Origin of the sequence: Mycobacterium sp. NBC_00419, from assembly GCF_036023875.1 — a bacterium.
In the GTDB taxonomy this organism is placed as follows: Bacteria; Actinomycetota; Actinomycetes; order Mycobacteriales; family Mycobacteriaceae; genus Mycobacterium.
In genome coordinates this window covers 1,030,956-1,953,701 of the sequence record NZ_CP107931.1, presented here as the reverse complement: position 1 = coordinate 1,953,701, position 922,746 = coordinate 1,030,956, and the positions used below count along the sequence as shown (strand labels likewise).

The window sequence follows — 922,746 nt, the reverse complement described above, 5'->3', positions numbered from 1 at the left end:
CCTGCACCCGCGGGACGCTTCATGTTGTCACGGACCCGTTAGACAGAGCAGGTGAGACCAGTGCCGACCGGCAAGGTGAAGTGGTACGACGCCGAGAAGGGTTTCGGTTTCCTCTCCCAGGAGGAGGGCGAAGACGTCTACGTGCGTGCCTCGGCGCTCCCAGAAGGCGTCGAAGGTCTCAAGCCCGGCCAGAAGGTGGAGTTCGGGGTGGCCTCCGGTCGTCGCGGTCCGCAGGCGTTGAGCGTCAAGCTGATTGACCCGCCGCCGAGCATCACCCGCACCCGTCGCGAGGCCGCTGTCGTCGAGCGCAAGCACTCGCCGGACGAACTGCACGGCATGGTCGAGGACATGATCACGCTGCTGGAAGGCGTCGTACAGCCTGAGCTGCGCAAGGGGCGATACCCCGACCGCAAGGTGGCCCGCCGGGTCTCCGAGGTGGTCAAGGCGGTCGCGAGCGAGCTCGACGCGTAGCGGGTCTGTTCGTTCGCCGATTTTGGGGAACACTGGTCGTGTGGGTGCCTACGTAGCCGGCGGCGGCGAATTCAAGCGCGATACCAACTACATCACCACGCGGATCACCGCGGACGGGGCCGACGGCTATCCCGTTGAGGCGGGCCGGTACCGGCTGATCGTCGCCCGCGCGTGCCCGTGGGCCAATCGGACGATCATCGTGCGCCGCCTGTTGGGCCTCGAGGATGCGCTGTCGATCGGCTTCTGCGGGCCCACGCACGACGAGCGCAGCTGGACGTTCGACCTCGATCCCGGCGGGGTGGATCCGGTGCTGAAGATTCCGCGGCTGCAGGATGCGTACTTCGCCCGCGACCCTCAGTATCCGAAGGGCATCACGGTGCCGGCGATCGTCGAAATCGCGACCGGCAAGGTGGTCACGAACGACTTTGCGCAGATGACGCTCGACTTCGCAGGCGAGTGGACCGCCCACCACCGCGACGGTGCCCCGCAGCTGTACCCCGAACCGCTGCGCGCCGAGATCGACGAGGTGGCCCAGCGCATCTACACCGAGGTCAACAACGGCGTCTACCGCTGTGGTTTCGCCGGCTCACAAGGCGCCTACGACAAGGCCTATGACCGGTTGTTCACCACATTGGACTGGCTCTCCGAGCGGCTGGCCGACCGGCGATACCTGGTGGGCGACACCATCACCGAGGCCGACGTGCGGTTGTTCACCACGTTGGCCCGCTTCGACCCGGTCTATCACGGCCACTTCAAATGCAACCGCGCCAAGCTCGCCGAGATGCCGGTGCTCTGGGCTTATGCCCGCGACCTGTTCCAGACGCCCGGCTTCGGCGACACCACCGACTTCGCCCAGATCAAGCAGCACTACTACATCGTGCACGCCGACATCAATCCCACCCGGATTGTCCCGAAGGGGCCTGAGCTGTCGAACTGGCTCACATCACACGGGCGAGAGGCCCTGGGCGGCAGGCCTTTCGGCGACGGCACACCGCCGGGGCCGACCCGCGAGGGTGAACGGGTACCCGACCAGTTCGCGGGCTAGCGCCACGCCAGGCGCACGGACCATTCCGCGTGCGGGACATCGCGTAGTTGACCTTGCGGGTCCGTCACCAGCGTGAGCAGCTGTACCACGATTCCGGTCAGTTTGCCGCGTTGCGGATCCACCGTCGGAATGGTCACGGCCAGAGTGGAATTGGGCCGAAAGACGGTTGTGGTCGAGTTGTCCTCGTCTTCGTAGACCTTCAGCAGCCGCCACGGTGCCCGGCCGATCGTGGTGGGCACCGACAGCTGAACGGGATAGCGCTCGTCAACGGCCAGGTCCCCCTGGGTCTTCGGGTTCTGGCACTCGTTGAGGTTCGTCACATTGCAGTAAACGTAGGGCCCGACGCGTATCGAGTTCCCGTGCGAGTAGGCACTGACCTCAGGCAGTGCCTCGTGGGTGCCGCGGGTCAGCAGCCACGCGCCGATACCCGCACCGGCCGACACCAGGACCACCGCGACGACGAGAACCCAACGAAGCCAACGTCTCACCGGTTGGTCACCGCCGACTTACCTTCCTGTTCGGCCAAGACCGGGCGGTTACCACCGAAGCCCGGTATCAGCGAGGCACCGCGATTGCTGACCACGGTCTGGGCCAGTCCGAGGATCAACAGCGCACTGATCGCGGTGAACCCGACCCACAGTTCGGTATACACCAGCACCCCGAGCGCCCCACCCATCACCCACGCAAGCTGCAGCACCGACTCGGACCTGCCGAACGCCGAGGCGCGGGACTCCTCGGGCAGGTCGTCCTGCAACGAGGCATCCAGTGAAGCCTTGGCGATCGCGCTGGAACCCGAGGTGACCAGTGTGGCGAACGCCGCGACGATCAGGCTGCCGGTCACCGCCGCGGCCAGCGCCACCACCGTGACCGCGATCGCGGCGCGTACCACCAGAAGCGCGGGCCGCCCCAGCCGCAGGCGGGCCGCAGCGAAATTACCCGCGAAGTTACCGATGCCGGCCGCTGCCCCGATGGTGCCCAGGATGCCCAGCTGCACCCAACCGCTGGCCTGGTGCGCCTTGGCCACGAACGCGGGATACAGAAACAGGAACCCGACCATCGCCTTGATCGTGCAGTTGCCCCACAGCGAGGTGATGATGTTGCGGCCCAACGGCTGTCGCGGCGAGCTGATGGGCTCGGTCACGGCCTCGCCGGGCCATCCGCCCAGTGGGCCGCTGCGGCCGTGATAGGTCAGTGTGGTGGGCACCTCGCCCTCGGTCACCTCGACCCAGCGCGGAATCCGCATCGACAACGACGCTCCGGCAAGGGTGACGAACACGACCACGAACAACGCACCCGGCAGCCCGAACAGCGTGGTGAAGGTGTACTCGACGCCGGCGGCGATGCCGCCGCCCACGATGGTGCCGCCGATCAAGCCGAACACGGTCAACCGCGAATTGACCCGAACCAGGTCGATGGTCGGTGGCATTACCCGCGGCGTCACGGCACTGCGCAGCACGCTGAATGACTTGGACAGCACCATCATTCCCAGCGCGCAGGGATAGAGGACCCAGGACGGGTAGCTGCCCGCCGCGCCGTCGTAGTTCATGATCAACACGATCGCCAGCACCGTGCGCAGCATGAACGACATCGCCAGCGCGGCGCGGCGTCCGTGCTGCACCCGGTCGAGCGCCGGGCCGATCAGCGGCGCGATCACCGCGAACGGCGCGATCGTGATGAGCAGGTACAGGGCCACCTTGCCCTTGCTCTCACCCGAGGCGGCCGCGAAGAACAACGTATTGGCCAACGCCACGGCCATCGCCGAGTCGACCGCGAAGTTCGCCATCACCGGCCACGTCAGTGCGGTCAGGCCGGACTTGTCCGCACCGTCGGCGGTGGCCGCGCGGTGGACCATCGAGTACATCCGCTCGCCCATTTCGCGGCTGCGCATGGCCGCCGCCCGGGTGACCGTGATGCGCTCGCCGGCGCCGTCACCGACGCCCCTGGAGCGCGGCGGCATCTCGGACCCGGCGTCGTGGACCCGTTCGGAGTCCAGCGGCGGCAGGTACCGGTTGGCGCTCGGCGTCGGATCCGGGCGGCGTCTGGAGGCGCTGGCGTAGCCGGCACCCTCGTCGCTGGGGTAGTTGGCCATGCCCGGATGCTCGCCGGTTCCGGCGGCCGGATAGCGGCGCACGGGACCGGTCACCGGTTCCGCGCTCGGGTGGTCGCGCCGCCTTCCAGACACGTCACGATTCTCCCCCATCCCGCCGTGGTCGGACGCAGACGCGACCGGTGTGGCTGTACCAAGCGGTCGTGAGGCAAGATTGGTGTCGATGGACAGCCAGATCGACTCCGCAGAATCCGCGGCTCCGCTCCACCGGGGCGAGCCGTCCGAAGCGGTCGCCGCCGTATTGGACGGCGCCATGGACCTGGCTCGTCAGGCGATTATCGAATTCAGTGGCGAAACGGTCGGGGAGTACCTGGGCGTCGCCCACGAGGACGAGACCGCCGCCACACACCGATTCTTGGCGAACATGCCGGGCTATCAGGGCTGGCAGTGGGCGGTGGTGGTGGCTGCCTATCCGGGCGCCGATCACGCCACGGTCAGTGAAGTCGTGCTGGTCCCCGGACCGACCGCGCTACTCGCGCCGGCCTGGGTGCCCTGGGAGGACCGGGTCAGGCCGGGCGACCTGAGCCCCGGTGATCTGCTTGCTCCGCCGGTCAACGACCTGAGGCTGGCGCCCGGCTACACCGCGACCGGTGACCCCCTCATCGACGACACCGCTGTCGAGATCGGCTTCGGCCGCCGGCAGGTACTCAGTGCCTTCGGCAGGGACCTGGCCGCCCAGCGCTGGCACGACGGCGATCATGGGCCCGACGCGCCGATGGCGCGGTCGACCAAGCGCGCCTGCCGGGACTGCGGTTTCATGATTCGGCTCGACGGTGCGCTCGGCGTGATGTTCGGGGTGTGCTGCAACGAGCTGGCCGCCGATGGCCACGTGGTCGACTTCGAGTACGGCTGCGGCGCGCATTCCGATACTCCGCCGGCGCCCGGCACTGGTTCACCGATGTTCGACCCGTTCGACGACGGGGTGCTCGATGTGGTTGAGCGGCCCGCCGAGGAGACGCCAGAGACGCCGCCTGTCGACGAAACGCCTGTCGACGAAACGCCGATCGACGAAGCGCCGGTCGACGAAGTGCCTGTCGACGAAGCGCAGGTCGAGACCGCCGAGGCGATCGACGAGCCGGAGCAGGCCGACCAGGCGGTCCTCGCCGACTAACCTTCGGCGGCCGCCTTGATGCGGGCCAGCGAGGTGTTCATCCCGGCCACGAGTTCCTTCTCGAAGCCCGGCACGCCCCCCAGCACGGCATTGACGGTCATCGTCGAGATCGCCTTGACGCCGTTCTCGGCGTGCCGGGTCTCCACCACCCGAGTGCCCGTCGCGGTGGGCTCGAGCTCATAGCTCCACACGGTGTTGTTGGCGTTGACCCGGAAGGCGAGCTTGCGTTCCGGGATCACCTCGGTGATGGTCGACGTCGTCGGCCAGAACAGGTTGTTGCGCCGGTTCAGGTTCAGTGTGCGTGTGCCGGGCCGTAGCGGACCGAGCGACCTCATCACCCGGCACTGCGGGCTCCACTTGGGCATGTTGCCCAAGTCGGAGATCAGGTTCCACACCGTGTTCACCGGCGCGTTGATCTCGATCTCTGCTTGCAACAGTGGCGCTGCCATGATGATGTCTCCTTGCTGTCACGCGATGGTGGTCGGTCTACGGTCGGCGCGGTTCGATACCCGTCTGTGCCCCCCTGGCGCCGCGCCGGGCGGCCGCGCGCTGCCAGAGGAAGATCGAGGTGCCGATGACGGCGACGCCGAGACCGGCCACGGTAATCGGTCGCCACGTCTGCAGGGCGGGAACCGCGAACGCGGCGATCGTCGCCAGCGCCCACAGGATCGCCCCGGTGACGATGACGGGCCAGGGGTCGAGCAGACCCGGCGGTAGTGCCGGCGGCTCGGGGTCGGCCACCGGCGCCGGGTTGGGCTCGCGCGGATCGGAAGGCATTGCGGTCCAAACTAACCGATCGGGTGGCCGGTAAGGTGCCCAGATCGATTACGCGCAGGTTGAGAGGTTTCGGGGCTGTTGTGTCGTATGTTTGCGATGTGAAGGATGGGGATGTGCGGCTGGCCGGTGATCTGTCCCTGGCTGTCGTCCGTCTGGCCCGGCAACTCCGCTTCCGGCGGGTCGAGTCGACGGTCACGCTGTCCCAACTGTCCGCGCTGACCACCCTGGCGAAGCAGGGTGCGATGACACCCGGTGCGCTCGCCGCGCGCGAGCGGGTCCGGCCTCCATCGATGACCCGCATCGTCGGAACGCTGACCGAGCTGGGCCTGGTCGAGCGCACCGCGCATCCGGCCGACGGCCGCCAGGTCCTTGTCGCCGTCTCGCCGATCGGAGCGGAGCTGGTCGACAGCGAACGCCGGGCCAGTCAGGAGTGGCTGGGCAAGCGGCTGGCCACCCTGGCCGCCGACGACCGCGACACTCTGCTGCGCGCGGCGGATCTGATGACCACGCTCGTCGACGAAGACGCGTGAGCGACAAGGGTTTCGGCGCGTTCGACGTCATCGACATCACAGATCCCGCCGACCCGAGGGTCGACGATTTCCGTGACCTCAACAGCATCGACCGCAGACCCGACCTGCCAACCGGTAAGGGCCTGGTGATCGCCGAGGGTGTTCTGGTCGCCCAGCGCATGCTGGCGTCGCGCTTTTGCCCGCACGCGTTCCTGGGCACCGAGCGCCGCCTCGCCGAGCTGGCCGGCGATCTGGCCGGTGTGGGTGTCCCGTACTACCGGGCCAGTGCCGAGGTGATGGCCGAGGTGGTGGGTTTTCACCTCAACCGCGGTGTCCTGGGAGCCGCCCGCCGAGCACCCGAGCTGACGGTCGGCGACGTCGTCGAGGGGGCTCGCACGGTGGCCGTCCTGGAGGGCGTCAACGACCACGAGAACCTCGGCTCGATCTTTCGCAATGCGGCCGGGCTTGGTGTCGACGCGGTCCTCTTCGGAACGGGCTGTGCCGACCCGCTCTACCGACGCGCCGTGCGGGTGTCGATGGGCCATGCGCTGCTGGTGCCCTTCGCCAAGGCCCAGCACTGGCCCGCCGACCTCAATGACCTACGGCAGCAAGGGTTTCGGCTGCTGGCCATGACCCCCAACCCGCAGGCGCAGACGTTGGGCACTGCGATGGACGAGCTGGTGGGGCAGAAGGTCGCGGTGCTCGTCGGCGCCGAAGGGCCGGGGCTGACCGAAACAGCGATGCGGGCCAGTGATGTGCGGGTGCGCATCCCGATGTCGAGGGGCACCGATTCGCTCAATGTGGCCACGGCCGCCGCGTTGGCGTTCTACGAGCGGGTCAGGTCGGCCGGATAAGCTTCTGCCGACTCGGCGAAGGAGGCCAGCCATGACCGAAGAGTCGACCCCGTGGGGCACCGGGCTGACCGTCGCCGCGTTCGTCGCAGCGATCGTGGGCGCGGCGATCGTCGTCCTGAGCCTTGGGATGGTCCGCGTGCACCCGGCCGTGGCGGTCACGCTGAACCTGATCGCGGTCGGCGGGCTGGCGCCCACGCTGTGGGGCTGGCGTCAGATGCCGGTGCGACGGTGGTTCGTGCTGGGGGCCGCTGTGGGCGTGGCAGGCGGGTGGATCATCCTGCTTGCGCTCGCCGCGAGGTAGCGGTCAGCGCTGGCCGCTGGAGCGAACCCCGAGCAGAACGTCTTCCCAGGCCGGCACGGTGGGCTTGGCCTTCGTGCGCTTCGCGCGCACGGGCGGGACCGGCGGTGCGGGCTCGGTCTCGACAGGGGCCTGCTCCGGTTCCGGCTCATCGTCGAATTCCACCAGCGCGACCGGGGCGACTGGCCGCAACGTGCGCTCGAAGCTCGGGTCGATCAGTTCGCTGGCCGCGTCGTCGACCGCCGTCACGGTGCCGCCGTGCGCGCCGGGGGAGAAGCGGAAGTGGGCCACATTGTCGGAAAGGCCGGCCTGCCACTCCATCTGTACGGTCCAGCGGCCGTCGTCGTTGCGCCAGGCATCCCACGTGGTGGCTTCTGAGCTGAGGCCGCGGCCGGCCAGGGAAGCACTGATGGCTTCCAGCAGCGTCACGACCGCCGGACCGTCGGCCAGCACCGGATGGGCGGCGGTGGCCAGCTCGGCGGCGCGCTGGCGCTCCAGCAGAACGGGATGTGCAAAGCGCTCGATCTTGCTGACATCCATGCCCGATGCTTCGGCCAGCTGCTCGACGGAGGCACCCGCTCGAATGCGGGACTGAATATCTCTGGGACGCAACACGCCTTTGACCTCGATGTCCCTCAGGGTCTGACCCAACGACCGGTCGCCGCGCACGGCGGCACGCAGCCTGTCGTCAACTGGCAAGAGGAACTTGTCGGACGGGTCGCGACCTTCACAGATGATGGCTTTGCCGTCGACATCGAGTCCGATCACCTTGAGCTCACGCATGCCGACCTCCTTTGTCCGGACTCTAACGCGGCGTGCCGAAAATAACGGTTAGGACACGCTGGAGTTACGGCCCCGGGTCAGAGCCGCTCGACCACCCAGTCGACACACTGGGTCAGCGCACTGACGTCATCGGGTTCGACCGCGGGGAACATCGCGACCCGCAGCTGGTTGCGGCCCAGCTTGCGGTACGGCTCGGTGTCGACGATCCCGTTGGCCCGCAGGATCTTGGCGACGGCCGCGGCGTCGACGTCATCGGAGAAGTCGATGGTGCCCACCACCTGGCTCCGCAGCGCGGGATCCGCGACGAACGGGGTGGCGTACGACGACGCCTCGGCCCACGAATAGAGCCGCTGCGAGGAGTCGGCGGTGCGCTTGACCGCCCAGTCCAGGCCACCGTTGCCGTTCATCCAGTCGACCTGCTCGGCCATCAACACCAGCGTGCCGATCGCCGGGGTGTTGTAGGTCTGGTTCTTCAGGCTGTTGTCGACCGCGATCGGCAGCGACAGGAACTCCGGTACCCAGCGCCCCGAGGCGCCGATGGACTCGACGCGGGCCAGCGCGGCCGGTGACAGCAGTGCCAGCCACAGCCCACCGTCGCTGGCGAAGTTCTTCTGCGGCGCGAAGTAGTAGGCGTCGACGTCGTTGATGTCGACGGGCAGGCCGCCGGCTCCGGAGGTGGCATCGATGAGAACCAGGGCGTCGCCCGAACCGGCGGGGCGGGTGACGGGCAGGGCGACCCCGGTCGAGGTTTCGTTGTGCGCCCAGGCGATCGCGTCGACCGACGGATCGGAGGTCGGCTCGGGCGCGCTGCCAGCGTCGGCCTTGATCACGATCGGATCCCCGACGAACGGGTTGGCGGCCACCGCCGAGGCGAACTTGGCGGAGAACTCACCGTAGGTCAGGTGCAGCGACTTCTTGTTGATGAGGCCGAATGCGGCGGCATCCCAGAACGCGGTGGCCCCACCGTTGCCCAGGATCACCTCGTAGCCGTCGGGCAGGGAGAACAGCTCGCGCAGGCCGTCGCGAACCCGGCCGACCAGGTTCTTCACCGGCGCCTGCCGGTGCGAGGTTCCGAACAGGCCTGCCGCCGTGGTGGTCAGCGCCTGCAGTTGTTCGGGACGCACCTTGGACGGACCGCACCCGAAGCGGCCGTCGGCGGGCTTGAGGTTTTCCGGGATCGTGAGGTGGTCAGCCATGCCTCAAGCCTAGGAGTCGCCGGTGGGCCTGCGAAATCCAGGCGTTCAGCAAACCCTGGAACGGGTATAGACAGTTAGGCGGTACCTGCGGTACCGTCTGGACAACAAGCGGCCCTATGTAAACCTCTCGGGAGGACGTCATGGCTAGGACCAAGATCGTCAGGCGCTGGCGCAAGAACATGGATGTCGGCGACGACGCCGAGTATGTGGAGACGTTGGCCACCCTCTCCGAGGGGTCGGTCCGGCGTAACTTCAATCCGTACACCGACATTCACTGGGATTCACCGGAGTTCGCTGTCATCGACAACGACGAGCGCTGGATCCTGCCCGACTCCGACCCGCTGGGCCACCATCGGTGGTACCGCGCGCAGCCGGTCGCCAAGCAGATCGAGATCGGTAAGTGGCGCCAGGCCAACGTCGCCAAAGTGGGCCTGCACTTCGAGTCGATGCTGGTCCGCGGACTGATGAACTATGCGTTCTGGGTGCCCAACGGCTCCCCGGAGTACCGGTACTGCCTGCACGAATCGGTCGAAGAGTGCAACCACACCCTGATGTTCCAGGAGATGGTGAACCGCATCGGCGCCGACGTGCCCGGCATGCCGCGGCTGCTGCGCTGGCTGTCGCCGCTGGTGCCGCTGATCGCCGGTCCGTTGCCGATCCCGTTCTTCTTCGGGGTGCTCGCCGGCGAGGAACCGATCGACCACACCCAGAAGAACGTGTTGCGTGAAGGGAAGGCCCTGCATCCGATCATGGAGCGGGTCATGGCCATTCACGTCGCCGAGGAGGCGCGGCACATCTCGTTTGCTCACGAGTACCTGCGCAAGCGTCTGCCACATCTGCGGCGAACCCAGCGGTTCTGGCTGTCACTGAACGTGCCGATCATCATGCGGGTGCTGTGCCAGGCGATTCTCGTCCCGCCACGCAGTTTCTTCCGCGAGTTCGGCATTCCCCGCGAGGTGCGCAAGGAAGTGTTCTTCAAGTCTCCCGAGTCGCGACAGATGCTGCGGGACATGTTCGCCGACGTGCGGATGCTGTGCCACGACACCGGTTTGATGAATCCGCCAGCAAAGCTGATGTGGCGCATCTGCAAGATCGACGGTCCGCCGAGCAGGTTCCGCAGCGAGCCGCAGCGCGGGCACGTGGTCTCCGCCGCCTGAGGCGGCGCGGAACGCTCATGCCCCACGTCATCACCCAGTCGTGTTGCAGCGACGGGTCCTGTGTCTATGCCTGCCCGGTGAACTGCATCCATCCGAGTCCGGATGAGCCGGGTTTCGCCACCGCCGAGATGCTCTACATCGATCCGGTGGCCTGCGTCGACTGCGGCGCCTGCGTCAGCGCGTGTCCGGTCGGCGCCATCGCCGCCGACACCCGGCTGTCCGAACGTCAGCTGCCCTTCGTCGAACTCAACGCCGCGTTCTACCCGCCGCGGCCCGGCGATGAGAAGCTGCCGCCGACGTCCAAGCTGGCCCCGGTGCTGCCTGCCCCGGTGGTCCGGCGGGGCGCCGCGCCGCTGACCGTGGCGATCGTCGGGTCAGGACCGGCTGCGATGTACGCCGCCGACGAACTGCTCACCCAGCACGGGGTCGCGGTCAACGTCTTCGAGAAGCTGCCCACGCCCTACGGACTGGTGCGCGCCGGTGTAGCGCCGGACCACCAGAGCACCAAGGGTGTCACCGCGCTCTTCGACCGGATCAGCCGTCGGCGTGGGTTCACCTTCTTCCTCAATGTCGAAGTGGGAAAGCATCTTTCGCATGTCGAGCTGCTCGAGCACCACCATGCGGTGCTGTACGCGGTCGGTGCGCCTGACGACCGCAGGCTCGACATCCCGGGGATGGACCTGGCTGGTACCGGCACCGCGACCGAGACGGTGGCGTGGGTCAACGGCCATCCCGACTTCGCCGGGCGCGCCGTCGAGCTGAGCCACGAGCAGGCGGTGATCGTCGGCAACGGCAACGTCGCCCTGGACGTAGCCCGGATTCTGACCGCCGACCCGGATGCCTTGGCGCGCACCGACATCTCGGGTGCGGCACTGCAGGCGTTACGGGGCTCGGGGGTGCGTGAGGTCGTCATCGCCGCCCGGCGAGATCCCGCCGACTCCGCCTTCACCCTGCCGGAGCTGATCGGGCTGACGTCGGCCGCCGACGTGGTGCTCGGCGCCGAGGACCACGACCTCGTGCGGCGCGACCTCGCTACCGTCGACGACGCACTCACCGCGGCGAAACTGGAGATTCTGGCCAAGCTGCCGGTGGCCTCGGCCCCGGCCTCGCGGCCGCGAATCCGGTTGGCCTACCGGCTGACTCCGCACCGCGTCGTGGGTACCGATCGGGTGACGGGTATCGAGTTCCGCCGCACCGGAACCGAGGACACCGTCCATCTCGACGCGGGTCTGGTGCTCACGTCGATCGGCTATCGCGGCAAGCCTGTGCCGGGACTTCCGTTCGACAGCGCGGCGGGTGTGGTGCCCAATGACGGCGGCCGCGTTGTCGACCCGGACTCCGGCCGGCCGGTGCCCGGGTCGTATGTGGCCGGCTGGATCAAGCGCGGGCCCACCGGCTTCATCGGGACCAACAAGTCGTGCGCCATGCAGACCGTGTCGCGACTTGTCGAGGACTTCAACTCCGGGGTGCTCACCGATCCGGCCGGGCGGAGCAACACTGTGGCGCGGTTGGTCCGAACCCGGCGCCCCGAGGTCATCGACGCGGCCGGGTGGCAGGCGATCGACGACGCCGAGATCCGCCGCGGTCAGGCCGAGGGACGGCCACGCGCCAAGTTCACCGCGGTGGCCGACATGGTCGCGGTGGCGGCTGCGGCCCCGGCACCGTCGGTGGCCGCGCGGCTACTCGCCGGCCTGCGGCGCTGAGACGGGCGGCCCCTGTCTGCGGGTTGAACATCGATCGGCATGGGGATTCTCCTGTCGGTGAGAAGCTCACGCGCGATCCACAGCCCGCATTGAAGTACCGTTCGGGGCTTGATACAGGGAGGCCGACGATGACCACCACGACAATGTCGCGGTCGAGCGCCGCCGAGACCCGGCGGGCGATCTGGAACACGATCCGGGGGTCGTCGGGCAACCTGGTCGAGTGGTACGACGTCTACGTCTACACGGTCTTCGCAACGTATTTCGAGGGCCAGTTCTTCGACGAGTCCGAGAAGAACTCGACGGTTTACGTGTACGCGATATTCGCGATCACCTTCGTGATGCGGCCCGTCGGGGCGTGGTTCTTCGGCCGGTTCGCCGACCGGCGGGGCCGGCGGGCGGCGCTGACGGTGAGCGTGTCGCTGATGGCGCTGTGCTCGCTGGTGATTGCGCTGGTGCCGTCGCAGACGCTGATCGGAATGGCGGCGCCGATCATCCTGATCGTGACCCGGCTGGTTCAGGGTTTCGCGACCGGCGGTGAATACGGCACATCGGCGACCTACATGTCGGAAGCGGCGACCCGGGAGCGGCGCGGGTTCTTCTCGTCGTTCCAGTACGTGACGCTGGTCGGTGGGCACGTGCTGGCGCAGTTCACGCTGCTGATCCTGCAGTCGGTCCTCACCGATGAGCAGTTGCGTGAATTCGGTTGGCGCATCGCGTTTGCCGTGGGCGGCGTGGCGGCGGTGGTGGTGTTCTGGCTACGCCGCACGATGGACGAGTCACTGTCCCCGGAGGTCATCGAGGCCACCAAGGAGGGAAAGGACCGTGCGGCGGGATCGATGCGAGCGCTGTTCACCCACTACTGGCGGCCACTGCTGCTGTGTTTCCTGATCACGCTGGGTGGGACCGTGGCTTTCTACACCTACAGCGTCAACGCGCCGGCGATCGTCAAAACCGCCTACAAGGGCGAGGGCATGACGGCGACATGGATCAACCTGAGCGGGCTGATCTTGTTGATGTTGCTGCAGCCGGTGGGCGGGCTCATCAGCGACCGGATCGGGCGTAAGCCGATGCTCGTGTTCTTCGGTATCGGCGGCGTGGTGTGGACCTATGTGCTCATCACTTTTCTGCCTGAGACACGCTCGCCACTGGCATCTTTCGCGCTAGTTGCGGTGAGCTATGTGATCCTGACGGGATACACGTCGATCAACGCGCTGGTGAAGTCGGAGCTGTTTCCGGCGCAGCTACGCGCACTCGGGGTGGGGGTCGGCTATGCGCTGGCGAACTCGATCTTCGGTGGGACGGCGCCGCTGATCTACCAGGCGGCCAAGGCGCAGGGCCAGGTGCCGCTGTTCATCGGATATGTGACGGTCTGCATCGCTGTGTCGCTGGTGATCTACGTCTTCTGCCTGCGCAACAAGGCTGATACGTATCTGGATCGAGAGCGGGGCTCGGCATTCGGGTCGTGAGCGGCTGCGCCGGCTAGCTGGGCAGGTGTGAAATCTGGTCCCAGCCTTCGACCGATTCCGCCGAACGGGGCGCCGGGCCGATGTAGATCGCCGACGGGCGCACCAACTTGCCCAGCGTCTTCTGCTCGAGAATGTGGGCGCACCAGCCGGCGGTGCGGCCGCAGGTGAACATCGCAGGCATCATCTTGGCGGGCACCTTGGCGAAGTCGAGGATCACCGCCGCCCAGAACTCGACGTTGGTCTCGATCGCCCGGTCCGGGCGGCGCTCCCGCAGCTCGGCCAGTGCGGCCTGCTCCAGGGCCGCGGCCACCTCGTAGCGGGGCGCCGCCAACCGCTTGGCCGTCGCCCGCAGCACCCGCGCCCGCGGATCCTCGGCCCGGTACACCCGGTGACCGAAGCCCATCAGCTTCTCTTTGCTGTCGAGGATGTTCCTGACCACGGCCCGGGCGTCGCCGGTGCGCTCGACGTCCTCGATCATGGGGATCACCCGGGCGGGTGCGCCGCCGTGCAGCGGTCCACTCATCGCACCGATCGCACCCGAGAGCGCGGCGGCGACGTCGGCTCCGGTGGAGGCGATCACCCGCGCGGTGAAAGTGGAGGCGTTCATCCCGTGCTCGGCCGCCGACACCCAGTAGGCGTCGATCGCCGCGATATGCCGCGGGTCCGGCTCGCCTTGCCAGCGGGTCATGAATCGTTCTGTGACGGTGGAGCATTCGTCGATGACACGTTGCGGCACGGCTGGCTGGTAGATGCCGCGCGCCGACTGGGCGACGTAGGACAGGGCCATCACGGAGGCGCGCGCGAGATGCTCGCGGGCCGTCTCGCCGTCGATGTCAAGCAGTGGCCGGTAGCCCCAGATCGGCGCCAGCATGGCCAGACCCGCCTGCACGTCGACGCGGACGTCGCCGGTGTGAATGGGCAGCGGGAAGGGTTCGGCAGGCGGCAGTCCGTCGCCGAATCGGCCGTCGACGAGCAGCCCCCAGACGTCGCCGAAGGTGACGTGGTTGTTCACCAGATCGTCGATGTCGACGCCGCGGTACCGCAGCGCACCGCCATCCTTGTCGGGTTCGGCGATCTCGGTGGTGAACGCCACCACGCCTTCCAGGCCGGGTGCGAAGCCTTCCGGTACCAGGGTCATAGGGGGATTGTTCCACTCGCCCACGGCCCTGTCGCTACCGGCCGGTAACAATCGTCCCGCCGCCGGCGGCGTACCGTATGACCGTGGAATTTCCAGCGGGTGATCGCCTGGCGGCGATGCGGGTGGAGTACGGCTCGGTCGAGAAGGACGGCAGCACCGACCTCGACGTGGACTGGCTGGCCGACGGCTGGCTTGCGTTGTTGCACAGGTGGATTGCCGACGCCGAAGCGGCCGGGGTCGCCGAACCCAACGCGATGGTGCTGGCCACGGTCTCCGACGGCAGGCCGGTCAGCCGAAGCGTGCTGTGCAAGAGCGTGGACGAGGCCGGCATCACCTTCTACACCAACTACGACTCCGCCAAGGGTGACGACCTGGCCGCCACCCCGTATGCGTCGGTGACGTTCCCCTGGTACGCGCTGGGTCGTCAGGTTCACCTCCGCGGCTCGGTCACCAAGGTCAGTAGCCAGGAGACCGCCGAGTACTGGTCCAAACGCCCTAGTGGCTCGCAGCTCGGCGCGTGGGCGTCGGCGCAGTCCCGGCCGATCGGGTCGCGCTCGGATCTGCTCGGCCAGCTGGCCGAGGTGACCGCGCGCTTCGCCGGTGACGAGCAGGTGCCGGTGCCCCCGCACTGGGGCGGTTACCGCATCGCGCCGGAGGTCGTCGAGTTCTGGCAAGGCCGGGAGAACAGGATTCACAACCGAATTCGGGTGACGGGAGCCGCTGGGCCGGCGACATCAGGCCCGGACGACGTCATCGAGCGGCTTCAGCCCTAGTCGTGCGAAGGCTTTTCGCCGACACCACACCGCTGCGAACGCCGGATTTCCGGCGGCTGTGGCTGGCCGGCATCGTCACGGTGATCGGGGGCAACCTCACGATCTTCGCGGTGCCCGTGCAGCTCTACGTCCTGACCCAGAACTCCGCTTACGTGGGCCTCGCAGGTCTGTTCGCGCTCGTGCCGTTGATCGTGTTCGGTCTGCTCGGCGGGGCCTGGGCCGACGCGATGGACCGGCGCCTGCTGCTGATCATCGCCTCCTGCGGCCTGGCGGTAGCCTCCGTCCTGCTGTGGGTGCAGGCCGCTCTGCAGTGCAACAACGTCTGGCTGGTGCTCGTGCTGCTGTCGGTGCAGCAGGCGTTCTTCGCCATCAACTCACCGACCCGGGGTGCCGCGATTCCCCGCATGCTCCCGATCGACCAGCTGCCGGCGGCGAATTCGCTGAACATGACGGTGCAGCAGTTCGGGGCGATCGTCGGTCCGCTGCTCGCCGGTCTGCTGCTGCGCTGGATCGATCTGTCGACGTTGTATCTGATCGACGCCATCACCTGTTTGCTGCCCATCTGGGCGACGTTCCGGCTCGCCCCCATGCCCGCCACCGAGGCGGCCGGTCCCGACGGGTCCTCCCGCTGGGGCATCGGTGCGGTGCTCGAGGGATTCCGCTATCTGGCCGGAAACCGGGTGGTGCTGATGTCGTTCGTCGTCGACCTGATCGCGATGATCTTCGGGATGCCGCGGGCGCTGTTCCCGCAGATGGCGCACGAGAGCTTCGGTGGGCCGGTCGCGGGCGGTACGACCATGGCCCTGCTGGCTGCCGCGATGTCGTTCGGCGCCGTCGCCGGTGGGGTGTTCTCCGGCTGGTTCCCGCGGGTTCGCCGCCAGGGGCTGGCGGTCATCGTCGCCATCGTGGTGTGGGGTGTCGCGATGGCCGGGTTCGGGGTGGCGGGTGGCCTGGCTGGTGGTCGCGCCGGTCATGTGCTGTGGATTGCGTTGGCGTTCTTGGCAATTGGCGGGGCAGCCGACATGGTGTCAGCGGCGTTCCGGTCGACGATTCTGCAGGAGGTGGCATCCGACGACCTGCGGGGCCGGCTGCAGGGGGTGTTCCTGGTCGTGGTCGCGGGTGGTCCCCGGCTGGCTGACGCGGTGCACGGTGCCGCAGCCGCAGCCGTGGGCACCACGATCGCCGCGGCCGGCGGGGGAGGGCTCGTCGTGGTCGGCGTGCTGCTGGCCTCGGCGGCGGTTCCGGCCTTCGTGCGCTATCGCGTTGAACCGCCGATATCCCGGTAGTCCGGCGGATTCGCCGGCGTCGATCAATACGGTGATATTGCTTCCATCTGCACGAACTGCGGAATACCCTCGACCAGCGGACTTAAAGGACGCTGTGAGGCGAGGGGCTGGTCTGGCGTGGCCGGGGACATCAACAACGGCGCTTCCGGACTCCGGGAACGTAAGAAACAACGCACGCGCGCCACGTTGATCGACGTGGCGGCGAAGTTGTGCGTCGAGCAGGGCTACGACAACACCACCGTCGACCAGATCGCCGCCGCCGCCGACGTCTCGGCCCGGACCTTCAGCCGCTACTTCCCGAGCAAGGAGGCGGTCGTCGTTGCGGTCGTCGCCGACGTCGCCGACGGGGTGGCCGCCGCGATCGCCCGCCAACCGCTGGACATCACCGAACACGAGGCCCTCATGCGGGCCAGCGTCGAGACGTTCCGCGGTCGCCCGGGCGGCGAGCACGATCCCGTCTTCTTCGACCGGATGACGCTGTTGCTCAGGATCCTCGGCAGCGCGCCGGCGATCGGCCTGTCGGCCTTCTCCTACCGGCCGGACGGACCCCAGCATCCGGTCTTCGCCGCCGCCGCGTGTCGGATGCGGGTGGAGGTCACCGATCCGGCGTTGCGGATCGTCTTCGACACCTGGGCGGTGCTCATGGGTGTCGCCTGCGCGGGCCTGGGCGCACCCGGCGCACCACCGATCCAACCGGACGTTCTGTGCGAGCGCATCGAGTCGACTTACGCTCTGTTCGCCCGGTTGTGGACCCCATGGCATACCCCGGGCCAGCCCCCCGCGGGCGAGTCGGCACAATAGCGACTACCTTCACCTAAGTACGGACAGCCTTAGCAGGCGTCGAAAAGCGCAGAAGGGGTTCTTGTGGCCGCAACCGACGACACCGCCACCCTGAAGTACCCGGGGGGCGAGCTCGACCTGGACATCGTCCACGCGACGGAGGGGTCCGACGGAATCGCACTGGGGTCGCTGCTGTCCAAGACCGGGTACACGACCTTCGACTCGGGCTTCGTGAACACCGCGTCAACCAAGAGCGCCATCACCTACATCGACGGTGACGCAGGGATTCTGCGCTACCGCGGCTACCCGATCGAGCAGCTCGCCGAGAAGTCGACCTTCATCGAGGTGAGCTACCTGCTCATCTACGGTGAGCTCCCCAGCACTGAACAGCTGGAGGCGTTCACCACCCAGATTCAGCGCCATACGCTGCTGCACGAAGACCTCAAGCGGTTCTTCGACGGCTTCCCGCGCAACGCCCACCCGATGCCGGTGCTCTCCAGCGCCGTCAACGCGCTGAGCGCCTACTACCAGGACTCGCTGGACCCGCTGGACAACAAGCAGGTCGAGTTGTCGACCATCCGGCTGCTGGCCAAGCTGCCCACCATCGCCGCCTACGCCTACAAGAAGTCCGTCGGCCAGCCGTTCCTGTACCCGGACAACACCCTGACCCTCGTCGAGAACTTCCTGCGCATGACGTTCGGCCTGCCTGCCGAGCCCTACGAGGTGGATCCCGAGATCGTCCGGGCGCTGGACATGCTGCTGATCCTGCACGCCGACCATGAGCAGAACTGCTCGACGTCGACGGTGCGGCTGGTCGGCTCGTCGCAGGCCAACCTGTTCACCTCGATCTCCGGCGGAATCAACGCGCTGTGGGGCCCGCTGCACGGCGGCGCCAACCAGGCCGTGCTGGAGATGCTCGAGAAGATCCGCCTCGGCGAAGACGACGTCAAGACGTTCGTCAAGAAGGTCAAGAACAAGGAAGACGGCGTGAAGCTGATGGGCTTCGGGCACCGGGTCTACAAGAACTACGACCCGCGCGCTCGGATCGTCAAGGAGCAGGCCGACAAGATCCTGGGCAAGCTCGGCGGCGACGACGAGCTGCTCGACATCGCCAAGCAGCTCGAAGAGATCGCGCTCACCGACGACTTCTTCATCGAGCGCAAGCTCTATCCGAACGTCGACTACTACACCGGCGTGATCTACCGCGCGATGGGCTTCCCGACCCGGATGTTCACCGTGCTGTTCGCACTCGGCCGGCTGCCCGGCTGGATCGCGCACTGGCGTGAGATGCACGACGAGGGCAGCAGCAAGATCGGCCGTCCGCGCCAGATCTACACCGGCTACACCGAACGCGACTACATCACCATCGCCGGGCGCTAGCTTTTCCTGCACCGCCCAACCCGACATTCGGGCGGACAAGTTCGAGTGCTCTTCGCCATTTCGTCGATCTCGGCGTCGCATCGGCACTTGACCGCAAGACAGTTGTAGTTTAACAATAGTTGTGTGAATACAACTGTCAGCGATCTCAGCGCGCGTCGCAAGACCATCGTTCTGGCGTCCTGCTGTCTGAGTCTGCTGATCGTGTCGATGGACGCCACCATCGTCAATGTCGCGATCCCGTCGATCCGCGCCGATCTGCACGCCTCACCCGCCCAGATGCAGTGGGTAGTCGACATCTACACCCTGGTGCTGGCCTCGCTGCTCATGCTCGCCGGTGCAACGGGCGACCGCTTCGGCCGGCGCCGCGTCTTCCAGATCGGCCTGGTCACCTTCGCCGTCGGCTCGCTGTTGTGCAGCGTCGCCCCCACCATCACCATGCTCATCGGCGCGCGGCTGATTCAGGCTGTCGGCGGCTCGATGCTCAACCCTGTTGCGCTGTCCATCATTTCGCAGATCTTCGTCGGACGGGTCGAGCGTGCGCGGGCAGTGGGCTTCTGGGGGGCGGTGGTCGGCATCTCGATGGCGCTCGGCCCGATCGTCGGCGGCCTGCTCATCGAGGTGGTCGGGTGGCGCGCCGTGTTCTGGATCAACCTGCCGATCTGTGCGGCCGCAATCGTGCTGACGGCGATCTTCGTGCCGGAGACCAAGTCGGCGACCATGCGCGGTATCGATCCGATCGGCCAGCTGCTGGCCGTGCTCACCCTGTTCGGATTGGTGTTCGTCCTGATCGAAGGACCCGGCCTGGGCTGGACCAATCCCGCCATCATCGCGATCGTCGTGGTCGCGGCCGTCGCCTTCGTGGGATTCCTGCGGTACGAGTCGCGCCGTCACGACCCCTTCATCGATCTGCGGTTCTTCCGCAGTATCCCGTTCTCGTCGGCTACGGTGACCGCCGTGTGTGCCTTTGCCGGCTGGGGAGCGTTCCTGTTCATGATGTCGCTGTATCTGCAAGGGGAGCGCGGCTATTCGGCGGCGCACACCGGTCTGATCTACCTGCCGATCGCCGTCGGCGCGCTGTTCTTCTCGCCGTTGTCCGGTCGGCTGGTCGGCCGCTACGGCGCCCGCCCCTCACTGCTGATCTCGGGCGTTCTGATGGTGATCGCCTCGGTGATGCTGACGTTCCTGACGCCGACGACGCCGGTGTGGGCGCTGCTGGTGATCTTCGCGGTGTACGGCATCGGATTCGGCATGGTCAACGCACCGATCACCAATGCAGCGGTCAGCGGCATGCCCAAGGACCGCGCGGGCGCTGCGTCCGCGGTGACATCGACCTCACGTCAGGTCGGTGTGAGTATCGGTGTGGCGCTGTGTGGTTCGGTCGCGGGTCCGGCACTGGCCGGCATGGGCGCTGACTTCACCTCGGCGGCACAGCCGCTGTGGTTCATCAACATCGCGCTGGGCCTCATCATCGCCGTACTGGCCATCACGTCGACGTCCACCCGGGCCAACCTGTCCGCCGAGCGGCTGGCACCGCTCATCGAGCAGCAGCGAGTGGGGGCCGCCCATGTCTAACCCCCTGGCTGACGAGGTGTGGCGCACACTGTCGGCGTTGGTTCTTGACAACAAAGACGGCTGGCGGCGCGCCGTTGTCGAGCGAACGGGGCTGCCGTTCAGCCGGATTCGCATCCTCAAGCGGCTTGCCAAGCGGCCGATGACGGTGAAGCAGGTTGCCGAGATGGCGACCATCGACGCCCCGGCGGCGACGGTAGCGGTCAACGACTTGGAAGCCCGCGGCCTGGTGACCCGGGAGATCGACCCGCACAACCGCCGCTGCAAGCTGGTCTCGCTGACCGAGGCCGGGCATCAGATGGTCGCCGTCCTGGACGCCACCGAGGATCCGGCACCCGATCGCCTTGCCGCGCTCGGCGACGAGGACCTCCGCACCCTGCAGGCGGTTCTGGCCCGGATGCTCAGCTGAGATAGCCCTCGACTTCGTCGGGCGGGCGAACCGCGGCCTGACCCGGATCGCCGCCGGTCTCGCGCAGGGCCCGGCGCTGCCGCAGCAGATCCCAGCACTGGTCGAGTTCGGTTTCGATCGCGCGCAGCCGCTGGTGCTCTTCGGACGGGTCGATCTCCTGATGGATGAGCTGCTCGCGCAGTTCCCGCTCCTGGGCGACCAGGTCGTGAATTCGTGCGAGGGTGTCCCGGTCGCCCGGTTTGGATTCGTGTGCCACGGCTCCAGTGTGCCCGTAGGCAGCGGGTCAAAACGAGGAATGTAGAACGTCGGCGAATGCGGTGCAGAACCAGTCGACGTCGGATTCGGAGAACACCAGCGGCGGGCGGACCTTCAGCACGTTGCCGCCGTGCCCGCATACCGAGATCAGCACCCGGTGCTCACGCATCGCGTTGACGATCTTCTTGGCACCGGCACGATCGGGTTCGCCTGTCTCAGTGACGATTTCGACACCGATGTAGAGTCCGGCGCCCCGTACTTCACCGATGCACGGATGGTCGCGGCCCAATGCCGTCAGCTCGGTACGCAACGCGGTCCCGACGTCCGCCGCGTTGGCCATCAGCTTCTCGTCCTCGATGACGTCGAGCACGGCCGTGGCCGCCGCCATGGTGACCGGGTTGCCACCGAAGGTGTTGAAGTAGGGCACCCCGCGGGCGAATGACTCCAGCACGCCGGCGCGCGCGGCCATGGCCGCGATCGGCAGGCCGTTGCCCATGGGCTTGCCCGTCGTCACCAGATCGGGCACCACGCCGTGGCGCTGGAAGCCCCACATGGCCTCACCGGTGCGGGCGAACCCGGGTTGCACCTCGTCGGCGATGAACACCCCGCCCGCGGCGCGCACCGCCGCCACCGCAGGCGCGAGCACCGACGGGTCGGGATAGATGCCGTCGGAGGAGAAGATGGTGTCGACGATCAGACAACTCACTCCAGTACCGGCGGCCTGGAGGTCGTCGATCGCCGCGCTGACGTCGGCAGCGAACCGGCCCGCCAGTTCGTCTGCCGGGATCCGGTAACTGTCCGGCGGTGCGATGGCACGCACGTGCTCTCCGAGCGCGGTCGATCCGCCGATCGACGGCGAGATCGCGGTCACGGCCGCGGTGTTGCCGTGGTAAGCGTCGGTTGTGATGATGACACCTTTTGCGCCGGTGTACATTTCGGCCACCCGCAGGGCGAGGTCGTTGACCTCCGAACCGGTGCAGGCGTACATCACCTGGTCGACCTCGTCGGGCATGGTCGCCAGCAGACGCTCGCTGTAGTCGACGATCGTGCCGTGCAGATAGCGGGTGTGGGTGTTCAGGGTGGCCAACTGGCGGCTGACGGCCTCGACGACGTGCGGGTGGCAGTGCCCGACGCTGGCGACGTTGTTGTACGCGTCGAGATAACACGCGCCGTCCGCGTCATACAGGCGGGTGCCCTCGCCGCGGACCAGGTGCACGGGCCGCTCGTAGAACAGCCGGTAGGCCGGGCCGAGCATGCGGTCGCGGGCCGCGACCAACGATTCGGTAGCCGGATCGAGTGGTTGATCCGGGGAGTAGCTGTTGGAATCCATGATGTTCGAGAAACCCATGTCGCTACTCCTTGTCGTCTTTCGTTGGTCGCGGCCCGTGCGCTCAGCGTTCGTGCGCCTCCTCGAGGACGATCCGGCCCAGGTCCGAATACCGCTGCGGGGCCTTGGCCTTCAGGTACACCGCCAGCAGCACGCCGCTGAGCCCGACCACGCCGACGACGTAGGGGATGATGGTGAATACCCAGTCCGTAGACGCCGTCCCGGCCGCGAACGATGCGTTCTTACCGAGTAGGTAGATGACGTAGAGCATGCCGAGCCCGCCCAGCAGCGGTGCCAGGAATGTCCGGAACCAGTTGGCGGTCTCGGGGTGGTTCTTGCCGACGTGGAAGTAGGCGATCACCGCGAACGCTGCCAGTGCCTGCACGATCAGGATCGCGGTGGTGCCCAGCAGTGCCATCAGCCCGTACAGGCCGGTGTAGGGGTCGCGACCGGTGATGGCGAAGAACAGCACGACGACGGTGGCGAAGATGGTCTGAACCAGGCCGGCGATGTGCGGCGAGCCGTGCACCGCGTGGGTGGCGCCCAGGGTCTTGCGCATCCCGGGGATGACGTTGTCCCGGCCGAGGGCGTAGATGTAGCGCGCCGCGCAGTTGTGGAACGCCATACCGCAGGCGAACGATCCGGTCATCAACAGGATCTTGAACATGTCGACTGCCCAGGTGCCCAGGTTCTTGTCGACCGGGCCGAAGAAGATGTCACCGGCGGTCTTCGAATCCTGCGCCAGCGCAATGGCATTCTGCGGTCCGGTACCGACGATGGCCAGCCACGAGATCAGGACGTAGAACACACCGATGCCGATGACGGAGCCGATCACTGCGATCGGGATGATCTTCTTCGGGTTCTTGGACTCCTCGCCGTACATCGCGCTGGACTCGAATCCGACCCATGACCAGAAGGCGAAGAACAGCCCGATACCTGCCGAGCCGGCCACTGCCAGCGCGCCGCCGTCGGGGCCCGCGACCGTGCCTGACAGGCTCTTGAAGCCGTTGAGCGGGTTCAGCGATCCCCAGGACCAGCCCTGCGGGCCGCCGCCGGTGAACAGCACCGAGGCCCCCATCAGTGACAGCATCAGGATCTCGGTGATGAGGAACACGCCCAGCACCTTGGCGGCCAGGTTGATGTCGAAGTAGGTCAGCACCAGGTTCACCACCAGCATGGCAAGGGCGAACACGACCCACGAGATGTTGACGTGGAAGAGGCTGTTGAAGGTGTCGTTGGCGAAGAACGCGAAGATCCCGATCAGCGATGCCTCGAAGACCATGTAGGCCATCGTCGTCAGGAACCCTGCGCCCAGTCCCACGATGCGGCCGAGGCCGTGGGAGATGTAACCGTAGAAGGCCCCGGTCGCGGTGATGTGCTTGCTCATCGCGGCGTACCCGATGGCGAACAGGGTGAGCACGATCGTGGCGACGAAGTAGCCGGCCGGGGCGTAGGCGCCGTTACCGAACCCGACCGCGATCGGCACGTTGCCCACCATGGCGGTGATCGGCGCCGCGGTCGCGACCGCCATGAACAGGACGCCCATCAGGCCGACGGCGTTGGGCTTGAGCCGCTGGACGGCGTCGCCCGTGGCTGCCTCCGGGGCAGGCGGGTCGATGATGTCGCTCATTGTGTTGATTCCCGTCTCGAACACGACCGGCGGTCGCGCAGGATATTTGGTCTGGTTTGGCCCGAGATGCGGTTGCGTCTGGGGAGCGAGGGTGATGTCGAAGACGACGTTGTGGTACGACGCGGACATTGTTACCCCTCCCAGATCGCCTGGTCAACAGGAAGAGTCGGGAGATGCGCCGAAGTGTTTCGGTGATGTTTCCGAATGCCCCAGCTGCGAAACGCTGACGTTAAATGTGCCGATTTGGTCTGCTTTGCGAGGGTTAATGGTCCACACTGGTCGACATGCCGGGACTGCCGCCGACCCATGAGTTGTTCGCGCGCGCAGCACTTCCGGCATACGGGCGCGCCGCCGACGCGGAATTGCGGCTACTGAGCCTGTCGGAAAACGCCACCTACCTGGTCGAGGACGACCAGCCGATCGTGCTGCGCGTGCACCGGCCCGGCTATCACTCACTTGCCGCGATCCAGTCCGAACTGGCGTGGATGAAGGCGCTGCGCACCGAGACCGCGGTCACCGCGCCTGAGTTGGTCCCCGCCCGCGACGGTTCCGATGTGGTGCTCGCCGAGGCGGACGGGACTGCGCTGCATGTCGACGCCGTCACCTTCGTGGCAGGTTGCACTGCCGAAGAGGATCCCGAGGCAGTGGGATTCGACGAACTCGGTCGGATCACGGCGGTCATGCACGACCATGCCCGCCGGTGGACGCCGCCCAGTGGCTTCACCCGGTTCCGCTGGGACCTGGAGACCACCCTGGGCCCGGACGCCCGCTGGGGTAACTGGCGGCTGGCCCCGGGCCTGACCGGGGCCGACACAGAGTGGATTCAGCGCGCCTCCGACGACATCACCGCCAAGCTCACCGAGTTCGGCTGCGCACCAGACCGTTTCGGCCTGGTCCATGCCGACCTGCGACTGGCCAACCTGATGGTCGATCCCGCTGTCGCCGGGACGGGCATCACCGTGATCGACTTCGACGACTGCGGATGGTCCTGGTATCTGGCTGATCTGGGTGCGGCGGTGTCGTTCATCGAGGACACCCCGGCCAGCGAGCGCATCATCGCCGACTGGCTCACCGGCTACTTCCAGGTCGGGTCCATCCCCGCAGCCCACCTCGAGTTGATCCCTTCATTCGTGATGATGCGGCGGATCAACCTCACCGCGTGGATCGCCTCGCATTACGACGCCGACGCCGCGATCGGCCTCGGTGAGCAGTTCGCCCCGGACACCGCCCGGCTGGCGCAGCGTTACCTGGAGGACCGCACCTGGCTACAGGACGCGATCTTCGGATCCAGGGTCTGACGACCCTGCGGCAGAAAGGAATGTCATGTTCGACCTTCAGTCGACGTCGGTTCTGGTGACGGGTGGGAGCAAGGGGATCGGCCGCGGAATCGCGTCGGTGTTCGCCTCGGCGGGTGCCAACGTGGCCATCGCCGCCCGCTCGTCGACCGGCATCGACGCCGTCGTGGCCGAATTGGACGACCTCGGGTCGGGCAAGGTGCTCGGTGTTCAAGCCGACGTCGCCGACCCGATGTCGTGCGCCAACCTCGCCGAGACGGTGCGTGAGACGTTCGGCGGCATCGACGTGGTGTGCGCGAATGCCGGCATCTTCCCCGAAGCGCCACTGGCCTCGATGACACCCGCCCAACTGGGCGAGGTGCTCGACATCAACGTCAAGGGCACCATCTACACGGTGCAGTCCTGTCTGGATGCGCTCATCGCCTCCGGTCGCGGACGGGTGATCCTGACCTCGTCGATCACCGGGCCGATCACCGGCTTCCCGGGCTGGTCACACTACGGTGCCTCCAAGGCTGCGCAGTTGGGCTTCATGCGAACTGCGGCAATCGAATTGGCGCCGCACCGCATCACCGTCAACGCGGTCCTGCCGGGCAACATCCTCACCGAAGGCCTCGCTGACATGGGGGAGGAGTACATCGCGGGAATGACCAGGGCGATCCCGGCCGGCGCGTTGGGTACCCCGGAGGACATCGGTCATCTCGCCGCCTTCCTGGCCACCAAGGAGGCCGGGTACATCACCGGTCAGGCCATCGCCGTCGATGGTGGTCAGGTGCTTCCCGAGTCCCCGGACGCCGTGAGCCGGTAGCGATGGAGGAGTCCGAGGGCGGGCCGATCGCCGAGGACGTACGCCGCCGCATCCTGTCGATGTTGGCGCAAGGTGCGTTGCGGCCCGGATCTCGGTTGGGTACCGAACGTGAGATGGCCGAACAGTTCGCGGTGTCGCGATCGACGCTGCGCAGTGCCCTGCTGCCGTTGAGCCGGGCAGGTGTGCTCGAGCGGCGCACCGGCCGCAACGGCGGAACCTTCGTGCGCGCCGACGTCGTCGAGCGCAACGCCGCCGAACTGGCCGGGCTGCCTGCCCGACTGCGCAGCGGTGGGCATACCAGTGCCACCCGCGTGCTGGCCACCGACCGCAGACCCGCCACCCCGACCGAAGCCGCGGCACTCGAGATCTCCACGCGCGACGAGGTTTTCGCTATCCGGCGGTTGCGGTTCGCCGATGGTGTGCCGTTGTCGGTCGACTTCTCCTGCTTCATCGCGGGACAGGTCGTCGACCTTCTCGAGCAACCTCTCGGCGGTTCCATCTACGAGTTGCTCGCCGTCCGCTACGGGCTGTCCCCGGCGACGTCGTCGGAGATGATCGAGGTGGTTAGCGCCTCCCCGCGGGAGGCCGAGTGGCTGGCGATCCCCAGCAGGCGGCCACTGGTGGCGATCACGCGCGTCACCCACGACGCATCCGACCGGCCGTTCGAGTACGCCTACGACCTCTTCCGCGCCGACCGCGTGCGGCTCACGGCGACCACCTCCACGGTGACCTCCCGGGAACGGCGCGGCACCGACGGCAGAGTCGAGCGTTCCGTCAGCAGCGCCTGAACCGCCGATCCCCGCTCACCGAGCAAGGTCGGCCGCCGGCGTGTGTAATTCGTTGGTGGGAAACCCAACACGCACTGCGATCGTCACAGGAGCATCCGGCGGAATCGGGTCGGCCATCGCCGCGATGCTGCACGAGGAGGGATTCGCCCTCACTCTGGTCGGTCGCGACCCGGGCAAGCTGGAGGCGGTGGCAGCCGGGCTGGCGCGAGTGCCCGGCCCGCCAGTCGAGGTCCTGGCCGGATCGCTGGCCGCCGAGACGTTCCTGGACACCATCGTCGCCGAGCACGATCGGCGCCACGGATCGCTGGATCTTCTGGTCAACAATGCCGGGGTGGCCGGCGACCGGCCGGTCGGCGATGTCACCGCCGACTTCCTTGACGAGCAACTCGCGGTCAACGTCCGCGCGGTGATTCTGCTGACTGGCAAATGCCTTCCGCTGCTCAAAGAGTCGGTACAGCAACGGAAATCGGCACAGGTGGTCAACATCGCCTCCAACGCCGGAAAGCGCGGCGAGGCCGGTCTGTCGGCGTACTCGGCCACCAAGTTCGCGGTCGTCGGGTTCACCGAGTCGCTGCACGACGAACTGTCCACCTCCGGCATCAAGGCCACCGCGATATGTCCGGGCTTGGTGGATACCCCGATGGCCGACAGCTACCGCGACACCGTGAGCCCGGCGGAGATGATCGCTCCGGGTGACATCGCCGAAGCCATCAGGATGACCATCCGGGTGTCGAGAAGCTGTATCGTGCCCGAGATCGTCCTGCTGCGCCCGATCGAGTGGCTCCAGCCCCCGGGTGCCTGACCGAAAGACGCCAAAACGTCCGACCCGGGCCTATTAAGGTAGGGGGGTGACGAAACCCGTAATCGAATTCCCCGACGGCCCGGCACCCACGGACCTGGTCATCAAAGACCTCGTGGTGGGCGATGGCGACGAAGCCACCCCCGGCGCGGTGGTCGATGTGCACTACCTAGGTGTCGAGTACGACACCGGTGAAGAGTTCGACAGCTCGTGGAATCGGGGCGAGTCCATCTCCTTCCCCCTGCGCGGCCTGATCCAGGGCTGGCAGGACGGTATCCCCGGTATGCGGGTCGGTGGGCGCCGCCAGCTGACCATTCCCCCGGAGCAGGCCTACGGACCGGCGGGATCGGGACACCAGTTGTCGGGCAAGACGCTCATCTTCGTGATCGACCTGCTCGCCACTCGCTGAGTCCTTACTTCACTCGGTCCGGCGAAGAGTTGAATCTTTGCCGTGGCGTCCTCTGACGATTCAGTTAATATTCGTCCGTTCGCTTCCAAACCGGCACTCGGTCGTCGTACCGTGCAGCGGTTCGGATAATTGACGCGCCAGTAATGGCGGAGGAGCCAACCGATGACGGGTCCCGATGATGCGCGGGTCAGCGCAACGGCAACTGAGTGGCGGCGCGAATCGCGGTTCTACCGCCGTTCGCCCGGCCTGGGCTGGCTGCTGGGTCTACTGCTGATCCCGTTGCTGCTCGGCCTGATCGGCTGGGGAACGCTCGGCAAGCCCAAGGTCAGCGTCAGCACCCCCAGCGTCAGCATCACCGCACCCAGTCTGTCGGTGCCGTCGCTGAACTTCGCGCCGCTGTCGATCATCCGCAACGGAAACGACTTCACCCTCTCCGGAGACCTTCCGGACCTGTCCGTCAAGACGTCGCTGTTCGACAGCCTCAAAGCGGCGCTGGGTTCCGGGGTGAACCTGATCGACAAGCTCAACATCAAGGCCGGGGTCAGCGCGCCGGACTTCTCGGGCCTGGGTGGGCTCTTCAAGGCCGCACTGGACATCCCGGACTTCAACTTCGATCTGTCCGGTGACACCGTGACGCTCACCGGCACGGCGCCGTCAGACGAGGTAAAGGCCGCTGTCGAGGCCGCCGCCACGGCGGCGTGGCCGAACGTGACGATCGTCAACAACATCACTGTGAAGGGCCCGGCGCCCACCACCACCGCGGCGATGCCCAGTGCGCCGGCCGGCGGTGCGGGGTGTGGTTCGCTGCAGTCCGATGTCACGGCTGCTCTCAACGCCCCGATCAACTTCGAGACCGACGGCTTCACGCTGACGCCGGCGACCCAGCAGATGCTTACCGCGGTGGCCGCCAAGATCAAGGCGTGCCCGGCGGCCAAGATCGCGGTGACCGGCTACACCGACAACACCGGCAACGACTCGATCAACATCCCGCTGAGCGGGAATCGGGCCAAGTCGGTCGGTGATTACCTTGTTTCGCAAGGAGTTTCGGCCGGTGAGGTCACTACCAGTGGCCTGGGTGCGGCGAACCCGATCGCCGGTAACGACACCGCGGCGGGTCGTGCGCAGAACCGTCGCGTCGAGATCACGGTCAGCTAGGAGAACCGACATGGGATTCGTCATTCAATGGCTGTGGTATCTGCTGGCGTTCGTCGCCGGTTCGGTGGTCGCATGGCTGATCGCCATCGCGACGGTCAAACGGACGAGCGAAGAAGAAGCCATCGCCGACCTGCCCGGCTCACGTGAGATTGGAGCCCGCTGATGCATGACGTCAACTGGTGGCTGATGGCCCTGGCCTTCGCGCTGGGCTTGGTCCTGACCCTGGTGCTGGTGATCGGCCGGGTCACTCGTGAGGTGCCGGTCAAGCATTCGGTGTCCGCCGGGGTCGGGGCCAGTGGCCTCAAGGGTCCCGACGTGGATCTTCCCCATGTGGATCTGCCCGATGTCGACGTGCACGCCCCGGACGTCAAGCTGTCCGCGGCGGGTGCGGGGGCAGTGGCAGCCGGTGCGGCCGCTGCGAAGTTCGCCTCGGGTGACGTCGAGGAGCCCTACGGCAAGGGGTCGATCCGGCTTGCCGCGGGCGCCGCCGCGCCGTCCGGTTTCGACATCAAGGGCAACGAAGATTCGATGCTCTACCACACGGTCGAAAGCCCTTGGTACACACAGACGATCGCCGAGTTGTGGTTCGTCGACGAGCCCACCGCGCAGGCCGCCGGGTTCACCCGCTGGGACCACAACGACGAGGGCGTCAAGATTGCTTCGCTCGCCGACGTGCCCGCCGGCCCGTACGGCAAGGGTTCGGCCAAGGCCGGTGACGGTGGCAGCGGACCAGTCGGTTGGCTGATCAAGGGCAACGAGGATTCGATGCTGTACCACACGGTGGACAGCCCCTCCTACGAGCAGACGATCGCCGAGTTGTGGTTCTTCGACGAGGAGACCGCCAAGGCCGCCGGATTTGACCGGTGGGACAAGAACTCTCACTGATCGCCGACAGTAACGCCACGGTGGTGAATGTGCTCTGAAACCGCCGTGGCGTTACTGTCGCTGCGGGCAGGCAAGCCCTAGCGGGGTGGTGGCAGCCGCAGGATCAGCCGCGCCCCACCCAGCGGGCTGGTCTCCAGCGACGCTGTGCCACCGTGGATCTCGGCCTGCTGCGCCACCAGCGCCAGGCCCAGCCCGGAGCCGGACACCGATGCCGTCGAGCCGCGGATGAACCGCTCGAACACAGCGCGGCGTTCTGCCTCGGGTACCCCGCTGCCGTCGTCGTCCACGGCGATCTCCACGCCGTCGCGCGAGCTGACCGCCGACAGCTGAACCCGAGTGGCGCCACCGTGTTTGACCGCATTGGCGATGGCGTTGTCCACCGCCAGCCGCAAGCCCGCAGGCAGCCCGATGATGATGCACGTCGGCGACGGCACCAGCGACACCGACAGATCGGGATAAACCCGCATCGCATCGTGCGCGGCGCGGTCGAGCAATTCGGTGATGTCGACGGGCACCTGGTCGGCCGCGGTGGACAACTCGCCCTGGGCCAGCCGCTCCAGCGCGCCCAGCGTCGCCTCCACCCGGGCTTCGGTGCGCACCACGTCCCCGAGCACCTCTTTGCGCTGCTCCTCGGGCATGTCCAGGGTGGCGAGCACCTCGAGGTTGGTGCGCATCGCGGTCAGCGGGGTGCGCAACTCGTGGGCGGACACCGCGGCGAAGTCGCGTGCCGACGCTAGCGCGGCCCTGGTGCGGTCCTGCTCGGCCCGGACCCGCCCGAGCAGCCCGGTGAGCGCCTCGCCGATCTCGATCGCCTCGCTGGCGCCGCTGACGTCGATGTCGGGGGCGACGTCGCCGGCGTCGATCTGGCGGGTCTGCTGGGCCAGCCGCCGGAACGGGCGCACCGCGAAGGTGGCCAGCAACCAGCCGAGCAGTCCCGCCGCGCCGATGGCGAACGCACAGATGATCAGCACCCGCCGGTGCAGGTTGTTGGTGTCGGCGATGGTGTCGTCATAGGTGGCGCCGACGGCCAGGGTGGTGGCAACCGGATACGGCAGTTCCACGGTGCGCACCCGGTATTTGATGCCGTCGATGTAGGTGGTGGCGTAGTCGCCGGTGAGCTTGGGCAGCACGACTGGGGAGTTCGACTTCACCTGGTCGCCGCGGCGGACGGTGATCACGACGTCCTGGTCGTTGGGTGACGGCGGAATCTGTTCCAGGCCGCGCGGCACGAACGGGACCGCGAATCCGGCGGCTTCGTCCAACCGTCGGTCGAGGCGCTCGAGCCGGTCGTTGGTGATGCCGATCCACACGATGGTGCCGACGATGGTCACCACGATCGCCGCGCCGATCGCCGTCGCGAACGCCACCCTGGTGCGCAGGGACGGGGTGCGACGGAAGATGCGCGCGAGCGTCACGTCGGTTTCAGGTCACTGGGTTCGCAGAACGAAGCCCACCCCGCGCACGGTGTGCAGCAGTCGGGGCGCGCCGCCGGCCTCGAGTTTGCGGCGCAGGTAGCCGATGAACACGTCGACGACGTTGGTATCGGCGGCGAAGTCGTATCCCCAGACCAGCTCGAGCAGCTGGGCCCGGCTCAGCACGGCGGTCTTGTGCTCGGCGAGCACGGCCAGAAGGTCGAACTCCCGCTTCGTCAGGTCGACGTCCACGCCGTTGACCCGAGCGCGCCGGCCCGGGATGTCGACCTCGAGCGGCCCGACCTGGATGGTCTCCGACGAGAACGTGGCGGTGGCCCCGCGCCTGCGCAGCAGGGCCTTCACCCGGGCCACCAACTCGGCCAACTGGAAGGGCTTGACCAGGTAGTCGTCGGCCCCGGCCTCCAGGCCGGCCACCCGGTCGTCGACCGAACTGCGGGCCGAGAGCACACAGACTGGCACGTCGTTGTCCATGGCGCGCAGCGCCGTCACGACGCTCACCCCGTCGAGCACGGGCATGTTGATGTCGAGCACGATCGCATCGGGCCGCGTCTCGGTCGCCGACCGCAACGCCTCGGCGCCGTCGACGGCGGTGGACACCTCGAATCCCGAGAGTCGCAGCCCGCGCTCCAGGGATGCGAGCACGTCGGGGTCGTCGTCGACGACGAGTACCCGCGGTGAGGCCGAACTACTGTCCATGAACCCATCTTGCCTGATGGCCGCCCGTCGGCGTGGGAGGCCGGACACTGACACGGTGCGAGTCCAGGACCGCGGTTGACCTCAACGGTGGTTGAGGTTCTAGCGTGGCCCATGTGGCAGCCGATATCGGATTGCACGCCGTGGGATCATCGGAATGAGGGGGTCGACCGCGGCGTTGTTGCCAGACGCGCCGGGTTCAGCGGCGGTCGATGACGAGGGAGACGGACTGTTGGGCGATCTGACCCAGGAACCGGGTGCTGCGCGTCCGGTCCCGGCGATCGCCGCTGCCCGTCCGCATCCGCGCGCAGTCTCCGATCTGTTGCGGCTGATGCCGTATCTGATGCCCTACCGCACCCGCTGGATCGCGATGATCGTCGTCGCGATCACCAGCCTGGGGGCCACCGTGGCGATCCCGCTGATGACCAAGGCGGTGATCGACGGTCCGGTGCGGCACCAGGATCGGCACGGCCTGTGGGTGCTGGGGGCGGCGGCGATGGCCGTCGGGATCTCCGAGGCGGTGCTGTGGTTCGTCCGCCGCTGGCTGGTCGGCCGGGCCACGATGGGCGTGGAAGCCGATATCCGCAAGGACCTCTACGCACGTCTGCAGGTCCTGCCGATGTCGTTCCACGGGCGCTGGCAGTCGGGTCAGCTGTTGTCGCGAATGATGAACGACCTGAGCACGATTCGGCGGCTGCTGTCATTCGGCCTGGTGTTCCTGATGCTCAACATCATGCAGATCACCGTCGTCACCGGCATTCTGCTGGCGATGTACTGGCCGCTGGGTGTGGTCGTGCTGGTCTCGATCGTGCCCATCACCCTGATCGTTCTGCACTTCGAGCGCTCCTTCACCCGGCTGTCCCGGCTGGCCCAGGACCAGGCCGGCCACGTCGCCACCCACGTCGAGGAGTCGGCCCTGGGTCTGCGTGCGGTGAAATCGTTCGGCCGTGAGGACTACGTCTTCGACCGCTTCGACGAGCAAGCCGGCATGCTCTATGACACCCAGGTCCGCAAGGTCGCCGTCTCGGCGAAGTTCTGGACCATGCTCGAGGTCATCCCCAACCTCACGCTGATCGTCGTGCTGGGATTCGGCGCCTATGCCGCCGGCCACGGACTGGTCACCCTCGGCACGTTGGTCGCGTTCATCACGATGATGCTGTCGCTGGTGTGGCCGATCGCCTCGCTGGGATTCCTGCTGTCGATGACGCAGGAGTCGATGACGGCGGCCAACCGGATCGCCGAGATCTTCGACGCCCCACGCGAGATCACCGACGGCGCCCGCTCCGACGTACCGCAGGGAGGCCGGCTGGAACTCGTCGACGTCGGCTTCCGCTTCCCCGAGTCTGGGTCCGACTCCGAGACCTGGGCGCTGCGGCACGTCAGTGTGACGGTCGAACCCGGTGAGACGCTGGCGCTGGTGGGCGCCACCGGTTCGGGCAAGTCGGTGCTGGCGGCGCTGCTGCCCCGGCTCTACGACGTCACCGAGGGCTCGATCCGCATCGACGGCATCGACGTGCGGGAGCTGCCCCTGCCGGTGTTGCGGGCGGTGGTCGCCACCGCCTTCGAGGACCCGACGCTGTTCTCGATGTCGGTGGCCGAGAACCTGCGGCTGGGCAGGCCCGAGGCGACCGACGACCAGCTGGCCCGGGCCATCGACATCGCGGCGGCCGGCTTCGTCTACGACCTGCCGTTCGGCCTGCAGACCCGGATCGGCGAGCAGGGGATGAGCCTGTCGGGCGGTCAGCGGCAACGACTTTCGCTGGCACGGGCGATCCTGGCCGCACCGCGCATCCTGGTACTCGACGACACCCTGTCCGCGCTCGACGTGCACACCGAGGCCGCGGTCACCGAGGCTCTGCAGCGGGTGCTGGGTGGGGTGACCGCAGTGGTGGTGGCCCACCGCGCGTCGACTGTGCTGCTGGCCGACAAGGTGGCCCTGCTGGATCGGGGAACCATCACCCATGTCGGCACCCACGCCGAACTGCTGGCGAGCGTGCCCCGTTACCGCTACCTGCTGGCCGCCGACGACGAACTCGACGACGGCTGCGAACCGCAACCCGACTGGGAGGGCGACGACGACCGCCAGCGGTTGGGCCACGCTTACGACGAGTCGCGCGGTGAACGTGAATCATCGCGCTTTCCAGTCGATTACGTCGCCTCCGAAGGCGGCAAGCGATGACGGCCACCGAGTGGCGGGGAAAGCTCGACGAAGAGCCCGACGACCTGCCGATCGACGAGGCGGTGCCGCGCCGGCGCGAGGCCCGCGCGCTACTCGGCTCCCTGCTGCGGCCCTACCGTGCCACGGTCGGATTGCTCGCCCTGGTGGTCATCGTGGAAAACGCTGCCCGGCTGTCGGTCCCGCTGCTCGTTCAGCGCGGCATCGACCACGCGATCCCGCCGCTACTGGCCGGCGGCTCGTCGCGTGAACTGGTCATCGTCGTCGCTACGCTCTGCGGTGTGGTGGTGCTGCAGGCGGTCAGCCGGCTGATCTTCCTGAGCCGGTCGGGGCGCATCGGCCAGCGGGTGCTGCTCGAGATGCGCCGCCGGGTGTTCCGCCACTTTCAGCGCCTCGACGTGGCCTTCCACGACCGCTATACCTCGGGGCGGGTGGTCGCCAGGCTGACCAACGACGTCGAGGCCATCCAGGACATGTTGGAGACCGGGTTCGACAGCCTGATCACCGCTGTGCTGACGTTGTTCGGCACCGCGATACTGCTTGTGGCCCTTGATGTCCGGCTCGGCCTGATGTGCCTGGCTGCCTTCCCGATTCTGGTCGGCCTGGTGTGGTGGTTCTCGGCTGAGTCGGCGAAGACCTACCGCAAGGTGCGCGAGAGCGCGGCATTGGTGATCGTGCAGTTCGTCGAGACGATGACCGGTATCAAGGCTGTGCAGGCCTACCGCCGGGAGCCGCGCAACCAGGAGATCTTCGACGACGTCGCCGATCAGTACCGGGAGGTCAACGAACGGACCTTCCAGCTGCTGGCGGTGTTCATGCCCGGGGTCAAGCTGGTCGGCAACCTCACCACCGGCGTGGTGCTGCTCTACGGCGGCTACCGGGCGCTGAACGGGGAGATGACGATCGGGACGCTCGCCGCGTTCCTGCTGTACCTGCGGATGTTCTTCGAACCGATGCAGGAGATCTCCCAGTTCTTCAACACGTTCCAGTCGGCCACCTCGGCCCTGGAGAAGCTCGCCGGGGTGCTGGCCGAGAAGCCCGGGATCGCCGACCCCGCCGATCCGGTGACGCTGGACCGCGTCCGTGGCGGCGTCGAGTTGCGTGATGTGCAGTTCAGCTACGTCGCGGACCGCCCGGTATTGCCGGGGCTCAACCTCACCATCCCGCCGGGGCAGACCGTCGCTCTCGTGGGCACCACCGGCGCGGGCAAGACCACCATTGCCAAGCTCATCGCGCGGTTCTACGACCCCACCGCGGGTGCGGTCACCCTGGATGGCGTCGACCTGCGCGACGTCTCCCAGAGCGACCTGCGCCGCCACGTGGTGATGGTCACCCAGGAGAACTTCCTGTTCTCGGGAACCGTCGCCGACAACATCCGGTTCGGCCGGCCGTCGGCCACCGATGAGGAGGTACGTGCTGCCGCGGCGGCGGTCGGAGCCGACACCTTCGTCGACGCGCTGCCCGACGGCTACGACACCGATGTGGCCAAGCGCGGGGGACGGCTCTCGGCCGGACAGCGGCAGTTGATTGCATTCGCCCGCGCGTTCCTGGCGGACCCGGCGGTGCTGATCCTCGACGAAGCGACGTCGTCGCTCGACATTCCCAGCGAGCGGCTGGTGCAGCGCGCGCTGCGCACGGTGCTGGCCGACCGGACGGCGCTGATCATCGCCCACCGGCTGTCGACCGTGGAGGTCGCCGACCGGGTGCTCGTCCTCGAGCACGGCCGCATCCTCGAGGACGGCACGCCTGCCGAGCTCATCGGGGATGGCGAGGGCCGCTACGCCGCCCTGCACCGGGCCTGGATCGAGTCGCTGGCGTAAGTCGCCTGGGCATTCGGGGTGTTGTGGAACTGCTCACACGCTGGCGAGCGCTTTGCGGAACAGGACCATATCGTCGCCCTCGGCGTAGTAGTCGCGCACCCGAGCCTCCTCTGCGTAGCCGAGTCTGCGGTAGAAAGCCCGCGTTCCGTCAAAGGTTGCCGTGGCTGAGGTCTCCACTAGGAGCAGCCGTTCTCCGCCGCGGCGCAGCACGCCTTCCACATGCTGCATGAGAGCCGCTCCAAGTCCCGTTCGTTGCCTGCCCCGCCGCACCGCGATCATTGTCAAATACCACGTCCGGTCGGTTTCCTCCGCCGGCCGGAAGTAGACGACCGCGTGTGGTCCGTCGCCGGTGTCTGCCACAACGCAGCCGTGGGATTGCGCCATGTTCCCCCCGAAATACTCTGTCATCATCGCGGACACGATTCCCACGTCGCCGGCGGCGAAAAGAGTTGATTCAACTGCGATCTCGGCGATCGCTGAGACATCGTGGGCGGTGGCGGGTCGGATCATCGGGTCTTTCCGGCGCGTTCGTTCATCTGTGCTCCTCTTGGCGCGTACGTCGGTGGTGCAGGTCTGGCGTGAAAGCGTTACACCGCGGTTGGATACTCGGCGGGTGCAACGATTCGCCAGCCCGACTCACCGCTCGGCGCCGAGCAGAGTCCTCGCTCTGAGGTGGCGCTAACTCGGCAGGCCGATTCGGCGATACCGGGCCAGCCGCTCGGCATACCGGTCGCCGGCAGGTCGCGCCCGCAGCATGTGCAGTTCGCGGGCGATGGCCGCAGCCATCCTGCGGGCGAACTCCGCGGGTTCGTCGGCGGCGTCGGGATATTCCGGCACGATTTCGTCCACGATCCCGTTGCGAAGCAGATCGGCCGACCGAATACCTTGCGCCGCAGCCAGTTCCGGTGCATGTTCGGTGTCGCGGAAGACGATCGCGCTGGCGCCCTCGGGTGGCAGCGGCGCCAGCCAGCCGTGCTGGGCGGCCAGCACCCGGTCCGCGGGAACCATCGCCAGCGCGGGTCCGCCGCTGCCCTGACCGAGCAGCACCGAGACCGTCGGGGTGTCCAGCGTTACGAGATCGGACAGGCAGCGGGCGATCTCCCCGGCCAGGCCGTTCTGTTCGGCGTCGGCGGACAGCGCCGGGCCCGCGGTGTCGATCACCAGCACCAGCGGCAGTTGCAGGCTCGCGGCCAGCGCCATGCCGCGGCGGGCCTCGGCCAGGGCGGCGGGGCCGACGACACCGCCGACTATCCGACGCTGGCCGACGACGACGGCGGGCTGGCCACCGAAGCGGGCCAGCGCCAGCACCGTGGTGGCCGCCTCGCCGTGCGTGCCCGACAGCAGCACCCGGTCGGTGGCGCCCTGACGTAGCAGCCAGGTCACGCCGGGCCGGTCCGGGCGGCGCGAGGCCACGACCGAATCCCACGCGGGGACGTCCGCAACAGGCGGCGTCGCCACGGCATCGGGCGGCTGGCCCGGGGTGTCGGTGATGACGCTCAACGCACGATCAAGGGTGGGCCGCAGCGCCTCGATGCCCACAACACCGTCGATGACGCCATGGCGCAGCAGGTTCTCGGCGGTCTGCACACCGGACGGGAACGGCTCGCCGTACAGGTGCTCGTACACCCTGGGTCCCAGGAAGCCGATCAGCGCCCCGGGTTCGGCGACCGTGATGTGGCCCAGCGACCCCCACGAGGCGAACACTCCGCCGGTGGTGGGATGGCGTAGATACACCAGGTACGGCAGATGGGCCTGCTTGTGCCGGGTGACGGCGGCGGCGATCTTGACCATCTGCAGAAAGGCGACCGTCCCCTCCTGCATCCGTGTGCCGCCGGAACTCGGCGATGCCAGCAGCGGCAATCCTTCGGCGGTCGCCCGTTCGACCGCGGCGGTGATCCGCTCGGCCGCTGCCACCCCGATCGAGCCGGCCAGGAAGTCGAACTCGCAGGCCACGACCGCAACCCGGCGCCCGAACACGGTGCCCTCACCGGTCAGCACCGACTCGTCGAGCCCGGTGGCCGCGCGCGCCTGGGCGAGCTCGGCGGCGTATTCGTCGTCGGTGGGCACCGCCAGCGGCGCGTGGTCCCAGCTCTGGAACGACCCGCCGTCCAGCACGGCGTCACGCAGTTCCGTAGCCCCAATCCGGCTCACAAGGGCAGGTTAACGGGCCAGTAGTCTGGGATCCATGATCGGTGTCAACCGCGTGGGTGATGTAACGACCATCGAGTTGCAGCGCCCCGAGCGCCGCAATGCGCTCAACTCCGAGCTCGGCGACGCACTGCGCGAGGCGGTGGAGAAGGCGGCGGCCGACGACGTGCGGGCCATCGTGCTGACCGGGCAGGGCACGGTGTTCTGTGCGGGTGCTGATCTCTCGGGCGACGTTTTCGCCGCTGACTTCCCGGACAAGGCGATCGCCCTGAACAAGGCCATCGACGCGGTACCGGTCCCGGTGATCGCCGCGATCAACGGCCCCGCCATCGGCGCCGGTGTGCAGCTGGCGATGATCTGCGACCTGCGGGTGGTGGCGCCGGATGCCTACTTCCACTTTCCGATCGCCAAATACGGTCTGGCCCTGGATAACTGGAGCGTGCGCCGGCTGAGCTCGCTGGTCGGGCACGGGCGCGCCCGCGGCATGCTGCTGGCCGCCGAGAAACTCGACGCGCCGACCGCGCTGATGACCGGTATGGCCAACCGGATCGGCGACCTCGCCGACGCCCAGGCTTGGGCCGCCGAGATCGCCGGGCTGGCCCCGTTGTCGGTGCAGTGGTCCAAGCGGGTGCTCAACGACGACGGCGCCTACGAAGAGCAGGGTCCGGTCCACAAGGAGCTGTTCGACAAGGCGTGGGGGAGTCAGGATGTGATCGAGGCCCAGGTGGCACGCATCGAGAAGCGTGCCCCCAAGTTCCAGGGGGCCTAGCTGTGCCCGGCCTGCCCCGGGTCGCGTCGCTCCTGCCCTCCGGAAAGGCGGCGCTGAAGCTGGCCGCCGGTACCGCGTCGCTGGCCACCGGCGGATTCGTCCTGCGCGCGCTGAACGACGCCCCCGCCTCGCTGGGTGCCGGTCCCGGCGCCATCCGGGCGGTCGGCGACCGCTCGCCGCACTACCGCGACGGGGTGTTCCACAACATCGACCCCGCCTCGCCGATGCGCCTGGACGCCGAAGAGAACCGCCTGGTCCTGTTCGACATGCTCTCCAGCCGCGCGGCCAGCCGCCCGCAGACCACGATCCCGCTCGATGACCCGCCTGCTCCGCTACCCGCCGAGGAGCTGGCAGTCAGCTGGCTGGGCCACTCCACCGCCCTGGTCGAGATCGACGGGTACCGGGTGCTCACCGACCCGATCTGGAGTGACCGGTGCTCGCCGTCGCGCAGCGTCGGCCCGCAGCGGCTGCACCCGGTACCTGCGCCCCTGGAAGCGCTGCCCGCCCTCGACGCGGTGGTGGTCAGCCACGACCACTATGACCACCTCGACATGGACACCTGCCTGGCGCTGGCCCGCACCCAGCGGGCACCGTTCGTGGTGCCGCTCGGCGTCGGCGCCCACCTCCGGCAGTGGGGCATCCCCGCTGACCGGGTCATCGAATTGGACTGGAACGAGGACACCCGAATTGGTGAGCTCACCCTGGTCTGCACCCCGGCACGGCACTTCTCCGGCCGGTTCCTGACCCGTAACACCACGCTCTGGTCGTCGTGGGCGATCATCGGGCCGCGCCACCGCGCCTACTTCGGCGGCGACACCGGCTACACCCGCAGCTTCGCCGACATCGGGGCCGCCCACGGACCGTTCGACCTGACGCTGATGCCGATCGGCGCCTACAACAAGTCCTGGCCCGACATCCACATGAACCCCGAAGAGGCCGTGCAGGCCCACCGCGACGTCACCGACGCCGGCCTGCTCGTCCCCATCCACTGGTGCACGTTCCGGCTCGCACCACACCCCTGGGCCGAGCCGGTCGAACGGCTGTTGGCGGCCGCCGACGGCGCCGGGGTCGAGGTGGCGGTTCCCAAGCCGGGCGGACGAGTGCTCCCGGCGACGTCACCGGCGATAGAACAGTGGTGGCGGCCTTAACGCACTACGGTGCAAGCCATGACCGCACTGGCAAGGCGTGCCGCGCTCGTCGTCTTACTGGTCGCGCTGACCGCGTGTAGCAGCAACCCCACCAAGCCGGAGGCAAGCAAGGTTCCGTCGGACGTGCCGCCGCCGCTGGTGCCGGCAATGGCGCTGCCGGACAACGCCGTCGACAACGCCGTCGCCAAGCTCGACGGCATCGCCGCCGACCTCCTGAAGTCGTCGGGAATCCCGGGACTGGCCGTCGCCGTCGTGCACGGCGGAAAGACGATCTACGCCAAGGGTTTCGGCGTCAAGGACGCCACCAGGCCCGCCGACGACCCGGCGAACAAGGTGGACCCGGACACCGTGTTCCAGCTGGCGTCGGTGTCCAAGTCGATCGGTTCCACCGTGGTGGCTCACCAGGTCGGCAAAAAGGTGATCACGTGGGACACCCCGGTGGTCGACAAGCTGCCCTGGTTTGCGCTCTCGGACCCCGCGGTCACCAAGATGGTGGCCGTCAGCGACCTGTACTCGCATCGGTCCGGCCTGCCCGACCATGCCGGTGACAAACTCGAGGACCTCGGCTACGACCGCCGCTACGTCCTCGAGCGGCTGCGCGACTACCCGCTGGATCCGTTCCGAATTTCCTACGCCTACACCAACTTCGGGCTCACGGCCGCGGCCGAGGCCGTCGCCGTCGCGTCGGGCAAGTCCTGGGAGGATCTCAGCGACGAGGTGCTCTACCGCCCGCTGGGCATGGCCTCGACCAGCTCGCGCTTCGCCGACTTCGAAGCCCGCGGCGACAAGGCGCTGGGCCACATCCGCATCGACGGCAGCTACGCGCCGCGCTACAAGCGCGACGCCGATCCCGAGGCACCTGCCGGAGGCGTCAGCTCCTCGGTCAACGATCTGACGCACTGGCTGGCCATGATGCTGGGCAACGGCACCTACAACGGTCAGCAGATCGTCGCCCCCGAGGCCCTTCTGCCCGCGGTCACCCCGCAGATCGTCTCCAGTCCGCCCAGCGAGCCCGCCATGCGCTCGGGGTTCTACGGCTACGGGTTCAATGTGGGCACGACGTCGGCGGCGCGGACCCAGATCAGCCACTCGGGGGCCTTCGAACTCGGGACGGGAACCAACTTCGTCATCATCCCTTCGGCTGACGTCGCGATCGTGGCACTGACCAATGCCACCCCGACCGGTGTCGCCGAGACGCTGACGGCCGAGTTCGCCGACCTCGTCCAGTTCGGCGAGGTGCGCGAAGACTGGCGCAAGCTCTACGGCGACGCCTTCGCCGAGATGGACAAACCGGTGGGCTCGCTGTCGGGTAAGCAACCCCCGGCCAATCCGGCACCGGCCAAACCCCTGGCCGGCTACGCGGGCAGCTACGCCAACAGTTTCTGGGGCCCGGCCGTCGTCGCCGAGAAGGACGGCAAGCTCACCATCTCACTGGGCCCGAAACCGCAGACCTACGAGCTCAAGCACTGGGACGGTGACGTGTTCGCCCTGAGCTTCGTCGACGAAAACTCCCCGCCGGGAAGCGTTTCCGCGGCACGGTTCGACGGCGACAAGCTCACGTTGGAGTACTACGACGACGAGAAGATGGGGACGTGGGTCCGATGAGCCGCTTGCGCGAAGAGAATGGGCAGCGATGAGCCGCTTGCGCGAAGAGAGTGGGCAGCGATGAGTGTCAGCATCACCGCCGGGCTGAGCGACGCCGAGGTCGCCGCCCGGGTCGCCGAAGGCAAGACCAACGACGTACCCGGCCGCGCGTCGCGCAGCGTCAGCGAGATCGTCCGGGCCAACGTCTTCACCCGCATCAACGCCATTCTCGGCGTGCTGCTGCTCATCGTGCTGGCCACCGGCTCCCTGATCAACGGGTTGTTCGGGCTGCTCATCATCGCCAACAGCGGCATCGGCATCATCCAGGAATTGCGGGCCAAGCAGACACTGGACAGCCTGGCCATCGTCGGGCAGGCCAAACCCACCGTTCGCCGCCAGTCGGGCACCGCCGCGTTGGCGCCCAACGAGGTGGTCCTCGACGACGTCATCGAACTCGGGCCAGGCGACCAGATCGTGGTAGACGGTGAGCTTCTCGAGGCCTCGACACTGGAGATCGACGAGTCACTGCTGACCGGCGAGGCCGATCCGATCGCCAAAGACGTCGGGGCGGCGGTGATGTCGGGCAGCTTCGTCGTTGCCGGCACCGGCGCATACCGTGCCACCAAGGTCGGCCGCGAGGCCTACGCCGCCCGCCTGGCCGAGGAGGCCAGCAAGTTCACCCTGGTGAAGTCCGAACTGCGCTCCGGTATCAACAAGATCCTGCAGTTCATCACCTATCTGCTGTGGCCGGCCGGCCTGCTGACCATCTACACCCAGCTGTTCACCACAGGAGTCGGCTGGCGGGAGTCGGTGCTGCGCATGGTGGGCGCGCTGGTGCCGATGGTGCCCGAAGGTCTGGTGCTGATGACGTCGATCGCGTTCGCCGTCGGGGTGGTCCGGCTCGGGCGACGCCAGTGCCTGGTGCAGGAACTGCCCGCCATCGAGGGGCTGGCCCGCGTTGACGTCGTCTGTGCGGACAAGACGGGCACGCTCACCGAGAACGGGATGCGGCTGTCCGACGTGACATCGGTGACCGACGACGTGAAGCCCGAAATCGTCGCGAAAGTGCTTGGCGCCCTTGTTGCCGACGACCCGAAGCCGAATGCCAGCATGCTGGCCATCGGCGAGGCGTATCCCGATCCGCCGGGCTGGACCGCCACCGCCACGGCGCCGTTCAAGTCCGCGACGAAGTGGAGCGGAGCCTCCTACGGCGAGCACGGCAACTGGCTGATCGGTGCGCCCGACGTGCTGCTCGACCCGCACTCGCCCGCCGCCGCGCAAGCCGAGGAGATCGGTTCGCGCGGACTTCGCGTGCTGCTGCTCGGCTCCAGCGATCTGCGCGTCGACAGCCCCGAAGCGCCCGGGCGTGTCACTCCCGTCGCGCTGGTGGTCCTGGAGCAGCGGGTCCGGCCCGATGCCCGCGAGACCTTGGATTACTTCGCCTCCCAGCAGGTTTCGGTGAAGGTGATCTCCGGAGACAACGCGGTCTCGGTCGGGGCGGTGGCCGGTTCGCTCGGCCTGCAGGGCGAGACGATGGACGCCCGGCACCTGCCATCGGAGCCGGACGAACTGGCCGACACCATGGCCGAGTACACCACCTTCGGGCGGGTGCGCCCCGACCAGAAGCGGGCCATGGTGCATGCACTGCAGTCCCGCGATCACACCGTGGCGATGACCGGCGACGGTGTCAACGACGTCCTCGCGCTCAAGGACGCCGACATCGGCGTGGCCATGGGTTCCGGCAGCCCGGCCTCGCGTGCCGTCGCCCAGATCGTGTTGCTGGACAACAAGTTCGCCACCCTGCCCTATGTCGTGGGGGAGGGCAGGCGGGTGATCGGCAACATCGAGCGGGTCTCCAACCTGTTCCTCACCAAGACGGTCTACTCGGTGCTGCTGGCGCTTCTCGTCGGGCTGGCAGGCTTGTCGTCCAAGCTGTTCGGCACCGACCCGCTGCTGTACCCGTTCCAGCCCATCCATGTGACCATCGCGGCCTGGTTCACCATCGGGATCCCGGCCTTCATCCTGTCGCTGGCACCCAACAACGAACGCGCGCACACCGGGTTCGTCAAGCGGGTGATGGCCTCGGCCCTGCCGTCCGGGGTGGTGATCGGGCTCGCCACCTTCGTGTCCTACGTGATCGCCTACCGCGACAGCGCCACCACCGTCGAGCAGACCCAGGCCTCCACCGCCGCACTGATCACCCTGCTGATCGGGGCGGTGTGGGTGCTCGCCGTTGTCGCCCGTCCGTACTCGTGGTGGCGGGTCGCCCTGGTCGTGCTCTCGGGCCTGTCCTACGTGGTGATCTTCGCCATACCGCTGGCCCGGGAGAAGTTCATGCTGGACCCGTCGAATGTGGCTGTCACCTCGACTGCGGTGGGGATCGGCCTGCTCGCGGCGGGAATCATCGAGGCGCTGTGGTGGATTCAGGGCCGCGTGCTGGCCGAACCGCGGATTTTGTGGCGATCCGGGCCTACCGTGCAAGATTGACCAGGGGTGCACCCTGGTGATGGATGAAAGGCTGACCAATGGGATTCCTCGACAAAGCCAAGGAAGTCTTGAGCGAGAACGCCGACAAGGTTGAAGCGGCGATCGACAAGGCCGGCGACCTCATCGACGAGAAGACGCAAGGCAAGTTCAAAGAGGCCGTCGACAAGGTTCAGGAAACCGCGAAGAACGTCGTCGACAAGACCTCGGAGGCTGCCAAGAATGTGACCGACAAAGGCGACCAGCAGACCTGATATATGGCGAAACTCTCTGTATCCGTAGACGTTCCGTTACCGCCCGAGCAGGCCTGGGAGCATGCCTCGGACCTGAGCCGGTACAAAGAATGGCTGACCATTCACCGGGTGTGGCGCTCCAAGCTGCCTGAAACTCTCGACAAGGGCACCGAGGTGGAGTCCATTGTCGAGGTCAAGGGCATGCCCAACCGGGTCAAGTGGACCATCGTCCACTTCAAGCCGCCGGAGGCGATGACGCTCAACGGGACCGGTGTCGGCGGCGTGAAGGTCAAACTGATGGGCAAGGTGCGGCCGCACGACAAGGACGCCGACTCCTCGGTGGTGACGATGGATGTCCACCTGGGCGGTGCGGCTCTGTTCGGGCCGATCGGCATGCTGGTGGCCGGCGCGCTGCGCAGCGACATCAAGGAGTCGCTGGACAGGTTCGTGGCGGTGTTCTCCCCGGCCTAGCGGGCGGCCCGGATCACCCGGTGCGGACTCGGATAGGGATGCACCCGGTTGACCGGGTGTCGCACCGGGCCTGCCGCCGGTTGCGGCCGCACGGCTGCGCTGTCGAGAAACCGTTTCTCCAGTCCGGCGATGAGATCCTGGACGGCGCTGCGCTCACGTTCGGCGGTCCGGATCATGCCCCGGATCCGGCGGGCCTGGGTCTGTTCGCCGCGGCGCTGGTAGCGCTCCAGCGCCGCGCCGTAGGTGAGGAGGTCGGCGTTGAGCTCCTGACACTGTGCCAGCAGCATCTCTCGCAAATGTTCGGCCTGTTGCCGATTCGCCGATTCAGAAAGCGGTTCGACGCTGGCGTCGCGGCTCCTCAGTGGGGTCACGGGCGAACTGTAACCGACCCTGCTGACGGCTGCGCACCGGACGGGACCGGTTGAGCCACCGGCACCTTCCGTTAACGGACCTGTCACCTTTTTGTCGCCGAGATCACCTTTCGACGGTTGCGCAATCGGTATATTCCGATCGATGATGTCCGGTGTGGACGGTGGCGAAGAGCAACGCCAGATGGCACAGGTGGTCGTGCGTCTGGCCGAGGAGTTTCCCTACACCCCCGACCACGTCATCACCGAGACCGTCGAGGCCGCTCACCGCCGTTTCGAGGGGGCACGCATCCGCGAGTTCGTCCCGCTGTTCGTCGAGCGGTACTGCCGCGCGCAGTTCGCGCAGCAACCCGTCGTTGAGATCTCGGCCTGAACCGGTCAGGGAAGTGGGGCTGACCACACCAGGCGGGTCCCACCGCCCGGCTGGTCGGTGATGCGGAACTGCCCGCCGCAGTCGTGAGCGCGGGCGGCCAGGTTGGCCAGGCCGCTGCGGGTGATGTCCGCGCCGATGCCGACACCATCGTCGGTCACGCTGATGGTCAGGTCGTCGTCGACGGTCACCGACACCGTCGCCGACCGGGCGCCGGCGTGACGCACGACGTTGGAGATGGCCTCATGCACCACCGCCTCGGCATGGTCGGCGAGCGACCCGTCGACCACCGACAGTGGCCCGCTGATGTGCACCGCCGGGCGCACGGGTGAGTCCGCGGTCATCCGGGTGACCGCCTGCTCGATGCGCTGGCGCAACCGGGTCACCGAGCCACCGTGCAGGTCGAAGATCGCGGTCCTGATCTCCTGGACCACCTCTTGGAGGTCGTCCAGGGCACCGGTGACCCGACGGGTTCCGTCGGCCGCGTCGGCGCCCAGCGCACCCTGCAGGGACAGTCCCACGGCGAACAGCCGCTGGATGACGTGGTCGTGCAGATCCCTGGCGATGCGGTCCCGGTCGGTGAGCACGTCGAGTTCGCGCATCCGCCGCTGGGCGTTGGCCAGGTGCAGTGCCAGGCCCGCCTGCGACGCGTAGGCCCCCGCCATGTCCAGCTCGCTCTCGGTGAAGTTCCTGCCCGGCGGCGCGACGCACACCAGCACGCTGGTCGCGGTGCTCGGCTCGCACATCGGAAGGACCAGGGCTGAACCGCTAGGCTCGCCGATGTCACGAAAGTCGTTGACCCGCATGGCGATACAGTCGGAGAACGCCAGCCCGACCGTCGTCCCTGACTTGGCGACCCGGCGGCCCAGCAGGTCTTGTCTGGTCGAGTCGATGATCACCAGGTCGCCGGACTCGTCGGGTGTCACGCGGAAGCTGAACTCGCTGCCCGTCAAAGCCACCGCCTTCACGGTGATCTCGCGGTGCACCTCGTCGGGATCGTGGCCGGCCAGCAGTTGGGTGCTGATGTCGCGGGTGGCCTCGATCCACAGCTGCTGGGTGTTGGCGGCCTGATAGAGGCGGGCGTTGTCGATGGCGATGCCTGCCGCCCCGGCCAGCGCCAGCACCAGGAGCTCGTCGGCTTCGGTGAAGGTGGCGCCGTCGGCCTTCTCGGTCAGATACAGGTTGCCGAACACCTGCTCGCGGATCCGGATCGGAACGCCGAGGAAGCTACGCATCGGCGGGTGGTTGGCGGGAAAGCCGATCGACGACGGGTGCATCGAAAGATCATCGACCCGAATAACTTTCGGGCTATTGAAGAGAACCCCCAGCATGCCGTGGCCGGTGGGCAGCGGTCCGATCCGCTCGGCGCTGGCCTGGTCGATTCCCTCGAAGACGAACCGTTCCAGCACCGGCTGGGGGTCGGTGCCGATCACGCCGAGTGCGCCGTAGCGGGCATTCACCAATCCCATGGCCGTGTGGACGATGGTGTGCAGCTTGCGCTCGAGTTCCAGCCCGGAGGCCACCGCGAGCATCGCGTCGATGAGTCCGTCGCGGACGTCGGTCTCAAACATCGCTGCGGCGCAATGTCTCTGCGGCGAACAACGCAGCCTGGGTTCGTCCGCTCATGCCCAGCTTGGTCAGTAGGCGCGATACGTAGTTCTTGACCGTCTTCTCCGCCAGGAACATCCGCTGGCCGATCTCCCGGTTGGTCAGGCCTTCGCCGAGCAACTGCAACAGGGTGCGTTCGGTGGCCGACAGGTCGCGCAGCCTTTCGTCCTTCTCGGTGTCACGGCGCAGCCGCGACATCAGCACGGCCGCAGCGCGGTTGTCCAGCAACGACTTTCCTGAGCCCACCGCCTTGATGGCCTGGGCCAGTTCCATCCCGCGGATGTCTTTGACGACGTAGCCGCTGGCGCCGGCCAGGATCGCGTCCAGCATCGTCTGCTCGTCGGTGAACGAGGTCAGGATCAGGCAGCGCAACTCGTCGTTGGTGGCCAGCAGTTCCCGGCACAGATCGATCCCGCTGCCGTCGGGCAACCGGATATCGAGCACCGCGACGTCGGGACGTGCGGCGGGAATGCGGGCCAGTGTCTCGGTCACCGTGCCTGCCTCACCCACGACGCTGATGTCGGGATCGCTGCCGAGGAGTTCGGCCAAGCCGCGACGCACCACTTCGTGGTCGTCGACCAGGAACACCTTGATCACACCGCAGTAGAGCCTGGAAGCGTCCCCGGCTGGTAGGGACTTTGGTCCCAAAAACACCTGACCAACGCCTTGTCAGGAGGGGTCTAACTTGACTGGCGGCCGGCACCGGTGAGCAGGGATTGTCGTTATCGACATGGTCGGCTAGGGCCACGGCGAGCGGGGAGGACACAGATGGTGCACAACCCGTCGGCTCCCGGTGAGATCGTCGTCGGAGTGGACGGTTCGGCATCATCGAATGCCGCGGTCCGGTGGGCCACCGCGCAGGCCGGCCGACGTAACGCGCCGCTTCGGCTGGTGCACGTGGCCGCGGCGCCGTCCATCACCAACGTGATGCCTGCGGTGCCGACCGAGTTCGAAGCGTGGCAGGACACCCAGGCCCGCGAGGTCCTGCGCGAGGCAACCGAGTTGGTGGCGCAGATCAGCGCCGAAACCGGGGTGTCGGCACGCATCGCCGATACCGACATCTACCACGCCGCACCGGTTCCCACCCTGATCGATCTGTCCAAGGGCGCCGAGATGATCGTCGTCGGCAGTCGAGGAATGGGTGCGTTCCGTCGCACGCTGCTCGGCTCGGCAAGCACCGGACTGATCCATCACGCACACTGCCCGGTGGCCGTGATCCACGACGGCCCCACGCCGTCAGCGGACCTGCCTGTCGTGGTCGGTGTCGACGGCTCACCGGCATCGGTCGAGGCCACCGCACTCGCCTTCGCCGAGGCGTCGCGGTTGGGCGTCGACCTCGTCGCCGTACACGCCTGGAGCGACGACAGCCTGTTCGCTGTGCCCGGCGTGGACTGGGCTGCGGTCGTGGTGGGCGAAGAGGAGATCTTGTCCCAGCGGTTGGCCGGAATGTCCGAGGACTATCCGGACGTGACCGTTCATCGCGTGGTGGTGCGCGACCAGCCGGCGCGCTATCTGGCCGAGCAGGCCCAGAGTGCGCAGCTTCTGGTGGTGGGCAGTCACGGCCGGGGCGGGTTCGCCGGCATGCTGCTCGGCTCCGTCAGCACCGCGCTGGCCCACACCGTCACCACCCCCCTGATTGTCGCGCGTCGTTACTAGCACCCCACGGCGCGCGCCTTGAGCCGGCGGACGGAGTTCTCCCCCGTCCGCCGGCTCGCTCTTTCTAGACTGCGTCGGTGAGCGCCACCTACGAGTACGGCATCGACATCGCGGCCGTCGACGCCATCGACTTCCACACCCACGTCGAGATCGACGCCGCCGGCCACTGCGCCTATGACGCGGAACTGGCCAGGGCCACCGGACGCTATTTCAAGCTCGGCGACGACTATTTCTCCCGGGTCGACGACCTCGCCGAGCAGTACCGCGAGAACAACACGGCGGCAGTGGTGTTCACCGTCGACGCCCACACGGTGTCGGGGCATCGACCCAACTCGGTCGAGGATCTCATCGAGGGTGCCGCCCGCAACAACGATGTGCTGATCCCGTTCGGCACCGTCGACCCGTGGGACGACGCGGCGGTGTCGCGCGTGCATCAGCTGATCGACCTGGGCGCCAAGGGATTCAAGTTCCATCCCAGCCTGCAGGCCTTCGAACCCAACGACCGCCGGCTCTACCCGATCTATGAGGCGATCACCGCCGCGGGGGTGCCCGCCCTGTTCCACACCGGCCAGACCGGGCTCGGTTCGGCGCTGCCCGGCGGGCACGGGATCAAGTTGCGTTACTCCGATCCGATGCTGCTCGACGACGTCGCCGCCGACTTCCCCGAGCTGACCGTGGTGATGGCCCACCCCGCGGTGCCGTGGGTCGATGCGCAGATCGCCATCGCCTCGCACAAGGCCAACGTCTATATCGATCTTTCCGGGTGGTCACCGAAGTACTTCCCGCCTCAACTGGTCGCCGCGATCGGGCGCCAACTGCGCACCAAGGCCCTGTTCGGCACCGACCATCCCTACATCTCGCTGCAGCGCTGGCGGCGCGACTTCGATGCGCTCGGTGTCGATGCCGAGGTCCTGGCGCTGATCCTCAAGGACAACGCGGTGCGGGTGCTGGGGTTGTCGCGATGAGGTCCGGCCGCGCTATCAGCCGGTCCAGTTCACCGGTGTGACCTTGCCGGGCTGCGACGCCCGCTGGCCCTTGCGCATCGTGTCGATCAGTTCGCGGTAGGGCCCGACGAGGTAGGCGGTGTCCCCGGCGACAAGTTGGGTGTCGCGGCGCGGATGAAGTCGCAGGGGTACGCCGTCGCGTTCGATGGCGATCACCCGGGTCTGGGTGGACAACTCGAACATCCGGATCCCGTCGAGTTCGCTGCCGGGAAGCACCCGCACCCCGCCGACCATGAACGAACTCTGTCCCACCGAGAAGGTGCCGAGCACGTCGAGGCCCATCGCGGCGCCGATGAACCACGGGGTGGCCAGGTCCACGGTGGAGCGGACGTAGGCGAAGCCGAACCGGTGACCCACCGCCGAGCCCAGCGCGCGGTCGTAGATGCGCAACACGATCGGGACGTCGGGGCGATGCAGATCCGGGGCGGTGCGCGGGCCGAGCATCTCGCGCAGCACGATGCCGGTCTCGATGTTGACCATGTCGTCCTGGGTGAGCACCGCGATGGCGCGGGCGTCGTCGAGGCGCGCGGCATCGAGAGTCTGGCGCAGCGTGGCGTCGCCGAAGATCACCGGAAGTTCCAGTTCGGCGGCCGCCGCGAGATAGCGGTTGTCCTCGTTGCGCTCGATCACCGCGACGTCGTGCCCGGCCGCCTTGAGAACGCCGGCCACCCGGATGCCGAACGAGCCGAGGCCGACGATCACGACGTGGCGGTGCAGGTGCCGGATCTTCTGCCGGCTGGCCGCCTGCGACAACCGCCGGGACAGCAGCACGTCGGCGACGAAGGCCACCACGATGGCGGTGGTGGCCACCCCGGCGAACATCATCCCCACGCCCCACAACCGAAGCCAGGTGGGCTGCTGGAGGAAGTTGAAGTCGCCGTAGCCCACCGTCGCGATGGTCTCTGCCGAGAAGTACAGCGCGTCCACCCACCCCATGCCGGGTTGGTTGTAGGCGAAGCGCAGCATGACCGTCGAGCCCACCAGCAATGCGCCCGCCACCGCCAGCGCTTTGTAGAACATCGGGTTGAGGTCGTCGCGGAAGGCCCGGACCGCATCGGCGACGCGAACCACCAGCGGCCGTTCCCGCGGCGCCGACGGAATGGGCTTGGCGATCTTGATGCCCCGCTCGGTCAGCTCGTCGGCGGTGCCGATCATGGCGGTCCAGTCGCCGGGATGCACGTGTTGGTCGCGGCCGGGGCAGGCGATCACGGCGCCGGGGTGCTCGGAGCTCTCGCCGCGGATGATGGCCACCGGTGCCAGGTCCCCGTACATCTCGCGCAGGGTGCCCTCATGCTTGGCCGTTGCGCCGGACACCACGAAGTCGACGCCGGCGGCCGTGATCGTGTGGGTGGTGCGCTCCAGCAGGGCCTCGACCACCGACGGGGCGGCCAGGTCGGCGATGTCGAGGACGGCACCGGGGCCGCCGTCGTCGGCCATGGCCTTGCGCAGCACGGTGTTGGCCAGCCGGGTCACCACCCGCACCCGCGGGTTGGCCTGCCGCGCCAGCAGCGCGATCTCCAGGTTCAACGCATCGTCGTCGGCGGCGCAGATGATCGCATCGGCGGTGCCGATCCCGGCCGCCTCCAGACCGTCGGGGGACTGCAGGGTGACCACGCTGAGCTCGGCATTGTTCAGCTCGTCGATGATCCGCATCGCGAGCGCATCATCTCCGCAGACGATGGTGTGGCCGTGCATGGGGAAACGCTACTTCGGAAACCTTCGCCATGACGGGTCAAGATGAGGGATGCCCAATTCCTCGCGTCCCTACGTCAAGGCGTGTATCAACGGCGCCCGCACCCCCGAGCAGCATTCCGGCCTTCCGGTGAGCCCGCAGCAGCTCGCCGATGCCGCAGTCGCCGCACACCGCTGCGGAGCGCAGGCGGTGCACCTGCACCCCAAGACCGCCGACGGGGTGGACTCCCTGCTGGCCGACACCGTCGGCGCGGCGGTCAGTGCGGTGCGGCACGCGGTGCCGGGGCTGCCGCTTGGGGTGACGACGGGTTTCTGGGCCCTGCCCGACGCCGAGCAGCGGCTGCGCGCGGTCCAGTCCTGGGACGTGCTGCCCGACTTCGCGTCGGTGAACTGGCACGAGCCGGGTTCTGAAGAGCTTGCCGAACTGCTGCTGAGCCGGGGGCTCGGCGTCGAGGTCGGCATCTTTCACGCCGAGGCCGCCGAGTCGTGGGCACGTTCCGCCGTCGCGCCGCACTGCCTGCGGGTGATGATCGAACTGGGGGCCGACGGCGACACCGAGACCGCCGACGACCTGCTGGCCCGGATCCACCAGGCCGAGTCTCCGGCGCCGGTGCTGCTGCACGGGCTCGACGACAGCTGCTGGCCGCTGCTGCGGCACGCCGGTGTGCGCGGACTGCAGACCCGCATCGGCCTTGAGGACACCGTGCTGCTGCCCGACGGGTCGCCGGCGCCGGGTAATGCCGAGCTCGTCGAAGCCGCGGTGCAGATCCTCGGCGCGCTCAGGAACTGAGCGCGAAGTCGGCGAAGTCGAAGCCGGGCACCACTACACAACTCACCAGGGTCGCCTCCCCGTCCCGGGGTTCGGCTCGCTGCCAGTAACCGGGCGGCACCAGCAGCTGCGGATGCTGCCCGGCGGCGATGTCGGGCCCCAGCACATGCGTTGTGGCGCTACCTTTTTCGGGGCCAAACTCCAGCAGCAGCGGGCTGCCGCGGTGGTGGAACCACAATTCGGCGCTGCGCACCGTGTGCCAGGCCGACTCCTGCCCGGATAGCAGGACGAACAGGATCGCGGTGCCGGCATTGCGCGGGCCGGTGTAGTCCGCGGGCAGCACCGACTCGGCCAGCACCAGATCGCTGCGCCAGGTCTCCTTGAAGAAGCCGCCCTCCGGATGGGGAGTCATGTCCAGTTGCTTCACCCAGTCGGGGAGTTCCGTCATATGCCGTCCTCGGTCGATGTTCGCACCAGCGTAGAGATAAATCGGTTGCCCGCGAAGATCTTCGCTCGCTAGCGTGGCCGGAGTCGGCAACCACTCATCGAGTAGAACGGACGGTCTTCGTCGTGGATCTGCGCATCGGCCCCACGCCCGCTGCCCACCACGACGGAGACCCATGCCTACTGAATCTGCCATCACACTGATCGACCTCGGTTTCGTCTGGCCGGACGGAACCGTCGCACTTGAACACCTCGACGCCGTGTTCACCACCGGCAGTACCGGTCTGGTGGGCGACAACGGCAGCGGCAAGTCGACGTTGCTGCGGCTGATCGCCGGTGAACTCGTCGCTTCGACCGGCCGCGTCCTCACCGCAGGTGACGTCAGCTACCTGCCGCAAACCCTGACCCTGGATGTGCACACCTCGATCGCCGAGATACTCGGTGTCGCCGACACACTCTCGGCGCTGCGCGCCATCGAATCGGGCAGCACCAACGAGCACCATTTCGCCGTGCTCGGTGAGGATTGGGACGTCGAGCAACGGGCCTCTGAAGCGCTGTCCCACATCGGCTTCGGTGTCGAGGCCCTGGACCGTACGGTCGGGCAGGTGTCCGGAGGGGAGGCCATGCTGGTCGCCGTGACTGCGCTGCGGATGCGCCGCGCGCCGATCACCCTGCTCGACGAGCCCACTAACAACCTCGACCGTGACGCCCGCGAGCGACTGTCGGCTCTGCTCGCCCAGTGGCCGGGAACGCTGCTGGTGGTCAGCCACGACGTCGCCCTGCTGGACCGGATGGACAACACCGCGGAACTGTATGGCCATCGGCTCACCACCTACGGCGGCCCGTACCGGCAGTGGCGCAGTCATCTCGAGCGGGAGCAGGACGCCGCCGCCCAAGCGGTGTCGGCGGCCGATCACACCGTGCGGGTGGAGGAGCGCCAGCGTGTCGAGGCCGAGACCAAGCTGGCCCACCGAAACCGTAAGGCGCAGAAGGACTACACCAACAAGCGGGCCCCCAAGATCGTGATGAACACCTGGGCGATGTCCGCGCAGGTTGCGGCGGGCAAGCTGCGAACTGGACTGGACGCCAAGGTGACCGCGGCCCGGGACACGCTGCAGGCAGCACAGGCCAGGGTGCGGGACGATGACCACATTCGCATCGACCTGCCCGATCCGGATGTGTCCGACAAGCGTCGAATCGCCGAATTGCCGGGAGCGCAAGGTTCTTTCGTCATCCAGGGTCCGGAGCGCCTCGCGATCGTCGGCCCCAACGGCATCGGTAAGACGGCCTTGCTGGAAGACCTGCTTGCCGGGCGTGCGGGCCGGTTGCTGACCGACCGGGTGGGCTACCTGCGTCAGCGTCTCGACGGCCTCGACGAGCGTCTCAGCGTGCTCGAGATCGTCAGCGCCGTCGCGCCGGGCACCGATCCGGCGCTGGTGCGCACCCGGCTGGCCCGCTTCCTACTGCGCGGCGACGCGGTGCACCGCCCGGTGGCCACCCTGTCCGGCGGCGAGCGGTTCCGGGTGACGCTGGCCCGCCTCCTGCTCGCCGAGCCTCCGCCGCAACTGCTGATCCTCGACGAGCCGACGAACAACCTCGACATCAGCAGCGTCGATCAGCTCGTCGACGCGGTGCGCTCCTACCGGGGCGCGGTACTCGTGGTCAGCCACGACGACGACTTCCTGGGCCGGCTCGATCTCACCGGGACGCTGTCGATGCGGATGCCCGGCGTACTGACCGATGCGGGTTAGGGTCTGACCATGGCATCCCTACGCACCGGATGGTTTGTGGTGTTGTGTGCGGCGGTGCTCGCGGTGAGCGCGTGGCTGCCCTGGCTCACGACGTCGGCGGCCGGCGGGGGACGGGCCAGCGCGATCGGGGGCACCGTGGGCAGCATCGCGTTGCCGCCGCGGTTCGGTGCCGGTCAGCTCATCGTCCTGTTGTCCTCGATGCTGATCGTGGCGGGTGCGATGGTCGCCCGGGACCTCTCGCCGCGGCTGGCTGCGAGCGCGGCGGTGGTGATCGCTGCCCTGATCGGCGCGCTGACGTGGTGGTACTACCACCTCAATGTCAGCTCGCCGGTCGCCGCCGGGTACGGCTTCTACATCGGCGCCGCGAGCGCCGCCGGGGCGCTGGTCTGTTCGGTGTGGGCATTGATTGCGGCGCTGCTGCGTGGAGGTTCGCGACGTTGAGCCGTTTCGTGGAACCGGTCATCCTGACCGGGCCGTCGTGGGTGACGCTGGAGCCCCTGGGGGACAACCACATTGACGAGATCGCGGCTGCTGCCGCCGACGGGGATGTCGGCGCGCTGTGGTTCACCGCCGCGCCCTCGCCGGACACCGCCGCCGCCTGGGCGGCCAAGATGCATGACCTGCAGGAAGCCGACGAGGGCGTCACCTACGTGGTGCGTCGGCGCACTGACGGCGTGGTCGTCGGCTCCACCAGCCTGTTCCACGTCGACGCCGCGAACCGCCGGCTGGAGATCGGCTATACCTGGTACTCCGCGTCAGCGCGGCGCAGCGGGGTGAACACCGAGACCAAGCTCGTCCTGCTCACCCACGCGTTCGAACAACTGGGCTGCGTGGCCGTCGAGTTCCGCACCCACTTCTTCAACCAGGACAGCCGCGCTGCCATCGAACGTCTCGGTGCGAAGCTCGACGGCATTCTGCGCAGCCATCAACTGCTGCCTGACGGGTCGCGGCGCGACACCGTCGTCTACTCGATCCTCGACATCGAGTGGCCCGCGGTGCGGAACAATCTGACGTTCCGGCTCAGCCGCCACGAATGACGGCCGAGCCGGAACCTGCTGTCATTTAGGATGATTCGACGGTGGTGGGCTCGATCGGCCTGCTGCCGGCGGCATGGGAGACCTCGATGCGGCGCGGCTTGGCCCGTTCGGCCAGGGGGATCGTGACGGTCAGGACACCGTTTTCGTAGGTGGCGCTGATTCTCGTCGTGTCGATACCGTCGCCGAGTGAGAGCTGGCGGCGGTAGGTGCCGAAGAATCTCTCGCTGGCCAGCCACTGCACCGCGTCCTCGGAACGGGACGAGCGATGGGCCGTCAGGGTCAGGGTGCCGTGGTCGACGCTGACGTCGACCGATCCGGGATCGACCCCGGGCAGGTCGGCGGTCAAGACGTAGTGGTCGTCGACCTTGTAGAGATCCATGGGCATGAATCGGGGACTGCGGTCGCTTCCGGTTTGGCTGCTCAGCAAGCCCCGGGTCACGGAGTCAAGGTCACTGAACGGATCGAAGCGCAGCACAGCACATCACCTCCTGTATGTCTTCACGGAAGCCCGCCACCCTGGCGGGCAGCCATCACTGTGCATCCCCGAGATTAGCACTCGGCATCGGCGAGTGCTAACACAAATTCGTCGTTTGGCGTGGTGCCACGGGTAGGCTGTGGCGGGTTTCGAAGGGGATCAGATTGCGCAAAGTAGTAGGACCTGTGGCGGCCGTTCTGGCGACCGCACTGGCGTTGGCGGTCGCGGGCTGCTCGGAGGACGAGAAGCCGACGGCGGCCAAGTGCGACTCGGTGTCGCTGCCGATGACCGACGTCCCGACGAGGACCGACCAGGAGCCCCGGCTACGCATCCCGCAACCGCAGGGATGGGAGCGGACCGACAAGCTCGATTCCGAGACCATCCGATACGCACTGCGTAACCCGGCGCTGACGGCCGACGGCTTCACCCCGAACGCTGTCGTCACGCTGCAGAAGGTCGGCTCCGATATCGGCAAGCCGCAGCAGATTCTCGATGCCCAGAACCAGCAGCTGAAGGTGAAGCTGAAGGTCAAAGACATGACGTCCACGCCGGGTCAGGTCTGCGGCTCACCGGCGCAGGCCACCACCTACACCGCGCCGGCGATGGGCAAGATCCCCGCCCGCAAGGCCACCTCGCTGGCGGCGGTGTACCAGTCCGGTGACGTCAACTACATCGCCACCGTCACCGTGCAGAGCATCAAGGCGGACAACCCGACCTATGCCGCCGATTCGGCCGCGATCATCAAGGGCTTCCAGATCCTTCCGCCTAAGTGACGGCGATGCGGACCTGCGCGCCGGTCAGGCGGTCGGCGCACTGGTCGCAGGCCAGTTCGCCGGTGAACGGCGACCCGCAGTCGCGGTGATGCATCACCAGCGCCGGACCCTCGGGGGCCTGGAACCACCACTGCGCCCACTGCACGGCCGCCACCAGGACCGGAAAGAATGCGCGGCCCTTCTCGGTGAGAAGGTAGGCGGCGCGCTCGGCACCGCTGCGCTCAGCGGGGGAGCTGGTGAACACGCCGATACCGCAGAAAGTCTGCAACCGCTCGGCCAGTAGGCTCGGCGGTGCTCCGAGCTGGGCCTGGAAGTCGGTAAAGCGGGTAGTGCCCAGAAAAGCTGCCAGTAACAGCGCTGCGGCCCAACGGTTTCCGAGCACGCTCATGGTCTCGGGAAACATGCCGGCTTGCCGACCGGTGGAGTCGGATTCCGATCGCCTGCGGGTTGCCGCGGCGGGTGCCGACCGTTCCCAGTTTCCGCTGGGCCCCAGCGAGAGCGTGACATCGCTGGTGCCTGCCGCCGAATGACAGGAGTCGCAGCGCAGCACGGGCGTGAACGGCTGGCCGCAGATCTGGTGATGCATGGCCGGCAGGGTTTCGCGGTGCTCGGCCACCCAGTTGCGCTCCCACTCCCAGATCGACAGCAGGGCAGGCCATAACGAGCGGCTTCGCGCCGTGACGAGGTACTCGGTGCGGGCCCGGGTGGAGGCGTGTTCGTGGCGCGCCAGCAGGCCATCCTGGACGAGCGTCCGAAGACGGCTGGTCAGAACGGAATTCGAGATCGGCAGCCGCGCCATGAAGTGGCTGTAACGGGTGGCGCCCATCAGCGCCTGCTGGATGATCAGCAGGTTCCATTCGTCGCCCAGCAGTCCGAGCATCCGCCCGATGGCGTTGGTGCCCTCGGAGGTCAGGACTACCGGGGCATCGGCGTCGATGAGATCGGACACTTACAGACCGACCGCTTCAGCGGCGGACTCGGCGGAATGCCAGCGTTGCACCGAGTGTCCCGGCACCCATGTCGAATGCGTTCCGCTGGAAATCCGTTCGGGCAGCTGAAGTTTGCAGACCGGTCCGTCTTCGATGCGGGCCGCGTCGAACACCAGGCAGTAGGAGGCGTCGGCGTTCATATCGGTGGTCAGGGTGACCAGGTAGCCGTCGTCCTCGGAGTTACTGCCGACCCGCGGAGCCATCGCCGTCTCGCTGCCGTAGACACCGTCGCCGAAGCTGATCCGCTGCTCGGTGCCGGTCATCACGTCGTGGCGGATCAGCCCGTCGAACAGGAACCAGCCCGGCTTCCCAGTAGCCGCGTACGTGTAACGGTACGGTTCGCCGCCGTATCCCGCGTTGATCATGCCGAACTCGGAGATGTTCTCCGACAACGGTTCTTCGGTGAGGCCGCCCGTGACGAGATTGAGCCGCCAGCGGTGCAGCCGGGCCTGCATGCGGTCCAGCGCCAGGAACCGGAACGCCCGCTGCCACTTGGTGCCGGTGCCGTTGTCGGCGGGTTCGGGATCGCCCTGGAAGAATCCGTCCAGCACGATCTCGTCGCCGTCTTCGTAGGCGTTGACGAAGTGCAGGACGAAGGTCGGCTCGGCCTCGAACCACTGGATTTCGCTCCGGAGGGCAGGAGCGGAGCGACCCGGGAGAGAGGTGGAGCCGCCGTGGCGCGGCACGACGGCGAACCGCGACGGCATGTCGCGGTGGAAGCGCGCCATGTGCACGTTGCGTTCGAGCATCTCAGGATCCCAGAACAGCGGAAAGTCGTTGAGAATGACGTAGTTCCGGGTGAACGCCATATCGTGCGGAAGTCGCGGACCCGGCAGCGGAACGTCGGTGTAGTGCACCAGTTCGTTGTTGCGGTCGACCACTCCGTAGTGCATGAAGGGCGCGCTCTTCGAGTAGTTGAAGAACATCATCTCGTCGGTGCGCTCGTCGACCTTGGGATGCGCCGAGACCCCCTCGGCGGGGAAGGCGCCGCCCCAGGTCTCCTTGCCGAGGGTGTCGCCACTGCGCGGATCGACGCGGTAGAGGTCACCGCACTGGTAGAAGCTGGTCAAGGCGGTGCCGCGGTGCACCACCACATCGGTGCTCGAGGCGTCCTTGAGCAGGGTGCGCGCACCCCACCCGTAATCGACCTTGGCCAACGACAGCGGCTCGGCCAGTCCAGGCCACAGCGGGCCGCCCGCGGCGTTCTCGGCCTCGAAGCCGTCGGTGCGGACAAAGCGGTTGCGGTAGAACGCTTTTCCATCCCGAAAGCCGACGATGTGCAGCATGCCGTCGCCGTCGAACGGGTGATAGGACTTGAGCGCCGGATGCAACGGGTTCTCGGTGTTGCGCAGGTAGATGCCGTCGAGGTCGGTGGGGATCTCGCCGTCGACGACGGTCGGACCGTCGGAACGCCACTCGGTGTTCTGCGGCCGCCACGGGCCGGTTCGGTACGGGTGGTCGTCGTCTTCGGGAAGCGTGGACAGGAACTTGCCGACGACGGAGACGTCCATCAGGCGGCCTCTCCCGAACCGATCACGAAGCTGACTGTGGTGGCGGTGCTGCCACCGAGGTTCAGCGTGGCGAATCGGCGTGCGCCCTCGACCTGATAGTCACCGGCGAGTCCGCTGACCTGTTTGGCGGCGTCGAGCACCATCCGGATGCCGGTGGCGCCCACGGGGTGGCCGCCTCCGATCAGCCCGCCGCTGGGGTTGATCGGCAGCCGTCCACCGATCTCGATGTCGCCGTTCTCGATGGCTTTCCAGGACTCCCCGGGCCCGGTCAGGCCGATGTGGTCGATGGCGAGGTACTCGCTGGGGGTGAAGCAGTCGTGCACTTCGAAGCCGTCGAGACCGTCGAGGTCGGTCTGGGCCCGGGACAGCGCATCCTGCACGGTGGCGCGCAGGTGGGGCATGACGTAGGGGTTGCCGGCGTCGCGGTCGAACTTCTGCTGCAGGCCCAGCCCGACGGTGTGATGGCCCCAGCCCTCGATGCGGCCGATCGGCCGCACTCCCGGATGCTCGCGCAGGAAGTCGTCGCTGACCAGGACGACACCGGAGCCGCCGTCGGTCATCTGGCTGCAGTCGTAGCGGCGGATGCGGCCTTCGACAGGCGGGTTGACGGCGTCCTCGCCGCCCCGGCCGATCAGATCCGGCACCTCCCAGTCCCGGGTCTGGGCGTTGGGATTGCGCTTGGCATTGCCGAGGTTCACCGTGGCGATGGCATGCAGGTGGGCTTCGTCGATACCGAATCGGCGGTCGTACTCGTCGGCGACGTCGGAGAACATAGACGGCCACATGAATTTCGCGTCCTGGCCCTCGTGGCCGATCCATGCCGCCGCGCCCAGATGCTGGGCGCCGGTGTCGCCGGGCACCGTCTTCTCCAGTTCCACGCCGACCACCAGTGCGGTGCGATAGTTGCCGGCGCGCAGGTCGGCCATCGCCGACAGGATGGCGATACTGCCCGAGGCGCAGGCTGCTTCGTGGCGGCTTGCCGGAATGTTCCACAGTCCTGGGTGAACCGTGGCGGGCATTGCGCCGAGGTGGCCCTGCCCGGCGAACAACTCGCCGAAGGCGTTGGCGACGTGCACCACCTCGATATCGGCGGCGTCGATCATCGACTCGGCCAAGGTGAGGTCGACGACTTCGGTGGTCAATGCCGCGAAATCCCGGCCCTCACGGCTGAGGTTTCGCGCGAAGTCGCTCTGGTAGCCGCCGAGGATCCACACATCGCCTGTCACAGCGCCGAAGCTACTACAGCTAAGAGAGTAGCGGGCCGGAATGGCCAGTCAGGGCAACCCAACCGAGGCGGCCCTGCCGGCTCGTGGTCTGAACCGACAGGACCTCGCGGTCGTAGTTGTCGACGACTACGTCCGCTTCCAGCCTGCATTGCCCTGCCAGGTAATTAACAAACGTAACCAGATCGCCTGGACGGACGTAAATTCCGGGCGGAATGGGAACTCTGCTCCCATGAATTCGCCAAACCACGACCTTGCCCTGCGGATGGCGGAGTTGGCGCGCGCCACGGCGCCGCCCAGCACTGTCGACCAGGTGCTGGCGAGTATGACCAAGGCCGCCGTCGAGATGATTCCCGGCACCGACACCTGTGGGGTGTTGTTGATCGGCAAGGGCGGCAAGTACGAGTCGCTGTTCGGAACCTCGGATCTGATCTACGAACTCGACGCGCTGCAGGAGCTGTACGGGGAGGGCCCGTGCATCAGTGCCGCGGTCGATGAACTGATCGTGCGGACCGACGACTTCTCCCACGAGCAACGCTGGCCGACCTACAGCCGGGCCGTCACCGAACTCGGGGTGCGCAGCGGGCTGTCGTTCAAGCTGTACACCGGCTCCAGCACGGCTGGCGCACTGAACCTGTTCGGCCTCAAGGAGCATGCCTTCAACGGCGAGTCCGAGGCGATCGGCGCGGTGCTCGCCGCGCACGCGGCCGCGGCGATTCTGGCCAGCAGGCACGGCGAGCAGCTGGAGGCGGCGTTGAACACCCGGGACACGATCGGGCAGGCCAAGGGCGTCATCATGGAACGGTTCAACGTCGACGCGATCCGCGCCTTCGAGATGCTGCGCGAGCTGTCGCAGACCAGCAACACCAGGCTCATCGACATCGCGACCCGGGTCATCGACACCCGCGACGCCTAGTCGAATCGGATCGCAGCCAATCCCCGTACCGACGTGCCACCGCGTCGATACGATCACTCGACCGTGGCCACGGTCACAGGGTTGTCCCCGGGAAAGGTTCGGGTCTGATGTCGTCGAACACCGCTGCCGAGATCGTCAGAAGCGTTGGGGGCGCCGCGAACATCGCGGGCCTGTCGCATTGCGCCACCCGACTGCGATTCCAGTTGCGTGACGCCTCGGGCGTCACCCAGTCCGGCATCGAGGCGGTGCCCGGAGTTCTCGGGGCCGTCCCGCAGGCCGGCGATCGCTACCAGGTCGTCATCGGCGGCGCCGTCCAGAGCGTCTACAACGACATCATGGCGCTGCCCGGCATGAGCGGCGCCGCCGCTCCGGACGCCGATGCGATCAAGGCCGCCGCCCGCGCCCAGGGCCCGCGGGGCAGGTTCACCTGGCTCGACTCGTTCTTCGAATTCCTGTCCGACTCGTTCCGCCCGATCCTGGGCGCACTGCTGGGTGCCTCGCTGTTCATCACGTTCATGGCGTTGATGAGCACGCTGCACGTCATCCCCAACTGGGCCGACCCGCGCACCGAGCTGTCGCCGTCGTGGCAGTTCATCAACCTGTGCTGGCAGAGCGTGTTCGTCTTTCTGCCGCTGATGATCGCCTACAACGCCTCGAAGAAACTCGACGCCGACCCGTGGGTCGGGTTCGCGATCATGGCCGTGGTCATGCTGCCCGGGTTCACCGCGCTCAAGGAGTCCAGCCAGTCGGTAGCGGTGTTCGGCTCGCAGGTCGACATCGTGCACATCTTCGGGGTGCCGCTGACGATCTTCAACTACAGCTCGCAGGTGTTCCCGCCGCTGCTGATGGCCGCCGTGCTGGGCCCGCTGTACAAGTTCCTCAAGCGGATCATCCCGGACAACGTCCAGCTGATCTTCGTGCCGTTCCTGTCGATGCTGATCATGATTCCGTTGACGGCGTTCCTGATCGGGCCGATCGGTGTCTACACCGGTGCCGGGCTGGGCAGTTTCCTGAAGTCGGTCAACGACTTCTCGCCGCTGATTTTCGCCATCCTCATCCCACTGGCGTACCCGTTCATGGTGCCGCTGGGTCTGCACTGGCCGATCAACGCGATCATGCTCATCAACATTCAGACCCTGGGCTACGACTTCATCCAGGGCCCGATGGGTGCCTGGAACTTCGCCTGCTTCGGTGCGACGGCCGGGGTGCTGTTCCTGGCCTGGCGGGAGCGCGACGCCCAGATGCGCCAGACCGCGATCGGCGCGCTGGCCGCGGGCCTGCTCGGCGGTATCTCCGAGCCGTCGCTGTATGGCATCCATCTGCGGTTCAAACGGATCTATCCGCGCATGCTCGTCGGCTGTCTGGTCGGCGGCGTGATCATCGGCATCGGTGGCGGCGTGACCACCAAGGCCTTCGTGTTCACCTCGCTGCTGACCATCCCGGCGTTCAGCAATATGGCGCTGTACGCCCTGGCCGTCAGCGCGGCCTTCCTCACCGCGATGATCCTGGTGATCCTGTCCGGATACCGCTCGCCGGAAGAGGCCGCCGCGGCGGTGGCCGCCGGTGTGTCGGTCGCCGACCTGGAGAGCCCGCGGGCGGCGGCCAGTGCCGACACCTTGGTGGCGGCTGCCGAGACCAAGGCCGCCGACCAGGCCGGTGTGGGCATCGAGATGCTCTCCCCGCTGGCCGGCACGGTCGTCCCGCTGGCCGACGTGCCCGATCCGGTGTTCAGCAAGGGCACCATGGGTCCGGGTGTGGCAGTGCTGCCCTCAGGTGACACGGCCTATGCGCCGGGATCCGGTGTCGTGGTGGCTGTCCCGGCGTCGGGGCATGCCTTCGGTCTGGTGCTCGACGGTGGCGTCGAGGTCCTCATCCACATCGGCATCGACACCGTGGCGCTCAAGGGCGAAGGCTTCGACGTCAAGGTCACCAAGGGCCAGAAGGTCACTGCCGGAACGCCTCTGGTGACCTTCGACCGCAAGGTCATCGAGGCCGCCGGCTATCCCCTGATCACGCCGATCGTGGTGCTCAACGGCAAGAAGTTCGGTTCGGTCGAGCCGGCCGCAGCCGGGGACATCGCCGTGGGTGCACCGCTGCTGACGGTGACGCCGGCGGCGGCGCCTGCCGAAGCGGCGCTCTAGCCAGCGGAATCGATGCCCAAGGAGAATCCGATGACTCGAGGCCGTCTGCGCATATTCGTGAGTGTGTGTGCTGGGCCGCTGGCAATAGTCGTGCCGATGATCCCCAGTGCCGCCGCCGATTCTCCGACCTGGAACGGCCAGTATGAGATCACGTTCATCGTCGGTCCCAAGGCCGGGACGAGTATGGCGGCCGGTCAACCCGAGTCGCAGTACTCCGACATCTATACATTCCAGTCGAGCTGCGCCGGCGCACCGTGCACCGCCACGATCATCGGCGGCCCTGCGCCGAGAAACCCCACGGTGCCGCAACCCGTTCAATTCACCTGGGACGGATCGTCCTGGACGCAGGTGAACAGCTTTCAGTGGGAATGCAGGATGGACGACGGCACGACTCAATGGAATCCGGCCCGCGCCGAGGTGCGCTACACACCCCAGCCCGACGGGACACTGTCCGGCACCATGCGCACCGACATCACCGGCGGAGCCTGTCAGGGAACACTCGAGATGAACATGACAGCCACGCGCGTTTGACTCATGCCAACATGCACCAGGGGCTTCATCACGGATGCAAGCATGGAACCACCGATCTTGCGCGCATCATGGGTGACGTGTGTCCGTCTTCTGATCGCTGCGATGACCGATGTAGGCCGGGCACCCTCATGGCCGGTAGCATCGAATTCGCTGTTCGAGTCGTCAAGGGGGTGTCCCGTGGAACGTAAAACACCAAAGAAGGTGGTGGTGTCGAAGGCTGCGGTGAAACGCTCTTCGGCGCGCGCTGTGAAGGCGTCGGCCAAGTTGGAGGGTCGGGTTGTTCCGTCAGGCCACCAGCGATCGGCCGCAGTGAAGGCATACCTCGCAAAGCAGCAGCCGCCGCAGCGCTGATGCCGCTCTCCCCTGGTTACGGCGAGACTCCTCTTCCGCACGACGAACTGAGTGCATTACTACCCGCGGTCGTCGAAGTCCTCGGCGAGCCGGTGACGCGCGCGGATGTCTATGACCTGGAGCAGGCCTTGCAGGGTCAACTCGAAGAGGAGTTCTTGGTGGCGGCGATCAACGGATCGTTGCCACTTGACGAGCTGTTGACCGACTACTTCCTCCGAGACCTGCATGCCCGCATGTACGGCCCGATCTGGGAGTGGGCGGGGAACTGGCGCAGGTTGGAGCTCAACATCGGGGTCGCGCCGGAGATGATCGCGGTCGAGTTGCGGGAGGCGCTGGGCACCATCGCCTACCGGTGGGAACACGCCGACGACTGGTCGGCTCATGATCTGGGTATTGCGGTGCACGCCGAGACTGTGCGGATCCACCCGTTCGTCGATGGAAACGGTCGCACGACACGGTTTCTTGCCGATCTGGTGTTTGCCGCGGCGCAGGATCCTGCCGAGTTGAGGTACGACTGGGATCTCGACAAGCACGCGTACGTTGAGTTGCTTCGCGCGTACGACGGGCACCGCGACGTATCCGCGTTGGCAGTATTCGTCGAGAGCATGCCGATCGACGGCGACGACTGATCCGGGGCCGCAGGGATGGGAGCCACGATGAGGCGTGCCGCGTCCCAGTGTTTCCCCTTGTCCGAGCGTTTGTCGAGCTTCGAACACCAACCGGCGCGGTGTGGTTACCCAAGGCTCAACTCCCTCATCTAGGGAGTGTCAAGGATCAACCGAAGCACGTGTAAAGCACCAGCCGAAACACTGTCGCCCATCACCCGACACCGAAACGTCAACCATCAGGCGAGGTCATACACGCAAAAAGTGCCCCCGGCAGGATTCGAACCTGCGACACCGGCTTTAGGAGAGCCGTGCTCTATCCCCTGAGCTACGGGGGCGGACCCGGCTGGCAGCTTACCGTGCCGGGGTTTCAACTCCGCACAGAGCGATCAGGGCGCAGTGTCCGCGCTGAGGTGCGGCTTTGGGGTAGTCCCTGCGAATCCAGCCGGCCAGGCGACGGGGTGTCGACGCCACCGCGCCGAGACTATTGCGGACCATGGTCACCTCCGGTGCGGCATTAGCGCGCCCCACTCGAAGCGCGCGACGGCCGTCGCGTTGCTGTCGGCCTCCGGTTCGATGTTCTGGGCCAGCCGGACCAGGGCCCGGGCGACCCGGTTGCTGTCGAGATGGTGCCGGTGTGACGCCCTGGTGATCTCGCCGGCTGCCACATCCAGAGTGCACCTTTTGAGCGCGACGAGCACCCCTTCGGCCCGCTGCCGTGTTTCCTCGGGGTCCCCGTTGAGCTGCCGCATACGAAAGTCGTGTAGCACTGTCATGTCCTGCCTCCCCGCAGCAGCCATTCCCCGCGATCAGGGGTGACAAACCACGGTGGCTCAGCGCAGTTCGGCGATGACCTTGGCGAAGTACTCGGCGTGGTAGTCCTGCACGGTGAAGTACGTGATCCCGTAGCGGTCGCGGCGCTCGCGCAATGTGTCGGCGATGTCGCGCGTCGTCCCGCTCAGCACGGTCGGCAGGGCCAGGAGTTGTTCGTCGGTGGCCTCGGGCTCGTAGCCACGAGTCAGCCGCAGATCGGGCACCCCGGAGGCATCCGTCGGGACCCCGGTGATCGCGATGTTCAGTTCCAGGCTGTCGAATCGGTCGCCGGCCGCGGCGCGGACGAACTCGATCCGCTCGGCCAGCGGGTCGTGGTCGGGGGAGCGGGGGATACCGCCACCGGTCAGTCCGATGATGTCTGCGTGCTGCGCGGCGATCCGCAACACCCGGTCGCCGTTGCCGGCGATCAGGATCGGGATCGTCGGCGCGACCTCCTTGAGGTGCTTGGTGGTGTGCCGGAGATGGTCGACGCGTTCACCGGCGGTCGGATAGGGCATCTCGGCGGCCTCGAACTCCTCGCGCACGTACCCGGTGCCCAGGCCGAGGTCGAGGCGGCCTTCGCTGAGCACGTCGACGGCGATCGCGTCGCGCGCCAGCAGCGCAGGCTTATAGAAGGCGGTATTGAGGACGAAGGTGCCCACCCGCATCGTCGGTGCGGCCTGCGCGGCGGCGATCATGGTGGGGAACGGTGCTGGAACGCCGAACCGGCCGAGATGGTCCGGCACGTGCAGGACGTCGAAGCCCAAGTCGGCAAAGCGTTTCACGGTGTCGAGGAGCTTCGCTGCTGACTTGACCGACCGCACACCGATACCGAAACGAAAATCCCTGGGCACCCGGTCATGCTACGTCGCACCTGCGTTTGGCCGATGTGCATTTCGGGCACACACCACCCATCATGAGCGCCCCGAGCGTCGGTGTGGAGGAGGAGTTCCTACTCGTCGACCCACACACCGGCGAACCGGTGGCACGCAACTCCGCCGTCGCGAGCAACGCCGCGCGCCGCGGTGTCGACCTGCAGCTCGAACTCACCACCTGTCAGGTGGAGACCGCCACCGAGGTGGCCCAGACGAGTGCCGAACTGCGCCAACAACTTACGAATCAGCGCCTGGCCGCCGCAGCGGCCGCGCAGGAAGCCGGAGCCACGCTGCTCGCGGTGGGGTTGCCGCCGACGGTGCCGCACGCGTTCCCGATCACCGACACCCCGCGCTACCGGCAGATCGCCGAACGCTTCGGCATGATCGCCACCGAGCAGGGCATCTGCGGCTGCCACGTCCATGTCGAGGTGCCCGACCGGGAGGCCGCGGTCGACGTCGGCAACCGGCTGCGGCCGTGGCTGCCACTGTTGTTGGCGCTCACCGCCAACTCGGCCATCTATCGCAGCTCCGACAGCGGCCATGCCAGCTGGCGCAGCGTGCTGTGGGGCCGCTGGCCCAGTTCCGGGCCGCCGCCGTTCTTCGAATCCGCCGAGCACTTCGACGCGGTGGTGGCGATGATGATCGACTCTGGCGCGATGCTCGACGACGGCATGGTCTATTGGGATGTGCGGCCGTCGACGAAGTTCCCGACGGTGGAGGTGCGGGTGGCCGACGTGCCGGCCACGGTGGCCGAAACCGTTCTGCTGGCCACCCTGATCCGTGCGGCGGTGATGACGGCGCTCGACGAGCGGGACCGCGGGGTGCCGGCACCTCGGGTCAGCGACCACACCCTGCGGGCCGCCTACTGGAAGTCGGCGCACGACGGCCTCGACGGTCAGGCCATCGATGTGCTCGACGGCTGGGCGACAGCCCCGACCGCGCGCGTACTCGGCCAGTGGCTGACCATGCTGGCGCCGGCGCTGCAGGAAATCGGTGACGAGGAGTGGGTGCGCGCCGACGTCGCCCGGCTGCTGCAGGACGGCAATGGTGCCATGCGGCAGCGTCACGCCTGGCGGTGCCGCGGTGAGATTGCCGACGTCATCGCCGAAGCCGCCGCCGCAACGGTCAGGGGACTCGATGTCTGAGTCAGACCAGCGGAAGTTCAGCGACCACCTGGCCGGTCGGCTGGGTGGAACCGGTGCCCGGCTCGACGGTGAACTTCAGCGCCTTGGAGTTGCCGAGGTCGGGCAGCACCGCTGTGGTCGACGGGGACACCGCCTTGTCGTCCATGGTTCCCGCCGAGGTGGCACCGCTGTCGCTGACCAACCACATCTGATACACGGTGCCCGGCTTGGGTTTCGGAACGTCGTTCATCACCAGGACGCCGGCGTTCTTGTCGCGGGAGAAGACGACCGTCGCGGTCCCGCCGCCGGGAATGTCACCGGAGATGGTGTGCACGTCGGGCGCGGCGAACACCTGCTGCGCGGTCGACGGCTGGGCGGGCCCTGGCCGCATCGACTGCACGACGGCGACGGCCCCCAGGCCGACGACCACCGCTGCTGCGGCGGTCAGTACTGTTGCGCGCCAGCGCTTTCCGGACTCCTTGGGCGCGGACGGCAGAATGCGCACATTGTCGTCGGCCACCGTGGCCAGCAGCCGGTCACGCAGCGCGGCCGGTGGCTCCTCGGCGCTGACCGCCGACACCACGGCCATGGTCTCGCGGACCGCGCGCACCTCGTCGTAGAAGGCGTCGGCCACCTGCAGACCGGCGCGAGCCAGCCTGCTCTCGATATCGTCACGCTCGTCGTCAGGCAGCGCATGCAGTGCATACGGGACGGCGAGGTCCAACAGGTCGCCGTCCGCGAACCCATCGTGAGGTTGAGTCATCGCAGCACCCTCATCGCACACCCAAACAATTACGCAAGCCCCGCAGCGCGTCGCGCATACGCGATTTGATCGTCGCCAAATTCGCCGACAGCCGCTCGGAAACCTGCACGTACGTCATTCCCTGGTAATAGGCCATCTCGATGCACTCGCGCTGGACCTCGGTCAGCCCGTCTAGACAGGCAACGACCTGACGTCGCTCATCGCTGGCCACCACGGCGTCACTGACGTGGTCGCCCGGTGTCTCCACCGTCGCAGAACCGTAGCGCGACTCGCGGACCGAGGCAGCCTGCTCGGATCGCACCCGGTCCACCGCGCGGCGGTGCGCCAGGGTGAGCAGCCACGCCAGCGCAGTGCCCGAGGCGGGGTCGTAGCTTTCCGCGGTACGCCACACCTGCAGGTAGACGTCCTGGGTGGTCTCTTCGCTGTAGCCACGGTCGCGCAACACGCGTGTCACCAGACCGTAGACCCGTGCACGGGTGGCGTCGTAGAACGCGGCGAATGCATCGGCGTCACGCTGTGCGACCCGGCGCAGCAGTCCGTCGAGGTCAGTCGTCGCGGTCACGATCGCCGTCCGCTTTTTGTCGCTGGCATTGAGCCGTAGCCTAACGGGCGGGTCAAGCAGGCTCGTCACGACGGCATCCAGGAACGATTCGTTGCCGTCCAGCCAGCCGTCGCCGATTGCATGCTCACCGCCTGCGGCAGGCGCTCGTGGGTCTCCGGGCGCGGGATCACCGGCACGCCGCGCAGCCGCAGCATCAGGTTCTGCACCCTGATGTTGAGGGCGGCCATCTGCGGGGCCAGCGGCGCACTGAACTGCAGCCGCAGCACCTGCCCGGTGCTGGCCCGCCGCCGGTCGCCGCGAACGGTCGCCACCAGGGCGGGCTCGTTCTCGCGGTGCAGCGACAGCGTCAGGTCCAGCTTCTCTTCCGGCCGGGGCGCCCGCATCAGGTAGTAGCCGTCGACACCGTTGAACGGCGAGGTATAGAAGGTCTTGGTCACCATCGCCGGGGTTTCCTGGTCGGGCGGCAGCAGGTAGGCGTGCCGTTCCCCGTGGGCGTTGTGCATCTCGGCGATGACGCAGCGCAGCACGCCGTCGGCGTCGTGGCACCAGAACAGGCTCAACGGGTTGAAGGCACGCCCGAGGACCCGCGGCATCAGCAGCGCCGTGGTCCGCCCGCCGGGCAGATAGATGCCGTGCTCGGCGAGGAATCCGTCGACCCGCTGGCGCAACGTGTCGTTGTCGGTGCCGGTGAAGTGGTCGACGGCCTCGAACCGGGCGAACGGCCGCAGCCACAACGGCAGCTTGGGCAGGTTGTCCACATCGACGTACCAGCTGTAGCTGCGGTGCTCGCCGTAGTGGTGTACCGGTGATCGGCGCAGGTGAGTGATCCGAGTGCGGTACAGCGCGGGAGTCAGCGTCTGATGGTCTACCTGGGTGCTCATCGGTTTCACACCCACTATTCGGAGCACCGCATGGCGCGGATGGGTCCGATTGCTAACCAAATTTTCAGGCGGGCCAGGAATGCGCGGCGGCCACCAGTCCCTGCACCAACGCCGAGGTCGCGGGGGTCAGACCGTCTGAGTCCGGCGGCTGGCTGCGCGGGCTGACCCCGCGCACCCTCGTCGAGAGCTCCAGTTGGGCGCCCCCGCCGCGGACCCGGTTCACCGGGTTGTCGCGGTGCAGGCCGCGTAGTTCGGCGGGGATCGCGTCGAGGTCGGTGATCACCTGATAGCCCGGGACCGCGATGTGGCCGGCCAGATGCTCGGCCAGCGCACGGTTGCGCCCGCCGGCCAGCAACTGGGTGCTGCGCCCGATGCGCCCGTAGCCGTGCAGTGACACCGCCACCTCGGCGTGGTCGAGGAATGCGGCGAGGCGCTCCGACTCCGAGGCGAGGTAGCGCGCCGACGGCAGGTGGTGCGGGTAGCCCTCGGGGTGCCGCAGCAGGTACACCGACGCCCCGGCCGCGTCGGCGGCCCGCTCGGCGATGACGTCGGTCATCTGCTCGAGCCCGCCGCCGTGAATGGCCAGGAAGCCGAACCGTGAGCGCAGCCGGCACACCTCGATGACGGCCGGATCGGTGAGGAGCTCCGAAAGCGATTGCGGACCATCGCTTTTCGACGACAAGGATTTGGGCCAGTGCGCCGGGTCCCACCGGTGCAGGAAGTCGATCCAGCGTTGCGGCAGGCCGTGGTGGCGGGCGCCGTCGATGACGCGTTCCAGGTATCCGGGGCGGGGCGGCCCGGGCTCGGTGCGGTGATCGATGTAGACCCACGCCGGCGCCGGGCCGTCGGCGGTCTGCACGGTGAGCCGGTCGCGGCGGTATCGCGACGGGACGCCCTCGGCGCTGTCGAGGGTGGCCAGATCCCGGTCGGACACCCACCACAGCACCCCGTGCACCACAGAGCCGATGAACGGTTCGACGGTGGCCACGCCGCGTTCGTTGATCAGCCAGTCGTGGTCGGCCAACGTCGCCGGGCGCGGATCGGTGGCCTCCGGGCAGCGCAGCGCCATCTGCTGGATGCACAGGTTCGACCCGTAGGCGAAGTAAGCGTGCCCAACCATTACCGGCATTACCGGGTGAGCGTCAGGTAGATCAGAACCACGTTGAGCAGCGTAATCACTGCAGCGACTGTCCACCCGAGCATCGAAACCAGTCGGTGGTTGGTGTCGTCGCCCATCAGATTCGGGTGGCTCGTCAGCCGCACCAAAGGGATGAGCGCGAACGGGATCCCGAACGACAACACCACCTGGGAGATGACCAGGACGCGGCTGGGATCCACGCCGATGGCCAGCACCACCAGGGCGGGGATGAGCGTGACGAGGCGTCTGAGCAACAGCGGGAAGGACTTTCGCAACAAGCCCTGCATGATCATGGCGCCGGCGTAGGCCCCGACCGAGGCCGAGGCCAGACCGGAGGCGAGCAGGCCGATGGCGAAGAACAGCGCGACAGTCGGGCCGAGGGTGTCGCCGACGGCGGCATGCGCGCCCTCGATGGAATCGGTGTCGGCGCGGCCCTGCAGGTTGGTCGCCGCGACCAGCAACATGGCCATGTTGACCGCGCCGGCCACCAGCATGGCGATGCCGACATCCCAGCGGGTGGCCCGCAACAGCAGTTTGCGCGCTGGGCCGGCCGGTGGGTGGCCGTGGCGATCACGGGCCAGGCCGGAATGCAGATAGACAGCGTGCGGCATGACGGTAGCGCCGAGCATCGCGGTGGCGAGCAGAACGGATTCGGTGCCCTCGAACCTGGGCACCAGCCCGGCCGCGACCTCCCCTGCGGGCGGGGCGTTCACGAACAGGCTCGACAGGAACCCGATCGCGATCACCATCAGCAGCCCGGTGATGACCCGCTCGAAGACCCGTTGGCCGCGACGGTCCTGGATCACCAGCAGAAGAAGCGACACGAAGCCGGTGATCACGCCGCCGAGCAGCAGCGGCAGATCGAACAGCAGCTGCAGCGCGATCGCGCCGCCCACGACCTCGGCCAGGTCGGTCGCGACAGCCACCAGCTCGGCCTGAACCCAATAGCCGATGCGGGTCGAGGTGCGGGTGTGGTCACGTACGGCCTCGGGCAGGGTGCGGCCGGTGACCAGGCCGAGCTTGGCCGACAGGTACTGCACCAGCCCGGCCATCGCATTGGCCAGAACGATCACCCAGACCAGCAGGAAACCGAACTGTGCACCGGCGCTGATGTTGGCCGCGACGTTGCCCGGGTCGACGTAGGCGATGGCGGCGACGAAGGCGGGCCCGAGCAGATACCAACCGGCTTTGGCGACCCGGGCTTGTTCTGCCAACCGTCGAGCTCTCTATGCGGCGTCTGGAGGGGGCCCGGGACTACTCAACCGGCCACCGGCGGCGATGTTAGACGCCTGCTAGCTCACAGACCAATCCAGAGTCCGCCGAGGCCGATGCCGATTCCACCGAAGCCCCAACCCGGATAGGGGTTGGTCAACGCCGGATTGGGGGAGGTGGTGATCTGCGCATGACCGGGGGTCTGGCAGATGGTGGTGTTCGGACCGGTGTCGGTGCACTGCGGTGCGGCAGCGGCGGGAATCGCGAGCAACAGGCTCGCGAGCATTGCGACTCCGGCGGCGGCGACACGAGTGGTGATCCGCATGATGGGCCTCCTTACAGGTTGGCCTATCCAGCAGCGTACAACCCTTTTCCAGTCACCAGGGGCAGGTCCAGTGTGGTGCAGATGCCTGGGGGTGCGGCGATGACGGCGGGTATCGCGTTGACGATGCGCATCGCGGTGGCCAGCACCCCGGCGTGGTTGTGGTCGCCGTTGGGGCTCGACAGGCAGACGTCCACGGCGTAGCAGGGTTCGCCGGTGATCTCGATGCGGTAGTTGCCGCCCTCCTGGGCGGGTTGCGGCCACTCCGGGCACAGGTCGTCGCGCAGCCGGGTCACGTGCTCGAGGACCACCGCCGGTGCCCCGTCGACCAAGCCGATCACTTCGAATCGGAGAGCGGCGGCGGTGCCCTTGGCGATATGTCCGCTGGCGATCTCGAAGTCCTCGGGTGCGGGCTCGCGGACGTAGATCTCCTCGAGTCCGTCGAGTTCCAGGCCCAGGCCGGCGGCGAGTTGCCGCACCACCGAACCCCACCCGATGCTCAGCACCCCGGGCTGCAACAACATCGGGATCTCGTCCATCGGCTTACCGAAGCCCATCACGTCGAACATCACCGTCGCGCTGTCGTAGGTCGCGTAGTTCACGATCTCCATACAGCGCAGTTGCTCGATGCTCTGACAGGTCCCGGCCAGCGCCAGGGGAAGCAGGTCGTTGGCGAACCCGGGGTCGATGCCGTTGACGAACAGGCTCGAATTACCTTCGCGTGCAGCATCTTCGAGCGGATTGATCATCTCGTCAGGGATCACCTGCCACGGCCACTGCAGGAACACCGGCCCGCTGCCGACGACGTTGACCCCGGCGGCCAGGATGCGGCGGTAGTCCTCGAGTGCCTCGACGAGCCGGTTGTCGGCCATCGCGTTGTAGACCACGCACTGCGGCTTGGTGGCCAGCACCGCGTCGAGGTCGGTAGTGGCCGTCACCCCCGTCGTCCCGTCGAGCCCGGCGAGTTCGGCGGCGTCCTTGCCGGCCTTGGACTCCGAGGACACCCAGACGCCGGTGAGCTCGAATTCGGGGTTGTTGATCAGCGCGGTGAGCGAATGGACGCCGACGTTGCCGGTGCCGATCTGTGCGACGCGGATGGCCATGGGAATCCTTACAGGTCAGGGATCGGGAGATCCAGGTTCGGCATGTTGAGCCCGCCGTCGACCTCCAGCGTCTTGCCGGTGAGGTAGCTGGCTGCGGGCGAGGCGAGGTAGACCGCCGCGGCGGCGATGTCGGCGGGGTCGCCGAGGCGACGCATCGGGGTGGCCTTTTCCATCGGGTCGCGCAGTTCGTCGCTGGAGGCCACGATCTCCAACGCGGAGGTCAGGATGGAACCCGGCGCGATGGCGTTGACCCGGATCTTGGGGCACAGGTCCAGGGCGGTCAGCCGGGTGTACTGGGCCAGCGCGGCCTTGGCGGTGCTGTAAGCGGCGAACCCGCGGCCGGCGGTCCGGCCCATCGTCGAGGTGATGTTGATGATGTTGCCGCCGCCGGAGTGCTCCAGCATCAGCGGCACCGCGGCCACGGTCAGCGCGTGCGCGGTCAGAACGTTGAAGGTGAAGGCATCCTTCATCGCCTTGACGCTGGTGGCCATAAGCGCGTTCGGCATGGTGCCGCCGACATTGTTGACGACGATGTCCAGCTTGCCGAACGCCTCGACGGCCTTGCCGGCCAGCTCGGCCGTCGTCTCGGGGTGGGAGAGATCGCCGACGACGATGTGCGCGCGGCGTCCGAGGGCCTCGATCTGCGCGGCGACGGACTCGAGTTCCGACTCGGTGCGCGAACCGATGACGACATCTGCGCCGACTTCGGCGAAGGCGACCGCGATGGCGGCGCCCAGCCCGCGGCCGGCGCCGGTGACTACTGCAACTTGACCATCAAGGCGAAAACTATCGAGGATCACGTGTCTCTCTTCCCTTGTCCGCGAACACCGTAACAAGATCGCGGCGTCGGCTGGCCGCGAATTCCGAACGCAATTGAAACACGTTCTAGTTTCGTAATCAGCCGTATCGAAGACGAGGTTGTGGCGCTACTTCTTGGCGGGAGCTTTCTTGGCGGCGGCTTTCTTGGCCGGAGCTTTCTTGGCGGGGGCCTTCTCGGCTGCGCCGGAATCACCGGACTGCTCGCGGCGGCGTTTGACACTGGCCTCGAGCTTGGCGAGCAGATCCGAGACGTCCTCGGCCTCGTCGAGCTGGGCGGGTTGCTCTTCGGTGGAGAACGCCTCGCCGCCGTCCAACTTGGCCTCGACGAGTTCGCGCAGCTGCTCCTGGTAGGTGTCCTGGAAGTTCTCGGGATGGAAGTCGTCGGTCATCGACTCCACGACCTGACCCGCCATCTTCAGCTCGGCCGGTTTGATCTCGACCTTCTGGTCGAGCACCGGGAAGTCGGGGTCGCGGATCTCGTCGGGCCACAACAAGGTGTGCACCACCATGACGTCGCGTTTGGAGAAGTCCTTCACCCGCAGCGCCGCTAGCCGGGTCTTGTTGCGCAGCGCGAAGTGCACGATGGCCACCCGGTCGGTGTCGGCGAGCGTTTTGGCCAACAGCACATAGGACTTCGGCGATTTCCCGTCGGGCTCGAGGAAATAACTGCGGTCGTACATCAGTGGGTCAATCTCGCTGGCCGGCACGAACTCGACCACTTCGATCTCGTGGCTGCGTTCCTCGGGCAGGGTGGCGATGTCGTCGTCGGTGATGATCACTGTCTGGCCGTTGTCGGACTCGAAGGCCTTGGCGATGTCGCGGTACTCGACCACCTCACCGCACACCTCGCAGACCCGCTTGTAGCGGATGCGCCCGTTGTCCTTGGCGTGCACCTGGTGGAACTTCAGATCGTGGTCTTCGGTGGCGCTGTACACCTTGACGGGGACGTTCACCAGACCGAAGGCGATCGAGCCTTTCCAGATGGAACGCATACATCCAGTATGCAGCCCTAAGGGTGGCCTGAGGGGTCAGACCGCGGGCTCTGTGCCCGGTGTCAGTCCGAGCGGTACGTCGGGGTTCGCACCGGGAGCGCTGTCCATGTAGCCCTGGCCGCCGGGCGCGTACTGGCAGTTGCTGTTCGTCGGCGTCTGATCGCCGGAGCACGCGGGCACCAGAATCTCCGGGTCGGCGCTCGCCGGGGCTGCGCCGAACAGCGCCGCTGCCACCAGCAACGCGCCGATGCCCCACCTGGTCATTGGTCCACGGTAGCAGCGGGTAATACGTTGAGGTGGTGAATCAGGTGTGGCCGCCGGACGCGACGGAAGGTCCGCGCGTCGCGCTGAGCAACGCCGACAAGGTGCTCTACCCGACCACCGGCACCACCAAGGCCGATATCTTCGGCTACTACACCGCCATCGCCGAGGTGATGTTGCCGCACATTGCCGGCCGGCCGGTGACCCGCAAGAGATGGCCCAACGGCGTCGACGAGCCGTCGTTCTTCGAAAAGCAGCTCGCCAGTTCGGCACCGGACTGGCTGGACCGCGGGACCGTGGTGCACCGCTCCGGTGCCACCACCTACCCGATCATCGACACATCGACGGGTCTGGCCTGGATCGCCCAGCAGGCTGCCCTCGAAGTCCATGTGCCGCAGTGGCGATTTACCTCGGCCGGAAAGCCAGGCCCGGCAACGCGTTTGGTCTTCGACCTCGACCCCGGCGAGGGTGTCACCATGCCGCAGCTGTGCGAGGTGGCCAACGCCGTGCGCGATCTGATGGACGACATCGGGCTGACGGTCTACCCGCTCACCAGCGGCAGCAAGGGTCTGCACCTGTATGCGCCGCTGGCCGAACCGGTGAGCAGCAGTGGCGCGGCGGTGCTCGCCCGCCGGGTGGCCCAACAGCTGGAGCAGAGCATGCCCGCGCTGGTCACCGCCACCATGACCAAGAGCCTGCGGGCCGGCAAGGTGTTTCTGGACTGGAGCCAGAACAACGCCGCCAAGACGACCATCGCGCCGTATTCGCTGCGTGGCCGCGGGCACCCCACCGTGGCGGCGCCGCGCACCTGGGACGAGATCGGTGATCCCGCGTTGCGCCACCTGGACTACACCGAGGTGCTCGCCAGGGTGGCCGAGCACGGCGACCTGCTGGCCGGCCTCGACGGCGATGTGCCGCGGGAGGACCGGCTGACGACCTATCGCAGCATGCGCGATTCGGCCAAGACGCCGGAGCCGGTGCCCAAGGCGGAACCAGCCGTGCCCAATGTCGCCGGCCCGGCGGCTCCGGCGGGCGAGAACAACAGGTTCGTCATCCAGGAGCACCACGCCCGGCGGCTGCACTACGACTTCCGATTGGAACGCGACGGCGTGCTGGTGTCGTGGGCGATTCCCAAGAACCTGCCCGACACCCCGGCGGTCAACCATCTGGCCGTGCACACCGAGGATCACCCGCTGGAGTACGCCACGTTCTCCGGTGACATTCCGAAGGGGGAGTACGGCGGCGGCAAGGTCATCATCTGGGACTCCGGCACCTATGCGGCGGAGAAGTTCCGGGACGGCGTCGACAAGGGTGGGGAGGTGATCGTCGACCTCTACGGGCAGCGGATCTCGGGACGCTATGCCCTGATTCAGACCAAGGGTGACCAGTGGCTGGCGCACCGGATGAAGGAGCAACCCGACCCGCGCCTACAGGACTACGAGCCGATGCTGGCCACCCTCGGCTCGGTCGACAAGCTGACCGAAGCCCAGTACGCGTTCGAGGGCAAGTTCGACGGCTACCGGCTGCTGGTGGAAGTCGACCACGGCCGGTTGCGGCTGCAATCGCGCAGCGGGCGCGACGTCACCGGCGAGTATCCCCAATTAGCCTCACTGGCAGCCGATCTCGCCGAGCATGACGTGATCCTCGACGGTGAAGTGGTGGCCCTGGATGCCGATGGTGTGCCGAACTTCGGCGAGATGCAGAACCGGGTGCGGGCTACCCGCATCGAGTTCTGGGCGTTTGACATCCTGCGTCTCGACGGGCGCTCGCTGCTGCGCGCCACCTACCGCGACCGCCGTAAGATCCTCGAAACCTTCGCCCAGGGAACCGATCTCATCGTCCCACCGCTGCTGCACGGTGACGGTCCGGCGGCGCTGGAGTACTCCCGAAGCAAGAAATGGGAAGGTGTCGTCGCCAAGAAATGGGACGCCACCTACCAACCCGGACGACGGTCCGCGGCATGGATCAAGGACAAGAACTGGAACACCCAGGAGATCGTGATCGGCGGCTGGCGCGAAGGCAACGGCGGGCGCTCCAGCGGAATTGGCGCGCTGTTGATGGGCATACCGGAAGACGGCGGCCTGCGGTTCGTGGGTCGGGTCGGCACCGGCTTCTCCGACAAGGAACTGGCCCGCCTCAAGGACATTCTGGCGCCGCTGCACACCGACGAGTCACCGTTCGACCCGCCGCTGCCACGGCTGGAAACCAAGGGCGTCACCTACGTGCGTCCCGAGTTGGTCGGGGAAGTGCGCTACGGCGAGTGGACCTCCGACGGGCGGCTGCGGCACCCGAGCTGGCGGGGTCTGCGCTCGGACAAGGAGCCGGCCGAGGTGGTAGTCGAAAAGTAGCGTCAGAAGCCTTGGATGCCAGTGGAACTCAATGCCACGGCTTCCTGCAGACCGCGGGTCGCCAGTGAGTCGGCCAACTCGTTGTCGCCGACACCGGAGTGCCCCTTGACCCAGAACCACTCGACCTGGTGGCGCGCGCAGGCGAGCTGCAGCCGCTGCCACAGGTCGACGTTCTTCACCGGCTCCTTGGCGGAGGTCAGCCAGCCGTTGCGCTCCCAGCCATGCACCCACTTGGTGATGCCGTTGCGGACGTAGGTGCTGTCGGTATAGAGGTGCACGCTCACGGTGCGGGTGAGCGCTTCGAGGGCCATGATCGGCGCCGTCAGCTCCATGCGGTTGTTGCTGGTCTGGCTGGGTTCGCCGCCGCACATCTCCCGGACGTGCTCACGCATGCGCAGCACCGCGCCCCAGCCTCCCGGGCCCGGGTTGGGGCGGCATCCACCGTCGGTGTGGATGACGACGATGTCGTCTTGCATGCCCGCGAGAATAGGCACCAACTGCGGTGCGTCGCTCACCGGCGCGCCGAGATCATCGCCGAGCGCACCGAGATCCCGAGGTCAGCGTGGCGCAGGGTGGTGATCCGGCGCCCGGGCTGCACGGCATCCTTCACCGGCAGGGTCTTGTCCCCGAAGAACTCGGCCGTCGCGTCGATGTCGTCGACGACGTAGGTGATGCCCCACAGGCTGGACGGGCCTTCACCCGCCGTGTCCGGCGAGCCGACGACCTCGACGATCACCTCACCGAGCCGGAAGAAGATCTGCCGCATCGGCCGCCCGCCCATCTCCGCGTCGCGTTCCCGCCGGGGCAGCACCCCGATCGTGGCCAGCGACTCGACCGTGCGGGCCAGATTGGGGGAGAGCAGCACGACGTGGTCGATCCCGGTGACGCCGTTGGGGTGCGTGCCCGCGACGGCGGGTGCTGTGTCGGAGGCCGTGGTCGGGATGCCGTCGAGGTCGCCGGTCCGATCGACGCCACGCAACGACCACCCGACGATGCCGGCGCCGCGGTCGCGCCCGACCAAGCGGATGCGAACCCCGCCGACCCGGCACACGCCATCAGCGTCGACCTCGAATCCCGCGGCTCGCCACGCGTCCGCCGGGTCGGCGACCAAGAGCTCATCGACGCTGACTGCCATGCCGACCATCATCACACTGGGAAAGGCTCAGGGCCCTTCGCGGTCGTCGAGCAGTCGTTCGGGGTGGTGGTAGGTGTTGATGCCGGCGCCGGGGAAGGGCAGTTGTGGTGGTGGGATCCATTCGGTGGTGCCGTCGGCGCGTTTTCGTACGCTCCAGCCTTCGTCGAGCAGTTTGTGGTCGGGTGGGCAGGCTTGGGTGAGTTTGTCGATGTTGGTCAGACCACCTTTGGCCCATTCGTCGATGTGGTGGACTTCTGTGCGGTAGCCGGGGGCGTCGCAGCCGGGCCGGGTACAGCCACGGTCCTTGTTGTGCAACATGATTCGTTGGTCACCGGTGGCCAGACGCTTGGTGCGGCCCAACCAGAGGGCTTGGCCGGTGACCCCGTCGAACAGGGCGAGGTAGTGGTAGGCGTGGGTGGCCATGCGGATCACGTCGGACATTGGGATGAGGGTGCCGCCGGCGGTGACGGCTTGTCCGGTCTTGGCCTGAATGTCCTGCAGTGTGGTGGAGACGATGACGGTCACCGGTAGTCCGTTGTGTTGGCCGAGTTTCGGATCGCCGAGTTGTCCGCGCACCAGCGCGGTTAACGCGTCGTGCCGGCGTTGGGGCACGCTGCGGGCATCCCGTTCGGCGACCTCGGCGCTGGGTTCGGTGGTGACGGTGGGGGTTTGGTCGGCGGGGTTGCACATGCCGGGGCCGGCGAACTTGGCGAACCAGGCGTCGAGCATGGCGCGGAGTTCGGGGTTGGCGATGAGTTTGCCGACGCTCATGCCGTCGGGGCGTTGTCCGCCGCACCAGCTGAATCCGCGTTTGCGGGCGCGGTCGTCGTCGGAGAAGGTGCCGTCGGGGTTGAGGGTCATCGCCAGGCGGGCTGCGACTTTCTCGAGCTGGTCGGGGCGCAGGCTCGTGGCGTGTTCAGCCAACGAGGCTTCGGCTTTCTCGATCTGGGTGGGCCCGACGTGGTCTGGTAGGTCGCGGAAGAACTTCTGGATGACGCGGAGGTGTTCGGCGTCGAGTAGGCCGTCGTGCCAGGCCGTCGCGGTGGCGGGCAGCAGTGGCGGTAGTGGCTGGCCGGTCAGGGTGGTGCGCGCCTCGAGCTGCTCGGCGTCGCGTAGGCGGCGGCGGGCTTCGGTGCGGCTGATGCGCAGCATGTCGGCCAGGCTGATCGGTGGTGGTGGGCAACCGGGGATGTGTTCGAGCCGGGCAACATGATCGTGGGTGATCGCGATCTGGCGGCGTCGGGCGGTTTCGAGGCGGTCCAGGACGTGGTAGCGCTGAACCGCCTCCACTGCGTCGAGGTCGGCGGCGGCGAGTTCGGCGACCAGGGTGTCGAGGTCGTCGAGAACCGCCATGATCGAACGCATGTTCGAAAGACTACCTCCGGCCACCGACAAGAATCGGCGCCCTGTGGATCAATGAGGATCTGTGGAAAGTTCTCGCACAGAGCAGCTTTGACAGCTATGCCCGCACGCGACCGGGCTTCGGTGGGCCCAGAGCGGACGCGCCCGCGGCAACGATGGCCGCGGCAAGAACCATGCCGCCCAGGACGTCGGTGAAGATGTGGGCGCGGCTGTGCAATGCCAGGACGGCGACGAACAAGACTCCGGTCACAGCAGGAACTGCCAGCGCTGCTTGCGCGACTCGACTACGTCCGATGCCGAGGCATACCGCGATCATCCCGAGCAGCGTCCCGCACGCGGTGACGTGGCCGGACGGGAACGAATGCGTGTACTCCAGTAGCGACCCGTCGTGCAACGTCGCGAGGGTTGAGGGCGTCCGGCTCACCACAGCCTTGAGCGTCTCCTCGGCGGCCACACCAACCCCGACCCCGCCGATCACAACGACAGCCCGCATCGCCGATCGAGCCTGTAGGGCAAGCAATGTGCCGCTGAGCACGCCGGCGGTGGTGAAGGGGACCGGCTGACCGATATAGCTGAAAAGGCCCTGCGAATCGACTCGCAACCTGTGGAATCGATGCCGGTAGAACCAGTTCCAGGCGGAGTCGTCGAGCGATGTCATCCACCCGGAATTGATCTCCACCGCCAGAAATGCCAGGACGGTGAACAATGCGGCAGCCAGCATGGCCAACGCCAGGCGGCCACGACCGATCGCTGCGCCGCTGCCGAGGATCACGGCCCCAGCAGCCAGCACAGCCCTCGTGGTGTCGATGTCGGTCACTGCGGATCAGGGTATGACGGAATCCGTCTGTGCCCTGCTCGATCCGCCTCAGTGTCGAGCGGTGATGCGGTCCGCGAGATTCAGCTCGAAGTCGGGTGCACCTGCCTGACGCCGAACGTCATGCCCTCGAACGGCCGACGCTCGAACTGCTCCGCGCGCTGTTCACCACGACTGCGGGAGACGAGGACCTCGCCCGCGACTCACTGCACAATTCGTTGGATGTCAGGCTGGTTCAGTACCTCAGGGCACACCTGCGCGACCCGGACCTCACCATCGGCCGGCTCGCGCGTGAGCATGGAATCTCGGAGCGCTACACCTATCTGATCCTGTCGCGCCAAGGCATCAGCCCGGCGGACTGGATCCGTTCGCAGCGGCTCAGCGGGGCCGCTGACGACTTGGTGCGGCCACTGGCGAAGCCGCCGAGTATCGCCGAAATTGCCTCCACTTGGGGCTTTCCCGACCAAGCCAACTTCACCCGCGCCTTCCGCCGGACCTACGGCGTGAGTCCACGCGAGTACCGACGCAACCACCGTCCGGTCGCCGACTAGCCCTGCAGGATCGGCCGCAAGGTCTCCAGCACCGCCGGGTCCTCGATGGTCGAGGGCATCGGCTCGTCCTTACCGTGGGCGATACCGCGCATCGTCTTGCGCAGGATCTTGCCCGAGCGGGTCTTCGGCAGCGCCGGCACCACGTCGACCAATCGGAAACACGCCACCGCGCCGATCTCGTCGCGCACCGACGCCACCAATTCCTTGGCAAGGCCCTCGGCCGTCGCGCCGGACTTGAGGACGACGAACCCGCGCGGCACCTGGCCCTTGATCTCGTCGGCCACCCCGATCACCGCACACTCGGCGACCGCCGGGTGTGCGGCCAGCACCGCTTCGATCGAGCCCGTCGACAACCGGTGTCCCGCAACGTTGATCACGTCGTCGATGCGTCCCATCACGAACAGGTAGCCGTCGTCGTCGATGTACCCGCCGTCACCGGTCAGGTAGAAGCCGGGATGCTCGCACAGATACGACGCCTCGTAGCGGGCGTCGTCGCCCCACAGCGTGGGCAGCGTGCCGGGCGGCAAGGGCAGGCTGATGCAGATCGCACCCTCTTCGCCCGGTGCGCACGGCGATCCGTCGACCTGCAGAATCTGCACGTCGTACCCGGGCATCGGCACCGTCGGCGAGCCTGGCTTGAGCGCAAGTTGCTCGATACCAACAGGATTGGCCGCGATTGCCCAGCCGGTCTCGGTCTGCCACCAGTGATCGACCACCGGCACACCCAGCTTCGCCGTCGCCCACGCATAGGTGTCGGGGTCCAGCCGCTCACCGGCCTGGAACAGGTACTTCAGCGACGACAGATCGTAGCTGTCGATGTGCGAACCCTCAGGGTCCTCCTTGCGGATCGCCCGGATCGCGGTCGGCGCGGTGAACAACGCTTTGACCCCGTACTCGGCGGCCACCCGCCAGAACGCGCCGGGATCCGGTGTGCCGATGGGCTTTCCCTCGTAGAGCACCGTCGTCGCGCCGGCCAGCAGCGGGCCGTAGACGATGTAGGAGTGGCCGACCACCCAGCCGACGTCGGAGGCCGCCCAGAACACGTCACCCGGGTCGATGTCGTAAATGTGGCGCATGCTCCACAACAGGGCGACGGCGTGGCCGCCGTTGTCGCGCACGATGCCTTTCGGCTTGCCGGTGGTTCCCGAGGTGTACAGCACGTAGAGCGGATCGGTGGCCGCTACCGGCACGGGATCCACCGGGGACGCCGAAGCCGTCACCTCGGCCCAGTCCAGATCCCGGCCGTCGACCAGGTCGCAGCGCAGCCTGTCGCGCTGCACGATCACACACGCACCCGGCTTGTGCGACGCCAACTCGAGGGCGTGGTCGAGCATCGGCTTGTATTCGACGACGCGGGTCGGCTCGATCCCGCACGACGCCGACACGATCACCACGGGCTGCGCGTCATCGATGCGGGTGGCCAGTTCGTGTGCGGCGAATCCGCCGAACACCACCGAATGCACCGCGCCGAGCCGCGCGCACGCCAGCATCGCGATCACAGCCTCGGGGATCATCGGCATGTAGAGCACCACGCGGTCACCCTTGCCGACGCCGAGTGAACGTAGGGCGCCAGCGAAACGTGCTGTCTCATCGAGCAATTCGCGGTAGGTGAAGACCCGCTTGGTGCCGGTGACAGGGGAGTCGTAGATCAGTGCCGGCTGCTCGGCGCGACCACCGGCGACGTGCCGGTCCAGCGCGTTGGCGCACGTGTTGAGCTCCGCGTCGGGGAACCACCGGTAGAACGGCGGATTGGTGTCGTCGAGGATCCGCTGCGGCTCACGCGTCCACGTCACCGCGCGGGCGGCCTGCGCCCAGAACGTCGCCGGGTCGGCGACACTGGCGTCGAACAACTCGCGATATGCGCCCATACCGGCTCCTCCCGTCGTTGGGTGCATGCACCGTAGCGCGGTGTGGTGTCGCAGGTCTCATCGGCGGCCGATTTGTCGCCGAACGCATCGAGTTCTGCGCCGAGCGGCGGGTCAGGCCAGCGCGGCGAGGTTGGTCACCGACCGGCGGACATCGGATTCCAGTACCCGGGCGACCAGCCGGCCGACCGGCCCGCTGAGCAAGCCGCCGGACAGGTCGGCGATCAGATGAAACCAGGTGCGCTGTGAGTCGTCGACGACCTTCATGGTGATGCCGATCGTGATGCCGGGCTTGCCGGTGCCGACCAACTCGATCGAGTGCGGTTCGTCGTATCCGGTCACGCACCACCGGATGGTGTTGCGGAATCCCTTCAGCTTGATCAGCGACGACACGCAGGTGCCCTCGCTGATCTGATCCGGCACCGGGCTACGCCAGCCGGCGAAGATGGTCATCCACTCGTCGAACCGCTGCAGGTCCGACGCCAGCGCCCACGCCCGCTGCGGGTTCACGTCGGAGGGCACCGACACGTCGACAGTTGCCATGGCCCGCCTATACCCGATGCCACCCCGGCGCTAACGTGCACGCATGTCCGCTGTGGAATTCACCGAACTCGAAGACGGCATCGCCGGTGTCACGCTGAACCGGCCCGACCTGCTCAACGCGATCGACGGCGCGTTGCTCGACGGCATCGACGACGCCCTGGGCAAGCTCAGTTCGTGGAATTACCGGGTGGCCGTGCTCACCGGAGCGGGTCGCGGGTTCTGCGCGGGGGCCGACCTCAGCGGAACCGGGCGGCCGTGGACGCCGCCGGCCGGCGCCCCGTTCAAGACCACCTATGACTCGCAGGTGCGCTTGGCCGATCAGATGACCCGCCTCTACGAGCTGCCCATCCCGGTGGTCGCCGCCGTCAACGGGGTCGCCGTCGGCGGCGGGCTGGCCTACGCGCTGCACTGCGACGTCCGGATCGCCTCGGAGACGGCCCGATTCGGGTCGGTGTTCATCAAGGCCGGCTTCTCCTCGATGGACATGGGCACCAGTTACCTGCTGCCCAAGATCGTCGGGGCGGGAGCGGCCCGCGAACTGATGCTCACCGGCCGGATCATCGACGCGCCCGAGGCGTACCGGATCGGGCTGGTGCACGAGGTCGTGCCCCAGGACAAGCTCGCCGACGCCGCGCTCGAGATGGCCCGAACCATCGCCGCCAACAACGCTTTTGGCGTGTGGCAGACCAAGACCGGGCTCAACGCGGCGCTGGATGCCCCAAGCCTTCGGCATGCCAAGGAGATCGAGAACCGCACGCAGGTGCTGACAGGCTTCACCAACAACCCGATGGAGGCCGCGATGGCGCACCGGGAGAAGCGGGCCCCGCAGTGGGATCCGCTGTAAGGGTTAGACCTTGGCGATGACGTTCTCGGCGAACCACTCCAGGTTGCGCAGCTTGGCATCCAGCGGCTCGGTGTCGGGCCCCTTGATGTAGGGGATGCGGAAGCCGACGATGACGTCGGTGACGCCCTTGTCCTCGAGCCGCTTCACGCCGTCGACGGTGAACCCGTCGATCGAGATGACATGGACCTGGAAGTCCTTGTCGGCCGTGCCCTCTTCCTCGCGGTAGCGGTTCAGCTTGGCCAGCAGTTCGTCGAGATCTTCCTCGCCACCTCCGTGCATCCAGCCGTCGTTGCGGGCCGCGCGGCGCAGCGCCGCATCGGCGTGGCCGCCGATGAGGATCGGGATGGGCTCGGTCGGCGCCGGGGTCATCTTCGTCTTCGGGATGTCGTAGAACTCGCCGTGGTATTCGAAGTAGTCCCCACTGGTGAGGCCGCGGATGATGTCGATGCACTCGTCCATCCGCTTGCCGCGCCTGGCGAACGGCACACCCATGAGTTCGTAGTCTTCCGGCCAGGGGCTGGTGCCGACGCCGAGCCCGACGCGGTTGCCGATGAGCGCCGTCAGCGAGCCGGCCTGCTTGGCCACCAGGGCGGGCGGGCGGATCGGGAGCTTGAGTACAAAGAAGTTGAACTTCAGTGTCGTGGTGACCGCGCCGAGGGCTGCGGTGATGACAAAGGTCTCGATGAACGACTTGCCGTCGAGAAACTCGCGATTGCCGTCGGGGGTGTACGGATACTTCGAGTCGGACTCGAAGGGGTAGGCGACGCTGTCGGGGATCGTCATCGCGTCGTAGCCCGCGGCCTCGGCGGCCTTGGCCAACGGAATATAGAACGACGGGTCGGTCATCGCCTCGGCGTATGTGAATCGCATAACCCGATAGTAGAACGTGTTCTAATTCTCGTTCGGAGATGCTGTCAGATCGGCCGATACCGAGGTATTGTCTGCCCAGAGTTGAGAACAATGCTCGAGACGCCTCCTCAGTTGGGGGGCGTGTGCACCGCAACCCTGCCACTGGCGGTTCGGTCGCCGAGGTTCTCATGCGACGACACATCCGACAGCTCTGCCGTGGCGGTGGTTGATGACCCCGGCATGAGTCAGGAGCCCACGGATGACCGCAGTCCTCGAGTCACCTCCTCCGCAGAAGACCACGTGCACGACCGCCGACCCCGGCGCCGTCGCGGACTTCATCGCCAGCGCGCACGGGATATGTGGCCGCGTCGAGGGTCTTCGCAGCGATCGTCCGATCACGTTGTCGCATGTGGTGATGGGCCCGATCAGCCTGTGCACGGTGCGCATCCCCGGCGAATTGTCGTTCGAAGCCGCGCCGGGGCCGTGCTTCGTCGTCGCCCACGTCGTGGCCGGCAGCATGCATCTGGGTGCGGACACACACACCGAGGTCTGCCGGGCCGGTGACACGGTGCTGGCTATCCGCCCCGGCCGGACCTGCCAGGCCCGACTCGTCGACGCCGAGGTGTCGCTGACCGCGCTGACCCCGGACGTGCTGGCCGAGATCACCGGTGATCTGGACCGGGGTCCGGTGCGATTCACCTCCGGGCGACCCCGCTCGGCACCCGCGGCCGCGCAGTGGCAGACCGCGGTCGACTACGTCGCGACAACCCTGGCCGACCGGGTCGGGGCTGGCGGCTACGAACAGGTCGCCGCGGGGGCGGTTCGGCTGCTGGCCGCCACGATGCTGCAGGTCTTCCCCAATACCTTCGCCGACGCCGGCGACGTTTCCGTCGACACGATGGATACCTGGCCGCCGATGCTGCGCCGGTCCGTCGAATTCATGCATGCCAACTGTGCCCGCGATATCGGCATGACCGACGTGGCGCGAGCGCTCAACGTCACCCCGCGGGCAGTGCAGTATCTGTTCCGGCGGCACCTCGACGTCAGCCCGATGACCTATCTACGCCGAATCCGGCTGCGCCGCGCCCACCGCGACCTGATGGCGGCCGACCCGGCCAAGGACACCGTCGCCGCCATCGCCGTCCGCTGGGGCTTCGCGCACACCGGCCGGTTCAGCCAGGCCTACCGCGCCGAATTCGGCCAGGCACCCAGCGTGACGCTGCGCGGCTGAGGCTATTCGCCGCCCTCACCGGCGGACGGCGTCAACGGGATTTCACTCCACGTCGCCTTCGCGCCGGAGTCCCCGATCCGGTACACCTGCACGACCGTGCCCACGCCGACGAGCAGCACGACGACGGCCACCACCGCGCTGAGCACCGTCGAGACCGACTTGCCCCGGCCGGCGCGTAGATGCAGAACGGCGAGCAGCACCGCCGCGACGAGCAGCCCGCCCGCGAAGAAGATCATGGTGTCGCCCAGTTCGGCGTGGGTGTGCAGCAACGGCGTGCGCTCGACGCGGTGCTCCAGGTACTCGCCGGCCTCCGTGGTCAGCGGCGTGAGCACAGCGACGACACCGGCCAGGATCAACACCAGCCACACCAGCCGCTGACGAGCAGCAGGCCACAGCGCGCACACGATCGCCAGGATGGCGGTCAGCGGCGCGAGCACCACGATGAAGTGCACGAACAGCACGTGCGCGGGAAGTCCGTTAAACGTCGACACGCGGCGGATACTACGCCCGGTAGGGGGATCATGAGTTCTGTGAACGACGCGACTCGCTGGGCGCTGCCCGCAGAAGCGCGCAGCACCCCGTGACACAACAGAGTTGGCTGACCCGCAATGTGCGGGTGCTCTCGGCGGTGTCCTTCCTGCAGGACGCCGCCAGCGAGTTGCTCTATCCACTACTGCCCATCTACCTCACCGCCGTGCTGGGCGCGCCGCCATCGGTGGTGGGGGCCATCGAGGGTGCCGCCGAGGGGGCGGCGTCGCTGACCAAACTGGCTGTGGGCCCACTCGGCGACCGGTTCGCCAAACGCCCGCTGATCGCAACCGGTTACGGCATGGCGGCATTGGGCAAGGTGATCATTGCCATCGCGGCGGCCTGGCCCGGAGTGCTGGCCGGGCGGGTCGTCGACCGGCTGGGCAAAGGCGTCCGCGGCGCGCCCCGCGACGCATTGCTGGTCGAGGGCATCGAAAAATCATCCCGCGGAAGGGTTTTCGGCTTTCACCGCGCGATGGACACCCTCGGCGCAGTGGTCGGCCCGCTGATCGGGCTGGCAGGTTATGAACTGCTGGACCATCAGATTGCGCCGCTGCTCTATATCGCGATCGTGCCCGCCGTGCTGTCGGTTCTGCTGATCGTCTTCGTGCGTGAGCAGCGCCGCGACGGCCCGCGGCCGCCACGGCAACCGATCTTCCGCGGGCTGCGGGACCTACCTAGCGGCTTCTGGCGGGTGACCGCTGTGGTGGTTGGCTTCGGCATCGTCAACTTCCCCGACGCGCTCTTGCTGTTGCGGCTCAACGAGATCGGCTTCGGGGTCGTCGGGGTGATCCTGGCCTATGTCGGCTACAACCTGGTCTATGCGCTGGCCAGCTTCCCCGCCGGGGCGCTCGCCGACCGGCTGCCCCGCTCCGCGGTGTTCGGTGTCGGGCTGGTGTTCTTCGCCATCGGCTACATCGGTCTGGGGATGACGACCGACCTGCTCACCGCGTCACTGCTCCTGGGTGCCTACGGGTTGTTCACCGCTTGCACCGACGGGGTGGGCAAGGCCTGGATCTCCTCGCTGGTGCCCGATGACCGGCAGGCCAGCGCCCAAGGGGTGTTCCAGGGGGCCAGTGGTCTGGCCATCCTGGTGGCCGGGGTGTGGGCCGGCCTGCTGTGGGGCGCCGACGGGCGGCTGCCGCTGCTGGTGTCCGGCGTGGCCGGGGCGTGCTTCGCGGCAGTGCTCCTGGTGCCGTGGCTGGTGCGCCGCACTCGTTAGGCTCGCCGGTATGCGTCGCATCCACGTCATCGGCATCGGCGCCGGCGATCCCGACTACGTGACGGCGCAGGCGGTTCGCGCGCTCAACGACACCGAGGTGTTCTTCGCGATGGACAAGGGCGAGGCCAAGAGCGACCTCGTGGAGTTGCGGCGCGAGATCTGCCGGCGCTTCATCACCCGGCCGGACTACCGGTTCGTCGAACTGCCCGATCCCAAGCGTGCCGCCGATGCGGAGTACACCCGGGCCGTCGCCGAGTGGCACACCGCCCGGGCCCGGATGTGGGCGCAGGCCATCGAGACCGAGCTCGGGCCCGACGGTGTCGGTGCCTTTCTGGCCTGGGGTGACCCGTCGCTGTACGACTCCACGCTGCGCATCCTCGACCAGGTCGCCGAGCATGTGGAGTTCGACTACGACGTGATCCCCGGCATCACCGCGGTGCAGGCACTGACCGCCCGGCACCGCATCCCGCTCAACGACGTCGGCGAGCCCGTGCTCATCACCACCGGACGGCAGTTGCGGGGCAGTGGGCTGGCCGGTTCGGCAGTGGTGATGCTCGACGGCGAATGCTCGTTTCTGGGCTGTCCGCCGCAGACGCGGATCTGGTGGGGCGCCTACCTCGGCACACCGGACGAGATCCTGGTGGCCGGCACGGTCGGCGAGGTCGGCAACCAGATCGCCTCCGTGCGAGCCGACGCCCGTGCCCGGCACGGCTGGATCATGGACATCTACCTTCTTCGCAGCTAGCTCGGCACCGCCGTGGGAGGATTCCACGCATGGGGTCATTTCTCCTGCGCGCCGCGGTCACCGGACTGGCGTTGTGGGTCGTCACACTCGTCGTGCCGGGCATCAGCTTCGTCGGCGGCGACACCACCCTGCAACGGGTCGGCATCGTCCTGGTCGTCGCGGTGATCTTCGGCGTCGTCAACGCGATCATCAAGCCGATCGTGCAGATCGTCTCGATCCCGCTGTACATCCTGACGCTGGGGTTGATCCACGTCGTCATCAACGCCCTGATGTTGTGGATCACCGCCTGGATCACCGAGAACACCACCCACTGGGGACTGCAGATCAACCAGTTCTGGTGGACCGCCATCTGGGCGGCGATCGTGCTCTCCTTCGTCGGCTGGCTGTTCTCGCTGCCGCTGCGCAGCGCCGAACGGATCTAGCCGCGAGTCGCTAGCCTGGAGCTATGCCCGAACTGCCGGAAGTCGAGGCGCTTGCCGACCACCTGCGCCGGCATGCCATCGGCACCACGGTCGGGCGCATCGACGTCGGCGCGCTGTCGGTGCTCAAGACCTTCGACCCGCCGCCCACCGCCCTGCACGGCCAGACCGTCACCGGTGCGCATCGATGGGGCAAGTACCTGGGCCTGCAGGCCGGCGACATCTACCTGATCACCCACCTGTCGCGGGCCGGCTGGCTGCGCTGGTCGGACAAGCTGGCCGCAGTGCCGCTGAAACCGGGCAAGAGCCCGATCGCGCTGCGGGTACACCTCGGAACGCCCGGTGAAGCACCAGGTTTCGACCTGACCGAGGCCGGTACCCAGAAGCGCCTGGCGGTATGGATCGTGCGCGACCCGGCGGAGGTGCCCGGCATCGCGACGCTCGGACCGGACGCCCTGGACCTCACGGCCGAACACCTCGCCCAGATCCTTGCCGGACAGTCCGGGCGGATCAAGACCGTCATCACCGATCAGAAGGTCATCGCCGGGATCGGCAACGCCTACAGCGACGAGATCCTGCACGTCGCCAAGCTCTCGCCCTTTGCGACCGCCGCCAAACTCACCGAGGCCCAGCGCGGCGCGCTGTACGACGCCATGACGTCGGTGCTGACCGACGCGGTACAACGATCCGTGGGACAGCAGGCCGCGACGCTCAAGGGGGAGAAGCGATCCGGCCTGCGGGTGCACGCCCGCACCGGTCTGCCGTGCCCGGTCTGTGGGGACACGGTGCGGGAAGTATCGTTCGCCGACAAGTCTTTTCAGTACTGCGCGACATGCCAGACCGGGGGCAAGGTGCTGGCCGACCGCCGGATGTCGCGGCTGCTGAAGTGATCGTTAGGCTGGCGCGATGACCAGGCAGAAGATCCTCATCACCGGCGCGAGTTCCGGTCTCGGCGCGGGTATGGCCCGCGAGTTCGCCGCCAAAGGACGCGATCTGGCGTTGTGCGCGCGTCGCGTCGACAGGCTCGACGAACTCAAGGCCGAGCTGACCGCCCGCCACCCCGGCATCACCGTCGCCGTAGCCGCCCTCGACGTCAACGACCACGAGCAGGTGCCCGTGGTATTCGCCCAGCTCGCCGACGAACTCGGCGGACTCGACCGCGTCATCGTCAACGCCGGCATCGGCAAGGGTGCCCCGCTGGGCACCGGCAAGGTGTGGGCCAACAAGGCCACCATCGAAACTAACCTCGTCTCCGCGCTGGTGCAGGTCGAGACGGCCCTGGAGATCTTCAAGAAGGCCGGCTCCGGGCACCTGGTGCTGATCTCCAGCGTGCTGGGCAACAAGGGCGTACCCGGCGTGAAGGCGGCCTACTGCGCCAGCAAGGCCGGGGTGTCCTCCCTCGGAGAGTCGCTGCGCGGCGAATATGCTTCCGGCCCAATCACAGTCACCGTCATCGAGCCGGGGTACATCGAGTCGGAGATGACGGCCAAGTCGAACTCCACCATGCTGATGGTCGACAACGAGACCGGTGTGCGGCAGATCGTGAAGGCCGTCGAACGCGAGACCGGACGGGCGATCGTGCCCGCCTGGCCGTGGGTGCCGCTGGTCACGCTGCTGCGGTTGTTGCCGCCGCGGTTCACCAAGGCGTTCGGCTGATGTCGGTTCGCCGATCTGAATTGCCAAATCGCCGTGCAGCCGCGTGCAGCGGTCTTAGTATCCGCAGATGAAGGTAAATATCGCACGAGTGGCGGCGGCCGCGGCGATGTTCGCTGGGTTCAGCGTGGCCGCCGTCGCCATCGGATCCGGACCGGCGCAGGCCTACACCTATGGGCCGTTCCAATGGTGTCCCGGCGACGCCCTACCCAACGATCCACCCCGGCCGGACGGCCAGCTGAACTGGGACATGAGCGTCTGCCACACGTACTACTACGACTGGGACGTGTTCACCCACTCGGCCGCCAACTACTGGGAGGGGCCCAACCAGTTCCCGACCCCGATACCGCCGCCGCCGGGACCGCCCCCGGGCACGCCGTTCTGCAGCCCGCGAGGGTCGCTGATCATCATCCCGCCGATCTGCGATGAGATCGGCGTCGGCTGACGACCTGCTAGCTCAGCGAACCCGGCCCCTCTCCTCGCGGTAGCGGCGCACCAGCTCATCGGTCGAGCTGTCGGTCTGCTTCGCCGGGGACCCGTCGCTGGTGATCACCCCGAGCAGGGCCTTGGCCTGGGTCTTGCCCAGTTCGACACCCCACTGGTCGAACGAGTCGATGCCCCAGATCACGCCTTCGGTGAACACCTGGTGCTCGTAGAGTGCGATCAACTGGCCGACCACCGACGGTGTCAACCGCTGCGCCAGGATCGACGTCGTCGGCCGGTTGCCCGGCATCACCTTGTGCGGCACCACATTCGGCGGGGTTCCCTCGGCGGCGATCTCCTCGGCGGTCTTGCCGAACGCCAGCACCTGGGTCTGGGCGAAGAAGTTGCTCATCAGCAGGTCGTGCATGCTGCCGCCGCCGTCGGCTGTCGGCAGGTCGTCAGTGGGCTCGCTGAACCCGATGAAGTCGGCGGGCACCAGCCGGGTGCCCTGGTGCAGCAGCTGATAGAACGCGTGCTGACCGTTGGTGCCCGGTTCGCCCCAGAAGATCTCACCCGTCGACGTCGTCACCGGGGTGCCGTCGGCCTGGACCGACTTGCCGTTGGACTCCATCGTCAGCTGCTGCAGATAGGCCGCGAAGCGCGACAGGTCATTGGAGTACGGCAGCACCGCACGGGTTTCGGCGCCGAAGAAATCCGAGTACCACAAGCCGATCAGGCCCAGCAGCGCCGGCGCATTCTGCTCCAGCGGCGCGGTGGCGAAATGCCGGTCCACGACGTGGAATCCGGAGAGGAAGTCGGCGAACGCCTCCTTGCCGATCACCGCCATCACCGACAGGCCGATCGCGGAGTCCACCGAATAACGGCCGCCCACCCAGTCCCAGAAACCGAACATGTTGGCGGTGTCGATCCCGAACCCGTCGACCAGCTTGGCGTTCGTCGACACCGCCACGAAGTGCTTGGACACCGCCGCATCACCGAGCGCATCGGTCAGCCAGCGGCGCGCTGCGGTGGCGTTCGTCAGCGTCTCCAGCGTCGAGAACGTCTTGGAGGCGACGATGAAAAGCGTTGTGGCAGGGTCAAGCCCGTCGAGTTTGGCCACCAGATCAGCCGGGTCGACGTTGGAAACGAACCGTGCAGAGATGCCGGCGTCGGCGTAGTGCCGCAACGCCTGATAGACCATCACCGGGCCCAGATCCGAGCCGCCGATGCCGATGTTGACCACCGTCTTGATGCGCTCGCCGGTGGCGCCGGTCCAGTCGCCGTTGCGCAGCCGGTCGGTGAACGCGCCCATCGCGTCGAGCACCTCGTGCACGTCGGCGACCACGTCCTGCCCGTCGACGGTCAAGGCGGCATCGCGCGGCAACCGCAGCGCGGTGTGCAACACCGCGCGGTCCTCCGAGGTGTTGATGTGCACCCCGGACAGCATCGCGTCGCGCCGTCCCTCGAGGTCGGCAGCCCGGGCCAGGTCGACGAGCAGCGACAGCGTCTCCCGCGTCACGCGGTGTTTGCTGTAGTCGATGTACAGGTCCCCGACGGTCATGGTCAGCTCACGGCCGCGGTCGGGGTCCTCGGCGAAGAGCTCACGAAGGTGTTTGCCGGCGATCTCGTCGTAGTTGCGGCGCAGTGCGTTCCATTGCGGGGTGGCGGAAATGTCGGCGGTCATTCCACGAACCCTAGTGCGGAGAAGTGTCCGAGGGAGTAGATGATGGAGGGTATGAGCACTCCAGACATTGAACGACTGTTGACGTCGGTTCCGACCGGATTGTGGATCGGCGGCGAGGAGCGAAAGGCCTCGTCGACTTACGACGTGCTCGACCCGTCCAACGACGAGGTCTTGACCACGGTGGGCAACGCGACGGCCGACGACGCGCTCGCCGCACTCGACGCGGCCTGCGCGGTGCAGGCGCAGTGGGCCGCCACCCCGCCGCGCGAGCGCGGCGAGATCCTGCGCACGGTGTTCGAGACGATCATCGAGCGCACCGACGAGATCGCCACCCTGATGACCCTGGAAATGGGCAAGGTGTTCGCCGAGAGTCAGGGCGAGGTGCGCTACGGAGCGGAGTTCTTCCGCTGGTTCGCCGAGGAGGCGGTCCGCATCGGCGGCCGCTACACCCAGGCGCCGGCCGGCACCGGGCGCATCATCGTCACCAAGGCGCCCGTCGGGCCGTGCTACGCCATCACGCCGTGGAACTTCCCGCTGGCCATGGGAACCCGCAAGATCGGTCCGGCGCTGGCCGCCGGCTGCACGATGATCGTCAAGCCCGCCCAGGAGACGCCGCTGAGCATGCTGCTGCTGGCCAAGCTCATCGGCGAGGCCGGCCTACCCAAGGGTGTGCTCTCGGTGCTGCCGACCAACCAGCCGCGGGAGGTCACCACCGCGCTGATCGACGACGGCCGGCTGCGCAAGCTGACCTTCACCGGCTCGACCGGGGTGGGCAAGGCGCTGGTGAAGCAATCCGCCGACGCGCTGCTGCGCACCTCGATGGAACTTGGCGGCAACGCCCCGTTCGTGGTGTTCGACGACGCCGACGTCGACGCGGCCGTCGAGGGCGCCATGCTCGCCAAGATGCGCAACGGCGGTGAGGCCTGCACGGCGGCCAACCGCCTGCACGTCTCCAACGCGGTCATCGACGAGTTCACCGACAAGTTCGTCAAGCGGATGGCCGAGGTCAACCTCGGTAACGGCCTGGACCCGAGCGCCAAGCTCGGCCCGCTGGTCAACGCCAAGCAGGTGTCCACGGTCCAGGACCTGGTCGACGACGCCGTGGAGAAGGGTGCCACCGTGGCCCTGGGCGGCCAGGCCCCCGGCGGCCCGGGCTGCTTCTACCCGGCGACCGTGCTGACCGACGTCCCGGCGAACGCCCGCATCCTCAAGGAAGAGGTCTTCGGGCCCGTCGCCCCGATCATTGGCTTCGACACCGAAGAAGAAGGCATCGCCGCCGCGAACGACACCGAGTACGGGCTGGCGTCCTACATCTACACCGAGTCGCTGGACCGGGCGCTTCGGGTGGCCGAGGCCCTCGAATCCGGCATGGTCGGCGTGAACCGCGGTGTGATCTCCGATCCGGCCGCGCCGTTTGGCGGGGTCAAGGAGTCCGGGTTCGGCCGCGAAGGCGGCTACGAGGGCATCGAGGAATACCTCGACACCAAATACATCGCGCTGACCAAGTAGTGGCGGCTGGGCGCCGCCTCGGGCTCAGTGCCCGAGTCGGCCCCTGCCCATACGCAGCAGCAGCATCGCCATGTCCTTGCCGTCGGGACCGAGCTCGCTGTAGCGCTCGATCACCTTCATCTCGCGGCTGTGCACCAGCCGGGTTCCGCCGGAGGCCATCCGGGCGCGGCCGATCTCCTGGGAGACCTCGGTGCGGCGCTTGACGGCGGCCAGGATCTCGGCGTCCAGCCGGTCGATCTCGATCCGCAATGCGTCGATGTCAGGCATCTGTTCTGCTTCTACAGTCATCGCTTCGTTTCTCCTCGTGTGAAGCTGCTGGTCTCATCGCGGTCCGGACCTCACACAAGAGACGAGCCCCGGATCCGGATGCGGACCGCGGGGCTCTCGGGTTTCGAACAGCTAAGCCTCCACGGGTACCGCGCTCCGGTACCCGTAGAAAAATCGCCGCCGTGCAGTGAGCACTCAAGAAGTGTGCCACCACGCGCCGGTCCTGTGCAAAAAACTGTCGCCTAACAGCGGTAAGTTGGGTCAGACATGAGCGTGCACGTGACCCAGTTCAAACCCCCTGCCGACGCAGCCGAGCTTCTCGACGGCCTCAACCCGCAGCAGCGTCAGGCGGTGCTGCACGAGGGTGCCCCGTTGCTCATCGTCGCCGGCGCGGGATCGGGCAAGACGGCTGTGCTCACCCGGCGGATCGCCTACCTGCTGGCTGCCCGCGACGTCGGCCCGGGCCAGATCCTGGCGATCACGTTCACCAACAAGGCCGCCGCCGAGATGCGGGAACGGGTGGTCGCCCTGGTCGGCCCGCGGGCCCGCAACATGTGGGTGTCGACGTTCCACTCGACCTGTGTGCGAATCCTGCGCAACCAGGCCTCGCTGCTGCCGGGCCTGAACTCCAACTTCTCGATCTACGACGCCGACGACTCGCGCCGGCTGCTGCTGATGATCGGCAAGGACATGGGCCTGGACGTCAAGCGGTACTCACCGCGGCTGCTGTCCAACGGAATCTCCAACCTCAAGAACGAACTCATCAGCCCCGAGGACGCGGTGGCCGCCCTGGAGCCGGGCGCCGACGACCTGGCCCGCACCGTCGCCAGCGTCTACGGCGAATACCAGCGGCGGCTGCGGTCAGCCAATGCGCTCGACTTCGACGACCTGATCGGCGAGACGGTCGCTGTGCTGCAGGCGTTCCCGCAGATCGCCCAGTACTACCGCAGGCGGTTCCGCCATGTCCTGGTCGACGAGTATCAGGACACCAACCACGCGCAGTACGTTCTGGTCCGCGAGCTCGCCGGTCATGGTGCCGTCGGCGCCGACGAGGTGCCGCCCAGTGAGCTGTGCGTGGTCGGTGACGCCGACCAGTCGATCTATGCCTTCCGCGGCGCCACGATCCGCAACATCGAAGACTTCGAGCGCGACTTCCCGGACGCCACCACGATCCTGCTCGAACAGAACTACCGCTCCACCCAGAACATCCTGACGGCGGCCAACTCGGTGATCTCCCGCAACGCGGGCCGCCGCGAGAAGCGGCTGTGGACCGACGCCGGTGACGGCGAGATGATCGTCGGCTACGTCGCCGACAACGAACACGACGAGGCCAGGTTCGTCGCGGGGGAGATCGACGCGCTGGCCGACCGCGGCGATATCACGTACAACGACGTCGCGGTGTTCTACCGGACCAACAACTCCTCGCGCGCCCTCGAAGAGGTGTTCATCCGCGCCGGCATTCCCTACAAGGTGGTCGGTGGCGTTCGGTTCTACGAGCGCAAGGAGATTCGCGACATCGTCGCCTACCTGCGCGTGCTCGACAACCCCGGTGACGCCGTCAGCCTGCGGCGCATCCTCAACACCCCGCGCCGCGGCATCGGCGACCGGGCCGAGGCCTGCGTCGCGGTCTACGCCGAGAACACCGGTTCGACGTTCGCCGATGCGCTGGCCGCCGCCGCGCAGGGCAAGGTGCCGATGCTGAACACCCGTTCGGAGAAGGCGATCGCCAGTTTCGTCAACCTGCTCGACGACCTGCGCGGCCGCCTCGACGACGAACTCGGCGATCTGGTGGAGGCCGTCCTCGACCGCACCGGCTACCGCAACGATCTCGAGTCCTCCAGTGATCCGCAGGACCTGGCCCGCCTGGACAACCTCAACGAATTGGTCAGCGTCGCACACGAATTCAGCACCGACCGGGCCAACGCAGCCGCGCTGGCCGACGAGGCTGACAATGCTGACGGGGCCGATGAGGCCGACGAGGATGTTCCCCAGACCGGCATACTCGCTGAGTTCTTGGAGCGGGTATCGCTGGTCGCCGACTCCGACGAGCTGCCGGAGCACGACTCCGGCGTGGTCACCATGATGACCCTGCACACCGCCAAGGGACTGGAGTTCCCCATGGTGTTCGTGACCGGCTGGGAGGACGGCATGTTCCCGCACATGCGGGCGCTGGGCGATCCGACCGAGCTGTCCGAGGAACGCCGGTTGGCCTACGTCGGGATCACCCGGGCGCGTCAGCGGCTCTACCTCACCCGCGCCAAGGTGCGCTCGTCGTGGGGGCAGCCGATGCTCAACCCCGAATCCCGTTTTCTGCGTGAGATTCCCGAGCATCTGCTGGATTGGCGGCGCACCGATCCCGCGCCGTCCTACAGCGCGCCGATCAGCGGCGCCGGCCGATTCGGCACCCCGCGCCCGTCACCGATGCGGCCGTCCGGTGGCAGCAAGCGCCCGCTGCTGGTGCTCGAACCCGGCGACCGGGTCACTCACGACAAGTACGGTCTCGGCCGCGTCGAAGAGGTCTCCGGAATGGGGGAGTCGGCGATGTCGCTGATCGACTTCGGCAGCGCAGGCCGCGTGAAGCTGATGCACAACCACGCCCCGGTCAGCAAGCTCTAGCGGTGCAGGCGTACGGATCCGGAGCCGCCGGCTTCGGGTGGGTTGGAGCGCTGGCCGTGGGGCTGCTGACAGCCTTCGTCGTCGCGGTGTTCTGGCTTGCCCGCCATTCACAGCTGGTGCCCCGGCTGCTGGCCCGCGTCCGCGGCTCGGCGGTGGTGGCCTGGGCGGACCGGCACTTCGGCGAGGCGGCGGCTGCGCTCGCGAAGAAATCGTCACTCACCGTGGCCGCCGGCCTGGCGCTGGTCGCCGGATTCGTCGTCGTCGCGGGATTCGCGGCGGCTTTCACCGAGATCCTCGAGGACGTCCTCGTCGGCGACGGGGTCAACGGCGTCGACGGGCCGGCCGCCGAATGGCTGGCCGGTCACCGTGAGCAGTGGCTGACCGCAGCCCTGAAAGTCGTGACGATCATTGGTGATTCGCCGACCATCGCCGCGATTGCGGTGCTGGTGACCGCCGTCGCGGTGTGGCGCTCCGGTACGTGGTTTCCGGCCGTTGTCGGGCTGGTCGGCGTCGCCGGGATCGGATTGGTCATCGTCACCGCCAAATGGGTCGTCGGCCGAAGCCGGCCCGCTCCGCGGTTCGCGCTGCTGCCGGAGGACGGCTACTCCTTCCCGTCCGGTCACGCGACGGGCACCGCCGCGGTGGCCCTGCTGTGCGCGTGGATGGTGAGCCGGTGGGTGATCACGTCGTGGGCGGGGCGAGTCGTGGTGTGGGCTATCGCCGTCGGGGTCACCGGAGCGGTCGGCTTCTCCAGGGTCTACCTGGGCGTGCACTTCGTCAGCGACGTGCTGGCGGGATGGCTGCTGGGTGCGGCCTGGGCCGGTGCGGTGATCGCGGTCGCGTCATGGTGGGAAAGCACCCGCTCCCGCGTACCCGGCTAGCGGACGCGGCACCAGCGCTTGGTCGAAGAGTGCAGTGCCAGAACAATACTGGCCACTGGCAGCACCGGGATCAGGTACACCGGCCAGGGGATGTGGGCGCCGGCGAGGAACACACTGCCGAACGTCAGCAGGGCCACCACGGCGCCGAAGGTAATCAGATAGCAGCCCACCACCCGTCGCAGCAGAACCAGGATCACACCCGAGGTCGTGGTCGCCGCGAACAGCAGCGTGAGGAAACCGACTGCGACACAGAATAATCGGTCGGTGTGCCACCACCCGGTTATCAGATCAGTGGCCACCACTGACGTCGCCCAGCCGCTGACGATGCTCACCGCGCTGGCGGCGATCGCGGTCCGGCCGGTCGAGATGTCGATGACCGCCGCGGCGCGCGGCGCAACCGTCACCGGCTCCGCGCGGCGGATCAGGCCGGTGGGGGCATCCTCGCCGGCCGGCCGGGGAATGTGCGTCGTGCGCCCTTCGGCGATCGGCGGGATCGGACCCGTCGGCGCGCGGCGGATGATGCCGGTGCGGGTGTCGTCGGGCGGGGGAATGGGCCCGGAGGGCTGGCGCCGGATGATCGGCGAGGTGGAACGTGGGTCGTTCGGGTGAGCCACGCTCAGCCGACGTAGGGCCCGAGCGATATGCCCCGGGCGGCGAGCCACGGCACCGGGTCGATGAAGTTCGTGCCGTTCTGCAGAACCGAGAAGTGCAAGTGCGGCCCGGTGGAGTTGCCGCGGTTGCCGATGGTGGCGATCTGATCGCCCGCGAACACCCGCTGACCGATCTGCACGTTCCAGGTGTTGACGTGGCCGTAGAGCGTCACTGAGCCGTCCGAGTGGCGGATCTTGACCCACGCGCCGTATCCGGCGGTCGGTCCCGCGTCGACGACGACGCCGTCGCCCGCGGCGTAGATCGGGGTGCCGATCGGGCCCGCGAGGTCGATACCGGCGTGCAGTGCACCCCAGCGGTAGCCGAAGCCCGAGGTGAACACGCCCTTGGTCGGCATCACGAACAGCGGCCGCTGAAGCCGGGCCTCGCGCTCTGCGCGTTCCTGGGCGAACGCCGCGCCCTTGGACAGTTCCTCGCTGTGCACGGATGCGTCAGCGACCGGCGCCACGGCGATGAGCTGCATCCCGCGCGGTGTGGTGACGCCGCCCTCGATCGGGGTCTTGTCGGCGGCCAGCACGGTCTGAGTGGTCGTCTCCGTCGCCGGCTGCACCGCGGTGTAGGCGGCGGCAGCGGCGGCGCCGGCAGCCATCGCAGCGATCATCACGCGGCCCTTGGCGGCGCTGGTCGGCTGGCGGCGGTGCTGCGGCGTGCGCGGCAGGATGTCGGTGATCTCGGTGTTGGTGAACATCGGCTGCTCGGCGCGGTCGCGGTCCCGTGTGGTGGCGAAATCGGTGGGAACCACGAGTCGCAGCGGGGTCAGGTCGTCAGCGTCATGCATGTCATCAAGTTCCGGGGAGTGCACCACTTGCGACTCGGTGTCGAAGGCGGAGTGCTCGCGGAAGTCTACGTCGCAGAGGTCACCGAACTCGTTAAAGGGGATTATGTCGGTGACGTCGACCCGTTCGGGATCAAAAGCCCTGGTCGCGGCGTCTGCGGCCCGATCATCCCCGGGGAGACCTGGATCCGTCCGATGCTGCCGCAAAACTGAATACCCCTCGTACCGTAACCAAAGCGTTATCTAGACCCCAGAGACGTTAACCAATCTCCAATGCGGGTGGCAACCGATGCGGCTATTCCTCAGGAGATTGTGAGTTGAATCACTTGGGCTCGTCGGTGAGATGTGCCACATGAGTGGTAGGCGGGGCTAGCGCCTTTCGCGCGTGTCGATACAGTTCCCCCGGAGCGACTTCCCCCACGCAACATCACCAAATTGTCAGCGCCGACCAGACAGTGAGCACATGGATCTCTTCGAATATCAGGCGAAGGAATTGTTCGCCAAGCACAACGTTCCCACCACCCCGGGCCGGGTCACCGACTCCCCGGCGGACGCCAAGGCCATCGCCGAGGAAATCGGTAAGCCCGTGATGGTCAAGGCCCAGGTCAAGGTGGGTGGCCGTGGTAAGGCCGGTGGCGTCAAGTACGCCGCCACCCCCGAGGACGCCTTCACCCACGCACAGAACATTCTCGGCCTGGACATCAAGGGCCACGTGGTGAAGAAGTTGCTGGTCGCCGAGGCCAGCGACATCGCCGAGGAGTACTACATCTCCTTCCTGCTCGACCGCTCCAACCGGACCTACCTGGCGATGTGCTCGGTCGAGGGCGGCATGGAGATCGAAGAGGTCGCCGCCACCAAGCCCGAGCGCCTCGCCAAGGTGCCCGTCGACGCCGTCAAGGGTGTCGACCTGGCGTTCGCCCGTTCGATCGCCGAGCAGGGCCATCTGCCCGCTGAGGTGCTCGACGCCGCGGCAGTGACCATCCAGAAGTTGTGGGAGGTCTTCGTCGGCGAGGACGCCACCCTGGTCGAGGTCAATCCGCTGGTGCGCACGCCCGACGATCAGATCCTGGCGCTGGACGGCAAGGTCACTCTCGACGCCAACGCCGACTTCCGCCAGCCCGGCCACGCCGAGTTCGAGGACCGCGACGCCACCGACCCGCTGGAGCTCAAGGCCAAGGAGAACGACCTCAACTACGTCAAGCTCGACGGCGCGGTCGGCATCATCGGTAACGGCGCCGGCCTGGTCATGTCCACCCTGGACGTGGTGGCCTACGCCGGTGAGAAGCACGGCGGCGTCAAGCCCGCCAACTTCCTCGACATCGGCGGCGGCGCGTCGGCCGAGGTGATGGCCAACGGCCTCGACGTCATCCTCGGCGACAGCCAGGTCAAGAGCGTGTTCGTCAACGTGTTCGGTGGCATCACCGCTTGCGACGCGGTGGCGAACGGCATCGTCGGTGCGCTCAAGAAGCTCGGCGACAGTGCCAACAAGCCGCTCGTCGTACGCCTCGACGGCAACAATGTCGAAGAGGGTCGCCGCATCCTCAATGAGGCCAACCATCCCCTGGTGATCCAGGCCGAGACCATGGACGCTGGCGCCGACAAGGCCGCCGAGCTGGCCAACAAGTAAGGGAGCCAACCACAATGTCTATCTTCCTGAACAAAGACAGCAAGGTCATCGTCCAGGGCATCACCGGCGGTGAGGGCACCAAGCACACCAAGCTGATGCTCAAGGCCGGTACCCAGGTCGTCGGTGGCGTCAACGCGCGCAAGGCCGGCACCACCGTGTCGCATGTCGACAAGGACGGCAACGACATCGAACTGCCGGTGTTCGGCAGCGTCGCCGAGGCCATCAAGGAGACCGGCGCCGACGTGTCGATCGCCTTCGTGCCGCCGGCGTTCTCCAAGGACGCCATCATCGAGGCCATCGACGCCGAGATCCCGCTGCTGGTGGTCATCACCGAGGGAATTCCGGTGCAGGACAGCGCCTATGCGTGGGCCTACAACGTCGACAAGGGCGAGAAGACCCGGATCATCGGCCCGAACTGTCCCGGCATCATCACCCCCGGTGAGTCGCTGGTCGGCATCACGCCGAACAACATCACCGGCAAGGGCCCGATCGGTCTGGTGTCGAAGTCCGGCACGCTGACCTACCAGATGATGTACGAGCTGCGCGACCTCGGTTTCTCCACCGCGATCGGCATCGGCGGCGACCCGGTCATCGGCACCACCCACATCGACGCGATCAAGGCCTTCGAGGAAGATCCGGAGACCAAGATCATCGTGATGATCGGCGAGATCGGCGGCGACGCCGAAGAGAAGGCGGGCGCCTACATCAAGGCCAACGTCTCCAAGCCGGTCGTCGGCTACGTCGCGGGCTTCACCGCTCCGGAGGGCAAGACGATGGGCCACGCCGGTGCCATCGTGTCCGACGGTGCCGGCACCGCCCAGGGCAAGAAGGAAGCCCTCGAGGCGGCCGGGGTCAAGGTCGGCAAGACGCCGTCGGAGACTGCCACTCTGGCCCGGGAAATCCTCAACAGCCTGTAATCGGCGGGGATCCTCCACCGCGAGTTCCACATCAGGGCTGTGATCCTCATCGGATCACAGCCCTGATGTCGATTTCGGCGCCAGCCGCGACTCAGACGCGACCGCCCAGGTGCTGGGCCAGGAAGCGTTCGACGGCGTGGTACATGTCGATTTGGTTGTCCGGGTTGACGAATCCGTGTCCCTCGTCGTCCTTGACCAGGTACTCCACCTCGACCCCGCGCTCGCGCAGCGCGTCGACCATGTTGTCGGATTCGGCCTTCACCACCCGAGAGTCGTTGGCGCCCTGGATAACCAGCAGCGGGGTTCGGATCTGGTCGACCCGGGTGATCGGCGAACGGGCGAGCATGTCGGCCTCTTGCGCCGGGTCGGACGGATCGCCGACGTAGCGATGCCAGTTGTTGGCCAGGAACGGCCGGGCGACCGTGGGTAGTGTCCGCATGAAGTTCGCCAGACTCGAGATGCCGACGTAGTCGATGGCCGCGGCGAAGACGTCCGGGGTGAAGGTCACACCGACCAGCGCCGCGTAGCCGCCGTAGGAGCCGCCGAAGATCGCCACCCGGTCCCGGTCTGCGACGCCCTGGCTCACCGCCCAGTCGACGGCGTCGATCAGATCGTCATGCATCGTGCCGGCGAACTCACCGATCGCCGCCGTGGTGAACGACTTGCCGTACCCGGTGGATCCGCGAAAGTTGACCTGCAGCACGGCATATCCGCGGTTGGCCAGGAACTGGACATCGGGTTGGAAACCCCAGCAGTCGCGTGCCCACGGGCCGCCGTGCACCAGCAGGACCATCGGCAGTCCGACCGGATCGACACCCACCGGCAGGGTCAGATACGAGTGCAGGTCCAGCCCGTCGCGTGAGGTGATGGTGACCGGTTGCATGGGCGCCAGTGCCTCGGGATCCAGGCGCGGATAGGGCCGGAACAGCAGCCGGCTCGCACCGGTGGAGTGATCGTAGAAGTAGGTGGCCCACGGGTCTCGGTCGTGGGTGAAGCTCACCACCCACCGTTGCCCGGTGGCGTCGGTGGACAACCCGGCGAGATCACCATCCGAGAGCGCGGCCAGATTGCCCAGCACGGCGGCGAATTCCGGATCCAGCGGGTGGATCACCTGACGCTCGCCGTAGTAGCGGGCACCGATCAGGTCACCGGTGGATCCACTGACGATCAGCGGGGAGGGCAGCACCGCCTGCGCGGCCAGATCGAAACTCGGGTGCTGATCAACCTCAGTCTCCTGGCCCGTCGCCACATCGACGCGCACCAGTCGTGTTCGATCACTGCCCTGACTGGATCCCAGCCACATCCCGGTACCGTCCGGGGTGACGACGACGGGGTACATGCCGACGGGGTAGTCGGCGCCGTCGTAAACCCTGATGGTGCGCAACGACTTCGTGTCGTGCTGCCACTGCGACAGCTCGACATCGCCCTCGGCGTTCAGCACCGAGGTGAACAACTCACCGTTCTGGCTGCAGAGCCACTGCACGACGGTGCCCGGATTCTGTGCCAGCAGAGTCAGTTCGCCCGAGGCGATGTCGAGTTCGTAGGCGTCGAAGAGTTCGGGGTTGCGGTTGTTGAGCTGGACGACGGCCTTGCCCGGACGTCCTTTGAGGAGCGTGAAATCGGCTCTGGCGCCGGGGAACGGGGTGAGGTCAACGGCCGGCGCGGCCGGGTCGGCGAGGTCGACGCGGAACACGTGCCAGTTCTCATCACCGCCGCCGTCCTGCATGTAGAGCAGCCAGCGCGAGTCGTGGGTCCAGCGGTAGATGTACACGCTGCGGGTGTCGTCGGCGGTGACACATCGCGCCGGTTCGGTGGCCTCGATGTCTTGTACCCACACGTTGAGCCGGTTGCGCCAGGGCGCCAGGTAGGCGATCCGGGTCCCGTCCGGCGAGATGGTCGCGCCGGCGCGTTCGGGTGGGCTGAAGAAGTCTTCGACGGTGATGAATTCGGGTAGCACTGGAATCCCTTCCCCATGATTACGACGTGCGTGGTCGACGGGCCTGCGCTGCTGAGGCTCGCGATCTGTATTGGGTTGGGGGAGTGGCGATATGGGGTCAGCGGGTCACCGGGCCGCCGAGGCGGCCGTTGGTCGCCTCGGTGATGGCCCGATCGATCAGCCCCAGCGCTTCGGCTTGGGTGACCGGTTTGCCCTCGACGATGACGGTTCTGCCGACGTCCTCGTCGATGACGCGGAACGCCCCGGTGACGGTGGCCGCACAGAGTCGTACGGTCAGATCGTCAGCGGGCAGGCCCAGGCGATCGGCGATCACCGGTAGGAGCCCGCGTTCCATCTCGTCGTGCACCATCAGATAGGCCGTGCGCAGTGCCGGTTCGGTCGCCGAGAGCGTGCCGATCCGCAACGCGGCGATCTCGTCCTCGATGTCCTGTGCCGACAGCGGGTATGTGACCGCGTCCGCGACGAGGTGCTCGATCAGGGACAGCTCGTGCGGCCAGCGTCGCGCCGAGGCCAGAAATCGTTCGGCCGTCTTGGCGAGCAATGGCTCGACGCAGCTCTCCTTCGTCCGGAAGTAGCGCCAGATCGTCCTCGTGGACAACCCCGCCGCGGCGGCGATGTCGTCGCCGCTCGTCGCGGAGACGCCACGATCCCAGAACAACGCTGCCGCCTTGCGCGACACGTCCAGTCGCGCCTGCGAAGGCTTGCCGCCGATGGCTTCGCCCCTTCTCCCCGTCCCTGTCACTTAGTGACACCACCACACTGTCACTAAGTGACAAGGCGGTCAAGGAAGTCGCGGGTTGGCGCAACAGGAACGTGTTCTATTAGCCTGTCGAACTATGGTCGATCCGCGCACACCCGTCATCGTCGGCGTCGGTCAGTTCACCGAGCGAGTCGACGACCCCGCCTACCGCGGCATGTCGTCGGTGGAACTGGCCACCGAGGCGGTTCGCGCCGCGCTCGCTGACACCGGCGCAGACGTCGCCGCAGTGGCCAAGGCGATCGAGGTGTTTGCCGGGCTGCGGCAGTTCGAGATCTGCTCGCCCTTCACCAAACCCGCCTTCGGATGCTCGGACAACTACGTGCGCTCGGTGGCTCGTCGCGTCGGCGCGGATCCCGCCCGTGCGGTGCTGGAGTCGATCGGCGGCAACAGCCCCCAGAAGCTGATGACAGAGTTCGCCGGCTTGATCGCCGCCGGTGACATCGAAGTGGCGTTGCTCCTCGGTTCCGAGCCGGGTTCCACCGAGAAGTACTACGCGAACCGCGACGACAAGCCGGACTTCACCGAGACGGTCGGCGGCCAACTCGAGGATCGCGGGTACGGCTACGAGCAGTACATGAGCGAATACACCGCCAACCACGGGTTGACCGGCGCGCCCGTCCAGTACGGATTGCTCGACAACGCCAGGCGGGCCCGTCTCGGACGCGGTGTCGCCGACTACCGCCTCGACATGGCCGAGCTGTTCGCGCCGTTCTCGAAAGTCGCTGCCAAGAACCCGTTTTCGTTCTCACCGGTGGAGCGCTCGGTCACCGAGCTGATCACTGTCACCGAACAGAACCGAATGATCTGCGACCCCTACCCCCGGTTGATGGTGGCTCGTGACCAGGTGAACCAGGGCGCCGCCGCGCTGATCATGTCGGTGGATGCGGCCCGCCGTCTCGGGGTGCCCGAGGAGAAGTGGGTCTATCTGCACGGGCACGCAGACCAGACCGAGCAGGATCTGCTGGACCGCGTCGACGTCAGCATCAGTAACGCGGCGAAACAGTCGGTGGCAGAAGCACTTCGGGTCGCCGGAATCGGTATCGACGAGGTCAGCACCTTCGACCTCTACAGCTGCTTCCCCTTCCCGGTCTTCGCGGTGTGTGATGCGTTCGGATTGGCAACCGACGACCCGCGTGGGTTCACCCTCACTGGCGGTCTGCCGTTCTTCGGCGGTCCCGGCAACAGCTACTCGTTGCATGCAATCGCCGAGACGGTCGCCGAAATGCGGGACAAGCCAGGCGCGTTCGGCTTGGTGGGTGCCAATGGCGGCGTGATGAGCAAGTACTCCACCGGTGTGTACTCGACCTCGCCCGTCGACTGGACGCCCGATCGCAGCAAGGCGTTGCAGGCAGACATCGCCGCGCTGCCGACGGTGGCCGTCACCCGCAACGCCGACGGTCCCGGCGTCATCGAGACATACTCGGTGCGGTACGACTGGCCCGAACGCACCGGCGTCATCATCGGCCGGCTTGGAGCCGACGACAGCCGGTTCATGGCCCTGACCACCGACGCGGACCTGGTGGCACTGATGTCAGACGGTGACCCGCTGGGTGCGGCCATCACCGTCACGTCCGGTGCGGACGGGGTGAACCGGGCCGTGCTGGGTTAGGCGAGCGCGCTGAGCTTGCCCGCCAGCCGCTCGACGTACGCACTCACCTCGTCGGCGGATTTGTCCGGCAGTCCGAACAGCACCTCGGTCACGCCGATCTCGCGCCAGTGCTCGAGCTTCTCGGGAACCGGCTTGTAGTCCAGCGCCACGATCTGCGGGGCACCATCGCGCCCGGCGGCGGCCCAGGTGTCATGCAGCAGCTGCACCGGGGCGTCGATGTCGAAGTCGCGCGGGGTGGTGATCCAGCCGTCAGCGTGGCGGGAGATCCACTTGAAGGTGTTCTCGGTGCCGCCGGCGCCCACCAGAACCGGGATGTGCGACTGCACCGGCTTGGGCCACGCCCAGCTCGGTCCGAAGTTCACGAACTCGCCCTCGTAGGACGCCTCTTCCTGGGTCCACAGCGCGCGCATGGCCTCGATGTACTCGCGCAGCACCGTGCGCCTGCGGTTGGGCGGCACGTGGTGATCGAGCAACTCGTCGGTGTTCCAGCCGAAGCCGACACCGAGGCTCACCCGTCCGCCCGACAGATGATCAAGTGTGGCAATCGATTTCGCCAGTGTGATCGGGTCGTGCTCGACGGGCAGTGCGACGGCGGTGGACAGCCGGACCCTGGAGGTCACCGCGGCCGCGGTGCCCAGGCTCACCCACGGATCCAGCGTGCGCATGTAGCGGTCGTCGGGCAGCGTCTCGTCACCGGTGCTCGGGTGCGCGGCCTCCCGTTTGACCGGGATGTGGGTGTGCTCCGGTACGTAGAACGTCTGGAAGCCGTGGTCATCGGCGAGTTTGGCGGCCGCGGCCGGGGTGATGCCGCGGTCGCTGGTGAACAGCACAAGCCCGTAATCCATGCCGAGAATTAGAACGAGTTCCAATCGTCGGGGCAAGGCCGGGTCCCGATCGCGACACTGAACTCTGGGAGAGTTAAACCGGTGACGGGTTCGGGCAGCGTGGCGAACATGGCACACCGTGACGACCGAACGTATTGCAGACCAAGTGAAATTCGCCTACTGGGTGCCCAACGTCAGTGGTGGGCTGGTGACCAGTGATATCGAGCAGCGCACCGACTGGAACTACGAGTACAACGCGAAGCTGGCGCAGACCGCGGAGAACAACGGCTTCGAGTACGCGTTGAGCCAGGTGCGCTACGAGGCGAGTTACGGCGCGGAGTTCCAGCACGAGTCGACCAGCTTCAGCCTGGCGCTGCTGTTGGCGACCCAGCGGCTCAAGGTCATCGCCGCAGTGCACCCGGGATTGTGGCATCCAGCCGTGCTGGCCAAGCTCGGTGCGACCGCCGATCACCTCTCCGGTGGACGCTTCGCCATCAACGTGGTCTCGGGCTGGTTCAAAGACGAGTTCACCCACTTGGGTGAGCCGTGGCTCGAGCATGACGAGCGCTACCGGCGCAGCGCGGAATTCCTGCAGGTGATCCGCAAGATCTGGACCGAGGACAACGTCGACTTCCGCGGCGACTTCTACCGCATCCACGACTTCACCCTCAAGCCCAAGCCGCTCAACACCGAGGCGCGTCCCAATCCTGAACTGTTCCAAGGCGGCAACTCCACCGCGGCGCGACGCAACGGCGGCTACTACTCCGACTGGTACTTCTCCAACGGCAAGGACTTCGACGGCGTCACCGAGCAGGTCGTCGAGGTCCGTGACCACGCCCGCGACGCCGGCCGGGAGGTCCGCTTCGGTCTCAACGGCTTCATCATCGCCCGCGACACCGAGAAAGAAGCCAAGGAGACGCTGCGCGAGATCATTGCCAAGGCCAACAAACCCGCCGTCGAAGGCTTCAAGTCGGCTGTTCAGCAAGCCGGCAGCTCCACCGGTGACAAGCGTGGGATGTGGGCCGACTCCAGCTTCGAAGACCTCGTGCAGTACAACGACGGCTTCCGCACCCAGCTGATCGGTACCCCCGAACAGATCGCCGAACGCATCGCCGCCTACCGCAAACGCGGTGTCGACCTCATCCTCGGCGGCTTCCTGCACTTCCAGGAAGAGATCGAGTACTTCGGCGCCAAGGTGCTGCCCCTGGTCCGCGAAATCGAAGCAGCCGAGAGCGATTCGGTGGGGGCCCCGTTGCTGGCCTCCGCCTGAGTCCTGCGGGCAGTTTGCCAACTGCCTGTGTGACACGCCGATGGTCGCCGCCCCCGCGGCGCTGTGCGCTAGCGTTGATGATCGGACTGGCCCCCGGGCCGGTTCGAGTGCCACAACCGACGCAGCGCCGCAGGGGAGCGCGGCGTGACAAGGCTGGAGGAGAGGCCATGACTTACCCGCCCAACAACCCGGGCTACCCGCCCACGCAGCCGCAAGGCGCGTACGGGGTGACCGGGCCGTCGTTCGCGCAGGGCGAGCCCGGACCCAGCAAGCTGCCGTTCTATCTGACGATCGCCGTAGTTGTCGCCGGGCTGGCCGCCTACTTGGCCAGCTTCGGCCCGGTGTTCACCGTCACCGCCGAACTCGGCCCGTTCGGCGGAGCCGAACTCACCGGAAGCGGCGGTGGCTATCCGGTCATCGCGGCGGTCCTGGCCGCCTTGCTGGCTGCGGTCAGCCTGGTGCCCAAGGCCAAGCCCTACACCGCGGTCGTCGCGGCGGTATCGGTTCTCGCCGTGCTGCTGGTGATCGCCCAGGTGGTCAGCAAGCCGAGCGGTTTCTCGATCGGCTGGGCACTGTGGCTGGTGCTCGCCTTCACCATTCTCGAGGCCATTGCCGCAGTAGCCGCGCTCCTGCTCGAGGCCGGGGTCATCACCGCGCCGGCGCCGCGGCCCCGCTACGAGCAGTACGGCCAGTACGGTCCGCCCCCCGGTGGCTACTACGGCCAGCCCGGCCCGCAGGGACCCGCGCAGCGTCCCTACCCGCCGCAGTACGGCAGCGGATACCCGTCGGGACCGCCGACCGGCGGTTTCTCCGGGCCCGGACCGCAGAATGGTCCGCCCACCCCGCCCACCGGATTCCCCAGTTTCAGCCCGCCGCCGTCGGTCGGGTCAGGTCAGCAGCAGCCGGCGCCCGGGCAGCCCGGTCAGCAGTCACAGGCGCCGTCATCGTCGCCGTCATCGGGCCCGACACCGTCCTAACCGGGTGCGCCTCGCGCGCTCCGGATAACCAGCGCGACCAGTGACGCGAATGGAAGACCAGCGGCCCGTCGGCGCGCGCCAGGCGCGTGACCTGGTTCGGGTCGCATTCGGGCCGTCGGTGGTCGCCCTGGTGGTCATCACCGCGGTGACCTTGATGCAACTCGTCATCGCCAACAGCGATATGACCGGCACGCTGGGTGCGGTGGCCAGTATGTGGCTGGCCGTGCACCAGGTGCCGATCTCGATCGCCGGTCATCAGATCGGGATGCTCCCGCTGCTGCCGGTGCTGCTGATGGTGTGGGGTACCGCGCGCACGACTGCCCAGGCGACCTCGCCGCGGGCGTCATGGTTCGTGATCCGCTGGATCGCCGCCTCCGCGCTCGGCGGGCCCCTGCTGATCGCTGCGATCGCCCTGGCAGTCATCCACGACGCCTCCTCGGTGATCACCGACCTGCAGACGCCGAGCGCGTTGCGGGCGTTCTCCGGGGTACTGGCGGTGCACGCTGTCGGCGCGCTGATCGGGGTGGGCTCGCAGGTGGGCTGGCGGGCGCTGCGATCGGCCGGGCTGCCGATGTGGCTGGGCGACACCGTCCGTGCCGCGCTTGCCGGGATCCTCGCGCTGTTCGGCCTATCGGCGGCGGTGACGGCCGCATCACTGGTGGTGCATTGGGGCACCATGCACGAACTGTTCGCGATCACCGATTCGGTGTTCGGCCAGCTGAGTCTGACGGTGCTGTCCGTGCTGTACGCGCCCAATGTGATCGTCGGGACCTCGGCGGTGGCCGTCGGCTCCAGCGCACACATCGGCTTCGCGACGTTCAGTTCCTTCACGGTGTTCGGCGGTGACATTCCGGCGGTGCCGATCCTGGCCGCGGTACCCACCCCGCCGCTGGGACCGGTGTGGGTGGCGTTGCTGATCGTCGGTGCCGCTGCCGGTGTCGCGGTGGGACAGCAGTGTGCCCGCCGGCCGTTGCCGCTGCCTGCGGCGCTGGGCAAGCTGGCGGTGGCCGCGGTGCTGTCGGCGGTGACGATGGCGCTGCTCGGCTACGCCGGCGGCGGCAAGCTGGGCAACTTCGGCGATGTCGGTGTCGACCAGTCGACGTTCGGCCCCGGAGTGTTCTTCTGGTTCTTCCTCGTCGGTGGCCTGACCGTCGTGATGTCCGGCGGTGTGATCCGGCGGCCCAGGCGCGTCGCGCCGCCGGTGCCGATTGCCGTGCCGGAAGGTGAGCTGGCGGGTGATCCGGCCAGTGAGCCGATGACGGAGCCGATCGTGTTCGGCGAGCCCGCCGACGTCGAGGACCTGGCGCTGCTCCCTGACGACGTGGACGGAGGGTTCGAACCGGAACCCGAGGTCGAGGCCGCGCCCGAACCCGAACCCGAGCCCGAGCGGGAGCCGGCTGTGCCGGCGCGGCCGGTGCGCCCCGCCCCCGACCTGGAAGACGTCGAGGACCTGATGGTCGTCGACGACGATCTCGAGGCCGACGAGCCCCGGCCCCCGCGAGACTGAGCTCACGCCGACAACGTGCGAGTAGCGGCCTGCGTGACGTCAATCTCGCGGTGATCAGCCGGGTGCCCGGTCTCGTCGGTGGCCCATCACCGTTAGGCTCATCGCCGTGCAGCATCCCCTTCGCATCCCGGCCAGCGCGCCGGCTCGCGTCGTTGTCCTGGCCTCCGGGACCGGGACGCTGCTGCAGTCCCTGCTGGACTCCGCGGTCGGGGACTACCCGGCCCGCATCGTGGCGGTCGGCGTCGACCGCGACTGCCGTGCCGTGCAGATCGCGCAGGCCGCCGGGATCCCCGCCTACTGCGAACGCCTCGGCGACCACCCGGACCGCTCTAGCTGGGACGCCGCGATCGCCGATGCCACCGCCGCCCACCAGCCCGACCTCATCGTGTCGGCGGGATTCATGAAAATCCTTGGCCCCGAATTTCTTTCGCGATTCATCGGCCGGGTGGTCAATACCCACCCCGCGTTGCTGCCCGCTTTCCCCGGTGCGCACGCCGTGCCGGATGCGCTGAACTACGGGGTCAGGGTCACCGGGTGCACCGTGCATCTGGTGGACGCCGGCATGGACACTGGGCCGATCCTGGCTCAGGAGGCGGTCGAGGTTCTCGACAGCGACGATGAAGACACGTTGCACGAACGCATCAAGATCGTCGAACGACGATTGCTGGTGGACGTGCTGGCCGCGGTGGCAACCCGCGGTGTGACCTGGATTGGCAGAAAGGCGACCATAGGATGACGTCGGGGACATTGATCGGCAAGAGACCGATCCGGCGCGCGCTGATCAGCGTGTACGACAAGAGCGGGCTGATCCCGCTGGCGCAGGGTCTGCACGAGGCAGGCGTGGACATCGTTTCCACCGGTTCGACAGCGAAAACTATTGCCAGCAAGGGCATTCCGGTCACCCCGGTCGAGACGGTCACCGGTTTCCCCGAGGTGCTCGACGGCCGGGTCAAGACCCTGCACCCGCATATCCACGCCGGCCTGCTCGCCGACACCCGCAACGCCGAGCACGTGCAGGCGCTGGAGAAGCTCAACATCGAGCCGTTCGACCTCGTCGTGGTCAACCTCTACCCGTTCAGCGAGACGGTCGACTCCGGGGCCGAGATCGACGAATGCGTCGAGCAGATCGACATCGGCGGGCCGTCGATGGTCCGCGCGGCCGCCAAGAACCACGCCAGTGTTGCCGTCGTGGTCGACCCCCTCGGCTACGACGGGGTGCTGGCGGCAGTGCGCGCCGGTGGCTTCACCCTGACCGAGCGCAAGAAGCTGGCGTCACTGGCCTTCCGGCACACCGCCGAGTACGACGTCGCGGTCGCCAGCTGGATGGGGTTCACCCTGGCCCCCGAGGAGGGCGACGCACCGCCGTTCCTGCCGCCGTGGTTCGGCCGCACCTGGCGCCGCACCTCGCTGCTGCGCTACGGCGAGAACCCGCATCAGCAGGCCGCGCTCTACAGCGACGACGTCGGCTGGCCCGGCCTGGCCCAGGCCGAGCAGTTGCACGGAAAAGAGATGTCCTACAACAACTTCACCGACGCCGACGCCGCGTGGCGAGCCGCCTTCGACCACGAGCAGATCTGCGTGGCGATCATCAAGCACGCCAACCCGTGCGGTATCGCGATCTCGCACACGTCGGTGGCCGACGCCCACCGCAAGGCCCACGAGTGTGATCCACTGTCCGCGTTCGGCGGGGTGATCGCGGCCAACACCGAAGTGACGGTGGAGATGGCCGAGTTCGTCTCGGAGATCTTCACCGAGGTCATCATCGCGCCGGCCTACGAGCCCGGTGCGGTGGAGGTGCTGGCGCGCAAGAAGAACATTCGCGTCCTGGTCGCCGCCGAGCCGCCCGTCGACGGGGTGGAGATCCGCCAGATCAGCGGCGGGCTGCTGATGCAGGAGCGCGACAGCATCAACGCCCCGGGTGACGACCCGGCCAACTGGACGCTGGCCACCGGCACCGTGGCGGATGCGCCGACTCTCTCCGATCTGGCATTCGCCTGGCGTACCTGCCGCGCGGTCAAGTCCAACGCGATCGTCATCGCCGCCGACGGCGCCACGGTCGGCGTGGGCATGGGCCAGGTCAACCGGGTCGATGCGGCCCGGTTGGCCGTCGAGCGCGGCGGGGACCGGGTACGCGGCGCTGTCGCGGCCAGCGACGCCTTCTTCCCGTTCCCCGACGGACTGGAGACGCTGACCGCAGCCGGGGTCAAGGCGATCGTCCATCCCGGCGGCTCGATGCGCGACGAACTGGTCACCGAGGCCGCCGCCAAGGCGGGAATCACGTTGTATCTCACCGGCGCCCGGCATTTCGCGCACTGAGATCCGGCTGATGACCCCGCGGGTGGTGCTGGTCGCGGCGACGGCCCTGGTGCTGCTCACCTCGTGCACCCGGGTGGTCGACGACGCCCGCGGGTTCGCTGCGCCGAACATGGGCAGCGCTGGTGCCACGGCCGCCGACTGCACCTCGGTCGACGTCCCGCTGACCACGATTCCCAGCCAGGATCGGGACGAGCCGGTGCTCAAGGTCCCGCAGCCGGCCGGCTGGGAGCGCGTGCGGATGATGGACTCCGAGCTGATCCGCTACACCATGCGCAACACCGATCTGGTCAGTGCCGGCTTCGCGCCGACGGCGGTGGTCACCTTGGAGAGCAGACCCGGTTTGATCGAGCCCAACGACGTGTTCGACGCGCAGCGCAAGGGTCTGCGCTCCGGTATCGGCGCCCGGGACATGCAGTCGGCCAAGACCACGCTGTGCGGTCTGCCCGCCGAGATGGTCGACTACGAGATGCCCTCGGTGGGCGGCCTGCCACCCCACCCGGCGCGGGTGCTGTGTGCGGTGCTGCAGACCGACGGCCGGACCTTTGCCATGACACTGACCGTGCAGAGCGCAGACCCCGGCAACCCCACATATCAGCGTGATGCCGAGACGATCCTGACCGGATTCCAGATGCTCTCGCCCGCTTAGCAGGCCAACCGTCACGCACGGGTAAGGAGGTAGCAGGTGCCTGCGGGCGACGGCAGTCGTAGCGTGGAGGCGTGACGTCACCTGACAACCTGCCCCGCACCCTTGGTGAACTGCGTGCCTCCGGCCATCGTGAGCGCAGCGTCAAGGAGGAACTCCGGGAGAACCTGCTTGCTGCGCTGGCCGAAGGCCACGACATCTGGCCAGGCATTTTCGGCTTCGAGGACACCGTCATCCCGCAGCTCGAGCGGGCGCTGATCGCCGGGCACGACTTCGTGATGCTCGGCGAGCGGGGTCAGGGCAAGACGCGCATCCTGCGCTCGCTGGTCAACCTGCTCGACGAGTGGACGCCGGTGATCGCCGGCGCCGAGCTCGGCGAGCACCCCTATTCGCCGATCACCCCGGAATCGATCCGCCGTGCCGCGGACTCCGGCGACGACCTGCCGGTGACCTGGCGTCATCGCAGCGAGCGCTACACCGAGAAGCTGGCCACCCCGGACACCAGCGTGGCCGACCTGGTCGGCGACATCGACCCGATCAAGGTTGCCGAAGGCCGCACGCTGGGCGACCCGGAGACCATCGCGTTCGGCCTGATCCCGCGGTCACACCGCGGCATCGTCGCCGTCAACGAGCTGCCCGACCTCGCCGAGCGCATCCAGGTCTCGATGCTCAACGTGATGGAGGAGCGCGACATCCAGGTCCGCGGCTACACCCTGCGGCTGCCGCTGGACGTGCTCGTCGTCGCCAGCGCCAACCCGGAGGACTACACCAACCGCGGGCGCATCATCACTCCGCTCAAGGACCGGTTCGGTGCCGAGATCCGTACCCACTATCCGCGTGAGCTGGACGCCGAAGTCGGCGTCATCACCCAGGAAGCGCACCTCTCGGCGCAGGTTCCGGCCTACCTGATGCAAATCGTTGCGCGCTTCGCCCGGTACCTTCGCGAGTCCAACTCCGTCGACCAGCGCTCCGGGGTCTCGGCGCGCTTTGCCATCGCGGCCGCCGAGACGGTCGCCGCCTCGGCACGGCACCGCGGCGCGGTGCTCGGCGAGGACGACCCGGTGGCCCGGGTGGTCGATCTGGGCACGATCATCGACGTGCTGCGCGGCAAGCTCGAATTCGAGTCCGGCGAGGAGGGCCGCGAACAGGCGGTTCTCGAGCACCTGCTGCGCCGCGCGACCGCCGACACCGCCCAGCGGGCGCTCGGCGGCATCGACGTCGGCCCGCTGGTGTCGGCGGTCGAGGGCGGTTCAGCGGTGACCACCGGTGAGCTGGTGTCGGCCAAGGACGTGCTGGCCGCGCTTCCCGATCTGCCGGTCATCGAAGCGATCGCCGAGCGGCTCGGTGCCGAATCCGACGGTCAGCGCGCCGCCGCCCTCGAATTGGCGCTCGAGGCGCTGTATCTGGCCAAGCGCATCGACAAGGTGACCGGCGAGGGTGAAACCGTCTATGGCTAAACCCCGGCACGGGCACGACTCCCGGTACTCGCCGTACACCGGGGGCCCCGATCCGCTGGCCCCGCCGGTGGACCTGCGTGAGGCGCTCGAACAGATCGGCCAGGACGTCATGGAGGGCACCTCGCCGCGCCGTGCGCTGTCCGAGCTGCTGCGTCGCGGGACCCCGAACATGCGCGGCGCCGACCGGCTGGCCGCCGAGGCCAACCGTCGGCGGCGAGAGTTGTTGAACCGCAACAACCTTGACGGGACGTTGCAGGAGATCAAGAAACTGCTCGACGAGGCCGTGCTAGCCGAGCGCAAAGAACTCGCGCGGGCACTCGACGACGACGCCAGGTTCTCCGAGCTGCAGATCGAATCGCTGTCCCCGTCGCCGGCCAAGGCGGTACAGGAGCTGTCCGACTACGACTGGCGCAGCCCCGAGGCCCGCCAGAAGTACGAGCAGATCAAGGATCTGCTCGGCCGCGAGATGCTCGACCAGCGGTTCGCCGGCATGAAGGAGGCGCTGGAGAACGCCACCGACGAGGACCGCCAAGCCGTCAACGAGATGCTCGACGACCTGAATGACTTGCTGGACAAGCACTCTCGCGGGGAAGACGGCCCCGAAGATTTTCAGAACTTCATGAGCAAGCATGGCCAGTACTTCCCGGAGAATCCGAAGAATGTCGAGGAGCTGCTGGACTCACTGGCCAAGCGCGCCGCGGCGGCTCAGCGGTTCCGCAACAGCCTGACCCCTGATCAGCGCGCCGAACTGGATGCCCTGGCCCAGCAGGCATTCGGCTCACCGCAGCTGATGAACGCGCTCAACCGGCTCGACGGCCATCTGCAGGCCGCTCGGCCGGGCGAGGACTGGAACGGCTCCTCGGAGTTCTCCGGCGAGAACCCGCTGGGCATGGGGGAGGGTGCGCAGGCGCTCTCCGATATCGCCGAACTCGAGCAGCTCGCCGAGCAGCTGTCGCAGAGCTACGCCGGGGCAACCATGGACGACGTCGACCTCGACGCGCTGGCCCGCCAGCTCGGCGACCAGGCCGCCATCGACGCCCGCACGCTGGCCGACCTCGAACGCGCACTGATGAACCAGGGCTTCCTGGACCGCGGCTCGGACGGGCAGTGGCGGCTGTCGCCGAAGGCGATGCGTCAGCTGGGCCAGGCCGCGCTTCGGGATGTGGCACAGCAGCTTTCCGGGCGCCATGGCGATCGGGCCACCCGCCGGGCCGGTGCGGCCGGTGAGCTCACCGGTGCCACCCGGCCGTGGGCGTTCGGTGACACCGAGCCGTGGAACGTGACACGGACGCTGACCAACGCGGTGCTGCGCCGGGCCGGCACCGGAGGGCAGGAGCGAAGCGACCGGGGAATTAGCGCCGGCGTCGTCGGCGGGCCGCTGCGCATCGCCGTCGACGACGTCGAGGTGTCGGAGACCGAAACCCGCACCCAGGCCGCGGTCGCACTGCTGGTCGACACCTCGTTCTCGATGGTGATGGAGAACCGGTGGCTGCCGATGAAGCAGACTGCGCTGGCCCTCAACCATCTCGTCAGCACCCGGTTCCGGTCCGACGCGCTGCAGATCATCGCCTTCGGCCGCCACGCCAGAACCGTCACCGCTGCCGAGCTGACCGGACTGGAAGGCGTCTACGAGCAGGGCACCAACCTGCACCATGCGCTGGCGCTGGCGGTCCGACATCTGCGCAGGCACCCGAACGCTCAGCCGGTAGTGCTCGTGGTCACCGACGGTGAGCCGACCGCGCACCTCGAAGACTTCGACGGCCGCGGGTCGTCGGTGTTCTTTGACTACCCGCCGCACCCGCGGACCATCGCCCACACTGTGCGCGGGTTCGACGAGGTCGCCCGGCTCGGCGCGCAGGTGACAATTTTCAGGTTGGGGAACGATCCCGGGCTGGCCCGTTTCATCGATCAGGTTGCTCGCCGAGTCGAGGGCAGGGTGGTCGAACCCGATCTTGATGGGCTCGGTGCTGCGGTTGTCGGCGACTATCTACGGTCGCGTAGACGGCGCCGCTGAGCTGGCTCGAACAGTCGCTCAGCAAACAACGTGATTGTTTCGCCGTGTTTCCACCCGTCACAGCGGGTCGCGGAGAGCGTGGCAAACATCGAGGTTATTAACGCCACTGTTCGATGGCATGCAATTCTAGCGAACACGTGGGACGTGCTGGTTGGGGCACGGTACCAAGGAAGTCGTTCGGCAACGCGCGGGGTGTCGAACCTATGTAATTGCTGTGACGGGTGAGAAACTTGCCTGCTACCCATTTCCCTGGTTCCGCTTGCTAGACGGCAAACAGCCCCTTAGTATTCATCAGGATCTTCTAAGTTTCGTATCAGCAAAGCATCGAGTTCGTCACGACCTTGGCGAACCCGCACAGCAAGGGGAATCAGCAATGGCGTCACGAACTCGGCCAATCGTCATGACGGGAGTCGCGCTCGCCAGCGCCGCGGCCGTCGTCGCCGCAGTGCCGGCGATCGTTCCTTCTCACGATGTCGCGGTGGCATCATCGTCACCCGCACCGCTCGCGCTTTCGACAGCGAAATACGAGCTGACCTCGATCAGCGAGATCACGCTGCAGGGCATCAACGATGCCTACTGGTTCGGCTGGGGCGGCTTCCTTCCCGCGACCGGTGATCCCTACGGTTACGACACCAGCAGCCCCATCTACGTCAGCGGCCTGTCGGGTGTCCTCTACTACGCCATCGACTGCGCGACCTCGAATACCTGCACGAGCAACGAGGGCAGCAGCGGCCTGACCCTGGACAACTACTTCTTCGAGGCCGGCGGCCTGCCCGCAGTTCTCGACGTGGCGGTCAACAAGGTCTTCGGCGTGGGCTCCGTCCCCGGCCTGCTCGCCGACTCGATCTTCAAGTACGGCGTGACCAACGTCGTCAACTCGCTGCTCTACTCGGCTGCCCAGGCGTTGCCGAAGATCACGCTGGGACCGATCACCGTCGGCGCCGGCATCCTGGCGGGTCTGTTCCTCTACGGTGCCACCCCGGATGGCAGCTTCGACTACGGGACTCCGGGCCTGTCGGCGGTGCTGAGCTACATCGTCACCTCGATCAGCGACGCTCTGCCGTCAGCGGCTGCCACGACTGCGGCGGCCACCAAGACCGCCACCGCGCTGTCGGCAACGGCCACCACGGAGACCGCGACCACCGGTGACACCAAGTCGGCGGAGACGACCACCGAGGCCGAGACCGCCACCGAGGCGGCCCCGAAGGCCACCGGCGGCTTCAAGAAGGAGACCGAGGCGGCGACCACCGACTCGGTCGCTACCGCGGCCGCCACCACCGAGGCCACTACCGAGGCAGCACCGTCGACCGACACCACCACGTCGACCGACACCACCACCACCACGACCGACACCACGGACGCCAGCACCGGCACACTGCCGAAGGCGACCCCGACGGTCAAGGCCCCGAAGACGGCCAAGTCGGAGAACCCGCTGGCCAAGATCGGCCAGAAGATCTCCGATGCGATCTCGGGCAAGAAGGAATCGAAGTCGGATTCCAGCTCCTCGAGCGATTCGGGCAGCGGCGGCTCCGGCTCGGCCGGCGGCAGCGCCAAGGGCTGACAACCAGCACAACAACGACGGCCCCTTCCGGTTGGAAGGGGCCGTCGTTGTGTGTGGCTAGCTGTGTGTGTGGCTAGGTGGCCGTCGGGTCGGATGTTCCGGTCTTGCGGTTCTTGCGCTTGACGCCGACCCCGCCCCACAGTGAGAAGCCGCGGATGGTGACCTTCGGTGCCCCGGGTGTGCCGTGCTCCTCGACGTTGTGGTCGAAGCCGCCCATCACCCCGACGCCACGAACTTCGACGTTGACCTCCGGCGGCAGCAGGATCGTCTGTCCGCCCATGATCGAGTAGGCGTGGATCTCAACATCGGTCGAGGTGAAGTCGGCATACCGCAGATCGACCACACCGCCGCCGAACAGCGTGAAGGTCGTCATCCGGCCGGGCACGTTCCACCGGCCGCGCCGTTCGAACCCGCTGAGGATCGCCAGCAGCAGAGTCGAGGGGGCCGGCCGGCCCGAACCGGGCCGTCGTGAGGATTCGGGCGCGCCGGGCAGGTCGTCGGTGAGCCGTTCGAGGTCTTCGTACGTCGTCGCGGCGTAGGCCTGGGCCAGCCTGCGCTCGTATTCGGTGATATCGAGACGGCCCTGGGCTGCGGCGTCGCCGAGCAACTGCGCGACCTGGATGCGGTCAGCGTCGGCGGCACGCGTCGATGCGTCCCGCGGTGTCGAGTTGCTCATCGCATACGAGGGTACGACTCTGCTTCACAACCGCAAGAGTGTTCGCCCAACTGTCATAGGAGCGTTCTATTGCAGCCAGCGCGGCGGGCGCTTCTGCAGGAACGCCAGCATCCCCTCGCGAGCTTCGTCGGAGACGAACAGCCGCGCTGATTCCGTTGCCAGCCGCTGTGCGTCGCGGTCGAAACCGGCCAGGACTTCGGCCGTGATCAACGCCTTCGACGCGGCCAGACCCTGTGGCGAGCCCTTGGCCAGATCCGCAACCAGTCCGGCGACGGCCGCCTCGACGTCGTCCGCCGCGACGGTGACGAGCCCGATCTCGGCGGCCTGCGCGGCGGTGAACGTCTCACCCGTCAGGTAGTACCGGGCGGCCGCCCGCGCCGACAGTTTCGGCAGCAGGGTCAGCGAGATGATCGCCGGTGCCACGCCGATGCGCGCCTCGGTCAGGGCGAACGTGGCCCGTGGGCCTGCGACGGCGATATCGCACGCCCCGACCAGCCCCATACCGCCGGCCCGGACGTGACCGTCGACGGCAGCCACCACCGGCCGCGGCGACTCGACGATCGCGCGCAGCACCGCGGCCAGCTCGTGGGCCCGTGCGGCGGTGGTCTCGAACGGATCGCCGCCAGAAGCCTCGCTCAGGTCCGCGCCGGCGCAGAACGTGCCACCGGTGTGGCCGAGCACCACCACGCGCACCGCCGGGTCGTCAGCGGCATTGCGTAACCCGTCGTGCAGCTGCTCGACCAGTCGCGCCGACAACGCATTGCGGTTGTGCGGCGAGTCCAACGTCAGCCGGGCGACGTGCCCGCCTGTCTCATCGGGTCCCGCGTAGGCAACGAGGGTGTCCACGGGCGGATCAGTACGACCGCGGCAGGCCCAGCGAGGTCTGCGCCACGAAGTTGAGGATCATCTCCCGGCTGACCGGCGCGATGCGCGACAGCCTTGAGGCGGTGAGCATCGCCGCGATGCCGTACTCCTGGCTCAGCCCGTTGCCGCCGTGGGACTGCACAGCCTGGTCGACAGCGCGGGTGGAGGATTCACCCGCGGCGTACTTCGCCATGTTCGCCGCCTCGGCCGCCCCGGCGTCGTCGCCGGCGTCGTAGAGGGCGGCCGCCTTCTGCATCATCAGCTTGGCCAGCTCGAGTTCGATGTGGGCCGCCGCCAACGGGTGCGCGATACCTTGGTGCGCGCCGATCGGGGTCTTCCACACCTGGCGGGTCTTGACGTATTCGGCGGCCTTGGTCAGCGCGAGCCGGCCCATGCCGACCGCGCTGGCCGCACCCATGATCCGTTCCGGGTTCAGGCCCGCGAACAACTGCGCGATCGCGGCGTCCTCGGCGCCGACCAGAGCGTCGGCGGGAAGCCGCACCTCGTCGAGGAACACCTGGAACTGGCTCTCCGGCATGACGAGTTCCATCGGGATCTTGGTGTAGCTGAGCCCGGGGGTGTCGATGGGCACGACGAACAGTGCCGGGCGCAGGTTGCCGGTTTTCGCTTCCTCGGTGCGGCCGACGACCAGCAGCGCCTGGGCCTGATCCACCCCGGAGATCCACACCTTCTGTCCGGACAGGATCCAGTCGCTGCCGTCGCGGCGCGCGGTGGTGGTGATGCGGTGCGAGTTCGATCCGGCATCGGGCTCGGTGATGGCGAACGCCATGGTGATCGAGCCGTCGGCGATCCCGGGCACCCAGCGCTTCTTCTGCTCGTCGGTGCCGAACTTGGCGATGATGGTGCCGTTGATCGCCGGGGAGACCACCATCATCAGCAGCGGGCAGCCCGCCGCGGACAGTTCCTCCATCACCAGCGACAGCTCGTACATGCCGGCGCCGCCGCCACCATACTCTTCGGGCAGGTTCACCCCGATGAAGCCGAGTTCGCCTGCCTCCCGCCACAATTCGGTGGTGTGCCCACCGGAGCGGGCCTTCTCCAGGTAGTACTCCGGGCCGTAGTTCGCACCGAGGGCTGTGACGGCTTTGCGTAATGCCAGCCGCTCCTCGCTTTCGATGAAGCTGGTGTCGGTCATGCTTCTCCTTCTTCGGATGCGGGGCTTTCCACCCGGGCCAGAACAGTTCCCACGTCGACCTGCTGACCGACGCTGACATCGAGTTGGGTGAGCACACCGTCGGACGGCGCGGTGATGGTGTGCTCCATCTTCATCGCCTCCAGCCACACCAGTGGCTGGCCGAGCGTCACGGTGTCGCCGAGACTCGCGCCGAGCCGGATCACCGAGCCGGGCATGGGTGCCAGCAGCGAACCCTGCTCCACGACCGAACCGGGCTCCGGGAACCGGGGGACCACCGTGAAAGCGACTGCGCCCATGGGGGAGTCGACGAAGACCTCGGTACCGTAGCGTTGCACCGCGAACGGGGTCGCGACACCGTTCGCGTCGGCCAGCACGACCTCCTCGGATGCCGACGACACCACTCGTACCTCGTGGTCGTCGGGCAGCAGCACACCGCTACGGGTGAACCGGTAGGCCACCTCGTGTTCGTCGCCGCCAGCATCCCGATAGCTCTTGTGCTGGTTGCTCGATACCAGATTGCGCCAGCCGCTGGGAATCTCGGCCAGCACCGTCGCACCGGCGCGGTTGTGGGCGGCCTCGGCCAGTGCGGCAGCCACCGCGGACAGCCGAACCGTGGGGGAGCCGGCCAGTGGGCTGGCCAGTTCGGCGAGTCCGTGGGTATCGAAGAACGCCGTGTCGGTGGCGCCGTCGAGGAACCCGTTGTGTCGCAGCACATTGACCAGCAGGTCGCGGTTGGTCCGGACACCGTGCACCCGGGTGCGGGCCAGCGCGTCGGCGAGTACCTGCGCGGCGCGTCGGCGGGTCGGGGCGTAGGAGATGACCTTGGCCAGCATCGGGTCGTAGTGGATCGACACGGTGGTGCCGTCGGTGACACCGGAGTCCAGCCGGATTCCGGTGCCATGGATGCGGCCGAATTGTGTTGCCACACCTGGTACGTCGAAGCGATGAATGCGACCTGCCTGCGGCTGCCAGTTGCGGGCCGGGTCCTCGGCGTAGATCCGTGCCTCGATAGAGTGTCCGCGGGCCCTCGGTGGATCGGCGGGCAGTGCCTCACCATCGGCGGCCAGCAGCTGCAGCTCCACCAGATCCAGGCCGGTGGTGAGTTCGGTGACCGGGTGCTCCACTTGCAGGCGGGTGTTCATCTCCAGGAAGTAGAACTCGCCGTCATCGTCGGCCAGGAACTCGACGGTGCCCGCCCCGGTGTATCCGATGGCATCGGCGGCCAGCCGGGCGGCTTCGAAGAGCCGTTCCCGCATCCCGGGGATCCGTTCCACCAGGGGAGAGGGGGCCTCTTCGATGATCTTCTGGTGGCGGCGCTGAATCGAGCACTCCCGCTCGCCGACCGCCCACACGGTGCCGTGCTGGTCGGCGAGCACCTGCACCTCGACGTGGTGGCCTCCTGCCAGGTAGCGCTCGCAGAACACCGTCGGATCGCCGAAGGCGGACTGGGCCTCACGTTGTGCGGCCGCGACCTGGCCGGTCAGCTCGGCCAGGTCGGTCACCACCCGCATGCCGCGGCCGCCGCCCCCGGCGGATGCCTTCACCAGAACCGGCAGCTGGGCGTCGGTGACGGTGGCCGGGTCCAGTTCGGCCAGCACCGGCACACCGGCGCTCGCCATCATCTTCTTGGCCTCGATCTTGGAGCCCATCGCCCGCACCGCCGCAACGGGCGGCCCAATCCAGGTGAGCCCGGCGTCGAGGACGGCGGCCGCGAATTCGGCGTTCTCCGAGAGGAATCCGTAGCCGGGGTGGATGGCGTCGGCACCGGATGCGATGGCGGCGGCGATCAACTGGGCGGCGTCGAGATAGCCGGTCGGAGCCGCTCGGCCGGCGACATCGGATCGAGTATCGTCCAGTCGCACCCGGACGTCGGCCTCGGCCACATGGGGTGACCCGACGTCGGGGTCGGTGTAGACCGCGACGGTGCTGATGCCGAGCCGGCGGCAGGTGGCGAACACGCGGCGGGCGATCTCACCGCGGTTGGCGACCAGAACTCGAGTGATCATGCGGCTCACATCCGGAAGACGCCGAAGTTCGACGTCCCCTCGATCGGTCCGTTGGCGATGGCGGACAGGCAGATTCCCAGCACCGTGCGGGTGTCGCGCGGATCGATCACCCCGTCGTCGTAGAGCCGGCCGGACAGGAACATCGGTAGCGACTCCGCTTCGATCTGGGCTTCGACGGCTGCCCGCAGGGCGGCGTCGGCCTCCTCATCGACGGTGCCGCCGCGGGCCTCGGTGGCCGCGCGGTTCACGATCGAGAGCACACCGGCCAGTTGCGCGCCGCCCATCACCGCGGATTTGGCGCTGGGCCAGGCGAACAGGAAGCGTGGGTCATAGGCCCGGCCGCACATGCCGTAGTGGCCCGCCCCGTAGGAGGCGCCGATCAGCAGCGAGATGTGCGGGACTCCTGAGTTGGATACGGCGTTGATCATCATCGAGCCGTGCTTGACCATCCCGCCTTCCTCGTAGGCCTTGCCGACCATGTATCCGGTTGTGTTGTGCAGGAACAGCAATGGCGTATTGGAGCGGTTGGCCAGCTGGATGAACTGCGTGGCTTTCTGCGACTCCTCGCTGAACAGCACTCCGCGGGCGTTGGCCAGGATGCCCAGCGGGTAGCCATGCAGGGTGGCCCATCCCGTGACCAGTGACGACCCGTACATCGGCTTGAACTCGTCGAAATCGGACCCGTCGACGATGCGGGCGATGATCTCGCGGGGGTCGAACGGGATACGCAGGTCGGCCGACACGATGCCCAGCAGTTCCTCGGGGTCGGCCAGTGGCGCCACGACGGGTTTGGCCGCCGGGCCGCGCTTGACCCAGTTGAGCCGGGCCACGACGCGCCGACCGATGCGGATCGCGTCGAGCTCGTCGATGGCGAAGTAGTCGGCCAAACCCGATACCCGAGCATGCATTTCGGCCCCGCCCAGGGATTCGTCGTCGGACTCCTCACCGGTGGCCATTTTGACCAGGGGCGGCCCGGCGAGGAACACCTTCGAGCGTTCCTTGATCATCACCACATGGTCGGACATCCCGGGGATATAGGCACCGCCGGCCGTGGAGTTGCCGAACACCAGGGCGACGGTCGGGATCCCCGCCGCCGACAGCCGGGTCAGGTCCCGGAACATCCGGCCACCGGGGATGAAGATGTCCTTCTGCGTCGGCAGGTCCGCGCCGCCGGACTCCACCAGGGAGATCATCGGCAGGCGGTTCTCCAGGGCAATCTGGTTGGCGCGCAGAATCTTCTTCAGTGTCCACGGATTGCTGGTGCCGCCCTTGACCGTCGGGTCATTGGCGACCAGCATGCATTCGACACCCTCGACCACGCCGATGCCGGTGACCACGCTGGCCCCGACCGCGAAGTCGGTGCCGTAGCCGGCCAGTGGGCACAGTTCGAGGAAGGCCGCGTCGGGGTCCACCAGCAACTCGATGCGTTCACGGGCGGTGAGCTTGCCGCGGGCGTGGTGGCGCTCGATGTACTTCGGGCCGCCCCCGCCGAGCGCCTTGGCCAGCTCGCCGTCGATCTCGGCGAGCTTGGCTGCCATCACCTCGGCGGCCTCGGTGTAGGTGGGCGCGGTCGGGTCGACGATGCTGTGCAGAGCGGTCATGGCTGATATCCCAACGCTTTTGCGGCCAAACCGGTGAGGATCTCGGTGGTGCCGCCGCCGATGCCGATGATGCGCATATCGCGGTATTGGCGTTCGACTTCGGATTCGGTCATGTAACCCATCCCGCCGAAGAGTTGGACGGCCTGATGTGCCACCCATTCACCGGCTTCGACCGCGGTGTTCTTGGCGAAGCACACCTCGGCGATCAGATTGGTGCTCGAGTCTGATGTCGCCGACCCAGCGGCTCCGCCCGACAGTTGCCGCTCGACGACATTGCGCGAGTACACCCGCGCCACGTCGATGCGACGGGCCATCTCGGCCAGGGTGTTCTGCACCGCCTGCCGCGAGATCAGCGGACGGCCGAACGTCTCGCGATCCCGGCACCACTGCACAGTGAGGTCCAGACACCGCTGAGCAGACGAATATGCCTGCGCGGCAAGCCCGATCCGCTCCGAGACGAAGGCCCCGGCGATCTGGGCGAAACCGCTGTTCTCGGCGCCCACCAGGTTGGCGACCGGCACGCGGGCATCGGTGTAGGACAACTCTGCGGTGTCCGAGGATCGCCAGCCCATCTTGTCCAGCTTGCGGCTCACCTCGAATCCCGGTGTGCCCTTCTCGACGACGAGAAGCGACACCCCGGCTGCGCCGGGACCGCCGGTGCGCACGGCGGTGACGACGTAGTCGGCCCGCACCCCGGAGGTGATGAAGGTCTTGGCGCCGTTGACCACGTAGTGGTCGCCGTCGCGCACCGCGGTGGTCCGCAGATGCCCGACATCCGAACCGCCGCCGGGTTCGGTGATGGCCAGCGATCCGATCAGCTCACCGCCCAAGGTGGGGCGCACGAACTTCTCGATGAGGTACTCGTCGCCGGAGGCGACCATATGCGGCACGGCGATCCCGCAGGTGAACAGCGAGGCGAAAACGCCACCGGGCGTGCCGGCTTCGTGCAGCCCCTCGCAGATGAGCACCGAATCGACGGCGTCGCCACCGCCGCCGCCGACCGACTCCGGAAACTCGGTGCCCAGCAGTCCGGCTGCGGCGGCCCGGCGATGCAGATCGCGGGGGAGCTCACCGGCGCGCTCCCAGTCGTCGGCGTACGGCAGGATCTCGCGCTCGGCGAAGCTGTGCACGGTCTGGCGCAGCTGCCGGCGCTCGGGGGTGGTCCAGATACTCACGAAAGGATCGCCTCCGGGATGTCGATGTGGCGGCTGCGCAGCCATTCACCAAGGCCCTTGGCCTGGGGGTCGAACCGGGCGTTGTAGGCGACGCCCTCGCCGAGGATTCCGTCGATGACGAAGTTCACCGCACGCAGTGCGGGGAAAAGATGGCGCGTGATCGGCAGATCCTTTGTCTCGGGCAGCAGTTCGCGCAGCGCGTCGGCGGTCAGCTGGTGGGCCAGCCAGCGCCACTGCTCGTCGGTGCGCACCCAGACGCCGATGTTGGCCGCGCCGCCCTTGTCACCGCTGCGGGCGCCGGCGATCGTGCCCAGCGGCAGACGCCGGGTGGGCCCCGCTGCCAACGGTTCGGGCAGGTGCGGTGATTCGGTCTCGGCGAGTTCGACGGTCTCGGTGGCCGAAGCGATGACGACGCGGTGGCCGTCGGGGTGCACGGCGACATGCTTGACCTCGTCGGCGAGCACATAGCCGGGGGTGAACACCCCGTACACCTGCCCGTCACCCGGTGGGGCGGTGGTGTGGAAGCCGGGATAGCTACCGAGAGCGAGTTCGACTGCGGCCGAGGTGAATTGGCGGCCGACCTTCTTGGCGTCCGGATCGCGCACCACGCACGTCAACAGCGCGCTGGCCGCCTGCTCGGTGTCGGCATCGGCGTGGTCGGTTCGGCTCAGCGTCCACTCCAGTTCGGCGGGCGTGTCGGTGAGTGCGGCATCGAGTTGCCCGCGCACCAGCGCGGCTTTGGCGTCGATGTCCAGGCCGGTCAGCACGAAGCTCGCCGCGTTGCGGAAACCGCCGATGCTGTTGAGCGAGACCTTCAGCGTCGGTGGTGGCGCCTCGCCCCGTATCCCGCTGATGCGCACCCGGTCGGGACCGTCGTCGCGCAGCGTGATGGTGTCGAACCGGGCCGTGGCATCCGGATTGGCGTAGCGGGCCCCGCCGATCTCGTAGAGCAGCTGCGCGGTGACCGTGCCGATGCTGACCTGTCCACCGGTCCCCGGATGTTTGGTGATCACCGACGAGCCGTCGTCGTAGACCTCGGCCAGGGGGAACCCGGGGTGCGCCAGGTCGTCGATCTCGGTGAAGAACGAATAGTTTCCGCCGGTGGCCTGGGTGCCGCATTCGATGACGTGGCCTGCCACCACCGCACCGGCCAGCCGGTCGTAGTCATGGCGGGACCATCCAAAATGCGCCGCGGCGGGACCGACCACCACCGACGCGTCGGTCACCCGTCCGGTGATGACGATGTCGGCCCCGGCGTGCACGCAATCCGCGATACCCCACGCGCCCAGGTAGGCGTTGGCTGTCAGCGGCGAACCCAACTGCAGTTCGGCCGCGCGGGGCAGCAGGTCGTCGCCCTCCACGTGGGCCACCGTCGCCGGGACGCCGAGGCGCTCGGCCAGGCCGCGCACCGCGTCGGCCAAGCCTGCCGGATTGAGGCCACCGGCATTGGCGACGATGCGCACCCCGCGGTCATGTGCGAGGCCCAGACACTGTTCGAGTTGGGTCAGGAACGTCTTGGCGTAGCCACGCTCCGGGCTTTTCATCTTGTCGCGGCCGAGGATGAGCATGGTGAGCTCGGCGAGGTAGTCGCCGGTGAGGTAATCCAGCTCGCCGCCGGTGAGCATTTCGTGCATGGCCGCGATGCGATCGCCGTAGAAGCCGGAGCAGTTGCCGATGCGCACCGCATTCGTCACGCGCTATATCCCCTTCGATACCCAACCAACCGGTAGGTTACTGGTCGGTATCGGCGCCCCGTCAAGGGGTGTCCCGCATCACAGGCGAATCGCCCGGGATGCTGCCGTGGCCGGTTGCCGGGAGACGTTTTGGACCCCGCAGAGGTGAGCGGCTATCCTGAAGCGCAACTGTTGGCCGCCGGCATTCATGTCTCTGCGCGGCGACACCCCTGATCAAGGAGATGTACGTCATGGCTGTGCCCAAGCGCAGAATGTCGCGCTCGAACACCCGCAGTCGGCGTTCGCAGTGGAAGACCGAAGCCACCGGCTTGGTCAACGTGTCCGTCGCCGGTCGCGCGCACAAGGTTCCGCGTCGGCTGCTGAAGGCTGCCCGCCTCGGTCTGATCGACCTCGACAAGCGCTGACACCGTTCGCCGGCAGCGAATTGCCTGCTAGCACGGCGTGCCTCTCAGCCCAATCTCAGGCGTTGGGTTAACACTTGTGGCCGTGCGAATCCTTGTGGTGGACGATGATCGCGCTGTGCGCGAATCGTTGCGCCGGTCCCTGTCGTTCAATGGCTACTCCGTCGATCTGGCCCAGGACGGGGTGGAAGCGCTCGACGCGATCGCCAACGAACGCCCTGATGCGGTCGTTCTCGACGTGATGATGCCGCGGCTGGACGGGCTCGAGGTCTGCCGTCAGCTCCGCAGCACCGGCGACGATCTGCCGATCCTGGTGCTAACCGCCCGTGACTCGGTGTCCGAGCGGGTGGCCGGCCTGGATGCCGGCGCCGACGACTATCTGCCCAAGCCGTTCGCCCTCGAGGAACTGCTGGCCCGCATGAGGGCACTGCTGCGTCGCACCACCCCCGACGACCAGTCCGATTCGGCGATCATGGCGTTCTCCGATCTGACGCTGGACCCGGTGACCCGCGAGGTCCATCGCGGCAAACGCGCGATCAGCCTCACCCGCACCGAGTTCGCGCTGCTGGAGATGCTCATCGCGAACCCCCGCCGAGTGCTCACCCGCAGCCGCATCCTGGAGGAGGTGTGGGGTTTCGACTTCCCCACCTCAGGCAATGCGCTGGAGGTATACGTCGGCTATCTGCGCCGGAAGACCGAAGCGGAAGGAGAACCGCGGCTGATTCACACCGTTCGAGGTGTGGGTTACGTGCTGCGTGAGACACCGCCCTGATGTCGCCGATGTGGCGGCGTTCGCGGGAACCGCGGGCGCCAGAAGAACCGTCAACTTCGCTGTCCTTGCGATGGCGCGTGATGTTGCTGGCCATGTCGATGGTGGCGATGGTCGTGGTTTTGATGGCGCTCGCCGTCTACGCGGTGGTCTCGGCTGCTCTCTACACCGATATCGACAACCAGCTGCAGAGCCGGGCGCAGCTGCTGATCGCCAGCGGCTCGCTGGCCGCCGACCCGGGCAAGGCCATCGAGGGCACGGCCTACTCCGACGTCAACGCGATGCTGGTCAACCCGGGCCGCTCGATTTACACCGCCAACCAGCAGGGCCAGACGCTTCCCGTCGGGCAGCCGGAAAAAGCAGTGATCCGCGGTGAGCTGTTCATGTCCCGGCGCACGGTGTCCAACCAGCGGGTACTGGCGGTGCACCTGCCTAACGGCAGCTCACTGCTGATCTCCAAGAGCCTGGCGCCTACCAACGCGGTGATGACGAAGCTGAAGTGGGTGCTGCTCGCGGTCGGCGGGATCGGTGTGGTGGTGGCTGCAATCGCCGGTGGCACGGTGGCCCGCACGGGGCTGAGACCGGTCGGGCGGCTCACCGAGGCCGCCGAACGGGTGGCCCGCACCGACGACCTGCGCCCCATCCCGGTGTTCGGCAGCGACGAGCTGGCCCGGCTCACCGAAACGTTCAACACGATGCTGCGTGCGCTGGCGGAGTCCCGGGAGCGTCAGGCCCGCCTGGTCGCCGACGCCGGGCACGAGTTGCGCACGCCGTTGACCTCGATGCGCACCAACGTCGAGCTTCTGATCGCGTCCTCGACACCGGGCGCCCCGCAGCTGCCGGACAGTGAGATGGCCGAACTGCGCACCGACGTCGTCGCCCAGATCGAGGAATTGTCAACGCTGGTGGGCGATCTCGTCGATCTCACCCGTGACGATGCCGGTGGCGTCGTCCACGAGGCCATCGACGTGAGCGAGGTCGTCGACCGCAGCCTCGAGCGCGCCCGCAGGCGCCGCAACGACGTTCAGTTCGACGTCGACGTGATCGGCTGGGAAGTGTTCGGCGATGTCGCGGGCCTGTCGCGGGCAGTGCTCAACCTGCTCGACAACGCGGCCAAGTGGAGCCCGTCCGGCGGGCATGTCGGGGTGCGGCTGCGCCAGGTCGACGCCGCGCACGCCGAACTCGTCGTATCCGACCAGGGGCCCGGAATTCCGCCTCAGGAAAGGGGTCTGGTGTTCGAGCGGTTCTACCGGTCGGCATCGGCCCGCGCGATGCCCGGCTCGGGTCTGGGGTTGGCAATCGTCAAGCAGGTCGTGGTCAAGCACGGCGGCATGATCCGCATCGGCGATACGATCCCCGGCGGCCAGCCGCCCGGCACCTCGTTCTTCGTCCTGTTGCCCGGCCAGCCGATCGCGCCGTCGGCGTACTCGTATTCGGATTCGGCTGAGAGCGAAATAACTACCCGAATGCCGAAGAGACACGGGGACATCGGCTCATCAGGCGTGAACCCACCAGACGCGCCGGGTGATATCTCAGACGATTCTCAGAAGCCCAAGGCAAGCTAGAACCAACGTTTCACGCATCTCGTCCAGGGAAAGAGCGACCTGACACCATGACCGACCACTCGAGGTACACGCCGCCGCAGCAGCCCGGCCACACGACGCCGAATCCGCATGCGGCGCCGGGGTATTCCCAGCACCCTCAGGCCGGTTATCAGCAGCAGTACGACTGGCGCTACGCCACTCAGCAGCAGCAGCCGCAGTATCGGCAGCCCTACGACCCGTATGCCGCTCTCCGCCAAGGTAATCCGGCTACCGGGCCGGTGCTGCAGCCCGCCCGGCAGCGCTCGCGTGCGGGCGCCCTGACCGCGGGTGCGCTCGCGATCGCCGTGGTGTCGGCGGGTATCGGCGGCACCGTGGTGCTGCTGGCCCACCCGGACCACCAGCCGGTCACCAGCGTCACCGGCGCGGCGCCCAACGGCCCGGCCAACGTGCCGGCCGCCAACCTTCCGGTCGGCTCGGTGGAGCAGGTCGCCGCCAAGGTGGTGCCCAGTGTGGTCAAGCTCGAGACCGAGTTCGGCCGCCAGTCCGAGGAGGGCTCGGGCATCATCCTGTCCTCCGACGGGCTGATCCTGACCAATAACCACGTCGTTGCCGCGGCGATGGACAAAGGCCCGGGCGGCGCGCCTGCCGCACCGCCGATCATCCCGGGTCTGCCCGGAGCCCCCGGAGCCCCCGGTGCCCCTGGCGGGCCCGGCGGACCCGGTGGACCCGGTGGCGCGGCCCCAGGTGGCGCCCCGACCACGACGGTCACCTTCGCCGACGGCCGCACCGCGCCGTTCACCGTGGTGGGCACCGATCCCGCCAGCGATATCGCCGTCGTGCGCGTTCAGGGCATCTCCGGGCTGACCCCCATCACCCTGGGTTCGTCGGCCAACCTGCGGGTCGGCCAGGACGTGGTGGCGATCGGCTCGCCGCTGGGCCTGGAAGGCACCGTCACCACCGGCATCGTGAGCGCGCTGAACCGCCCGGTGGCCACCGGCGGTGACGTCAAGAACCAGAACACCGTGCTCGACGCCATCCAGACGGATGCGGCGATCAACCCCGGTAACTCCGGCGGAGCGCTGGTGAACATGGCCGGTGAGCTCGTCGGCGTGAACTCGGCGATCGCCACCATCGGCGGCGACTCGCCGGACGCCCAGAGTGGTTCGATCGGTCTGGGCTTCGCCATCCCGGTGGACCAGGCCAAGCGCATCGCCGACGAGCTGATCAGTACCGGCACCGCCTCGCACGCGTCCCTGGGCGTGCAGGTCAGCAACGACACCACCACCCACGGCGCCAAGATCGTCGACGTCACCAAGGGGGGTGCAGCCGATACCGCCGGCCTGCCCAGCGGGGTGGTCGTCACCAAGGTCGACGACCGGGTCATCGGCAGTGCCGATGCGCTGGTCGCCGCCGTCCGGTCGCGGGCTCCCGGTGACAAGGTCACGCTGACCTACATCGCGCCCGCCGGCGGGGACAAGACGGTGCAGGTCACGCTCGGCAAGGCCGCCCAGTGATCCGCGTCGTGGGTGAACTTCCCGTGACACGGGCCGATGCGACTGCCGCGATGTCGGTCGCCGGATATACGGTGAGATCCATGGAACAGCCAGGGGAGCTGGTGGGCCGTGCCCTCGTCGTCGTTGTCGACGACCGCACAGCGCACGGCGACGAGCAGGACCACAGTGGGCCGTTGGTCACCGAACTGCTCGCTGAGGCGGGCTTTGTGGTCGACGGAGTCGTCGTGGTCTCGGCCGACGAGATCGAGATCCGCAATGCGCTCAACACCGCCGTCATCGGGGGCGTTGACCTGGTGGTTTCGGTCGGTGGCACCGGGGTGACACCGCGCGACGTGACCCCGGAGGCCACCCGCACGATCCTCGACCGCGAACTGCTCGGCATCGCCGAGGCGCTGCGGGCCTCGGGCCTGTCGGCCGGCATCACCGACGCCGGGCTGTCCCGCGGGCTGGTGGGGATCTCGGGCAGCACGCTCGTGGTGAACATCGCCGGGTCGCGCTACGCCGTTCGCGACGGCATGGCGACGTTGAATCCGCTGGCCGCCCATGTCATCGGTCAGTTATCGAGTCTGGAGATCTGACCGGCCTTCTCTGGTCATTCCGCGGTCGCCGTTCGTTCGGCGTACCGTTTCTTAAGGTTGTTGTAATACGGCTGGGAGCCCTTGTGTTACAAGTCTGTGAACTGGGCAAATGCAGCAAATGTGATCTTAGTCACAATTTGGACGGGGTGTGATGGACGCCAAGCGCCACGACCGCAACACAGTTAACAAGATCTTCGGTACCGAACTCCCGCAGGCGTCCTCCGATGAACGGGATCCGAACGGCGGGGGCGAAGACTCGGACCGTGACGACTGGCTGCGGGATAACGTTCCGCCACACCACCATTAATGCCTTGCAGGTGGTGGCAGGTGACCCGGCCGCCCCATTTTGAGTCGCGGGCCGCGCGTGAAGGTCATCCGAGCACATTGCCGGCGACTGCCGCTGGCCTTCGGGCCTGCGGATTCCTGTGAGACGTGGACCGCCCGCCAGCAAACTTTGCCTTGCAAGCATCGATCCGGCGCACCTCATCTCTATGCGTTGCCGCCTCGATGCGGTGCCGTTATGTTCCTCGTGTCAACGATGAGCAAAGCGTAAGAGCAGAGTGTGAGGACTCTCATTTGATCTGCACTACGCAGTGTGCGGTGTCAGCATGTTGGGACCCGAGCACGGACCAAATTCGGTGATCCTCCTCCGGGATCACCGACGACATAGCTAGGGAGAACATGAAGGTAATCGGTCGGGTACTGGTGGCCCTCGTCGCCGCCGTCGCGGCGATGTTCGTCGGGACAGGTACCTCTCACGCAGGTTTGGACAATCAGTTGAGTCTGGTCGACGGCGGTGGCCGTACGTTGACGATTCAGCAGTGGGACACCTTCCTCGATGGCGTGTTCCCCCTGGACCGCAACCGGCTGACCCGTGAGTGGTTCCACTCCGGCAAGGCGGTCTACAGCGTCGTGGGCTCCGGTGCCGACGACTTCGCGGGCACCTTGGAGCTGGGCTACCAGGTTGGCTTCCCGTGGTCGCTGGGTGTGGGTATCAACTTCAGCTACACCACCCCCAACATCCTGCTGGATGACGCGAACATCTCCCCGACGGGTTTCAACCCGCTGGGCTCGGTCATCACCCCGAACCTGTTCCCGGGTGTGTCGATCAGCGCTGACCTGGGCAACGGCCCCGGTATCCAGGAAGTCGCCACCTTCTCGGTGGACGTCGAGGGCCCTAACGGCTCGGTGGCCGTGGCGAATGCCCACGGCACCGTCACCGGTGCGGCCGGCGGCGTGCTGCTGCGCCCCTTCGCTCGCCTGATCTCCAAGGCCGGTGACAGCGTCACCACCTACGGCGAACCCTGGAACATGAACTAACTCCCTGCACGTCAGACAAAACGGCCCCCGGCTCACGCCGGGGGCCGTTTTGTGTGTGTGGGATCAGTCCCGATCGCCGCTGGTGTGCTTGGCGGTGTCAGGACTCGGGCCGGTGCCGGGGCCGGTCACCTGCTTGGCCGTGCCGCTGGCGTCGGCGAGCAGGTCACGGATCTCGGTCAGGATCGCCAGTTCGGTGTCGTCGGCCTGCTCGACCTCGCCCTTCTTGCGCAGCCGGTTGTAGGGCATGACGACCAGGAAGTAGACCACCGCGGCGACCAGGATGAAGTTGATGAACGCCGACAGCACGACGTTGAGGTCGATGGTCTGGCCGCCGCCGATGTCGATCTGCAGGATGCCGTACTCGGTGTTTTTGTCGGCCCCGATGCGGTTGATCAGCGGCTGGAGAATGCTGTCAGTGAACTTGGTGACGAGCGCGGTGAACGCGGTGCCGATGACCACCGCGACCGACAGGTCCACGATGTTGCCGCGGGAGAGGAACTCCTTGAAGCCTTTTAACACGAGCTTTGCCCTTTCTGGTGGCGAGATTGATTCGCAGAGACCTCGAAGGGTAATACCTGTCAGCTCCCGCCAAAGCAGACCAAAGGTCCAGTTCGGGCGGCTAGTGGATCGTCAGCGTGACGGTCTGCACCAGGGTCGCGCCGGCTAGCGAGTTGGCCGCCGAGGCGGGCAGGGCCACCAGGACCACCCGGTCGTCGCCGGATCCCACTGCCTTCGGTTTGGCCGACACCAGCACCACGATGGCATTGGCGGCGACCACGCGCGGTTGGGCGTCCGGTTCGGCCGAGACTGCGCCGAGCACGTCCACGACGTCGCCGGGGCGGATCAGGTCCAACAGGGCGGCATCGGCCAGATGTAGCGGCACCACCCGTGCGTCCGGTCCTGCCGCCAGCCCGGCCAGCCGCGAGCCCAGCACGCGGACATCGGTCAGGATCTCCCCGCGGCGAGCCGGCCCGGCCAGGGTCGCGCCGACGATCTGCGCGGTGGCATGTTGGTAGCCGTCGGGAAGTGTTGCCGCAGAACGATGTTCCACCCGGATGTCGTCAGCCGTCAGCGTGACACCGGGGCTGAGGTCGCGGGTGGCGACCACGACGTCGTTACGGGCATCGCCGGGATCCGGACGCAGCGCTGCGACCCCGGCGAGAATGACCAGACCGGCGGCGGCGACGCGTCGCGCCAGTATGGTGCGGGCGAAGTCCGGTCGCAGGGCACGCGAAAGACGGTTCAGCAGAGTCGGATTGAGCGATTCGCCCATGCCGCCACGCTAGGTGACCGATGGAGTCCGAGCCGTCGGGCGGGCGGCGGGCCTGTGGATAACTAGCTGGAGGCTGCTGCAGCAGGAGTAGACGAACTCGAACCCGTGCTCGACGAGGACGACGACGAGTCGCTGGTGCTCGACGACTTCTCCGAACTCGACTTCTCCGAACTCGAGGACGTCGACGACTCCGCCTTGGCGGTGCTCTTCGAGGCGTCCCGGCTGTCGGTGCGGTAGAAGCCGCTGCCCTTGAAGACCACGCCCACCGAGTTGAACAGCTTGCGCAGCCGACCAGAGCACTGGGGGCAGGTGGTCAGTGCATCCTCCGTGAAGGCCTGCACAGCATCGAAGCGGTTGTCGCACTCGGTGCACGCATAGCTGTAGGTCGGCACATGAACCTCCGGAAGGGAACAAAACTTGTTAGCACTCTACCGTGCCAAGTGCTAGAACCGCCATCTGGTGGGTATCATTCCCCTCACGCCGCACACGGGGAGCGGTGGGCCGAAAATGCCACGAAAGCGGTTTCAAGGGGAGTCCGGCGGTGCAAGGTGTTTCCGTGGCGTCAATAGCCGTCGCCGAGAGCGACCAGACCCCGATGCGGGGTCAGCGCATGCGTCATCCGGATGTCGTGCGCCTCGCTGGGCAATTCCGCGAGGACTTCCTCGTCGCGGACCACCGCCACCAGCCGCGCGCCCGGTGCGCACAGCCCCAGCGAGCGGTCGTAATACCCGCCGCCGCGGCCCAGCCGCACGCCACGGCGGTCCACCGCCAACGCCGGCACCAGCACGACGCAAGCCTGGGCCACCGCCGTCTCATCCAGCCGCGGCCCGGCCGGTTCGAGCAGGCCGAACCTGCCGGCCGCCAACTTCCCGGGCTCGTACTCGCCCCACAGCAACGCCTCCGGGTCGCCGGGGCGGGTCACCGGCAGCAGCACCCGGGCACCCAGCTCGCGCAGTCGGTCCAACAGCTCCGGCGAGCCCGGTTCGGCGCCGGCCGGCACGTAGGCGCAGACCGTGTCGCCGGGCCGGGCGACAGCCGCCAGGTGGCTGCTCAGTGCTTGCGCCTCGGTCTCACGGACCTGGTCGGGAACGGCGCGGCGCGCGGCCAGCAGGGCGGCCCTGTGTTGAGCTTTCGATCCGGCAAGCACGACGTCCACCATGTCAGCGAGCGCATCAATTGCGCCATAGGGAAGGCCAGGGGATGCGGATAGGGTGTGAACGATGACGCCGCCAGAGGTTCCGATTCCGCGCACGGCGATTGTGCCTGCGGCGGGCCTGGGTACGCGGTTTTTGCCGGCGACCAAGACGGTCCCCAAGGAGCTGCTGCCGGTCGTCGACACTCCGGGTATCGAGTTGGTCGCCGCGGAGGCCGCCGAGGCCGGTGCCGAACGGCTGGTGATCGTCACCTCCGAGGGTAAGGACGGGGTGGTCGCCCACTTCGTCGAGGACCTGGTGCTCGAGGGCACGCTCGAGGCCCGCGGCAAGAAGGCGATGCTGGCCAAGGTGCGCCGGGCCCCGGCGCTGATCAAGGTCGAATCGGTGATCCAGCACGAGCCGCTGGGTCTGGGCCATGCGGTCAGCTGCGTGGAGCCGGTGCTCTCCGACGACGAGGATGCGGTGTCGGTGCTCCTGCCCGATGACCTCGTGCTGCCCACGGGTGTGCTCGAGACGATGGCCAAGGTGCGCGCCAAACGGGGCGGCACGGTGTTGTGCGCCATCGAGGTCTCGCCGGCCGAGGTCAGCTCCTACGGCGTCTTCGACGTCGAGACGGTGCCCGATGCAACCAACCCGAACGTGTTGCGGGTCAAGGGCATGGTGGAAAAGCCCAAACCCGAGGATGCGCCGTCGCAGTTCGCCGCGGCCGGGCGCTACCTGCTGGACCGGGCGATCTTCGACGCTCTGCGCCGGGTGGAGCGTGGGGTGGGCGGCGAGATTCAGCTCACCGATGCCATCGAGTTGTTGATCAAAGAGGGCCATCCGGTGCACGTGGTGGTCCATCGCGGGTCTCGACACGACTTGGGAAATCCCGGCGGCTACCTCAAGGCTGCGGTTGACTTTGCCTTGGATCGTGACGACTATGGCCCGGACTTGCGGCAATGGTTGGTCGCGCGACTGGGCCTGGCCGAAAAGACCGAACAGTAGGGGCTGCGGCGGGCCCGCGCGATCGGGGCTCGAGGCAGAAAGGCGCACTGTGCGCTCGGTAGAAGAACAGCAGGCCAGGGTGGCGGCTGCCGCTGTGGCGCCCCGCCCGGTTCGGGTTGCGATCGCCGAGGCGCAGGGACTGATGTGCGCCGAGGAAGTCATCACCGAACATCCGCTGCCCGGATTCGACCAGGCCGCCATCGACGGCTACGCGGTGCGCAGCGTCGACGTGCTGGCCGTCGGTGATGATGACGAGCAGGGCGGTGAGATCAGCCTTCCCGTCATGGGCGTCATCGAGGCAGGTACCCGTACGCCGAGCCGGCTGCAACCCAAGCAGGCCGCTCGGGTCCAGACCGGCGCCCCGATGCCGACACTGGCCGACGCGGTGCTGCCGCTGCGCTGGACCGACGGCGGTCAGACCCGGGTGCGGGTGCTGCGTGGGGTCCGGTCGGGTGCCTACGTCCGGCACACCGGTGACGACGTACAGCCCGGTGACGTCGCGGTGCGCGCCGGCGCGATCATCGGCGCCGCACAGGTCGGCCTGCTGGCCGCGGTGGGACGCGAACGGGTGCTGGTGCATCCCCGGCCGCGGGTGACGGTGATGAGCGTGGGCGGCGAGCTCGTCGACATCAGCCGCACTCCCGGCAATGGCCAGGTCTACGACGTCAACTCCTACGCGTTGGCCGCGGCCGCCCGCGATGCCGGTGCCGAGGTGAACCGGATCGGGATCGTCACCACCGAACCCAAGGAACTGCGTGAGGTGGTCGAGGGCCAGCTCAGTCGCGCCGAGGTCGTCATCATCGCCGGCGCGGTCGGCGGCGCAGCGGCCGAAGGCGTACGCACCGTGCTGTCCCAGCTGGGCGAGATGGAGGTCAGCCGGATCGCGATGCATCCCGGTTCGGTGCAGGGCTTCGGTCAGCTCGGCCGCGACGCGGTGCCGACGTTCCTGCTGCCGGCCAATCCGGTGAGCGCCCTGGTGGTCTTCGAGGTGATGGTGCGCCCGCTGATCCGGCTGTCGTTGGGCAAGCGATCGCCCATGCGGCGTGTCGTGCAGGCCCGCGCGCTGTCCCCGATCACGTCGGTCGCGGGACGCAAAGGCTTCCTGCGCGGGCAGCTGATGCGCGACCAGGACACCGGCGATTACCTGGTGCAGGCGCTCGGCGGTGCACCCGGTGCCTCATCGCATCTGCTGGCCACGCTGGCCGAGGCCAACTGCCTGGTTGTGGTGCCCACCGAGACCGAGCAGGTGCGCACCGGCGAGGTCGTCGACGTGGCCTTCCTGGCTCAGCGCGGCTGAGCCCGGTGAACCTCTGGCGTAGTAGCTCGCTGCATCCTGGCTGGCCGATGACCGTCGGTCCGCTGCGGGTGCCTGCCGGGCTGATCCGGCTGCGCCCGGTGCGGATGCGTGATGCCGCGCAATGGAGCCGGATCCGGATGGCCGACCAGTCGAGGCTGGAGCCCTGGGAGCCGACGGCTGAGGTGGATTGGGCTGTGCGCCATGCTGTTTCGTCATGGCCGCCGATATGTTCGGGTCTTCGGGGCGAGGCACGCAAGGGCAGGATGCTGCCGTATGTGATCGAGCTCGACGGGCACCTCTGTGGTCAGCTGACGATCGGGAATGTGACGCACGGGGCGTTGCGGTCGGCCTGGATCGGCTATTGGGTGTCCAGTGCGGTGACCGGGCGGGGGATAGCTACCGGCGCGCTCGCGCTGGGACTGGACCACTGCTTCGGGCCGGTGACTCTGCACCGGGTGGAGGCCACGGTACGGCCGGAGAACGCGGCGAGCCGGGCGGTGCTGGCCAAGGCTGGGTTCCGCGAGGAGGGCCTTCTGAGGCGCTATCTCGACGTCGACGGGGCGTGGCGTGACCACCTTCTGGTGGCCATGACGGTCGAGGAGGTGGACGGCTCGGTGGCGGCCCGTCTGGTCGACCGAGGACTCGCCCGCTGGAGCTGACGCCCACGTCACCTGTTACTAATGTGACATTTGTGGCTGTTGGTGCTTGTCATGGCCTAATTACACGTGTGTAATTGTCTGCGGCGCGCCGTCTCGGGTTGCGTAGGTCACGGACCTAGCCTGAACGGGAAAGGAGCAGGCCACCATGCCAAGCATCCCCCAGTCATTGCTCTGGATCTCACTTGTGGTGCTCTGGTTGTTCGTGTTGGTGCCGATGCTCATCAGTAAGCGCGACACTGTTCGTCGCACGAGCGACGTCGCGCTGGCCACCAGAGTCCTCAACGGCGACGACAAGTCCCGACTGTTACGGCGCAAGGGCCGACCGGCCGCCGGTCACCACCACGATCCCGATTGGCAGCGCGACGAAGACGAGTTCGACGACTACGACGAGTCCGAGTCGGACGAGTCCGCCCAAGACCTAGCCGAACCGGTGCGCACCCGCGCCGTGGTCGTTGTCGCCGCGGTCGCCGAAGAGGTGCGGCTCGACCAGGACTATCTCGACGTCGACGTGGTCGACGAGGATTCCGGCGCACTGCCGGTCGGCGGCGGCGCTGTGCGCGCCCAGACCGCACAACCGACGCTGTTCGACGAGGCGGCAGAGCCAGTCGCCAAGCCCCAGCCCGAACCCGCTCCCGAGCCCGTCGCCGAGCTGGACGCCACCCAGGAGTTCGACGCCGTCACCGACGACGACCCGCAGGACGGCACCGCCGACGACTACGAATATGTCGACGACACCTCGGGTTTGGAAACCGAGGACGAGCCGGCGACCGCGGCCACGCCCAGGGTGGGACGCTCGCGGCGGCTGGAGTCCAGCACCGCTGCGGCGGTAACTGCACGAAAGTACCGGTTCCGCAGGCGGGTGTTGACGGCCATGTCGGCCACCATGATCCTCACCGCCGTGCTGGCGTTCACCGTCAGCCGCGACCTGTGGTGGGCATGTGCCAGCACTGCCGTGGTCACGATCCTGTACCTGGGTTACCTGCGCCGCCAGACCCGTATCGAGGAGCAGGTGCGCCGCCGTCGTCAACAGCGGATGGCGCGCTCGCGGCTCGGGGTGGAGAACACCGAGGATCGCGACTACGACGTGGTGCCCTCACGGCTGCGCCGACCGGGTGCCGCCGTGCTCGACATCGACGACGAGGACCCGATCTTCGAGCACCTCGACGAGGTGCCGTTCGCGCGGCATTACGACCTGCCGCGTGCGGCCGGCCAGTAGCCCGCCGGTTTCGGCCGGTGTGCCTTGGACTGGTAACCTGCTACCGACCAAGGGGCTATAGCGCAGTTGGTAGCGCGTCTCGTTCGCATCGAGAAGGTCAGGGGTTCGATTCCCCTTAGCTCCACTCTGTTTGTGCCGGCAGGCCCGCCCCCGACAGGAATGTCGGCAAGGGGCTGAATCGCTCTTACTGCGTGCCGGTGGCTTCTGGCTGGCACCAGTGCGATGTGCGCCGAGCTGTTATGCGCTCGGAGTTTGTCTTTCGTGCTTACGAAGCGCATGTTTCGCAGTTCTGAATTGATGGGTTGTTGGCGCGTTGTTACCCTTTGCTGGAATTCATGGACCAGCAGGTCTTATGGGGGACTGGATGTCGCTTCGGGTCAATGTCGAGGATCTGGCCGCGTCGCATTCGGCGGCCGCTGGTCATGGTGAGGACTTGGCGACGACGCATGCTGCGGACGATGGCGGCATGGCAGCTGCGCAGGTCGGCTGGCAGGGGGTGTCCGCTCTGGCATTGGCTGGCCTGTCCGAGCAGTGGTTGGTCACGACTGCCGCGCCGCTGTTCCGCTTGAACGACCGCGCCTTGGGGCTTCAAGGCCCGTGCTTCAGGGGTTCGCCGAGATGGAGTAGCGAAACAACCAAGCCTTGCAGGAGTCGGCGCAGGCCGCCAACACGATTGCTGGCCCGACCGATCTCTGAGCCGCGATGACCCTGACCGTTCTGGATATCGAGCGCTGGAATGCCGGTGATGTGCGTGAGGTGTTCCATGCGGCCACCAGCCGCGCCCAGGCGGCCATGGAAGCTGCCGACGGGTTGGCGACGCTTCCGGCGTTCGAGACGTGGGGCGGCCAGGCCGCCGAGGCTGCCAAGGAGGCAATCGGCCAGACGCGAAGAGATCTGGACGCCGCTGGCAATGAAGCGCTGGCGGTCGCGAATGCGGCCGGTAGTGCAGCGGACGAAATCGAGCGGATCAAGTTGGAGCTGGCGAGTCTGAGAGCCGACGCCGAATCGCTGGGTATGGAGATCGATCCTGTTGCGGGCACTGTGCTGCCCGGTCCCAAGGTGCGCAACCCGATGGAGGCCGAACTCAAACAGGCGCAACTGCAGCCGCGGTTGGACAAGATCGTCGCCGAAGCCAACTTGATCGATATGGCCCTGGCCAACGCCATCAACATGGCCGGCGGCAAGGTGCCGATTCCGCCATTAACGCGCATCGACGGCCCCGGTGTGCCGTCGACGCATCGTCCGTCGTGGCCTGAGAATCACGATCAGTTGAACGGGGGGCGTGCGGCGGATCCCACGCCAAGCGTGCAGGACTTGCTTACCGGGGCGGGCCGTCCTGATGCAGGTGGTCAGCCCGCCGATGTGAACCAGACGCTGGATCGGATAGCGGGTGTTCCGGCGCCTGTCAGGGTGGCGAAGCCAGTGGTGTTCTCTGCCAAGGAGATCGAGGGTTTCAAGGCTACCGCGCGCAGGGCTTTGGCAAGTGAGGGCATGTCAGCGGAGCAGATCGAGTCGGCATTGGACGGCATGGTGGCGCGCGCACAGGCGATGGGGTGGGATTTTCCGGATTACCACCCGCCGGAGCCGGTTCGTATGCCTGCGCCGGGGTTCGGTGAGGGTTTTGGCGATGCGTGGCGTAATACCGAGCAGGGCATCAAGAATCTCTTGGGGCAAGGTGGCCCGGGGGCCCCGGGTGTGCTGGAGTCTTGGAAAGACATCGCCACGGGGATTTCCGACACCGTGACCAATCCGGTGGGCGCGGTCGTCGGAGAGATCCAACACGCCGCGGATTCACCCAGCGCGGCTTACTACGCGGGGGAGAAGACCTTCGATTTCGCCTCCGTCGCGGCGACTGCCCCGTTCGGGTTGGAGGGCGCTGCGGTGCGTGCTGGCCTGCCGGCCGAGCTGGTTACCGAAGGTGGCATCCCATTGTCGGCCATGCGTGGGTGGGATCCGTTGGGAGGCATGCACCCAACAGAGTTTGACAATCAGTTCGGCGGGGCGGGGGCTCGGGTTTTCCCCGACAACAACGGATTTCCGCCAGGCTATGTCCCGCAACCCGCCCATCTACCGGCGGGGACGATCATCGACAGAATCGGATCCATGGATGGGCGCTATTTCGCTCCGGACGGCACTCCTTTTGGCGGCCGGGCGATAATGCCGGAAAGTGCTGGCGGGGAGTACAACCGTTACATGCTCACCGGTAAGCCGCTTCCTGAAGGGTGGCAGATTGTCGAGGGGCCGATACAACCGTGGTTCGGGCAAACGCCGAACCCTGGGGTCCCCCAATATATGCTCGTCGGTCCCCCCGGGGTTAAGGTCAGCGCATATGAATTGTGGCGTAGGGGTATCTTTGACGACTGTGGGCCGCCCCTTGGACGCTAGGTCGAGTGAGCTGCAAACCGAGATGGGTCGGCTTGCAGTGCAATTGGGGGTCAGCCCCCCGCCCGTTGGATTGTTGACCAATGATGGGTTGAACATCTTCGTCGCCGATGATGGTTTGTATCATTACACTTTCTATGAGCGCGGGCAGCTCGGATTCGATCGTGCAGGCGGCTTCGACGATGTTCTGTACTGGTACTGCCAGGGCGTGGTCACCCACACATTGGCCCGCCCTATAGGAGACCGTGCACAGCGGTTCCATTTCGAGTACGAGGTTCTCAGTCGCCTCAACCCCGAATGGGCCAAGCGCAATGTACGCGAAACGGCCGCGATGTTCCGCAACGGTCAGCCCGAAGACATTGCGCTGCTTCCCGACATCGGCGAACAGCTCTGATGCGCAGTCGCGTAACCGCCACGTGGTCGCATACGGTTGACTGACCCGATCCAACGTCCTGCTCTGGCCAGATGGACTGTCCAGTCAACGGTGCCGAGTTCGAGAGTTGTCCTGCTAATTCCACTCAGTTTGTACCGGCAGGCCCGCTATCGCGGCAGTCTCGCCACCACCACCCGCTCGGGCGTGAAGCTCACGCCGCGGCCGGTGTGCACGCCGTCGGCAGGGGCGCTGTCATCCCACGTCAGTGCGGCCCGCCCGGAGAGCTGAAGCGTTGTCCCCGTGTCGAAGTCGATGAACAGCAGGGCTGCGCTCGGATCGATGGCGATGTTGCCCAGGCTGTTGAACAGGTTGTTGCCGGGATAGTCGGGGAACCACAGCCGGTCATGGGCGGCGATCACGAAACCGGCTGGGCCACCACGGTGTGACGCGTCGGCTCCCGACACCGGATGCGTCGTACCCAAGAAGAACGTGTCGGCGCGCTGGATCAGCCGGCGGTCCTCTTCGCGCAGGGCCTCCCCGGTGAACACCGGCTCGCGATCTGCACCGGCCGCACCATCGGGAGTATTCGAGGTGTGGATGTACTTCGGGCAATTGCCGTAGGACTGGTCGACCTCGATCGTGAGCCCCGACGGACTCGGGCTCACCACCCCGTTGATGCGCCAGCGACGCCGGGTGGCGAAGTCGATGACGATCGCGCCGGCGGGCTGCCCCGCCGGCATGTCGTGCAGCGGGTCGGCGTCGGGAATGCGGGCATCGACATGCAGGGTCGTCGGGTTGACGGCCGCGAGGAAGCCCGGATCACCGAACACCGGCGACGTCCACAGTCGGCCTTCCGCGTCGCGGGCGGTCAGGACGGCCAGCCGGGCACTGGCCAGCAGGGCGGTGCTGCTGCCGCGGAGATGACCGCGGGCGAGCATGGGGGCCAGCCGCTCGGCTTGCGCACTAACTCCCGCCTGGGTCTGTACGGCGAGTTCGCCGCTGTGGAATCCCACAGCGGCGTCCCCGTTTCCGTTGCTCGTCACAGCGGGTGCCTGCCGGCGAACGCGATGACGCGCTGTGTTGGCGTGGCTGCAGTCTCCGTCGCAATCGCCGGACCGAAGAGGTTCTGCGGCCGCAGGGCCGGGACGAGTTGAGCGCCGACGGCTTCGGCCAACTCGGCCTCGGCGGCGTCGAACTCCACGGTCTGGTCGAGGGCGACAGCGAGATCCCAACTGTGGATCAGCGTGGAGTAGGTGATGATGCCGACGGCCTGCTCGGCGGCCATCACACCGAGGACCGTCGAGATCGGGGACTGCCAGTCGGTCACAGTCGCCCACGCATGGTGTGAACGCTGCACCGAATGCTCGGCCACCGCAAGCGGTGCGGCACCGAGAATGTCCGCGCCGCTGAAGAGCTCTTCCTCGGTCGGCCCGCCCTGTCCGTCGATGCCGTGGGCGAAGGCGTCGATCGAGGCGACGGTGTGGCTCAGCAGCGAGCGCACGTTCCAGCCCGTGCAGGGGCTGGGCAGGTCGAGATCCGGCGCAGCGAGCGCGGCGGTCAGGGCCAGGAGTCGCCGGTCGGCGCTGTGCAGGAGGTCGAGCGAGTTCATCGGGGATCCTTTTCTGACGTACTAACGGTAGTTGATCGATCTTGCCGTTAGTAAGCATGCGCAGAACCTTCTAACGTTGTCAAGTCACTGCTATCGTTAGTCTGATGGATACCGAGTCACGGCTCGCCGACGCCCAGGCGGCTGGCTTCTTCGTCGCCGGGGAGCCGCTGGCCGTGGATCTCGCGGACACACTCATCACCGTGCAAGACCCGCCGGTCGACCTTCTGCCTGATGAAACCGCATGCCGGCGGTGGTGGGACCTGCAGGCCGACCGCCTGCCGGAGGGGGCCACGGCACCGCCACGTGGGCCCACCGTCGAGTTGCGCCACGCCGTCCGGAACATCCTCGACGCCCAGCTGACCGGCGCAACCCCGGACCTGGCCGCCGTCGCGGTGGTCAACAACACCAGGGCCCAGGCGACCGCGGTCCGGCGTCTCGAGCACTCCGCTGCGGGGTGGACCGCCGCCACGACGTGGCGGTCTCCCGCCGACGGGCCCTATGACATCGCACTGGCGGTGGTCGCCGACAGCCTCATCGACCTGCTGACCGGGCCCGGCCTCGGGCGCCTGCGCAGGTGCCAGAATCCCGCCTGCAGCATGCTGTTCGTCGCCTCCGACGCGCGCCGGAAGTTCTGCACCCAGAACATCTGCGCCAACCGCACGCGGGTGGCCCGTCATTACCGCCGTCACCGCGACAGCTGACCCCCGGCGCCCGGACCTGTGTTGTCGATCTGGCACCCGAACGTTATGAGTTCCTGCTCGTCGTGACCACCCGGGCCGTGTCACTGTCGATCCCGTGGCATTCATGGATCCGATGAGGATCGACAACAGGCTGTCCGCGCGCTGTGCGGCGGTCGCGTCGATCGGCGCAGCCGTCATCCATCTCGGCGTCGCGCCTGCGCACTGGCAGGACTGGGCGGTCTCCGGGGTGTTCTTCGCCGCCATCGCGGTGTTCCAACTGATCTGGGGATTCGTGGCCTGGTCGCGGCCGACGGCGCTGGCGCTCGGGGCAGGGGTCGCGGTCAACGCGGGTTGCGTGGGCCTGTGGGTCATGTCCCGGACCGCAGGCGCACCCTTCGGTCCGCACGCCGGTCAGCCCGAAGCGGTGGAAGCGGCCGGCATCTGCGTGCTTCTGCTGCAGTGCTACGTGATCATGGGCGCATTGTGGACCTGGCTGAGAAGCTCTCGGGCACAACAGGTTTCCGGTAAGGGACGAGTGCTCGTCCTCGTCGGCGCCAATTCGGTGATGGCGCTCGCCGTCACGGTCGGCCTGGCGTCCGGATTGCAGGGCCACCGCCACGACCTACCGCCGCTGGCCACACCGGCGGCACCGGCCGCGCCCGCCGAACCGGCGCATACCCCGCACGCGGAACCGGTCACGAACATGGGGCTGCATACCGGCGGCGACCACCACGACCACCCCTGACCGCGGGCGGCCTCAGCTGGCGGGGGGCTTGCCCCGGCTGGCGATCACGGCCTTGGCGACATCGGTCAGCTTGATGTTGAAGTCCTGCGAACTGCGGCGCAGTACCTCGAATGCCCGCGGTTCGTCGATGTCGTTGAGCACCATGAGCATGCCGACGGCCTTGCCGATCTCCCGGTTGCTCAACAGCGCGGACCGCAGACCGTCGGCGTCTTCCCCGCGGGCCGCCGCGGCGGCCGCGACGCTGGCGAATGACGCCATGACGATCGCCCGGCCGGCCGCATAGGAGTCGAATGCGCCCGGGGTGTCGGAGAACAGGTTGAGCGCGCCCACCTTGTGCTCGTCGACCATCAAACGAAACGCCATCATCGAGCGCACCGGCGTCTCCGCCAGCACTCGCTGCGCCAGCGTCGGCCACTGACTGGAGACGTGCAGATCCGGCTCCACCTGCGCCGACTCATCCTCGATGGCATCCACGCATGGGCCTTCGCCGATCTCGCGCTCTAGGTCGTCCACCCGCCGCGCGACCTCATCGGTGGCAGCCACGGTCACGTAGTCGCCCTTGCGTTTGAGCAGGATGCTGGCGTGGTCGCAGCCGGGGACGATCATGGTCGCGGCAACGCAGATGGCCGGATGAACGTCGTCCAAGCCCGACCCCTGGTAGACGATGTCGGCCAGGTTCGCGAAGACCGCCTGAGGCTCGACGGTGCCGTCGGGCGTCGACACCTCATCGGATTCTCTGGTCGTCATGTCGTCAAGCATGTCCGACAGAAGAGGCGCTGGCCAGAGGCGGGGTGGCTACTGGCCGGCATCATCGACCGGCAACGCGGATCCGGCGGCGCCCAGGAGTGCTGCGCCGGCACCGAGTACGACCGCATCCGGCGCAAAGCATCCGCTGAGTGTTCAGTCGCGCGGGAGCTCACCGCACACGGTCACGGCCGGAAAGTGCTCGACGTAGCTCTGCTCATCCAGGCCGGTGTAGGTACAGGTGCGCTCGTCGAGGTCGACGACGAAGTGCACGACGCCGGCGCGCCACGCCGCCTCGGCGAACTCCGGGAAATCGGTCTTGCCCGCCTGGTCGGCGCGTAGCGCACCGACGAGCGCAGCCTCGTCGAACTCCGGCACATCGTGCATGCCCTGGCGCAGGGGTGCGTCCTGGGTGAGCACGGCGCCCAGGTCGGTCCGGTAGAGGCACTGCATCGCGGGCAGCCAGTAGGTGAACTGGTGAACGCCGTTGCGGTGCAGGGCCTCTGCGAAATGTGGGAAGCCTGCGACAGCCGGACGGCGGGCCGCACCCTCGCGCAGTGCAGCATCGAGTACGACGACGGCATCGGAAGTCATGACAACATGCAACCAATATGACAATATATTGTCAAATAGGAAGGTGTGCGGATGCCTGATGAGGTGGCTCTATTGGTGGCCGACGTGTTCGAACTCGCCGGCCTGCTGCGGCGCAGCGGTGATGCGGTGGCTGCCCGCGAAGGGCAGACCCAGGCGCGCTGGCAATTGCTCAGCGTGATCGGCGACGAGGCGCTCACCGTGCCGCAGGCGGCCCGCCGACTGGGGATCACCCGTCAGGGCATTCAGCGGGTGGCCAACGATCTGGCAACCGAACGGCTGATCGAGTTTCGGGACAACCCCGACCACCAGACGTCGGCGCTGTTGGTGCTGACCCGTTCCGGCCGGCACACCCTGGCCGCGATCACCGAGCAGGCGGCGCACGACAACCAGCGACTGGCCGAGGCGCTGGGCGCGAGGCGACTGCGGGCCACCCGAGACGGGGTGCGGCAGATGATCGACGCGCTCAGATCCTGACTGGCCTAGCGGCTGCCGCCCACCTCGGCGGGCAACGGCGGCGGCAACGGCGTGGTCGAGGTGGGTGTGGTGGGGCTGGGCTTGGCCGACGTCGTGGGCGTGGCCGTCCCGGACGTGCTCGGGGCGGAGCTGTCCGTCGTCGACTTCGGAGCCTGGGGCCCGTGGAAGTCCACCCATGACTCACTGCGGATGGTCTTGCCGCCGGAGTTCACCGTCAGCGACTTCGAGTCGACCAGATAGGTGATGCCGTCGTTCTCGGCGTCGTAGGCGCCGCTGCCATAGGCCGAGGCCGACAGGATCAGCTTGGCGCCGTCGCGCACTCGCACGCCGCGGTACTCGTACTGTCCGCCCGAGTCCTTGCAGATCGCCACGCGGGAGGTCTCGGTGCTGCCGAACAGCACGGCGGTCTCCGAAGCGGAGCAGCGAGCCGTGGAATCGATGTAGCCCAGGGAGTCGTAGGAGGGCGCAGCGGCCGCCGACGGCAGGCCGATGACGAACATGGACGACACGGCCGCGACCGCCGCGACTCGGGCGGTACGGACCCACACAGATGACATCACTCCATCCACGACACCATGGGTGAGCTCCGGTTACGAGGGTCGATGCCGAGAAAGTACGAGATCGTTAGTGTCCCGATACCCGGCGCGGTGCCGAACGCGACCGACGCGTCGTTCGATAATCATCGGTAGACAGTTTTCCGTTCTTGTACAGTGTCGGAGCGCACATTCAGAGATGGGTGTGAGCAACCACACAGCGGGGGGTCACAGATGGAGTTTGGATGCGAGATCAGACAGGCGGCGCGCTGATGCCGCGCCGAGCCTTCAACGCGGTCATGACGGTCCTGGCGGCCGTCGCCCTCTTCGTCACGTCGGCGTTGCCGGCGTGGGCGGCCGACTCGGTCACCGTGACTTTCGTCCGCCATGCGCAGTCCGAAGGCAACGTGCCCGGCGCCGGCATCGACACGCAGGTACCCGGCCCGAACCTCACCACGCTGGGCGTGCAGCAGGCTCAAGGCATCGCCCAGAGCCTGGCCAACGCCGGCTACTCCAGCGTCTACACCTCCACCATGGTCCGCACCGCGCAGACAGCGGCGCCGATGCTGGGCATCACCCATCAGACGGCGACCGCAAATGCGGGCTTCAACGAGATCAGCGCCGGCATCTTCGAGGGCGCTCCCATCGACAGCGGCCTCGGGCGCATCTTCTACTTCCTGATCCCGCTGACCTGGACCCTGGGCCTGCGTTCGGTGCCCATCCCGCTCGGTGAGGGCGGAAACGAGTTCGAGGCGCGCGTCAATGGCGCGCTGGCCTCCGTCATCGCCAACGGCGGCACCGATCCGGTGATCTTCTCGCACGGCGCGACCATCATGATCTGGACGATGATGAACGTCGACAACCCGGATATTCCGCTGCTGCTGAGCCATCCGCTGGGCAACGCGGAGCAGGTCGTCATCACCGGCAATCCGGAGGACGGCTGGACGCTGGTCAGCTACGCCGGCATCCCGGTCAGCCAGACTCCGGGCCTGGGCACCCAGCTCTTCGTGAACACCCGCAATCTGATCGTCGCTCCGCAGACCGCCATCTACAACGTCGTCCAGGCGGTCAAGACCCTGGACCTGCCGACGATCATCAACGCGATCGCCGGCGGCGTGGCGCTGGTCGCCAAGGCCGGCGTCGACTTCGTCAAGGACTCGGTGACCGACATCGTCAACGCGATCGTCGGCGCGCTGCCGGGTGGGGCGCAGGCCACCGCCGCGGCGACCAAGGCCGCGGCCGTCAAGTCCGCGTCGCCGGCGACCACGTCGCTGGTTTCGGGAACCGAGCCGGCAACCGAGCCGGTCAAGGACTCCTCGGATACCGCCCCGGCGGCCTCCGAAAGCGGCAACGGCGCAACCGATCTCAGCGACGGCAACAAGGTCGAGCCGGGCAAGTCCGGCTCGGCCCGGCATGCGGGTTCGCTGCAGTCGGTGTCGGACAAGGCTGACGACAGCTCGTCGGCCGGCACCTCCGGCGGCTCGGCCAAGAAGTCCACGGGCGGCAGCAAGCGCGCCAGCGAGAAGGACGCTGCCTGACTCTCCCCGCTCGCGACATCGGCCCCCTCCACACCGGAGGGGGCCGATTCGCGTTCAGCCGAGGTACACCGACTCCAGCACCAGATCCGGCACCAGTTTCTGGTACTCCATGTGGGTGCGGTGTTCGACGGTCTTCCAGCCGCGGCCCTGTTGCTCGCGCATGTAGGCCCGGTACTTCGGCGAGCCCGGGAAGCCGACATTGTCGGCGACCGCGACAGTGCCGGGATGCAACCAGCCGCGCGCGGCGATGCTGAGCAGGTCGGCCAGGTAGGCGTTCTTGTCGTGGTCGATGAACAGAAAGTCGACAGAGCCGGGCATCACACCGTGTTCGTCGCGCAGCCTGTCGAGGGTGCGGCCGTTGTCACCGATCGTCCCGACCACGCAGGTGATCCGGTCCGCCGCCCCGGCGTGAGTCCAAATGCGTTTGGCTACTTCAGCATTGGCCTCGGAGAGTTCCACCGACAACACCCGTGCCTGCGGCGCGCACCGGGCGATCCGCAGCGCGCTGTACCCGCAGTAGGTGCCCAGTTCCACCGCGACCCGCGGATCTGCGGCCCGGACCGCGGCGTCGAGCAATTCGCCCTTCTCGTCGCCGATGTTGACCAGGAACGATTTGGCGTAGGCGTACTCGTCGAGTTTGGCCAGCACATCGTCGATGTCACCCTGGCGGGCATTGGCTTCGACGTAGTCCGCAGCGGCGGCTTCCCGGCCGTCGCCGATCTGCCCGGTCTTGTTGAAGTTACGGATGCCGATCCCGGTCCGCAGAACCGACCATCGCAACAGGGGCAGACGCTGGCGAAGCTTCATGACCTCACGCTACGTTGTGCCCGGGGGTGCCACCCGGAGGTTTTGTGCAGTCAAGCGGGGACCGGACAGCTGTGGCGCTGTGTTACGGCGTGATCTGTCATGTCGTCTTCGTCCTCGGTGTGGGCGCCATGATGGTGGCGATGTTCTTCGGCATGAGCCGCTCCCTGGGCACGTTGAGCGCGCCGTGGAGTTGGGTCGCCAACGCCGCACTGCTGGTGCAGTTTCCCGTGGCCCACTCCCTGTTGCTCACCGGCTCCGGCAGGGCCGTGCTGGTACGGCTGGCCCCCCGGGGCACCGGCGGCACGCTCGTGACGACGACGTACGCCACTATTGCCGCGCTGCAGGTGTTGGCCTTGTTCGCCCTGTGGTCGCCCACCGGCATCATCTGGTGGCAGGCCGGCGGCGCCGCCCTGTGGGTCCTCATTGCGCTCTACGCCGCATCCTGGTTGCTGCTGGGCAAGGCGATGGCCGACGCGGGCCTGTCGGTGCAGACCGGCAGTCTGGGGTGGACGGCGCTGCTGCGCGGACGAAAGCCGGTCTACCCGCCGATGCCCACCACGGGCCTGTTCCGGCTCACCCGCCAGCCGATCTACGTGGCGTTCGCCCTGACGCTGTGGACGGTGCCGACGTGGACGCCCGACCAGCTGGTCGTCGCCCTGACATTGACCGGGTATTGCCTGGTGGCTCCGCTGTTCAAGGAGGCGCGGTTCCGGCGGATACACGGTGCGGCATTCGACGAGTACGCCAGCGCCGTGCCCTACTGGCTGCCATTGCCGCGAAAGCGGCGCTGAACCCCCCGTAGCTTTGATGAACCGGAGCGCCATGATGTACGTGTCAGCTTCAAGACGTCACCGATAACCGAAGGACGAAACATTGCTGCAAGCGATCGCCCGGCTGGCCATCGCGGCCCCGCGGCGAGTGATCGTTGTCGCGGTGCTCGTCATGGTCGCCGTCGGAATCTTCGGGGTCCCGGTGGCCACGCACCTGTCCCCGGGCGGCTTCCAGGACCCGACCTCGGAGTCGGCACGGGCGGCCCAGCTGCTGACCGAGAAGTTCGATCAGGGTGACGTCCAGCTCCTCGTCGTGATCACCGCGCCGGACCGCTTCGACAGCCCGCAGGCCCGTACGGCCGCCACCGACGTCATCGACCGCCTGCAGCGCTCCGGGCACGTCGCCGCCATCACCTCGCCGTGGACCTCGCCGCCGCAGGCCGCCGCCGCCCTGGTCAGCGCCGACAAGAAGTCCGGGCTCATCGTCACCGGCGTCGTCGGCGACGAAGACAAGCTGCAGGGCTACACCAAGACGCTCTCCGAGGACATCGCCCGCGACTCCGACGGCATGGTGGTCCGCTCCGGGGGGACCGCGATGGTCAACCTCCAGGTCACCGAGCAGTCGCAGCACGACCTGTTGTTGATGGAATCGATCGTGGTACCGCTGAGCTTCCTGGTGCTGGTGTGGGTGTTCGGCGGGATGTTCGCCGCCGCGCTGCCCGTCGCCGTCGGACTGATGGCGATCCTGGGATCGCTGGCCGTGCTCCGTGTCACCACGTTCTTCACCGACGTCTCGATCTTCGCGCTCAACCTGACCACCGCGATGGGCCTCGCGCTGGCCATCGACTACACCCTGCTGATGATCAGCCGCTACCGCGACGAGCTGGCCGAAGGGTCGCCCCGCGAACTGGCGCTGACCAGGACGATGATGTCGGCGGGGCGCACGGTGCTGTTCTCGGCGACGACGGTGGCGCTGTCCATGGCGGTCATGGTCGTGTTCCCGATGAACTTCCTGCGCTCGTTCGCCTACGCCGGTGTCGCCACCGTCGCGTTCGCCGTGCTGGCCGCCATCGTCATCACTCCTGCGGCGATCATGCTGCTCGGTGACCGGCTCGACTCGCTGGACGTCCGGCGGCTGTTCCGCCGCATCTTCAAGCGCGCCGAACCTGCGGTAAAGCCTGTGCAGGAGCAATTCTGGTATCGCTCAACCACATTCGTGATGAAGCGGGCCATCCCGATCGGGTTGGCGGGCGTGGCGCTGTTGCTGATTCTCGGCACGCCGTTCCTGGGGGTGCGTCCCGGCTTCCCCGATGACCGGGTGTTGCCGCAATCGGCGTCCGCGCACCAGGTGGGCGATCAGCTGCGCCGCGACTTCACCAACAACTTCGAGACGGCGGTGCCGGTCGTCATCGTGGATTCCGACGGACTGTCCGCCGGGGAGGTATCCCGCTACGCGGCCGACCTGTCCAGGGTGCCCGATGTGGTGTCGGTGTCCTCGCCGACGGGGGCGTTCGTCGACGGGCAACTGGCGGGACCGCCGACGGCGGCGACCGGACAGGCGTCGGGCAGCACGCTGCTGACCGTGGACAGCAAGGCCCCGCTGTTCTCCGAGGCCTCCGAGCACCAGCTCGACATGTTGCACGCCGTGGCCGCCCCCGGCGGACGAGGCGTCGAGTTCACCGGCATCGCCCAGACCAACCGCGACAGCGTGCAGGCGATCGCCTCGCGGCTGCCGCTGGTACTCGGCCTCATCGGCGCGATCATGCTGGTGCTGCTGTTCCTGCTGACCGGCAGCGTGGTGCTGCCGATCAAGGCGCTGTTGCTCAACATCCTGTCGCTGTCGGCCGCCTTCGGCGCGATGGTGTGGATCTTCCAGGACGGCAATCTCGGGGCGCTCGGGACCACCTCCACCGGCACCCTGGTGGCGAATATGCCGGTGCTGCTGTTCTGCATCGCCTTCGGGCTGTCGATGGACTACGAGGTGTTCCTGGTCTCCCGCATCCGGGAGTTCTGGCTGGCATCCCCGCAGACCAGCGCGGACAACGACGAAAGCGTGGCCCTCGGGGTGGCCCACACCGGCCGGGTGATCACCGCAGCGGCTCTGATCATGGCGATCTCGTTCGCCGCGCTGATCGCCGCGCACGTGTCATTTATGCGGATGTTCGGGCTGGGGTTGACCCTGGCGGTGCTCGCCGACGCGACTCTGGTGCGCCTGATCCTGGTGCCGGCGTTCATGCATGTGATGGGCAGATGGAACTGGTGGGCGCCAAAACCGCTGGTCAAGGTCCATCAGCGCTTACAGATACATGACGGAGCCGTCCTGCCCGCAGCAAAGGGCGGTGCGGCTGACAATACTGTTGAGGGTGTCCAACAATCGGTCCCTTCGCCAGACAGCTGAACCACTCCGCTCCCAGGATCGTGGTTAAGACATGGCCCCCAAGTCTGTTATCGCCGGAGTCCGCGGCGAACTCCCTCCCCTTCGTTACAGCCAGGCAGAGATCACCGAAGCGTTCCTGGAACTCCCTGGGTACAGCGAGTTCGACGAGATCGTTCGCAGCCTGCACCGCAGTGCCAAGGTCAACAACCGGCATTTCGTGCTGCCGCTGGAGCGCTATTCCTCGCTGACCGATTTCGGTGAGGCGAACACGCTGTTCATCGAGCACGCGGTGGAGCTCGGCGCCGCGGCCGTCTCCGGTGCGCTCGAGGAAGCCGGCCTGCGTCCCGAGGACGTCGACCTGATCATCTCGACCACGGTGACCGGCGTTGTGGTGCCGTCGCTGGATGCCAGGATCGCCGGCCGGCTGGGGATGCGGCCCGATGTGAAGCGGGTGCCGCTCTTCGGCCTGGGCTGCGTGGCCGGCGCGGCCGGTGTGGCGCGCATGCACGACTATCTGCGTGGCACCCCGGACGGGGTGGCGGTGCTGGTGTCGGTGGAACTGTGCTCGTTGACGTTCCCGGGCGCCAAGCCCGCGATGGCGAGCCTGGTCGGCAGCGCCCTGTTCGCCGACGGCGCGGCGGCGGTCGTCGCGGTCGGTGAGCGCAAAGCAGACGAGATCGGGGCATCGGGTCCCGACGTGCTGGACTCCCGCAGCCATCTGTATCCGGATTCCTTGCGCACCATGGGATGGGACGTCGGCGCATCCGGTCTGGAGCTTGTGCTGTCGGCGGATCTTCCCGAGACCATCGAGCGCTACCTGCCCGCCGATGTCACCGATTTCCTTGGTGCTCATGGCCATACGATGGACGACATCGGTGCGTGGGTGAGCCATCCCGGCGGCCCGAAGATCATCGAGGCGATCGTGTCCAGTCTCGACCTGCCCGAGGATGCACTGGAGCTGACCTGGCGCTCGCTGGCCGAGATCGGCAACGTGTCCTCGTCGTCGGTGCTGCATGTCCTGCGCGACACCATCGCCAAGAGGCCGCCGAGTGGCAGCCCGGGCGTCATGATGGCCATGGGCCCGGGGTTCTGCTCCGAACTGTTGCTGCTGCGCTGGCATTGATGACCTGGTACGTACTGCTGCTGGCCGCCGTCGCACTCGAGCGGGTCGCCGAGCTGGTGGTCTCCCGGCGCAACCTGGCGTGGAGCCGCGAGCGCGGCGGAGTCGAGTTCGGTGCGAGCCACTACCCGGTGATGGTGGTGTTGCACACCGGGCTGCTACTCGGCTGCCTCGTGGAGGTTCTCGTCGCCCACCGGCCGTTCCTGCCCGCACTCGGCTGGCCGATGCTGGCGATAGTGATTGCCGCCCAGGGGCTTCGGTGGTGGTGCATCACCACACTGGGACCGCAGTGGAACACCAGGGTCGTGGTGGTGCCCGGTGCGCCGCGCGTCACCGGCGGCCCGTACCGGTACTTCTCGCACCCCAACTACGTGGCCGTCGTCGCCGAAGGTGTCGCCCTGCCGTTGGTGCACAGCGCCTGGGTCACCGCGCTGGTGTTCACCGTTCTCAACGCCGCGCTGCTGCGCACCCGCATCCACACCGAGAACACCGCACTGGCGAGCCTGACGTGATCGACCTCGTGGTGGCCGGCGGCGGTCCGGCCGGACTGGCCACCGCCCTGTATGCCGCTCAGGCCGGTCTGGCTGTCACCGTCGTCGAACGCCGTCCCGGCGTCATCGACAAAGCCTGCGGCGAGGGTCTGATGCCCCACACCGTCGGACAACTGGCGAAGTTGGGTGTTGCGGTGCACGGCAAGCCCTTTCGGGGTATCGCCTACCTCGACACACGCCGGCGTATCGAGGCACCGTTCAAGTCCGGTTCCGGTCTGGGTGTGCGGCGCACCGCGCTGCACAGCGCGCTGCGTGACGCCGTGTCGGCCGCTGGTGTGCGGGTGGTCACCGGCGACATCGGTGCGGTGCGCCAGGACGCCGACGCTGTGTACTGCGGTGAGTTCCGCGCCCGCTACCTGGCCGCTGCCGACGGGCTGCACTCACCGATCCGCCGGGCCCTGGGCCTGTCCCGGCCCAGCCGTGGCCCGCGGCGGTGGGGTGTGCGGCGACATGTCCACACCGCGCCGTGGAGCGACACCGTCGAGGTCTACTGGGGTGAGGGTGCCGAAGCGTATGTCACTCCGGTCGCCGACGACTGCGTCGGCATCGCGATCCTGACCTCACGGCAGGGTTCGTTCGAGGACCACCTGGCCGAGTTCCCCAGCCTGCGGGACCGGGTGGGCAGCCTGGCGCACGGCCGAGACCGCGCCGCGGGCCCTCTGCAGCAACGGGTTTCAGCCAGGCGATCCGGCCGGGTCATGCTGGTCGGTGACGCGGCCGGCTACGTCGACGCGCTGACCGGTGAAGGTCTGGGGATCGCCTTCGGCGGGGCCGAGCTGCTGGCCAACTGTGTGGTGGCCGACCGGCCGCAGGACTACGACCGCCAGTGGCGGCACATGTCGCGGCGCTACCGCGTGTTGACGGCCGGTCTGCTGCATGCCAGTGAGTTCAAGCCGGTGCGATCGCGCATCGTGCCCGCGGCCGTTGCACTGCCGTCGGTGTTCGCCGGGATTGTCAACCAGCTGGCGTACTGACCGGCGTAGGCTGCGCCGCTATGAGCGAGATGCCCGGCGTACCGCCCATCGCGGACTGGAATCGCCTGCTGGACGGCCGGGTTGCGGTGGTCACCGGTGGCGGGGCGGGTATCGGCGCGGCGGTCGCGACGCTGTTCGCAGAGCACGGCGCGACGGTGGAGGTCGCCGAGATCGACCGGGATCGCGCCGCGCAGATCGCGGCTGACGGCGCGATCCGCAGCCATGTCGTCGACGTCACCGACGACGACGCCGTCACCGGCCTGGCCGACGCGGTACTCGCCGCGCACGGGCGTGTCGACGTGCTGGTCAACAATGTCGGGGACTACCGCCCGCTGGTGGCGTTCGAGGAGTCCACGCCGGACACCTGGCAGCAGATGTACGACATCAACCTTCGTCACGTCTTCGCGGTGACCCGGGCTTTCCTGCCGGCGATGATCGCGGCGCACGCGGGCAGCATCGTCAACATCCACTCCGTCGAAGGTATGCGCGGATTCCCCCGCGATCCGGTGTACGGAGCGATGAAAGCTGCTGTTGCACACTTCACTACGTGCCTTGCGGTCGACGTCGGGCGCTATGGTGTGCGGGTCAACGGCATCGGTACCGATCTCACCCAGACACCGCAGGTGGATTATCTGACCGGGTACTCCGACGCCGAGCATCTCTGGCAGTCGTGGGCGCCGGTGGGGCGGGTGGGTCGGCCGGCCGATCAGGCCCGGGTCGCGCTGTTCCTGGCATCCGAGCAGTCGGCGTTCGTCACCGGGCACAATATCCCGGTCGACGGCGGAACCAAAGCCGGTGGCGGATGGATGTTTTCACCCCGAGCCGGACGGTTCGTCAACCGATCCAAGCACCTCTAGCCTCAGCGCCCGGAGCGGCCGGTTGCTCCCTGACCGCTGCGCTTGGTCGTACGGGGACTGTCGGTGCTCTTGGCGGCCGTCGCGTGCTTTCGCGCCGAGGCAGCCGGCGTGGGGGTCGCGACATCCGACCGGAGTGCTTGTGCCGCAGCGGGTCTGGCGACTTTACGGGCCGAGCGTCCCGTCGATTCCGTGGGGGTCGGCTCGGCGGCGCTACTGACGGTCGTCGAGCGGACCGTCGCCGCGGCTGCCGCGGAATTCTGCCCGGTGAGCACCTTGATCACCGACTTGACCAGGTCGGTGACGATCTGGACGACGAGTTTGGGGACGACCAGCAACTGCTCGATGAGCTGACCGGCGAAGATACCGAGGGCTTGCAGGAAGGCGTTCTGCGGCAGGTACGGCGTGACGTCGAACGGGCTGACCGTGCCGTCGGCCAGGTCGGCGATCAGTGCCGCGATGGTGTCGACGGCGGGCTTCTCGGTCCAGTTTGTCGTGAAGATGCCGAAGTTGTCCTCCGCGCCGAACGCTCCGGTGGCGGTGTCTCGGGTGGTGTGGATGAACATCGGGCCCGCGCCCTCGACCTGCTGCCAGGCCACCACGAAATCGTGGATGAAGGCCGCCTGCTGGGTCTGCGATATACCCCAGGTGGTGGGTAGGCCGTACTCGGTAGCCCACAGTTTCAGCGTTCCGTCTCCGGCGGCGGCCATCAATGCCCGGATGGCCTCGGTCTGCAGCAGCGGCGAGTCGGTGACCGTGCCCAGGGAGAACGGCGTCGTGTACTGGTAGGGGTGGTAGGACAGCGCGTCGAAGTACCCGTGCGCGCCGTCGGCGTACATCTGCGCGACGAAGGTGACCGGGCTGAGCGTGACGCCCGGCAGGGTACCCACCGCGCCGAGGACGCCGGCGATCACCTGGGCGTCCGGGTCGGCGGCCTTGATCGCGGGATAGGCGGCTTTGAGGAGCTCGGTGTAGGACTGCGGGTCCGGGGGAGACCAGAAGGTGACGCCGTTGGGTTCGTTCCAGACCTCGTAGGCAGAGATCTTGCCCTGGTAGCGGGATGCGACGGCCGCGGCGAAGTCGGCGTAGACGGCGGGATCGGGGTGGCCGACGAGCAGGGAGCCGGCCCACGCCGGGGTGCCGTTGATCACGCCGAGGATGCCCATATCGCGGGCGGTGGCCGCCTCCACCACCGCGTCGACCCTCGACCAGTCGTAGTCGGTGGCGTTGTAGGGCTGCACACCGGCCCAGGGCACGGCGATCCGGATGTCGGTGACGCCCAGCGCTTTCAGCTCATCCAGGGTCTTGGCGATATCCGCCGCCGACAGGTTGAACAGGTTCGGGTCGGAGATGCCCAGTGTCGTCGACGAGTCGGCGATCGCGGCGGTGAGCACGACCGGGACCTGAACCGGGCCGTGGGGCAGCGGTCCGGCACTCGGGGCGAGCGCGCAGGGTATGAGAGCCGCGGCGCTCACCACGATCGCTGTGCCGGTGCTCACGGCTCGCGTGAAGCGAACGGACATCGCAACTCCCCCCTGCCATTGCTTTTCGTCGATCTGACAGTAATGCCGGCCGGTGGGCTGTGCGGTGAAACACCCCCTGGTGTTTCGTGGCCCTGGGTACCCTCGGTGGCAATGACTATGGAGGTCGCATGACGGCGGAGGGCGGCGATCGCGGCCTGGCGTCGGCGTTGGGCGCCACAGCCGAGGTGATCGCACTGCGCGCTGAGGCGCTGGCCGAGATGGACGTGTTCGACGGCTGCCCGGCGTCGGACTTGCAGGTGCTGGCCGCTCTTCTGCGTCCCTTGCAGGCACCGGCCGACCGGGTGCTGATGCGCCAGGGCGAGCAGGCGGTGTCGTTCCTGTTAATCCAGTCCGGCAAGGCGGAGGTGCGCCACGTCGGCGAGGACGGGGTGGTGATCCTCGGCGAGGTGTCGGCAGGGGCCATCGTCGGCGAAATCGCGCTGCTGCGCGACAAACCACGCACGGCGACGGTCGTCACCACCGAACCACTGGTCGGTTATATCGGTGACGACGTGGCCTTCGCGGTCATGGCCGAGTTGCCGGGGATCACCGAACGGATGGTGCGCACCGCGCGGCAGCGGTTGGCGGCGTTCGTCTCGCCGGTCCCGGTGGTCCTCAAGGACGGCACCGAATTGGTCCTGCGTCCCGTCCTGCCCGGGGACAGCGTGCGCACCTCGCACGGGCCGGTCGAGTTCTCGTCGGAGACGCTCTACCGCCGGTTCATGTCCATGCGCGCGCCGAGTGTGGCGCTGATGAACTATCTGTTCCAGGTGGACTATGTGGACCACTTCGTGTGGGTTCTGGTCGACGGGGTGGACGGTCCGGTGGTCGCCGACGTGCGATTCGTCCGCGACGAGGGCGACATGTCGAGCGCCGAGATCGCGTTCATCGTCGGTGATGCCTACCAGGGCAGGGGTATCGGCAATTTCCTGATGGATGCGCTGACCATCGCCGCACACGTCGGGGGAGTCAAGCGGTTCTCGGCGCGGGTGCTGTCCGACAACCTGCCGATGCGCACGATCCTGGATCGCTTCGGCGCGCACTGGGAGCGCGACGAGCCGGGCGTGGTGACCACCGTGTTCGATGTGCCGAAACTCGATGCGCTGCAGATCGATCCGGCGCTGGCGCTCGAGATTCGCGATGTTGCCCGCCAGGTGATCCAGGCGGTGAGCTGAGGTGGACAGGCCAGCGCTGAACAAGGACACCCGGATGTGCATTTCGCTGGCTGCCCGCCCGAGCAATATCGGCACCCGGTTCCACAACTACCTCTACGACCAACTGGGCCTGGACTTCCTCTACAAGGCTTGCACCACAACCGATATCGCGGCCGCGGTCGGGGGTGTGCGTGCTCTGGGCATCCGGGGGTGCTCGGTGTCGATGCCCTTCAAGCAGGACGTGCTGGCACTGGTCGACCACGTCGAAGAGTCGGCGCGCGCCATCACCGCGGTCAATACGATCGTCAACGACGACGGCGTGCTCACCGCGAGCAACACCGACTACATCGCGGTGCAGCGGCTGATCGACTCCTACGGTCTGGACCCAGGGCAGCGGGTGCTGATCCGCGGCAGTGGTGGGATGGCCAGCGCGGTGGCAACGGCGTTCCGGGACGGCGGTTTCGGCGCAGGTACGATCGTGGCCCGCAACGATCAGACAGGGCCCGAACTTGCCGAGCGACTGGGCTACGACTGGCGCCCCGAGGTCGGGGACCTGCGGGCGGCGGTGATTGTGAACGTCACACCGATCGGCATGTCCGGCGGCCCGGAGGCCCGTGAGCCTGCTTTCGACGACGACGTGATCGATTCGGCGCACACAGTTTTCGATGTCGTGGCGTTGCCGTCGGAGACGCCGCTGATCGTGGCCGCGCGGGCGGCGGGCAAGCAGGTGATCACCGGCGCGGAGGTGATCGCGCTGCAGGCCGCCGAACAGTTCGAGCGCTACACCGGTATTCGTCCGTCCGCTGAGCAGGTGGCGGCCGCCTCGGAGTTCAGCAGGGCTTAGGGCGGTTGGGCTTCGTCTTCGTCGTCGCGGGGTAGTAGCCGTTCGGGGTGGTGGTAGGTGTTGGTGCCGCCGATGAGTGGAACGTTGGGTGGCGGGATCCATTCGGTTTGCCCGTTGGGGAGTTTTCGGGTGTCCCAGCCGTCGTTTTCGGCGTGCAGGTTGTCGCGTTTGCAGGCCAGGGTGAGGTCGTCGATGTCGGTGGTGCCGCCGTCTTTCCAGTCGCGCACCGCGTGGTGGACTTGGCAGTCGTAGCCGCGCACGGTGCATCCGGGTGCGGTGCAGCCACGCTCCTTGGACAACAGCATGATTCGCTGCTCTGCTGAGGCGAGGCGTTTGGTGCGGCCCAGCCACAGTGACGTGCCGGTGACACCGTCGAAGACGGCCAGGTAGTTGTAGGCATGGGATGCCAGCCGGATGACATCGGTCATGGGGAGCAGGGTGCCGCCGGCGGTGACTCCGTGTCCGGATGCGGCCTGCAGGTCCTGCAGGGTGGTGGTGACGATGACGGTGACGGGAAGCCCGTTGTGCTGGCCGAGCTTCGGATCGCCGAGGTGGCGTCGGGTCAGGTCGACGAGGGCGTCGTGCTGGCGTTGGCCGTGCCCGCGTGCGTCGCGCTCGGCGTCGGTGCTGTCGGGGGTGCACATGCCGGGGGCGGCGAGTTTGGCGAACAGGGCATCGAGCATGGCGCGCAGTTCCGGGGTGGCGGTGAGCTTGCCGATGCTCATCCCGTCGGGGCGTTGTCCGCCGCACCATACGAAGCGGCGTTTGCGGGCCCGGTCGACATCGGAGAAGGTGCCGTCGGGGTTGAGGTGGGTGGCCAGCCGGGCGGCGATCTTCTCCAGCTGGTCGGGTCGCAGATGTTGGGCGTGCTCGGCCAAGGAGCGCTCGGCTCTGATGATCTCGGCCGGTGCGACGTGGTCGGGTAGTTCGCGGAAGAACTTCTGGATGACCCGGACATGCTCGCCGTCGAGCAGCCCGGCATCCCAGGCCTTGGCGGTGGCCGGCAACAGCGGGGCCAGCGGTTGGCCGGTCAGCGCCAACCGTGGGGCCAGGTGCTCGGCGTCACGGATGCGGCGTTTGGCCTCGCGACGGCTGATCCGCAGCACATCGGCCAACACAATGTGCACCGGCGGGCAGCCCTCGTACTGCTCCAGATGAGTGATCTGCTCATGGGAGATCGCCACCTGGCGGCGCAGCGAGGTTTCCAGCCGTTCGAGGACCGCGAAGCGTTGATGGGCGGGCCGTTCCTCGATATCGGTCGCGCCCAGCAGTTCGACCGCTGCATCGAGTGCGTCCAGCGCCTCAACGATCGAACTCATGTTCGAAACGCTACCCCGACCCACCGACAAGAACCGGCCCCCGAACCCACCCTGGGGACGAACCCGGGACTGTGGATTACAGCGGCGCGTTCACCACGACGATCGTCTTGCGCACCCGCTCGGCCAGGTGGCCGGTGAACCCGGCGTAGAACAACTCCGCGGCGATCGCCCACGACATCGACGAGTGCACCGCGGCGGCCGTCGGTGCCGCATCGGCAGGCAGCGGAAACTCGAACGGTACGGTCAGCGGACTTCCTGCACGCAGCGGAATGCCCTTGCCCAACTTGACTGCCGGCCCGTCGACAGGGCCTGTCGCACAAGGGTTTCGAGTCAACGGATGCGACTCGCGGTGACGCTGCCAGCGCACCCTGAGATCGCCGTCGGGCAGGTCGATCGTCGGCGTCAACGTGAGCTGCCCCCGCACCATCTCGCCGGCGGCATAGATCGCAGACGACAACGCGATGTCGATCACCGTCTCGGCCGCTCCGGAGTAGCGCTCGGTGGGCTCGTCCCCGGCGTAGGCGTCCTCCGGGCGAACGACGACGGTGAAATCACCACGCGTCGCAACGTCGCGGCCCTCGCGGTCGACGCTCAACCGGCACGACCAGCGGGCGATCTCCTCAGACGAGGGCGGCGCCCACGATGGAATCCTGAAATCGTAAGAACCACCGGTGAATTCGCCCGCCGCGATGGGGACGTCGACCACTACGACGCTCACCCACTCGTCGGTGTCACGATCGCCGCCGTAGTTGGTACCCACCTGGCCGGCGAGCCACAGGTCGTCGTTCACCTGGGCCGCCGCCGAATCGGCATGGCCCGCCCAGTGATACCGGAAGAAGTTCGTGTAACCCCAGTCGACCTTGGCCGAGCGGACTTTGTCGGCCGAACCCGTGATCGCCGCCGTCACGGTCTGGCGCGGGACAACGACTGCGGGGGTGACGCTGATCTCGAGTGCCTTATCGCGGCTGAACAGACCCACTACTTCCTCTGGCTCGCGGCGTACTCCTCCGGCCGATTCTTCTTCATCCACAACCGAATCGGAGAGAAGACAACCCACAGTACCCCGTACACCGGGTAGTAGATGGCCGCCCCGGCCAGGACGGCGAAGACCCACGCCGGATAGATCAGGATCAGACAGAACTGAATGAACTGCTTGAGGACCACCGGATAGCCGTCGGCCATGGACCAGACGAGGCGGGGGCTCATCGACTTCAGTAGACGCTTGCCCGCTGAGGTCTCGGCTTCGGCCTCCGCCTGAGCCTGACTCACGTCGGGTCCCCGCTCTTCGCGGGTCAGTCCGCGGGCCGGGGCTGCCGGCTCGTCGGGATACGGCGGTTGTGCAGAACTCATCTCAAGCCTCCCGGAACCCGGAGACCGGGACCGCGGCGGCCGGCGCTCTTGTGCCGGCCGCCGCGAACTCCGATCAGGGAGTGATCGTCGTCTTCTCGTCGATCACGCTGGTGGCGTCCATCAGGACACCCTCTTGCCCGTCGAGGGCATCGGCATTCAACTGCAGAACGAAGAGGCCGTCGGCGGTCGGAATCACGACGGTCTTCTGCGCGATGATGCGCTTCTTGCCGTCCTTGACGTAGTTGCCGCCGAGCTGCACCGCGTCGAACCCGCTCAGCGTGCTCTTGTTGTCGTCACCGAGGGGCTCGTAGTCGGGGAGGTTCTTCAGCTCGCCCGGCGCGAGTTCAAGGATCTTCGCGGGGTCGACGTTGCCGGTCAGCTTGGACACGATCGCGATGATGCTCGGCGGATCGTCCGGCGTTTCCGGCTTGTCGTAGACGATGGCGCCGTAGGCCCACTCCGGGGTCTGGGGGCCGGCATCCGACCAGTCGGTCGGGAACGGCAAGTCGATGGTCGGGGAACCCGGATCGCCGCGGTGAACCGCCGTCTCCTGAATCTGGTTCTCCTTCAGGTAATCCTGGATGGTCTGGTTCTTGCCGGTCGACTCGGCCGGGCTCGGTGATGCCTTGGTGCTGGTGGACGTCGCCGTCGAGGTGGACGTCGACGTCGACGTGGACGTCGCCGGCTTGGTCTCGGTCTTCGAGCCGCAGCCAACGAGCGCGACACTCAATGAAATGGCGGCCAGCCCGGCTGTCGCAACCGCCGTGATTTTCTGCATCGGACGAACGTCTCCTTATTTCCTGGGCCGACCGCTGGCAGCGACCGAATTCGATAGGGAGCTTAGTGCTCAGGAAACGTTTTGCCACTCGAATCCCGCGGAATTGATACGCAGGAGAAGTCGGCAGAATCTGACGTTCGCGACACGCGGCTGGTTAATAGGGCCGATTTTGCCCGGCCCGACCGCGGTTGGAGCACGATGCAGATGGGCTGCGAAGATGCAGACGTAACGCGGGTCGCGGCGGTGGGTCAGGCGAAGCCACCAGCAGGTGTTACGCATAGGGCAAAGGAGCGCTGTGCGTTTCGGTCTTCCCCGACTCTCGACGGCTGCAGTAGCAACGATCGCGTTAGCCGGTTACTTTCTGTTGTCGCCGTTCGCAATAGGCGTTCATTTGACGGCCACTACCGCGCTGATAATGGGCGGGACGATGCATCCTTTGGTCAGTTCCACGCTCGGCGGCTCGTCGCAGAATCCGCTCGGCCAGTTGGTGTCCTATCCACTCGCCGAACCCGCCCCCGTGGTCGCCGGCATCATCAACCAAGCCATGGACTTGTTCGTCGCTCCGACCGGCGGCACCAGGGGAGGCGCCACCGACCCAGGTGGGTACAACGTGGTCGCGCTTGCGACGCCGGAGGAGTTCTGGCCCCTCTACGGCACGCTGGGTTTCGACGCCTCGGTGGCCGCGGGGGTGGCCAACCTGTCGAACTGCCTGCAGGGACGGTTGTCGTGCAAGGGCCATTACTTCGACAATGCCCCAGAACTGACGTCGGACTATGTGGCGTTCGGATACTCCCAGAGCGCCCGGATCGCCAGCATCGCCAAGCGCGACCTCATCGACACCTACCGCAATGCCGACGGCAGCTGGCTTCCCCTCGTCGACTCCAACGGCGCCCCGTTGCACGTGTCGTTCGTGGTGATCGGCAATCCGAACCGCCCCAATGGCGGTTTCCTGCAACGCTTCAACGGCTCGTACATCTCGCAACTGGGCATCACCTTCGACGGCGCGTCCCCGACCGACTCCTGCGATTCCGACGGCACGAACTGCCGTTTCCCGACTGCCGATATCGCGCGCCAGTACGACGGATGGGCCGACGCTCCGGTGCGCCAGCTCAACCTCGTGGCCGACCTCAACGCGCTTCTCGGCATCGCCTATCTGCATCTCTTCTACGACGCGCCTGTCACCGATTCGATGTATCAGGGCACTACCGGCGACACGAGCTACTACATGGCCCCGACGCACCTGCTGCCGCTGCTCATGCCGCTGCAGCAGCTCGGTGTACCCGCACCGATCCTGGCTGTGCTCGACGCCCCGCTGCGGGTCATCGTCGAATGGGCCTACGACCGGGCCACCAATCCCGGTGTGCCCACCCCCATGCAACCGAGCGTCTTGGCGGATCCGGTCACCGGCTTTCGCAACCTTCTCGCCGCCATCCCGACGGGTCTGGACGACGGGCTGCAGGAAGCCGGCTTCGGCCGCCCCTTCGGCACCGCCCATCCGGGCATGTTCGGTGTCGGGGGACCGACGGCCCCGTCGACCGCACCGGCCGGCGCCGTCCCGCCGTCGTCGAACCCGCGGCCGCCATCGGTGCGACCGAAGGCCACCGCCCGGACCAAACCGCGTCCTTCGGCGAGCCGCGCCACTTCGCGACCGGAGTCCTCGGCGACGACGAACGCACCGCGGCGCACCGTCGGCGGGCACCGGGGGCGTGCCTGAGGACGGATTAAGCCACCGCGGCCTCGGGTACGTTGGCGGAATGCGTAAGACGATCGTGGGAACAGCCCTTGCCACCGCCGCGGCAGCAGTCGTGGGCAGCATCTCCAGCCGTAAAGGCGTGGAGACCTGGTACCCGACCCTGCGTAAGCCACCCTTCAACCCGCCCAACGTGGCGTTCCCGATCGCGTGGACGACGTTGTATGCCGATATCGCCGTGACCTCCGCCGCGACCATCGACCGGTTGCGTGCCGACAGCCAGGATTCGAAAGCCAATGCGTACATCGGCGCGTTGGGGGCGAACCTGGTCCTCAATGCCGGCTGGAGCTGGGTGTTCTTCGGCAAGCGCAAGCTCGGGCCTGCGGTGCTCGGCGCGGGCGCGCTGGCGATCAGCAGCGCCGACCTGGCGCGGCGGGCCGGCGCTGCCGATCCCAAGCTGGGGGCCGCGCTGGCGCCCTACCCGCTGTGGTGCTCGTTCGCGACACTGCTGTCCTTCGAGATCTGGCGGCGTAACCGCTAGAACGGCAACTCGACCGGGCGGAAGTGGTCGGTGACATCACCGACGAGCGAGTCGTCGTACGGGTCGACGGCCACCGAACCGGTTGCCTCGTCGAGCTTGAGCCGGCCGAAGTCGGTCCAGATGATGCTCGGGCTGGTGGTCAGTTCGAAGAAGTACATCCGGTTGGTCAGATCGGTGACCGTGCGGTACTCGGTGTTGTAGACGCCGAATTCGGCGTACGGGGCACCGAACGGAACGGAGACGTTGCGCATGATCGCCATGACGCCCGCGATCGCCTCGCGCTCCGAGTTCGGCTTGGGCAGCAGCGCCGAGTAGTAGGCGGCGCGCTGGAACCGGTCGACGGCGTTGACGTTTCCGGGCAGCGGCATCTCCCGGCTCGGATGCGAAAAATCCTGGGCACCAAGAAGTTTCAATTGCTCGTCATAGGTAGGGTCGTTCGTCATCAAGGTGAACTGCCTGCCGTGGTGGATCACCGGGCGGCCCTGCGCGAACTCGATGATCGCCGAATCGCCGCCGGTGTCCTCCAGTGCGACATGAAGGTTCGCCTGGTGGCCGCGGACCTCGACCTGGACCAGTTGGAAGTCCTCCATCAACACCAGCGCCTCGGCCACGGTGGCGGCCTGATCCAGCAGGTACTGCAACCACAGTCCGGCCTGCAGCGCGGGTTTCTGCGGGTCCCGCACACCGAAGTCGGTGGCCTCCAGGTACAGGCCGTGACCGGCCAGGCCCGCCTCGTTGACGCCGTCCACGGTGCCCATGCCGTAGATCGTCGTCACCAGACTCGAGTAGCGGCTGGTCCAGCGCAGCGGGTTCGGGTCGTCGATCAGGCCGGCGGGTGCGATCCCGCTGCGTTCCCGGCCGCGGGGAAAGCCGACGAGCAACGGCTGCGTCGACTCCGGCCAGTCCATGGTCCGGCCGGTCAGGACGGCGAGATCGTTGGTGTTCCACAAGACGCGAGTGCACATGCCGACAGGGTATGCCCGCGAGGCGCGCCCACCGGCGAAACGAACAGTGGTATCAAGACGGCGTGAGGCGGCTGACCCTCGGCGTAGGCCTGGTGCTCGGGCTGACCTCGTGCGCGAGCCACCCGTCGACCACGCCGTCGACCACGCCGAGTCCGTCGGTGTCGCGGGCCGTCGATCCCGCCAACATCAAACGGGTCCGCCCGCTGTTGCCCCCCGACTACGAGATCGCCGACGTCGTCGCGCCGGTCAGCATCGCCGGGCAGTGGGGTTTCGGACCGGGCTTCACCGCCGACCCGGCGCCGTGCGCGACGCTGGCCGACCCGGCCGCGGCCGATGCCGGCGCACGCGGGTACTCGGCGTCCGGGCGCGGCGGGACGGTCTACGTCGTCGTCGCCGCGGCCGGCGCACCTGCCGGCGGGCTGCTCGACGACTGCGGCCAGTGGACCATGACCTTCGCCCACACCAGCGGGACGGTGACGCTGGCCGAACCGCCGCGCGTCGACGGCGCCGACACGGTGGCGATGACGACCGCCACCCGCACCGTCGTCGAGTCCGGCTCCGAAACCAACGGGCAGGCGTCGACCGCGCAGGCCTACCTCGACGGCTACGTCGTCATCGTCACGCTCGTCACCGATCCGGGGTCGTCGCACCCGCCGCTGGACACCCGGTTCGTCGACGACCTGCTGGCCCAAACCGTGACCGCCTTGCGCGGCTGAGCACCGCCCCGTTGGGTACATTGGCGGCGATGTCGAACCCGAGAGCCGTGGTCGCCGTGGTGTGCGCCGCACTGTTGACCGCATGTGGATCCGGTGGCGGCCCGCAGGGCGCCGACATCGCCAAGGTGTCGAACCTGAAGTCCGGCTTCGGCCCCGAGTTCAAAGTCACCGATGTACCCAAGACGGGTATCGACCCCAAACTGCTCGCCGGCCAGAAACTGCCCGACGGTCTGAAGTTCGATCCGCCCGGGTGCGCGACGTTTGCCACCGGGCAACTGGTGCCGCCGGGCACCAAGGGCAATATGGCGGCGGTGTCGGCCGAAGGCCAGGGCAACCGCTTCATCATTATCGCCGTCGAGACCAACGAGCCGGTGCCGGTGACCGAACCGGGGGCCGACTGCAAGAAGGTGTCGTTCAGCGGGGGTGCACTGCGCGGGACCGTCGAGGCCGTCGACGCTCCCGCGATCAACGGCGTACAGACCCTCGGTGTGCACCGGGTGCTGCAGACCGTCATCAACAACCAGCCCCGCACCGGCGAGGTGTACAACTACTCCGCCCACTTCGGCGACTACCAGGTGATCGTCACCGCCAACCCGCTGGTGCTGCCGGACAAGCCGGTCGCGCCGGTGGACACCAAGCGCGCGGGCGATCTGCTGGTCGCCGGCGTCAACGCCATTCGTGGCTGAGGGTCAGCGCACGTCGCGCGGCCGGAACTGGATGCTGATCCGGGGACCCTTCGGCAGTGCGGTCTTGGGCACGGCGTGCTCCCAGGTGCGCTGACACGAACCACCCATCACCAGCAGGTCGCCATGATGCTGCGGCAGCCGCAGGGAGGGGCCCCCGCCGCGTGGGCGCAGGGCGAACACCCGGGTTGCGCCGAGGCTGACGATCGCGACCATGGTGTCCTCGGAGCTACTGCGGCCCACGGTGTCCCCGTGCCAGGCGACGCTGTCCGAACCGTCGCGATACAGGCACAACCCCGCGGTGGTGAACGGTTCGCCGAGTTCGCGGGCGTAGATGTCGTTGAGCCGGCGACGCAGGCGGGTGATCGCCGGATGCGGTGGGGGTGCGGCGGTGAGGTCGTGGAAGCTGACCAGCCGCGGCACGTCGAGCACGCGGTCGTACATCTGCCTGCGTTCGGCCCGCCACGGCACCGACGTCAGCAGATGCTCGAACAGGGTGTCGTCGTCCACCCACGACGAGCGGGCGTCAAGCCACGCGCCGGCGCCGAGGTCGCGGCGCTGGCTGTGCTCGAACAAGGCGCCCTGAACAGACACAGACACGCCCCCAAGGCTATCGCACGTCTGTTCGAAAACGCTAGAGCTTGGCCGCCCCCGGACCGTCGGCGGCCAACACGTCCTCCGGGTTGGACAGCGCACAGCTGCGCAGGCTCAGGCAGCCACATCCGATGCAGTCGGCCAGGTTGTCGCGCAGACGTTGTAGGTGCCCGATCCGCTCGTCGAGGTCGGCCCGCCAGCCCGCCGACAGGCGGGCCCAGTCCCGGCTGGTCGGTACCCGGTCGGTCGGCAGTGTCGCCAGTGCCTCGCGCACCCGGGCCAGCGGAATGCCCAGCCGCTGAGACATTCTGATGAAGGCCACCCGGCGCAGGGTCTCGCGGGTATAGCGGCGTTGATTGCCCGAGGTTCGACGGCTGCGGATCAGCCCTTCGCGCTCGTAGAAGTGCAGTGCCGAGATCGCCACGCCGGCCCGGCCGGCCAGCTCGCCGGGCGTCAGCTCCTGCTCGGTCACAGCTCAACGATAGTTGAGGTGATCGCCGGGCTTGTTACGGTGCTAGCTGTGACTTCCACCGCGCTGGGCTCCAACTCCGAGGTCGGGACGCTGCGGGTCGTCATCCTGCACCGCCCCGGCGCCGAGCTACAACGGCTGACACCGCGCAACAACGACAAGCTGTTGTTCGACGGTCTGCCGTGGGTGTCGCGCGCCCAGGAGGAGCACGACGCGTTCGCCGAACTGCTGCGCTCCCGTGGGGTGGAAGTGCTGCTGATGTCGGACCTGCTGACCGAGGCGCTGGCCAGTGGCGCCGCCCGGATGCAGGGCATCGCCGCCGCCGTCGACTCGCGGCGACTGGGCCACCCTCTGGCGCAAGAGCTTTCGGCCTACCTGCGCGGCCTAGAACCCGCCGACCTGGCCCACGTCCTGACTGCGGGCATGACGTTCACCGAACTGCCGGGCAGTGCGAGCGCGGACACCTCGCTGGTGCGGCGCATGCATCACGGCGGTGATTTCGTCATCGAACCGCTGCCCAACCTGCTGTTCACCCGGGACTCGTCGTTCTGGATCGGCCCCCGGGTGGCGATCACGTCGCTGGCGCTGCCGGCCCGGGCACGGGAAACCTCGCTCACCGACATGATCTACGCCCATCACCCGCGGTTCCTCGGGGTGCGCCGGGCCTACGAATCCCACACCGCCCCGGTCGAAGGCGGCGACGTGCTGCTGCTGGCACCCGGCGTGGTCGCCGTCGGGGTGGGTGAACGGACCACCCCTGCAGGTGCGGAGGCGTTGGCGCGCAGCCTGTTCGACGACGACCTCGCCCACACCGTGCTGGCGGTCCCGATCGCCCAGGAACGCGCCCAGATGCACCTCGACACCGTGTGCACCATGGTCGACGTCGACGCCGTGGTGATGTACCCGGCGATCCAGGATTCGTTGTCGGCGTTCACGATCACCCGCACCCCGACCGGCGTGCGGATCCACGACGAGGCGCCGTTCGTGAAGGCGGCCGCCGACGCGATGGGCATCGAGCGGCTCCGGGTGATCGACACCGGGCTGGACCCGGTCACCGCCGAGCGCGAACAGTGGGACGACGGGAACAACACGCTGGCCTTGGCGCCCGGTGTCGTGGTCGCATACGAGCGCAACGCCGAAACCAATGCGCGCCTGGCTGATTCAGGCATCGAGGTGCTGCCCATCGCAGCCGCCGAACTCGGCACCGGGCGGGGTGGGCCGCGCTGCATGTCCTGCCCGGTCGCCCGCGATCCGCTGTGACCGAACTGCTCATCGGCGGGACGCTGCGCGGCGGCGGCTCGGGAACCTTCGCGACGGTCAACCCGGCGACCGAGGAGATCCTCGGTAACGCCGCGGACGCCGACGCCGCCGACATGGACCGGGCGATCGTGGCGGCCCGCACCGCGTTCGACCGCACCGACTGGTCGCGTGACGTCGCGCTGCGGGTGCACTGCCTGCGCCAGTTGCGCGAGGCGCTGAACGCCGAGATCGAGGACCTGCGTGCCGTCACCGTCGCCGAGGTCGGCGCACCGGTCGCCTTCACCCATGGCCCGCACCTGCAGGGCCCCGTCGATGACCTGGACTTCCCGGCCCGCACCGCCGAGAACTATTCGTGGACAACCGCTCTCGGGGTGGCCAGCCCGATGGGCATTCCGTCGCACCGGCGCCTGTTCCGCGAGCCCTACGGGGTCGTCGGGGCCATCACACCGTTCAACTTCCCGCATCAGCTCAACCTCGCCAAGCTCGGCTCGGCGCTGGCCGCGGGCAACACCGTCGTCCTCAAGCCGGCACCGGAGACACCCTGGTGCGCCGCGCACGTCGGCCGAATTATCGCCGAGCACACAGACTTTCCACCCGGCGTCGTCAACGTCGTCACCTCCAGCGACCGGCACCTCGGCGCCCTTCTCGGCGAGGACGCCAGGGTCGACATGGTGTCGTTCACCGGGTCCACCGCCACCGGCGCCGCCGTCATGACATCCGCCGCGCACACCATCAAGAAGGTGTTCCTCGAACTCGGCGGCAAGTCGGCGTTCCTGGTTCTCGATGACGCCGACCTGTCCCGGGCCTGCGCCGCGGCGGCCACAGCGGTGTCCCGGCACGCCGGGCAGGGGTGTGCGTTCACCACCCGCCTGGTGGTGCCGCTGGCCCGTTACGACGAGGCCGTGGCTGCGGCGGCCGAGGCGATGGCCGCCGTCCCGGTGGGCGACCCCACCGACCCGGCCACCGTGTGCGGACCGCTGATCTCGGCGCGCCAACGTGACCGGGTGTGCAGTTACCTGGATCTGGCACTGGCCGAGGGGGGTTCGTTCGCTTGCGGGGGTGCCCGCCTCGAGAGCCCGGGATACTTCGTCGAGCCGACGGTGATCAGCGGATTGACCAACGACGCCCGGGTGGCCCGCGAGGAAATCTTCGGACCGGTCCTGGTGGTGCTGGCCCACGACGGCGACGACGACGCGGTCCGCATCGCCAACGACTCCCCGTACGGGCTGTCGGCCACGGTGTGGGGAGCACCCGAGCGTGCCGCCCGCGTCGCCGCGCGCCTGCGGACCGGAACGGTCAACGTCAACGGCGGTGTCTGGTACAGCGCCGACACACCCTTCGGTGGCTATAAGCAATCCGGTGTCGGCCGCGAGATGGGGCTCGCCGGTTTCGAGGAATACCTGGAGACCAAGCTGATCGCGACCGCTGTGCATTTATAGTGCGGTCACCGTGACGTCTCTGCCCTTCGACCCCGATGCCCTGCGCGCCCGCTACGCGCAGGAGCGCGACCGGCGGCTGCGGCCCGACGGCATCGGCCAGTACGTCGAGGTGGCAGGGGAGTTCGCCGGGTTCGCCGAGGACCCGTGGGCCGGTCCGCCGCCGGACCGGGCGCCGCTGACCGACGAGGTCGATGTGGCCGTCATCGGCGCCGGCTTCGGCGGGCTGCTGACCGGGGCGCGGCTGCGCGAGCTCGGCGTCGCCAGCATCCGGCTGATCGACAAGGCCGCCGACGTCGGCGGCACCTGGTACTGGAACCGGTATCCGGGCATCGCCTGCGATGTCGAGTCCTACGTCTACATGCCGCTTCTCGAGGAGGTCGGCTACCTGCCGACCGAGAAGTACGCCAAGGGCCCCGAGATCTTCGAGCACTGCCGGCGCATCGCGCACCACTACGACCTGTACCGAGACGCCTGCCTGCGCACCGAGGTCCGCGAGATCTGTTGGGACGCGCAATCTTCGCGCTGGATCGTGCACACCGATCGCGGCGATGCCATCCGGGCGCGGTTCGTGTCGATGGCCAACGGCTACCTGCAGAAGCCCAAGCTGCCCGGCATTGCCGGGATCTCCTCGTTTCGCGGCCACACCTTCCACACCAGCCGCTGGGATTACGACTACACCGGGGCCGGCCTGGAGCGACTGGCGGACAAGCGAATCGGCATCATCGGCACCGGGGCGACGGCAGTGCAATGTGTGCCGCACCTGGGCCGTGCCGCCCAGCAGCTGTTGGTCTTCCAGCGCACCCCGTCATCGGTCGACGTCCGCGACAACAGGCCCACCGATCAGGACTGGGCGGCCTCGCTGAGCCCCGGCTGGCAGCGCAGGCGCATCGAGAACTTCCAGCACCTCACCGCGGGCGGGGACGCCGAGGAGGATCTGGTCGCCGACGCGTGGACATCCATCGTCAAGACCCTGCTGGTGATGCAGGACGGCGAGCTGGCCGACTTCGCCAAGATGGAGGAGGTCCGCGCCCGGGTCGACGCTGTCGTGGCCGACCCCGCCACCGCCGAGGCGCTCAAACCCTGGTACGGCTACTTCTGCAAGCGGCCATGCTTCCACGACGACTACCTGGCGACGTTCAACCGCGCAGGCGTGACTCTCGTCGACACCCACGGCCGCGGCGTGCAGGCCATCACCGAACGCGGTGTGGTGGTCGACGGGGTCGAGTACGAACTCGACTGCCTGATCTTCGCCACCGGTTTCGAGGTGGGCACCGAATACGCCAGGCGCACAGGCTTCGAAGTGGTGGGCCGCGATGGTGTGACGCTCACCGGTACGTGGGCCGACGGGGTCCGCACCCTGCACGGGCTGGCGGTGTCGGGCTTCCCGAACCTGTTCGTGGAGAGCATCGCCCAGTCCGGTTTCACGGTGAACTTCCCCTACCTGCTCGACGTCCAGGCCTCCCACGTCGCGTGGATCATCGCCTGGGCGCTGGGCCATGACGTCACCGAACTGGAGGCGACGGCTGCTGCCGAGGACGACTGGATATCGACCGTTGTCGAGCGTGCGGCCGGGACCGCCGACCGGGCCCGGGCCTGCACACCGGGGTACTACAACCGGGAGGGGCAGGCCAACGCGAAGACCCGGCAGGGCAGCTTCTTCTACGGCGGCCCAACCGAATACGCCGACATCCTGGCGCGCTGGCGCGACCGGGGCGACCTGGACGGCTTCGACACCAGCCGGGGTGGTCGCCGGTGACATACCGGATCGGCCGTATCCGGGCAGCGCTGCGCCGGGGCCGCCAGCCCCGCGTCGCGATCATCGGTGCCGGCTTCGGCGGATTGGCCGCCGCCGTCGCCTTGCGCAAGATCGGCGTCGGGGACATCTTCATCATCGAACGCAGTGACGGTGTCGGCGGAACCTGGCGGGTGAACACCTATCCCGGGGCGGCCTGCGATATCCAGAGCCATCTGTACTCGTTCTCCTTCGCGCCCAACCGCAACTGGACCCGCACCTACGCCCACCAGCCGGAGATCCTGGCGTACCTGGAGTCGGTGGCTGACGAGTTCGATCTCCGGCGCCACCTGCTGACCGGCACCCGGGTGACCGGCATCCGCTGGAACGACAAGGTCCAGCAGTGGGATCTCGACCTCGAATCAGTCTCCACCGGTTCAGGTTTCGGCCTCCCCGTCGACGTGGTGGTCAGCGCAGTGGGCTTGTTCGGCGAGCCCAAAGCCCCCGATATCGAGGGCTTGGGGGAGTTCGGCGGCCGGTTGCTACACACCTCGCGCTGGGATTCCCGCGTGGAGTTCGACGGCCAGCGGGTGGCGGTGATCGGCACCGGAGCCAGTGCGGTGCAACTGGTTCCCGAACTGGCGCCCACGGCCGCCCACGTGACCGTCTTCCAGCGCACGCCGCCCTGGATGGTGCCCAAGGACGACCGCCTGTTCACCGCCACCGAGATCACCCGGTTCCGGCGCAGCCCCTGGGCAGCCCGGCGGGAGCGGTACCGGCTGTGGAAAGAGCAGCACGACAACACCGCAACCCGCGCCGACGATCCGCTGGTGGTCGGACGGCAGGGCATCGCCGAGAACTTCCTGCGCCGCACCGTGCAGGACGAGGAACTGCGCACCGCCCTCACCCCGGACTATCCGTTCCGGTGCAAGCGCGTACTGCTCGGCGCCGACTACTACGCTGCGCTGCAGCGCGACAACGTCACCCTGGTCACCGACCCGATCCGGGCGATCACCGAGACGGCGGTGCGCACTGACGCCGGCTCGGTCGACGCCGACGTAATCGTGTTGGCCACCGGCTTCCAGACCAACCACTACCTGTCCGGCATCGAGGTGATCGGGCCGGGTGGGTGCTCGCTGCACGAGCGGTGGGGTGAAGACCCGAGCGCCTACCTCGGCGTCGCCGTCAGCGGGTTCCCCAACTTCTTCATGCTGTACGGGCCCAACACCAATCAGGCAGGCAACTCCATCGTCTACGTGCTGGAGGCCGGTGCCCGGCTGGTCGCCGACGCGGTGGCCCGGCTCGCGCGGCGCGGCGGTGTTCTGCAGGTGCGCCCGCAGGCCGAGAAGGAGTTCAACGACGAGATCGGCGCGGAGCTGGAACGCACGGTCTGGACCCAGTGCGGCAGCTACTTTCGCTCACCGAGCGGCCGGATCGTCACCCAGTGGCCCTACAAGGAACTCGACTATGCCCGCCGTACCCGGCGGCTGCGCTCGCGCGACTGGATCCACTACAAGCCCGACGGCCAGAAGCCGATGACGCGCTCGGCTTCCAGCTCGGCGAGCTCCTGATTCGTCAATCCCAGCTCGCCGCCGAGTATCTCGGCGTTGTGCTGACCGAGTAGTGGCGCGGCGGTGGTGACGAACTGACCGGTCACCGGTGGCCGCGGGTAGGGCAGCGTCCCGCACAGCGGATGGTCCTGCGGCTGGAAGAAGCCGCGGGCACCCAGGGCGGGGTTGTCGATGACCTCGGGTGGCTGCACCACCGGGGCGGCGGGCACACCGGCAGCCAGCAGTGCATCGACTGCCTGCTGCAGTGGCTGCCCGGCCAGCCAGTCGGCCAGCCGGGCGTCGATCAGTACCGCGTTGTTCTCGGTGTAATCGACGACACGGCTCCACTGTGGCTGTCCCAGAACGTCTTTAACGCCCGTCCAGTCGGCCTCGTCGCGGATGCTGACCGCAATCCACTGGTCGTCCCCGGCGCACCGGTAGACGTTCTGGACGGCGAACTCGTGGCCCCGGTTGCCGCGGCGGTTGAGCACCACACCGGTGCAGTCGCACTCGATGACCTGCAGAGCGCTGGCGTTGAGCACCACGTCGATCATCGGTAGCTCGACGAGTTGGCCGTGGCCGGTGCGCCTGCGGTGCTCGAGGGCCGCGACGGTCAGGAAGGCCGCGTGCACACCGGCCAGCGGATCGCACGCCCCGCGCGGGGCGGTCGGCAGCCCATCGGGATATCCGGTGAGCCAGGCCAACCCCGCAAGCTGCTCCATGGTCATGGCGAAGCCGACACGGTCGCGCCAGGGCCCGTCGAGTCCGAACCCGGGCATGCGGACTTCGATGATCGCCTCGTTGAAACCCTTGAGCACGTCGTAGCCGAGCCCGAAGTTCTCCATGACCCGCGGGGTGAAGTTCTCGATCACCACGTCGGCGCCGGCAACGAGACGGCCCAGAAGCGCTTTGCCGGAATCTGATTCGAGGTCGAGGGTGATCGACCGCTTGCCGGAGTTGACGCCCTGGAACACCCAGCTGTACTCCCACCAGCGTTCGACGTCGGCGCGGAACCCGCCCGCGAAGCGCATCCCGTCCGGGCGTTGCACCGACTCGATCTTGATCACGTCCGCACCGAGCATCGCCAGCAGATGAGTGGCCGACGGGCCGGCCCAGAACGCCGTGAGGTCGATAATCCTGACGCCCTGCAGGGGCAAGCCGGGTGTGGTCGGGTTTGGCCGGCGACGGGGCTGCGGGCTAGGGCCGGTGTCGCCGATCCGTGGCGGCAGCGCCGCGGGCAGCGGGGCGCATTCGCTCATCCGCCATGGCGGGCGCGGCGCGCGAAATCCCGCGGGGTGGTTGTCGAAGGAGCCGCGCTGCACGAAATGGTCCATGCCGGGCAGCGTTTCGCCGTTGCCGATCGCGGCCATCGGAATGCGGAACAGCGCGGCCAGTTCCACGATCTCCTCGACGGTGCGTGAGGCGAACCACTCACCGGTGCGGGCTCGGACCAGATCCCTTTGCTCCCAACGGCCCACCTGGAACCGCAACTCCGGAACGTCGGCGAGGTCGGGGCATTCGACCATCGCGCAGAAGTCCTGCCACTGCTGGCCGGTGGCCATCGAGATGCCGACGTAGCCGTCCTTGGCTCGTTCCACCGATGGCACCTCGGTGGACCGCCCGACCACCTCGAGCAGCATCAGTTCCTTGCGCAGCCAGGAGAACACCTGCATCGAGGTGGCCATGGCCTCCAACACCGAGACGTCGTAGCGGCCGCCGCCGCCGAGGTGGGCGGTCACCCCGAAGAACGCGGCGTAGCTGCCCGCGACGAACTCGCCGAGATCACCCGCCACGGCGACGGGTGGGCGTTCCGGTTCGCCGCGCGACCCCGTCGACCCGCACCACGCCTGCAGGGTGAACTCGGTGGCCGGCCGGTTGGTCCACGGTCCGGTCCAGCCGAAGTCCGACACGGTGACGACCGCGCAATGTTCTGCAAGGGAACTGATTTCGTCCTCGCCAAGGCCGAGTGCCTCGGCCTGATCTGGCGTTGCACCCAGGATCACGATGTCCGCCCCGGCGAGCAACTCGGCCGGGACCGACTGCGCGCTGACGCTGTGCTTGCCGCCGGCGAGGAAGGCGAAGAACGGGCTTTCGCGCTCCTGCGGGGGCACTCCGGCGGGCCGGTAGCGCCGCAGGCGGTGGCCCGCCGGTGGTTCCACCATCACCACGTCGGCGCCCGCGTCGCGCAGCAGCTTGCCGCTGTAGGCGGTGGCCAGCCGGTCGCCGATCTCGACCACGCGCAGACCTGACAGGGGAGAAGTCATGCGGCTCAGGCGATCCCGAAGTCGATGACGCCGCGGACGAGCTCGCCACGCAGGAGGTCCTCGAAGGCCTCGTTGATGTCGTCGAGCCGGTAGGTGCGGGTGATCATCTCGTCGAGCAGCAGTTGGCCGGCGGTGTACATGGCCGCCAGGTGCGGAATCTCCGATCGCGGATTGCACGACCCGAACACCGTGCCGCAGAGGTTCTTGTTCATCAGCACGAGATCTTGCACGTCGAGCCGGAGCGGCTGGGGGCCGGCCGGCGCCATACCGGTCAGCACGCACGTCCCACCCTTGCGGGTCAGTGCCAGCGCGGTGCGGACGTCCTCGCCGGTGATGTCCGAGGGCGCGACGATGACGGCGTCGGCCATCACGCCGCGGGTCAGCTCACGGACCAAATCGGTGGCGTCGTCGGCCGACGTCGCGGTGTGGGTGGCACCGAAGCCGAGGGCCGATTTCAGCCGCGCCTCCCGGGGATCGACGGCGACGATCGTGGTGGCGCCGTTGATCCGCGCGCCCTGCACCGCGGCGGTGCCGATACCGCCCACGCCGATGACTACACAGGTGTCACCGCCGCGGATATTGGCCCGGTGGGCGGCCGACCCGTAACCGGTGGGCACCGCACACGACAGCAGCGCCGCGGACAGCAGCGGGACGGCCGCGTCGATCCTCACCAGCGAATCGGCCGCTACCACAGTGTGTTCGGCGAAGGCGCCAATCTTGGACGTGTGGCCCAGGTCGTGCCCGTCGAGGGTGTGATGGCGGAAGGTGCCGTCGGTCGGCATGCCGGGTGTGAGCACCCCGGCCCCCTTGTCGCACAGGTACTGCATGCCCGAGGAGCACCAGCGGCAGTGGCCGCACACCGCGACGAAGGAGGTCACCACGTGGTCGCCGGGTGCCAGGCCCGTCACGCCGTCGCCGACCTCGACGACCACGCCGGAGCCCTCGTGGCCGCCGATCGTCGCTGGCCGGGTCGTGGGTACACCCGGCGGGGACATGAAGCCGTTGCGGATGTGATCGTCGGAATGGCACAGCCCGGCCGCGGCCATCCGGATCAATACTTCACCGGCTCGCGGTGGATCGAGTTCGAAGTCCTCCACCGACCAGGCGCCGCCGATGTCCCGGACGACGGCGGCGCGGCTCCTCATGCCCCACGACACTACGGGTGCGGCACCGTCGACTGTGGGCGCTGTGTACAGAATTCGCCGGATTTGTGTGCATAGGGCCCACACTGGCGGGCGTCACCGAAGCTAGCGCCAGCTGGGCAGCCAGATCTCCATGTTCCACGTCGACTGCGAGATCGGGATCCCGGTCAGGATCGGGTAAAGCCACGCGAAATTCGTGATCACCAACGCGAGGTAGCCGCTGACCACGATCAGCCCGAGCGTTCGGCGTTCGGCGTTCTGGTTCGGGGCGTGCAGGATGTCGCCGAGTATCAGCGCGATGGCCATCGCCAGGAACGGGGCCATCGGCACCGCATAGAAGAAGTACATCTGCCGGTCGATGTCGGCGAACCACGGCAGGAAGCCGGCGCAGTAGCCGGTGAGTACCACGCCATAGCGCCAGTCGCGGCGGACGAAGGCCCGCCAGGCCGCGTAGAACAGCACCGGCACCGCCAGCCACCACATCGCCGGCGTGCCGACCAGCATGACGGCCTTGACGCACGACGTGGCACCGCAGCCCGGCACGTTCTGGTTGTCGATCGCATACAGCACCGGCCGCAGCGACATCGGCCACGTCCACGGCTTGGACTCCCACGGGTGATGGTTGCCGTTGGCGTTGGTCAGCGTCGAATGGAAGTGATACGCCTTGTAGGTGTAGTGCCACAGCGAGCGGATCGCGTCCGGCGGCTGGAACCACTGCCGTTCACCGATCGACTCGCCGACCTCGTAGCGGTTGACCGCGGTCTCCGAGGAGAACCACGGCCCGTACGACGCCAGGTACACCGCGAACGGGATCAGCAGGAAGACGTATGCCGTCGGGCCCAGGTCGCGCCGGATCACCCCGAACCACGGCCGCGGCACCCGGTAGGCCCGCCGCGCCGCGACGTCGAACGCCAGCGACATCGCGCCGAAGAACACGATGAAATACAGACCGGACCACTTGGTCGCGAACGCCAGGCCCAGCAGGACGCCCGCACCGAATCGCCACCACCGCACACCGAGCCGCGGACCCCACGGCGTCTCCGCGATGCGACCCTCCAGCAGCGCGTTGTGCATCCGCTCGCGCATCTGGTCGCGGTCGACGATCAGCGCGCCGAACGCCGCGACCACGAAGAACGTCAGGAACCCGTCGAGCAGCGAGGAGCGGGCCGCCACGAAGCTGACGCCGTCGGCGACCACCAGCAGCCCGGCCATCGCGCCGATCATGGTGGAGCGGCTGATCCGCCGCACGATCCGCACGACCAGCGCCACCAGGATCACGCCGAGCACCGCGCTGGTGAACCGCCAGCCCACGCCGTTGTAACCGAACAGCGCCTCGCCGATCGCGATGAGCTGCTTGCCGACCGGCGGGTGCACCACCAGGCCGAAGCCGGGGTTGTCCTCGACGCCGTAGTTGTGCAGCATCTGCCAGGCCTGCGGCGCGTAATGCTTCTCGTCGAAGATCGGGGTGCCGGCATCGGTGGGGGAGCCGAGGTTGGTGAACCGGGTCAGCGCGGCCAGTGCGGTGACGACGGCGGTGGCCGCCCAGCCCTCGATCCGGTCGAGCGGACCGAAGTCGGCGATGGGCACCAGCGGCCCCGGGCTGATGACGGGGACGGCGCGCTGGTGCGCGGCCAGGTCATCGGCGGTGGTGGTCATCGGTGTCGATCGTAAGCTCTCCCCGTGAGATCCCCGAGTCGCTACGCTCCTGCCCGCCGTTCATGACAACCGGCCGACTGATCCTGGGGGCCACACCGCTGGGACAGCCCGCCGACGCATCGAAGCGGCTGGTCGACGCGCTGGCCAGCGCCGATATCGTGGCCGCCGAGGACACCCGGCGGGTACGCACGCTGGCTCAGTCGCTGGGGGTGACGATCGGCGGCCGGGTGGTCAGCCTGTTCGACCAGAACGAGGCGGCCCGGGTGCCCGGGCTGATCGACGACATCAAGGCCGGCGCCACCGTGCTGGTGGTCAGCGACGCCGGCATGCCGCTGATCAACGACCCCGGCTACCGGATGGTGACCGCCGCTGTCGAGGCTGGCCTGCCGGTGACCTGCCTGCCCGGGCCGTCCGCGGTGACCACCGCGCTGGCCGTCTCCGGCCTGCCGTCGGACCGGTTCTGTTTCGAGGGCTTCGCCCCGCGCAAGCAATCCGCGCGCCGCGCCTGGCTGGCCGGCCTGACCGCCGAGCCGCGAACCGTGGTGTTCTTCGAGTCGCCGCGGCGGCTGGCCGACACGTTGCGCGACGCGGTCGCTGAGCTCGGCGGGCAGCGCCGCGCGGTGGTGTGCCGGGAGCTGACGAAGATTCACGAAGAAGTGCTGCGCGGGTCGCTGGCCGAACTGGCCGACTGGGCTGACGACAAGGTGCTCGGCGAGATCACCGTGGTGCTGGACGGCGCCCGGCCGGTGGCCGACGTGGCGACCTTGGTCGCCGAGGTCACCGCCCTGGTCGACGAGGGCATGCGGGTCAAGGACGCCTGCGCGCAGGTGATCGACGCGCACCCCGGCGCACCGTCGCGCCGCGATCTCTACGACGCGGTGCTGCGGTCTCGCAACTAGACGACGACGGGCGTCAGGATCGGAGCCGCCTTGTGCAGGCACTCCTGCCACTCCGCGACCGGATCGGAGTCGGCGGTGATGCCGCCGCCGACGCCCAGCACCGCGCAGCCGTGCGCGTCGAACTCCACCGTGCGGATCGCGACGTTGAGCTCGCAGCCCGCAATCGGTGACGCGAATCCGATGGTGCCGCAGTAGACGCCCCGCCGCCGCGGCTCCCAGATCGAAAGAAGTTGACGCGCGCGGGTTTTCGGTGTCCCTGTGACAGACGCGGGCGGGAACGCCGCGGCCAGCACCGCCGATGTCGGCACCGCGGCAGGCACCCGCGCGGCCACCGTCGAGACCAGATGCCACACCCCTGGCGCACGGTGCACGGCGAGCAGTTCGGGCACGGTGACGGTGCCGACGTCGGCCACCCGGCCGAGGTCGTTGCGCACCAGGTCGACGATCATGATGTTCTCGGCGACGTCCTTGACCGAGGCCCGCAGCAGCGCCGGGTCGGCGTGCAACGGCAACGTCCCCTTGATCGGACTGGACGTGACGTCGTCACCGGAGCGGCGTAGGAACAGTTCCGGTGACAGTGACGCCACCGCACCCCAGTCGCCGGCCAGATACGCCGCGCGCGCGGGGGTGGTTCGGGTGACCGCTTCGGCGAAGAAGTCCAGCGGCGAGCCGCTCACCGTGCCGGTGAACTGGGTGCAGACGCACGCCTGGTAGACCTCGCCCGCGGCGATCGCCGACAGGCACTCCTGGACACCGGCTTGATGGGCATCGAAATCGGCTGCCCCCCAGAGTATTTCGCAGTCTTCCGATGGCTTCGGGGACGTGATGGCCGCGCTGACCCAGGGTTGTACCGTTGCGCCGGTGAGGCTTTCGTGCCACCAGCAGCCATCGTGGTCCAGCCGCAGCACGCAGTCGGTCCAGCCGCCGGCCGCCTCGGGAACCCTCGGTCCGCGCCCGTCGGCCGCGTCGTCGGGATAGGACAGATATCCGATCCACCCGCCGCCGATCGCGTCGGTGCGCTCGCCGGGCGTGACAGCGAAGACGTCGGCCGGATCGACCGGCAGTATCGCCACGCTCGGCGCGATCACCGCCGCGGCGCCGAACCAGTCACCGGTGAACGCCGCGGGCGGTGGCAGTCCGCGGCGGGCGGCGGCGGTGGCCAGTGCGCGCAGCACGTCGGCGGCGGTGCCGATGTCGCCGAGCCGCTCGATGCGCATCGCCTAAGACTGACGGCTCCGCCGATCAGACGCAAAGTCGCGCGGCTACCGGCTGATCTCGCGGGGGACGGTCACTGATGCCAACTTCTCCGGGTTGCGCATCGCGTAGAAGTTGGTGATCTTGCCGTCGATCACCTCGATCATGAACACACTGTCCGGGCGGTCGTTGTAGTAGACGATCGCCGCCGGCGCGCTGTTGTACGACGCGATCTGCACCCGGTACTCCGACCCGGCTCGGCTCATCAGGCCGATCAGCAGCCTGGCGACCTTCTCGGCGCCCAGCACCGGCCGCCGTGCCGCACTGACCTTGCCGTCGCTGTCGGAGGTGAACACCACATCCGGGGCCAGCATCGCGATGAGTCCGTCGAGATCGCCGGTGGCAGCCGCGACCAGGAACGCGGTGGTGATCTGCTCGGACTTTCCGGAGTCGACGGGCTCGAAGCGCTTGCGCCGGGAGTGCACGTGCTCGCGGGCGCGGTGCGCCATCTGGCGTACTGCAGCCGTGGATTTGCCTACCGCAGAAGCGATGTCGTCGTGGCTGAAGCCGAACACCTCGCGCAGCACGAACACCGCGCGCTCGTCGGGGCTCAGTGTCTCGAGCACCACCAGCATCGCCATCGACACCGACTCGGCGAGCACCACGTCCGAGGACGCATCGGTGTCGTCGAGCAGCAGCGGCTCGGGCAGCCACGGCCCCACATAGTCCTCACGCCTGCGGGCCTGGCTGCGCAGCGTGTTCAGGGCCTGCCGGGTGACCAGCTGGGCCAGATAGGCCTTGGTGTCGCGCACCTCGGCCAGATCCACGCCGGCCCAGCGCAGGTAGCCGTCCTGCAGCACGTCGTCGGCCTCGGTCGCCGAACCCAGGATCTCGTAGGCGATGGTGAACAGCAGCGGCCGCAGTACCGTGAACCGCTCGGCGTGCTCGTCGGCGGTGCTCATCGAACCGGCGCGGCTTCGGCGGCCGTCCGCCCGCCACCCTTGATCCAGACGTAGGACCCGGGCTTGCGGGCCTCCCGGCGCAGCCCACTGACGGTGGCGTTGCAGATCGCTTCCTTGATCTTCGCAGCGGTCCAGCCACCGATGTACAGCGGCAGTGCGGTGTCGTCGGGGCGGGCGATCTGGATGGTGCCCGCGCCGCGTCCCAGGCTGATGCACTGCCCGGTGAACGCCTGCCGGATCGCTGCCGGCGGCTCCCCGGCGATGCGGGCCAGCACGGTGTTGGCGGCCTGGGCGCCCAGCGGCAGCGCGGCCTGGCAGCTCATCCGCAGCGGCTCACCGCTGGGCGCGGCGCAGTCGCCGGCGGCCACGATCCGCGCGTCGTCGATGCTCGTCAGCGTCTCGTCGGAGAGCAGTCGGCCGATCGCGTCGGTGCGCAGACCCGACCGCGTGGCCAGATCCGGGACGCCGAAGCCAGCCGTCCAGATCGTCACCGCACTGGGCAGGCGCCTGCCGCCGTCGAGCACCACCGCGTCGGACTCGACGGCCCCGACCGTGGCGCCGGGCCCGTCGACGATCTCGACGCCGAGCTTGCGCAGCCGCTTGGTCACCGACCGGCGCCCGGGCGTGCTCAGGTAGGGGCCGAGCACCGGCCCGCATACCAGCGCGACAGTGCGGCCCTGCTCGGCGAGTTCGGCGGCGGTCTCGATACCGGTGGGCCCGGCCCCGACCACGCAGACCGGGGCGCCGTAGTGCACCTCGTCCAGAGCGGCGGCCAGCCGCTTGGCCTCCTCGAGATCGCTGATGGGATAAGCGAATTCGTCGGCTCCGGGCACTTTCGGGCCGCCCGATCCGCTGCCGACCGCGTAGATCAGGTAGTCGTAGGGCAGCGGTGCGCCGCTGAACAGTTCAACCTGGCGGGCGGCGGTGTCGATGCGGGTGGCGGCGTCGACGACCAGTTCGATGCCGGGGCCCAGGATGTCGGCGTAATCGACGACGGCGTCGTCGGATCCGGCGACCAACTGGTGCAGCCGAATTCGTTCGACGAACTCCGGGCGGGGATTGACCAAGGCGATGTCGATGCCGGGTCGCTGCCGCAGCCGGTTGGCCGCGATGACGCCGGCGTATCCGCCGCCGATGACGACGACGCGGGTGTTCTGGTGTGCATCCGGTTGTGCGTTGTTTTCAGTCATGACCTCAAGACACCCCTGCTGTCCTGACTGTGACTCTACGTGACCCAGATCACTCAGATTGGTAGCGCGGGAACACCCCGCTCGGGGCGGGCAGCGCGGTCTCGGGGACGATCCGCACCCTCACAGCGGTGAAGTCCCGCTGCGACTCCGGCTGGCCCAGCAGGTCGAGCAGGGTGGCCGCCGACGACGGCATCACCGGCTGGACGAGCAGCGCGGCGATCCGCACCACCTCCAGCGTCACGTACAGCACGGTGCGGAACCGGCCCTGGTCGGCGGCAGTCTCCGACTTGCGCAACACCCAGGGCTCCTGCGCGGAGAAGTACCGGTTGGCCGCGCCCAGCATCAGCCAGATGGCCTCCAGCGCGAGGTGCATCTGCTGCTCGTCGAACGCCGCCCGCACCCGGTCCAGCAGCCCGTCGGCCAGCGCCAGCAGCTCGGTGTCCTCGGCGGTGAACTCACCCGGTGTGGGCACCGCCGCGCCGAGGTTCTTGTTGACCATCGACAGCGAGCGCTGCGCCAGGTTGCCGAACTCGTTGGCCAGGTCGGCGTTGATTCTGCCGATGATGGCGTCCTCGCTGTAGCTGCCGTCCTGTCCGAACGGCACCTCACGCAGGAAGAAGTAGCGCACCTGGTCGACGCCGAACTCGTCGACCAGCGCGATCGGGTCGATCACGTTGCCCACCGACTTGCTCATCTTCTCGCCCTTGACGTTGATGAACCCGTGGGCGAACACCCGCTTGGGCAGCTCGATACCCGCCGACATCAGGAACGCCGGCCAGTACACCGTGTGGAACCGGACGATGTCCTTGCCGATCACGTGTAGATCGGCCGGCCAGTAGCGCTGGAACGCCGCGGAGTCGGTGTCGGGGAAACCGACCCCGGTCAGGTAGTTGGTCAACGCGTCCACCCAGACGTACATCACGTGCTCGGGATGGTCGGGGACCGGAACCCCCCAGTCGAAGGTGGTCCGGGAGATGGACAGGTCGCGCAGGCCGCCGGAGACGAAGCTGACGACCTCGTTGCGCCGGACGTCGGGCCCGATGAAGTCGGGGTTGGCCTTATAGAGGTCCAGCAGCCGATCGGTGTAGGCCGAGAGCCGGAAGAAGTACGTCTGCTCCTCGGTCCAGGTGACCGGGGTGCCGGTTTCGACCGCGTAGCGCGCGCCGTCGTCGCGGACCTCGGTCTCGTCCTCGGTGAAGAAGCGTTCGTCGCGCACCGAATACCAGCCCTGGTAGCTGCCCAGGTAGATGTCGCCGGACTCGTTCATCCGCTGCCAGATGGCCTTGGACGCCTCGTAGTGATCGGCGTCGCTGGTCCGGATGAACCGGTCGAAGGAGATGTTCAGCCGCTGCTGCATCTCCTGGAAGACGTCGGAGTTGCGCCGCGCCAGCTCCGCGGTGGGGATGCCCTGGGCCGCCGCGGTCTCCGCCATCTTCAGGCCGTGCACGTCGGTGCCGGTGAGGAAGCGGACGTCGAAGCCGTCGAGTCGCTTGAAGCGTGCGATCGCGTCGGTCGCGATCTTCTCGTAGGCGTGCCCGATGTGGGGCGCACCGTTGGGATAGTCGATCGCCGTGGTGATGTAGAAGGGCTCGCTCATTTGAGGTTCACCCTAAGGTGTTGGCGGTGAGTTCCCAGAGAAGGAGTGCTGAGCCGCCGCCGATGCCGGCACCGCTGAACCCGCTCATTGATGCCCACACCCACCTGGACGCGTGCGGCGCCCGCGACGCCGACGACGTGCGCGCGGTGCTCGACCGTGCCGAATCGGTCGGAGTGCTCGCGGCGGTGACCATCGCCGACGACCTGGACGCCGCCCGCTGGGCGGCGCAGGCCGCCACCTGGGACCCCAGGGTCTACGCCGCGGTGGCGTTGCACCCGACCCGGGCCGCAGCGCTGACCGAGGCCGCCCGCGCCGAACTGGAGCAGCTGGCCGCCCACCAGCGGGTGGTCGCGATCGGCGAGACCGGAATGGACCTGTACTGGCCCGGCAAGCTGGACGGCTGCGCTGACCCCGCGGTGCAGCGGGAGTCGTTCGCCTGGCACATCGACCTGGCCAAGCGCACCGGCAAGCCGCTGATGATCCACAACCGCGACGCCGATGCCGAGGTGCTCGACGTACTGGCGGCCGAGGGGGCACCGGAGACTGTCATCTTCCATTGCTTCTCGTCCGGGCCGCAGATGGCGCGAACCTGCGTCGACGCCGGCTGGGTGCTGAGCCTGTCGGGAACCGTGAGCTTCAAGAACGCGCGCGAGCTGCGGGAGGCCGCGACGCTTATCCCGCCCGGGCAGCTGCTGGTCGAAACCGATGCGCCGTTCCTGACCCCGCACCCCTACCGTGGTGCGCCCAACGAGCCGTATTGCCTGCCCTACACCGTGCGGGCGCTGGCCGAGGTCGTCGACCGGCCTGCTGAGCTGCTCGCCGAGCAGACCACGGCCACCGCGCGGCGGGTCTACGGTCTCTAAGGGCTTGTTGAGACCCCGGCAGCCAAGTTGCCTGTTCGTCGCCGCGTTCGTTACCGTCTTGTGATCGAAGGGGCTGCTCGTCTGGGCCCCTGTTCGTTTGTTGTCGAGGCGGGATCAGAAACTCTTGAATGCGTTGACCAAGCTCCACCAGTCGCCGTCACCCGCCCTACGCCTGGTCGTCGCCGCCCTGCTGCTGACGCTGGCCGGCGCCGGAGTCTTCGCGGTGACCGCCCACAAGACCGTGACCCTCGAGGTCGACGGCACCCAGACCAAAGTCACCACCATGAAGTCGCGGGTGATCGACATCGTCGAGGAGAGCGGCTACTCCGTCGCCGACCGTGACGACCTGTTCCCGGCGGCCGGCCAGGCCGTCCACGACGCCGAGACCATCGTGCTGCGTCGCAGCCGCCCGCTGCAGATCTCGCTGGACGGCCAGGACACCAAGCAGGTGTGGACCACGGCGTCGACGGTCGACGAGGCGCTCGACCAGCTGCGGATGACCGACACCGCCCCGGCCGCCGCCTCGCGCGGCAGCCGCCTGCCGCTCGAAGGCATGGCCCTGCCGGTGGTCAGCGCAAAAACGGTGCAGATCAACGACGGTGGGCAGATCAGCACGGTCCACCTGGCCGCCCCGAATGTCGGCGCACTGCTGGCCGCGGCCGGCGTTCCGCTGGAACAGGCCGACACCGTCGTGCCCACCGCGTCCTCCCCGGTGATCGCCGGAATGCAGATCCAGGTCACCCGGACCCGCATCGAGAAGGTGACCCAGCAGGTGCCGCTGCTGCCGCCGGCCAAGCGCATCGAAGACCCGACGCTGAATATGAGCCGTCAGGTTGTCGACGACCCGGGAACACCCGGGTTGCAAGACGTAACTTTTGCTGTCGCGAAGGTCAACGGTGTGGAAACCGGACGGCTGCCCGTTGCCAACACCGTTATCGTGGCGGCGCGTGAATCGGTTGTCCGTATCGGAGCAAAACCGGGAACAGAAGTTCCCCCGGTAAGTAATGGCGCTATTTGGGATGCGATTTCTCGGTGCGAAGCCGGCGGCAACTGGGCGATCAACACAGGCAACGGGTACTACGGCGGTGTGCAGTTTGATCAAAACACCTGGGAAAGAAACGGTGGTCTGAGGTATGCTGGCCGAGCTGATCTGGCTACCAGAGAAGAACAAATAGCAATTGCTGAAGTTACTCGGGCACGACAAGGATGGGGAGCGTGGCCGGTGTGCGGTAGGGGAGCATCATGACAATTCGTCTTCTCGGACGTACCGAGATCCGGAACTTGGCCAAAGAACTCGACTTTCGGCCGCGTAAATCGCTTGGTCAGAATTTCGTTCACGACGCCAACACCGTGCGCCGCATCGTGTCCGCCTCGGGTATCAACAAGCACGATCATGTGCTCGAGGTCGGCCCCGGTCTGGGATCGCTGACTCTGGCCCTGCTCGATCGCGGTGCGACGGTCAGTGCCATCGAGATCGATCCGGTGCTCGCGCAGCGGCTGCCCAAGACCGTCGCCGAGCACTCGCACAGCGAGATTCACCGGCTGACCGTCCTTAACCAGGACATTCTCGCCCTCCGGCGCGCTGACCTGGACGAACTGCCCACCGCGGTGGTGGCCAACCTGCCGTACAACATCGCCGTGCCGGCGCTGCTGCACCTGCTGTCGGAGTTCCCGTCGATCCGCACCGTGATGGTGATGGTCCAGGCCGAGGTCGCCGAGCGTCTCGCCGCCGAGCCCGGTGGCAAGGACTACGGGGTGCCCAGCGTCAAGGTCCGGTTCTTCGGCAAGGTGCGCCGCTACGGCATGGTCTCGCCGACGGTGTTCTGGCCGATCCCGCGGGTGTACTCGGGTCTGGTCCGCATCGACCGGCACGAGACGTCGCCGTGGCCGACCGACGACGGCTTCCGGTCGCGGGTCTTCGAGCTGATCGACATCGCGTTCGCCCAGCGGCGCAAGACCGTCCGCAACGCCTTCCTGGAGTGGGCGGGCACCGGCAACGAGTCCGCCGAACGGCTGCTGGCCGCCAGCATCGACCCCGCCCGCCGGGGCGAGACGCTGGGCATCGCCGACTTCGTCCGGCTCTATCAGCGCTCCGGGGATTTCGCGCCGGCCGCCGACACCGCCGACGAGAGCACCTCACGGCCCATCCGGGTCTACTGAGCCCTTCGGGACACCGCGTCACTGATGTGACGCATCATCTCCGCGCACGACTCGTAGCGCCGGTCTGGATCCTTGGCGATCGCGCGCGCCAGCACGCGGTCGAATGACCGTGACAGCCACGGGACGCGACGGGACATCTCCGGTGGCGCCACGTGCAGGTGTGCGTCCATCAGTGCCATCGCATTGTCACCGGTGAACGGGGTGTGACCGGTCAGCATCTCCACCGCCGTGCAGGCCAGGGCGTATTCGTCGGTGGCGGCTTGCGGCAACCTGCCCTGCAACAGCTCCGGTGCCGCATACGGCAGCGAGGCGAGCACCTGAGTTGCCCGGTGCCAGACGTCCTCGGCGAGGACATGCGCCACGCCGAAATCTATGAGCATCGCGCCGAACTGTGAAAAGTCCTGGTGCACAAGGATATTGGCGGGCTTGACGTCGGTGTGCACGATGCCGTGATGGTGGGCGTGATCGAGTGCCGAGGCAATCTGGTCGAGGGCCTCGAGCCTGGTCTGCACCGTCGGCAGAGCGGCCGCGCTGCCGCCGTCGAGGTAGTGCATCGTCATCCAGAACGCACCGTGGGTGAATACCGGCACGATGTGCCGATGGTGCAGGCTGGCCGCGATACGGAACTCGCGGGCCAGTCGGGCAGTGCTGGCGGGATCGCGGTGCTGGTCGTCGAGAACCTTCAGTGCGACGACCCGATGGGCCGCTTCGGAACCCTGGGCCCGGTACACGGCCGCCTGCCCGCCGCGGCCGAGCAGTTCCCCGACGAGGTAGCCCTCGAACAGCTGCCCGGGTTGCGCCACCCTTCGACCCTAGATTCGCCTTCGCACGACGTCGGGCGAATGGCCCGCGGCGCGATAGTCTCGTGCGGTGTCTCGGTCCAACGGCTCGATCGCTCCGGAATGGGTGCCGACCGGCTCGGTGACCGTGCGGGTGCCCGGCAAGGTGAACCTGTTTCTCGGCGTCGGTGACCGCCGCGACGACGGCTATCACGAGCTGACCACCGTCTTCCATGCCGTGTCCCTGGTCGACGAGGTGACGGTCCGCAATGCCGACGTGCTCTCCTTGCAGACGGTTGGCGAGGGCGCCGAGGTGGTGCCCGCCGATGACCGCAACCTGGCCTGGCAGGCCGCCGAACTCATGGCCGAGCACGTCGGGCGCGCCCCGGATGTCGAGATCGTGATCGACAAGTCGATCCCCGTGGCCGGCGGAATGGCGGGCGGCAGCGCCGACGCCGCCGCTGTGCTGGTGGCCATCAACACGCTGTGGGAGCTCGGGGTGCCGCGGCGCGACCTGCACGCGCTGGCGGCCGAACTGGGCAGCGACGTCCCGTTCGCCCTGCACGGCGGCACCGCCCTGGGGACCGGGCGCGGCGAGGAACTGGCCACGGTGCTGGCCCGCAGCACGTTTCACTGGGTGCTGGCGTTCGGCGCAGGCGGCCTGTCGACGGCCGCGGTCTACAACGAGATCGACCGGTTGCGCGAGGGCGGCGAGCCGCCCCGCCTCGATGACCCCGAACCGCTGCTCGGGGCGCTGGCCGGGGGAGACCCCCGGGAACTGGCGCCACTGCTGGGCAACGACCTGCAGCCGGCGGCGCTGAGCCTGCACCCGGACCTGCGCCGGACGTTGCGTGCTGGCACCGAAGCCGGGGCGCTGGCGGGCATCGTGTCCGGATCGGGCCCCACGTGCGCGTTCCTGTGTGAGTCGGCCGCGGCCGCCCTCGACGTGGGCACGGAACTGGCCGGGGCCGGGGTGTGCCGGACGGTCAGGGTGGCCAGCGGCCCGGTTCACGGGGCGCGCGTCGTCCCGGGCCTGTCGCCATAGTCGCCTTCTGTTGTGTGACGCGTCCCTCAATTGCAACTAAAACTTGGCGGTAACTTAAGGGAAGTTTAAGATGATCGACGGTGATGACTAGCGGCCCGGCACTGCATATGTGCGGATCGCCCACCCCGATCAGGGGCGGGCGATGGCCGGGCGACGCCGACTCATCACCGTTTCGAGACCGAAAAGCTCCCGACTCGTATTGGCGTGCCTCCTTTGCGGCACGTTCTACCAGGTGGAGCATGAAAATCCGGGCTTTTACGGCGTGCATAGCGACGTATGACAGCCAGCTCCGGGTGCCGAGGAGGTCATCGTGAGCCGTTTTACCGACAAGATGTTCCACAACGCCATGACCAGCTCCAAAGGGATGGTCACCGGCGAGCCCGTCGAACCGGTTCGGCACACCTGGCGGGAGGTGCACGAGCGAGCCCGCCGCATCGCCGGTGGCCTGGCCGCCGCCGACATCGGCCTCGGGGACGCCATCGGTGTGCTCGCCGGCGCGCCTGTCGAGATCGCTCCGACGGCCCAGGGCCTGTGGATGCGTGGCGCCAGCCTGACCATGCTGCACCAGCCCACCCCGCGCACCGACCTGGAGCAGTGGGCCAAGGACACCGCCAACGTCATCGCCATGATCGAGGCCAAAGCGGTCATCGTGTCCGACCCGTTCCTGATCGCCATCCCGGTCCTCGAAGAGGCCGGTGTCAAGGTGCTCACCGTCGAGGATCTGCTGAAAGCCGAGCCGATCGACCCGGTCGAGACCTCCGAGGACGATGTCGCGCTGATGCAGCTGACGTCGGGATCCACGGGTTCGCCCAAGGCCGTCATCATCACCCACCGCAACATCCACTCCAACGCCGAGGCGATGTTCATCGGCGCCAAGTACGACATCGACACCGACGTCATGGTCAGCTGGCTGCCGTGCTTCCACGACATGGGCATGGTCGGCTTCCTGACCATCCCGATGTACTTCGGGGCCGAGCTGGTCAAGGTCACCCCGATGGACTTCCTGCGGGACACCCTGCTGTGGGCCAAGCTCATCGACAAGTACAAGGGCACCATGACCGCGGCGCCGAACTTTGCGTACGCGCTGTTCGCCAAGCGGTTGCGCCGGCAGGCCAAGCCTGGCGAGTACGACCTGTCCAGCCTGCGGTTCGCGCTGTCCGGCGCCGAGCCGGTGGAGCCCGCCGACGTCGAGGACCTGCTCGACGCGGGCCGGCCGTTCGGGCTGCAGCCCGAGGCGATCCTGCCCGCGTACGGCATGGCCGAGACCACCCTGGCGGTGTCGTTCTCGGAGTGCGGCGCCGGTCTGGTGGTCGATGAGGTCGACGCCGACCTGCTGGCCGCACTGCGCCGCGCCGTGCCCGCCACCAAGGGCAACACCCGCCGGCTGGCCACCCTCGGTCCGCTGCTGACCGGCATCGAGGCCCGCATCGTCGACGAGGACGGCAATGTGCTGCCGGCCCGCGGTGTCGGCATCATCGAACTGCGCGGCGAGTCGCTGACCCCGGGCTACATCACGATGGGCGGCTTCGTGCCCGCGCAGGACGAGCACGGCTGGCTCGACGCCGGTGACCTCGGCTACCTGACCGACAACGGCCACGTCGTCGTGTGCGGTCGCGTCAAGGACGTCATCATCATGGCCGGGCGCAACATCTACCCGACCGACATCGAGCGAGCCGCGGGCCGCGTCGAGGGTGTGCGGCCCGGCTGCGCCGTCGCTGTCCGCCTGGATGCCGGGCATTCGCGGGAGTCCTTCGCGGTCGCCGTGGAATCCAACGCCTGGCAGGATCCGGTCGAGGTGCGCCGCATCGAGCATCAGGTGGCCCACGAGGTGGTCGCCGAGGTCGACGTCCGGCCGCGCAACGTCGTGGTCCTGGGTCCGGGCACCATCCCGAAGACCCCGTCGGGCAAGCTGCGTCGCGCCAACTCGGTCGCGCTGGTCACCTAGGCGCGGCAGCTGATCTCCATCGCGTCGCTGCCGTCGCGTACCGGGAACGCCACGCTGACGAAGCCGTTGGCGGGGTCGCGCACGTAGTCCAGGTAGGGCTGCGTATCGGACATCCCGGTGTTGTCGGCGACGACGAGTGCCCCGCTGCTCAGCGTCGGCTCGAGGAGCTGCAGCACCGGCAGGTAGAGCTCTTTCCAGCCGTCGAGCAATACGAAGTTCACCGGGCCGTCGAGTGCGCCCAGCGTCCGCAGGGCGTCGCCCTCCTCGACGGTGATCACGTCACTCAGGCCCACCTCGGCGAACGTTGCCGTGGCCGCGGTGACCTTGGCAGCGCTGAGCTCCGAGGTGATCACGCGCCCCGCGCCGTTGCCGCGCACGGCTGCGGCGAGGTGAATAGTGGACAGCCCCAACGACATTCCGAACTCGACGACGGTCTGTGGCCGCGATGCGCGCACCAGGGTGTAGAGCAGCTGGCCGGATTCGGGTGTCACCGGAAGGTAGTAGTCGCCCAGCGCGTCGGCGCGTTCCTGGGCGGTCGCCGAACTCAGCCGGTGCCAGTCGAGGGTGTGCAGCTGCGCCAGCTGCTGAGCGGACTCGGCGTACATGCGCTCGAGGGTCGAGGCCACCTTCGGATCGCGCAGCGTGTTCATGGCTCCGACCGTACCGCCACATCGCTAAGTATTGTGTACTATACCCAGCATGGCTACCCCGCGACGTCTGGACGAGCACCCCACGGTGAAAGCGGTCCGGGCCCGGCAGCGCAGCGAACCGGCCCACGTCATCGACGCGCAGTGGCTGCGCGCGCTGTGCCTGGAGGCCGGCGCCGACGATGTGGCCTTCGCCAGCGTCGAGAACCCCGCGCTGGCCTCCGAGCGTGAGCACGTCGAGGCGGCCCTGCCGGGGACGAGAAGCTACATCTCCCTGGTGGTCCGGATGAATCGGGACAACGTGCGCTCCGTCGCGCGCAGCGTGGCCAACCAGGAGTTCCATCGCAGCGGCGAGGTCATCAACGAGGCCGCCCACCGGATCACCCGTGCGCTCGAGGATGCCGGTCACCGGGCACTCAACCCCTCAGCCACCTTCCCGATGGAGATGGACCGCTATCCGGGCCGGATCTGGGTGGTCGCGCACAAACCCGTCGCGGTGGCCGCCGGCCTCGGCGTGATGGGCATCCACCGCAACGTCATTCACCCCAAGTTCGGCAACTTCGTCCTGCTGGCCACCATTCTGGTCGATACGCCGATCAGCAGTTACGGTGAGCCGCTGGACTATTCGCCGTGCCTGGAGTGCAAGCTGTGCGTGGCGGCCTGCCCGGTGGGTGCCATCAAGAAGGACGGTGCGTTCGACTTCGTGGCCTGCTCGGTGCACAACTATCGCGAGTTCATGGGCGGTTTCACCGACTGGGCGCAGACGATCGCCGACAGTGACGACGCCGCCGACTTCCGCAACAGGGTCACCGATTCGGAGAACGCGTCGATGTGGCAGAGCCTGTCCTTCAAGGCCAACTACAAGGCCGCCTACTGTCTGGCGGTATGCCCGGCCGGTGAAGACGTCATCGAGCCCTACCTCGACGACCGCAAGGGATTCATGGACCTGGTTCTGCGGCCGCTGCAGGAGAAGGTCGAAACGCTCTACGTGCTACCGAATTCCGAGGCCAAGGAACACGCCGAGCGCCGCTATCCCCATAAACCGGTCAAAGTTGTCGACAGCGGAATCCGGGGTCGTGCGTAGGCTGGTTGCATGGTGCGTGCGCTCGGCTGGATCGGGGTAGCCGGTGCGGTCGGGTCGATCGCAGCGGTGCTCGCGCTCGATGGCACCCTCGGTGGGCAGCAGGTCCGGGGCCGGGAGCTGCGCAGAGCGACGATCTCCGAATACGTCTATACCTCGGGCAGTTGGGCTTTCGTTGTCGCGGTGCTGACGCTGGCTGCGACGTCGGCAGCCCTGCTGATGGGCCTGATCCGGGCCGGCCGGGTGCGGTGGCGCTCAGCCGGTTCGGTGTTGATGACGTTGTGGGTGGTGGGCCTGCTGGCGGTGGTCGCGTTTCCCAAGCACGACTGGGTCGCCGGGCCGAGTACTTCCGGCACCGTGCACCGCGTCGCGACCCTGGTCGCATTCGTCGCGCTGCCGGTGGCGGTGCTGCTGATCGCCCGTGGCCACAGCGGCGCCGCCCGCGCCGCCAGGTGGCTCGCTGTGATCGGAATGGGTTGGCTGGCAGTGCTGTTCGGCGCTATCGCGGTCGGCATGCTCACCGATCAATCGTGGTGGAGGCTGATCCCGCTCGGCCTTGTGGAACGGGGGATCGCTGGATTCGAGGTGGCGGCATTGATTGCGCTCGGACTGTGGCTGACGCGGGGCTCGAGCGCCGCCGTCTCGACCGTGGCGTCCAGGGCGTCGTAGACCTGCCACCAGCGCGCCTCGTGTTCGACGGCTGAGATACGGCCCTCCTCGAGGGCCAGGTCGGCCAGATCCAGGGTGCGCGCCATCGCCTTGAGTGTGCGGTAGCGCTCGTCGCCCTCGTCGTGGCTGTAGCCGGCCATCGACACCGCCCACAGGGTGCGAACCTGCCAACGCGGATCACCGGCGAGGACGAATGTCATTGCTCCCGAAGCGATCACGAGCATGGTGCCGCCGATCAGCGCGGTCTCCGGCATACCGGCCAGCGAGCCGCCGATCTGCAGGGCCACCCACAGGGCCGCACCCCACATCGGCCAGGCCCGCCACAACCGAAGGATCCGTCGCTGCCCGTCGCTGATACCCGGCGGGAACACCACCAGCCGGTAGCGGGTCACGCCGAAGCGGGCCGGGTAGACGGTGAAGGAGCCCCAAATACCTGAAGTATTCACCTATCGAGGTTTACGCCTGCGGGCAGCCGCCGAGGGTGATCTATACGGAATCCTGACGCCGGGGGAGCGGGTTTTGACGGCTCCCTGTTACCAGGCGTGCACCTGGTTCTGCGCGGGCTCCAGGCCCACGTCGACCAGCAGCTCGGCGGCGTCGGCGGCCAGCTCGCACAGCGTCGGCACCTCGGTGCGTTCGGTGGCCGAGAAGTTCTCCAGCACGAACGCCGCGGGATCCTTGCGCCCGGGTGGGCGGCCGATCCCGACCCGAACGCGCTGAAAGTTCTTGGTGCCCAGCGCAGTAGCGATGGACCGCAGCCCGTTGTGCCCGCCCTCGCCGCCACCGAGCTTGAGCCGTATCTGGCCGAACTCGATGTCGAGCTCGTCGTGGATGACGATCAGGTCGGTGGGCATCACCGAGTAGAACTTGGCCAGCGGCCCGACCTGGCGCCCGGACTCGTTCATGAAGGTCCGCGGCTTGGCCAGCACGACGGGCCGGTGGCCGAGCCGGCCGGTGACGATCTCGGCGCCGGAGCGCTTGTGCACCTTGAACGTCGCGCCCATTCGGGCGGCCAGCAGGTCGGCCACCATGAACCCGATGTTGTGCCGGGTCTTGGCGTATTGCGGTCCGGGATTGCCCAAGCCGACGACCAGGAGAGGCTCGGCCATGCCCCGGGCTTACTCGGCCTCGGCCGACTCGCCCTCGGCCTCGCCGCCCTCGGCCTGTGCAGGAGCCGCCGCGGCCTCCTCGCCGCCGCCCTCGGACTCGAGGTCCTCGGCGGTCGGCGCGGTGACGATGTTGACGACCAGCAGCTCGGGGTCGCTGATCAGAGTGACGCCGCTGGGCAGCTCGACCTGACCGGCGGTGATCTGGGTGCCTTCCTCGGCGCCCTCGATCGACAGGGTCAGCTGCTGCGGAATCGACAGCGCGTCGGCCTCGATTTCGATGGTGCTGGCGTCCTGGGTGACCAGGGTGCCGGAGGCGGCCTCGCCCTCGAGGACGACGTTCACCTCGACGGTGACCTTCTCGCCGCGGCGCACGACCAGCAGGTCGGCGTGCTGCAGGTTGCGACGGATCGGGTGCACGGTGATGGCCTTGGTCAGCGCCAGCTGCTCCTTGCCCTCGATGTCGAGGGTCAGCACCGCGTTGGTGCCGGCGTGCCGCAGCACGGTCGCGAACTCGCGGGCGTTGAGCGTCAGGTGCTGCGGGGCTTCGCCGTGGCCGTACAGCACCACCGGGACCAGGCCGTCGCGGCGCGCACGGCGCGACTCGCCCTTGCCGGTCTTGCTGCGCACGGTGACGCTGAGTTTGTTGACGGGATTCTTCGCCATGTCGGTGCTCCTGTGTTGCCTGTCGTGGGTCAGTCCGCACGGCAAAGGCAAGGCACCAGATCGCTTACGCGAAGCCTCGTCGATAACGGTGGCCAGACCACCCTCGCCGTGACGCGAAACTCAGGGTAGCCGATGGGCGGCTCAGAGCGGAAATTCGGTGCCCGTGAGCTGCTCGGACAGGGTCCACAGCGCCCTGGCGGTCTTGGCGTCGGTGGCCAGCGGGCTGCGCGGCGACTGCCCCGTCGGCCCCCGCATCGCGAACTTGGGGCCGATGAAACTGTTATCCGGCAGGTCCGCAGATGCGGCGTACAGCGTCTGGCGGGCGCCGAAATCGGCGCTGGTGCCGACCAGGCTGGTCGCGGTGTTCCAGAACCGGGTGCCGAGCGGGTTGCCGGTGTGACCCTGCAGGTTGGTCGCCGAATAGCCCGGGTGCGCCGAATGGGCCTTCAGCAGTGAGCCGGCGGCGTCGAGGCGCCTCTGCAGCTCGCTGGTGAACAGCAGGTTGGCCAGCTTGGACTGGCCGTAGGCCAGCCATGCCGAGTAGGGCCGGGCTTTCCAGTTGAGGTCCTTGAGGCTGATCTTGCCCAGCAGGTGCATGATCGACGACACCGTGACGACGCGGTCGGTGACCTTGGGCAGCAGCAGATTGGTCAGCGCGAAGTGGCCGAGGTGGTTGGTGCCGATCTGGCTCTCGAAGCCGTCCGTGGTCAGGGCGTACGGCACGGCCATGATGCCGGCGTTGTTGATCAGCACATCGACCCGCTCGACACCGTCGGCGAACTCCCGCACCGAGGCCAGGTCCTGCAGATCGAGCGCGCGGACCTCGACGTTGCCGGACATGGTGGCGGCGGCCTGCTCGCCCTTGGCGGTATTGCGGCAGGCCAGGATCACGGTGCCGCCGGCCCGGGCCAGTTCGCGCGCGGTCACCAGGCCCAGTCCGCTGTTGGCGCCGGTGACGATGACGGTGCGCCCGGCGAAGGAAGGCAAGTCTGCTGCGGTCCAACTCATGCGAACACTGTAGGTGGCCCGGGAGCTACTTCAGCGCGATGGTGAAGCCGGCGATGATCGCCTCGACGCCCTCGGCCTGGGCGGCGGCCTGATTGGCCAGCGTCGTGACGGTGAGCTGCACCAGATAGCGCTGGAACGCCGGGCCGGCCGTCACCGGGATCACCACCCGGTTGTAGGAGTGCAGCCGCCTGCCGTCCGCGCCGTCGTAGCTGCCTTCGATCATCGACGACGGAAAGCCGCGAAAATCCTCGGAGGACGAGTTGAGCTTGGTGAAGTTCTTCGACATCTCGGCGTCCACGCTGGCGTGCTTGAGCGCCTCGCCGACGTCGAAGTTGCCGGTCAGCTTGAACACCACCACCATCGCCGTCGGGTAGGTGTTGTTCTTGGCGATCATCTCGGTGCCCGGCGAGAAGTTCGGGTTGGCGTACTTGGTCCAGCCGGGCGGGCGCGGCAGCGTCACGGTGATGTCGGTGAGCTTGTCCAGCGGGATCTGCTCGCCGGTGACCCCGAGCCCGTAGAGGTATTCGGCCAGCGGCTGGGGCTTGTCGGAGCTCGCGGTGGTGGTCGTGGTCGTCGGCGTCGACGACCACACCGAGGAGTAGTCCGGCGGATTCGTCCCGCAGGCCGTCACCGTCATGGCCAGGGCCAGGGCTGCGGCCGCCGCGCGTGCTCTCACAGAATCTCGTGTACGGCGTCGATCGGCCGGGCCAGCCGAGTGCCCTTGGCGGTCACCACGAATGGACGCTCGATGAGGATCGGGTTGGCCGCCATGGCATCGAGCAGGGCGTCGTCGTCGGCGTCGGCGAGATTGAGTTCGCCGTAGACGGACTCACGCTTGCGGACGGCGGTGCGAACGTCGATGCCGGCATCGGAGATCAGGGTGGCGATCTCGGCCCGCGACGGCGGCGTCTTCAGGTACTCGACGATCTGCGGCTCGATACCGTTGTCGCGCAGCAGTTCCAGCGTCTTGCGCGAGGTGCTGCACCGCGGATTGTGATAGATGACTGCCGTGCTTGGCACCGGATCTCCCTATGCGTCCCCGTCGAAAAGTCCTGTTACCGAACCGTTTTCGAACACCGCCCGAATGGTGCTGCCCAGCAGCGGGGCGATGGACAGCACGGTCAGCTGCGGGAAGCGCTTGGAGTCCTCGATCGGCAGCGTGTTGGTGACGATCACCTCGCGGGCGCCACTCTCGGCCAGCCGCTCGGCCGCCGGGTCCGACAGCACACCGTGGGTGGCGGCGATGATGACGTCCTTGGCCCCGTCGTTGCGCAGCAACTTGACCGCGCCGGCGATGGTGCCACCGGTGTCGATCATGTCGTCGGTCAGCACGCAGGTCTTGCCTTCGACCTCACCGACGACCCGGTTGGACACCACCTGGTTGGGCACCCGCGGATCGCGGGTCTTGTGGATGAACGCCAGCGGGGTGCCGCCGAGCGCGTCGGCCCACTTCTCGGCGACGCGCACACGGCCGGAGTCCGGCGACACCACGACCACGTTCTCGCAGTTGTAGTTGTCCCGGATGTAGCCGGTCAGCAGCGGCTGGGCCCGCATGTGGTCCACCGGGCCGTCGAAGAAGCCCTGGATCTGGTCGGTGTGCAGGTCGACGGACACGATGCGGTCCGCTCCTGCGGTCTTGAGCAGGTCGGCGACCAGCCGGGCCGAGATCGGCTCGCGGCCGCGGTGCTTCTTGTCCTGGCGGGCGTAGGGGTAGAACGGCAGGATTGCGGTGATCCGCTTGGCGCTGCCCCGCTTGAGCGCGTCGATCATCAACAGCTGTTCCATCAGCCACTTGTTCAGCGGCGCGGGATGGGATTGCAGGACGAAGGCGTCGCAGCCGCGCACCGATTCGTCGAAACGAACGAAGATCTCACCGTTGGCGAAGTCTCGTGCGGTCTGTGCGGTGACCTGGACATTGAGTTCTTTGGCGACCTGCTCGGCCAGTTCGGGGTGCGCCCGGCCGGAGAAGAGCATCAGATTCTTGCGGTTGTCGGTCCAGTCCGTGCCCACTATGTGCTGCCCTTGCCGGTCGGGGATCGATACGGGGCAATCGTACGGTGCCGGTGCGCCGGGTTACCAAAAAGGCAACATCTGGCGACGCGGATCACCCTTGGGTGTCGGCGGCCTTGGCCTTGCGGGCGGCCTCGGCCGACGCGCTGTGCGGTCGCTTCTCGAGCACCCAGTCCTCGATGTTGCGCTGCGGTCCTGCCGAGACGGCCAGCGCACCGGGCGGGACGTCGTCGCGCAGCACGGTGCCCGCGCCGGTGTAGGCGCCGTCGCCGACGGTGACCGGGGCCACGAACATGGTGTCCGAGCCGGTCCGCACGTGGGAGCCGATGGTGGTGCGGCGCTTCGTCTCGCCGTCGTAGTTGACGAAGACGCTCGAGGCGCCGATGTTGGAGTGCTCGCCGATGTCGGCGTCGCCGACGTAGGTCAGGTGCGGCACCTTGGTGCCGGTGCCGATGACGGCGTTCTTGGTCTCGACGAACGCGCCGAGCTTGCCCTGCGCACCGAGTTCGGTGCCGGGGCGCAGGTAGGTAAACGGGCCGACGGTCGCCTCCTCGCCGATTACGGCGAGCTGTCCGTGGGTGCGCACCACCGATGCGCGGTCGCCCACCTCGACGTCGGTCAGTGTGGTGTCGGGCCCGATCTCGCAGCCTGCGCCGATCTCGGTGGTGCCGAGCAGCTGCGTGCCGGGCTGGACCACGGTGTCGCGGCCGATGGTGACGTCGACGTCGATCCAGGTGGTCTTCGGGTCGACGACGGTCACGCCCGCCCGCTGGTGGCCGGCGACGATCCGCCGGTTGAGCTCGGCGGCCAGGTCGGACAGCTGCACCCGGTCGTTGACGCCGGCCACCAGGGCGTGGTCGTCGACGTGGTTGCCGTGCACGATCTGGCCGTCGGCCCGCACGATCGAGATCAGGTCGGTGAGGTAGAGCTCGTGCTGGGCGTTGTCGGCCGACAGCCGGCTCAGGCCGGAGCGCAGCGCGGCGATGTCGAATGCGTAGATGCCGGCGTTGACCTCGCGGATGGCCCGCTGCTGCGGGGTGGCGTCGGTCTCCTCGACGATGGCGATGACCTCGCCGTCCTGCGTGCGCAGGATGCGGCCGTAGCCGGTCGCGTCGGGCACGGTGGTGGTCAGGACCGTGATTGCGGCGCGCTCACCGCGATGGCTGTCGATCAGGGCGGCCAGCGTGTCGGCGTCGAGCAGCGGGACGTCACCGGAGGTGACCAGAACCACGCCGCTGAAGTCCTCGGGCAGCGCGGCCAGTCCGCACATGGCGGCGTGCCCGGTGCCCAGCTGCTGTTCCTGGACGGCCACCTCGATCCGCCGGTCCAGGGTGGTGGCCAGGTCGCCGACCACCGGGCCGATGCGCTCGCGGTCCTTGCCGAGCACCACGACGATCTGCTCGGGTGCGAGCTTGGCCGCCGTGTGCAGTGCGTGCGCGAGCATGCTGCGCCCACCCAGGGTGTGCAGAACCTTGGGGGTGTCCGACTTCATGCGGGTTCCGGCCCCGGCCGCCAGGACGAGGACGGCTGCCTGGATGTGTGTGGTCACGCAGACCTCCCGTTTGCTCCGTCGCCAGGACTCGAACCTGAACTATCTGAACCAAAATCAGAGGTGCTGCCGATTACACCACGACGGACTGGCTGTTTTGTTCGCCTAGAGACTCTAGTGCAAGGCCGTAGGGTGGAGCGGCGGGCAGCAGCGACGCGGGAAAAGAGAGTGGGGCCGTGGCAGCACCGGAGAAGGAGCCCCGCGCACCACGGGCGCGGATGACCGGCACCGAGCGGCGTCGTCAGCTGATCGACATCGCCCGGTCGCTGTTTGCCGAGCGCGGCTACGAGGGCACCTCCATCGAGGAGATCGCCCAGCGGGCCAACGTCTCCAAGCCGGTGGTCTACGAACATTTCGGCGGCAAAGAGGGCCTGTACGCGGTGGTCGTCGACCGTGAGATGTCGGCTCTGCTGGACGGGATCACCTCGTCGCTGACCAACAACCGCTCCCGGGTGCGCGTCGAGCGGGTGGCATTGGCGTTGCTGACCTATGTCGAGGAGCGCACCGACGGATTCCGGATCCTGATCCGGGACTCGCCTGCGGCGATCAGTTCGGGCACCTACTCGAGCCTGCTCAACGATGCCGTCAACCAGGTGTCCTCAATCCTGGCCGGCGACTTCTCCCGCCGCGGCCTGGACCCCGAACTGGCGCCGCTGTACGCCCAGGCGCTCGTCGGCTCGGTGTCGATGACCGCCCAGTGGTGGCTCAACACCCGTGAACCGAAGAAGGAAGTCGTGGCCGCCCATCTGGTCAACCTGATGTGGAACGGGCTGACTCACCTCGAGGCCGACCCGCAGTTGGAAGCCGACTAATCGAATCAAGGCCCGCCGCAACGTCTTCGGTGCGACCACATAGAATGGTCGACATCATGACCGCACCGGGGCACCAGTATGTCCAGACCCCGATCGCGGGTCTGGTCGAATTGGCGCTCAGCGCGCCGGACTTCACCGATCTGGCCCAGCGCGCCGTCGAGCGTCCCGCCGAACTCGCGATGGTCGGCCCGGCCAGTGCCAAGCTCTACACCGCGTGCGCGCTGGCCCGCGGCGGCCCGCTTCTGGTGGTGACAGCGACCGGCCGCGAGGCCGACGACCTGACCGCCGAGCTGCGTGGGGTCTACGGCGCCTCGGCGGCCTTGTTCCCGTCGTGGGAGACGCTTCCGCACGAACGGCTCTCGCCCGGCGTCGACACCGTCGGCGCCCGGCTGATGCTGCTGCGCCGGCTGGCCCACCCCGACGACGCCCGGCTGGGCCCCCCGCTGCGGGTGGTGGTGACCACGGTGCGTTCGCTGCTGCAGCCGATGGCCCCGGATGTCACCGAGATCGAGCCGGTTGTGCTGCGAGCGGGTGCGGAGCTGGACTTCGACGCGCTGGTGGCACGCCTGGTGGGGCTGGCCTACACCCGCGTCGACATGGTCGGCAAGCGCGGCGAGTTCGCGGTCCGCGGCGGCATCCTCGACCTGTTCCCGCCAACCGCCGAGCACCCGGTGCGCGTCGAGTTCTGGGGCGACGAGGTCAGCGAGATCCGGATGTTCTCGGTGGCCGACCAGCGCTCGATCCCCGAGATCGACGTCGACACCGTGGTCGCGGTGCCGTGTCGCGAGTTGCTGCTCACCGACGAGGTGCAGGCCCGGGCGGCCAAGCTCGTCGAGGGCCGGCCGCGCGGCGACGACAACCGGGTCAACGGCAGCGTCGGGGACATGCTGGCCAAGCTGGCCGAGGGCATCGCCGTCGACGGCATGGAGGCGTTGCAGCCGGTGCTGCGCCCCGACGAGCTGACCCTGCTCATCGACCATCTGCCGAAGGGCACGCCGCTGCTGGTGTGTGACCCGGAGAAGGTGCGCACCCGCGGGGCCGACCTGATCAAGACGGGCCGGGAGTTCCTGGAGGCGGCGTGGTCGGTCGCCGCCATCGGCGGTGACGCGCCGATCGACCTCGAGCAGCTGGGCGGCTCGGGTTTCCGCGAGCTCGCCGAGGTCCGCGAGGCGGCCGCGGCCGGCGGTCATCCGTGGTGGACGTTGAGCCAGCTGGCCGACGAGCAGGCTGTCGAGCTCGACGTGCGGGCCTCGCCGACCGCGCGCGGGCAGCAGAGCAACGTTGACGAGATCTTCGCGATGCTGCGCGCCCACGTGCTCACCGGCGGGTTCGCCTCCGTCGTCGCACCGGGTACCGGCACCGCCCACCGCGTCGTCGAACAGCTCGCCGAGCGCGATATCCCGGCGGGCATGCTCGAGCCGGGCGAGGCGCCCAAGGCCGGTGTGGTGGGTGTGCTGCGGGGCCCGCTGCACGACGGCATCGTGGTGTCCGGTGCCAACCTGGTGGTGATCACCGAGACCGATCTGACCGGCAACCGCGTCAACGCCACCGACGGTAAACGGCTGGCGGCCAAGCGGCGCAACACCGTCGACCCGCTGGCGCTGACCGCCGGCGATCTGGTGGTTCACGATCAGCACGGCATCGGCCGGTTCGTGGAGATGGTCGAACGCACCGTCGGCGGCGCCCGTCGCGAGTACCTGGTGCTCGAGTACGCCTCGAGCAAGCGCGGCCAGGCCGCCGACCGGCTCTATGTCCCGATGGACTCCCTCGATCAGCTGTCGCGCTACGTCGGCGGCCAGGAACCCAGCCTGAGCCGGCTCGGCGGCAGCGACTGGACCAACACGAAAACCAAGGCGCGCAAGGCGGTTCGCGAGATCGCCAGCGAGCTCGTCACCCTCTACGCCAAACGGCAGGCCGCACCCGGGCACGCGTTCGGGCCGGACACACCGTGGCAGGCCGAGATGGAGGACGCCTTCGGGTTCACCGAGACCATCGATCAGTTGACCGCCATCCAGGAGGTCAAGAACGATATGGAGAAGCCGGTCCCGATGGACCGGGTGATCTGCGGTGACGTCGGCTACGGCAAGACCGAGATCGCGGTGCGGGCGGCGTTCAAGGCCATCCAGGACGGAAAGCAGGTGGCGGTACTGGTGCCCACCACACTGCTGGCCGACCAGCATCTGCAGACGTTCACCCAACGGATGGCCGGTTTTCCCGTGACGGTCAAAGGGCTTTCGCGGTTCACCGACCCGGCCGAGTCGCGCAAGGTCATCGAGGGCATGGCCGACGGCAGCGTCGACGTCGTCATCGGTACCCACCGGCTGCTGCAGACCGCGGTGCGCTGGAAGGACCTCGGCCTGGTGGTGGTCGACGAGGAACAGCGCTTCGGTGTCGAGCACAAGGAGCACATCAAGAGCCTGCGCACCCACGTCGACGTGCTGACGATGAGCGCGACCCCGATTCCGCGGACGCTGGAGATGAGCCTGGCCGGCATCCGCGAGATGTCGACCATCCTGACCCCGCCCGAGGAGCGCTACCCGGTGCTCACCTATGTCGGCCAGCACGACGACAAGCAGGTGGCCGCCGCGCTGCGCCGCGAACTGCTGCGCGACGGGCAGGCGTTCTACATTCACAACCGGGTCAGCAGCATCGACGCGGCGGCCGCGCGGGTCAAGGAACTGGTGCCCGAGGCGCGGGTGGTGGTGGCCCACGGCCAGATGCCCGAGGAACAACTCGAGCGCACCGTCGAAGGGTTCTGGAACCGCGAGTTCGACATCCTGGTCTGCACGACCATCGTCGAGACCGGCCTGGACATCTCGAACGCGAACACGCTGATCGTCGAGCGCGCCGACACCTTCGGGCTGTCCCAGCTGCACCAGCTGCGCGGGCGGGTGGGCCGCAGTCGCGAGCGCGGCTACGCCTACTTCCTGTACCCCAGGGAGACGCCGCTCACCGAGACGGCCTACGACCGGCTGGCCACCATCGCACAGAACAACGAACTCGGCGCGGGTATGGCAGTTGCGATGAAGGACTTGGAGATTCGCGGCGCGGGTAACGTGCTGGGCGCCGAGCAGTCCGGGCACGTCGCCGGGGTGGGATTCGATCTGTATGTGCGGCTGGTGGGCGAGGCCGTCGAGGCCTACCGCGCGGCAGCCGACGGCAAGACGGTGACCACCGCCGAGGAGCCCAAGGATGTCCGGCTCGATCTGCCGGTCGACGCGAACCTGCCGCCGGAATACATCGCCAGCGACCGGTTGCGGCTGGAGGCCTACCGCAGGCTGGCGGGCGCCGGCGACGAGGCCGCGGTGGCCGCGGTGATCGAGGAACTGATCGACCGCTACGGTCCGCTGCCCGAGCCCGCGCAGCGCCTGGTGGCCGTCGCACGGCTGCGGCTGCTGTGCCGCCAATATGGCGTCACCGAGGTCGCGGCCACCGGAACCGGCTCTGCGACAACGCTTCGGGTGTCGCCGCTGACCCTGCTCGATTCGGCACAGCTGCGGCTCAAGCGGGTGTATCCCGGCGCGAACTACCGGGCCACGACGTCGACGGTGCAGGTGCCGATTCCGCGTGCGGGCAGCGGTGTGGGTTCGCCGCGGATCCGTGATCTGGAGTTGGTGCAGATGGTCGCCGACCTGTTGCTCGCGCTTGACGGCCGCCCCCAGGGCGAAGTCGACATCACGACGTTCGCGCCGGACGGGGCCGGGCAGCGGTGACCGTCATCCTGGTGGACCCGCGGCGTCCGGCGCTGGTTCCCGTCGAGGCGGTCGAATTACTCAGCGGGGACGTGCAATACACCGAGGAACTGCCGATCAAGGTGCCGTGGTCGCTGCCGGCGGCGCGGCCGGTGCTCACCGGCGAGAACGCGCCGGTGCTGCTGTCCTCGGACCGCGAACACCCCGCCGTGCGGGCTCGGCTGGCCGCCGGTGAGCAGCTGATCGCCGTCGCCGAACCCCAGCGCGGTGAACGTCTGGTCGATGCGGTGGCGGTGATGGACCGGCTGCGCACCACGGGGCCGTGGGAGAGCGAGCAGACGCACGACTCGCTGCGCCGCTATCTGCTGGAGGAGACCTACGAGCTGTTCGACGCCGTGCGCGGCGGTGATCTCGGGGAGCTGCGCGACGAGCTCGGCGACATTCTCTTGCAGGTGCTGTTCCATGCGCGGATCGCCGAAGAGGCTTCAGCGCAGGCATTCTCGATCGACGACGTGGCCGACGCGCTGGTCCGCAAACTCGGCAACCGGGTGCCCGCGGTGCTGGCCGGTGAGTCCATCTCGTTGGAGGACCAGCTGGCACAGTGGGAGCAGCGCAAGGCCCTGGAGAAGAGTGCCCGCGAATCCTGCGTGGACGACATCCCGACGGCCGCCCCGGCATTGCTGCTGGCGCAGAAGGTGATCGCGAGGGTGCGCAACGCCGGGCTGCCCGCTGATCTGATCCCGGCGTCGATCACCACCGTGACGGTGGCCGCCGACACCGACGCCGAGAACGAATTGCGCACCGCCGTACTCGATTTCATGGACACCGTTCGCGATGTCGAGCGGGCCATCGCGGCCGGGAGCGGCGAGCTCGGCGGGTCGGCCGGTGCCGCGGCCGAGGACCAGTGGCGGGCACACTGGCCGTCGGCCTAGCTCAGCCCAGCAGCGTCGAACCCCAGTAATCGCCGTCGCGCAGCCCCGGCGGTACGGCGAAGATCGCACTGCCGGTGTGGGTGATGTACTCGTTGAGCGCGTCGTGGCGGGCCAGCTCGGTCTGCATGGGGATGAACTGGGTCGCCGGGTTGCGCATGAACGCGACGAAGAACAGCCCGGCATCGAGGTGCCCGAACCCGTCGGAGCCGTCGGTGAAGTTGTAGCCGCGGCGCAGGATCTGGATACCGCCCAGGTGCTGCTGGGACGCCAGCCGCACATGGGCATTGCGATCGATCAGCGGCTCGTTCTTGTTGTCGACGATGTCGAAGTTGAGCTCCTCGAACTCCTGGGTGAGCCCGTTGGGTGCGCCGGTGCCCTTCTGCCTGCCGATCACCCGCTCCTGCTCGAGAAGCGTTGTCCGGTCCCAGGCTTCGATGCGCATCCGGATCCGCCGGCTGACCATATAGCTGCCGCCGGTCATCCAGTCCGGGCCGTCTCCCTTGGCCACCCACACCTGCTGGTTGAGGGTGTCGGTGTCCTCGGCCTTGATGTTCGCGGTTCCGTCCTTGAACCCGAACAGATTTCGCGGTGTCGACTGTTCGCGGGTGGTCGACGAGGTGCGGCCGAAACCGAGCTGGGAGTAGCGCACGGCCACCGTGCCGAACCCGACGCGGGCCAGGTTGCGGATGGCGTGCACCGCGACCTGTGGGTCGTTGGCGCACGCCTGCACCACGATGTCACCGCCGCAGCGCGCCGGGTCCATCGTCTCGTTCGGGAACTTCGGCAGATTCTCCAGCAGCGCGGGCTTCTGGCCGGCGATGCCGAAGCGGTCCTTGCCGTCCTTGACGAAGAACGACGGCCCGAAGCCGATGGTCAGCGTCAGCTGGGAAGCCGGCAACCCCAGCGCCTCGCCGGTATCCGACGGTGGCGCATAGGGATTGAGCCCGATGGCGCCGTCGTGGACGGCTTCCTCGCCGGCGGTCATCCGCTCGGCCATGCCGGTCCACTCTTTGAGCATCGCGACCACGTCGGCTCGCGAGTCGGTGGTGACGTCGAAGGTCGCGAAGTGCATCCGGTCCTGCGCGGGGGTGACGATGCCGGCCTGGTGTTCACCGCGGAACGGAACCGGTTTGTCCAGCCCACCGGTGGCGACGTCGGCGGCCGAGGCCCGCCCGGCCAGCGCCCCGGCGCCGGCCGCGCCGACCACCGCTGCGGTCACACCGGCGGCGCCGAACAACTTGCGCCGGGACAGGCCTGAGCGCTGCGACTGCTCGGGGGCGGTCGTCTCGGGGTTACTGGGGAGCGATGACACCCTGCACCTGACTTACCTCCTTGCCGAGCGCGTCGATCGCGCGGGACAGTTCCTGACGCTGCGGCTCGGTGACGGTGTCGTAGTACACGAAGCCGTCGCCCTTGCGGTACTTGGCCAGCAGCGCCTCGACGTCGCCGAAGCCCTTGTCGACGCGCTTGCCCAGCTCGGCGTCGCGCTCGTCGAGGATCGGGCGCACCGAGGCCACCGCGGTCTGTGAGCCGACGACGTTGGCCTGGAAGTCCCACAGGTCGGTGTGGCTGAAGATGTCCTCTTCACCGCTGATCTTGCTGGCGGCGACCTCGTCGAGCAGACCCTGTGCGCCACCGGCGATCTGGGTCGAGTCGATGGTCCAGGCCGGCGCCTTGACGCCGTCGTTGAGTTCCTTGATGTCGGCCACCAGCTGGTCGGCGATCGCATTGGTGTCGGGCTGCAGGCCGCTGACCCACAGGTCCTTCTCGAGGCGGTGGAAGCCGGTCCACTTCTGGCCGGGTTCCAGGTCGGCCTCGCGCAGATCGATGCGGGGGTCCAGATCGTCGGGGAACGACTCGGCCACCGGTTCGATGCGCTCGTAGTAGGTGCGCGTGGTGGGGTACAGCGACTTGGCCTTGGCGATATCGCCTGCCTTGATCGCCGCGGCGAACGCCTCGGTCGCCGGGACCAGGGCCTCGGTCTGGCTGGTTACGTAGCGCTTGTAGTTGTCCGAGGCTTCCTTGAACTTGCCTTCGGTGTCGACCTGCACCGCGTCGCCGGTGACCTTGAAGTCGCTGCGGATGCCGTCGCCGATCATGCCGGGCTTGCAGGCGGTCTGGTAGGTGCCGGGCTGGCTGAGCTGCACGATGAGCTTGCGCTGCAGGCCGGGGGAGATGTTCTCCACTTCGCCCATCACCCGCTCGCCCTCGCCGTAGACGTAAAACTCGGTGACCTTGGTGCCGTTGTTGGTGATCACGAAGGTGCTCGGCCCCGTCGCGGCCTCGGTGCTCGACAGCGTGCACGCGCTGTCGGAGGCGTCGACGGTGATCTGCTTGGCCGTGGAGCCGGACTCGGCGGTGCTGGCTTCCTTGGCGGTGCAGCCGGCCAACGACACACCGGCGAGGAGCGCGGCGGTCGCGGCGAGACCGGACTTGAGGGGGACGGCGGGCAGGATCACGAAGCGGACCTTTCGGGTTGAGGGGTTTGCTCCGAGGGGTCGGAGCTGGGTTCGGCATTGGCGGACGTCGGGGCCGGGGCCGCCGGTGCGGCGGTCACGGGACGCAGAAAAACGGTCAGCACGAGCGCCAGATAGGCGAGCCAGGCGATGAGCTGCAGCACCGTCGGGGTGGGCGTGACGTTGAAGACGCCCTGGATGATTTCGCCGTACCAGGACGACCAGTTGAACCACGACGTGATGTCGAAGGCCTTGGTGCCCAGACCGGGCAGCCAGCCGACGGTCTGCAAGGCGCCGACGCCGTAGGACAGGATGCCCGCCGCGACGACGATCAGGAACGCGCCGGTGTATTTGAAGAACTTGGCCAGGTTGATCCGGACGGCGCCCGCGTACATGCCGCAGGCGATCGCGGCCGCGACGGCGACTCCGACGAGCAGGCCCAGCAGCGGCCAGGCGGTCTCGGCCTCGGCGTAGCCGACCATGAACAGCGCGGTCTCGAAGCCCTCCCGGCCGACGGCGAGGAAGGCCAGCATGAAGACCGCGGCCGCACCGGTTTCCAGCGCGCGCGACATGCCGGCCCGCAGTTCACCGGACAGTCCGGCGGAGGCCTTGCGCATCCACAGCACCATCGACGTGACGATGGCGACGGCCACCAGCGATGCGACGCCGGCGATCGCCTCGGCGGCCAGATCCTTGATCGTGTACGTGCCGTACTGGATCACCAGGAACACGCCGACGGTCATCGCGAGGGCGGCGGCGACGCCCAGCCACACCCATTTGAGGGCGTCCCGGCGCTGCGATTTCACCAGGAACGCCACCAGGACCATGACGACGATTCCGGCCTCGAGGCCCTCTCGCAGCCCGATCAGGCCACTGCCGAACAGCTGCGCGGGAACTGTCGGGGCCGCGGCGGCGAAAGACGTGTTCATCGGCAGGTCCTCATGACTTTCTGGTTGGGCAGCTAAGGCTTACCAAATGAAGGTTGGGCTTACCTTAGCAGGTGGGCGGTAAGCAAGTTACCGTCGCGATCTTTGCCTTTGCTAGGGACCAACGGCCCTAAACCCATGGGACGATGTGGGAGCTGTAAATCGGTTCGAGGAGTGTTGTGTCGTCATCGCGTTGGGTGCGGGCTGGCGCCGTCGTCGCGACAGCCGCCGTGCTGCTGGCCGCGAGTTGTTCATGGCAGCTGGGCACACCCATCCCCGAAGGCGTGCCGCCGCCCGCCGGCGATCCGGTGCCTGCGGTCGACACCCACGCCAAGGGCAGGCCCGCCGATCAACTGCACCAGTGGGCGCTCGAGCGTGCGGCGGCACTCGATATCCCGGTCAAGGCCCTGGAGGCGTACGCCTACGCCGCGCGGGTGGCCGAGGTGGAGAACCCCAACTGCCATCTGGCGTGGACGACGCTGGCCGGTATCGGGATGGTGGAAAGTCACCACGGCACCTACCGCGGCGCGACGATCGCCCCCAACGGCGACGTCAGCCCGCCGATCCGCGGAGTGCGCCTCGACGGCACCAACGGCAACCTCGAGATCGTCGATTCCGAGGAGGCGCTGGACGGCGACCCGGTGTACGCCCGGGCGATGGGTCCCATGCAGTTCATCCCGGAGACCTGGCGGCTCTACGGCGTCGACGCCAACAACGACGGGGCGATCAACCCGGACAACATCGATGACGCCGCACTATCGGCAGCCGGGTACCTCTGCTTCCGCGGGAAAGACCTGGCCACACCCCGCGGCTGGATGAATGCCCTGCATGCCTACAACCACTCCGACCAGTACGCCCGCACCGTGCGGGACTGGGCCACGGCCTACGCGCAAGGACACCCGCTCTAACAGCGCTACTCACAACCTCCGCGGTGTTCACTGACCATCTAGGCTATGACCCGTCAGCGGGCCATCAGCCCCCAGCCGGACGACGTTCGCCGCACACCACGACGCAAGGAGAAGCCAGTGCCCATCATCGAGCAGGTTGCGGCCCGCGAGATCCTCGACTCACGCGGTAATCCGACCGTCGAGGTCGAAGTGGCCCTGATCGACGGCACCTTCGCCCGTGCCGCGGTCCCGTCGGGTGCCTCCACCGGTGAGCACGAGGCCGTCGAACTGCGTGACGGCGCCGCCCGCTACGGCGGCAAGGGTGTCGAGAAGGCCGTCGAGGCGGTGCTCGACGAGATCGCCCCGGCCGTCATCGGGCTCAACGCCGACGATCAGCGCCTCATCGACCAGGCGTTGCTGGACCTCGACGGCACCCCGGACAAGTCGCGGCTGGGCGCCAACGCCATCCTCGGCGTCTCGCTCGCGGTGGCCAAGGCCGCCGCCGACAGCGCCGGTCTTCCGCTGTTCCGCTACCTGGGCGGGCCGAACGCCCACATCCTGCCGGTGCCGATGATGAACATCGTCAACGGCGGCGCGCACGCCGACACCGGCGTCGACGTCCAGGAGTTCATGGTCGCCCCGATCGGTGCGCCCAGCTTCAAGGAAGCGCTGCGCTGGGGCGCGGAGGTCTACCACTCGCTCAAGTCGGTGCTCAAGAAGCAGGGTTTGTCGACCGGCCTGGGCGACGAGGGTGGGTTTGCCCCCGACATCGCCGGCACCCGGGCGGCCCTTGACCTGATCAGCTCGGCGATCGACGGGGCCGGGTTCAAGCTCGGCACCGACGTGGCGCTGGCGCTCGACGTCGCGGCCACCGAGTTCTACACCAAGGGCACCGGGTACAGCTTCGAGAAGGAGACCCGCACCGCCGAGCAGATGACGGCGTTCTACGCCGAACTGCTCGATGCGTACCCATTGGTGTCCATCGAGGACCCGCTGTCGGAGGACGACTGGGACGGCTGGGTCGAGCTGACCACCGCGATCGGCGACCGGGTGCAGATTGTCGGTGACGACCTGTTCGTCACCAACCCCGAGCGGCTGGAAGAGGGCATCGAGCGCGGTGCGGCCAACGCTCTGCTGGTGAAGGTCAACCAGATCGGCACGCTCACCGAGACGTTGGACGCGGTCGCACTGGCCCACAACAGCGGCTACCGGACGATGATGAGCCACCGCAGCGGCGAGACCGAGGACACCACGATCGCCGACCTCGCGGTCGCCGTCGGCAGCGGCCAGATCAAGACCGGCGCGCCGGCCCGCAGCGAGCGGGTGGCCAAGTACAACCAACTGCTGCGCATCGAGGAAGCCCTCGGTGATGCCGCCCGCTATGCAGGCGACCTGGCCTTCCCGCGGTTCGTGACAGGCGAGTAGGACTCGAAAGAGACTGTGGCGGAAAGCAAGCGGCCTGATCCGAAGCGACGCTCCCCGGCCTCCCGGCCGGGGGCGTCGAGTCGGGCCCGCCCTCGCACCACCCCCGCCGCCAAGCGTGAGCCGCGGCCGCAGGCCGAGCCCACCGCGCACAGCGTCACCGAGCCGATGCGTCGTTCGATCGCCGCGTCGACCGAGCAGCGCAACGAACAGCGGCTGGGGTTCACCGCCCGCCGTGCCGCGATCCTGGCCGCGGTGGTCTGCGTGCTGACGCTGACGATCGCCGGCCCGGTGCGCACCTACTTCGCCCAGCGCACCGAGATGAAGCAGCTCGCGGCGAGCGAGGCGGCGCTGCGCCAGCAGATCTCCGACCTGGAGTCGCAGAAGCAGAAGCTGGCCGACCCGGTCTACATCGCTGCCCAGGCCCGCGAGCGCCTGGGTTTCGTGATGCCCGGCGACATTCCCTATCAGGTGCAGCTACCGCCGGGAGCGGTGCCCGCCCCGGGGGCGGCGCCGCAGACCGAGGCCGTCCGCAGCAACGACCCCTGGTACACCGCGCTGTGGCACACCATCGCCGACGCACCGCACGGTCCGCCGCCTGCGCCGGTCGCGCCCACCGATCCGAATCTTCCGCTGCCGCCTCCGCCGGAGCCGGTCCCGGTGCCGCCCGGTGGTTGATCCCGCAGACCTCGACGCAGTGGCCCAGCAGCTGGGGCGGGAGCCGCGCGGTGTGCTCGAGGTCGCATACCGATGCCCCAATGGTGAACCGGCAGTGGTGAAGACGGCGCCGCGGCTGCCGGACGGGACGCCGTTCCCGACGCTGTACTACCTGACGCATCCGGCGCTGACGGCCGCGGCCAGCAGGCTGGAGTCCGAAGGGCTGATGCGTTCGATGACCGAGAAGCTGGCTGACGATCCGGCGATCGCCGCGGCCTACCGGCGCGCCCACGAGTCGTATCTGGCCGAGCGGGATGCGATCGAATCGCTGGGGACGGAGTTCACCGGTGGCGGTATGCCGGACCGGGTCAAGTGTCTGCACGTGCTGATCGCGCATTCGCTGGCAAAAGGCCGCGGGCTCAACCCCTTTGGTGACGAGGCACTGGCGGTGTTGGCTGCCGAGCCGGCAATGGCGGGAATCCTGGCGAAAGAGGAGTGGACGTGACGCGCGTGGCGGCGATCGACTGCGGCACCAACTCGATCCGGTTGCTGATCGCCGACCGCGGCGAGGGCGGGTTGCACGACCTGCACCGTGAGATGCGGATCGTGCGGCTCGGCCAGGGTGTCGACGCGACCGGGCAGTTCGCCACCGACGCGCTGGCGAGAACCCGTGCTGCGCTGCTGGATTACGCCGCGCTGCTGGAGCGTTTCGAGGTCGGCAAGGTGCGGATGGTGGCGACCTCGGCGACCCGCGATGCGGCCAACCGCGACGTGTTCTTTCAGATGACGGCCGAGGTGCTGGGCAAAGTGGTGCCCGGCGCCATCGCCGAGGTGATCACCGGAACTGAGGAAGCTGCGCTGTCGTTCAACGGCGCGGTGGGCGAGCTGGATTCGGCGGCAGCACCTTTCGTCGTCGTCGACCTCGGCGGCGGTTCGACGGAAGTGGTGCTGGGCGACGCAGGCGGGGTGCAGGCCTCGTTCTCGGCCGATATCGGATGTGTGCGATTGACCGAACGGTGTCTGCACTCCGATCCGCCCACGCCCGCCGAGGTGGCCGCGGCGCGTGAGGTGGTGCGCGAGCGGCTGGGCGAGGCGCTGCGGGTGGTGCCCGTGGAGCAGGCCAAGACCTGGGTGGGGGTGGCCGGGACGTTCACCACGCTGGCCGCGCTGGCCCAGAACATGACCACCTACGACTCCGATGCCATCCATCTGTCGCGGGTGTCGTTCGACCAACTGCTGCCGGTGTGCGATCAGCTGATCGGGATGACGCGCAAGCAGCGGGCCGCACTCGGGCCGATGCACGAGGGCCGCGTCGACGTCATCGGCGGCGGCTCGATCGTCGTCGAGGAACTGGCCGACGCGCTGGGGCGGCGGGCCGGCATCGACCACCTGATCGTCAGCGAGCACGACATCCTCGACGGGATTGCCCTGTCGATCAGCTGAGGTTCTAGTCCTCGTCGATCAACGGTTCACCACCGGCCCCGGTGGGCACCCGGGCACCGGCCAGGGTCAAACCGAGCAGCACCATCACCACACCGATGGAGAAGTGCAGCCAACTGTCAGCGTGATTGAGCGGCAGCATGCTTCGGAGTTGATCGGCCAACAGCCCGGCCAGCCACAGGCCCAGGAAGATCACGCCCCCGCCGATGAGGTACGCCCGGGCCCTGGCGTAGCTGGTCGCCAATAGCAGGCCGACCACCCCGAACGCCAGGTGCAGCAGGTTATGCAGCACCGAGATGCCGAATACACCGAAGAGTTGGGCGCGCGAATCCATGCCGTACCACTGCAACTGGTCCACGCGGCTCGTCAGGCCGGGGATGAACCCGGCGATCGCGACAGCCAGGAATGCCGCGGCGACGAGCACCGCGGCACCTTGGACGGCGAGCATTCCGACCGACTGGTGAAGCCTGCCGGACTTGGTGGTCCGCATGGTTCGCGGATACCCCTGCTACGCCGCCGTCAATCGCCGATCAGCCCAGATAAAACAATCAGAGCGCCGTCAGTCACCCGGCGCTCTGATCGCAGTATTCGAGAGTTACGGCTTGACGCGGCAGCCGCTACCGATGTTGTGGCAGTGATGGCCACCGTCGCAGGCATTACAGCGACAGGTACAACCACCGGTGTGCTTGATTTCCGAAACCTGCATGTCAGATCATCTCCTCCGCGGGCCCGCCGGGCGGGCGCTGCGCGCACGTATCAACATATGACGATGTCACGATAGTTCCCCGCCGACGGATGTGTCAGCCGAACGCGCGGGGCATCACATTCGCAAACAGCCTCGCGACAGTAACCTCACGGCGGTCGGATGGCCGATTTCCCGCCGTGGCGTTACTGTCGGCGGCCGCTCAGGCCTCGAAGCGATATCCCATCCCGGCTTCGGTCAGTAGATGACGCGGGTGCGACGGGTCGTCCTCGAGCTTGCGCCGCAACTGCGCCAGGTACACCCGCAGATAGTGGGTTTCCTTGGCATAGGCCGGACCCCACACCTCTTTGAGCAACTCCTCGCGGCCGACGAGCTTGCCGCGGTTGCGCACCAGCATCTCCAGCATGCCCCACTCGGTGGGCGTCAGGTGCACCTCGGAGCCGTTGCGCACCACTTTCTTGGCGGCCAGATCGACTGTGAACGAGTCGGTTTCGACCACCGGCTCGTCGGTCTCCGAGGCCGCGGCCCCACGGCGGACCGCGGCGCGCAACCGGGCCAGGAACTCGTCCATCCCGAACGGCTTGGTCACGTAGTCGTCGGCCCCGGCGTCGAGCGCCTCGACCTTCTCGGCGGAGTCGGTACGCGCCGAGAGCACGATCACCGGCGCGGTCAGCCAGCCACGCAGTCCGCCGAGCACCTCGATGCCGTCCATATCGGGCAGGCCCAGGTCGAGCACCACCACGTCCGGGCGCTGCTCGGCGGCGGCTTTGAGCGCTGCCGCACCGGTGGCCGCGGTGATCACCTCGTACCCGCGCACGCTGAGGTTGATCCGCAACGCCCGCAGGATCTGCGGCTCGTCGTCGATCACCAGCACCTTGATCTTGTTCATGGCGCCGCCAGGTCGACGATCACGGTGAGCCCGCCGCCGGGGGTGTCGGTGGCAGCGATGGTGCCGCCCATCGCCTCGACGAACCCCCTGGCCACCGAAAGGCCAAGTCCGACACCGTACTTGTTGTTCCGGTCGCCGAGCCGCTGGAACGCCTCGAACATCTGGTCCTCGGTGCCGCGCGGCACGCCGGGTCCTTCGTCGACGACGTTGATCAGGATCCGCATCCCGACTCGCCCGGCGTTAACCCGCACGATGCTGTCCGGTGCGTAGCGCAGCGAGTTGTCGATCAGGTTGGCCAGCACCCGCTCGAGCAGGCCCGCGTCGGCCATCGCCACCGCGTCACCTACGTCGACCTTGATCCGGTCCAGCCCACTGCGCCCGAACCCGGTGGCGCCGCGGCCGATCGACAGCAGGGCCCGCTGCACCACCTCCTCGAGGTAGACCCGCTTGAGTTCGGGGCGCACCACCTCGGCGGCCAGCCGGGAGGAGTCCAGCAGGTTGTCCACCAACGCGGTGAGCTGGTCGACCGACTCCTCGACGGTGGCCAGTAGTTCGGCGGTGTCCTCCGCGGAGAAGTCGATATCGTCGGAGCGCAGGCTCGACACCGCGGCCTTGGCGCCGGCCAGTGGGGTGCGCAGGTCGTGGCTGACCGCCGAGAGCAGCGAGCGGCGCAGTTCGTCGGCCTTCTCGATGGCGGCGGCCTTGCCGGCCTCCTCGGTCAGCTCGCGCTGGCGCACCAGGCCGGCAGCCTGTTTGGCCACCGAGGTCAGCACCCGGCGGTCGCGGGCGGGCAGCTTGCGCCCGGCCATTAGCATCCAGAACTCGTCGTCGCCGACCTCGATCGCGGTGTCAGCGGAATCGACGGTCACACAGGGATTCTCGCCGACGCAGGCGACGATCTGCTCGTCGTCGCCGAATACCCGCAGCATGCTGACAGCGCGCTGGGAGTAGGTCTCGCGAACCCGCTCCAGCAGGGTGTCCAGGTCGGCGCCGCGCAGCACCGACCCGGAGAACAGGGTCAGCAACTCGGCCTCCCGGGAGGCCTGCCGGGCCTCGCGCTGGCGGCTGGCCGCACTGTCGACCAGTGCGGCCACCGCCACCGCCACCGCCAGCATCACGAACTGGGTGATGGCGGCATCGGGTTCGGCGATGGTGAAGGTGTGCCGCGGCGCGGTCAGGAAGTAGTTGAGCAGCAGCCCGGACAGCACCGCGGACACGACGGCGGGTACCACGCCGCCGAGCAGTGCCACCACCAGAATGCCGACGAAGAACAGGGCGCTCTCGCCGGCGATGTTGAAGTACTTGTCCAGGAACACGACGTTGACCGCACAGATCAGCGACGGCACCACCACCGCGGCCACCCAGGACAGCGCGCGGCGTTCCCGCGGGGTCGCCGAGCGCACCGAGAATCCGCGTTTGGCCTCCTCGTGGGTGACCATGTGGACGTCGATCTTGCCGGAGTTCTGCACGATCGCCGCGCCGATACCCTCGTCGAAGATGCGCGCCCACCGGGACCGCCGCGACGTGCCGATCACCAGCTGGGTGGCGTTCATCTCGCGGGCGAAGTCCAGCAACGCTTTTGGCACGTCGTCGCCGATGACGGTGTGCACCGTCGCGCCCAGGCTGGCGGCCAGCTCGCGCACCTTGCCCATCAGCGGAGCCGACACACCGGACAGGCCGTCGCCGCGCACCACGTGCACGATCATCAGCTCGGCGCTGGATTTGGAGGCGATCCGGGATGCCCGGCGCACCAGGGTCTCCGATTCGGCGCCGCCGGTCACCGCCACAACCAGCCGCTCGCGCGCCTCCCACGTCGCGGTGATCTTGTTCTCGGCGCGGTACTTGGCCAGCGCGGCATCGACCTGGTCGGCTAGCCACAGCAGCGCCAGCTCACGCAGTGCCGTCAGGTTGCCCCGGCGGAAGTAATTCGACAGCGCGGCGTCGACCTTCTCCGGTGCGTAGACGTTGCCGTGGGAAAGCCTGCGGCGCAACGCTTCCGGGGTGATATCGACCAGTTCGATCTGGGACGCCTGGCGCACGATCTCGTCGGGCACCGTCTCCTGCTGCTCAATGCCGGTGATCTGCGCGACGACGTCGTTGAGGCTTTCCAGATGCTGGACGTTGACGGTGGACAGCACCGTGATACCGGCGTCGAGCAACTCCTCGATATCCATCCACCGTTTGGGGTTCTTGCTGCCGGGAGTGTTGGTGTGGGCCAGCTCGTCGACCAGGACGACCTCGGGACGGCGGGCCAGCACCGCGGGCACGTCGAGCTCGGGGAAACGGCTGCCGCGGTACTCGATGTAACGCGGGGGGACGATCTCGACGCCCTCGAGCAACTCGGCGGTCTTCTTACGGCCGTGCGTCTCGACCACCGCCGCCACCAGATCGGTGCCGCGTTCGATCCGGCGATGAGCTTCGCCGAGCATGGCGAAGGTCTTGCCGACACCGGGTGCCGCACCAAGGTAGATGCGCAGCTCGCCTCGCTTCCGCTTCGCGCCGGAAGAGGCGGGCTGCCCATCACTTTCCGATAGCGTCTCCGGCGGCGGTTCGCCGCCGGATGTCACACGAGGCGGTTGGACGGTGTCCACACGCTTATCTTCCACGTCCGTCAGCTCTTCATCGGGAATTTCTGGTCCAGCGCAATGTTGAGCTCGACCACGTTGACCCGCGGCTCACCGAAGATGCCGAGCGTGCGGCCATCGGTGTGGTCGGCGACGGCCTGTCGGATGTACTCGGCGCTGACGCCGCGGGCCTTGGCGACCCGGGCGATCTGCAGGTCGGCGTAGGCCGGTGAGATGTTCGGGTCCAGGCCGCTGCCGCTTGCGGTGACCGCGTCGGCGGGCACGGCCGGATCCGACACCGCGCCCTTGATCGGCACGATCTGACCGATCGCGTAGTCCTCGCCGAACTTGGCGCACTCCACCCGCACACCCTCGTAGGTATCCAGGAACGGCCGCGCGGTGCTCTGGCACGGTTCGTTGATGCTGACCACCTTCGTCGGGCTGACCACGTTGCCGCGGGCGTCGCGCGGGCCGATGACCGACAGCACTGCGCCCACGCCGTCGCCGGTGCAGAACGGGCGCTTTCCATCGACGCCCTCCAGCTCGCCCACCGCCTTGCTGCGCGAGCACACCAGGGTCAGCAGGCTGGCCTTGTAGCCGTTGTCAGCCGCCGGCAGCGACGGGTCGGCCGGCGTGTCGACGATGCTTTCCGGGCCCAGGTTCGACGCGCTGGTGGCCAGCGGGTCGTACCCGGCACCGGCGGCCGACGGCCGGCTCTGGAAGTACTGCGGGAGGACTTTGCCGTCGGCGTCGGTGAACGACTGACCGATCAGGCGACTGGCCACCGGCTTTCCACCGACGTCCACGATCGACCCGTCGGCGTTGTCCTTGAGCCCCGGTATCTGCGCCACCAGCCAGATGAACAGCGGATAGCCGATACCGACGATGACGGTGAGCACCAGCAGTGCGCGCAGCGCCGCCCAGTGCAGGCGAACAAGCGTGGAGAAGTTCATGGTCACATCCCTGGCAAGAATTGAATGACGAGATCGATGAGTTTGATCCCGATGAAGGGGGCGATGATGCCGCCCAGCCCGTAGACGTAGAGGTTGCGGCTGAGCAACTTCGACGCACTGCTCGGGGTATAGCGAACACCGCGCAGCGACAACGGAATCAGCGCGATGATGATGATCGCGTTGAAGATCACCGCCGACAGGATCGCCGACTGCGGGCTGTGCAGCCGCATGACGTTCAGCAGATCCAGGCCGGGGAACAACGCGACGAACATCGCGGGAATGATCGCGAAGTACTTGGCGATGTCGTTGGCGATCGAGAACGTCGTCAGTGCACCGCGGGTGATCAACAACTGCTTACCGATCTCGACGATCTCGATGAGTTTCGTCGGGTCGGAGTCCAGGTCGACCATGTTGCCGGCCTCTTTGGCCGCCGAGGTACCGGTGTTCATCGCCACGCCGACGTCTGCTTGAGCCAGCGCGGGTGCGTCGTTGGTGCCGTCGCCGGTCATCGCGACCAGCTTGCCGCCGGCCTGTTCACTCTTGATCAGCGCGAGCTTGTCCTCGGGGGTGGCCTCGGCCAGGAAGTCGTCCACGCCGGCCTCGTCGGCAATTGCCTTGGCGGTCAACGGGTTGTCGCCGGTGATCATCACCGTGCGGATGCCCATCTTGCGCATCTCGTCGAAGCGCTCCCGCATGCCCTGCTTGACGACGTCCTTGAGGTGGATCACACCCAGCACCTCGGCCTTCGTGTCGCCTCCTTCTGCAACGACCTGGCCGACGACCAACGGCGTACCGCCGGCGGCCGAGATGCCGTCGACGATGGTGCCGAGGTCAGGGGGAATGACGCCGCCTTGGTCGCGGACCCACTGGGCGACCGAACTCGCCGCGCCCTTGCGCAGCAGGTGGCCGTTGTCTAGGTCGACGCCCGACATCCGTGTCGTGGCGGTGAACTCCACCCAGGTCGCCCCGGTCAGCTCGCCCGGGGTGCGGGCTCGCAGTCCGTACTCCGTCTTGGCGAAGACCACGATGGAACGACCCTCGGGGGTTTCGTCGGAGAGGCTGGACAGCTGAGCGGCGTCGGCGAGTTGCTCGGCAGAAACGCCGGGCAGCGGGACGAAGTCTGAGGCCTGCCGGTTGCCCAGCGTGATGGTGCCGGTCTTGTCCAGCAACAGCGTGTTGACGTCGCCGGCGGCTTCGACCGCACGGCCCGACATGGCCAGCACGTTGCGCTGCACCAGTCTGTCCATCCCGGCGATACCGATCGCCGACAGCAGCGCTCCGATGGTGGTCGGGATCAAGCAGACCAGTAGTGCCACCATGACGATGCCCGACACGCCGTTTCCATTCAGCGCCAACGAGTCCGGGACGCCGGGGTTGTTGGCCTTGGAGAAGATCGCCAGCGGCTGCAGGGTGGCGACGGCGAAGATGAAGATGATCGTCAACGCCGCGAGCAGGATGTTCAGTGCGATCTCGTTCGGCGTCTTCTGCCGATTCGCGCCCTCGACGAGGGCGATCATCCGATCGATGAAGCTCTCGCCGGGCTTCTGGGTGATCTTGACGACGATGCGGTCCGAGAGCACCGTGGTGCCGCCGGTGACTGCCGAGCGGTCACCGCCGGACTCCCGGATGACCGGAGCGGATTCACCCGTGATGGCCGATTCGTCTACCGACGCAATCCCTTCGACGACGTCACCGTCGCCGGGGATCACCTGCCCGGCTTCCACGACGACCACGTCGCCTTGGGCCAGCAGCGGCGCGGCGATCTCCTCCTCGGTGCCGGGTGTACCCGGTGACCAGCCGTTGAGCCGACGGGCCATGGTGTCGGCCTTGGTCTTTCGCAGACTCTCGGCCTGGGCCTTGCCGCGTCCTTCGGCGACGGCCTCGGCGAGATTGGCGAACACCACTGTCAGCCACAGCCAGAACACGATCAGCCATGCGAACCAACTGGGGCTGATGATCGCCAGGATCGTGCTCCAGACCGCGCCGATCTCGACGATGAACATGACGGGGTTACGCCACAGCGTGCGCGGATCGACCTTGCGCAGGGCATCCGGCAGCGACTTCCACAGTAACTTGGGGTCGAGCAGGCCACCTTGGGTCTTCTTCTTCTCGCCCGCCGGGTGCGGCGCGTCGATGGTGGTGGTGCTCATCAGTGGATTCCTTCTGCGAGGGGCCCGAGCGCGAGTGCGGGCAGGAACGTCAGGGCCACCAGGATGAGCGTCACTCCGACGACCATCCCGACGAACTGGGGCCGGTGGGTGGGCAGCGTACCGATGGATTCCGGTGTGTGGCCTTGGCGGGCAAGAGAACCCGCCAGGGCCAGCACCAAGATGATCGGCAGGAACCGGCCGAATACCATCGCCAGTCCGAGTGCGGTGTTGTACCAGTCGGTGTTGACGGTGATCCCGGCGAAGGCGGAGCCGTTGTTGTTGGCCGCCGAGGTGAATGCGTAGAGCACCTCGGACAGGCCGTGCGGCCCGGTGTTGAGCATGCCGGCCCGCTGGCCGGGCATCGCCATGGCGACCGCCGTCCCTGTGAGCACCAGCAGCGGGGTGACCAGGAAATAGCTTGCCGCGAGCTTGATTTCGCGCGGCGTGATCTTCTTACCCAGGTACTCCGGGGTGCGCCCGACCATCAGGCCGGCGACGAAGACGGTGATCACCGCGAGGATCAGCATGCCGTAGAGGCCGGAGCCGGTGCCACCGGGGGCTACTTCGCCGAGCTGCATGTTGAACAGGTTCATCATGCCGCCAAGGCTGGTGTAGGAGTCGTGGAACGAGTCCACCGCGCCGGTGGAAGTCAGCGTGGTGGCGTCTGCGAAGATCGCCGAATCCGCTACGCCGAAACGTTGTTCGACGCCTTCCATTGCCGAGCCGACTGCCGTCGGAACGGTGCCGTGAGCCTGCAACTGGAACTGCAGCATCAGTGAGCAGCTGATGACGGCCAGCGTGCCCATCACGGCGGCGATCGCGTAACCCTGTTTCTTGCTGTCCACCATGCGGCCGAACGTGCGCGGCAGTGAGAAGCTGATCACCAGCAGCAGGAAGATCTCGATCCAGTTGGTCCACGTGGTGGGGTTCTCGAAGGGGTGCGCCGAGTTGGCGTTGTAGAAGCCGCCGCCGTTGGTGCCGAGTTCCTTGATGGCTTCCTGGCTGGCGACGGGTCCGCCGGTGATGGTCTGCTGGGCGCCGGCCAGGGTGTTGACCACCTGGTCGTGCAGGTGGAAGTTCTGGATGGCGCCACCGGCGATCAGGATGATCGCTGCGACAACGGAAATCGGCAACAGGATGCGCAGCGTGCCACGCACCAGGTCCACCCAGAAGTTGCCGAGCTCAGCGGTATTGCGGCGGGCGAAGCCGCGCACCAGCGCGACGGCCACCGCCATACCGACCGCGGCGGAGACGAAGTTCTGCACGGCCAGGCCGGCCATCTGCACCAGGTGGCCCTGGGTCGACTCGCCGGAGTAGGCCTGCCAGTTCGTGTTGGTGACGAAGCTGATGGCGGTGTTCCACGCCAGCGCCGGCGTCATCGGGGTCGCCGGGTCGTTGAGGTGCAGGGGCAGCTTGCCCTGGACCAGTTGGAAGACGAACAGGACCAGGACGCTGATCGCTGAGAAGGCCAGCACACTGCGCGCGTAGGCGCCCCAGGTCTGCTCCGATTTGGGGTCGGCGCCGATCAGCCGGTAGACGACCCGCTCGACGCGGTTGTCCTTTTCCGAGCTGTAAACGCGGTACATGTAGTCGCCCAGTGGCACGTGCACGGCCGCCAGGGCGGCGATGAGCAGGACGAGGAAGACGATCCCCGCCGATGTCGTAGTCACTAGAACCTCTCCGGGAACAGCAGTGCGGCGGCCACGAAGAGCGCCAACAGCACCGACAACACCAAACCGACGACGTTTTCGTAGCTCACAGTCGCTCGACCAGCTTCTGCACCAGGCCGAGCAGGGCGAAGATCGCCACAGTCAGCACGATGAATATGACGACTCCCATGTCTGTCTCCGTTCTGCGGGAACGAAACGACGCTAGGAGTCCGGGGAGCCGCGATCGTCGGCTTTGACGTTTTCTTTACGGGGCGGTGGTGGCGTCTTGACGGATTCCGACTGCGCCGGCGCTCAGCGCCACAGATAGCGGGTACTGGGCCGCCCGGTCTTGCCGTATTCAGTCTGCCGCGTGACGATGCCCTCGTCGGCCAGTCGTTCCAGGTAGCGCCAGGCGGTGACGCGTGACACCCCGACGTGTTTGGCGATCTCGTCGGCGGTGACGCCACCGGCCCGGTCGCGGACGGCCCGGGCGATTTCGTCGTTGGTCGCCGGTGCGGCACCTTTCGGTGCGGCCGATCTGTCGGTACTGCGCAACTCCGCCAGGGCGCGGTCGACTTCGGCCTGGCTGGCGGCTTCGGTGCCGGCGGGCAGGGCGGTTCGGTAGCGGCGGTAGCGTTCCAGCCGGTCGCGGAACGCCGCGAAGGTGAAGGGCTTGAGCAGGTAGGCCAATGCGCCGTGGGACACCGCCGCGCGCACCATTTCCAGGTCGCGTTCGGAGGTGATCGCGATGATGTCGGGCGCCGGGCGCAGCCCGGAGAGTGCTGACGCCAGGGCGATCCCGCTGGCGTCGGGCAACCCGAGGTCGAGTAGCACCAGGTCGACGGGAGTGTCGGTCGCCGAGGCCTCCGACGCGATGCGCATCGCGTCGCGTGCGGTGGCCGCCGCCCCGGCCAGGGAAAAGCCTTCCAGGCGTTCCAGATACGTCCGGTGGGCTTCGGCGATCAGTGGCTCGTCCTCGACGATCAGCACGGTGATCACGAGCGGGCCTTCTCGATGCTCACCGTCACCACAGACCCGTAGGTGAGGTCCGCGCTGAGCGTGCCGCCGTGGCGTTTGACGATCTGGGCGATCAGCGCCAGGCCCAGGCCCTGATGGCCGGCGTCCGTGCCGGCCCCGTTACCGGCCTTGGTGGAGTAGCCGCGCTGCATGGCGCGACCGAACGTCGCGGCGTCCATACCGGGGCCGCTGTCGGCGACCTGGATCAGCAGCCGCTCGTGGTCCTGGTTGACGGTGACCTCGATCCACGGGTCATCGCGGTCGCAGGCGTCCATCGCGTTGTCGATGAGGTTGCCCAGGACGGTGACCATCTCCTGGCCGGTGAGCACCAGATTGTCGGCGTCGGAGGGCAGGTGGGTTTCCTCGGTGACGGTCAGCGCGATGCCGCGTTCGTCGGCTTCGGCGGTCTTGCCGAGCAGCAGGGCCATCAGCGCGGGTTCGCCGACGGAGTCGGAGAGCCGGTCGACGAGTTGCTGGGACAGTGCCAGGTCCTTGGTCGCGAACTTTACGGCGTCGTCGGGTCGGCCCATTTCGACCAGCGTGATAACGGTGTGCAGTTTGTTGGCCGACTCGTGTGCCTGGGCGCGCAGCGAGTCGCTGAACATCTGCAGGGCGCTCAGTTCGCCGAGGGCCCCCTGCAGTTCGGTGCGGTCGCGGATGGTGACCACCTCGGAGTCCGAGACGCTGACCGCCGAGCGGTTCACCACCAGCACGCGTTCGTCGGTGACGCGAACCTCGTCGCGCACTCCGGGATCGTTGCCGCGCAGGAATTCCGGCAGGTCGGGGCGTTTGATGGGGCCGGGGGGAAGGCTCAGCAGCCGGCGGGCCTCGTCGTTGACCAGGGCCACGCCGTCGCGGTCGAGCACGATCAGACCTTCGGAGATTGAGTGCAGGATCGCGTCGTGGTGGTCATACATCACCCGCAGTTCATCAGGGGCCAGGCCGCGGGTCTGACGCAGAATGCGGCGCCGGATGGCCGCGACGCCGATGAACGAAAGTGCCAGTGCACCAAGGCCGATCCCGACGATGGCGGGCCACTGGGCGCGCCAGCGTTGGGCCAGGCTGCGTTCGGTGATGCCGGCGGCGACCAGTCCGATGACCTGGCCGCTCGCGTTGCGTACCGGGGCCACAGTACGGATCGAGGGGCCCAGCGTGCCGGTGTAGACCTCGGTGAAGGTTTCACCGCGCAGAGCGGGTTCGATGTTGCCGATGTACTTCTCGCCGATGACGGCGGGGTTGGTGTGGGTGAAGCGGGTGCGGTCGGGGGCCATGATCGTGATGAAGGCGATGTCGGTGCCCTTGCGGACCGCCTCGGTCATGGGCTGTAAAACCGTTGTCGCATCGTGGTTTTCGATCGCCTGGGCGGTCGAAGGCGCATCGGCGAGCGCGACGGCGATGGCGGTCACCTGTTCGCGGGCGGCTCGGTCACCGTCGCGCTTGGCGTCGTAGAGGGCCATTGCGCTACCGGCCAGCACCACCAGCGCGATGACCGCTGCCTGCAGGGCGAAGGCTTGCCCGGCCAGCGAGCGGGGCAGCACCGCCATTGCTACCTCCGGGAATGAACGAAATGAACTAAAGCGTGACCTGGGTCACGTTATGGGTAACCATCCTTGCAGACCCCCTGCATATGGCCTGGAAGGAACACCACTATGACCACCGAAGCCATCCCCCGCGACGACGGAAACCACCCCGTACCCGAGAAGCGTCGCGACCGCACCCATTGGCTCTACCTGGCGGTCATCGCGGCGGTGATCGGTGGCGTGATCGTCGGCCTGCTTGCCCCGGGGGTTGGCAAGCAGGTCGGCGTTCTCGGCACCATGTTCGTCAGCCTGATCAAGATGATGATCACGCCGGTGATCTTCTGCACGATCGTGCTGGGCATCGGGTCGGTACGCAAAGCCGCCACGGTGGGCAAGGTCGGTGGCTTGGCGTTCCTGTACTTCATGGTGATGTCGACGGTCGCGCTGGCCATCGGCCTGGTGGTCGGCAACCTGCTGCACCCCGGCGATGGCCTGAACATCACCGAGTCGACGGCCGGCAAGGGGGCCGAGCTGGCCGAGACGGCGCACGAGTCCGGCGGGATCATGCAGTTCATCCAGCACATCATCCCGGACTCGCTGTTCTCGGCGCTGACCGCAGGCAATGTGTTGCAGGCGCTGTTCGTGGCGCTGCTCGTCGGCTTCGCGATCCAGGCGATGGGTTCCAAGGGCGAGCCCATCCTGCGTGGCGTCGAGCACCTGCAGCGGTTGGTGTTCAAGATTCTGGCGATGGTGCTGTGGCTGGCGCCGATCGGTGCGTTCGGGGCGATCGCCAACGTGGTGGGCCAAACCGGGTGGAGTGCCGTCACCCAACTGCTGACGCTGATGCTCGGCTTCTACATCACCTGCATCGTGTTCGTCTTCGGCGTGCTCGGGGTGCTGCTGCGCACGGTGTCCGGGGTGTCGATCTTCAAGCTGGTGCGCTACCTGGCCCGGGAGTACCTGCTGATCTTCGCGACCTCGTCGTCGGAGTCGGCGCTGCCGCGCCTGATCGCCAAGATGGAGCACCTCGGCGTGCAGCAGAGCACCGTGGGAGTGGTTGTACCGACAGGGTATTCGTTCAATCTGGACGGCACCGCCATCTATCTGACGATGGCCTCGCTGTTCATCGCCGATGCGATGGGAAGCCCGCTGTCGGTCGGTCAGCAGATCGGCTTGCTGGTGTTCATGATCATCGCCTCCAAGGGTGCAGCGGGTGTCAGCGGCGCGGGCCTGGCGACGTTGGCCGGCGGTCTTCAGGCGCACCGGCCCGACCTGCTCGACGGAGTGGGCCTGATCGTCGGCATCGACCGGTTCATGTCCGAGGCTCGCGCGGTCACCAACTTCTCCGGCAATGCGGTGGCGACCATGCTGGTCGGGTCGTGGACGAAGACCGTCGACATGGCCAAGGTCGACAATGTGCTCTCCGGGCGGGATCCGTTCGACGAGCAGACGATGCTCGACGCGGATTCGGACGATGTCGCGAAGAAGGAGACCGTGGCCGTCTGAGTGCTTGGCTCACGACACCCCGGGTCGATTTTCCCCGGGGTGTCGTGCTGTGTGGGTGAACAGTTGGCGAATACGAAATACAGCGGCGTCGACGTTGGCTAGCCTTCGTTGCAGCATCGCGCGGCCTGGCGTGAGCAGAACGAGGGGACGAGATGAGCGGCACCGGATGGACTCGTTTGATCACCGTCGTGGCCGGCGGTGCGACGCTGGTCGCAGTCGGCGGCGCGGTGGGATGCTCGCGCGACGTCAAGGAGCCGGCACCGTCGAGCACCACGTCGTCCTCGGCGGCCGCGCCGTCGCCCGTTGAAAAGGGCGTCATCAACATGCCGCCGAAGGCGTTCAACCAGAACCAGAATGCCGCCGACGCCATGCTGGCACTGGAGAGCCAGGGCTATCTGGTGCAGATCAACAACGGTGGCGGCTACTCGGGCAACAGCGTGCTCTCGGCGTGCAGGATCACCTCGGTCGACGGGTACAAGGGCGCCAACCCGCCGTCTTCCACCACGGTGTTCCTGACGCTGTCGTGCCCGAACAGCAATAACTGAGCGGAGTCGTCGCGCGTTTGTCGACGCGTCGCCATCGAGTGAGCGCTCAGGACGAGAATCGCCGCGAAATCCCGTCCTGGATACTCACTCAATGTGAGTGCGGCGCTCCGAGCGACTCTCAGTCGATGACGGCGGTGGCTTCGATCTCGACCAGTAGGTCGGGTTCGGCCAGGGCGTCGACGCCGATGCCGGTCAGCGGGGGAGTGGCCGCGGGGATGCCCATGGCCTCGAAGGCGCGCGCGGCGCCCTGCATGAACGGCTCCATCTTGTCCGGAGTCCAATCCACCAGGTAGACAGTCAGTTTCACGACGTCGTCGAAGGTGGCGCCGGCGGCGGCCAGCGCGGTGCCGATGTTGCGATAGCACTGCTCGACCTGGGCGGCCAGATTACCCTCGCCCACCTTGGTGCCGTCGGCGCTGAGCGCGACCTGGCCGGCGATGAACACCAGCCGCGTTCCGCTGGCCACGGCCACCTGCTGGTAGATGCCGGCGTCGGGCAGCCCGTCGGGGTTGATCAAGGTGACGGGCATCGGCGCTCCTCGCGGTGGGCTTGGGTGATCAGTCCACGCTACCGACGTCTGCGACCACGCGAAGAGACCATCGAATACCCTTTTGCCAGCACGGCCCCCATAGCCCAATTGGCAGAGGCAGCGGACTTAAAATCCGCACAGTGTCGGTTCGAGTCCGACTGGGGGCACCATCAAGAGCCGCGACTCACTACGGGTAGCCCAGACTCCAGCCCCGGTAAACCCAGCCATTGCCCACATGGGGACTCGGCAGGATCTGGATGTTGTGCCCGTTGCCATACCCTCGCTTGAGTCCTTGGACACCGCCGGAGACATACGTCCCGTCACCACGGGCAATGTCGATGTGGGCGCCGAAGGGGCTCTTGCTGAAGACGAGGGCGCCGCGCGGGGCATTCATGTCCGTGTGTAGTTGACCTTGCCGAAGAAGGGTCTGGTACATGGTTTCGGCGGCGCCGTCCCAGCCGTACTGGGCCTGCGACACGTTATAGGCATAGGCCACGAACGCCTCGCATCCGTACGGGCCGAACATGTCTGACCCGAGCGCACTTTCGGCCTTGGCGATGGCGTCCTCTGCTCCGGGGATTGCCTCAGCCGAGGCCTCGGGGATCGCCTCAGCCGAGGGCGCGGACGCGAACACCAGCGCCGTAGCCAGCAGCGTGGCAGACAGTACCGAACAAATGCGGGCGATCAACTCGTGCTCCGTTCCCGACGTGCGTGTGGCCTCGTGCGTGGGGCCGCGATCCGATCGGTTCGAGCGAGTTCAGCACACTCGTCGTTCCACCAGAGTTAGCGGCCCGTTCAAGTGTTGCTCACATACCCGCCGCGCGATAGTTGAAACCGCAGGCTCAGCGGGTGAGGTCGGGCACTGAGACAAACCACCGTCCCAACCGCGGCATCTGCCTACCATCAGCCGATGCGCGGATCGAAAATCCTTATCACCGGAGTGACCGGCCAGGTCGCCGTCCCCGTCGCCATGGCCTTCGCGGCCGACAACGAGGTGTGGGGCGCCGCCCGCTTCACCGACCCCGCCGTGCGAGAGCGCCTCGAGAAGGCCGGCGTCCGCTGCCACACCGTCAACATGGCGGCCGGCGACTTCACCGGTCTGCCGACTGACTTCGACTACGTCATCAACCTGGCGGTGGCCAAGAGTGGCCGGTGGGACAAGGACCTGGCGGTCAACGCCGAATCGGCAGGCCTGCTGATGGCGCACTGTCGCGGCGTCAAGGCCTTCCTGCATTGTTCCTCCGGTGCCGTCTACGACCCGCCGGATGACCAACCCCGCACCGAACGCACCGTTCACGGCGACAACCACAAGCCCCTGCTGCCCACCTACTCCATCTCCAAGATCGCCGGCGAGGTCGTCGTCGCCACGATGGCGCGCGCCCTGAACGTGCCGGCCACCATCGCACGCCTCAACGTCCCCTACGGCGACAACGGCGGGTGGCCGCTGTTCCAGTTCGAGATGCTGCTCGCCGGCATCTCTATCCCGGTCCCGCCCGGCGGACCCGCCGTCTACAACCTGATACACGAAGACGACATCATCGCGATGATCCCGAAACTCCTTGCGGTGGCGTCAGTTCCGGTCACCACCGTCAACTGGGGCGGCGACCAGTTCGTCAGCATCCAGGAGTGGTGCACCTACCTCGGCTCACTCGTCGGCAAGGAGCCGGTATTCGAGGACAGCGATCAGGCGCTGCGTGGAAATCCGTTGGACGTCACCAAGATGCACGAGCTGATCGGCACCACCCACGTCGACTGGCGTGACGGCATGCGCCGGATGGCGGCCACCTTCCACCCGGAACTGGTCGCGCCGTAGTCCGCGCTCTGCCCTCGGTTCTTAGCTCTCAGCAGCCTCGTGTACTCCAGGCAGGTCTGGCATCTCGTGCCGCCCGCCCGGCGACCGGCTCTGACGGAACCACACCAGCGCACCCACTGCCGCCACTGCACCGATGACGATCGTCGGCCACATCAGTACTTGAGCCAGCCATACCCGTCGCTGATACTTCACGATCCGCGTCTCGGCGCGCCGAACCCGGGCCAGATTGATCATGGGCTTCCTCATGCCCACGAACGGTGGCCGGGAAACCGCTCACGGTGAGCGCGGCAGCTGAGCACCCTCGGCGCGCACCGACCCGCGACGCGCAGCCGCACCGGCCGCCGAGAGCGGAGTTGCGATGTCCTCCAGCGACCGGCCTTCGGCGTCGACGGCGAGGAACCACGCGACCAGGCCGCCTCCGATCATGATCGCCGCCCCCAGCAGATAGCCGAGGAACAGCTTGAACGGCTGGGAGCCGTCACCGATCAGCGCCCCGTAGATGACCGGACCCAGCGCGCCGAAGCACTGGGCGATCGCGAAGAAGACGGCGATCGCCTTGGCGCGAACCTCGAGCGGGAAGATCTCGCTCACCGTGAGGTAGGCCGAACTCGCACCGGCGGAGGCGAAGTAGAAGATGACGCACCAGGCGATGGTCTGGGTGAGGGCGTTGAGCAGACCGGCGTTGAACAGCACGGCACTGATGGCCAGCAGCACACCGGACATGATGTAGGTCCCCGAGATCATCTTCCGGCGACCGATGGTGTCGAAGAAGTGCCCGATGGTTAGCGGCCCGGCGAGGTTACCGACGGCGAAGGCGATCAGGTACAGCGGCGTCGTCTCCGAGGCGACGCCGTAGAACTTGCCCAGCACCAACGTGTAGGTGAAGAAGATCGCGTTGTAGAGGAACGACTGGCTGATCATCAGCGAGGCGCCCAGAACGGAGCGACTCGGGTACTCGCGGAACAACACCCGCGTCAGAGCGACATAGCCGATCTTCTCGGTGGGCCTCAGCTCGATGGCCTTGCTCTTGTCGACCTCGGGCAGCGTCACGCCGGTGGCTTTCACCTCACGCTCGATGTAGTCGATCGACTCTTCAGCGGCCGACTCCCGGCCGTTCATCACCTGCCAGCGCGGGCTCTCCGGAAGGTGTCGCCGCACCACCAGGATCACCAGGCCGAGCACCGGGCCCAGCAGGAAAGCCAGCCGCCACCCCAGGCTGATATCCATCGACTTGAGGAACACGAACGTGCCCAGCGTGCCGAGTACCGCACCGGCCCAGTAGGTTCCGTTCACCGCGATGTCGACCCGCCCGCGATAGCGTGCCGGAATCAATTCGTCGATCGCCGAGTTGATCGCCGCGTATTCGCCACCGATGCCCATCCCGGCGATGAACCGGGTGACATAGAGGAACGCGACCCAGCCGGCGCCGTTGCCGAGGGTCAGGGCGGTCAAACCGCTGCCGACCAGGTAGACACCGAGGGTCACCATGAACAGATTGCGCCGCCCGAGCTTGTCCGACAGGCGGCCGAAGAACAGCGCCCCGACCACTTCGCCGGCCAGGTAGACGGTGGCGAGCAAGCCCACCGCGGCCGACGAGAGGCCGAGCGTCTCGGGCTGGCTCAACGTGTCCGCGACGGCGCTGGCCACGGTGATCTCGAGGCCGTCGAGAATCCAGGCCACCCCCAACGCCACGACCATCCGGGTATGGAAGGACGACCATGGGAGCCGGTCGATCCGCGCCGGAATCAGGCTGCGGATCGTTCCGTCGGCCTCGGTGGGTGATGCCATGGTCGCCTCCTCGCGAAACGGCGTGCTACCGACCGGGACTTCCCACCAATCCGTCGCGTGAAACCAAAGAATTGACGGAGGGAAACGTATGCTGACCGCGACTAGTGGATCCGGGGCTTTCGGCCCTAGCGCCACATCCTGAAGGTGACGATCGTGATGACGGCTGAACGTCATCGAACGGGGAGAGGCTGCGCATGCTGATCGCATTTCCGGCGGTGAGTACCGCGGGCAGCATGCTGATACCGATCTTCGGATTGGTGGCCATCGTATTGGCCACCGCGGCATGGGTTTACACAGACGCCAAGGCTTCCGCCGGGCGCGGCCACCCGATTGTCTCCTCGGTGGGCTCGGTAGAGATCAAAACGCCGATAGCGTGGTTCCTTGCCTGCGTGCTGCTGTGGGAGTTCTGCTTTCCCCTCTACATCGACAGCCGCAGCCTGTTTTGAGATCGGGAGTCGACGCGCGCAGGCGACCGCGGTTCGCCATCACCGTGGGACTGGCGCTGCCCTGCCTCGCCGTGCCGGCGGTGGTGTGGCCGGGAACCGCTGCGGCGGAGCCGGTGACCACCATCAACGGCAGCCCGCCGCCCGGAGTCCTGCAGCCACTTGCCGACGTCACGACGATGATGGACACGATCACCCCGGACGGCAATCGGCTGCTCGTCGTGCAGGGCACCCGCCGGGCCGGAACCCGCTCTGTCATCCACGTCCATGACTACGGCGGATACACCTGCGTCCTGACCGGCGTCCTGACCGATTACGTCGAAGGCCAGCCGCCCAGAACATTTCCGGCAGGCACCTGCTACTACATGCCCCCCGACGTCGCGATGACCGCGGTGAACCTGGGCACCGACGACGCCCGGCTGATCGACAACTTCACGCTCCCGCCGGGCGCGATGCCGATGACCGTGCTCGAGTCCGACGCGGCAGCCCCGATGACGATGCCCTGAAGACGTACGACGCCGTCGACAACACGTAGTGGCGCAATAAATTCGGTGCGTTGGCGCTCGGGAGACGGTCAATCACCTTATGGTTTAGCCGTGCCTGAGTTTGATCGCCGAAACATGTTGTTGATGTCGGGCCTGGGGCTGTTGGCCGCCGCGGTCCCGCTCCCGAGCGCCCAGGCGACGCCATCGCCGCTGCCGGAAGCGCCGCCGGGCGGCTACCTGTTCGTCGACGAGTTCGACGGACCGGCGGGATCAGCCCCCAATGGGGGGAACTGGACGGTGCAGAACTGGCAGGACGACGTGTGGCCACCGGTGGCCAGCCAGTACCGCGACGACCGGCAGAACGTCTTCGTCGACGGCAACTCCAACCTCGTCATCCGCGCCACCAAAGCCGACGACACGTACTACAGCGGCAAGGTCCGGGGGAACTGGCGAGTCCCCATGGGCCACACCTGGGAAGCACGGGTCAAGCTCGACTGCATCGTTGCCGGAGCGTGGCCCGCCTACTGGGCCGTCAACGAAGATCCGCTGCCGGACGGCGAGGTCGACGTCATGGAGTACTACGGCAACATGAGTTGGCCCCCGGGAACCACGGTGCACGCCGCATCGAACGGTAAGACGTGGGAGAGCAAGTCGATTGCCGGGTTGGTCGACGGTGCCTGGCACACCTGGCGGATGCGCTGGGACGCAGACGGATTCAAGTTCTGGCGGGACTATGTCGACGGCACGGCGCCCTACTTCTCGGTGCCGCCCAAGCCCATTCCGGTCCACGGCAACCCCACCGACTTGCGTTGGCCGTTCAACAATCCCGGGTATTGGCTCTCGCCGATGTTCAACCTCGCCATCGGCGGGCCCGGCGGCGGTGACCCCGCCCTGACCAACTTCCCGGTGTCGATGCTCGTCGACTGGATCCGGATCTGGTAGCGAGCCTCACTGCTGGCCCGCCGCCTGTGACTGCACCAAGACGACGGTGTTTCGGTCACCGGCCTTGGCCTGGTACATCGCGGCATCGGCGCGTGCCATCACCGAGGAGACGGTCTCACCCGGAATGGCAAGGGTCGCACCAATACTCAGCGTGGCGCGGATCGTCTTGCCGTACTCGCTGATCGGCTCGGCGGCATGACTGCGGATCTTCTCGCTGATGTGGGCCAGCTGCTCGGTGCTGCTCAGCCCGGGCAGCACCACGAGGATCTCGTCACCGCCTGTGCGCCCGACCGTGTCGCACTGCCGGACACAGTCGCGGATTCGGGCCGCCAGCGTCGACAGCACCGTGTCGCCGAAGCCGTGCCCCCAGGTGTCGTTGATGTCCTTGAAGCGATCGACATCGCAGAACAGGATGCCCAGGTGCACACCGAAAGCCGGCGGGTGCTCGAGGGCGGACTCCAGCCGGCTGATTGCCTCGCGTCGGTTGGCCAGCCCGGTCAGCGTGTCGAACCGCGCCAGCTGCTCGAGCTGCTGCTCGACCTTGACCCGGTCGTCCACGATGCGCAGCGCGGCGATCACTCCGTCGGCCTGCCCGTCTCCGTCGACGTAGGGCTTTGCGTGACCGTCGACCCAGCGGTAGTCCCCATCGGCCCCGAGGACCCGTAACCGCTGGGTGACGGGACCACCGGTGCTGATCTGCTGCAGCACGGCCATGACGTCGGGAAGGTCGTCGGGATGGATCTGACTGGCGAGCTCCGCGCCGATCAACTCGTCCATCCGGTATCCCAGCGCGGCCTTCACCGACGGTGACACCCAGTCGATCTGGTTGCCCCGCACGTGGACGATGATGTCGACCGCGTTGTCGGCCAGGATCCGATAGCGCTTCTCGGCCTCGGCGCGTTCCCGGGCCAACTGCTCGCTCCTGATCAACATGTCCTGCTCGCTGCGGCGCAGGCGGAATCCGATGACCATGGTGAGGACCGTGGTGATCAGCACCGACAAGGCGAAGGCTGCTTGTTCACTGCGGCCCAGAGCCAGGAATGTCAGCCGCAGCAACGCCACGACAATCGGGAAGCCGATCCCCAAACCGAAAAGCGGTACGAGCGCCGCCCGGTCGGGACGGGTGATCAGCCACACCAGCGGCGGCCGGTCCGGGCGCACCGTCAACAGCGCCACCAGAAGGACCAGCATGGCCACGGCGGTCGCCATCGCCACGCCGGTCTTCGGGCCGTCGAACACCAGCGTTGCCGCGCCGAACAGGTAGGCCATCACCGACAGCAGCGGGATGAGTGCACCCCCGATGACGCACCCCGCCCACAGGGTGAAGGTTCCGCGGCGGTCCAGCCGGATCGTCGCGGCACCCACGGTGAGCGGCAGCAGCGATGCCGCGGCCTGCCAACTCGGGCGTCCCGGCCAGGGCCATGCGGTCGTCCACACCTCGTCGGTGAACCACATCCGGTCGAAGCCGAACGATCTGCCGGTGGCGTACTCCAGCAGGATGGCGACCGCCAGACCTGCCACCGCGGTGGCGATGGCGCGGCCGGCCCACACCCGGCCACGTCCCGGCTGACCTGATTGCAGGAGCACCGAAACTGCCAGCGCGGCCAGCGACAGGGCGATCCACGGCATCATCGGCGGCCAGGACGGGCTGATCCGGGTCAGGTATTCGGTTCCGGTGGCCCAGCCCACCCAGTCCAGCGCGGCAATGACCAGGACCACGACCGCGGCGGCGCGACTGGTCCGCACCAGCACCACACGCAGGGGGGTCCGGGGCCGGTCCAACGCAGCGCCTCCCCCCTGGTGGAGCAGCGGCACTTCTTGCCGCACGAATATATTCGGCGGCTTCGGCTCACTTGGCAACCGGCAACGCCGACGAAACAGTGACGTTTCAGTGTGCTCGCCACCCGGTCTTGACAGTTAGCCTGTCTCAGATTCCTCCATCCCACCGCACCGCCCGGTCTGCCGAGGTTGCCGTTTGGAGGTCCGCCGGGGCTACCCGGGTCGCCCGTGATGGCGCCGCCGGTGCTGCCGCCGCCTTTGCCACCGCGGCCGTCACCGCCGGTGTCGCCGCCGTCTCCGCCGCTGCCTGCACGGCCGAAGCCTGCGTTGCGCGCCGCACAGATGTTTGCCGCCGGAAAGGCCAACGCGGGCAACGAAAGTCCCAGTACCGCGAAGCCCACCAAACCAGTGTTTATCTGACGCGTCCGTCACGAAGAATGACTGCTCACGGTGTTTGACATGGCGCCGCAGAGGGCGGTTTGATGGGCTGGTTAAGAAACTAGCCGGCCTGGGGCCGGTGTCGCCGCCCCTCGGGGCCGGGGCACTGGATTGTTGATCACCGCCCAGATGTTCATCACAACTGTCTAGAGCGCAGCAACTCTGTCTTATTGCCTGCCAATCGCGACCCGCATCACCCGAGTGATGCTGCAGCTCAACGAATTTAGCGTGATCGAAGAGAGAAGTCTTCCGAAGAGTTCCGTCTCCTTCGGCCAAGCCGTGCGGGTTGTTTTCCCGCACAGGCTATCTCGCTGTCGCTCTCTGACGACTCGCGCCGCTGACAAGCTGAAAGGCATCGCCCCTATGGCAAAGCGCTTAACTCCCCATTTCGACGACGTCCAGGCCCATTACGACCTGTCCGATGACTTCTTCCGGTTGTTCCTCGACCCGACGCAGACCTACAGCTGCGCGTACTTCGAGCGCGACGACATGACACTGGAAGAGGCCCAGATCGCCAAAATGGACCTGGCACTGGGCAAGCTGGGCCTGCAACCCGGAATGACGTTGTTGGACGTCGGCTGTGGCTGGGGCGGGACCATGATGCGGGCTTTGGACAAGTACGACGTGAATGTCGTCGGGCTCACGCTGAGCAAGAATCAAGCCGATCACGTCCAGCGCCTGTTCGACGAGTCCGAGAACACCCGCTCCAAGCGAGTCCTGCTGCAGGGCTGGGAGCAGTTCGACGAGCCCGTCGACCGGATCGTGTCCATCGGCGCTTTCGAGCACTTCGGCTTCGACCGTTATGACGACTTCTTCAGCTTCGCCTACAACGCGATGCCTGCCGACGGCGTCATGCTGCTGCACACCATCCTTGGTCTGCGTCCCGAGGACGTCTTCGAGAAGGGCATCAAGCTGACCTTCGAGCTGGCCCGGTTCTGCAAGTTCATGATCACCGAGATCTTCCCCGGCGGCCGGCTGCCGTCGATCCCGATGGTCGAGGAGCATGCCGGAAAGGTGGGGTTCGACGTCAAGCGGGTGCAGTCTCTTCAGCCGTACTACCCGACGACACTCGACTTCTGGGCCGAGGCGTTGAAGGCCCATGAGGACGAGGCCATCGCCATCCAGTCCCAGGAGGTCTACGACCGCTACATGAAGTACCTGACCGGCTGCCCGCACCTGTTCCGCGTCGGCTTGATCGATGTCTGTCAGTTCACCTTGGCGAAGTAGTCGGTCCGGACTCCCGGTGATCGATACACACCCCCGCTAGGCGCTTGCGCTCTGTCACACTGCGCTGATGATCCAGGGCTTCTCCCACATCGGCATCTGCGTCAGTGACCTCGACCGGTCGATCGCCTTCTATACCGGGGTGTTCGGCTTCGTCGTGCTCTACCAACTCGACTTCGAGAACAACGAAGTCGCGGCCACCATGGAGCAGGAGGGCACGTTCCGCTCGGCGATGCTCATCCGCGACGACATCCGGATCGAACTGCTGCAGTGGGTCGACGTCGAGACCACCGGCTCCGGTCAGCGCAAGCCGATGACCGAGCTCGGCTTCACCCATCTGTCGTTCCGGGTCGAGGACGTCGACGGGCTCACCGAGGCCATCGTGGCCGCCGGCGGGCAGTTGGTGGAGTCGACGCGCACCGTGCTCGGCGACGTCGAGGACCCCACGTCGGGCCGGTTCATCTACCTGACCGACCCGGACGGCACCCGCATCGAACTCATGCAGAACGTGCCCGACCTGTCCGGCATCAGCGCCGCCGACATCGCCGCCGCGGCCGCCGGTTAATCGCAGTCTCTCGGCGCGCCAGGGCTGTGATCCAGCTGTTTGACGCGATGATACGGATGTGACTGCTGATACCAATGTGACTGAGGCTGAGTCGACGGCGGCCAAGCCTGACGAGCAACTCGTCGAAACCCCGGCGCAGCCGCGCTCCTGGTCGATGCCGAAGTCCCCGGTCACCCGCACCCAGGCCGACCAGCTCGGCCGCGCCGCCATCGGGGCCGTCGCGACGATCGGTCGGTCCATCGCCGGCGTCGCCCGCGCCGGTGGCCGCGTGATCCGGCGGATATGGCACGCCGCCCAAGCCGTGCCGCCCGCCCTGCAGCTGTTCTTCGGCTCGGCCGTGCTGATGCTCCTCGGCGTCGTCGGCGCCATCGCGTTGCACAGCACCCTGGGCCTGGTCTGCACGGTCGTCGTCATCCCGGGGTGCGCCGCGATCCTGGGTGCTCTCGGATACCGCTGGTACAGCGGACTGGGGGCGGCCGAGTCCCGTGGGCAGGCCACCGAGCCGGCCGAGTCCGAGCTGATGCGCTCGCTGACCTATGTCGACCGGAAGCTCACGACGGCGTTGACCTCGTTCGGCACCGAACACCATCAGCAGGCGGTGATTTCCCTCTTCCAGGCCAAGACCGCCGTCGAACTGACGTTGGGCACAGAGGAAGACCCCGCCAACTACTCGGACCTCTCGCTGCGCCCGGACGACTACGGCCTGCGCCCGCGAAGTGTCGAACCTGCTGTGCGAGAGAGTAATTCGCTGGCCGCATCCTGACAGCACATCGGGTGGGACCCCGCCGTGAGGCCCCACCCGATGCTATCTGTTCGACTACTCGCCGGCGCTGCTGCTGCTGCGGCCGCTGCCGCCCGCTGCGCCCGCATGCGCGGTCTTCGCGGAAGACCCGCTGGCGTCGTGGGTCCCGCGTGCTTCACCACGCGAACGGTTCACGCCGCCAACGCTCTTGGGCGTTGTCACTGCGGGTGACTCGTCGGTGGTGTCCGCCGGATCCGTCGTCGCCGCGCGGGTCTTCGTCCCACCACTCGACGTCACCGGCGCCTCAGTGGCTTCGGTCTGGGTCTCAGCAACCGCCGTGGGGGCGGTCGTCGTCACCGTCACCGTGGACGCTGAGGACTCCGGTGCCGGGGTGGCCGCCGCGCGTGCTGCCCCAGCGAGCGGAGGGGCCGGTGCGATGGCTTTCGCGATGGTGTCGCGCACGTTCAGCAGCGCGTTGACCAAGCCGGCCGCGAAGTCAGTGCCCACGCTCAAGATGCCGGTGCTAAAGCTGGGCGGGTACCCATTGAGGAAGGCGTTGGTGATGACGGCGGGTGCGTTGACGATCGCAGTGAGCGCGGCGGTGATGTTCCCGGTGGACAGTGCGTCGTAAATGGCCTGGCCGGTATCACCGACCGCTGTGACCACTCCGGCAATCGGCGAGATCGCCGCCAACCCGAGCGGGAGCAGCGCATTCGGCAAGGCGTTGAGCACGTTGGCGAAGTTCTGTGCGATTTGCCCGGGGATGTTAAATACCGGCAGCAAGCTGATCACCGGAGCCAGGACCAGGCCCAATCCAGCCTGAAAAATGGTCTGGGTGGCGGCACTGATCTGGCCGGCGGCCAGCTGCTCGCCCGCCGTCAGCAACGCCTGCGGAATCGAGGTGATCCCGGCGACGAGGCCGCCGCCGGCTTGGGACAGGGCAGTAGAGATGGTCTGCGCATAGGCGAGCTGGTTCGTGATCAGCTGGCTCAGGATCGGGCTCGGGTCAGCCTGAACGACGCCGCCGAGCTTCGCGATATTGTCAAAAGTGGTGTTCAGGACGTTAACCCACTCGGTGATGGGGTTGGCCGACCCCGTCAGCGTCGTCGCGACACTGGACATGCGCAACGCCGGCAAGTGGTCGGCGACCGGCGTGACCATGACCGGCGACAGGGCGATGGCGCCCGCCGTCAGCAGGGCCGCGCCTTCGGTGACTTTGGAACGTAGTAATGCCTGCACAGCAGATCCCCTAACCTTGTCGGTAACTTACTGACGCGTAAGGTTACTTCGAAGTAAGCGTACTAAGGGTCTGTTTTATCAAAATGGGTCAGTTTTATTAAATCCACTAGCTTGGTTGCTGTGAATGCCCTGCCAGCGAGCTGGGACCAGGCTTCAGCGACCCGGCTGGCCGAGTACCGACACGACCTCGTACAGCGGATCGGACGTTGTCGCGATGCCGCCCAGGAAGGGATGGGACAGCTCGAGGATGAGAAACAGATTGGCCGCGACGACCAGCCCGACGATCGCGACCATTGGGTAGTGCATCCCCGGCTTCTCGACCCCGTAGACGATGGCGGTACCGACCACCAAGGCGCTTGTCAGGAAGATGACCGCCCACAGCGGCCAGGGCGGCCCGGTGTCCTCCCGCGCGGTGAGCAGTCGGACCGTGCGCGCCTGACTGACCTTGTCCAGATTGGTCAGCGATGACGCCAGCACGGCCTTCTGGGGGTCGGTTGACGCGCCCGCCTGCCGGTAGGCGGCGGTCAACTGCGCCAGGGCGGCGTCGGCTTCCGGTGAGCGGATCCCGGTGCCCGCATCCCACTCGGCGATGGCGGCCTGCTCGTACCTCAGCAGGCCGGTGTGGATGCGGTCGCTGTCGGCCTTCGCGAAAACATCGAGGCTTCTTGCCATTTCGACCGCAGCCGCGCCCTCGGCCCGGGCGTTCGCGTCGGCAGCATTGGTCTGCCCCCACATCGAGGAGACCACGAATCCGATGAAGAACGCGTAGATGAAGCCGATGAAGCCGTAGGTGAATTTGGTGACGTCGTTGTGCTCGTCGCCGCTCAGAGTGGGAAACCAGCGCCGCACCAGCGCGGCGAGGAGAATCGCGCCGCCCGAGATCAGGACGATCAAGGCGGCAAGCAACAGCCCGGGCGGGGTGTGGCTGACGATCCATCCGGTCATCGGGTCAACCCTATGGCACCGCGCAATGCGTCAGCCCGACGGCGGGAAGTACGTCTCCTGTTCGACGGTGCACACCAACTCGCCCGTGCGGTTGAACATCTGCCCGCTGGCCAACGCCAGGGCACCCGTGCTGCTCGGCGTCCACTGGTCGTAGAGCAACCAGTCCTGCATATCGGCCGGACGGTGGAACAACACCGAATGGCCCCGCTGGGCCGACTCGCCGACCTGGCCGCGCGGCACATTGACCGGCTCGGCCAGCGTCACCGCCGACAAGTACACCACCATCGCGGCGATCAGCGCCGGATCGTCGGGCACCGCACCGCGGGGTCGCCACCAGATCCGCGACCTCGCGGGTGCCTCCGTCCCGGCGTCGACGACCTTGCGGTCGAACCATTTCAGGCTGGCCCAGCCGCCCTCGTACCCCTCGGCGAAGTGCGGAGCCGGCTCCGGCAAGCCCTCTGGCGCAGGAACTTGCGGCATCGCCGGCTGGTACTCGACACCGTCGGGTGCGTCGGCAACCACGGTGAAGGACGTCATCGTCTCCAGGAGCACCCGGCCGTCCTGGCGGGCGGTGACGCGGCGTGCCGAGAAGGTACGGCCCTCCTGAAGTTCGACCACCTCGAAGTCCACCGGCCTGCGCGCATCACCGGCGCGCAGGAAATAGACGTGCATGCTGTGTGGGGTGCGTCCCGGGGCGGTGTGCGCCGCCGCGATCAACGCCTGCGCCGCGACGTGGCCACCCAGGATGTGATTGAACGGAGCGGCCAGCTGGTCGCCGGTGAAGGACCCCTCGTCAACGCGGCGCAGCGACAGCGTGGCCAGTACCTCGGGATAGGACGATCGCGTCACCGCCGAAATGGTGCCAGATTCCCTGCGGGTTTCACACCTGCGCCGCGCGCAGTTGTTTGGCGGCCGCGAATGAGGCGACGGTCCGCACGAACTGGTTCACCTCGTCACGATGCCCGCGGGTCTGCAGTACGTCGCACCGCCAGTGCCCCCAGCCGTCACCACCGGTCCGGGACACCACGAGCCGGCGTATCGGCTCGCCGAAGACGTCACGGCGGATGGGCGGCTCGTCGTAGAGGATCTGTGCTCGCAGCGGTGCGCCGTCGGTTCGCCGGACCTCCAGTGTGGTCGGCGTCCTGGTCACCAGGATCGTCGCGGTGTCGGTCGTGCCGCTGATGCCGACCTGGATGACGTCGTCGACCGTGGGTACCGTCAATGAGACTGTCCCGCAGCACATCTCATCAAGATGGTCGCAGTCCATCGCGTCAGTGGTGGCTGTGGGTGATGCCCCAGCCGGGTAGGGGATCGGGGTAGGTCGTCCAAGCCGCCTCACCGGCGCTGAGTTCGGCATCGGTCAGCAACGCCGATCCCAGCAGGGCGTGCACCTCGTCGTGGTCCAGGCGCACCCCGATGAAGACGATCTCCTGACCGGGTTCCAGCTCGGTGGCCGACCAGTACTGCGCCGGTTCGATTACCAGGTTGGGGCCGGCTTGTGACCAGATCGCGGCGATCGACGGCCTGCTGGCGATCCAGCAGAATCCCTTGCTGCGCAACACTCTACGAAGCTGGGCGAGCGCGTCGCTCAACCGCTGCGGATGGAACGGCCGCTCGGCGCGAAAGGTGGTGCTGCTGATGCCGTACTCCTCGGTCTCCGGAGTGTGGCCTGCGGCGAGTTCCTCTTCCCAGCCCGGGGCGTTCTCGGCTGCGATGGGGTCGAACCGGCCGGTGTCCAACACGGTCGCGAGCGTAACTATGCCGTGGTCGGTCCGCGAGATCGTCGCCGACGGATTCATCCTGCGCACCATCGCCTCGACGGCACCACAGGTCTGCTCGGGTACCAGATCGGTCTTGTTGATCAGGATGACGTCGGCGAACTCGACCTGGTCGATCAGGAGATCGGCGATGCTTCGGCCGTCGTCCTGCCCGGCGGCCATGTCGCGGCCGGCAAGTGCGTCACCGCGAGCGATTTCGGTGAGGAACGTCGAGGCGTCGACCACGGTCACCAGGGTGTCGAGTCGGGCCACCTGATCGAGGCTGAAGCCGTCGTCGAATTCCCAACTGAAGGTCGCGGCCACCGGCATGGGTTCGGAGATGCCCGTCGACTCGATGACGATCTGGTCAAAACGGTTCTGCTCGGCCAGTTCTCGCACCGAGGTGATCAGGTCCTCACGCAGCGTGCAGCAGATGCAGCCGTTGGTGAGTTCGACGAGTTTCTCCTCGGTGCGGTCCAGGTGGCCCTGCCCGGCGACGAGTGCGGCGTCGATGTTGACCTCGCTCATGTCGTTGACGATGACGGCGACCTTGCGCCCCTCCCGGTTGGCCAGGATGTGGTTGAGCAGGGTTGTCTTGCCCGCTCCGAGGAAGCCGGACAGCACGGTGACGGGGGGTCGGTGGGGGAGCGCCTGAGTCATAGGCATAACGATAATCATTTTCAATAAGCCCCACAAGCCGGCCTTGCCGCCGAGCGTGCTGCCGCAGTCGGTGCACGCCCGGCGAGGGCCTACATGTCGGCTACTGCTTCTTCTCCCGCCACACCCGCTCGAACGGCAGCCGCCAACTATTGGGTGCGATCAGCTGGTGGATCGCGTTGGGGCCCCAGGTGTCCTGGGCGTACATCTTCACCGCGGGGGGATCCTCCAGCAGATCCGCCGAACGCTCCCACAGCGATTCGATGCCCTCGGCCGTGGTGAACAGCGTGTGGTCGCCGCGCATCGCGTCCAGGATCAGCCGCTCGTAGGCCTCCAGCACGTCGTCGGAGTAGTCGGTCTCCTGGGTGGAGAACTGCATCGACAGCTTCTCCAGCTTCATCCCCGGTCCGGGCCGCTTGCCGTAGAACGACAGCGAGACCTTCGACGCGTCGGCCAGGTCGAACGTCAGATGGTCTGGCCCCTGGGACCCGACGCCCGAGCCGGCCGGGAACATCGTGCGTGGCGCCTCCCGGAAGGCGATCGAGATGATCCGCTGGCCCTCGGCCATCCGCTTGCCGGTGCGCAGATAGATCGGCACCCCGGCCCAGCGCCAGTTGTCGATCCCGACCTTGAGCGCGATGAACGTCTCGGTGTCGGAGTCACGGGCCACGCCGTCCTCCTCGCGGTACCCGGTGTACTGCCCGCGCACCACGTTGGCGTTGTCGATGGGCAGCATGGAGCGGAATACCTTGTTCTTCTCCTCGCTGATCGCGCGTGGCTCCAGCGCGGTCGGCGGCTCCATCACCACGAATGCCATCACCTGGAACAGATGGGTGACCACCATGTCCTTGTAGGCGCCGGTGCTCTCGTAGAAGTTCGCGCGGTGATCCAGGCCGAGCTTCTCGGGGATGTCGATCTGGATGTGGTCGATGAAGTTGCGGTTCCAGATCGGCTCGAACAGGCCGTTGGCGAACCGGAACGCCAGGATGTTCTGGGCGGCCTCCTTGCCCAGGAAGTGGTCGATGCGGAAGATCTGCGACTCCCGGAACGTCCGGTGGACGAAGTCGTTGAGTTCGATCGCGCTCGCCAGGTCGGTGCCGAACGGCTTTTCCATGACCACCCGGGAGCGGGCGACCAGGTCGGCCTCCTTGAGCATGGTGATGACGGCCTGGGCGGCCTTGGGCGGCACTGAGAGGTAGTGCAGCCGCCGGACGTTGGGTCCCAGTGACTCTTCGGCCTTGGCCACCGCGGCGGCCAGGGCCTCGGGCCCGGCGCTCTGCGGCACGTAGGTCACCCTGCTGGCGAACTCCGCCCATTCGTCGTCGCTGAGCTTGTGGCTGCCGAAGTCGTCGATGGCCTCGCGGGCGATCGCCCGGAACTCCTCGACGGAGAAGTCCTCCAATGAGGTCCCCACCACCTGGATCGACGGCGCCAGCGCCGACTTCACCAGATACGCCATACCGGGCAGCAGCTTGCGCTTGGCCAGGTCGCCGGTGGCGCCGAACAGAACGATGACATGCGGAGCCAGCGGCTCCTGCTCACGGCGGCGGGGCCGCGAGCCGGGAGAGGGGTAGGCGATCTGCGGTTTGTCTGTGTCCACGACCGGATGATTTCACCTGCGCGGCAACGCCGCACGGCTTAGCGGATCAGCCCACGCTCAGGTGCCGTTGCAGGCGTCGCGCCGCAGCGCTCGACGGTGGCCCGGCGGCGGGCGCCAGCGCATCGATCAGCCGGGCGCGCACGGCATCGACGTCGAGGTGCATGCCGATCGCCACCAGTTCGGTGCGGGCGCCCGACGAGGCCCCGCGCGCGATGTGCACCGAGGGTCCGACGACGTTGACGACGACGGTGCGCACCGCCGAACGCTGCCGCACCGCGACCGGGCCCTTGATCCGGTACACCCCGGCGGGCGGGTTCTCGAGCAGGTCGAGCAGCCGCTCGGCGTCCACCGGCAGCTCGGCGGTCACCGTCACCGCATCGGCGTGCACATGGTGATGGACCGGTTCGTCGACGAATGCGTCGCGGAACGACAGCTGACCGCCCTCGTCGGTGGCGGCGGCGACGTCGTAGAGCAGCGCGGGGTCGATGCGGCCCCCGGTGACCCCGACGACCTGGACTCGCGAGTTGCGTTCCCGCACGCGGTCTTCGATACGCCGCAGCGTCGCGGCGCGCTCGTCCTCGGGAAGCTGGTCGAGCTTGTTCACCACCACCAGCGTCGCCGCGCCGTAACGGGCCGGGGCGGCGCCACCGCAGTCGACGGTCTCGAAGTGCCGTGCCGCGTCCACGACGTCGACGACACCCCCGTCGCGCACACCGCCGATCTCGCTGAACCCGATGATGCGGGCCAGCGCCGCCGGGTCGGCCAGTCCGCTCGCCTCGACGATGATCGCGTCGAGCCGCAGCCTCGGGTCGGCCAGCCGGGCCAGTGCCGCATCGAGCTGGCCGTCCTCGGGCAGGCAGCAGATGCAGCCGCCGGCGATTGACGCGGGTTCGTCGATCTGACCGCTGATCAACGCCGCGTCGACGTTGATCTCGCCGAAGTCGTTGATCACGACACCGACCCGGGCACGCGGGGTGGACAGCACGTGGTTCAGTAGTGTCGTCTTGCCCGCGCCGAGATAGCCGGTGAGCGCGATGACCGGAATCGCCATGCCCGCGAGAGTAACGCGCGACCGGGAGACGCCGAAAAGCCACTGTGCGAAGCCATATTTCGCAATCTGTGAAAATCAGGTCCGACGGGGGCTACAGTCCCAACGACAATCCGATCCGGTGGCGGTGGGGGTGCTCCGCACGGTTCTTCAGTGTGGGGGAAGCAGTCATGCCCGGTGGCGTCGTGCTGTCCTGGATCGGCCGTGTCGCGGCCGTGGCGGTGGTGGTGCTCGCGGTCGTCGTGACCGGGTCTGCACCGGCGAACGCGGCGGTGATGTTCCACCCCAAGCCCGTCCTGCTGCCCACTCCGTGGACGAAACTCGTCGGGCCCGACAACGCGCTGCCTGACTATCCGCGACCGCAGATGGCACGAAGCGCGTGGCTCAACCTCAACGGAGTGTGGGGTTACACCGGGCGGTCGGCGCGCGCCGCACTGCCGGCGCCACCGCCGCCGGGCGCATACCGCGAGCAGATCCTGGTGCCCTATCCGCCGGAGTCGGCGCTGTCCGGCATCGCCCGCCACGACGACGAGATGTGGTACCGCAAGGTGTTCACGCTGCCCACCAGTTGGCGGGGCCGCCACGTGCTGCTGCACTTCGGTGCCGTCGACCAGATCGCCACGGTGTGGGTCAACGGTCAGCAGGTGGCCCACCACGAGGGCGGCTACACCGAGTTCAGCGCCGACATCACCCGCGCGCTGCAGCGCACCGGCTCGCACGAGATCGTGGTGCGTGCCCAGGATCGCAACGAAGCCAACCCGTTTCCGGTCGGCAAACAGCGCACCAAGCCCAAGGGCCTGTTCTATACCGGCGCCTCGGGCATCTGGCAGACGGCGTGGCTGGAGCCGGTGCGCGCCGCCCACATCGACAAGCTCGACATCACCACCGACCTCACCGGCCTGACCGTCACCTCCCGGGTCTCGGGGACCACCGACGAACGCTCGGTGGCGATGGTGTCCGAACGCGGCGGGCGGGTGGTGGCGACCGCGTCCGCACCAGCGGGGCGGCCACTTCGCGTCGCGGTACCGGCACCGCGGCTGTGGACCCCCGACGACCCTTACCTCTACAGCCTGACGGTCGCGCTGGTGAGTCCGGCGGGCAAGGTGCTCGATGCGGTGTCCAGCTATGCCGGCCTGCGCACCATCGGGACCGTGCGGGACGCCAAGGGCCGGCCGCGGATCGTGCTCAACGGCGCCATCACCTTCCTGCACGGTCCGCTGGACCAGGGTTACTGGCCCGACGGCATCTACACCGCACCCACCGACGAGGCGCTGAAGTCGGACCTGCAGCGCATCAAGGACTTCGGCATGAACTTCGTGCGCAAGCACGCCAAGGTCGAGCCGGCGCGCTGGTACTACTGGGCTGACACGCTGGGATTGCTGGTGTGGCAGGACATGCCATCGCTGGACGTCTCGCTGGATATCCCGGTCGGTCCCGCACCGGACCCGTCGCGCGCCGCGAAGGTGAACTTCGAGCGCGAACTGCTGGCGATGGTCGACCAGTTGCGCAGCGTGACGTCGATCGTCGGCTGGGTGCCGTTCAACGAGGGCTGGGGCGAGTTCGACACCGCCAGGATCGCCAACCTGGTCAAGGCGGCCGACCCGACTCGCATGGTCGACGCCAACAGCGGAGTCAACTGCTGCAAATCCCGGCGCGACAGCCGGGCCGGTGACATCTACGACGACCACACCTACGTCGGGCCCGGGCGCACGACGGTGCCCGGAGATCACCGGGTGCGCGTCGACGGCGAGTACGGCGGCCTGGGTCTGGCCCTCGACCGCAATCGGTGGCCGGGACGGCCCGAGTCCTACGAGATGGCGCGGCGACCCGAGAGCCTGACGGACCGCTACGTCGAACTCAGCCGGGCGCTGGAGGCGGAGGTCCGCCGTGGCGGGCTCTCCGGTGCCATCTACACCCAGACCACCGACGTTGAGAACGAGGTCAACGGCTTGCTGAGTTACGACCGATGGGTGGTCAAGATGCCGATACCGGTTGTCGCCGAACGTAATCGGGCGGTGATCGCCGCCGGAACCCCGGTCACCGCACGGCCTGACGTCCGGCGCTGACCAGCCGGATCAGATCACCCTGATCCGATATCTGGTGCCGCCTGCCGGTTTGGGGTCCAATGGTCGACCCCGAACCGAGGAGACGCGCGATGTCCAGCTATAGCCCCGTCATGCAGAAGGCCCGACTCACCGATATCGAGTCCGATGTGCACGGACTCATCTCGAAGCGGACGGCCGAGCTCGACGGCGTGTCGGTCACCGAGGTGACGTTCCACGAGGGCGCGCGCTGGTCCAACGATCTCAAGGACTATGCCGGCACCGAATTGTGCGAGCTGCCCCATGTTGCCGTGGTGACCAGCGGCGCCCTCGCGGTCCGGATGGCCGACGGCTCCGAGGAGGTCTTCGCCGCCGGGGACGTCATGCTGTTGCCGCCGGGGCATGACGCCTGGAGCGTCGGCAATCAGGCCTGCACCTTCATCGAATTCTCACGGGGCAACGACTACTACGCGCAGTAACCGCCTCAGTCGTCGGTGACGGTCAGCGCGACGTCGATGTTGCCGCGGGTGGCATTGGAGTACGGGCACACCTGGTGAGCCTTCTCGGCGAGTGCCACCGCGGTCTCGTGGTCGACATTCGGCAGGGTGATCTCGAGCTCGACGGCCAGCGTGAAGCCGCCCGCGTCATTGGCGCCGAGCGAAACCCGAGCTCCGACTGAGGAATCCGAGACGTCGGCCTTCTCCTGGCGGGCAACCAGGCGCAGGGCAGAGTGGTAGCAGGCGGCGTAGCCGACGGCGAACAGCTGCTCGGGGTTGGTGCCCACCCCGGAACCGCCCATTTCCTTCGGGATGCTCAGAGCGACATCGACCTTGCCGTCGGAGGTGCGGCCGTGTCCATCGCGGCCTTCGCCGGTGGCCAGCGCTTCAGCGGTGTAGAGAACCTTCACGTCATATCCCTTCTGATTCATTGGAAAGCACTGCCTCGGACAGGCGCAGCACTGCGTCGCGGAGCGCGACAATCTCGTCGGGGCTCATATCGGAGGCCGCCATCAGCCGCTCGGGTATGCAGGCCGCCTTGTGCCGCAGCCGCTTTCCGGCCGGCGTCAGCACGACGTCGACACGACGCTCGTCCTCGGCGGACCGTTGCCGGGTGAGGTATCCGATGGACTCCAGCCGTTTGAGTAACGGCGAGAGGGTGCCCGAATCGAGGTGTAGCCGTTCGCACAGCCGGCTGACGTTGGCGTGGCCCTCCTCCCACAGCACCAGCAGAACCAGGTACTGCGGATAGGTGAGGTTGAGCTCAGCCAGCAGCGGCCGGTAAGCCGCTGTCACCGCGCGAGACGCCGAATACAGCGCGAAGCACAGTTGATCGTCGAGGCGTGGAGCGGTCACGCCGATAACTATAGGACACAATTCAGTTGTGCACAATGTAATGTGTCGGATTGGCAATCGTCGCCGACGGCGTCGGGCGCGGCGTAGCCTTCGGCGCATGTACGCAGCGACCTGGGAGTCCGTCGGCTCGCATCCGCTCCCGGACTGGTATGACGACGCCAAACTCGGTGTCTTCCTGCACTGGGGCTTGTACTCGGTACCCGGATGGGCGCCACAGGTCCCCGACATCCAGCAGCTGCTCAAGGACAGCGGGCCCGCAGAGATGTTGCGGGACAACCCCTATGCCGAGTGGTATCTCAACACCAGCCGGATCGAGGGCAGCCCCACCTGGTATCACCAGCGCGACATCTACGGACCGGCCGCCGACTACGACGACTTCGTCCCGGTCTTCGACGAGGGCACCGCCACCGCTGACATGGCAGCTATCGCCGCGACCTGCCGCGACGCCGGCGCGCGCTACGTGGTGCTCACCACCAAGCACCACGACGGCTTCTGCCTGTGGCCTACCGAACTGGTGCATCCCCGCAAGGGCCACTACCACGCCAAGCGCGACATCGTCGGCGACCTGCGCGCGGCCGTGCTCGCGGCCGGCATGCGGATGGGGCTGTACTACTCGGGCGGCTACGACTGGCCGTATAACGACGCGCTGCTGGCCAACCCCGCCGACAGCTTCCTGGCCATCCCGCACACCCCCGACTACGTGCGCTACGCCACCGCGCACGTGCGTGATCTCATCGACCGCTACCAGCCGTCGGTGCTGTGGAACGACATCGGCTGGCCCGCCGGCGGCGACCTCGCCGCGCTGTTCGCCGAGTACTACACCGCGGTGCCCGACGGGGTGATCAACGACCGCTGGATCGAGCCGCCCGCCCACCGCGGCGCCGTCTCCGACAGGCTCGCCCGCATCGGAGGCTCTCTGGTGCAACGGTTCTGGTCGATCATTCCGGAGGAGCGCAAGTCGCTGACCTTCCCGGCGAGCCATCACTACGACATCCGCACCCCCGAGTACGCGCAGTTCGACACGATCCAGGCCAAGAAGTGGGAGTCCACCCGCGGTGTCGGGCATTCGTTCGGGGCCAACCGCAATGAGCGTCCCGAGGACATCGTCACGGCCACCGAGCTGGTCCGCTCGTTCACCGACATCGTCGCGAAGAACGGCAACCTGCTGATCGGCATCGGGCCCGACCAGGACGGCAGGTTCCCCGAGGAGCAACTCGCACCCCTGCGCGGGCTGGGGCAGTGGCTGACCATCAACGGAGAGGCCATCTTCGGCAGCCGGCCGTGGCATCTCGCGCAGACCACCACCACCGAGGGCGGCGAGGTGCGGTTCACCCAGCGCGACGGGTCGGTGTACGCGATCCTGCTTGACGTGTCCGCACGCGAATTCGGGATCCGCGGCATCGAGGCCACCGAGGCGCGGATGCTGGGTCTCGACGAGCCGATCGAGGCGACGACGACCCACGGCATGCTGCGAGTGCGGCTGCCGCAACGGCTGCCGGTGTCACCGGCCTACGTGCTGAACCTCGGCCACGGGGCGCGCCCGCTCTAGAGCACCTTGGACAGGAACTCCTGCAGCCGCTCGCTTTTCGGGTTGCCGAAGACCTCGTCGGGGGTGTCGTCCTCAACGATGTTGCCGTCGGCCATGAAGAGCACCCGGGAGGCGACCTCACGGGCGAAGCCCATCTCGTGGGTGACCACCACCATTGTCATGCCGCCCTGGGCCAGCTGGCGCAACACCTCCAGCACGTCACCGACCATCTCCGGGTCCAGCGCGCTGGTGGCCTCGTCGAACAACATGATGGACGGGTCCATCGCCAACGCGCGGGCGATCGCCACGCGCTGCTTCTGCCCGCCGGACAGGGTGGCCGGCTTGACGCCTGCCTTCTCGGCCAGCCCGACCTGACCGAGCAGCTCCATCGCCTTCTTCTCGGCGGCGGCCTTGTCCATCTTCTTGGTCAACAGCGGTGCCAGGGTGACGTTCTGTAGCACCGTCATGTGCGGGAACAGGTTGAAGTGCTGGAACACCATGCCGATGTGCTGACGTACCTTGTCCAGATCGACCTTGGAGTCGGTGAGGTCGAACTGGTCGACCCGCACCGTGCCCGCGGTGATGTCCTCCAGCTTGTTCAGGCAGCGCAGGAACGTCGACTTGCCCGAGCCCGACGGCCCGATGACGCACACCACCTCGCCCGCCTTGATGTCGGTGGTGATGCCGTCGAGCACCACCAGCTCACCGAATGCCTTCTTGAGGTTCTCGATCTGAATCTTGACGGTGCCGGCCGGCTCGGCGGCCGCGGCCTCGGGGACGAGTTCGCTCATTTCACGATCCTTTTCTCGAGGCGATCCGAGAGCTTGGTCAACGCCATGATGACGATGAAGTAGATGATGCCGATGATCAGCCACATCTCAAACGACTTGTAGTTGCCCGCGATGATGATCCGCCCGGTCTGGGTCAGCTCGGCGATACCGATCACCGACAGGATCGAGGTGTCCTTCAAGGTGATCACGAACTGGTTGATGTAGGACGGAATCATCGTCCGGATCGCTTGTGGCAGAATCACTTTCCGCATCGTCGGCAGATAGCCGATGCCGAGGCTACGGGCGGCCTCCATCTGCCCCTTGTCAACGGACTGGATACCGCCGCGCACGATCTCGGTCATATAGGCACCGGCGTTGAGCGACAGGGTGATGATGCCCGCCGTCAGCGCACTCATCTGGAAGCCCAGCGCTGAGGGAATGCCGAAGTAGATGAAGAACGCCTGCACCAGCAGAGGTGTGCCGCGGAAGATGTCGACGAACGTGGTGCCGATCGCGCGCAGCCAGATCGACCGCGACACCCGGAACAGGCCGAAGATGATGCCGAGCACCAGGGCGATCGCGATCGAGACGACCGTCAGGATGACCGTCATCTTCAGCCCCTGCAGGAGCAAGGGGTAGGTGCTCTTGATCAGGCCGAGGTACGAGGTGTCGTCGGTGTTGGCCTTCTCGCCGAGGTAGGTGTTGACGATCTCGTCGTAGCGGCCGGACTTCTTGAGGTTGTCCAGGCCGGCGTTGAACTTCTTGAGCAGGTCGGCGTTGCGTCCCTTGTTCACGGCGAACCCGTAACCGGTGGGGTCCTGCTTGGGCCCCACGGTCTTGAACCCGCTGCCCTGCGCGATGTTGTACAACAACACCGGATAGTCCTCGAAGACCGCCTGCGAGTTGCCGGTCTTCACCTCGTCGAACATCGACGAGGAGTCCGCGAACGAGACGACCTCGAAGCCGTACTTGTCCTTGATGGAGTTGGCGAAGGTGGCACCTTGGGTGCCGTTCTTGACCGCCACCTTCTTGCCGCGCAGATCGTCGTAGGACTTGATGTTGTCGTTGGTCTTGAGCACCGCCATCTGGATGCCGGACTCGAAGTACGGCTCGGAGAAGTCGAAGACCTGCTTGCGCTTGTCGGTGATGGACATGCCGGCGATGACGCCGTCGACCTGATTGGCCTGGACGGCTTGCAGTGCGGCGTCGAAACCCAGGGGTTTGATATCGACCGTGAACTTCTGATCCTCGGCGATGGCGCGGATCAAATCCATGTCGATTCCGACGAATTTGCCCTGCTTGTCCTGGAATTCGAAGGGGGCGAAGGTGGTGTCGGTGGCGACCAGATACGTCTCGCCGTCGGCCGAGGCTTTGCCCGGCGCTAGCAGTGCGCTGCCGAACAGGGTGACGAACAGGACTGCCGCCAGTGCGGTGATGGCGTGGGCCCGTCTTGTTCTACATCGGCTCAGACCCCGCCGTAACGTGTCGGCTCCCATATGTTGGCCTCCCTGTGTCTGCGTGTTTCGGCGCGGTTCACGCTAGTAGCCGCTGGGAAGTCCTGCTGTGTAACGGCAACACTGAAGTTCTACGGAAGCGTCAATAAAGGTGGTCGCCTCGTCGAGGTCGTCCCGCCTGGGGCGCCAGATAGTCCTGGCCGCCAGTGCTTTTCAGCCCTGTTCGACGACGTTGTCGAGGCCGGACTTGTCCACGGTGGGCGAGCCGGTGCGATAGGTGACCTTGTTCTCGATCCCGGATGCGCTGATGACATCCGTCGACTCGACCGTCACGGTGTTGTTCATCCCGGACACTTCCACCCGCGTGCAGTGCCCGGTGATCTCCACGGTGTTCTCCACCCCGCTGATGGTGACCGGGTTGTCATTGCACGCGATGGCCTTGTTCTCCTCGATACCGGAGATGGTGACGGTTTCCCCGGGCGCCGCGGTCTCGACCGTGCCGGCGGTGGTGGGCGTTACCGGCTCGACGGGCCGGGCGGTCAGAGTGGGGTTTTCGGGCCGGGTGGTCGGGCTGAACGGGCCGCCACCCCCGGAGATACGCGGTGTCGTGGGCGTCGACGTGACGGTCTTGGTCGCGAACAGCGAGGTCATGGCGATGACGCCACCGCCGATCAGCAGCCCAACCACCAACAGCCCCAACACAATCCAGCCCACCTTCATACCGGCCGACGACGGCGGCTGAACGGGCGGTGTCGGGATCGGTGGGCCGTAGTACCCCGGCGGCGGGGGCGGTGGCATCGGCGGGGGAGCCCAGGCGGGAGGCTGTTGACCCATCGGCGTGGTGCCCAGTTCGACCGGGCCCGGCCCACCGGTCGACGGGCGCTCGAGTTCCTGAATCCGCTTCTCGGGATCGTCCTCTGGGTTCATGGCCTCAACTGTCGAGCGCGTGAGCGGCCAGCTGCCGCTCCTCTGAGGCCTCATTGTGAGCCATCAGGGGATGATTCGGCGGCAAAGCCGCCAGGCGGATGTCACCGCCGTAGTGCGCGATCACGCGGTGGTCCATCACCCGCCGCCACAGCGGCGGCACCAGCGTCAGCGGGAGCATCGCCGCGTAACCCGCGGGCAGTTCCGGCGCCTCGTCGAAGTGGCGCAGTGCCTGGTAGGGGCGCATCGGGTTGGCGTGGTGGTCGGAGTGCCGCGGCAGGTGGAACAGGAAGACGTTGGACAGCACGCTGTTGCTGTTCCAGCTGTGCGCGGGCCGCACCCGTTCGTAGCGGCCGTCGGCCAGCTTCTGCCTGCGCAGACCGTAATGCTCCATGTAGTTGACCATTTCGAGCAGGCAGATCCCCACCACGGCCTGACCGATCAGCCACGGCAGCACGACGGGTCCGAACCAGACTGCCAAGCCCGCATAGAGCACCGCGCTCATCGGCCAGGCGCTCAGCACCTCGTTGTGCCAGGACCACCGCGATTGGCCGCGGCGGGCCAGCCGCTTGGCCTCCAGCCGCCATGCCGTCTGCACTCGGCCGAGCACCGACCGGGGCAGGAACCGGTAGAAGCTTTCGCCGAACCACGAACTGGTCGGATCCTCGGGAGTCGCGACCCGCACGTGATGGCCGTGGTTGTGCTCGACGGGGAAGTGGCCGTACCAGCATTGCGCGAGCGCGATCTTGCTCAGCCGCTTCTCAGTGCGCTCGCTGGTGTGCCCGATCTCGTGGGCGACGTTGATGGCGCACCCGCCGACGATGCCGACCGCCAGCATCAGTCCCAGCTTGTCCGCCCAACTCATCGACAGCCAGCCGCCGCCCGCCCACAGCCAGCACGCGAACGCCAGCGACAGATATTGGCAGGGCAGATAGAGATACGTCGCCCAGCGGTAGAACCGATCTTTCTCCAGCGACAGCAGCGCGCCGTCGGACGGCCCCTCGCTGTCGGAGCCGCCGAGGTAATCGATCACCGGGCCGATCGCGAACACCAGTACCAGGCCCAACCACCAGAAGGCCGGGGTGCCGATGAAGTACACGCACAGCCAGGACAGGCCGACCATCCCGGGCATGATCGTGCTGAACAGCCACAGGTAACGCTTGCGATCTCGCCAATGGGGGACCACCGCGGCAGAAGAGGACGCCGGTGAGGCCATGATGAGTGTTTACCGTTTCGAGACCAAGACCGCAAACGATCGGTGAATTGCCACCGCCGCGTGTCGGCGACAGGTTCGTCACACCGGACGTGCGCCGGGCAGGTGGGCGTCGTGTTGCTTTCTCTGCCGTGAGCAACGAAATGCCCACCCAGCTCAGCCAACCCACCCGCGGCCGGGGCCGACCAGGCATAGCTTTTCGAAAGTTTGCCTAGTCGTCCTGGGTGCGGCGCTCGGGGCCGTCGCCCAGAACGCCGCGGTGGTCGGCCCGATCCTCACCATCCTGGTGCTCAACATCGTCGCCGGTGTCGCCGCGGTCTTCGCTGCACCGTCGGGGCGTGGTTGACGGCATTTTCCCAGTTTGTGGCCGTGCCGCCGCGGGTAGGCTCGGCAGATGTTGACACCTATGCGCGTCGGCGCTGCCGCGTTACTCCTCCCCATCGCGTTCGTGACCGCCTGCTCGTCGAATGAGTCCACCAACCAGGGGAGTTCGTCGACCACCTCCGGTACGGCGGCGGCAGGCGCGGACAGCATTGTGACCGAACTGAAGACGCCGGACGGCAAGCCGGTGGCCAAGGCCACCTTCGACTTCGCCGACGGCTTCGCCACGGTCACGGTGGAGACCGTCGCAGGCGGCATCCTGGCACCCGGCTTCCACGGACTGCACATCCACTCGGTGGGCAAGTGCGAGCCGAACTCGGTGGCACCGAGCGGCGGCGAGCCGGGCAACTTCCTCTCGGCGGGCGGGCACTTCCAGGTCAGTGGCCACACCAGTCACCCGGCCAGCGGCGACCTGACCTCGCTTCAGGTTCGCCCCGACGGTTCGGCCAAGCTGACCACCACCACTGAGGCCTTCACCAAGGCTGATCTGACCGGCCCGCAGGGCACGGCCCTGATCATCCACGAGGGTGCGGACAACTTCGCCAACATCCCGCCGCGCTACACCGTCGACGGCAAGCCCGGCCCCGACGAGCAGACGATGGCCACCGGTGACGCCGGCAAGCGGGTGGCGTGCGCGGTGATCAGCCCCGCTGGGAGCTGAGCCGCACTCCGGTACCACCGCAGAGATCTCGCCCGGCGAACCGCCACGGGCGCGTGGCGATGGGTCAGCTACCGGAGTTCCGGCCTGCGCAGCGCCGGGCCGCTGACGGCGTTACCGTCGACTACACCGAAGCCCGGGTGCGTCCTGGGCGGCGATCCCGTCCGCAGCCGGGAGACCGTCGAGCAGGCACTGTGATCTGCGCCACTAGCGAAGTGTCAAGCCCTGCGCGTCAACCCTCGCGAGCAGCGAACTTCCGGTATTTCCGCCGGCGCGTTCGCGGCCATTGTGGCGTAGCGCACCCCGAAACGGTCGCAATTATTAAGGACTTCCCTTAAGAATTTAGACACCACTGAGGCATTGTGATGTTGGCAACTTTTGCCCGAAGGCCGGTGAGAATTTCTTAGCTGGCGACTTAGTCGATGGCCACCGGTGAATGAATTGCCCGGAATATCAGTGCTGATCAGAAGCAATTTCTGAAGATAATTCACGCTTTACAACAAATCGATAACGATCGCTGGCTTAACGGCACCTGAGACCATCGCGACGGGTGTGAATTGGGAACGAAGTAAAGGAAATTCTGGGTTAACAATCTCGGTAGACTGATCACAAGCCGACGCCGCCTGGCGTCATACGCACGCTCACTACGAAATTCAGCCTGAACGAGGCTGTCGGAGGAACGAGATCATGGCAAACACGTCAGCAGTGGCCGAGCGGGTCGCCGCAGCGCATTCCCTCTGGCTGTCGTCGCTGCCGACGATTCGGCGCGCACCCTCCGGCGATCTGCTTCCCGCGTTGTTCGACGAGGCTCTCCTCGAGCCCGTCACCGCCCCGATGGTCAGCGCGGCCGGAACCGTCGCCGCCGCCAACGGCCCGGTGAGCGATATGGCGGTCAGCCCCGATGGCCGTCGTCTGGTCGTCGCGCACTACGGCGCCGACGTGGTGTCGATCATCGACACCGCCAGCATGTCGGTGACCGCCACCGTCCGCGGCGTCACCGAGCCGTACTCGGTGGTGGTGGCCGACCGCGCCTACGTCACCTCGGCATCCACCGAGGATGACGCGATCGTGGCGATCGACACCGCCACGGCCGTCCCCTTCGCCGCGAAGAACCTCGAGATGGCCGCACGCGGTCTGGCCGTCAGCCCGGCAGGCGACGTGCTCTACGTTGCCCGCATCGGTGACGACCGGGCTGATGTCGCCGTCGTCGACGTCGAGACCGGTGCGCTGCGCACCGTCGCTGTCTCGGCCGTCGGGGGTGCGTCGGTCGAAGCTCTTCACCTCAGTGCCGACGGCACGCGCCTGTTCGTGGGCCTGACCACCGTGTCGGGCGGCAGCCTCGTCGTCGTCGACACCAAACGTTGCTCGGTGCTGCGCACCGTCGCCCTCGGCGGATCCATCGGCGAGATCGCTGCACATCCCAACGGGCGCATGGTTTTCGCCACCGGTTGGGACGTCGAGTTGGGCAGTGTCATCAACGTGATCGACGTGGCCGCGGGCCGGGTGGTCGATACCGTCGCCGTGCACGGAATCCCCACCTCGCTGGTGCTCGGACACAACGGTGAGCTGGCCTACTTCGCCGACCGCGACGAGATCGCCGCGATGTGCACCGTCACGCACGAGATCGTCGACCACATCGCCGTCGGCGGCGCGCTGGCTTGCCTGGCTTCCGGCCCGGACGGCCGGCTCTATGCGGCCGACTACGCCGGCGCGATCACCGCGCTGCAGGTCGGTGCCACCACGGACGCGGCGCTGCTCGCCTCCTGATTTCAGCGAATTCGGCGCGGTTGTCGTCGCTGGGCGACGACAACCGCGCCGACATCACTAGTTGCGGGCGGTGCAGTCCAGCGACACCGAGATTGTCTGGCTGGTGATCACCGGCACCAGCACGTTGGCGTTGCCCCTGCCGATCGTCGGCCCGACGTAGGGAACCCACTGCGTCACCGTCTGCGGATTGCGGACGTTGGTGACCACGCACTGTGACATCGGCCCGGTGCCGATCCGGTCGATGTTGACGGTGTAGCCCTGCTGCTGCAGTTGACTGATGGTCTGCTGTGCCGAGGTGTCGTCCGCCCACGCGGCCGCCGCAGGTCCGGCGACGATTGCGCCTGCTGCCGCGATGGCGGCAAGCATCCATGTTGTGCGCATTCGCACATCCTCCTTCTGACGACCCCCAATGATCCTCTTCCTGTATCGCTAGTGCGGACCGAAATGTTGCAGCCCGTTTAGCGACGCCCGCACCGGGAAGACACGGTATGGGCGGTTGACGGTCAACGACGACACAGGCGCCTCATCCAGCACATCCTTCACAATCGAGGAGGAACCTATGGCAGACAACAACAGTGGACCCGAAGAGGGCATCAAGGGCGTCGTCGAAGACGTCAAGGGCAAGGCCAAGGAGGCCGTGGGAACGGTCACCGGCCGCGACGACCTGACCGAAGAGGGCAAGGCCCAGCAGGACAAGGCCGACGCCCAGCGGGACGCGGCAGCGAAAGAGGCCGAAGCGGAGAAGGCGCGCGCTGAAGCGAAAACCGAAGAGCAGCGCCAGAAGTCCCACCAGTAGACCTGTGGCGATAGCGGGCCCGGCCGGAAGTATGGCCGGGCTCGTTGTCATCCCCGGGGTGCGTACATGATCAGGCCGACCCCGGCCAGGCACACTGCCGATCCCATGACATCCCAGCGGTCGGGCCGGAAGCCGTCGGCGGCCATGCCCCACAGCAGCGACCCGGCCACGAACACCCCGCCGTAGGCGGCGAGGATCCGGCCGAAATTCGCGTCCGGTTGCAGGGTGGCGACGAACCCGTAGGCGCCCAGCGCGATGACGCCGAAGCCCATCCACAGCCAACCGCGGTGCTCGCGCACCCCCTGCCACACCAGCCAGGCGCCCCCGATCTCGAGCAGCGCCGCGGCGACGAACAACAGGATCGACTTGGCGACGGTCATGACGTCAGCATCGCATCTCGGGGGATCCCGGGGTGCCGGCCGAATCGCGCCACTAGCCTTGGCGCCATGGACAGCACCATGCAGCAGTTCTCGTTGACCGTCTCGGCCATCCTGCGCTACGCCGTCAGCGTGCACGGCGACCGGACGGTCACGACAGCCACCGGCGACGGCGGTTACCGCCATGCCACCTACCGCGAGGTCGGCAGTCAGGCCGCGAGGCTGGCCAATGCGCTGCGCAGGCTGGGCGTCGAGGGTGACGACCGGGTGGCCACCTTCATGTGGAACAACCAGGAACATCTGGAGGCCTACGTCGCGGTGCCGTCGATGGGCGCGGTGCTGCACACCCTCAACATCCGGTTGTTCCCGGAGCAGATCGAATTCGTCGCCTACGAGGCCGAGGACAAGGTCGTCATCGCCGATTTGTCGCTGGCCCCCATCCTGGCCCCGGTCCTGCCGAAGATGGAGACCGTGCACACCGTGATCGCGGTGGGGGCGGGAGATCTCGAGCCCTTCGAACGCTCCGGCAAGAGAGTCGTCCGCTACGAAGACATCACCGCCGCCGAGTCCGACGACTTCGACTGGCCCGATGTCGATGAGAACTCCGCTGCGGCAATGTGTTACACCAGCGGCACCACCGGCCATCCCAAGGGGGTGGTGTACGGCCACCGCTCGAGCTATCTGCACTCGATGGCGGTATGCAGCGGCAACGGTATGGCATTGAGCTTCTCGGACAAGGCGTTCCCGATCGTGCCGATGTTCCACGCCAATGCCTGGGGCCTGCCGTACGCGGCGCTGATGGCCGGTGCGGACATGGTCCTGCCGGACCGGTTCATGGACGCCAAGTCGTTGGTGAACCTCATCGAGACGCAGCGGCCCACCGTCGCCGGCGCCGTTCCGACGATCTGGAACGACGTGATGAACTACCTGGATCGCGAGTCCGGACATGACATTTCGTCGCTTCGGCTGGTCGCCTGCGGCGGATCGGCGGTGCCGGTGTCGCTGATGCAGACCTTCGAGGAGAAATACGGTGTGCAGATCCGCCAGTTGTGGGGGATGACCGAGACGTCGCCGATGGCCACCCTGGCCTGGCCGGCGCCGGGCACCCCCGAGGACAAGGTGTGGGAGATCCGCGGCACGCAGGGCAGGCCGATGTGTGGCGTGGAGGCCCGCATCGTCGACGACGAGGGCGGTGCACTGCCGAACGACGGCGAGGCCGTCGGCGAACTGGAGGTTCGCGGGCCGTGGATCACCGGGTCCTACTACCGCAACACCGACGATTCGAAGTTCGAGTCCGGCTGGCTGCGCACCGGCGACGTCGGCCGCATCGACCGGCAGGGCTACATCACGCTGACCGACCGCGCCAAGGACGTCATCAAGTCCGGCGGTGAGTGGATCTCCTCGGTGGAACTGGAGAACCACCTCATCGGGCATCCGGCCGTACGGGAGGCCGCGGTGGTCGGGGTTCCCGACGACCGCTGGCAGGAGCGGCCGCTGGCCGCCGTCGTCCTACAGGATGATGCCCAGGTGAGCCCCGCCGAGTTGCGGGATTACCTGGCAGACAGGGTCGTTCGGTGGTGGCTGCCGGAGCGGTGGACGTTCGTCGACGAGATCCCGCGCACCAGTGTGGGCAAGTACGACAAGAAGACCATCCGCTCGCGGCACGCCGAGAACGCCTACGAGGTCGTGACGCTCTAGCGTTCGGCGCGCTGGTAGGCGGTGACGACCGCTGCTCCGCCCAGCCCGATGTTGTGCTGCAGTGCGGCGGTGACGCCGTCCACCTGCCGCTTGTCGGCGGTGCCGCGCAGCTGCCAGGTGAGCTCGGTGCACTGGGCCAGGCCCGTCGCGCCCAGTGGATGGCCCTTGGAGATCAGCCCGCCCGACGGGTTGACTACCCAGCGCCCGCCATAGGTGGTGTCGCCGGCGTCGATCAGCTTGGGCGCCTCGCCTTCGCCGCACAGGCCCAGGGCTTCATACAGCAGCAGTTCGTTGGCCGAGAAGCAGTCGTGCAACTCGATGACCTGGAAGTCCTCCGGGCCCAGCCCGCTCTGGTCGTAAACCTGGCGCGCCGCTTGGACATTCATGTCGTGGCCGATGATGTTCTTGGCCGAGCCGTCGAAGGTCGACGCGAAGTCGGTGGTCATCGCCTGCCCGACGATCTCCACGGCCTGGCCGGCCAGCCCGTGATCCTCGACGAAGCGCTCCGAGGCCAGCACCACCGCACCCGAGCCGTCCGAGGTCGGCGAGCACTGCAGCTTGGTCAGCGGATCGGAGATCATCTTGGCCGACAGGATGTCCTCGAGGCTGTACTCGTCCTGGAACTGGGCGTACGGGTTGTTCACCGAATGCTTGTGGTTCTTGTACCCGATCTTGGCGAAATGCTCTGCGGTGGCGCCGTATTCGCGCATGTATTCGCGGCCGGCCGCACCGAACATCCAGGGTGCGACGGGAAAGGCGAACTCGTCGATCTCGGCGAGCGCCTTGACGTGGCGGCCCAGCGGTGTCTCGCGGTCATCCGAGCCGCCGCCGAGGGACCCCGGCTTCATCTTCTCGAAGCCGAGGGCCAGCACGCAGTCGGACAACCCGCCGCGGATGGCCTGCGCACCGAGGAACAGCGCGGTCGACCCCGTCGAGCAGTTGTTGTTGACGTTGACGATCGGAATGCCCGTCATGCCGAGTTCGTAGAGGGCGCGCTGACCGGAGGTGGAGTCACCCGAGCAGTAGCCGACGAAGCCCTGTTCGATCAGGCCGTAGTCGATACCGGCGTCGGCCAGCGCCTTGGTTCCCGACTCGCGGGCCATGTCCGGGTAGTCCCAGCCGGCCCGGCTGCCCGGCTTCTCGAACTTGGTCATTCCGACCCCGACGACGTAGACCTTGTTCGGCATGGCGTGATTCCTAACTTTCTCCGGGACCCACTGCGCGCCGAGCAGCCGCAAAATCGCATACCGGAGGCCGGAATCGTGCGAGTTTGCGCCTGCTCGCGGGCAGGTCGTGTACATGTAGTTGTAACACGTTCTAGTTTTGGGAGGTGGCGCCCGTGGCGTTGCGAGTTATCCAATGGGCAACCGGTTCGGTCGGGGTGGCGGCGATCAAGGGCGTGCTCGAGCACCCCGATCTCGAACTCGTCGGCTGCTGGGTGCATTCCAAGGACAAAGCCGGCAAGGACGTCGGCGACATCATCGGCACCGATCCTCTCGGTGTCACCGCCACCGGCAGCATCGACGACATCCTTGCGCTGGACGCCGACGCGGTGATCTACGCCCCGCTGCTGCCCAACGTCGACGAGGTCACCGCCCTGCTGCGCTCGGGCAAGAACGTCGTGAGCCCGCTGGGCTGGTTCTATCCCAGCGAGAACGAGGCCGCACCGCTGGAGGCGGCGGCCCGCGAGGGCGGCGTCACCCTGCACGGCGCCGGGATCGGGCCGGGCGCGGCCACCGAACTGTTCCCGCTGCTGCTGTCGGTGATGTCCACCGGGGTGACGTTCGTGCGCGCCGAGGAGTTCTCCGATCTGCGCACCTACGGCGCCCCCGATGTGCTGCGCCACGTGATGGGATTCGGCGGCAGCCCCGAGAGCGCGCTGAGCGGACCCATGCAGAAGCTGCTCAATGGCGGCTTCTTCCAATCGGTGCGCCTGATCGTCGACCGGCTGGGCTTCGCGGCCGAGCCGATGATCCGCACCCATCAGGAGATCGCCGTCGCGACGGCCCCGATCGACAGCCCGCTGGGTGTCATCGAACCGGGACAGGTGGCCGGCCGGCGGTTCCACTGGGATGCCGTGGTGACCCAGAAGCTGGTCGTGCGGATCACCGTCAACTGGATGATGGGTGAGGAAAACCTCGACCCCGCATGGACTTTCGGCCCCGCCGGGGAACGCTACGAGATCGAGGTGCGGGGCAACCCCAACACCTTCGTGACCATCAAGGGCTGGCAGCCCGAGAGCGTCGAGGAAGGCCTGAAGAGCAACCCGGGCGTGGTGGGCACCGCCGCGCACTGCGTCAACTCCATTCAGGCGACCTGCGCGGCGCAGCCCGGCATCGCCGGGTTCTTCGACCTGCCGCCGATCACCGGGCGCGCTGCTCCCTATCTGAGCCGCTGAAACTTCACTAGCATCGGCGCATGGCTCATCCCGTCGTCGTCGAACAGTCCAGGGCAATCCCGGTCACGCCGGAGGATGCGTTCGAGAAGACGCTGCCGATCCCGCTGCCGGTGTTGTTCCCGCGCTGGTACGGGCCGATCCCGCCGATCAAGGCCGTGCACGGTCAGGTCGGTGAGTGGGCCACCGCCGGACAGACCCGCGACGTCGCGCTGGTCGGCGGCGGGGGTATGCGCGAGACGCTGACGAGCGTCGATCCGCCGCACTCGTTCGGCTACACCCTGGCCGACATCCGCGGCGCGATGGCACCGCTGATCGACCATGTCGAGGGGGAGTGGATTTTCGCCCCGCACGGCACCGGCACCAAGGTGACCTGGCGCTGGACGCTGCACCCCAAGTCGGCGCTCAGCGCGCGGGCGCTGCCGGTGTTCGCGCTGATCTGGCGCGGGTATGCCAAGCAGGCGCTGGAAACGCTGTCGGATCAGCTGCTGCGCTAACGACAATGTGTCGCCTCTTCGGCCTGCACGCCGGCCGCAACCTGGTCACCGCGACGTTCTGGTTGCTGGACGCACCCGACAACCTGGCCGCACAGAGTCGGCGCAATCCGGACGGCACCGGGCTAGGCGTGTTCGGCGCCAACGGCACCCCCGAACTCGCCAAGCAGCCGATGGCGGCCTGGCACGACCGCGATTTCGCGTGCGAGGCACACGAGATGACCGGCACCACCTTCCTGGCCCACGTGCGGTACGCGACCACCGGCGCCCTCGACGTCGTCAACACCCACCCGTTCCTGCAGGACGGTCGGCTGTTCGCGCACAACGGGGTGGTCGACGGACTTGACCACCTCGACGAACGCCTGACCGCGCTCGGGGCGCGCGAGCTGGTCAAGGGGCAGACCGATTCCGAGCGGGTGTTCGCGCTGATCACCGCGAACATCTACGCGCACAACGGAGATGTGGCCGCCGGGCTCATCGACGCGATCGGGTGGGTGGCCGAGAACCTGCCGCTGTACGCGGTCAACATTCTGCTGAGCACGGCCACCGACATGTGGGCGCTGCGCTACCCGGACACCCACGACCTCTACGTGCTCGACAGGCGCGGGCAGACGGGTGCCTTCGAACTGCGCACCGACCGGATCCGGGCCCGGTCCGACCATCTGGCCGGGCAGCGGTCGGTGGTCTTCGCCAGCGAACGGATGGACGACAACCCGGGGTGGCGGCTGTTGGACCCGGGCGAGCTGGTGCACGTCGATGCAGACCTGAATATCACCAGTCGGCTGGCGTTCCCGAACCCGCCGCGACACCTGCTGCAGCAGGCGTGATCTCCGGGCCGCTCAGCGCGGTTCGAGAACCGCCTGCGGGCCGCGCAGCATCAGCTGGCGGCCGATGATGATGCGCTGAATCTCGCTGGCGCCCTCCCAGATCCGCTCAACACGAAGCTCGCGGAACATCCGCTCGGCGACGTTCTCGCGCATGTAGCCGCGCCCGCCGAAGATCTGTACCGCCCGGTCAGCGACTCGCCCGGCCATCTCCGAGCAGTACAGCTTGGCCATCGACGCCTGGCCGTGCAGGGCCTTGCGATCCAGGCCGGCGTCGATACCGCGGGCTACCTCGTAGAGCAGGCTGCGCGCGGCGAACAGTTCGGTGGCGCTGTCGGCGAGCATGCCCGCGACCAGTTGATGCTCGCCGAGCGGCTTGCCGTCGACGATCCGGTCTTTCGCGAACGCCGTCACCTCGTCGACCAGTCGCTGGGCCGCGCCGACGCACCGGGATGCGACCATGATGCGCTCGAAGCGGAACCAGTCCTGGGTGAACTGCATGCCCTCACCCTCGGCGCCGACCAGGTGGCTGACCGGAACCCGGACGTCGGTGAACGACACGATCGGGTGCTCGTCGGGGATGTTATGCGAATAGTGCGGTGTGCGAACCACTTCCACCCCCGGCCAGGGCAGATCGACGACCAGCAGCACATGGTCGCCCTCGTGCGGGCCGTCGGTGAGCACGGCCTGCACGAAGCAGTATTCGGCCAGGTTGAACGATGTCACATGCCACTTGACGCCGTTGATGACGTATTCGTCGCCGTCGCGGCGCGCGGTGGTCTCCAGGGCCGAGACGTCGGATCCGGCGAACTCCTCGGTGATGGCGTAGGCCTCGTGCTTCTCACCGCGCACGGCCGGGAGCAGCCAGCGTTCCTTCTGGTAATCGGTGGCGACCCCGGCCCACCACTGCGGCGGGGTGTGCGCCACCCAGGCGATCGCATTGGTCACCCGGCCGACCTGCTCCTGCACCAGAACCTGTTGCAGGGCAGTGAATCCCGGGCCCCCCACCGAGGTGGGCATATTGGTGGCATACAGGCCCAGTTCGATGGCGCGGGCGTGGTGTGCGGCGGTGATCTCCTTGGGAAGCTGACCGCCCGCCGCTTCGGCTTCGGCCTCGTAGGGGATCAGAGTTTCGACGAAGTCGCGGGCGGTATCCCGGATCCGTAGGTCTTCGGCTGACAACCCGTACATTCGGTCTGCTCTCCGCTCGTTGCACCTATTGACTGAGCGTTCAGTCTATGTCACGGTCTTGAGGTATGACCAGCAGTCAGAGTGCGGACGTCGTGGTGATCGGTGGCGGCACCGTCGGGGCGTGGACGGCGGTCCAGCTCGCCGAACGCGGGGCCGGCCATGTCGTGCTCCTGGAGATGCAGACCCTCGGCGACGGCGCGAGCAGCCGCGCCTCCGGGATGGTGCGCGCCCAGGGCGGCACCGAAACCGCCATCAAGCTGGGGCTGCGCAGCCAGGAGTTCTATGCCGCCAGCGGTGACCGCTTCCCACTGGACTGCGGATTCGTCCGGCAGGGCTATCTGATGCCGTGCTTCACCGAGACCGAGGTCGCCCAGGCCCACGACCGGATCGCCCTGCAGCATCAGCTGGGTCTGGACGTCGAGTGGCTGTCGCCCACCGACATCGACGGCCGCGACACCGGAATGGCGCCCGGCGTCACCCTGGGCGGCTCGTATGCCCCCGGCGACGGCTACATCAACGCACCGCGCAATGTGCTGGCGTACACCGCCGCGCTGACCGCCCACCGCGTCGACGTCCGGGAGCGGACCACCTTCACCGGGCTGCGGGTCTCCGGTGGCCGGGTGGTCGGTGTGGACACCTCGGCCGGACCGATCGACACCCCGCGCGTCGTGCTGACCGGCGGCCCGCACCTCGGCGAGGTCGGCGTACGCGCCGGCGGGCGAATCCCGGCCGGCGGTACCCGCCACCAGGTGGTCGTCACCGAACCGCTGCGCGGCGCGAACATCGACGACCTGCCGATGGTCTTCGACGTCAGTGAAGGAATCTATTGGCGGCCAGGAGAATTCGGTGGAGTGCTGTGGGGGATGAGCAACCCCGAGGAGCCGGCGGGCGTGGCACTTGAGTTCGACTGGGCCTACTACGAGAAAGCGAAGTCCCGCATCGAGGAGCTGTTCCCACCGGTACGCGGACTGGGTCTGCGCCGCACCTGGGCGGCCACGATCGACTACACCAATGACCATCTGCCGATCGTCGGGCCGCTGCTGACCGACGACGGGCCGATCAACGGCACCGTGGTGGCCAGCCCGGCCGGCCACGGCATGATGTGGGGCCCGGCGGTGGCCGAAGTGGCCACCGACCTGACCCTAACCGGCGAATGCACCTGGCTCGACCTCGCCGATCTCGGCCTGGACCGCTTCGACGCCAACGGCAACAGCCGCGTGGCGCCCGAACCGATCTCCCTGCCGTTCCCCGAACACGCCTGACAACGAAAGGTTTTCCCATCATGACCGCTGCAGTGCTGACCACCGTCCTCGCCAACGCCGCCGACGCCGAACTGGAGGACTGGGGTCCGCTCGATGAGGCCACCGGCGACCCGATGGCCACCTATGGCCTGGAGGTCTGGGCCGACGGCGACAAGTCGGGCGGGATCTGGCAGTGCGAGCCGGGGCCGTCGCACTGGACACTGGAGACCAATGAGGTCATCTACGTGGTGTCGGGCCGGATGACCGTGACCCCCGACGGCGGTGAGCCCAGCGAGGTCGGTGCCGGTGATCTGGCGGTGTTCCCGCTGGGCTGGACCGGTACCTGGGTGATCCACGAGACGCTGCGTAAGGCCTACGCAATCTTCTGATTCGTCTGCACCGCCGAGATTGAACTCACGCAGGAGAAGTGCGAGAAGCGCCCTGCGTGAGTTCAATCTCGCGGGAGGGTGGTCAGTGCCGCGGCACGACGAGAGCGTCGACGGCCACCGCACCACCGGGCGAGGCGATCACCGGGTTGGCCTCCACCGCATCGATGTGCTCACCCAATTCGATTGCCAGCTGGGAGAATCCGACGACCACATCGGCGAGCGCGTCGATGTCGACCGGCGGTGCACCACGCCAGCCGGCCAGCAGTGGCGCGGTACGCAGTGATCGCAGCAGAACGGTGGCGGACTCGCGGGTAACCGGCGGGCAGGCCACCGCCCGATCGGCCAGCAACTCGACCAGCGTGCCGCCCGCCGCGACGATCACCAGCGGACCGAAGTTGGCGTCACGGACCACACCGACGGAGATCTCCACCCCGGCGGGCGCCATCGCGTCGACGCTGACCTGCGGTCCCAACACGTTCGCCATCCGCAGGTAGGCCGCCTGCAGCGCGGCCGCGTCGGCGAGGTTCAGGATCACGCCACCGACGTCGCTCTTGTGTGCGGCGCCAAGGGTTTTCAGCGCGACCGGGTAGCCGACGGCGTCGGCGGCGGCCAGCGCCCCGGCCAGGTCGCCTGCGGCGCGGGACCGGGCCACCGGGATGCCGTAGTCGGCCAGCAGGTCGAACGCGGTGGGGGCGTCCCAGCCCGGCTGCGCCAGGCGGGCGGTCCACCGCTGCTGTCGTTCGGCGTCCAGGTCTGCCTGCGCCGGGACCAGAGTGCGGGGCCAGGTCGCGAGGTGGCCCAGCGCCGCGATACCGCTGCGGGCGTTCTCCAGAACGGGTATACCGTTGGCGCGCAGCCGCTCTGCGGTCGGCGGGTCGACCGCCGAGCCGACCGAGGCCAGCACGGCCAGCGGTGCATCGGATGCGGCGGCGATGTCGATGGCGGCGTCGGCGTAGGCGGTGTCGCCGTCGAACTCGGTGACCAGATCGATGGCCAGGGCGGTGACGGCCACGTGCGCGTCGTCGACCATTGCGCGCAAGCATCCGCCGAATAGTTCCCGGGTGTCGGCTCCGGTGCCCCACACGTCGAGGGGGTTGGTGGCCTCCAGGCCGTCATCGAGCAGCTCGCCGATGCGGTCCACCGTGGGTGATGTCAGGTCGGCGAACGTAACCCCGAGATCGTGGGCGAGGTCGACGCACAGCGCTCGCTCGGCACCCGAATCGTGCACGGTCGCGATGCCGTGGGCACCGGCCCGTGGGCGCCGCTTGGCCTCGAAAAGCTCGATGGTGTCGTTGAATTCGGCGATGTCGCTGACCTGGATGGCGCCGGTGTCGGCGCAGAAGGCCTGCCAGCCCGCCGCGTCACCGGCCAGTGCGCCGGAGTGGGCGGCGACCATGGCGCGGCCACGCGGTGAGTGGCCGACCGGCAGGATCACCACCGGGATGTCACCCTCGGCCGCCCGGCGCAGACCGGCGCGCAGCCGGCCCACCGCCCGCGGTGTCTCCAGCAGCAGCGCGATCAACGAGGTGCCGGGATCTTCCAGGATGTATTCGACGTAGTCGGCGGTGTTGGTCACCAGCTCCTGACCGGAGGACACCGCCAGTCGGAAGCCGAACCCACGGCGCGAGCGCAGGATCGTTGAGAATGCCGACCCGGAGTGGGTGATCAGCGAAACCCCGCCCGCTGCAAGCGGATCAGGCTCCAGGTAACCGAGCGCCCGCAGGCCGGTGGCGTTGTTGACGAAGCCCATGCAGCCACCGCCGCACACCGCCATCCCGGCTTCGGTGGCGGTGTCGGTGACGGCTTGGCGGAGTTCGGCGCCGTGCGCGGAGCCGAAGATGACCGCTGAACGGGCACCGACGGCGGCGGCGGTCTTGAGTTCGCCGAGCAGCGCTGCGTCGGGCACGCCCAGCAGCACCAGGTCGACCTGTTCGTCGAGCGCGTCCAGCGATGGGGCGCAGGGGATGCCGTCGATGCTGTCGTAGCGTGGGTTGACCAGATGCATCCGCGCGGAACTGCGACGTGCCTCGATGATCATCCGCTCACCGAAGCTGCCCGGGCGGGCGCTGGCACCGACCAGCGCCACCGACCGGGCCTCGAGCATGGCCCGTACGGGCATGGTCTCGGTCAGGAGGCCTTGCCCCGTCCGAACAGCCGGCGTTCGCCGCGCTTCTTGTCAGCCAGTGCGGCGCGGACGGCCTGCCACCCCGGAATGCCGCAGACACCGCCACCGGCGTGGGTGGCCGAACTGCCGTTGTACAGACCGGCGATCGGGGTGCGGTAGTCGGCGAAGCCGGGGGAGGGACGCATGTGGAACAGCTGCTCCAGTGACAGCTCGCCGTGGAAGATGTTGCCGCCGATCAACCCGTACTCGACCTCCATCTCGTGCGGGCCGACGATGTCGCGGTACATGATCGAACCCTTGAAACCGGGGGCCACCTGGTCGTAGAGGTCGATCAGCCGGTCGGTGTAGGCCTCGAGCTCCTCGGTGTGCGGCTCGTTGGCCCACTCCGCGGGCACCCACTGGGTGAACAGCGACATGATGTGCGTGCCATCAGGATTCAGCGTCTTGTCCAGCGTGGTCGGGATGACGCTGTCGCTGAACGGTGCCAGGGCCGGGCGGCCCGCACGGGCGTCTTGGAAGGCGGTCTCGATGTAGTCGATGGTCGGGGCCATCTCCACCGAGCCGGTGTGATGCTCGGCGAGGCCGTTGCTCGGGTCGGCGGTGAAGTTCGGCAACTCGGACAGCGCGAGGTTGATCTTCACCACGCCGCTGCGGGTCTTCCAGTGCTCGATGTCGGAGACGAAGTCCGGGGGCAGCTCGCCCCGCGGGGTCTGGTCCAGGAACGCGGTGCGCGGGTGCAGGGTCGTGACCACCAGCGGGGCCCGCAGTTCGTCGCCGTTCTCCAGGGCCACGCCCTGGATGCGGCCGTTGCGCACGATCATCTTCGACACCCGGGCGTTGGTGCGGATCTCCGCACCGAAGCTGCGCGCCGAGCGGGCGATGGCCTCGGACACCGCACCCATGCCGCCCTCGGGGTAGCCCCAGCTGCCGAGCTGTCCGTCGCCGACGTCACCGATCGAGTGGTGCGCCATGACGTAGGCGGTGCCCGGCTCGCAGGGCCCGGCCCACGTGCCGATCACGCCGTTGACTGCCAGCGCGCCTTTGATTTGCGGTGATTCGAACCAGTCGTCGAGCAGATCGGAGATGCTCATGGTGAGCAGGCGGGTGACGTCGCCCATCATCCGGGTGGTCATCCCGCGCTGGCTCCAGCCCAGCTTCGCGAGCTCGAACAGATCCGAGGGCTTGTGTGAGCCGATGTTGGGCGGCACCTGGGTGAGCAGCGGGCCCATCACGTCGGCGATGCCCTCGAGCCAGGCGTTCCACTTCGGCCAGGCGTCGGCATCCTTCTTCGACCACTTGGCGATCTGCTCGTAGGTGCGCGCCGGGTCGTCCTCGTAGATGGTCAGCGAGCCGCCCTCGGGAAACGCCTGGTAGTAGGGGCCCATCGGATGCACCTTGTAGCCGTGGCGCTCCAGGGACAGGTCGTTGACGATGGTCGGCGGCATGAGGCTCATGACGTAGGACAGCCGGGTCACCCGCAGGTGCGGCGCGTCTTCCCACGGCGCCTCCGTGGTGGCCGCGCCGCCGAGGGAGCTGCGGGCCTCTAGGACGACGGTCTTGGCGCCGGAGCGGGCGAGATAAGCGGCCGAAACCAGCCCATTGTGTCCGCCGCCGATGACGATGGCGTCGTAGGTGTTCGACATGGCGCCCCACTTTCGTTCGCCCGATGGGCATCTTTGACTGACTGTTCAATCTAACCAAGTGTTAGGCTTTGGACAAGTGCCAATGCCGGTACTGCCGATGGGAGTTGACGAATGGCCGAACCCGCGCCCGCCACCGAGAACAACGAGGGTCGCCGCATCCAGATGCTGCGTGCCGCAGCGGAGCTCATCTGTGAACGCGGGTTCGCCGAAACCCGGATCTCCGACGTGGCCAAGCGTGCCGGCGTGAGCTCCGCTCTGGTCATCTACTACTTCGGAACCCGCGACCGGCTGCTCGTCGATGCGCTGCGCTATTCGGAGGAGTCGTTCTACGAAGCCGCCGAACGGATGCTGGCGGAGATCCCCTCACTGCGCGAACGGCTTTCGCTGCTGACCCAGTGGACCTGTGTTCCCAACGCCGACAATGAGATCCCGGGTGCCTGGGGACTGTGGTTCGACCTGTGGGCCCAGGCGTTCCGGCACGACGAGGTCAAGGCCGGCCGTGTTGAACTCGACGCGCGGTGGCGCCGGATGATCGTCGATGCGGTGGAGTCCGCCGAGCTGGGTTCCCACATCGACGCGCGGATGTTCGCCCTGGAGTTCTCGGCCCTTCTCGACGGTCTGTCGATCCAGGTTGCGCTGGAAGACCCCGAAGTCGACTCGAATGTGGCCTACGACATCGCGATGCGGTTCGCCGAGCGCGAGCTGAACCTGCCCGCCGAGACCAAGCGTCCGGTGGCGGCGGGTCGACGCCGCCGCTGAGTCACACGCTCAGCGACTCCACCGGATTGGCCACCAACTGCGCTGCCGGGTCGACCACCAAGGTGGCCGCGCTGCGGGTGAGCACCCGCACGGCGTCGGAGGTGCACACGCAGGTGACCGCCATGCCCGGCGCATAGCCGACCGACTGTGGCCCGAACTGGTTCGGCACGTCGACGATCAGTGCCGTGGACTGCCCGACGTCGACGTGTACCTGGGTGGTCGCGCCGTGGTAGACGACCTGGGCCACTGTGCCGCTGACGGCGTTGTGCCCGACAGGCACCGGCTCGCCCGGATCGGTCAGGGTGATCCGTTCGGGCCGGATCACGATCGCGGCCGGCCCTGGCCTGCAGGCGTTGTCGACGGCAGCGCCGAGACGGGTCGCCAGCGCCGAGCAGACAGCCGAACCGTCGCCGCATTCCACCACGTCGGCGTCGAAAATGTTTGCCGCACCGAGGAATCCGGCCACATACGTGGTGGCCGGGGCGGAATAGATCTCCTGGGGCGGGCCGACCTGCTCGACCCGGCCCTCGGCCAGCACCGCGATCTGGTCGCTCATGGTCAGCGCCTCGTCCTGGTCGTGGGTGACGTAGACGAAGGTGATCTCGACCTCGCGCTGCACCGAGCGCAGCTCGAGCTGAAGTTGCCTGCGCAGCTTGGCATCCAGGGCGCCCAGCGGCTCGTCGAGCAGCAGCACCCGTGGCTGCAGCACCAGCGCCCGGGCCAGCGCGACACGCTGCTGCTGGCCGCCGGAGAGCTGAGTGGGCCGGCGTTTGGCGAACTCGTTCATCCGGACCATCTCGAGTGCTTCGCCGACCCGGCGTCGCGTCTCGTCCTTGGACACCTTCTGGTAGCGCAACCCGAACGCGACGTTCTCGGCCACCGTCATGAACGGGAACAGGGCATAGGTCTGGAACACCGTGTTGACCGGCCGCTTGTGCGGGGGGTCTGCCACGACGTCACGGCCGTCGAGTTCGATGCGGCCGGAGTCGGGCTTCTCGAAGCCGGCGATCATCCGCAGCGTGGTGGTCTTACCGCAGCCGGATGCGCCCAGCAGCGAATAGAACTGGCCGGCGGGGATATCCAGGTCGATTCCGGTGACGGCGGGAACGCCGTCGAATGCCTTGGCCAGCTGGTGCAGCCGGATCGCGCCGCCGGTCACCGACGGCCGTCCCGACAGCAGCCGATCAGCCCGCCACCGCCCTGGACAGCCGGGCGAAGTTCGCGGCGAAGCGGTCGACATCGGCCTCGTCGTGCTGGACGGATAGCAACCATTGCTCCACCTTGCCCCAGGGCGGCAGGAAAACACCGCCGTTGTGTTGCATGAGCCAGTGCAGGTGGCCCAGGCGGTCGTCGATCGTGAGGAAGTCCCGGAACTCGCGCACCGGCTCACTCTTGAACGTCACACAGCCCTTGGCCCCGACGCTGACCACGTGCCAACCGTAACCGTATTCGGCGATTGTCGCGTCCAAAGAGTCGCGCAACCGTGCCGCCAGGCGATCCATCCGCCGGTAGGCATCACCGGTGAGCACCTCCGACAGGGTGGCTCTGGTGGCGGCCATCGCCAGCGGGTTGCCGTTGAACGTGCCGACCTGCTCGTAGCGCCCGTCGGCGATCGCCGCCATCACCTGTGCGGTCCCGCCGATCGCGGCCACCGAGATACCGCCGCCCAAAGCCTTTGCCAGACAGATCAAATCGGGTACCACACCGGAGATGGCGGTGACTCCGCCCGGGCCGGTGGTGAAGCCGGTCTTGACCTCGTCGTAGATCAGCAGCGCGCCCTCGGCGTGGAGCAGGTCGCGGATCGCGGCCAGATATCCGTCGGCGGGCGGGATGATGCCGGCGTTCATCATCACCGGTTCCACGATCATCGCGGCGACCTGGCCGCGGTGCTCGGCGAGCGCGCGGGCCACCGCCTCGGGATCGTTGAACGGCACGACGACCACCAGGTCGCGAATCGCGGCCGGGATGCCGCTGTTGCCCGGGACGCCGATCGGATGATCGCGGGGCCCGACCTCGTCGGCCTCGGGCAGCACCGAGACCTCCACCGAGTCGTGGTGGCCGTGATAGCAGCCCTCGACCTTGATGATCAGGTCGCGCCCGGTCACCGAACGGGCGAGGTGGACGGCGTCCATGGTGGCCTCGGTGCCGGAGTTCGCGAAGCGCCACAGCGGCAGGTCGAACCGGCGGGCCAGTTCCCCGGCGATCCAGATGGCGTCCTCGGTGGGCTGGGCGAAATGCGTCCCGCGGCGGACCTGCCTGCTGACCGCCTCGACGATCGCGGGATGCGCGTGACCGGCGATGGACGCCCCGTAGCCGCCGTGCATGTCGACGTACTCGGTGCCGTCGACGTCGTAGACCTTGGACCCCGCGCCGTGGCTCATCCAGACCGCCTGCGGCTGGGCGATCTGCCAGTTGGACGTCGCGCCGCCGGCGAGGTGTTCCCGTGCGAGAGCGATCATTTCGGTGCTGCGCGGCTGGCGCGCCAGGAACACTCTCTCCTCGTCGGCGATCAATTGGTCGACCGCGTCTGCAACCGGGCTCTCGATAATCGACGAAGCCACGGGAAAACCTCCGCTCGAATGCTGTGCGGACCTGCGTAAAAGCACCGCGCCAGCTATTGACTGAGCGTTCAGTCTATGTCAGAGTCCAGTTAGCTACAAGCCCGAAAACTCACGGAGGTGCGGATGCCTGTTCCCAATCGACCCGGTCCGAACCGCCGCCAGTTCCTGACCCGGGCTGCGCTGCTGGCCGCCGGAACTCCGGCACTGGTGGCCTTCCTGGACGCGTGTTCCAAAGGCGGACAATCGACTTCGGCTCCCAGTCTGAAGATCGCCTCGCCCGGTAACCCCGTCACCTGGGACATCCCCGCGGACAACAAGGCCATCGCCGACAGCCTCGGGCCGGAGAAGGGCGCCACGCTGCAGCTCTACAGCTACGCCGACTACATGGCGCCCGAAGCGGTCAAGTCCTTCGAGGACAAGTACGGCGTCAAGGTGCAGGTCTCGACATTCAACGACACCGACGAGGCCCTGACCAAGATCCGCGGCGGCAACGTCGACTACGACATCTTCTTCCCCAGCTACGACCAGATCGGCCGGCTGGTCACCGGCGGGCTGGTGCGTCCGCTCAACCACAGCTACATCCCCAACATCAAGAACGTCTGGCCGTTCTTCGCCAACCCCTGGTACGACGGGGAATGGCGCTACAGCGTGCCCTACACCGTGTACACCACCGGCCTGGGCTGGCGTGCCGATCAGGTGCCCGCCGACATCGGCGCGCTGAAGAATCCCTATGAGTCGCTGTGGGATCCGGCCTACAAGAACAAGACCGCCGTCATCGACGACTGGCATACCGCGATGGCCATGGTGCTGCTCAAACTCGGGATCACCGACGTCAACACCTCCTCGGCCGACGACCTGAAGAAGGTCGGCGAGCAGTTGTCGGCGCTGGTGTCCGCCACCTCGCCCAAGGTCACCATCACCATGTACAGCGACCTGCCCGCCGGGCAGATCGGCCTGTCGCAGATGTGGTCCGGTGACATCATCAACGCCCAGAACTACCTGCCCGAGGGCACCGGCGTGGACATCCTGCGCTACTGGTTCCCTGCGGACGGCAAGGGTCTGGTGGACAATGACCTGATGGTGTCGCTGCGCGGAGGCAAGAACCCGGTGCTCGCGCACCTGTTCATCAACCACATGCTCGAGCCCGACGTGGCCAAGCAGAACTTCTCCGCGATCGGCTATCAGCCGCCGCAGGTGTCGATCAACCCCGACACCCTGGTCGCCGACGGCTTCATTCCGGAGAACCTGCGCACGGCGATCGTCAAGCCCGAGTACTTCGACACCGGCTACCGGACTCTTGAGCTCGATCCTGCCAATGATGCTGCCTGGCACAATGTTTGGCGCACATTCAAGGCCGGGGGATCCTGACCACGGAGACGGCCGAGGCGCCAGCGCAACCCGCGAAGACGTCTCGGCGCAACCGGGCCAACTCGCTGTGGCCCGCGCTGGCCATGCCGGGAGTCATCTGGCTACTGGTGTTCTTCCTGGCGCCGATGTACGTCGTGCTGGCCATCGTCTTCGGCCAGGTGGACCCGATCTTCCGCACCCCCGTTCCGGTGTGGAACCCGCTGCAGTGGGACCCGACCCAGTTCACCTATGTGCTCTCCAGGATCGGGCCGAGCGGCGCCTACGGCCCGGCGCTGATCCGCACGGCGGTCTACGTGGTGATCGCCAGCGTGCTGTGCCTGCTGATCGCTTTCCCGGTGGCCTACTACGTGGCCCGGCTGTCCGGGCGGTGGGCGGGCATTCTGCTCGCCGCGCTGATCGCCCCGTTCTGGATCAGCTACATGATGCGAATGTTGGCCTGGGTCAACCTGCTTCAGGACGACGGACTGGTCAACCGGATCGCCAGCTTCGGCGGCCTGTTCGATGTGCACGTGCACTGGCTCACCGGCCAACCCGTGGTGGTGGTGCTCGGCCTGGTGTACGGCTATGTGCCCTACATGATCCTGCCGCTCTACGCCGGGCTGGACCGCCTGCCCCAGGCCACCCTCGAGGCCGCCCGCGACCTCGGCGCCAACCGGGTCGCGTCGTTCTGGCGGGTGACGTTGCCGATGTGCCGGCCGACCATCGTGGCCGCGGTGCTACTCACCTGTCTGCCCATGCTCGGCGACTACTTCACCTCCGACATGCTGTCGGCCTCGCCGAAGACCGCGATGGTGGGCAACCTGATCAACGACTCCGTGCAGTCGCCGGGACAGACCGGGCAGGCCGGTGCGTTCGTGATGCTGGTGCTGCTGGCCACCGTGCTGCCGATGTTCTACTACGTGCGCGTCACCGCCCGCGGTGACGAGGTGTCCACATGAGGGGGCCGCTGGCGTGGTGGAACGATCCCTGGCGGCCGCCGCGGGTTCTGGTGGCGGTCACTGTCGGGTACCTGGTGTGGTCACTGCTGCCCGTCCTGATCGCGGTGGCCTTCTCCTTCAACGACGGCAAGTCGCGCACCAACTGGCAGGGTTTCTCGTTCCGCTGGTACTGGGGCGACCAGACCCGATCGGTGTGGCATGACGCGACCCTGCACCAGGCACTGCTGCAGACCCTGAAACTCGGCGTGATCGCCACACTGATCACCGTCCCGCTCGGGGTGCTGTTCGCGATCGGCATCGACCGCTGGCGCGGCCGGTTGCCTGCCGGGGCCAACATGCTGATGCTGGTCTCGTTCGTCATCCCCGAGGTGTTGCTGGCGGTGGCGCTGCTGTTCGCCATCACCTCGCTGGCACTGCCGATCGGGCTGGGCACCTCGGCACAGGTGGTCGGCCTGATCACCTTCCAGATCGCGTATCCGGCCGTGCTGGTGCGGGCCAGGCTCGCCACGATCGGCAACCAATACGAAGAAGCGGCAATGGATTTGGGGGCATCGCCGATGCAGGCGCTGCGCCGGGTCACCGTGCCGATGCTGTTCCCGGCGATCTTCGCCAGCACGGTGCTGGTGTTCGCCGACGTGATCGACAACTTCGTGCTGGTGCGCTACCTGTCCGGGGATTCCTCGACCGAACCGGTGTCGGTGAAGATCTACAACACCGCGCGTGCCGCACCGACGCCTGCGCTCAATGCGCTGGCCACCCTGCTGCTGGTCTTCGCGCTGCTGGCGGTCACCGTCGGATACCTGCTGTACCGGAGGATGACTCGCGGTGATGCGACCACCGGCAAGGGGATCGCGGCCTTCGCGGGCGAGGCCTGAGTCTGCGTCCATCTCTGGACCGGAACCGCGCGACAGACTAGTCTGACTGTATGTTCAAACAACAGCCCGCTCCGGTTCCCGCCGACGATCTGGCCGCCGCGCTCGCCCCCTTCGGGCAGTCGCGGATGCTGCCGCGGGAGGCCTACGTCGACCCGCAGGTCTTCGAGTGGGAGAAGGAGAGCATCTTCTCCGGCTGGCACTGTGTGGGCCACGCCAGCGACCTCGACGGCGTTGGTGCGCAGAAGGCCGTCGGCTCCGGCAAGAACAGCATCCTGCTGGTGCGCGGCGACGACGGCCAGGTGCGGGCCTTCGCCAACGTGTGCCGGCACCGCGGCCACGAAATGCTTGCCTGCGGGTCCAGCGCCAAACGCCGCGGCATCGTGTGCCCGTACCACGCATGGTCCTACAAGCTCAACGGCGAACTGCGCAATGCGCCGGGCTTCGACGACGCCGACGGATTCCAGTTCGAGACAAGCCAATTCGGGCTCACCGAACTGCGGCTGGTGAACTGGCACGGCTACCTGTTCGTCGACCCCAGCGGCGAGGACGGCGAGTTCGACCAGCACGTCGCGGGCCTGGAGGACATCATCGGCCCCTACCGGCCCGAGGACCTGACCGTGGTGGACCGGCACTCCTACGTGCTGGACACCAACTGGAAGGTGATCGTCGAGAACTACCAGGAGTGCTACCACTGCCAGATGATCCACCCCGAGCTGTCCCGGATCTCCCCGCCGACCAGCGGCGAGAACATCGACCTGCCCGGTGAGTGGATGGGCGGCTGGATGTCGATCATCGATGGCGCACAGACGATGTCGCTGTCCGGTGCGAGCGGCGGCGTGGCGATCAAGGGCCTCTCCGAGCATGAACTGCGCACCGTCATGTACCTGGTGGGCTTCCCCAACCTGCTGGTCAGCCTGCACCCGGACTACGTGATGACGCACATCATGACGCCGTTGGGCGTCGACCGCACGCACGTCGAATGCGCGTGGGCGTTTCCCAGGGAGGCACTCGAGGCGCCCGATTTCGACCCGTCGTACGCGGTCGACTTCTGGGACCTGACCAACCGTCAGGACTGGACTGCCTGCGAGTCGGTGCAACGCGGACTCAGTTCCCCGCACTCCCGGCCGGGCCCGCTGGCACCCGACGAGGACGGGGTCTACCAGTTCGTCACCCGGGTTGCACGGGCCTACACCGGCACGCGCTGAGCACGGCCTGGCACACTGCCAGGCTGTGACGAGAAGAGCCTTGATCCTGGCCGGCGGCGGCCTGGCCGGCATCGCCTGGGAAACCGGCGTGCTGCGCGGCATCGCCGACGAATCGCCTGACACCGCCCGCGCACTGCTGGCCTCCGACGTCCTGGTCGGCACCTCTGCCGGTTCCACGGTGGCCGCCCAGATCAGCAGCCCGATGCCGCTCGACGAGCTCTACGAACGCCAGATCGCGCCGACGTCAAGCGAATTGGATCCCGGCGTCGACATCGACACCATCGCCGAACTCTTTCTGAATGCGATGGCCGAACCCGGCGGGTTGCCGGAGAAGCTGCGCCGCATCGGAGCCGTGGCCGCCGAGGCAGCCACCGTCGCCGAACCCGTGCGGCGTCGGGTGATCGAAGCGCGCCTGCCCAGCCACGACTGGCCCGATGCCGAACTACGCATCACCGCCATCGACATCGCCACCGGCGAGCTGGTGGTCTTCGACTCGTCGTCGGGGGTGTCGCTGGTGGACGCGGTCGCCGCAAGCTGTGCGGTGCCGGCGACGTGGCCGCCGGTCACCATCTCCGGGCGGCGCTACATGGACGGCGGGGTCAGCAGCTCGGTGCACACCGGGGTGGCCGCCGATTGCGACACCGCGGTGCTACTGGTCCCGGCGTCGGAGTTCGCACCCTCGCCGTTCAGCGACGGCACCGCCGCCGAGATCGCCGGGTTCGGGGCACGCAGTTTCACGGTGTACGCCGACGAGGAGTCTCTTGCCGCGTTCGGGCCCAACCCGCTGGACCCGGTGTGCCGGGTGCCGTCGGCGCGGGCTGGACGGGAGCAGGGCCGCCGGGTGGCCGCGGCCGTCACAGATTTTCTTGGTCAAGCGCCCGGGCGGTGAGTTCGCGGCCGAGGTCGATGACCTCGGCGGCCCGGTGGAAATCCAGGCTCCGGCACGCCGTGCGGGGCACCTCGATCAACAGGTCGGGCGGGTAGGTCGCCAGCTGGTGGCGGGCCAGCGCGGACTGCGCGATGTCGATGGTGCGGTTCATCACCGCGAAGCTGCCCAGCTTGGGCAGACCGGCCTCCCGTGAGCTGTCGACCAGCTCGTCGGAGCTGTCGTCGGCGTCGTCACCGGGATCGTCAGTACTGCCGAACCGGTTGCGCACCGACTTCGCCGGCGCGGTGTCCAGCAGTGCCGAGGTGCTGCGCAGCAGCCGGTTGAGCCACTCGGTGGTGCCCCGGGTCTCCGGACTGGCGCTCTGGTCGGCCGGTGCGTCGGACCGACCCCCGTTGAGACTGACGGCGATGGTCAGATCCGCGTTGACCGCGGCGATCGGCGCCATCGGCACCGGATCGAGGATGCCGCCGTCGGCCAGCAGCCGGCCGTCGAGCACATGGGGTGCGATGACACCGGGGATCGCGATCGAGGCCCGGATCGCGGCATCGACAGGCCCGCGCTGCAACCACACCGACTTGCCGGTGATCAGGTCGGTCGCCACCGCCGTGAACGGGATCGGCAGGTTCTCGATGGTGGCCTCGCCGAGGATGTCGCGCACCGCGTCCAGGATCTTCTCCGCCCGCAACACGCCTGCGGCGGTGATGGACGGGTCGAGCAGGCGCAGAACCGCGCGCTGGGTCAAAGTCTTTGCCCAGTCGGCGAATTCGTCGAGCGAACCGGCGGCGTGTAATCCGCCGACCAGCGCCCCCATCGACGAGCCCGCGACTCCGACAATGTCGTAGCCGCGGGCCTGTAGTTCGTCGATGACGCCGATGTGCGCGTAACCCCGCGCACCTCCGCTCCCGAGTGCCAGCGCAACCCGTCCCCTCGCCATCACTCCATTCTGCTCGCCGGTATCAGTCGCGCTGGACCGCGTCGACTGTTCCGCTGTCGCTGCCCACGGTGTAGCCCAGCGAGTCGACGGTGGTGGTGTGCTGATGGTCGGCGCTCGGTGCGGCGACCGCCGGGGCGGCCAGACCGATCAGGGCAGCGCTCAGGGCGCTACCGACCAGTGCCGCGAATCCGAATTTCGTCATCTTTGTTGCCTCCTTTACGGAGGTGAAAACCACCAGCTCAGGGTATTAATTCCGGTGGCAGGAAGTGATCGCCCGTTGGCAGCAATCAGGTGTCCGGGACGACTTTTGCTACCCGTGATCCGAACCGGATGTGACCGTCAACACCCGCCCTGCGAGGCGGCCCGTACCGCGATGATCACCGCGGCCTGCTGCGCGGTGGACAGCTGGGCCCAGGTGCTGTTGAACGTCTGCGGACTCGGCTCGGTGCTGGCCTGCAACTCCTTGAGCTTCGTCTCCACCAATGTCGTGGGATCACCGCCGTGGGATTCCATCCAGCTCTTGGTGGCCATGCAGGCCTGCGCGTACTGCTCCTCGGTGGATTCGGCGGGGACGTCGATCCGGGTGGTCACCCCGTTAGGTGACACCCCGATCGGCTCGGCCGGTGCGCCCTGCTCCTCGGCTGGACTCGACGGCACCGGGGCCTTGGACGTGGCATTGCCGCCGCCCCCCGACGAACACGCCATCAAGGCGGCGTTGAGGGCCACCACCACGATGGCGGCAGCAGTCAGTGAACGACATCGGTCCCGGCGCATGGTGTCAATCTATGCAACACTGGCGGCCATGACGGAGCGTGCCGGTTCTCGGGAGTGTTGTCGGGTTTAGCCCTGCCCCCGATCCGTCCCTGCAATCCGGAGTTTCTCCTCATGTCGTTATCGAGCTCAGCTCGTGCCGTCACCCACTTCCCGTCAGTGCTTCCCGCGGTGTCCGCGCCCACCCGGCTGCGGTTACCGGACCTTCTGCACACGACCGACCTGTTCGCCGATGCCGTGTTGCGCGGCGAGCACGACGCGCTGATGCCAGCGGGCGGTCCGCCGACCGACGGACGGTGGTACACCCGGCTGCACGCCGACGACGAACTCGACGTCTGGCTGATCAGCTGGGTGCCCGGCCACACCACCGAACTGCACGACCACGGCGGGTCCCTCGGGGCGCTCACCGTGCTGTCGGGTGCCCTGCACGAATACCGTTGGGATGGGCAAGATCTGCGCCGCCGTCGCCTCGACGCCGGCGACCAGGCGGCCTTCCCGCTGGGCTGGGTGCACGACGTGGTGGGGGCACCGGCCCTGGCCGACCCGGATACTGCGACGCTGAGTGTGCACGCGTATTCGCCGCCGCTGACTGCGATGTCGTATTACGAAGTCACCGAGCGCAATACGCTTCGGCGGACCCGCACCGAACTGACCGACGGGCCGGAAGGGTCGTGAGCCGCATCGACGCCACGCTGGCGGCCGCGAGGGCGCGGCTGCGCCGGCTCGAGGCCGCCGAGGTTCCCGCTGCGCTGGGCCGGGGTGCGATTCTGGTCGACATCCGGCCCGCTGCCCAACGCGCCGCCGAAGGCGAGGTGCCCGGCGCGCTGGTGATCGAACGCAACGTGCTGGAGTGGCGCTGCGACCCCACCAGCGATGCCCGGCTGCCGCAGGCGGTCGGCGACGACGTCGAATGGGTGGTGCTGTGCTCGCAGGGCTACACCTCGAGCCTGGCCGCGGCGGCCCTGCAGGACCTCGGCCTGCACCGCGCCACCGACGTCGTCGGCGGATTCGAGGCGCTGGCCGAACTTGGGCTGGCCGAACTTGGGCTGGCCGAACTGGGGCTGGCTACTCCGGCGCGTTGACGATCCCGCGCAACCGCTCGGTCTTCTCCGGCGTCCACCCCGGCGGCTGCGTGATCGCCGCCCAGGCGTTGACCACGTCGCGCACATAGCGGTGGCCGTGACCGTCGGGCACGTCGATGGCGACGGCCATGTCCGCGGACACCTGCAGGAACGTCACCACCGGAATCCAGTTCATGTCGGGGGAGACGTCGTAACCGCGGGGCTCGCGCAGCCAATCCGGTTCGGCGAACAGCAGATCCGGATTCCACCATGTGATGGGGTCCGACGCGTGCTGGAGGTAGACGATGCGCGGGTTGCCCCACGGCTTGTCCGGGCGGCCGAGATTGTCCGGGCGCGCGGCGAATCGGATGTTGGCGCCGTCGTCGAAGGTCGGCAGCCACATCGGCGTGCCCTCGTCGCGGTTGGCGGTGACGTCCTCCCACATCGTGTTGTTGAACGTCGGACCGCTGAACAGAGCGCCGTTGGTGCGGGCGATGATGTTGTTCGGGCTCAGGAACGGCGCCTCACCGCCGAAGGAGCCCAGGCTTTCACCGAACACCACGATCTTGGGCCGCTGCGCCTCCGGGATGGCACGCAGTCTTTCGTCGACCGCCTCGAACAGCGCCTGGCCGGCCTGGCGGGCGTTCTCCTTGTCCACCAGGAAGGACAGCCAGCTGGGCAGGAACGAGTACTGCATCGACACGATCGCGGTGTCGCCGTTGAACATGTACTCCAGCGCCGAGGCCTCGGCGTCGTTGATCCAGCCCGTCCCGGTCGTCGTCGCGACCGCGATCACCTTGCGCTTGAAACCCCCCGCGCGCTCGAGTTCACGGGCGGCGAGGTCGGCGGTGGCCCGGATGTCGGGTGCGGAGTTCTTGCCCGCGTAGGCGCGGATGGGTTCGACGGCCGGGGTGCCGTTGAACGTGGTCAGTTTCTCGACGGACGGGCCGCCCGCGACGAAGATGCGGCCCTGATGGCCCAGGGTGTTCCAGCTGACCAGCGATCCAGGGCCGCCGGAGCGCAGCGGGGTGGTCGGCGCGGGGTTGTCCGCGTCCATCTCGTCGTTGACCGAGGCGAAGGTCTTGTTCAGGAAGGCCATACCGCCTTTGACCACCACGCCGTTGAGCAGTGAGATCGACAGGCTGAGCAGCAGGGCCACCACGACGATGAATGAAACACGCGGTGGGGCAAAGCGATTGAGCCGGCCGACCAGGAATCTGATGAGCCTGCCGATGAGCTGGCCCAGCTCGACGAAGACGAACAGGACGATCACCGAGATGATCGCGGCCTGCGGGTAGTTGAACCACTTCAGCCGCGGCACGCCCATCAGGTCGCGAACCTCGTCCTGCCAGAGGTGGAACCAGAAGATGGAGAACGCCAGCCCGATGACCGCCGCGATCATCAGGATCGGCCAGGCCCAGCGGGGCGCCCGGGGGCTGGCGGGCCGCGAGAGCATGAATCGCACCAGCCACACGCCGAAGACGCCGAGCCCGTATCCGATGGCGCCGGCAGCACCGCTGACCAGACCCTGGAACAGCGGTCCACGCGGCAGCAGCGACGGCGTCAGCGACAACCAGAGGAACACCATGCCGACCGCGGTCCCGGTGAAGGTGTAACGGCGCTGCCACCAGTCCGGTTTCGGCACTTCAGTGGTGGGCGGGGCAGGTTCGGCGGTCTCGACCTCGGCTTCGCTCACCTGCAGCACTTTATCGGTGCGTGAAGTTCGCAGCGCGCTTCTCGGTGAACGCAGCCATGCCCTCGGTCTGGTCGTCGGTGGCGAACGCCGAATGGAAGAGCCGGCGCTCGTAGAGCAGACCCTCGGTCAGAGTGGACTCGAAGGAACGGTTGACGGCCTCCTTGGCCATCCGGGCGGCCGAGCGTGACATCTGCGAGATCGTCGTCGCGACGGCCTTGGCCTCGGTGAGCAGATCGGCGGCCGGCACCACCCGGGAGACCAGGCCGGCGCGGTCGGCCTCCTCGGCCCCGATGGTGCGGCCGGTCAGGATCAGGTCCATCGCCTTGGCCTTGCCGATCGCGCGGGTCAGCCGCTGCGAGCCGCCCATGCCGGGCAGCACGCCGAGCTTGATCTCGGGCTGGCCGAACTTCGCGGAGTCGGCGGCGATCAGGACATCGCACATCATGGCCAGCTCGCAGCCACCGCCGAGCGCGTAACCGGCGACCGCGGCGATGGTCGGGGTGCGCACCGCGGCCAGCTTGGCCCAAGCGGCGAAGAAATCGGCGTCGAACACCTCGGAGAACGACAGCGAGGCCATCTCCTTGATGTCGGCGCCTGCGGCGAAGGCCTTCTCGTTGCCGGTGACGATGATCGCCCCGATACCCGGGTCAGCATCGAATTCCGCTGCGGCCGTGGTCACTTCGTTCATGACCTGGGTGTTGAGGGCATTGAGCGCCTGCGGGCGGTTCAGCGTGATGGTGCCGACGCGCTCGTCGCGGTCCACCAGGATGGTTTCAAAGCTCGATTTAGGGCTCACTTGTCCTCCTCGAAGGTCAGGTCGGGGTCGGCCGGGGCGAAGTAGTCCTGCACATCCTCCTCGGTCACCGCGGCCAGCGACGAGGGGGACCATTTCGGGTTGCGGTCCTTGTCGATGATCTGGGCCCGGATGCCCTCCACGAGGTCGTGGGACCGACTCGATGCGGACGACGTCCGGTACTCCTGGATCAAGACGTCCTCCAGCGTCGGCAACTGGGCGGCGCGGCGGATCGCCTCCAGCGCGACCGAGGCCGCGATCGGCGAGCGGGAGGCGATCAGGTCGGCCGTGTCCCTGGCGGCGGCGTCGTCGTGTTCCCGCAAAGCCGCGACGATATCGGCGACCGTCTCACCGGCATAGCATGCGTCGATCCACTCCCGCTGCGCCAGAAGGTGACTCGGGGGAGGCTCGATAGCGAAGGCCTCGATCGCGCCCTCCACGCCCGCCCCGGCTACGGCGGCGGTGAAGGCCTCGAGCGCCTCGTGTGGGACGTAGTGGTCGGCGAAGCCGGTGGCGATGGCGTCGGCCCCGGTGAAGGGTGCGCCGCTGAGTGCGGCGTGCAGCCCCAGCAAGCCCGGTGCCCGCGACAAGATGTAGGTGCCGCCGACATCAGGGATGAGGCCGATGCCGACCTCGGGCATCGCGATCTTGGACCGATCGGTGACGACGCGGACGTTGCCGTGGGCCGATACCCCGACGCCACCGCCCATCACGATGCCGTCCATGATCGCGACGTACGGCTTGGGGTAGCTGCCGATCTTGGCGTTGAGCCGGTACTCGTCCCACCAGAACTGCCGCACCTCGGCGCCGCCGGCCTTGGCGCTCTCGTAGACCGCCACCACGTCACCGCCGGCACACAGCCCGCGCTCACCTGCGCCGTCGAGCACCACGGCGGTGATCGCCGGATCGCCCGCCCAGTCGGTGAGCACCGTGTCGAGCACGGTGACCATGTGGTGGGTCAGGGAGTTGATGGCCTTGGGGCGATTGAGCGTCACGCGGCCGACGCGGCCGTCGACCCTGGTGAGGATCTCGTCGGAAACAGCCGTCACGGCAGCGCGGTCCTTGTCGTCGAAAGGTCGAAAGGTTGGATGTCCTAGTTTTACCACCCAGCCCAGTCGGATCCAGATCGAGACCCCACCACAGTCGCCTCACAGGTAAGGTCGGGCTTTGTACGGTCGGGATACGTCGGGAAGTTCGAAAGATTTCTGGGAACCTGGCCGTCGCGCCGTTCGTTGACGGTGCGTTCACTCGATTTCCAGGAGAGGATCCGACGGTGCGGGAGACCAGCAACCCGATATTTCGCTCGCTGCCCAAGCAGCAGGGCGGATATGCACAGTTCGGTAGCGGCGTAGCCGGTGCCCAGCAGGTGGCTTACCAGGCCGACCCCTACACCACGCAGCATCCGCCGCAGACCGGTGTCTCGCGGCCCATGACGATCGATGACGTCGTCACCAAGACCGGCATCACCCTCGGCGTGCTGTCGATCGTCGCCGTCGTCTCGTACTTCCTGGTGGCGTCCAACCTGGCGCTGGCGATGCCGTTCACCCTGATCGGCTCGCTCGGCGGCCTGGCCCTGGTGCTGGTGGCGACCTTCGGCCGCAAGCAGGACAACCCGGCCATCGTGCTGAGCTACGCCGCGCTCGAGGGCCTGTTCCTCGGCGCGATCTCATTCGTGCTGGCCAACGTCGTGGTGTCTGGCGCCAACGCCGGTGCACTGATCGGTCAGGCCATCCTGGGCACGATCGGCGTCTTCTTCGGCATGCTCGTCGTCTACAAGACCGGTGCCATCCGCGTCACCCCGAAGTTCACCCGCATGCTCGTCGCGGGCATGGTCGGCGTGCTGGTGCTCATGCTCGGCAACTTCGTCCTGTCGATGTTCGGCGTCGGTGGCGGCGACGGCATGGGCCTGCGCTCCGGCGGCACGATCGCGATCATCTTCTCCCTGGTGTGCATCGCGCTGGCGGCCTTCAGCTTCCTGCTCGACTTCGACGCCGCTGATCAGATGATCCGCGCCGGCGCACCGGAGAAGGCGGCCTGGGGTGTGGCCCTCGGCCTGACCGTCACGCTGGTGTGGCTGTACTTGGAGATCCTGCGTCTGCTCAGTTACTTCCAGCAGCGCTAGCTTTGCCCACGCACAAAGCCCCGGCCCCTTCTATAGAGGCTGGGGCTTTGTCGTAGGTGGGCGCGGGCTCATCGGTTCTGCTCACAGATCGGGTTTTGTCCCCAGCAGGTCGCTCTGTGAGCAGAACGGATGACCGGTCCGCGCGATGGTGGGCCGGTGACGAGCACTGCGCCATTCATCGGAAGTGAGGCCGTCGACGCCGGGCTGGTCGGCAAACATCTGCTACGAACCCGGTACACCGCCGTATTTCCCGACGTCTATGCGCCCAAAGGTGTTGAGCTGACGTTGCGCGAGCGTGCGAAGGCGGCATGGCTGTGGTCGCACCGGCAGGGGATTGTGATGGGGCTGACGGCGGCGGGACTGCATGGCAGCCAGTGGCTTGATGACGATCTACCCGTCGAGCTGATGTGGCTCAATGCCCGTCCACCCCAAGGCATCACAACGCACTACCTCCGCATGCACTGTGACGAGTACGTCGAGATGGACAACCTGCTTGTCACAACTCCCGCGCGCACAGCCTTCGACATCGGGCGCCGTCGTCCAGCACGCGTAGCCGTCGCGCGGATGGATGCCCTGTTCAGGGCCACCGGTGTCAGTGTCGAGGAGGTGGCAGCCGTTGCTGGGAAACACCGGGGCGCGCCGGGCCTAAGACAGCTCGAGACAGTCTTGAGATGGGTAGACCCCGGTGCGCAGTCACCAAAGGAGAGCTGGCTTCGCATGATTCTGGTCGAAGCCGGGCTGCCTCGTCCTCGTACGCAGATCCCGGTGCGGCGCCCAGAAGGAGGCTGGTCAAGCTATTACCTCGACATGGGCTGGGAGGACATGAAAGTCGCGGTCGAATACGACGGCGAGCATCACCGCACCGACCGCCGTCAATACGCAAAGGACTCGCGCCGCAAGGAGGAACTGGAGTCGCTGGGCTGGATCGTGATCCGTGTACTCGTCGGCGACACGGCAGCCGACATCGTGCGGCGGGTGCGCGCTGCCCTGGCCCGGCGTGCATCGATTCTGCGGTGAGAGCGCGAAATCCTCGGAAAAGGACGCTCTCACCGCAGAATCGTTGGGGGTTCCTAGGAGAGCCGCTCGATGACCATGGCCATACCCTGGCCGCCGCCGACGCACATCGTCTCGATGCCGTACGTCTTGTCGTAGGTCTGCAGGTTGTTCAGCAGCGTGGCGGTGATCCGGGCGCCCGTCATACCGAACGGATGCCCCAGCGCGATCGCGCCGCCGGAGACGTTGAGCTTGTCTTCATCCATCCCCAGCGCCCGAGCCGAGCCGAGCACCTGAACGGCGAACGCCTCGTTGATCTCGTAAAGGTCGATATCGGAGATCGACAGCTTCGCATTGGCCAGCGCCTTCTTGACGGCCTCGATCGGGCCCAGGCCCATGATCTCCGGCGAGAGGCCGGAAACACCGGTGGACACCACGCGCGCCAGCGGGGTCAGGCCCAGCTCCTTGGCCTTGGTGTCGGAGACGATGACCAGCGCGGCCGCGCCGTCGTTGAGCGGGCACGCGTTGCCTGCGGTGATCGTGCCGTTGGGCCGGAACACCGGCTTGAGCTGGCTGATCTTCTCGTAGCTGGTCCCCGCGCGGGGACCGTCATCGGTCGAGACGACGGTCCCGTCGGGCAGCGTGACGGGCACGATCTCGCGCTCGAAGAAGCCGCTCTTGATGGCCTCCTCGGCACGGTTCTGCGACCGCACACCCCAGTGGTCCTGGTCCTCCCGGCTGATCCCGGTGAAGAGTGCGACGTTCTCGGCGGTCTGGCCCATCGCGATGTAGACGTCAGGAATCAGGCCGTCGGCACGCGGATCGTGCCACTCGTCGGCACCGGCCGCGGCGGCCTCCGAGCGTGCCTGAGCGTCAGCGAACAGCGCGTTCTTGGTGTCCGGCCACCCGTCGGCGTTGCCCTTGACGAACCGCGACACGGTCTCCACACCCGCCGAGATGAACGCATGGCCCTCGCCGGCCTTGATCGCGTGGAATGCCATCCGAGTGGTCTGCAGCGACGACGAGCAATACCGGTTGACCGTGGTGCCCGGCATAAAGTCGTAGCCCAGCTCCACGGCCACGGCGCGGCCGATATTGAAGCCGGACTCGCCGCCGGGCTGACCGCAACCCATGATCAGGTCGTCGATCTCCTTCGGATCCAGCGAAGGCACCTTGTCCAGGGCGGCGCGCACCATCTGGGCGGCAAGATCGTCGGGTCGGATATCGACCAACGAGCCCTTCATCGCGCGGCCGATCGGCGAGCGGGCAGTGGAAACGATGACGGCTTCGGGCATGACAAGGCTCCTTGGGAGTGCGGCAACTGCACACGAACTTAGCTCGCGGGTACCACGATCGGTGCGGGCACCCCGGTGGTACGCCGGCGGAACAGCCGGGTGATCGGCGCCAGACGGGTACTGACATTCCAGCTCTGCGAGGGCGTGATCCACGGCAGGTCCGGCACGGTCGCGCCCGTCCACTCGCCGAGTTCGTGGCACAGGGCGGGCAGCAACTGGTTGGCCGCCAACGCGTAGCCGGCCGCCGACGGGTGGAACTTGTCGTCGGAGAACATCAACTCCGGAGTCTCGAGGAAGTTCGGCGTCAGCAGATCGGCTAGCGGCACCGGCACACCGCCCGCGGCCCGCACCGCGGTGGCCTGCACGCGGGCCAGGTGCAGTCCGCGGGATCGCGCGGTGTAGCGCAGCGGCTGCGGAATGGCGGTGATGACGCCGAAGTCCGGGCAGGTGCCGACGACGACGACCGCGCCGGAGGCGCGCAGCCGCTTGACCGCGGCACCGAGCCGGTTGGCTGATGGCCCGATGCCGTTGAGTGCGGTGATGTCATTGGCGCCGATCATGATCACCGCGGCATCCGGCGGGGGACCGGCCACGAACATGGCGTCCACCTGACCCGACAGCCCCTTGGACGTCGCGCCGACGATGGCCTTAGTCGACAATCGGATCAGCTTGCCGGACTCCTCGGCCAGCCCCCGCGCGATCAGCACGCCGGGCACCTCGTCGGCGTCGCGGCAGCCGTAACCGGTGGCCGTCGAGTCGCCGAACACCATCATGTGCAGGTCATAGGGGACATCGCGGTCCCACTTGCGGACCGGCCCACCGCCGGGGGCGTAGACGCCGTCTGCGCGCGGCGGGACGTCCCAGGCCTTCGGGATCACGGTTCGAGCCTGGGCTGCCTGTTCATTGAGCAGAGTCCGGGCACCTAGCACAGCTGTGCCGGTGGAGGCGAGTACTCCCGCCACCCCCAACACCACCGTTGACCGACGCGGCCCGCGCATGTCCACCCGGCCAGTTTAGGTGCCGACACCCCCGCAAACCGGTCCTGACAGTGGCCCCGCGATTACGGACAGGTATCACTTCCGGTAAGAAAACAAATCGTTAGTTGTTGTATCTATCGAAGCTGTCAAGCTAAGTTACCGGGGTTCGCTGGTGGGTCCCGGGGACACGTATCTACAACGGCGTAGGGAGTGTTGACGATGACCGCACCCAGTAAGGTCCGGGCTTCTTCGCCCCATCGAACTCATGCCGGTAGCGGGCCTGACACAGTGCAGCGCCCGCGCCGCTATCCGGTTTCCGACGGCGCACCCGTCGAGGTCGTCGAGGACGGCCCGAGCATCGCCGCGCGGCTGGTGTCCATGGGCACCCGCGCCACGATGTGGCCCACCTTGGCTGTGCTGAGCCACGTGCCGCACTGGCCGTGGCCGTTCGGTCTGGTGGATTTCGTCGCCCGCGCGGTCCTGCCGACGCCGGGCACCGTGCGCGCCACCGTCGGCCTGCCCAATGCCTCGGCGCAACTGGTCCGTGCCCCCGGTGTGCTGCCCGCCGACGGCCGTCGCCGCATCGTGCTCTACATGCACGGCGGGGCGTTCCTCACGTGCGGTGTCAATTCGCACAGCCGGATTTCAACGTCGTTGTCCAAGTACGCCGATTCGCCGGTGCTGGTGGTCGACTACCGGCTCATTCCCAAGCACTCCATCGGCAACGCCCTCGACGACTGCTACGACGCCTACCAGTGGCTGCGGCTGCGCGGCTACGAGCCGGACCAGATCGTGCTCGCCGGCGACTCCGCCGGTGGGTACCTGTCGCTGGCGCTGGCGCAGCGGTTGCAGGCCGAGGGGGAGGAGCCCGCCGCGCTCGTCGCGATCTCGCCGCTGCTTCAACTCGACCACGGTCCCAAGCTCAGCCATCCGAACATCCACACCGATGCGATGTTCCCGCCCAAGGCATTTGACGCTCTGGTGGCCCTGGTGGCCCGCGCAGCCGCGAAGAACATCGTCGACGGCGAACCCGAGGGCGCCTACGAACCGCTCGATCACATCGAGCCCGGCCTGCCCCGCACCCTCATTCACGTCTCGGGCTCCGAGGTGCTGCTGCACGATGCCCGGCTGGCGGCGCGCGCGTTGGCCGCCGCGGGCGTGCCGACCGAGGTGCGGGTGTGGCCCGGCCAGATCCACGACTTCCAACTCGCCGCCCCGCTGATTCCGGAGGCGACGCGATCGCTGCGCCAGATCGGTGAATACATCCGCGAGGCCACCGGCTGAGCGCACTTCGGTGCGGGCCTGACACCATGTAGGTATGCGTATCGCGCCGCACATCAGCGAGCTGATCGGCAACACCCCGCTGGTTCGACTCAACTCCGTTGTGCCCGAGGGGTCGGGATTGGTCGCGGCCAAGATCGAATACCTCAACCCGGGGTCCAGTTCCAAGGACCGCATTGCGGTCAAGATGATCGACGCCGCCGAGGCCAGCGGCGAGCTCAAGCCTGGCGGCACCATCGTCGAACCCACCTCCGGCAACACCGGCGTCGGCCTGGCGCTGGTCGCGCAGCGCCGCGGCTACAAGTGCGTGTTTGTTTGCCCGGACAAGGTCAGTGAGGACAAGCGCAACGTCCTGCGCGCCTATGGCGCCGACGTCGTCGTCTGCCCCACCGCGGTGGCACCGGACCACCCGGACAGCTACTACAGCGTCTCCAACCGGTTGGTCACCGAGATCGAGGGCGCCTGGAAGCCCGATCAGTACTCCAACCCCAACGGGCCGGCCAGCCACTACGAGACCACCGGTCCGGAGATCTGGGCGGACACCGACGGCAAGATCACCCACTTCGTGGCGGGCGTAGGCACCGGCGGCACCATCACCGGCACCGGCCGCTACCTCAAGGAGGTGTCCGGCGGGAAGGTCAAGATCATCGGCGCCGACCCCGAGGGATCGGTGTACTCCGGCGGCACCGGGCGGCCCTACCTGGTCGAGGGCGTGGGCGAGGATTTCTGGCCGTCGGCCTATGACCCGGCGGTCGCCGACGAGATCATCGCCGTCTCTGATGCCGATTCGTTCGACATGACGCGCCGGCTCGCCCGCGAGGAGGCGCTGCTGGTCGGCGGCTCGTGCGGTATGGCGGTGGTCGCCGCACTGAAGGTGGCCAAGGAGGCCGGGCCCGATTCACTCGTGGTGGTCTTGCTGCCCGACGGCGGACGTGGCTACCTGTCCAAGATATTCAACGACGCGTGGATGTCGTCCTACGGCTTCCTGCGCACGCCGCTGGACGAGTCGGTACCCGAACCCGTCGTCGCCGATGTGCTGCGCGGGAAGTCCGGGGAGCTGCCCGACCTGGTGCACACCCACCCGTCGGAGACGGTGCGCGACGCGATCGGGATCCTGCGCGAGTACGGCGTCTCCCAGATGCCCGTCGTCGGCGCCGAACCGCCGGTGATGGCCGGGGAGGTCGCCGGCAGCGTGTCCGAGCGCGAGCTGCTCTCGGCGGTGTTCGAGGGCCGGGCCAAGCTGGCCGACGCGGTGGCATTGCACATGGGCCCGCCGCTGCCCCTCATCGGCGGCGGCGAGCTGGTGAGCGCGGCGGCCAAGTCGCTTCGGGAATGGGACGCGTTGATGGTCGTCGAGGAGGGCAAGCCCGTCGGCGTCATCACCCGCCACGACCTTCTGGGCTTCCTTTCGGAGGGCCCGCGCCGCCGCTGACCTGCTGTGTAGCCCGCAGATGAACATTGCGCTTTGAGGGGATGCGCAGCAACTTCTCAGGTAGATTCGTTGCCGCTTTACCTCAGCTAATACCTCTGCTGGAAGGCGCCATGACCGAACAACCACCTGGCCCCCCGCCTGGGAACTATCCGCCTCCTCCGCCGCCCCCTGGGGGCTTCCCGCCGCCGTCCGGTGGTGGCTATCCGCCACCACCGCCGGGTGGTGGCTATCCGCCTCCTCCGCCGCCGCAGGGTGGGTACGCACCCCCGCCTCCCGGTGCCGGGTTCGGAGCGCCGCCGCTGCCAGGGCAACCCCTGGGTCAACTGCCGCAGACCGCCTACACGTCGTGGGTCACCCGAGCTGTGGCGTGGATCATCGACTACATCCCGTACATGATCGTCGTGGGTATCGGCTACGGCATCGAGGCCGCCACTCAGGAGACTGCGTGCGTCACCGACAGCTCCGAGTACAACCTCGGGGAGTTCTGTGCCACGGGAAATTCGACGCTGGGCGTCGCGGCGTTCAGTCTGAGCGTGCTCGTCGGCCTCGCGTACCTGTTGTGGAACTACGGATACAAGCAGGGCACCACCGGTTCGAGCATCGGCAAGTCGATCATGAAGTTCAAGGTGGTCAGCGAGAAGACCGGTCAACCGATCGGCTTCGGTCTGTCGATCGTGCGGCAGCTGGCACATATCGTCGACGCGATCATCTGCTACATCGGTTACCTGTTCCCGCTGTGGGACGCTAAGCGGCAGACACTTGCCGACAAGATCATGACCACCGTTTGTCTACCCCTATAACCGAAGGACACGATGACGCAACCGCCTGAACCGCCCGGGAACTTCCCCCCGCCGCCTGGGGGCTACCCGCCGCCGCAGCAGCCCGGTGGCTACCCGCCGCCGCAGCAGCCCGGGAATTACCCGCCGCCGGGGAACTACCCCCCGCCTGGGGGCTACCCGCCGCCGCAACAGCCCGGCAGCTACCCACCGCCGGGGAGTTACCCGCCACCTCCGCCGGGCAACTATCCGCCGCCGCCGCCCGGGAACTACGCGCCGCCGCCGCCCGGTTACGGACCGCCCACCGGGCCGCAGGTGAGCATCGGTGAGGCCTTCTCGTGGGCCTGGGGCCAGTTCTCCAAGAACGCTGTCCCGCTGCTGGTCGCCACGCTGGTGCTCGGTGTCATCGTCGGCGGCCTGAGCGGCATCCTGTCGGCTGTCCTCAGTGCCATGTCGCCCGACACCGCCACGGTCTATGAGTCCGACGGTTCGAGCTTCAGTTACTCGTCCGGCATGGAGTTGGGTGCCGGCGGCACCGTCGTGCTCATCATCGGGGGCATCGCACTCCTGGTCGTGGCGGGCGCGATCGCGTCGGCGTATGTCGGCGGCCTGCTGGACATCGCCAACGGGCACAAGGTGAGCGTCGGCTCGTTCTTCAAGCCGCGCAATGTCGCCAACGTGGTCCTGACCACCGTGATCGTGGGAATCCTGTCGGCGATCGGCAACTTCCTGTGCGTCATCCCCGGCCTGATCGTGTCGGTCTTCACGATGTTCGCGATCGTGGCGGTCGTCGACCGCAACCTCTCTGCGATCAACGGGATCAAATTCAGCTTCGACATCGTCAAGTCCAACTTCGGACCGGCGATCCTGGCGTGGCTCGTCGCCATCGCCATCACCCTGGTCGGGGCACTGTTGTGCGGTATCGGTTTGATCGTCGCAGTTCCGGTGGCGTATCTCTTCGAGATCTTCGTCTACCGGCGGCTGACCGGCGGCGAGGTCGCACCGGTTCCGGCGTAGCCATCTGAGGTCTGAACGGAAAAGGCGCTCACCGCCCGCGGTGAGCGCCTTTTCTCATGCCGATAGGCTCCATGGCGATGAGTGAGCAGCGCAGCGCCGCCGACCGGCACAGGGCACAGGGTTTCGCGACCAAAGCCATCCACGCCGGTTACCGGCCGGACCCCGCGACCGGTGCGGTCAATGCGCCGATCTACGCCAGCAGCACCTTCGCCCAGGACGGTGTGGGCGGCCTGCGCGGCGGGTTCGAATACGCCCGCACCGGCAACCCCACCCGCGCCGCGCTGGAGGCGGTGCTGGCTGCGGTCGAGGACGGCACCTTCGGGCGCGCGTTCAGTTCCGGCATGGCCGCCACCGACTGTGCCCTGCGCGCTGTCCTGCGACCCGGTGACCACCTGGTGATCCCCGACGACGCCTACGGCGGCACGTTCCGGCTCATCGACAAGGTGTTCAGCCAGTGGGGCGTCGAGCACACGCCGGTGCCGCTGTCGGATCTCGACGCGGTGCGCGCGGCGATCACCAGCCGGACCCGCCTGATCTGGGTGGAGACACCGACCAACCCGCTGCTGTCGATCGCCGACATCGCCGGGATCGCCCAGATCGCCTCTGCCGCTGGGTTGAAGGTGTTGGTGGACAACACCTTTGCGTCCCCCGCGCTGCAGCAGCCGCTGTCCCTGGGCGCCGACATCGTGCTGCACTCGACGACGAAGTACATCGGCGGGCACTCCGACGTGGTCGGTGGCGCACTGGTGACCAACGACGAGGAACTGGACACCAAGTTCGCGTTCCTGCAGAACGGCGCCGGCGGTGTGCCGGGCCCGTTCGACGCCTACCTGACCATGCGCGGCCTCAAGACGTTGGAACTGCGGATGCAGCGGCACAGCGCGAACGCCGCGCAGGTCGCCGAATTCCTCGTCGGCCATGCCGCGGTGAGTCAGGTGCTCTACCCGGGCCTGCCGAGCCATCCGGGCCACGAGGTCGCCGCCCGACAGATGCGTGGATTCGGCGGCATGGTCTCGGTACGGATGCGTGGCGGTGCCGATGCGGCACGCCGGTTGTGCTCGCGCACAGAGGTTTTCATCCTCGCGGAATCCCTCGGTGGGGTCGAGTCGCTGATCGAGCATCCGGGTGCGATGACCCACGCCTCGACGGCGGGCTCGCAACTGGAGGTGCCCGACGACCTCGTCCGGCTCTCGGTCGGCATCGAAGACCCGGCCGATCTGCTGGGCGACCTCGAACAGGCCCTAAGCTAACGCGGCCCGGATCGCGGCCGTCGTCACCGCAAGATTGACGTCGGCCATCTGAGCGTCGTCAACCCATGTGCCGCTGGCGATTTCGCTTGCCCGGCCGACAACCCACTGCCAGCCGCGCTCGTTGAGGGACAGCAGGCCGCCCAGTGCGTTCACCGTATGCAACAGCGAGATGATGCTCGCGGTCTGCGGATCGGGCCGCTGCCCGTCGAACAGCGCCGCCAACAGGGCCGAGCGCGCCCGGTCCACCCGGGCACGGTTGGCCATCGGCCAGGCATAGTCGTTGCGGCGGAACCGATGTGAGGACAGCTGCACCTGATGCAGCTGCCCGGTGCGCAGCAGTTGGTCGAGCACATCGTCCTCGGCGCGCTTGCGGAGCTTGGCGATCGCCTGGGCTGGGGTCATCGGCGCCTGCAGCAGCAGTGACAGGGCCGGGCGCACCACCGGATCCGCAGGGGGAGGGCCGGCCAGCGCGACCAGCCGATCGGAGTCCACCGGCTCCTGCGGCAACGCGGGCCGGATCCGGCACTCGTAGGCCAAATCCAGCAGTACCGCGGCGGCCATCAGCCGCTGCAGAGTGCCGCGTTCGATTGCGGGCTGGGCTGCGGCGTTGTCGAGAAGCAGCAGCAGCAGGTCTTCGGCGATGCGTGCCACGCGTCGGCGAACTAGCCCTGGTAGGGCTCCGCGCTGACCAGCGACACCTTGACGATGTTGCCGTTGGGCACGGTGTAGGACCGCGTCTCGCCGACCTTGGCGTTGAGCAGCGAGGCGCCCAGCGGAGAGTTGGGGGAGTAGACCTCGAGCTTGTCGTGATCGATGCCATCCTGGCGGGTGGCGATCAGGAAGGTCTCGGTGTCGGACTCGTCGCCGTTGTAATAGACCGTGACGACCGAGCCGGGCAGGGCCACGCCGGACACCTTGGGGGCCTCGCCCACCTTGGCCGTCGTCAGCAGCTCCTGCAGCTGGCGGATGCGCGCCTCTTCCTGGCCCTGCTGCTCGCGGGCAGCGTGGTAGCCGCCGTTCTCGCGCAGGTCGCCCTCTTCGCGCCGGTCGTTGATCTCGGCGGCGATGATCGGACGATTGGCGATCAGCTGATCGAGCTCGCCCTTGAGCCGGTCGTATGACTCCTGAGTCAGCCAGGTCACCTGGGTATCGGTCATCTCGTCGTGCTCCTCATTCGTTATTTCCGCGGCTAGCGGTGCAGTCTGTCTGTCGCTGCCGGGAACATGCGGGCAGTCCCGCGTGTATTGCCTCCGAAGAGCTGCGTATAAACGCGCTAATGAAGCAATACACGGCTCCCAGCAGGAACCGTGTATCGACCAAGTCTACCACCGAGGCGACTCACAGCTTTCAAAAATTCGCAGTTCGCCGTTAGCGCGCAAGCCATCGGCGCGACGCCTCGACCAGGAGAACCTACGGGCTGACCAGGTAGGACGGCACGTCCATGCCGCAGCCGTAGATGTCGCCGACGTACGGCGGCTTGTAGGACCTGACCGTGGCCGTCACCTGCACCGTCTTCTGCTCCGACGGCGCCACCAGGATTTCGCGCCGGCCGGTTTCGGAACCGTCGCGCGAACGCACCCGCACGATGCAGTGCGCGGGCCGCGACGGGTCCTTTCGAGTCACGCTGATCGTGACCGACACCGTTTGGCTGTCCAGGACCTCGTAGGCCGCCATGGTGCCCTCGACGTCATTGCCCTCGAAGCGCTGGTAGCCGACGGCCGCGACGACGATTCCCAGGGCCAGGGCCACCACGCCCAGCACAATGGCCAGCCAGCGCCGCGTGCCGGGTGCCATCCGCTGCCGGCCGTACCTCGACTCCAGCTTGGTGCGGCTCTCGGTCATGGTGTCGAGTGCAACTCTCGTCAGCGGGCTTGATTACGGGTATGCATGCCCCGGATGGAACTATTGGACTATAGGGCGTGCTGTCGGTGTTGCAGCAGTACGCAGGGTGCAGCAGTACGCGAGAGCAAATCGAGGGAGACGTGACCGAACTGCGGTTGATGGCCGTTCACGCCCACCCGGACGACGAGTCCAGCAAGGGTGCGGCGACCTTGGCGCGCTACGCAAATGAAGGCCACCGGGTGCTGGTGGTGACGCTGACTGGCGGGGAGCGCGGCGACATCCTCAACCCGGCGATGGATCTGCCGGAGGTGCGTGGCCGCATCGCCGACGTCCGCCGCGACGAGATGGCCAAGGCCGCCGAGATTCTCGGCGTCGAGCACCGGTGGTTGGGATTCGTCGACTCCGGACTTCCCGAGGGCGACCCGCTGCCGCCGCTGCCGGAGGGCTGCTTCGCGGATGTGCCGCTGGAAGAACCCGTTGCCGAGCTGGTCAAGCTCATCAGGGACTTCCGCCCCCACGTCATGACCACCTATGACGAGAACGGTGGCTATCCGCACCCGGATCACATTCGCTGCCACCAGGTTTCGGTCGCCGCCTACGAGGCGGCGGCCGATCACCGGTTGCATCCCGACGCCGGGGATCCGTGGAGTGTCAGCAAGCTGTACTACAACCACGGCTTCCTGCGTGCGCGCCTGCAGATGTTGCAGGACGAGTTCGCCAAGAACGGCCAGGAGGGCCCGTTCGCGAAGTGGCTGGAGAGCTGGGACCCGGAGATCGACGTGCACGCCGGGCGGGTGACCACCCGCGTTCCATGCTCGGACTACTTCCACGTCCGCGACGAGGCGCTCAAGGCGCACGCCACCCAGATCGACCCCTCCGGGTTCTTCTTCGCGACACCCATAGAGTGGCAGCAGCGGTTGTGGCCCACCGAGGAGTTCGAACTGGCTCGCTCACGGGTGCCCGCGACCCTGCCCGAGGAAGACCTGTTCGCCGGAATCGAGATATTCGAGTGATTGACCTGTTGACCACGGCGGTATCGGTGCTCGCCGATCCGCCGAAGAACTCCGGGCCGGATTTCGGCAAGGCCAGTCCGCTGGGTCTGCTGGTCGTGGTGTTGCTGCTGATCGGCGTGTTCATCCTGGTCTGGTCGATGAACCGGCACCTCAAGAAGCTGCCGAAGAGCTTCGACGATGAGCCGGTGGAGTCGGCAGCCGAGGACGCCGAACCCGAGGCGCAGGCAGAGACCGGGAAGTCCGCCAGTGAGTCCAGCGGGTAACACCCTGGGTGGGGCCACCAGCCCCTACCTGCGCCAGCACGCCGACAATCCGGTGCACTGGCAGCAGTGGGGCCCCGAGGCCCTCGAGGACGCCGCCCGCCGCGACGTTCCGATCCTGCTGTCCATCGGTTATGCCGCCTGCCACTGGTGCCACGTGATGGCCCATGAGTCCTTCGAGGACCACGAGGTGGCCGCGGCGGCCAACGCCGACTTCGTCTGCATCAAGGTCGACCGCGAGGAACGTCCCGACCTCGACGCGGTGTACATGAACGCCACCATGGCCATGACCGGTCAGGGTGGCTGGCCGATGACGTGTTTCCTGACCCCGGACGGCAGGCCGTTCTTCTGCGGCACCTACTACCCCAAGGCGCAGTTCCTGCAGCTGCTGGCCGCGGTCGCCGATACCTGGCGCACCCAGCGCGACGACGTCGAGCAGGCCTCTGATCAGGTCGCCGGTGAACTGCGGCGGATGGCCGCAGGCCTGCCCGGCGGCGGTCCGGACATCAACCCGGCGCTGTGCGACCACGCCGTCGAGGTGATCCTGCGCGACGAGGACGTCGACCGCGGCGGCTTCGGGCAGGCGCCGAAATTCCCGCCCTCGGCGCTGCTCGAGGCGCTGCTGCGCAACCACGAGCGCACCGGTTCGCCGGAAGCACTGGCTGCGGTGGCCCGCACCGCGGTGGCTATGGCGCGCGGCGGGATCTACGACCAGCTGGCCGGCGGCTTCGCGCGCTACAGCGTGGACCCCGACTGGGTGGTGCCGCACTTCGAGAAGATGCTCTACGACAACGCGCTGCTGCTGCGCGCCTACGCGCATTGGGCGCGACGCACGGGTGACCCGCTAGCCCGCCGGGTCACGGCGCAGACGGCAGCGTTCCTGATCAACGACCTGGCCGAGGGCGACATGTTCACCTCGTCGCTGGACGCCGATGCCGCGGGCTCGGAAGGCTCCACTTACGTGTGGACGCCTGCACAGCTGGCCGAGGTGCTCGGTGCGGACGACGGAGCTTGGGCTGCAACGGTTTTCAACGTTACCGAGCAGGGGACGTTCGAGCATGGCGCGTCGGTGCTGCAGCTGCTGTCGGATCCCGACGACGTCGATCGCTTCGACCGGGTGCGCGCCGCCCTGCTGGCCGCGCGGGCGAGCCGGGTGCAGCCGCCGCGCGACGACAAGATCGTGACGGCCTGGAACGGTCTTGCGATCACCGCGTTGGCCGAAGCCAGTGTGGCCCTTGATGATCCGAGCCTGCTGGAGGCCGCACTGCGGTGTGCTGAGGCGATCGTGGACCTGCACATCGTCGACGGGCGGCTGCGGCGGGCCAGCCTGGGCGGCGTGGCCGGTGACAGCGCGGCCATCCTCGAAGACCATGCCGCGCTGGCGGCCGGGCTGCTGAGCCTCTACCAGCTGACCGCCGACCAGTCCTGGCTGACGACCGCCGCGGAGCTGATCAGCCTGGCGCTGCGGCATTTCGCCGACCCGGACCGGCCGGGCCGCTGGTTCGACAGCGCCGATGACGCCGAGGCGCTGATGGTGCGTCCCGCCGACCCGCTCGACGGTGCGACACCTGCGGGGGCGTCGTTGATCGCCGAGGCGCTGCTGACCATCGGGCACATGGTCGACGGCGACTGGGCGGCCCGCTACGGCGACGCCGCCGCGGGCACACTGCTGGCGCACTCGCCGCTGCTGGCCAAGGCGCCCCGCTCGGCCGGGCACTGGCTGGCTGTGGCCGAGGCGGCCGTGCGCGGTCCGTTGCAGGTGGCCGTCTCGTGTGAGTCGCCGGATTCGGCTCTGCTGGCCGCCGCCCGGCAGGTCGCACCCGGCGGGACGATCGTCGTCGGCGGTGCGGTGGACTCGTCGCCGCTGCTGGCCGGACGGGACCGGGTGCGCGGCGCCGACGCGGCCTATGTGTGCCGCGGCAGGGTGTGCGATCTACCGGTGACAACTGCCCGGGATCTGTCCGAAGCGCTGGGCGTGTCCGTGTAGCGTTCCGGCCATGCCGAGTGCCGAGCAGATCACCCAGACCGTCCATCAGTACCTCGATGCCGTCGCCAAGGGCGACGCCGACACCATCGCGACGCTGTACGCCGCGGATGCCACCGTCGAGGATCCGGTCGGCGGCGAGGTGCACATCGGCCGCCAGGCCATCCGCGCCTTCTACACCGCGGTCGAAAACGCCAGCAGCCAAGCCGATATCGAGACGCTGCGGGTGCTCGGCCATGAGGCGGCGTTCTACTGGACGTTGGCCATCCACGGCATGAAGATCAGCATCATCAGCGTGATGACGTTCGACGCCGAGGCCAAGATCGCCTCGATGAAGGCCTACTGGGGCCCGGAGAACATCAGCACCAGTTAGTTAGAAGACGGCGAACCACATCGCGATGTAGTGGCAGATCGCCGCCACCGCGGTGCAGGCGTGGAAGAACTCGTGGTGGCCGAACGTCGTCGGCCACGGGTTGGGCCACTTCAGTGCGTAGAGCACACCGCCGATGCTGTACAGGGCGCCGCCGACGATCAGCAGCACCATCGCCGTGACCCCGGCACCGTTCATGATCGGCACGATGAACCAGACCGCGACCCAGCCCAGCAGCAGGTAGAGCGGAACCCCGACCCACCGCGGGGCCGAGGGCCAGAAGCACTTCAGCAGCACACCGGCCGCCGCCCCGCTCCACACGATCGTGAGCAGAACGGCGCCGCTGCGTTCCGGCAACGCCAGCATGGCAAACGGTGTGTAGCTGCCGGCGATGAAGATGAAGATCATCGAATGGTCGAGGCGCTTCATCCACTTGCGCGCGTTCGGTGAAGTCCAGTTCACCCGGTGATACGTGCCGCTGACGGTGAACATCGCCACGATCGTCAGCGTGTAGATCAGCGTGGCGACGCCCGCGCGGGTGGACTCCAACGACCACGACACCGAGACCAGGGCTGCGCCGGCGATCGCCGCGATCACGGCGGCGTAGACGTGAATCCAGCCGCGTAATCGCGGCTTTCCGAGGAATTCGACGGCGGCGTCGACGACGGCTTCGGGGAAGTCCTCGGCGTCCGACGATTGGGAACGGCGGGGATCGGTGGTGTCGACTCCTGCGGTCATGTCACCTCCATTGCGCGCGGGGGCACGTGCTGCTCACAGTAGTCTGGTTGGTCGTGGACATCATTCCGCCTCGCCTCAAAGAACCGGCTTACCGGCTCTACGAGATGCGGCTGCGCCAGGAGCTCGCGCGCTCGAAGTCCGAGCTACCGCGGCATATCGCCGTGCTGTGCGACGGCAACCGGCGCTGGGCTCGTGACGCTGGTCACGACGACGTCAGCATCGGCTACCGGATGGGCGCGGCGAAGATCGCCGAGATGCTGCGCTGGTGCGCCGACGCCGGCATCGAGATGGCCACCGTGTACCTGCTGTCCACCGAGAACCTGCAGCGCGACCCGGGCGAGCTGGCCGCCCTCATCGAGATCATCACCGACGTCGTCGAGGAGATCTGCGCGCCGACCAACCGCTGGAGCGTCCGGACCGTCGGTGATCTGGAGTTGCTCGGCGAGGAACCCGCCCGCCGGCTGCGTGACGCGGTGGACTCCACCGCCGGCCTTCCGCCGTCCTCGTTCCATGTCAACGTCGCTGTCGGCTACGGCGGCCGGCAGGAGATCGTCGACGCCGTGCGCGCGCTGCTGAGCAAGGAACTGGCCAATGGCGCCACCGCCGAGCAGCTGATCGAGGCCGTCACCATTGATGGCATCTCGGAGAACCTCTACACCTCCGGGCAGCCCGACCCCGATCTGGTGATCAGGACCTCCGGCGAGCAGCGGCTGTCCGGATTCCTGCTGTGGCAGAGCGCCTACTCGGAGATGTGGTTCACCGACGCGCACTGGCCGGCGTTCCGGCGGGTCGACTTTCTGCGCGCGCTGCGGGATTACAGCCGCCGACACCGGCGCTTCGGGCAGTAGCGCGTGCGACACTGAATCCATGGCTGCGCTCTCGGCGGTGGTCTTCACCCTGAGCTGGTGGCTGGGCTTGTACTTGCTGGCACGGGATTCGCGAAAGCCGGTGCTGGCCTTGGCGGCCGTCGGCCTGTGCGGTTTCGCCGCGGTGGTGGCGCTGGACGCTGTGCGTCTGGTCAGCGTCACCCACTCCGAGCTCCTCAGCCAGATCGAGATATATCTGGTGGCCGTTCCCGGGGTGGCATGGTTCGCGGTCGTACTCGAATTGGCCCGCCCGTCGGACACCTGGCGCAGCCGGGCCACCGAACTGACGCTGATCACGGTGGTCGCCGCGCTGGCGCTGGTCGGCTCCGGGATGGCGGGCAGCGTCGAAGGCCCACTGCGGGCCGGTCATTGGGTGATGTTCGCGGTGATCTCGGCCTCCACGCTCGGGGCGATGGTCGCCGCCGTGCGCCGGCCGTCCCAGCCGGTGCGGGTGGCCGGGGTGGTGGTCGTCGCGACGCTGTTCTTCGCGCTGGGCAATGCGATCCTGGTGATCCCGCTGGGTTTGCTGCCGAGCTGGCTTGCGTTGGCCTCCACCGGTTTTGACGTGCTACTGCTGGGTGTGGCGGTCGCATTGTGGGACGCCTTCGACGAGGGCCAGGCCTTGCGCGCCGACATGCTGCGGTCCTTCGTCGGAACGTCGGTGGTGGCGGTGCTGTTCGGCGGACAGGCGTTGATCGGCATGGCCGTGGTCGGCGGTGGCGGGCCGGAACGGACGGCGCTGACCGTGCTGCTGTTCACCAGCCTGGCGATCGCGATCGCGATCAACGTGCTCGCCGACCCGCTGGCCGGGCTGCTCGACCGGCTGGCGTTCTCCCGCTCGCCGCGACTTGCCGCCCAGCGCGCCGCGCTACGCAGTACCGAGGCGGCGCTGCCGTTGGTGTCGCCCAACCCGCTCGACGGGGTAGCCGAGGACACCTTCGCCCGGCTGACCCGGCGCGCTTTGGGCCACTACGGCGATCTGTCCAAACTCGTCGCGAGTCCGCTCACCCAGCTCCCGGTGATCGACGAGCGGCTGGCTGCGCGCGGCGCACCCGACCAGCCGCTGGAACGGGCCAACGAATTACGTGCCGTGTTGGCCGATCACATCGCCCGGCTCAAGCCACGCGACGGTGGCGAGTTCGGCACCACCGAACACTGGCGCTACTACAACTCGCTGTACTTCCCGTACGTCGTCGGCGTGCGGGCCTACGCCCAGAACGCCACGGCGGCAGGCCTGGACCCGGTGGCCCGCCAGGCCTGGCAGTGGTTCGTCACCGAGGTGCCGCAGCGCTCTTTGCACAACTGGCAGAACGCGGCGGCCCGGTTGATCGCCGCCGACCTGCGCGCGCAGGTGGCGGTGTCGCAGCCCTGACACTGACCTGATTGGTCAGCTCCTCCTCGGGCTCGTTCCTCGCCCGCATCGTCGCTGACCTGCGCTTGGCAGTAGTTGGCAGTGTGAGGCCTCGATCTGGCAGTGACTGCGCAGCAGCCTCGAAGGTGTCCGAACCACCGCTCATCGAGGAGCCGTTGTCATGACCGCCATCGCTACCCGACCACTCTCGGATTCCACTGATTCACTGCTGCGGTTCGCCCTGCGGCTCGATGCCACGCTCACCGGGTTCCTCGGATTGGGCATCGCGGCCATGGCTGATCCGATGGCCCGGCTCACCGGCCTGACCGCCGTCCAGGAGTACGTCATCGGCGCGATGTTCGTGCTCTACGGCCTCGGGGTCTACGCCCTGGCCGCCATGCCCGACGTGCGACGGGTCGGCATCGCCCTGGCGGTGTTCAACACCGTGGGCACGGCCGGCATCGTCGCTATCGCGATGTCGGGTGTGCTGCCCCTGACCTCGGCCGGGGTGGCCGTGACCCTGGCCTGCTCGGCCTACACCGCGGTGTTCGCGGTCCTGCAGTACCTCGGAGTGCGCCGTCTGGCGTGACTCCCGCCCCGCCGGTGTGGGGCGCCGCCGTAGAGGTTTCGGCGGGCCGCCCCGCACCGGCTTTCAATTCCCCACTGAGACCTTCAATTCCCCACTGAGAAAGGAAGATTCATGACGACTCTGACCACTGCTACTCGTTCCGACTCGTTGCTGCGGATGGCCATGCGGGTCGACGCCGTGTGCTCCGGGCTGTGCGGTCTTGCCCTGATCGTGGCGGCCGGGCCGATATCCACGCTCACCGGACTACCGACCGCCGCCGAGTACGCCATCGGCGCTACCTTCCTCGTCTATGCCACGGCGGTGTTCCTGGGCGCCGGACTCGAACGCGTGCGCACCGCGGGCATCATCACCGCGATCGCCAATCTATTGTTCACCGTCGCTGCCGTGGTCGTGGTGCTGGCGCGCCCGGTCGACCTGACCACCGCCGGTGTGGTCGCGGTGATCGCCGGCGGCGTGTACACCCTGGTGTTCGCCGACCTGCAGTACCTCGGGGTACGACGGATCAAGGGCTAGGGAGTGCCGTTCGCGCCGTCGGATCCGGCCGTGCCGGGAGGAAACGCGCCGCCGCCGGGTCCGCCGGTGCCTCCGGTCGCATTATCGTTGGGGGACAACGCGTCTCCGCCATTTCCGCCGTTGCCGCCGTTGGCGCCGGAGATGCCCAGACCGCCTTGGCCGCCGTTGCCGCCGCTGGCGTATCCCGTGCCTGAGGTGCTGGCTGCGCCGCCACCGCCGCCGGTGCCGCCCGTCGTGGTGCCGAGACCACCGATGCCACCCTTGCCGCCGTACGCCGACCCGTCAGAGGTCGAGTTGACGATGATGGCGCTGCCGCCGAGTCCGCCGCTGGAGCCCGCACCACCGAACGAGCTACCAGCCCATCCGCCGGCGCCGCCGAACGCGTCCCCGGTTCCGTTGGTCAATGCGGTACCGCCGGCGCCGCCGATGCCGCCGACGGTCGCACCGTCTCCGCCCTGTCCGCCGTCGCCGCCCACCACAATGCCGGAACTGAGGCTGGTCACGAGGCCGGCACCGCCCTGACCACCGTCGCCGCCGGTGCCTGTTCCGCCCGCGCCGCCGTAGCCGCCGTTGCCGCCGGTCGACCGTCCGCCGCCCTCGGTCACCGCGCTGCCGCCACGCCCACCCTTGCCGCCGGTGATGGTTCCGTCCTGGCCGGATGCGCCGCTTCCGCCACTGGCGTCGCCGCTGCCACGGTTGGAGGCATTGCCACCCGCGCCGCCATTGCCGCCGACCGTTCCGGTCCCTGACGCACCGCCGGCACCGCCGACCGCGTTTTCGGTCGACGACGTATTGGTGATGATGGCGTCGCCGCCATCACCGCCGCTTCCACCTGGTCCCGCGCTACCGTCACGGCCCACCCCACCCGCGGTCGCGGTGACGGATCCGGTTCCCGCGGTCTCGGCGCTGCCCCCGGTGCCGCCGTTGCCGCCGCCGGCTCCGTTCCCGCCATTGCCGGCTGCACCTGCGGTGGCGGCGGCCGACGAGCCGGTGTTGAGGATCTTGGCGTTTCCGGCATTGCCACCGGTGCCGCCGGCACCGGTGGTCCCGGTGCCGCCCGAGCCGGCGTTGCCGCCGGTGGCGCTACCGGTCCCGGAGTTGAACACCGAGCCGCCGTTGCCGCCGTTTCCGCCGTTGTCGCTGCCGTTTCCGCCCGCGCCGCCGTTGCCGCCGGTGCGGTCACCGGTGCCATCGGTCACCGACGAGCTGCCCCCGTTGCCGCCATTGCCGCCGTCTCCGTCGGAGGCGTCACCGCCGGTTCCGCCCTTGCCGCCGTTGCCGTTGCTGCCACCGTTTCCGCCGCTGCCCGCGTTGCCGCCGTTGGTTGCGGGGGTGGTGGCATCCCAGCCGTCACCACCGTCGCCGCCGTTGCCCGAGACCCCGGACACCAGGGTGCCTGCCGTTCCGTTGGAGCCGGCGGTGCCGCCTGTGCCGCCGGTACCGGCCAGTCCGCGCGCTCCGCCCTGGCCGCGGAATCCGGTATCGCCGCCCTTTCCGCCGTTGCCGCCGTCGGGGGAGGACGCGTCGCCGTTCTTGCCGTCGCCGCCGTCACCGGCCGCCCCGGCGTTGCCGCCGTCGCCACCGCTGCCGCCGTCACCGTTGGCGCCCTTGGTGCCCGAGCCGCCGACGGCCACGCCGCCACCGTTCCCGCCGGCGCCGCCCGCACCGCCGCTAGCGCCGTTGCCGCCGCTACCGCCGTCTCCGCCGTTCTGGCCGGGATCGGTGCCGTCCGCGCCGTTGGACCCGGCGCCGCCGTTTCCGCCCCGCGCGCCGTTTCCGCCCGTGCCGCCGGCGCCACCGTTACCGATGACCGAACCGCCGGTTCCGCCGTTGCCGCCCGCGCCGCCCTTACCGCCGGTCTGACCGGTCAGGCCCGACTGGCCGGGGCTGCTCGGGGTGTCACCTGCTGCACCGGCGAATCCGTTGCCGCCGTTGCCACCCTTGCCGCCGTTGCCGTTGGTGCCGCCATCGCCGCCGTTTCCGCCCTTGCCGCCGTCGGTTCCGTGCGTGGTGGGGCTGAAGCCGTCGCCGCCGTCGCCGCCTGAACCGAACAGGCCACTGATGCCGGTGCCCGCCGTCCCGGCGGCGCCCGGCGTGCCGCCGTTTCCGACGCTGCCTCCGGCCGCGCCTGCCGCACCGCCCAGACCCAAGGCACCCGCCTGCCCGCCGGCCCCGCCGTTGCCGCCGTCGAGTGCGGCGGCTGTTCCGTCGCCGCCGTCGCCGCCGTCGCCTGGGGTGCCCGCATCGCCGCCGTTGCCGCCGTTGCCGCCGTCGCCGTTAGCGCCCGTGCGCCCCAACAAAATCGAGCCGCGACCGGCTGTGCCGCCGACGCCGCCGGCGCCGCCGGTACCGCCCGCTCCGCCGTTTCCGCCGGCCTGGCCCGCCTGCCCGGCCCCGCCGTCGGACCCGGTGACGCCACTGCCCCCGCTGCCGCCCTTGGCGCCGTTGCCGCCTTCGCCACCGTTGCCGCCGACACTGAAGAGGGCGAACAGCCCGGCGCTGCCGCCGTTTCCGCCCGCGCCGCCGGCGCCGCCCGTAATGCCGCTGCCGCCGTTGGCCCCTGCGCCGATGCCCGCAGCCCCGTTGCCGCCGTTGGCTCCGTTGCCGCCGGTGCCACCGTTACCCGCAGTGCTCGATACCGCGAAAAGTCCTGTGCCGCCGCCATTTCCACCGGCTGTTCCGGCGCCGTTGTTGACTCCGGCGACGCCGTCGATGCCGTGACCGCCGTCGCCGCCCCGGCCGCTGAACAGTCCGCCGGAAGCGCCGTCGCCGCCACGGCCGTCGTTGACGCCGGCGATGCCGTCGCCACCGTTTCCGCCGTTGCCGAACAAGATGGCGACGCCGCCGGGGCCGCCTTTGGCACCGTTGCCGCCGTTGCCGTACAGCAGGCCGCCGCGCCCGCCCGCACACGACAGGCTGGCGCAGGTGGCGGTGGTGTAGCTGTAGCCGTTGCCGACGAGCAGGCCGGCGTTGGGATGGTCGGCGGTGCCGTCGCTGACGAAGATGGCGACGAAGTCGGCGATCGGGTTGCCGGTGGACGACGCGCTGATCGAGGCGACGGGAACGCTCGGGGCGGTGACCGCGGTCCTGGCGGTCGATGCCGCCGCGCGGGAGGTGACGGTGGGCGTGTGGGTGACCGTGGCGACTGGGCCGGTCACGGCCGCCGAGGGGTGCACGGCCGTTGTCCGCGTCCCGGCCTTCGACGACGACGCCGAGTGCGAAGACTGCTGCCGCGCCGACGATCCGGTCGACGAGGACCCGGTATCGGCCTGCGCGCTGCCGGCCGCCCACGCAATCCCGACCCCGACCCCCAACGCCACCGCAAGCCCCCCGACACGGCCCACCCAGCAGGCGGCAGAACCGGATTGAGGAACGGTTGAAGTCATCGCGAGGTCCTCCGGGGGTGCGTACTGCCTGACGGATGGGCACACGGAGGGAAGGCTTATCTGCTGAACCCGACCTCAGCGCAGATCGAACTGTAGCTATGGGTGAGCTGTGAAGCGGCCGTTTGCGATCAAAAGGACCTGAGGAGTTCACCCGGCATATCCACCGGCTTGCCGCGCCGAGGACAAACCCCGACTAGGGTTTGCTGTCATGCAGGTCGACGTATTCGCGGCATCCCGAAGGGCAGTCCTAGAGGAAGCCGGCGGCGTGACCGCCGAAGGTTTCCCGATGACCAGCTGCCTGGTGGAGAGCTTCCCCACCCAGATCACCATCCCGCTGGTCCTCGGCGTGCACACCACCGGTGGTACCGACTACGAGATGCGGCGATTCATCATCGCCAAATCGCCTGAGGGCGAGCGGATGGGCCTGCTCGACTTCGCCTGGCAGTGGCCCGACAACCCGGGCACGCCGGTCAAGTTCCGGGTCTTCGCGCACTATCTGTCGATCTCGGTGTACTTCGCGGGCGTGTACACCGTCGGCTTGTACGAGGACCCCGAGGGCGAAGCTGAAGTGGCCTTCCCGCTGCCCGTACTGCGGCTCAACCCGCTGACCGGTACCGCCAATTAGAGCTTGCGCAGCCGCAGCCGGTTGATCGCGTGATCGGCATCCTTGCGCAACACCAGCGTCGCGCGCGGCCGGGTCGGCAGGATGTTCTCGATGAGGTTCGGCCGGTTGATCGAACTCCAGATGTCGCGGGCGGCCGCGACGGCCTGGTTGTCGGACAACCCCGCATAGTGATGAAAGTGCGACGCGGGGTTGGCGAATGCGCCGCTGCGCAACGCCAGGAACCGCTCGATGTACCAGTGCTCGATGTCCTCGATGCGGGCATCGACGTACACCGAGAAGTCGAACAGGTCCGAGACCATCAGCGTGGGACCGGTCTGCAGGACGTTGAGCCCCTCCAGGATGAGGATGTCCGGATGGGTGACGACGTGCTTCTCGCCCGGCACGATGTCGTAGATCAGGTGCGAGTACACCGGCGCGCACACCTGATCGGCACCGGATTTCACCGACGTCACGAAACGCATCAGTGAGCGTCGATTGTAGCTTTCTGGAAAACCCTTGCGGTGCATCAGGTTTCGACGGCCCAACTCGGCGTTGGGGTAGAGGAATCCGTCGGTGGTGACCAGGTCGACGCGGGAGTGGTCCTCCCAGCGAGCTAGCAGCGCCTGCAGCACGCGTGCGGTGGTCGATTTGCCGACGGCCACGCTGCCCGCCACGCCGATCACGAACGGCACCGGCCGGTCGGGATTCTGCTGCGGCTCGCCGAGGAACTCCGCGGTTGCGGCGAACAACCGCTGGCGCGCGGCAACCTGCAGATGGATCAATCGGGCCAGCGGCAGATAGACCTCTTCGACCTCGAGCAGGTCGATCTGCTCGCCCATACCGCGCAGCCCGGTCAGCTCGTCCTCGGTGAGCTTCAACGGGGTCGACATGCGCAGTCCGCGCCACTCAGTCCGGTTGAACTCCACGTAGGGGCTGGGTTCGCTCAGCCGCGCCATGGGCACAGTCTTGCAGTTAGCGTGGACGGCATGCAGCCCGGCACCCTCATCCGCGACTACCTCATGCTCGGTTTGCGTTTCGACCGCATCGAGGAAGGCTACGTCGACTCGTTCACCGGCGACCCGGCGCTGCGCCGTGCCGTGGCCGACGAGTCCGCCCCGCAGCCCGCCGAGCTGGCCCGCGAGGCGCAGCGCCTGCTGGGGGCTCTGCCGCAGGTTGCGCGCACCGACAGCTTCACCGACCAGCGCGCCGACTTCATCGGCGCCCACCTGCGTGCCCTGGCCTTCTCGGCCCGCAAGTTCGCCGGTGAACCGGTCGGGTTCGTCGACGAAGTACAGGCCTACTTCGATGTGCGGATCAGCCGCGGTGACGAGGACCGCTACCGCGCCGCCCACGCCCGCATCGACGAGGTGCTCGGGGGTAGCGGGCCACTGGTCGAGCGGATGGCCGCTCACCGCAGTTCCGACGAGATCCCGCCGCAGCGCCTCGAGGAGTGCATCCACGCCTTCTCCAGCGCGCTGCGCGACAAGGTCAGGGCCACCTACCCGCTGCCCGACGCCGAGACCATCGTCTACGAGGTCGTTACCGACAAACCGTGGTCGGGGTTCAACTACTACGACGGCGACTACCGCTCGACGGTGGCGGTCAACGCCGACCTCAAGCAGCAGATGGCCAACCTGCCGCGGCTGGTCGCCCACGAGTCCTACCCCGGCCATCACACCGAGCACTGCCGCAAGGAGGCCGGCCTGGTCGCCGGGCAGGACCAGCAGGAGCAGACGATCTTCCTGGTCAATACCCCGCAGTGTCTGATGGCCGAAGGCCTTGCCGACCTGGCGCTCTACGCCGCGGTCGGCCCGGGCTGGGGGAGTTGGGCCACCGACATCTACGCCGATCTCGGTCTGCGCTTCGACGGCGAACGCGCCGAAGCGCTTTCGGAGGCCTCAGCCGCCCTGGCCGACGTGCGCCAGGACGCGGCGCTGATGCTGCACGACGAACACCGCGACGCCGACGACGTCGCCGCCTTCCTGCAGCGCTGGCTGCTGATCGACGACACCCGGGCGCGGCAGTCGCTGCGGTTTCTGTCCTCGCCGCTGTGGCGGGCCTACACGAGCACCTATGTGGAGGGCTACCGGTTGCTGCGGACTTGGCTCGATGAACGCCCCGCCGGGGTGGGACTCACCGAGCGTTTCGGGCGGCTGCTGGACGAGCCACTGATTCCGTCGTCCTTGAAGTAACGCACTGCTAGACCGCGTCCGCGGTTATACGGTTCACGACATGTCGTTTTCGCGGGGGGCGACCCATGTCGGTGCTGCTGCTTTCGTGCTGGGCCTGTCCCTGCTCGGCCCGCCGATCGGCGTGGCCGCCGCCGACAGCGGGACGACCGGTTCCCCGTCGCATGCCGGCGGTGCGCGCGACCATCCCAAGCGGGTCTCCGGGCACACGCCGAACACCCCCCGCGCCACGGCAACCGGTGCATCCCGTCGCCCGGCCGCCTCGACCAGCGCGGCGAAAACCACCACCCCGCGCCGGGCGGGAAATACGTCCTGCGCGGCGTGCTGGGGCTTCACCGCGCCCACGATCCAGCAGGGCGTCGTCACGGCCGTCAACCACGCGTTCAACGACGCCTTCGACGGGGTGTCGACATTGCCCGCCAACCCGATCACCGACCTCGTCGAAGGCGGACTGCTGCTGGTCCGGCGCAGCATGTTCGGCTTCGTGCCGACCGGGGTGACCGCCACCCAGACCGGCAACTCGCTGACCGTCGACGTGAATACCGGAAGCGTCGCCTACTTCCGCACCACCGGCGACACCATCGAGGTGTCCGGCGATCCGGGCTTCGGAAACGCCGCGCAGTTCAGCGCATCCACGGTCAGCCACGTCAGCGCCAACGGCGCCAGTAACGCCGGCTGCGCCGGGTTCGTGTTCACCGGGGGAACTGCGGCCACCGACTTCACCACCGCCGGTATCGACTCGCTGCGTTTCGAGTCGGCGGCGGCGTTCACCGGCTGGGTGGACGTCACCTCGGTGCCGGGCCCGGTGACGGTCGCCGACGGGGTGCGCGGACTGCTCGGCGTGTCACTGAACGCGCCGGTGATCCTGGCCCGCGACACCGAGATCGACGCCGGGACCGGTAACGCGGCATTCGCCTCGACGGTCGACGGGCGGGGCTGGTTCGGCGGCCAATCGCTGACCGTAACCGCTTTGGGGACAACAACGTTCGGTGGCGACATTGGTTCCTACACGCCGCTGGGCACCCTCACCACACGGGGTATCGCACCCCTGCAGATCGAGCAGTCGGCAGATTCGAAGACCATCCCGCTGAGCTTCGTGCCGGTCGCGGGTGCGGGCGGCGTCACGGTGAAGTACGGCATCGACGTCGCGATCGGCAACAACCCGTCACGGCAGTACCTGTTCGACACCGGCGGCAACGGGTTCTTCGCCGGGTACGACCCGGCCTACTTCACCGGCGTGGTGCCCGGCACCGAACAGGCCGACATCACCTACACCAGCGGCCAGACTCTCAACGGTCTCGTCACCGCCGCGACCATCACCATCGGCTCCGGTTCCCACACCGTGTCGACGGCTCAGCCGGTGGACATCTCGGCGGTGGTCAGCGCGACCAACGGCAGCGGTGCCCCGATTCCGGTGAGCGCGCCGTTCGGCGGCCCCTTCGCCGGTGACTTCGGCGGTGCGTTCGGCGTCCAGCAGATCAACGGCCAGGTGCTCTACGCGCCGGGGTCGTTCATCACCAGCCCGCTGTTCCAGCTGCCCGGCAACCTCTCCAGCGGCTACCTCGCCCAGCTCGGCCCGATCGGCACGACGCCATCGCTGACCGTCGGGGTCACCGATGCGCTGCGGGCCCAATTCACTTATGCCGTACCGATTTCAGAGATCCTCAATCCCGACCCCAACTACCCGGAGTCCGCGGGCAGTTACCCGATCTCCGGGTATCCGCTGCTCCAGCAGTTCGGCTTCAGCCCCCAGTACATCGTGGGCAATCCGTTCCCGGTGCCGGTGGGCGACGGGCCGCTGCCCAGCCTGATCGACAGCGGCGCCGGCTCGACCGGTCTGCGGCTGCCCGACCTGCCCAAGCCGGGGGAGGACGCGGACGGCAACCTCACCGCCGGTGCCACCCTCGTCGCCGTGTTCCCCACCACCAAGGGGCTGGCTCCGCTGGTCTGGCAGACCACGGCAGGCAACATCGCCTCGGTGAATCTCGTCGGCTACGTCAACGAGACCGGCGCGGCCATCGACGTCCCCAACGTCAACACCGGCCTGAACATGTTCAATGACTTCGACGTCATGTACGACGTCGCCGAACAGGTGATCTGGTTGCGGCCCAACGGCGGCCAGTCGACAGTCAACCTGCATTCGGTGACCACCCGGGGTGCGCAGTCCTACGGCCAGAACGCCGAACTCGACGGCACCTACACCGCCGGCGGCACATTCTCGGTGGCTGGCGTGACGCAGGTGACCGGCGACACCACCGTCGACGCCCGGGGTGACGTGACGTTCTCCGGCACCGTGGACGCCGCGAACGCCGGAGTGCAGTCGCTGCAGGTCAATTCGCGCGGCACCACCACCTTCGTGCGGGCCGTGGGCGGCGACGTGCCGCTAGCGGCGCTGGGCACCGACCGCGGCGGATCGACCGTCACCGCGGCCGTCGCCACCACGGGCGCACAGTCCTACGGCGACGACCTCACCCTCAACGGCGCCTACGTCGCCGCCAGTGGTGCGTTCACCGTGGGCGGCGCGACGACGGTCGCCGGTCCCACCTCGGTGCAGACCACCAACGCCGCGATCACCTTCGGCGGCGACGTGGATTCGGCTGCCGGCGCCGGTCATGTGCTGTCGGTCTCGGCGGCCGGCAACACCGTTACTTTCAACGGACGGGTCGGAGCGCGTAACCCGCTGGGCGGCTTGGTGGTCACGAACTCCGCGGCCGTCACCGCCAACGGCCCGGTCACCCTCAGTGGCAGCCTGCCCAACTCCCAGGGAGTCGGGTTGTTCATCGGCGGCAACGTGACGGCCACGTTCGCCCGCGGCGGGTCCATCACCGGCTTCACGAACTCCGGTGTGGTCTTCAACGGCGACTCGCCGTCCTCGGTGCTCACCGGTTTCACCATCTCCGGCAACGTCTATGACGGCATCCAGTTCGCCGGTCAGAACTACGCGAACACCACCATCAGCTACAACACCATCTTCGGGAACTCGGGCTTCGGCATCGAAACCCTGCAAGCGACCACTGGCCTGACGATCCGCAACAACACCATCGGCATCAAGGGGCAGACCAACCCGTGGGGCTACACCTCCGGCGGCCCGAATGCCCACGGCATCGTGCTGGCGGCGGGCGACTACACCGGAACGGTCATCGCGGACAACACGATTCAGTACAACCGGCGTGACGCGATCACCGCACCCGGCGGCGTCGAGGGCCTGACCATCTCCGGCAACACGCTGCGCTACAACCAGGGCAACGGCATCGAGTTCACCGGCGGCGACTTCACCGGGACGACCGTCAAAGGCAACATCATCACCGGTAACGGCGGTGACGGGATTCTCCTGGGCGCCGGAATCGGCCAGGCGCTCAACGATTTCGGCAATCCCCTGAGCGGCTATACCGACAACAATCCCGGCAACCCGGCCGACCAGAACCCGTATGTCCTGGGCCACTACGTGCTGCCGTATGCCAACGACCCCGGCTTCTACGACGAGCCGATCCCCACCGGTCCGCAGGTCATGGTGTCCCTCAACGGAGAACAGTCCATCGCGGTCTACCTCGATACCGGCTCGCGCGGGCTGTACTTCGGCCAGGACCTCGTGCCCTATCTCGACACCTCGCAGGGCACCAAGGGTTACGTCTATCTCAACAGCTCGAATCGGCTGTTCTTCGGCACCTGGGTCAACCCCGAGATCACCTTCCCGCAGGCGACCTGGTCCGAGATCACCGCCGACCAGAAGGTCGCGACGGCCTACGCCCCGGTCCTGGTGGTCAGCGCCGTCGGGGCGTCGATGACGCCGCAGCCGGGTACCACCGCCGCGAGTGCCACCTTCGCCACCAAAACCGATGCGGGCACCGTCACGATCACCAACGGCAGCAGCACCCAGCAGGTGGCCATCACCGCCGGCACGGGCGGCGCCGGCACCGTGACGATCCCGGGCGGGTGGTGGGCGACCTACGATGCCAACCCGGGTGTGCTGGCCCCGGTGTCGAACTTCGGCGTCGGGTTCGACCGCACCGGACTGGGAACCGACCCCACCGCCAACGGGCGCAATCAGGCGTACAACACCTTCCTCAACCTGGCCGAGATGCAGGACGGCACGATGCGCCCGGGCTACGTCATCACCGCCGACGGCGTCACGCTGGGCCTGGACAGCACGGTCACGTCCGGCACCCCCTACGCCTACACCGATCTCGCACCGTCCGGTTTGTCCCAAGGCGGCCAGAGCGCACCGGACTGGCAGCCGGCCACCGGCCGCGTCACCTACCAGTCGCAGACCTCCGACTTGGGGACGGTCGTGATCGACCTCGGCATCCCCAGCGGAATCCTCACCCTGCCCGGGTACACCGCGTCGTCGGTGTTCACCGGTCAGCTGACGGTTGATCTGCTCAACTCCGGCGGAAAGGTCGGCTACACGGTCGATCCCACCGACACCACCAATCAGATGACGGCGACTTCGGTGTCGTTCTTCAGCCCGCTGGCCGGTGCGTACACGCAGAACATGCCGCAGATGAGCCAGCAGTTCTTCAACACCGGAATGCGGGTTGTGGCCGGGATGAATTACCTGTACGACGCCGCAGGCGGTTACGAGGGGCTCTACACGCCCGCCGACCCGGTGACCAACCCGCAGCAGTCGACGGCGTTCGCCAGTGCCGGGGGCACCTTCGAGGCGGCCTACTACCCGAACTTCAAGATTCCCGGCGGTGTCACGAATCTGTCCGTCGAGGGCAACACCATCACCGCGAACGCCGGCAACGGGGTGACGGTGAACGGCCAGACATCGATCGGCAACGCGCTCACCGCGAACTCCATCTACGCCAACACCGGTCTCGGTATCGCGCTGACCAACGGCGGCAACGGCGGTCAGCCCGCCCCGGTGGTGCAATCGGCGACACTGCAGGGTGTTTCGACGGTGCGGGTCACCGGATCGGTCGCCGGCACCGGGCCGTTCCAGCTGCAGGTGTACAGCAGCCCGGCGGGCGACGCGGGCAACGTCGAGGGCAGGCGGCTGCTCGCAACGGTGCCCTCGAGCCCGTCGGATTTCAGCGTCGAGGTCGACGCCACGGCACTGGCGGCCGGTGACTGGATCACCGTGCTCGCGACGCCGACCGCCGGGGCCCCCAACACCTCGCAGTTCTCGGCGCCGGTGGTGATCGGGTAGGCCACTCCGGCCATGGGCGCGCCGACTACGCTCTTGGCATGTCCACCGACGCGATTCTGTCCGGCGCCACCGACTACGCCGCCACCGCCAGCGAGGCCTACCGCAGCGCCCTTGAGGTCATCGAGTCCGTCGAACCGCGCATCGCTGCGGCCACTCGCAAGGAGCTTGCCGACCAGCGCGCGTCGCTCAAGCTGATCGCCAGCGAGAACTACGCCTCCCCGGCGGTGCTGCTGACCATGAGCACCTGGCTGTCGGACAAGTACGCCGAGGGCACCGTCGGGCACCGGTTCTACGCCGGCTGCCAGAACGTCGACGACATCGAGTCCATTGCGGCCGAGCATGCCCGCGAACTGTTCGGCGCCCCGTACGCCTACGTCCAGCCGCACTCCGGCATCGACGCCAACCTGGTGGCGTTCTGGGCCATCCTGGCCACCCGGATCGAGGCGCCCGCGCTGGCCGATCTCGGCGTCAAGAACGTCAACGACCTGTCTGAGGCGGAGTGGGAGCGGCTGCGCGCCAAGCTCGGCAGCCAACGCCTGCTGGGCATGTCGCTGGACGCGGGTGGGCACCTCACCCACGGCTTCCGGCCCAACATCTCCGGCAAGATGTTCCACCAGCGCAGCTACGGCACCAACGCGGAGACCGGTCTGATCGACTACGACGCCGTCGCCGCCACCGCCCGCGAGTTCAAGCCGCTGATCCTGGTCGCCGGGTACTCCGCCTACCCGCGGCGGGTCAACTTCGCCAAGATGCGCGAGATCGCCGACGAGGTCGGCGCCACCCTGATGGTCGACATGGCGCACTTCGCCGGTCTGGTGGCGGGCAAGGTGTTCACCGGCGACGAGGATCCGGTGCCGCACGCCCACGTCGTCACCACCACCACGCACAAGTCGCTGCGCGGTCCGCGCGGCGGCATGGTGCTGGCCACCGCCGAGTACTCCGACGCCGTCGACAAGGGCTGCCCAATGGTCCTGGGCGGTCCGCTGTCGCACGTGATGGCGGCCAAGGCCGTCGCGTTCGCCGAGGCGCGCCAGCCGTCGTTCCAGGCCTACGCCCAGCGGGTCGCCGACAATGCCCAGGCGTTCGCCGACGGGTTGCTCAAGCGCGGCGCCCGTCTGGTCACCGGCGGCACCGACAACCACATCGTGCTGCTCGACGTGCAGGGCTTCGGGCTCACCGGCCGGCAGGCCGAGTCGGCGCTGCTCGACTCGGGCATCGTCACCAACCGCAACTCGATTCCGGCGGACCCCAACGGCGCCTGGTACACCTCCGGTATCCGGTTCGGTACCCCGGCGCTGACCACGCGTGGTTTCGGCCCGGCCGAATTCGACCGGGTGGCCGAGCTGGTGGTCGAGGTGCTGTCCAATACTCAGCCGGCCCCGGCCAGCGCCGGACCGTCGAAGGCCAAGTATGTGCTGGCCGACGGCACGGCCGACCGGGTGCACGCCGCGTCCGCGGAGCTGCTGGACGCCAACCCGCTGTATCCCGGCCTGACCCTCTAAAAACTCGCGAAACGCGGGCGGCGCGATTTTTTGACAGCCGTGTCGGTGAGTTACAGTAACCGCATGGCACAGAAACCTGTCGCGAACTCGCTGACCCTCGAACTTGAGCCGGTTGTCGCCGACAATCTGGCCCGCTTCCTGGAGACGGCACAGGAGTGGTACGCCCACGACTACGTCCCGTTCGACCAGGGCGAGAACTTCGCCTTCCTGGGCGGAAAGGACTGGGATCAGTCCCAGGTCACGCTGCCCAAGGACGTCGTCGACGCCTGCGAGATCATGCTGATCACCAAGGACAACCTCGCCGGATACCACCGCGAGCTCGTCGAGCACTTCATCCTCGAGGACAAGTGGGGCCGCTGGCTGGGCCGCTGGACCGCCGAGGAGAACCTGCATGCCATCGCGCTGCGCGAGTACCTGGTGGTCACCCGTAACTTCGACCCGGCCGCCGACGAGCAGGTCCGCGTCGCGCACGTCATGCGCGGCTACCGCGGCGACAAGCTGACCCAGATCGAGACGCTGGTGTTCATGGCTTTCCTCGAGGGCGCCTACGCGGTGTACTTGCGCAACCTGGAAGCAAAGATCACCGAGCCGGTGCTCAAGGGTCTGATCGGCCGGATCGCCACCGACGAGGAACGCCACACCGAGTTCTTCCGCAACCTGGTGAACTACTGCCTCGAAGAGGTCAGCCGCGACTCCACGCTGAGCTCGATCGCCCGCCGGGCCGGTGCCTTCGGCGTCGTCGGCGGCGACATCATCGAGTACCAGGACAAGGTCGCCAACGTCGCTGCGGCCGGCATTTTCGACCTTGCTGCGGCGCGCACCGTGGTCTCCGACACCATCAAGCACTGGGGTCTGAGCGACGAGCCGGTCGTGCGCACATTCGTCCTCGCGTAACAGCCATATGACGCGGCGCGCCTGCCCGGCGCGCGGGCTCGCATCGGAGTAGCGTCGCCGTTGATGGCTAGCGACATGCTCTGCTATCCGGGCGGTACCAATCGTTTCGACGAAAGGACCGGCTCCGGTCCTGGTGCTGCTGTGCCCCTCGGAAGGTTCGTGCGGGGCCGCGCGGACCGGCTGTTTGCTCAAAGGAGCGCCCAGTGACCCAATCGTCGTCGCCCGAACGTCGGACATATGTGCTCGACACCTCCGTCTTGCTCTCCGATCCGTGGGCGTGCAACCGGTTCGCCGAACACGAAGTGGTGGTACCACTCGTGGTCATCAGTGAATTGGAAGCCAAGCGTCATCACCACGAGCTGGGCTGGTTCGCCCGGCAGGCGCTTCGATTGTTCGACGACCTTCGCATCGAGCACGGTCGCCTCGATCAGCCGATTCCCGTTGGGACACAAGGCGGTACGCTGCAGGTTGAACTGAACCACAGCGACCCCACGGTACTGCCGCTGGGCTTCCGCACCGACACCAACGACGCCCGGATCCTCACCTGCGCGGCCAATCTCGCCGCCGAGGGCAAGCGAGTCACCCTGGTCTCCAAGGACATCCCGCTTCGGGTGAAGGCCGGCGCCGTCGGCCTGCCGGCCGACGAGTACCACGCGCAGGACGTCATCACCTCCGGCTGGACCGGGATGAGCGAGCTCGACGTGGCTCCCGAGGATATCGATACGCTCTTCGCCGAGGGCGAGATCGACCTCGTCGACGCGCGGAACCTGCCCTGCCACACCGGTGTTCGGCTGCTTGGCGGCAGCTCGCACGCACTGGGCCGGGTCAACGCCGACAAGAAGGTCCAGTTGGTCCGCGGCGATCGCGAAGTGTTCGGCCTCCGGGGAAGGTCAGCCGAACAACGCGTCGCCCTCGATCTGCTGCTCGACGAGTCGGTGGGCATCGTCTCCCTCGGCGGCAAGGCGGGCACCGGCAAGTCGGCTCTGGCGCTGTGCGCCGGCCTGGAAGCGGTCCTCGAACGGCGCACCCAGCGCAAGGTCGTGGTGTTCCGTCCGCTGTACGCCGTCGGCGGCCAGGAGCTCGGCTATCTGCCGGGCAGCGAGAGCGACAAGATGGGCCCGTGGGCCCAAGCGGTGTTCGACACCCTGGAAGGTCTCGCCAGCCCGGCGGTGCTCGAAGAGGTGCTCTCCCGCGGGATGCTCGAGGTGCTGCCGCTGACCCACATCCGCGGGCGTTCGTTGCACGACTCGTTCGTCATCGTCGACGAGGCGCAGTCGCTGGAACGCAACGTGCTGCTGACCGTGCTGTCGCGACTGGGTGCGGGCTCGCGGGTGGTGCTCACCCACGACGTGGCCCAGCGCGACAACCTGCGCGTCGGGCGCCACGACGGGGTGGCCGCGGTCATCGAGAAGCTCAAGGGGCATCCGCTGTTCGCCCACATCACGCTGATGCGCAGCGAACGTTCGCCGATCGCGGCGCTTGTCACCGAGATGCTCGAGGAGATCACCCCCGGCGCCCTGCCCTGAGCGCGTAACAGGGACCGTCCAGGCGTGCCCGGTAAACTTTCCGGGTGCGACGCCGTCCTGACAGCCCGTCCTGGTCCTATCTGCGGACCGTGATCGGCGTGTGCGCCGGTGTGGCTGTCGTCGTCATCGGCGGCTTCACCGGGCACGTCAAGGTGGCGAAAGCCGACGCGGTGGACTGCGCGGTGGTCAAGTGTGTGGCGCTGACCTTCGACGACGGGCCGACGCCCTACACCGACCGGCTGCTGGGCATCCTGGGCGACGCCGACGCCAAGGCGACGTTCTTCATGATCGGCAACAAGGTGGCGGCCAACCCGGCCGGGGCCAAGCGGGTGGCCGACGCGGGCATGGAGATCGGCTCGCACACCTGGGAGCACCCGAACATGACGGCGATCCCCGTCGAGGACGTCCCGGCCCAGTTCAGCAAGGCCAACGATGCGATCAAGGCCGCCACCGGCCAGACCCCGACGTTGTGGCGCCCGGCCGGCGGGCTCACCGACGACGCGGTCAACAAGGTCGCCGCCCAGTACGGCGTGGCCGCCATCCTGTGGGACGTCATCCCGTTCGACTGGATCAACGACTCCAACACCGCGGCCACCCGCTACATGCTGATGAGCCAGATCAAGCCGGGCTCGGTGGTGCTGTTCCACGACACCTACTCCTCGACCGTGGACCTGGTGTACCAGTTCATCCCGGTCCTCAAGGCCAACGGCTACCACCTGGTGACGGTCAGCCAGATGCTGGGACCGCGCGCTCCGGGCAGCGTCTACGGCTCACGGGACAACGGCCCGCCGGTCAATGCGCTGCAGGACATCGCGCCCGCCGACATCCCGACGCTGCCGGCCACCCCGTCACCCAAGCCGATGCCGAACATCCCGATCACCGACATCCCCGGGGCCAACTCCGGCGGGGCGAACAACGGCGCCTAGCCGACGTGCACACCAACACCTCGCTCGTTCTGACCCTGCTTGTCCTCGGCTACGCGGTCGTCTCGGCGCTGGTCAGCCGCTGGTATGTGGCTCCGGCGCTGATCTTCATCGCGCTGGGCATGCTGCTCGGCCCGTCGGGGCTGCACCTGATCGACGCGAGCCCGCAGGCCGGCAGTTTCACCGTGCTGGCCCAGCTGGCGCTGACGGTCATCCTGTTCAACCAGGCCGCCCGCCTCGACCTGCGCAGCGTCGTCCGGCGCGGCCACGTCACGTTCCGCCTGCTTTTCGTGGGCATCCCGCTGACGCTGGGCCTCGGCGCGCTCACGGCGGTGCTGTTGCTGCCGGTGCTGCCGTGGTGGGAGGCGGTGTGCCTGGCGGCGATCGTGGCGCCCACCGAGGTGGCGCTGATCGACGCGCTGCTCGACGACGAACGCATCCCCGAGCGGGTCCGCCACGCACTGTCGGTGGAGAGCGGGTTCTACGACGGGTTCGCCCTGGCCGCGCTGCTGGCCGCGGTGGCCCTGGCCTCGGCGAGCAACGACGCCCATCCGGGTCGCTGGGCGTGGTTCGCGTTCCGCACCGAGGTCGTCTCGCTGGTGGCCGGTGCGGTCATCGGGGTCGTGGGCGGCTGGGCGATCGCGACGTCCTGGAAGCGCGGGTGGATGAGCGACACCTGGGCGCAGTTGGCGACGGTCGCGGTGGCGCTGCTGTGCTTCGAGGCGGGGGAGGGGTTGCACGGCAGCGGGTTTGTCGCCGCGTTCGCCGGTGGCCTGGTCTCGGCGGTGGTGGCGCGCCGCCACGACGAGCAGGTCCCCACGCAGGTGTCCGACGCGGCCGGTCAGCTGCTGGAGCTGTTGGTGTTCGCCATGTTCGGCGCGTTCGCGGTCCGCGAGGGCTGGCAGTACGCGAGCTGGCGGGTGGTGCTGTTCGCGGTGCTCGCCGTGTTCGCGGTGCGCATGGTCGCCGTGTTGCTCGCGCTGATCCGCTGCGACCTACCGATGTACAGCCGGGTGTTCATCGGCTGGTTCGGCCCGCGCGGCATCGGCACCGTGGTGCTCGGCCTGATCGTGCTGGAGCGCGGTCAGATCGAGGAGTCCGACCTCATCTCGCAGGTCGTCGTCGTCGCGGTGACGATCAGCCTGCTGGTACACAGCCTGACCGCCCCGCTCGGCATCCGCCGGTTTGCCGCTAGTCGCCGTCCTTGACCTTCGCCATCGCCAGCACGTCGAGGCGCTTGTCGAGTTCGGCCTCCGAGAGCTTCTCGCCGATCAGGCCGCGGTCGATGACCGTCTGCCGGATGGTCTTCTTCTCCTTGAGCGCCTGCTTGGCCACTTTGGCGGCCTCCTCGTAGCCGATCGCCGAGTTCAGCGGGGTGACGATCGACGGGGACGACTCGGCCAGCTCGCGCAGGTGCGCCTCGTGGGCGATCAGGCCGTCAATGCACTTGGCGGCGAACAACTTCGACACGTTGGCCAGCAGCGTGAACGACTCGAGCAGGTTGCGCGCCATCATCGGGATGTAGACGTTCAGCTCGAACGCGCCGGACAGGCCGCCGACGGTGATGGCGGCGTCGTTGCCGATGACCTGGGCCGCCACCTGGGTGACGGCTTCGGGGATGACGGGGTTGACCTTGCCCGGCATGATCGAGCTGCCCGGCTGCAGGTCGGGCAGCGCCAGCTCGCCCAGCCCGGTCAGCGGGCCCGAGCCCATCCACCGGATGTCGTTGGCGATCTTGGTCAGCGAGGCGGCGATGGTCTTGAGCGCACCGGATGCCTCGACCAGACCGTCGCGGGCGGCCTGAGCCTCGAAAGAGTCCTTGGCCGTGCGCAATTCGGGCAGACCGGTCTGCTCGACCAGCACGGCGACCACCTTGGCGCCGAAGCCGTCGGGGGCATTGAGGCCGGTGCCGACGGCGGTGCCGCCGATGGCCAGCTCACCCAGGCGGGGCAGCGTCGCTTTGACCCGCTCGATGCCGGCCTCGATCTGGCGGGCGTAGCCGCCGAACTCCTGACCCAGGGTGACCGGGACGGCGTCCATCAGGTGGGTGCGGCCGGACTTCACGACAGTGCGCCACTGGCGGGCCTTGTTGGCCAGCGACTCGTGCAGAATCTCCAGGGCCGGAATCAGCTGGCGCACAGCAGCTTCGGTAGCCGCGATGTGGGTGGAGGTGGGGAACGTGTCGTTGGAGCTCTGCGACATGTTGACGTCGTCGTTGGGGTGAACGGTCACGCCGTTGCGGGCCGCGATCGAGGCGATCACCTCGTTGGCGTTCATGTTGGAGCTGGTGCCCGAGCCGGTCTGGAAGACGTCGATGGGGAACTGGTCGTCGTGCAGTCCGTCGGCGATCTCGCCGGCGGCGGAGATGATGGCGTCGGCTTTCTCTGCCGACAACAGGCCGAGGTCCTTGTTGACCTGCGCGCAGGCGGCCTTCAGCAGTGCCATGGCACGGATCTGGTTGCGGTCCAGCCCGCGGAAGGAGATCGGGAAGTTCTCGACGGCCCGCTGGGTCTGGGCGCGCCACAGGGCCTTGGCCGGAACCCGGACCTCGCCCATCGTGTCGTGCTCGATGCGGTATTCGCCCTCGGCTGCGTTCGTTTCGACAGCGCTGTCGGTCATTGTTGCCTTTCTTAGGGGAGCGGGTGGGCCGCGGACGTGTCCCCGGTGAAGTCCACCGCGGAGTATTCGTTGAGCTTGGAAAGCCGGTGGTAGGCGTCGATCATCCGGACTGTGCCGGACTTCGAGCGCATCACGATCGACTGCGTCGTACAGCCGCCACCGAAGTAGCGGACACCCTTGAGCAGGTCACCGTCGGTGACGCCGGTGGCGCAGAAGAAGACGTTCTCCCCGGCGACCAGATCCCGGGTGGTCAGCACTCGGTCGAGGTCGTGGCCCCGGTCGATCGCTTTCTGGCGCTCCTCGTCGTCGGTGGGTGCCAGCATGGCCTGGATCTCACCGCCCATGCAGCGGATCGCGGCGGCGGTGATGATGCCCTCGGGGGTGCCGCCGATTCCGGCGAGCATGTCGGTGCCGGAGTCGGGCCGGCAGGCCGAGATCGCGCCTGCGACGTCGCCGTCGGAGATCAGCCGGATGCGGGCGCCGGCCTCGCGCACCTCGGCCATCAGCTTGGTGTGCCGGGGCCGGTCCAGGATGCAGACGGTGATGTCGGAGGCCGACGCCTTGCGCACCTTGGCCAGGCGCTGGATGTTGGCCGCGATCGGTGAGGTGATGTCGATGAAGTCGGCGACATCGGGCCCGGCGGCGATCTTGTTCATGTAAAACACCGCCGACGGGTCGAACATCGCGCCGCGTTCGGCCACCGCCAGCACCGAGATCGCGTTCGGCATGCCCTTGCTCATCAGCGTGGTGCCGTCGACCGGGTCGACGGCGAAGTCGCAGTCCGGCCCGTCGCCGTTGCCGACCTCTTCGCCGTTGTAGAGCATCGGGGCGTTGTCCTTCTCGCCCTCGCCGATCACCACCACCCCGCGCATCGAGACCGAGTTGACGAGTTCACGCATGGCATCGACGGCCGCGCCGTCGCCGCCTTCCTTGTCACCACGGCCGACCCACCGGCCGGCCGCCATGGCGCCGGCTTCGGTGACTCTCACCAACTCCATGGCGAGGTTTCGATCGGGTGCTTCGCGGCGGCGGGCTTCAGGCATGGCTGAGATTGTCCCAGAAGAGGGTGAGCAGTCCAGACCTGGGATACTGGCAGGCGTGACCGACCCACATGTCGCCGCCTCGGCTGCCAATGTCGCCGGCCCGGCGGCTCCGGCGCCGAAGGAGGCCAAGCCGCGCCTGCTCCAGGACGGCCGCGACATGTTCTGGTCGCTCGCGCCCTTGGTGGTGGCGTGCATCGTGCTGGCAGGCCTGGTCGGCATGTGTTCGTTCCGTCCCAACGGCCCCGAGGACGGCATGGCCCCGGCCTATGACGCCCCCGCTGCGCTCAAGGCCGACGCCGACACGCTGGGCATTCCGATCCGGCTGCCTGCGCTGCCCGCGGGCTGGCAGGCCAACTCCGGTGCCCGTGCCGGCATCGACGCAGGCCGCACTGACCCCACGACCGGCCAGCGCCAGCGTGCGGTCACCTCGAAGGTCGGCTACCTCGCCCCGTCGAAGATGTTCGTCAGCCTGACCCAGAGCAACGCCGACGAGGTGGCCCTGGTCTCGTCCATCCACCGATCGATGGTGCCGACCGGCGCCCAGGACGTCGGCGGGGTGAAGTGGGTGGTCTACGAAGGCGGCGAGGGCACCGAGCCGGTGTGGACGACGCGGCTGGACAGCTCGCGGGGCCCGGCGCAGCTTGCCATAACCGGTGCCGGCAGCGCCGATGACTTCCGTACGCTGGCCCTCGCGACACAGTCGCAGCAGCCGATCGTTCCCGGCCGATAAAGGGAGACGCAATGCCCGGACCCGAAGCAGATCTGACCGGATGGGCGTGCGAGCCCTTCAGCGCCGCCGGTTTCACCCACGACGTGTACCGCAAGGGGGCGGGCCCCGGTGTGGTGCTCATCCCGGAGATGCCGGGTGTACACCCGGGTGTGCTGGCGCTCGGAAACCATCTGGTGGACAACGGGTTCACGGTCGCGATCCCGTCGTTGTACGGGACGCCCGGGGCGCCGGGGATCCGTCCGGGGATGGTGCCGGTGCTTGTGCGCGGGTGTGTGACCAAGGAGTTTGCGGCGTTCGCGACGAACAAGGAGCGACCGGTCTCGCATTACCTGCGGGCGCTGGCGCGCGACCTCAAGGAGAAGACCGGCAGCAAGGGTGTCGGGGTGATCGGGCAGTGCTTCTCGGGTGGCTTCGCCCTGGCCGCGGCCGTCGACGACAGCGTGCTGGCTCCGGTGCTCAGCCAGCCGTCGGTGCCGATCCCGTTGACCCCCAAGCAGAAGCGTGACCCCGGATTGTCCGAGGCTGAGCTCAAGATCATCGAGAAGCGTGCCGCCGAAGAGGGACTGTGCGCGTTGGGGCTGCGGTTCAGCGGCGACCCGATGGCGCCGCGGGAGCGGTTCCAGACACTCAAGGACCGCCTCGGCGACGCCTTCGAGGTCATCGAACTCGATTCCTCGCCGGGAAATGCCGGCGGCTTCGGCCGGATGGCGCACTCGGTGCTGACGCTGGAGGTCCGCGAGGAGGAGGGTCAGCAGGCCTACGAGGCCCGCAAGCGGATGGTGGAGTTCCTCAAGGAACGCCTGACCTAGATTCGGACCACGGTGTTGCGACGGGCCTGCTTGGCCTGATACATCGCGGCATCGGCGCGGGCGGTGACCGCGCTGGACGACTCGCCCGGCGCCGACACCGTCGCCCCGATGCTCAGTGTGGCGCTGATCGCCGTGCCGTCATGATCAATGGGTTCGGCTGCGCGACAACGGATCTTCTCCGCGATCTGGACGGCCTCGTCGAGGCTGTGGACCCCGGGCAGCAGGACCACCATCTCGTCGCCGCCCATCCGCCCCACCGTGTCCCCGCTGCGGACGCTGTCACTGATGCGCGCCGCGATGGTGGACAGCACCACGTCGCCTGCGGCGTGGCCCAGGGTGTCGTTGATGGTCTTGAAGTGGTCGACGTCGCAGAACAGGATGCCCAATTGTGATCCTGGGGAACGAGGTTGGTCGAGTGCGGACTCCAGGCGGGTGATGACCTCGGCCCGGTTGGGCAATCCGGTCAGGATGTCGAATCGGGCCAACCGGTCCAGTCGCCGCTCGGCCTCGACCTTGTCGTCGACGATCCGCAACGCCGTGATCATCCCGTCGGTGTTGCCGTCCTCGTCGATATAGGGTTTGGCGTTGCCGTCGACCCAGTGGTAGCCACCCTCGGTCGTACGGACCCGAAACCGTGCCGAACCGATGGTGCCCGTGCGCATTTCACGAACGGCTGTGGTCACCGCCGGCAGGTCCTCGGGGTCGATGCGGTCACTCAGGTCCGAGCCGGCCCACCGCGCGGGTGGGTCACCGAAGGCGGGTTGCACGGACGGCGACACCCAACTGACCTGCCCGTCGTGCAGGTGGAAGACGACGTCGACGGCGTTGTCGGCCAGGATGTGGTAGCGCCGTTCGGCGTCGGCGCGCCCGATCAGAAGCTTCTGCTCTCGCTGGCTGAAGTAGAACGCGACCACGCCGACGATGGTGGTCGAGATCGTCGTCGCCAGAATCCAGGCCGCTTCCGAGCCCAGCCCCAGCTCCAGGAAGGGCAGCCGGGCCAGACTCACCACCAGGGGCAGCCCGGCCAGCACGCCGGTCAACCGCAGCAGCGCCCACCGGTCGCCCCGGGCCAGCAGCCAGGCGCTCGGGTTACGGTCCGGGCGGGCCAGCACCGCGGCGGCGACGAGCAGCAGCACGCCGACAGCCGTGGTGATGCCCTGGCCGGTCGACTCCGTTATCCGCACCGCCGAGACCAGCCGGAAAAGATGCCCGATCACCGTGATGACAGGTGCGGCTATTGCCCCCACCAGGAATGCTCCCCAGAGCAATCCGGTGCGACGGCGGTCCATTCGCATGACGACGACGGCGACCGACAGGTACAGCACCGACGCCGCCGTCCGCGGGGTCGGGCCGAACGGGTGACCGGCGAGGTGCTCGAACACCACGGCCGCGGCGTGGACGCCGATCGCTACCGCCAGTGCCCGTGCGCACCACACCCGCCACTGCGGGGGCCGCCCGGTCTGCAGCAGAACCGCCACCGCCATCCCGGCCAGCCACAGCGGGGTGAACGACTTGAGTTCGTCGATGTCGCTGACCCAGCCGGACAGGTCCAGCAGCGCGACCACCAGTACTGCGGCAGCAGCGGCGCGTGCCCACCGATTCAGCCGGGTCTCTGCCGTGCGAACGGCCGTGTCCATCGGCTACTCCCTCGAGGTGTCACCGTACCGAGCAGTGCGAACCTAGCAACGACTGGTGCGTTGGCGCGCGCTATCCGTGTTCGAGGGCGAAACTCCCGGAATCCGTCACAGTTGGCCGGCTCGCCACTTGTCCAGAACGCGACGATCCCGTTTGGTCGGCCGGCCGGCGCCGCGGTCCCGGGCTGCCACCGGCACCGCCAAGACCGGGGGTGGGGCAGGCGTTCGATCGAGGTAGCACGTCACCGCGTCGGCGGCGCCGACCCGCTTCTGGATCACCCGCAGCACCTCGACGATCCGGGTGGTGTCGCCGACCCGGGCGCGGATGTGATCGCCGGGGGAGACCATCGTCGAGGGTTTGGCCAGCCGGTCGTTGACCCGGACGTGTCCGCCGCGGCATGCGGCCGCGGCATCCGGGCGGGTCTTGGTCAACCGCACCGCCCATAACCACCGGTCCACCCGGGTCGATTCCATGACGTCCATCATGGACTGCGGGGACCGGCGCAGCAGCGGCAACCGGAATCCTTGTCGCACCATCGATTCATCCTGAGCCTAAGGGTGACCTGTGCCGCGTGCCGTAGGGCACTGTTGCCTTCCTATGATCGAACTTACCGAGCTGACCAAGGTCTACGGCCACGGCACCCACCGTTCCGTCGTGTTGGACCGCATCAGTTTTCGTGTGGCCGCGGGGGAGATCCTCGCCGTCGTCGGCCCCAGCGGGGCGGGCAAAAGCACGCTGGCTGAATGCATCAACCTACTCACCGCGCCGACGTCGGGTTCGGTCGTCGTCAACGGCGAGGACCTGACCACGCTGTCGTCGAGCAAGCTGCGGGTCGCGCGGCGCCGCATCGGTACCATCTTCCAGTCAGCTGGTCTGCTGGAACGGCGTACCGCAGCTGAAAACGTCGCGCTCCCATTGCAATACCTGGGCGTGACCGCGCAGGAGTCACACAAGCGGGTCGCCGAGCTACTCGACCGGGTGGGGCTGTCGTCGCGCGCCGATCACTACCCCTTCCAGCTGTCCGGAGGCCAGAAGCAGCGGGTGGGCATCGCCCGGGCACTGGCGCTGCGACCGTCGGTGTTGTTGTCCGACGAGGCCACTGCGGGCCTGGACCCGATCACCACCGCCTCGGTCGTCGGACTGCTGCGCGAACTGCGCGACGACCTCGACCTGTCCATCGTGTTCATCACCCACGAGATGGACACCGTGGTCGAGATCGCCGACTCCGTTGCCCGACTGGATCGCGGCACCATCGTCGAATCCGGGCGGCTCGTCGACCTTCTCACCGATCCGCACTCCGAACTCGGCGCCGCTCTGCGGCCACAGGGTCAGGCCCGTAACGCTGATGCCGGCCAACAGGTGTGGCGAGTCGTCTACGCGTCTGACGTGCCCGCCGACTGGATCGCGCGGGCCTCCGGAGAGCTCGGCGCACCAATCTCGGTGCTCGGCGCCTTCGTGCAAGAGGTGCACGGTGTCACCGTGGGATCGGCCACCCTCGGCATCCCGGCCGACGTGGCCGGGCGCGCCGCCGATGTGCTTGCCCGCTACGGCCTTGCCACCGGCGAACACGCGCTGCGGGGTGCTGCGTGACCGCGACCCTGCTCGCCAGCGCCAAAGTCCCCGTCAACGAACTGCCCGGCCTGCTGATCCCTGCCCTGCTCGACACCCTCATCATGGTGGGCATCGTCATGACCATCGTGGTGACCGTCGGCGTGCCCCTCGGGGCGTTGATCCACAACCTGGCTCCCGGTGGACTGTTCGAAAACCCGGCACTGCATACGATTTTGAGCTGGATCATCAGCATCGGGCGGTCACTGCCGTTCCTGATCCTGATGGCCGCGATCATGCCGTTCACCCGCTTCATCACCGGAACCAACATCGGCATCGCGGCCGCGGTAGTGCCGATGTCGCTGGCCGGCATCGCCTTCTTCACCCGCATCGTCGAGAACGCACTTCGGTCCGTTCCGCCGTCGGTGGTGAAGGTGGCCCGGGCATCGGGAGCCTCGCGTCTGCAGATCATCCGCACCGCCCAGCTCGACGAGGCGATCCCGTCGATTCTCGGCGGCCTGACGATCAACATCATCGCGATGATCGAGTACTCCGCGATCGCCGGGACCATCGGTGCCGGTGGAATCGGCTATGTCGCAGTGACATACGGCTACCAGCGCTTCGACCAGGGCGTCATGCTCGCCACCATCGTCATCCTCGTCGCCACCGTCGCCGCCGTGCAGTTCATCGGCGACGTCCTTGTCCGCTTCACCACCCCCCACGCACGTATCCGTTCGAGAGGAACCGTCACCGCATGACCGCCACCGGAGTCGAAGTCGAAAGTCCCGACAACCACGGGTTCGAGATCAAGAAACGACGTCGATGGGTGTGGATCGCCGCGGGATTGGTTGTCGTCGTTGTCGCCGTTGTCGCGGGACGGTTGTTCTTCTTCGGAGACACCAAGTCCGCCAACGAGATTCCCGGGGCAACGCTGGTGGTGGCGACCAACGAGGGCAACGCCGCCGAGCAGGCGCTGATCGAGTACATCAGCCGCGAGGTCGCCCCGAAGCACGGTATCAAGGTGGCTTTCCGCGGCCTGTCCGACAGCAACACCATCAACCGCGCGGTCAGTGACGGCGAAGTCGCCGGCACCATCTATCAGCACAAGCTGTGGCTCGGTCAGGTGCTCGAGGCTAACCCCGACTTCCGGGAAGAGGCCGCCACCCCGGTATTCCGGTGGGGCTTCGGAATCTGGTCGGACAAGTACCGTGACGTCTCGCAGCTGCCGGACGGCGCCAACGTCTCGCTGTACTCCGATCCCGCCAACGAGGCCCAGGGCCTGTGGCTGCTGGAACGCGCGGGCCTGATCACGCTGAACCCGGCCGTCGACAAGTGGACCGCCACCCGCAAGGACATCGTCGGCAACCCGAAGAACCTGAAGTTCACGCTGCTCGACTTCGCGGCGCAGTCACGCTCATTGCCCGATCTTGACGCCGCCGTCGGCTACACCGAGTACTACCTGGCCGCCAAAGTGCCGCTCCAGCAACAGATCTTCGCCCCGCCCGCGCCCGACGAGTTCGCCGGACAGCTCACCATCGGCAGCCGCTGGGCCGATGCCGACAACATCAAGAAGCTGGTCGCGACGTTCAAGGACCCGGCGGTTCAGCAGTTCCTGGCCACCGACCCGAGCGTCAAGGGCATCCTGCTGCCGCTCTAGGCGGCAGGACGCTTCGACCCGCCGTGCGTGGTGGCGGCTTTCGGCGTCGCCGAGGCCTCGGCCTGGTGTGCTGAGGACGCGGTGGCGGCTGCGGCGCGAGCTGCGCGGGGCACCTGGACGGTGTGAGTTGCGCGCGCCGAATGTCCGGTCGGCGCGGCGGCTTCCCGCACCGCCACTGCCACCGACGTCTCGGCGGCGGCCGCGGATTTCCCTGCGGAGGCCGGCAGGCCGGTCTTGCCGGTGATGTAGTTGTAGACCCCGCCGGGTCCCGTGCCGCCGCCGTAGCCGTTGAACCAGGCATCCGCCAGCAGGCCACCGCCCACCTGGACCGGCCCGAGGTAGAACTTCGGGATATTGCCCGTCAGGCCCAGTACGAAGTTCTTGACCAGATTCGTCAGGGACATATTGGTCGTTATCTGGCTGATGACGTAGGCCCCGACGCCGGCATTACCGGCGGGTGATCCGTTGTAGCCGAAGTAGTAGGCGTTGGCGAGTCTGCCGCCGCCGAGCGCCACCGGCCCGAGCATGAGTGTCGGAAGCTTGGAGGTGAAGGCCAGGACGCTCGCCTGGTTGGCGTTCAGATAGTTGTTCCCCATCAGCCCCAGCCCGCCGAGGATTTCGCCGAAGCCGGCGAACAGTCCGCCCCAGTCGCCGTACGCGACTTCGCGGGTCGCCTGCGAATCGGCAAGCAGTTCATAGCTACTCGTCACGGTCGGCGTTGCGAGTGCGACGCTGTGATGAGCATCGGTGACCGTCGGTGTGGTCACTGCCACGGTCACCGCGGTGGCCAAACAGGCCGCGGACAGCGCAAATGGGCGCACATAAGTCATCATGGATCCCCCCGATCTCCCAGTCAGGCGCCCCCGCGCCTGAACTCATGACAAATCGTACGATCCTCGCCCCGCGTTGTCCTGTCCAGGAAACAACGAAACAAAGCCAAGGACCTAAGTCCCGGAATTCGGTCGGTTTTACCCGCGCCGAAACAGCTTGCGGCGCTTCTCCGGCGGCTCGTGCACCGTCATCGGCACACCTTTGTACACCGCCAGATACACCGAGATGGTGGTGACGATCACAATCATCAGCACCGGGCCGAGCACGATCCCCCAGAATCCGAACATCGCGAGGCCCGAGAACACCGCCAGCAGCATCAGTGCCGGGTCGAGGCGGGCCTCTCGCGGCACCAGGATCGGTCGCAGGAAGTTGTCGATGTTGGTGATGGCCAGGATGTGGAACGCCACCACGAACAGGCCGCCGGCGATGTTGCCGAACAACATCATTCCGATGCCGAACGGGATGGTGACGATGCCGCTGCCCAGCGGAATGACCGACAGCGCGGTCAGGAAGATCGCGAAGATGAAGAACCCGTTGTGGAAGCCGGCGATGTAGATCGACGCCGCTCCGAGCACACCCTGGACGGTGGCGATGATGAACTGTCCCTTGACGGTTCCCTTCACCATGGCGCCCATCTTCGCCAAATACAGGTCGGTGGCTTCTTCGCCCAGCGGGTTGAGCCTGCGGATCAGGGTGAGCAGCTCCTGCTGATTGGTCAGCAACGAGATCAGGACGTAGAGGAAGATGATCGCCGAGGTGATCACGCCGATCGCCCCGCCCGCGGCACCCTGAAGCGAATGCAGCAGCCACTGCCCGACGTTCTGCGAGACGCTGATCATGCTGGTGCGCAGCGATTCTGCGCTGACGGTGAAGTGCCCGAACGGCAGCTTGGCCAGCAGGTTGTTGACGAACTCGATGGCCCTGGCACCCAGTGTGGACAGGTCGGCGGTCTCCACCCAATCCGCGACGTGCACCACCATGTGCGAAATCTGCAACACCGCAAGCGTTATCAGCGCACCGACCGGAATGATGACGATGGCAAGCGCGGCGAGCACCGTCAGCGTGGCCGACAGGCCGGTGTTGAAGCGTCGTCGGCAGCGGTCGTACAGCGGGGTGAACAGGTAGGCGACGATCGCGGCGATCACCACGAGGATGAAATAGTGCCGCAGGAAGTACGCACCGAACAGCAGCGCCACCACCGTGACGACCGCCAGCGCGCGCTTCTGTGTGAGCGTGAATTCAGTGTTCACCGAGGTGAACACTAGCCCCTGAGAGGGCTAGGAATTCATCAGACGCTGCAAGTGCGCGTTGATGTCCGGGTACCGCTTGAGGTGCGCCCCGCCGTTGAGGTCGAGGATCTCACCGGTCATCCACGCCGACTGGGGCGAGCACAGGAACGCCACCGCCTCGGCGATGTCCTCCGGTGTGCCGGGCCGCCCCAGCGCGGTGTTCTCGACGTACTCCTCGACCACGCCGGGGACCGCGGCGGCACCCTCGGTGAGCGGCGTGTGCACGAAGCCGGGTGCCACCGCGTTGACCCGGATGCCGCGCGGCCCGAGTTCGAGTGCGGCCACCTGGGTGAGCATCGACAACCCGGCCTTGGCCGAGCAGTACGCACTCATCCCGATGGCCGGCTGGCGGGCGTTCAGCGAGGTCAGCGACACCAGCGTGCCGCCATCACCGAGGTGTCTGCCGGCGTGCTTGATCACCAGGAAGGCCCCGTTGAGGCAGACGTCGATCACCGACCTGAAGTCGGCGGCGTCCAGCTCGGTGATGACACCGAATCCGCTGAATCCGGCGCAGTTGACCACCACGTGCAGGCCGCCCTCGCGCGCCACCACGTCGTCGAACAGGGTGGCTACGGTGGCCTCGTCGGTCACTTCCACCGGGGCCCACCCGTGCGGCTCGCCGAGTTCGGTGGCCCGCTGTGCCGCCAGTTCGGTGTTGCGGTCGGCGATCGTCACCCGAGCGCCTTCGCCGGCGAGCTTCTTGGCCGTCGCCCAGCCGATCCCGGACGCTCCGCCGATGATGACCGCTACCCGTTGTGCACTCATGCTGTGTCCGCCTCGAATCGTCCCCACTTGTTTTTCACGGTCCCCCACGGATCGGCGTAGCCGCCGGGCTTTCGGTAGTACGGCGACTGGCGTTTGAGGTACTCATGGGCCAGCGGTGCCGCCAACCGGAACAGCGGCCGCTTCCAGCCGGTCTTGTCGGCGGTCTCTTTGAGGATGTCTGGCCACGAATGATGCTGGAAGCCGAGCAGCTCCTGGGATGCACTGGAGTCCATCCAGTCGGTGGCGAACCAGCCGTCATCATCGTCCGGATTTCCCTTGCGGCCCTTGGCAGTTGCGCCCACCAGGCCCATCGCCGCGGTGATGGCCGACGATACCTCGCCCTGGACCAGGCGGTGGGTGTCGTCACCGCCGATGAGCAGCGTTCGCCCGATGGCGTCGGCGGTGGTGGCGGCCGCGAAGGCGTGCGCGACGTCGCGGACGTCGACGGTCTGCAGCCGGCCGTCGATGGGCAGCAGCCCTTCGAAATACAACATGTCCGGGCTCATCCCGAGGTCGAACTCGGTGGTCATGACGCCACCCAGCCGCAGGATCACCCAGTCCAGCGCCGAGCCGCGCACCAGTTGCTCGGCCTCCACCTTGTGGCCGCCGTAGATGTCGAACGGCCGCACCGGGGTGTCGGCGGTGAGCACGTCGCTGATGTGATGCGGGTTGCGCGGCCCGTAGACGGCGATGGACGACGCCTGCACGAATCGCGGCGGCTTGGGCTCGGCGGCTGCGGCGTTGACCAGGGTGCCGGTTGCCTCGACGTTGACCCTGCGGGCCAGCGCGGGGTTGCTGTAGCAGACCGGCGGGATCACCGCGGCGAGGTGAATCACCGACGCCGGTGCCACGCTGCTCATCAGCACGCCGACCGCCTTGGGGTCGGTCAGATCGGCCCACCGCACCGTGACGCCTGCCGGCAGTGCCGTGGCCGCCTTGCGGTTGGCGGGGGTGTCCAGGTCGGTGGCCACCACGCGGCGGCCTGCCGCCGCCAGGTGCTTGACGGTGGCGCTTCCGACCAGCCCGAAAGCACCGGTGACCAGCACAGCGTCGGACATTGAACTCCCTATACCTAGAACGTGTTCTAGTGGACCGTACCGTGAGGGCAGGACCGGATTGAAGTTGCGAACTCAGGAAGCACAGGTTTCATACTCGGCGATCAACCGCCGCTCCTCGGGAATCGGCTGGTAAACCAGGGGATCGTGCCTGGTGCAGCCCCCGACGGTGATCGCCACCGGGCCACGGGCGAAACCGAGACCGCCGATGTGTCCCGACAGCTCGTCGCTGGCGCTGTAGAGAATCGGCGCCGGCAGCGTGGCGACGACCGGCAAGTGGTTCTTGGCCAGCTGCAACGCCAACGCGACGTCGTGGGATTCGGTCGTCTGCTCGGAGAACCAGACCGGGGGAGTCACCGGACCATTGATCCGCAGCCGGTCGACGTGCGGAATCGACTGGTCGGCGTTGAGCCGGCTGAACACCGCCAGCTCGGGTGGGGTAGGCAGCCGTCGAGATGTCTTGATCTCCGCGGGGTGTTCTTTTGCCGCATTAATCACCCAGTCCAGTTGGGACAGTTGTGGGAATCGGTCGGCGATGTGATGTGCAGCCGCAACAACGGCGGTGTAGTCCGCGGGGCTGGCCAAGTCGAGGGCGGCCACATTGGAGTGCCCGGCATCCTGGTCGGGAATTTGGCCATCGGGGTGGCTGATCGTCGCTCGCACCCGGACGGTGGCAGATGGGAAATCACGTCTGAGTTCGACCCAATCGCTTGCTTGGGAGATCACTTGGCCGCGATTGGTGATGGGGAGTTGGCCGCTGTCCACAGCGAACAGATTCCAACCCTGGCGGAGGTCAAGTTCGAGCCGGTATCCGGAGTATCTGGCGTCCTCGGTACCACGCAGATACGTGGTGACGATCTCGGCGATCTGCTTGGAGTTGATGTTCTCGTTGACGTCGACGTAGAGGCGAAAGAACACCATGCCCTGCGGTTCGTTGTGGGCGACATCGTCGGCGGCAGAGACCACACCGGCCAACTTCCGAATGTTTGCGGTGAGCGCGTGAGCGTCGGCGGATCGATCTGCGATACCGCTACTGCAGCCGACGAGCGACAGCGCCACAACGCTCAGGAGTGCAGTCGCGCGGCGGATGAGCACGAGATCCGAGTGTACTGGCGGCAAAGCTGTCAACCCGCTGTGAGGCCAAGGCGCCGAAGTGGCTCCTGCACTGGTCTTTTGGTCCGTTTCGAGTCCGTTGTCGTTCGGTGGCTCGATCGGTGGCGGACGCGGTCGCTAGGCTCGGCGGTAGGCGAGCCGCAGAGGCAGGCCTACGGTCGAGTGGTGAAGCAGGCCGTCGCCGGACACTGAACCGTACGCCGGCTACGGCGTCGAGAGCCGATGCACGCTAAGCAGCCAGGCGAGGATCGGAGCCTCGAACTCGATGTCCCGCGACCACAGTTGGCGACGGATCCGCGCCGGCCGCACGTCGTCGATCTGCCAGCGTCGGCCGATCAGTTCCGGTAGCGCGCCGGGTGCGGGAGAGAGCGCGTCGGCCCGTACCGGTTCCGGTTCGAACTCGACCGCGAACCGGGCGATGCCCTGGCTCGACGCCGGCAACTGCCCACCCAGGGTGGCTGCCCATTGGCTGCCGTACCCGAGGAACTGGCTGATCTCGGCGATCGCGAGACTGACGGAGTGGCTGGCTCCGCGACGGGCTCTGCGGCACGCGAATTCCACTGCGGCGGGTGAGATTTCGAGGGCGATGATGGCGCAGTTGCCGGCCACCCTGACGACCAGGACGGTGGCCTCGGGGCGCCCGACGTCCAGCATCTCGCCGAAGAACCTGCCGGGTTCGGTCAGCGCCAGCACCTCGTCGTCGCAGGGCAGCGTCCTGTTCGCGGCCATGGTCATACCGCCGCGGCGATCTCGGGCATCACTGCTGAGCGCCAGGCTGCCGGGTTGAGGTTGCGGTACGGGTCACGACGCCGAATGTCCTGCAGGTCGCGCAGATCGGCTTCCAGCTGCGACTGGGCACGCCCTTTAACCTGCTGTGTCCAGTCGTCTGCGCTCACACCGGCCGGCGCGACGGTGTCGATCGGCGCACTGAAACGCAGGTACAGCCGCTGCGGGCGGGGAACCAGCGTCGGTCCGATTCCGCGGACGAGGGGCATCGCCATGTCGTCGCGGCCGCCGAGCTTCTTGCCGAGCCAGCCACTGGCCTTGCCCCACAAGCTGTCCCGTTCGGTGATGGGGGTGTAGACGTCGTCACCACCGACGAGGGCTGCGGTCACGATCGGGTAGTCGTGCTTGATCGCGACTCGGGCGAACCCGGCCCGGTTCTCCCACCGCAGCTGGTATTCCTCGCCCTTGAACTTGGAGATCTCCCGCCCGCCGCCGGGGAAGACCAGGATCGGTTCGTTGGCCTCCATCAGCGCCGAGGCGGCCTCCGGCGAACCGACGACGCCGCCGAAGGCGTCCATCATGTGCCGCTGAGGGCCGCCGATCTTGCCGAACTGGCGGTCCGCCAGCGGGCGAACCCGCTCACCGACCGTCTTGCGCACGAAGTAGGGAATGAACACGATCTCGAAGAACGACATCGCGGTGTGGTTTCCGACCAGCAGGAATCGTCCGTCGGCCGGCAGGTTGTCCAGGCCCTCGACATACGGCCGATAAAGGTCCACCAGTGGCTGGGCGTTGTCGGCGCCGGTCTTCAACACGAGTCGCCACGCCGATCTCTGCACTTCGTCCCCGCGCGACACCGCGACCACCTCTCCTGGCTCGTTGCGGCCGTGAGCATCCGGCCACCCTTGACTGTACTGACCAAATTGGTCGTTTGGTCAGTGGGTGTACTAGATCACACGGACTTAGGAGGGCGCTGTGAGTCTGGAATAAGTGGATATATATTATCCGTTTTGTGGATTAGCGTTACCGCTGCCCGCCGGTCCGCCGGCCCCACGCTTGAGGAGTGAGCATGTCCGCCGAAACGTCCATCGAGACCATGAAAGCCGTACGGATCCACCGCTACGGCGCTCCGGAAACCCTGGTGTACGAAGATCTGCCTAAACCGCGCCCCGCCGCCGGACAGGTACTCATCCGCAACGAGGCGGCCGGCGTCAACTTCGCCGACATCGAACAGCGGCGCAACAACTATCCGGTCAAGCCGCCCCTCCCGCACATTCTCGGAGGCGAGTTCGCCGGCACCGTCGAAGAACTCGGCGATGGCGTGGACGGAGTCTGCGTCGGGCAGCGGGTGTTCGGGATCGTCCAGCCGGCGCGTCCCGGCGGCTACGCACAGTACGTCGTTGCCGACAGTGACACCGTCCATCCCCTGCCGGACCAGATCGGGTTCGCTGAGGGGACGGCTCTGTTGGTGCAAGGCCTGACGGCGTACTTCCTCTTGCGCGACGGCGTACGGCTACGTGCCGGCGACTCGATCCTGATCCTTGCCGCCGCAGGCGGTTTGGGCTCACTGAGTGTCCAGCTGGCCAAAATCATGAAGGCCGGACTGATCGTCGGTGCGGCCAGCACGCAGGCCAAACGGCTGTGGGTTGGTGACCTCGGTGCCGATGTGACCATCGATTACACCAACGACGGGTGGAGTGCGGCAGTCCTGGACGTCACCGACGGCAGGGGAGTGGACGCCGCGCTGGTCAACGTCGGCGGCTCGGCGTTCGATCAGGCCATCGCGGCCCTGGCGCCGTTCGGACGTCTCAGCGCCTATGGTTCGGCTGACGAGACCAGCCCTGTCGTGGACTTCGGAGCGCAGTTCCAGGTGGGCAGGCTCAACGCCAATCAGACGCTCGGATTCTTCAGCCTCTACCCCTATCAAGGGCAGGGCTCCTCGGCGCTACGACCAGCGCTGGACGCGTTGACCAGTTACGTCGCCAGTGGTGAGCTGAAGGTCAATATCGGCCTGCAGCTTCCACTTTCGCGTGCGGCCGAGGCCCATCGCCTCATCGAGACGCGGCAGAGCACCGGCAAGGCCGTTCTGCTGCCCTGGGCCGAGAACTAGGCGTTGACGGGCTGCTTGTCGGCGTTCTTCATCTGATCGAACAGCTCGGTGTAGTACGGCAGGCAATGCTGCAGAGCCTGCTCGGTGGTGTAGAGCGGTTGGTAGCCGAGATCGCGCGCGGCCTTCTCGATGCTGAAGTAGTTGTCGAGGTAAATCCGTTCCACCGCAAGGGGTTCCAGCGGCGGCTGGGGCAGGCCGAACTTGAAGTGCAGCCACTGCCAGCCGGTCATCACGGCGTGCACGAACCGCCCGGAAATCCGGAACGTCGGGTAACGCTCGCCGCAGGCCTCCACGACGGGGCGGGAGAACTCGAACATGTTGATCGGCTCGCCGTCGTTGACGAAGTACGCCTGTCCGGGTGCGCTGCCGCCGGGCACCAGATGCTCTGCGGCAAGGACGAATCCGTGCACCAGGTTGTGGATGTAGGAGTTGTCCAGCTTGACGTCCTTGCCGCCGACCAGCACCTTGACATGGCCGGCCAGCACCCGCTGGAACAGCATCCGGAACATGGTCTGATCGCCGCGGCCCCAGATGCCGCTGGGCCGGATCGAACAGGTCAGCAGGCCGCCGGTGTCGTTGGAGCTGAGTACGAACTTCTCGGCGGTCACCTTGGTCTCGGTGTAGAGGTCGTTGAACCGTGTTGTGTAGGGCAGGTTTTCGTCGCCGTTGGCGATGCGCTGCCCGCCCATCACCACACTGTTGGAGGCGGTGTAGACGAACCGCTTGACGCCCGCGGCCTGTGCGGCGTGCACCAGGTTCTTGGTACCGCCCACGTTGACGTCGAAGCTGCGCTTGCGGTACTCCTCGGTGACCGAACCGCCGCCCATCAGGTCGATGATCGCCGCGGTGTGAAAGATGGTGTCCACGCCGGCGACGGCCGCGGCGACGGTCTCGGTGTCGCAGATGTCGCCCTGCAGAATCTCGAGCCGTTCGTGCGGCGGCAGCGCGGACGGCGCCCGGTCGAAAGCCCGGACGTGGTGGCCCCGGTCAAGTAGCTCGCGCACCAGGTTGGCTCCGACGAATCCGGCACCGCCGGTGACCAGAACGCGGCCCAGCTCGGTTGTCAGCGTGGCATCACCCATGGCGGGGAGCTTAACTGAAACACGTTCTAGTTAGCCAGTGCCCCAGGTCAGGGCGGCCCCGCGGATCACCCGTCGGTGACCTCGCGCGACCCCAGCGCATCCTCGATGCGCTGACGTGCTCCGGCTAAGTGCTCTTCACAGCGTCGTGCCAGCTGCTCACCGCGTTCCCACAGCTTCAGCGACGCGTCGAGGTCCAGCCCGCCCTGCTCGAGCGCCCTGACCACCTCGATGAGCTCGTCACGGCACTCCTCGTAGCCGAGCGCACTAATGGGCTTCGTTTCAGAACTCATGCGGCTCCATCCGTCGGGCCGGTACTGGTGGCGCCTACCGCGCCGTCGGAAACCCGGATGCGCAGCCGCGTTCCGGCCGGCGCGTCGGCCGTCGTCCGCAGGATGGCACCGTCGGCGTCCTGCACCACGGCGTAGCCGCGCGCCAGGGTGGCCGCCGGTCCCAGCGTCGCCAGCCGGGCGCTTAGATGGCCGACCCGGTCGGACTCGGCGGCCACCAGGCGGTTGATGTCACGGCGCACCGCGGCGCGGGCCCGGTCGATCTCGTCGCCGCGCTGGGTCAGCCCGCGCAGCGGGTCGGCCAGCACCGGCCGGCTGCGCAACTGCGCCACCGTGCGCTGTTCGCGGCCGACCCAGCTGCGCAGCGCCTGCGCGCTGCGCAGCCGCAGCTCGCCGACCAGGGCTGATTCGGCCGCCGCGTCGGGCACGACCCGCTTGGCGGCGTCGGTCGGGGTGGCCGCGCGCACGTCGGCGACCAGGTCGCACAGCGGGTTGTCGGGCTCGTGGCCGATCGCGCTGACCACCGGGGTGGTGCACGCGGCGATCGCCCGGCACAGCGTTTCGTCGGAGAACGGCAACAGCTCCTCGACGCCGCCACCACCGCGGGCGATCACGATGACATCGACGTCGGGGTCGGCGTCCAGCTCCCGCAGCGCCTCGACGATCTGTGCCACCGCATTGGTGCCCTGCACCGCGGTGTTGCGGATCTCGAAGCGCACCGCAGGCCAGCGCGTGGCGGCCACGGTGGTGACGTCGCGCTCGGCAGCGCTGGCTCGCCCGGTGATCAGCCCGATGGTCGACGGCAGGAACGGCAGCGGGCGCTTGAGTCGCGGGTCGAACAACCCCTCGGCCTCCAGCAGCCGCCGCAGCCGCTCGATGCGCGCCAGCAGCTCGCCGACGCCGACCGCCCGAATTGCGCTGACCCGCAACGAGAACGAGCCGCGAACGGTGTAGAAGCTGGGTCTGCCCAGGACGACGACCTGGGTGCCTTCGGTGAGCTTGACCGGCGCGGAGGCCACCAGATCACGCGGACAGGTGACATCCAGCGACATGTTGGCCGCCGGATCGCGCAGCACCATGTAGGCAGTCGAACTGCGCACGTTGATCTGGGTCAGCTGGCCCTCGACCCACACGGTGCCGAGCTTGTCGATCCAGGCCGCCACCCGGGTGGCGACAGCCCGAACCGGGAACGGGTTCTCCGCCGAGCTGCCCTGATCGTTGGTCACTTGGCTGTCGCGCGGGTGATCCTGTTGGCCAGCAGCGTCTGGAACGGCGCACGGGACTTAGAGGCTTCCTCATAGGCCAGCAGCGCCTCGAGGTCGGCCACCGACAGTGACTGCAGCCGCGCGCGCAGCTGGGCCAGCGTCAGCGACTCGTAGTCGAGCTCCCCGGCGATCGCCGGAGGTTCGGCGACCGCCGCCTTCTTCTTGCCGGCGGCTTTGGTGACCGATTCCTGACTCTTGGGCTCCACCCCGTCGGCCACCGAATACAGCGCAAAACGGCCCTCGGTGAGGCGCTCACCGTCGACTGGTGCGCCGTCGTCGTCGGCCGGGAGATCCTCGTCGAAGGTCGCCCACTCGGGTTGCTCGTCCTTGGGCGGGAAGATGCTCTCCAGCGCCGAGTCACCCTTGATGACCAGGTCAGCGACATCCTGCTGGACCTTCATCACCATCTGAGCGACGGTGCTCACCATCGTCATCGGGTACATCAGGATGGTCTGGGGCAGCTTGCGGGTCTCCTCGATGGCGGTCACGGCCGCCCCTACCAGCAGGCGGACCCCGTACGGTGCTGTTGCCATGTGCGACAGCCTACGGCTGGCCCGTGCGGCGCGCGGGAACGTACCCTGAAACCATGCCGCCAACAGTCAACATGGGGATTCCCGGTGCTTCCAGCACGGCTGGGGGAAGTGCAGTCGGAACCAAGCGTGTCCTGCTGGCCGAGCCGCGCGGCTACTGCGCCGGGGTGGACCGCGCGGTGGAAACCGTGGAGCGCGCGCTGGAGAAGCACGGCGCCCCGGTGTACGTGCGCCACGAGATCGTGCACAACCGCTACGTCGTGGAGACGCTGGCCAAGGCCGGGGCAGTGTTCGTCGAGCAGACCGATGAGGTGCCCGAGGGTGCCATCGTCGTGTTCTCCGCCCACGGTGTCGCGCCGACGGTCCACGAAGAGGCCGCCGCGCGCAATCTGAAGACGATCGATGCCACCTGCCCGCTGGTCACCAAGGTGCACAACGAGGCCAAGCGCTTCGCCCGCGACGACTACGACATCCTGCTGGTCGGCCACGAAGGCCACGAGGAGGTCGTCGGCACGGCCGGGGAGGCGCCGGACCACGTCCAGGTCGTCGACAACCCGGATGCCGTCGACAAGGTCACCGTGCGCGACCCGAACAAGGTCATCTGGCTCTCGCAGACCACGCTGAGCGTTGACGAGACCATGGAGACGGTGCGCCGGCTGCGGGAGAAGTTCCCGACGCTGCAGGACCCGCCCAGCGACGACATCTGCTACGCCACCCAGAACCGCCAGGGCGCGGTCAAGGCGATGGCGCCCGAGTGCGACCTGGTGATCGTCGTCGGTTCGCGGAACTCGTCGAACTCGGTGCGCCTCGTCGAGGTGGCCCTGGGCGCCGGGGCCAAGGACTCGCATCTGGTGGATTACGCCGAGGACATCGACCCGGCCTGGCTTGAGGGTGTCACCACCGTGGGCGTCACGTCCGGTGCGTCGGTACCTGAGGTGCTCGTGCGCGGTGTGCTGGATCGGTTGGCCGAATTCGGTTACGGCACAGTGCAATCAGTGACGACAGCCAACGAGACATTGGTGTTCGCGCTACCGCGGGAGATCCGCCCGGCCCGCACCTAGGCCGTCAGCGGTCGTCGCCGGTATCCCGGTAGCGCACCCGAGAGATCGGGTGGTGGCTGGTGTCCCCGGTGGGAACACCCGGTGCCGGACGGCGCCTTGGCGGCTCATACGGCTCATACGGCTCGTACGGCGGGTACGGCTCGTAGGAGGGCCGGTACGGCTCATACGGCGGATACTGCTCATGGCGGCCCTCGCGGCGCGGCGGCGCGCTGTAGGGGTCGCGGCGTTCACGAGGTTCGCGAGGTTCACGGGGCTCGCGCGGTTCCCGGCGGCGCGGCGGCGGCATGTGCGGGTCGACGTCGCGCGGCGGGCGGGGCCGCCGGCGCGGTGCCTCGGCGGCGGGGTCGAGATCTTCGGGACGGCGCCGGGCGCTTTGGCGGCGGGGACGGTCCTGCGGCACCTCGGTGATGTCCTCCAGCGGGGGACGGGCATGGCGTGATCGGGTTGGTGCGGGCCGCTTGGTGGTGCGACCCGATCGGGGCCGCCGCTCGGCGGCTGCCGGCCGGTCGATGCTGTGCTTGCGCTGCGGCTTGTCCTCGGCGGCCTCCGGCGCCGAGGCGCCGAACAGTGAGCTGACCTTTGTCGCCAGTCCGGCGAACCTGCTCGGTGCGGCGGCCACGTCACCGGCGGGGGCGGCGGCTGCCGCCGACTTGCCCGCCATTCCGAAGTACCAGCGCGCCATCCCGATCAACAGCACAGCGGCCGAGGTGAACAGCATCAGCGGGAACCGTTCGATCAACGGATAGCCGCAGTTGATCAGGGTGTCCTTCAGGCTGGTGAACGAGGCGCCGTGGAACAGGAAATAGGCGCCCGGCACGGCGACGAACAACAGCAGTGGCGGCTGGATGACGGCGGTGAAGAGGCCGGACTGTCGCACGGCGAGCACCGCGGCTACGCAGCCCAGCGCGTACAGCGCTGCGAACATGCCGCCGAGTTCCTTGTTGCCGGAGCCGGCGTCGATCGCGAATCCAATTGTGGTGGCGGTCACAGCAATGAGGACAGCTGCCCACCACGGCACCCCCGGGAGATTCGGGTGCGCGGAGCGATTTTCGGCCGCAACTGACGACCTGGTCCGCTGTGCTGACACACGTAGACCGTACCGGTTTGAGTTGAATGTGGGCCGTCGGCGGCGCCGGGTTGCGTCGTACCTCTCGTAGACTGTGCTCTCTGTGAGCCTCAGCCTAGGAATCGTCGGTCTGCCCAATGTCGGTAAATCGACTCTGTTCAACGCGTTGACCCGCAATAACGTGCTGGCGGCGAACTACCCGTTTGCCACGATCGAGCCGAACGAGGGCGTCGTCCCGCTGCCCGATCCGCGGCTGGTGAAGTTGGCGGAAATCTTCGGCTCCGAGCGGATCCTGCCGGCGCCGGTGACGTTCGTGGATATCGCCGGAATCGTGAAGGGCGCCTCCGAGGGCGCGGGCCTGGGGAACAAGTTCCTGGCGAACATTCGTGAGTGCGATGCCATCTGTCAGGTGGTGCGGGTGTTCGCCGACGACGACGTGGTGCACGTTGACGGCAAGGTGGACCCGAAGTCCGATATCGAGGTCATCGAGACCGAGCTGATCCTGGCCGATCTGCAGACGCTGGAGAAGGCGGTGCCGCGGCTGGAGAAGGAAGCCCGCAACAACAAGGACCGCAAGGCGGTGCACGAGGCGGCGGTGGCGGCCCAGGAGCTGCTCAACGGCGGGACGACGTTGTTCGCCAGCGGCAAGGACTGGTCGCTGCTGCGCGAGCTGAACCTGATGACGATCAAGCCGTTCCTGTATGTGTTCAACGCCGACGAGTCGGTGCTCACCGACGACGCGCGGATCGCCGAGCTGCGGGCGCTGGTGGCACCGGCTGATGCGGTGTTCCTGGACGCCAAGATCGAGGCCGAGTTGCAGGAGCTCGACGACGAGTCGGCCGCCGAGCTGCTGGAGTCGATCGGGCAGACCGAGCGGGGCATGGATGCGTTGGCGCGGGCCGGTTTTCACACCCTGAATCTGCAGACCTACCTGACCGCGGGGCCGAAAGAGGCGCGCGCGTGGACGATTCACCGCGGTGACACCGCGCCGAAGGCGGCCGGGGTGATCCACACCGACTTCGAGAAGGGTTTCATCAAGGCCGAGATCGTGTCGTTCACCGATCTCGTCGAGGCCGGCTCGATGGCCGCGGCCAAGGCCGCGGGCAAGGTGCGCATGGAGGGCAAGGAGTACGTCATGGTCGACGGCGACGTGGTGGAGTTCCGGTTCGGATCAACGTCTACAAGCAAGGGGTAGGAGAAGTGGCGGACCCCACCATCGGATGGTGACACGATTCGATGGTGGAAATCGTCGCGTTGGTCATCTCGGGTCTTTCACTGCTAGTCGCTGGCATCGGGACGTACCAGGCGAACAAGCGCGCCAACGAGGCGCTTGCTGCGTCACGCGATGCCGCGGTGGACGCTCGGTGGTTCGCTGTCCAGGAAGCCGTACAGCGGCTTATTGGTTTCGATCCCATGGCACAGCCAGTTGGTGAGCGACTGCAAAATCTCAGGATCACGATGATTGCGCTTGTCGATCAGCTCGAAGGCTGGGATGGAATCGACTCTTGGTTGGACGCCGAGCGCACGCTGGGCGCAACGATAAGCCGACAAGTGATGGAGGTCTCTGAGCAGGGGGAGACGGTAGAGCAGCGAGTGAAGAATCTCGAACCGCTGATGAGCTGGGCGCACGTTCTAAGCAGCAACCTGCGACGCTTCCGCTCGACTGGCCACAACGCCACGGTTCTAGCTGAACTTCAGGCGAACGCGGAAGCGGTTGTCCGTTCTATCCACGAACGCCACCGTTGGGAGTTGCCGCCTTCGACCAACCCCCGAGTGCGCCCCCTCAATTAGCCATCTCGCAACATGGATCTAGTACGTCTCGGAGCTCGGTCGGGTTCCGCCGACGGATCAACGTCTACAAGGAAGGGGCAGGGCGCGGTGATCGAGCATGAGCGGTGACAAAGAGGGCGCGAAGGCCAGCACCGGCGCACCCCAGGGGATGGACGAAGAATGGGCCATTGAGCAGTGCAACGAGTGGCTTCGACTGCATGAGCGGGTTCCGATCCCCGAAGCCGAGCGCGAGCAGCATGGGCCAAAAGGGCGAATTAGGGGCTCCCTGGCGGAGCGAGAAACGATCTCCAATCGCGTCCACCGGGTAGCTGAGGCCGTCTGGCCGAAGTGGGACGACCGCTGGCGCTTGGAAGCCTCGCGGGTACGAAAGTTGATTTTCGAATTGGAAGAGGGGATTGAGGTCCGTGAGCGTCTGGGGCTGTCGCCGTCCGGACCAGCTCTAGTAGCCGACGCCCTCCACCCTTGGGTTTGGCAAGCTGCCCGACCGCATTGGGAGGGCGGCAACTACGACGCTGCCGTCTGGGCCGCAGCGATCAATGTCAACACTCAACTGAAGGCGAAGGCTCAACGTCCAGACCTGGGTGAGACGAACTTGGTAGAGGCCGCGTTTGGTATCAATCCGCCCGAGGCGGGAAAGGTGCGTCTACGTCTGTGTGACGAGACGAATCCAGCCCTGTTCAAGGATCGACACGTGGGTGCCATATCGCTAGGAAAAGGGCTGTTCTCTGGTGTCCGAAACCCACTCAACCATGTTGGGGCCGAGGACCTGAGCGAACAAGAGGCACTGGAGACCCTGGCGGCGTGGAGCCTTTTGGCGCGGTGGATCGCACAGGCAGACGTTGTAACCGGGCTGACCTTAGGCCCAGGGTAGGTCATGACGTTGATTGGCGATGAGTTCGTGGTGGAGTTCCGGTTCAATGTCTGACGTTCTGCCGCCGTGTCCGGCGTGTGCGAGTGAGTTCACCTACGAGCAGGGGCCGCTGCTGGTGTGCCCGATGTGTGCGCACGAGTGGTCGGCTGATGAGGTGTCCGATGTCGATTCCGCGCACGCCGGTGCCGCGATCAAGGACTCGGTCGGCAACGTCCTCGCTGACGGAGACACGGTGATCGTCGCGACGACCGTGAAGGTCAAGGGCGGCGGTGGCGGGGTTATCAAAGCCGGCACGAAGGTCCGTGGAATCCGGCTCATCTCCGATGGCGTCGGCGATCACGACATCGACGCGAATGTGCCGGGCTTCGGGCGGATGCAGTTGAAGTCGAGCGTGGTGAAGAAGGTCGTCTGAGTGCTGTGACGAGTGGCGCTGGCCAGCGCGACCCGATCGCATCTCGGTCTGAGAGCTTCGCGCCGGAAGTTCTCACTTGTCCAGGCTGTAAATGCCGCCGGCGCGTGAACGTGGCATCATGGTGTGCATCAATGATGCGAGAGTTGGTGTCTCATGAGGACAACGGTGACGATCGACGACGAGTTGCTGGCCAAAGCCGCCGCACTGACCGGGGTGCATGAGAACGTCGCACTGCTCCGGCAGGGATTGCAGACACTGATCCGGGTGGAGAGCGCCCGGCGTCTGGCCGCACTGGGAGGAACAGACCCAGCGGCGGAGGCCCCTCGGCGTCGGCGCAGAGCGGCCGAATGATCCTGGTTGATACCGCGATCTGGATCGATCATCTGCACGCGACCGAGCCGCGTCTCGTCGAACTGTTAGCCGTTGATCAGGTCGGCTGCCACGCCTTGGTGGTGGAGGAGATGGCACTCGGGTCGATCGCTCAACGCGACGTGGTTCTCGATCTGCTCGCCAACCTGTACCAGTTTCCGGTGATGGATCATCGCGAGGTCCTGCACCTGACGAACGAGCGTCGGTTGTGGGGCCGAGGGCTGAGTGCAGTCGATGTTCACCTGATGGCGGCTGTGTCGGTGGTGGGCGGAGCGCAGCTGTGGACAAGGGACAAGCGATTGCAGTCTGCATGTGTGGACATCAAGGTGCGGTTGTTCGATGGGTGACGTTGTTCGGCAACGTTTAACGCGACCGCGACTGTGTGGGTTATGTACGCCATCGGCGCGATATGCGTACATAACGCCCACAGTCGCTCAGTCGTAGACCACATCCAATCCGCGCCGCGCGAGGTCGGCCAACGCCGCGCGCATCCGCGCCAGCTCGTCGGGGGAATGGCCGACCCAGTCGGTGATCTCGCCGACGACCCGTACCGGCTCCCGGGTGCGATAGGAACGCGTGGGGTTGCCGGGTAGCCGCTTGTCGGTGACGTTGGGATCGTCCTCGAGCGCACCGGTCGGTTCCACGATGTAGATCCGTCCGCGACCCTCACCCACGGCCAGCTCCGCGCCCCAGGTGGCAGCGTCCAACGTCTGCGTGACGTACACGTGGTTGGCGTGGCGCTTCTGGTCGTGGTTCATCCGGCGCCCCGCAATCAGCAGATCGCCCACCGCGAGGTCGGCCTTGGTCCCGTGCAGGTATGCGCCGGACTCATGTGGCACAAAGGGTTTCGGTTCTGTGGGCACGGCAGTCTCCGTCCTGTCGGATGTTGTGACAGGACAGTCTGCGACAGACCCCGGGCCTTGCCGCAAGGCCCGGGGTCTGCCATAGTCTGAAGAGGGCGGGGTTGATATCCCCCGCGATCAGTTCGGTTTCGGCGCGGTCGTCGCACTCTCGCACGCGGCACCCAGCGCCTTCGAGGAGTTGTACACGTCATCGGCAGGACCGGCCGGGTTCTCGGCGATCGCCGTGTAGGCCGTCACTAACGCCTCGATCAGATCGGCATCCGGTGTGGTGACCTCGGCCTTGATGTCTTCGAGTTTCTTGGCGGTACCGGCCGGATCGGCGTCGGGGTTGTCACTCATCACCGCGTCGATCTGGGAACAGGCCGCCGCCAGCGTGCCGGCCTCAGCAGTGGCCGCCGCACTGGCAGACGTCGATTCAGCCGCAGATGAGGTGGTCGACGCCGAAGCCGATGTCGTTGACGAGGTCGACGAGGACTGCGAACCGCCACAGCCGGATAGGGACAAGCTCAGCGCGGCCACGGCAATGGGTGCGATCAGCGTGGTCGTGAGCAGTCGTGGCATGGCGGGTTCCTCTCATAGGGGGCGAACGGAGGCAGCATAGTTGCCCCGGCAAAGAGCTGCAGCGACGGCGGGCCTTAGGGCCCCCATCCTGGTGTTAGTCGTGCGACGCTGTCACCATGCGATCGAGGATGTGGGCCGTGCCGCTGGCCGTCGCGCTCATCGCCGGCTGCTCGACCACGTCGGCGCCACCAAGTGTGCTGAAACCGTTGAACGCACAGGCATTTCACGCCGCGATCGAGTCGGCCGCGAAGAAACTCCTCGTGCCCGGCGCGATGGTGCTCCTGCGCACGCCGGAGGGAACCGTCACCGCCGCCGTCGGCACCACGCAGCTCGGCACCCAGACCCCGCCGACGCCGGCCACCCACTTCCGCATCGCGTCCAACACCAAGACCATGACCGCTGCGCTGATCGTGCTGCTGGCCCAAGACGGCAAGCTCAAGCTCACCGACCCGGTGTCGGCGTATGTGCCGAACGTGCCTGGCGGAGGCGACATCACCATCGCGCATCTGCTCACCATGCGCAGCGGCCTCTACGGCTACACCGAAGATCCCGCGCTCGCCGATGTGATGGACACCGAGCCGGCCAAGGCGTGGAACCCGCAGGACGCCCTCGCCATCGCGTTTCGGCATCCGCCGAAGTTCGCCCCCGGCACCGCCTACGACTACAACAACACCAACTACGCCCTGCTCGGTCTGATCGCCGAAAAGGTCGGTGCAGCACCGCTCGCCGAGCAACTGCAGTCGCGGCTGTTCACACCGTTCGGCCTCGCCCAGACGTCGCTGCCTGCCGCAGATGACACCGCACTGCCCGCGCCCTACTCCCACGGCTACATGTACGGCGGTAGCTTCTATGCCCTCGCCGACGTCCCGTATCCGCCGCAGATGCAGGCCGCCGCGAGGGCCGGGACACTGCAACCGATCGACTACACCGACCAGAACCCGTCGTATGCCACCGCGGCCGGCGGGGCGATCTCCACCGCGAACGACATGGCCACCTGGATCAAAGCCCTTGTCTCAGGCCAAGTGTTCGACGCCGACCACCACCGGCAGTGGCTGGACAGCCTGCGCCCGGAGGACCCCGCTGCCCCCGACGGGCAGAAGTATGGCTACGGGATCTCCTATCAGCGGTTCGGCCCGACTGCGGCCATGTACTACCACGGCGGGGAAATGCCGGGCTTCAACTCGTTCATGGGCTACGACCCGGATCACGATGTGACGCTGGTGATCTGGACGAACCTGACGTTATCGCCGGACGGCCAGACGACGGCCAACGCGATACTGCCCGCCGCGCTCAACGAGATCTACCGCGGGCTGTCGCTGAGCTGAGGTGTCCACCGATCGGGGGACAGCGGATTCCACCCCGATCCCGGCCAGCCGGTGGACACCGCAACCGTCGGCAATGGGCGAATCTGAATGACATGAAGCCGAACACGATCATCACCCGCCAGGGCGCCCTGGCCACCTACCGTGGCGCTGAGATCTCCAGCACCTGGATCGCCCCGATCGAGCAGCTCATCCCCGTGTACCGGCCGGCGGGCGAACTGGTGACTGCCTAGACGTTTTCTTGCCTCTCCCATGAAAGAAACACACACCCCTGCGGGCCCTCCCTCCCGCAGGGGTGTGTTCTGTGGCTACGATCCGTCAATGCGGGGTGCGATCGCGGTCATGGCAGTAGTGGTCCTCAGCGCCGGCTGCGCCGAATCGAAACCCCCCACTGAGAGTCCGACCGCCACAGTCGCCGACACCTCGGCGGCTGTGCCGGTGCAGCAGGCGGTGCCCTTCGGTGCCACGCAGACCGTCAGCTCCGAAGGCGCCACCGCGCGCTACACCGTCGCCAACCTCCGCCAGGTTCCGCCCGACGCGCAGATCATCCCGGCGAAGGGGACGATGTACGCCGTCGATGTCACCATCGCCGCGCAGACCGGCACGACGACGTACAACGGGTTCTACTTCGTCGCCAAGGCCGCCGACGGGTCGACGATCGCGCCCGCGGTCGGCGCGGTCCGCCCGGGGATCACCTCCGGGCAGCTGCCTGCCGGCCAGCAGACCGACGGTCACGTGGCCTACGACGTCCCCAACGGCAAGACCGTCACGGCGATCCTGCTGCGCGACCCGCACGGCAAGCTGCTCGCCGTCTGGGCCCAGTAGTCAGCCGGCCACGACCTCGATCTCCTCGCCCAGCCGGTAGCCGTCGATCAGCGGCAGAATGTCACCGCTCCAGAACCGGCCGGGGTCGAACCAGTTCTCGTTCTTCTCGGTGCGGATCAACCCCATCTCCTCGTAGGTGATGGCGACGGTCTCCGCGCAGTAAGCGGTTTCCAGGCCGCTCTCCCGTTTGGCGGTCTTGCGCCGCTCGGCCGATTCGCGGACTCTCTTGTGCAGGAACGGAATTCCCCGGGTCCAGTCGCTGACCGTGGGGATCTGGCCGCGAATCCAGCGGCCGGTCAGTCTGGCGGTGGACGGGAACGGTGTGCCGTCCATCCTGGCGATCACCTTGAGCAGCCGGTCTTCCTGTTCGCGGCTGGCGTGCGGGTGCAGCTGGCGTAGCCAGCAGCGCTGGTCGTAATGGAAAAGCCACTGCTCGACGGCTTCCCGTGCGTCGTTGAGCTGCACGCCGCGATGGTTGGTCCCCGTCCACATGTCGGTCAGCTTCTGGCCGAGTTCGGCGTGCCACATCAGCGGTGGCAGGTCGTCGATCGCCACCGTCATGCCGACATGGTTGATCGGGGAGTTGGTCAGCGTCTGGATCGCCCGGTCCGGGCCGGACCCGCCGCGAAACAGCCAGACATCTCCGGTACGGGTCTCGTTGAGCGCCTGTGTCAGGGACACGGTGTGCACGGTCACCAGCGCAGCTTAGTGTGATCGGCATGCGCAGCATCTGGAAGTGGATCGGGCTGGCCGGTGCGGCCGGTGTCATGGCCGGCGGTGTTCTGGTCGCGCGGGATCAACGCCGCCGCAAGGCCTACACGCCCGACCAGATCCGCAGCCGCCTGCATCAGCGCCTCGCCGACGCCGAAGCCGCCCAGCAGGCCGACCCGCGAGACTAGGCCACCACGGCGTAGAGCCGGTGGGTGCCGGCGAATCCCTTGAGTTCGGCGTCGCGGCCGGAGTCGAAATCCCGGTCGGCCACCGCCCGCCGTACCGGCTCGCTGACCAGGACTTCACCGCCGTCGGCCTGGCTCGCCACCCGGGCGGCCATCGCCACGTTGCGGCCGAACAGATCGTCGCCGCGGCGCACCGACTTACCCATGTGGATGCCGATCCGCACGCGAATGCTGTTGTTGCGCAACCGTTTGGCGTCGCGCGCCAAGGCCTGTTGCATGGCTACGCCGCACCGTACCGCGGCGGCCGGGTCGGCGAAGGCCACCATGAACCCGTCGCCCTGGCTCTTGACCACGTGGCCGTCGTTCGTCTTGACCAGCCCGCGCACCTGCCGGTCGTGGGCCTCGATGACCTTGACGAAGGACCGGTCGCCGATGCGCTCGTTGAGCGCGGTGGATTCCTCGATGTCGGAGAACATGATGACGACGTTGCCGTCCGGTGCGAGCCGGGCCAGGTCGGGCCGCTCCACGTCGGCCCAGTCGGCGAGTTCCTCGATCGAGCTGCGCACCGCGCCGCCGAAGCCCTGGGTGCGCACCAGGTTGGCGGTCTGCCACACCGTCTTGACCGCCTCGCGCCCGCCGGTCCACAGCAGGTTGCGGGTGTCCAGGCGGGCGCGCAGTTCCTCGGTCTCCTGCCTGCTGCCCTGCAGGCGCGACCACAGCACCGCCAGCGCCGCCGCCTCGGCGAGCGCCAGCGCGGCCAGAACCGACACCGCGATCGTCCAACCCACCTCTGCGTCGCCCTCCCGTCGGCAATCCTGAACACATGATGCCCCCGTACTACGAGAGCCGGTTCATCCGCGCCAATCATCCCGGCCGGGCACAGGCCGTGTGGCTGCGCTGGACGCTGCTCTATCCGCGGCCGGGCCAGCCGGTCGCCGACGTGTGGGTGATGGTCTTCGACCCCGACGGCGCCGGCAACCGCGCGCTCAAGCGGCCGCACCCGATCGCCGCTACTGACTACCGCACCGACCCGTGGTCGGCGCGCATCGGCGACACCGCGATCGACGACCTGCGGGCCGGCGGGAGGATCGACGGTGCCCGGTGGGACCTGGCGATCGCACCGGGGGAGGAGCCGGCGGTCAAACTGCTCACCGACCGCGCCTACCGGGCGAGGTTCCCGACCGCCAAAACCCAGGTCCGTCATCCGCTGGCCCGCTTCGACGGCGCGGTCACCCTCGGCGAGCAGGTGTCGCTGACGAACTGGACCGGCAGTGTCAACCACAACTGGGGCCGCAAGCACACCCCGGCCTACGCCTTCGGCCAGGTGTGCGGGTTCGACGGGCACCTGGGCTCCAGCCTGGAGATCGTCACCGCGCACGCCGCACTCGGGCCGCTGCGGCTGCCCGCGGCCACCCTGTTCGTCTTGCGCCATGCCGGGCGGGAGTATGCGGTGCGGTCGATCGCGGCCGCCCGTCACAGCCGCGGCACCTATGAGCCGTTCGCCTGGTCGTTCGGCGGTCGGGTCGACGGCATCGAGATGCGCGGCGAGATCCGGGCGCGGGAATCCGACGTGATCGGGCTGACCTATACCGACACCGACGCCACCACCAAGTACTGCTACAACTCCGCGCTGGCGGACTGCCGGATCACCCTGTCCGGCAAGGGTCTTGACACCGAGCTGACGGCGTCGCGGCGGGCGATGTTCGAGATCCTCACCGATGACCGCAATACCGCGGTGCCGCTGCTGGCCTGATCGGTGCGTAGCAGACTGGCACCATGACCGTTCTCCAGGTGGGCAAGCCCGAACCGTCGCTGGCCGCCGAACTGTCCCGGCGTGACCCACTACCGCAGTTGCCGGTGCACGATCCGCAGGCCGTCACCGTGATCCTGTGCTGCGGGCGCCCGGGGGTCGACGCCGGACTCATCGCGGCACTGCCGAACCTGCAGGCGATCGTGAACTTCGGCGCCGGTGTCGACGCCATCGACGTGAAGGCCGCCCACGCCCGCGGCATCGCGGTGAGCAACACCCCTGATGTCCTGACCGACACCGTCGCCGACACCGCGGTCGGCCTGATGATCGACACCATGCGCGGACTGTCGGCCGCCGATCGCTACGTGCGCGCCGGACACTGGCCGGTGCACGGTCCGTTCCGCTACACCCGCGACGTCAGCGGCAGCCGGGCCGGCATCTTGGGCCTGGGTCGCATCGGCTCGGCGATCGCCACCCGGCTGGCCGGATTCGACTGTGCCATCGCCTATCACAACCGAAGCGAGGTTCCCGGCAGCCCGTACCGCTACTGCGCCACAGCGGCCGAGCTCGCGGGGTCCGTCGACGTTCTGGTCGTGGCCACCGCCGGCGGTCCCGACACCGCCCGCCTCGTCGACCGGCCCGTGCTGGAAGCACTTGGGCCGCAGGGCTTTCTGATCAACATCGCCCGCGGCAGCGTGGTCGATGAGCAGGCGCTGGTCGAATTGCTGGTCAGTGGCGGGCTGGCCGGTGCCGGGCTGGACGTCTTCGCCCACGAGCCGCAGGTTCCTGCGCCGCTGCTCGAGTTGGACAACGTCGTGTTGCTGCCGCATGTCGGCAGCAACACCGCCCGGGCCCGAACTGCGATGGCGCGCTTGGCGTTACGCAATCTCGATGAGTGGCTGGCCCACCGGCGACTGGTCACGCCGGTCACCTAGGGCCCAGCCGGCCACCACGTAGATGGCCACCGCCAGCACCGCCGATCCCACGGTGCTCAGGTCCACGCCGCCGGCGATATCGGCCAGCGGACCGACATAGAGCGTGGTGTTGACCGCTAGCACTCCGAACAGCGAACCGGCCGCCCAGGCTGCCACCGCCGGGATGTTCCAGCCGCCGGTGAACCAGTACCGGCCACCGCGGCGACCGTGGGCGAAGGCCTGCAGATCCACCGGGTCGTAGCCGACCTTGCGGTTGCGCAGCGCGCCGATGGCCAGCACGGCCACCCACGGCGTGATCACGGCATTGAGCACGACCGTCATGGCGGTGACCGAGCCGACCGCGTCGAACACGAACACGCCGACATAGAGCAGGACGATCGCGATCGCGGCGGTGATGATCGTGGTCTGGGTGCGCTTCAGCTTCGGCGCGATGCCTTCCAGGTCAAGGCCGCTGGCGTAGATGCACAGCACGCCCTGGCTCAGGCCGCCCAGCAACGAGATCACCACGATCGGCAGCACGTACCAGGCCGGGGCCGCGGTCACCAGATCGTCGAGATAGGAGTCGGTCGGGTTGGCGAAGCTCATCGCGGTGTAGGCGCCGAACATGCTCGGCAGCAGCACCCCGATGAACATGCCCGCGCCCAGCGCCAGGCAGATCTGTCGGTCGCTGAACCGCACCGCCGAGATACGCCGGGTGTAGTCGCCGATGGTGGGGCCGTACGAGATCGGCGCCGCGGCGAAGAGCACCGCGCACAGCGTCCAGGTCTGCCAGAAGCCGCCCAGTGCGTACTCGCCCGAGCTCGCACCCGGGGTGAATCCGCCTGCGAACGCGAAGACACCCAGGATCAACAACGCGCCGACCACCGGCACCACGATCTTCTGCATCGCCACGATGGTGGCGTGGCCGTAGAGCGCAACGGTCACCATCAGGGCGGCGACGATCGCGTACCCGACCCCACGCACCACGTCGGTCTCGGGCAGCCCGAACATCCGGTGGGCCGCGGCCACCAGAGCGTCACCACTGGTCCACACCGTGACCGCCGCGAATCCGAGCGCGATCGCCAGCGCCAGGCCGGATCCGATGAAGCGGCCCCGGATTCCGAAGAACGCGCCGCTGGACACCGTCATGTTGGTGCCGGTGCGGGGGCCGATGACGGCGGTCGGCAGCACGGCGAGCGTGCCGACGGCGATTCCCACCGCCATCGAGGCCAGCGTCTGCCAGAAGCTCAGGCCGAACAGGATCGCGAACGCCCCGAAGACGACGTTGGTCCACGTCAGGTTGGCGCCCAGGAACACCGCGGCCAGGTTGCGCGGGCTGGAGTCCCTGGCCTCTTCGGGCAGGTACTCGACGCCGGCGGCTTCGATGGACCCGAGGCGATCGGTGGTGGCAGTGGCCATCGGACACTCCTTGTTGATGGGTGCTTCAATAGTGTTGATGTAGTGTTCAATAAGAATGGTGATCCGTCAAGGGGAAGGACGACAGTGGTCGCGAAGGCGATGCGAGACGCCAAACGCAAGATGCCGGCCGAACGGCATGACGAGCTGCTGGGCCAGGCGGTGCTGATCAGCCGCACCGACGGCCTCGGCGCGGTCACGCTGCGCAAAGTCGCCGCCGACCTGGGCGTCACGCCGGGTCTGGTCAGCCATTACTTCTCGTCGGCCGAGCAGCTGATCACCGCCGCGTTCCGGGCCGCCGCCACCGAGGACCTGGACAACTCCCGCAAGCTGCTGGCCGCCGAGCCCACCGCCACCGCGGGCATCAACGCCCTGATGGACTACACCCTCGACGAGTCCAGCATGGAAGCCAGCGCGCTATGGCTGGAGGCGTGGAGCCTGGGGCGCACCAACCCGGCGCTGGCAGCCGAAGCGGCCGCACTGACCGATCAGTGGCTGACGTGCATCGCCGACGTGGTGCGTGCCGGCAGCGACAGCGGGGAGTTCCACGTCGCTGACGCCGACGTGGCCGCGCGACGGCTGCTGACCATGATCGACGGGCTCGGCGCCCAGATGGTGGTGCGCGCGGTGGCCCCCGAGGAGCTCAAGCACATCGCCCGCTCCTACGTCGCCGCCGAGCTGCACCTGCCGATCACGGGGTGACGAAGGCGACGACGGCGTCGCTGAACGCGTCGTTGTCGTCACCGGCCGCGGTGTGGCCGGCCTCGGAGAGTTCGACGAACTCGGCGTGCGGCACCTTGGCCAGGAAGTCCTGCACCCCCTCGGTGCTGACCACATCGGACTGCCTGCCGCGAATGAGCAGGATCGGGATGGTCAGTTCGGCCGCCGCCTGCTCCAACTCCTCGACGCGGACGAACTCCTCGGCCTCGACCGGCTTGAGGAACGCCGGGTCCCAGTGCCAGAACCAGCGGCCGTCGCGCTGCCGCAGATTCTTCTTGAGACCCTCGAGATTCTTGGCCCGTCTGCGGTGTGGCAGGTAGGCGGCGATCGCGTCGGCCGCCTGCTCGAGGGTGTCGAAGCCGTGCACGTGGCTGGCCATGAAATCGTGGATGCGCGAGGTGCCCTTCTCCTCGATCCGCGGCACCACGTCGACGAGAACCAGCTTGGTGATCTTCTCCGGGCCGGCGAGCTTGGCCACCAGGATGCCGGTCAGCCCGCCCATGCTGGCCCCGATCAACACCACCGGCCGCCCGATCTGGTCCAGCACCCGCAGGACGTCACCGCACAGGGCACTCACGGTGTAGACGCCGTTCGGCGCGCGGTCGCTGTCACCGTGGCCGCGGGCGTCGAGTGCGACGACATGCAGGCCCCGGTCGGCCAGCACCTGCCCGGTGTTCTTCCAGGAGAACCGGTTTTGGCCCCCGCCGTGCAGCATCAGGATGGTCGGCCGGTCGCTCGCGCCCCGGTTCCACTCGTCGCCCACCAGGGTCAGCTTGTCCTCACCGCGGAACTCCACGGTCTGCGCACCACTGGTCGTGCTGGTCACAGGCATCCTCTCGGCCGAGCCTGGAAAGCACGTTACCCAGGACCGGTTGATGACTTTCGCCAGCCCTGGCGGTCTATCTGTTCGAGGCCGACCGAATAAAGGAGAAGTTCCGATGCCGTCCATTACCCCTTCGCTGTGGTTCAACGACGACCTGGAGGAGGCGATGCTGTTCTACACCGCGATCTTTCCCAACTCGTCGGTCGAGCACGTGGCCCGCTACACCGAGGCCGGGCCGGGCACCCCGGGCCAGGTGGTCTCGGCCAGTTTCGTGCTCGACGGCACTCGGTTCACCGGGATCAACGGCGGGCCGGTGTTCGCGTTCACCGAGGCGATCTCGTTCCTCATCGAGTGCACCGACCAGGACGAGGTCGACCACTACTGGACTGCGCTGCTCGACGGCGGTCAGGAATCCCAGTGCGGCTGGCTCAAGGATCGGTTCGGCGTGAGCTGGCAGGTGGTGCCCACCCGATTGCTGGAGCTGCTCTCTGATCCCGACCACGACCGCGCGGCCGCAGCCACGGCGGCGATGCTCGGAATGCGCAAGATCGTCATCAGCGAGCTGGAGGTCGCGACCACCAACCGCTGACCGTCACTCCAGGCATTACCGGTACCCTTGCGCCCCAGCGGGGACGATCGTTCCGACGTGCCGGAGGGAGCAAGCATGGCCGACGAGCCAGACGTGCCCGATAACGAGGTGACCACCGACGCGGCCGAGGAGGCCGTCGAGGACACCACAGCGGATGTGGCCGACGAGCCCGTCACGGAAGCCAAGGCCAGGCGGCCGTGGTCGCACGTCAAGATCGCGCTGACCGTCGGCCTGGCCACCGTGGTCGCACTCGGGGGCCTCACCGGCTGGCTCGGCTATCAGGCCTACCAGGCCCGGCAGGCGCAGCAGCTCGACGAACTGCTGGTCAGCGTGGGCCGCCAGGGTGCGATCAACCTGACCACCATCGACTTCGAGCATGCCGATGCCGACGTGCAGCGCATCCTGGACTCCGCCACCGACGCGTTCTACGACGACTTCGCCAAGCGGTCCCAGCCGTTCGTCGAGGTCGTCAAGCAGGCCAAGTCCAAGTCCGAAGGCACCGTCAACGAGGCGGGTCTGGAGTCGGTCAGCGGTACCGAGGGCCAGGTCCTGGTGGCCGTGACGGTCAAGACCCAGAACGCCGGCGCCCAGAACCAGCCACCGCGCAACTGGCGGATGCGCCTGACGGTCAAGAAGACTGGCGCCGACGAAGCGAAGGTCTCGAAAGTGGAGTTCGTGCAGTGACGACACCCGACGACAAGGCCGAAGCCACGGCCAAAGAACTTGACGACATCGAGGACTTCGACGACATCGAGGACTTCGACGACATCGACGATGTCGAGGCGGCCGAGGCCGACGAGCAGGTTGTGCCGGAGAAGCACTTCAGCTGGTCGCGCCTGGTCGCGTTCGTGATCCTGCCGGTGCTGGCACTGCTGCTGGGTGCGGGTGCCGGTTACCTGAAGTGGGAGTACTTCTCGCGCCACGACGCCGACCGCTCGGCGCAGGCCGCGATGGCCGCAGCCAAGGATTCCACCGTCGCGCTGCTGAGCTACAAGCCCGACACGGTCGAGAAGGACCTCGGCGACGCCCGCGGCCGGCTGACCGGAAACTTCCTGGACGCCTACACCCAACTGGTGAACACCGTCGTGATCCCGGGCGCCAAGGAGAAGAAGATCTCAGCGCTGGCAACGGTGCCCGCCGCGGCGCCGGTGTCGGCCAACGCCGGCCACGCCGTGGTGCTGCTGTTCGTCGACCAGACCGTGGTGGTGGGCAGTGACGCCCCGACCAACACCGCGTCCAGCGTCCGGGTCACCCTCGACAAGGTCGGTGACCGCTGGCTGATCTCCGGCTTCGACCCGATCTAACGGCCCATGCCCACGCCGCGCTGGATCGACGTCGCCGCCCCCGCCGTGCAGCTGCGGGCGCTGACCTGGGGACCCGATGAAGGCCCGATTGCGTTGTGCCTGCACGGTTTTCCCGACACGCCCTACGGATTCCGAAAGCTCGCCCCGCAGCTGGTGGCGGCCGGCTACCGGGTGATCGCACCGTTCATGCGTGGGTATGTGCCGTCGTCGATCCCGTCGGACGGCAGCTATCACATCGGCGCGTTGATGGACGACGCGCTGAAGGTGCGCGAAGCCTGCGGCCCGACCGACCGCGACGTGGTGATCGGCCACGACTGGGGCGCCATCACCGCCACCGGGCTCGCGGCGCTGCCCGACAGCCCGTTCGTCAAGGCCGTGGTGATGTCGGTGCCGCCGTCGGCCGCGCTCACTCCCGACGGCCCGGTGCCCAACCGCGGCAAGCTGCTGCGGCTGCTGCCCGCCCAGGTGGCGCGCAGCTGGTACATCAGCTACTTCCAGCTGCCGCTGCTGCCGGAACGGTCGGAATCGTGGATCGTGCCGCTGCTGTGGCGGCGATGGTCGCCGGGGTACAACGCCGCCGAGGACCTGCGCCACGTCGACGCCGCGATCGGTGCTCCGCAGTACTGGCGGGCCGCGCTGGGCCCGTACCGCGCGACCATCCGCAACACCAAGCCGCCGGCCCGCTACGCCGAGTTGCACCGCTGGTGGACCAAGCCCCCGCGGCTGGCCACGCTGTACCTGCACGGCAACGACGACGGTTGCATGACACCGGAATTCACGCCCTGGGTGCGTGACGCGCTGCCGCCGGGCAGTGACGTCGCGATCGTCGAGAACGCCGGGCATTTCCTGCAACTCGAACAGCCCGACGCGGTGGCCCGGCGGATCCTGGACTTCCTGCGTTCGTGAGGCCCGCAACCAGAGCGATGACCGCGGTGGACGCGCAGATGTTCTGGATGTCGGCGGCCACGTCCAGCGACCAGATCATTCTGTATGCCTTCGACGGTTCGCCGGCCGACCCGGGCGCCGCAGTCGAGGAGCTGATGCGGCGGGCGCAGGCGTGTGACGAGCTGCGGCTGCGGGTGGTCGAGGCGGGTCGGTGGCGCTACCCGCGATGGCAGCACGGGGCGGTCGACCCCGGCCAGTTCGTCGTCCACTCCGGCGCCACGCTGGACTGGCAGGACTGTGTGGACGCCGCGGCGCGACTGCGCGGCGACCAACTCGATCTTCACGACATGACCTGGCGTGCATACATTTATCCCGCGGTGCGCGACCTGCCCGGCTGCTCGGGCGTGGGCTCGGTGGTGGTGATGCAGTTGGGCCATGCCTACGCCGACGGTAGCCGGGGGACCGCACTCGCCGGCGCGCTGCTGGGCCGTCAACAGCCGGTACCGGTGCCCGCTCCGGGCAGGCGCGGATTCCTGCCTGCCCGTGGAGTCGCCGCCGCGCGGGCGCACCGCGCACTGGTACGCGACACCGAGGCCGGGCTGGTGCCGCCGCCCGCGCCGGGGTGCCCGCTGCTCAGCATCAACCGGCGGCCCCACGCGGGATCGGTGGTGCGCACGCTGGTGTTGGGCCGCGACGAGCTGGCCACCCCGACGGTGACGATCGGCGTGCTGGTCGCGGTGTCCGAGGCGCTGGCGGGATATCTCGCCGCACGGGGCGAGGACACCTCGGCACTGGGTGCTGAAGTCACGATGGCCGGACAGCAGGATTCCAGCGCCCACAACAACTTTCGCAATGTCGGCATCCGGCTGCATCCCGACGCCGACCGCGTCCGGCGGGCCGAGCTGATCGGCGCCGAGCTGGCCGCCGCGCGCCGGCGCGGCGAGCACCCCGCGTTACGGGCGTCGGCCGCCGCCTTCGCCGCAACCCCCGCGGCGTTGTTGCGCTGGGGTGTGCGGCAGTTCGACCCGGCGGCCCGTTCGCCGACGGTCACCGGAAACACGGTGGTGTCCAGCGTGAACCGCGGGCCGGCGGATCTGTCCTTCGGTGGATCCCCGGTGTTGTTCGCCGCCGGGTTCTCCGCGCTGTCGCCGATGATGAGCCTGACCCACGGTGTGCACGGCCTCGGCGACATCGTCACCATCAGCGTGCACGCCGACCCCGACAACCTCGACGTCGACGACTACCTTGACCGCTTGAGAATCGCGTTTGGCCGTTGAGGAGTAACGCCGATGGCCGCAATGCCTTAGGTTTACCTGCGTGACTGCCTACGACGTCGGATTGCTGATCCTGCGGCTGGTGCTCGGCCTGACCATGGCCGCGCACGGCTACAACAAGTTCTTCGGCGGCGGCCGCATCAAGGGCACTGCCGGCTGGTTCGAGAGCATCGGCATGAAGCCGGGCACCTTCCATGCCCGGGTGGCCGCGAGCACCGAGGTGGCGGCGGGTCTGGGCTTGGCGGTCGGTCTGCTGACGCCCGTCACCGCCGCGGGCTTCGTGGCGCTGATGCTCGTCGCGGCGTGGACGGTGCACCGGCACAACGGCTTCTTCATCGTCAAGGAGGGCTGGGAGTACAACCTGGTGCTGGCGGCGGCAGCGGTCACGCTCGCCGCGACCGGGGCGGGCAAGCTCAGCCTGGACTACGCCCTGTTCAAGAACACCAGCCTGTACGACCTGCTGCACGGGTGGCCGGGGTTGGCCATCGCGGTGGGGCTAGGGCTCGCCGGCGGCATCGGTCAGCTGGCGATCTTCTACCGTCCCCCCGCCAAGGCCTGACCCCCCGTCGCCCAAACCGACAAACGGGCGAACTTTCGCGAGAGGATCCCGCCAGAACGTCGATCTCGGCGCGGCCCGTTGTCCCAACTGCGCCCGCAAGACTAGAACACGTTCTAGTCTTGCCCGCATGGGATTTCTGAAGCAAGAAGTACCCGTCATCGACTTCGAGACGTGGAGCAAGGGCACGCGGGCCGAGAAGATCAAGCCGATGGCGCGGCACTGGGCCGAGGTGGGGTTCGGCACGCCGGTCATCCTGCATCTGTTCTACGTCGTCAAGATCCTGCTCTACATCTTCATCGCCGCCCTGTTCGCGTTGGCCACCAAGGGGATTGACGGCTGGGGCAATATCGGGCAGTGGTGGTCGGAGCCGATCGTCTTCGAGAAGGCCGTGCTGTACACGATGCTGTTCGAGGTCGTCGGCCTCGGCTGCGGCTTCGGGCCGTTGAACAACCGGTTCTTCCCCCCGATGGGCTCGATCATCTACTGGTTGCGGCCGAACACCATTCGGCTGCCACCGTGGCCGAACCGGGTGCCGCTGACAAAGGGTGATCGTCGCGGGCCGGTCGACGTCGCGCTCTACGGGGCGCTCATCGTCATGCTCCTGGTCGCCCTGTTCTCCGACGGCACCGGACCCATCCCCGCACTGGGCACCGAGGTGGGCCTGCTGCCGACCTGGCAGATCGTGGCCGTTCTGGTTCTGCTGGCGCTGGCCAGCCTGCGCGACAAGGTGATCTTCCTGGCCGCCCGCGGTGAGGTCTACGCCAGCTTCGCGGTGGCGTTCCTGTTCGCCGGGGTCGACGTCATCATCGCCCTCAAGCTGGTCTGCATGGCGATCTGGATCGGCGCCGCGACCTCCAAGCTCACCCGGCACTTCCCGTTCGTCATCTCCACGATGATGTCCAACAGCCCGGTGATGCGGCCCCGCTTCCTCAAGCGCATGTTCTTCGCGAACTTCCCCGAGGATCTGCGGCCGGGGCGCTTGTCCCATGTCCTGGCCCACGTCAGCACGGCCATCGAGATGGGCATCCCGCTGGTGCTGTTCTTCTCCCACGGTGGCTGGCCGACAGCGATTGCGGCTTTCGTGATGGTCTGCTTCCACCTCGGCATCCTCTCGGCGATCCCGATGGGGGTGCCGCTGGAGTGGAACGTCTTCATGATCTTCTCGGTGCTGTCGCTGTTCGTCGCGCATGCGCAGGTCGGCATCAGCGACCTGACCAGCCCGTGGCCGGTGGTGCTGTTCGCGGTGCTGGCCACCTTCGTCGTCCTCGGCAACACGGTCCCGCGCAAGGTCTCCTTCCTGCCCGGCATGCGCTACTACGCCGGCAACTGGGACACCACGCTGTGGTGCATCAAGCCGTCGGCTGAGGCGAAGATCGACAAGAACCTGGTCGCGATCGCCAACATGCCCGCCGCCCAGTTGGAGAAGTTCTACGGCAGCAAGGAAGCCGCCCAGATCCCGATCTACATGGGCTACGCCTTCCGCGCGTTCAACACCCACGGCAAGGCGTTGTTCACGCTGGCCCACCGCGCCATGGCCGGGTACAACGAGGACGACTACTCGATCACCGACGGCGAACGCATATGCAGCATGGCCATCGGCTGGAACTTCGGCGACGGCCACATGCACAACGAGCAGCTGATCAACGCGATGCAGCAGCGCTGCGGATTCGAGCCCGGCGAAGTGCGGGTGGTTCTGCTCGACGCCCAGCCGCTGCACAAACAGCGCCAGGAGTACCGCCTCGTCGACGCCGCGACCGGCGAGTTCGAGCGCGGCTGGGTGGCGGTCGCCGACATGGCCACCCGCCAGCCGTGGGACGACGACCTGCCTGTGCACGTCACCAGCGGCAAGTAGCGCCCGGCACGACTCGGCGGGGGGCTGACGGACTCCGACTAACCGAACGGTTGGTTGGCCCCGCCCGGAGTCGGTCTGATGAGGCGTGTTATTAATCGAGGACAACTATTCATCTCACCCAAGGAGAAGCTCGATGGCTGAAGCGGTCATTGTCGAGGCTGTGCGCGCACCAGTCGGTAAGCGCAACGGCGCACTGTCCGGGGTGCACCCCGCCGAGTTGTCGGCCCAGGTGCTCAACGGCCTGGTCGAGCGGGCCGGTGTCGACCCGGCTCTCGTCGACGACGTGATCTGGGGCTGCGTCATGCAGGCCGGTGAGCAGGCGCTCGACATCGCCCGCACCGCGTTGCTCAGTGCCGGCTGGCCCGAGTCCGTCCCGGGTGTGACCGTGGACCGCCAGTGCGGTTCCAGCCAGCAGTCGCTGCACTTCGCTGTCGCCGGAGTGGTGGCCGGCCACTACGACGTCGTCGTCGCCGGTGGCGTCGAGTCGATGTCGCGCACGCCGATGGGCTCCTCGCTGGCCAACGGCGGCAACCCCTACGGTGCGTCGTTCAAGGCGCGCTACGCCAAGACCCCGAACCAGGGCGTCGGCGCCGAGATGATCGCCGAGCAGTGGGGCCTCAGCCGCACCCAGCTCGACGAGTTCTCCCTGCGTTCGCACGAAAAGGCCGCTGCAGCACAGGATTCCGGCGCATTCAAGGATCAGATCGTCGGCATCAAGACCCAGGACGCCGACGGCAACGACACCGTGGTGCTCGAGGATGGCGGTATCCGCCGCGGCGGAACGCTCGAGTCGATGGCCAAGATCAAGCCCGCGTTCAAAGACGACGGCGTGATCCACGCCGGCAACTCCAGCCAGATCTCCGACGGTTCGGCCGCGCTGCTGGTCATGTCGGCCGAGAAGGCCAAGGATCTGGGACTCAAGCCGTTGGCCAAGGTGCACACCGCGGTGCTCGCCGGCGCCGATCCGGTCATCATGCTGACCGCTCCGATCCCGGCTACGCAGAAGGCGTTGAAGAAGTCGGGCCTGACCGTCGACCAGATCGGTGCGTTCGAGGTCAACGAGGCCTTCGCCCCGGTGCCGATGGCCTGGCTCAAGGACATCGGCGCCGACGAGTCCAGGCTCAACCCCAACGGTGGCGCGATCGCGCTGGGCCACCCGCTGGGCGGCTCCGGTGCCCGCATCCTGACCACGCTGCTTTATCACATGCGGGACAACAACATTCAATACGGCCTGCAGACCATGTGCGAGGGCGGCGGCCAGGCCAACGCCACCATCCTCGAGCTGCTCTAGAGGTGTCAGACGTGCAAGCCCCCGCCGCTCTTTACGAGCGGCGGGGCAACGTCGCGCTGATCACCATCAACCGGCCCGAGGCCCGCAACGCGGTTAACGCCGCGGTCAGCACGGCTCTCGGTGACGCCGTGCAGCAGGCGCAGGATGACGCCGAGGTGTGGGCGGTGGTGATCACCGGCGCCGGCGACAAGTCGTTCTGCGCCGGTGCCGACCTTAAAGCACTCTCGCGGCGGGAGAACATCTTTCACCCGCAGCACCCGGAATGGGGCTTCGCCGGTTACGTCCGGCACGCGATCGACAAGCCCACCATCGCCGCCGTGAACGGCACCGCGCTCGGCGGCGGCACCGAGCTGGCGCTGGCCAGTGATCTCGTGGTCGCCGCGCAGAGCGCCACGTTCGGTCTGCCGGAGGTCAAGCGCGGACTGGTGGCCGCCGCGGGCGGGGTGTTCCGGATCGTCGAACAACTGCCACGCAAGGTGGCCATGGGTCTGCTGTTCACCGGTGAACCCATCACCGCCGACGAGGCGCTGCAGTGGGGCCTGATCAACCAGGTGGTGGCCGACGCCACCGTGGTCGACGCGGCTTTGGCTCTGGCACAACGCATTACCGTCAACGCGCCGCTGGCTGTTCAGGCCAGCAAGCGCATCGCGGTGGGTGTCGACGTTGAAGACGGCAGGGCCACCGTCACTGCCGACGAGGTCGGCTGGTCGCGCACCATGCGCGAGATCGGCACCTTGATGAAGTCCGAGGACGCCAAGGAGGGGCCGCTGGCCTTCGCCGAGAAGCGTCCGCCGGTGTGGAAGGCGCGCTAGCTAGGCAGGAGCCTTGGTGGTCGTCGGCGTCGCCGACGTACTGGCCGGTGCTTCGCTGGTCGGCGTCGTCGACGGCGCCTCACTGGAGGTGGTGGCCGTGGTCGAGGTGGTCGACGTCGTCGTGCCCGCCTCGCTCGGGGTCAGCACCGTGTCGATCATGTAGATGTAGGCGCCCTTGGCGGTGTAGCTGCAGACGACCTTCGCGGTGTCGTTGACCTTGATGTCGCCACCCTTGCCGGTGACACTGATCAGCCGGCCGTCCTGGGTGGGCATCTTGCCGGCGACGTCGTTGGGGCCCAGGTAGCCGAGCACCATGTGGTAGAAGACCGTCGGCAGCAGCACCGCCGGATCGCTCTTCAGCGTCGCCAGGGTGGACTCGTCAAGTTTCGCGAACGCCTCGTCGGTCGGCGCGAACACGACGTAGGGGCCGCCGTCGAGGGCCGAGGTGACGTTGACGGCCGGATTCAGCTTGCCGGAGATGGCCGCACTGAAGGTGCTCAGATCCGGGTTGTTGGCGATCGCGACCGAGGCGACCTGGCTGCCCATGCTGGTGATCGAACCGGCCCCGGTGGGCACCTTGTTCTTGTAGGCGTCGCAGCCCGGACCCTGCGGATCGGGCAGCTGGGTCATGGTGGGCACCGGGATCGCCGAGGTGGTCGGCGCTGCGGTATCCGTGGTCGGGGTGGTCGGATCGGCGTAGGCCTGCACGGCCGTCGGGATCGCGACGGCGATGGCGGCGATGGCCGCGGCCACGCCGAGGCTCTTGGTACGAGTGCTCACAACGGCTCCTAGCTGTTCATCCGGAGTCGGCGATTCGCGGGATCCCCGGTCGCCGCGACGCCTGACGCATCGTACTGGCCTTCGGGTTGCCCTCCCAAAAGGGCCTGTTCAGGGAGTCGCCATATGGTCCGCCTACGATGTCGCCCATGGCCGAGCCCCTGATCATCTCGCTGCACGGACGCACCCCCGAACTGCACCCGGAAGCCTGGGTCGCCCCCAACGCCAGCCTCATCGGCTGGGTCCGGCTGGGCGCGCGTTCCAGTGTCTGGTACTCCGCGACGCTGCGGGCCGAGGCCGAACCGATCGATGTCGGCGCCGGAACCAACATCCAGGACGGCGCGACCCTGCACGTCGACCCGGAATACCCGCTGAGCCTGGGCAGCGGCGTCACCGTCGGGCACAACGCCGTGCTGCACGGCTGCACTGTCGAGGACGGCTGCCTGATCGGCATGGGTGCGATCGTGCTCAACGGCGCGGTGATCGGCGCCGGATCGATCGTGGCCGCCGGCGCCCTGGTCCCGCAGGGCGTGGTCGTCCCGCCGCGTTCGCTGATCGCCGGCGTTCCGGGCAAGGTCCGCCGCGAACTCAGCGATGCCGAACTGGCCGGCAACCGGATCAACGCCGCGGTCTACGAGGACCTGATGCTGCTGCACCGCAGCGCGACGTAGAGGTCGATCTCACACCGACGTCAGGTTTGCGTCACCTCATTAGTGCCGATATTTCGTACCGTGGAAGCAATGCGCATCCTGGTCACCGGCGCCACCGGATATGTGGGCTCTCGGCTGGTGGCTGCACTCCTGCGGGACGGCCACGAGGTGGTGGCCGCTACCCGCGATCCGGCGAAGCTCGGCCGATTCGGCTGGTGTGACCGCGTCGACGCGGTACTGCTCGACGCCGACGACCCGGGGACCGTCGAGGCGGCCTTCGCCGTGGCCGGGCCGATCGACGTCGTCTACTACCTCGTGCACGGCATCGGGATCGAGGGCTACCGGGACCGCGACAACGCGGGCGCGGCCACCGTCGCAGCCGCCGCCGCGGCGGCCGGGGTGCGGCGCATCGTCTATCTCGGCGGGTTCGTCCCCGACGGGGACGTGTTGTCCGAGCACCTGGCCGGGCGGGCCGAAGTCGCCGCGGCGCTGTCCGTGGACGGCGGCCCGGAACTGGTGTGGCTGGGGGCGGCCGTCATCCTCGGCGCGGGGTCGACGTCGTTCGAGATGGTGCGTTATGTCGGCGACCGGTTCTGGCTGATCCCGTTGCCGCCGTGGGCCGATAACGACATCGACCCGATCTCGATCCGCGACGTCCTCTATTACCTGCTGCTGGCGGCCGATCCGGCCAGCGTGCCGGCCGGGGCCTACGACATCGTCGGGCCGACGACCACCACGTACCGCGGACTGCTGGAAAGCTATGTCGATGCCACAGGAGCGGTGCGCGGCGGGCTGCCGGTCGGTGACGTCCTCCCGCACGCACTGGTCGGCCGGGTGGCCGGCGCGGCGGTACCGGTGCCGAGCGGACTGGCCGCTGATCTCATCGCATCGCTGGACCATTCCATGACGGCCTCCGGCACCGTGTTGGGTGACTACGTGCCGGATCCGCCGGGGGGTCTGACCGAGATCGACGCCGCCGTCGCCGCCGCGGTAGCCAGTCCGCCGCCGCGACCGGTGGACGAACTGGCCGACCCCCACCACCTCGCCGACAGCGACCCGGTCTGGGCCGGCGGTGACACCCTGCGACTGCAACGCCTCGCTGCCGCGGTGACGCCGTCGGTGGCGCACTCCGCGCTGGGATTGTTGGCGGCGGTGCCCGGCCCGCTCGCCGGGGTGCTGCGTAGCGGGCTGGACTTCGTATTGGCTAAGGTGCCGACACGATGACCGTGCTGTCGCAGATCCGCGCCGTGGCCGCCAATATCGCTGTGCCGCGTCAGGAATGGCCCTCGGTGGTGCGCCGCCGGCGGATCCTGGTCTGCGTCGTGCTGGTGCTCGGCGCGGTCCTGCTCGGATACTCCCTGAGCCGGCGGCCCGGCGACGAGAACTTCTACTGGCTGACGCTGGTGCTGGCCGCGGTGTGGACGGCGGGCGCGGTGCTCTCCGGGCCGTTGCACCTCGGCTGTATCCGCTGGCAGGGGCGCAACCAGCGACCCGTCATCACCGGAGTCGCCGTCGGGCTCGCGCTGGGTGTGGTGTTCCTGCTCGGCGGTCTGGTGGTTCGCGAGATCCCGCTCATCGCCGAACGCATCACCCGCGTCCTGGAGTACACCAACCACGGCAATCTCACGCTGATCGTCGTCATCACGCTGGTCAACGGCTTCGCCGAGGAACTGTTCTTCCGCGGTGCGCTCTACAGCGCGCTCGGCGCGTTCCACCCGGTGCTGATCTCCACGCTGCTCTACTCCGTGGCGACCTCGGCGAGCGGTAACCCCATGCTGGGGTTCGCCGCGATCATCCTCGGCACGGTGTGCGCGTGGGAACGCCGAGCCACCGGGGGAGTGCTGGCACCCGTGCTCACCCACGTGGTGTGGGGGCTGATCATGGTGCTGGCACTGCCGCCGCTGTTCGGCCTCTAACGCAGCGGATTGGCGATCTCGTCGCGGGGCATCCGCGCCGCGACGAGGGCGACCGCGGCCAGCAGCACCGGCAGGATGCCCGCCGCGGCGAAGATGTACTCCACCGGCACCACCTTCGACAGCGGGCCGGCGACGGCCATCGACACCGGCATGAAGGCCAGCGAGACGAAGAAGTCCAGGCTCGAGACCCGGCCCAGCATCTCCGGCGGCACCCGGCGCTGCAGCAGGGTGCCCCAGATGACCATGCCCACGCCGTCGGCCACGCCCACGGTGAACAACGCGATCACCATCACCGGCAGCGAGGACGTCGTGCCCACCACCGCCAGCGGCAGCGACCCCGCACCCCACATCGTCATCATCACCGTCAGGTAGCGCCGCGGCAGCAGCCGGGAGGACACCACCAGCGCACCCAGTGCACTACCCAGGCCGAAGGCCGCCAACATGAAGCCGTAGACCTGCTCGCCGTGGGCAAAGCGTTCGCGGGCGACGAACGGCAGCAGCACGTCGATCGGGCCCAGCGCCAGGAACACCCAGGTGCTGGCGAACATCAGCGTCCAGCGCAGCCAGGGTGTGCGCAGCACGAACCGTAGACCGTCGCGCAAATCGGCCAGCGGGTGCGGCTTTTCGCGCTCGACCTCCAACACGATGTGCTCGCCCCGATTGGGCCGCATGGACACCAGCAGGGTCAGGCCGACGGCGAACAGCACGGCCACCGTGACCGTGCCGAGCGACGGGAAGGTCGCTCCGACGATGATGCCCGCCACCGCCGGGCCGATCGCCTGCTGCAGTGTCGGCCGGATCGCGCCCTCGAGGCCGTTGGCGGCCAAAAGGTGCTCGGCGGGCAGGATGCGCGGCAGGTAGGCACTGTAGGCGGGAAAGAAGAACGCTGCGCCGATACCGAGCACCGCCGCGGCAACGGCCATGTGCCACAAGCGCAATGAGCCGGTCATGCCCAGGGCGGCGATCGCACCGGTCGCCGTCACATTGGCGGTTTCGACCGCGATGATGACGGCGCGCTGGTTGACCCGGTCGGCCACGATGCCACCGACGAGGACGAAGGCGAGCATGCCCACCGCCATGCAGGCGGCCACCAGCGACAACGCCGCGGGGTCGTTGGCCAGGGCGATGACCTGCAGGGCCATCACGACGGTCCACATGCCTTCGGCAAACAGTGAGATAGACATCGCCGTGATGAGCAGACGGAATTCGCGGTAGCCGAAGGGCGCGAGCACACGCCAGCCGCCGGTGGTGCGCACCGGCGGGTCTACCTCACACGGCGTGCCCATGGAGTAGATGGTCCACGACCGAAGGGGTCGAGTCCAGCGAATATCGGTCGAGTGGCCACCTACGGCACGCTTTTCGCCTCAACCCGTACACAAGTGGCCACTGGGCCCGGGGGAGTGGGGCGCGCGGCGGGCCTACTCGTCGGTGAAGCTAGGCTCCCGATTTTCCTGGAACGCCAGGGTGCCCTCGCGGAAATCGTGGGACGCCAACAGGATTCGCTGCCCGTCCACCTCGCGTTCGATCGCGGCCTCGAGCTCGGTCAGTGTCGCGTCGTTGACGGCCTGCTTGGTCTTGCGCAGCGCCACCGCGGGCCGCGACGCCAGGGTGTCGATCACCGTGGTCACCGCCGCCTCCAGTTCATCTGCCGGATGCACCGCGCTCACCAGGCCGAACTCGAAGGCCTCGGTGGCCGAAATGCGTTCAGCCAGAAGTGCCATCCGCATCGCGCGGATGCGCCCGATCGCGGCGGCCACCAACGCTGATGCGCCACCGTCGGGCATCAGCCCGATCTTGGTGAACGCCAGCAGGAAAAACGCCTTCTCTGAAGCCAATACGATGTCGGAGGCCAGCGCCAAGGACACCCCGACACCAGCGGCCGGCCCGTGCACCACCGCCACCACCGGCTTGGGCAGGCTCGAGATGGCGCGTACCGCGCGGTTGGCCTGGGTCAGCACCTCGTCGGTGTCCGGTGAGCGGTTGGACTGGTCCTCGGCGCCGATGCCCGCTCCTGAGCAGAACCCGCGACCGGCTCCGCCGAGGCGCACCACCTTGACGCGGGGGTCCCCGGCGGCGCGCTCCAGGCTCTCGGCGAGGGTCTGCAGCATCGGCGCGTTGAGGGCGTTGAGGCTGTCCGGCCGATTGAGTGTCAGTGTGAGAACGCCGTTTTCGAGAGATGCCGTCAATTCGGCGTGACCGGAGTAGGTGTGGGGAGCGTCGACCGTGGTCATGGGCGGCAGCCTAACGTCGCAGGATCGGATGGCCCGACCGGTGGATCGGGCTGGTCATAGAAGTACGCTATCTCGGCGATCAACCAACTGGAAGGTAGGGCAATGGCAGGACCACTTCAGGGTTTGCGAGTCGTCGAGTTGGCGGGCATCGGTCCGGGTCCGCACGCCGCGATGATCCTCGGGGACCTTGGCGCCGACGTGGTCCGCATCGAACGGCCGGGCAAGGGGCCGGGTATCCCGACCACGGCCAGCAATGACTACCTGTTGCGCAACCGCCGTTCGGTGGCCGCCAACCTCAAGGGCGACGAGGACCGCGAGCTGGTTCTGCGGCTGATCGCCAAGGCCGACGTCCTCATCGAGGGCTACCGGCCGGGTGTCACCGAACGCCTCGGGCTGGGCCCGGAGGATTGCGCCAAGGTCAACGACCGCCTGATCTACGCCCGCATGACCGGCTGGGGCCAGACCGGCCCGCGCAGCCAGCAGGCCGGCCACGACATCAACTACATCTCGCTCAACGGTGTGCTGCACGCCGTCGGCCGGGTCAACGAGCGCCCGGTTCCGCCGTTGAACCTCGTCGGCGACTTCGGTGGCGGGTCGATGTTCCTGCTCGTCGGGATCCTGGCCGCACTCTGGGAGCGCGAGCGCTCCGGCAAGGGCCAGGTGGTCGACGCCGCGATGGTCGACGGCTCGAGCGTGCTGGCCACCATGATGTGGGCCTTCCGCCACATGGGGATGTGGGGCGACACCCGCGGCACCAACATGCTCGACACCGGCGCCCCCTACTACGACACCTACGAGTGCGCCGACGGCCGCCACGTCGCGGTGGGCTCGATCGAGCCGCAGTTCTACGCCGAACTGATCGGCAAGCTCGGCCTGGACTCGGCGGATCTGCCCGACCAGAACGACATCACCCGCTGGCCCGAGTTGCGTGCCATCCTCACCGCGAAGTTCGCCGAGCATGACCGCGACCACTGGGCTGAGGTGTTCGCCGGCAGCGACGCTTGCGTCACCCCGGTGCTGTCGTTCGGCGAAGTCGAGACCGAGGCGCACAACACTGAGCGCGACACCTTCTACAGCGAGAACGGCTCGCTGTTCCCCGCCCCCGCCCCGCGGTTCTCCCGCACGTCGCCCGACAAGCCCCGCGAGCCCGGTGTACCGGGAGCCGACACCGAGGCCGTTCTCCGCGACTGGGTATAGTCCCAACCAACCAGTAGGTCGACATTCTGAAAGGAACACATCTGTGCTGATCAAGGACTCGGTAGCTGTCGTGACCGGCGGCGCCTCAGGCTTGGGCCTGGCCACCACCAAGAGGCTGCTCGACGCCGGCGCGTCGGTGGTCGTCATCGACCTCAAGGGCGAAGAGGTCGTGGCCGGACTCGGTGACCGCGCGAAGTTCGTCGCGGCCAACGTCACCGACGAAGCGGCCGTGACCGAGGCGCTCGACATCGCCGAGTCGCTGGGCCCGGTGCGGATCAACGTCAACTGTGCCGGCATCGGCAACGCCATCAAGACCCTGGGCAAGGACGGGCCGTTCCCGCTGGACGGTTTCCGCAAGGTCGTCGAGGTCAACCTCATCGGCACCTTTAACGTGCTGCGCCTGGCTGCCGAGCGCATCGCCAAGACCGAGCCGATCGGCGAAGAGCGCGGCGTCATCATCAACACGGCCTCGGTCGCGGCGTTCGACGGCCAGATCGGGCAGGCCGCCTACTCCGCGTCCAAGGGCGGCGTGGTCGGCATGACCCTGCCCATCGCCCGCGACCTGTCGCGCAGCCTGATCCGCGTGGTCACGATCGCCCCCGGCCTGTTCAAGACGCCGTTGCTGGGCTCGCTGCCCGAAGAGGCACAGAAGTCACTCGGCCAGCAGGTGCCGCACCCGGCGCGCCTGGGCGATCCCGACGAGTACGGCGCGCTGGCCGTGCACATCGTCGAGAACGCAATGCTCAACGGCGAGGTCATCCGCCTCGACGGCGCCATCCGCATGGCCCCGCGGTAGAGCGAGGACATCGCGATGGCGCTCACGACGAAGTTCACCGAGGTCTTCGGTGTCGAGCATCCGATTGCTCAGGGCGGTATGCAGTGGGTCGGCCGTGCCGAACTCGTTGCGGCGGTGGCTAATGCGGGTGGGCTGGGGTTCATCACGGCGTTGACGCAGCCGACCCCGGCCGATCTGGCGCGCGAGATCGACAAGACCCGCGATCTCACCGACAAGCCGTTCGGGGTCAACCTGACGATCCTGCCGTCGATCAACCCGCCGCCCTATGACGAGTACCGCCAGGTGATCGTCAACTCCGGTGTCAAGATCGTCGAGACCGCCGGCTCCAACCCGGCGCCGCACCTGCCAATGTTCCACGACAACGGCATCAAGGTGCTGCACAAGTGCACCTCGGTGCGCCACGGCGTCAAGGCCCAGAGCCTGGGTGTCGACGGCATCAGCATCGACGGCTTCGAATGCGCCGGGCATCCCGGTGAGGACGATGTGCCGGGTCTGGTGCTGATCCCGGCGGCGGCCAAAGAGATCGAGATCCCGATGATCGCCTCCGGCGGTTTCGGGGATGCCCGCGGTCTGGTGGCAGCGCTCGCGCTGGGGGCTGATGGCATCAACATGGGCACCCGGTTTATGTGCACGGTGGAGTCCTGCATTCATGAGAACGTCAAGCAGGCGATTGTCGACGGCGATGAGCGTGGCACCGAGCTGATCTTCCGCAGCCTGCACAACACCGCCCGGGTGGCCTCCAACGTGGTCTCCCGTGAGGTCGTCGAGATCCTCAAGGGTGGCGGGCAGTTCGAGGACGTCAAGGATCTGGTGGCCGGTGTGCGCGGCCGGAAGGTCTTCGACGAGGGTGACCTCGACGCCGGGATCTGGACCGTCGGCACCGTGATGGGCCTGATCCACGACATCCCGACCTGCGAGGAACTCATCAGCCGCATCGTCTCCGAGGCTGAGGACCTCATCACCGGCCGGCTGGCCGGAATGGTTACCCCCGGCCAGAACGCAAAATTGCCCGCCTGAATCATCAGGCGGGCACGCCGCGCGAGTAGCGCGGGAACGCGTGAACCCCGAAGGGCGCCACACCGTCAACTGCGGTGCTGGCGCCTTTCGGCGTTCAGGTCAGCTGGCTGTTGCCAGCGGGGGACGATCCTCGAACTGCTCCGAGGTGTCGCCCTCTACAAGAACATCACCGTGATACAGCGCGTCGAAGTCGACCTTGATGACATCTGCACTGGTGTCGTCGATCCACATGACACTGAGCGTATGGGTCACCATTAAGGAATCATTGAGTCACGATTCGGAAAACCCTGGCAATTCTTACTCCAGAGTCAGGTCGGCTCTTACTCGGGAGTCAGGTCGGCTGACGTCATAAGTCATCGTTGCGTCATCGAATACGGTCATTTTGGCTGGTGAACAGCAGTAAAGATGGGACTGTGCTGCAAAAACTGGCGCACCTCGCTCTCCGCGCGCCCCGGCGGGTCATCGCTGTGGCGGCCGTCGTCATGGTCGCCACCGCGATCTTCGGCGTTCCGGTTGCGATGAGCCTGTCCGCCGGCGGCTTCGGAGACCCCACCTCGGAGTCCAGCCAGGCATCGCGGCTGCTCAGCGACAAATTCGGGCAGAGCGAGCAGCAGTTGCTGTTGACCGTCACCGCCCCCGACGGCGCCACCGGAGCGTCCGCCCGCGCGGTGGCCACCGGCATCGTCGACCAGCTCTCGGCCTCGCCCTACGTGCTGCGCATCAGTTCCGCGTGGACCTCGCCGCCGGCGGCGGCCGGTGAGCTGCTCAGCCGCGACGGCAAGACCGGCCTGATCGTCGCCGTGCTGGACGGCGGGGAGAACAACGCCCAGAAGTACGCCACCGCCCTGGTCAAGCAGATCGGCAACGGTAAGGACGGCGTGACGGTGCGGGCCGGCGGCACCGCGATGATCTACTCCCAGATCACCAAGCAGACCGAGCGCGACCTGTTGATGATGGAGTCGATCGCGGTTCCGCTGAGCTTCCTCGTGCTGATCTGGGTGTTCGGCGGCCTGGTGGCCGCGGCCCTGCCGATTGCCGTCGGGCTGATGGCGATCTTCGGCGCGATGTCGGTGCTGCGGCTCATCACGTTCGTCACCGACGTGTCGATCTTCGGGCTGAACCTGGCCACCGCGCTGGGTCTTGCGCTGGCGATCGACTACACGCTGCTGATCCTGAGCCGCTACCGCGACGAGCTCGCCGGCGGCGCCGACCGGGACAGCGCCCTGCTGCGCACCATGGCCACCGCCGGTCGCACCGTGCTGTTCTCGGCCGTCACTGTCGCGTTGTCGATGTCGGTGCTGATCCTGTTCCCGATGTACTTCCTGAAGTCCTTCGCCTACGCCGGCGTGGCCACCGTCGCCTTCGCCGCCGCCGCGGCGGTGATCGTCACTCCCGCCGCCATCGTGCTGCTCGGTGACCGGCTCGACGCTCTGGACATCCGCCGGCTGCTGCGCCGGATCTTCAAGCGGCCCGAGCCCGTCGACAAGCCGCTGGAACTCCACTTCTGGTACCGCTCAACGAAATTCGTGATGCGTCGCGCGATCCCGATCGGCACCGCCATCGTCGCGCTGCTGGTTCTGCTCGGCGTCCCGTTCCTGCACATCCAGTTCGGCAATCCCGATGACCGGGTGCTGCCCAAGAGCGCGTCCACCCATCAGGTCGGCGATCAGCTGCGCAACGACTTCGCCAGTGATTTCTCCACCGCGGTGTCCATGGTGATCCCCGACGCCGACGGCATCGCCCCGGTGGAGATGGAACGCTACGCCGCCGACCTGTCACGGGTACCGGATGTGGCGCTGGTATCGGCGCCGACCGCGACGTTCGTCAACGGCAACAAGGTGGGCCCGGCCTCGGCGCCCTCAGGTATCGCCGAGGGCAGCGCGTATCTCACCGTGCGCAGCACCACCCCGTTGTTCTCCGATGCCTCCAAGATCCAGCTCGACCGGCTGCACGCCGTGCCGGAGCCGGCCGGACGCGACGTGCTGATCACCGGCGGCGCACAGGTCAACCGCGACAACGTCAACGCCATCATCTCGCGGGTGCCGCTGGTGCTCGGGCTGATCGCGGTCATCACGTTCGCGTTGCTGTTCCTGCTCACCGGCAGCGTGGTGTTGCCGCTGAAAGCCTTGGTGCTCAACGTGTTATCGCTGTCGGCGGCCTTCGGTGCGCTGGTGTGGATCTTCCAGGAGGGCCATCTCGGCGCCTTCGGCACCACCCCCACCGGGACCATGGAAGCCAACATGCCGGTGCTGTTGTTCTGCATCGCCTTCGGCATCTCGATGGACTACGAGGTGTTCCTGGTGGCCCGGATCCGGGAGTACTGGCTGTCCTCCAATCGGACCCGGGAGGACAACGACGAGAGCGTCGCGCTCGGGCTGGCCCGCACTGGGCGGGTGGTCACCGCCGCCGCGCTCATCATGGCCATCGCCTTCGCCGCGCTGATCGCCGCCCAGGTGTCGTTCATGCGGGTATTCGGGGTGGGGCTGACCCTGGCCGTCCTGGTCGACGCCACCCTGGTGCGGATGGCGCTGTTGCCGGCGTTCATGCACGTGATGGGTCGGTGGAACTGGTGGGCGCCCAAACCGCTGGTCCGACTGCACGAGCGCTTCGGCTTCAGCGAGGCCCCACCGGAGCCGGTGCCCGCCGCCGTCGGGGTCCGCGGCGGCGGATAGCGTTGAGGAACAGCCGGCGAAAGGACCCTCGACGATGACGGCACAGACTTTCGACCACCCCTTCTTCGCAAGGTTCTGGACGGTGATGTCAGCCCACGAGTCGGGCGTGATGAAGAAGATGCGCACCCAGAACCTGGCCGGCCTGAGCGGGCGGGTGCTCGAGATCGGCGCGGGCACCGGAACCAACTTCGAGTTCTACCCCGCCACCGTCACCGAGGTCGTCGCCCTGGAGCCCGAAACCCGGCTGGCCCCGCACGCCAGGGCGGCCGCCGCTTCCGCGCAGGTTCCGATCACCGTGATCGAAACGACGGTCGAGACCATGCCCGCCACCGAGCCGTTCGACGCGGTGGTCTGCTCGCTGGTGCTGTGTTCGGTGGACAACCCGGATGCCGTTCTGCGCCAATTGAAGTCGGTACTCAAGCCGGGTGGTGAACTGCGCTACTTCGAGCACATCGCCCAGCCGGGCTGGCGTGGCGGGCTGCAGCGGGTGGCCGACGCGACGATCTGGCCGCGGATGGCAGGTAACTGCCACACCCACCGGGAGACCGAACGGGCGATCGCCGGCGCGGGCTTCGCCATCCAGACCGCCCGGCATGAGGCGACGTTCCCGGCGTGGGTGCCGCTGCCGGTGCAGGAAGTCGCGCTGGGCCGGGCGTTAGCTCCCTAGGAGTTCGGGCAACCTTTGCAGCAGGGTGGGCAGCGCCGTGCTGGCCGACTCGCGGATCGTGAGCGTCGCGTTGTCCGACAGCGGTGTGGGTTCGGGATTGACCTCGATGACGATCGCGCCGCGAGCCAGCGCCACCTCGGGCAGACCCGCCGCGGGGTAGACGATGCCCGAGGTGCCGACCACCACCAGGACGTCTGCGGTGGCCACCGCCTCGACCGAGGCCTGCCAGGGCGCATCGGGCAACTGCTCGCCGAACCACACGATGCCGGGCCGGATCAGCCCGCCGCACTCACACGTCGGCGGCATCTTCTCCAGCTTCGGCTCCGGCATATCGGGCAGCGGGCCGTGGTAGCGCGAACCGCAGGTGTCGCACCAGAACTCGGACAGGCTGCCGTGCAGGTGGTGCACCGGCTTGCTACCGGCCCGTTCGTGCAGATCGTCGACGTTCTGGGTGACGACGGTGACGTCGGCGTAGTCCTGCCAGGCGGCGACGGCGCGGTGGCCGTTGTTGGGTTGCACGGCGGCGACGAGGTGGTGGCGCCACAGATACCAGGCCCACACCCGTTCGGGGTGGCTTTGCCAGCCCTCGGTGCTGGAGAGTTCGTAGGGGTCGTACTTGGCCCACAAACCGTTCTTGTCGTCCCGGAACGTCGGTACACCGCTTTCGGCAGAGATCCCCGCCCCGCTGAGCACCGCGATACGCACATCACCAAAATAGCCGGTCTCAGCAATACTGAGCGGGTGTCGGAGTTGGGGGAGTGGCTGCGCCTGGATTCACAGGCCACCCAGCCGCTATTTGATCAGTTGAGGACCCAGATCATCGACGGTGTCCGCACCGGCCGGTTGCCACCGGGCACCCGGTTGCCCACGGTGCGCGAGTTGGCCGGGCAGCTGGAACTGGCCGTCAACACCGTCGCCCGTGCCTACCGGGAACTGGAGACGGCGGGAATCGTCGAAACCCGAGGACGGTTCGGGACGTTCGTGGCACGGGCCGATCCGGCTGATGCGGCCATGGCGGCCGCGGCCAACGCCTACGCCGAGACGGCCCGGGCGCTGGGTCTGGGCAAGCCCGAGGCGCTGCGCTACCTCGACACCGCCTTCGGGTGAGTCGTCAGCCGAATTCCAGCACGGTGTAGGCGCCGCGCAGATTCCTGGCCGGGTGAAAACCCCAGATCGCCGGGAACACCTTCTCGAAGAAGAAGCCGCGGCCCGCGGGCATCGGAATGTCGCGTGCGGCCTTGACGCCGGGCACCGTGTTGACCAGATCGGCCAGCTGGTCCACCGACAGGCTGAACGGCATCGGCGGCACCCGGTAGTGCTTGGATGAGCGCATCCCCTTGGGGGCGAGCTTTTTGACCATCACCGGCGGCAGGTCGAAGAACATCTGGCCGCCGGGAAAACGCTTGGCGCACTGGGTGATCAGCTCCATCGCCTCGTGCGGCTGCAGGTACATCAGCAGCCCTTCGGCGGTGATGAACACACCGTTGCTGCTGTCCACCTGATCCATCCAGCTGTAGTCCAGAGCGGACTGCGCCAGGTTGGTGATCCGCGGGTCCGGCGGCAGCAGGCGCTCGCGGATCTCGAGCACCGGCGCGAAGTCCACCGACACCCAGGTGAACTCGGAGTCGGGCAGGGCCTCGGTCAGCCGCCAGAAGCTGGTCTGGAAGCCCTCGGCCAGCGCGACGACGGTGGCTTTCGGGTGGGCGCGCAGGTAGTCGATGGCGCAGCTGTCCACCGCCAGCGATCGCAGTGCCATTTCCTGGCCTTTGCGCCCGAATTTGGCGTAGTCGAAGGCGATGGAGTCGCGCAGTTCGATGGCCATCGGGTCGTGCAGGATCGCCCCGGGCAGGCCGGCCTGGTGGGCGCGGCCGTTGAGGGTCAGCAGTGCGGTCTCGGAGACGCCGGTGAGTTCGACAGGTTGGTTCATCACTGAAAACACTACCGGCGCGGCTCAGCGCAGGACTTTGGCCAGCGTGCGCAGGTTGCGGGTGGTGGTCGAGGACTTGTAGCGCTTCTTGCCCATCGTCTTGCCGATGGTGGAGTCCAGGGTCGCCGCCTTGGGCACCTGCCAGTACAGCACCCCGTCGCCGCGGGCGATCTTCTCCTGCGGACCGGCATCGTCGGCCTGCGCGGCGAGTTCGTCGAGCACCGCCGGGTCGCTGACGAAGGTGACATAGGAGTGCTGCCCCTCGACCTCGGGCTCGAACGGGTAGGCCTGGGCGATGGCGCGCACGGTGTCGAGGTCGTACACCAGCACCCAGGCCTCGTAGCCGAACGCTTCGCGCAGCGCCGATTCGGCTGTGGTTCGGACCGCGGCCGCCGAGCCGGGCGCGTCGAGTACGACGTTGCCGCTGGCGAGGATGGTGCGCACGCCGCCGAATCCGGCCTCGGTCAATGCGGCTGCCACGTCGGCCATCTTCAGGGTGACGCCGCCGACGTTGACCCCGCGCAGGAAAGCCGCGTAGCGAGTCATAACCCGAGGTTACCGACGTAGTGTCGAGGGATGTCCCGTGACGTGTTCGACGACAAGCTGCTGGCGCTCATCGCGGGTAACTCGCTGGGCGTGCTGGCCACCATCAAGCGCGACGGGCGGCCCCAGTTGTCCAACGTGACCTATCACTTCGACGCGCGTGACCTCACGGTCGAGGTCTCGATCACCGAGCCGCGGGCCAAGACCCGCAACCTGCGTCGTGACCCGCGAGCATCGCTGCTGGTGGCCGCCGACGACGGCTGGTCGTATGCCGTCGCTGAGGGTGACGCCGTGCTCAGCGCGCCGGCGGCCGCGCCGGACGACGACACCGTCGAGGGGTTGATCGCGCTGTACCGCAGTGTCGCCGGCGAACACCCGGACTGGGACGACTACCGCCGGGCGATGGTCACCGACCGGCGGGTGCTGCTGCGGCTGCCGATCACCCACCTGTACGGGATGCCGCCGGGCATACGCTGAACCGCTACGCTGCGAGGATGGCCGAGTCAGAGTCCGAACCGCAGGACGACACCAAGCGCAAGTTCCGCGAGGCACTGGAACGTAAGAAGGCGAAGTCGGCCGGCAGTGCCGGCCACCAGGACGGCGCCAGCAAGCAGCCGCGCGCCCACGGACCGGTGGAGAACCGTCGCGAGTTCCGCCGCAAGAGCGGTTAGCCGCTGCGGTCTGCAGAAAGCGTTGCCGCCGAGGGATTTCCGGAGCGTGATTCCTGGCGCAGGATCGCGGCCAGGCAGCCCAGCGCCAGCACGCCGACAGCGATAGCGAACGCGATGCCGCTGTGGCGCAAGCCGAGTGCCTGGGCGGCGAAGCCTTCGCTGATCACCGGCACCGAGATCGCGATGTAGGCGACCACGAAGTAGGTGGAACTGACTTCGGCGCGCCGGTCGGCGGGGGTGCGTTCGGCGACGGCGGCCAGTCCGCGGCTGAAGCTGATGCCCTGCCCGACTCCGGACACCACGGCCGCCGCGACCAGGCCGGCCAGCGAAGAGAACACCAGGGCGACAACCAGAATCGCCATGCCGGCAGCCAGGATGGCGCAGCCGAGTGCCACCGCCCGCTGCGGGGCGACCCGGGCCGCCGCGATCTGAGCGACGGCCGAGGCCCCGAAGATCGAGCCGGCGATGACGCCGGCCAGGGCGTGGTTGTCGATACCGACGATATGGGCCAGAAACGACGGTGCCACCGAGGTGAACAGCCCGGTGACCGAGAATCCGGCGAACGCGGCCAGCGCGGCGGGGACGAACACCGAGCGCACCTCGGGCGGCACCGAAAGGCGTTGGAAACCAATGGTTCCGGTCCGGCTCGAGGTTTCGGGAACCAGCAGGACCGCCACCGTCGCCAACACGGCGAGCACGATGTGCACGACGAAGGTCAGCTGCAGCGGCGCCGGGGCGTATTGCGCCAGCACCCCGGCCAGCACCGGCCCGGCACCCAGGCCGCCGATATTGGCGACGGTGGCCACCGCCGGGGCCCGGTCCCGCCAAGCCGGCGGGGCCGCCTCGATGACGGCGGCGGTGGCGGTGCCGGTGAACAACCCAGCCGACAGTCCGGAGAGCACCCGTCCCACCAGCAGTGCCGGAACCGAATCCGCGGCCAGGAACACCGCGGCGCTGGCCAGGGCGCACGCCGTGCCCGCCAGCAGTATCGGGCGCCGTCCCACCGCGTCCGACCACCGACCGAACACCAGCAGCGCCACCAGCACGCCACCGGCATAACTGGCGTAGATGACTGTCGTCGTCAGCACTTCAAAGTGCATGCGCTGCGAATACAGCGCGTACAGCGGTGTGGGCAGGGTGGTGCCGGCCATGATCGCGGCGAATGCGTAGGCCAGTAGTGTGAACGAGAGCACTCGCCGGGTGGGGGTCATGGGATCCGGCGGGGCAGGAGCGGAGCGACCGGGGGACATGACCCAGTCAACGTCGTCGACACGCCTTCACCATTCCCGCACCCGGCGAGATTCTCACCTCATTTAGTGATGTGTGGCCCGCTCGGCGCCGACACCGGTCAGGGAGCGCACCTCCATCTCGGCGTTGAGTTCCGGATCGCCGGTGTCCGAGGACGTCAGCGTTCCGATGATGCCGAGGATGAAGGCCAGCGGGATCGAGACGATGCCGGGGTTGGCCAACGGGAACCAGTCGAAGTTGGCACCGGGGATCATCGAGGTCTTGGTCCCCGACACCGCGGGGGAGAAGACGATGAGCACGATGCAACTGATCAGGCCGCCGTACATGCTCCACAGCGCGCCGCGGGTGTTGAACCGCTTCCAGTACAGCGAGTAGACGATCGTCGGCAGATTGGCCGAGGCCGCCACCGCGAACGCCAGTGCCACCAGGAACGCGACGTTCTGACCGTTGGCCAGAATGCCCAACCCGATTGCCGCGATACCGAGCACCACCGCGGTGATCCGGGAGACCCGCACCTGCTCCTCCTCGGTCACCTTGTGGTTCTTGAGCACGCTGGCGTAGACGTCGTGGGCGAACGACGCCGACGCGGTGATCGTCAGACCGGCCACCACCGCGAGGATCGTCGCGAAGGCCACCGCCGAAATGACGCCGAGCAGGATCACCCCGCCGAGTTCGAAGGCCAGCAGCGGCGCCGCGGAGTTCTGCCCACCGGGTGCCTTCAGGATCTTGTCGGGCCCGACCAGTGCCGCGGCACCGTAGCCCAGCACCAGGGTGAACAGGTAGAAGGCGCCGATCAGCGCGATCGCCCACACCACCGAACGGCGTGCTTCCTTGGCGGTGGGCACCGTGTAGAAGCGCATCAGCACGTGCGGCAGACCCGCGGTGCCCAGCACCAGAGCCAGGCCCAGCGACAGCAGGTTGATCTTCGAGATGGTCGACGTCCCGTACTGCGCCCCCGGGGCCAGCACGTCGCGGCCGGAGACTCCCTTGGCGGTGGCCTGGTGCACCATGTTCTGCGCCGAGCCCAGGATCTCGGAGAAGTTCAGCCCGAACTTGGCCAGCACCATGATCGTCATGACCGCGGCCCCGGCGATCAGCAGTACCGCCTTGATGATCTGCACCCAGGTGGTGCCCTTCATGCCGCCGACGAGGACGTAGACGATCATCAGCACGCCGACGACGGCGATGACGAACGACTGCGCGGTGCGGCCCTGGATGTCGAGCAGCAGCGCCACCAGACCACCGGCGCCGGCCATCTGCGCCAGCAGGTAGAACAGCGACACCGTCATCGTCGAGGTGGCCGCGGCCAGCCGGACAGGTCGCTGCTTGAGCCGGAAGCTCAGCACATCGGCCATCGTGAATTTGCCTGTGTTGCGCAGCAATTCGGCCACCAGCAGCAGAGCCACCAGCCAGGCGACCAGGAAGCCGATCGAGTACAGGAAGCCGTCGTAGCCATAGACCGCGATCGCGCCCGCGATGCCCAGGAAGCTGGCCGCCGACAGGTAGTCACCGGCGATCGCGATGCCGTTCTGCGGGCCGGTGAACGCATGGCCCGCGGTGAAGAACTCGGTGGCATTGGTATTGGAGCGGCTGGCCCGGATCACGATGAACAACGTGATGATCACGAAGCCCACGAAGATGCTGATGTTGACGACCGGGTTGCCGATCTTGGTGCTCTCGGCCAGAAGGGTCACGTGATTCACTGCTGGCTCCAATGCATTTCGTCGCGGATCTTCTCGGCGCGTGGGTCGAGCTCACGGCTGGCGAACCGCACGTAGAGCCCGGTGATGAGGAATGTCGTCAGGAACTGGCCCAGCCCGAGCAGCAGGCCGACGTTGACGTTGCCCCAGACCCTGATCGCCATGAAGTCGTGGGCGAAGGCCCCCAGCAGGACGTAGCTGGCGTACCAGATGAGAAAGAAGGCGGTCGTGGGAAACACGAAGCGGCGCAAAGTGCTGCGCAGCTCCTGAAACTCCGGGCTGGCCTGCACGGCCAGGTATTGCGCACCGCTGGGTTGGGTTTCCCCCGGCGGAATATCGGTTGAGGGCACCGCACGCTCCTGTGGTTGTGATCTCGATGGTGTCCCCAGGCTATTGAGAGGTGGATCACAGTCCTAGCCCCTTGGAGGTGAACTGTCGGAGCTTGCGCTCAACGGTTGCCCGGGTACGACGAGCGGTCAGACGTGCGGTAGCCGCTCCACGCCCATGCCGAGGCGTTCGGGCACGTGCATGCGGGCGAAAATCCGCGCCACGTCCGGTGGGACGCCCTCGCGGGTCACCCGGCTGACGATCACCATCGTCGCGAACGCCAACGGCACCGTGACCGCGGCCGGATACCCGATCAGGGTGGCCGGCCAGCCGTGCAGGGCGTCGTCGTCGACCCAGCCCGTGACCGCCAGCAGTGCGGCGAAACCCGACGACAGCGCCCCGAGGATCAGGCCCGCCGCCGCACCCGCGGCGGTCAGCCCACGCCACCAGATGCCCAGCACCAGCAGCGGGCACAGCGTGGAGGCGGCCACGGCGAACACCAGCCCGACCCCGCGGGACAGCTCCAGTGAGGATGCGATGAGCGACAACGGAATCGGGATCAACCCGGCGATCAGGGCCACCAGCCGGAAGTCGCGGACCCGGCCACCCAACACGTCGGTGGACAGCGCGCCGGCGATGCTGACCAGCAGGCCCGAGGAGGTCGCCAGGAATGCGGCGATGGCGCCCGCGGCGACCAGCGCGCCGATCAGCTCGCCGGGCAGGCCGGCGATCGCGGCCGACGGCAGCAGCAGCACCGCCGCGTCGGACTTGCCGGTGATCAGCAGCTGCGGGACGTAGAGCCGGGCGAAAACTCCGAGCAGGGTGGGGAAGAGGTAGAACAGCGACAGCAACCCGATCACCGCCAGGGCGGTACGCCGCGCCGCCCGGCCGTCGGGGTTGGTGTAGAAGCGCACCAGCACATGCGGCAGCCCCATGGCGCCCAGGAAGGTGGCCACCATGATCGAGAACACCTGATAGAGCGGATGTTTGCCGCCCAGGCCGCCGCCGTTGCGAATCCACTGCTCACCGGTGGGGGGTGCCCCGGCGACCACCGGCGTCTGGGCACCGGCGGCCAGGCTCAGGGTGGTCCCCGCCCGCAGGGTGTACTGGCCCGGTCCGGGCAGCGGTCCGTTGAGGTCCGGGCCGCGTGCGGTGACGCCGGCCGGGTCGGCGACGGTGACGACGACGTCGGTGTCGACGGCGACGGTGGTCAGCCGGTCGACGGTCGGCGGCAGTGGGCCGCCCAGCTGCGGGTGCTCATTGCCGAAGTGGACAACCAGCACCAGTGCCGGCACCGCGATGGCAGTGAGTTTGAGCCAGAACTGAAACGCCTGCACGAACGTGATCGAACGCATTCCGCCGCCGACCACGTTGACGATCACGATCGCACCGACCAGCAGCGGGCCGATCCAGACCGGCACGCCCAGAAGGGTTTTCAGCGTCAGCCCGGCGCCCTGGTATTGCGGAACCAGGTAGAGGATGCACACCGTGACCACCACCAGCATGGCGACCCGGCGCAGCCGCACCGACCCGAGCCGGAACTCGGCGAAGTCCGGAACCGTGTAGGCGCCCGAGCGGCGCAGCGGTGCGGCGACGAACAGCAGCAGGCCCAGATAGCCCGCGGTGAAGCCGACCGGGTACCACAGTGCGTCGGCCCCGTACTTGGCGATCAGCCCGGCGACACCGAGAAACGATGCTGCCGAAAGGTATTCACCCGATATCGCCGCGGCATTCCACTGTGGTCCGACGGTGCGCGAGGCCACCAGGAAGTCCGAGGTTGTCCGGGCCAGCCGCACCCCGTAGGCGCCGACGGCCACCGTTGCCACCGCGGAGGCCAGCAGCCCGCCTGCGGTCAGGGCGGTCGCGGTGTTCACCGGGGTGGCTCGTCATCGTCGACCACGCCGATGAAGTCGCGTTCGGCCTGCTCGGCCAGCCGGATGAACAACCGGCCCACCCCGTACATCGTCGGGTACACCAGCACGGCCAGGATGAGCCAGTTCAGCCGCATCCCGAACACCGTGACGGCAGCGAGTTCCGGGAAGGCGGCATTGAGCAACGGCAGTGCGGCCATCCCGCCGGCGACCAGCGCGGCCAGTCGCAGCGCCAGCCCGAGCTGGGCGCGCATCAGGCCGCGCACCAGCGCGTCGCCGACCTCGGTCTGCTCTTGCACCTCGACCCGGGTGTGCACCACCCTGGTGCCGCGTCGGTGTGCCAGTACCACCCGCTCGCGTTGCGGGCGGCCGGATCTAGTCATCGCCGCCGCCGGGCCGGAAGGTCCGCATCGGGTCGCGGATCAGCCTGTCACGCAGTTCGCGAGCTTGCCGGCGGCTGACCGGCAGCTCGACCGGGGGTGAGGATCCGTTGGCCCGCAACCGCACCAACGTCGAGGCACCCGAGGTGCGCAGGCCCGTGACCATGCTCAGCGCCACCAGATACGAGCGGTGCACGCGCTGGAAGCCCCGGCTGCGCCAACGGTCTTCCAAGGTGGTCAACGGGATTCGGACCAGATGCGATCCCGACGCGGCGTGCAGCCGGGCGTAGTCGCCCTCGGCCTCGACCCAGCCGATGGAGTCGGCGCGCACCAGCTGGGTGACCCCGCCGAGTTCGACCGGCACGGTGTCGCCGATCGATTCGTCCTGCTGCACTGCGGGTTCGGTGCTGCGCGCCGCGACGACCCGGCGAACAGCCTCGTCGAGGCGCTCCTTGCGGATCGGCTTGAGTAGGTAGTCCAGAGCCCCGACCTCGAACGCGGCCACGGCCTTGTCGTCGTGTGCGGTGACGAACACGACCGACGGCGGGTGCGCGAAGTTGCCCAGCACGCTGGCCAGTTCGAGCCCGGACAGCCCGGGCATGTTGATGTCGAGGAAGATCGCGTCGATGGTGCGCTCGTTGAGGATGCGCAGCGCGGAGGTGGCGTCGCCGACGCCGACCACCTCTGTGACGTCGGGGTGTTCGCCCAGCAGATACGCCAGTTCGTCGCGGGCGGGGGCTTCGTCGTCGACCGCGAGCACCGAAAGCGCCATCCCATCTCCCTCGGCTTCTAGGCCCGTACGCCCGCCCGGAACTTGGGCACCCGCATGATGACTTTGGTACCCGCCCCCGGGGCTGTCTCGACCACCAGACCGTAGTCGTTGCCGAACGCCGCGCGCAGGCGATGATCGACATTCGTCAAGCCGACGTGGGCGGCCTGCTCGCCGTCGGCCAGGACGTCGCCGTGCCCGGAGCGCAGGATCTGCGGATCCATCCCGATGCCGTCGTCCTCGACGGTGATCACGCAGTCGGATCCTTCATTGCGCGCGACGATTTCGACCGAGCCGCCGGTGCGGCCCGCCAGGCCGTGCCGCACGGCGTTCTCGACCAGCGGCTGCAGCGCCAGGAACGGCACCACCACGGTGAGCACCTCGGGGGCGATCTGCAGGGTGACCGAGAGGTTGGTGCCGAAGCGGGCGCGCTCGAGGGTCAGATAGCGGTCGATGTTGCGCAGCTCGTCGGCCAGCACGGTGTAGGGCCCGGCCGAGCGGAACGAGTAGCGGGTGAAGTCGGCGAACTCCAGGATCAGGTCGCGGGCACGGTCGGGGTCGGTGCGGACGAACGAGGCGATGGTATTCAGCGCGTTGTAGATGAAGTGCGGACTGATCTGGGCCCGCAGCGCGAGGACTTCGGCGCGGTCCAGGCGGGCGCGCGATGCCGCGAGTTCGGCGAGCTCGAGCTGGCTGGCGGCGTAGCGGGCGACCTCGCCGATGGCGCCGAGCATGCCGGGGGCGGGTTCTCCCGCGTTGACCGCGACGAGCACCCCGATGACGATGCCGTCGTCGTCGAGCAGCGGCTGGGCCACCACCGCGGGGGTCTGGTCGCGGGCCAGCACCCGGCGCTGGCCGGCAATGGCTTCACGCGCGGTCTGGTGGCACACGGCGATGGTCGGAGGTGCCCACAGGTCGCCGCCCGGGTCGGCGGCCAGCAGGGCGCCCTCGCCGTCGTAGAGCGCCACCCCGTCGGCGCCGGTCAGGGTGCGCAGGTGTGGCGCAGCCCCCTGGGCGGAGTCGGCGTCCAAGCCTTTGCGCAGGGAGCGGGCGGCCAGGGAGGCGGTGTGCAGGGTGGCGTGCACGGCGCGCTCGGCGGGGGTGCTGACCCGCTGGCGGGTCAGCACGGCCAGCACGCCGATGATCAGCGCGACAGCGGCCAGCGAAACCGCCAGCGCGATCGTCACCGCTCCCGACATCTCGCCTCCTGCTTATTGCACGGGGCAGGCGTACTTTCGGGCCACGTCGAATACCCGGTCCTGTGCACCGGGGCCGATGACGCCTTGAGCGGCCAGTTCCAAGCCGATGTAGCCCGGTATGCCGCCGATGCAGGCCTGATGTTCGACGCGCCAGGCGGTGTCCGGATTCAGGTTGTAGCCATTGCGTTGCAGGCCCTGCATGTAAAGGTCGAACTCCGGCGTGCCCTGATCCGGTATCGCCTGCGCCGTGCCGGCCAAGGCAATAGCGGTGACGACCGCCGCGACAACAGGCGCGATGACCCGTCTCATATCCGTCTCCTCGAGGCCTTTCCACCGGGAATGGTCCTCACAATCGCACATCCGGCCGACACGTATCGCCGGGTCGGCTCAAGTCCCGCTCCCCGGAGCCTGCATCGTCATGCGACTTACACTGTCGCCATGGCGCAGTTGCAACTGACACAGGATCCCGCGGCAGACAGCCTGCTGTCCGAGGATCCGTTCGCCCTGCTCCTGGGGATGATGCTTGATCAGCAGATTCCGATGGAAGTCGCCTTCGCGGGCCCGCGCAAGCTGCTCGAGCGTCTCGGCGGCATCGACCCCCGCCTGATCGCCGACTACGACCCGGAGAACTTCGCCGCAGAGTTTGCTAAAACTCCTGCGGTGCATCGTTTTCCGGGCTCGATGGCCAAGCGTGTGCAGGATCTGGCCCGGGAGATCGTCGACCGCTACGACGGGGACACCGCCCGGCTGTGGCTCGACGGTGACCCCGACGGCGCCGAGGTGCTGCGCCGCCTGAAGGCACTGCCCGGGTTCGGTGAGCAGAAGGCCAAGATCTTCCTGGCGCTGCTGGGCAAGCAGTACGGGGTGACCCCGCGCGGGTGGCGGGCCGCCGCCGGTGACTACGGCAAGGCCGGCACCCACATGTCGATCGCTGATGTGGTCGATAAGGGGTCGCTGGATCAGGTCAGGGCGTACAAGAAGAAGATGAAGGCCGAAGCGAAGGCGAAGGCCTGAGCTCACGAGCAGGAGGCACCATGAAGACCCATCTGAACTGTCCGTGTGGCGAGGCCATCCGCGGCAAGGACGAGGACGAACTCGTCGAGCTCACCAAGGAGCATCTCGCATCGGCGCACCCGGGCATGGATTACGGGCGCGACGAGATCCTCTTCATGGCCTACTAGGCCACACCGAGATTGAGGCCACGCAGAGGCTCTCTCGTACTTCCTCTGCGTGGTGTCAATCTGGGCGAACCGGGTGGGCCTATTAGGCCACACCGACGGCGGCCTCCAGGTCCGCCAGCGCCTTCTCGGTCAGCGGAACCAGGTCGTCGATGTCGGCGATCACGTCGCGGTCTGCCACGTAGCCGACCCCGATGCGGTCGGCGTACGAGCACACCGTCACATTGAGCGCCATCCCGTCGTAGATCACCGACACGGGATAGATCTCGTCGACGTGCGAGCCGTTGAAGTACCGCTGCCCCTGCGGGCCGGGCACATTGGAGATCGGCAGGTTGTAGCTCGGCCGGATCCACGACGTGAACGGCACCTGGGGCGCCAACACGGTCGGGCCGATCGCGGGCATCAGCACCAGGAGCATCGCCCCGGGTCCCTGGGCCGCCACCTGATGTTTGACGTTGCCCATCGCGTAGTGCACGAGGGTGAGCCGCTGCCCGGCATCGGAGATGTTCGTGCCCAGCGGACACAGCCCGAGCCCGAACTGGTTGCCGTGCTCGTCGTCGTCGGCCGCGTCGGGATCACGCACCGTCACCGGGCAGATCGCCACCAGTGACTGGTGCGGCAGTTCGTCCTGCTCGGCCAACCAATCCCGCACCACACCCGAGATCAACGCAGTGACGACGTCGTTGCCGGTCACCCCCGCGGCCTGCTGGACAGCCCGAATCCTGTTGCGGTCCAGGCTGGTTGCGGCCACCGCACGCTGTGTTCCGAGCTTGCTGTTGAACCGGGTGTGCGGGGCGCCAAACGGCGGTGCCACGGCCGGGGTGGTGAGGCTGCCGAGAATGTTGGCGAGCTCGCCGGCCACCACGTGCCGGGTCAAGTTCAGCCCGGAGGCTGCGACACCGGCTGCGGCCTTGACCGCTGAGAGCGGGTTGGGCAGCCGCCTGGCTGGTGTGCGCTTCTCGGGCGCGGCGGTGCCGGCATAGAACGGCGGCATGTCGCGCTGCTGTGGGTCAGCCGTCAGGGAGTCGCCGATCATCTTCAGGCCAGCCACCCCGTCGACGACGATGTGGTGCACCTTGATGTAGAAGGCGAAGCGCCCGTCGTCGAGGCCGTCGATCAGATACGACATCCACATCGGTGCCGAGCGGTCCAGCGGCAGTGCGTGAAGCTGAGATACCAGCTCCCACAACGCCTCCGGGCCCGCCCCGTGCGGCAGCGTGCGCCGCTGCATGTGGTGGCGAAGGTCGATGTCGTCGGCCTCGCGCCACACCCACACCCCGGCGGTGTCGATACCCCGGTAGGGCCTGCGGCGCAGCCGCGGGTCGATCGGTGCGGTCGAGCTGAGGCTGTCCTCGTAGAGCGCCTCGACATAGCGGCGGCTGTCGACGCCTGGAGGCGGGGACAGGATCATCACCACGGCGACGTGCATCGGGCTCGACAGCAACTCGCCGGTGAGCATCAGGGCGTCGATCGGGTCGAGCGTCTCCATTGGCGGGCCGATCCTGGGTTGGGCGTACTGCCAACCCTAGCGCGGTGTTTCGCCGATCACGGCACGACGGTGGAACCGATCGTCGGCATGAAGGTGCACTGCTTGTCGACAGTGGTCACCTGGCCGAAGACCGTCGACATGATGCTGCCCGAGCCGGTGTCGGCGATGGCGGTCAGCGTGGTCGGTCCGGCGGAGTTGATGTCCGGATTGGGCTTGAGCGTGGCGCTGCCCGACTTGCCGGTGGTCAGGTTGACCCACGTGACGTTCAGCGGCAGCTTCTGCTCGGCGGCCGGAGCCGGTGTGCCCACCGCGGTGAACACGTACGCCGTCTGGCCGGGTCCCGGGCCGGGGGTCGGAATCTTGGCCGGACCGGCGACCGAAATCGCGGTCGCGATCACGTTGCCGCCGTCCTTCAGGCACCCGTTGGAGATCGACGGGTACATGAAGTCCTGCGTCGGCGGGGCGGCCGGGTCGTAGTTGGGTGCGGCAGCGGCAGGTGCGGGCGCCGGTGCAGCGGCAGGAGCCGGTGCCGCAATCGAGTTCGCGGCCGGAACGGCGGCCGGGGCTGCCGGGGCCACGGTGGTGACCGGGGTCGGTACCTCGGGCAGCGCGTCGGGAGCCGGTCCGACGGCGTGCATCGGATCGATGCCCTCCGGCAGGTGAGCCTCTCCGCCGTAGGCGGCGCCGGGTGCGGGCAGGTGTTCAGGCAGGGGGACGGGGCCGTTGCCGGTGCCGGGCGTCATCAACGGCGCGGTGCCGTGTGCGACGCCGGTCAACGCCTGGGCGGCGGGGGTTGCCCCCACAGGCATCGCGGCCGACGGGCCCGCGGCCCCGCCCTCCTGCACGAACTTGGTGACCTGCTGAGCCAGCGCCGCCGAACCGGCCGGCGTGGTGGCATTGCCGGCCAGCTGGGAGGCGGCGGCCAGCAGCAGCGACTGCGCCGATGAGGGATTGCCGGCGGCCTGCTGGATGACCGGGCTCAGGCTCTGCACGGCGTCGAGTCCGGGCAGCTGGCCGGGATCCAGCGGAATGGTCGGGTCGGCGGTCGCGACCGGAGCCAGACTCAAGGCCGCGACGAGCGCGGCGGCGGTCAGGCCGGCGGACAGCTTGGCAATCAGCACGGTGTGCTCCCTTATCGGGTTGTTGACGGTCAGGGCAGAGCGGACAGCGGCAGCAGCTGGCCGAGGCCGGCGCCGCCCGGGGTGGTCGGCGCGATCGGCGGGTTACTGGCCGGCGGCACCTCGCCCGGCGCGTTCACCGGCGCGTTCGCGATGGCCGGCGTGTTGCCGATGGCCACCGGGAACGGCACCGAGTCAGGCGTCAGGTTGGCCAGGTTGCCGGGCACGCCGAGCTGGTTGAGCAGCGGGATGATCGGTCCGGCCATGCCTCCGGCGGTCGGGGCCGGGGCGGGCATGCCCGGCAGCGGCGCGGTGGCCGGTGCGCCGCCGATCGGCGAGACGGGAACCGTCTGCGCAGGCGTGCCGGTGATGGCCGACGCCCCGCTCAGGGCGGTGGCCGCCGTCTGCAGCAGGGCTGCGGCGCTGGCCGGGTTGGTGGCGAACTGCTGGAGCATGTTGAGCGCCGGCACGCCGGGTATGGCGGGCGAGACAGCCGGATCGGCGGCCGCGGCGGGGCTCAGTGCCAGTGCCGCCGAGCACAGTCCGGCGGCCGCAATTGCGTTGGCAGCGAACAGCTTTGTGAAACGTGACATGGTGATCCCAATCCTTCGATGGCAGGTCTGTACCCGAAGGTAGTCCGTTACTAGAGTTACTCAAGTGACACGTGTGGCGTTTATCCAACCGTTACGGCAGTGATTGCCTACGGTGATGCGCGGCGTCGGAAAAAGCCGGAAATCGACTCTGCGCACAGATCGGCGACACGCCGACAGCGTGCGATCTGACCGCAGACTCGATGCAGTCAACGGCCATCTGAAACTGGCTACAGTCTTGGGGTGAACACGACGGCCCGGGCGGCCCGGCTTGCCCCCGTGGCCCTTGCTGTATCGGTGGCCGCCCGGCTGGCCTGGACCTACCTGGTGCCCAACGGCGCGAACTTCGTCGACCTACACGTCTACATCGGCGGTGCGGCCGCGCTCGATCACCCCGGCACGCTGTACTCCTACGTCTACGCCGACCAGACCCCTGACTTCCCGCTGCCGTTCACCTACCCGCCGTTCGCCGCGCTGCTGTTCTACCCGCTGCACCTGCTGCCGTTCGGCCTCGTCGCGTTCTGCTGGCAGGTCGGCATCGTCGCTGCGCTCTACGGCGTGGTGCGGGTGAGTCAGCGACTGCTCGGCATCGCCGACGGCCACCGAACCGCCATGCTGTGGACCGCGGTGGCCATCTGGATCGAGCCGCTGCGCAGCACCTTCGACTACGGCCAGGTCAACGTCATCCTCGTGCTCGGCGTGCTGTACGCCGCCTACAGTTCGCGCTGGTGGCTTTCGGGTCTGCTGGTCGGGCTGGCCGCCGGCATCAAGCTCACCCCGGCGGTCACCGGGCTGTACTTCCTGGGCATGCGCCGCTGGGGCGCGGCGCTCTTCTCGGCGGTGGTCTTCTTCGCCACCGTCGGACTGTCGATCCTGGTGATCGGCCAGCAGGCCCGCTACTACTTCACCGACCTACTCGGCGATGCCAGCCGGATCGGACCCATCGGCACGTCGTTCAACCAGTCGTGGCGGGGCGGCATCTCCCGCATCCTCGGCCACGACGCGGGCTACGGCCCGCTGGTGCTCGCGGCGATCGCGGTGACGGCTGTGCTGGCGGTGCTGGCCTGGCGGGCCCTGGGTGTGGACGGCGACCGCGACCGGCTGGGCTCGCTGCTGGTGGTGCAACTGTTTGGCCTGCTGATCTCGCCGATCTCATGGACCCATCACTGGGTGTGGTTGGTGCCCTTGATGATCTGGCTCATCCACGGCCCGTGGCGGGATCACCCCGGCGCGCGGCTGCTGGGCTGGGGCTGGCTGGTGCTCACCCTGATCGGTGTGCCGTGGCTGCTGAGCTTCGCCCAGCCGACGATCTGGCAGATCAGCCGGCCGTGGTATCTGGCCTGGGCCGGGTTGATCTACCTGGTGGCGACGCTGGCGACGCTGGGCTGGATCGCCGTTAGCGGTCGCCGAGGATCTCGTTGATCTCCCGGGCCAGCTGAACGTCCTTGTCGGTGATCCCGCCCTCGGAATGCGTAACGAGGGCGAAAGTGACAGTCCGCCAACGGATGTCGATATCAGGGTGATGGTCGGCACGCTCGGCGTGTTCGGCCACCCGGCGCACCGCCTCGATACCGTCGAGGAAGGCGTCGAACGTCACCGAGCGGCGTAGCGCGCCGTCGAGGCGTTGCCAGCCGTCGAGATCCTCGGTGACGGCGTCTACTTGTTCATCGGTCAGCACAGCCATACTTCAGTGTCTCCGATCGAGCCGCGGACCAAACCTTGAACTGGCGAACATCGGGCACCGACGTTGACGATTTTGTTGAAATTTCAGTTAATTGCTGTGCGCCGTCGACCGGCCGTCCCTAGGGTGATCGACGGGTTGTCGCACAGTCGGTCGGGATGTGGCAGCAACGGTGGGTTCGTGGAATTCGGGAGGGTCACTGATGCTGTCGGTCGATGACGAGAAGGCCAAGTCGCGGTATGTAACCACCGCCGGGTGGCTACGAGCGCTGCCCGTCGAGTTCGGGGGGTTGGCGATATCGAAGCCCGACTCCCGATTCACCGCGTGGGTCGGTGCGTCCGCGATCCTCCTGGGGATCGGCGCTGCCATCGCCTCGGTGCCGGCGGTGGCATCCGCCGATGCAACCGGGTCGGCAGGATCGGCGGGGTCGGCCTCCTCGAGTGGCACCTCGCCCTCGACGGGTCATTCGAAGTCATCACACGCGGGTCCGCGAGCGCGGGCCGCGAGCACGGTGTCGGCGTCGGGCTCCAAGCTCGACACCGACAAGCCCGTCGCGTCGGCAGGCGCCGTCAGGCAAGCCGCCAGCGCGAAGCGGGCCACCAGTCCGGCCGGCGACACCGGTACGGTCTCGGTCACTCGCGCCGCATCGGTTGCGACGGCACCGGGGTCGGCAACTGTGGCAGGCCAGGTCGGCCTCGATTCCATCGTGAGCGTCTTCTTCGGCAATGGCACTGCCGCACATCCCAACGGCGGGATCATCGTCGGGAACGGCTATTCCTGGACGGGCGAGACATGCACCGGATCAACCGCATGCCAGGGGGGCAACGGCGGCTTCCTCGGAAATGGCGGAAACGGCTTCAACGGCGGTAACGGCGGCTCGGCCGGCTGGTTCGGTGACGGCGGCGACGGCGGTGCCGGGGTCAACGGCGGTAAGGGTGGCAACGGCGGGTCTGGCGGTCTGGTGGCGGGCAACGGCGGTGCCGGTGGCGCGGGTGCGGAGACCACTGTTGGCGGTGCGGGTGCCGGCGGCGGCGATGGCGGCTCGGCCGGACTGCTCGGCGATGGCGGAAATGCCGGTGCCGGAGGGGTTTACAACGGCACGTCGGCCACCGGTGTCGGCGGTGCCGGTGGTGCCGGTGGCAGCGGTGGGCTGTGGCTCGGGCGTGGGGGACGCGGAGGCAACGGCGGGAATGCGATCCCCGAGGGGTCAACCGGTGGAGCCGGCGGCGGGGGCGGTGGCACCGGAGTGTTATCGCTCTCCGGCGACGCCGGTGCCGGTGGCGCCGGCGGGGCGGGGTGGACCGGCGGGACCGGTGGTACCGGGGGCAGCGGTGGCGTGCTCTCCGTGTTCGCTAACGGTGGTGCCGGTGGTGCCGGCGGCGCCGGCCCGGCCGGTGGCAAAGGCGGAGCCGGCGGCGCCGCGGGACTCTGGATGGGTAATGGCGGCAGCGGCGGAGCCGGTGGCGCGGGTGGCGGCGACGGCGGCGACGGCGGTAGCACCGGGTTGCTGTCCGTCTTCGGCGCAGGCGGCAGGGGCGGCGACGGCGGCGCCGGCGAGACCGGCAGAGTCGGCACGAATGGCACCGTTGCGCAACCGGACGGCGGCGCCGGGCTGACCGGTGGAGCAGGTGGCAGCGGCGGTGACGGCGGCAACGGAAGTTGGTTGTTCGGTGTGGGCGGTGTGGGCGGCAGCGCCGGCGCCGGCGGTAACGGCGGCAACGGTGGCAGAGGCGCCGAGGGGGCAGATGCCAGCGTGGGTGACAGCGGTGGCGCCGGTGGTGCCGGCGGCGACGGTGGGGCCGGTGGTGCCGGCGGTGTCCGGGGTGGCGACGGGGGCACTGGCCGGTACTTCTTCCTGGTTTCGTCCGACGGCGATGCCGGCAGCAGCGGTGCGGGTGGGGCCGGCGGAAGCGGCGGAAACGGAGGCTTGGGTGGTAACGCCGGGGACGCCGACCACGTCGGCGGAATCGGTGGTGTCGGGGGCCAGGGCGGCGTCGGCGGTGTAGGCGGGAACGCCACGACGGCCGCGGAAGCCGGCGCAGGCGGAGCCGGAGGTAAAGGCGGCCTCGGTGGCAACGGCGGCAACAGTGGCACCAACGAGACCGGCGCGACGGGCGGCCGCGGTGGCGCCGGTGGGCAGGGCGGAGCCGGCGGAGCGGGATCGGCGACCCAGTCGAGCGCCGACGGTGGCCAGGGCGGCGACGGTGCCACCGGTGGTACTGGCGGGGCCGGCAAGAACGCCGGTAATGGCGGCAACGGCGGCACCGGCGGTGACGGCGGTGACGGCGGCGAAGATCTAGGTGGCGGCGGCGGAGAAGGTGGGTTCGGCGGAGCCGGCGGTGACGGTGGCCTCGCGGGCACGGCCAGCAACGGCGGCGGCCCCGGTCAGCAGGGCGCGGGGGGTACCGCGGGGCACAACGGTACCGGCGGCCAGCAGGCCGTCAGCTCCCGCACGGTGGCGCATCAGGAAACACTCCAGACGACGCTTCAGACGCTGTGGACCGATATCGAGCACCGACTGAGCTATATCTTTTTCAACTCAGCTCCGACTGCGAATCCCGAACTGAGCGCCCAAAGTGATGTCGGCAAGGTCATTACCGGAAACATCAACGGCAACAGCAACAATGGGTACTCGGCGACCTATTCGGTCAGCAGCGGACCGAAGTACGGCACCCTCGAGCTCAACGAGAACACGGGCGAATTCACCTACACCCCCGATCCGGCTCTGGTCGGACCCGGCATCACCGATCACTTCATCGTGACCGTGGACAACGGAGCCGCGGCCGCCGAGACCGGGCTCTTGGGTGTGGTGCAAGACGCGCTGCACACCCTCGCTATCCGGTTGGGTGTCGCCGGCGAGGACACCATTCAGGAGCAGGTCACCCTCACCATCACCGGAGAAGGTGTATACGGCAACGAGAGCAACAAGCAGTGGTGGACGAAGCAGAGCTACTACAACTGCTCGCTGATGGCGGGGGCCATGGCGGTCGGCCAGATCACCGGAACCGAGCCGTCTGAGGCAGAAGTGGTTGCCAATGCCAAGGTCACTGACAGCGTCGCCTCCCCTGGTCACAAGATGTATCTCGACCAGAACATCGAGGAGGGAGCGGCTTTGACCGACGTCGCGGTGATGATCCAGAAGTATTACGACGTCACCGCGGCCGTCACCAGATACGGGACGTATGACGAGAATGGCAAGACCATCACAGCGGCAACCGCGCAGCAGGGCCAGCTGGCTCTCAACGACCTGGCGGCGGCTCTGGCCCGGGGCAATGCGGCCATGGTGACGGTCAACAGTTCAGTCATCTGGAATGCCACAGAGGGCTATTCGCCCTCCGGAACTCCCAACTGGGTAGAGCTCGACCATGCAGTGGTGGTGATCGCGGTCGACCTGAAGAAGGGCAAGGTCTACCTCAACGACAGCGGTCCCGAAAACGGCAAGGGCGCAGTGGTGCCCATCGGCGCGTTCATGAATGGATGGCAGGCCAATGACTACGAGCTGGCGATCGTCGGGCCGGTTGCGCAGTAGCCGGCGATAGTACCGTCACACGGGTGCCCACCCAGATCGTCGTCGCCGGTGCGCTGATCGACGGCCCGGCGCTGCTGGTCGCACAGCGCCGGCGGCCACCTGAGCTGGCGGGTCTGTGGGAACTGCCCGGCGGCAAGGTCGCGGCGGGGGAGACCGAGGCGCAGGCACTGACCCGCGAGCTCCGCGAAGAGCTCGGTGTCGACGTCGCTGTCGGCGAACGGCTGGGCGAGGACGTACCCATCGGCGACGCACTGATCCTGCGCGCCTACCTCGTCACCCACACCGGCGGCACCCTGCACCCGCACGACCACGGCGAGTTGCGCTGGGTGACCGCTGCCGACATCGAGGATCTGCCGTGGGTGCCCGCCGATCGGGCCTGGCTGCCGGAGCTCTCGAAACGCCTCGGGCGGTGAGCCTTTGCGCCCTATGATCTGGGCGTGCCAGTCAAGCCGGACATCGACCTGACCGACGGCCGGTTCTATGCCGGCGGCGACGCCCGCGAGGCCTACCGCTGGATGCGCGCCAACCAGCCGGTGTTCCGCGACAACAACGGCCTGGCCGCCGCCGCGACCTACCGCGCCGTGATCGATGCCGAACGCAACCCCGAACTGTTCTCCAACGCCGGCGGTATCCGCCCCAGCACACCGGCCCTGCCCCACATGATCGACATGGACGACCCCGCGCACCTGTTGCGGCGCAAGCTCGTCAACGCCGGCTTTACCCGCAAGCAGGTCAGGGACAAGTCGGAATCCATTGAGGCCCTGTGTGACACGTTGATCGACGCGGTCTGCGAACGCGGCGAATGCGACTTCGTCCGCGATCTGGCCGCACCGCTGCCGATGGCCGTCATCGGCGACATGCTCGGGGTGGCACCCGAAGACCGTGAGACCTTGCTCGCGTGGTCGGACGACCTCGTCGTCGCGCTGAGTTCGACGGCCTCCGAAGAGATCCTGACCGCGTCGGTCAACGCGCTGCTGGCCTACAACGACTTCATGGCGGCCACCATCGAGAAGCGCCGCCGCCAGCCGACCGACGACCTCGTCAGTGTCCTCATCGGCGCCGAGGTCGACGGTGAACAGCTGACCGACGAACAGATCATCTCCGAAACCCTGCTGATCCTCATCGGCGGCGACGAGACCACCCGCCACACCCTGTCCGGCGGGACCGCCGAACTCTCCCGCCACCCCGACCAGTGGGACGCGGTGCGCGCCGACCCCACCCTGTTGCCCGACGCCGTCGAAGAGATGCTGCGCTGGACCTCCCCGATCAAGAACATGTGCCGAACATTGACCGCGGACACCGACTTTCACGGCACCGAGTTGCGCGCCGGCGAGAAGATCATGCTGTTGTTCGAGTCGGCCAACTTCGACGAGACCGTCTTCGGCGACCCGGACGTGTTCCGCATCGACCGCAATCCCAACAACCACGTGACATTTGGCTTCGGCACCCACTTCTGCCTCGGCAACCAGCTGGCCCGCCTCGAGCTGACCACCATGACGCGGCGGGTGCTGCAGCGACTGCCCGATCTGCGGCTGGCCGATGGCGCGCAGCTGCCGCTGCGCCCGGCGAACTTCGTCAGCGGGCTGGAGGCCATGCCGGTCGAGTTCACCCCGACGGCTCCGGTCACCAGCTGACGCGTTCGGCCCACCACCGCCAGGCGGACGGGTCATGATGCTGTTGTCCTACCCCTAGGAGCGCACCATGACAGCTCTGCGCGCCTGTGCGATCGCGGTGATCTTCGCCGCCTGCTGTGCACCGGCCGCCGGCGCCGATCCCTACCCGATGGCCGACGGCAACTACACCAGCCCGCAGGACCCAGGCTGGGTGTTCTTCATCAGCCCGCCGGGTTACGGGAACTTCGGCTGCGGCATCTCACCTGACGGCGTCGTGGGCTGCGACGTCGTCCCGCACCCGGTGCAGATCTCCGACGAACCGCCCACCGAGGTCCCACCCGACGCCAACCAGACCGTCGCCACTCTCGTCCAGCCGGGCTACTACCGGCATTCGGACACCCTGAGCTTCACCCGCGAGGTCGACGTGCTGCCCGAAGGCCACCAACTGGTCAACGGCGACGCGTCGTGCCTCGTGGGCTTCCAGGGCTCGGTCAGCTGCACCACCGGCGAGCACGGCTTCACCCACTACGCCGTCTTCGGCTACACCCACTGACGCGGACCCTCGTGTCGGGCAGAGTCACCATCGCCGCGATCGCCGCACTGATCGCCCTCGGTGCAGCGCCGTCTGCGTCCGCCGATTGTCAGGTGCAGCCGCTCGGCCCCAGCAGCGTCGACGGCCTGCTCGCCGACATCCCGGGCTTCCTCGTCCAACAAGGCTGTCCCGCCGTCGGTTCGCCGTTCGCCGGCGCCGACATGAAGGCCGTGACCGCCGGTGAGATCAGCCGCGACGGCACCACGGTGATGAGCGTCTTCGCCGGCGAGCTGAACGACGGCAGCGGCGCGGCGTTCGTCCACGACACCGTGCTGGCCGCCCTGCCCGGCACCGCCATCGAGACCCAGACCGTCGCCGGGTATCCGGTCACCTACTTCAACAGCCGGCAACTGGGCGACGGCTACCTCTACGCCGACGGCCGGACGGTCCTCGTCGCCTACGACACGGCGTGGCCGCAGTCCGGGTCGGCGGCAAAAGAGATCCTGCCCACACTGCTGGGTCGTATCCGCCCAGCGTGACGGTGCAGCACCAATCGGCTCGTTTTCGCGATCGGGGCATCTCACTGCGACAATCACCAGCGTGAATACGCAGGATTTCCGCAATGTCGCCATCGTGGCGCACGTCGATCACGGCAAGACGACTCTGGTGGACGCCATGTTGCGGCAGTCCGGCGCGCTGACCCACCGCGGTGACGACGCGATCGAACGGCTGATGGACTCCGGTGACCTGGAGAAGGAAAAGGGCATCACGATCCTGGCCAAGAACACCGCCGTGCACCGGCACCACCCGGACGGATCGATGACGGTGATCAACGTCATCGACACCCCCGGGCACGCCGACTTCGGTGGTGAGGTCGAGCGCGGCCTGTCCATGGTCGACGGGGTGCTGCTGCTGGTCGACGCCTCGGAGGGGCCGCTGCCGCAGACCCGCTTCGTGCTGCGCAAGGCGCTCTCGGCGCACCTTCCGGTGATCCTGGTGGTGAACAAGACCGACCGCCCCGACGCCCGCATCGCCGAGGTCGTCTCGGAGAGCCACGACCTGCTGCTCGACGTCGCCTCCGACCTCGACGAAGAAGCCCAGAAGGCCGCCGAGGAGGCTCTCGGCCTGCCGACGCTGTACGCCTCGGGCCGCGCGGGCATCGCCAGCACCATCGAGCCGGCCAACGGGGAGAACCCCGAGGGCGAGAATCTCGATGCGCTGTTCGACGTGCTGCTCGAGCACATCCCGCCGCCGCAGGGCGATCCCGAGGCCCCGCTGCAGGCCCTGGTGACCAACCTCGACGCGTCGGCCTTCCTGGGCCGTCTGGCGCTCATCCGCATCTACAAGGGCCGCATCCGCAAGGGTCAGCAGGTCGCCTGGATGCGTGAGGTCGACGGGCACCCCATCATCACCAACGCGAAGATCACCGAACTTCTGGTCACCGAGGGCGTCGAGCGCACTCCCACCGATGAGGCGATCGCCGGTGACATCGTCGCCGTGGCCGGTATCCCGGAGATCATGATCGGCGACACGCTGGCCGACACCGAGCACGCGCACGCGCTGCCGCGCATCACCGTCGACGAGCCGGCCATCTCGGTGACCGTCGGCACCAACACCTCGCCGCTGGCGGGCAAGGTCTCCGGGCACAAGCTGACCGCGCGAATGGTCAAGACGCGGCTGGACCAGGAACTCGTCGGCAACGTCTCGATCAAGGTCGTCGACATCGGCAGGCCCGACGCCTGGGAGGTGCAGGGCCGTGGCGAGCTCGCCCTGGCCGTGCTGGTCGAGCAGATGCGCCGGGAAGGCTTCGAGCTGACCGTGGGCAAGCCGCAGGTGGTCACCCAGACCGTCGACGGCAAGCTGCACGAGCCGTTCGAGGCGATGACCATCGACTGTCCCGAAGAGTTCGTCGGCGCCGTCACGCAGCTGATGGCCGCCCGCAAGGGCCGCATGGAAGACATGGCCAACCACGCCGCCGGATGGGTGCGGATGGACTTCATCGTGCCCAGCCGTGGCCTGATCGGATTCCGTACCGACTTCCTGACGCTGACCCGCGGCACCGGCATCGCCAACGCCGTGTTCGACGGCTACCGGCCCTGGGCGGGCGAGATCCGCGCCCGGCACACCGGCTCACTGGTGTCGGATCGCACCGGCGCAGTCACCCCGTTCGCGATGATCCAGCTCTCCGATCGCGGCCAGTTCTTCGTCGAACCCGGTGACGACACCTACGAGGGCCAGGTGGTGGGCATCAACCCGCGTGCAGAGGACCTCGACATCAACGTCACCCGGGAGAAGAAGCTCACCAACATGCGGCAATCGACCTCCGATGTGATGGAAACCCTGGCCCGTCCGCTCGAACTGGGGCTCGAACAGGCCATGGAATTCTGCGCGGAGGACGAGTGCGTCGAGGTGACCCCGGAGATCGTCCGGGTTCGTAAGGTTGAACTCGACGCGACGCTGCGCGCCAGGGCGAAGTCGCGGGCCAAGGCTCGCAACTGACCGGGAAGCCACGGCCGGGGTGGATACGCTGAAGGGCGTGCCAACCGGACCACAGCGCCTCTACACCGTCGCGGCGCTGCTGTCCGTCCTGCTCACGGGGGCGTGCACGGTCAGTCCGCCGCCCGCGCCGCAGAGCACCGAGACCTCGCAGACCCTGACGCCGCCGCCGCCGAAGGCCACCCAGATCATCATGGGCATCGATTCGATCGGGGCCGGCTTCAACCCGCACCTGCTCTCCGACCAGTCGCCGGTGAACGCAGCGATCGCCTCCTTGGTGCTGCCCAGTTCGTTTCGGCCCGTTCCGGATCCGGCGACGCCGACGGGGTCGCGCTGGGAGATGGACCCGACGTTGTTGGTGTCGGCCGAGGTGACCAACGACAACCCGTTCACCGTCACCTACAAGATCCGGCCCGAGGCGTCCTGGACCGATAACGCCCCGATCGCCGCCGACGACTTCTGGTACCTGTGGCGGCAGATGGTCAGCCAGCCCGGTGTAGTCGATCCCGCCGGCTACGACCTGATCACCGGCGTGCAGTCGATCGACGGCGGCAAGACCGCGGTGGTGACCTTCGCCCAGCCGTACCCGGCCTGGCGTGAACTGTTCAACGACCTGCTGCCGGCCCACATCGTTAAGGACGTGCCCGGCGGTTTCCCCGCGGGGCTGGCCCGGACGATGCCGGTGACCGGCGGCCAGTTCCGGGTCGACAACATCGACCCGCAGCGCGACGAGATCCTGCTGGCCCGCAACGACAGGTTCTGGGGCCCGCCGGCCTCGCCGGACCAGATCCTGTTCCGGCGCGCGGGTGCGCCTGCCGCACTGGCCGATTCGATCCGCAACGGCGACACCCAGGTGGCCCAGGTACACGGGGGTGCGGCGGCTTTCGCCCAGCTCTCGGCGATACCCGATGTGCGCACCAACCGGATCAACACGCCCAGGATCATGCAGTTGACGTTGCGCGCCCAAGAGGACAAGCTGGCCGACCCGCACGTACGCAAGGCGATCTTCGGTCTGCTCGACGTCGGCCTGCTGGCCGCGGTCGGAGCGGGCAGCGACAACACCGTCACGTTGGCCCAGGCGCAGATCCGGGCCCCCAGCGACCCCGGCTACGTGCCCACCGCGCCGCCGGCACTGGGCAAGGAGCGGTCGCTGGAATTGTTGGAGCAGGCCGGTTTTCAGGTCGACCGCACACCGACCGAGGCGCCGGTGCAGCCGCCGCCGTCGGCCGGATCGCGCACCACGTCAGCGCCGCCGGGCCCCCCGGAGATCACCCGCGGGCGGATCAGCAAGGACGGTGAAACGCTGTCCCTGGTGATCGGGGTGGCCGCCAATGACCCGACCTCGGTGGCGGTGGCCAACACCGCGGCCGACCAGTTGCGCAGCGTCGGCATCGCCGCGACCGTGCTGGCCCTCGACCCGCCGGTGCTGTACTCGGATGCGTTGGCGAACAACAGCGTTGACGCGATCGTCGGCTGGCACGCCGCCGGTGGCGACCTCGCGACACTGCTTGCTTCGCGCTACGGCTGCCCGGCTCTGGAGGCCATCCCGGTCTCGACCACCCCGAGTTCGACGACACCGGGCCCGGCTCCGTCGACCACTTCACCCACTCGGGCCACCACTGCCGCGACCCCCACGGCGCCGCCACCGCTGCCGGCTCCGGACAGCGGCACGCTGGTGCAGGCGCCGTCGAACATCACCGGGATCTGCGACCGCAGCATTCAGCCCAGTATCAGTGCGGCCCTTGATGGTTCGGCCGACATCAACACGGTGATCGCCCAGGTCGAACCGCGGCTGTGGAACTTGTCGACGGTGCTGCCCATCCTGCAGGACGCGACGATCGTCGCGGCGGGCCCGAGCGTGCAGAACGTCAGCCTGACCGGAGCGGTCCCGATCGGCATCGTCGGCGACGCGGGCCGCTGGGTCAAGACCGCCCAGTAGCGGCCGAGCGGGTTCAGTTCGCCGAGTGCTGGCGCTTGGACCCGCCGGTGGCCTTGCTGGCCTTCGGCGATGCGGCAGGCGATCCTGTGTCGGAATCGCTTGCACCCGAACCGTTGTCGGCGCTCGCCGCCGCCGGACCGGCAGTCGTGCCAGGCACCGCCTTGAACGACTCGACCTTCCTGCTCACCGGGCCGGCGACCGTCGCCGCCGCCAGCGGCGGGGGAGTGACCGTCGGGATGGGCGAGGTGGCCACTCCGGGGCCGGCGTTCAGATCGGCGTAGATCGTGGCGCGGGCCTCGTCGACCTCGGCGCCTAGTGCGTCGATCGACGTCTTGACGGCCGCCTCGAACGGGACCCGGCCGGCGTTGAACGCAGTACTGAAATCGCCTGTGACGGCCAGTGTTCCGGCGAAGATCTGAGCGCCCTGGACTGCGCCACCGAGCACGGTCAGAGGTCCGGTCACCAGCGCCTGGGCCAAGATGTTGACGGCGTAGTCGACGGCGTGCTTGGTGGCGGCGAAGGCGCGGTCGAGTGCAGCCTGCAGGGCGTAACCGCCGACGGCCCGCGGAGCCAGCAGCAGTGAGAAGGTGTTGGTCATCGGTGTCTGAATGGCCAGCAGCGCGGCGCCGAACGCCTGGGCGACGCTGCCGTCACCCTGCAGGGTCTTGACGAACGCGATCGGGCTGGCGATCAGCCCCGCGCCGATCCCGATCAGACCCCACCCGGTGAAGGGCAACGCCGGCGCGCCGACCGGGCCCAGGCACACGGTGCACTGATCGGTGCTGCCGACCAGGATCGGCGCCACGGCCAGCAGGTTGCTCAGGGCATTCACGCCGATCTGGAAGGGGATGGCCCCGAGCGCCGGTACCGCCAGGGCCCCGGTGAGTTCGATAGCAGGAATCGTGACCGTCGGAACCCGGACATCCTGTACGGGAACGAGCGGGCTCATCGCGATGGCACCGGCACCGGCGAGCGCGATGCTGGTCTTGAACACAGAGGTGACAGCGGCAGACATTCGAGCTCCTTCGCCCGTGGACATCCTTACGAGCGGAAGCTACCTGAGAACAGCCTGAGAATGGGTGAGTTATCGATCAGTGGTCGCACGTGTTTGCCGCTGCAACGAGCGTCGAGGGCGGGCATAGGTGGTCTGATCGGACCATCGGCCCAGTTCAGGACATATTGTGGGGACAGTGGCGCACCACGGTTTGGTCGTGGATCGTTGGTGACTTCGGCGTCAATTCGCGCCGGGGCTAATCGCCCGCCGTGGCTCCCTGGCCGCCTGCACTCTGGTCTTTGGCCGTGCCCGTCGACGGCTTCGGGGCTCCGGTGGTGCGCGGCTTGGGCTGGGTGACCGGCTGGGGCCTAGCGGACGAACCCGCCGCGCCGCGGGCGCTGTCGGCGACCGAGGTGCTCGTTGGCGTGGAACCCGGTTGCGGGGCGCTGTCGGTGCTGTCTTCGGCCTTGGCCGGGTCCGTGGCCGGATCGGTCTGTGCTGCCCGGGCGCTGATACGCGGCGCCTTGGGAGTGCGGTTGCGGCCACTCTGGCCGACCGTAGTCGGCGGCTCCTCATCGGTCGCGCTCGCTCCGGTGCCACCGGCACCCGCTGGCGCGTTGCCGGTTTCGGTCCCCGGCGTCAGGCTGGTGGCAGCCGCCGGCGTGAGCGGAATCGAACTCTGGCCGGTCAGGCTGTCGATGATGTCCTGGAGGCCGCCGATGAGGATCAGGCCGGGGCTGAAGAAGGCCTTGATGGCTTCCACGATCGTCGTCAGCGCCGAGACGAGATCACCCTTGACCAGGGCCAGGATGGCTTTGGCGATCAGGTTCGGTGTGTTGACGAGGACGTCGACGTAGGCATACGCGGCCTCGACGACCTTGCTGCCGAGATAGGTGGTGTCCTGGACGAGGTTGGTCACCACCTGCTGGACGTCGGCGGTCACGCTCGCGGCCGGCAGCGCCGCGGCCGCGGCCGCCGCCGACGGCGCGCCGTTGGTCTCGACGAACGGCACTGCGGCGGCGGGGTTGTAGGCAGGCGGGACCAGCGCTCCGGCCGGGGCGGGGGCCGCGTCGTACGTCGCCGAGTTGACCTCGCTGCCGATCCGGTCCGCCTCGGCGGCCAGGGCGCCAAGGATCTGAGCGAGCGCCGAACCGAACGGCGCTGTCTGTTGAGAGATCGAGTTCAACAGCGACTTGTCGAACGGGATGAGTGACTCCGGGCTGGTGGACAGCTGGGTGGTGGAGATCTGCATGTCCCTGATCGGGGGTACGACGGGGTTGGCAACGACCACTGCGGCCGCAACCAACGCCACTCCTGTCGTCAGGATTGGCCCCATCGCCTTTCGCACGCCGCCTCCTCCCGCAATCGCGGACGGCTATCGGGCAACCATACCTGAGAGCAGGCTGATAAGTACGCACTCTGTTCCTGAGAATCTGGCCGGTTCTGCGGCCCGCGGCGGGGATGCTTGTGTTGAGAAATGCCTTGTCAGTGCACCCGAGATCGTTCCGTGCGGAACTGAGTGTCAGCTGAGTGATCCCACAGCGTGGCGGTCGCTAAGAAACGCACCAGCCGGTGGCGCAGTCGGTCGGCTGCAGGCGGCGGTGCTGGCGTGCCGATATGTGTCGGTACGGCGGCCCCCGGGGTGCTGGTGGTGGGCTCCCAGCAACTATCCGTAATTTCCCGAATTAATTGGCATAAGCGATAGTTTGTCGTAATTGTCAATTAATACCGAGCCGTTTGCCTCGTGTTATCCGGGACTTTCCTGCTGACGTTCGAACGCAACGATTACACGAGGGTCCACACGGGTCGCATTCGAATCTCAGCGACCCTTTCTCCCTGAGGAGATGCTGATAAAAGGCTGCGCAAGTTCGCTACTTTCCGTAGGGGTGTGGTTATGGCAACGCGATGACGATCGCGTCGATAACCGCCTGGAACTGGGCCTTTAGTGTGCAATCCCTCGTGAGCGAGCGAAGTTGGGTTTCTAGAGGGCGATTCTCAGCGGATCTTTGCGGCGGAAACAATCGGCTATTTTCGGACCGAAACTATCCCTGTTTTTGGCACCGAAAAATATCGCGTCTCCAGAGTCCACGGTGTTACGTTGCTGCTGCTTGGAATTCGAGCACCACCCGAAGGGAGAACTTCCTACATGTCCATCCATTCAGAGAAAGTCATCAGCAAGCGAGGTACCGGTTCTCGGCGCGCTCGCCCGCTGATGGCGACGGCAGCTGCAATCGGCGGCGCCGGAATGATCCTGGGCGCTCCGGCGGCCGGGCTCCTGCTCGCTCCGGCTGCACAGGCCGCTCCGATCGTGGCGCCGCAGGCGCCCCTGGACGACCTGCTGGGCAGCTTCGGCAGCATCTTCGGGGCCGGCGCGGCGTCACCGTCCCCGAACGCGCTGCTGGCTGTCGCGGTCGATCCGTTCAACCAGATCTCGAACGGGTTCCTCGACATCGCTGGTGCCATCCCGATCTTCAACATCTTCATCGGGAACGGGGCCAACGGCAACGCGCTGCACCCGGACGGGTACAACGCGGGCTTCTTCGCCGGTAACGGCGGAGACGGCGCCAACGGCAGCTACAACCCGGTCACCCAGACCTCCACCAACGGTGGCAACGGTGGCAATGCCGGCCTCTTCTTCGGAAGCGGCGGAAACGGCGGAAGCGGCGTCAGCGGCGGCTACTCGGTCACCGGCAAGGCAGTCGAGGCCACCAATGGTGGCAGCGGCGGCAATGCGTCGTTCTTCATCGGCAGCGGTGGCCAGGGCGGCCAGGGCGGCGCGGGTCGTCCGGGTCTCAATGGCCAGAACCCGACCGTGCTGAACTCGCCGCTGGACGTCAACGTCTCCAACGGCGTGCCCGGAATCCCCGGCGCAGTCCTTCCGCCCGCCCAGGCTCAGGCCGGCGGGGTCGGAGGATCCGCAGGCGGCAACGGTGGCGACGGTGCGGCTGGCCTGCCTGCCCCCACCGGACAGCAGGGTGGCAACGGCGGTGACGCCACTGCCGGCGGCGGCAACGGTGGCACCGGCGGCGTTGGTGGCATCGGCCTGGCCGGTGTCGGCGGAGCCGGTGGCGCGGGTGGCAACGGTGCTGCGTCCACGGCCAACGGTCTGGACGGCGGCAAGGGTGGCAGCGGCGGTGCCGGTGGCACCGGCGGCCTGATCTTCGGCACCGGTGGTAGCGGTGGCAACGGCGGTCAGGGTGGCCAGGGTGGCAGCGGCGACAACGGTGGCCGCGGCGGCGACGGCGGTGCCGGTGGTCTCGGGACCACGGGTGTCGGCGTCGGCGGACCCGGTGGCGACGGAGGCAACGGTGCCAACGGCGGCCTGGGTGGCGACGGCGGCAACGGTGGTGCACCGGGTGCCGGTGGCTTCCTGCCCTTCTTCACCTCGCCCGGTAACCCGGGTATCGGTGGCGGCGGCGGTGGCGGCGGTGCCGGCGGCAACGGGGGCGGCGCCGGCAAGGGCGGCTCCGGAAGCACTGTCGGCACAGACGGCACCGCGGGTACCGGCGGCAAGGGCGGCGCAGGCGGCAAGGGTGGCCTGAGCGGCACCGGAACCGCAGGAACCGGCGGAACTGCCGGGTCTGACGGTAAGGCACCGGCACCGGGGTCCACCGCTGGTGGAACCGGCGGAACCGGCGGCAACGGGGGTACGGGCGGCGGCGCTGCCTAACACCGCTCGATCCGGTTGAGGTCTGGGAGGAATCTCGAACTGGATCGGCCCCGGGAGCGTCGGTGTTCCCGGCGCTCCCGGGAGTTCCGGAATAACTGCACTGTCAACAGGCACCGGGCCCACTTCGGTGGGCCCGGTGTCCTGCTTTGTCCGCCGGACAGATGAGGGAAGAGTTGATGATCGCCAAGACAGCAGTCAGCATCAACGGCATGTCGACGCTGGAATACCCGCACGGACCGGACGCACTGGCAGTCAAAGACGTCGGACGGCTGCTGTTACGGTGTGCCGACCGCCCGGGTCTGGTCGCCTCGGTCAGCGCGTTCCTGGCCGGCGCCGGAGCCAACATCGTCTCGCTCGATCAACACGCCACCGCACAGACCGGTGGAACCTTCATGCAGCGCACGATATTTCACCTCCCCGGTCTGGCCGCTGCCCGTGACGCGCTGGAGCGTGATTTCGCCGAGCAGGTGGCGCAGCCGTTCGATATCGACTTCCGGCTCACCGAGGCGTACAAACCCAAACGGGTCGCGATCCTGGCCTCGAAGGAAGATCACTGCCTACTGGACCTGTTGTGGCGAAACCGCCGAGGCGAATTGGACATGACGGTGGTGATGGTGATCGCCAACCACGCCGACCTGGCCGATCATGTGCGGCCGTTCGGGGTTCCGTTTATCCACATCCCCGCCACCAAGGACATTCGCGACGAGGCCGAGCGTCGCCAACTCGACCTGTTACGCGGCAACGTGGATCTGGTGGTGCTGGCCCGCTACATGCAGATCATCACACCGCGCTTCCTGGCCGAGGTCGATTGTCCGCTGATCAACATCCACCACTCGTTCCTGCCGGCATTCATCGGGGCCGCGCCGTACCGGCGGGCCAAGGAGCGCGGCGTCAAATTGGTTGGCGCGACGGCACATTACGTCACCGATGACCTGGACGAGGGGCCCATCATCGAACAGGACGTGGTTCGCGTCGACCACCGCCACGGCGTCGAGGACCTGGTGCGCCTGGGTGCTGACGTCGAGCGTGCGGTGCTGTCGCGGGCGGTTTCCTGGCACTGTGAGGACCGGATCATCCGCTACGGCAACCAGACGGTGGTCTTCTAGAGCGTGATGCGGTCCGGCTTCTCGTAGACCAGCCAGCGCATCTCGATGGGCCGATCATCGCGGGGGACGTCGAAAACGTCTTGCCCGCTAACCCATTCCGAGTACCACCCGGTGGGTGGCCAGGCGCCGTCGGGCAGGTTCGCCTGCTCGTATTCGTACACCGGTACGTCCGACACCAGCGTCAGGGGGAAGCCGGACACTGCACCGGCCATGTCCTGTTGGGTGAAGATGGTGCTGTAGCACTGCTGTCCCATCTGGACCGCCGCATCGTCGGGCGTGTACTCCCGGTGAGCCACGAAAGCGTTGAACACCAGACGACCACCCGGTGCAAGGCAGTGCGAGGCAAGTTCGAACACGCCGCGCAGTTGCCGGGCGGACCGGAAGTCGGAGACCACCTCGGACAGCAGGATCAGTTGGTAGTCGCGCCGGAGGTCATCGAGCGTGGCAAAGATATCGCGCTGGATCACGTTGATAGGCAACGACTCCTGCGTGGCGTCGGCACGGATGCTGTCGGCGAACGACATCGTCATCTCGACGGCGTCAACGGGATGTCCGCGGCGGGCCAGAGCCAGCGCGTTGCGGCCGGTGCCCGCGCCGATGTCGAGCACCGGATGCGCACCGGGGTCGAGTGCCTCGGCGGCCAGCGCCAGGACGCGGGCGTCGGGTTCGGAGCCGAACAGCGGTGGCTGCCGGTTGGCAGTCCAGTTCTCGTAGGCTCCCTCGACGGTGAACCACTGCGCAGTCACGTGATAATTCAGGACGGTGCCGACCGGGGCGTTGTAGGTGATGACGATGTTCGACCGCGGCGAGGCGCCGAACGCCTCGGCCAGCTGGCCTTCGAGAACCGTGCGCAGGTGGGCGATCTGGTCGTCGGTGAACGGACGGCCAACAGCGCCGAAGATCTTGGCGCACATGGCGACATACTCGTCGATCAGCCCCGGTACGGCCGGCAGCGTGATCTCTCCGTTGACAACCGAACGCCGGTGCAAACGACGCGCCATTGCCGCGTGGAGCAGTGGCGTCTGGATCACTTTGAGCGGTTGAGGGTCCACAGAGTTCTTCTACACCAGTCGAGCGCCGTTGTCAGGTTCGATCCGCGCAAACAAACTGCGGGAAAAGCCAAATCGACTGTCCGGCAAACTTTGGTGACGATGCGATGGTCTGCGCTGAAGACCTGAACGCGACTGTCAGCGGCAGGATCCGCCGCTTCTCAGCAATGCCGATGTATAGCCATGTGCAATGAAATGCATTGACGGATAATAATTTTCGCTGGCGCAAATGTGGCGGGATCGTTCAATTCGCGATTACCGGCGGCTAGTATCGCCTCATGCCGGATACCACTGACGATGTCCAAACCCATTCTGCGCCTGTGTTCACCGTCCAGACAGGCTGGCAGCGGCTGGCCCGCTGGGGCGTTCCGTTGGCGCTTCTGCTCGGGGTGGTGGCCGTCGCGCTGTCTATCTGGGCGGTGGTAGCCGGGGCGTCAAAGGAGCCGGCGATGACCGCATTGTCGGGCGATCCGAAGATGCGGGTCTGCAACGCGTTCGAGACGGTGAGCCGGGGCGTGGCCCTGCAGACGCACAACGACCTCGGACCGGATCCCATCGCGCAGGCCGCGGTGGCAGGCAATGCCCGACTCGCACTCGTGGGCGGCGGGGAATACCTTCTACGTCAGGTTGATTCGGCGACACCGGCCGAGCTGGCCGATGCGGTCAGCGCCTTCGCCCGCGACCTTCAAGACATCGGAATCAATGCGCTGGCAGGCGTGCAGAACAGCGACCCGGGACAGGCCGCACGGTTGGCCGAAGGTGACTCGGCCCGAAAGCAGCTCGCCGACCTTTGCAGGTAGGTCTTTTACCCGGGGGCTGCCCGGCGGGCGTGGAGCTGCTTGTCGAGCAGGTGCGCCGCGGTGGCGGCGGCAAGAAAGACGATCAGCATCCACAGCGGTGGACGCGCCAGTTCCCAGACGAACAGTGCCGCCCAGATCGGGGCGCCCTGGGTGATGGCCAGCACGCCCGCCGCGCACGCCAGTGACGCCGCCGCCAGATTGACGTGCAGTGGCGTCCAGGTGTTCAGGCACAGTGCCACCACCGAACCCATGGCGGCGCCGGTGGCCAGCGCGGGGGTGAGCATGCCGCCGACCGCCCCCGCCCGCAGGAACACCGCGGTCAGCACGGGCTTGAGGACCACCAGCGCCACTGCGGACGCCAGCGTCAGACTGCTGTTCACGCTGATGGTCAGCACGCTCTTGCCATTGCCCGGCAGTTCCGGCCAGTACCGGGAACACACGCCGACGAGCAGGCCCGCGCCGGCGATCGCCGGGATCAACAGCCACGAGTCGCCGACCGGGTGGGCCCGGGCATAGTCCGTCAGCCGGTTGAAGCCGCGCCCGACCACCACTGCGATCGGCGCGAGCACGATCGCGAACGCGGTCAGGGCATAGGACAGGTCCGGGGCGGGCCACGCCAGCGGCGTCGCCAGGTGCGTGACGGGTGCGGCGACCGCGGTCGCCAGCGCCGAGGTGACCAGCGCCGTGCCGACGGCCCGCAGGCGCCAGGTGCGCAGCACGATCTGCAGCGCGAACAGCGCACCGCCGGCGGGCACGCTGTACACCGCGGCCAGACCGGCGCCCGCCGCACAGCCCAGCAGAATCTCGCGGTCGGCCGGCGTCAGCGCCCATCGTGAGGTGCCCAGATCGCCCAGCGCGGCGGCGAATTGCCGAGGGGCACCCTCCCGGCCCAGCGACGCCCCCGACCCGACCAGCAGCACCTGTAGGCCGGCATCCAGCGACATCGCCAGCCGGGGAATCCTCTGGTGGCCGGTGATCGCCGCGGACAGCGACGGGATTCGAGCGCGTTGCCGCAGCAGCCACCAGCCCAGGCCGGCCAGCGCCCCGCCGATCATCGGCCCGAGCATGCGGCGCACCGGGCTGGCGCCCGTCACGCCGTCCAGCAAGCTCCCGAAGCTGTAGTGGTAGGTCAGGTGCTCGACGTAGTGCAGAAGCAACGTCGTCGCCGCACCGGCGACACCGGCCAGCAGACCGACCAGCACGACGCCACAGCCGAACTCGAGGTTGCGCCGGGTCACCGGCCGAATCTAGCCGGATTCGGCCGGTAGGGTGGCGCCGTGGCAATGCAGGAGACCCCGCGGCTGTTGTTCGTACACGCCCATCCCGACGACGAGACCATCAACAACGGCGTCACGATCGCCCGGTACGCCGCGCAGGGCGCCGAGGTCACCGTCGTTACCTGCACCCTGGGCGAAGAGGGCGAGATCATCGACGAGCGTTGGTTGCGCCTCGGCGTCGAGGAGTCCGACCAACTCGGCGGGTACCGCATCGGCGAGCTCACCGATGCACTGGGCAAGCTGGGGCTGGCCGGGCCGCGCTTCCTGGGCGGGGCCGGACGGTGGCGCGATTCGGGAATGCCCGGCACTCCGCCGCGCCGTCACCTCCGGTTCGTCGATGCCGACCCCGACGAAGCCGTCGCCGAACTCGCGGCGATCATCACCGAACTGCGCCCGCACGTCGTGGTGACTTACGACCCCGATGGCGGCTACGGACACCCCGACCACATCCAGACCCACCGGATCACCACGGCGGCGTTGAGCGCCTCATCCTGGCAGGTGCCCAAGTTTTACTGGGCTGTCATGAGCGCCAATGCTTTTCGGGCCGGCGTCGACGCGTTGGGCGACGACGACATCCTGCCTGACTGGATCTGGCCGCCTGCCGAGTTGGTGTTCGGCTTCACCGACGATCGCATCACCGCCGTCATCGAGGCCCCCGAGCAACTGCCGGCCAAGGTCGGCGCGATCGCCGCGCACGCCACCCAGATGCTGGTCGGGCCCACCGGCCGCGGCTTCATCCTGTCCAACAAGATGGTGTTGCCGGTACTGGATTCCGAACACTATGTGCTGGTGCGCGGTGAGCCCGGCCCCACCGACGAGCGGGGCTGGGAAACCGATCTGCTGGCCGGCTTGACCTAGCCCGTGGCCGACGAGGATCCCGCTATCCGCACCGTCGTGCTGGCTCTGCTCGCCGTCGACGGGGTGATCTCCGCTCTGGTGGGTGCTCTGCTGCTGCCGCTCTACCTGGGTTCGGTGCCGTTTCCCATCAGCGCGGTGGGCACCGGCCTGGTCAATGCGGTGCTGGTGTGGGCGGCCATGTACTGGACCGACTCGACCCGGTTGGCCGCGCTGCCACTGATCACCTGGCTGTTCACCGTCGCCGCGCTCACCCTCGGCGGGCCGGGCGGCGACATCGTGTTCGGCGGCCCGGGAGTGATGGCCTACGGGGTGCTGGTGTTCCTCGTTCTGGGCGCACTGCCGCCGGGCTGGCTGCTCTGGCGGCGCGAGCGCGCGCGGTAGGACCGGCCTACTCGCCCGACGACTTCGCCTTGTGGGCGCGCGCCGAGCCACCCGTCGAACCCGACTTTTTGGCGCCGGAGGTGCCCTGTCCGGTGTTGCCGTTGTCCGAGGAGTTGTCGCCGGCCTTGGGCGCCGCGGGGGAGCTGACCGGGGTGTCGGTCGACTCGGGTGCCGTCGGCGTCGCGTTGGCAACCTCGGCGGACAGTGCTGCGACCGACGGTGTGTCCTTGACGGCCGTTGCGCGGGCCGAATGCCCGGTGGCCTTGGGAGTCTGCGCGGGGGTGGTGTTCTCGGCAGGCGTTTCGGCCGCGCCGCCGCCGACGGCCGCGGCGGCCAGTGGCGTGGCCACTGCCGCAACCGGGAACGGCGGGAAGGGCAGCGGCGGTAGCGGCGGGATGAGCCAGCCGATGAAGTACTCGGCCTCCGCGATCACCGTGTTCACCACCGCGGCGAACGTCGACTGGACCACGATGGACAATCCGGTTCCCCAGACGGCCAGGTTCAGCGGGTCGTTGAGCACCGGAACGATCAGCCCGTAGACCAGGGCGTTACCGATCGGTTCGCCGAGGTTGTTCCAGAGCAGGGGCGCTTGGTCGCCGATGAGGCTCAGCGGCCACACCCAGCCCAGCACGTACTGCGTCAGGTCGGCGGCGTAGCTGACCCAGTAGTCGATCCAGTTCCACGACGAGATCACCCAGTCACCGGCGGTGCTGTTGGCCGTCACCGAGGCCTGCGGGGTGGATGCGGCCGACGCGGCGGCGGGCTTGGGAGCCTCGCTGACCAGGCCCAATGCGGCGGCAGCGGTCGTGATCGGCTGGACTAGGGGCTGCACCGCAGCGCTCAGCCGCAGACTCTCCACGGAGATCGTCTGGGGTGTCGTGACCTGCATCGGGGCGATGGTCAGGGCGCTCACGGCGACGGCGGCCATACCGGCGGTCAGGTAGGAACGAACGGAGACGGTCATGGTGCAAACTCCCAGAATCTGTACAGCGAACACCAGTAACTTACGTTGTCGTCAGCCGGTTGTTACAGATTCCACCCCGAGTCCCGGTAGGGAAATCCTCGGGGCAGCTGCGGGTACTACTGTGTGGACCATGTCAGTCGCTCCAATTTCAGATTGTGAGACGTGCGGATGATTTCCCTGCTGCCGATGGTTACCGGGGAGTGGCCCTGAACCCGCAGCACCCCAGTCCGCTGCCCATTCCTGCGGTTCCGCCGCGGACTGACACACCCTCACCAGCCGCGATGAAACGTGTGCTCCGTCGCGCGCGCGACGGCGTTGCGCTCAACGTCGACGAGGCGGCGATCGCGATGACCGCCCGCGGCGAGGACCTGGCCGACCTCTGCGTCAGCGCGGCCCGCGTGCGTGACGCCGGGCTTCAGACGGCAGGCCGGCGCGGACCTGGCGGCAGGCTGCCGGTGACGTACTCGCGCAAGGTCTTCATCCCGGTGACCCACCTGTGCCGCGACACCTGCCACTACTGCACGTTCGTGACCGTGCCGGGCAAGCTGCGCGCCGAGGGCAGGGGCATGTACCTGGAGCCCGACGAGATCCTGGAGATCGCCCGCAACGGGGCTGAATTGGGTTGCAAGGAAGCGTTGTTCACCCTCGGTGACCGCCCGGAGACCCGCTGGCCCGAGGCGCGTCAGTGGCTCGACGAACGCGGCTATGACTCGACGCTGGATTATGTGCGTGCGATGGCGATCCGGGTGCTCGAGGAGACCGGCCTGCTGCCGCATCTGAACCCCGGGGTCATGAGCTGGACGGAGCTGTCCCGGCTCAAGCCCGTCGCGCCGTCGATGGGGATGATGCTGGAGACGACGTCCCGGCGGCTCTTCGAGACCAAAGGCCTGGCGCACTACGGGAGCCCGGACAAGGATCCCGAGGTGCGGCTGCGCACGCTGACCGACGCGGGGCGGCTGTCGATTCCGTTCACCACCGGCCTGCTGGTCGGCATCGGGGAGAACCTCACCGAGCGAGCCGAGACGCTGCACGCGATTCGTAGGCTGCACAAGGAGTTCGGGCACATCCAGGAAGTGATCGTGCAGAACTTCCGGGCCAAGGACCACACGGCGATGGCCGCCGCGCCCGACGCCGAGTTCGACGACTTCGTCGCGACGGTGGCGGTCAGCCGGCTGGTGCTCGGGCCCGGCATGCGGATTCAGGCCCCGCCGAATCTGGTGTCGCGCGCGGAGTGCCTGGCCCTGCTCGGCGCCGGCGTCGACGACTGGGGTGGCGTCTCACCGCTGACCCCCGACCACGTGAATCCCGAGCGGCCCTGGCCGGCCCTTGACGAGCTGGCCGAGGTGACTGCCGAGGGCGGGTTCGACCTGGTGCAACGCTTGACCGCGCAGCCCCGCTACGTCCAGGGTGGCGCGGCCTGGATCGACCCGCGGGTGGCCGCTCACGTTGCCGCCCTGGCAGATCCGGACACCGGGTTCGCACTCGACGTCAACCCCGTCGGGCGGCCCTGGCAGGAGCCCGACGAGAGCACCGAGTCGCTGGGCCGCACCGATCTGCACACCGCCATCGACGGCGAGGGCCGGCGCACCGAGACCCGCAGCGATCTGGGGAGCGCGTTCGGCGACTGGGAATCGATCCGCACTCAGGTGGGGGAGCTGGCCGCCCGCGCCCCGGAGCGCATCGACACCGACGTGGCCGCCGCGCTGCGGGCCGCCGAGCGCAACCCCGGCGGCTGCAGCGACGACGAATACCTCGCACTGGCCACCGCCGATGGCCCTGCGCTGGATGCCATTGCCGCACTGGCTGATTCGCTGCGGAAAGATACCGTTGGCGACGACGTCACCTTCGTGGTGAATCGCAACATCAACTTCACCAACATCTGCTACACCGGCTGCCGGTTCTGCGCCTTCGCGCAGCGCAAGGGCGACGCCGACGCGTTCTCGCTGTCCACCAGCGAGGTGGCCGACCGGGCGTGGGAAGCCCACGTCGCCGGTGCCACCGAGGTGTGCATGCAGGGCGGTATCGACCCCGAGTTGCCGGTCACCGGATACGCCGACCTGGTGCGTGCGGTCAAGGCGCGGGTGCCCTCGATGCATGTGCACGCCTTCTCCCCGATGGAGATCGCCAACGGAGTCACCAAGAGCGGGTTGAGCATTCGCGAGTGGTTGACCGGCCTGCGGGAGGCCGGCCTGGACAGCATTCCCGGCACGGCGGCCGAGATCCTCGACGACGAGGTGCGCTGGGTGCTCACCAAGGGCAAGCTGCCCACCTCGCTGTGGGTGGAGATCGTCAGCACCGCACACGAGGTGGGGCTGCGGTCCTCGTCGACGATGATGTACGGCCACGTCGACACCCCTAAGCATTGGGTGGGTCACCTCAACGTGCTGCGCGGCATCCAGGACCGCACCGGCGGCTTCACCGAGTTCGTCCCGCTGCCGTTCGTGCACCAGTCCTCGCCGCTGTATCTCGCCGGTGCCTCCCGGCCCGGTCCCACCCACCGCGACAACCGTGCGGTGCATGCCCTGGCTCGAATCATGTTGCACGGCAGGATCTCCTCGATTCAGACCAGCTGGGTCAAGCTCGGGGTCGAGCGCACCCAGGTGATGCTGCGCGGCGGAGCCAATGACCTGGGCGGCACCTTGATGGAGGAGACCATCTCCCGGATGGCCGGCTCCGAGTACGGCTCGGCCAAGACGGTCGCCGAACTGGTCGCCATCGCCGAGGGCATCGGCAGGCCTGCGCGGCAACGCACCACGACCTACGCCACGCGTGCCGCCTGACCGGTTGGGCGTGCTGGTATCGCACACTGTTGGCATGAATCGGCTGCCACTGACGGCGGGTATCGCCTTCGCCGTCGCGTGGGTCGCGGCGCTGCTGGTGTCGCCGCCGGCGCCGGGGGTTGATCAGCCGGGCAGTGCGGTGATCGAACATCTCAGTGCCCACGGCTCCGCAATCCGGGTGCAGGCACTGCTGGTGGCGCTGAGCCTGCTGGGCGTGATCGTCGTCGCCGGGTTCGCCCGGCAACGCCTGGACGGGCCGGCCGGGCATATCTTCACCATCGGCGCCGCGGCGATGGTCGTGCAGATCAGCGTCGGGCGGTGGTTCCCGGCGGGCTTGGCGCTGCATGCCGAGGCCTTGGAGCCGGCCACAGCGCGGGTGATGCTGGACGTCGCGGCCATGTCGGGGCCGTTGCTGACGATCGCTGACCTGATGCTGGCCGGGCCGATCGTGTGGGCGGCGCGCCAGGGCCGGTTTCCGCAGTGGCTGGCCGTGATCGCCGCGGTGTTCGCCGTCGAGCAGTTCGTCGAATTGGTGACGATCATCGGACCGGTGGGCAGTTTCATCGCACCGGGCGGGCCGATGAACACCGTCCTGGGTGGGGGGCTGTTCGTCGTGTTCGTCGTCGCACTCGGCGTCGCGGTCGCTATGCCGGTACCTGCAGGGCCGGTACCTACAGGGCCGCCGCCACCTCGGTCCCCTGCTTGATCGCCCGTTTGGCGTCCACTTCGGCTGCCAGCGCCGCGCCACCGATGACCTTCGGCTCAATCCCTTTGGCGCGCAGAGCATCAGCGAGATCGCACACCGACTCCTGCCCGGCGCAGATCACCACGTTGTCGACGGCGAGCACCTGGGGGCGCCGGCGCCCGGCGCCGAAGCTGATGTGCAGCCCGGCGTCGTCGATACGCTCGTAGTTCACCTCGCACAGTTGGTGGACGCCCTTGGCCCGCAGCGACGCCCGGTGTACCCAGCCGCTGGTCTTGCCCAGGCCGCGGCCCTGCGGACCCTTGCCGCGCTGCAACAGCCAGACCTCCCGGACCGGGGCCGCCGCGATGGGTGCCCTCAGCGCACCCCGTGCCTCGGCGGGGTCGGCGACACCCCACTCTGCTTGCCAGTCCTTGAGATTCAGCGTCGGTGACTCGTCGGTGGTGAGCAGTTCGGCGACGTCGAAACCGATTCCGCCGGCGCCGATCAACGCCACCCGCTTGCCCACCGGTCTGGCGCCGGTGATCGCGTCGGGATAGGACAGCACCATCGGATGGTCGATACCGGGAATCGCCGGAACCCGCGGTCGGACCCCAGTGGCCAGCACCACGTCGTCGAAGCCGGCCAGTTCCTCGGCGCCGGCCCGGGTGCCGAGGCGGACCTCGACGTGGTGCACGGCCAGCATCGTCGTGAAGTACCGGATGGTCTGGCTGAATTCCTCCTTGCTCGGGATGCGGCGGGCCAGGTCGAACTGGCCGCCGATCGTCCCGGCGGCCTCGAACAGCGTCACCCGGTGACCGCGTTGGGCGGCGTTGACCGCCGCCGCCAGGCCGGCCGGCCCGGCGCCGACGACGGCCACCGAGCGCGCCCGCCGGGTAGGGGAGAGCACCAGCTCGGTTTCGTGGCAGGCCCGCGGATTGAGCAGGCACGACACCGTCCGGTGGGCGAACACATGGTCCAGGCAGGCCTGATTGCAGGCGATGCAGGTATTGATCTCCTCGGCCCGGCCGGCCCGGGCCTTGGCGACCCAGTCCGCGTCGGCCAGCAGGGGGCGCGCCATCGAGACCATCGACACCGCGGTGCCGGCCACGATCTGTTCGGCGGCCTCCGGCATGTTGATGCGGTTGCTGGCGATCACCGGGATGCCGACGTGCCGAGCCACCGCGTCGGAGATGTCGACGAAGGCGGCACCGGGCACCGAGGTGACGATCGTCGGGATCCGTGCCTCGTGCCAGCCGAAGCCCGAGTTGATCATGGTGGCTCCGGCGGCCTCGACTTCGCTTGCCAGCGCGAGGATTTCGTCCCAGCTCTGGCCGTCGGACACATAGTCGGCCATCGACATCCGATAGCAGATGATGAAGTCTGGGCCCACCGCCTCGCGGGTTCGCCGGACGACCTCGACCGGGAGCCGGCGGCGGTTGGCCGGGGTGCCGCCCCAGGTGTCGGTGCGCCGGTTGGTGCACGGCGCCAGGAACTGGTTGAGCAGATATCCCTCGCTGCCCATGATCTCGACGCCGTCGTATCCGGCCGCACGGGCCAGTCGCGCGCACCGCACGAAGTCGTCGATGGTCTGGCGCACGCCCCGCTGCGACAGGGCGCGCGGCCGGAACGGGTTGATGGGGGCCTTGATCGCCGACGCGCTGACCGAGAACGGGTGATACGCGTAGCGGCCGGCATGCAAGATCTGCAGCAGGATCTTGCCGCCGGCCTCGTGCACGGCGCCGGTGACCCGGCGGTGGCGGCGGGCCTGCGCGGGGCTGGTCAGCTGTGCGGCGAACGGCAGCAGCCAGCCGGTGCGGTTGGGTGCGTAACCGCCGGTGATGATCAGTCCGACGCCGCCACGCGCCCGATCAGCGAAGTACCGGGCCAGCCGGTCGATGTGGTGGGCGCGGTCTTCCAGGCCGGTGTGCATCGAGCCCATCACCACCCGGTTGGGCACGGTGGTGTGGCCCAGGTCCAGGGGTGACAACAGGGTTGGGTAGGACTGGCTCATCCGTCCCCTTTCTGCGTCCCCGGCGAGTCGCGGGCGTATTCGGCTCGAACTTCCTGGCCAGGGGTGGCTAATATACGCAACGTCTAGTATCAGTAACCACCCGCAAGTTAGGGCACACTGAGTCAGCGATCCGGGTGCCGACATCGGATACTGGGCCCTCAGTACCGCGCCAGAGACCTACAGCCAACAGGACCGAGGAGAACGTTCGTGACGTACACGATTGCCGAACCCTGCGTCGACATCAAAGACAAGGCATGTATCGAGGAGTGCCCCGTCGACTGCATCTACGAGGGCGCACGCATGCTGTACATCCACCCCGACGAGTGCGTCGACTGCGGTGCCTGCGAGCCGGTCTGCCCTGTCGAGGCGATCTACTACGAGGACGACGTCCCGGATCAGTGGTCGGGGTACACCCAGATCAACGCTGACTTCTTCGCCGAGCTGGGCTCGCCCGGCGGCGCGTCGAAGGTCGGCCAGACTGATAACGACCCGCAGGTCGTCAAGGACCTGCCGCCCAAGGAAGAAGACTGACGGCGCACAACCCCTTGCGCGCCCGGCGGGTCTCCGGACGACTTCCCGTCTTTCCCTGGGACACCCTGGCTGACGTAACCGCGACCGCCCGGGCCCATCCGGGCGGCATCGTCGACCTGTCGGTCGGCACCCCCGTGGACGAGGTGGCCCCGGTCATCCGCGAAGCTCTGGCGCACGCCAGCGGCGCGCCGGGTTATCCGACGACTGCCGGCACCGCGGCCCTGCGGACCGCCGCGGTCGCAGCTCTGCAGCGCCGCTACGGCATCACCGGTCTGCCCGAGCACGCCGTGCTGCCGGTGATCGGCACCAAGGAACTCATCGCGTGGCTGCCGACGCTGCTCGGCCTCGGCCCCGATGACGTGGTGGTGGTTCCCGAGCTGGCTTACCCGACCTACGAGGTCGGTGCGTTGCTCGCCGGGGCACAGGTGCTGGCGGCCGACTCGCTGACCCAGCTCGGGCCGCAGTCACCGGCGGTGGTGTTCATCAACTCGCCGAGCAACCCGACCGGCCGCGTGCTGGGGCGCGATCATCTGCGCAAGGTCGTCGAGTGGTCCCGCGAGCGCGGCGTCCTGGTGGTCTCCGACGAGTGCTATCTGGGGCTGGGTTGGGACGACAAGCCCGTCTCGGTGTTGCATCCCGACGTCAGCGGCGGTGACCACACCGGGCTGCTCGCGGTGCACTCGCTGTCGAAGAGTTCGTCGCTGGCCGGGTACCGGGCCGGGTTCGTCGCCGGTGACCCCGATGTGGTGGCCGAGTTACTCGCGGTGCGCAAGCACGCCGGGATGATGGTGCCGACCCCGGTGCAGGCGGCGATGGTGGCCGCCCTCGACGACGACGACCACGAGCGCGTGCAACGGGAGCGCTACGCCGCGCGCCGCGATGTCCTGCTGGCGGCCTTCCGGTCGGCCGGCTTCACCGTCGACCATTCCGAGGCGGGCCTGTATCTGTGGGCCACCCGGGGTGAGCCCTGCCGGGCCACGCTGGCGTGGCTGGCCGAGCGCGGCATCCTCGTCGCGCCCGGGGAGTTCTACGGTCAGCGGGGGGCACAGCACGTCCGGGTGGCGCTGACCGCCACCGACGAACGCATCTCCGCCGCTGCGGAGCGGCTGAGCCAGTAGTCGTACCCGGCCCAGCCGCTCCACTGCGAAGCGGAGTCAGAGCAGTTGCGTCAGTTCATGTTCCAGGGTTCGCCGTAGGTGGTGACGCTGTCACCGGCCTTGGAGATCAGGCGGGCGAAGGGGCGCAGCAGCACGCCGCCGGCCGCACCGGTGACGGTGCCGTGGGCGTTGGCCACGGCGACCGAGCCGTTGGGGCCCTCGACGTCCACCGAGAAGGTGGCGACTTCCTGGATACCGGGGCCGTTGCCCAGGTCAGCGCTGATCGACACACCCGGGAACAGGTTCGGGGTGATGACCGAGCCCAGCGGGTTGAAACCCGTCGGGGAGATGTTCGCGTCATCCAGCAGGATGTTGGGGGTGGTGTAGCTGAAGTTGATACCCACACCGAGTGACCACGGGAAGCCAACCTGGTAGCCCAGCTCCAAGGTGCCCGCGAAGTCGTCGGCACCGGAGCCCACGACGCTGTAGACCGCCTTGCCGGAGTGGAACCACTCGCGGGTCAGCCGGTTGCGGTCCAGGGGGAACACGCCATCGAGGAAGGTGTCCCACTGCTGAATCGTCAACGTACGGCCACCGCCGTCGACCAAGCTCAGCTGATTGTCCAAACCTGCGTTCGACGTGCCGTTTCCGACGAAGAGTGCCGCCATGGCGGCGATCAACGCCACCAGCACTCGACCCATATATTTCATGCTGACCCCTTAGTGCTTCGCCGGCGAGTCGGGTGGGCCCGGTTCACCGAGGTTTCTTGTGGTGCCACAACTGGCGGTGTGCGTGAGCGGGCTCACAGCCAGACATGACAAAGGCCTCATCGGCACCATTGACCACATCGTTACCAACACCGGCGAAATTTTCTCCAGTGGACTCTCAGGCGGTGGCCCGCAGGCTCAGCGAAAACAGCAGCCGCACGTCCGGGTCGGCCAGCGAGGTGGCCATCACCTGCTCAATCCGACGCACCCGGTAGCGCACGGTGTTGGGGTGCACATGCAGGGCGGCCGCGGCGCCGGCGATGTCGCCGAAGCTGTCCAGGTAGGCCTCGAGTGTCGCGGCGAGCGCCGGCTCGCGCTCGCGCAGCCTGCGCACCCGCGGGTCGACCAGCCGGTCGTTGGCCCCGACGATGGTGACGATCTCGTCGAGCAGCACTGTGGTGCGCGCTTCGGCCAGCGTGGTCACCTGCCCGATGGCCACCGGGTGCCGCTCGGCACTGTCGAGGACCCGGTCGATCTCGCGGCGTGCGCCGGCCGCCCCGGCCAGCCCGGCGACCGGTGCGGCGATCACCGCCCGCAGTTCCAACCCGAGCTCGGTGCGCAGGGTGGCGATGGTCCCGCGGATCCACGACACAACCGGCGCGGGCCGCCCGGAATCCGGCAACAGCACGTACACCCGTGAGCCGTTCGATCCGACCTGCGCGTCGGGCCGAAAAGCGCTGGCGCTCAACGCCAGAACATCGACCAGCCGCTGATGCTCGGTGTGGCTGTCGAAGCCGATCACCGCCGCCCGCCCGTCGGGGGCCACGCCCAGTTCGCGGGCCAGTGCCTCGGCGTCGGCGTCGGAGTCGGCCAGGCCGAGTACCTGCTGGACGGCCAGCAGATGAGCCGACGGCCGCGCCGCGAGCCGGGCCATGATCCGCGCCGCCAGCACCGCGGCGCCGCGCAGCACGTCCTCGGCATCGTCGGCCAGTGGCCGCGAACCCTGCTGCACCCAGATGGTGCCCACGAATCGGGCGTCCGGTCGGTGGATGCCGATCGCCAAACGGGGGCTCAGCCCCAGCGCGGGCCGCTCGTCGACGCTGACCACCTCGCTGCCCGCCCGCAGGATGTCGAAGATGCCCCACTGGGCGATCCACGCCAGATGCTCCGGTGGCCCCGCGCGGCCGAGGATGGACAGCCGGCGCAACTCGTCGGCCTCGTCGTTGGACGCCGAGTAGGCCAGCACGTGGGAGCCCTCGTCCTCGATGCTGACCATGCCGTGGGTGCGATCCGCCACGGACTGGGCCAGCGCGAACAAATCGGTGCCGGAATCCGAGAGCGGATCGGCCCGCCGTGCCTCGAAGACGTGATTGACCAGTCGGTACAGCCGCTCCCAGCGGGCCTTGGGATCGACGGCGACCACGGCGCTGCCGACCGCGGCAGCCTTGGCGACCACCGCATCGGACGGCTCCTTGACGAAGATCGCCGCCGGGGCGCCGTGAGCGGCGCTCTGCCGGTCGATCCAGCGGGCCGTATCCGCCTCGCCGATCCCGAGCAGAAAGAACACGTCGGCCGACCCAGTGCTCACCGACAATCCCAGCCGCACGTCATCGGAGTCGATCAGGGCGGCCGACCGCACCGGGATGTCCAAGCCGCGCGGCGCCTCGACGAGCCGCACCACCGTCGCATCCAGGGCCAACACCAGTTGTCCCAACCCGACACCGGTCGCCCGCATGTTGTCCGATACTACTAGTGCTGATCACCAGCCTTGGCTGATCGGCTAACAGTTTGGCGGGGCTGCCGGGTGATCCTTATGCCATGGACGCCCGCACCGATGTACCTGCCCCGGTCAACGAGCCGGTTCACGACTACGCGCCGCACTCCGCCGAACGCATCCGCCTCGCCGCGGCCCTGCACGAGCTAACCGCCACCCCGATCGACCTGCCGCACGTGATCGGCGGTCGGCATGGGATGGGTGCCGGGGAACGCATCGACGTCGTTCAGCCCCACCGGCACAGCGCCCGGCTGGGCACCTTGTCCAACGCGACGGCCGGCGACGCCGCCGCGGCGGTCGAGGCGGCGATGGCCGCCAAAGCCGACTGGGCCGCCACCCCGTTCGACGAGCGCGCCGCGGTGTTCCTGCGCGCCGCCGACCTGCTGGCCGGACCGTGGCGCGAGAAGATCGCCGCGGCGACCATGCTCGGCCAGTCCAAGACGGCCTATCAGGCCGAGATCGACGCGCCGTGCGAGCTCGTCGACTTCTGGCGGTTCAACGTCGCCTTCGCCCGCTCGATCCTGGCCCAGCAGCCCGTCAGCGGCCCCGGGGTGTGGAACCGCACCGACTACCGGCCGCTGGACGGCTTCGTCTACGCCGTCACCCCGTTCAACTTCACCGCCATCGCCGCCAACCTGCCCACCGCGCCGGCCCTGATGGGCAACACCGTGGTGTGGAAGCCGTCGGTCACCCAGACGTTCGCCGCCTACCTCACGATGCAGCTGCTCGAGGCGGCCGGCCTGCCGCCCGGCGTCATCAACCTCGTCGCCGGTGACGGCTACGCGGTATCCGACGTGGTGCTCGCCGACCGCCGCCTGTCCGGCATCCACTTCACCGGTTCGACGGCGACGTTCCAGCATCTGTGGCGCGAGGTCGGCACCCGCATCGCCGACTACGACGGCTACCCGCGGCTGGTCGGCGAGACCGGCGGCAAGGACTTCGTGCTCGCCCACAGCTCGGCCGATCCGGATGTGTTGCGCACCGCCCTGATTCGCGGCGCCTTCGACTACCAGGGCCAGAAGTGCTCGGCCGCATCGCGGGCGTTCGTCCCGCGCTCGGTGTGGCGGCGAATGGGTGACGAGTTCCTCGCGGCGACCGAGGCCCTGACCTACGGCGACATCACCGACCTGTCCAACTACGGCGGTGCGGTCATCGACGCCCGCTCGTTCGCCAGGAACTCCCAAGCCATCGAGCGAGCCAAGAGCGCGCCGGGGGTCACCATCGCCGTCGGCGGTGAATGTGACGACAGCGAAGGCTATTTCGTCCGTCCCACCGTGCTGCTCTCCGACGACCCGGGCGACGAGGCGTTCTCGACCGAGTACTTCGGCCCCATCCTGGCCGTGCACGTCTACCCCGACGACCAGTTCGACGACGTCCTCGGTGTGGTCGACGGCGGCTCGCGCTATGCGCTGACCGGTGCGGTGATCGCCGACGACCGCGCGGCGGTCGGCAAAGCCGCCGACCGACTTCGGTTCGCGGCGGGCAACTTCTACGTCAACGACAAGCCGACGGGTGCGGTCGTGGGCCAGCAGCCCTTCGGCGGATCGCGGGCCTCGGGCACCAACGACAAGGCCGGCTCACCGCTGAACCTGCTGCGCTGGACCTCGGCCCGCTCGATCAAGGAGACGTTCGTCCCGCCCACCGAGCACCGTTACCCGCACATGGAGGTGCAGTGACATGAGCGCCCTCTTCACCCGGGCCGCCCGCCCCGCCATCCTGGCTGCCGGCCGCTCAGAACGGTTGCGCCACACCGCTGAACGCATGCCCGTCGCCCGCGACGTCGTGCGCCGGTTCGTCCCCGGTGAGACCGTCGAGGACGCGCTGTCGGCGGTCACCGTGCTGCGCGACACCGATCGGCTGGTCAGTATCGACTACCTCGGCGAGGACGTCACCGACGCCGAGGCGGCAGACGCCACCGTCACGGCATACCTGAACCTGCTCGATGCTCTCGGTGCCCGGTTCGACAGTGCCGGCCCGGTGCGCGCCCTGGAGGTATCGCTGAAGCTGTCCGCGCTGGGCCAGGCCCTGCCCAAAGACGGTGACAAGATCGCGCAGGAGAACGCGCATGCGATCTGCGCACGTGCCCAACAGGTCGGCGCCTGGGTCACCGTGGACGCCGAGGACCACACCACCACCGACTCGACACTGTCGATCGTGCGGGAACTGCGCACCGACTTTCCGTGGCTGGGCACGGTCCTGCAGGCCTATCTGCGGCGCACCGAAGCCGACTGCGCAGAGTTCGCGGCCGCCGGCGCCCGTATCCGGCTATGCAAGGGCGCCTACGACGAGCCGTCGTCGGTGGCCTACCGCGACGCGGGCGAGGTCACCGAGAGCTACCTGCGCTGCCTCCGGACGTTGATGGCCGGCTCGGGATATCCGATGGTGGCCTCGCACGACCCGGCGATCATCGCCGCAGTGCCGTCACTGGCCCGCGAATTCGGCCGTGGCACAGACGGATTCGAATACCAGATGCTCTACGGCATCCGGGACGGTGAACAGTGCCGACTCGCCCAAGGCGGCGATCAGGTGCGGGTGTACATCCCGTTCGGCACGCAGTGGTACGGCTATTTCGTGCGCCGACTTGCCGAACGCCCGGCAAACCTGATGTTCTTCCTGCGAGCACTGGCCCACCGGAACTGACTTCGGCGGGCGTCCGACGGCTCCGCGGGAAGAAAGGCCTTCGCTGAGCGCACTGGACATCGTCACCCTGCTGATCGCCGGTGTGCTGGGCGGTCTGGCGGGCAGTATCGCCGGCTTCGCGTCGGTGGCCACCTATCCCGCACTGCTCGCCGTCGGCCTGCCGCCGGTGACGGCCAACGTGACCAACACCGTGGCCCTGGTGTTCAACGGGATCGGATCCGCGTGGGGGTCCCGGCCGGAACTGGCCGGGCAGGGCCGCTTCCTGCTGCGCACCGCCCCGCTCGCCGCGCTGGGTGGTGGCGTCGGTGCGGTGCTCCTGCTGACCACCCCGCCGGGGGCCTTCGAGAAACTGGTGCCGATTCTGCTTGCGGTGGCGTCGGTGGCGATCGTGATCCCCAGGGGAACCGATCACCTCGCAGCGGTGCGCCGGCGCGCGGTGGTGCGTGCGGAGATGGCCGCGATCTTCGGGATTGCTCTCTACGGCGGTTACTTCGGTGCCGCGGCGGGGGTGATGTTCCTGGCGTTGCTGCTCAACGCCGGAGCGGCCAGCCTGGCGCACGCCAACGCGGCCAAGAACGTCCTGCTCGGGCTGGCCAACACGGTGGCCGCTGCGCTCTTCGTGTTCCTGGCGCCGGTGCACTGGCCGGCAATGATCGCACTGGGCGCCGGTGGCCTGGTCGGCGCCCGGCTGGGCCCGATCGTCGTGCGGCACGCCCCGGCCACGCCGCTGCGGATCCTGATCGGGCTGGCGGGTCTGATCCTGGCGGTCAAGCTCGGTCTGCACGCCTATCGGCAGGCGTAAGGGCGATCAGCACCAGACCGGCGGCGAACCACGCCGCGGTCCCGATCGGCAGGTGCCCGCCGGGCGCGAAACCGTCGATCGCGATCTTCGTCAGCGCCGCGGCGACGGCCAGCGTGCCGACGGCCATCGACGCCCAGCCGGCCCACGCCGGGATCGGCACCGCGACGGCGGGCACCGGGGCGGCGAAGAATGCCCGCCCCCACCACAGCAACAGCAACTCCACCAGTGCGACGACGGCCAGGATCCCCACCCACGCCAGCCGGAACCACCACCAGTCACCGGATCCCAGCTCCGGCTGGGGCAACAGCCCGGTCGGGTAGCCGACCAGCGCGACGATGACCACCGGGACCATGTGCCACAGGTACAGGGCCATCACGTTGTCGTTGCCCACCGCCAGAATGCGTTGGGCGCGCACCGAATTCAGCGCCCGGTTCACGGCCGGCGCGATCGCCAGCGCCAGCCCGGTCTGGGTGAGCCCCAAGGCCAGCAGCGCCAGGTTCGGCGGCGAGGTGTTGTTGAGTGTCTGGCCGGGCACGCCGATCATGCTGATCGGATACGGCCCGACGGTCACCAGCAGCACCAGAGCGACCGCCGACACGCAGGCCAGTGGTACCTCGTGACGGATCCGCAGTGTGCCGTCCTGCCAGGCGATGCCGAGTTGGTAGAGCGCCGCCCACGGCAGCAGATAGTTCAGCCAGTCCAGGTACGGGACGTGGGCGCCGATGCTCGCCGCGTCGACGGCGGCCACCGCGACCACCAAGACCGCCGGCACCCACAGCCCCCACCGGTGGTGTGCGGCCACCGCCACCGGCGTCAGCGCGATCACCAGCACGTAGATGCCCAGGAACCATAGGTGCATGGCGACCGCCCAGGCGCCGAAGTCCAGCTCGGTCCCGGCCACCCCTGCTGCCGCCAGCCCGGCGACGACGAGAAGCACGATCAGGACGTACACCGCCGTCGGGCCCAGCGGCCGGGTCAGCCGGTGGCGGATCCAGGTCTGCCTGGAGTCGGCGGCGCCCAGCTTCTGAAACGACACCGCGCTGGCGTAACCGGCCACTACGAAGAACACCGGCACCACCTGGAACAGCCAGGTCAGCCATTGCGTCCACGGCAGTTCCACCAGGGGGTTCTCCCGGTAGAAGGCGCCGTCACTGTAGGTCAGGGCTGCGGTGATCCAGTGCCCGATGACGACCATCACCAGGGCGAGGACCCGGTAGAGGTCTGCGGCGTGGTTACGGGTGCCCGTCATGAGTCAGGCCGGCACCGCCACGACCGGCATCACGACACTGCCGCGGCACGGGCCCTGCGAGATGTCGGTGTGCCAGGTGCCGCGCAGTGAGCCGTCGGGCTGCGGCGCGTAGAACGCCCACGACGTCGCCGGGCTCCACTGCTTCTGGTAGCCGTCACCCAGGAAACAGTCCCAGGCCCAGTCGTAGGTGGTGGTCCACTCCGAGCCGTTCCAGGTGTAGCGCGTCGGCTGCGGGATCGTCGGGTTTCCCGGCGCCGGGCCGTCGACAACGGTGGCCACGCATGCACCGCCGGAACAGGCCGTGGACAAGGTGAACACGGCGCCGAAGTCGTTCTCCTTCTGGTGCGTCGCCGGGCTGGTGCCCGCCTTCTGTGAGGCGTAGGTGACCATCTGGTAGCGCCCACTCCACGCCTGCGGCTGGCCGTGCGCCGAGGCCGGACAAACCAGACCTGCCGAGCATGCGGTCGCCACGGCGACGAACGTGACACCCACACTGCGCTGGCCGGTCCCCATAACCCCTCTAACGTCGCGTGCTCCGGAAATCAGCCTAGGCGTCAGTGACCACCGAACCCGGGGCGCGGCAACGGGTGTCACACCCGATCGTGACGCAACCCTGACCGGACCGTTACCGCCCCTCGGCGAGCAGCAACAGTGCGTAGGCGGCGATCGACTGCGCGTCGGTGATCTCACCGCTGCGCATCATCTCCTCGACCCGGGTCCTGGTGAACCAGGCGAAGTGCATGTCCTGCTCCTCGTGTTCACGGTCGGGATCGCCCTCGGTGATGTCGGTGGCCAGGAAGACCCAGCCGCGCTGGCTGCTCATCCCGGCGGCGATGTCGAGGCGGCCCAGCCGTGCCAGTGATGCGGCGCTCAGCCCGGTTTCCTCCCGCAGTTCGCGGACCGCCAGCTCGGTGGGTTCCAGTTCGGCCCGATCGGGTGCGGTGCCCTGGGGGAACTCCCAGCGCCGCTCGCCGAGCGGATAGCGGAACTGTTCCACCAGGGCCACCCGGTCACCGTCGACGGCGATGATCAGGGCGTAGGACGGCTTGTCGACGACGCCGTAGATGCCGGTGGAGCCGTCCGGGCGGCGAACGACGTCTTCGCGCACCGTCAGCCAGGCGTTGCGGTAGACCTCGCGGGAGGAGATCGCGGTGATGGGCTTCACCCGGTCAGTATCCGGGTAGCCTGCCTGCTGTGCTTCTGGCCTCGCTGAACCCGGCCGCCGTGGCTGCCGGAGCCGACCTCGGCGACGCGGTGCGCATCGACGGCGCGACACTGTCGCGCAGCGACCTGGTCGGTGCGGCGACCTCAGTCGCCGAACGGGTCGGTGGTGCGCACCGGGTCGCGATCCTGGCCACGCCCACGGCGGCGACGGTCCTCGCTGTCACCGGCTGCCTGATCGCCGGGGTGCCCTTCGTACCGGTGCCCGCCGATGTCGGCGCGGCCGAACGGGCCCACATGCTGACCGATTCCGGAGCCCAGGCGTGGCTGGGCGAGCTGCCCGCCGACCCCGGGGGGCTGCCGCACGTGCCGGTGCGGTTGCACGCGCGGTCCTGGCACCGCTACCCCGAACCGTCGCCGCAGAGCACGGCGATGGTGATGTACACCTCGGGTACCACCGGGCTGCCCAAGGGCGTGCTGATCAGCCGCGCCGCGGTGGCCGCCGACATCGACGCGCTGGCACAGGCCTGGCAGTGGACTCCGGCGGACACCCTGGTGCACGGGCTTCCGCTGTTCCACGTCCACGGCCTCGTCCTCGGTCTGCTCGGATCGCTGCGAGTGGGAAATCGCTTTGTGCACACCGGGAAACCGACGCCGGAAAGCTACGCGGCCGCAGCCGGAACGCTGTATTTCGGGGTGCCGACGGTGTGGTCGCGGGTGGTCGCCGACCCGGCGTCCGCCGCGGCACTGGCTGGCGCGCGGCTGCTGGTATCGGGGTCGGCGGCGTTGCCCGTCCCGGTCTTCGACAGGCTGACCGAACTGACCGGGCATGCGCCCGTCGAACGCTACGGCAGCACCGAGTCGCTGATCACCATCTCCACCCGGGCCGACGGGGAACGCCGCCCGGGCTGGGTGGGCCTGCCGCTGGCCGGGGTGCAGACCAGGCTGTACGCCGAGGACGGTTCGCCGGTGCCGCACGACGGGGAAACCATTGGCAGCCTTGCGGTTCGGGCTCCGACACTGTTCGACGGCTACCTCAACCGGCCGGACGCCACCGCCGAAGCCTTCGATGCCGACGGCTGGTATCGCACCGGTGACGCCGCCGTGATCGACGAGGCAGGCATGCACCGAATCGTGGGCCGCGAGTCGGTCGACCTGATCAAGTCCGGTGGCTACCGGATCGGCGCCGGCGAGGTGGAGACGGTGCTGCTGGGCCATCCGGGAGTATCGGAGGCCGCTGTCGTCGGTCTGCCCGACGCCGATCTCGGCCAGCGCATCGTCGCCTACGTGGTTGGTGACGCCGACCCGGATGTGCTGATTTCATTGGTGGCCGAACAACTTTCGGCGCACAAGCGGCCACGCGAGGTTCGAGTGGTAGCTGCCCTGCCGCGCAACGCGATGGGCAAGGTCGTCAAGAAGGAGCTGATGTCATGGGATTGAGGTTCAGCGAGATCTGTATCGACGCTCACGACATCGATGGGTTGTCCGCGTGGTGGGCGGGTGTGCTGGGCTGGCCGGCCGAGCCGACCGACGACGGTGACGTGGCGTTGCGTGCGCCCGCGGGAGCAGGCCCGGACTGGCTGTTTCTCGAAGTCCCCGACGACAAGGTCGTCAAGAACCGGATCCACTTCGACTTCACGCCCACCGACCAGCAGGCCGAGGTCGACCGGGTGCTCGCGCTCGGAGCCCGGCGGGTCGACATCGGTCAGGGGGAGCAGAGCTGGGTGGTGCTCGCCGACCCCGAGGGCAACGAATTCTGCATCCTGTCAGCGCAATAGCGCCCGCGAGTGTGCATTCTGATACGCGGATAGCGGCGTGTTGCGGATGAATCCGCACACTCGCGGTGGAGCGCTAATTTGCGTGCCTAGTTGGCGTGCAAGGCCTCATTGAGCGCGATGCCCTTGCCGTCGCGCGCCACGACCTCCACCGCACCCGTCACCGAATTGCGGCGGAACAGAAGGTTGTTCGCGCCCGAGAACTCGCGCGCCTTGACCGTCGTACCGTCCGGGGTGGTGACCTTGGTCCCCGCCGTCACGTACAGCCCGGCCTCGACGATGCAGTCGTCACCCAGCGAGATACCCAGACCCGAGTTGGCGCCCAGCAGGCAGCGCTTGCCCACCGAGATCACCTCGGTGCCACCGCCGGACAGCGTGCCCATGATCGAGGCGCCACCGCCGACGTCGGAGCCGTCGCCGACCACCACACCGGCAGAGATCCGGCCCTCCACCATCGAGGCGCCCAGCGTGCCGGCATTGAAGTTCACAAACCCCTCGTGCATCACCGTCGTGCCCGGCGCCAGGTGCGCACCCAGCCGCACCCGGTCGGCGTCGGCGATGCGCACTCCGGTGGGCACCACGTAGTCGACCAGCCGCGGGAACTTGTCGACGCCGAAGACCGTCACCGGTCCGCGGCGGCGCAGCCGCATCCGCGTCTCCTCGAAACCCTCGATGGCACACGGGCCGTAGTTGGTCCACACCACATTGGTCAGCGCGCCGAAGATGCCCTCGAGGTTGCACCCGTGCGGCTCGACGAGCCGGTGCGAGATCAGGTGCAGCCGCAGATAGGCGTCATAGGTGTCGGCGGGCTTGTCGGCCAGGTCGGCGATCACGGTGCGCACCGCCACCACCTCGACACCGCGGTCGGCGTCGGGGCCGGCCAGCGCGGCGAACTCGTCGGGCGCGTCGGCCGCCGAGAGCCGGGTGGTGCCGGCCGGGCTGTAGGCGCCCAGTTCCGGGTCCGGGAACCAGGTGTCCAGGACGGTGCCGTCGGCGGTAACAGTGGCCAGTCCGAAGCCTGCAGCAGAAGTCACGGTGCTAGAGGTTAGTCCATTGCGTTGGCCCGCTAGCCTGGGAAGTTGTGCCGAACCCTGTACTGGACCTGAGCGCCGATCCGATCGCACTGACCGCTGCCCTCGTCGACATCCCCAGCGTGTCGCGCGACGAGGCCCGCATCGCCGACGAGGTCGAGGCGGCGCTGCGCGCGCAGACCTCCGGGTTCGAGATCGTCCGCAACGGCGACGCGGTGCTGGCCCGCACCAACCTGGGCCGCCCGTCGCGGGTGCTGCTGGCCGGCCACCTCGACACCGTGCCGATCGCCGACAACCTGCCCTCCCGTATCGAGGGTGATCACCTCTTCGGCTGCGGCACCTCGGACATGAAGTCCGGCGACGCCGTCTTCCTGCACCTGGCCGCCACGATCGCCGACCCGGCTCACGACATCACGCTGGTGATGTACGACTGCGAGGAGATCGAGGCCTCGGCCAACGGCCTTGGCCGAATCGAGCGCGAGCTGCCCGACTGGCTGGCCGCCGACGTCGCTATCCTCGGCGAGCCGTCCGGCGGCTATATCGAAGCCGGCTGCCAGGGCACCCTGCGGGTGGTCGTCTCGGCCACCGGCACCCGTGCGCACTCAGCGCGATCCTGGTTGGGCGACAACGCGATCCACAAACTCGGTGCCGTCCTGGACCGGCTCGCCGGCTATCAGGCGCGCGTCGTCGACATCGACGGCTGCACCTACCGCGAGGGACTCTCGGCGGTGCGGATCGACGGGGGAGTGGCCGGCAACGTCATCCCGGATGCGGCATCGGTGACGGTGAACTTCCGCTTCGCCCCCGACCGTTCGCCGCAGGACGCGCTGGCCCATGTGCAGGAGGTGTTCGACGGACTCGACGTGACCGTCGAGCAGACCGACGTCGCCGCCGGTGCGCTGCCCGGCCTGCAGCATCCGGCCGCCGCGGCCCTGGTGGCGGCCGCTGATGGGATGGTGCGCGCGAAATACGGGTGGACCGACGTCGCGCGGTTCGCCGCCCTGGGAATCCCGGCGGTCAACTACGGCCCCGGTGACCCGAACCTGGCGCACCGGCGTGACGAACGGGTCGCCCTCGCGCAGATCACCGCGGTCACCCAGGTGCTGCGCGCGTATCTGGCGGGTTAGTTAGTCCTCGAGGTCCTGAGCCTGCCGGGCGGCGTCCGCGGCGACGCCCGCCATCCCGATTCCGGCGAACTCCGCCGACGCCGTCCGCAGTCCGGCGGCGTCACGTGCCCGCAGGGCCCTGGCGTAGTCGAGGGCGAGACGTGCGACGACGGCGTCGACGTTGAGCCGCTCGAGGGCGTCCGCGGCCCGGGTGTCGCCGAGGCGCGCCGCGTCGATCAGTGCGCGCACCGCGACGGCCGATTGCCCGCCGCGCTCCGCGGTCTTGGCGGCGTCGCGCGCCGCGGCGATCGCCTCCGCGCTGTCCCGGCGGGCGGCCGCCGTCCACGCCTTGGCAAGCCCGAGCTCCGGCGCGAACAGCATCGACTTCAAGCCGTGCTTGGATTCCGCCCGCGCGAGGACCCGGCCGGCGTCGACGAGGCGGCCCGCCTGTGCGAGCGCCCGCGCCAGCAGCATCCAGGCCAGCGGTCCCCAGGAGTAGCCGGTCGGGGCCAGCGCGGCGGCCGACTCCTCGAGCAGGTCGGCGGCCGCCGCGGGATCACCGCGGGCGATCAGCACGTCGGCGACGAGCAGCGTGCCGATCGCGTGTGCGGGCTGCCCGCGCTCTGCGTCGTCCACCAGCTCCTGCGCCAGCGCCTGCGCCCGGTCGAGCTCACCTGCGAGCACCAGCGCGGTCGTCTGGCCGTATGCGGAGGTGAACCGCAGCAGCCCCGGATGCCCGGCGGCGATGGCCCGGTCGGCGAGGCCGTCGATGTCGGCGAAGGCGCCCATCCGCGCACCGCAGAGTGCGGCCGCCGCGGCCGCCCAGCCGATGGCCTGATCGTCGGCCTCGGCGGACGCGAGAACTGCACTGGCCAGTTCCATCGCGCGTTCGGGACTGCCCGCGTTCATGGCGAACGTGCCCAGCAGCGCGTCGACCGTCGCGACCGACGGACCTGTGGAGACCCGGTTGCGCAGGGTGCGCAGGAATGCCGTCGCGCGTTCGGGCTCGTCGAGCATCCAGAACTGATTGGCCGCCCGCGGCAGCGCCCACGCCATCAGTTCGGCCTCGGTGAGGGTGGCGGGGTCGACACCGGCGAGCACATCGGCCGCCTCCCGGCCGAGGCCCTGCCACGCCAGCTCCTGCGCTTTGGCGAGCGTGGCTTCCAGCGACAGTGACACCGCCGCAGTGTATGGCCGAGCCGCCGCTGGGCACGGCGAAATGCTGCGCGCTAGGTTTCTCGGGTGCAGCCCCAACCCGAAACCCCCGACGAGTGGGCGGTGTGCGTGTACTGCGCATCAGGCCCGCGCCATCCCGACCTGCTCGACCTGGCCCGCCGGGTCGGTGAGGGGATCGCGCAGCGCGGGTGGACCCTGGTCTCCGGCGGCGGCAACGTCTCGGCGATGGGGGCGGTGGCCCAGGCCGCACGTGAGCGCGGCGGCCGCACCGTCGGCGTCATCCCCAAGGCCTTGGTGCACCGGGAACTGGCCGACGTGGATGCCGACGAACTGATCGTCACCGACACCATGCGGCAGCGTAAGCAGGTGATGGAGGACCGCAGCGACGCCTTCATCGCGCTGCCCGGTGGAATCGGCACGCTGGAGGAGCTTTTCGAAACCTGGACGGCTGGGTATCTGGGGATGCATGACAAGCCGGTGGTGCTGCTCGACCCCGGCGGCCACTACGACGGCCTGCGCACCTGGCTGGCTTCCCTGGTCGACACGGGCTACGTCGCATCGGCGGCACTCGACCGGCTTCTGGTGGCCGGCGACGTCGACACCGCGCTGGCACTCTGCTCGTCCGAGGGTGCCGCGGGCCGGGGATAGGCTGGCTTTTCACACCCCACAGACGAGAGGTGACGCTGGTGCCTGGTGAGGACTCAGGATCGCGGAGGCATTCGGTCGGACTGCTCGACCTGGCGACCCGGTTGCCTGCGGTGGTGATGGACGCGCCGGTGATCGTGCGGGGTGCGCTGACCGGGTTGCTGGCGCTGCCGACGTCGAAGGCCTCGATTGGCAAGGTGTTCCAGGACCGCGCCGCCCGCTACGGCGACCGGGTGTTCATCCGCTTCGGCGAGCAGAAGGTCACCTACCGGCAGGCCAACGAGACCGCCAACCGGTACGCGGCGGTGTTGGCGGACAAGGGTGTTCGCCGCGGCGACGTCGTGGGCATCATGCTGCGCAACTCGCCCGACGCGGTGCTGATGATGCTGGCCACGGTCAAGTGCGGCGCGGTCGCCGGCATGCTGAACTACCACCAGCGCTCAGATGTGTTGGCGCACAGCATCGGTCTGCTCGAGGCGAAGGTGCTCGTCGCCGAATCCGATCTCGTCGAGGCGATCACCGAGAGCGGTGCGGAGGTGGCCAATGTGGTCACCATCGAGGACATGGCCCAGCAGGCGCACGGCAAGCCTGCCGACAATCCCGCGTCGGCCGCCGAGGTACAGGCCAAGGACACCGCCTTCTACATCTTCACCTCGGGCACCACCGGCCATCCCAAGGCCAGCGTGATGACCCACCACCGCTGGTTGCGGGCGCTGGCCGCGTTCGGCGGGCTGGGGCTGCGGCTCAAGTCCGGTGACACCCTCTACTGCCCGCTGCCGCTCTATCACAACAACGCGCTGACGGTCGCGGTGTCGTCGGTGATCAACGCGGGCGGCACACTGGCGCTGGGCAAGTCGTTCTCGGCGTCGAAATTCTGGGACGACGTCATCGAGATGGAGGCCACCGCCTTCATCTACATCGGCGAGGTGTGCCGGTATCTGCTCAACCAGCCGCCCAAGGACACCGACCGCGCACACAAGATCCGGGTGATCGCCGGCAACGGGCTCCGTCCGGAGATCTGGGAGGAGTTCACTCACCGCTTCGGGATCGACCGGGTGGCCGAGTTCTACGCCGCCAGCGAGGGCAACGCCGCCTTCATCAACATCTTCAACATCCCCAAGACGACGGGCATCAGCCCGCTGCCCCTGGCCTACGTCGAGTACGACCCGGAGACCGGCGAGCCCGTGCGTGACGACAACGGCCGGGTGCGCAGGGTGCCGTCGGGCAAACCGGGCCTGCTGCTGAGCCCGGTCAGCAAGCTCGCGCCCTTCGACGGCTACACCGACAAGGCGGCCAGCGAGAAGAAGCTGGTGCGCAACGTCTTCAAAGAGGGCGACGTCTGGTTCAACACCGGCGACGTGATGAGCCCGCAGGGGATGGGCCACGCCGCGTTCTCCGACCGCCTCGGCGACACCTTCCGCTGGAAGGGCGAGAACGTCGCCACCACCCAGGTCGAGGGTGCGCTGGGGGTGGACAAGAACATCGAGGAGTCCACCGTGTTCGGCGTCGAGGTGCCCGACACCGGCGGGCGGGCCGGGATGGCGGCGGTCACCCTGCGCGACGGGGTGGAGTTCGACGGCAAGGCATTGGCCGAGACCGTGTACGCCAACCTGCCCGGCTACGCCGCACCGCTGTTCGTCCGGGTGGTCGAGTCGCTGGAGACCACCTCGACGTTCAAGAGCCGCAAAGTCGACCTGCGTAAGCAGGGCTACGGCTCCGACGTCGAAGACCCGCTCTACGTGCTCAACGGCCGTGAGGAGGGCTACGTGCCGTTCTACGACGAGTACCCCGGGGACGTCGCCGCCGGCAAGCGGCCCAAGGGCTGACCCGACTTTTCCGCCCAAACGTCGGTTTCGGCGAAGAACTCCGAGTAGGTCACACCATTTCGTCGATCTCGGCGTGACCAGGCACCATGGTGGAGTGAAGTCGACGTTCTGCGGACGGCCGGTGGCCGGTGATCGCGCCTTGATCATGGCGATCGTCAACCGCACCCCCGACTCGTTCTATGACCGGGGCGCGACGTTCACCGACGAGGCCGCCAAGGCCGCGGCCTACCGCGTCATCTCCGAGGGCGCCGACGTCGTCGATGTCGGCGGGGTCAAGGCCGGGCCGGGAACCGTCGTCGACGCCGACGAAGAAGTCGCCCGCGTCGTCCCGTTCATCGAATGGCTGCGCGCCGAATTCCCTGATCAGCTGATCAGCGTGGACACCTGGCGGGCCTCGGTAGCCAAGCAGGCTTGCGCGGCCGGGGCTGACCTGATCAACGACACCTGGGCCGGTGCCGACCCGGCGCTGCCCGAGGTCGCCGCCGAGTTCGGGGCTGGCCTGGTGTGCTCGCACACCGGCGGCGCGGTTCCGCGGACCCGGCCGTTCCGGGTGAACTATGGGACCACCGTGACCGGTGTGGTCGACGACGTCATCGCCGAAGTGACCGCTGCCGCCGAGCGGGCGGTGGCCATCGGGGTCGCCCGCGACGCGATTCTGATCGATCCGACGCACGATTTCGGCAAGAACACTTATCACGGCCTTACTTTGTTGCGCCACGTAAACGATCTCGTTAAGACCGGATGGCCCGTCCTGATGGCGCTGAGCAACAAGGATTTCGTCGGGGAGACTTTAGGTGTGGAGCTGACCGAACGGCTGGAAGGCACCCTGGCGGCAACGGCTCTGGCCGCTGCCGACGGCGCCCGGATGTTCCGGGTGCACGAGGTGGGGCCCACCCGGCGCGTGCTGGAGATGGTCGCATCGATCCGGGGGGATCGTCCGCCGACGCGAACGGTGAGGGGACTGGCATGACCGAACTCGCGGCCAAGGACACCTTGCCCGGTGACACCTGGCTTTCCGACCACAGCTGGTCGCATCCCACCTGGACGATCGAGGACCTGGTGGCCGCCAAACGGGGCCGCACCATCTCCGTCGTCCTTCCCGCGCTCAACGAGGAGGAGACGGTCGGGTCGGTGATCGGGACCGTCCGCCCGCTGCTGGGCGGCCTGGTCGACGAGATCATCGTGCTGGACTCGGGCTCCACCGACGGCACCGAGATCGAAGCGATCGCCGCCGGGGCGCGGGTGGTCAGCCGCGAGCAGGCGCTGCCGGAGATCGAGCCGCAACCGGGCAAGGGTGAGGTGCTGTGGCGCTCGCTGGCCGCCACGACTGGCGACATCATCGTGTTCGTCGACTCCGACCTGATCGACCCCGACCCGATGTTCGTGCCGCGGCTGGTCGGCCCGTTGCTCACCGGCGAGGGCATTCACCTGGTCAAGGGGTTCTACCGGCGACCGCTGACGGTCGGCAAGGGTGAGGACCCCAATGGCGGCGGCCGGGTCACCGAACTGGTCGCCCGCCCGCTGCTGGCGGCGCTGCGCCCCGAGTTGGGCTGTGTACTGCAGCCGCTGGGCGGCGAATACGCCGGGACCCGTGAATTGCTGACGTCGGTGCCATTCGCGCCGGGCTACGGCGTGGAGATCGGCATCCTGATCGACACCTACGACCGGCTGGGGCTCGACGCGATCGCCCAGGTCAATCTGGGCGTGCGGGCGCACCGCAACCGGCCGCTGACCGATCTGGGGGCGATGAGCCGCCAGGTGATCGCCACTCTGCTGTCCCGTTGCGGGATCGCCGACTCCGGCGTCGGGCTGACCCAATTCCTGCCCGACGGCGACGAGTACCTGCCGCGCACCACGTCGGTGTCGCTAGCCGACCGTCCGCCGATGAACACCCTGCGCTGAGATTGACGCCACGCAGCAGAACCTCAAGTAGGTCCCTGCCAGAGTTCAATCTCGGTGCCGGTCTGTCGGCCGGTTAGGGCAATATCGGTGTCGTGACATTGATCCTGCTGTACCTGGTGGTGCTGATCCTGATCGGCACCGTCCTGTTCGGGGTGGCCAGCCTGGTGTTCGGACGCGGCGAGGAGCTGCCGCCGCTGCCGCGAGCCACCACCGCGACCGTGCTGCCGGCCTCCGGGGTCACCGCCGCCGACGTCGAGGCGGTCAAGTTCACCCAGGTGCTGCGCGGCTACAAGACCAGCGAGGTGGACTGGGTGCTGGACCGGCTCGGTGCCGAACTCGACCAGCTGCGCGCCGAGTTGGCCACCGTGCGCGCCGTCGCAGGCCTCGACGAGCCCGCGGTGACCCACCACGGCGCCGTCGACGGGGAATCGGTGTGAGCGAGCCGGACGACGACGGACTCGTCCGCTGCGGCTGGGTGGGCGGGCAAACCCAGCTCTACCGCGACTATCACGACCAGGAGTGGGGACGGCAGCTGCGCGGCGGGGTCGCGCTGTTCGAACGGATGAGCCTGGAGGCCTTCCAGAGCGGGTTGTCGTGGCTGATCATCCTGCGCAAGCGGGACACCTTCCGCGCAGCCTTCGACGGCTTCGACATCGAGACCGTGGCCCGCTACACCGACCGCGACGTCACCCGGCTGATGGCCGACACCGGCATCGTGCGCAACCGCGCCAAGATCGAGGCCACCATCGCCAACGCCCGGGTCGCCGCCGACCTCGACGTCGACCTGTCTGATCTGCTGTGGTCCTACGCCCCGCCGGCGCGACCCCGGCCCACGACGCTGGCCGACGTGCCGTCGCTGAGCCCGGAGTCCCAGGCCATGGCCAAAGACCTCAAGAAGCGCGGTTTCCGGTTCGTCGGACCGACCACCGCGTACGCGTTGATGCAGGCCACAGGCATGGTCGACGACCACGTCCAGTCGTGCTGGGTGCCCCCGTCCGGTGCCCCGAATCGGCGGTGATCCCACTTGCTGGCACGGGTCTTCCACACGCATGCGCCCGAATAAGGAACAATGGAACCTGAAAACAGGCAGTTCAGTGCCGGGACGCACCAGCCATGCGGTCTGGCACCGATCCGGGTCCGCGTTCGCGGGCCGGCTCGAATCTGGAGGGAGTACTCGATGGCGGCGATGAAGCCCCGGACCGGTGACGGTCCGCTGGAGGCAACCAAGGAGGGGCGCGGCATCGTGATGCGGGTACCACTGGAGGGTGGTGGTCGGCTCGTCGTCGAGCTGACGCCGGCCGAAGCCGCCGCGCTCGGTGACGAACTCAAAGGCGTCACCAGCTAACTGATCAGTCCACGAAACCCCGCGTGATGTCGCGGGGTTTTGTGCTGCCTACGCCGAGACCGTGCGGTAGATCTCCAGCGTCTGCTCGGCGATATGGGCCCAGGAGAACTCGTCGATGCAGCGCTGCCTGCCCACCTGGCCGTAGCGCTTCGCCCGCTGCGGATCGCCGACCAATGTGTTGACCGCCTCGGCGAGGCGGACCTCGAAGCCGGCCGGATCGGCTGCGTCGTAGTGCACCAGCGTGCCCGTCACGCCGTCGTCGACAACCTCCGGAATGCCGCCGACATCCGAGGCCACCACCGCCGTGCCGCACGCCATCGCCTCGAGGTTGACGATCCCGAGCGGTTCATACACCGACGGACACACGAAAGCTGTCGCCGCCGAGAGTATTTCGCGGATCTTGGGGGTCGGCAGGAACTCCTGCACCCAGAACACGCCGCTGCGCTGTGCCGCCAGCTCCTGCACCGCGCCGCTGACCTCCGCGGCGATCTCCGGGGTGTCCGGGGCGCCGGCGCACAGCACCAGCTGAATCTCGGGGTCGAAGCGGTGCGCGGCGGCGATCAGATGCGGCACACCCTTCTGGCGGGTGATCCGGCCGACGAACGCCACCATGGGTCGCGACGGGTCGACGCCGAGTTCGGCGAGCACCGAGTCGCTGCCTTCGGGCGCTGCCGGGTACCAGACGTCTGCGTCGATGCCGTTCTTGACCACGTGCACCCGGGCAGGATCCAGCCCCGGATACACCGACAGCACGTCCTCGCGCATTCCCGAACTCACCGCGATCACGGCGTCGGCGGCCTCGACGGCGGTTCGCTCCACCCAGAGTGAAACCCGGTAGCCGCCGCCGAGCTGTTCGGCCTTCCACGGCCGCAGTGGTTCCAGCGAATGTGCGGTCAGCACATGCGGAATCCCGTACAGCAGCGAGGCGATGTGCCCGGCCATGCCGGTGTACCAGGTGTGCGAATGGGCCACCGTCGCCTCCGCCGCGGCGTTGGCCATCACCAGATCCGCCGACAGCGTCGACAGCGCGGGGTTGGCGCCCCTGAGTGCGGGATCGGGCTGGTGCACGAAAACCCCTGCGCGAGGCGCTCCCATGCAATGCACGTCGACCTCGCAGAGCCGCCGCAGCTGTGCGACGAGCTCTGTCACGTGTACTCCGGCGCCACCGTAGACCTCGGGTGGGTACTCCCGAGTCATCATCGCCACCCGCATGGAACCGACCGTAGTAGGCCCGGCGCGTGATTGCAGCTTTGTGGTCAACGTGGTTGAGGCTGAGCGGAAGTCTCTCTCAGAGCGCGACACCCGCGCGCAATAGTGTCAATGGCCTAGCCGTCTACGGCGGCTGCCATTAGGTTTGCATCATGAGGGAATTGCCACATGTCCTGGGCATCGTCCTGGCCGGCGGAGAGGGCAAGCGTCTATACCCGCTGACCGCTGACAGGGCCAAGCCTGCGGTTCCCTTCGGCGGCGCCTACCGCCTGATCGACTTTGTGCTGTCGAATCTGGTCAACGCCCGGTACCTGCGTATCTGTGTGCTCACGCAGTACAAGTCGCATTCGCTGGACCGTCACATCTCGCAGAACTGGCGGCTGTCGGGTCTGGCCGGCGAGTACATCACCCCGGTGCCCGCGCAGCAGCGCCTCGGCCCGCGCTGGTACACCGGCTCCGCCGACGCGATCTACCAGTCGATGAACCTCATCTACGACGAGGATCCCGACTACATCGTGGTTTTCGGTGCCGACCACGTGTACCGGATGGATCCCGAGCAGATGCTGAAGTTCCACATCGAGAGCGGTGCCGGGGCAACGGTTGCCGGCATTCGGGTGCCCAGGGCCGAGGCGCACGCGTTCGGCTGCATCGACGCCGACGAGTCGGGGCGCATCAAGGACTTCATCGAGAAACCGGCTGACCCGCCGGGCACGCCCGACGACCCGGAGCAGACGTTCGTCTCGATGGGCAACTACATCTTCACCACGAAGGTGCTCATCGACGCCATCCGCGCCGACGCCGACGACGACCACTCCGACCACGACATGGGCGGCGACATCATCCCGCGCCTGGTGTCCGACGGGATGGCCGCGGTCTACGACTTCAACAACAACGAGGTGCCCGGCGCCACCGAACGCGACCACGGCTACTGGCGCGACGTCGGAACGCTGGACGCGTTCTATGACGCTCACATGGATCTGGTGTCGGTGCATCCGGTGTTCAACCTGTACAACAAGCGCTGGCCGATCCGGGGTGAGTCGGACAACCTGGCGCCGGCCAAGTTCGTCAACGGCGGCTCCGCGCAGGAGTCGGTCGTCGGGGCGGGCAGCATCATCTCGGCAGCCTCGGTACGCAACTCGGTGCTCTCGAGCAATGTCGTGATCGACGACGGCGCGATCGTCGAAGGCTCGGTGCTGATGCCGGGCGTCCGGGTGGGCCGTGGTGCGGTGGTCCGCAAGGCGATCCTGGACAAGAACGTCGTCGTCGGCCCCGGCGAGATGGTCGGTGTCGACCTGGAGAAGGACCGTGAGCGGTATGCCGTCAGCTCCGGCGGGGTGGTCGCCGTCGGCAAGGGCGTCTGGATCTAGCCGGTTGCGGCAGCGCAGTACTCGATGATCCGCTGGCTCCGTCGCCGCCCCGCCGAGGGCGGGCCGTCGACCTGTCCGTACTGCCAGTCGTCGCTGGATGTCAGCGGCACGTGTGCGCGCTGCGGCGGTGTGCAAGCGCCCCCGCCGCCGACCGGCTGGCGGCCGGATCCGACCGCGCGACATGAGGGCCGCTACTACGTCACCGACCGGCCGACCAACCGGGTGCGTGACGGCAGAGCCCAGTCGACGGACTCGGCCGGCGGCGCGATGCTGCCCGACTACGTCGAACTGCCGGCCGCGCGATCCAGTGTGCGCTCGACATGGCTGGCGACCGGAGCGACCACCGCGATCCTCGTCATGGTCGCAGCGGTCGAGTGGGTGCTGTGGACGGGTCGTCACACCTCGCCGCCGCCACCGGAAGTCGGTTATCTCGAGGCACTCAAGAGCGCGGATCTGAGCAAGGAGTTCAACTCCGATGCCAACGCCGTCGCCCACGGGCACGCGGTCTGTCGTGCGCTCGACGATGGTGGCCCGCAGCAGGGGCTACCGGCCGACAAGCTCGCCGTCGACGCATTCTGCCCCCAATTCAACACGGGCTTCCGCGTTCTGGAATCCGCCACGGTGCCAGGGGTTTTCGTGCTCACCGACAGCATGGGCACACAGGCGATCAGCACTGACGGAGGTGCGTGTACCGGGGCGGGCGGCTACGCCGATGTCGGCGCCAGCACCGCGGTGACGGTGAAGAACGGCAAGGGCGAGATCCTGGCCACCACGGCACTCGGCCCGGGCAAGGGCGATACCGCCACCTGCACCTTCTCGTTCAACTTCACCATCACCGAAGGCCAGGACCGCTACGTCATCTCGGTCGGCCACCGCGGGGAGTTCAGTTACAGCTTCGGGCAGCTTCGGGCGCGCGGGGTGCAGATCCACCTCGGGCTGTGACCGCAGGGCGGGCTCAGGGTTCGGTCGCGGCGCGGGCGCGCTTCTTGCGCCGCCGTTTTCGCAGCAGCGAGAACGCACCCCACGCGAGAGCGACGAGCACCACGAGTACGAGCGCCGGCAGCAGGATCGCGATGAACACCAACCCGACGCTGGTGACGTCCTCGATGGTGCTCAGCACCGGCGCGGCCACCCCGGCGGTGGCGACGTTGGCGGCCGGACGTACCGCGGTCTTGGTCAGGTGCACCACCAAGGCGGTGACGACACCGATGGCGATCGGCACCCACTGCCCGGTGCGGGCGAACTCGCCCGGGTCGGTGACGGCCGCGGTCTGCGACGCGGTGCCCGAACCGAACACGATGCCGCCCGCGGTGGGCCGCACGAAGGTCTGCACGGCGTCGTTGACCGAGTCCAGTGCCGGAATCTTGTCGGCGACGATCTCGATCAGCAGCAGCACCGCGACGATGCCGATGACCCAGCCGTTCTCCAGCCAGGCCCAGCCGTGCGGCAGGTTGACCAGGTTGGTGAACCGGCCCAGCAGGCCCATCGCCAGCAGCGGGATGTAGGCGTTCAGGCCGGCGGCACTGGCCAGCCCGAATCCGGTCATCAGCTCCACGCGGGCCTCCTCAGGCCGGGATGACGGGCACCAGCAGGTGCGAGTCGCGGAACGGTCACACGTACAGGATGACGTGTCTTCGACCAACTGTGGCGCAGGGTTAGCGTTGGTGGCACGTATTCGCCAGAGGAACGGTCTTTCGAATGTTCGAACTCAGGACCTACACACTGCGGTCGCCGGACGCTGTGCAGCAGTATGCGACAGTGCACTGGCCGCGCCACGTGACGTCGTTGGCGGCCTTCGGCGTGGAAACCATCGGCGTCTGGACGCAACGATCCGGCGAGGTGCACCGTCTCGTCGCATTGGTCAGATACCCGTCCGGCGCTGACCCCGAACGCATCACGCACGAATTCATGGCGAGTCCGGAGTTCGCCGCCGATATGGCCGGCTTCAACGTCGACGACATCGTCGTGGTCGACGCGGTGCTGCTCGACGCGGCGCCGTGTTCACCGATTCAATAGCGATCCAAGGACATTCGCGCCGCCCCTCAGCCCGGGATGGCCGGCACCAACAGGTGCGCGTCGTGGGACGGTCCCCAGTGCAGAATGACGCGTCCATGCTTGGACGTGGGGTAGTTCGCGGGGAACTGTCCGGTCAACGGGTTACGCGGTGCCAGCCAGCGACCGGCCACCACCAGCCGCAGCTGCTCGCCGGCCCGAAACAGGGTGGCCGAATCCGCCAGGGCGATCTCGACGGCGACGACCTCGCCGGGCGCGACGGGCCGCGGTTCGGTGCAGGCCGGCACCGGCTGCCACGGGCGGGACTGCTGGGGGTCCAGCGCCCGCAGCGACACCCGCTGCCAGCCGGTCGCGACCCGGTCGCGGCCGTACCCGTAGGAACCTTCGAAGTCGACGACGCGGCCGTCTCGCAGCTTTTCGACGCCGACGAACAGGTCGGCGTCGGGCGCATCGCGGACCTCCACCCACAGCCGCGCCGCCATCGGCCCGCTGATCTCGGTGTCCTGCGGTGCGGTCCAGGTGAAACTCGCCGCCCCTGACCGGACGGTGAACTCGACGCTGCCCGGCCCTGTGGGCGCTTCGACGCTCAGTGCGCCCGGCCCGGCGAGGTGCAGGCGGCGCCAGTCCGTGCGCGCCAGCGGCCAACTGAGTTCCTCGCGAACCGAGGCGACGGTGTCGCGGTCCTCGCGGACTTCTAATCGCACTGTGCGCGAGGGTCTTTCGGATCCGGTGCCGTCGAGTGCGGAACGTAGGAACGCCAGCTGCGCTGCCCGGGCGGTTGCCGAGTAGTAGGTGGTCCACTTGCCGCCGCGGTGGGTGTAGAGATGCGCGACCCGCGAACTGGTCTGTTGGAAGGCGCGGATCGAGCCGCGGCTGTGCAGGTTGTGGTCGGAGAAGCTGCCGCACACCAGCATCGGCACGGTGATGGCCGACAGGTCAGGCACCAGGGACTGCCAGAATTCGTCGCGCAGCGGATGTTGGTCGCCCATCGCGATGATGTCGTAGCTCTGCCGGGTGGTGCGCTTGATCCCGGCCGCCCACATCCGGATGAATCCCTTCTCCCGCACGCCGCCCGGGAACGCGAGATCGCGGTAGGCGTCGGTGAATCCCTCCCACGGGATGATGGCCTTGAGTGCGGGCGGGCGCAGCGCGGCCACGGCGTATTGGGTGATGGCCAGGTACGACACCCCCGACATCGTCACCTTGCCGTCGCTCCAGGATTGTCCAGCGGCCCACTGCACGATGTCGTAGGTGTCCTCGGCCTCCTGCCGGCTCAGTAGCGTGCCGGTGCCTGCGGAGGTACCGCAGCCGCGCAGGTCGGCGTTGACCACCGCGAATCCCTGCGCCACCCACCACGCGGGATCCGGTGCTTCCCATGAGGTGTACGCCGAGAAGGTCACCGGACCCGGTTGGCGCAGCGCGCGAAACTGCGGCGAGAACGTCCACCTCCCGCGCCGGCGGTGGGGGAGGTTGTCCTTGCCGTACGGGTGGGCACACAGCAACACCGGCCGGCGTTTGTCGCCTGGTGGACGGAACACGTTGGCGCGCAGCACGGTTCCGTCGCGGGTCGGCACGGCGACGTCGCGCTCGACGACGATGTCGGGGGGAGGGTCGGTGACGGTGACCGGTGGGCGTATCGCGCGGTGCAGTCGCGTGGCCGCGTACCTCAGCCTGCCTGGCCGCCGCCACGGAGTGTATGCCTGCCCGGTCACGAGGTTCACCCTAGACGGCTCACCAGGCCAGCGGGATCAATCGGTAACGGACCCTGGCCATGTAGTCGCCATAGCCGGCCAGCTCCTCACGCAGCATGGTCTCCTCGTCGAGGATGCGGATCACCAACAGCGCCAGGACCACAGGCACGATCAGCAGCGCCCAGTAGGAGCCCAGGGCCAGCGGCATGCCGATCATCATCACCACGCTGGCCGAGTACATCGGGTGCCGCACGATGCCGTAGAGCCCAGAGGTGACGAGTGGCTGGCCGTCCTCGACGGTGATCGTGGCTGCGGCATAACGGTTTTGGACGACGACCAGCATGGCCCCACCCAGCCCGACGGCCACCATCGCAGCGCCGAGCACCGAGAGGGCAGCGGGCACACTCGACCAGCCGAACCGGTGGTCGGTGCTGGACAGCACGAGAATTCCGGTGAAACACACGATGATCCCCACCACCACGATCTTCTGCACCGTCCGGGTCTCGGCTGTGGGTCCGCCATGCATGCGGCGGTCGACGGTGGCCGGATCGACCCGCCCCAGATACAGCGTCGGAACCAGTGAGACCACCGCGAACACGCCCAGGAACAGCCAGCCCTGCCAGTAGTCCAGCGTGCCCGCGGGTGCGAAGAGCAACACCATGAACCCGGCCAGGCTGGCCACCGACGACAGTGTCACGCGCAGTGCATTCGGCATGGTCAACCCCCTATGCCGCGTCGCGGCGGCGGTAGAGCCACCCCGCGGTCAGCGTGATCCCGACGGCGATCGCGCTCATAACCCCCAGTGTCACAACGGAAACCGAGGACGGTGCGGTGGTCCGCCCCACCGGGGAGGCCTCGATCAGCCAGTGCGGCAGCCGCAGCAGGGCACCCAGATACAGGGCCGCCACCACGAAGGTGACCGCGATCCACCCGAGACCGGGGCGGCGCAGCGCCACCCCGAGTGCAGCGATCGACGCCACCACCGCCATCGCAGGCAGGAACGCCAGCGCCGCCAGGGTCAGCCGCAGGATTGTCTGCGGCTCGCCCAGGGTGAGGTCGGCACCGAGCCCGTTGCCCAGACCTGCGCACGCGAGCAGCACTGCCGCACCGGTGAGAGCCGCGCCCACCGCCGACAACAGCCACGCCCAGCGCGACACCGCACCGGCCAGTACCGCTTCGCCCAGCCCCGACTGCTCGTCGCGGCTGAGCCCGGCGATCACCGCCACCACGTATGCCGTCGTCGCCGCGGCCAGGAATTGGGTCATCGTCGTATACACGCCGTCGGTGCCCTCCGCGGAGAGCACCCGGGCGATCAACTCGTTGCCCCGCGCGGCCTCGAGCAACGACTTGGTCATCGAACCGAATACCGCGCCGGCCACCAGCAGGCCGACCGACCAGCCGATCGTCAACCCGCGGTGGGTCAGCAGCTGCAGGCCGAACACTCCGCCGACCGGCCGGGCACCGGGATGCTCGCTCACCGATGCCAGCACACCGTCGTCGTACTGCCGACGGCCCTCGAATACCAGGGCGGCACAGATCAATCCGGCGATCAGCAGCACCAGGAGGCCCAGCGGCCACCACCGCAGGGCCACGAATGGGCGCATCTGCTGCGCCCACGCGATGGGGGAACACCAGCTCAGTGCGCTGCCCGAGTTGTCGATCACGTCGCCGGCGCCGCGCACCAGCACCGCGGTGCCCAACGCCGCCATGGCCGCCGCAGTGGCGGTGCGGGCCTGGCGCCACAGCTGGGCGGTCAGCGCGGCCGCCGCTCCGAAGACCATCGCGACCGCGGTGACACCGAGGCACATCGCGGCGGTGTCGACGACGGCGAACCCCGTTGCTGCCATTGCCGCTGTCATCGTGGCGGCCAGTGTCAGGTTCACCGCGCCGACCAGGATCAGCGCTGCGGCGGTGCGGGCGTGGCGGCCGACGACCGAGGACACGATCAGCTCGGCGGCACCGCTGTCCTCCTCGGCGCGGGTATGCCGGATGACGGTGAGGATGGCCAGGATCGACGCCGCCACGATGAGCGTCAGCATCAGCTCGTTGGCCATCATGACGCCCAGGTCGGTCTGGTTGCCGTCGAACATGGGTCCGCCCAGCATGATTCCGGCCGGGGTCTTGAGCAGGTTGACGCGGGCCTGCCGTTGGGCCTCTTCGGGGTAGGCCAGCTTGATGCCGTTGGGCGCGTACACCATCAACAGGGTCAGCGCCGCGATCCACACCGATAGCCGCACCCGGTCGCGGCGCAGGGCGAAGCCGATCAGCGCCCGCACCCCGGACAGCGATGATTCCGGTGCGGCGTGGTGGCGGCCGGCGGTCGTGAGCGCGTTCATCGTTGCGCGCCTTGATATTCGCGCAGGAACAGGTCTTCCAGGGAGGCGGGTGCCACGGTCAGGTCGACGATGCCCAGCCGGGTCAGCCCCGCCATCGTCGGGTCCAACTGCTCACGGTCGACCGAGAACCGCACCTGCCCGTCACGGAACTCCGCGCCGTGCACCCCCGGCCAGCCGCGTACCGCCACGGCGTTCCCGCGGGTCCGGGCCGTCACGGTGGTGCGCATCAGGTGACGCAGCTGGGCCAGCGAGCCGGACTGCACGGTGCGGCCCGCGCGGATGATCGTCACCGTGTCACACAGCTTTTCCACCTCGGCCAGGATGTGACTGGACAGCAGGACTGCGGCGCCGCGCCCGGCGACCTCCTCGACGCAGTGTGCAAAAGCCTGCTCCATCAACGGGTCCAGGCCGGAGGTCGGCTCGTCGAGGATGTAGATGTCGGCGTCGGTGGCGAATGCCGCCACCAGGGCGACCTTCTGGCGGTTGCCCTTGGAGTAGGTGCGGGACTTCTTGTGCGGGTCGAGTTCGAAGCGTCCGATCAGCTGGTCGCGACGGCGCGGGTCGGCACCGCCGCGCAGCCCGCAGAGGAAGTCGATGGCCTGGGCCCCGGTCAGGTTGGGCCACAGGGTCACGTCGCCGGGCACGTAGGCGACCCGCCGGTGTAGTTCGACAGCGTCGCGCCACGGGTCGCGGCCCAGCAGGTGCACGCTGCCGCCCTCGGCGCGCAACATGCCCAGCAGCACCCTGATCGTCGTCGACTTGCCTGCGCCGTTGGGGCCGAGGAATCCGGCGACCGAGCCGGCCCGGACCACCAGGTCCAGGCCGTCGAGTGCCCGGGTGCGACCGAAAGTCTTGACCAGACCGTGGATCTCCACGGCCGCGGTGTCAGTGCGAGCTGTCCCCATGGCTGTCTCCTGAGCTGGGTGGAACTAGATCTTCCTGTGCGGCAAAGGCTTCCAACATCGTGGAGTCGGTGAGCAGGCCCTCGGTGAATACCTCCAGGGCGGGCATCATCATGTCGTTGCTGTAGTCCCGCAGGACGGCGCGCAGATCGGCCGGGTTGCCGTGCAGTTGCAGGTACAGCAGGAACGCCCCGCCGCCGGCCATCGCCAGGTATTTGGCGCGCCCGGCGGGGTCGCGGCTGGGCCGGATGGTCCCGGCCCGGACCCCGTCTTCCAGATAGCTCTCGACGTTGGCGATCATGGTCTGCCACAGGTGGCGGGCCAGTTCCCCGCCGGTCTGCATACTGCGCACCAGGTAGGCCATCAGCGGCGCATACGACTCGATCTCGGCGACCTGCGCCAGCCAGCTGGCCGCATCGGTGCTCTGGATGGCCTGTGACTTGTCGCTGCGGATCTCCTCGGCGATGTAGTCGTCACAGACCTTGCGCAGCCCGTCTTTGGACCCGAAATGGTGGATCACCAGGCCGGGACTCACCCCGGCGGCTTCGGCGATCGCGCGCACGCCGACGTCGAACCCGCGCGAGCCGAACAACTCGATGGCGGCATCGCGGATCCGGGCCACCGTCGTCAGGTCCGCTGAACGCATGTTTAGTATGCTAAACACTTGTTCAATCAGCGGTCAAGGGGGTAGCCGCGAGCGTGCGTGTCGGCACGGTGACACGCCGCGGATGCGTGCACCAGATGCACGCTCGGCGCAAAGGGAAATGTCAGTCGCGCGCGGCGATGAGAATGCCGTCGCCCAACGGCACCAGCACGGGGGTGAGCCGCTCGTCCTCGGCGATCAGCCGGGCCGCCTCGCGTACCGCGGCCACTTCGGCGTCATTGGCCGCCGGGTCACCGGCCCGGCCGCCCAGTGCGGCGCGATGCAGGACGATCACGCCGCCGGAGCGCAGCAGCCGGATGCCCTCGACCACGAAATCAGCCTGGTCGCTCGGGGCGGCGTCGATGAACACCAGGTCGTAGGACCCGTCGGCCAGCCTGGTCAGCACGTCCTGGGCGCGCCCGGCGATCAACCGGGTGCGCGACGGGCCGATACCGCCCTCGGAGAACGCCTGCTTGGCGATGCGCTGATGCTCGGGTTCGATGTCGATCGTCGTGAGCACGCCGTCCTCGCGCATGCCCGAGAGCAGCCAGAGCCCGCTGACCCCGGCGCCGGTGCCCACCTCCACGACGGCTTTGCCGCCCGACAACCGTGCCAGCACGCTGAGGAGGGCGCCCACGGCCGGTGTCACCGCACCCGCGCCGGCGTCGACGGCGCGTTCCCGGGCAGCGGCGACGATGACGTCCTCGGAGATCGATCCCTCGGCATGCGCGAGAATCCGATCGGCCTTGCTCGGCTCCCGCTGGCCTGAATTGTCGTCGGTGGTGGCCATTCTCAGCAGCGTAGAGCCAACTCGAGCCCCGCGTGGGCAGGCGCGCCCGGCCCGGGGACCGGCGCTGATGCGATCTCCGACACGCCGATGCTGGTGAGCGCACAGGAACCTCGCAGGCCCAAGCATCGGCCCAGCGCACAAAAGGTAACGAAAGTATTTCTCAGAGCTAGCTCAGTTTGCTCACATCCTCCCCACACCGCGATGGGGAACGGTAGCGGGCATGGAACACCGGGAACGCTGGACGGGGAATACGCCCGAGGGCGCTCGTGTTGTGCAGCGTGATGCGTGTGATGGCAGTCAGCCGTTGTCGCAGATCTACCAGGAGGATCCCACGACCACCACATTGACGGCCCCGACGAGCATGGCCCATTTGGAGCAGCTCGCTGATGCTGAGTGGGTCGAACCGTCCGAGGACTTGCAGGGCACCGCGGTGTTCGACGCAACGGGCGATCGGGCGGCCATGCCGTCCTGGGACGAGTTGGTGCGTCAGCACGCCGATCGGGTCTACCGCCTGGCCTACCGCCTGTCGGGCAACCAGCAGGACGCCGAGGACCTGACGCAGGAGACCTTCATCCGGGTGTTCCGCTCGGTTCAGAACTATCAGCCGGGCACCTTCGAGGGCTGGCTGCACCGCATCACCACCAACCTGTTCCTGGACATGGTCCGTCGCCGTGGCCGCATCCGGATGGAGGCGCTGCCCGAGGACTACGACCGGGTGCCGGCCGACGAGCCCAACCCCGAGGAGATCTACCACGACTCGCGGCTGGGTCCCGACCTGCAGAATGCGCTCGACTCGCTGCCGCCGGAGTTCCGTGCCGCCGTGGTCTTGTGCGATATCGAAGGTCTGTCCTACGAGGAGATCGGCGCCACGCTCGGAGTGAAGCTCGGTACCGTGCGCAGCCGCATCCACCGCGGACGCCAAGCGCTGCGGGATTACCTGGCCACCCACTCCGGACAGCGGAGCATCAGCGACTTCACCGCCGAATCGGCTTGACGCTTCCGCGGCGCCGGTCCATCGGGACTAGCGCCTCAAGTGGTCGTCACGGCATGTCATTCACGGGTTCGCGCGCTACATTCGACCTAGCGCCGCGAAACTTCGACGCGATCTCAGGAAGGGAGCCGGTGATGGTCGACCGTGGACACATGTTCCGTCGGGCCTTCTCCTGGCTTCCCGCCCAGTTCGCGTCGCAGAGTGACGCGCCGGTCGGCGCCCCGCGCCAATTCGGTTCCACCGAGCACCTGTCGACCGAGGCGATCGCCGCCTACGTCGACGGCGAACTGCGGATGAAGTCGTATCTGCGCGCGGCGCATCACCTGTCGCTGTGCCCGCAGTGCGCCGCCGAGGTCGACGGCCAGAGCCAGGCTCGGGAGGCGTTGCGGGACTCCTGCCCGATCAGCACTCCCACCAGCTTGTTGGGCCTGCTGTCGCAGATTCCGCATTCCGCACCCGAGGAGCCGGCCCCGCCGCCGGGACTCGCCGAGCAGTTAGCTGACGGCACGCCTCGTGACCGTCGTAAGCGCCGGTAGGGTGGATGTGACAGCGAGCAGCGAGGTGCTCGGTCCCGTAGCACGCGTTCTCTTCTGAGCGCCTGGATAGAGGTTGAACTTGAGCCCCAATCAGGACAGTTCCGGCAGCAGCCCCCGCCTGGCCCCGCGCCCGATCTCGCGTCCTCCGGTCGATCCGCAGGCCACCAGCACCTTCGGCCGCCCCAAGGGTGTCGACGGATCGTTCGTAGCCGAGGAACTGCGTCCCGCCAAGTTCCGCGGTGAGGTGGATTTCACGCCGAAGAACAAGTCGTCGGACCCGGTCCTGCAGGAGGCGTTCTCCCGTCCCTATCCCGGCGGTGAGTCGCTGCAGCGCCATCCCGCCGACGCCGGGGCGCTCAACGCCGGTCCCGAGGGTCCCGAGGAGCCCGACGATCCGTGGCGCGATCCCAACGCGCCCGCGGCGCTGGGCACACCCGCCGTCGACAGGCCGATGCCCGTCGCGGTCTCCGGCCCGACCGGCAAGCTCGGGGTGCGCGACGTCCTTTTCGGCGGCCGGGTGTCCTATGTCGCGTTGGCCATCCTGGGCATCACCGCCCTGCTGATCGGTTTGGTCGGCGGCTGGGTCGGGCGTAAGACGGCCGAGGTCGTCGAGGCGTTCACCACCTCCAAGGTCACCCTGTCCACCGACGCCAACAGTGAGGTGCCGGTCGGGCGGTTCGCGAAGGTGGCCGCGTCGGTCGCCGACTCCGTCGTCACCATCGAGGCGGTCAGCGCCGACGAGGGTGCCCAGGGCTCCGGCGTCGTCGTCGACGGCCGCGGCTACATCGTCACCAACAACCACGTCATCTCCGACGCCGCCCAGAACCCAGGCAAGTTCAAGACGACGGTGGTGTTCAACGACGGCAAGGTGGTGCCGGCCAACCTCGTGGGACGCGACCCCAAGACCGACCTGGCCGTGCTCAAGGTCGACAACGTCGACAACCTCACCGTCGCCAAGTTCGGTGACTCCGACAAGGTTCACGTCGGCGACGAAGTGATCGCCGCGGGCGCTCCGCTGGGCCTGCGCAGCACCGTCACGTCCGGCATCATCAGCGCCCTGCACCGGCCGGTCCCGCTGTCCGGGGAAGGATCCGACACCGATACCGTCATCGACGCCATCCAGACCGACGCGTCGATCAACCACGGCAACTCCGGTGGCCCGCTGATCGACATGAACTCCGAAGTGATTGGCATCAACACTGCCGGAAAGTCGTTGTCGGACAGCGCAAGTGGCCTGGGCTTCGCCATCCCGGTCAACGAGGTCAAGGAGACCGTCGAGACGCTGATCAAGGACGGCAAGATCGCTCACCCGACGCTGGGCCTGTCGGCGCGCTCGGTCAGCAACGACCTCGCCCAGGGTGCCCAGGTGGCCAACGTCAAGGCGGGCGGACCCGCCGAGAAGGCCGGCATCCTGGAGAACGACGTGGTGGTCAAGGTCGGCAACCGCACGGTGGCCGACGCCGACGAATTCGTGGTCGCGGTGCGTCAGCTCAAGATCGGCCAGGACGCCCCGATCGAGGTCATGCGCGACGGCCGCAAGGTCGTGCTGACGGTGAACCCCGCGCCGGACAACTGACGCGATGTTCGCCAATGTCGGGTGGGGCGAGATGCTGCTGCTCGTGGTCGTGGGTCTGGTGATCCTGGGCCCCGAGCGGTTACCTGATGCCATCCGGTGGACGTCGAACACGCTGCGCCAGGCCCGTGATTACATCAGCGGAGCCACCAGCCAGCTGCGTGATGACCTCGGCCCGGAGTTCGACGATCTGCGTCAGCCCCTCAGTGAGCTGCAGAAGCTGCGCGGAATGACACCGCGCGCCGCGCTGACCAAACATCTGCTCGATGGCGACGACTCCTGGCTCACCGAGGCCTTCCAGCCGCCGACCGAGACCCCGTCAGGGGAGAAGCCGCACAGCGCACCGCCGCCGGCGGCCATGCCGCCCCGGCCCGAGCCGCTGCCGCCCGGCACGCCTGCACCGTTCGACGCCGACGCCACCTGAGGGCGCCGCCGAGTCTGGGGTCAGCGCATCGATTCTGCGGTGAGCGCGCCCAATCATCGAGACATCACGCGCTGTGCGCAGAATCGATCAGCCGTGGCGGGTGGTGTCCAGGCCCAGCGACATCCCGGCCAGTCCACGACGGCGCGCCGACAGCTTGTCGGCAACGCCGCGCAGCTCCTTGCCTGCCGCCGAGTCCGGCGCCGACAAGACCAGCGGCACACCGCAGTCGCCGGCGGTAACCAGGGCCGGATCGAGCGGAATCTGGCCCAGTAGAGGCACATCCGCGCCGACCGCGCGGGACAGCCGCTCGGCGACCTGACGGCCGCCGCCCTCGCCGAAGATCTGCATCGTGGTGCCGTCGGGGAGTAGGAGCCCGGACATGTTCTCGACCACGCCGACGATGCGCTGGCGGGTCTGCAGGGCGATCGCGCCGGCCCGCTCGGCGACCTCGGCGGCGGCCAGTTGCGGGGTGGTGACGACGACGATCTCTGCACCCGGGATCAGCTGTGCCACCGAGATCGCCACGTCGCCGGTCCCCGGCGGCAGGTCCAGCAGCAGCACATCCAGGTCACCCCAGTACACGTCGGCGAGGAACTGCTGCAGCGCCCGGTGCAGCATCGGCCCGCGCCACACCACCGGCGCGTTGCCCTGGGTGAACTGGGCGATCGAGATCACCTTCACGTCGTGGGCGACCGGCGGCAGGATCATCGACTCGACCTGAGTCGGGCGGTCGGTGGTGCCCATCATCCGCGGCACCGAGTGGCCGTAGATATCGGCGTCGAGCAGGCCGACCGACAGCCCGCGGGCGGCCATCGCAGCCGCCAGGTTGACCGTCACGCTGGACTTGCCGACCCCGCCCTTGCCCGAGGCCACCGCGTAGACGCGGGTCAGCGAGCCCGGCTGGGCGAACGGGATCACCGGCTCGGCGGCGTCGCCGCGCAGCATCTTGCGCAGTTCGGTGCGCTGCTCGTCGTTCATCACGTCGAGGGTGACGGTGACGGCGCCGGTACCCGGCACGTCGGCGACGGCCCGGCTCACCTGCTCGGTGATCTCGGTCTTCTTCGGGCAGGCCGAGGTGGTCAGGTAGATCTCGACGTGGACCGCGCCGTCGGCGCCGGCCGTCACGCTCTTGACCATGTTCAGTTCGGTGATCGGGCGGCGTAGCTCCGGGTCGATCACCTTGCCGAGGGCAGCACGGACAGCGGTTTCAAGTTCTGCAGACATCGAGGCCGAGTCTACGGTCGCGCCACCAGCCCGTGGTTAGGCGGCCGGTCCGGGCAGCGCCCCGTACGCCGGCGGCAGCGGTGCCGCAGGCTCGGGAGCGGGCTCGGCAGCAGGCGGCGGTGGCGGCATCCACGGCGCCTGCCACGGGGGCGGCGCGTCAGCGGGAGCTTGTGGGGCTGCTTCCGGCGCCGGGGTGGCGATCGCAGAACCCATGCAGATCACCTGGCACGGCGCCTGCCCGGGAAGCATGCCGGCAGGTCCGGGCAGCGGGCCGGTGAGCAGCTGGCCGGCGGTCTCGGTGTTGCCGAAGTTGACCAGCGGCATCTGGGCCAGCGGATCCGACGACGGCAGGCCGATCGCGTTGAGCGGCATACCGGGTCCCAGGCCCTCCGGGTTCTCCAGGTGCGCGTCGGCCAGGGCAGGGACGGGCCCGACGATCGGCGGCAGGGCTACAGGTTCGACGCCGGTGGCGTACGCGCCGGCCCAGCCCATCACGTTCTGGGCGTAGGCCATGGAGTTGTTGTAGCGCAGGATCGCGGTCAGCACCTGCGACTGGTTGCGCAGGTTCAGGCCGCCGCTGCACAGGTAGCGGGCTGCGCCAAGGGCGGCGTCGTAGACGTTCTGCGGGTCGGCCTTGCCGTCGCCGTCGCCGTCGGAGGCGTACCGCGACCAGGTGCCCGGCAGGAACTGCATCGGACCCATCGCCCGCGCGTACTCCGCCCGCCCGGCCTGCACGGTCTGCACGATCACCTCGTTGCCGGGCAGCGTGCCGTCCAGCGCCGGCCCGTAGATCGGGGTGACGGCCGTGCCGCGCGAATCGGTGGCGCCGCCGTTGGCGTGCATGGACTCGATGCGGCCGATCCCGGCGAGCAGGTTCCAGCTGATGCCGCAGCCGGGCGCGGCCTTGGCCATCATCGTCTCGGCATTGCGATAGGCGGCCAGCGCGACCGCCGGAATCCGCATGGCGCCAGGGGAGTTCACCACGATCGACGGCGGCGGTGCGGACACGGTGGCCGCGGCGACCCGGAAGTTGGTGGGCTGTTTTGTCAGTGCGACGACGGTGACGCCGGAGGTGTCCTGCTGCGAGGAGGACACGGCGGCCAGCGGGGTCACATCGGCGCCGTAGACGGGTGCGCTCTGGCGGCCGGGGGCGGCGCCGACGGCGCCGGCGAGGACGATCGGCGTGAGCATCGCGATACCGAAAACGGGGGTCCGCACCATGCGGCCCACGCGGTTGCCTATGCCCACTCTTCCGTCCTAAACAGAAAATCTCCGTGCCTGTGAACCAAGTCACCATACATACCTTCGTGACCCCAGTGGTATCCAATGGTCACCTTGGTCACGAACCAGGTTCCTCGTGGTCGGACTCGTTTACCGGCCTGGCTTTCTTCGCTTTGTCCTTTTTGAGCTTGCCACCGTTGTCCGCCTGCAGCGTTTCCAGCAACTCCCGGATCTCCTCCAGTTCGCGCCTGAGGTAGTCGCGGGTGGCCACTTCGCCGACCGCGAGTCGTAGCGCGGCAAGCTCACGGGCGAGGAACTCGGTGTCGGCCTTCGTCTGCTGGGCTCGCCGGCGGTCTTCTTCCAGCGACACCTTGTCGCGGTTCTCCTGCCGGTTCTGCGCCAGCAGGATCAGCGGCGCGGCGTAGGCCGCCTGGGTGGAGAAGGCGAGATTGAGCAGGATGAAGGGATAGGGGTCCCACCGCAGGCTGACGGCGAACAGGTTCAGCCCGATCCAGACGATGACGAGGATGGTCTGCCAGGCCAGGTAGCGGCCGGTGCCCAGGAACCGGGCGATCGATTCGCTGAACCGCCCGACGGCCTCCGGGTCGACGGTGAAGCCCAGTCGGCGGCCGGTGCGCGGGGTGTCGAGGCGCTGGCGCGCCGACAGTTCACTCATGTCCGGCGCTCCGAGCCGGTCAGCTGATCGGGAAAGTGCGGCTCCTCGTAGTCATCGCGCCAGTCATGAGGCAGCAGATGGTCGAGGACGTCGTCGACGGTGACGGCGCCGAGCAGGTGGTTCTCCTCGTCGACCACGGGACCGCACACCAGGTTGTAGGCGGCGAAGTAGCGGGTCAGCGCTCCCAGCGAGGTGGTCGGTGTGAGGCTGGGCAGGTCGGCGTCGAGGATGCCGCTGACCAGGTTGGCAGGCGGTTCGCGCAGCAGCGCCTGCAGGTGCACGCAACCCAGATAGCGCCCGGTCGGAGTGGCGGTCGGCGGACGCACCACGAACACCAGCGATGCCAGGGCCGGGGTGAGGTCGGGGTCGCGGACCCGGGCCAGCGCTTCGGCGACGGTGGTGTCGGGGGCCAGCACCACCGGCTCAGAGGTCATCAGACCACCCGCGGTGTCCGGCGAGTGGGCCAGCAGCCGGCGCACCGGCTCGGAGTCCTCGGGGTCCATCCGGCGCAGCAGCGCCTCGGCCTCGGTCGGGTTCATCACACCCAGAAGGTCCGCCGCGTCGTCGGGGTCCATGGCCTCGAGCACGTCGGCGGCGCGCTCGGTGTCGAGCTGCATCAGCAGCACGGACTGGTCGTCCTCGGGCAGCTCCTGCAGGATGTCGGCCAGCCGCTCGTCGTCGAGGGCGTTGATCACCTCGGTGCGGCGCTTGGCAGGCAGGTCGCGGATCGCGTCGGCCACCGCGATGGGGCGTTGGCCTTCGAACTGATGCAGCAGCTGGGCAACGCCCTGGCCGGGCATCGCCAGTGCCGATGGGGTGAGCCCCTGCACGTTCTGCCAGTCCGCCACATGGACCGTGGAGCGGCGGCCGAGCCGGCGCATGCTGCGCACCGCGACTCGGGTCACCACCCAGTCGCGGGTGCGGGTCTGTTCGATGCCCAGGTCGACGACCACCACGTCGACGTTGGCCAGCTGCGGCAGTTCGGGATCGGTGACCCGGACCCGGGTGTCGAGGACCTGGCCCAGGACCAGCACCTCGCCCGGGCGCTGGGCGAAACGGCGTAGCGACACGTTGCCGGTGGTGAGCGTGACGGCGTTGGGCTCGATCGCGGTGACGCGCAGAATTGGAACGAAAATCCTTCTGCGCGTGAGCAATTCAACGACCAGGCCGAGCACGCGGGGTTGTTGGCGCACGATGCTGATGCTGACCAAGACATCCCGCACGCGACCGAGGGATTCACCGTCCGGGCCGAGGACCGCCATACCTGCGAGCCGCGCCGCGTACACCCTGTTCACCGACGCCATGCTTGAAAGAGTAGGAGTGTAGGCGTGGATAACGCGTATCGACCCCGTAGAACGTGCCTTTCGGTTCCGGGGAGCAACGTGAAGATGATCGAGAAGGCCAAGGGGTTGGCCGCTGACGAGGTGTTCCTGGACCTCGAGGATGCCGTCGCACCAGATGCCAAGGCGCAGGCCCGCACCCAGGTTGCCGCGGCGCTGGCCGGCCCCGGCTGGTCGGGCCAGCTGCGCGGGGTCCGGGTCAACGACTGGACCACACCGTGGACCTACACCGATGTCATCGACGTGGTGTCGGCAGCCGGTGCGCACCTGGACGTGATCGTGTTGCCGAAGGTGACCGACGCCAGCCATGTCCACGCCCTGGACCTGTTGCTGACCCAGCTCGAGCGCACCCACGGTCTGCCCATCGGCCGCATCGGCGTCGACGCCCAGATCGAGGACGCCAGGGGACTGCGCAATATCGACGCGATCGCGGCCGCACCCCGGGTTCAGGCGCTGGTGCTCGGCCCGGCCGATCTGATGGCCAGCCTCAACATGCGCACGTTGGTGGTCGGGGAGCAACCGGAGGGCTACGACGTCGGCGACGCCTACCACCACGTGCTGATGACGATCCTCATTGCCGCCCGGGCAGCCGGGGTGGCCGCGGTCGACGGGCCGTATCTGAAGGTGCGCGACGTCGAGGCGTTCCGCCGGGTGGCCGGCCGCTCGGCCGCGCTGGGGTACGACGGTAAATGGGTGCTGCATCCCGACCAGATCGCGGCGGGCAATGAGATCTTCTCGCCGCGCCAGCAGGAGTACGACCACGCCGAACTCATCCTCGAGGCCTACGAGTGGCACACCTCGTCGGCAGGCGGCGCCCGCGGCGCGGTGATGCTCGGCGAGGAGATGCTCGACGAGGCCAGCCGCAAGATGGCGTTGGTGATCGCCGGGAAGGGTCGCGCCGCCGGGATGACGCGCCAGGGCGAGAGGTTCGTCCCGCCGGCCTAATAGTTGGTATAGGTGCTGCTGCTGGCGACGATGAACACCATGAAGACGATGTAGAGCAGCACCAGGGCCACGATCGCCGAGCCGATCGCCACTCCGGCCACGGCGAGGCCGAAGCCGTCCTGTCCGGTGCGCTTGGTTTCCCGCATCGCGATGATGCCCAGCACCACCCCGGCGATCGAGGGCAGGCCGCAGAACACCAGCCCGGCCAGCGAGCACACCAGCGCGGCGATGGCTTTGCCGTTGGTGCCGGGCGGTTTGAGCGGCCGGTACGGGTCGTACGGGTCGCCGGCATACGGCGGGTAGGGGTAGGCGCCGGGAGGTGGGTACGGCGGTGGGTATGGCGGCGGATACACCGGGGGTGGCATCGGCGGGTAGTTCGCCGGATAGTCCACCGGGGCGTAGGGGTCAGGCGCGTCGCCCTCGAAGGTTGGGTTTGTCATGGGTCAGCGGAGGGCGTAGATGCCCCAGATCATGCTGATGATCAGCGACGCGACGCCGACGACGATGCCGGCGATGGCCAGGCCGTGACCGCCCTGACGAGTCTGCTTGATCTGGTTGAGCGCGACGATCCCGAGCACGATCCCGATGATCGACCCGATGCCGCACAGCAATCCGACGACCGATGCGACCAGCGAGCCGATGGCAAAGGTGTTGGTGCCCGTCGGCGGGGCGGGATAGCCGGCGGGATAGTCCGACGGGTTGTAGCCGCCGCCCGGATAATGCGGGGCGCCGTAGGGCTGCTGGGGTGGCGGGGGAGGCGGCGGATAACCCGGCGGGCTGTAGCCACCCGGGGGTGGATAGCCCGGTTGCGGGGCGTAGCCAGGCGGCGGGTAGTTCGGCGGCGGATAGTTCGGGGGCGGGTAGCCGCCCGGAGCCTCGAAGCCGGTGTAAGGCGGCGCAGCCGGGGCGTCGAAACCGGGTGAAGCCGGGCTCTCCTCGATGGGCGGGGCCTCGTAGGTGCCTTCGGAAAGGCCCTGCTCGCCCTCGTTCTGCGGCTTTTCGCCGGAGTCGCCGCCGGAAGCTGTCATGCTGTTCAACCTAGCGTATGTGCTGGTGGAACGTGGCTGGCTCGCCAGGGTGTCCCCCTGCCGGGCACCATCGTCGGCCGCACGTCGTTGAACAGCTAGCGGGCGTCTCGGCGCCCGCAGGGCCACCATGTGACAGACCACCCGCATGACAGGAGAATGAGGACTCATGACCAGCCCCTTCTCGCCCGGACAGAATCCCGGCGTGACCCCCGCAGGCGCCGCGGCGGGCACCCGCCGCGGCCCCGTCGGTTTGCCGACGCCGCCGAAAGGCTGGCCGATCGGCTCCTATCCCACCTACGCCGAGGCGCAGAAGGCCGTCGACTATCTGTCCGACCAGCAATTCCCGGTCCAGCAGGTGACCATCGTCGGCGTCGACCTGATGCAGGTGGAGCGCGTCACTGGCCGCCTGACGTGGCCCAAGGTGCTCGGCGGCGGCGTCATCACCGGTGCGTGGCTCGGTATCTTCATCGGCCTGGTGCTGGGTTTCTTCAGTCCCAACCCGTGGGCGTCGCTGATCACCGGCCTGGTCGCCGGTGTGATCTTCGGGTTGATCACCTCCGCGGTGCCCTACGCGATGGCGCGCGGCACGAGGGACTTCAGCTCGACCATGCAATTGGTGGCGGGACGCTACGACGTGCTCTGCGACCCCGCCAACGCCGAGAAGGCCCGGGACCTGCTGGCGCGCTTGACGATCTAACGGGGTCACGATTGCGCCGCATGCGGCGCGGAAGTGTTGCACATCACCCACCTGGGGTTCTACGGTTTGCCCGCGGGACTATCCCCGCCGTAGACGGACGGGAGGCGGTGTCGTGGCAAGCCCTGGCGCACGCGCTCGGCGAGTGGGCGCCGCCGCCGTTGCCGCGCTGACCACCGCGTCACTGGTGTCGGCATGTGGTTCCGGTGACGACGGCCTGGTGGTCAGCCTGTACACACCGGCCAGCGAGACCGCGACCTTCACGGCCGTGGCCAAGCGGTGCAACGAGGAGCTGGGCGGCCGCTTCCGTATCGAACAGCGCAGCCTGCCCAAGGGCGCCGACGATCAGCGGTTGCAGCTGGCGCGCCGGCTGACCGGTAACGACCGCACCCTGGATCTGATGGCACTCGACGTGGTGTGGACCGCCGAGTTCGCCGAAGCCGGCTGGGCGCTGCCGCTGGCCGACGACCCGGCCGGCCAGGCCGAGGCCGACGCCGCCGCCGACACCCTGCCCGGACCGCTGGAGACCGCCAAGTGGCAGGGCAAGCTCTTTGCCGCACCGGTCACCACCAACACCCAATTGCTGTGGTACCGAGCCGATCTGGTCGCGCCGCCGCCGGACACCTGGGACGCCATGGTGGCCGAAGCCACCCGCCTGCACGCCGAGGGCAAGCCGAGCTGGATCGCGGTACAGGCCAAGCAGTACGAGGGCCTGGTCGTCTGGTTCAACACATTGCTGGAAAGCGCTGGGGGACAGGTGCTTTCCGACGACGGCAAACAGGTGACGCTCACCGACACCCCGGAGCACCGGGCCGCGACGGTCAAGGCGCTGCAGATCATCAAGGCGGTCGCCACCGCGCCCGGCGCCGACCCGTCGGTCACCCAGACCGACGAGGGCACCGCGCGGCTGGCCCTCGAGCAGGGTAAGGCGGCCCTGGAGGTCAACTGGCCCTTCGTGTTCGCCTCGATGCTGGAGAACGCGGTCAAGGGTGGTGTGCCGTTCCTGCCGCTCAACGAGAAGCCGGAACTGGCCGGAAGCGTCAACGACGAGGGCACGTTCTCGCCGACCGATGATCAGTTCACCGTCGCATTCGATGCCTCCAAAGAGGTGTTCGGTTTCGCGCCGTATCCGGGCGTGATTCCCGGGCAGCCGACCCGGGTGACGCTCGGCGGGCTGAACATCGCCGTCGCCAAGACCACCCGCCATCCCGCCGAGTCGTTCGAGGCGATCCGCTGCATCCGCAATCTGGAGAACCAGAAGTACACCTCGATCGAGGGCGGTCTGCCCGCGGTGCGCACGTCGCTGTATTCCGATCCGGACTTCCAGAAGAAGTATCCGCAGTACGCGATCATCCGCGATCAGCTCACGACCGCGGCGGTGCGCCCGGCCACACCGAACTACCAGGCCGTCTCCACGCGTATCTCGGCCACGTTGGCCCCGATCACCGCGATCGACCCGGAGAAGACCGCCGACGAACTCGCCGAGCAGGTGCAGAAGGCCATCGACGGAAAGGGCCTGATCCCATGACCGCGGCCGTGGCTCGCACCTCAGCCGATGCGGCGGCCCGCAGCGACGACCGCCGCTCGCAGCGCAGACTCGCCTATCTGCTGATCGCCCCCGCGGTGATCCTGATGCTCGCGGTGACCGCCTACCCGATCGGCTACGCGGTGTGGCTGAGCCTGCAGCGCTACAACCTCGCCAGCCCGGCCGACACCAAGTTCGTCGGGTTCGAGAACTACCAGACCATCCTCACCGACAAGTACTGGTGGACCGCGTTCGTCATCACTCTGGTGATCACGGTGGTCTCGGTGGCCATCGAGTTCGTGCTCGGCATGGCCCTGGCACTTGTCATGCACCGCACCATCTTCGGCAAAGGCGTGGTGCGCACCGCGATCCTCATCCCGTACGGCATCGTCACCGTTGCGGCGTCCTACAGCTGGTACTACGCCTGGACGCCGGGCACGGGCTATCTGGCCAATCTGCTGCCCGACGGCAGTGCGCCACTGACGCAACAGCTTCCGTCGCTGGCCGTCATCATCTTGGCCGAGGTGTGGAAGACCACACCGTTCATGGCGCTGTTGCTGCTCGCCGGTCTGGCACTGGTGCCCGAGGATCTGCTGCGCGCCGCTCAGATGGACGGCGCCGGGCCGTGGAAGCGTCTGATCAAGGTGACGCTGCCGCTGATCAAGCCGGCCATCCTGGTGGCGTTGTTGTTCCGCACGCTCGACGCGTTCCGCATCTTCGACAACATCTACGTGCTGACCGGCGGGGCCAACGACACCGCGTCGGTGTCGATCCTGGGCTACGACAACCTGTTCAAGGCGTTCAACCTCGGGCTGGGTTCGGCGATCAGCGTGCTGGTGTTCTTGTCGGTGGCGGTCATCGCGTTCATCTACATCAAGCTGTTCGGCGCATCGGCGCCCGGCACGGACAACGAGGTGCGCTGAGATGACCCAGCGAGTCACTCCGCGGCGGGCCGTCACCTGGGTCGTCATCGACGTCCTGGTCGTCGTCTACGCGCTGTTCCCGGTGCTGTGGATTTTGAGCCTGTCGCTCAAGCCCACCTCGACGGTCAAGGACGGCAAGCTGATTCCGTCGCAGATCACCTTCGACAACTACAAGGCGATCTTCACCGGCAACGTGTTCAGCTCGGCTCTGGTCAACTCGATCGGCATCGGCCTGATCACCACCGTCATCGCCGTCGTGGTGGGCGGGATGGCGGCCTACGCGGTGGCCCGGCTGGATTTCTCCGGTAAGAAGGCGCTGATCGGCGCCGCCCTGTTGATCGCGATGTTTCCCCAGATCTCGCTTGTCACACCGCTGTTCAACATCGAACGCCGGCTTGGCCTGTTCGACACCTGGCCCGGGCTGATCATCCCCTACATCACGTTCGCGCTGCCGCTGGCCATCTACACGCTCTCGGCGTTCTTCCGCGAGATCCCCTGGGATCTGGAAAAGGCCGCCAAGATGGACGGCGCCACCCCGGCTCAGGCGTTTCGCCGGGTGATCGCGCCGCTGGCCGCACCGGGCATCGTCACCGCGGCGATCTTGGTGTTCATCTTCGCCTGGAACGACCTGTTGCTGGCGCTGTCGCTGACGGCGACGGACGCCGCGATCACCGCTCCGGTGGCGATTGCGAACTTCACCGGCAGTTCGCAATTCGAGGAGCCGACGGGTTCGATCGCCGCCGGCGCGATGGTGATCACGATCCCGATCATCGTGTTTGTTCTGATCTTCCAACGACGGATTGTTGCCGGACTGACCTCCGGTGCGGTGAAGGGGTAGGGGATGGCTGAGATCGTCTTGGACCAGGTGAACAAGAGTTACCCCGACGGTTCGGTCGCCGTGAAGGATCTGAGCCTGACGATCGCCGACGGCGAGTTCGTCATCCTGGTGGGACCGTCGGGCTGCGGAAAGTCGACCACGCTGAACATGATTGCCGGGCTGGAGGACATCAGCTCCGGCGAGTTGCGCATCGGCGGGCAGCGGGTCAACGAGAAGGCGCCGCGCGAACGGGACATCGCCATGGTGTTCCAGTCCTACGCGCTCTATCCGCACATGACGGTCCGCCAGAACATCGCGTTCCCCCTGACGCTGGCCAAGCTGAAGAAGGCCGAGATCGCGCAGAAGGTCGACGAGACCGCGAAAATCCTCGATCTGACCGACTTCCTGGACCGCAAGCCCGCACAGCTGTCCGGTGGGCAGCGCCAGCGGGTGGCGATGGGCCGCGCGATCGTGCGTAACCCCAAGGCATTCCTGATGGACGAGCCGCTGAGCAACCTCGACGCCAAGCTGCGGGTGCAGATGCGCGGCGAGATCGCCCGGCTGCAGAACCGGTTGGGCACCACCACGGTCTACGTCACCCACGACCAGACCGAGGCCATGACGCTCGGTGACCGCGTCGTGGTGCTGCGGGCCGGTGAGGCGCAGCAGATCGGCACTCCCGAGGAGCTGTACGAACGGCCGGCCAACCTGTTCGTGGCCGGGTTCATCGGCTCGCCGGCAATGAACTTCTTCCCGGCCACGCTCACCCAGGTCGGGGTTGCCCTGCCGTTCGGTGAGATCACGCTGGCACCGGAGGTGCTCGACGTGGTGCACAGCCATCCCACACCGGCCAATGTGATCGTGGGCGTGCGGCCCGAACACATCGAGGACGCCTCGCTGATCGACGCCTACGAACGCATCCGCGCCCTGACCTTCGAGACGAAGGTCGACCTCGTCGAGTCACTGGGTGCCGACAAGTACGTCTACTTCGCCACCACCGGTGACGGGGCGCGCTCGGCTCAGCTCGCCGAATTGGCCGCCGAGTCCGGTGCAGGCGAAAACGAGTTCGTGGCAAGGCTTTCCGCCGAGTCCAAGGCGAGGGCCGGGCAGACGATCGAGTTGGCGCTGGACACCGGCAAGCTGCACATCTTCGACGCCGACACCGGCGTCAACCTCACCATCGCGCCCCGGGCATAAGTGAGCTCACCGCTACAGCAGGTCCGCGAACACGTCCGCGGGCACTTCGCGGGCATCGGCATCGAGTCCGATCCGGACTCGGCGAGCGTGACGTTCCTCGGTGTCGAACGGATCGAGGTGCTGCGGTTCGGGCCCGCAGAGGGCGTGGCTCACTATGTGTCGCTGGGCTGTTCGCGCCACCCGATGACCGACCCGTCCGACCTTGCCGCCGATCCGCTGCGCGGGCCGCGGGCAGAGGTCGTGATGAGCTTGCGGGCAACCGTGCCCACTCCCGGCCTGGCCCGCAGCCTGGCGGTGGTGGCCGCTACGCCGGCCGTCGAAGGTGTGGTTCTGGTCGCCGACGCGCTGATCGATCTGTCTGGGCCGCTGGGGAATTCGGCTCTGTGGGATTCGGCCCCGTTCACCGCGGTGTTGCTCGGCGCTTCTCCGATTGCCGATCTCGCGCTGGCGGCACCACTGGATCCGGTGGCGTTCCTCTCGGCGGTGCCGATCACCGCGACGGAGGCGGCGTGGGTACGGCTCAAGGGCGCCGAGGCCATGCGTCAGGCGTGGCTCGACGACGGCGTCGACGTGCTGGATCCGACCCGGCGGGCGTCCGCGCCGAGTTAGGTTTGTCCGCTTGCGGCAACGGATGTCGCGGCGTGCTCGATGTTGAGAAACCACACCTTGTTGCCGTCGTAGTCGTTGACGTAGAGGGTGCTTCCGTCGGGCGTGACTGCCACCCAGATCGGGTAGCCGAATCCGGTGATCGGCGTGGCGGTGGTGTTATCGGCGGTGTCGATGACCCGCACCGTTCCGTCGCCGGCGTTGGCGACGTAGAGGGTGGAACCGTCGGGCGTGAGTGCCACCCCGTACGGGTTGCTGAATCCGGTGATGGTGGTGCGGGTGGTGTTGTCGGCGGTGTTGATGACCGACACGGTGTTGGTGTCGTAGTTGCTGACGTAGAGGGTGGATCCGTCTGGGCTTATCGCCAGTCCGCCGGGGGCATGTAGGCCAGTGATGGTGGTGCGGGTGGTGTTGTTGGCGGTGTTGATGACCGACACGGTGTTGGTGTCGTAGTTGCTGACGTAGAGGGTGGATCCGTCTGGGCTTAACGCCAATGCGACCGGGCCCATGAGGCCGGTGATGGTGGCGCGGGTGGTGTTGTCGGCGGTGTTGATGACCGACACGGTGGTGTTCTCGCGGTTCGCGACGTAGAGGGTCGATCCATCTGGGCTTAACGCCAATCCGGCCGGCTTTCTGAAGCCGGCGATGGTGGTGCGGGTGGTGTAGTCGGCGGTGTTGATCACCGACACGGTGGTGCCGCCGTAGTTGGGGATGTAGAGGATGGAGCCGTCGGCGCTGATCGCCATACCGAAGGGGATGTTTAGGCCGCTGATCGGGGTAGTGGTGGGTTGTGTGTTGACAAGTTTCACGGTGACGGTGACGGTGGCCGGGCTGCTTGTGGCGCCGGCGGTGTCGCTGACTTTGTAGGTGAAGGTATCGGTGCCGGTGAAGTCGGTGGAAGGGGTGTAGGTGTAGCTGCCGTCTCCGTTGCTGGTCAGGGAGCCGTGGTTTGGCTGAGTGACCGCGACCACGGTCAGGGGATCGCTGTCGGGGTCGCTGTCGTTACCCAGAAGCTGGGCCGCGGTAATGATGCGCGCGGTGTTCTGGTTGGTCTTGAAGGCGTCGTTGGTGGCGGTGGGGGCGTTGTTTTTGGCGGTCACGGTGAAGACAACGGAAGTCGTGGCAATGGCGCCGTAGGCGTCGGTGGCGTTGAAGGTGATGATGTCGCTGCCGCCGGTATGGGCGAAGGATGCCGCGGGTGTGTAGGTGTAAGTGCCGTCGGAGTTGGTGACGAGGGTGCCATGGGCGGGTCCGGCGGTGACAGCGACGGTGACGGTGTCGCCGTCGGGGTCGGTTGCGGTGGGGGTGATGACGCGGGTGCCGGTGGTGGGGTCGGCGTCGCCGACGGTAGCGCTGAGGACGGGCGCGTGGTTGACCGGTCCGACAGCGACGGCGACGGTGGCCGATTGCCAGTACGGCGCTGCGTTGCGCAGGATTCCGATCTTGGTCAGGGCGTCGGTGACTGCGTGGACCAATCCGGTGAGCGGGTCGAAGTGGAACGGATTGAGCGAATCGTCGGTCGCGGTGATGGTGAACGAATCCACGCCGCCGGCGTGGGCGTAAGCGGCGTCGGGGGTGTAGGTGTAGGAGCCGTCGGCGTCGACGGCGACCGTGCCGTGGACGGGCTTGCCCGCCACCACGTACGTGACCGCGTCGCCGTCCGCGTCATAGCTCGTGACGCTGCCCTTGATCACCCCGGTTTCGGGGTCTTTGGTGTATGTCTGAGCCGTCACGGTGGGCGTGGAGTTGAAGAAGGTGTAGTGGAACCGTCGTACACCGACCCAGGCGCCGGCGATGAAATCTGGAACGGGAGTGTCGGGGATGGGAGCGGTCGGGACGAGCGCGCCCAACCCCACCCATTTCAGGGTGTCGGTGAAGATTGCCCGTACCGTCACCGGTGCGGTCACCGGGGCCGGGTATTGGCTTGACTGGATTGCCACTGTCGCTTTCGAGGCCTCATCCGATACCGCAGTTGAGGTCGGTATCGGGGTTGAGGTGGCGTCTGCCGCGGATCGTGTTGTCGGCGAGGTTGTTTCGGTCTCAGAGCTGTTGGGGTCTGGGGTCCGTGCCGTCACCGCCGCAGTCGCCGTCGGCTTGGATTGCGTGATGGCCGCACGATTCGGCGAACCGGTCTTTCTGGCGGTGGCCTTGGGCCCGGTGCTGTGGGCGCGGGTCGCACCGGTGGTGCGGTGCGAATCCGCGGAATTGGCGCCCGGCGTGGCGGGCGACGGCGAAGCCCCGTCATCGGCGATCGCGACTCCCGGCGTGGCCAGCAACGCCGCACTCACTGCCGTCGCGGCAGCGCCCGCCTGAAGCCAGCGCAGCACCGGCAATTCCCGCTGCTGTTGACGCCGCCGCTTGACCTGCTGATACTTCCCCGACGATTCGGCCATGATTCCCAACGACGACTCGATTATTGTTGCCCGATCACAATATGACGGTATTGTTAGCCAATCACAATACGACGCGCCTCATGGAGGGTTTGCGTGATTTCGCAAAGATATTCATCGAGTGTTTGGGCTGGTTCTCGGTGATGTCGCTGTGGATCGTGGCTTCCGGTGGTGTGCCAACCTGATGAAGCCCGGGCGGCGTGCAACTTTGCTCGGGTCAGAGCCAGTGATTGCGGCGGAAGTTGCGGTACAGGAAGCTACAGATGCCGACCATCGTCAGCACCACCATGGGATAGCCCCAGCGCCAATGCAATTCGGGCATGTCGTCGAAGTTCATGCCGTAGATCCCGGCGATCATCGTCGGCACGGCCGCCATGGCTGCCCACGCGGTGATCTTGCGCATGTCGGTGTTCTGCTGCATACCGACCTTGGCCAGCGCGGCCTGCACCAGAGATGACAGCATCTCGTCGTAGCTGGCGATCCGGTCGGCGGCCTGGGACTGATGGTCCAGGACGTCGCGCATGTAACGCAGCAGCTCCTTGGTCATCAGGTCCTTGTAGTCGGTGTTGAACCGCCCCAGCGCGACGGTGAGCGGCGATACCGCCCTTCGTAATTCGACGACCTCACGCTTGAGCATGTAGATCGGCTCGATGTCGGTCTTGCTCAACGGGGAGAAGGTCTCGGACTCGACGGTGTCGATATCGCACTCCATCAACTCGCTGACCTCGCGGTAGGTATCGACCACGTGATCGGCGATCGCATGCATCACCCCGTAGGGGCCCAGTGCCAGCTGCTGGTGTTCCTCCTCCAGTTGCCGGCGAAGGCCGGCCAGGCCGGTGTGGTCGCCGTGGCGCACCGTCACCACGAAGTCCGATCCGACGAAGACCATGATCTCGCCGGTCTCCACGATCTCGCGGGCCAGCGCCACCGACTCGTGCGGGACGTAGTTCACGGTCTTGAGGACGAGGAAGAGCGTGTCGTCGTAGCGCTCGACCTTCGGGCGCTGGTGGGCGTGCACCGCGTCTTCGACCGCCAGTGGATGCAGTCCGAAGACCTCGGCCACCGACTGCATCTGATGCTCGTCGGGTTCGTGCAGCCCGATCCACACGAACGCCGTCTGTCCCTCCGCCTCGAGTTCGTGCACCCTCTCCAGGGCGGCGGCGTGGGTGTACTTTCCCGGCATTCGAGCGCCCTCGATATAGACGGCGCAGTCGACCATCGCCCGGGCCACCGGGACGTGGATGCGCTTGGCGTCGACGTCTGGGCTCGGCGGGGTGCGTGTCACGCCGAGCATCGAGGGCGGCCGGGCTCGAAACGACGCCATGGTCGGGCCTCCCCTCACGCGCGGTACGGCCCAAGTGGACCCGAGCAGAAATCGTACGCGCCGGTAGTTCGGCGGGCGTCCTTCGATGACACCGAACCTCATTCTTCGTCGACGGCGGGGCGAGTACCCTGACGCCGTGACCGAAACGGTGCCTACCCCCCGACTCGTCATCGATGACGAGGAAATCTTTGCCGCTCACGTGGGCGGCAAGCTCTCTGTCGAGCTGAAGTCGCCGCTGGACAGCAAGCGTGCCCTATCGATCGCCTACACCCCGGGCGTGGCCCAGGTCAGTCGCGCTATCGCGGCCGACCACACCCTGGCCGCCCGGTATACCTGGGCCAACCGCCTGGTCGCGGTGATCAGCGACGGCACCGCGGTGCTCGGCCTGGGTGACATCGGTCCGGCGGCGTCGCTGCCGGTGATGGAGGGTAAGGCCGCGCTGTTCAAGACCTTCGGCGGGCTGGACTCCATCCCGATCGTGCTCGACACCAAGGATCCCGACGAGATCGTCGAGACCGTGATCCGGCTGCGGCCGACCTTCGGCGCGGTCAACCTCGAGGACATCTCCGCACCCCGCTGCTTCGAGATCGAACGGCGGCTGATCGAGGCGCTGGACTGCCCGGTCATGCACGACGACCAGCACGGCACCGCAATCGTGGTGCTGGCCGCGCTGATGGGCGCGGCCAAGGTGCTCGACCGGGACATGAGCACGCTGAAGGTGGTGATCTCGGGGGCCGGAGCCGCCGGCATCGCGTGCGCGAACATCCTGCTGGCCAGCGGTATCACCCACATCACCGTGCTGGACTCCCAGGGCATCGTGCACACCGGGCGTGACGACCTCAACCCGTTCAAGGCCGAGCTGGCCCAGCGGACGAACCCGGCTGCGCTGTCCGGTGGCATGATCGAGGCGCTCGCCGGTGCGGACGTGTTCATGGGGGTGTCCGCCGGGGTCGTGCCCGAGGAACTGATCGCGACGATGGCCCCGGGCGGCATCGTGTTCGCGATGTCCAACCCCGACCCCGAGATTCATCCCGAGGTGGCCAAGAAGTACGCCGCGATCGTCGCAACCGGGCGAAGCGACTTCCCGAACCAGATCAACAACGTGCTCGCGTTCCCCGGTGTGTTCCGCGGGGCGCTCGACGCCGGTGCACGCCGCATCACCGAGAAGATGAAAGTGGCTGCCGCCGAGGCCATCTTCTCCGTCGTCGGCGACGATCTGGCACCCGACTACATTGTGCCGAGCCCGCTGGATCCCCGCGTCGGGCCCGCCGTCGCGGCCGCGGTGGGTGCAGCGTCCGGAACGGATTGAGCGCGAAAATCTTTCAGCGGCTAGCGCTGGTTCTGCTGGCGCTTGCGCTGGCGGCCTGCGGTAGTGCACCGCCGGGTCCTTCGCTGGCGGTGGGCACCACGGCTGATCCGCAGGCCAACCTGTTGGCCCAGGTGTACGCCGCCGCGTTGCGCTCCTACGGGACCGGCGCGCACGTCGAAGTCGTCGCCGACCCGTTGGCGGCGTTGGATTCCGGCGCGGTCAGCGTCGTCCCCGGCTTCACCGGGCGGCTGTTGCAGACGTTCGCACCCGGCTCGGCGGCACGCTCGGATGCGCAGGTGTACCGAGCGATGATCGGGGCTCTACCGGAGGGTCTGGCCGCCGGTGACTACGCCACCTCCGCTGAGGACAAACCCGCCCTGGCGGTCACCGATGCCACCGCGACGGCGTGGGGCAGCCGCGATCTGGCCGCCCTGGTGAAGCACTGCGCGGGGCTGACGCTCGCTGCGGTGGCCGGGGTTCGCGGGCTGCCGACGGTGGTCGGCACCTGCACGCTGCCGCCGGCACGCGAATTCCCCGATGCCGCAGCCATGTTCGAGGCGCTGCGTACAGGCGCGGTCGCGGCGGCGTGGACCGGCACCGCCGATGCTGGTGTCCCCAGTGATGTCGCGGTTCTCGCCGACCGCAAGCCGATGCTGGTGCAGGCCGAGAACGTCGTGCCGCTGTATCGGCGCAACGAACTCGACCAGCAGCAGCTGCGGGCGATCAACGAGGTCGCAGGGGTGCTCGACACCGGATCGCTGGCCGACATGCGCCGCCAGGTCGCCGAGGGCGGCGATCCGCGGTCGGTGGCCGAGAAGTGGCTCTCGGCGAATCCGCTGGGACGCTAACGCATCGGCGGCGACAGCCGCGGCAGCACCGTGGAGAACAACCGCTGGTAACCCGAGCCGGTCACACGCACGATCGCGTCCAGGATCTTGGCGTCGGCGCCGACGAGCACGCGGGCCCGGTTCTTGGCGACGCCGTCGAGGATGATCTGGGCGGCGCGCTCGGGAGAGGTCCGGGCCAGCTTGGTGTCGAAGGCCTCGGCCAGTTCGTTCTTGTCCAGACCTTCTGCAGCGGTGGCATTGCGGGCGATCGCGGTCTTGATGCCGCCCGGGTGCACGGTGGTCACCTTCACCGGATGCTTGGCCAGGATCATCTCTTGGCGCAGCGCCTCGGTGAAGCCGCGCACCGCGAACTTCGCCGAGTTGTAGGCGGCCTGGCCGGGCACCGAGAACAGCCCGAAGATGCTGGAGATGTTGATGACGTGGCCGTCGCCGGATTCGATCAGGTAGGGCAGGAAGACCTTGGTGCCGTTCACGACACCCCAGAAGTCGACGTCCATCACCCGTTCGATGTCCTTGAACTGGCTGATCTCGACGTCGCCGGAGAACGCGATGCCCGCGTTGTTGTACACCTGGTTGACCTTGCCGAAGTGCTCCTTGACGCCGTCGGCGTAGGCGCTGAACGCCTCCCGCTCGGTGACGTTGAGGCGGTCGGCCTTGACGTTGACACCGATGGCCTTGAGGCGCTCCTCGGTGACGGCCAGACCGTCGGTATCGATATCGCAGATCGCTACGCTGGCACCCGATCGGCCCAGCTCAACGGCGAGTGCCTGGCCGATACCCGAACCGGCGCCGGTCACCACGGCTACCTTCCCAGCGAACCCCTGCATGAGTGCTCCTCTTGTTTGACGTGTGTCGAACGCGGCCCACGTTAGCGGGTATCCGGACCGCCGGTAACGGCGGGATGCCGATGAGCGATGCTGTGTGCATGAGGTTCCGCCGTATGACGACCGCCGGGCTGGCTGCCGGCCTGATCGCCGGTGCTGCGGCGTTCGCCGCGCCAGCGCACGCCGACACCACGACCGACGACTTCCTGGGCGCCCTGAGCGCTGCCGGTATCGACAACATCGATCCCGGGCAGGCGGTGGCCATGGGTCAGTCGATCTGCCCGCTGCTGGCCGAGCGCAGCCAGAACACCGCCGACATCGCCTCTACCGTGGCCGACCAGATCGGCCGGCCACTGGGTGCGGCCACGATGTTCACCGGCATCGCGGTGTCGTTCTTCTGCCCGCGCGCGGTGCAGGATCTGGCCAACGGGCAGTCGCCCATCCCGCTGCCGTTCCTCAACAACCTCGGCTTCTAGGGCGTCCAGCCCGCGAGTGGCCACTTACGTACGCAAACGCGCGCAATACGTGTCGTAACTGGCCAGTCGGCGCAGTCAGGCGGTCGCGGGAGCGTCGTAGAGCGCCAGTAGCTGGCCCCCCTCCACCAGTGCGCCGCCCAGCGGGTAGTGCGCCATCACCGTCAGCAGGAACCAGCCCGGCCCGAGCACGTCCTGGGCGTCGACGATGCCCGAGGACTCCTCGTCGATGGTGAACGGCGCGGTGGCGTTCACTCCGATGTCGCCGAAGCGGGTGGGGTCGTGGCGGGCCAGCAGCGTCAGCGTGTCGGTGGCGATGTCGTATTGCCAGATCTTGGCGTTGTGGGCCGCCCCGCCGGTGTCCTCCTGGAGCAGGATGCGGCCCGCGCGGTCGATCGTCAGGTTGTCGAGCATGTTCACCTTCGCCCCGCCCACGGTGTCCCCGTCGACGAGCAGGTCGATGGTTCCGCCGGCGTCCGGGTTGGCGATGTCGCTGAACGTCAGCCGCCATAGCCGGCTGCGGCCGACCTGGCCGCCCACGCCGTCGGAGACCTGGTCGAGGCGGTCGGTGGTCGCGAAGTAATACTCGTTGGGGTTCAACGGGTTCCAGGCGCCGTCCTCGGGCCGCGAGAAGCTGGTCGATGCGACTGAACTGAGGGTGAAGGCGGTGCCACTGGTGATGCCGGTCGATCGGGTGGCGGCGTCGGCGATCTCCGCAGCGTTTCCGGCCACCGTGACGAACTTGAGCACCCCGTTGGTCAGCCCCGCCTTGTCGGCTTCGGTCCCGCTGGATTGCTTGGTGCCCACGTAGACGGCCAGCGCGCCGGCCATCACCCCCGAGCCGCCGTCGTTGTTGCCGATGACGACGGTCTTGGCCTGGCTGAAGGGGTTGGCCAGCAGGTTCTCCCAGCTCGCAGTGCCGGTGAGCCCGGAGCCGTTGGTGGCCGGGCTGAAAGCGCCCAGAATGTAGCTCTTTCCGGCGTCAGGACCGGAGGCCACGGTGGCCACCGCCCGCCCGGAACCGCCCTCCTCGCCGGTGAGGAAGATCCTCGCGGTGCTGCCCAGCCCGTTGTCGGAGTAGGCCGAGACCGCGGCAAGGTCACCGGAGCAGAAGCGGTTGAACGCCACGATGCTGCTGGACAGGTCCGAACTCTGCGTGGCGGCGTTCCAGCCGAACACCTGCTGGATCAGGTCGGCCCCGGCCACGACGTCCAGCGTGGCCTTGTCGATGACGTAGCGGGAGATGAACGCCCCGGCGGCCCCGTGTGCGCGTACCGAGCCGGAGCCGGACGCCAGTTCATGATTCATCAGAAGCGTGAACGTGCCGTCGCTGTTGTCGAACAAGCCCAGGCCGTCGGGCGAGCCCACCATGGGGTAGGTGCCACTAGACGGTGAATCGCCAACGGTGAGAACACTTTTGACATTGACATCGGGTTTCACCGGAAGGATGTAGGCAGTCGTGTCCACCCCGGGGGTCACCGACACGGTGATGACCCGGGTGGTGGTGTGTCCAGCGGAGCCGATCAGGCCGAAGGTCAGCAGATTGATCAGGCCCATCAGACCGTGCAGGTGCAACCCGCTCTCAGCGTCACTGACGCGGACGGTGAACGTGTCGGTGGAGCTGAGTTGTTGGCTGGTGTAGGTGAAGTTCCCGGCGTTGTCGACGGCGATCTGGCCGCGGACCGGATCGCGCACCACGGTGTAGGTCAGGGAGTCGCCGTCGGGGTCGGTGGCATTCAGTGCCCCGTGGACGATGCCGTCGAGCCCGGGGGTGTCCTGGGTGGGCCTGAGCGTCGGGGCGCGGTTGAACAAGGCGGCCACGATCGGGTTCACCGACGCCGACCTCGCCGTGGAGGATTGGTGCACAACGGGTTTGGCGGCTCCCCGCGCTGACGTCGCGGTGCTGTGCCGGGCGGCGCTCGGCGTGGCGGGGGAGTGCTTGGCCTGGGGCCGCCCGGGATGGGCGGTCGACGACGCTGCGGTGTCGCCGTCGCCCGGCGCAGCCGACGCGACGCCGGCTGCTGGGAGGGCGGCCAGTGACATCCCCGCAATGACGAGGGATGCCGCGGCCGCCCTGTTCACCCGAGGTCCGCGCTCACGCGGGCGCGCCTCACGCGAACGCCTCGTCGATGATCTCCTGCTGCTCGACGGCGTGCACCTTCGACGACCCGGACGATGGCGCCGACATGGCTCGTCGTGAGATCCGCTTGATCCCGGTCAACTTCTCCGGCAACAACTCCGGCAGCGTGAGGCCGAATGTCGGCCAGGCACCCTGGTTGGCCGGCTCCTCCTGTACCCAGAAGAACTGCTGGGCGTTGGGATAGCTGTCCAAGGTGTTGGACAGCCGCCGCTTGGGCAGCGGCGCCAGCTGCTCGACGCGCACGATCGCGACGTCCTCGCGCTTGTCCTTGTCCTTGCGGGCAGCCAGCTCGTAGTAGATCTTGCCGCTGGTCAACAGGATTCGGGTGACCTTGCTGCGGTCGCCCTCGCCGTCGGTGTAGGTCGGCTCCTCCATGATCGACCGGAACTTCTGCTCGGTGAAGTCGCGGATATCGCTGACCGCGGCCTTGTTGCGCAGCATCGACTTCGGCGTGAACACGATCAGCGGCCGGTGCACTCCGTCGAGGCCGTGCCTGCGCAGCAGATGGAAGTAGTTCGCCGGGGTTGACGGCATGGCGATCGTCATCGAGCCTTCGGCCCACAGTTGCAAGAACCGCTCGATCCGGCCCGAGGTGTGATCAGGTCCCTGACCCTCGTGGCCGTGCGGCAGCAGCAGCACCACGTCGGACAACTGACCCCACTTGGCCTCACCGGAGCTGATGAATTCGTCGATGATCGACTGCGCGCCGTTGACGAAGTCGCCGAACTGCGCCTCCCACAACACCAATGCGTCCGGGTTGCCGACGGAATAGCCGTATTCGAAGCCCACGGCCGCATACTCCGAGAGCGCCGAGTCATAGATCAGCAACCGGCCGCCGGTCGGCGTGCCGTCCTGGTTGATGGTCAGCAGGTCCAGCGGGGTGAACTCCTCGCCGGACTTGCGGTCGATCACCACCGCGTGGCGCTGGGTGAAGGTGCCACGCCGGGTGTCTTGACCGGTGAACCGGATCAGCTTGCCCTCGGCCAGGAAGGTGCCCAAGGCCAGCAGCTCGCCGAACGCCCAGTCCACCTTGCCCTCGTAGGCCATCTCGCGGCGCTTCTCCAGCACCGGCTTGACCCGGGGATGCACCGAAAAGCCTTCGGGGAAGGCCAGATGCGCATCGCCGATGCGGGCCAGCAGCGACTTGTCCACCGCGGTGGTCATCCCGCGCGGGATCATCTGGTCGGCTTCCACCGACTCGCTGGGCTCGATGTCGACCTTCTCCAGCTCGCGGACCTCGTTGAAGACGCGCTCGAGCTGGCCCTGGTAGTCGCGCAGCGCGTCCTCGGCCTCTTTCATCGAGATGTCACCGCGGCCGATCAGGGCCTCGGTGTAGGTCTTGCGGACACCGCGCTTGGTGTCGATGACGTCGTACATGTAGGGCTGCGTCATCGACGGGTCGTCACCCTCGTTGTGCCCGCGGCGGCGGTAGCACAGCATGTCGATGATGACGTCCTTCTTGAACTTCTGCCGGAAGTCGACCGCCAGCCGCGACACCCACACACAGGCCTCGGGGTCGTCGCCGTTGACGTGGAAGATCGGTGCGCCAATCATTTTCGCGACGTCGGTGCAGTACTCGCTGGAGCGCGAGTCGTGCGGCGAGGTCGTGAATCCGATCTGGTTGTTGACGACGATGTGGATCGTGCCGCCCGTGCGGTAACCCCGCAGCAGCGCCAGGTTCAGCGTCTCGGCCACCACACCCTGCCCGGCGAACGCGGCGTCGCCGTGCAGCATCAGCGGCATCACCGTGAATGCCTTGGAGTTCTCGGCGTCGCCGGCAGACTGCTCTTCGAGCAGGTCCTGCTTGGCGCGCACCAGACCCTCGAGCACCGGGTCGACGGCCTCGAGGTGCGACGGGTTGGCCGTCAGCGACACCTGAATGTCGTTCTCGCCGAACATCTGGATGTAGTTGCCGGTGGCCCCGAGGTGGTACTTGACGTCACCGGAGCCGTGCGCCTGCGACGGGTTGAGGTTGCCCTCGAACTCGCTGAAGATCTGCGAGTAGGGCTTGCCGACGATGTTGGCCAGCACGTTGAGCCGACCGCGGTGCGGCATGCCGATGACGACCTCGTCGAGCGCGTGCTCGGCCGCCTGGTCGATCACCGCGTCCATCATCGGGATGACGGTCTCCGCACCTTCCAGCGAGAAGCGTTTCTGCCCAACATATTTCGTCTGAAGGAACGTCTCGAACGCCTCGGCGGCGTTGAGCTTGCTCAGGATGTACTTCTGCTGGGCGACGGTCGGCTTGTCGTGTTTGACCTCGATGCGCTCCTGCAGCCACTTCTGCTGCTCGGGCTCGAGGATGTGGGTGTACTCCACCCCGATGTGCCGGCAGTATGCGTCGCGCAGCAGGCCGAGCACGTCGCGCAGCTTCTTGGTTTCCTTGCCGGCGAAGCCTTCGACCTTGAACACCCGGTCGAGGTCCCACAGCGTCAGCCCATGGGTGTTGACGTCGAGGTCGGGGTGGCTGCGGAACCGGGTCTTGTCCAGCCGCAGCGGGTCGATGTCGGCCATCAGGTGGCCACGGTTGCGGTAGGCGGCGATCAGCTCCAGCACCCGGGCGTTCTTGTCGACGATCGGGTCGGGATTGTCGGTGTGCCAGCGCACCGGCTCATACGGGATGCCGAGTTCGAAGAAGATCTCGTCGTAGAAGTCATCAGACAGCAGTAGCTCGTGGATGGTCCGCAGGAAGTCGCCGGATTCCGCGCCCTGGATGATGCGGTGGTCGTAGGTCGATGTCAGCGTGATCAGCTTGCCGATTCCGATTTCGGCGATGCGCTCCTCGCTGGCGCCCTGGAATTCCGCCGGGTACTCCATCGCGCCGGCGCCGATGATCGCGCCCTGGCCGGACATCAACCGCGGCACCGAGTGCACGGTCCCGATGGTGCCGGGGTTGGTCAGCGAGATCGTCACACCGGCGAAGTCCTCGGCGGTGAGCTTGCCGTCGCGGGCGCGGCGCACGATGTCCTCGTAGGCGGCGATGAACTGACCGAACCGCATGGTCTCGCAGTTCTTGATGGCCGCCACGACCAGCTGCCGGCCGTTCTTCGTCTGCAGGTCGATGGCCAGGCCCAGATTGGTATGCGCCGGGGTGATGGCGTTGGGCTTGCCGTCGATCTCGGCGTAGTGCCGGTTGAGGTTGGGGAACTTCTTGACCGCCTGCACGATGGCGTAGCCCAGCAGGTGGGTGAACGAGACCTTGCCGCCGCGGGTGCGCTTGAGGTGGTTGTTGACGACGATGCGGTTATCGATCATCAACTTGGCCGGGATGGCCCGCACGCTGGTCGCGGTCGGGATCTCCAGCGAGGTGTTCATGTTCTTGACGACGGCCGCGGCGGCGCCGCGCAGCACCTGCGTCTCGGCGTCGGAGGCCACGGCGGGTCCGGCCGGCTTGGGTGCGGCCGGCTTCTCCGGTGCCTTGGCTGCCGGCGCGGGCGCCGCAGCAGGGGCGGGAGTGGGCGCTGGCGCGGGGGCGGATGCGGGGGCCGCAGCCGCCGGGGGTGGGGCCGGAGCGGGTTCCGCGGGTGCGGCCGGGGCGGCCTTGCCGTTACCCACCGACTCGGTCGTGGGTTCCGGGCTGTAGTCGACGAGGAACTCGTGCCAACTCGGGTCGACCGAGGACGGGTCGTCGCGGAACTTGCGGTACATCTCCTCGACCAGCCACTCGTTCTGGCCGAATGGTGAACTCGTACTGCTCACGGCAGTTACTCGCCTCGATTCCTGTCGTCCGGGCCAGCCGCGCTCCGACGGTTCGCCCCACTGTTGTGCCCGACTGAACGTCGCCTAAAAGGCTAACGCGTCTTCGGTGTTCCCGGAGCACGTCACGGTCATGCCCGGACGCGGTGCGGCAACCGGCACCAGTCCGTCGGTGAACGGTTACCTCCCGGCTACCTTTCGTCAGCCACCGCGGGCAGCAGATGCAGGGTGACCGGCCAGCGCGCGGGGGCGGGGCCGAACGCGGTGCGGGCGTTGTTGACGATCTTCTTGCCCATCATGCGGTTGCCGCCGCCACCTACCGCGGCACCGATGCCGACGGGGAGCATCTTGCCCAGCGCCATCGCGCTGCGCTTGATGGTGAAACGCTTGACGAAATAGCGCATCAGTCGCGTGTTGAGCTGCGACACCAGCGGCAGCGGCAGCATCTCGGCGCCCTCGGCCAGCCACGCGCCGTTGGTGCGGCCCGGGCCCACCAGCTCGGCGATCGCGCCCTTGCTGTCCTCGCCGACGAGGACGGCCAGCACCAGCGCCTGGCGTCGTTCGCGCTCCTCGAGTGGGATGCCGTGCACCTCGGCCACGGCCAGCACGAACACCGCGGTGGCCTCGAGGAACACCAGCGTCTCGCCGGCCACCGCCGACAGAGCTGCCAGTGTTCCGATCCCCGGGAAGGCGGCAGCCGAGCCGACCGCGGCGCCGCTGGCCATCACCCCGGCCAGGTAGCGCTTCTCGAGCTTGGTGACGATCTCGGCGGGCGTGGCCGCGGGATTGAGTCGGCGCAGCCGCGCGACGTAGGCCTTGACCGCGGGTGCCTGCGCTCGGGTGCCGCGTTCGAGGATCTGGGAGAGCACCCGGGCCGACATCGCCGGATCGTCATCGATCTGGGCCGGCAGGTTCTCCGGTGACGTGCCCCGTCGGCGCAGTTTCATGCGGGTGCCTTCCTGTCGGGGCCTGATGTCACCGGCCGGGCGGCTCTGTGGCGTGACCATCAGGCTAACGAACGAGCGCGCCGAAAACGTGCCCTGCGGTGATCCCCGTCACCACTGCGGTCAATCGGCGCAGGAGGAACAAATATTCGGAGGGCGGCGCTGTCGATGAGCATGGCAACATCCCGGACAGTGACCACCACGCGCAAGTCGCCTGCCGCCGCATCCCCGGCGGTGCCCAGCCGGCTCCGGATGATCGTGATCCTGGGTGCGCTGGTGGCGCTGGGTCCGCTGACCATCGACATGTACCTGCCCGCGTTGCCGCGGATCGCCCAGGAACTCGGGGTGTCCTCGTCGGTGGCGCAGTTGACGCTGACCGGCACGCTGGCCGGCCTGGCGCTCGGGCAGCTCATCGTCGGCCCGCTGTCGGATTCGCTGGGCAGGCGCCGGCCGCTGATCGCCGGAATCGGGGTGCACATGGTGGCCTCGCTGATGTGCTTGCTGGCCCCCAACATGGCGGTGCTCGGTATCGCCCGCGGCTTGCAGGGGATGGGTGCGGCCGCGGCGATGGTGGTGGCGGTCGCCGTGGTGGGCGATCTGTTCACCGACTCGGTGGCGGCCACGGTCATGTCCCGGCTGATGCTGGTGCTCGGTGTGGCCCCCGTGCTGGCCCCGTCGCTGGGCGCGGCGGTGCTGCTGCACGCCAGCTGGCATTGGGTGTTCGCGGCGCTGATCGTGTTGGCCGCGGGACTTCTCGTGATGGCGGTGCTGGCGTTGCCCGAGACGCTGCCGCCGTCGCACCGCCGCCCCCTGGCGCTGCGCTCGATCCTGGCCACCTACGCCGAGCTGTTCCGTGATCTGCGGTTCGTGATCCTGGTTCTGGTCGGGGCGCTGGGCATGTCGGGTCTGTTCGCCTACATCTCGGCGGCGCCCTTCGTGCTGCTGGGCCGGCACGGCCTGGACCAGCAGAGCTTCGCGCTGATCTTCGGTGCGGGCGCGATCGCGCTCATCGGCGCGACCCAGTTCAACGTGGTGCTGCTGCGCCGGTTCACCCCGCAGCGCATCATGGTCGCCGCGCTGATGGCCGCGACGCTGGGCGGTGCGGTGTTCATCGCCCTGGCGGCCACCCACACCGGCGGCGTGGCCGGATTCGTGGTGCCGGTGTGGACCGTGTTGGGGATGCTCGGCTTCGTCATCCCCAACGCGCCCGCCGTAGCGCTGTCACGGCACCCCGACGCCGCGGGCACCGCCGCCGCGCTGCTGGGCGCGGCGCAGTTCGGCGTGGGAGCGGTCATCGCGCCGGTGGTCGGTCTGCTGGGCAACGACGAGATCGCGCTGGCGGTGGTGATGACCGCCGGTGTGTCGATCGCCCTGGCGGCGCTACTCCTCGCCGGCACCGGTTCCGCCGAGGACGGCGCTTAGCCCGCCGAGCTGTTCTCGGCGTAGCGCAGCACCGCCGCCACCCCGTCGGCCGGGTTCAGTCGCTCGTCGGTGCGCACCAGCGCGGCGCCCGTCGCCACCGCCAGCAGCGGCAGTGCCTCGTCGGCGCGCAGCGTCCGCTCGGGTGCGCCGCCCAGGCCCGAGAGCGTGTCGGCGTCCGGCGCCACCATCGCCAGATCGGTGTCGGCGACCACGGTCGCGTCGCCGATCTCGCCGATGATCAGGGTGTCTACCGCGCCGTCGCGTAGTGCGGCCGTCACGTCGGCCAGGCCTTCGACGGCCAGCCCGGTACCTTGGCCGGCCGCGAAGCGTGCGGCGGCGTCGTCGATGGTGGCCAAACGGCGCTTGAGGAATTCCTGACCGATCTCGTGGTGCACCTCGGCCTGGTCGGTCCCCGCGGCGCGGCCGCCGCCCTGCAGTTGGACCACCTTGTCGGCGGCCCGCTCGGGCAGCGCCGAGGCCAGCTCGGCGCGTGCGCCCGCCTCACCCTCGATGAACACCAGCTCGGCGCCGGCGTCGTCGACCAGGTGGGTGACGCGGTCGGCGACCGCGCGAATGTTCTTGCGGACGGCTTCCTCGACCCGGCCCTGCGCGGTGCCGTATTCGTGGTGCTCGGCCGATTTGGCCTTGTGCACCGGCCGGCCCTCGCCGTCGACGCTCTCGTCGCTCACCCGGCCGGCGCTGTGCACGGTGATGTCGGCACCGGTGTGGTCGACGGAGACCACCAGATAGTTCGTGTGCAGCAGACCGTGCTCGACGATCGGGATCAGATAGGGCAACTCCGACACCCGCAGGATCGTGGTGGTCGGTGGCCGGATCAGATGCTCGTCGGTGACGATCGCGTCGCCCGCGGCGATCACCGCGCGGCCGCTACGCCCGACCGGCGGGTGTGCACTGCGCACTGCGGCGTCGATGGCCTCGATCACCGGGGTGTCGACGGACTGCTCCTCGAGGTGCTTACGCACATCGCGCAGCCGGGCGTCGAGTTGGGCGGCGGCGTCCTGGGTGTCGTGTGAGTCGTCGAAATAAAGCGACACGAAAGGGCCTTTCGCGTCCACCAACGAGCGAAAACGTTCCGAAAGCATTGCTTCTCCTCAGCTGTGTTGTCGGTCCGGTGTCGGTTCTCCACGGGGACCAGATCCCCCGACAGCTGTCCATTCCCAACCTACGCCGGGCCACCGCCGTGGCGTGGTCACAGCGGCGGTCGATAGTCTCGTTCGGGCATCGCAGTTGGTTGGTAGCGAAGAGACCCTGTGACGACGACGACGTCAGCCAGGGGCCCGATCCCCGTCGCGCGGAGCCGGAACGAGGTGTGTGGAGATGACCAGGAGCATGGCCGGCGAGCAGCCGGACGTGGACTTGGCCGAGCCGCCCGGGGCGCCGATCAATCCGTGGAACGCGCTGTGGGCCATGATGGTCGGCTTCTTCATGATCCTGGTCGACTCGACGATCGTGGCGGTCGCCAACCCCAGCATCATGGACGCGCTGGAGATCACCGACTACGACACCGTCATCTGGGTGACCAGCTCCTACCTGCTGGCCTACGCGGTGCCCCTGCTACTGGCCGGCCGCCTCGGTGACCGCTACGGACCGAAGAACCTCTATCTGGTCGGGCTGGCCCTGTTCACGGTGTCGTCGCTGTGGTGCGGCCTGTCCGGGTCCATCGACGCGCTGATCACCGCGCGCGCCGTCCAGGGTCTGGGCGCGGCGTTGCTGACGCCGCAGACGTTGTCGACCATCACCCGGATTTTCCCGGCGCAGCGCCGCGGCGTCGCGATGAGCGTGTGGGGCGCCACCGCCGGGGTGGCGACCCTGGTCGGCCCGCTGGCCGGTGGCGTGATCGTCGACCACCTCGGCTGGGAGTGGATCTTCTTCGTCAACGTGCCGGTCGGCCTCATCGGCCTGGCGCTGGCGGTGTGGCTGGTGCCCGCGTTGCCGACCAACAAGCAGCGCTTCGATCTGCTCGGTGTCGCGCTGTCCGGGATCGGCATGTTCCTGGTGGTGTTCGGGCTCCAGGAAGGCCAGAGCCACCACTGGGCGGCCTGGATCTGGGCTGTCATCGTGGCAGGAATCGGGTTCTTCGTCGCGTTCGTCTACTGGCAGTCGGTCAACCGCAACGATCCGCTGATTCCGCTGGAGATCTTCGCCGACCGCGACTTCAGCCTGTCCAACCTCGGCGTCGCCGTCATCGGTTTCGTGGTCACCGCGATGGTGCTGCCGGTGATGTTCTACGCCCAGGTGGTGTGCGGGCTGACGCCCACCCGTTCGGCGCTTCTGGTCGCGCCGATGGCGGTGACCAGCGGTGTGCTGGCGCCGTTCGTCGGCCGCATCGTGGACAACACCCATCCGCGTTCGATCATCGGTTTCGGGTTCTCCGTGGTGGCGATCGCATTGACCTGGCTGTCGATCGAGATGACGCCGTCGACCCCGATCTGGCGGCTGGTGCTGCCGTTGACGGCGATGGGCGTGGGGATGGCGTTCATCTGGGCGCCGCTGGCCACCACCGCGACCCGCAACTTGCCGCCGCGGCTGGCCGGGGCCGGCTCCGGGGTGTACAACGCGACGCGGCAGGTCGGCTCGGTACTGGGCAGCGCAGGCATGGCGGCACTGATGGCGGCCCGGATCAACGACGAGTTGCCTGCCGCTCCCGCCGGTGCCCCGCCGGGTGAGCTGGCGGTCCTCAAGCTGCCGTCGTTCCTGCACGAGCCGTTCGCCGCGGCGCTGTCGCAGTCGACGCTGTTGCCGGCGTTCGTGGCGCTGTTCGGGATCATCGCGGCCCTGTTCATGCTCGGTGGCGCCCCGCGGCGCATCGCCGGCCCCAGCCACTCCGGTGCCGACGAGGTGACCGACCGGATCCCGGCCTACTACGACGATGACGACTACCTCGAGTACGAGGTCGACCGGGAACCGGTGTTCACCCAGGTGCCCGAGGTGGTCGACGACGAAACCGAGCAGATCGTGTGGCAACGCCCGGTCGAGCCGCCGCATGTGCCCGTTGTTGAGCCGATCGGCTTCGCCCACAACGGCTTTCATGTCGACGAGGATCACTTCGCACCGCTGGACGGCGTACGCTCCACGTTCGCCGAGGTGTTCGCCGACGACGACGAGCCGGCGACGATCGCCGAGGACGCGCGGCTGTGGACGGTGCCGGAGACCGCCGCGACCCCGGAATCGGACTCGCTGTCGCGCCATCGCCTCAGTGACGTCGGTGAACCGCCCCGCGCCCGGCATTACCGGGAGGATTCCGGCGATACCGAGACGCACGGGCGCCATTCCCTGCGCGACTGACGGGTCTGTCAATTTCGCGTTTTCGGGTGCTCGCGGGCCGTTAGCCTGACGCCAGCATTGTGGGATCGGTAGTGCCGAGGACTGCCTTGACTGCTGATCGCAAGGGTGCCTGCCCGAGGATCGAAATGAGTGCCGCCATGAACCGCTTTCCCTACCTGCGAGTCGGTGTCGCTGTGCTCGCAGCGGCCGGGCTGGCCGGGTGCTCGCCGTCGGGTGGCCGTCCCACCGCTGAGACCGCATCGAGCACGCCGTCGACGGTCGCCGCCACCACTGCCACGACCGCCACGTCGGCTGCCGGCTCCGCAGCCGAGGGTGGGGTCACGGACGTGCCGTGGCCGCAGGTCGGGCCGGGCTGGGTGCTGGCGCAGTGGAGTGCGTCGCAGGACGCCGGTGCGACACTGTATTTGGTGGATCCGGCGGCGCACCGCTACGCGATCACCACCTTTGAACCGGGCGCCAACGTCGAACTCGTCGACTGGTCCGGCGACGGCAGCCACGCACTGTTCGCCGCGGCGGCGGTCACGCCGTCCTCGGCGATCTCGGTCGACCTGCACACCGGTGCGCAGAGCACTGTCGCGCTGTCCGGTTTCCCGCGCTACACCCGACCCGACGGACTGGCGCTGCTGGTCTCGACGCACTTCAACGGCTCGAAGCCGGGTACCCTGAAAAGGGTTGACCTGCAGGGCAATCCGCAGCTCACCTACCCGACCGAGGATCTGGGCGGAGCAGGCCAGTTCAGCGGCGAATACGCGGCGTCGCCCGACGGCACGCAACTCGTACTGGGCACGGCCAACCTCGGCAACGAGCTCGTACCGAGGACCGACAACAGCCTGGTTGTGCTGGGCAACGACGGCACGGTGATCCGGCGGCTGGCGGCGCCGATGCCCGAAGCCATGTGCGCGCCGGTCAAATGGTGGACGCCGCAGACTCTTCTGGCCCAGTGCGTCGCCGAGAAAGGCTCGGCCAACCAGTTGTGGGAGGTGCCGCTGGACGGCGGCGCACCCACCGCGCTCACCGCGGTCAACTCCGCGCGGGGAGACGACCCCGCCTTCGGCGGTGATCTCGGGGACGTGGACGCCTGGAAGCTGCCCAGCGGCGTCTTCCTGCAGTCGCTGGGCGCGGGCTGCGACCAATTCCTGTCCCGGCTCGCCTCCGACGGACATGCCACCCGCGTGAAGGTTCCCGACGTGGCCGCCGGCGCCGCCGTGACCGGCGCGGCCAACGGCCACCTGGTTCTGCGCGATCAGAAGAACTGCCGCGGAACCACCTCGCTGGTGAGCTTCGACCCGGCGAGGAACACGGCGACCGTCCTGCTCGGCCCACCGGTCAACGGCGGATCGGTGAGCCAGTCGATGCTCTACCCGAGCGCGGACTCCTGAGCATGCGGCGGGCTGTGCTCGTCTGCGCGACGGTGGTGGCCGCGGTAGTCGGCTGCCCTGTGGCGCTGGCCGCCCCGCAGTGTGGTGGGTTCGGCGCCACACTCGACACCGGGCAGACGTGCCACCTGCACACCGCTGCAGCCGGCTACACGGTCGACATGCGTTTCCCGGCCGACTATCCCGATCCGCAGCCGCTGTTCGGCTACCTGGCCGCCCAGCGCGACCAGTTCCTCGACTATGTCCAGAGCGTCGCTGCGCCGGACCGGGCGGCGCCGTACGAACTGTCCGTCAGCAGCAAGGTCTACCGATCCGGGCCAACCGAGACGGGCACTGACAGCGTGGTGTTGTGGGTTGGCCAGGACGTCGGGGTACACCCGGTGACGTCGGTGAGGACCTTCACCTTCGACCTGGGCACCCGGCGTCCCGTCACGTTCGACACCCTGTTCCGGCCGGGGTCGGCACCGTTGGACGTCATCTATCCCGCGGTCCGCCGGGAGCTCCAGAAGGCCTGGGGTGCAGAGACTCTGGCGCCGCTGCGCGATGGCCTCGACCCGGCGACGTACCAGAACTTCGCGATCACCGACCAAGCCGTCGTCTTCTACTTCGACCAGGATCAGCTACTCGGCCAGAACGAGGGTCCACTGCAGGTCGTGGTGCCGCGCGAGGAGCTCGCCTCGCTGCTGGCGTGACGTCAGCTGACCGGCAGTAGGTCGGGGTAGTCGGTGCGCACCGGCCGGCCGTGGCTGAAGAACGTCTCGAACGATGTCACCACCGTGGCGCCGGCTCCGGCTGCCGCCAATGCCTGCGCCTTGAACATTCTTGCCGCCGAACTCAATTCATGGCGCACCTCGGCACCGCGGCTGCCCAGAGCAGGAACCCAGGGCGCACCCCAGAGGGTGACCTCGGTGCGCGATGACCGTAGCGCCGCACCCACCGCGTCGCGGACGCTGTCGTCGGCATTGCATAGCGGCCCGGACACTGCGAGAGCGCGGCCTGCCGGCCTGCCGTCGTAGAGGGAGTGCGCTGCCGCGGTGTGCACGCCCAGAATCCGCAGTGGGCCCGCGTCGACGCCGTCGGGCACCGCGACGGTGACCTCCCAGCCCGCCATCACCCGGTCGAAGAGCCAGCCGCCTGCGCCTGCCACCACGTCGGCGACATCGGTGCCAAGGACATCCAGCTCGTAGCGGGCACATCGTGGTGCCCGCTGGCTGCGGGTCGTGACGCCCTCGTCGAGGTCGAACACGTCAGCTCTCATGGACCCTCCATCGATCGGCGCACACGCGTCCAGCGTGACACTTCGGCGTCATTCTGTAAAGGTCAGGGTAGCGCAAAGAACCGCCGAAGCGCCTCGGCGTGCATGTCGAGCAGCCCTTCGGTGACCGACCACTGCGGGCACAGGGAGTCGAAACCGTGACAGGTCGCGCCGATGACGTGCACATCGGTGCGGACCCCGGCGCGCATCAACTCGCGGGCATAGTCGAGGGCTTCGTCGCGCAGTGGATCCAGCTCGGAGCAGGTGATGAATGTGCTTGGTGCACCGCCCAATCGGTGGTTGCGCGCCGGCACCGATGCGCCGGTCGACGCGGTGTCGCCGAGGTAGTAACGCCACATCAGTGCGGCTGCGGGTCCGTCGAATCCGGGGGTGGTGAGGAACTCCGCCTTGGCGGGGGTCGGACGGTCGTCGAGCACCGGCTGATGCAACAGCGCGCCGACGATGGGTACCGGGGTGTGCTCGGAAATGCGCTGGGCCAGCCCTGCCGCCAGCGCCCCGCCCGCGCTGCTTCCCGCGACGGCCAGCCGGTCGCGGTCGCAGCCAAGGGCGTCGGCCTGGTCCCACGCCCAGTGCAGTACGGCGCCGGCGTCTTCGAGGGCGGCCGGGAAGGGATGCTCGGGAGCCAGGCGGTAGTCCACTGACAGCACAGTGCAGCCGGCGCGGCGGGCGAGCTCGACGCACTGGCGGTGGTCGGTGTCGAGGTTGCCCAGGACGAATGCCCCGGAGTGGCAATAGATCACCGCCGGTGACGGTGCGGGTGCGCCGCGATAGATGCGGACCGGGACCGGCGGCCCGCCGTCGCGCTGGGCCGCCGTGTCGCTGATCTGCACGCCGCTGGTGTCGACGGTCACGGCCGACTCGCGCCTGCGTTGGTTCAGTGAATTCCGCACGGCGGCAAGGGTGTCCAGCGACAAGTCGGTACGGGCAGCGGCGAACGGGTGCAGTGCGGGATCGAGCCTGCGGACGATCTCGGGGTCGGCCTGTGACGTCAGCCGATCTGCAGGCATTGACCACCGTCGACGACGAGTTCGGATCCGGTGATGAACGAAGCCGCGTCGGAGACCAGGAACGCCACCGCGTCGGCGATCTCGGCCGGTTTACCGAGGCGGCCGCTGTAGGCGCGGGCGGCCAGGCGTTCGCGGGCCGTCTCGTCGAGCATCGGCGTCTCGATCGGGCCGGGGAACACCGAGTTGACCCGGATACCGTCGCGGGCCAGTTCGGCGGCGGCGATCTGGGTCAGGCCGCGCAGCGCCCACTTGGACGAACCGTAGGCCGCGTGGAACGGGAACGGCCGGATGGCGCCGGTGCTACAGGTGTTGACGACGGCGGCACCCTCGGAGCTGCGCAGGTGCTCCAGGCACGCGGTGATGCCCAGGAACGGCCCCAAAGTGTTGACTCGCCAGGCGCGTTCGAATCCCTGCGCGCTCTCCTCGCCCAGCGGTGCACGGTGCAGCGCCCCGGCATTGTTGACCAGGACGTCGAGCCCGCCGAAGCGGTCGACCACTGCGGCGACGGCGGCAGCCCACTGCTGTTCGGAGGTCACGTCCAGCTCGACCGCCAGCACGTCGGGGTCCTCGGAGGTGAACTCGAGCAGGTCTGCGGCGCCGACCAGGAACCCGTCGGCGCGCAGCCGGGCGACGATGGCCGCACCCTGTCCGCGGGCCGCCCCTGTCACCAGGGCGACGCGCCGGCGGCTCACCGCGGCCCCGCAGCGTCATTGAGATGGGCAGCGGCTCCCCGGCGTAACGCCTGTGATTCGGCGGCAAGAGTGATCATCTGAAAGCCCAACGCGGCCAGCTCCTTTCCGGTCTTCCCGTCCCCGGCGTGGATACCCGCCACCACGTTCGCGGCGACGGCCGCCTGCTGCACCCTGGCCAGCGCGTCGCGCACCGTCGGGTCCGCGGTGGCACCCGCTACTCCGACGCCCAGCGAGATGGCAAGATCGGCCGGCCCGACATAGACACCGGAAAGTCCAGGCACCGAGCAGATCTCGGCCACAGCGTCGAGGCCGCGTGCGGTCTCGATCATGGCGAACACACTGACCCGCTCCTGCAGGGTGGCGGGATCGCGGCCGATATCGCTCCGCAGCGGCCCGTAGCTGCGCACGCCGGCGGGGGCGTAGCGGGTGGCTGCGACCGCGTCGGCAGCCTGTTGCGGGGTGTCGACCATCGCCACGATGATCGCGTCGGCTCCGGCGTCGAGCACCCGGCCGATCGGTGCGGGGTCGGCGGAGGGCAGCCGCACGGCGGTCGCGATCGGAACGTGCTCGATGCGGCGCAGCAGCACCGCCACGTCGGCGTCGTCGAGATAGCTGTGCTGCAGGTCGAATCCGATGTAGTCGTAACCCGCACCGGCGAATTCGCCCGGTCCGAGGAACGACGGCCCGGTGATCCAGCCGCCCCACACCTGCGCCTTGGCGGCCAGCGCCTGCTGCAGCCTGCTGCCGGTCACGCGTTCACGATCGCGATCTTGACGCGCCCCGGTGTTGGGCGGCAGGCGAATTCGAAGGCGTCCTGGACCTCGTCGATACCGAAGGTGTGGGTGACGTACATGCCGAGCAGGTCGGGGTGCGCACGGGCGAACGCGTCGGCGGCGTCGAGCACGCGACGGCGATCCAGCGTGACACCGGCTTTCAGCGTCAGGTTGTTGCGCAGCATGGTGCGCATGCTGATCGGATAGCTGTCGTCGTCGGGCACGCCGAAGTAGAACACGGTGCCGCCGAACGCCGCGGCCTGCACCGCGTTGTTCAGGGTGGCGACCTGATGGCCGACCGCTTCGATCACCACGTCGGGCTTGTCGTGTGGCGACAGGTGCGTCACCCACCGGTCGCTGGTGGAGCGGACCACTGTGTCCACGCCGAACTTCGCGCCGATGTCGTCGCGGTAGATCGGGTCGACCCCGGTGACCCTCGCCGCGCCGAACGCCTTGGCCACATACGAGAACAGCAGGCCGATGGAGCCCTGCCCGATCACCGCGACGTGCTTACCGGCCAGCGACGGAAGTTGTTCGACGGCGTAGAGGATGCAGGCCAGTGGTTGCAGGCCGACGGCATGGGCGGGGGACAGGGCGGGGTCGTAGGGCGCCAGCCCGTCGCCGTCGGACACGACGTATTCCATCAACCCGTCGAACCCGGAGGCCCAGCCCACCACCAGCTCGCCCACCTGGTGGCGTGGATGCGCGGAGGCGACCACCTCGCCGGCGACCTCGTGAATCGGGAAGCCCGCCATCTCGGCGGCCAGTGCACCGGTGTCGCCGGGCAGCCGGCCCTGGACACCCTTGAAGCCTGGCAGGTCGCTGCCACAGACGCCGGCGGCCAGGAACTTCAGCAGCACCTGCCCGTCACCGAGACGCTCGGCCGACGGTTCGGGGAGCGTGACCTTCTCGAAGGCATAGGGCGCGACAAGGCGATAACACCACACCTCGTCAGCTCTCCGATGCCGCGCGGGTCGTTGACAATGACACGCCAGCAGCGTGACACTCGTGCGATGTTTTGTAAAGGTGCGCCATGAGTGTCCTCGAGTCGGAACCGGTCCGGACAACCCTACTGGCCGAAGGGTTCTGCTTCGGTGAGGGCCCGCGCTGGTTCGAGGGATTGCTGTGGTTCTCGGACATGCTCGGCGAGGCGGTGCACACCGTCAGCCTCGACGGGTCGGTGACCACGGTCGCGCTGCCCGGCCACGCCCCGTCCGGTTTGGGGTTCCGGCCTGACGGCACCCTGCTCATCGCCTCGACCGAACGCCGGGTGATCCTGGGCTACGACGGGGAGACGGTGACCGAGGTCGCCGACCTGTCGGCGGTGACGCCGGCCAGCCTCGGTGACATGGTCGTCGACGGGCACGGCCGGGCCTACGTGGGGTCGCAGGCCCGCGACGGTGGCGTCGTCGTCCGGCTCGACCCGGACGATTCGGTGCGGGTGGTGGCCGGCGGCCTGGATTTCCCCAACGGCATGGCCGTCACGCCCGACGGCGCCACGCTGATCGTGGCGGAGTCGATCGGCAGACGGCTGACCTGTTTCGACATCGACAGCGACGGTGAGCTGAGCGGGCGCCGGATCTTCGCCGACGGTCTCGACGGTCCACCGGACGGGATCGCGCTGGACGCCGGAGGCGGGGTGTGGACGTCGATGACGCTGGCCCATCAGTTCCAGCGGGTGGTGGCCGGCGGTAGCGTCACCGACCGGATCGCCGTCGGGGACCGGGCGGCGATCGCCTGCATGCTCGGCGGCCACGACCGGCGCACGCTGTTCCTGTTGTCGAGTGCCGACGCATACCCGGCACGGATGGCGGGGACGCGGACCTCGCACCTGCAGACCGTCCGGGTCGAGGTCCCCGGGGCGGGCTTTCCCGGAATCGAAAGGTGAGCATGACCGACAGCTACTACGAACTCGTCGACCCCGCCGATCCGCGGGGGGAGAAGTTCCGGGCCACCGACATGGTTCGCAGTACGTGGTCGTCGCACATCCAGCACGGCGGGCCGGTGTCGGCATTGTTGGTGCGGGCGATGGAGCAGTGCGACCGGCGCGACGACACCCGGCTGAGCCGGGTGGTGGTCGACCTCCTGGGCGGGGTGCCGGCCGACGGCGATCTGTGGGTCAGCGCCGCGATCGAGCGTGGCGGCAAGCAGATCGAGTTGGTCAGCGCGGTGATGCTCGGGCAGGGGCCCGACGGTGCGCCCCGGCCGGTCGCCAAGGCCAGCGGGTGGCGGTTCCAGACGGTGCCGACGGCGGACTTGCGCAGCGCCCCGGTGTCGCCGCTGTCGCCGCGGGAGGCCGGAATCAATCGCAACCTGGCAGAGAAGTTCGATCCGAACTATGTGCACAGCACCGACTGGCTGTGGCTGACCAAGCCGCTTGCCCCCGGGCCGGGGGAGTCGTGGCTGCGGCCGCGGGTGGACCTGGTGCACGGTGAGCAGATGTCGCCGGTGCAGCGGCTGCTCGCGATTGCCGACTGCGCCAACGGAATCGGCTCGAAGATCGACATCACCAAGTACACGTTCCTCAACACCGATCTCGCGGTGCACGTGCACCGGGTGCCGGCCGGGGAATGGGTCGGCATCCGTTCGGAGACCATGTACGGCCCGGACGGCGTCGGCACCACCGTCGGAACGCTGTTCGACGACAGCGGAGCCGTCGGCAGCATCCAGCAGTCAGTGCTGGTCCGTCCGCGGCCGCCGAGAGGCTAGGGAGAGGACACCCCCTCGTGCCCGCCTCCGAGCGACTTTCGCTGTCGTGCGGACGAATTGTCGCTCAGAGGCGGGCACAAAACGGGTCGGTCCGCACACCGAGTTCACCGAGAGTAACGCCAGGGCGCTAACTGCCGGGTTCTGCCGCCATGGCGTTACTGTCGGCGCACGTCAGTCGAACAGCACAGCCGGGTTCAGATACCCGGTCGGGTCGAAGGCCGCCTTGATGGTGCGCATCGCGGCGATGTCGGCCGGCTCGCGCGACATCCCCAGGTAGGCCCGTTTGCGGCTGCCGATGCCATGCTCGGAGCTGACGTTACCGCCATGGGCGGCAATGAGTTTCATCATCGCGGCGTAGAGATGGCTTTCCTGCTCGGCGCCGCAGCGCAGCACGTTGAGATGCAGATTGCCCTCGCCGATGTGGCCGAAGAGGATCGGAATGGCCTGCGGGGCATGCTCGGCGACCAGCGCGGCGGAATCCTGCGCAAACGATGCGACAGCCGTAAGTGGCAGCGAGACATCGAATTTCAGCGGCGGCCCGAACAGGCCGACGATCTCGGCCGTCGACTCGCGGACCTGCCACAGCCGCTGCTGGGATCCCGCGTCGATGCCGACGGCGGGCTCACCGGCGAGGTCGGCCTGCTCGAGGGCGTCGGCCAGCCGTTCGGTCAGGTCGATCTCACCTGCCAGTTCGACCAGCAACAGCCAATCGCCCTCGACGGGCACCGGCACGTCGAAGTGTTCAGCGGCCAGCGCGGCGGCCCGGGCGTCCAGCATCTCCAAGGCCGCGACGGACTCGGTGTCGCGCAGGACCCGCCCGGTGGCCACCAAGGCCTCCAGGCTGGCGAACCCGCACACCGCCGTGACCCGGTGTGCGGGAACCGGATGCAGGCGAAGGTCCAGTGCGGTGATCACGCCCAGCGTGCCCTCGGCGCCGACGAACAGCGCCGCCAGGTCGTAGCCGGTGTTGTCGGCACGCACCTGGCTGTGCCGGTGCACCACCGAACCGTCGGGCAGTGCGACGTCCAGGCCGATGACCTGTTCGCCCATGTTCCCGTAGCGCACGGTCCGCAGGCCGCCGGCATTCGTCGAGGCCATCCCGCCTACCGTCGCCGAGTCACGAGCCGCCAGGTCCACCCCGAACAGCAGACCCGCCGCCGCAGCGGCGCGCTGCAGGCCGGCCAGCGTCACCCCGGAGCCGACCCGGACCCGCCGATCGTTGACATCGACCTCGCCGATCTCCGTCAGCCGTTCGGTCGACAGCAGCACGTCGTCGTGCTCGGGCACGGTGCCTGCCACCAGCGAGGTGCGACCACCCTGAACGGTCACCGACACCCCGGCGTCGCGGCATTCCCGCAACACCGCGGCCACTTCGTCCGCCGAGCCGGGCCGTACCAGGGCGCTGGCCTGCCCCCGGTAGCGCCCGGTGTAGTCGACGCTGCGGCCGTCGAGCACGTCGGCGTCGGTGACGACCTGCGCGGTGCCCACAATGGCCTGCAGGCGCTGCGCCAGCGAAGAGCTCATGGCGAGGGTCTATCACACATCGCCAGGAACGCCCCCAACTCCACCAATCCCGCCGGTGTCGACGGCAGATACTCGGTCAGCATCGTCGAGCGGACGATCACCGCGGCGTACTTGGCCCGGCTCACCGCGACATTGAGCCGATTGCGGTTGAGCAGGAACGAGATTCCGCGCGGCACATCGGCGATCGACGACGCCACCAACGACACGAACACCAGCGGGGCCTGCCTGCCCTGGAACTTGTCGACGGTGCCGGCCTGCACGTCGCCCAGCCCCGCCTGCTCGAGCAGGCGGCGCAGCAGCACCACCTGGGCGTTGTAGGGCGTGACCACCAGGACGTCGGCGGCGGTCAACGGCCGGGTACCGCTCTCGTCGGTCCACGGCGAGCCGAGCAGCCGGGTGATCTCGGCGACGATCGCCTCGGCTTCCTCGCTGCTGTCGGTCGAGTTGCCGTCGTGGTCGATGGACAGCACGTGCACGCCGGGCTCGATCCCATCGAGCCGCCGCGCGGCGGTCGTGTCCTCGACCGACTGCAGCCGCCCGTCGTAGCTCAGCCGTGACACCGCGGTACACACCGACGGGTGCATCCGGTACGAGCGGTCCAGGAAGTAGCCGAGTTCCTCGGGCAGGGTGTGCAGGCCGTCGACCAGCCAGCCCAGCGCGGAGGCGTCGACCGGCTCGGGATGGGTGCCCTGGCTGACCTGCGGCAGTTGCTGTGGGTCGCCGAGCAGCAGCAGGTTGGCCGCCGACGAGGCCACGGCGATGGTGTTCGCCAGGCAGAACTGGCCGGCCTCCTCGATCACCAGCAGGTCGAGCGCCCCCGGCGGGACCCGGTTGCGGTTGGCGAAATCCCACGCCGTGCCGCCGATCACGCAACCCGCGTTGTCGGTGATGAACGCCGGATAGGCCGCCTCGTCGATGTCGGTCCACGGGCCGGCGCCACTGGGCTTCTTGGCGACGACGTTCGGGTCGACGCCGGCGGCGATGATGTCGCGAAACAGGTTCTCCACAACGGCATGTGACTGTGCGACCACGCCGATGCGCCAGTGCCGGTCGTTGACGAGGGTGGCGATCACCCGGGCAGCGGTGTGGGTCTTGCCGGTACCGGGCGGGCCGTGCACCGCGATGTAGGAGCAGTCCAGCGACAGCAGCGCGGTGGTGATGTCGGCGACGCAGTCACCGGTGCGCGGCAGTGGTCCGCCGGTGCGGGGCGGGCGGCGCAGCAGGATGTCGACGACCGCCGAGGCCGGCAGGGCCGGCAGACCGTCGGCGATCTGCCCGGCGGCGGCGTCGATCGACTCCCGTAATGCCTTGGTGGAGAATGGCGCACCCGGGGTCAGCGCGAACGGCAGCCGGTCGTAGGTGCCGCCGGTCTTGGGTTCACGCTCGAACATCAGGACCTCGGTCGGCGCGGCGGGGTCGTCGCACTCCAGGACGGTCACCGAGGCGTAGGCGCGCCGCTCTGGGTCGTCGGAGAGGCCGGCCGGGCTCGGCGGGTCGTAGAGCGCGTACATGTCGCGGCTGAGTTCGCCCGCGGCTATCGACCCGGTGAGCAGCAGGCGCCGTTGCGGCTTACGGGCCCGCGGCGGCGTGTGCCAGTCGGTGTCGATCTGGGGATTGTCGATGAGGAAAACGCCTGCGCTGTCCGACCATTCGTCGACGGGGCTGTTCAACCGGTCGAAGTGTCCCCACCAGAACGGCTTGTCCTCCCGTCGGTGGTAGCCGCGCGCCGCAGCGATCATCGCGACGGCCCGCTGTTCGGGGGAGCGGGCCGACACGTCGTCGCCGGCGAAGCGCGCCAGTTTCTTGGCAACGTCGTCGTGGACCTCGACCTGTGCGCTGTCGCGCACGGGCTGGGGCCCCAGCGGGGGCACACCGGATTCGAATGCACGCCGCAGCAACCAGTCTCGCAGCATCCGGGTGGACCGGCAGTCGTAGTGGTTGTAGTCCTCGATCTCCTTGAGCACGTTGGCGGCCTCGTCGGCGCGGCCCTCGGCGAGCAACTCGCAGTAGCGGGCGTACATGGTGATCGAATCCGTCGCCGTGGTGACGTCACCGGTGCGCAGCTGCGAACCCATATACAGCGGCTCCAGCGACTTGAGGCTGTAGTTGCCGGTGCCGACCCGAATGCTCTTGCGCACCAAGGGATACAGGTCAACCAGCACGCCATTGCGCAGCAGCTCGTCGACTTCGTCCTCACCGTCACCGTACCGGCCGGCCAGTCGTAGTAGCGCCGTCTTCTCGTAGGCCGCGTAGTGGTAGATGTGCATCTTCGGAAAACGCTTGCGCCGCTTGCGTACCAGGCCCAGGAACTCGCGCAGGGCCGCGCGCTCGGCGGCACGGTCGTGTGCCCACAATGGCTGGAATTCGTCCTGGGCACTGAGCACGCCGAACATGTACTCCAGGCCCCATTCGCGCCCGTCGGCGGTCCACAGCGGGTCGCCTTCGAAGTCGAAGAACAGATCGCCCTTGTCATGGTCGGGCAGCAGCATCAACGGCTGGGCGTCGACGACCTCGAACGGCGGCATACCGTCCCGGGGTGTGATCTGCAGGCGGGCCTGGCCGCGCAGCGCGTGCACCGTGCGCGCGGGCAGCTCGGGCACCGGCCCCTCGTGTTGGGCCAGCTCGGTCATGGTGGTGATGCCGGCGTCGAGCAGGCGGGCCCGCTGGCTCACCCGCATACCCGCGACCAGCAGCAGGTCGTCGTGGGCGCGGACCTGGTCCTCGCATTCCGGGCAGCGCATACAGGCCCGGATGCTCTGGTCCTCCCAGCCGACGGCCACGCCGCCCGCGTAATGACGGTCCAGGAGGTCCTGCAGCCCGGCCCGCCGGGAGCGATACACCGGAAGGAGCTCGTCGACCCGGTAGGTCATGGTCGTCTGATCGCCGAGAACCAGCTGCACCTCGTCGTGCACCGGCACACCGTCGGCGGCCAGCGTCTCGGCGTAGGCGGCCAGCTGCAGCAGCGCCTCGACCTTGACCGAGCGGGCCAGCTTGGTGTCGCGCAGCCGGTAGCGGTCCTCGTCGAGGATCAGGAAGTCGGCGAACCCGACGAATCGGCCGTCGAACATCGCAGCCTGATAGATGACCGGTGCCCGGCGTTCGACCGCGTGCCGGGTGGCGTCGGCGGCCGCGGTGAGCCCGGCCAGCGAGTACGCGGGCCGCCCGATCACCGCGACATCGGCACGCTCCCGCAGCTGGTGGAGGTGGCGCTGCTCGTGGACGTCACCGAGGGCGGCCGTCCGCGCCAGCAACTCGTCGGCCGACGAGACCTTCGGGCCGCGGCCGAGTTTCGCGTCGAAGGAGCGCAGCAGCGCGTACTCGCAGCGGGCGGCCGCGGCGAGGTCGGATGCGCTGTAGATGACGCTTCCGTCGATGACGAACACAGCCCCACTCTAGGCGGGGAGTCCGACAGCTCAGGGGTGCGCCGGGATGGCCAGGGTGGCGAGTTTGGGACGAAGGAGCAGGGCCTCGAGTTCGTCGGCCGGCAAGGGCGGCGAGAAGTAGTTGCCCTGGCAGTAGTTGCAGCCCAGCGAACGCAGCCGGGCGATCTCCTCGGTATTCTCTGCGCCTTCGGCGACCACTTCCATGTCGAGGCTGCGGGCCAGCACCACGATCGTCTTGACGATCTGCAGGCTCTCCATGTTGCTTTCCATCCGGGAGATGAAGGAGCGGTCGATCTTGAGCACCTGCAGCGGGAATCGGTGCAGATAGCTCAGACACGAGAAGCCGGTGCCGAAATCGTCCATGCTCAACTGGATGCCCAACCGGCGCAACCGATTCAGGACGTCGGCGGCATACTCCGCGTCGTCCATCGTCATCGTTTCGGTGATCTCCAGGCGCAGCTGGGCCGGGTGAACACCGGTCTCGGCGAGGATCGCGCTCACCTGGTCGACCAGGTCGGGCTGGGTGAACTGACGCGGCGAGAGGTTCACGCTGACGGTCAGCGGCGGTCGGCCCGCGCGGCCGGCATTCCAGTGGCGCACCGCCAGGCAGGCCTGCCGCAGGACCCACATACCCAGCGGGACGATCAGACCCGTCTCCTCGGCGGCCTGGATGAATTCGTCCGGGTAGCGCAGGGTGGTGGGCGACGTCCGCCAGCGCACCAGCGCCTCCACTCCGACGATCTCGTCGTCGGTCAACGACACGACCGGCTGGTAGTGCAGTTCGAACGCTTCGTCACGCACCGCGGCGCGTAGCTCGCTGTGCAGGTCGAGGCGGCGGGTGGCCGAGGTCTGCATCATGTCGTCATACAACTCGGTGCGGCCCTTGCCGCGTGACTTCGCCTCGTACATGGCCATATCCGCGTGCCGCACCAGCGCGTCGGCTGAGAATGGCTCCGCCGTACTCATCGCGATGCCGATGCTCGCGCTGGTGACCACCTCGTGCCCCTCGACGCGGAACGGGTTGCCCAAGACGGTGTGGATCCGGTCGGCGATCGCGACGGCGTCGCCCCTGGTGTGGACCCCGCGCACCAGGATGGTGAACTCGTCACCGCCCATCCGGGCCAGCAGCGTCCCGGGCGCGGGGTCCGCGGCGCGCCCGGTGAAGTCCCGCGCCCGGACCGAGGCCATCAACCGGGCGCCAACCTGGGTGATCAGGGCATCCCCGGCCGCATGGCCCAGGCTGTCGTTGACCAGTTTGAACCGTTCGAGGTCGATGAACATGACGCAGAACCCGGCCTGGCGGTCCAGTGAGAACTCGCGCAGGGCTTCGTCGACCTCGCGCAGGAAGTGCAGCCGGTTGGGCAGGCCGGTCAGGGAGTCGTGCAGGGTGTCGTGCAACCGGTCGTTGGCCCGGTCACGTTCGATGACGCGACCGAGCTGGGTGCCCGCCTGGCGGATCATCCGGGTCAGTATCGGGTCCTCCGGCATCGGATTGGGTCCGAAGAACTCCAGCGCGGCAACCACGTCCGGACCGATGAGCAGCGGCACGGCGAAACCAGCGCGCAGCCCGCAGCGCAGCGCGGCCTCGCGACGGGTGAACAGGGCGGTCATGAGGTCGTCGAGCCACACCGGTGCCGCCGATGCCCAGACCCGGCCTGCCAGCCCCTCGTTCTCTGCGAAAATCGCTCCGGCCGTGGCGTATTGGAACTCGGAGAGGTCCAGGCCCGGCGAGGTATGCCAGATGTTGGACGGCCACATGCGTCGGGTCGGCCCGTCCCCGGCGACGATGTAGGCGTGCGCGGCCGACCAGCCGGTGAACCGGCACATGTACTCCAGCGCCGTCTTCAGCACCTCCTGGGCCGAGCCGCCCTGGTTGGCCATGATCGTGATCTGCGAGAGGAATTCGAGTTCACGCTGTTTCTGATAGAGATCGCGCAAGCCCTGCTCGGCGATGTCCTCGGCGGCGTGCCGGATCTTGGTCTCCCGTTCCAGCCGGCGGCGCAGCCGCTCGTTGTCGGCGGCCAGCGCCGCCAGTTCGGCCGATCCCCGGTTGTCCATCACGTGTCCCTACGTCACCGAGACCGCGACCAGACAGCGATCTGCGCCGTCGTGCATGCATTCCAGGTGCCCAACGGTGACGGATTCGCCGTAGTGGTCGCCGGCCCCGAGGATGAAGCCGTGGGCGAGGCCGCACAGCCTGCGCGGTGAGCGGTAGCCGATCAGCAGCGATCCGTCGTCGGGGGAGCTGAAGTCGAAGTGGGGGCAGTAGGCCCCGGCGTAGAGCTTGCGGACCTCGGGGTGGATGACGTCATTGAGACTGCGCAGGAAAGGCACGGTGTGCCCGTGGGCGCTGAAGTACTCCGGCCATCGGGTGACCATATTGGGGATGGCGTGGCGGCCGAACCAGCGCAGCACGTCCTCGTCCGAGAGCGACAAGGCAGCCCCGGCGGCCGACACCAACCGCACCATGTCGGCGTCGTCGTAACTGCCCAGCGAAGTATAAATGCCGTCGACTTCGGCAGCTTCAAGTAAATCGTCCCAGGTCTTGTCGCCGTAGGTATCGGCCACGACCTCTTCCAGCAAATTGAATATGACGCCCTTCACGACACCCCCGCCCCCGGACCGCAGATGAATCCAAGCGTGAATCTACGCCACCAAAGGTGTTTGCCACCGTTAATGCGCAGTGCCGAATGCCCAGGAGAAACCAGCAAACGGTCGGAGTTCGACGAGTGCTAGCCGGTGTTGCCGATGAGTTCGACGCCGTTGCCGTTCCAGCGGAACTTCACCGCGCTCTCTAGGCCCAGCGGATTGAGGTACACCAGCGCGACGGTGTCACCGGTGCTTTGGGCGGCATCGACGGCGTTGAAGCCGAACGTGTCGGGCACTCCGGATCGGATGTACTTGCCGAGATGGAACATCACCGCGCGTGTGTTGGGGTTCTCGGTATTGGTATTGGCCCTGATGATCACCGCGGACAGCTGCGCGCATTCGTTGAAGTTCCCGGCGATGGGAACGGGATACCAGCCCTGACCGCTACGCGCATCGCGCGGCAACTCGGAGACCGCCTGGGCGATCGCGGGTGCCGCCAGATTGACCGCACACGGGTCCGGCGGCGGGGCAGTGTCCGGTGCCGATGGTGACGGCGGCGGTGCCGCTGAGCTGGCCTGCGGGGGAGCCGCCGAGGGCGCGGACGAGGTCTGCGAGGGCTGCGGAGTCTTGGCCACCGTGGAGTCGCCGGAGCCGCAGCCGGCCAGCACTGCGGCCAGCGACAGGGCCGCCGTAGCTACCGTCAACCGATGCCACACACCCGCCGACGGTACCGGCCTGCGCTGCAAGAAGCGGGCTACGGCGCGCTCGGGCATTAGACTGCAGGTCAATGACACTCCCGGAAGACGCCGGAACCGACGCCGCCGTTAGCTCCCCACAGACCTTCGCCGACCTGCAGATTCACCCCGCTGTCCTGCAGGCCGTCTCCGATGTCGGCTACGAGACACCCTCGGCCATCCAGGCGGCGACCATCCCTGCGCTGCTCGCGGGCTCCGACGTCGTCGGTTTGGCGCAGACCGGCACCGGTAAGACGGCGGCGTTCGCGATCCCGATCCTGTCCAAGATCGACCCGACCAGCCGCGCCACCCAGGCGCTGGTGCTGGCGCCCACGCGTGAGCTGGCGCTGCAGGTCGCCGAGGCGTTCAGCCGCTACGGCGCGCACCGGAACATCAACGTGCTGCCGATCTACGGTGGCTCGTCCTACGTCCCGCAGCTGGCCGGCCTCAAGCGCGGCGCACAGGTCGTGGTCGGCACACCCGGGCGCGTCATCGACCACCTCGAGAAGGGCAGCCTGGACCTGTCGCACCTGGACTACCTGGTGCTCGACGAGGCCGACGAGATGCTGCAGATGGGCTTCGCCGAGGACGTCGAACGCATCCTGGCCGATACCCCGGAGTACAAGCAGGTCGCCCTGTTCTCGGCAACCATGCCACCGGCGATCCGCAAGATCACCACCAAGTACCTGCATGACGCCGTCACGGTCGCGGTCAAGTCCAAGACCGCCACGGCCGAGAACATCACCCAGCGCTACATCCAGGTCGCCGGGAACCGCAAGATGGACGCGTTGACCCGGGTGCTCGAGGTGGAGCCCTTCGAGGCGATGATCGTGTTCGTCCGGACCAAGCAGGCCACCGAGGAGGTCGCCGAGAAGCTACGGGCACGCGGGTTCGCCGCATCGGCCATCAACGGCGATATCCCGCAGGCGCTTCGCGAGCGGACCATCGCCGCGCTCAAGAGCGGAGCGATCGACATCCTGGTAGCCACCGACGTCGCGGCGCGAGGCCTTGACGTCGAACGCATTTCGCACGTGCTGAACTACGACATCCCGCACGATCCGGAGTCCTATGTGCACCGCATCGGGCGCACCGGGCGAGCCGGGCGATCCGGTACTGCGCTGCTGTTCGTCTCGCCGCGGGAACGCCATCTGCTGAAGTCGATCGAGAAGGTCACCCGCCAGCCGGTCACCGAAGACCAGCTGCCCAGCGTGGACGACGTCAACGCCCAGCGGGTCGCGAAGTTCCAGGACTCGATCACCGAGGCGCTCAACGCGCCCGGGTTCGACATGTTCCGTCGGCTCATCGAGGACTACGAGCGCGACCACGACGTGCCGATGGCCGACATCGCCGCCGCGCTGGCGTTGCAGTCACGCGACGGCGCGGAGTTCCTGATGACCGAGCCGCCGCCGGAGAAGCGCCGGGAACGCCCGGAGCACGAGGAGCGCGAACGCGCCCCACGCCGGACCCGTGACGACCTGGCCACCTACCGCATCGAGGTGGGCAAGAGGCACAAGGTCGGTCCCGGCTCGATCGTGGGTGCGATCGCCAACGAGGGCGGTCTGCATCGCAGCGACTTCGGCCACATCACCATCAAGGTCGATCACTCGTTGGTGGAGTTGCCCGCGACGCTGTCCAAGGCGACGCTGAAGGCCCTTGAGAGCACCCGGATCTCGGGTGTGCTGATCGAGCTGAAGCCCGATCGCGGCAGGCCGTCCCACGACTCGCGTCCCTCCGGCGGGAAGCCCCGGCGCAAGCATCCATGACCGCGTCCCGCGAGGTCGACCAGGGCGGGCTGGAGGCGGTCTCGACAGTTGACAGGGTGGCGTCGCTCACCGGCGTACGTGCTGTGGCGGCCCTGCTGGTGCTGGGCACTCACGCCGCCTACACCACCGGCAAGTACACCCACGGCTTTGTGGGCCTGGTGTATTCGCGGATGGAGATCGGCGTGCCGATCTTCTTCGTTCTCTCCGGTTTCCTGTTGTTCGGTCCGTGGGTGCGGGCCGCGGCGAACGGGACGGACTCGCCGTCGGTGGGGCGCTACGCCTGGCACCGGGTGCGGCGCATCATGCCCGCCTACGTCGTCACTGTCGTGCTGGCGTTCCTGATCTACCACTTCCGGTCGGGCGGGCCCAATCCCGGGCACAACTGGATGGGGTTGTTCCGCAACCTGACGCTGACCCAGATCTACACCGACAACTACATGTTTTCCTATCTGCACCAAGGACTTACGCAGATGTGGAGCCTGGCCGTCGAGGTGTCGTTCTACGTGGCGCTGCCGATCCTGGCCTACCTATTGCTGGTGATTCTGTGCCGGCGGCGGTGGCGGCCGTGGTTGCTTGTGGCGGGCTTGGCCGGGCTGACCCTGGTGAGCCCGGCATGGATGGTGCTGGTGCACACGACGCACTTCCTGCCCGATGGTGCCCGGCTGTGGCTGCCGGGTTATCTGGCCTGGTTCGTGGGCGGCATGCTCCTTGCGGTGTTGGCAGCCATGGGTGTTCGCATGTACGGCTTCGTGGCGATACCCCTGGCGGTGATCAGCTACCTCATCGTCTCGACGCCGATCGCCGGTGAAGCGACGACGTCGCCGGCCGGACTAGGTGAGGCGTTGGTGAAGACCGGGTTCTACGCCGCGATCGCGACATTGGTGGTCGCGCCGCTGGCGTTGGGCAACCGGGGTTGGTATGCGCGTGTGCTGGCCACCCGGCCGATGGTGTGGCTCGGCGAGATCTCCTACGAGATCTTCTTGGTGCACCTGGTGGTGATGGAGATCGCGATGGTCGAGGTACTGGGCTGGCCGGTCTACACCGGGTCGGCGCCGGCGTTGTTCGTCGTCACCCTGGTGCTGACGATCCCGGTGGCGTGGCTGCTGCACCGGTTCACCCGGGTGCGCAGCTAGGTTTCCCGCCCGTCAGGCGTCAGATCGGGTTTCGCTAGGACACACCAGTGGGACGACGAACTCCTCGAGCATCTCGCGTTCGTCGTCGGGGTTGTGGCCCGGGAAGATCAGCAGTGAGGTGAGCACCCGGACCAGCCAGCGGGCGCGCCGATGCACCACATCGGGATCATCTTGGCGCAGCGAGAGCAGAAACGCCGAACTCAGCGCCTGGATGACCTCGGACTGTTCGGCCATCTCTGCTCCGATGGGCGAGTCGTTGGTGGCGAACCACGATGACAGGGCTGGGCTTTCGCGGACCAGCCGCATCGAGGAGGTCAGGCCGGCCAGCAGCCGCTCACGCGGGTCGGCGATCCCCTCGATCAGCTCGCTGATCTGTTGATAGAGCCGGTAGGCCTCGCGGTGTACGTAGGCGGTGTGCAGTGCCTCGCGGTTCTCGAAGTACCGGTACAGCGTCGCCCTGGAACACCCAGCGGCGCGGGCGATCTCGTTCATGCCGACGGTAGAGACGTCTGCTCCGGCGAACAGTTCACTGGCGGCGTCGAGAATGCGGTCGGTGGCGACCTCGGCGCGCCGGGAGGCCAGCCAGTCCTTGCCGGCCATCAATCGGCCGCCGTCTTAAACGGCACCGACAGCGGGCGTCGCACGTAGCTGCCGCCGGCCCACACCACGCCTGCGGTGTCGATCTCGTAATCCGGGCAACGGGCCAGAAGTTCAGTCAGCGCGACCCGGGCCTGCATGCGCGCGGCCGCCGCACCCAGGCAATGGTGAGCGCCGTGGCTGAACGTCAGGATGTTGCGCGGCTTGCGCTGCACGTCGAGCTCGCCGGCATCCTCGCCGTACTGGCGTTCGTCGCGGTTGGCCGACCCGTACAGCAGCAGCACCTTACGGCCGGCGGGAATGGTCTTCCCGTGCAACTCGACGTCGCGGGTGACCGTGCGGGCCAGCCCCTGCACCGGGGAGGTCAGTCGCAGGAACTCCTCGACGGCGTCAGCGATGAGGTCGGGGCGCTCGACGAGCAGCCGCCGTTGGTCGGGTCGTTGATGCAGGAGTTGCACGGCGCCGCCGAGCAGCCCGGTGGTGGTGTCGTTGCCGCCGGTGACCATCGTGAAGGTGAAGGCCAGCACCGACAGGGTGCCGGCGATGTCGCCGTCGGCGCCTACTCCGGCGGCCACCAGATGCGAGACGGTGTCGTCGCCGGGATCGCGCCTGCGCCGGTCGATCAGTTCGGTGAAGTAGCCCATCATCGAGCCGACGGCGTCACCGACCGTGGCCAGCGCGCCACCGATGCCCTCGCTCGAGGTGTTGGCCGCCACGATCGCCTCGGTCCAGCCATCGAACTGGGCGCGATCCTCGTCGGGAACGCCGAGATAGTGCGCCACAACCATGGAGGGCAGCGGTTTGAAGAGGTCGGCGACGATGTCACCGCCGCCCGCCGCGCGAAGCCGCTCGATGCGCTCGACGACGAACTCCCGCACCGCGGGTTCAACGGCCTCCACCTGCCGGGGGGTGAACCCCCGCGACACCAGCTTGCGGAACTCGGTGTGCACCGGGGGGTCCTGCATCACCATCGGCGGATTATCTTGCAAGCCAATCAGTTCCAGTTCACCGTAGGTGACGGTGAGGCCCTGGGCGGAGGAGAACGTCTGATGATCGCGGGCCGCGGCCCAGACGTCGTCGTGGCGGGAGAGTACCCAGTAGTCCTGGTTCGGGTTCTGCGGGACGACGTGGTGCAGCGGGTCGTGGTCGCGCAGGGCCCGGTACATCGGCCACGGATCGGCCCAGGTCTGAGCGGTGGCCAGTTCGAAGCGGGCATCCGCCTCGTGAGACACAACAGCGGTCATGTCTTATGATTACGACAGGCGGGACCTTGTGTCAAGGATCGGGTTGCGGCGACAGTAACGCCACGGCGGGAATCCGGCCCGATATTCGCCCTGGCGTTACCGTCGGCGCGCGTGCGGTCAGACCACCGCGCCCGGGTTCAGAATGTTCTGCGGGTCCAGCGCGGCCTTGATCCGGCGGTTCAGCTCCATCGCTTCGGGGCCGAGTTGGCCTGCCAGCCAAGGCTTTTTCAGCCGACCCACGCCGTGCTCGCCGGTGATCGTGCCGCCCAGCGAGACGGCCAGATCCATGATCTCGCCGAAGGCGAGGTGCGCGCGCTCTGTCATCTCGGCGTCACTGGGGTTGTAGACGATCAGCGGGTGGGTGTTGCCGTCGCCGGCGTGGGCGATCACCGAGATTGTCAGGTCGCGGTCGGCCGCGATCTTGGCCACCCCGCTGACGAGTTCGGCCAGTGCGGGCAATGGCACACCGACATCTTCGAGCAGCAGCGGACCCTTGGCCTCCACCGCGGGAATGGCGAAGCGGCGGGCGGCGACGAACGCCTCACCCTCGGCCGGGTCGGATGTCGAAAAGCATTCGGTGGCACCGGCTTCGGTGAACACCCGGGCCATGTATTCGGCGTCCTCGACGCCGGCGGGGCCGCGGTCGTCGGAGGCGGCCACCATCATCGCCGCGGCCGAGCGGTCCAGGCCCATGCGAAGTTTGTCCTCGACGGCATTGATGGCCACCGAGTCCATGAACTCCAGCATCGAGGGCCGGATCTTGCCGGTGATCGTCACGACGGCGTCGGCGGCGGCCTCCACCGAGTCGAACGTCGCCACCACGGTGCACGCCGGATTCTGCGGCGGTAGCAGTCGCAAGGTGACCTCGGTGACCACACCCAGAGTGCCCTCGCTGCCGACGAACAACTTGGTCAGCGACAACCCCGCCACATCCTTGAGCCGGGGCCCGCCGAGGCGCACCGCGGTGCCGTCGGCCAGAACCACCTGCATACCCAGCACGTAATCGGTTGTGACGCCGTACTTCACGCAGCACAGGCCACCGGCGTTGGTGGCGATGTTGCCGCCGATGCTGCAGATCTCATACGACGACGGATCGGGCGGGTACCACAGCCCGTGCTCGGCGACGGCCTTCTTCACCTCGGCGTTGAGCAGGCCGGGCTGAACCACCGCGGTCCGCGTCACCGGGTCGACGGTGATGTCGCGCATCTTCTCCGTGGACAGCACGATGCCGCCGTCGAGCGCGGTGGCGCCACCGGACAGCCCGGTGCCCGCGCCGCGCGGCACCACGGCGATCCGGTGGGTGCTGGCCCAGCGCAGCACCGTCTGGACTTCCTCGGTGCGGGTGGGCCGGACGACGGCCAGCGGGGTCCCGGCCGACGGATCCGCAGCGCGGTCGTGACGGTAGGACGCCAGGATGTCGGGGTCGGTGACGACCACACCGTCGGGGAGTTCGGCGGCCAGATCCGCCAGTGGGCTCACGGCCATCAGGCCATCCTAGGTTCGGCCGGTTCGTCGTCGAGTTCGCGCAGTGCAGGCACCCACGGGCAGGCCAGTCCGATGAGCAGGATCGGCACCGCGAGCACCAGGAAGGTCACCTTCAGGCCGAACGCGTCGACCAGTGGTCCGGCCAGCATGAAGCCCAGCGGGCCGGCGGCATAGGCCATCGACGTCATCACCCCGACCACCCGCCCGCGCATGTGCGCGGGTGCCCGGGTCTGCATCACCGAGTTATAGATCGGCCCGATCGGCCCGTACACCAGGCCGGTCAGCGCCGCGAAGGACAAGATCACCGGCAGTGGCGGCAGGAACGCGATCACCAGGACCGCCACCCCGAACGTCAGCACCGCGATCAGCACCGTGGTGCGCTTGCTGGCCACCCGCGACAGCACCGTCCAGCTCAGCGCGCCGATCAGACCGCCGATGGACAGCGCCATCAGCACCCAGCCCAGCTGCGCCGGCTCGTTGCGGTCGGTGAAGTACTTGGGGAAGAGCACGCTTTCCATCGGCAGGTACATCCCGGTCACCGCCAGGTCGATGAGGCCAAGCGTGCGCAGCACCCGGTTGTGCCAGACGAACTTCAGCCCCTCGACCACCCCGGACACCACCCCGTCGGGCCGCTCGTCACGGGTGGGCCGGCCCGCTCCCTGGAGCCGCAGCACGGCCATCGCCAGGATCGACAGCGCGAATGCCGCCGCGGTGACCCACATCGTGTTGACCCCGCCCAGGGTGGCGATCAGCAGGCCGCCGACACCCGGGCCGGTGATGTAGGCCAGGTTGAACACCGCCTCGTAGACGCTGTTGGTGTGGTCCAGCGTCCACCCGGCGCGCTCGGCGGCCTCGGGCAGCATCGACTGCCGCGCCGTCATCCCGGCCGGGTCGAACAGCGAGCCCAGCGCGGCCAGCCCAGCGAGCACGACCGTGGTCAGCGACCCGATTCCCAAACTGATGGCCAGCACCGGGATGGCGGCGACCGAGGCCGCCGACAGCGCGTCCGCCAGCATCGCGACGCGTCGGCGGCCGATGAAGTCCACGGCCGTCCCGGCGATCAGGGTGGCGAACAGCAGTGGCAGGGTCGCTGCCCCGGCGACGATCGACGCGTCGACCGCGCTGCCGGTCCGCTGCAGCACCAGCCACGGAAACGCCACCATCGAGATGCCGTTGGCGCCCGCGGCCAGGAAGGCCGAGGACAGGATCAACAGCGCGGGGATGCGCTTGGTGCTCACCGGCGAAGCTTAAGCGGGCACAGTAGACAGGTGGCCGCGCACGCTCATCCCCGCACCGGAGTGCCGTTCGAATCCCCGGTCCCGCCCGGGTCGGGCTGGCCAGGAGACCCGGCGGTCCCCGAAACGCCGGTGGCGACGACCCCGCGGCGGGTAGCTGCTCTGGCCGCCGGCGTGGATGAGGTCGCCGAACTCGATGCGCTGGTCAGTGTCTGCCGGGCCTGCCCGCGCCTGGTGTCCTGGCGCGAGGACGTAGCGGTGGCCAAGCGACGCTCGTTCGCGCTGGAACCGTACTGGGGGCGGCCGATCATCGGGTGGGGGTCGACGACGCCGCGGATCGTGGTGCTCGGTCTGGCGCCCGCGGCCCACGGCGGTAACCGCACCGGCCGGGTGTTCACCGGCGACCGCTCGGGAGATCAGCTGTTCGCCGCGCTGCACCGGGCCGGGCTGGTGAACTCACCGATCAGTGTCGACGCCGCAGATGAGTTGGGCACCAAGGACATTCGGATTCTTGCGGCGGTGCGCTGCGCACCGCCGGGTAATGCGCCCAGCCCGCAGGAGCGCTCGACGTGCGAGCCGTGGCTGACCGCCGAGTGGCGACTGATCGCACCGTCGGTGCGTGTCGTCGTCGCTCTCGGTGGGTTCGCCTGGCAGGCGGCGCTGCGACTGCTGGCCGACGACCTGCCCGGCCCGGCCAAGCCGAAGTTCGGCCACGGCGTCGTTGCGGAACTGACGTCGGGCCTGCAGTTGATCGGGTGCTACCACCCCAGCCAGCAGAACATGTTCACCGGTCGGCTCACACCGGCGATGCTCGACGACGTGTTCACCGACGCCCGCAGCAGAGCGGGTTTACCCGGTGGGGAAGCACCTCGCCACGAGAGGCGTTGAGGAACTTATGCGGCTTTCTGTACTCGACCTCGTTCCCGTTCGCACCGACCAGAGCACCACTGATGCCCTGGCCGCCACGGTGCGGCTGGCACAGACCGCCGACCGGCTCGGCTTTAACCGCTACTGGCTGGCCGAGCATCACAACATGCCCGCGGTCGCGGCCACCAGCCCGCCGGTGCTAATCGCCTACCTGGCCGCGCAGACCACGCAGGTGCGGCTGGGCTCCGGTGGGGTGATGCTGCCCAACCACGCGCCGCTGGCGGTTGCCGAGCAGTTCGCGCTGCTGGAGGCAGCCGCGCCGGGCCGTATCGACCTGGGCCTGGGCCGGGCGCCGGGCAGTGACCCGGTGACCTCGATCATGCTGCGTGGCACCCGCGACGATTCGGACGTCGAGAACTTCCCGCAGTACGTCGACGAGGTCGCCGCCCTGATGACCGCGGCCGGGGTTCGGATACCGATCCGCGGCCAGGACTACATCCTCAAGGCCACCCCGAGCGCGCGCAGCGAGCCACAGCTGTGGCTGCTCGGCTCGTCGATGTACTCGGCTCGGCTGGCGGCGGCCAAGGGGTTGCCGTACGTGTTCGCCCACCACTTCTCGGGCGCCGGCACCGCCGAGGCGCTGGCGATCTACCGCAGCGAGTTCCGGCCGTCGGCCACGGCGGCCGAGCCGGTGACGTTCATGACGGTCAACGCGGTGGTCGCGCCGACGCGCGAGGAGGCCGATGCGCTGCTGTTGCCGAACCTGCAGATGATGGCGCGGCTGCGCACCGGACAGCCACTCGGTGCGCTGGCTCTGGTCGAAGACGCCGCGACGGTGTCGATGCACCCACAGGCCGAGGCCGTCATCGCCGCCGGGCGTGCCAAGGCCGTCGTCGGCTCACCGGCCGAGGCGGCCGATCAGATACGCGCGGTGGCCGCGGAGTTCGACGTCGACGAGGTGATGGTCAACCCGGTCGCCTCGGCGCATCGCGGCACCGACCCGGGCACGGCGCCGGCCCGTGAGGTGACGCTGGAGTTGCTCGCCAAGGAGCTGTTCTAACCCCATCGATGTGTGCCCGCCTCTGAGCGACTATTCGGGTGGGCGGCACGCGAGTCGCTCGGAGGCGGGCACAAACCATGCCGCCTCCGGCAGGGACCAGCTAGGGCGTCAGCCGCACGACCGGGATGGGTCGCGTCGTCAGCTTCTGATAGTCGCTGTAGCGTCCGCCGTTCTCGTCGTCGCAGATCTTCCACAGCCGCGGATAGTCCGGATCCTCGGGCAGCACCACCTGCGCGGTGACGGCCACCCGGCGCGGCCCGAGGTTGATCTCGACGCGCGGGTTCGCCCGCAGATTGTGATACCAGCCCGGGCTGCGCGGGCCGCCGCCGTTGGAGGCGACGATCAGATAGTCCGCGCCGTCGCGGTAGTAGGCCAGTGAATTCGCCCGCGCTGCGCCGGTTTTCGCGCCCACGGTGTGCAACAGCAGCATCCGCGGCGCGAAGGGCAGGCGGTGTCCGATCCACCCGCCACTGCGCTTATAGAGCCCGTCGTGCACCTTGAGGAATTTCAGCATGAACGTGTCCATCGCTGATGTCATGGGATCAACTCCAGAGCTTGACGCAGGATTCGGCCGGTGGTCTCGCGATCGGGGTCGCGGCGTAGCAGCATGCCCTTGGCGAAGGCCAGCTTGTCTCCGTCGCGCCGCGGAATCACGTGCAGGTGGATGTGGAACACCGTCTGCATCGCGGACTTGCCGTCGTTGATGGCGATGTTGTTGCCGGTCGCGCCGAGACCCGACACCCGCGTCGCCTGGGCGATGCGCTGGCCCACCGCCAACAAACCGGCCAGTGTCTCGGCGGGGGTGTCGGTCAGGTCGACGCTGTGCCGTTTGGGCACCACCAGCGTGTGGCCGCGGGTGAACGGGCGGATGTCCAGGAAGCCCAGATGGTCGTTGTCCTCGTAGACGCGGATGGCCGGCGCGGTGCCGGCGACGATCTCGCAGAACACACATGACATCCCGCCACCGTAGCGGGTGGCCGGATCACCGCCAGTCGCGGAAGGCTTCCACCAGCAGACTGCGGAACTCCGGGTCCAGGTCGTCGTCGCGGATCCGGCCCACCGTCGCCACCGTGGTCCGCAGTTGGGCGAGGTAGCCGCGACAGCCCCGGCAGATGAGCAGATGCAGGCGTACCCGGGCGGCGGTCGCGGCGTCCAGCGAGCCCGAGTAGTAGTCGCTCAGCAGCTCTACGAGCGCTGAGCATGTCATCAGCGACGGTTTCGGCATTAGAAGGGCAGTGTCGGTCGAGACCCAAACCGTTACGGCGATACGCTCCGGGGCGTGGACCTCACCGACATCGCGTTCGCCGGCGCCGCCGAGCAGGCCCGCATGCTGGTCGCCGGCACGATCACGGCCCCTGCGCTGCTGGACCTCTACCTCGACCGGATCGCCCGCGTCGACCGGGAGGTCCGCGCCTACCGGGTGGTGCTCGCCGATCGCGCCCGCAAGGAGGCCGCGGCCGCCCAGCAGCGCCTCGACGCCGGGGAGCAGTTACCTCTGCTCGGCGTGCCGATCGCGATCAAGGACGACGTCGACGTCGCCGACGAGTTCACCTGTTACGGCAGCAGCGCCCACGGCCTGCCGCCGACCCAGGACGCCGAGGTGGTGCGGCGGCTGCGCGAGGCGGGCGCGGTGATCCTGGGCAAGACGGCCGTGCCCGAGATGATGTTGTGGCCGTTCACCGAGACGGTCGCCTTCGGCGCCACCCACAACCCGTGGGACCTGGCCCGCGCGCCGGGCGGCAGCAGCGGCGGCAGCGGCGCCGCGGTGGCCGCCGGGCTGGCACCGATGGCGCTGGGTTCAGACGGCGCCGGGTCGATCCGCATCCCGTCGACATGGTGCGGGCTGTTCGGGCTCAAACCACAGCGCGACCGCGTCCCGATCGACCCGCACACCGACGCCTGGCAGGGGCTGAGCGTGAACGGGCCGATCACCCGTACCGTCGAGGACGCCGCGCTGTTCCTCGACGTGACCAACACCCAGCGCGCCCCTCGTGGCGGTTTCGTGGCCGCGGTGGCGCGCAAACCGAAGAAACTGCGAATCGCGTTGAGCGCCAAGATCCCACCGTCGTTGGTGGGCCGGGTGGGACGCGCACAGCAGAAGGCGCTCGACGGTGCCGAGGCGCTACTGCGCGATTTGGGCCACGAGGTCATCTGGCGCGACCCGGACTACCCGGCCTGGGCGGTGTACGGCCACGTGCTGCCCCGGATGTGGCGCGGCATCTACGACGACGTGCAGCACTTGCCGCATCCGGAACGCCTCGAGCCGCGGACCAGGGCTCTGGCCCGCCTCGGCGGACTGGTCTCGGATCAGCAGATTGCGAAGATCCGCGCCGCCGAAACGACGTTGGCAGCCCGGGTGGGCTCGATCTTCGACGACGTCGACGTGCTCATCACCCCGGGCACCGCTACCGGCCCGTCGCGCATCGGGCAATACCAGCACCGCGGTGGGGTCAGCACGCTCGCACTCGTGGCGTCCCGGGTGCCCTTCCATGCGATCTTCAACGCCACCGGCCAGCCCGCCGCCGTCGTCCCGTGGGGCCTTGACGGCGAAGGCATTCCGGTGTCGGTACAGCTGGTCGGCCGCCCGTCCGACGAGGCCACGCTGCTGTCGCTGAGCCGTCAGATCGAGAAGGCCCGGCCCTGGGCCAACCGGCGACCGCCGGTGTCATGACGCGGCGATCACCCGCCACGCGCTGAGTTTGTCGGCGTAGCGCATGGTGTGCGCGGGGCTCGTCGACGGCAGCCGCACGTAGTCGACGTCGGGCGCGACGCTCACCAGCCTGGCGAAGTTGCGTTCGGCGGCAGCACCGTTGAAGTACACCCGCTCGATACCGGGGTGGGCGGCGAAGAAGGCGGCAAAGTCGTTGGCCACCATGCTGTCCGGCTCCACGGCCGAATCCAGGCTGCCGACGCGGCGGCAGTGCTTGAGGACATCCCACACCGCGATTGCGTTGCGGCGCAGGGCCGCTGTGCGCTGGTCGTAGGGATCCTCGGCGGCGAAGCCGAACAGCTCGGCGGCGATGGGCCAGAACACATTTCGTGGGTTGCCGTAGTACTGCCCCGCAGCCAGCGACATCGCACTGGGCATGTTGCCGAGCACCAGCACGCGGGCGTGGGTGTCGGCGATGGGTGCCAGTCCCACCAGTAGCGGCGATGTTGACATCGCCTCCGACCGTATACGTTGGACCGGTGAGTGACGACGGCGACATCGAAGCGTCCGGTCTGCTTGACGGCTTGACCGACGAGGTCCGCGCCGAACGCGCCGAACTGATCCCGTGGCTGCTTGAGCAGGGCATCACCGTCGAGGAGATCCGGGCGTCGTTCGCTCCGATGCTGCTGACGGCGCGGCGCGCACTCGGCGACGACGGGACCTATGTGTCGGCCCGCGAGATCGCCGAGCAGACCGGGCTGGACGTGGATGTGCTCACCCGCTTCCAGCGGGCCAGTGGACTGCCGTATGTCGAAGACCCCGACGCCGCGGTGTTCATGCGGCTCGACGGCGCCACCGCGGTGCACATCAAGAAGTTCATCGACGGCGGCATCGATCCGGATCTGATGTTGACGGTGGTTCGTGTTCTGGCCGATGGGCTTTCGCATGCCGCAGAGGTCATGCGCACCACGGCGCTGGCCGCAGTCATGCATCCCGGCGCCAGTGAGCTGGAGATCGCCCGCTCGGCGCAGGCGCTGGTGGGGGAGATGGCGCCGCTGCTGGGCCCGATGATCCAGGACATGCTGATGCTGCAACTGCGTCACGCGCTGGAGACCGAGGCCGTCAACGCCAACGAGCGGGCGGCCGGTGCGCCGCTGCCGGGTGCGCGGCTGGTGGCGGTGGCCTTCGGCGATCTGGTCGGCTTCACCCGCCTCGGCGAGACCGTGCCGCCCGAGGAACTCGAACAACTGGCCAACAAACTCGCCGACGCGGCCCGGGATGTGGCGATCCCGCCGGTGCGGTTCATCAAGACCATTGGTGACGCGGTGATGCTGGTGTCCAAGGATGCGACGGCACTGCTGCACGCCATGCTAAGTCTCAGCGACGCCATCGAGGCCGACGAGGATCTGCCGCAGCTCCGGGTGGGGATCGCCTACGGGCCGGCGGTGAGCCGGGCCGGCGACTGGTTCGGCAGTCCGGTGAACCTGGCCAGCCGGGTGACCTCGGCGGCCCGGCCGGGGTCGGTACTGCTCGCCGAGGCGGCCCGTGAGCAGATCGATGACGACACCGCGTTCACCTGGTCATTCGCCAAGGCCCGTCGCCTCAAAGGCATCAAGGACGAGGTCAAGCTGTTCCGCGCCCGGCGCGCTGACCTCTAACTCCGCCGAGCGTGGGCGAGCAGTTCGCTGGCAGTGAAACAGTGGCGCGGCCGATGCAACACTGTAATCATGTAATTCATGAAGCATCAACACACACACCGCCGTCCCGGCCGCCCCGGTGGCTGGCAGCAGGCTGATCAACCCGACGCCACCGATGCCGCCGAATGGTTCGCCGGGCGACTGCCCGACGGCTGGTTCGCCGGCGACCCCACCGTGGTCGTCGACCGCGAAGAGATCACCGTCGTCGGCCGGCTGCCCGAGCCCGCCGACGCACCCGAATCCGAGGCCCGCGCGTCGGGCCGGGCGTCGCGCTTCCGCGAAGACACCCGCGCCGAACGCATGCGGATCGCCGAGGAGGCTCAGGACAAGTACGGCCGCAAGGTGTCCTGGGGTGTTGAGGCAGGTAGCGAGCGAATCCTGTTCACCCACATCGCCGTTCCGGTGATGACCCGGCTCAAGCAGCCGGAGCGCCAGGTGCTCGACACCCTCGTCGACGCCGGCGTGGCACGCTCACGTTCGGATGCACTGGCATGGAGTGTGCGGCTGGTCGGTGAGCACGCCGAGGAGTGGCTGACCAAACTGCGCTCGGCGATGTCCGAGGTCGACGAGCTACGCGCCGAGGGCCCCGGGCTCTAAGCCTGGGCGCTGGTGCTCTGCAGCGCGCGAATCGCCAGCCATGCTGTCGTGCGGTCGTCGGGATTCGCCATGGACAGGTCGGTGAGTTCCTCGATGCGATGGATTCGACTGGCGAGGGTCTGGCGGTGCACGCCCAACCGTGTGGCCGTCGTTCCCCAGACGCCGTGCTCGGCCAGATAGATCTCGAGCGTTCGCAGTAGCTCGCCGTGGCGGCCTTCCTCGTCTCGAAGAGGGTCGAGGACGGCGGCGATGCGAGCTGTCGAGCCGTCGTCGAGATGGTCGAGCACGTAGCTCACCGTCGCCAACGACCGGTACCAAACCACGGGCCGCGCGTCGACCACCGCGACGTCCAGTGCCTTCGTGGCTTCAGCGGCTGAACGCGCCAGCAGCTGAGTTTTGGCCGGAGAGCCCAGACCGAGGCGAAGGGGCATCCGACTGTCGGTGCTCAGTTGTTGCACGATCCCGGCCAGATCCTGCGCACGATCGTCCCGAATGAACCCCAGCACGTGGGCGTCCAGCTTCGCGAGCACGTGAGCGGCTCCCAGATCGTCGAGCCAGCGGATCGAGAGCGCCTCGGGATCGATGGTTCGTGACCGCGATGCCACCGCAAACGCTGTCAGCGATGTCTCGTGAACGCCCCAGCGTCGCAGCAGCGCCGATGCTGCCTGTCCACCGCGTAGCAACGTCGTCAGCATCACCTCCCTGCCAAGGCGCTCGGTAGCTGGATTGTCGGCGGTGCGCAACAGAAGATCCAGCAGTGCCGCCGCCTGCGAGGCCAGGTCTCGACTGCGGCTGGTCGGTCCGCGCGCACCGATCACCAGGTAGGCGCTGATGTCTTCGCCTTGCCCGACCGGATGGACCTGCAGGCCGGTGTGCCGTACCCGGACCGGACGGCGGAGCGCAACAGCAACGGCGTCGCGCACATGCAGACTGCCCGCGCCCGCAGTCGTGATGACCTCGCCGCGCGCATCGAGTAGCACAGCCCAGCCATCGATTCGGTGTGCCATCTCGGCCACCACTGCCACCACGCCGCCGCGGCGAGCGACCTGGGTGAGCACTTTGGTCCCGGTCGTGACACGCCGGTCTTCGGCGGCCTGGTCGGCGGCGATCCGGGCCGCGACGGTGAGAAGGGCGAGCTCGACGGTGTGGTCCGGTGCGTAAATCGTGGTGATGCCGTTGTCGGCCAGACGCGCTTTCAGCCCGGGCCCGGCAGGGGCGCCCGCGACTACCGCAATGCAGGTTGCCAGGTGCGATGCGGGGGCATCGTCGGCCAGTGCTGCGGCAAAGGCGTCGGGGCTGCCGACGACGGTGCTGGCGAAGCCGGGCTGGCTGGCCACCACCAGCTTGTCCAGCGGGATCACATCGTTGACTGTCGCGCCGGCGTCGACGTCACCGAGAGCCAGTTCGGATCCGAGAGAGGCCGCGACGGTCCGCACGTCATACGCCATTGCCTGAGTGTACGAAGTGGTGAATCCGGATCTCGAATCCACATATTTTCACAGTGACGAATCGGCTAATGGCTCCTTAGCATTCGGTGCGTTCGAGCTACGCCGTCTGCCGCGAGGAATCTGAAGTGAAAGCCATTGTCTTTCGGGACCAGAACACGCCCATCGAGCACCTCGACGTGGAACTCGCCGGGCCCAAAGCCGGTGAGGTTCGCGTCAAGATCGCCGCGGCGGGGGTCTGCCACTCCGATCTGCACGTCAAACGCGGGGAGTGGGATGCCCCGGCTCCGCTGGTGATGGGCCACGAAGGCTCGGGGATCGTCGTCGAGCTGGGGGAGGGCGTCACCTCGCTGGCAGTCGGCGACCATGTGGTGCTCTCATGGGTGCCGCCATGCGGTGAGTGCCGCTATTGCCGCTCCGGGCACGAGGCGCGGTGCCAGAAAGTCGCAACCGTCGTCGCCCCCAAAGGGGTTCTCTTCGACGGCACGTCGCGACTGTCCCGCGAGGGCGAGCACCTGCACCACTACCTGGGAGTCTCGTCGTTCGCCGAAGAAGTCGTCGTTCCTGCCTCCGGTGCGGTCAAGGTTCGTGATGACGCGCCACTGGACGTAATCGCGGTCGTGGGGTGCGCGGTCGCAACCGGAGTCGGTGCGGTGCTGAACACCGCCGCGGTGGAGCCGGGGGCCACCGTGGCGGTGATCGGCTGTGGCGGTGTGGGACTCAACGTGGTTCAGGGCGCAAAACTCGCAGGGGCCGAACGGATCGTCGCGATCGACGTGATGACCGACAAGACCCAGCTCGCCATGCAGTTCGGCGCCACCGACCGCATCGACGCCTCGCGCGGTGACGCCGTGGAGCAACTCCTGGCCCTGGTGCCCGACGGAGTCGACTACGCCTTCGACGCTTTCGGCAACACCTCGACCACCGAGCAGGCCATCCGGATGCTCGGGCTCGGCGGCGCCGCGGTGATCGTCGGTCTGCCGCCGACCGGCGCGAGGGCGTCGTTCGAGCCCCTGGTACTTGCCGAGGCGGACCAGCGCATCCTCGGCTCGAATTACGGGTCCGTACGCCCGTCGATCGACATCCCGGCACTGGTGGACCGGTACATGGACGGTCAGCTCAAACTCGATCCTCTGGTCTGGGCCCGGCGTCCGTTGGCCGAGGCGGCCGAGGCCTTCGACGACCTGGCCTCCGGTGAGGCGCTCCGCACCCTGCTCATCCCCTGAATCAGTCTGAACCCGAACGTATTTGGAGCCTCACCATGTCGAATACTACTGTGACACCGACCGATGCCGGACTGCGCCGGGGGGTGATGTCAGGTCCCGAACTGGCCGCACAGGCGATTGCGAACATCGCGCCGAGCGCGGTCATCGCCTTCACCGCCGCAGCGATCTACCTCAGCGCCGGTAACGGCACCGTGCTGTCCTTTGCGCTGGCCACGGTGGTGATCTTGGCCGTCGGCTACTGCGTGGTGGTCTTCGCCCGACGTAATGCCTCGGCCGGATCCCTGTACACCTATGTCGCCAAGGGGCTAGGACCGTTCGGCGCCTACCTGGCCGGAGTATCGCTGCTGATCGGCTGCTGGGGGATCGCCGCAGGCTCACTCGGTGGAGCGGTGTCCTACGCCAGTGACTTCCTGACGTTGATCGGGTTGCCGGCCCAGGGGCTGGGCTGGCACATCGCACTCGCGATCGTGTTGGGCGGCTTGGCCACTCTGTTCACCATCCGGGGAATCAGGCTGTCCGCGCGGGTTTCGCTTGTGCTGGAGCTGATCTCGGTCACGATCATCACCATCCTTCTCGTGTTGGCCCTGGTGTGGGCGGGTCCGGCGGCGTGGGATCCCGCGCAGTTCTCACTCACCGGTGTTCCGGTGCAGGGCGTCGCGGTCGGCATGGTGCTGGGCATCCTCGGCTTCGTCGGGTTCTCCTCGGCCGACGCGCTGGGCCGCGAGGCCCGCAATCCGTACACCGCCATTCCCCGCGCCATCATCTGGAGCGCCATCGTCGTCGGCGTGCTCTACGTCTTCGCCGCCTACACCCAGATCGCGCTGCTGCATGACGGGCTGGCCACCAGCGCAAGTCCCTTGCAGGACATCGCCGTCAAGATCGGCATGCCAGCGTGGTTCACGCCCATTCTGACCTTCGGCGTCGGTGCGTCCTTCTTCGCCGTGGTGGTCGCGCCGCTCAACGTGGTGGGCAGGATCGTCTACGTGATGGGCAAGGAGGGCGTGGTCGCCGAGCGGTTCGGCCGCACCCACGAGGGACATCTGACCCCGCATCGGGTCCTGCTGATCGCCGGACCGTCCGCCATCGTGCTGGACATCATCTTGCTCGCTGCCGGCGTCGCGCCGATGAACATCGTGGTCTGGGTGGACACCTACGGAACCTACGGCTACATGGTGGCCTACGCCTTGGTCGCCATCGCCTGTGTGGCCTACACCAAGCGCGCGGGCATCCCCAACCGCATGGTGTGGACCGCGGCGGTGGTAGCCGTCGTGGCGATGGCCTACACCTTCTTCGCCAACGTCTACCCGGTTCCCGCCTTCCCGCTCAACGTGCTTCCGTACCTGTTCCTGGCGACGGTGGCGCTCGCGCTGGTGTGGTTTGGTCACATCAAGCGCACTCGCCCGGAGGTCGTCGATCGCATCGGCCGAACCGAGACCGACATCCTCGAAGGCGTCGGTTAGGCCCGCGTCATCGCGTAGTAGGCGCCCCGCCGGGCCAGCAGCTCGGCGTGGGTGCCGCTCTCGACGATCCGGCCGGCCTGCATCACCAGGATCATGTCGGCATCGCGAATCGTCGAGAGCCGGTGGGCGATGATGAAACTTGTTCTTTCCCTGCGCAGTTCGGTCATTGCCCGCTGCACCAAGAGCTCAGTACGGGTGTCCACTGAACTGGTCGCCTCGTCCAGGATCAGCAGCTGCGGGCGGGCCAGGAATGCCCTGGCGATCGTGATTAGCTGCTTCTCGCCGGCGCTGATGTTGCCGCCGTCGTCGCTGACCCGGGTCTGGTAGCCGTCCGGCAGGGTCCGGACGAAGCGGTCGACGTAGGCCGCGCGGGCCGCCTCGATGACCTCGTCCTCGCCGGCGTCCGGCCTGCCGTAGGCGATGTTCTCGGCGATGGTGCCACCGAACAACCAGGTGTCCTGCAACACCATCCCAATGCGGGAGCGCAGCGAATCCCGGCTCACGGCGGTGATGTCGACACCGTCGACCAGGATCCGCCCCGAGTCGACGTCGTAGAAACGCATCAACAGGTTCACCAGGGTGGTCTTGCCCGCCCCGGTGGGCCCGACGATGGCCACGGTGCTGCCCGGCTCGGCGACCAGCGACAGGTCCTCGATCACCGGGGTGTCGTCGCGGTAGCCGAACCAGACATGCTCGAACTCCACCCGTCCGGCGGGTGCGCCGACGGTCCGTGGCAATGTCCTTGCCGCATCGGGGGTTTCCTCGGGTTCGTCGAGGAAGTCGAAGACCCGCTCGGCACTGGCAACCCCAGATTGCAGGGTGTTGTACATCCCGGCGACCTGGGTGAGCGGCTGGTTGAACTGGCGGACGTACTGGATGAACGCCTGGATGCTGCCCAGCGTTATCTGGCCGGTCGCCACCTGATAGCCGCCCACCACCGCGACGGCGACGTAACTGAGGTTGCCCACGAACGTCGTCGCCGGTGAGACCAGCCCGGAGAAGAACTGGGCGCCGAAGCTGGCGTCGTAGACGTCGTCGTTGCACTCGCGGAACTTCTCCTGTGCGGCAGCGCGATGCCCGAACGTCTTGACCACGGTGAAGCCGCTGTAGGTCTCCTCGATGTGGGCGTTGAGCCGGCCGGTGTTGGTCCATTGGGCGATGAACATCCGCTGCGACCGGCGGGCGATCGCACGAGTTACCCACAGCGACAACGGAACCGTCGTCACTGTGATGAGCGTCAGCAGCGGCGAGATGGTCAGCATCATGGCCAGGACCGCGAACACCGTCAGTACCGAGGTGACCAGCTGGCTGATGGTCATCGACACCGACTGCTGAATGTTGTCCACGTCATTGGTCACCCGGCTCAGCAGCTCGCCGCGCTGCCGGGAGTCGAAGTAGGACAACGGCAACCGGTGGACCTTGGCTTCCACATCGGCACGCAGCGCCCGCACCGTGCGCTGCACGATCACATTGAGCAGCCGGGCCTGCACCCAGATGAACAGTGCGGCGACGGCATACAGCGCCAGCGCCAGCAGCAGCGTTCGGCCGACCGCGGCGAAGTCCACACCCTGGCCCGGCACCACATTCGTCCCCGACAATAGATCGGCGAAGGTGTCGTCGCCGCGGGCCCGGGCCGCGGCGATGGCTTGCTCCTTGGTGATGCCGGCAGGCAACTGCCGGCCGATCACCCCGTTGAACAACAGATCGGTGGCGTGCCCGAGGATCCGCGGACCGGCCACCCCGAGCGCGATGCCCCCGACCGTGAGCACGATGACGGCCACCGCGGGCCAGCGCTGTGGCGTCAGCCGCCCGAGCAGGCGCCGCGCCGAGCCCTTGAAGTCCCGGGACCGGGCCTGGCGGGGGTCCTGATTGAGCATGCGCATTCCGCCGCCGCGCATGCCGGGCCCCGTCACGAGCCGCCCCCGACGCCGGCCCCCAGCGACTGGGAGTCGACGAACTCGGCGTAGGTCGGGCAGTCGGCCAGCAGAACGTCGTGGGTGCCTGCGCCGACCACCCGGCCACCGTCGACCACGACAATGTGATCGGCGTGCATCACTGTCGAAATCCGTTGCGAGACAATGATCACCGTCGATCCGGCCGACACCTCCTGCAGCGCGGCGCGCACCCTGGCGTCGGTGTGCACGTCCAGGGCCGAGAAGGCGTCGTCGAACAGGTAGATGGCGGGTCTGCGGATCACCGCACGCGCGATCGCCAGCCGCTGACGCTGCCCGCCGGAGAAGTTGATGCCGCCCTGGGCCACCCGCATGCCCAGACCGTCGGGGTTGGCGGCCACGAAATCGTCGGCGGCCGCCACACGCAGCGCCGCCCACATCTCGTCCTCGCTCGCCACATGTCCTGGGGGCGCGCCCATCTGCAGGTTGTCGGCGACCGTGCCGGAGAACAGATAGCCGCGCTGCGGCACCAGCCCCACTGCCGACCAGAGTTCCTCGGTGTCATAGTCGCGCACGTCGATGCCGTCGACGGTGACCGCGCCGCCGGTCACGTCGTACAGCCGGCAGATCAGGGCGATCAGCGTCGACTTGCCCGAGCCGGTGCACCCCACGATCGCCGTCGTCGTCCCGGCGCGTGCGGTCAGCGAAACATCCTCCAGCACAGGGCGTTCAGCGCCCGGATAACTGAACGTCGCGCCGTCGAGGATCACCTCACCGCGGATGCCGCCGCTGGGATGAATCGCGAGGAGCGGGTTGGTGATCGCCGCCTCGGTGCCCAGCACCTCGGTGATCCGCTCGGCGCAGACCGAGGCGCGGGGCAGGATCAGCAGCAGCAGGGTCGCCATCAGTACGGCCATCAGGATCTGCATGAAATAGGACAGGAACGCGATCAGTGAGCCGACCTGCATCTGTCCGGCGTCGATGCGCAGGCCGCCGAACCAGATCAGCGCGACGCTGGAGATGTTGATCGTCAGCGTGGTCAGCGGAAGCATCAGCGCCTGCCAGCGCCCGGCGGCCAGTGCGGTGTCGGAGACCGCGGCATTGGCCTGTGCGAAGCGCTCCCGCTCGAAGGGCTCACGGGCGAAGGCCCGGATCACCCGGATGCCGGAGAGCTGTTCGCGCATCACCCGGTTGATGCCGTCGATCAGGCGCTGCATGCTGCGGAAGATCGGCAGCATCCGCGAGACCACCCAGTAGTTCGACACGGCCAGCACCGGCACGCTGACCAGCAGCAGCCAGGACAGCCCGGCATCCTGGTGAATCGCCATGAAGATGCCGCCCACGCACATGATCGGCGCGGTCACCAGCACCGTGGCGGTCATCTGGACGAGCACCTGGATCTGCTGGACGTCGTTGGTGGTGCGGGTCAGCAGCGTGGCCGCGCCGAAGCGGGACGTCTCGCGTTCGGAGAACGTGGTGACGTGATGGAACATCGCCGAGCGCAGGTCACGCCCGAAGCCCATCCCGGTGCGCGACCCGAAGTACACCGCGCCGACCGCGCACACTCCCTGCAGTCCGGTCACCGCCAGCATCAGCAGGCCCAGCCGGGTGATCAGGGCGGTGTCGCCCTTGGTCACTCCGTCGTCGATGATTGCGGCGTTGATCGTCGGCAGATACAGCGAGGCCAGCGTGCTGATGATCTGCAGCGTCATGACGGCCGCGACCAGCCACCGGTACGGCCGGACATACTGTCTCAGCAGCGCCAGGAGCATCTCGTTACTGTCGCATACCGGCCCGGCGGCGTCGTCAGGACCGTGTCAGCCCGCAACGCCCGACGCGGCGATAAACCGGCAGGTCAAGCGGCCTGTCGGTGGTTGCGCGCAGGGCTGCCCGCTACAGTGCATGCTGTGACACGCAGCAGGTGCGCATGACAGCGGCGCGCAAACTGGCCGTAGCGGCGCTGGCCGTCGCGGCAGCCGCGATGAGCGGATGCTCCTCGGACTCCAGTGGACCCGGGCCGCAATCGTCGGCGCCGTCGGCTCCGTCGCCGGCCAACGCCAAGCACGGCCCGATGTTCCCCGAGTGCGGTGGCATCACCGATCAGACCATCGCCGAGCAGACTCGGGTCACCGGCCTGGTCAACACCGCGAAGAACTCGGTCGGCTGCCAGTGGCTGGCCGGTGGCGGCATTCTCGGCCCACACTTCTCCTTCACCTGGTACCGCGGCAGCCCGATCGGGCGCGAACGCAAGACCGAGGAGTTATCGCGCACCAGCGTCGAGGACATCAACATCGAGGGCCACGGCGGGTTCATCGCGGTCGGCACTGATCCGACTCTGGGGGACAACCTGTGCGAGATCGGCATTCAGTTCAACGACGACTTCATCGAGTGGTCGGTCAGCTTCGCCGAGAAGCCGTTCCCGCCGGCCTGCGACGTCGCCAAGGAACTGACCCGGCAGACGATTGTGAACGGCAAATGAGCGCGGCAGGCTGGCGCCGTCCGGTCGCCGCCGCGGTGGTGATGCTCTCGGCCCTGGCCGTGGTGACCGGTTGCGCCCGCACGGTCGACGGCACGGCGGCCAAGTCTGGTTCCGGCCCGGTCGACCGCAACGACAACTCCGCGCAGCAGTACCCCAACCTGCTCAAGGAATGCGACGTCCTGACCACCGACATCCTGGCCAAGACCGTCGGCGCCGACCCGCTGGACATCCAGAGCACCTTCGTCGGCGCGGTGTGCCGCTGGCAGGCCGCCAACCCGGCCGGCCTGGTCGACATCACCCGGTTCTGGTACGAGCAGGGCAGTCTGGACAACGAGCGCCAGGTCGCGGGATTCCTGAAGTATCAGGTCGAGAACCGCGCGATCGCGGGTGTGCCGTCGATCGTGATGCGCACCAGCGACCCCAACGGGGGCTGCGGTGTGGCCAGCGACGCCGCCGGTGTGGTCGGGTGGTGGGTCAACCCGCAGGCGCCCGGTATCGACGCGTGCGGCCAGGCGATCAAGCTGATGGAGTTGACGCTCGCCACGAACTCCTAGTCACCTGGGAACATGAAACGCGATCAGCCCGGCGCCGCTGAGTTCCAGCGCTGACCAGCTGACCGGCACGCGCAGCACCGCGATGCCCGAGGTGGGGAACTTCATCGAGATCTGCGCCGCGGCGTCGTGATCGGACTCCTGCGGGTCGGCCAGGCCGAGCGCGACCTGCGAGACCGTCGGTTCGTGGCCGACCACCAGCAGTGCGTTCACCTCGTCGGGCACGCCGTTGATCTCCTCGATCATCGTGCCCGGGGTGGCGCCGTAGAGCCGGTCGGAGTACTCCACGGGTGCGATGATGCCGGTGCGGTCCAGGGTCTGGCGGGTCCTGGTCGCCGACGAGCACAGCACCCGCTCGATCGAGGGCACATTGCCGCGTAGCCAGTCGCCTGCCAGGCCGGCCTCGCGGATGCCGCGCGGAGCCAGCGGCCGCTGATGGTCGACGACGCCGGTGGGGTAATCCGACTTGGCGTGACGCATGACGACCAGGGTTCGGGTGCTCACGCAGACAGGCTAGCGGGGTGTGGGAGAACCTACGTCGCACATGCCGGACGAGGTCCCCGGACTTGTCGGCGGCCCGCCATACACTGCCCGCCATGCGCTTCCTGCACACCGCCGACTGGCAGCTCGGCATGACGCGGCACTTCCTGGAGGGGGAGGCACAGCCGCGGTATTCGGCTGCCCGGCGTGACGCGGTGGCCGGCCTCGGCGCGCTGGCGCGGGAGGCCGACGTGGAGTTCGTCGTCGTCGCCGGGGACGTGTTCGAGCACAACCAGCTCGCCCCGAAGGTGATCAGCCAGTCGCTGGAAGCCATGCGCGCCATCGGCGTGCCGGTGTACCTGCTGCCTGGCAACCACGATCCGCTGGACGCGTCCTCGGTCTATACCAGTGCATTGTTCACCGCTGAGTGCCCCGACAACGTCATCGTCCTCGACCGGGCCGGGCTCTGGAACGTGCGCCCCGGTGTGCAACTTGTCGTCGCGCCGTGGCGCTCGAAGTCGCCGACCACCGACCTCGTTGGCGCGGTGCTGGCCGACGTGCCTGCCGACGGAACCACCCGGGTCGTCGTCGCCCACGGCGGCGTCGACATCCTCGACCCGGACCCAACCCGGCCGTCGCTGATCCGGATGGCCGGTCTGGCTGACGCCATCGAGCGCGGCGCCGTGCACTATGCGGCGTTGGGGGACAAGCACTCCCGCACCTGCGTCGGGGACAGCGGGCGGGTCTGGTACTCCGGATCGCCGGAGGTCACCAACTACGACCACGTGGAATCCGACCCGGGCCACGTGCTGGTGGTCGACGTCGACGAGAACGACCCCGCCCACCCCGTGACGGTGCAGACCCGCGACGTCGGACGCTGGCGGTTTCTGACCCTGCACCGACAGGTCAACGACAGCCGCGACATCGCGGACCTGGATCTCAATCTGGACCTGATGGCCGACAAGGACCGCACGGTGGTCCAACTCGGGCTCACCGGGACGCTCACAGTCAGCGACCGCGCGGCGCTGGACGGCTGCCTGAACAAGTACTCCCGGCTGTTCGCCTACCTGGGCACCTGGGACCGCCATACCGACCTCGCCGTGATGCCGGCCGACGGCGAGTTCGACGACCTCGGCATCGGCGGGTTCGCCGCCGCGGCTCTCGGCGAACTCCTCGACACCGCCCGCAGCGATGCGGGGGACGCGGCCCAGGACGCCCAGGGCGCGCTCGGACTGCTGCTGCGATTGGCCGGGGGGAGTGCGGCATGAAACTGCACCGGCTTGTCCTGAGCAACTACCGCGGAATCACCTACCGCGAGATCGACTTTCCCGACCACGGTGTCGTCGTGGTCTGCGGGGCCAACGAGATCGGCAAGACGTCGATGATCGAGGCGCTCGATCTGCTGCTGGAGTCCAAGGACCGCTCGACCAAGAAGGACGTCAAGCAGGTCAAGCCCACCCACGCCGACGTCGGCTCCGAGGTGTCCGCCGAGATCAGCACGGGCCCTTACCGATTCGTCTACACCAAGTGCTTCCACAAGCGGCCCAGGACCGAGCTGACCATCCTCGAGCCGCGCCGCGAACAGCTCACCGGCGACGAGGCACACGACCGGGTGCGGTCGATGCTGGCCGAGACCGTGGACACCGAACTGTGGCATGCCCAGCGGGTGTTGCAGGCCGGCTCGACGTCGGCGGTGGATCTGTCCGGGTGTGACGCACTGTCGCGCGCGCTGGACGTGGCCGCCGGCGATGCCGCCGAGACCCCCGACACCTCGGGTGGTGATTCGCTGCTCATCGAACGTATCGACGCCGAGTATGCCCGCTACTTCACCGCGACGGGCAAGCCGACCGGTGAATGGGGTTCTGCTATCGGCCAATTGAAGGCCGCCAACGATGAGGTGGCCCGCTGCGCGGCCGCGATGGCCGAGGTCGACGAGCGGGTGGCCCGCCACGCCGAGCTGGCGGAGCAGCTCGCGGCCCTGTCGGGCCAGCGGGACGTCGTCACACAGCGCTGCGCGGCCGCCGAAGCCGCGGCCGCGGCGCTGACCGAACTTCGAACCCAACTTGACAACGCCACCCTGGTCGCCAGGGCGGCGGCCGCCACCAGTGCGGCGTCGGCTGCCGCGCAGGCTGAGCGCTCACGGTTGCACACCGAGGTCGAGGCGCGCACCACGCGGATCGCGGAGTTGGATACCGAGGTCGCCGCTGCGCTCGACGCCGAGGCGACGGCACGTGAGGTCGCCGAGATCGCGTCTGCGGCAGCGGTGCGCTCGGCCGCCGAGGTGGACGCGGCACAGGCCACGCTGGTGACTGCGCAGCGGGCGGTCGCCGCGCTGGCCAACCGTGAGCAGGCCGATCGGCTCGCAGCCCAGATCGCCCGGATCGACAGTGCGCAAGCCGAACTCGGCCAGATCGACACGCAGCTCGCGGGCATCACGTTGACCGCCGAGGTGATGGCCGATATCGAGTCGGCGGCGGCTCTGGTGCAGCGCTGCGAGGCGCAGCTTGCCTCGACCGCCACCACCGTCGAGTTCACCGCGGCGGCCGAGGTGGAACTGACGGTCGACGGTGAGGTGGTGCGACTCGCCGCGGGGCAGCGCTGGACGCCGCCGGTGTCCGCCGCGACCACTGTCGAGCTGCCCGGCCTGCTCAGTATCCGGGTCGACCCGGGTGTCACCACCGCCGGAATCCAGGAGAAAGTTGTTGCCGCGCAACGGCTCCTGACCGAAGCCCTGCAGCAGGGCGGTGCCACCGATCTGGACGGCGCCCGCGATATCGACCGGCGCCGCCGTGACCTGATCAGCAGCCGCGACCAGGCCTCGGCCACGGTGACGGCTCTGCTCGGCGGGGAGGACCTCGAGCAGCTGCGGTCCCGGCTGGCTAACTTGCGGGCCGGGTTCGATCCGACGGTTGCGGTCGACCACGAGACCGCACATGCCGCGCTTGCCGCCGCCGAGCAGGCCCTGGCGGCGGTGAAGGTGCAGGCAGGTGCCGATGCCCGGGTGGCCGCTGAAGCCGAGGCTCAGCGGGTCAAGAAGGCCATTGCCACAACGGTTCTCGCGGCAAAGGCCGCCGACGCCAGCGCGGAGCTGGGCACGTTGCAGGAGCGGCTGGTCGGACTGCGGACAGCGGCGGGAGACGACGAGGTGGCCGCGCAGGCGGCCGCGGATGCCGAGGCCAAGCGGGCGGCGGAGGCGGTGGCCGCGCAGCTGACCGAACGCTATGCGGCAGCCGACCCGGCCACTGTTGCCGCCGAGCAGGCCGCGGCCAGCAGTGCTGCCGCGGCACTGCGGCGCGACACCGACGAGCTCGAGCGCGCGCTCAACGATCTCACCGTCGAACTCGGCGTCATCGGCAGCGAAGGCCGCCAGGGCAGCCTTGATGCCGCGCAGGCCGCGCTGCAGCACGCCCGGGCCGAGCATGACCGGGTCTCGCGGCGGGCGCGGTCGGCACATCTGTTGCGGTCGGTGATGACGCGGCACCGCGACAACACCCGCCAGCGGTACGTCGAACCGTTCCGCAAGGAGATCGAGCGGCTCGGTAAGCCGGTGTTCGGCCCGACATTCGAAGTCGAGGTCGACAGCGCGCTGAGGATCTGTAACCGCACGCTCGACGGCTGCACGGTGCCCTACGACTCGCTGTCCGGCGGCGCCAAGGAGCAGCTGGGCATCCTGGCCCGGCTGGCCGGAGCCGCGCTGGTGGCCAAGGAGGACACCGTGCCAGTGATCATCGACGACGCACTCGGTTTCACCGATCCGCAGCGGCTGACGAAGATGGGCGCGGTGTTCGACACCGTCGGCAACCATGGGCAGGTCATCGTGCTGACGTGCATGCCGGCGCGCTATCTCGGTGTGCAGGAGGCGCACCTCATCGAACTGAGCGCCTGACTCGGGTTACCCGGCCGGGATCGGCTTGCTTGACCGTTCGTTGACTGCCGGTGCGATCCAACGCCGAAGGTAGGCGCGCAGCTCGTCGCCGCGGCGGGTCGCGTCGATGGGGTCCAAGATGAAGGACTGGAACGTACGGAGCATGAATTCGACGAGTTCGTCGAGATGTGGTCCGGTGAAACCGGTTGCGGCCCAATCGACGTCGAAGCGTTCCAGGATGGAGCGTCCGAACGAGATCGACAGGTCGGATGTGATGCCCGCGGCAAATGCGCTGGCTTTGCCTGGTTGCATCACCAATCCGAGGTACCGGTCATGGGGTAGCTGCTCGAGTGTGTAGGCGATCCCCTCGATCACGGCTGTCGTCGGGTCACTCAGCGTGCCGAGTTCGTCTGCCAGCCGGTCGAGGAATTCACCGACGGCCGATAGCGCTGTCGCCGCCAGCAAGGCGTCCTGGGTGGGGAAGTATCGGTAAACGGTCTGTCGGGTCACGCCCAACTTCGCCGCCACTTCGGACACGCTCACGGTGCCCCGCGCATCGATCGAGGAGCGCGCGGCACTGATGATCCGTCCCACCGCCTCCTCGTCGTCGATGGGTACGTCGCCCGCCCATCCGTGCCGTCGCATAACCACATCGTGTCACCTGTTAACCCGAGGTGGGTCCGCGGGCAGCCCGACGTTTCCGGCATTGGACCATACAGTTAGCCATTAATGTATGGTCAGGGTCCAGCCGTAAATCTCGGAAAGGGTAGACATGGCAGCTGCGGGAGATCATCCGGTCAGCAATCACGACATCGAGCTGACTCGTCGTGCGTTGCGTCACGCGATCAACAAGACCACCGACATGGCAGATCGGGAGCTGCGGGTGCCGCTGCACTACTACCGCGATCCGAAGATCACCGAAATCGAAGAGTCCCAGGTGTTGCGGCGAGTCCCACTGGCCGTGATGCCGTCGGCGCAGCTGCCCAATGCCAATGACTTCGCCGTTCGGTCCGTTCTGGGTGACTCTCTTCTCGTTACCCGCGACGGCACCGGTAAGAGCCACGTCTTCCTCAATTACTGCCGGCACCGCGGTGCCATGCCGGCCTGCGGCACAGGCAATGCTTCTCGGTTCGTATGCCCCTATCACGCATGGACCTACAAGAACACCGGCGAACTGTTCACCATCCCGGGTAAGGCCGGCTTCGATTCGATGGACAAGGGCGACTATGGACTCGTTGAGCTACCCAATGAGGAACGCTATGGGTTCATCTGGGCGGTTCTCACAGCTGGCCTTGCGATCGACCTCGACGCTCATCTCGGCGCTGTCGGGCCCGATCTGGAATTGATGAACTACAGCGGATACGGCTATCACGTGGAGAGGGAGTTCGAGTCCCAGGTGTCGTGGAAGGGCGCGCTCGAGGCCTTCGCCGAGGGCTACCACTTCCCCTTTGTCCACGGCGAGAGCGTGATCGGGCAGAACACGCTTCCGAACACGGGTGTCTACGACGAGTTCGGAAAGCACCACCGCATCGGATTTCCATTCAACTGGGTCACCAACCTCGACCAGGATCCGTCGGGATCGTGGGATCCGCATCAGAACATGGGCGTCATCTACTGGATCTACCCGAACCTCATCCTGGCCAACAGTCCGATCGGTGTTGAGATCATCGACATCCTGCCGGCCGGGGAGCCCACTCGGTGCACCGTACGGCACAGCTGGATGGGCCGAGTACCGGCGACAAATGATGAGATGCGCGCGGTCTACGACCAGGTGTACGAGGGCGTTCACGCTGCGGTGCGTGACGAAGACTTTACGATGCTGCCCCAGTGCGGGGAAGCTGTCCGCCACGGCCAACACGACCATATGATCATCGGCCGCAACGAGATTGGTGTGCAGCACATGATCAAGGTGTTCGCCGAGGAACTCGGCGTAGCCGTGCAGTAGGGGAAGCCGCCAAGTGCCTGAGCGTCAGTCGGCCAGCGCCAGCACCTCGTCGAAGCCCGCAACCAGGCAGTCGGCGAACTCCTCGAAGTCCGGGATCGCGCCGGTGTCGACGTCGATGCCCAGCGAGCAGGTGTCGACGTAGGTCAGCAGCGTCACGTTGACCGCCGAGCCGATGGTCGGGCCGAACGCATACTGCATGCGCACCTTGGCCCCGCCGAGGTACACCTGCACCGGAACGCCCGGCACGTCGCTGCACAGGAAGTCGACGTGTCGCAGCACCGAGCCGATGTACCAGCGCGGCATCAGGTTCAGGGCGCCGGCGATCAACTGCGTGTACGGCAACGACTTCTCGGTGCGGACCTTCGAGGTGCGCTCCCGGATCTCGCTGATCCGCTGCGCCGGGTCGGCCACCCCCGCCGGAATATCGAAGCGCATCAACCCGATTCGGTTGCCGCCCATGCCGTCGTCCTCGGTGCGCAGGCTGATCGGCATCGTCAGGTGTAGTTCGCCCACCGGCACGCCGTGCTTCTCGTGGTAGCGGCGCAACCCGCCGGCCACCCCGGCCAGGAACGCGTCGTTCAGTGAGCCGCCGCTGCGGTGTGCGGCTTCGCGTAGCCCCGGCAGCGACACCTCGTGGACGCCGAGTTTACGAACCAGGGTGCGGTCCTTCATCAGCGCCGAGCCGGTCTCGGTCACCGGGCGCACGGTGCGGTACACCGATGCGGCCAGCTCGCCGGCCGCGGTCGCGGTCTGCAGCGGACGCCTAATCGTGTTGAACACCAAGCGGGGAACGGTCTTGGCGGTCTCGGTGACAGCCTTGCCGAGAAGTCCGGCGTCGTAGCGCACGGCGTCGCGGTAACCCTCCAGCGGCTGCGGCGAGGTCCACACGGGCTCGTCGGGTATCGAGTCGATGGTTCGCGGTTCCTCGGTCAGGTCGAACAGCGTCATCGCGATCTGCACGCCGCCGACACCGTCGGTCAGCGCGTGGTGGAACTTGCACAACACCGCCGCCCCGCCGTCGTCGAGCCCGTCGATCAGGGTGGCTTTCCACATCGGCCGGGCCCGGTCGAAGTCGTCCATCGCGGCCAGCCGCGCCATCTCCAGCACGCCGTCGAGGGTGCCGGGCTGGGGCGCCGATACCCGGCGCATGTGGAAGTCCAGATCGAAGTCCGGTGCCCATTCCCATCGCGGGGGCGCCGGCGGCAGGGTCTCGACCACCCGCTGGCGGAACATCGGCAGGTTGCGGCTGACGATGTCGAACCGCTCCCTGACCAGATCCCAGTCCGGTGACCGGTCGAGGAGTATCACCGTCACCACGGTGGATCTCAGCCGCGGGTCGGACTCCATCGACCAGGTGAACGCGTCGGTGTTGCGCATGAATTCAGTCATTGTGTGCTCCGCCACAAACGTACGACGGCGGTCGCACCGCGCAGAAGATCACGCAGCCAACTCGGGACTTTGTCCCCTAACGAAGGTGCCCGATGGCGCGGGCGCCTCGACTAACCCGCGGCCTGCAGGCGCCGCCCGACGTTGGACTCCTCGGTGCTGCCCAGCCCCAGGTGGTCGCGCAGCGTCGTCCCGGTGTACTCGGTGCGGAACAGGCCCCTGCGTTGCAGCACCGGCACCACCGAGTCGACGAAGTCGTTGAACGTGCCCGGTGTCGAGGCGGACGACACCATGAATCCGTCGGCCTCGCCGGCCAGGAACGACTCCTCGATCTGGTCGGCCACCTGCTCGGCGGTGCCGACGAACTGCGGCAGCAGCACCCCCTGTGCGTACCAGGCGCCGACATCGCGCAACGTCAGGCTGTCCCGGTTGGCCACCCGGCGCACCGCGTCGAAAAGCCCTTGGGTTCCGCTGACTTGGACGTCCTCGACCGGGGCGTCGAGGTCGTAGCCGGAGAAGTCGTGGTCGGTGTGCACCGACAGGGTGATCAGCCCGGAGATCGGATCGGCTAATTCGTTGTGGTAGGCCTGCTTCTCCCGTGCGATCGACTCGGTCTCACCGATGAACGGGATGAACGCCGGGAAGATGAGGACCGTGTCGGGATTGCGGCCGAAGTTCACCGCACGCGACTTGATGTCGTCGTAGTAGGCTCGCCTGCCCTCCGGGGTCGGGTCGATCTCGAAGATGGCCTCGGCCCACCGGGCCGCGAAGTCCCTGCCGGTGTTCGAGGAGCCGGCCTGGATCAGCACCGGGCGGCCCTGCGGTGAGTGCGGGACGTTGAGCGGCCCGCGGGTGCGGAAGTAGCGGCCGTCGTGGTCGACGTGCCGGATCCGGTCCGGGTCGGCGAACACCCCGGACTGCTTGTCCTGAACCAGGGCGTCGGGCTCCCAGCTCGACCACAGTTCCAGGGTGGTGCGGACGAACTCGTCGGCGCGTTCGTAGCGGAACTCATGGTCGAGGTGGTTGTCGTGGCCGAAGTTCTGCGCCTCGCTCTGGGTCAGTGACGTCACGATGTTCCACGCCACCCGTCCGCGGGTGATGTGGTCGAGACTGGCGAAGATGCGGGCCAATTCGTAGGGGTGAAAGTAGGTGGCGGACTTGGTGATTGCAAGACCCAGCCGGGTTGTGACGGCCGCGATGCTGGCCGCCACGACGGACGGGTCCAGGGTGGCTGTGGCCTGCGTGCCACGGCGCAGAGGCTCGGCGATGCCGTCGCCGTATCGCACGGGTGCGGCCAGCAGATCGGCGAAGAACAAGAAGTCGAACTTGCCTCGTTCCAGGATGCGCCCGATCCGGTGGTAGTACTCCGGGGTCAGGAATGCCGGGTCGCTGGCCGGATGTCGCCAGGCGGCATGCGAGTGGGTGACCTGGGAGGCGATCTGGAATCCGCCCAGGTGCAGCTGTCGGGTCATGTGGTCTCCAAGTATGTCGAGATCGACGAAATGGTGGCGTCCACTTGCGATTCCCCGCCCATTCGTCGGTTTGGGCGAGGTGTGGGCTCAGAAGTAGGCGTTGGCAGGCACAGGTGTGCCGTGCAACAGGTTCTGCCCGATCACCCGCGCCTTGTAGGCCACCGGGTTGTGCAGCGTGATGGTGCGGACGTTGCGCCAATGCCGGTCCAGGTTGCGCTGACGGCTCGCGGCGCTCGCCCCGCCGAGTTCCAGCAGCCGGGTGGCGGCCACCGGGGCGACGTCGTCGAGGTGCACCTTGACCTTGGCCACCTTCAGCTGTGCCTCGGCCGCCAGGTCGGCGTCGGGAATCCCGTCGCGCTCGGAGTCGGTGGCCGCCTCGATCGCGGCGGCGGCGTCGAGCACCGCCGCGCGCGCGACGTAGGCCGTGCTGGCCAGCTCGCCGAGCAGCCGCTGGTAGAGCGGATCGTCTACCGGCGCCTCGGCCAGCGCGTGGCTGAAGCTGCGGTTCCGCGACCGCAACAGCTCGGTGCCGTCGTCGACCACGGTCTGCAGCACACCGGCCACCACGGCGTGGATGTAGAGCTGCAGTGACGCGTATTGCACGGTGGGCTGCGGCTGCGCGTCGTACTGAGCGTCCGAGAGGATCTCATCGGGGGCGACGTCGACGCTGGTCAGGATCGTGGTGCCGGTCCCGGTGCGGCGCTGCCCGAAGCCGTCCCAGTCGTCGACCAGGCGCACGCCCTCCCGGTCGGCCGGAATGATCACGGTGGCCACCGAGTCGTGGTCGGTGGTGGCGGTGACCGTCAGATAGTCGGAGAACAACGTGCCGGTGCTGTAGTACTTCTCGCCGGTCAGCCGGAAGCCGCCGGGAATCGGCAACAACCGGGTGTTGAACACCAGGCTACCGACGGCGTTGGACCCCTTCTCGCTGAACGCGTTGCCGACGATCTTGCCCTCGGCAACCTTGGCCAGCCACTGCCGTGACCGCTGGTCGCTTCGCTCCTGCCCTCCGCCGAGGGTGCGCAGCCGCTCTTCGACGAACCAGAAATGAGTTCGGAAGATATGCGCCACAATGGGATCGGCGGCCGCAACGTCGATGATCGTGGAAAATAATTGACGCACAGTAAAATCCGCGCCGCCGAGCTCAGCGGGCAGGCGCAGCGTGCCGAATCCGGCGCGCTTCAGTGCATCGACTTGGTCAAAAGGGTTCTCGTCATTGAGATCTCGGTCTTTGGCGCCAGACCGGATATTGGCGAGTAGTGCGGTGAACTCAGGGGTTCCGGGGAGCAGACGGTTGAGGGGTTCGACTGTGGTCATGTCCCCGTTGTACCGACGGGGCAGGCGGTGGGGCACTGCTTTGGATCACCCCGAACCGAACCGCGCATTCCATTCCCCAGCGCGGCAAGGCAGAATCGAGGCATGCGAGGCCGCCACGGATGACGCTCAACTCCAAGCGCCGCCGTGCCCACGAGAAACTCGCCGCACTGCCGGGGGTACGACCGGTCCGCCGCCCGGTGACACCGGCCGGAACCGACGAGTTCGACCTCTACTACGTGCGCACCGGCCGCAAGACCAAGCATCCGGTCGTCATCATCCCTGGTGGGCCGGGTGCGGCCTCGATCGCGCTCTACCGCGGCCTGCGCAGGCGTGCCGCCGCCGAGGGGCTCGACGTGATCATGATCGAGCACCGTGGCGTCGGAATGTCGCGCCACGACGACTCCGGTGCCGACCTGCCGCCCGAGGCGCTGACCGTCGAGCAGGTTGTCGACGACGTCGCCGCTGTCCTCGACGACGCCCAGGTCGACAGCGCACTGATCTACGGCACGTCGTATGGCACCTACATCGCCGCCGGGGTCGGGGTGCGTCACCCGAACCGGGTGCACGCCATGATCCTGGACTCGCCGCTGCTGGCCGGGGACGACATCGAGGTGGTGCGCCGTGCCCTGCGCACCGTGTTGTGGCATGGCGAGGAGCCCGAGACCAAGGACCTCGCGGGCAAGGTGCGCCGACTTGTCGACGACGGTGTCATGACCCCGGCCGCCGCCCAGCTCGCTGCGGCGGTGTACGGCTTCGGCGGGGCGCCGCTGCTGGACCGCCAGCTCGACCTGCTGCTGCAGGGACGCCACCTGTTGTGGAGCGGGATGGGCCGGGTCGCCGAGCTGATGGTCGGCCGAAAAGCGCCCTACCGCAACGAAACCGATCTCGTGGGCCGCATCGCCTACCGTGAGCTGAACTATGCCGGCATCCCCGACGGCGGGCCGCTGGACCCCGCGCTGGCGATGCGCGACTTTGCCTCCGGTGACGTCCAATTCGTCGCCGAACCGTTCGACCTCGTTGCCGAGATGCCGAGGTTCACCTGGCCCACCGTCGTCATCTCCGGTGGCCGGGATCTGACCACGCCGCCAGCGGTCGCCGACCGAGTCGCAGGCCTCATCCCGGGTTCGGTCCTGGTGCGGCTGGCCACCACGGGGCACAGCGTTCTCGACAGCAAGGAGCGGGCGGCGCTGCGCATCGTGTCGGTGGTCTCGGCTGGTCGGGCGGCCAGCCTGCCCCGTCAGGCCACTGCCCTCGACGCCATGCCGACCCGGCCCGCCCTGCGCCTGATGGTCTCGGCGATCGGGACCGCGGCGCGTATCGAGGCGGCGTTACCCGAGGTGGTGCCCAAGCTGGTGGGCAAAGCCCAGCGCGTTACTTCGTGAAGCCGATCGCGCTGTAGTTCAGGTCGCCGAGGCCGGCCGGCCCGAAGTTGGCCAGATTGCTGCGCACCGCGACGTTGCCGGCGGACTGGAACAGCGGCAGGCTGAACACCTCGCCCCAGATCAGCTTGTCTACCTCGTTGGCCAGTGTGCGGGCCTTGTCGGGATCCAGTTCGTCGAGCACTTCCTCGACCTTGGCGTCGATCTCGGGGCTGCTGATCTTGCCGAAGTTGCTTTCGGCTCCGGTGGTGTAGATCTGGTTGAGGCAGCACAGCGCGAATGCGTCGGCGACCCAGGAGAACTGGGTGATGTCGAAGTCCCCGACGTTGACGTAGTTGGTGAAGAACCCGTTGCCGGGCTTGGCGTCGATCTCCAGCTTCACCCCAATCTGGGCCAGGCTGTTCTGCGCGACCAGCGCGACCTGCCTGGTGGTCTGCGAGTCGTAGAGCACGTCGCGGATCACCAGTTGCTTGCCGTCCTTTTCCCGGAACTGGCCATTGAGTTTCCAGCCCAGCGCGTCGAGTTCGGCCGTGGCCTTCTCCGGGTCGTAGGCCACGACGGCGCTGTTGTCCTGGTAGCCCTTCTGCCCGGCGACGAAGATGTGGTTGTTGAGCGGCACCGGCTTGTCGACCAGTCCGCGCTGTGTCACGTCGGCGATGGCCTGGCGGTCGATGCCCTTGGCGACGGCCAGCCGCAACGCCTTGTCCGACAGGATCGCCCCGGGCGCACCGTTGAAGGTGAAGTGATACCAGCTCAATCCGGGCGTACGACGAACCGAGATCCCCGCGGTGCGACGGGCGATCGTCAGCTCGTCGAGCGAGCCGAGCCCGGTGGCGTCGATGGTGTTGTTCTGCAGCGCCGGGATGCGCGCCGCGTCATCGAGCACCAGGTAGGTGATCGAGTCGAGTAGCGCCCGCGTGCCCCACCATTTGGGATTGCGGGTCAACACGATTCGCTGCGCCGTGCGGTCAAGCGTGGAGACCACGAACGGGCCCGCCGACGGTCCCGGACCGCTGAGCTGACCCTTGTTGAACACCTCGGGGCTGGCGGTCATGGACTTCGGCAGGAGCATCGTGTTGCCGGCGAACATTCCGCGCCACTCGGCGTACGGCTTGGCGAAGGTGACGATCGCCTGCCGGTCGTCGGCACCGCGGGTGACCGAGCCGACCCGGTCGCTTCCGTTGGGGGCCGCGATCGCGAACGCTTTGTCCTTGCCGCTGGTGGCGTTGATCTGGGAGGCGATGTCCTCCCAGGTGATCGGCGTGCCGTCCGACCACGTCGCCTTCGGGTTGATCGTGTAGGTGACGACCTGCGGGCTGGTGGATGTCAATTCGACGCTGGTGAAGTAGTCGGTGTTGACCTTCATCGACCCGTCGGCGGCGATGATGAACGCCCTGGGCAGGGTGGGCTTGAGCAGGCTGCCGGTGTCGGCCTCGTTGCCGTCGATGTTGAGGGTGTTGAAGTTCGACGGGAACGACGACAGTGCCAGGCGCAGATTGCCGCCGTTGCGCAGCGTCGCCGGGTCCTGCGGGTTGATGTCGCTGGTGGATCCGACCTCGGCATTGCCGCCCGCGGACGGGACCTCCTGCTTGCCGGACGAGCAGCCGGACACCACCAATGTCAGGGCCATCCCCACCGCGAGCAGACGCATAATCGCGTTCCGCAGGCCGTTCGAGTGCGATTTTGTGTCTGTTCGCGCGTGAGTCACGGGAACGATGCTAGCGGCGAGTCGGATCCGGTTGCGGGATAGCGGCCAGCAACTTCCTGGTGTACTCGTGCTGCGGGTTGCCGAAGATGTCGTCGGCGTCGCCGTATTCGACGATCGCGCCGCGGTACATCACCGCCACGCGGTGGGCCAGGTGCTTGACCACCGACAGGTCGTGGGAGACGAACAGATACGACAGGTCGAACTGCCGTTGCAGATCCAGCAGCAGGTTGATGATGCCGGCCTGGATCGACACGTCCAGCGCCGACACCGGTTCGTCGAGGGCCAATATCTTGGGTTGCAGGGCCAAGGCCCGCGCGATGCCGATGCGCTGCTTCTGTCCGCCGGAGAACTCCTGGGCGTAGCGGCTGGCGTCGGTGCGGCCCAGCCCGACGATCTCGAGCAATTCGGCCACCCGGGTGTCGATGTGGCTCTTGTCGAAACCGTTGGCCTGCAGGGGTTCTGCCAACAGGTCGAAGACGGGTAGCCGCGGGTCCAGGGAGGCGACGGGATCCTGGAACACCACCTGGAGGTCGCGGCGGAGCTCACGGCGACGGGCGGCGGTCAGCTCGGCGACGTTGTTGCCGAGGACCTCGATCGTGCCGTCCTGCGGTGCCTGTAGTTCCAGGATCTCGTGCAGGGTGGTCGATTTCCCGGACCCGGATTCGCCGACGATCCCGACGGTGCGCCCGCGCTGCAGGTCGAAGCTGATCCCGTCGACCGCACGGACTTCCCCGATGGTGCGGCGAAACACCACACCTTTGGTCAGCCGGTAGGTCTTGGTCAGGTCGCGCACGCTGATCACGATCTCGGGTTCGGCGTCGTCGTCGGCGGCAACGGGCTGGGTCGACACGCCGTAGATATCGGCGGCGCTTCGGCCCTCGACCAGTTCGGTGCGGATGCAGGCCGCCGCATGCCCGTCGCCGACGCTGGTCAGCGCGGGTTCGGCGCTGCGGCAATCGTCGACCGCCAACGGGCAGCGCGGGGCGAACGGGCACCCAGGCGGCAGGTGCACCAGTGACGGGGGAGCGCCCGGTATCGGCACCAGCCGCGAACCCTGCGGTGAATCCAGCCGCGGGACCGAACCCAAAAGCCCTGCGGTGTAGGGCATTCGGCGGTCCCGGTAGAGGTCGTCGACGCCGGCCACCTCGACGGCGCGTCCGGCGTACATCACCAGTGCGCGGTCGGCGAACTCGGCCACCACACCCAGATCGTGGGTGATGATCAACACCCCGGCACCGGTCACGTCGCGCGCGGTCTTGAGCACCTCGAGAATCTGGGCCTGGACCGTGACGTCGAGGGCGGTGGTCGGCTCATCGCAGATCAGCAGATCGGGGTCGTTGGCGATCGCGATCGCGATGACGACGCGTTGGCGTTCCCCGCCGGACAGTTCGTGCGGGAAAGCCCGGGCGCGCCGGTCGGGCTGGGCGATGCCCACCAACTCCAGAAGCTCCACGGCCCGCGTGCGGGCGGTCTGCTTGGACACCTGGGAGTTGTGCACCCGGATCGCCTCGGCGATCTGATCGCCGACGGTGTAGACGGGGGTCAGTGCCGACATCGGGTCCTGGAACACGGTGCCGATCCGCTTGCCGCGGATCTGCGACATGCCGGCGTCGGACAGGCCGAGTAGTTCCTGGCCGCCTAGACGCACCGAACCGGACACCTCGGCGTACTCGGGCAGCAGCCCGATGACAGCCATGGCCGCCGCCGACTTGCCCGAGCCGGATTCGCCGACCATCGCCACGACCTCGCCGGCCGCCACCTGGTAGGTCAACCCGCGCACCGCCTTGAGGTCCTCGGTGTCAGTGGGGAAGCGTACGCTCAGGTCGCTGACTTCCAGCAGCGGCTCGGTCATGTCCGCTTCTTCTTCCGGTGCCGCAGGTTCGCGCTGCCCGGGTCAAGGGCGTCGCGCAGGCCGTCGCCGGTCAGGTTGGCGCACACCAGGATCAGGACCAGCACCCCGGCCGGGAACAGGAACACCCACGGGAACGTGGTAGCCGACTTGGTGCCGTCTGCGATCAGGGTGCCCAGCGAGACGTCGGGCGGCTGGACCCCGAAACCCAGGAAGCTCAAACCGGTTTCGGCCAGGATCGCCACCCCGACGTTCAGCGCCGTGTCGATGATCAGGATCGAGGCCACGTTGGGCACGATGTGGCGGGTGATAATCCGCCAGCTGGGAACACCCATATACCGCGCCGCCTGAACGAATTCACGCTCGCGCAGGCTCATCGTCAGGCCGCGCACCATCCGTGAACTGACCATCCAGCTGAACCCGGCGAGCAGCACGATCAACAGGGCGACGTTGGCGGAGTTCTTGGTGCGCGGGGTGATGATCGCGATCAGGATGAAACTGGGCACCACCAGCAGCAGGTCGACGAACCACATCAGGGCCCGGTCGCGCCAGCCGCCGAAGTAGCCGGCGATCGAGCCGACCGTCGCGGCGATTGCCGTGGAGATCACCGCCACGCACAGGCCGATCAGCATCGACTTCTGCATACCGCGCAGGATCTGTGCCAGCAGATCCTGGCCGAGGGCGTTGGTGCCGAACCAGTGCTCGGGGGTCGGGGGTGATTGCAGGTTGTAGAAGTCCAGCTCGGTGTAGGACCAGGGCAGCAGCGGCGGCAGGGCGTAGCAGCCGACGAACAGCAGCACGAGCACCACCAGGGATGCCATGGCCAGCCGGTTGCGCGCGAAGCGGCGCAGCACCAGGGTGCGTCGCGACGCGAACTCCTCGGGCTTGACGCCGGTTTGCGCGGTGGTGTCGGTCATGTCACCCGCACCCGGGGGTCGAGGATCGCGTAGATGACGTCGGACAGCAGGCCCGCCAACAACACCACCGCGCCGGAGAACACGGTGATCGCCGCGACGATGTTGGTGTCCTGGGTGGCGATACCCTGCACCACCCACTCACCCATGCCGTGCCAGCCGAAGATCTTCTCTACGAACACCGCACCGGTGACCAACCCCGCGACACCGTAGGCGAACAGCGTCGCCATCGGGATCAGGGCGGTGCGCAGGCCGTGCTTGAACAACGCCTGCCGGCGGGTCAGCCCTTTGGCCCGTGCCGTGCGGATGAAGTCCTGACCCAGCACGTCGAGCATCGCATTGCGTTGGTAGCGGCTGTATCCGGCGATCGCTGTCAGCGCCAGCGTGGTGGTGGGCAGGATCAGGTGCTGCAGCCGGTCGACGAACTGGTTCCACGGCCCGCCGACGGCGTCCGGGGAGGTCTCACCGGTGTACTCGAAAAGCTGAACCCCCAGAACGGAATTGACGTTGAGGGCCGCCAGGATCAGCAGGTTGGCGATCACGAACGTCGGTGTGCTGATCACCAGCAGCGACAAGAAGGTGATGACGCGATCCGATAATCGGTATTGGCGGATCGCACCCCAGGCTCCGACCACCACACCGATCACGGTGCCCAGCACCGAGCCGATCACCAGCAGTCGCAGGCTCACCCCGATTCGCCGCCACAACTCCTCGGAGACCGGCTGACCGTTGACGGTGGTGCCGAAGTCGCCCTGTACCGCACCTGCCACCCAGTGGGCATAACGCAGCGGAATCGGCTTGTCGAGGTCGAGTTCGGCGGCCTTGGCGTCAATGACCGCCTGCGGCGGGCGCGGATTGCGCTGCAGCAGGCTGTTGAGCGGGGCGAACGTCAGCGACGTCAGGGTGAACGTCAGGAACGAGGCCAGTGCCAGCAACACCAGATAGTTGAGCAGGCGGCGCGCCAGGAATCGCGTCATGCGCGCGTGCCCAGCCCTGACTGCATGCAGCACAGGGTAGGAGATGGTGGCCGATTCCGACGACAAGAGCGCGACACGCCGCAGGTTTGCCGCCCCCGGTACGCGGTTAACCGACATATATGAAACCGAATCAGCCCACACCGCGTTCGCGGATCAAGGCCGCCTCGGCCGTCATCGGGGGTAGCGCCATCATCGTCATGGGAGCGCTGGCCACGTCGGTGGTCAGCGGCCCCGGCGGCACCATCGTGTCGGACCCGGGAACGTTCACCTCCCCGGCGGTACCGGAGATGACGACCGGCGACACCGCCGTGGTGACGACCACCGAGTTGACCAGGGCACCCGAGGTCGCCTCACCACCGGTGACCGCCGAGCCGCCCGAAGCGCCGTAACGCCTCAGCCGCTCCAGGATTCGGTGAACGCAGCCACCGACGAGCTCACTCGGTTGCGCACCGAATCCGCGTCCAGCGGCGACGGCGCGTCCGCGAACGTCGCGGCCAGCCCGTCGACCGCGCGGTCGGCCAGCGGTCGCCACGCGTCGGCCCACCCCGCGATGACACCGCGGTTGTCCGGGTTCTGGGCCAGCGCATAGCGCGCCAGCGTGGCGCTCCAGGCCTGGTTGCGGGTGGTGTCCACCCGGGACTCCTGCAGCAGCGCCGCCGTCAGACCGTCACCGTTGGCGCTGGCCAGGTCGACGAACGCCTCCTTGAGCAGGGCGTCCAGCGTCGGCTTGACCACTAGGTTCAGCGCGGTGAACGCCTCGCCCCAGTCGTAGGCCAGCAGCAAACGCTCCAGCGCCTCCCGGGCCGGCTGCCACGCCTCGTCGAGTTCCCAGATGCGCCGGGTGGCTTCGGTATTGGCCAGCTGGGTGCCGTGGCTCAGCGACAGGGACTTCGCCCGGTAGGCGATCCACTGCAGGGCCCGCAACTCGTCGGCGGCACCGAAGAACGCCGCGTTGGTGATGTAGGCGGAGGGTCCAAGCTGGCCCACGTACAGCGAGGTGATCTGCAGGACGTGAAGGGCGAATCGGGCCGGCAGGTACACGCGCTCGAGTACCGACACCCACGCCGGGTCCAGCTTGGCGTCGTGGTCGAGTGCCTCGTAGTGGTCGACGACGCCCTCGGCGTACACCTCCCGGTCATGCTGCAGGGCGATGTAGCGGCGGTAGTTCAGTGCGGCCGGGTCGCGGAAACCCTCCCAGTCCGGTGCCTGCAGCGGGGAGCCCTCGCGGTGTTTGAGGTACCACTGGTTGATCTCGCTGCCCGGGTCCAGGTCGAACGGCGCCGGTGTGCGATTGAAGTGGTAGTGGAAGTTGCCGGTGACGGCCTCGTATTCAGTGGGCTTGCGGCGGGTGTCCCCGACGACGCTCCAGGTCTTGAGCCGGCGGGGTGCGGCGGAAGTCATTGCTAGTCCTCTCGTTCCAGAAACCAGTGCAGTTCGTCGTCGCCGACGTAGCGCATCCGACCGGCGAACCCGGCGATGGCCGGCTCCAGGGATGCCAGCGGAAGGGATTGTCCGGCAGCCTGTTCCAGGCTGGCCCGGGTGACGCGCAGGAACCACGGTGCGTGGATCCGGACGTAGCCGGCGTGGTCGTCGATGGTGATCTCGGCGTCCGGGTTGTCGATGGCGATCGCCTCGGTCAGCGCCTCGACCACGTCGGGGTCGAAGCCGCGCACGATCGGGCCGACGAGCTTGATCTCGGTGCTTGTCATGTGTTGTCTCCGCTCAGAAGTACTGCGATCTGGTCGCCGTCGCGGCGCACCTGATAGCTGCGCAGCCGGCAACCGGGCGGGTTTACGCCGTCGCCGGTGGTGAGGTCGAACTCCCAGCTGTGCGCCGAGCAGGTCAGGATGTCGTCGACGACCTCGCCGTCGCCCAGTGGGAAGCCGGCGTGCGGGCAGGTGCCCTCGTAGGCGCGGATCTCACCGGTACGCAAGTGCGCCAACAGGATCGGTTGGTCGCCGGCGTAGAACTCGCCGACCTCGCCTTCCCAGAGGTCATCGACGGTGGCCACCGGCGTCCAGGCCAGCGTCTCACCCATAGAAGGCCTCGACGTGATCCAGCGGCGCTACTCCGGCAGCGCCGATCACCAACGTCGGGTCCAGCACGGAACCGTTGTGCCGCAACCGGATCGGGGCGTCCTTGCGGGCGACCCGGCGGCCGACAACGTGGTGGGCGATCTGTTGGCTCACCGAGTCCACGGTGTCACCGTCGTCGACCGGGATGAGCAGTTCCAGGATGTCACCCTCGAACAGGGCGGTCAGGGGCAGAAGTGCCATGTCAGTTCCTCTCTAGGTCTTCTTGGCCCAGGCATAGTCGTCGGCGTCGCGGCCCTGTTCCTCCGGCGACAGGCCGAAGTACTCCAGCACCGTCGGAAGATCGGGCGGGCTGATCTCGCCCGACAGCACCCGGTCGATCAGCGACTGGTGGCCGGCGAAGCGCTCCGGGCGCTGGGTGAAGATCCACCGGCAGGGCTCGGAGCAGAACAGGTACTTGCGGCCGTCGTGGACATGGGTCAGCGGGGCGGGGTCGGTGTGTGCTCCCCGAATGACGCCGGCGGCCCGCACGATCGGCAGCTGGCACAGGTTGCAGGTGATCGGCAGCGTTTCGGGAAGCGTGGCGGCGATGTCACCGTTGCGGACGTTCTCGGTGATGACGTCCCAGTGCTTGCCGAAGTCACGGTTCCAGCCGGGGTATTTCTCCTCGAGCCACAACCGCTCCTGCGCCGACACCCCCGCGTCGGGGTTCCACCACACCGTCGGGCGGTAGTTCCACACGCCGAGGTGGATCGCGTGGTGGTACCAGGTCAGCTCGTCGATGAATTCCTGCCAGTACCAGGGGTAGTCGAGGCCGAAGTCGCGGAACTGGTCGGCGAACTGCTTGACCACCCAGTCCTCGATGAACTCCTTGAAGCTCATCCGCCGGCTCTCCAGCGGGGTGTAGTAGTCCATCGACAACCCGGTGAGCAGCGCGAAGATCCGCCACGACCGCCAGAACATGTGGTCGATGAGGAACTGGCCCCACTCCTTCTCGCCGTTCTCGATGAGCACCTTGATGGTGGGCTCGCCCTGTTGGGCGTGGCGGGCCTCGTCAGTCTGGATCGAGGAGATCAGCGCGCCGAACTCCAGGTCACCGACATCGATCGCGTCGGCGGCCATGCCCAGGAACTGCAGGTTGGTGAACCCGGTCTCCAGGGTGAACGTCAACTGCAGTGCGATCGAGGTGGCGTCGTTGGCGACGAACATGTCGTCGAACAGATAGCGCACGGCCAGCACGATCCAGTCGTTGGTGTGAAACGCCTTGAGCGCCCAGTCGCCGCGGGGTTCCTTGTCGAGCAGGCCGTAGGGGAAGAACGCCTGGATCTGTCCGTGCCGAACCTCGTCGAGGGTGCCGAAGGTCGCGGTGTTGCGCCAGGCCGCGGCCCGGCCGAACCGGCCCATCCGGGCCTCACCGATCGAGGCCAGGTACTCGGGCATGGTGATCGCCCCGTAGTGCGCGACGATCACCGACTTCCAGCCCGGGTCCAGGGAGTCGAAGAGCTTGGAGCGCCCGATGGCGTTCTTCAGTGAATAGGTCGTGGTGTCTTTGGTGACCTGGTTGTGGACGTACTCGCGGTAGCCGATCTTGTAGGGCTCGTCCCATTTGAGCCAGCCCTCGGCCGACACGCGGTGCGAGCCGGAGAGTGCCTCGGGGAACGCCTCCTCCTCGGTGACGTAGCGGAACGTCCAGTTGGTGTCGCGAGCCAGGTCGTACCAGTCGCTGCGGGAAAGTTTGGGCATGAGACGTAGGCTGCGCCAGATGCCGAGGAATCCTAACTATTGAAATCGCGCTGATTCTCACTGGTGATGCCGGGCCGAATCCGGTTCTACGATCCACCCGAACTGTTGTGCAACCCGAATGAGGAGGACCCGGTGACCGTCACCGACGAATACCTGGCCAACAACGTCGAGTACGCCAAGACCTTCACCGGTCCGCTGCCGCTACCGCCGAGCAAGCATGTCGCGGTGGTCGCGTGCATGGATGCGCGTCTGGACGTCTACCGGATTCTGGGCCTCAACGACGGCGAGGCCCACGTGATCCGCAATGCCGGCGGGGTGGTCACCGATGACGAGATCCGTTCGCTGGCGATCAGCCAGCGGCTGCTGGGCACCAGGGAGATCATCCTCATCCACCACACCGACTGCGGCATGCTGACCTTCACCGACGACGTGTTCAAGCGCGACCTGCAGGACGAGACGGGTATCAAGCCGGAGTGGGCCGCCGAAGCGTTCCCCGACGTGGAAGAGGATGTGCGCCAATCGTTGCGGCGCATCGAGCTCAGCCCGTTCGTCACCAAGCACGAGTCGCTGCGTGGATTCGTCTTCGACGTCGCGACCGGCAAGCTCAACGAGGTCGTTCTCTGAGGCACGGCCAGGAACGCCACCCGAGCCTCGACTCCAAGATCGTCGGGGCGCTGGACCGCATCGGCGACGCGCTGCATGTGCTGGCCCGGCGCGCGGCCGAAGCCAACGACCTGTCGAGCACCCAGTTGCGGGTGCTCACCTGGTTGTATGTGGGGCCGCCGCCGGCCGCCCGCAGCACCACGCTGGCCCGCGAGCTCAACGTGTCCGATCCGACGGTCAGCGACGCGATCGGAACGCTGGCCCGCAAGGGTCTGATCACCCGTCAGCGCGATCCAGCCGACCGGCGCAGCCATGAGCTGATCCTGACCGCCGCCGGTCGCAAGGTCGCCGCCTCGGTGCATCGCTGGACCGCACCTGCCGAGGTCGCCGCCTCGAAGCTGGACAGGGCCGACAGTGAGCAGCTGCTGGACAGCTTGATCGCGGTGCTGGGCACGCTGCACGAGGCGGGTCTGGTTCCGGTGAGCCGGGCGTGCAGCACGTGCACCCACCTCGGGGTAGGGCAGGGACGGGGCGATTATCGCTGCCTGTTCTACGACACCCCGATGGCCGTTTCTGATCTGCGGGTTGATTGCGCCGACCACGTCGCCGCGGGCTAGGTACAGCTCGGCGCGGTTGACTCGCGCAGAACTCTTGACTTCGCACTGTCCGCTCATTAGATTCCCGACTAGCTTTGTAATTCTGGTCAAACCTACCAACTTTACGAGGAAACTTTATGGCAAGTCCGGTGGTCGAACGCCCCAAGCCGGGGCAGTACGAGCTGAGCCATCTGAGGTCGCTGGAGGCTGAGGCGATCCACATCATCCGCGAGGTCGCGGCCGAGTTCGAGCGGCCGGTGCTGTTGTTCTCCGGCGGTAAAGACTCGATCGTCATGCTGCACCTGGCCAGCAAGGCGTTCGCGCCGGGCCGGCTGCCGTTCCCGGTGATGCACGTCGACACCGGTCACAACTTCGACGAGGTGCTCTCCACCCGCGACCAACTGGTCGAGCACTATGGCGTGCGCCTGGTGGTGGCCAGCGTCGAAGAGGACATCGACGCCGGACGGGTGGTGGACAACGGCCCGTCGCGCAATCCGCTGCAGACCGTCACGCTGCTGCGCGCCATCCGCGAGAACAAGTTCGACGCGGCCTTCGGCGGGGCACGGCGCGACGAGGAGAAGGCCCGCGCCAAGGAACGGGTGTTCAGCTTCCGCGACGAATGGGGTCAGTGGGACCCGAAGGCGCAGCGCCCCGAACTGTGGAACCTCTACAACGGCCGGCACCGCAAGGGTGAGCACATCCGGGTGTTCCCGCTGTCGAACTGGACCGAATACGACATCTGGGCCTACATCGGCGCCGAGGACATCCCGCTGCCGGCGATCTACTACGCGCACACGCGTCCGGTGTTCCAGCGCGACGGAATGCTGTTGGCCGTCCACGAATTCCTGCAGCCGAACCCCGGCGAAGAGGTGTTCGAAACCTCGGTGCGATTCCGCACCGTGGGTGACGTGACGTGCACCGGTTGTGTGGAGTCGACGGCCTCGACCGTCGAGGACGTGATCGCCGAGACGGCCGTGTCGCGGCTGACCGAACGTGGCGCCACCCGCGCCGATGACCGAATTTCTGAAGCCGGTATGGAAGACCGCAAGCGGGAGGGCTACTTCTGATGGCAACGCTTTTGAGGATCGCCACTGCCGGATCTGTCGACGACGGCAAGTCCACTCTGATCGGCCGTCTGCTGTATGACTCGAAGGCCGTGATGGAGGACCAGCTCGCGGCCGTCGAGCGGACGTCGCGTGAGCGCGGTAACGATTACACCGACCTCGCCCTGGTGACCGACGGCCTGCGCTCCGAGCGCGAACAGGGCATCACTATCGACGTGGCCTACCGCTACTTCGCCACGCCCAAGCGGAAATTCATCATCGCCGACACCCCGGGCCACATCCAGTACACCCGCAACATGGTGACCGGAACCTCCACCGCCCAACTGGTGATCGTGCTCGTCGACGCCCGTCACGGGCTGCTCGAGCAGTCCCGCCGCCACGCCTTCCTGGCGTCGCTGCTCGGTGTGCAGCACGTGGTGCTCGCCGTCAACAAGATGGACCTGATCAACTGGGACCGTGAGCGATTCGAGTGGATCCGCGACGAGTTCCACGCCTTCGCCGCCCGCCTGGACATCAAGGACGTGACCACCATCCCGATGTCGGCGCTCAACGGCGACAACGTGGTGACCAAGTCGGACAAGGCGCCGTGGTACGACGGCCCGCCGTTGTTGAGCCACCTCGAAGAGGTCTACGTCGCAGGCGATCGAAACCTGGTCGACGTGCGATTCCCGGTGCAGTACGTGATCCGTCCGCAGACCGTCGAGCACGCCGACCATCGCAGCTATGCCGGCACGGTGGCTGGCGGTGTGCTGCGCCCCGGCGACGAGGTCGTGGTGCTACCGAGCGGAAAGACCAGTCGCATCACCACGATTGACGGTCCGACCGGTCCGGTGGACGAGGCGTTCCCGCCGATGGCGGTGTCGATCAGCCTGGCCGACGACATCGACATCTCCCGGGGCGACCTGCTGGCCCGTCCGCAGAACCAGCCGATCGTTTCCAGTGAGTTCGACGCGACGGTGTGCTGGATGGCCGACGACGCCGCTCTGGAGCCGGGCCGCGACTACATCATCAAGCAGACCACCCGCACCACCCGGGCCCGGGTCGTAGGACTGGACTATCGCCTCGACGTCAACACCCTGCACCGCGACAAGAGCGCAACGGCGTTGAAGCTCAATGAACTCGGCCGTGTCACGTTGCGCACCCAGGTGCCGCTGCTGCTCGACGAATACTCACGAAATGCGGCCACCGGTTCGTTCATCCTGATCGACCCGGACAACAACGTGACCGTGGCCGCGGGTATGGTCCGCGACACCGCGCCCGTCGCCACCCGCGCCGCGTCGCCGAACACGGTGCGCCATCAGTCGCTGGTCTCCGCCGGTGACCGGCTGACCAAGGGCCGTACGTTGTGGTTCACCGGGCTGTCCGGCTCGGGGAAGTCATCGGTGGCGGTCCTGGTGGAGCAGAAGCTGCTCGAACACGGTTGCCCCGCATACATTCTCGATGGTGACAACCTGCGCCACGGACTCAACGCCGATCTCGGTTTCTCGATGGCCGACCGTGCCGAGAACCTGCGCCGGCTGGCCCACATCGCCACACTGATGGCCGATGCCGGCCTGACGGTCCTGGTGCCGGTGATCAGCCCACTCGAGGAGCACCGCGAATTGGCTCGCAAGGTGCACACCGACACCGGCGTGGAGTTCTTCGAGATCTTCGTCGACACCCCGCTGGAGGACTGCGAGCGCCGTGACCCCAAGGGCCTGTATGCCAAGGCCCGCGCCGGGGAGATCAGCCACTTCACTGGTATCGACAGCCCCTACCAACGGCCGAAGAGTCCCGACCTGCGGCTGACCCCGGAGCACGGCCCCGACGAACTGGCCGATCAGGTGGTCGAGCTGCTGGAGACTCCCCGGTGAGCGATCACGAGCTGGCCGCCGCGCTGGCCACCGAAGCCGGTGAGCTGCTGCTCGCGGTCCGGGTGGAGTTGGCTGAGGCCACCGGTGCAGAACGAAAAGCTGCTGGGGACAAGCGTTCTCATGACTATCTGATGGAGGCGCTGGCCAACGCGCGGCCGGCCGACGCGGTGCTGTCCGAGGAAGGCGCCGACGATCCGGTACGGCTGCGCAGCGAGCGGGTGTGGATCGTCGATCCGCTGGACGGTACCCGGGAGTTCTCCGAACTCGACCGGGACGACTGGGCGGTTCACGTCGCGCTGTGGCAAGCCGGTGAGTTGATCGCCGGAGCGGTGGCGCTTCCCGCGCAGGGCGTCACGCTGGCCACCCCCACGGTGGCGGCTCCGCCCGCTGGACCGCAATCACCGCGCGTGGTGGTCTCCCGAACCCGGCCGCCCGCGGTCGCCCTTCAGGTGCGCGACGCACTGGGCGGCACCCTGGTCGAGATGGGTTCGGCCGGCGCGAAGGTCGCCGCCGTGGTGCAGGGTCGCGCCGATGTCTACGTGCACGCAGGCGGGCAGTACGAGTGGGATTCGGCAGCTCCTGTCGCGGTGGCCCGCGCAGCGGGGTTGCACACTTCGCGCATCGACGGCTCCCCGCTGCTCTACAACCGGCCCGATCCGCTGCTGCCCGATCTGGTGGTGTGCCGGCCCGAGTATGCGCAGGCGGTGCTGGCCGTCACGAAGTAGCGTTGCGGCCATGAGTGATCCCACCACCTTGCGCGCGCTGGCCGGTCTGCCTCTCGAACCGGTGAGCCTCGCCGACTCGACGCTCGTCCTTATCGACTGCCAGAACACCTATACCGAAGGTGTGATGGAACTCGAGGGTGTGCAGGCCGCGCTGGACGAGACGGCGGCGCTGCTGGAGCGGGCCCGTGCGGCGGGAATCCCGGTCATTCACATCCAGCACGACGACGGGCCCGGCTCGCTGTACGACGTCAGCGGACACAGTGGCGCCATCGTCGAGCGGGTCGCCCCGCGCGGCGACGAGCCGGTGGTGGTGAAGAACTACCCCAACTCCTTCGTCGAGACCGATCTCGACGCGCGGCTCAAGGCCGTCGGCGCCCAGAACCTCGTGGTTGCCGGCTTCATGACGCACATGTGCGTGAACTCGACCACCAGGGGAGCCTTCAACCTCGGCTACGCCCCGACAGTGGTCGCGGCGGCCACCGCCACCCGAGCTCTGCCCGGCCCCACCGGTGAGCCGGTGAGCGCCCAGGCGCTGCAGACGGCGAGCCTGGCGGCGCTGGCGGACCTGTTCTCCGTCGTCGTTCCTGACGCCGCCGCCATCCCCGACTGAGGGCCCGCCGGCAGGTGTGAGTCACCTGTGAGACGCGGCCGGATCGGCCGAGAAACCTGAGAAAACCGACCTCCCGTCGGATCTTCGGGGGGTGGGTCCTTGGTCCTTAATTTTCAGGACAACGGCATATTTGTTAGCTGTGATCCGCATCACCGGCGCGTTGTCCTGGTGAAATGTCATGTTCCGCTTTACAAGGAGTTAACCAAGAATAGGGGTTCTGACGATTAGAAAAGAATTTCCCTAAAAAACGTCAATATTGGCTTCCACTTAGGTTTTTCTCAGGTAGCTTGTCAATTGACAGTGCAGTCACCTACGGGAGGAAATCATGCAAATCTCACTTCGATCACACTTGATCGCGGGTACTGCCGCGGTCGTAGGGGCAAGCGCCATCGCGATGACCCCCGTCGTTGCGCAGCACGATCTGGCGCTGCCGGCCATCCAGTCTCCGGCCGCCTCGGCCGCCGTTCAGCTGGCTGGTTTCGACAGCCCGATCACCGAACTGCTGGGCACCCTGGGCGCCCTCAATGGCTACGTCTTCGAGCAGACTCCAGGCGTGCCGCTGCCGGCGCCGTACACCGGCACGGTGTCGTCGCTGGGTGTTCTGCCGCAGATCATCAAGGACGCGCTGCCCGTCGTCCGGCAGCTCGGGCTCAACGGTTCGGACTACCTGTACAACTCCATCAACGGCTTCAACACCAGCGCGACGCTGCTGAGTGAAGGCGTATGGAATGCCGCAGGCGACCTGCTGTCCCTGAACGTTCCCGGTGCGATCAGCACGCTGGTGACCGCGGTCCAGGCCGCCGGTGCCAACGCTCTGGCCGCCGGCAACTACGTGTTGCAGGGTGTCATCACCCGGGCGACCGCGGTGGTCAACAACCTGGTGCCGATCCTGAGCTCGCTGCCGCAGGTCATCATCAACCAGGCGTTGGTCGTGGTCGGCAGCGTCGTCCAGGTCGTCACCAACACCGTCGCCGCGTTCGGCGGGGCCAACCCGTTCGAGAACGCTTGGAACGCGGTCGTCGACGGTCTGCTCGGCCCGACCGGCATTCCGGGCGCTGTGCTCGGCGTGACCATCGGTGTCGGCGTTCCGGCTCCGGCCCCGATCTCGGCATTCGTGCCCAGCGTCCGCACGGTCCTCTCGAGTGTCGTCAAGGCGGTTCAGTCCGGCTTGGCCACGGCTAACCCGGCACCGCCGCCGGCGACCGCGGTCAGCCCTGCTGCTCCGTCGGCCTCCTCGCTGCGTGCCGCGGCTGCTGAGACCTCGACGCCGGCTGTCGAGAGCACCAAGTCCAACGACGCCGCCGGTGGCAGTGCCACCGCCGGTGACAACAACGGTGGTTCGTCCGCCGGGTCGAGCGAAGGCTCGGGCTCGGGTGCCAGCAAGAGCACCGGTGGCTCGGCGCGCGCCGCCCACAAGGCCGCTGCCAGCAAGTCCTCCGAGTAAATCTCAGGGCTGACAGGTGCCCCTCCTTCCTCGGAAGGAGGGGCACCTCTCTGTCTGGGGCCTGGGCACAATGTCCCACAAATCCGGTGCCCAATCGCAGAAAAGAATTTGACTCCAAAACGTCATTACCGGCTGCCTTCTCAGGCTTGTCTCAGGTAGGTTCGTCTCCTGACGACATCGTCAAAAAACCAGGGGAGGATTCTTCATGGACATCTCATTGCGCTCGCAACTGACCGCCGGGGTCACACTGCTCGCAGCGACTGCGATCGCCATCACGCCGATCACCCAGCCCAGCCTGCTGTCGTCCGCCGATCGCGCCGCAACCCAGTCGGTCGCACTCGCCGCGCTGGCCAGTCCGCTCAACGCCGTCGCCGAGGTCATCGAGGACGTCAACACCAACATCTTCTACAACGGGGCGTGGGACGCGCCGTGGAACACGCTGCCCACCCTGAGCAACTACGCCTACGCGGGCTATCAGGGCATCCTGCCCGATTTCGCCTTCTGGCCGCTGCCGCTGGCGCAGACCGTCGTGACGAACCTGTCGGGGTACGTCTGGGCCGGCATCCGCGGCGTCGGTGACTTCGCCAACAAGAGCCTGCAGGCGGTGTGGAACACGCCGTTCGCGCTCGTGGACGCAGCCCAGTTGTTGATCGCCGGCGATCCGAACGCGGCGCTGGCCGTGATCCAGAGCCAGATCATCCTGCCGTTGCAGAAGGGCATCAACTCGGCCCTGAACTCCGCCAACTACATCGTCAGCAATCTCGTCGAGAACGCCGGCATCGTGGCCAGCGCCCTCCCGACGCTGGTGACCAACCTGGTCGGCGTGACCGTCGGTGGGGCTTCCTACATCGTCAACCAGGCGATTGCCACGTTGACCACCGCCTTCGGGCAGCTGACCAGTGGTCAGTTCGGAGCGGCGTGGGACACCGCGGTCAACGGATTCCTGGGACGCAACGGCACCCTCGGCTACCTGGAGCAGCTCACCATCGGACCCGGTGTCGTCACCACCGATCCCAGCAATCCGGTGATCCCGAGCCTGCGGGCCGTGGTCACCCAGGGCACGCGTCAACTGGCCGACAGCTTCTACAACCCGACCTATAACCCGGCGACCGGCCCGTTCCAGCCCGCGGCAGCGGCCAAGTCCGCGGCACCGTCGGCGGTGTCGGCGCTGCGCGCTGCGGCGCAGGCCGGCACCGAGTCTGCTGACACCACCGCGGTCACCGAGGTCGCCAAGCCCGAGGCCGGGCCGACACCGGGTGACACCGGCACTGCCGGTGCGGGCTCGCCGGACACCGGTTCGGCGCAGGGTGGCGCCAAGAGCACCGGCGGCAGCAAGCGTGCCCACCATGCTCCGGCAGGAAAATCGGCCGCGTAGTTCACTCGGCCGAGCGGTGCCCCTCCTTCCTCGGAAGGAGGGGCACATTGCTGTCAGACCCGCACGGAAGTCTTTTCCACAGCAAGAGGCGCGTGCCGGACAACTCTCTCAGTTTCCTCTCAGGTATTGTTGATGCTTCAGCTCGGAACAAGGTGGTGAAGTCAGTGCGGCGGGGTATCGGTGCGATCGTCACCACCGCGGTGGCGCTCGTTGGCGCTACCGTCGTCGTCGCCAACCCCGTTTCCGTCCCGCAATCCGACGTCCGGGTTCCCGCCGTTGAACTGTCGGCGGGCGCCAGTGCGTCGGCGACCATTCGGGACCAAGCCTTCATCGACGCGATCGCCCTCGATCCCTCCGACACCGGTCCGGCCAGCACTCTCAAGCGGATGCTCGCCGAACTGGTCACTCACGCGACTCTGCTCGGCGGCAAGGCGGTCGAGCAGGTCTTCGACGCCCGCACCACGACCTCCGCCGACGCAATGACCCCGACGCTCACTGCTGCCTGGCTGGCGTCCCTGCCCACCGAGGCGGCGCCGGTCCGTCCGCTCAGTGGCACTGGGCCGGCGGGTCTTCCCGCTGCGCCCGCGGCCCCCGGTGACATCGATCCGGTCCTGCGGCAGGCCCTGACGTCGCTGGCCGGTGACGTCGGCTACGTCGGTGGGCAGGTCGTCGTCGCCGCGGTCGCCGCCGGGGCACTGGTGTCCGCGGAACCCCAACTCATCGCCGACACGATCACCGCGCTGGGTTACGGGGATCTGCGGACTGCGGCGGCCACCGCCATCACCGCGGTGTCGGCACCCGTGGTGGCACCGCTGATCGTCGCCGACGCGGTCAACACCGTCGTCCGCAACCGTCTCGTCCCGCTCTCGGCACTGCAGACGCGGGACGGTACCGACACGTCAACGTCGGCGGCCCCGGCGCCCCACCCGACCACCGCCGCCGGGTTGCGTCGCCACGTGGCAGCTGAGATCACGGCAGCCGCCGCAGCGGGTTCCACCGATGTCGCGGCCACCGGTGCCCGCGGCGGCAACAAGGCGTCGGTGCCCACTGCGCTGCGGGCTAAGGTCGCCGCGGCGGTCCAGTCGGTCCGGACCTCGACAGATCGTTTCGGTACCGCGGTCGGCACAGCGCTGAGCCCGCACGCCACCGCCGAATCGGCCACGTCAGCCGACAACTGAGCACCTGAGCCGATTGTCACTGCCGCGGTGGCACAATTCGCGGCATGCGAATGTCGGCGAAAGCGGAGTACGCCGTTCGCGCTATGACCCAGCTGGCCTCGGTGGAGACCGGAGTGCTGGTCAAGACCGAAGACCTGGCCAGAGCTCAGGGGATTCCCGCCCAGTTCCTCGTCGACATTCTGTCCGCCCTGCGTACCGATCGGCTGGTCCGTAGCCATCGCGGCCGCGACGGCGGCTACGAACTGGCCCGCCCGGCAGAAGAGATCAGCGTGGCCGACGTATTGCGATGCATCGACGGCCCGTTGGCCAGCGTGCGCGATATCGGCCTGGGTGACCTGCCCTACACGGGGCCGACCAAGGCGCTGACCGATGTCTGGCGCGCGCTGCGCGCCAGCATGAGGTCGGTTCTCGAAGAGACCAGTCTGGCCGACGTGGCCGGCGGGACGCTTCCCGAGCACGTAACCACCATGGCCCGCGACTATCTCAAGCAGGAGAACCGGCGCGGCCACAACAGCGGGGTGTCGTAAATCTGATGACCACTCAAACGCGTGTTGAGAAGCTGGGCAACATCGGACCGAACTGGTTCGCGTCGGTGATGGGCACCGGCATCGTGGCGACCGCCGGGGCCACGCTTCCCCTCCAGGTCCCCGGACTGCGGGAGTTCACCCAGGTGGTGTGGGTGATCGCGGCCGTGCTGCTGGCCATCCTGCTCGCGGTGGTCGGTGGTCACTGGTTGCGGCATCCGACAACGGCGCGCAGCCACGCCCGCAATCCGCAGATGGCCCACTTCTACGGCGCGGCACCGATGGCGCTGATGACGGTCGGCTCCGGTGCGCTGCTGGTCGGTCACGCCATCATCGGACAACGGCTTGCCGTCGACCTCGCGTGGGTGCTGTGGACCGCCGGCACCATCGGCGGACTGTTCACCGCGGTGAGCATTCCGTTCCTGATGTTCACCCAGCACAACGTCGAACCCGACGCCGCATTCGGCGGCTGGCTGATGCCGATCGTGCCGCCGATGGTGTCGGCGGCCGCCGGTGCGCTGCTGATCCCGCATATGGCACCGGGCACCGGGCGGACCACCATGTTCTACGGGTGCTACGCGCTGTTCGGGCTGTCTCTGGTGGCGGCATTCATCATCATTTCCATGATCTGGAGCCGGCTCGCGCTCTACGGCACCTCGGGCACCGCGCGGGTCCCCACGCTGTGGATCGTGCTCGGGCCGCTGGGGCAATCCATCACGGCGGCAGGGCTTTTGGGTATCAACGCGGGCTTGGCGGTCGGCCCTGACCTGGCCGACAACTTCAACGCTTTCGCGATCCTGTTCGGTGTTCCGGTGTGGGGCTTCGCCGTGCTGTGGATCGCCCTGGCGGCCTTGCTGACGGTGCGCACGCTGCTGCGCGGAATGCCGTTCGCGCTGACCTGGTGGAGCCTGACATTTCCGGTGGGCACCTTCGTCACCGGCACCACCCAGCTTGCCGTGCACACCTCGCTGCCGGCGTTCAAGGTCGCCGCGGTGCTGGCGTACGCCGGGTTGTTGTGCACCTGGCTGCTGGTGGCGGTGCGCACCACCCGCGGCAGTGTGCGCGGCAATCTGCTGAGCCCGCCGCCGAATCCCGGCCCGGTGCGGGCCAGCAAGGACCCCGTCGCCTGACCCCGCTGTCGCCGAAACCGACGAACGGGCGGGGAAGTTCGAGTGGGACGCGCCAAAACGTCGAACTCGCCGCCGTGCCAGAATCGCGAACGTGCAGATTGGCATGACGCTGCCGGTGATGGAGCCGGACCTCGACGCAGACATCTTGAAGCGCTGGGCCAAGGCCGTCGACGAGGGTCCGTTCTCCTCGTTGTGCTGGGGCGAGCGCATCGCGTTCAGCAATCCCGACTCACTGACCCTGCTGGGTGCGCTGTCGGCGTGGACCGACCGGGTGCCGCTGGTCACCACCGTGGTGGTGCCGCAACTTCACGACCCGGTGATGCTGGCCAAGCAGCTGGCCACCGGCGACATGCTCTGCGGTGGACGGCTGACGGTGGGCATCGGCGTCGGCGGCCGCGAGGAGGACTACCGCGCAGTGGGGGCGGACCCCAAGACCCAGACCATGCGTGAGATGGCCGAACGGGTGGCGGTGATGCAGCGAATCTGGTCGGGGGAGAAGATCACCGAGTCCGTGCTGCCGGTCGGGCCGCAACCCGCCCAGCACGGCGGACCGCGGCTGCTCGTCGGCACCATCGGGCCCAAGACGATTCGCAGTGCGGCGCCGTGGGCCGAAGGTCTGGCCGGCATCACCCTGGATCTCGACCTGGGCAAGCAGGACGAACTGTTCGACGTCGCCCGCACCGCGTGGGCTCAACAGGGCAAGCCCGAACCCCACCTGGCGACATCGTTCTGGTTCGCCCTCGGGCAGGGAGATGCGCCGCGCGCCCAGGTGCACAAGCACCTTCGGCACTACATGAACTGGATACCGGCCGAGTACGTCGACGCGATGGCCCCCACCACCGGCTGGGCCGGCACCGACGAGGAACTCGTCGCGACGCTGAAGGGGTTCGCCGCGATCGGCACCACCGAGGTGCACCTCATCCCCACCAGTACCGACATCGACCAGCTGCGTCGGGTGGCCGACCTGGTCGCCGACGTCGGCTGAAACGAGGCACCCGCATGACCCAGCCCTATGGCAACTACCAGCTCGAGATCTACTTCCAGGGCCTGACCGGGGTGCTCCCCAGTCTGCCGATGACGTTCGCCGAGCTCGAATCCCGCGCGCAGCAAGCACTTTCGCCGTCGGTGTGGTCGTATGTCGCAGGCGGGGCCGGTGACGAGCGAACCCAGAACATCAACGTCACCGCGTTCAACCAGTGGGGCCTGATCCCGCGGATGCTCGTCGGCGCCACCGAGCGCGACATGTCGGTCGAGCTGTGGGGGCGACGCTGGCCCAACCCGCTGTTCATGGCTCCCATCGGGGTGATCGGGCTGTGCACCCAGGACCAGCATGGTGACCTCGCCGCGGCGCGCGCCGCCGCCCGCACCGGTGTTCCGCTGTGCGTCTCCACGCTCACCATGGATCCGCTGGAAGACGTCGCCGCTGAATTCGGCGACACCCCAGGGCTTTTCCAGCTGTACACCCCCACCGACCGGGAGCTCGCCGAAAGCTTCGTGCACCGCGCCGAGGCCGCCGGCTACGCCGGCATCGTGGTCACCCTTGACACCTGGATCCCCGGCTGGCGCCCGCGCGACCTGACGACCGCCAACTTCCCGCAATTGCGCGGCAAGTGCCTGGCCAACTACATCAGCGACCCGCACTTCCGTGCCAAGGTCGACGCCGACATCGACGCCGACCCGCGCAACGCCGTCATGCACTGGGTCAGCGTGTTCGGAAACTCGTTGACCTGGAACGACTTACCGTGGCTGCGGTCGCTGACGAAACTGCCGCTGATCCTCAAGGGCATCTGCCATCCCGACGACGCGCGGCGCGCCATCGACGCCGGGGTCGACGGCATCTACTGCTCCAACCACGGCGGCCGCCAAGCCAACGGCGGGGTGCCTGCCATCGACTGCCTGCCCGACGTGGTGGCCGCCGCTGGTGAGATACCCGTGCTGTTCGACTCCGGGGTTCGTTCGGGGGCGGACGTCATCAAGGCGCTGGCGCTGGGTGCCAGCGCAGTCGGGATCGGCCGGCCCTACGCCTATGGGGCGGCGCTGGCGGGAACCGACGGGATCGTGCACGTGCTGCGGTCGATGCTGGCCGAGGCAGACCTGATCATGGCGATCGACGGCTACCCGACGCTGGCCGACCTGACTCACGAGTCGCTGCGCGCCGTGCGACAGTAGTGGCATGGCACAACCCTCGACTCAGGTCAGCCGTCTGGCGGAGAAGCAGAACACCTCCCGCGCCCGCCTCGACGAGCTGCTCGATACCACCCCGCTGGCCACGATCGCACTGATCCGCGACGGCCACCCGGTGATCTTCCCCGTCGGATGCGCCCGCATCGGTGACGAACTGGTCATCCACGGTTCGACCGGCTCGCCCTGGTTGCGGCAACTCGCCGACGGTGCGCACGCGGCGGTGTCGGTCACCGCGCTGGACGGAGTTCTGGTGGCGCGCAGCGGTTTCGAGTCGTCCTTCCAGTTCCGCAGTGCAGTGCTGTTCGGGACGTTCGAGGTGGTGCCCGAGGCGGACAAGGTGACCTACCTGGAGACGCTCACGGACACCTTCATCCCCGGCCGGGTGGCTGAGTTGCGACCGAGCAACCGCAAGGAACTCGCCGCGACCCTGGCGCTGCGGATGGCGATCGGCCAGGACAACTGGTCGCTGAAGATCGGCGACGGCTGGCCCGAAGACGAAGACGAGGACGTCGCTGCGGGCGGGTGGGCCGGAATCGTCCCGCTGACAACGGTTTACGGTGAGCCGCAGCGGGCCCCGGACTGTGCCGCCGACACCCCGATCCCGCCCTCGGTTAAGGCGATGACCGGGGAGCTGTCGAACCGGCCGGGGCGGCAGAGCCCCTAGACGCGGCGGTCGGCCGCAGCACCGCACTGAACGCCAGGGCGATCACGCCGATGCCGACGCAGGTCCAGAACGCCGCCTGGTACGTCGAATCCGTGCCCGAGCCCACCATCGGCCCGGCCCAGGCGAACCCCAGGGAGAAGCCAATCCCGTAGCTGGCGTTGGCGATACCGGGCAGCGCACCCGGTTCCTCCTCGGAGGCCTGCAATACGCCCAGTGAACTCAGCGGCGTCAGCGTCACCGCGAAGCAGGTGAATCCGAAGACCACCATGAGTGCCGCGACCGCGTACTTGTGGTCGGCGAACACCGCCATCAACGCGACCACCACGGTCGAGGCCGCCACCCCGGCGCGCAACATCGTGACGAAGCCGACCCGCACCGCCAACCGGCCGATCAAGGGCGCGGTGAGCACCTGCACGATCGCGCCCGGGGTGAGAAACAACAGCGCTGTCGTCGTCGCATTAAGGCCGAATCCGGAGTCCGGATCCTCGGCCATGCTGGGCACGACGAATCCGTTGATCACCATGAACGAGCCCATCACCAGCACGGTGACGACGAGCAATGGCCACGCTTCGCGCGTACGCATGTACGCGATCTCCACGATGGGGTCGTCGGTTCGCCGGGTGGAGACCAGCAGTCCCACGAAGGCGGCGGCCGTGATCGCCAGCCACACCACCGCGGGGGTGGAGTCCCAGCCGTCGTGCCCGCCGTTGGACAGGAACAGCGTGATGCCGGCGACGGTCATCGCGATCAGCACCCCGCCGATCCAGTCCATCCGGCCGGACTTGCGATCATCGGACTGGTCGGCGGGTACGGCTCGCCACACCAGGCCGAGTGCGATGACGCCGACGGCCAGGATCAGCACGAAGATGGACCGGTAGCCCCACATGTCGGTCATCACCCCGCCGAGGAACGCGTCACCGCCGGCGACACCGCCATTGATCGACGCCATCACCCCGCAGCACAGACCGAACGTCGTTCCGCTGACCCTCGCCCGCAGAATCAGGAAGGCCAACCCGTAGGTGATGTTCGCGGTTCCCTGCAGGAATCGCCCGACGATCACGATGGGCAGCGACGTGCTCAGGCACAGCACGGTGCCGATGCACACGATGATGAGAATGCCGATCAACACCCGCTTTCGGCCGATGTAGTCGCTCCAGCGGATCAGTACCACGTTGGCGATCGCCCCGGCCAGATAGAACGGCGTCGAGATGGCCGCGAACGCACCGGGGCCCAGCGTCTCGTTGATATCGCGGACCGCCGGGGCGATCATGGTCGCGTTCAGCGAGAACGACATGAGCGCGAAAACCAGTGCCGCAACGAGGAATGCGATCTGGCGCGGGGACAGCGTGTCGGTGTCCGAGGAGGCCCGTAGGGGACGGTCGCTCACGGCAAACCCTCCTCAGGCTAGGGCGCTTTCAACCTCGCGGCTGGGGGGATCGTATGCGATCAGCGGCGATTCCACGGCCCAAGCAGCATCCGCCACATCTTGCGAAAGCCCTCGGGGAACACCACGTCCTCACCGCGTTCGGCCTCGGCGCGCGCCTTCTCCCGTTCCTCGAAGCTCTTGCGGCGGGCATCGTCGTCGTCGTCGGTTGTCATGTCGTGGGTCTCGAGGTCAACGTCGACCGGGGCCGAATGGTCCGGGCCCGACGGGTCCCGGTCCGACGGGGCCTGGTCCGACTGGGCCGGGTCCGATGGGGCCTGGTCCGACGGGGCCGACGCCCGCGGGCCCGACGTAGCAGCACGGATTGATGTAGACGTTCACGTCGTCGTAGTACTCACACTGGTTGGTCTCCCAGTTGAAGTACATGCCTGCGCCGCAGCCGTCGTCGGCTTGGCTCGGCGCCGCGATGGAGATCGCGGCAACAGGAACTGATGCCAGTGCGAGGACACCCCCGACCCACCTGCGCACGTGACGCTGCATGTGACCCCCTCCATTGCCGTGGTGTCACGCTATCCGACACGGCGTCCGGTGGGGGCCTGAGTAGGAAAAGCTCAGGCGGGCAGGCGGGTACTGGGGTGGCGGGAGACCGCCGACAGCCATTCCGCGGTGATCCGTACATCGTCGAGTTGGCGGTCTGTTCCGTCGATGCGCTCGGAGACCTCACGCAGTTGTCTGGCTAGTTCGGCGCGTTGCATGACCAGCCTGGTGCGCATCCGGTCCAGAGCGGTCAACAGCATCCGGGCCTCAGATCGGGTGGGGATGGGTTGGGCGGGAGCGACCATGGCATGACTCCTTGGTGGAGGGGATATCTCCAGGTTGCGCCCGCCCGTTGGCGGAAAGCTCGTTGTTTGGGACACCGGCAGGTGGTTGGCAGCAGTCCCGTAGATTCGTCGGCCGGGTGCCCGGCCCACGCTGGTTCACCAGCTGACGGGAAGCGGCACCAAGCCGTGCGACAGCGAATGGAACCCGGCGCCCATGGCCGAGACGTCACCGCGCAGCTGAAGATCGGGGAATCTCGGAATCAGCTGGGAGAAAACAATTTTCAGCTCCATCCTGGCCAAAGCCGCGCCGACGCAGTAGCGCATGCCGTAGCCGAAGCCGACGTGGGCGGCCCCGGTCCGGAACACGTCGGCCCGGTACGGGTCCGGGAAAGCGGCCGGGTCGTGGTTGGCCGAGCCGGGGTCGAGCAGCACCAGATCGCCGGCCCGGATGGTCACGTCGCCCACTTCGATGTCGTCGCGCGCGTAGCGGGGCACACCGATTCCGCCGGGCATCCCGACTCGCAACAGCTCCTCGACGGCCTTGGGGATCAGCTCGGGTGACTCCAGCAGCAGCTGCCACTGGTCGCGATCGCTGAGCAGCAGCAGCGACTGCAGCCAGATCTGCATCACCGTGGTCTCGTGCCCGGCGAACAACAACTGCATACCCAGCGTGGCGATCTCGAGATCGGACAGGTCCGGCTCGTCGCACAACCGGGAGATGACGTCGTCGCCGGGGTCGCTGCGTTTGGCGGCCACCAGCTCCATGCCGTAGCCCAACAGAGCGACGAGGCCGTTCTCCGACACCGCGTCGTCGGGGGAGAAGGCGGCGTCTTCGACCCAGAGCCGGAAGCGGTCCCGGTCGGAGTAGGGCACGCCGAGCAGATCGCAGATGACCAGGACGGGGAACGGCTGGGCCAGGCTGGTGAGCAGGTCGGCGGCCGGGCCGTGACGCTCCATATCGTCGAGCAGGGCGGCGCACTGCTGCTCCAGCTTGGGTTGCAGTTCCCGCATGTGTCTGGGGGAGAAGTGCGGCTGCAGCAGCTGCCGCATCCGCGCGTGGTCGGCAAGTTCGGTGTCGAAGTCGCCGATCGGTCCGCCGAACAACGCCGACGTCCGGCTGCGCGGCGCAGTGGCGGGGTCGCGGTGGGTCCGCCCCAGGTGTTCGTCGTCCATCAGCCTGCGTACTTCGGCGTAGCCGGTGACCAGCCAGGCCTCGTCGCCGACAGCGGTCAGCACTTTATGGATCGGACCGCGGGCCTGCAGGGCCTGCAGTTCCTCGGACGACCGCAGCGGATGGTCCTGGCGAAACGGCAGTTGTACGGAAGCGGTCATGGGTGTCCTTCGGTGACGATGTCAGGGGACCTGTGTTCGACGGTAGAACAACGGCGAGACTTTTAGAACTACCAGTCTCGTTTCGCGTGCGGGGTGAAATCTTTCCGTCGCGCCATTTCTCGTCCCGGGAATTCGCTGCAGTGTTTAACTGGCGCGCATCCACCGCGCCGCAAGGCATCTCATAGGGAAGGTCACGTGTCGATGACACCTGCACGCTGGTTCCGAAGTGTCGTCATCGTCGGGGGCCTGATCACCGCTGTTCCGTTGGCGATGACCGCAACGGCCGATGCCGACCCGATCACCGACGCCCTTGCTACGACGCCGTGTAGCTACGCCCAGGTCAGCGCCGCGCTCAAGGCGCAGGCGCCGTCGCTGAGTCTGCAGCTTGCGTACCGGCCGGACATGCAGGCCAATCTGCAGCAGTTCCTGGCGCTGCCGGTGGAGCAGCGTCAGGCGCAGATCGCTCAGCAGCAATCGACGATGGATCCGCAGACCGAGGCCATGCTCGCAGCCGCCGTCGGCCCGGCAGTTACCAAGGTCGCCAACACCTGCATGAACTACTGAACCGCGGCTCCGGAGCGCCCGGTGGGGGCGAAATCTTACGAAAATCACCCCGACATGCGATTTCAGCAACGGATAACTCCAGTTACGGGATATCCTCGTTCACAGTGTTACCGGCTAGTAGGGGGGCCGGGATAAGAACGTGTTCTAAAACGGCCTCACGCTCGCGTTAATTGGTTAAAGTGCGACACCATGCGTGCGTCCTTGGCTAACTCGCGTCCTGCGGACGCCGCTTCCAGTTCTTTGCTCGATCGGCACGACGTCGTCGAGGCGCTCGACGCGATCCGCAGGCCGGTGGCAGTGGTCGGGTCGGCTCAGGGTCCGCGGGCCGTCGTGCTCGACGACGCGGGTTTGCTCACACCGGAGATCATGGGTCAGGACGTGCTCGCCGTCCTGCCGCCTATCTACCCCGAATGGCTCGGCGAGCGCAGCTTCACCGCCACCCACGGTGTCCGCTTTCCGTATGTGATCGGCGAGATGGCACGCGGTATCGCCACCCCGCGGATGACCATCGAGGGTGTGCGGGCCGGAGTGATGGCCTTCTACGGCAGTGCCGGGTTGGACCTGCCGACCATCGAAGCGGGCGTGCGGGAAATCCAGGACGCGCTCGGACCCGACGCGGGCGGCTGGGGCGCGAACCTCATCCACAACCTTCACAACGAAGGCGTGGAGATGGCCACCGTCGACCTGTTCCATCGGCTGGGAGTTCGCTACGTGTCGGCCTCGGCGTTCATGAGGCTCACCCCGGCGATCGTCCACTACGCGGTGAAGGGTCTTCGTCGCGGCCCGGACGGACAGATCGTGCGCGCCGGCCACATCTTCGGCAAGGTGTCGCGCGACGAGGTGGCGCGACAATTCCTTTCTCCCGCGCCGGAGGCCATGCTGAGTGCGCTGGTCGCCCAGGGCCGCATCACCGCCGAGGAAGCCCAGCTCGCTGCCGGCATCCCGATCGCCGAGGACATCACCGCCGAGGCGGATTCCGGTGGGCACACCGACAACCGCGCGCTGACGGTGCTGCTGCCGGGGCTGATCGCGCTGCGCGACGAGATTGCCGCAGCCCATGGCTATTCGGTTCTGCCCAGGGTGGGTGCGGCCGGGGGACTGGGAACGCCGGCGTCGGTCGCAGCCGCGTTCGCCGCGGGCGCTGCCTACGTCCTGACCGGGTCGGTGAATCAGTCCGCGGTGGAAAGCGGCCTGGCCGCCGACGCGCGCAGCCTGCTCGCCCAGGCCGAGGCGACCGACGTGACGATGGCCCCGGCCTCGGACATGTTCGAGATGGGCGTGACGGTGCAGGTGCTCAAGCGCGGCACCATGTTCGCCCAGCGCGGCCAGCGGCTGTCCGACTTCTACCGCCGTTACGCCTCGTTCGAGGAAGCCCCCGCCGACGAGGTGCGCACCCTCGAGACCGCGGTGCTCGGCCGCACCGTCGACGACATCTGGCAGGAGACCGAGGCCTTCTTCTCCCGCAGCGACCCGGCGCAGGCCGAACGCGGGCGCACCGACCCCAAGCACCGGATGGCGCTGGTCTTCCGCTGGTATCTGTTCATGGGCTCACAGTGGGCCCGCGACGGCATCACCGAGCGGCGTGCCGACTACCAGATCTGGTGCGGCCCGGCGATGGGTGGGTTCAACGAATGGGTGCGGGGCAGTTTCCTGGAACCGGTGCAGGCGCGCACTGTGCGCCAGATCGCGCTCAACCTGCTCGAGGGTGCGGCCACCGTGACGCGCGCCGGCCAGTTGCGCACCGCCGGCGTCCAGATGCCCCCGTCCGCGTTCGACTACCGTCCCCGCCCCCTCGGATAGCTTCTTCACCCGGTTAGTTTCGTCCACCTCCCCCGGATAAAAGGTGTCATGACAGACCAGCAGCACAACCCCCTCTCGATTCCCGTCGCCGTCGTAGGTATGACAGCCATCTATCCGGGAGAGCCGGGACTGGAAGGTTTTTGGCGCACCATCACCGGTGGTCGTGACGCCATCGGTGACGTGCCGCCGAGCCATTGGCTGATCGACGACTACTACGACGCGGATCCCAAGGCCGTCGATCGGACCTATTGCAAGCGCGGCGGCTTCATCGAGCCGGTGCCGTTCGACCCGGTGAAATTCGGCTTGCCGCCCAACGCGTTGCCCTCTACCGACTCCGCCCAGCTGCTGGCCCTGATCGCCGCGCGCAAGGTGCTCGACGAGGCCATGCGTTCCGGTGTGGACGTCGACCTCGACCGCGTCGACATCGTCCTCGGCGTCGCCTCCACCACCGAACTGGTCGTTCAGATGGGCTCGCGGATGCAGCGGCCGATCTGGCGCAAGGCGCTGCTGGAGAACGGGCTGTCCGAAGAGGAGGCCGACGAGATCTGCGGCGACATCGCCGACTCCTACCCCGCCTGGCAGGAGAGCACCTTCCCCGGTCTGCTCGGCAACGTGGTCGCCGGCCGGGTGGCCAACCGGTTGGATCTCGGTGGCAGCAACTTCGTCGTCGACGCCGCCTGCGCCAGTTCGCTGTCCGCGCTGCAGGCCGCCCTGCACCGGCTGTACCTCAACGAGTCCGACCTGGTGCTGACCGGCGGAGTCGACGCGCTCAACGACGTGATGATGTACATGTGCTTCTCCAAGACGCCGGCGTTCTCGCCCACGGGTGACTGCCGGCCGTTCTCCGATGCCGCCGACGGCACGATCATCGGTGAGGGCGTGGGCATGCTGGCGCTCAAGCGCCTCAGTGATGCCGAGCGCGACGGCGACCATATTCACGCGGTGATCCGCGGCCTCGGGTCGTCCTCGGACGGGCGTGCCTCCAGCGTGTATGCGCCGCGCTCGGAAGGCCAGGCCAAGGCGCTGCGCCGTGCCTACGAGCGAGCCGGATACGCCCCGGAGACCGTCGAGCTCCTCGAAGCCCACGGCACCGCTACCAAAGCCGGTGACGTCGCCGAGTTCGCAGGACTCAAGCAGGTGTTCACCGACTCCTCCGCGCGGATCGCACTCGGCTCGGTCAAGTCCCAGATCGGCCACACCAAAGCGGCGGCCGGCGCCGCAGGACTCATCAAAGCCATTCTGTCGCTGCAGCATTCGACACTGCCCGGCACGCTGAAGGTTGGCCGCCCGAACCCCGCGATGGGCTTGGAGGAAACCCCCTTCTACGTCAATGCGCAGACCCGCCCGTGGGTCCGCTCCGGCGACCAGCCGCGCCGGGCAGCGGTCAGCTCGTTCGGCTTCGGCGGCAGCAACTTCCACGTGACGCTCGAGGAGTACACCGGCGAGCACCGTGCCAAGCGGCTGCGCGCACTGCCCAGCGAACTGGTGGTGCTCAGCGCCGCCTCCGAGGCCGACCTGGCCACGCGGGCCGCCGACATCGCGGCCGCGGCGCGCAGCGGGGAGAGCCTGGCCCGCCTCGCCTACGATTCGGCCCGCGACTTCGACGCGTCGCACACTGCGCGTGCCGGTCTGGTCGCCGCCGATGTGACCGCTCTGGCGGCGCTGGCCGAGAAGCTGCACAAGGCGCTCGCCGACGGCACCGCGGCCACTCTCAAGGACGCCAACATCTCGGTCGGCTTCGGTCCCGCTCGCGACGGCAAGACGGCCTTCCTGTTCCCCGGTCAGGGCAGCCAGTACGTCGGGATGGGTGCCGACCTCGCGCTGGCCTTCCCGGACGCCGTCGCGGTGTGGGACTCCCTGGGCGACGACCTTGTCGATCTGCACCGGGTGGTGTTCCCCGAGCCGGCCTTCGATACAGCCACCTCGGATGCACAGCGCGCCGAGCTGACCGCCATGCAGAACGCCCAGCCGGCGATCGCCACCACCAGCCTGGCCCAGCTCGCCCTGCTCGATGTGCTCGGCGTGCGCCCCGAGGCCGCGGCCGGGCACAGCTTCGGCGAGGTCACCGCGCTGGCAGCTGCCGGCGTCTTGCCGACGCAGCGGCTCGTCGACACCGCGCGCACCCGCGGCGTGCTGATGGCCGAGGCCGGACAGGGTCGCGACGGCGCGATGCTGGCGGTGACCGCCAGTGCCGCCGATGTCCGGGCCCTGCTCGACAGCCAGCCCGAGGCGGCCGCCTCGCTGGTGATCGCCAACGACAACGCGCCCGGCCAGGTGGTTCTGGCAGGGCCGGCCGCAGATATCGCGTGGGCGGAATCCGCCGCGAAGTCGGCGGGCTGGACGTCGGTGCGGCTGCCGGTGGCCTCGGCGTTCCACTCGCCGATCGTGGCCGCGGCCTCCGAGCCGCTGACGGCCTACCTCAAGACGATGGAGTTCGGTCAGGCGCAGTTCCCCGTCTACGCCAACGCGACCGCGCAGACCTACGCCGGCGGGGTTGCCGAGCAGCTCGGCGATCAGGTACGCCAGCCGGTGCGGTTCCGCGAGATGGTCGAAGCGATGGCCCGCGACGGTGTCACCCGCTTCGTCGAGGTGGGCCCGAGTCGCGTGCTGACCAAGCTGGTCGACCAGATCCTCGATGGCACACCGCATCTCGCGGTCGCACTCGATGATCCCAAGGCCGGCGGCCTGCGCGGCTGGCATCGTGGTCTGGCGGCGCTGGCCGCCGACGGCGTGCCGCTGAACCTGGCCGCCCTGTACGACGACTACGACGAGCCGGCCAAGCATGTGCCGGCGCCCAAGCACGCGGTGCTGGTAGGAGGAGCCAACGTTGGAAAGCCTTATCCGCCTTTGGACGGCAAGGTCTCGATCAAGCCTAAGCGCACTCGCGTGAGCGCGCCCCAGGCGAGCGCGCCGCAGCAGGTGGTCGCTACACCGGCGCCCATCCCGGCCGCCGCGCACAACGGGTCACCCGCACCGACACCGGCGGCAGCCGCAGTCCAGACGATGCCCGCTCCGGCTCCGGTGTTGCCGCGCAACGGTGCACCCGCCGCCGCGCCGGCGGTGCAGGCGGCACCGGCACCCGCACCGGTTCTGCCGCGCACCGGAACTCCGGCTCCGGCCGCCGCCCAGGCTCCGCTGTCCACCGACGCCTGGAGCATCATCGACCGCATCCAGCAGGAGACCGCCCAGCAGCACGAGCGCTACCTCGGTGCGGTGGCCAACACCCACAAGGCGTTCCTGGAGATGTCGGCGCAGATGATGGCCGAGATCGTCGGCGAGCATTCCAGCGCCCAGCAGGCACTGACGCCCGCACCGGTGGTCGTGCACGCATCCGAGCAGGTAGTGCACACGGTGCACACCATCGCCGAGCCGCCTGCTGCGGTCGCCGCACCCGCTCCGGTGGTTGCGCCGGTTGCTGCACCCGCACCCGCACCCGCTCCCGCTGCCGCGGCGGCACCTGCGCCGGCACCTGCCGCACCCGCCCCGGTTGCTGCCCCGGCGGCGCTGGCCGTGAACGCCGGCGAGGTGGTGCTGGCGATCGTTTCGGAGAAGACGGGTTATCCCGCCGACATGCTCGGCCTGGATATGGAGATGGAGTCCGAGCTCGGGATCGATTCGATCAAGCAGGTCGAGATCCTGGCGGCGTTGCAGGCGAAGTTCCCTGGCGCTCCGGAGATTCCGGCTTCGGAGTTGTCGAACCTGCGCACCCTGCAGGACGTCGTGGATTCGATTGCCGACTTCGCCTCGGCGGGTGCCCCGGCCGCCCCCGCGGCTCCGGCTGCTGCGGCCCCGGTGGCCGCTCCCGCGGTGAACGCCGGTGAGGTGGTGCTGGGGATCGTTTCGGAGAAGACGGGTTATCCGGCGGACATGCTCGGCCTGGATATGGAGATGGAGTCCGAGCTCGGGATCGATTCGATCAAGCAGGTCGAGATCCTGGCGGCGTTGCAGGCGAAGTTCCCTGGCGCTCCGGAGATTCCGGCTTCGGAGTTGTCGAACCTGCGCACCCTGCAGGACGTCGTGGATTCGATTGCCGACTTCGCCTCGGCGGGTGCCCCGGCCGCCCCCGCGGCTCCGGCTGCTGCGGCCCCGGTGGCCGCTCCCGCGGTGAACGCCGGTGAGGTGGTGCTGGGGATCGTTTCGGAGAAGACGGGTTATCCGGCGGACATGCTCGGCCTGGATATGGAGATGGAGTCCGAGCTCGGGATCGATTCGATCAAGCAGGTCGAGATCCTGGCGGCGTTGCAGGCGAAGTTCCCTGGCGCTCCGGAGATTCCGGCTTCGGAGTTGTCGAACCTGCGCACCCTGCAGGACGTGGTCGATTCCATCGCCGGTTTCGCCTCCGGTGGTGCGAGCGCCCCCGCCGCGCCCGCCGCCCCGGCAGCGGCCCCTGCCGCGGCAGTCCCGGTCTCCACCCAGGATGCCGGTGAGGTCGTGCTGGCGATCGTTTCGGAGAAGACGGGCTATCCCGCCGACATGCTCGGCCTGGATATGGAGATGGAGTCCGAGCTCGGGATCGATTCGATCAAGCAGGTCGAGATCCTGGCGGCATTGCAGGCCAAATTCCCCGGCACACCGGAGATCCCGGCCTCCGAGCTGGCCAACCTGCGCACCCTGCAGGATGTCGTCGACTCGGTCTCCGGTGCAACCTCCGGTGACGGCTCCGAACCCGCTGCGCCCGTGCACCATTCGGCCCCGGCAACAGTGCCCTCAGGTGGCTTGGACTGCGCCGAGGCGGCCATGCGGGAAGTCCCGCCGACCGGCTTCGCCATGGCGGGTCTGCGCGACGGTGAGGTCCTGATCACCCGGGAGAACGCGGCCTTCGCCGAGGATCTCGAGCGCGTCATGATCAGCCACGGCATCAAGGCCCGCGCTGTCGACGTCGTACCGCACGAAGCCGCCGCGGTCATCAGCCTGGCCGCCCTCGGGCCGGCCGGCTCGCCGCAAGACTGCGTCGAGACGCACCTGCGGGCATTCCACGCCGCCCGCAGTGTCGCCAAGAGCTCCTCGCGCTCACGGCTTTTCGTCACCGTGCAGTCCACCGGGGCCCGCTTCGCCGAAGCGGACACCCCGATCGGTGTGGCCAGCGTCGCCAAGACCGCGGCATGGGAGTGGCCCAACGCCTCGGTGCGGGCCATCGACATCGAGACCCTGGACCCCGAACGCCTGGTGGCCGAACTGCTCGCCGGCGGCAGCGGGGTGGAGGTCGCGCTGCGTAGCGACGGCACCCGGCTGGTCGTCGTCGAGGACGTCGACGCCGAACCCACCGGCGAGACGATCAGCGTTCCGGCCGACGGCGTCGTGGTGGTCACCGGCGGCGCACGCGGTGTAACCGCGCAGTCCGCGCTGGCTCTGGCGGCACGGCACGGCCTGCGCCTGGCGCTGCTGGGCCGCACCGCCCTGCGGGAGGTCACCGCCGACGAGCCGACAGGTACCACCGCCACCGAGATCGCCACCTCGCTCGCCGCTTCGGCGCGGTCCCGCGGCGAGGCCCTCAGCCTGCCGCAGGCACGGGCACAGGCCGAGCGTCTGCTCGCCGAACGCGAAGTCCGCGCCACCTTGAGCGCCGCCGAGCGCCAAGGCACCCCGGCCAGGTACTTCGCCGCCGACATCAACGACACCGAGTCGCTGCGCACCGTCCTCGACGAGGTGCGCAGCAATGTCGGGCCGATCGTCGGCGTCGTGCACGGGGCCGGTGTGCTGGCCGACCGGCGCCTGGAAGACCTCGACGACGAGCAGTTCGTCCGGGTGTTCAACACCAAGGTGATCGGCGCCGAGGCGCTGCTGGCGGCGACCTCGTCGGACGACCTGCGGTTCATCTCGCTGTTCTCCTCCATCGCCGCGCGGGCCGGTAACCCCGGCCAGTGCGCCTACGCCGCGGCCAATGCCGTGCTGGAGTCCATCGCGGCGCGCGAATCAGCCCGCCGCGGCGACGCGTGCGTGGTGCGAGCCTTCGGCTGGGGTCCGTGGGACGGCGGCATGGTCGACGCCACGCTGAAGAGCCGATTCCTGGAGTCCGGGGTGGGTGTCATCCCGATCGACGAGGGTGCGCAGTTCTTCGCCGAGCACGCCCTGCGGCGTTCCGGGTCAACGGCCATCGTCGTCGCCGCACCGGCCGAGGCCCGCCTGCGGGCGGCCCGGCTGGACTGGGACGTCTCGACCGACACCCTGCCGGTGCTCACCGACCATCAGGTGCGCGGACGCGTCGTGGTCCCGGTGGTGATCGTGCTCGACGCGATGCTGCGTGCGGCGCGCGGACTGGTGCCGGACGCATCCCCGGTGGTCCGTGACTTCCAGGTGCTCTCCGGGGTCACCTTCGCCGAAGGCGAGCAGCAGCCGCTCACGCTGGACTTCGAGCCGACCGGGTCGGCCTACACCGTCAGCGTGCTCGACCCGGAGGGCCGCAAGCGCTACCGGGCCGTCCTGGACACCGAATCGCCTTCTGCGCCAACCATCTCGGTGCCCGACGCAGGCGGTGAGCAGTGGCCGTTCGGTGTCGGGGAGATCTACGGCGGGCCGTTGTTCCACGGGCCCCGATTCGCGGCCATCGAGCAGCTCGACGCCGTCGGTCCGGCCGGGGCCAGCGCGATCCTCAACAGCCTTGACGATCTCGGGTGGCCCGGCGGTGATTGGGCGATCGACCCCGTCAGCGTCGACGGCGGGTTGCAGCTGGGCATCCTGTGGGCGAGCGCGCACGGACGGCCGCTGGTGCTGCCGGTGCGGATCGGGCGGGCGGTCTTCCATCAGTCGTCCGGTGACGGCGGCAGCCTGCGCTGCCGCATCGCCGCGAAACCGGTGAACGACAAGCGGGTCGACTTCGACATCGCGCTGGAGACCGCCGACGGCACGCTGGTCGCCGAACTCGAGGGCGTGGAGTTCTACGTCGCAGGCACTGGGGCGGATACGACGGCGTGAGTGGTTTCGAACCCGTCGCAATCGTCGGGCGCAGCTGCATCCTGCCCGGTGCCGCCACGCCGGAGGCGCTGTTCGACGCGACCCTGAACGGACGCTGCCTGCTGACGCCCACCCGGCCCGAACACTGGCGGGGAGTGGACCCGGCGGCCTTGCTGGCCAGCGATCAGCCCGGCCTTCGGGTGTCCTCGGCCACCGGTGGCTACATCGACGCGTCGCCCGACGTCAGTGCGATCGCGGAGCGGATCACCGATTTCGGCCGCCTCGACCCGATCTCGCACTGGCTGGCCTACTGCGGGCAGCAGGCCCTCGGTGGTCCGTCGGCAGCACCGCGGACCGGGCTCATCGTCGGCAACCTGTCCTACCCGTCGGCGGGCAATACCGAGTTCGTCGAGGGTGTCTGGAACGGTAACGGCCACACCGATCCCCGCAACCGGTTCTCCTCAGGGCTGCCGGTGCACCTGGTGGCGGCCGCGATGGGGCTGACCGGGCCGGCTTTCGCGCTGGACGCGGCGTGCGCGTCATCGCTCTACGCGATCAAGCTCGCCTGCGACGCGCTGCACGACGGCGAGGCCGACGTCATGCTCGCCGGTGGCGTCAACGGCGCCGACGATCTGTTCCTGCATCTGGGTTTCACTGCGCTGCAAGCACTCAGCCCGTCGGGCCGGTCACGGCCTTTCCATGCCGATGCCGACGGTCTGGTTCCGGCGGCCGGCGCGGCGCTGGTCGCCCTCAAACGCCTCGAGGACGCCGAGCAGGCCGGGGACCGGATTCTCGGTGTGATCCTGGGCGTCGGACTGTCCAACGACGGTCGCCAGAGCGGCTTCCTGGCCCCCGCGGTGGGCGGCCAGACCCGGGCGATGATGGCCGCCTTGGAGCAGGCGGGCCTCACCCCGTCGGATATCGACTATCTGGACTGTCACGCCACCGGCACACCGCTGGGTGACGCCACCGAACTGCAGAGCATCTTCGCCGCCTACGGCGAGGTGCCGTTGCGGCTCGGGGCGCTCAAGGGCAACCTCGGGCACACCATCACCGTCTCCGGTGCGGCCAGCCTGATCAACGTGCTCTCGGCCATGCAGGCCTCGACCATAGCGCCAGCCTTGTGCGAGAAACCCACTGCAGCGCTGGGTGATACACCCTTCACGTTGGCGACCACCCCGACGCCGTGGGACGGCGAGATCAAGCGGGCCGCGGTCAGCAACTTCGGTTTCGGCGGCAACAACGCCCACCTGATCGTCGCCAACTATGTGCCCGCTCGCCGCACGGCGCAGCGCCCGTCGGCGCCGTCGGGTGACATCGTCATCTGCGGGCTGGGCGTGGTGACCGGCGACGCACGCGACGCCGAGTCGTTCCGGCGCCGGGCCCTTGGACCCGAGGCCCAACCGACCCCGCTGGATACGGTGGAGCTCGACCTTGTGCGCCTTGGCTTTCCGCCCAGTGAACTCAAGTCCAGCCTCAGCCAGCAGACCACGATGCTGGCCGCGGCCGGGCAGGCGCTCGACCAGGTCGGCACCGACCCGGAACGCACCGGAGTCATCGTCGGAATGGGTTGCGACGCCACCATCGCGCGGCAGCGGCTTCGGGTGCTGCACGCCGACGACCAGGACTGGCTGGCCGCCAACAGCGATGCGGCCCCCCGTCTGACCGCCGACGGCGTGGTCGGCACCATGCCCAACATCCCGGCGAATCGCATTCACGCCCAACGGGATTTCCGCGGCTGGGGATTCACCGTCTCCAGCGAGGAGCTGTCGGCCATCACCGCTCTGCGGATCGCTGTGCGCGCACTGCGGCGCGGTGAACTCGACGCCGTCGTGGCCGGGGCCGTGGACATGTGTTGCGAGCCAGCACACGAGCGTGCCGCCGACGCGGTGGGCGCCGGCGGATGGGAACCGCACGGCGATGCCGCGGTGGCGTTCGTCCTCAAGCGGCGCGCCGACGCCGAGGCCGCCGGTGACGACATCATCGCCGTCATCGACACCGACGGGGCGTTCGTCGCCCCCGAGGCCAATATCGGCGCCGAACGTTTCGGGCGCACGCATGCGGCCAGCGCGGCGATCGAAATCGCCTCGCGGGCAGAAGCATTGCGTGCCCGGGTACGGGTGGACCAGAACGGGGCACAACCCGCTCCCGGTGGAACCCAGACCTCGATCTGGCTGGAGTCGCTCGGCGGCCGTGCCGACGGTGTCACGTTGTCCGCCGTCGGCCATCGACCCCGGCCGCTGGCGCTGGGCGCGGTACCGCAGGTCGAGCGCTACGCCGGCGAGAGCCGCGACGAGGTCATCGGCCGGATGAAGCGCCGCGAGCCGGGCGGAACTGGCCCGGTGCGGTGCTCGGTGGTGGCCGACAACGACACCTCGCTGGAGACGCTGCGTTCGGCGGCGATCGAACGCCTCGAGCGCGGCGAGTCGCCGGTGATTCCCGGTGTCGCGTTCGCCGAGGGACCGACCACCGGAGAACTGGCGTTCATGTTCACCGGGGCGGCGGCGGCCTACCCGGGAGCGGGGCGAGATCTGTTCCTGGCGTGGCCCGAACTCGGCGACGCGCTGGCGGCGCGTCTGTCGGGGGTCGGTGATCTGGCGCGCCCGTTGTACGGCGCCGGCATCACCACCCTGGACCCGCGCACCCAACTCACCGGATGCGCCCTGGTCTGCCAGGCGCATGCGGAGTTCTCCCGCACAGTGCTCGGGCTGGCGCCGACCGCGGCCATCGGCCTGTCGTCGGGGGAGACCAATTCACTGCTAGCCTTTGGGGTCTGGCGTGATCTCGAGGAGATGCTCGGCGAGATCGAAGCCTCGGGCATGTACGGCGAGCAGCTGACCGGCAGCTGCCGGGTGGCGGCGACCGACTGGGGGCTGGGCGAGCAGGCGGCAGCGTGGGAGTGCTGGCGCATCAACGCACCCCGGGCTCAGGTCGAGGCCGCGCTGGACCGCGAACCGCGCGCGTACATGACCATCGTGCAGGCGCCCGATGACTGTGTGATCGGCGGCGATCCCGCGGCGTGCAAACGGGTGATCGACGCCATCGAGGGCGCGGGTGCGATACCGCTGGGCCTGGACATGGTGATCCACTGCAGTGCGATGGATCCGTTCGCCGACACCTGGCGGGCGATCCACACCCGCCAGGCGCATGTCGCGCCGGGGGTGCGGTTCTACACCAACGCTTCCAACCGGGCGTATGTGCCGACCAGTGAGGCTGCCGCGGCGGCGATCACGCAGCAGGCCGTCGAACCCATCGACTTCCCCGCGACGATCCTGCAAGCCTGGGAAGACGGTGTGCGGGTGTTCGTCGAGCACGGCCCGCGCGCCATTCTGACCGGGGCGATCCCGAAGATCCTCGGCGATCGCCCGCATGTGGCGGTGGCCCTGGACCCGCAGGAACGCCGCGGACTGCGGGCGCTTGCCGAGTCGGTGTCCAAGCTGTGGGTGCACGGCCTGTCGGTGCGGGTGGACGCCTTCGACGCGCGCCTTGACCAACTGCGCAGGCAATCGGCCACGGCGGGGGCCGACATCACCCGCAAGGTGACGTTGCCCGCCCACTGGCCCGACGTCGTCGCGGTCGCCCACGAACCAGCTCAACTTGCATCCGAGAACGGGAGCGCCCCAATGCCGGAAGTCGACCATGGAACTCTGCAGACGATGCAGGCGGCACCGGCTTATCCGACGCCGCTGGTGATTCCGCAGCGGGAGGTCGTCGTCACCGCGACCGAGGTCGTGCCCGCGCGGGTGCATGCGGCGCCGGGCGCGGTCAGCGGCCGCACGGCCGCGGCGCTGAGCCTGGTCGAGTCGGTGGGCCACGCCCATGCGGCGTTCGTCGAGCAGCAAGCCGAGGCGCACGAGTCGTTCCTGAAGATGCGCGGCGAGATGCTGGCGATGGCCGCCGGCCGGCGCTCGCCGGTGACGGTGGACGCACCGGCGTCGCCGGTTGCGTTGACATCGTCGCCGCAACCCGTTGCCGCACCGGTGAATCCGCCGCGCGCAGCCGTCGCCCCGGTCGTGGTCCCGGCGCCAGCCGCGGCGCCGTCCCCGAGCCAGGCCGCACCTGCGGCTCCGGTGTCCCCGCCGCCCCCGCCGCCGGCTCCCGCACCTCAGCCGCCGGCCGCCCCGGCGCCGCAGCAGGCGTTGTGGTCCCGCTCGCAGCTCGAAGTGCTTGCCGGAGGCAATATTTCGGAAGTGTTCGGCCCGTTGTTCGCCGAACTCGACAAGTACGACCGGTTGGTGCGGATGCCGGAACCGCCGCTGCTGCTGGCGGATCGGGTGATCAGCATCGAGGGCGAGCCCGGCACGATGGGCACCGGCCGGATCGTCACCGAGACCGACGTCGACCCGGATGCCTGGTACATGCACAACGGCCGGATGTCACCCGGTGTGGTGATCGAGTCCGGTCAGGCCGACCTGTTGCTGGCTTCGTGGCTGGGAGCCGACTTCCACAATCGCGGCGAGCGGGTCTACCGGTTGCTCGGCTGCGATCTGACGTTCATGGGCGAGCTGCCCAAGGGTGGCGAGACGCTGCGCTACGACATCCACATCGACGGTCACGCCAAGCACGGCGACACCCGGCTGTTCTTCTTCCACTACGACTGCTACATCGGTGATCGGCTGATGATCTCGGTGCGCAACGGACAGGCCGGGTTCTTCTCCAACGAGGAACTCAGCCACTCCGACGGGGTGTTGTGGGACGCTGCCGACGACGTGCCGCGCCAGGGTGCGCACCGTGACGAACCGCCGCGGGTCACCCAGAAGCGTTCGTTCGACCGTGCCGACCTCGACGCCTTCACCGACGGACATGCCTTCGCATGCTTCGGCCCCGGCTTCGAACGCGCCGCCGCCCACACCCGCACACCGAAGCCGCCGCGCGGCAAACTGCGGCTCATCGACGAGGTCGCCGAGTTCCAGCCCGACGGCGGCCCGTGGGGGCGCGGGTATCTGCGGGCGACCGCGTCGGTGCCCAAGGACGCCTGGTTCTACGACGGGCATTTCAAGAACGACCCTTGCATGCCGGGCACCCTGATGGCTGATGCGGCCACCCAGGCGCTGTCGTTCGCGATGGCCGCCTACGGCTTCACCATCGAACGTGACGGCTGGCGCTTCGAACCGGTGGCCGGCGAGATGGCGCGTTTCGTCTGCCGCGGGCAGGTCACCCCGGAGGCCGACCATCACCTGGATTACGAGGTGTTCATCGAGGAGATCGTGGACGGGCCGACGCCGACGATCTACGCGGCGCTGCTGTGCCGCAGTGACGGCTTCAAAGTGTTCGGCTGCCGCCGCTTCGGAATCCGCCTGGTCCCGGACTGGCCGATGCCGGCCGGTGCGCCGGGCCCGATCCGAATCCTGGAGGGCACCAAGGACGTTCGTGGTGACCACGGTGCGCTGCTGGCTTGCGGGCGCGGTATGCCCTCGGATGCCTTCGGCTCCCTGTACGCGCCGTTCGACGGAGCCCGCCGGGCACCCCGGCTACCCGACGAGCCCTACCATTTCGTCTCGCGGATCGTCAGCGTCGACAGCCCGCCCGGGGTACCGACCAAGGGTGGCACGGTTGTCGCCGAATACGACGTCCCCGCCGACGCCTGGTATTTCGAGGACGGCAAGTCCTCGACCGTCCCGATGGCGGTGCTCATCGAGATCCTGCTGCAGCCCTGTGGCTGGCTGTCGTCCTACAACGGGTTCGCCGCCAACCGTCTCGACGACGTCGTGTTCCGCAACCTCGACGGCAACGAGGTGGTGCTGGTCAAGCCCGCCGAGGTCGGCACGCTGCGCATCACCTCGACGCTGGAGCGCTACGCAGAGGGCGGCGGTTCGACCATCGTCTTCTTCGACGTCACCTGCACTCAGGGTGACCACGTAGTGATGACCATGAAGACGGCGTTCGGCTTCTTCAGCCCCGAGGCACTCAAGAACCAGGTCGGGCTCAAGGTGGAACCCGGTCAGCTGGAGTCACTTTCGGAGCAGGCGCCGATCGCCATGCCCTACACCGCCGACGAACTTCGCGGTGACCCGTGGCTGGCGCAGGGCCGGCTACAGGTGATCGACCGGGTGAACTTCTGGCCCAACGGGGGAGTCGAGGGTCTCGGGCGGCTGGTCGCCGAGTACGACGTCCACCCCGAGGCGTGGTTCTTCAAGGCGCACTTCTTCCAGGATCCCGTGCAACCCGGATCGCTGGGCCTGGAGGCCATGCAGCAGGCGGCCCGCGCGGCGGCCAAGCTGGCCGGCCTGGGCAGCGAGGACAGCGAGTTCGAGATCGTCGCCGTGGGACAGCCGTTCAGCTGGAAGTTCCGCGGCCAGGTGGTGCCGACCAACAGGCGGACCCGCAGCGAGGTCGACATCCTGTCGGTGACCCGGGAAGACCGCGGGGTGCTGGTGGTGTTCCAGGGCTCGTTCTGGGTTGACGACCTGCGCATCTACGAAACGCTGGGAATGGGTGTGCGGATCGTCGAGCGATCGCGCGGAACCAGATGACCGCCGATACCATGACGCCATGAGGGGAATCATCCTGGCGGGAGGCTCGGGAACGCGCCTGCATCCGATCACGCAGGGTGTCTCCAAACAGCTGATCCCCGTCTACGACAAACCGATGGTGTACTACCCGCTGTCGACGCTGATGCTGGCCGGTATCCGCGACATCCTGGTGATCACCACGCCGCACGACGCCGAGTCCTTCGAGCGGTTGCTCGGCGACGGATCGCGGTTCGGGGTGTCGATTACGTTCGCCCAACAGCCGTCGCCGGATGGGCTGGCTCAAGCCTTCACCATCGGCTCGGACTTCATCGGCTCCGACAAGGTCGCCCTGGTGCTGGGCGACAACCTGTTGTACGGGCCGGGTTTGGGCACCCAGCTGAAGTCCTTCGAGGCCGTCGACGGGGGAGCGATCTTCGCCTACTGGGTGGCCGAGCCGTCCGCGTACGGTGTGGTGGAATTCGACGCCGCCGGCATGGTGGTGTCGCTGGAGGAGAAGCCCAAGGTCCCCAAGAGCAACTACGCGGTGCCCGGGTTGTACTTCTACGACAACGACGTCGTGGAGATCGCCCGCGACCTCAAGCCCAGCGACCGCGGCGAGTACGAGATCACCGACGTCAACCGCGCCTACCTCGAGCAGAACCGGCTGCGGGTGCAGGTGTTGCCCCGGGGCACCGCCTGGCTGGACACCGGAACCTTCGACCAGATGACCGATGCCGCCGACTTCGTGCGCACGATGGAACGACGCACGGGTCTGAAGATCGGGGTGCCCGAGGAAATCGCTTGGCGGCAGGGCTTTCTCGGTGACGACGAGTTGCGTGAGCGGGCCGAGACGCTGGTGAAGTCGGGCTACGGCGCCTATCTGCTGGGGCTCCTGGAAAGGGGCTTGTAGTGGCTCGGCTGCTGGTCACCGGTGGCGCCGGTTTCATCGGATCCAACTTCGTGCACCACGTCGTCAATCACACCGACCACCACGTGACGGTGCTCGACAAGCTCACCTATGCCGGCAACCTCGCGTCGCTGGCGGACATGCCGCCCAGCCGGATGACCTTCGTCCACGGTGATGTCGCCGATCCCGAACTCGTCGACGACCTGGTGGCCTCGACCGACGCGGTGGTGCACTATGCCGCCGAATCGCACAACGACAACTCGCTGTCTGATCCGCAGCCGTTTCTGCAGACCAATTTGATCGGGACGTTCACGCTGCTGGAGGCGGTCCGCAAATACGGCGTGCGGTTCCACCACATCTCCACCGACGAGGTGTACGGCGACCTGGAGCTCGACGACCCGGCCAGGTTCACCGAAGCCAGCCCCTACAACCCGTCCTCGCCGTACTCCTCGACCAAAGCCGGCAGCGACATGCTGGTGCGGGCATGGATCCGGTCCTATCGGGTGGCCGCGACGATCTCGAACTGTTCCAACAACTACGGGCCCTACCAGCACGTGGAGAAGTTCATCCCGCGCCAGATCACCAACATCCTGCTGGGCATCCGGCCCAAGCTGTACGGCGAGGGCCGCAATGTCCGGGACTGGATTCACGCCGACGACCACTCGTCGGCGGTGCTGAAGATCCTGGAGGACGGCCGGATCGGGGAGACCTACCTGATCGGCGCCAACGGCGAACGGGACAACAAGACCGTCGTGGAGTTGATCCTGACCATGATGGGCCGCGACGCTGACGCCTACGACAACGTCCCGGACCGCAGTGGCCACGATTTGCGCTACGCCATCGACTCGACCAAGCTGCGCACCGAACTCGGATGGTTGCCGCGCTACTGCGACTTCGAGCACGGGCTGTCGGCGACAATCGAGTGGTACCGCGACCACGAAGACTGGTGGGCGCCCGCCAAGGACGCCACCGAAGCGTTCTACGCCCGGCTCGGGCAGTAAGTAAGGAGCGCACGCTATGACGGAGTACGGCAAGACGCTGCGCGCGACTGCCACGCCCATCCCGGGCCTGACGATCTGGGAGTTGCCGGTTCACGGCGACAACCGCGGCTGGTTCAAGGAGAACTGGCAGCGCGAGAAGATGATCGCCGCCGGGATGACTGATTTCGGGCCGGTCCAGCAGAACATCTCCTTCAACGACGCGGCGGGCACCACACGCGGTGTGCACGCCGAACCGTGGGACAAGTACATCTCGGTGGGCTCCGGCCGGATCTTCGGGGCGTGGGTGGACCTGCGTGAGGGCCCGACGTTCGGGACGGTGTTCAGCGCCGAACTCGACCCGTCGCGGGCGGTGTTTGTGCCTCGGGGAGTGGGCAATTCGTTCCAGACACTGGAGCCGAACACCGTCTACAGCTATCTGGTCAACGACCACTACTCCGCCGGCGTCGCCTACCCGTCGCTGCATCCCGGCGACCCGGCCCTCGGCATCGAGTGGCCGATTCCGCTTGACCGTGCCGAACTGTCGGCCAAGGACCTCGCTCAGGGGCCGTTGTCGGATGTGACGCCCATTCCGCGCCGCAAGGTTCTGGTGCTCGGCGCCGGCGGCCAGCTCGGCCAGGCGCTGCGGGTGGCCTACGCCGGCGCACCGTATGTCGAGTTCGCCGAGCGCGCCGACATCGACCTGGCATCGGGGTCGCTGGAGACCGCACGGCCGTGGCGCGAGTACGACACGATCATCAACGCCGCGGCCTACACCGCGGTCGATACCGCCGAGACCCCGCAGGGGCGCGCTGCGGCGTGGGCCACCAACGTCACCGGTGTGGCCGAGCTGGCCAGAGTCGCCACCGCGCACCGCATCACGGTGGTGCACGTGTCCAGTGACTATGTGTTCGACGGCACCTCGACGCGGCCCTATCGCGAGGACGATGCGGTCGCACCGCTGGGCGTATACGGGCAGACGAAGGCCGCCGGTGATCAGATCGTGGCCACCGTGCCGCGGCACTACACTCTGCGCACCTCCTGGGTGATCGGCGAGGGCCGAAATTTCGTGCGCACCATGCTGTCGCTGGCCGAGCGTGGCGTCGACCCGTCGGTGGTCAACGACCAGTTCGGGCGCCTGACGTTCGCCTCCGAAATCGCCAGGGCGATACGGCATCTCACGGACACTGGTGCGCCGTACGGAACCTACAACGTCAGTGGTTCGGGAGCGGTCGGCTCATGGGCCGACGTGGCGCGGCGTACCTTCGCGCTGGCAGGGCATGATCCCGAGCGGGTCACCGGGGTGAGCACCGCGGCGTACTTCGCCAAGGCGGCGGTGGGCCCGGTGGCGCCGCGGCCGCCGAGCAGTGCGCTGGACCTGTCGAAGATCGAGTCCACCGGCTTCGTGCCGGCCGACGCCGATGAGACACTGGCGGGTTACGTATCGGCGGAGAGCCGCCAGACCAACGGGACCGCCGTCAGGTAACCGGCCGGGGGAGTTCGGCGGTCACCGGCTCTTCGGAGCGGACTTCGTCTCGCTCCAGCAGTTCGCGAACCGTCAGGCGGGTGCCGTAGGGCCGCAGCATCTGGCTGGCCGGGCGCGGCCGGACGACCTGCGGCCACCAGAACCACCGTCCCAGGAGCGCCGCGATGGACGGGGTCATGAACGAGCGCACCACCAGGGTGTCGAACAGCAGGCCGATGGCGATGGTGGTGCCGACCTGGCCGATGATCTGCAGATCGCTGACCACCATGGCGGCCATCGTGAAGGCGAACACCAGGCCCGCGTTGGTAACGACCTTGCCGGTGCTGCCCATGGCGCGGATGATGCCGGTGTTGATACCGGCGGCGATCTCCTCTTTCATCCGGGCGACCAGAAGCAGGTTGTAGTCCGAACCCACTGCGAGAAGGACGATTACGGACATCGGCAGCACCATCCAGTGCAGCTTGATGCCGAAGATGTACTGCCAGATGAGCACCGACAGGCCGAACGACGAGCCCAGCGACAGGGCCACCGTCCCCACGATCACGAGTGCGGCGATCAGGCTTCGGGTGATGACCAGCATGATGATGAAGATCAGGCACAGGGCGCCGACGCCGGCGATCAGCAGGTCGTAGTTCGACCCTTCGCGGAAGTCCTTGAATGTCGAGGCGGTGCCGGCCAGGTAGATCTTCGCGCCGGACAGGGGCGTGGTCTTGAGCGCTTCCTCGGCTGCGGTACGAATCTTGTCGGTACGTGCGATGCCTTCGGGCGTGGCCGGATCTCCCTTGTGGGAGATGATGAATCGCGCCGATTTCCCGTCCGGTGACAGGAACGAACTCATCGCCTTCTTGAAGTCCGCGTTGTCGAACACTTCCGGTGGCAGCCAGAAGGTGTCGTCGTCCTTGGCCGCGTCGTAGGCCTGCCCCATGGCATTGGCGTCGTTGTTCGTTTCGTCCATCACGTCGAGGCTGCCGGACATGGTGGCGTGCATGGTCTTCGACATGTCCCGCATCTGTTCCAGGATCGCGATCTGCCGGGGCATCTCCGCGAGCAGCTGCTGCTGTAGTTCATCCATCGTGTTGAGGGTCGGCAGGAGTTCCTGCAACTTCTCGGTCGCAGTGTTGATCCCGTCGAGTGCGTCGAAGATGCTCCGTATCGAGAAGCACATCGGGATGTTGTAGCAGTGCGGTTCCCAGTACAGGTAGTTACGGATCGGCCTGAAGAAGTCGTCGAAAATCGAGACGGCATCGCGCAACTGCGCGACGACCTCGGCCATCTGTGTGGTCAGCTCGATCGTTTTGTGTGTAGTGACCGTGATCTGCTTCTGAAAGTCGTACATGCGCCTCAGAACAGTGATCTGCCTATCCATCAGGCCGGCCATTTTGCCCATCTGGTCGACCTGATCGCGCATGAACTTCATGCTCTGCTGCTGCGAAGCACTCTGCAGGCTGATCAGAAAGGGGATCGACGTGTGTTCGATCGGTGTGCCTTCGGGCCGGGTGATGCCCTGCACCCGGGAAATGCCGGGAACACGGAAGATCGCCTTGGCGAGTTTGTGCAGCACCAGGAAGTCGGCGGGGTTGCGCATGTCCCGATCGGACTCGATCATCAGGATCTCGGGCAGCATGCGAGCCTGGGTGAAATGCCGTTGTGCTGCCGCATATCCCACGTTGGCGGGGACGTCGTCGGGGATGTAGAGGCGGTCGTTGTAGCTCGTCTGATAGCCGGGCAGCGCGATCAGGCCCAGCGACGCGACCGCCAGCGTCGCGACCAGGATGGGTGCCGGCCAGCGGACGATGGCCGTACCAACCCGCCGCCAGCGGCGGACCCCGATCTTGCGGGTCGGGTCGAACAGGCCCACGCGCCCACCCGCGGCCAGCACCGCGGGCACCAGCGTGATGGCGACCGCGACGGCGACAACCATGCCGATCGCGCAGGGAACTCCGATGGTCTGGAAGATCGGCAACCGGGTGACGCTGAGGCACAGCATCGCGCCCGCGATCGTCAAACCGGAGCCCATCACCACGGGCGCGACCCCACGGAACGTGCTGTAGTAGGCGGTTTCGACGTCCTCGCCGGCCTGGCGGGCCTCCTGATACCGCCCGAAGAAGAAGATGCCGTAGTCGGTCCCGGCGGCCATCGCAAGGGCGACAAGAAGATTGACCGCGAACGTGGAGAGGGAAAACACGCTGTGGTCGGCGAGGAAGGCGACGACGGCGCGGGCTGCGAACAGCTCGGTGCCCACGGTGATCAACAGGGCGATGACGGTGATTATCGAGCGGTAGACCAGCAGCAGCACCGCGAAGATGATCACGGCACCGATCAGGGTCATCTTCAGGATCGATCTGTCGCCGGCATGCTGCATATCGCTGGACAGTGCGGCTGGGCCGGTGACGTAGGCCTGGACACCCGGTGGTGCAGGGGTCTTGTCGACGATATGGCGCGCGGCGGCGATGGAATCCTGGCCGAGGGTCGTGCCTTGATTACCAGCCAGATTCAGCTGCACATAGACGGCTTTGCCGTCCGCGCTTTGCACGCCCGCCGCGGTGAGCCGGTCACTCCACAGATCCTGGATGTGCTCGACATGCTTGGGATCTTCTTTGAGCTGGCGGACCAGATCGTTGTAGTAGGCGTGCGCGTCTTCGCCGAGCGGCTGCTGGCCCTCGATGATCAGCATCGCGAAACTGTCCGACTTCGATTCTTTGAAGTCGGCGCCGATGCGCTGCATGGCTTGCACGGCGGGGGCGTCCTGCGGAGCCAGCGGCACCGAATGCTGACGACCGACCGTCTCCAACCAGGGGCCCCAGAAGGTCGCGACGACCGTCAATGACACCCAGACCAGGATGATCGGTATCGCGAGCAGGCGAATGGTCCGCGCCACGGCAGGGGGCCGCGAGCGTCCCGTGCTCATGCGGCCTCCAGCAGACTGCACATCCGTCATCTACTGCTGCTGGCCCGTCAGCAACGCGCGCACCAGCGGGCGTGGTCCTGTCGATCGGAGCATCGAACTGGCGGGCCGCGGGCGCACTTGTTGGGGCCACCAGAACCAACGCCCCAAGAGCGCGGCGATGGACGGTGTCATGAAGGCGCGCACCACCAGGGTGTCGAACAGCAGGCCGAGGCCGATGGTCGTGCCGACCTGGCCGATGCTGGTCAAGTCGCTGACGAGCATGGACATCATCGTGAAGGCGAACACCAGGCCCGCATTCGTCACGACCTTGCCGGTACCGCCCATGGCCCGGATGATTCCGGTGTTGATACCGGCGCCGATTTCCTCTTTCATGCGCGCGACCAACAACAGGTTGTAGTCGGATCCCACCGCCAACAGGATGATCACCGACATCACCAGCACTGCCCAGTGAATTTGGACGCCGAGCAGGTATTGCCACACGAACACGGAGAGCCCGAAAGACGCACCCAGCGAGATCAATACGGTGCCGACGATCACCAGGGCGGCAATCAGGCTTCGCGTCATCATCAACATGACTATGAAGATCAGGCAGATCGCAGCGACGACCGCGATCATCAGGTCGTATTCCGAGCCTTCGACGATATCTTTGGTCCCCGCCGCGGTGCCGGTGAGGAATATCTGAGCGCCCTCCAGTGGGGTGCCCTTGAGGGCCTCCTCGGCCGCGCTCTTGATCGCATCCACTTGGGCCATGCCCGCGGGTGTCGAGGGGTCGCCTTTCTGCGAAATCAGCATTTGAGATGAGGCGCCGTCGGGCGACATGAAGATGTCCATCACCCGCTTGAAGTCTTTGTTCTTGAAGACGTCGGGCGGGAGGTAGAACGAATCGTCGTTCTGGGCGCTATCGAAGGCCTTGCCCATCGCGGTTGAATTATTGGTGCCATCGTCCATCTGGCCGAAGACACCGGACATGGTGCTGTGCATCGTCAGCAGCATGGTCCGCATGCTCTTCATGATCGTGAGCATCTCGGGGAACTGCGCGACAAGCTGCGGCATCAGCGCATCAAGTTTGTCGAGTTCGTTGACCATTTCACCGAGCTTGTCGGTGAGTGCGCTGACGCCGTCGAGGGTGTCGAAAATAGATCTGATCGAATAGCACAGCGGGATGTCGTAGCAGTGCGGTTCCCAGTAGAAGTAATTGCGAATGGGCCGCCAGAAATCTTCGAAATCCGAGATGTGATCGCGCAATTCGTTGGTGATTTCCTGCATTTCATGCGTCTTGATCACCATGTTGTGCGTTGTGGCGACCAACTGCTGCATGATCGCGAACATGCGCTCCATGATGGTGATGGTGTCGCCCAGCATGTCGGCCTGCTTGAGTAGGTCGTCCATGCGGATTTTCTGAAATTGCATGAATTGCTGCTGGCCGGCCTGTTGCATGCTGAGCAGGTAGGGAATCGTCGTGTGGGCGATCGGGGTTCCCTGAGGCCTGGTCACCGACTGCACCTTGGAGATACCCGGTACGGCGAGAACCGCCTTGGCCAGCTTGTTGAGGATCAGGAAATCGGCGGGATTGCGCAGATCGTGATCGGACTGCACCATCAGGATCTCAGGGGACTTCATGGCCGACGGTGGGAAGTGTCGCTGCGCGGCCTCCAGCCCGAGAGTGGCGGGGATGTTCCTCGGCAGATAGTTCTGATCGTTGTAGCTCGGTTTGAAGCCGGGCAAGGTCAGTAAGCCGACGAGGGCGACGGCCAATGACGCGACCAGGATCGGTCCCGGCCAACGGACGATCGCGGTTCCGACACGTCGCCAGCCACGGACCTTGAGTATCCGCTTGGGGTCGAAAAGGCCGAACCGTCCGCCGGCGGCAAGCAGGGCAGGGAACAGTGTCGTGGCGACCGCGACGGCGACCACGATGCCGACCGCACATGGCACACCCAAGACCTTGAAGAACGGCAGCCGGGCCAAGCTCAGGCAGAGCACCGCTCCGGCGATCGTCAATCCCGAGGCCAGCACCACCTTGGCGACGCTGTGGTACGCCGTGTAGTACGCAGCTTCCCGATCCTCACCGGCCTGGCGCGCCTCCTGATAGCGGCCGACGAAGAAGATTCCGTAGTCGGTTCCGGCCGCGATCACCAGTGATACCAACAGGTTCACGGCGAACGTGGTCAGACCGATGACTCCGATATGGCCGAGGAAGGCGACGATCCCGCGGGCCACTTGCAACTCGATGCCGACGACGAACAGCAGCAGAAACACGGTGAGGATCGAGCGATAGACGAAGAGCAAAGTGATGCAGATGACCCCGACGCTGACCGCGGTAACGAGGAGCACCGTGCTGTCGCCGCTTTTGGCCATATCGGCGACGATTGCGGCCGGGCCGGTGACGTAGGCCTTGATGCCGGGAGGCGCAGGAGTCTGCGCGACGATGCGCTGGATGGCCGCGATCGAATCGTTGGCCTGGGCCTCGCCTGGGTTACCGGCCACGGATATCTGGGCGTACGCCGCCTTCCCATCCGAGCTTTCCGCCGCGGCCCTGGTGAGTTCATCTCCCCAGAAGTTCTGGATGCGCTTCACGTGCGCCGAATCGTCTTCCATCTGACGAATCAGGCGGTCGTAATAGTCGTGGGCTTCCTGGCCGAGGGGCTGTTGCCCCTCCAAGACGAGGAACGCCATGCTGCCCTGATCGGTCTGCTTGAAAGCCTCTGCGATCCGTTTCTGGGCGATGAAGGCGGGCGCGTCGTCGGGATTCAGCGACACCGAATGTTCGGCCGAAACCTGCTCGAGGGTGGGCACTGTCAGGCCCAAGACGAAGACCAGCCCGATCCACGCCAGGATGACGGGTACGGCGAAGCGGTGGAGCGTCCGAGCCACAAACGGCTGGCGGTTCTGCAGCTGGTGGTTGCTCATGCGGCCTTCAGCATGCAAGACACGAAGGAACTCACCTCATGATTGGTGACCTTCTCGGCCTTGACCTCGTCGCCGACCGTGATGCGGCAACCGATGCTGTCACTGTCACCTTGGGCGGCGACACTTCCGATTCCTGCCGCGCCGACCATGGGGAAGGAGAACGTCCATGGCAGGCTCACTCCCTGGATGAACTGTGGGTCGCCGTTCTCGTTGAAGTAGCTGATCTGTGCCACCGTTCCGGGCGGACCCCAGATCTCGTACTTGAGATACTTGGGGTTGATCGGCTTGGCCGCGTCGGTCCTGGTGTCGCCGTACGTGACTTCCTTCTGCGAGCCGAAGATGCCGTGCAGCCGTGACACCGTGAACCCGCCGGCGCCGACCACGGCGAGCACCACGAGCGGAATCCACAACCGCCGCAACACTGCAAACAGACGCGACCCCGAGCCTCTGCGATTTCGGGGCCGGGTGTTCGGTGCGGCTTGCTCAGCGGCCGGCTGGCGGGGGCGTCGGCCAAATTTGCGTGTGGGGCTAGCCACTTTGCTGGCATCCTCGGGGTCCGTACCGGTGAAATCGGAGTGGGGTGGCTCCACGTCGGGCAATCCGCCTTCGACCACCGCGTCCACCGTTCCACCTTTCCGCCGGTTTCCGACACCGATGCCGTGCCAGCCGGGTCCAACGTGCGACAACTCGTTGTGTTGCGAAGCACCACGCTACCGCGACCGTGGTGACCGTCACACGTGAGTGGTGCTTCAGGTCACCGCCGACCAGCACCGCTGTGAAGAACCCGACCCAATCGTTACGAGAGTTAACCATGCCGATGCCGCCATGTGAACTGTTTCACAGGCTAACCGAATGTGACCAATGGCTGTCCCGGAGCTTGTCTGGGAGCCGGCTGTCAATCGGCATTGAACATCGGCAGCGCTGGGGGACCACCTTTTGCTACGAGTAGCCCACCACGGCGAGTTTCCTCACCAAACGACGACTGAGCGGCGCCCCCCTGCTGCTAGCGTGCTCGCTACGGCGGACTCCCTATGTTGGGCGCCGCCATCTTCCTGAGTAGACGACACAACGCGCGGAATGAGCGACCCGATGCCGGCCGAGCCCGCCACGCTGCCTGAAGCAGGACGGCGTATCCCACCGTGGATGCGTTCCCGACGCTTCATCGGCGCGGTTTCCGCGATCGGCGGCGTCCAACTGATGGCCACAATGGACGGCCCGGTGGTCGTTTTCGCACTGCCGAGAATTCAGAACGAACTGGGCCTGTCGGACGCCGGACGAAGCTGGGTGATCACCGCCTACATGCTGACCTTCGGCGGCCTCATCCTGCTGGGTGGCCGCCTCGGCGACACCATCGGCCGCAGGCGGACCTTCATCGGCGGGGTCGCACTGTTCACCGCCGCCTCGGTGCTCTGCGGTATCGCCTGGGATGGCGGCTCCCTGGTCGTCGCCCGCCTGCTGCACGGCGCGGCAGCCGCGATCGTCGCCCCCACGTGTATGGCGCTGGTGGCCACGACGTTTCCCAAGGGGCCGAGCCGCAATGCCGCTGCCGCGGTGTTCGGTGCGATGGCCAGTCTCGGCGCGGTCCTCGGACTGGTAGTCGGCGGCATGCTGACCGGAGTGTCGTGGCGATTGGCGTTCCTGGTCAACGTGCCGATCGGCCTGCTGGTCATCTACCTGGGGCGCACCATGCTGCAGGAAACCGAGAAAGAACGGATGAAGCTCGACGCCGCCGGGGCGGCGTTGGCCACTGTGGTCTGCACCGCCACCGTGTTCGGCTTGTCGATGGGGCCCGAGAAGGGATGGTTGTCGGTCTGGGTGCTCGGCTCCGCCGCGCTGGCCCTCGTCGGCTTCCTGGTGTTCGCGATGGTCGAGCGGACGGCGCCCAACCCGGTTGTCCCATTGAGCCTGTTTCTCGACCGCAGTCGCGTGGCCACCTTCGCGTCGATGTTTCTGGTTCGGGGTGTCGGTTTCACCTTGACGGTCGTCATCGCGCTCTACGTGCAGAACATCATGGGTTACACCCCGCTGGCTGCTGGCATCAGCTTCATCCCGTTCACCATCGCCATGGCGGTGGGAACCGCGGCGGCGTCGCGGGCGGTGATGCGCTTCTCGCCGCGGGTGGTCGTCATCGCCGGCGCCGTCCTGCTGCTGGGTGCCATCCTCTACGGCTCAACGATCAACCGGGATCTGTCTTACTTCCCCAATCTGTTGGTACCCATGACGGTTGGGGCCATCGGTCTGGGCTTGATCAACGTTCCGCTCGGGTTGTCATTGATCGCCAGCGTCGGCTCCGACCGGATCGGGCCTGCCTCGGCCGTGTCGGTGATGTTGCAGAGCCTCGGCGGTCCGCTGGTGCTGGTTGCCGTCCAGGTGATGATCACGACGCGCAATATGCGCCTGGGTGGTACGAACGGGCCCACGACGGCGATGAATGACGCGCAGCTGGATGCACTTGACCACGGCTATACCTATGGCCTCATGTGGCTTGGTGCCGTTGTCGTCCTGATGATCGGGGTCGCACTCCTGATCGGCTATACCGCGCAGGAAGTGGCCCACGCTCAGAAGACCCAGAAGGACCAGAACGAATCAGACTCCGATGACCGCCAGGAGTTCGGCGCGCGGTAGTGCTGATCGGTCAGTCGAGCTGGCCCGTCAGGCCGAAGTCAACCAAGGCTTGTTCCACGACGACCCGCAGTTCGTCTTTGGTGGTGACCGACCCCGGATGGTAGCCGCGGACATGCAGGCCGACCTTGTTCATCTCGACAGAAGTCCCGAAGTAGAGGTTCAGCTGACTGCCGATCCGTTCGAGCCACCGCTGCGTCATGTGTTGGCTCGTCCCGCGCGCGAAGGCCGAGTCACTTGGCTGGCCGTCTGCACGGATCACGGCGGGTCCGGTGTCGCCCAGGTTGGAGCACACGGCTGGTTGATCGGGATCGTTGAGTGCGTACTCGATGAGCTGAGTCCAGGCCCGCTTCGGGGTGAAGGGAGTGAGCGCGACAAAGTCGATTGAGTCGTCGCGAGTTTCCTTCAGAGCCTTCAGCCCACGCTTCACGGCGGTTCGGGCGCCGGTGAGATCCGTCGTCAGATCGGTCGGGTCGATATCGAGGCGCGCAAACGACACCGCGACCGCTCGCACATCGCCCAGGGTGCGGTCGTTGACGAGCAGCAGCATCTTGATGTCGTCGGTATCGCCGTGTCGGCGCCCCATCAGCTGGTCGATTCTCGCGGTGAGGGCGACGGCGAGCGTGCTGCTCGTGCCACCGAGAGCCTCCGCACGGGAGTTCCACTCATCCATGTTCATCCGAATCCACATGGACGGCACCGTCACGGGCGTATCCAGACCGGCGTCGCGGGCCGGCACGGTGACCGGCTGCTCTCGCGCCTTGTCCGTCTGTCGCCGCTGGGCTTCCTTGGCCGCCGCGACCAGTGCCCGCGTGGCTGCGGGGATACTCCGCACCGTGTCGGCGGTGTCCTGGACCAGTGCGCGCGTCCATGACCGTGATCGTGGAGGTGGGTAGCCCTGGCCGCTGGTGTCGCCCATGGCCGCCAGTGCAACACCGACGACAGCGCCGATGCCGTCCACGACATAGTGCGAGATCACCAGGGTGGCGGCGGCCGTGCCGTCGGTGAAGGACACGACGGATAGTCGCCAGCCGGGTCCGCTTTCCGGATCGATCGGCAGTTGCGAACGCTCGTCGAGCCAGTCGGCCAATTCGCCTCGGGGTCGGGGGGTGTCGGCGATGTCCAGTTCAGTCGGTTGCTTGTCCCACACCCAGCGGTACCGCCCGAATGGCAGCGGGGAGCGTTCGATGCGCCGCCCCAATAGGCCGTAGGCGAGGTCGTGGTGAAAGCGCTTGAGCGCAACCATATCGACGGGGCGTTCGTATATCCACGCGACCTGCATGACCTCGTTCTGGCCGGCGGCGCGATGGCCGGCATAGAACGCCTGGTCCATCAATACGAGTCTATTGTCCACTGGTGCTTCGTCTTTCGAAGCGCCATCGTTGAGCGCCTTACGCTCGCGGCGTAGCCGTCCTGCCACTAACAAGCCTCCGATGAGACAGGGTTCGTCCGTGCCGCAGTGTGGCGCGCAGTCCGGTGTCAGACGGCGCAACGTCGCGCGGAACGGTCTGGACCCTTTCGGGCTCGAACCGATTCACCACGAGAGAGTAGCCGACCCGCATGTTGGATTCCGATGAGACGACTTACGGAGAATTCTCTTGCGAGCTGATGATCGCACCCTATTGTGTCGCTGTGACCGGAAGTCGGGAGTCGGGATCGCGGCCGGTCCTCTTGTTCGTACTGGGCTTCGGCCGCTCTGGGACCTCTGCACTTGCGCGGGTGCTGTCGCTGTGCGGCGCTACTCTTCCTGCCGGGCTGTTGGGCGCAACCTCGGACAATCCGCGCGGCTGCTTCGAACCACGTGCCGCGATCCATCTCAACGAATCAATTCTCCGTAGCCATGGCAGCTCCGGCTACGACCCGACCCTGCGCATGCAGGAGGAGGGTGTGTTCGACGAGCGCGAGCGAGCCACCTGGATCGCCAAGATCAGGGCGTACCTGGCCTCGTTGCCGGATGCGCCCCTGGTAGTGATCAAGGAGCCGAAGATCACGATGCTGACGGACCTGTGGTTCGAGGCTGCGGGGCTGGCGGGCTTCGACGTCGCGGCCATCATTGCGATACGACACCCGGATGAGGTGGTCGGATCGCTCGAGAGACGGAGCAGCCAGCAGCGCTACGTTCGGAACTCGGCCGCGCTGACCAGCGCATGGTGGCTCAAGTTCACCCTGCTCGCCGAGCGCAACACCCGCGGAATCCCCAGAGTGTTCCTCGACTACACCAACCTCTTGGAGGACTGGCGCCGGGAGATGAAACGGGCAGCCGTGGCACTCTCGGTTGATCTCGATGCCCGCGACGAACCGGTCATCGACGAGTTCCTGACCTCAGACCTGCACCATCATCGGCGGATAGGTCCGGTGCCGGAACCGTTCGGGACCGACTGGCTGTCTTCGGTCTACGAGTCGATGAGCGCTGCGGCGTGCGACGAGCCTTGGGACCCAACAAAGTTGGACCACGTCTTCGAGCAATACCGGAGCGCCGAACGAGGATTTCGGATGGTGTTCGAGGATCACGGACGCTATCGCAATATCAACCGCGCCATGCCGCCGTTCCTCATCAAGCTCGTATTGGGCGGGCTCGCGCTGCTACATCGGCGTCGTGGGACGTGGACCTAGCTTCGAGCGAGCGTTCCGTCAGTCGATCTCGGCAGTGAGGCCGAACTCCGCCAGCGTGCGGGTCGCGATATCGCGCAATGCGGCCCTGTCGGTCACTGAGCCGGGCTGGTAGCCGCTGATGTAGATGCCCACCCGGTTGATCTCGACCGACGTGCCGTAGAAGAGATGCAGCTGGCTGCCGATTCGCTCGAGCCAGCGCTTCGTCAGGTGTTGGCTTGCTCCCCGCGCGAACACGTCGTCGCACAGCGTGCCGTCGGGACGGATCGCCGCCGAGCCGGTGTCGCCGAGGTTGGAACACACGGCCGGATGCTCGGGGTCGGACAGCGCCGAGTCGATCAGCAAGCGCCAGGTCCGATTTGGCGTGAACGGTGTCAGCGCAGCGAGTTGTAAGGATTGGTCCGGGGCCGTCCGGTGAGCTGCCAGTGCGTTTTTGATGGCGGTGCGGGCGCCGCGCAGGTCTGTCGTCACGTCTGCGGGATCGATGGTGGCGCGGACGAACGACACTGCGATCGCCCGTGCGTCGTTCTCGGTGCGGTCGTTGACGACCAGCAGCAAGGTGACGCCGTCAGCGTCGCCGTGTTGGCGGCCCATATGCATGTCGAGTCGCGCGGTGAACGCTGCGGCAAGCGTGCTGGCCGTTCCGCCGAGATCCTCGGCGCGCGCATTCCATTCGTCCAGCTTGATCCGGATCCAGACATTGGGCATGGTGACGGGTTCGTCGGCGTCGCCGCCGGGCGTGGTGTCGGGCCGAGATGCCTTCGCGCGAACGACGTCGTCCACCCGACTCCGGATCCCTTTGACCGCGACGGCCAGCGCCTTGGTGACTGCGAACGCGTCGCGCGCCGATGCGGCGCTGTCCTGCACCAGCGCGTGCAGGCGGGTGCGCGACCGTGGCGGCGGGTAGCCGAGGTCGCGGGGCAGGCCGAGGATCGCCTCGGTGACGGCGATGGCGCCGCCGATGCCGTCGATCACGTAGTGGGACAGCACCAGGCTGATCGCGGTCGAGCCGTCGGTGAGCGAGACGACGCTCAGCCGCCAGCCCGGCCCCCACTCCGGATCGACAGGTACCTGCGTGCATTCGTCGAACCAGTCGACGAGCTCAGAGCGGTCGCGGGGAGCCTCGGCAATGTCGATTTCCGACGGCCGGTGATCCGAGACCCACCGGTGCCGGCCGAACGGCAGCGGGGACCGCTCGATGAGCCGTCCCAACAACCCGTAACCGAGGTTGTAGTGAAAGCGCTTCAGCTCATCGAAGTCGACGGCGTGCTGATAAAGCCAGCCGACCTGCATGACCTCCCGCTGGCCGGCGGCGCGATGGCCCTCGAAGAAGGCTTGATCCAGCAACGCAAGTTGATTGTCGGGCTCGGCGCGGCCTATTGATTCATGGCGAGTTCGGGATACGCGTACGGGACGTATCCGTTCTTCCACTGAATAGCCTCCGATGAAAAAGGGTTCGCCCGTGACGACCGGAGGCTCACAACGACATGTGATCGGCGCGGGATCGAACCATTCGACACCTCACAGTAGTCGACCCAAGCTTCGGCTCGGCTAATTATGCGGTTGCCCCGACCAAATCCGTGGTGATTCATCGTCGACCATCCGGGGAGCGGGTTACGCTCCGGGGCGGCTGGGCGGCGTCACGCGATCCGCCGACATTCATCTGCAGCTTGAGCACCGAAAGTGAAGGGCCACGATCACGCGATGAAAGTTGTGCTGGCTTTCTACGGAACCCGCGGAGACGTCGAACCCGGGATCGCGCTGGGTCGCGAACTCATGCGCCGTGGCCACCAGGTGTGCATGGCGGTGCCGCCCGATCTCATCGGGTCGGTCGAATCCGTCGGGCTCTCGGCGGTCGCGTATGGCCCGGACACGCAGGCGTGGCTGGAAGACACCCGTGACTTCTGGGCCTACTTCTTCCGCAACTTCTGGCGGGTCCGCGACGTCAAGAAGCACTTTCAGGAGTCGCGCGAACCAGGCGCCCGGGCGTGGGCAGAGATGAGCACGATGCTCACGGCGCTGACCGCGGACGCCGATCTGATCATCACCGGGGTGAGCTATGAGGAACTCGCGATCAATGTCGCCGACTATCACGACATCCCGCTGGCCACGCTGCTGTGGTTCCCGATCCGCGTCAACGGCCATCTCGTTCCGAAGCTGCCCGCACCGGTGACGCGTGCCGCGATGAAGGCTTACGAGTGGCTGGTGTGGTTGGGGCTGAAGAAGGTCGAGGACGCCCAACGCCGGGAGTTGCGCCTGCCGCCGGTCAAAGGGCCGGTATCGCGGCGCATCGCCGAGCGCCGTGCGATGGAGATTCAGGCCTATGACGACGTGTGCTTTCCGGGGCTGGCAGCGGAGTGGGAGAGCTGGGGCGGGCAGCGCCCCTTCGTCGGCACCCTCACATTGGAGTTGGCCACCGCCGCCGACGACGACGTGGCCTCGTGGATCGCGGCGGGCAGCCCGCCCATCTGTTTCGGATTCGGGAGCATCCCGGTGCAGTCACCGGCCGAGATGCTCGCCATGATCGCGTCGGTGTGCTCGCAGCTCGGTGAGCGCGCCTTGCTGTGTGCCGGCTGGACCGACTTCAGCAGTGCCCCGCAGTTCGACCACGTCAAGGTGGTCGGCGCGGTGAACTACGCGACGGTCTTTCCGGCCTGTCGGGCCGTCGTGCACCACGGCGGAGCGGGTACCACCGCTGCGAGCATGCGTGCGGGGGTTCCGACGCTGATCCTGTGGATGGCCGACGTCCAGGTGATCTGGGGGGCGGCGATCAAACGGCTCAAGGTGGGAACCGCGCGACGCTTTTCCACCGCCAACGAGAAGACCTTGCTGGCCGACCTGCGCACGATCCTCGCCCCGGACTACGCCGTTCGAGCCCGCAGTATCGCCGCGCAGATGGACGGGCCGGCGCACAGCGTGGCCGCTGCCGCCGACCACGTCGAGAAGTTTGCCGTCGGGCGTCTTGGCTAACTCAACCGTCAAATCTTCGAAAACTCTTAAGCAAACGTCGCGTCGGCTCTACACTCAGCGCCGACACGCTGGCATGTGAGACAGGAACAGGTCTTGACCATCACCCAACCCGACGTTCGTTCTCTGTACCTTGACCTGCTTCGGCGCAATCTGACCCGGTACGGGATGCACGAGCGGATTCCCTCGGAGTGGCCGCTGCGGCGCCGGCTGCTGCTCAAGACGGTCAACAACGTCCTGCCGCGGCTCTCCGGCTCGGACGCGCGTGGCCGCAATCAGCGCGAACTGGGTCTGGACTGGCCGGCCGAGGCCGAGACGATGATCGGGATGAAGCGGCTGACGAACCTGCAGGAAGCCGTCGAGACCGTCATCAAGGAAGACATCCCCGGCGATCTCATCGAGTGCGGGGTCTGGCGCGGCGGCGCGTGCATCCTCATGCGTGCGGTGCTCGCGGCCTACGACGACCACACTCGCTCGGTATGGCTGGCCGACTCGTTCCAGGGTGTGCCCAAGTCGGATCCGGATAACTACAAGGCCGATAAGGGCATCCGGGCGGAGTTCGCCGCCGGAATTCTGGGTGTGTCCGAAGCCGAGGTCCGGTCCAACTTCGAGCGCTACGGCCTGCTCGACGACCAGGTGCGCTTCCTGCCCGGTTGGTTCAAGGACACGCTGGCTGATGCCCCAATCGAGAGCATCTCGGTGCTCCGGCTGGACGGCGATCTCTACGAATCCACCATCCAGGGACTCGACGCGCTCTACCCGCGGCTGTCGCCGGGTGGGTTCTGCATCGTCGATGACTATCTCGCGGTGAAAGCATGCGAGCAGGCGGTCACCGACTACCGGACCAAGCACGGGATCACCGGGGAGATCGTCAACATCGACGGCACCGGCGTCTTCTGGCGCAAGTAGCGGTCGGCTCAAGAGGCAGGCTCCAGAGCTAGCAATCGCCGATGGCTGACAGTGGTACGCCGGTACGGATCGGCGTACTCGGCGCGGCGCATGTCGCGCCCGCAGTGGTGATCAAACCCGCCAAGGGGCGCACCGACGTTGTGGTTGCCGCGGTGGCGGCCCGGGATGTGTCACGTGCCGAGGAGTTCGCGACCAAGTACGGCATCGCGCGCGTACACGACAGCTACGAGGCTCTGCTCGCCGATCCTGACGTGGATGCCGTCTACAACCCGCTACCGAATGCCTTGCACGGCAAATGGACACGCGCCGCACTGTCTGCAGGCAAGCACGTGTTGTGCGAGAAGCCACTGACAGCCAACGCTGACGAGGCTCGCGAGATCGCCGAGCTCACCAGCGCATCGGGCAGGGTGGTGATGGAGGGGTTGTACTACCGCTATCTCCCGTTCGCCGCGCGGGTCCATGCGATTATCGCCTCGGGGGAGTTGGGCACCCTGCAACGCATCGAGGCGGCCAATTGTTTTTGGCTCCCGAAGTTCTCCAATGTCCGCTACGAATACTCCATGGGCGGCGGATCCTTGATGGATCTCGGCTGTTACGTCGTCGACCTGGTGCGCACCTTCGGTGGTTCGACCCCGGAAGTGGTTTCCGCCCAGGCCCAATTACGCAGTCCCGAAGTGGACCGTGCCATGACGGCCGAATTGCGGTTCGCCGGCGGGCTTACCGGCCGGCTGCGCTGCTCGCTGTGGTCGAAGGACCTGCCGCACTTCAGCGCCAAGATCGTCGGCGATCGCGGGGAGTTGCGGCTCAACCCGCTGGCGCCGTTCCAGCGGTTCACCGTTCGAACAGGCGAGGGTAAACGGGTGGAGCGCTTCGCCTTGCGCAGCCTCTACGCCGATCAGCTCGAAGCTTTCGCCGCCGCGGTACTGCGCGGTGAACCGGTGAAGACCACACCGGCCGAGGCCGTCGAGAACATGACGGTCATCGACGCGATCTACTCTGCAGCCGGCTTATCGGCCAGAAAGCCCGCCTGAACCCAGGGGCCTCGGCCTAGCGGGCCCTCCGAGATGGGGGCACGCGGATCTCGGGCGGCAAGGGGGTCTGGGACAGCCAGTTGTCGACGGTTCGGGCGAACAGCTCTGGGTGGCGGTGCGGCCAGTCGTGGCGCACACCGTTCGCGACCCGGTCGACTCCGTTGGGCATCGACCGCGCGAGTACCGCCGCCCAGCGGCGCACCAGGACGCTCTCCTTGCTGCCACTGAGAAACAAAGTGGCGCTTTGGGATTCGCGTACTGATTCGGGAAGGGTGAATCCCGCCGAGGCTTCGACGATGTGGGCCAGCTGTGCACCCGAGTTCAGTCGCGCGTCTTCGAGGTAGTCCGCACCCATTGGTGGCGGAGGTACGTCGTTGCGATGCCAGTGGCGGTTGATCGCGAGCCACCTAAACCATGCCGTGCGGGCCAGAACACCCACCACTCGCCGCGTCACACCGACCCCGGGTGCGGTGTTGATGAACGTTCCGGACAGTACGGCCCTGTCGACAAGCGCAGGCTCGGTGGCCATCAGTTGCACCGCAACCTGGGCCCCTAGCGAGAATCCGACGATGTGTGCCCGGCCCGGCCCGGCCGGGGACCGGATCAACTCCGCAATCGCCTGGGCCGCCAGACTCATGTTGAACGGCCCCTGCTCGAAACTCTTGCCGTACTGCGGCAAATCGGGAACGAGGCAGCGGTAGTGCTGCAGCTGGGTGACCACTGGGTCCCACGACCAGCCGCTGACGATCCCGCCGTGCAGAAAGACGACTGCGGGCGCATCGACCTGACCGGATTCACGCACGAACAGGTCCACAGCGACGATCGTATCTGCGCTGTCGAAGAACACACCAAGGAACGGCACTGCGGACCATCTGGTGTTATTCTCCGTCGATGGGGGATAGTCGGGCCTCTGTACGGATCGGCATCCTGGGTGCGGCGCGGATTGCACCCGCCGCTCTGGTGAAGCCGGCAACGGAGACAAGCGAAGTCGTGGTGGCAGCCGTCGCGGCGCGTGATGTTGGTCGGGCCCAGGAATTCGCGACACGGCACGGGATTGCGCGGGTCCACGACAGCTACGAGGCGTTGATCGGAGACTCCGATGTCAATGCCATCTACAACCCGCTGCCAAACGGGTTGCACGGCCGGTGGACCAAAGCTGCGATCGCCGCTGGAAAGCACGTCCTCTGCGAGAAGCCGCTGACAGCCAACGCCGACGAGGCTCGTGAGATCACCGAGCTAGCCGCAACATCGGATCGCGTGGTGATGGAGGCTTTTCACTACCGCTACCACCCGCTCACGGCTCGTATCGAGCAGATCATCGCCTCGGGCGAGCTAGGCACCCTCCAGCGGGTCGAGGCGGCATTCTGTTTTCCCTTGCCCAGGTTCTCCGACATTCGCTACAACTATTCCCTGGCTGGCGGTGCACTCATGGACGCCGGCTGCTACGCCGTCGACATGGTGCGCACCTTCGGTGGCTCGACCCCGGAAGTCGTTTCCGCGCAAGCGAAAACCCGCGGTCCCGATGTCGACCGGGCCATGACGGCAGATCTGCGGTTTGTCGATGGGCACACTGGCCGCATCCACTGCTCGATGTGGTCGCGGGATCTGCTGCGGATCACTGCCACAGTGGTCGGTGACCGCGGCCAGTTGCGTGTAATCAATCCGTTGGTTCCGCAGGCGTTCCACCGATTGACGGTACGAACGAGTGCGGGCAAGCGCGTCGAGCACTTCGGGTCGCGCCCCACCTACTCCTACCAACTCGACGCGTTCGCTGCGGCGGTGCTGCGCGGAGGGCCAGTGAAGACGACACCTGCCGAAGCGGTCGAGAACATGACCGTGATCGATTCGATCTATCGCGCCGCGGGATTGCCGGTCCGCAAGCCGGCCTAAAGCAACTGATCGGGCGGACGCGCGGACCGATTCCAGGGTGCCGGTAGAGAAGCACTTTGTCGGGTGGGACAGGTCGGTTTTGCTACAGAGCTCACCTGGTAGCGTCTCGGCGGTGCCTGACTGTCCGAGCCCCGTCCGAATCGGCATATTGGGTGCTTCAGGTTACGCGCCGACGACCATCATCAACCCCGCACGGGGAAGCTCTGAGGTCGTGGTGGCCGCGGTCGGGGCCCGTGACGTCTCCAGTGCCCAAGCATTCGCGACTAAGCACGGTATCGCCAAGGCGCACGGCAGCTATGACGAGCTGGTCAACGACCCCGAGATCGATGCGGTCTACATATTGGCGCCGACAAGCATGCACGGCAAGTGGATGCGGGCCGCGCTCGCAGCCGGCAAGCATGTGCTGTGTGAGAAGCCCTTCACTGCCAATTCGGCCGAAGCGCGAGAGATCGCCGAACTGGCTGCGACATCGGACCGAGTAGTGATGGAGGCAGTCCAGGGGCGCTATCACCCGTTGACACTGCGCGTCGAGGAGATCATCGCTTCAGGGGAATTGGGCAAGCTCGAGCATGTTGACGTCGCTCTTTGCGTGCTGCTGCCCAAGTTTTCGGGCAACTGCTACAACTACGATCTCGCCGGCGGGGCGATGATGGACGCGGGCAGCTACGTGGTCAACATGCTGCGAACCTTCGGCGGTTCGACGCCGGAAGTCATTGCTGCCCAGGCGAAACTTCGCGACCCCCGTGTCGACAGGGCTATGACTGCCCAATTGCGCTACCCCGAGGGCCACACCGGTCGGTTGCGGGTGTCGCTGTGGTCGACCGATCTGTTCCGGGCCACCGCCAAGGTGGTTGGCGATGCCGGTGAACTGCGATGGCTGAGCCCCGCAGCGCCCCACCTTTTCCCTCGGCTCACCATTCGCTCCGCCAAAGGCAAACGGGTGGAGCGTTTCCCGCGCCGTATCACCTACGACTATCAGCTGGATGCTTTCGCCGCGGCGGTGCTGCGAGGCGAGCCCGTGCGGACAACGCCGGAGGGTGCGGTCCAAACAATGACCGTCATCGATGCGATCTATCGCGCGGCGGGGCTACCCATTCGTCAACCCAGCTGAATCGCTGATACTGCAGGCGCACTGTGCCTTTGGGATGGGCTAGCTCGCAAACTGCTCGTTGTTGATGTGTTCGGCAATCCGTAACGCATTGGCGGCAACGGTCAAGCTGGGGTTCAATCCGGTACTGGACGGGAAGAACGACGCGTCCGCGACGTAGAGATTGTGAACCTCGTGGGCGCGGTTATGTGCATTGAGCACACTGGTTTTGGGATCTGACCCGAAGCGGACCGTGCCGCAGACATGGCCGAGAGTGGTGTTGCTCTCGCCCGTGCGCAAGGTGAGTTTGCGATACGGCTTCAGCACTTCTTTGAGCTGGCGCAGGAAGATTCGGCGACGCCCGGCCTCGTTGGGGTGCATGCGGTACTGCAACCGTAACCGCTGGCGACCGTCCGACCCGGGGTTCTGCGACGGAAGAACGCGGTTGTCGAGATACGGCAGATCTTCCATGATCGCTGCGAGTACCAGGCCGCCGGAGAAGAAGCGCTCGTAAATCGGCCGCGCTGCCGGGCTGGCCAAGCGCAGTGCTCGGGGCAACAAGCCGGGATGATTCGTCAGCATCTCCATCGGTGCCAGCGAGGCCATCGAACCGGCCGACTGCACGGTGCCGAACTTCTGGCCCTCCCAGAAGTAGAAATCGTTGAGCCCAATCTCCTTGTTCTCGGCCGTGATCCGCGACCCCGACTCCGGCCACACTTCGATCCAGTCCAGGAGGTGACGCATCAGGTTGCGACCCACATAGTCAGATCCGTTGGCCAATCCGTTCGGCCAGTCACCGGATGTGGAATTCAGCAGCAGCACAGGAGTGGCCAGCGCACCGGCGGCCAGCACTACGACTTTGGCCTGCAATGCCAGTGTTCCGGTGGTGTGCGCGCAGACCACCTTCTGAACATGGGTGCGGTCGGCTTCCAGGTGCAGGACTCGACACTCCGCCAGCAGCCGCGCCCCGTGCTCGGCGATGGCCGGCTGAACGCCGTTTCGGCCCCCGTCGTTCTTGCACGCTTTGTCGCAGAGGAAGGCCTGGCACGTGCCACAACCTTCGGTGTAGTCACAGGCCATCGGCAGATGGTAGGGATGGAGCCCACGGCCAGTCAGATAGTCGACGAGCGGCTGATTGTCGGCCGAAAAAGGCGGTGCTGCAGGCAATCCGGACTGGGCGGTGTCGGGCCGCAGCGGATCGGGCTGGCCGCGTACGCCCATCAGCTTCTCGGCTTGGGCGTACCACGGCCTCAGCTCGTCGTAGGTGATCGGCCAGGCGTCCGGCACGCTGGAGGTGCCGGGATCGGCGAAGTGTCGGCGCGGCGTGAAGTCCTCGGCGAAGAACCGCTCGCAGACCATGCCGTAGAGGGCCGAGGAGCCGCCGGTCCCGCTGCCGATGAACGGGACGAATCGCTTCGAGAAGCGGCCGCTGATGTCCTCGATCTCGTCGGTCGATCGGCCGCCGCGGGTCAATGCCTCGAAGTAGGCCTCCTGCGATCGATATGCCTGGGGCTCGGCCAACTCGGGCATTGCCGCGCGGATTGTTCCCTGCGTCCCGGGCAAGGTCGAGCGGCCCTTCTCGACAAACAGCACCTTGCGCCCGGCGCGCGCCAACGAATACCCCAGGGTTCCGCCGCCCATACCGGTGCCGACGACAATCACGTCCCACACAATGCGCTCTGCCTCGCGGGCGTCCACTTCGCCGTCAGGCAATATCGGCTCCTCAGCGTGATGGCCCAGAGCATGCGCTGACCTGGGCTGGTCGGGATCGTAACAGTTTGTTGCTGGCGGCACGGGCAGGCGATGAGATGCCTGGTGAACCGTACTGGGCGTCGGTCCGGTGGGTGCGCCACTGGCTTGATTCAGATCACGGAACGAAGGTCAGACTCAGCAGAACCAGTGATAATGACCGGTGTTCCTGACCTTGCCGAAGCGTGTGGGGCTGAAAGGCTAAATCCCGATGAAGGTTGTCCTGGCATGCCATGGCGTGCGGGGTGATGTTGAGCCCTCGGTCGTCATCGGTCGCGAGTTGCTGCGCAGGGGGCATGACGTCAGCATTGCGGTTCCGCCAAACGTCGTCGGCTTCGCCGAGGCGGCGGGCCTTACTGCTGTTGCGTGGGGCCAGGATTCGCAGGTCATGATGGATGCGCAACGCGACTACTGGACATGCTTTTTCCGAATGCCCTGGAAGCCAAAGGAACTGGACCGCCTTGGTCGTGAAATCGGGGAGATCGTCACTCAGTGCTGGACTTCGGAGGCCTTCGCGACGCTGTCCTCACTAGCCGAGGGCGCCGACCTCATCATCGCCGGCTACGGCTTCGATCAGTTTTCTGCGAACGTGGCCGAGTACTACAACATCCCGCTGGCGACGGTGCACTTCTTCCCGACGCTTGCCAACGGCAGGGTGCTGCCCTTGTTGCCGGCGCCACTGGGGCATGCGGTGATGAAGGGCTGGGAGCGGATCTCCTGGAGTGGCCCGGTGAAGCAAGTCGAGGATGAGCAGCGCCGTGCCCTTGGTCTGCCCGAGGCCGAGAGTCCGTGGCCGAAGCGAATCGCTGATCGTGGATCGTTGGAGATCCAGGCTTACGACGCCGCTGTAGTCCCAGGGCTGGTTACTGAATGGTCGCAATGGGGTGATCGGCGACCTTTCGTCGGCACGCTGACGCTGGAGTCGCCAACGGAGTCTGAGGACAAGGTCGCCTCGTGGATAGCGGGCGGCGCGCCCCCGATTTTCTTCGGATTTGGCAGCGTGCCGGTCGGTTCTCCGGCCGAGACCATCGCAATGATCAGTGCGGTGTGCGAGCAGTTGGGCGAGCGGGCGCTAGTCGGAGCCGGTTCTACCGACTTCAGTGCTGCCACCCTTCCCGATCACGTCAAGGTGGCTGGGCAGTTGAACTACGCGGCGGTCTTCCCAGCATGCCGCGCGGTAGTGCATCACAGCGGTGCGGGCACGATCGCCGCATGTCTGAGGGCGGGTGTGCCCCAGGTCGGACTGTGGACACTGCCAGACCAAGCGCTACGGACAACGCAGCTCAAACGCCTGAAAGTCGGCACTGGTCGGCGCTTCTCGAAGGCGACCGAGGAGACCCTCTTGGCTGATCTGAGAAGGGTGCTGGCCCCGGCGTACTGCTCGCGTGCCCGCGACTTCGCGAGCCGGATGACAACTCCTGCGGAGAGCGCTGTGGCCGCGGCCGATGTGGTGGAGCGGTACGTAGGCGACAGGCGTCTCTGCTAGTCGTGAAGACGCAGGATTGTGGCGAGCTCTTTGTCGTGGCGGCCGCGTTGGAAATGCTGCGCCGAATCCAACGCGCCGAGTGCCAGACGGCGGCGCAAACCCTCGTCCGATTCGATCATCATCAGGTTGGCTGCCAGTGCGTGCGCATCCCCAGCCGGGCTCAGTAGCCCATTGACGCGGTGCTCGATGATCTCGGGTGTGCCACCCGAATCGGTGCCGCACACGGGCAGACCGGCTCTCATCGCTTCGACGGTAACGCGGCCGAATGCCTCACTCTGACTGCACATCAGGCCCACATGTGCCGCACTCCAGTGTGTTCCGAGATCTTTCGTGGGACCGTGGATCGTCAGTAGGTCCTCAACGCCGGCGCGGCGAGCCAGTGCGCGAAGGGGCGCATGGCGCCCCGTTCCTACAAGTGACAGTTCGATGTCGACGCCGGCTCTCCGGGCGATCGCAATGGCTTCGATCGCCAGGTGCTGCCCCTTACCGAGGGAGAAGTAGCCGACGAGAACGGTTCGCATGCGCTCGCCGGGTTGCCGTTGTGGGGGCACCCCCAGTGGCGTTTCGACGACGGGGTAGACGACGGCGGTTGTCATCGTCGGATCTATCGCGAGCATCGCCTGTTCGACTGCGTGCGAGTTGCAGATCACGACCGTCGATAGGCGGTTGATCAGCCGGATGGTCCGTCGGTAACCAAGTAAGAACCAGAGGCGGTGATCGTCTCGGCCGAACTCTCGGACGAACCAGTAGTGCGGGATTCCGAGTAGTTTGGCGGCGATAGCGTGCGACGGGATCGTCATCGTGTTGCTGACCACCATCGTTGGCCGCTCCTGTGCCAGCAGGAGCACTGCCTGCACGATGCCCGGAATCAGCAACAGGGCGTAGGGAACCCAGCCGATCAGCGCATGCGGGTCAATGCCGCGGTAGCGCCACCACTTGCCGAACCCCCACCACGGGGTCCAGGCGATGCTGGTGCGGATTCCGCGCTCACTGCAGTCCTTCGCCACGGCGCCCTGCCGCGGGACGACAGCCAGAACGTCGAGGTCTGGGCGTTGGTCCCGGATCGCCAGGAGGATTTCCCGAAATCCGACGACGCCACCGCCGCCGAAGCTGCTCACGTTCGACACGACAGCCACGCGCGGTAGCGGAGGCCGGCGCCGCAAGACTCTGATCGGATCAAGTCTGCCAGCCGCACGGCGTATGGCTTCGATGGCGGACATCGCGCAGAGCTTATGCGAAGGGCTGTTCTCTGCAGGAGTCGATGCGAAATTCAATCGCCCTGCTCGGCCGGCGTTGGCAGGCTTGCCTGCGGCGTCCGGTAAGCGCATTCAGGGGAGCTCCGGGTACGTCTTCTCTGCTGGCTCAGAACCTACCTAAGGGAACTATTAGACGTGCTATCGTCTCGCTTGCTCACGTCGGACCGTTTGCTGAGTTGGCGGAGATCGCGACGTCATACGGCTGGGAAGGACTGGTGGTATGGCGCGACGGATTACCGGACTGGCAGCGACTGTTTTCGTCGCGGCGATGCTTATCGGTGTTTCGTCGTTGTCCCTGCCGTTTCTCACCTTGGTCGCGTTCGCGAACACCACCGTTCTGGTTATGGGCGGGACAGGAAATTCTCTGGCCTCACCGCCCCAGTCGATCCAATTCGTTCAAGACTTCATGAGTGCTGTGGTCAGCAACTTCGTCGTTCCCTCGTCGATGGCGGTACACCCTTCTAGTATCCCGACCGGACCGTACAACGTGGTAGCGGTGATCACCCCTGAAGAGGACGCCTCTGGGCAGGAAGCACTGAGTCTCCTCGAGTCGATCTCCGCAGGTCTAGCCAACCTCGACGGCTGTATCCGCAGTGCTGTATGCGACTACAACGAGGGCGTGGGATCGTCGCCACCGGAACCGTCTGATGCCTTCGTGGTCGTTGGCTTCTCGCAGAGTGCGGCCATTGCGATGCTAGAAAAGCGCACGCTGGCAGCCACTTTCGCCGAGGGAGAGGGCCCCAACGTCGCATTCGTAGTGTTGGGCAATTCGAGGCCGAACGGTGGGTTGATCGCGCGCGATACGGCAGGAGTTGTCATTGCGCTGTTCCTGGGCCGTCAGCTTGACGAGTTGATCACCGATCCTGCGCCGACCGACACGCAGTACCGAACGGTCGATGTCGCTGTTCAGTACGACGGGTTGGTCGATGCTCCGTTGAATCCGCTGAATCTGTTCGCTGCGGCTAATGCCTATGCCGGGATGGTGTATCTCCATCAGGAATCCATGGATCACAGTCTTGCGGATTCAGAAGTCGTCGATCAGGGACGGCACGGCGATACTGCCTATTATCTGGTTTCCACTCCGGTGCTTCCCCTGCTGATGCCGCTGCAACGTATTCCACTGGTGGGCTCGATCTTGGCTGATGTCCTAGACGCGCCACTGCGTGTGCTAGTCGAGGCAGGCTACGACCGGTCGGTAAGCCCGGGCGTCTCTACGCCATTCAATTTGCTCTACTTTCCCGATCCTATAAAAACCGCCATCAACTTCCTCATCGCTGTCCCGACGGGGCTCGATAACGGCATCGAGGACATTGTCGGCGTTCGGCCATTGGGCACACACCGGCCCGGACCTTATGGGGTGGGAGGTACTGACGTCGAATACGTATCCCTTGACACCTCTGCAGCCAGCTCGGCTGGTTCGAACGTGGAGCCTGGCTCAACAATCGACGCCAGCGCAGAATCGACGACCACTCGGGTCACCAGAGGCGCCGTGGGGCAGGTCAAGTCGCGACAGCCTTTAGTAGCGGCACACACGACCATCGGTCCGATAGTGGGTTCCCCAAGCGCCGCGAGAGTTGGCGCCGCGCGAGTCGACAAGGCTGGAGATGCGGCCAGTAGCGCGAGTGGCGCGGCGCGCGGCGCGGTGGGCGTGTCTGGCAGGTCGAAGGACTAGCGGACTTGTCTGCGGCCGACCGCCCTTGGACGCAGCACGCTTCCTTGCATTGGGGCCCGGAGCAACGAGTAGAACGTGTTACAGAACCCGCGAAAATATGACTAACCCTCGGGGTATCGTCTTGCACGTGACCAAGGCCGAGGAGATCACGCTACCCGACACGGCATTGCTGACGTTGTGGAGTCGCGCGAACGAGGCGCGACGGCCTGACGGAATCATCGATGATCCGATGGCTATCCGCCTGATGGATTCGATCGACTACGACTTCAGTAAATTCAGTCTGGCAACAGATCGTCAAGATATCGCCCTGCGCGCTCTCGCGTTCGACGCCAAAGCCGCTCGCTATCTCTCCGACCACCCGGCAGCAACCGTCGTGGCCCTCGGCGAGGGAATGCAGACGAGCTTCTGGCGCCTCGACAATGCGGGCCTGGGTCATCAATTCCGTTGGTTGACTGTGGATCTGCCGACAATCATCGATTTCCGTGAGCGGTTGTTGCCCCAGTCTCCGAGGATATCTAGCTGCGCGCAGTCGGTGTTGGACTTCACCTGGATGGATCGGGTCGACCCGCACAACGGTGTCTTCGTCACGGCTGAGGGCTTGTTGCCTTACCTGCAGCCTGACGAGGCACTGAGCGTGATTCGCGAATGTGCGCGCCGGTTTCCCGGTGGTCAGATGATCTTTGACCTGCCAAACAAGTTTCAAGCATTTCTGGCCAGGCATCGCATCTGGACGGTATTGCGTGGGACATGGCCGCGAACACCGTTCAGTTTGTCCGCGAAGGAGATCGCCGACTTGCCGAATCGTATCCCGGGCATTCGAGCAGTCCAGAACGTGCCGCCGCCGCGCGGTCGCGGTCCGGCGCTGGACTTGCTCCTGTGGCCCACTGTTGCCGAACTTCCTTTGCTTGAGTTCGGCCCCTAGTTATCGGCAACGCGCCGACGCACGGATGGGATGAGATGATCGCGGACTCAAGTGTCGCTGGCGAGGACGAAAGCGTCGGTCGCCTGCCGCGTAAGCCCCGGTGTGCTGCTCCCACTCTCGGTGAGGAGTTCGATCCTCAGAGTAACGCCTTGAACGCGTGGCGGTTGCTTATGGCGACTGGCGTTATTCTTTGGCACTCTTGGCTTATCACAGGCCGCCAGATTTCTTTTGAGCCGGCGCATCAGTTGCTTCGCGATGTTTGGGTCGACGGGTTCTTTGCGATGTCCGGATTCCTCATAACGTGGAGCTGGTTCCGGAGGCCGAGGCTTCGGGATTACTTCGTCGCACGGGGGCTACGCATTCTTCCCGGTTTCTGGGTATGCCTGGTCGTCATTGCTTTCGTCATAGCGCCGATCGCCACCGCGATTCAGGGCGGCTCACCGGGCAAGCTACTGCTGTCGCTCGATCCGATTCAGTACGTAGTGCGCAATAGCGCACTGTTGATTCAGCAGAACGATATAGCGGGAACTCCGCTCGGTGTCCCGCGGCCCGGGGAATGGGACAGCTCTCTGTGGACGCTCTACTGGGAAGCGTTGTGCTACTTGGCTATTGCGATTCTGGGAGTAACAGGGCTTCTGCGCCGCCGATGGCTAATACCGCTACTGTTGGCTCTCGCGGTGTTCTGGTCGACACGAGTGCCCGCTATGAGTCGGCTAGTTGAAGCGCCGCCCGGGACCGTCGAAATCGATGCCGCAGCCCAAGCGCTGATAGCGCAAGGAGCTGCAGCGCGATTCGCGGTGATGTTCTTTGCTGGCGCCCTTATCTATCAGTTGAGAGATGTTATCCCGGCTCGGTGGTCACTGGTCGCAGGCTGTGTGGTCGTCGTACTGGCGGCTAGTTTTCTACCAAACTATCGAGTAATCGGTGCAATCCCGCTGGCGTATGCCCTCATCGTTTCAGGTGCGCTACTTCACCACCCCCGCTTGAGGCTGCGGACGGATCTGTCTTACGGCGTTTACATCTACGCCTTCCCGATTCAGCAGCTTCTCGTCATATGCGGGCTCGGCCTGCTTGCTCCACCAGTATTTGCGATCGTTGCAGCTGCCATCACCTTGCCGCTAGCGGCGTTCAGTTGGTTCGTGGTGGAGAGGCCCGCAATGTCTCTGAAATCTCGTTTGGTAAAGAGGGACCTTCCGGCTGCGTGACCTGGCTGTCAGATCCCGGGGAGCGATCGAATACCGTGATCCCTTGGAGCGTCGGCCTTTTGGAGGACGCGGCGTCTCTATCCGCCTAGTGTGATCGCTCTATCGACAAGCGTCCCTATTGCCGGCGCCAACACTTGGGTGTATGCAGGGGTTGCGTGATTCCAGTCGAAGTAGACCAGGGTGTTGCCGACGATGACGGGGCAGCGTTCGGCGGTGCAGAACAGGTCGGTGAGATCGGCGTACTGTCCGCCGTTGGCGGTGGTGGCGGCGGTTTCGGCGGCGATGCCGGATTGGTCGACGGCTTTGGATCGGGTCAGTGCGCAGGCTGTTGCGTCGTCGAGGTGTCCGGATATGCAGATCGGCACGTTGGCGTGCGGAGCGGGGATGGGGCCCAGCACCAATACCTGTGCGCCGCTGCCGCGTAGGTCTTTCACCAGCCGGGCCATGCTCTCGATCCAGGCGGTGTCATAGGTTCTGAAGCCCGATGGCCAATCTTCGACACCGTAGCCGCGCCACATGCTGATAACGATCAGCTGATTGTGTTCGGCGCGCAGTCGAGTGACGACTTCGCCGCGCCACTGCTCGCACTCGGTGTACTCCCTATTGAGGAGCGGGCTGCTGATCGGTAGATCCAATACTGGGCAGCCGGCTTTTGCGAGTGTCTCGAGTCGCCAGTGTTGTTGGTTGGCAATCTCTTTGAGGGCCGGGGTCCACATGGCGGCGTGCGAGTCGCCGACGAGGGCCACCCGGGTCGGTGATGCGGTATCGCCTGCAAAGCAGTCCGGTTGGGTGACCTGGAAGAAATCGAGCATGCAGCCATTGCGATAAACGGCTTTCTCCTCGGCCGCTGCGTTGTCCAGTGGTGGGGTGAGGTTGGCGGGTACGGCTGTGGTGTGTAGGGCGGCGGCCAGTGCGGTTTGGGTTTGGGTGAAGGCTTGTTCGACGGCGGTGGTGTAGGCGGCGGGGTCGGCGTTGGCGGGCACGGCTGGGATGGTGAGTGCGATTTGTTGTGCGGGTGCGCCGGGTCCGATCGCGGCGGGGACGGCTGTGAACAGTCCCAGTCCGACGCAGACCGCGATCAGGGTGGCTACTGCGCCCAATGCCAGGCTGCGCCAGGGTGAGTCGCGGATTTTGGGGTTGAAGCGCAGCGGGTTTTCCAGGTAGCGCAGGGTCAGCCAGGCCAGCCCGGCTGAGAGCAGAGCCGCGGCCAGGCGTTCACCGAGTCCCAGCGGGTGTCCCAGCAGGGCGGGTGCGAGTACCAGTACCGGCCAGTGCCACAGGTACCAGGAGTAGGAGATCCGGCCGATCGCCCGCATCGGGCTGGTCGCTAGTAGTTGGCCGCAGCCCTGGGTGGGGGTGGCGCATCCGGCGCCGATGACCAGCACGGCGCCGAGGGTGGGTAGCAGTGCGGCGGTTCCCGGGAACGGGGTGGTCGGGGTGTACCAGATGCAGGCGACCACGATCATCGCCAGCCCGGTCCATCCGAGGACCACGGCCGCGCGTGGTGAAAGGCGTTGCCATTCAGCGGCGGTCAGGGCGAGCAGGCCGCCGGCGGCCAGCTGCCAGGCGCGGGTGGGCAGGGAGAAGAACGCCGCGGCGGGAATCACGTAGGTGATGACCAGCGACAGGGCGAAGGATGCGGCGCCGACCAGGCCGAGGACTACCAGGAACGGGCGCCGTGAGGCGGTGGCGGGTGCGGTGTTGCGCCGCCGGTGGATGGCGCGGATGACCCAGGCGGTGCCCAACACCAGGGGCGCCCAGACCAGATAGAACTGTTCTTCGACGCTCAGCGACCAGTAGTGCAGGAACGGCGAGGGGGTCAGCAGGTCGGAGAAGTAGTTGACGTTGTCGAGGATGAACCAGTAGTTGCCGACGTAGAGGGCGCTGGCGATGCCGTCGTAGAGGACTGTGGGCACCCGTAGTGGTGGCAGCAGCAGTACCGAGGCGACCATGGTGATGACGCCGACGAACGCCGAGGCGGGCAGTAGTCGTCGGGCCCGTGCCCCGTAGAACGCGCGTAGTTTGACCGTGCCGGTGCCGGCGGCTTCGCGCCACAGCAGTCCGGTGATCAGGAAACCGGAGATGACGAAGAAGACGTCGACCCCGATGTAGCCGCCACCGATGCCGGGCACCGAGGCGTGGAACAACACCACACCGAGCACCGCGACCGCGCGCAGGCCCTCGATATCGGGGCGGAACGTTGACCGCTGCGCGGTCCGATCCTCAACTCCTTCAGCAGAGTTCATGCCATTGGCCTGGCGCACAGTCACCTATCGGATCTCGTTAGTGCGACCCGACCATCGAGTCGAGGCATTCTTGCACTCAGTGCTGGCAAAAATGTGGTTTTGGACTACGCGTGGTGTCCCGGGCGCCAAGATCTTTAATTCAATTGGCGAAGTGCGCCAGGCTCACGTGCTCGGCCACCCGCAACGCATTGGCCGCCACCGTCAGGCTCGGGTTCAGCCCGGCGCTCGAGGGGAAGAACGACGTGTCCACGACGTAGAGGTTCTCCACTTCGTGAGCCCGGTTGTGCGCGTCGAGCACGCTGGTCGCCGGGTCGGTACCGAATCGGCATGTGCCGCAGACATGTCCGAGGTTCGTGTTGTCCTTGCCGCTGCCTAGCGGCAGGGTCCGGAACGGTGTGAACACCTCTTTGAGCTGGCGCAGAAAGACGTCCCGACGGGCGATCTCGCTGGGGTGCAGCCGATAGTGCATCCGCATCCGCTGACGGCCGTCGGTGCCGGGCCGATCCGACGGCAGCACACGGTTGTCCAGGTAAGGCAGATCCTCGGTCATCGCGGCCAGGATCAGACCGCCGGTGAAGAACCGTTCGTAGACCAGACGCACCGCGGGGTTCATCAGGCGCATGCCCTTGCCCTTCCACCCGGGGCGGTTGGCCAGCCACTCCATCGGAGGTATGGCGCCGAAGGACTGGACGGTGCCGTACTTCTGGCCTTCCCAGTAGTAGAAGTCGTTGAGCCCGATCTCCTTGTTGGCACCGGTGATCTTGCTGTCGCGCTGCGGCCAGATCTCGATGGGGTCGAGCAGATGGCGCATCAGGTTGCGCCCCACATAATCCGAGCCGTTGGCCAGCCCGGCCGGCCAGTCACCGGAACGGGATTTGAGCAACAGCATCGGTGTGGCCAGGGCGCCGGCGGCCAGCACCACCACCTTGGCCTGCAGCGCCAGAGTTGCGCCGCGGTGCTCGCAGATCACCTGCCGCACCGCCGAGCGGTCGGCGTCCAGTCGGACCACCCGGCACTGATCCAGCAGTGCGGCACCGTACTCGGTGATGGCCGGCTCGACACCGTTGCGGGCCGAGTCGCGCTTGCAATTCTGCGGGCACAGATAGGTCTGACAGGTGGTGCACCCGTCGGTGTAATCGCAGGCCATCGGCAAGTGGTAGGGGTGCAGTCCGCGGCCTTGCAAGTAGTCCACGAGCGGCTGGTTGTCGGCCGAAAACGGCGGCGCCGCAGGCAAACCCACTGCGGCGGATTCGGGTCGCAGGGGATCGGGCTGGCCGCGAACACCGAGCAGCTTCTCGGCTTGGGCGTACCAGGGCGCCATCTCGTCGTAGCTGACCGGCCAGGCGTCGGGCACCGTGGACTCGCCGGGGTCGGCGAAGTTCTGCCGTGGGGTGAAGTCGCGGGCGAAGAAGCGTTCGCAGACCATGCCGTACAGCGCCGAGGATCCGCCCGTTCCGCTGCCGACGAACGGGACGAACCGTTTCGGCGAGCGCGCGCTGATGTCCTCGACTTCGTCGGTGGACCGGCCGCCGCGCGCGAGCGCATCGAAGTAGGTGTCCGCCGATCGCGACGCCTGCGGCTCGGCGAGTTCCGGCATGGCCGCGCGAATGACTCCGGGGGCCCCGGGCAGGGTGGAGCGGCCCTTCTCCACGAACAGCACGCGGCGGCCGGCGCGCGCCAGGGCGTAGCCCAGCGTGCCGCCGCCCATGCCGGTGCCCACGACGATCACGTCCCACAGGATGCGCTCCGCTTCGCGCGCGTCCAGATCGCCGTCGGCCAAAATGAAAGCTCCTCAGCGGATGATGCCCAGAGCGTGGCCCGGGCGCAGCGATCCGCGATCGTATCAGCCGACCTCGATGTCCCGAACCCTCTTTCGAAGGTCGCCCAACCGGTAATAATGGCCGGTGCTCCAGGCGCCGTCTGCGCACCGCCCGACTGAAAGGCCACCGCCGCGATGAAGTTCGTCCTCGCCAGCTACGGGGGCCGCGGCGACATCGAGCCGGCGGTCGTCGTGGGCAGGGAGTTGAAGCACCGCGGGCACGACGTGCTGATGGCGGTACCGCCGAACCTGGTCGGCTTCGCGCAGGACGCCGGACTCGAGGCAGTCGCCTACGGCCTTGATTCGGCCCCGATTCTGGAACTGCAGCGCCGCTACTTCACGCTTTACTCCCGCACGCCGTGGAAGGTCCGGCAACTGAGTCAGATGAGCCGGGAGACCGAAGCGTTCGCGGCCCGGTGCTGGCAGGAGATGACGACGGGATTGGCGGCGGTGGCGCACGGCGCTGACGCCCTGCTGACCGGGCTGATCTTCGAACAGCCCGCCGCCAACGTGGCCGAGCGGTTCGACATCCCGTTGGTGACATTGCATTACTTCCCCGTCCGTGCACACGGTCAGCTGTTGCCGTTCGCGCCTGCGGTGCTGAGCCGGGCGGGAATGAAGATCAACGACTGGCTGGCCTGGCGCGGCACCAGGGAGGGGGAGGACGCCCAGCGCCGGGAGCTCGGCTTGCCGGACGCGCCAGGGCCGGCTCCGCAGCGGATCGCCGAGCGCGGCTCGCTGGAGATCCAGGCCTACGACGAGCTGTGTTTCCCGGGGCTCGGGGCCGAATGGGCGAAGTCGGGCGGCCTGCGGCCGTTCGTCGGGGCGCTCGCGATGCAATCACCGACGCCCGCCGACGAGGAGGTCGCCGCCTGGATCGCCGCGGGCACCCCGCCGATCTTCTTCGGGTTCGGCAGCGTGCCGATCGGATCGCCCGAGGAGACGGTTGCCATGATTGCCGCGGCCAGCGCCCAGCTCGGTGAGCGGGCGCTGATCGGCGCCGGCGGGACCGATTTCAGCAACGTCGCGCAGTTCGACCACGTCAAGGTCGTGGGCCAAGTCAACTATGCGACGATCTTTCCCACCTGCCGCGCCGTCGTCCACCACGGCGGCGCGGGAACCCTGGCCGCGTGCCTACGGGCCGGGGTGCCGCAGCTCGTGCTGTGGACGCTGCCGGATCAACCGTTCTTCGCCGCTCAGCTCAGACGGCTGAAGGTAGGTGCCGGGCACCGGTTTGCCACCACCACGGAGAAATCGTTGGTCAAGGGTCTGCGCCGGATCCTGGATCCGCGCTACCGCGCCCGGGCCCGAGAACTCGCTCCCCGCATCACCACGCCCGCCGACAGCGCGGCGGCCGCGGCCGGCCTGATCGAAGACTTCGCCCGATCCGCGAGGTAGCCGTAATGGCGACGTCGCGACATCCGAATCATCAGCGTCGTCGTGCAGTCGAGCAAACTTTCCGATTTCAAATCGACACCGCGGCTCATCTACTAAGCTGCCGACCGGGTTAGTCGGGGATGCGACCCCCCGCGCCCTCGCATGGAACACGCACGGGGAACTGAAGGGCTCAGGAGCGCAATGGCTGAAGGCGTGTTCGGACGGACCGACGCCGAGATCGATCTTCTGGTCCGCGGCATGCAGTCGGGCATCGCCGTCGTCGGATTCGGCTACATCGGCACGGTGATCGGCGCCGTGCTGGCCGACCGCGGCTGGCCGGTCACCGGGATCGACGTTCGCCAGAATGTCGTTGACGAGATCAACCAGGGCAGGTCTCATGTGCCCGAACCCGGGCTCGACGAGTTGGTGTCCAACAGCGTGCGTGTCGGCCAGTTGAAGGCGACCACCGACTTCGCCGCCATCGCCGAGAACGACTTCATCATCGTGACGGTCGGTACCCCCCTCGGTCCGGACTTCGAACCCATCGTCGACGACATCAAGGCCGCCGCCCAAGCAGTCGGCCAGCATCTGCGGGCCGGCCATCTGGTCATCCTCAAGAGCACGGTCCCGCCGGACACAACCGAAAAGCTGGTTCGCCCGATCCTGGAGGAAGCCTCGGGTCTGCAGGCCGGTGTCGACTTCGGGTTGGCGTTCTGCCCGGAGCGATTGGCCGAGGGCCAGGCGATTCGCGAGCTGACCTCCATCCCCGTCGTGGTCGGCGCGGTCGACGAGCGCAGCGCACGAGCGTGTTCCACGCTGTGGCGCCACGCCCTGGGTGTCGAGTCCGTCCTGGTCGACGATCCCCGAACCGCCGAGATGGTCAAGCTCGCCGACAACCTGTGGGTCGACCTCAACGTCGCACTGGCCAACGAGTTGGCCAAGGTCTGCGACCGTCTCGGCATGGACGCCCTGCAAGTGATCGAGGCCGCCAACACCATGCCCAAAGGCGGTGGCCTGGCCAATATCCTGCGTCCGAGCATGGGTGTGGGCGGCTACTGCCTCACCAAGGATCCGTGGTTCGTCAACCACCTGGGCGAAACGCTGGGGCTGGAACTGTCGATTCCGCGGACCTCGAGGACTGTCAACGACACGATGCCGGGTTACACCTACGGACTGTTGACCCAGCTGCTCGCCGAGCAGGGTAAGTCGATCGAGAACTGCAAGATCGCGGTGCTGGGTATCGCCTTCAAGAACAACACCGGCGACTGCCGCCTGACGCCCACCAAGTACGTCTTGGAGTTCCTCGAGGACTCCGGATGTCAGCTCTCCGTTCATGATCCGTGGGTGCCCGAAGAGGAAGCGCACACGGTGACCACGATTCCCCTGACGGCGGACATCGAATCTGCGGTCAAGGATGCCGATGCCTTGGTGGTACTGGCTGGGCATCGAGAGTTTCACCAGATCCCACTGGTACGCCTCGCGGACCTCACCGCCGCCGGCTGTGTGTTCCTCGACGGACGTAACAGCTTCGATCCCGCGGCGGTACGTGCGGCGGGCTTCGCGTACAAGGGAATCGGTCGATAATCGAGCGGTAAGCGCGCGTCAACCACCGTAACCGGCTACCTGAAACGAGAGAGCACAGATGTCTAACGTCGTCGTAACGGGCGGCTACGGTTTCATTGGGTCACACCTGGTCACGGCACTGCTGGACCGCGGGGACTCGGTCACCGTATTCGACTTCGCCAAGAACACCCGCGACACCAGCATCGACTTCGACCGGCACCCCAACTTCCGGTTCATCCAAGGCGATGTCACCGATCCGGCCGCGCTGGCGCAAGCCCTGACTCCCGACGTCGACACCGTGTTCCATCTGGCGGCGGTCGTGGGTGTCAAGAACTACATGGACGACCCGCTGAAGGTCCTCGACGTCAACGTCATCGGCACCCGCAATGTGCTGGAGTTGAGTCATCGCAACGGGATTCACGTCGTGTTCGCCAGCACCTCGGAGGTGTTCGGCAAGAATCCCAACCCGCCGTTCGCCGAGGACGACGACCGTGTGCTCGGGTCGACCAAGACGGCACGGTGGAGCTACAGCACCAGCAAGGCGATGGCCGAGCATCTGGTGTTCGCGATGCACACCGCGTATGGGCTGCCGGTGACGGTGGTGCGCTACTTCAACGTCTACGGCCCACGGCAAGCGCCGATCTTCGTGGTGTCCCAGAGCGTGCATCGAATCCTCAACGGCCGCCAGCCCTTGCTCTTCGACTCCGGCGAGCAGACCCGCTGCTTCACCTTCGTCGACGACGCGGTGGCCGGTACCTTGCTGGCAGCCGGTGATCCGGCGGCGATCGGTGAGGCCTTCAATATCGGGAGCATGGTCGAGTCGACCATGCGCGACGTGGTGGACCTGGCGATCAAGATCGCCGATGTCGACGGGGTGTCGAGTGCGGAAGCGGTCGACACCGTGTCGCGATACGGCCAGCGCTACGAAGACATTCCACGGCGCATTCCGGACTCCACCAAGGCCCAGCGGGAGTTGGGCTGGCGTCTGCAGGTCGACGTCGAGGAAGGTATCCGCCGCACGATCGAGTGGGCGCGAGCCAACCCGTGGTACCTGACAGAGACCATCCAATAAGCGATCAGGGTTCGCAATTGTCTTGTCCTGGAAACAAACGATGTGTATCTTTCTGACGTCGCGGGCAATTCCTGACGGCTTTCGATGAGAGGCTGAGGGCCTTCGGAGGGACGGTTTTTCGTGGGCTTGGAGCCTCAACTCCGCATCGAAGCGGAAGGGTAAGCGTCCTTCTCAATGAAGTTCGTGTTGGCGAACTGGGGGACTCGCGGCGAGGTGGAACCGTTCGCCGCGATCGGCCGTGAGTTGGTCGGCCGTGGACACGATGTGCAGATGGTCGTCGCGCACGAGATGGTCAGCTTCGCTGAATCCGCGGGGCCTCAGGCGATCGGCTACGGGCCCACCCTGCAGTCCATCGACGACCCGCACCACGAATACTGGATGACGTTCTTCAAGCAACCGTGGCGGATCAAGGAACTGAACCGGCTATTGAATGAGGTTGCGGAGCCGCTGAGCCAGTACCGGCCGGACGTGCGAGACAAGCTGATCTCAGTTTCCGCCGGCGCGGACGTGCTGCTGACTGGGATGAATTACGAAGACGTGGCCATGAACGTCGCAGAGTACTGCCGCACGCCACTGGCCACTCTCCAGATTTTTCCGTTGCGAGCCAATGGCCGCCTGGTCCCGTTCCTGCCTGCGCGGGTGGGCCGGGCCGCGATGACTGCCTTTGAATGGGGTTCGTGGCGCGCAAAGCAAGGCGAAATCGATGCCGACCGGCAAGTACTCGGCTTACCGAAGTCAACCGCTCCATGGCCGCAGCAGATAGCCGAGCTCGGGGCGATGGAAATCCAGGCCTACGACGACGTGTGTTATCCGGGGCTGGCAGAAGAATGGGCCACCTGGAACCACCAGCAGATCCCCAAGCGACCGTTCGTCGGTGCATTGACGATGGAGTTGGCCGCACAGGACGATGAGGAGATCGCGTCCTGGATCGCCGGCGGAACGCCACCGATCTTCTTCAGCTTCGGCTCCATGCCGGTGGACTCTGCCGCCGACACTCTCACCATGATCGCCAGTGCTTGCGCGACGCTGGGGGAGCGGGCACTGATCGGCGCCGGCTGGACTGATTTCAGCAATGCCCCGCAGTACGACCACGTCAAAGTGGTGGGTGCGATGAACTACGCGAAGATCTTTCCCGCCTGCCGGGCGGTCGTGCACCATGGCGGCTCCGGCACCACCCATGCGGGCCTTCGCTCCGGGCGGCCCACCCTGATCCTGTGGATGCTGCCGGACCAGGCGTGCTGGGGGGCTCGGGTCAAGCGATTGAAAGTTGGCACGGGACGCCGCTTTTCGGCCACGACGGAGGAATCGCTGGTATCGGATCTTCGCAAGGTTCTTGCGCCCGAAGCTGCCATCCGGGCTGAAGAACTCGCCGCTCGGATGACGAAGTCCTCGGACAGCGTAGCGGCGGCGGCAGACCTATTGGAGAATTTCGCCCGCGCGCGGTCGCTGAAAGCCTAGCCGCCGGAGCCGCCGGACTCCGCTGCGGCCCGATACCCGCGCACGGCTAGCGGGCCGACGATGACGGCTAGTCCTACCGTCCACAGAACGCCGAAAAGCAGTGGGAGCCAGGGAAGGCCGCCCAAGGCGAGATCCCTCATCGACCCCACGATCGGCGCCATCGGCTGAAGTCTGAGTAATGGCCACATCCACGACGGCAACGACTCCACAGGCGGGGAACCCGAGCTGGCGAACACCGCGCTGATGGCGGGCAGCCCCAACCAGATAAGGACAGTGCCGTTCTTGGAACGCACCGCAATCGCGATGACCGCCATGGCAAACACGAGAACCACCATCACTGGAACCAGGAGGTAGAGCAGCAGACCGAGGGCGTTGCCTTCGAAACGAAGCCCTAGACCGATTCCTACCGCCGTGATCACGGCGGTGCTGACCAGCGTTCGGGCCGCCTCTGCCAGTAATCTGCCCGTCAGCGCGCTCGAACGGTGCACCGGCAGCACCCACATCTGGCTGAGCAAGCCGGACTCCCGTTCCAGGGGGATGGTGATGCCGACCGCGAGGGCACCGGAGAACGCACCCGCGATCGCGCACGTCGGTACCAAGCCGTAAAGGCTGTCGGTGCCGGTGATTCGCATGATCGATTTGCCGACCAAGAGGTAATAGGTGATCAGCAGAAAAGTGGGAAACAGGACTGCTTGGACCGGCACGAGTGGATCGCGCCGCCAATGGGTGAAGTGTTGCCCCGCGAACACCAGGGTCTCGTTCAGCAGTGAGCGCCGCGGCGGCGCGTTCACGGTCATGATGTGCGCCTCTGTGTCCGCACTGCAAGTACACCGAACAGCGCCAGCATCCCCAGGCACCAGGCAAGACTGGCGGCCATGCTGCTGGCTGACACATGACCCGACGCCAGCTGCCTCAGCGTTTCGGTGATCTGGGAGACGGGTTGGTAGCGCACGAACCCATGCAGCCATTGGGGGAACGACTCGGCAGGTGCCATTCCGGTGGACAGCATGATGAGCAGCATTTGCGGAACAAGTAGTACCTGGCTGGACGCGCCGGTCTTTCCAATGGCCGCCCCCGAGATTCGCACGCCGGTCGCGTCAGCCCCAAGCGATAGTGCCAACGTGAGCGCCAGAACGAGGAAGGTGAATGTGGCCAAATAGACTGGACCGCCGAACATTCGGAAGCCGAAGACATATCCGACGGCAATGGTGGCGACCAGCGCGATTGCGCCGCGGAGCAGGCAATACAACATGCGGGCCGCCAGTGGCGCCACCGTGGGGATCGGCAACGTGCGGAGCCGAACCCCTAGTTCGGACTGGTGATCCCGGGCAGCCCGGTCGACGGTCGTCAAGGCGCCGAGCAACGTCACCTGAATGATGATCACGGGCAAAAGATATTGCGGATAGCCGATTCCGCCGGTGTCGATCACATTGCGCAGGGCCAGGTTGAACACGATGAAGTTGCCCGCAGGCGCAAGGATCGCGAAGGGCAAGTCGTCACGCAGGGTATCTCGCACCATGCGCTCAGTGAGAACGGCAAGTGCAGTCACGCGGTGATGCTGCCCGTCAGGTGAAGAAATACTTCGTCCAGTGACGGCCTGCGCAGCGAGATGTCGGCGAGTTCAACGTCCAGCTGCTCCACTCGGCGAAACACTTCACTAAGTGTCGCAACACCGTTCGGTGCGAGCACCGAAACACTATTGGCCTCCTGATCGGCCTGTGCGTCCTCGAGATCTGCGAGCGCAGCCAATATTCTGGGCAAATCAGCCGGGTCTACGGGACTGACCGTGCAGTAGCTGGATCCCACCCGCCGCTTCAGGTCATCAGCGGTGCCGTTCGCGATGACGCGCCCTTGATCGATGACGACGATGGAATCACTGAGAACATCGGCCTCTTCGAGGTACTGCGTCGTCAGCAGGACCGTCACGCCTTGTGATGCCAACTCGGACACCAGGTCCCATACCGCCCGGCGACTGCGCGGGTCCAACCCGGTGGTCGGCTCGTCGAGGAAGAGCACTTTCGGGGGCACCACAAGTGCCACCGCGATGTCGATGCGACGCCGCATGCCACCCGAGTACGTCATCACACGCCTGTCGGCCGCGTGGCCCATGTCGAACTGTTCGATAAGTGCCTCGGCCCGCGAATGCGCGTCCTTTCGTCGCATCCCGCGGAGCCGACCGAACATGACCAAGTTCTCTCGGCCGGTCAGTTGCCAGTCGAGCGCGGCCTGCTGGCCGGTCATGCCGATACTGGCCCGAACCTGGGCGGCTTCTTGGAGCACGTCGAACCCCGCCACGACCGCGTGCCCGGCGGTGGGCCGGATCAGCGTGGACAGGATCTTGATCGCGGTGGTCTTGCCGGCGCCGTTGTGGCCGAGCAATGCGCAGACTTTTCCCGTGTCGACCGAGAAACTCACGTCCTGTAGCGCGTGTACATTGCCCCCGTACGTCTTCGCTACCCCGTCAAGCTCGATCACGAATGCACACCATAGCGTTGGCGCAGTCGGTTCGGGCGCAGTTGCGGCTTCTTCGCCGTCGGCGTGGATCTCATCGTTATCTTCTGTTTCTGACTCGCTGATGGATGCGGGGGATTGTCGGGCTAAACGGTCTGGTGCGGCTGACTTCCGATCCAGTCGAGCAGCGCCCGCATACCGTCCTCGAGCGACCATTTCGGATGCCAGTCGAGGTGCTGCGTCGTCGCCTCCACATCGCACCTCGCCGCCCGCACGTCACCATCGCGGAACTTCCCGACCACTACCGGGTCAGGCGCGCCGCAGATCCCGGCAAGCGCCTGTGCCAGCTCATGGATGGTCGTCGGTACGCCCGAGCCGACATCGACGCAGCGCGCGGGGGACGCCGGCTGAGCGATCGCGGCGAACAGCGCTTCGACGACATCGTCGATGTAGACGAAGTCACGCAGAATTCGGCCGTCCTCATAGACCTCTAATCCCTGCTTCTGCAGCGACAGCCGCGCGAACAGCGCGACGATTCCGGTGTACGAATTCGTCAGCGACTGGCCCGGCCCGTAGACGTTCTGCAGACGCAGCACGCTGAGGTTGGTGTCATGGGCAGACGCCCAGGCCCCGAGGATGTGCTCCTGCGCGAGCTTGGTGGCGGCGTAGATGTTGGTGGGCCGGGGTTGCGTCCGGGCCGCGCTGCTGGCCAACGGGACTGCCGGTTCGCCCGTCGGGCCCTGCGGGTCCCAGATGCCGGCCTCCAGTTGGGCGTGGCTGCGAGGAGCCGGGTAGAAGATCTCCGACCCGGACTGCCAGGCGCCCTCGCCGTAGACGGCCCGCGACGATGCCAGCACAAGTTGATCGGGCACGTGGCCCGCGCGGCTCAACGCGTCGACGAGCTGGGTCGTCCCCACCACGTTGACCGAACCGTGGCGGCTGGCTTCGGACAGCGATTGCGCCGTTCCGGTCTCTGCCGCCAGGTGCACGATCTGGGACGGCCGGAACAACCGGAGCACGGCATCGACGTCGGGCTCGTGAGTCACATCCCCGGTGAACAAGCGCACCGAGGCCGGAAGATCGATCGCCGCGTGTTCGCCGTGCACCTGCGGATGCAGGATGTCCATCACGGCGACCTCGTAGCCGGCTGCGACGAGACGGCGCGCGAGTGCTGAGCCGATGAATCCGGCCCCGCCAGTAATCAGCACGGGTATGGACAAAGCCGACCTCCGGTCGTCTCGTGGGGGGTAACCCCGATGGTCTGATTGCGATGGCGTCCAGGCCGTCACCGTTGTGCGAGCGCGCGATCAGCTAACGCTCCGATGACGGGTGCCAGTATTCGGGAGTATTGGTATGTCAGGTGGCTTTGGTCAAGGTAGACCAACGTATTGCCGACGATGGCCGGGCACGTCTCCTTGGTGCAGAAGAGGTCTGTGAGGTCGGCGTACTGTCCGTCGCTGGCTTTGGTGGCAGCGGCCTCGGCCTTGATGCCGTCTCGATTGACCGCCTTGAGGGTTGACGGCGAGCATGCTGTTGCGTCGTCGAGGTGCAGCGTGAGGCAGTCCGGTACCGCGGACTGCGGATCCGGAATCGGCCCGAGGACCAGAACCTGCGCGCCGGTGTCTCGCAGCTGATGCACAAGCCGTGTCATGCCGTCGGTCCACGCCGTTTCGTACGACGTGAAGCCGACACCCCAGCCATATCGGGCACCGTAGCGTCGCATCACGCTGAGCACGACCAGCTTTGGACGCTCTGCCCGCAGTCGTGCGATGACCCCGTCGCGCCACTGCCCGCACTCGGTGTAGTCCCGGCCCAGCACCGGGTTGATGGTGGGCAAATCGAGCATCGGGCAGCTGACTTTGGTCATGGTTTCCAGCCGCCACCTGCGCTGTCCGGCCAGCTGGTGGAAAGCAGGGTCCCACATCGCTGCATTGGAGTCGCCCACCAGGGCGACCGTGGTCCCCGATGCCGTGTCACCGGAGGCGCATTCGGGTTGTGCTACTTCGAAGAACGTGCGAATGCACCCACTGGAGGCATCGCCGCTGTGCGACGTCAGGTCTGCCAGCGGTGGGTTGAGGTTCGACGGGACAGCTCGGAGACCGGCCGAGGCCGCTACTGCAGCCTCTACTTGGGCGGACGCCTGTCGCACTGCTTGGTCGTAATCCTCGATGGTTGAGCCCGCTGGGACGGGCTTAGCAGACACTGCCAGCGGTCGGCCCGGAGTGCCGAGACCGACCGGGTCGGGAATGTGAAGTGCGAAGCCCACTGCGACCGCCGCCGCGGTGACGCCGGCACCCAATGCAAGGCTGCGTCCGGCAGAGTCGCGGATCGGTGCGGCGAACCGCAGCGGGTTCTCGATGAACCGCATGGTGAGCACGGCCAGCCCGACCGAGAGTGCGATGCCGGCCAAGCCCAACAACAGGGTGTGTCCGGTGACCGGCGCGATTGCCCACAGCGCCATCAGAAGAACCGGCCAGTGCCACAGGTACAACGAGTAGGAGATTCGCCCGATCGCACGCATCGGTGCCAGTCCCAGGACACTGCCGCAGCCTCGGGTGGGTAGTCCGCAGCCGGCGCCGATCACGAGCGCCGCACCGAGGGTCGGTAGCAGCGCCGCGGTGCCCGGATAGTGGGTGGTCGGGCCGAGCCAGATGCAGGCCAGGACGATCATGCCCAGTCCCGTCCATCCGGTGAGTGCGAGGACCTGATCTGAGAGCCGCTGCCATTGGGTTGCAGTGAGAGCCACCAGTCCGCCCACGGCGAGCTGCCAGGCCCGCGTGGGCAGAGAGAAGAATGCCACCGGCGGTGCCCAGTAGGTCGCCGCGAGCGACAAGGCGAATGACGCCACCGCGAGCAGCGTTAGCACGATGAGATAGGGACGCTTCGAGGCAGTAGCCGCGGTCCTGTTGCTGCGGCGGATTGCCCGGATGGCCCATGCGGTACCCAGGATGAGCGCCGGCCAGATCAGATAGAACTGCTCCTCGACTCCCAACGACCAGTAGTGCTGGAAAGGCGAGGGCGGCGCGTTGGATGCGAGGTAGTCGACGTCTTGGAATGCGAAGCGATAGTTGCTCACATAGAGGGCGCTGTAGATGCCGTCGGTGAGGACGGTTCGGGCGTGTAGCGGGGGTAATAGAAACGCCGCAAGGACCATGGTGACGATGCCGACGAAGGCAGAGGCGGGCAGCAACCGGCGGGCGCGGGCGCCATAGAAGTTGGCCAGCCGGACCATGCCCGAGGTGTGGGCTTCGCGCCACAGAATCCGGGTGATCAAAAAGCCGGAGATGACGAAAAAGACGTCGACTCCGACGTAACCGCCGCCAATGCCGGGGATCTGCGCGTGAAACAGAACTACCGCGGCGACGGCGACGGCTCGCAAGCCCTCGATGTCGGGGCGGAATCCGGAATCGCTCAAGCCCTGCGTGTGCAGGTCGCCGGCAGGGCTAACGCTGTCGGCTTGGCGCAAGTTCACCTACTTGATAGAAGAAGCGGCCGCGAGTCGAGGCATTCTTACATTCGGGCACGTTAATTAGTGTGGCTTTCGAGATCCGGATCAGTCATGGGTCGGGTTACTTGGCTAAGCGCGACGTATGTCATGTGTTCGCCAGGGATCGGTCAGCAAGTGCCGCCATGACTGGTGCCAACGTTCGGGAGTATTCGACTGTCATGTGATTCCAGTCGAAGTAGGCCAAGACGTTGCCGATGATGACCGGGCAGCGACTGTTGGTACAGAACAGGTTTGTGAGGTCCGAGTAGTAGCCGCCGCCGGACTGGGTTGCGGCAGCCTCACGGGAGATGCCCGCGTGATTGACCGCGCTCGAGCGTGACGGCGCGCATGCTGTCGCGTCATCGAGGTGCGAGGACAGGCAGATCGGCACGACCGATTGTGGATCCGGGATCGGCCCCAGAACCAGCACCTGCGCACCGTTCGCGCGCAGCTGCTGCACGAGGCGGGTGAGGCTGGCGAGCCACGCTGGGCCGTAGGCCGGCGTACTCGAGAGGAAGTTGCCCGATCCGTAGCCCCTCCACATGCTCACCACGACCAGCCGGGGATGGGTTTCCTGCAACCGGGCCATCGCTTGGCTGCGCCAGTCGTCACATTCGGTGTACTCGCGGTGAAGTTGGGGGTTGGTGACGGGCACGTCTATCAACGGACAGCCCGCCATACCCACAAACTCCAACCGCCACTGCCGTTCTGAGGCAACCTGCTGGAATGCCGGATGCCACATCGCCGCGTGTGAGTCGCCAACCAGAGCCACCGTGGTCTTCGAGGCGGTATCACCAGTCACGCAGTCAGGTAGCTGGCCGCGACTGAAAGCCAGGCGCAGACAGCCGTCGAGGTGGCTGGCCTTGTCTTCGGCTGCCGCCTCCGCCAGCGGCGGTTCAAGGTTCGATGGAACAGCGGTGAGGTCAGCCGATGCCTGGACTGCAGCCTGCACTTGGGTGAATGCGTGCTGGACTGCCACGTCGGCCGTCGAAGTGTCCGAGGCGGCGGCTGGCATCGTGGTGATTCGCAGCGCCACGGCCGGTGCGCCGGTACCGACTGGCTTCGGTACCACGAGCACGACCGCCACACACACAGCTACCGCAATTGCGGTGGCCACACCCCCGAGTACCAGACTGCGCCGGGGAGAATCTCGTATCCGAGGTGCAAAACGCAGCGGGCTCTCGACGAAACGCCACGTCACGACTGCCAGTCCGGCGGAGAGCAGCGCGGCGGACAGCCGGGCGGCCAGCCCCAGCGGATGACCCAGCGCCACGGGGGCCAGCAGCAGTATCGGCCAGTGCCAGAGGTACCACGAGTATGAGATCCGACCGATTGCGCGCATCGGCGCCAAGCCCAGAAGCCGGCCACATCCTCGCCTCGGTATCGCGCAGCCGGCGCCGATGACCAGTGCGGTGCCTAGTGTCGGCAGCAGCGCGGCCGTCCCTGGATACAGGGTCGCTGGACTGAATAGATTGCAGGCCAGAATGATTGAACCCAAACCAGCACATCCGGCCAACGCCGCAATTCGTGGCGGCAGCCGTCGCCACTGACCGGCGGTGAGGGCGATGAGACCGCCGACGGCCAACTGCCAGGCGCGCGTGGGCAAGGAGAAGAACGCCACAAAGGGCGCCCAATGACACACCGCCAGGGACAGGGCGAACGAGATGGCGGCGACCAGCGCCAAGACCAACAGATACGGACGTTGCGACGGCGTACGGCCTGCCTTACGTCGACTCAGGCGCCGAATTCCCCACGCCGTCAGGATAATTAGCGGCGGCCACACCAGATAGAACTGCTCTTCGACACCCAACGACCAGAACTGCTGGAACGGCGACGGCGGCAAGAATGGTGCGGAGTAATCGACGCCCTGCATGATGAACCAGTAGTTGCTGACGTAGAGGGCGCTGGCGATGCCGTCAGCGGCGATGGCCGGAATCTGTAACGGCGGCAAGAGGACAACGCTGGCGATCATCGTGGCAACGCCGACCACGGCCGATGCAGGGAGCAGACGGCGGGCCCGCGCCCCGTAGAAGCGGCTCAGCCCAACGGTGCCGGATGTCCCCACCTCTCGCCACAGCAGGCCGGTGATCAGGAACCCGGAGATGACGAAGAAGACGTCGACGCCGACGTAGCCGCCACCCAGCCCGGGAACCTCGGCATGAAACAGCACAACGGCCAGCACGGCGACAGCCCGCAGGCCCTCGATATCCGGGCGGAATTGTTTCTGGTCCGAGTGTTGCCCGTGCACTGCTTCGGCCGGGCTAACACCGCGACTAGCCACCGTTGATCGCCCGGCCAGTCAACGCCGCCATGGCCGGCGTCAGCACCCGGGAGTACTGCAATGTCAGGTGGCTCACGTCGAGATAGACCAAGCTGTTGCCGACGATGACGGGGCAGCGTTCGGCGGTGCAGAACAGGTCGGTGAGATCGGCGTACTGTCCGCCGTTGGCTGTGGTGGCGGCGGTTTCGGCGGCGATGCCGGATTGGTCGACGGCTTTGGATCGGGTCAGTGCGCAGGCTGTTGCGTCGTCGAGGTGTCCGGATATGCAGATCGGCACGTTGGCGTGCGGAGCGGGGATGGGGCCCAGCACCAATACCTGTGCACCGGTGCCGCGTAGGTCTTTCACCAGCCGGGCCATGCTCTCGATCCAGGCGGCGTCATAGCCCTTGAAGCCCGTCATCGTCTCGTCGATTCCGTAGCCGCGCCAGACACTGACGACGACGAGTTGGGGGCGTTCGGCTTTCAACCGGGCCATGACCTCGGCGCGCCACTGCTCGCAGTGCTGAAGACTCTCGATCAAGCGGCGGAAGTGGCCGTCGACATGGATGTCCAGTATCGGGCAGGCTTCCTTGGCCATCAGCTCGAGTCGCCAGTGTCGTTGGTTGGCAATCTCTTTGAGGGCCGGGGTCCACATGGCGGCGTGCGAGTCGCCGACGAGGGCCACCCGGGTCGGTGATGCGGTATCGCCCATCGCGCAGGTGGGCAGACCGCTCTGGTACGGGGTCAGCACACATCCGCCGTAGGTGTAGTCACCCTGTTCGGCGGCCAGGTTATCCAGTGGTGGGGTGAGGTTGGCGGGTACGGCTGTGGTGTGTAGGGCGGCGGCCAGTGCGGTTTGGGTTTGGGTGAAGGCTTGTTCGACGGCGGTGGTGTAGGCGGCGGGGCCGGCGTTGGCGGGCACGGCTGCAACGTTGAGTGCGATTTGTTGTGCGGGTGCGCCGGGTCCGATCGCGGCGGGGACGGCTGTGAACAGTCCCAGTCCGACGCAGACCGCGACCAGGGTGGCCACTGCGCCCAATGCCAGGCTGCGCCAGGGTGAGTCGCGGATCTTGGGGTTGAAGCGCAGCGGGTTTTCCAGGTAGCGCAGGGTCAGCCAGGCCAGCCCGGCTGAGAGCAGAGCCGCGGCCAGGCGTTCACCGAGTCCCAGCGGGTGTCCCAGCAGGGCGGGTGCGAGTACCAGTACCGGCCAGTGCCACAGGTACCAGGAGTAGGAGATCCGCCCGATCGCCCGCATCGGGCTGGTCCCCAGTAGTTGGCCGCAGCCCTGGGTGGGGGTGGCGCAACCGGCGCCGATGACCAGCACGGCGCCGAGGGTGGGTAGCAGTGCGGCGGTTCCCGGGAACGGGGTGGTCGGGGTGTACCAGATGCAGGCGACCACGATCATCGCCAGCCCGGTCCATCCGAGGACCACGGCCGCGCGTGGTGAAAGGCGTTGCCATTCAGCGGCGGTCAGGGCGAGCAGGCCGCCGGCGGCCAGCTGCCAGGCGCGGGTGGGCAGGGAGAAGAACGCCGCGGCGGGAATCACGTAGGTGATGACCAGCGACAGGGCGAAGGATGCGGCGCCGACCAGGCCGAGGACTACCAGGAACGGGCGCCGTGAGGCGGTGGCGGGTGTGGTGTTGCGCCGCCGGTGGATGGCGCGGATGACCCAGGCGGTGCCCAACACCAGGGGCGCCCAGACCAGATAGTACTGTTCTTCGACGCTGAGTGACCAGTAGTGCAGGAACGGCGAGGGTGTCAGCAGGTCGGAGAAGTAGTTGACGTTGTCTAGGATGAACCAGTAGTTGCCGACGTAGAGGGCGCTGGCGATGCCGTCGTAGAGGACTGTGGGCACCCGTAGCGGTGGCAGCAGCAGTACCGAGGCGACCATGGTGATGACGCCGACGAACGCCGAGGCGGGCAGCAGCCGCCGGGCCCGTGCCCCGTAGAACGCGCGCAGTTTGACCGTGCCGGTGCCGGCGGCTTCGCGCCACAGCAGTCCGGTGATCAGGAAACCGGAGATGACGAAGAAGACGTCGACCCCGATGTAGCCGCCACCGATGCCGGGCACCGAGGCGTGGAACAACACCACACCGAGCACCGCGACCGCGCGCAGGCCCTCGATATCGGGGCGGAACCTCGACCGCTGCGCGGTCCGATCCTCAACTCCTTCAGCAGAGTTCATGCCATTGGCCTGGCGCACAGTGTCATCCTTGGGCGAGCGCACGGTCGGCCAGCGCTCCGATGACCGGGGCCAATGCGCGGGAGTATTCGAGGGTCAGGTGGTTCTCGTCGAGGTACACCAGCGTGTTGCCGACGATGACGGGGCATCGGTCGGCGGTACAGAACAACTCGGTGAGGTCGGCGTACTGTCCGTCGCCGGCTTGGGTAGCGGCGGCCTCGGCTGCGATGCCCGACGAGTTCACCGCGCGCGATCGTGCAGGCGTGCATGCCTGCACGTCGTCGAGATAACCGGACAGGCAGATCGGCACCACGAACTGCGGATCCGGGATGGGTCCGAGCACGAGCACCTGAGAACCGTTGTCGCGCAAGGTGCGCACCACCCGGGTCAGCCGGTCCACCCACACCGGATCGTAGGCCCGGTAACCCGACAGCGATTCGTCGTTGCCGTAGCCGCGCCACAGGCTGAGCACCACCAGCTTCGGCCTCTCCCTGAGTAGCCGCTGCAGGATCTCGGCGCGCCATTGCTGGCAGTGCTGCATCTTCTCGGCAAGCTGGCGCAGCGGATTGCCGATGGGAAGATCCACCAGCGGGCAGGCGCCCTTGCTCAGCAATTCCAGTCGCCACTTGCGCGGCGTAGCCAACTGCTGAAATGCGGGCTGCCACATTGCGGCGTGGGAGTCGCCGACCAGGGCAACGGTCGTGTCCGACGACGTGTCGCCGCTCGCGCACTCCGGCTGGCCGCTTTGAAACGGTGTGCGCAGACAGCCGTCGAACAGCAGTGCCGACTTTTCGGCCGGGGCGTCGGCGAGAGCGGGGGTGAGGTTGGACGGGACTGACGTGAGGTCCGATGACGCCGAGACCGCTGCCTGCGCTTGGGTGAATGCCTGCCGGACCGCCTCGTTGTAGGCGGCCAGCGCCGAACCCGGCGGAACTCGTGTCGCGGTGAGAGTCAGGGGCTGCGCGGGGGCGCCACGCCCGACCGGTGTCGGTATCACTGTCAGCAGCGCCATCCCGACGGCGACCGCCGCTGCTGTCGCGACGGCACCCAGCCCGAGGCTTCGCCATGCGGACGTGCGCACTTTGGGGGCAAACCGCAACGGGTTCTCCAGATACCGCAGCGTCAGCACGGCGAGCACGCCGGACAAGGCGGCGGCGGTCAGCCGTGCGGCCAACCCCAGGGGGTGACCCACCAACACCGGTGCGAGCACCAGAACCGGCCAGTGCCACAGGTACCAGGAGTACGAGATCCGGCCCATGGCCCGCATCGGCGCCAGACCCAGCACTCGTCCGCAACCCTGGGCGGGCAGTGCACAGCCCGCCCCGATGACCAACCCTGCACCCAGCGTGGGTAACAGCGCGGCACTGCCGGGATAGAGCGTCGACTCGGTCAGCACCGTGCAGGCCACCAGGATCATGGCCAATCCGGCCCAGCCGGTCACCGCCGCGGCCCGTGGCGACAGTTGGCGCCACCTGCCTGCGGTGAGGGCGATCAGCCCGCCGAGCGCCAGCTGCCAGGCCCGGGTGGGAAGTGAGAAGAACGCCGCGGCCGGTGCGACGTAGGTGGCCACGAACGACATCGCGAACGACACGACGACAACCACCGACAGGATGACAAGATACGGGCGCTGCGACGCGGTGGCCTCAGTCCTGTTGCGCCGCCGTAGCTTTCGAATCAACCACGCTGTGCCGAGGATCAGCGCCGGCCACACCAGGTAGAACTGCTCCTCGACGCCGAGTGACCAGTAGTGCTGAAACGGCGACGGCGGAACGTGGGTGGCGAAGTAGTCGACGCCGCGCAACACGAACCAGTAGTTGCTGACATACAGGGCGCTGGCGATGCCGTCGCCGAGGACGCTGCGGATCAGCAGTGGGGGCAACAGCAGTGCCGCGGCGACCATCGTCACGATGCCGACGAAGGCCGATGCGGGCAGAAGCCGACGGGCGCGCGCACCGTAGAAGTTGCGCAAGCTGACGGTGCCCGAGCCGTGGGCTTCGCGCCACAGCAGTCCGGTGATCAGGAAGCCGGAGATGACGAAGAAGACGTCGACGCCGACGTAGCCGCCGCCGACCCCGGGCACGGCTGCGTGGAACAGCACCACCGCGAGTACCGCGACGGCGCGAAGGCCCTCGATGTCCGGGCGAAACTTCGTCTGTGCTGAGCGCCGACCGTCCACTCCCTCGGCGGCGCTCACGCTGTCGGCCTGCTGCAAAGTCACCCGATCCTGGAAGTGGAACACGTTCTAGACGCGAGGCATTCTGGCACCCGTCAGCACAGTACGGGGTGGTTTACAACGGATACGTTGCCACCGCGGCGTCGATGCGCAGGGTGTCAGCCCTGTTCGGCGATCCACGTCGTGGTGAACGCCAGAACCGACGGAATGCTGGCGGCCAGGCTGGCGCCGATGGTCTTTTCCAGCTGCCCGCCGAGCAACGGCACTTTCACTTTGACCTTCACCGCCGCACGCAGTTGCGACCCGGTGGCCACCGGCGCCAGCAGGTTATCGGCCAGGCTCGAGCCCAGACCGCCTACGGCCGAGACCTTGACCTCGCCACGCACCTGCCCGTCACCGGCCGGCTTCCAGGTTTCGCTGTAGAGCAGATTCAACTCACCGGGAACCACCTTGGCCATCAGTCCCGTCAGGCCGACGATGCGCTGGGTGACGCGCACCGACACCGTGCCGTCGGTGTCGACGACCAGCGAATCCAGCGTCGCGTTGCCGTCGCCGGCCAGCCGCGCCAGCCAGTAATCTTCCCGGCCGAACGCCTCGTGGATCTGCTCGACCCGGGCGTCTGAGTCGGCCACCACGTCCAATGAGTGAGACATAGCGTTCCATTCTTATCGCAGCGGAGGGGACCCAGACGTTGCCGCCCGAGTATTTACCCTCTTGTCAGCGACACCCTTATGTGGGCAGGATCGTCGCCGTGAACTTCAACGACAGGCTCACCATGCTGGTGGATGCCCTGCCCGGTGTGAACCGGATCAAAGCGGTGCAGCGTGCACTCGACGCGCGCACCAACCCCGTCTATCTGGAAATCGGCGTCTCGAAGGGCCTGGCGTTCCGGCAGATCAGCGCCGACGAGAAGATCGCCGTCGACCCTGCGTTCCGGCTGTCCGACGACACCCGGCAGCTCGCCGACGCCAAAGGACGGGCGACGCACTACTTCGAGATCACCAGTGACGACTTCTTCGCCACCCAGGCCGACTTCCTCGCGCAGCGCCCCGTCGACGTAGCGCTGATCGACGGGATGCACACCTACGAGCAGGTGGTGCGCGACGTCGAGAACACCCTGCGGTACCTGCGCGACGACGGCGTGATCTTCCTGCACGACTGCAACCCGCCGTTCGAGTTGGCCGGGCGCCGCGCCGAGTCCTGGGATGACTTCATCGCCGGGCAGTCCGGCCCGCTGGTCATCGGGCTGTGGAACGGCGACGTGTGGAAAGCGATCGTCCACCTGCGCAGCACCCGCCCCGATCTGATCGTCGGAGTGCTCAAGTGCGACCAGGGCGTCGGCTTCGTCCGCAAGGGCTCGCCCGAGTCCACCCTGCCGTACTCCGTCGAGCAGATCGAGGCACTGACCTACGCCGACCTCAAGGCCGACCGCAAGCGGCTGCTCAACCTCAAGCCGCCGCGCTACCTCGACGAATTCCTCAGCGCCGGTGCTGGTTCTGCGCACAACTGACGTTCAGCGATGAAGTTCGTGCTGGCGACGTGGGGCAGTCGCGGCGATGTCGAGCCCAGCCTTGCCGTCGGCCGTGAACTGGTGCGCCGCGGCCATGAGGTGGTCATGGCGGTCCCGCCGGACCTCGTCGACTTCACCGCGGCGGCAGGCCCGAAAGCGGTGGCATTCGGACCGAACTCGCGCGCCATTCTCGATGCCCACCGGGACTTCTGGACCGGGTTCTTCCGCAGCCCGTGGAAAGTCCGGGACCTGGCCAAGGCGCGCGGCGCCATCGCCGGACCGCTGCTGCAGGGCTGGCAGGAGATGAGCTCGACATTGATGACGCTGGCCGACGGGGCCGACCTCATCTTCTCCGGCATCAACTTCGAAGACGCCGCTGCGAACGTCGCCGAGCATTACGGCATCCCGTTCGCCACGTTGCACTATTTCCCGCTGCGCCCCAACGGCCAGGTGCTGCCGTTCCTGCCGCCGAAGCTGAGCCGCGCTGTGGTGCAGGCGTTCTGGTGGGTGTCGTGGCGGGGGACGAAGAAGGTCGAGGACACCCAGCGCCGGGAACTCGGCCTGCCGGTGGCCTCGGGTTCGGCGCCGCGGCGGATCGCCGAGAGCGGCGCGCTGGAAGTTCAGGCCTACGACGAAGCGTGTTTCCCGGGGCTCAAAGACGAGTGGTCAGCGTCGAACAGCCGCCCGTTCGTCGGCACCTTGACCCTGGACTTGCCGACGGATACCGACGACGAGGTGGCCTCGTGGATCGCAGCGGGGACACCGCCGATCTTCTTCGGCTTCGGCAGCATTCCCGTCGAATCTCCGGCCGACACCATCGCCATGATTGCCGGCGCCTGCGCACAGCTGGGGGAGCGGGCGTTGATCGGGGCGGCCGGCACGGACTTCAGCGACGCCCCGCACCCCGACCACGTCAAGGTGGTGGGGGTGCTCAACTACACGACGGTCTTCCCGGCCTGTCGCGCCGTGGTCCACCACGGCGGTTCGAGCACCACCCCGATCGTCATGCGCGCCGGGGTGCCCCAACTCATCCTGTACTGGGACATGGTGCACGCGATCTACGGAGCCGCGGTCAAACGCCTGAAGGTGGGAACCGCCCGGCGATTCTCGACCGCCACCGAGGAGTCGCTGGTCGCCGACCTGCGCGACATCCTCGCCCCGGACTACGTCGCCCGGGCCCGGGAGCTGGCCACCCACATCACCGAACCGGCCACGAGTGCGGCGGTGGCGGCGGACTACGTTCAGGATTTCGCTCAATCCAAGCGGTCCCGTCTGGTATAGCAGGCATCTCTGCTGTTCAGGACGATTTCGGAAACCTGGGCAACCAGTGGTCTAATCATTGCTGCGTACCGTGACTGGGGTCACAACCAACTGCGTGACAGCGGTCACATCAGGACGTATGGTTTAGAACTTGTTCTAGTTATTGACGTGATGGTCGGGAGACTCGGTGAGCATCAATCCGTTCGACGATGACGGCGGCAGCTTTTTTGTCCTGGTCAACGACGAGGAACAGCACAGCCTCTGGCCGGCTTTCGCCGAATTGCCAGCCGGATGGCAGGTGGTCTTCGGTGAAGCCGACCGCGCCGCATGTCTGGAGTACATCGAAACCAACTGGACCGATATCCGGCCCAAGACCTTACGAGAAAGGTTGGCCGGGGCCCAGGCGAACGGACGCTGAGTCACTGGGTGTCGGGGATTTCCATGGAACGTGACGACCGTGCGCTGCCTTTGACGCGTGCACAACTGGACATCTGGCTTGACCAGGAGATGGGTCACTCCGGAACGGAGTGGCAGGTCGGTCTGCTGGTGCACATCGAGGGTGCCGTCGACCTCGACGCCCTGCAGTGGGCGATCACCCGCGTCATGCAGGAGGCCGAGCCGCTGCGCGTCACCTGCTTCGAAGTCGACGGCCAGGTGTTCCAGCAGCCCGTCGACTACTCGGAGATCGACATCGATGTCCACGACCTGACGGGATGCGACGATCCGGTCGGCGAGGCGCGGGCGCGGGCGCTGGCGATCCAGCGCACCCCGATGCCGTTCACCGGGCCGCTGTTCCGGTACGCGATCTTCCAGACCCAGGCGTGTGAGTACTTCGTCTTCGGCTGCTTCCACCACCTCGTGATGGACGCGGCCGGCATCGGCCTGTTCGGCAACCGGGTGGCGTCGGTGTACTCCGCGATCGTCTCCGGAGAACCGATCCCGCCCGCCTACTTCGGATCGCTGAAAGATCTGGTCGACTTCGAGTCGAACTACGAAGCCTCCGGCGACTACGCGGCCGACCTCGCCTACTGGACCGAGAACCTGCCCGCTGAGACCAGCTCGGCCAACCAGTCGACCCCGACCGCTGACGAGCAGCACGCCAACTTCGGCTCGGCGCCGGAACCGGTGGATCCCGCCGTGCTGCGTCGCGTCCAACAGCTCTCGGACCTCTGGAATATGCCGAGGTCCTCGGTGATCACCGCCGCATCCGCGATCCTCATGCGGCCGTGGTGTGCCGAAGGATCCGAAATCGTCCTCGACTTCCCGGTGAGCCGACGGGTCGCCCCGGAGGCCAAGACCATGCCGGGCATGGTGGCCGGTGTCGTGCCGCTGGTGTTGCGGATCGGCGCGGCTGCCACGGTCACCGACTTCTGCGCCCACGTGGATGCCCGAATTCGGGAGGCATTGGAACATCAGCGCTTCCCCGTGCAGGCTCTTGGCCGCAAAGCGCACCTGCGCAACTCGGGTGCATCCGCCGAGCGCGTCGTCGTCGACTTCTTCCCGAATGCGTTCGCACTCGACTTCGGCGGGATCGACGCCACCGCGACGATGACCAACTCCGGATTTGTCGGCGACTTCGGTCTGATCTTCTCCGGTGTCGGCGACGAGCTGTTCCTCGGCACCCTGGGTGCGGGCCGGCTGTTCGCCAAGTTCGGCGCGCCCGAACTGACCCGCAAGCTGGAGCGGGTCCTGGTCGCCATGGCCGCCGACCCGGCCAGGCCGCTGTCCTCGGTCGAGGTTCTCGACGCCGACGAGCGTGCCCGTTTCGACGACGCCGGCAACCGCGCGGTGCTGACTCAGCCGCACAGCGAGCCGGTATCGATCGCGGCGGCATTCGCCGCGCAGGCGTCGCGCACCCCCGACGCGGTGGCACTGTCCGCCGAGGACCGGTCGGTGACCTACCGCGAACTCGACGACGCCTCCAACCGGTTGGCTCGGGCATTGACCGGCCACGGGGTCGGCCCGGGACAGCGGGTGGCCTTGCTGCTGCCGCGCACGCCCGAGGCCTTCGTCGCGATCCTGGCGATCGTGAAAACCGGTGCCGCCTATGTGCCGATCGACCCGGCGGTGCCCGTCGCGCGGATGGACTTCGTGCTCGAGGACTCGGCGCCGCTGGCCGTCGTCACCACCAGCGAACTGGCCGGCCGGCTCGACGGGCGCAACCTGCTCGTCGTCGACATCGAGGACCCGGCTCTCGTCGGCTACGACAGCGCGCCGTTGCCCGAGCCGACGCCCGAGGACATCGCCTACATCATCTACACGTCGGGTACCACGGGAACCCCCAAGGGTGTCGCGATCCCGCATCGCAACGTCACCTGCTTGCTCGAGACACTCGACGCCGACATGACCCTGGCCGGCCTGGCCTGGAGCCAGTGCCACTCGCTGGCCTTCGACTACTCGGTGTGGGAGATCTGGGGCCCGCTGCTCTACGGCGGCCGCCTGGTGGTCGTGCCCGACGCGGTGGTCCGCTCCCCGGAAGACTTCCTGGCGCTGCTGGTCAGCCAGCAGGTGCAGGTTCTGAGCCAGACGCCGTCGGCGTTCTATGCGCTGCAGGCCGCCGACGCGCTGGCCCCCGAACTGGGCCGGCAACTGGCGCTGGAAGCCGTGGTGTTCGGCGGGGAAGCCCTTGAACCGCAACGCCTTCGGGGCTGGCTCGACAAACACCCGGTGAAGCCGCGCCTGATCAACATGTACGGCATCACCGAGACGACGGTGCATGCCTCGTTCCGGGAGATCACCGCCGCCGACGTGGACACCGCGGTCAGCCCCATCGGGGTGCCGCTGGCCCATCTCGGGTTCTTCGTGCTCGACGCCTGGCTGCAGCCGGTGCCCGCCGGTGTCGTCGGCGAGCTGTACGTGGCCGGCGCCGGGCTGGCGGCCGGCTACATCGGGCGCCCCGGGCTGAGTTCGACACGGTTCGTGGCGTGCCCGTTCGGTGCGCCCGGTGAGCGGATGTACCGCACCGGTGACCTGATGTGGTGGGGTCCCGACGGCGAGCTTCGCTACGTCGGGCGGGCCGACGAGCAGGTCAAGATCCGCGGCTACCGCATCGAACTCGGCGAGGTGCAGGCCGCACTGAACGCAGTGGACGGTGTGGGCCACGCCGAGGTGATCGTCCGCGAGGACCGGCCCGGCGACAAGCGACTGGTCGGCTACGCCACCGGCGACGTTGACCCCGCCGAGGTGCGCGCCGCGCTGGCGCAGCGGCTGCCGGAATACATGGTGCCGTCCGCGGTCGTCGTCATCGACGCGATGCCGCTGACCGTCAACGGCAAGCTCGACAAGCGGGCCCTGCCCGCCCCCGAGTATCAGCACACCGAGGATTACCGCCCGCCCGCAGACGCCGTCGAAGAAATTCTGGCCGACATCTACGCCCAGGTGCTGGGTCTGGAGCGGGTCGGCATCGACGAGTCGTTCTTCGAACTCGGCGGCGACAGCATCCTGTCGATGCAGGTCGTCGCCCGCGCCCGGGCAGCCGGTGTGCTGTGCCGCCCGCGCGACATCTTCGTCGAACAGACCGTCGCCCGGCTGGCCAGGGTGGCCAAGGTCAGCGACGGTTCGGCCGACGTGCTCGACGAGGGCATCGGTCCGGTCCAGCCCACCCCGATCATCCGGTGGCTGCAGGAGACTCCCGGCCCGGTGGATCAGTTCAACCAGACCGTGGTGCTGCAGGCCCCCGCCGGTGTCGGTGAGGCCGACGTGGTCGCCGTTGTCCAGGCGCTGCTCGACCGGCACGCCATGCTGCGGCTGCAGGTCGGCGACGACTGGTCGCTGCTGGTGCCCGAGGCCGGATCGATCGACGCGCAGTCGCACCTGAGCACCACCGATGTGGTGTCCGACGAAGCGGTGGCCGCGGCACGGTCGCGGCTGAACCCGGCGCGCGGCGTCATGCTCAGCGCACTGTGGGCGAGCGAGACCCGCCAGCTGGTGCTGATCATCCACCACCTCGCCGTCGACGGCGTGTCGTGGCGCATCCTGCTCGAGGACGTCAACCTCGCCTGGGCACAGCACCGGGCGGGTCGCGATGTCGTGCTACCCGATCCGGGCACGTCGTTCCAGCGTTGGGCGGCAATACTTTCCGAGCATGCACACCACGATGACGTGGTGGCGCAGGCCCGGACCTGGAAGCAGATCGCCAAGGTGCCCGCGGCGCTGCCGCCGGTCCAACCCGACGTCGACACCCTCGACAAGGCCGGGACGCTGTCGATGGATCTCGATGTCGAGACCACCCGCCAGCTGCTCGGCGAGGTGCCCGCGGCGTTCCACGCCGGAATCCACGAAATCCTGCTGATCGCATTCGCCATGGCGGTCGACGAGTTCGTCGGCGCCGGCGGCGGAACCGTCACCATCGACGTGGAGGGTCACGGCCGCGAGGAGGAACTGGTCCCCGACGTCGACCTGTCCCGCACCGTGGGCTGGTTCACCACCAAGTACCCGGTGGCGCTGACGCTCGACGCACTGGACTGGTCGCAGGTCCGTTCCGGCAGCACCGGCCTGGGTGCTCTGGTCAAAGACGCCAAGGAGCAACTGCGGGCCCTGCCCGACGGTCTGACCTATGGACTGCTTCGCTACCTCAACGACGATGTCGACCTCGACGGTTCCGATCCGGCGATCGGGTTCAACTATCTGGGACGCCTCGGCGGCGCCGAGGCGTCGAGCGAGCTTTGGGAGATGCGTCAGGACGGCTGGTCGGTCACCGGCGCCGCCGCGTCGATCCCGATGCCGTTGGTGCACACCGTGGAACTCAACGCCGGAACCGTCGACACCGAAGCCGGCCCAGCGCTGCGGGCGGGGTGGACGTGGGCGCCGTCAGCGCTCAACGACAAGCAGGTGACCCGGTTGAGCACGCTGTGGTTCGACGCGCTGAGCGGGATCTGTTCACACGTCCTCGGCGGCGGCGGCGGACTGACGCCGTCGGATATCGCAGTGGGTCTGAGCCAGAAACAAATCGACGAGCTTCAGCGCCAATATGCGGATCGCTGACGTACTGCCGCTGACACCCCTGCAGCAGGGGTTGCTTTTCCACGCCAGCACGGCGCAGGGAAGCGACGACGTGTACGCGGTGCAGTTGCAGATCTCGCTGGAAGGGCTGCTCGAAGAGCCCCGCCTGCACGAGGCGGTCAACGCGGTGGTGGCCCGCCACCCCAACCTGGCCGCCCGGTTCTCCGACAAGTTCGACGTGCCGGTGCAGATCATCCCCGGGGATGCCGAAGTGCCTTGGCGTTTCCTGGAATTGAGTTCCCTCGACGGTGATCTCGAGACCCAGATCGAGCAGATCTGTGCCGTCGAGCGGGCCGCCGTCAGTGCACTCGCCGACGAGCCGGCGTTTCGTGCCGTGCTGGTCCGCACCGCACCCGATCAGCATCGGCTGATCCTGACCAACCACCACATCGTGCTCGACGGCTGGTCGCTGCCGATCCTGCTGGGTGAGATCTTCGCCGGCTATTACGGGCAGCGGCTGCCCCCGGCCGTCCCGTACCGCCGATTCGTCAACTGGCTGGCCGGTCGGGATCTGGACGCCGCCCGCACCGCCTGGGGCGAGGTGCTGTCCGGCTTCGAGACGCCCACCCTGGTGGGCCCGGCCGACCGGATGGAAACCGGCAGCCGCACGGTGGAATCGTTCGTGGTCCCCGAGGAGACCACCAAGGCGCTCGGCGAACTGGCGCGCTCCCAGCACACCACCATCAGTACCGTTCTGCAGGCCGGGTTCTCGCAGCTGCTGATGTCGCTCACCGGACAGCACGACGTCGCCTTCGGCACCACGGTCTCGGGCCGGCCCGACGAGGTCCTCGGCGCGGACTCCATGGTCGGGTTGTTCATCAACACGGTGCCGGTGCGGGCCACGGCCACCTCCGCCACCACCACCGCCGGCCTGCTCGAGCAGCTGCAGAGCTCATACAGCCATACCCTCGACCACCAACACCTGGCGCTCAACGAGATTCACCGGATCACCGGTCAGGATCACCTGTTCGACACCTTCTTCGTCTACGAGAACTACCCGCTCGACGCCGCCGGCCTGTCCGGCAAGGACGGGCTGGCGATCATCGACATCACCCACCGCGAGTACAACCACTATCCGCTTGCGGTCCAAGCACTTCCGGGTGCTGAACTGAACCTGCGCGTCGAGTTCGACACCGATGTCTTCAGCTCTGCTGATGTCGGTTCGATCATCGAGCGGTTCACCCGGCTGCTGACGGCGATGGTCGCCGACCCGAACCGGCCGCTGTCGTCGATCGACGTGCTCGACGCCGCCGGCCATGCCCACCTCGACCAGTGGACCAACCGGGCGGTGTTGGACCGCCCCGCGCCGGTGCCGCAGTCCATCCCGGCGTTGTTCGCCGCACAGGCGGCCCACGTACCCGAGGCGCTCGCGCTGACCTGTGACGGCCAGTCGATGACCTACCGCGAACTCGACGAGGCCTCCAACCGGGTGGCGCACCTGCTGGCCGGTCAGGGAGTAGGCCCCGGGCAGCGGGTCGCGCTGCTGTTCACCCGGTCGGCTCAGGCGATCGTCGCCATTCTCGGCGTGCTGAAAACCGGTGCGGCGTATGTGCCGATCGACCCCGCGGTGCCGTCGACCCGCATGGAGTTCATGCTCGACGACAGCAAGCCGGCTGCCGCGATCACCACCACCGACCTCGCCGGGCGGCTGGCCGAGCGCGACCTGACCGTCATCGACGTCAACGATCCCGCCGTCGAGCACCAGCCCGTCACCGCGCTGCCGGTGCCCGACCCCGACGACATGGCCTACATCATCTACACCTCGGGAACCACCGGCGTTCCCAAGGGTGTGGCCATCACCCACCGCAACGTGATCGGGTTGCTGGACTCCCTGGACACCGAACTGGCACCCGGCCAGGTGTGGTCGCAGTGGCACTCGCTGGCCTTCGACGTGTCGGTCTGCGAGATCTGGGGCGCACTGCTTTTCGGTGGGCGCCTGGTCGTGGTCCCCGAATCGATCGCACGGTCGCCGGAGGAGTTCCACGCGCTGCTGGCCGCCGAGCAGGTCAACGTCCTGAGCCAGACCCCGTCGGCGTTCTATGCGCTGCAGTCCGCCGATGAGCAGCAACCCGACATCGCCCGGCAACTCGCGCTGACCGCGGTCATCTTCGCCGGTGAGGCCCTGGAGCCGCAGCGGCTGAGCACCTGGGTGGACGACCACCCGGGCACGCCGCGCCTGCTCAACCTCTACGGCACCACCGAGACCACGGTGCACGCGTCGTTCCGGGAGATCTTCGCCGAGGACACCGCCAACCTGGCCAGCCCCATCGGGGTGCCGATGGAACACCTCGCCTTCTTCGTGCTCGACGCGTGGCTGCGCCCGGTGGCCCCCGGTGTGGTCGGGGACCTGTACGTGGCCGGTTCCGGTGCGGGCCTGGGCTATTGGAAGCGGCCCGGGCTGACGTCCGCACGGTTCGTGGCCTGCCCGTTCGGCGGGGTCGGGGCACGGATGTACCGCACCGGCGACCTCGTCTACTGGGGTACCGACGGTGAACTGCGCTACGTCGGCCGCGCCGACGAACAGGTCAAGATCCGCGGCTTCCGCATCGAACTCGGCGAGGTACGTGCGGCGCTGGCAGGTATCGACGGGGTCACCCAGGCCGAGGTGATCGCCCGCGAGGACCGCCCCGGCGACAAGCGCCTGGTGGGGTATGTGACCGGGTCGGTGGATGCGGCCGATCTGCGGGCCCGGCTCGGCGAAAAGCTGCCCGCCTACATGGTGCCCTCGGCAATCGTTGTGCTGCAAGCACTTCCGCTGACCGTCAACGGCAAACTCGACAAGCGCGCGCTGCCCGCCCCGGAATACCAGGACAGCGAGGACTACCACGCCCCGGCCACCGCGGTCGAGGAGATCCTGTCCGGTATCTACGCCCAGGTGCTCGACGTCGAGCGGGTCGGGCGCGACCAGTCGTTCTTCGACCTCGGCGGCGACTCGCTGTCGGCGATGCGCTTGATCGCCGCCGTCAACGCCGCTCTGGATGCCGGGCTTTCGGTGCGCACTTTGTTCGAGGCGCCGACCGTCGCCGCGCTGGCACCCCGCATCCGGGGCGGCGAGAGCGAACTGCAGCCGTTGACCGCCGTCGCGCAGCGGCCCGACGTGGTCCCACTGTCGTTCTCCCAGAACCGATTGTGGTTCCTCGACCAGCTCCAGGGCGCCTCCCCGGCCTACAACATGGCGGTCGGCCTGCGCATGCAGGGCCCGGTGAACCTCGAAGCCCTCGGCGCCGCACTGGCCGACGTGGTGGACCGCCACGAGTCGCTGCGCACCGTCTTCTCGGCACCCGGTGGGGTGCCGCGCCAGCTGGTAGTGCCCGCCGAGCAGGCCGACTTCGGCTGGGACGTCGTCGATGCCACCGGCTGGACCGAAGCTCAACTGGACGAGGCCATCGACGCGGTGGCCAGTCACCCGTTCGACCTGGCCGCCGAGATCCCCATGCAGTCGCGGTGTTTTCGGGTCAGCGACAACGAGCACGTAGTGGTGTCGGTGGCCCACCACATCGCCGCCGACGGACTGTCCATCGCCCCGCTGGTTCGCGACCTGGGTGTGGCCTACGTCAGCCGGTGCATGGGCCTGCCGCCGTTCTGGTCGGCGTTGCCGGTGCAGTACGTCGATTACACGCTGTGGCAACGCGCCCAGTTCGGCGACCTCGACGACCCCGACAGCCTGATCGCCGGCCAACTCGCCTACTGGCAGAAGGCCCTGGCCGGTATGCCCGAGCGGGTGCAGCTGCCGACCGACCGGCCCTACCCGCCGGTGGCCGACCAGCGCGGCGCCAGCCTCGCCGTCGAGTGGCCCGCCGAACTGCAGGAGCAGATCGCCCGGGTGGCCCGTCAGCACAACGCCACCAGCTTCATGGTCATCCAGGCCGCACTCGCGGTGCTGCTGAGCAAGCTCAGCGCGACTTCGGATGTGGCCGTTGGCTTCCCGATCGGCGGTCGCCGCGACCCCGCACTCGACGACCTGGTCGGTTTCTTCATCAACACGCTGGTGCTGCGGGTCGACGTCACCGGCGACCCCACCGTCGCCGAGCTGCTGGGCCAGGTGCGCGGGCGCAGCCTGGCCGCCTACGAGCACCAGGATGTGCCGTTCGAGGTCGTCGTCGAACGGCTCAACCCCGCCCGGTCGCTGACCCACCACCCGCTCGTCCAGGTGATGCTCTCGTGGCGCAACCTGCCGGCAGAGGCCAGCGACGAGGTCACCATGGCGCTGGGGGATCTGCAGATCACCCAGCTTGCGCTCGACACCCACACCGCGAAGGTCGATCTGGCCTTCTCGCTGGCCGAGCGCTGGACCCGGACGGGTGAGCCCACCGGCATCAGCGGACTGGTGGAGTTCCGCACCGACGTCTTCGACGCCGCCACCATCGAAGCGATGATCGAACGGCTGCAACGGGTGCTGGTCTCGATGACGGCGGACCCGGGCCGACGGCTGTCCTCGGTGGACCCGCTGACCGACACCGAACACGCCCGCCTCGACGAGGTGGGCAACCGCGCGGTGCTCAGCGCGCCCGAACCGCCCGCCAAATCCGTGCCGGAGTTGCTCTCCGAGCAGGTGGCCCGCGCTCCGCACGCTGTAGCGCTGGTCAATGGTGCGGCCTCGATGACCTATCTCGAACTCGACGAGGCCGCAAACAGATTGGCGCACGTGCTATCCGACCGCGGTGTCGGGGCGGGCGCGTGCGTCGGTCTGCTGCTGGAACGGTCGGCGCAGGCCGTCGTCGCCATGCTGGCCGCGCTCAAGACCGGTGCGGTGTACCTGGCGATCGACCCCGCCCTGCCGGAAAGCCGGATCGACTTCATGCTGGCCGATGCCGCGCCGGCCATCGTCATCACCAACGCCGACCTGCGCTCACGACTGGGTGGCGAGCTGGCCGTCATCGACATTGCCGACCCGGCCATCGCCGCCGCGCCGGTCACCGCGCCGCCCGCGCCGGACCCCGGCAACATCGCCTACCTGATCTACACCTCGGGAACCACCGGCACGCCCAAGGGTGTCGCCGTGACCCACCGCAACCTCGCGCACCTGGCCGACTCCACTCCCGAAGCCCTTCCTGCCCAGCAGGTCTGGACCCAGTGCCACTCGTACGCCTTCGACTTCTCGGTGTGGGAGATCTGGGCCGCTCTGCTCGGCGGTGGACGGCTCGTGGTGGTGCCGGACTCGGTCGTCGGTGCGCCCGACGAGTTCCACGACCTGCTGATCCAGACACACGTCAACGTCCTGACCCAGACACCGTCGGCGGTGACCGCGCTGTCCCCGCAGGGCCTGGAGTCGGTCGCCGTGCTGCTCGGCGGTGAAGCGTGCTCGGCCGAAGTGGTCGACCAGTGGGCACCCGGGCGCGTCGTGATCAACGCCTACGGCCCCACCGAAGCCACCGTATACGCCTCGATGAGCGCGCCGGTGACCGTCGGATCAGGTTCTGCCCCAATCGGTTCCCCGGTCTCGACGGCAGCACTGTTCGTCCTCGACGAATGGTTGCGGCCGGTACCGACCGGAGTGGTCGGCGAACTGTACGTAGCCGGGCGCGGGGTGGCCATGGGCTACCTCGGCCGCTGCGGTCTGACCGCCTCGCGGTTCGTGGCCTCGCCGTTCGGGCCCCCCGGCACCCGGATGTACCGGACCGGTGACCTGGTGCGCTGGCGCACCGACGGTCAACTGCAGTACATCGGGCGCGCCGACGAACAGGTCAAGATCCGCGGCTACCGCATCGAGCCCGGCGAGGTTCAGGCCGCGCTGGCGGCACTCGACGGTGTCGAGCAGGCGGTGGTGATCGCCCGTGAGGACCGCGCCGGCGACAAGCGTCTGGTCGGCTATGTAGTCGGCACGGCCGAGCCTGCCAAAGCCCGCGCCGCCCTCGCGGAGCGATTGCCTGCTTACATGGTCCCGGCCGCGGTGGTGGCCATCGACGCACTGCCGCGGACCGTCAACGGAAAGCTCGACACCCGTGCGCTGCCGGCACCGGAGTACCGCGACGGGGAGCACTACCGTGCCCCGTCGACGGCCACCGAGGAAATCCTGGCCGGCATCTTCGCTCAGGTGCTGGGCGTCGACCGGGTCGGGGTGGACGACTCGTTCTTCGACCTCGGTGGCGACTCGCTGTCGGCGATGCGCCTGGTCGCCGCGGTGAACAACGCTGTGGAAACCGGACTTTCGGTGCGCACCCTGTTTGAAGCGCCCAGCGTCGCCCAGTTGGCACCGCGGATCGGCGGCGACTACCAGCGCCTGGACCCGCTGACTGCCGCCGAGCGCCCGGAGGCGATCCCGCTCTCATTCGCCCAGAACCGGCTGTGGGTTATCGATCAGCTGCAAGGGCCCTCACCGATCTACAACATCGCGGTCGCCCTGCGGTTCAGCGGCTATCTCGCCGCCGATGCGTTGGGCGCCGCACTGGCCGATGTGGTGGACCGCCAACAGAGCCTGCGCACCTTGTTCCCCGCTGCCGACGGCGTACCGCACCAGGTGGTGGTGCCCGCCGGGCAGAGCGACTTCGGCTGGGACGTTATCGACGCGGCCGGCTGGCGCGACGCCGAACTGGAGCAGGCCATCGAGGCCGTTGCGGGCCACGCCTTCGACCTGGCCGCTGAAATCCCGTTGCAGGCCAGGCTGTTCCGCCGTGCCGACGACGACCATGTGCTGGTGGCCGTGGTCCACCACATCGCCGCCGACGGCGCCTCGATCGCCCCGCTGGTCTCCGATTTGGGGTTTGCCTACGCCGCGCGGACCGTCGGGCAGGCGCCCGGCTGGGCCGACCTGGCCGTCCAGTACGTGGATTACACGCTGTGGCAGCGCGCGCAGTTGGGCGATCTGTCCGACAGCGACAGCCGCATCGCCGCGCAACTGGGGTACTGGGACGATGCGCTGGCCGGTATGCCCGAGCATCTGCAACTGCCCACCGACCGGCCCTACCCGCCGGCTGCCGACTACCGCGGCGCGAGTGTGGGCGTTGACTGGCCGGCGCAACTCCAGCAACAGATCACCCGGGTGGCCCGTGAGCACAACGCGACCAGCTTCATGGTGGTCCAAGCCGCGCTGTCGGTGCTGCTGTCCAAGCTGAGCGCGAGTTCGGATGTGGCCGTTGGCTTCCCGATCGCCGGGCGCGGTGACGCCGCGCTCGACGAGCTGGTGGGCTTCTTCGTCAACACCTTGGTGCTGCGCGTCGACCTGGCCGGTGACCCTACCGTTGAGGATGTACTCGGGCAGGTGCGCCGGCGCAGTCTGGCCGCTTACGAGCACCAGGACGTGCCTTTCGAGGTGTTGGTGGAGCGGCTGAACCCGACCCGCAGCCTGACCCATCACCCGCTGGTGCAGGTGCTGCTGTCCTGGCAGAACTTCGCCTGGCAGAACAGCAATGCCGCTGGGCTGAGTCTCGGTGACCTGGAGGTCACCCCGCTTCCGGTCGACACCCACACCGCTCGCATGGACCTGTCGTTCACGCTGGCCGAGCGCTGGGACGACGGCGGCAAACCGGCCGGCATCGGTGGCGCGGTGGAGTTCCGCACCGACGTGTTCGACGCCGACACCATCGAAGGTCTCGTCGAACGCCTGGAACGGGTCCTGGTGGCGATGACCGCCGACCCGGCCCGACGGCTGTCCTCGATCGACGTGCGTGACTCCGAAGAAATTGCCCGCCTGGATGATTGGGGAAACCGGCGGGCGCTGGCCGCTCCGGTCGACCGGCCCGTCTCGATTGCGGACCTGTTCGACGCGCAGGTCGCCCAGACCCCGGATGCGATGGCGGTGAGCGGCGAGGGTGCGGCACTGAGCTACTCGGAACTCGACGCCGCGGCCACCCGGCTGGCGCACGTCCTCGTCGACCGCGGGGTGGGCCCCGGGCAGCGAGTGGCGCTGCTGCTGCCGCGCACCGTGCAGGCGGTCGTCGCCATGGTCGCGGTGGTCAAGACCGGGGCGACCTACGTTCCGATCGATCCGGCGGTGCCGGCGGCGCGGATGAACTTCGTCCTGGACGACTCCGCACCGATCGCCGCCGTCACGATCACCGAACTCACCGACCGGCTCGCCGGCCGCGACCTCTCCGTCGTCGACCTCGACGTCGTCGACACCACATCCACCGGTGCGGCTGCACTTCCCGGCCCACGCCCCGACGACATCGCCTACATCATCTACACGTCGGGAACCACCGGAACCCCCAAGGGTGTGGCCATTCCGCACCGCAACGTGACCCGGCTGCTGAACACCCTCGACAACGACATGGGCCTGCCCGGACACGTGTGGTCGCAATGCCATTCGCTGGCTTTCGACTTCTCGGTGTGGGAGATCTGGGGCGCGCTGCTCTACGGCGGCCGGGTGGTCGTCGTGCCCGACGCGGTCGTCCGCTCGCCGGAAGATCTGCTGGCGCTGCTGGTCTCCGAAAAGGTCACCGTCCTGAGCCAGACACCGTCGGCCTTCTACGCGCTGCAGGCCGCCGAGGCGCTGGCGCCCGAGCTGGGGCGCCAACTGTCTCTGGAAGCCGTGGTGTACGGCGGTGAAGCCCTTGAACCGCAACGTCTTGCGGGCTGGCTCGCCAACCACCCGGTCAAGCCGCGCCTGCTGAACCTCTACGGCATCACCGAGACGACGGTGCACGCCTCGTTCCGGGAGATCACCGCCGCCGACGTCGACAGCGTGGCCAGCCCGATCGGCGTACCGCTGTCGCACCTGGGCTTCTTCGTCCTGGATCCCTCCCTGCAACCGGTGCCGCTCGGCGTGGTGGGGGAGCTGTACGTGGCCGGCGCCGGTCTGGCGGCCGGCTATGTCGGGCGCCCCGGGTTGAGCGCGACACGATTCGTGGCGTGCCCCTTCGGTGCGCCCGGTGAGCGGATGTATCGCACCGGCGACCTGATGTGGTGGGGTCCCGACGGCCAGTTGCGCTATGTCGGGCGGGCCGACGAGCAGGTCAAGATCCGCGGCTACCGCATCGAACTCGGCGAAATCCAGGCCGCGCTGGCCGCGCTGGACGGCGTCAGCCAGGCCGCGGTGATCGTCCGCGAGGACCGTCCCGGCGACAAGCGGCTCGTGGGTTATGTCGTGGGCGACGCCGATCCCGCGGCGCTGCGGGCCGTCCTGTCGGAGCGGTTGCCGTCCTACATGGTGCCGACCGCCATCGTGGCGCTGCCGGCATTGCCGCTGACCGTCAACGGCAAGCTGGACACCAAGGCCCTGCCCGCACCGGAGTACAGCGACGACCAGTCCTACCGTGCCCCGGCCGATGCGGTCGAGGAGATCCTGGCCGACATCTATGCCCAGGTGCTCGGGCTCGACCGGGTCGGCGTCGACGACTCGTTCTTCGAACTCGGCGGCGACAGCATCCTGTCGATGCAGGTGGTCGCCCGCGCCCGCGCCGCGGGACTGGTGTTCCGGCCGCGTGACATCTTCGTCGAGCAGACCGTGGCCCGGCTGGCGCGGGTGGCCGCCGTGGCCGTCGACGACGGGGAAGCGGTCGACGAAGGCGTCGGAACCGTTGTCGCGACGCCGATCATCTCGTGGCTCAACAGCGTCGAGGGCCCGATCGACCAGTTCAACCAGACCCTCGTGGTGCAGGCTCCGGTCGCCGTCACCGAGGACGACGTGGTGACGGTGCTGCAGGCCCTGCTCGATCGCCACGCCATGTTGCGGCTGCGGGTCGCCGACGACGGCGCAGGCGGGTGGACGCTGACCGTGCCCGAGCCGGGAACGGTGGACGCGCGCTTGTGTGTTCACACCGTCGACGTGGTCACCGACGAGGCGGTCGTCGCAGCGCGCTCGCGGCTCGACCCGGCCGCGGGGGTGATGCTCAGCGCCCTGTGGGAGCCCTCGACCGGTCACCTGGTGGCGATCATCCACCACCTTGCCGTCGATGGCGTGTCCTGGCGAATCCTGTTGGAGGACATCAACCTCGCCTGGGCACAGCTGCACGGTGGGCGGCCGGTGAGCTTGCCGCCGGCGCGGACGTCGTTCCAGCGGTGGGCCACCCTGCTCAGCGAGCATGCGCATCGCCCCGAGGTGGTGCGGCAACTCGACACCTGGCGACAGATCGCCGAGATCCCCGCGGCGTTGCCTGCGGTGCAACCCGAGATCGACACCTACGCCAGCGCCGGCAGCCTCTCGGCGGACCTCGACGTGACGACAACCCGGATGCTTCTCGGGGAGGTTCCGGCGGCGTTCCATGCCGGAATCCACGAGATCCTGTTGATCGCATTCGCCTTGGCGGTAGCCGAATTTGGCGCGGCAGGTGGCGGGCCGGTGGCCATCGACGTCGAAGGTCACGGCCGCGACGAGGAATTGGCCCGCGACGTCGACCTGTCCCGGACCGTCGGCTGGTTCACCACCAAGTATCCGGTGGCAGTCAACGTCGGCGGCCTCGACTGGGCCCAGATAACCTCCGGCGGAGCGGCTTTGGGTGCGCTGGTCAAAGACGCCAAGGAACAGCTGCGGGCGCTGCCCGACGGGCTGACCTACGGCCTGCTGCGTTACCTCAACGACGACGTCGACCTGGGCGGAGCCGACCCGGCCATCGGGTTCAACTATCTCGGCCGCCTCGGCGGCGCCGAGGCGTCCGGGGACATCTGGGAGATCCGCCAGGACGGCGGGCCTGCCGCCGGTATCGCGGCAGCCATCCCGATGCCGCTCATGCACACCGTGGAGCTCAACGCCGGCACCGTCGACACCGGCTTCGGCCCGCAACTGCGGGCCGGCTGGACCTGGGCCCCTTCGGTTTTGGACGACGCGCAGGTCGGCCGCCTGAGTCGCTTGTGGTTCGATGCGCTGGCCGGGATCTGCGCGCACGTGCGTGGCGGTGGCGGCGGCCTGACCCCGTCGGATATCGCCCCGGCTCGCCTGAACCAGAGCCAGATCGACCAACTCTGCACCACCTACCGGGTCAGCGACATCCTGCCGTTGACACCGCTGCAGCAGGGCCTGCTCTTCCACGCCGGCACCGGCGGCGGAGCCGCCGACGTCTACGCGGTGCAGCTGAGCGTCACGTTGAGCGGGCGCCTCGACCAGTACCGCCTGCGCGAGGCCGTGCGCGCCGCCGTGGGCCGCCACCCCAACGTGATGGCGCGGTTCTGCTCACAGTTCGACGAGCCGGTGCAGGTGATCCCGGCCGACCCGGAGGTGCCGTGGCGGTATGTCGAACTCGACACCGCCGCAGGCGATCTGGACGAGCAGATCGAGCGGGTCTGCGCCGCCGAGCGTGCGGCGGTCTACGACCTGGCCGGGCAACCGGCACTGCGCGTGGCACTCATCCGGGTTGCGGATGACACCCATCGCTGTGTGGTGACCAACCACCACATCCTGCTCGACGGTTGGTCACTGCCCATCCTGTTGCAGGAGATCTTCGCCGGCTACTACGGCCAGCGGCTACCCACCCCTGTGCCGTACCGCCGCTTCGTGGACTGGCGCAACAGCCGCGATCGTGACGCCGCCCGTGCGGCCTGGCGCCAGGCGTTCAACGGCTTCGACGCCCCCACCCTGATCGGCCCTGCCGATCCACTGGGTGCCGCCCCGCGAAATGTGGCCTCGCTCAAGGTGCCCGAACACAGCACCAAGGCGCTCGGTGAGTTGGCTCGCTCGCACCACACCACCGTCAGCACCGTGCTGCAGGCGGTCTTCGCGCAGGTCTTGATGTCGCTGACCGGTCAGCGCGACGTCGCCTTCGGTGCGGTGGTGTCGGGCCGGCCCGTCGAGGTCGCCGGTGCCGAGCAGATGGTCGGCCTACTGATCAACACGGTGCCGGTGCGGGCGACGATCACCGCTGAGACCACCGCTGCGGACCTGCTGGACCAACTACACGGCGCGCACAACCACACCTTCGAACACGAGCACCTCGCTCTGGGTGAGATCCATCGCGCCACCGGGCACCGGCAACTGTTCGACACGGTCTTCGTCTACGAGAACTACCCGACCGATGCGGCGTCGATGTCGGGGGCCGACGGATTGACGATCACCGATGTCAGCGCCCGCGACCACTACCACTACCCGCTGGCGATCCAGGCCGTGCCCGGGGCAGAACTGGACCTGCGCTTCCAGTACAGCACCGACGTCTTCGACCCGGCCGCGATCGAGACGCTGATCGAGCGATTCAGGCGCGTGCTGTCGGCCATGATCACCGATCCCAGCCAGCCGCTGGCAGTCGAAATCCCAGACGCCCAAGCGGTTTCGGCCCCGCACGCCCACCACAGCATCGGCGGTGAGCACAGCCCGGGCACACTCGTGGAGCAGATCCTGGCCGACATCTACGCCCAGACGCTGGGCATCGAGACTGTCGGTGTGGACGACTCATTCTTCGATCTCGGCGGAGATTCGCTGTCCGCGATGCGTGCGGTGGCGGCCGTCAACGCCGCGCTGGGCACCGCACTGGCGGCGACCACTCTCGTGGAGGCACCGTCGGTGCGCGCCCTCAGTCTGCGACTGGGTGAACCGGCCAACCCGCAGGCAGAGGTCTCTGCAAGCGAGCTGTAGGGGTTACGCCGGCTGGTTGCGAGCCGCGCTGTACCACCGGGTTACGTCATAGCCGGCGTCGTAGCGGGCCAGCCACTCGGCGGCCAGGGCGGGCAGCTTCTGGTGGGCTGGGTTGTGGCCGGGAATCTGGCTGCGTGCAACTCCGTAGAGGGCGGCCAGCAGCTCACGCCGGCGGACGTTCGGGTAGGGCTTGCCGAACGGCCCGTACTTGGGCGGTGCAAAGGACGGATATTTCTGCAGGGTTGGAAAGCGCTGTGAGAGAGTCATTCTCCAGCGATTGCCCCCGAACATCGAACCGGCGTCGACCCGTCGTACCTCGGTGGGGATGTGCCGGTTGAAACTCTCGGCCATCGCGACCATGACCGACTCGGCGTGCGTGAACACCGACGGCGCCACCCGCATGCGGTACCACGGGTTGTCGACCACGGCGTTGTAGATCATCAACGCCGAACTGCGGTGCTCAACTTCTTCGACGAAGTGCCACACGAACAGTGAGGCGACGCGATCGTCGCCGGGGGCGAACAGGGTATCGGCGTTGTCGAGCATCAGCTTGAACGACGGGGTGAAGGTGGCTTCCAGATCGGCGATGTAGGCCAGCCGGTAATTCAGCGGCTTGCTGGCGGTGAGCTGGTCATAGGCCGCCATCACCTCGTCGAGGGTCTCTTTGAGTTCGGGGTGAGTCTTGATGAGGCCCTTGGCATGCTGGCGGTGCGCCAGACTGTGCTGGGCCTCCTGGCGGACGAAGGCCTGGGCTTCCTCGGCGACGGCGGGGTCGGTGATCAGGGGCATGGCCTCGGTGACCGCGGCAGTGATCATCTTCTCGACCGCGAGGAAGAAGAACGACAGTCCGTTGGTGGCACAGGAGAAAGCCGGGTCAGACGGGTTCCACAGGAACGGAACCTCAGCGTCGGCGAAGCCGAACCGCAGTTTGCGGGTATGCAGGTGCGTCATCGTGACTGTCCGCGCAGACCGATCACCACATCCCCGGTACCAGGCGATAGCGAACCGTCTGCGTGTACTCGAGGTATCCGTCGAGTTCCGCGCGGAGCAGCTTCTCCTCGTCGCGAATGCGCACGGCCAGCACCAGCAGGCCCGGCACCACCAGCAGCAGCCCCCAGTAGGAACCGAGCGCGAGCGGGATGCCGGTCATCATGATCACGTTGCCGGTGTACATAGGGTGACGCACCAGCCCGTACAGGCCGGTGGATGCCAGTTTCTGTCCCGCCTCGACCCGCACGGTGGAGGCGGCGTAATTGTTCTGCATCACCACGAGCATCGGTGCGGCAAGGCCCACGGCCACCAGCACGTTGCCGATCACCGAGACCGCCGACGGCACATGCGACCACCCGAAGCGGTGATCGAGCGCGCTGACGACGAGCATGGTCGCCAGCGACAGCCACAGCCCGCCCATGACGCGCTTCTGCACGCTGCGGGGTTCAGCCGCCGGGCCGCCGGTCATCCGGCGCTGCAGTGCTTCCGGGTTGGCGCGAAGCAGATAGATGCTCGAGGTCCATGTCGTGACGGCGAAGACCGCCAGCAGAAGCCATGCCTGCCAGTAATCGGTCGTGCCTGCCGTCACAAACACGATCAAGCCGAACACAACAGGCTCGGTGAGCCCGTTTATCAACAGCTTGAGAACGGTTTGCACCGCCCCTCCTTACGGGTTCGTCCGGACTGATGCGCTCAAAACACACGTCATGCGCCGAACAGCGGTCACCGCGACTTGCGATCCTTGAGACCTCAAGCCGGCAGCCACGACTGCGGCGCAGACTAGAAAATACCGGCGTCCAGCCACGGATGTGCGCGTATTGGAGATTTGGCGCAGGGTGTCAATATGGTGGGCGGCACCCCGGCGCCGCCCAGCTCTCAGTGCATCTGAAGGCGGCGCGCCCTGGTCTTCGTGCATGACTTGGTGGCCATCAGTTGCATGATCGACGCGATCACCTGACGGCCTACCGACGACTGGTATTCACGCAGGTACTCGACCCGTAGCGGGTCGTCGTCGGCCAACTGATGCGTCAGCGGATGTGGGGTCTTCCACACCGCGTCCTGTGCCGCCTCACCCACGGCAACTTGGAAATCGAACTCGTCCATTCTTGCCCCCCATCCCGCGCCTGAAAGACGCGGTATCGGCAATTGTGCGGCAGGAAATTCATGATCGCAACGTTAGTTGGACTTTTGTAACTTTTGTTCGCATATATGAATACGGAAACAATCGCTGAGTAAGGGTGCAATTACCGGAACTGACTAACTGTCGGCTAATGGAGGATTCGACCGTAACCAGTGGTCAGGGCGCGATCGGGCCCGCTGGGGAACCTCACACGGTATGCGCGGGAGCCAACTTTTCGAACAGCAGATCCGCCAGACCGCGCACGGTGCCTGCCGCGAGGTCACCGGCTGTCAGGCGCACTCCCGTCTCGGCCTCGATGCGGGTACGCAATTCCAGAGCCCCGAGCGAGTCCACGCCGTATTCGGACAGCGGCCGGTCGGGGTCGACACTGCGCCGCAGGATCAGACTGATCTGGTCGGAGATCAGGCGGCGCAATCGGGTGGGCCATTCATCGCGCGGCAGCTCGCTGAGTTCGGCGCGCAGTTTGCTTGTCCCCGAGGCGTTTTCTCCGATCGAACGGAATGCTTCGGCGAACGGGCTGCGTTGCGCGAACGCGGTCAACCAGCCGGCTCCGATGACCGGGGCGTAGCCGGTGTAGTCGCGGTTGTGGCGCAATAACGCCTCGAACGCGTAGGCGCCCTCATCGGGGGCGATGGCAGCGCCGGCGCCTTCGGCGAACTCCGTGGCCCGCCCGATCTGGCCCCAGGCGCCCCAGGCGATCGAGGTGGCGGGTAGGCCGTTGGCCCGGCGCCACCGGGTGAAGGCGTCCAGCCAGCTGTTGGCCGCCGAGTACGCGCCCTGCCCCGGCGAGCCGACCAGCGCCGCCGCCGAGGAGAACGAGCAGAACCAGTCCAGCTGCTCGGGTGCCTGTTCCAGGGCCCGATGCAGGTGCCATGCGCCGAACACCTTCGGTGCCCAGTCCCGTTCGACGAGGTCGTCGGTGATGTTGGCCAAGGTGGCATCCTCGACCACCGCGGCGGCATGCAGAACGCCGCGCACCGGCAGGCCGGTCGCCGTCGCGGTGGCCACCAGCTGTTGCGCGGTGCCCGCCTCGGCGATGTCACCACACAGCACCACGACGTCGCTGCCCATCGCCCGGATGAGTTCGATGGTCTCCAGCGCCTTGAGCGTCGGCTGTGAGCGTGAACTGAGCACGATCCGGCCGGCCCCCGAGGCCGCCATCTTCTCGGCGAGGAACAAGCCGAGACCGCCGAGGCCGCCGGTGACGATGTAGGCGCCGTCGCCGCGGAAGGGGCGGGCCTGCTGCGGCGGCACCACGACGTCGCGCTGCCCGGTGCGGGGGACGTCGAGCAGCAGCTTGCCGGTGTGCTGGGCAGCGCTCATGACCCGGATCGCGGTGGCGGCGTCGGCCAGCGGGTAGTCGGTGTGCTTGGCCGGTGGCAGATCGCCGTCGGCGGTGAGCTGGTACACCGTGCGCAACAGCTCGCCGACGCGCTGCGGATGGGTCAGCGACATCAGTGCGAGGTCGACGTAGAAGAACGTGAGGTTGTGCCGGAACGGGAACAGCCCCAGCCGGGTGTTGCCGTAGACATCGCGCTTACCGATCTCGACGAACCGCCCGCCGGTGGCCAGCAGCTCCAGCCCGGCCCGCTGGGCGGCGCCGGTGAGCGAGTTGAGCACGATGTCGACACCGTAGCCGTCGGTGTCGCTGCGGATCTGCTCGGCGAAGTCGGTGCTGCGCGAGTCGTAGACATGCTTGATTCCCATGTCGCGCAACATCTGTCGGCGATCTTCACTGCCGGCGGTGGCGAAGATCTCGGCTCCGGCGGCACGGGCGACGCCGATCGCGGCCTGTCCGACGCCGCCGGTGGCGGAGTGAATCAGGACCTTGTCCCCGGCAGTGATGCGGGCCTGATCGTGCAGGCCGTACCAGGCGGTGGCGGCGGCCGTCGCCACCGCGACGGCCTGATGGTCGGTCAGCTCTGGCGACAAGGTGGCCGCCAGGCGGGCGTCACATGTGACGAACGTGCCCCAGCAGCCGTGCCGGGAGAAGCCGCCCACACGGTCGCCGACGCGGTGCTCGGTCACGTCGGGCCCGACAGCGGTGACCACTCCGGCGAAGTCCATACCCAACTCCGGCAGGTTCCCGTCGAGGGCGGGGAACAGGCCCATCGCGACCAGGACGTCGGCGAAGTTGATGCTGGAGACGGTGACGGCGACTTCGATCTGTCCCGGCCCGGGCGCAATCCGTTCGCAGGAAACCAATTCCAGCGTCTCCAGGTCGCCGGGGGTGCGGATCTGCAGCCGCATCCCGTCGTGCTCGTAGGAGCCGGCCGTGGTGTACCGATCCTCCGGGCGCAGCGGCGTCGGGCTCAGGCGTGCGGTGTACCACTCGCCGTTGCGCCATGCGGTCTCGTCCTCATCGGACCCGCTGAGCAGCTGCCGGACGAGGTTCTCGGCATCGATGCTCTCGTCGACGTCGATCTGTGTGGTGGTCAGGTGCGGATGTTCGGCGGCGATCACCCGGATCAATCCGCGAAGGCCGCCCTGCTCGAGGTTGGCCACATCCCCGGCCGCGACGGTCTGGGCGGCGCGGGTCACCACGAACAGGTTCGGCACCTGCCCGGAGGTCTGAGCCAATTCCCGTACGACGCGCACCAGGTGCTGGACCTGCTGCAGGCCCAGCTGTGGCGCGTCATCGTCGGAGCCGTCCGATCTCGGCTCGGTGAGAATGACCGCGCCGCTCAACTGCTCGCCACGCAGGCTCTCGGCGAGCTCGCCGGCGATGGCGCTGTGATCAGCGCGAGGCGTCCACGACATCGTGGTGTGCTGTGCACCATGGCTTTTCAGCGCATCGGCCAGTTCGGTGGACAGCGTGTCGGCCGCCGCGGTGTCAATCAGCAGCCAGCTGCCGGCCGCGGGCTCGGACACCTCGGGTAGTTGGCGCGGCTGCCATTCGACGGTCAGCAACCGATCACCGAGCACCCGATCCTGCTGGGCGATCTCGGATGTTCCGGTACCGCAGCGCAGACCCTCCACGCGCAGCAGGACGGCGCCGTTCTTGTCGAGCACGTCGATGTCGGCTTCGATGCCCGCGGCGTCGACGTTGGTCACCCGCGTGTAGCAGTAGTGGGCACCACGGGTGGAGGCATACGTCCGCAGCCGGTGCGCCCCCAAGGGCAGGGCCAGGGTGTTGTCGCCGAGGCCCTGAACCTGTGGGCTGGCCACCACGGACTGGAAGCAGGCATCCAGCAGGGCCGGGTGGACGCCGTAAGCGCCTTGCTGCGAACGGATCTGGCTGGGCAGCGTCACCTCGGCCAGCACCGTTCCGCCGGCCTGGTCTCCGGTGCGCACCACAGCCAATCCCGCGAACGCCGGGCCGTACTGGACGCCGAGCTGATCCAGCCCGGCGCGCACCTCGTCGCCCTCGGTCGAATCCGGGTGAGCGGCAAGCAATGCGGCGATGTCGTAGTCCGCCGGCGCCTGATCGCCGTCGGCGGCGTGCAGTACCGCGGCGGCCTGTCGGGTCAGCGTGCCGCCCTGGTCGGACTCCACGACGAACTCCAGAATGCCGGGGGCGGACACCGTGGTCGACGCTCCGACGGAGGTGTGCTCGTCGAGCAGCAGTGCCTGCTCGAAGCTGATATCGCGCACCTCGGCCGCATCACCGAGCACGGTGTGGGCAGCGGCCAGCGCCATCTCGCAATAGGCCGCCCCGGGCAACACCGCCACATTGCGGATCTGGTGCTCGCCGAGCCAGGGGTGTGCGGACGTACCGATCTCGGCGTGCCACACGTGGCGCTCCGGCTCCTCCTGCAGACGCACGTGCGGCCCGAGCAGTGGGTGCACCGACACGGTGTGTCCGCCGTGCGACGACGCGTCCTGGCCGTCGTGGCTCAACCACAGCCGGCGATGGGTCCAGGTGGGCAGCGGGGCGTCCACCAGCGACCCGGTGGGGTAGGGCACGGCGAAGTCGATCGCCGCACCGGCGCTGTGCAGATCGGCGAGGAACCCGCGAAGTCCTTGCGGGAGTTCCTGTTCCCGGCGCACGGCAGCCAGGGTGGCCAGGGGAACGTCCAGGCTGTCGGCGGTCTGCTCGACGGCATGGGTGAGCAGCGGGTGCGGGGCCAACTCGGCGAAGACCCGGTAACCGTCCTCCAGGGCGGCACGTACCGCGGCGGCGAAACGTACCGTCCGGCGCAGATTGTTGACCCAGTACTTGGCGTCGCAGATCGGGTCCTCGCGCGGGTCGAAGCCCGTCGCCGAATAGAACGGGATCTGTGGCGTCATCGGTGTGATGTCGGCGAGCACCTTGGCCAGCTCGTCGAGGATCGGATCGACCTGTGGCGAATGCGAGGCGACATCGACGGCCACCTGCCGGGCCATCACGTCGCGCTCCTCCCACGCCGCGATGAGTTCCTTGACCGTGTCGGTGGCACCGCCGACCACGGTGGATTGCGGCGAGGCCACCACGGCCACCACGACATCCTTGATCCCACGCATGGTGAGTTCGGAAAGTACTTGTTTGGCAGGCAGTTCCACCGATCCCATCGCACCGGACCCGGCGATGGTGGCCATCAGCTTGGAGCGCCGGCAGATGACCCGTACGCCGTCCTCCAATGACAGTGCACCTGCCACCACCGCGGCCGCCGTCTCGCCCATGGAATGGCCGATCACCGCGCCCGGGCGGACACCGTGTGCCTTCATCGCCGCGGCCAACGCCACCTGCATGGCGAACAGGCTCGGCTGCACCCTGTCGATGCCGGTGACGACGTCCGGCGCCGACAGCGCCTCGGTGACGGAGAATCCCGACTCTGCTGCGATCAACGGCTCGAGTTGCGCGATGGTTGCGGCGAAAACCGGTTCCCTGTCCAGCAATTCGGCGCCCATTCGCGCCCACTGGGAGCCCTGCCCGGAGAACACCCACACCGGTCCGCGGTCGTCACGTCCGACCGCGGGTTGATACGGGGTGTCGTCGTCGGCCACGTTACGTAGCGCGTCGGCAACGTCCTGGCGGGTGCGTCCGATGACCGCGGTGCGCACCGGGCGGTGCGCGCGCCGGCGGGCCAGCGTGTACGCCAGATCCGGCAGCGTCACATCCTCGTGGGTGTGTACCCAATCAGCCAAATGGCCTGCGGTACGGCGCAACTCGTCGGCCGAGGTGGCCGACAGCGCGAACAACAGCGGTGCCGCCGGGTCCGTCGCCGCCGGTGCAGGCGTGAGGTCGGGCGCCTGCTCGAGGATCGCGTGGACGTTGGTCCCCGACACGCCGTAGGACGACACCGCAGCGCGGCGCGGATGTGCACCGCTGCTCGGCCACTGCGTATTCTCTTGTGGCACAAACAATTGCGTGTCGATGCGCGCGAGATCGTCGGGGAGGCGGTTGAAGTGCAGATTCCGGGGAATCACGCCGTGCTGCAGCGCCAGCACTGTCTTCATCAGGCCGAGGATGCCTGAGGCGGATTGCGCGTGGCCGAAATTGGTTTTGGCCGATGCCAGCGCGCACGGCCCGTCGGCGCCGTACACCTGGCTCAGACTGCTGAACTCGATGGGATCACCCACCGGTGTGCCGGGTCCGTGCGCCTCGATCATGCCGATACCGGCGGCGTCCACCCCGGCGGTGCGCAGCGCTGTCCGGTACAGGTCGGCCTGCGCGGTCGCCGACGGGGTGGAGATGTTGACGGTGTGACCGTCCTGGTTGGCGGCCGTGCCCCGGATCACCGCGAGGATGCGGTCGCCGTCGCGCAGCGCGTCGGGCAGTCGCTTGAGCAGGACCACGCCGGTGGCCTCGCCGCAGACATAACCGTCGGCGGCGGCGTCGAACGCGCGGCAGCGTCCGGTGGGGGACAGGTGGCTCTGTGCCGTTCCGGCGACGTACTTGCGCGGTTCGAGGAGGACGAAGGACGCCCCTGCCAGGGCAAGGTCGCTTTCCCCGTCGTTGAGGCTGCGGCACCCCATGTGCACCGCGAACAGGCCCGACGAGCAGGCGGTGTCGAGGGTCAGCGCGGGGCCGTGCACGCCGAGTGTGTAGGAGATCCGCCCGGAGGCCATGGCCAGCGTGCTGCCCTCAAAGCCGTACGGGCCTTCCATCTCCTCGGAGTCGGCGTTGACCAGCTGGTAGTCGAGGTGGGTCAACCCCATGAACACCCCGGTCAACGAGTCGCGAATCGCCGCGGGTGTCAGGCCGGCGTGCTCCATCGCCTCCCACGACGTCTCCAGCAGGAGGCGGTGCTGCGGGTCGAGTGCGGCGGCTTCCCGGTCGTTGATCCCGAAGAACTCGGCATCGAAGCCGGCGACGTCGTCGAGGAATGCGCCCCATTTGGACACCGTGCGTCCGGGCACCCCTGGTTCGGGGTCGTAGTACTCGTCGACATCCCAGCGTTCGCGGGGAATCTCGGTGACGAGATCCTCGCCTGCCAGCAACGCCTCCCAGAGTTGCTCCGGAGAGGTGATGCCGCCGGGCAGCCGGCAGGCCATGCCGACGACAGCAACCGGGGTGGTGGGCGAGGTGGTCATCGTGGGAGGGGGATTCGCGCAAGCCGAGCGGTCTGCCCGATCATCGATCGCACCGAGTGGAACCATCCCATCTGATTGACTCGCTCCGACACCTCGTTGACCAGCCAGAATGCTGTGTGTGGTCGGTTGGCGCCGTGCCCATGTCAGGCGTCGGTCGACGCACGATGACGTGCCGCGATGGCAGGGCGAAGTTATTATGCAGCCCACCTACATGTTGGTAAAGCGTTTCGCAGCTTAACCAGTTGTGGGTTAGCTACTAGTTGTTCGGATTCTGTACCGCTACCTCTTTATCTCCGACCTAACAGGAATTGACGGGGTCGTCTGCGCTAGCCTGTGGTCCGTGACACAGGCGGTTGAAACCTCGTTTCCGGCGTTGCTGCGCGAGCGTGCGCTGCTGCAGCCCGACGACACGGCATTGACGTTTGTCGACTACGACAAGGACTGGGCGGGTGTCCCGGAGAGCCTGACGTGGCCGCAGTTGTATCGGCGGGCGCTCAACGTGGCCCGCGAGCTCAGCCACTGCTCGTCACCCGGGGATCGGGCGATGATCGTCGCGCCCCAGGGCCTGGAATACATCGTCGCGTTCTTGGGCTGCCTGCAGGCCGGATTGATCCCCGCTCCACTGGCGGTCCCGTTCGGCGGCGTCGCCGACGAGCGCGTCGACTCGGTGCTGCGTGACGCGGTGCCTGCCGCGGTCCTGACCACCTCCTCGGTGGTCGCCGATGTGGTCCGCAGCCTGACCCCGCCCGCAGGACAGCCCGCGCCTGCGGTCATCGAGGTGGACCGGCTGGACCTGGACGCCCAAGTGCGGTCGGACTCCGACGACGGCGATTTCCACGGCTTCGAGGGCCCGGCGTATCTGCAGTACACCTCCGGGTCGACCCGGTCGCCTGCCGGCGTGATGATCTCCTACAAGAACGTGCTGACCAATCTTCAGCAGATCTGCACCGACTTCCTGGCCGACGGCGGGGTGGTGGCCCCGCCGACCATCGTGTCGTGGCTGCCCTTCTATCACGACCTGGGTCTGCTGATGGGAATCTGCACGCCCGTCGTCGCGGGCTTCCCGACGGTGCTGACCAGCCCCGTGTCGTTCCTGCAGCGGCCGGCCCGCTGGATGCACCTGGCCGGCGGCCATCCCCGCGCCTTCACCTCGGCGCCGAACTTCGCCTTCGACGTGGCGGCCCGCAAGATCTCCGACGACGACATGGCCGGGGTGGACCTCAGCGAGATCCTGCTCATCCAGAGCGGTGCCGAACGGGTGCAGCCGGCCACGGTCAAGCGCTTCATGGACAGGTTCACCCGGTTCGGGTTGCACGACAACGTGATTCAGCCTTCCTACGGGCTCGCCGAGGCGACGCTCTACGTGGCGACGCCGAATCCCGCGAAGGCTCCGACCGTGGTGAATTTCGACTCCGAGGTGCTGGCGAGCGGGCAGGCCAAGCGCTCGGAGGCGGGCACTCCGTTGGTCAGCTACGGCTCGCAGCGCTCGGCGCTGTCGCCGCTGGTGCGGGTGGTCGACCATGAGACCAGTACCGAATGCGCACCGGGCGAGCTCGGCGAGATCTGGGTGCACGGTGACAACGTCGCCGCAGGCTACTGGGAGAAGCCAGAGGAGACGGCGCGCACCTTCGGTGCGACGCTCGTCGGGGCGACGGGGGACACCCCCGAGACCGGGTGGCTGCGGACCGGGGATCGTGGCTTCTTCTCCGACGGCGACCTGTTCGTCGTCGGCCGCATCAAGGATCTTCTGATCATCTACGGCCAGAACCACGCCCCCGACGACATCGAGGCGACGGTTCAGGACATCACCCGCGGCCGGGTCGCGGCGATCGCCGTCACCGACGACGGCGAGGAGAAGGCCGTCGTCGTCATGGAGGTCCGCAAGCGCGGCAACTCCGAGGCCGAGATCGCGGAGAACCTCGCCGCCGTCAAACGGGAAGTCACCGCGGCGATTTCGAATTCACACCGCCTCGCGGTCGCGGATCTCGTTCTGGTGGACCAGGGTTCGATTCCGGTGACGACCAGCGGCAAGGTCAGGCGTTCGCTGTGCGTCGAGCATTACCAGCGCGACCAGTTCGCCCGGTTGGACGGCTAGACCGCCTGAAACCGGCTGCGGGCTAGGCGGTGCCGGTGGTGCCGTCTGATCCGGTCGAGCCGGTTCCGGCGAGGCCGGTTCCGGCTGAGCCGCCGATCCCGGCGACCGCGTTCGCGATGAGTAGTGCGAAGGCACTGCCGCCGACGCCGCCGCCACCGCCGGTTGAACCGGTGCCCGTGGCGCCGCCTCCGGTGCCACCGTCGCCGCCGAACGCCACCCCGCCGACAAGGTTGTAGGCGGTGCCGCCCTGGCCGCCGGACCCGCCCGTCGTGCCGCCCGTGCCGCCCTGGCCGCCGGCGCCGCCGATCGCATTGCCCGCGGTGCCGAAGAGGTAGTACCCCATGACCGCCATACCGCCCTGGCCGCCGGAACCGCCTGTGACAGTGCCGATTCCGCCGGTCCCGCCGGCGCCGCCGATGACGTTTCCGTAGCCGATGGAAATTGCGGCACCACCGGTTCCGCCGTTGCCGCCGATGACGCCGCTTCCGCCGTTACCGCCGGCCCCTGCGTTCAGAACGCTGCCGCCGCCGGTGCCACCATTGCCGCCGGTGCCACTGGCGCTGTTGCCGCCGTTGCCTCCGGTGCCGGCGATTCCGGGGAGACCGGCACTGGCCCCGCCGCCGTTGCCGCCGTTGCCGCCCTTGCCGGTCGTCGCGTTTCCGCCGACCCCGCCAACTCCGCCGTTGCCGACGAAGAATCCGCCCACCCCGCCGTTGCCGCCGTTGCCGCCGGCCTGCAGGTCGGTGGTCGTCGAGCCGCCGGCTCCGCCATCGCCGCCGTTACCGAACCAGCCTGCCGCGCCGCCGTTGCCGCCGGAGGCACCCGCACCGCCGGCCCCGCCGTCGCCGCCATTGCCGATCAAACCGGCCTTGCCGCCGTTGCCCCCGGCAACGCCTGCGGTGGTGGAGGTGTAGCCGATGCCGCCGTTACCGAACAACACACCGCCGGGCTTGCCGTCCGGGCTGTCCGCTGTTCCGTTGGCGCCGTTGCCGATCAGCAGCGTCCCCAACACCACCACGGAGAAGCCGGTGGTGGTTGCGCCTGTCATCGTCGTGTTGGAGCCGAACGCCAGCCCGGCGCCGTAGTTGTAGGCGATGCCGTCGGCTCCGTCGGCTCCGTCGGTCGTGCCGCCCGTGCCGCCCGCTCCGCCTGCACCGCCGATGGCATTACCGGGGCTCCCGAAGGGGTAGTAGCCCATGATGGCCATCCCGCCCGCTCCGCCTGCGCCGCCGGTGACGGTACCGGCGCCGCCGGCCCCGCCTGCGCCGCCGATCACGTCGCCGTAGCCGATGCTCAGTGCGATACCGCCGGTGCCGCCCTTGCCGCCGATGACACCCGCGCCGCCCGTGCCGCCGGCCCCGCCGACTTGGTCGTCGTATCCGCCTGTGCCGCCGTTGCCGCCGGTGCTGCTCGCGCTGGCGCCGCCGTCCCCGCCGATGCCGGCGTTACCGAGATAGCTGCCGTTTCCGCCGTTTCCGCCGTTTCCGCCAACGCCGGTGGTCGCCGAGCCGCCGAGCCCGCCTGCGCCACCGTTGCCTGTGAACAGTCCTGCCGCGCCGCCCGAACCGCCGTTGCCGCCGGCTTCGAGGTCGACGGTGGTGGACCCGCCATTGCCGCCGGTTCCGCCGGTGCCGAACCAGACCGCGGCCCCGCCGTTGCCGCCGGTCTTGCCGGTTTGGCCATTGCCGCCGTTGCCGCCATTGCCGACGATCCCGGAGGTGCCGCCGTTGCCGCCGCCCCAGCCGCTGCCGCCGTTGCCGTAGAAATAGCCGCCGTTTCCGCCGTTGCAGCTGCCGGATGCGGCCGTGCAGTCACCGGCGACCGTGCCGTAGCTGTAGCCGTTGCCGATCAGCAGGCCGGCATCAGGATGCGCGGCGGTGCCGTCGCTGACCAGCAGCGCCATGAAGTCGCTGAGCGTCCCGGTCCACGGGAACAGCGAGGGCAACGTGGGCAGCACGGGGATCGCCGAGGCCGTCACGGTGGTCTTGGCAGCCGCGGCAGGTGTGGCGGCTGCGGCTGCGGGTATGGCTGTGGTGCTCGCCTCGGCAGCTGCCGGCGTGGTCTCTGCGGCCGCGGGGGAGACGGTGGTGGCGGCCTCTGTGGTGGTGGTCTCGCTGGTAGGGACTGCCGAGACCGGCTCAGTGGCGGCGGTGGTGTCTGTAGCAGTCGTCTTGGTTGTCGACGACCGACCAGTGGCCGATGCTGCAGACGGAGAAGTGCTGGAAGACTTGGGCTTTGACGCTGTCGAACCACTGTGTGGGCGGACCGAGCCCGTCGACTTGGAGGTGGACGCCGACGCCGAGGAATCGGTGGAGCCCGCGGTGTTGTGACTCGACGCCGAATCGTCGCTCGAGGGGGCGGCGTTGGCGACCCCGGTGGCGCCGGCTAGGGACGCGCAGACACCGACGGTGAGTGCACCGGCCCCCAGCCACGCGGACACATCGCCGTGCCGCTGGGTAGCGCGGTGCCGTGCGCGTGAGCGCTTCTGACGTGCCGCACGATGTTTTGCTGTCACTGTTCTTTTCCGGACCCCTGTGTTATCCCGGTCACAGATCGTAGCAAAGCAAACTGGCAGCTCCAGCAAATGCCTGTTCAGGCTGCTGGAAACCGAGTGTCATTGTGCCGATACAGACCTTCGGTCTGGTATCCCGGAGCGGGCAAGCTGGGTGTTCGTCGCTGGAGGCGCGCATAGTGCCCATCCCGGCAGTCCTCGGTTGTCTCGGCACCGGCTACTTCCGGTGCCGCCCGCCGCCGCCGGTGGAGCCCGAGGAGGAGTCGGAGGCCTTGGCTTGCCGGGCAGTCCCGCCGCTGGTCTTGGCTGCGTGCTTGGGACCCTTGGCTGCGGGGGCGTCGGCCGACGTGCTCGCCGCGGCTGCGCTCGTGGCGGGCGTCGTGTCGTTGGCTCCGTTGGCGGCCGATGGCCGGCCGACAGCGAATCCGTTGATGTTGAAGCCCGGGCCGCCCGCGGCGACCGTGGCACCGTTCTGGCCGACCGATCCCGCCAGCGCCGCGGCGCCGGGTCCGGCGGTGACGGTGTTGCCATTGCCCTGGGCGTTGACGGCGCTGACCAGAAGTGAGTCGGGAGTGCCGCCACCGGCCCTGACCGTGTTGTCATTGCCGTTGAGGTTGACGGCGCTGGTGAGAATTCCCGCCGAGGAGACGTAGTTGTTGCCGGTGTCGCCCGAGATGTTGATTGCGGCGGAGCCGATTCCACCGGCTGCGGTGGTCTGTTGCCCGTTGTTGTTGGGCAGGAAGCCGATGGCGATGTTCAGGCCGCCGACCGTGGACGTGGTGCCCGGCCCCAGCTGTAGCGAGAAGTTCAGCAGCCCGGCCGCACCGGTGGTCTGCCCGCCGGAACCCAGCGGATTAACTCCGGCCGCGTAATTGAGGAAACCAAGGGTCGAGGACGTGCCGTGACCCAGCTGGTAGGCGAAGTTGAGGACGCCGATGGCGCCGGCCTCCGCGTTTCCGTTACCGGTGTTCTGGCTGATGACAAGGTTCAGGGCGCCCCAATTGGAGGCGGTGCCCGCCCCGAGTTGCAGAGCGGTGGAGAAGAAGGACGTGATGGCCCCGGCCGAGGCGCTGTCGCCGAGGGCGGCCGCCCAGGTGAATGCACTCAGGACCGTGGTTGCGCTCGCGCCGTCACCGATCGCGATCGCCCCGTTGAGAAGCCCGCCCGCGCTCGCCGTCGCACCGTTGCCGATGCCGATGGCGAAGGTCGTCAGGTTGCTCGTGCAGCCGTTGCCGTTGCCGATCCCGAAGGCCGAGAAACAACTGGCGTTGGCTGCCGGGGCTGCACTGAGTGTCCCGGCGCTCAATGCGCCGGAGACCAGTGCCCCGAGCAACACGCCGCCTTTGACTCGAGCCTGATCCATCGGCGTACCTCATTGTTCGTCGGTGTCTTTGCCGGTAAGGACCGTACCTTGCCCCGGCGCGGGGCAGAAAGAGTTTCGGCCAACTCTTTGCCACATTCATAGCTCGCGCACACATCACGCCGGTGAGCTGCAGCGTCTCAGCATGCTGGCGGGTTGCGGCGCGCCGGTCACAGTCAAGACCGCGTCAGTGGTGCTCGGGCGCGCGGTCGGTAGCCGGGAAGTCGGTGCCGCGGCGAACGGAGGCCGTTTCAAAGTTGAGTGCCCCCGGCAGGATTCGAACCTGCGGCCTTCTGCTCCGGAGGCAGACGCTCTATCCCCTGAGCTACGGGGGCGCATCGATGACAACTGCGCCGTTTGGGCCTGCACAGACTAACCCATCTCGGCACTCCCTCACCAAAGCCCGTACAGGGAGCGCAGCAAGCCGGGATATGGATGCAGGCTCTGACCACGTCAGACCATAGGATGGACCCCCGTGACCCCCGCCGACCTCGCCGAGCTGCTGAAGAACACCGCCGCCGCGGTGCTGGCCACGCATGGCCTCGACACCGCCGCGCTTCCCGCGACCGTGACTGTCGAGCGCCCGCGCAACCCCGAGCATGGCGACTACGCGACGAACCTGGCGCTGCAGGTCGCCAAGAAGGTCGGGGCGAACCCCCGGGAACTGGCCGGATGGCTGGCCACTGCGCTCGCCGAAGCCGACGGTATCGCGTCGGCCGAGGTCGCCGGGCCGGGCTTTGTGAACCTGCGCATCGAGGCCTCGGCACAGGGGCTGATCGTCCGCAACGTCCTCGACGCCGGTGCCGGCTACGGCCATTCCGGCCTGCTCGAGGGCCAGAAGATCAACCTCGAGTTCGTCTCAGCCAACCCCACCGGGCCTATCCACATCGGTGGCACCCGGTGGGCCGCCGTCGGCGATGCGCTCGGACGGCTGCTGACCACCCAGGGCGGTGACGTAGTCCGGGAGTACTACTTCAACGACCACGGCGCGCAGATCGACCGGTTCACCAACTCGCTGATCGCCGCCGCCAATGGCGAACCGGCTCCCGCGGACGGTTACGCCGGCGCCTACATCAACGACATCGCCGACCAGATCCTGGCCAAGGCCCCCGACGCGCTGAGCCTGACCGGGGAGGAGCAGAAGGAGACGTTCCGATCCATCGGCGTGGACCTGATGTTCGACCACATCAAGAAGTCCCTGCACGAGTTCGGCACCGACTTCGACGTCTACACCCACGAAGACTCCATGCACACCAGCGGACGAGTGGACCAGGCGATCGCCAAGCTGCGCGAGAACGGCGCCATCTACGAGAAAGATGGCGCAACATGGCTTCGCACAACGGAATTCGGTGACGACAAGGACCGCGTCGTCATCAAGAGCGACGGCCAGCCCGCCTATATCGCCGGCGACTTGGCCTACTACCTGGACAAGCGCCAGCGCGGCTTCGACCTGTGCATCTACATGCTGGGTGCCGACCACCACGGTTACATCGCGCGCTTGAAGGCGGCTGCCGCCGCGCTCGGTGACGACCCGGACACCGTCGAGGTGCTCATCGGCCAGATGGTGAACCTCGTCCGTGACGGGCAACCCGTGCGGATGAGCAAGCGGGCCGGCACGGTGATCACCCTCGACGACCTCGTCGACGCCATCGGAGTCGACGCCGCACGGTACGCACTGATCCGTTCCTCGGTGGACAGCCCGATCGACATCGACCTGCAGCTGTGGTCCTCGGCGTCCAGCGAGAACCCGGTCTATTACGTGCAATACGCCCACGCCCGGCTCTCCGCGCTGGCCCGCAACGCCGCCGAACTCGGCTTGGCGCCCGACACCGCGCATCTGGACCTGCTCACCCATGACAAAGAGGGCACCCTGATCCGCAACCTGGGTGAGTTCTCCCGGGTGCTCGAGTCCGCGGCCTCGCTGCGTGAGCCGCACCGGGTGTGCCGCTACCTCGAGGATCTGGCGGGGGACTACCACCGGTTCTACGACTCCTGCCGGGTGCTGCCGATGGGCGATGAAACACCGGGAAGCCTTCATAGCGCCCGGTTGGCGCTGTGCGACGCCACCCGCCAGGTGATCGGCAACGGGCTGGCCATTCTCGGTGTGTCCGCACCGGAGCGGATGTGAACGCTCACCCGGCCGGCCCGCGGCACGCCGAGGAGATCCACCACGGTGGGGCGCCGCAGCGACCCGTCAGCGCCGCAGACGCCATGGCGTTGGCTCCGAAAGTGTGGCCCCACAACCTGACTCGCGGATCCGGCGGTGAGGTGACCATTGCCGGTGTGGCGGTGAGCGATCTGGCCGCCGAGTACGGCACCCCACTGTTCGTCATCGACGAGGACGACTTCCGTAGCCGTTGTCGGGAGATTGCCGCCGCGTTCGGCGACGGTCACAACGTGCACTACGCGGCCAAGGCATTCCTGTGCAGCGAGATCGCCCGCTGGGTCGCCGAGGAAGGCTTGTCCCTGGATGTCGCCAGCGGCGGCGAGCTCGCGGTGGCTCTTCACGCGGGCTTCCCCGCCGACCGAATTGCGTTCCACGGCAACAACAAATCGGTCGACGAACTCACCGCCGCCGTCAAGGCCGGTGTCGGTCATGTCGTGCTCGACTCGATGACCGAGATCGACCGGCTGGACATCATCGCCGGTGACGCCGGGGTGGTGCAGGACGTACTCATCCGCATCACCGTCGGTGTGGAAGCCCATACCCACGAGTTCATCGCCACCGCCCACGAGGACCAGAAGTTCGGCCTGTCGCTGGCCAGTGGCGCCGCCATGACGGCGGTGCGCCAGGTGTTCGCCGCCGATAATCTGCGGCTGGTCGGCTTGCACAGTCACATCGGCTCGCAGATCTTCGACGTCGCCGGGTTCGAACTCGCCGCCCACCGGGTGATCGGCCTGCTGCGTGACGTGGTCGCAGAGTTCGGCGTCGACAAGACCGCCCAGATCGCCACCGTCGACCTCGGCGGTGGCCTCGGCATTTCGTATCTGGCACAAGATTATCCGCCTCCGGTGCAGGATCTGGCGGCCAAGCTCGGGGCGATCGTGCACAACGAGTCGGCGGCCGTCGGCCTGCCGGCACCGCGACTGGTCGTCGAGCCCGGACGTGCCATCGCCGGGCCGGGCACCGTGACCCTCTACGAGGTGGGCACCGTCAAGGATGTGGCGATCAGCTCAGGCGCGTCACGGCGCTACGTCAGCGTCGACGGCGGCATGAGCGACAACATCCGCACGTCGTTGTACGGGGCCGAATACGATGTCCGTCTGGTGTCTCGGGGCAGCGATGCCCAACCGAGGCTGGCCAGGATCGTAGGAAAGCACTGCGAGAGCGGCGATATCGTCGTTCGCGATGCCTGGGTGCCGGAGGACGTTCACCCGGGCGACCTTCTGGCGGTGGCCGCCACCGGCGCCTACTGCTATTCGATGTCGAGTCGGTACAACCTGATCGGCCGCCCCGCGGTGGTGGCCGTGCGCGACGGGCGGGCTCGCCTGATCCTGCGCCGGGAGACCGTCGAGGACTTGTTGAGTTTGGAAGTGAGGTAGTTATGAATACACCCGAAAAAGCTATCGGCATAGCGGTATTGGGGCTCGGCAACGTCGGCAGCGAGGTCGTGCGCATCATCGAGGAGAGCGCGGTCGACCTGGCTGCGCGCATCGGTGCCCCACTGGAGTTGCGGGGTGTGGCGGTGCGACGCGTCGCTGATGACCGCGGCGTGCCGGTCGGGTTGCTCACCGACAACGTCGAGGAGCTGGTCTCGCGCGACGACGTCGACATCGTCGTCGAGCTGATGGGGCCGGTCGAGCCGGCCCGCAAGGCAATCCTGTCGGCGCTCGAACAGGGCAAGTCGGTGGTGACTGCGAACAAGGCACTGCTGGCGCAGTCCACCGGCGAATTGGCGCAGGCCGCCGAGCGCGCGCACGTGGACCTCTACTTCGAGGCCGCCGTGGCGGGTGCCATCCCGGTGATCCGGCCGCTGACCCAGTCGCTGGCCGGTGACTCGGTGTTGCGGGTGGCCGGCATCGTCAACGGCACCACCAACTACATCCTCTCCGAGATGGCCTCGACCGGAGCCGATTACTCCTCTGCCCTGGCCGACGCGAGCGCACTGGGTTACGCGGAGGCCGACCCCACCGCCGACGTCGAGGGCTACGACGCCGCGGCCAAGGCGGCGATCCTGGCGTCGATCGCGTTCCACACCCGGGTCACCGCCGACGACGTCTACCGTGAGGGCATCACCAAGGTGAGCCCCGCCGACTTCGAGGCTGCCAAGGCGCTCGGCTGCACCATCAAGCTGCTGTCGATCTGCGAGCGGATCACCACACCCGAAGGGCAGGAACGGGTGTCGGCACGCGTCTACCCGGCGCTGGTGCCTCTGACCCATCCGCTGGCCACTGTCAACGGTGCGTTCAACGCCGTCGTTGTCGAGGCTGAGGCTGCCGGCCGGCTGATGTTCTACGGCCAGGGCGCAGGCGGAGCGCCGACCGCATCGTCGGTGATGGGTGATGTCGTGATGGCGGCCCGCAACCGGGTCCAGGGCGGCCGCGGACCGCGGGAATCCAAGTACGCCCAGCTGCCGATCGCCCCGATGGGCGTGATCCCGACCCGCTACTACGTAAGCATGACCGTCGCCGACCGGCCGGGCGTACTAGCCTCTGTCGCAGACGAATTCGGTAAGCGCGAAGTGAGCATCGCCGAGGTGCGCCAGGAAGGTCTCACCGACGAGGAGGGCCAACCGTCCGGTGCGCGGATCGTGGTGGTCACCCACCGCGCCACTGATGCCGCGCTGTCGGAAACCGTCTCCGCGCTGGCCGATCTCGAAGCCGTGCAGAGCATCAACAGCGTGCTGCGATTGGAGGGAACCAGCGAATGAGCACGACGAAGGTCCACACCCCATGGCCGGGCCTGATCGAGGCCTACCGCGACCGGCTGCCGGTGGCGGCGGACTGGACGCCGGTGACCCTGCTCGAGGGCGGCACCCCGCTGGTCCCCGCGCCTCGGCTGTCGGAAAAGACCGGCTGCACAGTTCATTTGAAGGTGGAAGGGCTCAACCCGACCGGCTCGTTCAAGGACCGCGGCATGACGATGGCGGTCACCGACGCCGTCGCGCGCGGGCAGAAGGCGGTGCTGTGCGCCTCGACGGGTAACACCTCGGCGTCGGCGGCGGCATATGCCGCACGCGCGGGCATCACCTGCGCCGTGCTCATTCCGCAGGGCAAGATCGCGATGGGCAAGCTGGCCCAGGCAGTCATGCACGGCGCCAAGATCATTCAGATCGACGGCAACTTCGACGACTGCCTGGAGCTGGCCCGTAAGCTCACCGCCGACTACCCGACCATCTCGCTGGTCAACAGTGTCAACCCGGTGCGCATCGAGGGTCAGAAGACCGCGGCGTTCGAGATCGTCGACGCCCTGGGCACCGCCCCCGACATCCATTCGCTGCCCGTCGGCAACGCCGGCAACATCACCGCCTACTGGCGCGGCTACACCGAGTACCACCGCGACGGGGTCAGCGACAAGCTCCCGCGCATGCTGGGCACCCAGGCCGCCGGCGCCGCACCGCTGGTGCTGGGCAAGCCGGTCAGCCACCCCGAGACCATCGCCACGGCGATCCGGATCGGCTCACCGGCCTCGTGGGACGGCGCCGTCACCGCACAGCAGGAGTCCGGCGGCCGCTTCCTCGCCGCCACCGACGACGAGATCCTCGCCGCGTATCACCTGGTCGCCCAGGCCGAGGGCGTGTTCGTCGAGCCCGCATCGGCAGCCAGCATCGCCGGGCTGCTCAAGTCGGTCGAGGACGGCTGGGTCAAGCCGGGTTCGACCGTGGTGTGCACGGTGACCGGCAACGGTCTCAAAGACCCCGACACCGCGCTGCGCGGGATGCCGACCGTCAGGGCCGTCCCCGTCGACCCGGGTGCGGTCATCGCCGAACTCGGCCTGGCCTGAGGACGGACCGCCGGTGACCCTGAGCCTGCCTGCCGGACTGAGCGCCAGCGCATCTGTCGCCGCGTCCAGCGCCAACCTCGGCCCGGGCTTTGACAGCCTGGGTGTTGCGCTGGGCCTCTACGACGAGATCCTCGTCGACACCACCGACGACGGTCTGGTCATCGAGGTGGAAGGACAGGGTGCGGGCCAGGTTCCGCACAGCCACGACCATCTGGTGGTGCGGGCTGTGCACCGTGGCCTGCTCGCCGCGGGCGCCGACGCGCGCGGGCTGCGGGTGCGCTGCCGCAACGCCATCCCGCACTCGCGGGGTCTGGGCTCATCGGCCGCCGCCGTGGTCGGCGGTCTGGCCGCGGCGAATGGCCTTGTGGCACAGGCAGATTTGGAACCCTTGAGTGAAACCCGGCTGATTCAGCTGGCCTCGGAGTTCGAAGGCCACCCGGACAATGCGTCCGCCTCGGTGCTCGGTGGGGCGGTGGTGTCGTGGACCGACACCCACACCCAGCCGCCGACGTATGCCGCCGCACCGCTGCGTCTGCATCCCGACATCCGGCTGTTCTCGGGCATCCCGGAGGTGCGCTCGTCCACCGCTGAGACCCGGGTTCTTTTGCCCGAACATGTCAGCCATACCGCCGCACGCTTCAATCTGAGCCGGGCCGCGCTTCTAGTCGTCGCGCTCACCGAGCGGCCGGACCTGCTGATGGCCGCGACCGAGGACGCCCTGCACCAGCCGCAGCGTGCCCCGGCGATGCCCGCTTCCGCGGAATTTCTGCAGGTACTGCGGCGTTGTGGAGTGCCGGCGGTGCTGTCGGGCGCCGGACCGTCGGTGTTGGCGCTGACCACCAGCGCGGACTTGCCGGCCGAGGCGCTCGAATACGGCATCGCGAACGGATTCACCGTCACCGAACTGGGGCTCGGCGAGGGAGTTCGCTGGAGCTCCGGTGTCGCCGTCCACCGCTGACTTGAGTACACGCCGGTGGCGATTCTTGCTTTCCGGCCGTAAAGAAGGCTATTCTCGGTGCCGTCCAGGTAATCGCAGCGTCTTAACCCTGCGCCGAGACTAGGACGACCACCAATTCTTCTCGTGTTCAAGTCGTTGACTGGCGGTTCGCCATGTGGCCGCACATCCCGACGGTCACCGTTGGCACTGAGATGACGGTGTGACTTCGCATTCAGCGAATCGGCTGAATGCCAGAACCCCTCGCACGATGAAACCGCGGGGGAAGAAAGGAAATCCGTGACCGATACGGACCTCATCACGGCTGGAGACAGCGCACCTCAACCGGATGCGCCCGCCGTGGTTACCCAACCTTCGTCGCAGCCTGAGCAGGCCGCCCGCACCGCGGACGCCGGCGCAACCGGGTCGCTTTCGACGATGGTTCTGCCCGAACTTCGGGCCCTGGCCAACCGTGTTGGCGTCAAGGGAACCTCCGGCATGCGTAAGGGCGACCTGATCACCGCCATCCGCGAAGCCCAGAACGGTGGCTCGCACACCCCGTCCAACGGCGCGCCCCAGGCAGCTGCCGAGCCGGCCCCTGAATCTCGCTCCGAAGCCCGCCCCGAGGCCGACACCGGTGCCCCCGAGCCGCCGCGCCGTGAGCGCCGCACCGCCAACCGCGGCGCCGGCTCGCCCACCGAAAGCGCCGACCAGCAGAAGCCGGCCGAGACCGCTGCCGAGCAGGCACAGGCTCCGGCCCAGAACAAGCCCGATAACCAGGGCGAGTCCCGCAACGAGAACAAGTCCGATAACCAGGGCGAGTCCCGCAATGAGAACCGGGCCGAGTCCCGCAACGAGTCCCGTAATGAGAACCGGGCCGACAACCGTCAGTCCAACCGCGAGTCCAACCGTGAGTCGAACGACCAGGGTGGCGACGGCGGCAATCAGAACCGCGGCGGCGGCGATGGCGACGACGACCGTGGCGGCCGTCGTGGCCGCCGGTTCCGGGACCGCAGGCGCCGCGGTGAGCGCACCGGCGGCGAAAGCGGCGGCGGCAGCGGCGGCAACGAGTCCGAGCTGCGCGAGGACGACGTCGTGCAGCCGGTGGCCGGCATCCTCGACGTGCTGGACAACTACGCCTTCGTGCGGACCTCCGGTTATCTGGCCGGACCCAACGACGTCTACGTCTCGATGAACATGGTTCGCAAGAACGGCCTGCGCCGCGGCGACGCGGTCACCGGCGCGGTCCGGGTGGCCAAAGAAGGCGATAGCAGCGGCGGACAGAACCAGCGGCAGAAGTTCAACCCGCTGGTCCGCCTCGACAGCGTCAACGGCGGCCCGGTCGACGCGGCCAAGAATCGCCCCGAGTTCAGCAAGCTGACCCCGCTGTACCCCAACCAGCGGCTGCGTCTGGAGACCACCAGCGAGCGGCTCACCACCCGCGTGATCGACCTGATCATGCCGATCGGCAAGGGGCAGCGTGCCCTGATCGTGTCCCCGCCGAAGGCCGGTAAGACCACGATCATGCAGGACATCGCCAACGCGATCACGAAGAACAACCCCGAGTGCCACCTGATGGTCGTGCTGGTCGACGAACGGCCTGAAGAGGTCACCGACATGCAGCGCTCGGTCAAGGGTGAGGTCATCGCCTCGACCTTCGACCGGCCGCCGTCAGACCACACGCAGGCCGCCGAGCTCGCGATCGAGCGGGCCAAGCGCCTGGTGGAGCAGGGCAAGGACGTCGTCGTCCTGCTGGACTCCATCACCCGGCTCGGGCGCGCCTACAACAACGCCTCCCCGGCGTCGGGGCGCATCCTGTCCGGTGGTGTGGACTCCACCGCGCTGTACCCGCCCAAGCGGTTCCTGGGCGCGGCCCGCAACATCGAGCACGGCGGCTCGCTGACGATCATCGCCACCGCCATGGTGGAGACCGGTTCGACCGGTGACACGGTGATCTTCGAAGAGTTCAAGGGCACCGGCAACGCCGAGCTCAAGCTCGACCGCAAGATCGCCGAGCGCCGGGTGTTCCCCGCGGTCGACGTCAACCCGTCGGGCACCCGCAAGGACGAGCTGCTGCTCTCGCCCGACGAGTTCTCGGTGGTGCACAAGCTGCGCCGGGTGCTGTCCGGGCTGGACTCGCACCAGGCCATCGATCTGCTGATGAGCCAGCTGCGCAAGACCAAGAACAACTACGAGTTCCTCGTGCAGGTCTCCAAGACCGCGCCGGGCATGGACAAGGACAACGTCGACTGACCTGGGATTTCGGCCGGTTAGGGGCGCCGCAGGGCGTCCATACCCGGGGCCAGTAGGTCGTCCACCGCTGACCAGGGCACCGTGATCACCGGAGCGCCGGCGTCGAACTGGTGGTCGGCGAAGTGGATTTCCAGGCCGGCCGGCGTGGGAATCCAGCTGTCGAAGTTCTCCATCAGCGGCTTGTTGCCCGGATGGTTGGGCATCGGCGTGGCGGTGACGCCCATTGCCGGCGGCAACAGCAGCTTGGTCTGCTCGGACAGCCGGTTGAGGCCCTCCTGGTCGTCGACGAAGAGTTCCTTGAGCGTGATCTGCCGGGCCGAGCGCGAGTCGATCACCACGTTGATCACCGAGCCCACGGGATGGTCGGCGCCCTCGACGGAGAACTCGCCGCTGATGAGCGCGGACACCGACGCGGCAGCGAAACGGATCTGCGGCGAGGTCTCGAATGCCCACTGGCCCTCGGGCCGGATGCCCGCCGTGTCGTCGAGCAGGCGCTGCGCCGCCTGATGCACGGCGTCGTTGAACGCCTCACTGACCCGCGGGTCACCGCCGGACAAGGTGTCGATGGCCAGACTCCAGCGGCCGTTGCCTTCGGTGGTCGTACCCTGCGAGATCGATCGGTCGACGGTGTAGGTCTTCCCGTTCGAGAGTCCTGTGTGTGCCGGTGCGGCTGTCACAGAAGAGGTCAACGGCAGGCTCTGTTCGGTGTCGTTTCCGCAGGCCACCAGTGCGGCCGTCAACGCCGTCGCCACGACGAACATACGGCGCCCGGCAAAGCTCATGATGTCATTCTGGCAGCTGTGTGCGCCTGAGCGAAATGAGTTGGCGATTTGCTGTCGTTACAGCACGCCCGCACGCGATTGGTGATAGCGCTTGGCGCTCAGTTTCTTTCGCAAGAGCTGTCCACGCACGATATTTCCCTGGGTGCCGTGCCCAAGCACTACTGCGCAGGTGCGGCCTGCAGGCCGGGCAACACGTAGCGGCGCATGTAGCGGCGCACCGCTTCGTAGTCATCGGCGTCGAGGGTGTCGCCGGGAACCGTGCCCAGGCTGATCTGCACCCGGGCCACCCATTCGGCGGCCTCGTCCAGGTCGGTATCGGGGTGAATCTCGCCGCGCTCACGTGCACTTTCGAGGTACGGCCGCCAGAACTGGCCGAGGTCGGGCAACAACCCCTGGACACCCGCACCGGCACATGCGGCGAATTCGTCGGGCTCGTCGCGCCGCAGCTGCATCACCAGCGCGCCGGGAGTTTCGTGGGCGCTGCGGCCCAGCCGGACTCCGACGGCGAGCTGCTCCTCGAAACCGGCGATGGCGGCCAGGGTCCGGTTGGACTCGTCCCAGAACGCCTCGTTGAGCCGGACGATGGCCGCGCCGAGCAGTGCCACCTTGTCGGGGTAGTGCCGGTAGAGCCAGCCGCGTGACACACCGGCGGCCTCGGCCACCTCCGACACGGTGGTTGCCCTGATGCCCTTGGCCCGCAGACAGACTTCGGCAGCGTCGATCAGTCGCTCCTGGACCGTCTTGGTGGCGGTCCGGCTGTCCGCGTCGGCGCGTGCGGTCACCCCGGCTTCTCCTTCGGCATGTGTGACGATGTGCTCCGCCATCCTGTCAAACCTGGTCCCGCCGCGTCCGGGACGCCTCAGTAGACAGATTCACAATCCTGTTTACTCTGAGCTTCTATTGTGACCTGTACCCCGCACGCAATTGGCGGTAAAGCATCAACTCGACGGGAGTTCCATGGCCGAGACGGTCCAGCAGCTGCTTCGTGAACGCCTCCACGAGACCACTCCTGCGGTCAAGTTCGGCGATCAGGTGTGGACCTGGCAGGCCCACCTCGACGAGGCATCGCGGCAGGCGGCGGCTCTGATCGCGCTCGCCGACGTCGACCGCCCGCTGCACGTCGGGACTCTGCTGGGCAATACACCCGCGATGCTGACCGCGATGGCCGCCGCCGGGCTGGGCGGGTATGTGCTGTGCGGGGTCAACAACACCCGCCGCGGTGAGGCGCTGGGACGCGACATCGCCAAAGCTCACTGCCAGATCCTGCTGACCGACGCCGCGCACCGCGACCTGCTCGACGGTGTCGAACTGCCCGGCGTCAGGGTGATCGACGTCGACTCCGCGGACTGGCAGCGGCTGCTGGCCGGTGCGGGGGAGCTGACGCCGCACCGCGAGGTCACCGCCACCGACACCTTCATGCTGATCTTCACCTCGGGCACCAGCGGCGAACCCAAGGCCGTCCAGGTGGCCCACATGATGGTCCCGTTCGCCGGAGTGGCACTCGTCGGCCGCTTCGAGATCACCGGGTCGGACGTCTGCTACCTATCGATGCCGCTGTTCCACTCCAACGCGCTGATGGCCGGGTGGGCGGTGGCCCTGTCGGCGGGAGCGGCAATGGCGCCGGCCAGCTTCAGTGCCTCCGGCCTGCTCGATGACCTGCGCCGCTACGGGGTCACGTACATGAACTACGTCGGCAAGCCGCTGGCGTACGTGCTGGCCACCCCGGAACGTCCCGACGATCACGACAACCCGCTGCGGGTCGCCTTCGGAAACGAGGCCACCGACCGCGACATCGCCGAGTTCGGCCGGCGCTTCGGCTGCACGGTGTGGGACGGCTTCGGTTCCACCGAGGGCGCGGTCATCATCACCCGCGAGGACAACTGCCCGCAGGGGTCGGTCGGCCGCGGGTTCCCCGGGGTCGCCATCTACAACTCCGAGACGCTGCAGGAGTGCGCGACCGCGGAGTTCGACGAGAACGGGGCGCTGGCCAACCCCGACGAGGCGATCGGCGAGATCGTCAACACCAGCGGTGGCGGCATGTTCGGCGGCTACTACAACGACGCCGGAGCCACCGGCGAGCGGCTGCGGCACGGCATGTACTGGTCGGGCGACCTGGGATACCGCGACGCCGACGGCTGGATCTACCTGGCCGGCCGGACCGCGGACTGGATGCGTGTCGACGGCGAGAACATGGCCGCTGCCCCGATCGAACGCATCATCGGCCGGCTGCCGGAGATCAGCCAGGCCGTCGTGTACCCGGTGCCGGACGAACATGTGGGGGACCAGGTGATGGTGGCCCTGCTGCTCGGCGAGCAGGCCAAGCTCACCCCGGAGGACTTCGGCGAGTTCCTCGCCGCCCAGCCCGACCTGTCGCCGAAAGCCTGGCCGCGCCACGTCTGGATCGCGCCCGAGCTGCCGACGACGGCCACCAACAAGGTGCTCAAGCGCGAGCTGATCGTCCGCGGCGCCCACCCGGAGGGCGGGCAGCTGTGGACCCGTGGCGCCCGGGAGAAGGCCTACCGTCCCGTCGCACCGGAATAGCCCCGGGCGCAGCGGCGTTTGGGCAGGTGACGGTCAACCTGGCATACTGGACCGTCGACCACCTCAGGTACCGGTTCACGCCCGCTTGACCAGGGAGTTCCCGAGGGCGACCCGGCGACCTACGAATGAAGAGGACACCATGAAGACAGGCATTCATCCTGCCTACGGCGAGACCACCGTGGTCTGCGGCTGTGGCAACAGCTTCACCACCCGCAGCACCAAGGACGGCGGCCACATCGTGGTCGAGGTCTGCTCGCAGTGCCATCCCTTCTACACCGGCAAGCAGAAGATCCTCGACAGCGGCGGCCGCGTGGCCCGCTTCGAGAAGCGCTACGGCAAGCGCAAGACGAACGAGTCGGCTGACAACTAGCTGCCTTACCGACGCCCGCTCTCTCGAGTATTCAGCGAGAGGCCGGGCGTCGGTCTGCGTTCGGGCACAGTTGACGGTGAAGGAGGGTTGAATGGCTCAGCAAGCCGCGATGGCGATCGACACTGTCCTCGCCGAACATGCCGACCTCGAGCGTCAGCTCTCCGATCCCGAACTGCACGGCGACGCCGGTAATGCCCGACGGGTCGGGCGCCGCTTCGCGCAGCTGGCCCCGATCGTCGCGACGTACCGCAAGCTCGAAACCGCCCGTGGCGACCTCGATGCGGCGCGCGAACTGGCGGCCGAGGACGCCTCCTTCGCCGCCGAGGTCCCCGATCTGGAAGCCCGGGTCACCGAACTCGACGCACACTTGACCGACCTGCTCGCCCCCCGCGACCCGCACGACGCCGACGACATCGTCCTCGAGGTCAAGTCCGGTGAGGGTGGGGAGGAGTCGGCGCTGTTCGCCGCCGACCTCGCCCGGATGTACATCCGCTATGCCGAGCGACACGGCTGGACGGTGACGGTTCTCGACGAGACCACCAGCGATCTCGGTGGCTACAAGGACGCGACCCTGTCGATCCGCAGCAAGGCCGACACGGCCGACGGTGTGTGGTCACGACTGAAGTTCGAAGGCGGCGTGCACCGCGTGCAGCGGGTGCCGGTCACCGAATCGCAGGGCCGGGTGCATACCTCGGCGGCAGGCGTACTGGTCTACCCGGAGCCCGAGGAGGTCGAGCAGGTCGCGATCGACGAATCCGATCTGCGCATCGACGTCTACCGGTCCTCCGGCAAGGGCGGTCAGGGCGTCAACACCACCGACTCGGCGGTGCGCATCACCCACCTGCCCACCAATATCGTCGTCACCTGCCAGAACGAACGCTCCCAGCTGCAGAACAAGGCCCGCGCCATGCAGGTGCTGGCGGCGCGGTTGCAGGCGCTCGCCGAAGAGCAGGCGCAAGCCGACGCCTCGGCCGACCGCGCCAGCCAGATCCGCACCGTCGACCGCAGCGAGCGGATCCGGACCTACAACTTCCCGGAGAACCGGATCGCCGACCACCGGATCAACTTCAAGGCGCACAATCTCGACCAGGTGCTCGACGGCGATATGGATGCCCTGCTCGATGCGCTGGCCGCCGCCGACAAGCAAGCCCGGCTCCAACAGGCGTGACGGCGCAGTGACGGCCCAGCGGTATCGCCTGCGGCAGGCCATCGATGCGGCCACCGCTGTGCTCGCCGAGGCCGGGATCGACTCCGCGCGAATCGATGCCGAGTTGCTCGCCGCGCACCTGGCAGGCACCGAGCGTGGCCGGCTGGCCACCATCGACCCGCCTGGGCCGGACTTCTACCACCGCTACGACCAGGTGATCTCCCAGCGCACCCGGCGCATCCCCGTGCAGCACCTCACCGGTACCGCGGCCTTCGGGCCGCTGCAGCTGCGGGTCGGTCCCGGCGTGTTCATCCCGCGGCCCGAAACCGAGGCGTTGCTGGAATGGGCTGTGGCCCAACGATTGCCGGATGAGCCGGTGATCGTCGACCTGTGCACGGGATCGGGTGCCCTGGCCCTGGCGCTGGCCGCCGCGTGGCCGCGTGCCCGGGTCGTGGCCGTCGACGACGATCCCGCCGCGCTGGAGTACGCCCGGCGCAACACCGAGGCCACCGCCGTGCAACTGGTGTGCGCCGACGTCACCGCGGCCGGGCTGTTGCCCGAGCTGGACGGTACGGTCGACCTCGTGGTGTCCAACCCCCCTTACATCCCCGCCGGGGCGGTGCTGGAACCCGAAGTCGCCGAGCACGACCCGGCCCACGCGCTGTTCGGCGGCCCCGACGGCATGGCGGTGATCGGCCCCCTCGTCGGCCTCGCCGGCCGTTGGTTGCGCCACGGTGGGTTGCTGGCCATCGAGCATGACGACACGACATCGCAGCAGACGGTTGAAACCATCAGCCGCACTGGACTTTTCACAGCGGTCACGGCGCACCGTGACTTGGCGGGGCGGCCACGCTACGTGACGGCCCGCAGGGGCGGACCCAACATGGAGGAGTCACCATGACCCAGGTGTTCGACTGCGCAGACAGTGCCCGGCGCGCTGAGGCTGTCTCGGCGGCCGCCGCCGCGGTCAAGAGCGGCCGGCTGGTCGTCATGCCCACCGACACGGTGTACGGCCTCGGTGCCGACGCATTCGACAGCGACGCCGTCGCCGGCCTGCTCGCCGCCAAGGGCCGAGGTCGTGACATGCCGGTCGGTGTGCTGGTCGGGTCCTGGCACACCATCGAGGGGCTGGTCTACACGGTTCCGCACGCCGCGCGTGAGCTGATCCGGGCGTTCTGGCCCGGTGCGCTGAGCCTGGTGGTCCAGCAGGCCCCGTCGTTGCAGTGGGACCTCGGCGACGCCCGCGGCACCGTCATGCTGCGGATGCCGCTGCACCCGGTGGCCATCGAACTGCTCCGCGAAACCGGCCCCATGGCCGTCTCCAGTGCCAACATCTCCGGGCGCCCGCCGGCCACCACGGCCGACGAGGCCCAAAGTCAGCTGGGGGATCTGGTCCAGGTGTACCTCGACGCCGGGCCGTCGCAGCAGCAGGCCGCGTCCACCATCGTCGACCTCACCGGCGCGACTCCGCGCATCCTGCGGGAGGGTCCGATCAGCGCCCAGGCCGTCGCCGACGTTCTCGGTGTCGATGTCAGCTCCCTGACCGCCTGACCGCCTGATCGGCACGTCGTCGGCCACAGCTTGGTGCAGTACGGTTTGTCCAAATGTCCAGCGGAACCGAAGTCCTTCTCGCACTGTCGGACCGCGGTGCCGGTGTCCCGTTGCGGGAGTTGGCACTCGTCGGCCTGACAGCGGCGATCATCACCTATTTCGCGACCGGGTGGGTGCGCGCGCTGGCCACTCGAGCCGGCGCGCTGGCCTATCCCCGCGAGCGTGATGTCCACACCCGGCCGACTCCCCGGATGGGCGGGCTGGCGATGTACCTCGGCGTGGTCGCCGCGGTCTTCCTCGCCTCCCAGCTGCCCGCGCTGACGCGCGGTTTCATCTATTCGTCGGGGATGCCCGCGGTGGTCGTCGCCGGCGGCCTGATCATGGTCATCGGTCTGATCGACGACCGCTGGGGTCTGGACGCGCTGACCAAGTTCGCCGGCCAGATCACCGCTGCCAGCGTGCTCGTCACCATGGGGGTGGCGTGGAGCGTCCTCTACATCCCCTTCGGTGGTGTGGGCACCATCGTGCTCGACCAGGTCTCGTCGATCCTGCTCACGCTGGCGCTGACCGTCTCGATCGTCAATGCGATGAACTTCGTCGACGGGCTCGACGGGCTCGCCGCCGGCCTCGGGTTGATCACCGCCTCGGCCATCTGCATCTTCTCCGTCGGACTGCTGCGCGACCACGGTGGCGATGTGCTGTTCTATCCGCCCGCCGTGATCTCGGTGGTGCTTGCGGGGGCCTGCCTGGGCTTCCTGCCGCACAACTTCTACCGGGCCAAGATCTTCATGGGCGACTCCGGCTCGATGCTGATCGGGCTGATGCTCGCCGCCGCGTCGACCACCGCGGCGGGCCCGATCTCGCAGAGTGCATACGGCGCCCGGGACGTCTTCGCGTTGTTGTCGCCGTTCCTGTTGGTGGTGGCGGTGATGTTCGTTCCCGCCCTCGACATGCTGCTGGCGATCGTGCGGCGCACCAGGGCGGGGCAGAGCCCGTTCAGTCCCGACAAGATGCACCTGCACCACCGGTTGCTGCAGATCGGCCATTCGCACCGGCGCGTGGTGCTGTTGATCTACCTGTGGGTCGGCATCGTCGCCCTCGGTGCGGCGAGCACGATCTTCTTCGATCCGCGCTACACCGGGGCGGTGATGCTGGCCGCGATCGTGGTGGCCGTCGTCGTCACTTTGATCCCGCTGCTGCGCCGCGGAGACGACGCCTACGACGGTCTTTACGACGCGGAGTAGTAGACGTGTTTAGTGCCGTCTACCATGTGGTACGGTGCTGGCAGAACCCGAAAGAAACCTCGCGGGTTGCCGGCCCCCGGCCCGTCGGATTCACCTCCGATGAGCCGCTTCATGACCGACAAAGGGAGCTGCCCCTTGGGTGATTCCAGTGCGCCTATCGCCGTCCGATACGCTCGGCGGGCCACCTGAGAATCGCTCGGACAGCTCTCGACAACGCAAGATTGAGGTGAACCTGTGACGACACCAGCGCACGATGCGCCGTTGGTGTTTCCGTCCGTTGCCTTCCGGCCCGTTCGGCTGCTTGCGATCTGCTGCGCTCTGACCGTCCTGGCTGTCGGTCTGGCCGCGCTCACCGGCCACATCATGTACGGCGTGTTCTTCGGTGTCGGGCTCGCTCTCGGTCTGCTCAACGCCGTCCTTGTCCAGCGTTCGGTGGAGTCGATCACCGCAGGCGACCATCCGCTCAAGCGCAAGATGGCGCTGAACTCCGCCACCCGGCTGCTGATCATCAGCGCCATCGGCCTGGCGATCGCGTTCTCGTTCCGGCCGACGGGCCTCGGGGTGCTGTTCGGGTTGGCGTTGTTCCAGGTTTTGCTTGTTTTGAGTACTGCGCTGCCCGTGTGGAAGAAGATTCGCACGGGTGAAGACAGTGACGTTGTAGCCGCGGGGTCGGGCACCCCCGAAGAAGCATCGAAGGATTGAGCACACCATGAGTGAACGGATCCTGGCCGAGGGCGCCATCGAGGTCGGTCATCACACCCAGGCCACCTGGCTCGGGATGACGGTGAACGTCGACACGATCCTGGCCACCGCGGTCGCCGCCGTCATCGTGATCGCGTTGGCGTTCTTCCTGCGGGCCAAGGTCACCTCGACCGGTGTACCCAGCGGTGTCCAGCTGTTCTGGGAGGCGCTGACCACCCAGATGCGCGGCCAGATCGAGCAGGCCATCGGCATGAAGGTCGCGCCGTTCGTGCTGCCCCTGGCCGTCGCGCTGTTCGTCTTCATCCTCATCGCGAACTGGATCTCGGTGCTGCCGGTGCAGTACGGCACTGCTGACGGCGGAACCCACGAGCTGCTCAAGCCGCCCGCCGCCGACATCAACTTCGTGCTCGCGCTCGCGCTGTTCGTGTTCCTCTGCTACCACGCCGCCGGTATCTGGCGCCGCGGTCTGCTGGGTCACCCGGTCAAGCTGCTCAAGGGCCACGTCGCGTTCCTGGCACCGATCAACCTGGTCGAGGAAATCGCCAAGCCGATCTCGCTGTCACTCCGACTTTTCGGCAACATCTTCGCCGGCGGCATCATGGTCGCGCTGATCGCGCTGTTCCCGCCGTACATCATGTGGGCGCCGAACGCCATCTGGAAAACGTTCGACCTCTTCGTCGGCCTCATCCAGGCGTTCATCTTCGCCCTGCTGACAATCCTGTACTTCAGCCAGTCCATGGAACTGGATGAGGAGCACCACTAAAAAGACGTGTTCGACCCCCGAACCACCCACAGCCTGGTAGGAGTCCTACCAGCAATCAAGGAGGATAGAGAATGGCAGACCCCCAAATCGTCATGGGCGCCCTCATCGGCGGCGGCCTCATTCTGGGCGGCGGCGCCATCGGCGCCGGTATCGGTGACGGCATCGCCGGCAACGCCCTGATCTCCGGCATCGCCCGCCAGCCTGAGGCCCAGGGCCGCCTCTTCACCCCGTTCTTCATCACCGTTGGTCTGGTGGAGGCGGCGTACTTCATCAACCTGGCGTTCATGGCGTTGTTCGTCTTCGCCACCCCCGGCGCCTCCTAGCCGGCATGGGGGAGCACAGCGTCACCTTGTTGGCGGCTGAGGAAGGCGGCGGCACGTCGAACTTCCTCATCCCCAACGGCACCTTCTTCTTCGTGCTGGCCATCTTCTTGATCGTGCTGGGCGTGATCGGCAAGTTCGTCGTACCGCCGATCCAGAAGGTGCTCGGTGAGCGCGAGGCGATGGTCGTCAAGACCACCGAGGACAACCGCAAGGCCACCGAGCAGGAAGCCGCCGCCGACTCCGACTACCAGAAGGAGTTGCAGTCGGCTCGTACCGAGGCCGCGGGTATCCGCGACGAGGCTCGGGCCGAGGGTCGCAAGATCCTCGACGAGATGCGCGGCCGCGCCAGCGAAGAGGCAGCGGGCACGCTCGCGCAGGCGTCCGAGCAGCTCAAGCTGCAAAGCGATGCGATCTCGGCGGAGCTGAGGTCCTCGGTGGAAGCCCTCTCGAGCACCCTGGCCAGCCGGGTCCTCGGTGTCGAGGTGTCCACTACGGCGGCGTCGACGGCGTCGGGACGGTAGGAGAATGTCAACCTTCATCGGACAGCTCATCGGCTTCCTGGTCATCATCTGGATCATCTGGCGCTACGTGGCGCCGCCGGTGCGCCGCATGATGACCAACCAGCAGGACGCGGTGCGCAACCAGCTCGCCGAGAGCGCCACGGCGGCCACCCGACTGGCTGATGCCGACAAGCATCACGCGGAGCGGATCGCCGAGGCCAAGGCCGAAGCCAAGCACATCGTCGAAGAGGCGCGTACGGATTCCGTGCGCATCGCCGAGCAGCTTCGCGCGCAGGCTGACGTCGAGGTCGAGAGGATCAAAGTCCAAGGTGGACAGCAGGTTGCGCTGTTGCGCACCCAGTTGATCCGCCAGCTCCGTTCGGAGCTGGGTGCCGAGTCGATCCGCCGTGCGGGCGATCTGGTGCGTGCTCACATCGCCGATCCTCAGGCACAGTCGGCGACCATCGACCGCTTCCTCGATGAGCTCGATTCGATGGCACCGGCGGCGTTCACGCCCGAGGTCTCCTCGGATCTTCGTTCGGCAAGCCGGGATGCGCAGACCGCGGTGGTGTCGAAGTTCGACGCCGTCTCGTCCGGGCTGTCCGGTGACGCGCTGTCGACGTTGTCCGACGAGTTGGCTTCGGTCGCCGGACTGCTTGTCGCCGAGCCGATCCTGGCTCGGCACCTCGCCGAGGCAACCGGTGAGGTAGAGGCAAAGAAGCAACTGCTTGCGCGCCTGCTGGCCGGCAAGGTCGGTGACACCACGCTCGGCTTGCTCGATTCCGCGGTGTCCGTGCGGTGGTCGCGGACCTCTGACTTGGTCGACGTCGTCGAGCATGTCGCACGGCTGAGCCTGCTGGTCCGTGCGGAGCGGGACAACCAGGCTGACGATGTCGAGGAACAGCTGTTCCGGTTCAGCCGCATCCTCGACGAACGGCCGCAGCTGACATCGCTGCTCAGCGACTTCGCCAAGCCCGCGCAGGCTCGTGCCGACCTGGTTCGGTCGCTCATGAGCCAGGAGCACGGCGCCAACCCGACCGCGACGGCATTGCTGACTCAGACCGTGGGTCTACTTCGCGGCGAGCGTGCCGACGAGGCGGTACTGGGGCTTGCTCAGTTGGCGGTCGCCCGCCGCGGCGAGATCGTCGCTCAGGTGAACGCGGCAACCGATCTCAGCGATGCCCAGCGCACCCGCCTCACCCAGGTGCTCACCCGGATTTACAACCACCCAGTTTCGGTGCAGCTGAACATCGATCCCGACGTGCTGGGCGGCCTTTCGGTCGCCGTCGGCGACGAGGTGATCGACGGAACGCTGTCCTCGCGGCTGGCCGCAGCAGTCACCAAGCTGCCCGACTAGCACGACCACCCCAGACCCAGAACAAAGGCAGGAAGACGAAAAGCCATGGCAGAGTTGACAATCTCGGCTGACGACATCCAGGGCGCCATCCAGGATTACGTCTCTAGCTTCGAGGCGGACACCGGGCGCGAAGAGATCGGCACCGTTATCGATGCCGGTGACGGCATCGCCCACGTCGAGGGCCTGCCCTCGGTGATGACCCAGGAGCTGCTGGAGTTCCCCGGCGGCGTGCTGGGTGTGGCGCTCAACCTCGACGAGCACAGCGTCGGCGCGGTCATCCTCGGAGACTTCGAGAAGATCGAAGAGGGGCAGCAGGTCAAGCGGACCGGCGAGGTGCTCTCGGTACCCGTCGGTGATGCGTTCCTCGGACGCGTCGTCAACCCGCTCGGCCAGCCGATCGACGCCCAGGGCGACATCGAGGCCGAGACCCGGCGCGTGCTCGAGCTGCAGGCGCCCTCGGTGGTGCAGCGCCAGAGTGTCAGCGAGCCGCTGCAGACCGGTATCAAGGCCATCGACGCCATGACGCCCATCGGCCGCGGACAGCGCCAGCTGATCATCGGTGACCGCAAGACCGGCAAGACCGCCGTCTGTGTCGACACCATCCTGAACCAGCGCGAGGCGTGGGAGACAGGCGATCCCAAGCAGCAGGTGCGCTGCGTGTACGTCGCGATCGGCCAGAAGGGCTCGACCATCGCCAGCGTCAAGCGGGCGCTGGAGGAGGGCGGGGCGATGGAGTACACCACCATCGTCGCCGCCCCGGCATCTGATGCTGCCGGCTTCAAATGGCTGGCGCCCTACACGGGTTCGGCCATCGGCCAGCACTGGATGTACGCCGGTAAGCACGTGCTGATCGTGTTCGACGACCTGACCAAGCAGGCCGAGGCGTACCGCGCCATCTCGCTGCTGCTGCGTCGCCCGCCGGGCCGCGAGGCGTACCCGGGTGACGTCTTCTACCTGCACTCGCGCCTGCTGGAGCGTTGCGGCAAGCTGTCCGACGAACTCGGCGGCGGTTCGATGACCGGCCTGCCGATCATCGAGACCAAGGCCAACGACATCTCGGCCTACATCCCGACCAACGTCATCTCGATCACCGACGGTCAGTGCTTCCTGGAATCCGACTTGTTCAACCAGGGTGTGCGCCCGGCCGTCAACGTCGGTGTGTCGGTGTCGCGCGTCGGTGGCGCAGCCCAGATCAAGGCGATGAAGGAAGTGGCGGGCAGTCTGCGTCTGGATCTGTCGCAGTACCGCGAGCTGGAGGCGTTCGCCGCCTTCGCCTCGGATCTGGATGCGGCCTCCAAGGCTCAGCTCGATCGCGGTGTGCGCCTGGTCGAGTTGCTCAAGCAGCCGCAGTACAGCCCGCTCGCGGTCGAGGATCAGGTCGTGGCGATCTTCCTCGGCACCCAGGGCCACCTGGATTCTGTTCCGGCCGAGGATGTCTCGCGCTTCGAGTCCGATTTCCTGGAGCATGTCAAGGCCAGCCACTCCGACATCCTGACCGGCATCAAGGAGACCAAGAAGCTCTCCGAGGAGCTCGAGGAGAAGCTGGTCTCGGTGATCGCCGACTTCAAGAAGGGCTTCCTGACCACCGACGGCAGCTCGGTGGTGGTCGACGATTCCACTGAGGCGCTCGATCCGGAGGACCTGGAGAAGGAATCGGTCAAGGTCCGCAAGCCGGCGCCCAAGAAGGCCTAGGTAACCAATGGCAGCCACACTGCGCGAACTACGCGGACGTATCAAATCCGCCTCGTCGATCAAGAAGATCACGAAGGCTCAGGAGCTGATCGCCACGTCGCGGATCGCCAAGGCGCAGGCCCGGGTCGATGCGGCCCGGCCCTACGCCGCCCAGATCACCAGCATGCTCACCGAGCTGGCCGGCGCGAGCGCGCTGGATCATCCGCTGCTCGTCGAGCGGCCGGAGCCCAAGCGGGCCGGTGTGCTGGTGGTGTCCTCGGACCGTGGTCTGTGCGGCGGTTACAACGCCAACGTGCTGCGCCGGGCGGAGGAGCTGTTCGCGCTGCTGCGTGACCAGGGCAAGACGCCCGTCGTCTATGTCGTTGGCCGTAAAGCGCTGGGGTACTACAGCTTCCGGCAGCGCAAGGTCATCGAGTCGTGGGCCGGCTTCTCCGAGCGGCCGACCTACGACGACGCCAAGCGGATCGCCGACACCCTGGTGACGGCGTTCTTGTCCGGTGCCGACGACGACGGCGACGATGCCGGCGCTGACGGCATCCTCGGTGTCGACGAGCTGCACATCGTGTCCACCGAGTTCCGGTCGATGCTCTCGCAGACCGCCCAGGCTTTGCGGATCGCGCCGATGGTCGTCGAGTACGTCGGCGAGGCCGAGACCGGCCCGCACACCCTGTACTCGTTCGAACCGGACGCCGAGACGCTGTTCGACTCGTTGCTGCCCCGCTACGTCGCGACACGCGTGTACGCGGCGTTGCTGGAGGCGGCCGCGTCGGAGTCGGCATCTCGGCGCCGGGCCATGAAGTCGGCGACCGACAACGCCGACGAACTGATCAAGGGGCTCACGCTGGCGGCCAACCGCGAACGTCAGGCCCAGATCACCCAGGAAATCAGCGAAATCGTCGGTGGCGCCAACGCGCTGGCCGACGCGAAATAGTCCACGTAGGGAAGCGAAGAGGATAATGACTGCTACCGCAGAGAAGACCGCCGGACGGGTTGTCCGCATCACCGGCCCCGTGGTGGACGTGGAGTTCCCGCGTGGCTCGGTACCCGAACTGTTCAACGCGCTAAACGCCGAGATTTCCTACGGCGCGCTGGCCAAGACCCTGACACTGGAGGTCGCCCAGCACCTCGGCGACAGCCTGGTGCGCTGCGTCTCGATGCAGCCGACCGACGGCCTGGTCCGCGGCGTGGAGGTCACCGACACCGGCGCCTCCATCTCGGTGCCGGTCGGTGACGGCGTCAAGGGCCACGTGTTCAACGCGCTCGGCGACTGCCTCGACGAGCCGGGCTACGGCAAGGACTTCGACCACTGGTCGATCCACCGCAAGCCGCCGGCATTCGCCGACCTCGAGCCCCGTACCGAGATGCTCGAGACCGGTCTGAAGGTCGTCGACCTGCTCACCCCGTACGTGCGCGGTGGCAAGATCGCCCTGTTCGGTGGTGCCGGCGTGGGTAAGACGGTGCTCATCCAGGAGATGATCAACCGCATCGCCCGCAACTTCGGTGGTACCTCGGTGTTCGCCGGCGTGGGGGAGCGCACCCGCGAGGGCAACGACCTGTGGGTCGAGCTCGCCGACGCCAACGTGCTCAAGGACACCGCCTTGGTATTCGGGCAGATGGACGAGCCGCCGGGCACCCGTATGCGCGTCGCCCTCTCGGCGCTGACCATGGCCGAGTACTTCCGCGACGAGCAGGGCCAGGACGTGCTGCTGTTCATCGACAACATCTTCCGGTTCACCCAGGCCGGCTCGGAGGTGTCGACCCTGCTGGGCCGCATGCCCTCCGCGGTGGGTTACCAGCCGACCCTGGCCGACGAGATGGGCGAGCTCCAGGAGCGCATCACCTCGACCCGCGGCCGTTCGATCACCTCGATGCAGGCCGTGTACGTGCCCGCCGACGACTACACCGACCCGGCACCGGCAACGACCTTCGCCCACCTCGACGCCACCACTGAGCTCTCGCGTGCGGTGTTCTCGAAGGGCATCTTCCCCGCGGTGGACCCGCTGGCGTCGAGCTCGACGATCCTGCACCCCAGCGTCGTCGGTGACGAGCACTACCGCGTCGCCCAGGAAGTCATCCGAATCCTGCAGCGCTACAAGGATCTCCAGGACATCATCGCGATTCTCGGTATCGACGAGTTGTCCGAAGAGGACAAGGTGCTGGTCTACCGGGCGCGCAAGATCGAGCGCTTCCTGAGCCAGAACATGATGGCGGCCGAGCAGTTCACCGGTCAGCCCGGCTCGACGGTGCCGCTGAAGGAGACCATCGAGGCGTTCGACAAGCTGGCCAAGGGCGAGTTCGATCACCTGCCCGAGCAGGCGTTCTTCCTCATCGGTGGGCTCGACGACCTGGCGAAGAAGGCCGAAAGCCTCGGCGCCAAGCTGTGATGAGCGCTTGCGCGAAGAACATCGGGCTCGAGATGAGCGGGACTGCAAGCCGAAAGGTGATGTGAGATGGCCGAATTGGACGTCGACATCGTCGCCGTTGAGCGCAAGATTTGGTCGGGGAAGGCGAGTTTCGTCTTCACCCGCACCACATCGGGCGAGATCGGCATTCTGCCTCGGCACATTCCGTTGGTCGCCCAGTTGGTCGACGACGCGATGGTCAGGGTCGAGCGTGAGGGCGAGGACGATCTGCGGATTGCCGTTGACGGTGGCTACCTGTCGGTGACTGAAGCCGGTGTGACCATCCTCGCTGAGTCTGCGGAGTTCGAGTCCGAGATCGACGCCGAAGCCGCCAAAGCGGATGCCGCCAGCGACGATCCCGAGACCGCCGCTCGCGGCAGGGCTCGGCTGCGGGCCGTCGGCCAACTCGACTAGACCGGGGCCAGCGACCGATGAGCGCGCCGACGATTGTCATGGCCGCGCTCAGCACTGTGCTGTTGCTCGTCGTCGTCGCACTGAGCTACCGGCTGTGGAAGCTGCGCCAGGGCGGTACCGCCGCGATCCTGCGCGACATTCCCGCGGTCGGCGGCCACGGCTGGCGGCACGGGGTGGTCCGTTATCGCGGTGACGAGGCTCGGTTCTATCGGCTGTCGTCGCTGCGCTGGTGGCCGGACCGCAGGCTGGGCCGCCCCGGGCTGGAGATCATCTCCCGACGTGGGCCGCGCGGCGACGAGTTCGACATCATGACCGAAGAGATCGTGGTGCTCGAACTCCACGACATCACCGCCGAACGACGCCGCGGCTATGAGATTGCCCTGGACCGGGGCGCGTTGACGGCGTTCCTGTCCTGGGTCGAGTCCCGGCCGTCGCCGCGGTCGAGACGCCGGGCCGTCTGACGCTAGGTCGTCTGTGGCCGCTCGGCGTTGGCCCCACCCGGCTGCCAGAGCACGTCGCCGTCGGGATTGGCCACCCGCGACAGGATGAACAGCAGGTCCGAGAGCCGGTTGAGATAGCGGGCCGGCAGCGGACTCACCGTGTCGGGGTAGGCCTTCACCGCGACCCAGGCGGAACGTTCGGCGCGCCGTGTCACGGTGCGCGCCACGTGCAGCAGGGCTGAGAGTGCCGTGCCGCCGGGCAGGATGAACGAGTTCAGCGCCGGCAGGTCCTCGTTGTAGTGGTCGCACCATGCTTCGAGGCGCTCGACGTAGGGCGCGGTGATGCGAAGCGGCGGGTACTCGGGGTTCTCGACGACCGGCGTCGACAGGTCGGCACCCGCGTCGAACAGGTCGTTCTGGATCTGCACCAGGACCTTGCGCAAACCTTCGTCGGGCTGCCCGACGGCCACCGCCACGCCGAGCGCCGCGTTGGCCTCGTCGCAGTCCGCGTAGGCGATCAGGCGCGGATCGCTCTTCTCCACGCGTGAGAAATCACTCAGCCCGGACGTCCCGTCGTCACCGGTACGGGTATAGATGCGGGTCAGGTGAACTGCCATAGCGCAACGGTACCGGCGGTCGTCCCGGTCAACAGTGTTGGCTCCACTAAACTCGGCCACGTGGGCGAACGTTTCGTGGTGACCGGCGGCAACCGGCTGTCTGGTGAGGTCGCGGTAGGCGGCGCCAAGAACAGCGTCCTGAAGCTGATGGCCGCCAGCCTGCTGGCCGAGGGCACCACGACGATCACCAATTGCCCCGACATTCTCGACGTCCCGCTGATGGCCGAGGTCCTGCGTGGTCTGGGCGCCAATGTGGAGCTCGACGGTTCGGTCGTGCGGATCACGTCTCCCGACGAGCCCAAGTACGACGCCGACTTCGCCGCCGTGCGGCAGTTCCGCGCGTCGGTCTGCGTGCTTGGTCCGTTGGTGGGTCGGTGCAAGCGGGCCAGGGTGGCGCTGCCCGGCGGTGACGCGATCGGCTCGCGCCCGCTCGACATGCACCAGTCGGGCCTGCGTCAGCTCGGGGCCGAGTGCAACATCGAGCACGGCTGCGTCGTCGCCTCGGCCGACCATCTGCGCGGCGCCGAGATCCAGCTGGAGTTTCCGTCCGTCGGTGCCACCGAGAACATCCTGATGGCCGCGGTCCTCGCGGAGGGCGTGACCACGATCCACAATGCCGCGCGGGAACCCGACGTGGTCGACCTGTGCGAGATGCTGAACCAGATGGGCGCCCAAGTCGAGGGTGCCGGGACCTCGACGTTGACGATCAACGGGGTGCCCAAGCTGCATCCGACCGAACATCGGGTGATCGGTGACCGGATCGTCGCAGCGACATGGGGTATCGCTGCGGCGATGACCCGCGGTGACATCTCGGTCACCGGTGTGGATCCGGCCCATCTTCAGTTGGTGCTGCACAAGTTGCACGACACCGGTGCGACGGTCACGCAGAGCGATGACGGGTTCCGCATCGTCCAGTACGACCGCCCGAAGGCCTGCAACGTGGCGACACTGCCGTTCCCCGGCTTCCCGACCGACCTGCAGCCGATGGCGATCGCGCTGGCGTCGATCGCTGACGGAACGTCGATGATCACCGAGAACGTCTTCGAGGCGCGCTTCCGGTTTGTCGAGGAGATGATCCGGCTCGGGGCCGACGCGCGGACCGACGGCCACCACGCGGTAGTGCGCGGTCTGCCGCAGCTCTCCAGTGCGCCGGTGTGGTGCTCGGATATCCGGGCCGGTGCTGGGTTGGTGCTGGCCGGCCTGGTCGCCGACGGCGAAACCGAAGTTCACGACGTGTTTCACATCGACCGCGGCTACCCGTTGTTCGTCGAGAATCTGGTCCGACTTGGCGGAGAGATCGAACGCGTGTAATGTAGGCGGTCGGCCAGCTGCGCTGGACCCCAGCAATGGGATAGCAGCAGCAATTTGACGGCCGACTCTAAGATGAAGTAAGCTGGCAGGGTTGCCTGCTCGCGGGTTTCATTGCGGGTGTGTTGTTTGAGAACTCAATAGTGTGTTTGGTGGTTTTTGTTTGTTGTTTTTTGTCATGTTCTGGCACCCCCGTGTTGGGATGTGATGTTTGTTGATGCCAGTTTTTGGTGTCTTTTTGTTAGGTCAGATTTTTCTGATTCGAATTCACCTGTCTTTGGATGGGTTGTTTTTGTTTGGAGAGTTTGATTCTGGCTCAGGACGAACGCTGGCGGCGTGCTTAACACATGCAAGTCGAACGGTAAGGCCCTTCGGGGTACACGAGTGGCGAACGGGTGAGTAACACGTGGGTGATCTGCCCTGCACTTTGGGATAAGCCTGGGAAACTGGGTCTAATACCGAATACACCCTGCTGGTCGCATGGCCTGGTGGGGGAAAGCTTTTGCGGTGTGGGATGGGCCCGCGGCCTATCAGCTTGTTGGTGGGGTGATGGCCTACCAAGGCGACGACGGGTAGCCGGCCTGAGAGGGTGTCCGGCCACACTGGGACTGAGATACGGCCCAGACTCCTACGGGAGGCAGCAGTGGGGAATATTGCACAATGGGCGCAAGCCTGATGCAGCGACGCCGCGTGAGGGATGACGGCCTTCGGGTTGTAAACCTCTTTCAGTAGGGACGAAGCGCAAGTGACGGTACCTATAGAAGAAGGACCGGCCAACTACGTGCCAGCAGCCGCGGTAATACGTAGGGTCCGAGCGTTGTCCGGAATTACTGGGCGTAAAGAGCTCGTAGGTGGTTTGTCGCGTTGTTCGTGAAAACTCACAGCTCAACTGTGGGCGTGCGGGCGATACGGGCAGACTGGAGTACTGCAGGGGAGACTGGAATTCCTGGTGTAGCGGTGGAATGCGCAGATATCAGGAGGAACACCGGTGGCGAAGGCGGGTCTCTGGGCAGTAACTGACGCTGAGGAGCGAAAGCGTGGGGAGCGAACAGGATTAGATACCCTGGTAGTCCACGCCGTAAACGGTGGGTACTAGGTGTGGGTTTCCTTCCTTGGGATCCGTGCCGTAGCTAACGCATTAAGTACCCCGCCTGGGGAGTACGGCCGCAAGGCTAAAACTCAAAGAAATTGACGGGGGCCCGCACAAGCGGCGGAGCATGTGGATTAATTCGATGCAACGCGAAGAACCTTACCTGGGTTTGACATGCACAGGACGTGCCTAGAGATAGGTATTCCCTTGTGGCCTGTGTGCAGGTGGTGCATGGCTGTCGTCAGCTCGTGTCGTGAGATGTTGGGTTAAGTCCCGCAACGAGCGCAACCCCTATCTTATGTTGCCAGCGCGTGATGGCGGGGACTCGTAAGAGACTGCCGGGGTCAACTCGGAGGAAGGTGGGGATGACGTCAAGTCATCATGCCCCTTATGTCCAGGGCTTCACACATGCTACAATGGCCGGTACAAAGGGCTGCGAATCCGTGAGGTGGAGCGAATCCCTTGAAAGCCGGTCTCAGTTCGGATCGGGGTCTGCAACTCGACCCCGTGAAGTCGGAGTCGCTAGTAATCGCAGATCAGCAACGCTGCGGTGAATACGTTCCCGGGCCTTGTACACACCGCCCGTCACGTCATGAAAGTCGGTAACACCCGAAGCCGGTGGCCTAACCCGTAAGGGAGGGAGCCGTCGAAGGTGGGATCGGCGATTGGGACGAAGTCGTAACAAGGTAGCCGTACCGGAAGGTGCGGCTGGATCACCTCCTTTCTAAGGAGCACCACGAGACTGCGCCCCGCCCACATCGTGTGGGGGTTCGGTGAGTGCAGCGATTCGTTGGATGGGCCTGGCCTGTAGTGGGTTTCAGGTTCTGGTGCACGACAAGCAAAGTTGTTCAGGGCGGGGTTTTTACCCTGGCTGCTGCCAAACACACTGTTGGGCTTTGAGACAACAAGCCTGTGCCCCGGTTGCGGGGTGGCCTCACGTTGGTGGGGTCGGAGTGTTGTTGCCTCACTTTGGTGGTGGGGTGTGGTGTTTGATTTGTGGATAGTGGTTGCGAGCATCTAGCACGCACGAATGGTGGCGCCGGCCCTTTGGGGTGGGTGTTGCGTTGGTGTGTGTTGATGTGCAATTTTTCCTAATCTCATTTTTGGTTTTATGTTTGTAAGTGTTTAAGGGCGCATGGTGGATGCCTTGGCACTGGGAGCCGATGAAGGACGTGGGAGGCTGCGAAATGCCTCGGGGAGCTGCCAACCTAGCGTTGATCCGAGGATGTCCGAATGGGGAAACCCGGCACGAGTGATGTCGTGTCACCCAACGCTGAATATATAGGCGTTGGGGGGGAACGCGGGGAAGTGAAACATCTCAGTACCCGTAGGAAGAGAAAACAATTGTGATTCCGTGAGTAGTGGCGAGCGAAAGCGGAGGATGGCTAAACCGTGCATATGTGATACCCGGCAGGGGTTGTGTGTGCGGTGTTGTGGGGCCTATCTTCTCAGATCTGCCGGTCTGGGCTGCAGTGAGAAAAGAACGTGTTAGTCGAAGTGACCTGGGATGGTCTGCCGTAGCGGGTGAGAGCCCCGTAGACGAAAACATGTTCTCTGTGGTGATGGGTTCCCGAGTAGCAGCGGGCCCGTGAAATCTGCTGTGAATCTGCCGGGACCACCCGGTAAGCCTGAATACTTCCCAGTGACCGATAGCGGATTAGTACCGTGAGGGAATGGTGAAAAGTACCCCGGGAGGGGAGTGAAATAGTACCTGAAACCGTGTGCCTACAATCCGTCAGAGCCTTCGTGTTAAAGCGTGGGGTGATGGCGTGCCTTTTGAAGAATGAGCCTGCGAGTCAGGGACATGTCGCGAGGTTAACCCGTGTGGGGTAGCCGTAGCGAAAGCGAGTCTGAATAGGGCGTATCCACACAACAGTGTGTGGTGTAGTGGTGTGTTCTGGACCCGAAGCGGAGTGATCTACCCATGGCCAGGGTGAAGCGCGGGTAAGACCGCGTGGAGGCCCGAACCCACTTAGGTTGAAGACTGAGGGGATGAGTTGTGGGTAGGGGTGAAAGGCCAATCAAACTCCGTGATAGCTGGTTCTCCCCGAAATGCATTTAGGTGCAGCGTCGCGTGTTTCTTACCGGAGGTAGAGCTACTGGATGGCCGATGGGCCCCACAGGGTTACTGACGTCAGCCAAACTCCGAATGCCGGTAAGTCCAAGAACGCGGCAGTGAGACGGCGGGGGATAAGCTCCGTGCGTCGAGAGGGAAACAGCCCAGATCGCCGGCTAAGGCCCCTAAGCGTGTGCTAAGTGGAAAAGGATGTGCAGTCGCAGAGACAACCAGGAGGTTGGCTTAGAAGCAGCCACCCTTGAAAGAGTGCGTAATAGCTCACTGGTCAAGTGATTGTGCGCCGATAATGTAGCGGGGCTCAAGCACACCGCCGAAGCCGCGGCAACGTATTTATACGTTGGGTAGGGGAGCGTCCTGCATCCAGTGAAGCAGCCTAGTGATGGAGCTGTGGAGGGTGTGGGAGTGAGAATGCAGGCATGAGTAGCGATAAGGCAAGTGAGAACCTTGCCCGCCGAAAGACCAAGGGTTCCTGGGCCAGGCCAGTCCTCCCAGGGTGAGTCGGGACCTAAGGCGAGGCCGACAGGCGTAGTCGATGGACAACGGGTTGATATTCCCGTACCCGTGTGTGCGCGCCCATGATGAATCAGAGGTACTAACCGCCCAAAACCGTCGTTACCGATCACCTTCGGGTGTGAGGATTGGCGGGGCTGCGCGGGACCTTCTCTGGTAGTAGTCAAGCGATGGGGTGACGCAGGAAGGTAGCCGTACCAGTCAGTGGTAATACTGGGGCAAGCCTGTAGGGCGACATCTAGGCAAATCCGGATGTCATGTGCCTGAGAGGTGATGCATAGCCGAGTGAGGCGAATTCGGTGATCCTCAGCTGCCGAGAAAAGCCTCTAGCGAGCACACACACGGCCCGTACCCCAAACCGACACAGGTGGTCAGGTAGAGAATACCAAGGCGTACGAGTGAACTATGGTTAAGGAACTCGGCAAAATACCCCCGTAACTTCGGGAGAAGGGGGACCTCCTACTGTCATGGCCCACGCGGCCGGCAGCGGTGGGGGGTGGCACAAACCAGTGAGAAGCGACTGTTTACTAAAAACACAGGTCCGTGCGAAGTCGCAAGACGATGTATACGGACTGACGCCTGCCCGGTGCTGGAAGGTTAAGAGGACCCGTTAACCCTTTGGGGTGAAGCGGAGAATTTAAGCCCCAGTAAACGGCGGTGGTAACTATAACCATCCTAAGGTAGCGAAATTCCTTGTCGGGTAAGTTCCGACCTGCACGAATGGCGTAACGACTTCTCAACTGTCTCAACCATAGACTCGGCGAAATTGCACTACGAGTAAAGATGCTCGTTACGCGCGGCAGGACGAAAAGACCCCGGGACCTTCACTATAGCTTGGTATTGGCGTTCGATACGGTTTGTGTAGGATAGGTGGGAGACTATGAAGCGGTCACGCTAGTGATCGTGGAGTCGTTGTTGAAATACCACTCTGATCGTATTGGACTTCTAACTTCGAACCGTATATCCGGTTCAGGGACAGTGCCTGGTGGGTAGTTTAACTGGGGCGGTTGCCTCCTAAAATGTAACGGAGGCGCCCAAAGGTTCCCTCAACCTGGACGGCAATCAGGTGTTGAGTGCAAGTGCACAAGGGAGCTTGACTGCGAGACGTACATGTCAAGCAGGGACGAAAGTCGGGACTAGTGATCCGGCACCCCCGAGTGGAAGGGGTGTCGCTCAACGGATAAAAGGTACCCCGGGGATAACAGGCTGATCTTCCCCAAGAGTCCATATCGACGGGATGGTTTGGCACCTCGATGTCGGCTCGTCGCATCCTGGGGCTGGAGCAGGTCCCAAGGGTTGGGCTGTTCGCCCATTAAAGCGGCACGCGAGCTGGGTTTAGAACGTCGTGAGACAGTTCGGTCTCTATCCGCCGCGCGCGTCAGAAGCTTGAGGAAAGCTGTCCCTAGTACGAGAGGACCGGGACGGACGAACCTCTGGTCCACCAGTTGTCACACCAGTGGCACCGCTGGATAGCCACGTTCGGACAGGATAACCGCTGAAAGCATCTAAGCGGGAAACCTTCTCCAAGACCAGGCTTCTCACCCATTAAGTGGGATAAGGCCCCCCGCAGACCACGGGATCGATAGACCAGACCTGCACACCTAGCAATAGGTTTAGGGAACTGGCACTAACCGGCCGAAAACTTACAACAACCAACAAACCACGATTGTTGTAGGAAAAACCTCGCAACCACACACCACGCAAACCACTACACCCCACCACCAAAACACACAGATTTACACTCACAAACGAGTGAATAAAGTTACGGCGGCCATAGCGGCAGGGAAACGCCCGGACCCATCCCGAACCCGGAAGCTAAGCCTGCCAGCGCCGATGATACTACCCAACCCGGGTGGAAAAGTAGGACACCGCCGAACACAATTTAAGTCCTGGGCCCCCCAATTTCGATTGGGGGGCCCAGGCATTTGTGCATTCGAGGTGTTATATGTCGTGCTGAAGCTATTCCGATAGCGCACTAAGTGATGCGGAGAATGGCCGCCGACCGATCCAAATGCTAATGAATACCTATTTGATTTCTATTCTCAGAGCGCGCCGGCACCTGAATACACCAACGCGCCGCCCACCAGGCCGAGAACAACGACGGTCAGTACCCGCTGTCGTCGCTGCATCCAGTCGCGGAATGACGCCAGGAAACTGTCGATCCGATGGGTCCAGACTGCGTAGCCGAGAATCGGCACCGCCGCAGTCGAGCCGCCGGCGAGTGTGAAGAACGTGACCGCCGCAGCGATTCCGGCATTACTCAAGGGCGCTGAACCGATGAGGTAGCCCCCCGCCGCGCATGCCGCAACGACTTTGATGTTGATCACCGTCAGGGCCACCCCGGTGACTGCGGCACTCAGCGGGGTGATCCGCTTGATGCGGCTCACCCAGCGGGGGTTTTCGACCGTCGTAAGCGATTGGCGCCAATAGACGACTGCGCCCCCAAGGGCGAGCAGTCCCAAGGCGATCCGCAGCCAGCCCGTCCACGCCGGCGCCGGCCCTTCCAGTTTCTGCACCAGCTGGGGCACCTGGAGGAACGCCACCGTGATGGCGGCCTTACCCGCCAGCCAGCCCGCAATGAACGCCAGCCCAACCGGCCGCGGCCGTTCGCTGTGCACCACCAGTGCAACAGCGGGGAGGACGGTGAAGGGTGACAGAGCCACCACAGCGGCCAGCGCCGTGAGCTCGCCAAGAAGCGGCAACCATCCGTGCCACATTGTGTTTCGTCGCCTCCCGGCTTCGGGTCGCACTCCAACTGCAGCCGTACAGCGACGATTGCATCGCTACGGCGACACGCCACAGGCCAGCGTCAACGTAGCATCGCAGCCCCGCGCCGCGATGATCCAACGACCGGTCCCGGTCGGCCGCGCGCCCCGCTGATCAGGCCGTGAACTGCAGGATCGGTGTGTCATGTGGATAGCGGCCGAATTGTTCTCGGCGAGTGAAAGTTGCACGGCCAAGAGAGTCACGGCGACCGATCGGCTCAGTCGAACAGGGTGGCCGATTCTCGAACCCGCTCCAACGCCAACAGCTGGCGCTTGCGGTCCAGCCCGCCCCCGTATCCGGTCAGCCCTCCGGCGGCGCCGATGACGCGGTGGCAGGGCACGATGATGCCAATGGGATTGCGCCCGTTCGCCAATCCGACAGCGCGGGAAGCCGCCGGCGATCCGATCTGCTCGGCGATCTCTCCGTACGAGCGGGTCTGGCCGTAGGGGATGGTGCGCAGCGCCGCCCATACCTTCCGCTGGAACTCCGTGCCGCCCAGATACAGGTCAACGTCGAACTCGGTGAGCTCACCGGCGAAGTACGCCGCCAGCTGCTCGACGGCCTCGGGGAAGGCGGCATCGTCGGCGTCAACCCAGCTCGACCGGTCGGGTTCGTGCGTCTGGTCGACCATGCGCAGGTGCATCAGGGTCGAGTCGGCGCCGGCCAGCGTCAGCGGACCGACCGGGCTGTCGATGATCCGGAATCGCAAACTGGTCATGGCGTCGTCTCCTTCGGGGGCCAATGGTTGACCGAATGGTCGAGGGTGGTCCATAGATGTTGAGCTGCGTAGGCCCGCCATGGTCGCCAGCGGACACTGTGGGCGGACAGGGCTCGGGCATCGGCGGGGATGCCGAGCTGCTCGGCGGCCAGGCGCACACCCAGGTCGGTGGCCGGAAACGCATCCGGGTCGCCCAGTCCCCGCATGGCCACGATCTCGGCTGTCCAGGGCCCGATACCGGGCACCGCCAGCAGTTGTGTGCGGGCCCTTTCCCAGTCGCACCCGGGGTCCAGAACCACCTCACCGGCTGCCAGCGCCGCGACAAGGGCGATCAGTGAACGCCGGCGGGCAGCAGGCACAGCCAGATGATCGGGGTCGATCTCGGCGAGCTCGTCGACGGTGGGAAAGGTGTGGGTGAGGCCACCCGCCGGGTCGGTCACCGCGCTGCCGTAGGCCGACACCAGCCGGCCGGCATGGGTGCGGGCGGCCTTCGTCGACACCTGTTGGCCGAGCACCGCCCGCACCGCCAGCTCCTGCTCGTCGACCGTGCGGGGGATCCGCTGCCCCGGGGACTTGCTGACCACGTCCCGAAGATCCGTGTCGGTGCTGAGGGCTTCGATCACGGCCTCGGGGTCGGCGTCGAGATCCAGCAGCCGGCGGCAGCGGGCGATCGCCGTCGCAAGGTCGCGGATGTTCTCCAGCACCAGCGTGCACGCGACATGATCGGGCCGCGGCCTCAGGCTGACGATGCCGTACCCCGACGGCAGACGCAGGGTGCGGCGGAACGCACCGTCACGCACCTCTTCGCACCCGGGCACAGCGCTGGCCGCCAGATGCCCGAACACTCCCTCGTAGGCAAACGGCGCACGCACCGGCAAGCGCAGGCTGAGCACCTGACCGCCCGGTGCGATGTCCTGTCCCCGACGGCGGGCGGCGTTGTGCCGCAACTGGGTTGGCGTCATATCGCAGGCAGTCCGCACGGTGTCGTTGAACTGCCGGATGCTGGCGAACCCGGCGGCGAAGGCGATGTCGCTGAACGGCATCTCGGTGGTCTCGATGAGCACCCGCGCGGTCTGAACCCGCTGCGCCCGGGCCATCGCCAGCGGCCCGGCGCCGACCTCGGCCTGCAGCATGCGTTCCATCTGGCGGGCGGTGTAGCCCACCCGCGCCGCCAGTCCGGTGACCCCCTCGCGGTCGACAACCCCGTCGCCGATCAGGCGCATGGCCCGTGCGACGGCGTCGCCACGGGCATTCCACTGCGGCGATCCCGGTGAGGCGTCGGGCCGGCACCTTTTGCAGGCCCGGAACCCGGCCCGCTGCGCGGCAGCCGCACTGGGATAGAACCGCACGTTGCGGGCCAGCGGAAGCCGTACCGGACAACTGGGCCTGCAGTAGATACCCGTCGTCAGCACAGCGGTGACGAACCAGCCGTCGAACCGGGAGTCCCTGGATTGGACGGCCCGGTAGCAGCGGTCGAAATCGTCGTGCACAGATCGACCCTTGCACGCCGGCACCGACAGCACTAGCGGAAAACCGACATCGTGGACGAGGGCTGAAAGTGCCATTCCGGGGATTGCCTGCACGCAGCGGCCGGCGGCGGACCGGGCAGCCATATGATCAGAGTCCCTCATCGACGAGCGCGAAGGAGTGCCGTGCAGCGCGTACCTCTGGTGGACTACCTCGTGCTCGAGGACGGACCCCATCTCGTCGCCAATGAATGCACCAACTGCGGCGCCCGCTATTTCGACCGGCGCAGCGGGTGTGCGAACTGCAGCGGGCGGGAGTTCCGCCACGTGCGGATCTCCGACACCGGCACGCTGCGGACGTTCACGATCGTCAGCTTCGCCGCCGAAGGAGTGCAGGTGCCGTTCGTGGCCGGCGTCGTGGACTGCGACGGCACAAGTGTGCGCGCCAACATCGTCAACGTGCCGCCGGACCCCGAGCACGTGACAACCGGCATGAAGGTGCGGCTGACCACTGTGCCCGTTGGCGTGGATCAGTCCGGTGTGGAAGCGGTCGGATTCGGCTTCGAGCCGGCGGAGTAGGAGTCACCATGGCTGACAACGTGTGGATCCTGGGCATCTACATGACCAAGTTCGGCAAGCACAAAGATGCCGACATCCTCGATCTCGGTTCGGAGGCCGCCTTCGGCGCGCTGGCCGACGCCGGGGTGTCGATCGCCGACATCGGCGTCATCGGTGCCGGAAACCTCATGGGCGCACCAGGTTTCGGCCAGACGCTGCAGAAGCAGATCGGCCAGACGGGTGTGCCGGTCTTCAACGTGAACAACGCCTGCGCCACCGGGGCGACCGCGCTGCGGGTGGCGGTGATGGCGATCAAGGCGGGTGAAACCGACATGGGTCTGGCCGTCGGTGTCGAGAAGCTCGCCGGTGCGGGCCTGCTCACCGGCAATGCCCGGGCCGCGGAAGGCGGCCAATGGGTGCGCGAGGGCCGCTTCGGTGCCGTCGCTCCGCTCGACGGCCGGGTCGGCACCGAAACCATGCCGGGAGTGTTCGCCCAGATCGGGTTGGAGTACGGCCACCGCTACGGCGGCGCGGACTTCGAGCTGTTCGCCTCGATCTCGGAGAAGAACCACGCGCATTCGACACTGAACCCCAAGGCGGCCTACCAGAAGCGCTTCACCCTCGACGAGATCATGAACGACCTGATGATCGCCTACCCGAACACCCGGCCGATGTGCTCGGCCAACTGTGACGGTGCGGCCGCGGCGGTCGTGGTCAGCGAGACCAAACTACGCACCCTCTCGCTCGAGCAGCAGCGTCGCGCCGTCAAGATCAGCGCCTCGATCCTGACCTCCGATCCCTACCAGGAGGCCTGCCAGATGCTGCCCGACGTCAACACGTTGACCCGGCAAGCCGCCACCCAGGCCTACGAGCAGGCCGGAATCGGGCCGCAGGATCTGGACCTGGTCGAACTCCACGACTGCTTCGCCACTGCCGAACTCGTGCACTACGACAATCTGCAGCTGTGTGAACCCGGTGGCGCGGTGGACTTCTTCAAGTCCGGTGCCCCGTGGCGCGACGGCAGGATGCCGGTCAACGTCTCCGGCGGACTGGAGTCCAAGGGCCATCCGGTCTCGGCCACCGGCATCGCCAACATCTGGGAGATCGCCACCCACCTGCGCGGCGAGGCGGGCGAACGCCAGATCGAGGGCGCGAAGGTCGGCTTGGCGCACGTCATCGGCCTCGGCTCGGCCTGCGGCATCCACGTTCTGGAGAAGTCGGCGCTCTAGCAGCCGGCGGCGCTAGACGATCAGCAGCCAGACGGCGATGTAATGGCAGGTGGCCGCCGCCGCGGTGAACGCGTGAAAGAACTCGTGGTGGCCGAACGACTGTGGCCACGGGTTGGGCCAGCGCAGCCCGTAGAGGACCGCGCCGATGTTGTAGAGCACGCCACCGGCGACGAGCAGGACCACGACGGCTAACCCCGCGCCGTGCAACAGCGTGCCGGCGAACCAGATTGCGGCGTATCCGAGCAGCAGGTACAGCGGGACGCCGAACCACCGCGGAGCAGACGGCCACATCATCTTCAGAGCGATACCGGCCGCGGCGCCGGCGCACACGATCGTCAGCACGTGCGCCCCGGTGCTCGGCGGCATCGCCAGCAGCGCAAACGGGGTGTAGCTGCCGACGATGAAGACGAAGATCACCGAGTGGTCGGTGCGCTTCATCCATTTCTCGGCCGTCGGTGAACCCCACCGCCGCAGGTGGTAGGTGGCGCTCACGCCGAACATGGCGATGATGGTGACGGTGTAGATCAGGGTGGCCCATCCGGCCCGCGGGGAGGCCGCGATGAAGGCGACCGGCACCAGGGCCGCGCCGGCGACGACCGCGACGGCCGCCGAGCAGAGATGGATCCAGCCGCGCGCCCGCGGCGTGCCCAGGAACTCGGTGACGGTGTCGGCGAGAACCTGAGGCAGATCGTCATCGGGGCCATCGCCGCGCATAGCGAGCGAGGTCGGGTCGGTGGGGCCGAAGGTCACGCTGAGCGTGTCGCCGATTCGCAGCCGTTCAGGATCTCTCCCCGCTCTTGAAGGCACCGGTCGCCCGGTGCAGGATCGCCCTCCCCGACGTCTTCGATTCGAGCGTACCGACGTGGTCCACGATGCGCCTGCGGCCGTGCGGTGGGGGCGCTGGCTAAGATCGCAGGCGTGGCCCACCTGGTGCAGCGCTACCTCGACCAGGTGGTGGCGGAGTATGCCGGAGTCACCGACGGCGCCCTGGCCGACTACATCCCTGAACTGAGCGACGTCGACCCGTCGGGATTTGGACTGGCGGTGTCCTCATCGGACGGTTATGTCTACGAATCGGGTTCTGCCCGAACAGAATTCACCATCCAATCCATCTCCAAACCGTTCACCTACGCGCTGGCCCTCGACCAGGTGGGGGAGACCGCGGTGGACACCAAGATCGGCGTCGAACCCTCCGGCGAGGCGTTCAACGAGATCAGCGTCGACGACAAGACCAAGACGCCGAAGAACGCGATGATCAACGCGGGGGCGATCGCGGCCGTCGCCCTGGTGCCCGGGGCCAGCCCCGACGAGCGGTTCGACAAGATCCGCGATTTCTACTCCGCGTGCGCGGGCCGGCCACTGGAACTCGATGAGCCCGTCTACCGATCCGAGAAGGCCACCGGCAGCCGCAACCGCGCGATCGCCTACATGCTGGAGAGCTTCGGGGTGCTCGCCGACGACCCCGACGACGTCCTCGACGTCTACTTCCGGCAGTGCTCGCTGCGCGTGACGAGCGTCGATCTGGCCCGCATGGGCGCCACCCTGGCCCGCGGCGGGGTCAACCCGCAGACCGGGCGGCGGGTCACCAGCACCCGGGTAGTGCAACGAACGCTGTCGGTGATGGTCACCTGCGGGATGTACAACGCCGCAGGCGACTGGGTCAGCGCGGTGGGCCTACCGGCGAAGAGCGGGGTGGGCGGCGGTATCGTCGCGGTGCTGCCGGGGCAGCTCGGTATCGGCGTGTACTCGCCGCTGCTGGATGCCCGTGGCAACAGCGTGCGCGGAGTCCTAGTGTGCCGCAGCCTCTCCGAGCGGTTGGGCCTGCACTTCCTGACGGTCAGCCGGGAATCGCGTTCGACCATCCGCGCGATCTATGAACCCGCCGAGGGGATCCGCGTCTACGAGTTGCACGGCGACCTGATGTTCGCCGGGGCTGAGCAGGTCGCCCGGATCGTCGACCGTGAGGCCGCCGACTTCGAGGTGGCCATCGTCGACGTCACCCGTACCGACGACATCAACGATTCCGCCCGCGCGCTGCTGGCGGGAATGAGCCAGGAACTGCGTGACGCCGGCAAGCTGGGGTTCGTCGTCGACCCCGACCGGGTGGTCATCCGGCCCGATCGTGGGTTCGACGACGTCGTGTTCAGCACCGTCGAGGATGCGGTGGCGGCCTGCGCAAAACCGACTGGTTAATTCAGCAGGGCCAGCGTGGCCAGCCGGGTGGGCTGTTCGTAGCCGCGCAGCGTCACCGACTCGGCCGGCTCCCAGTGGCGGCGTTCGTCGCCGCCGGCGGCCTCGATGGTGACCGCCGAGGCCAGCACCCCGTGCGGGCGGGACTTGGCCAGCTCCGAGAGGCGGGCGGCCTCGTTGACCGGCTCGCCGATCACCGTGTACTCGAAACGTTCGTTGGCCCCGACGTTGCCGGCGACCACCTGCCCGGCGGCCACGCCGATGCCCGCCGCGCACTCGGGTACCTCACGTTCAAGCCGCGCGACGATCGCCCTGGCTGCGGCCAGCGCATCGTCCTCGGGATTGTCGAGCGTGACCGGCGCACCGAAGATCGCCAGCGTCGCATCGCCCTCGAATTTGTTGACCATGCCGCGATGGCGGTCCACCTCTTCGACGACCACTGCGAAGAACCGGTTGAGCAGTGCGACGACGTCCTTGGGCGGCAGCGTGTTGACGAACTGGGTGGACCCGACGATATCGACGAAAAGGACTGCGACATGGCGCTCTTCGCCGCCGAGGGTCGGGCGTTGCAGTTCGGCTGCGGCGGCCACCTCTCGTCCGACGTGGCGGCCGAACAGATCGCGCACCCGCTCGCGCTCGCGCAGCCCGTTCACCATCGAGTTGAACCCGCGCTGCAATTCCCCGAGTTCGGTGCCGTCGAACACCACCAGGTTGGCGTCCAGATCGCCGTCCTCGACGCGCTTGAGCGCCGAGCGCACGACCCGTACGGGGGTGGCGATGAGCCAGGCCAGAATCCAGGTCAGCAGGAAGCCGAAGATCAGCGTGGCAACCGAGGAGATCAGGATGCCGACCTCCAGCTGAGTCTTGGTGAGGTTCTTCAGCAGCAGTGAGAACAGCGCCACCAGACCGATGCCGATCACGGGTAGGCCGGAGCTCAACATCCACACCGTCATGGTGCGGCCCATGATTCCCGGCGCCAGCCGGTGTGGTGGTGGGCCGGCGGCGAGCGCCTGCGCGGCCACCGGCCGCAGCGCGAACTCGGTGAACAGATATGCGCTGGTGGCCACAACCACCCCAACCACTCCGACCCCGAACGACAGCCGGGGAATGAAGTTGGGGTCGTACATCCCGTAGAGGATGGTGAACGCCGTCGTGCCCACCGCCCAGAGGGCGAGCTGGGCGATCGCGATGCGCCACGGCGTGAAGAAGGCGTTGCGCTGATCGGCGCGGGTCGGGGATCGGCCCTCGATCGCCCAGCGCAGATCGTTGACCGTGCGGCGGGTGATCCACCAGGTGCCGAAGGCCAGCGCCGCAGCAGCGTAGGCGGGAGCCACGATGAAGGTCAGCCAGCGGGGCACGTCAGTGAACACGCTGGGCACCGGGAAGGCCACCGTCACCAGCAGCGTGGCCACCGCGACCCCGACGAGGTTGACCGTCAGCATGAACACGGTGAGCAGGGTCTGGATCCGCACCCGCCGCCGGGGCCCGCTCTCGGTGACCTTGCCCAGCAGCAACGACCCGTACGCCGGGGTGTTGGCCAGCCGTCCACTCTGCCGGGTGACCCGCTCCAGGACACGGCCCAACCGCTGCGCGATGCTCGGGCTGGCACTCATGGTGGCGTCAGCCTAATTCGTCGGGGCAGCCACACCCTAAGCTTGTGCCGTGCGCCTCGTGATTGCCCAGTGCACCGTCGACTACATCGGCCGGCTCACCGCCCATCTGCCTTCCGCGCGGCGACTGCTGCTCGTCAAGGCCGACGGTTCGGTCAGCGTGCATGCCGACGACCGTGCGTACAAGCCATTGAACTGGATGAGCCCGCCCTGCTGGCTGACCGAGGCCGACGACGGCCCGCTGCCCGTCTGGGTGGTGGAGAACAAGACGGGCGAACAGCTGCGCATCACGCTGGAGGCCATCGAACACGATTCCAGCCACGAGCTGGGCATCGATCCGGGCTTGGTCAAGGACGGGGTGGAAGCCCACCTGCAGGAGCTGCTCGCCGAACACATCGAGCTGCTCGGCGAGGGCTACACCCTGGTGCGCCGGGAGTACATGACCGCCATCGGCCCGGTGGACATCCTCGCGCGTGACGAACAGGGCCGCTCGGTGGCCATCGAGATCAAACGCCGCGGTGAGATCGACGGCGTCGAGCAGCTCACTCGCTATCTGGAACTGCTCAACCGGGACAGCCTGCTGGCCCCGGTCAGCGGAGTGTTCGCCGCCCAGCAGATCAAACCGCAGGCGCGCACGCTGGCAACCGATCGCGGAATCCGTTGTCTGACACTGGATTACGACAAGATGCGCGGTATGGACAGCGACGAGTTCCGGCTGTTCTGATGCCCCGCCGCAGACCGGAACGTCGTACCGGCACCGGCCTGCCGCCGCCGCTGAGCCGGCGCCGGATCGAGATCGGTGCAGACGGCTACGACTACGAGGTGCGCCCGGTCACGGCCGCCCGCGCCACCAAGAACTATCGGTGCCCCGGTTGTGATCACGAGATCCGTTCCGGCACAGCCCATGTGGTGGTGTGGCGAACTGAGGACGGAGAAGCCGGCGTCGACGACAGGCGGCACTGGCATACGCCGTGCTGGGCCAACCGTGCCTCGCGCGGACCGACCCGAAAGTGGTCCTGAGCGACTAGTGCTCGGCGGCCTTTTCGACGAGTTCCACCAGCACGCCACCGGCGTCCTTGGGGTGGATGAAGTTGATCCGCGAGTTGGCGGTTCCTCGCCGGGGGGCTTCGTAGATCAGCCGCACACCCTGGCTGCGCAGCTGCTCGGAGACGGCGTCGAGATCGCTGACCCGGTAGGCCATCTGCTGGATGCCAGGACCGCGCTTGTCGATGAACTTGGCGATGGTCGAGTTCTCGTCCAGCGGAGCCATCAGCTGGATCTGGGCGCACTCGCTGCCCGCGCCGCGCAGCGACAGCATGGCCTCGCGAATGCCTTGGTCTTCGTTGATCTCCTCGTGCACGAGGATCATCCCGAGATGCTCGTGGTACCACTGGATCGCAGCGTCGAGATCTGGCACTGCGATGCCGATGTGGTCAACGGCCGTGACGAGTGCGCCGGCCAGAACTGGACGGGCATCAACTTGCTCAGCGGTCATAACGCAAAGGTAACCTAACGACATCGGATCCAACACCGGGGGATCTGTGATTAGCCGCATACCTGCGGCTCTAAACGCCCGTGGAGGTAGTAATGACGACGTCTGTGATCGTTGCTGGAGCACGTACACCGATCGGCAAACTGTCGGGTTCGCTCAAGGGTTTCTCGGGCAGCGATCTGGGCGCGATCGCCATCAGGGCCGCCCTGGAGAAGGCCGGTGTCCCCGCCTCGCTGGTTGAGTACGTGATCATGGGCCAGGTGCTGACCGCCGGTGCCGGCCAGATGCCGGCCCGCCAGTCGGCGGTGGGGGCCGGGATCGGCTGGGACGTGCCCGCGCTGACCATCAACAAGATGTGCCTGTCCGGCATCGACTCCATCGCACTGGCTGACCAGCTGATCCGCGCCGGTGAGTTCGACGTGGTGGTGGCCGGCGGCCAGGAGTCCATGACCAGGGCGCCGCACCTGCTGATGAACAGCCGCGATGGCTACAAGTACGGCGACGTCACGATGCTCGATCATCTGGCCTACGACGGCCTGCACGACGTGTTCACCGACCAGCCGATGGGTGCCCTCACCGAGCAGCGCAACGACGCCGACAAGTTCACCCGTCTCGAGCAGGACGAGTTTGCCGCGAGCTCACACCAGAAGGCCGCAGCGGCCTGGAAAGACGGGGTGTTCGCCGACGAGGTCGTCCCGGTATCGATCCCGCAGCGCAAGGGTGATCCGATCGAGTTCGCCGAAGACGAGGGCATCCGTGCCAACACCACCGCCGAGTCGCTGTCCGGGCTCAAGCCGTCCTTCCGCAAGGACGGCACCATCACCGCCGGATCGGCCTCCCAAATCTCCGACGGCGGTTGCGCTGTCGTGGTGATGAAGAAGACCAAGGCGCAGGAGCTGGGCCTGAGCTGGCTCTGCGAGATCGGCGCCCACGGTGTGGTCGCCGGCCCCGATTCCACCCTGCAGTCCCAGCCCGCCAACGCCATCAAGAAGGCCGTGGCCCGGGAAGGCATCACCGTCGACCAACTCGACGTCCTCGAGATCAACGAGGCGTTCGCCGCGGTCTCGCTGGCATCGACCCGGGAGTTGGGCGTCGACCCGGCCAAGGTCAACCTCAACGGCGGGGCGATCGCGCTGGGCCATCCGATCGGTATGTCGGGTGCGCGCATCACCCTGCACGCCGCCTTGGAGCTGTCCCGGCGCGGTTCGGGCTATGCGGTGGCGGCGCTGTGCGGTGCCGGTGGCCAGGGCGACGCGTTGATCCTCCGCGCCGGCTGACCAACGACGGTGCGTAGTAGCTGGGCCGGCGCTGCGGCACAATGGCGCCATGACGAGCACATTCGATATCCGTAGCACCGCGGGACGGTTCCGCGTGGTGGCGCTGGCCGAAGCCCTGACGTGGGTGGGCCTGCTAATCGGCATGTACTTCAAGTACCTGGGCAGCCCGCGCACCGAGATTGGCGTGAAGATCTTCGGGATGGCTCACGGGCTGGTGTTCATCGCGTTCGTGGTCACCGCGGTGCTGGCCGGTATCGCCTATTCCTGGCGTCTGGGAACGTGGTTGCTGGCGTTGCTGGGCAGCATTGTGCCGCTCGGCAGTGTGATCTTCCTCATATGGGCGGATCGGAGCGCGAAATTGGGCCCCGAAACCACCTCTGACCACTCCGGGAAGGGGTCTGCAGCGGCGTCGGATTCGGCTCCGTTGCGGACATGACAGACTTGTGGGCGTGACACGTCCACGCCCCCCGATCTCGCCGGCTTTGGCCGGTGCCATCGACCTTTCGGGACTCAAGCAACGGGCCCAGGCGCCTGCCGGCGGCGCGGCACCTGCTGGCGGTGCGGCACCCGCCGGTGGTGTTGAGATCACCGAAGCCAACTTCGAAGCCGAGGTGCTGGTCCGCTCCGGTCAGCTCCCGGTGGTCGTGGTGCTCTGGTCGCCGCGCAGTGAAGTCTGCGTCGAGCTGATCGACGTCTTCGCCGCCCTGGCCGCCGCCGACAACGGAAAGTGGTCGCTGGCCACGGTCAACGTCGACGTGGTGCCGCGGGTCGCGCAGATGTTCGGCATCGAGGCCGTGCCGACCGTGGTCGCGCTGGCCGGTGGTCAGCCGCTGGCCAGTTTCCAGGGTCCGCAGCCCCCCGAACAGTTGCGGCGGTGGGTCGACTCGCTGCTGGCGGCAACAGCCGGAAAGCTCGCCGGTGCAGCCGAATCCGATGCCGAGCCGGTCGACCCCGCGGTGGACCAGGCGCGCGAGCATCTGGAGTCCGGTGACTTCCCGGCCGCCGCAGCGGCCTATCAGGCCATCCTCGACACCGACCCCAACCACGTCGAGGCCAAGGGTGCGCTGCGGCAGATCACCTTTCTGCAGCGCGCCACCGCGCAACGGCCCGACGCCCTCGCGGTGGCTGCCGCGGCCCCCGACGACATCGAGGCAGCGTTCGCCGCGGCCGACGTGGAACTGCTCAATCAGGATGTCGGCGCCGCCTTCGACCGGCTGATCGCCCTGGTGCGGCGAACAGCCGGCGACGAGCGCACCTCGGTGCGCACCCGGCTCATCGAGCTCTTCGAGCTGTTCGACCCCGCCGATCCGGACGTGATCAAGGGCCGGCGCAACCTCGCCAACGCGCTGTACTAGCTCCTCGACTGTGCATCCTCATCCGCTGGCCGCGGCGTGTTGCGGATGAAACCGCACACTCGCCGATGAGAGGTCAGGGGGCCGGTTCGAGCCAGATCGCCGACGTGGGCGGTAGCACCAGCGTCGCAGAGGCCGGGCGACCGTGCCACGGGTCGTCGGTGGCCTCGACGGCGCCGAAGTTGCCCGCCCCCGCGCCGTTGTAGATCGTCGCGTCGCTGTTGAGCACCTCCCGCCAGCTGCCTGCGTGCGGCAGACCCAGCCGGTAGCGGCTGTGCTCGGCGCCGGAGAAGTTGAACACGCAAGCCAGCACCGACCCGTCGCTGCCGTAGCGCAGGAAGCTCAGCACGTTGTTGGCCGAGTCGTTGGCGTCGATCCAGGAATAGCCCTCAGGCCGGGTGTCCTGGCTCCACAGCGCGGGGCGGCTGCGATAAATCTGGTTGATGTCGGTGACGAACCTGAGCACCCCGCCGGAGTAGCTGTTCTCGTCGAGTTGATACCAGTCCAGCCCGCGTTCCTCGGACCACTCGGCGCGCTGGCCGAACTCCTGGCCCATGAACAGCAGCTGCTTGCCGGGGTGCGCCCACTGGTAGGCGAGCAGACTGCGCAGCCCGGCCGCCTTGACGTGGTCGTTGCCCGGCATGCGGCCCCACAGCGTGCCCTTGCCGTGCACCACCTCGTCGTGGCTGATCGGCAGGACGAAGTTCTCGCTGAACGCATACAGCAACGAGAACGTCAGTTCACCATGGTGATAGGTGCGATAGATCGGGTCGCGGCTGATGTAGTCCAGGGTGTCGTGCATCCACCCCATATTCCACTTCATCGAAAAGCCAAGGCCGCCAAGGTTGGTCGGTCGGGTGACACCGGGCCAGGACGTCGACTCCTCGGCGATCGTGACGATGCCCGGTGCTGCCTTGTGGACGGTGGCGTTCATCTCCTGCAGGAACTGCACCGCCTCGAGGTTCTCCCGGCCGCCGTAGATGTTCGGCGTCCAGCCGTCGGCCGGGCGGGAGTAGTCCAGGTAGAGCATCGAGGCCACGGCGTCCACCCGCAGGCCGTCGATGTGGTACTCCTGCAGCCAGTACAGCGCGTTGGCCACCAGGAAGTTGCGCACCTCGGGCCGCCCGAAGTCGAACACATAAGTGCCCCAGTCGAGTTGCTCACCACGGCGCGGGTCGGAATGCTCATAGAGCGCGGTGCCGTCGAAGCGCCCGAGCGCCCAGCCGTCCTTCGGGAAGTGTGCGGGCACCCAGTCGACGATCACCCCGATGCCGGCCTGGTGCAGCGCGTCCACCAGGAAGCGGAAATCGTCGGGGGAGCCGAACCGCGACGTCGGCGCGTAGTAGGACGTCACCTGATAGCCCCAGGACCCGCCGAACGGATGCTCGGCGACCGGCAGCAATTCGACGTGGGTGAAGCCCTGGGCGACAACATAGTCGGTCAGTTGCTCGGCGAGCTGGCGGTAGCTCAGTCCCGGGCGCCACGAGCCCAGATGCACCTCATAGGTACTCATCGGCTCGAACACCGGATTGTGGTTCGCCCGCTGCGTCATCCAGTCGGTGTCGTCCCAGGTGTAGTGCGACACGTTCACTTTCGACGCGGTCTGCGGCGGTACCTCGGTGGCGAAGGCGAACGGGTCGGCGCGGTCGGTGACCGAGCCGTCGATACCGTGCACCCGGAACTTGTAGAGACCGTCGACGGGGAAGTCGGGCCAGAACAGCTCCCACACCCCGGAGGACCCCAGCACCCGCATCGGGGCGTCGTTGCCGTCCCAGTGGTTGAACTCGCCGATCAGGCTGACGCCCTTGGCATTCGGAGCCCACACGGCGAACGAGACACCGTCGACCACGCCGTCAGGTGTGGTGAACGACCGCGGGTGGGCGCCGAGGATCTCCCACAGCCGCTCATGGCGGCCCTCGGCGAACAGGTGCAGGTCCATCTCGCCCAGCGTGGGCAGGAACCGATAGCCGTCGGCGACGGTGAGGGTGTGCGACTGACCGTCGCCGGCCGGGTACCTGACCTCGAGGCGGTAGTCGGCGAGGTTCGTGAACGGCAGCGCCACCGCGAACAGGCCGGAATCGACGTGGGTGAAGTCGTGGCGCCGGCCACCGACGATCGCGGCCACCTGTTGCGCGTGCGGGCGCAGCGCACGGATCACCGTGTGGTCGTCGTACTCGTGGGCGCCCAGGATGCTGTGTGGATCGTGGTGCACCCCGGCCACCAGGCGGGCCACCTCGCCGGGATCCGGCGCCAGGTATGGGCTGGCGAGCTTCTCTGTCCTCGTCATCTGCGCCTGGGCTCCTTTCGTCGCCGTCAGTCCCGCCGAAGCAGGGTCGCCCGCTGGTCGTGCGGGATCAGCGGCATGTTCAGCACGTGCGCCACCGCCCGTGACGGCTCGATCCGCACGTAGTTCGCCTGGCCCCACTGGTATTCCTCCCCGGAGATTTCGTCCCGAACCCAGAACCGGTCGTAGGGCTGCATACCCAAAGCGGCCATGTTCAGCCACACCGTTCCCTCTTCGGCGCTGAACGCATTCAGGGTGACCACCACCAGCACCGTGTCACCGGTGATCGGATCGAACTTGCTGTAGGCCAGCAGCGCGTCATTGTCGACGTTGTGGAAGGTGATGGTGCGCATCTGGCACAGCGCCGGATGAACCCGGCGAATCTCGTTGAGCCGCTTGAGGAAGGGCTCCAGCGAATGTCCGTGCGCCAGGGCACCCTCGAAGTCTCGGGGGCGCAACTCGTACTTCTCGGAGTTCAGGTACTCCTCGCTGCCCTCGCGCACCGGCAGGTGCTCGAACAGCTCGAAACCGGCGTATACGCCCCACGAGGTGCCCAGGGTGGCGGCGAGCACCGCACGGATGGCGAACATCCCCGGGCCGCCCACCTGCAGGCTCTCGTGCAGGATGTCCGGGGTGTTGACGAACAGATTGGGCCGGGTGTAGTCGGCGTGTTCGGCGATCTGACGGCCGAACTGCTCGATCTCCCACTTGGCGGTTCGCCAGGTGAAGTACGAATACGACTGGGTGAAGCCGAGTTTCGCCAGACCGTTCAACCGGGCCGGGCGGGTGAACGCCTCGGCCAGGAACAGCACGTCGGGGTCGACCGATTTGACCTGACTGATCAGCCACGCCCAGAAGTTCGGCGGCTTGGTGTGCGGATTGTCGACCCGGAAGATCTTGACGCCGTGGTCGATCCAGTGCCGCACCACCCGCAGAACCTCGTCGTAGAGACCACCGGGGTCGTTGTCGAAGTTGAGCGGATAGATGTCCTGATACTTCTTCGGCGGGTTCTCCGCGTAGGCGATCGTCCCGTCGGGTAGTTCGGTGAACCATTGCCGGTGATCCTTGGCCCACGGGTGGTCCGGGGCGCACTGCAACGCCAGATCCAGGGCCAGCTCCATGCCGTTGTCCCGCACGGCGGCCACGAAGCGGTCGAAATCCTCGAGGGTGCCCAGGTCGGGATGGACGGCGTCGTGCCCGCCCTCGTCGCTACCGATCGCCCACGGCGATCCGACGTCATCGGCCTCGGCGGTCACCGTGTTGTTGCGGCCCTTGCGGTGCACCTTCCCGATCGGGTGGATCGGCGGCAGGTACACCACGTTGAACCCCATCGCGGCGATGCGCGGAAGTGCCGCGGTCGACGTCGCGAACGTTCCGTGGACCGGGCGGCCCTGATCGTCCCAGCCTCCCGTCGAGCGCGGGAAGAACTCGTACCAGGCGCTGCACCGGGCCAGCGGCCGGTCCACCCACACCCCGTAGGTGCTGCCGCGGGTCACCAGCTCGCGCAGCGGGAACGCGGCCAGCAGATCGGTGACCTCGTGCGAGAGCGCCAGTGCGGCGCGAGTCACGGGGTCACCCGGCTGCCGTAGCGCGGCCGCCGCGTATAGCAGGGGGGTACGCCGGTCGCGCGGCACGCCGGTGGCCGCACGCTCGAGCAGCCGGGCACCGACCAGCAGGTCGTTGTCTAGTTCGGACTCGCCCTGCCCGGCCTCGAGCTTGGCGGTCACCGCGTGGTGCCACGTGGTGATCGGGTCGCCCCAACCGTCGATCCGGAACGTCCACAAGCCGACCCGGTCGGGCACGAACTGCCCGTGGTAGAGATCCGGGGTGGTGCCCAGCGTCATGGAGTACAGCTGCGGTTTGACCCGGTTGGCGGCTGCGGCTGCGGGTGTCGATGCCGCCTCGGCGGCCTCGAGGGCCTTGATGCGGCGGGCCGGGTTCTGGCCCAGCTGCGGATAGGACGGGCCCAGGTAGCGAACCACCAGCGTCGCGGCCACCGCGTCATGCCCCTCGCGCCATACCGACGCGCACACCGGCACCACCTCGCCGACGACAGCCTTGGCCGGGTAGGTACCGCAGGACACAACGGGCGCGACGTCATCGATCTCGATCCGACCGGGCACCCAACCACTCCTATTTCTGAGTTGTACGACTTCTGCCTTGTACGACTTAGCCAGCGCCTCGCCGGATCCGTCGGTCTCCTCGTCCGTGCCTTCTCGGGTAACCGCATCACGCCCAGTTCACACCGTAGTGGGCCGAGTGGGTGCGAGGGGAAGAAGCGCACGCTCGGCCAGCGGCCTCAGTAAGGTTGGGTCACGTGAAGGCGCTGCGTAGGTTCACAGTCCGTGCCCACCTGCCCGAGCGACTGTCGGCCCTGGGCCGGTTGTCGACGAACCTGCGCTGGTCGTGGGACAAACCGACGCAGGACCTCTTCGCCGCCATCGACCCGCAGCTGTGGGCCCGGACCGGTCAGGACCCGGTCGCGTTGCTCGGCGCGGTATCACCCAAGCGGCTCGACGAGCTCGCCAAGGACGACGGCTTCCTGGCCGGCCTGGACCAGCTGGCCGACGATCTCGACGACTACCTGGCCCGCCCCATGTGGTACCAGGAACAGGACCCGGCAACCATGCCGACCGGCATCGCCTACTTCTCGATGGAGTTCGGGGTCGCCGAGGTGCTGCCGAACTACTCCGGCGGTCTGGGCATCCTGGCCGGCGATCACCTCAAATCGGCCTCGGATCTGGGCCTGCCGCTCATCGCCGTGGGCCTGTACTACCGCTCCGGGTACTTCCGGCAGTCGCTGACCGCCGACGGCTGGCAGCGCGAGAACTATCCGTCGCTGGACCCGCAGGGGCTGCCGCTGCGGCTACTGACCGACGCCGCGGGCGCACCGGTTCTGGTGGAGCTGGCGATGCCGGAGTCCAAGCGGCTGCGGGCGCGGGTCTGGGTGGCCCAGGTCGGCCGGATACCGCTGCTGCTGCTCGATTCCGACATCCCCGAGAACGAGCACGACCTGCGCAACGTCACCGACCGGCTCTACGGCGGCGACCAGGAACACCGGATCAAGCAGGAGCTGCTGGCCGGTATCGGCGGGGTGCGGGCCATCCGCGCGTTCACCGCCGTCGAAGGCTTGCCCGCACCGGATGTGTTCCACATGAACGAGGGCCACGCCGGGTTCCTCGGAGTGGAGCGGATCCGGGAGTTGATGGCCGCCGAGCGGCTGGACTTCGACACCGCGCTGACCGTCGTCCGCGCGGGCACCGTGTTCACCACGCACACCCCGGTGCCCGCGGGGATCGACCGGTTCCCGGTGGAGATGGTGCAGCGCTACTTCGGTGACGACGGGCCGGACGGGCTGCTGCCCGGGGTGCCGGTGGGCCGGGTGCTGGCTTTCGGCGCCGAGGACGATCCGACGAAGTTCAACATGGCGCACATGGGTCTGCGGCTGGCGCAGCGGGCCAACGGGGTATCGCTGCTGCACGGCCGGGTCAGCAGGCAGATGTTCGAGGAGCTGTGGCCGGGGTTCGACCCCGGGGACGTACCCATCGGGTCGATCACCAACGGCGTGCACGGACCGACCTGGGCGGCGCCGCAGTGGCTGCAGCTCGGCCGCGAGCTCGCCGGTTCCACCGAGGCGTTGCGCGAGCCCCAGGTGTGGCAGCGCCTGCAGGAAGTCGGCTCCGGTCACATCTGGTGGATCCGATCTCAGCTGCGGGCGACACTGGTCGAGGATGTGCGCCGCAGGCTGCGCCGGTCCTGGCACGAGCGGGGCGCATCGGAGGCTGAACTAGGTTGGATAGCAACGGCTTTCGATCCCGATGTGCTCACCATCGGCTTCGCCCGCCGGGTGCCTACCTACAAGCGGCTGACGTTGATGTTGCGTGACCCGCAGCGCCTCGAGGCCCTGCTGCTCGATCCGGACCGGCCCCTGCAGCTCATCGTCGCAGGCAAGTCGCACCCCGCCGACGATGCCGGCAAGGCCCTCATCCAGCAGATCGTCAAGTTCGCCGACCGGCCCGAGGTCCGCCATCGCATCGCCTTCCTGCCCGACTACGACATGTCGATGGCGCGGTTGCTGTACTGGGGATGCGATGTGTGGCTGAACAATCCGTTGCGGCCGTTGGAGGCGTGTGGCACCTCCGGGATGAAGAGCGCACTCAACGGCGGGTTGAACCTGTCGATCCGCGACGGCTGGTGGGACGAGTGGTTCGACGGCGAAAACGGTTGGGAGATACCGACCGCCGACGGCCTGGCCGACGAGGGCCGCCGTGACGACCTGGAAGCCGCCGCCCTCTACGACCTGTTGGAACAGTCGGTGGGGCCCAGGTTCTACGACCGCGACGAGGCCGGCGTGCCGACCCGGTGGGTCGAGATGGTCCGCCACACCCTGCAGACGCTGGGCCCCAAAGTTCTGGCCTCGCGGATGGTGCGCGACTACACCGAGAAGTACTACGCGCCGGCCGCACAGTCGCGGCGCCGAACCGTCGAGTCCGTCGACGGGTTGCCGTTCGGCGCGGCCCGCGAACTGAGCGCCTACCGGCTGCGGGCACGGGAAGCGTGGCCCAACGTCGCCATCACCGACGTCGACAGCACCGGCCTGCCGGACACTCCGCTGCTGGGCTCCGAGCTGACGCTGACCGCCGCTGTGCGCCTCGCCGGCCTGCTGCCCGACGAGGTCGTCGTCGAGGCGGTGCTGGGCCGCGTCGATGACACCGACATCCTGCAGGAGCCGACGTGTGTGCCGATGACCCATACCGGGCCAGGCGACGGCGACACCGAGCTGTTTTCCACGACGACGCCGCTCCCGGTGGCCGGATCGGTCGGCTACACCGTGCGGGTGCTGCCGCATAACCCGCTGCTGGCCGCCGACAACGAGCTCGGCCTGGTGGTGATGGCGTAACGCTGACGGTTCCGCAACCGGTTAGCAGTGCAGGGGTGCCGCATGTAGGTTCCCCACAGGGAGTGCCGATCGATCCTGCATCGGGGCGGACGAGCGGATTCCCGGGAAGGCATGACGGGCAGTGTTAGTGCGAGGTGCGGCAACGGTGGCGCTGGCGGGTTGCTTCTTGGCGGTTGCGGTGGCCCCGGCCTCGGCAGACCCCGACCCGGCCGCCCCGGACGCCCAGCCCGTCGCCGCGGCGGCACCCGACCCGGCCGCCGCCCCTCCGGTCGACGACGGCAGGGTGGAATCCACCCCGCCCGCGGTCACCAAATCACCCGACGGCTGGACCCTGACCGTCTCGGCCAAGGATGAGGTCCAGATGCCGTCGGCTCCGCTGACCACGGCGATCTCATCGCGGGAGTACGTCGTGGGCGGCGTCTACAACGGCGCGCTCAGCGGCGACGGATCCACACCCAAGGGCGTGTTCGAGGTCGGGTATCAGATCGGCTGCGGCATCGACATGAGCACCTCCAACGGCGTCTCCCTGACCGGCACCGCCGGTATCAACCCGTCGATCGGCTACACCGGATTCGACTTCCCCGGCACGGTGCCCGATGGCCTGCTGCCCGGCATCGGCGCCAACATCGGCGGCGGCATCACCGTGGGCCTCAAGCCCGGCATCATCAACGTCGTCCCGGTGACCAAGAAGGAATACAAGGGCGCCGCGCCCTGGGTGTCGATCAGCAACTTCCACGTCAAGATCGACGGCTGCGTGGGGGAGTCCTTCATCCGCTCCTATGCGACGCTGACCAAATCCACCGACGAGGGTGACGCCATCCTGTCCTGGTACGGGGTTACCAAAAAGATCTGAGCGACCCCCGAGTGTGGGGGTTATGCACGCTGCAGGTCCGTTTTGCGTGCATAGGGCCCACAGTGGCCAGCACCTACGGGAAGCGCTTGATGCAGCGGTCCTCGTCGCCGAGCACACCGATGCGGAACGCGTCGATGCGGGAGAACCCGGCAGGCACCGTCTCGCCGTTGACGTCGCTGGCGGCCAGGCCGTTGGTCAACAGCCCGGACACCGCCTCGTCGATATCGCCGGCGGTCAGCGCGACGGTGTTGCCGTCGGGTGTGGTGACCTCCTTGGACAGCTTTGTGGTGGCCACCCCGGTCAGGCACGCGGTGCGCAGCCCCGCCTCGGCGTTGTCGAGGACCAGCCCGCCCTGCTGATGCTGCAGCGCCAACATGTAGCGCGACACCAGCGCCGAGTAGGCGGTGTTGTCGCCCTGCACCAGTGAGGTCTCGTCACCCTCGTTGGAGGTGCCCATCTTCTGCAGGCCCGGCAGGTCGACGGCGATGGTGTTGGTCGACGGGCAGAACGACACCGGCGGGCTCGGCCGGGCGTCCGGGCATGCCGACGCCTTGCCGGTGTCGAAGGTCAGCTGCGGCGGGTTCTTCGGGGTGAACAGGATATTCATCGCATCGACGATGGCCTTCGTGGACTCCTCGCTGACCGGCCACTCGCCGGTCTGATCCGACTGCAGCTCGACGGGCAGATCACCGCGGCGCTGACCGATCTCCTGGGCGTCGATCGCCTTGCACGACGACGCCCCGTCGGTGAACCCGAACTGGAACGCCGAGATCCGCTCGAACGCCGAGCCGTGCTCGTCGCCGGTGTCGTAGTAGTCGTCCTGGCTCAGCAGCGGGTCGCGGAAGGAGATCATGGCGGCCAGCAGATTGTTGAGACCGTCACCGGTGGACAGGGTGAAGCGCGGCGAGTTGCCCTCGGCCACCCAGCGCATGTACACCCCGGCCAGGCAGTCGGCCTGCTGTTCGGCGACCAGGGTCGGGGTGCCCTTCTTGTTCAGCTTGGCCAGCTTCTGGATCGCGTGACCGTACTCGTGGGCCAGCACCATGGTGATGGCCATGTCCCCGTTGGCCGCCCGCAGCGACGGCATCAGCACGCCGCGATCCCAGCCGATGGTGTTGTCGTCCTCGCAGAAGGCGGCATTGATCAGGCCGGCGGTCGACTCGTCGCAGAAGGTGCCGTCGTAGTCATCGGAGTCCCACGAGATGAGCGCCTTGACGGGGGTGAACTGGCCGTCGAAAGTCTCGCCGTAGGCGGTGTCCCAGAAGGTCTCCAGATCGCTGATCGACTGCGCGGCGATCTCGTCGACCTCGCCGCCGTTGCCGCCGTCGACCTTGCGGCTGGGGGCCTCGGCGTTGGGCCGCAGGCCGCTCTCGCCGTCGGCGGCCTGCAGGCCGGCCACCTTGAACGGGTCGTCGAAGATCGACACGGGCTTGCCGGAGATGGTGGCACCGCAACCGGCCAGGACGACCGCGGCGGCTGCAACGGCGAACAGGCGTGCGAGGTGTCGTCGGCGCATGGGGCCACCCCTCCCAGGGGTCGGGGATCAGTGGGAATTTCGCTCCAACAATAGTGTGGTTGCCGGGCTCTACCGATCCCAATTCAGCGGGCGACGTCGCCGCGCAACCGTTGAAGTGCTTGTTTGGCGCGCTCGGGGTCGGTGGTGGTCCAGAACGGCGGCAGCGATGCGCGCAGGTAGCCGCCGTAACGGGCGGTGGCCATCCGGGAGTCCAGCACCGCGACCACACCGCGGTCTTCGGCGCGGCGCAACAACCGGCCCGCACCCTGGGCCAGCAGCAGGGCGGCGTGCGCGGCGGCGACCGCCATGAAGCCGTTGCCGCCGCGGGCCGCGACGGCGCGCTGGCGTGCGGTCAGCAGCGGATCGTCGGGCCGCGGGAACGGGATCCGGTCGATCAGGACCAGCGACAGCGACGGCCCGGGAACGTCGACCCCCTGCCACAGCGACAGCGTGCCGAACAGTGAGGTCTCCGGATCGGCGGTGAACTTCGCGACCAGCGCCGCGGTGTTGTCCTCGCCTTGACACAGGATCGGGGTGTCCAGACGGGCCCGCATCGCCTCGGCGGCGGCTTTGGCCGCGCGCATCGAGGAGAACAGCCCCAGCGTCCGCCCGCCGGCGGCCTCGATGAGTCCGGCGATCTCGTCGAGTTGGGCATCGGTGCCGGTGCCCTCCCGGCCGGGCGGGGGCAGGTGCGCGGCGATGTAGAGGATTCCGGACTTGGCGTGTTCGAACGGTGACCCGACGTCCAGGCCCTTCCAGGCGGGGCCGTCGGCCAGACCCCACGACCGGGCCATCGCCTCGAACGATCCGCCGATGCTCAGCGTCGCCGACGTCAGGACCGCGGTGGAGGTGTCGAACAACCGGCCGCGCAGCAGGCCCGACACCGACAGCGGGGCCACCCGCAAGACCGGTCGAAGAGATCCGCCACCCGATCCCCGGGTCGCTCCGCTCCTGCTCGCCGCCAAGTCCTCATGATCGAGCCACACCACGTCGGTGCGGTCCGGTATCGCCGGGACGAACGAGTCCAGTACTCGTGCCGCGGTGTCGCCGATCTCGGTCAGCGCGGCGATCGCCTCGGTGCGGGCGGCAGCCGCCTTCGGATCCTTCGGGGACGGGTCGATATCGGAGCGCGCCGAGTTGGCCGCGTCACGCAGTGCCGTCAGATAGGTGGCCAGCTCGTCGTCGAGGAAATCCATCCGGCCCGGGGTGCCGTCGTGGATGGCCGAGGAGAACGTCGCGACCGCCGCCTCCAACCGCTCGCTCAACTCCGGACGCACCAGCCGGCCGATGCGCCGTGCCGCAACACCGAGCGGGGCCGGCGTCAGCTCGCCGGTGGCCACCGACGTCACCCGGTCGACGAGTTCGTGCGCCTCGTCGACGATGACGTACTCGTGCTCGGGCAGCACCGACGCCTCGGCGATCGCGTCGATCGCCAGCAGGGCGTGGTTGGTGACGACGACGTCGGCGTTGCCGGCCACACCGCGCGCCTTCTCCGAGAAACAGTCCGCGCCGTAGGGGCAGCGGGCCATCCCGAGGCATTCCCGGGCCGAGACGCTGACCTGCGACCAGGATCGTTCGGGAACCCCCGGCGTCAGCTCGTCGCGGTCGCCGGTCTCGGTCTTCGAGGCCCACGCCGTCAACCGCGCCACGTCACGGCCCAGAGCCGATGCGGCCAGCGGCTCGAACAACTCTTCCTGCGGGCCGTCACCGGCTTCGGAGTCGCGGTCGTCGGCGCCGTGAATCTTGTTCAGGCACAGGTAGTTCCGCCGGCCCTTGAGCAGTGCGAACGTGGGCCGACGCGGCAACACCCCGGCTAGTGAGTCGACGAGGCGGGGCAGATCGCGGTCGACGAGCTGGCGTTGCAGGGCGATGGTCGCGGTGGACACCACCACCGGCTTCTCCTCGGAGATGGCGCGCGCGATCGCCGGGATCAGATAGGCCAGTGACTTGCCGGTGCCGGTGCCGGCCTGGACGGCCAGATGCTCACCGGACTCCAGCGCATGTGCCACCGCCTCGGCCATCTGCACCTGACCGGGCCGCTGGCTGCCGCCGAGTCCGGCCACCGCGGTCTCCAGCAGCTCGGCGACCGGCGGCAGTTCCTCAGCGCTCACCGATGCCGCACCGGCACCTGGCGGGTGGGAATCGCCGGCTCACCCTGTGACAGCGCGAGGCCTTCCCAGGGCAGGCTACGCAGCCCGGCCGCGACCAGATCGCGAGCTGCATCCAAACCCGTTGTCGCCAAGGGCTTTCCGTTGCGCACCAGCGCAACGGTCAGCTGTCGCGACGGCTCCGCTGCCGCTGGTGGCTCGTCGACGGGATGCACCACCTCTTCGGTGATCGTCCCGCTCGGCCGGGACAGCCGCGTCGCGGCTTTGCGGCCACCGTGGGATTCCTTGTGGCTGCTGCGCTTCTGCACCGGGATCCCGTCGACCTCGACCAGCTTGTAGACCATGCTCGCCGTCGGCGCACCGGAACCGGTGACCACCGAGGTGCCCACCCCGTAGCTGTCGACGGGATCGGCCCGCAGCGCGGCGATCGAGTACTCGTCGAGATCGCCCGACACCACGATCCGGGTGCCGGTGGCGCCGAGTCCGTCGAGTTGCTCGCGCACCTGGCGGGCCAGCACCCCGAGATCGCCGGAGTCGATCCGTACCGACCCCAGGCCGGGGCCCGCGACGGCGATCGCATTGGCCACGCCGGCGGTCACGTCGTAGGTGTCGACCAGCAGCGTGGTGTCGACTCCCAGTGCCTCGACCTGGGCCCGGAACGCGGCAGGCTCATCAGGTCCGGACGCAGTGGTGTGCAGCATCGTGAACGCGTGCGCGCTGGTGCCCAGGGCGGGCACGCGAAAGCGCCGGTTGGCTTCCAGGTTGGATGTGCCGGCGAACCCGGCGATATAGGCCGCGCGCGCCGCCGCCACCGCGGCCTGCTCGTGCGTGCGCCGCGACCCCATCTCGATCAGCGGCCGGCCCTGCGCGGCGGTGACCATGCGGGCCGCCGCCGAGGCGATCGCGGTGTCGTGATTGAAGATCGACAGCGCCAGCGTCTCGAGCACCACACACTCGGCGAACGTGCCGCTGACCGACAGAACCGGCGAGCCGGGGAAGTACAGCTCGCCTTCGGCGTAGCCGTCGACGTCACCGCCGAACCGGAAGCCCGCCAGGTAGTCCAGGGTGACCGGGTCCAGGAAGGACGACAGCGAATCCAGGGCGGCCTGGTCGAAGACGAACTCGCCCAAGGCTTCCAGGAACCGGCCGGTACCGGCTACCACGCCGTAGCGGCGCCCGTCGGGGAGCCGGCGCGCAAACACCTCGAAGGTGGTCCGACGCCCGGCGGTACCGTCCCGCAGGGCCGCCGACAGCATCGTCAGCTCGTATTTGTCCGTCAGCAGCGCGGCGGTCACAGCGCAACGGTATCGGCTGCCACGCCATTGGGTTGTTATTGCGGTGGCTCGCTATCCTTGTTCGCATGGGCGCGTCAGCAGCACCGACCCGGCCGGGGACCAGCGGGCAGCAGGCAACCGAGACGGTTGAGGCCGTCGACCGCCCGTGGGTCACCATCGTCTGGGATGATCCGGTGAACCTGATGAACTACGTGACCTACATCTTCCAGAAGCTGTTCGGCTACAGCGAGCCGCAGGCGACCAAGCTGATGATGCAGGTGCACAACGAAGGTAAAGCGGTGGTGTCCTCGGGCAGCCGCGAGTCCATGGAGGTCGACGTGACCAAGCTGCACGCGGCCGGTCTGTGGGCGACCATGCAGCAGGACCGCTGAGTCCGGTCCGAATGCGCAAATGGAAGCGGGTCGAGACCGCTGATGGCCCCCGTTTCCGGTCGGCGCTGGCCCCCCATGAGGCGGCGCTGCTGAAGAACATGGTGCGCTCGGTGCACGGCATGCTCTCCGAGCGGGAATCCGCGGCACCGTCGGATCCGCTGGCCGAGCTCACCGGCATCCGGACTGGGAACCATGAGCCTCCCGAGGACTCGACCATGCGCCGGCTGCTGCCCGACTTCTTCCGGCCGCAGCGTGAGCACCCGGCGGGTTCGGCCGCGGCGGAAAGCCTCAACGGCGCACTGCGCAGTCTGCACGAGCCGGACATCATCGATGCGAAAAAGGCTGCGGCTCAACGGGTTCTGGACACGCTCCCGGATGACGGCGCGCGCTTTGAACTCACTGACGACGACGCGAACGCCTGGATTGCCGCCGTCAACGACGTTCGGCTGGCGCTGGGCGCCATGCTCGACATCGGCCCGGAGGGCCTTGACCGGCTGCCGCCCGAGCACCCATTGGCCGGGCACCTCGACGTCTACCAGTGGCTGACCGTGCTGCAGGAGTACCTCGTGCTGGGCCTGATGGGTAAACCGATCCGATGAGGCCCGGCTCGATCACCGATGTAGCGGGCATCCTGGTCGGCCAGCACCACCGCCTCGATCCCGACGCCACCCTCGGTTCGGGCTGGGCGTGCGGGAGCACCGTCGTCATCGCCCCGCCGGGAACCGTCGGGGCCGTCGACGTCCGCGGCGGTGCACCGGGAACACGCGAGACCGACCTGCTCGATCCGGCCAACAGCGTCCGTCACGTCGACGCCGTCGTACTGACCGGCGGCAGCGCCTACGGGCTGGCCGCGGCCGACGGGGTGATGACGTGGCTGGAGGAACAGGGCCGCGGGGTCAAGATGGACGGCGGGGTGGTGCCGATAGTTCCGACCGCGGTGATTTTCGATCTTCCGGTGGGTGGCTGGGCGTGCCGGCCGACCGCCGAGTTCGGCTTCGCCGCCGCCCACTCGGCGGGCACCGACGTCGCCGTGGGCACGGTGGGAGCCGGCGTCGGCGCGCGGGCCGGCGTGCTCAAAGGCGGTGTGGGTACCGCGTCGGTCACGCTGGACAACGGGGTGACCGTCGGCGCGATCGTCGTGGTGAACAGTGCGGGCAACGTCGTCGACCCCGGCACGGGCCTGCCGTGGATGGCCCGGCTGATCGATGAGTTCGGGCTGGTCGCGCCGCCTGCCGAGCAGATCGCCGCCTTCGCCGCCCTGGACGCCGAGTCCAGTCCGCTCAACACCACCATCGCGGTCGTCGCCACCGACGCGGTGCTGACTCCGATGGCGTGCAACCGGTTCGCCGTCGCCGCCCAGGACGGTTTGGCGCACGCGATCCGGCCCGCCCACACCCCGCTGGACGGGGACACCGTCTTCGCGTTGGCCACCGGCGCCATCGAGGTCGAACCCGACCCCGACATCCCGGTCGCGATGTCGCCGGAGACCAAGCTGGTCGCGGCATTGGGGGCGGCCGGGGCAGACTGTTTGGCGCGCGCGGTAATGGTCGGCGTGCTGGCCGCCCAGACCGCGGCAGGAATACCGACCTACCGCGCCATGTTGCCCGGTGCGTTCGCTGTGTCGAACCGCTGACCAATTCAGGAGGAGCCCCGCCGTGCTGGTGATCCGTGCCGACCTCGTCGACGCCATGGTCGCCCACGCCCGCGCCGACCATCCCGACGAGGCCTGTGGCGTGCTGGCCGGACCGGAGGGCTCGCATCGCCCGGAGCGCCACGTCGCGATGCTCAACGCCGAGCGGTCCCCGACGTTCTACCGCTTCGACTCCGGCGAGCAGCTCAAGATCTGGCGCGAGATGGACGACAACGACGAGGTTCCCGTCGTCATCTACCATTCGCACACCGCGACCGAGGCCTACCCGAGCCGCACCGACATCTCGTTCGCGTCCGAACCCGACGCGCACTACGTCCTGGTCTCCACCCGTGACCCCGAGCAGCACGAACTGCGCAGCTACCGGATCGTCGACGGCGTCGTCACCGAAGAGCCCGTCACCATCGTCGAGCAGTACTAGCCATCAGAAAGGCGCCCCAATGAGTGTCACCGTGTCCATCCCGACGATCCTGCGCAGCCACACCGGCGGGGAGAAGCGCGTCACCGCCGCCGGCGACACGCTGCAGGCGGTGATCGCCGACCTGGAAGCGAACTACTCCGGCATCTCCGACCGCCTGGTCGAGAGCGGCAAGCTCAACCGGTTCGTCAACATCTACGTCAACGACGAAGACGTCCGATTCTCCGGCGGGCTGGCCACCGAAATCTCTGACGGCGACTCGGTGACGATCCTGCCCGCCGTCGCAGGCGGTGCGGTGGGGACGCCTTGACCCGCTACGACTCGCTGCTCCAGGCGGTCGGGCACACTCCGCTGGTCGGCCTGCCGCGGTTGTCGCCGCGCTGGGACGACACCAGCGAGGGCCCGCATGTGCGGCTGTGGGCCAAACTCGAGGACCGCAATCCCACCGGTTCCATCAAGGACCGTCCCGCCCTGCGAATGATCGAGCAGGCCGAGCGTGACGGCCTGGTGAAACCGGGGACCACGATCCTGGAACCGACCAGCGGCAACACCGGCATCTCGCTGGCGATGGCTGCCCGGCTCAAGGGCTACCGGCTGATCTGCGTGATGCCGGAGAACACCTCGATCGAGCGCCGCCAGATCCTGGAGCTCTACGGCGCCGAGATCATCTTCTCCCCGGCCGAGGGCGGCTCCAATACCGCGGTGGCCACCGCCAAGAAGCTCGCCGCCGAACACCCCGAGTGGGTGATGCTCTACCAGTACGGCAACCAGGCCAACGCCGACGCCCACTACTACAGCACCGGCCCGGAGCTGCTGGCCGACCTGCCCGAGATCACCCACTTCGTCGCCGGGCTGGGCACCACCGGAACCCTGATGGGCACCGGCCGGTTCCTGCGCGAGCACGTCCCTGGTGTGCAGATCGTGGCCGCCGAGCCGCGCTACGGCGAGGGTGTCTACGCGCTGCGCAACATCGATGAAGGGTTCATCCCCGAGCTCTACGACCCTGACGTGCTCACCACCCGCTATTCGGTGGGCTCGCACGATGCGCTGCGGCGCACCCGCGAACTCGTGCAGGTCGAGGGAATCTTCGCAGGCGTCTCGACCGGTGCGATCCTGCACGCCGCGCTGGGGATGGCGGCCAAGGCGATCAAGGCCGGCGAGCGCGCCGACATCGCCTTCACCGTGTGCGACGCCGGATGGAAGTATCTGTCGACCGGTGCCTACGCCGGTAGCCTGGATGAAGCTGAGGACGCCCTGGAGGGCCAACTCTGGGCATGACATCGGAGGCGTGATGAGAGCGGGTACCGGATGAACCAGCCGCTGGGTTATCCGATCACCCCGGCGCCCGAGCCGAAGAAGCCGCCCGCGTGGAAGGTCGGCGGCGCGACCATCCTGACGTTCGTCGCCCTGCTCTACGTCATCGAACTCGTCGACCAACTCTCCGGGCACTCGCTGGATCGCAACGGCATCCGGCCGTTGGAGACCGACGGCCTGTGGGGCATTCTCTTCGCGCCGTTACTGCACGGCGGTTGGCCACACCTGATTGCCAACACGCTGCCCGCCCTGGTGCTCGGCTTCCTGGTGACGCTGGCCGGGATGTCGCGGTTCATCTGGGCGACGGCCGTCATCTGGGTGGTCGGCGGCCTGGGCACCTGGCTGATCGGGAACCTCGGCTGCAACCTGGAGACCAATCACATCGGCGCCTCCGGGCTGATCTTCGGCTGGCTGGCGTTCCTGCTGGTGTTCGGCTGGCTGACCCGGCACCTCTGGTGGATCGTCACCTCGATCGCGGTGTTGTTCGTCTACGGCGGTGTGCTGTGGGGCGCGGTCCCCGAACTCGACCGCTGCGGCGGGGTGTCCTGGCAGGGCCACCTGTGTGGGGCGCTCGCCGGGGTGCTGGCCGCGTACTGGCTGTCCGGTCCGGAGCGCAAGGCGCGGCAACGCAAGAAGGCCGGCCAGCTTCCCGGCCTGACCTCATGAGCGACCGCTTCGCGCCGGTCGGCATCTTCGACTCCGGCGTAGGCGGGTTGACCGTGGCCCGCTCGATCATCGACCAGCTGCCCGACGAGGACATCGTCTACGTCGGGGACACCGCCAACGGGCCGTACGGCCCGCTGACCATCCCCGAGGTCCGGGCTCACGCCCTGGCCATCGCCGACGACCTCGTCGACCGCGGAGTCAAGGCCCTCGTCATCGCGTGCAACACCGCGTCCTCGGCGTGCCTGCGCGACGCGCGGGAGCGCTACGACGTGCCCGTCGTCGAAGTCATCCTGCCCGCGGTGCGGCGCGCGGTGGCCACCACCCGCACCGGGCGAATCGGCGTCATCGGTACCCAGGCGACCATTGCGTCGGGCGCCTATCAAGACGCGTTCGCCGCGGCCCGCGACATCGACGTCGCCGCGGTGGCCTGCCCGCGCTTCGTCGACTTCGTCGAGCGGGGCGTCACCAGCGGCCGCCAGGTGCTCAACCTCGCCGAGGGCTACCTCGAACCACTGCAGCACGCACAGGTCGACACGCTGGTCCTGGGATGCACGCACTACCCGCTGTTGTCGGGTCTCATCCAGTTGGCGATGGGGGATCAGGTGACGCTGGTGTCCAGCGCCGAGGAGACCGCCAAGGATCTGCTGCGCGTCCTGACCGAACGTGACCTGCTACGACCGCATGACGCGCCGCCCGCGACGCGGGTGTTCGAGTCCACCGGTGACCCGGAGTCGTTCCTGGCGCTGGCGTCGCGTTTCCTGGGGCCGGCGATCACCGGCGTCGAACCTGTTGCCCGTCACGTCGGCGCGGAGAAGTGATTCTCGATATTTCATGCGGTGATGTTTTCCTCTCTGACCACCACGGCATGGCAAGCTTGTCGGTGTGCGAATCACCGTCCTCGGTTGCTCCGGCAGTGTTGTCGGGCCTGATTCGCCGGCGTCCGGTTATCTGCTGACGGCGCCGGATACTCCGCCGCTCGTCCTGGACTTCGGCGGCGGCGTGATGGGTGCGCTGCAGCGGTACGCCGACCCCAACGAGGTCCACGTCCTGCTGTCGCACCTGCACGCCGACCACTGCCTGGATCTGCCGGGCCTGTTCGTGTGGCGGCGCTACCACCCGACACCAGCCCGCGGCCGCGGCCTCATGTACGGCCCGAGCGACACCTGGTCGCGGCTGGCGGCGGCGTCCTCGCCGATGGGTGGGGAACTCGACGATTTCTCCGACATCTTCGAGATCCGGCACTGGGAGGACGGCGCGCCCGTGACCTTCGGTGCGCTGACCGTCCTGCCGCGGTTGGTCACCCATCCCACCGAGTCCTTCGGTATGCGCATCACCGACCCGTCCGGGGCGACGCTGGTCTACAGCGGCGACACCGGGGTGTGCGACTCGCTGGTCGAGCTGGCCTCCGGCGCCGATGTCTTCTTGTGCGAGGCGTCGTGGACGCATGCGCCGGAACGGCCCCCGCATCTGCACCTGTCGGGCACCGAAGCGGGCCGAATGGCCAAGGCGGCCGGGGTCGGGGAGTTGCTGCTCACCCACATCCCGCCGTGGACGTCGCGCGAGGACGTCATCAGCGAGGCCAAGGCCGAGTTCGACGGCCCGGTGCACGCGGTGGTCTGCGGGGAGAGCATCGAGATCCGCCGGCACTGACAGGCGCTCCATCCGCGAGCGTGCGTGTCGGCACGCCGACACGCCGCTGCAGCGTGCACTCCGCGCACGCTCGGGCCGTCGCGGCCCGCACAGATGGTGTCGCGCTAGGGTTGCCACGTGTCACGACGACAAGACGGCAGGCTTGACGACGAGCTGCGCCCGGTAACGATCACCCGCGGCTTCACGTCCCATCCAGCGGGCTCGGTGCTCATCAGCTTCGGCGAAACCCGCGTCATGTGCACGGCCAGTGTCACCGAGGGTGTCCCGCGCTGGCGCAAAGGCTCGGGGGAGGGCTGGCTCACCGCTGAGTACGCGATGCTGCCCGGCGCCACCCACACCCGCTCGGACCGCGAGTCGGTCAAGGGCCGCCTCGGCGGGCGTACTCAGGAGATCAGCCGGCTGATCGGGCGCTCGCTGCGCGCCTGCATCGACCTGAAAGCGTTGGGCGAGAACACCATCGCCATCGACTGTGACGTGCTGCAGGCCGACGGCGGGACTCGTACCGCGGCGATCACCGGCGCCTTCGTCGCGCTTTCGGATGCCGTCACCTACCTGGCCGCCGCGGGCAAGCTGTCCGACCCCAAACCGCTGTCCTGCGCCATCTCGGCGATCAGCGTCGGCGTGGTGGACGGCCGGGTGCGGGTGGATCTGCCCTACGAGGAGGATTCGCGCGCCGAGGTCGACATGAACGTGGTGGCCACCGACACCGGGACGCTGGTGGAGATTCAGGGCACCGGCGAGGGCGCGACCTTCCCGCGCACGACTTTGGACAAGATGCTCGACGCGGCACTGGCGGCCTGCGAGACGCTGTTCGCGGTACAGCGTGAGGCACTCGAGCTGCCGTATCCCGGGGTGCTGCCCGAAGGGCCGGCCGGTAAGAAGGCGTTCGGCTCCTGACCGTACTGCTGGTCGCCAGCCGCAACCGCAAGAAGCTGGCCGAACTGCGCCGGGTCCTCGAGGCGGCGGGAGTCTCCGGACTGACGCTGGTCTCCCTCGACGATGTGCCCGCTTTCGACGAGGCGCCCGAGACCGGGGCCACCTTCGAGGACAACGCGCTGGCCAAGGCGCGGGACGCCTTCGCGGCCACCGGTCTGCCGGCCGTCGCCGATGACTCGGGCCTGGAGGTCGATGCGCTCAACGGGATGCCCGGGGTGCTCTCGGCGCGCTGGGCCGGGCGGCACGGTGAGGACGTCGCCAACTACGAATTGCTGCTGGCACAGTTGCGCGACACACCCGAGGAACGACGGTCGGCGGCGTTCGTGTCGGCCTGCGCGCTGGTGCACGGCCCCGGGCCGGACGACAACACGGTGGTGCGCGGTCAGTGGCCCGGCGTCATCGCCCGCGGGCCCCGCGGCGCAGGCGGATTCGGGTACGACCCGGTATTCGTCCCGGAGGGCGAGACCCGCAGTGCGGCCGAGCTGAGTCCCACTGAGAAGGACGCGGTATCCCACCGCGGTCGTGCGCTGACCTTGCTGTTGCCTGCCCTGCGCGCACTCGCCGGCTGACGTCGCCGTCAGCAATTTGTGTAGCGCATCTAATGTGTCATGATGCTGGCGTGGGTCGTCACTCGGTCCGGGTGACGCACCCCGGTGTTCTGATCGCCGTTCTGGCGGCCGCCGGCATCACTGTGTCGCTGACACAAACCCTGATGATCCCGCTGATCCCCGAGCTGCCGGCATTGCTGAACACCAGCCCGTCCAACGCCTCGTGGACCATCACCGTGACCCTGCTGACGGCCGTGGTGGCCACGCCGGTGTTCGGCCGCCTGGGCGACATGCACGGCCCCAAGCCGATGTTGATGATCTGTGCGGGCACCATGGCGGCCGGTTCGCTGATGGCCGCGGCGACCAGCTCGTTGGTGCCGTTCATCATCGGGCGGGGGTTGCAGGGTATGAGCCTGCCGATCATTCCGCTGGCCATCAGTGTGCTGCGCTCGGCGCTTCCCGCCGACCGGGTCGGCCCGGCCATGGGACTGATCAGCTCGTCGCTCGGGGTCGGCGGCGCCCTGGGGCTGCCGCTGTCGGCGGTGGTGGCCCAGATGGCCGACTGGCATACGTTGTTCTGGGGCGCAGGGGTTCTCGGCATCCTGGCGGTGGTGCTGTTTCACTTCCTGGTGCCCGACATCCCGGCCAGCTCGCCCGACAAGTTCGACCCGCTCGGCACGGTGCTGCTCGCGGTCGCGTTGGTGGCCCTGCTGCTGCCGATTTCCAAGGGCTCGACGTGGGGTTGGACGAGTTCGACAACGCTGTCTCTGTTCGTCGTCTCGTTCGTTGTGTTCGCCGTCTTCGCCCGCTGGCAGTTCCACACCCCGTCGCCGATCGTCGACCTGCGGACCACGCTGCGGCGGCCGGTGCTGACCACCAACATCGCGGCGGTGCTGGTGTGTTTCTCGATGTTCGCGTTCGGCCTGGTCGCCCCGCAGGTGCTCGAACTTCCGGCCGGGACCGGGTTCGGCCTGGGCCAATCGATGGTGCAGGCAGGCCTGTGGCTGGCTCCTGGCGGGTTGGCGATGATGCTTGCCTCCCCGCTGGCGGCGCGGATGGCCGGGCGTCGCGGTCCCAAGTTCACCTTGGTCTGTGGATCGGCGATCATCGCGCTCGCCTATCTGGGTGCGCTGTGGCTGATCGGCAGTCCCGCGGCGGTGATGGCGGTCAACATCGCCATCAGCCTCGGGGTGGGCTTCGCCTACTCGTCGCTGCCGGCGCTGATCAATGCCAACGTGCCGATGTCGGAAACCGCCGCAGCCAACGGGATCAATGCTCTCGCACGGTCATTGGGTACGTCGGTGTCCAGCGCGGTGATCGGTGTGGTGCTCGCGACGATGACGATCCGCTACGGCGGTCACACGATGCCGTCGCTGCACGGTCTGCGCACCGCGCTACTGATCGCAGCCGGTGTCGCGGCGCTGGCCGCCGTCGTCGCGATGACCATTCCCGGCGCGACCGACCCCGAGGTGACCGCCGACGACTGGCCGGCCGAGAAGGCCGAGTTGACCGACGGCCCCTTGGTCAGAGGTTGAAGCGGTTCTTGAGCTCGCGGGTCTGAACCTGCTCGACGATGATGCCGAGCAAGGGGATGGTGCCGGCCAGCAGGACGCCGATGGTCTTGGCGATCGGCCAGCGGACCTTGACCGCCAGGTTCGCGGTGAACAGCAGGTAGATGAAGTAGACCCAGCCGTGCACCACGCCGATCCACGTCGGCGGGTTGTCCACCTTCACGACGTACTTCATCACCATCTCGTAGCACAGCGCGATCAGCCAGATGCCCGTCGTCCACGCCAACGCCCGGTAGCCGTTGAGCGCGCTGCGGATCTTCTCGATCGGCACGGTCGGCTGGGTGTGGGCTTCCGGGGTGTCGGGTGCGCTCATGTGGCGGTCCTGTTCTGGTGGTGGTCCTCGGCCTTGTCGGCTTCGGCGAGCTCGGCGAGGTAGGCATTGTATTCGCGCATCACGGGGTCGTCGGATTCTGTTGAGGCCGTGGGACGTTCAGGCAGGAGGCCGGCGGGAATCTCGGTGACGGCGTCGGTCGACGACGGCGGCAGCGGCGGAGCCTGCTCGTAGCGGACGAACTTGCGGTAGGCGTAGACGCAGAACCCGGCGAACATGGGCCACTGCAGGGCGTAACCGAGGTTCTGGAAGGAGCCCGAGGTCGACTCGTACCGGGTCCACTGCCACCAGCCCAGAGCCAGGCAACCGCAGGCGGCGAGGATCACCAAGGCGATCAACGCGAACCTGTGACGACGGGTCGTGGGCACACCACGACGGTACCGTGCCAGGGGTTATGGGTTCATCAGGCCGTGACGATCAGCACTTGGGGCGCCCCCGCGCGTCGCGATAGGATCGGCAGTCTTGCGGGCGTGATGAAATGGCAGACATGCCGGCTTTAGGTGCCGGTGCTCGAAAGAGCGTGTGGGTTCGAATCCCTCCGCCCGCACCATGTATGGCAGTGGTTGGCTAGCTTCACAGCCTCACCATCGCCGCTCTTCGGTTAGGTCGCGCTCGGCGGCGGTGCACTGCGACGAGTTTGAAACGCGGATCGTTGCCGAAATTGACCCTGGTGGCGCCGAGACCAGCAGGTTAGTCTTCCTTTCAGAGGCAACTGCCCACGTCACGTCCTCAGGTATGAGGTGAGCCCATGACCCATGTCAGCAGCGGTGGACAGGCCGATCAGGGTGATCCCGAAGTGAACACCGATCGAAAGCCGTTGGAGAGCAAGGACTGGGACGACCCCGGAAACGACGACCACACCCGGGGTATCGCGCCGACACTTGACCGCAACCCGAGCGGCAGGCCTGAACATGCCTGACGGCGCCGAGCCGAAACAACCGGTGGCCAGTGATGTCTATGTAGAGATGGTCAGCTCGTTGATGAGCGCCGAGTTCGACCGACGCAAGGGCATCGAGGCCAGGGGCGCGGTGATCCTCACCGCGAGTGCCACCCTGTTGACTTTGATCTTCGGGCTTACGGTAGTCGTGACGGGTAAGGACCACGTATTCGCCAACCACAGTGCGCTGATCTTTCTGTTGTTCGCACTGGCTTCGTTCATCATCTCGGCGGTCCTGGCCATCGTCGTGCAAGGCTATGCATTCAGGTACACAGTCACGGGAGTCAAGACCCTGCAAGGATTGACCAGCAATGCGTTCTGGCTGCTCGATCACGACACCGCGACGCGAATGTGGGTTCAGCGCCAGGTGAACACCACGCTGAGCCTGCGTGCCGGAAACGATGTGAAAGCAACTCTTGTCTTGGTAGCACTCGGCTGGCAGGTTGTTGCAGTTGTATTGCTCTCTGCCTCAATCGGTTTGGAGATGTGGGGACGGGTTTGATCCGAGGCTTGCCGGGCGTCCTAACCGCACCAGACTCACAGCTCCGCGGTCAGCCCCGGCAGCAGTGGTAGCAGTGTCAAGGCCATCGACAGCTCGAGTGCATCGGTGTCGATATCGCGGCCAAGGATGGTCTCGGCCTGGTTCACCCGGTAGCTGACGGTGTTGGGGTGCACGGTGAGCCGCTGCGCGGCCCGCGCGGGGCTGCGGTTCTCCTCTAGGTACACCGCAAGCGTCATCGCCACCCGATAGGTCGACTCGTCATCCTCGGCCAGCGGCCCGAGCACCCGGTGCACGAATGCCACCGCCTGGTCGGCATCCACACTCGACAACGCGGCCAGCGCGACATCGCGATAGCGGGTCACCGTAGCGGCGCGCGGCCCGCTCAAGGAGACGACCCGGCGAGCCTGGTTCGCTTCGATGTGACTGCTGCGGAACCCTTTGAGCCCCCAGCCCGGATCGCTCACCGCGATACGCACACCGGCCGGCAGGCCGGCCACGTCGAGCGCCACCGGGTCGAACGGCTCCCGGCGGCTCAGCCAGGCCGAGATCGACAGCGGGCCGACCGGTTGGGCCATCGTGCTGTCGGCCGATACCGCCCGTCCCACCACCGCCGCGACGTCGGCGAGAAGCCGTTGGGCGTCATCGTCTTCGGGAGTTGCCTCCAGCCAGATGGCAGCACAGACGTGGTGGCGGTTGAGGTCGTAGCGCAGCTTCTTGGCCGCCCGCTGGGCATCGCGTTCCCGCTCGTTGAGCACGTCATCGATCGCGGCGGTGCGCGCTGCGGCGGCGCTGCGCAACCAGGCCTCGCGCTGGACCTCGTAGATCTCCTCGGTGAGCGCCAGGGCACTGTCGATGTAGGCGAACAGCCAACTGGTGGCCAGCTGCAGTGCCGCGGCCTGCTCGCCGGCATTCGAAGCCGAACTGGTGATGCGCCCGAACAGCCATTCCCAGAGGGTGTCCTGCCCCAACCGGTAGGACCGGATCAGGAACGCCAGAGGCACCTTCTGCATCATCCGGGCGCGGCCCAGCGCGATCGCCTCGGCCGGCAGGCCCATTCCGCGCGGATCTGCACCGGCTTCCACGATCTGGGCGAACTGGCGAATGCTGGACTCGATACCGGCCGGCTGGCCCTCGAGGAACTGGCTCTCGGGCATCAGCTGCGGTTGCTCGGTGCGAATCCGGTCCAAGACGTCGCGGGCGAGCTCTGCCGACCCGTTGATCAGTTCGGCGGCGATCGGCCGCAGCACCTGCTGCCATACCCGCTGAGCTGCGGCGTCGTCCCGCACCGGGGCCCACTCGGGATCCATGAGCGACCACGCTAAACGCGTTGTGTTCGGGCCACAACGGAACAGCGAAGTTTGGCGTTCGCGCACGAGTGCCGCACCCCGCTCCAGTCCTACGTTGCAGACGTGGCAAACAGCCACACCCACGCGAGTGTCGAGAGGTGCGAGCGCAACATGACCATTGCAGTGACAGGCGACCGAGGCGGGTACAACTTTCTGGAGCGCGCCCAGCAGCGCAGCCCGGGTTCGATCCTGGGGCAGATGCTGACGGTGAAGCAGGCGGCCCAGCTTCTGGGCATCACGCCCGCCACGTTGCAGCGCAGGATCAAGACCGGCGCCGGCCCGGCGCACTACAAGTTCGGTAACCGCATGCTGTTCAAGCGCGACGAGGTCATCGGTTACCAGGCGGCGGGCTAGGGGTGACTCAGAAGACGGTGTAGCCGCCGTCGATGACCAGGGTCTGGCCGGTGAAGTACGCCGAGCCCGGGCCGGCGAGCCACACCGCTACGGCTTCGAAGTCCGCCGGGGTGCCCCACCGCCGCAACGGAATTCTGGGCAGGATCTTGGCCTGCGCGGCCGGTGACTCCAGCAGGGCGTCGGTCATGGCGGCCTTGGTCCAGCCGGGCACCAGCGCATTGACCCGGATGTCGTCGCGGGCCAGTTCCACGGCCAGGGCCCGGGCCATCGCCACCAGCGCGCTCTTAGCCGCGGCGTAGTGCGTGGAGTAGGCCATTCCGTCGCTGATCGAGACGCTGCTGGTGACCACGATCGAGCCGCCGCCGGTGCGGGTCTTCATGTGACTGGCGGCGGCGCGCACGGTGTAGAAGGCGCCGTCGAGGTTGACCGCCATCACCCGTCGCCACTCCTCGGTCGACATCGTGTCGATGCTCGTGGGTTTCGGTCCCACCCCGGCATTGGCGAAACAGGAGTCCAGGCGCCCGAATTCGGCCACGACGGCCTCGAGACCGGCGGTGACCGCGCCTTCGTCGCTGACGTCGACGACGAGCGAGCGCACCGGTGCACCGTCACCGGCAAGTTCGGCAATGGCGGCGTCGTTCTTGGCGGCGTTGGTGCCCCAGATGACGACGGTGGCACCGGCGTCGTGCAGCCCGCGCGCCATCCCGAGTCCGATTCCGCCGTTGCCTCCCGTCACCAGTGCGACGTGTCCGGTGAGGTCGTGCCAAGCGGCCACGGCGACAGTCCTTTCCGACGCCGGCCGGATGCAACCGGGGCCGGAGTCAGAAGTATCCGCTACCCGGGAGCCGCGTCCCGCGAACATGGTAGGCGCCGACCGCCTGCGCCTTGTAGGACGTCGGGTTGTGCGACGCCAGAGTCCGGATGTTGCGCCAGTGCCGGTCCAGTAGATGGGCCTGGCGCACTACCGACGCGCCGCCGACGTCGAACACCTGCGCTGCCGCCTTCTGCCCCAATGCGTCGACGACTACCTTGGCGGCGGCGGCCTGCAGGGAGGCCTCGTGAGCCAGATCCAGCTGCGGGTCGCAGCCCGCGGCGTCGGCCTCGAACGCGGCCGCGAGGGTGTCGGCCGCGGCGAGCACGGTCGCCTCGCCGGCGAACGCAGCGGCGGCGATCTCGCCGATCTCCCGCTGCAGCAACGGATCGTCGGCAGGCACCGGCGCGGGCGCCCAGGCGAAGCCGCGCGTCCGCTGGTGCACGTGGGCCACCGCGTCGGCCCGCACAGCATGCAGCACACCCACGATCAGCGCCGTCACATACAACTGAAAGAACGCGCCGGACAGATACATCGGCGGGGGCTCGCTGCCGACATCGGGTGGGGCGAACCGCAGCACCTCCTCGGCGCGTACCTCCACATCGGTGAAGTGCGCCGTCCCGGTGCCCGTCGCGCGCTGACCCATACCGTCCCAGTCGTCGAGCACGGTCACGCCCGTACGGTCGGTCGGCACCAGCGCCAGGACGGTGGAGCCGTCGGGAGCGCCGGCGATCACCTCGGCGTAGTCGGCGTACAGGGTCCCGGTGGTGAAGTACTTCGTCCCGTTGAGCCGGAAGTTGGCCCCGTCGGCGCGCAGTGTTGTCTGCCAGGTGAATTCGCCGATGGTGGTGGAGCCGAGTTCAGTCGACGCATTGCCGACGATCGCACCCGACAGCGCCAGGTCGATGACGCGGCGGCGCTCCTGGCCGCCCAGTCTGAGTCGTTCCTCGACATGGGCGAAGTGGCCGCGCAGGATGTGCGCGACGTTCACGTCGACCGCGGCCAGCCTGATCACGACGCTGAACAGCTCGCGCAGGCTGGCGCCACCGCCGCTGTCCTCGGCGGGCACCCGCAGGGCGCCGAGCCGGTGCTGGCGAATGAGATCGATTGCCGCGAAGGGGCGTTCGCCGGTGCGCTCGCGTTCAAGGGTGCCGCGCCCGATCTCGGCGAACAGCGCGGCCAGCCGGTCGGATCCGGCGGTCACGACGGAGTCGGTCTGTGTCATCCGGCGACCTTCTCACTGACGTGGCGGTACTGGGCTGCCCGGTGGGTTTCGGGGAGTCGAGACCCACGTCCGAACAGCTTGTTGCGCAGCGTCCCCTCGCTGTACGAGGTCTTGTAAGCACCGCGCCGCTGCAGTTCTGGCACAACGTATTCGACGAAGTCGGCGAAGGTGCCGGGGGTGATGACGTTGGTCAGGTTGAAACCGTCCACGTCCGTCTCCTCGACCCACTCCTGCAGGTCGTCGGCAACCTGTGCCGGGGAGCCGACGCTGAAGCCACCCTCGACTCCGATCGCGCGGGCGTCGATGAAGTCGCGCAAGGTCCACTGTCCTTGGCCGAACATCGTCACCGCCGACTTGAGGTACTCGTTGTCGGTGATGGCGACTGGATCGTCGAGGTCGAAGCGGGACAGGTCGCTGCCCAGCCAGCCCGACCACAGGGCCAGCGCGCCTTCGGGGTCGATGTAGCGCCGGAACTCGTCATGGCGGGCCCGGGCGTCGCGTTCGGTGGCGCCGGTCACCACCACGTGCCCGTTGACGATCTTCACGTCGTAGGGGTCGCGGCCGGCGGCCTTGGCTCGGGCCCGGATGTCGGCCACCGCTTCCTTGAGCACCTCCTTGGTGGGCGCTCCGATGAAGATGACTTCGGCGTTCTCCGCGCCGAACCGGCGGCCACGGTCGGACGCGCCGGCCTGGTAGAGAACCGGCGTGCGCTGGGGCGAGGGCTCGCACAGGTGGATACCGGGAACCCGGAAGTGGCGGCCATCGTGGCCGATCGGGTGCACCTTGTCCGGGTCGGCGTAGTGCGGGCGGGACGGGTCGGTGCCGACGGCGTCGTCCTCCCACGACCCTTCCCACAGCTTGTACAGCACTTCGGTGTACTCGTCGGCGATGTCGTATCGGTCGGCGTGCGGGGTGATGGTGTCCAGGCCGTGGTTGAGCGCGGCGCTTTCGAGATAGCCGGTGACGATATTCCAGCCGATTCGCCCGTTGGTCAGATGGTCAAGGGTCGACATCCGCCTGGCGAACGAGTACGGGTGCTCGAATGAGGTCGCCGCGGTGATCCCGAACCCGAGATGTTCGGTGACGGCGGCCATCGCTGGTGCCAACAGAAGCGGGTCGTTCACCGGGACCTGGGCACCGGCCCGCAGGGCCGCCTGCGGACCGCCGCCGTACACGTCGTAGACGCCGAGAACGTCGGCGATGAAGAGACCGTCGAACAGCCCGCGCTCGAGCAGCTTGGCCAGATCGGTCCAGTAGCGAAGATCTTTGTACCGGGTGGCCTGCGACTCGGGGTGGCGCCAGGTGCCCGCCACGATGTGGGTCACGCAGTTCATGTCGAACGCGTTGAGATGGATCTGGCGGGTCACAGCAGGCCTCCGCTTGCGGGTTGGTGCTCGGCGGCGGGGAGGCTGGCGAGCAGTTGACGGGTGTAAGGGTCACGCGGTGATTCGAAAAGCTCTGCCGCAGAACCTGATTCGACGACCCGACCGTTGCTCATCACCAGCACGCGGTCGGCGACATGGTGGATCACGCCCAGGTCATGGGAGATGAACAGAAAGCTCAGGCCGAGCTGCTGCTGGAGATCGGCCAGCAGGTCGAGAACCTGCGCCTGGATGGTCACATCCAACGCCGATACCGGCTCGTCGCAGACGATCAGCCAGGGCTCCGGGGCTAACGCGCGCGCGATCGCCACCCGCTGGCGCTGCCCGCCGGACAGCAGCAGCGGCCGTCTGTCGAGGTGCTCGGCGCCAAGGCCGACATCAGCCAGGAGTTCCGCGGCACGGTCACGCCGTGCCCCGGCGCTCGGATACGCCTCGGCCGGCAGCGCGTCCTCGACGATGCGGCGTACCGTCCACCGAGGGTCGAAGGATCCCAGCGGATCCTGATACACCACCGATATCCGGCGCCGCAGCGGGCGCCGTCTGGATTCGGGAATGCCGCTCCAGTCGGCGCCGGCCAGCCGCACCACTCCGGCGTCGGGCTCCAGAAGGGCCAGCGCCAACCGTGCTGTGGTGGTCTTGCCCGACCCGGATTCGCCGACGATGCCCACCGTCTCGCCGACCCGCACCTCGAACGAAACATCCTCGACCGCAGTCCGTTCCACTCCGTCGGGGCCGCGGAAACGTTTGACCAGACCGTCGGCGCTCAGCAGCACGCCGTCGGCGGGCGGCTCGTCGCGCTGCCCGGAGTGGATCCGACGGGCCGGCAGCGGCGAGAGCCGGGAGCCCTTGCGGTGCGCGGTCGGTACCGCGCCGATCAGTTCCCGGGTGTAGGGATGGCTGGGCGAGTGCAGCACGTCGGCGACGGTGCCCTGTTCCACCAGCAGGCCCTCCCGCATCACCGCGACCCGGTCGGCCAGGCGGCTGACCACCGACAAGTCGTGACTGATCAGGATCAATCCCGTGCCGCGCTGCTTCATCGCCCCCAGCAAGTCGAGAATCTGGGCCTGGATGGTGACATCCAGTGCGGTCGTGGGTTCGTCGGCGATCAGCAGCGGCGGATCGAGTGCGATCGCCGAGGCGATCAGGGCGCGTTGCCGCTGGCCGCCGGACAATTCGTGCGGCAGTTGGCGGGCACGCAGCTCCGGCTCCGGTACACCCACCGAAGTGAGCAACTCCAGCACCCGTTCGCGGCGGCGCCGTCGGTTGCCGAACCGGTGCAGCCGTAATGTTTCGGCGACCTCGGCCCCCACGGTGCGCAGCGGGTCGAGTGAAACCAGAGCGTCCTGCAGCACGAAACCCACGTCGCTGCCGCGAAGCCGGCGCCAGTCCCGGTCGCGGTTGTCGAGTACCGAGCGGCCGCGCAGTTCGAGACGGTCCGCCGACACCCGGGAGGAAGCGCCGGTCAGGCCCAGCAATGCGCGAGCGGTGACACTCTTGCCCGATCCGGATTCACCGACGATCGCCAGGCACTCGCCCGGGGCGACACGCAGCGAGACACCGCGTACCGCCTCGCGGCGGGATCGGCCCGATTCGAATGCGACGGAGAGGTTTTCGACGTGGACCAGTGCAGTGGTACCTGCCGCGGCGGTCATGTGAGCCTGCCTTCGAGTCGCTGCTGCAGGTAGCGGCCCAGCACCGTCACCGACAGCGTGCAGCCGATGATCGCCAGCCCGGGGAACAGCTCCAGCCACCACGCCGTCGAGACGAAGTCGCGGCCGGCGTCGAGCATGGCGCCCCACTCTGGGGCCGGAGGGGCTACGCCGAGGCCCAGGAAACTCAGCGAGGACGCCCAGACGATGGACTGGCCGATGCCCATTGTGGCCAGCACGACCAGCGGCCGCATGGCATTGGGGAAGATGTGCCCGGTGATGATCTTCCTGCGGGAATGCCCGAGAGCTGTTGCCGCGCTGACATACCCGGAGTCCTTCACCGCGATCACCTGCCCACGGATCATCCACGCATAGCCTGCCGCCGATCCGATGGCCACCGCCACGATCTCGGTGGCCACACCGGGGCCGAACATCGCGATGAACAACAGGGCCAGCAGCAGACCGGGAAGTGCCAGAACCACCTCGAGGAACCTGCTGATCGCGCCGTCGGTGAACCGGCCGCCCAGGCCTGCGGCGAACCCGAACAGGACCGCAGCGACCAGGGCCAGCGCGGTGGCACCGGCGCCGATCAACAGTGAACTGCGTGCGCCGTACACCACCCGGGTGAAGATGTCGCGTCCCGACGCGTCGGTGCCGAACCAGTACTGTGCCGATGGACCTTGAAGGGCTGCATCGATATTCGTGTCGTACGGCGATCCGTCGGCGAAGGCTGACGGGATGATCCCCCAGGCCAGGATCGCGATGACATACAGCGCGGCCAGATAGACCGCCGGTCGGAAGGCGCGGCGACCCGGTATCGGACGGCTCGAGCCGGCCGCGACGGCACCGGCAACGTCGACCACCATCGTCACGCGCTCCGCAGCCGGGGATCGACGCGGACGAACGCGAGACGCACCAGCAGGTTGGCGATCAGGTACACCGCCGCGACGAACAGCGTCACTCCGACTACCACCGGCATGTCGTGCGACTTGGCCGCGTCGACGAGGATTCTGCCTAGGCCGGGCCGCACGAAGATCGATTCGACGATGACCGCGGTGGAGAACAGTGAGCCCAGCGCCCAGCCGGACAGCGTCAAGCCGGGGAGGACGGCGTGGCGCAACGCGTGCCGCCAGCGCACGCCGAACTCGCTCATACCTCGGGCCCGCGCCGACGTGGCGAAGGGCTGCTCCAGCGCTGAGGAGAACTCGTCGCGGGTGACCTGCCCGAGGAATCCGGCCAGCGGCAACGCCAGGGTCGCAGCGGGCAGTATCAGACTGGCCGCGCTCCCGTCGCCGACCACCGGCAGCCAGTGCAGGTGAAAGGCGAACACCACCAGCAGCACGATGCCCAGCCAGTACTGCGGCAGGGCCGCCAGCACGATCTCCACCCCCGAACCGACCGCGTTGAGGACGCGGTGGCGATGGGCGGTCAGCAATGTCACGGCCACCGCGATGATCCAGGCCGCCACCAGTGCCGTGGTGGTCAGAGTGAGCGTCGAGCCGATCTGCTGGCCGATGATGGTCGCGACCGGCTGCTTGAGGATGTAGGACGTGCCGAGGTTCCCGCGTACCAGTGCCCCGAGGTAGTCGGCGTACTGCACGATCAGCGGGCGGTTGAAACCGTACTGCGCCCGGACCGCGGCGAGTTGTTCCGGCGTCGGCTTGGATCCGGCACCGCTGAGAATCGTCTGCGCCGGGTCGGTCGGGATCAGATGCTCGGCGCCGAAGGTGAGCGTCGCGGCCGCCCACAGCACCGCGATGACGCCGAGCAGGCTACCCAGGACTCGGCGCACTCGAATGGGAGTGCGCCGAGTCAGGACAACCGGTCGGGTCACCGCGCCAGCCAGGCGTCCGACAGCACCGGCTCACCCTCAGACGGCTCGATCCACACATCCTTGAGGTGCTTCTTGGCAACCAGTCGCGTGGTTTGCGGGTAGAGACCGAGGTGGTAGGCGTTCTCGGCGACCAGCTTCTCCACGCCGTTGTAGAGCTCGGTCAGCTTGGCCGGATCGGTGGTCGAGGCGATCTCGTGCAACGGCGCGTCGATGGCGGGGTTCGACACCCACGACATGTTGTTGCCAGGTGCGAGATTCAGCGAGTCCGTCGAGTAGACGATGGACAACACCAGCGGCGTCGGGCTGTTCCAGTAAGCGCCGCCGAGCGCATCGTAGGCGTCCTTGTTGGTGAAGGCGGCGAAGTACTGGTCCTGGGGGATCGGTTTGAGGATGAGGTTGAACCCGATCTCCTTCTCGGCAGCCTGAATGTCCTGGTACAGCGTGACGTCTGTGGGCGGGCTGTCACCGGGGTCCGATGAGTACACCAGGGTGGCAGCCAGCTGCTTGCCGTCCTTGGTGCGGAAGCCGTCGCCGTCGCGCTGTGTCCAGCCGGCCGCGTCGAGGAGCTGGTTGGCCTTGTCGGGATCATGGACGTAGTAGTCGCGCAAGTTCTTGTCGAAGTAGGGCGTGGTCGACGACAGCGGACCGGGTTCCCAATCGAACACACCCAGGTACGCGCTCTTGACGGCGGCTTCGGCGTTGGAACCGTGGATGAACGCCTGCCGCACCGCGACATCGGTGAAGGGTGCCCGAGTTGTGTTGAGCGCGAAGCCGTTCGGCAAACCGGTGTGGCTGAACTCCTGCAATACCAGGTTCGGGTCGGCCTTGAGCGCGGCGTTCTGCTGCGGTGGCGGGTTGAAGATCAGATCGGCCCCCTGGCCCTGGACGGCGCCGAACCGAACGGAGCCGTCTTCGAGGAACTTCCAGCTGATGTGGTCGAGGTAGGCGGGACCCTGATGCTTGGCATTGGCCGGCGCCGAGTTGTAGTTCGGGTTCTTGTCCAACTCGACACTCTGGCCGTGGATCCACTGCTTGACGATGAACGGGCCGGTGCCGACGGGCGCCTGGCAGTTCTCGGAGAGCCCACGCGCCAACGCCTTCGGCGACTGGATTCCGAAGAACGCTTGTGAGATCACCGGAAGCAGAGCCGAATACGGCTGCGACAGCGTGAGTTCGAACGTCGAGGGGTCGACCGCCCGCGAGGCCTTGTAGTAGGGGCGCAGGTAGCCGGCATCGGTCAGCGACTGCGTCTTGGGGTCGAGCATGTGCTCGAAGTTTGTTTTGACGGCCGCGGCGTCGAACGGTTCACCGTCGTGGAACTTGACGCCTTGCTTGAGCTTGAAGGTGTACACCAGGCCGTCCGGCGACACCGTCCAGGAGTCGGCCAGCCACGGCACGACAGAACCGTCGGGGCGCTCGGAGACCAGCGAGTCGAGGAACTGACGGGCCACATAGGTTTGCGGCATATCGCCGTTGTTGTGCGGATCCAGGCAGGCCGGCTCACGGTCGGCGCCGTAGACGATCGAGCCACCCTGGACCGGTGGTCCGGCGGCATCCGATGACGAGCTATTCGTCGATCCACCGCAGCCGGCGAGCAGCATCGTGACAGCGAACGGGACAAGGAGGGTCGTTCCTCGACGGGCGGTTCCGGAGAAGGGCATCGCGGGGCGCTCTTTCGGCTTGGTGGTCGTTGACATCCCGGATGTCGCGATCGCCCTCTGGCAGAACGCGAGTTGGATGGCTCGGTCACCATGCCGCGCCGCAAATCGTCTGGCCAGCAATCAAATCCGCGCGATTATTTCGGCCACTGTGTCCGGCCGTGACCGACATGTGTCGCCGTGTGACGACGGCCCGCGGCGAGAGGCTAGATCATCTCCCTGGCGCTCAACCATCGCATGATCGGCCAGCCCGCGAACACCGGCAGCCAGCACGTCAACACCCGGTAGAGCAGCACCGACGGCACGCCGATGGCCGCGGGCACGCCGAAAGCGGCCAGGCCACCGATCAGTGCGGCCTCCACCGCGCCGACACCGCCCGGGGTGGGCGCTGCCGATGCCAGTGTGCCGCCGACCATCGTGACGATCGTGACCGTCACGAAGTTGGTGTTCCCGCCGAATGCCTCGATGCTGGCCCACAGCACAAGTGCCATGCCGAGAGTCGTTGTGGCACAGCCGAGGACAATCACCGCAAGGCGCTTGGGCTCACGCATCAGATCGAGCAGCTCGCTGCTGACCTCCTGCAGCTGCGGCCGGATCGCCGTGTCGAGCCAGCGCCGGGCCTTGGGTACGAACAGGAACGTCCCGAGCACCCCGAGGGCGATGCCGCCGATCAGATACAGCAGCGTGCTGCTCGGCACGAAATGCGCCAGGTCGGCCGTCGCTCCGGCGGCGACGCTGAAGAAGATCAGCAGGGTCACGTGGGTGATCACCTGCACGGCCTGCTGCAACGCCACTGCGGCGGTGGCCCGCATGGCGCCCAGCCCGGCCTTCTGCAGGAACCGGGTACTCAGCGCCAGCCCGCCGACACCGGCCGGGGTGGTGGTCGCGGCGAAGGTGTTGGCGAACTGCATGATGACCAGGTTGCGGAAACTCACCACTCCCGACGCGCACGCCCACAGTGCCGCCGCCGCGCCGATGTAGGTGGACGCCGAGACGGCCAGGCCCAGCAGCGCCCACCACCAGTTTGCGTTGCGCAGCTCGCTGATGAAGGTCGGCACGGTGCTGATGAACGGGTACGCGACATAGACGAGCGCCACCAGCAGCACGAGCTGGATGACCTGTTTGCGGGTGAACCGGGTGATCGTCTCGGTCTTGATCTCGTTGGCCCCGGTCTGGCGCTTCACTTCGTCGCGGGCGGCGGCCATCACGGCCTTGGGGTCGGAGACCGTCTTGCGCAACCGGGCCGGCACCGCCGACTTGGTCAGCCGGCGCGAGGCGTTGAGCACGGTGTCCTTGCCCAGCGCGTCGACGGCTGCTCGCACCGAAGCCTCGGCGCCGAACCGGTCGGTCGTCGTCACCAGCAGCTGGGCGATGTCGGACTGCAGCTGTTCGTCCGATGCGCCGTACTCGGAGGCGCCGAAACCGCCGAACAGCGCCTTGCCCGCATCGACGGTGATCTCGCTGAACCGTAGGTCGCCGTGCGAGATCTGATGGCGGGCAAGGACTCCCAGCGAGCCCCAGACGGTGGTCACCAGGCCTTCTTCGGGTGCATCGGCGACGGGGGTTCCCCGCGGCGGGGTGTGCGCATACAGCGTCCAGCCCCGGTCGAGGGCGGCGACGGCCATCGTCGTGGTGTTGGCCACGCCGAGGTCGCAGACGGCGATCGTCATCAGGGCCCGGTGCTCGACGGCCCGGCGCATCGACGTTTGCACCGGTGCGGTCTCCGCGTCGCGCAGGATCAGCCAGCGCCAGAACTGCCGCAGTGCCCCCGCGCCGCGCTGGTTGGGACCGTACATCTCGATGACTGCTTCGGCGCCGGCGTCGGTGTGCGCCGACAGTTCCAGCGGGCCGTGGCCGGCCGGCCGGACGACGGTCAGCGCGTTGACCAGAAAGCCCCGCTTGGACAGGGTCCGGACCGCGCCGTCGAGGGGCACCTCGAGAGCCGGGGTGCCGACGACCCACACCACGAAGGCGCCGACGAACCAGCCCACCGCCAGGCCCAGCAGGGACCGGGCCGGGATGATCGCACTGACGACGAGGTGGATCGGCACGAAGGCCAGCAGCAGCGTCCACCACCACCGGCGCCAGCGGGCGGGCAGCCACGGTCCCGACACGGTCAGTACTGCGGCCAGCATGGCGATCCAGCGCGGGTCGTCGAGGAACTGCGACAGCGTGGTCGACAACCGTTCCGAGAGATCGAAGTGCCAACGCGGGGCCGCGATGCCGTTGCCGGTGATGGACAGGGCCAGCACGGCGATGAATCCGGCGGCCCCGTATGCACCGAGCAGCTTCCACTGCCTGGCGGCGATCAGGCCCACCAGGATCATGAACGGCAGCGCCAGAATCGCGACGCCGTAAGCCAGGTAGACCAGGTTGGACTGGGTGGGGGTGAGCACGCCGACGATGCCCGATACCGACTTCTCCAGGCCGACCCAGTCGTTGCGGGTGATCAGGGAACTGGTGATGACGATGGCCAGGAACAGTCCGGCCAGTGCCAGGCGCATGATGTCGTTGGTCCGGCGGGTGAGCGGTTGCAGCAGCTCACCCGACACGGTGATATCGCGTCCGTCAACTCGCATCGCTGGTGGTTTTCCTGCCCGCCTCGGCGCCGCCTCGTCGCGGCTGCGGCCAAACTTAGCCGACTTAGCCTCAGACGAAGCCGATGTAGCCCAGCAGCGCGGCGGCTCCGACGATGATCAGCGGGTTGGTGTTGGTGCGCACGAAGATCAGCGTGGCCACCCCGGTGATCAGGTACGCCCGCCAGTCGTGGTCGGCCGCCTTGCTCATCACCAGCGACGTGGCCAGGATCAGACCGACGGTCAGCGGGGCGAATCCCTTCTCGACCGCGTAGCGCAGCTTCGACTTCTGGGCCTTCTGCCAGGACACCGTGATCAGGTACATCAGGGTGGCCGCGGGGACGACCATCGCGATGGTGGCCAGTATGCCGCCGGCGATCCCGCCCGCCACGCCGGCGACGCCCAGCCCGGCGGCATACCCCACCAGCGCCACGATCAGGATGCTCGGCCCGGGCGCGGCCTGCGAGATCGAGAAGATGTCGGCGAACTGTGAGTTAGTCAACCAGTGATAGCCGCTGACCGCGCGCAGGTGCATCTCGGGCAACACGGTGTTGCCGCCGCCGATCGACAGCAGCGACAGCGACCCGAACATGCCCATCAGGGCCAGATAGGTCTTCACGCCGGCGTCTTCTTGCGGGGCCAGGCCCAGATCAGGCTCAGCGGGGCCAGGATGGCCAACGTCTCCAGCAGTGGCCAGCGCAGCACGCCGTTGAGGACGAAGGCGGCCAGGAACAGCGCCACCGGCATCACGCCCGTCAGGCATTTCTGGCCGGTCTTGATCACCATCGCCAAGGTCAGCGCGACCGCGGCGGCCGAGGCCCCGTGCAGGGCGCCCTTGACCGCGGGCACCTCTTTGAACGTGAAGTAGACGAAACCGAGCGTGAGGATGATGGCGACGGGGACCAGGCACAGTCCGATCAGGGCGGCACCGGCGCCGGCGATGCCCTTGAGTTTGGTGCCGACGAAGACCGCGAGGTTCACCTGGTTGGCGCCCGGCACGATCCGGCACATCGTCATGGCGGAGAGGAACTCTTCTTCGGTCATCCACTGCTTCTGCACCACGACCACCTCGCGTGACCACGCTGAGAGCCCGCCGCCGAAGGAGGCCAGTGCGATGTGGTTGAACGAGAGTGCGATCTCCAGCAGGGAGGTCTTGTGCAGGGTCGCCCCGGGCTCACTCATGGACGAGGTCCTCGTCGTGCGGGAAGTCCTCTTCGGGCTGCGGGGCGTTGTCGAGTGGATCGGGCGGCTCGTAGTGGTTAGACACCTTCCAATCGCTGCTGAAGATCTCCTCGAGGCGGCCCACCACGGCTGGGTCGTCGATGACGACGCCGAGTTCGCGACGCAGGTCGAAGGCGCTGCGGTCGATGTTCATTGAACCGACGAGGGCCCGCTGGTCGTCGACGATCAGGAGTTTGGCGTGCACGCGGAGGTTCTTCTGCTTGCGCACCTTGACCCCGAACCGGCGCAGGGTGCGCAGCGAGGCGAACGTGTCCAGGATGTCCCAGTCGCTGATGCCGTGTTTGCCGCCGCAAAGGACCTTCACCTTCACACCGCGGTCGGCCGCCGCGGCGATGTGGTCGAGGATGACCGCGTCGACGTATTTGGGGTGCTGGATATAGAGGCGTTCTTGAGCCGTGTCGATGAAGCGGGCCATGTGAAAGCGCGAATTCGAGTTACTCCACAGCAGACCGTCGTAGTTGGCGGGGGTGAAGTCGCGGTGCTCCCAGTCTGCGTCGAACACCTCGACGATCTGGGCGACGTGTTGTGGATCGTGGGTGATGATCCCGTAGTCGCGGGTCAAGGTGAAGTACTTGATCATCAGGTTGTAGGTGGCGACCATCGCCGCACTGTCGTCCACGACGATGGACTTCTCGTGTGTCACATAGAATTTCGGATTCGACCATTGCACCTCGACGCCGGCGGCCTTGAGTTGCTCGTAGGTCTCGTCGTTGGCTCGGTCGCCGCCCGAGCGCTGGGCGTTGAGCATGACCCGGACCTTGACCCCGGCATTCTTTCGGTCGATCACCGCCTCGATGAGGCCGGGTTCAGTGAACGTGAATTGCTTTATCAGCAGGGAAAATTGCGCGGTCTCGATGAACTCGCGGACCGGTTCGAGACCGTCGTCGGGTTCGACGATCAAGCGGGGCGGGGTCGCAGGCATAGGTTTCGGATGCTAGCACCAGAGCTTTGCTGGTTAGTGAATGTTGCCTACCGCCGCAAGGATTCAGCCCGCCGGCGCCGGCGCGGCAGCATCCGGCAGGTTCTGTCCCAGTCCCGGCGCGAGATTGATGCCCGGTGCGGGAGCGGTGCCGGGAAGCGGTTCGCCGAGTTGCTCGCTGGGAACCTGACCGAGCAGTGCACCGGCCAGATCGCCGTCGGAGTACATGCCGTGGATACGCCGCAGGAATGCCAGCCGGCCGGTGCCCGGGTCGTCCGGTGTCGGACCGATGCCCTCGGCCGTGGTGCCTTGACCCGGCGCTGCCGGGGCGACGTTCTGGGGGAGCAGGTAGTCGCCATTGAAGGCACGCAGGTCCGGTGCGGCGACGGGAGCCTGGCTGCCGGGCGCCGCGGGCACCGCGTTCTGCCCGAGCAGCAGCCCCGGTGTGTAGGCCGACAGATCGGGTAGGCCCAGTGGCCCGGCCGCGGCGGAATCGCTTTGTGCCAGAACGGTGCCGATGCCGGAGCGCGGCGGGACGTAGCCGGCGGGCGCCGGGTCGGTGACGGCAGGATCCGGCGCGACCGGGTCAGCTGCGGCCGACGGCGGACAGGCCAGCGCCGCGGCCAAGCCCAGTCCGGCCAGTGCAACTGTGCCGGTCTTTCGCATCCCCATCAGGACACCGTAATACGGGCGGGGATACCTGGTCTGCGTATCCCGGTCAGCCCGCGGGAGCGGGCGGAACCGCGACCGGGTCGGGCGGCGGCGGCGGCAGGAACTGCTCGGGACCGGCCGGGATGTTGGTCCCGGGCGGGGGAGCGGTGCCCGCCAACGGTTCGCCGAGTTCGCCGGCCGGCATGCGACCCAATGAACCGTGCAGCAGGGCGTGCACACCCTTGAACGCATCAACCCGGGCGAACGGCCCGGCCGGTGCATCCTGGGTCAGCAGGTACGGCGATTCCATATCCGGCGTCGGCATCCGGTAGTACTGCGGGAACAGTGTCGCGGTCGGAGCGAGCGGATCGGCGCCTCCGGCCGTGGGGGCCAGGTTCATTACTGTCGAGGTCGGCGCCCCGATGAGCTGAGCCATGGCGTCCACCGGGTTCTGCCGGGTGTCGGTGGCCGCGGTGTAGAGCGGATCCGGTGGTGGCGGCGGGGTCGCCTCACCCCCGGGCACGGGGATGGGCAGGCCTGGATCAGGGATGGGATCGGCTGCGGCGGTGGCACTTCCGGCCACCGCCGCAAGAACGAACCCGCTCGCCACCAGGGCGGCGATCAGGGGGCGGTCCATGCCGATCAGAACACCTGGGTGATGCCGTAGTACGCGACGATGTCGTCGTTGTCGCTGCTGGAGCTGGTCAGCACGGCGTAGGAGCGAAGTGATGACGCACCCACGCAGTTGTCCACCTTGATGTGCACGTCACGGATGGTGACGCGAGCCGAGGTGCCCTTGAACGACTTCTTGTCGACGACCACGTTGGTCACCGTGCCGGGGCGCGGCTCGACCTCGATCTGGCCCTGGATCGGGAAGGAGATGGAGCCCGGGGCACTCAAGCCGCCGGTGCCGAGGCTGGCGTTGCCGAGGCTGGCGCCGACCGAGCCGTTGAGCTTGACCTTGTCCATCTCGACGCCGCAGCCGATCTGGTAGCCCACCTCGAGGGTTCCACCCGCTGTTTCACCGGTCGTGGTGCCGGTGAACGTGGCGCCGACGAGCCAGTCTCGGGCGGCCAGCGACGTGGTCAACGGGGCGACCGGCAGTTGGGTCTCGTCCTTGGCCACCACCGTCAGGGTGCGTCCGTCCGGGGTCTTGGCGATTCCCGGTACCGAGGACGCCACCGCTCCGGTGTTGACCGGGGGCGCCGCCGCGGCGGCGGGATCGGCGGGTGGTGCGGCCGGGTCGGGGTCGGCGATGGCCGGTGCGGCGGTGCCGACGGCGACCAGGACGCTTGCCGTCACTGTGGCGAATCGAAGCAACATGTCGGCGTGGCGCCTCTCTCGAGTTGTCCGGGTGGTTTCGTGTCGACGCATCAGACGACCCTCGTTACGCCGAGGTAGGTGACAACGTCGTCGGTGTTGTCGGTGGAGCTGGTGAAGGTCGCGTAGGACCGAATGAAGGACTGGCCGGCGCAACCGTCGATCTTGATCCGGAAACCGGTGATCGACACCCGGGACTTGGTGCCCTTGAACGACTTCTTGCCCACCGGCACGATGTTGATGGTGCCCGGCTTGAGGTCGATCTTGATCTGCTCCGACGCGGACAGACCGAGGGTGATCGGCAAGAAGCTGCCGTTGACGAAGGGGATGCCCACGCCGGGTGTGATGCCACCCGTGGTGATCGACTCGATGTCGTCTTGGGTTATGCCGCAGCCGATCTGGTAGCCGGCTTCCAGCGAGCCGCCGGACAGCTTCGTCTTGCCGGAGCCGGTGACCGCTCCCTCGAAGCTTCCGTCGACGAGGTACTCGCGCGACCACGGTGAGTTGGTCAGCGACGCGACGGGCTCAAGGGACTCGTTCTTGGCGCCGATGGACAGCTGCCAGCCGTCGGGGGTGGTCAGCGTGCCTGGTGCCGCCGAGGTGATCGGAGCGGCGCCGGGTCCGCCCGGGGGCGGTGGTGGCGCGGCCTCCGCAGCGGCAGGAGCCGCGTTCGGGTCGGCCGGTGGATCGGCCAACCCGATGGGTGCCGTTCCGATGGCAGTTACAAGGCAGACGCTGAGCAGCGCGGCGAATCGGTGCAACATGTCGCGGTGGGGCCTCTCGATTGAGATCTGATCGTGTCGCTCGCGCGATATGTTTCGGCCCGAAAGTGTCCAATCGGCAAACAGATAGCGAAGTCTGGGTTCCTTGTTGCGGTCCAACGGGCTTCGTCAGTTTCCGGCCGGTTTTGACCTCAGTTTTTCGCGGTAGTGTCTGCCGAGCCGGTCGGGTAACGACTGATTCGAGAGGAACCGATGAAGCAATCACTTCGCCTTCCGATAGCTGTCGGCGCAGCCGTCCTAGCGGCCTTGCCAGCCCTGATCCTGGCCCCGGCCGCGTCGGCTGATCCGGGCCCCGCGGATCCGGTGTCCGGCGATGCGGCGCCGCCGGCTCCGCAGTCAGAACAGGTGATCTCGCAGGCCGAGCCGATGTCGCCGGATACCGTCGGCGCCGTCTCGACGGCCTGCCGGCAGTTCGCCGCCGCCCTGGACCTGGCGTCCTCGAACTACGAGGAGTTCGCCTACGCCACTGCAGGTAGTGGCAATGCGGTGAACTACCAGGATCCGAGCATCGCGCAGTACAACCTCCTCGGCCGGACCGCGTTGCGCGAAGCCGCCGGCGCCGCAATGGATGCCGCCGGAACACCCGGTCTGCCCGCCGCTGTCGGCGACCCGATGCGGTCCTGGTCGTTGCACGCGACGAAGCTCATCCTGATCATGGGTCTGCGTGGTGGCGGTGACTCGCTCAACTCGGCCGCCACCGACCTCAACACCGACGCCACCAACGTTCAGATGGCGTGTTCGCTCAATGGCGGGCGTGCCTGAGCCGCAACAACTTTCGACAACACGAAATCGGCCCCCCTTCCGAGGAAGGGGGGCCGAATTCGTCTGGCCGTTAGGGCGCCGGCGTTCCGGGGTCTCCGCCGGTCCCACCCTTGCCGGCCTGGGGGCCCAGGCCTGAGGTGCCCTGCGTCCCGGCCTTGCCGGCGGTCGAACCGCTCTTGCCGCCGGTGCCACCGTTGCCGCCCTTGCCGCCGCCGACGATGCTGACTCCGCCGTCGGCGCCGTTGCCGCCCTTGGCGCCGGTGCCACCGTTGCCGCCGGTGCCGCCATTGCCGCCGGCGCCGCCGCTGATCGCACCGAAGCCGCCGGTTGCGCCGTTACCACCGGTGCCACCGCTGGTGGTGCCCGTCCCGCCCTTGCCGCCGGAACCGCCCGCTCCACCGTTGTTGCCGCCGTTGCCGCCGCCGCCACCGGTGCCGCCGCTGCCGCCCGTGGTGGCTCCGGGGCCGCCGTCGGCGCCGGCACCACCGGCGCCACCGTTGCCGAGCAGGCCGCCGACTCCACCGGCACCGCCGTCGCCGCCGGTGCCGCCGCTGCCAGAGGTGCTGACTCCGCCGGTTCCGCCGGTTCCACCGGTGCCGCCGTTGCCCGCGACCGTCCCACCTTGACCGCCTGCGCCGCCGTCGCCGCCGTTACCGGCGGTGGCTGTGCCGGCGCCGCCTGCGCCGCCCGTGCCGCCCGCGCCGCCCGAAGCGCTGCCCCACGAACCGCCGGTGCCGCCCGCTCCGCCTGCGCCGCCGTCGGTCCCGGTGGCGCCGCCACCGAAGCCCGCGCCGCCCGTGCCGCCTGCGCCGCCCGCACCGCCGCCGACCAGCGGCAGGTTGGCGGCGTTACCGCCGTTGCCGCCGGCACCGCCGGCCTTTGTGGGATCGGTGCTGGCGCCGCCGTTGCCGCCGGCGCCGCCGCTGCCCGCGAACGCGCCCGCGCTGCCGCCGGTTCCGCCGTTGCCGCCGTTGATGCCGTTGCCGCCGTTGCCGCCGCCGCCGCCGAACAGGGCGCCGCTGCTGGACGATCCGGCGAACAGGCCACCGTTGCCACCGTTGCCACCGTTGGTGGTGGCGTTGATCGCGTTGCCGCCGTTGCCGCCGTTGCCGTACACGTAGGCGCTGCCGCCGTTGCCACCGTTGTAGCCGTTGCCGCCGTTGCCGAACAATCCGGCATTGCCGCCGTTGCAGGCCGACGAGGTGCACTGGGTGTCAGAGGCGCTGTAGCTGTAGCCGTTGCCGAACAGCAGGCCGGCATTGGGATGGTCGGCGGTGCCGTTGCTGATGAAGATCGCGACGATGTCGGTGCCGGTAGCCGACGCCGTAGCCGACGCCGTCACACCTGATGAGGTGGCCGAACCGGAGCCGAACACGCTGCCGAGGTCGGTGCAGAAGGCCGAGCCCAGCGAGCACTCACTGCTCGCCAGCTTGATGGCGGGAGCGGCCACCTGCGCGGAGGTATCGGTGGTCGCGAACAGGAAGCCGGCTCCCACCATCGCCGCACCGGCGACGCCGGTGGTGACGAATGCGGGTGCAGCCATGCCGCGAGCCGGCGTCTTACGGTGTTTGGCCAATTTCTTGATCCCCTTCGAGGAAGTGCTGCCGTAGGTGCGGCGGATTGTCACTGCGCATCGATCCAAGAAGACCCGCCTTACCCGGGACTTGCTGCTTTGCGGCGGGCTGCCGAACATCGGGCAAACGCAAAGCGAACTCAAGTTTTCAGAATGGGCGTCGGGAGGCTACTTGCAGAGGGCGGCGACTTTGCTGTTGGTGGCCTCGGCGTCGCGCAGCCTGCCGGCCTGCTCGGGGTTGTCGTTGGTGACGCCGGCCAGCGCGTTGATGGCGATGGCCTGCAAGCTGGTGGCGAAGTCACCGATGGCGGCGGCGAGTTCGGGGGGCGTGCCCGGTCCGGTCTGGGCCAGCAGGTAGGTCCCTCCGCCGGCCATCGCGAGCCTGGCGTTGGCGGCCACTGCCTGGATCGCGGCCGGGTCGGTGCCGGCATTGCCATGCGTCTGAATGGCCACCGCGGCCGTCACTGTTCGAAAAGCATTGCAGGCCTTGGCCTTCGCGTCCGCAGAGGGTGCCTCGGCGGCAGGCTTGTCGGTGCTCGGTGGCGGCCGCAGTACGGCCCAGCCGGCTGCGGCTGCGGCGATCAGAGCGACCACCAGGGCGGCCGGGGCCACCCACCGGGAGGACGCTCGTGGCGTCTCGGGCACGGGGCGGGCGGTGGGGGTGTCGTCGTCCTCGACGGTCGGCTCGGGCATGGCCGCGATCCTAACCACACCGGCTGGCACCTGGTCGAAGCGTACGATTTCGGGCGAGAGAAGGTGCGACGACGATGACCACCCGGTTCTGGCGAATAGCCGTCCCCTCGCTGTCGGGGGTGGCATTGGCGGCCGGACTGATCGTGTCCGCGCCGGCGGCCGGCGCTGACTCCTGCCCGCCGGGGCACGTCAACAACCAGTACACCAACCAGTGTTACGTGCAGGGCAGTGCGCCCACCATCAACGGGGTTCCTTGTGTGGCAAGCAATCTCGGGCTGTGCAGCTCTTTCCGGCAGAACCAGCAACCGCCACGCAAGCCGTACACCTCGATCGGCTAGCTGCGCGTCAGCGTCTTGGTCATCAGCCGCTGCGTCCAGTTCGGGGACACCTGCGACAGGCCGGCCAGGAATCGAGTCTGCAGGCCGACCGGGACGTGCACCTTGGGCAGTAGTCGTCGGCGGCTCTGGGTTGCTGAGAACACGGCCTTGGCGACATCGTCGGGTGTGAGGTTGACGCCCAGTGACTTGGTGCTGCCGGTCTCGACGCCGTCGGTCATGGCGGTCTGGACGAACAGCGGCCACATCGCGAAGACCCGGATCCCGTGCGGACGCCACTCCAGCTCCAGGGCCTCGGTGAGGGCACGGAGTGCGAACTTTGTGGCCGAGTAGGTGGCGAGTTCCGGTTGGCCGTAGAGCGCCGAGGCCGAGCACATGTTGACCACCTGGGAATTGGGCGTGCCGCGCAGGTAGGGGAACGCCGCGTGCAACCCGGCCAGGGCGCCGAAGACGTTGATGTCGATCATCCGCCGGTGCGTCGCCAGCGGGACCTCGGCGAACGGGCCTTCAGTGAGCACACCGGCATTGTTGACCAGGATGTCGAGTCGGCCCGAGGGGCCGGTGAATGCGCTGAGCTGTGCGGACCAGTCATCGGCATCGGTGACGTCGAGTCGGCCGGTCGTGACGTCACCGCCGAAGCCGGCGATCTCCTCGCGCAGCGATTCCAGGCCGGCGACATCGACGTCGTAACCGCCGACGCGATACCCGTTCCTGGCGAACGTTAAGGCCGTCGCGCGCCCGATCCCGGCCGCGGCGCCGGTGATGAACACTGTCGGTGACGAGGCTTGGTCGGACACCTCAGACCACCTTCAGAGTCGGCGTCTGGGGCTCGGATTCCGGCGCGATCCGGTTGCTGGCCGCGGTCATCGCCGTCTCGACGCGGGTGGCCGCGCTCTGGCAGGCCACGCTGGCCTTGCGGCCCAGGCCGTCGGCCTCGTCGGCGGCATTGCGCAGGTAGGCCGTCAGCGTGACACGCAGGCGGTCACCGGCACGGGCCACCCGGTTGCGCACCCGGTCATCGACCATGACGGTCACGTAGGGCAGTTCGATTCTGATCACGAGGACCTCCTGCAGGCGGTCCTTCGAATCTAGTCGAAACCCGCACGTCCCGAGGTCGGCCATTCCCGCGAGCAGGCGCAAAATCGCACAGAATCGGCACTTTTCATGCGACTTTGCGCCTACTCGCGCCGGTGAGGAATCCGTGGCAGCCGGGGCAGCGCCACCCGGAAACGCAAAACTCCTCTTGCGAGAATATTATTCTCGCGCTGACCCCGACGACGACGAAGGAGTGCCATGCCGAAGGGCTACGTCATCTTGACCGAGGAGATCAAAGACCCGGAGGGCATGAAGGCCTACGGCCGGGCCGCGGGTGCGGCGATGGGCAACGTCACGGTCCTGGCCGTCGACGCCAATCCCCAACTGCTGGAGGGCAGCTGGCATGGTCACCAGACCGTGGTCCTGGAGTTCGACTCCGTGCAGGACGCCCAAGCCTGGTACGACTCCGACGCCTATCGCGCCGCGCGCGAACTACGGCACGCCTCGGCGTACACCAACGCGGTGATCGTGGCCGGCTTTCCGGGCCGGTAGTAGCTCACCAGGTGTGGGCGCGGCCGAGCTCGGCGTACCACTCGATGAGGTCGGGGTTGTCGACCGAGCGCGGGTCGAGCGACACGTCGCTGTGTCCGGCCATGATCGCGGTGACCGGCACCTCGAGCTTCTTGCCGGTGCGGGTGTGCGGGATACCGGGCGCGGCGATGACGTCGTCGGGGACATGGCGCGGCGAGAGCCTGGTGCGGACGGTCGAGCGGATGGCGCCGACGAGTTCGTCGTCGAGTTCCCGGCCGTCGGCCAGGGTGACGAACAGCGGCATCCAGTACGCGCCGTCGGGCCCGTCGACGCCGAGGACGAAGGCTTCGGTGACGGCATCGAGGGCTTCGACGACTTCGTAGATGTCGGCCGAGCCCATCCGGATGCCGTGCCGGTTCAACGTCGCGTCGCTGCGGCCGTGGATGATCAGTGAACCGTGGTCGGTGACGGTCACCCAGTCGCCGTGCCGCCATACGTTGTGTGCGACGCCGTCGGCCCAATGGTGGTCGAAATATGCGGCCCGATACCGTGATCCGTCGTCGTCGTTCCAGAAGCCGACGGGCATGGACGGCATCGGGGTGGTGATCACCATCTCGCCCACCTCGCCGATCAGTTGCTCGCGTGTGGGCGACCAGCTGTGCAGGCCCACGCCGAGGTAACGGGTGGTCAGCTCGCCTGCGATCACCGGCAGTCCTGCCGTGCCGCCGGCGAAGGCGGTGACCACGTCGGTGCCACCACTGATCGACGACACCGCGATGTGCTCGCCCACCTCGTCGTGCACCCAGTCGAAAAGATCTGCGGGCAGCGGTGATCCGGTGCTGCCGATGGTGACCAGCCGACTCAGGTCGTGTGCGGCGCCGGGATGCAACCCGGCCTTGCGGCAGGCGAGCAGATGGCCGGGGCTCGTCCCGAAGTAGCTGACCGCCTCGTCCTCGAGGATCTGCCACAGCCGGTCGGCGTCGGGATACAGCGGGTGGCCGCTGTAGCAGACGACGGTGGAGCCGCAGAGCAGCCCCGCGATCCGGAAGTTCCACATCATCCAGCTCAACGCGGTGTGCCAGAAGAAGATGTCGTCGGGACCCAGGTCTGCATGCAGGGCAACAACTTTGAGGTGTTCGAGGACCACCCCGCCGTGGCCGTGGACGATGCCCTTGGGTCGGCCGGTGGTCCCGGAACTGAACAGCACCCACAGCGGATGGTCGAACGGTACCGGTGTCACCTCGGGATCGACGGGCTCGGCGACCAGATCGCGATACGCATCGCTGTCGAGTAGAACCAGGTGCGCGCCCTCGAGCAGGTCCAGCAGTTCGGCGGTGTCGGAACGCTTGTCGATCCAGCGGCCGTTGAGCCGGTACCCGTCAGTGCTGAACAACACCTTGGGCTTCAGTTGCGCCAGCCGTGACGCGGCGCCCTGCGGCGCGTAGTCCTGACCGCACGCCGACCACACCGCACCGATCGCTGCAGTTGCCAGGAAGGCGATCATCGCCTCGGCCACATCGGGAAGGTATCCGGCGACGGTGTCGCCCTGGCCGACGCCACGACGGCGCAGTTCGGCCGCCACGGCGCCGACGCGGCCGGCCAACTCGGCCCAGTCGATCGTGGTGCGGCTGCCGTCCTCGTCGATGCCGACGATGGCCGCTCCGGTGCGAGACGGCGTGTGCCTCAGGATCTGGTCGACATAGTTGAGGGTCACGCCGGGGAACCAGTGGGCGCCGGGCATGCTCGCGTCGGCCAGCACGCCTGCTTCGCCGGGCTGGGGGGCGTTGGTCGCGCGAACGTCGAAGTGCTCCCAGACGGCGCGCCAGAACTGGGCCGGGTGATCCACCGACCATTGCCACAGCGCCGGGTAGTCCCCGGCGGGTGCGCCGTGGCGCGCGGCGGTGGTGGCGGCGAACTCTTTCCACTGCGGTTCGGTGCCCGTGGGCCCGTCGGTGCGCGGCACTACTCTCCTCTCGTCGCCTCTACCAGTGGATTTGGCCGAGCCTGCACACGGCTTGCCCAAAACGGTATTGGCATTCTCCTAAACTGCAAGTACGGTATCCAGACGATGGACTACCAATCCCATACATCGTCGGGAATCCCGCTGCAGCCGGTGTACGGACCGGCCGACCGTTCCGGCGATCCTCCCGTGCCAGGCGAGTTCCCCTTCACCCGGGGCAACTTCTCGAGCGGCTACCGCGGGCGCTTGTGGACATTCCGCCAGTATTCCGGTTTCGGCACCGCCGAGGAATCGAACCGGCGCTACCGCTACCTGCTTGACCAGGGCGGAACGGGTCTGTCCGTGGCGCTGGATCTGCCCACGCAGTGCGGCTATGACTCCGACGATCCGGAGTACGGCGAGGAGGTCGGCCGGGTCGGTGTCGCCGTGGACACCTTGGCCGATGCCGAGATCCTGTTCGACAGCATCCCGCTGGATCAGATCAGCACCAGCTTCACCATCAACGGCACCGCCGCCATTCTGCTGGCCTTCTATGTCGCGGCCGCGGAGAAGAAGGGTGTGCCGCGCGAGAAGCTGACCGGCACCATCCAGAACGACATCCTCAAGGAGTATGCCTCGCGTGGCACCTGGATCTGGCCGCCGGAGCCCTCGCTGCGGCTGATCGCCGACACGATCGAGTTCTGCGCCGCCGAGGTGCCGCGGTTCAATGCGATCTCGGTGGCCGGCGCGCACTTCCGCGATGCCGGCGCCAACGCCGTCCAGGAGATGTCCTTCACCCTGGCCGACGGTGTCACCTACTGCGACACCGTGGTGCAGCGGGGGCGCATGACCATCGACCAGTTCGCGCCGCAGATCTCGTTCTTCTTCTACACCCACGGCGACTTCTTCGAGGAGATCGCCAAATACCGCGCGGGACGGCGCCGTTGGGCCACGATCGTGCGCGAGCGGTATGGCGCCAAGACCGAGAAGGCGGCGATGTTCCGCTTCGGCTGTGTCTCCGGCGGGGCCTCGCTGTACGCCCCGCAGGCGCAGAACAACCTGGTCCGGGTTGCCTATGAGGCGTTGGCCTCGGTGCTCGGCGGCGTGCAGTCGATGTTCACCGCGGCCTGGGACGAGCCGTTCGCGCTACCCAGTGAGGAGTCCGCGACATTGGCGCTGCGCACCCAGCAGATCCTCGCCTACGAGACCGGGGTGACCCGGGTAGCCGACCCGCTCGGCGGCTCCTACTTCGTCGAGGCGCTCACCGATGCCACCGAGGAACGCATCATCGAGATCATGGCCGACCTCGAGCAGCACGGCGGCATGGTGCGCGCCATCGAGGACGGCTACCTGCAGGGGCTGATCGCCGACGAGGCCTACAAGATTCACCAGGAGGTCGAGGCAGGCGAGCGTCCGGTGGTCGGGGTGAACAAGTTCGTCACCGACGAGGCTGCGCCGGACATCGACACCTACGAACTCGACGCCGAGGGCCGAGACCTGCAACTCAAGCGCCTCGCGCAGGTCAAGGCCGAGCGTGACCCGGCAGCGGTGCAGGCCGCACTGGCCGCGCTGTCGCGGGGAGCCGAAGGAGATGAGAATTTGATGCACCGGCTGATCGACTGCGCGAACGCCTACTGCACCGTGGGCGAGATGGTGTCGGCACTCAAAGCAGTGTGGGGCGAGTTCCAGCAACCGGTGGTGTTCTGATGAGCGCACGCGTTCTCGTCGCCAAACCCGGCCTCGACGGGCACGACCGCGGCGCCAAGATCGTGGCGCGGGCCCTGCGTGATGCGGGGTTCGAGGTGATCTACACCGGCATCCGGCAGCGCATCGAGGACATCGTCTCGATCGCACTGCAGGAGGACGTCGCAGTCGTGGGCCTGTCCATCCTGTCCGGCGCGCATATCGCGCTGACCAAGCGGACCGTCGACGCGCTGCGCGAGGCCGACGCGGGGGATATCGCCGTCATCGTCGGCGGGACGATTCCGCAGAGCGACGTGCCGAAGCTGGCCGAAGTCGGTGCCGCCGCGGTGTTTCCGACCGGGACGTCGCTGGACGACCTGGTTCGCGACGTGCGGGCGCTGACCGAGAAGGCCGGAGAATCCGTATGAGACTCGGTGTGATGATCGGCGCCGAGCGCGGCGACATGGCCCGCAAGGTCAAGAAGTTCATCGAGGACATCGAGTGGGCCGAGGCCGCCGGCTTCGATACGGCCTGGATGCCGCAGGTGCCCAACGACTTCGACGCGCTGACCATGGTGTCGCTGATGGGCAACCGGACCAGCCGGATCGAACTGGGCACCGCCGTCGTGCCACTGCAGGCCCAGCACCCGGTCGCGCTGGCTCGTCAGGCGCTGTCGGTGCATGCCGGTGCCGGCGGTCGGCTGGCACTGGGTGTAGGGCCCTCGCACCACTGGATCGTCAACGACATGCTGGGCATCCCCTACGAGAAGCCCGCCGCCTACACCCGCGACTACCTCGAGGTGCTCAACACCGCGCTGGCCGGCCCCGGTGACGTCGACGTCGAGAACGACACCTTCAACGTGCACAATCCGACTGTGCTGGGAGCGGATTCGCCGATGCCCGTGCTGGTGGCCGCATTGGGCCCGGTGATGCTGCGGATCGCCGGCGAACTGACCGACGGCACGGTGCTGTGGATGGCCGACGAGCGGGCGATCGGCGACCACATCGCCCCGCGGATCAACAAGGCCGCCGAGAACGCCGGGCGCAAGGCTCCGCGCATCGTCGCCGGTATCCCGGTGTGCCTGTGCGCCAACTCGGAGATCGACGCTGCCAAGGCGCGGGCCAACCGCATCCTGGCCGAGGCCGAGACGTCACCGAACTATCAGAAGCTGCTCGATCGCGGCGAGGCACGCGACGTCGGCGACCTGACCGCGGCCGGTGACGAGGATGCCATCCTGGCGCGGTTTCGGTCCTTCGCCGACGCCGGTGTGACGGACCTGTCGGTGCGGCTGTTGCCGATCGGCGAGACCCGTGACGAGCTGATTGCCTCGAAATACCGCACCCGTGAGGTGATTTCGCAGCTGGCCGCCGAGATCCGATGACTCCGCCCAATCCCCGGGTCGCTTCGCTCCTGCCCGCCGCACCATTGGAGGGCATCCGCATCGTCGAGGTCGGCAGCATGCTGGCCGGACCGTACGCCACCATGATGCTCGCCGATCTCGGCGCCGAGATCATCAAGGTCGAGGCGCCCGGCGGTGAGATCTCCCGCCAGGTGGGGGACAGTTATTTCGCCAGCCTCAACCGCAACAAGCGCAGCATCTGTCTGGACCTCAGTTCCGAAGCCGGACAACGACGTCTGGGTGAGCTCGTCGCGGATTCGCATGCCCTGCTGGCCAACATGAAGCCTTCGGTGATCACGAAGCTCGGCCTCACCTACGAGGCGCTGCGCCGGCACAACGAACGCATCGTCTGCGTGGCGATCACCGGATTCGGGCTCGATGGCGGCGACTACCCGGCCTTCGACTACGTCATCCAGGCCGCGACCGGGGTGGCGGCGATGACCGGCGATCCCGACGGCCCACCCGTGCTGCCGGGCTACTCGTCGGTCGACAACTCCACCGCGCTGACCGCCGCGCTGGGCTTGCTCGCCATGATCGTCTCCGGCCGGGGCGGTCAGGTCGAGGTGTCGCTGCGCGACGTGATGCTCTCCCAGCTGAACTACAAGGCGGCGGCCTACCTCAACGACGGCGTCCACCCGCGCCGCCATCCGTTCGGGGCGCACTCGTTCTATGTTCCCGCCCAACTGTTTCCGACCGCCGAGGGCTATCTGGCGTTGTTCATCACCCATGACGGGTTCTGGAAGTCGTTCGCCGCCGAGGCGGGTATCGAGGGATTCCCGACGATGGCGCAGCGATCGGCCCGGCGCGACGAGGTCTTGGACATCGTCACCAGCGCACTGGCCGGCGACAGCGCGGCGGGATGGGAGGCGCGGCTTCGGCCGCTCGGTATCCCTGCGGCGGCGGTCCGCTCGTTGCCGGAGGCGCTCGACGCCACCCCGGAGGCCGTCGTCTCCGCGGGTGACTACCGGCTGGTCGCCAGCCCGGTCAAGGTGTCCGGGTATCGACCCGCCTACCGCCCGCCGCCGGCACTCGACGAGTTCAGCGCCGATCAATCGTCGTAGTCGATGACCACCGACGTCTCGGGGACGCCCTGGCAGGTCAGCACCAGCCCGTCGGCCACTTCGCTGTCGTCGAGCACGTCGTTGACCCGCATCGTCACCCGGCCTTCGGTCACCGTTGCGATGCAGGTTCCGCAGTTGCCCGCTTCGCAGCTGTACGGCGGCGCGAGGCCGCCGCGGCGGGCGCATTCCAGCAGCGTCTCGCCCGCGGTCACCGGCAGTGTCACGGTGGCGCCGTTGAGCCTGATCGTCGCCGTAGTGCCGAGGGTGCTGTCAGAGGGATCAGACACCGCGCTCCGGGTTCCGCTGTCCGACGTCATCTACCTGATCTCCTCCCGTGGCGCATTGTCATTCTACCCAGACGAGAATACAGTTCTCTACTGGCGATAGCATGTTCTCGTTTCCGATATCTCGATGGAGTGGCACCGAACCATGTGCGAGTGGACCGCACCATGACCGACGCGACGGTACTGGCGTTCGAGGACCGCACGTACACACGGTCCCAGCTCGACGCCGAATCTGCCGGTCTGGCCGGGACTCTGGCCCGCCGAGGTGTCCGAGCCGGCGACCGGGTCGCGGTGATGTCGTCGAATCGCCCGGAGTTCGTCGTCGCCGTTGCGGCGATCTGGCGGCTGGGAGCTGCCGCGGTGTTGATCAGCCCGGCCTGGAAGGCCGCCGAGGTCGGCCATGCGCTGGCGGTGACCGCAGCCGGCCACGCAGTGGGTGACAACCCGGTACTCGCTGATCTGATGCCGATGGTGCACCTTGACGACCCGGTCATCGCGGCCCGGGCGCAGCCTGCGACGCCCGATCCCGACTCCGACGCGGTGCTGGTCTTCAGCTCGGGCACCACCGGCATGCCCAAGGCGGTCCGCCACACCCACCGCTCGCTGTCCGCCGCTGTCGGACACTGGCGCACCGCCCTGGGGATGACGGCGGGCGACCGCATGCAGATCGTCACCCCGCCGTCGCACATCCTCGGCCTGCTCAACATCCTGACCGTCCTCGACGCCGGGGCCTGGATGCGTCTACATCGACGGTTCGACGTCGAGACGGTGTTGCGGCATATCGCCGAGGACCGGATCACCATCGAGATGGCGGTGGCCCCCATCGCGCTGGCGATCGCCTCGCGCCCGGACCTGCAGAGCTACGACCTGTCCTCGCTGCGCTACATCATGTGGTGCGCCACCCCGGTCACCCGCAGCGTCGCTGACGAGGTGACCGCCAGGACCGGCGTCGGCTGGATCTCGGCATACGGCACCAGTGAGGTCCCGGTGATCGCCTGCTGCCCACTCGGCCGGGCGCGGCTGGACACCGTCGGGCAGCCCGTCCCTGGCGTCGACGTCCGCATCGCGGACTCCGGTGAAATCGAGGTCCGCTCGGAATCGGCTATGGCGGGCTATCTTCCGGACAGCGAGACAGCCGCAGTGCTGCGCGACGGCTGGTACCGCACCGGCGATATCGGCCACCTCGACAACGGTTGGCTGCGGATCACCGACCGGCTCAAGGAGATGGTCAAGGTACGCGGCTTCCAGGTCGCGCCCGCCGAGGTCGAGGCGGTGCTGCACGGCCATCCCGCGGTCCGGGACTGCGCGGTGTTCGGCGTCGCCGACGGACTCGACGGCGAGGCGGTGATCGCCGCCGTAGCCACCGCGCAACCGGTGACCGCCGAGGAGCTGACGGCCCTGGTCGCCGAACGGCTGGCCTCCTACAAGCGCCCCCGCGACATCGTGTTTGTGCCCGAAATCCCGCGCCTGCCCTCAGGTAAGGCGCTGCGGCGAATTCTGAAGGAGCAGTATGGACGTTCGTCTCACCGATGAGCAGCAGCAGCTGCGTGACGCCGCGGCCAAGCTGGCCGACGACCTCGGTCCCGGCTCGGTCGCCGACCTCGACGACGAGATCCGGCGGGCGCGGCTGGACAAGACCGTCGAGTCCACCGGCTGGCGTTCGCTGCGCAGCGACGGGGCTTCCGGCGTCGAGGTGGCGATCGTGGCCGAGGAGTTCGCCCGCGGTCTGGTCGACGTCCCGTATCTCGGGCCGGTCCTGGCCGACGACCTGCACCGGGTGCTCGGCCGTGTGCCGCGGCAGGCCGAGACGCAGGGTCACAGCGTCGATCTGACCGGAAGTCTCTCCGGGGTAATCGAATTGCCGCCCGAGCTCGCCGAACTCGGTGATGAGGATGCCGACCGCTGGTACGCGCTGGCGCTGGCGGTGACGTCGGCGGAGTTGGTGGGCGCCTCGCGGGGTGCGCTCACCGTGGCCACCGAGTACGCCAAGGTTCGCGAGCAGTACGGCGCGGCGATCGGCTCCTATCAGGCGGTGGCACACCTGCTCGCCGAGGGCCTGGCGCTCATCGAGGGCTCGGTCAGCGTGCTGCGGCATGCGGCCTGGGCGGTCGATGAGTTACCGGCCGCCCATGCGGTCGAAGCAGGCCGGGTGGCCAAAATCTATTGTGCCCGGGCCGCGTTGACGGTGTGCGAGACGTCGATCCAGGTCCATGGCGGTATCGGCAATACCTGGGAATGCCTGGCGCACGTATACCTGCGCCGGGTGCTGGTCGCCACCGAGACGTGGCCAGTCAAGCTGAAGGAGCTGACCATTGGACTTTCGTGACTCGCCGGACGAGGCGGCCTTCCGGGACCGGTTGCGCGGCTGGCTGACCGAACAGAAGGGCAAGTTTCCGACCTCGGGTGACGCCTACTGGGCCAAAGCGGGGGAGTGGCATCAGGCTCTCTACGCGGCCGGCTTCTTCGGCACATCGTGGCCCACCAAGTATGGCGGACAAGACCTTGCGCCGGTGTTCGACGTCATCGTCGACGAGGAGATCGCCAAAGCCGGGGCGCCTGCCCGGCCCAGCCTCGGTTACCTCGTGGTGGGACTGAGCGCGCACGGCAGCGAGGAACTGCGCGAGCGGTTCCTGCCCGGGATGATCAACGGCACGCAGCGCTGGTGCCAGGGGTTCTCCGAGCCGGGTGCCGGCTCCGACCTGGCCTCGCTGACCACCACCGCGACACTCGACGGCGACGACTACGTCATCAACGGCCACAAGGTCTGGACCAGTTACTCCGATGTCGCCGACTGGTGTCTGGTGCTGGCCCGGACCGACAAGAATGTGGCCAAGCACAAGGGCATCTCGGCGTTCATCGTCTCGATGCATCAGCCGGGCATCGTCCAGCGGCCGCTGAAGATGATCAGCGGTGTGACCAAGGAGTTCGGTCAGGTCGAGTTCGACGGTGCCCGGGTGCCGGCCTCGCAGATGGTGGGCGAACCCGGCAGCGGCTGGAAGCTGGCGATGACGGTGGTCAGCCACGAGCGCGAGCCCTCGACCCTGGGCTTCTCCGCACGTTACGGAAAACTTGTGCGGCAGTTGGCCACCCGCGTCGAGGGTGACGTGCCTGACGAACTGTCCTGGGCATGGGTGCAGACCGAGATGCTGCGGCTGCACGTGCGCAGGCGCCTCTCCGAGCAGCTCGACGGGCTCACGCACGGCCCGGACGGCTCACTGGACAAGCTGCTGATGACCTGGACGGAGCAGGCCGTCGGTCATGCCGCACTGGCCACCGTCGGCACCGGCGACGAGGAGTTGCTCGGGGCCTACCTCTACAGCCGCGCGCAGAGCGTCATGGGCGGCACATCGCAGATTCAGAAGAACATCATTGCCGGACGCATCCTGGGATTGGGGAACTAGCTCATGTACGACATGCCCGACGAAATCGAGGTCACGGCCGACGGCCCGCTGCGCATCATCACGCTGAACCGGCCCGAGGAGCTCAACGCCGTCAACGATCCACTGCATGTGGGGCTGGCCAAGGTCTGGGAGGCGCTCAACGAGGATGCCTCCGTGCGCGCCGCCGTCATCACCGGTGCCGGGCGGGCGTTCTCGGCGGGCGGCGATTTCAACTACCTCGACGAGCTCCGCAAGGATGAAGCGTTGCGGCAGAAGACGATCAAGCACGGCCGGGACCTGGTGATCGGCATGCTCCGCTGCCGGGTCCCGGTGATCGCGGCCGTCAACGGACCGGCCGTCGGGTTGGGTTGCAGCCTGGCCGCGCTGTCCGACGTCGTCTATATCGCCGAGACGGCGTTCTTCGCCGACCCGCACGTGCAGATCGGCTTGGTCGCTGCCGACGGGGGCCCGCTGGTGTGGGGCTCGCAGATCAGCCTGCTGCAGGCCAAGGAGTTCGCGTTGACCGGTGTGCGCATCAAGGCGCAGCGCGCCGTCGAGCTTGGCCTGGCGAATCATGTTGTGGCCGAGCCGCTGCCCGAGGCGATCGCGTGCGCGAAGAAGCTCATCGAACTGCCCCAACAGGCCGTCGAGGCCACCAAGCGGCTGATGAACATCCAGCTGGAGAAGGCGGTGATGGCCTCGCTGGACTACGCCAACCTCGCCGAGTACGTCTCGTTCGGCACCGCCGACTTCAACCGGATCGTCGACGGATTGATCGCCAAGAAGTAGGCCCGCGCGGCTTACTTCGGCGGGAAGCGCAGTGCGCCGTCGAGCCGGATCGTCTCACCGTTGAGGTAGTCGTTCTCGGCGATCGACAGCGCCAGGCGCCCGTACTCGTCGGAGCGGCCCATCCGCTTGGGGAACGGGACCTGCGGGCCCCAGTAGGCCTCCAGCTGGTCGGCGGCTGTGCCGTAGGCCGGGGTGTTGATGGTGCCCGGCGCAATCGACATCACCCGGATGCCTAGGGGCGAAAGATCCCGCGCGGCAACCAGAGTCATCGACACCACGCCACCTTTGGCGGCCGCGTACGGCAGCTGGCCGATCTGCCCCTCGAACGCTGCGATCGACGCGGTGTTGATGATCACGCCGCGCGCGCCGTTCTCATCGGGCTCCTGGCGCGCGATGGCGGCCGCGGTGTGCCGCATGACGTTGAACACCGCGGTCAGGTAGAAGGTGATGGTCTTGGTGAATGCCTCGAGTTCCATCGGCGAGCCGTCCTTGCCCACCAGCCGTCCGCCACCGGCCGGGCCGCCGTGGGTGTCCACCGAGATGCGGAACGGCCCAAGGGCTTCGGCCGCGGCGATCGCGGCGTTCACGGCGTCGTCGTCGGTGACGTCGGTACGCACATAGGGGATACCGAGTTCGGCGGCGAGTTCCGTGCCCTTCTCGTCGGCGAGGTCGGCGATGACGACCTTGGCTCCGGCCCCGTGCAGGCGGCGCACGGTCGCCTCACCCAGACCGCCCGCACCGCCGAAGACGACCGCGGAGCTGCCACTGATCTGCATAGTGATTTCCCTTCTTGCAACTAATACTCTCTATCAGAGAGAATAGTATTCTCATGACGCCGCGATCGGTCAACCGACTAGGAGAACCCGTAGCGTTGCCTGTCATGGAGGTCGCCGAGCTGATCGCCGCTGCCCGCGCCGGGAACACCCGCGCCGTGGGCCGGCTGCTGAGCATGGTCGAAAGCAGCCGCCGCGACGAGGTGCTCGCCGAAGTCGGCTCGGTGGCGCTACCGGTGATCGGGGTGACGGGACCGCCGGGGGCGGGCAAGTCGACGACGATCGCGGTGCTTGTCGCGGCATATCGTGAACGGGGACAACGGGTTGCGGTGTTGGCAGTCGACCCGTCCTCGCCGTACAGCGGTGGTGCATTGCTGGGTGACCGCATTCGGATGGCGGCCCACATCAATGATCCCGGCGTCCTGATCCGCTCGGTGGCCGCGCGTGGGCATCTGGGCGGGTTGGCTGCGGCGGTACCGGCCGCCATCCGTCTGCTCGGCGCGCTGGCCTACGACGTGGTCCTAGTGGAGACGGTCGGAGTCGGCCAGTCCGAGATCGAGGTGGCCGCGCTCGCCGACCCGACCATCGTGATCCTCAACCCCGGGGCGGGTGACGCCGTTCAGGCGGCCAAGGCCGGACTGCTCGAGGTCGCCGATCTGGTGGTGGTGAACAAGGCGGACCGCGAGGGCGCCGCCCAGACCGTGCGCGACCTCAAATTCGAAACCCACGTTCCGGTGCTGACCCTGATCGCGTCCCGGGGCGAGGGAGTTCAGGACCTGGTCGAGGCGATCGAGGCGCACGGGCGGGCCGACACTCCGGCCCGGCGCGCTGCCCGGGCCCGCGCTCAGGTGCTGTCGCTGGCGCAAAGCCGATTGCAGGCCCATCCGGCGCTGGACGATCTTGCCCAGGCGGTCGCCGACGGTCGCTGCGATGCGTACAGCGCCGCGGAGACGCTCATCGCGAAGTAGTTCGGAAATCGGCTATCGCGGAGCGCGAATCACGTTCTCGGCTCAGTGCTTGGCGAACCCTTGCGAGCAGAATGCCCACACTTCGTCACCGTTGATCGGGCTGTGATTGTTGTCGTCGTCGGGCACACCGCTGGACTGGGCGATGAACATGATGGTCTGCATCGTCATCGCCGCGAGCCGCTTGGGGTTGGCGTCGGCGCGCAGTTCGCCTGCCGCGCCCGCTTCTTCCATGAGCTCGGTGAACAGCGCGACCAGCGGCGCATGGGCGCCCTTGACCTCGGTGGGGTGGGAGATCAGGAGCTGCGGTGCGAAGTCGGTGAACAACGGCCGGCGGGCGGTCGGGTCGGGCCGGGAGAGTTCGAAGAGCAGCGTGACCGCCACTTTCAGGCGCTGCAGCGGGTCTTTCTGGGCCGACGTGGCGGCGCGGATCTGATCGGCGGCACGGCTGAGCGCGTCTTCGAACAGGGCCAGGAGCAGCTCATGCTTCCCGTCGAACTGCAGGTAGAAGCTGCGCAACGATTGCCGGGACCGATCCACCACCTCTTGGACGGTGAAGTCGGTGCTGCCCTTCTCGGTGATGATGGCCTGGGCGGCGTCGAGGAACCGCTGCACACGCTGGCCGGCGCGCACCTTGGCGGTCCTGATCGACCGTTCGACGGCGCGCTGCTTCCAGGCGGGTTCTTCGCTCGGGCTGTTCACTGCGGGGCTCGAAACGAGCTAGCGCGGGCGGTTCGGGTGTACCTCACGGTAAGTAGAGTACTACTCTCAGCCGCGAGAATTACGTTCTCAATGCCAGATCTGGCGAAATTGTTACTGCGCGGTGAGTCTAACCGGCAATGAGGCCTCGCAGGTCATGACGTGCGTCACAAGTTCGCCAGTCGCGGCGCATGCCGGGATGCCCGGACTGCGGCCCCCGCCTGCCTGGTCAGGTCCCGCGCCGAGCCCAGCAGGCCGTCGAGAAGCATGACCCGTTTCACGTGCCGGTGCAGGTCGTGCTCGGCGGTGAACCCGATCCCGCCCATCACCTGCTGGCAGTGCCTGGCCGCGGTGAGTGCCGCCTGCCCGGCCGCGGCTTTGGCCAACAGGCAGCCGAGGTCGTCGTCGGCCGCCCGCAGTGTCGCCTCGGCGCCGTCGACGGCAACCAGCGTCTCGGCCAACCGGTGCCGCACCGCCTGGAAGGATGCGATCGGCCTGCCGAACTGGACCCGGTCGACCGCGTGCTGGCGGGCCAGCGTCAGCATGGCGCGGGCCGAACCTGCCAGCCACCACCCCAGCGCAACTCGCCCCGCCGCCATCGGCACGGCGTCGCCGTCGGCCACGGCGCGCACCGGAAGCTCGCCGTCGATGGACCGGCCGCCCTCGCCCGTCCGCTCCCACAGCACCCAGCGGTCACCGGTGAACGGAAGCGGCACGGCACCGCCGCCGGGCTCTCCTGCGGCGTGCAGCACGACGTCGTTGAGGACACCGGCGTGAGTTCCCGTCTCACCGAGCAGGCGGAACACCAGAGCAGTTGCCTCGGCGGGGACCTCGGCGAGCATGTCGAGCCAGCCGAGTTCGGCTAGGGCGCCCTCGACGTTCGGCCGTCCGGCATCGGCCGCGGCGGTCATGGTCTTGTGCAGAGTGTCGGCAAGCATGCCGAGGTCGCCGTCGTCCACGTATCACTCCTTCCCGAGGTCCAGAAGCCGGCGGGCGATGATATTGCGCTGGATCTCGGCGGTACCGCCGTAGATCGTCGCTGAACGGCTGTAGAGAAACTCTGGGCGCCAAGGGCTTTCGTCGAGCTCCACGACGCCGGGCAGCAGATCGCGCGCGGTGTCGTAGAGGCGCTGTTCGGCGCCGGCCAGCAGCACCTTGTCCACCGAGGTCTCGGGCCCGAGCTTGGCTCCCTCGGCAAAACGCCGCTGGGTCTCCGCCGACTTGCACCGCACGGTGTGCAACGCCAGGTAGGCCGCTCCGATCTCGGAGTCCGGGGCGTCGGGCGCTTGGGCCACCAGGCGGTCGAGGCGGGTGTACAGGTAGGCGATGCGCTGCCAGAAACAGGTTGAGCGCTCGAACGGCAGCAGGTCATTGGCCAGTTGCCAGCCATCGCCCGGGTTGCCCAGCATGCGCTCACCCGGTACGACGACGTCGTCGAAGTACACCTCGCAGAATTCGTCGACGCCGTGCATCGTGCGCAGCGGGCGCACCGTGACGCCGGGGGAGTCCAGGTCGACGAAGAACGCCGTGATGCCCTGGTGCTTGGGGGTATCGGGCGTCCCGGTGCGGGTCAGCAGCACGCAGCGTTTGGAGAACTGCGCGAAGCTTGTCCATACCTTCTGGCCGTTGATCACCCAGTCATCGCCGTCGCGGACGGCCCTGGTGGTCAGCGACGCCAGGTCGCTGCCGGACCCCGGTTCGGAGAACCCCTGGCACCAGTGTTCCTCGCCGCGCAGGTACCGCGGCACCATCTCCGCCGCCAGTTCGGGTCGGGCGTAGGAGATCAGCGTGGGCACAAGGACTTCCATCATCGAGTACGGGCCGGGTTCGGCGAGGTTGCGGCCGAGGATCTCCTCGGCCACCACCAGGCGCATCACGGCCGTGCCGCCGAGGCCGCCGACCTCGGCGGGCCAGCCGTACCGCATCCAGCCCGCGTCGTAGAGCTCCCGCCGCACCCGGCTCATCTGGTCGATGTGTCCGGCCAGCGAATGGTCCGCTCCGGGAGTGAGGTCATGCTCGGCGAGCCAGCCCTGCAGTGCGGCGCGGAATTCGCGGACCGCCATGGGGGATTCGGTCACGATGGCGTCCGTCATCCGCCGGCGGGCCGTCCGATCGCGTGCGGGCGGCCCGAATCATGTTCCCCGCTGCGTCGGATGAACGTCATCGCACGGGTGCGCAGCCGCCAGCTGCCGGCGGTGCGCACGTAGGTGTCGCGGTAGTAGCCGATCCGCATGTCGTGGGCAGAGTGCTCGATGAAGCACAACGGCTGGGTGCCGGTCGCCGCGTCGGGATCGTCCTCGTCGAACTCGATCAACGACTCGCCGGTCATGAAGAGCCCCTTGGGGGCGGCGTCGACCAGAACCGGAAACCGGGACAGCGAATAGGTTTCGCCGAACGCGCTGTAGGTGCCGTCGTCGGTGAACACCGTGACCAGGCCGTCGACGTCGAGCTGCGTGATGGTCACCGCGTAGCGGGCCAGTAGCTGCTGGATCTCGACGATGTCGTCAGTCCGTCTTGTGGACATGGACTTTCCCGCCTTTCATCACGAAACTCACGTTCCTGGTCACGGTGATGTCGGCCAGCGGATCGCCCGGCACGGCGATGATGTCGGCCAGCAGTCCCTCGGCCAGCCGTCCGCGGTCGGTCACGTTGATCAGCTCTGCGGCGGTCACCGTCGCCGCCTTCAGGACGGCCGCCGGGGGAAGACCCCACTCGGCCAGGGTGACGAGCTCATCGGCGTTGCGGCCGTGCGGGATTGCCGGGGCATCGGTGCCGACGGCGATCTTCACCCCGGCCTCGTAGGCGGCCTTGATCGAGGTACGCGCCTTCGGGAACATCTCGGCGGCCTTGGCCTGCAGCTCCGGCGGCGCCTTGGAGACGTCCATTCCCTCGGCCAGGCGGCGGGTGCTGACCAGGAACGTCCCGTTCTCGACCATCAGCGCGATGGCCTCGTCGTCGATCAGGAAGCCGTGCTCGATGCAGTCGATGCCGACGCCGACGGCGTGCTTGACGGCCTCGGCGCCGTGGGTGTGGGCGGCCACCCGCAGGCCGCGCCGGTGGGCCTCGTCGACGATTGCGGCCAACTCTTCGTCCGAATAGTGTTGCGCCCCGGCCGAACCCGTGAGCGACATCACCCCGCCCGAACAGCACACCTTGATCAGCTGGGCGCCGTGCTTGATCTGGTAGCGCACCGCTTTGCGGATCTCGTCGACCCCGTTGGCGATGCCCTCTTCGACGGTCAGTTCCAGCACCCCCGGCATGAACGCGGCGAACATCGTCGGATCGAGGTGCCCGCCGGTCGGGGTGATCGCATGGCCGGCAGGCACGATGCGAGGACCTTCGATCAAGCCGCCGTCGATGGCCTTGCCCAATGCGACGTCGAGCAGGTATCCACCGGTCTTGACGAACAGGCCCAGGTTACGCACCGTGGTGAAGCCCGCGTGCAGGGTGCGGCGCGCGTTGCCCACCGCACGCAGCACCCGGGTCGGTGGGTCGTCCTGAACCTGTGAGAGGCCGGGGTTTTCACCCCGGCCGCCCATCAGGAGGTTGACCTCCATGTCCATCAGACCGGGCAGCAGGATGCTGTCCCCGAGGTCGATCAGCTCGCCCTCGTCGGCGGTGCCGACATTGGACCTGGGCTCGCCGCCGATCCCGACGATGCGGTCGCCGTCGACACGGACGATGCCGGGACTCACGATTACTCCGGCGTCGACGTCGAGCAGACCCGCGGCTTTGAGGGTCAGCACGCCTAAACCACCGGCTCCCTGGTGATGGTGACCCAGGCCGCGCCGCTGTCGAGCACGCGGGGCTGTTTCCAGACCTCCACCGGGAAGGACACCATCACCACAGACTGCATCAGATGCATGAGCCGCTTGGCGTCTTCGGGCATATCGTGCAGCGGGAAGCGGGCATCGAGGTAGACCATGACCTCCTCGAGGCGCGCCAGCCCGACGTCGTAGAGATCCTGCATCTCGGCCATCGTGGCAGACAGGCGCTTGGCGTAGCGCTCGGGCTCGGTGGGCAGGATCCAATCGCTGAACCGCTCCAGGTCGGCGAATTCGGTCGGAAGCAAACCGGTCTCGGTGGCAGTCGTCTCAGACATGTGCGGCACCCTTCAGGCTCCCGTTCTGCGCGGCCTTGTAGTCATCGACGTATTTGTGTGCGGTGTGGTGCAGATGCCGCAGCAGGATCTCCTGATCGCACAGCGGGAAATCGGTGACGGCCCGGGTGCCGATCTGGGTCTGGGTGGCTTCCAGGGTGTTGGCGTCCTGCAGGGCGTACTCCTTGAAGGTCACCGCCGCCAGCTCCTGGGACAACCGCTGCCGCGTGTTCTTCGGCGGCACGAAATAGAGGTTCGCCTCGAAGATGTGCTTGTCGACGTCGGTCGGCCAGTAGTTGTAGGTGAGGTACCACCCGGGGGCCCACAGCAGCAGCGTGAAGTTCGGGAAGAACTCGAAAGAGTCCTGGCCCCAAGTCTTCTGGCGGGCAGGGTTGACCGCCGGGGGCAGCTCGTCGGGCAGGATGCCCTTGATGTCGGGGCGATCCCACGGGCCGAACAGCCCGCTGTGCAGGATGCGTTCGATCGGCTTGACCATGTTGAGGTCCTTGGGCGGGCTCATCCCGCCCCAGGACGAGATCATCGAGTGTTGACCCTTGATGTCGTAGTGCAGAGCTTCGAAGCCGACCTTGGCCAGCTTCTCGGCCTCCTCCTTGGTCGCCTGCTTCATGTGCAGCACAGGTGCGTGGTAGAACTCGGTGAACGCGTCGATGAACAGCTTCCAGTTCGCGTTGATCTCGGCGGTATAGCTGTAGACCTCGGTCATCTCGTGGAAGGGATACCCTTCCAGGCCCTTGGCGAAGTCGCCCAGGTAGTCCCGCAGCGGCTCGGCATCGTCGTCGAAGTTGACGAAGATGAATCCCTCCCACACTTCGCAGCGAACCGGCTTGAGCGGGTAGTCGGCCTTGTCGAGGTCGAAGAACTCGTCTTCCTGCTGGACGAACGTCAGCTTGCCGTCCAGGCCGTAGCGCCAGGCGTGGTACTTGCAGGTGAACTGGCGGCAGTTGCCGGACACCTCTTCGCCCGGGTAGTCGTTCCACACCAGCTTGTTGCCGCGGTGGCGGCACAGGTTGTAAAAGGCGCGAATGGTTCCGTCGGGGCCGGTGCCGTCCCTGACGACGATGATGGACGTGCCGGCGCCCACCGAGGGCATCTCCCGGGTGAAGTAGCTGCCGTTCTTGGGAAGTCGCTCGACGCGCCCGACCTGCAGCCAGGTCTTGCGGAAGATCGCCTGCTGCTCGAGCTTCCACTGCTGCGGGTCGATCGAGTCGGTGTAGTCGACCGGGGCGGTGCCCAGCTCCGGCCAGTTCTCTGTCCAACTGCCGACTGCCGGCTTCGGGAAGTGTGCCAACGTAGTTACCTTTCCTGTTCTAGCTGTACGCCGAAAGTGTTGAACGCCATGGCCAACATGGCGTAGGTGCCGACGGTGAAGACGAAGTCCATCCGCTGGCGGTCACTGAGGTGTTCACCGAGCGCCTCCCACGTCTGGTCCGTCAGGTTCGATGTCGCGTCGAGTTCGTCGACTGCGGTGAGCACCAGACCGTCGAGGGCATCGGCGGCCTCACCGCGGCGGACGGCCTCGATGTCGGCCCCGGTGAGTCCCTCGGCCCTGGCGAGTTCGACGTGGTGTTCCCACTCGTAGGCGCACTGGCGCCGGTGCGCGATCCGCAGGATCGCCACCTCGCGCAGTCGCGGTGGCAGCGACGACCTGAACAGCAGATGCATGTTGAGGCCGAGGAAGGCCTTGGCGAGGGCCGGGTGGCGCACCAGCGTCGACAACGCCGTCCCGGCCTGCTCGGGATTCTGACGCTCGCGCGGCAGCATGCCCCGCAAGGCAGCGCGGACGTCGTCGTCCCACTGTTCTGCAGGCAGCGGCGTCAGTCGCACCAGTAGCCCCCTCTCGCTGGAGAGAATCATATTCTCAATTGTGGATAATAGATTTTCATGAACTCGCGCTGAGGTCAATCCCCGAGCGTGCGCAGGGTGGGAAACCCGAGGTCCCTGGGTTCAGACCGGGTGCTTCCGGATCTGGTACGGCACCCGGTAAGGCGGTTACCGCGTGTTGATTCTCGCGGAAGGAGAAGATAGTTTTCATGGGAGCGGATCTGACGAGAGGAACGGCCATGCGCAAAGAGGACATGATCCTGATCAGCGTCGACGACCACATCGTCGAGCCGCCCGACATGTTCGCCAACCACCTGCCCAGGAAGTACATCGACGACGCGCCGCGCCTGGTGCACAACCCCGACGGCTCGGACATGTGGCGATTCCGCGACGTGGTGATTCCCAATGTGGCACTCAATGCGGTGGCAGGCCGCCCCAAGGAGGAGTACGGCCTGGAGCCCCAAGGCCTCGACGAGATCCGGCCCGGCTGTTACAACGTCGACGAGCGGGTCAAAGACATGAACGCCGGCGGCATCCTGGGCTCGATCTGCTTCCCGTCCTTCCCGGGCTTCGCCGGCCGGCTGTTCGCCACCGAGGACGAGGCGTTCTCGCTGGCCCTGGTGCAGGCCTACAACGACTGGCACATCGACGAGTGGTGCGGCGCCTACCCGGCCCGGTTCATCCCGATGGCGATCCCGGTGATCTGGAACGCCGAACTGTGCGCCCAGGAAGTGCGCCGGGTCGCCGAGAAGGGCGTGCACGCCATCACCTTCACCGAGAACCCCGCCGCGATGGGATACCCGAGCTTCCACAACGAGTACTGGAACCCGCTGTGGAAAGCGTTGTGCGACACCAACACCGTGCTCAACGTCCACATCGGTTCGTCGGGCAAACTGGCCATCACCGCACCTGACGCGCCGATGGACGTGATGATCACCCTGCAGCCGATGAACATCGTGCAGGCTGCCGCGGACCTGTTGTGGTCGCGCCCGGTCAAGGAGTACCCGGATCTCAAGATCGCGCTGTCCGAGGGCGGCACCGGCTGGATCCCCTACTTCCTGGAGCGCGCCGACCGCACCTACGAGATGCACTCGACGTGGACCGGCCAGGACTTCGGTGACAAGGTGCCCTCGGACGTGTTCCGCGAGCACTTCCTGACCTGCTTCATCAGCGACCCGGTTGGTGTCAAACTTCGCCACGACATCGGCATCGACAACATCGCTTGGGAGGCCGACTACCCGCACAGTGACTCGATGTGGCCGGGTGCCCCCGAGGAACTGTGGGAGGTGTTGAGCGCCAACGATGTACCCGACAGTGACATCAACAAGATGACGTACGAGAACGCCATGCGCTGGTACTCGTTCGACCCGTTCAAGCACATCTCGCGTGAGCAGGCCACAGTCGGCGCACTGCGTGAGTCCGCCACCGGGCACGACGTGTCCATCCAGGCACTCAGCCACCACAAGAAGGGCGAGCGCGGCGGAAGCGCCCTGTTTGAAGCGGCACAGGCCAACAGCGGCACCGAGTAGTGAGGATCGCCGTGACCGGCGGAATGAGCTTTGAGTTGACCGAGGATCAGGAGCTGATCCGTAAGTCGGTGCGCGAGTTGGCATCTCGGTTCGACGACCAGTACTGGATGGACAAAGACCAGGCGCACGAGTTTCCCCAGGAGTTCTACGACGCCATCGCCGGCGGCGGCTGGCTCGGGATGACCATCCCGGAGGAATACGGCGGGCACGGGCTGGGCATCACCGAAGCCACGATCCTGGCCGAGGAGGTGGCCCGCTCCGGTGGCGGCATGAACGCCGCCAGCGCCATTCACCTGTCGATCTTCGGCATGCAGCCGGTCGTGGTGTTCGGTTCCGAGGAGATGAAGGCCGCGACGTTGCCGCGGATCGTCAACGGTGACTTGCACGTCTGCTTCGGTGTGACCGAGCCCGGCGCGGGGCTGGACACCTCGCGCATCACGACCTTCGCCCGCCGTGACGGCGACAGCTACGTCGTCAACGGGCGCAAGGTGTGGATCTCCAAGGCGCTGGAGTCCGAGAAGATCCTGCTGTTGACCCGCACGACACCCCGCGACGAGGCGGCCAAGCCGACCGACGGGATGTCGCTGTTCCTCACCGACATCGACCGCGACCACATCGACATCCGGCCTATCAAGAAGATGGGGCGCAACGCCGTCTCCTCCAATGAGGTGTTCATCGACGACTTGCGGATTCCGGTCTCCGATCGCATCGGTGAGGAGGGCAAAGGCTTCTCCTACATCCTGCACGGGCTGAACCCGGAGCGGATGCTGATCGCCGCCGAGGCCCTCGGCATCGGCCGGGTGGCGCTGGACCGTGCGGTGAAATACGCCAACGAGCGGATCGTGTTCGACCGGCCCATCGGGATGAACCAGGGCATCCAGTTCCCGCTGGCCGACTCGCTGGCGCGCCTCGACGCGGCCGAACTGATCCTGCGCAAATCCACCTGGCTCTACGACAACGGCAAGTCGTGCGGCCGGGAGGCCAACATGGCGAAGTACCTTTGCGCCGACGCCGGTTTCGCTGCGGCGGACCGCGCGCTGCAGACCCATGGCGGGATGGGGTACTCCGAGGAGTACCACATCTCCCGGTTCTTCCGGGAGGCACGCCTGATGAAGATTGCCCCCGTCAGCCAGGAGATGATCCTCAACTTCCTCGGGTCGCACGTGCTGGGACTCCCGAGGAGCTACTGATGGCCGTCGCCGCGGCCGACCGTATGGTGATCTGATGTCTTCTGCTGACACACCGGCGCCCCCACTCGCCGGTGTCACCGTCGTGGCCTTGGAGCAGGCCGTTTCCGCGCCGATGTGCACCCGTGTCCTCGCCGATTTCGGCGCCCGCGTGATCAAGGTGGAGAACCCGGCGGGGGGTGACTTCGCGCGCCACTACGACGACGTCGTCAACGGTCCCGGCGGGCTGGCCGCCCACTTCGTATGGGCCAACCGCAACAAGGAGTCGGTGGCGCTGGACCTGAAATCGGCAGCGGGCCTTGAGATCCTGCACCGGCTGCTGGAAGGGGCCGATGCCCTGGTGTCCAACCTCGCCCCCGGTTCGACCGCCAGGCTCGGCATCTCGCCGCAGCAGTTGCGCGAGCGGCACCCCGATGTGATCGCCGTCGAGATCGACGGCTACGGCTCGGGCGGCCCGCTGTCGAACAAGCGGGCCTACGACCTGCTGGCGCAGGCCGAGTCCGGGTCGTGCGCGGTGACCGGCTATCCCGGGATGCCGGCCAAACCCGGGCCGCCGATCGCCGACATCTCCACCGGGCTGTACTCGGCGCTGTCGATCATGGCGCTGCTGTTCTCCAGGGATAACCGGGACCGCCGCGGCGGGGCGGTCAACGTGAGCCTGTTCGACACCATGACCGACCTGATGGGTTATCCGCTGACCTACGCCCAGCACTCCGGAATCAACCAGCAGCCCCTCGGTATGAGCTCACCGGCGGTGGCTCCCTACGGTGCCTATCAGACGTCCGACGGCCAGACCGTCGTGCTGGGCACCACCAATGACCGGGAGTGGCAGCGACTGGCCCGCGAGATCATCAACCGGCACGACCTCGCCGACGACCCGCGGTTCGCCTCCAATTCCGATCGGGTGGCCAACCGGGACGTCCTCGACGAGGCGATCCAGAACTGGTGTGCCACCCGTGATCTCGCGCAGATCCAGAAGGTGGCCGACGCCGCCGGCATCGGCAACGCCCGATACAACCTTCCCGGCGAGGTGCTCACCCATCCTCAGCTGAGCGAACGCGACCGCTGGCGTACGGTGCAGACCTCGGCAGGCCCGATCCAGGCGATCCTGCCGCCCCCGATTATCGACGGATACGAACAACCGATGGGCCCGGTGCCCGGCCTCGGCGAGCACACCGATGCGGTACTGACCGAATTGGGCCTGTCCGGCAACGAGATCGACCGACTGCGCGAGCAGGGAGTCATCGCGTGAGAGAGGAGCAGTCATGCGTGAAGCGGTGATCGTCGAGGCGGTGCGCACGCCGGTAGGCAAACGCAACGGTGGTTTGTCCGGGGTGCATGCCGCCGACCTGTCTGCCGTCGTGCTGGGTGCCCTGGTCGACCGGACCGGCCTCGACCCGTCGACCGTCGACGACGTGGTGTGGGGTTGTGTGTCCCAGGTGGGCGACCAGTCCAGCAATATCGGCCGGTTCTCGGTGCTGGCCGCCGGGTGGCCCGAGTCCATCCCGGGTACCACGGTGAATCGGGCTTGCGGATCCAGCCAGCAGGCATTGGATTTCGCCGCGCAGGCGGTGATGAGCGGCCAGCAGGACGTCGTGGTCGCCGGCGGCGTGGAGGTGATGAGCCGCGTCCCGCTCGGATCGGCTCGCGCCACCGGAATGCCCTATGGGCCCAAAGTGCTTGCCCGGTATGACGACTTCTCGTTCAACCAGGGCCTCTCGGCGGAGATGATCGCCCAGCAGTGGGGCTTTTCACGCACCGACGTCGACGAGTACTCGGCGCGGTCCCATGAACTCGCGGCCGCCGCCCAGGACCGGGGTGCCTTTAGCGACCAGATCGTGGCGGTCCCCACCGACGGCGGCACCGTCTCCGCTGACGAGGGGATCCGGCGGGGCACCACCGCCGAGAAACTCGCCGCGCTCAAGCCCGCCTTCACCGATGACGGGGTGATCCACGCCGGTAACTCCTCGCAGATCTCCGACGGTGCGGCGGCCCTGCTCGTCACGACCCCCGAACATGCTGCCGCACAAGGCTGGACGCCGATCGCGCGCTATGTCGCGGGCGCGGTGGCCGGCGCCAATCCGGTTCTGATGCTCACCGGGCCGATCCCCGCGACGCAGAAGGTCCTGGCCAAGACCGGGCTGGGTATCGGCGACATCGGCGTCTTCGAGGTCAACGAGGCGTTCGCGCCGGTTCCGCTAGCGTGGCTGGCCGAGACTGGAGCCGACGCGGCACGGCTCAACCCGCTCGGCGGCGCGATCGCGCTGGGCCACCCGCTGGGCGGCTCCGGTGCCGTACTGATGACCCGCATGCTGCATCACATGCGCGACAACGATATTCGGTACGGCCTGCAGACGATGTGCGAGGGCGGCGGCACCGCCAACGCAACCGTCGTCGAGCTCATCAACTGACCGGGGGAGCGATGCGTCGCGATCTGTTCACATCCGACCACGAGGCCTTTCGCGAACTCGCCCGCGACTTCGTCGAGAAGGAGGTGGTCCCGCACTATCCCGCGTGGGAGAAGGGCGGCCGAATGCCCCGCGACGTCTTCACGCGGATGGGCGCATTGGGCATGCTCGGGATGGCCATTCCCGAGGAGTACGGCGGTGCGGGGATTCCCGACTACCGCTACAACGTCGTGCTCCAGGAAGAGGCGGCCCGCGCACTGGTCACGCTGTCGACGGTGCGCACCCAACTCGAGGTGATCCTGCCGTACTTCCTGCACTACGCGAACGACGAACAGCGACAGCGCTGGTTTCCCGGTCTGGCCGACGGAACCCTGTTGACCGCGGTGGCGATGACCGAGCCGGGCACCGGCTCCGACCTTGCCGGTGTTCGCACCACAGCAGTTCGGGATGGCGACCACTTCGTTCTCAACGGCGCCAAGACCTTCATCACCGGCGGCATGCAGGCCGACCTGGTGATCGTCGTCGCCCGCACCTCCACCGACCCGGACAACCGGCGTAAGGGGCTGACCTTGCTGGTGGTCGAGGACGGGATGGCGGGCTTCACCCGCGGCCGCGAGCTGGAGAAGATGGGCTGCAAGGTGCAGGACACCGCAGAGCTGTCCTTCGTCGACGTGCGGGTGCCCGCGGCGAATGTGCTTGGCGCCCAGGGCGAGGCCTTCTCCTACCTCGGGCACAACCTCGCGCAGGAACGGCTGACGGTCGCCGTCGGATCGGTGGCCCAGGCCCGCTCGGCCATCGCCGCCGCGATCGACTACACCCGCGACCGCAAGGCGTTCGGCGCTCCGGTCGCCTCGTTCCAGAACACCAAGTTCGAACTCGCGGCCTGCTCGACGGAGGTCGAGGCCGCCCAGGCGATGCTCGACAGGGCGGTGGCCCTGCACGTCGAGGGTGATCTGAGCGGTGCCGACGCGGCCCGGGTGAAGCTGTTCTGCACCGAGATGCAGCAGCGGGTGGTGGACCGCTGCCTGCAACTGTTCGGCGGCTACGGCTACATGATGGAGTATCCGATCGCCCGGCTGTACACCGATGCGCGGGTGGCCCGCATCTACGCCGGCACCAGCGAGGTCATGAAGGTGATCATCGCCAAGTCGTTAGGGCTCTAGGAAGCGCCTCGAATTTTCTCTGTCTGAGACCCTTGTCACACGCGCCAAACCAACCTACTGTGTGTTCACTAGGTTGGTTTTGGCGCGAAGGGAGCCCGGTGACCGCGACAGAATCGTCGGCTCTTCGCGCAAGCGCTCAGCGCCCATACGCCACCCTTCTGGCCAAGGGCGAGGACCGCAAGCAGCTGATCCTCGACGTCGCGCAACGCCTGCTGGCCCGCAACGGCTGGCGTAACACCACGCTGGCTCAGATCGCCAAGGCGGCCGGGGTTACCCCGGCCGGTCTGCTGCACCATTTCGAATCCAAGGAACAGCTGCTGCACGCCGTGCTGGACGCCCGCGACGCCGACGACGTCGAGCACGCCGATCTGCATACCGGCGACCTGGCCGAGGCGATCGCCAGCGCGGCCGAACGCTTCGAGCGCTCACCGGAACTGGTCGGCACCTTCGCGGTGTTGATGGCCGAGAACATCGCTCCCGACGCCCCCCTGCACGATCGCCTGGTCTCGCGCTACCGCGACGCGGTGAAGATCATCGCCAACCGGATCAGGGCCGGCCAGGCCGACGGGCACTACCGACAAGACGTGAACCCGGCCGTCAAGGCCGTGGAGATACTGGCATTTGTTAATGGAATGGAGACCTCATGGCTACTCGATCCCTCGATACCGCTGACCGATGTGTTCCGGGAGTATTCCCGATCGCTGGCGAGTCAGTTGGCGCCGGTCGCCGAATCATGAGGTACCGGCTCGACATCGTCGCCCCCTCGGTGGCTGAGGCGGTCCGGTATGCCGGCGGCTGGATGTTCGATCGGGTGATGGCCGGCTGGGACGTCAACGTCCTGATCCCGGACGCCGACGACATCCGCCCGCTGTCCATCCTGGGCGCGCAGACCGTCGACTACGAGTCGGTGATCGCCGCCGGTGACGACCAACCGCACCCGCAGGCGCTCGCGGTCGCCTCCGACCTCATCGGTCGCGACGCCCGGGTGCGCGAAGGAGTGCAGCGCGCACTGGAGCACGGCATGACCGAGGTGGCGATGTGGGGTGACGCGCAGCCGGAGTGGCCGGGCCATGGCGTCGATTGCGTCCAGCATCGCCTGAGTGCGGCCGCCCGAGTGTTCAAGGCCCAGGCGCTGGCCGCCGCTCAGGTGGCCGACCTCTCCGTCGAACCGGTCGAGAAGTTCCGCTGTGGTGCGATGAGCTGCCCGCCGATCGGCGCCGACCTGGTTCCGGCGGGCTAGCGCGTCACTCGACGATCGAGATCGCCTGCCGGGGGCACTGCCGGACCGCGTCGCGAATCTGCGCCTCGTTGTCCGGGGTGACCTCGTCGGACAGCACGTGCAGATAGTCCTGGTCGTCGACCTGGAACACCTCGGGGATGATGCCCATACAGATCGCGTTGGCCTCGCACAGGCCGAAATCCACTTCAATCTTCATCGCAACACCTTTACCGGAACGTTGTGCCAGCCGGCGACGTTCTGCATGTGAACACGCTCGAGACGATCCCACTGGACCTCGTAGCGCGGCATGAAATCGAGCAGCCGTTCCAGCGCGAGCGCACTCTCCATACGGGCCAGCGCGGCGCCCAGGCAGCTGTGGATGCCATACCCGAGTCCCAGGTTCTGCGCCTCGGTGCGGTCACGTTCGATGTCGAACGTGTCTGCGTCGGTGAAGGCCCGCGGGTCGCGGTTGGCCGCCGCGCCGATCATGAAGACCGGCTTGCCCGCCGGGATGGTGACGCCGTGCAGCGTCTTCTCCTTCAACGAGTACCGCACGTTGTACTGCACCGGACCTTCGTAGCGCAGTAGTTCCTCGACGGCGGCAGGAACCTTGCTGCGATCGTCGAGCAGCTTCTGCCACTGGTCGGGGTTGCGGGCGAAGATCACCGCCGCATTGCCGAGCAGTTTGGTCACCGTCTCGGCACCGGCGCCACCCAGAAGTGTTGCAAAACCGCAGATCTCGATATCGTCGAGCTTGCGGAGGTTGCCGTCGTCGTCGGGCATCTCAGCGGCAATGAGGCGGCTGATCATGTCGTCCTGCGGGTTCTCCCGGCGCTCCTGGACGAGGCCGAAGTAGTACATGGCCGTCTCGATATTGGCCTGCATGCCGGCCTCGCCCATCTCCATCTGGCCGGGCTCGCGGTGCAATGAGGTGTCGATCCAGACGCGAACCTGCTGGCGGTACTCCTCGGGTACGCCGGCCATCCGCGTGATGACCTCGACCGGGAACGGGCCGGAGAAGTCCTGCACCACATCGAAGTTGTCCGGATCGACCGCGGCCAGGAACCGGTCGATCTGCTCGACGACGGTCTCGCGCTGCTCCTGCACGGCACGGGGGGTGAAGGCCTTGTTCAGCAGGCTGCGCATGTGCCGGTGCTCGGGCGGATCCATGAAGATGATCGATTTCGGCGGCGGCTCAGGAGCTTTCACCATGGCCAGGTCACAACCCCGGGCCGAGGAGAACGTCTCATGATCCTTGAGGCCCTCGGCCACGTCCTCGTGCCGGGTCAGGGCGTAGAAGTCCATCTCCGGGTGGTAGTAGACCGGTGCCTCGTCCTGCATCCGGCGGTAGATGTCGAACGGGTTGTTGAAGAACTCCTCCGAGAAGGGGTCGAAGACGAGTTCGGCCTGGGACATTGAGTTCTCCTCTGAGGCGGGGGTCGTGACGTTACGGATTTTTCGACGATCGTAACGCTAATAGGGTGACGGACGGGAGGGCTCGAGACGGTCGAATCATGAGATATTCGGACTCGGTACACCGGCGTTCACGACGTCGTCGAGCAGTCCGAGATCGCCACCGAGCTGGGCAACGGTTGCTCGGACGACGGCGACGTCCTTGCCGATGAACTCGCCGACGGCAGCGATGAACCCGGCTGCTGAGCCGACCGCGGCGATGCTGGTCAGGGCGCGGCTGGTACCGCTGCCGTGGGGCAGCGCGCTCAACAGGGTCGACTCGTCCACACCGAGCCGGCCGGCCAGGCGCACGCCTTCGGCGATGATGCCGATCTGGGCGGCGAACAGCGTGTTGTTGACCAGCTTCACCAGTTGTCCGCCGCCGAGGCGGCCGACATGAAGCACGGGCTCGCCGTAGCTGGACAGCACCGGGCGTACCTGTTTCACCGCGTCCTCGTCACCGCCGACGAACAGGGTCACTGTGCCCGCGGCGATGTCGTGCGGGCCGCCGCTGACCGGGGCGTCGACGACGACGACTCCGCCGCCACGGCCACGCTCAGCCAGCGCTTCGGCGGTGCGGGGGCTGCCGGTGGTGTGCAGCACCAGCACCGAACCCGGCGCCATGGCGGCGATCAGTCCGTCGTCGAGACAGACCTGGCGGACCTGCTCGTCGGTGAAGACGCACACCACCACGACCTCGGCATCGGCGGCGACAGCGGTCAGGTCGCCGACGGGGTATGCCCCCGAATCACTCAGTGCCGCGCGCTTTTCGGGACTGCGGGCCAGCACGGTGACGTGGTGGCCCGCCGCGGTCAGGCGGCTCACCATCGGAGCGCCCATCCGGCCGGCGCCCACGAAGCCGACCTTCATCGCGGGTGGTCCATCATCCTCAGCGTGGCGTCCGCGGCGTCCAGAACGGCGCCGGGGCGAACGCCCGCCTTCTCCGCAAGGTCAGTGACCAGCCGGACGTCCTTCTGCAGCAGCGTCCCCGCGAGCTTCCCGAGCTCGACGAGATCACCGCCCCGTCCCGCCACGACGTTCAACGCGAAGCTTCCGGCACTTCCCTTGGCGATCACCTCGGCCAGCTTTTGAGGTGATACCCCCAGCTCCTCGGCCAGTTTGAGCGTGCTGGCAGCGGTGGCCAGATGCGCGGTGAACAACAGGTTGTTGAGCAGCTTGGTGACCTGCCCGGAGCCCAGGCCGCCGAGATGCACGATGGGATCGGCATACGTCGCGAACACCGGGCGCACCCGCTCCACAACGGCGTCCTCGCCGCCGACCATGACCAGCAGCGTGCCGGCTTCGGCGGCCGGACCGCCCCCGCTGACCGGTGCGTCGATCACCGCCACGCCCTGGGCGGCAGCGCGCGTTGCCAGATCGCGGCAGGTGTCGGGGTGCACGGTGGCATGTACGGCGATGACACCCCCGGGTTGCAGCCCGGCCAGCACGCCGTCGGCCCTGGTGGCCACATCCATCACATCGGCGTCACCGACCACGCACAGACACACCAGATCGCTGGCCGCGGCCAACTCTTTCGGCGAGGCCGCCACGGTGGCCGCGGTGTCGGCGAACGGCTCGAGCGACTCCGGACGGCGCGCCCACAGTGTGGTCGGAAAGCCGCCGTCGACGATTCGGCGCGCCATCGGTGCGCCCTGGCTACCCAGTCCGATGAATCCCACCCGCACTAGCCGGCCTCCTCCTTGACATCGGCGTCAACGCACTGCTGCACGAATGACAGGACACCCGAGTGGTAGTGCGCCGCAGCCACTCCCAGGCTGAGGTTGTGGCCGCAGCCGGCCTGCTGGTTGATCTCGACGCGTGGCGACGCGGTGAACAGTGCGGCGATGTCGGCGAGCGCTTCGGGGGTCGAGTCCCAGACCCGCTCGTGCTCTGCGGCGGTGAAGCGCACCGGGGCGCTCACCCGGGCCGCGAGTTCCGGGAAGTCGCGGCGGGCCCAGTGCGTCGAGATCTCGCCGTCCTGGGGCGGCCCACCGGTACCGCCGACGGCGTTGACGACATCGGCCGGATACAACTCGGCGGGCGCCCAGATCAGTTCACGCAGCCCGGCGGGGCGGTGCGTGGCGGTGGCCTGCTTGAGAATCTCGCGGGCCGAAGGATATTGGCGCACACCGGTTCCGGCGACCTCGATCCCCAGCACGTCGGTGCCGCGGTCGGCCACCGCCATCCGCAGTGCGAGCTCGCAGCCGTTGGAATGGGCCATCACGAACAGGCCTGCCCCGCGGGGCCGCTGCCCGAGAACGGCATCCACAGCGGCGTAGGCCAGTTCGACCCGGCGGGCCGGATCCCACATCTGGTCGGCGTACGACGCGCTGGTGCCGTAGCCCGGGCGGTCGAGGGCGACCGTGCTGAAACCCGCTGCTGCGGCCGACCGCAACAGCGACAGATCCGGATGGCCCGGGCAGTCGAAGTAGGCCGCCGAGGAGGCCCCGCCGTGCAGCGCGATGATCACGGCCCGGGGGTCGTCGGCCTCGGCGAACAGCCCCGACATCGGGATGCCGTCGACCGGCACCACCCGGCGTACCGGAGCGGGCAGCTCGCTCACGAGTCCACCCGCATTAGCAGCACGCCGCTTGGAGTCAGCCCGCCGCTGCTGGCGACCGCGACCTTGGCGTCGCGGACCTGACGCTCACCGGCCTCGCCGCGCAACTGGGTGACCGCCTCATGGATCAGGCCCATGCCGTGGGTGCGGCCGTGGGACAGCTGACCGCCGTGGGTATTCAGCGGCAGCACCCCGTCGCGGGCGATGTTCGTCCCACCCGCCAGGAAGTCCTTGGCCTCGCCGATGCCGCAGAAGCCCAGTGCCTCGATCCAGGACAGACAGTTGAAGGTGAACCCGTCGTAGAGTTCGGCGACATCGACGTCGCTGGGCCGCAACGAGGTTCGCGACCACAGGTGGGCAGACTGGCCCAGCACCTGCGGTTCATGCGTCATCGTCGTCTGGTCCCAGTCGGTGCGTTCGAGGATCTGGGTGCCGACCGCCTCGAACAACACCGGCGTGCGGGGCATATCGCGGGCGGCCTCGACCGCCGAGACGATCACCGCGACGGCGCCGTCGCAGGGGACATCGCAGTCATAGAGGCCGAACGGCGTGGTGATCGGCCGCGCCGACAGGTAGTCGTCCATGGTCATCGGGTCACGGTAGATCGCCGTCGGGTTCAGCGCGGCGTTTGCCCGCTGGTTCAGCGCGATCCAGCCCAGCGTCTCCCGGGTGGTGCCGTAGCGCTGGAAGTGGCGCTGGGCGTTGAGCGCCAGAGTGTGGGCCGCCGAGGTCGCCCCGAACGGCATCTGCCAGCTGCTGGTGCGGGCACCGCCGGGCGGGGCCATCTTGCCCTGCTTGAGCAGCTCCTGGAAGGTCGCCTCCCACAACGTCCGAAAGCACAACACGTGCCGAGCCATACCGGTCGCGACCGCCATCATCGCCGCGATCACCGATCCGCCGGGGCCGAAGGTGTCCATGCCACCGTTGATCCAGGTCGGGTGCAGGCCGAGAGCGCCCTCCAGCGCCGTCACACCACCCTCGCCCATCCCCGCGATGTCGAGTCCGGGATAGGTGGACAGCCCGTCGATGTCATCGAACGTCAGACCCGCGTCGGCCACGGCGGCCTGGCAGGCCTCGATGGTCAACGACAGCGGATTCACCATCAGCCGGCGGCCCAGCCGCGAGGCCCCGATACCGGTGATCGCCGAGCGCTCCTCGAACTTGCTCGCGCTCACCGACGGCCGGACGTGGGTCGCGAAGGACTGCGGCGCGATCTCGTCGGTCGGTTGCTCGCCGAACTGCGTGGGTGTCACCGGCCGGAACAGCGGCAGGTACACGTCGTCGTTCTTCTCGAAGACCACCTCGACCAGCTGGCCGGTTTCGAGTTCGTCGGGATCGGCGTCGATGATGTTGGTGGTCAACCGGACTCGCGGATCTTCCCGAATCGCGACCTGTGCGACGACGTAGGGCGCGGCCAAGCCAGGAATGGCGAACCGGTGGTTGACGGTGAACGCCGAGAGCACCGCGACGCCGCTGACATCCCGCACCCCCATGTCGCGGCTGCGGCAGTAGCGGCACACCGGCTGCGGCGGATGGATCAATGCCTGGCAGCCCCTGCATTCCTGAATGCGCAGAACACCGTCGGCGCCGGCCGTCCAGAAGAACTCGTTCTCCGCGGTGATCTGCGGCAGCGGGGCGCGAGTTCCGCCGCCACTCACTGAGCGAAGCCCCAGCGGGCCTCGAACACCGGGGCTTCGTCGGACGGCGGCGCACCCGCGGCCGGTTGTTCGCCGTCGAACTCGTCGCTGCTCATCTCGATGATGGCGTGCACCGGGCAATCGAACAGTGCGCGCAGCACGCTGTCGCGATCTCCGTCGGCCACGGTGCCGTCGCCGATGAGCGAGGCGTAGCCCCAGTCGTCCAGCGAGAAGTACTCCGGCGCGTGCTTGCCGCAGACGCCGAAGCCGTCACACAGGGTGCGGTCGAGTCGAATTCGCATGTTCTTGCTCATGAGCGGGCCACCGTCTCCACCTCGAAGGGGCGCTGGGCTGTGAATGCACCCGTCCGGCAGGTCTCGCACCCGCCGGTCAGGTGCTGCTCGACGAGATCGGGGAACTGCACCAGCAGGCTGGCGGCGACGTTGGCGGCGCCGTCGAGGGTCGCGCACGCACCACGGCCCCGGAGAACCTGCGACCACCGACGCAGACGTGCGACGTCCTCGGCGTCGGCCGCGCCGTCGCGCAGTGCGCCGCAGGCCGCAGCCATCGCCGCCGTGCCGTTGAAACACGACCCGCACTGCCCGGCATTCTCCCGGTCGAAGTACGCCAGAACAGATGCGGCAACCGCCACCGGGCACTCGTCGGTGAGTATCGCGATGGCGCCACACCCCAGGCCGCTGCCGAGTGCGCGCAGGGTCTCGTGGTCCAGGGTGGTGTCGAGCACCGACCGGTTCAGTAGTCCGGCGAAGTAGCCGCCCATCAAGGCTCCGCGCACCGAATCCGGTGAAACCCCATGCAATCCGAGGAGTTCGGTGAAGGGCAGGCCGTGTGGAATCTCGTAGAGGGCCGGGGGACGCCCGGCGCCGGTGACGGTGACCAGAAAGGTCCCGGGGGAGGCTTCGGTCCCGGCGGCGCGGAACTGCGGTGCGCCGTGAGCGAGCAGGTAGGGCAGGTTGGCCAGCGTCTCGACATTGCTGACCAGCGTGGGGTGGCCGGCGACACCGTGCTGGAACGGCCGTGGCGGTTTGTCGGTGGGCTTGGCCGGCCCGCCGTTGATGACCCGGACGGCCGCGGTCTCTTCTCCCGCCACGTAGCCGGGGCTGACGGTGACGACCGAGATCTCCAGGCCGCCGAGGGTGTCGAAGCCGACCTCGGTCAGCGCGGCGTCGACCGCGGTCGCCGCCGCGGCGTCCGACACGTAGACGTAGGCGTGCTGGGCGCCGACCACCCGCGCCGCCAGCCGCACCCCATCGATCACCAGGTGCGGACGGTGCCGCAGCAGCCAGCGGTCCTTGACCGAGGCGGGTTCACCCTCCTCGCCGTTGGCCACCACCACGGTGGCGTGCCCCCGCAGGTGTGCGGCGCGCACGGTGCGCAGTTTGACGGCCAGTGGGAAGGCCGCGCCGCCGCGGCCCAACAGCCCGGACCGCTCGACGTCACCCAGAAGTGACTCGACGTTGTCGAGCAACGCATATCCGCCGCCGGCCAGATAGACACTGTGGGATTCGACCGTCGCCGGTAGCCGCACCAGCCGGGGTGTGATGCCGGGGGCGGCGGCGACGGTCACGGCCGTGCCAGCCTGGGCAGTCGCGTTCATCGGTCACCTCTTCTGATTCGGGCGCACAGCGCGTGATCGCTAGGCTGATGCGCATGAGAACGGCTGTTGTTCGCGTCGATGTCGATCCGTCCGGCGAGCTGTCCGCGGATCAACTGAGCGCAGGGGTGGCGGCGCTGCGGACGTTGGCGGCGCAATCCGGTATCGACCTGTTGGACAACAACATCGCCGCGATGCCGCGGGGCCGCCGCGAGGCCGAGATGCTGATGACCGGCCCCGATCCGCACGAGCTTCAGCGGGTGGCGATCACCCTGTGCGCCAACGCTTTCGGCACGCAGCCCGCTGCGGGCGTGCTGACCTACGTCAGCCGGGGAACCGACGAGGATGCCCGCGGGGTGCTCGCCGGGTTCGGCCTGAGCGGTCAGATCGACCGGACCGCGGGCGAAGACGGATATGACGTCATCTATGTGACGCTGCACAAGGCCGACATGGCGCGTATCCCGGAGAGCCGGGTGCATACCGCGCTGGAGGCGTCCACCAATTGTGAGGTGCACATCCGCACGGTCTGAGCGGGACATGGCTGTCATCGGCCGAGGAAGTCCAGGATGGCCGGAGCCGCCTGCACCCAGGTGTCGAACATGTTGAAGTGCTTGACCTTCCCCGAGGCCCGGTCCTCACCGGCGCGCTCCCAGGCATCTTCGGGCCACGGCGGGTCGATCAGGGTCGAGCCCTTGATCAGGCAGTTCACCTCCAGCGATGTGCGCTTGGGGTGGTCCCAGTCGTTCTCGCCGCCGCGGATGATGAGCGTGGGCACCGTGATGTCGCCGAACAGTTCGTCGTCGACACCGGGGATCGCCTGGCCGGGCTTGGGCACGAAGGCGTTGAGCCAGCGCAACATCACCCGGAGGAACCCGTCGGCGCCCATCGCCAGGATCCGGTCTTTGTTGGCCGGGTTCTCGGCGATCCGTTCCTTCCACTCATCCACGTGCAGAAGGCCTTTGACGCCCAGGCCGCGGACAGCCAGGATGCTGGGGACCAGATAGTAGGAGCCCAGGACGAACGACCCGTAGACCCCGCCGACGATGTTCCAGGTGACCAGCTTGGTGGCGATCTCCGGGTAGAGGATGGTGGTCAGGATCGAGTCCCTGGCACCGCCCGAGCCGCCGGCGATCACACACGGCCCGATACCCAGCCCGGTGATCAGGCCGTGCAGCGTCTCGGCGCGCATGTGGGATTCGCTCTGCCCGTAGAACTGCAGGTCGGACTTGCCGCAGTTGGGCCGGTCCCACAGCAGGACCCGGTAACCGCCCTTGACCAGTTCCTCGGCGAGCGGACGCAGGCCCTCGATGTCCTTGCTGTACCGCCCGCCGGGGGTCAGGGCGATGAATTCGCCGCGCTCGCCGAGGGTTTCGTAGACGACGTTGCCGCCGTTGATCTCGATGACATGTTCGTCATCACGGAGTCGGGGCGCGTTCATGCCATCACGAGCACATCGTCGCCGACCACGCGAACGGGGTAGGTGCGGATGCTCCACTCGGGCTTGACCGCCGTGGTTCCGGTGGCGAGTTCGAACCCCCACTGGTGCCATGGACAGTAGATGAACTCCATGTCGCGGACCATCACCGCGTCACCGGGAACGCTCTCGTCGACGATATTGCGGCCGCGCGGGCGCCCTGAACACAGCGGGCCACCCTCGTGGGGGCAGTAGTTGGCGATGGCATAGAAGGTGCCGTTGACGTTGTACACACCCACGCCGTGCCGTCCGATCGGTACCAACTTGTGTGTGCCGGGCGGGATTTCGTCGACGCTGGCCACCACGTGTTCCCGGCCCTGGGCAAGGCGGGGCTGCTTGTCAGAGTTCGTCATGTGCTCAGAAGACCCGCATCTGGCCTTCGATGGCCGGAACGGTGTCGGGGAGTTTGTAGGTCTCGATGCCGTTGCGGAACATGACCGCCTCCCTGGCGTGTTCGGGTAGGTGCTTGACCAGCCAGCGCGGGTCGTCGTAGGTCCAGTGCGGGTAGTCCGAGGAGAACAGCAGGATCTTCTCGCATTCCATCCATTCGAAGGCCCGCAGCAACTCGGTCTTGTCTTCGGGGTAGTCCAGCGGCTGGGTGGTGAACTTGATGTGGTCTTTGACGTACTCGCTGGGCTTGCGCTTGATCTCCACCCAGTTCTTGCGGGCTTCGTAGATGGCGTCCATCCGCCACATCAGCGGCAGGATCCAGTTGAAGGCGTGTTCCACGAACACGATTCGCAGGCCCGGGTAGCGGTCGAAGACGCCGTCGAAGATCAGGCTCATCACCTGATTGGCCGCGGTCAGCGAGTAGCTCACCATGAAGTCGTGGTTGTAGCTCGGGAAGCCCACCGGCGGGATCGGCAGGGTCTCGTAGACCCCACGGGACAGGTGGCAGCTCACGACGATGTCGTGTTTGGTGGCGGCCTGCCAGATCGGGTCGTATTTCGGATCGCCCCACGACGGACGGGGTTCGGCCTTGATCAGTGCCTGGACCATGTAGGGGTGCCCGGCCCACTTCTCGATCTCGCGGGCCGCGCCCTCGGGATCCTCGATGGCCACGCAGATCGACCCGCGCCAGCGCTCGTGCCAGTTGTTGTGGCTGTCCAGCCAGTTCTCGGCCTGCCAGGCGTTGTGGGCGTAGGACAGCGCGGCGGTGGCCTCCGGAAGCCGGCATGTTCCGTGTGTCGGCTCCAGCACGGCGATGTCGGCGCCGGCCTCCATGATCGCCTGACGGAAGGCCAGATCGGGGTCGGTGCAGGCGAATTCGCCGTCATCGGGGAAGGTGTCCAGACGCATGGCGTAGGCGTGCGCGTAGTCGGGGGCGTCGTAGTAGATCAGTTCGCCGACCCGGTGGTTCATGAAGTACTTGCTGCGCAACGGCTCCGGGATGTAGTCCTGCAGAACTCCGCGGCGCGGTACCGGGTGGACGTCGGAGTCGACGCAGCGCACCGCGACGCGTTCGGTGGGGGTGACCCGGTCCCGGGTTTCAATGGCAGTCATCGTGGTCTCCTTGTACCTTCTGTGCGACTCAGCGTGTTCCGACGGGGGCCGGGATGTCGATGCCATAGAGTCCGGCGGCGTTGCGCCAGCAGACCTTCGCCCGCTGCTCGGCGGTCCACGCCGCGGGCAGGGACCGGGCATCACCGCAGTGCCAGTGCGGGTAGCTCGAGCCGAACATCAGCATGTCGTCCTTGCCGGTGAACGACAGCCACTCGTCGGCGAACTCGGCGTCACCGGGTCCGTCGAGGCTGTTGTGGATGAAGTAGACGTGGCCGGGCAGATAGTCGCTGGGCATCTTCGGCGCCCACGGGGTCTGTTCCAGGTGTGGGCGCCCGAAGCAGTCCATCCGCCAGATGAACGGCGTGATCATGTCGGCGGCGCCGTCGGCCCAGACGAACTTCAGGTCCGGGAACCGCTCGAACACGCCCTCGGCGATCATGTTCAGCAGGTGGTAGACGTAGTTGAGCGACATGAAGCCCAGGTACTGCTCGAAGGTGCGGGTGTGTCCCGACGGTGTCGGCGGGAACGCGATGCCCTCGCCCGTCTCGATGTGAGTGGCCACCGGCAGGCCCGCGTCGACCGCGGCCTCCCACAGTTCCCAGAACTGGGGCTTGCCGTAGAGCTCGCGTGATTGCAGCGGGATGCCGATCTGCACGACCTGGGGATGGTTCTTGTACTTGTCGATCTCGCGCAGCGCGCCGCTGATGTCGTCGGGGTTCACCCGGATGGTGCCCCGGAACCGCGGCCCGTGCTCGGGGTGCTCCAGCCAGCGCGAGACCATCATCTCGTTGTGGGCGGCCAGGATCGCGGTGCCCAGATGGCGGTCGGGCATGATGCCGCGGCCCATCGGGTGCAGCACCGCGACGTCGACACCGCGGTCGGCGAACAGATGCTTGGCGACGATGTCGGGATCGGATCCGGGGTATTGGCCGTCGGGCCCGCGGGAGCCCTTGACGTACTCACCGCCGGGAGCGCCGTACCAGTCCATCTCGTAGTCGGGGAAGCCACGGCTCTTGAACGGCTCGCGCATCACCGTCCGGAGCTCGGGCGTCGACCCGAAGAAGATGTGCACACTCGCGTCGATGAGGGGCGTCGTCGTCCCGTCGTGGTGCTCGATCACCAAACCCGCCTTCCGTCTGCCCGGTGCCCGCCGCAGCGTGCGGTTCCCGAACCCCCATAGTGTAAATCCAAGTTCTTGCGATGCAAGAATAGTGTTCTCACTATGGAGAGTAGAACCTCGTTACCACTCTGCCTCACCGAGCGGTAGGCAGCAAGGAAATTGCCCGGTAGAGTGCAATGCCGGATTGCGAGAATCAACAACTCGATAAAAGAGAATAGGGTTTCCATCGTCGGGTAGCAGGACAGGAGAAGTTGGGTGCTACTGGAATTCGATGCTGATCAGCGTCTGTGGCAGGACACCGTGCGTGACGCCGTCGCCAAGCAGTGTCCGGTCTCGTTGATCCGCGGCATCGCCGAGAACGGCGTGGACCCCGCGCCGTTGTGGGGCTCCTACGTCGAGCAGGGCTGGACCGAGCTCAACGAACCCGGGACGGCAGTCGAGTTGGCGATCGTCCTCGAGGAACTCGGCCGGGCAACCGATCCCACCCCGTTCCTTGCCACCGTGACGCAGTTCGCGCCGCTGGCCGGTGATCGCTACGACCCACAGTTGGCCGGCGCCGCGGTCTACGACGGAGTCACCGCCCACCGCGATGCCGACGGTTGGGTACTGCGCGGAACCGCCCGCCACGTGCTGGACGGGGACCGTGCCGAGAAGTTCGCGGTGGTGACCGACGGTGGTGTCTTCCTCGTCGACTGGTCGGCGATCACCGTCACCCGCAACACGGTCTTCGACCCCGTACTGCACGTGGCCGACGTGGGTTTCGCCGACGTGCGGGTCGCCGACGCCGAGCGGCTGCGTTCCGACCCGGAGCGCGCCCGCCATGTCGCCCTGATGGGGATCGCGATTACGACGGTCGGCGCCTGTCAGCGGGTGCTGGATCTTGCGCTGCAACACGTCCGCGACCGCCACCAGTTCGGCGTCCCGATCGGGTCGTTCCAGGCCGTCCAGCACAAGGCCGTCGATATGCACGTCGCGATCGAGCGCGCGCGTGCGCTGGCCTACTTCGCGGCGCTGACGATCAGTGCCGACGACCCGCGCCGGCGGCTGGCCGCCGCGATGGCCAAGGCCGCCGCGGGGGACTGCCAGTCGGTGGTGTTCCGCCATGGCCTGCAGCTCTTCGGCGCTATGGGATTCACCTGGGAGAACGATGTCCAATTCGCGCTCAAGAGGGCCAAGGTCGGCGAGCTGATGCTCGGCGGCGCAGCCGAACACCGCGCGATGATCGCCGAGGAATACAAGGAGGACTGATGCAACTCACCTTTGATCCCGATGTCGAGGAGTTCCGCACGCAGTTCAGCGACTTCCTCGATGCCAACCTGCCCGACGAGGCCGAGACGCTTGAGCGGCCCCGGTCGGTGTCGCACATGCCGGCCTGGGCGCGGCGCTGGCAGCGGCTGTTGTTCGACAACGGCTGGTTGCTGCCCGGCCAGCCGCCGGAGTTCGGCGGCCGCAACGCGACCATCCTGCAGCAGTTCGTCCATCTCGAGGAACTCTGCCGCCGCCGGATCTACCACAGCTTCAATCCGCAGGGCGTCAATATCGTTGCCGCTTCGCTGATTTCGTTCGGATCCGACGAGCAGAAGCACCGCTGGGCGGTTCCCGTTCTCAAGGGAGAGAAGACCGCGTCGCTGGGTATGAGCGAGCCCAGCGCGGGTTCGGATCTGGCCTCGCTGCGCACCAGGGCCGTCTTGGACGGCGACGACTTCGTGGTCAACGGGCAGAAGGTCTGGACTTCCGGCGCCCATGACGCGGACTTCCTGCTGACCTTCGTGCGCACCGACCCAGACGCCCCCAAGCACAAGGGGATCAGCGTGCTGATCATCCCGACCGACCTGCCGGGCGTGGTCTGCCGGCCGTTCCCGTCGATCTGCGGGATCGACGACAAGGACTTCAACGAGGTCTTCTTCACCGATGTCCGGGTTCCGGCCGAGAACCTCGTGGGACCGCTCAACGGCGGCTGGGGAGTGGCCAACGGCTCACTGGGCCACGAGCGCACCATGATGTGGCTGGGCTTCGCCGACCGGATCGCCAACATGATCGGCGACTTCCGGCCGCGCACGCCGCTGGAGAAGGATCAGTACGCGTCGATGATCATGGACTACCAGGCGCTGCGCCTGATGGGCTCGGCCGGGCTGGCCAAGGCCGCGCGGGGCGAGGTCGACGTCGCGTCGGTGTCGGTGCTGAAGCTGTTCGGCTCCGAGGCGGAGCTGCGGGCATCCGAAACAGCCTTGTCCGCAGCGGGTTCCGATGGTTTGATCCATCCATCGACCACCGGCCCGTACGCACACATGAACCTCGACCACTACTTCGCCAGCTGGTTCGAGCGGCACGCCCGCAGCTTCTCGGGCACCATCGCCGGCGGCACCTCGGAGATCCAGCGCAACATCATCGCCCAGCAGGTGCTGGGTCTGCCGCGCGGTAAATGACACCACTCGTTGAGTGAGGAACCTCGCAGCTTTCCACTCGCACTTCTTGTGCGTGGTTCCTCACTCAACGCCCGCGGTCAGTCGATGACCGCGGCCTCCTTGCGCTCGGTGATCGGGCGGGCCAGCTCCTGCTCGTCGCAGATCCGCTGCAGCTTCTCCAGCGTCTCGTCCAATCCGGGGCCCAGCCGCCGGCCGGGGGTGAACGTCGCGGGCAGTTTCCGCATGCCCTGGATCACCCCGATGGTGTCGTAGTGCACTGTGCCTTCGGGGTCGCAGGTGTAGTCCGGCATCCGGTCCAGGACGCTGGTGAGCATGTCCTTGAACACCGTGCGGGCGACATTGGAGCCGATGCAGCGGTGTACACCGATGCCGAAGCTGAAGTGCCGGTTACCTTTTCGGTCCAGGATCACGTCGTTCGGGTCGTGGAACACCGCCGGATCGCGGTTGGCCATCGCCCACGAGATCCACACCCGCTCACCCTCCTTGAACCGGTGGCCTTCGAGGTCGACGTCGTCGGAGAAGGTCCGGCCGTCGCCGGGTGCGGGGGTGTAGAACCGGAGGAACTCTTCGGTGGCCGGGTCGAGCAGGGTGTCACGCTCGCGGCTGAGCCGCTCGCGCTCGTCGGGATGTTCCGAAAGCCATTCCAGCGCATGGGCGGTCAAGGCGGTAGTGGTGTCGAAGCCGCCGCCGATGATCAGGCCCAGCATGCCGAGGATCTCCATGTCCGGCGCGGGTTCGCCGTCGACGCGCAGATTGATCAGCGCATTGAGCAGTCCGGGCCGTGGACTCTGCTTCGCCTCGTTCATGCGGGTGATCAGGTCGATGCCCATCTCGCGATGCTGCTGCGCCACCCGTTCGGCGTCGGGGGAGTGCTCGGGGGTGTAGATCGCCGCATGGGTCGGCTCGCAGTAGATGGTCCAGTTCTTCAGTGGGATACCGAGCAATGCCATCGTCAGGACGGCGGGCACCACGTTGGCCAGATCGTCGATGAAGTCGATGCGCCCGGTCTCGATCTTCTCGTCGATGCTGGCCCGCACGATCTCATGCACGAACGGCTCCCACCGGGCCACCGCCGCCGGTGACAGGTAGGGGTTGAGCACGTTGCGATAGACGCGGTGCTCCGGATCGTCCATCTCGAGCATGCCACCGCGGGTCACCACCCGCCGGCTGGTGGGAATCGAGATCCCCTTGTAGCCGCTGCGTTCTCCGTTGATGTCGTGGTCGTTGGAGATGTGCGGGCAGCGAGCGAGTTCGAAGACCGCGTTGCTGCCTGCCGCCACCCAGTGACCGCCATAGCTGTCCGACCATGCGATCGGGCACTTCTCGTGCATCTCCTCGGTGATCTTCTCGAACTGCACCCGGTACTCCGGGGTGTGCCGGTCGAAGTGGTAGCGAGGTTGCTTCCGCTCGTCATCTGTGGTGATGTCGTCGACGCTCAAGGCGCTGTCTCCCTTGACTTCTGGTAGGGCGGTGGGTTCTCGGTCAGTCCTCGTCGATGAGGATTGCCTGTTCCGGACACGACTGCGCGGCCTCCCGGACGAGGGCCTCCTGATCAGCCGGGACCACTTCGGTCACCGGCGACGAGCTGCCGTCAATGTCGCTGAGTACGAACATCTCTGGAGCGATCATGGCGCACAGGGTGTGCCCCTGGCAGCGGTCCTGATCTACCCGAACCTTCACGGCTCATCCTTCCGTTGTCGGCTGTCGTGCTGCGTATCAGACGTGGTAGTCGTACCACTTGAGGTAGCCGCCGGCATCGACCCGCAGCTGCATTCCGGTGACGTAGCGGGCCTCGTCGGAAGCCAGCCACAGCACGGCGTTGCTGATGTCCAGGGGCTCGACGTAGTTGACCTTCATCGCCTGCTGGACACCGAATACGGGCTCGGCGTCGGCCCGGGTCGGGTGTTCGAGATCCGGACGGAACGAGCGGTACATCGGTTCGCTCTGCAGCATGTCGGTGTTGCAGTTCGTCGGGTGCACGACGTTGGCGCGGATTCCCCGCACGGCGACTTCGGTCGCCAGATCGTGGACGTAGTTGGACAGCAGGCGCTTGGCCACCATGTAGGACATGCCGCCGGGATCGGCTCCCGGGTTGTCCTTCTGATGGGCGTCCATCAGTGCCGCGGTGGAGCCGGTGGCGACGATCGAGGCGCCCTCCTCCAGATGCGGCAGCGCCACCTGGATCGCGTTGATGGTCCCGATCAGGTTGGTGTTGATCACGTCGCACCAGGCCTGCAGGGGTGGCTCGCCCTTCATCCCGGCGATGCCGGCCTGCGCCACGACGATGTCGACCTTGCCGAACTCGGCCAGTCCGCGATCGAGGGCGTCCTTGAGCTGGCCGGCCTCCCGGACGTCGGCCTGCGCGGTGACGATGCCGCGGCCGGTCTTCTTGACCAGCTCCGCGGTCTCCTCCAGGTCTTCGGGGGTGGCCATCGGATACCCGATGGTCGCGACGTCCTTGCACAAGTCGATGGCGATGATGTCGGCACCCTCTTCGGCCAGGCGCAGGGCATGGCTACGTCCCTGCCCGCGCGCGGCACCGGTGATGAATGCGACTTTGCCTTGGACTCGTCCCACGGTGTGTTCCTTTCAATTGCTCTGGAGGATCGGCTGTTTGACCGGTGCGCTCAGACCGCGGACCGGGGGAGGCGCGCCACGCCGGCGATAGAGGAGTGCGGGGCGTGCAGCGGGGTGAGCTCGGCAGTGGTCACCCGGCAGTGGTCAGGGTGTAGCTGAACCGACGCGATCTCACTGTCCAAGAATCTCCCTTTCTGGAATGAGAACGGTACTCTCGGTGTGACGCATTTCGCAAGACACATCGGCGCAATCTGTCTAACTGCGGGTATGGATGCGCGACGCGGCATCCAACCGACCCCCGCAGGTCGGGGCGGGATGGCTCAAGGCGGCTTGAGTTCTCGTTCCCCGAATGTATGATTCGCCGAAGATGAGAACCGAGTTATCAGAATTTCGTGGGAGAGGCTGGTTTCCTGTGGACACGACGGCGACCGTTGCGGGCGGCCAACCAGCGCAGGGTGACCAGGCTTGCGGCCGGCTCATGCTGATCGACGGCCAGTTGGTCGGCGCCGCCCAGACCTATGCCTCGCTCAACCCGGCCACGGGTGACATCGTCGGATACGCACCCAATGCCGATCTCGCCGACGCGCAGCGCGCCATCGCCGCCGCCCGCACGGTATTCGACACCACCGACTGGTCGACCAACGTCGAGCGTCGGATCCGCTGTATGGACCAGCTCCACACGGCCCTGCTCGAGCACAGCGACGAACTGCGTGCCATCACCATCGCCGAAGTCGGCGCCACCCGCGCCCTCACCGAAAGCGCCCAGCTCGACGACCCCATCAGGATCGTCGGCTACTACGCGGACCTGTTGAAGACCTACCCGCTGACCGAGGACCTCGGCGAGATTGAGAGCCGCGGGCAGCGTCACCACCGGTGGGTGGAAAAAGAAGCCGCCGGTGTCGTCGCGGCGATCATCGCCTACAACTATCCCAACCAGCTGGCACTGGCCAAGCTGGGTCCGGCGCTTGCCGCCGGGTGCACGGTGGTGCTCAAAGCTGCGCCGGACACGCCGCTGACCACCTTGGCGCTCGGCGAGGTCATCGCCAAGTACACCGACATCCCCGACGGTGTGGTCAACGTGATCAGTTCGACCGACGCCGCGGTCGGCGCAGCGCTGACCACGAGCCCCGACGTGGATGTCGTGACGTTTACCGGATCGACGGCCACCGGCCGCAAGATCATGGCCGCCGCTGCCGAGACCATCAAGAAGGTGTTCCTCGAACTGGGTGGCAAGTCGGCGATGATCGTGCTCGACGACGCCGACTTCAACACCTGCGCGATGATGGCGGCCTTCATGATCTGCTCGCACGCCGGGCAGGGCTGTGCCATCACCACCCGACTGCTGGTGCCGCGCAGCCACCACGACGAGATCGTCGAGCAGGTCAAGAACTTCATGGGCATGATCAACTACGGCGACCCCACCGACCCGGCTACCTATATGGGACCGCTGATCAGCGAGACCCAGCGCGACAAGGTCGACGGCATCGTCAAGCGAGCCGTGGCGGCCGGGGCGACCCTGGTCACCGGCGGCAACAAGGTCGGGGGGCCGGGCTTCTTCTACGAGCCCACGCTGCTGACCAATGTCGATCCGGACAGTGAGATCGCCCAGGAGGAGATCTTCGGGCCGGTGCTGGCCGTGCTCGCCTACGACGATGACGACGACGCGGTGCGCATCGCCAACAACTCCATCTACGGTCTGTCCGGCGGGGTGTTCGGCGCCCAGGAACGGGCGCGCGCCATCGCCCGGCGCATCCGCACCGGCACCATGGGCATCAACGGTGGCAACTACTTCGGCCCGGACACGCCGTTCGGCGGGTACAAGCAGTCCGGTGTCGGCCGCGAGATGGGTGTGGCCGGCCTCGAGGAATTCCTGGAGGGCAAGACCCTCGCTGAGGTTGTCGATGAGCCGCTTGCGCGAAGAGAAGAGGGCACAGCGTGAGCGGTCCGCTGGCGGGTGTGCGGGTCCTCGAGGTCGCGATGTACGGCTTCGTGCCGTCGTGCGGCGCGGTGCTCGGTGAGTGGGGCGCCGAAGTAGTCAAGGTCGAGCATGCGGTGACCGGCGACCCGCAACGCGGTCTGCGCCAGACCGGCCCGCTGCGGGTCGAGGGTGACCCGAATCCCAATGTGGAACATGCCAATCGGGGAAAACGCAGCATCGGGCTGGATATGTCGGTGTCGGGTGGCCGGGAGGTGCTGCTCGAACTCGTCCGGCGTTCGGATGTCTTCCTCACCAGCTTCCTGCCCGGGCATCGCCGCAAGTTCGGCATCGACGTCGACGACATCCGGGCGGTCAACCCGAAGATCATCTACGCGCGCGGCAGTGCCTTCGGCCCGCGCGGGCAGGAATCAGAGAAGGGCGGCTATGACATGACCGCCTTCTGGTGCCGAGCCGGTACCGCCGCCACCATCACCCCGCCTGGGATCGAAGGCATGATCGGACCGCCCGGGCCTGCCTACGGCGACACCATCTCCGGCACGAATCTGGCCGGCGGGATCGCCGCGGCCCTGTTCAAGCGGGAACGCACCGGCGAGCCGTCGGTGGTCGACGTGTCGCTGCTGGGCAGCGGCCTGTGGGCGATGGGCCACACCATCGCGCTGACCCAGCATCTGGGGGAGCGGATGGTGGCTCCGGTGCCCGGCGTGCACGGTTCGCCCATCAATCCTCTGGTCGGTCTCTACGAAACCGCCGACGGGCGCTACATCTCGTTCGTGATGATGCAGCCGACGAAGTTCTGGGCGGATGTGTGCCGCCACATGGAGATCACCGACTACATCGACGATCCGCGGTTCGGCACGGCGGAGCAGATCGCCGCCCACACCGCCGACGCGGTGGAGATCCTCGGGAAGGCCATGGCCACCCGCACCCTGGCCGAGTGGTCGACGCGGTTCGCCACCCTGGCCGGCCCGTGGGCGCCGGTGCAGGACACCTTGCAGGCCGCCGCCGACGCTCAGGTCCGGGCCAACGAGTATCTGGTGCAGGCAGGCGAACTGGAGTTGGTGTCCAACCCGGTGCAGTTCGACGTCGCGGCACCACGCAGCGGGCCGGCTCCTGCTTTCGCCGAACAGACCGACGAGATCCTCGAGGAGATCGGCCTGGACTGGGACCGCATCATCGAACTCAAGACCGCCGGCGCGGTCACGTAGGCAGCGCCGGAGATCCCATGTCGAACCTCATCGCCGCTGGCGCGCACCTACCTTCAGTGGCCTGTGACCCACGTCGCAGCACAGCCGGGGCTGCGGTGACGGTCACACCGCGGCCGGGCCCGGTCCATTGTTTGCCGGTCGAGCGCTATGTGCACGCGAGCGCGGTGGCTCCGCCTGGTGTGCGAATAGCGCACACCGGTGGTGTGTCGCGGCGTTCAAGTGAACCGGAAGGGTCTCGGCGCCTGCACGCGGGCAGTGATCCTGCGGGACGGGACAGCGCCAACACGCACACTCAAACGTGCTGGGAAACAGCAGATTTCGTGGACGATGCGGCGGGCCCCGAGGACGGTCCCGATCGGGTTTCGCACGGGCGCCCCGGCGGCACGAAGGTATGGCCGGGACGCAACGGCGCCCCGCACACGATGGTCAGCATGACACGGCTGACATCGGACGATGGTGAAGTTGCTGAAGTTCACCATTCCCTCACCGCAGGTGAGGCAATCAGTTATGAAGGTGACGACTTCGCCGCAATCTCGAAGATCCCGGAAGGACCGTTTGCCGATGGCAGGTAAGGGACCGGATCGGTGGTCGCCGGGGATCGCTATTCGTAGTGGTGTGTCCGGGCCGATGCAGGCTATTGGTGGGTTGTTTGCGATGTCGGCTGATGCGGTGCGGTTTATCTTCCGGAAGCCGTTTCAGTGGCGGGAGTTTTTAGAGCAGGCGTGGTTTGTGGCGCGGGTGTCGTTGGCGCCGACGTTGTTGGTGGCGATTCCGTTCACGGTGTTGGTGAGTTTCACGCTCAATATCTTGTTGCGGGAGTTGGGCGCGGCGGATCTGTCGGGGGCGGGTGCGGCCTTTGGTGCGGTGACGCAGGTGGGCCCGTTAGTGACGGTGTTGATCGTGGCCGGTGCCGGTGCGACGGCGATGTGTGCGGATTTGGGGTCACGCACCATTCGTGAGGAGATCGACGCGATGGAGGTGCTGGGGATCAACCCGGTGCAGCGTCTGGTCACGCCGCGGATGTTGGCGTCGGGGTTGGTGGCGTTGTTGCTGAACTCGTTGGTGGTGATCATCGGGATCTTGGGTGGCTATGTGTTTTCGGTGTTCGTTCAGGATGTGAATCCGGGGGCGTTCGCGGCGGGGATCACGTTGTTGACCGGGGTGCCGGAGGTGATCATCTCGTGTGTCAAGGCGGCGTTGTTCGGGTTGATCGCGGGGTTGGTGGCTTGTTATCGGGGGTTGACGATTTCCGGTGGGGGTGCCAAGGCGGTGGGTAATGCGGTCAATGAGACGGTGGTGTACGCGTTCATGGCGTTGTTCGTGGTCAATGTGGTCGTCACGGCCATCGGCATCCGAATGACCAGCCGGTGACCCGGGAGACGCGATGATCACGCTGCGCGGTGCGTATCCCACACTGGCCAAACAGATCGACCGGCCGGTCAACTTCTTTGCCCGCATCGGCGATCACACCCTGTTCTACGCCCGCGCCATCGGCGGAACACCCCATGCGGCAATCCATTTCCGCAAGGAGATCATTCGGTTGATCGCCGAGATCTCGATGGGTGCCGGGACGTTGGCGATGATCGGTGGCACGGTGGTCATCGTCGGGTTCTTGACGTTGGCGGCCGGCGGGACGCTGGCGGTGCAGGGCTATTCGTCGTTGGGCAACATCGGGATCGAGGCGCTGACCGGCTTTTTGGCGGCGTTCATCAATGTGCGGATCTCGGCGCCGGTGGTGGCCGGGATCGGCTTGGCGGCCACCTTCGGCGCGGGCGTCACGGCTCAGCTCGGGGCGATGCGGATCAACGAGGAGATCGACGCGCTGGAGTCGATGGGCATCCGGCCGGTGGAGTATCTGGTCTCCACGCGCATCGTGGCCGGGATGATCGCGATCACGCCGCTGTACTCGATCGCGGTGATCTTGAGCTTTCTGGCCTCGCAGTTCACCACCGTGGTGTTGTTCGGTCAGTCCGGTGGACTCTATGAGCACTACTTCACCACGTTCCTCAATCCGATCGACTTGTTGTGGTCGTTTCTGCAGGCGGTGTTGATGGCGATCACAATCCTGTTGATCCACACCTATTTCGGCTTCTTCGCCACCGGCGGACCGTCCGGGGTGGGAGTGGCCGTCGGCAACGCGGTGCGGACCTCGCTGATCGTCGTGGTCTCGGTGACCCTGCTGGTCTCGCTGGCCATCTACGGATCCAACGGCAACTTCAACCTGTCCGGATAGGGAGAAGACGTGACGCGAAATCTGGGTCCCGGACCGGTCGACCGATCCGAAACCGAAACCTCCGCAGCGCCCATCGCGGCGAAGCCAGGGCAGAGCTTCGGCTCCCGCAGTTCGGCACGTCCGCTTGCGGGGCTGGCCACCATGCTGGCCATCGTCGCGATCTTCGCGGTGTCGGTGGGTCTTTTCCGTGGTTCCTTCACCAAAACCGTTCCCGTGACTGTGATTTCCGATCGTGCCGGCCTGGTGATGAACCCCGACGCACGGGTCAAGATGCGTGGCGTCCAAGTCGGCAAGGTGGCCTCGATCGAAGCCCGCCCGGACGGGACCGCAGCGCTGCACCTGGCCATGGATCCCAACCAGCTGCGCCACATTCCCGAGAACGTGCTCGTCGACATCGCGTCCACGACGGTGTTCGGCTCGAAGTTCGTCGAACTCGTTGCGCCGGCCGACCCGTCGTCGCAGCGGATGCAGCCCGGGCAGGTGGTCAATGCCGGTCATGTGACCGTCGAGATCAATACGGTCTTCCAGCAGCTGGTTTCGGTACTCAACAAGCTCGACCCCGCCAAGCTCAACGAGACGCTGGGTGCGTTGTCCACCGCGTTCAGCGGCCGTGGGGAGAAGATCGGCCAGACCCTGACCGACTTCGACCGGCTGCTGGCCAAACTCGACCCCAGCCTGCCGAATCTCAAGCACGACATCGAGGTCTTTCCCGCGGTGGCCGACGCCTACGCCGATGCCTCCGATGATCTGGTGCGCACCGCCAACAACGCCGCACAGCTCAGCCGGTCGATCGTCGACGAGCAGGAGAATCTCGATGCGGTACTGATGAGCGCAGCCGGATTCGCCGATCTGGGCAGCGAAGTGCTGGGCGACAACCGTCAAGGCCTCACCGGCGCAGTCCACGTGCTGCTTCCGACCACCGATCTGCTGGCCCGCTACCACGACAACATCTCGTGTGGCCTGGGCGGCATCGTTCCATTCGCGACCTCGCCGCCCCTGCCGGTACCCGGCGTGCTGGTGTCGGTGAGCTTTCTGCTCGGTATCGAGCGCTACCGCTGGCCGCAGGACCTCCCCAAGGTGAACGCCAAGCTCGACCGGCCGATCTGCAAGGAGATGGGATTGCCCAACGTGCCGTATGAGTACGTGCCGCCGATGCTCGTCGCCGATGTGGGCGCCAACCCCTGGCGGTACGGCAACCAGGGCATCCTGCTGAACTCCGACGCGCTCAAGCAGGCTCTGTTCGGGCCCATCGACGGCCCGCCCCGCAACACCACCCAGATGGGAATGTCGGGATGATGCGCCGCCACCGGACACTCATCAAGTTCGTCATCTTCGGCATCATCATGTCGATCCTGACCGCGTCGCTGTTCTTCATCTTCGGCCAGTACCGGACCGGTTCCACCAATGGCTACTCGGCGGTGTTCGCCGACGCGTCGCGGTTGCGGACCGGCGACACGGTTCGCATCGCCGGCATCCGGGTCGGCACCGTCAATGACCTCGAGTTGCGGCCCGACAAGTCGGTGCTGGTGTCGTTCGACACCGACCACGACGTGGTGCTGACCACCGGCACCAAGGCCGCGGTCCGGTACCTGAATCTCGTCGGCGATCGCTATCTGGAACTCGTCGACGGCCCCGGGTCGACCAAGGTGATGCCCGCAGGCTCCCAGATCCCTGCCGACCGCACGGCCGGTGCACTCGATCTCGACCTGCTGCTCGGTGGGCTCAAACCCGTTATCCAGGGCCTTAATCCGCAGGACGTCAACGCGCTGACGACATCTCTGATCCAGGCGTTCCAGGGCCAGGGCAGCACATTGCAGTCGCTGTTCTCCAAGACCTCGTCGTTCTCCAACGCGCTGGCCGACAACGACCAGACCATCGCGCAGCTGATCGACAACCTCAACACGGTCGTCGGGGTGCTGGCCAAGGACGGCGGACAGTTCGACGCGTCGATCGACAAGCTGGAGCAGCTGATCTCGGGGTTGTCCGGCGACCGCGACCCGATCGGCACCGCCATCACCTCGCTGGACAACGGCACCGCCTCACTGGCCAGTCTGCTCGGCCAGGCGCGGGCACCGCTGGCCAATGCCGTCGAACAGACGAATCGCCTTGCGCCGCTTCTCTACGACAGCAAGGACGGCCTGGAGGCCGGGATCAAGCGGATGCCGGGCAACTACCGCAAGCTCGTGCGCCTGGGTGCCTACGGCAGCTTCATCCAGTACTACATCTGCGGCCTGTCGGTGCGGGCCTCCGACCTGCAGGGCCGGACAGTGGTCTTCCCGTGGATCAAGCAAGAGACCGGAAGGTGCACGGAACCCGATGCTTAAGTACCGCGGAGCGAATCTGGCCAGGGCGGGCTTTGTGGGCGCGACCCTGATCATCCTGGTGATCCTGGTGGGCCTGCAGCCCGAGAAGCTGCTGTCCGCGGCGACCGACGTCCGCTACCAGGCCTTGTTCAGCGAAGCCGGCGGCATCCTGGCGGGCAACGACGTCACGGTCTCCGGCATGAAAGTCGGTACCGTGCAAGACGTTGCCCTCGATAATGGCGACGCACTGGTCACCTTCCTGGTCAAGGGTAAGGTGCCGCTCGGTTCGGACACCACCGCCCATATCCGCACCGGCACCCTGCTCGGCGAGCGTGTGCTGACCCTCGAGTCGGCGGGCAGCGCCACGATGGCGCCGCGCACTCTGATCCCGATCACCAGGACATCCTCGCCCTACTCGCTGACCGAGGCGGTCAGCGACCTGACCGCCAACACCGCAGGCACCGACACCGCATCGTTGAACCAGTCACTGGACACCCTGTCGGACACCCTCGATCAGCTGGCTCCCCAGCTCGGCCCCACCTTCGACGGGGTGACCCGGCTGTCCAAGTCGCTCAACGCCCGCAACGACTCGCTGGCCTCCCTGCTCAAGAACGCCGCCGACGTCAGTATCGTGCTCGGCAAGCGCAGCCAGAAGCTGAACACCTTGCTGCTCAACGGCAATGACCTCCTCGGGGTGCTCAACGACCGCCGGCTGGCGATCTCCAGCCTGCTGGCCAACACCTCGGCGGTGGCCCAGCAGCTCACCGGGGTGGTCAACGACAACGAGAAGACGCTCGCGCCGACACTGCAGCGGCTCAACTCGGTGCTGGCGATGCTGGAGAACCAGCGCGACAACCTGTCCAAGGCGCTGCCGGGTCTGGCCAAGTTCGAGCTGACTCAGGGCGAGACGGTCTCCAGCGGCTTCTACTACAACGCCTTCGTGCCCAACGTGCAGCCGGCGCAGTTGCTGCAACCGTTCTTCGACTACGCCTTCGGCTTCCGCCGCGGCACCGACGCCGGCCAGCCGCCGGACAACGCCGGACCGCGCGCCGAGATTCCGTTCCCGTACAACGGCATACCGCAGCCCAACGAACGGTGGGGACAGCCATGAGGCGCAAACGATTCGCCGTCGGGGCAGCGGTGCTGCTGGCCGTACTCCTGCTCGCCGGAGCAGCCTTCCTGGTGCGGCAGATGTACTTCGCGCCCACCAAGATCACCGCCTACTTCCCGAGCGCCACCGGCATCTACGCCGGCGACGAGGTGCGGGTCTCGGGTGTCAAGGTCGGCAAGATCACCTCGATCGAACCGGACGGCACCCAGGCCAGGGTCACGATGAACATCGATCACGGCGTGCCGATCCCCGCTGATGCCAAAGCCGTCATCGTGGCGCAGAACCTGGTGGCCGCACGCTATCTGCAGCTCACCCCGGCCTACCGCAAGAACAGCGGCGAGAAGATGGCCAGCGGCGCCGTGATCCCCGAGGAGCGCACCGCGGTTCCGGTGGAGTGGGACGAGGTCAAGAACCAGATCACCCGGCTGGCCACCGACTTGGGTCCCCAGGGTGATGTCTCGACGACCTCGGTCAGCAAGTTCATCGACAGCGCCGCCAACGCCCTGGACGGCAACGGCGAGAAACTGCGCCAAACGATCGCCCAATTCTCCAGTGTCAGCCGGGTTCTCGCCGAAGGCAGCGGGAACATCGTCGACGTGATCAAGAACCTGCAGACGGTCGTGACGACCCTGCGGGACAGCAACGTCCAGATCGTCGCGTTCCAGAATCGGTTGGCGACGCTGACCAGTGTCATCAACGACAGCAGCTCGGACCTCGACGGGGCGATCGCCAACCTGTCCGTGGCGATCGGGGAGGTGCAGCGCTTCATCTCCGAGACCCGCGACCCGACCTCCGAGCAGATTCAGCGCCTCGGCAACGTCACCCAGATCCTGGTGGACAACAAGACCGCGCTGGAGAACGTGCTGCACATCTCGCCGACGGCATTCGCCAACGGCTACAACATCTACAACCCGGACACCGGTGATTTCGGCGGCGGCTTCACTCTGCCGAACTTCTCCAGCCCGGTCGGATTCATCTGCGGCTCCATCGGAGCGCTGGAGAACACCACCGCGCCGGAGACGGCCAAGCTCTGCGCGCAGTACCTCGGCCCGGCGCTGCGGCTACTGAACTTCAACTACATTCCGATCCCGACCAACCCGTACCTGATGAAGTCGGCCAACCCGGACAACATCGTCTACACCGACCCGTCGCTGGCCCCGGGTGGTCCCGGCCCGGCGCGCGGTCCGGAGGATCCGCCGGCGGTCTCGGCCTACACCGGGTTGAACAACGACGAGGGTGCACCCCCGAATTACGGCCAGCCGCCGGCCATCGCGCCCGGGCCGACCGCACCTGACGTCGCGCACGCTCCGGCGTATCCGTCGCCGGCGCTGTTGCCAGGCCAGTCGGTTCCGACGGTGTCGAACCTGCCGGGAATGTTGATGCCGGGGACGACCGGGCCGATACCCGACCCGTCGTACGTGCCGCCGCCCGCGGCAGCCGCGCCGGCCGCACCGCCCGGTCCGCCGCTTCCGGCCGAAGGGACACCGTGATGCGTAGAACGACGATCCGGGGAACGCTCGTGGCCGTAGGCGCGGTGATGCTCACCTCCGGCTGCGCCTTCCAGGGCCTGAACTCGCTGCCGCTGCCCGGCGCTGTCGGCCGCGGCCCCGGCGCGAACATCTATCACGTCGAGGTCGACAACGTCGGCACGCTGGAGTCCAATTCACCCGTCCTGATGAACGACGTCGTGGTCGGCAGTGTCGGCAAGATGTCGCTGCGGGGCTGGCATGCCGACGTCGAGATCTCGGTCAAACCCGATATCGACATCCCGGCCAACGCCGTCGCGAGCGTGGGGCAGACCAGCCTGTTGGGCTCGATGCATGTGGCGCTCAACGCACCGCTTGGCGAAAAGCCCAGCGGGCGGCTGGTTCCCGGTGCGACCATCCCGCTGAGCCAGACCTCGAAGTACCCGTCGACCGAGCAGACCCTCTCGGCCGTGGCGGCCGTGGTCAACGGTGGTGGGCTGGGCCAGATCAGCGAGATCATCCACAACTTCAGCGCCGCGCTGTCCGGCCGGGAGGACGATGTCCGGGATCTGCTGACCCGGCTGGACAACTTCGTCGGTGTGCTCGACGACCAGCGCGACAGCATCGTCGCCTCCATCAAGTCGTTGAACCGGTTGTCCGGTACGTTCGCCGGCCAGAGCGACGCGATCGACCGGGTACTGACCGAATTGCCGCCCGCTCTGGACGTTCTCATCAAGGAGCGCCCCGCGCTGACCACCGCGCTGCGCAAGCTCGGCACCTTCAGCGACACCGCGAGCGGGGTGGTCAACGACGTGCAGGCCGACCTGGTGCAGAACCTGAAGAATCTGGAGCCCGCGCTCAAGGGACTGGCCGACATCGGACCCGACATCGGCAAAGCGCTCGCCTATGCGACGACGTTCCCGTACAGCCAGGGCCTGATCGACCGCGCCGTGCGCGGTGACTACATGAATCTGTACGCAGTGCTCGACTTCACCGTGCCACGGCTCAAGCGCGGTCTGTTCCTCGGTACCCGGTGGGGTGAAGAACATGCGAAACTCGTTCCGGCACCGGGTGATCCGTGGTACCTGAACTACACCTACGAGCCGTTGTCGGCGGGTGTCGCGGCGCCGGCGCAGGGTGAGGACGGCGCGCCGCTGAGTGCGGCGTCAGCGCCGATGCCACCGGTGGACGGGCCGGTCCTGCCGGTCGTGCCACCGGCCTTCGGCGGCCTGTTCGCGGTGCCCAGCCAGGAGGCGGTCGATCAGATCTTCGCCGGCCCCTACAGCGGAGGACACTGATGCTGACGCGTTTCGTCCGGAACCAGCTGATCATCTTCACGATCGCGTCGATCATCGGCATGGCGGTGATGCTCTTCGCCTATATGCAGGTGCCCACCCTGCTCGGGGTGGGCAAGATCAACGTCAAACTGGAGTTGCCCGCCAGCGGCGGGCTCTACCAGTTCTCCAACGTCACCTATCGCGGCGTCCAGATCGGCAAGGTGACGTCGGTGGACCTGACCGACACCGGGGCGGTTGCCACGATGTCACTGGACACCTCACCGAAGATTCCGGCCGACCTGGCGGCCAACGTCCGCAGTATCTCCGCGGTGGGTGAGCAGTTCGTGGACCTGGTGCCGCGCACCAAGTCCGGGCCCTATCTCCAGGACGGCTCGGTGATCCCGGTGAAGGAAGCCTCGATCCCGCAGCCGGTCGGGCCGATGCTCGATCAGGTCAGCAAGCTGCTCGACACCATCCCGCAGAACAAGATCGCCCAACTTCTCGACGAGTCGTTCAAGGCCTTCAACGGTGCCGGGTTCGACATCCAGTCCCTGCTGGACTCCGCCTCGAAGCTGTCCGGCGACATCAACGGGATCTCCGACCAGACCCGCGCGCTGGTCGACGACACCGGACCACTGCTGGACGGCCAGGCTCAGACCAGCGACTCGATCAAGATCTGGTCTCGCAGCTTCGCCGGCATCAGCGGCACACTGCAGAAGAACGACCCCCAGATCCGCAACATCCTGCAGACCGCACCGGGTGCTGTCTCGGAAGCCTCGGCGCTGCTGAACCAGATCAAGCCGACGCTGCCGGTGCTGCTGGCCAACCTGAACACGGTGGGTCAGGTCCTGGTCACCTACAACCCGGGTATCGAACAGCTGCTGGTGATCCTGCCTGCCTACATCGCCGCGCAGCAGTCGTTCGGCCTGCCGAAGAACAACCCCACCGGACTGCCGCTGGGCGAGTTCTCGGCGATGTTCGGCGACCCGCCGCCGTGCACCGTCGGGTTCCTGCCGCCGTCGCAGTGGCGCTCGCCGGCCGACCTCTCCGATATCGACACCCCCGACGGGCTCTACTGCAAACTGCCTCAGGATTCGCCGATTTCGGTGCGCGGTGCCCGCAACATCCCCTGCATGGACAAGCCGGGCAAGCGGGCGCCCACGGTGGAGATCTGCCAGAGCGACCTGCCCTACGAGCCGCTGGCGATGCGCCAGCACGCCACCGGCCCGTATCCCATCGACCCCAATCTGGTGTCCCAGGGCATCCCAGTGGATGACCGGGTGACGTTCAACGACAACATCTACGGTCCGCTCGAGGGCACGCCGCGCCCGCCGGGACCAGTCCCTGCGGCGGCCCCACCCGCCGAGGCGCCGTTGGCCCCGGCGGCCGCGCAGCTACCCCCGGCTCCGGAGGGTGTGGCGCCCCCGGCTGATCCGGCCGGGCCGTTGCCCGGGCCCGCGGCGGCCCCGGCACCCGATGGCGGTGCGGTGCCCGTCGCGCCGAGTTCGTACGGCGCCAACGCAACCGGCACACCGAAGCTGGCCGTCGCGTACTACGACCCGCAGAACGGCCGGTACCTGACCCCGGACGGTCAGTACCGGCAGCAGTCCAGTCTGGTTGCCGGCGGTGCACCGAAGACGTGGAAGGACCTGCTGCCGACGTAGGCGGCCGGTCCGGAATGGAGATACCGTGATGCGCGCAGTCAATGTGACCATCGGTGCCTGCGCGGCAACCCTGGTTGCCGCAACGGGTGTCGCAGCCCCGGCCCACGCCAGCGGCCCCTACGGCATCGAGCTCACCGGGCAGTACCTGGTCACCTCGGTTGGCGGTATGTCGAAGACCAACGAGGTGTTCCACGACGAGCAGACGGTGCGACAGGTGTGGACGACCACGTCGACATGTGAGAGTCCCACGTCGTGCACCGGGCACCTGACCAGCAGCCTGGGCTGGGAGGCCGACATGGTCTATACCGAGGACCGCTGGGTGGTCCGGCGCACCATTGCGAACTGGGAGCCGTGCGCCGACGGCACGGCCTCACCGGGCAAGCAGGAGTTCCGGTTCTGGGTGGTCGATGCCAACGGCCAGCGATATCCGTCCGACGGCTCGATGTTCGGGGGCTACGACGAGACCTACGGGCTCAGCGGTGCCTGCGGGCGCAACCTTCCGCTGGTGATCAAGATGCCGGTGCGGCTGCAGCGGATCGTGCAGTAACGGCCAAGCGCGTCAAGAGAATTCGACGTCGGACATCTTGATCTGGCCGCCATCGCGCTGCAGGCTCACCACCACCCGCCACACCCGGGGCTGCTGATCCTCCTTGGGGGCGTTGGGCCCTTCGCGATGCGAGGTCGCCGCGACCAGGACCACGGCGGTCTGGTCGTCCATCTGCTCGACTGCGGCATCGTTGACAGTCACCTTGGTGATCATCTTGGAGTCCTGCAACGCCTTGATCAGATCCTCGGAGGTCTCCTGGAAGTTGTTCTGGAACTTGCCCACCGAGTCGTCGATGAGGCGCTGCACGCTCTCCTTGGCCTGGTTGTAGTCCATCGACATCAGGTTGACCACACCCTGGCGGGCTGCGGCGGCGTACTCGGCGGTGCGGTGACGCTCGTCGGCGGCCTTCTTGTGCTCCCACAGCATGAATCCGGTGCCACCGATCAGGCCGGCGATGAGCAGGGCCACCAGACTGGCCGCGACGGCCCGCCACGACGGCACCCCGAGCCGGCGCTTCCTGACTGCAACTGCCTCGGCCTCGGGGGCCGTCTCACCGGCCTCGGCGCTGTCATCGGACTCGGCCGTAGCGGGCTCGCTGCCTGACTCGCCGGCGGCTTCGAGCTTGCGGCGCAGCTCTTCTGCACGGGTGCGGGCGGCCTCAGCGCGCGCCTCGGCCTCGGCAGCGGCAGCGTCGGCCTCGTCGGCGGTCACGAGGGCGTCGTCGGCCTCAGGCATTTCGGATTCACGCTTGCCGGGCGGCATCGGACCTCCTCGTCCTTCGCGGTCGGGTGGACCACGACCGTAGTACTGGCGCCTAGCATTCCACAGACCGGGATTTCTTCTCCGAGGGGGAGAATTCGCTTATCGATTGTGCGAAAGTAGTCGGGTGCGAAAGACCGTCGTAGCTCTGGCCGCGCCCCTGGTTGCCGGTTTGCTGATGCCGGCCCCGGCGTTGGCGGACCCGGCCGCGGCACCCGTCAACACCACCGAGTGCAATGACGCATTCTGCACTCCGGGCATCACCGCCGGGGTGGAACTCGGTGCGCCGTGCAGCGACACCGGTTACTACGTGTTCGGCGTCGACACCCGCAACAACTGGGGCCGGCTGGTGTTCTGCGGTTCACCGCGGCGCTACGAACCGCGCTACTTCCGGTCGCCGCCGATGGTCGGTGTCAAGGACTTCAACACCAACTGCAGCGGCTACGAGAACAAGGTCGCCCAGGCACCCGACGGCCTTTTCCTGACCTGTGGGATCCAGAACAACGAGTCCATCTGGGTGCGCGGCGACGCCTGAGCGCGGCCTGCGACGCCGAGATGGAATTCACGCAGGAGAAGTGCGAGTAGCGGTCTGCGCAGGTTCAATCTCGGCGTGCGGCGCTACCGGGTGAACCGGACGTGGATGTCGGTGAGCCCACGCAGGATGTATGTCGGTTCGTAGTTGTAGCGGCGTTCGTCGGCCGGGCCGTGCACGTCCGCGTCGATCGTGATTTCACCCATCCGGTCCAGCATTCGCTCCAGTGAGACCCGGCCCTCGACCCGGGCCAGGGGCGCGCCGGGGCAGGAGTGGACACCGCGGCCGAACGCGATGTGCTCACGCACGTTGGCACGGCCCAGCTGGAATTCGTGGGGATCGCTGAACCGGCGAGGGTCGCGGTTGGCCGCCCCGGGCAACACCATGACGACGGTGCCGGCCGCGACGTCGAGATCGCCGACCTTCGTCGACCGGCGTGCCAGCCGGGAGTCGCTCTTGACCGGGCTTTCCAGGCGCAGCGACTCCTCGATGAAGGTCGGGATGAGGCTGCGATCCGACCGCAGTGCCTGCTGCACGTCGGGCCGTTCGGCGAGTACCTTGATGGCCCCCGACAGCAGCTTGGCCGTGGTCTCCTGGCCGGCGGCGAACAGGAACGTCGCGGTGCGCACCACATCGATGATCTCCGGGGTGGAACCGTCCGGATACTTCGCGGTGGCCAGCTCGGTCAGCACGTCGTCGCGGGGCGTGCTGCGCCGGTCCTCGAGGTAGCCGCTGAATTTGTCGTCGAGGAACTCCAGCGGGTTGGTTCCCACGGATTCGTGGTCGAGCGAACCGACCCGGGCGCCGGGCCGGTCGGCGCCGAGCACCGTGCGGAACTCCTGGTGGTCCTCCTCGGGTACGCCGAGCAGGTCGGCGATCACCAGCAGTGAGAACGGCTTGGCGTACTCGGCGAGGAACTCCGCGTAGCCCTGGCCGAGGAACTCGTCGAGCTGGCGGTCGGCCAGCCGCCACATGAAGTCCTCGTTCTCCTTGAGCCGCTTGGGTGTCAGCAGCCGGCTCAGCAGCGAGCGTGCCCTGGTGTGGTCGGGCGGGTCCATGGTGACCATGTGTTCGTACATTGGGAACTGGGTCCGGTGCGCGTCGATCTGGGCGTTGAGGTCGTCACCGTCGGGGGTGAACGGCAGGGGAGGAAACGGCCCGCCGAGCGCGACGATCGACGAGAAGTCGTCGACGTTCTTGTAGACCGTCAGCGCCTCGTCGTAGCCGGTCACCGCGACGAAACCGTGCGGCGCCAGGCGCAGCACCGGGTTCTGATTGCGCAGGTAGTCGTAGTACGGGTACGGGTCGGGCACCAGCGTCTGGTCGGTGAGGAAATCGACGTCGGCGAAAGCGGTCATTGGGTGAATTCCTCCTCGAGCGGCCAAAATGCTGAGCACTTGCTTAGCACGGCGTAAAGTGCGGGGTCAAGGCTGGCGGGTAAGGCCCACGTAGGATCGGCGTGTTTGATTCTGGGAGTCGGAGGGGCGATGGCATCGGCGCGGCGGATCGGGGCGCCCGACGCGAAGAACCGCGTGGCGCTGGTCGACGCCGCCGAACACCTGCTGCTCGAAGAGGGCTATGCCGCGGTGACCTCACGCCGGGTCGCCGAGAAGGCCGGGCTCAAGCCCCAGTTGGTGCACTACTACTTCCGCTCGATGGACGACCTCTTCCTGGAGGTGTTCCGCCGCTACGCGGATCTGGGCATGGCGGCCCATGAACGAGCGCTGAGCTCACCGCAGCCGCTGTGGGCGCTGTGGCGACACGGATTGAACCCGGCGGCCAGTCGTCTGACGATGGAGATGGCGGCGCTGGCCAATCACCGCAAAGCGTTGCGTACCGAGATATCTCAGTACGCTGAGCGCTTCCGCGAGCAGCAGCGCTCAGCGTTCGTCGCCGCCCTGGAGCGTCACGAGGTTCTGCCGGACGAGGTGCCACCGGTGGTGTGGTCGATCCTGATGACCGGGGTGTCCACCGTCCTGGTGATGGGTGAGGCGCTGGGGGTCACCGGCGGGCATCGCGAGACGATCGAGGTCGTCGAGCGCTATCTCACGATGATGGAGGGCGAGCCGCAAGCGCCCGACGCCGACTCAGCTCACCAGTGGCGCAGCGAGCAGAGCGCACCCTTGGCGCCGGAGTTCTCGGCGACGACCACACCGTCGACCGCCAGCACGCAGTGAAAGTTGGGCGGATTCTTCGATAGCCCACTGGTGGCCATCACCATCGCCCACTCGTTGGGGTTGGCCAGTGAGACGTTGAGGACCCACTTCTGCGACGGCCCGAGGTCGGCCTGGACATTCGGGCTGAACAGGTAGGGGTCGTGGCTGTAGTCGGCCCAGTTCGGCGGGTCGATGTCCCGGTAGTAGATCTGGGCGCCGCCGAACGGCTGCTCGGTGAAGACGCTGTAGGTGACCTGGTGCAGAACCGGGTCTTCGGCGCTGGCGGTCGCCGCGGTGGCGGCGACTCCGGCAGTGGCCACGACGAGCGCTGAGCCGACCCGGACGAACCTCATCGCGCAGCCTCGCACGCCGCCTCCTTCACCGAAACCAGTTACCGGATTGTAGGGCCTGAAACGGTTCGCTCACCGGCGAACCCGAGATATCGGGACATGCTCACTTCGCCCGGTTCATCACCCGGTCGGCGGCGGCCCAGTGTTCATCGGACACCCATAGTCCGGCGAAGGCGTCGATGGCCTGCTGCGGTGTCGCGCCCGCGATCACCTTCTTGATCTCGCCGGCCGGACGATTGGCCAAAGAGATTGCCAGCGAACGCCATTCGTCGGCAAACGATTCCCGCGGCACTACCCGGTCGATCAGGCCGAGCTGCTGGGCCTCGGCGGCGCTCAGGATGGTCCCGGACCCGGCCAGCATCAGGGCCCGTCCCCGGCCGACCAGTTCGGCCAGTCGTCCGGCGCCGCCCCAGGCCGGCATGATCCCCAGTGTCACCTGGTTGAAGCCGATCTTGACGTCGTCGGCGGCCACCCGGATGTCAGCGGCCACGGCGACTTCGGCCCCACCGCCCAGGGCGTGCCCGTTGAGCGCGGCGATGACCGGAGCGGGGAAGTCGGCGATCCGGTCGCAGATCGTGCGCATCCGGCGCGCCATCGCGGCGGCCTCGTCCAGGGTGCGCAGCGCGCTGAGCTCCTTGAGGTCGCCGCCTGAGACGAAGGCGCGGTCACCGCCACCGGTGATCACCAGTGCTCTGGCGGGTGCGGCAGCGTCGAGAGCGTCCTCGAGTTCTCCCATGGTGGACAAGGCGATGGCATTGCGGGCATGCGGCCGGTCGATCGTGAGAACGGCCAGGTCGTCGCTCCAGTCGAGGTCAACCATTCTTGGTTCTCCGATTCCGGTATTGGCATTCTCGGCTTTGGAGAATAGCATCGCCAGCGGCCCCGAGGCGCAGGCAGGCTGGCGACCAGCCGCGTGCGCGAAGAGAAGAGTCAGATGCGAAACATCCCGGTTGAGCTCAGGAAACACTACGAGGAACAGGGCTGGTGGACCCAGGAAACGCTAGGCGAACTGCTCGCGCGTGGGTTGGCGGCCAGCCCTGACACCGGATTCTGCGTGCATTCCGAGGTCCGCCCGTTCACCGGTACCTTCCGCGACGTCGAGGGCATGGCCCGGCGGCTGGCCGCGGGCCTGCGGGCACGCGGTGTCGGTCCCGGTGATGTGATCGCATTCCAACTGCCGAACTGGGTGGAGGCCGCAGCGACGTTCTGGGCCTCGGCGTTCCTGGGGGCGGTGGTCGTGCCGATCGTGCACTTCTATGGCCGCAAGGAGTTGGGCTACATCCTCGAGACGGCCAAGCCGACGGTGTTCGTCACCACCGAACGCTTTCGGCACATGGAGTTTGCGCCCGACCTGTGCGCCGACGTCCCGATCGTGGGACTCGTCGGTGCCGGGTTCGATGACCTGCTGGCCGACCTACCGATGGTCGGTGAACTGCATACCGATCCCGCCTCGCCGGCGCTCATCGCATTCACCTCCGGTACCACCCGCGATCCCAAGGGGGTGATCCACAGCCATCAGACGTTGAGCTTCGAGACGCGCCAGCTGCTGGCCAACTACGCCTCCGGTCGTGGTCGCCAGGTCACCGCCACCCCGGTGGGCCACTTCATCGGAATGGTCGGCGCCTTCCTCATTCCGGTGATCGAGGGGGTGTCCGTCGACCTCTGCGATGTGTTCGATCCCGGCCGCGTCCTGGAACTCATGGAACGCGAGGGCATGTCGATGGGCGGCGGGCCACCGTACTTCGTGACCAGCCTGCTCGACCATCCTGACTTCACCGGGGCGCACCTGAGCCGCATCACGAACGTCGGCCTCGGCGGGTCCACGGTGCCCGCCGCCGTCACCCGCCGGCTCGCCGATCTGGGCATCCACGTGTTCCGGTCCTACGGCAGCACCGAGCATCCGTCGATCACCGGATCCGAACAGGACGCCCCGGAGGACAAACGACTGTTCACCGACGGCAACGTCCGCCCCGGTGTGGAGATCCGGTTGACCGAGGAGGGCGAAATCCTGTCCCGCGGACCGGATCTGTGCCTGGGCTACACCGATGACGAGCTCACCGCGAACGCCTTCGACGAGCAGGGCTGGTACCACACCGGCGATATCGGGGTGCTCGACTCGGACGGCTATCTGACGATCACCGACCGCAAGGCGGACTTCATCATTCGCGGCGGGGAGAACATCAGCGCACTGGAAGTCGAAGAGCTGTTGCTGACCATGCCCGCGGTGGCCGAGGCGGTGGTGGTGGCCGCGCCGGAACCACGGCTCGGCGAGCATGCCGCTGCCGTGGTGCGGATTCGGGAGGGCCACACCATGCCCACCCTGCAAGAGGTGCGCGCCCATTTCGAGCAGGCCGGTGCGGCCCGCCAGAAATGGCCGGAGGAGCTCTACCAGGTCGACGACTACCCGCGCACCGCAAGCGGCAAAGTCCAGAAGTACCTGGTGCGCAAGAGTATTGCCGAGCGCCGGAAGCCGAGTTGAGACCGCACTGAGGGCGAAGCTCCGGAGGTACAGCCGCTCTCAGTGCAATCTCAAGGCCAGGCTTGGTGGACTCGGCGCACGATGTCGGCCCTCCGATGGCCGGCGATCACCCTGATGCGGCGCCAGCCGACGTGCGCGATGTACTCCGATCGGATCAGGTCGTCTTGGTAAGTGTTGCGATCGAGGCGATGGTGCTCGCCGTCGTATTCGATGGCGACCATGACGTCGCGCCAGCCCATGTCGAGGAAATAGTGTGAGTAGCCGTCCGGTCTGGGCACCGATATCTGGGTTTCCGGGCGGGGGAAGCCCGCGTCGATCAGCAGGAGTCGCAACCACGTCTCGCGGGGTGACTGCGCGCCCGCATCGACTTGCTGCAGCAGGCCTTGCACCCTGCTCAGACCCTTGACGTGCGGATGGGCTCTCGCGACGTCCAGAACGTCGCCGACGGTGAAGTTAGTGGCGCAAGCCAATGAGTCAAGGCGCTCGACGGCCTGACCGGCTGGACCTTGCCGTGTCAGGTCAAAGGCGGTTCGCGCGATGGTGGTGACGGCAATGCCGTTGCGACACTTGATCTCCCCGTCGAGGAGGGTGTCGTTGCGGACCCTAACCCCGGGTGGCGCCTTGCGCCCTGGCCAGTTCACGTCGATGACGGTGTTGGCGTCGACCCATTTCGCGCCGTGTAGCGCCGACGCTGCGATACCAGAAATGACGCCCTGGCGCCGCGACCACAGCCACGTGGCGACTATCCGCTCGTGCAGCGACAGCGGCGCACCCTTTGCCGTGTACACATCCGGTAGTACGCGCCGATAGCGGGCCCGTAAGTCGTACTTACTGACCATCCCCACCGCGACCGCTTCACTGCCGATGAACACCTGCGACATAGGGCGGAGCCTGTCAAAGACCGCGCAACCCTGGCGTCAGCCATCCACAGGCCGAGTTGAGACCGCACTGAGGGCGACGCTCCGGAGGTACAGCCGCTCTCAGTGCGGTGTCAACTCGGAAGTTCGACGGACTCGCCGGTGGCGGCGTAATAGCCGGCGCGGTAACCGAACACCATGCCGGGGCCGATGGTTCCGCCGGCACCGCCGTAGGCGCGGCCGGTGACGCCTGCCATCGCGTTGCCCGCCGCGTAGAGGCCGGCAATCGGCTTACCGCTGACGTGCAGGACCCGACCGTCCTTGTCGGTTCGCGGGCCACCCTTGGTGCCCATCGAGCCGACCGAGATCGGCACCGCGTAGTACGGCGCAGTATCGATGGGGCCCAACGTCTTTCCGGCTGTGGTGGTCGCCGAGGCGTCACCCCAGTAGCCGTCGTAGGCACTGGAGCCGCGGCCGAAGTCGGGGTCGATCTCTCGTGTGACGTTGTCGTTCCATCGCTGCAGCGTCTGCTCCAGCCCGTCGGGGTCGATTCCCGTCTTGGTGCCGAGTTCGGCGAGATCGGCCGACTGATTGAACCAGTCGGGGGCGGGGCCATCGGGTTCGACGCCGAGGAACCCGTAGTGCTTGAGGTGCAGCGAGTCGAACACCATCCAGGCCGGGTCGTTGACGTAACCGCCACGCGGGTCGAGGTAGTGGAACGCGCCGGCCATCGAGTTGTAATCGCACGCCTCGTTGACGAATCGTTTGCCCGCCCGGTTGACGATGATGCTGCGCGGGCGGGTGCGTTCCAGGCGCACACTGCGGCTGCGCGGCTTGCCCTCGATCGTGTCACCGGGGATGCGGACGATCGGCACCCACCACGCCTCACCCATGTTGGCCAGGTCTGCGCCGTGGGCCATCGCCATTCGCAGCCCGTCCCCGGTGTTGTTCGGTGGGGAGACCGCACCGCGCATCGGGCCGCGCAGGAACGCGCCGACAAGACTCTCGTCCCATTCGAACCCGCCGGTGGCCAGGACGACACCACGGCGAGCCCGCACGTTGATCATCTTGTCCGACAGAGCGATTCGTACACCGACGACCGACCCGGAGTCGACGATCAGCTCGGTTGCCCTGGCCCCGGTGACCGGGGCCACGCCGCGATCCAGAAGACCCTTGAGTAGCCCGGCGATCAGCGCGCCGCCGGCGACCACGACCTGGCCACCGCGGTCGTCAACGTCGGCGTTGAGCCGCGCCCGGGTTTCGGCGTCGAAGCCGACATTGCTCCAGTCGGCGGGAAAGGTGGTGATCCGCCCGGCCCACTCGCCAAGGCGCGTCACCTCGTAGGGCATCGGGCTCAGCGAGCGACCGCCGACGGTCTTGCCGCCTGGCAGCTCAGGCTTGTAATCCATGTAGCCCGGGGCGATTTCGAAGCGGGCATCACTGTGCCCCTCGACGAAGTCGATCATCGGCGCGCCGGTCCGCACGAACGTTCCCACCAATTCCTCATCCATCGCACCCAGGGCCTGGGCGCGCAGATAGTCCAGCGCGTCCTGCACGGGCAGGTCGACATCGGGGGAGCGGCGGTGGGCCGGAGTCCACACGATGCCGCCCGAGACGGCGGTGGTGCCGCCGACCGTCTGCGCCTTCTCGTAGACCGCGACCGAGGCACCGTTTGCTGCGGCCGTCAGCGCCGCGGTCAGTCCGGCGCCGCCCGAGCCGAGAACGACGACGTCGACCTCGTGATTCCAGCCCGGCGAGTCCGCGTCTGGCATGGTCGACTCCATTCGTCAGTGCGGTTGCAGCTCAACAACTTTCGTTGTGTGCATATAACGCACGAGATCGTTCGTTCATCACACGCTAATGACGCGATTCTCGGGCTGTCAAGCGAGGCGACGGCATCTGCGCAGTTCAGCGGGGTGCTTAACTGAGAACTGCCGACAGCCGTTGCGCCGCGTCGACGACGGCGTCCCTGCCGCGGCGCACCACATCCTCGCGGTGGGAGATGAGGTTGATGCAGGCGTGCGGCGAGGTCGGCGGCCGGTGGACCGGCACCGCCAGGCCGTAGGTGTTGGGCTCGATCTCGCCGTGGGTGATCACCCACCCCTTCGCGCGGGTCTCGGTCACCAGCCCGCGTTCACCGGGCTGGGGCGGCATGGCCGCGAGCAATGCGACACCGGCCGCGCCGCGATCGAGCGGGTAACGGCTGCCCTCGTGGAAGGACAGCTGATAGGAGACGTGGGTCGGCACGATCACCGCGATCGCGACCTGCTGATCACCCTCGGCCACCAGGAGCGAGACGGTGCTGCCGAGTTCGTCGGCGAGCTGGCGAAGGATCGGCAAACTCAGTTCGCGAACGTTGTTGTCGAACGTCGCGCCGAGCGCGGCCAGGCCTGCCGCGACCCGAAAGCGACCATCATCGGACCTGGCGACCAGCCGGTAGGACGCCAGCGTGCTCAGCAGCCGGTAGGCGATGGTGCGGTGCACACCGATGGCGTCGGCGACCTGCTGGATGGTCAAGCCATCGCGGGCGCCGGCGACCAGCTGTAGTGCGGTGAGCCCGCGGGCCAGTGTCTGCGCCCCCGGTGCAGCGCCTGCGGGCCGGTCGATCTTCATCTGTGTCATGCGGTCTCCGTGTCGGGCGTGCCAACGGCGAGCCGAACACTGCCGCAGTTCCTTGACAGGAGGCACTGCGAGAGTGATGCTCTTTATCTATAGCACACCGTAGTTCAATAATTACACATAACGCTTACAAAAAGCGAGAATGCCATTATCGCAGAAGACAGGGGCAACGCAGTGTCGGAGTTCGAGAGCGTCTGGAGCGATCTGCAGGGCGTCGCGTTCTCGCAGGGCTACCTGGACGTCGGCGGCGTGCGCACCCGCTACCTGCATGCCGGTGACCAGGACAAACCCGTACTCGTGCTGCTGCATGGATCCGGCGGTCACGCCGAGGCCTACGTGCGCAACCTCGAGGCGCACGCCGCGCACTTCTCCACCTGGTCGATCGACATGTTGGGGCACGGCTACACCGACAAGCCGGGCCGCCCGCTGGAGATCGCCCACTATGTCGGTCACCTGGCGGCGTTCCTCGACGCCATCGATGCGCCGCGGGCACACGTGTCGGGGGAGTCCCTGGGCGGATGGGTGGCCTCACGCTTCGCCGTCGATCACCCCGACCGGGTGGACCGGCTCGTGCTCAACACCGCAGGCGGGTCGCAGGCCGACCCCGAGGTGATGAAACGGATCATCACCTTGTCGATGGCCGCTGCGGAAGACCCGAGCTGGGAGACGGTGCAGGCCCGGATCACGTGGCTGATGGCCGACAAGTCCAAGGGCTACGACGACATCGTGGCCAGCCGCCAGCGCGTCTACCGGCAGCCCGGCTTCGTCGACGCGATGCGCGACATCATGGCGCTGCAGGATCCGGAGATCCGGCAGCGCAACCTGATCCGCCCGCAGGACTACGGCGCCATCACCGCGCCCACCCTCGTGCTGTGGACCAGTGACGACCCCACCGCCGACGTCACCGAGGGCAGGCGGATCTCGGAGATGATCCCCGGCGCACGGTTCGAGGTGATGCAGGGCTGCGGTCACTGGCCACAGTACGAGGATCCCAAGACGTTCGACCGTCTGCACATCGACTTCCTCCTGGGGCGGTGAGGGTGGCCGCATCTGCGAATGGCGGCGCAGCCGCGCACGACGTCGACGTTGTTATCGTCGGGGCTGGACCGGTGGGGCTGACCCTGGCGAATTCGCTTGGTCTGCAAGGGGTCCAGACCCTGATCGTCGACGAGCGCGACGCGCTGATCGACTACCCGCGCGGCGTCGGTCTCGACGACGAGGCACTGCGGACGTTCCAGGGGATCGGGCTGGTCGACGCGGTGCTACCGCACACCGTGCCCAACCAGATCCTGCGGTTCTTCGACGGCCGGCGACGGCTGCTGGCCGAGATGGCTCCGCCCGACGCGCGGTTCGGCTGGCCCAAGCGCAACGGCTTCGTCCAGCCGCTTGTCGATGCCGAACTGCTCAGGGGCCTCGAGCGGTTCGACAACGTCGAGGTGGCGTGGGCCCATCCGATGACCTCGATCACCGAGTCGGCCGACGCCGTCACCGTGGACCTGACGCCCGCTGCCGGGGTGCGACGGGTCCGGGCCCGCTACGTCGTGGGTTGCGACGGCGGGCGCAGTGCGACAAGGCGTTTGATGGGCGTGTCGTTCGACGGCACAACGTCATCGACCCGGTGGCTGGTGGTCGATGTCGCGAACGACCCACTTGGCCATCCCAACAGTGAAGTCGGGGCCGACCCGGCCCGGCCGTACGTGTCGATCTCGATCGCGCATGGCATCCGGCGTTTCGAGTTCATGATCCATGCCGACGAGTCCGACGAACTGGCCGAGGACCCGGCGTTCGTCGCCCGGATGTTGGGCACGCTGATCCCGTATCCGGACCGCGCCGACATCATCCGCAGGCGGGTCTACACCCATCACTCCCGCATCGCCGGGTCGTTCCGCAAGGGACGGCTGCTGATCGCCGGGGACGCCGCCCATTTGATGCCGGTGTGGCAGGGCCAGGGCTACAACAGTGGTATCCGCGACGCCGGCAACCTCGGCTGGAAACTCGCCGCGGTGGTCAAAGGTCAAGCGCGCGAGGACCTGCTGGATTCCTACGACGTCGAGCGCCGCAAGCATGCCCGGGCGATGATCGACCTGTCCACCACGGTGGGCAAGGTGATTTCGCCGACCAACCGTCGCGTCGCCGGTGCGCGCGACGTCGTGATCCGCGCGGCTTCGCTGGTGCCGACGCTCAAGCGCTACATCCTCGAGATGCGGTTCAAGCCGATGCCGTTCTACGACCACGGGGCGGTGGTCCACAACGATCCGCCCTCGCCCGGGGTCGGCACCTTGTTCATCCAGCCCCGGGTGGACACCCGCGATCGGCGCGACGTGCTGCTCGACGACGTGATCGGCCCGTGGTTCGCGGTGCTGTGCTGGAACAACAACCCGCGAAAGATCCTGGGAGAGGACTGCTTCGCGGCCTGGAAGTCGCTCGGCGCGGTCTTCGTCGCGCTGCGTCCGCTGACCCAGCTGTCGTGGCCCGACCAGGACGATCCCGACGTCCTCGTGGTGGGCGATCGCACTGGCGCGCTGAAGTCCTGGTTCGATGCCCGCGCGGAATCGGTCATGTTCCTGCGTCCGGACCGCTGCATCGCCGGCGCCTGCATCGCCCAGCGCGCACCCGAGTTGAGCGCAGCCCTTCTCGACACCCTGACCCTGATCCCCGGAGGCAACGATGGCACTGGCCCTCTGCTGCATGTCGCACAGCCCGCTGCTGAACGTGCCCGGCCCGTCAGCGGAACTGCTTGAGGACGTGGAGAACGCACTGAGCACCGCACGTAACTTCGTCCGCGAGTACGACCCGGAACTGGTCGTCATCTTCTCGCCGGACCACTACAACGGCTTCTTCTACAAGTTGATGCCGCCGTTCTGCATCGGCACCGCCGCCGCCGGTGTCGGTGACTACGGCACCCAGGCCGGCCCGCTGGACGTCCCTGTGGCACTGGCCACCGAACTGGCCGAGCACGTGCTGGATGCGGGTGTCGACGTGGCTATTTCGACGGGGATGGACGCCGACCACGGCACCGTGCAGCCGCTGGAGAAGCTGTTCGGCGATGCCACCGCGGTGCCGGTGATCCCGATCTTCATCAACTCCGTGGCCACGCCGCTGGGCCCGCTGCGCCGCGCTGCGGCCCTGGGTACGGCGGTGGGAACGTTCCTGGCGGGGTTGGACCGGCGGGTGCTTGTGGTGGGATCCGGTGGGCTGTCCCACGATCCGCCGGTGCCGACGCTGACGACCGCGCCGCCGGCAGCCCTGGAACGGATCGTCCACGGCGCACCCATGACACCCGAGCAGCGTCGGGCCCGCCAGGAGGCGGTCGCCGCCGCGGCCCGGGAGTTCGCCGCCGGAGAGAGTGGGTGCCAGCCGCTCAACCCCGAGTGGGACCGTTCGTTCCTGGACCTGATGGACACCGGCCGCTTCGGCGAACTCGAAGGATGGACCAACTCGTGGATCGCCGGTGAGGCAGGCAATTCCGCGCACGAGGTGCGGACCTGGGTGGCCGCGTTCGCCGCGCTCGCCGCCCAAGGGCCCTACCGGACGGTCGACCACTACTATCGGGCCGCCCCCGAACTGATCGCCGGGTTCGCCGTGCGCACCGCGCTGCCGGCCGGAGCCGTCCGATGAACCTCGAGATGTTCGACATGACCGTCGACGTGCTCGTCGTGGGTTCCGGCGGTGGCGGGATGACCGCGGCCCTGACGGCCCACGCCGCTGGCCTGGACACGCTGGTCGTCGAAAAGGCCGGCCACTTCGGCGGTTCCACCGCACTGTCCGGTGGCGGCATCTGGGTGCCGGGCGCCCCGTCGCAGAAACGTGAGGGCTACGCCCCGGACCCCGCGGACGTCAAGCGCTACCTCGCCCAGATCACCGACGGCCTCGTCAGCGACGAGCGCATCGCCGCCTATGTCGACAACGCGCCGCAGATGATGGAGTTCCTCGAAAACGTCAGCAGTTGGTGCGAATTCGTGTGGAAGCCCGGATACGCCGACTACTACCCGGAGGTGCCCGGCGGATCGGAGCTCGGCAGCACCATCAACGTCCCGCCGATCGACCTGCGCGCCCTCGGCGATGACGAGCAAAACCTGCTCAAGCCGCTGGCGCTGGCGCCCAAGGGAATCTGGCTGGGCCCCAAGGATCTGCGGCTGTTCTACCAGGTACGCCAGAACTGGCGCGGCAAGGTCGTCCTGCTCAAGCTGCTGTGGCGCAAGTTCCGTGCGCACGCGTTCGGCGACCGGATCGCCGCCATCGGGCAGTCGCTGTCCGCGCGGCTGCGGCTGGCGATGACCGAACAGGACATCCCGCTGTGGCTGGACGCGCCGATGACCGAACTGATCACCGACGTCGACGGCGCGGTCGTGGGCGCGGTCGTCGAACGGGACGGCACCGCGCAGCGGATCGGGGCACGCCGCGGAGTCATCCTCGCGGCGGGCGGCTTTGACCACGACATGGCCTGGCGGCGCGAGCATCTGCCCGAACTCACCGACGACTGGAGCTTCGGCAACCCCGCAGCCTCAGGCGACGGTATCCGCGCGGCGGAGAAGGTCGGTGCCTCCACCGATCTGCTCGACGAAGCCTGGTGGTTTCCGGCCATCTGCTGGCCCGACGGCCGCCTGCAGTTCATGCTCAACGAACGGATGATGCCCTCGCAGTTCGTCGTCAACGGCGCCGGAAAGAGGTTCATCAACGAGGCCGCCCCCTACATGGACTTCGCGCACGCCATGATCGCCGGCCAGCGCAGCGGGGTCCGCCACATCCCGTGCTGGCTGATCACTGACACCCGGTCGTTCCGTCGCTACGTCGTCGCCGGTCACCTGCCGCTACCCAAAGTCCCCGGTGCGCCCGTGCCCACCGGGCGCACGGTACCGCAGGCATGGCTGGACTCCGGGGTCGTGCGATCGGCGGCAACCCTTGATGAACTCGCGTCCCAGATCGGTGTGCCACCCGGTGAATTACGGCGCACAGCAGAGCGTTTCAACGAGCTGGCCCGCACCGGCCACGACGATGACTTCAACCGCGGCGACAGCGCCTACGACAACTACTACGGCGACCCGACGTTACCCAACCCGAACCTGTACCCACTGACCACGCCGCCGTATCTGGCCTTCCAGATCATCCTCGGCGACCTGGGCACCTCGGGAGGTCTGCGCACCGACGAGCACGCCCGTGTGCTGCGATCCGACGACACCGTGATCGAGGGCCTCTACGCGGTCGGCAATACCTCGGCCGCAGTCATGGGCCGCAGCTATGCCGGTGCCGGCGCCACCATCGGGCCGGCCATGACATTCGGTTACATCGCGGCCAGGCACCTCGCCGGCGACCAGAACAGTTCCACTGACCAGCAACAGGATTCAACCCATTCCATTGGAGGTAATTCATGAAGATCTCGCTGTTCTACGAGTTCCCGCTGCCGCGGCCGTGGGGGGAGGACGACGAGCACCAGCTGTTCCAGGACGGCCTGACCGAGGTGGAGGCCGCCGACAAGGCCGGTTTCTCGACGGTGTGGCTCACCGAGCACCACTTCCTCGAGGAGTACTGCCACTCCAGTGCCCCCGAGATGTTCCTGGCCGCAGCCAGCCAGCGCACCAAGAACATCCGGCTGGGCTTCGGCGTCATGCACCTGCCGCCGCCGATCAACCACCCGGCGCGGATCGCCGAGCGGGTCTCGACGCTGGACCACCTGTCCAACGGGCGCGTGGAGTTTGGCACCGGCGAAGGTTCATCGGTGGCCGAGCTGGGTGGGTTCAACATCGACCCCGCCGACAAGCGGACGATGTGGGAGGAGGCCCTGGAGGTCTCGATCCGCTGTATGACCGAGGACCCGTTCACCGGGTTCAAGGGCCAGCACGTCGAGATGCCGGCCCGCAACGTCATCCCGCATCCGCTGCAGAAGCCGCACCCGCCGGTGTGGGTGGCCTGCACTCGGCCGTCCTCGGTGAACATGGCCGCTGAAAAGGCCATCGGGGCACTGAGTTTCGCCTACACCGGCCCGGGACCGCTCAAGGACCGGGTGGACACCTACTACAAGGACTTCGAAGAGAAGGGCGCACCCGTCACCCCGGCGATCAACCCCAACATCCTGGCCATCGGCGGTGACCTGTCGATGATGGTGGCCCGCACCGACGACGAGGCCGTCAAGCGGCTCGGTGTGGGCGGCGGCTTCTTCTCGTTCGGCATCATGCACTACTACCTGACCGGTATGCACACCCCCGGCAGGACCAAGGTGTGGGAGCTCTACCAGGAGGCGGTCAAGGAGGATCCGACCCTGGCCTACGGCCCAGGCCGCGGCGCGATCGGCTCACCGGAGACCGTGCGTCAGTTCCTGCGCGACTACGAGGCCAGCGGTGTCGACGAGATCATTCTGCTGCTCAATCCGCGGGCCCACGAGGGCATCATGGAGTCGATCGAGATCATGGGCAAAGAGATCCTGCCGGAGTTCATCGAGCGCGACGAAAAGGCCGTGGCCGCCAAGGCCAAGCGCCTCGAACCGGTCATCGAGAAGGTGGAGGCCCGCCGCCGCCCGTCCGAAGCGCCGGCCTTCGACGACACCTACGCCTTCGGCGGTCTGCCCACCGGTCAGGGCGGCAAGTTCACCGCCTCGGAGATCCCCGAGGCATGGGCCGAGATCAACGAGGGCCGGGTGCAGGCCGCCCAGGCCGAGAAAGACGCCCGTGAGCATCAGGCTTCCAGCTGAGCGGTGGGGTCGTTGACCGGCCTTGCCGAGCTGGTGCGCTACGAGGGCCGCCGGGTGGTGGTCACCGGATGCGCATCGGGAATCGGCGCCGCACTGTGCGGGCAACTGCGGCACGCCGGGGCTGAGGTCGTCGGGCTCGACCTGCACCGTCCGGCCGACGGTGCAGATCTGGTCGAGTTCGTCGGCATCGACCTCGCCGACCCCGCTTCGGTGACGCAGGCGGCAGAAGCCGTTGACGGGCAGATCGATTCGCTGTTCAACGTCGCGGGGGTGTCGTCGGGTATCGGCGACCCACTGCTGGTCGTGCGGATCAACTTCCTGGGAACCCGGCATTTCAGCGAGGCGATGCTGGGGCAACTTCGCCCCGGCGGGTCGGTCGTTTACGTGTCCTCGCTGGCTGCGGCCAATTACCGTGATCATCTGCCGCAGGTGGCCGGCCTGCTGGCGACGACGTCGGTGGACGAGGGCGTCGACTGGTGCGGCCGGCACCCCGAGGCGCTGGCCGACGGCGGCTATCGGCTGTCGAAGGAGGCGATCATCGGCTACACGATCTCCAACGCCGTCCCGCTGGGCGCCCGGGGAATCCGGATCAACTGCAGCGCGCCGGGCGTCACCGAGACACCCATCCTCGACCAGCTCCGTGCGGCCTACGGTCAGGACTATCTCGACACCATCCCCAAGCCGCTCGGGCGGGTGTCGACCGCTGCGGAGCAGGCCGCGGTACTGGCATTCCTGGGCAGCCGGGCAGCGGGATACATCACCGGGCAGGTCATCTGGGTGGACGGCGGAAACCTCGCGGCCCGCCAGGCGACCGACTTCACGAAAGGGTGAGCAGCGTGGCCAGCATGAGTGATTTCCGGCGGGTCGCCGACGACGTGCGCAACTGGGGCCGGTGGGGTGATGCCGACGAACTCGGCACGCTGAACTTCATCAACTCCGACAAGGTCGCGCAGGCCGCATCTTTGGTCTCGGACGGGAAGGTCTTCCCGCTGGGTGTCGACTTCGGCTCGTCGGGGCCGCAGGGCGCGTTCAAATACCGGCAGAACCCGACCCATGTGATGACGATCGACGGCGGCGACGCCGAGACGCTGCTGAAGTATGGCCCGTCCTGGCTGAAGAATCCCGGCGCGGTCCAGTTGAGCAGCTACAGCCGCAACGGACCGATGCGGTTCAACGACGACATGATCATCATGCCGTTGCAGGCCGCCACGCAGTGGGACGCGCTCTCACACGTCTACTACGAGGACAAGCTGTACAACGACTTTCCCGCCGACTCGGTGACCAGCCTGGGGGCCTACTACCTCGGCATCGACAAGGTGGTGAGCAAGGGCATCACCTCGCGCGGTGTCCTGCTCGACATCGTCAAGCTGCGCGGTGTGCCCACCCATCTCGCGCTCGGCGACCCGATCACCCCCGCAGAACTCGACGAAGCGGCCAGAACGCAGGGCGTGACTGTCGAACCCGGTGACATCGTGCTCGTCAAAACCGGTTGGTGGGCACGGTTTGTGGAAACCGGTGACGGCGCCGAGCCGGGTGCCGGGCTGGACTGGACCTGCGCGTCGTGGCTGGCCGACCACCAGGTGGCGGCGGTGGCCGCCGACAACCTCATGGTGGAGAACCCGGTGTCGGGTGTCGACGGCGCGATCCTGCCGATGCACATGCTGTGCCTGCGCGACATGGGCCTGATGCTCGGCGAGTACTGGAACCTCAACGACCTCGCGGCCGACTGTGCCGCCGACGGACGCTACGAGTTCCAGCTTGTCGCACCGCCGCTGTCCGTCACCGGAGCCGTCGGGTCGCCGGTCAACCCCATCGCGATCAAGTGAGCAGCGCACACCGGACCATCGTCGTCGACGGACTGGCCACGCACTTCCTCGAGGCGGGTGAGGGTGATCCCGTGGTGCTGCTGCACGGCGGCGAGTTCGGTGCCAGCGCCGAAATCGGCTGGGAGAACATCATTCCCGCGCTCGCCACCCGCTACCGGGTGATCGCCCCCGACATGCTCGGCTTCGGCGGCTCGGCCAAGGTTGTGGACTTCACCGACGGCCGCGGCATGCGGATCCGGCACATCGCCCGGTTCTGCGAGGTCCTCGGCATCGACTCGGCACATTTCGTCGGCAACTCGATGGGTGCGATCAACCTACTGACCGACCTCACCTCGGACACCCCGGTGCTGCCGGTGCGCAGCGCGGTCGCCATCTGCGGAGGTGGCGAGATCCAGAAGAACGCGCACGCGGGCGCGCTCTACGAGTACGACGCCACCGTCGAGGCGATGCGCAACATCGTGGCGGCCCTGTTCTTCGATCCCGCCTACCCGGCAGATGACGACTACGTGCGGCGCCGCTACGAATCCAGCATCGCCCCCGGCGCCTGGGAGTCCTTGGCGGCGGCCCGCTTTCGCCGACCCGGACTCGAGCCACCGGCCACCCCGTCGAGCAGGCGCGCTTACGACCGCATCACCGTCCCGGTTCTGGTGATCGAGGGAGCGGGGGACAAGCTGCTCGCACCGGGCTGGGCGGCCGGGATCGCCGGTCAGATCGCCGGGGCCCGGTCGGCGGTCATCGCCGATGCCGGGCACTGCCCGCAGATCGAACAGCCGCGGGCGGTCGCCGAGTTGCTGCTCGGCTTCCTCGGCTAGGCGGCTTTGGCGGCGGCCTTGAGCTCGCGGTACGCCGTCAGGGTGTGCTCGGCGAGTGCCGAGACGTCGGCGATCGCGGCCGTGTTGGCGACGAACCCGAAGTCCATATGGTCGTGGTAGGAGCTCAGCGTGACGTTCAGACCGATCGAGGCGGCCAGTGCGGACACCGGGTAGATGCCTAGCAGCGGCGCACCATTGAGGTACCGCGGCTCGGCCACCCCGGGCACATTGGAGATCACCAGGTTGCACGCCGGCGGGGTGAGCTGGTCGACATGGGTCGATGCGCCCAGGATGGCCAACCCGAGCAGGCCGGCCCCGTAGGTCATGGCGGCGTCCGAGGACCAGCCCGCCAGTTCCTGCTTGGCGTCGGCCGCCGACTCGACGACCTGTTGAATGCGTTGCGCGGGAGTCGCTTCGGGCTCGCCGAGGCGGACGAATAAGGCCGAGACCCGCGTGCCCGCCGCGGTGTCGCCTTCGGTCCGTAGCGATACCGGGACCATGGCGATGAGGCGGTGCGGGAATGCCTCGCCGGCGTCGGCGAGGTAGGCATGCAGACCGGCGTCCACGATCGCGGCCGCCACATCGTTGAGCGTGCCCCCGAATCGGTGTCCGATCTCGTGCATCTCGTCCAGCGGCAGCGACAATGTGGCGACGCTGCGGCCCTGCTTGAGCGGCCGGTTGGTCGGGGCGTGGTGGGCCAGAAACGGCAGGCTGCCCTTCGGGTCGGCCCCTACGGCCGTGGTGAGGGCCTTGCGCAGCATCCCGATCGAGATCTGGTTGGCCGTCCCCACCTGGGCGACCAACCCGCGGATCGAGTCGGTGATCTTGTGCAGCAACGGCGTCGGCTCGGTCGGCGCTTTGGGTGCCGAGGTCAGGGCGAAGGCCGGTGCGGGGACGCACCGCTCGTCGGTGATGGACAGCCCCCGGTAGAGCATCCTGAGTCCGGAGACCCCGTCGACAATGCTGTGGTGGGTCTTGGTGTAGATCGCGAACCGGCCGCCGGGAATTCCGTCGATGACCCAGCAACGGAACAGCAAACGGTCCCGATCCAGCATCGGTTCGTGTAGGTCTGCCACCAACCGCAGCAGGTCCTGATACGAACTGCCGGCAGGCAGGGTCAGGTGCCCCACGTGGTAGTAGGGATCCCAGTCCTGGGCCTCGCGGAAATGCGGGGTGCCGTGGCCCGTCAGCTCCGGCACGAAGTTGAACGGGGGCGTGGGGCGAAACTGGCGGTAGGCGTCGACGATCTCGCGGACGACGGCTGCCCGGCCACGTGGTTTCTTGAACAGCAGCATCGCACCCACATGGGTGGTACCGGCCGGGGTTTCGAACAGCAGCCACGACAGGTCGAGTGGCGCGATCGGTTCGTTCATGTGCAGTGGCCTCCCACGCGGCGTTGCGTCTTGCCGGGATGCTTCACTGCGCCGCGCACAACCACGAGGGCATTAGGGCCCCGTGCCGGCGGCCGTAGGTCCTCGGAGTGCGGCGGCAATCAGATCACTTCAGGCAGCCACCCAGGTCGACGGGGAGCGTCACGCCGGTGATGTAGCGGGCCTCGTCGGAGGCCAGGAACAGCACCGCGTTGCTGATGTCCTGGGCCTGCACCCACGGCACCGGCATCATGTGGAACATCTGGCAGATCGGGGCCATATCGTCGGGGCCGGGATTCTCCAGGTCGGGACGGAACATCTTGAACGTCCCCTCGTTGTGCAACATGTCGGTGGCCACGTGAGTGGGATGCACCGAGTTCGCCCGGATCATGTGCTGGCCCAGTTCCACGGCGAACGTCCGCATCAGGCCCACCACACCATGCTTGGCGGCGACGTAGTTGCCGCACTGCGGGTAGGCCTTGAGCCCGCCGACCGAGCTGGTGAGGATGATCGAGCCGCCCTGGCCGCCCGCTTTGATATGCGGCACAGCAGCTTTCACGGTCTTCCAGACGCCCGAGAGGTTGATGTCGATCATCTCGTCCCAGTCCTCGTCGCTGGTCTCGTCGAGGGTGTTGCCGCCGTTGCCGATACCGGCGTTGGCCACGACGATGTCGAGCCGGCCGAGTTGTTCCACGCCGCTGTCCACGGCGGCCTTCAGCGCGTCATAGTCACGCACGTCGACCTCGGCGGTGACGATCCGGCGGTTCTGCGCCTTGACCAGATCGGCGGTCTCGGCCAGATCTTCCGGGGTGGACGCGGGGATGGCGGTCTCGGTTCCCGGCCGGATCGGCCCGCAGATGTCGATCGCGATGATGTCGGCGCCCTCCTGGGCCAGCCGCACCGCGTGGCTGCGCCCCTGCCCGCGCGCGGCCCCGGTGATGAATGCGACCTTGCCTTCTACCCGTCCTGCCATGGTTGTCGATCCTCTTGTCGTAGTGGATTCAGGAAGTAAATGTCGGCATGGCTTCCCAGCCGCGTACGGCGGTGGTCGGCGACTTGACCGCGTTCGGCCAGTCGACCTCCCAGGTAGGGAAGCGCTTGAGGATTTCCTCCAGGGCGATGCACCCCTCCATCCGCGCCAGCGCGCTACCCATACAGAAATGGGTTCCGGCACCAAAGGTCATGTGCGACTTCTGTTCCCGGTGGATGTCGAAGACGTCGCCGTCCGGGGCGAAGCGGCGATGGTCGCGGTTGGCGGCACCGACCAGCATCAGCATCGCCGAGCCGGCGGGCACCGTCTGCCCGTAGTACTCGACGTCGCGGGTGACGTAGCGGGCGATCTGCAGCGCGGGCGGCTCCCAGCGCAGGATCTCCTCGATCGCCTGCGGGATCAGTGCCGGGTTCTGCGCGAGTTCGCGACGCTGCTCGGGGTGCTCGGCCAGCGTCTTTCCGGCCCAGCCGATCAGCCGGGTGGTGGTCTCGGCACCGGCGGTGGCGATCACTGTCAGGTACAGGAGCAGCTCTTCGCGGTGCAGCCGGCGTACGTTGCCCGTCTCGTCTTCGAACTCGGCGTTGAGCAGATCGGTCATGATGTCGTCCGACGGATGTTCGACCCGGTAGTCGACGAACTCGGCGAACACTTCGCCGGTGGCCAGCAGGTCGATCTTCTCCGACTGCAGGGTCGCCTCGCCGTGGTCGGTGATCTGGCGCTGACGGTCCTCGGGGATGCCCAACAGCATGCCGATCACCCGCATCGGCATCTGCTCGCCGAGGTCGTTGACGAAGTCGAACCGCCCGGTGCCCATCAGCGGGTCCAGGCACCGCCGGGTGAACTCGCGGATCTGGGGCTCCAGGGCCGTGACCTTCCGCGGGGTGAAGACCCGGGAGAGCAGGTTGCGGTGGATGTTGTGGATCGGCGGATCCTCGAAAATCAATGTGCCGGGCGGGATTTCCATGCCCGACTTGATGATCTCCAGCAGGGCGCCGCGTCCGGAGATGAACGTCTCGTGGTCGATGAGCGCCTTGTTGACATCGTCATAGCGGCTGACGGCGTAGAAGTCGTGCTCGGGGTTGTAGTACAGCGGCGCTTCCTCGCGCAGCCGGGCGAACATCGGGTAGGGATCGATGTTGAGCTCGACATCGTAGGGGTCGTAGTGCAGATCGCTGTCGGCGCTGACTGTCACGCGGGCAACTCTGACAGTAGGTTCTCAACGGTGTCAATGACGTGCGCAAAGTGAGAGAATTACGTTCTCGCTCCGCTCGGTTATTGGCCCCCTAGTGGCCTGCTGAACAGCCGCATTTAAGTCAGCCGCTTGACGTCGGTTGCGCCTGCGAGTTGACTGCGCCGACATGGGCAACGAATTGGCGGGCAAGGTCGCAGTCGTCACCGGCGGCGCAGCAGGACTTGGGGCGGGCATCGTCGAGCGGTTCCTCGCCGAGGGGGCATACGTCGCCTTCGGCGATATCGATGCCGAGCGCGGCCGGGCGCTCGCGGAACAGCACGGCGCCAACGCGCTGTTCCTGCCGACCGACGTCGCGCATCCCGAGCAGATCACCCGCCTGGTCGATGCCGCGGTCGACCGCGGCGGCGGTCTGGATGTGATGGTCAACAACGCCGGGATCTCCGGGAAGATGCACCGCGGTTTCCTCGACGACGATCTCGCCGACTTCGATCGCGTGATGGCGATCAACCTCCGGGCCGTGATGGCCGGAACGCGAGATGCCGCCCGGCACATGGCCGAAACCGGTGGCGGATCGATCATCAACGTCACCTCGATCGGCGGCATGCAGGCCGGCGGCGGGGTGATGACCTACCGGGCGTCGAAGGCGGCGGTCATCCACTTCACCAAATGCGCGGCCATCGAATTGGCCGACCACGAGATCCGGGTGAACTGCCTGGCGCCGGGCCATATCCGCACGGCGATCGTCGCGTCCTCGGCGGCCGGGATGGACCCGGAGAAGGTCGCGAAGTTCGAGGCCGGCATCCGGGCGCAGATGCGTGCCGACCGCCCATTGGAGCGTGAGGGAACCGCCGACGACGTCGCGGAGGCGGCGCTGTTCCTGGCCGGTGACCGCTCGCCCTACATCACCGGAACGGTGCTTCCGGTCGACGGGGGAACGGCGGCAGGCAAGCCGAATCCCAAGAGAAAAGCCGAGCGGAAGTCTTAAATCAATCGCTTGACTTAATCGCTGGAGGAGGGTTGACTTGCCGACGATGACCACCGTGACCACCTCCTCCCGGAATTCCCGCACCGATCGGGCCAGTCTCACCCGGGAAGCGATCCTGACCGCCGCCGAGCGGCTCTTCGCCGAGCATGGCGTCTTCGCGGTGTCCAACCGGCAGGTCAGCGAGGCCGCGGGGCAGGGCAACAATGCCGCGGTCGGATACCACTTCGGCACCAAGACCGATCTGGTCCGGGCGATCGAGCACAAGCACGCCATCCCGGTAGAGCGGCTGCGCGAACAGCGGGTCGCCCAGGTGGGGGAGTCTGCCGAGCTGCGCGACTGGGTCGAATGCCTGGTGTTGCCGCTGACCGACCACCTGACCGCACTGGGCAACCCCACCTGGTACGCCCGCTTCGCTGCCCAGGTGATGGCGGACCCGGCCTACCACAAGACGGTCACCCGCGATGCGTTGGCGCTGCCTGCCCTGGTCACTGTCCTGGAGGGCATCAACCGCTGCCTGCCCGAGGTGCCTGCCCCCGTGCGCATCGAACGCAACATGATGGCGCGCAACCTGTTGATGCACACCTGCGCCGAATACGAGCGGGCCCTCGCTGAAGGCTCGCCGCTGCCGGTAAATAGTTGGCGCGCAGCGTCTTCCGGGCTCATCGACGCAATTGTCGGGCTGTGGCTGGCCCCCGTGACACGACAGGTTTAGCAGCATGAAGGTCACCGTCGACCAGAACAAATGTGTGTCCTCGGGTCAGTGCGTGCTCAACGCCGCCGAGGTGTTCGACCAGCGCGACGACGACGGCGTCGTGGTCCTGCGCAGCGACAACCCCGCTGAAGACCTGGCCGACAGCGTGCGGCGCGCGGCCGTGGCATGTCCGGCCCAGGCCATCGACGTCGAGGAGTGAGCCATGTCTGACACATTGACCGACGCGATCGGTGAGTCCACCGTCCCGGACTATCCGATGGCGCGTGCCGCGAGCTGTCCGTTCGCCCCGCCGCCCGAGCTACTCGAGATGAACGAGACCAAGCCGCTGTCGCGGGCGCGGATTTGGGACGGCAGCACCCCGTGGCTGGTGACCGGCTATGAAGCAGCCCGTTCGCTGTTCGCCGATGCGCGGATCAGCGTCGACGACCGGATTGCCGGCTTCCCGCACTGGAACGCCCACATGCTCGCCACCGTGGACAAGCGTCCCCGTTCGGTGTTCACTTCCGATGCCGAGGAGCACACCCGTTTCCGGCGGATGCTGTCCAAGCCGTTCACCTTCCGCCGGGTGGAGACACTGCGCAGTGTCATCCAGCAGGTCACCGACGAGTGCATCGACGAGATCCTGGCCGGACCGCAACCCGCCGACATGGTCGCGAAGATCGCCCTGCCGGTGCCGACGCGAGTCATCAGCGACATGCTCGGCGTGCCCTACTCGGACCACGAGTTCTTCCAAGAGCACGCCAACGCCGGGCTTGCCCGCTACGCCGCGGCCGATGCCATGCAAAAGGGTGCGATGTCGCTGCACCAGTACCTGATCGACCTGGTGGAGAAGAAGCGCAAAGAGCCTGCCGAGGACGCAATCTCCGATCTCGCCGAACGCGTCAACGCCGGTGAGATCGACGTCAAGGAGGCCGCGCAGCTGGGCACCGGCCTGCTGATCGCCGGGCACGAGACGACCGCCAACATGATTGGCCTCGGTCTGCTGGCGTTGTTGCAGAACCCCGAACAGGCCATGCTGCTGCGTGATTCCGAGGACCCCAAGTTCATCGCGAACGCGGTCGAGGAACTGATGCGTTACCTGTCGATCATTCAGACCGGTCAGCGCCGGGTGGCCCTCGAGGACATCGAGATCGCCGGCGAGACCATCAAGGCCGGTGAGGGCGTGATCCTGGACCTCGCCCCGGCGAACTGGGATCCCGCCACGTACGCCGACCCCGACAAGCTGGATCTGACCCGTGACGCCAGCCAGCAGCTGGGATTCGGCTACGGCCGGCACCAGTGCGTCGGCCAGCAGTTGGCCCGTGCCGAGATGCAGATCGTGTTCCCCACTGTGCTGCGCCGCATGCCCAACATGAAGTTGGCGATCCCGTTCGACGAGGTCCCGTTCGCGGAAGACCACCTCGCCTACGGGGTCTACGAAGTCCCCGTTACTTGGTAACCCTGCCCCACAGCCCGATTGGAGTGTCACCGATGTCAGCACCGACTAGCACCCTCTATCCCAGCGGCGGCCTTGGCGCGCCCAAGGACCGCCACACCCACGCCGCCGACGACAACGGGCTGCCCGCAGGCACCGAGGTGTTCTCCGCCGACAACCACATCTCGTTGTCCGAGGACATCTTCTACGAGAAGTTCCCGCCCGAGCTCAAGGAGAAGGCGCCCCGCATCTGGTACGAGGACGGCGCCTACATGGTCGGCAAGGCCAAGGGCCAGACCTTCCTGCCGCTGGACTTCAGCCGGGTTCTGATGCAGTACGACGACCTGGCCGGCGCCGCGACCGTCAACATCGAGGCCCGCATCGCCGAGCTGCACGACGACGGCGTGGACAAGGAACTGGCCTTCCCCAACGCCGTTCTGGCGCTGTTCCACTACCCGAACATGGAGTTGCGCGAGCGGGTGTTCCGGATCTACAACGAGCACATCGCCGACGTCCAGGAACGTAGCAACGGCCACTTCTACGGTGTCGGACTGATCAACTGGTGGGATCCCGACGGTGCCCGTCGGACCCTGGCCGAGGTGAAGTCGTTGGGGCTCAAGACGTTCCTGCTGCCGCTCAACCCGGGCAAGGGTGTCGACGGCGAGATCATCGACTACGGCAGCACTGCGTTCAGCCCGGTGTGGGACGAGATCGAGTCGGCCGGGCTGCCGGTCTCCCATCACATCGGCGAGACCCCGCCCAAGACGCCGTGCGAGGTCAACAGCGTCGTCGTCGGCATGATGATCAACGTCGACGGATTCCGCGAGACGTTCTCCAAGTACCTGTTCTCGGGCATCCTGGACCGCCACCCGTCGCTACGGGTCGGCTGGTTCGAGGGCGGCATCGCCTGGGTCGCCACCGCGCTGCAGGACGCCGAACATCTGCTGGCCTCCTATCAGCACATGTTCAACCGACGCGTCGAGCACGACATCCGGTACTACTGGAACAAGCACATGAGTGCGTCGTTCATGGTGGATCCGCTGGGCCTGAGACTGCTCGACGAGATCGGCGTGGACAACGTCATGTGGTCCTCGGACTATCCGCACAACGAGAGCACGTTCGGCTACTCGCAGAAGTCGATCAAGTCGGTGGTCGACGCCGTCGGCCAGGACGCGGCGGTCAAGATCTGCAGCACCAACATCACAAAGTTCCTGGGCGTCTCATGACCACGTCACTGACGGGACCGGTGCGGTCCCTCGCCGATATCCCAACGCAGCCCGACCGCACCCGGATGCGTGCCGAGACCGGTGCGCGACTGCGCGCGGCGATGACCGAGCGCGGTATCGGAGCGCTGGTTCTGTTGGGCAACAACGCCGTCACCTATGCCACCGGCACCAGCTGGCCGCTCGGTGACGCCGGTTTGTCACATGTCGAGCGTCCGGTGGCGCTGGTGCTTGCCGACGACCCGGCACCGCACCTGTTCCTGCCGTTCCGGGAGGGGGCAGCCGAGGAGACCGAGCTGCCCGCCGACCATGTGCACGGGCCGGTCTATCTCGAATTCGACGAAGGTGTCGAGCATTTCGCGACGACCCTGGGCGATCTGGTGCCGCGGGGGACCAGTGTCGCCGTCGACGAGCTCACCGGTGCGATGCGCCGCGCCCAGACCCGGCTGTTCCCCGACGGCGCCCCCGGTGACGCGGCGGTGGTCGTCGGAGCCGCCAAGACGGTCAAGACGGCCGACGAGATCGCCTGCATCCACAAGGCTGTCCGGATCACCGACACCGCCATGGTCGACGTGCAGCGGGCGCTCGCCCCAGGAATCCGCCAGATCGACCTGTCCGCCGAATTTCTGCGCCGCGCTTTCGAACTCGGTGCGGTGGCCAGCATGCTCGAGCCGATCTGGCAGGTCATGCCGGGCACCAAGGCCGACGGCGTGTGGACCACCCACGGCGACCTGGCGCTGCCGCTGCTGTCCACCGAACGCGAACTGCGGGCCGGTGACGTGTTGTGGACCGACGTGTCGATCACCTACGGCGGGTACTGCTCGGACTTCGGGCGGACCTGGACTGTCGGTGTGGAACCGACTGCGCGCCAACAGGCCCAGTACCGCCGATGGAAGGACATCATGACGGCGGTGCTGGGTGTCACCCGGGCCGGTGCGACGGCAGCAGATCTGGGCCGGGCCGCGATCGCGGCGAACGACGGCACCAAGCCCTGGCTGCCGCACTTCTATCTGGGCCATGGCATCGGTGTGAACGCCGCCGAAATGCCGATGATCGGAACCGATCTCGGTGCCGAGTTCGACGAGAACTACGTCCTGCAGGCAGGCATGGTGCTGGTGCTGGAACCCGTGGTGTGGGAGGACGGCACCGGCGGGTACCGCAGCGAGGAGATCATCGTCATCACCGAGGAAGGCTGGATCAAGTTGACCGACTACCCGTACTCGCCCTATGGCGACTGAAGTCCTGGGCGACGAGCGCGTTCTCCGCACCGGGCGGCGGGCTCGCGCACTGGCCCAGATGGAAGCTCACGACCTCGACGTCCTGGTGCTGGGCCGGCAGTCCAACATTCGCTATGTCAGTGGTGCCCAGCAACTCTGGGTGGCCGGCACCCGGCCGTTCGCGCCGTCGTGCGTGTTGCTGCGCAACGGTGCGGTGCATCTGTTGAGCACCTGGGACGAGGGTGTGCCGGAGGACATCCCGCACGAGAACCTCTACGGCATCGCCTGGAACCCGCTGAACACCATCGAGAACCTGAAGAAGATCCCGGGTGCGGCCAGCGCCCGGCGGGTGGGTTCGGACGCGCTGTCGCCGGGCTTCGCCCAGCTGCTGCCGCTGGCGTTTCCCAACGCCGAGCTGGTCGACGGGGAGGCGGCCATGCAGGCGGCCAGGAAGGTCAAGACCGCCGAGGAGATCGAGGCGCTGCGCGAGGCCATCCGGGTTGCCGAACTCGGTCTGGCCGCGGCCCTGAGCACCGTGCGCGCCGGCGCCTCGGTGCAGGATCTGACCGCGGTGCTGCTGGAGGCGATGACCGCCGGGGGAGTCAGCACCCCGGCGCACCAGGATGCGGTGTGGGTGACGGCCAAGGACCATCCGTGGCGTAGGGCACGCGGCGACGACCGCGTCCACGACGGTGACCTGGTGGCGTTCGCCTCCGCAGTGCTGGACCGGGGCTACATCGGCGAGGTGGGCCGCACCTGGCCCGTCGGCGACGTCACCGCGGCGAGCCGGGAGCTGTTCGAGCGTTCGCAGCGGCTGCACGCCGAGCTGATCGCGGCCTGCCGCCCGGGCGCACCCAACGCCGGGCTGCTGGCGGCGTATGAGGCTGCCGGCGAAGCACTTCCGGTCGTCCCGGTCGCCCACGGTCTCGGGGTCGGCTTCGACTCGCCGGTGGTCTCACCGCAACTGGCCGCAACCGCGGCCGCTGAACACCTCGAGCCCGGAATGGTCCTGGCCGTCACCGGCTACGTGTTCGAGCCGGGCGTCGGCGCGGTGTTCCGCCGCGATGCCGTGCTGATCACCGACGAGGGGGCCGAGGTTCTGACGTCGAGCCCAGCGTGGGGCGACGCGAATGGCTAAGGCCAAGCGGCCGCCGGCCGAGGAGATCATCCGCTACGAGAAGGACCCGAAGACCAGGATCGCCACGATCACCTTCGACCGGCCCGAGTTCCTCAACGCGCCGACCGCCGCTGCGCGGCTGCGGTACTCGGATCTGCTGTACCAGGCCGGCGTCGACGACGACGTCAAGGTCCTGGTGATCCGCGGGGTCGGCGACGACCTGGGCAGCGGAGCGGATCTGCCGGAGTTCATGGAGATGCAGGACGACGAGGACGACGGCCCCCGGCTGTCGGAGTTCCGCATCGCCGCCGGTGAGGTCAAGTACCCACCCAAGGGCTCCTTCCGGCGCGGCGCCACCATCAGTTCCTGGTATGCCAGCCCGCACTCGGGAATCAGGACGCTGCAGGACTTCAAGAAGATCTCGATCCTGGAAGTCAAGGGTTACTGCTACGGATGGCACTTCTACCAGGCGGCCGACGCCGACCTGGTGATCTCCTCGGACGACGCGTTGTTCGGGCACCCGTCATTCCGCTACTACGGGTGGGGACCCCGCATGTGGTGGTGGGCGCAGATGATGGGCATCCGCAAGTTCCAGGAGATGGTCTACACCGGCCGGCCGTTCACCGCCGCCGAGATGGCCGACTGCAACTTCCTCAACAGCGTGGTACCCCGCGAGGACCTCGAAGCCGAGGTCGACAAGTACGCGCAGGCCTGCGCCCGAAACCGCCCGACCGACACGGTGTTCCAGCAGAAGATCTTCTTCGAGGTGATGAAGCAGTTCCAGGGCGAGTACATGGGCAGCTTGCTCGGCGGCTACTTCGAGTCGATGGGTGGTGCCATCGCCCACGACGACGGCGATCTGGACATGCATGAGGCGCTCGACGAAGGCCTCTCCGGTGCGGTCAAGGACAACGACGCCAAGTTCCCCCCGGAATGGCGGCTGTCGAGGTCGGGCCGCAAAGACGCCAAGCCGAAGAAGAAGAAGTAGAACCGTGGATCCAGGGCGGCCCGAACCGCCACTGACCGGATTCGTCGTGGTGGACCTCTCGACGGGCATCGCCGGCGGCTACTGCACCAAGCTGTTGGCCGACGGCGGCGCCGACGTCATCAAAGTCGAAGCCCCGGAGGGTGATCCGCTGCGCCGATGGTCCGCCTCCGGCGCGACCATCGGCCCGGGGGAGGACGGCGCGCTGTTCGGCTACCTGGCCGGCGGGAAGCAGAGCGTGGTGGCCGACCCCCAGGACGCGGCCGACCTGCACCTGATCGACGACCTGCTGGCCTCGGCCGACGCGGTCGTGTGGTCACCGGAGTCCCGCCTGGCCGGTGTCGACGGACTGCGCCCCGCGCCGATGCACGCGGCCCATCCACACCTGATCGTCGCCGCCATCACCGCGTTCGGACTGCAGGGGCCGTGGCACGACCGAGTGGCAACGGAATTCACACTGCAGGCGTGGTCCGGCGGCATCGTCGGGCTGGGTCGGGGAGCTCCTGACCGGGCACCGGTGTACGTCGGGGGGCGGGTGGGCGACTACCTGTCCGGGGCGTATGCCAGCGCCGCCATCCTTGCGGCGCGGATGCGCGTGCTGAGCGGCGCCGGTGGTGAGCTCATCGACCTGTCGATGCTGGAATGCCATGTGATGGGGCTGACCTACTTCCCGGTCACCTACTTCGACATGCTGGGCCGGCCGTGGCGGGATGCCCGCAGGATGACAGTGCCCGGTATTGCCAAGGCCAGTGACGGTCTGGTGGACATCGGTTGTGGCACCGCCCAGCAGTGGTTCGACCTGTGTTCCATGACCGGCCACGAGGAGTGGATCGACGAGACGTCAGCACTGACGATCACCGAGCGGGCCAACGAGAAGGCCGGGGAGCTCTACGCGTGGGTGGCCGCACACACCGGTGACGAAGTGCGCGATCTGGCGACGGCGTTCCGCATCCCCAACGCCCCGGTCGCCAACGGCGCCACGATCGAGTCCCTGGACCACTTCAGTGCGCGTGAGTCGTTCGTCGGCAATCCGGCGGGCTTTCGTCAGCCGGCGCACCCCTACCGGATCAGTGGCGTCGAGTTGCGCCCGCCTGCGCCGGCGCCGCGGCTGGGCGAACACACCGAGCATCAGCGCAACGCGGACCGAGTTCCGCGGCGAGCCGGTTTCCCGACGGAACGGTTGCCGCTGAAGGGAATACGGGTCCTGGACCTCACCACGTTCTGGGCCGGTCCGTCGTGCACACACATGATGGCGCTGCTCGGCGCCGAGGTGATCCACGTCGAGTCCGCAGGTCGCCTCGACGGCACCAGGATGATCTCGGGTGTGCCGGTGACGGAGGACAACTGGTGGGAGAAGCAGCCTATCTTCGCTGCGCTGAACACCAACAAGAAGGACATCACCCTCGACCTGTCCAGCGCGCGGGGCCGCGAGCTGCTCACCAGGCTCATCGCTACCGCTGATGTGGTCGCCGAGAACTACACGCCGCGTGTCCTAGACCAGCTCGGTCTGGATTACTCTGCGGTACAGCGCATTCGGCCCGATGTGGTCATGCTGCGCATGCCGGGCTTCGGCCTGGACGGCCCCTGGCGGGACAACCCCGCATTCGCCTACGTGATCGAAGCGGCGGCCGGCATCAGCTGGCTCACCGGCTACCCCGACCGCAATCCGTACGAACCGTACTCGGTGGGCGATCCCAACGCCGGCCTGCATGCCCTCAACGGTGTGCTGTTGGCGCTCGAACACCGCAGACGCACCGGCAAGGGCGCACTCGTCGAAGCGGCGATGGTGGACGCCGCGCTGGCCATCGCTGCCGAGCAGGTGATCGAGTACAGCGCCTACGGGGCGCTACTACAGCGCGAGGGTAACCGCGGGCCGGCGGCCGCACCGCAGAATCTGTACCGCACGAACGAGATCGACGAGTTCGGCCGCGACGACTCCTGGGTCGCGATCGCCGTCGCGAACGACGAGCAGTGGGCCTCGCTGCGCGCCGCTCTCGGTGAGCCGGAGTGGGCGGCCGCACCGGAGCTATCCACGGTGGCGGGACGCCGAGACGGTGCCGACTACATCGACGCGCAGCTGGCGGACTGGTGCCGCGGGCGCAGCGGTGACGAGGTCGTCGCCGATCTGTGGCCCGCAGGGGTACCGGTGGCCAAGGTGATGCAGCCGCATCGGCAGGGTGAGATCGAGCAGCTTGTCGCGCGCGGATTCTTTGAAACCGTTGCGCACCCCGTCAATTCGCTCGCACGGTTCTCGGCGTTGCCGTTTCGGCTGGCGCACGGCCCGGACCGGCTACATCTGCAGCATGCGCCCCTGCTCGGCCAGCACAACAACGAGGTGTTGACCGAACTCGGACTCTCCGACACCGAGTTGGCCGCGCTGGAAGCCGACGGGGTGATCGGCACGGCGCCGGCGCGCGGGGGCTCTACGGCCGCTCGGTGACGGCCGGGGTGACGAGCTCCAGTAGCCAGGCTCCCCACTGGGCATCGGCCCGCTTGCCCGGCAGCGCCAGCGCCGTCGAGACCGTCACCAGCAGCCCGGTGGCGAAGAAGGTTCGTACGCCCATCGCGTCGGCGCCGGTGAGGTCGGTGACCCTGTGCTGCAACGTCAGATACCGGTCGGCGACCTCGTCGCGCACGATCGGGTCACCGGCTGCGGCATACGCGTGCAGCATCACCAGTGCGACGGTCCTGTCGCGCTGCAGCAGGCGACGGTAGGCGTCCCCGAGCGCCACCAGTGTCGGGGTGGCCGCGGCACCGAACGCCTCGGTCACGCTGTCGAAGACCCACGCGACGACTTCGAGAAATAGTCCGCGTTTGGAGCCGAACATCTGCACGACGCGGGGATGGGAGATCTCCGCCCGGGCGGCGATCGCCTCCAATCGTGTTCCTGCCAAGCCAGTTTCGGCGAACTCCGCGGCAGCGGCGCTGATGATCTCCTGGCGGCGGATTGCCGCGGGTTTGTGCACCCGGGGTGCCGGCGGCCGCTGGGTCACTGATCGGTGTTGCGGATCTGGCGGTTCACGAGGTCGTTGTCGTAGAGGCACCGGTAGGCGGTGATCAGTCCGTCCTCGCCGAACTCGAGGCGGTCGTCGCCGTGGAATTCGACCACTCGCCCGGTTCGGGCGAAGGTGCCGGTGAACTTCCATGCCACCAGTACTGCCCGGCGGCGGACGTCGGCGAACAGGCCCTCGAGGCGAAATGTGTTGTCCGGGAAGGACCGTGCCATCTCGGTGACGAAGGCCCTGATCGGCTCGCGGCCGTGCACCGTCGCGCCCAGTGCGGGCTCGTCGTAGACGAGGTCTTCGGCGCACAGTGCGGCGACCGCGTCACCGTCGTGGTTGTTCCATGCGGTTGCCCAGTGCAGGCAGAACTCCTCGACGGCTTTGGGGTCGGTGATCGCGGCGGGGCTGATGACTGTCATGACGGCCAACTTACTGGTTTGTAAGAAAGTGCGCAACGGTGGGAGGGCGGGGGAGGGAACGTATTGCCTTGGCGCGGCTGTGAGAATATGATTCTCTGTAACTGCATAAGGAGGATTTCATGGGCCAGCTGTCGCACCGTGTCGACGTCCCGTTTCCCATTTTCGACGCGGACAACCACCTGTACGAGCCGCCGGAGGCGCTGACGAAGTACCTCCCCAAGGAGTACAAGGACTACGTCCAGTACGTGCAGGTGAACGGTCGTACCAAGATTGCGCTGCGCGGCCAGATCAGCAACTACATCCCGAACCCGACCTTCGAGGTCGTCGCCCGCCCGGGCGCTTGGGAGGAGTACTTCAAGTACGGCAACCCCGACGGTAAGACCAAGCGCGAGCTGTTCGGTGAGCCGATGCGCGCGATCCCGGCGTTCTTCGAGCCCGGCCCGCGACTGGAGGTGATGAACGAGCTGGGGCTCGATCGCACTCTGATGTTCCCGACTTTGGCCAGCCTGATCGAGGAGCGCCTGCGCGACGACCCGGTGGCCATTCACGTCCTGGTCCACTCGCTCAACCAGTGGCTCGACGAGGTGTGGGGCTTCAACTACCAGAACCGCATCTTCACCACCCCGGTGATCACCTTGCCGATCGTGGAGAAGGCGATCGAGGAATTGGAGTGGGCGGTCAAGCGCGGCGCCCGCTGCATCCTGGTCCGCCCGGCCCCGGTGCCCGGCTTCCGCGGCCCGCGGTCGTTCGCGCTGCCCGAGTTCGATCCGTTCTGGGAGCGGGTCGTGGAGTACGACCTGTTGGTCGGCATGCACTCCAGTGACAGTGGCTACTCCCGGTACACCTCCGAGTGGGACGGCGCCAGCGCCGAGATGCTGCCGTTCCAGACCAATGCGATGGGCATCCTCAACGAGTGGCGCCCGATCCAGGATTCGGTGGGCTCGTGGGTGATCCACGGTGCGCTCTACCGCCACCCGAAGCTGAAGGTCGCCATCGTCGAGGCCGGCTCGAAGTGGATGACCCCGCTGCTGGACGGCCTGGCCGAGGTCTTCCGCAAGGCCCCGGAAGCCTTCCCGAGCGACCCGGTCGAGATGGTCAAGAGCCGCATCCACGTCAGCCCGTTCTTCGAGGACGGCATCGACGACCTGGTCAACCTCGTCGGTGTCGACCAGGTGCTCTACGGCTCGGACTGGCCGCACCCGGAAGGCCTGGCGGAGCCGACCTACTACGTCGAGGCGCTCTCGCACCTCAACGCCGAGGACCAGGCAAAGATCATGGGCGGCAACCTGAGTCGCCTCATCACGGTGTGACCTGGTCGGATCAGCATCCGCAGACCATCCCCGAGATGGTCTTGAGCGCAGCGGACCGGTTCGGCGACGACGAAGCCGTCGTCGACGGTCCGCTGCGCCTCAGTTATGCCGAGGTCGCCCACCGGGTCCGGTGCGCCGCCGGCGCGTTCGCGAAGTCCGGCGTCGAGCAGGGTGGCCGGGTCGCCATCTGGGCGCCCAACTCGGCGCACTGGATGATCGCTGCGTTCGGTGCCCTCACCGCAGGGGCCGTGGTGGTCCCGGTGAGCACCCGCTACAAGACCGCTGAGGCCGCCGACATCATCACCCGCAGCGGCGCCAGAACCGTGCTCGTCGAGAAGGGTTTCCTGGGGCAGGATTTCACCACGCCGGCCGGCGTGGCCAGCTTCGATCTGAAGTCGGGCTTCCTCGACGACGGCGCGCCATTGCAGCGGGCCGTCAGCGGCTCCGACATCGCCGACATCATCTACACCTCCGGCACGACCGGCCGGCCCAAGGGCGTGATGATGAATCACCGCCAGAACCTGCGGATGTACTCGGAGTGGTGCGACCTGGCCGACCTGCGCCGTGGCGACCGCTACCTGATCGTCAATCCGTTCTTCCATACCTTCGGCTACAAGGCGGGCTGCCTGGCGTCGTTCATCCGGGGCGCGACCATGCTCCCGGTCGCGGTCTTCGACCTTGACCGGGTGGTCGAACTCATTGCCGCCGAACGCATCACGATGCTGCCCGGCCCGCCGACGCTCTACCACTCCCTGCTCGCCGTCGAGGACAAGAGCAAGCTGGCCACCCTGCGCGCCGGTGTGACCGGCGCGGCGGACATCCCCGTCGAACTCATCCGTCGCGTCCACGAGGAGCTTCCGTTCCAGACGCTGGCTACCGGCTACGGCCTGACCGAGGCCGGAACGGCGACGATGTCGCGGCCCGGGGACTCGTTCGACGACATCGCCACCACCGCCGGGCTGCCCGTCGACGATGTCGAGGTGCGGCTGGCCGACGACGCCGAGGTGCTGGTGCGCGGATACAGCGTGATGCAGGGCTACTTCGACGACCCGGTGGCCACCGCCGAGGCCGTCGACGCCGAGGGTTGGCTGCACACCGGGGACCTGGGCTGCCTGACCGACAGCGGGCGGCTGCGCATCGTCGGCCGTAAGAAGGACATGTTCATCGTCGGCGGCTTCAACGCCTATCCCGCCGAGATCGAGGGCTTCCTGATGGAGCACCCGGCAGTCGCGCAGGCAGCGGTGATCGGGGTGCCCGACGAGCACTTGGGCCAGGTGGGCAAGGCGTTTGTCGTGCTCAAGCGCGGCGCCGTGGTGTCCGCGGACGAGGTGATCGCCTGGAGCCGTGACCGCATGGCCGGGTTCAAGGTGCCCAGGACGGTCGAGTTCCTGGCCGCACTGCCGCTCAATGCCACCGGCAAGGTCATGAAAGATCGCCTGCGCTGAGGCCATGAGCAGACTGTTTTCGCACGTCGCCGCACGTGACCGGCAACCCTTGCATAGCGTGATTTCCGCTGAGTGATAATGTCATTCTCGCACTCGGTGGTCTGCTCGCTCCAACGTCGGTCTCGGCCGCGTCGTCGCGCTCGCGGCGGATGGGAAGACAATGAGCGGCGGCCGACGGCCAGCGCTCAGCGAGCGCCCGTACGCTGGCTGGATGCTTGGTCCAGGGAGGAGTTCGGACATGTGTAGGTGGCATGGCGTCTGACGTGAACCGCAAGGGTGCGGCGGTGGACGGAGACGACGGCGTCTCCGAGGTGATGGCTCAGCTGGCGGAGGCCGAGGCGGCCGAGGCGCAGGCGCGTGCCGAGGCGGCCCGGGCGAAGGCGACTGCCGCGCGGCTGCGCGGAGCATCCGAGGCCGACGACACCGAAATAGACGACACCGAAACAGACAACACGGTCGACGAGGCCGGCCCTGGCCGCCCGTGGTGGTCGCGGCTGCCGTGGCCCAAGATCGTGGCGGGTCTGGTCGTGCTGGGCATCTGTGCCCTGCTGGCGTTATCCGGGCTGATGATCTGGCAGCACCAACGGGTCGAGGCTCAGCGAGCCCATCAGGCCGCGATCGTCACCGCGGCCAAAGACGGTGTGACGGCGTTGCTGTCGATCGACTACACCCACGCCAAAGCCGACGTGCAACGGGTGATCGACTTGTCGACCGGCTCGTTCAAGGACGACTTCACCAAAGGCGCAGAGGATTTCGTCAAGACCGCTGAGCAGTCCAAGGCGGTGACGGTCGGCAAGATCAACGCCGCCGCGTTGGAGGGCGATACCGGTGATTCGGGGGTGGTCCTGCTTGCGGCGTCGTCGCAGGTGACCAATGCCAATGGGGCCAAACAGGATCCGCGGGCGTGGCGGATGAGTGTGACGGTGACACGTGACGGGGACAAACTGAAGATGTCGAATGTGGAGTTCGTGCCATGAGCAGTGACAACGAAGACACCAAGATTGCAGAGTCCGTTGAGGACTCCGTCACAACAGAGTCTGTAGAGGACTCCGATAAGGCCGAGGCGGACGAAACCGACACCGAGGACGCCAAGCCCGAGGACACCGAGGCCGACGTCGCCGAGGAACGCACTCCCGGTGCGCTGGGCCGTGCGGCCGGTGGCCTTCGCAGGCGATGGGTCGCCGCGTTGCTCGCCGCGCTGCTGGTCGTCTCGGCCGGTGCGGCTGGAGGCGTCTACTGGTGGATGTATCGCCCGGATCAGCAGACCGGAGCCAAAGCCCAGCAGCAGGTCACCGAGGCTGCACGCGAGGGCACCGTCGCCCTGCTGTCCTATGCGCCGGACACCCTGGACAAGGACCTGACCAACGCCAAGTCGCACCTCACCGGTGAGTTCCTCAAGTACTACAGCCAGTTCACCGACCAGATCGTGGCGCCGGCCGCCAAACAGAAGGGCGTCAAGACCGAGGCGACCGTCGCGCGCGCGGCCGTCTCGCAGATGGAGCCTGGCAAGGCGGTGGTGCTGGTGTTCGTCAACCAGGTCACCACCAGCAAGGACCGGCCCGACCCCGCGCTGGCCACCAGCAGCGTGATGGTGACCCTGGTCAAGGAACAGGACCGCTGGAAGATCTCGGAGTTCAACCCTGTCTAGGCATCTGGCGCCACGAGGAGTCAATCGATGAGCGTTGCACTGCTGTTGGAGATGGCGGCCTCGGACGCCGACCGCATCGGCGTGGTCTCCGACGATCAGCGGCTGACCGTCGGTGAGTTGAACGCGCTGGCCGACGGCGGAGCCGGAGTCATCGCCGCGTCCGGTGCAGACAGCGTCGTCTACGTGGGTACCGGCGGGGTGATGCTGCCGCTGCTCATCTTCGCCTCGGCGCGCGCCGCCCGACCGTTCACCCCGCTCAACTATCGCCTGTCCGGTGAGGCGCTGGCCGAGCTGATCGACCGGCTCCCGCAGCCGCTGGTGGTGTTCGACGCCGAGTACGCCGACGTGGTGGCCGGTGTGGGTGCCGACGGCATCGAGTCCCAGGAGTTCGTCGCCGCCGCCGCGCAGGCCGAGCCGGTCGCCGAGTTCCCCGACCCCGACGACGTCGCCGTCGTGCTCTTCACCTCGGGTACCACCTCGCGGCCCAAAGCTGTTGAGCTGTCCCACAACAACCTCACCAGCTATGTGACGGGCACCGTCGAGTTCGCCTCGGCCGAACCCGGTGACGCCGCACTGATCTGCGTGCCGCCCTACCACATCGCCGGTGTCGGCGCTGCGCTGTCCAACCTCTACGCCGGCCGAAAGATGGTGTATCTGCGCAAGTTCGACGCCACGGAGTGGATCCGGCTGGCCGTGTCCGAGGCGGTCACCAGCGCGACCGTCGTACCCACCATGCTGGACCGGATCATCAGTGAGCTGGAATCCGACCCCACTCCGTTGCCCGCGTTGCGGACCCTGGCCTACGGCGGATCCAAGGTGGGGCTCCCGCTGGTACGTAAAGCCCTCGAACTGCTGCCCGAGGTCGGCTTCGTCAACGCCTACGGACTGACCGAAACCAGTTCCACCATTGCGGTTCTCACGCCCGACGACCATCGCGCAGCGCATACGGCCGCCGAGGAGTCCGCCCGTAAGCGGCTGGGCTCGGTCGGGCAACCGGTACCGGGCATCGAGGTGCAGATCCGCGCCGAGGACGGCGCCGTCCTGGGCCCCGAGGAAGTGGGCGAGCTGTTCGTGCGCGGCGAGCAGGTCTCGGGCAAGTACGCCGAAATCGGCTCGGTGCTCGACGAACAGGGCTGGTTTCCCACCAAGGACGTCGCCTACCTCGATGCGCAGGGATACCTCTTCATCGGCGGACGCTCCGATGACACCATCATTCGCGGCGGGGAGAACATCGCCCCCGCCGAAGTCGAGGACGTCCTCGTCGAGCATCCCCACGTCCACGACGTCGCCGTCGTCGGTGTCGAGGACGCCGAATGGGGCCAGATCATGGTTGCCGTCGTGGTCCCCGTCTCGGACATCGCGCCCGACCCCGAGGAGTTGCGCGCCCACGTGCGTGCGCACCTGCGGGGCTCGCGCACCCCGGACCGGGTGGTGTTCCGCCACGAACTGCCCACCACTCCGACCGGCAAGGTGCTGCGCCGGCAACTGGCCGACGAACTCAAAACGCCCACTACCTAGATCTCAGGGAGGACCACCATGATCAAGACGGGTACCCGGCTGCAAAGCCAGGTCTGTGACACCCAGGTCATCGTCGTGCGCTCGTCGGACAGTCTTGACGACCTGCGGGCCGGCGGGGTGGCGATGATCCCGCTCGACGCCGAGAAGGCCGCCGACGCCAGCCTGGACCCGAACTTCGCCGGCGGAGCGGTCATGGGGAAGCGCTACGTCGACGACAGCGGCGCCGAAGTGCTGGTCACCAAGGCCGGCGCGGGCACCCTGTCGGTGGGCACCACGCCACTGGAGCAGAAGACCGCCAAACCCCTTCCGGCCAGCGACTAGCCAGGGCGCCATGAGTGCCGCGGCAGACAACCAGCAGCACACGCTGGTACTCGCCATGGACTACCGGGTGCCGGACCCGGGCAAGGTATGGCCGGTGCTGCAGCGCAGTCAGGCCGAGCTGGCGACACTCGGCGCGCACTACGTTCTCGTCTACACCTCCACGCGTGATCCCGGCCGCGTCATGGTCACCATCTCGTTGCGCAGCAGGGAACCGATCCTCGAGGTACTGCGGTCCGGACTGTTCCTGAGCTGGTTCGACTCCGTGGGCTTGCAGGACATCCCCGCCATCTTCGCCGGTGACACCGTCGAGAAGATCGCCGTCGGCGGCGCCGACCCCGACGCCACCCCGGGGGTCATCATGTCCACGATCACCCGCGTCGACGATGTGCCGTTGCTGATTTCACGCATCCACGAGGCACTTCCTCGATTCGCCCACGCGGGCATCCGCAATCTGCGGGTGTTCGGGGCCTTCGACGACGAGCACGAGGTGATGATCCTGCAGGAGATCGACACCGAGCAGGACGCCAGCCGCTGGATCGACCACCCGGATTCGGTTGCCGAATGGATGGCAGGTGCGGGTGTCGGCGCCTACCCGCCGATCTTCGTCGGTCGGCTGCAACACATGCTGCACATCGACGAGAACGCCTGAGCGCCAGCGATGTTCGTCTGTCTGTGCAACGGCGTCACCAGCCAGACGGTGGCCGAGGCCGTCGCGGCGGGGGCGACCACCACAAAACAGGTGGCCAAGGCGTGTGGCGCCGGAACGGAATGTGGACGCTGCAAACACACCGTTCGCGCCATCATCGACGCCGCTGGGCCGCCGGAGCCCAAGCGCCGCAGGGGCTTCCTACACCGAGGATGACGATGGACCTTCAACGGATCAGCGACGAACTGGAGATCGCGTCGGTGCTACACCGCTACGCCCGCGCCGTTGACGGCAAGGACTGGGACCTGTGGCGTTCGCTGTTCACCGAGGACGCACACATCGACTACAGCTCGGTCGGCGGCGCCGTGGGCAACCGCATTGAGGTATCGGAATGGCTCGAGCGCGGCCTGGCCCTGCTGCCCATGACTGCGCACTACATCACCAATATCGAGACCGATGTCGACGGCGATACCGCCACCGTGCGGGCGATGTTCTACAACCCGATGATCCTGCCCGGAGCCACGGCGATCAGCGCGTGTGGCGGCTACTACCACCACGTGATGGTCCGTACCGCAAACGGTTGGCGCAGCAGGCAGATGCGGGAGGAGAACCTGTGGTTCGACAACCCGCCGAGCCCCCAGCTGCGGGCGTCGATCGCCGAATAGCGGCTGCACAAGTCCCCGCAGCAAGGGACTAACGTCTCTGTCCCCGCCGGTGCGATCTGAGCGACTCTGTCAACAGAGATCGACCAGAGAAGGCGGCGAGAACCATGAGCGCGCATTTTCCTGACCCGCAAACGGTTCGTGCCGCACTCAGCCTGGCGACGCGAGCACCTTCGGTGCACAACTCGCAGCCCTGGCATTGGCGCGTGGGACCGCACAGCATGCAGCTCGACGCCGACCCCAGTCGGCATCTACCCAGCGCCGATCCCGACCGCCGCGACATGCTCATCAGCTGTGGCGCGTCGCTGCATCACGCCACGGTGGCCTTGGCCGCGATGGGCTGGCAGGCCAAAGTGCACCGGTTCCCGAATCCGAACGATCGCAATCACGTCGCCTCCCTCGAGCTGCACCGGCAAGTGCCCGGAGAGCTCGACGTCACCCTGGCCGCGGCCATCACCCGGCGGCGCACCGACCGCCGCAACTACGGTTCCTGGCCGGTGCCCGTCGGCGATATCGCTCTGATGGGTGCGCGCGCCGCCCGCGCCGGGGTGATGCTGCGCCAGATCGAACTACTGCCCCAGCTCAACGCGATCGTGGCTGAGTCGGTCGCCAGGCATAACACCGACACCGACTACCTCACCGAGCTCAACGCGTGGAGCGGGCGGCACGGTTCGGTGGCCGGGGTACCTGCCCGCAACGCCCCGGCGGTCGATGCCCGCGCCGCGATTCCCGCGCGGGCCTTCGCCGGACCCGCGCTCAAACAACCGGCGTTGACGTCGCCGGCCGAGGACAACGGCGTGATGGTGGCCCTGGGCACCGAGACCGATGACGACCTGGCGCGGCTGCGCGCCGGGGAGGCCACCAGCCTGGTGCTGCTGTCCGCGACCGCGATGGGCCTGGCGACCTGCCCGGTGACCGAACCGCTCGAGATCCCCGAGACCCGCGACGCGGTGCGGGCCGACGTGTTCGGTACCAGCGGGCACCCGCAGATGCTGTTGCGGCTCGGCTGGGCGGCAATCAATGCCGACCCGCTGCCGGCCACCCCGCGCCGCCCGCTGCCCGACGTGGCCGACTGGCTCAATGACGGTGCGTTCATCGTCGGTGCTGACGTGGTGAGTAAGGCCGGGTAGCGCCGCGGTATGGACACCATCGTTCCCGGTCCCCGCGGGTGGTTCTGGCGGCTGTTCGCCCGCAATGACCTGGTACGCAGAAGTGACCGCATCGAATCGGTGGTGTCGATCCTCGCTGTCGTCGTCGTGCTGCTGGCCCTACCGGTCGCCGGGGCGATCGGCACCGCCGTCCACGCCAGCCGTAGCGCGGTGTACCAGGAGCAGGTACGGACCCGGCACACCGTGGCGGCGAGGGTGCTCGCCGACAGCACCTCGTCGGTTCGGCCCTACGCCGCCTCCTTCGATGTCCACGCCCGCTGGCGCGACCGCGGCCGTGCGCACGAAGGTGTGTTCGGCTTGGATCGCCCTGCCAGTACCGGTGAGCAGCTGACGATCTGGGTCGACGAGGCGGGCGACTATGCCGGTCCGCCGACGCCGCACCGGCGGGCAGTCAGCGATGCCGTGGTAGCCGGTGTCGTCCTGTGGCTGTCGGTGGTGACCGTGGTTGCCGCCCTGACCGGGCTGGTGCGCTTCCGCATCGAGCGGCGCAGGCATGCCCAGTGGGACCGCGAACTGCGCGGCCTGGTCGGTGACGGCGGCGGGCGCACCAGCACCGACCACTGAACTCAGGTGAAGCGCAACGTCGTTCCCGGTGTGAGCGTCTGCACCTGACCGCGGCATTCGATCTCGATCGCGGGATGGTCGGCGGGGTCGACACTGACCTCGGCGCTTCGGCCGTGGATCGTCAGGTGCAGTCGGTAACCGCGGTAGAAGATCGGTAGACGAAGCGCGCCAAGGCTTTCCGGCCACATCGGGCTCAGGATCAACCGGTCGGCGCGGGTCTCCAGCCCGGTGAAGCACCGCTGCAGCAGGTCGATGCTTCCGGCCATGGCGGCGACGTGGATTCCTTCGGCCGTGGTACCGCCCTGGATGTCGGCAACATCCGACATCAGCACCTGCTGGAAGTAGCGCATCGCGCGTTCGCGGTCACCGCGGGCCAGCACCCAGGCGTGCACCACACCGCTCAGCGTCGAACCGTGCGAGGTGCGGTGCAGGTAGTAGTCGACCGTCTTGGGAATCTGCTCGGGGGTGAGCCGGTAGCCCATGCGTGCAAACAAGTCCCGCAGTTCGTCGGAGGACAACAGGTAGAACAACATCAGCACGTCGGCCTGCTTGGAGGCGCGGTATCGGTTGACGCTGTCGTTCTGGGCCTCCAGGATGCGGTCGAGCCGCTGGATGTTGCCGTGGCGCTCGCGTAAGCCGTGCCAATCGAGTTCGGCCAGTTGGTCATAGCCCTGGAACTGACTGATGACGCCCTCATGGAACGGGACGTACATCCGCCGGCTGACCTCGTCCCAGCGGTCGAGTTCGCGGCCGTGGATGCCCATGGTCTCCATCAGGTCCAGACGGTCGCGCAGCGGCAGCGCATCCAGAGCATCGAGCGCACGCACGATCACCCATACCGCCATCACGTTGGTGTAGGCGTTGTTGTCGATACCGTCGTAGGGCCGGTCAGGGTAACCGGAATGGAACTCGTCGGGGCCGATCACCCCGCGAATGACGTAGCGGCCCAACGATTCGTCATACTCCGCGCGGCTCACCCAGAATCGGGCGATCTCGGCGAGCATCTCCGCACCGTTCTCGATCAGATACTCCAAGTCACCGGTGACCTGGTAGTACTGCCAGACGTTGAAGGCCACCGCGATACCGATGTGGTGGGCGCGGGCGCTGGCATCGGGATTCCAGTGCCCCGAGTTGGGATTGAGGTGCAGCTTCTGGCTCTCTTCGCGCCCGTCGCTGCCGGACTGCCAGGGGAACATCGCGCCGGCGTACCCGGCCTCCGCGGCGGCTCGACGGGCCTCGGGAAGCCGCCGGTAGCGGTAGCGCAGCAGCGAGCGGGTGATGGCGGGGTAGCGCAGGTTGAGCACCGGGAACACGAACAACTCGTCCCAGAAGATGTGACCGCGGTAGGCCTCGCCGTGCAGGCCACGTGCCGGAAGCCCCGCATCGAGGTCCACGGCCCGGTTGGGCACCGTCTGCAGCAGCTGCAGCAGGTGCAGACGCACTACCCGCATGGCGTCGGGATTGTCGTCGAAGGCGATGTCGAAACGCTCCCACAGGTGCGCCCATTCGCGGACGTGCCCGTCGCGCAGATCGCCGTAGCGGCCCAGCTGGCTCAGCAGCCGCTGCGCCGCTTCGCCCGGTTCGGAGATGGCATGGTCACGGCCGGTGAAGATCGTCGCCATCTTCTCCACGGTCACCGACTCGCCCGGTGACATCGACACCACCATGTCGTGACCGGTACGGCGCTCCTCGTCGATGAAGCGGCTGTCGACCCGCAGTGCCTCCTCGCCGCGCCACACGGTGGTGCGGGCGGCCACCGCGATCGGGATGCGGGACTGCACCGTCTCGCATACCAGCAGCACCGAGTCGGGGGACAGCTCGCGGGTGGTGGTGGCGACGAGATGGTCGTCGGAGAGATCCCGGTAGCGATCCACACCGGAGTTGCGCACATCACCGTCGATCAGGGACAGGAATTCGATTGTGCCTGACCAGTCTTCGGCCCAGACGGTGGTCTCCAGGGCGCAGGCGTGCGGCAAGTGCATGGCGGCGATACGTCGCTGCGCGACCCTACAGGTACGCCCGGCGGGGTCGCGGAACCGGAACTCCCGGTACAGCTCGGCCTGGCGCAGATCCATGTTCTGCCGGTACGACAGCAGGGTGGCCGAGTCGATGTCGAACCAGTCACCGCCATCGATGCGGAACTTCAGCGACAGCCAGTTCGGCAGATTGACCAGGCTCTCGTTCTCGATGCGAACCCCGGACACCTCGTCGGTCAGGCGGTTGTACAGGCCGGCCGAGTAGGTGCCCGGGTAGTGGAATGTGCCGGCGTCGGCCTCGGGCGCGCTGCCCCTGGTGGCGCGATACCCGTTGCCGACGGTGCACAGCGCCTCACGCAACCGCTCCTGCTCGGGGATGTACCCGCCGAAGGTGAATGACCAAGGGCTGGAGAGAATCTGACGGTCGACGTCGCATTGCTCGACCAGTCTCTCGACGAACTCGCGGACGTTCGCCGGGTCGTCGAGGGAGTATCGGGCGGCGGTGCAACGATTTCCGTCCTCGGAGTGACGCACCACGATGCCGATGCCGTCGTGCAGCACCGAGTCGAACGCATCCTCGTCGGTCAGGTCGTCACCGATGTAGATCGGCAGCAGTGGTTCCTGGCCGGCCACCTGGTCGACGATCCACTCCAGCGTCTTGCCCTTGTCCCAGTCCATGTTCGGTCGCAACTCGACGACCTTGCGGCCCGAAGTCACCTTCAGGCCGTGCCGGACACCGGCGCTGTGTACCGCGGCGGTGGCCACCGCCTCGGCGTCGGCGCCGCCGTTGCGGTAGTGCACCGCCACGGCGAACCGCTTGTGCTCCACGAAAACCCCGGTGACGTCCGCCAGTTCGGCCCGCAGTTCGTCGGCGGCACGGGCGAGCAGCGGTGCGGCCGCCGCGGCGGTCCCGTTCTCGCGGTGCACCCCGTCGGGGCCCACCATCTCGAAGCCGTGACTGCCGGCGTACCACAGGCCCGGGATGCCGATCCGGTCGCGGATGTCGTCGAGCCCGCGCCCGGAGAGCACCGCGACGGGGTACAGCGCGGCCAGCGACTGCAGTGCCTTGTCGGCGCCGGGAACCAGCGTGGCCGCGCCCGGATCGTCGACGATGTCCGACAGGGTGCCGTCGAAGTCGAAGAACAGTGCGGGGCGGCGGGCCGCCACCACACCGGCGATCTGGCCGAAGGACAGCAGCGCGTCGGGCAGTGCCGTCATCCGCCGGTCGATGGCCCGCACCGTGACATCGGCCAGATCACCGATCACCGTGTCGGCGCCGTTGCTCAGCAGATTCTGGGCGGCCTCGCCGCTGCGGTCGACGCCGATCACGAGCCCGAACCCGCCAGCGCGCCCCGCCGCCACCCCGGCCTCGGCGTCCTCGACGACCACGCACCGCCCAGGCCTGGCGCCCAGCCGGCGGGCGGTCTCCAGCAGCATGGCCGGGTCGGGCTTGCCCGGTAGTCCCAGCCGCTCGGCGGTGATGCCGTCGACCCGGACCGCGAAATAGCTTCCGATGCCGGCGGCCTCCAGCACTCGCTCGCAGTTGCGGCTCGCCGAGTACACCGCCGTGCCCACCCCGAGTTCATCGAGGCGGCGCACCAGTGCCACCGTGGACTCGAATGTCGGAACGCCGTCGGCGATGCGGTCGAGGTAGAGCTTCTGCTTGCGATTGCCCAGCCCGCAGATGGTGTCGTCGCCCTCGTCGGCCGGTGAGCCCCAGGGCAACGTGATCGAGCGAGAAGCCAGAAAGTCCCGCACCCCGTCGTAACGCGGCTTACCGTCGATCCAGTGCCGATAATCGGTGGGGGTGAAGTCGTAGTCGCTGAAGAGTTCGGCCCAGGCTTGTTCATGCAGCGACGCCGTGTCGGTGATCACGCCGTCGAGGTCGAACAACACCGCGTCGTGGTAGCGCGGATCTATTGCCACCGGCAGGCCGATGTCCGCACTGTCGATGCCCATGGTTGCGACCCTGCCACACCCGCGCCCGTGCGATCAGGGCCTTGTGACCATCCGGTAGGGGACCAAGGCCTCATGATCACGGGGACCGGTAGATCTAGCGTCGTAGACAGTGCAGAAGAAGGAGAATGAAATGTCAACTCCGACAACTCATCGCGGAATTCTCGTCGGCGTCGACGGATCTCCGGAGTCCAAGGTCGCCGTGGATTGGGCCGCCCGCGACGCGGCGATGCACCGTGCGCCACTGAAATTGGTCCACATCCTCAACCCACCGGTGGTGATGACCTTCCCCGAGGTTCCGTTGCCGCCGGGATATCTGCAGTGGCAGGAGGAGTCCGGTCAGGAGATCCTCGACGCCGCGGTCAGGACGGCCGCCGAGGCCACCCGAGACCACCCGATCGAGATCACCAGCGAGATGGTGGCAGGCCCCACCGTGCCGACCCTGGTCGAGCAGACCAAGGACGTCGGGCTGGTGGTCGTCGGCTGCCGCGGCCGTGGCGCGCTGGCCCGCAGCCTGCTCGGCTCGGTCAGCACCGGACTGGCCCACCATGCGCACTGCCCGGTGGCGGTCATCCACGACGAGGACCCACTGATGTCCCACCCGTCGAAGGCGCCCGTGGTGGTGGGAATCGACGGATCGCCCGCCTCCGAGCTGGCCACCTCAATTGCGTTCGAGGAGGCCAGTTTCCGCGGAGTCGACGTGCTGGCCGTACACGCCTGGAGCGACACCGGTGTCTTCGAGTTCCCGGGGGTGGACTGGTCGACCATGCAGGCGCTCGGTGAGGAAACCCTCAGTGAGCGGCTGGCCGGATGGCAGGAGCGTTATCCCGACGTGCCGGTGCGCCGGGTCGTCGTCGCCGACCGGCCCGCACGACAGCTCATCGAGCAGTCCGAATCCGCGCAACTGGTGGTCGTCGGCAGCCACGGCCGCGGCGGGTTCGCGGGAATGCTGCTGGGTTCGGTCAGCACCGCGGTACTGCACGGCGTCCGGATGCCGGTGATCATCGCGCGCAGTTCCTAGCGGGCTCAGGGCAGCGGTGCGCTCCAGCGCAGCACCGTGCCGCCGTCCGGACCGGCACCGACGCTGAACTCGCCGCCGACATCGGCGGCCCGTCGCCGCAGATTCGTCAGCCCACTGGCGGTGACGTCGGCAGGCATGCCGCACCCGTCGTCGACCACCTCGATCTGCAACTCGTCCTCGACGCGCACCGTGACCGCCAGGGTCCGCGCGCCGGAGTGGCGTACCGCGTTGCTGACCGCCTCGCGGACCACCGCTTCGGCGTGGTCGGCCAGCTCGGCCTCGACCACCGACAGCGGGCCGACGTACTGCACCGTCGTTCGCGGTCCCGTGCCGGCGAACGCCCCGATCGCCTCGTCGAGGCGCTGGCGGAGCCGGGTCGTCCCCACCGCGCCGCCGTGCAGGTCGAAGATCGCCGTGCGGATCTCCTGGATCACGCCCTGCAATTCGTCGACGGCGTCGGTCAGCCGGTGTCGCACCTCAGCCGAGTTCGCGCGCGGAATGGTGCCCTGCATCGTCAGCCCGAGCGCGAACAACCGCTGGATGACGTGGTCGTGCAGGTCGCGGGCGATGCGGTCACGATCGGAGAGCACGTCGAGTTCGCGCAGGTGTCGCTGTGTGCTGGCCAGCTGCCAGGCCAGCGTGGCCTGATCGGCGAACGCCGCCATCATGTCGCGCTGCTCGTCGGTGAACCGCCGTGCGCCGCGGCGGCGCAGGATCACCAGAACGCCGGCCACGGTCTCGGTGGTGCGCAGCGGCAGCACGAGAGCCGGGCCCGCTTCCGGCATGACGGAAAGCGCGTCGTCGAAGGCATCGAGGTGGCGGGCAGCGCGTCCGGCGAAGGCGGCGCCGATCACGGTGCCGGCCAACGGGATTGGGTCGGCGCGCCCCGCGGGGACCACTGCCCCGGCGGTCTCGACGATGAGGAGTTCGGTGACCATCGAGATCGGCAGCTCGCTGTCGGCGGGGACGGCGACCAGAACCGCGTCGGCTGCGGTCAATTCGAGCGCCTGGTCGGCGATCAGCCGGAACACCTGCGCCGGGTCGGCGCCGCCCAGGAGTTGGGTGCCGATATCTCGGGTCGCCTCGATCCAGGACTGGCGCACCCGGGACTCCTCGTAGAGCCGGGCATTCGAGATCGCAATGCCCGCCGCGGCGGCCAGCGCCTCGACCAGAACCTCGTCGTCCTCGCTGAACGGCTGCCCGTCGGCCTTCTCGGTCAGATAAAGATTGCCGAACACCTCGTCGCGAATGCGCACCGGCACGCCCAGGAAGGTCCGCATCGGCGGGTGGTTCGGCGGAAAGCCGACCGAGGCCGGGTGCTGAAGGATGTTGTCCAGCCGAATGGGCTTGGGCTCGTCGATGAGATGGCCCAGTACGCCACGGCCCTCGGGCAGCGGGCCGATCCTCTTGCGGGTCTGCGCGTCGATGCCGTCGTAGATGAACTCCACCAGCTCGTGGTCCTGACCGCGGACGCCGAGAGCGCCATAGCGGGCATCGACCAAGTCGATCGCGGTCTCCACGATGGTTTTCAAGGTGAGGTCGAGCTCGAGGCCGGAGGTCACCATCAGCATGGCTTCGACGAGTCCGTCGAGCCGGTCGCGGCCCCGGACGATCTGCTCGACCCGGTCCTGGACCTCGACCAGCAGCTCTCGAAGCCGCAGCTGGGACAGGGTGTCACGCACCGGCGGTGTAGCCGTGCGATCCCCCTCCGAGCCGACATTGTCGGTCACAACAACTATCGTGCCAGATTGTTACTGGCGGGTTCAGTCTTCGGTGTGATGGCCTTGGTCGAGCTTGGAGACGAACACCGCGGCCTGTGTGCGCCGCTCCATTCCCAGCTTGGCCAGCAGCCGCGACACATAGTTCTTGACGGTCTTCTCGGCGAGGAACATCCGGGCGGCGATCTGCTTGTTGGTCAGGCCCTCACCGAGCAGGCCCAGCAGCACCCGCTCCTGTTCGGTCAGCCCGGACAGCGGGTCGGAGCGTTCGGCCGCACCGCGCAGCTTGGCCATCAGCGCGGCGGCCGCGCGGTTGTCCAGCAGCGAACGTCCGGCCCCGACGTCCTTGATCGCCTTGGCCAACTCCATACCTTTGATGTCCTTGACCACATAGCCGCTGGCCCCGGCCAGGATGGCATCGAGCATCGCCTCGTCGGAGGTGAAGGACGTCAGCATCAGGCAGCGCAGGTCGGGCATCTTGGACAGCAGGTCACGGCACAGTTCGATGCCGTTGCCGTCGGGCAGTCGCACGTCGAGTACGGCCACGTCGGGTCGCAGTGCCGGGATCTGGGCCAGCGCCTGCGACACCGAACCGGCCTCGCCGATGACGTCCAGTTCAGGGTCGGCGCCGAGCAGGTCGATCAGACCACGGCGGACCACTTCGTGGTCGTCGACGAGAAACACCTTGACCATGGTGTGCCTTCCGGATCGGCAACAGGGCGCGGCACCGGTGCCGCACCCCCTACGGCAACGATATCCGCAGATAGGCCCGGATTGTCACAACAAGCGTTGCCGATCGGCGACCAGTACCGAGCAATCGGTGTTGTGCAGGGCCGCCGAGCCCGTCGGGCCGAGCAGTTCCTCGATGCTCTCCGCATTGCGGGCACCGACCACCACAAGCTGAATGTCGGGGCCGTGCTTGGCCAGATAGTTCAGCACGCTGCCGTGCACGGCCACCGGCTTGACGTCCAGATCGGGGTAGCGATGCTTCCAGCGGGAGATCCGCCGGTCCAGTTGGGCGCGCACCATCCGATTGCCGTCGGCCACCGCGTGGGTGTCGTGCACGTCGGTGTAGCGCGACTGCCACGAGCCGAGCACCCGCAGTGCGGCGCCGCGCAGCCGTGCCTCCTCCACAGCGCACGCCAGCACCGCCGCACTGTCCGGTGATTCGTCGAGGTCGACGACGACCCAGCCGGGCTTTTCCGGTGCGGTGCGGTCGGAGCCGCGGACGATGGCCACGGGGCAATGTGCGGAGCTGACCAGCGAGACCGCGGTCGAACCGATCCGGTTGTGGTCGAAGTGTTTGATCCCGACCGCCCCCACGCAGATCATCGCCGCCGCCCTGGAGGCCTCGACCAGGGTGGCCGTCGGCCCGCCGTGCAAGATCTCGACCTCGATCTTGACCGGCCGCTCGGTGGCCTCGATCGCGTTGGCCGTGTGCTGTGCCGCTGATTGCGCGCCGGCAAGCAGGCGGGCGTCCTCGTCCGCGTCACCGTCGTGGGGGCTGATCACCGCGATCAAACGCAGTGGGATGTCACGGCTGACGGCCTCGTCGACGGCCCACAGTGCGGCCCGCACCGCTCCTCGCGATCCGTCGACGCCGACGACGACCGACGGGGCTGTAATGGCTTCGGGCATTTCTTGGGACTCCCCCCAGGGGTGGGACATCTATTGTGCCGACGTTATCGCTGTCGTGTGCCCACTCTGAGGGCAGAAAGTCCTCGGATTTCGCCTCGAACGTAACCTCACCCGCCGCTCAGCCGCTGACCAGTTCGATGTCGACGGGGTCGTCGCTCTGCTCGAACAGCCGCTCGGTGTCTTCCCGGGTGCACGGCGCCGTACCGGGAGTGAGCAGCATCGCGGCTCCGGCGGCGTTGCCGAGCCGGATCGCCTTGGTCAGTGGCCAGCCCCGGGTGAGCCCGACGGCGACCCCGGCCACCATCGCGTCACCGGCGCCGACGCCGCTGCCCGCAGGCACCTCGACCGGGGCGAACCGCTGCCCGCCGTGGCGCGTGGCCAGCAATGCGCCCTGGGCGCCGAGGGACACCAGCACATACTCGGCGCAGCCCTGCTCGATCAGTCCGCGGGCCGCCGCGAGCTGCTCGGCTTCGTCGGCCAATGCTCGCCCGACACACTCGCGCAGTTCGCGCAGGCTCGGCTTGAGCAGGAACACCCCGGACTTGACGTGGGTGAGCCCGCCGCCGGACGTGTCGAGGATGAACACCGCCCCGATGTCGGCGCACACGTTGGCCACCTGTTGGTAGAAGTCGGGCGGCACCCCGGGTGGCAGGCTGCCGCTGGCCACGACGATCGACGCCGATGCCGCCGCGCGGCGCACCCGCAGCAGGCATTCGGTCTGCTCGGCCAGAGTCAGCTCAGGCCCGGGCAGCACGAACCGGTACTGCTTGTCGGTGGATCGCTCGTTGACGGTGATGCTCTCCCGGGTCGACCCACCGATCGGGATCCGATGCACGGAGAGCCCCTCGGCAACCAGCAACCGGTCCACCATCTCGCCGGCCGGGCCGCCTGCGGGGAAGATCGCCGTGGTCGATGCGCCGAGCACATCGGCGACATGGGCGACGTTGATGCCACCCCCGCCCGGGTCGTAACGGGCGGCCGCGCAACGCAGTTTGTCGGTCGAGTGCACCACGTCGGTACTTGTGGTGATGTCGAGCGCCGGATTCATCGTCAGTGTGACGATGCGATGTCCGGTGACGGCAGGTTCGTTCAACGACAACCCTTTCGGCTCACAGACCGCTCGGATATGTCTCCGGGGTCTCCCCGGAGATCCAGATGCTGGTCGGTTCGAGTGGTTCCAGTGCACGTGTGTGGTCGATGTGGATCATGGCGTCGAATTGGTCCGACGGGCGGACGTGGAAGTAATGACTCTGACGTTCGGTCTCCGGCAGATAGATCACCCCGATCGCGCGGGCGAGGCGGACCGTGTCCAGTGCCGCGGCGGCAGGGGAGCGGTCGTGCATCGGCAGGACGAACGACGGCCGCTGCGCCTCATGAAGGAGTTCTTCGATACTTCCGGCCAGCGCCGGGCGCACCACCTTGCGCTCGGCGATACCGCCCCAGTCGCCGGCGGCGGTGACCGTACCGCTGTAGGTGGACAACCCGATCAGGCGGCAGTCCTTACCGTAGTGCTCTCGGGCCAACTGGCCGACCGTCAGCTGGCCGTCTGCGGAGACCTCGGTGGCGCGGGCGTCGCCGACGTGAGAGTTGTGCGCCCACACCACGATCCGGGCCGGTTGTCCTGCGCCGTGCGCGTCGAGATGGGCCAGCAGTGCGTTGAGGGTCTGGCTCATGTGCTTGTCGCGCAGGTTCCACGACGTGACCCGGCCGCCGAACATGCCGCGGTAGTAGGCCTCGGCGTTGCGGACGGTCTGCGCGTTCTGCTGTGCGTAGAACAGCTCGTCTTGCGCCAGCGGCCCGTCGGAACTGAGGTATTCCACGGTGTTTCGCTGTAGTTCCACCAACTGCTCGACAGCCTGTCGTTCGCAGTTCGGTCCGGCCCCGAAGGCCGCGGCATAACCGTAGGCCTGGCCGTCATTGCCCGAGGAGTGGTCGAAGCAGGCATACCGGGTCCTGGCCCGCTCGGCGGCCTTCGGGTCGACGGTGTCGAGGTAGGCGATGACCTCCTGCATCGAGCGGTGCAGGCTGTAGAGGTCCAGCCCGTAGAAGCCGGTCTGGCGCCTGTCGTCGGCGGCGCACCGGCCGTTGTGCCAGCGCAGCCATCCGACGAAGTCGCGTACCACGGTGTTGCGCCACATCCAGGCCGGGAAGCGCTGGAAGCCCCGCAACGCCTCCTCGGGCGTCCGGTCCTCGCCCAGGCCGCGGACATAACGGTTGACCCGGTAGGCGTCCGGCCAATCCGCCTCGGCGGCAACGGCATTGAAGCCCTTCTCGGCGATCAGCCACTTGGTGATCTCGGCGCGGGCCTCATAGAACTCGTGGGTACCGTGTGAACTCTCGCCGATCAGCACCACCCGGGCGTCACCGATCAGGTCGTCGAGCACGTCGGCCGGCGGCACACCGCCCGGTGCGTCGATCGCGGCGTGGGCCACCAGCTCGGCCGGACTCGGCGCGGCCAGCGGCATCGCGACGCCCGTCGTGGGGCGCGACAGCAGGTCGCGGACCTCGTCGTCGGAGACCTGGGTGAAGTCCCAGAACGACTCACCGACGGCCAGAAACGGTGTCGGCATCGACGCGCACACCATGTCGTCGACGATGCCGGCGAACTCCCGGCAGGTGGACTCCGGTGCGGCGGGCACCGCGACGACGATCTCGGCGGGCTCGGACTCGCGCAGCGCCTGCACCGCGGCCAGCATGCTCGACCCGGTGGCCAGACCGTCGTCGACGAGGATGACCGTCTTGCCGGCGACCTGTATCGGTGGCCGGCCCTGCCGGTACGCCGCTTCACGGCGGGTCAGTTCGCGGCCCTCGCGTTCGGCGATCTCGCGTAACTGCTCCGGGCTGACCTGCAGGCCCCGCAGCACGTCGTCGTTGACGACCACGCGACCGCCACTGGCCAGCGCTCCGACGGCGAACTCCTCGTGCCCGGGTGCGCCGAGCTTGCGCACGATGAACGCATCCAGCGGTACGCCCAGCGAACGGGCCACTTCGTAGGCGACCGGAACACCGCCGCGGGCCAAGCCGAGCACCACCACATCCGGACGGCCCCGGTAGGCCTGCAGCAATCCAGCCAGCACCTGACCGGCCTCATGCCGGTCCTTGAACACCCGCCGCGGTCGGTGGCGGCGGATTCCCGTGGACCGTGTCATATCGCCCCCTTGCTACCCCTCGATCCGACCACCTGCGATCACTGGCCGGTAGGGACCGAAGTCCTCGGTTGAGGGCTGGCTAGCCGCGGACCTCGAGCACGTCGGCCAGCGGACGGCGCGGTGTGGCCGGCGGTACCGAGGCGATCGAGGGCACCAGTCCCACCCGGATCAGCAGCTGCGGGTCGTAGCCGCCACCGATGAGGGCGCGGATGATGCTGCGGCTGGCATCGAGTTCGGTCATGTGGCTCAACGTGCATGTGGCCAGCCCGGCCAGGGTGGCTTCCAAGAGGACGTCGGAGAGCACCTCGCCACAGCCCAGCGCGTCGCGGCGGGTGTCGCCGTATGTCGACAGCACCAGGATGGTGGATCGGTCGTGGTCGACTTCCGGCCTGCGGTCGGGATGCTCGCCCGCGGGGAACACGCGGGCAATGTCGACGCGATCCCGCTCGGACGCCGACACTAACGTGCTGTAGGGCACTCCGTCGGATACTTCGTAAGGTGCTGTCCACCATTGCAATTCGGCGTGATAGCTACTGTCGTAGCGGCGCAGCGACTCGGTCAGCCGGGACGCCTCGGCTAAATCGGCGCGCGCGGCTGCCGGAAGGACATGCAGCACCGCCTTGTCGGAATCGATGGTGCTGCGCAGCACTGGTTCGAAAGCTGCCCAGTTCGGCGGCGGCGCGAACGGCAGCCGGTCGGTGTGCCGGTCGAGGATCGCATCGGCACGGGCCCGGTGGGCATCGGTGACGAGTTCGGCCGCGGCAAAGGAGACGGTGGCCAGGTGGTCGAGGTCGTTGGGGTTCGGGAACCGGTCGACCACGGCGATGGCACCGACGGCCGCGGCGGCCACCCGCAGGTGGTCCAGGACCGCACCGCAGCTGATGATGGCCTCCCGGCCCGAGACATCGGTGGCGTGCGGTACCCGGTGCGGCTCGACGAACAACCTGAGTTCGGGGCCCTCGGCCACCCAGTGCCACGGTTGGCTGTTGTGCACCGAGGGCGCACGGCACGCCAACCCCACCACGTTCGCCACTACCTGGGGATCGAGCGCTGATCTCGCCACGGCCAACACCGCCTTCTGTTCTCCTCTCAACGATAGGTCGCTGCTGTCCTCGCGAAAGGGGCCCTAAGTCATCGGTTTTGCGGGCCGAGCGGCGAGGGTCTTTGGACTCTGGGCGGATCGGGCCGCTCGGGTGAGGATCGTGGTATGGGATCGGTACCGACGAACTCCGCCGCACCTGGACCCTCCGACGGCGAGGTGCGCCCGCGGGTCGCCGAGACCCACACCGGTCTGGTCTTCCTGGTCGGCGACCGCGCCTACAAGGTCAAGAAGCCAGTCGTCACCGACTTTCTCGACTTCTCCACCCTCGACCGCCGCGAGAACGCCTGCGCGCGCGAGTTGGCCCTGAACTGCAGGCTGGCCCCGAACAGCTATCTGGGCCTCGCCCACTTCGCCTCGCCGGGCGGCATGCCCGAGCCGGTCATCGTGATGCACCGGCACCCCGACGAGACGCGGCTGGCCACCCTGGTGCGCAGCGGTCAACCCGTCACCGAGCAGCTGACAGCGGTGGCGCTGGTGCTGTCCCGCTTTCACGAGAGCACCGTGCGCGGTCGCGACGTCGACGCCATGGCCCGCGTGGATGCCGTCACCGCGCGCTGGCAGGAGAACCTCGGTGAGCTCGAGCGCTACGCCGACGGGCTGGTGCCCGGGGTTGACCCGGATGTGGTGGCCGAAATCCGGCGACTGGCAATCGACTTCATCGCAGGACGCTCGGTGCTGTTCGCCGCGCGCATCGCAGCGCGGCGGATCGTCGACGGCCACGCCGACCTGCTCGCCGACGACATCTTCTGCCTCGAGGGCGGCCCGGAACTGCTGGATTGCCTGGACTTCGATGACCAGCTGCGCTACGTCGACGCCATCGACGACGCCGCGTTCCTGGCGATGGACCTGGAGTTCCTGGGCCGGCCCGAACTCGGTGAGTACTTCCTGCAGTCCTATGCCCGGACGGCCGACGACGACGCACCGGCCTCGCTGCGCGACTTCTACATCGCCTACCGCGCGGTGGTGCGCGCCAAGGTGGATTGCGTCTGCCACGGCCAGGGTGTGGCCGGTGCGGCCGCCGATGCCGTGCGCCACCTCGAGATCGCCCGGGATCGGTTGCGGTCCGGCGCGGTCCGTGTGGTCATGGTCGGCGGCGCCCCCGGGACCGGCAAGACAACGCTGGCGCGTGCGCTGGCCGAAAGCATTGGCGCCCTGGTTGTCTCGACGGACGACGTGCGTGCCGACCTCGTTCGGCGCGGTGAACTCACCGGTGACCCGGGAACCCTCGACGAAGGCCTGTACACCCGGGCGAACGTCGACGCCGTCTACGAAGGCGTGCTGCGCCGCGCCCATCTGGGCCTCTGTGAGGGCCGCACCGTCATCGTCGACGGCACCTGGCTTGACCCGGCCCACCGGGACAGGGCCCGGCAGGTGGCACAGGAGGCTGCCGCGAGACTGGTCGAGATCGCCTGTGTCGCCTCGTCGGAGGCGGCTACCCAGCGCATCCAGGCCCGCACCGAGACCACCTCACAGGTAACACCCGAGATCGCCACCGCGCTGGCCGAACGGGCCGACCAGACATGGCCCGGTGCCCACCGAATCGACACCACCCGGCCGCTGGCCGAATCCGTTGCCGAGGCGCAGGAGACCTGCCGCCAGACCGTTTGAGAAGTCCGATCATTGGAGGAACCCGATGCCGAGTCGCTACGTCGAAGACATTGCCGATCTGGGGATGCCCGATGCCGAGGAAGCCGGCGGTAAGGGCGCGAACATGGGGGAGATGGTGGCCGCCGGGCTGCCGGTGCCACCTGGATTCGTGGTCCTGCGCGACAGCTTCCTGGAATCCATGGCGACCGCCGGGGTGGCCGACGATCTCAACATCGCCCACCGCGAGGCAATGCTGCGGGCCGGTGACCCGACGACGTTCGACGACTTGTGCCAGCGGATGCAGGCGCTGGTGCTCAAGGCCGGCATACCCGACTCGGTACGAGACAGGATCGTGGCCGCCTATCGCAAGATGGGAGCCAATGTCAATGTCGCCGTGCGATCTTCGGCCACCGGCGAGGACGGGGCCGACGCGTCGTTCGCCGGGATGAATGCGACGTTCACCAACATCTCCGGTGAGCACGAGTTGATCGACGCGGTGCAGCGGTGCTGGGCATCACTGTTCGGTGCTCGCGTGGTCGCGTACCGCGCGAGCCGGGGCTTCTCCGCCGACCCGGCGATGGCGGTGGTCGTCCAGCAGATGATCGCCTCGGAGCGTTCCGGGGTGGCGTTCACCGCCGACCCCACCACCGACGCCACCGACCGGGTGGTCGTGGAGGGCGCGTTCGGCCAGGGCGAGGTGGTGGTGTCCGGTTCGGTCGAGCCTGACACGTATGTGGTGTCCAAGGAGACCGGCGAAATCCTGTCCCGGCGAATCGGTTACAAGCAGTTCAAGATCGTGCGCGGGGCCGACGGCACCGATCAGAACGTCGACCTCAGCGAGGCTGAGGCACTGGCCCAGGTGCTCGAGGACGACGAGGTGCGCACCATTGCCGACATCGCCGTCCGCAGCGAACGCCACGCCGGTTGCCCGCAGGACACCGAGTGGGCCATCGCCGGCGGGAAGACCTGGATCGTGCAGACCCGTCCGATCACCACGTTGCACCGTGTGGGCAAGCCGGTCCCGGAAACCCACGAGGTGCTGTTGCAGGGCCTGCCCGCCGTCCCCGGCGAGGCTTCCGGTGTCGTGCGCGTCCTGGCCGACGTCAAGGACGGTGGCCGTCTGCAGGACGGTGAGGTGCTCGTCGCTCAGATGACCAACCCGGACTGGCTGCCCACCATGCGCCGGGCGTCGGCGCTGGTGACCGACACCGGCGGCATGACCTGCCACGCGGCCATCGTCGCCCGTGAACTCGGGGTGCCCTGCATTGTCGGTGCCCGCACCGCGACCAAGGATCTCAAGGACGGCATCGTGGTCACCGTCGATGGCACTCACGGCCGGGTGCTGGCGGGGCGGGTCCAGAAGGACAACGTCGGCGGTGCGCAGACCGCGCCGGTGGCGGCCGCGGCAGCACCTGCCGTCGAGGTCACCGCCACCAAGATTTACGTCAACGTGGCGATGCCGGACAAGGCCGAGCAGGCCGCCGAGCTCGACGTCGACGGTGTCGGCCTGCTGCGCGCGGAGTTGATCCTCGAAGACGCGTTGCGCAATCGGCACCCCCGCGACCTGATCGACAACGGCGAGCAGGACAGCCTGGTCGACTCACTGGCCACCGCGGTCGGGCGCGTCGCGTCCGCGTTCGCACCGCGCCCGGTGGTGTACCGGGCGTCGGACTTCCGCACCAACGAGTTCCGCAACCTGCAGGGCGGACAGAAGTACGAGCCCGAAGAGCACAACCCGATGATCGGATACCGGGGCTGCTACCGATACGTCAGCAACCCCGACCTGTTCGACCTCGAACTCAAGGCGTTGGCGCGGGTCCGTGAACAGAATCCCAACCTGCACTTGATGATTCCATTCGTGCGCACCAAGTGGGAGCTGGAGCGCTGCCTCGAGCTGGTCGACGCCAGCCCGCTGGGCCGCCAGCGCGGCCTGCACCGGTGGGTGATGGCCGAGGTGCCCTCGGTGGTGTACTGGCTGCCCGAATACGTCGGCATGGGTATCGACGGGGTGTCGATCGGCAGCAATGATCTGACCCAGCTGATGCTCGGGGTGGACCGCGATTCCGATCTGTGCGCCGAACTCTACGACGAGTCCGACGGCGCCGTCCTGGACGCCATCGGCCAGATCATCACCACCGCGCGGCGTCTGGGTGTCACCGCGTCACTGTGCGGCCAGGCTCCCTCGAGCAGGCCCGACTTCGCCGAACACCTTGTGCGCATGGGCATCACGTCGATCTCGGTGACCCCCGACGTGGCGCAGCACACCCGGCGCAACGTGGCGGCCGCCGAGCGCCGGCTGCTACTGGAATCGGCGCGGTCCCATGACGGTGATCGCAGGTGAACCTGCGCTGACCGGCCGGGTGTGGTCAGCCGTTGGACAGCAGCCGCAGGCCGCCTTTGCCTTTCGGGCGGCCCCGGGGGGCGGCCAACCGGACTAGCCGTTCGATGCCGCGTTCGATGCCGCCGGCGAGTTCGTCGATGTCGGGGGCCGCGTCGAAATCGACGAGCAGCCCGAACGCCAGTTCGTCGGCGTAGCTGAAGATGGCGATGCCGGTGCGGAACCCGGCCGCGATCGGCGGTATCGGCAACAGCCGAATCACCTTGTGGCCCATCAACGTCAGCGGTGTGCGCGGCCCGGGCACATTGGTCACCACCGTCACGACGGAGCGTTGGGGCAGCCGGGAGAGTAGGCGCACCGTCCACGCCGTCACCGGGAACGGCACCAGGTTGCTCGCCCACATCAGCAGACTGCCGGCCTGACGCTGGCCGCTGGACTTGGCCGCAGTCAGGCGGGCGTGCACCGTGCGGAGTCGCTTCAGCGGATCGGCCATGTCGACCGGCAGCAGTGGCAGCATCAGCGACACCCGGTTGTCGGAGACGTCCATCGCGTCGGCGCCGCGCACCGACACCGGCACCAGGGTGCGCAGCGAGTCCGCGTGCGGCTGCAGACCGCGTCGCAACAGTGCGGTTCGATAGCTGTCGGCGACGGCCGCCAGTGCGACGTCATTGATGGTGACCCCGAAGGTGTGGGCGATCCGCTCGACATCGTGGATCGATACCGTGGCCGAACCGTAGCGGCGCAGGTCGCCCACCGGGCCGTTGAACGACGACCGCGACGCGGGCTGCAGCAGTCCGGCGGCCAGCCCGGCGGCGCCCGTGGCCGCCCGCAGTGCCACCTTGCCGACGCCGCGGCTCAGTGCGATCGAATCCTGAATCCAGTCAACGGGATTGAGGCTCGGTGTCGGTAGTGAGGGCCGGCGGGCCGGATGCTGGGCGGCCCCGATGGAGCTGGCGAAGCTAGCCACACCGGTGTCGTCGCACAGGCCGATGAGCAGGTTCGACGCAGCGATGCCGTCGGCCAGCGCGTGGTGCACCTTGACCAGCAGCGCCCAGCGGTTCTGTGCCAGTCCTTCGATCACCCAGCATTCCCACAGCGGACGATGCCGGTCCAGCCGTCGCTCCATGATGGTGGCGATCTCGGCGTGCAACGCCGCGTCGTCGCCCGGGGCAGGTAGCGCGGTGCGGCGCACGTGGCGGCTCAGGTCGAAGGTCGGGTCGTCAACCCACTCCGGTGCGACGAGATCGAACGGGTGGGTCCGCAGCACCTGGCTGCTCCGCGGGTCGGACAGGCATCGCGCCCCGATGGTGTGGAGCAGCTCCTCGAACTCCGGGACGGGTCCGGCCAGGATGGCGGCGCCTCCGATGGCCAGGCTGACGTGTTCGTCGGCGTCTTCCAGTTGCAGGAATCCCGCGTCCAGCGTCGTCAAGTGGTGCGTCATCGCCGGCCTTCCGTCTGCCCTCATTCCAGTGTGGGGCTATCGGCTGCACCCGGGGCAGGGCCGGAAGTCCCTGGTCGGTGGGCTTATCGGCGGGGCGGGGCAAGGACCGCGGGTCAACCGGCGTGCCGCCGATACCGGTTGCGGTACTGACTCGGAGTCAAGCCGAACCATCGAAGACAGGCCCGGGTCAACACGCTCTGGTCCGCGTATCCCAGCTGGCGGGCAACGCTGCCGAGGGTGATGGTGTCGTCGCTCAGGTGCCGCGCTGCGGTGTCGCGCCGAAGTTCGTCGAGCACGTCGGCGAACGTCTTGCCCTCCGCTGCGAGCTGGCGTTGCAATGCTCTGGGATGGACGCTGAAATGACGCGCCACCGCCGCTATCCGTGGTGTCCCGAGCGGAAGCATCGCGCGTAGGACGTCGCTGACGCTCTGCACAGCGCTGAACGCGGGCTTCTCGGTGAGCATCGACAGATACCGCACCGCGGTGTCATGGACGAGGGCGTCGGAACTCGTCGGCCGCATCAGGTCGGCCGAGGTGAACACGAACCCCGGCACCGGCTGGCTGAAGAGCACCCGGCAGCCGAAGAAGCGTTCGTAGTCCGGCGACGGCGTCAACGGCGGATGCGGGATGTGCACCGTGCGGGGGGAGAAGTCCTGGCCCATGACGGCCTGCAGAACACGGAATGCGACGGTCAGTGAGCCCTCGATCGACTGATGCTGGGGATTCGCCGGATCCCTGACCACGTTGACCGCCAGGAATCGCAGGTCGGCGCGTGGACCGGGCATGAGCTCAAGAGAGATCCCATTGCTGTGCGCCGCCATGAACCTGCTCAGAACAGCGAGCCCGTCGGCCGCCGTTGTGGCCGACCGGGCGGCAACCACCAGCGGGCCGACGATCTCGGCCGCATGTCGATCCGCGAGCCGACGGCCGAAATCAGCCGTGTTGGTGGCAACCGCTGCGGACTCGATGGCGCCGACGACGCCGGCCGCAGGGAGCACGACGCCGGCGTCACCTGCATGGTCGGGGGAGATCCCGACGTCGCGCAGTAAGGACTCCGGGTCGCCGCCGAGTTGCCGCACGAGGCTCAGGTACCCGGTCAGAGACGCCCCTCGAATCACGTACATGGGGGAGACACTCAGCCGATGCCGTGGAGATGTCAAGGTATAAAGGCGCCATCGATTCTTGCCTGCGGACCACGGCGCGCGGGTATCGGACCGGCACTCTGTCTTGACCTGCGGTGACTTTTTCTTGTCTTCGCGGGACAAACGGCCACTCCATGCGCCGATTGCCCTGTCGCCGTAGCACTTTCGACTGCTAGCGTCGCCGCGATGAAACCTGACCATGATGTGCTGATCATCGGTGCGGGGTTCTCCGGAATCGGGGCTGCGATCGCGCTCGACAAGGCGGGCCTGCGTGACTACCGGATCCTCGAGGCCGCCGACGGTGTGGGTGGCACCTGGTACTGGAACACGTATCCCGGTATCGCGGTCGATATCCCGTCGTTCTCCTATCAGTTCTCCTTCGAGCAGAGTTCGCAATGGTCGCGCACCTACGCGCCGGGCCGCGAGCTTCGGGCCTACGCCGAGCACTGCGTCGACAAGTACGGGTTGCGTGCCAGGATTGCGCTCCAGACAGTCGTGCAGGCCGCGACGTTCGACGAGGACCACGACGTCTGGCGCGTCGAGACCGACTCCGGTGCGGTCCTCACCAGCCGGTTCCTGATCAACGGCAGTGGGATCCTGACCACGCCCAATCTGCCCGACATCGACGGCGTGGACTCGTTCGCCGGGGTGACCCTTCATACCGCGCGCTGGGATCACAGTCAGGATCTGGCAGGCAAACGGGTGGCAGTCATCGGAACCGGCGCGTCAGCGGTTCAACTGATTCCCGAGATCGCCCGTGTCGTCGACCAGCTCACCGTTTTCCAGCGCACCCCGATCTGGTGTTTCCCCAAAGCCGACCGGCCGCTCACGGCCCGCCAGCGGTGGGCCATGGGGATACCCGGCGTGAAGTCGGTCCAGCGCCTGATCAGCCAGGTGTACGTCGAACTCACCTTCCCGCTGGTGACCCACTACTTCACGGTCAACCCGACGGTCAAGCACATGGCGGAGGCGGGCAAGGCCTACCTGCGCCGCCAGGTCAAGGACCCGGTGGTCCGCGATCAGCTCACCCCGAGTTATGCCGTGGGGTGTAAGCGCCCGGCGTTCCACAACACCTATCTGTCGACATTCAACCGCGACAACGTCGAACTGGTCACCGAGCGCATCGACAAGATCACCGGCTCAGCAGTCGTCACCGCCGACGGCCGGTCCCGCGACATCGACGTGCTGGTCCTGGCCACCGGGTTCAAGGTTCTCGATCCCGATGAGTTGCCGACCTATCCCGTGATCGGGACCGGCGGCCGGTCGCTCGCGCAGTTCTGGAACACCAGCCGGCTACAGGCCTATGAGGGTGTCAGCGTGCCGGGCTTCCCCAACTTCTTCACGATTTTCGGGCCGTACGGTTTCGTCGGTTCGTCGTACTTCACGTTGATCGAAGCCCAGACCCACCACATCGTGCGGTGTCTGAAGCGGGCCCAGCGCAAGCGCTCGACCCGCGTCGAGGTGACCAGAGAAGCCAGCGACAGGTTCTTCGCCTCGATGCTGCGCAAGCGGCGCCGCCAGATCTTCTGGCAGGACAGCTGCAGACTTGCCAACAGCTACTACTTCGACAAACACGGCGACGTTCCACTGCGGCCCGCCAGCACCGTCGAGGTCTATTGGCACAGCCGACGATTTCCGTTGGGCGACTACCGATTCAGCGCCGAGGCGCGACAAACAGAAGGAATCCCATCATGACCGAGTCCGTCGTTGAGAGCAGCCAGGCACACCATGGCGCGACACCGCGCACTGCGCGCCGTCCCAGTGCAGCCCAGCTGTGGTTGGGAGCCGGTGCACTGACGCTCGGCGTCGGTGCTGCGTTGGCGGGCGGATCCGGCGTCGCGCACGCGGATACCGCCGGCAGCGACTCCCATTCCTCGTCGGCGAAAGCCGCCGGCTCGACGGGACGGGCCAGCAGCGCCCATGGGCGGGCGTCCGCACAGCACGCCACCGCGCACGCGGCCTCAGCCATCGGCTCGCCTCGCCGCCCAGCCCCCGCGGCCGGTGGTTCAACGGTGTCGAATTCAGCCAGTTCATCTGCGCCGCGGGCCCTTTCGGTCAGTAGCGCACCGGACGTGGCTGTCGCCCTGCTCGGGCACACGCTGATTCAGTCCGGCACCGCCACGGCCGTCGCAGGCGACTGGAGTATCGCCATCGCGATCGGGCCCAACAGCACCGCCTATGCCGTCGGTGGCATATTCAACGTCGCGTTGGCCGCAGGCAGTAACAGCACCGCCGGTGCTGGCGGCAAGGACGGTCTCGGCAATGACGGAGTCGGCAACTTCGACCTGGCGGTCAACATCGGCAACAACACCGGCAGCCTCAACGGTGCTGCCGCCACCCTCGGCAACTTCAACACGGCCATCGACATCGGCAACAACAGCGGTGTCCTGCTCGGCGCTTTGGGTTTCAGCGGAAACTTCAATACCGCGATCAACCTCGGTAGCAACACCGGTTCGGCCAGCGGGGCCGGCGCCTTCTACGGCAACGGCAACCTCGCCATCACGATCGGCAACAACACCAACAGCGGAACCTCCCAGCAGTTCGGCGGAGGAGCGCAGGCCGGCCAGGGTAACGGCAACGTCGCCGTCCAGCTGGGCAGTAACAACGGTGACGGTGCCGTGGCGCCTTACGGATATGGACCCATCGCAGGCGGAGCGAACGGAACCTCGGGCGACCACAATTTCGCCGCCGTTCTGGGCAACAACGGCACCGCCATCGCGGGGATCGGTTTCGACCGCGCCACCGCCGTCGTCATCGGCAACGGGCTCAGCGCGCTGGCGAATTTCGCGGACAGCCTCGGGATTCTGTCCTGGGCAAAGCTGTTCTAGGGGTTGACCCTGACACGAAAAGCCCGGGCTGCCGAGGAGTCGGTGTCTCGGTAGCCCGGGGCTGACTGGGATATCGACGCCGGGCCCGCGGGCGTTACCTCCGACGTTTCAGCCCCGGTCCGGCGGGTAGCCGAATCGAGGACTCAATCGAGTACTCAATGGAGGTGATCCCATGCCCAAGACGGCCAAGAGCGGCGACGCCAAGAAGAGCGAACTTCCGAGCACGTTGCAGAAATCCGACGCCAAGGCGCAGCGCACGTTCGCCAAAGCCCACGATTCTGCCGCCGAAGAGTACGGCGAGGGTGAACGCGCCCACCGGGTGGCGTACAGCGCGCTCAAACACAGCTATGAGAAGGTCGGCGACCACTGGGAGGCCAAGGAGGAGAAGGGGCCGTCGGATGATCGCGCGCGCAGCGGGGGACCGGATGCCACCGGCAAGACGGCGGGCGGCGTCAACGCCAACGCCAGCAAGAAGCACCTGCTGGACGTGGCACGCAGGCTCGACATCTCGGGACGGTCGTCGATGAGCAAGGACGAATTGGTCTCGGCCATCGAGAAGGCCAACCGGCGCGAAACCAGCCGCAACCGCTGACTAGCGACGGGTCGTCTGCTGTAGTTCGGAGTCGGTGAAAAACTCCAGCAGGTACTTGCTCTCTTCGATGTCGCCGATGGTGCGACGCGCTTTCTTGCGGGTGACCAGGATGCCGATCACGGCCACCGCCCACACCACGTACTGCACGCACCACGCCAACCGGAACGACTCGAACGAGTAGCCTCCCGTCGCGCCGATGATCAGGCCCATCGCCTGCATCACCAGCAGGGACGCAAGGAAGCCGCCGACGTTGACCGCACCCTGGGCGGTCCCCAGGGTGGGCTGGGGGTTGAAGGTGCGCGCAAAGTCGAAGCCGACCATCGAGCCCGGGCCGCCCACCGAGATCACCACGATCAGCACCACCAGCAGCCAGTGCGGGGTCGGTGAGGGCAATGCCAGCACGACGGTCCAGATCGCGGCGTTGGAGATGATGATGCCCAGCACCACCCGTGAGCGGCGGTGCGGATGCCGGCCGCTGAAGATGCCGATGACGATGCCGGACACGATGGCCGAAACCACCGATATGGTCAGCATCGTCCCGGCCGCACTGCGGGAAAGGCCCTGTGCCGCAGTGAGGTACGGCACACCCCACATGAGGGCGAAGACCGTGACGGAGAACTGGGTGCCCATGTGGGTGAAGAAGCCGAGTCGGGTCCCCGGCCGCATCCACACCGTTTTGACGCTGCGTAGCGTCTCGCGTAACCCGGTGACCTGCTTAGTGACTTCAACCCCGCTGGGGGCGTTGCGAACCAGCAGCACGGTGAGCACCAACGAGAAGACTCCGAGCGCGGCCACCGAGCTGTAGGCCGTCGTCCATCCCGACCCGACCAGCAGGCCGAGGAACGGCACGGCCGACAGCACCTGCCCGAGTTGGCCGGACAGGCCCGTCAACTGGGTGACCAGGGGAATCTGGCGCGGCGCAAACCAGTACGGGACAAGGCGCAGCACCGAGATGAAGGTGAACGCGTCACCGAGGCCGACGACGGCGCGTGCGGCGATCGCCGTGGGCAGCGATTCGGTGAAGGCCAGCGTCAACTGGCCGACCACCATCAGCGATGCGCCTGTCAGGATCATCACCTTGGAGCCGAAGCGGTCCAGTAACAGGCCTGCGGGGATCTGCGCGCCGGCATAGACGATCACCTGCAGCACGACGAACGTCGACAGAACGCCCGGGCTGGCCGAGAACCGGTGGGCGGCATCGAGGCCGGAGACACCCATGGTGGTCCGGTCCAGGACGGCCACGACGTAGGCCAGCAAGCCCGTCGACCACACCACCCAGGCCCGCACTGGATCCCTTGCCTCTCGTCCGCTCGCTACGGCTACTTCCCGCACCCATCATCGCGCGCCGATGCAAATCAATTCCCGCCGTGACCGGGGCGTACCCGGCCATCACGAGCCCACCGCTATTGGCTGAAACTGCACGTCCATGACAATTTCACAGCCAACGACATGGTATTTGTGCAGATGAGATGGTAGAAATAACGACTAATGTCGTACCGTCAAAACCCCGCCTCTTCTTTGCTCACATGACCGAGTATCGAATCGCTGATCTTGCGCGCGTGTCCGGAGTCACGTCGCGCAACATCCGCGCGTACCGCGAGCGAGGTCTGCTGGATCCGCCGCGCAGGCAGGGCCGGGAGGCCTACTACGACGACCGTCATCTCGCTCAGCTCGAGGTGATCAATCAGCTCCTGGCCAAGGGATTCACCTCGGCGCACATCACCACCTTCATCGACGGCATTCGCCAGGGCCAGGACCTCTCGGAGGTTCTCGGGGTACAGCCCGTCGAGGCCGCGGGTGAGGTGGCGCTCGATGCCCTCTCCACCGCCGCGAAGCGGGCGGTGCGCTACGGGCTGGGCCGGGTGGTCGACGGCCGAGTGGTGATCACCGATCCCGCGATCGCCCGCGCACTGGCGGCCGCCGACGACCCCGAATCGTGGCTGCGGGTGATGACCGAGGTGCTCGACACCACCGGCGAGGTCATCGACGATCTGGCGCTGCGTACCGTCGCGGTGCTGCGCAGCGGTGCGGTATCCGGCTCGGACCGCGACGGTATCGAGCACATCACCAAACGCGCCCTGCTCAGCCGTCTGCAGACGACGTTCGACGAGCACGTGACGCAGCAACTCTCGGAGTACGAAGCCTCCTAACCCCTACACCCGGGTCGTGGCGGGGTCGCCGCCGAATCGCTGGGCGAGCCATACCGGGATCACCGCGATCAGGGTCAGTGCTGCGGCGACGACATTGATCACCGGCGCCTGGTTGGGCCGGAACAGGTTGCCGAAGATCCAGATCGGCAGGGTCTGCACGGTGGGGCCCGCGGTGAAGGTCGTCACCACGATCTCGTCGAAGCTCAACGCGAAGGCCAGGATCGCACCGGCCACCAGGGCGCCCCGCATCATCGGGAATGTCACGTACCGGAACGTCTGCCACGTCGAGGCGCCGAGGTCGGCCGATGCGCTCTCCAGGCCGGTGCCCAGCCGCCGCAGCCGGGCCTGAGTGTTGTTGAACACGATGACGATGCAGAACGTCGCGTGTCCGATGATCACCGTCGCAAGCCCCAGAGTGATGCCCAGCACCGAGGTGAACGTGGCGTTCAGCGCGATGCCGGTGACGATGCCGGGCAGGGTGATCGGCAGTACCACAAGGAAACTGATCGTTTGCCTGCCGAAGAAGCTGTAGCGCTGCACCGCGAAGGCCGCCATCGTTCCCAGCACCAGCGCGATGGCCGTCGCGCACAGGCCGACGACCACCGAGTTGCCCAGTGAGTGCCACATGCCGCTGCTGGCCCAGGCGTCGGACCACCATTTCAGGGTGAAGCCGGTCGGCGGGAAGGCGAACGTCTTCGACGAGTTGAAGGCGTTGACCACCACCAGAACCAGTGGCGCATAGAGGAATACCAGAACCATCCAGGTCCAGCCACGCACCAGGCGGCGCATTGCACCCGACAGCATCAGACGTTCTCCAATGCGCCGGTGCGCCGCATGGCCAGCAGGTAGAGCACGATCGCGGTGAGCGGGATCAACGACAGCGCCGCGGCCAGCGGTTGATTGTTCGCGGTGACGAGCTGTCCGTAGATGATGTTGCCCAGCATCTGGGTCTTGCCGCCGACGATCGTCACGGCGATGTAGTCACCCATCGACAGCGAGAACGTGAAGATCGATCCGGCGGCGATGCCGGGGAAGACCAACGGCGCCACCACCGTTCGCAGCGTCGTGGTGTCCCGGGCGCCCAGATCCGAGCTGGCGTCGATCAGTGCGTTGGGTACCCGCTCGAATGCGGCGAACACCGGGATCACCATGTAGGGCAACCACAGATAGGCCAACGTCAGCGTCGTCGCGATCAGCCCGTAGCCCGGTGTATAGCCGGCCACCCAGTGCAGTGGGCCTTCCGGGGACAGCAGCATCCGCCAGGCGTACGCCTTGACCAGGTAGCTCGCCCACAACGGTGTGGTCACCGCGACCACCAACGCCAGCCGGACCCGCGGCGAGGCCACCTTGGCCATGTAGAGCGCCAGTGGGACGGCGAGCACGATACAGATGACGGTGACCGTTAGCGCGATACCGATCGTGCGCAGCGTGGCCGTGCGGAACACCGCGTCGGTGAGGACGCGCATGATGTTGTCACCGGTGTAGCTGCGCACCACCGCACCGGTGAAGGTGTCGGTGCTCCAGAAGGCCGAAAGAAGCAGGACCGCAAGCGAACCCAGGTAGGCGACGACCAGCCACCCCAGTGGCGGGACGAGGAGGAAGGCGAGGCGGATCCGCCGGCTCACCTCGTGGGTCAACCCTTGATCTGCTGCCACTTGTCGACCCACTCGCTGTAGGCCGTGCAGTTGTCGCCGCTGCCGTCCACGCACTGCTTCTGGGGGGTGGTCCAGTAGCTGATTCTCGCGGCGTAGGCGGCGTCGGTGGCGTGGTAGGTCTCGCAGAAGCTCTTGTCGCTGGTGAACTCGCAGGCCTTGGTCTGCGCCGGGGCCTCACCGAAGTATTCGGCGACCTGAGCGTTGATCTCCGGGGAGGTGATCCAGTCCATCCACTTGTACATGCAGGTCGGGTTCTTGGCCTTCGACGACACCATCCAGGTATCCGACCAGCCGGTGGACCCCTCCTTGGGCAGCACGGTGGCGATCTTGACCTTGTTGTCGCTGGTGAGCATGTTGGCGATCACCTGCCAGCTGGTGCCGATCACCGAGGTGCCGGACTCGAAGGCCTGCACCGCCTTGGTGTAGTCCGACCAGTACTCGCCGATGTTGGCGTGCTGCTCCTTGAGCAGGTCCACCGCCGCGTTGAGCTGATCTTCGGTCAGCGAGTACGGATCCTTGATCCCCAGTTCGGGTTTCGTCTTCGACAGATACAGCGCGGCGTCGGCGATGTAGATGGGGGAGTCATACGCGGTGACCTTGCCCTTCTGTTCGGAGCCGGGGAACACCGCGGCCCACGAATCGGGGGCGTTCTTGACCACGTCGGTGTTGTACATCAGCAGGTTGGCGCCCCAGCCGTGCGGGATGCCGTACATCTGGCCGTTCACGGCGTTCCACGGCTTGTCCTTGAGGAACGAGGAGATGGTGTCGTAGTTCGGCACCAGCTTGGTGTTGACGGGTGCGACATCACCGGCGTAGATCAGCCGCAGGGTGGCGTCGCCGGAGGCGGACACGCCGTCGTACTGGCCGGTGCGCATCAGCTGCACCATCTCGTCGGAGGTGTTGCCGATCTTGATGTTGACCTTGCAGCCGGTCTTCTCCTCGAACGGGTGCACCCAGTCGACCTTAGGGTCGTTGGAGCCGTCTTCGGCGTAACCGGGCCAGGCGACGAGATTCAGCTGACCCTCGCCATTGCCCAGTGCCGCAAGTGGTTCCATCTTGGGTGGTGCCGTCGAACTGCCACCACTGGAGTTGGTCGAACTCGAACAGCCGGCGACCAGTGCCGCGCAGGCGGCCAAGACGACGCCGATGCGGCGCGCGGTGGTTGACATGTGGGCTCCTTGTTATCGCTTGATCGGGCTATGTGGACTGAACGGACAGGGCTCGCACGGCGTTGTCGGGCCAGGCCAGTACCACCTGGGCGCCGCGGTTGATGTCGCTGGAGGCTTCCGCGGACAGCAGTGTCGCCGTCAGCCGGGCGCCCGCGGCGTCGGCGGCCACCCGGGTGATCGGGCCCGCATAGACGACCTCGGCGACTTCGGCTGGGGCGCTGCGCATTCCGGACGGAACTGCGTCGTGGGGTTGTAGCAGCAGGATGCGTTCGGGCCGGATGGCGAAGGTGCCCGGCCGGCCCAGGAGAGCCTCCGCGGTCGCCCCGGTGAACACATTGGAGGTGCCGACGAAGTCGGCGACGAACCGGTTGGCCGGATTCTCGTATACCTCCCGGGCGGCGCCGATCTGCTCGATCCGGCCGTTGTTGAACACCGCGAGCCGGTCGCACAACGTCAGCGCTTCGTCCTGGTCGTGGGTGACGATGACGAACGTGATGCCGACCTCGCGCTGAATTGCCTTGAGCTCCACCTGCATCTGCTCGCGCAGCTTGAGATCCAGTGCGCCAAGCGGTTCGTCGAGCAGGAGCACCTTGGGCCGGCCGACGAGTGCGCGGGCGAGTGCGACACGCTGCTGCTGGCCGCCCGACAACTGGGTGGGCTTACGGTCGCCGTACCCGGACAGCCGCACCATCTCCAGCGCGGCGCCGGTGCGGTCACGTCGTTCGGTCTTGTTGACGCCCTTGACCTTCAGCCCGTACTCGACGTTCTGCGCCACCGTCATGTGCGGGAACAACGCGTAGTCCTGGAAGACGGTGTTGGTGTCGCGCTTGGCCGGTGGCAGCGCGGTCACGTCGACTCCGCCGAGGTGGATCGTGCCCGCAGTGGGCTGCTCGAAGCCGGCGATCATGCGCAGCACCGTGGTCTTGCCGGAGCCGGACGGGCCGAGGATCGCGAACAGTTCGCCGTCACCGACGCTCAGGTCGGCGCCTTCGACCGCGGTGACGTCGCCGAATACCTTCCGCACCCCACGTAACTCGATCTGGGGAGAGGCAAGTGGCATGCAGGGATCGTACGGATAGCGTTGTCGGATCGCAGCCCCATTGCTCTTTTCGCCGGTGGTCATGCTGCTCGGCGACCGAAACCGCGACGTGATGCAGACGTGGCCAGTGGCGATAGTGAGGATATTGGGGCGGTTGTCGTAGTCTGGCGCTCGTGTTCGTGTCGCGCCGCGACGTGCTGAAAATCGCCGCCGTAACCCCGGCCGCGCTCGGTCTGGGAGCGCTGGCGTCGGCGCTCACGCCTGCGCCGGCCTCCGCTGAACCGCTGGGGGTGTTACTCGACTACGCCGCCGGTGTCATCAGCGCCGCCGATCTGAAGGCCTCCGGCGCCCTTGGCGCGATCCGTTACGTCTCCGACCGCCGACCCGGTGGCGACTGGATGCTGGGTAAGCCGATTCAGCTGCCCGAGGCGCGCGACCTCTATCAGGCGGGCCTGAAGATCGTGTCGAACTACCAGTACGGCAAGGCGGACACCGCGGATTGGCTCGGCGGCCAGGAGGCAGGTATCACCCATGCCAAGCGGGGCTGGCAGCTGCACACCGCGGCCGGCGGCCCTGTGGGTGCCCCGATCTACGTCTCGATCGACGACGACCCCACCCTGGATCAGTACAAGGAACAGGTCGTGCCCTATCTGCGCGCCTGGGAGTCGGTGATCGGCCACCAGCGGGTCGGTGTCTACGGGAACTCCAAGACCATCGACTGGGCGCTCCAGGACGGCATCGGCTCATGGTTCTGGCAGCACAACTGGGGCTCGCCCAAGGGGTACACCCATCCGGCTGCGCATCTGCACCAGGTCGAGATCGACAAGCGCAAGGTCGCCGGCATCGGCGTCGACGTCAACGATGTGCTGAAGCCGAGTTTCGGGCAATGGGACTGAGAAATTCGGCCAAACTTACCGACCGGTAAGGATTTGCCAGCAAACATCGCAACGCCATTTTGGTGAACGATTGTGGACTGAGTGACCGAGCAAGTGCTTGGCCGAGCGCTGACGTGCGCCGCGACTGACAGGAAATCCTTACATAACGATTCGATAACAATCGTGCCTTGATCAGGGAAGTTGTTCCTACTCCACCGTAACCACCCGCTTGCAGGACGTTTGTCCCGGTTCGTCTCGGCGGCACTTCGGCCCCGCGTTACCGACCGTGTGGTTACCCGTGCGTAGAACTCATCAGTAACCAAGTTGGGCGCAGAAATGGACCGTGTTCTTATGCCACTCTTAGTAGAGCCGGTATGTCCGCAGACCCCGCCCCGCGCAGGTCGGGGGAGCACGCCGGACACCGTGATTCGACGGGGAATCGCCAAGACACACCTTCGCAAGGCAGCGCAGGTCCCAAGACGCAGACATACGAAACGCAGCGCGAGACGCGACGACGAGCACCGAGGAGATTAGACAAGGTGACGATCCACGAACACGACAGGCTGTCCACTGGCGACGGATCACGACGCGGCGAGGCCAAGCAGACTCCCACCCACGCACTGGTCGACCGGCTCAGCGCCGGCGAGCCCTACGCCGTCGCGTTCGGTGGTCAGGGTGCCGCCTGGCTGGACACCCTCGAAGAGCTGGTGACCTCGGCAGGCATCGAATCCGAGCTGGCCACGCTGGCCGGTGAGGCTGAGCTGCTGCTGGAGCCGGTGGCCAGGGAATTGGTGGTCGTCCGCCCGATCGGCTTCGAGCCGCTGCGCTGGGTGCGCGCGCTGGCCGCCGAGGAGCCGGTTCCGTCGGCCAAGCAGCTGACCTCCGCCGCGGTGTCGGTGCCCGGCGTGCTGCTGACTCAGATCGCCGCTGTGCGTGCGCTGGCCCGCCAGGGCATGGACCTCGCCGCGACCCCGCCGGTGGCGGTGGCAGGCCACTCACAGGGTGTCCTGGCCGTCGAGGCACTCAAGGCCGGCGGCGCCAAGGATGTCCAGCTGCTGGCGCTGGCCCAGCTGATCGGAGCCGCGGGCACGCTGGTGGCCCGCCGCCGCGGCATTTCGGTCCTCGGTGACCGCCCGCCGATGGTGTCGGTCACCAATGCCGAGCCGGAACGCATCTACGAACTGCTCGAAGAGTTTGCTCAGGATGTCCGCACCGTGCTGCCCCCGGTGCTGTCGATCCGCAACGGACGGCGCTCGGTCGTCATCACCGGGACGCCCGAACAGCTGTCCCGTTTCGAGCTCTACTGCGAGCAGATCGCCGAGAACGAGGCCGCTGAGCGCAAGAACAAGCTGCGCGGCGGAGCTGTCTTCTCACCCGTGTTCGACCCGGTCGCGGTCGAGGTCGGCTTCCACACCCCGCGGCTGGCCGACGGCATCGACATCGTCGGCCGCTGGGCGCAGGCCGTGGGCCTGGACGTCGAGCTGGCCCGCGCCATGACCGAGGCGATTCTGGTCCAGCAGGTGGACTGGGTCGATGAGGTCGGCGCGCTCAACGACGCCGGCGCGCGCTGGATTCTCGACCTGGGTCCCGGCGACATCCTGACCCGGCTCACCGCCCCGGTGATCCGCGGTCTGGGCATCGGCATCGTGCCCGCCGCCACCCGCGGCGGCCAGCGCAACCTGTTCACCGTCGGCGCCGTGCCCGAGGTGGCCCGGCCGTGGTCGAGCTACGCCCCGTCGGTGATCAGCCTGCCCGACGGCTCGGTCAAGCTCGCCACCAAGTTCACCCGGCTCACCGGACGCTCGCCCATCCTGCTCGCCGGGATGACGCCGACGACCGTCGACGCCAAGATCGTCGCCGCGGCCGCCAACGCCGGGCACTGGGCCGAGCTGGCCGGCGGCGGCCAGGTCACCGAACCCATCTTCGAGCGCCGCGTCACCGAACTCACCGAACTGCTCGAGCCCGGCCGGGAGGTGCAGTTCAACGCTCTGTTCCTCGACCCCTACCTGTGGAAGCTCCAGGTCGGCGGGAAGCGGCTGCTGCAGAAGGCACGTCAGTCCGGCGCCCCGTTCGACGGCCTGGTGATCAGCGCAGGCATCCCCGAACTCGACGAGGCCGTGGACCTGATCGAGGAACTCCAGGATGCCGGTCTGACCCACGTGTGCTTCAAGCCCGGCACCGTCGAGCAGATCCGCTCGGTCATCCGGATCGCTGCCGAGGTGCCGACCCGGCCCGTCATCGTCCACATCGAGGGCGGCCGCGCCGGTGGCCACCACTCCTGGGAGGACCTCGACGACCTGCTGCTGAGCACCTATTCGGAGCTGCGCGGCCGCTCGAACATCACCGTCTGCGTCGGCGGCGGCATCGGCACCCCGGAGCGGGCCGCCGAGTACCTGTCCGGCCGGTGGTCGGAGTCCTACGGCTACCCGCTGATGCCGGTCGACGGCATCCTGGTCGGCACCGCCGCGATGGCGTGCCTGGAGGCCACCACGTCCCCGTCGGTCAAGCAGCTGCTGGTCGACACGGTGGGCACCGATGAGTGGGTCGGCGCTGGAAAAGCCTTGAACGGCATGGCATCCGGGCGCAGTCAGCTCGGTGCGGACATCCACGAGATCGACAACGCCGCCTCCCGCTGCGGCCGGCTGCTCGACGAGGTCGCCGGTGACGCCGACGCCGTCGCCGAGCGCCGCGACGAGATCATCGCCGCGATGGCGCCGACGGCCAAGCCGTATTTCGGCGACGTCGCCGACATGACCTACGCGCAGTGGCTGGCCCGCTACGTCGAGCTCGCCATCGGTGACGGCAACTCCACCGCCGACACCAAGGCCGAGGACTCGCCGTGGCTCGACGGCACCTGGCGTGACCGCTTCGCCGAGATGCTCCAGCGCGCCGAGGCGCGGCTGAATGCTGCCGACAGCGGCCCGATCCCGACGCTCTTCGACGACGCGGCACTGCTGGAGAACCCCGACGCGGCCATCGCGGCGCTGACCGGGGCCTACCCGGACGCCGAGACGGTGTTGCTGCACCCGGCCGATGTGCCGTTCTTCGTCCAGCTGTGCAAGACGCCCGGCAAGCCCGTCAACTTCGTCCCGGTCATCGACAAGGACGTGCGCCGCTGGTGGCGCAGTGACTCGCTGTGGCAGGCCCACGACGCCCGCTACACCGCCGATCAGGTGTGCGTCATCCCCGGCACCGAGGCCGTCGCGGGCATCACCCGCGTCGACGAGCCGGTCGGCGACCTGCTCGACCGATTCGAGAAGGCTGCCGTCGACCAGGTGCTGGCCGCCGGCGCGAGCCCGCTGCCGGTCGCCTCACGCCTGCAGGTCCGCACCGACGCTGCCGGGCCGCTGGCCATCGTGCTGGATTCGCCCGACGTGCTGTGGGCCGGCCGCATCGCCAGCAACCCGGTGCACCGGATCGCGCCGCCGTCGGCGTGGCTGGTTCACGACAATCGTTCCGCGACAAACCATTCCACCGGTGCGCGACTGGAAGTCACCGGTTCGGACCGGGTGGTGCTGAGCGTGCCGCTGTCGGGCACCTGGATCGACATCGCCTACACGCTGCCGGCCACCGTGGTCGACGGCGGAGCCCCGGTGGTGCGCACCGAGGACGCCGCAGCCGCGATGCGTGCCGTGCTGGCCATCGCCGCCGGCGTCGACGGCCCTGACGCCCTGCCCCCGGTGACCAACGGGTCCACCACGGTCATGGTCGAGTGGGATCCCGAGCGGGTCGCCGACCACACCGGTGTCACTGCCACGTTCGGGTCGCCGCTGGCGCCCACGCTCTCGATCGTCCCCGACGCACTCGTCGGGCGCTGCTGGCCCGCGGTGTTCGCCGCGATCGGCGGCGCGGCCACCGACACCGGCTTCCCGGTCGTCGAGGGCCTGCTGAGCCTGGTGCACCTCGACCATGCCGCGCAGCTGCTCAAGCCGCTGCCCAAGGACAAGACCCAATTGACGGTCACCGCAACCGCTTCGGTGGCCACCGACACCGAGGTCGGCCGGGTCGTCCCGGTCACCGTCAACGTCACCGACGCCAACGGACTCATCCTGGCCGTCCTGGAGGAACGCTTCGCGATCCGCGGGCGCACCGGTCCGGTCGAGCTGACCGACCCGGTTCGGGCCGGGGGAGCGGTGTCGGAGAACGCCACCGACACCCCGCGACGCCGTCGCCGCGACGTCGCCATCCCGGCACCGGTCGACATGCGTCCGTTCGCGGTCGTCTCCGGCGATCACAACCCGATCCACACCGACCAGGCTGCCGCCCTGCTGGCCGGACTGGAATCTCCGATCGTGCACGGCATGTGGCTCTCGGCTGCGGCTCAGCACGTCGTCACCGCCACCGACGGCAAGCCGGTCCCGCCGGCCAAGCTGATCGGCTGGACCGCCCGCTTCCTGGGCATGGTCAAGCCGGGCGATGACATCGACTTCCGTGTCGATCGCGTCGGAATCGACTTGGGTGCAGAGGTTTTGGAGGTCACCGCCAAGGTCGGTACTGATCTCGTCATGAGCGCCACCGCTCGGTTGGCCGCACCGAAGACGGTCTACGCCTTCCCCGGCCAGGGCATTCAGTACAAGGGCATGGGCATGGATGTCCGTGCCAAGTCCAAGGCCGCGCGCAAGGTGTGGGACAGCGCCGACAAGTTCACCCGCGAGACGCTGGGCTTCTCGGTGCTGCACGTGGTGCGCGACAACCCGACCAGCCTGATCGCCTCCGGTGTGCACTACCAGCATCCCGAGGGTGTGCTCTACCTGACGCAGTTCACCCAGGTCGCGATGGCCACCGTCGCCGCCGCGCAGGTCGCCGAGATGCGTGAGCAGGGTGCCTTCGTCGAGGGTGCGATCGCCTGCGGTCACTCCGTCGGCGAGTACACCGCACTGGCGTGTGTGTCGGGGGTCTACCCGCTCGAGGCGCTGCTGGAGGTGGTGTTCCACCGCGGCAGCAAGATGCACGACATCGTGCCGCGTGACGAGATGGGCCGCTCGGACTACCGGCTTGCCGCCATCCGGCCGTCGCAGATCGACCTCGACGACGCACTCGTCAACGACTTCGTTGCCGAGATCGCCGAGCGCACAGGCGAATTCCTGCAGATCGTCAACTTCAACCTGCGCGGCTCGCAGTACGCGATCGCCGGCACGGTCCGGGGTCTGGAAGCGCTCGAGGAAGAGGTCGAGCGGCGCCGCGAGATCACCGGCGGCAAGCGTTCGTTCATCCTGGTGCCCGGTATCGACGTGCCGTTCCACTCCAGCGTGCTGCGCGTCGGCGTCGACGACTTCCGTCGCTCGCTGGAGCGGGTCATGCCGCGCGACGTCGATCCGAATCTGCTGATCGGGCGCTACATCCCGAACCTGGTGCCGCGGCCGTTCACCCTGGACCGCGACTTCGTCCAGGAGATTCGCGACCTGGTGCCCGCCGAACCACTCGACGAGGTGCTCGCCGACTACGACACCTGGCGCAACGAGAAGCCGCGCGAACTGTGCCGCAAGATCGTCACCGAATTGCTGGCCTGGCAGTTCGCCAGCCCGGTGCGCTGGATCGAGACCCAGGACCTGCTCTTCATCGAGGAGGCCGCGGGCGGTCTGGGCGTGGAACGGTTCGTCGAGGTCGGCGTGAAGTCGGCCCCGACCGTCGCGGGCCTGGCGAGCAACACCCTGAAGTTGCCCGAATTCGCCCACAGCACAGTCGAGGTGCTCAACACCGAGCGCGACGCGCAGGTGCTGTTCGCCACCGACACCGATCCGGAGCCGGAGGACGAACCCGTCACCGAGGCGCCGGTCGCCGATGCCGCACCCGCTGCGGCGGCACCCGCCGCGGCGGCGCCCGCCGCCGCGCCGTCGGGTGGACCCCGTCCCGATGACATCGGCTTCGACGCCGGCGATGCCACGCTGGCGCTGATCGCCTTGAGCGCCAAGATGCGCATCGACCAGATCGAGCCGCTGGACTCCATCGAGTCGATCACCGACGGTGCGTCCTCGCGGCGTAACCAGCTGCTGGTCGACCTCGGCTCCGAGCTGAACCTCGGCGCGATCGACGGTGCCGCCGAGGCGGACCTGTCGTCGCTCAAGGGTCAGGTCACCAAGCTGGCCCGCACCTACAAGCCGTTCGGCCCGGTGCTCTCCGACGCCATCAACGATCAGCTGCGCACCGTGCTCGGCCCGTCCGGCAAGCGGCCGGCGGCCATCGCCGAACGGGTCAAGAAGACCTGGGAACTCGGCGACGGCTGGGCCAAGCACGTCACCGTCGAACTCGCCCTGGGCACCCGTGAGGGCAGCAGCGTGCGCGGCGGCGCGCTCGGCGGCCTGCACGAAGGTGCACTGGCCGACGCCGGTGCCGTCGACAAGGCCATCGACGCCGCGGTCACCGCAGTGGCCGCGCGTAAGGGTGTTGCCGTGTCGCTGCCCTCGGCAGGCGGTGCCGCCGGCGGTGTGGTCGACTCGGCCGCGCTCGGCGAGTTCGCCGAAAAGGTCACCGGCAGAGACGGTGTGCTGGCCTCGGCGGCCCGCATGGTGCTCGGTCAGCTCGGCCTGGACACCCCGGTCACGGTGCCGTCTGCGAGCACCGACGCCGAACTGATCGACCTGGTGACCACCGAGCTCGGCTCGGACTGGCCCCGCCTGGTTGCCCCGGCGTTCGACGGCAAGAAGGCAGTGCTGCTCGACGACCGCTGGGCCAGTGCGCGTGAGGATCTGGTCAAGCTGTGGCTGGCCGACGAGGGTGATATCGACGCCGACTGGGCGCAGCTCTCCGAGCGGTTCGAGGGTGCCGGCCATGTGGTCGCGACCCAGGCCAGCTGGTGGCAGGGCAGGTCCCTGGCTGCCGGGCGGACCATCCACGCCTCGCTGTTCGGGCGTATCGCCGCCGGCGCGGAGAGCCCTGACAAGGGCCGCTACAGCGACGAGATCGCCGTGGTCACCGGTGCCTCCAAGGGATCGATCGCCGCGTCGGTGGTCGCGCAGCTGCTCGACGGTGGGGCCACGGTGGTGGCCACCACGTCCAAGCTCGACGACGACCGGCTGGACTTCTACAAGAATCTCTATCGCGACCACGCCCGCTACGGCGCGGCGCTGTGGATCGTGCCCGCCAACATGGCGTCCTACGCCGACATCGATGCCTTGGTGTCGTGGGTCGGCAGTGAGCAGACCGAAAGCCTTGGGCCGCAGTCGATTCACCTCAAGGACGCGCAGACTCCGACACTGCTGTTCCCGTTCGCCGCACCGCGGGTGGCCGGGGACATGTCCGAGGCCGGCTCGCGCTCGGAGATGGAGATGAAGGTTCTGCTGTGGGCCGTCGAGCGGCTCATCGGCGGGCTGTCGTCCATCGGTGCCGAGCGTGACATCGCCTCGCGCCTGCACGTCGTGCTGCCCGGTTCGCCGAACCGCGGCATGTTCGGCGGGGACGGCGCCTACGGCGAGTCCAAGTCCGCGCTGGACGCGGTGGTCAACCGGTGGAACGCCGAATCGTCGTGGGCGCAGCGGGTCAGCTTCGCTCACGCGCTGATCGGCTGGACCAAGGGCACCGGCCTGATGGGCCACAACGACGCCATCGTCGATGCGGTCGAGGAAGCCGGGGTGACCACCTACACCACCGCCGAGATGGCCGCGATGCTGCTCGATCTGTGCACGGTGGACTCCAAGGTCGCCGCGGCCAACGCGCCGCTGAAGGTCGACCTGACCGGTGGCCTCGGCGATGTTCAGCTGGACATGGCCGAGCTGGCTGCCAAGGCCCGCGAGGAGATGACCGCCGAGGCGGCCAACTCCGATGACGAACCGGCGGCCGGCACCATCGCCGCCCTGCCGTCGCCGCCGCGCGGCCTGAAGGCGAGCACCCCGCCACAGTGGGCCGATATCGACGTCGACCCGGCCGATCTCGTGGTCATCGTCGGCGGTGCCGAACTCGGCCCGTACGGCTCGTCGCGTACCCGCTTCGAGATGGAGGTCGACAACGAACTGTCGGCCGCCGGTGTCCTCGAACTGGCCTGGACCACCGGGCTGATCAAGTGGGAGGACGACCCCAAGCCGGGGTGGTACGACGTCGCCTCCGGTGACCTGGTCGACGAGGCCGAACTGGTCGAGCGCTACCACGACACCGTCGTCGAGCGTTGCGGTATCCGCGAATTCGTCGAAGACGGCGCAATCGGAGCCGACCATTCCCCGCCGCTGCTGGTCAGTGTCTTCCTGGACAAGGACTTCAGCTTCGTGGTGGCCAACGAGACCGAGGCGCGAGCCTTCGAGCAGGCCGACCCCGAGCGCACGGTGGTGCGTCCGGTCCCGGATTCCGGTGACTGGCAGGTGATCCGCAAGGCGGGCACCGAGATTCGGGTTCCCCGCAAGGCGAAGCTGTCCCGCACTGTCGGTGGTCAGATTCCCACCGGGTTCGACCCGACGGTCTGGGGCATCGGCGCCGACATGGTCAGCTCGGCTGACCGGGTGGCGCTGTGGAACATGGTGGCCACGGTCGATGCGTTCCTGTCCTCGGGCTTCACCCCGACCGAACTGATGCGCTGGGTGCACCCCAGCCTGGTGGCCAGCACCCAGGGCACCGGTATCGGCGGCCTGACCAGCATGCAGACCATGTTCCACGGCAACCTGCTGGGCACCGCCAAGCCGAACGACATCCTGCAGGAGGTTCTGCCGAATGTTGTTGCCGCCCATGTGATGCAGTCCTACGTCGGCGGCTACGGCGCGATGGTCCACCCGGTCGGTGCGTGCGCCACCGCGGCGGTGTCGGTCGAGGAAGGCGTCGACAAGATCCGGCTCGGCAAGGCCGAACTGGTGGTGGCCGGCGGCTTCGACGACATGACCTCCGATGCCATCACCGGCTTCGGTGACATGGCGGCCACCGCTGACACCGAGATGATGCGCGCCAAGGGCATCAGCGACGCCAAGATCTCGCGCGCCAACGACCGGCGTCGGCTCGGCTTCCTGGAGGCTCAGGGTGGTGGCACCATCCTGCTGGCTCGCGGTGACCTGGCGGTGAAGATGGGCCTGCCGGTGCTGGCCGTGGTCGGTTACGCGCAGAGCTTCGGCGACGGCGTGCACACCTCGATCCCGGCTCCGGGGCTCGGCGCGCTGGGTGCCGGCCGCGGCGGCAAGGATTCGGTGCTGGCCCGCTCGCTCGCCAAGCTGGGCGTCGGAGCCGACGACATCGGGGTGATCTCCAAGCACGACACCTCGACGCTGGCCAACGATCCCAACGAGACCGAGCTGCACGAGCGGCTGGCCGACTCGATGGGCCGCTCGCCGGGTGCGCCGCTGTTCATCGTGTCGCAGAAGACGCTGACCGGCCACGCCAAGGGCGGTGCCGCGGTCTTCCAGATGATGGGCCTGATCCAGGTGTTGCGTGAGGGCGTCATCCCGCCCAACCGCAGCCTGGACTGTGTCGACGACGAGCTGGCCACCTCGGGTCACTTCGTGTGGGCCCGCGAAGCCCTACGGCTGGGCGACAAGTTCCCGCTGAAGGCGGGCCTGGTCACCAGCCTGGGCTTCGGCCACGTGTCGGGTCTGATCGCGCTCGTGCACCCGCAGGCGTTCCTGGCCTCGCTCAGTGCGCAGGATCGGGCGGACTACCTCGAGCGGGCCCAGCAGCGTGTGCTGGCCGGACAACGGCGGCTGGCATCGGCCATCGCCGGTGGCCGCCCGATGTACGAGAAGCCCGCGGATCGCCGGTTCGATCACGATCTGCCGGAGAAGCGCCAAGAGGCCGCGATGCTGCTCGACCCGGCCTCGCGCCTCGGCGATAACGATATTTACGTGCGGTAGGGTCTGTCGGCGTGGCGATAGTCGGCGTGGGTATCGATGTGGTGTCCATCCCGCAATTCGCCGAGCAGGTCGACCAGCCCGGCACGGTGTTCGCCGAGACGTTCACCCCTGGTGAGCGCCGCGACGCGGCCGACAAGAGTTCGGTCGCGGCGCGGCATCTCGCCGCTCGGTGGGCCGCCAAAGAGGCGGTGATCAAGGCGTGGTCGGGGTCCCGGTTCGCGCAGCGTCCGGTGCTGCCGGAGGGCATCCACCGCGACATCGAGGTCATCACCGACATGTGGGGCCGGCCCAAGGTGCGGTTGACGGGTGCGATCGCCGAGCACCTGGCCGAGGTCACCATCCACGTCTCGCTGACCCATGAGGGTGACACCGCCGCCGCGGTGGCCATCCTGGAGACGCTGTAATTTTCTGCGCGACGATTCTGCGGTGAGAGTGTCCTCCCGTGAGGACTTAGCGCTCTCACCGCAGAATCGATGCACGCCGAGCCAGAGCAGCAGCTGCTCTCCTCGATAGGGTTGGCCCATGAGTGATCTCGTCGAACGCGTACAGGCCGTGCTGCCCTCGGTGCGGGCCGACCTCGAAGATCTGGTCCGCATCCAGTCGGTGTGGGCCGATCCAGCCCGCCGCGACGAGGTGCACCGCAGCGCGCGGGCGGTGGCCGACCTGCTGAGCGCGGCCGGCTTCGACAAGGTCGAGATCGTCAGCGAGGGCGGTGCCCCCGCGGTGATCGCCCACCATCCGGCGCCCCAAGGTGCCCCCACCGTGCTGCTGTACGCCCACCACGACGTGCAGCCCGAAGGTGATGCCGCCCAATGGCATTCGGCCCCCTTCGAGCCGGTCGAGCGCGACGGGCGGCTCTACGGCCGCGGCAGCGCCGACGACAAAGCGGGTATCGCCACCCACCTGGCGGCCTTCCGCGCGCACGGCGGCAAGCCGCCGGTCGGCGTCACCGTGTTCGTCGAAGGTGAAGAGGAGTCTGGGTCCCCGTCGCTGGGCGCGCTGCTGGCCGCACACAAGGACAAGCTGGCCGCCGACGTCATCGTGATCGCCGATTCCGACAACTGGACACCGGACATCCCGGCGCTGACGGTGTCCCTGCGCGGTCTGGCCGACTGCGTGGTGGAAGTGGCCACCCTCGATCACGGCCTGCACTCCGGGCTGTGGGGCGGTGTGGTGCCCGATGCCCTCAGCGTTCTGGTGCGCCTGCTGGCCAGCCTGCACGACGCCGACGGCAATGTCGCGGTCGCCGGCCTACACGAGGGCAGCGCCGCCGACGTCGACCGCGGCCCGCAGTGGGTGCGCACCGAGTCCGGCCTGCTCGACGGTGTCACCGAAATCGGCTCCGGCACAGTCGCACAGCGGATGTGGGCCAAGCCGGCGATCACGGTGATCGGCATCGACACCACGCCGATCGCCAAGGCGTCCAACACGTTGATCCCACGTGCTGCCGCCAAAGTCAGCATGCGCGTGGCCCCGGGCGGTGACGCTGCCGCTCACCTCGACGCGCTGCGCCGTCACCTCGAACAGCACGCACCCTGGGGCGCCCGGGTCACCGTCACCCCGGGTGACGTCGGTCAGCCCTACGTCATCGACGCCACCGGCCCGGTGTACGACGCCGCCCGCGCCGCCTTCGCGCAGGCCTGGGGCACCGACGTCGTCGACATGGGGATGGGTGGGTCGATCCCGTTCATCGCCGAGTTCGCCGCTGCCTTCCCGAACGCGACCATCCTGGTGACCGGCGTCGAAGATCCCGGCACGCAGGCGCACAGCGTCAACGAGAGCCTGCACCTGGGCGTTCTCGAGCGTGCGGCCACCACCGAGGCATTGCTCCTGGACAAGCTGGGGAACTAGACCTCGATGTCGCGACGCAGCTTGGCCACGTGTCCGGTGGCCTTCACGTTGTACTGGGCCACCTCGATCTTGCCCTTCTCGTCGACGACGAACGTCGAGCGAATGACGCCCTGAACGGTCTTGCCGTACAACTTCTTCTCGCCGAAGGCACCCCACGCGCCGAGCACCGTCTTGTCCGGGTCGCTCAGCAGCGGGAAGGACAGCTCGTCGCGGTCGCGGAACTTGGCCAACTTCTCGGGCTTGTCGGGGGAGATACCGATGACGTCGATGCCGGCCCCGTTCAGCTCGGCAAGGCTGTCGCGGAAGTCACAGGCCTGCTTGGTGCAGCCCGGTGTCATCGCGGCCGGGTAGAAGTACACGATCACCTTGCGGCCTTTGAAGTCGGAGAGCTTGACGGTCTTGCCGTCGGCGTCGAGCAGGCTGAACGCCGGTGCTGTGTCGCCAACCTCCAGGCGTGCTGTGTCGGTCACGTCGCGTCCTTTCTCCAAAACCGTTGCCGATGCGCCCGGTTAGCCGGGGCTGCTCTAGGGTAGTTCGGCAGAGCGGCAGTTTGGAGGACGGAAGTGGTGGACCGGGATCCCGAGGTCATCAAGGCCGATATCGACGCGGCGCGCGATCGGCTGGCATTGACGGTCGATTCGTTGGCTGAACGCGCGAATCCCCAGCGCCTGGCCGATGACGTCAAGGCTGCCCTGCTGCGCTTTGTGAAGAAACCTGCGGTGACCGCGACGCTGGCCGGCGTCAGCGTGGTGACCGTCGTCCTGGTGGTCCGCCGGATCCGGAACGGTTAGCGGCGGCGCAGCCAGCTACTGAACGGACGGCGAAAACCCGGGGGGTTGGCCTGCAGGCCCAGCCTGCTGCAGCTGTGCACCTGCACGGGCGCAGGAGACGGCGAGGCGACATCGCGCTCAGGATGGCGGGCTGAACCGTCCGCGACCATTGGCAAATTCCTCACTACGTCCCTGGTTGCTGGCCCGGAACCATTGCCCGGCGTTACACAGCTAACTCGGACTATAACACCTCGGCGGGTATCAGTGCAGCCCAGTGCGGGGATAGTCACTTTCCGGCAGTCGGTCGGTTATCGAATAATCCGAATAAATCCTGGTCGACCAGCCGCCCAGGAGGGCTGCCGCCGAAGCGTCCAGCGACCTCGCAGAGAGACCTCAGGGGCCCGTCAGTTCATCGACGAGCGCCTTGATCCGCTCGGCGATGTCGTCGCGGATACGCCGGACCACCTCGACCGGGTGCCCGGCCGAGTCGTCGAGCTTCCAGTCCCGGTAGGAAACTCCGGGGAAGTAGGGATACGTGTCGCCGCGGCCGTGATGCCGATACCGAACTCCGCCATCGCCGCGACGGCGGCCGGATTGATCTGGTCGGCGGGCCAGCTGCGCAAGGCGGGCCTGGTGCTCCGAACGGCGCGGCATGAACGTCGTCCATCGGGATCCGCCCCGAGGCGCTGCAGGCATTGTGCGCCGCGCTGGACCCCACCTGCTGGAGCTAGGCCGGCAGCATCACACCCGGGTTGAGGATGCCTGCCGGGTCGAAACTGTCCTTGATACGGCGCAGGAGCGCCAGCTTCGCCGGGTCCTCCAGCTCGGTGAAGTAGCTCGCTTTGGCCCGGCCGATCCCGTGCTCGCCGGAGATCGCACCGCCAAGATCCATTCCCATCGCGAAGATTTCGGTGAGCACGCGGCGGCGCACCTCGGGGTCTTTGCAGAACAGCACGCCGTGGACATTGCCGTCGCCGGCGTGCCCGCAACCGCTCATGGCCGCACCTGAGGCAACTGCGAGATCACGTGCCTTCCGCAGGAACTCCGGCATCAAGCCGCGTGGCACCACGACGTCGACGATGTCGTCGGCGCCCAGCGCTTTAGCCGTCCAGAACACGTTCTCCCGTGCCTCGATCAATCGTCTGGCCGAATTACCTTGCAACACATAGGCGTCTAATGCGCCCCAGTCGCTCAGCGCCTGACACAGCTGCTCGGCGTCCTCGTCGAGGCGGTCGCTGTGATTGTTCTCCAGCGCGACCACCAGGTATGCCTCGCAGGACTGCCGGATGTGTTCGGGGATACCCAGTTCCAGGTTCTCGGCGGCGGAGATCGCCGCCATCACCGCGCGGTCGATGTATTCGACGATGCTCGGGCCCAGGCCGCTGGAGATGATCTTCGGCACCGCCGCCATCACCTGGTCGAAATCGCCGAACGGGGCCAGTACGGTGGCGCCGTGCTTCAGGCGGGGGACCAGCTTCACCGTCACCTCGGTTACCAGCGCCAGAGTGCCTTCCGAGCCGATGATCAGTTGCGTCAGGTCGTATCCGCTGGAGATCTTCGACATCTTGCCGCCGGTGCGGATGATCTCCCCGGTCGCCAGCACGGCCTGTAGTCCCAGCACGTTGTGACGGGTGACGCCGTACTTGACCGCGCGCATGCCGCCGGCGTTGGTGCCGACGTTGCCGCCCACACTGGAGGACAGCTCGCCGGGATAGACCGTGTAGCTCAGGCCCACGTCGGCAGTGCGGGCGTCCAACTCGGTCAACGTCACCCCGGGCTGGACCACCGCGACGTGGTTGTCGACGTCGACCTCCAGGACGGCGTTCATCCGCTCGAAGGAGATCACCAGTCCGCCTGCGACAGGTCTGGCCGCCGCCGACAGTCCGCAGCCCGACCCCCGGGCGGTCACCGGCAGCCGGTGCTCGGTGGCCACCGCCAGCAGGTCGGCGACCTCCTCGGCGGTGGCGGGTCTGGCAACGAAGGCCGGTCGTTGCGGAGCGAGGTTGAGCGCTTCGTCGTGGCAGTAGTCCTCGGCGATCGCGTCCCCGGTGAGCAGGTGCGACCGGCCGACGGTGTGCGACAGCTGCGCCGCGAGATCACCCATGTGCGCCCAGCGTAGTCCGCTCCTCAGGCCGGCAGGGTCAATCCTTGCTCGAAGCTGAAGACGCCGTCGGGGTCGTAGGCCGCCTTGACCGTGCGTAGACGCTCGACGTTCGTTCCCCAGTAGGCAGCCTCGAACTGCGGCATACCGGCATTGGGAACGTTGACGTAAGCGCCATTGGCAAAGGGGCTCAACGCTTCCCCGAACTCGGCGATCCACGCCTGGCACGGTGCCGTCAGCGGGTCGGAGGATGCCGGGGTGCCACCCCGCTGGCCCCACGCCGCGCCGGGCTCGGCGTAGAACAGCGCGTCGCGGTGGGCGAACACCGAGCCGCCGGCGGGCTCGCTGCTGGTGACCGCGCCACCGAAGGCGTTGGTGAAATAGTTGCACTCCGGGGTCGGGGCTCGTGACATGAAGTCGCCCACCACCCGGATCGCCTCAGCGGGAAACGGTTCGGTCATGAACTGCGACAGGAACTTCCAGTTCGCCGGTTCGTTCTCGGTGGGGATCTGGAATCCCGCATAGATGTCCGCCCAACCGCCTTCGCGGGCTGTGATGACCGGTGCGCCGACGCACAGAATCGAGTCCAGCAGCTGGATCGCCTCGGTCTGCGACCCGGGAGCGAGTGCGCCGACAAGCATGATCTCGTGTGGGCGGATTTCCAGCTGGCTGGTGAGCCGGTGGTCGGCGTACGGGGCGCTGCGTTGCCAGGCCTCGAACACGGCGGGCAGATCGTGTAGGCCGGGCCAGGTTGCGGTGATGTAGGTGGCCTGTGACAACGGGTGCACCGCGTAGGTCAGTGACGTGACGATCCCGAAATTGCCGTTGCCTGCGCCGCGCAGTGCCCATAGCAGGTCGGTGTTGTGCGACGCGTCGGCGACGACCACCGCCGCGCCGCCGCCGGCGGGGGCGACGACCACTTCGGCGGCCAGAAGATTGTCCGACGCCATCCCGAGCTTGCGAGTCAGAAGCCCGAAACCGCCGCCCAGCGTGGCGCCCACCAGTCCCACGCCACCCTCGGTGCCGGTGGGTGCGGCCAGACCGGCCCGGCCCAGGGCGGTCACCGCCTCCAACTGATTGAGTCCCGCGCCCACCGTGGCCGTTCCTGCGGTGGCGTCGATCTCGGCCGATTTGATACCGCTCACGTCGATGACAAGCCCGCCGTCGACGTTGGACCAACCCTCCAGGCTGTGCCGGCCGCTACGCACCCGGATCGGCCTGTTGTGCCGCCGGCCCCACGCAAGGGCGTTGACCACGTCGGCGGTGTCGGCGCAGAACACGACCGCCTCGGGGTGGCTCGAGTACAGGTGGTTCCAGCCGGTGCGCGCGATGTCATAGCCCGAATCACCCTGTCGGACAACCCGACCCGTCAGAGCATCAGTGCTTGAAGACATCAACGTCTCCGGGCTCGGTGTCGAGTACCTCTCGATTGGTGACGAACAGGTACGCGAAGTACACACCGCCGGCGAGAACGATGCCGATCGCCAGGAACACTGCCGTGCGGGCCTCCCGCGGCGAGACCAGGATGAACACGACGATTGCCGACCAGACCAGCGCGCCGATGGCGACCGGCATCTCGAATCGGCCGATGTCGAAGGCGTCCTCCTGGCGGCCCAACCGCTTTCGCACCGTCAGGTACAAGACGACGATTGCGCCGTAGAGAACCGCCCCGATGAGCCCACCAACGGTTAGCAGTTCGAGGAGGGCGTCGCCGGGGACCGCGGCCATCAACGCGACTCCCAGCACGACGATCAGGATGGTCGCTGGAATCGGGGTGTGCGTTCGCGGGTTGACTCGCTGCATCAGCCGCGGTGCGGGGAAGCGGTCGTCGCGCGCCATCGCGAAGACCATTCGGGCACAGGTGGCCAGCGTCACCAGTCCGGCGCCGAAGAAGGCGATCACGATCGCGACGAGTAGCGAGCGCTCCATCACGACGCCGAGTTGATCGCGCAGGATCATTGCGACAGGCGATTCGGTGGCGGTGATGCGAGGAATGTCCTTGATCGCGATGGTGAGCGCTATCGCGAACACCAGCCCCAAAACCCCTGCCGCCACAACTGATCCCACGATCGCACGCGGGACGCTGCGGAAGGGGTCCTTGGCCTCCTCTGCCATATTGGCCGCGGCGTCGAAGCCGACCAGCGTGGCGATGCCCATGATCATCGCGGCCATCAGGCCGCCACCGATGGCGAAGTAGTCACTGGCGCCCTCGGCGACACCGCGTGAGGTGAGGTTGCCTGCTGAGCCGCCACCCGTGACGGCGACGGCGATGAACAGGGCGATCGTCAGCACCACCACGATGATCAACTCGAGGCCCACCGCAGCCGAGGTGATCAACCCGACGATGCGCGTGGAGGCGATGACCAGGACGGCCTGAGCAAGCAGCATCGCGACCGTGATCACGCGGGCGGTCGTCTGGTCTTCGGCCATTCCGAGCAGGGGCATGAGTGCGGTGTTGGCCAACGCGTTGTCGACGGCCACGACTCCGATTACCAAGTAGCAGAAGCTCAACCAGCCGAAGAACCAGCCGATCTTCGGGTTGGCGAGCCGCGAGGCCCATTGGTAGGACGAGCCGCTGAGCGGGATGCGGGCGGCGAATTGGGCGATCACGAGTGCGATCAACGTCTGACCCACGGCGACGACGGGCCACAGCCAGATCCCGACCGGGCCCGAGTTGGTCAAGACGTTGTCGTAGGTTCCGAAGATTCCCACCGCCACCGAGATGAACGCGAAGGACACCGCGAACACCTGAAATGATCCGAGTGTCCGCGCTAGTTCGGGTTCGTAGCCGCAGTCTTCGCACAACTCGTCGGCATCGTGCGCGTCCGGCGAAACTTCCGTCATGGGGGTCCCGCCATAGTCGCAATTAGTCTCTGAATGTAGCGACCGCGACGCCGCGCCGTCGCGCTATGGTGACATCGGGCCTAGCCGGCGCCCGCGGCGATCACCTGGTCCACCTCGAGTACGCGGCTCGCCATCTCGGCATGTGCCTTGTCCAGTTCCTCGGCCTGGTCCTCGTCGGCCTTCATCAACACCTCGATGTCCAGGCCACCCAGTTCGTGAACACCCATGTCCCGGAAGGCTTTTTGCACCTTGTCGCCCCACAAGCCGATGTCTTTGACGATCGGCACGATGCGACTGAACAGGTGTGAGCGGAACTGGACCATCAACGGCGAGGTGTCCACCCACTCGGTGCACGCCTTCACATCGAGCCCCAGCGTGTCGAAGACCTCCTCGCCGCGGAACCTGTCGCGCATCAGGTAGCAGGCGTCGACGACGAACTCTTCGCGCTCGTCGCGTTCGGCATCGGTGAGCTCGGAGTAGTAGTCCTTCAAGGAAATTCGCCCGAAGGCGACGTGGCGTGCCTCGTCCTGCATGACGTAGGCCAGCAACTGCTTGGCCAGCGAGTCCGGCGCCGCCAGGTCGCGCAGCGTGCCGAAGGCGGCCAGTGCCAGTCCCTCGATGAGCACCTGCATCCCGAGGTAGGGCATGTCCCAGCGGGAGTCGCGCAACGTGTCCTCCAGCAGCGCGGTCAGGTTCTTGTTGACCGGGTAGACCAACTCGACCTTCTCCTGCAGGAACCGCGAGAACGCCTCGACGTGCCGGGCCTCATCCATGGTCTGGGTGGCCGCGTAGAACTTCGCGTCCAGGTCCGGGACCACCTCGACGATCTTGGCCGCGCACACCATCGCGCCCTGCTCGCCGTGCAGGAACTGGGAGAACTGCCAGGCTTGCGAGTGCTGGCGCATCTCGGCGCGACGCGCGTCGTTTGCGGATTCCCACATGGGACTGCCGAACAGTGGATGGAACTCGTCGGGCAGTCCGACCGGATTCATCGGGTCGACGTCCTGGCTCCAGTCGATGCGCGACTGGGCGTCCCACTGCTTGTCCTTGCCCTTTTGGTAGAGCGAGAGAAGCCGCTCGCGTCCCTCGTCGTACTCCCAGGTGAAGCGAGCGTCGCCGGCGCTGGGCACCTTCCAGAAGTAGGGGTCGGGGACCTCGGTGTACTGGTCTTTTGTGGTCATGGCTGCCCCCTCGAGCTGCGGCGTCGTCAAGTGACGAACGTCACAATGCTTTCAGTGCCCGGCGGTGCGGTCAAGCCTGACGGGGGTGTCAATTAGCCACTGACGTCGCTGCGGGAGCGGGTTACTTGCGGATGAGGAAGCCGTTCGGCGCGAAGGTGAAGCCGAACTTGTTCTCGCGCTCGACGTCATGGGTGTAGTCGTCGGGGAATTCGGCTTCGTAGGCCTCGATGGCCTCATACGGTCCCGGGCCCCAGCCGGGGAGGACCGGGTGACCGTTGACGATCGAATCCTCCACCAAGAGGTAGTCACCCGAGGACAGCAGCGGACGAAGGAGTTTCATCTCGCCGAGCACGTGATCCTTGGTGTGGTCGCTGTCGAGGATGGCGAAGATCGGCCCGGGGTATTCGCTCTTGAGGCGTTCGATCTGCTCGGCGATCTTCGGGTCGGTGGACGACGACTCCACGAAGATGATGTCGGGATCCTTGCGGGCGGCGGGAGCCAGCGGTTTGTGGTCGATATCGACAGACAACACCTTGAACGGCTTGCCGATTTGGCGCATCACGCTGGCAAAGAAGAGCGCTGAGCCGCCTTGGTTGCTGCCGAACTCGATAACGAGGGAAGGTTTTACGTCACAGAGAATTTCTTGGTAGTTCCACATGTCGCTGACGGACTTCCAGGTGGTCACGCCCATCCACGAGGTTTTCCGCCAAACGAAGGTGTTGTAGTACCACTTGTTGTATTCCTCGGGCTCGGCGCCCGTCGGTTCATATACGAAGATCGCCAAGGCCGATCGGGCGACACTGCGCACCGATTTCAGCGTCGTCTTGACGACGTTCGGTCGCGGGCTGCTGCTGGTACGTACCGCTGTCACCTGTGTTTCCCTCCCCGGGAAGTTGGCATTCAGGCAACTGGTCGGCCTGTTCAGCCAGATTCCTACCATATGACCGTATTGTGGCCTTCATTGTTTGCCGGCTTTGTCCAAAGTGGACAAATGGCAAGCCTGTCTTGGGCTGCATTTCGGATCTAGGGTCGGTTTGGAGTCTTCAGGAGTTCGAACGCCGGACTCACTTCAGCGTGCGTTATACGGCAGCCATGGGGTTCGCCAGAGCCGGCATCTGAGATTTGCCTGTGAAGTATGGACGAATCGGTGGGTTTCTCCATCTGGGGGACCGGTGCACGTCAAAAATTGCTTGTAGACGCAAAGAAAGGTTGAAGATGACGAATCCTTCCGACTGGTGGCTTTCCCGCCAGACGCCACTTGTCGCGGCGGGGAGTGCGGCAGTCGTGTTGGCAGGTTTGATCGCAGTCCCGCCTGTTCCGAAGCACCAGGGTGCAATTCGTGGAGAACGGGCCGCAGTCCAGTTAGCCGTTTTCGCTACGACCGAGGTAAGGGCGGCGGCCGCCCAGAACCGTTCGGGTTCGATCTTCGCAAACACGTCGGCTGAGCCATCGTCGGCGGGTCCAATCACGGCGTCGGGTCGCCAGTCCAGCTCACCTCGGGCCGCAGCCTCCTCACTCCTTAACCTGGCGCTGTTGCCGATCCTTCTCCCGCTGTGGTACGTGGCCTTTCCGATCACGCTGCCGATCAACATCATCGTTTGGACTTCCGTCACCCTGAAAAATCCAATGTTCCGCGGAAATCCATTAGGCGCGCTAATCGCAGGTATCCAAGCCGGCCTGATCAATTTCATCAGCATGCCGCTTCCCCTGGCCTTCGCACTCTCTGCGGCGCCTAGTGCTTCTGCAACCACGACGGGGACGGTCCGATCCGCTTCGAGCATTCCCGCCGTCGCGAAGGCTCATGCCACTACCGGCCGGCGGACGCTGACCAGGCCAGGTCACCCAACCGCAATCCGGAAGGCCGGAAGTCGTGTTGCCAGCCTGCCTAAGGCTGCCGATGCCGCACAGGCGAACATCGCGGGTGCGGCCGACAATGGCCGCAAGGCGGCGGCGGCCCGATCGGCCAGGAATGGACGCTCTCCTGACACCGCGAAACGCCCCGCGCCACACCAAACGCGTCTACACGTTGCAGGCTGACCTCAGTGCGGGCCGGTGCCGGTGATCACGGGATGGATCGACAACTGCGTCGTATTTGACGCCAGATACGCACTGGGCGGTGCGGCGCGTTGCCTTGCCGCTCGTAGTCCGACATCCTCGCGGGCAATCACCCCGCTGGCCTTCGGGCCCGGTGGGGCGAGCTTCTACTTCAGTAGATGCCCGCGGCCCGTAGTGATTCGTCGATCACCGGTGTGATGTGTTTGGCGTAGGGCGGGGACATGTGTGCCCAGTCGGCTTTGGTGATGATTGTGTCGACGAAGCTGGGGCAGCGTTCCTCGAAGCAGAACCACAGCCGCGGGTCCACCCAAGTTCCGCTGATGGCGGTGGCCAGATCCCGTTCGGCTTCAGCCATCTGGTGCCAGCCTTCCAACACTTTGCCTACACAGTCGGGGGGCTTATTCGCGGCTACCCCATAGCATTTGCTCATAACAATGTCAGCAGGTGGTGGAGCTAAGAACACAATCTTTTTCACGCTGCCCCGAAACGAATCAATGAACTTACGCATCGATTGAGCCCACTCCTGAGCGGTGATGTTGCGGTCGGTACCGGCGATCTGTTTCGCGCCGTAGGAGTGGGAGATGAACACCACGTCGGGCTTGTTGGCGTTGATGTAGTTCACGGCGCGTTGTTTGCGGGCTGGGCAGGCGTCGGCCAGTTTCTCGTCCTGACCGGTGATCGCCGCGTCGATGAAATAGCAGAAGTATTCAGCCTCGTTGTGCACCTGGATTTGACTACCGGTTGTGTTTGCGATGTCATGCAGCGGGCCGAGATAGGACATGGCGATGGAGTCCCCGATCAACACGGCATGGGTGTGGGCGGCGGGATCGCCCCACGTGCAGGGTTTGTCGGATGTTGGTGCTCCGCAAGCTTTCACGTCGGCTTCGGCGATGTCGCCGTTGATGATTGTGTCGGCCGGTGGGGCGAATTGGGGCCACTGTTCAGCCTTCAACGCTGCGACGATGTCATTTTGCAGCGCGGTCACCAACGGCCCAAGCTGATGGCCACCCGACTGGGTGAGTGGGTTGTCGGCGGTTGCTAGATCCGGTGGTGCAGCCGAAGGTCTCACTGGTTGCATCAGAATTGCGAGGGTCGCCACCGTCAGCAGGCCTACCGCGGCGGTCATCATCGCCTGGCTGGATCGTGCCGGGCTGTAGCGGCCCCGCCTCACGTCCCGCACGGTCTGCCGGATTTTCGCTGAATTGACCCGGCGTAGAGGGTCTTCCACGCAATGGTACGAGGTGATCGCCAGCGCGAAACTCAGCGCCACCACCACTACTGAGTAATAGACGCCAGGCTCCATTAGCGACCCGGCGAACACGATGATCGGCCAGTGGACTAGATACAGCGAGTAAGAGATATCGCCGATGTAAGTACTGATCGGGTTCCGCAGAAAGTCTTGATAGCGGGGTTCCCGGCCGACACCGGCGGCGATCACCAACCCCGACCCCACAACCGGGAGCAATGCCCACGGCGCGGGGAAGCCGACGGTGGCGTCGTGCAGCAGGAGCAGGCTGGTGGCGATCAAACCGAGCCCCACCCACGACAGGATCGGCTTCACAGCCTGCGGGATCGTCGCCAACAAGCCCGTTGATGTCGCGAGTAGTGCGCCGGCGCCCAGCTCCCAGACCCGAGCGAACGTGTCGAAATACGCCCACGCCGGGGCTGTTGCGGTTTGGAAGATCGACCAGCCGAGAGATGTCGCCACGACCGCGGCCATCACCACACCGGCGATGAACATGCGCCTGGAATGCGGCCACGCCTTCCGCGCTACCAACACCCCGATCGCAAAGATGAGGGCGGGCCAGACGAAATAGAACTGTTCCTCGATTGACAGTGACCAGAAATGGCGGATCGGTGAAACGGCGATGCCCTGGCTGAAGTAGTCGGTGCCCTGAATTGCGAAGCGCCAGTTCGACATAAAGATGAACGCGTAGAACGCGTCCAGCCCGACTTGTTTCGCCCGGAACGGCTGGAAGATCAACACCGCGGCCACACATGTCATGGCCAGGGTGACTGTCGCGGCAGGCACGATGCGCCGAACCCGATTCCAGTAGAACGCGGTGAACGACACATTGCCGGTGGTCTCAGCCATCCGCAGCAGGTTGCCGGTGATCAAAAAGCCCGAGATCACAAAGAACACATCGACTCCGACATAGCCGCCGCTCGGCCATCCCCACAGATGGTCGGCGAAGACCGTCAGCACCGCCACCATGCGCAGACCCTGAATGTCGAGGCGTTTGTGGGCGTGGCGGGCGCGTCGGCGATGGCGATCGGAAACCCGCTCGTAGCGGTCTAGGACGGACACCGTAAATACCCCCTACCCTGGCAACCCGCCGCCAAAGCTATCAGGGGTTAGTTGAATATTCAGATTTAACTAGCGAGGCGAGATGGTGCCCGATAGCCGTGTAGGCCGCCTGTGTGAGGTGAGTGCCGTCCACCCGGAGCGAGGATGGGACTTCGCCGGCCGCGATCGAGCTCTCGTCATCCGCCGTGGGGGTGATGCCCGCCGCGGTTAGCCCGTCGGATCTCAGCCAGCCCTGCAGGTCCACGAACCTCTTGCCATAGTTGGCTTTCAGCTCAGCGGTGGTCTCGGGGTTGGCGCCGACGATCAGGAACCGTTTCGGGTCAGGGATCCACTTCACCATCTCCGCGACGTCCCGCACAATCGCGGCCGGCTGGGCGCTGTTGTTGGTGCCCGCCCAGATGATCTGGATGCAATCCCGGTAGCCGTCGCCCTGGTCACCACTGAAGGTGGTTCCGGCGGGCACCGGGCGGTTCCAGTCGGGGGCGGTGTCCGGGGTGAATGAGAAACTGTCGACACCATCGTCCACGTTGTGGATCAGGGTTCCCGGGACATCGCCGAGGGCGCCGTGCATCGTCAACTCCCCAGCCTGCCGATATTGGCTCCACCCATCCTTCGGGCTGATATCGGTAACTTGGGTTGCGGCACGGGTGCCCTTCGGGAGTTGGTTGCCGGCCAACGTCACAGTTGGCTTCAACCCGCCTTGGCGCACCGCGATCTCCGCTGATCCCTGCGACATCACACCGAAGTTTTTCGTCGCCACGCCGAGATCCGTGCCGAGGGTCTGCAGCCACGTCGGGTCGGCCTGCGTCCACCCGTCCCCGGTTTTCGTCAACGAGTAAGTCAGTGAGTCGCCCCAGCCCACAACCTCACCCTGGCTACACGTCGCCCCCTTGGCCGGTGCCGAGCAGCACATTAGCGCGTTGCACAGCAGCACGAGGACGGCAGTGATTCGCAGGCTGGGGTTCACGGCGGCCAGCGTAGCCAACGCAATTCGCCTGTACAGATCGTCGACGACACCTATCGCTGCCCTCCGTGGCAGGCAGGTCCGGTCGACCGCGGGGACGTATCGAGAAAAGTCGCCGCTGTCCAAAGCCCGGCCCGGCGGCCGCATACCGAGGTTGCTGAGCTGCTGGACCGCGCGGCGGTCATCGTCGATGTCTAAGCCCGATGTACAAAAAAGAGAGGGTGGCTAAAAGCCACCCTCTACCTGTGCGCCGTCAGGGTTTCGAACCCCGGACCCGCTGATTAAGAGTCAGCTGCTCTACCAACTGAGCTAACGGCGCGTGAACTGCGTCGATGACTTTAACAGGCCAGCCGCCGTAGTGAGAAATCCGCTCGAAGAGGGCCATATTGCGGCCGCACCACCGCTGACCTGTGCGGTCGCCACCAGGGCATAGCTGCCCTTAGACTGAAGATTCCCAGCATTTACACAGCTAGTGAGGTAGTCCCCGGTATGTGGCAGGTCGGCTCGGCAACCCGTGAACGGTCGCGAGTCCGGCTGGTGGTGCTGGCTCTGATCCCCGCCCTGCTGTTCGTGCTCAGCGCGTGCGGTAGCGACCCGGCCCCGGCGCCGGTCAAGGTGATCGCCGACAAGGGCACTCCGTACGGCGACCTCCTCATTCCGCAGCTGGCCGCATCGGTCAAGGACGGGGCGGTCGACGTCTCCGTGGACAAGCCGGTCACGATCACGGCCACCGGCGGCGTCTTGGGCTCGGTGACGATGGTCAACGCGGCGGGCAGCGAGGTGGCCGGCCAGCTCAGCCCGGACGGCGTGACGTGGAAGACCACGGAACCATTGGGCTACAACAAGAGCTACACCCTGAGCGCACGATCGCTGGGCCTTGGCGGCGTCACCACCGAAAAACTCACCTTCGAGACCCAGTCGCCGGAAAACCTGACGATGCCCTACCTGCTGCCCGGTGACGGCGAAGTCGTCGGCGTGGGCCAGCCGATCGCGGTGCGATTCGACGAGAACATTCCTAACCGGGCCGCCGCCGAGCGCGCGATCAAGGTGACCACCGACCCGCCCGTCGAGGGCGCGTTCTACTGGCTCAACAACCGTGAGGTGCGCTGGCGCCCAGAGAATTACTGGAAGCCGGGCACCAAGATCGACGTCGCGGTCAACACCTACGGCGTGGATCTCGGTGACGGTCTGTTCGGCCAGGAGAACCTGACGTCGCACTTCACCATCGGCGACGAGCTGATCGCGACAGCGGACGACAACACCAAGACCCTGACGATCCGCCAGAACGGCGAGGTCATCAAGACCATGCCGATCTCGATGGGGAAGAACAGCACGCCGACCAACAACGGTGTCTACATCGTCGGTGACCGCTTCTCCCACATGATCATGGATTCGTCGACCTACGGCGTTCCGTCCAACTCGCCCAACGGATATCGCACCGAGGTCGACTTCGCGACCCAGATGTCCTACAGCGGCATCTACGTGCATTCCGCGCCGTGGTCGGTGGGCAGCCAGGGCTACTCGAACGTGAGCCATGGCTGCCTCAACGTCAGCCCGAGCAACGCGCAGTGGTTCTTCAACAACACCAAGCGCGGCGACATCGTCGAGGTGATCAACACCGTCGGCTCGACGCTGCCCGGCACCGACGGCCTCGGTGACTGGAACATCCCATGGTCACAGTGGAAGGCCGGCAACGCCAACGCGTGACTTGCGGGGCCATACCTCAGTGATTACGTTTGCTAGCGAGAAGATAAACGCTGGTGAAGGATCCCGAGGGGGCTTACTGTGTCGGAGTCTCTCCATGTCGATCCGGAGGCCCTCGTCGCATCTGGCGCTCAGGTTGACCAGCATTCGCAGAACGTCTTTGCCACCCACAGTGCCGCAGATGAGCGGGTCGGTTCGTCGCTGTTCAGCTGGACGGGGCAGTCGCAGGCTGCGATGACGGCCGTGGCGGCCAAGTGGGCCACGGTGACCGATGCGCTCGCTGTGCGCCTCTACGAACACGGCGAAGCCCTACGGGTCGGCGGTATGACGTTTGCGCAGATGGATTCTCACGATAGGGACACGTTGATGTCCGTTTATCGGCCCGGTTCCGGACATGACGCTTAGCGTCGCCGATATCGAACGGTGGGATCCCGAAGCCGTTCGGGAAGTCTTCCACGCCGCGACAGCGCGAGCGGCTTCGGCCAGCGAAGCATCCCTGGCGCTGGAAGGTCTTCCGGTATTCGCCACCTGGGGCGGCGTCGCAGCCGACTCGGCGCACGAAGCGATCGGCCGAACGCGGGTCGACCTGGACGCCCACGCTAACGAAGCAACCGCGGTCGCTCGCGCGGCCGAACGGGCGGCCCAAGACATCGAACAGGTCAGGACCGAGCTGCGGCGCCTCGAGGACGACGCGCACACTTTCCGGTTGGTGATCGACCCGGCCGCGAATCGGGTCGTTGCCGGGCCCGGGTACCGGGGGACGGCCGCAGACCTGGCTAACGACGTAGCACCGCTCCAGGCAAGGCTTTACGCCATCATCGCCGAGGCCAACGGTGTGGACGCTGAGTTGGCGGTAGCCATCAACATGGCCGACGGAGCGATGGCCGGCGAACCTGCCGGGCGAGGCGAGCCGCGCCGCGAGTCCGGTGCACCGCCGACGCTGCAAGACATGCTGACCGGCGGAGGGGGACCCGCTGAAGCGGCCGGTGCCGACAAAGCTCCCGGCAGCTTGCCGTGGATGTTGGACCGGCTGCAAAAGCCGGTCCCAGGCGCAGCGCCGCCGACCCTGACGCAACAGGACATTGACGAATTCAAGGGCTTGGCGCGCCAAGCACTGCTGTACGACGGGGTGCCGGCAGGGCAGATCGAGCAGCGGCTCAACGACATGGTCGCCCGGGCCCGGCAGCCGCTCCCGCCCTACGTACCGCCCAAGCCGCAAGCGGCACCGCCGCCCGGGTTCGGGGAGGGGTTTGCCGATCGCTGGTTCGCCACCGAAGAGGGCGTCAAAAACCTTGTTGGACAGGGAGGTCCGGGAGCTCCCGGGGTTCTGGAGTCGTGGGAGGGCTTACTCAAGGGCACCGTCGACCAAGTGGCCAACCCGGTCGGCGCTGTTGCCGACGAGGTCAAGAATGCGATGGACTCTCCCAGCGCCGCTTACTATCTCGGCGGCAAGTCTGCCGACGCCGCGTTCGCAGCGCCGGGGTTGATGTTCGGCGGTGAAGGAGCCGCCATCTCGCGTGCGCTCGGTGACATCGGGCCCGGCGTCCTGGAGAAGGGGCCCGTGGTGTCCTCGCACGCCGCCATCGGTCTGGACGTGCCGGGGTCCTACACGTCGTGGGCCGATGAAGCCGCGGCAGATCTCAATCACGCCTTCACCCAAGCCGGACCGACGACTGGGCTGGCCAACCAGCTGGCCGATTTGTCGACGCACTACGTGGGGGAGGCGCCTGACCGCGTGGTGTTGGGCCGATACGTGGATCAGGACGCTGGCTACATCGGCGAGGCGCGTGGGACCGGCGGAGTCTACTTCGACACCGGTAGTCCGGTGTGGGATGCCATCACTCACGGGTTAAGCGAGACCGATTCGAAAGCACTTGCGTGGCAGGTGAATGAGCAGTTTCTTCGAAACCAGATGGAGAGCGCAGTCGGTCGCATCGACTACCTCCTGGACCATGACCAGTGGTCGTCTCTGGAAGAAATGGCGTTGGGTCACCCCGAGAGGTTTTCTGCGATGGAAGTCAACCTTCTCAACAGGGTCGCTGCTGAACATGGCTATCGGCGCGTCGGCGATAGCTGGATCTACGAAGGGAACTGATAGTGGCGTCTGAATTTTCCGCAGATGTGCAGAGGATCGTTGGCCCGTCGTTAGCAGAGCGCGGTTTTGTTGTCGAAGGTGTGGACGATAGCCCCGATGAAGGTGGACGCTCTCAACATGTCGTTTACTACCGATCGCCTGACTGCAAGATTCAGATCTACAAGTCGGAGCGTGAGGGCGAAGTGAACTGCATGATTGCGCCAGCGAGCGTTCCAAATGAGTTCGGTCTGCGTGCCAAGAAGTGGCAAGACGTCACTCGATTTACCGAGCGGCCAAATCTCCCTTTCGATGAACTCTACGCCATGGCGAGAGCGGAATACCGGTCGTACGCCAATCCCCTGGAGTGGGTCAGAGATCGCATCATCAAGTACTACGACGATGCCCATCAGGGCATTCTGGCCAAATATCCGGAGGGTCAATGAATCTCATCGGGTGGCGCACCCGGCCCTGACACACCGGCGATCGAAAGGTGAAGTGTGGCATCCGAATTTGCGGAGGGAGTTGAGGCGATCGTTGGTCCGGTTTTGACTGATCTCGGCTTCACCCTCGACGAGATCGACGACGGCCCCGATAAAGGTGGACGGCCTCGACAAATCGTCTACTACCGTTCGCGAGACTGCAAAATCCAAGTCTATAACTCGAGGCGTGAGGGCGAAGTCAACTGCATGATCGCGCCACTGGACGCGGCAAACGAGTTCGGTCTGAACGCGAAAGAATGGCATTTCCTGGATAGATTCACCGAACGGCGAAGCCCCCCAACGGCGGAATCGGTCAAATTAGCCACCGCGGAGTACCGTTCGTACGCCAATCCGGTGGAGTGGGTGAGAGATCGCATCCTCAAGTACTACGACGATGCCCATCGGGGCATTCTTGCCAAATATCCAGAGGGCCATCCGTCGTGAGAGGTCTGA

General features: G+C 67.5%; 834 protein-coding genes, 7 tRNA genes, 3 rRNA genes and 5 pseudogenes. 463 read left to right on the top strand and 386 right to left on the bottom strand.

The annotated features are described in order from the left end of the window. The first annotated feature begins 60 nt into the window (after window positions 1-60). Both OG976_RS09070 and OG976_RS09065 read left to right on the top strand, forming a co-directional pair. Window positions 61-471 carry a cold-shock protein gene (locus OG976_RS09070; RefSeq protein WP_328363324.1) on the top strand — a complete coding sequence of 137 codons (411 nt, stop codon included), beginning with the start codon at window positions 61-63 and terminating at the stop codon, window positions 469-471. Between the two features lie 40 nt (window positions 472-511). After that, entirely contained in the window at window positions 512-1,516 is a 1,005-nt protein-coding gene (locus OG976_RS09065) for a glutathione S-transferase family protein (RefSeq protein ID WP_328360807.1), read from the top strand. On the opposite strand, the gene OG976_RS09060 is transcribed toward OG976_RS09065, so the two are convergent. Together OG976_RS09060 and OG976_RS09055 are read right to left on the bottom strand one after the other, a co-directional pair. Next, window positions 1,513-2,004: a DUF2771 domain-containing protein gene (locus tag OG976_RS09060; protein WP_328360805.1), complete on the bottom strand. Its 492-nt coding sequence runs from the start codon at window positions 2,002-2,004 to the stop codon at window positions 1,513-1,515. The genes OG976_RS09065 and OG976_RS09060 overlap by 4 nt on opposite strands. After that, a complete protein-coding gene (locus OG976_RS09055) occupies window positions 2,001-3,605 on the bottom strand; it encodes an MFS transporter (protein ID WP_328363321.1) in 1,605 nt (534 codons plus the stop codon). The genes OG976_RS09060 and OG976_RS09055 overlap by 4 nt, the downstream gene beginning before the upstream one ends. A 181-nt stretch (window positions 3,606-3,786) precedes the next feature. Here OG976_RS09055 and OG976_RS09050 point away from each other — a divergent pair, with 181 nt between their 5' ends. Continuing rightward, window positions 3,787-4,734: a DUF3027 domain-containing protein gene (locus OG976_RS09050; RefSeq protein WP_328360803.1), complete on the top strand. Its 948-nt coding sequence runs from the start codon at window positions 3,787-3,789 to the stop codon at window positions 4,732-4,734. Here OG976_RS09050 and OG976_RS09045 read toward each other — a convergent pair. Then, window positions 4,731-5,183: an SRPBCC family protein gene (locus tag OG976_RS09045; protein WP_328360800.1), complete on the bottom strand. Its 453-nt coding sequence runs from the start codon at window positions 5,181-5,183 to the stop codon at window positions 4,731-4,733. The genes OG976_RS09050 and OG976_RS09045 overlap by 4 nt on opposite strands. A 37-nt stretch (window positions 5,184-5,220) precedes the next feature. Continuing rightward, window positions 5,221-5,511 carry a DUF2530 domain-containing protein gene (locus OG976_RS09040; RefSeq protein ID WP_328360797.1) on the bottom strand — a complete coding sequence of 97 codons (291 nt, stop codon included), beginning with the start codon at window positions 5,509-5,511 and terminating at the stop codon, window positions 5,221-5,223. Between the two features lie 98 nt (window positions 5,512-5,609). On the opposite strand from OG976_RS09040, the gene OG976_RS09035 reads away from it, so the two are divergent. The 3 genes from OG976_RS09035 to OG976_RS09025 are packed head-to-tail and all read left to right on the top strand — an operon-like array spanning window position 5,610 to window position 7,175. Continuing rightward, window positions 5,610-6,041: a MarR family winged helix-turn-helix transcriptional regulator gene (locus OG976_RS09035; RefSeq protein ID WP_328360794.1), complete on the top strand. Its 432-nt coding sequence runs from the start codon at window positions 5,610-5,612 to the stop codon at window positions 6,039-6,041. After that, window positions 6,038-6,874 carry a TrmH family RNA methyltransferase gene (locus tag OG976_RS09030; protein WP_328360791.1) on the top strand — a complete coding sequence of 279 codons (837 nt, stop codon included), beginning with the start codon at window positions 6,038-6,040 and terminating at the stop codon, window positions 6,872-6,874. Before OG976_RS09035 ends, OG976_RS09030 begins: the two co-directional genes overlap by 4 nt. Window positions 6,875-6,905: 31 nt before the next feature. Next, a complete protein-coding gene (locus tag OG976_RS09025) occupies window positions 6,906-7,175 on the top strand; it encodes a DUF2537 domain-containing protein (protein ID WP_328360788.1) in 270 nt (89 codons plus the stop codon). Between the two features lie 3 nt (window positions 7,176-7,178). Here the strand turns inward: OG976_RS09025 and sepH are convergent, their stop codons facing one another. Together sepH and serC are read right to left on the bottom strand one after the other, a co-directional pair. After that, window positions 7,179-7,955, bottom strand: coding sequence for a septation protein SepH (gene sepH, locus OG976_RS09020; protein WP_328360785.1), 777 nt, complete (start codon window positions 7,953-7,955; stop codon window positions 7,179-7,181). 77 nt (window positions 7,956-8,032) lie between these two features. Then, the gene (gene serC, locus OG976_RS09015) at window positions 8,033-9,151 is read right to left on the bottom strand and encodes a phosphoserine transaminase (protein WP_328360782.1); all 1,119 of its coding nucleotides are present in this window, start codon (window positions 9,149-9,151) and stop codon (window positions 8,033-8,035) included. 140 nt (window positions 9,152-9,291) lie between these two features. Here serC and OG976_RS09010 point away from each other — a divergent pair, with 140 nt between their 5' ends. The 3 genes from OG976_RS09010 (at window position 9,292) to OG976_RS09000 (ending at window position 13,477) form a co-directional block, all read left to right on the top strand. Beyond that, window positions 9,292-10,308 carry an AurF N-oxygenase family protein gene (locus OG976_RS09010; RefSeq protein ID WP_328360779.1) on the top strand — a complete coding sequence of 339 codons (1,017 nt, stop codon included), beginning with the start codon at window positions 9,292-9,294 and terminating at the stop codon, window positions 10,306-10,308. Between the two features lie 17 nt (window positions 10,309-10,325). Next, window positions 10,326-12,011: an FAD-dependent oxidoreductase gene (locus OG976_RS09005; protein ID WP_328360776.1), complete on the top strand. Its 1,686-nt coding sequence runs from the start codon at window positions 10,326-10,328 to the stop codon at window positions 12,009-12,011. Between the two features lie 128 nt (window positions 12,012-12,139). Beyond that, on the top strand, window positions 12,140-13,477 hold the full coding sequence (locus OG976_RS09000; RefSeq protein WP_328360774.1) for an MFS transporter: 1,338 nt from the start codon (window positions 12,140-12,142) through the stop codon (window positions 13,475-13,477). A gap of 13 nt (window positions 13,478-13,490) precedes the next feature. Here OG976_RS09000 and OG976_RS08995 read toward each other — a convergent pair whose 3' ends face one another. Continuing rightward, complete coding sequence (locus tag OG976_RS08995) at window positions 13,491-14,615, bottom strand: citrate synthase 2 (protein ID WP_328360771.1); 1,125 nt, start codon at window positions 14,613-14,615, stop codon at window positions 13,491-13,493. 116 nt (window positions 14,616-14,731) lie between these two features. Between OG976_RS08995 and pdxH the strand changes: the two genes are divergently transcribed. From pdxH to OG976_RS08965, 6 genes are all read left to right on the top strand, one after another. Next, window positions 14,732-15,388, top strand: a complete 657-nt coding sequence (gene pdxH / locus OG976_RS08990) for a pyridoxamine 5'-phosphate oxidase (protein WP_328363318.1) — start codon at window positions 14,732-14,734, stop codon at window positions 15,386-15,388. Window positions 15,389-15,390: 2 nt separating this feature from the next. After that, window positions 15,391-16,674, top strand: coding sequence for an MFS transporter (locus OG976_RS08985; RefSeq protein WP_328360769.1), 1,284 nt, complete (start codon window positions 15,391-15,393; stop codon window positions 16,672-16,674). A gap of 117 nt (window positions 16,675-16,791) precedes the next feature. Beyond that, window positions 16,792-17,475 (top strand): TetR family transcriptional regulator, encoded by a 684-nt coding sequence (locus tag OG976_RS08980; protein WP_328360766.1) that lies wholly within the window; start codon window positions 16,792-16,794, stop codon window positions 17,473-17,475. 63 nt (window positions 17,476-17,538) lie between these two features. Next, the gene (locus OG976_RS08975) at window positions 17,539-18,834 is read left to right on the top strand and encodes a citrate synthase (protein WP_328360763.1); all 1,296 of its coding nucleotides are present in this window, start codon (window positions 17,539-17,541) and stop codon (window positions 18,832-18,834) included. Window positions 18,835-18,957: 123 nt separating this feature from the next. Beyond that, complete coding sequence (locus OG976_RS08970) at window positions 18,958-20,406, top strand: MFS transporter (RefSeq protein WP_328360760.1); 1,449 nt, start codon at window positions 18,958-18,960, stop codon at window positions 20,404-20,406. Further along, window positions 20,399-20,812: a MarR family winged helix-turn-helix transcriptional regulator gene (locus OG976_RS08965; RefSeq protein ID WP_328360757.1), complete on the top strand. Its 414-nt coding sequence runs from the start codon at window positions 20,399-20,401 to the stop codon at window positions 20,810-20,812. The genes OG976_RS08970 and OG976_RS08965 overlap by 8 nt, the downstream gene beginning before the upstream one ends. On the opposite strand, the gene OG976_RS08960 is transcribed toward OG976_RS08965, so the two are convergent. The 3 genes from OG976_RS08960 to OG976_RS08950 are packed head-to-tail and all read right to left on the bottom strand — an operon-like array spanning window position 20,805 to window position 24,024. Continuing rightward, window positions 20,805-21,068 (bottom strand): DUF2630 family protein, encoded by a 264-nt coding sequence (locus OG976_RS08960; protein WP_328360755.1) that lies wholly within the window; start codon window positions 21,066-21,068, stop codon window positions 20,805-20,807. The genes OG976_RS08965 and OG976_RS08960 overlap by 8 nt on opposite strands. Window positions 21,069-21,095: 27 nt before the next feature. Continuing rightward, the gene (locus tag OG976_RS08955; RefSeq protein WP_328360752.1) at window positions 21,096-22,415 is read right to left on the bottom strand and encodes an aspartate aminotransferase family protein; all 1,320 of its coding nucleotides are present in this window, start codon (window positions 22,413-22,415) and stop codon (window positions 21,096-21,098) included. 43 nt (window positions 22,416-22,458) lie between these two features. Next, a complete protein-coding gene (locus tag OG976_RS08950) occupies window positions 22,459-24,024 on the bottom strand; it encodes an APC family permease (RefSeq protein WP_328360749.1) in 1,566 nt (521 codons plus the stop codon). Between the two features lie 284 nt (window positions 24,025-24,308). On the opposite strand from OG976_RS08950, the gene OG976_RS08945 reads away from it, so the two are divergent. The 8 genes from OG976_RS08945 to arfC all read left to right on the top strand — a co-directional run bounded on the left by OG976_RS08945 (window position 24,309) and on the right by arfC (window position 30,160). Next, complete coding sequence (locus tag OG976_RS08945; RefSeq protein WP_328360746.1) at window positions 24,309-25,322, top strand: phosphotransferase enzyme family protein; 1,014 nt, start codon at window positions 24,309-24,311, stop codon at window positions 25,320-25,322. A gap of 25 nt (window positions 25,323-25,347) precedes the next feature. Then, entirely contained in the window at window positions 25,348-26,124 is a 777-nt protein-coding gene (gene fabG, locus OG976_RS08940; protein ID WP_328360743.1) for a 3-oxoacyl-ACP reductase FabG, read from the top strand. 2 nt (window positions 26,125-26,126) lie between these two features. After that, on the top strand, window positions 26,127-26,912 hold the full coding sequence (locus OG976_RS08935; RefSeq protein WP_328360738.1) for a GntR family transcriptional regulator: 786 nt from the start codon (window positions 26,127-26,129) through the stop codon (window positions 26,910-26,912). Between the two features lie 55 nt (window positions 26,913-26,967). Continuing rightward, window positions 26,968-27,714 carry an SDR family NAD(P)-dependent oxidoreductase gene (locus OG976_RS08930; protein ID WP_328360735.1) on the top strand — a complete coding sequence of 249 codons (747 nt, stop codon included), beginning with the start codon at window positions 26,968-26,970 and terminating at the stop codon, window positions 27,712-27,714. A gap of 46 nt (window positions 27,715-27,760) precedes the next feature. Beyond that, complete coding sequence (locus OG976_RS08925) at window positions 27,761-28,120, top strand: FKBP-type peptidyl-prolyl cis-trans isomerase (RefSeq protein WP_328360732.1); 360 nt, start codon at window positions 27,761-27,763, stop codon at window positions 28,118-28,120. 162 nt (window positions 28,121-28,282) lie between these two features. Beyond that, window positions 28,283-29,275: a channel-forming protein ArfA/OmpATb gene (arfA, locus tag OG976_RS08920; RefSeq protein ID WP_328360729.1), complete on the top strand. Its 993-nt coding sequence runs from the start codon at window positions 28,283-28,285 to the stop codon at window positions 29,273-29,275. Between the two features lie 10 nt (window positions 29,276-29,285). Continuing rightward, window positions 29,286-29,438 (top strand): channel accessory protein ArfB, encoded by a 153-nt coding sequence (gene arfB, locus OG976_RS08915; RefSeq protein ID WP_328360726.1) that lies wholly within the window; start codon window positions 29,286-29,288, stop codon window positions 29,436-29,438. Next, complete coding sequence (gene arfC / locus OG976_RS08910) at window positions 29,438-30,160, top strand: channel accessory protein ArfC, sunset domain variant (RefSeq protein WP_328360722.1); 723 nt, start codon at window positions 29,438-29,440, stop codon at window positions 30,158-30,160. Before arfB ends, arfC begins: the two co-directional genes overlap by 1 nt. 77 nt (window positions 30,161-30,237) lie before the next feature. On the opposite strand, the gene OG976_RS08905 is transcribed toward arfC, so the two are convergent. Continuing rightward, window positions 30,238-31,575 carry a HAMP domain-containing sensor histidine kinase gene (locus OG976_RS08905; RefSeq protein ID WP_328360719.1) on the bottom strand — a complete coding sequence of 446 codons (1,338 nt, stop codon included), beginning with the start codon at window positions 31,573-31,575 and terminating at the stop codon, window positions 30,238-30,240. Between the two features lie 12 nt (window positions 31,576-31,587). Then, entirely contained in the window at window positions 31,588-32,289 is a 702-nt protein-coding gene (gene prrA / locus OG976_RS08900; RefSeq protein WP_167097823.1) for a two-component system response regulator PrrA, read from the bottom strand. 154 nt (window positions 32,290-32,443) lie between these two features. Between prrA and OG976_RS08895 the strand changes: the two genes are divergently transcribed. Both OG976_RS08895 and OG976_RS08890 read left to right on the top strand, forming a co-directional pair. Beyond that, entirely contained in the window at window positions 32,444-34,465 is a 2,022-nt protein-coding gene (locus tag OG976_RS08895) for an ABC transporter ATP-binding protein (RefSeq protein WP_328360712.1), read from the top strand. Further along, window positions 34,462-36,282 carry an ABC transporter ATP-binding protein gene (locus tag OG976_RS08890; protein ID WP_328360709.1) on the top strand — a complete coding sequence of 607 codons (1,821 nt, stop codon included), beginning with the start codon at window positions 34,462-34,464 and terminating at the stop codon, window positions 36,280-36,282. The genes OG976_RS08895 and OG976_RS08890 overlap by 4 nt, the downstream gene beginning before the upstream one ends. A gap of 33 nt (window positions 36,283-36,315) precedes the next feature. Here OG976_RS08890 and OG976_RS08885 read toward each other — a convergent pair whose 3' ends face one another. Together OG976_RS08885 and OG976_RS08880 are read right to left on the bottom strand one after the other, a co-directional pair. Continuing rightward, window positions 36,316-36,792: a GNAT family N-acetyltransferase gene (locus OG976_RS08885; RefSeq protein WP_328360706.1), complete on the bottom strand. Its 477-nt coding sequence runs from the start codon at window positions 36,790-36,792 to the stop codon at window positions 36,316-36,318. A gap of 168 nt (window positions 36,793-36,960) precedes the next feature. Beyond that, a complete protein-coding gene (locus tag OG976_RS08880) occupies window positions 36,961-38,433 on the bottom strand; it encodes a carboxyl transferase domain-containing protein (RefSeq protein ID WP_328360703.1) in 1,473 nt (490 codons plus the stop codon). Between the two features lie 34 nt (window positions 38,434-38,467). Here OG976_RS08880 and OG976_RS08875 point away from each other — a divergent pair, with 34 nt between their 5' ends. The 6 genes from OG976_RS08875 to OG976_RS08850 are packed head-to-tail and all read left to right on the top strand — an operon-like array spanning window position 38,468 to window position 45,119. Next, window positions 38,468-39,199 (top strand): enoyl-CoA hydratase, encoded by a 732-nt coding sequence (locus OG976_RS08875; RefSeq protein ID WP_328360700.1) that lies wholly within the window; start codon window positions 38,468-38,470, stop codon window positions 39,197-39,199. 11 nt (window positions 39,200-39,210) lie between these two features. Continuing rightward, on the top strand, window positions 39,211-40,347 hold the full coding sequence (locus tag OG976_RS08870; protein ID WP_328363316.1) for an MBL fold metallo-hydrolase: 1,137 nt from the start codon (window positions 39,211-39,213) through the stop codon (window positions 40,345-40,347). An 18-nt stretch (window positions 40,348-40,365) separates the two neighbouring features. Continuing rightward, entirely contained in the window at window positions 40,366-41,952 is a 1,587-nt protein-coding gene (locus OG976_RS08865; protein WP_328360697.1) for a serine hydrolase, read from the top strand. A gap of 60 nt (window positions 41,953-42,012) precedes the next feature. Continuing rightward, window positions 42,013-44,418, top strand: coding sequence for an HAD-IC family P-type ATPase (locus tag OG976_RS08860; protein ID WP_328360694.1), 2,406 nt, complete (start codon window positions 42,013-42,015; stop codon window positions 44,416-44,418). Window positions 44,419-44,456: 38 nt separating this feature from the next. Beyond that, the gene (locus tag OG976_RS08855) at window positions 44,457-44,669 is read left to right on the top strand and encodes an antitoxin (RefSeq protein ID WP_328360691.1); all 213 of its coding nucleotides are present in this window, start codon (window positions 44,457-44,459) and stop codon (window positions 44,667-44,669) included. Between the two features lie 3 nt (window positions 44,670-44,672). Next, window positions 44,673-45,119 carry a type II toxin-antitoxin system Rv0910 family toxin gene (locus OG976_RS08850; protein WP_328360689.1) on the top strand — a complete coding sequence of 149 codons (447 nt, stop codon included), beginning with the start codon at window positions 44,673-44,675 and terminating at the stop codon, window positions 45,117-45,119. On the opposite strand, the gene OG976_RS08845 is transcribed toward OG976_RS08850, so the two are convergent. Next, window positions 45,116-45,490, bottom strand: coding sequence for a hypothetical protein (locus OG976_RS08845; protein WP_328360686.1), 375 nt, complete (start codon window positions 45,488-45,490; stop codon window positions 45,116-45,118). The genes OG976_RS08850 and OG976_RS08845 overlap by 4 nt on opposite strands. A gap of 142 nt (window positions 45,491-45,632) precedes the next feature. On the opposite strand from OG976_RS08845, the gene OG976_RS08840 reads away from it, so the two are divergent. Continuing rightward, window positions 45,633-45,860: a three-helix bundle dimerization domain-containing protein gene (locus OG976_RS08840; RefSeq protein ID WP_328360683.1), complete on the top strand. Its 228-nt coding sequence runs from the start codon at window positions 45,633-45,635 to the stop codon at window positions 45,858-45,860. Window positions 45,861-45,865: 5 nt separating this feature from the next. Here OG976_RS08840 and OG976_RS08835 read toward each other — a convergent pair whose 3' ends face one another. Both OG976_RS08835 and OG976_RS08830 read right to left on the bottom strand, forming a co-directional pair. Next, window positions 45,866-47,428 (bottom strand): GAF domain-containing sensor histidine kinase, encoded by a 1,563-nt coding sequence (locus OG976_RS08835; protein ID WP_328360680.1) that lies wholly within the window; start codon window positions 47,426-47,428, stop codon window positions 45,866-45,868. Next, window positions 47,421-48,062 carry a response regulator transcription factor gene (locus OG976_RS08830; RefSeq protein ID WP_328360677.1) on the bottom strand — a complete coding sequence of 214 codons (642 nt, stop codon included), beginning with the start codon at window positions 48,060-48,062 and terminating at the stop codon, window positions 47,421-47,423. The genes OG976_RS08835 and OG976_RS08830 overlap by 8 nt, the downstream gene beginning before the upstream one ends. Window positions 48,063-48,233: 171 nt before the next feature. Here OG976_RS08830 and OG976_RS08825 point away from each other — a divergent pair, with 171 nt between their 5' ends. Both OG976_RS08825 and OG976_RS08820 read left to right on the top strand, forming a co-directional pair. Next, on the top strand, window positions 48,234-49,121 hold the full coding sequence (locus tag OG976_RS08825) for a universal stress protein (protein ID WP_328360674.1): 888 nt from the start codon (window positions 48,234-48,236) through the stop codon (window positions 49,119-49,121). Between the two features lie 77 nt (window positions 49,122-49,198). Beyond that, window positions 49,199-50,086 carry an amidohydrolase family protein gene (locus OG976_RS08820; RefSeq protein ID WP_328360671.1) on the top strand — a complete coding sequence of 296 codons (888 nt, stop codon included), beginning with the start codon at window positions 49,199-49,201 and terminating at the stop codon, window positions 50,084-50,086. 15 nt (window positions 50,087-50,101) lie between these two features. On the opposite strand, the gene OG976_RS08815 is transcribed toward OG976_RS08820, so the two are convergent. Then, complete coding sequence (locus tag OG976_RS08815) at window positions 50,102-51,820, bottom strand: NAD-binding protein (protein WP_328360668.1); 1,719 nt, start codon at window positions 51,818-51,820, stop codon at window positions 50,102-50,104. A 49-nt stretch (window positions 51,821-51,869) separates the two neighbouring features. Between OG976_RS08815 and OG976_RS08810 the strand changes: the two genes are divergently transcribed. Then, window positions 51,870-52,607: a 3-keto-5-aminohexanoate cleavage protein gene (locus OG976_RS08810; RefSeq protein ID WP_328360665.1), complete on the top strand. Its 738-nt coding sequence runs from the start codon at window positions 51,870-51,872 to the stop codon at window positions 52,605-52,607. On the opposite strand, the gene OG976_RS08805 is transcribed toward OG976_RS08810, so the two are convergent. After that, a complete protein-coding gene (locus tag OG976_RS08805) occupies window positions 52,597-53,034 on the bottom strand; it encodes a cupin domain-containing protein (RefSeq protein WP_328360662.1) in 438 nt (145 codons plus the stop codon). The two genes, OG976_RS08810 and OG976_RS08805, sit on opposite strands and share 11 nt — an antisense overlap. 172 nt (window positions 53,035-53,206) lie before the next feature. Here OG976_RS08805 and OG976_RS08800 point away from each other — a divergent pair, with 172 nt between their 5' ends. Genes OG976_RS08800 through OG976_RS08790 form a run of 3 tightly spaced genes read left to right on the top strand, consistent with a single transcriptional unit; the run spans window position 53,207 to window position 55,818 of the window. Continuing rightward, window positions 53,207-54,781 (top strand): ABC-F family ATP-binding cassette domain-containing protein, encoded by a 1,575-nt coding sequence (locus tag OG976_RS08800; protein ID WP_328360659.1) that lies wholly within the window; start codon window positions 53,207-53,209, stop codon window positions 54,779-54,781. 9 nt (window positions 54,782-54,790) lie between these two features. Next, entirely contained in the window at window positions 54,791-55,222 is a 432-nt protein-coding gene (locus tag OG976_RS08795) for a hypothetical protein (RefSeq protein ID WP_328360657.1), read from the top strand. Next, complete coding sequence (locus tag OG976_RS08790) at window positions 55,219-55,818, top strand: GNAT family N-acetyltransferase (protein ID WP_328360654.1); 600 nt, start codon at window positions 55,219-55,221, stop codon at window positions 55,816-55,818. Before OG976_RS08795 ends, OG976_RS08790 begins: the two co-directional genes overlap by 4 nt. A gap of 25 nt (window positions 55,819-55,843) precedes the next feature. On the opposite strand, the gene OG976_RS08785 is transcribed toward OG976_RS08790, so the two are convergent. Next, window positions 55,844-56,293 (bottom strand): Hsp20/alpha crystallin family protein, encoded by a 450-nt coding sequence (locus OG976_RS08785; protein WP_328360651.1) that lies wholly within the window; start codon window positions 56,291-56,293, stop codon window positions 55,844-55,846. 185 nt (window positions 56,294-56,478) lie between these two features. Between OG976_RS08785 and OG976_RS08780 the strand changes: the two genes are divergently transcribed. Then, window positions 56,479-57,066 (top strand): LpqN/LpqT family lipoprotein, encoded by a 588-nt coding sequence (locus tag OG976_RS08780; RefSeq protein WP_328360648.1) that lies wholly within the window; start codon window positions 56,479-56,481, stop codon window positions 57,064-57,066. Here the strand turns inward: OG976_RS08780 and OG976_RS08775 are convergent. The 3 genes from OG976_RS08775 to OG976_RS08765 are packed head-to-tail and all read right to left on the bottom strand — an operon-like array spanning window position 57,059 to window position 60,792. Beyond that, window positions 57,059-58,015 (bottom strand): winged helix-turn-helix transcriptional regulator, encoded by a 957-nt coding sequence (locus OG976_RS08775; protein WP_328360645.1) that lies wholly within the window; start codon window positions 58,013-58,015, stop codon window positions 57,059-57,061. The genes OG976_RS08780 and OG976_RS08775 overlap by 8 nt on opposite strands. After that, window positions 58,016-59,566, bottom strand: a complete 1,551-nt coding sequence (locus OG976_RS08770) for a carotenoid oxygenase family protein (RefSeq protein ID WP_328360642.1) — start codon at window positions 59,564-59,566, stop codon at window positions 58,016-58,018. It abuts the gene before it with no gap. Then, window positions 59,566-60,792 (bottom strand): acetyl-CoA acetyltransferase, encoded by a 1,227-nt coding sequence (locus OG976_RS08765; RefSeq protein WP_328360640.1) that lies wholly within the window; start codon window positions 60,790-60,792, stop codon window positions 59,566-59,568. The genes OG976_RS08770 and OG976_RS08765 overlap by 1 nt, the downstream gene beginning before the upstream one ends. Before the next feature lie 229 nt (window positions 60,793-61,021). On the opposite strand from OG976_RS08765, the gene OG976_RS08760 reads away from it, so the two are divergent. From OG976_RS08760 to OG976_RS08745, 4 genes are all read left to right on the top strand, one after another. Then, window positions 61,022-61,705, top strand: a complete 684-nt coding sequence (locus OG976_RS08760; protein ID WP_328360637.1) for an ANTAR domain-containing protein — start codon at window positions 61,022-61,024, stop codon at window positions 61,703-61,705. 107 nt (window positions 61,706-61,812) lie between these two features. Further along, window positions 61,813-63,846: a glucose PTS transporter subunit IIA gene (locus OG976_RS08755; RefSeq protein ID WP_328360635.1), complete on the top strand. Its 2,034-nt coding sequence runs from the start codon at window positions 61,813-61,815 to the stop codon at window positions 63,844-63,846. Window positions 63,847-63,942: 96 nt separating this feature from the next. After that, entirely contained in the window at window positions 63,943-64,377 is a 435-nt protein-coding gene (locus OG976_RS08750) for a hypothetical protein (RefSeq protein WP_328360633.1), read from the top strand. A gap of 350 nt (window positions 64,378-64,727) precedes the next feature. Next, on the top strand, window positions 64,728-65,357 hold the full coding sequence (locus OG976_RS08745) for a Fic family protein (RefSeq protein WP_328360631.1): 630 nt from the start codon (window positions 64,728-64,730) through the stop codon (window positions 65,355-65,357). A 241-nt stretch (window positions 65,358-65,598) separates the two neighbouring features. Here OG976_RS08745 and OG976_RS08740 read toward each other — a convergent pair. The 3 genes from OG976_RS08740 to OG976_RS08730 form a co-directional block, all read right to left on the bottom strand. Beyond that, window positions 65,599-65,671: transfer RNA gene (locus OG976_RS08740), tRNA-Arg, on the bottom strand. 162 nt (window positions 65,672-65,833) lie between these two features. After that, on the bottom strand, window positions 65,834-66,109 hold the full coding sequence (locus OG976_RS08735) for an antitermination regulator (RefSeq protein WP_328360628.1): 276 nt from the start codon (window positions 66,107-66,109) through the stop codon (window positions 65,834-65,836). Window positions 66,110-66,166: 57 nt separating this feature from the next. Continuing rightward, complete coding sequence (locus OG976_RS08730; RefSeq protein WP_328360625.1) at window positions 66,167-67,000, bottom strand: LLM class F420-dependent oxidoreductase; 834 nt, start codon at window positions 66,998-67,000, stop codon at window positions 66,167-66,169. A gap of 62 nt (window positions 67,001-67,062) precedes the next feature. Between OG976_RS08730 and OG976_RS08725 the strand changes: the two genes are divergently transcribed. Then, window positions 67,063-68,166 carry a glutamate--cysteine ligase gene (locus OG976_RS08725; RefSeq protein WP_442930445.1) on the top strand — a complete coding sequence of 368 codons (1,104 nt, stop codon included), beginning with the start codon at window positions 67,063-67,065 and terminating at the stop codon, window positions 68,164-68,166. Window position 68,167: 1 nt separating this feature from the next. On the opposite strand, the gene OG976_RS08720 is transcribed toward OG976_RS08725, so the two are convergent. The 10 genes from OG976_RS08720 to OG976_RS08675 all read right to left on the bottom strand — a co-directional run bounded on the left by OG976_RS08720 (window position 68,168) and on the right by OG976_RS08675 (window position 76,201). Further along, window positions 68,168-68,908, bottom strand: coding sequence for an anti-sigma factor (locus OG976_RS08720; protein WP_328360622.1), 741 nt, complete (start codon window positions 68,906-68,908; stop codon window positions 68,168-68,170). Window positions 68,909-68,918: 10 nt separating this feature from the next. Then, window positions 68,919-69,530, bottom strand: a complete 612-nt coding sequence (sigK, locus tag OG976_RS08715; RefSeq protein ID WP_442930514.1) for an ECF RNA polymerase sigma factor SigK — start codon at window positions 69,528-69,530, stop codon at window positions 68,919-68,921. A 5-nt stretch (window positions 69,531-69,535) separates the two neighbouring features. Beyond that, entirely contained in the window at window positions 69,536-70,351 is an 816-nt protein-coding gene (locus OG976_RS08710) for a DUF1365 domain-containing protein (protein ID WP_328360619.1), read from the bottom strand. A 64-nt stretch (window positions 70,352-70,415) separates the two neighbouring features. Further along, window positions 70,416-71,471 (bottom strand): poly-gamma-glutamate hydrolase family protein, encoded by a 1,056-nt coding sequence (locus OG976_RS08705; protein ID WP_328360616.1) that lies wholly within the window; start codon window positions 71,469-71,471, stop codon window positions 70,416-70,418. Window positions 71,472-71,479: 8 nt separating this feature from the next. Further along, window positions 71,480-72,703, bottom strand: coding sequence for an Nramp family divalent metal transporter (locus tag OG976_RS08700; protein ID WP_328360613.1), 1,224 nt, complete (start codon window positions 72,701-72,703; stop codon window positions 71,480-71,482). Between the two features lie 83 nt (window positions 72,704-72,786). Then, complete coding sequence (locus OG976_RS08695) at window positions 72,787-73,026, bottom strand: hypothetical protein (RefSeq protein ID WP_328360610.1); 240 nt, start codon at window positions 73,024-73,026, stop codon at window positions 72,787-72,789. A 23-nt stretch (window positions 73,027-73,049) separates the two neighbouring features. Beyond that, on the bottom strand, window positions 73,050-74,126 hold the full coding sequence (locus tag OG976_RS08690; RefSeq protein WP_328360607.1) for an NAD(P)H-dependent amine dehydrogenase family protein: 1,077 nt from the start codon (window positions 74,124-74,126) through the stop codon (window positions 73,050-73,052). 8 nt (window positions 74,127-74,134) lie between these two features. Beyond that, on the bottom strand, window positions 74,135-74,926 hold the full coding sequence (locus tag OG976_RS08685) for an SDR family oxidoreductase (protein WP_328360604.1): 792 nt from the start codon (window positions 74,924-74,926) through the stop codon (window positions 74,135-74,137). A gap of 126 nt (window positions 74,927-75,052) precedes the next feature. Next, a complete protein-coding gene (gene ku, locus OG976_RS08680) occupies window positions 75,053-75,937 on the bottom strand; it encodes a non-homologous end joining protein Ku (RefSeq protein WP_328360601.1) in 885 nt (294 codons plus the stop codon). Between the two features lie 36 nt (window positions 75,938-75,973). After that, window positions 75,974-76,201, bottom strand: a complete 228-nt coding sequence (locus tag OG976_RS08675) for a hypothetical protein (protein WP_328360598.1) — start codon at window positions 76,199-76,201, stop codon at window positions 75,974-75,976. A 35-nt stretch (window positions 76,202-76,236) separates the two neighbouring features. On the opposite strand from OG976_RS08675, the gene OG976_RS08670 reads away from it, so the two are divergent. Beyond that, entirely contained in the window at window positions 76,237-78,546 is a 2,310-nt protein-coding gene (locus OG976_RS08670) for an ATP-dependent DNA ligase (RefSeq protein WP_328360595.1), read from the top strand. Between the two features lie 2 nt (window positions 78,547-78,548). Here the strand turns inward: OG976_RS08670 and rnhA are convergent, their stop codons facing one another. The 4 genes from rnhA to OG976_RS08650 form a co-directional block, all read right to left on the bottom strand. Then, window positions 78,549-79,022 carry a ribonuclease HI gene (gene rnhA / locus OG976_RS08665; protein ID WP_328360592.1) on the bottom strand — a complete coding sequence of 158 codons (474 nt, stop codon included), beginning with the start codon at window positions 79,020-79,022 and terminating at the stop codon, window positions 78,549-78,551. A gap of 35 nt (window positions 79,023-79,057) precedes the next feature. Then, window positions 79,058-79,681, bottom strand: coding sequence for a VOC family protein (locus OG976_RS08660; RefSeq protein WP_328360589.1), 624 nt, complete (start codon window positions 79,679-79,681; stop codon window positions 79,058-79,060). A 27-nt stretch (window positions 79,682-79,708) separates the two neighbouring features. Next, window positions 79,709-81,046, bottom strand: coding sequence for an HNH endonuclease signature motif containing protein (locus tag OG976_RS08655; RefSeq protein WP_328360585.1), 1,338 nt, complete (start codon window positions 81,044-81,046; stop codon window positions 79,709-79,711). A gap of 94 nt (window positions 81,047-81,140) precedes the next feature. Next, window positions 81,141-81,860 carry a phosphatase PAP2 family protein gene (locus tag OG976_RS08650; protein ID WP_328360582.1) on the bottom strand — a complete coding sequence of 240 codons (720 nt, stop codon included), beginning with the start codon at window positions 81,858-81,860 and terminating at the stop codon, window positions 81,141-81,143. A 95-nt stretch (window positions 81,861-81,955) separates the two neighbouring features. Here OG976_RS08650 and OG976_RS08645 point away from each other — a divergent pair, with 95 nt between their 5' ends. After that, complete coding sequence (locus OG976_RS08645; protein ID WP_328360580.1) at window positions 81,956-82,408, top strand: helix-turn-helix domain-containing protein; 453 nt, start codon at window positions 81,956-81,958, stop codon at window positions 82,406-82,408. On the opposite strand, the gene OG976_RS08640 is transcribed toward OG976_RS08645, so the two are convergent. Both OG976_RS08640 and OG976_RS08635 read right to left on the bottom strand, forming a co-directional pair. Continuing rightward, complete coding sequence (locus tag OG976_RS08640; protein WP_328360579.1) at window positions 82,405-84,276, bottom strand: propionyl-CoA synthetase; 1,872 nt, start codon at window positions 84,274-84,276, stop codon at window positions 82,405-82,407. The two genes, OG976_RS08645 and OG976_RS08640, sit on opposite strands and share 4 nt — an antisense overlap. Before the next feature lie 111 nt (window positions 84,277-84,387). Beyond that, entirely contained in the window at window positions 84,388-84,816 is a 429-nt protein-coding gene (locus OG976_RS08635) for a type II toxin-antitoxin system Rv0910 family toxin (RefSeq protein ID WP_328360576.1), read from the bottom strand. 43 nt (window positions 84,817-84,859) lie between these two features. Here OG976_RS08635 and OG976_RS08630 point away from each other — a divergent pair, with 43 nt between their 5' ends. After that, a complete protein-coding gene (locus OG976_RS08630) occupies window positions 84,860-85,660 on the top strand; it encodes an enoyl-CoA hydratase/isomerase family protein (RefSeq protein WP_328360573.1) in 801 nt (266 codons plus the stop codon). Between the two features lie 3 nt (window positions 85,661-85,663). Here the strand turns inward: OG976_RS08630 and OG976_RS08625 are convergent, their stop codons facing one another. After that, window positions 85,664-86,530 carry a TIGR03619 family F420-dependent LLM class oxidoreductase gene (locus OG976_RS08625; RefSeq protein ID WP_328360571.1) on the bottom strand — a complete coding sequence of 289 codons (867 nt, stop codon included), beginning with the start codon at window positions 86,528-86,530 and terminating at the stop codon, window positions 85,664-85,666. Between the two features lie 238 nt (window positions 86,531-86,768). On the opposite strand from OG976_RS08625, the gene OG976_RS08620 reads away from it, so the two are divergent. Further along, on the top strand, window positions 86,769-87,740 hold the full coding sequence (locus tag OG976_RS08620) for an AraC family transcriptional regulator (protein WP_328360568.1): 972 nt from the start codon (window positions 86,769-86,771) through the stop codon (window positions 87,738-87,740). A gap of 2 nt (window positions 87,741-87,742) precedes the next feature. Here the strand turns inward: OG976_RS08620 and OG976_RS08615 are convergent, their stop codons facing one another. Continuing rightward, window positions 87,743-88,231 (bottom strand): DUF2231 domain-containing protein, encoded by a 489-nt coding sequence (locus tag OG976_RS08615; protein WP_328360565.1) that lies wholly within the window; start codon window positions 88,229-88,231, stop codon window positions 87,743-87,745. Window positions 88,232-88,320: 89 nt separating this feature from the next. On the opposite strand from OG976_RS08615, the gene OG976_RS08610 reads away from it, so the two are divergent. From OG976_RS08610 to OG976_RS08580, 7 genes and pseudogenes are all read left to right on the top strand, one after another. Then, entirely contained in the window at window positions 88,321-89,490 is a 1,170-nt protein-coding gene (locus tag OG976_RS08610; protein WP_328360562.1) for an MFS transporter, read from the top strand. Between the two features lie 10 nt (window positions 89,491-89,500). Continuing rightward, window positions 89,501-90,235, top strand: a complete 735-nt coding sequence (cobF, locus tag OG976_RS08605) for a precorrin-6A synthase (deacetylating) (protein ID WP_328360559.1) — start codon at window positions 89,501-89,503, stop codon at window positions 90,233-90,235. A gap of 29 nt (window positions 90,236-90,264) precedes the next feature. Beyond that, window positions 90,265-90,657, top strand: coding sequence for a phage holin family protein (locus tag OG976_RS08600; RefSeq protein WP_328360556.1), 393 nt, complete (start codon window positions 90,265-90,267; stop codon window positions 90,655-90,657). Window positions 90,658-90,680: 23 nt separating this feature from the next. Continuing rightward, window positions 90,681-90,923 (top strand): annotated as a pseudogene (locus OG976_RS08595) (DNA-formamidopyrimidine glycosylase family protein); the annotation flags it as partial. 153 nt (window positions 90,924-91,076) lie between these two features. Beyond that, window positions 91,077-91,544: a zinc finger domain-containing protein gene (locus OG976_RS08590; protein ID WP_328363307.1), complete on the top strand. Its 468-nt coding sequence runs from the start codon at window positions 91,077-91,079 to the stop codon at window positions 91,542-91,544. 16 nt (window positions 91,545-91,560) lie between these two features. Continuing rightward, window positions 91,561-92,310 (top strand): SDR family oxidoreductase, encoded by a 750-nt coding sequence (locus OG976_RS08585; RefSeq protein ID WP_328360553.1) that lies wholly within the window; start codon window positions 91,561-91,563, stop codon window positions 92,308-92,310. A gap of 67 nt (window positions 92,311-92,377) precedes the next feature. Further along, on the top strand, window positions 92,378-92,752 hold the full coding sequence (locus OG976_RS08580) for a hypothetical protein (RefSeq protein ID WP_328360550.1): 375 nt from the start codon (window positions 92,378-92,380) through the stop codon (window positions 92,750-92,752). 12 nt (window positions 92,753-92,764) lie between these two features. Here the strand turns inward: OG976_RS08580 and pgi are convergent, their stop codons facing one another. Further along, window positions 92,765-94,414, bottom strand: a complete 1,650-nt coding sequence (gene pgi / locus OG976_RS08575; protein WP_328360547.1) for a glucose-6-phosphate isomerase — start codon at window positions 94,412-94,414, stop codon at window positions 92,765-92,767. Between the two features lie 51 nt (window positions 94,415-94,465). On the opposite strand from pgi, the gene OG976_RS08570 reads away from it, so the two are divergent. Beyond that, a complete protein-coding gene (locus OG976_RS08570; protein ID WP_328360544.1) occupies window positions 94,466-95,923 on the top strand; it encodes an NAD-dependent succinate-semialdehyde dehydrogenase in 1,458 nt (485 codons plus the stop codon). Between the two features lie 24 nt (window positions 95,924-95,947). Here OG976_RS08570 and OG976_RS08565 read toward each other — a convergent pair. Beyond that, a pseudogene (locus tag OG976_RS08565) lies at window positions 95,948-96,217 on the bottom strand (chorismate mutase); the annotation flags it as partial. 240 nt (window positions 96,218-96,457) lie between these two features. On the opposite strand from OG976_RS08565, the gene pcrA reads away from it, so the two are divergent. Both pcrA and OG976_RS08555 read left to right on the top strand, forming a co-directional pair. Next, window positions 96,458-98,806 carry a DNA helicase PcrA gene (pcrA, locus tag OG976_RS08560; protein WP_328360541.1) on the top strand — a complete coding sequence of 783 codons (2,349 nt, stop codon included), beginning with the start codon at window positions 96,458-96,460 and terminating at the stop codon, window positions 98,804-98,806. Window positions 98,807-98,808: 2 nt separating this feature from the next. After that, window positions 98,809-99,687, top strand: coding sequence for a phosphatase PAP2 family protein (locus tag OG976_RS08555; protein WP_328360538.1), 879 nt, complete (start codon window positions 98,809-98,811; stop codon window positions 99,685-99,687). On the opposite strand, the gene OG976_RS08550 is transcribed toward OG976_RS08555, so the two are convergent. Together OG976_RS08550 and OG976_RS08545 are read right to left on the bottom strand one after the other, a co-directional pair. Further along, complete coding sequence (locus OG976_RS08550; protein WP_442930444.1) at window positions 99,684-100,301, bottom strand: hypothetical protein; 618 nt, start codon at window positions 100,299-100,301, stop codon at window positions 99,684-99,686. The two genes, OG976_RS08555 and OG976_RS08550, sit on opposite strands and share 4 nt — an antisense overlap. A 2-nt stretch (window positions 100,302-100,303) precedes the next feature. Further along, window positions 100,304-101,236, bottom strand: coding sequence for a M23 family metallopeptidase (locus OG976_RS08545; RefSeq protein ID WP_328363300.1), 933 nt, complete (start codon window positions 101,234-101,236; stop codon window positions 100,304-100,306). Between OG976_RS08545 and OG976_RS08540 the strand changes: the two genes are divergently transcribed. From OG976_RS08540 to sucD, 3 genes are all read left to right on the top strand, one after another. Next, a complete protein-coding gene (locus tag OG976_RS08540) occupies window positions 101,129-101,344 on the top strand; it encodes a hypothetical protein (protein WP_328364077.1) in 216 nt (71 codons plus the stop codon). The two genes, OG976_RS08545 and OG976_RS08540, sit on opposite strands and share 108 nt — an antisense overlap. A gap of 250 nt (window positions 101,345-101,594) precedes the next feature. Next, window positions 101,595-102,758, top strand: a complete 1,164-nt coding sequence (sucC, locus tag OG976_RS08535) for an ADP-forming succinate--CoA ligase subunit beta (RefSeq protein WP_328360535.1) — start codon at window positions 101,595-101,597, stop codon at window positions 102,756-102,758. A 14-nt stretch (window positions 102,759-102,772) separates the two neighbouring features. Next, window positions 102,773-103,675, top strand: a complete 903-nt coding sequence (gene sucD / locus OG976_RS08530) for a succinate--CoA ligase subunit alpha (RefSeq protein WP_328360532.1) — start codon at window positions 102,773-102,775, stop codon at window positions 103,673-103,675. A 91-nt stretch (window positions 103,676-103,766) separates the two neighbouring features. Here sucD and OG976_RS08525 read toward each other — a convergent pair whose 3' ends face one another. Then, window positions 103,767-105,632 (bottom strand): S9 family peptidase, encoded by a 1,866-nt coding sequence (locus OG976_RS08525; protein WP_442930443.1) that lies wholly within the window; start codon window positions 105,630-105,632, stop codon window positions 103,767-103,769. Window positions 105,633-105,729: 97 nt separating this feature from the next. Further along, window positions 105,730-106,374: a TetR/AcrR family transcriptional regulator gene (locus tag OG976_RS08520; RefSeq protein ID WP_442930442.1), complete on the bottom strand. Its 645-nt coding sequence runs from the start codon at window positions 106,372-106,374 to the stop codon at window positions 105,730-105,732. A 94-nt stretch (window positions 106,375-106,468) separates the two neighbouring features. Here OG976_RS08520 and OG976_RS08515 point away from each other — a divergent pair, with 94 nt between their 5' ends. Further along, on the top strand, window positions 106,469-108,001 hold the full coding sequence (locus OG976_RS08515) for an acetyl-CoA acetyltransferase (protein ID WP_328360529.1): 1,533 nt from the start codon (window positions 106,469-106,471) through the stop codon (window positions 107,999-108,001). Here OG976_RS08515 and OG976_RS08510 read toward each other — a convergent pair. Next, complete coding sequence (locus tag OG976_RS08510) at window positions 107,998-108,846, bottom strand: LLM class F420-dependent oxidoreductase (protein ID WP_328360526.1); 849 nt, start codon at window positions 108,844-108,846, stop codon at window positions 107,998-108,000. The two genes, OG976_RS08515 and OG976_RS08510, sit on opposite strands and share 4 nt — an antisense overlap. 118 nt (window positions 108,847-108,964) lie before the next feature. Between OG976_RS08510 and sfnG the strand changes: the two genes are divergently transcribed. The 9 genes from sfnG (at window position 108,965) to OG976_RS08465 (ending at window position 120,570) form a co-directional block, all read left to right on the top strand. Further along, window positions 108,965-110,095: a dimethylsulfone monooxygenase SfnG gene (gene sfnG, locus OG976_RS08505; RefSeq protein WP_328360523.1), complete on the top strand. Its 1,131-nt coding sequence runs from the start codon at window positions 108,965-108,967 to the stop codon at window positions 110,093-110,095. 167 nt (window positions 110,096-110,262) lie between these two features. Continuing rightward, window positions 110,263-111,072 (top strand): DUF5336 domain-containing protein, encoded by an 810-nt coding sequence (locus OG976_RS08500; protein ID WP_328360520.1) that lies wholly within the window; start codon window positions 110,263-110,265, stop codon window positions 111,070-111,072. 49 nt (window positions 111,073-111,121) lie between these two features. Beyond that, a complete protein-coding gene (locus OG976_RS08495) occupies window positions 111,122-112,579 on the top strand; it encodes a cell division protein PerM (RefSeq protein ID WP_328363291.1) in 1,458 nt (485 codons plus the stop codon). Window positions 112,580-112,685: 106 nt separating this feature from the next. Then, the gene (gene purN, locus OG976_RS08490; protein WP_328360517.1) at window positions 112,686-113,315 is read left to right on the top strand and encodes a phosphoribosylglycinamide formyltransferase; all 630 of its coding nucleotides are present in this window, start codon (window positions 112,686-112,688) and stop codon (window positions 113,313-113,315) included. After that, a complete protein-coding gene (purH, locus tag OG976_RS08485) occupies window positions 113,312-114,895 on the top strand; it encodes a bifunctional phosphoribosylaminoimidazolecarboxamide formyltransferase/IMP cyclohydrolase (RefSeq protein ID WP_328360514.1) in 1,584 nt (527 codons plus the stop codon). Before purN ends, purH begins: the two co-directional genes overlap by 4 nt. Window positions 114,896-114,905: 10 nt before the next feature. After that, window positions 114,906-115,541 (top strand): LpqN/LpqT family lipoprotein, encoded by a 636-nt coding sequence (locus OG976_RS08480; RefSeq protein ID WP_328360511.1) that lies wholly within the window; start codon window positions 114,906-114,908, stop codon window positions 115,539-115,541. A 71-nt stretch (window positions 115,542-115,612) separates the two neighbouring features. Beyond that, complete coding sequence (locus tag OG976_RS08475; protein WP_328360508.1) at window positions 115,613-116,995, top strand: sigma 54-interacting transcriptional regulator; 1,383 nt, start codon at window positions 115,613-115,615, stop codon at window positions 116,993-116,995. Next, entirely contained in the window at window positions 116,988-119,009 is a 2,022-nt protein-coding gene (locus OG976_RS08470) for a vWA domain-containing protein (RefSeq protein WP_328360505.1), read from the top strand. The genes OG976_RS08475 and OG976_RS08470 overlap by 8 nt, the downstream gene beginning before the upstream one ends. Before the next feature lie 373 nt (window positions 119,010-119,382). Further along, on the top strand, window positions 119,383-120,570 hold the full coding sequence (locus tag OG976_RS08465; RefSeq protein WP_328360502.1) for a hypothetical protein: 1,188 nt from the start codon (window positions 119,383-119,385) through the stop codon (window positions 120,568-120,570). Window positions 120,571-120,643: 73 nt separating this feature from the next. Here OG976_RS08465 and OG976_RS08460 read toward each other — a convergent pair whose 3' ends face one another. The 7 genes from OG976_RS08460 to OG976_RS08430 form a co-directional block, all read right to left on the bottom strand. Continuing rightward, on the bottom strand, window positions 120,644-121,246 hold the full coding sequence (locus tag OG976_RS08460) for a DUF1707 SHOCT-like domain-containing protein (RefSeq protein WP_328360500.1): 603 nt from the start codon (window positions 121,244-121,246) through the stop codon (window positions 120,644-120,646). A 66-nt stretch (window positions 121,247-121,312) separates the two neighbouring features. Continuing rightward, a complete protein-coding gene (locus OG976_RS08455) occupies window positions 121,313-122,092 on the bottom strand; it encodes an enoyl-CoA hydratase family protein (RefSeq protein ID WP_328360498.1) in 780 nt (259 codons plus the stop codon). Window positions 122,093-122,099: 7 nt separating this feature from the next. Next, window positions 122,100-123,266, bottom strand: a complete 1,167-nt coding sequence (locus OG976_RS08450; RefSeq protein WP_328360495.1) for an acyl-CoA dehydrogenase family protein — start codon at window positions 123,264-123,266, stop codon at window positions 122,100-122,102. Beyond that, complete coding sequence (locus tag OG976_RS08445) at window positions 123,263-125,272, bottom strand: acetyl/propionyl/methylcrotonyl-CoA carboxylase subunit alpha (protein ID WP_328360493.1); 2,010 nt, start codon at window positions 125,270-125,272, stop codon at window positions 123,263-123,265. The genes OG976_RS08450 and OG976_RS08445 overlap by 4 nt, the downstream gene beginning before the upstream one ends. A 5-nt stretch (window positions 125,273-125,277) precedes the next feature. After that, a complete protein-coding gene (locus OG976_RS08440) occupies window positions 125,278-126,873 on the bottom strand; it encodes an acyl-CoA carboxylase subunit beta (RefSeq protein ID WP_328360491.1) in 1,596 nt (531 codons plus the stop codon). Continuing rightward, window positions 126,870-128,048: an acyl-CoA dehydrogenase family protein gene (locus OG976_RS08435; protein ID WP_328360488.1), complete on the bottom strand. Its 1,179-nt coding sequence runs from the start codon at window positions 128,046-128,048 to the stop codon at window positions 126,870-126,872. Before OG976_RS08435 ends, OG976_RS08440 begins: the two co-directional genes overlap by 4 nt. Beyond that, the gene (locus tag OG976_RS08430) at window positions 128,045-129,730 is read right to left on the bottom strand and encodes an acyclic terpene utilization AtuA family protein (RefSeq protein ID WP_328363288.1); all 1,686 of its coding nucleotides are present in this window, start codon (window positions 129,728-129,730) and stop codon (window positions 128,045-128,047) included. Before OG976_RS08430 ends, OG976_RS08435 begins: the two co-directional genes overlap by 4 nt. 242 nt (window positions 129,731-129,972) lie before the next feature. On the opposite strand from OG976_RS08430, the gene rpmF reads away from it, so the two are divergent. From rpmF to OG976_RS08400, 6 genes are all read left to right on the top strand, one after another. Beyond that, window positions 129,973-130,146, top strand: coding sequence for a 50S ribosomal protein L32 (gene rpmF, locus OG976_RS08425; RefSeq protein ID WP_167097984.1), 174 nt, complete (start codon window positions 129,973-129,975; stop codon window positions 130,144-130,146). Between the two features lie 82 nt (window positions 130,147-130,228). Next, the gene (locus tag OG976_RS08420; protein ID WP_328360482.1) at window positions 130,229-130,915 is read left to right on the top strand and encodes a response regulator transcription factor; all 687 of its coding nucleotides are present in this window, start codon (window positions 130,229-130,231) and stop codon (window positions 130,913-130,915) included. 8 nt (window positions 130,916-130,923) lie between these two features. Then, window positions 130,924-132,477 carry a HAMP domain-containing sensor histidine kinase gene (locus tag OG976_RS08415; RefSeq protein WP_328363285.1) on the top strand — a complete coding sequence of 518 codons (1,554 nt, stop codon included), beginning with the start codon at window positions 130,924-130,926 and terminating at the stop codon, window positions 132,475-132,477. Between the two features lie 47 nt (window positions 132,478-132,524). Then, entirely contained in the window at window positions 132,525-133,970 is a 1,446-nt protein-coding gene (locus OG976_RS08410; RefSeq protein WP_328360480.1) for a S1C family serine protease, read from the top strand. Between the two features lie 50 nt (window positions 133,971-134,020). Beyond that, the gene (locus OG976_RS08405; protein ID WP_328363282.1) at window positions 134,021-134,548 is read left to right on the top strand and encodes a MogA/MoaB family molybdenum cofactor biosynthesis protein; all 528 of its coding nucleotides are present in this window, start codon (window positions 134,021-134,023) and stop codon (window positions 134,546-134,548) included. 681 nt (window positions 134,549-135,229) lie between these two features. Then, complete coding sequence (locus OG976_RS08400) at window positions 135,230-135,868, top strand: MspA family porin (RefSeq protein WP_328360478.1); 639 nt, start codon at window positions 135,230-135,232, stop codon at window positions 135,866-135,868. A gap of 63 nt (window positions 135,869-135,931) precedes the next feature. Here the strand turns inward: OG976_RS08400 and mscL are convergent, their stop codons facing one another. The 4 genes from mscL to OG976_RS08380 all read right to left on the bottom strand — a co-directional run bounded on the left by mscL (window position 135,932) and on the right by OG976_RS08380 (window position 138,300). After that, window positions 135,932-136,387, bottom strand: a complete 456-nt coding sequence (gene mscL, locus OG976_RS08395; protein ID WP_328360475.1) for a large-conductance mechanosensitive channel protein MscL — start codon at window positions 136,385-136,387, stop codon at window positions 135,932-135,934. 100 nt (window positions 136,388-136,487) lie between these two features. Beyond that, complete coding sequence (locus OG976_RS08390; protein WP_328360472.1) at window positions 136,488-137,141, bottom strand: SAF domain-containing protein; 654 nt, start codon at window positions 137,139-137,141, stop codon at window positions 136,488-136,490. A 62-nt stretch (window positions 137,142-137,203) separates the two neighbouring features. Beyond that, entirely contained in the window at window positions 137,204-137,533 is a 330-nt protein-coding gene (locus OG976_RS08385) for an FmdB family zinc ribbon protein (protein ID WP_328360469.1), read from the bottom strand. Between the two features lie 170 nt (window positions 137,534-137,703). Next, window positions 137,704-138,300 (bottom strand): 5-formyltetrahydrofolate cyclo-ligase, encoded by a 597-nt coding sequence (locus OG976_RS08380; protein ID WP_328360466.1) that lies wholly within the window; start codon window positions 138,298-138,300, stop codon window positions 137,704-137,706. A 61-nt stretch (window positions 138,301-138,361) separates the two neighbouring features. Between OG976_RS08380 and OG976_RS08375 the strand changes: the two genes are divergently transcribed. From OG976_RS08375 to OG976_RS08345, 7 genes are all read left to right on the top strand, one after another. Next, window positions 138,362-139,282 carry a UTP--glucose-1-phosphate uridylyltransferase gene (locus OG976_RS08375; RefSeq protein WP_328360464.1) on the top strand — a complete coding sequence of 307 codons (921 nt, stop codon included), beginning with the start codon at window positions 138,362-138,364 and terminating at the stop codon, window positions 139,280-139,282. Window positions 139,283-139,331: 49 nt separating this feature from the next. Further along, window positions 139,332-140,579 carry a molybdotransferase-like divisome protein Glp gene (gene glp / locus OG976_RS08370; protein ID WP_328360462.1) on the top strand — a complete coding sequence of 416 codons (1,248 nt, stop codon included), beginning with the start codon at window positions 139,332-139,334 and terminating at the stop codon, window positions 140,577-140,579. 5 nt (window positions 140,580-140,584) lie between these two features. Beyond that, window positions 140,585-141,238 carry a GNAT family N-acetyltransferase gene (locus OG976_RS08365; protein ID WP_328360459.1) on the top strand — a complete coding sequence of 218 codons (654 nt, stop codon included), beginning with the start codon at window positions 140,585-140,587 and terminating at the stop codon, window positions 141,236-141,238. 145 nt (window positions 141,239-141,383) lie between these two features. Continuing rightward, on the top strand, window positions 141,384-142,454 hold the full coding sequence (gene sepX / locus OG976_RS08360) for a divisome protein SepX/GlpR (RefSeq protein ID WP_328360456.1): 1,071 nt from the start codon (window positions 141,384-141,386) through the stop codon (window positions 142,452-142,454). A 51-nt stretch (window positions 142,455-142,505) separates the two neighbouring features. After that, window positions 142,506-142,578 (top strand) — tRNA-Ala (locus tag OG976_RS08355). Between the two features lie 578 nt (window positions 142,579-143,156). Next, window positions 143,157-144,839 carry a TNT domain-containing protein gene (locus OG976_RS08350; RefSeq protein ID WP_328360453.1) on the top strand — a complete coding sequence of 561 codons (1,683 nt, stop codon included), beginning with the start codon at window positions 143,157-143,159 and terminating at the stop codon, window positions 144,837-144,839. A 22-nt stretch (window positions 144,840-144,861) separates the two neighbouring features. After that, window positions 144,862-145,230 (top strand): hypothetical protein, encoded by a 369-nt coding sequence (locus OG976_RS08345; RefSeq protein ID WP_328360450.1) that lies wholly within the window; start codon window positions 144,862-144,864, stop codon window positions 145,228-145,230. Between the two features lie 146 nt (window positions 145,231-145,376). On the opposite strand, the gene OG976_RS08340 is transcribed toward OG976_RS08345, so the two are convergent. Further along, window positions 145,377-146,252, bottom strand: coding sequence for a pyridoxamine 5'-phosphate oxidase family protein (locus tag OG976_RS08340; RefSeq protein ID WP_328360447.1), 876 nt, complete (start codon window positions 146,250-146,252; stop codon window positions 145,377-145,379). Next, a complete protein-coding gene (locus OG976_RS08335; protein WP_328360444.1) occupies window positions 146,249-146,818 on the bottom strand; it encodes a TIGR03086 family metal-binding protein in 570 nt (189 codons plus the stop codon). The genes OG976_RS08340 and OG976_RS08335 overlap by 4 nt, the downstream gene beginning before the upstream one ends. A 104-nt stretch (window positions 146,819-146,922) precedes the next feature. On the opposite strand from OG976_RS08335, the gene OG976_RS08330 reads away from it, so the two are divergent. After that, a complete protein-coding gene (locus OG976_RS08330; protein ID WP_328360441.1) occupies window positions 146,923-147,519 on the top strand; it encodes a CGNR zinc finger domain-containing protein in 597 nt (198 codons plus the stop codon). Between the two features lie 103 nt (window positions 147,520-147,622). Continuing rightward, window positions 147,623-148,243: a hypothetical protein gene (locus tag OG976_RS08325; protein WP_442930513.1), complete on the top strand. Its 621-nt coding sequence runs from the start codon at window positions 147,623-147,625 to the stop codon at window positions 148,241-148,243. 12 nt (window positions 148,244-148,255) lie between these two features. On the opposite strand, the gene OG976_RS08320 is transcribed toward OG976_RS08325, so the two are convergent. Continuing rightward, window positions 148,256-148,990, bottom strand: coding sequence for a GAF and ANTAR domain-containing protein (locus OG976_RS08320; RefSeq protein ID WP_328360436.1), 735 nt, complete (start codon window positions 148,988-148,990; stop codon window positions 148,256-148,258). Window positions 148,991-149,143: 153 nt separating this feature from the next. Continuing rightward, window positions 149,144-149,581: a DUF1398 family protein gene (locus OG976_RS08315; RefSeq protein ID WP_328360433.1), complete on the bottom strand. Its 438-nt coding sequence runs from the start codon at window positions 149,579-149,581 to the stop codon at window positions 149,144-149,146. A 51-nt stretch (window positions 149,582-149,632) separates the two neighbouring features. On the opposite strand from OG976_RS08315, the gene OG976_RS08310 reads away from it, so the two are divergent. Next, window positions 149,633-150,055, top strand: a complete 423-nt coding sequence (locus OG976_RS08310) for a MarR family winged helix-turn-helix transcriptional regulator (RefSeq protein WP_328360430.1) — start codon at window positions 149,633-149,635, stop codon at window positions 150,053-150,055. Between the two features lie 5 nt (window positions 150,056-150,060). Here the strand turns inward: OG976_RS08310 and OG976_RS08305 are convergent, their stop codons facing one another. Beyond that, window positions 150,061-150,612, bottom strand: coding sequence for a hypothetical protein (locus OG976_RS08305; protein WP_328360427.1), 552 nt, complete (start codon window positions 150,610-150,612; stop codon window positions 150,061-150,063). Between the two features lie 221 nt (window positions 150,613-150,833). Between OG976_RS08305 and OG976_RS08300 the strand changes: the two genes are divergently transcribed. Then, entirely contained in the window at window positions 150,834-152,126 is a 1,293-nt protein-coding gene (locus OG976_RS08300; RefSeq protein WP_328360424.1) for a histidine phosphatase family protein, read from the top strand. Between the two features lie 54 nt (window positions 152,127-152,180). Here OG976_RS08300 and OG976_RS08295 read toward each other — a convergent pair whose 3' ends face one another. Then, window positions 152,181-152,933 (bottom strand): O-methyltransferase, encoded by a 753-nt coding sequence (locus tag OG976_RS08295; RefSeq protein ID WP_328360421.1) that lies wholly within the window; start codon window positions 152,931-152,933, stop codon window positions 152,181-152,183. 44 nt (window positions 152,934-152,977) lie between these two features. On the opposite strand from OG976_RS08295, the gene OG976_RS08290 reads away from it, so the two are divergent. The 6 genes from OG976_RS08290 (at window position 152,978) to OG976_RS08265 (ending at window position 159,582) form a co-directional block, all read left to right on the top strand. Further along, window positions 152,978-153,724 carry a methyltransferase family protein gene (locus OG976_RS08290; RefSeq protein WP_328360418.1) on the top strand — a complete coding sequence of 249 codons (747 nt, stop codon included), beginning with the start codon at window positions 152,978-152,980 and terminating at the stop codon, window positions 153,722-153,724. Between the two features lie 82 nt (window positions 153,725-153,806). Next, a complete protein-coding gene (locus tag OG976_RS08285) occupies window positions 153,807-156,101 on the top strand; it encodes an MMPL family transporter (protein WP_328360415.1) in 2,295 nt (764 codons plus the stop codon). Between the two features lie 31 nt (window positions 156,102-156,132). Further along, window positions 156,133-157,203, top strand: a complete 1,071-nt coding sequence (locus OG976_RS08280; protein WP_328360412.1) for a type III polyketide synthase — start codon at window positions 156,133-156,135, stop codon at window positions 157,201-157,203. Then, entirely contained in the window at window positions 157,203-157,712 is a 510-nt protein-coding gene (locus OG976_RS08275) for an isoprenylcysteine carboxyl methyltransferase family protein (protein WP_328360409.1), read from the top strand. Before OG976_RS08280 ends, OG976_RS08275 begins: the two co-directional genes overlap by 1 nt. Then, window positions 157,709-158,725 (top strand): NAD(P)/FAD-dependent oxidoreductase, encoded by a 1,017-nt coding sequence (locus OG976_RS08270; protein WP_328360406.1) that lies wholly within the window; start codon window positions 157,709-157,711, stop codon window positions 158,723-158,725. Before OG976_RS08275 ends, OG976_RS08270 begins: the two co-directional genes overlap by 4 nt. Before the next feature lie 29 nt (window positions 158,726-158,754). Then, window positions 158,755-159,582, top strand: a complete 828-nt coding sequence (locus OG976_RS08265; RefSeq protein ID WP_442930512.1) for an SDR family NAD(P)-dependent oxidoreductase — start codon at window positions 158,755-158,757, stop codon at window positions 159,580-159,582. A 2-nt stretch (window positions 159,583-159,584) separates the two neighbouring features. Here the strand turns inward: OG976_RS08265 and OG976_RS08260 are convergent, their stop codons facing one another. Next, entirely contained in the window at window positions 159,585-161,102 is a 1,518-nt protein-coding gene (locus tag OG976_RS08260) for a cellulase family glycosylhydrolase (RefSeq protein ID WP_328360402.1), read from the bottom strand. Window positions 161,103-161,269: 167 nt separating this feature from the next. Here OG976_RS08260 and OG976_RS08255 point away from each other — a divergent pair, with 167 nt between their 5' ends. After that, window positions 161,270-162,277, top strand: coding sequence for a GNAT family N-acetyltransferase (locus OG976_RS08255; protein WP_328363279.1), 1,008 nt, complete (start codon window positions 161,270-161,272; stop codon window positions 162,275-162,277). A 1-nt stretch (window position 162,278) separates the two neighbouring features. Then, entirely contained in the window at window positions 162,279-163,100 is an 822-nt protein-coding gene (locus OG976_RS08250; protein WP_328360400.1) for a shikimate 5-dehydrogenase, read from the top strand. Here the strand turns inward: OG976_RS08250 and OG976_RS08245 are convergent. The 4 genes from OG976_RS08245 to OG976_RS08230 all read right to left on the bottom strand — a co-directional run bounded on the left by OG976_RS08245 (window position 163,097) and on the right by OG976_RS08230 (window position 166,547). Then, window positions 163,097-164,419, bottom strand: a complete 1,323-nt coding sequence (locus tag OG976_RS08245; protein ID WP_328360397.1) for an HNH endonuclease signature motif containing protein — start codon at window positions 164,417-164,419, stop codon at window positions 163,097-163,099. The two genes, OG976_RS08250 and OG976_RS08245, sit on opposite strands and share 4 nt — an antisense overlap. A gap of 76 nt (window positions 164,420-164,495) precedes the next feature. Next, complete coding sequence (locus OG976_RS08240; protein ID WP_328360394.1) at window positions 164,496-165,398, bottom strand: hypothetical protein; 903 nt, start codon at window positions 165,396-165,398, stop codon at window positions 164,496-164,498. Next, the gene (locus OG976_RS08235) at window positions 165,398-165,769 is read right to left on the bottom strand and encodes a hypothetical protein (RefSeq protein WP_328360391.1); all 372 of its coding nucleotides are present in this window, start codon (window positions 165,767-165,769) and stop codon (window positions 165,398-165,400) included. Before OG976_RS08235 ends, OG976_RS08240 begins: the two co-directional genes overlap by 1 nt. Window positions 165,770-165,842: 73 nt before the next feature. After that, window positions 165,843-166,547: an LpqN/LpqT family lipoprotein gene (locus tag OG976_RS08230; RefSeq protein WP_328360388.1), complete on the bottom strand. Its 705-nt coding sequence runs from the start codon at window positions 166,545-166,547 to the stop codon at window positions 165,843-165,845. A gap of 427 nt (window positions 166,548-166,974) precedes the next feature. Between OG976_RS08230 and OG976_RS08225 the strand changes: the two genes are divergently transcribed. Both OG976_RS08225 and OG976_RS08220 read left to right on the top strand, forming a co-directional pair. After that, a complete protein-coding gene (locus OG976_RS08225) occupies window positions 166,975-168,261 on the top strand; it encodes a PE-PPE domain-containing protein (protein WP_328360386.1) in 1,287 nt (428 codons plus the stop codon). 40 nt (window positions 168,262-168,301) lie between these two features. After that, window positions 168,302-168,778 (top strand): TspO/MBR family protein, encoded by a 477-nt coding sequence (locus OG976_RS08220; protein ID WP_328360383.1) that lies wholly within the window; start codon window positions 168,302-168,304, stop codon window positions 168,776-168,778. Here OG976_RS08220 and OG976_RS08215 read toward each other — a convergent pair. Beyond that, complete coding sequence (locus OG976_RS08215; RefSeq protein WP_328360380.1) at window positions 168,775-169,743, bottom strand: linear amide C-N hydrolase; 969 nt, start codon at window positions 169,741-169,743, stop codon at window positions 168,775-168,777. The two genes, OG976_RS08220 and OG976_RS08215, sit on opposite strands and share 4 nt — an antisense overlap. 62 nt (window positions 169,744-169,805) lie before the next feature. Between OG976_RS08215 and OG976_RS08210 the strand changes: the two genes are divergently transcribed. Further along, window positions 169,806-170,459 carry a DUF5642 family protein gene (locus tag OG976_RS08210; RefSeq protein ID WP_328360377.1) on the top strand — a complete coding sequence of 218 codons (654 nt, stop codon included), beginning with the start codon at window positions 169,806-169,808 and terminating at the stop codon, window positions 170,457-170,459. A gap of 29 nt (window positions 170,460-170,488) precedes the next feature. Beyond that, window positions 170,489-171,145 carry a DUF5642 family protein gene (locus OG976_RS08205; protein ID WP_328360374.1) on the top strand — a complete coding sequence of 219 codons (657 nt, stop codon included), beginning with the start codon at window positions 170,489-170,491 and terminating at the stop codon, window positions 171,143-171,145. A 3-nt stretch (window positions 171,146-171,148) separates the two neighbouring features. On the opposite strand, the gene OG976_RS08200 is transcribed toward OG976_RS08205, so the two are convergent. Then, entirely contained in the window at window positions 171,149-171,742 is a 594-nt protein-coding gene (locus OG976_RS08200) for an alpha-ketoglutarate-dependent dioxygenase AlkB (protein WP_328360371.1), read from the bottom strand. 34 nt (window positions 171,743-171,776) lie between these two features. Continuing rightward, window positions 171,777-172,208 carry a redox-sensitive transcriptional activator SoxR gene (gene soxR / locus OG976_RS08195; RefSeq protein WP_328360368.1) on the bottom strand — a complete coding sequence of 144 codons (432 nt, stop codon included), beginning with the start codon at window positions 172,206-172,208 and terminating at the stop codon, window positions 171,777-171,779. Window positions 172,209-172,256: 48 nt separating this feature from the next. Between soxR and arcA the strand changes: the two genes are divergently transcribed. From arcA to OG976_RS08175, 4 genes are read left to right on the top strand one after another with little or no spacing between them, the layout of a single operon-like run. Next, complete coding sequence (arcA, locus tag OG976_RS08190) at window positions 172,257-173,465, top strand: arginine deiminase (protein ID WP_328360365.1); 1,209 nt, start codon at window positions 172,257-172,259, stop codon at window positions 173,463-173,465. Then, a complete protein-coding gene (locus OG976_RS08185; RefSeq protein ID WP_328360362.1) occupies window positions 173,462-174,904 on the top strand; it encodes an aldehyde dehydrogenase in 1,443 nt (480 codons plus the stop codon). Before arcA ends, OG976_RS08185 begins: the two co-directional genes overlap by 4 nt. 10 nt (window positions 174,905-174,914) lie before the next feature. After that, window positions 174,915-176,660 (top strand): flavin-containing monooxygenase, encoded by a 1,746-nt coding sequence (locus OG976_RS08180; RefSeq protein ID WP_328360359.1) that lies wholly within the window; start codon window positions 174,915-174,917, stop codon window positions 176,658-176,660. Continuing rightward, a complete protein-coding gene (locus OG976_RS08175) occupies window positions 176,657-178,207 on the top strand; it encodes a flavin-containing monooxygenase (protein WP_328360356.1) in 1,551 nt (516 codons plus the stop codon). Before OG976_RS08180 ends, OG976_RS08175 begins: the two co-directional genes overlap by 4 nt. Here OG976_RS08175 and OG976_RS08170 read toward each other — a convergent pair. The 3 genes from OG976_RS08170 to OG976_RS08160 all read right to left on the bottom strand — a co-directional run bounded on the left by OG976_RS08170 (window position 178,147) and on the right by OG976_RS08160 (window position 183,248). Next, entirely contained in the window at window positions 178,147-180,450 is a 2,304-nt protein-coding gene (locus OG976_RS08170; RefSeq protein ID WP_328360353.1) for a CaiB/BaiF CoA-transferase family protein, read from the bottom strand. The genes OG976_RS08175 and OG976_RS08170 overlap by 61 nt on opposite strands. 5 nt (window positions 180,451-180,455) lie before the next feature. After that, entirely contained in the window at window positions 180,456-181,595 is a 1,140-nt protein-coding gene (locus OG976_RS08165) for a Zn-dependent alcohol dehydrogenase (RefSeq protein ID WP_328360350.1), read from the bottom strand. Window positions 181,596-181,697: 102 nt separating this feature from the next. Next, window positions 181,698-183,248, bottom strand: a complete 1,551-nt coding sequence (locus tag OG976_RS08160) for a dolichyl-phosphate-mannose--protein mannosyltransferase (protein WP_328360347.1) — start codon at window positions 183,246-183,248, stop codon at window positions 181,698-181,700. Window positions 183,249-183,310: 62 nt separating this feature from the next. On the opposite strand from OG976_RS08160, the gene rsmI reads away from it, so the two are divergent. After that, window positions 183,311-184,147, top strand: coding sequence for a 16S rRNA (cytidine(1402)-2'-O)-methyltransferase (gene rsmI, locus OG976_RS08155; protein WP_328360344.1), 837 nt, complete (start codon window positions 183,311-183,313; stop codon window positions 184,145-184,147). Here rsmI and OG976_RS08150 read toward each other — a convergent pair. From OG976_RS08150 to metG, 4 genes are read right to left on the bottom strand one after another with little or no spacing between them, the layout of a single operon-like run. After that, a complete protein-coding gene (locus OG976_RS08150; RefSeq protein WP_328360341.1) occupies window positions 184,144-185,364 on the bottom strand; it encodes an aminodeoxychorismate synthase component I in 1,221 nt (406 codons plus the stop codon). The two genes, rsmI and OG976_RS08150, sit on opposite strands and share 4 nt — an antisense overlap. A 45-nt stretch (window positions 185,365-185,409) precedes the next feature. Next, entirely contained in the window at window positions 185,410-186,303 is an 894-nt protein-coding gene (locus OG976_RS08145; RefSeq protein ID WP_328360338.1) for an RNA polymerase sigma-70 factor, read from the bottom strand. Then, window positions 186,300-187,493, bottom strand: coding sequence for an NAD(P)/FAD-dependent oxidoreductase (locus tag OG976_RS08140; RefSeq protein WP_328360335.1), 1,194 nt, complete (start codon window positions 187,491-187,493; stop codon window positions 186,300-186,302). Before OG976_RS08140 ends, OG976_RS08145 begins: the two co-directional genes overlap by 4 nt. A gap of 49 nt (window positions 187,494-187,542) precedes the next feature. Beyond that, window positions 187,543-189,090, bottom strand: coding sequence for a methionine--tRNA ligase (metG, locus tag OG976_RS08135; RefSeq protein WP_328360332.1), 1,548 nt, complete (start codon window positions 189,088-189,090; stop codon window positions 187,543-187,545). Window positions 189,091-189,152: 62 nt separating this feature from the next. Between metG and OG976_RS08130 the strand changes: the two genes are divergently transcribed. The 3 genes from OG976_RS08130 to rsmA all read left to right on the top strand — a co-directional run bounded on the left by OG976_RS08130 (window position 189,153) and on the right by rsmA (window position 192,113). Next, window positions 189,153-189,953: a TatD family hydrolase gene (locus OG976_RS08130; RefSeq protein ID WP_442930511.1), complete on the top strand. Its 801-nt coding sequence runs from the start codon at window positions 189,153-189,155 to the stop codon at window positions 189,951-189,953. Window positions 189,954-190,077: 124 nt separating this feature from the next. Beyond that, window positions 190,078-191,199 carry a transglycosylase family protein gene (locus OG976_RS08125; protein ID WP_328360326.1) on the top strand — a complete coding sequence of 374 codons (1,122 nt, stop codon included), beginning with the start codon at window positions 190,078-190,080 and terminating at the stop codon, window positions 191,197-191,199. Beyond that, on the top strand, window positions 191,196-192,113 hold the full coding sequence (gene rsmA, locus OG976_RS08120) for a 16S rRNA (adenine(1518)-N(6)/adenine(1519)-N(6))-dimethyltransferase RsmA (protein ID WP_328360323.1): 918 nt from the start codon (window positions 191,196-191,198) through the stop codon (window positions 192,111-192,113). Before OG976_RS08125 ends, rsmA begins: the two co-directional genes overlap by 4 nt. Here rsmA and OG976_RS08115 read toward each other — a convergent pair. Beyond that, window positions 192,107-192,916, bottom strand: a complete 810-nt coding sequence (locus OG976_RS08115; RefSeq protein WP_328360320.1) for a serine/threonine-protein kinase — start codon at window positions 192,914-192,916, stop codon at window positions 192,107-192,109. The two genes, rsmA and OG976_RS08115, sit on opposite strands and share 7 nt — an antisense overlap. Window positions 192,917-192,983: 67 nt before the next feature. Here OG976_RS08115 and OG976_RS08110 point away from each other — a divergent pair, with 67 nt between their 5' ends. Both OG976_RS08110 and OG976_RS08105 read left to right on the top strand, forming a co-directional pair. Next, on the top strand, window positions 192,984-193,937 hold the full coding sequence (locus OG976_RS08110) for a 4-(cytidine 5'-diphospho)-2-C-methyl-D-erythritol kinase (protein ID WP_328360317.1): 954 nt from the start codon (window positions 192,984-192,986) through the stop codon (window positions 193,935-193,937). A gap of 310 nt (window positions 193,938-194,247) precedes the next feature. Next, a complete protein-coding gene (locus OG976_RS08105; protein WP_328360314.1) occupies window positions 194,248-195,882 on the top strand; it encodes a fatty acyl-AMP ligase in 1,635 nt (544 codons plus the stop codon). Here the strand turns inward: OG976_RS08105 and OG976_RS08100 are convergent. Then, on the bottom strand, window positions 195,879-196,532 hold the full coding sequence (locus tag OG976_RS08100; protein WP_328360311.1) for an O-methyltransferase: 654 nt from the start codon (window positions 196,530-196,532) through the stop codon (window positions 195,879-195,881). The genes OG976_RS08105 and OG976_RS08100 overlap by 4 nt on opposite strands. A gap of 49 nt (window positions 196,533-196,581) precedes the next feature. Between OG976_RS08100 and OG976_RS08095 the strand changes: the two genes are divergently transcribed. Further along, window positions 196,582-197,613, top strand: coding sequence for an epoxyqueuosine reductase (locus OG976_RS08095; RefSeq protein ID WP_328360308.1), 1,032 nt, complete (start codon window positions 196,582-196,584; stop codon window positions 197,611-197,613). Window positions 197,614-197,622: 9 nt separating this feature from the next. Continuing rightward, window positions 197,623-198,279: a DUF998 domain-containing protein gene (locus tag OG976_RS08090; protein ID WP_328360306.1), complete on the top strand. Its 657-nt coding sequence runs from the start codon at window positions 197,623-197,625 to the stop codon at window positions 198,277-198,279. Between the two features lie 35 nt (window positions 198,280-198,314). Here the strand turns inward: OG976_RS08090 and OG976_RS08085 are convergent. From OG976_RS08085 to OG976_RS08045, 9 genes and pseudogenes are all read right to left on the bottom strand, one after another. Further along, window positions 198,315-198,653, bottom strand: a pseudogene (locus OG976_RS08085) (DUF6611 family protein); the annotation flags it as partial. 159 nt (window positions 198,654-198,812) lie between these two features. Next, window positions 198,813-199,388 (bottom strand): aminoacyl-tRNA hydrolase, encoded by a 576-nt coding sequence (gene pth, locus OG976_RS08080; RefSeq protein WP_328360304.1) that lies wholly within the window; start codon window positions 199,386-199,388, stop codon window positions 198,813-198,815. A 9-nt stretch (window positions 199,389-199,397) separates the two neighbouring features. Continuing rightward, window positions 199,398-200,051, bottom strand: a complete 654-nt coding sequence (locus tag OG976_RS08075) for a 50S ribosomal protein L25/general stress protein Ctc (protein WP_328360301.1) — start codon at window positions 200,049-200,051, stop codon at window positions 199,398-199,400. A 141-nt stretch (window positions 200,052-200,192) separates the two neighbouring features. Beyond that, window positions 200,193-201,059, bottom strand: coding sequence for an oxidoreductase (locus tag OG976_RS08070; protein ID WP_328360298.1), 867 nt, complete (start codon window positions 201,057-201,059; stop codon window positions 200,193-200,195). Between the two features lie 25 nt (window positions 201,060-201,084). Then, the gene (locus tag OG976_RS08065) at window positions 201,085-201,696 is read right to left on the bottom strand and encodes an LpqN/LpqT family lipoprotein (RefSeq protein ID WP_328363276.1); all 612 of its coding nucleotides are present in this window, start codon (window positions 201,694-201,696) and stop codon (window positions 201,085-201,087) included. A 35-nt stretch (window positions 201,697-201,731) separates the two neighbouring features. Beyond that, entirely contained in the window at window positions 201,732-202,079 is a 348-nt protein-coding gene (gene arsC / locus OG976_RS08060; protein WP_328360295.1) for an arsenate reductase (glutaredoxin), read from the bottom strand. Between the two features lie 9 nt (window positions 202,080-202,088). Then, window positions 202,089-203,069: a ribose-phosphate diphosphokinase gene (locus tag OG976_RS08055; RefSeq protein ID WP_167098211.1), complete on the bottom strand. Its 981-nt coding sequence runs from the start codon at window positions 203,067-203,069 to the stop codon at window positions 202,089-202,091. A gap of 94 nt (window positions 203,070-203,163) precedes the next feature. Next, a complete protein-coding gene (gene glmU, locus OG976_RS08050; protein ID WP_328360289.1) occupies window positions 203,164-204,618 on the bottom strand; it encodes a bifunctional UDP-N-acetylglucosamine diphosphorylase/glucosamine-1-phosphate N-acetyltransferase GlmU in 1,455 nt (484 codons plus the stop codon). Between the two features lie 16 nt (window positions 204,619-204,634). Further along, a tRNA-Gln gene (locus OG976_RS08045) sits at window positions 204,635-204,706 on the bottom strand. Between the two features lie 130 nt (window positions 204,707-204,836). On the opposite strand from OG976_RS08045, the gene OG976_RS08040 reads away from it, so the two are divergent. Genes OG976_RS08040 through OG976_RS08030 form a run of 3 tightly spaced genes read left to right on the top strand, consistent with a single transcriptional unit; the run spans window position 204,837 to window position 210,054 of the window. Next, on the top strand, window positions 204,837-205,430 hold the full coding sequence (locus tag OG976_RS08040; protein WP_328363273.1) for a TetR/AcrR family transcriptional regulator: 594 nt from the start codon (window positions 204,837-204,839) through the stop codon (window positions 205,428-205,430). A 56-nt stretch (window positions 205,431-205,486) separates the two neighbouring features. Continuing rightward, a complete protein-coding gene (gene mfd, locus OG976_RS08035) occupies window positions 205,487-209,143 on the top strand; it encodes a transcription-repair coupling factor (protein WP_328360286.1) in 3,657 nt (1,218 codons plus the stop codon). Next, window positions 209,140-210,054 (top strand): nucleoside triphosphate pyrophosphohydrolase, encoded by a 915-nt coding sequence (locus OG976_RS08030; protein ID WP_328360283.1) that lies wholly within the window; start codon window positions 209,140-209,142, stop codon window positions 210,052-210,054. Before mfd ends, OG976_RS08030 begins: the two co-directional genes overlap by 4 nt. 1 nt (window position 210,055) lies before the next feature. Here the strand turns inward: OG976_RS08030 and efeB are convergent, their stop codons facing one another. The 3 genes from efeB to efeU are packed head-to-tail and all read right to left on the bottom strand — an operon-like array spanning window position 210,056 to window position 213,439. Next, window positions 210,056-211,366 (bottom strand): iron uptake transporter deferrochelatase/peroxidase subunit, encoded by a 1,311-nt coding sequence (efeB, locus tag OG976_RS08025; protein ID WP_328360280.1) that lies wholly within the window; start codon window positions 211,364-211,366, stop codon window positions 210,056-210,058. Continuing rightward, a complete protein-coding gene (gene efeO, locus OG976_RS08020) occupies window positions 211,347-212,510 on the bottom strand; it encodes an iron uptake system protein EfeO (protein WP_442930510.1) in 1,164 nt (387 codons plus the stop codon). Before efeO ends, efeB begins: the two co-directional genes overlap by 20 nt. Beyond that, window positions 212,510-213,439, bottom strand: coding sequence for an iron uptake transporter permease EfeU (gene efeU / locus OG976_RS08015; RefSeq protein WP_328360274.1), 930 nt, complete (start codon window positions 213,437-213,439; stop codon window positions 212,510-212,512). Before efeU ends, efeO begins: the two co-directional genes overlap by 1 nt. Before the next feature lie 176 nt (window positions 213,440-213,615). Between efeU and OG976_RS08010 the strand changes: the two genes are divergently transcribed. From OG976_RS08010 to OG976_RS07990, 5 genes are all read left to right on the top strand, one after another. Next, window positions 213,616-214,344 carry a lytic transglycosylase domain-containing protein gene (locus tag OG976_RS08010; protein ID WP_328360271.1) on the top strand — a complete coding sequence of 243 codons (729 nt, stop codon included), beginning with the start codon at window positions 213,616-213,618 and terminating at the stop codon, window positions 214,342-214,344. A 117-nt stretch (window positions 214,345-214,461) separates the two neighbouring features. Continuing rightward, on the top strand, window positions 214,462-215,748 hold the full coding sequence (gene eno, locus OG976_RS08005; RefSeq protein ID WP_328363270.1) for a phosphopyruvate hydratase: 1,287 nt from the start codon (window positions 214,462-214,464) through the stop codon (window positions 215,746-215,748). 15 nt (window positions 215,749-215,763) lie between these two features. Continuing rightward, a complete protein-coding gene (locus tag OG976_RS08000) occupies window positions 215,764-216,423 on the top strand; it encodes an FtsB family cell division protein (protein WP_328360268.1) in 660 nt (219 codons plus the stop codon). Then, window positions 216,416-216,907, top strand: a complete 492-nt coding sequence (locus OG976_RS07995; RefSeq protein WP_328360265.1) for a DUF501 domain-containing protein — start codon at window positions 216,416-216,418, stop codon at window positions 216,905-216,907. The genes OG976_RS08000 and OG976_RS07995 overlap by 8 nt, the downstream gene beginning before the upstream one ends. Next, window positions 216,904-217,845 (top strand): Ppx/GppA phosphatase family protein, encoded by a 942-nt coding sequence (locus tag OG976_RS07990; RefSeq protein WP_328360262.1) that lies wholly within the window; start codon window positions 216,904-216,906, stop codon window positions 217,843-217,845. The genes OG976_RS07995 and OG976_RS07990 overlap by 4 nt, the downstream gene beginning before the upstream one ends. 4 nt (window positions 217,846-217,849) lie before the next feature. Here OG976_RS07990 and OG976_RS07985 read toward each other — a convergent pair whose 3' ends face one another. The 9 genes from OG976_RS07985 to OG976_RS07945 all read right to left on the bottom strand — a co-directional run bounded on the left by OG976_RS07985 (window position 217,850) and on the right by OG976_RS07945 (window position 229,311). Then, window positions 217,850-218,332, bottom strand: a complete 483-nt coding sequence (locus tag OG976_RS07985; RefSeq protein ID WP_328360259.1) for a DUF4383 domain-containing protein — start codon at window positions 218,330-218,332, stop codon at window positions 217,850-217,852. 415 nt (window positions 218,333-218,747) lie between these two features. Further along, on the bottom strand, window positions 218,748-219,434 hold the full coding sequence (locus tag OG976_RS07980; RefSeq protein WP_328360257.1) for a response regulator: 687 nt from the start codon (window positions 219,432-219,434) through the stop codon (window positions 218,748-218,750). Further along, the gene (locus tag OG976_RS07975) at window positions 219,431-221,911 is read right to left on the bottom strand and encodes a sensor histidine kinase KdpD (protein ID WP_328363268.1); all 2,481 of its coding nucleotides are present in this window, start codon (window positions 221,909-221,911) and stop codon (window positions 219,431-219,433) included. The genes OG976_RS07980 and OG976_RS07975 overlap by 4 nt, the downstream gene beginning before the upstream one ends. Window positions 221,912-222,045: 134 nt before the next feature. Next, the gene (locus tag OG976_RS07970) at window positions 222,046-222,951 is read right to left on the bottom strand and encodes a potassium-transporting ATPase subunit C (protein WP_328360254.1); all 906 of its coding nucleotides are present in this window, start codon (window positions 222,949-222,951) and stop codon (window positions 222,046-222,048) included. 2 nt (window positions 222,952-222,953) lie between these two features. After that, window positions 222,954-225,101 carry a potassium-transporting ATPase subunit KdpB gene (gene kdpB, locus OG976_RS07965; RefSeq protein ID WP_328360251.1) on the bottom strand — a complete coding sequence of 716 codons (2,148 nt, stop codon included), beginning with the start codon at window positions 225,099-225,101 and terminating at the stop codon, window positions 222,954-222,956. Next, window positions 225,101-226,771, bottom strand: a complete 1,671-nt coding sequence (gene kdpA / locus OG976_RS07960; protein WP_328360248.1) for a potassium-transporting ATPase subunit KdpA — start codon at window positions 226,769-226,771, stop codon at window positions 225,101-225,103. The genes kdpB and kdpA overlap by 1 nt, the downstream gene beginning before the upstream one ends. Beyond that, window positions 226,771-226,860, bottom strand: a complete 90-nt coding sequence (locus OG976_RS07955) for a potassium-transporting ATPase subunit F (RefSeq protein ID WP_328360245.1) — start codon at window positions 226,858-226,860, stop codon at window positions 226,771-226,773. Before OG976_RS07955 ends, kdpA begins: the two co-directional genes overlap by 1 nt. Window positions 226,861-227,062: 202 nt before the next feature. Further along, a complete protein-coding gene (locus OG976_RS07950; RefSeq protein ID WP_328360242.1) occupies window positions 227,063-227,749 on the bottom strand; it encodes a response regulator in 687 nt (228 codons plus the stop codon). Next, entirely contained in the window at window positions 227,746-229,311 is a 1,566-nt protein-coding gene (locus tag OG976_RS07945; protein WP_328360239.1) for a sensor histidine kinase, read from the bottom strand. The genes OG976_RS07950 and OG976_RS07945 overlap by 4 nt, the downstream gene beginning before the upstream one ends. Before the next feature lie 105 nt (window positions 229,312-229,416). On the opposite strand from OG976_RS07945, the gene OG976_RS07940 reads away from it, so the two are divergent. After that, the gene (locus OG976_RS07940; RefSeq protein WP_328360236.1) at window positions 229,417-230,793 is read left to right on the top strand and encodes a cation:dicarboxylate symporter family transporter; all 1,377 of its coding nucleotides are present in this window, start codon (window positions 229,417-229,419) and stop codon (window positions 230,791-230,793) included. 152 nt (window positions 230,794-230,945) lie between these two features. Then, window positions 230,946-231,338 carry a hypothetical protein gene (locus tag OG976_RS07935; RefSeq protein ID WP_328360233.1) on the top strand — a complete coding sequence of 131 codons (393 nt, stop codon included), beginning with the start codon at window positions 230,946-230,948 and terminating at the stop codon, window positions 231,336-231,338. A gap of 118 nt (window positions 231,339-231,456) precedes the next feature. Here the strand turns inward: OG976_RS07935 and OG976_RS07930 are convergent, their stop codons facing one another. Then, window positions 231,457-231,867 (bottom strand): RidA family protein, encoded by a 411-nt coding sequence (locus OG976_RS07930; RefSeq protein WP_328360230.1) that lies wholly within the window; start codon window positions 231,865-231,867, stop codon window positions 231,457-231,459. 93 nt (window positions 231,868-231,960) lie between these two features. Here OG976_RS07930 and OG976_RS07925 point away from each other — a divergent pair. Next, window positions 231,961-232,037, top strand: a tRNA-Leu gene (locus tag OG976_RS07925). A 17-nt stretch (window positions 232,038-232,054) separates the two neighbouring features. Here the strand turns inward: OG976_RS07925 and OG976_RS07920 are convergent. Continuing rightward, window positions 232,055-232,555 carry a hypothetical protein gene (locus tag OG976_RS07920; protein ID WP_328360227.1) on the bottom strand — a complete coding sequence of 167 codons (501 nt, stop codon included), beginning with the start codon at window positions 232,553-232,555 and terminating at the stop codon, window positions 232,055-232,057. A gap of 222 nt (window positions 232,556-232,777) precedes the next feature. Here OG976_RS07920 and OG976_RS07915 point away from each other — a divergent pair, with 222 nt between their 5' ends. Beyond that, entirely contained in the window at window positions 232,778-233,680 is a 903-nt protein-coding gene (locus OG976_RS07915) for an NAD-dependent epimerase/dehydratase family protein (protein ID WP_328360224.1), read from the top strand. Between the two features lie 21 nt (window positions 233,681-233,701). Here OG976_RS07915 and OG976_RS07910 read toward each other — a convergent pair whose 3' ends face one another. Then, a complete protein-coding gene (locus OG976_RS07910; protein WP_328360221.1) occupies window positions 233,702-233,926 on the bottom strand; it encodes a hypothetical protein in 225 nt (74 codons plus the stop codon). Between the two features lie 27 nt (window positions 233,927-233,953). Continuing rightward, window positions 233,954-235,468: an MFS transporter gene (locus OG976_RS07905; protein ID WP_328360218.1), complete on the bottom strand. Its 1,515-nt coding sequence runs from the start codon at window positions 235,466-235,468 to the stop codon at window positions 233,954-233,956. Window positions 235,469-235,662: 194 nt separating this feature from the next. Between OG976_RS07905 and OG976_RS07900 the strand changes: the two genes are divergently transcribed. The 3 genes from OG976_RS07900 to OG976_RS07890 all read left to right on the top strand — a co-directional run bounded on the left by OG976_RS07900 (window position 235,663) and on the right by OG976_RS07890 (window position 237,338). Continuing rightward, complete coding sequence (locus tag OG976_RS07900) at window positions 235,663-235,914, top strand: hypothetical protein (protein ID WP_328360216.1); 252 nt, start codon at window positions 235,663-235,665, stop codon at window positions 235,912-235,914. Next, window positions 235,911-236,417 (top strand): cupin domain-containing protein, encoded by a 507-nt coding sequence (locus tag OG976_RS07895; protein ID WP_328360214.1) that lies wholly within the window; start codon window positions 235,911-235,913, stop codon window positions 236,415-236,417. The genes OG976_RS07900 and OG976_RS07895 overlap by 4 nt, the downstream gene beginning before the upstream one ends. Before the next feature lie 114 nt (window positions 236,418-236,531). Further along, window positions 236,532-237,338 (top strand): glycoside hydrolase family 16 protein, encoded by an 807-nt coding sequence (locus OG976_RS07890; protein ID WP_328363266.1) that lies wholly within the window; start codon window positions 236,532-236,534, stop codon window positions 237,336-237,338. Between the two features lie 6 nt (window positions 237,339-237,344). Here OG976_RS07890 and OG976_RS07885 read toward each other — a convergent pair whose 3' ends face one another. Next, window positions 237,345-239,120, bottom strand: coding sequence for a diguanylate cyclase domain-containing protein (locus tag OG976_RS07885; RefSeq protein ID WP_328360211.1), 1,776 nt, complete (start codon window positions 239,118-239,120; stop codon window positions 237,345-237,347). 798 nt (window positions 239,121-239,918) lie between these two features. On the opposite strand from OG976_RS07885, the gene OG976_RS07880 reads away from it, so the two are divergent. The 3 genes from OG976_RS07880 to OG976_RS07870 all read left to right on the top strand — a co-directional run bounded on the left by OG976_RS07880 (window position 239,919) and on the right by OG976_RS07870 (window position 242,107). After that, entirely contained in the window at window positions 239,919-240,782 is an 864-nt protein-coding gene (locus OG976_RS07880) for a cyclopropane mycolic acid synthase family methyltransferase (RefSeq protein ID WP_328360208.1), read from the top strand. A gap of 67 nt (window positions 240,783-240,849) precedes the next feature. Then, entirely contained in the window at window positions 240,850-241,344 is a 495-nt protein-coding gene (locus tag OG976_RS07875; RefSeq protein WP_328360205.1) for a VOC family protein, read from the top strand. Between the two features lie 76 nt (window positions 241,345-241,420). After that, window positions 241,421-242,107 (top strand): hypothetical protein, encoded by a 687-nt coding sequence (locus OG976_RS07870; protein ID WP_328360202.1) that lies wholly within the window; start codon window positions 241,421-241,423, stop codon window positions 242,105-242,107. 54 nt (window positions 242,108-242,161) lie between these two features. Here the strand turns inward: OG976_RS07870 and OG976_RS07865 are convergent, their stop codons facing one another. The 7 genes from OG976_RS07865 to OG976_RS07835 form a co-directional block, all read right to left on the bottom strand. Beyond that, the gene (locus tag OG976_RS07865; RefSeq protein WP_328360200.1) at window positions 242,162-243,325 is read right to left on the bottom strand and encodes a hypothetical protein; all 1,164 of its coding nucleotides are present in this window, start codon (window positions 243,323-243,325) and stop codon (window positions 242,162-242,164) included. Window positions 243,326-243,478: 153 nt separating this feature from the next. Beyond that, a complete protein-coding gene (locus OG976_RS07860; RefSeq protein WP_328360198.1) occupies window positions 243,479-244,270 on the bottom strand; it encodes a bestrophin-like domain in 792 nt (263 codons plus the stop codon). A gap of 30 nt (window positions 244,271-244,300) precedes the next feature. Further along, a complete protein-coding gene (locus OG976_RS07855; RefSeq protein WP_328360196.1) occupies window positions 244,301-245,119 on the bottom strand; it encodes an acyl-CoA thioesterase in 819 nt (272 codons plus the stop codon). A 31-nt stretch (window positions 245,120-245,150) separates the two neighbouring features. Then, a complete protein-coding gene (locus tag OG976_RS07850) occupies window positions 245,151-245,492 on the bottom strand; it encodes a hypothetical protein (protein WP_328360193.1) in 342 nt (113 codons plus the stop codon). Window positions 245,493-245,541: 49 nt separating this feature from the next. Beyond that, window positions 245,542-246,687, bottom strand: a complete 1,146-nt coding sequence (locus OG976_RS07845; RefSeq protein WP_328360190.1) for a GTP-binding protein — start codon at window positions 246,685-246,687, stop codon at window positions 245,542-245,544. A gap of 100 nt (window positions 246,688-246,787) precedes the next feature. Beyond that, on the bottom strand, window positions 246,788-248,284 hold the full coding sequence (gene zwf / locus OG976_RS07840) for a glucose-6-phosphate dehydrogenase (protein ID WP_328360188.1): 1,497 nt from the start codon (window positions 248,282-248,284) through the stop codon (window positions 246,788-246,790). A gap of 46 nt (window positions 248,285-248,330) precedes the next feature. Further along, the gene (locus OG976_RS07835; RefSeq protein WP_328360186.1) at window positions 248,331-249,335 is read right to left on the bottom strand and encodes a CobW family GTP-binding protein; all 1,005 of its coding nucleotides are present in this window, start codon (window positions 249,333-249,335) and stop codon (window positions 248,331-248,333) included. Window positions 249,336-249,502: 167 nt separating this feature from the next. On the opposite strand from OG976_RS07835, the gene OG976_RS07830 reads away from it, so the two are divergent. Both OG976_RS07830 and OG976_RS07825 read left to right on the top strand, forming a co-directional pair. Next, complete coding sequence (locus OG976_RS07830; protein ID WP_328360183.1) at window positions 249,503-251,398, top strand: glycoside hydrolase family 2 protein; 1,896 nt, start codon at window positions 249,503-249,505, stop codon at window positions 251,396-251,398. An 89-nt stretch (window positions 251,399-251,487) separates the two neighbouring features. Next, window positions 251,488-251,853: a hypothetical protein gene (locus tag OG976_RS07825; RefSeq protein WP_328360180.1), complete on the top strand. Its 366-nt coding sequence runs from the start codon at window positions 251,488-251,490 to the stop codon at window positions 251,851-251,853. 5 nt (window positions 251,854-251,858) lie between these two features. Here the strand turns inward: OG976_RS07825 and OG976_RS07820 are convergent, their stop codons facing one another. Both OG976_RS07820 and OG976_RS07815 read right to left on the bottom strand, forming a co-directional pair. Next, window positions 251,859-252,281: an organic hydroperoxide resistance protein gene (locus OG976_RS07820; RefSeq protein WP_328360177.1), complete on the bottom strand. Its 423-nt coding sequence runs from the start codon at window positions 252,279-252,281 to the stop codon at window positions 251,859-251,861. 1 nt (window position 252,282) lies between these two features. Continuing rightward, window positions 252,283-252,726 carry a MarR family winged helix-turn-helix transcriptional regulator gene (locus tag OG976_RS07815; RefSeq protein WP_328360174.1) on the bottom strand — a complete coding sequence of 148 codons (444 nt, stop codon included), beginning with the start codon at window positions 252,724-252,726 and terminating at the stop codon, window positions 252,283-252,285. 97 nt (window positions 252,727-252,823) lie between these two features. Here OG976_RS07815 and OG976_RS07810 point away from each other — a divergent pair, with 97 nt between their 5' ends. Further along, complete coding sequence (locus OG976_RS07810) at window positions 252,824-254,275, top strand: alpha-L-fucosidase (protein WP_328360171.1); 1,452 nt, start codon at window positions 252,824-252,826, stop codon at window positions 254,273-254,275. Here OG976_RS07810 and OG976_RS07805 read toward each other — a convergent pair. The 5 genes from OG976_RS07805 to OG976_RS07785 all read right to left on the bottom strand — a co-directional run bounded on the left by OG976_RS07805 (window position 254,272) and on the right by OG976_RS07785 (window position 258,967). Beyond that, entirely contained in the window at window positions 254,272-255,045 is a 774-nt protein-coding gene (locus tag OG976_RS07805; protein ID WP_328360168.1) for an amino acid ABC transporter ATP-binding protein, read from the bottom strand. The two genes, OG976_RS07810 and OG976_RS07805, sit on opposite strands and share 4 nt — an antisense overlap. Continuing rightward, window positions 255,042-256,520, bottom strand: coding sequence for an amino acid ABC transporter substrate-binding protein/permease (locus tag OG976_RS07800; protein WP_328360165.1), 1,479 nt, complete (start codon window positions 256,518-256,520; stop codon window positions 255,042-255,044). The genes OG976_RS07805 and OG976_RS07800 overlap by 4 nt, the downstream gene beginning before the upstream one ends. Window positions 256,521-256,691: 171 nt before the next feature. Then, window positions 256,692-257,405 (bottom strand): DUF3060 domain-containing protein, encoded by a 714-nt coding sequence (locus tag OG976_RS07795; protein WP_328360163.1) that lies wholly within the window; start codon window positions 257,403-257,405, stop codon window positions 256,692-256,694. A 4-nt stretch (window positions 257,406-257,409) separates the two neighbouring features. After that, window positions 257,410-258,618, bottom strand: coding sequence for an alkane 1-monooxygenase (locus tag OG976_RS07790; protein WP_328360160.1), 1,209 nt, complete (start codon window positions 258,616-258,618; stop codon window positions 257,410-257,412). A 208-nt stretch (window positions 258,619-258,826) separates the two neighbouring features. After that, complete coding sequence (locus OG976_RS07785; RefSeq protein WP_328360157.1) at window positions 258,827-258,967, bottom strand: hypothetical protein; 141 nt, start codon at window positions 258,965-258,967, stop codon at window positions 258,827-258,829. Between the two features lie 42 nt (window positions 258,968-259,009). Here OG976_RS07785 and sodC point away from each other — a divergent pair, with 42 nt between their 5' ends. Together sodC and OG976_RS07775 are read left to right on the top strand one after the other, a co-directional pair. Beyond that, on the top strand, window positions 259,010-259,657 hold the full coding sequence (gene sodC, locus OG976_RS07780) for a superoxide dismutase[Cu-Zn] (RefSeq protein WP_328360154.1): 648 nt from the start codon (window positions 259,010-259,012) through the stop codon (window positions 259,655-259,657). A 684-nt stretch (window positions 259,658-260,341) separates the two neighbouring features. Continuing rightward, window positions 260,342-261,421 carry a YncE family protein gene (locus OG976_RS07775; protein ID WP_328360151.1) on the top strand — a complete coding sequence of 360 codons (1,080 nt, stop codon included), beginning with the start codon at window positions 260,342-260,344 and terminating at the stop codon, window positions 261,419-261,421. A gap of 57 nt (window positions 261,422-261,478) precedes the next feature. On the opposite strand, the gene OG976_RS07770 is transcribed toward OG976_RS07775, so the two are convergent. Next, window positions 261,479-261,802 (bottom strand): hypothetical protein, encoded by a 324-nt coding sequence (locus OG976_RS07770; RefSeq protein ID WP_328360148.1) that lies wholly within the window; start codon window positions 261,800-261,802, stop codon window positions 261,479-261,481. A gap of 178 nt (window positions 261,803-261,980) precedes the next feature. Here OG976_RS07770 and mbp1 point away from each other — a divergent pair, with 178 nt between their 5' ends. Further along, a complete protein-coding gene (gene mbp1 / locus OG976_RS07765) occupies window positions 261,981-262,217 on the top strand; it encodes a microaggregate-binding protein 1 (RefSeq protein WP_328360145.1) in 237 nt (78 codons plus the stop codon). A 47-nt stretch (window positions 262,218-262,264) separates the two neighbouring features. Here mbp1 and OG976_RS07760 read toward each other — a convergent pair whose 3' ends face one another. Then, the gene (locus OG976_RS07760; protein ID WP_328360143.1) at window positions 262,265-262,597 is read right to left on the bottom strand and encodes a YnfA family protein; all 333 of its coding nucleotides are present in this window, start codon (window positions 262,595-262,597) and stop codon (window positions 262,265-262,267) included. A gap of 66 nt (window positions 262,598-262,663) precedes the next feature. Here OG976_RS07760 and OG976_RS07755 point away from each other — a divergent pair, with 66 nt between their 5' ends. Further along, complete coding sequence (locus OG976_RS07755) at window positions 262,664-264,292, top strand: long-chain fatty acid--CoA ligase (RefSeq protein WP_328360140.1); 1,629 nt, start codon at window positions 262,664-262,666, stop codon at window positions 264,290-264,292. Here OG976_RS07755 and OG976_RS07750 read toward each other — a convergent pair. After that, on the bottom strand, window positions 264,289-265,479 hold the full coding sequence (locus OG976_RS07750; protein WP_328360137.1) for a lipid-transfer protein: 1,191 nt from the start codon (window positions 265,477-265,479) through the stop codon (window positions 264,289-264,291). The genes OG976_RS07755 and OG976_RS07750 overlap by 4 nt on opposite strands. A gap of 152 nt (window positions 265,480-265,631) precedes the next feature. Between OG976_RS07750 and OG976_RS07745 the strand changes: the two genes are divergently transcribed. From OG976_RS07745 to OG976_RS07735, 3 genes are read left to right on the top strand one after another with little or no spacing between them, the layout of a single operon-like run. After that, window positions 265,632-266,690, top strand: a complete 1,059-nt coding sequence (locus tag OG976_RS07745) for an NAD(P)H-dependent amine dehydrogenase family protein (RefSeq protein WP_328360134.1) — start codon at window positions 265,632-265,634, stop codon at window positions 266,688-266,690. 20 nt (window positions 266,691-266,710) lie between these two features. After that, complete coding sequence (locus OG976_RS07740; RefSeq protein ID WP_328360132.1) at window positions 266,711-267,184, top strand: SRPBCC family protein; 474 nt, start codon at window positions 266,711-266,713, stop codon at window positions 267,182-267,184. A gap of 5 nt (window positions 267,185-267,189) precedes the next feature. After that, window positions 267,190-268,008: a class II glutamine amidotransferase gene (locus OG976_RS07735; RefSeq protein WP_328360130.1), complete on the top strand. Its 819-nt coding sequence runs from the start codon at window positions 267,190-267,192 to the stop codon at window positions 268,006-268,008. A gap of 12 nt (window positions 268,009-268,020) precedes the next feature. Here the strand turns inward: OG976_RS07735 and OG976_RS07730 are convergent, their stop codons facing one another. Beyond that, a complete protein-coding gene (locus OG976_RS07730; RefSeq protein WP_328360128.1) occupies window positions 268,021-269,196 on the bottom strand; it encodes an acyl-CoA dehydrogenase family protein in 1,176 nt (391 codons plus the stop codon). A 65-nt stretch (window positions 269,197-269,261) separates the two neighbouring features. Here OG976_RS07730 and OG976_RS07725 point away from each other — a divergent pair, with 65 nt between their 5' ends. Both OG976_RS07725 and OG976_RS07720 read left to right on the top strand, forming a co-directional pair. Continuing rightward, complete coding sequence (locus OG976_RS07725) at window positions 269,262-270,458, top strand: NAD(P)/FAD-dependent oxidoreductase (protein ID WP_328360125.1); 1,197 nt, start codon at window positions 269,262-269,264, stop codon at window positions 270,456-270,458. A 20-nt stretch (window positions 270,459-270,478) separates the two neighbouring features. After that, a complete protein-coding gene (locus tag OG976_RS07720) occupies window positions 270,479-270,826 on the top strand; it encodes a cupin domain-containing protein (protein WP_328360122.1) in 348 nt (115 codons plus the stop codon). Between the two features lie 82 nt (window positions 270,827-270,908). Here the strand turns inward: OG976_RS07720 and OG976_RS07715 are convergent, their stop codons facing one another. Beyond that, entirely contained in the window at window positions 270,909-272,945 is a 2,037-nt protein-coding gene (locus OG976_RS07715) for an acetate--CoA ligase family protein (RefSeq protein WP_328360119.1), read from the bottom strand. 8 nt (window positions 272,946-272,953) lie between these two features. Then, window positions 272,954-274,594, bottom strand: coding sequence for a phytoene desaturase family protein (locus tag OG976_RS07710; RefSeq protein ID WP_328360116.1), 1,641 nt, complete (start codon window positions 274,592-274,594; stop codon window positions 272,954-272,956). A gap of 111 nt (window positions 274,595-274,705) precedes the next feature. Between OG976_RS07710 and OG976_RS07705 the strand changes: the two genes are divergently transcribed. Further along, a complete protein-coding gene (locus tag OG976_RS07705; protein ID WP_328360113.1) occupies window positions 274,706-275,353 on the top strand; it encodes a TetR/AcrR family transcriptional regulator in 648 nt (215 codons plus the stop codon). 1 nt (window position 275,354) lies between these two features. On the opposite strand, the gene OG976_RS07700 is transcribed toward OG976_RS07705, so the two are convergent. Beyond that, complete coding sequence (locus OG976_RS07700) at window positions 275,355-276,512, bottom strand: ABC transporter ATP-binding protein (protein ID WP_328360110.1); 1,158 nt, start codon at window positions 276,510-276,512, stop codon at window positions 275,355-275,357. A gap of 25 nt (window positions 276,513-276,537) precedes the next feature. Beyond that, window positions 276,538-277,914, bottom strand: coding sequence for an aspartate aminotransferase family protein (locus tag OG976_RS07695; RefSeq protein WP_328360107.1), 1,377 nt, complete (start codon window positions 277,912-277,914; stop codon window positions 276,538-276,540). A 123-nt stretch (window positions 277,915-278,037) separates the two neighbouring features. On the opposite strand from OG976_RS07695, the gene OG976_RS07690 reads away from it, so the two are divergent. From OG976_RS07690 to OG976_RS07670, 5 genes are read left to right on the top strand one after another with little or no spacing between them, the layout of a single operon-like run. Then, a complete protein-coding gene (locus OG976_RS07690; protein WP_328360104.1) occupies window positions 278,038-279,282 on the top strand; it encodes a polyamine ABC transporter substrate-binding protein in 1,245 nt (414 codons plus the stop codon). Beyond that, window positions 279,252-280,220 carry an ABC transporter permease gene (locus OG976_RS07685; protein ID WP_328360101.1) on the top strand — a complete coding sequence of 323 codons (969 nt, stop codon included), beginning with the start codon at window positions 279,252-279,254 and terminating at the stop codon, window positions 280,218-280,220. The genes OG976_RS07690 and OG976_RS07685 overlap by 31 nt, the downstream gene beginning before the upstream one ends. Then, window positions 280,217-281,095 (top strand): ABC transporter permease, encoded by an 879-nt coding sequence (locus OG976_RS07680; protein ID WP_328360098.1) that lies wholly within the window; start codon window positions 280,217-280,219, stop codon window positions 281,093-281,095. Before OG976_RS07685 ends, OG976_RS07680 begins: the two co-directional genes overlap by 4 nt. Window positions 281,096-281,145: 50 nt before the next feature. Continuing rightward, window positions 281,146-282,300 (top strand): aromatic ring-hydroxylating oxygenase subunit alpha, encoded by a 1,155-nt coding sequence (locus OG976_RS07675; protein WP_328360095.1) that lies wholly within the window; start codon window positions 281,146-281,148, stop codon window positions 282,298-282,300. A gap of 25 nt (window positions 282,301-282,325) precedes the next feature. Further along, window positions 282,326-283,189: a patatin-like phospholipase family protein gene (locus OG976_RS07670; protein WP_328360092.1), complete on the top strand. Its 864-nt coding sequence runs from the start codon at window positions 282,326-282,328 to the stop codon at window positions 283,187-283,189. Here the strand turns inward: OG976_RS07670 and OG976_RS07665 are convergent. The 3 genes from OG976_RS07665 to lpqV form a co-directional block, all read right to left on the bottom strand. Next, window positions 283,155-284,123, bottom strand: coding sequence for a patatin-like phospholipase family protein (locus OG976_RS07665; RefSeq protein WP_328360089.1), 969 nt, complete (start codon window positions 284,121-284,123; stop codon window positions 283,155-283,157). The genes OG976_RS07670 and OG976_RS07665 overlap by 35 nt on opposite strands. Before the next feature lie 22 nt (window positions 284,124-284,145). Continuing rightward, window positions 284,146-284,325 carry a hypothetical protein gene (locus OG976_RS07660; RefSeq protein WP_328360087.1) on the bottom strand — a complete coding sequence of 60 codons (180 nt, stop codon included), beginning with the start codon at window positions 284,323-284,325 and terminating at the stop codon, window positions 284,146-284,148. Window positions 284,326-284,462: 137 nt separating this feature from the next. Beyond that, a complete protein-coding gene (lpqV, locus tag OG976_RS07655) occupies window positions 284,463-284,897 on the bottom strand; it encodes a lipoprotein LpqV (protein WP_328360085.1) in 435 nt (144 codons plus the stop codon). A gap of 111 nt (window positions 284,898-285,008) precedes the next feature. On the opposite strand from lpqV, the gene OG976_RS07650 reads away from it, so the two are divergent. After that, window positions 285,009-285,569 carry a cysteine dioxygenase gene (locus OG976_RS07650; RefSeq protein WP_328360082.1) on the top strand — a complete coding sequence of 187 codons (561 nt, stop codon included), beginning with the start codon at window positions 285,009-285,011 and terminating at the stop codon, window positions 285,567-285,569. Next, window positions 285,566-285,976 (top strand): rhodanese-like domain-containing protein, encoded by a 411-nt coding sequence (locus OG976_RS07645; protein ID WP_328360079.1) that lies wholly within the window; start codon window positions 285,566-285,568, stop codon window positions 285,974-285,976. The genes OG976_RS07650 and OG976_RS07645 overlap by 4 nt, the downstream gene beginning before the upstream one ends. Here OG976_RS07645 and OG976_RS07640 read toward each other — a convergent pair. From OG976_RS07640 to OG976_RS07630, 3 genes are read right to left on the bottom strand one after another with little or no spacing between them, the layout of a single operon-like run. Further along, window positions 285,960-287,705, bottom strand: coding sequence for an alpha/beta hydrolase (locus OG976_RS07640; protein ID WP_442930509.1), 1,746 nt, complete (start codon window positions 287,703-287,705; stop codon window positions 285,960-285,962). The genes OG976_RS07645 and OG976_RS07640 overlap by 17 nt on opposite strands. Next, complete coding sequence (locus tag OG976_RS07635; RefSeq protein ID WP_328360075.1) at window positions 287,662-288,447, bottom strand: enoyl-CoA hydratase; 786 nt, start codon at window positions 288,445-288,447, stop codon at window positions 287,662-287,664. Before OG976_RS07635 ends, OG976_RS07640 begins: the two co-directional genes overlap by 44 nt. Continuing rightward, window positions 288,444-289,493, bottom strand: a complete 1,050-nt coding sequence (locus OG976_RS07630) for an enoyl-CoA hydratase/isomerase family protein (protein WP_328360072.1) — start codon at window positions 289,491-289,493, stop codon at window positions 288,444-288,446. Before OG976_RS07630 ends, OG976_RS07635 begins: the two co-directional genes overlap by 4 nt. Before the next feature lie 224 nt (window positions 289,494-289,717). Between OG976_RS07630 and OG976_RS07625 the strand changes: the two genes are divergently transcribed. After that, window positions 289,718-290,566: a Bax inhibitor-1/YccA family protein gene (locus OG976_RS07625; RefSeq protein WP_328360069.1), complete on the top strand. Its 849-nt coding sequence runs from the start codon at window positions 289,718-289,720 to the stop codon at window positions 290,564-290,566. 129 nt (window positions 290,567-290,695) lie between these two features. Beyond that, the gene (locus tag OG976_RS07620; protein ID WP_328360066.1) at window positions 290,696-291,583 is read left to right on the top strand and encodes an endonuclease domain-containing protein; all 888 of its coding nucleotides are present in this window, start codon (window positions 290,696-290,698) and stop codon (window positions 291,581-291,583) included. A gap of 53 nt (window positions 291,584-291,636) precedes the next feature. On the opposite strand, the gene OG976_RS07615 is transcribed toward OG976_RS07620, so the two are convergent. Both OG976_RS07615 and OG976_RS07610 read right to left on the bottom strand, forming a co-directional pair. Continuing rightward, window positions 291,637-292,854, bottom strand: coding sequence for an acetyl-CoA C-acetyltransferase (locus OG976_RS07615; protein WP_328360063.1), 1,218 nt, complete (start codon window positions 292,852-292,854; stop codon window positions 291,637-291,639). A gap of 38 nt (window positions 292,855-292,892) precedes the next feature. Further along, window positions 292,893-293,852, bottom strand: a complete 960-nt coding sequence (locus OG976_RS07610; protein WP_442930508.1) for an SGNH/GDSL hydrolase family protein — start codon at window positions 293,850-293,852, stop codon at window positions 292,893-292,895. Window positions 293,853-294,050: 198 nt separating this feature from the next. On the opposite strand from OG976_RS07610, the gene OG976_RS07605 reads away from it, so the two are divergent. The 5 genes from OG976_RS07605 (at window position 294,051) to OG976_RS07585 (ending at window position 299,587) form a co-directional block, all read left to right on the top strand. After that, window positions 294,051-295,115, top strand: a complete 1,065-nt coding sequence (locus OG976_RS07605) for an alpha/beta hydrolase (protein ID WP_328360057.1) — start codon at window positions 294,051-294,053, stop codon at window positions 295,113-295,115. Between the two features lie 34 nt (window positions 295,116-295,149). Beyond that, window positions 295,150-296,544, top strand: coding sequence for a cystathionine beta-synthase (locus OG976_RS07600; RefSeq protein WP_328360055.1), 1,395 nt, complete (start codon window positions 295,150-295,152; stop codon window positions 296,542-296,544). A gap of 110 nt (window positions 296,545-296,654) precedes the next feature. Continuing rightward, window positions 296,655-297,344 carry an RDD family protein gene (locus OG976_RS07595; protein ID WP_328360053.1) on the top strand — a complete coding sequence of 230 codons (690 nt, stop codon included), beginning with the start codon at window positions 296,655-296,657 and terminating at the stop codon, window positions 297,342-297,344. Window positions 297,345-297,356: 12 nt separating this feature from the next. After that, window positions 297,357-298,337, top strand: a complete 981-nt coding sequence (locus OG976_RS07590) for a hypothetical protein (protein WP_328360050.1) — start codon at window positions 297,357-297,359, stop codon at window positions 298,335-298,337. A 77-nt stretch (window positions 298,338-298,414) separates the two neighbouring features. Continuing rightward, window positions 298,415-299,587 (top strand): cystathionine gamma-synthase, encoded by a 1,173-nt coding sequence (locus OG976_RS07585; protein WP_328360048.1) that lies wholly within the window; start codon window positions 298,415-298,417, stop codon window positions 299,585-299,587. Here OG976_RS07585 and OG976_RS07580 read toward each other — a convergent pair. The 3 genes from OG976_RS07580 to OG976_RS07570 form a co-directional block, all read right to left on the bottom strand. Then, on the bottom strand, window positions 299,579-300,238 hold the full coding sequence (locus tag OG976_RS07580) for a GOLPH3/VPS74 family protein (protein ID WP_328360046.1): 660 nt from the start codon (window positions 300,236-300,238) through the stop codon (window positions 299,579-299,581). The genes OG976_RS07585 and OG976_RS07580 overlap by 9 nt on opposite strands. 11 nt (window positions 300,239-300,249) lie before the next feature. Then, window positions 300,250-300,744 (bottom strand): transcription elongation factor GreA, encoded by a 495-nt coding sequence (gene greA / locus OG976_RS07575; protein WP_328360043.1) that lies wholly within the window; start codon window positions 300,742-300,744, stop codon window positions 300,250-300,252. Between the two features lie 253 nt (window positions 300,745-300,997). Continuing rightward, window positions 300,998-301,429, bottom strand: a complete 432-nt coding sequence (locus OG976_RS07570) for a DUF4307 domain-containing protein (protein ID WP_328360040.1) — start codon at window positions 301,427-301,429, stop codon at window positions 300,998-301,000. Window positions 301,430-301,569: 140 nt separating this feature from the next. Between OG976_RS07570 and mca the strand changes: the two genes are divergently transcribed. From mca to OG976_RS07550, 4 genes are read left to right on the top strand one after another with little or no spacing between them, the layout of a single operon-like run. Next, window positions 301,570-302,442 carry a mycothiol conjugate amidase Mca gene (gene mca / locus OG976_RS07565; protein WP_328360037.1) on the top strand — a complete coding sequence of 291 codons (873 nt, stop codon included), beginning with the start codon at window positions 301,570-301,572 and terminating at the stop codon, window positions 302,440-302,442. After that, window positions 302,439-302,705, top strand: coding sequence for a hypothetical protein (locus OG976_RS07560; protein ID WP_328360034.1), 267 nt, complete (start codon window positions 302,439-302,441; stop codon window positions 302,703-302,705). The genes mca and OG976_RS07560 overlap by 4 nt, the downstream gene beginning before the upstream one ends. Beyond that, window positions 302,689-304,689, top strand: coding sequence for a thioredoxin domain-containing protein (locus OG976_RS07555; protein WP_328360031.1), 2,001 nt, complete (start codon window positions 302,689-302,691; stop codon window positions 304,687-304,689). Before OG976_RS07560 ends, OG976_RS07555 begins: the two co-directional genes overlap by 17 nt. Before the next feature lie 10 nt (window positions 304,690-304,699). Next, window positions 304,700-305,059, top strand: coding sequence for an SgcJ/EcaC family oxidoreductase (locus OG976_RS07550; RefSeq protein WP_328360028.1), 360 nt, complete (start codon window positions 304,700-304,702; stop codon window positions 305,057-305,059). On the opposite strand, the gene trhA (OG976_RS07545) is transcribed toward OG976_RS07550, so the two are convergent. Continuing rightward, window positions 305,060-305,794, bottom strand: coding sequence for a PAQR family membrane homeostasis protein TrhA (gene trhA / locus OG976_RS07545; RefSeq protein WP_328360025.1), 735 nt, complete (start codon window positions 305,792-305,794; stop codon window positions 305,060-305,062). It lies immediately after the preceding gene. A gap of 53 nt (window positions 305,795-305,847) precedes the next feature. On the opposite strand from trhA (OG976_RS07545), the gene OG976_RS07540 reads away from it, so the two are divergent. The 4 genes from OG976_RS07540 to OG976_RS07525 all read left to right on the top strand — a co-directional run bounded on the left by OG976_RS07540 (window position 305,848) and on the right by OG976_RS07525 (window position 309,113). Next, a complete protein-coding gene (locus OG976_RS07540; protein WP_328360022.1) occupies window positions 305,848-306,642 on the top strand; it encodes a (2Z,6E)-farnesyl diphosphate synthase in 795 nt (264 codons plus the stop codon). A gap of 19 nt (window positions 306,643-306,661) precedes the next feature. Then, window positions 306,662-308,032 (top strand): hypothetical protein, encoded by a 1,371-nt coding sequence (locus tag OG976_RS07535; protein WP_328360019.1) that lies wholly within the window; start codon window positions 306,662-306,664, stop codon window positions 308,030-308,032. 160 nt (window positions 308,033-308,192) lie between these two features. Continuing rightward, the gene (locus OG976_RS07530) at window positions 308,193-308,600 is read left to right on the top strand and encodes a hypothetical protein (protein WP_328360016.1); all 408 of its coding nucleotides are present in this window, start codon (window positions 308,193-308,195) and stop codon (window positions 308,598-308,600) included. 111 nt (window positions 308,601-308,711) lie between these two features. Then, window positions 308,712-309,113, top strand: coding sequence for a hypothetical protein (locus OG976_RS07525; RefSeq protein WP_328360013.1), 402 nt, complete (start codon window positions 308,712-308,714; stop codon window positions 309,111-309,113). On the opposite strand, the gene OG976_RS07520 is transcribed toward OG976_RS07525, so the two are convergent. Continuing rightward, the gene (locus tag OG976_RS07520) at window positions 309,110-312,271 is read right to left on the bottom strand and encodes a hypothetical protein (RefSeq protein ID WP_328360010.1); all 3,162 of its coding nucleotides are present in this window, start codon (window positions 312,269-312,271) and stop codon (window positions 309,110-309,112) included. The genes OG976_RS07525 and OG976_RS07520 overlap by 4 nt on opposite strands. Between OG976_RS07520 and OG976_RS07515 the strand changes: the two genes are divergently transcribed. Both OG976_RS07515 and OG976_RS07510 read left to right on the top strand, forming a co-directional pair. After that, the gene (locus tag OG976_RS07515) at window positions 312,246-312,482 is read left to right on the top strand and encodes a hypothetical protein (RefSeq protein ID WP_328360007.1); all 237 of its coding nucleotides are present in this window, start codon (window positions 312,246-312,248) and stop codon (window positions 312,480-312,482) included. The genes OG976_RS07520 and OG976_RS07515 overlap by 26 nt on opposite strands. A 225-nt stretch (window positions 312,483-312,707) precedes the next feature. Beyond that, window positions 312,708-313,124 (top strand): hypothetical protein, encoded by a 417-nt coding sequence (locus OG976_RS07510; RefSeq protein ID WP_328360004.1) that lies wholly within the window; start codon window positions 312,708-312,710, stop codon window positions 313,122-313,124. On the opposite strand, the gene coaA is transcribed toward OG976_RS07510, so the two are convergent. Beyond that, a complete protein-coding gene (gene coaA, locus OG976_RS07505; RefSeq protein ID WP_328360001.1) occupies window positions 313,121-314,059 on the bottom strand; it encodes a type I pantothenate kinase in 939 nt (312 codons plus the stop codon). The two genes, OG976_RS07510 and coaA, sit on opposite strands and share 4 nt — an antisense overlap. 30 nt (window positions 314,060-314,089) lie before the next feature. Here coaA and OG976_RS07500 point away from each other — a divergent pair, with 30 nt between their 5' ends. The 7 genes from OG976_RS07500 (at window position 314,090) to OG976_RS07470 (ending at window position 326,497) form a co-directional block, all read left to right on the top strand. Continuing rightward, window positions 314,090-315,295 (top strand): DUF885 domain-containing protein, encoded by a 1,206-nt coding sequence (locus OG976_RS07500; protein ID WP_328359998.1) that lies wholly within the window; start codon window positions 314,090-314,092, stop codon window positions 315,293-315,295. Window positions 315,296-315,335: 40 nt separating this feature from the next. Next, window positions 315,336-320,444 (top strand): beta strand repeat-containing protein, encoded by a 5,109-nt coding sequence (locus OG976_RS07495; RefSeq protein ID WP_328359995.1) that lies wholly within the window; start codon window positions 315,336-315,338, stop codon window positions 320,442-320,444. A 38-nt stretch (window positions 320,445-320,482) separates the two neighbouring features. After that, window positions 320,483-321,946, top strand: coding sequence for a glycine hydroxymethyltransferase (locus OG976_RS07490; RefSeq protein WP_328359992.1), 1,464 nt, complete (start codon window positions 320,483-320,485; stop codon window positions 321,944-321,946). A 63-nt stretch (window positions 321,947-322,009) separates the two neighbouring features. Further along, window positions 322,010-322,840 (top strand): acyl-ACP desaturase, encoded by an 831-nt coding sequence (locus tag OG976_RS07485; RefSeq protein WP_328359989.1) that lies wholly within the window; start codon window positions 322,010-322,012, stop codon window positions 322,838-322,840. A gap of 203 nt (window positions 322,841-323,043) precedes the next feature. Further along, the gene (locus OG976_RS07480; protein WP_328359986.1) at window positions 323,044-324,366 is read left to right on the top strand and encodes a PhoH family protein; all 1,323 of its coding nucleotides are present in this window, start codon (window positions 323,044-323,046) and stop codon (window positions 324,364-324,366) included. A 44-nt stretch (window positions 324,367-324,410) separates the two neighbouring features. Further along, entirely contained in the window at window positions 324,411-325,292 is an 882-nt protein-coding gene (locus tag OG976_RS07475) for a polysaccharide deacetylase family protein (RefSeq protein ID WP_328359983.1), read from the top strand. 5 nt (window positions 325,293-325,297) lie between these two features. After that, complete coding sequence (locus OG976_RS07470) at window positions 325,298-326,497, top strand: cation:proton antiporter (RefSeq protein ID WP_328359980.1); 1,200 nt, start codon at window positions 325,298-325,300, stop codon at window positions 326,495-326,497. Here OG976_RS07470 and OG976_RS07465 read toward each other — a convergent pair. Both OG976_RS07465 and glpX read right to left on the bottom strand, forming a co-directional pair. Beyond that, complete coding sequence (locus tag OG976_RS07465) at window positions 326,481-327,908, bottom strand: class II fumarate hydratase (RefSeq protein ID WP_328359978.1); 1,428 nt, start codon at window positions 327,906-327,908, stop codon at window positions 326,481-326,483. The genes OG976_RS07470 and OG976_RS07465 overlap by 17 nt on opposite strands. An 11-nt stretch (window positions 327,909-327,919) precedes the next feature. Further along, entirely contained in the window at window positions 327,920-328,951 is a 1,032-nt protein-coding gene (glpX, locus tag OG976_RS07460; RefSeq protein ID WP_328359975.1) for a class II fructose-bisphosphatase, read from the bottom strand. 55 nt (window positions 328,952-329,006) lie between these two features. On the opposite strand from glpX, the gene OG976_RS07455 reads away from it, so the two are divergent. Continuing rightward, window positions 329,007-329,681 (top strand): DUF4245 domain-containing protein, encoded by a 675-nt coding sequence (locus OG976_RS07455; protein WP_328359972.1) that lies wholly within the window; start codon window positions 329,007-329,009, stop codon window positions 329,679-329,681. A gap of 11 nt (window positions 329,682-329,692) precedes the next feature. After that, window positions 329,693-330,490 (top strand): dienelactone hydrolase family protein, encoded by a 798-nt coding sequence (locus tag OG976_RS07450; protein WP_328359969.1) that lies wholly within the window; start codon window positions 329,693-329,695, stop codon window positions 330,488-330,490. On the opposite strand, the gene OG976_RS07445 is transcribed toward OG976_RS07450, so the two are convergent. Both OG976_RS07445 and OG976_RS07440 read right to left on the bottom strand, forming a co-directional pair. Continuing rightward, on the bottom strand, window positions 330,487-332,127 hold the full coding sequence (locus tag OG976_RS07445; protein ID WP_328359966.1) for a sensor domain-containing diguanylate cyclase: 1,641 nt from the start codon (window positions 332,125-332,127) through the stop codon (window positions 330,487-330,489). The genes OG976_RS07450 and OG976_RS07445 overlap by 4 nt on opposite strands. Before the next feature lie 105 nt (window positions 332,128-332,232). Beyond that, window positions 332,233-332,598, bottom strand: a complete 366-nt coding sequence (locus OG976_RS07440; RefSeq protein ID WP_328363263.1) for an RNA-binding S4 domain-containing protein — start codon at window positions 332,596-332,598, stop codon at window positions 332,233-332,235. Window positions 332,599-332,722: 124 nt separating this feature from the next. Between OG976_RS07440 and OG976_RS07435 the strand changes: the two genes are divergently transcribed. From OG976_RS07435 to OG976_RS07425, 3 genes are read left to right on the top strand one after another with little or no spacing between them, the layout of a single operon-like run. Continuing rightward, entirely contained in the window at window positions 332,723-333,715 is a 993-nt protein-coding gene (locus tag OG976_RS07435; RefSeq protein ID WP_328359963.1) for a methionine ABC transporter ATP-binding protein, read from the top strand. Next, window positions 333,712-334,431, top strand: coding sequence for a methionine ABC transporter permease (locus OG976_RS07430; RefSeq protein ID WP_328359960.1), 720 nt, complete (start codon window positions 333,712-333,714; stop codon window positions 334,429-334,431). The genes OG976_RS07435 and OG976_RS07430 overlap by 4 nt, the downstream gene beginning before the upstream one ends. Then, entirely contained in the window at window positions 334,428-335,330 is a 903-nt protein-coding gene (locus tag OG976_RS07425; protein WP_328359957.1) for a MetQ/NlpA family ABC transporter substrate-binding protein, read from the top strand. The genes OG976_RS07430 and OG976_RS07425 overlap by 4 nt, the downstream gene beginning before the upstream one ends. Here the strand turns inward: OG976_RS07425 and OG976_RS07420 are convergent. The 7 genes from OG976_RS07420 to OG976_RS07390 form a co-directional block, all read right to left on the bottom strand. Continuing rightward, the gene (locus OG976_RS07420) at window positions 335,327-336,151 is read right to left on the bottom strand and encodes a hypothetical protein (protein ID WP_328359955.1); all 825 of its coding nucleotides are present in this window, start codon (window positions 336,149-336,151) and stop codon (window positions 335,327-335,329) included. The genes OG976_RS07425 and OG976_RS07420 overlap by 4 nt on opposite strands. A gap of 147 nt (window positions 336,152-336,298) precedes the next feature. Beyond that, the gene (locus OG976_RS07415) at window positions 336,299-337,411 is read right to left on the bottom strand and encodes an AI-2E family transporter (protein WP_328359953.1); all 1,113 of its coding nucleotides are present in this window, start codon (window positions 337,409-337,411) and stop codon (window positions 336,299-336,301) included. 27 nt (window positions 337,412-337,438) lie between these two features. After that, window positions 337,439-338,215 (bottom strand): SDR family NAD(P)-dependent oxidoreductase, encoded by a 777-nt coding sequence (locus OG976_RS07410; protein WP_328359950.1) that lies wholly within the window; start codon window positions 338,213-338,215, stop codon window positions 337,439-337,441. Beyond that, a complete protein-coding gene (locus OG976_RS07405) occupies window positions 338,212-339,273 on the bottom strand; it encodes an NAD-dependent epimerase/dehydratase family protein (protein ID WP_328359946.1) in 1,062 nt (353 codons plus the stop codon). The genes OG976_RS07410 and OG976_RS07405 overlap by 4 nt, the downstream gene beginning before the upstream one ends. Before the next feature lie 72 nt (window positions 339,274-339,345). Continuing rightward, a complete protein-coding gene (locus OG976_RS07400) occupies window positions 339,346-340,365 on the bottom strand; it encodes a hypothetical protein (RefSeq protein ID WP_328359943.1) in 1,020 nt (339 codons plus the stop codon). 222 nt (window positions 340,366-340,587) lie between these two features. Beyond that, complete coding sequence (locus OG976_RS07395; protein ID WP_328359941.1) at window positions 340,588-341,112, bottom strand: hypothetical protein; 525 nt, start codon at window positions 341,110-341,112, stop codon at window positions 340,588-340,590. Window positions 341,113-341,114: 2 nt separating this feature from the next. Then, window positions 341,115-341,966, bottom strand: coding sequence for a lysophospholipid acyltransferase family protein (locus tag OG976_RS07390; protein WP_328359939.1), 852 nt, complete (start codon window positions 341,964-341,966; stop codon window positions 341,115-341,117). A gap of 212 nt (window positions 341,967-342,178) precedes the next feature. Between OG976_RS07390 and OG976_RS07385 the strand changes: the two genes are divergently transcribed. Beyond that, window positions 342,179-343,219: a quinone oxidoreductase family protein gene (locus OG976_RS07385; RefSeq protein WP_328359936.1), complete on the top strand. Its 1,041-nt coding sequence runs from the start codon at window positions 342,179-342,181 to the stop codon at window positions 343,217-343,219. Here the strand turns inward: OG976_RS07385 and OG976_RS07380 are convergent. The 4 genes from OG976_RS07380 to OG976_RS07365 form a co-directional block, all read right to left on the bottom strand. Beyond that, window positions 343,216-344,301, bottom strand: a complete 1,086-nt coding sequence (locus OG976_RS07380; RefSeq protein ID WP_328359933.1) for a 3-beta-hydroxysteroid dehydrogenase — start codon at window positions 344,299-344,301, stop codon at window positions 343,216-343,218. The genes OG976_RS07385 and OG976_RS07380 overlap by 4 nt on opposite strands. Window positions 344,302-344,366: 65 nt before the next feature. Next, window positions 344,367-344,591 carry an exodeoxyribonuclease VII small subunit gene (locus OG976_RS07375; protein WP_328359930.1) on the bottom strand — a complete coding sequence of 75 codons (225 nt, stop codon included), beginning with the start codon at window positions 344,589-344,591 and terminating at the stop codon, window positions 344,367-344,369. Next, complete coding sequence (gene xseA, locus OG976_RS07370; RefSeq protein ID WP_328359927.1) at window positions 344,588-345,814, bottom strand: exodeoxyribonuclease VII large subunit; 1,227 nt, start codon at window positions 345,812-345,814, stop codon at window positions 344,588-344,590. Before xseA ends, OG976_RS07375 begins: the two co-directional genes overlap by 4 nt. Continuing rightward, complete coding sequence (locus OG976_RS07365) at window positions 345,811-346,386, bottom strand: lipid droplet-associated protein (protein ID WP_328359924.1); 576 nt, start codon at window positions 346,384-346,386, stop codon at window positions 345,811-345,813. The genes xseA and OG976_RS07365 overlap by 4 nt, the downstream gene beginning before the upstream one ends. Window positions 346,387-346,439: 53 nt before the next feature. On the opposite strand from OG976_RS07365, the gene OG976_RS07360 reads away from it, so the two are divergent. Next, window positions 346,440-347,444, top strand: a complete 1,005-nt coding sequence (locus OG976_RS07360) for a 4-hydroxy-3-methylbut-2-enyl diphosphate reductase (RefSeq protein WP_328359921.1) — start codon at window positions 346,440-346,442, stop codon at window positions 347,442-347,444. Window positions 347,445-347,448: 4 nt separating this feature from the next. Here OG976_RS07360 and OG976_RS07355 read toward each other — a convergent pair whose 3' ends face one another. Beyond that, window positions 347,449-348,531, bottom strand: a complete 1,083-nt coding sequence (locus OG976_RS07355) for a DUF6542 domain-containing protein (protein ID WP_328359918.1) — start codon at window positions 348,529-348,531, stop codon at window positions 347,449-347,451. A gap of 82 nt (window positions 348,532-348,613) precedes the next feature. Here OG976_RS07355 and ychF point away from each other — a divergent pair, with 82 nt between their 5' ends. From ychF to OG976_RS07325, 6 genes are all read left to right on the top strand, one after another. After that, complete coding sequence (gene ychF, locus OG976_RS07350) at window positions 348,614-349,705, top strand: redox-regulated ATPase YchF (protein ID WP_328359915.1); 1,092 nt, start codon at window positions 348,614-348,616, stop codon at window positions 349,703-349,705. A 41-nt stretch (window positions 349,706-349,746) separates the two neighbouring features. Further along, window positions 349,747-350,301, top strand: a complete 555-nt coding sequence (locus OG976_RS07345; RefSeq protein WP_328359912.1) for a hypothetical protein — start codon at window positions 349,747-349,749, stop codon at window positions 350,299-350,301. A gap of 97 nt (window positions 350,302-350,398) precedes the next feature. After that, the gene (locus tag OG976_RS07340) at window positions 350,399-351,172 is read left to right on the top strand and encodes a TIGR02391 family protein (RefSeq protein WP_328359909.1); all 774 of its coding nucleotides are present in this window, start codon (window positions 350,399-350,401) and stop codon (window positions 351,170-351,172) included. Between the two features lie 46 nt (window positions 351,173-351,218). Continuing rightward, window positions 351,219-351,584, top strand: coding sequence for a zinc ribbon domain-containing protein YjdM (locus tag OG976_RS07335; RefSeq protein WP_328359906.1), 366 nt, complete (start codon window positions 351,219-351,221; stop codon window positions 351,582-351,584). A gap of 153 nt (window positions 351,585-351,737) precedes the next feature. Further along, window positions 351,738-351,935 (top strand): type II toxin-antitoxin system VapB family antitoxin, encoded by a 198-nt coding sequence (locus tag OG976_RS07330; protein WP_328359903.1) that lies wholly within the window; start codon window positions 351,738-351,740, stop codon window positions 351,933-351,935. Then, window positions 351,932-352,300: a type II toxin-antitoxin system VapC family toxin gene (locus OG976_RS07325; RefSeq protein WP_328359900.1), complete on the top strand. Its 369-nt coding sequence runs from the start codon at window positions 351,932-351,934 to the stop codon at window positions 352,298-352,300. The genes OG976_RS07330 and OG976_RS07325 overlap by 4 nt, the downstream gene beginning before the upstream one ends. 87 nt (window positions 352,301-352,387) lie before the next feature. Here OG976_RS07325 and arr read toward each other — a convergent pair whose 3' ends face one another. After that, window positions 352,388-352,816: an NAD(+)--rifampin ADP-ribosyltransferase gene (gene arr / locus OG976_RS07320; RefSeq protein WP_328359897.1), complete on the bottom strand. Its 429-nt coding sequence runs from the start codon at window positions 352,814-352,816 to the stop codon at window positions 352,388-352,390. Window positions 352,817-352,933: 117 nt separating this feature from the next. Next, window positions 352,934-353,377 carry a hypothetical protein gene (locus OG976_RS07315; protein WP_328359894.1) on the bottom strand — a complete coding sequence of 148 codons (444 nt, stop codon included), beginning with the start codon at window positions 353,375-353,377 and terminating at the stop codon, window positions 352,934-352,936. Between the two features lie 116 nt (window positions 353,378-353,493). On the opposite strand from OG976_RS07315, the gene OG976_RS07310 reads away from it, so the two are divergent. The 3 genes from OG976_RS07310 (at window position 353,494) to OG976_RS07300 (ending at window position 355,524) form a co-directional block, all read left to right on the top strand. After that, a complete protein-coding gene (locus OG976_RS07310; protein WP_328359891.1) occupies window positions 353,494-354,702 on the top strand; it encodes a serine hydrolase domain-containing protein in 1,209 nt (402 codons plus the stop codon). A gap of 92 nt (window positions 354,703-354,794) precedes the next feature. After that, window positions 354,795-354,932: a hypothetical protein gene (locus tag OG976_RS07305; protein WP_328359888.1), complete on the top strand. Its 138-nt coding sequence runs from the start codon at window positions 354,795-354,797 to the stop codon at window positions 354,930-354,932. Window positions 354,933-355,020: 88 nt separating this feature from the next. After that, window positions 355,021-355,524 (top strand): DUF1942 domain-containing protein, encoded by a 504-nt coding sequence (locus OG976_RS07300; protein WP_328359885.1) that lies wholly within the window; start codon window positions 355,021-355,023, stop codon window positions 355,522-355,524. On the opposite strand, the gene OG976_RS07295 is transcribed toward OG976_RS07300, so the two are convergent. Beyond that, complete coding sequence (locus tag OG976_RS07295) at window positions 355,525-356,205, bottom strand: guanylate cyclase (protein ID WP_442930507.1); 681 nt, start codon at window positions 356,203-356,205, stop codon at window positions 355,525-355,527. It abuts the gene before it with no gap. Window positions 356,206-356,243: 38 nt separating this feature from the next. Here OG976_RS07295 and OG976_RS07290 point away from each other — a divergent pair, with 38 nt between their 5' ends. Beyond that, the gene (locus tag OG976_RS07290; protein WP_328359879.1) at window positions 356,244-356,423 is read left to right on the top strand and encodes a hypothetical protein; all 180 of its coding nucleotides are present in this window, start codon (window positions 356,244-356,246) and stop codon (window positions 356,421-356,423) included. Here the strand turns inward: OG976_RS07290 and OG976_RS07285 are convergent. Next, complete coding sequence (locus tag OG976_RS07285) at window positions 356,420-357,208, bottom strand: adenylate/guanylate cyclase domain-containing protein (RefSeq protein ID WP_328359876.1); 789 nt, start codon at window positions 357,206-357,208, stop codon at window positions 356,420-356,422. The genes OG976_RS07290 and OG976_RS07285 overlap by 4 nt on opposite strands. A 35-nt stretch (window positions 357,209-357,243) precedes the next feature. On the opposite strand from OG976_RS07285, the gene OG976_RS07280 reads away from it, so the two are divergent. Next, window positions 357,244-358,173: a hypothetical protein gene (locus OG976_RS07280; RefSeq protein WP_328359873.1), complete on the top strand. Its 930-nt coding sequence runs from the start codon at window positions 357,244-357,246 to the stop codon at window positions 358,171-358,173. A 23-nt stretch (window positions 358,174-358,196) separates the two neighbouring features. Then, window positions 358,197-359,105, top strand: a complete 909-nt coding sequence (locus tag OG976_RS07275) for a 2-hydroxyacid dehydrogenase (protein WP_328359870.1) — start codon at window positions 358,197-358,199, stop codon at window positions 359,103-359,105. Here OG976_RS07275 and OG976_RS07270 read toward each other — a convergent pair. Beyond that, a complete protein-coding gene (locus tag OG976_RS07270) occupies window positions 359,049-360,503 on the bottom strand; it encodes a purine-cytosine permease family protein (protein ID WP_328359867.1) in 1,455 nt (484 codons plus the stop codon). The two genes, OG976_RS07275 and OG976_RS07270, sit on opposite strands and share 57 nt — an antisense overlap. 84 nt (window positions 360,504-360,587) lie before the next feature. On the opposite strand from OG976_RS07270, the gene OG976_RS07265 reads away from it, so the two are divergent. Continuing rightward, complete coding sequence (locus tag OG976_RS07265) at window positions 360,588-361,202, top strand: TetR/AcrR family transcriptional regulator (RefSeq protein ID WP_328359865.1); 615 nt, start codon at window positions 360,588-360,590, stop codon at window positions 361,200-361,202. Here the strand turns inward: OG976_RS07265 and OG976_RS07260 are convergent. Then, a complete protein-coding gene (locus OG976_RS07260) occupies window positions 361,192-362,046 on the bottom strand; it encodes an alpha/beta fold hydrolase (protein WP_328359863.1) in 855 nt (284 codons plus the stop codon). The two genes, OG976_RS07265 and OG976_RS07260, sit on opposite strands and share 11 nt — an antisense overlap. Before the next feature lie 112 nt (window positions 362,047-362,158). On the opposite strand from OG976_RS07260, the gene OG976_RS07255 reads away from it, so the two are divergent. The 9 genes from OG976_RS07255 (at window position 362,159) to OG976_RS07215 (ending at window position 370,609) form a co-directional block, all read left to right on the top strand. Continuing rightward, window positions 362,159-362,632 carry a VOC family protein gene (locus OG976_RS07255; RefSeq protein ID WP_328359861.1) on the top strand — a complete coding sequence of 158 codons (474 nt, stop codon included), beginning with the start codon at window positions 362,159-362,161 and terminating at the stop codon, window positions 362,630-362,632. A gap of 75 nt (window positions 362,633-362,707) precedes the next feature. Further along, the gene (locus tag OG976_RS07250; RefSeq protein WP_328359859.1) at window positions 362,708-363,316 is read left to right on the top strand and encodes an Mce protein; all 609 of its coding nucleotides are present in this window, start codon (window positions 362,708-362,710) and stop codon (window positions 363,314-363,316) included. Beyond that, window positions 363,313-363,936 carry a hypothetical protein gene (locus OG976_RS07245; RefSeq protein ID WP_328359857.1) on the top strand — a complete coding sequence of 208 codons (624 nt, stop codon included), beginning with the start codon at window positions 363,313-363,315 and terminating at the stop codon, window positions 363,934-363,936. The genes OG976_RS07250 and OG976_RS07245 overlap by 4 nt, the downstream gene beginning before the upstream one ends. A 6-nt stretch (window positions 363,937-363,942) precedes the next feature. Beyond that, window positions 363,943-364,842, top strand: a complete 900-nt coding sequence (locus OG976_RS07240; RefSeq protein ID WP_328359855.1) for an alpha/beta fold hydrolase — start codon at window positions 363,943-363,945, stop codon at window positions 364,840-364,842. A 17-nt stretch (window positions 364,843-364,859) separates the two neighbouring features. Then, window positions 364,860-366,098, top strand: coding sequence for a WS/DGAT domain-containing protein (locus OG976_RS07235; protein ID WP_328359853.1), 1,239 nt, complete (start codon window positions 364,860-364,862; stop codon window positions 366,096-366,098). A 40-nt stretch (window positions 366,099-366,138) separates the two neighbouring features. Further along, window positions 366,139-366,654 (top strand): DoxX family protein, encoded by a 516-nt coding sequence (locus OG976_RS07230; protein WP_328359851.1) that lies wholly within the window; start codon window positions 366,139-366,141, stop codon window positions 366,652-366,654. A gap of 127 nt (window positions 366,655-366,781) precedes the next feature. Further along, the gene (locus tag OG976_RS07225; protein WP_328359848.1) at window positions 366,782-368,506 is read left to right on the top strand and encodes a DUF3556 domain-containing protein; all 1,725 of its coding nucleotides are present in this window, start codon (window positions 366,782-366,784) and stop codon (window positions 368,504-368,506) included. Window positions 368,507-368,639: 133 nt separating this feature from the next. Further along, on the top strand, window positions 368,640-369,797 hold the full coding sequence (locus tag OG976_RS07220; RefSeq protein WP_328359845.1) for a thiolase family protein: 1,158 nt from the start codon (window positions 368,640-368,642) through the stop codon (window positions 369,795-369,797). A 2-nt stretch (window positions 369,798-369,799) separates the two neighbouring features. Further along, a complete protein-coding gene (locus OG976_RS07215) occupies window positions 369,800-370,609 on the top strand; it encodes a crotonase/enoyl-CoA hydratase family protein (RefSeq protein ID WP_328359844.1) in 810 nt (269 codons plus the stop codon). Here OG976_RS07215 and OG976_RS07210 read toward each other — a convergent pair whose 3' ends face one another. Next, complete coding sequence (locus tag OG976_RS07210) at window positions 370,610-371,389, bottom strand: fasciclin domain-containing protein (RefSeq protein WP_328359841.1); 780 nt, start codon at window positions 371,387-371,389, stop codon at window positions 370,610-370,612. A gap of 137 nt (window positions 371,390-371,526) precedes the next feature. Here OG976_RS07210 and OG976_RS07205 point away from each other — a divergent pair, with 137 nt between their 5' ends. From OG976_RS07205 to OG976_RS07195, 3 genes are all read left to right on the top strand, one after another. Continuing rightward, window positions 371,527-372,057 carry a gamma carbonic anhydrase family protein gene (locus OG976_RS07205; RefSeq protein ID WP_328359838.1) on the top strand — a complete coding sequence of 177 codons (531 nt, stop codon included), beginning with the start codon at window positions 371,527-371,529 and terminating at the stop codon, window positions 372,055-372,057. 69 nt (window positions 372,058-372,126) lie between these two features. Beyond that, window positions 372,127-373,260, top strand: coding sequence for an NAD(P)H-binding protein (locus tag OG976_RS07200; protein WP_328359835.1), 1,134 nt, complete (start codon window positions 372,127-372,129; stop codon window positions 373,258-373,260). Beyond that, a complete protein-coding gene (locus OG976_RS07195; protein WP_328359832.1) occupies window positions 373,257-373,952 on the top strand; it encodes a CPBP family intramembrane glutamic endopeptidase in 696 nt (231 codons plus the stop codon). The genes OG976_RS07200 and OG976_RS07195 overlap by 4 nt, the downstream gene beginning before the upstream one ends. Here OG976_RS07195 and tet(V) read toward each other — a convergent pair. Then, a complete protein-coding gene (tet(V), locus tag OG976_RS07190) occupies window positions 373,949-375,238 on the bottom strand; it encodes a tetracycline efflux MFS transporter Tet(V) (protein ID WP_328359829.1) in 1,290 nt (429 codons plus the stop codon). The genes OG976_RS07195 and tet(V) overlap by 4 nt on opposite strands. A 132-nt stretch (window positions 375,239-375,370) precedes the next feature. After that, complete coding sequence (locus OG976_RS07185; protein WP_328359826.1) at window positions 375,371-376,183, bottom strand: enoyl-CoA hydratase; 813 nt, start codon at window positions 376,181-376,183, stop codon at window positions 375,371-375,373. 102 nt (window positions 376,184-376,285) lie between these two features. On the opposite strand from OG976_RS07185, the gene OG976_RS07180 reads away from it, so the two are divergent. The 3 genes from OG976_RS07180 to OG976_RS07170 are packed head-to-tail and all read left to right on the top strand — an operon-like array spanning window position 376,286 to window position 379,193. Next, window positions 376,286-377,380: a CaiB/BaiF CoA transferase family protein gene (locus OG976_RS07180; protein WP_328359823.1), complete on the top strand. Its 1,095-nt coding sequence runs from the start codon at window positions 376,286-376,288 to the stop codon at window positions 377,378-377,380. Window positions 377,381-377,423: 43 nt separating this feature from the next. Continuing rightward, the gene (locus OG976_RS07175; protein WP_328359821.1) at window positions 377,424-378,176 is read left to right on the top strand and encodes a 3-hydroxyacyl-CoA dehydrogenase; all 753 of its coding nucleotides are present in this window, start codon (window positions 377,424-377,426) and stop codon (window positions 378,174-378,176) included. Window positions 378,177-378,191: 15 nt separating this feature from the next. Further along, window positions 378,192-379,193 carry an NAD(P)H-dependent flavin oxidoreductase gene (locus OG976_RS07170; RefSeq protein WP_328359819.1) on the top strand — a complete coding sequence of 334 codons (1,002 nt, stop codon included), beginning with the start codon at window positions 378,192-378,194 and terminating at the stop codon, window positions 379,191-379,193. A 99-nt stretch (window positions 379,194-379,292) separates the two neighbouring features. On the opposite strand, the gene OG976_RS07165 is transcribed toward OG976_RS07170, so the two are convergent. Next, window positions 379,293-379,424 carry a hypothetical protein gene (locus tag OG976_RS07165; RefSeq protein ID WP_156432744.1) on the bottom strand — a complete coding sequence of 44 codons (132 nt, stop codon included), beginning with the start codon at window positions 379,422-379,424 and terminating at the stop codon, window positions 379,293-379,295. A gap of 182 nt (window positions 379,425-379,606) precedes the next feature. Between OG976_RS07165 and OG976_RS07160 the strand changes: the two genes are divergently transcribed. Both OG976_RS07160 and OG976_RS07155 read left to right on the top strand, forming a co-directional pair. Then, window positions 379,607-381,865, top strand: coding sequence for an MMPL family transporter (locus OG976_RS07160; RefSeq protein WP_328359813.1), 2,259 nt, complete (start codon window positions 379,607-379,609; stop codon window positions 381,863-381,865). Window positions 381,866-381,899: 34 nt separating this feature from the next. Further along, window positions 381,900-382,532, top strand: a complete 633-nt coding sequence (locus tag OG976_RS07155; protein WP_328359811.1) for a class I SAM-dependent methyltransferase — start codon at window positions 381,900-381,902, stop codon at window positions 382,530-382,532. On the opposite strand, the gene OG976_RS07150 is transcribed toward OG976_RS07155, so the two are convergent. Beyond that, entirely contained in the window at window positions 382,521-383,237 is a 717-nt protein-coding gene (locus tag OG976_RS07150; protein ID WP_328359808.1) for an NAD-dependent deacylase, read from the bottom strand. The two genes, OG976_RS07155 and OG976_RS07150, sit on opposite strands and share 12 nt — an antisense overlap. A 36-nt stretch (window positions 383,238-383,273) precedes the next feature. Here OG976_RS07150 and OG976_RS07145 point away from each other — a divergent pair, with 36 nt between their 5' ends. Then, window positions 383,274-383,639 (top strand): GntR family transcriptional regulator, encoded by a 366-nt coding sequence (locus tag OG976_RS07145; protein WP_328359805.1) that lies wholly within the window; start codon window positions 383,274-383,276, stop codon window positions 383,637-383,639. Between the two features lie 4 nt (window positions 383,640-383,643). Here the strand turns inward: OG976_RS07145 and OG976_RS07140 are convergent, their stop codons facing one another. Both OG976_RS07140 and OG976_RS07135 read right to left on the bottom strand, forming a co-directional pair. Further along, a complete protein-coding gene (locus OG976_RS07140) occupies window positions 383,644-384,459 on the bottom strand; it encodes a class I SAM-dependent methyltransferase (protein ID WP_328359803.1) in 816 nt (271 codons plus the stop codon). 24 nt (window positions 384,460-384,483) lie between these two features. Continuing rightward, window positions 384,484-385,005 carry a DUF1697 domain-containing protein gene (locus tag OG976_RS07135; protein WP_328359800.1) on the bottom strand — a complete coding sequence of 174 codons (522 nt, stop codon included), beginning with the start codon at window positions 385,003-385,005 and terminating at the stop codon, window positions 384,484-384,486. Between the two features lie 30 nt (window positions 385,006-385,035). Between OG976_RS07135 and OG976_RS07130 the strand changes: the two genes are divergently transcribed. Beyond that, on the top strand, window positions 385,036-385,479 hold the full coding sequence (locus OG976_RS07130; protein ID WP_328359797.1) for a PPOX class F420-dependent oxidoreductase: 444 nt from the start codon (window positions 385,036-385,038) through the stop codon (window positions 385,477-385,479). 17 nt (window positions 385,480-385,496) lie between these two features. After that, window positions 385,497-385,673, top strand: coding sequence for a DUF5302 domain-containing protein (locus tag OG976_RS07125; RefSeq protein WP_328359794.1), 177 nt, complete (start codon window positions 385,497-385,499; stop codon window positions 385,671-385,673). Here the strand turns inward: OG976_RS07125 and OG976_RS07120 are convergent. From OG976_RS07120 to OG976_RS07085, 8 genes are all read right to left on the bottom strand, one after another. After that, window positions 385,670-386,884, bottom strand: coding sequence for an MFS transporter (locus OG976_RS07120; protein WP_328359791.1), 1,215 nt, complete (start codon window positions 386,882-386,884; stop codon window positions 385,670-385,672). The two genes, OG976_RS07125 and OG976_RS07120, sit on opposite strands and share 4 nt — an antisense overlap. Before the next feature lie 102 nt (window positions 386,885-386,986). Next, the gene (locus OG976_RS07115; protein ID WP_442930441.1) at window positions 386,987-388,624 is read right to left on the bottom strand and encodes a solute symporter family protein; all 1,638 of its coding nucleotides are present in this window, start codon (window positions 388,622-388,624) and stop codon (window positions 386,987-386,989) included. Then, window positions 388,621-388,971 carry a DUF485 domain-containing protein gene (locus OG976_RS07110; protein WP_328359788.1) on the bottom strand — a complete coding sequence of 117 codons (351 nt, stop codon included), beginning with the start codon at window positions 388,969-388,971 and terminating at the stop codon, window positions 388,621-388,623. Before OG976_RS07110 ends, OG976_RS07115 begins: the two co-directional genes overlap by 4 nt. Before the next feature lie 126 nt (window positions 388,972-389,097). Further along, window positions 389,098-390,822 carry a sodium/solute symporter gene (locus OG976_RS07105; RefSeq protein ID WP_328359785.1) on the bottom strand — a complete coding sequence of 575 codons (1,725 nt, stop codon included), beginning with the start codon at window positions 390,820-390,822 and terminating at the stop codon, window positions 389,098-389,100. Then, window positions 390,819-391,202, bottom strand: coding sequence for a hypothetical protein (locus tag OG976_RS07100; RefSeq protein ID WP_328359783.1), 384 nt, complete (start codon window positions 391,200-391,202; stop codon window positions 390,819-390,821). The genes OG976_RS07105 and OG976_RS07100 overlap by 4 nt, the downstream gene beginning before the upstream one ends. Beyond that, complete coding sequence (locus OG976_RS07095; protein WP_328359781.1) at window positions 391,195-391,971, bottom strand: LytR/AlgR family response regulator transcription factor; 777 nt, start codon at window positions 391,969-391,971, stop codon at window positions 391,195-391,197. Before OG976_RS07095 ends, OG976_RS07100 begins: the two co-directional genes overlap by 8 nt. A gap of 17 nt (window positions 391,972-391,988) precedes the next feature. Next, complete coding sequence (locus OG976_RS07090) at window positions 391,989-393,167, bottom strand: sensor histidine kinase (RefSeq protein ID WP_328359780.1); 1,179 nt, start codon at window positions 393,165-393,167, stop codon at window positions 391,989-391,991. Window positions 393,168-393,179: 12 nt separating this feature from the next. Continuing rightward, the gene (locus tag OG976_RS07085) at window positions 393,180-393,476 is read right to left on the bottom strand and encodes a DUF732 domain-containing protein (RefSeq protein ID WP_328359779.1); all 297 of its coding nucleotides are present in this window, start codon (window positions 393,474-393,476) and stop codon (window positions 393,180-393,182) included. 129 nt (window positions 393,477-393,605) lie between these two features. Between OG976_RS07085 and OG976_RS07080 the strand changes: the two genes are divergently transcribed. Both OG976_RS07080 and OG976_RS07075 read left to right on the top strand, forming a co-directional pair. Next, window positions 393,606-394,181: an HhH-GPD-type base excision DNA repair protein gene (locus OG976_RS07080; protein WP_328359777.1), complete on the top strand. Its 576-nt coding sequence runs from the start codon at window positions 393,606-393,608 to the stop codon at window positions 394,179-394,181. A 20-nt stretch (window positions 394,182-394,201) separates the two neighbouring features. Then, entirely contained in the window at window positions 394,202-394,348 is a 147-nt protein-coding gene (locus OG976_RS07075) for a DUF1059 domain-containing protein (RefSeq protein ID WP_328359774.1), read from the top strand. Window positions 394,349-394,430: 82 nt separating this feature from the next. Here OG976_RS07075 and OG976_RS07070 read toward each other — a convergent pair whose 3' ends face one another. The 3 genes from OG976_RS07070 to OG976_RS07060 are packed head-to-tail and all read right to left on the bottom strand — an operon-like array spanning window position 394,431 to window position 397,545. Beyond that, on the bottom strand, window positions 394,431-395,834 hold the full coding sequence (locus OG976_RS07070; RefSeq protein ID WP_328359771.1) for a wax ester/triacylglycerol synthase family O-acyltransferase: 1,404 nt from the start codon (window positions 395,832-395,834) through the stop codon (window positions 394,431-394,433). 56 nt (window positions 395,835-395,890) lie between these two features. Beyond that, window positions 395,891-396,955, bottom strand: a complete 1,065-nt coding sequence (locus OG976_RS07065; protein WP_328359768.1) for an Rv1157c family protein — start codon at window positions 396,953-396,955, stop codon at window positions 395,891-395,893. A 29-nt stretch (window positions 396,956-396,984) separates the two neighbouring features. Further along, complete coding sequence (locus OG976_RS07060; RefSeq protein WP_328359765.1) at window positions 396,985-397,545, bottom strand: hypothetical protein; 561 nt, start codon at window positions 397,543-397,545, stop codon at window positions 396,985-396,987. 240 nt (window positions 397,546-397,785) lie between these two features. On the opposite strand from OG976_RS07060, the gene OG976_RS07055 reads away from it, so the two are divergent. Beyond that, a complete protein-coding gene (locus tag OG976_RS07055; protein WP_328359762.1) occupies window positions 397,786-398,964 on the top strand; it encodes a mannosyltransferase in 1,179 nt (392 codons plus the stop codon). Here the strand turns inward: OG976_RS07055 and OG976_RS07050 are convergent. Then, window positions 398,939-399,226 carry a 4a-hydroxytetrahydrobiopterin dehydratase gene (locus OG976_RS07050; protein WP_328359759.1) on the bottom strand — a complete coding sequence of 96 codons (288 nt, stop codon included), beginning with the start codon at window positions 399,224-399,226 and terminating at the stop codon, window positions 398,939-398,941. The two genes, OG976_RS07055 and OG976_RS07050, sit on opposite strands and share 26 nt — an antisense overlap. Before the next feature lie 199 nt (window positions 399,227-399,425). Between OG976_RS07050 and OG976_RS07045 the strand changes: the two genes are divergently transcribed. From OG976_RS07045 to OG976_RS07015, 7 genes are all read left to right on the top strand, one after another. Next, window positions 399,426-402,752: an Ig-like domain-containing protein gene (locus OG976_RS07045; protein ID WP_328359756.1), complete on the top strand. Its 3,327-nt coding sequence runs from the start codon at window positions 399,426-399,428 to the stop codon at window positions 402,750-402,752. 23 nt (window positions 402,753-402,775) lie between these two features. Further along, entirely contained in the window at window positions 402,776-403,165 is a 390-nt protein-coding gene (locus tag OG976_RS07040) for a (deoxy)nucleoside triphosphate pyrophosphohydrolase (RefSeq protein WP_328359753.1), read from the top strand. Window positions 403,166-403,189: 24 nt separating this feature from the next. Beyond that, complete coding sequence (locus OG976_RS07035) at window positions 403,190-404,386, top strand: cytochrome P450 (RefSeq protein ID WP_328359750.1); 1,197 nt, start codon at window positions 403,190-403,192, stop codon at window positions 404,384-404,386. 67 nt (window positions 404,387-404,453) lie between these two features. After that, entirely contained in the window at window positions 404,454-404,918 is a 465-nt protein-coding gene (locus OG976_RS07030; RefSeq protein WP_328359747.1) for a hypothetical protein, read from the top strand. An 11-nt stretch (window positions 404,919-404,929) separates the two neighbouring features. Then, on the top strand, window positions 404,930-405,436 hold the full coding sequence (locus OG976_RS07025) for a hypothetical protein (protein WP_328359744.1): 507 nt from the start codon (window positions 404,930-404,932) through the stop codon (window positions 405,434-405,436). A gap of 61 nt (window positions 405,437-405,497) precedes the next feature. Next, entirely contained in the window at window positions 405,498-407,396 is a 1,899-nt protein-coding gene (typA, locus tag OG976_RS07020; protein WP_328359741.1) for a translational GTPase TypA, read from the top strand. Between the two features lie 28 nt (window positions 407,397-407,424). Further along, on the top strand, window positions 407,425-409,332 hold the full coding sequence (locus OG976_RS07015; RefSeq protein WP_328363257.1) for an ABC transporter family substrate-binding protein: 1,908 nt from the start codon (window positions 407,425-407,427) through the stop codon (window positions 409,330-409,332). A gap of 13 nt (window positions 409,333-409,345) precedes the next feature. Here OG976_RS07015 and OG976_RS07010 read toward each other — a convergent pair whose 3' ends face one another. Both OG976_RS07010 and OG976_RS07005 read right to left on the bottom strand, forming a co-directional pair. After that, window positions 409,346-410,347 carry a hypothetical protein gene (locus OG976_RS07010; protein ID WP_328359738.1) on the bottom strand — a complete coding sequence of 334 codons (1,002 nt, stop codon included), beginning with the start codon at window positions 410,345-410,347 and terminating at the stop codon, window positions 409,346-409,348. A gap of 235 nt (window positions 410,348-410,582) precedes the next feature. After that, window positions 410,583-411,674, bottom strand: a complete 1,092-nt coding sequence (locus tag OG976_RS07005; protein WP_328359735.1) for a hypothetical protein — start codon at window positions 411,672-411,674, stop codon at window positions 410,583-410,585. Between the two features lie 798 nt (window positions 411,675-412,472). Here OG976_RS07005 and OG976_RS07000 point away from each other — a divergent pair. Next, window positions 412,473-413,996: a hypothetical protein gene (locus OG976_RS07000; RefSeq protein WP_328359732.1), complete on the top strand. Its 1,524-nt coding sequence runs from the start codon at window positions 412,473-412,475 to the stop codon at window positions 413,994-413,996. Window positions 413,997-414,205: 209 nt separating this feature from the next. Then, the gene (gene purU, locus OG976_RS06995; protein WP_328363254.1) at window positions 414,206-415,102 is read left to right on the top strand and encodes a formyltetrahydrofolate deformylase; all 897 of its coding nucleotides are present in this window, start codon (window positions 414,206-414,208) and stop codon (window positions 415,100-415,102) included. Here purU and OG976_RS06990 read toward each other — a convergent pair. Continuing rightward, entirely contained in the window at window positions 415,099-416,103 is a 1,005-nt protein-coding gene (locus tag OG976_RS06990; RefSeq protein WP_442930505.1) for a class I SAM-dependent methyltransferase, read from the bottom strand. The two genes, purU and OG976_RS06990, sit on opposite strands and share 4 nt — an antisense overlap. A gap of 326 nt (window positions 416,104-416,429) precedes the next feature. On the opposite strand from OG976_RS06990, the gene OG976_RS06985 reads away from it, so the two are divergent. Next, the gene (locus OG976_RS06985; RefSeq protein WP_328359726.1) at window positions 416,430-416,951 is read left to right on the top strand and encodes a hypothetical protein; all 522 of its coding nucleotides are present in this window, start codon (window positions 416,430-416,432) and stop codon (window positions 416,949-416,951) included. 5 nt (window positions 416,952-416,956) lie between these two features. On the opposite strand, the gene OG976_RS06980 is transcribed toward OG976_RS06985, so the two are convergent. After that, entirely contained in the window at window positions 416,957-418,189 is a 1,233-nt protein-coding gene (locus tag OG976_RS06980; RefSeq protein ID WP_328359724.1) for a chloride channel protein, read from the bottom strand. 45 nt (window positions 418,190-418,234) lie between these two features. Between OG976_RS06980 and mshB the strand changes: the two genes are divergently transcribed. After that, window positions 418,235-419,086 carry an N-acetyl-1-D-myo-inositol-2-amino-2-deoxy-alpha-D-glucopyranoside deacetylase gene (gene mshB / locus OG976_RS06975; protein WP_328363253.1) on the top strand — a complete coding sequence of 284 codons (852 nt, stop codon included), beginning with the start codon at window positions 418,235-418,237 and terminating at the stop codon, window positions 419,084-419,086. A 3-nt stretch (window positions 419,087-419,089) separates the two neighbouring features. Further along, complete coding sequence (locus tag OG976_RS06970) at window positions 419,090-419,467, top strand: hypothetical protein (RefSeq protein ID WP_328359721.1); 378 nt, start codon at window positions 419,090-419,092, stop codon at window positions 419,465-419,467. Between the two features lie 7 nt (window positions 419,468-419,474). Here OG976_RS06970 and OG976_RS06965 read toward each other — a convergent pair whose 3' ends face one another. After that, window positions 419,475-420,431 (bottom strand): hypothetical protein, encoded by a 957-nt coding sequence (locus OG976_RS06965; RefSeq protein ID WP_328359718.1) that lies wholly within the window; start codon window positions 420,429-420,431, stop codon window positions 419,475-419,477. A gap of 200 nt (window positions 420,432-420,631) precedes the next feature. Here OG976_RS06965 and OG976_RS06960 point away from each other — a divergent pair, with 200 nt between their 5' ends. Both OG976_RS06960 and OG976_RS06955 read left to right on the top strand, forming a co-directional pair. Then, a complete protein-coding gene (locus tag OG976_RS06960) occupies window positions 420,632-423,211 on the top strand; it encodes a bifunctional FO biosynthesis protein CofGH (protein WP_328363251.1) in 2,580 nt (859 codons plus the stop codon). 34 nt (window positions 423,212-423,245) lie between these two features. Beyond that, a complete protein-coding gene (locus OG976_RS06955) occupies window positions 423,246-423,917 on the top strand; it encodes a hypothetical protein (protein ID WP_328359715.1) in 672 nt (223 codons plus the stop codon). On the opposite strand, the gene OG976_RS06950 is transcribed toward OG976_RS06955, so the two are convergent. Next, entirely contained in the window at window positions 423,883-425,907 is a 2,025-nt protein-coding gene (locus OG976_RS06950) for an NADPH-dependent 2,4-dienoyl-CoA reductase (protein ID WP_328359713.1), read from the bottom strand. The genes OG976_RS06955 and OG976_RS06950 overlap by 35 nt on opposite strands. A gap of 207 nt (window positions 425,908-426,114) precedes the next feature. On the opposite strand from OG976_RS06950, the gene fdxA reads away from it, so the two are divergent. Continuing rightward, window positions 426,115-426,438 carry a ferredoxin gene (fdxA, locus tag OG976_RS06945; RefSeq protein WP_328359710.1) on the top strand — a complete coding sequence of 108 codons (324 nt, stop codon included), beginning with the start codon at window positions 426,115-426,117 and terminating at the stop codon, window positions 426,436-426,438. Window positions 426,439-426,452: 14 nt separating this feature from the next. After that, window positions 426,453-427,556, top strand: coding sequence for a succinyldiaminopimelate transaminase (gene dapC / locus OG976_RS06940; RefSeq protein ID WP_328359707.1), 1,104 nt, complete (start codon window positions 426,453-426,455; stop codon window positions 427,554-427,556). A gap of 50 nt (window positions 427,557-427,606) precedes the next feature. Here dapC and OG976_RS06935 read toward each other — a convergent pair whose 3' ends face one another. Further along, window positions 427,607-428,245, bottom strand: a complete 639-nt coding sequence (locus tag OG976_RS06935) for an MspA family porin (RefSeq protein ID WP_328359704.1) — start codon at window positions 428,243-428,245, stop codon at window positions 427,607-427,609. Window positions 428,246-428,420: 175 nt separating this feature from the next. After that, on the bottom strand, window positions 428,421-429,977 hold the full coding sequence (locus OG976_RS06930; RefSeq protein ID WP_328359701.1) for a PucR family transcriptional regulator: 1,557 nt from the start codon (window positions 429,975-429,977) through the stop codon (window positions 428,421-428,423). 83 nt (window positions 429,978-430,060) lie between these two features. On the opposite strand from OG976_RS06930, the gene pruA reads away from it, so the two are divergent. The 3 genes from pruA to OG976_RS06915 all read left to right on the top strand — a co-directional run bounded on the left by pruA (window position 430,061) and on the right by OG976_RS06915 (window position 433,458). Further along, window positions 430,061-431,692 (top strand): L-glutamate gamma-semialdehyde dehydrogenase, encoded by a 1,632-nt coding sequence (pruA, locus tag OG976_RS06925; RefSeq protein WP_328359698.1) that lies wholly within the window; start codon window positions 430,061-430,063, stop codon window positions 431,690-431,692. 1 nt (window position 431,693) lies between these two features. After that, on the top strand, window positions 431,694-432,656 hold the full coding sequence (locus OG976_RS06920; RefSeq protein WP_328359695.1) for a proline dehydrogenase family protein: 963 nt from the start codon (window positions 431,694-431,696) through the stop codon (window positions 432,654-432,656). Window positions 432,657-432,738: 82 nt separating this feature from the next. Beyond that, window positions 432,739-433,458, top strand: coding sequence for a sulfite exporter TauE/SafE family protein (locus tag OG976_RS06915; RefSeq protein WP_442930440.1), 720 nt, complete (start codon window positions 432,739-432,741; stop codon window positions 433,456-433,458). Here OG976_RS06915 and OG976_RS06910 read toward each other — a convergent pair. The 3 genes from OG976_RS06910 to OG976_RS06900 all read right to left on the bottom strand — a co-directional run bounded on the left by OG976_RS06910 (window position 433,424) and on the right by OG976_RS06900 (window position 435,872). Then, on the bottom strand, window positions 433,424-434,707 hold the full coding sequence (locus OG976_RS06910; RefSeq protein WP_328359692.1) for an acyltransferase family protein: 1,284 nt from the start codon (window positions 434,705-434,707) through the stop codon (window positions 433,424-433,426). The genes OG976_RS06915 and OG976_RS06910 overlap by 35 nt on opposite strands. A 3-nt stretch (window positions 434,708-434,710) precedes the next feature. Continuing rightward, a complete protein-coding gene (locus OG976_RS06905; RefSeq protein WP_328359689.1) occupies window positions 434,711-435,220 on the bottom strand; it encodes a hypothetical protein in 510 nt (169 codons plus the stop codon). Window positions 435,221-435,332: 112 nt separating this feature from the next. Further along, window positions 435,333-435,872 (bottom strand): NUDIX hydrolase, encoded by a 540-nt coding sequence (locus OG976_RS06900; RefSeq protein WP_328359686.1) that lies wholly within the window; start codon window positions 435,870-435,872, stop codon window positions 435,333-435,335. Window positions 435,873-435,901: 29 nt separating this feature from the next. On the opposite strand from OG976_RS06900, the gene OG976_RS06895 reads away from it, so the two are divergent. Continuing rightward, window positions 435,902-437,308, top strand: a complete 1,407-nt coding sequence (locus OG976_RS06895) for an acyl-CoA synthetase (RefSeq protein WP_328359683.1) — start codon at window positions 435,902-435,904, stop codon at window positions 437,306-437,308. After that, on the top strand, window positions 437,299-437,646 hold the full coding sequence (locus tag OG976_RS06890) for a VOC family protein (protein WP_328359680.1): 348 nt from the start codon (window positions 437,299-437,301) through the stop codon (window positions 437,644-437,646). Before OG976_RS06895 ends, OG976_RS06890 begins: the two co-directional genes overlap by 10 nt. Window positions 437,647-437,732: 86 nt before the next feature. Here OG976_RS06890 and dapD read toward each other — a convergent pair whose 3' ends face one another. Continuing rightward, window positions 437,733-438,677, bottom strand: coding sequence for a 2,3,4,5-tetrahydropyridine-2,6-dicarboxylate N-succinyltransferase (dapD, locus tag OG976_RS06885; RefSeq protein WP_328359677.1), 945 nt, complete (start codon window positions 438,675-438,677; stop codon window positions 437,733-437,735). A gap of 47 nt (window positions 438,678-438,724) precedes the next feature. Here dapD and dapE point away from each other — a divergent pair, with 47 nt between their 5' ends. Further along, on the top strand, window positions 438,725-439,801 hold the full coding sequence (gene dapE, locus OG976_RS06880; RefSeq protein ID WP_328359675.1) for a succinyl-diaminopimelate desuccinylase: 1,077 nt from the start codon (window positions 438,725-438,727) through the stop codon (window positions 439,799-439,801). Here dapE and OG976_RS06875 read toward each other — a convergent pair. Continuing rightward, window positions 439,802-440,947: pseudogene (locus tag OG976_RS06875) on the bottom strand (AAA family ATPase); the annotation flags it as partial. A gap of 75 nt (window positions 440,948-441,022) precedes the next feature. Between OG976_RS06875 and OG976_RS06870 the strand changes: the two are divergent. The 7 genes from OG976_RS06870 to OG976_RS06840 all read left to right on the top strand — a co-directional run bounded on the left by OG976_RS06870 (window position 441,023) and on the right by OG976_RS06840 (window position 446,674). Further along, window positions 441,023-441,604 (top strand): TIGR00730 family Rossman fold protein, encoded by a 582-nt coding sequence (locus OG976_RS06870; protein WP_328359673.1) that lies wholly within the window; start codon window positions 441,023-441,025, stop codon window positions 441,602-441,604. Between the two features lie 38 nt (window positions 441,605-441,642). Beyond that, a complete protein-coding gene (fadD6, locus tag OG976_RS06865) occupies window positions 441,643-443,427 on the top strand; it encodes a long-chain-acyl-CoA synthetase FadD6 (RefSeq protein WP_328359671.1) in 1,785 nt (594 codons plus the stop codon). Window positions 443,428-443,572: 145 nt separating this feature from the next. Further along, window positions 443,573-444,397 (top strand): dihydropteroate synthase, encoded by an 825-nt coding sequence (folP, locus tag OG976_RS06860; protein WP_243841612.1) that lies wholly within the window; start codon window positions 443,573-443,575, stop codon window positions 444,395-444,397. After that, window positions 444,394-445,329, top strand: coding sequence for a glucosyl-3-phosphoglycerate synthase (locus OG976_RS06855; protein WP_328359669.1), 936 nt, complete (start codon window positions 444,394-444,396; stop codon window positions 445,327-445,329). Before folP ends, OG976_RS06855 begins: the two co-directional genes overlap by 4 nt. A gap of 92 nt (window positions 445,330-445,421) precedes the next feature. Then, entirely contained in the window at window positions 445,422-445,766 is a 345-nt protein-coding gene (locus OG976_RS06850) for a DivIVA domain-containing protein (protein WP_328359666.1), read from the top strand. After that, the gene (locus tag OG976_RS06845; RefSeq protein WP_328359663.1) at window positions 445,763-446,347 is read left to right on the top strand and encodes a DNA-3-methyladenine glycosylase I; all 585 of its coding nucleotides are present in this window, start codon (window positions 445,763-445,765) and stop codon (window positions 446,345-446,347) included. The genes OG976_RS06850 and OG976_RS06845 overlap by 4 nt, the downstream gene beginning before the upstream one ends. Window positions 446,348-446,506: 159 nt before the next feature. Next, window positions 446,507-446,674 carry a DUF3117 domain-containing protein gene (locus OG976_RS06840; protein WP_019510482.1) on the top strand — a complete coding sequence of 56 codons (168 nt, stop codon included), beginning with the start codon at window positions 446,507-446,509 and terminating at the stop codon, window positions 446,672-446,674. 48 nt (window positions 446,675-446,722) lie between these two features. Here OG976_RS06840 and glgA read toward each other — a convergent pair whose 3' ends face one another. Beyond that, window positions 446,723-447,886 carry a glycogen synthase gene (glgA, locus tag OG976_RS06835; RefSeq protein ID WP_328359660.1) on the bottom strand — a complete coding sequence of 388 codons (1,164 nt, stop codon included), beginning with the start codon at window positions 447,884-447,886 and terminating at the stop codon, window positions 446,723-446,725. Between the two features lie 149 nt (window positions 447,887-448,035). On the opposite strand from glgA, the gene glgC reads away from it, so the two are divergent. Beyond that, a complete protein-coding gene (gene glgC, locus OG976_RS06830; RefSeq protein ID WP_328359657.1) occupies window positions 448,036-449,250 on the top strand; it encodes a glucose-1-phosphate adenylyltransferase in 1,215 nt (404 codons plus the stop codon). A gap of 24 nt (window positions 449,251-449,274) precedes the next feature. Next, complete coding sequence (locus OG976_RS06825) at window positions 449,275-450,192, top strand: DUF732 domain-containing protein (RefSeq protein ID WP_328359654.1); 918 nt, start codon at window positions 449,275-449,277, stop codon at window positions 450,190-450,192. Between the two features lie 13 nt (window positions 450,193-450,205). Here the strand turns inward: OG976_RS06825 and OG976_RS06820 are convergent, their stop codons facing one another. Continuing rightward, window positions 450,206-450,805 carry a DUF4126 domain-containing protein gene (locus OG976_RS06820; RefSeq protein WP_328359651.1) on the bottom strand — a complete coding sequence of 200 codons (600 nt, stop codon included), beginning with the start codon at window positions 450,803-450,805 and terminating at the stop codon, window positions 450,206-450,208. Between the two features lie 143 nt (window positions 450,806-450,948). Between OG976_RS06820 and OG976_RS06815 the strand changes: the two genes are divergently transcribed. Further along, window positions 450,949-451,266: an NIPSNAP family protein gene (locus OG976_RS06815; RefSeq protein ID WP_328359648.1), complete on the top strand. Its 318-nt coding sequence runs from the start codon at window positions 450,949-450,951 to the stop codon at window positions 451,264-451,266. 26 nt (window positions 451,267-451,292) lie between these two features. Here the strand turns inward: OG976_RS06815 and OG976_RS06810 are convergent, their stop codons facing one another. The 6 genes from OG976_RS06810 to OG976_RS06785 form a co-directional block, all read right to left on the bottom strand. Then, entirely contained in the window at window positions 451,293-452,975 is a 1,683-nt protein-coding gene (locus tag OG976_RS06810; protein ID WP_328359645.1) for a CocE/NonD family hydrolase, read from the bottom strand. Window positions 452,976-452,994: 19 nt separating this feature from the next. Continuing rightward, complete coding sequence (locus OG976_RS06805) at window positions 452,995-453,669, bottom strand: methyltransferase family protein (RefSeq protein WP_328359642.1); 675 nt, start codon at window positions 453,667-453,669, stop codon at window positions 452,995-452,997. A gap of 10 nt (window positions 453,670-453,679) precedes the next feature. Next, window positions 453,680-455,290: an ABC transporter permease gene (locus tag OG976_RS06800; RefSeq protein ID WP_328359639.1), complete on the bottom strand. Its 1,611-nt coding sequence runs from the start codon at window positions 455,288-455,290 to the stop codon at window positions 453,680-453,682. Then, the gene (locus tag OG976_RS06795) at window positions 455,287-456,195 is read right to left on the bottom strand and encodes an ABC transporter ATP-binding protein (RefSeq protein WP_328359636.1); all 909 of its coding nucleotides are present in this window, start codon (window positions 456,193-456,195) and stop codon (window positions 455,287-455,289) included. The genes OG976_RS06800 and OG976_RS06795 overlap by 4 nt, the downstream gene beginning before the upstream one ends. Continuing rightward, window positions 456,176-456,838 carry a TetR/AcrR family transcriptional regulator gene (locus OG976_RS06790; RefSeq protein ID WP_328359633.1) on the bottom strand — a complete coding sequence of 221 codons (663 nt, stop codon included), beginning with the start codon at window positions 456,836-456,838 and terminating at the stop codon, window positions 456,176-456,178. The genes OG976_RS06795 and OG976_RS06790 overlap by 20 nt, the downstream gene beginning before the upstream one ends. A 121-nt stretch (window positions 456,839-456,959) precedes the next feature. After that, window positions 456,960-457,625: an O-methyltransferase gene (locus OG976_RS06785; protein WP_328359630.1), complete on the bottom strand. Its 666-nt coding sequence runs from the start codon at window positions 457,623-457,625 to the stop codon at window positions 456,960-456,962. Window positions 457,626-457,845: 220 nt separating this feature from the next. Between OG976_RS06785 and sigE the strand changes: the two genes are divergently transcribed. The 4 genes from sigE to tatB all read left to right on the top strand — a co-directional run bounded on the left by sigE (window position 457,846) and on the right by tatB (window position 461,149). Continuing rightward, window positions 457,846-458,619 carry an RNA polymerase sigma factor SigE gene (gene sigE / locus OG976_RS06780; RefSeq protein WP_328359627.1) on the top strand — a complete coding sequence of 258 codons (774 nt, stop codon included), beginning with the start codon at window positions 457,846-457,848 and terminating at the stop codon, window positions 458,617-458,619. Window positions 458,620-458,750: 131 nt separating this feature from the next. Then, window positions 458,751-459,152 carry an anti-sigma E factor RseA gene (rseA, locus tag OG976_RS06775; protein WP_328359624.1) on the top strand — a complete coding sequence of 134 codons (402 nt, stop codon included), beginning with the start codon at window positions 458,751-458,753 and terminating at the stop codon, window positions 459,150-459,152. Window positions 459,153-459,231: 79 nt separating this feature from the next. Next, window positions 459,232-460,728 carry a serine protease HtrA gene (htrA, locus tag OG976_RS06770; protein WP_328359621.1) on the top strand — a complete coding sequence of 499 codons (1,497 nt, stop codon included), beginning with the start codon at window positions 459,232-459,234 and terminating at the stop codon, window positions 460,726-460,728. 4 nt (window positions 460,729-460,732) lie between these two features. Further along, window positions 460,733-461,149: a Sec-independent protein translocase protein TatB gene (tatB, locus tag OG976_RS06765; RefSeq protein ID WP_328359619.1), complete on the top strand. Its 417-nt coding sequence runs from the start codon at window positions 460,733-460,735 to the stop codon at window positions 461,147-461,149. An 87-nt stretch (window positions 461,150-461,236) separates the two neighbouring features. Here tatB and OG976_RS06760 read toward each other — a convergent pair whose 3' ends face one another. The 4 genes from OG976_RS06760 to OG976_RS06745 all read right to left on the bottom strand — a co-directional run bounded on the left by OG976_RS06760 (window position 461,237) and on the right by OG976_RS06745 (window position 465,574). Then, on the bottom strand, window positions 461,237-462,373 hold the full coding sequence (locus OG976_RS06760) for an Mrp/NBP35 family ATP-binding protein (RefSeq protein WP_328359616.1): 1,137 nt from the start codon (window positions 462,371-462,373) through the stop codon (window positions 461,237-461,239). Window positions 462,374-462,409: 36 nt separating this feature from the next. Beyond that, window positions 462,410-463,594 (bottom strand): lytic transglycosylase domain-containing protein, encoded by a 1,185-nt coding sequence (locus OG976_RS06755; RefSeq protein WP_328359613.1) that lies wholly within the window; start codon window positions 463,592-463,594, stop codon window positions 462,410-462,412. Between the two features lie 118 nt (window positions 463,595-463,712). Next, window positions 463,713-464,270 carry a DUF1003 domain-containing protein gene (locus OG976_RS06750; RefSeq protein WP_328359611.1) on the bottom strand — a complete coding sequence of 186 codons (558 nt, stop codon included), beginning with the start codon at window positions 464,268-464,270 and terminating at the stop codon, window positions 463,713-463,715. Then, window positions 464,267-465,574 (bottom strand): magnesium transporter MgtE N-terminal domain-containing protein, encoded by a 1,308-nt coding sequence (locus tag OG976_RS06745; protein WP_328359608.1) that lies wholly within the window; start codon window positions 465,572-465,574, stop codon window positions 464,267-464,269. The genes OG976_RS06750 and OG976_RS06745 overlap by 4 nt, the downstream gene beginning before the upstream one ends. A 24-nt stretch (window positions 465,575-465,598) precedes the next feature. Here OG976_RS06745 and OG976_RS06740 point away from each other — a divergent pair, with 24 nt between their 5' ends. After that, window positions 465,599-466,555: an HpcH/HpaI aldolase/citrate lyase family protein gene (locus OG976_RS06740; protein WP_328359605.1), complete on the top strand. Its 957-nt coding sequence runs from the start codon at window positions 465,599-465,601 to the stop codon at window positions 466,553-466,555. Here the strand turns inward: OG976_RS06740 and OG976_RS06735 are convergent. Beyond that, window positions 466,552-466,995, bottom strand: a complete 444-nt coding sequence (locus OG976_RS06735; RefSeq protein WP_328359602.1) for a DUF4190 domain-containing protein — start codon at window positions 466,993-466,995, stop codon at window positions 466,552-466,554. The genes OG976_RS06740 and OG976_RS06735 overlap by 4 nt on opposite strands. Window positions 466,996-466,998: 3 nt before the next feature. After that, the gene (locus OG976_RS06730; RefSeq protein ID WP_442930439.1) at window positions 466,999-467,583 is read right to left on the bottom strand and encodes a DUF4190 domain-containing protein; all 585 of its coding nucleotides are present in this window, start codon (window positions 467,581-467,583) and stop codon (window positions 466,999-467,001) included. Between the two features lie 166 nt (window positions 467,584-467,749). Here OG976_RS06730 and OG976_RS06725 point away from each other — a divergent pair, with 166 nt between their 5' ends. The 6 genes from OG976_RS06725 to OG976_RS06700 all read left to right on the top strand — a co-directional run bounded on the left by OG976_RS06725 (window position 467,750) and on the right by OG976_RS06700 (window position 473,348). Next, on the top strand, window positions 467,750-468,280 hold the full coding sequence (locus OG976_RS06725) for a general stress protein (protein WP_328359596.1): 531 nt from the start codon (window positions 467,750-467,752) through the stop codon (window positions 468,278-468,280). A 112-nt stretch (window positions 468,281-468,392) separates the two neighbouring features. Beyond that, the gene (locus tag OG976_RS06720) at window positions 468,393-469,805 is read left to right on the top strand and encodes an ABC transporter substrate-binding protein (protein ID WP_328359593.1); all 1,413 of its coding nucleotides are present in this window, start codon (window positions 468,393-468,395) and stop codon (window positions 469,803-469,805) included. After that, window positions 469,802-470,725 (top strand): carbohydrate ABC transporter permease, encoded by a 924-nt coding sequence (locus tag OG976_RS06715; protein ID WP_328359590.1) that lies wholly within the window; start codon window positions 469,802-469,804, stop codon window positions 470,723-470,725. The genes OG976_RS06720 and OG976_RS06715 overlap by 4 nt, the downstream gene beginning before the upstream one ends. A 1-nt stretch (window position 470,726) precedes the next feature. Next, window positions 470,727-471,563 carry a carbohydrate ABC transporter permease gene (locus tag OG976_RS06710; RefSeq protein WP_328359587.1) on the top strand — a complete coding sequence of 279 codons (837 nt, stop codon included), beginning with the start codon at window positions 470,727-470,729 and terminating at the stop codon, window positions 471,561-471,563. Window positions 471,564-471,566: 3 nt separating this feature from the next. Beyond that, window positions 471,567-472,739: an ABC transporter ATP-binding protein gene (locus tag OG976_RS06705; protein WP_328359584.1), complete on the top strand. Its 1,173-nt coding sequence runs from the start codon at window positions 471,567-471,569 to the stop codon at window positions 472,737-472,739. After that, window positions 472,740-473,348, top strand: coding sequence for a suppressor of fused domain protein (locus OG976_RS06700; protein ID WP_328359581.1), 609 nt, complete (start codon window positions 472,740-472,742; stop codon window positions 473,346-473,348). It abuts the gene before it with no gap. Here OG976_RS06700 and OG976_RS06695 read toward each other — a convergent pair. Further along, a complete protein-coding gene (locus OG976_RS06695; protein ID WP_328359578.1) occupies window positions 473,345-475,252 on the bottom strand; it encodes a tandem-95 repeat protein in 1,908 nt (635 codons plus the stop codon). The genes OG976_RS06700 and OG976_RS06695 overlap by 4 nt on opposite strands. Here OG976_RS06695 and OG976_RS06690 point away from each other — a divergent pair. Then, entirely contained in the window at window positions 475,218-475,658 is a 441-nt protein-coding gene (locus OG976_RS06690; protein WP_328359575.1) for a hypothetical protein, read from the top strand. The two genes, OG976_RS06695 and OG976_RS06690, sit on opposite strands and share 35 nt — an antisense overlap. 294 nt (window positions 475,659-475,952) lie before the next feature. Here the strand turns inward: OG976_RS06690 and corA are convergent, their stop codons facing one another. Continuing rightward, window positions 475,953-477,059, bottom strand: coding sequence for a magnesium/cobalt transporter CorA (gene corA, locus OG976_RS06685; protein ID WP_328359572.1), 1,107 nt, complete (start codon window positions 477,057-477,059; stop codon window positions 475,953-475,955). Between the two features lie 136 nt (window positions 477,060-477,195). Between corA and OG976_RS06680 the strand changes: the two genes are divergently transcribed. Beyond that, window positions 477,196-478,368, top strand: coding sequence for an NAD(P)-dependent malic enzyme (locus OG976_RS06680; RefSeq protein ID WP_328359569.1), 1,173 nt, complete (start codon window positions 477,196-477,198; stop codon window positions 478,366-478,368). Beyond that, entirely contained in the window at window positions 478,365-479,216 is an 852-nt protein-coding gene (locus tag OG976_RS06675) for a glycine betaine ABC transporter substrate-binding protein (RefSeq protein WP_328359566.1), read from the top strand. The genes OG976_RS06680 and OG976_RS06675 overlap by 4 nt, the downstream gene beginning before the upstream one ends. Here the strand turns inward: OG976_RS06675 and OG976_RS06670 are convergent. Next, window positions 479,213-480,043 carry an SDR family NAD(P)-dependent oxidoreductase gene (locus OG976_RS06670; protein WP_328359564.1) on the bottom strand — a complete coding sequence of 277 codons (831 nt, stop codon included), beginning with the start codon at window positions 480,041-480,043 and terminating at the stop codon, window positions 479,213-479,215. The genes OG976_RS06675 and OG976_RS06670 overlap by 4 nt on opposite strands. Window positions 480,044-480,156: 113 nt before the next feature. On the opposite strand from OG976_RS06670, the gene OG976_RS06665 reads away from it, so the two are divergent. Next, window positions 480,157-480,516: a DUF732 domain-containing protein gene (locus OG976_RS06665; RefSeq protein WP_328359561.1), complete on the top strand. Its 360-nt coding sequence runs from the start codon at window positions 480,157-480,159 to the stop codon at window positions 480,514-480,516. A gap of 75 nt (window positions 480,517-480,591) precedes the next feature. Here the strand turns inward: OG976_RS06665 and OG976_RS06660 are convergent, their stop codons facing one another. The 3 genes from OG976_RS06660 to OG976_RS06650 form a co-directional block, all read right to left on the bottom strand. Continuing rightward, entirely contained in the window at window positions 480,592-482,595 is a 2,004-nt protein-coding gene (locus OG976_RS06660; RefSeq protein ID WP_328359558.1) for an Ig-like domain-containing protein, read from the bottom strand. A gap of 28 nt (window positions 482,596-482,623) precedes the next feature. Then, on the bottom strand, window positions 482,624-486,352 hold the full coding sequence (locus tag OG976_RS06655; RefSeq protein WP_328359556.1) for a multifunctional oxoglutarate decarboxylase/oxoglutarate dehydrogenase thiamine pyrophosphate-binding subunit/dihydrolipoyllysine-residue succinyltransferase subunit: 3,729 nt from the start codon (window positions 486,350-486,352) through the stop codon (window positions 482,624-482,626). A gap of 188 nt (window positions 486,353-486,540) precedes the next feature. Then, the gene (locus tag OG976_RS06650; RefSeq protein WP_328359554.1) at window positions 486,541-487,296 is read right to left on the bottom strand and encodes a hypothetical protein; all 756 of its coding nucleotides are present in this window, start codon (window positions 487,294-487,296) and stop codon (window positions 486,541-486,543) included. A gap of 171 nt (window positions 487,297-487,467) precedes the next feature. Here OG976_RS06650 and OG976_RS06645 point away from each other — a divergent pair, with 171 nt between their 5' ends. Then, window positions 487,468-488,715 carry a multidrug effflux MFS transporter gene (locus OG976_RS06645; protein ID WP_328363242.1) on the top strand — a complete coding sequence of 416 codons (1,248 nt, stop codon included), beginning with the start codon at window positions 487,468-487,470 and terminating at the stop codon, window positions 488,713-488,715. Here OG976_RS06645 and OG976_RS06640 read toward each other — a convergent pair. Further along, entirely contained in the window at window positions 488,712-489,818 is a 1,107-nt protein-coding gene (locus OG976_RS06640) for an Rv2629 family ribosome hibernation factor (RefSeq protein WP_328359551.1), read from the bottom strand. The two genes, OG976_RS06645 and OG976_RS06640, sit on opposite strands and share 4 nt — an antisense overlap. Before the next feature lie 247 nt (window positions 489,819-490,065). Here OG976_RS06640 and OG976_RS06635 point away from each other — a divergent pair, with 247 nt between their 5' ends. From OG976_RS06635 to OG976_RS06625, 3 genes are all read left to right on the top strand, one after another. Further along, the gene (locus OG976_RS06635; protein ID WP_328363240.1) at window positions 490,066-492,021 is read left to right on the top strand and encodes a DHA2 family efflux MFS transporter permease subunit; all 1,956 of its coding nucleotides are present in this window, start codon (window positions 490,066-490,068) and stop codon (window positions 492,019-492,021) included. A gap of 125 nt (window positions 492,022-492,146) precedes the next feature. Then, window positions 492,147-493,400 carry a hypothetical protein gene (locus tag OG976_RS06630; protein ID WP_328359549.1) on the top strand — a complete coding sequence of 418 codons (1,254 nt, stop codon included), beginning with the start codon at window positions 492,147-492,149 and terminating at the stop codon, window positions 493,398-493,400. A gap of 2 nt (window positions 493,401-493,402) precedes the next feature. Continuing rightward, complete coding sequence (locus tag OG976_RS06625) at window positions 493,403-494,089, top strand: esterase (protein WP_328359546.1); 687 nt, start codon at window positions 493,403-493,405, stop codon at window positions 494,087-494,089. A gap of 2 nt (window positions 494,090-494,091) precedes the next feature. Here OG976_RS06625 and OG976_RS06620 read toward each other — a convergent pair whose 3' ends face one another. From OG976_RS06620 to OG976_RS06600, 5 genes are all read right to left on the bottom strand, one after another. Continuing rightward, window positions 494,092-494,655 carry a hypothetical protein gene (locus tag OG976_RS06620; protein ID WP_328359542.1) on the bottom strand — a complete coding sequence of 188 codons (564 nt, stop codon included), beginning with the start codon at window positions 494,653-494,655 and terminating at the stop codon, window positions 494,092-494,094. A gap of 62 nt (window positions 494,656-494,717) precedes the next feature. Then, window positions 494,718-495,680: an alpha/beta hydrolase gene (locus tag OG976_RS06615; protein ID WP_328359539.1), complete on the bottom strand. Its 963-nt coding sequence runs from the start codon at window positions 495,678-495,680 to the stop codon at window positions 494,718-494,720. Then, window positions 495,662-496,372: an SDR family NAD(P)-dependent oxidoreductase gene (locus tag OG976_RS06610; RefSeq protein WP_328359536.1), complete on the bottom strand. Its 711-nt coding sequence runs from the start codon at window positions 496,370-496,372 to the stop codon at window positions 495,662-495,664. The genes OG976_RS06615 and OG976_RS06610 overlap by 19 nt, the downstream gene beginning before the upstream one ends. Continuing rightward, window positions 496,369-497,124 carry an HpcH/HpaI aldolase family protein gene (locus OG976_RS06605; RefSeq protein WP_328359533.1) on the bottom strand — a complete coding sequence of 252 codons (756 nt, stop codon included), beginning with the start codon at window positions 497,122-497,124 and terminating at the stop codon, window positions 496,369-496,371. The genes OG976_RS06610 and OG976_RS06605 overlap by 4 nt, the downstream gene beginning before the upstream one ends. After that, a complete protein-coding gene (locus OG976_RS06600; RefSeq protein ID WP_328359530.1) occupies window positions 497,121-498,092 on the bottom strand; it encodes a zinc-binding dehydrogenase in 972 nt (323 codons plus the stop codon). Before OG976_RS06600 ends, OG976_RS06605 begins: the two co-directional genes overlap by 4 nt. An 86-nt stretch (window positions 498,093-498,178) precedes the next feature. On the opposite strand from OG976_RS06600, the gene OG976_RS06595 reads away from it, so the two are divergent. Next, window positions 498,179-499,033: an SMP-30/gluconolactonase/LRE family protein gene (locus OG976_RS06595; protein WP_328359527.1), complete on the top strand. Its 855-nt coding sequence runs from the start codon at window positions 498,179-498,181 to the stop codon at window positions 499,031-499,033. A gap of 2 nt (window positions 499,034-499,035) precedes the next feature. Next, window positions 499,036-499,854: a thioesterase family protein gene (locus OG976_RS06590; RefSeq protein ID WP_328359524.1), complete on the top strand. Its 819-nt coding sequence runs from the start codon at window positions 499,036-499,038 to the stop codon at window positions 499,852-499,854. A 171-nt stretch (window positions 499,855-500,025) separates the two neighbouring features. Here OG976_RS06590 and OG976_RS06585 read toward each other — a convergent pair whose 3' ends face one another. The 5 genes from OG976_RS06585 to OG976_RS06565 all read right to left on the bottom strand — a co-directional run bounded on the left by OG976_RS06585 (window position 500,026) and on the right by OG976_RS06565 (window position 508,054). Then, on the bottom strand, window positions 500,026-501,378 hold the full coding sequence (locus OG976_RS06585) for an FAD-binding oxidoreductase (RefSeq protein WP_328359522.1): 1,353 nt from the start codon (window positions 501,376-501,378) through the stop codon (window positions 500,026-500,028). Then, a complete protein-coding gene (locus OG976_RS06580) occupies window positions 501,375-504,761 on the bottom strand; it encodes a TM0106 family RecB-like putative nuclease (RefSeq protein WP_328359519.1) in 3,387 nt (1,128 codons plus the stop codon). The genes OG976_RS06585 and OG976_RS06580 overlap by 4 nt, the downstream gene beginning before the upstream one ends. 30 nt (window positions 504,762-504,791) lie before the next feature. Next, entirely contained in the window at window positions 504,792-506,819 is a 2,028-nt protein-coding gene (locus OG976_RS06575) for a putative bifunctional diguanylate cyclase/phosphodiesterase (protein WP_328359516.1), read from the bottom strand. A 9-nt stretch (window positions 506,820-506,828) separates the two neighbouring features. Further along, window positions 506,829-507,365, bottom strand: coding sequence for a heme NO-binding domain-containing protein (locus OG976_RS06570; RefSeq protein ID WP_328359513.1), 537 nt, complete (start codon window positions 507,363-507,365; stop codon window positions 506,829-506,831). A gap of 128 nt (window positions 507,366-507,493) precedes the next feature. Then, on the bottom strand, window positions 507,494-508,054 hold the full coding sequence (locus tag OG976_RS06565) for an LppP/LprE family lipoprotein (protein WP_328363238.1): 561 nt from the start codon (window positions 508,052-508,054) through the stop codon (window positions 507,494-507,496). A gap of 83 nt (window positions 508,055-508,137) precedes the next feature. On the opposite strand from OG976_RS06565, the gene OG976_RS06560 reads away from it, so the two are divergent. Beyond that, a complete protein-coding gene (locus OG976_RS06560; RefSeq protein ID WP_328359511.1) occupies window positions 508,138-509,847 on the top strand; it encodes a DEAD/DEAH box helicase in 1,710 nt (569 codons plus the stop codon). Continuing rightward, window positions 509,844-510,980: an acyltransferase family protein gene (locus OG976_RS06555; protein WP_328359508.1), complete on the top strand. Its 1,137-nt coding sequence runs from the start codon at window positions 509,844-509,846 to the stop codon at window positions 510,978-510,980. The genes OG976_RS06560 and OG976_RS06555 overlap by 4 nt, the downstream gene beginning before the upstream one ends. Before the next feature lie 12 nt (window positions 510,981-510,992). Here OG976_RS06555 and OG976_RS06550 read toward each other — a convergent pair whose 3' ends face one another. The 4 genes from OG976_RS06550 to OG976_RS06535 form a co-directional block, all read right to left on the bottom strand. Next, window positions 510,993-511,580: a TetR/AcrR family transcriptional regulator gene (locus OG976_RS06550; RefSeq protein WP_328359505.1), complete on the bottom strand. Its 588-nt coding sequence runs from the start codon at window positions 511,578-511,580 to the stop codon at window positions 510,993-510,995. Beyond that, a complete protein-coding gene (locus OG976_RS06545) occupies window positions 511,580-512,821 on the bottom strand; it encodes a cytochrome P450 (RefSeq protein ID WP_328359502.1) in 1,242 nt (413 codons plus the stop codon). Before OG976_RS06545 ends, OG976_RS06550 begins: the two co-directional genes overlap by 1 nt. A gap of 117 nt (window positions 512,822-512,938) precedes the next feature. Beyond that, on the bottom strand, window positions 512,939-514,306 hold the full coding sequence (locus OG976_RS06540) for an FAD-binding oxidoreductase (RefSeq protein ID WP_328359499.1): 1,368 nt from the start codon (window positions 514,304-514,306) through the stop codon (window positions 512,939-512,941). Next, a complete protein-coding gene (locus OG976_RS06535; RefSeq protein ID WP_328359496.1) occupies window positions 514,306-515,544 on the bottom strand; it encodes an MFS transporter in 1,239 nt (412 codons plus the stop codon). The genes OG976_RS06540 and OG976_RS06535 overlap by 1 nt, the downstream gene beginning before the upstream one ends. A 30-nt stretch (window positions 515,545-515,574) precedes the next feature. Between OG976_RS06535 and OG976_RS06530 the strand changes: the two genes are divergently transcribed. Next, entirely contained in the window at window positions 515,575-516,429 is an 855-nt protein-coding gene (locus OG976_RS06530; protein ID WP_328359493.1) for a uracil-DNA glycosylase, read from the top strand. Between the two features lie 7 nt (window positions 516,430-516,436). Beyond that, on the top strand, window positions 516,437-517,468 hold the full coding sequence (locus OG976_RS06525) for an LLM class flavin-dependent oxidoreductase (RefSeq protein ID WP_328359490.1): 1,032 nt from the start codon (window positions 516,437-516,439) through the stop codon (window positions 517,466-517,468). Window positions 517,469-517,568: 100 nt separating this feature from the next. Here OG976_RS06525 and OG976_RS06520 read toward each other — a convergent pair whose 3' ends face one another. Genes OG976_RS06520 through OG976_RS06510 form a run of 3 tightly spaced genes read right to left on the bottom strand, consistent with a single transcriptional unit; the run spans window position 517,569 to window position 518,693 of the window. Beyond that, a complete protein-coding gene (locus OG976_RS06520) occupies window positions 517,569-518,006 on the bottom strand; it encodes a nitroreductase family deazaflavin-dependent oxidoreductase (protein WP_328359487.1) in 438 nt (145 codons plus the stop codon). Next, entirely contained in the window at window positions 518,003-518,425 is a 423-nt protein-coding gene (locus OG976_RS06515) for an HIT family protein (protein WP_328359484.1), read from the bottom strand. The genes OG976_RS06520 and OG976_RS06515 overlap by 4 nt, the downstream gene beginning before the upstream one ends. Before the next feature lie 25 nt (window positions 518,426-518,450). Next, window positions 518,451-518,693, bottom strand: a complete 243-nt coding sequence (locus tag OG976_RS06510) for an anti-sigma factor family protein (RefSeq protein ID WP_328359481.1) — start codon at window positions 518,691-518,693, stop codon at window positions 518,451-518,453. A gap of 54 nt (window positions 518,694-518,747) precedes the next feature. On the opposite strand from OG976_RS06510, the gene OG976_RS06505 reads away from it, so the two are divergent. After that, window positions 518,748-520,139: an amidase gene (locus OG976_RS06505; protein ID WP_328359478.1), complete on the top strand. Its 1,392-nt coding sequence runs from the start codon at window positions 518,748-518,750 to the stop codon at window positions 520,137-520,139. On the opposite strand, the gene OG976_RS06500 is transcribed toward OG976_RS06505, so the two are convergent. Continuing rightward, on the bottom strand, window positions 520,134-520,631 hold the full coding sequence (locus tag OG976_RS06500; RefSeq protein ID WP_328359475.1) for a DNA-deoxyinosine glycosylase: 498 nt from the start codon (window positions 520,629-520,631) through the stop codon (window positions 520,134-520,136). The genes OG976_RS06505 and OG976_RS06500 overlap by 6 nt on opposite strands. Between OG976_RS06500 and OG976_RS06495 the strand changes: the two genes are divergently transcribed. After that, window positions 520,622-521,776 (top strand): adenylate/guanylate cyclase domain-containing protein, encoded by a 1,155-nt coding sequence (locus OG976_RS06495; protein ID WP_442930438.1) that lies wholly within the window; start codon window positions 520,622-520,624, stop codon window positions 521,774-521,776. The genes OG976_RS06500 and OG976_RS06495 overlap by 10 nt on opposite strands. Window positions 521,777-521,854: 78 nt before the next feature. Next, window positions 521,855-522,412 carry a hypothetical protein gene (locus tag OG976_RS06490; protein WP_328359470.1) on the top strand — a complete coding sequence of 186 codons (558 nt, stop codon included), beginning with the start codon at window positions 521,855-521,857 and terminating at the stop codon, window positions 522,410-522,412. Here OG976_RS06490 and OG976_RS06485 read toward each other — a convergent pair. Then, window positions 522,409-523,860 (bottom strand): PucR family transcriptional regulator, encoded by a 1,452-nt coding sequence (locus OG976_RS06485; RefSeq protein ID WP_328359467.1) that lies wholly within the window; start codon window positions 523,858-523,860, stop codon window positions 522,409-522,411. The two genes, OG976_RS06490 and OG976_RS06485, sit on opposite strands and share 4 nt — an antisense overlap. Before the next feature lie 125 nt (window positions 523,861-523,985). Between OG976_RS06485 and OG976_RS06480 the strand changes: the two genes are divergently transcribed. Both OG976_RS06480 and OG976_RS06475 read left to right on the top strand, forming a co-directional pair. Continuing rightward, the gene (locus OG976_RS06480) at window positions 523,986-525,083 is read left to right on the top strand and encodes a Zn-dependent alcohol dehydrogenase (RefSeq protein WP_328359464.1); all 1,098 of its coding nucleotides are present in this window, start codon (window positions 523,986-523,988) and stop codon (window positions 525,081-525,083) included. Window positions 525,084-525,133: 50 nt separating this feature from the next. Continuing rightward, entirely contained in the window at window positions 525,134-526,543 is a 1,410-nt protein-coding gene (locus OG976_RS06475) for an APC family permease (RefSeq protein ID WP_328359461.1), read from the top strand. Here the strand turns inward: OG976_RS06475 and OG976_RS06470 are convergent. Further along, a complete protein-coding gene (locus tag OG976_RS06470; protein ID WP_328363236.1) occupies window positions 526,540-528,441 on the bottom strand; it encodes an ABC transporter ATP-binding protein in 1,902 nt (633 codons plus the stop codon). The two genes, OG976_RS06475 and OG976_RS06470, sit on opposite strands and share 4 nt — an antisense overlap. A gap of 11 nt (window positions 528,442-528,452) precedes the next feature. Continuing rightward, window positions 528,453-530,207: an ABC transporter ATP-binding protein gene (locus tag OG976_RS06465; RefSeq protein WP_328359458.1), complete on the bottom strand. Its 1,755-nt coding sequence runs from the start codon at window positions 530,205-530,207 to the stop codon at window positions 528,453-528,455. Window positions 530,208-530,362: 155 nt separating this feature from the next. Between OG976_RS06465 and OG976_RS06460 the strand changes: the two genes are divergently transcribed. Beyond that, on the top strand, window positions 530,363-530,914 hold the full coding sequence (locus OG976_RS06460) for a DUF3558 domain-containing protein (protein ID WP_328359455.1): 552 nt from the start codon (window positions 530,363-530,365) through the stop codon (window positions 530,912-530,914). 41 nt (window positions 530,915-530,955) lie between these two features. After that, a complete protein-coding gene (locus OG976_RS06455) occupies window positions 530,956-531,468 on the top strand; it encodes a DUF3558 domain-containing protein (protein ID WP_328363234.1) in 513 nt (170 codons plus the stop codon). Here OG976_RS06455 and OG976_RS06450 read toward each other — a convergent pair whose 3' ends face one another. Continuing rightward, window positions 531,469-531,945: a SixA phosphatase family protein gene (locus OG976_RS06450; RefSeq protein WP_328363231.1), complete on the bottom strand. Its 477-nt coding sequence runs from the start codon at window positions 531,943-531,945 to the stop codon at window positions 531,469-531,471. 116 nt (window positions 531,946-532,061) lie between these two features. Here OG976_RS06450 and OG976_RS06445 point away from each other — a divergent pair, with 116 nt between their 5' ends. After that, window positions 532,062-533,213: a metallophosphoesterase family protein gene (locus tag OG976_RS06445; protein WP_328359452.1), complete on the top strand. Its 1,152-nt coding sequence runs from the start codon at window positions 532,062-532,064 to the stop codon at window positions 533,211-533,213. After that, the gene (locus OG976_RS06440; protein WP_328359449.1) at window positions 533,210-535,831 is read left to right on the top strand and encodes an AAA family ATPase; all 2,622 of its coding nucleotides are present in this window, start codon (window positions 533,210-533,212) and stop codon (window positions 535,829-535,831) included. Before OG976_RS06445 ends, OG976_RS06440 begins: the two co-directional genes overlap by 4 nt. Window positions 535,832-535,837: 6 nt before the next feature. Here OG976_RS06440 and OG976_RS06435 read toward each other — a convergent pair whose 3' ends face one another. After that, window positions 535,838-536,455, bottom strand: a complete 618-nt coding sequence (locus tag OG976_RS06435; RefSeq protein WP_328359446.1) for a TetR/AcrR family transcriptional regulator — start codon at window positions 536,453-536,455, stop codon at window positions 535,838-535,840. Between the two features lie 127 nt (window positions 536,456-536,582). Between OG976_RS06435 and OG976_RS06430 the strand changes: the two genes are divergently transcribed. Continuing rightward, on the top strand, window positions 536,583-537,755 hold the full coding sequence (locus OG976_RS06430) for an aromatic ring-hydroxylating oxygenase subunit alpha (RefSeq protein ID WP_328359443.1): 1,173 nt from the start codon (window positions 536,583-536,585) through the stop codon (window positions 537,753-537,755). Between the two features lie 24 nt (window positions 537,756-537,779). Here OG976_RS06430 and OG976_RS06425 read toward each other — a convergent pair whose 3' ends face one another. The 3 genes from OG976_RS06425 to OG976_RS06415 form a co-directional block, all read right to left on the bottom strand. Continuing rightward, window positions 537,780-539,144, bottom strand: coding sequence for a wax ester/triacylglycerol synthase domain-containing protein (locus tag OG976_RS06425; RefSeq protein WP_328359440.1), 1,365 nt, complete (start codon window positions 539,142-539,144; stop codon window positions 537,780-537,782). A 110-nt stretch (window positions 539,145-539,254) separates the two neighbouring features. Beyond that, window positions 539,255-540,613 (bottom strand): LLM class flavin-dependent oxidoreductase, encoded by a 1,359-nt coding sequence (locus tag OG976_RS06420; protein ID WP_328359437.1) that lies wholly within the window; start codon window positions 540,611-540,613, stop codon window positions 539,255-539,257. 87 nt (window positions 540,614-540,700) lie between these two features. Continuing rightward, a complete protein-coding gene (locus OG976_RS06415; protein ID WP_328359434.1) occupies window positions 540,701-541,930 on the bottom strand; it encodes an acyl-CoA dehydrogenase family protein in 1,230 nt (409 codons plus the stop codon). 119 nt (window positions 541,931-542,049) lie between these two features. Here OG976_RS06415 and OG976_RS06410 point away from each other — a divergent pair, with 119 nt between their 5' ends. Further along, a complete protein-coding gene (locus OG976_RS06410) occupies window positions 542,050-543,312 on the top strand; it encodes an alpha/beta hydrolase (RefSeq protein WP_328359431.1) in 1,263 nt (420 codons plus the stop codon). On the opposite strand, the gene OG976_RS06405 is transcribed toward OG976_RS06410, so the two are convergent. From OG976_RS06405 to OG976_RS06390, 4 genes are all read right to left on the bottom strand, one after another. Beyond that, window positions 543,302-544,960, bottom strand: coding sequence for an ABC transporter family substrate-binding protein (locus OG976_RS06405; RefSeq protein ID WP_328359428.1), 1,659 nt, complete (start codon window positions 544,958-544,960; stop codon window positions 543,302-543,304). The genes OG976_RS06410 and OG976_RS06405 overlap by 11 nt on opposite strands. 67 nt (window positions 544,961-545,027) lie before the next feature. Beyond that, complete coding sequence (locus OG976_RS06400; protein ID WP_328359426.1) at window positions 545,028-546,869, bottom strand: ABC transporter ATP-binding protein; 1,842 nt, start codon at window positions 546,867-546,869, stop codon at window positions 545,028-545,030. Continuing rightward, window positions 546,866-547,783, bottom strand: coding sequence for an ABC transporter permease (locus OG976_RS06395; protein ID WP_328359423.1), 918 nt, complete (start codon window positions 547,781-547,783; stop codon window positions 546,866-546,868). The genes OG976_RS06400 and OG976_RS06395 overlap by 4 nt, the downstream gene beginning before the upstream one ends. Further along, window positions 547,780-548,757, bottom strand: a complete 978-nt coding sequence (locus OG976_RS06390) for an ABC transporter permease (RefSeq protein ID WP_328359420.1) — start codon at window positions 548,755-548,757, stop codon at window positions 547,780-547,782. The genes OG976_RS06395 and OG976_RS06390 overlap by 4 nt, the downstream gene beginning before the upstream one ends. 119 nt (window positions 548,758-548,876) lie before the next feature. Between OG976_RS06390 and OG976_RS06385 the strand changes: the two genes are divergently transcribed. After that, window positions 548,877-549,146, top strand: a complete 270-nt coding sequence (locus tag OG976_RS06385) for a hypothetical protein (RefSeq protein ID WP_328359417.1) — start codon at window positions 548,877-548,879, stop codon at window positions 549,144-549,146. A 4-nt stretch (window positions 549,147-549,150) separates the two neighbouring features. Here the strand turns inward: OG976_RS06385 and OG976_RS06380 are convergent, their stop codons facing one another. The 5 genes from OG976_RS06380 to OG976_RS06360 are packed head-to-tail and all read right to left on the bottom strand — an operon-like array spanning window position 549,151 to window position 552,533. Beyond that, window positions 549,151-550,158: an aromatic/alkene monooxygenase hydroxylase subunit beta gene (locus OG976_RS06380; RefSeq protein ID WP_328359414.1), complete on the bottom strand. Its 1,008-nt coding sequence runs from the start codon at window positions 550,156-550,158 to the stop codon at window positions 549,151-549,153. Between the two features lie 2 nt (window positions 550,159-550,160). Next, window positions 550,161-550,466, bottom strand: coding sequence for an MmoB/DmpM family protein (locus tag OG976_RS06375; RefSeq protein WP_328359411.1), 306 nt, complete (start codon window positions 550,464-550,466; stop codon window positions 550,161-550,163). Further along, window positions 550,463-550,795, bottom strand: a complete 333-nt coding sequence (locus tag OG976_RS06370) for a Rieske 2Fe-2S domain-containing protein (protein WP_328359408.1) — start codon at window positions 550,793-550,795, stop codon at window positions 550,463-550,465. Before OG976_RS06370 ends, OG976_RS06375 begins: the two co-directional genes overlap by 4 nt. Beyond that, on the bottom strand, window positions 550,788-551,033 hold the full coding sequence (locus tag OG976_RS06365; RefSeq protein WP_328359405.1) for a toluene-4-monooxygenase system B family protein: 246 nt from the start codon (window positions 551,031-551,033) through the stop codon (window positions 550,788-550,790). Before OG976_RS06365 ends, OG976_RS06370 begins: the two co-directional genes overlap by 8 nt. A gap of 12 nt (window positions 551,034-551,045) precedes the next feature. Beyond that, entirely contained in the window at window positions 551,046-552,533 is a 1,488-nt protein-coding gene (locus OG976_RS06360; RefSeq protein ID WP_328359402.1) for a YHS domain-containing protein, read from the bottom strand. Between the two features lie 132 nt (window positions 552,534-552,665). Here OG976_RS06360 and OG976_RS06355 point away from each other — a divergent pair, with 132 nt between their 5' ends. The 14 genes from OG976_RS06355 to OG976_RS06290 all read left to right on the top strand — a co-directional run bounded on the left by OG976_RS06355 (window position 552,666) and on the right by OG976_RS06290 (window position 566,483). Beyond that, entirely contained in the window at window positions 552,666-553,157 is a 492-nt protein-coding gene (locus tag OG976_RS06355) for a beta-class carbonic anhydrase (RefSeq protein ID WP_328359399.1), read from the top strand. 77 nt (window positions 553,158-553,234) lie between these two features. Continuing rightward, window positions 553,235-553,753 carry a MarR family winged helix-turn-helix transcriptional regulator gene (locus OG976_RS06350; protein WP_328359396.1) on the top strand — a complete coding sequence of 173 codons (519 nt, stop codon included), beginning with the start codon at window positions 553,235-553,237 and terminating at the stop codon, window positions 553,751-553,753. A 116-nt stretch (window positions 553,754-553,869) separates the two neighbouring features. Then, on the top strand, window positions 553,870-554,799 hold the full coding sequence (gene cysD, locus OG976_RS06345) for a sulfate adenylyltransferase subunit CysD (RefSeq protein WP_328359393.1): 930 nt from the start codon (window positions 553,870-553,872) through the stop codon (window positions 554,797-554,799). Then, window positions 554,799-556,649, top strand: coding sequence for an adenylyl-sulfate kinase (gene cysC, locus OG976_RS06340; protein ID WP_328359390.1), 1,851 nt, complete (start codon window positions 554,799-554,801; stop codon window positions 556,647-556,649). Before cysD ends, cysC begins: the two co-directional genes overlap by 1 nt. Next, window positions 556,646-557,374: a 3'(2'),5'-bisphosphate nucleotidase CysQ gene (locus OG976_RS06335; protein WP_328359387.1), complete on the top strand. Its 729-nt coding sequence runs from the start codon at window positions 556,646-556,648 to the stop codon at window positions 557,372-557,374. The genes cysC and OG976_RS06335 overlap by 4 nt, the downstream gene beginning before the upstream one ends. A 10-nt stretch (window positions 557,375-557,384) precedes the next feature. After that, window positions 557,385-557,984 (top strand): isochorismatase family protein, encoded by a 600-nt coding sequence (locus tag OG976_RS06330; protein WP_328359384.1) that lies wholly within the window; start codon window positions 557,385-557,387, stop codon window positions 557,982-557,984. 394 nt (window positions 557,985-558,378) lie between these two features. Continuing rightward, a complete protein-coding gene (locus tag OG976_RS06325; protein ID WP_328359381.1) occupies window positions 558,379-559,428 on the top strand; it encodes a hypothetical protein in 1,050 nt (349 codons plus the stop codon). A 205-nt stretch (window positions 559,429-559,633) separates the two neighbouring features. Continuing rightward, window positions 559,634-560,803 carry a hypothetical protein gene (locus OG976_RS06320; RefSeq protein ID WP_328359378.1) on the top strand — a complete coding sequence of 390 codons (1,170 nt, stop codon included), beginning with the start codon at window positions 559,634-559,636 and terminating at the stop codon, window positions 560,801-560,803. 155 nt (window positions 560,804-560,958) lie between these two features. Beyond that, window positions 560,959-561,981: a hypothetical protein gene (locus OG976_RS06315; RefSeq protein WP_328359375.1), complete on the top strand. Its 1,023-nt coding sequence runs from the start codon at window positions 560,959-560,961 to the stop codon at window positions 561,979-561,981. Between the two features lie 44 nt (window positions 561,982-562,025). Beyond that, window positions 562,026-562,508 (top strand): Rrf2 family transcriptional regulator, encoded by a 483-nt coding sequence (locus OG976_RS06310; RefSeq protein WP_328359372.1) that lies wholly within the window; start codon window positions 562,026-562,028, stop codon window positions 562,506-562,508. Window positions 562,509-562,513: 5 nt separating this feature from the next. After that, window positions 562,514-563,635 carry a TDT family transporter gene (locus OG976_RS06305; RefSeq protein WP_328359369.1) on the top strand — a complete coding sequence of 374 codons (1,122 nt, stop codon included), beginning with the start codon at window positions 562,514-562,516 and terminating at the stop codon, window positions 563,633-563,635. A 103-nt stretch (window positions 563,636-563,738) separates the two neighbouring features. Beyond that, complete coding sequence (locus tag OG976_RS06300) at window positions 563,739-564,620, top strand: LLM class flavin-dependent oxidoreductase (RefSeq protein WP_328363229.1); 882 nt, start codon at window positions 563,739-563,741, stop codon at window positions 564,618-564,620. Window positions 564,621-564,634: 14 nt separating this feature from the next. Next, window positions 564,635-565,804 (top strand): lactate 2-monooxygenase, encoded by a 1,170-nt coding sequence (locus OG976_RS06295; RefSeq protein WP_328359365.1) that lies wholly within the window; start codon window positions 564,635-564,637, stop codon window positions 565,802-565,804. A gap of 4 nt (window positions 565,805-565,808) precedes the next feature. Continuing rightward, window positions 565,809-566,483, top strand: a complete 675-nt coding sequence (locus tag OG976_RS06290; protein ID WP_328359362.1) for a pyridoxamine 5'-phosphate oxidase family protein — start codon at window positions 565,809-565,811, stop codon at window positions 566,481-566,483. Here OG976_RS06290 and OG976_RS06285 read toward each other — a convergent pair. The 5 genes from OG976_RS06285 to OG976_RS06265 form a co-directional block, all read right to left on the bottom strand. Beyond that, window positions 566,431-567,870, bottom strand: coding sequence for an MFS transporter (locus tag OG976_RS06285; RefSeq protein ID WP_328359359.1), 1,440 nt, complete (start codon window positions 567,868-567,870; stop codon window positions 566,431-566,433). The genes OG976_RS06290 and OG976_RS06285 overlap by 53 nt on opposite strands. A gap of 59 nt (window positions 567,871-567,929) precedes the next feature. Further along, window positions 567,930-568,082 carry a hypothetical protein gene (locus OG976_RS06280; protein WP_328359356.1) on the bottom strand — a complete coding sequence of 51 codons (153 nt, stop codon included), beginning with the start codon at window positions 568,080-568,082 and terminating at the stop codon, window positions 567,930-567,932. A gap of 16 nt (window positions 568,083-568,098) precedes the next feature. Further along, window positions 568,099-568,407, bottom strand: a complete 309-nt coding sequence (locus OG976_RS06275) for a hypothetical protein (RefSeq protein WP_328359353.1) — start codon at window positions 568,405-568,407, stop codon at window positions 568,099-568,101. A 71-nt stretch (window positions 568,408-568,478) separates the two neighbouring features. Beyond that, complete coding sequence (locus OG976_RS06270; RefSeq protein ID WP_328359350.1) at window positions 568,479-568,709, bottom strand: hypothetical protein; 231 nt, start codon at window positions 568,707-568,709, stop codon at window positions 568,479-568,481. 135 nt (window positions 568,710-568,844) lie between these two features. After that, window positions 568,845-570,020, bottom strand: coding sequence for a cytochrome P450 (locus tag OG976_RS06265; protein ID WP_328359347.1), 1,176 nt, complete (start codon window positions 570,018-570,020; stop codon window positions 568,845-568,847). Window positions 570,021-570,221: 201 nt separating this feature from the next. Here OG976_RS06265 and OG976_RS06260 point away from each other — a divergent pair, with 201 nt between their 5' ends. The 7 genes from OG976_RS06260 to OG976_RS06230 all read left to right on the top strand — a co-directional run bounded on the left by OG976_RS06260 (window position 570,222) and on the right by OG976_RS06230 (window position 589,097). After that, on the top strand, window positions 570,222-570,584 hold the full coding sequence (locus tag OG976_RS06260; RefSeq protein ID WP_328359345.1) for a hemophore-related protein: 363 nt from the start codon (window positions 570,222-570,224) through the stop codon (window positions 570,582-570,584). Window positions 570,585-570,773: 189 nt separating this feature from the next. Further along, window positions 570,774-572,384, top strand: a complete 1,611-nt coding sequence (locus OG976_RS06255) for a PfaD family polyunsaturated fatty acid/polyketide biosynthesis protein (RefSeq protein WP_328359343.1) — start codon at window positions 570,774-570,776, stop codon at window positions 572,382-572,384. A 48-nt stretch (window positions 572,385-572,432) separates the two neighbouring features. Further along, the gene (locus OG976_RS06250; protein WP_328359340.1) at window positions 572,433-579,296 is read left to right on the top strand and encodes an SDR family NAD(P)-dependent oxidoreductase; all 6,864 of its coding nucleotides are present in this window, start codon (window positions 572,433-572,435) and stop codon (window positions 579,294-579,296) included. Then, window positions 579,293-585,748: a beta-ketoacyl synthase N-terminal-like domain-containing protein gene (locus OG976_RS06245; RefSeq protein WP_328359337.1), complete on the top strand. Its 6,456-nt coding sequence runs from the start codon at window positions 579,293-579,295 to the stop codon at window positions 585,746-585,748. The genes OG976_RS06250 and OG976_RS06245 overlap by 4 nt, the downstream gene beginning before the upstream one ends. A 19-nt stretch (window positions 585,749-585,767) precedes the next feature. After that, a complete protein-coding gene (rfbA, locus tag OG976_RS06240) occupies window positions 585,768-586,637 on the top strand; it encodes a glucose-1-phosphate thymidylyltransferase RfbA (protein WP_328359334.1) in 870 nt (289 codons plus the stop codon). Further along, window positions 586,637-587,635 carry a dTDP-glucose 4,6-dehydratase gene (rfbB, locus tag OG976_RS06235; RefSeq protein WP_328359331.1) on the top strand — a complete coding sequence of 333 codons (999 nt, stop codon included), beginning with the start codon at window positions 586,637-586,639 and terminating at the stop codon, window positions 587,633-587,635. The genes rfbA and rfbB overlap by 1 nt, the downstream gene beginning before the upstream one ends. A gap of 16 nt (window positions 587,636-587,651) precedes the next feature. Beyond that, entirely contained in the window at window positions 587,652-589,097 is a 1,446-nt protein-coding gene (locus OG976_RS06230; protein WP_328359328.1) for a bifunctional dTDP-4-dehydrorhamnose 3,5-epimerase family protein/NAD(P)-dependent oxidoreductase, read from the top strand. Here the strand turns inward: OG976_RS06230 and OG976_RS06225 are convergent. Genes OG976_RS06225 through OG976_RS06215 form a run of 3 tightly spaced genes read right to left on the bottom strand, consistent with a single transcriptional unit; the run spans window position 589,090 to window position 595,334 of the window. Next, on the bottom strand, window positions 589,090-592,005 hold the full coding sequence (locus OG976_RS06225; protein ID WP_328359325.1) for an MMPL/RND family transporter: 2,916 nt from the start codon (window positions 592,003-592,005) through the stop codon (window positions 589,090-589,092). The two genes, OG976_RS06230 and OG976_RS06225, sit on opposite strands and share 8 nt — an antisense overlap. A gap of 30 nt (window positions 592,006-592,035) precedes the next feature. Next, a complete protein-coding gene (locus OG976_RS06220; protein ID WP_328359322.1) occupies window positions 592,036-594,915 on the bottom strand; it encodes an MMPL/RND family transporter in 2,880 nt (959 codons plus the stop codon). Further along, window positions 594,912-595,334, bottom strand: a complete 423-nt coding sequence (locus tag OG976_RS06215) for an MmpS family transport accessory protein (protein ID WP_328363227.1) — start codon at window positions 595,332-595,334, stop codon at window positions 594,912-594,914. Before OG976_RS06215 ends, OG976_RS06220 begins: the two co-directional genes overlap by 4 nt. Before the next feature lie 670 nt (window positions 595,335-596,004). Between OG976_RS06215 and OG976_RS06210 the strand changes: the two genes are divergently transcribed. Then, window positions 596,005-597,540, top strand: a complete 1,536-nt coding sequence (locus OG976_RS06210) for an MFS transporter (RefSeq protein WP_328363225.1) — start codon at window positions 596,005-596,007, stop codon at window positions 597,538-597,540. 10 nt (window positions 597,541-597,550) lie between these two features. On the opposite strand, the gene OG976_RS06205 is transcribed toward OG976_RS06210, so the two are convergent. Continuing rightward, a complete protein-coding gene (locus tag OG976_RS06205; RefSeq protein WP_328359319.1) occupies window positions 597,551-598,870 on the bottom strand; it encodes a hypothetical protein in 1,320 nt (439 codons plus the stop codon). 275 nt (window positions 598,871-599,145) lie between these two features. Here OG976_RS06205 and OG976_RS06200 point away from each other — a divergent pair, with 275 nt between their 5' ends. After that, window positions 599,146-600,150 (top strand): sulfotransferase family protein, encoded by a 1,005-nt coding sequence (locus OG976_RS06200; RefSeq protein WP_328363223.1) that lies wholly within the window; start codon window positions 599,146-599,148, stop codon window positions 600,148-600,150. An 18-nt stretch (window positions 600,151-600,168) separates the two neighbouring features. Here OG976_RS06200 and OG976_RS06195 read toward each other — a convergent pair whose 3' ends face one another. After that, a complete protein-coding gene (locus tag OG976_RS06195) occupies window positions 600,169-601,494 on the bottom strand; it encodes a hypothetical protein (protein WP_328359316.1) in 1,326 nt (441 codons plus the stop codon). Between the two features lie 357 nt (window positions 601,495-601,851). Here OG976_RS06195 and OG976_RS06190 point away from each other — a divergent pair, with 357 nt between their 5' ends. The 3 genes from OG976_RS06190 (at window position 601,852) to OG976_RS06180 (ending at window position 605,054) form a co-directional block, all read left to right on the top strand. Continuing rightward, window positions 601,852-603,117 carry a glycosyltransferase gene (locus OG976_RS06190; protein WP_328359313.1) on the top strand — a complete coding sequence of 422 codons (1,266 nt, stop codon included), beginning with the start codon at window positions 601,852-601,854 and terminating at the stop codon, window positions 603,115-603,117. A 99-nt stretch (window positions 603,118-603,216) separates the two neighbouring features. Further along, a complete protein-coding gene (locus OG976_RS06185; RefSeq protein ID WP_328363221.1) occupies window positions 603,217-604,023 on the top strand; it encodes a TylF/MycF/NovP-related O-methyltransferase in 807 nt (268 codons plus the stop codon). A 41-nt stretch (window positions 604,024-604,064) separates the two neighbouring features. Next, window positions 604,065-605,054: a Gfo/Idh/MocA family protein gene (locus OG976_RS06180; RefSeq protein WP_328359310.1), complete on the top strand. Its 990-nt coding sequence runs from the start codon at window positions 604,065-604,067 to the stop codon at window positions 605,052-605,054. 16 nt (window positions 605,055-605,070) lie between these two features. On the opposite strand, the gene OG976_RS06175 is transcribed toward OG976_RS06180, so the two are convergent. Continuing rightward, entirely contained in the window at window positions 605,071-605,868 is a 798-nt protein-coding gene (locus tag OG976_RS06175; RefSeq protein WP_328359307.1) for an alpha/beta fold hydrolase, read from the bottom strand. 77 nt (window positions 605,869-605,945) lie between these two features. Here OG976_RS06175 and OG976_RS06170 point away from each other — a divergent pair, with 77 nt between their 5' ends. Both OG976_RS06170 and OG976_RS06165 read left to right on the top strand, forming a co-directional pair. Beyond that, window positions 605,946-606,944 (top strand): Gfo/Idh/MocA family protein, encoded by a 999-nt coding sequence (locus OG976_RS06170; protein ID WP_328359304.1) that lies wholly within the window; start codon window positions 605,946-605,948, stop codon window positions 606,942-606,944. A 112-nt stretch (window positions 606,945-607,056) separates the two neighbouring features. Further along, on the top strand, window positions 607,057-608,055 hold the full coding sequence (locus tag OG976_RS06165; RefSeq protein ID WP_328359301.1) for a Gfo/Idh/MocA family protein: 999 nt from the start codon (window positions 607,057-607,059) through the stop codon (window positions 608,053-608,055). A gap of 39 nt (window positions 608,056-608,094) precedes the next feature. Here the strand turns inward: OG976_RS06165 and OG976_RS06160 are convergent, their stop codons facing one another. After that, window positions 608,095-609,744 carry a GMC family oxidoreductase gene (locus tag OG976_RS06160; RefSeq protein WP_328359298.1) on the bottom strand — a complete coding sequence of 550 codons (1,650 nt, stop codon included), beginning with the start codon at window positions 609,742-609,744 and terminating at the stop codon, window positions 608,095-608,097. Window positions 609,745-609,991: 247 nt separating this feature from the next. Here OG976_RS06160 and OG976_RS06155 point away from each other — a divergent pair, with 247 nt between their 5' ends. Then, a complete protein-coding gene (locus tag OG976_RS06155; RefSeq protein ID WP_328359295.1) occupies window positions 609,992-611,266 on the top strand; it encodes a glycosyltransferase in 1,275 nt (424 codons plus the stop codon). Here OG976_RS06155 and OG976_RS06150 read toward each other — a convergent pair. Continuing rightward, window positions 611,263-612,540 carry a glycosyltransferase family 4 protein gene (locus OG976_RS06150; protein WP_328359292.1) on the bottom strand — a complete coding sequence of 426 codons (1,278 nt, stop codon included), beginning with the start codon at window positions 612,538-612,540 and terminating at the stop codon, window positions 611,263-611,265. The two genes, OG976_RS06155 and OG976_RS06150, sit on opposite strands and share 4 nt — an antisense overlap. Before the next feature lie 202 nt (window positions 612,541-612,742). Between OG976_RS06150 and OG976_RS06145 the strand changes: the two genes are divergently transcribed. The 3 genes from OG976_RS06145 to OG976_RS06135 all read left to right on the top strand — a co-directional run bounded on the left by OG976_RS06145 (window position 612,743) and on the right by OG976_RS06135 (window position 616,321). Beyond that, window positions 612,743-614,194 carry a PE-PPE domain-containing protein gene (locus tag OG976_RS06145; RefSeq protein ID WP_328359289.1) on the top strand — a complete coding sequence of 484 codons (1,452 nt, stop codon included), beginning with the start codon at window positions 612,743-612,745 and terminating at the stop codon, window positions 614,192-614,194. 97 nt (window positions 614,195-614,291) lie between these two features. Beyond that, the gene (locus tag OG976_RS06140; protein ID WP_442930437.1) at window positions 614,292-615,116 is read left to right on the top strand and encodes a class I SAM-dependent methyltransferase; all 825 of its coding nucleotides are present in this window, start codon (window positions 614,292-614,294) and stop codon (window positions 615,114-615,116) included. A 35-nt stretch (window positions 615,117-615,151) separates the two neighbouring features. Beyond that, on the top strand, window positions 615,152-616,321 hold the full coding sequence (locus OG976_RS06135) for an acyltransferase family protein (RefSeq protein ID WP_328359283.1): 1,170 nt from the start codon (window positions 615,152-615,154) through the stop codon (window positions 616,319-616,321). A 77-nt stretch (window positions 616,322-616,398) separates the two neighbouring features. Here OG976_RS06135 and OG976_RS06130 read toward each other — a convergent pair whose 3' ends face one another. Both OG976_RS06130 and OG976_RS06125 read right to left on the bottom strand, forming a co-directional pair. Continuing rightward, complete coding sequence (locus OG976_RS06130) at window positions 616,399-618,567, bottom strand: acyltransferase family protein (RefSeq protein WP_328359279.1); 2,169 nt, start codon at window positions 618,565-618,567, stop codon at window positions 616,399-616,401. A 139-nt stretch (window positions 618,568-618,706) separates the two neighbouring features. Continuing rightward, on the bottom strand, window positions 618,707-620,347 hold the full coding sequence (locus OG976_RS06125) for a GMC family oxidoreductase (RefSeq protein ID WP_328359276.1): 1,641 nt from the start codon (window positions 620,345-620,347) through the stop codon (window positions 618,707-618,709). Window positions 620,348-620,521: 174 nt separating this feature from the next. Between OG976_RS06125 and OG976_RS06120 the strand changes: the two genes are divergently transcribed. The 4 genes from OG976_RS06120 (at window position 620,522) to OG976_RS06105 (ending at window position 625,856) form a co-directional block, all read left to right on the top strand. Next, window positions 620,522-621,784, top strand: a complete 1,263-nt coding sequence (locus OG976_RS06120) for a glycosyltransferase (protein ID WP_328359273.1) — start codon at window positions 620,522-620,524, stop codon at window positions 621,782-621,784. 180 nt (window positions 621,785-621,964) lie between these two features. After that, complete coding sequence (locus OG976_RS06115; protein ID WP_328359270.1) at window positions 621,965-623,347, top strand: nucleotide sugar dehydrogenase; 1,383 nt, start codon at window positions 621,965-621,967, stop codon at window positions 623,345-623,347. 58 nt (window positions 623,348-623,405) lie between these two features. Further along, window positions 623,406-624,398, top strand: coding sequence for an NAD-dependent epimerase/dehydratase family protein (locus OG976_RS06110; RefSeq protein ID WP_328359267.1), 993 nt, complete (start codon window positions 623,406-623,408; stop codon window positions 624,396-624,398). Between the two features lie 174 nt (window positions 624,399-624,572). Continuing rightward, on the top strand, window positions 624,573-625,856 hold the full coding sequence (locus OG976_RS06105; RefSeq protein WP_328359264.1) for a glycosyltransferase: 1,284 nt from the start codon (window positions 624,573-624,575) through the stop codon (window positions 625,854-625,856). Here the strand turns inward: OG976_RS06105 and OG976_RS06100 are convergent. The 9 genes from OG976_RS06100 to OG976_RS06060 form a co-directional block, all read right to left on the bottom strand. Continuing rightward, window positions 625,853-626,653 carry an ABC transporter permease gene (locus OG976_RS06100; RefSeq protein ID WP_328359261.1) on the bottom strand — a complete coding sequence of 267 codons (801 nt, stop codon included), beginning with the start codon at window positions 626,651-626,653 and terminating at the stop codon, window positions 625,853-625,855. The two genes, OG976_RS06105 and OG976_RS06100, sit on opposite strands and share 4 nt — an antisense overlap. Then, entirely contained in the window at window positions 626,650-627,405 is a 756-nt protein-coding gene (locus OG976_RS06095; protein ID WP_328359258.1) for an ABC transporter permease, read from the bottom strand. The genes OG976_RS06100 and OG976_RS06095 overlap by 4 nt, the downstream gene beginning before the upstream one ends. Continuing rightward, window positions 627,402-628,331 (bottom strand): ATP-binding cassette domain-containing protein, encoded by a 930-nt coding sequence (locus OG976_RS06090; RefSeq protein WP_328359255.1) that lies wholly within the window; start codon window positions 628,329-628,331, stop codon window positions 627,402-627,404. Before OG976_RS06090 ends, OG976_RS06095 begins: the two co-directional genes overlap by 4 nt. Window positions 628,332-628,453: 122 nt before the next feature. Then, entirely contained in the window at window positions 628,454-629,515 is a 1,062-nt protein-coding gene (locus tag OG976_RS06085; protein ID WP_328363220.1) for an NAD-dependent epimerase/dehydratase family protein, read from the bottom strand. Between the two features lie 77 nt (window positions 629,516-629,592). Then, window positions 629,593-631,779, bottom strand: a complete 2,187-nt coding sequence (locus tag OG976_RS06080) for an acyltransferase family protein (protein WP_442930436.1) — start codon at window positions 631,777-631,779, stop codon at window positions 629,593-629,595. Between the two features lie 121 nt (window positions 631,780-631,900). Next, window positions 631,901-634,042, bottom strand: coding sequence for an acyltransferase family protein (locus OG976_RS06075; protein WP_328359252.1), 2,142 nt, complete (start codon window positions 634,040-634,042; stop codon window positions 631,901-631,903). Window positions 634,043-634,067: 25 nt separating this feature from the next. After that, the gene (locus tag OG976_RS06070; protein ID WP_328359250.1) at window positions 634,068-636,239 is read right to left on the bottom strand and encodes an acyltransferase family protein; all 2,172 of its coding nucleotides are present in this window, start codon (window positions 636,237-636,239) and stop codon (window positions 634,068-634,070) included. A gap of 22 nt (window positions 636,240-636,261) precedes the next feature. Next, window positions 636,262-638,454 carry an acyltransferase family protein gene (locus OG976_RS06065; protein WP_442930435.1) on the bottom strand — a complete coding sequence of 731 codons (2,193 nt, stop codon included), beginning with the start codon at window positions 638,452-638,454 and terminating at the stop codon, window positions 636,262-636,264. Between the two features lie 113 nt (window positions 638,455-638,567). Continuing rightward, window positions 638,568-639,062, bottom strand: coding sequence for a DUF2505 domain-containing protein (locus tag OG976_RS06060; protein ID WP_328359247.1), 495 nt, complete (start codon window positions 639,060-639,062; stop codon window positions 638,568-638,570). 122 nt (window positions 639,063-639,184) lie between these two features. On the opposite strand from OG976_RS06060, the gene OG976_RS06055 reads away from it, so the two are divergent. From OG976_RS06055 to OG976_RS06035, 5 genes are all read left to right on the top strand, one after another. After that, window positions 639,185-639,919, top strand: a complete 735-nt coding sequence (locus OG976_RS06055; RefSeq protein WP_328363211.1) for a class I SAM-dependent methyltransferase — start codon at window positions 639,185-639,187, stop codon at window positions 639,917-639,919. Window positions 639,920-639,928: 9 nt separating this feature from the next. After that, window positions 639,929-641,200 (top strand): glycosyltransferase, encoded by a 1,272-nt coding sequence (locus OG976_RS06050; protein WP_328359244.1) that lies wholly within the window; start codon window positions 639,929-639,931, stop codon window positions 641,198-641,200. 166 nt (window positions 641,201-641,366) lie between these two features. Continuing rightward, window positions 641,367-641,597 carry an MbtH family protein gene (locus tag OG976_RS06045; RefSeq protein WP_328359241.1) on the top strand — a complete coding sequence of 77 codons (231 nt, stop codon included), beginning with the start codon at window positions 641,367-641,369 and terminating at the stop codon, window positions 641,595-641,597. A gap of 23 nt (window positions 641,598-641,620) precedes the next feature. Then, window positions 641,621-646,162, top strand: coding sequence for a non-ribosomal peptide synthetase (locus OG976_RS06040; RefSeq protein WP_328359238.1), 4,542 nt, complete (start codon window positions 641,621-641,623; stop codon window positions 646,160-646,162). After that, complete coding sequence (locus OG976_RS06035; RefSeq protein WP_328359235.1) at window positions 646,149-658,616, top strand: non-ribosomal peptide synthetase; 12,468 nt, start codon at window positions 646,149-646,151, stop codon at window positions 658,614-658,616. Before OG976_RS06040 ends, OG976_RS06035 begins: the two co-directional genes overlap by 14 nt. A 3-nt stretch (window positions 658,617-658,619) precedes the next feature. Here the strand turns inward: OG976_RS06035 and OG976_RS06030 are convergent, their stop codons facing one another. From OG976_RS06030 to pks2, 4 genes are all read right to left on the bottom strand, one after another. Further along, a complete protein-coding gene (locus tag OG976_RS06030; RefSeq protein WP_328359232.1) occupies window positions 658,620-659,567 on the bottom strand; it encodes a metal-dependent hydrolase in 948 nt (315 codons plus the stop codon). 22 nt (window positions 659,568-659,589) lie between these two features. Then, complete coding sequence (locus OG976_RS06025) at window positions 659,590-660,264, bottom strand: methyltransferase family protein (RefSeq protein ID WP_328359229.1); 675 nt, start codon at window positions 660,262-660,264, stop codon at window positions 659,590-659,592. 218 nt (window positions 660,265-660,482) lie between these two features. Further along, window positions 660,483-660,710, bottom strand: coding sequence for a hypothetical protein (locus OG976_RS06020; protein ID WP_328359226.1), 228 nt, complete (start codon window positions 660,708-660,710; stop codon window positions 660,483-660,485). Between the two features lie 223 nt (window positions 660,711-660,933). Continuing rightward, on the bottom strand, window positions 660,934-667,203 hold the full coding sequence (pks2, locus tag OG976_RS06015) for a sulfolipid-1 biosynthesis phthioceranic/hydroxyphthioceranic acid synthase (protein ID WP_328359223.1): 6,270 nt from the start codon (window positions 667,201-667,203) through the stop codon (window positions 660,934-660,936). A gap of 340 nt (window positions 667,204-667,543) precedes the next feature. On the opposite strand from pks2, the gene OG976_RS06010 reads away from it, so the two are divergent. Next, on the top strand, window positions 667,544-669,298 hold the full coding sequence (locus OG976_RS06010; RefSeq protein WP_328359220.1) for an AMP-binding protein: 1,755 nt from the start codon (window positions 667,544-667,546) through the stop codon (window positions 669,296-669,298). Between the two features lie 22 nt (window positions 669,299-669,320). Here OG976_RS06010 and OG976_RS06005 read toward each other — a convergent pair whose 3' ends face one another. Then, complete coding sequence (locus OG976_RS06005; protein ID WP_328359217.1) at window positions 669,321-671,255, bottom strand: PGRS repeat-containing protein; 1,935 nt, start codon at window positions 671,253-671,255, stop codon at window positions 669,321-669,323. Here OG976_RS06005 and OG976_RS06000 point away from each other — a divergent pair. Further along, the gene (locus OG976_RS06000; RefSeq protein ID WP_328359214.1) at window positions 671,245-671,628 is read left to right on the top strand and encodes a hypothetical protein; all 384 of its coding nucleotides are present in this window, start codon (window positions 671,245-671,247) and stop codon (window positions 671,626-671,628) included. The genes OG976_RS06005 and OG976_RS06000 overlap by 11 nt on opposite strands. A gap of 399 nt (window positions 671,629-672,027) precedes the next feature. Here OG976_RS06000 and OG976_RS05995 read toward each other — a convergent pair whose 3' ends face one another. Both OG976_RS05995 and OG976_RS05990 read right to left on the bottom strand, forming a co-directional pair. After that, window positions 672,028-673,173: a hypothetical protein gene (locus OG976_RS05995; protein WP_328359211.1), complete on the bottom strand. Its 1,146-nt coding sequence runs from the start codon at window positions 673,171-673,173 to the stop codon at window positions 672,028-672,030. Window positions 673,174-673,432: 259 nt separating this feature from the next. Then, window positions 673,433-673,505 (bottom strand) — tRNA-Arg (locus tag OG976_RS05990). A gap of 140 nt (window positions 673,506-673,645) precedes the next feature. Here OG976_RS05990 and argS point away from each other — a divergent pair. The 6 genes from argS to rho all read left to right on the top strand — a co-directional run bounded on the left by argS (window position 673,646) and on the right by rho (window position 682,301). Beyond that, on the top strand, window positions 673,646-675,298 hold the full coding sequence (argS, locus tag OG976_RS05985) for an arginine--tRNA ligase (RefSeq protein WP_328359208.1): 1,653 nt from the start codon (window positions 673,646-673,648) through the stop codon (window positions 675,296-675,298). Window positions 675,299-675,381: 83 nt separating this feature from the next. Then, on the top strand, window positions 675,382-676,713 hold the full coding sequence (gene lysA / locus OG976_RS05980; protein WP_328363208.1) for a diaminopimelate decarboxylase: 1,332 nt from the start codon (window positions 675,382-675,384) through the stop codon (window positions 676,711-676,713). Between the two features lie 2 nt (window positions 676,714-676,715). Then, a complete protein-coding gene (locus tag OG976_RS05975) occupies window positions 676,716-678,041 on the top strand; it encodes a homoserine dehydrogenase (protein ID WP_328359205.1) in 1,326 nt (441 codons plus the stop codon). Next, window positions 678,038-679,114 carry a threonine synthase gene (gene thrC / locus OG976_RS05970; protein WP_328359202.1) on the top strand — a complete coding sequence of 359 codons (1,077 nt, stop codon included), beginning with the start codon at window positions 678,038-678,040 and terminating at the stop codon, window positions 679,112-679,114. The genes OG976_RS05975 and thrC overlap by 4 nt, the downstream gene beginning before the upstream one ends. Window positions 679,115-679,127: 13 nt before the next feature. Continuing rightward, window positions 679,128-680,072, top strand: coding sequence for a homoserine kinase (gene thrB, locus OG976_RS05965; RefSeq protein ID WP_328359200.1), 945 nt, complete (start codon window positions 679,128-679,130; stop codon window positions 680,070-680,072). Window positions 680,073-680,348: 276 nt separating this feature from the next. Then, window positions 680,349-682,301 (top strand): transcription termination factor Rho, encoded by a 1,953-nt coding sequence (gene rho, locus OG976_RS05960; RefSeq protein ID WP_328359198.1) that lies wholly within the window; start codon window positions 680,349-680,351, stop codon window positions 682,299-682,301. A gap of 17 nt (window positions 682,302-682,318) precedes the next feature. Here the strand turns inward: rho and OG976_RS05955 are convergent, their stop codons facing one another. After that, a complete protein-coding gene (locus tag OG976_RS05955; RefSeq protein ID WP_328359195.1) occupies window positions 682,319-683,083 on the bottom strand; it encodes an RsiV family protein in 765 nt (254 codons plus the stop codon). A gap of 158 nt (window positions 683,084-683,241) precedes the next feature. Beyond that, complete coding sequence (locus tag OG976_RS05950; RefSeq protein WP_328359192.1) at window positions 683,242-683,907, bottom strand: TetR/AcrR family transcriptional regulator; 666 nt, start codon at window positions 683,905-683,907, stop codon at window positions 683,242-683,244. 133 nt (window positions 683,908-684,040) lie between these two features. On the opposite strand from OG976_RS05950, the gene fadD1 reads away from it, so the two are divergent. From fadD1 to OG976_RS05870, 16 genes are all read left to right on the top strand, one after another. After that, window positions 684,041-685,624 (top strand): fatty-acid--CoA ligase FadD1, encoded by a 1,584-nt coding sequence (gene fadD1, locus OG976_RS05945; protein WP_328359189.1) that lies wholly within the window; start codon window positions 684,041-684,043, stop codon window positions 685,622-685,624. Window positions 685,625-685,763: 139 nt separating this feature from the next. After that, window positions 685,764-685,994: a 50S ribosomal protein L31 gene (gene rpmE / locus OG976_RS05940; RefSeq protein ID WP_167099265.1), complete on the top strand. Its 231-nt coding sequence runs from the start codon at window positions 685,764-685,766 to the stop codon at window positions 685,992-685,994. A gap of 109 nt (window positions 685,995-686,103) precedes the next feature. Continuing rightward, a complete protein-coding gene (gene prfA, locus OG976_RS05935; protein WP_328363205.1) occupies window positions 686,104-687,162 on the top strand; it encodes a peptide chain release factor 1 in 1,059 nt (352 codons plus the stop codon). A gap of 7 nt (window positions 687,163-687,169) precedes the next feature. Then, on the top strand, window positions 687,170-688,042 hold the full coding sequence (prmC, locus tag OG976_RS05930; RefSeq protein ID WP_328359176.1) for a peptide chain release factor N(5)-glutamine methyltransferase: 873 nt from the start codon (window positions 687,170-687,172) through the stop codon (window positions 688,040-688,042). Next, a complete protein-coding gene (locus OG976_RS05925; protein WP_328359173.1) occupies window positions 688,039-688,692 on the top strand; it encodes an L-threonylcarbamoyladenylate synthase in 654 nt (217 codons plus the stop codon). The genes prmC and OG976_RS05925 overlap by 4 nt, the downstream gene beginning before the upstream one ends. Window positions 688,693-688,745: 53 nt before the next feature. Next, a complete protein-coding gene (locus OG976_RS05920) occupies window positions 688,746-689,936 on the top strand; it encodes a glycosyltransferase family 4 protein (protein ID WP_328359170.1) in 1,191 nt (396 codons plus the stop codon). A gap of 234 nt (window positions 689,937-690,170) precedes the next feature. Continuing rightward, window positions 690,171-690,638, top strand: a complete 468-nt coding sequence (locus tag OG976_RS05915; protein ID WP_328359167.1) for an ATP synthase subunit I — start codon at window positions 690,171-690,173, stop codon at window positions 690,636-690,638. Between the two features lie 7 nt (window positions 690,639-690,645). Next, complete coding sequence (atpB, locus tag OG976_RS05910) at window positions 690,646-691,401, top strand: F0F1 ATP synthase subunit A (protein ID WP_328359164.1); 756 nt, start codon at window positions 690,646-690,648, stop codon at window positions 691,399-691,401. Window positions 691,402-691,472: 71 nt separating this feature from the next. Then, a complete protein-coding gene (locus OG976_RS05905) occupies window positions 691,473-691,724 on the top strand; it encodes a F0F1 ATP synthase subunit C (RefSeq protein WP_036343982.1) in 252 nt (83 codons plus the stop codon). A gap of 5 nt (window positions 691,725-691,729) precedes the next feature. Continuing rightward, window positions 691,730-692,245, top strand: a complete 516-nt coding sequence (locus OG976_RS05900) for a F0F1 ATP synthase subunit B (protein ID WP_328359152.1) — start codon at window positions 691,730-691,732, stop codon at window positions 692,243-692,245. Window positions 692,246-692,249: 4 nt separating this feature from the next. Next, a complete protein-coding gene (locus OG976_RS05895; protein WP_328359149.1) occupies window positions 692,250-693,581 on the top strand; it encodes a F0F1 ATP synthase subunit B/delta in 1,332 nt (443 codons plus the stop codon). 45 nt (window positions 693,582-693,626) lie between these two features. Then, window positions 693,627-695,273 carry a F0F1 ATP synthase subunit alpha gene (gene atpA, locus OG976_RS05890; RefSeq protein ID WP_328359146.1) on the top strand — a complete coding sequence of 549 codons (1,647 nt, stop codon included), beginning with the start codon at window positions 693,627-693,629 and terminating at the stop codon, window positions 695,271-695,273. A gap of 7 nt (window positions 695,274-695,280) precedes the next feature. Beyond that, complete coding sequence (locus OG976_RS05885) at window positions 695,281-696,204, top strand: F0F1 ATP synthase subunit gamma (RefSeq protein ID WP_328359143.1); 924 nt, start codon at window positions 695,281-695,283, stop codon at window positions 696,202-696,204. A gap of 25 nt (window positions 696,205-696,229) precedes the next feature. Next, window positions 696,230-697,657 (top strand): F0F1 ATP synthase subunit beta, encoded by a 1,428-nt coding sequence (atpD, locus tag OG976_RS05880; protein WP_328359140.1) that lies wholly within the window; start codon window positions 696,230-696,232, stop codon window positions 697,655-697,657. Window positions 697,658-697,723: 66 nt separating this feature from the next. Then, window positions 697,724-698,089 (top strand): F0F1 ATP synthase subunit epsilon, encoded by a 366-nt coding sequence (locus tag OG976_RS05875; RefSeq protein WP_328359137.1) that lies wholly within the window; start codon window positions 697,724-697,726, stop codon window positions 698,087-698,089. Window positions 698,090-698,106: 17 nt separating this feature from the next. Continuing rightward, complete coding sequence (locus OG976_RS05870) at window positions 698,107-698,550, top strand: DUF2550 domain-containing protein (protein ID WP_328359134.1); 444 nt, start codon at window positions 698,107-698,109, stop codon at window positions 698,548-698,550. 2 nt (window positions 698,551-698,552) lie between these two features. Here the strand turns inward: OG976_RS05870 and OG976_RS05865 are convergent, their stop codons facing one another. Further along, the gene (locus OG976_RS05865) at window positions 698,553-699,146 is read right to left on the bottom strand and encodes a cob(I)yrinic acid a,c-diamide adenosyltransferase (protein ID WP_328359131.1); all 594 of its coding nucleotides are present in this window, start codon (window positions 699,144-699,146) and stop codon (window positions 698,553-698,555) included. Between the two features lie 60 nt (window positions 699,147-699,206). On the opposite strand from OG976_RS05865, the gene murA reads away from it, so the two are divergent. The 4 genes from murA (at window position 699,207) to rrf (ending at window position 706,008) form a co-directional block, all read left to right on the top strand. Then, entirely contained in the window at window positions 699,207-700,457 is a 1,251-nt protein-coding gene (gene murA / locus OG976_RS05860; protein WP_328359128.1) for a UDP-N-acetylglucosamine 1-carboxyvinyltransferase, read from the top strand. A gap of 290 nt (window positions 700,458-700,747) precedes the next feature. Then, window positions 700,748-702,268, top strand: a 16S ribosomal RNA gene (locus tag OG976_RS05855). Between the two features lie 391 nt (window positions 702,269-702,659). Next, a 23S ribosomal RNA gene (locus OG976_RS05850) occupies window positions 702,660-705,782 on the top strand. 112 nt (window positions 705,783-705,894) lie between these two features. Continuing rightward, window positions 705,895-706,008, top strand: a 5S ribosomal RNA gene (rrf, locus tag OG976_RS05845). The 16S, 23S and 5S rRNA genes sit together here, the layout of an rRNA operon. A 165-nt stretch (window positions 706,009-706,173) precedes the next feature. On the opposite strand, the gene OG976_RS05840 is transcribed toward rrf, so the two are convergent. From OG976_RS05840 to OG976_RS05830, 3 genes are all read right to left on the bottom strand, one after another. Then, window positions 706,174-706,833 (bottom strand): GAP family protein, encoded by a 660-nt coding sequence (locus OG976_RS05840; RefSeq protein WP_328359126.1) that lies wholly within the window; start codon window positions 706,831-706,833, stop codon window positions 706,174-706,176. A gap of 281 nt (window positions 706,834-707,114) precedes the next feature. Next, window positions 707,115-707,615 (bottom strand): methylated-DNA--[protein]-cysteine S-methyltransferase, encoded by a 501-nt coding sequence (locus OG976_RS05835; protein ID WP_328359123.1) that lies wholly within the window; start codon window positions 707,613-707,615, stop codon window positions 707,115-707,117. Then, on the bottom strand, window positions 707,612-709,105 hold the full coding sequence (locus tag OG976_RS05830) for a DNA-3-methyladenine glycosylase 2 family protein (RefSeq protein ID WP_328363201.1): 1,494 nt from the start codon (window positions 709,103-709,105) through the stop codon (window positions 707,612-707,614). Before OG976_RS05830 ends, OG976_RS05835 begins: the two co-directional genes overlap by 4 nt. A 162-nt stretch (window positions 709,106-709,267) precedes the next feature. Between OG976_RS05830 and OG976_RS05825 the strand changes: the two genes are divergently transcribed. Together OG976_RS05825 and OG976_RS05820 are read left to right on the top strand one after the other, a co-directional pair. Next, window positions 709,268-709,660 (top strand): Zn-ribbon domain-containing OB-fold protein, encoded by a 393-nt coding sequence (locus OG976_RS05825; RefSeq protein WP_328359120.1) that lies wholly within the window; start codon window positions 709,268-709,270, stop codon window positions 709,658-709,660. Between the two features lie 8 nt (window positions 709,661-709,668). Next, complete coding sequence (locus tag OG976_RS05820; RefSeq protein ID WP_328359118.1) at window positions 709,669-710,868, top strand: thiolase family protein; 1,200 nt, start codon at window positions 709,669-709,671, stop codon at window positions 710,866-710,868. A gap of 12 nt (window positions 710,869-710,880) precedes the next feature. Here the strand turns inward: OG976_RS05820 and trhA (OG976_RS05815) are convergent, their stop codons facing one another. Continuing rightward, window positions 710,881-711,582, bottom strand: a complete 702-nt coding sequence (gene trhA / locus OG976_RS05815; RefSeq protein WP_328363198.1) for a PAQR family membrane homeostasis protein TrhA — start codon at window positions 711,580-711,582, stop codon at window positions 710,881-710,883. A gap of 204 nt (window positions 711,583-711,786) precedes the next feature. Between trhA (OG976_RS05815) and glsA the strand changes: the two genes are divergently transcribed. Continuing rightward, complete coding sequence (glsA, locus tag OG976_RS05810; protein WP_328359115.1) at window positions 711,787-713,061, top strand: glutaminase A; 1,275 nt, start codon at window positions 711,787-711,789, stop codon at window positions 713,059-713,061. Here the strand turns inward: glsA and OG976_RS05805 are convergent. Beyond that, window positions 713,058-714,671, bottom strand: coding sequence for an adenylate/guanylate cyclase domain-containing protein (locus OG976_RS05805; RefSeq protein ID WP_328359112.1), 1,614 nt, complete (start codon window positions 714,669-714,671; stop codon window positions 713,058-713,060). The genes glsA and OG976_RS05805 overlap by 4 nt on opposite strands. A 49-nt stretch (window positions 714,672-714,720) precedes the next feature. On the opposite strand from OG976_RS05805, the gene nucS reads away from it, so the two are divergent. Together nucS and OG976_RS05795 are read left to right on the top strand one after the other, a co-directional pair. Continuing rightward, window positions 714,721-715,392 carry an endonuclease NucS gene (nucS, locus tag OG976_RS05800; RefSeq protein WP_328359110.1) on the top strand — a complete coding sequence of 224 codons (672 nt, stop codon included), beginning with the start codon at window positions 714,721-714,723 and terminating at the stop codon, window positions 715,390-715,392. Next, complete coding sequence (locus OG976_RS05795; protein ID WP_328359107.1) at window positions 715,392-715,688, top strand: hypothetical protein; 297 nt, start codon at window positions 715,392-715,394, stop codon at window positions 715,686-715,688. The genes nucS and OG976_RS05795 overlap by 1 nt, the downstream gene beginning before the upstream one ends. Before the next feature lie 4 nt (window positions 715,689-715,692). Here OG976_RS05795 and mce read toward each other — a convergent pair whose 3' ends face one another. After that, the gene (mce, locus tag OG976_RS05790) at window positions 715,693-716,163 is read right to left on the bottom strand and encodes a methylmalonyl-CoA epimerase (protein ID WP_328359104.1); all 471 of its coding nucleotides are present in this window, start codon (window positions 716,161-716,163) and stop codon (window positions 715,693-715,695) included. 92 nt (window positions 716,164-716,255) lie between these two features. Between mce and OG976_RS05785 the strand changes: the two genes are divergently transcribed. Genes OG976_RS05785 through OG976_RS05775 form a run of 3 tightly spaced genes read left to right on the top strand, consistent with a single transcriptional unit; the run spans window position 716,256 to window position 718,792 of the window. Further along, complete coding sequence (locus OG976_RS05785) at window positions 716,256-717,437, top strand: acetyl-CoA C-acetyltransferase (RefSeq protein ID WP_328359101.1); 1,182 nt, start codon at window positions 716,256-716,258, stop codon at window positions 717,435-717,437. 49 nt (window positions 717,438-717,486) lie between these two features. Next, a complete protein-coding gene (locus OG976_RS05780) occupies window positions 717,487-717,873 on the top strand; it encodes a DUF3817 domain-containing protein (protein ID WP_328359099.1) in 387 nt (128 codons plus the stop codon). A gap of 13 nt (window positions 717,874-717,886) precedes the next feature. Next, the gene (locus tag OG976_RS05775) at window positions 717,887-718,792 is read left to right on the top strand and encodes a tetratricopeptide repeat protein (protein ID WP_328359097.1); all 906 of its coding nucleotides are present in this window, start codon (window positions 717,887-717,889) and stop codon (window positions 718,790-718,792) included. A 73-nt stretch (window positions 718,793-718,865) separates the two neighbouring features. Here OG976_RS05775 and glgB read toward each other — a convergent pair whose 3' ends face one another. Then, on the bottom strand, window positions 718,866-721,076 hold the full coding sequence (glgB, locus tag OG976_RS05770; RefSeq protein WP_328359095.1) for a 1,4-alpha-glucan branching protein GlgB: 2,211 nt from the start codon (window positions 721,074-721,076) through the stop codon (window positions 718,866-718,868). Between the two features lie 26 nt (window positions 721,077-721,102). After that, window positions 721,103-723,196 carry an alpha-1,4-glucan--maltose-1-phosphate maltosyltransferase gene (locus tag OG976_RS05765; RefSeq protein ID WP_328359092.1) on the bottom strand — a complete coding sequence of 698 codons (2,094 nt, stop codon included), beginning with the start codon at window positions 723,194-723,196 and terminating at the stop codon, window positions 721,103-721,105. A 194-nt stretch (window positions 723,197-723,390) separates the two neighbouring features. Here OG976_RS05765 and glgP point away from each other — a divergent pair, with 194 nt between their 5' ends. Together glgP and OG976_RS05755 are read left to right on the top strand one after the other, a co-directional pair. After that, complete coding sequence (glgP, locus tag OG976_RS05760) at window positions 723,391-725,973, top strand: alpha-glucan family phosphorylase (RefSeq protein WP_328359089.1); 2,583 nt, start codon at window positions 723,391-723,393, stop codon at window positions 725,971-725,973. Window positions 725,974-726,118: 145 nt separating this feature from the next. Continuing rightward, a complete protein-coding gene (locus OG976_RS05755; protein WP_442930434.1) occupies window positions 726,119-726,826 on the top strand; it encodes an MspA family porin in 708 nt (235 codons plus the stop codon). Between the two features lie 73 nt (window positions 726,827-726,899). Here the strand turns inward: OG976_RS05755 and OG976_RS05750 are convergent, their stop codons facing one another. From OG976_RS05750 to OG976_RS05740, 3 genes are all read right to left on the bottom strand, one after another. Further along, window positions 726,900-728,342, bottom strand: coding sequence for a neutral zinc metallopeptidase (locus tag OG976_RS05750; protein WP_328359086.1), 1,443 nt, complete (start codon window positions 728,340-728,342; stop codon window positions 726,900-726,902). Window positions 728,343-728,425: 83 nt separating this feature from the next. Continuing rightward, window positions 728,426-730,453: an ATP-dependent DNA helicase gene (locus OG976_RS05745; protein WP_328359083.1), complete on the bottom strand. Its 2,028-nt coding sequence runs from the start codon at window positions 730,451-730,453 to the stop codon at window positions 728,426-728,428. After that, entirely contained in the window at window positions 730,450-731,784 is a 1,335-nt protein-coding gene (locus tag OG976_RS05740) for a nicotinate phosphoribosyltransferase (protein WP_328363192.1), read from the bottom strand. Before OG976_RS05740 ends, OG976_RS05745 begins: the two co-directional genes overlap by 4 nt. A gap of 26 nt (window positions 731,785-731,810) precedes the next feature. Between OG976_RS05740 and clpS the strand changes: the two genes are divergently transcribed. From clpS to OG976_RS05680, 12 genes are all read left to right on the top strand, one after another. After that, window positions 731,811-732,116 carry an ATP-dependent Clp protease adapter ClpS gene (gene clpS, locus OG976_RS05735; RefSeq protein WP_328359081.1) on the top strand — a complete coding sequence of 102 codons (306 nt, stop codon included), beginning with the start codon at window positions 731,811-731,813 and terminating at the stop codon, window positions 732,114-732,116. An 11-nt stretch (window positions 732,117-732,127) separates the two neighbouring features. Next, a complete protein-coding gene (gene aosR, locus OG976_RS05730; protein ID WP_328359078.1) occupies window positions 732,128-732,715 on the top strand; it encodes an oxidative stress transcriptional regulator AosR in 588 nt (195 codons plus the stop codon). After that, window positions 732,712-733,749, top strand: coding sequence for a P1 family peptidase (locus tag OG976_RS05725; RefSeq protein WP_328359075.1), 1,038 nt, complete (start codon window positions 732,712-732,714; stop codon window positions 733,747-733,749). Before aosR ends, OG976_RS05725 begins: the two co-directional genes overlap by 4 nt. A 22-nt stretch (window positions 733,750-733,771) precedes the next feature. Continuing rightward, the gene (locus OG976_RS05720) at window positions 733,772-734,185 is read left to right on the top strand and encodes a M67 family metallopeptidase (RefSeq protein ID WP_328359072.1); all 414 of its coding nucleotides are present in this window, start codon (window positions 733,772-733,774) and stop codon (window positions 734,183-734,185) included. A 19-nt stretch (window positions 734,186-734,204) separates the two neighbouring features. Continuing rightward, entirely contained in the window at window positions 734,205-734,492 is a 288-nt protein-coding gene (locus OG976_RS05715; protein WP_328359069.1) for a MoaD/ThiS family protein, read from the top strand. Beyond that, window positions 734,489-735,460 (top strand): PLP-dependent cysteine synthase family protein, encoded by a 972-nt coding sequence (locus OG976_RS05710; protein ID WP_328359066.1) that lies wholly within the window; start codon window positions 734,489-734,491, stop codon window positions 735,458-735,460. Before OG976_RS05715 ends, OG976_RS05710 begins: the two co-directional genes overlap by 4 nt. 30 nt (window positions 735,461-735,490) lie before the next feature. Next, a complete protein-coding gene (locus OG976_RS05705) occupies window positions 735,491-736,162 on the top strand; it encodes a rhomboid family intramembrane serine protease (RefSeq protein WP_328359063.1) in 672 nt (223 codons plus the stop codon). After that, a complete protein-coding gene (murI, locus tag OG976_RS05700) occupies window positions 736,159-736,980 on the top strand; it encodes a glutamate racemase (RefSeq protein ID WP_328359060.1) in 822 nt (273 codons plus the stop codon). The genes OG976_RS05705 and murI overlap by 4 nt, the downstream gene beginning before the upstream one ends. Before the next feature lie 64 nt (window positions 736,981-737,044). Then, on the top strand, window positions 737,045-737,812 hold the full coding sequence (locus tag OG976_RS05695; RefSeq protein ID WP_328359057.1) for a cyclic nucleotide-degrading phosphodiesterase: 768 nt from the start codon (window positions 737,045-737,047) through the stop codon (window positions 737,810-737,812). Between the two features lie 117 nt (window positions 737,813-737,929). Continuing rightward, on the top strand, window positions 737,930-738,709 hold the full coding sequence (gene rph / locus OG976_RS05690; protein ID WP_328359054.1) for a ribonuclease PH: 780 nt from the start codon (window positions 737,930-737,932) through the stop codon (window positions 738,707-738,709). Next, window positions 738,706-739,317, top strand: a complete 612-nt coding sequence (gene rdgB, locus OG976_RS05685) for an RdgB/HAM1 family non-canonical purine NTP pyrophosphatase (RefSeq protein ID WP_328363190.1) — start codon at window positions 738,706-738,708, stop codon at window positions 739,315-739,317. Before rph ends, rdgB begins: the two co-directional genes overlap by 4 nt. Before the next feature lie 50 nt (window positions 739,318-739,367). Further along, entirely contained in the window at window positions 739,368-740,831 is a 1,464-nt protein-coding gene (locus OG976_RS05680) for an MFS transporter (protein WP_328359051.1), read from the top strand. On the opposite strand, the gene OG976_RS05675 is transcribed toward OG976_RS05680, so the two are convergent. Both OG976_RS05675 and OG976_RS05670 read right to left on the bottom strand, forming a co-directional pair. Then, window positions 740,821-741,180 carry a DUF3817 domain-containing protein gene (locus OG976_RS05675; protein ID WP_328359048.1) on the bottom strand — a complete coding sequence of 120 codons (360 nt, stop codon included), beginning with the start codon at window positions 741,178-741,180 and terminating at the stop codon, window positions 740,821-740,823. The two genes, OG976_RS05680 and OG976_RS05675, sit on opposite strands and share 11 nt — an antisense overlap. After that, window positions 741,177-741,566, bottom strand: coding sequence for a hypothetical protein (locus OG976_RS05670; RefSeq protein ID WP_328359045.1), 390 nt, complete (start codon window positions 741,564-741,566; stop codon window positions 741,177-741,179). Before OG976_RS05670 ends, OG976_RS05675 begins: the two co-directional genes overlap by 4 nt. Window positions 741,567-741,662: 96 nt before the next feature. Between OG976_RS05670 and OG976_RS05665 the strand changes: the two genes are divergently transcribed. From OG976_RS05665 to OG976_RS05655, 3 genes are all read left to right on the top strand, one after another. Continuing rightward, a tRNA-Leu gene (locus OG976_RS05665) sits at window positions 741,663-741,748 on the top strand. Window positions 741,749-741,946: 198 nt separating this feature from the next. Continuing rightward, window positions 741,947-742,117, top strand: a complete 171-nt coding sequence (locus tag OG976_RS05660) for a hypothetical protein (RefSeq protein ID WP_328359042.1) — start codon at window positions 741,947-741,949, stop codon at window positions 742,115-742,117. Continuing rightward, on the top strand, window positions 742,110-742,637 hold the full coding sequence (locus OG976_RS05655) for a hypothetical protein (protein WP_328359039.1): 528 nt from the start codon (window positions 742,110-742,112) through the stop codon (window positions 742,635-742,637). The genes OG976_RS05660 and OG976_RS05655 overlap by 8 nt, the downstream gene beginning before the upstream one ends. 35 nt (window positions 742,638-742,672) lie before the next feature. Here the strand turns inward: OG976_RS05655 and OG976_RS05650 are convergent, their stop codons facing one another. After that, window positions 742,673-743,944, bottom strand: a complete 1,272-nt coding sequence (locus OG976_RS05650) for a PucR family transcriptional regulator (protein ID WP_328359036.1) — start codon at window positions 743,942-743,944, stop codon at window positions 742,673-742,675. A 150-nt stretch (window positions 743,945-744,094) separates the two neighbouring features. Here OG976_RS05650 and OG976_RS05645 point away from each other — a divergent pair, with 150 nt between their 5' ends. After that, window positions 744,095-744,337 (top strand): helix-turn-helix transcriptional regulator, encoded by a 243-nt coding sequence (locus tag OG976_RS05645; RefSeq protein ID WP_328359033.1) that lies wholly within the window; start codon window positions 744,095-744,097, stop codon window positions 744,335-744,337. Between the two features lie 7 nt (window positions 744,338-744,344). Here the strand turns inward: OG976_RS05645 and OG976_RS05640 are convergent, their stop codons facing one another. The 15 genes from OG976_RS05640 to OG976_RS05570 form a co-directional block, all read right to left on the bottom strand. Next, complete coding sequence (locus OG976_RS05640; protein WP_328359031.1) at window positions 744,345-745,112, bottom strand: SDR family NAD(P)-dependent oxidoreductase; 768 nt, start codon at window positions 745,110-745,112, stop codon at window positions 744,345-744,347. Window positions 745,113-745,158: 46 nt separating this feature from the next. Beyond that, window positions 745,159-746,373 carry an acyl-CoA dehydrogenase family protein gene (locus OG976_RS05635; RefSeq protein WP_328359028.1) on the bottom strand — a complete coding sequence of 405 codons (1,215 nt, stop codon included), beginning with the start codon at window positions 746,371-746,373 and terminating at the stop codon, window positions 745,159-745,161. Next, window positions 746,370-747,740: an LLM class flavin-dependent oxidoreductase gene (locus tag OG976_RS05630; protein ID WP_328359025.1), complete on the bottom strand. Its 1,371-nt coding sequence runs from the start codon at window positions 747,738-747,740 to the stop codon at window positions 746,370-746,372. Before OG976_RS05630 ends, OG976_RS05635 begins: the two co-directional genes overlap by 4 nt. Further along, window positions 747,737-749,407 carry an ABC transporter ATP-binding protein gene (locus OG976_RS05625; RefSeq protein ID WP_328359022.1) on the bottom strand — a complete coding sequence of 557 codons (1,671 nt, stop codon included), beginning with the start codon at window positions 749,405-749,407 and terminating at the stop codon, window positions 747,737-747,739. Before OG976_RS05625 ends, OG976_RS05630 begins: the two co-directional genes overlap by 4 nt. Beyond that, window positions 749,404-750,270, bottom strand: a complete 867-nt coding sequence (locus tag OG976_RS05620; protein ID WP_328363188.1) for an ABC transporter permease — start codon at window positions 750,268-750,270, stop codon at window positions 749,404-749,406. The genes OG976_RS05625 and OG976_RS05620 overlap by 4 nt, the downstream gene beginning before the upstream one ends. A gap of 2 nt (window positions 750,271-750,272) precedes the next feature. Beyond that, window positions 750,273-751,238, bottom strand: a complete 966-nt coding sequence (locus tag OG976_RS05615) for an ABC transporter permease (RefSeq protein WP_328359019.1) — start codon at window positions 751,236-751,238, stop codon at window positions 750,273-750,275. After that, window positions 751,235-752,839 carry an ABC transporter substrate-binding protein gene (locus OG976_RS05610; RefSeq protein WP_328359016.1) on the bottom strand — a complete coding sequence of 535 codons (1,605 nt, stop codon included), beginning with the start codon at window positions 752,837-752,839 and terminating at the stop codon, window positions 751,235-751,237. The genes OG976_RS05615 and OG976_RS05610 overlap by 4 nt, the downstream gene beginning before the upstream one ends. 263 nt (window positions 752,840-753,102) lie before the next feature. Next, a complete protein-coding gene (locus tag OG976_RS05605) occupies window positions 753,103-755,475 on the bottom strand; it encodes a lysylphosphatidylglycerol synthase transmembrane domain-containing protein (protein ID WP_328359013.1) in 2,373 nt (790 codons plus the stop codon). A gap of 70 nt (window positions 755,476-755,545) precedes the next feature. Then, window positions 755,546-756,091, bottom strand: coding sequence for a chromate transporter (locus OG976_RS05600; protein WP_328359010.1), 546 nt, complete (start codon window positions 756,089-756,091; stop codon window positions 755,546-755,548). Further along, the gene (locus OG976_RS05595) at window positions 756,088-756,654 is read right to left on the bottom strand and encodes a chromate transporter (protein ID WP_328359007.1); all 567 of its coding nucleotides are present in this window, start codon (window positions 756,652-756,654) and stop codon (window positions 756,088-756,090) included. Before OG976_RS05595 ends, OG976_RS05600 begins: the two co-directional genes overlap by 4 nt. After that, window positions 756,647-757,636, bottom strand: a complete 990-nt coding sequence (locus tag OG976_RS05590; RefSeq protein ID WP_328359004.1) for a phospholipase D-like domain-containing protein — start codon at window positions 757,634-757,636, stop codon at window positions 756,647-756,649. Before OG976_RS05590 ends, OG976_RS05595 begins: the two co-directional genes overlap by 8 nt. 63 nt (window positions 757,637-757,699) lie before the next feature. Next, window positions 757,700-758,305, bottom strand: a complete 606-nt coding sequence (locus OG976_RS05585; RefSeq protein WP_328359001.1) for a hypothetical protein — start codon at window positions 758,303-758,305, stop codon at window positions 757,700-757,702. Between the two features lie 46 nt (window positions 758,306-758,351). After that, the gene (locus OG976_RS05580; protein WP_328358998.1) at window positions 758,352-758,921 is read right to left on the bottom strand and encodes a hypothetical protein; all 570 of its coding nucleotides are present in this window, start codon (window positions 758,919-758,921) and stop codon (window positions 758,352-758,354) included. 5 nt (window positions 758,922-758,926) lie between these two features. Continuing rightward, window positions 758,927-759,607 (bottom strand): MspA family porin, encoded by a 681-nt coding sequence (locus OG976_RS05575; protein WP_328358995.1) that lies wholly within the window; start codon window positions 759,605-759,607, stop codon window positions 758,927-758,929. Between the two features lie 50 nt (window positions 759,608-759,657). Continuing rightward, a complete protein-coding gene (locus tag OG976_RS05570) occupies window positions 759,658-760,368 on the bottom strand; it encodes an MspA family porin (RefSeq protein ID WP_328358992.1) in 711 nt (236 codons plus the stop codon). 210 nt (window positions 760,369-760,578) lie between these two features. Between OG976_RS05570 and OG976_RS05565 the strand changes: the two genes are divergently transcribed. Further along, the gene (locus OG976_RS05565) at window positions 760,579-761,148 is read left to right on the top strand and encodes a hypothetical protein (RefSeq protein ID WP_328358989.1); all 570 of its coding nucleotides are present in this window, start codon (window positions 760,579-760,581) and stop codon (window positions 761,146-761,148) included. A 70-nt stretch (window positions 761,149-761,218) separates the two neighbouring features. Here OG976_RS05565 and OG976_RS05560 read toward each other — a convergent pair whose 3' ends face one another. Further along, window positions 761,219-762,397: a hypothetical protein gene (locus OG976_RS05560; protein ID WP_442930503.1), complete on the bottom strand. Its 1,179-nt coding sequence runs from the start codon at window positions 762,395-762,397 to the stop codon at window positions 761,219-761,221. A 492-nt stretch (window positions 762,398-762,889) separates the two neighbouring features. Beyond that, window positions 762,890-763,414, bottom strand: coding sequence for a hypothetical protein (locus tag OG976_RS05555; protein ID WP_328358985.1), 525 nt, complete (start codon window positions 763,412-763,414; stop codon window positions 762,890-762,892). A gap of 74 nt (window positions 763,415-763,488) precedes the next feature. On the opposite strand from OG976_RS05555, the gene OG976_RS05550 reads away from it, so the two are divergent. After that, window positions 763,489-763,752, top strand: coding sequence for a hypothetical protein (locus tag OG976_RS05550; protein WP_328358982.1), 264 nt, complete (start codon window positions 763,489-763,491; stop codon window positions 763,750-763,752). Here OG976_RS05550 and OG976_RS05545 read toward each other — a convergent pair. Together OG976_RS05545 and OG976_RS05540 are read right to left on the bottom strand one after the other, a co-directional pair. Further along, complete coding sequence (locus tag OG976_RS05545) at window positions 763,749-764,546, bottom strand: SDR family oxidoreductase (protein WP_328358979.1); 798 nt, start codon at window positions 764,544-764,546, stop codon at window positions 763,749-763,751. The genes OG976_RS05550 and OG976_RS05545 overlap by 4 nt on opposite strands. Window position 764,547: 1 nt before the next feature. Continuing rightward, window positions 764,548-764,808, bottom strand: coding sequence for a hypothetical protein (locus tag OG976_RS05540; RefSeq protein ID WP_328358975.1), 261 nt, complete (start codon window positions 764,806-764,808; stop codon window positions 764,548-764,550). Between the two features lie 234 nt (window positions 764,809-765,042). On the opposite strand from OG976_RS05540, the gene OG976_RS05535 reads away from it, so the two are divergent. Then, window positions 765,043-765,336, top strand: a complete 294-nt coding sequence (locus tag OG976_RS05535) for a DUF1330 domain-containing protein (RefSeq protein ID WP_328358972.1) — start codon at window positions 765,043-765,045, stop codon at window positions 765,334-765,336. A gap of 4 nt (window positions 765,337-765,340) precedes the next feature. Here the strand turns inward: OG976_RS05535 and OG976_RS05530 are convergent, their stop codons facing one another. Continuing rightward, window positions 765,341-767,278: an acetoacetate--CoA ligase gene (locus OG976_RS05530; RefSeq protein ID WP_328358969.1), complete on the bottom strand. Its 1,938-nt coding sequence runs from the start codon at window positions 767,276-767,278 to the stop codon at window positions 765,341-765,343. Window positions 767,279-767,383: 105 nt separating this feature from the next. Between OG976_RS05530 and OG976_RS05525 the strand changes: the two genes are divergently transcribed. From OG976_RS05525 to OG976_RS05510, 4 genes are read left to right on the top strand one after another with little or no spacing between them, the layout of a single operon-like run. Beyond that, complete coding sequence (locus OG976_RS05525) at window positions 767,384-768,961, top strand: methylmalonyl-CoA mutase family protein (RefSeq protein ID WP_328358966.1); 1,578 nt, start codon at window positions 767,384-767,386, stop codon at window positions 768,959-768,961. After that, a complete protein-coding gene (locus tag OG976_RS05520) occupies window positions 768,961-769,365 on the top strand; it encodes a cobalamin B12-binding domain-containing protein (RefSeq protein ID WP_328358963.1) in 405 nt (134 codons plus the stop codon). Before OG976_RS05525 ends, OG976_RS05520 begins: the two co-directional genes overlap by 1 nt. Beyond that, window positions 769,362-770,318 carry an LLM class F420-dependent oxidoreductase gene (locus OG976_RS05515; RefSeq protein ID WP_328358961.1) on the top strand — a complete coding sequence of 319 codons (957 nt, stop codon included), beginning with the start codon at window positions 769,362-769,364 and terminating at the stop codon, window positions 770,316-770,318. The genes OG976_RS05520 and OG976_RS05515 overlap by 4 nt, the downstream gene beginning before the upstream one ends. Further along, the gene (locus OG976_RS05510) at window positions 770,315-771,397 is read left to right on the top strand and encodes a CaiB/BaiF CoA transferase family protein (protein WP_328358958.1); all 1,083 of its coding nucleotides are present in this window, start codon (window positions 770,315-770,317) and stop codon (window positions 771,395-771,397) included. The genes OG976_RS05515 and OG976_RS05510 overlap by 4 nt, the downstream gene beginning before the upstream one ends. Here OG976_RS05510 and OG976_RS05505 read toward each other — a convergent pair. Next, complete coding sequence (locus OG976_RS05505) at window positions 771,385-771,714, bottom strand: 2Fe-2S iron-sulfur cluster-binding protein (RefSeq protein ID WP_328358955.1); 330 nt, start codon at window positions 771,712-771,714, stop codon at window positions 771,385-771,387. The two genes, OG976_RS05510 and OG976_RS05505, sit on opposite strands and share 13 nt — an antisense overlap. A gap of 132 nt (window positions 771,715-771,846) precedes the next feature. Between OG976_RS05505 and OG976_RS05500 the strand changes: the two genes are divergently transcribed. The 4 genes from OG976_RS05500 to OG976_RS05485 are packed head-to-tail and all read left to right on the top strand — an operon-like array spanning window position 771,847 to window position 775,850. Next, window positions 771,847-773,214 carry a class I adenylate-forming enzyme family protein gene (locus OG976_RS05500; RefSeq protein ID WP_328363186.1) on the top strand — a complete coding sequence of 456 codons (1,368 nt, stop codon included), beginning with the start codon at window positions 771,847-771,849 and terminating at the stop codon, window positions 773,212-773,214. Continuing rightward, a complete protein-coding gene (locus OG976_RS05495) occupies window positions 773,192-774,007 on the top strand; it encodes an acyl-CoA dehydrogenase family protein (protein ID WP_328358951.1) in 816 nt (271 codons plus the stop codon). Before OG976_RS05500 ends, OG976_RS05495 begins: the two co-directional genes overlap by 23 nt. Continuing rightward, window positions 773,994-775,082 (top strand): acyl-CoA dehydrogenase family protein, encoded by a 1,089-nt coding sequence (locus OG976_RS05490; protein ID WP_328358948.1) that lies wholly within the window; start codon window positions 773,994-773,996, stop codon window positions 775,080-775,082. The genes OG976_RS05495 and OG976_RS05490 overlap by 14 nt, the downstream gene beginning before the upstream one ends. A 3-nt stretch (window positions 775,083-775,085) precedes the next feature. Further along, window positions 775,086-775,850 carry an enoyl-CoA hydratase/isomerase family protein gene (locus tag OG976_RS05485; RefSeq protein WP_328358945.1) on the top strand — a complete coding sequence of 255 codons (765 nt, stop codon included), beginning with the start codon at window positions 775,086-775,088 and terminating at the stop codon, window positions 775,848-775,850. A gap of 11 nt (window positions 775,851-775,861) precedes the next feature. Here the strand turns inward: OG976_RS05485 and OG976_RS05480 are convergent, their stop codons facing one another. After that, window positions 775,862-776,626, bottom strand: coding sequence for an SDR family oxidoreductase (locus OG976_RS05480; RefSeq protein ID WP_328358942.1), 765 nt, complete (start codon window positions 776,624-776,626; stop codon window positions 775,862-775,864). Window positions 776,627-776,730: 104 nt separating this feature from the next. On the opposite strand from OG976_RS05480, the gene meaB reads away from it, so the two are divergent. Next, window positions 776,731-777,591, top strand: coding sequence for a methylmalonyl Co-A mutase-associated GTPase MeaB (gene meaB / locus OG976_RS05475; RefSeq protein WP_328358939.1), 861 nt, complete (start codon window positions 776,731-776,733; stop codon window positions 777,589-777,591). Between the two features lie 42 nt (window positions 777,592-777,633). Here meaB and OG976_RS05470 read toward each other — a convergent pair whose 3' ends face one another. The 8 genes from OG976_RS05470 to OG976_RS05435 form a co-directional block, all read right to left on the bottom strand. Continuing rightward, on the bottom strand, window positions 777,634-778,290 hold the full coding sequence (locus OG976_RS05470; RefSeq protein ID WP_328358937.1) for a TetR/AcrR family transcriptional regulator: 657 nt from the start codon (window positions 778,288-778,290) through the stop codon (window positions 777,634-777,636). Window positions 778,291-778,454: 164 nt separating this feature from the next. Next, on the bottom strand, window positions 778,455-779,225 hold the full coding sequence (locus OG976_RS05465; protein WP_328363184.1) for an acyl-CoA dehydrogenase family protein: 771 nt from the start codon (window positions 779,223-779,225) through the stop codon (window positions 778,455-778,457). Window positions 779,226-779,249: 24 nt separating this feature from the next. Beyond that, window positions 779,250-780,350 carry an acyl-CoA dehydrogenase family protein gene (locus tag OG976_RS05460; RefSeq protein WP_328363182.1) on the bottom strand — a complete coding sequence of 367 codons (1,101 nt, stop codon included), beginning with the start codon at window positions 780,348-780,350 and terminating at the stop codon, window positions 779,250-779,252. 26 nt (window positions 780,351-780,376) lie between these two features. Next, window positions 780,377-780,811 carry a nuclear transport factor 2 family protein gene (locus OG976_RS05455; RefSeq protein ID WP_328358935.1) on the bottom strand — a complete coding sequence of 145 codons (435 nt, stop codon included), beginning with the start codon at window positions 780,809-780,811 and terminating at the stop codon, window positions 780,377-780,379. Next, complete coding sequence (locus tag OG976_RS05450) at window positions 780,792-782,033, bottom strand: metal-dependent hydrolase family protein (protein WP_328358933.1); 1,242 nt, start codon at window positions 782,031-782,033, stop codon at window positions 780,792-780,794. The genes OG976_RS05455 and OG976_RS05450 overlap by 20 nt, the downstream gene beginning before the upstream one ends. A gap of 2 nt (window positions 782,034-782,035) precedes the next feature. Beyond that, complete coding sequence (locus OG976_RS05445) at window positions 782,036-782,389, bottom strand: hypothetical protein (RefSeq protein ID WP_328358931.1); 354 nt, start codon at window positions 782,387-782,389, stop codon at window positions 782,036-782,038. Further along, complete coding sequence (locus tag OG976_RS05440) at window positions 782,382-783,695, bottom strand: aromatic ring-hydroxylating oxygenase subunit alpha (protein WP_328358929.1); 1,314 nt, start codon at window positions 783,693-783,695, stop codon at window positions 782,382-782,384. Before OG976_RS05440 ends, OG976_RS05445 begins: the two co-directional genes overlap by 8 nt. 5 nt (window positions 783,696-783,700) lie before the next feature. Beyond that, on the bottom strand, window positions 783,701-784,231 hold the full coding sequence (locus OG976_RS05435) for a carboxymuconolactone decarboxylase family protein (RefSeq protein WP_328363180.1): 531 nt from the start codon (window positions 784,229-784,231) through the stop codon (window positions 783,701-783,703). 236 nt (window positions 784,232-784,467) lie between these two features. Between OG976_RS05435 and OG976_RS05430 the strand changes: the two genes are divergently transcribed. The 7 genes from OG976_RS05430 (at window position 784,468) to OG976_RS05400 (ending at window position 791,755) form a co-directional block, all read left to right on the top strand. Then, window positions 784,468-785,757, top strand: coding sequence for an amidohydrolase family protein (locus OG976_RS05430; RefSeq protein ID WP_328358927.1), 1,290 nt, complete (start codon window positions 784,468-784,470; stop codon window positions 785,755-785,757). A 23-nt stretch (window positions 785,758-785,780) separates the two neighbouring features. Continuing rightward, entirely contained in the window at window positions 785,781-786,947 is a 1,167-nt protein-coding gene (locus tag OG976_RS05425; protein WP_328363178.1) for an acyl-CoA dehydrogenase family protein, read from the top strand. A gap of 34 nt (window positions 786,948-786,981) precedes the next feature. After that, entirely contained in the window at window positions 786,982-788,196 is a 1,215-nt protein-coding gene (locus tag OG976_RS05420; RefSeq protein WP_328358923.1) for a CaiB/BaiF CoA transferase family protein, read from the top strand. 13 nt (window positions 788,197-788,209) lie between these two features. Further along, complete coding sequence (locus tag OG976_RS05415) at window positions 788,210-789,355, top strand: thiolase family protein (protein WP_328358921.1); 1,146 nt, start codon at window positions 788,210-788,212, stop codon at window positions 789,353-789,355. A gap of 11 nt (window positions 789,356-789,366) precedes the next feature. Beyond that, on the top strand, window positions 789,367-790,515 hold the full coding sequence (locus tag OG976_RS05410) for an acyl-CoA dehydrogenase family protein (protein WP_328358919.1): 1,149 nt from the start codon (window positions 789,367-789,369) through the stop codon (window positions 790,513-790,515). Between the two features lie 98 nt (window positions 790,516-790,613). Further along, window positions 790,614-791,252: a TetR/AcrR family transcriptional regulator gene (locus tag OG976_RS05405; protein ID WP_328358916.1), complete on the top strand. Its 639-nt coding sequence runs from the start codon at window positions 790,614-790,616 to the stop codon at window positions 791,250-791,252. After that, window positions 791,249-791,755, top strand: coding sequence for a hypothetical protein (locus OG976_RS05400; protein ID WP_328358913.1), 507 nt, complete (start codon window positions 791,249-791,251; stop codon window positions 791,753-791,755). Before OG976_RS05405 ends, OG976_RS05400 begins: the two co-directional genes overlap by 4 nt. A 4-nt stretch (window positions 791,756-791,759) precedes the next feature. On the opposite strand, the gene OG976_RS05395 is transcribed toward OG976_RS05400, so the two are convergent. The 8 genes from OG976_RS05395 to OG976_RS05360 form a co-directional block, all read right to left on the bottom strand. After that, on the bottom strand, window positions 791,760-791,951 hold the full coding sequence (locus OG976_RS05395) for a ferredoxin (RefSeq protein WP_328358910.1): 192 nt from the start codon (window positions 791,949-791,951) through the stop codon (window positions 791,760-791,762). Then, window positions 791,948-793,150 (bottom strand): cytochrome P450, encoded by a 1,203-nt coding sequence (locus OG976_RS05390; RefSeq protein WP_328358907.1) that lies wholly within the window; start codon window positions 793,148-793,150, stop codon window positions 791,948-791,950. Before OG976_RS05390 ends, OG976_RS05395 begins: the two co-directional genes overlap by 4 nt. A gap of 96 nt (window positions 793,151-793,246) precedes the next feature. Continuing rightward, window positions 793,247-794,056 carry an NAD(P)-dependent oxidoreductase gene (locus OG976_RS05385; RefSeq protein ID WP_328358905.1) on the bottom strand — a complete coding sequence of 270 codons (810 nt, stop codon included), beginning with the start codon at window positions 794,054-794,056 and terminating at the stop codon, window positions 793,247-793,249. After that, the gene (locus OG976_RS05380) at window positions 794,053-794,871 is read right to left on the bottom strand and encodes an NAD(P)-dependent oxidoreductase (RefSeq protein WP_328358903.1); all 819 of its coding nucleotides are present in this window, start codon (window positions 794,869-794,871) and stop codon (window positions 794,053-794,055) included. Before OG976_RS05380 ends, OG976_RS05385 begins: the two co-directional genes overlap by 4 nt. Then, entirely contained in the window at window positions 794,871-795,749 is an 879-nt protein-coding gene (locus tag OG976_RS05375) for an alpha/beta hydrolase (RefSeq protein WP_328358901.1), read from the bottom strand. Before OG976_RS05375 ends, OG976_RS05380 begins: the two co-directional genes overlap by 1 nt. Then, window positions 795,746-797,404, bottom strand: coding sequence for a thiolase C-terminal domain-containing protein (locus OG976_RS05370; protein WP_328358898.1), 1,659 nt, complete (start codon window positions 797,402-797,404; stop codon window positions 795,746-795,748). The genes OG976_RS05375 and OG976_RS05370 overlap by 4 nt, the downstream gene beginning before the upstream one ends. After that, on the bottom strand, window positions 797,401-797,685 hold the full coding sequence (locus tag OG976_RS05365) for a ferredoxin (RefSeq protein ID WP_328363175.1): 285 nt from the start codon (window positions 797,683-797,685) through the stop codon (window positions 797,401-797,403). The genes OG976_RS05370 and OG976_RS05365 overlap by 4 nt, the downstream gene beginning before the upstream one ends. Before the next feature lie 8 nt (window positions 797,686-797,693). Continuing rightward, window positions 797,694-799,001: an NADH-ubiquinone oxidoreductase-F iron-sulfur binding region domain-containing protein gene (locus tag OG976_RS05360; protein ID WP_328358896.1), complete on the bottom strand. Its 1,308-nt coding sequence runs from the start codon at window positions 798,999-799,001 to the stop codon at window positions 797,694-797,696. A gap of 53 nt (window positions 799,002-799,054) precedes the next feature. Between OG976_RS05360 and OG976_RS05355 the strand changes: the two genes are divergently transcribed. Then, complete coding sequence (locus OG976_RS05355) at window positions 799,055-799,528, top strand: hypothetical protein (RefSeq protein ID WP_328358894.1); 474 nt, start codon at window positions 799,055-799,057, stop codon at window positions 799,526-799,528. A 14-nt stretch (window positions 799,529-799,542) separates the two neighbouring features. On the opposite strand, the gene OG976_RS05350 is transcribed toward OG976_RS05355, so the two are convergent. From OG976_RS05350 to OG976_RS05335, 4 genes are read right to left on the bottom strand one after another with little or no spacing between them, the layout of a single operon-like run. Beyond that, entirely contained in the window at window positions 799,543-800,436 is an 894-nt protein-coding gene (locus tag OG976_RS05350) for an alpha/beta fold hydrolase (RefSeq protein ID WP_328358891.1), read from the bottom strand. Then, a complete protein-coding gene (locus OG976_RS05345) occupies window positions 800,433-800,825 on the bottom strand; it encodes a Rieske (2Fe-2S) protein (protein WP_328358888.1) in 393 nt (130 codons plus the stop codon). The genes OG976_RS05350 and OG976_RS05345 overlap by 4 nt, the downstream gene beginning before the upstream one ends. A 4-nt stretch (window positions 800,826-800,829) precedes the next feature. After that, window positions 800,830-801,975, bottom strand: coding sequence for an amidohydrolase family protein (locus tag OG976_RS05340; protein WP_328358885.1), 1,146 nt, complete (start codon window positions 801,973-801,975; stop codon window positions 800,830-800,832). A gap of 28 nt (window positions 801,976-802,003) precedes the next feature. Then, window positions 802,004-803,095, bottom strand: a complete 1,092-nt coding sequence (locus OG976_RS05335) for an amidohydrolase family protein (protein WP_328358883.1) — start codon at window positions 803,093-803,095, stop codon at window positions 802,004-802,006. 255 nt (window positions 803,096-803,350) lie between these two features. Here OG976_RS05335 and OG976_RS05330 point away from each other — a divergent pair, with 255 nt between their 5' ends. Then, entirely contained in the window at window positions 803,351-804,343 is a 993-nt protein-coding gene (locus OG976_RS05330) for an acyl-CoA dehydrogenase family protein (RefSeq protein ID WP_328358878.1), read from the top strand. Further along, the gene (locus OG976_RS05325; RefSeq protein WP_328358875.1) at window positions 804,343-805,521 is read left to right on the top strand and encodes an acyl-CoA dehydrogenase family protein; all 1,179 of its coding nucleotides are present in this window, start codon (window positions 804,343-804,345) and stop codon (window positions 805,519-805,521) included. Before OG976_RS05330 ends, OG976_RS05325 begins: the two co-directional genes overlap by 1 nt. Before the next feature lie 77 nt (window positions 805,522-805,598). Here the strand turns inward: OG976_RS05325 and OG976_RS05320 are convergent, their stop codons facing one another. The 3 genes from OG976_RS05320 to OG976_RS05310 are packed head-to-tail and all read right to left on the bottom strand — an operon-like array spanning window position 805,599 to window position 808,098. Continuing rightward, entirely contained in the window at window positions 805,599-806,960 is a 1,362-nt protein-coding gene (locus tag OG976_RS05320) for a cytochrome P450 (protein WP_328358874.1), read from the bottom strand. Between the two features lie 43 nt (window positions 806,961-807,003). Continuing rightward, a complete protein-coding gene (locus OG976_RS05315; protein ID WP_328358872.1) occupies window positions 807,004-807,201 on the bottom strand; it encodes a ferredoxin in 198 nt (65 codons plus the stop codon). A gap of 36 nt (window positions 807,202-807,237) precedes the next feature. Then, window positions 807,238-808,098, bottom strand: coding sequence for a mycofactocin-coupled SDR family oxidoreductase (locus OG976_RS05310; RefSeq protein ID WP_328358870.1), 861 nt, complete (start codon window positions 808,096-808,098; stop codon window positions 807,238-807,240). A 367-nt stretch (window positions 808,099-808,465) separates the two neighbouring features. Between OG976_RS05310 and OG976_RS05305 the strand changes: the two genes are divergently transcribed. The 11 genes from OG976_RS05305 to OG976_RS05255 all read left to right on the top strand — a co-directional run bounded on the left by OG976_RS05305 (window position 808,466) and on the right by OG976_RS05255 (window position 821,843). Further along, window positions 808,466-810,037, top strand: coding sequence for an aldehyde dehydrogenase family protein (locus OG976_RS05305; protein WP_442930433.1), 1,572 nt, complete (start codon window positions 808,466-808,468; stop codon window positions 810,035-810,037). Next, on the top strand, window positions 810,034-811,242 hold the full coding sequence (locus tag OG976_RS05300) for a CaiB/BaiF CoA transferase family protein (RefSeq protein WP_328358865.1): 1,209 nt from the start codon (window positions 810,034-810,036) through the stop codon (window positions 811,240-811,242). Before OG976_RS05305 ends, OG976_RS05300 begins: the two co-directional genes overlap by 4 nt. A 561-nt stretch (window positions 811,243-811,803) precedes the next feature. Continuing rightward, window positions 811,804-812,613 (top strand): MlaE family ABC transporter permease, encoded by an 810-nt coding sequence (locus OG976_RS05295; protein ID WP_328363173.1) that lies wholly within the window; start codon window positions 811,804-811,806, stop codon window positions 812,611-812,613. Between the two features lie 13 nt (window positions 812,614-812,626). Beyond that, the gene (locus tag OG976_RS05290; protein WP_328358863.1) at window positions 812,627-813,475 is read left to right on the top strand and encodes an MlaE family ABC transporter permease; all 849 of its coding nucleotides are present in this window, start codon (window positions 812,627-812,629) and stop codon (window positions 813,473-813,475) included. 9 nt (window positions 813,476-813,484) lie between these two features. Further along, window positions 813,485-814,771, top strand: coding sequence for an MCE family protein (locus OG976_RS05285; protein WP_328358861.1), 1,287 nt, complete (start codon window positions 813,485-813,487; stop codon window positions 814,769-814,771). Continuing rightward, window positions 814,768-815,799 carry an MCE family protein gene (locus tag OG976_RS05280; protein WP_328358858.1) on the top strand — a complete coding sequence of 344 codons (1,032 nt, stop codon included), beginning with the start codon at window positions 814,768-814,770 and terminating at the stop codon, window positions 815,797-815,799. Before OG976_RS05285 ends, OG976_RS05280 begins: the two co-directional genes overlap by 4 nt. Further along, a complete protein-coding gene (locus tag OG976_RS05275) occupies window positions 815,792-816,889 on the top strand; it encodes an MCE family protein (RefSeq protein WP_328358856.1) in 1,098 nt (365 codons plus the stop codon). Before OG976_RS05280 ends, OG976_RS05275 begins: the two co-directional genes overlap by 8 nt. Next, window positions 816,886-818,379 (top strand): MCE family protein, encoded by a 1,494-nt coding sequence (locus OG976_RS05270; protein ID WP_328358854.1) that lies wholly within the window; start codon window positions 816,886-816,888, stop codon window positions 818,377-818,379. Before OG976_RS05275 ends, OG976_RS05270 begins: the two co-directional genes overlap by 4 nt. After that, entirely contained in the window at window positions 818,379-819,653 is a 1,275-nt protein-coding gene (locus OG976_RS05265; RefSeq protein WP_328358852.1) for an MCE family protein, read from the top strand. The genes OG976_RS05270 and OG976_RS05265 overlap by 1 nt, the downstream gene beginning before the upstream one ends. Next, window positions 819,653-821,296 (top strand): MlaD family protein, encoded by a 1,644-nt coding sequence (locus tag OG976_RS05260; protein ID WP_328358851.1) that lies wholly within the window; start codon window positions 819,653-819,655, stop codon window positions 821,294-821,296. The genes OG976_RS05265 and OG976_RS05260 overlap by 1 nt, the downstream gene beginning before the upstream one ends. Window positions 821,297-821,324: 28 nt before the next feature. Continuing rightward, entirely contained in the window at window positions 821,325-821,843 is a 519-nt protein-coding gene (locus OG976_RS05255) for a hypothetical protein (RefSeq protein ID WP_328358849.1), read from the top strand. A gap of 12 nt (window positions 821,844-821,855) precedes the next feature. Here the strand turns inward: OG976_RS05255 and OG976_RS05250 are convergent, their stop codons facing one another. Further along, window positions 821,856-822,605 (bottom strand): hypothetical protein, encoded by a 750-nt coding sequence (locus OG976_RS05250; protein ID WP_328358847.1) that lies wholly within the window; start codon window positions 822,603-822,605, stop codon window positions 821,856-821,858. A gap of 124 nt (window positions 822,606-822,729) precedes the next feature. On the opposite strand from OG976_RS05250, the gene OG976_RS05245 reads away from it, so the two are divergent. Continuing rightward, window positions 822,730-823,137 carry a hypothetical protein gene (locus tag OG976_RS05245; RefSeq protein ID WP_442930432.1) on the top strand — a complete coding sequence of 136 codons (408 nt, stop codon included), beginning with the start codon at window positions 822,730-822,732 and terminating at the stop codon, window positions 823,135-823,137. 83 nt (window positions 823,138-823,220) lie between these two features. Here the strand turns inward: OG976_RS05245 and OG976_RS05240 are convergent, their stop codons facing one another. Further along, entirely contained in the window at window positions 823,221-824,492 is a 1,272-nt protein-coding gene (locus tag OG976_RS05240) for a cytochrome P450 (RefSeq protein ID WP_328358845.1), read from the bottom strand. Between the two features lie 129 nt (window positions 824,493-824,621). Between OG976_RS05240 and OG976_RS05235 the strand changes: the two genes are divergently transcribed. After that, window positions 824,622-825,311, top strand: a complete 690-nt coding sequence (locus OG976_RS05235; RefSeq protein ID WP_328358843.1) for a TetR/AcrR family transcriptional regulator — start codon at window positions 824,622-824,624, stop codon at window positions 825,309-825,311. Here OG976_RS05235 and OG976_RS05230 read toward each other — a convergent pair. Next, window positions 825,227-825,643 carry a hypothetical protein gene (locus tag OG976_RS05230; RefSeq protein ID WP_328358842.1) on the bottom strand — a complete coding sequence of 139 codons (417 nt, stop codon included), beginning with the start codon at window positions 825,641-825,643 and terminating at the stop codon, window positions 825,227-825,229. The genes OG976_RS05235 and OG976_RS05230 overlap by 85 nt on opposite strands. Window positions 825,644-825,743: 100 nt before the next feature. Then, a complete protein-coding gene (locus OG976_RS05225; protein WP_328358840.1) occupies window positions 825,744-826,460 on the bottom strand; it encodes an enoyl-CoA hydratase/isomerase family protein in 717 nt (238 codons plus the stop codon). Window positions 826,461-826,574: 114 nt separating this feature from the next. Between OG976_RS05225 and OG976_RS05220 the strand changes: the two genes are divergently transcribed. Then, window positions 826,575-828,119, top strand: coding sequence for an AMP-binding protein (locus OG976_RS05220; protein ID WP_328358838.1), 1,545 nt, complete (start codon window positions 826,575-826,577; stop codon window positions 828,117-828,119). 50 nt (window positions 828,120-828,169) lie between these two features. On the opposite strand, the gene OG976_RS05215 is transcribed toward OG976_RS05220, so the two are convergent. The 3 genes from OG976_RS05215 to OG976_RS05205 all read right to left on the bottom strand — a co-directional run bounded on the left by OG976_RS05215 (window position 828,170) and on the right by OG976_RS05205 (window position 831,598). Beyond that, window positions 828,170-829,000 carry a hypothetical protein gene (locus OG976_RS05215; protein ID WP_328358835.1) on the bottom strand — a complete coding sequence of 277 codons (831 nt, stop codon included), beginning with the start codon at window positions 828,998-829,000 and terminating at the stop codon, window positions 828,170-828,172. Between the two features lie 110 nt (window positions 829,001-829,110). Then, complete coding sequence (locus OG976_RS05210) at window positions 829,111-830,748, bottom strand: FAD-dependent oxidoreductase (RefSeq protein WP_328358832.1); 1,638 nt, start codon at window positions 830,746-830,748, stop codon at window positions 829,111-829,113. Between the two features lie 148 nt (window positions 830,749-830,896). Beyond that, a complete protein-coding gene (locus OG976_RS05205; protein ID WP_328358829.1) occupies window positions 830,897-831,598 on the bottom strand; it encodes an IclR family transcriptional regulator in 702 nt (233 codons plus the stop codon). Window positions 831,599-831,769: 171 nt separating this feature from the next. On the opposite strand from OG976_RS05205, the gene OG976_RS05200 reads away from it, so the two are divergent. From OG976_RS05200 to OG976_RS05165, 8 genes are read left to right on the top strand one after another with little or no spacing between them, the layout of a single operon-like run. After that, a complete protein-coding gene (locus OG976_RS05200) occupies window positions 831,770-832,633 on the top strand; it encodes an alpha/beta fold hydrolase (RefSeq protein WP_328358827.1) in 864 nt (287 codons plus the stop codon). Between the two features lie 2 nt (window positions 832,634-832,635). After that, window positions 832,636-834,336: a bifunctional 3-(3-hydroxy-phenyl)propionate/3-hydroxycinnamic acid hydroxylase gene (locus OG976_RS05195; protein WP_328358825.1), complete on the top strand. Its 1,701-nt coding sequence runs from the start codon at window positions 832,636-832,638 to the stop codon at window positions 834,334-834,336. Next, window positions 834,284-835,213, top strand: a complete 930-nt coding sequence (locus OG976_RS05190) for a 3-carboxyethylcatechol 2,3-dioxygenase (RefSeq protein WP_442930502.1) — start codon at window positions 834,284-834,286, stop codon at window positions 835,211-835,213. Before OG976_RS05195 ends, OG976_RS05190 begins: the two co-directional genes overlap by 53 nt. Further along, window positions 835,210-836,967 carry an FAD-binding protein gene (locus tag OG976_RS05185; protein WP_328358819.1) on the top strand — a complete coding sequence of 586 codons (1,758 nt, stop codon included), beginning with the start codon at window positions 835,210-835,212 and terminating at the stop codon, window positions 836,965-836,967. Before OG976_RS05190 ends, OG976_RS05185 begins: the two co-directional genes overlap by 4 nt. Then, a complete protein-coding gene (locus OG976_RS05180; protein WP_328358816.1) occupies window positions 836,964-838,280 on the top strand; it encodes an LLM class flavin-dependent oxidoreductase in 1,317 nt (438 codons plus the stop codon). The genes OG976_RS05185 and OG976_RS05180 overlap by 4 nt, the downstream gene beginning before the upstream one ends. A 12-nt stretch (window positions 838,281-838,292) precedes the next feature. Continuing rightward, window positions 838,293-839,111 (top strand): coniferyl-alcohol dehydrogenase, encoded by an 819-nt coding sequence (locus OG976_RS05175; RefSeq protein ID WP_328358813.1) that lies wholly within the window; start codon window positions 838,293-838,295, stop codon window positions 839,109-839,111. Between the two features lie 14 nt (window positions 839,112-839,125). After that, window positions 839,126-840,106, top strand: coding sequence for a cyclase family protein (locus OG976_RS05170; protein WP_442930431.1), 981 nt, complete (start codon window positions 839,126-839,128; stop codon window positions 840,104-840,106). After that, window positions 840,103-840,918, top strand: a complete 816-nt coding sequence (locus OG976_RS05165) for an alpha/beta fold hydrolase (RefSeq protein ID WP_328358807.1) — start codon at window positions 840,103-840,105, stop codon at window positions 840,916-840,918. Before OG976_RS05170 ends, OG976_RS05165 begins: the two co-directional genes overlap by 4 nt. Here OG976_RS05165 and OG976_RS05160 read toward each other — a convergent pair. The 3 genes from OG976_RS05160 to OG976_RS05150 all read right to left on the bottom strand — a co-directional run bounded on the left by OG976_RS05160 (window position 840,915) and on the right by OG976_RS05150 (window position 844,471). Then, window positions 840,915-842,291 (bottom strand): wax ester/triacylglycerol synthase family O-acyltransferase, encoded by a 1,377-nt coding sequence (locus OG976_RS05160; RefSeq protein ID WP_328358804.1) that lies wholly within the window; start codon window positions 842,289-842,291, stop codon window positions 840,915-840,917. The genes OG976_RS05165 and OG976_RS05160 overlap by 4 nt on opposite strands. A 124-nt stretch (window positions 842,292-842,415) precedes the next feature. Then, window positions 842,416-843,261 carry a mycofactocin-coupled SDR family oxidoreductase gene (locus tag OG976_RS05155; protein WP_328358801.1) on the bottom strand — a complete coding sequence of 282 codons (846 nt, stop codon included), beginning with the start codon at window positions 843,259-843,261 and terminating at the stop codon, window positions 842,416-842,418. Window positions 843,262-843,289: 28 nt separating this feature from the next. Next, window positions 843,290-844,471, bottom strand: a complete 1,182-nt coding sequence (locus OG976_RS05150) for a cytochrome P450 (protein ID WP_328358798.1) — start codon at window positions 844,469-844,471, stop codon at window positions 843,290-843,292. 166 nt (window positions 844,472-844,637) lie between these two features. On the opposite strand from OG976_RS05150, the gene OG976_RS05145 reads away from it, so the two are divergent. The 9 genes from OG976_RS05145 to OG976_RS05105 are packed head-to-tail and all read left to right on the top strand — an operon-like array spanning window position 844,638 to window position 854,564. Beyond that, window positions 844,638-845,456 carry an SDR family NAD(P)-dependent oxidoreductase gene (locus tag OG976_RS05145; RefSeq protein ID WP_328358796.1) on the top strand — a complete coding sequence of 273 codons (819 nt, stop codon included), beginning with the start codon at window positions 844,638-844,640 and terminating at the stop codon, window positions 845,454-845,456. Window positions 845,457-845,502: 46 nt separating this feature from the next. Then, the gene (locus tag OG976_RS05140) at window positions 845,503-846,168 is read left to right on the top strand and encodes a TetR/AcrR family transcriptional regulator (protein WP_328358793.1); all 666 of its coding nucleotides are present in this window, start codon (window positions 845,503-845,505) and stop codon (window positions 846,166-846,168) included. Between the two features lie 4 nt (window positions 846,169-846,172). Beyond that, the gene (locus OG976_RS05135; protein WP_328358790.1) at window positions 846,173-846,367 is read left to right on the top strand and encodes a ferredoxin; all 195 of its coding nucleotides are present in this window, start codon (window positions 846,173-846,175) and stop codon (window positions 846,365-846,367) included. Window positions 846,368-846,370: 3 nt separating this feature from the next. Next, a complete protein-coding gene (locus tag OG976_RS05130; RefSeq protein ID WP_328358787.1) occupies window positions 846,371-847,606 on the top strand; it encodes a cytochrome P450 in 1,236 nt (411 codons plus the stop codon). Window positions 847,607-847,638: 32 nt separating this feature from the next. Next, window positions 847,639-848,808 carry an amidohydrolase family protein gene (locus OG976_RS05125; RefSeq protein ID WP_328358785.1) on the top strand — a complete coding sequence of 390 codons (1,170 nt, stop codon included), beginning with the start codon at window positions 847,639-847,641 and terminating at the stop codon, window positions 848,806-848,808. Then, window positions 848,805-850,043 carry a M24 family metallopeptidase gene (locus OG976_RS05120; RefSeq protein WP_328358782.1) on the top strand — a complete coding sequence of 413 codons (1,239 nt, stop codon included), beginning with the start codon at window positions 848,805-848,807 and terminating at the stop codon, window positions 850,041-850,043. Before OG976_RS05125 ends, OG976_RS05120 begins: the two co-directional genes overlap by 4 nt. Beyond that, on the top strand, window positions 850,033-851,160 hold the full coding sequence (locus OG976_RS05115) for a M24 family metallopeptidase (protein WP_328358779.1): 1,128 nt from the start codon (window positions 850,033-850,035) through the stop codon (window positions 851,158-851,160). Before OG976_RS05120 ends, OG976_RS05115 begins: the two co-directional genes overlap by 11 nt. Further along, complete coding sequence (locus OG976_RS05110; protein ID WP_328358776.1) at window positions 851,153-852,127, top strand: enoyl-CoA hydratase/isomerase family protein; 975 nt, start codon at window positions 851,153-851,155, stop codon at window positions 852,125-852,127. The genes OG976_RS05115 and OG976_RS05110 overlap by 8 nt, the downstream gene beginning before the upstream one ends. A 4-nt stretch (window positions 852,128-852,131) precedes the next feature. Further along, the gene (locus OG976_RS05105; RefSeq protein WP_328358773.1) at window positions 852,132-854,564 is read left to right on the top strand and encodes a CaiB/BaiF CoA-transferase family protein; all 2,433 of its coding nucleotides are present in this window, start codon (window positions 852,132-852,134) and stop codon (window positions 854,562-854,564) included. On the opposite strand, the gene OG976_RS05100 is transcribed toward OG976_RS05105, so the two are convergent. Together OG976_RS05100 and OG976_RS05095 are read right to left on the bottom strand one after the other, a co-directional pair. Then, the gene (locus OG976_RS05100; protein WP_328358770.1) at window positions 854,548-855,117 is read right to left on the bottom strand and encodes a TetR/AcrR family transcriptional regulator; all 570 of its coding nucleotides are present in this window, start codon (window positions 855,115-855,117) and stop codon (window positions 854,548-854,550) included. The genes OG976_RS05105 and OG976_RS05100 overlap by 17 nt on opposite strands. Then, the gene (locus OG976_RS05095; RefSeq protein ID WP_328358767.1) at window positions 855,114-855,545 is read right to left on the bottom strand and encodes a nuclear transport factor 2 family protein; all 432 of its coding nucleotides are present in this window, start codon (window positions 855,543-855,545) and stop codon (window positions 855,114-855,116) included. The genes OG976_RS05100 and OG976_RS05095 overlap by 4 nt, the downstream gene beginning before the upstream one ends. Before the next feature lie 119 nt (window positions 855,546-855,664). On the opposite strand from OG976_RS05095, the gene OG976_RS05090 reads away from it, so the two are divergent. The 11 genes from OG976_RS05090 to OG976_RS05040 all read left to right on the top strand — a co-directional run bounded on the left by OG976_RS05090 (window position 855,665) and on the right by OG976_RS05040 (window position 864,828). Further along, window positions 855,665-856,855 carry an amidohydrolase family protein gene (locus tag OG976_RS05090; RefSeq protein WP_328358765.1) on the top strand — a complete coding sequence of 397 codons (1,191 nt, stop codon included), beginning with the start codon at window positions 855,665-855,667 and terminating at the stop codon, window positions 856,853-856,855. Beyond that, complete coding sequence (locus OG976_RS05085) at window positions 856,852-858,300, top strand: FadD3 family acyl-CoA ligase (RefSeq protein WP_328358763.1); 1,449 nt, start codon at window positions 856,852-856,854, stop codon at window positions 858,298-858,300. Before OG976_RS05090 ends, OG976_RS05085 begins: the two co-directional genes overlap by 4 nt. A 251-nt stretch (window positions 858,301-858,551) precedes the next feature. Beyond that, entirely contained in the window at window positions 858,552-859,277 is a 726-nt protein-coding gene (locus OG976_RS05080; RefSeq protein WP_328358760.1) for a hypothetical protein, read from the top strand. Between the two features lie 23 nt (window positions 859,278-859,300). Next, window positions 859,301-859,948 (top strand): twin-arginine translocation pathway signal, encoded by a 648-nt coding sequence (locus OG976_RS05075; RefSeq protein WP_328363169.1) that lies wholly within the window; start codon window positions 859,301-859,303, stop codon window positions 859,946-859,948. A 27-nt stretch (window positions 859,949-859,975) separates the two neighbouring features. Beyond that, window positions 859,976-861,466 carry a class I adenylate-forming enzyme family protein gene (locus OG976_RS05070; RefSeq protein ID WP_328358757.1) on the top strand — a complete coding sequence of 497 codons (1,491 nt, stop codon included), beginning with the start codon at window positions 859,976-859,978 and terminating at the stop codon, window positions 861,464-861,466. Window positions 861,467-861,484: 18 nt separating this feature from the next. Continuing rightward, complete coding sequence (locus tag OG976_RS05065) at window positions 861,485-861,787, top strand: hypothetical protein (protein ID WP_328358755.1); 303 nt, start codon at window positions 861,485-861,487, stop codon at window positions 861,785-861,787. A 10-nt stretch (window positions 861,788-861,797) separates the two neighbouring features. After that, window positions 861,798-862,436 carry a fatty-acid--CoA ligase gene (locus tag OG976_RS05060; protein ID WP_328358752.1) on the top strand — a complete coding sequence of 213 codons (639 nt, stop codon included), beginning with the start codon at window positions 861,798-861,800 and terminating at the stop codon, window positions 862,434-862,436. 9 nt (window positions 862,437-862,445) lie between these two features. After that, window positions 862,446-862,649, top strand: coding sequence for a (2Fe-2S)-binding protein (locus OG976_RS05055; protein ID WP_328358749.1), 204 nt, complete (start codon window positions 862,446-862,448; stop codon window positions 862,647-862,649). A gap of 2 nt (window positions 862,650-862,651) precedes the next feature. Then, a complete protein-coding gene (locus OG976_RS05050; protein WP_328358746.1) occupies window positions 862,652-863,098 on the top strand; it encodes a nuclear transport factor 2 family protein in 447 nt (148 codons plus the stop codon). Between the two features lie 104 nt (window positions 863,099-863,202). Then, a complete protein-coding gene (locus OG976_RS05045; RefSeq protein ID WP_328358743.1) occupies window positions 863,203-864,225 on the top strand; it encodes an Acg family FMN-binding oxidoreductase in 1,023 nt (340 codons plus the stop codon). A 9-nt stretch (window positions 864,226-864,234) separates the two neighbouring features. Beyond that, window positions 864,235-864,828 (top strand): Rv1733c family protein, encoded by a 594-nt coding sequence (locus OG976_RS05040; protein ID WP_328358740.1) that lies wholly within the window; start codon window positions 864,235-864,237, stop codon window positions 864,826-864,828. A 2-nt stretch (window positions 864,829-864,830) separates the two neighbouring features. Here the strand turns inward: OG976_RS05040 and otsB are convergent, their stop codons facing one another. Continuing rightward, window positions 864,831-868,763 carry a trehalose-phosphatase gene (otsB, locus tag OG976_RS05035; RefSeq protein ID WP_328358737.1) on the bottom strand — a complete coding sequence of 1,311 codons (3,933 nt, stop codon included), beginning with the start codon at window positions 868,761-868,763 and terminating at the stop codon, window positions 864,831-864,833. 130 nt (window positions 868,764-868,893) lie between these two features. Here otsB and OG976_RS05030 point away from each other — a divergent pair, with 130 nt between their 5' ends. Continuing rightward, window positions 868,894-869,781 carry a universal stress protein gene (locus tag OG976_RS05030; RefSeq protein ID WP_328358734.1) on the top strand — a complete coding sequence of 296 codons (888 nt, stop codon included), beginning with the start codon at window positions 868,894-868,896 and terminating at the stop codon, window positions 869,779-869,781. A 5-nt stretch (window positions 869,782-869,786) separates the two neighbouring features. Here OG976_RS05030 and OG976_RS05025 read toward each other — a convergent pair whose 3' ends face one another. The 6 genes from OG976_RS05025 to OG976_RS05000 all read right to left on the bottom strand — a co-directional run bounded on the left by OG976_RS05025 (window position 869,787) and on the right by OG976_RS05000 (window position 877,349). Then, window positions 869,787-871,511, bottom strand: coding sequence for a GAF domain-containing sensor histidine kinase (locus OG976_RS05025; RefSeq protein WP_328358731.1), 1,725 nt, complete (start codon window positions 871,509-871,511; stop codon window positions 869,787-869,789). Between the two features lie 33 nt (window positions 871,512-871,544). Further along, window positions 871,545-872,192 (bottom strand): hypoxia response regulator transcription factor DosR/DevR, encoded by a 648-nt coding sequence (dosR, locus tag OG976_RS05020; protein WP_328358728.1) that lies wholly within the window; start codon window positions 872,190-872,192, stop codon window positions 871,545-871,547. Between the two features lie 84 nt (window positions 872,193-872,276). Continuing rightward, entirely contained in the window at window positions 872,277-873,137 is an 861-nt protein-coding gene (locus OG976_RS05015; RefSeq protein ID WP_328358725.1) for a universal stress protein, read from the bottom strand. Window positions 873,138-873,255: 118 nt separating this feature from the next. Continuing rightward, window positions 873,256-874,230 carry a 1-phosphofructokinase family hexose kinase gene (locus OG976_RS05010; protein WP_328358722.1) on the bottom strand — a complete coding sequence of 325 codons (975 nt, stop codon included), beginning with the start codon at window positions 874,228-874,230 and terminating at the stop codon, window positions 873,256-873,258. Between the two features lie 16 nt (window positions 874,231-874,246). Next, complete coding sequence (locus OG976_RS05005; protein WP_328358719.1) at window positions 874,247-876,286, bottom strand: erythromycin esterase family protein; 2,040 nt, start codon at window positions 876,284-876,286, stop codon at window positions 874,247-874,249. Between the two features lie 79 nt (window positions 876,287-876,365). Beyond that, on the bottom strand, window positions 876,366-877,349 hold the full coding sequence (locus tag OG976_RS05000) for an Acg family FMN-binding oxidoreductase (RefSeq protein ID WP_328358716.1): 984 nt from the start codon (window positions 877,347-877,349) through the stop codon (window positions 876,366-876,368). 144 nt (window positions 877,350-877,493) lie between these two features. Here OG976_RS05000 and OG976_RS04995 point away from each other — a divergent pair, with 144 nt between their 5' ends. Beyond that, a complete protein-coding gene (locus OG976_RS04995; RefSeq protein ID WP_328358713.1) occupies window positions 877,494-878,996 on the top strand; it encodes a bifunctional aminoglycoside phosphotransferase/ATP-binding protein in 1,503 nt (500 codons plus the stop codon). A 25-nt stretch (window positions 878,997-879,021) separates the two neighbouring features. Then, window positions 879,022-881,316 carry a phosphoenolpyruvate synthase gene (gene ppsA, locus OG976_RS04990; protein WP_328358710.1) on the top strand — a complete coding sequence of 765 codons (2,295 nt, stop codon included), beginning with the start codon at window positions 879,022-879,024 and terminating at the stop codon, window positions 881,314-881,316. A 25-nt stretch (window positions 881,317-881,341) separates the two neighbouring features. On the opposite strand, the gene OG976_RS04985 is transcribed toward ppsA, so the two are convergent. Then, window positions 881,342-882,754 carry a WS/DGAT/MGAT family O-acyltransferase gene (locus OG976_RS04985; RefSeq protein ID WP_328358707.1) on the bottom strand — a complete coding sequence of 471 codons (1,413 nt, stop codon included), beginning with the start codon at window positions 882,752-882,754 and terminating at the stop codon, window positions 881,342-881,344. Window positions 882,755-882,867: 113 nt separating this feature from the next. Further along, a complete protein-coding gene (locus tag OG976_RS04980; RefSeq protein ID WP_328358704.1) occupies window positions 882,868-883,878 on the bottom strand; it encodes an AraC family transcriptional regulator in 1,011 nt (336 codons plus the stop codon). A gap of 204 nt (window positions 883,879-884,082) precedes the next feature. Between OG976_RS04980 and OG976_RS04975 the strand changes: the two genes are divergently transcribed. From OG976_RS04975 to OG976_RS04965, 3 genes are all read left to right on the top strand, one after another. Further along, complete coding sequence (locus OG976_RS04975) at window positions 884,083-885,591, top strand: flavin-containing monooxygenase (RefSeq protein WP_328358702.1); 1,509 nt, start codon at window positions 884,083-884,085, stop codon at window positions 885,589-885,591. Continuing rightward, on the top strand, window positions 885,588-886,724 hold the full coding sequence (locus OG976_RS04970) for a hypothetical protein (protein WP_328358699.1): 1,137 nt from the start codon (window positions 885,588-885,590) through the stop codon (window positions 886,722-886,724). Before OG976_RS04975 ends, OG976_RS04970 begins: the two co-directional genes overlap by 4 nt. A gap of 172 nt (window positions 886,725-886,896) precedes the next feature. Continuing rightward, window positions 886,897-887,316, top strand: coding sequence for a ChaB family protein (locus OG976_RS04965; protein WP_328358696.1), 420 nt, complete (start codon window positions 886,897-886,899; stop codon window positions 887,314-887,316). Here the strand turns inward: OG976_RS04965 and OG976_RS04960 are convergent, their stop codons facing one another. Further along, window positions 887,317-888,603 carry an MFS transporter gene (locus OG976_RS04960; protein WP_328358693.1) on the bottom strand — a complete coding sequence of 429 codons (1,287 nt, stop codon included), beginning with the start codon at window positions 888,601-888,603 and terminating at the stop codon, window positions 887,317-887,319. It abuts the gene before it with no gap. A gap of 239 nt (window positions 888,604-888,842) precedes the next feature. On the opposite strand from OG976_RS04960, the gene OG976_RS04955 reads away from it, so the two are divergent. Next, window positions 888,843-889,466: a MerR family transcriptional regulator gene (locus tag OG976_RS04955; RefSeq protein ID WP_328358690.1), complete on the top strand. Its 624-nt coding sequence runs from the start codon at window positions 888,843-888,845 to the stop codon at window positions 889,464-889,466. A 3-nt stretch (window positions 889,467-889,469) separates the two neighbouring features. Here the strand turns inward: OG976_RS04955 and OG976_RS04950 are convergent, their stop codons facing one another. From OG976_RS04950 to OG976_RS04935, 4 genes are read right to left on the bottom strand one after another with little or no spacing between them, the layout of a single operon-like run. Further along, window positions 889,470-890,270, bottom strand: coding sequence for an ABC transporter permease (locus OG976_RS04950; RefSeq protein WP_328358687.1), 801 nt, complete (start codon window positions 890,268-890,270; stop codon window positions 889,470-889,472). Continuing rightward, the gene (locus OG976_RS04945; protein WP_328358684.1) at window positions 890,270-891,121 is read right to left on the bottom strand and encodes an ABC transporter permease; all 852 of its coding nucleotides are present in this window, start codon (window positions 891,119-891,121) and stop codon (window positions 890,270-890,272) included. Before OG976_RS04945 ends, OG976_RS04950 begins: the two co-directional genes overlap by 1 nt. Further along, on the bottom strand, window positions 891,100-892,290 hold the full coding sequence (locus tag OG976_RS04940) for an ABC transporter substrate-binding protein (RefSeq protein ID WP_328358681.1): 1,191 nt from the start codon (window positions 892,288-892,290) through the stop codon (window positions 891,100-891,102). Before OG976_RS04940 ends, OG976_RS04945 begins: the two co-directional genes overlap by 22 nt. Window positions 892,291-892,318: 28 nt before the next feature. Continuing rightward, window positions 892,319-893,350 carry an ABC transporter ATP-binding protein gene (locus tag OG976_RS04935; RefSeq protein WP_328358678.1) on the bottom strand — a complete coding sequence of 344 codons (1,032 nt, stop codon included), beginning with the start codon at window positions 893,348-893,350 and terminating at the stop codon, window positions 892,319-892,321. 152 nt (window positions 893,351-893,502) lie between these two features. Here OG976_RS04935 and OG976_RS04930 point away from each other — a divergent pair, with 152 nt between their 5' ends. From OG976_RS04930 to OG976_RS04915, 4 genes are all read left to right on the top strand, one after another. After that, a complete protein-coding gene (locus OG976_RS04930; protein WP_328358675.1) occupies window positions 893,503-894,225 on the top strand; it encodes a glycoside hydrolase domain-containing protein in 723 nt (240 codons plus the stop codon). Window positions 894,226-894,743: 518 nt separating this feature from the next. After that, window positions 894,744-903,962, top strand: coding sequence for a polyketide synthase (locus OG976_RS04925; protein WP_328358672.1), 9,219 nt, complete (start codon window positions 894,744-894,746; stop codon window positions 903,960-903,962). A gap of 11 nt (window positions 903,963-903,973) precedes the next feature. Further along, window positions 903,974-904,366 carry a holo-ACP synthase AcpS gene (gene acpS, locus OG976_RS04920; protein ID WP_328358669.1) on the top strand — a complete coding sequence of 131 codons (393 nt, stop codon included), beginning with the start codon at window positions 903,974-903,976 and terminating at the stop codon, window positions 904,364-904,366. 118 nt (window positions 904,367-904,484) lie between these two features. Further along, window positions 904,485-905,813 (top strand): dipeptidase, encoded by a 1,329-nt coding sequence (locus OG976_RS04915; RefSeq protein WP_328358666.1) that lies wholly within the window; start codon window positions 904,485-904,487, stop codon window positions 905,811-905,813. On the opposite strand, the gene bcp is transcribed toward OG976_RS04915, so the two are convergent. After that, on the bottom strand, window positions 905,810-906,283 hold the full coding sequence (gene bcp / locus OG976_RS04910; RefSeq protein WP_328358663.1) for a thioredoxin-dependent thiol peroxidase: 474 nt from the start codon (window positions 906,281-906,283) through the stop codon (window positions 905,810-905,812). The genes OG976_RS04915 and bcp overlap by 4 nt on opposite strands. Before the next feature lie 93 nt (window positions 906,284-906,376). On the opposite strand from bcp, the gene OG976_RS04905 reads away from it, so the two are divergent. After that, window positions 906,377-906,604 (top strand): DUF3618 domain-containing protein, encoded by a 228-nt coding sequence (locus tag OG976_RS04905; RefSeq protein WP_167099811.1) that lies wholly within the window; start codon window positions 906,377-906,379, stop codon window positions 906,602-906,604. Window positions 906,605-906,976: 372 nt separating this feature from the next. Here OG976_RS04905 and OG976_RS04900 read toward each other — a convergent pair. The 6 genes and pseudogenes from OG976_RS04900 to OG976_RS04875 form a co-directional block, all read right to left on the bottom strand. Next, window positions 906,977-907,194, bottom strand: a pseudogene (locus tag OG976_RS04900) (heat-shock protein HtpX); the annotation flags it as partial. A gap of 116 nt (window positions 907,195-907,310) precedes the next feature. Continuing rightward, a complete protein-coding gene (locus OG976_RS04895) occupies window positions 907,311-908,687 on the bottom strand; it encodes an FAD-binding oxidoreductase (RefSeq protein WP_328358658.1) in 1,377 nt (458 codons plus the stop codon). A 23-nt stretch (window positions 908,688-908,710) separates the two neighbouring features. Beyond that, on the bottom strand, window positions 908,711-910,078 hold the full coding sequence (locus OG976_RS04890; protein ID WP_328358656.1) for an FAD-binding oxidoreductase: 1,368 nt from the start codon (window positions 910,076-910,078) through the stop codon (window positions 908,711-908,713). Further along, window positions 910,062-911,528: an APC family permease gene (locus OG976_RS04885; RefSeq protein WP_328358653.1), complete on the bottom strand. Its 1,467-nt coding sequence runs from the start codon at window positions 911,526-911,528 to the stop codon at window positions 910,062-910,064. The genes OG976_RS04890 and OG976_RS04885 overlap by 17 nt, the downstream gene beginning before the upstream one ends. A gap of 80 nt (window positions 911,529-911,608) precedes the next feature. Next, the gene (locus tag OG976_RS04880; RefSeq protein WP_328358650.1) at window positions 911,609-912,709 is read right to left on the bottom strand and encodes a ferritin-like domain-containing protein; all 1,101 of its coding nucleotides are present in this window, start codon (window positions 912,707-912,709) and stop codon (window positions 911,609-911,611) included. A 121-nt stretch (window positions 912,710-912,830) separates the two neighbouring features. Beyond that, window positions 912,831-913,649, bottom strand: coding sequence for a rhamnosyl O-methyltransferase (locus tag OG976_RS04875; RefSeq protein ID WP_442930430.1), 819 nt, complete (start codon window positions 913,647-913,649; stop codon window positions 912,831-912,833). 593 nt (window positions 913,650-914,242) lie between these two features. Between OG976_RS04875 and OG976_RS04870 the strand changes: the two genes are divergently transcribed. Then, window positions 914,243-914,746, top strand: a complete 504-nt coding sequence (locus OG976_RS04870) for a hypothetical protein (RefSeq protein WP_328358647.1) — start codon at window positions 914,243-914,245, stop codon at window positions 914,744-914,746. Window positions 914,747-914,915: 169 nt separating this feature from the next. Here the strand turns inward: OG976_RS04870 and OG976_RS04865 are convergent, their stop codons facing one another. The 3 genes from OG976_RS04865 to OG976_RS04855 all read right to left on the bottom strand — a co-directional run bounded on the left by OG976_RS04865 (window position 914,916) and on the right by OG976_RS04855 (window position 918,355). Further along, window positions 914,916-917,072: an acyltransferase family protein gene (locus tag OG976_RS04865; protein ID WP_328358644.1), complete on the bottom strand. Its 2,157-nt coding sequence runs from the start codon at window positions 917,070-917,072 to the stop codon at window positions 914,916-914,918. A gap of 40 nt (window positions 917,073-917,112) precedes the next feature. Further along, the gene (locus tag OG976_RS04860) at window positions 917,113-917,934 is read right to left on the bottom strand and encodes a hypothetical protein (RefSeq protein WP_328358641.1); all 822 of its coding nucleotides are present in this window, start codon (window positions 917,932-917,934) and stop codon (window positions 917,113-917,115) included. 348 nt (window positions 917,935-918,282) lie between these two features. Continuing rightward, window positions 918,283-918,355, bottom strand: a tRNA-Lys gene (locus OG976_RS04855). 170 nt (window positions 918,356-918,525) lie between these two features. Here OG976_RS04855 and OG976_RS04850 point away from each other — a divergent pair. From OG976_RS04850 to OG976_RS04830, 5 genes are all read left to right on the top strand, one after another. Beyond that, a complete protein-coding gene (locus OG976_RS04850; protein WP_328358637.1) occupies window positions 918,526-919,743 on the top strand; it encodes a L,D-transpeptidase in 1,218 nt (405 codons plus the stop codon). 78 nt (window positions 919,744-919,821) lie between these two features. Beyond that, on the top strand, window positions 919,822-920,145 hold the full coding sequence (locus OG976_RS04845) for a WXG100 family type VII secretion target (RefSeq protein WP_328358634.1): 324 nt from the start codon (window positions 919,822-919,824) through the stop codon (window positions 920,143-920,145). Then, window positions 920,135-921,835 (top strand): hypothetical protein, encoded by a 1,701-nt coding sequence (locus tag OG976_RS04840; RefSeq protein WP_328358631.1) that lies wholly within the window; start codon window positions 920,135-920,137, stop codon window positions 921,833-921,835. Before OG976_RS04845 ends, OG976_RS04840 begins: the two co-directional genes overlap by 11 nt. 2 nt (window positions 921,836-921,837) lie before the next feature. Further along, complete coding sequence (locus OG976_RS04835; RefSeq protein ID WP_328358628.1) at window positions 921,838-922,257, top strand: hypothetical protein; 420 nt, start codon at window positions 921,838-921,840, stop codon at window positions 922,255-922,257. A 54-nt stretch (window positions 922,258-922,311) separates the two neighbouring features. Next, window positions 922,312-922,737, top strand: a complete 426-nt coding sequence (locus OG976_RS04830; protein WP_328358626.1) for a hypothetical protein — start codon at window positions 922,312-922,314, stop codon at window positions 922,735-922,737. Window positions 922,738-922,746: the final 9 nt, after the last annotated feature.

Bases quoted from the DNA above. Each gene is read 5' to 3' on its own strand.
- pruA (WP_328359698.1), top strand. From the start codon at position 430,061: ATGGACGCCCGCACCGATGTACCTGCCCCGGTCAACGAGCCGGTTCAC.
- OG976_RS08800 (WP_328360659.1), top strand. From the start codon at position 53,207: ATGCCTACTGAATCTGCCATCACACTGATCGACCTCGGTTTCGTCTGG.
- OG976_RS06730 (WP_442930439.1), bottom strand. From the start codon at position 467,583: ATGACAGCTTCCGGCGGCGACTCCGGCGAAAAGCCGCAGAACGAGGGC.
- OG976_RS05605 (WP_328359013.1), bottom strand. From the start codon at position 755,475: ATGCGAGTTGACGGACGCGATATCACCGTGTCGGGTGAGCTGCTGCAA.
- OG976_RS05465 (WP_328363184.1), bottom strand. From the start codon at position 779,225: ATGCTTGCCGACACTCTGCACAAGACCATGACCGCCGCGGCCGATGCC.
- OG976_RS05645 (WP_328359033.1), top strand. From the start codon at position 744,095: ATGACCATTGCAGTGACAGGCGACCGAGGCGGGTACAACTTTCTGGAG.
- glgC (WP_328359657.1), top strand. From the start codon at position 448,036: ATGAGGGAATTGCCACATGTCCTGGGCATCGTCCTGGCCGGCGGAGAG.
- OG976_RS07795 (WP_328360163.1), bottom strand. From the start codon at position 257,405: ATGAACCCAGAGGACGATCCCGAGAAGCGGATTCAGGAACTCGAGCGC.
- OG976_RS09050 (WP_328360803.1), top strand. From the start codon at position 3,787: ATGGACAGCCAGATCGACTCCGCAGAATCCGCGGCTCCGCTCCACCGG.
- OG976_RS06435 (WP_328359446.1), bottom strand. From the start codon at position 536,455: ATGCGACGGCACGGATGGGCGGGCGACGTACCCATCGACGACGAGGAG.
- OG976_RS05360 (WP_328358896.1), bottom strand. From the start codon at position 799,001: ATGAACGCGACTGCCCAGGCTGGCACGGCCGTGACCGTCGCCGCCGCC.
- OG976_RS05190 (WP_442930502.1), top strand. From the start codon at position 834,284: ATGTCGCACAGCCCGCTGCTGAACGTGCCCGGCCCGTCAGCGGAACTG.
- OG976_RS08330 (WP_328360441.1), top strand. From the start codon at position 146,923: ATGGATACCGAGTCACGGCTCGCCGACGCCCAGGCGGCTGGCTTCTTC.
- OG976_RS07030 (WP_328359747.1), top strand. From the start codon at position 404,454: ATGACAGCTCTGCGCGCCTGTGCGATCGCGGTGATCTTCGCCGCCTGC.
- OG976_RS06905 (WP_328359689.1), bottom strand. From the start codon at position 435,220: ATGGGGACCGGCCAGCGCAGTGTGGGTGTCACGTTCGTCGCCGTGGCG.
- OG976_RS08245 (WP_328360397.1), bottom strand. From the start codon at position 164,419: ATGAGTTCGATCGTTGAGGCGCTGGACGCACTCGATGCAGCGGTCGAA.
- ku (WP_328360601.1), bottom strand. From the start codon at position 75,937: ATGCGTTCCATCTGGAAAGGCTCGATCGCCTTCGGTCTGGTGAACGTC.
- OG976_RS06465 (WP_328359458.1), bottom strand. From the start codon at position 530,207: ATGCTCCTGGCGCTGCTGAGACAGTATGTCCGGCCGTACCGGTGGCTG.
- atpD (WP_328359140.1), top strand. From the start codon at position 696,230: ATGACTGCTACCGCAGAGAAGACCGCCGGACGGGTTGTCCGCATCACC.
- OG976_RS05805 (WP_328359112.1), bottom strand. From the start codon at position 714,671: ATGAGTGCCAGCCCGAGCATCGCGCAGCGGTTGGGCCGTGTCCTGGAG.
- OG976_RS05090 (WP_328358765.1), top strand. From the start codon at position 855,665: ATGGGCCAGCTGTCGCACCGTGTCGACGTCCCGTTTCCCATTTTCGAC.
- OG976_RS07605 (WP_328360057.1), top strand. From the start codon at position 294,051: ATGACCGCACCCAGTAAGGTCCGGGCTTCTTCGCCCCATCGAACTCAT.
- arfC (WP_328360722.1), top strand. From the start codon at position 29,438: ATGCATGACGTCAACTGGTGGCTGATGGCCCTGGCCTTCGCGCTGGGC.
- OG976_RS08815 (WP_328360668.1), bottom strand. From the start codon at position 51,820: ATGCACGGCCACACCATCGTCTGCGGAGATGATGCGCTCGCGATGCGG.
- OG976_RS06105 (WP_328359264.1), top strand. From the start codon at position 624,573: ATGAAGTTCGTGTTGGCGAACTGGGGGACTCGCGGCGAGGTGGAACCG.
- OG976_RS07075 (WP_328359774.1), top strand. From the start codon at position 394,202: ATGAAGACCCATCTGAACTGTCCGTGTGGCGAGGCCATCCGCGGCAAG.
- OG976_RS05345 (WP_328358888.1), bottom strand. From the start codon at position 800,825: ATGACGAACTCTGACAAGCAGCCCCGCCTTGCCCAGGGCCGGGAACAC.
- OG976_RS06985 (WP_328359726.1), top strand. From the start codon at position 416,430: ATGCCGGATACCACTGACGATGTCCAAACCCATTCTGCGCCTGTGTTC.
- OG976_RS07720 (WP_328360122.1), top strand. From the start codon at position 270,479: ATGACCGCTGCAGTGCTGACCACCGTCCTCGCCAACGCCGCCGACGCC.
- OG976_RS06325 (WP_328359381.1), top strand. From the start codon at position 558,379: ATGACCCCCGTCGTTGCGCAGCACGATCTGGCGCTGCCGGCCATCCAG.
- OG976_RS05835 (WP_328359123.1), bottom strand. From the start codon at position 707,615: ATGACCAGTTTGCGATTCCGGATCATCGACAGCCCGGTCGGTCCGCTG.
- cysD (WP_328359393.1), top strand. From the start codon at position 553,870: ATGGCAAGTCCGGTGGTCGAACGCCCCAAGCCGGGGCAGTACGAGCTG.
- OG976_RS06805 (WP_328359642.1), bottom strand. From the start codon at position 453,669: ATGCCGAATGCACTGCGCGTGACACTGTCGTCGGTGGCCAGCCTGGCC.
- OG976_RS09025 (WP_328360788.1), top strand. From the start codon at position 6,906: ATGACCGAAGAGTCGACCCCGTGGGGCACCGGGCTGACCGTCGCCGCG.
- OG976_RS06060 (WP_328359247.1), bottom strand. From the start codon at position 639,062: ATGTCTCACTCATTGGACGTGGTGGCCGACTCAGACGCCCGGGTCGAG.
- OG976_RS06620 (WP_328359542.1), bottom strand. From the start codon at position 494,655: ATGAGAGCTGACGTGTTCGACCTCGACGAGGGCGTCACGACCCGCAGC.
- OG976_RS07290 (WP_328359879.1), top strand. From the start codon at position 356,244: ATGCGCAGCATCTGGAAGTGGATCGGGCTGGCCGGTGCGGCCGGTGTC.
- OG976_RS06815 (WP_328359648.1), top strand. From the start codon at position 450,949: ATGTTCGAACTCAGGACCTACACACTGCGGTCGCCGGACGCTGTGCAG.
- OG976_RS06510 (WP_328359481.1), bottom strand. From the start codon at position 518,693: ATGCCGAAACCGTCGCTGATGACATGCTCAGCGCTCGTAGAGCTGCTG.
- OG976_RS06130 (WP_328359279.1), bottom strand. From the start codon at position 618,567: ATGAACTCTGCTGAAGGAGTTGAGGATCGGACCGCGCAGCGGTCAACG.
- OG976_RS06400 (WP_328359426.1), bottom strand. From the start codon at position 546,869: ATGACCGAGCCGCTGCTGGAAGTCAGCGACCTGAGCGTACGCTTCCCC.
- OG976_RS08260 (WP_328360402.1), bottom strand. From the start codon at position 161,102: ATGTCCGTTCGCTTCACGCGAGCCGTGAGCACCGGCACAGCGATCGTG.
- OG976_RS07080 (WP_328359777.1), top strand. From the start codon at position 393,606: ATGGCGCAGTTGCAACTGACACAGGATCCCGCGGCAGACAGCCTGCTG.
- glgB (WP_328359095.1), bottom strand. From the start codon at position 721,076: ATGACGAGGACAGAGAAGCTCGCCAGCCCATACCTGGCGCCGGATCCC.
- OG976_RS05005 (WP_328358719.1), bottom strand. From the start codon at position 876,286: ATGACACGGTCCACGGGAATCCGCCGCCACCGACCGCGGCGGGTGTTC.
- OG976_RS06735 (WP_328359602.1), bottom strand. From the start codon at position 466,995: ATGACAAACCCAACCTTCGAGGGCGACGCGCCTGACCCCTACGCCCCG.
- lysA (WP_328363208.1), top strand. From the start codon at position 675,382: ATGGCGTTGGCTCCGAAAGTGTGGCCCCACAACCTGACTCGCGGATCC.
- OG976_RS07805 (WP_328360168.1), bottom strand. From the start codon at position 255,045: ATGAGCGAACTCGTCCCCGAGGCCGCGGCCGCCGAGCCGGCCGGCACC.
- OG976_RS05295 (WP_328363173.1), top strand. From the start codon at position 811,804: ATGGCAGGTAAGGGACCGGATCGGTGGTCGCCGGGGATCGCTATTCGT.
- OG976_RS06020 (WP_328359226.1), bottom strand. From the start codon at position 660,710: ATGGACGAGTTCGATTTCCAAGTTGCCGTGGGTGAGGCGGCACAGGAC.
- OG976_RS05260 (WP_328358851.1), top strand. From the start codon at position 819,653: ATGCTGACGCGTTTCGTCCGGAACCAGCTGATCATCTTCACGATCGCG.
- pks2 (WP_328359223.1), bottom strand. From the start codon at position 667,203: ATGACCACCTCGCCCACCACCCCGGTTGCTGTCGTCGGCATGGCCTGC.
- OG976_RS07710 (WP_328360116.1), bottom strand. From the start codon at position 274,594: ATGTCGAACACCTACGACGCCATCGTCATCGGCGGCGGACACAATGGG.
- OG976_RS07755 (WP_328360140.1), top strand. From the start codon at position 262,664: ATGGACAGCACCATGCAGCAGTTCTCGTTGACCGTCTCGGCCATCCTG.
- OG976_RS07315 (WP_328359894.1), bottom strand. From the start codon at position 353,377: ATGCCACGACTGCTCACGACCACGCTGATCGCACCCATTGCCGTGGCC.
- OG976_RS08515 (WP_328360529.1), top strand. From the start codon at position 106,469: ATGGTCGATCCGCGCACACCCGTCATCGTCGGCGTCGGTCAGTTCACC.
- OG976_RS07490 (WP_328359992.1), top strand. From the start codon at position 320,483: ATGTCCACCGACGCGATTCTGTCCGGCGCCACCGACTACGCCGCCACC.
- OG976_RS08885 (WP_328360706.1), bottom strand. From the start codon at position 36,792: ATGATCCGACCCGCCACCGCCCACGATGTCTCAGCGATCGCCGAGATC.
- OG976_RS06920 (WP_328359695.1), top strand. From the start codon at position 431,694: ATGAGCGCCCTCTTCACCCGGGCCGCCCGCCCCGCCATCCTGGCTGCC.
- OG976_RS05365 (WP_328363175.1), bottom strand. From the start codon at position 797,685: ATGCGAATTCGACTCGACCGCACCCTGTGTGACGGCTTCGGCGTCTGC.
- OG976_RS06330 (WP_328359384.1), top strand. From the start codon at position 557,385: ATGAGTGATCCCACCACCTTGCGCGCGCTGGCCGGTCTGCCTCTCGAA.
- OG976_RS05120 (WP_328358782.1), top strand. From the start codon at position 848,805: ATGACCACGTCACTGACGGGACCGGTGCGGTCCCTCGCCGATATCCCA.
- OG976_RS07915 (WP_328360224.1), top strand. From the start codon at position 232,778: ATGCGCGGATCGAAAATCCTTATCACCGGAGTGACCGGCCAGGTCGCC.
- OG976_RS07250 (WP_328359859.1), top strand. From the start codon at position 362,708: ATGGCCGACGAGCCAGACGTGCCCGATAACGAGGTGACCACCGACGCG.
- OG976_RS07220 (WP_328359845.1), top strand. From the start codon at position 368,640: ATGGCTGAAGCGGTCATTGTCGAGGCTGTGCGCGCACCAGTCGGTAAG.
- OG976_RS05485 (WP_328358945.1), top strand. From the start codon at position 775,086: ATGTACGACATGCCCGACGAAATCGAGGTCACGGCCGACGGCCCGCTG.
- OG976_RS06070 (WP_328359250.1), bottom strand. From the start codon at position 636,239: ATGAACTCTGCTGAAGGAGTTGAGGATCGGACCGCGCAGCGGTCGAGG.
- OG976_RS08510 (WP_328360526.1), bottom strand. From the start codon at position 108,846: ATGGATTACGGGCTTGTGCTGTTCACCAGCGACCGCGGCATCACCCCG.
- mshB (WP_328363253.1), top strand. From the start codon at position 418,235: ATGCAGGAGACCCCGCGGCTGTTGTTCGTACACGCCCATCCCGACGAC.
- OG976_RS05350 (WP_328358891.1), bottom strand. From the start codon at position 800,436: ATGAACGCGCCCCGACTCCGTGATGACGAACATGTCATCGAGATCAAC.
- rsmA (WP_328360323.1), top strand. From the start codon at position 191,196: ATGACAATTCGTCTTCTCGGACGTACCGAGATCCGGAACTTGGCCAAA.
- OG976_RS08225 (WP_328360386.1), top strand. From the start codon at position 166,975: ATGCATCCTTTGGTCAGTTCCACGCTCGGCGGCTCGTCGCAGAATCCG.
- OG976_RS07335 (WP_328359906.1), top strand. From the start codon at position 351,219: ATGTCTGACGTTCTGCCGCCGTGTCCGGCGTGTGCGAGTGAGTTCACC.
- OG976_RS07090 (WP_328359780.1), bottom strand. From the start codon at position 393,167: ATGTCGGGAGCGGTGACGATCGCGCTGGCGGTTTCGCTGGCCGCTGTC.
- arfA (WP_328360729.1), top strand. From the start codon at position 28,283: ATGACGGGTCCCGATGATGCGCGGGTCAGCGCAACGGCAACTGAGTGG.
- sucC (WP_328360535.1), top strand. From the start codon at position 101,595: ATGGATCTCTTCGAATATCAGGCGAAGGAATTGTTCGCCAAGCACAAC.
- OG976_RS08495 (WP_328363291.1), top strand. From the start codon at position 111,122: ATGGAAGACCAGCGGCCCGTCGGCGCGCGCCAGGCGCGTGACCTGGTT.
- mce (WP_328359104.1), bottom strand. From the start codon at position 716,163: ATGACCGCTGAGCAAGTTGATGCCCGTCCAGTTCTGGCCGGCGCACTC.
- arfB (WP_328360726.1), top strand. From the start codon at position 29,286: ATGGGATTCGTCATTCAATGGCTGTGGTATCTGCTGGCGTTCGTCGCC.
- sigE (WP_328359627.1), top strand. From the start codon at position 457,846: ATGGAACACCGGGAACGCTGGACGGGGAATACGCCCGAGGGCGCTCGT.
- OG976_RS06950 (WP_328359713.1), bottom strand. From the start codon at position 425,907: ATGAGCCAGTCCTACCCAACCCTGTTGTCACCCCTGGACCTGGGCCAC.
- OG976_RS06205 (WP_328359319.1), bottom strand. From the start codon at position 598,870: ATGGACCAGGCGTTCTATGCCGGCCATCGCGCCGCCGGCCAGAACGAG.
- OG976_RS07425 (WP_328359957.1), top strand. From the start codon at position 334,428: ATGACCGCCACCGGAGTCGAAGTCGAAAGTCCCGACAACCACGGGTTC.
- OG976_RS05055 (WP_328358749.1), top strand. From the start codon at position 862,446: ATGTTCGTCTGTCTGTGCAACGGCGTCACCAGCCAGACGGTGGCCGAG.
- OG976_RS07280 (WP_328359873.1), top strand. From the start codon at position 357,244: ATGATGCCCCCGTACTACGAGAGCCGGTTCATCCGCGCCAATCATCCC.
- OG976_RS07375 (WP_328359930.1), bottom strand. From the start codon at position 344,591: ATGAGTTCTGAAACGAAGCCCATTAGTGCGCTCGGCTACGAGGAGTGC.
- OG976_RS06705 (WP_328359584.1), top strand. From the start codon at position 471,567: ATGGCTGAGATCGTCTTGGACCAGGTGAACAAGAGTTACCCCGACGGT.
- OG976_RS07500 (WP_328359998.1), top strand. From the start codon at position 314,090: ATGCAGCCCGGCACCCTCATCCGCGACTACCTCATGCTCGGTTTGCGT.
- OG976_RS06445 (WP_328359452.1), top strand. From the start codon at position 532,062: ATGCGCTTCCTGCACACCGCCGACTGGCAGCTCGGCATGACGCGGCAC.
- OG976_RS06555 (WP_328359508.1), top strand. From the start codon at position 509,844: ATGACCGCGTCCCGCGAGGTCGACCAGGGCGGGCTGGAGGCGGTCTCG.
- OG976_RS05420 (WP_328358923.1), top strand. From the start codon at position 786,982: ATGTCTTCTGCTGACACACCGGCGCCCCCACTCGCCGGTGTCACCGTC.
- OG976_RS07860 (WP_328360198.1), bottom strand. From the start codon at position 244,270: ATGACCGGATGGATCGTCAGCCACACCCCGCCCGGGCTGTTGCTTGCC.
- OG976_RS05095 (WP_328358767.1), bottom strand. From the start codon at position 855,545: ATGACAGTCATCAGCCCCGCCGCGATCACCGACCCCAAAGCCGTCGAG.
- OG976_RS05225 (WP_328358840.1), bottom strand. From the start codon at position 826,460: ATGGTTGACCTCGACTGGAGCGACGACCTGGCCGTTCTCACGATCGAC.
- OG976_RS06405 (WP_328359428.1), bottom strand. From the start codon at position 544,960: ATGCGTCTGCTCGCGGTGGGGATGGCCCTGACATTGGTGGTGTCCGGC.
- OG976_RS05575 (WP_328358995.1), bottom strand. From the start codon at position 759,607: ATGTTGCTTCGATTCGCCACAGTGACGGCAAGCGTCCTGGTCGCCGTC.
- OG976_RS05340 (WP_328358885.1), bottom strand. From the start codon at position 801,975: ATGACTGCCATTGAAACCCGGGACCGGGTCACCCCCACCGAACGCGTC.
- OG976_RS08500 (WP_328360520.1), top strand. From the start codon at position 110,263: ATGACTTACCCGCCCAACAACCCGGGCTACCCGCCCACGCAGCCGCAA.
- OG976_RS06550 (WP_328359505.1), bottom strand. From the start codon at position 511,580: ATGGCCGGCAAGGACTGGCTGGCCTCCCGGCGCGCCGAGGTCGCCACC.
- serC (WP_328360782.1), bottom strand. From the start codon at position 9,151: ATGGCTGACCACCTCACGATCCCGGAAAACCTCAAGCCCGCCGACGGC.
- OG976_RS08945 (WP_328360746.1), top strand. From the start codon at position 24,309: ATGCCGGGACTGCCGCCGACCCATGAGTTGTTCGCGCGCGCAGCACTT.
- OG976_RS06715 (WP_328359590.1), top strand. From the start codon at position 469,802: ATGACCGCGGCCGTGGCTCGCACCTCAGCCGATGCGGCGGCCCGCAGC.
- OG976_RS05240 (WP_328358845.1), bottom strand. From the start codon at position 824,492: ATGACCGCTTTCGCCGACGTCGATTTCCTCACCGACCAGACGCTGGTG.
- OG976_RS06590 (WP_328359524.1), top strand. From the start codon at position 499,036: ATGACCGACAGCTACTACGAACTCGTCGACCCCGCCGATCCGCGGGGG.
- OG976_RS06545 (WP_328359502.1), bottom strand. From the start codon at position 512,821: ATGACCGCTGTTGTGTCTCACGAGGCGGATGCCCGCTTCGAACTGGCC.
- OG976_RS08405 (WP_328363282.1), top strand. From the start codon at position 134,021: ATGTCGGTCGCCGGATATACGGTGAGATCCATGGAACAGCCAGGGGAG.
- OG976_RS06440 (WP_328359449.1), top strand. From the start codon at position 533,210: ATGAAACTGCACCGGCTTGTCCTGAGCAACTACCGCGGAATCACCTAC.
- OG976_RS06100 (WP_328359261.1), bottom strand. From the start codon at position 626,653: ATGACCGTGAACGCGCCGCCGCGGCGCTCACTGCTGAACGAGACCCTG.
- OG976_RS07275 (WP_328359870.1), top strand. From the start codon at position 358,197: ATGACCGTTCTCCAGGTGGGCAAGCCCGAACCGTCGCTGGCCGCCGAA.
- OG976_RS06300 (WP_328363229.1), top strand. From the start codon at position 563,739: ATGACGCTGCCGGTGATGGAGCCGGACCTCGACGCAGACATCTTGAAG.
- OG976_RS08890 (WP_328360709.1), top strand. From the start codon at position 34,462: ATGACGGCCACCGAGTGGCGGGGAAAGCTCGACGAAGAGCCCGACGAC.
- OG976_RS07240 (WP_328359855.1), top strand. From the start codon at position 363,943: ATGCCCACGCCGCGCTGGATCGACGTCGCCGCCCCCGCCGTGCAGCTG.
- OG976_RS08280 (WP_328360412.1), top strand. From the start codon at position 156,133: ATGGCCCCCAAGTCTGTTATCGCCGGAGTCCGCGGCGAACTCCCTCCC.
- OG976_RS05865 (WP_328359131.1), bottom strand. From the start codon at position 699,146: ATGGCAGTTCACCTGACCCGCATCTATACCCGTACCGGTGACGACGGG.
- sodC (WP_328360154.1), top strand. From the start codon at position 259,010: ATGTTGACACCTATGCGCGTCGGCGCTGCCGCGTTACTCCTCCCCATC.
- OG976_RS08995 (WP_328360771.1), bottom strand. From the start codon at position 14,615: ATGACCCTGGTACCGGAAGGCTTCGCACCCGGCCTGGAAGGCGTGGTG.
- OG976_RS05875 (WP_328359137.1), top strand. From the start codon at position 697,724: ATGGCCGAATTGGACGTCGACATCGTCGCCGTTGAGCGCAAGATTTGG.
- OG976_RS08065 (WP_328363276.1), bottom strand. From the start codon at position 201,696: ATGACGGTGACGGCCTGCGGGACGAATCCGCCGGACTACTCCTCGGTG.
- OG976_RS08695 (WP_328360610.1), bottom strand. From the start codon at position 73,026: ATGCGGATCACCACTCGTGTCGCCGCCGCCGGAGTCGCAATGCTCGCG.
- cobF (WP_328360559.1), top strand. From the start codon at position 89,501: ATGCGTCGCATCCACGTCATCGGCATCGGCGCCGGCGATCCCGACTAC.
- OG976_RS07875 (WP_328360205.1), top strand. From the start codon at position 240,850: ATGATCCAGGGCTTCTCCCACATCGGCATCTGCGTCAGTGACCTCGAC.
- OG976_RS06710 (WP_328359587.1), top strand. From the start codon at position 470,727: ATGACCCAGCGAGTCACTCCGCGGCGGGCCGTCACCTGGGTCGTCATC.
- OG976_RS07810 (WP_328360171.1), top strand. From the start codon at position 252,824: ATGTACGCAGCGACCTGGGAGTCCGTCGGCTCGCATCCGCTCCCGGAC.
- OG976_RS07775 (WP_328360151.1), top strand. From the start codon at position 260,342: ATGGCAAACACGTCAGCAGTGGCCGAGCGGGTCGCCGCAGCGCATTCC.
- OG976_RS05220 (WP_328358838.1), top strand. From the start codon at position 826,575: ATGCGAAACATCCCGGTTGAGCTCAGGAAACACTACGAGGAACAGGGC.
- OG976_RS07485 (WP_328359989.1), top strand. From the start codon at position 322,010: ATGGCACAGAAACCTGTCGCGAACTCGCTGACCCTCGAACTTGAGCCG.
- purU (WP_328363254.1), top strand. From the start codon at position 414,206: ATGTCGACGCTGGAATACCCGCACGGACCGGACGCACTGGCAGTCAAA.
- OG976_RS05585 (WP_328359001.1), bottom strand. From the start codon at position 758,305: ATGGGGATGCGAAAGACCGGCACAGTTGCACTGGCCGGACTGGGCTTG.
- OG976_RS07680 (WP_328360098.1), top strand. From the start codon at position 280,217: ATGAGGGGGCCGCTGGCGTGGTGGAACGATCCCTGGCGGCCGCCGCGG.
- OG976_RS07905 (WP_328360218.1), bottom strand. From the start codon at position 235,468: ATGGCATCACCCACCGAGGCCGACGGAACGATCCGCAGCCTGATTCCG.
- OG976_RS05170 (WP_442930431.1), top strand. From the start codon at position 839,126: ATGAGTGATTTCCGGCGGGTCGCCGACGACGTGCGCAACTGGGGCCGG.
- OG976_RS06230 (WP_328359328.1), top strand. From the start codon at position 587,652: ATGACGGAGTACGGCAAGACGCTGCGCGCGACTGCCACGCCCATCCCG.
- OG976_RS05040 (WP_328358740.1), top strand. From the start codon at position 864,235: ATGGACACCATCGTTCCCGGTCCCCGCGGGTGGTTCTGGCGGCTGTTC.
- OG976_RS08540 (WP_328364077.1), top strand. From the start codon at position 101,129: ATGCATGTCATCAAGTTCCGGGGAGTGCACCACTTGCGACTCGGTGTC.
- OG976_RS07935 (WP_328360233.1), top strand. From the start codon at position 230,946: ATGAGCGGCACCGGATGGACTCGTTTGATCACCGTCGTGGCCGGCGGT.
- pgi (WP_328360547.1), bottom strand. From the start codon at position 94,414: ATGACCGCCGACATTTCCGCCACCCCGCAATGGAACGCACTGCGCCGC.
- OG976_RS08315 (WP_328360433.1), bottom strand. From the start codon at position 149,581: ATGACTTCCGATGCCGTCGTCGTACTCGATGCTGCACTGCGCGAGGGT.
- OG976_RS08075 (WP_328360301.1), bottom strand. From the start codon at position 200,051: ATGGCGAAGAATCCCGTCAACAAACTCAGCGTCACCGTGCGCAGCAAG.
- OG976_RS06650 (WP_328359554.1), bottom strand. From the start codon at position 487,296: ATGAAACTGCGCCGACGGGGCACGTCACCGGAGAACCTGCCGGCCCAG.
- OG976_RS08805 (WP_328360662.1), bottom strand. From the start codon at position 53,034: ATGACGGAACTCCCCGACTGGGTGAAGCAACTGGACATGACTCCCCAT.
- OG976_RS05280 (WP_328358858.1), top strand. From the start codon at position 814,768: ATGATGCGCCGCCACCGGACACTCATCAAGTTCGTCATCTTCGGCATC.
- OG976_RS05205 (WP_328358829.1), bottom strand. From the start codon at position 831,598: ATGACACAGATGAAGATCGACCGGCCCGCAGGCGCTGCACCGGGGGCG.
- OG976_RS06410 (WP_328359431.1), top strand. From the start codon at position 542,050: ATGACGCTCAACTCCAAGCGCCGCCGTGCCCACGAGAAACTCGCCGCA.
- OG976_RS07120 (WP_328359791.1), bottom strand. From the start codon at position 386,884: ATGACCCCCACCCGGCGAGTGCTCTCGTTCACACTACTGGCCTACGCA.
- OG976_RS08415 (WP_328363285.1), top strand. From the start codon at position 130,924: ATGTGGCGGCGTTCGCGGGAACCGCGGGCGCCAGAAGAACCGTCAACT.
- OG976_RS08335 (WP_328360444.1), bottom strand. From the start codon at position 146,818: ATGAACTCGCTCGACCTCCTGCACAGCGCCGACCGGCGACTCCTGGCC.
- OG976_RS08100 (WP_328360311.1), bottom strand. From the start codon at position 196,532: ATGAACACGCTGCGCGATCCGAAGGTGGCCTCGACCCTCGAGCGCATG.
- OG976_RS05500 (WP_328363186.1), top strand. From the start codon at position 771,847: ATGACCGACGCGACGGTACTGGCGTTCGAGGACCGCACGTACACACGG.
- kdpB (WP_328360251.1), bottom strand. From the start codon at position 225,101: ATGAGCACCACCACCATCGACGCGCCGCACCCGGCGGGCGAGAAGAAG.
- OG976_RS05270 (WP_328358854.1), top strand. From the start codon at position 816,886: ATGAGGCGCAAACGATTCGCCGTCGGGGCAGCGGTGCTGCTGGCCGTA.
- OG976_RS07060 (WP_328359765.1), bottom strand. From the start codon at position 397,545: ATGTCACGTTTCACAAAGCTGTTCGCTGCCAACGCAATTGCGGCCGCC.
- OG976_RS06310 (WP_328359372.1), top strand. From the start codon at position 562,026: ATGCGAATGTCGGCGAAAGCGGAGTACGCCGTTCGCGCTATGACCCAG.
- OG976_RS05390 (WP_328358907.1), bottom strand. From the start codon at position 793,150: ATGTCCCAGGCCGAACTCGTCTTCGACCCCTTCTCGGAGGAGTTCTTC.
- OG976_RS05255 (WP_328358849.1), top strand. From the start codon at position 821,325: ATGCGCGCAGTCAATGTGACCATCGGTGCCTGCGCGGCAACCCTGGTT.
- OG976_RS05570 (WP_328358992.1), bottom strand. From the start codon at position 760,368: ATGTTGCACCGATTCGCCGCGCTGCTCAGCGTCTGCCTTGTAACTGCC.
- folP (WP_243841612.1), top strand. From the start codon at position 443,573: ATGGCGATCGTCAACCGCACCCCCGACTCGTTCTATGACCGGGGCGCG.
- OG976_RS07095 (WP_328359781.1), bottom strand. From the start codon at position 391,971: ATGGCGCTTTCGGTGCTCGCGGTCGACGACGAAGCCCCCGCCCGCGAC.
- OG976_RS07380 (WP_328359933.1), bottom strand. From the start codon at position 344,301: ATGGGTGATGCCACGCTGACAACCGAGCTGGGCCGCGTTCTGGTCACC.
- OG976_RS08735 (WP_328360628.1), bottom strand. From the start codon at position 66,109: ATGACAGTGCTACACGACTTTCGTATGCGGCAGCTCAACGGGGACCCC.
- OG976_RS05625 (WP_328359022.1), bottom strand. From the start codon at position 749,407: ATGACCGCCGCGGCAGGTACCACTGCACTGGTCCACGTCGAAAACCTC.
- OG976_RS07940 (WP_328360236.1), top strand. From the start codon at position 229,417: ATGACCACCGAAGCCATCCCCCGCGACGACGGAAACCACCCCGTACCC.
- OG976_RS05925 (WP_328359173.1), top strand. From the start codon at position 688,039: ATGACCCAGGTGTTCGACTGCGCAGACAGTGCCCGGCGCGCTGAGGCT.
- OG976_RS05635 (WP_328359028.1), bottom strand. From the start codon at position 746,373: ATGACACAGACCGACTCCGTCGTGACCGCCGGATCCGACCGGCTGGCC.
- OG976_RS05820 (WP_328359118.1), top strand. From the start codon at position 709,669: ATGGCTGACAACGTGTGGATCCTGGGCATCTACATGACCAAGTTCGGC.
- tatB (WP_328359619.1), top strand. From the start codon at position 460,733: ATGTTCGCCAATGTCGGGTGGGGCGAGATGCTGCTGCTCGTGGTCGTG.
- OG976_RS08345 (WP_328360450.1), top strand. From the start codon at position 144,862: ATGGGTCGGCTTGCAGTGCAATTGGGGGTCAGCCCCCCGCCCGTTGGA.
- OG976_RS06625 (WP_328359546.1), top strand. From the start codon at position 493,403: ATGCGGCGGGCTGTGCTCGTCTGCGCGACGGTGGTGGCCGCGGTAGTC.
- OG976_RS08655 (WP_328360585.1), bottom strand. From the start codon at position 81,046: ATGCGTTCGATCATGGCGGTTCTCGACGACCTCGACACCCTGGTCGCC.
- OG976_RS06615 (WP_328359539.1), bottom strand. From the start codon at position 495,680: ATGCCTGCAGATCGGCTGACGTCACAGGCCGACCCCGAGATCGTCCGC.
- OG976_RS07725 (WP_328360125.1), top strand. From the start codon at position 269,262: ATGACCAGCAGTCAGAGTGCGGACGTCGTGGTGATCGGTGGCGGCACC.
- OG976_RS08580 (WP_328360550.1), top strand. From the start codon at position 92,378: ATGAAGGTAAATATCGCACGAGTGGCGGCGGCCGCGGCGATGTTCGCT.
- OG976_RS07615 (WP_328360063.1), bottom strand. From the start codon at position 292,854: ATGCCCGAAGCCGTCATCGTTTCCACTGCCCGCTCGCCGATCGGCCGC.
- OG976_RS08130 (WP_442930511.1), top strand. From the start codon at position 189,153: ATGCCGGCACCGCTGAACCCGCTCATTGATGCCCACACCCACCTGGAC.
- OG976_RS07140 (WP_328359803.1), bottom strand. From the start codon at position 384,459: ATGAACCAACCTGTCGAACTCACCGGCGTCTCCGAGACCGCACTGCTG.
- OG976_RS06560 (WP_328359511.1), top strand. From the start codon at position 508,138: ATGACACTCCCGGAAGACGCCGGAACCGACGCCGCCGTTAGCTCCCCA.
- OG976_RS06385 (WP_328359417.1), top strand. From the start codon at position 548,877: ATGAAACCGAATCAGCCCACACCGCGTTCGCGGATCAAGGCCGCCTCG.
- OG976_RS06790 (WP_328359633.1), bottom strand. From the start codon at position 456,838: ATGCGTTCAGCGGACCTGACGACGGTGGCCCGGATCCGCGATGCCGCC.
- OG976_RS05895 (WP_328359149.1), top strand. From the start codon at position 692,250: ATGTCAACCTTCATCGGACAGCTCATCGGCTTCCTGGTCATCATCTGG.
- OG976_RS07360 (WP_328359921.1), top strand. From the start codon at position 346,440: ATGCCGCCAACAGTCAACATGGGGATTCCCGGTGCTTCCAGCACGGCT.
- OG976_RS06055 (WP_328363211.1), top strand. From the start codon at position 639,185: ATGCTGGTGGATGCCCTGCCCGGTGTGAACCGGATCAAAGCGGTGCAG.
- OG976_RS04895 (WP_328358658.1), bottom strand. From the start codon at position 908,687: ATGGGTGATCTCGCGGCGCAGCTGTCGCACACCGTCGGCCGGTCGCAC.
- OG976_RS08810 (WP_328360665.1), top strand. From the start codon at position 51,870: ATGCCCAATTCCTCGCGTCCCTACGTCAAGGCGTGTATCAACGGCGCC.
- cysC (WP_328359390.1), top strand. From the start codon at position 554,799: ATGGCAACGCTTTTGAGGATCGCCACTGCCGGATCTGTCGACGACGGC.
- OG976_RS05275 (WP_328358856.1), top strand. From the start codon at position 815,792: ATGCTTAAGTACCGCGGAGCGAATCTGGCCAGGGCGGGCTTTGTGGGC.
- OG976_RS07550 (WP_328360028.1), top strand. From the start codon at position 304,700: ATGCCGAGTGCCGAGCAGATCACCCAGACCGTCCATCAGTACCTCGAT.
- OG976_RS07650 (WP_328360082.1), top strand. From the start codon at position 285,009: ATGTCGTTATCGAGCTCAGCTCGTGCCGTCACCCACTTCCCGTCAGTG.
- OG976_RS06050 (WP_328359244.1), top strand. From the start codon at position 639,929: ATGAAGTTCGTGCTGGCGACGTGGGGCAGTCGCGGCGATGTCGAGCCC.
- OG976_RS05955 (WP_328359195.1), bottom strand. From the start codon at position 683,083: ATGAGCTTTGCCGGGCGCCGTATGTTCGTCGTGGCGACGGCGTTGACG.
- OG976_RS07300 (WP_328359885.1), top strand. From the start codon at position 355,021: ATGCGGGGTGCGATCGCGGTCATGGCAGTAGTGGTCCTCAGCGCCGGC.
- OG976_RS05425 (WP_328363178.1), top strand. From the start codon at position 785,781: ATGAGCTTTGAGTTGACCGAGGATCAGGAGCTGATCCGTAAGTCGGTG.
- OG976_RS06500 (WP_328359475.1), bottom strand. From the start codon at position 520,631: ATGTCAACATCGCCGCTACTGGTGGGACTGGCACCCATCGCCGACACC.
- OG976_RS07750 (WP_328360137.1), bottom strand. From the start codon at position 265,479: ATGCCGAACAAGGTCTACGTCGTCGGGGTCGGAATGACCAAGTTCGAG.
- OG976_RS08090 (WP_328360306.1), top strand. From the start codon at position 197,623: ATGGTGCGTGCGCTCGGCTGGATCGGGGTAGCCGGTGCGGTCGGGTCG.
- OG976_RS07790 (WP_328360160.1), bottom strand. From the start codon at position 258,618: ATGGCCTCACCGGCGTCCTCTTCTGCCGCGGTGGTCCCCCATTGGCGA.
- OG976_RS05155 (WP_328358801.1), bottom strand. From the start codon at position 843,261: ATGGCAGGACGGGTAGAAGGCAAGGTCGCATTCATCACCGGGGCCGCG.
- OG976_RS05130 (WP_328358787.1), top strand. From the start codon at position 846,371: ATGTCTGACACATTGACCGACGCGATCGGTGAGTCCACCGTCCCGGAC.
- OG976_RS08305 (WP_328360427.1), bottom strand. From the start codon at position 150,612: ATGTCATCTGTGTGGGTCCGTACCGCCCGAGTCGCGGCGGTCGCGGCC.
- OG976_RS06785 (WP_328359630.1), bottom strand. From the start codon at position 457,625: ATGGCCACCACCGACGACAATTCAGGCCAGCGGGAGCCGAGCAAGGCC.
- OG976_RS06745 (WP_328359608.1), bottom strand. From the start codon at position 465,574: ATGGCGTCGGTGAACAGGGTGTACGCGGCGCGGCTCGCAGGTATGGCG.
- OG976_RS07225 (WP_328359848.1), top strand. From the start codon at position 366,782: ATGGGATTTCTGAAGCAAGAAGTACCCGTCATCGACTTCGAGACGTGG.
- OG976_RS07365 (WP_328359924.1), bottom strand. From the start codon at position 346,386: ATGGCAACAGCACCGTACGGGGTCCGCCTGCTGGTAGGGGCGGCCGTG.
- OG976_RS06140 (WP_442930437.1), top strand. From the start codon at position 614,292: ATGACTAACCCTCGGGGTATCGTCTTGCACGTGACCAAGGCCGAGGAG.
- OG976_RS07440 (WP_328363263.1), bottom strand. From the start codon at position 332,598: ATGGAATCGACCCGGGTGGACCGGTGGTTATGGGCGGTGCGGTTGACC.
- OG976_RS07165 (WP_156432744.1), bottom strand. From the start codon at position 379,424: ATGTGGATCGACGACACCAGTGCAGATGTCATCAAGGTCGACTTCGAC.
- OG976_RS05590 (WP_328359004.1), bottom strand. From the start codon at position 757,636: ATGCCTGCGACCCCGCCCCGCTTGATCGTCGAACCCGACGACGGTCTC.
- OG976_RS06200 (WP_328363223.1), top strand. From the start codon at position 599,146: ATGATCGCACCCTATTGTGTCGCTGTGACCGGAAGTCGGGAGTCGGGA.
- lpqV (WP_328360085.1), bottom strand. From the start codon at position 284,897: ATGCGCCGGGACCGATGTCGTTCACTGACTGCTGCCGCCATCGTGGTG.
- glgA (WP_328359660.1), bottom strand. From the start codon at position 447,886: ATGCGGGTGGCGATGATGACTCGGGAGTACCCACCCGAGGTCTACGGT.
- OG976_RS08865 (WP_328360697.1), top strand. From the start codon at position 40,366: ATGACCGCACTGGCAAGGCGTGCCGCGCTCGTCGTCTTACTGGTCGCG.
- rpmF (WP_167097984.1), top strand. From the start codon at position 129,973: ATGGCTGTGCCCAAGCGCAGAATGTCGCGCTCGAACACCCGCAGTCGG.
- OG976_RS06145 (WP_328359289.1), top strand. From the start codon at position 612,743: ATGGCGCGACGGATTACCGGACTGGCAGCGACTGTTTTCGTCGCGGCG.
- OG976_RS05675 (WP_328359048.1), bottom strand. From the start codon at position 741,180: ATGAGCGCACCCGACACCCCGGAAGCCCACACCCAGCCGACCGTGCCG.
- dosR (WP_328358728.1), bottom strand. From the start codon at position 872,192: ATGGTCAAGGTGTTTCTCGTCGACGACCACGAAGTGGTCCGCCGTGGT.
- OG976_RS05125 (WP_328358785.1), top strand. From the start codon at position 847,639: ATGTCAGCACCGACTAGCACCCTCTATCCCAGCGGCGGCCTTGGCGCG.
- OG976_RS05080 (WP_328358760.1), top strand. From the start codon at position 858,552: ATGGCGTCTGACGTGAACCGCAAGGGTGCGGCGGTGGACGGAGACGAC.
- OG976_RS08935 (WP_328360738.1), top strand. From the start codon at position 26,127: ATGGAGGAGTCCGAGGGCGGGCCGATCGCCGAGGACGTACGCCGCCGC.
- OG976_RS07600 (WP_328360055.1), top strand. From the start codon at position 295,150: ATGCGTATCGCGCCGCACATCAGCGAGCTGATCGGCAACACCCCGCTG.
- OG976_RS08320 (WP_328360436.1), bottom strand. From the start codon at position 148,990: ATGACGACCAGAGAATCCGATGAGGTGTCGACGCCCGACGGCACCGTC.
- OG976_RS06635 (WP_328363240.1), top strand. From the start codon at position 490,066: ATGGCCGGCGAGCAGCCGGACGTGGACTTGGCCGAGCCGCCCGGGGCG.
- coaA (WP_328360001.1), bottom strand. From the start codon at position 314,059: ATGGCGCGGCTGAGCGAACCCAGCCCCTACGTGGAGTTCAACCGGACT.
- OG976_RS08310 (WP_328360430.1), top strand. From the start codon at position 149,633: ATGCCTGATGAGGTGGCTCTATTGGTGGCCGACGTGTTCGAACTCGCC.
- OG976_RS08955 (WP_328360752.1), bottom strand. From the start codon at position 22,415: ATGGGTTTCTCGAACATCATGGATTCCAACAGCTACTCCCCGGATCAA.
- OG976_RS08170 (WP_328360353.1), bottom strand. From the start codon at position 180,450: ATGACTTCTCCCCTGTCAGGTCTGCGCGTGGTCGAGATCGGCGACCGG.
- OG976_RS05115 (WP_328358779.1), top strand. From the start codon at position 850,033: ATGGCGACTGAAGTCCTGGGCGACGAGCGCGTTCTCCGCACCGGGCGG.
- OG976_RS08470 (WP_328360505.1), top strand. From the start codon at position 116,988: ATGGCTAAACCCCGGCACGGGCACGACTCCCGGTACTCGCCGTACACC.
- OG976_RS05750 (WP_328359086.1), bottom strand. From the start codon at position 728,342: ATGCGCCGACGACACCTCGCACGCCTGTTCGCCGTTGCAGCCGCCGCG.
- OG976_RS07330 (WP_328359903.1), top strand. From the start codon at position 351,738: ATGAGGACAACGGTGACGATCGACGACGAGTTGCTGGCCAAAGCCGCC.
- OG976_RS05555 (WP_328358985.1), bottom strand. From the start codon at position 763,414: ATGCCCGAGCCGACCGTCGAGGACGACGACACCCCCACCGCCCGCCCC.
- OG976_RS07930 (WP_328360230.1), bottom strand. From the start codon at position 231,867: ATGCCCGTCACCTTGATCAACCCCGACGGGCTGCCCGACGCCGGCATC.
- OG976_RS05870 (WP_328359134.1), top strand. From the start codon at position 698,107: ATGAGCGCGCCGACGATTGTCATGGCCGCGCTCAGCACTGTGCTGTTG.
- OG976_RS07910 (WP_328360221.1), bottom strand. From the start codon at position 233,926: ATGAGGAAGCCCATGATCAATCTGGCCCGGGTTCGGCGCGCCGAGACG.
- OG976_RS08895 (WP_328360712.1), top strand. From the start codon at position 32,444: ATGAGGGGGTCGACCGCGGCGTTGTTGCCAGACGCGCCGGGTTCAGCG.
- OG976_RS07435 (WP_328359963.1), top strand. From the start codon at position 332,723: ATGATCGAACTTACCGAGCTGACCAAGGTCTACGGCCACGGCACCCAC.
- OG976_RS06750 (WP_328359611.1), bottom strand. From the start codon at position 464,270: ATGAGTGAACTGTCGGCGCGCCAGCGCCTCGACACCCCGCGCACCGGC.
- OG976_RS07185 (WP_328359826.1), bottom strand. From the start codon at position 376,183: ATGACCACGGTCGACGCTCCCCACACCTACTCCGGTCACGCCGAATTG.
- rsmI (WP_328360344.1), top strand. From the start codon at position 183,311: ATGACAACCGGCCGACTGATCCTGGGGGCCACACCGCTGGGACAGCCC.
- ppsA (WP_328358710.1), top strand. From the start codon at position 879,022: ATGCCGAGTCGCTACGTCGAAGACATTGCCGATCTGGGGATGCCCGAT.
- OG976_RS05920 (WP_328359170.1), top strand. From the start codon at position 688,746: ATGTCCAGCGGAACCGAAGTCCTTCTCGCACTGTCGGACCGCGGTGCC.
- OG976_RS06395 (WP_328359423.1), bottom strand. From the start codon at position 547,783: ATGACCGACACCACCGCGCAAACCGGCGTCAAGCCCGAGGAGTTCGCG.
- OG976_RS06260 (WP_328359345.1), top strand. From the start codon at position 570,222: ATGACACCTGCACGCTGGTTCCGAAGTGTCGTCATCGTCGGGGGCCTG.
- OG976_RS07125 (WP_328359794.1), top strand. From the start codon at position 385,497: ATGGCCGAGTCAGAGTCCGAACCGCAGGACGACACCAAGCGCAAGTTC.
- OG976_RS08440 (WP_328360491.1), bottom strand. From the start codon at position 126,873: ATGACCGCTCTGCACAGCATCGTCGACCCGACCGCGCCCACCTACACC.
- OG976_RS05050 (WP_328358746.1), top strand. From the start codon at position 862,652: ATGGACCTTCAACGGATCAGCGACGAACTGGAGATCGCGTCGGTGCTA.
- OG976_RS05715 (WP_328359069.1), top strand. From the start codon at position 734,205: ATGAGTGTCACCGTGTCCATCCCGACGATCCTGCGCAGCCACACCGGC.
- corA (WP_328359572.1), bottom strand. From the start codon at position 477,059: ATGGCGTCGTTTCGAGCCCGGCCGCCCTCGATGCTCGGCGTGACACGC.
- OG976_RS07825 (WP_328360180.1), top strand. From the start codon at position 251,488: ATGTCCAGCTATAGCCCCGTCATGCAGAAGGCCCGACTCACCGATATC.
- OG976_RS08265 (WP_442930512.1), top strand. From the start codon at position 158,755: ATGCCCGGCGTACCGCCCATCGCGGACTGGAATCGCCTGCTGGACGGC.
- OG976_RS06155 (WP_328359295.1), top strand. From the start codon at position 609,992: ATGAAGGTTGTCCTGGCATGCCATGGCGTGCGGGGTGATGTTGAGCCC.
- OG976_RS06910 (WP_328359692.1), bottom strand. From the start codon at position 434,707: ATGACGGGCACCCGTAACCACGCCGCAGACCTCTACCGGGTCCTCGCC.
- OG976_RS07610 (WP_442930508.1), bottom strand. From the start codon at position 293,852: ATGCGCGGGCCGCGTCGGTCAACGGTGGTGTTGGGGGTGGCGGGAGTA.
- OG976_RS06425 (WP_328359440.1), bottom strand. From the start codon at position 539,144: ATGACTGAATTCATGCGCAACACCGACGCGTTCACCTGGTCGATGGAG.
- OG976_RS06890 (WP_328359680.1), top strand. From the start codon at position 437,299: ATGGGATTGAGGTTCAGCGAGATCTGTATCGACGCTCACGACATCGAT.
- OG976_RS06035 (WP_328359235.1), top strand. From the start codon at position 646,149: ATGCGGATCGCTGACGTACTGCCGCTGACACCCCTGCAGCAGGGGTTG.
- OG976_RS06265 (WP_328359347.1), bottom strand. From the start codon at position 570,020: ATGACCGCTTCCGTACAACTGCCGTTTCGCCAGGACCATCCGCTGCGG.
- OG976_RS06250 (WP_328359340.1), top strand. From the start codon at position 572,433: ATGACAGACCAGCAGCACAACCCCCTCTCGATTCCCGTCGCCGTCGTA.
- OG976_RS07445 (WP_328359966.1), bottom strand. From the start codon at position 332,127: ATGGACACGGCCGTTCGCACGGCAGAGACCCGGCTGAATCGGTGGGCA.
- OG976_RS07590 (WP_328360050.1), top strand. From the start codon at position 297,357: ATGACGCAACCGCCTGAACCGCCCGGGAACTTCCCCCCGCCGCCTGGG.
- OG976_RS07705 (WP_328360113.1), top strand. From the start codon at position 274,706: ATGGCCGAACCCGCGCCCGCCACCGAGAACAACGAGGGTCGCCGCATC.
- OG976_RS05505 (WP_328358955.1), bottom strand. From the start codon at position 771,714: ATGACGTCGGACAGCGGAACCCGGAGCGCGGTGTCTGATCCCTCTGAC.
- OG976_RS06135 (WP_328359283.1), top strand. From the start codon at position 615,152: ATGATCGCGGACTCAAGTGTCGCTGGCGAGGACGAAAGCGTCGGTCGC.
- OG976_RS08235 (WP_328360391.1), bottom strand. From the start codon at position 165,769: ATGAGTTCTGCACAACCGCCGTATCCCGACGAGCCGGCAGCCCCGGCC.
- fabG (WP_328360743.1), top strand. From the start codon at position 25,348: ATGTTCGACCTTCAGTCGACGTCGGTTCTGGTGACGGGTGGGAGCAAG.
- OG976_RS06755 (WP_328359613.1), bottom strand. From the start codon at position 463,594: ATGGTGCGGACCCCCGTTTTCGGTATCGCGATGCTCACGCCGATCGTC.
- OG976_RS06645 (WP_328363242.1), top strand. From the start codon at position 487,468: ATGGCAACATCCCGGACAGTGACCACCACGCGCAAGTCGCCTGCCGCC.
- OG976_RS08640 (WP_328360579.1), bottom strand. From the start codon at position 84,276: ATGGGCGCATATCGCGAGTTGTTCGACGCCAGTGTCGCCGACCCGGCG.
- OG976_RS06840 (WP_019510482.1), top strand. From the start codon at position 446,507: ATGGCGGCGATGAAGCCCCGGACCGGTGACGGTCCGCTGGAGGCAACC.
- OG976_RS07535 (WP_328360019.1), top strand. From the start codon at position 306,662: ATGGCTGCGCTCTCGGCGGTGGTCTTCACCCTGAGCTGGTGGCTGGGC.
- meaB (WP_328358939.1), top strand. From the start codon at position 776,731: ATGGAGGTCGCCGAGCTGATCGCCGCTGCCCGCGCCGGGAACACCCGC.
- OG976_RS05230 (WP_328358842.1), bottom strand. From the start codon at position 825,643: ATGAGGTTCGTCCGGGTCGGCTCAGCGCTCGTCGTGGCCACTGCCGGA.
- OG976_RS05795 (WP_328359107.1), top strand. From the start codon at position 715,392: ATGCCCCGCCGCAGACCGGAACGTCGTACCGGCACCGGCCTGCCGCCG.
- OG976_RS07340 (WP_328359909.1), top strand. From the start codon at position 350,399: ATGAGCGGTGACAAAGAGGGCGCGAAGGCCAGCACCGGCGCACCCCAG.
- OG976_RS06670 (WP_328359564.1), bottom strand. From the start codon at position 480,043: ATGCAGGGGTTCGCTGGGAAGGTAGCCGTGGTGACCGGCGCCGGTTCG.
- OG976_RS05395 (WP_328358910.1), bottom strand. From the start codon at position 791,951: ATGAAGATTGAAGTGGATTTCGGCCTGTGCGAGGCCAACGCGATCTGT.
- OG976_RS08450 (WP_328360495.1), bottom strand. From the start codon at position 123,266: ATGACCGACACCAGCTTCATCGAAAGCGAGGAGCGGCTGGCATTACGC.
- fadD1 (WP_328359189.1), top strand. From the start codon at position 684,041: ATGGCCGAGACGGTCCAGCAGCTGCTTCGTGAACGCCTCCACGAGACC.
- OG976_RS07770 (WP_328360148.1), bottom strand. From the start codon at position 261,802: ATGCGCACAACATGGATGCTTGCCGCCATCGCGGCAGCAGGCGCAATC.
- otsB (WP_328358737.1), bottom strand. From the start codon at position 868,763: ATGGGCATCGACAGTGCGGACATCGGCCTGCCGGTGGCAATAGATCCG.
- OG976_RS07740 (WP_328360132.1), top strand. From the start codon at position 266,711: ATGGCTCATCCCGTCGTCGTCGAACAGTCCAGGGCAATCCCGGTCACG.
- OG976_RS05705 (WP_328359063.1), top strand. From the start codon at position 735,491: ATGAACCAGCCGCTGGGTTATCCGATCACCCCGGCGCCCGAGCCGAAG.
- OG976_RS05430 (WP_328358927.1), top strand. From the start codon at position 784,468: ATGCGCAAAGAGGACATGATCCTGATCAGCGTCGACGACCACATCGTC.
- OG976_RS05305 (WP_442930433.1), top strand. From the start codon at position 808,466: ATGAGAACCGAGTTATCAGAATTTCGTGGGAGAGGCTGGTTTCCTGTG.
- OG976_RS04980 (WP_328358704.1), bottom strand. From the start codon at position 883,878: ATGTACGTGATTCGAGGGGCGTCTCTGACCGGGTACCTGAGCCTCGTG.
- OG976_RS07135 (WP_328359800.1), bottom strand. From the start codon at position 385,005: ATGACTCGCTACGCGGCTTTCCTGCGCGGGGTCAACGTCGGCGGCGTC.
- OG976_RS06855 (WP_328359669.1), top strand. From the start codon at position 444,394: ATGACCGAACTCGCGGCCAAGGACACCTTGCCCGGTGACACCTGGCTT.
- OG976_RS08140 (WP_328360335.1), bottom strand. From the start codon at position 187,493: ATGACTGAAAACAACGCACAACCGGATGCACACCAGAACACCCGCGTC.
- OG976_RS08150 (WP_328360341.1), bottom strand. From the start codon at position 185,364: ATGCGCATCGAGCGGCTCGGCGACATCGGCACCGCCGCCGACGTGCTG.
- OG976_RS05210 (WP_328358832.1), bottom strand. From the start codon at position 830,748: ATGCCAGACGCGGACTCGCCGGGCTGGAATCACGAGGTCGACGTCGTC.
- OG976_RS08165 (WP_328360350.1), bottom strand. From the start codon at position 181,595: ATGAGGAGCCGCGCCGCCGTCGTCCGGGACATCGGCGGCGCCTGGTCG.
- OG976_RS08660 (WP_328360589.1), bottom strand. From the start codon at position 79,681: ATGGCAGTCAGCGTCGATGAGCTCTTGGTCGCCGACCCGGCGGACGCG.
- OG976_RS08400 (WP_328360478.1), top strand. From the start codon at position 135,230: ATGAAGGTAATCGGTCGGGTACTGGTGGCCCTCGTCGCCGCCGTCGCG.
- OG976_RS04975 (WP_328358702.1), top strand. From the start codon at position 884,083: ATGAAACCTGACCATGATGTGCTGATCATCGGTGCGGGGTTCTCCGGA.
- pdxH (WP_328363318.1), top strand. From the start codon at position 14,732: ATGCGGGTGGAGTACGGCTCGGTCGAGAAGGACGGCAGCACCGACCTC.
- OG976_RS07530 (WP_328360016.1), top strand. From the start codon at position 308,193: ATGACCGCCATCGCTACCCGACCACTCTCGGATTCCACTGATTCACTG.
- OG976_RS05265 (WP_328358852.1), top strand. From the start codon at position 818,379: ATGCGTAGAACGACGATCCGGGGAACGCTCGTGGCCGTAGGCGCGGTG.
- OG976_RS06415 (WP_328359434.1), bottom strand. From the start codon at position 541,930: ATGACCACAGTCGAACCCCTCAACCGTCTGCTCCCCGGAACCCCTGAG.
- OG976_RS05580 (WP_328358998.1), bottom strand. From the start codon at position 758,921: ATGGACCGCCCCCTGATCGCCGCCCTGGTGGCGAGCGGGTTCGTTCTT.
- OG976_RS07880 (WP_328360208.1), top strand. From the start codon at position 239,919: ATGGCAAAGCGCTTAACTCCCCATTTCGACGACGTCCAGGCCCATTAC.
- OG976_RS05515 (WP_328358961.1), top strand. From the start codon at position 769,362: ATGAGACTCGGTGTGATGATCGGCGCCGAGCGCGGCGACATGGCCCGC.
- rpmE (WP_167099265.1), top strand. From the start codon at position 685,764: ATGAAGACAGGCATTCATCCTGCCTACGGCGAGACCACCGTGGTCTGC.
- OG976_RS08480 (WP_328360511.1), top strand. From the start codon at position 114,906: ATGACCCCGCGGGTGGTGCTGGTCGCGGCGACGGCCCTGGTGCTGCTC.
- OG976_RS07085 (WP_328359779.1), bottom strand. From the start codon at position 393,476: ATGAGACGGGTCATCGCGCCTGTTGTCGCGGCGGTCGTCACCGCTATT.
- OG976_RS05525 (WP_328358966.1), top strand. From the start codon at position 767,384: ATGGACTACCAATCCCATACATCGTCGGGAATCCCGCTGCAGCCGGTG.
- OG976_RS08620 (WP_328360568.1), top strand. From the start codon at position 86,769: ATGACCGCAGTCCTCGAGTCACCTCCTCCGCAGAAGACCACGTGCACG.
- OG976_RS07450 (WP_328359969.1), top strand. From the start codon at position 329,693: ATGCCCGGACCCGAAGCAGATCTGACCGGATGGGCGTGCGAGCCCTTC.
- purH (WP_328360514.1), top strand. From the start codon at position 113,312: ATGACGTCGGGGACATTGATCGGCAAGAGACCGATCCGGCGCGCGCTG.
- OG976_RS08705 (WP_328360616.1), bottom strand. From the start codon at position 71,471: ATGGTTGGGCACGCTTACTTCGCCTACGGGTCGAACCTGTGCATCCAG.
- OG976_RS08215 (WP_328360380.1), bottom strand. From the start codon at position 169,743: ATGTGCACTCGCGTCTTGTGGAACACCAACGATCTCGCCGTCCTGACC.
- OG976_RS08275 (WP_328360409.1), top strand. From the start codon at position 157,203: ATGACCTGGTACGTACTGCTGCTGGCCGCCGTCGCACTCGAGCGGGTC.
- OG976_RS07570 (WP_328360040.1), bottom strand. From the start codon at position 301,429: ATGACCGAGAGCCGCACCAAGCTGGAGTCGAGGTACGGCCGGCAGCGG.
- OG976_RS08750 (WP_328360633.1), top strand. From the start codon at position 63,943: ATGATCCCCAGTGCCGCCGCCGATTCTCCGACCTGGAACGGCCAGTAT.
- OG976_RS06210 (WP_328363225.1), top strand. From the start codon at position 596,005: ATGCCGGCCGAGCCCGCCACGCTGCCTGAAGCAGGACGGCGTATCCCA.
- OG976_RS06795 (WP_328359636.1), bottom strand. From the start codon at position 456,195: ATGGGGACAGCTCGCACTGACACCGCGGCCGTGGAGATCCACGGTCTG.
- OG976_RS07255 (WP_328359861.1), top strand. From the start codon at position 362,159: ATGCCGTCCATTACCCCTTCGCTGTGGTTCAACGACGACCTGGAGGAG.
- OG976_RS07195 (WP_328359832.1), top strand. From the start codon at position 373,257: ATGACCGTGCTGTCGCAGATCCGCGCCGTGGCCGCCAATATCGCTGTG.
- OG976_RS06595 (WP_328359527.1), top strand. From the start codon at position 498,179: ATGAGTGTCCTCGAGTCGGAACCGGTCCGGACAACCCTACTGGCCGAA.
- OG976_RS05495 (WP_328358951.1), top strand. From the start codon at position 773,192: ATGGACGTTCGTCTCACCGATGAGCAGCAGCAGCTGCGTGACGCCGCG.
- OG976_RS08350 (WP_328360453.1), top strand. From the start codon at position 143,157: ATGACCCTGACCGTTCTGGATATCGAGCGCTGGAATGCCGGTGATGTG.
- OG976_RS06470 (WP_328363236.1), bottom strand. From the start codon at position 528,441: ATGCGCGGCGGCGGAATGCGCATGCTCAATCAGGACCCCCGCCAGGCC.
- OG976_RS04935 (WP_328358678.1), bottom strand. From the start codon at position 893,350: ATGCCACTTGCCTCTCCCCAGATCGAGTTACGTGGGGTGCGGAAGGTA.
- OG976_RS08965 (WP_328360757.1), top strand. From the start codon at position 20,399: ATGTCTAACCCCCTGGCTGACGAGGTGTGGCGCACACTGTCGGCGTTG.
- OG976_RS05215 (WP_328358835.1), bottom strand. From the start codon at position 829,000: ATGTCGCAGGTGTTCATCGGCAGTGAAGCGGTCGCGGTGGGGATGGTC.
- OG976_RS05290 (WP_328358863.1), top strand. From the start codon at position 812,627: ATGATCACGCTGCGCGGTGCGTATCCCACACTGGCCAAACAGATCGAC.
- OG976_RS07845 (WP_328360190.1), bottom strand. From the start codon at position 246,687: ATGACTCAGGCGCTCCCCCACCGACCCCCCGTCACCGTGCTGTCCGGC.
- OG976_RS08230 (WP_328360388.1), bottom strand. From the start codon at position 166,547: ATGCAGAAAATCACGGCGGTTGCGACAGCCGGGCTGGCCGCCATTTCA.
- OG976_RS06290 (WP_328359362.1), top strand. From the start codon at position 565,809: ATGGCACAACCCTCGACTCAGGTCAGCCGTCTGGCGGAGAAGCAGAAC.
- OG976_RS07800 (WP_328360165.1), bottom strand. From the start codon at position 256,520: ATGGGAGCCGACACGTTACGGCGGGGTCTGAGCCGATGTAGAACAAGA.
- sepH (WP_328360785.1), bottom strand. From the start codon at position 7,955: ATGCGTGAGCTCAAGGTGATCGGACTCGATGTCGACGGCAAAGCCATC.
- OG976_RS08070 (WP_328360298.1), bottom strand. From the start codon at position 201,059: ATGAGTTGGACCGCAGCAGACTTGCCTTCCTTCGCCGGGCGCACCGTC.
- OG976_RS04965 (WP_328358696.1), top strand. From the start codon at position 886,897: ATGCCCAAGACGGCCAAGAGCGGCGACGCCAAGAAGAGCGAACTTCCG.
- OG976_RS06630 (WP_328359549.1), top strand. From the start codon at position 492,147: ATGAGTGCCGCCATGAACCGCTTTCCCTACCTGCGAGTCGGTGTCGCT.
- OG976_RS08690 (WP_328360607.1), bottom strand. From the start codon at position 74,126: ATGGCCATCCGCGTCGCACAGATCGGCACCGGCAACGTCGGCGTCCAT.
- OG976_RS08460 (WP_328360500.1), bottom strand. From the start codon at position 121,246: ATGAGCAACTCGACACCGCGGGACGCATCGACGCGTGCCGCCGACGCT.
- OG976_RS06255 (WP_328359343.1), top strand. From the start codon at position 570,774: ATGCGTGCGTCCTTGGCTAACTCGCGTCCTGCGGACGCCGCTTCCAGT.
- OG976_RS08855 (WP_328360691.1), top strand. From the start codon at position 44,457: ATGGGATTCCTCGACAAAGCCAAGGAAGTCTTGAGCGAGAACGCCGAC.
- OG976_RS07180 (WP_328359823.1), top strand. From the start codon at position 376,286: ATGGCAGGACCACTTCAGGGTTTGCGAGTCGTCGAGTTGGCGGGCATC.
- OG976_RS05535 (WP_328358972.1), top strand. From the start codon at position 765,043: ATGCCGAAGGGCTACGTCATCTTGACCGAGGAGATCAAAGACCCGGAG.
- pth (WP_328360304.1), bottom strand. From the start codon at position 199,388: ATGGCCGAGCCTCTCCTGGTCGTCGGCTTGGGCAATCCCGGACCGCAA.
- sepX (WP_328360456.1), top strand. From the start codon at position 141,384: ATGCCAAGCATCCCCCAGTCATTGCTCTGGATCTCACTTGTGGTGCTC.
- OG976_RS08220 (WP_328360383.1), top strand. From the start codon at position 168,302: ATGCGTAAGACGATCGTGGGAACAGCCCTTGCCACCGCCGCGGCAGCA.
- atpB (WP_328359164.1), top strand. From the start codon at position 690,646: ATGAGTGAACGGATCCTGGCCGAGGGCGCCATCGAGGTCGGTCATCAC.
- OG976_RS07980 (WP_328360257.1), bottom strand. From the start codon at position 219,434: ATGAACAAGATCAAGGTGCTGGTGATCGACGACGAGCCGCAGATCCTG.
- OG976_RS07070 (WP_328359771.1), bottom strand. From the start codon at position 395,834: ATGGAGACGCTCGACCCGATCGACGCCCTGATGCTCACCGGCGAGTTG.
- OG976_RS05410 (WP_328358919.1), top strand. From the start codon at position 789,367: ATGCGTCGCGATCTGTTCACATCCGACCACGAGGCCTTTCGCGAACTC.
- OG976_RS05565 (WP_328358989.1), top strand. From the start codon at position 760,579: ATGAAGCAATCACTTCGCCTTCCGATAGCTGTCGGCGCAGCCGTCCTA.
- OG976_RS05900 (WP_328359152.1), top strand. From the start codon at position 691,730: ATGGGGGAGCACAGCGTCACCTTGTTGGCGGCTGAGGAAGGCGGCGGC.
- OG976_RS08295 (WP_328360421.1), bottom strand. From the start codon at position 152,933: ATGAAGCTTCGCCAGCGTCTGCCCCTGTTGCGATGGTCGGTTCTGCGG.
- OG976_RS07835 (WP_328360186.1), bottom strand. From the start codon at position 249,335: ATGGCGATTCCGGTCATCGCGCTCACCGGCTATCTCGGCGCGGGCAAG.
- OG976_RS08410 (WP_328360480.1), top strand. From the start codon at position 132,525: ATGACCGACCACTCGAGGTACACGCCGCCGCAGCAGCCCGGCCACACG.
- OG976_RS06665 (WP_328359561.1), top strand. From the start codon at position 480,157: ATGACGACCGCCGGGCTGGCTGCCGGCCTGATCGCCGGTGCTGCGGCG.
- OG976_RS08095 (WP_328360308.1), top strand. From the start codon at position 196,582: ATGGCTACCCCGCGACGTCTGGACGAGCACCCCACGGTGAAAGCGGTC.
- OG976_RS08745 (WP_328360631.1), top strand. From the start codon at position 64,728: ATGCCGCTCTCCCCTGGTTACGGCGAGACTCCTCTTCCGCACGACGAA.
- OG976_RS06430 (WP_328359443.1), top strand. From the start codon at position 536,583: ATGGCAGCTGCGGGAGATCATCCGGTCAGCAATCACGACATCGAGCTG.
- clpS (WP_328359081.1), top strand. From the start codon at position 731,811: ATGGGCGCGTCAGCAGCACCGACCCGGCCGGGGACCAGCGGGCAGCAG.
- OG976_RS07200 (WP_328359835.1), top strand. From the start codon at position 372,127: ATGCGCATCCTGGTCACCGGCGCCACCGGATATGTGGGCTCTCGGCTG.
- OG976_RS05385 (WP_328358905.1), bottom strand. From the start codon at position 794,056: ATGAAGGTCGGCTTCGTGGGCGCCGGCCGGATGGGCGCTCCGATGGTG.
- OG976_RS07620 (WP_328360066.1), top strand. From the start codon at position 290,696: ATGACCGGTCCGCGCGATGGTGGGCCGGTGACGAGCACTGCGCCATTC.
- OG976_RS06180 (WP_328359310.1), top strand. From the start codon at position 604,065: ATGGCTGACAGTGGTACGCCGGTACGGATCGGCGTACTCGGCGCGGCG.
- OG976_RS08710 (WP_328360619.1), bottom strand. From the start codon at position 70,351: ATGAGCACCCAGGTAGACCATCAGACGCTGACTCCCGCGCTGTACCGC.
- OG976_RS07585 (WP_328360048.1), top strand. From the start codon at position 298,415: ATGAGTGAGCAGCGCAGCGCCGCCGACCGGCACAGGGCACAGGGTTTC.
- OG976_RS07010 (WP_328359738.1), bottom strand. From the start codon at position 410,347: ATGTCTGCCGCTGTCACCTCTGTGTTCAAGACCAGCATCGCGCTCGCC.
- OG976_RS06455 (WP_328363234.1), top strand. From the start codon at position 530,956: ATGCTCTCGGCCCTGGCCGTGGTGACCGGTTGCGCCCGCACGGTCGAC.
- OG976_RS06725 (WP_328359596.1), top strand. From the start codon at position 467,750: ATGACCAGCCCCTTCTCGCCCGGACAGAATCCCGGCGTGACCCCCGCA.
- OG976_RS05445 (WP_328358931.1), bottom strand. From the start codon at position 782,389: ATGTCTGAGACGACTGCCACCGAGACCGGTTTGCTTCCGACCGAATTC.
- OG976_RS04950 (WP_328358687.1), bottom strand. From the start codon at position 890,270: ATGCTGTCGGGTGCAATGCGCCGCCTGGTGCGTGGCTGGACCTGGATG.
- OG976_RS06320 (WP_328359378.1), top strand. From the start codon at position 559,634: ATGGACATCTCATTGCGCTCGCAACTGACCGCCGGGGTCACACTGCTC.
- OG976_RS09000 (WP_328360774.1), top strand. From the start codon at position 12,140: ATGACCACCACGACAATGTCGCGGTCGAGCGCCGCCGAGACCCGGCGG.
- OG976_RS08205 (WP_328360374.1), top strand. From the start codon at position 170,489: ATGTCGAACCCGAGAGCCGTGGTCGCCGTGGTGTGCGCCGCACTGTTG.
- OG976_RS06760 (WP_328359616.1), bottom strand. From the start codon at position 462,373: ATGTCTGCAGAACTTGAAACCGCTGTCCGTGCTGCCCTCGGCAAGGTG.
- OG976_RS05060 (WP_328358752.1), top strand. From the start codon at position 861,798: ATGAGTGCCGCGGCAGACAACCAGCAGCACACGCTGGTACTCGCCATG.
- prrA (WP_167097823.1), bottom strand. From the start codon at position 32,289: ATGGACAGTAGTTCGGCCTCACCGCGGGTACTCGTCGTCGACGACGAC.
- OG976_RS05045 (WP_328358743.1), top strand. From the start codon at position 863,203: ATGAGCGCGCATTTTCCTGACCCGCAAACGGTTCGTGCCGCACTCAGC.
- OG976_RS06825 (WP_328359654.1), top strand. From the start codon at position 449,275: ATGATCCGCTGGCTCCGTCGCCGCCCCGCCGAGGGCGGGCCGTCGACC.
- murI (WP_328359060.1), top strand. From the start codon at position 736,159: ATGAGCGACCGCTTCGCGCCGGTCGGCATCTTCGACTCCGGCGTAGGC.
- OG976_RS07100 (WP_328359783.1), bottom strand. From the start codon at position 391,202: ATGACTAGATCCGGCCGCCCGCAACGCGAGCGGGTGGTACTGGCACAC.
- OG976_RS05550 (WP_328358982.1), top strand. From the start codon at position 763,489: ATGACCACCCGGTTCTGGCGAATAGCCGTCCCCTCGCTGTCGGGGGTG.
- OG976_RS06295 (WP_328359365.1), top strand. From the start codon at position 564,635: ATGACCCAGCCCTATGGCAACTACCAGCTCGAGATCTACTTCCAGGGC.
- OG976_RS05065 (WP_328358755.1), top strand. From the start codon at position 861,485: ATGATCAAGACGGGTACCCGGCTGCAAAGCCAGGTCTGTGACACCCAG.
- trhA (WP_328360025.1), bottom strand. From the start codon at position 305,794: ATGACCGCAGGAGTCGACACCACCGATCCCCGCCGTTCCCAATCGTCG.
- OG976_RS05185 (WP_328358819.1), top strand. From the start codon at position 835,210: ATGAACCTCGAGATGTTCGACATGACCGTCGACGTGCTCGTCGTGGGT.
- OG976_RS05160 (WP_328358804.1), bottom strand. From the start codon at position 842,291: ATGAACGAACCGATCGCGCCACTCGACCTGTCGTGGCTGCTGTTCGAA.
- rseA (WP_328359624.1), top strand. From the start codon at position 458,751: ATGGTCGACCGTGGACACATGTTCCGTCGGGCCTTCTCCTGGCTTCCC.
- OG976_RS08840 (WP_328360683.1), top strand. From the start codon at position 45,633: ATGATGTCCGGTGTGGACGGTGGCGAAGAGCAACGCCAGATGGCACAG.
- OG976_RS06120 (WP_328359273.1), top strand. From the start codon at position 620,522: ATGAAGTTCGTCCTCGCCAGCTACGGGGGCCGCGGCGACATCGAGCCG.
- OG976_RS04995 (WP_328358713.1), top strand. From the start codon at position 877,494: ATGGGATCGGTACCGACGAACTCCGCCGCACCTGGACCCTCCGACGGC.
- OG976_RS04940 (WP_328358681.1), bottom strand. From the start codon at position 892,290: ATGTCAACCACCGCGCGCCGCATCGGCGTCGTCTTGGCCGCCTGCGCG.
- OG976_RS06270 (WP_328359350.1), bottom strand. From the start codon at position 568,709: ATGGTCGCTCCCGCCCAACCCATCCCCACCCGATCTGAGGCCCGGATG.
- OG976_RS05070 (WP_328358757.1), top strand. From the start codon at position 859,976: ATGAGCGTTGCACTGCTGTTGGAGATGGCGGCCTCGGACGCCGACCGC.
- OG976_RS05520 (WP_328358963.1), top strand. From the start codon at position 768,961: ATGAGCGCACGCGTTCTCGTCGCCAAACCCGGCCTCGACGGGCACGAC.
- OG976_RS06990 (WP_442930505.1), bottom strand. From the start codon at position 416,103: ATGGCGCGTCGTTTGCACCGGCGTTCGGTTGTCAACGGAGAGATCACG.
- OG976_RS05950 (WP_328359192.1), bottom strand. From the start codon at position 683,907: ATGGCGGAGCACATCGTCACACATGCCGAAGGAGAAGCCGGGGTGACC.
- OG976_RS08445 (WP_328360493.1), bottom strand. From the start codon at position 125,272: ATGATCACTCGAGTTCTGGTCGCCAACCGCGGTGAGATCGCCCGCCGC.
- OG976_RS05905 (WP_036343982.1), top strand. From the start codon at position 691,473: ATGGCAGACCCCCAAATCGTCATGGGCGCCCTCATCGGCGGCGGCCTC.
- OG976_RS08600 (WP_328360556.1), top strand. From the start codon at position 90,265: ATGGGGTCATTTCTCCTGCGCGCCGCGGTCACCGGACTGGCGTTGTGG.
- OG976_RS05650 (WP_328359036.1), bottom strand. From the start codon at position 743,944: ATGGATCCCGAGTGGGCCCCGGTGCGGGACGACGCCGCAGCTCAGCGG.
- OG976_RS05235 (WP_328358843.1), top strand. From the start codon at position 824,622: ATGGCATCGGCGCGGCGGATCGGGGCGCCCGACGCGAAGAACCGCGTG.
- OG976_RS08630 (WP_328360573.1), top strand. From the start codon at position 84,860: ATGTCCGCTGTGGAATTCACCGAACTCGAAGACGGCATCGCCGGTGTC.
- OG976_RS06390 (WP_328359420.1), bottom strand. From the start codon at position 548,757: ATGACGCGATTCCTGGCGCGCCGCCTGCTCAACTATCTGGTGTTGCTG.
- OG976_RS05460 (WP_328363182.1), bottom strand. From the start codon at position 780,350: ATGGCGGTCCGCGAATTCCGCGCCGCACTGCAGGGCTGGCTCGCCGAG.
- OG976_RS06490 (WP_328359470.1), top strand. From the start codon at position 521,855: ATGAAGCATCAACACACACACCGCCGTCCCGGCCGCCCCGGTGGCTGG.
- OG976_RS05595 (WP_328359007.1), bottom strand. From the start codon at position 756,654: ATGAGTGAGCCCGGGGCGACCCTGCACAAGACCTCCCTGCTGGAGATC.
- OG976_RS05655 (WP_328359039.1), top strand. From the start codon at position 742,110: ATGCCTGACGGCGCCGAGCCGAAACAACCGGTGGCCAGTGATGTCTAT.
- OG976_RS08795 (WP_328360657.1), top strand. From the start codon at position 54,791: ATGGCATCCCTACGCACCGGATGGTTTGTGGTGTTGTGTGCGGCGGTG.
- OG976_RS06460 (WP_328359455.1), top strand. From the start codon at position 530,363: ATGACAGCGGCGCGCAAACTGGCCGTAGCGGCGCTGGCCGTCGCGGCA.
- OG976_RS07495 (WP_328359995.1), top strand. From the start codon at position 315,336: ATGTCGTTTTCGCGGGGGGCGACCCATGTCGGTGCTGCTGCTTTCGTG.
- OG976_RS07130 (WP_328359797.1), top strand. From the start codon at position 385,036: ATGTCCCGTGACGTGTTCGACGACAAGCTGCTGGCGCTCATCGCGGGT.
- OG976_RS07970 (WP_328360254.1), bottom strand. From the start codon at position 222,951: ATGAACTTCTCCACGCTTGTTCGCCTGCACTGGGCGGCGCTGCGCGCA.
- OG976_RS07170 (WP_328359819.1), top strand. From the start codon at position 378,192: ATGGCGCTCACGACGAAGTTCACCGAGGTCTTCGGTGTCGAGCATCCG.
- OG976_RS07045 (WP_328359756.1), top strand. From the start codon at position 399,426: ATGCTGTCGGTCGATGACGAGAAGGCCAAGTCGCGGTATGTAACCACC.
- OG976_RS06280 (WP_328359356.1), bottom strand. From the start codon at position 568,082: ATGACAACCGACGACGACGACGATGCCCGCCGCAAGAGCTTCGAGGAA.
- OG976_RS07270 (WP_328359867.1), bottom strand. From the start codon at position 360,503: ATGGCCACTGCCACCACCGATCGCCTCGGGTCCATCGAAGCCGCCGGC.
- OG976_RS05400 (WP_328358913.1), top strand. From the start codon at position 791,249: ATGAGGTACCGGCTCGACATCGTCGCCCCCTCGGTGGCTGAGGCGGTC.
- OG976_RS05325 (WP_328358875.1), top strand. From the start codon at position 804,343: ATGCAACTCACCTTTGATCCCGATGTCGAGGAGTTCCGCACGCAGTTC.
- OG976_RS04970 (WP_328358699.1), top strand. From the start codon at position 885,588: ATGACCGAGTCCGTCGTTGAGAGCAGCCAGGCACACCATGGCGCGACA.
- OG976_RS08770 (WP_328360642.1), bottom strand. From the start codon at position 59,566: ATGGACGTCTCCGTCGTCGGCAAGTTCCTGTCCACGCTTCCCGAAGAC.
- OG976_RS07235 (WP_328359853.1), top strand. From the start codon at position 364,860: ATGACCGCGGTGGACGCGCAGATGTTCTGGATGTCGGCGGCCACGTCC.
- thrC (WP_328359202.1), top strand. From the start codon at position 678,038: ATGAGCACGACGAAGGTCCACACCCCATGGCCGGGCCTGATCGAGGCC.
- OG976_RS09005 (WP_328360776.1), top strand. From the start codon at position 10,326: ATGCCCCACGTCATCACCCAGTCGTGTTGCAGCGACGGGTCCTGTGTC.
- OG976_RS06225 (WP_328359325.1), bottom strand. From the start codon at position 592,005: ATGAGCACGGGACGCTCGCGGCCCCCTGCCGTGGCGCGGACCATTCGC.
- OG976_RS06450 (WP_328363231.1), bottom strand. From the start codon at position 531,945: ATGCGTCACGCCAAGTCGGATTACCCCACCGGCGTCGTCGACCATCAG.
- OG976_RS06540 (WP_328359499.1), bottom strand. From the start codon at position 514,306: ATGGCCGTGAGCCCACTGGCGGATCTGGCCGCCGAACTCCCCGACGGT.
- OG976_RS07405 (WP_328359946.1), bottom strand. From the start codon at position 339,273: ATGTCCGACGCTGTGCTGGTCACCGGTGCTTTCGGGCTGGTCGGAAGC.
- OG976_RS08465 (WP_328360502.1), top strand. From the start codon at position 119,383: ATGGCGTCACGAACTCGGCCAATCGTCATGACGGGAGTCGCGCTCGCC.
- OG976_RS04850 (WP_328358637.1), top strand. From the start codon at position 918,526: ATGTGGCAGGTCGGCTCGGCAACCCGTGAACGGTCGCGAGTCCGGCTG.
- OG976_RS05355 (WP_328358894.1), top strand. From the start codon at position 799,055: ATGAGAACGGCTGTTGTTCGCGTCGATGTCGATCCGTCCGGCGAGCTG.
- OG976_RS07510 (WP_328360004.1), top strand. From the start codon at position 312,708: ATGCAGGTCGACGTATTCGCGGCATCCCGAAGGGCAGTCCTAGAGGAA.
- OG976_RS07675 (WP_328360095.1), top strand. From the start codon at position 281,146: ATGTTCAAACAACAGCCCGCTCCGGTTCCCGCCGACGATCTGGCCGCC.
- OG976_RS07345 (WP_328359912.1), top strand. From the start codon at position 349,747: ATGGTGGAAATCGTCGCGTTGGTCATCTCGGGTCTTTCACTGCTAGTC.
- OG976_RS05780 (WP_328359099.1), top strand. From the start codon at position 717,487: ATGACGAGCACATTCGATATCCGTAGCACCGCGGGACGGTTCCGCGTG.
- OG976_RS06525 (WP_328359490.1), top strand. From the start codon at position 516,437: ATGCGGCTTTCTGTACTCGACCTCGTTCCCGTTCGCACCGACCAGAGC.
- OG976_RS06040 (WP_328359238.1), top strand. From the start codon at position 641,621: ATGGAACGTGACGACCGTGCGCTGCCTTTGACGCGTGCACAACTGGAC.
- OG976_RS06375 (WP_328359411.1), bottom strand. From the start codon at position 550,466: ATGACAAGCACCGAGATCAAGCTCGTCGGCCCGATCGTGCGCGGCTTC.
- OG976_RS07050 (WP_328359759.1), bottom strand. From the start codon at position 399,226: ATGGCTGTGCTGACCGATGAACAAGTAGACGCCGTCACCGAGGATCTC.
- OG976_RS06220 (WP_328359322.1), bottom strand. From the start codon at position 594,915: ATGAGCAACCACCAGCTGCAGAACCGCCAGCCGTTTGTGGCTCGGACG.
- OG976_RS05145 (WP_328358796.1), top strand. From the start codon at position 844,638: ATGGGCAACGAATTGGCGGGCAAGGTCGCAGTCGTCACCGGCGGCGCA.
- OG976_RS05480 (WP_328358942.1), bottom strand. From the start codon at position 776,626: ATGCAGATCAGTGGCAGCTCCGCGGTCGTCTTCGGCGGTGCGGGCGGT.
- OG976_RS08375 (WP_328360464.1), top strand. From the start codon at position 138,362: ATGACGCCGCCAGAGGTTCCGATTCCGCGCACGGCGATTGTGCCTGCG.
- efeU (WP_328360274.1), bottom strand. From the start codon at position 213,439: ATGAACACGTCTTTCGCCGCCGCGGCCCCGACAGTTCCCGCGCAGCTG.
- OG976_RS06520 (WP_328359487.1), bottom strand. From the start codon at position 518,006: ATGACATCAGCGATGGACACGTTCATGCTGAAATTCCTCAAGGTGCAC.
- metG (WP_328360332.1), bottom strand. From the start codon at position 189,090: ATGAGCGAGCCCTTCTACATCACCACGGCGATCGACTATCCCAACGGT.
- OG976_RS06515 (WP_328359484.1), bottom strand. From the start codon at position 518,425: ATGTCATGTGTGTTCTGCGAGATCGTCGCCGGCACCGCGCCGGCCATC.
- OG976_RS06930 (WP_328359701.1), bottom strand. From the start codon at position 429,977: ATGCGGGCGACCGGTGTCGGGTTGGGACAACTGGTGTTGGCCCTGGAT.
- OG976_RS06585 (WP_328359522.1), bottom strand. From the start codon at position 501,378: ATGAGCTCTTCGCTGGCGCAGCGCCTGCAGGCCATTGTGGGCACCGCG.
- OG976_RS05785 (WP_328359101.1), top strand. From the start codon at position 716,256: ATGACGACGTCTGTGATCGTTGCTGGAGCACGTACACCGATCGGCAAA.
- OG976_RS07395 (WP_328359941.1), bottom strand. From the start codon at position 341,112: ATGGCCGCGAACAGGACGCTGCCCTGCGACGACGAGGTGCTGGCGCTG.
- OG976_RS04880 (WP_328358650.1), bottom strand. From the start codon at position 912,709: ATGACCACAAAAGACCAGTACACCGAGGTCCCCGACCCCTACTTCTGG.
- OG976_RS08875 (WP_328360700.1), top strand. From the start codon at position 38,468: ATGATCGGTGTCAACCGCGTGGGTGATGTAACGACCATCGAGTTGCAG.
- sucD (WP_328360532.1), top strand. From the start codon at position 102,773: ATGTCTATCTTCCTGAACAAAGACAGCAAGGTCATCGTCCAGGGCATC.
- OG976_RS08850 (WP_328360689.1), top strand. From the start codon at position 44,673: ATGGCGAAACTCTCTGTATCCGTAGACGTTCCGTTACCGCCCGAGCAG.
- OG976_RS08040 (WP_328363273.1), top strand. From the start codon at position 204,837: ATGACCGGCACCGAGCGGCGTCGTCAGCTGATCGACATCGCCCGGTCG.
- OG976_RS07385 (WP_328359936.1), top strand. From the start codon at position 342,179: ATGTCCGCCGAAACGTCCATCGAGACCATGAAAGCCGTACGGATCCAC.
- OG976_RS09040 (WP_328360797.1), bottom strand. From the start codon at position 5,511: ATGCCTTCCGATCCGCGCGAGCCCAACCCGGCGCCGGTGGCCGACCCC.
- OG976_RS07985 (WP_328360259.1), bottom strand. From the start codon at position 218,332: ATGCGGACCACCAAGTCCGGCAGGCTTCACCAGTCGGTCGGAATGCTC.
- OG976_RS06275 (WP_328359353.1), bottom strand. From the start codon at position 568,407: ATGCAGCGTCACGTGCGCAGGTGGGTCGGGGGTGTCCTCGCACTGGCA.
- OG976_RS07000 (WP_328359732.1), top strand. From the start codon at position 412,473: ATGTCCATCCATTCAGAGAAAGTCATCAGCAAGCGAGGTACCGGTTCT.
- OG976_RS05250 (WP_328358847.1), bottom strand. From the start codon at position 822,605: ATGCCGCCCGGCAAGCGTGAATCCGAAATGCCTGAGGCCGACGACGCC.
- OG976_RS08720 (WP_328360622.1), bottom strand. From the start codon at position 68,908: ATGACTCAACCTCACGATGGGTTCGCGGACGGCGACCTGTTGGACCTC.
- OG976_RS05415 (WP_328358921.1), top strand. From the start codon at position 788,210: ATGCGTGAAGCGGTGATCGTCGAGGCGGTGCGCACGCCGGTAGGCAAA.
- OG976_RS08145 (WP_328360338.1), bottom strand. From the start codon at position 186,303: ATGAGCACCGCCGACGAGCACGCCGAGCGGTTCACGGTACTGCGGCCG.
- OG976_RS06495 (WP_442930438.1), top strand. From the start codon at position 520,622: ATGTTGACATCGCCTCCGACCGTATACGTTGGACCGGTGAGTGACGAC.
- OG976_RS04985 (WP_328358707.1), bottom strand. From the start codon at position 882,754: ATGACGCACCACTTGACGACGCTGGACGCGGGATTCCTGCAACTGGAA.
- prfA (WP_328363205.1), top strand. From the start codon at position 686,104: ATGGCGATCGACACTGTCCTCGCCGAACATGCCGACCTCGAGCGTCAG.
- glpX (WP_328359975.1), bottom strand. From the start codon at position 328,951: ATGCCTGAAGCCCGCCGCCGCGAAGCACCCGATCGAAACCTCGCCATG.
- OG976_RS07410 (WP_328359950.1), bottom strand. From the start codon at position 338,215: ATGAGTGCACAACGGGTAGCGGTCATCATCGGCGGAGCGTCCGGGATC.
- greA (WP_328360043.1), bottom strand. From the start codon at position 300,744: ATGACCGATACCCAGGTGACCTGGCTGACTCAGGAGTCATACGACCGG.
- OG976_RS06485 (WP_328359467.1), bottom strand. From the start codon at position 523,860: ATGGCGTATGACGTGCGGACCGTCGCGGCCTCTCTCGGATCCGAACTG.
- OG976_RS06305 (WP_328359369.1), top strand. From the start codon at position 562,514: ATGACCACTCAAACGCGTGTTGAGAAGCTGGGCAACATCGGACCGAAC.
- OG976_RS07325 (WP_328359900.1), top strand. From the start codon at position 351,932: ATGATCCTGGTTGATACCGCGATCTGGATCGATCATCTGCACGCGACC.
- OG976_RS07465 (WP_328359978.1), bottom strand. From the start codon at position 327,908: ATGACCGACAGCGCTGTCGAAACGAACGCAGCCGAGGGCGAATACCGC.
- OG976_RS05725 (WP_328359075.1), top strand. From the start codon at position 732,712: ATGAGGCCCGGCTCGATCACCGATGTAGCGGGCATCCTGGTCGGCCAG.
- OG976_RS07785 (WP_328360157.1), bottom strand. From the start codon at position 258,967: ATGCCGTCAACCACGCCCCGACGGTGCAGCGAAGACCGCGGCGACACC.
- OG976_RS07900 (WP_328360216.1), top strand. From the start codon at position 235,663: ATGCTGATCGCATTTCCGGCGGTGAGTACCGCGGGCAGCATGCTGATA.
- OG976_RS07890 (WP_328363266.1), top strand. From the start codon at position 236,532: ATGTTGTTGATGTCGGGCCTGGGGCTGTTGGCCGCCGCGGTCCCGCTC.
- OG976_RS06420 (WP_328359437.1), bottom strand. From the start codon at position 540,613: ATGACCCGACAGCTGCACCTGGGCGGATTCCAGATCGCCTCCCAGGTC.
- OG976_RS07525 (WP_328360013.1), top strand. From the start codon at position 308,712: ATGACGACTCTGACCACTGCTACTCGTTCCGACTCGTTGCTGCGGATG.
- trhA (WP_328363198.1), bottom strand. From the start codon at position 711,582: ATGCGCGGCGATGGCCCCGATGACGATCTGCCTCAGGTTCTCGCCGAC.
- OG976_RS07945 (WP_328360239.1), bottom strand. From the start codon at position 229,311: ATGGCGGTGCTGCCCCGCTCGCTGGCCGGGCAAGCCTTCGCCCTGCAG.
- OG976_RS06640 (WP_328359551.1), bottom strand. From the start codon at position 489,818: ATGCTTTCGGAACGTTTTCGCTCGTTGGTGGACGCGAAAGGCCCTTTC.
- mbp1 (WP_328360145.1), top strand. From the start codon at position 261,981: ATGGCAGACAACAACAGTGGACCCGAAGAGGGCATCAAGGGCGTCGTC.
- OG976_RS04840 (WP_328358631.1), top strand. From the start codon at position 920,135: ATGACGCTTAGCGTCGCCGATATCGAACGGTGGGATCCCGAAGCCGTT.
- OG976_RS07665 (WP_328360089.1), bottom strand. From the start codon at position 284,123: ATGGCGAGGGGACGGGTTGCGCTGGCACTCGGGAGCGGAGGTGCGCGG.
- OG976_RS08570 (WP_328360544.1), top strand. From the start codon at position 94,466: ATGAGCACTCCAGACATTGAACGACTGTTGACGTCGGTTCCGACCGGA.
- rnhA (WP_328360592.1), bottom strand. From the start codon at position 79,022: ATGCAAGACGACATCGTCGTCATCCACACCGACGGTGGATGCCGCCCC.
- OG976_RS07760 (WP_328360143.1), bottom strand. From the start codon at position 262,597: ATGACCGTCGCCAAGTCGATCCTGTTGTTCGTCGCCGCGGCGCTGCTC.
- OG976_RS09045 (WP_328360800.1), bottom strand. From the start codon at position 5,183: ATGGCAGCGCCACTGTTGCAAGCAGAGATCGAGATCAACGCGCCGGTG.
- OG976_RS05995 (WP_328359211.1), bottom strand. From the start codon at position 673,173: ATGGATCAGGCTCGAGTCAAAGGCGGCGTGTTGCTCGGGGCACTGGTC.
- OG976_RS06110 (WP_328359267.1), top strand. From the start codon at position 623,406: ATGTCTAACGTCGTCGTAACGGGCGGCTACGGTTTCATTGGGTCACAC.
- OG976_RS06380 (WP_328359414.1), bottom strand. From the start codon at position 550,158: ATGACTTCCGCCGCACCCCGCCGGCTCAAGACCTGGAGCGTCGTCGGG.
- OG976_RS05510 (WP_328358958.1), top strand. From the start codon at position 770,315: ATGACTCCGCCCAATCCCCGGGTCGCTTCGCTCCTGCCCGCCGCACCA.
- OG976_RS07660 (WP_328360087.1), bottom strand. From the start codon at position 284,325: ATGACGAAATTCGGATTCGCGGCACTGGTCGGTAGCGCCCTGAGCGCT.
- OG976_RS07310 (WP_328359891.1), top strand. From the start codon at position 353,494: ATGCGATCGAGGATGTGGGCCGTGCCGCTGGCCGTCGCGCTCATCGCC.
- OG976_RS05660 (WP_328359042.1), top strand. From the start codon at position 741,947: ATGACCCATGTCAGCAGCGGTGGACAGGCCGATCAGGGTGATCCCGAA.
- OG976_RS05975 (WP_328359205.1), top strand. From the start codon at position 676,716: ATGAATACACCCGAAAAAGCTATCGGCATAGCGGTATTGGGGCTCGGC.
- OG976_RS08625 (WP_328360571.1), bottom strand. From the start codon at position 86,530: ATGCGATTCACATACGCCGAGGCGATGACCGACCCGTCGTTCTATATT.
- OG976_RS06360 (WP_328359402.1), bottom strand. From the start codon at position 552,533: ATGCCCAAACTTTCCCGCAGCGACTGGTACGACCTGGCTCGCGACACC.
- OG976_RS07595 (WP_328360053.1), top strand. From the start codon at position 296,655: ATGACCGAACAACCACCTGGCCCCCCGCCTGGGAACTATCCGCCTCCT.
- OG976_RS06030 (WP_328359232.1), bottom strand. From the start codon at position 659,567: ATGACGCACCTGCATACCCGCAAACTGCGGTTCGGCTTCGCCGACGCT.
- OG976_RS08325 (WP_442930513.1), top strand. From the start codon at position 147,623: ATGGATCCGATGAGGATCGACAACAGGCTGTCCGCGCGCTGTGCGGCG.
- OG976_RS09055 (WP_328363321.1), bottom strand. From the start codon at position 3,605: ATGGCCAACTACCCCAGCGACGAGGGTGCCGGCTACGCCAGCGCCTCC.
- OG976_RS05135 (WP_328358790.1), top strand. From the start codon at position 846,173: ATGAAGGTCACCGTCGACCAGAACAAATGTGTGTCCTCGGGTCAGTGC.
- OG976_RS08860 (WP_328360694.1), top strand. From the start codon at position 42,013: ATGAGTGTCAGCATCACCGCCGGGCTGAGCGACGCCGAGGTCGCCGCC.
- OG976_RS07690 (WP_328360104.1), top strand. From the start codon at position 278,038: ATGCCTGTTCCCAATCGACCCGGTCCGAACCGCCGCCAGTTCCTGACC.
- OG976_RS06800 (WP_328359639.1), bottom strand. From the start codon at position 455,290: ATGAACGCGCTCACGACCGCCGGCCGCCACCACGCCGCACCGGAATCA.
- OG976_RS05455 (WP_328358935.1), bottom strand. From the start codon at position 780,811: ATGTCCACAAGACGGACTGACGACATCGTCGAGATCCAGCAGCTACTG.
- OG976_RS06575 (WP_328359516.1), bottom strand. From the start codon at position 506,819: ATGGACAACCGGGGATCGGCCGAACTGGCGGCGCTGGCCGCCGACAAC.
- atpA (WP_328359146.1), top strand. From the start codon at position 693,627: ATGGCAGAGTTGACAATCTCGGCTGACGACATCCAGGGCGCCATCCAG.
- OG976_RS05610 (WP_328359016.1), bottom strand. From the start codon at position 752,839: ATGCTGCTCGCCGGCTGCGGTGGATCGACGAATAGCTCGTCATCGGAT.
- OG976_RS06115 (WP_328359270.1), top strand. From the start codon at position 621,965: ATGGCTGAAGGCGTGTTCGGACGGACCGACGCCGAGATCGATCTTCTG.
- OG976_RS07735 (WP_328360130.1), top strand. From the start codon at position 267,190: ATGTGTCGCCTCTTCGGCCTGCACGCCGGCCGCAACCTGGTCACCGCG.
- OG976_RS04875 (WP_442930430.1), bottom strand. From the start codon at position 913,649: ATGGTAGGAATCTGGCTGAACAGGCCGACCAGTTGCCTGAATGCCAAC.
- OG976_RS07830 (WP_328360183.1), top strand. From the start codon at position 249,503: ATGCCCGGTGGCGTCGTGCTGTCCTGGATCGGCCGTGTCGCGGCCGTG.
- OG976_RS08300 (WP_328360424.1), top strand. From the start codon at position 150,834: ATGCGAGATCAGACAGGCGGCGCGCTGATGCCGCGCCGAGCCTTCAAC.
- pcrA (WP_328360541.1), top strand. From the start codon at position 96,458: ATGAGCGTGCACGTGACCCAGTTCAAACCCCCTGCCGACGCAGCCGAG.
- mfd (WP_328360286.1), top strand. From the start codon at position 205,487: ATGACCGCACCGGGGCACCAGTATGTCCAGACCCCGATCGCGGGTCTG.
- OG976_RS04885 (WP_328358653.1), bottom strand. From the start codon at position 911,528: ATGACGGAAGTTTCGCCGGACGCGCACGATGCCGACGAGTTGTGCGAA.
- OG976_RS08380 (WP_328360466.1), bottom strand. From the start codon at position 138,300: ATGGTGGACGTCGTGCTTGCCGGATCGAAAGCTCAACACAGGGCCGCC.
- OG976_RS08635 (WP_328360576.1), bottom strand. From the start codon at position 84,816: ATGGCAACTGTCGACGTGTCGGTGCCCTCCGACGTGAACCCGCAGCGG.
- OG976_RS07715 (WP_328360119.1), bottom strand. From the start codon at position 272,945: ATGCCCGTACGGGCCATGCTCGAGGCCCGGTCGGTGGCGCTGGTCGGT.
- OG976_RS04890 (WP_328358656.1), bottom strand. From the start codon at position 910,078: ATGTCTTCAAGCACTGATGCTCTGACGGGTCGGGTTGTCCGACAGGGT.
- OG976_RS04915 (WP_328358666.1), top strand. From the start codon at position 904,485: ATGAGTGATCTCGTCGAACGCGTACAGGCCGTGCTGCCCTCGGTGCGG.
- OG976_RS08760 (WP_328360637.1), top strand. From the start codon at position 61,022: ATGAATTCGCCAAACCACGACCTTGCCCTGCGGATGGCGGAGTTGGCG.
- OG976_RS06955 (WP_328359715.1), top strand. From the start codon at position 423,246: ATGAATCGGCTGCCACTGACGGCGGGTATCGCCTTCGCCGTCGCGTGG.
- OG976_RS08835 (WP_328360680.1), bottom strand. From the start codon at position 47,428: ATGTTTGAGACCGACGTCCGCGACGGACTCATCGACGCGATGCTCGCG.
- OG976_RS08160 (WP_328360347.1), bottom strand. From the start codon at position 183,248: ATGACCACCACCGCCGATGACCTGGCCGCGCACCAGCGCGCCGTCCCC.
- OG976_RS05110 (WP_328358776.1), top strand. From the start codon at position 851,153: ATGGCTAAGGCCAAGCGGCCGCCGGCCGAGGAGATCATCCGCTACGAG.
- OG976_RS07155 (WP_328359811.1), top strand. From the start codon at position 381,900: ATGACGGCACAGACTTTCGACCACCCCTTCTTCGCAAGGTTCTGGACG.
- OG976_RS05180 (WP_328358816.1), top strand. From the start codon at position 836,964: ATGAAGATCTCGCTGTTCTACGAGTTCCCGCTGCCGCGGCCGTGGGGG.
- OG976_RS04955 (WP_328358690.1), top strand. From the start codon at position 888,843: ATGACCGAGTATCGAATCGCTGATCTTGCGCGCGTGTCCGGAGTCACG.
- aosR (WP_328359078.1), top strand. From the start codon at position 732,128: ATGCGCAAATGGAAGCGGGTCGAGACCGCTGATGGCCCCCGTTTCCGG.
- OG976_RS08825 (WP_328360674.1), top strand. From the start codon at position 48,234: ATGGTGCACAACCCGTCGGCTCCCGGTGAGATCGTCGTCGGAGTGGAC.
- OG976_RS08675 (WP_328360598.1), bottom strand. From the start codon at position 76,201: ATGACCAGGTGGGGCATCGGCGCGTTGCTGGTGGCAGCGGCGCTGTTC.
- OG976_RS06365 (WP_328359405.1), bottom strand. From the start codon at position 551,033: ATGGCACTTCTGCCCCTGACCGCCCTGTTCGAGGGTGACATCCTGGAA.
- rfbA (WP_328359334.1), top strand. From the start codon at position 585,768: ATGAGGGGAATCATCCTGGCGGGAGGCTCGGGAACGCGCCTGCATCCG.
- OG976_RS05015 (WP_328358725.1), bottom strand. From the start codon at position 873,137: ATGCCCGAAGCCATTACAGCCCCGTCGGTCGTCGTCGGCGTCGACGGA.
- OG976_RS07305 (WP_328359888.1), top strand. From the start codon at position 354,795: ATGAAGCCGAACACGATCATCACCCGCCAGGGCGCCCTGGCCACCTAC.
- OG976_RS08755 (WP_328360635.1), top strand. From the start codon at position 61,813: ATGTCGTCGAACACCGCTGCCGAGATCGTCAGAAGCGTTGGGGGCGCC.
- OG976_RS05030 (WP_328358734.1), top strand. From the start codon at position 868,894: ATGTCAACTCCGACAACTCATCGCGGAATTCTCGTCGGCGTCGACGGA.
- OG976_RS06965 (WP_328359718.1), bottom strand. From the start codon at position 420,431: ATGACCGTCTCCGTTCGTTCCTACCTGACCGCCGGTATGGCCGCCGTC.
- OG976_RS06170 (WP_328359304.1), top strand. From the start codon at position 605,946: ATGGGGGATAGTCGGGCCTCTGTACGGATCGGCATCCTGGGTGCGGCG.
- OG976_RS05885 (WP_328359143.1), top strand. From the start codon at position 695,281: ATGGCAGCCACACTGCGCGAACTACGCGGACGTATCAAATCCGCCTCG.
- OG976_RS05140 (WP_328358793.1), top strand. From the start codon at position 845,503: ATGACCACCGTGACCACCTCCTCCCGGAATTCCCGCACCGATCGGGCC.
- OG976_RS08585 (WP_328360553.1), top strand. From the start codon at position 91,561: ATGACCAGGCAGAAGATCCTCATCACCGGCGCGAGTTCCGGTCTCGGC.
- OG976_RS08390 (WP_328360472.1), bottom strand. From the start codon at position 137,141: ATGGGCGAATCGCTCAATCCGACTCTGCTGAACCGTCTTTCGCGTGCC.
- OG976_RS07205 (WP_328359838.1), top strand. From the start codon at position 371,527: ATGTCGCCCATGGCCGAGCCCCTGATCATCTCGCTGCACGGACGCACC.
- OG976_RS06935 (WP_328359704.1), bottom strand. From the start codon at position 428,245: ATGAAATATATGGGTCGAGTGCTGGTGGCGTTGATCGCCGCCATGGCG.
- OG976_RS05620 (WP_328363188.1), bottom strand. From the start codon at position 750,270: ATGGTGGTCGACGTTGCCGGTGCCGTCGCGGCCGGCTCGAGCCGTCCG.
- OG976_RS06370 (WP_328359408.1), bottom strand. From the start codon at position 550,795: ATGGGTGAGACGCTGGCCTGGACGCCGGTGGCCACCGTCGATGACCTC.
- OG976_RS07730 (WP_328360128.1), bottom strand. From the start codon at position 269,196: ATGTACGGGTTGTCAGCCGAAGACCTACGGATCCGGGATACCGCCCGC.
- OG976_RS09010 (WP_328360779.1), top strand. From the start codon at position 9,292: ATGGCTAGGACCAAGATCGTCAGGCGCTGGCGCAAGAACATGGATGTC.
- OG976_RS06190 (WP_328359313.1), top strand. From the start codon at position 601,852: ATGAAAGTTGTGCTGGCTTTCTACGGAACCCGCGGAGACGTCGAACCC.
- OG976_RS08950 (WP_328360749.1), bottom strand. From the start codon at position 24,024: ATGAGCGACATCATCGACCCGCCTGCCCCGGAGGCAGCCACGGGCGAC.
- OG976_RS08725 (WP_442930445.1), top strand. From the start codon at position 67,063: ATGAGCGCCCCGAGCGTCGGTGTGGAGGAGGAGTTCCTACTCGTCGAC.